This is a genomic window from Streptomyces yunnanensis, assembly GCF_029011865.1.
In the GTDB taxonomy this organism is placed as follows: Bacteria; Actinomycetota; Actinomycetes; order Streptomycetales; family Streptomycetaceae; genus Streptomyces; species Streptomyces yunnanensis.
The window spans coordinates 8,509,450-9,420,539 of the sequence record NZ_CP095749.1 but is presented as its reverse complement, the minus strand read 5'-3'; the positions used below and the strand labels follow the sequence as shown (position 1 = coordinate 9,420,539).

Sequence of the window (911,090 nt, the reverse complement as noted above, 5' to 3'; positions counted from 1 at the left end):
CGCCGGCGGCGTCCCGAACCAGGCCGTGGAACCCGGCCCCGGCCGGAACGGCATCGGCCAGGACAGCTTCGCCCGGTACGGCATCGGCCAGGACGGCTTCGGCCGGTACGGCATCGGCCAGGACGGCTTCGGCCAGGACGGCTTCGGCCGGGACCGCGGGCTCCGCGGCCTGTTCGGCAACGGCCGTTTCAGCAGTCGGAGTTGACAAGTTTCCCGCACGTGCCGGATCCGCCTCGGCTGCCCGGGGGTCGCGCGGCGCGCGCAGGCCGAGCCAGCTGATCACCGCGACCAGCACGAACGCGACGGCCCCGATCCCGAAGGTGAGGGTGAAGCCGGACTCGGCGGGCAGCGGCGGAACGCCCGCCGGCAGGTGCTCGATCGTCCTGGACGCCAGGATGGTGGTGACGATGGCGCTGCCGATCGCACTGCCGGTGGAGCGGGATATCGAGTTGATGCCGTTGGCGATGCCGCTTTGGTGGTGCGGGACGCTCGCCATGATGACGGCGGGCATGGCGGCGTAGCCGAAGCTGACGGCCGCGCCGGTCAGGAGGCCGGCTCCGATCACCGAGGCGGTGTGGGCGTGGTCCAGCGCCAGCCAGCCGAAGCCGAGGCTTCCGCATATGGCGGCCATGCCGAGCGCGAGCCGGGGGCCGCGATGGCGGACGAGCCGGCCGCCGACGGGCGAGGCGAGCAGGGAGATGACCGCTCCGGGCAGCAGGAACTGGACGGATGCGCGCAGGATGGACGCGTCGAAGCCGAAGCCGGTGAGGGCCTTGGGCATCTGCACCAGGTAGGAGACACCGAGGAAGTTCGCGAACATGCCGAAGCCGACGAGGATGCCGGCGAGGTTGGCCATCAGGACCGGGCGGTGGATGAACATCCGCATGTCGACGAGCGGTTCGCGGACCTTGAGCTCGGTCAGGACCCAGACCGCGATCATGACGGCCGCGCCGGCGAAGGCGCCCAGCGTACGACCGGAGGCCCAGCCCCACTCGTGCCCCTGGGAGATCGGCAGCAGGAGCAGCAGCAGGGCTGTGCCGAGGGTGAGGGCACCGAGGAAGTCCGTGCGTCCGCCGCTCTTGTGCCGGGTCGCCGGGACCAGGAGGACGACGGCGAGCAGGGCGAGGACCGCGAAGCCGGTGGCCATCCAGAAGGCGTTGCGGTAGTCCGCGTCGGCCCCGGAGGTGAGCAGGCCGGTGGCGACGAGCGCGAGCCCGCTGCCGAACGCGAGGGTGCCGCTGACCAGGGCCATGGCGCCGGGCAGCTTCTGCGGCCGGACCTCTTCCCGCAGGACGGAAAGGGCCAGCGGGAAGATCGCGGTGGCGGCTCCCTGGAGCACCCGGCCCAGGATCAGCAGCGGCAGCGAGCTCGCGACCGCGGCGACGACGGAGCCGACGACCATGACGACGAGCACGGCCACCAGGGTGGGCTTCTTGCCGTGCTGGTCGCCGAACCGGCCGAGCAGCGGGGTGCACACGGCGGCGGACAGCAGGGTGGCGGTGGTCACCCAGCTGACATCGGCGGCCGAGGCGCCGAGGTCATTTCGGATCAGGCCCAGGATCGGGACGGGCAGGGTCTGCATCATCGACACGACCATGGCGGCGAGGCTCAGGGCGAAGACGATGATCGTCTCGTTCCGCTGCCCGGCGGCGGGGGCGGACACGACGTGGCTCATAGCTGGCGGGACCTTCTCAGTGCTTCAGCTCGTAGATATTTCAGGTGGTCAAGCGATTCCGTAGACGACGGTAGACCTCAATAGTTCAGGCGGTCAAGTAAACAATTGATGATGTGAAGCATCTTGGGTACGCTCCCACCATGAGTGCCACCGCCCCACAGGCCCCGACCAAGCTCCAACTGCTGGAGCTGCTCGCCGCCATCGGCACCGCCCAGTGGCGAGATTTCGCGACCACCGCGGCCCACCACGGCCTCACCGCCACCCAGGCCAAGGTCCTCGCCCAGCTCGACGACCCGCTGCCGATGCGCGGCCTCGCTGCCGTGCTGGCCTGCGACGCGTCGAACGTCACGGGGATCGTGGACCGCCTGGAGGCCCGCGCGCTGGTCCGCCGTGCGGCCGACCCCGCGGACCGCCGGGTGAAGAACGTCGTCGCGACCGACGCGGGTCGCGAGATCATCCGCCGCGTGCGCGAGGAGATGCAGGAGACACACGGCGCCCTCGACGCCCTGAGCGACGTCGAGAGCACGACGCTCTACGCCCTGCTGGACCGCTTGCGCCCGGCGGCGGAGAGCACCTGACGGCCCGCCGACGATCTCCCGTTCTCGCCCCCACTCGGGCGCGGAATCTCATGCCCGACCGCCTTGATGACGGGACGGTGATCCCCGCCCGCGTCAGGGATTCAGCGCCCGATCGGCGCGAATGCGTCCGTGACCTTGTCGAAGACAGGGCGGTAGGCGTCCCACTCGGTTTCCGGCGCTGAGAGGTAGATGTCGTACTCCCGGCCGCCCTCGCGGCCGAAGCCGAGCTTGATGCCGCGGTAGGAGCGTGCCCGCCCCTGGAACGTGAACTCCCACACGACGGCCGGCTGCTCCCGGAACGCGGTCTGCTGCATGCGCAGCCTCCGGTACACGCGGTAGTTGACCTTCGTGTTCGTCTCCATGTCCGTGAAGTGCGGCAGGGGGTTCGAACCGGCGGGCTGCACCATCCCCACCGTGAGGCCGGCCCGGCCCGACTTGTCGCCGTAGGTGACGGACTCGCCCGACTGCTTGATGACCTTCCAGTCGTCCGGCACACGGAAGGCGGCGCCGATCCCGCTGACCTGGTGGAAGCCCTCGGGCATGGGCGGTGGCACGGACGAGGAGGCGACCGGGGAGGGGTTCTCCGGGACGCCGGCGGCGGGTGTGTCGGTACCCCGGTCCGAGGTCGCGTAGAGCGCGCCCGTGATGGCCGCGGCCGCTGCCGTCGCGGTGACGGTGGTCATGACGAGAACGCGGCGCCTGCTGCCCCGTCGCCGTTCCCCGCCGCCATCGATCCGGGCGGGGTCGCTCGGTACCGTCTGTCCCTCCGCGTCCGAGGGGCGAGCCGGGACCTTGCCGTCCTGGCCGGCGGACGGGACCGCAGCGGAATCCGGGGCCGGGGCCACGATCGGTCCGTTCGCCCCGGTCACCGCCATCGGCCCAGTCACCGCGGTCGGCCCAGTCACCGCGGTCGGCCCAGTCACCGCCGTCGGCCCAGTCACCGCGGTCGGGACGGCCGATGCGGTCGGGACGGCCGGTTCCCCGAATCGTGCGGACCGCAGGGCCCGTCCGGTCTGCTCCGCCGACGGCCGTTCGTCCGGATCCTTGGACAGCAAGGCCGAGATGAGCGGTTCCAGTGGACCGGCCTGCCTCATGGGCTCCAGCGGGTCGACGGCGATGGCGTACGCGGCCTCCATCGCGGTGGGCCGGTGGAACGGCGGCCGACCCTCCACTGCCTGGTACAGCGTGGCGCCCAGTGCCCACAGGTCCGAAGCCGGTCCGGGCTTCCGCCCGCGTATGCGTTCCGGCGCCATGTAGAGGATGGACCCCACCATCTCGCCGGTCTTGGTCAGGGTCGAGGCGTCGGCGGTCATCGCGATGCCGAAGTCGGTGAGCACCACCCGGCCCTCGGCACCGAGCAGGACGTTGCCCGGCTTGACGTCGCGATGCAGTACGCCTGCGGCATGCGCGGCCCTCAGGGCGGCGACCATGGCCAACCCGATGCGGGCCGCCTCCGCCGGCGGAATGGTTCCCTGCTGCCCGAGGAGATCGCTGAGCGTGACGGCCGGCACATACTCCATGACGATGCAGGGTTGGCCCGCGTCGTCCACGACGTCGTGGACGACGACCACGTTGGGATGCACGATCCGGGCGGCACTGCGCGCCTCACGGCGCATCCGCTCGTAGAGCGTGGCGAGTTGGTCATCGGACATCTGCGGCTGCGCGTGCAGCCGCTTCAGCGCCACCTGGCGGCCCAGGACCTCGTCCTGCACCCGCCACACCGTGCCCATGCCGCCACGGCCGATCTGCTCGATGAGCCGATAGCGTCCGGCGATGAGCCGCCCCTCGTCCGACACTGCCTGCCCTCCGCCGGATCTGCCACGTTCACGTCGTCGCAGTCGTCGTCCTCACCCTATCTGCCTTCGGCCGTGCTCCCTCAAGAGCCAGGCAGGCCGACTGCGGCACCCGCTGACGCATGTCGCGGACGCATGCTGCGCTGCCCATGCAGACGTCAGACGGGGCGTGGTCGTTCCCCCGGTCCACGGAGAATGCGTCCGAGCGGCTTCCGAGCGGCTTCCGGACAACCGATCGGACCGGCGGGCGGCCCTGCCGGGCCAGGCAGCACGTCGCCGTGCCGTCGCTCAGAGTCGCGGCGCTGGTGCGTTCCGCGGGCCTGCGCGCAGTCATCCAGGCCGCAGTGGTGCGGTGCGGACGCGGCCCGGCCGGGTCCGCTCCGGTGCGCCCGATGTGGCCGACGCCGCGGAACACTCCCGCATCGCCGCTCCCCCATCGCCCCGGAAAGCCCCCTTCCGGCCAACTGCACCGCATCGAGCGGGTGGTTGGGGAACCGCACGAGGTGCGGAGCGGCGGCCCGCGGCCCGGCGGGCTGCCGAGTCCGGACGGGCTCGGCCACCGGCGCACCGTCCGCCTCGCCCGCCGCAGGGGCGCTGACTCCCGGCGGTGGCGCAATACCTTCCTTGACGGTCCGGTCGCTTCGGTAAATCGTGTGATCGCTGCGCCTGCGGGGAATCGGCGCAGGTCAGCGAGGGTTTTCTCGCTGCTTCACATGATCCTTCTCTTAGGAGAGTTCTGCCCTTGTCCGGCGAACAGCACCTGCTCAAGGTCTACAGCGACCGCACTTACGTACACACCACCACCGTGCGCCACCAGGGCACCACGGTGGCCCTGGCGATGGACGACCAACGGCGCCTGGTCTACACGGTTCTCGATCTTGCGCACCACGACGAGGCCAAGGGCGAACTGGATGCCGCCTACTGGTCGGAGAACCCGCTGCCGCTGCGCTTCCCCTCCGAGATCACGGACACCGGGTTCGCCGTCGCAGGGGCCACCTCGTTACCCGTGGTGAAGAACGGCGGGCGCTTGGAGGCGGCCGCCGGCGAGCGGCTGAACGAGGAGGAAGTGGACCCCGTCCTCTCCACCACGGCGAGGCTCACGGCCGCCGCGCCCTTCCACGCCCTCTCGGACGGTACGCACATCGTCGTGCTGCGCCAGTCCATCGGCGCGGCCCACCCCGACGCCGTCCACAAGCTGGCCGGCGGCGGATCCTCCGGCGATCCGGAGCGCGGCGACTACGTCACCGACCGCGCGGGCGCCAAGGTGCCGCTGGTCGCGGACACCCTCCTGTGCGACCGGTTCCTGCTCGTCGGCGGGGAGCTCAAGCCCGTCCTGGAGGCCCGCTACCGTCGCAGCCGGCACAAGACCCGCCCGGACTCGGCCAAGGACAGTCTGGGCACGGCCGACATGGAAGGCCGCCCCTTCCACGAGCCCACACAGGAACTGTCCTTCGTCCGCAACCTGACCGGCGGGCACTTCACCGCCCTGCTCGTGCCCACCGCCGTCCACGGGCGCCAACGCTGGCAGGTCTTCGCGCACAACGACGCCACGGGCCGCATCGACTCCTTCAACGTCGAACAGGGCCACGACGGCTTGTTCAACCTCCAGGGCACCCAGGCATGGACCAGTCCGGACCCGGCCCACCAGGACGCGGTCTACGAACCGGCCCCCGGCACCTGCCCGTTCACCGGTATGCCCCTGATACCCGTCGTGAGCACCGAAGGCCATGCGGAGACCGCACTGGCGTTCGGCGAGGGCGACGCCCAGGTGCGCGTCGCCGAGGGGCCCGAGCTCGCCGGCCGTGACTTCACGGTCGAGTTCTGGGCGCGGCGCACCGCGACCGGCCGCGAGGAGTACCTCGTGGGCCACGGCGACGCCGCCGGCACCGCCCACAACTCCCTGCACATCGGCTTCCGGGCCGACGATCGCTTCGCCTTCTCCTTCTTCGCCGACGACTTCAACACCGACGTAACGGGTGACGACACCGCCTGGCACCACTGGGCCTGCGTCTTCGAGCACGCCACGCGCCGCCAGACCGTCTACCGCGACGGGGCCGAGGTCGGCACCCGTACCGCGGACGGCGCCTACGCCGGCGCCGGCCCGCTGCTGCTGGGCAAGGCCCTGTGGTTCGGCGGCGCCCGGGCGGAGTTGGACGAGGTTCGGATCTGGGACCGCGTCCGCACCCAGGACGAACTCACGCGTGACAAGAGCGTCCGCCTCATCGGCAACGATCCCGGCCTCGTCGCGTACTACCGCTTCGACGAGGGCTCGGGCACCCGGCTGCACGACCAGACCGACCACGCCCACCACGGCGAACTCCTCGGCGGCCCCCGGTGGGTGACCTCCCAGACCCCCATCGGTGACCACCCCGGTGTGCGCCGCGACAGTTTCGCCGTCGCCGGCCGGCAGACCGTCTCGGGCCTGGCAGCCGTCCTCTACCACCAGCAGGAGGAGACCACCACGGGCTACGACCGGGAGCCCCGGCCCGCCAAGCGTCAGGCCCGGGTCCTACTGTCGTACGCCACCTCCGGCCCCGACCCGAGGACCGGTGCGGAGACGGGCGAGTCGTACCTGGCGACGATCGACCTCGGCGTGGGGCGCGACGGACGACTCGCCCAGATCCCCGACGAGCTGGCGCTGCCGGTGCTCGCCGCGCCGGACGGCAGCGCCGACGTCGAGACCATCAGCGAACTGGACGGCCGGATCCGGCAGTTGGTCCAGGACATCGCGGCCAAGGAGAGCGAGGTCGCCGACCTTGCCCGGCGGACCTCCGACGTGCCGGAACTGGAGCGCCTGCGCGAGGGGTACTACGCCAGGTGGCAGGACATCGGCGGCTGGACGTGCCGGCTCCGCTTCAAGAACACCCGGGACGGACAGCCGCAGTACCTCGCCGTGCGGGACGACGGTGCCGGGAGCGAACCGCCGCTCATCAGGACCTCCGACAAGGACGCGAAGTCGGCGCTGTGGGCCGTCTTGGTTCCCCCGGGGGCCTCCTGGAGCGGCCCCACGCCTTACCACCTGCACAATCCGCACACCGGCAAGGACATGAACGTCGCCGGTGAGCGCCAGGACAACGACGCGCCCCTGATCGTGTGGCCGCGGAACACCACCGCCTGGAACACCCACTTCCACATAGACGAGCGGAGCGACGGCTGCAGCACCGTCGTCAACCGACACAGCAAGAAGGCGGTGTGCGCGCCCGACCGGCTCGGCGACCGCGTCGTCCAGTACGACCTCGCCCCGGTCACCGAGTCCGGCGAGGGGCTGATCGCCTTCGAGCGGGTCGCCCTCCACGAGTTCGGGCACTCCGACATCCGCGACGCGGGCAGGCGCGTGGAGGCGCTCGACGCCCAGCTCGCCGAACTGCGGCCCCAGCACGAGCTGCTGGAGCGGCGCCGCCGCGAGATCGCGGTGCACCAGGCGGAGCTGACGGCCGCGCGCGACGAGCTCGCCCGGCTCACCGGAGGTCTCAAGGGCGACGACGACATCGCGCTGCCCATGCCCCAGCTCTCCCTCGACCGCACCGGCCTGAGCTCGTCCGGCGCGCTGCTGGCCTTCGCCCGCTCGGCCGACCGGCCGTATCTGCTGGACAGCGCCACCGGCAACGTCGTGCTCTACTTCCGCGGCGCCAGCGGGCAGTTCTTCGCCACCTATTACGACACCACGGTCGTGCGCGCCTCCCGCCGGCTGATGACGGGCGACGGGCAGGGAGTCACCTTCACCGCCCGCGACTCGGGCACCGGTCTGGACTCGGTGACGATCCGGGTCACGGCAGGTGACGGTCCCGGCCTGTGCGACATGGCCATCGAGCGGGGTGCGGAGCGCGAGACCTGGCGGGGGCTGCCGCGCCGGGCCGCCGACTTCGCCGCGATCGTCAACGGGACCCCGGAGGAGCCCGTCACGGTCGGCGTGGTCAAGTCGTTCGACGCGACCACAAGACTCCTGTCGGGCGGCCGGGCCGGCGACGTCGCCGGGGGCGTCCTCCGGCTCGCCGAACCCCTCTCCGTCACCGTGCCCGCCCGTACGCCCGTCACGGTCGGCGGCCACCTCTACCTCACGGAGGCCGAGTACCCGCCCGGCGCCACGTCGCTCCGGCTGGACGCCGGTGAGGGCGGCCCCGAGCCGCAGCCGGGCGAGTCCGTACAGCGGCTGCGCTACGACGACCGCCGCGCCTCCTCCAACCGCCCCGGCGTACCGCTCTCCGTGGGCTCCCGGCTGGTGCTGGCCGACCCGGGCACGGCGCGGGAGGTCCCACTGGGCGAGGTCTCGGACCTCGTCGCCGGACACGGCTGCCGCTGGCGCGCGGACAAGCCCGGCCGGGCGTACTCCTTCGACGGCCGGGAGAACGTCCTCACCCTGCCGCAGGAGCACCTGGAGCGGATCACGGCGAGCGGTGACCTGACCCTGGAGGCGTGGGTCAACCCCGAGGAGGTGTCCGGGGCGGCCAGGATCGTCCACGCCGGCACCGGTGAGGTCCCGTACACGCTGGGCCTGCTCGCTCCGTCCGCCACCGCCGTGCCCGCCCTGGCCTTCGACGGCAAGAGCGGCGTCGCGCTGACCGAGAACGGCTTCAGCCTCGCCGGCCAGTCCTTCACCGTGGAGTTCTGGGCGCGCCGCACGACGAAGTGGGACGGCAAGGCCCAGTACGTCATCGGTCACGGGACGTCACACGGCAGCACGCGGAACGCCCTGCACATCGGTCTCACCGAGACCAGCGCCTTCAGGTTCGGGTTCTACGGCGACGACGTCACCACCAACTACGGCAACGACGACACCGACTGGCACCACTGGGCCTGCGCGTTCGACGCGCCGACCCGGGAACAGGTGATCTTCAAGGACGGCGTCGAGGAAGCCCGGCGCGTCGCGTCGGGCACCTACCAGGGAGACGGCCTCTTCAGCTTCGGCAGCTCCTTCGCCGGCTGGGTGCCCGACTACGCCGCGGTCGAGATGGACGAGGTCAGGCTCTGGGGCACCGCCCGCACCCTGGCCGAGGTCCGGGACCTGAAGAACCGGCGGCTGACCGGCCAGGAGGCCGGGCTCGCCGGCTACTGGCCCTGCGGCGATCCGCTCGCCCAGGTGGGTGGCAAGCCCGGTGTCCTGGACCGTTCCGGGCACGACCGGCACGTCCACCTGCGCGGCGGCGTCACCACCACGACCGCGCCCGCCGCCATCGACCGGGCAGCGGACACGGCGTACCGGATCGTCGCGGGGGCCGGCGACCAACTGGTGGCCAGCCGCGCCACCTTCGCCCCGCACGAATGGGCCCATCTCGCCGCCGCCCACGAGCAGTCCTGGGCCGTCGAGTTGGCCGACGGCGGGTACGTGGAGGCGCCCGACAACGACGCGCTCGACATCGCCGACGACCTCACCCTGGAGGTCTTCTGCCGCGTCGACGCCCTCGGCACCACGCAGGGCCTGCTGTCCAAGGGCCGCGCGGCCGACGGCGCCGGCGGCAGCGTTCCGTACCGGCTGCTGGTGCTGCCCGACGGCAGGCTGGAGTTCGGCTTCGAGGAACCCGACGGCAAGCTGGTGCGGTTCACCTCCTCCGAGGCCGTGCGGGCCGGGGCGTTCCACCGGCTCGCCGTCGTCCGCAAGAGCGGGCGGTCGATGCAGGAACGCAAGGGCACGAAGGAGATCACCGCGGCCGGCCCCGACGGCAAGCCCGTCAAGCAGAACATCGAGCTGGTGGAGTCGGTCGACGTCCAGGAGTGGCAGGACGTCCGCTTCTTCATCGACGGCGGCGAAGCCGGCACCGCCCGGTACGAGGGCCCCGGCGCCAGGGGCAACGCCGGCACCCTCGACATCGGCCGGGCCCTCGACGGCCTGGAGACCCACGCCCTGACCGGCATCGTCTCCGAGGCCCGGGTGTGGGGCACCGCGCGGGACGCGGCCCGGCTCGGCACGCCGGTCTCGGCGCGCGATCGCGGTATGACCGCGCACTGGCGCTTCGAGGAGAACGCGGGCAACACCGCCGCCGACGCCACCGGTTCGCACACCGCCCGGCTGCGCGGCGCCCGCTGGACCCGCAACCCGGACCCGCGCGGCAGCCTCTTGCGCCTGTACCGCAACGGCGTCTCGGTGGCCTGCGACCCGCTGGCGAACACGGACTTCGCCGGCTACGGAGACCGCGCGTTCACCCTGGGCGCACGGCTCGCGGAGGACCGGGTGACCCAGCCGTTCCACGGCGTCCTGGAGGAGGTCCGCATCTGGCGCACGGCCCGCACCCAGGAGCAGGTCCTCGACAACCTCTTCACCCGGCTCCGGGGCGAGAAGGAGGACCTGCTCGCCTCCTGGTCGTTCGACCGCGCCTCCACCGACGAGGGTGCCGGGCTCGTCCAGGACGAGGGGCTGCGCGGCAACCATCTGACGCTGCCCGAGGCCCCGCGCCGCCCGGCGGCCGTGCTGTCCACCGCGCCCGTCTCCAGCGACACGGCGCAGGTCCGTTCGGCTCTCGCCGCGATGCGCACGCCGTTCCACGAGACGATCTCCGGCGCTCCGGCCGTCGGTGAGTACGCCGACATGCAGTACTCGGCCAAGGGCGAGGCGTTCGGCGTCCTCAAGCGCGCGTACGGCTACCTGCGCGACGGCCGCTGGCATCTGGTCACCGGCTACAAGGTGGGCGACCTGGTCAGCGAGTGGGTCAGCCAGGTGCAGTTCGACCCGCAGCTGATCGGCTACGTCGAGGGCGCGCCGCCCGTACCGTCGGAGAACCTCACCCCGAACACGATCGATCCCGAGCGCGCGACGTACGACAGTGTCTCCTCGGTGAAGTTCACCGAGGCCGAGGAGGTCGTGCACTCGCTGTCGTCGGCCAAGGAGCGCAGCGTGGACGCCGCCTTCTCCTTCGCCCTGTCCAACGAGGTCGACGTCGACATGTGGATGATCACCGCCCCACTGGGGTTCGGCGTCGCCAAGTCGATGGCGAAGGCCAAGGTGTCCGCGGGCGTGCGCGGCAGCCTGGAGTTCTCCCACACCTGGGCCGACGAGACCGCGGTCTCGCAGGGTCAGAACACCACCCGCGCCATGCAGGTCGACCTCGCGGGCAGCTGGGAGGATCCCCTGAAGCCGCTCAACGCGGCACTGGGCCGGCGCTACGTCCCCGTCAACACCGGCTTCGCCGTCGTCCAGTCCCAGACGGCCGACGTGTTCGCGCTGCGCCTCGCGCACAGCGGCGCCCTGGTCGCCTACCGCATCCAGCCCAACCCCGACATCCCCAAGGACTGGAACGTCGTCCCGTTCCCCCTCAACCCGCGCTACACCAAGCAGGGCACCCTGGACGGTGCCGTCGGCTACGACGAACGCGGCAAGGTCCTCGACCCGGACTACGCAGGCGCCCGGGAGCACGGCGAGTACAGCTACTACAAGCCGCGCGAGGCATACGCGATCAAGCGCCGCATCCAGCGGGAACAGCAGCGCCTGCGGGGCTACTACGAGACCGTCTCCACCGAGCCCCACACCCCCGACGCCACCGCCGAACGGGCCGGCCGGGTGCTCGGCGGCGCGATCGGCGGCGATGCTTCACCAGCCCCGGCGCAGGACGCGGCCGGCGGCCGCACCGGTGAGGGCTTCTCCCGCCGCGACCTGATCAACACCTATGTGTGGACGGCCGACGGCGGCTTCTTCGCCGAGACCACCGAGACCGCCGACGCCGTCAGCGAGACGACCTCCGGCTCGTACTCGCTGTCCGGCTCGGTGGGCGCCTCCGTCGGCACGTCCTTCGACGTCATGGGCGTGGGGATCAGCGCCCAGCTCGACGCGTCGCTCGGGGGCGGCATGACCGCCACCCGGGCCCGCGGCAGGCAGGCCACCCGCTCCTTCGGGCTGGACGTCACCTGCGCGCCGTCGGGCAACCTCCAGAAGTACGACGCCGGTCGCAAGCCCGTCTACGACAGCGACGGCAACCCGGTCAACGCCCCCGGCAAGGTCGACGCCTACCGGTTCCTCAGCTTCTACCTCGGCGAGGACACCGAGCACTTCGACACCTTCTTCCACAAGGTCGTCGACCCGAAGTGGCTGGAGAGCACCGCCGACCCCAACGCCGCGGCCCTGCGCCAGGCCCGTCAGTCGGACCGCAAGCCGCCGTGCTGGCGGGTGATGCACCGCGTCACCTTCGTCAGCCGGCTCCTGCCGCCCGTACCGCCCGCCGGCGCCCCGCCGCTGGAGCGCACCATGCGGGAGCTCGACGTGGAGAGCAACTACGAACTCATCCGCCGTCTCGACCCGTACGTCAAGGCCGCGGCCACCGGTCGCGACGAGCTCGCCGAGGCCGTGCGCACCGCCCTGTCCGCGCACCTGCCCGAGCTGCTGCCGCACGCGGAGGAGGTGACCGGGTTCCTCGCGCAGTACTACGGCGTGGAGGGCTGACGCCCAAGTAACCGCGCGGTGCCGGGGCGGGGACTGTCACGCCCGCCCCGGCACCGGTCGGGCACGCGCGCTCACCCGGCAACAGGGGAACCGCACAGCAGCACCTTCCGGGACGGGCAGCGGCGGGACGGCGTGCGCTACCGCGTGTTCCGCGACGCGTTCCCCACCGGCCGGGAAGCGTCGGTCGCGGCGTCGAGCGGCGCGCCGGCCCAACGGTGCAGGGCGGCTTCGAGGCCGGCGACGGCGGCAGCGTCGGTGGTGTCGGAGACCCAGGCACCCAGGGGACGACGCTCGGCGTCGTAGGTGTCGAGCAGCCCTTCGGGTGCCCATCCGGCGACCACGGCGCCGAGCTGCCAACCGAGTTTCATCGGCATTCGCGCAGGAAGCACCCCACCGAGCCCTACGGAAGCGCACGCTGACGGTACGTCGATTGGCTGCTGCGCTCGGGGAAGAGGAATCCGCTGCCGTCGTCATCGAGGATCCCGCCCTCTTCGCAGTGCCACGCCCCACAAACCGACCTGCGCGGTGCGCAGCACGCACCTCCAACCCCTCACCGAACAGTCGTTCCCTATGCTGACGGCATGATCGATGTACCGCTTTCAGCGCTGGAAGTCGCAATGGTCCAGTCCGGCACCCGAGCCGTGGACACCCTGCGCGACACCGCCGCCTTCGCACAGGGACTGGACCGGCTGGACTACCACCGGATCTGGTACGCCGAGCACCACCACTCCCCCGCCATCGGCGCATTCCCGCCCGTCGTGTTGATCGCGCACGCCGCCGCATCGACCTCGACCATCCGGCTCGGTTCGGGCGGAGTACTGGCACCCAACCACGCACCCCTCACCCTCGCGGAACAGTTCGGCACACTGGCCGCCTTGCACCCGGACCGCATCGACCTGGGAGTGGGCCGCGGCCCCGGCACGTTCGACGATGCCACGGCACGGGCGCTGCGCCGCGGAGCCGGCCCGACGACGGATGCGGAGTACCACGACGACGTGGCCGCGATCCTGTCGTTCCTGGTCGACGAAGTCGCCCTCGGCCCGCTGCCGGAACCCTGGCTGCTGGCCTCCAGCACCGCGGGCGCGGCCCTCGCCGCGGAACTCGGCCTGCCGATCGCCGTCGCACACCACATCAGGCCGCAGAACACCCAGGCAGTGCTGGAACGCTACCGGGCCGATTTCACCCCGTCCCGGTGGTGCGCACAGCCCCGAGTGCTGCTGTGCGTGGAGACGGTGTGCGCCGAGACGGAGGAGGAGGCGGCGTGGCACATCGGGCCGATGAGCGTCGTCAAGGCAGGGCTCCTCAAGGGCATGAGCGAGATCCCCTTCCCCACTCCTGAGGAGGCGACCGCCCACCCCTTCACGGAACAGGAGCGACAGGCCCTGGCCGGCTTCCGCGCCCAGCAGGCCATCGGGACGCCCGAGAGCGTCGTGGGCCGGCTGGCCCAGCTGGCCGGTGAGACCGGAGCAGACGAACTCATGCTGACCACACCCGTCTACGACCTCCGCCACCGTCTCCGCTCCTTTGAGCTCATCAGGCAGCACTGCGAGCCCACGGCCACGCGGTAGCCCGGCCAAGTGTAGACAGCAGCTCGGCGCCCCTGGCGGACTCCGGCCCATGGTGGGTGCAGGCGTACGTGCTGCGCGACAGACAGCTGACCGTGGAACTGCTGGACCGTGCGCGGCAGGCCGGGGCCAAAGCCGTCGTCCTGACCGCGGACACCCCCGTCGTCGGGCAGAAATACCGCACCGGCCCGAGCGTATGGGAGACCGTCCCGCCGGAACACCTCCTGGCCAACGTCGACCAACAAGGAGTGGGAGAAGCGCAGTTGGAGAAGGCGGCCGACCTGACTCCGCAACGGCTGCTCACCGAGCTCACCGCGGAGCTGGCCCAAGCCATGGCCCTGGCAGGCACACCGGATATCCCCTCCCTCACCCGCGACCTCGTCTCCGGTTGAGCACCAACGTCCCGCCGCACGAACCTCGTGAAACATGGCCGGCCCCCCGGCACCCTTTGATTGTGAACCTACGGAAAGGGGTGGGGTGTTGGAGCTATCGAGCACCCCGCCCTTCCCCTTCCTCCATCCTCCTGCCCCGACCGTGGCCCCTGCCCCTGCCTGCCCCTGCCTCGGAGGCGTGCGTGGGCGTCTCCCGGCGGACGTCGACCGGTCGGCCGGACGACCAGCAGCAGAGGCCAGCGCGCCGGAAGCCGGACCGCTATCCGGATGCTTCCTGGTGGGGCCCGCGTGCTCGTTGGATGCCGGCGATGATGCTACGGGCCCAGGCAGCGGGCGACGGAGTGGTGAGCAGGGCGGCGAGGCCCGCGGTGTGTGCCTCGCGCTGGGCGGGAGTCATGTCCAGGGCCTGGCTCAGGGCGTCGACCAGGTCCTGTGGGCTGTGCGGGTCGGTGAGCAGGGCGGCTGCGCCGAAGTGTTCGGCGGCCCCGGCCTCTCGGGACAGGACGAGTGCGCCCGAACGTCCGGTGGCGGCCTTGGCGACGATGTACTCCTGCGCGGTGAGGTTCATACCGTCGGCGAGCGAGGTCACCCAGAACACGTCGGCCGCCAGGTAGTGGTCGACGACCTCGGGAAACGGCAGGGAGCAGGGGTGGTAGTCGATCGGGGACCAACCGCGCGCAGTGAAGCGGGCGTTAAGCGTGTCGATGGCGTCTTCGAGCTCGGCGCGGGTGGCGTCGTAGGCGTGGATGCCCGGCTCCGGCGGCGGGCAGATCAGGCGGAAGCGGAGTCGGCCGCGTAGATCGGGGCGCGCTTCGAGGAGCGTGGCGATGGCGCGGATCTTCTGGACCGGGGCCTTGGCGTAGTCGAGGCGTTCGACGGACAGGACCAGCAGGGTGTCGTCGTCGCAGGCGGGACGGGGCGAGCGGGAAAGGGCCAGGGTGGCGACGCCCTGGCGATCGATTCCCAGGGGGTGGACGCCGGTGCGCGGCGGGTGGGTGGCGTCGGCGAGGAGGTCCTGGAAGTGGCGAGCGGAGGAGGTGGTGTGGAAGCCGGCCCAGTCCAGTTGGGCGAGGGAGGAGCGCAGCTGTTCGGCGACCGGGAGCTGCCGGAAGACGTCCGGGTGGGGGAAGGGCGTGTGGTGGAACAGGCCGATGTGCAGGTCGGGCCGTTGGGACCGGAGGATGCCCGGGACCAGCCAGAGGTTGTAGTCGTGCAACCAGACCGTCCCTCCGTGTTCCGCGTGCGTACTGAGGTGGCGGGCGAAGTCCTCGTTGAACGCCTCGTAGTCGGCCCACTGGGACGTCGTGTGGCGGATGAGGTGCGGTTGGGACATCAGCGCGGGCCACAGCGTTTCCTTGCACGCGCCGTGGAAGTAACCCGCCCACCGTCGGGTCGGCACCGGCAGGAACGCCATGGGAAGGTGGGTGGGGGGTTCAGGTGCGCCGGTGGGGACACCGGACGGGTCGCCGGTGGGGACACTGGCCGATTCGTCGGCCGATTCGCCCGTTGGGATGCCGGCCGGGACGCCTGCTGGATCGTCCTGGACGAGGGCGGCGGCCCAGATCGCGGCGGAGGCGTGTGGGCTGCCGTCGGCGAGGGCGGAGGTCAGGGTCGGGAGGATTCCGTTGGGGCTCATGGGCCGGTGCCACTGGCCGCGGGTCCAGTGCAGCGGCGGGCGGTGATACCCGATGACCACCGGTGCAAAGTCCCGTACCCACCCGAGGCGTTCCAGGGCGGAGAGGATCGCGGCGGCGCCATGGAGCTCGGTCCGGTACACGCGGTCGGTCGTGGGTACTTGTGCGGACAGCCCCGGCTCGGCGTTGCCGACGACCACTCCGTGGGTGCCGAGGCCGAACATCGAGAGGTCGTTGAGGGAGTCTCCGGCCACCAGGATCCGGGTGGTGGGCCACTGGAGTTTGCGGGCCAGCTGGCGGACTGCCGGACCCTTGCCTGCCTGGGGCGGAAGGACGTCGAGGTAGCGACCGTCGGAGTATGTCCACGAGCAGCCCAACTCCTCGACGGCCGCCGTGAGATGTTGGGTGAGGTGTTGCGGGGGCAGGTAGTACGAGCAGCGGCCTTCCTGAGCCACGCCGTCTTGGTAGGTGAGCTGCGGGAACCGGCGGGCGAGGGCCGCGCGGACCCGGTCGTGGCCCGGCCAGCCCGCACGGAGCTGGGCTTCCAGGACGTCGACGTGGCTCATGTCGGTGGCATCGACGACGCTCGCCCCGACGTCCGCGATGATCCACCGGGGCGGCGGAACGAGCTGATCGCGGTGGAGCAGGGCCTGGACGGACGACAGTCCGCGGCCGGTCGCGAAGACGACCGTGATCTCCGGGTGACGCTCCAACGCCCGGCGTAATCGACGCCGGCCGTCCTCGTCGCCTCCCAGCAGGGTGCCGTCCAGGTCGGTCACCAACACCTTGACGTTGGTGTGCGCCGGCTGCACACCGGCGTCGGCACGGCTCGCTCTTTCGGCCATGGGCCCCTCTCGTCATCGATGTGCTCAATGTCGGTCGGCCGTCGGGCCCAGGGTCTGTCCGACCCTGGCCCATCGGACAGACCCTAGCCGCTAAGCATGCCCGGCAGGAGGGCCGGTTCGTCACCCCATCGCGGGCGACGGACGCCGTCTCGCCCCTGCCCACGCCGCCGCCCGCGGCCCCTTCCCTGCAACGCGGGAAAGCGCCAGGGCTGCCCGGTGGGACCCGCCGACCTGAGGTGGCCGCCGTCGCTCGGGAGAGGCAGGGGTGGGTCCTCGACTGCGCCCGACTCGCGTGATCGACCACGGACGGCAAACCACCGCCCAATCTGTTGCGCCGGCGCCGACGTTGCCCGGTGCGGGCGCCGACGCCTGCGCCGTTTGCCTCACCCGGCAGTCGTACGCCCCCCGAACAGGCTTGTCGCACCGGGACACGGCAAGTTGAGTGGTCCATACACCATCACTGGCCTCGTCGGGCGTTCCCAAGGGCGCGCCTTCCCTACAGTCACGCTGTCGCGACGGAATCGCCTTCCGCCGCCACCAGGCACCGGACCCCGTGGAAGCGCACCGCCCGCCCATCTCAGTCGGCGGGCCGGCTTCATCTGCTCACCCCAAGCCCGCGGGGCCCATGCACTGTCGTCGGCCGACAGCGCAGTCCCGACCGCCTCGCTCGGGTGCTCCCCGTCCGGAAGAAGCAACACCATGCCGCAGGACACCGTGTTCGTCCTCCCGTTTTCGCCGCGCGTCAGCCCCGACGTCGAAGCGGCACGGCACCGCAGCCTTGCCTGGTGCCGCCGCCAGAACCTGGTGACCCACCCCGTCGACGAGCGGCGCTTCCTCCGCTGGGACATCGCCGGGCTGATGGCCACCTGGTGCCCCGGGGCGAGTCGGGACCAGCTGGACCTGACGGTGGACGCAGTCGTGGTGGCCACCTTCCTGGACGATCACATCGACAGCCCCCTGGCCGATCAGCCGGACCAAGTCGACGTCGTCTGCCGCGACTTCACCGCTGTCATCGCCTCCGAAGGCTCCTCCCCGCCGCACGCCGGTCCGCTGGTCACGGCGTTCGCGGAGGTGTGGCGCCGCCTGGCCCACGGCGCCACACCAGGTTGGCTGGAGCGCACCGGGCAGCACTGGCAGTGGTATCTCGACGCCTACCCGCAGGAGGCCGACAACCGTGCGCACCGCCGCATCCCGACCCGGGCCGAGCACTTCGCCCTGCGCCGCAGGTCGGGCTTTGTCTACGCCATGTTGGACCTCAGTCAGAAGGCATACGGCTTCGAACTCCCCCACCGCCTCTACGCCCATCCTGTGGTGCGCCGAATGCTGGACATCACCGCGGACGTCGTGGACACCCTCAACGACGTGCACTCCCTGGAGAAGGAGGAGTCCCGCGGCGATCTCCACAACCTGGCGCTCGTCATCGAGCACGAACAGGGCTGTGACCGCCGCACCAGCATCCGGGAGATCCAACGGATGATCACGTCCTGGTGCGAGGAGTTCCGCACCCTGGAGCGCCGACTGACCGCCCCCGGGGCGGGGCAGGACGCCGACGTCGCAAGCCGGATGGCCGATGCGATGCGCTCCGCCATGAGCGGCTACCTGCACTGGAGCCGGACCTGCGCACGGTACTCGCGGCTGGTTCCCCCGGGCGAGTCGGCCCTCGCCACCGATCTCCTCAAGGAGCACTGACCATGGTCCGGCTCATGACGCTCCGACCGCACCTGCCACGACGACGGGCCCTGGTGGTCGGAGCAGGCATCGCCGGCCTGCTCACCGCACGCGTGCTGGCCGACACGTTCGCCGAGGTGGAGATTCTCGAACAGGACGTGCTCCCCACGACGCCCCTCCAGCGCCCCGGCGTAACGCAGGGCCACCACGTGCACGGACTGACCGCACGCGGGGCGGCCACCCCGCACCCCATAACGACGCAAGTCACGAACCAGCACCAACGAAGGACTGCGCGTCAAGTCCGCAAGCTCCGACCGGAGTCCGACAGCCGCCTCACCAAGGACGATCGCGCCGAGAATGAGCTCCAGCATCAGGCGGTCGTACGCGTCGCCCATGCTCCGATAACGCCGGGGATCGGACTCCGCCACGGCCAACGCGATCCTCCTCCCGCCTCCAGACACGGAGGCAAAGGACCATGTCCTCGAACGTGCCGGCCACCACCACCGCCGCCGCTCCGTCGATCCACCGCCGGGCGCTGATCACCTGGCTGGCCGCCTACCCCACCATCACGCTCGCCCTCGGGCTGCTCGGCCCGCTCACCGCCCACCTGCCGCTGCTGCTGCGGACGCTGACCCTGACCCTGACCCTGACCCTGACCCTGACCCTGACCGCGATCGTCGTCCCCATAGCCGCCTATGCCCTCATCCCCGCACTGATGAAGGCCAACGCGCCTCTCACCCGGCGCCACACCCGCCAACCCGGCCGCCAACCACTATCCGATCGGGCCGCCCACCACCCGCCCGATCGGTCGCGTTTCCTCCCGGTCGACGAGGTCCTCGGGCACGCCATGCCTGTCCGCCCTCGCACTCGGCGTCGACGAGAATTTCTTCAAGGGCAAGTTCGACCACCACGGCTCGTCCGTCGCCGCCAACTCTCTCCCCCCCCCGCAGGTCGATCCCCACTCCCCAGCCAACTGCGCCGCGGCGCGCACACCGACTTCGGTAGCCTGGCCATCCTCTACCCAGAAGACGACCGCGGCGGCCTCCAAGTCCGCCAGGGGAAGGACGACTGGCGTGACGTCCCCGTCATCCCCGGCAGCTTCGTCGTCAACATCGGCGACCTCATGGCCCTCTGGACCGGCGGACGCCGGGTCTCCACCATGCGCCGCGTCATCAACCCCGAAGGCGGCGACACCTCCTCCCGAGTCACCATCCCCTTTCTTCTGCCCGCCCCACCACAACGCCACGATCGAGCCACTGCGGCCGTGCACGGAATCGCTCGCCGGCAGCACACAGTTCGGCATCAGCGTGATTGCCGGTCATGGGATGTCACGCCAGCTCCAGAAGCCGCTCTCCGGCACGACATAGCGAACGGGAGGCGTCCCGTCCCCTTGCTGGTCCCTGCTGGTTCGCCGCCGATGCGCTTCGCCGAGAAGCACGTCGGCCGGCGGATCGGCCAAGGCCCGTCAGAGCAGCCCGCATCCGGTCCGAGTCCGATCGATCGAGGGCTTCCAGCCTCGCAACGCAACGTGATCGACGACAGAGGGCGGCGACGACGGATAGCGGCCACAAGAGCGGGTGGTTGCGCCTGGTCGCATCGTCGATAATGCCCAGACGCTGCATGAACGTCGAGGATCGCAAGTCAGCCCGAAGACGCAACTTCCCTATCAAAATGCGCCATTTCATTAACTTGCGGGAACCCTGTGCTGCAGCATCGACTCCTCACCCGTAGAGACGCACACCCGTGCGTCCGGCACGAAGTGGGGGCAATATGACACGTAAGGCGCAACGGTCCGTGAGAGCGCGGAAGGCGACCGCCGGCTCCGCAGCGGCGGTGGTCGGCGGACTGGCCCTGCTGATCGCGGCCGCGGCACCTGGGCAAGCGGCCACCGCGGCGGCGCCTGCGGGGGCACGGTCCGCGCCGAGCTGCGGTGCCGCCGCAACGGCGCCCATGGCTGCGGCAACGCGGACGAACGCCGCAGTGGGGGCGGAGACGGCTCCAGGCACGGGCCCGACCGGCAGTCCGGCCCCGGCCGTCACCGGAGATGCGGCCCAGCAGCTCGCCTACAACCTCGCTCCGGAGGCGCCGATCGGCCTCTGGGCGTCCTCGAACCTCACCCTGCGCACCCCGGTCTCCAAGGGCACTGTCCGTCTGGACGTCACCACGCAAGGCTTCATCGCGGCTTCTCTTCTGATGCAGCGTTATGACGAGAAGAGCCACCGCTGGGTCGATCTGGACGTCCAACCCACCGGCACCGAACAGCCGGACAAGGGGGCGTTCTCGTTCCCCCTCTCGGTGGCAGCAAGCCCCGACCACCCCGCCACGGTGGCTCTCCGGGTCCAGGCCATCGACCGTCCCGGCCGTCTGGCCGTGACCGCTTCGGTCAACGACGGCCACGGCCACACCTACCGCGCCCCGACGCGCAACACCGTCGTCGACCGGCCCACCACCACGGTCACGGGCTGGCCGCGCGGTGCCAGCCTGGTGCGTGGCGGTGCGGCGAAGGAGTTCGAGCTCACGGTCAAGAACACCACCAAGCGAGCCTACCCGGCACTCAACGCCGAGTACTTCGCCTACGGTCAGAGCGACGGCCGCGCCCTGACCCCCAAGGACCTGGTGCTGCAGCAGTACGTGCCCGGCCAGGGGTGGCAGCGCGTCTCGCTGGTGCCCGGCGGCTGCGACCCAGGCATGGGCGCCGAGCTGATCCCGACCGCGAAGAAGCCGCTGGCACCCGGCGCCACCGCCGTGTACCGGATGCGTGTGGCCGTCGCGGGAGACGCTCCCCTGGTCAACGTGGAAGCGGGTGTGTCGGTGGGTGCCGGCAACACGTCGTTCTACTACCAGAACCTGCCGTTCAAGATTCGCGCCAAGTAGCACCTGACGAGCACCTCGCTCACCCACGGGGAGTCGAAGGAAAGAGAGGCCCGGCGCCTCTTCGCCTCCGACTCCCCGTCGGCGTGTGTGGCAGACATCAGATGCGTACCCACCAATGTCCGTGGAAGGGCCCGCAGCCGACGAGGACCACTGGAGTGTCACCAAGCTGACCAACGACCCGCGGAATTCGGATAGTTCGGTCAGCGGCAGCTCCCGCACTCGCATCTGCCTCTCTCTCCCCCCCCCCCGGGCCTTTCACGACGATTCCATCGAGCCTTTCTACCGTCCTTCCTGACGTCTTCGCGGTGCGCAATGCCTGAGACGCGCGCTCTGCCTTCGGGCTGCCTGGCCGGCAGCCGAGCAGTGGCGCCGGCTCACCGCGGACACGTGCCAATCCGGCTGAGACAGAGAGGCAAGTCATGACATTCCGGAAGGTGCGGAATCCCCTCGTCAAGGGCATGGTGGTTGCAGCCCTGGCAGTACCGTCCCTGATGCTGGCCGCAGGCCCGGCATCGGCCACAACCGACGACATCGTCACGGTCGCGAACGCGAATCTCGACCATCATGCCTGTGACGCGAACAGCACCGGCGCACAGGGGTACAACTCCAGCTGCACCGGCGCAGGAGGCTCGCCGGAGAACTGGTGCGCCGACTTCGCGTCCTGGGTCTGGGCGCAGGCGGGCTTCAACGTCAACGGACTGACGCCGGCAGCCGGCAGCTTCGGACAGTACGGTGCAGGACTGCACCCGGATCCCCATGTCGGTGACGCAGTCGTCTTCAACTACAACGGCAACGGGTACGCCGATCACGTTGCCATCGTCACGGCGGTCAACCCCGACGGGACCATCGAGAGCATAGGCGGCAACGAGGTCACCAACGACCCTGCGTCCTCCTCCGTCCACCACGACGGCCCATACAGCGGTGCGGTGGGCGACAGCTCGTACTGGAACATGGCGATCAGCGGCTACGTGTCTCCGGCCAACTAGCCCCCGACAACTCGTGACGGTTCGCCAGTCCGCCCGGCGAACCGTTGCGGTGTGTGGCGCCGACCGGCCGTTTCAGAACGACTGCGGTGTGCGGCTTGGCCTACGCGACACCCGCAGTTCCGTGAGGTAGCGCTTGGTGACCCGGCCTCCGTACCGCGCGTCGATCAGTGCGGCGATGCACCCCAGCAGCCCTTCCCTCGCCGCTGGAGGCAGCGCTCGGTGGCCCGAGTAGGTCCGCAGCACCTCCAGATATTCCCCCGTGGTGTACGTCAGATCCCACGCGTATCGCCGGGAGACGGCCGGTCCGAACCGGCCACTGTCTGCGACCTCGTCCGTGTAGTCAGAGGTGTCGACGTCGTCTGCTGCCGGAAGCCGCAGTCCCGGAGGGGTGGCCGGGTCGAAGCGCTCGTAGCAGTCCTGGACCTCGACGAAGAACTCCTCGCTGCCGCCCGCCACATGGTGTGTGGCGATGACCGCGAGGGCGCCGCCAGGCCGCAACGCATCGGCGGCCTTGGCCAGCCGCACCGCCGGGCCATCTGCGCGTTGGCCCGGCCCGCCCTGGTCTGCAACAACTGACCGGGCCACCGCATCCTCCTGATCTTCCAGTCGGTGTTCCACCGCGGTCGCAAGGGTGAGAGGAACGGTTCCAGAGCGAAGAACCTCGTGGGCGGGGCGCTGGCCCCGAGTCGTAAGAGACCGGTTTAGAAGCTCTCCCTACGGTTGGCCACAGACATCGCATAGCCAGTCCTGGCCGCCGTCCTCCCCGCCCTGTATGGAGCTGCTCGTGACACCTTCCGACAACCCCGCGCCTGCTCGGTTGCGTACGCTGCGCCGTCGGCTGCCCCTGCCGGTGGGGCAGCCGCAGCCTGGTGCACCGCTCCGCGCCCGGCAGAAGCGCGGCCTACTCACCACCTCGGCGCTGATCGCAATGGGCGCGATGGCCTTGTCCGGGTGCGGCGGGAGCGGCGGGGCGGGCGGCGACGAAGGGGCCAAGGACACGTCCGGCATCAAGTTCAAGGTCTCGGCGCAGGACGGCGCCGTCGACGCCGGTCTCAGCACCGGTGTGAGAGTCAGTGGCGGCAGGCTGACCGACGTGCGGCTGGTCCAGGTGGACAACGGCGCCACAGTCAAGGGAGCGATAGCCGCCGACGGCACCTCCTGGAAGCCGTCGGCCCAGCTGGCGCGCGGCACCAAGTACAAGCTGGTCGCCAACGCCAAGGACGACAAAGGCCGGACGGCCACCGAGAACGCCACGTTCACCACGGTCTCCGCCAAGCACAGCTTCACCGCCTCCTACACCCCCGACGACGGCAAGACCGTCGGCGTCGGCATGCCGGTGTCCTTCAACTTCGACAAGTCGATCGCCGACAGGAAGAACGTCCAGTCCCACATCACGGTGACCTCCAGCAGCGGCCAGCAGGTCGTCGGGCACTGGTTCGGTGCTCAGCGCCTGGACTTCCGTCCCCAGGAGTACTGGAAGGCCGGCTCCAAGGTCACGATGAAGATCGACCTGGAGGGTGTGAAGGGCGGCGGCAACCTCACCGGCGTGCAGTCCAGGACGGTGACCTTCACCATCGGCCGGTCCCAAGTCTCCACCGTCGACATGCACACCCAGACCATGACGGTGGTTCGGGACGGCAAGGCGATCAAGTCCGTGCCGATCTCCGGTGGCAGCCCGAAGAACCCGACCTACAACGGTCAGATGGTGATCTCGGAGAAGCTCGCGCAGACCCGGATGGACGGCTCGACCGTCGGCTTCAGCAACCCTGGGGACTCCTACGACATTCCGGATGTGCCGCACGCGATGCGGCTGTCGGCCTCGGGCACCTTCCTGCACGGCAACTACTGGGGAAATCCGTCGGTCTTCGGTCGTACCGGCACCAGCCACGGTTGCGTCGGCTTGCGGGACAACAAGGGCGGCGGGGGTGAGACCCCGGGCAAGTGGTTCTTCGACCAGTCACTCGTCGGCGACGTTGTCGTCGTCAAGAACTCGCCCGAGCAGACCGTCAAACCGGAGAACGGCCTCAACGGATGGAACCTGTCCTGGTCCGACTGGCAGGCCGGCAGCGCACTGTGACCGGTGTCCACCCCCTATGTTCTGCAGGTCGGTCCTCCTCCGTTCCGCAGGTCGGTCCTACTTCCCGGCCGTGCCGGGTTTCCGGCTGATGGACTCCTGATAGATGTCCGCGTAGGTGCGGGAGTCCTTGACCAGGTCGTCGCAGAAGGCAGCGACATCGTTGCCGATGAGTTCCAGGACCCCCTTGTCAGCCGCGACGCCCTCCTCGAAGAAGTCGACAATCCCTGAGAGTAGGGGCCCGTCGGGCAAGTCGACCGGTCCGACCTTGAAGAAGTACTTCTGAATCTCCTTGTAGGCGATTTGATAATCCGGCGGGAGCGCCTTGACCCGCGCCATGTGCGCTCGCCACTGCTTCTTGCCCTCAAGGATTTCTTGGATGCCCACGTCAGCCTCCTAGCTGGCCCAGTTTCCTTGCGACGTTCCGGTTCAACTGCTCGCGCCACCGGTCGCGATAGCTGCGAGCCCCTTCTCCGCCGGCCAGCGCCGCACAGAAGCCCTGGACGTCGTCGCCCAGCACCTCTTGAATGCTCTGCCCATCCGCCGCTGTTTCCTCGAGCAGCCCCAGGGCGCCGTCGAGAATCGGCATCAGGTTGCGACCGGTGAAGTCCGAGTAGGGGGAGAGGTGAACCTTGATCTGTCCCCACGCCGCCCGGTGGTCGGGCGGCAACGCCTCGGCCCGGGCCTCAAACGCCTTCCATTCTCTGGTGAGGTCGCTGCCGGTAATGGTCTCCCAGAAATTCATTTCCCGCCCTCCTTGAGCTTGTCGATTCGTGAGGAGAGGTACTCCCACTTCGCCCAGAACCTCCCGAGTTCTTCGCGCCCCGCATCGTTGAGCGCATAGAACTTGCGCGGCGGACCCACCCCGGATGGTCGTTTCGTCACCTGAACGAGCCCGTTCTTCTCCAGCCGCAGCAAGATGGTGTAGACCGTCCCCTCGACGACGTCGGCGAAGCCGAGTTCATTCAGCCGACGCGTGATGGCGTATCCGTAGGTCTCCTCGCTGTCGATGATGTGAAGCACGCAGCCCTCAAGCGTGCCCTTCAACATCTCCGTCAGGTCGTCTATCGCGGGCCTCCTCTTCGAACCGCCCAGTACTGCGCAGCACCGAGTACCGCTATACGGTATCACGGAGTAGCCCGCCGAGGAGTTCTTCTCACGCCACGCTCCCTCGACCTGTTGCCGCCCCGCCTGGCCGACATCGTCACCCGCTGCCTGGATCACGATCCCGCGAGCCGCCCGAAGCCCGCTGAGGTCATCGCCCGGCTCGCCGACCACCACCACCCGTCTGGCGAGGACCGGCTGCCACCGCTCGTGCCCACGCTGATCGATCTGCACAAACACCGCACGACGCAACAAGTTGACTATCCATCAGGATCAGCCAGAGTCAGCCCGACCCGGCCTTCAACACTGGCCCTCGCCGGAGATGCCGGAGGAAAGGCGAGGAGGCTTCTCGTCGCAGGGCAAGTCGAGCGCTCTCATCGATGTTCGTTCGGCGTCAGGGACGGCCGACGCCATCGGTGACGCCGAAGGGCAATGCTCCGCTGTGGCGGGTCACTTCGGGCGGGGCACGGTGAAGTACTTGTACGCGGAGGAGCCGTAGCCACCGACGCTGAAGGTCATGACGGTGCCGTACCGGGCCCGCGCGGTCGCCACGGCCATCGGGGTCATCGGGTCCTCCGGAGTGATCGAGCAACGCCGGTAGATCCCGCCGGAGCCGGCCGGTGGGCATGGGGCGGGCTCCTCGACGCGGTTCGGCAGCGGTGCATCCGGCCGGTCCCAGTCGATCCGGAGGCCGGGGGCTTCGAGGGTCGGCGCGGGCATCGGCCCGCCCTCCGGGTAGCGACCGCGATGACGGTGGTAGTCCAGCGCATAGTTCACGGTGCCGACCGCGTATGGCGCGTCCCGCCGCTCGCCGTCCTGCGGCCCCCAGTTCGCGATCCCGGCGGCGCGGATCCGAGGCAACACGTCGGTGATGTCCCCCGGACACCGAAGTAGGCGACGGCCCCCATGTCACACGTGAGGGCATACGGCGACGGGTTGTTCTCGAAGATCGAGCCGTTGTAGGGCCTGGCGCAGCAGTCGGTGAAGCGCGTGAACACGTGCTCCAGACCCTCGACGGCGGTGAGGCGCTCAATCAGGGCGCGTATCTTCCGCTCCTCCTCCGCCCGGCGGGATTGCGCTGCGGGCGCCGTGGCCTGCGCCCGCAGCTTCCTCTTCGACGGCCGGCGGGAACACACTGTCGTCAGCCCCACCAGCGCGAACGCCAGCAGCAGTCCGCTCGCCTGAGTCCACCGGCGGCGGACTCGGCGCCACCAGGCCACCACGGTCTCCTTCATCCCAGAACCTCCGCCCCTACCTTTCGGGTCGGCAGGGCCACACGCATGAGTACGCGTACTCAGCTTTCACCGCTGGCGTCGCTGGCGTCGCTGACGTCGCGGTCACCGCCTGCTGTTGGTGGATCCTCGCCGCGTCCCGGGCGGAACGCGCCCGCCGCTACGGACGCCGAGGTCATCACCCCAGAGGGGACCTCGGTGCTAGACGGGATCTGACGGCGGGTTCTGCCCCTTGGCCTCCGGGGCCGGCTGCTGTGCGAGTGCGGTCCAGGAGCGCAGAAGCAGGTCGAAGGCGTCCACGACGACGTCGCCCGGGATGCCGTCGGGGGTCAGCAGGCGCTGGATGAGCAGGCCGTCCTCCAGGGCGTGGACGATCAGGGCGAGGAACGCGGGGTCCGCGGGCGCTTGGACGCCGTGGGAGGCGAACGCCTGCTCCAGACCGGTGGCGTGGGCGTTGCGGGCGAGCAGTTCGCGTTCGGCCAGCAGCGGACGCAGCTCGTCGTTCCGCAGGGCGTGCAGGACGAGTTCCATGCGCAGGGCGAGCCATTGGGGCAGGTGCTCGGCGCGGTCGCGGTTCCAGGCCCGGAGCCTGTCGAGGGCGTCGGTGAGGGAGGTGGCGTCCTCGGTGAGAGCGCGTACTTCCTCGACTTCGTGGTGTGTGCGGTTCTGGAGCAGTTCGGCGACGAGGGCGTTCTTGTCCTCGAAGTTCCCGTAGAAGGCGCCGCGGGTGTAGCCGGCGCGCTCGGCGATCTGCTCGACGGAGGTGCCGTTGACACCGCGTTCGGTGAACAGCTCGGCGGCGGCGGCCACCAGGCGGCCGCGGGTCTGCTGCCGGCTCTCTTCGCGGGTCAGGCGCTTGCGTTGGGGTGTCACGCAGGCATCTTACGACGCCCCGGGGTTGCGATATTCAATTCCGTATCCAGATACAGATCTGTATCTTTGCTGCTCGAAACGAAGGGAGGCCCGATGGGGGCGAACGAACTGTGGTCGCTGGGGGCGTCGGAACTGGCGAAGCTGGTGGCGTCCGGAGAGGTGTCCGCGACGGAGGCCGTGGCGGCACATCTGGAGCGGATCGCCACGGTGAACCCGCAGGTGAACGCGGTGACCCGACTGCTGGCGGAAAGTGCCCGACAGGCGGCGCTGGAGACCGACCGGCGGCGGGCCGCCGGTGAGCAGCTCGGCCCGTTGGCCGGAGTGCCGTTCACGGTGAAGGAGAACATCCACGTCGCCGGATCGGCGACCACACACGGCGTGCCGTACTTCCGCGACTGGGTCGCGCAGGCGGACGCGCCCCCGGTGCGACGGCTGCGCGCGGCCGGGGCGATTCCGATCGGACGCACCAACATGCCCGACCTGGCGCTTGCGGGACTGCACACGGTCAGCCAACTGTTCGGGGACACCGTCAACCCGTGGGACCCGCAACGCACTCCCGGCGGCACCAGCGGCGGCGACGCGGTCGCGGTGGCGACCGGCATGGCGGCGCTGGGCCTGGGCAACGACTCCGGCGGGTCGGTGCGCAACCCGGCGACGTTCAACGGTGTCGCGGGGCTCAAACCGAGCTACGGGCGGTTCCCGGCCGACCACCGGATGAGCGACCAGGAGCCGGTCCTGGGCCACCAACTCTTCCCCGTGGACGGGCCGCTGGCCCGGACCGTGGCGGACCTGCGGGCGGCCTACGAGGTGCTCGCCGGGACGGACCCGCAGGACCCGCGGGCCGTTCCGGCCCCGCTGTACGGGCCGCGGCCCAACGCACCGGTGCGGGTCGGCGTGGTGACCGACCCCGGCGGCCGGGGTGACGTCCACCCGGACGTGCGCGCGGCGATCGAGGCGGCGGCAGCAGCCCTGGAAGACGCCGGCCACCCCGTCGAGGAGGTGGAGGTGCCGCGGCTGCAGGACGCCCTCGACGGCTACGACACGCTGCTGCGGGCCGAGTTCTCCCTGGCCTGGCCCATGCTCAGGCGGCTGCTCACCGACGACAGCGCCCGCCACATCGAGCTGGACGCCCAACGCCACCCGGCCGTCGGGCTGGAGGAGTACCTCCGGCAGACCGGCGTGCGCCTCGGCGTCCAGCGTGCCTGGGCCCACCTCTTCGAGCGCTGCCCCCTGCTGATCGGGCCGGTGTCCACACAGCCGATTCCGGAGCCGGTGGTGCCCCGGACGCTGGAGGAGCGCGATGCGACCTTCGCGCCGATGCGGTTGGTGACCGCGTCGACGTATGTGGGGGTGCCGGCCGTGGCCGTACCCACCGGGGTCGCGTCCGGGCTGCCGCAGGGCGTCCAGATCATGGCAGGGATGTATCGCGAGGACCTCTGTCTGGACGCAGCTCAGCGGATCGAGGAGCGCCTCGGCGTCCTCACCCCGCTCGATCCGCGCGGGCACCGAGTCCCCTGAGGCGCCTACGCTGAGGCGCCTCCACCGCCGGGCCACCCGGCCTCCCGCCCAGGTGGCCCGGCGGTGGAGTGCCGTGCCGGGACGGCCGCCACGGCCGCATCCCTTACCGCTGCCGGTCGCCGGGCCATGGCATCGTGGACGCCATGTGCGGTCGATTCGTAGCCACCCGCAGCCCTCAGGACCTGGTCGGCCTGTTCCAGGTCACCCAGTGGGATCCTTCGGACCTCGTCGCGCCGAGTTGGAACGTCGCACCGACCGACGACGTATGGACCGTGCTGGAACGCCTGGACCGCGGCACGGGAGCGGTGGAACGGCAGTTGCGTGCGCTGCGCTGGGGTCTGGTGCCGTCATGGGCGAAGAGCCTGGGCGTGGGCGCGAAGATGATCAATGCGCGGGTGGAGACGGTGCATGAGAAGCCCGCCTACCGCCGGGCGTTCGCCAAGCGACGTTGTCTGCTGCCCGCCGACGGCTTCTACGAGTGGCAGGCGCTCCCGGCCGGCGGGGGAGCTACGGCGAAGCCCCGGAAGCAGCCGTACTTCATCACCCCCGAGGACGGGCAAGTGATGGCACTGGCGGGCCTGTACGAGTTCTGGCGCGATCCCGGTGTGGCATCGGACGACGATCCGGCGGCGTGGCGGACCACCTGCACCATCATCACCACCGAGGCCACCGACGCAGCGGGCCGCATCCATCCCCGCATGCCGTTGGCGATCGCGCCGGATCACTACGACGAGTGGCTGGACCCCGCACACCACGACAATGACGAACTCCTGGCGTTGCTGACCACGCCCGCGCACGGAGACCTCGACGCCCGGGCCGTCAACACCGCGGTCAACAACGTCCGCAACAACGGCCCCCACCTGCTCGACCCCCCGCTCCCCCAGGACTGACCAGGTCACGTCGCCGCTGCCGCACGGTGGTGCAGCCCTTCACTCCACTTCGGGCACCTTCCCGATCCCCTGTTCCCCGCCCGGGATCGACGGGGCCGTAAAGGGCCCGTAGCGGGGCCGCGGCGGCTTCACCGCGGCCCCCCGTTCAGCTACTCGGAGTCGACATCGCCCCGCTCGGCACGGTGGGTGCCCGTGCCTTCCCTTTGCTGGTTGTCGTCCGGCTCGTCTTCCTGCATTCCGCTGTGCCGTCCACAACTCATCGCACGATCCCCATGCGACGTAGCGGATGGTCGACCGGCATCTCGTACTCGCCCTCGAACCGCCTCATGACATTGCCACAGCAGAGCCACCACACGCCGGCGGGCACATTCCCCGACGCCTGGTTGAGTTGCATCGGCTGCTCGCAGGTGGGACAGGCAGGAGTCATCATTGCCCCCTCGGGTCTGTGTCGTTCAGGACGGCATGCGCGTTCTCGGATCGGGTATCGCATGGCGACGGCCGCCCCTCGTCGCGGCCCGTTTCACCTTGCGCGGTTTTCGCTGGCCGCACACCGAACAGCGCCCCTCGACCACTCCGATGAGCTGCGCCTGCGCACCGTACTGAAACCGGTCACTGACCACACCGGTGCAGCCGTCGGTGCTGCACGGCGCACAGCCCACCAACTCGGCGAGCGGGGCGTGCCCGACCGCGACGCTCCGCTTACAGTCCAGGCACGGCAACGGATAGAGACCGTCGGGTGGGCTCTTGATGTAGGGCACAGCGTCCGCACTGCTGCACAAAGGGCAGATCCAGGCCATCCTTAACCTCCCCTACAAGGCGCCCTCCAGTGCACAACGAGTAGGCCGACCCTGAGGTCACGGTGGTTCAGGGGGTGGCGAGAGCGTTCACCAGACACTCCGCGACGCATCCCGCCGAGTTCCCTGGCGCCGCCCGCGCCATCCGTACCGGCGTCCCCCGTCGCCATTTCCCACGGCCGCACAACCTTGACGTGCGGCCCCCCGGGGACGTTGCATGCGGTGTACCCCGCTTCTCATCGAGATGGAGGACCACCATGACCGCTGCCACGCGTGAGGTGTTCGAGCGCTACCACGCCTGTTGGGAGGCCCGCGATCCCGACCGCATCGCCGAACTCCACACTGCTGACTCGGTGTTCCATCTGCACTCGGGGCAGGCCCCGGTGCGAGGGCGGGCCGCCGTCCGCGAGGCGGTGGCCGGAATGTTCGCGCTCGTCCCGGACTTGGCCTTCACATTCGTCTCGCTGCGCACCGGTGAGGACTTCTGGGTCGTCCAGTGGAAGCTGACCGGGACGTCGGTGTCCGGTGCCGCGGTCGACGTCGATCTCGCGGACTTCGTTGTGGTCGAGAACGGCGCGGTGAAGGAGAAGCACTCCTACGTGGACGGGATGGCGATGCAGGCCGCAGTGGCGTCCCCCGAGGCGGCGGGAGCGGAAACGCACTGAGGACGAGCCACAGTCAACGGGGCCCACAGTCAACGGGGTGGCTCCGGGTAGGCGAGCATGCCCACGACGGCGGTCACTGTCGCAACCACACGTCGTGGGCATGCGGCGCGGACGAGTCCCGCACGCGCGCGTACGTCACCGTTCTCGGCAATCGGCGCACCACGAGCCGGGTGCTCTTGTCCGCGGAGACGGCCTGGCGGGGCGGCGGGCATCGACGTGCTGGCGGGCACGGTGGGCGATCTGGCGAACGGCCGCGGGACTCTTGTCGACGGCGGCGGCGATCTCGTCGTACCCGACATCGAAGACCTCTATGAACGCCCCGGTCGCCCGGCCGGTGGCGTCGTTGCCGACCGTGCTGGCTTCGTTCATCTGCGGGACCCCCGAAGGAAGCGGACAACCCATGTCTGTGCTGGCACGGGTCGAAGAACTCCCTACACGATGAATCATCCCGGGAGTCAGGGCTGTTGCGCGTCCCTGAGCGCGAGGCGGCCTGCCGGCGCAGTGGCGATGCGGCGTGGATCATGCCGGTGCCCGCGCACCGGGACAGGGACGACGGCATGGCAAGCTACGTGTCACCACCGCCCCTTTGCAGCCCTGTTGTCACTGCGGCCGGCACACCGCAGATCGTCTGCCTCCGTAGATCGTCCGTCTTGGCAGATCGCCCGTCTTCGCTTGGGGGAGACCATGTCCGCATCCATCCGCATGCCCGCCGATCCCCTGTCGAGCTGCCGGGCCATCGAGAACCTGATCGCACGTTATGCCGAGCTCGTGGACGACGGCGACTTCGCAGGTCTCGGCGTCCTTCTCACCGCCGCCACCTTCACAGGCAGCGGCGAGGCGGTGAGCGGGCGGGACGCGATCGAGAAGATGTTCCGGGACACTCTGATCGTGTACGCAGACGGCACGCCGCGCACCCAACATGTCATCAGCAACGTCGCCATCGAGGTCGACGAACAGGCGGGCACGGCGGTCTCGCGTTCGTACGTCACCGTGTTGCAGGCGCTGCCCGACCTGCCGCTGCAACCCATCGCCGGCGGTCGGTACCACGACCGCTTCGAGCGCGGTGCCGGGCGGTGGCGCTTCGTGGAGCGACAGGTCCGCATCAACCTGGTCGGCGACGTGAGCCGCCATCTGCGCCAGGCTTCCGCACAGCAGTAGTCTCTCCACAACGGGCGCGCATGTTCGATGGCGGGAACGGGCGGTCGAGTGGGCTGCTGGTGAGCGGGGCGCGCCATCACTGTGCGCGTACATGCCGCCGACCTCGTCGGGTTCTCGTATCGCGCCTGGTCAGGCGTGTTGCGTCGGGGCGGGATCAGCTCCGCGCGCTGCGCTGCCGGGCCTTGCGGCCTTTCGCCGGATGCATCCTTACGTTGTAGGCGGGTTGATTCCGGTCACTCGTAGGATCGGGAGACCCAGGGATGCCGGGTGTGGCTTGATGTCTCCAGCCCTGTGGTGGCTTGAAAGGATTGGCCGCCCGACACCCCGCGACGACTCGACCACTCATTGGGATGCGCGCGACAAGATCGCTTGGTAAGGACACGCTGGCGAGGTCGTCTGCTGGGCCATGAACTGGAACGACTTCGGAGGTGGCCGTGCCCGAACTGTGGGCCGGTACGGATGCGGGCAAAGCCCAGCACCACTGCACGGTGATCGACGCGGACGGCAAGCGCCGGCTGTCGCGGCGGGTGGACAACGACGAGGCCACGTTGCTTCAACTGATCGCCGACGTAGTGGAGTTGAGTGAGGGTGGCCCGGTGACCTGGGCGATCGACCTCAACGCCGGCGGGGCCGCGCTGATGATCGCGCTGCTGACCGACAACGGGCAGCAGGTCCTTTACATCCCCGGCCGCACCGTCCACCACGCCTCCGGCTCCTACCGGGGCGATGGCAAGAGCGATGCGAAGGACGCCTTCGTCATCGCCGACCAGGCCCGCATGCGCCGCGACCTCGAACCGCTGCACCGGGGCGACGACATCGCCGTCGACCTGCGGATCCTCACCTCGCGTCGCTTGGACCTGGCCGCCGACCGCACCCGGGCGATCAATCGGCTGCGGGCCCAGATGCTGGAGTACTTCCCCGCCCTGGAACGCGCCTTCGACTACAAGACGTCCAAGGCGGGCCTGGTGCTGCTGACCCAGTACCAGACGCCGGCCGCCCTTCGGCGCATCGGGAGGACCCGGCTGGCGACCTGGTTGAAGAACCGGAAGGTCCGCAACTACCGGCTCGTCGCGTCCACCGCGGTGGAGGCCGCCGAGGCCCAGCGCACCGCCGTCGCAGGGGAGAAGATGGCCGCCGCCGTGGTGGCCAAGCTCGCGAGGGAGGTGATGGCCCTCGATGAGGAGATCGCCGAGACCGATGCCCTGATCGAGGGCCGGTTTCGCGACCACCCGCACGCTGAGGTCATCCTGAGCATGCCCGGCATCGGCCCCGTCCTGGGCGCCGAGTTCATCGCCCACACCGGTGGCGACCTCAGCGTCTTCGGCAGCTCCGACCGCCTCGCCGGCGTCGCTGGCCTTGCCCCGGTCCCGAAGGACTCCGGACGCATCAGTGGCAACATGCGTCGGCCACGGCGCTACTGCCGTCGCCTGCTGCGGGTCTTCTACATGTCCGCCATGGTCGCCGCCCGCTCCTGCCCCGTCTCCAAGGCGTTCTACGAGCGTAAGAGAGCCGAGGGCAAGGGCCACAGGCAGGCGATCATCGCCCTCGCCAGGCGCCGCCTGAACGTCCTGTGGGCCCTCATGCGTGACGGCCGTCCCTTCGAGATCACGGCGCCGCCAAGCCCTGTTGCACTCGTCTGACTCGCTCACAGCGAGTCACCGAGCCGGGTTGACAACTCCATTGGGAATCCTTTCAACAGGTTCACGCACTTGGCGGCGGGATTGACTTCCGCCGACTGCGGTGTTCCGGGTCTCCTGGAAGTTGCACGCGGCCGGTGGCTGAAACGCAGCGCTGTCGCGGAAGGAGCACGGGATGGCGACGACCCTGTCGGACAGCCCTTTGTCGCTGTTGGAGCGAGTGGCCGACCCGGGCGTGCTGCGTGCGCTTCCCGCCGCCCAACTACCGTTGCTGGCACACGAGATCCGCCAGTTCCTGGTGGAGCGGGTGCGTGCGACAGGCGGACCACAGGACCGTCCGGTGGTCGCGGTGCTCAACGACAACGGCCGCTCGTACGCGCCCACCGTCGGTGCCCTGGCCGGGCGACCGTCAAGGGCAAGGGACACCGGCCCAGCGAGACGGACACGGTGGACTGCCTGCACACCGTCAACGCGGTCGTCCCGGCCACCGCACCCTGCGGCACGAGGAGTTCGACACGCTCGTGGACGAGCGTGTTCGGGCAGGCCCTGGCCGAGCTGGCCGCTGCGCATCCGGAGGTGGTGGCGGTGAGTGCGGCGATGCTGCAGCCAACCGGTCTCGGGCCGATGCGGGAACGCTTCCCCCAGCGGGTCTTCGACGTCGGCATCGCCGAACAGCACGCCGTGACGTCCGCGGCCGGTCAGGCGATGGGGGGCCTGCACCCGGTCGTCGCGATCTACGCGACGTTTGTGAACCGGGCGTTCGACCAGGTGCTGCTCGATGTCGCCCTGCACCGGCTGCCGGTCACGTTCGTGCTGGACAGGGCCGGGATCACCGGCCCGGACGGTCCCTCGCATCACGGTATGTGGGACCTGAGCCTGCTGTCCATGGTCCCCGGCCTGCGCCTCGCCGCACCTCGGGAGGCCGCCCAACTGCCCGCGCTCCTCGCCGAGGCGGTTGCCTGGGACGAGGGGCCGACTGTCGTGCGCCTGCCCAAGGCCACCGCGGGCGCGCCCATCGAGGCCGTGGCGTCGATGGACGGCGTCGACATCCTGCACCGCGGCAAGGGCCGGCCGCTGGATGTGCTGCTGGTGCCGGTCGGGCCTCTCGCGCGGGCGGCGGTGGAGGCCGCGGGCATCCTGGAACGTGAGCACGGCATCGGCTGCACGGTCGCGGATCCCCGCTGGGTCCTGCCCGTCAACCCCGCCCTGCCGTCGCTGGCGGCCCGCCACCAGGTGGTGGTGAGCATCGAGGACGGCGTACGGACCGGCGGAGTCGGTGCGGCCCTGGCGCAACAGTGCCGGGACCACGGCATCACCACGCCCGTGCACATACTCGGCCTGCCGCGGGCCTTCATCCCGCACGGCCCCCGCGACCAGCTCCTCGCCCAGGCCGGTCTGGACGCCCCCGGTGTCGTACAGGCAGTCCGCACGGCAACCGCCAACCGGCCCGCGCACAGGCTCTCATCCCTTCAGAGGCACGGAGGTGCTGGATGACCACCTTCGATCACGGCCCGGCCGCTCCGCCCTCGTCGCAGGTTCCGGTGCGCCGCCGCTCCCGGCAGATCCACGTCGGGACCGTACCCGTCGGCGGCGGCGCACCGGTCAGCGTGCAGACCATGACCACCACCAACACGGCCGATGTGGACGCCACGTTGCGGCAGATCGCCGCGATCACCGCGGCCGGCTGTGACATCGTGCGGGTCGCCGTCCCCACGCAGGACGACGCCGCGGCACTGCCCGCGATCGTGGCGAAGTCGCCGATCCCGGTGATCGCCGACATCCACTTCCAGCCCCGCTACGTCTTCGCCGCCCTCGATGCCGGCTGCGCGGCGGTCCGCGTCAACCCGGGCAACATCAAGCGCTTCGACGGACGGATTGCCGAGATCGCCCTGGCGGCCTCGGCGGCCGGGGTGCCGATCCGCATCGGTGTCAACGCCGGTTCCCTGGACGGCCGTCTGCTCGCCAAGCACGGCGCCGCGACGCCGCAGGCACTGGTGGAGTCCGCACTGTGGGAGTGCTCGCTGTTCGAGGACCACGGATTCCAGGATCTGAAGATCGCGGTCAAGCACCACGACCCGCTCACGGTGATCGCCGCGAACCGGCTCCTCGCGAGCCGCTGCGACTACCCGCTGCACCTGGGGGTGACCGAGGCCGGTCCCACCTTGCAGGGCGCGCCGTCAAGTCGGCCGTCGCGTTCGGAATCCTGCTGTCCGAGGGCATCGGGGACACCCTCCGCGTCTCGCTGTCGGCCGACCCGGTCGAGCAGGTCACGGCGGGCTGCCACATCCTGGCCTCCCTGGGCCTGCGCCCCCGCAGGCTGGAGATCGTCTCCTGCCCCGGCTGCGGCAGGTTGCAGGTCGACATCCACAAGCTCGCCGCCCAGGTAGCAGCCGCATTCGACGGCTTTCCGCATCCCCTGCGCATCGCCGTGATGGGCTGCGTCGTCAACGGCCCGGGCGAATCACGCGAAGCCGACCTCGGCGTCTCCTGCGGCAACGGCAAAGGCCAGATCTACCGTCATGGCCAAGTCATCAGGACCGTGCCGGAGAGCCGCATCGTCGACGCCCTCCTCGACGACGCCCTCACCCTGGTCAGCGGCGAAGCCCCGACCCCGACAAGCGCAGCCGAGCCGACGACGAAGCCCCACCCCGACACCGCCGAGGCAGGTGACCACCCGTGACCGCCACCGTCCCCGTCCGCTCCTCCCCCACGCCGCCGGATCTCGACGGCCTGCGCCACGACGTCGACACCGTGCTCCGCCAGTTCCTTCAGGAGAAGACCGCCGCTGCCGCAGCCCGCAACCTCCCCGATCAGGCGGCCCGCACACTGGAGGAATTCCTGTCCGCCGGGGTAAAACGCCTGCGGCCCATGCTGTGCGCGCTCGGCTGGCAGGCGGCCACCGCCACGCCGCTACCGAAGCCGGTGGTGAGGGTGGCGGCCGGTCTGGAGATGTTCCATGCCTTCTGCCTCATCCACGACGACATCATCGACGACAGCGCCACCCGTCGCGGCGCGCCGACCGTTCACCGCACCCTGGCTGCCCACCATGCGGCACACCGCCCTGGCCCGCTCGCCGAGCGCCTGGGGACCTCCTGCGCACTCCTCATCGGCGATCTCGCCCTGACCTGGGCCGATGAACTGGTGCACACAGCTGGACTGACGCACAGTCAACTCACCGCGCTGCAGCCTGTACTGAACACCATGCGCACCGAGGTGATCTACGGCCAGTACCTGGACGTCACCGCCACCGGATGCCCCACTCCCGACCTGGAACGCGCCCTGGCCATCATCCGCTACAAGACCGCCAAGTACACCTGCGAAAGCCCCCTCCACATCGGTGCCGTCCTCGGCGGCGCCCCGGCACGGCTCCTGCGTGAACTGACCGACTACGCCGTGCCGCTGGGCGAAGCCTTCCAGCTGCGCGACGACCTGCTGGGTGTCTTCGGCAACCCGAAGGTGACGGGCAAGTCCCACGTCGAGGACCTGCGCGAGGGCAAGCACACCATGCTGGTCGCCCTCGCCCTGCGCGACGCGTCACCGGCCCATGCCACCGTCCTCCGCCGCCTGATCGGCAACCCCCACCTCACCGCGGCGGACGCCACCCAGATCCGCAACATCCTGACCGTCACCGGCGCCCGCACCCACGTCGAGAACATGATCAGCGAACGGCGCGCACGCGCCCTCCATCTGCTCGGCTCCGCGCGCACGATTCGCCCAGCGGCCCAAAACTCCCTGCGGCGACTGGCGGAGGCCACGACGAAGCGGACCGCATGACGACGCATGCGCTGCCCGCACTCCCCCTGCTACAGCGGCAGCGGTAGGTGCGTTGAGTCACTTGGTCCTGTCAACAGCCGATGGCTGATGGCATGGCTGGTGGCGGCGCCGTCTTGTGCCACGGTCCGTCACCGTGTCCCCCGGGGGTACCCTACGTTCCCTCTTCAGTGCTGCAATACAAGGCAAGGAACTGGACTGCTACGTACGGGGGTTGCACTGTGCTGTATGTGCGCGATCTGGTGCGCGAAGTGGTGGCAGAGCACGCGGCCCACGAGTTGCCGCTCGTCGACAGCCTGCGGACGTTGGACGACGAGCGGGTCATCCGCACCCTCACCGGGGGCGGGCAGAAGCGGGAGCCGCTCGGGTTCGGCTATGCCGAAGTGTCCGCGCTGGTCACGCCGGTTGTCTGGCTCGTCCTCGATCAGGCGGCCCGCCGGACGGTGGACCGGGCCACGGAGGGCCTGTTGGCGCGCGGCCGGGCCGGTGTGCGCAGGCTGCTGCGCCGGGCACCGGACACGGCGCAACACAAGCTGATCGCGCTGGATCCCGGCGAATTGGCGCTGGTCAGAACGCACATCGTGGAACAGGCGACCCATCGGGGCGTCGATCGCCGGGCGGCCGAGGCGTTGGCCGACAGCGTCGTGGCGCGGATCGCGACGGCGGCCGCGGCCGAAGCGGAGCACCCCGAAACCCCCGGCACCGCCTCGTGAAGGGCGCCGGGCGGTGAAGGCCCTCGCCGCGCTCCGGAGTGCGAGCGGGGCCGGTGGCGCCCTGGGCCAGCGGGTAGAGGAGGGCCGTCCCGCGTTCACCACGGCACGGGTGTGCCGTCCCAGGAGAAGAACGCGCCGGTCGGCCCGTCGTCCGGCAGGAGTGCCAGCCGGACGGCTCCCGCCGCAGCCTCCGCCGGGTCCCCGCCCGCCGAGGCCGCCCGAGGGTTGAGGTCGGTGGCCCGCAGGCCGGGGGCGAGCGCGTTGACCTTGAAACCCTCCTCGGCCAGCGTCTGGGCGTACAGGACGGTGAGGGCGTTGAGGGCGGCCTTCGACGACCGGTACGCGGCCGCGCCGCCGCGGCCGCTGGCGAACTGGGGGTTCGGGTTCGTGCTCCAGGTCAGCGATCCGGTTCCGCTGGAGGCGTTGACGATCCGGGGGTGCGGGGAGCGTCGCAGGAGGGGCAGGAAGGAGTTGGTGACCGCGACGACCCCGAACACGTTGGTCTCGTACGTGCGCCGGAGGTCGTCCGTGCCGGTCTCGGTCGGCGGGGCGAGCGAGGGCGAGATGCCCGCGTTGTTGACCAGCACGTCGAGCCGGTCCACGTGCTCCGCGGCTGCCGCGACGCGAGCGCAGTCATCTGTTCCGTCTGGCCGGAACGAGCGCGCCGCCGCCCGCCACCGGCGCCGTACGGCGCGTACGGCCGCACGTGGCCCGGATGTTGGAGCGTCTGCCGGAGACCGGCGCGATCGTCACCGACGCGGCTTACGGCGTCGTCGCCTGGAACCCACTGGCCCGTGCCCTGCTGGGCGGCGACCTCGGACGGGGAACGACGAACCTGGCCCGACGCCGGTTCCTCGGGGAAGGGCGGATGCCCGAGAGCTCCAGCGCCGAGGAGTTCGGGCACATCGTGGTGGCACGGCTGCGCCGGGCCGCCGACCGCTATCCGCACGACCCGAAGCTCGCCGCCCTGCTGGCCGAACTGCACGTCGGCAGCGAGGAGTTCGGCCAGATCTGGGAGACCCGCCCGGTCCACGCCCCCGGTCACCGCACCAAGACCCTCGACCACCCGACGGCGGGCAGCCTTCGGTTGAACTGCGACGTACTCCTCATCCCCGAGGACGATCAGGAGGTCGTCCTGATCACGGCCGCCCCCGGATCCCCCTCGGCCAGAACCCTGCACAGGCTGGCCTCGACGGTCTGAGGGGACCGCGGTGGGCCGCGCAGGGTTCTTCGCCGGTGGGCTCAAGAGGTGGTGAAGTCGGCGGTGTGGTCGGTGGCCCAGGTGGTGAAGGAACGGGCGGGGTGACCGGTGAGTTCCTCGACGGTCCCGGTGACGGCGACGGGCTTGCCGTCGTGGGACTCCCACCAGTTCAGCAGGGCGTCGGCGTAGACGGCGGGGATGTAGTCGGCCATCTCCCGCTTCCATTCCTCACGGGTGACGCGGTTGATCGTGATGGGCCGGCCGGTGACGGTGCTGAGCTGGTCGATCTGCTGGGCGAAGGTCATCGACTCGGGGCCGGTGAGGACGAACCGACCGCCGTGGTGGCGGGGGTCGGTGAGGGCGGCGTGGGCGGCTTCCGCGACGTCCTTCTCGTGGATGGGGTCGTTGTGGGCACCGGGGAAGGGCAGGCTGACGGGGCGTCCAGCCTTGACCGGCCAGGCCCAGGCACCGGCGTTGGCGGCGAAGGAGCCGGGCCGCAGGATGGTGGTGGTGATCGGCGAGGCGAGCAGGGCCTGTTCCACGTCGAGGTGGGACTTGGCGAGCGGGTCGCTGTCAGGGTCGGGGCTCAGCACGCTGGAGGAGGACAGCAGCACGACATGGGTGACTCCGGCCTGGTGGGCGCGGTCGATGAAGTCGGTGATGTGGTCGGGGGTGGCGTAGAGGAAGACGCTGGTGATGCCGGTCAGGGCGGTGGGGAAGGTCGCCGGGTCGGTGAGGTCGAGGCGGACGGTGCGGACGCCCGCGGGCGGGGTGAGGGACTCGGGGTGGGCGGAGCCGAGCCGGACGGGCCGGCCCTCGCGGTGCAGCAGGCTCGTCAGGTGGGTGGCGACCGCGCCGCGGCCTCCGGTGATCAGAATCATGATGCTTGCTTCTTTCTGCTGGTCAGGTGATGTGGGGACAGTTCAGTGGTGCTGTGGCTGGGCGGCGCGGGGAAGCAGGCGGACCAGGCAGCAGCACAGGAGGGTGACGCCGACCACGATCAGCAGGCTGGTGGTCATGGCATGGGCGGGGCGCGCCGAGTCGTGGAAGTAGACGGTGGTGACGGCGGCGGCCCCGAGCGCGTTGGCGAGTTGCTGCACCGCGGTCAGGGATCCTGATCCGGAGCCCGCCTCAGCGGGGGTGACGTCGCCGAGAGTGATGTCGTAGACGGTGCCGAAGCAGGCGCCCATGCCGAGCCCGATCACCAGGACGGCAGGGACGATCGTGGTCGGGCCGGTGGCGGTGGCCTGGGTGTGGACGGCGGCCCACAGGCCGAGTGTGCCGGCGAGGGTGGTGAGCAGACCGATCAGCACGAGGGTGCGGCCGAGCTTGCCGATGAGCCGGTGGCAGGCGATCGAGGCGATGACGATGCCGGCGGCCATGGGGGCACTGCCGGTCAGGGCGGTGCGCAGGGGCGGGTAGCCCAGGCCGCCCTGGAGGAACAGGGAGACCACGTACAGCAGGCCGGCGACGGCGGCGAAGAAGGCGATGCCCAGGACCAGCCCGGAGACGAAGCCGCGGTTACGGAAGAGGGAGGGCTGGATCAGCGGGTTCGCGGCGGTGGTCTGGCGGCGGGCGAAGAGGGTGAAGAACACCGCTCCGGCGACGAGTGCGGCCCGGGCGGCCGGGCGCCAGTCGTGGGCGGACCCGTCGATCAGCCCGTACAGCAGGGTGGACATGGCTCCGGCCAGGAGCAGTGAGCCGGCGGTGTCGATCGCGACGGTGCGGTCACCGGTGTCACGGGGCAGGAGGCGGTGGGCGGCCAGGAGGGCGGCGCCGCCGAGCACGATGTTGATCAGGAACATCGAGCGCCAGCCGAGCCCGAAGGGGTCGGTGTCGATCAGAGCGGCGGCCAGGATCGGCCCGCCGACCGCCGAGAGGCCCAGGACGGGGCCGAAGGCGCTGAATGCCCTGCCGATCTGGTCGCGAGGGAAGACGGCGCCGAGGATGCCGAAGCCCTGCGGGATCAGCAGGGCGCCGAAGGCTCCCTGCACCAGGCGGGCGGTGATCAGCATGGCCGGGCTGACGGCCAGGCCGCAGACGACGGAGGCCGCGGTGAACCCGGCCAGGCCCGTCAGGAAGACACGGCGACGTCCGAGCTTGTCGCCGAGGCGGCCGCCGACGACCAGGAGCACGCCCAGGGCCAGGGCGTAGGAGGCGCCGAGCCACTGGACGAGGGACGGTCCGCCGCGAAGGGAGGCGGTGATGGTCGGGGCGGCGAGGTTGGTGAGGGTGGCGTCGATCAGGTCGAGGACCTCGGCCGCCAGGATCACGGCGAGGATCGCCCGGCGCCGTGCGGGGGAAAGGGCCCCGGTCGGGCTCGGCGGGGCGATGGTGCTGGTCATGGAGCACATCCAAAAATGAGACGAACCTTGTTCGTCGCGAACATCGTTCGTCGTGAAGGTAAGCAACGAACGATGTTCGTGTCAAACGGCGTTCGCTCCGGGGCTAGGATTTCCTCATGAGCACGCAGCCGATCAGCCGCCGCGCGCGGCCCGCCAAGGCCCCCCTCAGCCGCGACGTCATCGTGCGCACCGGCCTGGAGATCCTCGACCGCGACGGCCTGGACGCCCTGACCATGCGCCGGGTCGCCAAGGAACTCGACACCGGCCCCGCCTCGCTCTACGTCTACGTCGCCAACCGCGACGACCTCATGGCCGCCATGCTCGACGAAGCCCTCGGCCATGTGCCGCTGACCGCGGAAGGCACCTGGCAGCAACAGCTCCAGGCACTGGCCACCGCCGCCATCGAGGCCATGAGCCGCCACGAGGGCCTGGCCACCGTCGCCCTCGGCGCCATCCCCACCGGCGACAACGTCCTGCTCATCCTGGACCGCATGCTCGCCCTGCTCAAAGAGGGCGGCCTCGACGACACCACCGCCGCCTGGGCCGTCGACCTCCTCTGGCTCCACACCGCCGCAGCCGCCACCGAACAGAGCGCCTACAACACCAAGGGCGCGGACGAAGAGGCCACCATCACCGCAGCCGACCAGCGCTACGCCGCCCTGCCCGCCGACCGCTACCCGATGATCACCTCACTGCGCCACGCCCTGTTCTCCCCCGGCGACCGCGACGCCTGGAGCCTGAACGTGCTCATCAACGGCATCCTCCACACCCCCGCCGGCTGACCCCTCCCAGCGCCCCGGAAGCCGCCCCTCGGCAGGGGGCGGCGGGCGGGGGGACCCGACCTACGCCAGGCTGACGCCGGTGTTGCGGATCATCTGTCGCAGCACCTTCAGGGCGGTCACGTAATCGGCGTCGTCGATGCCGCGATGGATGCGACCAGGGCCCCGTATGCCGCTCCCGTCCAGTACGCGGCGGGTTGCGCGGCGAGCTCGACGTCGGAGATGCGCTGGGTCATCGCGTGCAGTGCTCCCACCGGGTGGAGCCACAGCGCCACTTCGGCCCCGCCACCCCGGCCAACGACCCGCATGCACTGCCCCGTTCGGATGCCGGTAGTGCAATCCACAGGCGCACCGGCAGCCATGACGGATCATCAAATAGCGTGCCTGCCGCGGTCGCTGCGGTCGATCGACGCGCTTGGGGCCGACTCGCACCAGCGCGCCCGGGCAGTCGGCCGGCGCCCTACCTGGTGTGGACGATCTGGATCAGATTGCCGCAGGTGTCGTCGAAGACCGCCGTGGTGACCGTGCCCATCGCCAACGGCTCTTGGGTGAAGCGCACTCCGAGCCCGTGCAGCCGGTCGAACTCCGCGTGCACGTCGTCCACGGCGAAGGAGGCGGCCGGAATGCCGTCCTGGACCAGCGCCGATGTGTACGGCTGCACGGCGGGATGGCCGGAGGGCTCCAGCAGCAGTTCGGTCCCCTCGGGATGTTCCGGTGAGACCACGGTCAGCCACCGGGCCTCGCCGAGCGGCACGTCATTCTTCTTCACAAAGCCCAGCACGTCGGTGTAGAAGCGCATGGCCTTTTCCTGGTCGTCGACGAAGACGCTGGTCAGGTGGATCCTCATGGGGCGCTCTCCGGCGTATCGGGCCTGAGCCATCGGGTCACGATGCGCTCCAGGGGTTCGGTGTTCAAGTCGTGGAACTTGTAGCGGCCTTCGCGCCGCGAATGAACCAGACCTGCGGATTCCAGTACGGCCAGGTGCTGACTGATCGCCTGGCGGGACAGGCCCAGACCGTGCTTCGTCACCAGCCGCGCGCATATCTCGAACAGCGTCTGGCCATCCCGCTCCACCAACTCGTCGAGGATGCGCCGACGGGTGGGGTCGGCCAGCGCCTTGAAGACATCCTCCGCCATGCGCAACACCGTAGGCAAGTGGTGACTTGCCTATCAAGTCAGGCGCTCCACCCACCTTGAGCGGACTGGACGGCGAACGCCAGTCACAGCAGGCCGCTCCCCCGGGGGTGGCGGTGCCTGGCGGCGGGGTCGCGGCGCGGGCGCCTGGTCACGCGTGGCGCCCCCACCTCTCGCCGGTATGATTACCGTACGTATCAGCATGACTGCGGAAGGTGGGCAGGCGTATGGGCGGCGGATGCGGTTCGGCAGTGGTGACCGGAGTTGCGGTGGCCCTACCTGCGATCTCCTACAGCCAAGAGGAGTACGCCCTCCTGGAGGGCAACGACGCCAAGCAACGGCTCATCGACCGGATCGCCGCCTGTTCGGGCATTTCACGACGGCATGTGGCGGTGAGCCCGCTGCTCGACGACGTCAAGCACTGGTCCACGGCCGCACGGATGTGCCGCTACCAGGAAGAGGCGCTTCCGCTGTGCAAGGACGCCGTGGCGTCGGCCCTGACCGAGACCTGCACCGACCCGGCCGACGTCGGCCTGATATGCGTGACCTCCTCCACCGGATACGCCGCACCGGGCCTGGACACCCGACTGGCACGGGACGTGGGGATGCCGTCGACGGTGCAGCGTCTCCTGGTGGGGCACATGGGCTGCCTGGCGGCCCTGCCGGCCCTGGCCGCATGCGCCAACTTCGTCCGCACCCAGAAGCGGTCAGCCGTGCTCGTGAACGCGGAACTGTCGTCGTTGCACCTGCAGCCGCCGCCCTGGGACGCCTCCCAGCAGTTGGTGAACGCGCTCTTCGGCGATGCCGTCACGGCCACCGTCATCCAGCCCGAGCTGCCCACCGGGGTCGGCCACGGCCTGAAGATCATCGACGTCGTCGCGCAGACCGATACCGAGCACGAGGACTACATGTCGCTCACGGTCGGCGACCACGGCTTCCGGATGGGCCTGTCACCCCGCGTGCCCGAGGTGCTCGAACGCCATCTGCCGACCATGGTCGGCGACCTGCTGTTCCGTCACTCGATCAGCCTCACCGACGTCGACTGGTGGGCGGTCCACCCCGGCGGGCCGCGCATCCTCGACGCCACCGAGAGCAGCCTCGGCCTGCCGCCCGAAACCCTGGCCGCCTCCCGGCACGTGCTGCAGGAACACGGCAACTGCGCCTCCGCGGGCCTGCCGCTCGTGGTGGAGGAGTTGCAGCACCGGTCTCCGCTGGCACCCGAGCGGTACGGCCTGGCCTTGGCCTTCGGCCCCGGGCTGACCCTGTACGCGGTTCTGCTCCTCGGCGTCTGACCCCGCGCAGGGGACACGGCTCCGAGCCGATCCACAGGAATCACCGTGCCCAGACCCACCAGCACCACCACCGCGACCGAAGACCTGCCACCCGGATTCCTGCCCGGGTCACCGGCCGGACGCTCCCGGCTCGCCGCTCTCGGACGCCTCGTGGTCCGCCTGCGGGTACCGGTGCTGCTGGTCGTGCTGCTGGCCATGGCCGCCGCGGTCCCGATCGGCGGGGATGTCACCGACCGCCTGTCCAGCGGAGGCTTCACCGACCGGGCGGCGGAGTCGACCAAAGCCGAGACGTTCCTCACCGGCCGCTTCGGAACAGGCGTCCCCAACCTGGCACTTCTGGCCCGCGCCCCGGGACCGGTCGACGAGCCACGGACCGCGACCGCCGGGCGGGACCTCACCAGGCGGCTCGCCCAGGAGCCCGGCGTACTGTCCGTCACCTCGTACTGGACCGTTCCGCACGACTCGGCGGCTCCGCTGAAGGCCCGCGACGGGCGTTCGGCGCTGGTGCTCCTGCGACTGGGCGGCGACGAGGACCAGGTGCGGACGACCGCGAAGAAACTCTCCCCCCGTGTCACCGGCCGGCAGGGAGTACTGCAGGTCTCCGCAACCGGGTTCGCTCAGGTCGCGGTGGAGGTCCAAAAGCGCAGCCAGCAGGACCTCTTCCGGGCCGAGGCGTATGCGGCACCGGTCATCCTGCTCATTCTGCTCTTCGTGTTCGGTAGTGCGGCGGCAGCCGTCCTGCCGCTGCTCATCGGGGTGTTCTCCATCCTGGGCACGTTCGTCGTCCTGCGGGTGCTCTCCGAGCTGACCTCGGTGTCCATCTTCGCGACCAACATCACCACGGCGCTGGGGCTGGGACTGGCCATCGACTACAGCCTGTTCATCGTCACCCGGTACCGGGAGGAGCTGGCCCGCGGCCTCGGCACCACCGAAGCGGTCGCGCAGAGCGTCCGCACGGCCGGGCGCACGGTGCTGTTCTCCGCGCTGACGGTGGCCCTCTCGCTCTCCGCCCTGCTGGTCTTCCCGCTGTACTTCCTGCGCTCCTTCGCCTACGCGGGCGTGGCGGTGGTGACGCTCGCGGCCTTCGCTGCGCTGGTGGTGCTGCCCGCGGCGTTGGGACTGCTCGGCCCGCGGATCGACGCGCTGGACGTACGCCGGCTGTTCCGGCGCGGACCGCGACCGGGCGGCGATCAGGGGATGGGGGCGGCGCCGGCCGCCGAGAACGGCGCCTTCTGGCAGCGGCTCGCCTCCGCGGTCATGCGGCGGCCGGTGCTGTGCGCGGTCGCCGTGGTCGCCGTCCTGGTGGTGCTGGGGCTGCCGTTCACCCGGGTCTCCTTCGGCATGGTCGACGACCGGGTGCTGCCCGCCGACGCGCCCGCGCACCGTACGGCGCAGTTCGTGCGGGAGGAGTTCGCCAGTCGCGAGTCCTCCGCGCTGTCCGTGGTGCTGCCCACCGTCAGCGACAGCTCCCGGGACCGTGAGCGGGTCGCCGCCTATGCCACCCGGTTGTCGGGCCTGCCGGGCGTGGCCCGGGTGGACACCGCCACCGGCTCCTACGTCGCGGGGCGGCAGGTGGCGCCCCCCTCCGCCGCCTCGGCCTCCTTCGCCGCCGGTGGCGCCAGCTGGCTGTCGGTGGTGCCCTCGGTCGAGCCGTACTCCTCCGCCGGGACCGCGCTGGTCGAACGGTTGCGGACGGACCGCGCACCGGGCCCGGTGCTCGTGGGCGGTGACGCCGCGGTGCTCCAGGACACCCGTGGCACGCTCGTCAGTCGACTCCCCGTGGCCATGCTGATCATCGGCGCCACGACCATGGTGCTGCTGTTCCTGTTCACCGGCAGCGTGCTGATCCCGGTCAAGGCCGTACTGCTCAATGTGCTCAGTCTGTCGGCGACGTTCGGCGCCATGGTCTACGTCTTCCAGGAGGGTCACCTGCGCGCCCTGGTGGGCGGTTTCACGGTGACCGGTTCGGTGGAGATCACCATGCCGGTACTGATGTTCTGCGTCGCCTTCGGACTGTCCATGGACTACGAGGTGTTCCTGCTGTCGCGGATCAAGGAGGTGTACGCGGAGACCGGGGACAACACCCTGGCCGTCGCCATCGGACTGGAACGCACCGGACGCCTGTTCAGCGCCGCGGCCGCGCTCGTCGCCGTCGTCATGATCGCGCTGGCGACGTCCGGGATCACCTTCCTGAAGCTGCTGGGCGTGGGCCTGGCGCTGGCCGTGCTGCTCGACGCCACGCTGGTGCGCGGCGTCCTCGTGCCGGCCGCGATGCGGCTCGCGGGGCGCGCCAACTGGTGGGCGCCGCCCCCGCTGCGCCGCCTGCACGACAGGCTGGGGCTGTCCGAGGAGTGAACGGGCGACACGTCATCCCGTGGCCGCCAACTACTTCGCGCCAGAGTGGTGGTTGAGGACTACCTCGCGGCACGGCGCGGGGCAGGTCGTCGTCATGAGGGTCGACCGGGTGGCAGTCACCCGTGGTGTTGGGGACGAACCGCCAGGGCCGGGCACTGGTTGACGACGCGGCGGGCACCGTGCTCCTGCCAGGGTGCGACCGGGACGGTGGTGGAGGTGGGGTAGCCGTGTGGGCCGAGGCGGACGAGGGCGGGCGGGGCCGCATCGCGCTGGTGTGCCACACAGGATTGCGGCTCCCGACCCACCGCTTCCACTCGTTCGCGTGTCACGCGACCACGCGTTGACGAGGGTGGCGCCCGCTCCGGCCGTCGCCGTCCCATGTCAGGTGGACGCGGGCGCGTGGTGATCGGTGTCGAGCCGTTCGATCAGGAGCATGGCCGCGTCGTCCGCCAGGTGGCCGTGCGTGTGGTGGATCAGCGCACGGTGCAGTTGTGTCAGGAACTCCGGCGGGGTGGGGGCCTGCACCGTTCCCATGGCCTCGGGCAGGTCGAAGAACTCGTTGCGAGGGTTGCGGGCTTCGATCACGCCGTCGGTATGCAACAACAGGCGGTCACCCGGTGCGAACGGATAGCTCTCCGCGGTGTCGTGCGGGCCGGTGACGAGGTCCTCCAGGCCCAAGGGCGGCTGGGGCGCGGACGGCATCAGGGCGTGGACCACGCCCCGGCGCAGCAGCAAGGGAGGCGGATGGCCACGGTTGACCAGTTCGATCACGCAGGTGTCGGGCACCTGCGCCAGGAGTGCGGTGACGAAGCCTTCGGCGTGCGGAACGTGTCCGTGGGGGTCCGGCCCGGCGGACTCCCGTCGCAGCGCGGCGGCGCAGTGGTCCATGACCTCCGCAAGTTCGTCCTCATAGTGGACTGCCTCCCGGAACGCGCCCAGTACGGCGGCGGCCGAGCGGACCGCGGGCAGCCCCTTGCCCCGGACGTCTCCCACGATCAGGCGGACGCCGTACCGGGTTTGCACGGCTTCGTAGAGATCGCCGCCGATCTGCGCCCCGGTCTCGGCGGCGAGGTACATGCTCGCCGCCCGGATCGGGCCCAGTCGGGCGGGTACGGGCCGCAGCAGGACGGTCTGTGCCGCCTCGGCGATGCGGCGGACCTGGTCGAGTTCGTTCTGCCTGCGGGTATGGGCGGCGCTACTCATCGTGATGCCGGCCAGGGACACCAGCGACAGGGCCAACAGGTTCGTGTAGACCTGCTGGCTCCCCCATGCCTGGTTGTAGGTGGCCGTGGTGATGCTGACCAGCAGGGCCAGGGCAGCCGACGCGAGGGTGCCTTTCGGGCCCATCGTCACCGCGGCCAGCGCCGGCGTCGCGGTGAGTAGGGGGCCGGTGTACAGGAAGTGCGCGGGCGAGAGCTCAATGGCGACGACGAGCAGCGCGATCACGAAAGGAAGGCACTGCAGCAGCGTGAAGGGTCCCCGACGGCCGCTCGGGCAGGCCGCAGCAGCTGAGCGGAAGGGCGACCGCATGGCTACCCGCTCCTCACGTGAAGCGCAGGACTCCTCCACCGACATCGTCTCTCGGTACCGGCTGCCCGCGCAGCTTCCCGCTGTACGGGCAGGGCCGACGGCGCTTCGGCCCCCCTTGGCGCCGCGGCCGACCCGGACGGCACGGTGGCGGTCCGGGTCGGCCTCGGTGCGCCGGTCAGAGGGAGCGGGTGAAGGCGACCCGGTGCAGCGACGGGCCGTCGTAGTCGGTGATCGGGGCGGAGTTGGTGAAGCCCATGGCGTTGTGGAAGGCGATGGAGCGGGCGTTCTGGGGCGAGGTGATCGCCTTGACGAGGGTGCGGCCGTCGGCGCGGGCCATCTCGAAGAACCGCTCGTAGAGGTAGCGGCCCAGGCCGGAGCGGCGCCAGGCGGGGGCGACGCCCGTGAAGTGGATGTACGCCTCCTTGGGCTTGGACGGCGAGAGGAAGCCGATGACGAAGCCGGCCAGTTCGCCGTCGCGTTCGGCGATCAGGCTGGTCGCGAAGAAGTGGTCGACGAAGACCCGTGTCAGGTCGCGGGAGGCGGGGCGGCCCCACCAGTCGTCGACCACCCCGACGATGGTGTCGAAGTCCTCCGGCCCCGCCGGGCGTGTCGTGAAGGGCCGCAGGGTGTCGGCGCTCGACGAGCCGAGCTTCCTGCGGAAGACCACACGGTGCTGCCCGGGGCCGTCGTAGTCGCTGTGGACCGGTAGTCCGGCCGACTCCAGGTCGCCGGGGTCCAGTTCGAAGCCCATGGCCTTGTGGAAGGCGATGGAGCCGGTGTTCTGCGGTGAGGTGATGGCACGCACCTCGGTGCGGCCGGCCGCCGCCGCGCGCTCGAAGAAGCGGGTGTAGAGCCTGCGGGCGATGCCCTGCTGGCGCAGCTGCGGGTCGACGCCGACGAAGTGGATGTATGCCTGCTGTTCGTCGTCGGCGGAGTGGAAGCCGACCAGAAAGGCCCGGATGCCGATCGCGTCCTCCAGGACCAGACTGGTGGCGGCGAAGTGCTGGAGGAAGAGCCGCGGCAGCAACAGGGAGAGCTCCCGGGCCTGTTCGGGGGTGCGGGAGTCGCCCCACCACTGCTGGACGCACTCCACGAGAGTGGGGTAGTCGGCCGTGCGGGCCCGGCGTACGTGGTGCATGCCTTGCCTTTCCGTCGTTTCGGTTGCCGTGGGTTGCCTCTGCGTCGGCGCGGGCACCGCCGACCCTACTTTTGCGGTGGTGTGTCGCTGCCCTGTTCCGGGCCGCCGTCCGGGATCACCGGGAGGGTGACCTTGGACGGGTGCGCGGCGTCGTGGAGCACGGTCTGGTGCGCCGTGCGGCGGGCCGTGGACTGCCCCAGCCAGCTGCCGGTGTTGGGGTTCGGGTCGTACTGGGGGTAGTCGCTGGAGGAGATGTCCAGCCGGATCCGGTGGCCCTGCCGGAAGAGGTTGCTGGTCGGCCACACCTTGATGGTGTAGGCGTACACCTTGCCCGGGACGATGGGGGTGGGCGCGGTCGAGGATTTCCGGTAACTGGCGCGCACGATGCCGCTGTTGAGATTGACGGCCGTGCCGTCGGGGTGCACGTCGACCAGTTTGGCGGTCCAGTCGGTGTCCGGGGCCGATGAGGTGGCGTACAGCTTCACCGTGATCGGTCCGGTGACCTCGGTGTCCCGTGCCAGCGGCTCGCTCGTGTAGACGGCGATGTCCGGGCGCTGTTCGATCTGCTGTTGGTCGTACGGGCCCTGGGTGCTGATCGCGGCCGTGCAGCAGGAGTGGCCGCCGACGCTGGGGACGGGGTTGCGCGGGTCGTAGGTGTAGTGGTCGGCCGGTGCGCCGTGGTGCCGGCCCGGTGGTGTGGTGGAGAGCGTGCCGTCCTGGGTGTTGCCCGCGGCGTGGCCGGTGCTGCCCAGGTAGTAGTCCTGCCAACGGGTCTGCGGCAGCGGCCAGGTGGGGGCGGTGCGCCACTTGTCGGCGCCCATGACGAAGTAGTCGACGCCGTTGCGCCCGACGCCGTTGTCCCTGCCTTTGAGGTGGTGGTCCCACCAGGCGAGCATCATCTCGTTGATGGGGCTGTTGCCGGCCGGGCCGACGGCCTTGAGGAGGGGGGCGGGCGCGCTGGTCGGGCGGCCCCAACCGGTGTGGTCCCAGGGGCCGATGACCAGCCGCTGGTTGGCGCGGGCCGCCGGCGAGCCGGCCCGCGCCACCATGCCCTGGTAGTTCTTGACCGAGCCGTCCAGGAAGGCGTCGTACCAGCCCGCGTAGTTGAGCACCGGGATGTCGATCTTCGGGTGGTGTTCCTTGGGGGCCCATCGGCGCCAGTAGTCGTCGTAGGTGCGGTGCTTGATCCAGTCGAAGAAGTACGGGGCGACCTTCGGATCACCGGGGTGGAAGGGCCGGAAGGCGTTGTACGGTGCCGCGCCCAGCCAGCCGTTGACGTCCTGGTAGTCGCGGTTGACCTGGTGGTAGGTGGCCCAGTCGCGCCGGTTGGCGGCGGCCGAGGGGACGATCTTGCGCATGGCCCACGGGATGACGAAGTTCAGCCGGAACGCGCCGCCCTCATAGGTCCAGCCGTCGTCGTAGTCGTCGGAGGTCAGGGCCGGCACGATCGTCTTCAGATGTGGCGGGCGCTCCGCGGCGGCGAGCCACTGGGTGGCCCCGACGTAGGAGGAGCCGTACATGCCCACCCTGCCGTTGGAGCCGGGCAGTCGGGCGGCCCACTCCACGCTGTCGTAGCCGTCCTTGCCCTCGTTGGCGAACTCGTAGAAGTCGCCGTCCGAGGCGTACTGGCCGCGCACGTCCTGTATGACGACGAGGTAGCAGTGCGAGGCGAACCACTGCGGGGACTGGTAGCTCGACGGCTGCACCTCGGCGTCCGCCTTGCCGTATTGGGTCCGCATCAGGATGACCGGGACCTTGTCGCCGGTCAGCGGCCGGTAGACGTCGGCGCGCAGGACGGTGCCGTCCCGCATCGTGGCGCCGACGTCGGTGGTCCTGCGGACCTCGCAGGGGCCCCGGCCGGTGTCCGGGGGCCACTGCCCGGCCGCTGTCGAGGCGGCGGCGAGGCCGTCGGTGGCTCGGGGGCCGGGAGCTGCGGCGTGGGCCGGGGAGGCGGTCGTGTGGGTGAGGAGCGGGGGCACGGCCAGGGCGAGGACGGTGGTGACGGCCGCGGTCAGCCGGCGGGCCCGGGGTAACGGTCGTTTCACCGTCGTGCCTCCCCTCCCGCCGACGCGGGGCGATGCAGTGTGTCCGGGCCGATCTGCGCCACCCGCGTGCATCCGACGAGTCCCATCGTCAGGTCCAGGTCGGCGAGGAGGCTGCGGACGACGTGCCGCACTCCGTCGGTGCCGCCGAGGGCCAGGCCGTACACGTAGGGGCGGCCGAGCAGTACGGCGCGGGCGCCCAGGGCCAGGGCCTTGAAGGCGTCCGCGCCGCTGCGGATCCCGGAGTCGAAGAGCACCTCCGTCTCGCCGCCGACCTCGGCCACGACGTCGACGAGGGCGTCGAGGGCCGCGACCGCTCCGTCCACCTGGCGCCCGCCGTGGTTGGAGACCACGACGCCGTCCATGCCGGCGGCCACGGCGCGGCGGGCGTCCTGGGGGTGCAGGATGCCCTTGAGCACGATCGGGCCGTCCCAGTGCTCGCGCAGGAAGCCCAGTTCGTCCCAGGTGTGTGCCGTGCCGCTGAAGATCGGAAGCCACTGCATGGCCGCCGCGCGCGGGTCCTCCTCGACGGGGCGGTCGAGGCGGGAGCGGAAGACCGGGTCGGACAGCGGGATGGCCACGCCGTTGCCGCGGAGGAACGGCAGGTACGCCTGGTCCAGGTCGTGCGGGCGCCAGGCCAGCTGCCAGGTGTCCAGCGTGACCACGAGCGTGGTGTAGCCCGTCGCGCGGGCCCGGGCGAGGATGCTCGCGGTCACCTCCTCGTCGTGCGGCCAGTACAGCTGGAACCAGCGCTGTCCGGTGCCGTTGGCCTCGGCGACCTCCTCGATGGTGTGCGAGGAGGCGGTGCTGAGCACCATGGCGATCCCGGTGGCCTCGGCCGCCCGGGCGGTGGCCAGTTCGCCTTCGGGGTGGAGGGCGGACTGCACGCCGATGGGGGCGAGCAGTACCGGGGCGGCCAGTTCGCTGCCGAGGACGGTGGTGCGCAGGTCGCGGGGGGCGGCGTCGCGCAGCATGCGCGGAACGATGCGGTGGGCGTCGAACGCGGCGCGGTTGGCCCGGGCGGTGGCCCCGGTACCGGCCGCGCCCGCGACGTACCCGTACGGCTGTGGGTCGATCCGGTCGCGGGCCGCGTCCTCCAAGGCCGACAGGTCCGTGGTGAAGGGGGGTACCTGGTCCTCCAGGCCCTTGAGGTAGATCTCGAACTGGTAGTCCGCGAAACCGCGTCGGGGCGCTGCCATACCTTCTCCTTCGTCAGGGGTCAGGGCTCGTGTGACGGCCGCTCCGGCCGGCCGCCGGCCGCCTGGTCCCGGTGGCGGGTCAGGCCGATCAGGAGCAGGGCCAGTTGGGCGCCGGCCGGTCCCAGTGCTTCCTGGTAGCGGCGCAGTACGGCGTTCTCCCCTGCCAGGTCCGTCCGCGCGGCGCCGGCGGCACGGCGCGCGTCCTGCAGCAGGCGGTCCTCGTGGGCGCGCCGTTGGATCAGCCGGATGATGTCGCCGTCCAGCTCGTGCAGGCGCGCGCCGTGCCGGGCCGGGTCCTCGCCGGCGGCTGCCCGGCGCGCGGGGGCGGGGCGCTCGCTCATGTGCGGTCCGCCCTGGTGGCCAGCTCCCGGAGCAACCGGCGGTAGGCCACCGCCACGTCCACCACGAACCGGGCGGCGGTGCCGGGCCGGTGTCCGAACACCACCTCCGCACCGCCGTCGTGCTCGGGCCACACCTCGACTTCCAGCTCGTGCAGGGCGCGGTCGGCCCGGGGTCCCAGGGCGACGGTTTCGCAGCCGTCGAGCGCGAGGTTGCGGGGTGGGGCGCTCTGCAGGGCGAACAGGGTCTGGAACAGCGGGTGGCGGGAGCGGTCGCGGGCGGGGTCGGCGGCCATCCGTACGACCTCCTCGAACGGCACGTCCTGGGCGGCCAGTGCCGCGTGCACGCCTGCCAGGAGTGCCGGCACGCGGTCCGCCGTACCGTCGCCGGCCGGGCGCATGCGGAAGCAGAGGACGTCGATGAGGCAGCCTACGGCGTCTGCGGTGTCCGGGTGGTAGCGCTTGGCGATCGGTGCGCCGATCGCCAGGTCCCGGTCACCGGAGACCAGGGCGAGCGCTTCGGCGTAGGCCGCGAGCGCCACGGCGAAGCGGGTGCTGCCCCAGCCGTGGGCACGCGCCTCAAGTGCGGCCCATTCGGCGGCCGTCAGCCGGAAGGTGGGCCGGGATCGGGTGTCACCGTCGTCGGGGCCGGGCACGGTCAGCGGAGGTACGCCGGTCGCCTCGTCGCGCCAGAAGGTGCGCTGTTCCGCCAGCCCGGTCTCGTCGACCTGGGCGCGGGCGCCAGCGAGGACGGCTGCCAGGGAGGGCGGGGGCGCGGTGTCCGGGGCCCGGTGCCGCAGGCGGGCGGCGTAGGCGGCCGAGAGGTCGTCGGCCAGCGGGCGGATCGAGGCGCCGTCGAAGGCGATGTGGTGGACGACGATGCCCAGCAGCCATGCGCGACCGGCTGCTTCGGGCGCGATGACGCACCGCCAGTTCTCGCCCGTGCCGATGTCCAGGGGCCGGCCGAGCGTGGCGCGGACGGCTGCCAGGGCCGCGTCCTGGTGCGCCGCCGGGGCCAGTTCCGTCGCCTGGACCGGTGTGATCCGCTCGTCGAGCAGTGCGACGGGCCGTCGGTCGAAGACGTACCGGGCGTGCAGCGACTGGTGTCGCCGGTGCACGTCGGCCACCGCGGCGCGGAATGCCTCCGGGGCGAAGTCCCCGGTCACCCGCCAGATCAGCTCGCAGTGGGCGGAGGTGTCGGTCGGGTCGAGCTGTTGCTCGAAGAGGAATCCGCTCTGCGTGGGCAGCAGCGGCAGCGGCTCGCCGGGCGCCGGGCGGTCCTCGGGGGCGGGTGTGCGCGCCGTTTCGGTACGGGCCTCGATCCACTGCGCCAACTCCCGCACGGTCGGGCCGGCGACGAAGACGGAGGGCGGCACGGGGACGCCGGTGCGGGCGCCGATCCGGACGCACAGGCGGGCGCCGTCCAGGGAGTCACCGCCCATCGCGAAGAACGAGGTGTCGTAGGGAACGGTGCCGTCGGTGTGCAGGGCCTCGGCGAAGGCGCCCGCCACCAGGCCCGCGGTCGAACGGTCGTCGGGGCGGGGCTGCGGAGCGGCCGGGGCCCGGGGGCCCGCGTCCCGCGTCACCCGTTCCAGCAGGGCCTCGGTGTCCAGCTTGCCGTTGCCGGTCAGCGGGAAGCGGTCCACGGCGGTGAGGGTCCGGGGCATCAGGTACTCGGGCAGGTGCGCGGCCAGCGCGGTGCGGACCGTGTCCTCGCCCACGGGCCGCCCGTCCGCGCAGGTGTAGGCGGCGGCCAGCCCCACGCAGGCGCCCTCCGCCATGAGCGGGATGACGACGCAGCGGCGCACTCCGGGGAGTTCGGCGACCCGGGCTTCCACCTCGCCCGGCTCGATGCGGTGCCCGCGGACCTTGACCTGGCGGTCGGCACGTCCCGCGTAGTGCAGCACTCCGTCGGCCGAGAAGCGGCCGAGGTCGCCGGTCCGGTACGTCCGGCGCGGGCCGCCGGCGCCGAGGTCGATGTCGGCGAAGCTCTTGGCGGTCTGCTCGGGGTCGGCCAGGTATCCGTTCGCCAGGCCGGCGCCGGTCACGCAGATCTCGCCGGTCGTGCCCGGCGGACACGGGCGCGACCGCTCGTCCAGGACGAACACCTCGGTACGGGGCACCGGGCGGCCCACCGGGATGTCCGCTCCCGTGGCGCAGTCCTCGGGCGTGATGCGGTGGGTCGTGGCGAAGACCGTGGACTCGGCGGGCCCGTAGCCGTTCACCAGGGCGGTGCCGGGGTGTGCCGCGACGAATCGACGGACGTGGGCGGGGGAGAGCCGTTCGCCTCCGGCCAGCAGCTGCCGTATCCCGTCGAAGCAGTCGAGGTCCTCCTCGACGAGCATGTGGAAGACCGAGGCGGTGAGCCAGAGGGTGTTCAGCCCGGTGTCGCGGACCAGGGTGCGCAGACCGTCCGCGGTCAGATAGGGCTCGTCGATCAGGACGCTGGTGCCGCCGCTGAGCAGCATCGACCACAGTTCCAAGGAGGCGGCGTCCCAGGGCAGCGGGGCGGCCTGCGACATGACCGTGCCGGGGCCGACGGCCATGAAGCGGTCCGGGCCGAACAGCCGTACCGTCCCGGCGTGCGGCGAGCGCACCCCCTTCGGGCGACCGGTGCTGCCGGAGGTGAAGAAGACGCACGCGGTGTCGGTCTCCTCGACGGGTGGGGCGTCCAGGCGCGGGGCGGGCGCGGCGGCCACCCGTGCGAGGTCCGCCTCGGGGACCCATACCGGGCGCGACCAGCCCTCGGACTGGTCCGGGGCCGCGGCGATCAGCGGGGCGTCGGCCTGCGCCACCAGCTCCGCCACCCGCGAACGGGGCCAGCGCGGGTCCATGGCCGCGTAGGCGGCGCCCCGTTTGAGCACCGCGAGCACGACCGCCACGAACCTCGGCGACCGCGGCATCAGCACCGGCACCACGTCGCCGGCGCCCACTCCGGCGTCGGCCAGTTCGGCCGCGAAGGCGTCCGAGGCCCGGTCCAGCGTCCGGTAGCTCACGGTGGTGTCGCGGTGGATCAGTGCGAGGGCGTCCGGGTGCTCCGCGGCCCGCTGCCGGAAGACCCCGTGCATCGTGCCGCGGCCGTCGCCGTGGCCCTGTCCGTCGGTCATCGCACCTCTCCACCCTCCAACTGCTCCACCCGGTACGGAACTTCGTGACCGCCGGTGTCGTACACCTCGGGTGCCGGCTGCGCCGCCGCGGGTGCCCGGGGCGACCGGCGGCCCAGCAACACCGCGCAACCGGCACACATCACGCACCCCAGGCCCAGTACCACCGGCAGCAGCCAGGTCTGTTCCGCGCCGAGGAGCGCTCCGCCCAGCAGCGGGCCGATCACCAGGCCGGTGGACATGGCCGCGGAGTAGGCGCCGTTGTAGCGGCCGCGGAACACCTCGGGGGCCAGGCTGTTGACCAGCGTGGGCAGGGCGACGGCGAGCAGCGCCTCGCCGACGGCGAAGACCGCCAACGCGCCGATGACCAGGGCCGCTTCGACGGCCGTGCCGGCGCCGGCCGCCGCCAGGAGCAGCAACAGCCAGCAGCCTGCCCAGCTGGTGGCGGTGGCGGCGAGCAGCGCGGCGGGCGGCGTCCGGGAGATCCGGGTGACGGCGACGGCCTGGATCAGCACGATGCAGCAGGTGTTGGCCACGAACGCCCACGCCATGATGCGGGCGTCCATGCCCTGCACCGCGACCAGTCCCGGGATGCTGGACTCCAACTGCCCGTACCCGACGACCATCAGCGCGACGGTGAGCGCCAGGACCTTGAGCAGGGCCCGGTCGCGCAGCACCACACCGTAGCCGCGCGCGCCGGTGCCGGCCTCGGGGACGGTGTCGTGGTCGGACGGCGACGGGGCCCGCCGCCCGCCGAGCGCGAGGACCAACAACGCCCCGGCCACCAGGAACGACAGGCCGTCGCACACGTAGAGCAGTTGGAAGCGGCCGGGATCCGCGGTCGAGGCGAAGATTCCGCCCAGCACTCCGCCGAGCCCGACCCCGACGTTGAGCGCGACGAACTGCAGCCCGAAGGCGGCGGAGCGGCTCTCGCCCTGTGTGCTCCGGGCGATGACGACGTTCCACACGGAGAGCATGGCGCCGTAGGCCAGGCCGTAGGTCAGGCCGGCGAGTACGGCGCCCGACACCTCCGTCACCAGCGCGAATCCGGCGGTGCCCACGGCGGCGGTGGCCATCGCCGCGGCCGCCGTGGGCCGGATGCCGAAGCCGTCGGCGAGGCGTCCCGCCACCGGGCCGCCGACCAGGGACGCCACCGAGATCACCGAGATGACGGCGGTGGCGGTGCCCACGGGCAGCCCGCGCACCCGGGTCAGGTACAGGACGAGAAAGGGCTGCACGAGGCCGGTGCCCACCGAGCTGACCAGGTTGGCGGCCATCACCACCCGTGTGCGCGGCGGCAAGGTGCGCAGGGCGGCCACGGACTCCAACCTCATGACCGGAGGGCTCCCCCGGCTGCCGTGACCGCGGCGCCGATCCCGCCCGGCGTGGCGTCCGCCAGCAGCGCGCTCAGTCCCACGGCGACCCCGAACTCCTCGCGCAGCCGCTGCACCAGGGCCATCGCCTGCATGGACGTACCGCCCAGGGTGAAGAAGTCGTCCTCGACGCCGATGACGGTACCGGACGCCAGGTCCGGGCCCAGCACCTCCCGCCAGAGGGCGGCGATCCTCTCCTCGACAGGTGTCATGTTGTTTCAGTCCTCCACGGCGCGTAGCAGAACGGCGGCGAGATGTGCCGCACTTGATCCCAGCAGGGCGACCACGGGGTACGCGCCCCTCGTGGTTCCCGCTTCCGTACGATCGATGAGATTGATCAGCGGATCGCTGCCCAGGCAGTGCGCGATCCGCCCCACGTTGTCCTGGTAGAGCTGCCGGGGTGCGAAGCCGGCCTCGCCCAGGAACAGCCGCAGGGTGTCCGCGGCGAGGTTGCTGGGCAGGACCGCGGCGACCTCCGGCGGGGTCAGCCCGGTGGCCGACCACAGGTCCTCGAACAGGCCCTGATACGCCGCGAGTTGGGCCCCGAGGCGGTGCGCGGCGGGGCTCGGTCCGAAGAGGTCGTAGGAGACCTGACGGGCACCGCCGAGGATCTCCCACCCGTGCCGTCGGGCGGAGACGACGGCCGCGGCGGCCCCGTCGCTGGCGACCGCCGAGCCGCCGAGGAGGACCCGGCCGCCCGGCAGCACCGTGCGCACCAGATCTCCCGAGACCACCGCCACGGTCCCCGCCGCGCCCGAACCGACCAGCGCCGCCGCGACGGTGAGGGCCGCGGTGGCCGTGGAACAGTCGGCGAGGCCGAGCGTCAACGGGTAGGCGTGGGACATCCCCAGGTCGCCGAGGAGCTGGGCGACGGCGGTCTGGGACGCCTCGCCCCCGGGCAGCGACTCGGTGGCGAACAGGACGGTGTCCACCGCCGCCGGGGGCGTCCCCGCAGCGGCCAGCGCGTCCTTCAGGGCCGGGCGCAGCAGGTCCGGCAGGCCGCCCCGCGCGAGCCGGTACGTGTCGAACCCGGCGCCCGGACGGGGCGGTTCCGAGGCGTATTCCGGCAGTTCGGCCACCTTCCTGCGCAGATCGCCCAGCGCGGCGGCGCAACCGTTGAGATAGGCGGCGCTCGTCGTGCCCCCTCCGGCACCCGTGTGGTGCGGGCGGTTGCCGCTCAGAAGGCTCCCTCCGAGGCGTCGGGCAGCGGTCGCGCGTCCAGCAGTACGGCCGCCAGGTGCGAGATTCCCGCGCCGAGCAGCACCAGGTGTTCCGCACCGGTGCCGTCCTTCGTCCCCGGCCCGGCGGGTGTAGCGTCGGCGAGCCGGTCGGCGAGGTTGATCAGCGGGTCGCTGCCCAGGCAGTGCGCGATCCGCCCCACGTTGCCCAGGGCGAGCTTGTCCCCGCCGTAGCCGACGTCGGAGAGATAGATCTCCAGCGCCATGCGGGCGAAGTTGCTGGGCAGGACGGCGCGGACGCTCTCGGGGCGGTGCGGGTGGTGTGCCGCCAGGCGGGCGAACAGCTCGCGGTGTGCGGTGACCTTCGCGGTCAGCTCCTGTCGCGCCCCGCCGCCGGTGCCGGGGGCGGCCGAGGTGTGGTGGGCCAGCCCCAGGATCGGAAGGCCCGCGGCGGTGGCGGACACCAGCGCGCAGGCCGCCGCGTCGCTCGCGATGGCCACTCCCCCCGCCACGACCCGCTCGCCGCCGGTGGCGTGGTCGGCCACGTCTCCGGAGACCACCAGGACGTGGCGCGCGCTGCCGTCCCGGACGAGGGAGGCGGCGGTGCCGAGGGCGGCCATGGCGGTGGCGCAGTCCATCAGGCCGAGGGTGCCGGCCGTGGCGCGGGTCAGTCCGGCCTCGGCGAGGAGTTCGGCGACGTCGCGGTGTGCCGCGCGGCCGCCCGGCAGCGAGTCGGTGGCCAGCAGGACGAGATCGACCTCGTCGCCCGGGATCCCGGCCTCGCCCAGGGTGCGCTGGACGGCGGCGGCCATCAGCTCCACGACGGGTGCGTCCGACCAGCGGTAGGTGGCGAACCCGGCTTTGGGGGCGGTCAGTTCGGCCGCGATGCGGGGGTCGGCCTGGAGCTCCGGCAGCTCGGTCACGGGGGCGGCGTACTCGCCCAGCTCATAGGCGGGGGCGCAGAGCCGTGCGGTGATCATGCCGGTCCCCCTTCGCCGGGCCGGGTCTCCACCGCGCCGCGGGCGGCCTGCTCGGCGAGTGCCGTGAACCGCTCGACGATCCGCCGCGCGGTGCTCTCCTCGTACAGCTCGGTGTCGTACTCCAGCCAGCCGTCGGCACCATCCGGGCCGGGGTAGACGGCAAGCGTCAGGTCGTAGCGTGCGGTGCCCTTGTCCAGGTCGGCGGTGGCCACCTGGGCGCCCTGGATCTCCCGGGTGGCCTCCCCCAGGTTGTCGAAGACGAAGACGGCGTCCAACAGGGGGTGGGTGCCCGGCACCCTGCGCGCTTCGGCGATCAGTTCGCCGGGGTAGGCGGCGTGCGCGAGTCCGGCCCTGGTCGCGGCGCGGGCGGCCCGGGTACGGGCGGCGTGCGAGCCGTCGCCGGCGTCCCGCAGCCGTACCGGCAGCACGTTGAGGAGATAGCCGACGACGTCGGTGCCGCCGGGCCGGTCCCGGCCCGCGGTGAACGTGCCGAGCAGCAGGTCGTCGCGGCCGCCGTGTTCGGCGAGCGCGGCCCAGGCGACGGCGAGCCATCCGGTGTAGGCGGTGGCCGCTTCGCGCTGCGCGGCCGCCAGGATGCCCTCGGCGACCGTGCGGGACACCGCGAAGGACACCCGGGCGCCCGACCGACCGGTGCCTGCCGGGCGCGGCCGGTCGGTGGGCAGCGGCGGCGGGGCGTCGGCGACCTCGGACGCCCAGTACGCGGCCGCCGCCCGGCCCGCCGGGCTCTCCAGCCAGCCGCGCTGCTCGTGCGCGAAGGCGCTGAAGGCCGGCGCGACGGGCGGGTCGGTGTCCGCGGGCCGGGCCAGTTCGTCCAGCAGCAGCTCGAACGACCAGGCGTCGAAGACGAGGTTGGGGACCACCACCAGCAGCCATGCCTGGTCGGCCGTCGGCCCCTGGGCGAGGGCCACCCGCAGCAGGGGGCCGTTGCCCAGGTCGAAGGGCTCGGCGGCCAGTTCGCGGGCGAGCGCGTGGGCCTCCTCGGCTCCCGGGCAGCGGGTGCGGATCATCCGCGGGGGCAGCTGCGCGTGCACGACCGGGCGCACCGCGGCCCCGTCCCCGTCGCTTTCGAAGGTGGTGCGCAGCGCCTCGTGGGCCGCGACGAAGCCGTTCACGCGCGCGGCGAGCAGGTCGAGGTCGACCGGGGCGCCGGTGAGGTGGACTGCCTGGCAGACCACGTCCACCGGGCGATCGGCCACCCACTGCCTGGTCTCCCACAGCCGCAGCTGACCGGGGGTCAGCTGGTGCCGGGCGGCTCGTGCGCGGGGCAGGCGGGCGCGGAGGCGGGCCCGCTGCTCGGGGGTGAGTGCGGCGAGTCGGGCCGCGAGGTCGGCGGTCATGCGTAGCGCCTCCGGAGTTCGTTGAGGTGGCTCAGGCTCTCCATGACGAGGGCTTCGTCGACGCCGAAGTCGATCAGGCAGGCGATCTCGTCCACGCCCATGCCCTGGAAGCGGTCGACGACCTTGGTGCAGGAGTCCGGGGTGCCGAGCAGCGCGCCCTTCTCGAAGTACTTGTCGAAGGCGAACTTGATCAGCTCGTCCTGGTCGCCGGCCGAGATGTCCCGCACGCCCGCTCCCGGTGCGAGGTTCTTCTTCTGGGAGTCGATGACGGTGAAGAACGACCGCAGGTAGTCGCTGAACGGCGGCCGGACGGTCTCGCGCACCTCTTCCAGGTCGGTGCCGATGAAGGTGTGCAGCATCAGCGTGACGGTGGTGCTCTCGGGGTCGTGCCCGTACTGTTCGAGGGTTTCGTAGTAGAGGGCGAGCTTCTCCTCCAGCTCCTCGTTGGTCATGTCGATGAGCGCGGTCAGCACGTTGCAGCCGAGCCGTCCGGCCGTCTCGAAGGTCTCCCGGCTCTTGGTGCAGGTGAGCCAGATGGGGAGTTCGGGCTGTACGGGCTGCGGATGCAGTTCCACCTCGACGTGGTTGCCCAGGCCGTCCTGGACGTAGACCGGTGCGCCCTCCCACAGTTCGCGGATGGTGGTGACCGCGTCGAAGGTCCGCTGCCGGCGGTCCTGCCAGCCGTCCGGTTTGATGGCGAAGTCCAACGGGCTGAAGCCGGTGGCCAGCGCGATGCCGGCGCGACCGCGGGAGAGGTTGTCGACCACCGCCCACTCCTCGGCCACCCGGATCGGGCTGTGCAGCGGCAGGATGACGCTGCCGGCCCGGATCTGCAGGCGCTGGGTGGCCATCGCCAGGCCGGCGCCGAGCACCGAGGGGTTGGGGTAGAGGCCGCCGAAGCGGTGGAAGTGCCGCTCGGGGGTCCAGATCGCGGTGAAGCCGTTCTCGTCGGCGTAGCGGGCCGCGTCGAGCACGAAGCGGTACTTGTTCTTCTCGTCGCCGGAGAAGAAGATCAGGCTGAAGTCCACGGTCAGCGCTCCTGTTCCTGGCCGGTCCCGCCCTGCCGGGGGGCTTCTTGCTGGGTGACTGGCTGCTGGGCGGCTGCCTGCTGGGTGGTTTCCTGTTGGGCTTCGGCCAGCAGTCGTTCGACCTCGTCGGGGTCGAGTCCGGCCAGTTCCGCGGCCAGCGCCTCGATGTCGTCGCCGTCGGTCGCCGCCGGTGCCTGTGCCCGGGCGTCGATCCGCTCCTGTACGCATCGGGCCAGTGCCCTCGGCGTCGGTTCCCCCAGCACATCGGCGAGCGGCACCTCGGCCGAGAACTGCTCCCGGATGTCGGACAGCAGACGCACGATCAGCAGCGAGTCACCGCCGAACTCGAAGATGTCCCCGTCCAGCGGCATGTCCTCACGGCCCAGCGCCCCGCGGACCAGGCGCGCCACCTGCTCGGTCAGGTCGTCGGCGGCCCCGCCCTGCGCGCCCTCGCCGGTGACGGTGCCGGTGGCCCCGCCGGCCGTGGGCCGGGCGATCCGCTCGTCGCGCACCCACTGGTCCAGTCGGTGTGCGATGTCCCAGGTGGAGACGGCGACGTGGGAGACGTCGCGGAGCGTCAGCAGCCGGCGGATGGCCTCCAGGCCCTCCTCGGGCTGGATCGCCTTGTCGTCCATGCTGCGGCCGATCGCGGAGATCGCCCGCTTCTCGTCCTGGTGGTGCTGCCAGACGTCCCAGGCGGCGCTGATCCACACGGTGCGGTCCAGACCGCGGTTGGCCCGTTCGGCGGCTGCGTCCATGAAGTGGTTGGCGGCGCCGTAGCCGAGCAGCCGCAGCCCGCCGAGGACCCCGGCCAAGGAGGACAACAACAGGCAGAAGTCCACCGGGTGGTCGGCGAGGACCTTCTCCAGCGCGATCTGGCCGTGTGCCTTGGGCGCGAAGTGCCATTGGCACTGCTCGACGCTGGCCGCGGTGATCGCCCGGTCCCACTGTTCGCTGGGCAGTCCGGCCGCGTGCACCACGCCGTCGAGCGTGCCGAAGTGTGCGGTGACCTGGTGCACGGCGTCCCGCAGCGCGTCCTCGTCGGCGACGTCGGCGTGGACCAGGAACGGCTCGTCGCCCTCGGCGGCCAGGGCCCGCAGCCGGGTGATCCGCAGTGCGGTCGGGTCGTCCGCGTCGTGTTCGGCGAGCCGGCCGTCCCAGCTCTCGCGCGGTGGCAGCGGATCGCGGGTGAGCAGTGCCAGTCGGGCGCCGGGGCATTCGCGGCGCAGCCAGTGCGCGATGGTGGAGCCGATCTCGCCGAGTCCGCCGGTGATCAGGTAGACGCCGCCGTCGCGCAGTCGGGAGGCGGCCTTGGCGGTCCAGTCGGCGCGGATCGGTTCCAGGTCGGCGATCCAGCGGGTGGCGCCGCGCAGGGTGGTGGCGACCTCGGGGCGGCGCAGTCCGGCGAGTTCGGAGGCCAGGGCGCGCAGCGAGCGGTCGTCGGGGGTGGCGGGGAGGTCGAAGTGGCGGGAGCCGATGTTGCCGTGTTCCTGGCCGATGACGCGGGCGGCGACGGCGAGGGGGGCCAGTTCGGCGACCGGTTCGGGCTCGGCGGGGCTGATGGCGTAGCCGCCGGCGCTGACCAGGTCCAGTTGCAGGGGCTGGGTGACGCCGTGCGCACTGACCGCCTTGACCAGGGCCATCAGGCTGTAGAGGCCGTTGCGCTGGGCCTGTTCGAAGCGTTCCTTCCCGCGTTCGGGGGGCAGGGGGGCGGTGGACCAGGCGTGCACGATGCGGTCCGGGAGGCGGTCCTCGGCGAGCAGGTCGCCGATGAGCCGGGCGTGGTCGTCCTCGGAGTCCGGCCGCAGGGTCCAGGTGTCGCCGTCGCGTCGGTAGTCGGTGCCGGCGGTGACGGTGAGGACCTCGCCCGCGAAGGCGTGCCGGGCCAGCCGTGCCGCGGTGCCCTGGGCGTCGGCGAAGAGCAGTACGGGGTCGGCGATCGGTTCGGCGGTGGCGTCGAGGGTGCCGACGGCCGGTCGCCACACGGGGGTGGAGAACCACTGGTCCAGCGGCAGTTTGCGCACCGTGCGCGCGCCGTTGCCGGTGCCGGTGAGGGTCCCGCTGCCGGGTTCGACCCAGTAGCGGGTCCCTTCGAAGGGGTAGGTGGGCAGGGGTACCCGGGCCCGCTCGCGGTCGGCGTAGTAGCCCTGCCAGTCCACGGTGAGGCCGGCTGCCCACAGCCGGCCGAGTGCGGCGGTCACCGCGGTCAGATCGGCACCGGCGTCCCGGCCGCGGGCCGCGGAGGTGATGACCGGCACACCGGTCTCGCGGTCCGGGTGCCGGCGGGTGAAGGTGGCCAGCGTCTGGCCGGGCCCGACCTCCAGGAAGACGTGGTCGCCGTCGGCGAGCACCGTGCTGAGGCAGTCGGCGAACCGTACGGTCTCGCGCAGCTGCCCGGCCCAGTACTCCGGGTCCTGCGCCTCCTCGTCGCGTATCCAGGTGCCGGTGCGGTTGGAGAGGAACGGGGTCTGGGGGCGGCCCAGTTCGACGCCGCGCAGCAGCTCGGTGAACGGGCCGACCACGGGGTCCATCATCGCCGAGTGGAAGGCGTGCGAGGTGACGACCTTGCGGTGGGCGACGCCGTCGGCGGTCAGCCGGGTGGTCAGCTCGCGCACGGCTTCCTTGGGTCCGGCGACGGTGCACACGGCCGGCTCGTTGACGGCGGCGAGCGCGACCTCGCCGCCGTCGAGGTATGCGGCCAGCTCCTGCGGCGGGAGCATCACCGCGGCCATCACCCCGCCGGGCAGCTCGTCCATGAGCCGGCCGCGCTCGGCGATCACCCGCAGCGCGTCGGGCAGCCGGAACACCCCGGCGAGGGTGGCGGCCACGTACTCGCCGACGCTGTGCCCGATCAGGGCGGCCGGGCGCACGCCCCAGGCCGACCACTGCCGGGCGAGCGCGTACTCGACGGCGAACAGGGCGGGTTGGGTGAGCCGGGTGCGGCCCACGTCATGGGGCTCGCCCTGGTATCCGCGGAGCCGGGGGTAGAGGGCGTCCCGCAGGTCCAGGCCGAGGTGCGGGGCGAGGAGTTCGGCGCATTCGTCGAGTGCCGCGCGGAAGACCGGCAGGTGTGCGTACCAGCCCTGCCCCATGCCGGGGTGCTGGGCGCCCTGGCCGGGGAGGAGCAGGACCACCGGGCGATCGGCGGGCTGCCCGGAGTCCTGGTGGGTGAAGCGCGGGTCGGCGGTGCGCAGGGCGCGCACGGCCGTTGCCCGGTCGGGGGCGGTGATCACGGCGCGGTAGTTGAAGGTGCGGCGGCCGGTGGCGAGGGTGTACGCGGTGTCGTCGAGGGCGGTGTCACCGAGGGCGCCGGTGTGGTCCACCGCGGTGTCGCCGGCCGCGGGCCCGGCCTCCTGGGCGGGTGCTTCGAGGTGGTCGGCCAGCTCCCGGCGCGCGGTCTCCAGCGCGGCCGGGGACTTGGCGGAGACCGGCAGCAGCACCACCGGCGGTGCGGGCGCGGCGCCCCGGGTGGCCGGGTCCGCCGCCGGGGCCTCCTCCAGGACGACGTGCGCGGTGGTGCCGCCCATGCCGGTGGAGGTGATGGCGCAGCGCAGCGGTCCGCCGTCCGCGGACCGCCAGGGTTCGGTGCGCGTGCCGATCCGGAAGCGGGTGCCCGCCACGGCGCACTGGGGGTTCCATGCGGTGAAGTGCGGCGTGGGGACCAGTGTGCGGTGGTGCAGCATCAGGGCGCACTTGATCAGTCCGGTGACACCGGCCGCGGTGCTGAGGTGGCCGAGGTTGGCCTTGACCGATCCGATGGTCAGCGGTGGTGCGCCGGCGACCTGGTAGGACTGTGCCACGGCGGCCAGTTCGATGGGGTCGCCCATCTTGGTGCCGGTGCCGTGCGCCTCCAGGTAGCTGACGGTCGCGGGGTCCACGTCGGCGACCGCGAGCGCCTCGGCCAGTACGGCGGCCTGGCCTGCGACGCCCGGCGCGGTGTAACCGACGCGGTCGGCGCCGTCGTTGCCGACCGCGGAGCCGCGCAGCACCGCCCAGATGGTGTCGCCCTCGGCGAGCGCGTCCTCCAGCCGCTTGAGGACGACGACTCCGATGCCGTTGCCGAAGAGGGTGCCGTCGGCCGCCGTGTCGAAGGGGCGCACGGTCCCGGTTGCCGAGGTGATCCCGTCGGTCTCGTGGAGGTATCCGGCCTCCTGCGGGAAGCGCAGCGCCGCCCCGCCGGCCAGTGCCACGTCGCACTCCTGCGTCAGCAGGCTCTGCATCGCCAGGTGCACGGCCACCAGCGAGGTGGAGCAGGCGGTCTGTACCGAGATGCTCGGGCCGGTGAGGTTGAGGTGGTAGGAGGCCCTGGTGGCGAGGTAGTTGGGGTCGTTGCCCATCAGCGTGGCCAGGTCCTCGCGCATCCGGGGCAGCGAGCCGTCGAAGCCGCGTTCCCCGGTCAGCACGTTGTGGAGGAGGTAGGTGCTGCTGAGGGCGCCGGCGAAGACGCCGATGCGGCCGGGGTACTGCTCGGAGTCGTGGCCGCTGTGCTCCAGTGCGGACCAGGAGGACTGGAGGAAGAGTCGCAGCTGCGGGTCCATCCGCTCGGCCTCGCGGGCACTGAGGTAGAAGAACGAGGCGTCGAAGAGGTCGGTGTCCTCCAGGACCGAGGCGCGCGGCACGTAACGGGAGTTGGCGTACGTCTCCGGGGCCACTCCGGCGGCCTGCAGCTGTTCCTCGTCCAGGTCGGTGATGTGGGTGGTGCCCGCCACCAGGTTGTGCCAGAACTCCGTGTGGTTGCGCGCGCCGGGCAGTCGGCAGTCCAGGCCGACGAGGGCGATCCGGCCGTCTGGGGCGGTGTCGGCGGGGGTCGCCGTGGCGGCCGTCTCACCGCGGGGACGGTCAGTCACAAGTGCCTCCTGGTTGCCGGTCGTTCGAGAGGGACGAAGCGTTGCGGGTACGGGCCGCGGCGCGGCGGCCGCCGTGGGCGGTGCGGCGGCGGGCTCCTCGGGCGGCGCCCGCCGCGGAGTCCTGCCGGTCGTCGCCGCCGATGAGCCCCACCAGGCTGCGGAGGGTGGGGGCCCGGTACAGGTCGGTCATTCGCAGGTCGGGCGCGACGGTGCGGGTGAGCCGTTCGTGCACGGCGGCCATCCGCAGCGAGGTTCCGCCCAGGTCGAAGAAGTTGTCGTCCGGGCCGACGGTGTCGGTGCCCAGTGCCTCGCACCATGCCTGGGCCACCGCCCGCGCCAACGGTCCGGCTGCCGCAGGGCCGGCGCTGCCGGGCCCTTCGGTGGTCCGGCCGGGGTCTGCCGCGCTGAGCGCGGGCGGCAGCGCGGCGCGGTCGATCTTGTGGTTGGGCGTCAGCGGCAGTGCCGCCAGGAAGACGAATGCGGCCGGTACGGCGTGGGCGGGCAGGGTGCCGCGCAGTGCGGCCCGCAGCGCCGACGGCTCGGGGCGTGCGCCGTCGGCCGTCACGAGATAGGCGGCGAGCTGCCGCTCCCCCGACCGGTCGTCGAACGGCATCACGACCGCCTCGGTCACCTGGGGAAGGTCCTTGAGCGCGCTCTCCACCTCGCCGGTCTCCACCCGGATCCCGGAGATCTTCACCTGGAAGTCGCGGCGCCCGATCAGCAGCAGTGTGCCGTCGTCGAGCCGCCGGGCGAGGTCGCCGGTGCGGTAGGTGCGGCCGTCCGCGACCGCGCCCGGTGCGAGGTAGGGGCTCTCGACGACGATCTCGCCCTCGCCCGGTCCCGGCACCACGCGCCCCTCGGCGTCCTCCAGCCGTACTTCCGTCTCCGCCACCGCGAACCCGAGCGGGAACACTCCGGTGGGGGGCCGGTAGTTCCGGTCGGCGACCCGGAGCAGGGCGCAGGAGCACTCGGTGGAGCCGTAGGCGCCGGCGACCCGGCAGTGCCTCCCGAAGGACCGCCGGGCGGCGTCGAGATCGGCCAGGTGCAGGGTGTCGCCGCCGAGCGCGAGCATCCGCATCCCGGGCAGTTCGGTGGCGCGCGATGCCATGGCCCGGACCAGTGCCCGGAAGACGGGGAGCGTGGAGTGGTAGACCGTGACGCGTTCGGCGGCCATCCACTCCAACAGGCCCGTGATGCCGAGGGACTTGAGGTCGACCGGGTACAGCGCGGCGCCGTTGAGCAGCGCGGCGAAGGTGTCCTGGACCGCGGAGTCCCAGCTGTAGGCGGACTGGAGGGTGACCCGGTCCAGCGGGCCGATGCCCAGGCCGTCGGTCCAGACCCGGGTGTGGTGCAGCACGTTGCGGTGGATCTGTGCGACGGGCTTGGGCCGCCCGGTGGAGCCGGAGGTGTAGAGCACATACGCCTCGCTGTCCGGGCCCACCGGTGGCGCCGGCAGGTCGGGCCCGTCCGCCGCGTCGGCACCGGACGGGTCCGTGCCCTCCGTCGGCACCAGATCCTCGTATGCCAGCACCGGTCGGGTGCCGGCCAACCGGTCGGCGAGCGGCGCGTTGGCGGCGAGGGCGACCAGCGCGCGGATGCCGGCGTCGTCGGCCATGTGGCCGAGCCGGGATTCCGGGTAGGAGGCGTCCAGCGGCACGTAGGACATGCCGGCGCGCAACACACCGAGCAGGGCGGCGATCATCTCCGCGCCGTGCGAGAAGAGCAGGCCGACGCGGTCACCGGGCCGCAGGCCGGCCGCGGACAGCGCGGTGGCGACCCGGGCCGAGCGCCCCGCGGTCTCGCGGTAGGTCCAGCGAGCGTCGGGGGTGACCACGGCCTCGCGTTCGGGGTGTGCCGCGGCCTGCTCCAGGAAGCGGTGGACGAGCGTGCCCGCCTGCTGCGCGGTGGGGAACGGCCGGTGCCCGAAGGCCGCTTCGGACACCGGGGTGTCCTCGGTCACGGCGTCCCCCTGCCCTCGTGCGGGCCGTAGCCGAGGAGGACGGCGGGGTGCGCGGGCCGCTCGCGCAGTTCCGCGTACGCCTGTGCCGCGTGGTCCAGGGGCAGGCGCGGCAGCCCCATCTCCCGGGGGCGGATGGCACCGATGTCGATCAGGTCCAGGGCCCGCTGGAGGTTCTCGGTGACCGTGCCCTCGCCGGCCGGGGCCGTCACGTCGCGCAGGCCGCGTGCGTAGGCCGCGTCCCGGTAGCCGGCGCCGCAGCGGGCGGCGTAGCGGATGTCGAGGTTGCCCAGTTCCACGCTGAAGTCGATGTGGGCGGCGAAGCGGCCCACGCCGACCAGCCTCGGCCGGCCCGGCGCCCGGTCCGCCCAGCGGGCCGCCGCCGCGATCACCTCGCCCGCGTCGCCGGTGCCGCACAGGAAGACGCACCGGCCGCCCGTCGGGCGCGCCTGCGGGGGGTCCGTCGCGAAGAAGCTTCCGCCGTCGCCCGGGTTCAGGCCGAGCGCCGCCGCCGTGCGCAGCCGCTCGGGGCGGAGATCGACCAGGGTGACCGGTATCCCGCGGGCCGCCGCGGTCTGGGCGACCAACTGCCCGACCATGCCCGCGCCGACCACGACCACCTCGTCGTCGGCTGCCAGCACCGCCCGGTCCACCGCGTGCACGGCCGTCGCCGCCAGGCCGGCCACCACCGCGTCCGCCAGGTCCAGGTCGTGGGGGACATGGCGGCACAGCCGGTAGGGGACGGTGACCGCTTCGCTGTGCACGGCCTCGCCCCAGCCCATCGCGATGACGCGGTCTCCGGGGGCGTATCCGGGGGCCTGGGGGCCGACCGCGTCCACCACCCCGGCCGAGCAGTAGCCGAGGGGGAAGCGCTCGCCGGTCCGTGCGCTGCGGTCCAGGTAGTGCAGTTCGGTGCCGGGGCTGACCAGGCTCCACTCGGCGCGCAACCGCAGCTCGCCGCGGCCGGGCGGTTCCCTGTGCACCTGCTCCGTCAGCGGTTCGGCCGCCCCGTCCGCGACCAACTGCCGTACCACCAAGGTGGTGGGGGTGGGCTGCCGGACGGCGTCCGGTCCCGTTGTCCGGCCCCCGGTGGGGATTCCGCGCACCGCGGTCACCTGTCTTCCTCCTGCTCCGGGGCCGCGATCCACTTCTCGTCGGGCACGATCTCCAGCTCCTCCTGATACCCGGGTATCGGTCCCAGCGGCACCGGTTTGCCGGACCGCTCGTAGGACGCCCGGCGGTTGCGCTTGCGCTCCAGTCCGAGGTTGAGCCCGGCCAGATCGACCGGCTCGTCGGCGAGCAGTCCGTGCTCCCGCGCCGCGGCGACCGCTCGGGCGCCGGCCCGGGTGCGGATGAACACCCGCCCGTGCTTGGGCTGTTCGGCGCCGGTCACGCTCGCGGCGAAGATGTTCGGATCGCCGTCGCTGACACTGATGTCGGCCAGCCCGGACATCCAGTCACCGCAGGACAGGCAGCGGTGTGTCTTGTTCCCCGCGAAGTCCCGCACCGCGCGCCAGAATTCCACCCGGTGGTCCGCTCCGTCGTCGGTGCGGATGGCGATGTCACCGGGGTAGGCGCCGTCGCGGTAGCGCAGCCGGACCACGGAGTCCAGGGGGACGCCCGCCCGCTCGCGGATCACGGCGGCGGTTCCTTCGGGGCGGGTACTGGAGGAACAGGCCGGTTCGACCAGCAGCACCACGTGCTCGCGCGCCCAGCGGCCCACCTCGGTGTCCATCGCCTGGAGCTTGCGCATCGCCTGGATGTGGCAGGCCACCCCGGACATGGCGACCCGGGCGTCGGGCTCCTCGATCATCAGGGGGCGTAACGCACCTAAGTACGGGGCGAGTTGGTAGGTCGACTGGGCGGTCTCCACCAGGCCGTCCGGGTCCCGCACCAGGGCCGGTGCGGCCCGCCAGGGCTCCTTCTCGTCCCGCCCCATCGAGAGCACCGCCGTCACCTCCAGCCTGTGCATGGCGGTCTGGAGGAGGGCGGTCAGGCTGCCGCCGCTGGCTGACGTCTCGTAGACCACCGGGTCCAGGGCGTGCCCGGCGACCACCTCGGAGAAGACGCCGATCCAGCGTTCCCGCGGGGTGCGAGTGCGGCCGAACAGGCGCTCCTCGGCCGCCGGCGTGCCGGGGTCGGCTCCCGGGCAGACGTCGAGGCAGTCGGAGCAGTCCGCGCAGTCGGCGGCGGTCCAGGACTCCGTGGTGACCACGGGGTCCAGTCCGTCGAAGCCGATCACCCCGGCCGGACAGGCGAGTTCGCAGGCCCCGCACACGGTGCACAGGCCCGGATCCAGCACGTCCTTCTGGAGCTGCTGGAACGTCATGTTCGACCGCTCCCGTCCGCCTGCTCCGCCTGCGTCACCGCCGTCGCGATCCGCTCCACCAGCCAGCGGTAGTCCGCCTCCTCCAGGAGGGCCGGCGGGACGATCTTGACCGAGGCGCCCTCCGGGCCGCCGCCGAACAGCAGCAGCCGCTCCCGCAGCGCAGCACCGGTGACGGCCTTGGCCAGGGCAGGATCGAACCGCCCGTCGGGTACGCAGTCGAAGGCGGCCAGCGCCCCGACGGTGCGGACGGCGTGCATCCACGGGTGGCGGGCGGCCAGTTCCGTCAGGTCGGCCCGCAGCCGCTCACCGAGCGCCCGCGCCCGGCCCGCCACGTCCTGCCGCTCGACGATGTCGACGACCGCGGCGGCCGCGGCGCAGGAGACGGGATGGCCGGAGAAGGTGGAGGTCTGCACGCTCGGCGGCAGTGCGTCCAGCACCGCCCGCTCCCCCACCACGGCGGCGATCGGGAAGCCGTTGCCCAGCGTCTTGCCGAGCAGCGTCAGATCCGGGGTCCGGGTCATCAGCTCGGCGGTGAACAGCCGCCCGGCCCGCCCCAGCCCCGTGTAGATCTCGTCCAACACCAGCAGCGCGCCCCGGGAGTGCGTCTGCCGCGCGATCTCGTCGAGGATCGCGCTGGATACGGGGAGCACCCCTTCGGTCACCTGGACGGGTTCGAGGACCACCGCCGCGGTGCCGCCACGGCGATCGGCGGCGTCCAGCGCGGCGGCGAGACCGGCCGCGAAGCGGGCCATGCCGTCCGCCTGGTCGCCGGCGCGGGGGTCGGGAAGCTCCGCGGTGACGACATGGTCGGGTTGCGGTGCGCTGTAGGTCTTGAACTCCGGGCGCCAGGTCAGGGCCAGCGCTCCGGCGGTCTTGCCGTGATAGCCGTGCCGGAAGGCCACCACCGCCTGGTGTCCGGTGGCCGCCCGGGCGATCTTCAGCGCGGACTCCACCGCCTCGGCCCCGGTCGCGGTGGGCAGCACCGCGGGCTCCCGGTACGGCGACAGCGCGCCGATCCGTTCGACCATGCGCGTCCGGGCGTCCGAGCCGACCTTGCAGCCGGTGTGGGTCAGGCGGTCGAGCTGGGCGACCGCGGCGGCGGTCACCTCGGGGTGCTGATGGCCGAGGGTCGCCGCGCCGCTGCCGGACGTGCCGTCGAACCAGGCGGTGCCGTCCTCGGTGTGGAGCCAGGGGCCGCTGCCGGTGCTGAATTCGGGGCCGAGCGTGCTGCCGGTGGACCGCGCCTCCACGGCGCCGGCGCCGTCCCTCCTTCCCCGCACACCGGCCGCCGCGTCGGTCACCAAGTCGGTCATCGCTGACTGTCCTCCACGATCCGGGCGCCGACGGCACGTTGCACGTCGGCGAAGTCGGGAAATGACGTGTGGTGGCAGGCGCCGCCGCGCACGGTCGTGCGTCCGGGGAGGCACATCGCCAGGGTCGCGGCGGCCATCGCGATGCGGTGGTCCTCGAAGCCGGGCACGGTGCCGGCGCGCAGGGCGGCTCCGCCGCGGACCGTCAGGCCGTCCGCCTCCACCTCGACCCGGGCCCCGAACGCACCGACCATGCGCGCCGTCGTCGTCAACCGGTCGGTCTCCTTGAACCGCAGTTCCTCGGCGCACCCGATCCTCGACGTGCCGGGCAGGAGAGCGGCGACCACGGCGAGCAGCGGCACCTCGTCGATCAGTGCGTGCAGCAGGGCGGGATCGTCGACCCGCACCGACTCCAGCCCCTCCAGTCCGCCCCTGGCCACCACCGTTCCGATCGGCTCACCACCACTGGTACGCCGTTCGTCCTCGTACGAGATGTCGGCACCGGCCCGCCGCAGGACCTCGAAGAACCCCAGCCGGGTCGGGTTGAGGCAGACACCCGGGACGCGCAGCTCGGCGCCATCGCCCCACATCAGATGGGCTGCCACGGGATACGCCGCGAGGGAGGGGTCGGCAGGCACGTCGATGACGGACGGGACGGTGTACGGCCCGCCGTCCCAGGTGATCGTGCGGTCGCGCTCGTGCAGTCCCGCACCGAACGCGGCGAGCATCCGCTCGGTGTGGTCACGCGAACGGACCGGGTGCCGCACGGTGGCCGGGAGCCTGGCCGCGGCCACGGCGAGCAGCACCGCGGAGCGTGCCTGGGCACTTCCCACGGACAACTCCACCGCCGCGGACCGGCACACCGGTGCCCGCACCAGCACGGGTAAGCGCCCGACCTCGCCCAAGTAGTCTACTTCCGCCCCGAGTTCGACCAGCGGATCGACGATCCACTCCATCGGCCGGTGGCGCAACACCTCGTCGCCGTCCACCACCGCACGGGTTCCGGTCCCGGCCAACAGCCCGATCAGCAGTCGCGCCGCGGCGCTGGATCCGCCGGTCTCCAGATACGGCACGTCCGCGGGCCAGGCAGTGATGCCGGAGTGCGCGCGAACCGCCTGCGGGACGGGCACCGCGCCACGGCGCACGACGAGCGTGCCGCCCCCCTCGTCGTCCACCCGCAGCCCCAACGCACGCAGCGCGGGCAGCAACGCCCGTACCGCGCCACCCGAGTTGGCGTTGTGGACGGTGAGGACGGCGGGGGCGCCGGGTAACAGGGCCGCCAGCAGCGCCCGGTGACTCACCGACTTGTCGCCTGCCACGGCGACGGTCAACGGGCCGCGGCGCTCCAACTGCCGGCCACCGTCCACCACGAGGTGCGCCGCCTCGGTCGCCGGTCTGTCGAATCGCCGGGCACCGTCGTCCACGGCGTCCCGGGCCGTTTCCCGGACGGTCTTCCGCACCTCAGGCACGCCCTGCTCCCTTCCCTGAGGCCGCAAGACCCGGAACAGCCGACGGCACCGTCCCCTGCGGCGGATCACACCTGCGCTGGCGCACACAACACTCCGAAGCCGTCACTGAGTTGAGGAGAGGGGAAACCCCTGTCGGAGGCGGCCGGGCCGCTCACGGACACCTGGGAATCACGTGTCGGCGCAATCGTTCATGGTGGTTCGGCAACCCCCAGGGGGACTCGCTGGCGCATTCGACTCAACCACCCCGGCCGAGCGGATGTCAACGAAAGTTGGATCATTCCCCGATAGGCGGTCATCCCCTATAAGCACCGAAGAAAGTACCGCTTCCCCTGCGCAAGCTCCCCTAATCACCCAAAATTTGAAAGGATTCCAAGGCAGCTTCGCATGATCGCGCAGCACGTCACCGCAGGGGGGCGCCGCTGGGTCGCGGCGCCCCGACAACACCGCCGCGACCAGCGCAACGACAGGTTTTAGCTCCCGAGGAAGCGCAGGACCGCCAACACCCGGCGGTTGGTGCCGCTGTCCCGCGGCAACCGCAGCTTGTCGAACACCGCGTTGGTGTACTTCTCCACCGCGCTGGTGGACACGAACAGGCGCCCGGCGATGGCGGTGTTGGTGTGTCCTTGGGCCATGAGGGCCAGCACGGCCTGTTCACGGTCGGTCAGCAGGCCGAGTTCGTCGGCGTGGCGTGAGCGGGTCAGCATGCGGCGCACCACCTCGGGGTCGAACACCGTCTCCCCCTCGTTCACCCGCTCCAGCGCGGACAGGAACTCCTCCACCCGCGCGACCCGGTCCTTCAGCAGGTACCCCAGGCCCCGGGTGTCTGCCGTCAGCAACTCCGCGGCGTACCTGGGCTCGACGTACTGCGACAGCACCAGCACCCCCACCCGGGGGTGTTCGGCCCGCAGCCGCAACGCGGCCCACAGTCCCTCGTCGGTGTGACGGGGCGGCATGCGCACGTCCACGACGGCGACGTCCGGTGGCCCGGCGGCAACCGCGGCCAACAGCGCGTCCGCGTCGCCGACCGCGGCGGCCACCTCGTGCCCCTCGTCGGCCAACAGATGGACCAGGCCCTCGCGCAGCAGCGCCGAGTCCTCGGCAATCATCAAGCGCACGGCAGCTCCGCAACCACCCGCGTGGGACCGCCCGTCGGGCTTTGCACGCTCAGATGTCCGTCCAGGGCACGGATCCGGCGTGCCAACCCGGCCAGTCCCGGCCCCGCGGGATCGGCGCCGCCGCATCCGTCGTCGCGTACCGATACGCGCACCAGGTCGGCCTCCTGGTCGATCTCCACATCGATCCGGCTGGCACCGGCGTGCTTGGCGGCGTTGGTGAGGGCCTCGCGCACCGCAAAGTAGGCGGCGGTCTCCACGGCCGGGGCCGGGCGCCGCGCCAGGTCGCCGCTGATGCGGACCGGGACGGGCGACCGTTCGGCGTCCTGGGACAGGGCCTCGCGCAGCCCCGACGCGTCCAGCGTGGCGGGATAGACGCGCCAGGCCACCTGACGCAGCTCCTCGACCGCCCGCTCGGCCTCGGCCTGTGCCTGCCGGTACAGTTCCGCGCTGTCCTTGCGACGCGCTCGTCCGAGCAGCAGCGCCACCACGACCAGGCGCTGTTGCAGTCCGTCGTGCAAGTCGCGCTCGATCCGGCGCCGTTCGGCGTCCACGGCTTCCACGATCCCCGATCGGGTGGCGGCCAGTTCGTCGATCCGGCGGCGCATCCGGGCCAGTTCGTCCGGGCCGAGGAAGCGGCGCACCAGCCGCCGTTCCCACTCGACGACGGTGGCCAGTCCCGCCAGGTCCAAGAAGAGCAGGAGCAGGCCGGCGGTCAGGAGGTACCCGACGATCGGCCAGGTCGGGCGCATACCGTCGACATCGTGGCCCGCCAGCCAGCGCGACAGCCCGGAACCGGCCGTCCAACCGCCCACCACCAGCAGGAACAATGCCCCGCCACCGAGCAGCCCGACGGGAATGCGGCACCACAGATACCCGGCGGCCCGTCGCGGCTCGATGCCTTCCGCGCCGGCGGGCTCCCCGCCGAACAGCATGGCCACTCTCCGCTGCTCCAGTGCGGCCGCCGCGACCACCGGCCCGCTGCACCGCGCCACGCCCCAGGCGGCCAGGGCGGCGAGGGCGACGCACACCGAGACGGTGCCGAGCACGAGACCGGCGACCACCCGCACCTGCCTCATGCGCGGTGCCGGGCGCTCGGGCGGCGACGCAGCCGCACCACGAACCAACGGCCGACGGCCAGCACGGCCACCGCCACCACCACCTTGGACACCATTCCCCCGTACTCCTCCACCAGCCGCCAGTTGTCGCCCAGCCAGTATCCCCACAGGACGAACGCGGTGTTCCACACCAGGCTGCCGGCGGCCGTCAGGGCGGTGAAGGCCGGCAGCGGCATGCGTTGGATCCCGGCCGGAACGGAGATCAGGCTGCGCACCACCGGCACCATGCGCGCCAGCAACACCGCGGCGCGACCGCGCCGTTCGAACCACGCCTCGGCCCGGTCGATCTCGTGCGGCCGGACGAGGGGAATGCGGGCGGCGAGCGCACGAGTGCGGTCGCGCCCCAGGAGAGCACCCACCCCATAGACGATCCAGGAGCCGACCAGAGAGCCGACGGTGGTCCAGACGATGACGGCCCACAGATTCAGCCGCCCCTGCCCGGCCGCGAATCCGGCGACGGGGAGGACGACCTCACTGGGGATGAACGGCAACACGGTGTCAACGAGGTTGGTCAGCCCGGCGCCGGCGGCACCGAGGGCGCCCATGACGTCGACGGCCCACCCGGCGATGCCGCCGGCCGGTTCGGCAGAGGATGCGGGAAGCGGCGCGGAAGCCAACATGGTGATCATGCGGTCCACGCTAGGCAGCGCGCCAGGCCCGCACCATGCGGTTCACCACCCGACCGCACTGCGGTTTTCCGCAATTGCCGCCCCCACCGGCCCCGTTCCTCGGCGGCACCGACGGGGCACCGACACGAACACGGCCAACCGCTCGACTCCACACGGCTGGTCGTGTCCCGGAACGCGGCGAAGCCGGGGTACGCCTACATCGACGACCATGGCCGGGCCGCGCTACTGGCCGCCGCGCACCCGGAGGTCGCACAGCAGCTGCTGTGGGAAGCCCTGGCCGCATCGCGGGGAAAAACCCTGGTCAACTGCATCACCACCCCCAACGAGTGGGCGATCGACGTCGGCCTCGCGGCCCGACTGGACATCGCGCACGAGGGCTATCTCGCCGTCCGCGGGATGCCCGTCCCGGCGCCCTACCTCACCAACGGGCACTTCCTCTGACACGCCCCCGCGACGAGCCCCGACTCCCCCGCACAAACCGCCCCCGTCACCAACCGACCCTCCGGTGACCGCTGTTGCCCCGCCGCCCGGAAGCGCCGGCCGGGGGGCGCTTCACCGCACGCGGACCGGATGCGTAAGGTACGAGCGGCCCGCGAGCCGTGCGCGCCGGGGGCCGAGGACCGGGGGCGGCAGGGATGACGGGGATGTCAGGGACAGCGGAAGCGCCGGACGTGGGGCTCCCGGCCGGACAGCGCTCCAACGCGGTGGTCTTCGCGGCGGACTACGGCGAGGCCGGCGCCGTCAACGAGCTGGGACGCAGCGCCGGACTGCCCACCGCCGCCGGCGCCCAGAACACCAACTGGTGGTGGGGGCCGGTCAACCCGCACGCTACAACCGTGGTGGCCGTCGCCCCCGGCCCCGACTACGCCCCCGGCTACGCCGCCCACCTGCACCGGTACTTCCGGCACGTCCGGGTGGCCGCCACCCTCGCCAACCCCGACGGCGTGCACAACATCGAATGGGGCGGTCACGTCTATGTCTGCACCGATCCCCGCCGTCCCTGGGGCGCGATCTGGCCCGAACTGCGCAAGTACGCCTGAGGTGCCGACGCACTGTTGGCACGCGCCCATCCCTTGTCGAGCAGAATCCCGACGCCGACGACGAAGAGTGGCACTCCGATCACGAGGTGGATCCAGCCCCACGAGGTGAGGTCGAACCGATAGGCGTACCCGGGCGGGGAGAACACGCTGTCGCATGTGATGCCGGTGATGCGCAGAAGAACGCTGAGCGGGCCGGTCACGGGGCAGGGCAGGGCAGCCGATCCAGAAGTTACCGGCGGGTTGGAGTGCCGGAAAACCGCAGGTGGCACCCGCTCCCCCGCCCTGAACCCTGACCGGAGGCCGGGAACGGCGGCAAGCTGACGGCCGGCCGGCGTGAGCCCCTATGTCTGGTAGGCCGCGGAGATCTGGCCGACCAGGACGGCGAACGGCATGTCGAGGGCGGCGTAGACGGCAGCGGATTCGGGCGAGGCGTTGTCGGCCAGCGCCTCGACCATGAGGGTCGCGTAGTCGCTGACGATGACGCCCGCCTGCTGCATGCGGAGCAGGCCCGCCTCCCGCTTCGCCTGGCTGAAGGTTCCGGAGGCGTCCACGGCGACGTACGCGTCGAGCCCGGCGGCCGTCGCCGAGATCGCGGGCAGCGCAGCGCACACCTCCAGCGACACCCCGGCGAAGATCAGCTTCTGCCGCCCGGTGGCTTCGATGGCCCCGCGGACACGGTCGTCGTGCCAGGCATTGACCGTACTGCGGTCGATGATCTTCTGCCCGGCCGGCAGCGCCTCGACCAGTTCGGGGGTGGTCGGCCCCCACATGCTCTCGGCCGCCGTGGTGGTGACCACCAGAGGGATACCGAGTGTGGTCGCCGCCCGTGCCAGCGCCACCACGTTGTGCTTCAGTTCTCCGACCGGGATGTCTCGGACGCCGGACAGCAGGCCCACCTGGTGATCGACCAGCACCACGGCGGCGTTCTCCCGGGTGACGGACTCCAGGAACTTGCTGCGCTCGCTCATCTTCCGCTCCTTTGAGGGTTGAGCCACAGCCTCATTGGTCACTAATCTTGATAGTCAAGATTAGTGACTATTCGAAGCTATACCTCGCCCCTCTGGAGCGCAAGCATCGGTCGGGGCGGCACCGCCCGGAGTTCTCACAGCGCTGCCCGGAGCCACCGTTCGGCCGACTAAGATCGCTGGCCACGCGGCCCGGTGGTGGGCAGCCGGCGCGAAGGGAGAGACATTGACCGGGCACCAGGCTGCGGAACCGGACCTCGGCGTGCTCGCCGCCCGGATCCTCTTCTCCGTTCAGCGCGAGTTGTTCACCAGGCTCGCCGAGCAGGGCTTCGACGACATCCAGCCCCGCTCCGGCGCCGTCCTCGCCCATCTGCGCGCGGACGGCATCCGTGCCAGCGAACTCGCCCGCGCCTCCGGCCAGCACAAGCAGGTCATCGGCTCCCTCATCGACAGCCTCGAACGCCTGGGCTACGTCGAGCGCCGACCCGACCCCGCGGACCGCCGCGCCAAGCTGATCCATCCCACCGAACGCGGCCTGCTCCAGATGGAGGCCGCCGCCGCCATCATGCACACGATCGAGGCACGCCACGCCAAGGCACTGGGCAAGCACGAGTACGCCGCCTTCAAAACGGCTCTCCAACGTGTGGCCGATCCCCCACGCGCGGCCCGGCGCGACAGCCGAGATGCCGGGGCGGAGCCGGATTAGCCACCTGGTCGCGCACTGCGGCCCCTGGCGCTTCGGCTGCTTCGACCACCCGGGACGATCGACATGCGGCAACTCGTCGAACACGACTGCTCGTGCGCTCAAGGAGAGGGGCGTCAGGCACTTCCGCGCCGCAACTCCCTTGCCCAGTCCTGTAGTTCGGGGTCGGCCAGGCTGGTGCCGAGCCAGTCGTGGTCGAGGTCGCCGCCCGGCAGGGACGGTACGACGGCGACGTGGAGCCCGGCAGCGCGTGCCGCCGCGATGCCCGTTGCCGAATCCTCGAAGGCGACGGAGCGCGTAGGGGCCGCGCCGAGTGTCTCGCACGCCGTGAGGTAGAGCTCCGGTGCGGGCTTGGGGGAACGTACCTCGTCGGCGGCGAACGAGTGCGGGAAACAGTCGGCGAGGCCGGCCGACCACAGCGCCACGTCCAGCAGTTCCCGGGGGCTGTTGCTGGCCACGGCGACGGGTACGGCCGCCCGACAGGCGCGCACGAGTTCCGCCGCCCCCGGAAGGGCCGCGGCCCCTCGGGAGAGCTCCTTGCGGACTCTTTCGAGGAGTTCGGCAGCGATTTCGGCGCCGTCGCCGGGGCAACCGAGGTACTGGGCCATGGACTCCGCCGCGGCCTCGACGGTGCGGCCGATGACCAGGGCTTTCTGCTCATGGCCGAAGGGATGGCCGTGCTCCGCGAAGATCGCGGTCTCCGCAACGGTCCAGCAGACTTCGGTGTTGACCAGCAGACCGTCGCAGTCGAAGACCACGGCCTCGGTGTCGGTGGGGAGCACGCGCATGCGGCTGTCCTTTCGCTTCGGGTGGTGCACGGGTTGTCGGTTCGGCGGCTGTTGGTGGACGTGCGATTGCGCCGCCCGGTGCCTCACTGCCCGAGTGCGAGCCGGATGCCGAAGGCGGCGATGACCGTGCCGGTGATGCGGTCGAGGCAGCGGCGGGCCGAGGGGCGTTGCAGACGGTCTCGGACCATGTGCGCGAAGGCGATCAGCGCACAGGCCCAGCCGACGGCCAAGAGGATGTGCACACCGGCCAGGAGCACGCCCAGCGCAGGGTGCGGGGCGCCGGCGGGCATGAACTGCGGGAGCACCGCGACATAGAAGGCGCCCATCTTCGGGTTGAGCAGATTGGTCACGACGCCCTGTCGCCAACCGCCGAGCAGGGTATCGCCGGCCCCCCGCCCGGCCTTGCCCTTCCTCGTAGTTCCAGTCGCGGCCGCATCCCCGGTCTCCGATGTCTGCGGGCTCTCGCTCGACGCCTTGCGCCGAGTGGCCCACAGCATCCTGCCGCCCATCCACACCAGGTAGGCGGCGCCCACCCAACGAAGAGTCTCGTAGGCGAGGTGAGAGGCAGTCAGCAGCGCGGTCACACCGAGCGAGGTGAGTGCGCCCCAGGCCAGCGTGCCGCACTGGATGCCAAGGACCACGCCCCAGGCTCGACGACGGCGCCCGAGCGCCGCGGTGCGCAGGATGAGCGCGGTATCCAGTCCGGGCGTGAGGGTGAGAAGACCCACTATCAGGGCGAAGGTCCCTATCGCGTGCAGGGTGATCATGAGCGATCACCCTAGGTCGACAAACGACGGAACGTCCATATTCCTGCCCGGGATCGGGCAGAAATTGCGGTATTCATCGTCGATTTCGCACACCACACCTCGGAGGGAAACCGATATGCGAAATATGCCCGATGATTCGATGCCTGGCGGCGGTCACCCGGCACCGCCAGCGGCCGACCGCCGAGGGGACGCCACGGCACTGTCATGTGTGCGGCGTGAGGCGGATCAGGGCCGCCGACGCCAACGCAAGGACGCCGCACACGCTCCACAGCAACAGGTAGGCCGTCAGCGACGGTTGATGCGTGGACTGGATCAACAGGCCGCTGAAGACCGCGGCCGCCGCGGCTCCGGCGACGCTGCCGCCGGCCGTCTTGAGGTTGTAGTAGACGGCGGTCGACGCCGCCGCCCGGTCCTGTGGGCTGCCCTCGGTGATGACTGTGGGCAACCCACTGACCGCAAGACCGACGCCCACGCCCGAGAGCAGGTGTCCGCCGTACCACGTCGCCATGACGGCGTGCCCCACGATCTGCACCCCGAATCCGGCGCCGACGAGGAGGAAGGCGAGGGCGAGCATGGTGCGGTAGCCCAGTCGATGGCCGACGGAAGCCGACGCACCGGCGGCCAGGAAGCTGATCAGGGCCGGGACCGCGATCCACAGGCCGATCTGCCAGTGCGGCAGGCCGAAGCCGTAGCCGGCCTTCTCGGGGGCGGCGTCGAGGAAGGCGACGGTGATGCCTTGCCCGCCGAGGATCACGACGCCCGCGGTGAAACCACAGGCGAAGGCCGGTGCGATGGCGCGGCTCGCCATCGCCCGCACGTCGACCAGGGGTTCACGGCTCCGCAGCGAGGAACGCACCCACAGCCCCAGGGCCATCGGCGCGAGAAGCAGGCCCCCTACGACCAGCGGGGAGCCCCAACCCCTCGTGGTGCCTTGGGCGATGGAGCCGAGCAGCAGCGTGAGGCCGAGGCCCAGCAGAACGGCCCCCGTCCAGTCCATCCTGCCGCTCGCCAGCCGTCCGGTCTCCGCGATGCGAGGGGTGAGGGCGAGCACGAAACCCGCGCCGGCCAGCACCACCAGGTTCCACAGCACCGTGCGGCCACCGCCGGCAACGGACGCCAGGGGCCCCGCCGTTGCCGTACCGGCCGTCGCCCCGAGGATGAGCGCCGCGGCGAGCAGACTGATCGCACGACGGCTGGCCGCGGTGTCCAGTCGGTCCCGCACCAGTCCCACGGACAAGGGAAGCAGGGCACTGAGCGGACCGAGCAGGACTCGGCCGGTGAGGAAGAGAGCCAGGGTCGGCGCCAAGGCACACAGCACGGAGCCGAGGGTGATCGACCCCAGCGCGACCCGCAGCATGCGGCGGTGGCCGTACAGATCGCCCAGGCGCCCGAAGGCCGGTACGCACACCGCGGCGGACAGGAACTGTGCCGCGGTGATCCACATCGCCGGGCCGGTGGTGGTGTGCAACGCGTCGCGGATGACGGGCAGCAGGGAGACGACGCTGCCCTGGATGAACCCGTCGAGCAGCACGAAGACGAGGAGGGGGCCGATAAGGGCTGAGGGAACGGACACGGACATGCTGCGGGCAACAACCGTGCTCATGGCACTCCAGGGGCAAGTTCACAACGGACGGTCGCTGCGGACCGGTCCGCGGCCCCGAAGGCATTGCCCACGCCACTGCCGCAAAACGCGACGCGCCCACAACAGCGCTCTCCCGGGCGACACGATTGCGCCGTGTGAGTGCTCCACCGCAGCGCCGGAGCATGGCCGGAGCCCCGCCGCTCGGACGACGCTTCCCTCCGCACAGTCAGACACCGGCACGGCTCCGCGTGTCACGAGGCTCCGGTGCCTGGTTCGGGCCGCCCCGGAGCGAAAATCCAGGTGCGTACCTGCCTGTGGCCGTCCCTATACTCATGCGAACTGACGAAGGACAGGACGTACAGACAGTGAAGCTGGCTGAGGCACTGGCAGAACGCGCCGAGGCGACGCGCCGTGTGGAGCAGTTGCGGGCCCGCGTCGTCAGCACCGCGCGGTACCAGGAAGGGGAGACGCCCGCCGAGGATGCGGCCCAGTTGTTGGCCGAGGCCGGTGAGGTGCTGGACACCCTGGAGACGCTGATCCGAAGGATCAACCGGACCAACGCCGCGGTGGAGATGGGCCCGGACGGCACGCTCACCGACGCGCTCGCACGCCGGGATGTGCTGCGGCTGCGCCATGCGGTGGTCACCGCGGCGGCGGATGCGGCAGCGGGCACCGGCGAGCGGGGCTGCGGTCGGAGCTGATGGGGGCGGGCTCGGGGTTCCCCCATCGCAGCATGCGCAGCCTCCGCACAGCCACCTTCATTGGCCGGCGGCTGGCGGGCAGTTGGCGGGCAGTTGGCCGCTAACGATCGGTGTGTGCCTCGAAGAGGCTCCGCAGATGGGCCAGGCTCCGCTCGGCCAGCGGGCGCAGAGCCGGTGCGGCGGCGCGGGCGTCGGCTCGTAGCCTGTCGACGGCGTCGGCACCGAGAGCTTCCTCGGCTTCGGTTGCGAAGGCGGGTTCGGCGAGCCAGTCGTCGAGGAGGCGCGGCGTGACCTCCAGGTGGAACTGCAGGCCCCAGGCGACCGGGCCGGCTCGGAACGCCTGGCACTCGGTGGAGTCGGTACGGGCGAGGACGCGGGTCCCGGGATCGGGGACGATGCGGTCACCGTGCCAGTGCAGTACCCCGGGGGCGTCGGCCAGCGGGCCGACAACGGGGTCGTCGCGGTCCACGTCGAGCAGCGGCGCCCAGCCGATCTCGCTGCTCCGACCGAGCTCGCTGCCGGGACGTACCACCAGGCCCCGGGCACGAGCGAGAAGTTGGGCCCCGAGACATACCCCCAGCGTCGGAACCCCGTGCCGGAGTGCGTCGGCCAAAAGCTCGCGCTCCACCTTCAGGGCCGGATGGCCGGCCAGGTCGTCGGCGTTCATGGGGCCACCCATCACGACGAGCCCCGCCAGCTCCGACACCGCAGGCAGGTCCTTGGCCGAGGCTCCCGGAACGTCGATCAGGTTGCGGATGTCGATGCCGAGGCCGCTGCCGTCCAGGGCGTCGAGGATCATGCCGGGCTTCTCGACTTCGACGTGTTGCAGGATCAGGACGGTTCGTGCGGGCATGAGACGGTCTCCGGAGACGACGAGCAGGTGGGAAATGGTCCGCCTACACCCGTAACGTGGCAGGTCAGGGGGGCAGACTGGCGGATACGGTCCAGGCCGACCCGCGAGCCGGGGCGTCACAGGACGGGCCTCAAGCGCCGGGTCTCAAGGGCGAGGACGGTTCCGCTCCGCACCTGCCCGGACCGAGTACTGATCCAGGACGGCGCGCAGCCGATCGACATCAGTCGCAGCGCCGAGTCCGCGCTTGGGCAGCAGCGTCATGGTCGAAGCGTTCTCGTCCCCGCTCAACAAGAGGAAAATCCCCGGGGTTTCGACGTAGCGGGGCGTCGCCGGCCAGGAGAGGGAATGGGTTGCCTGGGCCGTCGAGACGGTGACACCGGACGCGTCGACGACGATGCGCTGCTCGCCCTTGGCGGCCGCGAGCCGGTGGAAGCCGCGGGCCTGCAGACCGGTCTGCCCCAGCATGATCACGACGAACACCGCCAGCCCGATGATCAGCGGCACATCCAGTCTGCCCTTCTGCGCCAACCCCAGCACCGTCGCGACGGTCAGGCAGACGCCCGTCGCGGCCAGCAGCCAGCGCGTCCGGCGGGCGGATTTCGACGTTCTGGCCCGCGCCCCCAACGCCTCCTTGAAGTCCTCGACCGTCGGCGTGTACGACAGCTCGATCTTTCCCGTCTCCGTCACGATGGCGTCCCCCGTGTTCTGCCCGGGCCCCGGGCCTGCCCGGCCCTGTCTGGCTCTGTCTTGCCGCTGTCTTGGCGCTGTCCGGCGCTGTCTGGTGGCAGCGGCCGGCAAGTGATCCTAACGTCGCAGTCGACGGGACCGACTGGCGGTCGATGCGGGACGGCGGTCCTGCCTGGGTACTGCACCAGGCGTCGGGCGTCCAACGTCGGGCATCAGGCGTCCGGCGTCCGACCTCCGACCTCCGGCGAACTTCATGCTCGCCCCGTGGGGCCCGTACGTTTCCCCTGGTCGCCCCGCGCCTGGGTCGGGGCGACGTCGCCACCGGCGGGCCGGAGGATCGGGGAGCCGAGGCAGCGGCAGGCGAGCAGCGCCATCCCCAGTTCGGTGGGGCGCTCGTGGACCGAATGCCCCATGGTCTCCTCGGCCTTGCGGATGCGGTACTGAACGGTGTTCTTGTGCAGGATCTGGTGGCCGGCGGTCGCGGTGTAGCTGCCGCCGGTGGCCAGGAAGATCTGCAGTGTCTCCCGCAGCCGCGCCGAGTGCTCGTCGTCGGTGGCGAGGTCGCCGAGGACGTTCCACACCCAGGCCCGGGTGCTGTCGATGTCCTGGCACATCAGGGCGATCGGAGCGAACTCGGGGTAGGCGGTGACCCGGAGGCCCGTGGCGGCGGCCAGCGCGAGTTCCTGTGCACGCAGTGCCTGTCGGTGGGTGCGCCGGAAACCGTCGATGCCGGACCCCACCTCGCCCGCGCAGACGCGTGCGGTGGGATCGCCGCCCTCCACCGTGTCCGCCAGCGCGGGCCAGGCGATCTCGCCGCGTGTGCCGAACGGCAGCCAGGCCCAGGCAAGCGCCTCGTCGCGAGCCACGAACAGGGGCTCGCCGGCGCAGTTCAGCTCGGCCGCGATCTTCCCGGTGAGCCGGTCGAGGCGGGCCAGCGCCGCCCCGCCGTGGCACCGTTCAGGCAGCCACAGCACCAGGCCGACGTGGTGCTGCCGCAACCGGTACCCGAGCACCGAATCGGTGCGGTCGGGGACCGCGGGATCGCCGTCGAGGATCTCCCGCACCCGACCGGTCCGGGCGGCGGTCTGGCCCAGCAGCCAGCGGTCGCGTTCGAGTTGGTAGACCTCGATGACCTGCTCGGTGACCCGGTCGATGTAGTCGAAGCTCACCGCCAACATGCGTCGAGTGGTGCGGGCGGAGACGTTCTCGTCGGCGCACCGGCGGTGGAGTTCGTCGAGGCACCACTGCAGGAAACGTAGATGGCCTATGCGGTACGCCCTGACGAGCGCGCTGATGGGGATGTTCCGCTGGGCCAGGCGGCGGGCGTACTCCACCGCCGCCACAGGCGCTTCGGCGTCTTCCAGGAAGATGTCGTGTTCAAAGATGTGCAGCAGGGTGACGACGTTCTCCGAGACGCTCGCCCGCAGCAGGCCGAGGATCGCCTCGTCGCCTCTGAGCTGCGGGATCTCGGCCAGCAGGTGTTCCCACACATCCCGGCTGACCTCCGGGGCGTTCGCCCCCACCGCCGATGCCACGACCGCCAGTCGCTCCGTGGCCTCGGCGTCACCCACGGGCATGTGACCAGCGTAATCCGGTTCCCACGAGCACGCATGGAGCACCTCGACGCCTTCTGTCGCGGCAGCGCTACGGTGGGTGATTCGTGCGGTCGGCACCACTCCCCCGGGAAAGGTCGTACCCGGCGTCCGATGGCTTCTCGCCCGACGCTCTCTAGCCTGATCCCGAAGGACCACCGGAACGGGGAGGGGAATCCGGAGAGGAGCACCGTACCCATGAGCGCGATACCTCAGAACACGATGGCACCCGTCGACCTCACCACCGTCGGCCCCGGGAACGGGCATCCGGTCGTCCAGCCGCCCGTACTGGGCGGGTCCGACTACACGGACTACTACCTGCTGAACGACCTGTTGGACGACGAGCAGAAGGCCCTCCGCCGGAAGGTCCGGGACTTCATGGACCAGGAGGTCACCCCCATCATCAACCCCTACTGGGAACGGGCCGAGTTTCCCCACGAGTTGGTTCCCAAGCTCGCGCAACTGGGCATCTCCGGCTTGCAGATCAAGGGCTACGGGTGCCCGGGATTCAGCAATGTGACGGCCGGCGTGGTGATCCTGGAGCTGGCCCGCGGTGATCTGAGCATCTCCACCTTCACCGGGGTGCACGCGGCCCTGGCCATGATGTCGATCGCCCTGCTCGGCTCGGACGAGCAACGTGCACGCTTCCTGCCGCCGATGGCGCGCCTGGAGAAGATCGGCGCCTTCGGCCTGACCGAACCCGCCCACGGCACGGACGCGGTCAAGCTGGAGACGACCGCGCGCAAGGACGGCGACGCCTACGTACTCAACGGGCACAAGCGGTGGATCGGCAATGCGACCTTCGCCGACTACGTGATCATCTGGGCCCGCGGCGAGGACGGCCACGTCGGGGGCTATGTCGTCGAGAAGGGCACCCCCGGCTTCGAGGCCGAGGTCATCACCGGCAAGACGGCGTTGCGCTGCGTGCAGAACGCGCAGATCTCCCTCACCGACGTCCGCGTGCCCGCCGAGAACCGCCTGGCCGACGTCCACACCTTCCGGGACACCGAGAAGGTCCTGCTGGCCTCGCGCTTCTGCGTGGCCTGGGAGGCGATCGGCGCCGCCATCGCCGGCTACGAGACCGCACTGGCCTACGCCAAGCAGCGCAAGCAGTTCGGGATACCGCTGGCGGCGTTCCAACTCATCCAGTACCGGCTGTCGCGGATGCTGGCCGACATCACCGACATGCTGTGCATGCAGTACCGGCTCAGCCAGCTCATGGACGAGGGCAAGTTCTCGATGCCGCGGGTCGCCCTGGCCAAGATGCACTACACCGAGCGCGCCCGGGCCATCCTCGCCGATGCCCGCGACATGCTCGGCGGCAACGGCATCATCCTCGACTACCACGTGGCCAGGCACCTGTGCGACATCGAGGCCATCGACACCTACGAGGGCACCGACACGGTGCAGGCACTGATCGTCGGCCGCGACATCACCGGCTACAGCGCCTTCGTGCCGCCGACTCCGGGCGCCGGCCGTTGAGGGAGCAGCCATGGACGACACACCGCTGCTGCAGGGACTCCACGTCGTCGACCTGGCCAGTTTCATCGCCGGGCCCGCCGCGGCCACCGTGCTGGGCGACTTCGGCGCCGACGTCGTCAAGGTCGAGCCGCCGCGCGTCGGCGACACCTACCGGGCCTTCAGCCGCATGCCGCCGAACCCGCGGGTCGAGGGCGTCAACTACGCCTGGCAGCTGGACAACCGCAACAAGCGCAGCATCGAGCTGAACCTGAAGTCCCCCGGCGCCCGGCCGGTCCTCGAAGCCCTGGTGCGGTGGGCCGACGTGCTGGTCACGAACTTCCCCCCGCCGGTGCGGGCCAGACTGGGCGTGGAGTACGAGGACCTGGCGCCGCTCAACGGCCGCCTGATCTACGCGGACGTCACCGGCTTCGGCGAGACGGGACCGGACGCCCACCTGCCCGGCTTCGACGCGACCGCCTACTGGGCGCGCACCGGGCTGATGGACCTCACCCGCCAGAGCGACGCCCCGCCCGCGATCAACGTCTCCGGCGCGGGCGACCACTCGACGGCGGTCACCCTGTTCGCCGGGATCATGACCGCGCTGTACCGGCGTGAGAAGACCGGCCGGGGCGCTCGGGTCACCGCCTCCCTGATCGCCGAGGGTGCCTGGGCGGCGGGTGTCTGGCTGCAGGCCCTCCTGGTCGGCGCCAGGAACCCGCGCCCGGTGGACCGACTGCACCCGCCCAACGCGCTGGCGAACACCTACCGCACCGCCGACAACCGCTGGCTGCTGCTGGCCTTCGTCAACGAGGACAAGCAGGTGCCGCTGTTCCTCCGGGCGATCGGCCATCCCGAGGCGGCGGAGGACCCGCGCTTCAAGGACTCCGCGAGCCGGCACGTGCACTCCGCCGACATCGTCGCGCTGCTGGACCAGGCGTTCGCCAGGCGCCCGCTGGCCGAGTGGCGCACACTGCTCGACTCCGCCGGGCTCACCTACGGAGTCGTCCAGACACTGGAGGAGAGCGCGGCCGACCCGCAGCTCAAGGCCAACGGAGTCCTCGTGCCGATCGAGTCGGACGGCGCCGCCCCCCACCTCACCATCGACAGCCCCGTACGGCTCGACCAGGAGCGGAAGGTCCCGCCGCGGCCCGCCCCGGACCTCGGAGAGCACACCGAGGACGTCCTCGGCGAACTCGGCTTCGACGCCGCCGCGATCGAGGGACTGCGCGCCGCGGAGGCGATCCCGCCGCCACGGTGAGCCGTGCCGCCGGCTCCGGTCCGACCACCGCCCGCCCCAGCGTCGCTACGGTGAGGAGTAGACGACGAGAACCTGTTCCGGGGCATCGGCGACGGTGAACGCCGCATGGCCGAGGGTCAGATCGCCGCGGGAGGGGTGCCGGACGCGCTTGCTGCCGGTGCGGTGCCCGGCGATGTCGTACCGGGGCCACCATGCGTCCGCCTCGGCGCTGCCGGCGCGCAGCTCCGCGGCGAGCCGGCGGAACCGCTCGTCGCCCGGGTGCCGACCGGCGTTCGTCCGGAGCCTGGCCAGTACCGACTGCGCCACCGACTCCCAGTCGACCAGTACGTGCCTGGCCTCGGGATCGAGGAACACCCAGCGTGCGAGGTTGGGACGGTCGGCGTCCCGTCGTCGGACCAGTCCCGGGAAGAACTCCGCGGCGGCGGCGTTCCAGACCAGCACGTCGGCGGCGGCCCCGGTGACGTAGGCCGGGGCGGGAGCGACGAGCGCGGGGACCGCGGCGACCTCGGGAGCGACGGTCTCGACCACGGGCGGACGGGAGTCCTCGCGGCCGACGGAGCGCCGCTGACCGGCGGCCCCCTCGGCCAGCGCGCGGAGATGAGCCCGCTCCTCCGGCCCGAGCCGCAGGGTGTCCGCGATCGCCGCCAGGACCTGATCGGACGGGCGCACGTCCCGGCCCTGCTCCACATACGCGTACCAGGTCGTGCTCACCCCCGCCAGCACCGCCAGCTCCTCCCGCCGCAGACCGGGCGTGCGGCGGCGGGCCGATTCCGGAAGCCCCACGTCGGCCGGGCCGATCCGCTCGCGCCGCGCCCGCAGGAACGCTCCGAGCTCGCGCCGCGCGACCGCCGCCGCGTCCTCCCGTCCGGCGCTCTTCCTGGTACTCCTGGTTCCACCATCAGGCATGTCTGGATACCGCCCCTCGCCTCGTGTGGACTACACAGCCATGAAGGCATGGCAGATGACCACACCCCAAAGCGGCCTGCACCTCGCGGAGTTGCCCGACCCCCCGCTCCGCGGCGGCGGCGCGACGCTCGACGTCCTCGCCGCACACATCCCTGCGTACACCGACGTCCTCGTGGCCGGAGGACGCGGTGGCTTCCCGACCCCGATCGTACTGGGGGCCTGTGGGATCGGTCGGGTGACGGCCACCGCTGACGACGTGTTCGGAGTGCGGCCGGACGATGTCGTCGTCGCCAATGGGCTGTTCCGGTCCGGGCGCCTTGCCCACCCGGAAGAGGCGTTGCTGGCCTGGACCGGGATCGGCGGTGCCGGCCGCGCCACACCGACCACCGAGCGGATACGCGAGGTGTGGCGTGACGGACTGTACGCCGAACGGGCGGTACAGCCGGAGCGGACCCTGGTCGCCCTGCCCGGCGCGGACGCCTACCCGGCGCCCGAGCGGCTCGCGTTCCTGCCCTGGCTGAGCATCGCGGCCGAAGCGATCGACCGGGCATCCGTGCGCGCGGGGCACGTCGTCGCCGTGGTCGGCGCGACCGGTCAACTCGGGGCGGCGGCCGTGCTCGTCGCACTCGCCCGCGGCGCCGCGGCGGTCGTCGCGGTCGGACGCGACCGCGACTCGCTCGCCGCACTCGCGGGCCTCGATGCGCGCGTGCTGCCCGTGCCGCTCAGCGGCGACCGCGCGACCGACGGGAGCGCGATCGCGGCGGCGGCCGGGCCGGTCGACGCGGTCGTCGACACGCTCGGCGCGGTGCCGAGCCCGGGCCCGACGATGGCCGGGTACGACGCGTTGCGCCCGGACGGCTCCTGGGTCCTCGTCGGCGGAGTACGCCAGGACCTGCCGATCCCGTACGGCGACTTCATGCACCGGCGGTTGACGCTGCGCGGATCGTGGATATGCCGCGACGCGACCATCCTCGACGTGTGGTCGATGGTCCGCGGCGGCGTGATCGACCTCTCGGCACTCGACATCACGGTCGTCGGGCTCGACGACCCCACCGCGGCACTCACCGCGGCGTCCCAGTCACGCGGCCTGGGCATCGTCGTCCTGGTCCCGTGACCGAGCGCCACCGCGTCGCCGAATCGGACCAGGACAGGCAACGGCAGGCCGAGCTACCGCACGTCGCGGGGACCGCGCTCCCGTGGATCGCGCCGGCCCCGACGTGACGGCCGACGAATGGGGTTGCGGCGGAGCGGGTGGACCCGGGGAGGATATGTCCATGGACAGTGCGACAGACGACGTGAACCAGGCGATCGCGGGCGAGTTGCAGCTCATGGACCCAGGGGTCCGCGCCTCGCGGGAGCGCGTCCGCCGGCTCCTGGACCCGGAGTTCGTGGAGGTCGGCGGATCGGGGCGGCGGTGGACGTACGAGGCCATGGTCGCCGAGCTGTCCAGTCGTCCGGGCCGTTCGCCGGATGCTCCCCGTTACGAGCCCTCGGACATCTCAGGCGTGCGGCTCGCCCCGGGCCTGGTGCATCTGACCTTCGAGACCGTACTCGGCGATGTCAGGACCAGGCGTAGCTCGATCTGGCGCAAGAGGGACGAGGGGGCGGGCTGGCGGATGTACTACCACCAGGCCACACCCGTGCCGCCCGGTGTGGACACGGCCTAGGGTACGGCCGAGCCGCCGAAGTCACCGGCTCCGGCGCGTTGTGGCAGGTGCCCGAGGTGCGCGAAATCCGTTTCGCGTGTTGCTCCGGCGCCTCTACTGTGGCGCGGTGATGACTCAGGTGATCGTTCTCAATGGTGGTTCCAGCTCCGGGAAGTCCGGGATCGTCCGGTGTCTGCAGGCGGTCCTGCCGGATCCGTGGCTGGCGCTCGGGACGGACACGCTGGTCGAGGCCATGCCGGCGTCCATGCAGACGTCGGACGGCGGTATCGAGTTCGCGTCGGACGGAGAAGTGGTCGTCGGGCCGGAGTTCCGCGCGCTGGAGGCCGCCTGGCTCGAAGGGGTGGCCGCGATGGCCCGAGCGGGCGCCCGGGTCATCGTCGACGAGGTCTTCCTGGGCGGAGCGGACTCACAGCAACGTTGGCGGAAAGCCCTGGGCGAACTCCCGGTGTTGTGGGTCGGCGTGAGGTGTGACGGTGCGGTCGCCGCGGGCCGCGAGGTGGCACGAGGCGACCGCATCATCGGGATGGCCGCGTCCCAGGCGGAGGCGGTCCACCAGGGCGTGGAGTACGACCTGGAAGTGGACACCGTGCATGCCGAGTCGATGGAGTGCGCACGGAGCATCGCCGCACACGTCAAGTGATCGTAGTCGGCCGTCCCGCCGGGCCCGGCGGTGGCCCGGCGTCTGATCACGGAGTTCGGCTGCTCATCGCGTCCCCATGTCGTAGGGGGTGCCGTCGGCGACGGCCTGGAGCTTGTCGGGGTTGGCCACGTTGTGGAGGGCGATGATGCGGCCGTCGGTGTCGAAGTCGAAGGTGACGGTGGCGATCACGCGGTCCGGGGCGCTGAACACCATGCCCAACCCGCCGTTGATCTCGGCGAGTTCGGCCTTCATGTCGGCGGGGTCGATGCCCTGGTAGGTGACGGTGCCGATGGCCGCGAACCAGGCGGCCACCGTGGCCGCGCCCACGACCGGGCGAAGTGCCTGGCGGACTTTGCCGCCGCCGTCGGTCCACAGGGTGACGTCCGGGGACAGCAGTTCCAACAGGGCGTTGACGTCGCCGCCGGTCGCGGCGGCGAAGAACCGCTCGGTGGCCTCGCGCTGCCGCGACCGGTCCGCGGCGAAGCGCGGTCGCCGGGCCCGCACGTGCTCGCGGGCGCGGTGTGCGGCCTGTCGCACCGCGGCCTCGGAACGCTCCACCGCTTCCGCGATCTCGGCGTGACTGAAGTCGAAGACCTCCTTCAACACGAACACCGCGCGTTCGAGCGGGCTGAGCGTCTCCAACACCACCAGCATGGCCATCGACACCGACTCGGCATCCATGACGGCCTCGGAGGCGTCCCCTCCGGTGAGGATGGGCTCCGGCAGCCACGGCCCCACATAGGTCTCCCGCTTGTGCCGGGTGGAGCGCAGGCGTTCCAGTGCAAGGTTCGACACGATCCGCGTCAGGTACGCCTTGGGGTCGGCCACCTGCGAGCGGTCCGCGGCAGACCACTTGATCCAGGCGTCCTGGACCGCGTCCTCGGCATCGGCCGCGGTGCCGAGGAGACGGTAGGCCACGGAGAACAGCAGGTTGCGGTGCTCGTGGAAGACCTGCTGGTCGGGGTGGGTTGCGGGGTTGGTCACCGGGTCTCCTGGGTGCGGGTGAAGCGGCCCCCACGGGGCCAGAACGCGCCCGAGGCGGGCATCTTCTTCATACGGCCGTAGGTCGGCCAGGGCGAGGCGGTCACCGTCTCCTTGTACCGGACCGCCATGCGGCCGGTCAGGCAGATCCGGCGCGGACTGTCGTCGGGGTGGGTGAACTGCACCACGGCGTCGCCCCGGCCCAGGCTCACCGGCGTGTGGTAGTAGCCGAAGCGGAACGGCTTGGGCTGCTTGCCTTTGAGAACGCGGTCGATCGAGGTCGCGGCGTGCACACCGGTCGGCATGCCGCCCTGGCAGGTGCCGTGCATGACGCCGTATCCCTGGCGGATCGCTGCCGCGTCGCCGATCGCGTACACCTCGGGGTGGGACACCGAGCGCAGCGTGGCGTCGGTGACGACGCGTCCGCGCTCGTCGACGGCCAATCCGGCGGCTGCCGCCAGCGGCGACACCCGCGTACCGCTCGTCCACAACACCGCCTCGGCGGCGATGCTCTCCCCGCCCGCCAACTCGACCGAGTCGGGCAGCACCTTCGCCACCTCGACGCCGGCGCGCACCTGGACGCCGAGCCGGCCGAGCGCGGCCCGCAGATACGCCGCGGCCTTCGCGTTCATCGTCGCGCCGGGCTCCTGGCGGCCCAGCAGCACGACGTTCAACTCCGGGTACCGTTCGGCGATCTCGGCGGCCGATTCGACGCCGGTCAGCCCGCTGCCGACCACCGCCACCGTGCCGCCGCCGAGCCTCCCGAGCCGGTCGGCCAGCAACTCGGCCTCCTGGACGGTGCTCAGGGAGTACGCGTGGTCCTCGACACCCGGCACCGCCGAGGTGTCGGCCACCGTGCCCAACCCATAGACCAGCGTGTCGTAGTGCAGGACTCGGTGGTCGTCGATCCGCACGGTCTTCGCGTCCGCGTCCACCGCCGTCACCCAGCCGCGCACGAACCGTGCGCCCGTGCCCTCCAGCACCTCCGGGATGCTCAGCTCGGCGAGTTCCTGCCCGGTCGCCGTCATGTGCAGCCGCAGGCGCTCGGTGAACCGCTCCTGCGCGTTGACCACGGTCACCTGCACGCCCTGGCGTCGCTTGGTGCGGGCCGCGAGCTGAACGGCCGCGGCCATGCCCGCGTAACCCGCTCCCAGAACCACCACCCGGTGCGCGGTCTCCGTGCCGGTGCCCTGCTGTGCGTTCATCGTTCCGCCCTCCTTGATGCGCTGCTGACGACCACCAGATGGAAGCTGGCCGCCCATACGTGACATGAGGTCGATGTGACGCACAACACAGGGCGCGGAGGGGGCGGTTGGACCGTGCCGGTCAGGAGGCGGCGCCGATCCGATCGCGCAGCCCTTCGGCGAAGGTACGCGCCGCCACCAGATCGGCGCCGTTGGGACGTCCGCTTTTGATGCCGCCGACGAGCTTGAACGGAAACGAGGTGTCGAAGCCGCGGCACGAGAAGGTGTCGCGCACCTCGAAGCCCCTCTGCTGGAGGAGCCGCACGAGGGGGCGGGTGAAGGGCCGGACCCGCAGTGCGGGAAGCCCGCTGGTGGTGAACACGAACGCGTTGCGCCGTGCACCCGTCGGGAGTGCCTGGACGAACTGGCGCAGCTGCGGATGGACGTTCTGCATGAAGATCCCGGAGCCGAATCCCACCAGGTCGCAGGTGGCGAGTTCTGCCATATCGACCTGTTCGGGGGCGACGACCCGGGCCTGGAGCACCTGACCCATGGCGTCGGCGACCCTCTTGGTGTTGCCGTGGGACACGGAGGTGCACACGATGACGGCCTTCATGATGCTGTTCCTTTCGCTTCGACGTATTCCGTGTGGTGCTGGGCGGATCGGGCCATGCGCCCAGTCTGCCCGGGAGTTCTTCCCGCTCATCAGGCTGCGACCGGGGGCGGCACAGGCACTGATGGCGTCGCGCCGGGAAGCCACCGGTAGGCGCGCGGAAACCGCATCGAGGTGACGGTGAAGCGGCAGACGCGTTCCTTGACCACGGCCGCCGCCCGGCCGGACAGCGCGAACGCCGCGGGGGTGTCGTCCCGATGCGCGGCCTGGATGAAGCCGTCCCGCCGCCCGAGGCTGATCGCCTGTCCGGTCATGCCGATCGACACGGACGACGGTTGTTGCCCTCGGATCATCGCGAGCACCGTGTCCGCGCCGTGGGCGCCCATGGGCAACGCCGCCTGGCAGCTCATCCGCAGGTGCGCCCCCACGTGCGCGGGTGGCGCGACGGCGTCGCCGACTCCGACGATCCGTCGATGGTGCAGGCACACCAAGGCGTCGTCGGTGCGCAGACGGCCGTCGGCGGCCACCGGAAGGCCACTGCGCAGCGCCAGGTCCGGTACGGCCAACGAGCCCGCCCAGACCGTGCAGTCGCTGGGCAGCCGGCCGCCGTCGGTGTCGACGCCGCCCGCGCGGATTGCGGTGACCCGCAGTCCGGTGTGCAGCGCAACCCCGGCGTTGGCGAGCTTGTCGTGAATGCGGGCGCGACTGGATGCGGGCAGCCCGGCGGCGACCGACCGGGAGACCAGCGCGATGTCCAAGGACGGGTACCGGTAGGCGATTTCGGCGGCGCTCTCGATCCCGGTCAGGCCGCCGCCCACGATGACGACGGGTGCCTGTGCGGGCAGCTGCCGCAGCCGGGTGCGCAACGACTCGGCACCGTCGAGGTCGGCGATGCTCCAGGCGTGCTCGGACCCGGTCATGCCGCGGGCGGCCGTGCTGCCCACCGCGTACAGCAGATAGTCGAAGTCGAGCGCGCCGCCGTCGTCGAGCCGCACGGATCGCTCGGCGATCGTGTCCGCCGCCGCACCCGCAGTCGCACGTCGGGGCGCAACAGCCCGCGCAGCGGCCGTATCGCGCGGGGCGCGCCCGCTGCGTGCTCGTGCAGCCGGATGCGTTCGACGAAATCCGGTCGCGGGTTGACCACCGTGACGTCCACGCCGGACCGTCCCACGGCCGCCAGTCGGTTCGCGGCCATCACTCCTGCGTAGCCCGCCCCGACGACCACCACTCGCGCCACCACGACCCACCTCCGTTCAGTTCGACCTGACGCTGTGAGGACATCGCAGGCCGGGCGATCGTGACAGCGGAGGGGTGTGATGGCAGTCACAATGGCCTGACGGCGGGCACGGCACTGGCCGGGTCGCACGAGGTCGTATGCCATAACGACCTCTCGCCCAAGAACACGGTCTATCGGCCGGTCGACGGCGCCTTGCGCCCGGTGGCCTTCATCGACTGGGATCTGGCGGCTCCCGGCGCACGGATCCACGAGGTCGCCCATGTGTGTGGGCAGTACCTCCGGCTCGGGCCGGCTGTCCGGGACGTCTCCGACTTCGCTCACCGGGACGCGTTGGATCGCGCCTTGCGCTGAGTGGTGTCCGGCCCGCATCGGGGCCGTCGGCGGCATGGGCCGAGCGCCTTGCCTGCCGTCAGCCGAGGGCTTTCGGGCGTCAGGCAGCACCGCATGCGGCGCGTCGCGCCTCGTGAAGGGCTTGTCTGTCCGGAACGGACGATCACGGCAGAAGGGCGTACCCACTCCTTGCCACTCTCAACGTATAGCGCACGGGGGGTCTTGCGGCAAGGCCCCAGTCATGCCGCACAATCGCTGACCTCGGCCAGAACCTTCGGCAATGGGAGCTTTACGAAGTGCGTGTTTTTATCGGAGCCGGTGAGATGAGTCCCCTGACCACCAGCGCGTTCGACCTTCCCGACCGCCTCTCCTCCAAGGCCGACCCGACCCTGATCGCCGCCGACGAACGGCACTTCGCGGCCATCGCGGAGAGCCTTGAGCAGTCGATGGCCGAACTGTCCGACCGCCTCGACGCCGAGCTGAAGGCGCCCGGCGGCGTCGGCCGGCAGGCCATGGACCGGGACGCGGAGGTCCAGCGGCTGACCGGGCGCCTGCGTGCCCTGCGGCGCTTCGGCCTGGATCTGTGCCTGGGGCGCGTCGTCGGCGCGGACGACCCCGAGCCCGTGTACATCGGACGGCTCGGCCTCACCGACAGCGCGGGGCGTCGGCTGCTGGTCGACTGGCGCTCCCCGGCTGCCGCACCGTTCTTCGCGGCGACCCACGCCAACCCGATGGGTCTGGCCAGCCGCCGCAGGTACCGCTGGACCGGCGGCCGGATCAGCGACTACTGGGACGAGGTGTTCACCGCCGACGGACTGGACGGGCACGCCGCGCTCGACGACCAGTCCGCCTTCATCGCCAGCCTGGGCAGCACCCGGTCGTCCCGGATGCGCGACGTGCTCGCCACCATCCAGGCCGACCAGGACGCCATCATTCGGGCGGGTTCCCGGGGCGCTCTCGTCGTCGACGGCGGCCCGGGCACGGGCAAGACGGTCGTCGCCCTGCATCGCACCGCCCACCTTCTCTACTCCGACCCGCGCCTCGGCCACCGTCGGGGCGGCGTGTTGTTCGTCGGTCCGCACCAGCCCTACCTGGCCTACGTCGAGGACGTCCTGCCCAGTCTCGGGGAGGAGGGGGTGCAGACCTGCACGGTGCGGGACCTCGTCGCCGAGGGGGCCGGAGCGGCGGTCGAGGCCGACCCGGAGGTCGCCCGACTGAAGTCGTCCGCGGGCATGGTCGAGGCGATCGAGGCGGCCGTCAGGTTCTACGAGGAGCCGCCGGCCGAGGGGATGACGGTCACGACCGACTGGGCCGACATCCGACTGAGCGCCGACGACTGGGCCGAGGCGTTCGACGCGCCGGATCCAGGCACCCCGCACAACGAGGCGCGCGAGCAGATCTGGGACGAGCTGGTCACGATCCTGCTGGACAAGCTCGACGGCGATGTCCCGCCCGACCTGTTCCGACGCTCGCTCAGGCACGACGAGGAGCTGGTCACCACCCTCCACCGTGCCTGGCCGCTGCTCGAAGCGACCGACCTCGTCGGGGACCTGTGGTCGGTGCCGGCGTATCTGCGGATGTGCGCTCCCTGGCTCAGCCGCGACGAGGTGCGCACGCTGCAGCGCAAGGAGACGCCCCAGGCATGGACGGTGTCCGACCTGCCGCTCCTGGACGCGGCGCGGCAGCGGCTCGGCGACCCGGAGGCGGCGCGACGCACCCGCCGGCAGCAGGCCGCTGCCGAAGCCGAGCGCGCCCGCATGGCCGACGTCATCGCCGATGTGCTGGCGGCGGATGACGACGGTGAGGGCGCGGTGACCATGCTGCGCGGGCAGGACCTACAGGACAGACTGATCGACCGGACCGCCCTGCCCGGCATCGATCCGGACCGCCTCGCCGGCCCGTTCGCGCACATCGTCGTGGACGAGGCGCAGGAACTGACCGACGCGGAGTGGCAGATGCTGCTGTCGCGGTGTCCGTCCCGGAGCTTCACCATCGTCGGGGACCGCGCCCAGGCCAGGCACGGGTTCACCGAGTCGTGGCAGCAACGACTGGAGCGGATCGGGCTCGACCGGGTCGAGGTGACCGCCCTGAGCATCAACTACCGGACGCCGGAAGAGGTCATGTCGGAGGCCGAGCTGGTCATCCGGGCCGAGTTGCCGGATGCCAATGTGCCGACCTCCATCCGCAGCAGCGGCGTGCCCGTCGCCCACGCATCCGTTGCGGACCGGGACTCGGTCCTCGACGCCTGGCTGGCCGCGCATGCGGACGGGATCGCCTGCGTCATCGGCGATCCCACGTTCCGGGCGACGTCCCGGGTGCGGTCGCTGGCCCCGGAACTGACGAAGGGGCTGGAGTTCGACCTGGTTGTCCTCGTCGACCCGGAGGAGTTCGGCACGGGCATCGAAGGTGCGGTCGATCGCTACGTCGCGATGACCCGGGCGACCCGGCAACTCGTCGTCCTGACGAGCTCCTGACGTCGTCCGCGGGGCAAGCCGACCGCCGCCCCGCGCCCATGGAGGCGCCGTCCCGTCCCGCCCGCGCCAGCGCCCCAAACAGCGCCGGCCCAACGCCACTCCCCGCACACGCCACCCCCCGAGCGGGCGGACCCACCTGCTGCTCCCGGGGCTGCGCCTGCTGCGGCAGGCAGCGGCTCCGGGTCTTACGAATCGCTGACGGTCGGGCGCGAGGGGTGGTCGGCGGCCCCGAACCGGTGTTGTGCTGGTCGCATGGTCAGTGAAAGGCAAGGCAGGCCCGTCGGTCGGCGACTGGTCCTGGGAATGCTCGGGCTCGGCGCCGTGGGCGTGGCGGTCGGGGCGCCGCTGCAGGACAGCCTCAACGGGGTGTTCGCCGGCGTGCGCGAGAAGGATCCCACCGGCATCACGGGCCTGCTGCCCGGCTCCGGTGACTTCCGGTTCTACTCGGTGGCCCCCTCGGTCCCGCAACGTACCGCCGCCGACTACCGCCTCACTGTGGACGGGCTCGTCGCGCGTCCGACGGCGTACACGCTGGCGGACCTTCAGGGTCTGCCGCGCACCCGGACGGTCAAGGACGTGCAGTGCGTCACCGGCTGGCGGGTGCCACGGACGCCGTTCACGGGCGTGCGGCTGTCCCATCTGCTCGACGCGGCGGGGGTGAAGCCGGGCGCCAAGGCCGTGCGGTTCACCTGCTTCGACGGCGTGTACACCGAGAGCCTGACCCTGGACCAGGCCCGGCGGCCCGACATGCTGGTCGCCTACGCGATGGACGACCGGCCGGTGACGCACGCGCACGGCGGGCCGGTCCGGCTGTACGCCGCGCCGATGTACTTCTACAAGTCGGCGAAGTGGCTGTCCGGCATCACGGTCACCGACCGTGTGCAGCCCGGCTATTGGGAAGAGCGCGGGTACGACGTGGACGCCTGGGTCGGCCGATCGAACGGGCGGGACGATGCCAGCATTGACTGAACGGCCGGCCCCGGTGCGCCATGCGGAGAGGCTGCGGCGGTTCACCGCCGCGGAGCGGTGGGTGCACCGGTCCACGGCGGCGCTGATGGGCATCATGCTGCTCACCGCGGCCTGCCTGTACGTGCCCTACCTGGCCGAACTCGTCGGTCGCCGCAGCCTGCTGGTCACCCTGCACGAGTGGGCGGGGATCGCCCTGCCGGCACCGTTGCTGGCGGGGCTGGTCTCACGGGCCTTCCGGGCGGATCTGGGCCGGTTGAACCGGTTCGGCCCGCAGGACCGCGGCTGGGTGAGAGCGGCCCTGCGCGGGCACCACCGTCCGTCGGGAAAGTTCAACGCCGGGCAGAAGCTGTATGCGGCGTTGGTCGCCGGAGCCGCGCTCGTCATGATCGGTACCGGTCTGATCCTGTGGTTCCCGATCCTGGTGCCGCTGCTCTGGCGGACCGGGGCGACCTTCGTCCACGACTGGATCGCCCTGCTCATCGGTGTCCTCGTCATCGGCCATGTGTGGATGGCGGCCCGCGATCCGGAGGCCCGCCGCGGGCTGCGCACCGGCCATGTCTCGCGCGCCTGGGCCAGGCGGGAGCATCCGTTGTGGGAGGAGGAGTCCTGAGCGGGAAGCCACTGTCACAGCCGGCCGTTACGCTTCGAGCGATTTCCCGCCGGCTGACCGGAAGACATGATGACGCACAGCTCCAGACCATCGACCGAAGCGATACTCACCGCACTGCCCGCGCTCGCTCCCTACGCGCGCGACGCCGTGGTGCTCTGTCCCGAGCGTGGCGAGCCGGACCCCCGGCACAGCTCGATCGGCGGCCCGCTCCTGTGGCCGAGTGACGAACCGTGGCCGGAGTGCTCCCTGCCCGACGTGGACAGCCCTGACGGCGCACCTGCCACGGCGATGGTGCCGGTCGCCCAGATCTTCCGACGAGACGCGCCGGGGCCCTGGTGGCCCGCCGACTTCGACCTCTTGCAGATCCTTTGGTGTCCCAACGAACACTGGGATCCGCCGGCCCAACAGGCCGACACCAGCCCTGTGGTCGAGATGCGATGGCGTCGGGCCGCTGAGGTGACGAGCCGGTTGACGACCCCGCCGTCGCCCTCGCGCTACGACGAGGACGGCTATCTGCCCCGGGCATGCACCCTCACCGCTCGGCATCTGACCGACTTCCCCTACCGTGAAGAACTGCCTGCGGACCTCCGCCCGCAACTGGAGGAACTGGTCGGTGCGATCGCTGACGGCAGTGATGTCATCACCCGCGTCGCCGGCTGGAAGCTCGGCGGCTGGCCGACCTGGCACCTGACGTACCCGGCAGTGTTCGCCTGCGGTGACTGCGGCACGGACCTGACGCTGCTGTTCACCATGGCCAGCGATGCGGAGACAGGAGTCGTCGTCGGCCGCTCCGGAGACCTGCGGATCTTCACCTGCCCTGCCGATCACCGTCATCCCTTCCAGGTGGACCTGCATTGAACTGACGCGGCCCGGCCCGGCCCGGCACGCGCCGCGGTCCGTCAGGAAGAACAGCCAGCTCGCGGGCCGCCGTTCGGCATCCGCTCCGGGCCCGATCGGCGCAGTGCCACGAAGGGACGGCCGTCGACCGCCCATCGGCCGGTCGGGAGCCAACCCGTCGCGTCGGCGGCATGCAGCAGGGCGTTGGTGCCCAGACGGGCCCAGGGGAACGGGCGGCCGTGGCGGCCCCGGGCGTCCTCGACGCGCGCGGTGAGGCGCTCGTCCACGTCGTGGGGGGCCGCCTCGGCCAGCAGGCGTCCACCCGGGGCGACCACGGTGCGCAGGCGGTCGAGCAGGCCGATCGGATCGCCACCGATGCCGATGTTGCCGTCCATGAGCAGGACGGTGCCCCACCGGCCCTCCTGCGGCAGGCGGTCGAAGACGGACCGTCGCACGGCCCGGCCCCCCAGGCGGCGGGTGCACGCCACGGCGGTCGGGCTGACGTCGATGCCCAGCGCCGGGACGCCTTGGGCGCTCAGCGCGGCCACCAGGCGTCCGGGGCCGCAGCCGGCGTCGAGGACGGGGCCGGTGCAGCGCCGCAGCACGCTGGAGTCGGCCGCGTCGGGCACGGCGCACCAGCGCTCGACGTCCAGGGGCAGCAGATCGCCCCGCCAACCGGGGCCCTGCGCGCTGTCCGACGGTGACAGGCGGCGCAGGAAGAGGGGGCCACTGCCGGTGCGCAGGGCGTGCGCGTAGGGCTGGTCCGTCCAGGGGTCACGCGGTTCTGCGGGTGCGGGGCGGCCGGTGGCGGGCGTCGGTGCGTGGGGTTGGGCGGCCGCCGCGATGTCGGTCGCGCGCCGGCCCTGCGCAATGCGGTCCGGCACCCACGGCAGTGCCTGGGCCCCGGCGAGGCAGGGCAGCACGACGTCGACCCGTGAAGGGGAAGGGGATGTCTCACTCACCCGCCTCACCCTACGAGAGCAAAAGGTACATAAAGGACTTGCTCACCTTACGGAACGCTGACGTCCCGGGCCTTCGCGGCCGGCCACCGAAAGAGGATGCAAGACTCGGTGAGGTGAAACGCGTACTCGTCGTGGACGACGACCCCACCGTCTCCGAAGTCGTGGCCGGCTATCTGGACCGGGCGGGCTTCGCGGTCGAGACGATCGCCGACGGCCCGACCGCCGTGGCCCGGGCCACCGCCCAGCCACCCGACCTGGTGGTGCTGGACCTGATGCTGCCAGGCATGGACGGGCTGGAGGTCTGCCGGCGCATCCGCGAGCAGGGCCCACTCCCGGTGATCATGCTCACCGCGCGCGGCGACGAGGAGGACCGCATCCTGGGCCTGGAGTTCGGAGCGGACGACTACGTCACCAAGCCCTTCAGCCCCCGCGAACTCGTCCTGCGGGTGCAGTCGGTACTGCGCCGCGCCGGCGTACCGGCCACCGCCCGGACGGCACGGTCGGAGCCGTGGCTGCGGGCCGGACCGCTCAGCCTGGACCCGGCCGGCCGACGCGCCACCCGCGACGGAAACGAACTCGCCCTGACAATACGGGAGTTCGACCTGCTGGAGTTCTTCCTGCGGAACCCCGGGCGGGCGACGAGCCGGGAGGAGCTGATGCGCCGGGTGTGGGGCTGGGAGTTCGGCGATCTGTCCACCGTGACCGTCCACGTACGGCGACTGCGCGAGAAGATCGAGGACGACCCGGCCCGCCCGCACCTGATCAGCACGGTGTGGGGCGTGGGCTACCGCTTCGACGCCGCCCCACCGCCGGAAGGCGCCGACGAGCGAGGAGCCCACGATGATCGGTGACGCGCTGCTCATCGCGCTGTACGCGGCGGTCGGCGCGGGCGCCGCCGGACTGGTCGGCACGGCCGCCCTGCGGCTGCTCCGGAACCGATCGGTCACCCTGTCCCTGGCCGTGGTCGCCGCCGTCACGGTGGCCGCGATGCTCGCCGGAACGCTCCTGGTCTCCTGGGCCATGCTGCTGTCCGATCACGACCTGTGGGTCGTGACGACGGTCTGCGCCATGGCGGCGGTCGTCTCCATGACGGTGGCCCTCGTCCTCGGCCGCCGCGTCGTCAAGGGAAGCCGCGCACTGGCCGAGGCCGCCCGAGCCCTGGGGGACGACGGCCGCTTCACCCCGCCCGCCACCGCGCCCACGGCCGAACTCGCCCAGCTGAGCCGCGAACTGGCCGCCACCAGCGCCAGGCTCACCGAATCCCGGGAGCGCGAGCGGACCCTGGAAGCCTCGCGCCGGGAACTGGTCGCCTGGATCTCCCACGATCTGCGCACCCCATTGGCCGGCCTGCAGGCGATGGCCGAGGCGCTGGAGGACGGCGTGGTCGACGACCCCGGCGTCTACCACATCCGCATCCGCACGGAGGTCGAGCGGATGGGCACCATGGTCGGCGACCTCTTCGAGCTCTCCCGCATCCAGGCCGGCGTCCTCACCCTGGCCCCCACCCGCATGTCGGCCTACGACCTCGTCGGGGAAGCGATCGCCGGCGTGGACGCACTCGCCAGGGAACACGGCGTGCGACTGGTCGGGGACGGCGTCGATCCCGTGCCGATCGAGGTCGACGGCCGCGAGATGTCCCGCGTACTGGGCAACCTGCTGATCAACGCCATCCGCCGGACCCCCGCCGACGGCACCGTCGCGGTCTCCGCCCGGCGCCAGGCCACCGGCGTCGTCCTGTCCGTGACCGACGGCTGTGGCGGCATCCCCCCGGAAGACCTGCCCCGGGTCTTCGACACCGGCTGGCGCGGCACCCACGCCCGGACCCCGCCCGCCGGGGCGGGGCTGGGCCTGGCCATCGTGCGCGGCATCGTGGAGGCCCACCAGGGCCGCGCCGCGGTGTCCAACGTGCCCGGCGGATGCCGCTTCGAGGTCCACCTTCCCGCAGCCGGCTGACCACCACCGGCCGGCCGGCCGCACCAACGCCACGTGCACGCACGCGCACACCGCGGCAGGACAGCCGCACTCACTCCGACGCCGACAGTTCCTCGAACAGCCCTTCCAACGCCGTGCGGTCGTCCTCGCCGCCGGTGTGCGGCGAGGCGAACCACCGCGCGTACTCCGCGATCTCCGACAATCGCCAATCGAGCGCGAACAACTCGACCATCGCCGGATCGTGACGCAGGCGGGCACCGGCGGCGAGCAGATCGCCGTAGTCCCGCTCGCGCGGTGCGAGCACCAGCGATTCCCAGTCGACCAGTCGTAGGCCGAAGGCGCCGACGAGCTGGTTGGCGTAGTGCGGCTCGCCGTGCGTCGGCACCCACCCCTCCCGGCCGGCGAGCGCGCTGTCCGCCAGTTCGTGATAGCGGGCCGTCCAGCGTCCGATCTCCTCGCCGCGCGCGGCCAGCGCGGCCCTGGCCTCCTCCCCCAGCGGACCGGACGTCCACGGCCGCGTGGTCCTGGCCCGCAAAGCGGCGGCGAACGACGGCGCGACCCGCGGAGCCCAGTCCCGCAATCCCCCCGGAGGCTCGGCGTCATGCAACGCGGCCAACGCGGCGACAACCCCACGGACATGGCCCGGCTCGCACGCCTCCGCCTCCGTCGGAGTCCGCCCGTCCAACCACGGCGTCACGCTGAGCGCCCCACCCGCGGCCTCGACGGTGAACCGCCCGGCCCGATGCGGCAGCGGTGCGCACACCACCTCCAGCCCGCCCGCCGCGAGCGCCGCCGCCCCCGCATACGCGGCTTCCAGCGACTCCGCGGTATGCCTGGGCCCCAACTCGTCCCACGTCACGAACAAGGCGGTGCCGCCACCGGCCACTCGCCAGTGATGCGCGCCGAAACCCCAGGGCAGATAGACGACCTCCGCGATCTCGGGTGTCTTCGCCGGCCAATGCCCGGCGATCGCACGGGCGATGGCATCGTCGCTGATGGAAGCGGGACGGGAATGCATGAGACCCGACCCTAATCACGGCCCGGGCCCCGCTCACCCGATTTTCCCGCACGGCCGGCCGGCATCGGGGACGTACTGGACGAACTACCGGCCCAGCACCTCCACCAGGCGGCCCCGGGCATGGGCATACGTTTCCTGAGCGTCGAGATCTCCTACGTCCACGCCCAACACGTGCCACGGGGTCCGTGCGAGCAGACGACGGGTCAGGTCGGCCTCGTAGCGGAGATGAGCGGCGGCCGACGCGAGGTCGTGAACAGCCCGAGTACCAGGGGACCCGGCGAGCTTCCGTACGTACCAGTCCTCCCAGGCATCGCCCTCTCGCTCGACCGCACGCCGCAGCGCCGTGGCCGGATCGTCATGGACGTACACCACGGTGACCTGGGCCGGCTCCACAGCCCGGGCCAGCTCACCCATGACGTGGACGAGAGTCCCCTCGTCGTGCCCCCATGCCACGAGGGACGGGATGAACGGCAGCAGGGCATCGGTCACCAGGTAGTCCTTGCCCGCCGCGAGTGACTCGGCGACGTAGGCGCGCGTGCACTCGACCAAGGTCGCAGGCCGGACGGTTCCGTCCCCACCGGCGAACTCTTCGGCCACGGGCCGGAAGGCGGACCGTGTGAGGATGTCGGCCTCCTCGAAGTGGTCCACCGATGCGCCGGTGTTGCCGAGCCACTCGGCTATCGCACGGCACAGGGTGGACTTGCCGACACCAGGGCTGCTGCCGATGACGGAGATGAGGTGCATGGTCATGGCAGCAGTCTCACACCGTGCGCAGACCTCCACCCGGTATTTCGTCGGAAGGCGAAGGCCATGAGGGCGTGACGAGAGTGCGGGCCGCAGCGGTGCCGACGAAGCCGGGGGCGGCCGCCCACGTCCACGCGCCGCCGGTACCCGCCCTCGGCCGTCGGTGGCAACCCCTCCCGTGCCCGCGTGCGCCTGCCGTCGCGTCACCCCGCCCCGCTGAACAATTGCCCTGGTCAAGAAGCAGGGCAGGGCCCGGGCGACATCGAGGGGAACGACGAGCGATGACTGGTGCGGGACATCTGGATCGTAGAGCGCTGTTGGCCGGCGGGCTCGCGGGTGCCACGCTCGCGCTCGCCGGGTGCGCGTCGACGAGCGCCGCGCCGTCGGCGACCGGCGCTTCGTCGTCACCCCGGCCGACCACTCCGGCCACGGCATTCGCGCGACTGATGGAAGGCAACAAGCGCTGGGTGAGCGGAGACCTCCAACACCCCGACCGGGATCCGAATCGGCGTCAGCTGGTCTCCCAGACGCAGGAGCCCTTCGGTTCGATCCTCTCGTGCATCGACTCCCGGGTGCCGCCCGAGCTCCTCTTCGACACGGGACTGGGCGACCTGTATGTGATGCGCACGGGCGGGGCGGCGGTCGGCCCGGTGGTCACCGGTTCCGTCGAGTACGGGCCGATGACGAGCGGCACCCCGCTCATCGTGGTCCTCGGACATCAGCGCTGCGGCGCCGTCAAGGCCGCATACGCATCCCTCCACGACGACAAACCGCTGGCCGGCAATCTGCAGACGATCGTCGAGGCACTGCAGCCCGCGTACGAACAGACGGTCCGGGAAGGAGGCGCAGACCCCGTCGACACCATGGCCCGTGCACAGGTCAAGTTGACCGCGACCGAGCTGCGCGCCAACCAGGACCTCGCCCCCCTCGTGGCCAAGGGGGCCCTTGCCGTGGTCGGCGCCTACTACTCGCTCGACACGGGCACAGTGGAAGTTCTGGCCGGCGCACCTTCCTGAACCGGCCGGACGAAGCCCCGGTCCGCCCTCGGCATCTGCCCCCCCCCACCTGACCGCCTGCGCTCGACCGCACCTGCCGACCGTCTCGGCTCACGCCAGGCGAAGCGCCGTGCGGTGCCGTGCCGTGCCGTGCCGTCGTGCCGTGCCTGGCCGCGCCCAGGCACGGCCACGCCGCGCCCGCCCACGCCCCCCTTCCGAACGAGTAAACAGCTCGACCGATATCGACCATCAGGGGTAAATAATAGGGAAAATGTTCTGGTAATCTCCCAGTTCAGAGACTCGTGTGAAGGAACCGCATGACTACGCCCACTCCTCCCGACGGCTCCACGACCACGGGTCGCGAGCCACAGGACCACAACCCGTGGGCCCCACCGGCACACCAATCCGTCGACGTGCCCCCTGCGACGTACCCGACGCACATCGGCCAACCCCGTAACGGCATGGGCATCACCGCCCTGGTGCTCGGCCTGGTCGGCGTGGTTCTCGGCGTGTTCGTCTTCCTGTTCTGGTTGTCCTGGCTCCCTGCCCTGCTGGCTGTGATCTTCGGCGCCGTGGGGCTGAGCCACGCCCGCAAGGGTCGTGCGACCAACAAGGGCATGGCCGTCGCCGGTCTCGCCCTGGGCATCGTCGGCCTGCTGATCGCGGTCGGCAGCGCGGTGTTCACCGCGGTGGTGGTCAAGCACGCCGTCGATGGCGCACGCTCGGAGATCAAGGAAGTCAAGGAGGCCGAGGAGTCGAAGGCGGCCGAGGAGAAGAAGCGGCACCTCTCCTTCGGCGAGGCGTACACCTTCGGCAATGGCCTGAAGGTCACGGTGTCCAAGCCGACGCCGTTCACCCCGGACGAGTTCGCCAACGGCCACGCCAAGGGCAACAAGGCCGTGGAGGTCACCGTCACGGTGGTCAACACCGGCTCCCGGCGCGTGGGCGTCGAGACCGGAATGCCGGACGTCAAGGACGCGGACGGGATCTCGGCACAGCTGGTGATCGACGGAAGCGGCCGGCAGAAGGTCATCACCGGCGCCGTCCCGCCCAACGGGACGGTCATCGGCAAGTACGCCTTCTCACTGCCGCCAGAGGCCGCCAATCCGGTCGAGGTGAAGTTCAGCCCGGACGTGTCGCAGTGGGACGACGCCTACTGGAGCGGGCCCTCCTCCTGACCTGCACGGCAGGCCCCAACCGTAGCGCAGACGTTCGCGAGCAGTCGCGACCGGTCTGCCGGTGCGGCCCCCGCAGGTCGCCGACTGCGGCGAACGCCTGATTTCCTCCTCTGCGGGCGCGAGCCAAGACCGGTCAAAAGCAGGGCACTTCTACAATTTGGCTCCGTACGGTCCGGCGCGCGCCTCACGGCCGGGCCGTACGCCGGCGACGAAGAGGAGGGTCCCGTGCCAGGCCAACGCTCCATCATCGAGGCCGAGAAGCTCGTCGAAGCCAAGCTCGGCGGCGTCCCGATCGGGCACGACCAGATGGCCGTGGTGGCCAACATCCATCGGGTGGCCGCGGCCGTCCGGCAACATCTGGAGAATTCCGTACTGCGCGGTTCGGATCTGACCTGGACCGCGTTCGTCGTGCTGTGGGTGATCTGGATCTGGGGCGAGTCGGAGACCCGATACGTCGCGGAGGAGGTCGGGATCTCCAAGGGCACCCTGACCGGCGTCGCCCGCACCCTGGAGTCCCGCGGCCTGGTCAGGCGGGCTGGCCACCCCGAGGACGGCCGGTTGGTGCTGCTCGGTCTCACCACGGAGGGCGAGGCGCTGATGCACCGTCTGTTCCCCCAGTTCAACGCGGAGGAGGTCTTCGTCACCCAACGGCTCGACGCCGAGGAGTGCCGACGGACCGCCGAGATGTTGCGCCGGATCGTGGTGCAGGTCGAGACGCACGGCGAGGAGCGGCGGGCGGCGCTGCTGGACGGCGCGGAGCCGGCACCCCGCCGCAGCGGACGCCGCCCGAAGTCCTGACGGGGCGTCGGCGCCCCTTGCCTGGTGCGCGGCCGCTCGTCCTGGAGCGCCGCACCGAGCCGTCCACCGAACACCGCGCGAACGGCCTGGTCGGGCAGGTCGTGCGGATGCTCGACCGGCGCGGACCTGCCCGGCCTGAGCGAACTGACCCGTGCCGGCCGCCCACTTCTCCTCGATCCCACCCACACCCTCGATCCCGGCCCCTGGGCGTCCCGCGTCGACACCATCGCCGTCCCCGAATTCCACACCCGAACCCAAATCTCTTGCTCGGCCGACGAGGGGCCTGATGGGATCCTCGGCATGACTGTTTCTGCTCCCGGGGCGGACCCGGCGACCGCGACGCACGACCTGCCGGTTCCGGCTCACTGGTTTGAGCTGCACGAACTGGACGACGGAATCGTCCGGATCACCGAACCGCACGTCGACAAGCTGCTGCGGGCCAACCTGTGGTGGTTGCGCGGAACCGATCGCGACCTCGTCGTGGACGCCGGCCTGGGCGTCGCCGCCCTACGCCAGGAGATCCCGCAGATGTTCACGCGGGATCCGCTGGTCGTTCTCACCCACGCCCACCTCGACCACGTCGGCGGCGCCCATGAGTTCCGCGAACAGGCCGCCCACACCGCTGCCGCCGGAGCGCTGGCGGAAGGGGTTGCGGCGAGCCTGTTCGGCATCGAGCTCTACGACCGACTCGGCCTCGACGCCGCGGCAGACCCCCCACCGAACCTGCTGATCAACGCACTTCCGCACCCGACCTACGACCCTCGCACCTACCAGGTGGCTCCCCTGGAGGTGACCCAACAGTTGCACGACGGGGACGTCATCGACCTCGGCGGCCGACAGCTGACCGTCATCCACCTGCCCGGCCACACACCGGGGTGCATCGCCCTGCACGAAACGCACACCGGGGTGCTGTACTCCGGCGATGTGATCTACAACGGCGACCTCATCGACGACCTCCCGGAATCGGACCGGTCCGCCTACCGCCGAAGCCTGCAACACCTCTTGGACCTGGACGTGTCCGCCGTCCACCCGGGTCACGGCCGCAACTTCACCCGAAGCCGCCTGCACGAACTCCTCCACGCGAACCTGCGAGACCAGGAATGAGAGCCGGAGTCACTGCTGTGGCCGGCGGACCGGGTCTCCGGCCGGGGTCGGGTCCATGGTGTGGAAGCCCTCTGCCGACTCCAGGATCCAGTCACCCGCCCCTGACTCCTGCGGAGGTCCGTCGACTGCGACGTTCTCAACGGCTGCTTCGCCGGCAGGGTGGCCACCGTCGCGAGACTGCACGAGGCGCTCCCCGAGTTCGAGAGTGACGCCGACGCCGCGGGCGGCCTGGAGGCCCACGTCCACCAGATCGGCCTGCTCGGGCCGACCTCCGAACGCTTCGTCGTCGCGACGATGCCGGCCGGGTACCTGACCACGGTGAAGCTGACGGGCCCCGGAAACAACGAAAGGCCACGCACACAGTCCTCGCCGCGGGGGACAACCGCCTGCAGCGGCTCGCGGACGCCACCGCACCCAAGCTCCGCCTGCGGGCGTTCGCTGAGCACGGCGCATCGGCCGAGGATCAGCGCACGTCGACCGCCGCGGAGAGAGACGGGCCGGCGAGGCGCGGAAAGAGCGCTTCGGCGTTGCCCCGGTCGATGGCCTCGACCTGACCGGGCGCGTAGTGGGGGTAGGTCTCCAGGTGATGGTTGTAGTAGGTGCCGGCCTCCTGGGGCGCGAAGGGCCAGTCGCTGCCGTAGAGGACGTGGCCTGGCTCGGCGAAGGCGAGCAGGGCGGGCAGGGCACTGGGACTGGCGGTCAGGGCGGTGTCGAAGAAGAAGCGCTTCAGATCGCGGAGGACGTCCTCGTCGTTGCGCTCCGGGTCGACGGCGATGGAGGCCAGGCCGGCGAACCGGTAGGCGGCGTAAGGCAGGAAGCCGCCGCCGTGGGAGAGGATGACGCGCACGTTCGGGTAGCGGCGCATGACGCCGTTGAGCACCAGGTCGAGGGCGGTGCGGGTGGTGTCGAAGACATAGTCGGCGAGCGGGGCGGGGGTGCCGGGCAACCGCGGCATCGGCGGCTGGGCGGGGTGCACGAAGACGGTGGTCTGGCGTCGGTCGAGTTCGGCCCACAGGGGCTCGAAGTCCGGGTCGCCCAGGTAGCGGCCGTGGACGTTGGACATCAGCACGACTCCGTCGGCGTGCAGGGTGTCCAGTGCGTAGGCGACCTCGGCGAGGGCTGCGTCGACATCGGGCAGCGGGACGCTGGCGAAGTGACCGAAGCGGTCGGGGCGGTCCTTGACGACCTCGGCACCGTACTCGTTGACGGCGCGGGCCAGGGTGCGGGCTTCGGCGTCGCCGTCGAGGTGGACGCCGGGTGCGGTGACCGAGAGCACGCCGGTGGCGATGCCCTGTTGGTCCATCATCGCGATCGCGCCGCTCGGGCTCCAGTCCGGGATGGGCCAGCCTCCGGAGTCCAGGCCACGCGCGGCGAGGGCGCCGGCCCACAGAGGCGGGACGATGTGCTGGTGGACGTCGATGCGGCCGGGGCGATCCATGATCCTTAGCTCCCTATTACTTAGCTTGCTAATGAATTCATTGAGTAAGCTAACAATCATGCGAGAGACGAGCAAGGGCGTCGCCGACGACAGCCCAGCCCCGGCCTCCGACCAAGGGGGCATCGAGGAGCTGGCGCGCGCCGCTGACCAGCTGTTCTACGCCATGCGCCGGTCACGGGCCGCCACCGTCGGGCGGTCCGCGACCGGACTCTCCATGGCCCAGCTGGCCCTGCTCGACCTCCTGACGGAGGATTCCCGGGGCGCGGGCCTACCCGTCAGCAAGCTCGCCGCCAACGCGGACATCAGCGTCCCCACCGCCACGCGGATGCTCAAACAACTCGAAGCCCATGGCGTGATCACCCGTCGCCGCTCCGACCAGGACGAACGGCAGGTCCTCATCCGGCTCACCGACGACGGCACCCGACGACTCACCGCCATGCGCACCGAGCTGCGCACCCGCCAGGCCCAGGCACTGTCCCGCTTCACACCGCAGGAGCGGCACGCGCTCACCGCACGACTGCACCAGCTCGCCGGCCTCATCACCGACACGATGACCGGTACGGACCACTGACGAACCCTCAGCTCGGCAAGGGCGGACGGGACGGTGGTTCGGGCACGAACTCCCCAACAGGGGACGGCACTTCACCGCGGCGCCGTACGCCTCGTCACAGTGCACGAACACGGCGTCACATCCGCGCCGCACGACGCCCTGGGATCGTCGACGGCCACGTTTCAGGACGCCGGCGACTCACCGCGGATCACGGCGAACGGATTTTTGCGCAGATGACGCGGGGCCCGGGCGATGAGGCGCCTGCCGCGAGTGGTCCCGGCGTCGAGCGCGCGGCTCTTGCGCGGGCGGCGGCGCCCGGCGACGGAGTCAGGCGCCCGCGGCCACGGCTTTGAGTTCGGCGAGCGACTCCCGGATGAGGTGCGCGAAGTCCCGGTCGCCGGATTGCTCGACCCAGCGCTCGAACGCGATCTTGAACACGGCGATGCCCGCCTCGGCCGTCAGGCTCGCGGCCGGCTCTCCCACGCCGCGGCGGCGCAGAGTGTCGGAGAGTGCCGCGGACAACGAGGCGAACTTGATCAGTTCGCGTTCCTGGAGCTCGGCGTTGGCGGCGATGACGGCTTGCCGGCGGCGAACCCTGTCGAAGCGCCCCTGGAACTGTGCCGCGGCGGCATCGAGGGCCGCGGCCACCGCGTCGATCGGCGCCGCGGCGTCAGGCGCCTCGGCGACGGTGTCGACGAAGAGCTCCTGGAGTGTGCCGGCGCCGGCGAACAGCACCTCGCGCTTGTCGGGGAAGTACCGGAAGAACGTCCGCTCCGTCAGCCCCGCACGCTTGGCGATCTCCGCCACGGTGGTCTGTTCGTACCCGCGCTCGCTGTAGAGCTCCAATGCCGCCTGCTCAAGTCGGCCACGCGCGTTGGGCTCCCATCGACTCATGTCCCGAATCTTACTCGATGACAGTCACTGACATCGGTGCTACCTTTGATGTCAGTGACTGACATCGGTCCATCCTCGGCGCACCCTGCGCAGAGGGCTATGAAGTGCTGGGAGTTCTGCTCATGCGTGTATTCGTCACCGGCGCATCCGGTTTCATCGGGTCCGCCGTCGTTCCCGAACTCATCGGCGCGGGCCACCAGGTCCTCGGGCTCGCGCGCTCGGACGCCTCGGCCGAGCGGCTGACTGCCGCCGGGGCGCAGGTGCACCGCGGCACACTGGAAGACCTGGACAGCCTGCGCGCCGGCGCCGCCGCGTCCGACGGGGTCATCCACCTCGCCTTCATCCACCACTTCTCGCGGTACGAGCACGCGGCGCACACCGATCTGCGTGCCATCGAGACGCTCGGTGCCGCGCTGGAGGGATCCGACCGACCCCTGGTCGTCGCTTCCGGCACGCTGGGGATCGCCGAAGGACGGGTGGTGACCGAACGGGACGTCCCCGTTGCCGACTCGATCGGGGCCCTGAGAGCTCCCTCGGCGCAGGCCACGCTCGCCCTCACCGCGCGCGGGGTCCGCTCGTCAGTGCTGCGGCTGGCGCCGTCGGTGCACGGTGAAGGCGACCACGGCTTCGTGAAGACCCTCATCGATATCGCCCGCGACAGGGGCGTGTCGGGATACGTCGGTGACGGGTCGAACCGCTGGTGTGCCGTGCACCGCAGCGATGCCGCGCGCCTGTTCCGGCTGGCGCTGGAGGAGGCTCCGGCGGGGTCGGTGCTGCATGGAGTCGCCGAACAGGCGGTACCGGTCCGTACCATCGCCGACGCGATCGGCCGGCATCTCGGCCTCCCGGTGGCGTCCGTCGCCCCCGAGGACGCGGAGCGGCACTTCGGCTGGCTGGGCGCCTTCTTCGGGGCCGACTCCCCGACGTCCAGTGCACTGACCCGCGAACTACTGGGATGGCAGCCGACCCATCACGGACTCATAGACGACCTGGAACAGGGTCACTACTTCCGGGCCGCGGTGGGCCGTTCCACCCTGCCGTAGCCGAATCCGCCCTACGGTGCACGGCGTCGGGGCCCGACGCCGTGGCGGGCGGGGCGGGCGTTTCCCCAGTCCCGTGACGGAGGCACTGGATGAGAGGTGCCGTAGCCCCGTGGCGACGGGACTCGATGGGAGGGAACCCTGCCGGGCGGTCCTGAAGGTCTCCTGCGCAACGCCTCCCGCACCGGCCGAGCCCCATGGCATGTGCGGGAGGCGAGTCACCGTCGGGTCAGTTGGTGCAGGTGTCGAGCATCGAGGCCAGCGCCTTCTTCTCACCGTCGGTCGTGGTCAACTTCCAGACGGACTTGATGTGGGTGTAGTCCTTGGCGTACGTGCACCAGAAGGCGTGGTTGGTCGGCTTCCAGTCGGCCGGGCCGCTGTCGCTCTTGGAGCTGTTGGAGGACTCCGAGGCGATCAGCAGCTGAGGGTCCTTCAGATCGTTGCCGAACGCCTTGCGCTGGTCGGCGGTCCACGTGTCGGCGCCGGAGCGCCAGGCTTCGGCGAGGGGCACCATGTGGTCGATGGTGGCCTGCGCGACATCGGTGACGGTGGCGTCGTCATACGCGGAGTACCACGAACCGCTGGCCGGCTGACAGCTGCCCGGCTTGTCCTGGACGTCCTTGCCGTCGCGGGCGAGGACCTCCTGGCGGGTGGTGCAACCGTCGGGCTGCTTGGCCCATATGGAGAACTTGTCGCGGGCGTAGCCATCCATGGAGTGCGGGGTGGCGACGGTCAGGGCCGTCAGCTCGGCGCGGGCGGTCGATGTCGACGGCGGGGCCGGCGGTTCGGCGAGCGCCGGGGCGGCGGACAGGCCGACGACGATAACGGCGGCGGCCGACAGGCCGAGGGCAGCGCGAGGCATCAAGGTCTCCTGAGATGTGGGGGGTTGGAGAGACTCCTTTCGAGGAAACCGCACATGTCGGGGCCTGCGCTACGCGCGTTGAATGGACATGACAATTCTTTTCCCTTCCCATTACTTGCATTTGAAGGGGCGGCCTTGCCTGCGGTCGATGCCGCACGCATCAGGAATGGGCGGCCGGTGAGGTGGCGGGGTGCGCGCCGGCCATGCCCGACGTCACCTCACGCAAGCAGACAGGTCTCGATCAGGTCCCCCCACCAGGTCGGCAGCGCCGAGGGACACCGCACAGCACCCGCACACAAGGCGCGAAGGGACCAACCAGACGTCACGGAACGCCCCGTTTACCGGGTCCGCAACCAGGCATCCGCGAACTGCTGCTCAGGCGGTGGTGGCCCGTCGTGCGTACACCTCGATCTCGATCTTCATACGGGGATCGGCGAGCCCGCACACCATCATCGTGGCGGCCGGCCGGACCTCCCCGAAGCAACGGCGGAGGACCGGCCAGCAGGGCTCGAAGTCCGCGCGGTCGGGCAGCAGATAGCGCACCCGGACCACGTCGGCGAAGGTGCACTTCGCCTCGGCCAGCGCGGCCTCGATGTTCCGCAGGCACTGCTCGGCCTGCGCCACCACGTCGTCCGAGATCGTCATGGTGGAGTAGTCGAACCCGGTCGTCCCGGACACGTGCACCCAGTCACCGTCGATCACGGCACGGGCGTAGCCGATCTGCTCCTCGAAGGTCGAGCCACTGAGGATCGCACGTCGCTCTGTCATGCGCCGAACGCTAAGAGGTCCTAACAAAGGCGTTGGACGTGTCTGTAGGTGATGAGACATGTAGCGAGTCCGAGGAAGGCTTCATGGATGTCGTCCCGTCGCTCCCATCGGATGCGCAGGCGTCGGAAGCCGTGCAGCCAGGCGATGGTTCGTTCGACGACATATCGGAAGATGCCCAGGCCGGAGCCGTGTGGCTCGCCTCGCCGCGCGATCACGGGACGGATGCCGCGCTGCCACAGCAGACGCCGGTACTTGTCGTGGTCGTAGCCGCGGTCGGCGAGCAGTGCGTCGGGTCGGTGCCGGGGTCGGCCGACAACCCCGGCGACAGGGGGGATCTTGTCGAGCAGGGGCAGGAGTTGGGTGACGTCGTTGCGGTTGCCGCCGGTCAGCGACACCGCGAGCGGGATGCCTTGGGCGTCGGTGACGACGTGGTGCTTGCTGCCCGGCCGTGCGCGATCGACCGGACTGGGACCGCTTTTGGGCCCCTACGGGCCGCCCGCACATGGGAAGAGTCGATCACCGCCCGGGACCAGTCCAGCTTCTTCGCCGACCGCAGCTTCTTCAACAGCAGCACATGCAGCTGGTCCCACACCCCGGCGGCATTCCAGGCGGCCAGCCGCCGCCAGCAGGTCATACCCGAACCAAAGCCCAGCTCCTGCGGCAGGTACTCCCACTGGATGCCGGTGTGCAGCACGAACAGGATCCCGCACAACGCCTGCCGGTCCGGCACCCTCGGCCGCCCCTCAACCAGCTTCGGCCCCGGCTTGGGCAGCAACGGCTCGACCAACGCCCACAGTTCATCCGACACGATCCACGGCCGCGACTGACGTTTCCCCACGACCAGACCAACGAGCAAATAGGCCAGCAGTCACATGATCAACCACTTCTGTTAGGACCTCTAAGTGGTCCGGGCCGCTACGTCCATTGCCGGTGTCCGGGAGGGCGGGCGACCGATCAGCCCGGTTGGACGGGGACGACGGCCAGTTCGGCGACGTTGACGTGTGCGGGGGCGGAGACGGCGAAGGCGATGGTGTCGGCGATGTCCTCTGCGGTGAGCGGGCGGAGGTCGGTCCGCGTGCGGGCCAGGGCGGTCTGCAGGGTGATGTCCCGCATGTCGTGGCCCAGTTCCGTGATGGTGACGCCGGGTTCGATGTTCTTCACGCGGACGCCGCGGGCGCCCAGTTCGGCACGCGGGTTGCCGGTCGGGTGGGCCACGGCGGACTTGGTGGCGCAGTAGACCGACCAACCGGGGTGGAGACTGTGGCCGGCCACGGAGCCGACGTGCACCAGATCGGCGGGGCGGCCGTGGGCCGCGGCGCAGTCATCTGCTGGCGACGCCTGAACGCGTCGCAGGAGGGGTTCTCACAGTTCGGCGTCGCCCCACTCATGGACGACCACCTCATCGCCAACGGACAGCTTCCCCGGCCGCACCACGGAGAATTTCGCGCCGAACACCACGCCTCCGCTCGCCGCTCGCCGGTAGCTTGCGAGCGTACGCAGCGGTTCCCGCTTCTGCCGCACCCCGGCCGCCTGATCGACCAGGGTGACCGCGCAGCGCACCGCGAGCTTGGCATAGCCCAGTTCGGCACCGCCGATGCTGATGCGGCGTGCGCGGTCCTCGGTGTGCGGTACGGCCGCCCAGTCTCCGCTGTCACTGCCGTGGCCACGGCCTTGGCCGGAGCCGCTGTCGACGACGATGTTCGGTCGGAAGCGATTCATGGGCAGGGGCGGGGTGCCTTGCTCGACCATCCGCCGGTTGAGGAGGGTGAGGGACGAGCGGGACAGCAGGTGTACGGCGCTGCTGTCGGCATAGCCGGAGGGGCCGGGGGTCAAGCCGTCAGCGATCCTGTCGTGCTCCGGCGGCACGCGGACCAGGCGGCTGGGGGTGCCGAGGAACTCCGAGAGCCAGGCGGCGACTTCGTCACCCTGGTCGATTCCCTGGAAGGTGGCGCCGAACAGGTCGACGTCGCGTCGTGGCGCGGATGTGGTGACGTCGAGGCGCACCTTGCCGTGACCGCTCGTTGTGTCGGTCGAGTCGAGCGTGAGCCGGCTGCCGTCGGCGCTGACCGTGGGCCGGACCAGGGCGAGGCGGGGGTGGCGGCGCTGGGTGCGGTAGACCCCGTCCTCGCTGATGACCATGAAGCTGCGGTCGTGCTGGAGGCCCGCCGGCGTGAGAAGCGCATCACCCACGGACGTGCCCGCACACCCCTTGATGGGGTAGCAGATCAGGTCTACGACGTCGGCCACCTACCGCCCCCTTCAGCCGACGAACAGAATAGAACATCGGTCGTGGTGGGGTGATGGCATCGCCCTCGAAGCCACCCGACTACCTTCACCTTGAAGACCATTTCGTGAGGACGCGCCTCCGGCTTCTTGGGTCAGGCGGTGTTGACGAACGGTCAGGTGTTGGCCAGCAGGAAGTCCTCTCCGCTCGACGGGCGGAGGCCGTCGGTGCGAGCGGCGAAGTAGCGCTCGGCGAGCGAACCTCCCGACACGTGGCGGGCCTCACCGAAGCCGGCTCCACCGGCCAGTGCCAGCATCTCGGGCGGGGTGTAGAAGCTGATGAACGGGGTGCCGGATGCCTGTGCGCCTTCCTTGCTCGTCCGGAGGCCGCGGCGGTCCGCGTCGTCGATGAGTTCGGGCGGCAGCAGGAAGGTCATGGCGAGCGTCGAGCCGGGTGCCAGCCCGGCGACCTGGCGGAGAGTGGCCGCGGTGGCGTCCTTGGTGAGGTACATGGTGACGCCGGTGGAGACGATGACCGCCGGTCGGCTGGGATCGAAGCCGGCAACGGTCAGCTGTTCCAGCCAGTCTTCGCTCGCCTCGAAGTCGACCGGCACCAGATGCAGCCAGTCGGGGATGTCGTAGCCGAGTTCGGCCAGGCGGCGACGTTTCCATGCCTGGGTGGCGGGCTGGTCGACCTCGAAGACCCGTAGGCGGGAGGCGACCTCCGGCCGGCGCTGGGCAAAGGTGTCCAGGCCGGCTCCCAGGATGACGTACTGGGTGACGTCGTGGTCGACCTGCTCGGCGACCAGGTCCTCGATGAAGCGAGCGCGGGCCACGATGGCCGCTCGGAATCCCCTGGTGGCGTCCGGGTCCATGTCGGGGCGGCTGCGCCAGTCGTCGTCGGGGGCCGCCAGTTGGAGGCCGATCTCGTCGTCGAGCACATGGGGTGGTGGGTCGACCTGGACGTGCAGGGCTCGCCAGAGGGCGGTCCGCAGCGCGGTGTTGTCCGGTGTCCCGGTCGGCTCGCCTGTCATGGTGTTCCCTTCCGTTGCGGTTGTGGTCAGTTCTGGGCGGGTGCCTGGAGGCTCCACAGTCGCCCGTCGGGGTCGCGAACGGTCATCTCCTTGGTTCCGTAGTGGGTGTCCTCGAACGGTGTGACCACCTCGACGGCCGGATCGGGGCGGAACGCGTCCGCGTCCGCCACCTTCAGCACGATCTGCGTCTGGGGCTCTTGGTCTTCGGGGACCTCGGCGATAAAGACGTACGGCCCGTCGCCGTTGCGGAGCTGACCGGAGTTGTGGTCGGTCGAGAACTCCAACTCGTAGCCCAGCGACTGGAAGAACTTCGCCGCCCTGCCCCAGTTGTGGGTCGTCAAATGCACGGCCTCGATTCCTTCGGTCGCCATATCAGCTCTCCTTCTCCGTCGCTCGCTCGTTGTCTGTGCCCTCGACGTCGGCGAGGTAGGCGCGCAGCGCTTCGGCAGCCAGCGCCGACAGCGACATCCCCGACTCGATGGCGTGGTACTTGACCTGCTTGATCAGTCCGATCGGCAGGTACACGTTGAACTGCTTGACTTCCTCATCACCCACAAGCGCGATGCTAGCATCCTAGCAAGCTAGCCGGGCGGTGCACATCGCGGTGATCGGCGTCGCGTGCGCAGCACTGCGCCCCGCCGATCAGGCGATCGACGGGGCGCAGTTGAAGGGTCGATGACGAGTCAACCGGAAGTGCGGGGGATCCGATGTACCGTCATCGACCTGGCCATGAGGGCAAGTTGGTCCCGCGGTGGGATCAGGGGCGGGAGAACTTCACATAACCGCCGTTGTTCGGGCGGTCGTACCAACCCCGGAACGCCCAGTTGATGTAACCCCCGTCACCGAGGTTCGTGAACTCGCCGTCCTCGAAGACCCAGATGCCGTAGACCACACCGTCGTAAGTGGCGGAACCGTATGCCTTCACGCCGTTGAGGTGGTCCTCGTAGCCCTGGCTGAGGTTCATCACCATGACGTTGTACTGGCCTCCGGCCGCGTAGAACGCCGATTCCCGCAGGTTCTTGACGAAGCCTTCGCGGTTCTGGGCGGTCTTGATCGACGCCTCGATCTTGTTCGCGATGCCGAGCACGTCGATGTTGAAATTCACGTTGGCGCTGCCGCTGACCGGCGAATCGCCTGCGGCCGCCGCGGCGGCGACCGGGGCGGCCGTGGCGGTTGCCGGGAAGGCGGCGCCCGCCACGGTGAGCGCGGCGCCCAAGGCCATCGCTGCCACGCTCTTCTTCAGGACACCCGGAGTGGACATCGTTCTCCTCGTTCTTTTCGTACTTCTCGTTCTTTTCGCACTTCTCGGTCAATGGCGTGTTGACCTTCTCCGCTGGAGCGGAGGGCAGGACCGGTCGACGGAAGGAGCCGAGGCCCGGCACGAACACCAGGGTCGACGGCGCCGCTCACGAACGGCTCATAGCGCGCTCACGCGGCCCGCCTTCAGCCACCGGACCGCCACGGCACCCGTTCCGGCCGGTCCCGGGCGCACCGAAGACGTCCAAGAGTGGGAGCACAGCGGAGGCTGTCACCCCGCCATCATTTGCGTGGTCTTTAATTGCCCCGGGGCGTGCAGGGGGAGCCCCGTTCCGCGCTATGCATCAGAGGGCAAGATGGTTGAGTTGCGACTCCTAGGACCGGTGGAGATCCAGACGGACCGGGGCCTGTCACTGGCCCTGGGAACGGGGCGCATCCGTACCGTGATCGCGGCGCTGGTCAGCGAGGTCAATCAGGTGGTCCCGGTGAGCCGGCTGATCGACCTGGCATGGGACGGGGATCCGCCGGCCCGGGCGCGAGGCGTGGTCCACAACCATGTGCACCGGCTGCGGCGCCTGTTGGCGGGCCATGCCGAAATCGCCACTCAGGGGCCGGGTTACGTCTTGCTCGCCGATCCAGACTCGGTGGACGCACACCGCTTCCGGTGCCTGGTCGCCGACGCCCGGTCAGCCGAACCCTGGGCCGCCGTCGCGCTGCTGCGCCAGGCCCTGGGCCTGTGGCGGGGCGAGGCGCTGGCGGACGTGCCCAGCGAGCGGGTGCGGCAGACACTGGGCGTCGGCCTGTCGCAGGCACGGCTGGCCGCGCTGCAGGAACTGGGCGGACGGCTGCTGTTGCTCGGCCGACACCGGGAACTGGTCACGGAGTTCACCGGATGGATCGCGGAGCATCCGCTGCACGAGGAGCTGACCGCGTTGCTGATGCGGGCCCTGCAGGCAACCGGTCGGCAGGCCGAGGCCCTCGACCACTACCACCGGGCCCGCCGCCATCTGAAGGAGCAGTTGGGCATCGATCCCGGCCCAGCGCTCAGCGAGGCGTACCTGGCGGTCCTCGGGGGCGGTCACAACCGCGTGCCGAGCGACGCTCGGCGTTCGAAGTCCGCGGGACCGCCCCCGGCGCCTGCCGTGACAGCGTGCCCGGGCCCGGGCAGGGCGGCGCCCTACGTCGCCCCGTATGTCTGCGACCACCTGCGGGGCCCACGCCACCCGCGCATCGCCCAACTGCCGCCCGTCGTACCGGACTTCTGCGGTCGTGAACGGGAGATCGCGATGCTCGACCAGCATCTGGACCGGGTTCCTCGGCCGGAGTGCGTGGTGCTCGCCGGCGCGGGCGGGGCCGGCAAGACGTCCCTCGCGGTGCAGTGGGCACGCCACCACAAGGAGAGGTTCCCCGACGGGCAGTTCTTCGCGGACCTGCGGGGCTTCGAGCGGCCCCCGATGCGGCCAGGCACCGTGCTCACCGCGTTCCTGCAGTCCCTGGGCGTCCCGGATGCGGACATCCCCGAGTCCGTGACGGAGGCGTCGGCGCTCTACCGTTCGCTGCTCGCCGGCCGCCGGATGCTCGTTGTGCTGGACAACGCCGGCACCGCCGAACAGGCACGCCCCCTGCTGCCCGCGACGCCGGGCTGTCTGGCGATTGTGACCAGCCGACGGCGGCTGAACGGACTGGTGGTGCGCGACGGCGCCACGCTGGTCACAGTGGGTCCGCTCACCTCCGCGGAGGGGCTGCAACTGCTGCACAACACGCTGGGGCGGCAGCGTGTCGAGGCAGACACGGCGGCCGCCGGGGCACTCGTCGAGTGGTGCGACCGGCTGCCGCTGGCGCTGCGCATCGCCGCCGCCCGCCTGATGGCGCACCCCGAGTGGTCGTTGGCGTGCTGGACGCAGAAGCTGGCCGACGAGCGCCGCCGCCTGCAGGAACTGTCCACGCACGACGCCGATCTGGCCATGGAGGCATGTCTCTACCTGAGCTACCGCGCCCTGTCGAGCAACGCTGCCCGGCTCTTCCGCTTCCTGGGTCTGCACCCCGGCCCGTGCGTCGGCGACCACCACGCCAGCGTGCTGGTCGGCGGGGACGTCGAGGGCACCCGCCGCCATCTCAACGAACTGTGCGACGCCCACCTCCTTGAGGAACATGCGCATGGACACTATGTGCGGTCGGAAATGGTGCGCATCTACGCCGCGCAACGCGTCGCGGTGGAGGAGCCCCGTTGGGCTCAGGACCAGGCCGTACAGCGGCTGCTCGCCTTCATAGCCCAACGCCGAGTGGCCCCTCCGAGCTCTCGTTCGGATCTGGCGGGCTCGGATCTTGACGGCTCGCACACCCCTCGCTGATCCGGCCCGATCCGACGTGATGCCGCCTGATCCGGCCGGCCGCCGGGGGCCGGAGTCCGCCTGGAGTCGGACCAAGATGGCCCTGGAGGAGGATTCGTCGGCACTTGCTCGTACGAAATGGTCGTGCTTTCCGGCAAGTTGACGGGAAGGAAGGCATTTCGTGCGAATACGACGCTCAGCGGCCGTGCTGGCAGTGGGGGTCACGGCAACGCTGGTCCCCGCCCTGGCCCCGGCGCAGGCATCCGCCGCGGACCCGCTGCACGGGTTCCACAACCAGCGCCCCGCCTGGCACCGTTGCGACACCTCGACGCCCGCCGCGTACCAGTGCGCGACGATCGACGTGCCGCTCGACTACAGCCGGCCCACCGGCAGGACCATCAAGCTGGCCATCTCCCGGATGAAGGCCGACGGCTCGGCCGCGCGGCACGGCGCGATCCTGTTCAATCCCGGTGGGCCCGGCGCCAACGGCCTGGCCATGCCGGTCGCGATGAACGACACGATGCCCAAGGACGTCCGCGAGCGCTACGACCTGATCGGGTTCGACCCCCGCGGAGTGGGCCGGAGCACCCCCGTCACCTGCGGCCTGACGGCCGCGGAGCGAAAGGTCGAACACCCCTACCGGCCCGAGACGTTCAACCATGATGTGACGTGGGCACGGTCCGTCGCCGAGAAGTGCCGCACCGAGAACGGCGACATGCTCCGGCACATCACCACCCGCAACACCGCCCGTGACATGGACGTCATCCGCGCCGTACTGGGCGAGAAGAAGATCTCCTACCTGGGCTTCTCGTACGGCACCTACCTCGGCGCCGTCTACACGCAGATGTTCCCCCAGCGGACCGACCGCTTCGTACTCGACAGCGCGGTCGACCCCGCCCGGGTCTGGCGCGGCATGATCCAGGTGTGGGCGGAGGGCGCCGAGCCGGCGTTCACCCGATGGACGAAGTGGACCGCTCAGCGCGACCGGACCTATCACCTCGGGAGCACACCCACCGCGGTCAAGGCGTCGTTCTGGGACCTGGTCGCCCGAGCCGACCGCGACCCCATCCCGTATGAGAACCAGAAGCTCAGCGGGGACGACCTCCGTGCCGGTCTGCGTCCCCAGTTCTTCAGTCCGATCGAGGCCGCCGAGACCGTCGCCGCGCTCAAGGCTGCCGCCGAGGGGAAGCCCACCTCGCACCGCATCGTGGGGCTGGACGGCGCACCGGCCCCGCGGAGCCCCGGAGAAGCCGACCCGCAGCCACCGGTCGACAACGGCTCCGCGGTGTTCTGGTCCGTCGTCTGTGGCGACACCGCGGCCTGGCCGCGTCGCGTCGACCAGTACCGCCGTGATGCGATCCAGGACAAGGCCAGGCACCCGCTGTACGGCGACTTCGGCTCCAACATCACGCCGTGCCCCTTCTGGACCGGGCCGGCCGAGCCCGTCACGACCGTGCACAACGATGTCCGTCTCCTCACCGTCCAGAACCAGTGGGATCCCCAGACACCTCTGGTCAGCGGTCTGGGCATGCACCGCGCTCTGACGGCTTCGCGCATGGTGTACGTCGAGGGCGGCGAGGGCCACGGCGTCTATTCCGGGGACCCGCGCGCCTGCGCCAACCGCGCCGTCAACGCCTATCTGAGCACCGGAAAGCTGCCGACACGGGACCTCACCTGCGAGGCGTCCGCCAGCCAGAACGCCGGCCTGGGGAAGAGTACGGTCCCGATTCCGCACCGCGTACCGGGAGCGCCCGGCTTCTGACCACCTCGGGCACCGGACAGCGCATGCGTGGGGTCCTGGCCGTGACGATGGCCGGGGCCTCGTGCTCGGGGCGCCCGTGGGTTCGGACACCCCGACAGGGGCCGCGGCCGGGGGCCTGCTCCCGGCGGAGTCATCGGCCGGCCAGCAGTGCCTCCAGTGCGATGGCCGTGTCCGGGTGGGCCCTGGTCAGTGCCGCGCCGTGCGGGGCGGGTGGCGCGGTCTGCCCGGTGCCGTCGCAGCCGAGCAGGCCCGCCAGGGCGTCGCACGTCGCTGGGTGGGCGGCGAGGAGGGTGACGCCGCGGCCGGTGTCCGCGCCCGGTGTCGGTTGGGCGGTGTGCTCCTCCGGTTGGCTTCGCCACGGTGGTGTCCAGGTGTCGAGCGCCGCGAGTCGGCCGGGGAAGATCCGTCCGGCCTCGCGGATCAGCAACGGGGCCAGCTCGGCGCCGTCCGAGCGCAGGGTGCCGATCAGGGTCGGCAGCCACGGCAGGAGCACCGGGTCGGGCAGTCGCCCGAAGGCGTTCGACACCGCTTCCACGACGAAGTCGGTGAGGCCGGGGACGGGCTCCAGGGCGTGCAGGAGGCCGCTGAGGTAGCGCGGGTAGGCGGGCACCACCAGGGGGTTGCCGAGCAGTGCGTCGCACTTGGCCCGCAGGTCGGCGCGGGAGAGGTGGCCGAGCTGGGTCCGGGCCGCCCACAGCAGTGCCGTCTTGGACGGGTCCTCGGGGTGTGACTGGCTGACCGCCAGCTCCAGTTGGGTCCGGTCGCAGCCGAGCGACAGCGCCAGGCCCTCCATGCTGAACAGGAAGCCCAGCATGGCCGCCACCTGGCGGACCGTGGCGTCGTCGTCGGTGCAGGCCGTCGGCAACAGCGTGCAGTAGTGCGCGTACCCGGTCTTGACGAAGGACTCGATCCACTGCGGCAGCACCGGTTCGCTGGTGCGGTAGTGCGACAGCAGCCGGCGTACCCGGCGGAGAACCTCGGGTGCGCCGTCGACGTTGCGTTCGGCGGCCAGCACCTCCAGGGCGCGGGTGCCCAGTTCGTCGGCGAGCCGGCGGCTGCGCAAGTACCGTGCCGCGTCCTCGACGGTTTCCAGGACCGTCGCCGTGGTGGCCTGTGGGCCGTAGGCCGTGCGCCGCAGGCGTTGTTCGAGGACCTGCTCGATGCTGACGCCCTCGTAGCCCAGCTCGATGAGCGCGCGCTGGTGGGTGCCCAGTGCCAGGTCCCAGGATTCCTGGATGGGGCGTTCGCCGAGCTTCCGCTCTCCCATGATCGGGCGGGCGGCGCCGTGCGGCATGAGGTAGCGCAGCATCCACAACACGTCAGAGCAGCGCTCCAGTTCCGGCTGGGCGGCGATGTCCAGCAGCGCCCGCTGGACGCCGCGCTGCTGGAGCTTGAGTTCGAGCGGTGCCAGGCGGTCGTGGACGTCGCGCGCCAGGGGTGGCAGGGCGAGGAGGACTTCCCCGGCCGCGCCCGGAAACTGGGCGAACTGCTGTCGGCGGGCCTGGCCGCCCTCCCCGCGCGCCACTCCGTTCTGGTGGCCTCGGTGGCCGGCCGGGGCGCCCTGCACGGCGTGTACCTGCGGCAGGGGCCGACGCTGCCCAAGGCGGTGCGGGACCTGATCCCGCTCTCGTTGGCCAAGGACCCGCAGGTCACAGCCAAGTTGCTGACCGGGGCGGTGATCGCCGCCCTCTACCGGGACCACAACATCCTGACGTTCTTCGGCTCCAACCAGCGCATCGCGCTGATCGTCTCGCCACCGCTGGTGGCGGGCGAGGAGGAGGTCCAGATCTTCCTGCGCGCCCTGGGCGACGTGCTGAGCCGTGGGGTGCGCCGGCTGCTGACCGACTTCGTGCGGGAGAAGGTCTCCGCGGCGAAGGCGGTGCGCTGATGCGGGCCGCTCTGCACGCCAGCGGCCTGCGGGCCTACTGGCAGCGCCAGTACCCCTGGTTGCGCGAGCCGGGCGCCCTGGCGGCGGCCGAGGCCCACGTCCTGGGCACGCTGGCGACCCTTCCGGCGCCCTACCGCGCCGGCTACGCGACCGCGCTGCGGCTGCTGCCGCTGGCCTTCCGGGTCGCCGCGCGACGCTCGCTGCGCGGCGCGTCGGCGGAGGAGGGCCGGCGGGGCATGCGGTCCGTGGCCGCCCTGCCCGGCTTCGCCGAGATCGTCCGGGCCAGCACCGCACTGGCCCTGTTGGGCGCGCTCGACGGCCGGGCGGACGAGGAGGAACGAGGTGGCGCCCGTGCGCACCATTAGGCGGGGACGGATCGTCGAGACGGACGTGGTGGTGGTCGGCTCGGGGGCCGGCGGCAGCGTCGCGGCGCGCGAACTGGCCGCCGCGGGGCGGCAGGTGACCGTTCTGGAGGAGGGCCCCCGGGTCGGCACGGCCGACCTCGCCGCGGCCAGCCAGGCCGGCAACATGCGCCGCCTCTACCGCAACGGGGGCCTGACCCCGATCTTCGGCACCCCCACCATCGCGTACGGCGAGGGCCGCTGCGTCGGCGGGACGACCCTGGTCAACGGCGGGCTGCTGTGGGAGCCGCCGCCCCACCTCCTGGCCCGCTGGGCGGCGCAGTCGGGCATCGACGGCTACCGGGCGCAGGACCTGGAGGTCCATCTCAAGACGGTGACCACCCGCCTGGGCGTCCTCACCCAGCCGCACGGTGCGGGCAACCGCGACTCGCAGCTCCTGGCGGCCGGCGCGGAACGGCTGTCGTGGGACTGGCAGCACGCCGACCGCGCGGTGCGCGACTGTCTGCACCGCAACCGCTGCACGACCGGCTGCACCAGCGGCGCCAAGCAGAGCATGACCGTCAGCTATCTGCCGCAGGCCGAGGCGTTGGGCGCGGAGATCCGCCCGGGCACCCGGGTGGTGCGCGTGCTGCACGACGGGCGCACCGCCCGCGGGGTGCTGGCCGTCGGCCCGGACGGCGCCCGGACCGTCTACCGGGCCCGTGCGGTGTTCCTGGCAGCCGGTCCGCTGGGCACCCCCGCGCTGCTCCAGCACAGCCGGATCCAGCACCGCGCCGCGGGCCGCCGGCTCTCCCTGCACGTCAACCTGCGGACCATCGCCCGCTTCCCGGAGCCGGTGCACGCCGACCGCGGCACCATCTTCACCGCGCAGCTGAAGGAGTTCGGCGACCAGGGCGTGCTGATCATGCCGGCCAATGTCTCCCGCGGCAGCCTGGCCGCGGCGCTCGCCGGCCGTCCGGCCCCGGACACCCGACGCCTTCTGGCCGACTTCGACCACCTGGGTGTCTTCACCACGCAGGTGCGGCTGCACGGGACCGCCGCGGTACGCGCCGTCCCCGGCGGTGGTCTGCTGCTGCGCCACGCGATGACCGCGGTGGACCACGGTGCGCTGTGCGACGCCTTCCGCAAGGGCGCCGCGTTGCTGTTCGCGGCGGGCGCGACCGAGCTGACGCCGCCGGTGGCCGCGGCCCCCGCGCTGCACTCGCCCGCCGACGCCGAGGAGTTCTGCCGCCGGGTGCGTCCGCGGGACTGGGAACTGGTCTCGGTGCACGGCATGGCCTCGGCCGCGATGGGGGCGGCCGACCGCGGTGGAGTGTGCGACGCCGACGGCCGCCCGCACGGTTTCCGGGGTCTGGGGGTGTGCGACGCCAGCGTGCTCCCCGGCGTGACGGGAATCAGTCCGCAGGGCACGATCATGGCGTTCGCCCATGAGATCGTGTCCCGGTTCAACAACCCTTGAGGAAAGGCCCGATGAGCGAGCTCCCGGCAACCGGAACCGCCGACAAGAGGAACCGCGACGGACGGCACACCGACACCGCCCCGCTGCCCCCGCACGCCCCCGAGTTCCGGATGTTCAGCACCGTGGCGCTGGTGGCGTCCTGTGCGGGCTTCGCGCTGATCGGTGCGCTGCAGTCCTTCTACGGGCCCGCCATCCCCGCGTTGCGCACCTCCTTCGGCCTCACCCCGGCGGCGGCCGGGCTCGGCCTGAGCGCCCACTTCATCGGCGGTGTGTGCGGGGTGCTCGCCTTCAACCGCGTGCACGGCAGAGTCGGCAACCGCGCCCTGTTGGGAGCCTCGTACCTGCTGATGGCGGTCGGTACCGCGGGCTTCGCGCTGGCCCCGTCCTGGCCGGTGGCGCTGGCCGCCGCGCTGGGCGCCGGACTCGGCTTCGGCGGCATCGACTACGGCCTCAACCAGCTCTTCGCGGTGGGATTCGGCCGGCGCAGCACGGCGATGCTCAACGTCCTCAATGCCTTCTTCGGCATCGGGGCGGTCGGCGGTCCGATCGTCATCGGCGCCGTCGGCCCGGATCGGTACCCGTTCGTCTTCGGCGCGTTCGGTGTGCTCTCGGCGCTGCTGCTGCTCTTCCTCAAGGGCGTCAGCAACACCGACCCGCCCCGGCCCGCCGTCTCCGCCGGCGACGGCGGGGCGGTGTCCGCTCCCCTGGGCCGTTCGCTGGCCTGGCTGATGGCGGCGTTCGTGACGCTCTACGTCCTGCACGTCGGCGTCGAGGCCGGGGTGGGCGGCTGGGAGCCGACCCACCTGGAGACGGTCGGCTTCGGCGCGGGCTTCGCCGCCTCCGCCACCTCGGTGTACTGGCTGATGATGACGGTGGGTCGGTTCCTGGTCGTCCCCCTCACGCTCCGCTACTCCGAGGCCGCGATCATCATGGCCAGCTGCGCCGGCATGGCGGTCTGCCTGGCCGCCGCCGCGCTGCCGGCACTGGCCCCTTATATGTACGCGGGCGTCGGCCTGTTCATCGCCCCGATCTTCCCCACCGGACTGCCCTGGTTGACCCGTACGGTGCCCACCGCGCGCCGCGCCGGGGCCTATGTCATCGCGGCGTCGATGGTCGGGGGCGTCGCGGCGGGGCCCGCGCTGGGCGGGGTGATCCAGGTGGCCGGCGTCCGGGCCGTCCCGCTGGTGCTCTGCGCGATCGCCGTGCTCTGCCTCGCCGCGGCGGTCGGCATCCACCGCAGGACCCGCCGCCCGGCGGAGCCCCGGGCGGCGGGCTGACGCACCGTCACTCACCGGCCGGGCCGGGGTGGTTCATCCCCCCGGCCCGGCCTCCTCATGTGGCCTGCCAGCCGGACCAGCGGGCCACCGCCACCGCCACCACGGGTCCGGCCGGCCGACGGCCGGCGTACTGCGCGCGGTACTTCTCCATCAGCAGCCGCACATACCCCGCGGACACCTCCGAGGCGTCGGCCGGCGGCAGCACGGTGGCCGTACCGTCCGCCCGTGCCCACCACAGGCGGTCCCAGTCCTCGTCGTAGGCGTCGGCGAGCAGGCAGACCCCGGGGCGGCGACGGATGTTGGCCAGCCGCTTGAGCTCGGTGGTCCGCTTGGGCTTGTGATCCACGGCGAAGGCGAGGGTGTCGCCGGTCACCGCGAACACCACCGGCACGAGATGGGGACGGCCCAGGTCGTCGACGGTGGCCAGACGGGCGACCCGGGCCGCCGCGAAGCGCTCCCGGGCCCGCCCGCCGGTCATCGCCGGCACCACTGCCCCGTCCGGCTCACCGGAAGCGCCCGGCGACCTCGGCGAACCGGTCGAGGTGCGCCAGCGTCTCGGCCTCCGGCACCGTCGGCAGGTAGAACAGGGCCCGTTCCACGCCCAGCGGTGCGTACCGCTCGACGACCTCCGGGTCCGGCGGCACCGCGTAGACGGTCACCGGCACGTCCCGGTCGGCGAGGCTCCGCAGCCGCTCGATCTGCGGCCCCAGTTCCGCGGGCGAGACACTGTTGGCCAACCAGGCGTCGCCGAGCGCGGCCACCCGGTGGAAGGCGCCCTCGCCACCGCCCACGTAGATCGGCGGGTGCGGTCGCCGGACCGGCTTGGGCCAGGAGTAGACGGGATCGAAGTCCACGAACTCCCCGTGGAACTCGGCCTTTTCCCGCGTCCACAGCTCCCGGATGGCCCGCAGCCGCTCGTCCACCAGACGGCCCCTGGTCCGCGGGTCCGTGCCGTGGTTGGCCATCTCCTCCTTGTTCCAGCCGACGCCGACGCCGAAGACCGCCCGCCCGCCGGAGACCAGGTCCAGCGACGCCACTTCCTTGGCCGTGACGAGCGGGTCCCGCTGGGCCACCAGCGCGATGCCGGTGCCCAGCAGGAGCCGCTCGGTGACCGAGGCGACCGAGGCGAGCGCGACGAACGGATCGAGGGTGCGGTAGTACATCTCGGGCAGTTCCCCGCCGCGCGGGTACGGCGTGCGGCGGTCCACCGGGATGTGGGTGTGCTCGGCGATGAACAGGGAGTCGAAGCCCCGCTCCTCCGCGGCACGCCCCAGTGCGGCCGGCGCGATGCCCTGGTCGGTGAGGAAGGTCGATACACCGAACTTCACAGCGGCTCCTTCGCTTCGGTGTCTCGGGTGCGCGGTCGGCAACCCCATGCGAGGTACCCCGGCCGACCGCGGCCCAACAATCCGTCCCGCCAACCGGGCGATCACCGCACGGGTCCCGCCGGGACGCCGACCGCTCCCCCGCCGGGCACCGGCGACGCGCTCCCCCCGGTCCGGTCCCTTACTGGTCGACCCGGACGACGATCTTGCCGACCTGGGTCCCCGCCTCCATGTAGCGGTGCGCCTCGACGATCTCGTCCAGGTCGAAGACCCGGTCCACGACGGGCCGGAACGCCCCCGAGCGCAGGCCGGAGGCGACGAACGCCTCGCCCCGGCGCAGCCGTTGCGGGTCGCCGGTGGTCTCGAAGAGGGTGTAGGTGCGCATGTTCAGCGCGGGCATCCCGAGGGCGAAGCCCGGGTAGGGGGTCGGCTCGCCGCTCAGCACGCCGTATTCCATCAGCGTGCCACCGGCTGCGACCGCCTTGGCCAGTTCCAGTACGCCGGGGCCGGCGATCGCGTCGAAGACGAGCTCGGCGCCCCGGCCGCCGGTCAGGTCGAGCACGCGCGCCACCACGTCCTCCTCCTCGGTGACGACCACGTGCGCCGCGCCCGCCGCGAGCAGGGCGTCCTTCTTGGCCGCGGCACGGGTGGTGGCGATCGGCACCGCCCCGACGCGCAGGGCGGTCTGGATCGCGGCCAGGCCCACGCTGCTGGAGGCCGCGGTGATCACGACCGTGTCCCCGGCGCGCAGCGCGCCGACCTCCACCAGGGCGCCGTACGACGTCAGGTAGGGCATCCACACCGCCGCGCCCGCGACGGCGTCGAGCCCCTCGGGGCGGTGCACCACCGCGGCGGCGGGGACGATCACACGCTCCCCGTAGACGCCGTAGTCGTTCATCGAGAACGCGGGCACCACGCTGACCGGCGCGCCGATCTCGAATCCGGTCACGTGCGCGCCGACGGCGTCGATCACCCCCGCGGCCTCCGAGCCGAGCCCGGTGGGGAACTGCTTGACGGGTTCGATGTACTGGCCACTGCGGAACATCACCTCGGCGCGGTTGAGGCCGATCGCCTCGACCCGGATGGCCACCTCGTCGGGGCCGGGTTCGCCGACCTCCACGTCCTCCAGCCGCAGCACCTCGGGCCCGCCGACTTCGTGGAACCGCACCGTTCTGGCCATGGCAGATCGTCCTTCCGCTCCGTGAGGGCGGCGCCTGGTTGCGCCGCCGAGCCCCACTCAAGCCCAAAGTACGATGCCTGTCAAACTTCGACGGTCATCAAACCTTGACGATGATCAAAGTTTGATCGATGTCGTACCATGTGCGCGGGAGGTCACCAGGCAATGACGGCAGCAGAGCGAGCCGGCAGGGATCGCACCCCGCCGCACCCGGACATCACCACCATCACCCTCCAGCAGGTACTGGAGGCGCTGGTCGATCCCGTACGCCGCAGCATCGTCCGCCAGCTCCACACCAACCACCGCGACTTCGCCTGCGGCTCCTTCGACCTCCCGGTCAGCAAGTCCACCGCCACCCACCACTTCCACGTGCTCCGCGAGGCCGGCCTCATCCGCCAGTACTACGCCGGCACCTCACGCATGAACACCTTGCGCCTGGAGGAATTCGACCGCGCCTTCCCCGGATTCCTCCCCGCCCTGCTGGCACAGCGCGACGGCGAGGACGACGGCGACGGCGACCGCGACGGCGGCTAGAGCCGGGCGGCAGCCACACCGACGCCCACACCCCCGGCCACGAGTGAAGCGCTCGACACGACGCCCCACACCCACATCCCCGCACCGGCCCCGAACCCCCTCCCGCATCAAGGGGGTTCGGGGCCGACACCTAGGCACCCGCACCCGCCCGGCGGGCGAGACAGTCGCGGACCGGACGCGCGGGCGCCAGCGCGAGATCGGTGACGATGCGGAGCGGCCGCCCAATTTGCATACACCATGTATCGGATACACTGTGTATCTGATGGATGATGGCCGCAAACCCGGAGCGAACCGGCCCCGGACCGACCCGGCCGCCCCGCACAGGAAGAAGACAGCCATGACGTTCACCCTCCCCACGGACATCCACGAGCGGCCGGTCGCCGTCGTCGGCGCCGGCACACTGGGCCGACGGATCGCCCTGATGTTCGCCACCCGCGGCGGCCGGGTCCGGATCTACGACCCCGCGGCGGAGGCAGGGCAGGCGGCCCAGGCATACGTCGCACAGAACGCGGCCGACACCGCCGCACACATCGAGGGCGGACAGCCCGGTACCGCGACCGCCACCACCGACCTGGCCGAGGCACTGGCCGGCGCCTGGCTGGTGATCGAGGCGGTACCCGAGCGCCTGGAGCTGAAGCGGCACATCTTCGCCGAGCTGGACGCCGCCGCGGACGCCGACGCGATCCTGGCGAGCAACTCCTCGTCCTACCCGACCAGCCAGTTCATCGACGACGTGGCCCGCCCCGAGCGCGTACTCAACATGCACTTCTACATGCCACCCCGGCAGCCGGCCGTCGACCTGATGTCCAGCGGACGCACCGACCGCGCCGTCCTGGACCTGCTCCTGCGGGAGCTGCCGCACTACGGGGTCTTCCCCTTCGAGGCCCACCGCGAGAGCACCGGCTTCATCTTCAACCGCATCTGGGCCGCCATCAAGCGGGAGTCCCTGGCCGTCGTCGCCGAGGGCGTGTCCACGCCCCAGGACATCGACGCGATGTGGCGCATCAACACCGGCCTGACCGCCGGCCCGTTCCGCGCGATGGACCGCGTCGGCCTCGACGTCGTCCTGGACATCGAGAACCACTACGCGGCGGAGAACCCCGCCCTGCCCGCCGGCCCGCGCGAGCTGCTCCAGCGCTACGTCGACGCCGGACACCTGGGAGTGAAGACCGGGCGCGGCTTCTACGACGACTACGCTCAGCAGGACTGACCTCGATCGACCGCCGCCCCCGCGGGCAGCACCGAAGGACCCCGCCGTGCCCAAGTCACCGACCAAGCGTCGCCCGCTCACCCGCGCCGCCCTCACCGAGAGCGCCTGGGCCCTGTTCACCGAGAAGGGCTTCCACGCCACCTCGATCAGCGACATCGTCGATCGCGCAGGTCTGACCCGCGGCGCCTTCTACTCCAACTACCGCGACAAGGAAGAGCTCTTCCTCACCCTCTACGACGGCCACACCGACCGGCTGCTGGCGGAGCTCGCGGACGCGGCGGCCCACCCCGAGCAGGGCAAGCACCCGCTCGTCCAGCTCCAGGAACGCATAGCGGGTCGCACTCACCGAGAACGGCAATGGTTCCTGGTCTCCATGGAGTTCACCCTGCATGCGGCGCGCAACCCCGCCGTCGCCCAGGAACTCGCGACCCACGAGGAACGCCTCAACCAGGGCCTGACGGAGGTGCTGACGGCGACGCTCGCCCGGAGCGGCGAGGCGCCGGCCGTCCCCACCGCGGACCTGACCCGCCTGCTCGTCGCCCTCTTCGAGGGCCTGACCGCACAGCGGCTCATCCACGGCACCGCACACCACACCCACGACCTGGTCCCGCAGGTCATCCACGCCCTCACCCGACCCGCTCACTCCACCGCGGCACCCGACGAGCCCACGGAACCCCAAGACAACCACGAATAAACGTGACAGAAGCCTCAAAAGGTTAAGACGGGGAAGATAGGGAAGAACTAGGCGCACAGGCGCTGCCGTCCGCCGTCGGCCGTCCGCGAGGGCCTCGCCGATGACCGCGACGCGGCGACAGTGCGCGCGCTGCGGACGACCGGCCGGCGCCCCGACTGGCGTGCCCCTCCAGCGCAGTTGGGAAGGGGCGACCCTCGGCACTGTGCCACGGCTCCCCACGTGGACTTTCAAGTCCCCCTGGAAACAGCGAGGTTGGCCGCGCCGCACTCACGCTCACGGCCGCACCCGGCGCGACTGCTACACCCCCAGGCACTCTCAGGCACTCTCGGACACCCCCGACACCCCCTCCCGAGTCGCCTCCAGCACCCCTCACGACGGTCTTTCGCCGCCATTCGACGAATTCCCCGGGGACGCGCCGGACAGCACGACGCATTCACAAGCGCACAACCTCGTAAGCTCTTACCCAACGCAAGGGAGCCCGGGCGCAGAAGTCCGGCGACCGACGCCGCCCGATCAGGGCTCCCCGTGTGGAACCGTCGCTGTTCTCCGCGTTCACGAGAGGGGCTCCCGATGCAGACAATGGAGGGCCGTCCGCAGACATCCACCCGCTTCCCGAACCCATGGCGCCGCTACGGTCGGCTCGTTGCCACGAACTTCTTGCGCGGTGCTTCGTACGCGTGCGGCACCGCGGTCATCGGCCTCGCGGTGTGGTGGGCACAGAACCGCTAGGTCCGGCCCCATGGTTCGGGTCACCGTTCGACCCACCATGGACGTGGACGACAGATTGGTCGACTGACACCGCCTGGGGACCCTGGGACTCCTGGGGTTCCCCACGGCGCAGTCGTGGGGATGGAGACGCCAGGCGCACGCCCGGTACCCAGGAGCGTCACCGTACGGCATCATCAACCCATGCTGAGAGTCGGATCCGTGGTGTTGGGCGTCGCAGACGTCCCCCGTGCGGCCGCGTTCTGGACGGCCGCCCTGGGATACGTCCCGCGCGAGGAGAGGGAAGACGACTGGGTCGTCCTGGTACCGAAGGAAGGGGCCGGCGTTCAGCTGTCACTCGGCCTCAGTGAGTCGCCGGTCCAGGAACGCCCGCGGATCCACCTCGACCTGTACGCCGAGGACGCCGCCGATCAAGCCGCCGAGGTGGAGCGACTGGTGTCGCTGGGCGCCCGACGCGTCGACTGGGACAGCTATCCGGACGACGCCGACTTCATCGTGCTCGCCGACCCCGACGGCAACATCTTCTGCGTCATCGACACCGCGTACGACTGACCGGGATTCCGACCGAGGAGCAAGGGATGGGTGTTGTCCGATGCCACCGCTGAAACTGCGTCACTCGGTCCGCGCTCTCGTCCTCGACGACGCCGACCGCCTCCTGCTGTGCGGACACCTGCTGCCGGAGACGGGGACGACGGTCTGGGCCGCCCCCGGCGGCAGGGTCGAGCGGCACGAAGGACCACTGTCCGCGCTGCGTCGCGAACTGCGCGAGGAGGTGGGCCTGGAGTGGGAAAGGGACCGCGCCGAGCCACCGCATGTCTGGCACCAGGAAGTCCTGGGCCCCGATTACGCGCCCGGCTATGACGGCGTGGTCAACGACTACTTCCTGGTCCGCACCGCCTGGTTCGCGCCGCGCGGCACCCTGAGCGAGGAAGAACGCGCGGCGGAGCACATCAGCGGTGCGACGTGGTGGACCCCGGAGGAGATCGCCGCCTGTCGCGGTCCGGACCTGTTCTCCCCACGCGATCTCGCCACACCGTTGCGGGCCCTGCTCGAATCGGGCGTTCCCCGCGAGCCTCGCGTCCTCGGGTTGTGAGGACGACGGTCCGGAGCGAGGCGAAGGACACCCCGGCAGTGGGTTGAACCGTGCAACTCTTTGCCCCGGTCACCCTGCTCGTATGATGGCGCCATGACCGAGACCGCGGGCGAGCGCCCACCACTGGGACGGCGCGAGCGTAAGAAGGCCGCCACCCGCCAGGCACTGGCCGATGCCGCCCTGCGGCTCTTCGCGGAGCACGGTTACGACCAGGTGGGCATCCGGGACATCGCCGATGCCGCCGACGTCTCCACCACCACGCTGTTCAAGCACTTTCCGAGCAAGGAGGCGCTGGTCTTCGACGAGGGCGACGAGCTCAAGGCGGCCCTGCTGGCCGCCGTTCGGGAGCGCCCGGCCGGGCAGTCCGTGCCCCGCGCCCTGCGCGACCACGTCCTGCGCTCCCGGATCCCCAAGGGCGAGCACGCCGACCCGCGCTTCACCCAGCTGCTGGAACTCGTCGACGCCACCCCGGCGCTGCGCGCCTACTCCCGCCGCATGTGGATGCAGCACGAGATCGAGCTGGCGTCGGCGATCGCCGACGAGATCGGCGCGCCCGCCGACGACCCGATCTGCCGGGCGCTCGCCCACTTCGCCCTGGCGGCCCGCGACCTCGGCCACGACAGCCCGGACCCCGAGGCCGCCGTCAACCGGGCCTTCGACCTGCTCGAACACGGCTGGTCGGGAGCCGGTGACGGGACGTCCGCGGAGAACACCGCGAACGCAGAGAACGCCGGGAACGCCGGGAACTCTCACCGCGCCGAGAGCTGAGCCGGGTCGTTCGGCTTTCCGACCTCGCACCGGGGCTCCGCGCCCCGTCGCCAGTCGCTACGCGACGCCGCCGGTGCCCACCGCGCGCTCGCCATCGGCCCGTCGGCGCCGGTATTCCGCCGCCCCGGCCTCGTAGTTGCGGTGTTCCTGGGCGTGGTCCGGCGGCAGGTGCGGCGCGTCCGGCGCGGTGGTGGCGAAGAACCGCCTGAGTCCTTCGTTGGCGCCCACAGCCAGTTCTGCGGAGCGCCGGAACATCGTCGCCTCGTAGCGTGCGAGCGCATCGTCGATCGTGGCTTCTTCGGCGAGGGCGTGGGCGAGTTCCGCGCCGTCGAGCAGGGCGAGGTTCGTCCCGTGGCCGCCGAAAGGGGCCATGAGGTGGGCGGCGTCGCCGATCAGGGTGACGCCGGGTACGCGGTCCCAGGTCAGCGGAGCGGGCAGCGCCCAGAAGGAGCGGGGGACGTAGTCGCCGTCGTTGTCGACGAGCAGCGGGCGCATCTCCGCGGACCAGTGGGCGAACTCCCGCAGGAGGTGGGACCGGACGGCCGCGCGGTCGGTGAGGTCCAGGCCGGCCCTGTCGTGCCAGTCGGGCTCGGCGCGGAACGCCACGTAGCCGCGGACCACGCCGTTGCTGTTGCGCTGGACGATCACCGCGCGGCCGTCGTTGTCGTTGGCGAACATGTGCCCGTCGCCGACGATCGCCGCGATCTCGGGGTGTCGGGTATCGACGTCGTCGAACCTGGCGTCCAGGAAGGCGACGCCCATGTACTGCGGCGCCGCGTCGGTGAGCAGGGGGCGCACCCGGGACCAGGCACCGTCGGCTCCGATGACGAGGTCCGCCTCCGCACTGACGCCGTTGGCGAACGCCAGGCGGTGCACCCCGCCGCCGAGCGGCGCGGCCCGGAGCAGCCGGTGCCCCCACCGGACGGTGCCCGGCCGCAGGTGGTGGTGGAGCATCGCCCGCAGTTGGCCGCGGTCGATCTCGGGCGCGGCCGTGTCGCCCTCGGCGGGGACGAACTCGGCTAGGACGGTGCCGCGGTGGTCGCGGCGACTCTTGACCTGCCCTTCGGTGCGCGCCAGCGCGGTGAAGGCGTCCATCAGGCCGGCGTCTTCGAGGGCTATCTGGCCGGCGTCGGCGTGCAGGTCGAGCGTGCCTCCCGGGTCCCGGGAGTCCACCGCGGTGTCCGCGTCGTAGACGGTCGGCTCGATGCCGTGTCCCTGGAGGACGCGTGCGCAGAGCAGTCCGGCCGGTCCGCCACCGATGATCGCGATGCGGGGGCTGGTCGTCATGGTTGGGCCCTTTCCCTTGCTCCGGGGTGCGGGTCATCCGCACTTCCACACTAGGTGCAACGAATGAGAAAGTGCAACCGATTCACTTTTTGCCTCGGTCAACCCAAGGCCGCCTCCATCTCCGCCCCCGCCCCCACCCCCGCCGACATCCGTCGCCGCGCGCCTTTCATCAACCGCAATTGATCAAGTAAATATTGACAGTCCAGGTTGAATATATTTAGCGTGCAGAACATGAGCGAGAGCATCGATCGCCTCCGCGCCGAACCGGCCGCACGGCCCCAGGGGGCCCAGACATGACGCGGCTCTCCTCGCGCATACGCGCGGCGCGGCACGCCACGGACCCCGGCGGCTTCCGGCGGCAGTTGATCGCGCCGATGATCCTGGGCTCGATCCTGAACCCGATCAACTCGTCCATGCTCGCCGTGGCCCTGATCCCGATCGGGCAGGCATTCGGCGCCCCGCCCTCACAAACCGCCTGGCTGGTCTCGGCGTTGTACCTGGCCACCGCCGTCGGACAACCGGTGATCGGGCGCCTGGTGGACTCCTACGGACCGCGCCTGTGGTATCTGACGGGCACCGCGCTGGTGGGCCTGGCCGGTCTGTTGGGCGTGTTCGCCCCGAACCTGTGGGTGCTGGTCCTCTCCCGGGTGTTGCTGGGATTCGGGACGTCCGCGGCCTATCCGGCGTCGATGTTCCTGCTGCGCGCCGAGTCCGACCGGACGGGCCTGCGCAGCCCCAGCGGCACCCTTGCCGCCCTGTCGGTCTGCGGACAGGTCATCGCCGTGATCGGCCCGACCCTGGGCGGGCTGCTGATCGCCGCGGGCGGCTGGCACCTGATCTTCGGGATCAACGTGCCGCTGTCCGTGGCCTGTCTGGTTCTGGGTGCACGGTACCTGCCACGGTCGGCCGACCTGAAGGAGACCGCCGACGTGCGGGCGGCGCAGCGCACGGACGTCGCCGGGATGGCCCTGTTCGCGCTCACCCTGACCGCCTTCATGCTGTTCCTGATGAATCCGCGGGCCGCCACCTGGTACCTGCCGCTGATCGGCCTGGCGGCGGGCCTCGTCTTCGCCCTGCGGGAACTGCGCACGTCCGAGCCCTTCATCGACCTGCGGGTGCTGCGCGGCAATGCTCCGCTGCTGGCCACCTACGGGCGTCAACTGCTGGCCTACACCACGGCCTACGCCTTCCTGTACGGCTACAGCCAGTGGCTGGAGGAGGGACGGTCGCTCAGCGCCCGGTCGGCCGGGCTGGTGCTGTTGCCGATGTCGGCGGCGGCCGTGGCGATCACCGCGATCACCGGGCGGCGCGCCGCGGTGCGCGGCAAGCTGGTCGTCGGATCGGTGGTCCAACTCGTCGGCTGCGCCGCCCTGTTGCTCGCTGACGGGTCGAGCCCGCTGTGGTTGCTGGCGCTCATCGGCGCCGTCATCGGCATCCCGCAGGGCCTCAACGGCCTGGCCAACCAGAACACCCTGTACGCCCAGGCAGATCCGGCCCGGATGGGCTCGTCGGCCGGGCTGCTGCGCACCTTCATGTACCTCGGCGCGCTGGCCGCTTCCGCCGCCAACGCCGCGTTCTTCCGACACGGCGCCACCACCGAGGGACTGCACCACCTCAGTTGGCTGTTGCTCGCCGTCGCCGCCGTGTTCCTCGTCGTCAGCGTCGCCGACCGCTCGCTGCACCGCATCGGCCGCCCTCCTGCCGCCGACGGCAACGCCGCCGACACGCCCCGGCCGCGCCGGGCCGGCCGCTGATCCACCGTCCGCAGGTGGGCCCTTGGCGGCCCGCCCCCACCTACCACCACGCCCACCCCACGCCCCAGACGGCGACCCAACACACCGAGAGAGCACCGACCATGACTGTCACCACCCTTGACCCCAGGACCGCCTTGGTCGTCATCGACCTGCAGAACGGACTCCGGGCTCTGCCCGGCACCCCGCACGCCATCGGCGACGTCATCGAGCGGACCGCCCGGCTCGCCAAGTCCTTCCGCGCCCGTGCGCTGCCGGTCGTCCTGGTCCGGGTCACCTCCTCCTCCGACGGCGCCGACGCCACCCCGGGACGGGCCGAGACGCCCCGCCACAACCACACCATGCCCGCCGGCTGGGACGAGATCGTCCCCGAACTCGCCGGCCACCCGGGGGACATCACCGTCACCAAGCGCAACTGGTCGGCCTTCTACGGCACCGACCTCGACCTGCACCTGCGCCGCCGCGGCGTCACACAGATCGTGCTGACGGGGGTCGCCACCAGCATCGGCGTGGAGTCCACCGCACGTGCCGCGCACGAGCACGGTTACCACCTCAGCCTGGCCACCGACGCCGTGACGGACCTGGACGCGGACGCCCACCGGCACAGCATCGAGAAGATCTTCCCCCGCGTCGGCGAGCGCGGCACCACCGACGAGATCCTCGAACTGCTCGCCAAGACCCACGCCTGACCGGGCCACGCACGGCCGCTCCTCGCCCGCCGCCCGGGCGTGGACGAGGAGCGGCCGCAGTGGTCTCGCTACCCCGTCGCGTCGAGGACCCCGGCCACCAGGTGGCGGGCGTATGCCGCGTCCAGGCCGCCGGGGCGGAAGAGGATGCGGTACATCATGGGGGCCACCACGTGGTCGAGGACCGTCTCGGCTTCGGGTGCGCGTTCGCCGCGCGCGGCGGCCCGGGCGAGGATCACCTCGACCTGGTCGGCCGCGTAGGCCGAGCACTGGCCGGCGTTGCTGCCGTCCGGGTCGCCGAGCAGTGCGTCGCGGATGTACGCACGGCCGGACGGTGACGCCATCTCGTCGAGGAAGTGCTCGGCCCAGACCGTCAGATCGGAGGCCAGCCCGCCGTGGTTCTCCGGCGGCGCCTCCGGGCGCAGGCGCTCGACGGCCACGTCGGAGAGCAACTCCCGCAGATCGCCCCAGCGGCGGTAGATCGTCGACGGGGTGACTCCGGCCCGCGCGGCGACCAGCGGCACCGTCAACGCGTCGCGGCCCACCTCGGACTCCAGCTCGCGCACGGCGGTGTGGACCGCCTCCTGCACGCGGGCACTGCGCCCGCCGGGGCGCGCCATCGGTCGGGGACTCATGTCACCACCCTAATCCTTAACGCAAAGCGGTTGCTTCTAGCACGATGACCCGTATCCCGCCTCAGGCCACCGGTGCGAGGGCACGGGCGGGCTCGGACTGCTCGTAGGCGTGCCCCACCCGCAGCAGCTCGGACTCCCCGAGGGGCGGCCCGAGCAACTGCATGCCGATCGGCAGGCCCGCCGGGTCGTGGCCCACCGGTACGGACAGCGACGGCACCCCGGTGAGGTTGGCGGGCGCGGAGAGGCGCACATAGGCGTCGGAGACGCTCTCCACCGTGCCGTCGGGCCAGGTGATCGTGTCCTGGCCGGCCGGTACGGCGACGGTGGACACGGTGGGCGCGGCGATCACATCGACCTCGTCGAACAGGCCCGTCCATGCCTGCCGCATCATCGTCCGCGCACGTTGGGCGCGCAAGTAGTCCCCGGCGGGCAGCAGTTCGCCGGCTTCGAGGAGCAGACGGACGTCCTCCGTGTAGCGGTCGGGGACCGTGCGCAAGGTCCGCTCGTGGTACGCGGTGGCCTCGGGAACCATCAGCCCCCACTGGGTTGCCCGGATGTAGCGCGTCATCGGGATCTCGACCTCGACGAGCCGTGCGCCGAGGTCTTCCAGCCGGTCGATGGCGCGCCGGACCGCGGTCTCGACGTCCGTCGTGACCTGGTCGAAGTAGTAGTTGCGGGGGACTCCGACGCGCACCCCGGTGAGGTCGGTGCCGCGGGGCGGCCGTTGGTCGGCGGGATAGGTCACCAGCGAGGCGGGGTCGCGCGGATCGTGTCCGGCCAGCGCGGGCAGGACCAGGGCCGCGTCCTCGACGGTGCGGGTCAGGGGGCCGACGTGGTCCAGCGACCAGGACAGTGCGGTGACGCCGTGCCGGGGGACGAGGCCGTACGTCGGCTTCAGGCCGACGACCCCGTTGAGTGCGGCGGGTACCCGGATCGATCCCCCGGTGTCGGTGCCCAGGGTGAAGCCGGCGGCGCCGGCGGCCACGGCGACGGCCGATCCGCCGCTGGAGCCACCGGCGACCCGGCCCTGGTCCCGGGCGTTGTGTGTCTGCGGGGTGATCAGGCCGTAGGCGAACTCATGGGTGTGGGTCTTGCCGACCAGCACCGCGCCGGCCGCCGCCAGGCGCGCGGCGACCGTGCTGTCGGCCTCCGCGCGGTGGCCGGACCGGACCCGTGAGCTGGCCGTGGTCGCGGTGCCGGCGACGTCGATCAGGTCCTTCAACCCCATCGGAATCCCGTGCAGCGGCCCGCGGAAGCTGCCGTCGGCGGCTTCCCGTTCGGCCGCGCGCGCGGATCTGCGGGCCTGCTCGGCGGTCACCGCCACGTAGGCGTGCAGGTGCGGTTCGACCCGTTCGATGCGGTCGAGCACCGAGTCCACCAGCTCGACGGGCGACAGCCGTCGGGCGCGGATCGCCTCGGCCGCGTCGGCGACGGACAGCTCATACGGCTGCATCGGACTTCCCCTCCCCCGCGCGGTAGGAGGCGGCGGGCAGGGTGTCGGCGAAATCCAGTTCCCGCAGTACCGAGACGACGGCGTGGATGTGCTGGGCGGTGGCGGCCACCGCCGCATGGCGGTCGGCGGGCAGCGGAAGTCCGGCACGCGCGGCCCAACGGGCGGCCTCCGGGGGCGCGAGGTCGGTGAGGGGATGGGACATGGGCGTCGTCTCCTGGTCTGGTCGGGTCGGGGCGCGTCAGAGCTGGCCGTAACGGGCCGGAGGTGATCGGATCGGCGCAGTGCAATCCAGTGCGTGCAACGCGTTCCAGCGCGTGCAGCGCATCGGACCGCGACACCGGTGACCCACAGCCGCCGGAGCTCCGACACGTCGATTCCTAAACGCTAACTGTTTGCGTTAGCGGCACGATAGACCCTATGATCTCGTTAACGCAAACAGATTGCTTTTACGGCTCCATCTCCCCCCACCAGTGCCGAACCCCACCACCCCCACCCCGCCGCGCGCAGGAGGAAACGACGATGCTCACCACCCCGCCCACCGAGGCGACCAACCCTGCCGCCGTCCCGTCCTGGACCGTGGGCGACCTGACCATCCATCGCATCGACGAGGTCGGCCTGCCGCCGGAGACCGGGCCCTGGTTGCTGCCCGAAGCGACCCCGGAGGTGGTCGCGCAACATGACTGGCTGCAGCCCGACTTCGCGGATCAGAACGGCGTACTGCGGCTCGCCAGCCACAGTTTCGCGTTCACCCTCGGCGGCCTGCGGGTTCTGGTCGACACCGGGATCGGCAACGGGAAGACCCGGGCGAACCCCGCCTGGCACGACCTGCACACCGACTACCTCCAGCGCCTCACGGCCGCGGGATTCGCCCCGGACCTCGTCGACCTGGTCGTCCTGACCCATCTCCACGCCGACCACGTCGGCTGGAACACCCGGGCACACGACGGCGCCTGGGTCCCCACCTTCCCCAACGCCCGCTATGTCGTCTCCCGCGCCGAGCGGGAGTTCTGGGCCGGGTACGCGATGGACGAGCCGCGTCGGCAGATGTTCCGCGACTCGGTGCACCCGGTCGAGGACGCCGGACTGCTCGACCTCGTGGACGTTCCGCCCCAGGGCATCGACATCGCCGCCGGTCTGCGCCTGGTCCCCACGCCGGGGCACACCCCCGGCCACGTCGCGGTCGGGATCAGCAGTCACGGCGCCTCGGCGCTGATCACCGGCGACTGCCTGCACCACCCCGTCCAGTTCGCCCACCCCGCTCTCGGCAGCTGCGTCGACATCAACCCCGAACAGGCCCGGGCCACCCGCCGCTCGCTGCTCTCCTCACTGGCCGGCAGCGAAACGACGCTGCTGGGGACCCACTTTCCCCCGCCCACCGCGGGCCGCGTGATCGCCGACAAGGACGCCTACCGGCTCGCCCCGATCGCGGCCCTCACACCGCCCACGGTGTGAGGGAGGCACCGTTCAACAAGCCCAAGGCGAGGTCGAGTTGCCAGCCCACCGGGTACCCGCGGCCCCACCGGTCGCGGGCGGCGCGGTGGGCACGGTGGGCGGTGGTGTGCGGGGGCCGTACGCGGCCCGTGGTCAGCGCCGGTGGACGGGGGCGGCGCGGGCGTAGCGTCCCGGGGTGACGCCCAGGATCCGCTTGAAGTGCCGGGTCAGATGGGACTGGTCGTAGAAGCCGGTCTCGGCCGCCACCGCGGTCGGCGTCCGGCCGTCTAACAGGAGCCTGCGGGCCAGCTCGACCCGGCGAGCCATCAGGTACTGGTGCGGAGCGATGCCGAAGGCCGCGCCGAACGCCCGCACCAGGTGGGTGGGATGGGCGTGCAGCAGCCTGGCGGCCTCGTCCAGGGAGACCCCCGGGCGCAGCCGGTCGTCGAGGAGGTCGCGCAACGTGTGGGCCACGCCCGGCGCGGCCGGACCGCGGCCGACCGCGAGCCGGGGCCGCAGGTACGTTTCGACACCAAGATCGCCGTTGTGCTGCGGAGCGATCTGTAACCGTGGCAGCGACTGAACGTGACCGCCTTCCTGGTCAGCGGTCTGGGCACGGAACTGCCCGAAGTGCTCGGCGAACCGTATGCCGATGCCGACGGCACCCCGTATCTGCCGATGTTCCGCCAGCCCGTCCTGGTCTTCGAAGCGGACAAGGAGACGCTGACCGCGGCGCACGGCCGTGCGCTCGCCCGCGCCCTGCCCCGGTCGGTGTTCACCTCCGACCTCTTCGCCACCGGCAACGACCGCGACAACCGCGCGGCGGTGCGCGCCGTCCCGGGCGATCAGCTGGATCTGGTGGGCCTGGCCGTCTACGGGCCGCGGAACGCGGTCGACAAGGTGATCAAGGGCGCCCGGATGCATCCGTGAGACGGCTCGCCGCGCGGTGCTCAGTGCCGGCCGGGCCCGCCGGCGGCTCGCGCGGCGACCCGCACGTCTGACGAGTCCCCATGCGGTCCGGCCGTTGTGTGGCCGGTTGTCGCCGCTGGCCGTCCGGTGCCGTACCGGGGTGTCGTCCCAGGCGTTACGCTCACGGCATGGTCACGGCGCGGTCGCCCCTCGGCATGCGGCGGACTCGCCGCTCGGCGGGTCCGGTGCGACTGCTGTGTCTGTTCGCGGCGCTGCTCGCCCTCGTGCTCATGCACGGGCTGGGCGCCGAGAGCGGCGCGGGCCATGTCTCCGCCCCGGTCGCCGAGGCCGGGCTCCCGCCGTCCGCCGGCAAGGTCACGGTCGCGACGGTGCCGGGCGGGTCGGTGGCCGATCCCGGTCAGCGGCACGACGAACGGCCGGACGGCCACCCTTCGGGTTCCTGCCTGTCCGGACAGCCTCCGCAGGGAGCGGCGCTGACCGCTCCCCACCAGTCTCCGCTGGACCGTTGCGGCGCCGCGCCGACCACCGGGATCCAGCGCACCGTTGAGACGCACGCAACGCACTCCATGACGCCGTCGCAGGCTGCCACGGCGCGCACCGCGGTTCTGTTGATCTAGCCCCGGCACGGCCGGCTCCGGCACCCGCTCCGGTCCCGTCCCGGCGCTCCGCCCGGGCCGATGGGTCCTGCCCCGACGCGCGTCCGCACGGCGCCGCCGGGCACGCCCCGGTTCGCCGTGCCCGTCCGGCCGTCCGCTCCCCCGTCGGGCCGGACGCCGGGTGCGTCACGCCCTCAACGATCCGCCCGCCGCCGCGTGTTGTCGCGCCGACGGCCGTCCGTGCACGGAGGCACTGTGCCCCACCCCCGACTTCGCGGTCCGGTCCTGCGCCGGTTACCGCTCGTCCTCATCGGCGGGCTGCTGTTGCTGGCGCTGGGGTGTCCGTTCGATGCGGTCGCCGCACACCGCACCGCTCCCGGCCCCTCCGCCACCGGCGCCCGTTCGGCCCTCGGCCCCGCGGCTCCGGGCGGTCCGCGGGCGGACGCCGTCGACGCGTCGCGCGCCGCGCCGTCCTGCCACGTGCCGGAAGCGGTCGCGGCCCTCGCGCCGCAGAACCAACGCCCCGGGCCCCGCCCGGCGGACCGGAGCCCCCAGGACCGGTGCGTGCCGGCGGCGGCGGAGGCCGTGCCACCGGCCGGCCGGTTGGCGCGCGGTCCGGACGACGACGGGCCGGGCGGCCGATATCCCCTCTCCGTCACCTGCCGGTGGCGCATCTAGAGGCCGCCCCCGCAGCCTCCGAGCCGGCCGGCTGCCGCGTATCGCGACCGGCGGGACCGGGCCCGTGCACCCAACCCGCCTGCCCGGTACGCGAGATGAGCACATGACGCACTCCGACGAACGAGAAGACGCCATGACCTCTCTGCTCAGCACCAACGCTCCCCTCGCCCGCCCGTCCCTCCCCGGACTGGTCGGCAACACCCCCCTGCTGCACGTCTCCGAACCGCTCTGCCCGCCCGGCACCGGCTTCTGGGCCAAGCTGGAGGGATTCAACCCCGGCGGCATCAAGGACCGCCCGGCCCTGCACATGGTGGAACGGGCCAGGGCACGCGGCGATCTGCGCCCCGGTGGCCGGATCATCGAGTCCACCAGCGGCACGCTCGGCCTGGGGCTCGCCCTGGCCGGCATGGTGCACGGCCATCCCGTCACCCTGGTCACCGACCCTGGTCTGGAGCCGTCGATGGCACGGCTGTTGACGGCGCACGGGGCCCGGGTGGACATCGTCACCGAGCCCCATCCGACCGGCGGCTGGCAGCAGGCCCGCCGCGACCGGGGCCGTGCCCTGCTCGCCGAACACCCCGGTGCCTGGTGCCCCGACCAGTACCACAACCCCGACAACGTCGCCGCCTACACCCCGCTCGCCCTGGAACTCGCCTCCGGACTCGGCCACATCGACGTCCTGGTGTGCAGTGTCGGTACCGGTGGGCACTCCGCCGGCCTCTCCGGGGTGCTGCGCAGTCTCTATCCGGCGCTACGGGTGGTCGGTGTCGACACCGTCGGTTCGACGATCTTCGGCCAGCCGGCCCGCCCGCGGCTGATGCGCGGTCTGGGGTCGAGCATCTTCCCCCGCAACGTCGCCTACGACCGCTTCGACGAGGTCCACTGGGTGGCGCCGGCCGAGGCCATGTGGACCTGCCGGCGCCTGGCCGCCTCGCACTACGCCACCGGCGGGTGGAGCGTCGGCGCGGTCGCGCTCACGGCGGGGTGGCTGGCCCGCACCAGCGGCCCGGGCACCCGCATCGTCGCGGTCTTCCCGGACGGCCCCCAGCGCTATCTCGAAACGATCTACGACGACCGATACTGCGCGGAGCACGGCCTGTTGGACGCTCCGCCGGCCGCCGCACCGGAGGTGATCGGCCGGCCGGACGAGAAGGAGGTCACCCGCTGGACCCGCTGCACGACCGTGGTGGATCCGCTGTCGCTCCGGGCCGGCACGGAGTCCGCGCCCAAGGGCGGTGCGGCCCGGTGAAGGAGGTGCTCCGCCAGGCTCGCTCCTACGACCGGAGCGTGCAGTTGCTGCTGCTCAACCAGTTCACCATCAACCTCGGCTTCTACATGCTGATGCCGTATCTGGCACAGCATCTGTCGGGGACGCTCGGACTGGCCGGGTGGACGGTCGGACTGGTGTTGGGCGTCCGCAACTTCAGTCAGCAGGGGATGTTCCTGCTGGGTGGGACGCTCGCCGACCGGCTGGGCTACAAGCCGCTGATCGTCGCCGGCTGCCTGCTGCGCACCGTCGGGTTCGCGGCGCTCGGGCTGGTGGAGTCCCTGCCGGCGCTGCTCGCCGCGTCCGCGGCCACCGGATTGGCCGGTGCGCTGTTCAACCCGGCGGTGCGCGCCTACCTGGCCGCCGACGCGGGTGAGCGCAGGGTGGAGGCGTTCGCCCTGTTCAACGTCTTCTACCAGGCCGGCATCCTGCTCGGTCCGCTCGTCGGCATGGTCCTCACCGGCCTGGACTTCAAGGTGACCTGCCTGGTGTCGGCCGCGGTCTTCGCGCTGCTGAGCGCGGTGCAGATCCGTGCCCTGCCCGCCCGCCGCGGCAACGCGGGCGGGCCGGCGTCCGAGGGCCGCGAGGGCGTGCTGCGCCAGTGGCGCGCGGTACTGGCCAACCGTCCGTTCGTGCTGTTCTCCGGCGCCATGATCGGCTCCTATGTGCTGTCGTTCCAGGTGTATCTGGCACTGCCCCTGGAGGTCCGACGACTGGGCGGGAACGGGGAGTTCGGCACGGTGGCGGTCGCGCTGCTCTTCGCCGCGTCCGGGCTGGGCACGATCTTCGGCCAGACCAAGGTCACCGCCTGGTGCCGGGCCCGCCTGGCCCAGGGGCAGGCACTGGCCTGGGGACTGACGGCGATGGGCCTCGCCTTCGTACCGCTGTTGGCGGCGAGTGCGGTGCCCGTGCCGGGCGAGGGGGTCGGGCGCTGGGCGCTGGCCGCCGGGCCGCCGGTGTTGGCCGCGCTGCTGCTCGCGCTGGGCACGATGATCACCTATCCGTTCGAGATGGACACCATCCTCTGGCTGTCCGGCAACCGTCTCGTCGCCACGCACTACGGGCTCTACAACACCCTGTGCGGCGTGGGCATCACCGTGGGCAATCTGCTGACCGGGGCGGCGCTCGACGCCGCTCGGGCGGCGGGCCTGTCGGCGCTGCCCTGGCTCGCCCTGACGGTGCTGGGCCTGGCGTGCGGTGCGGCGCTCTACGGCCTGCACCGCACCGGCCGGATCACCGCGGGCGGCCCGGCGGCGCGCCCGGTGACGGCCTGACACCACGGGGGTGGGCGGCTCGTGCCGCCCACCCCCATCGGCCGGTCGAGGGCGCGTCCGGGGCCGCGGTCCCGCCCTCGACCGGACCGCGGGCGCATCATGGAAGGACACCCGAGGCAGGGGGGTTGAGCTGGGAGTCCGCCGGTGGCACGTGGACGGTTGCGGATCTTCCTCGGGGCCGCCCCCGGGGTCGGCAAGACGTACGCGATGCTCGCGGAGGGACAACGGCTGCGGGCGTTGGGCACGGAGGTCGTGGTGGGCTTCGTCGAGCCGCACGGCAGGCGGCCGACGGCGGCCATGGCCGAGGGGCTGGAGACGATCCCCCGGCGCGCGCTGCGGCATCGCGGGGCGCGGTTCACCGAGATGGATCCGGACGCGGTGCTGGCCCGCCGCCCGCAGGTGGCGCTGGTCGACGAACTCGCCCACTCCAACGTCCCGGGGACCCGCAACGCCAAGCGGTGGCAGGACGTGGAGGAGCTCCTGGACGCCGGCATCGACGTCGTCACCACGCTCAACGTGCAGCACCTGGAGTCGTTGAACGACGTGGTCCGGCAGATCACCGGAGTGCGGCAGCGGGAGACCCTGCCCGACGAGGTGGCGCGCCGGGCGGACCAGATCGAGCTGGTCGACCTGCCGCCGGAGGTGCTGCGCCGGCGGATGGTGCACGGCGACATCTATCCGGCGGACCGTATCGAGTCCGCCCTCACCCACTACTTCCGGGTCGGCAACCTCACCGCGCTGCGGGAGATCGCGCTGCTGTGGCTCGCCGACCGGGTGGAGGAGGGGCTCCAGCGGTACCGCGCCGAGCACGGGATCGTCGCCCCGTGGGAGACCCGGGAGCGCATCCTGGTCGCCCTCAACGGCGGCCCGGAGGGCGAGACGCTGATCCGGCGGGCCGCGCGGATCAGTGCCCGCACGCCGGGCACGGAGTTGCTGGCGCTCCATGTGGTCCCGGAGGACGGGCTGACCCACGTCGATCCGTCGGTGCTGGACGCCCAGCGCACGCTGCTGGAGTCGCTCGGCGGCAGCTTCCACCAGACCACCGGCGAGGATGTGGTCGAGGCGCTGTTGCAGTTCGCGGAGGCGGAGAACGTCACCCAGATCGTGCTGGGCGCGAGTCGGCACGGCCGGGTGGCGTCGCTGCTGCGGGCGGGCGTGGGCGAGCGGACGATCAAGGGGTCCAGCCCCATCGACGTGCACATCGTCACGCACGAGGAGGCCGCGGCGTCCGCCGCGCTGCGGCTGCCGCGTCCGGGCAACGGCATGGGTCCGCGGCGCCTCGGCGCTGCCGCGGCCGGCGCGGTGGTCCTGCTGCCCCTGTTGACGCTGCTGCTCACCGTGGTGCGGGGCCCGATGGGCCTGGCCGGCGCACTGGTGCTCTATCTGCTGGTGGTCGTGGTGGTGGCGTTGGTGGGCGGGGTCGTGCCGGCGTTGCTGGCCGCGGTCGCCGCGGCGCTGCTGGCGGACTACTCCTTCATCGCCCCGGTGCACTCCTTCGACATCGAGCGTCCCGACGAGATCGTCGCGCTGGTCGTGTTCGTCGTCACGGCCGTGCTGGTCGGGACCGCGGCGGGGGCGGCGGCCCGGCACACCCGGCAGGCCGCGCGGGCGATCGCGGAGGCCCGGACGCTGAGCCGCCTGGCCGCGGGCGTGCTGCGCGGCCAGGACCTGCCGGCGCTGGTGGAGATGATCCGGGAGAACTTCGGGCTGAGTGCGGTGAGCCTGCTCGAACGGGACCCCCGGGCGTCGCCGGTGCCGCGCTGGTACGTGGTCGCCAGCGCCGGCGACCACCCGCCGGAGCGGCCGTACGAGGCGGAGGTGGAGAGCCCGGTGGACGACCTCCTGACGCTGGCCGCCCGGGGGCCGGGGCTGAGTTCGCAGGACCGGCGGCTGCTCGACGCGTGCGCCGCCGAGCTGGGGCTCGCGCATGCCCGGGGCCGGATCGCCGGGCCCGCCGGCGTCGGAGATCCGCTCGCCGACGCCGAACGCACCCGGGCCTCCCTCCTGCTGGCCGCCGGCCGCGATCTGCGCGCGCCGCTGCGCACCGCCGAGGACGCGCTGGGGCGGCTGCGGCGGCGCGGCGGGGAGCGGGCCCCGGACGAGCGGCGGCTGCTGGAGACCGCACGCGCTGCCGTGCACCGGGCGGCGCAGCTGGTCACCGACCTGGACGACCTGAGCCGGCTGCACGCCGGGGCGCTGGATCTCTCCCTCCGCCCGGTCGATCTGAACGAGGCGTGGGGTGCGGCACTGGACGACCTGGGGCCCGGTGGCCACTCGATCGTGCTGCGGCTGCCGGAGTACCTGCCCGATGTGATCGCCGATGCCGCGCTGCTCACCCGTGCGTTGACCGCTCTGGCGGCCGATGCGCTGCGCCACAGCCCGCCGGGCCGGCCGCCCGTGGTCACCGCGGAGACCCACGACGGCCGGGTGGCGATCCGGGTGGCGGACGGGTCCGGTGGCGAGGGTGCGGCGGCCGCGGGGCGGTCCGGTTCCCGTGCGGACAGTCTGGCGCTGCGGCTGTCGCGCGACCTGGCCGAGGCGATGGACGGGTCGCTGCGGACCTCCGGCAGGGGGTCGGCCTTCACGGTGACGCTCAGCCTGCCGAGCTCCGCGCCCGGACGTCCCCGGCGCGGCAAGCGGCCGACGCGCTCGACCTGATATACCGTCAGAAATTGGCATATACCTACATACCGGACGGGACGAGTCTCCCGCCCCTGACGACTTGCGGGGTGCCGCACCCATGTCGGACGTTGCCTATGTCGGCCTGACGGCCGCGGTCTTCGCCCTGATCGGCCTGGCTGCCAAGGGGGTCGGACGCCGGTGACCGTGGAGAACATCATCGGTCTGATCGTCGCCGCCGGACTGGTGATCTACCTCATCCTCTGCCTGATCTTTCCCGAGAAGTTCTAGGGAGATCCCCGATGGGCGACACCGCGGCCGGCTGGCTCCAAGCAGCCGTCCTGGTCGCGGCGCTGGCGCTCTCGCACCGGCCGCTGGGCGGCGCCCTGGCGCACGTCCTGACCACCGACCGCCACTGGCGGAGCGAGGCCCTGGTCTACCGGGCGGGCGGGGTGAACGGGGACGTCGACCAGCGGTGGCCGGTCTATCTGCGCAGCCTCCTGGCCTTCTCCTTCGTGTCGACGCTGTTCCTGTACGCGTTCCTGCGGCTCCAGGACCATCTCCTGCTCTCCCTGGGCCGCAGGCCGGTGCCGGCGGACCTGGCGTTCAACACCGCGGCGTCGTTCGTCACCAACACCAACTGGCAGGCGTACGCCGGCGAGACGACGATGGGCCACCTCGTGCAGATGGCCGGGCTGGCGGTGCAGAACTTCGTCTCCGCGGCCGTGGGCATCGCCGTGGTGGCCACGCTGATCCGCGGCTTCACCCGGAAACGCACCGATCGCGTCGGGAACTTCTGGGTGGACCTGACCCGGCTGGTGCTGCGGGTGCTGCTGCCGATCTCCTTCGTCTTCGCGGTCGTGCTGGTGGCCGCCGGCGTCATCCAGAACTTCCACGGGGCCCATGCCGTCGCCACCCTCGCCGGCGGCCGGCAGAGCCTGCCCGGCGGGCCGGTCGCCTCGCAGGAGACGATCAAGCTGCTGGGCACCAACGGCGGCGGCTTCTTCAACGCCAACTCCGCGCATCCCTTCGAGAATCCCAGCGGGCTGACCAATCTGATCGAGATCTATCTGCTGCTGGTGATCCCGTTCTCGTTGCCGCGGACCTTCGGGGCGATGGTCGGCGACGTCCGCCAGGGCTACGCCGTCGTCACCGTGATGGTGCTGCTCTGGGCCGCCTCGGTGGTCCTGGTGACCGCCAACGAGCTGTACCGCGTCAGCAGTCCGGCCGGGCACGCGGCCGGGGCGATGACGGAGGGCAAGGAGACCCGGTTCGGCATCTGGTCCTCGGCGCTGTTCGCGGTCTCGACCACCCTCACGTCGTGCGGAGCGGTCAACTCCGCCCACGACTCGTACACTCCGGGCGGCGGCGGGATGACGATCTTCAACATGATGTTGGGGGAGATCGCGCCCGGCGGCACCGGCTCCGGGCTCTACGGAATCCTGATCCTGGCGGTGGTGGCGGTCTTCGTCGCCGGGCTGATGGTCGGCCGCACCCCGGAGTACCTGGGCAAGAAGCTGCGCGGCCGGGAGATGCGGTACGCCTCCCTCTACATCCTGACCACGCCCGCGCTGGTCCTCGTCGGCGCGGGACTGGCCATGGCGTTCCCCGGCGAGCGGGCGGCCATGCTCAACCCGGGGGCGCACGGCTTCTCCGAGGTGCTGTACGCACTGGCGTCGGCGGCCAACAACAACGGCTCGGCGTTCGCCGGGCTGAGCGCCGACACGGTCTGGTACAACACGGTCCTCGGCGTGGTGATGCTGCTGGGCCGGTTCCTGCCGATGGTGTTCGTGCTGGCGCTGGCCGGCTCGCTCGCCGGGCAGCAGCCGGTGCCGGTCACCGCGGGCACCCTGCCCACCCACCGGCCGCAGTTCATCGGGCTGTTGACCGGGGTGATCCTGATCGTGGTCGGTCTGACGTACTTCCCGGCGCTGGCGCTGGGGCCCCTCGCGGAGGGTCTGCGCTGATGTCCTCGCCCGCCGTTCCCTCCGCCACCCCGCCGAGCACCGGCCGCCCACCCCGGCGGGTCGCGGGCGGGCTGCTGGACCCCCGGCAGCTGGTCCGCTCCCTCCCCGACGCGCTGCGGAAGCTGGATCCCCGGATGATGCTCCACAACCCGGTGATGTTCGTGGTGGAGGTCGGGGCGGCGCTGACCACGCTGTCGGCGATCTGGACGCCCGGCGTCTTCGCCTGGGTGATCACGGCCTGGCTGTGGCTGACGGCCGTCTTCGCCAATCTCGCCGAGGCGGTGGCGGAGGGCCGCGGCAAGGCCCAGGCGGCGGCGCTGCGACGCACCAAGACCACCACGACGGCGCGCCGGCTCACCGACTGGCGGCCCGGCGCGACCGACCCGGCCGAGGAGGAAGTGCCGGGCACCGCACTGCGGTTGGGCGACCACGTGGTCGTCGAGGCCGGTCAGCTCGTCCCGGGCGACGGCGATGTCGTCGAGGGCATCGCGAGCGTCGACGAGTCGGCCATCACCGGGGAGTCGGCGCCGGTGATCCGGGAGTCGGGCGGCGACCGGTCGGCGGTCACGGGCGGCACGAAGGTGCTCTCGGACCGGATCGTGGTCGAGATCACCGCCAAGCCCGGGGAGACCTTCATCGACCGGATGATCGCCCTGGTCGAGGGGGCGGCCCGGCAGCGGACGCCGAACGAGATCGCGCTCAACATCCTGCTCGCGTCCCTCACCATCATCTTCCTGATCGCCGTGGTCACCCTCCAGCCGTTCGCCGTCTTCGCCGGCGCCGAGCAGACCCTCGTCATCCTCGTCGCCCTGGTCGTGGCGCTCATCCCCACCACGATCGGCGCGCTGCTCCCGGCCATCGGCATCGCCGGCATGGACCGACTCGTCCAGCGCAACGTGCTGGCGATGTCGGGGCGCGCGGTGGAGGCCGCGGGCGACGTCAACACCCTGCTGCTGGACAAGACCGGCACCATCACCCTGGGCAACCGGCAGGCCGCGGCCTTCCTGCCGGTGCCCGGGGTGAGCGTCGAGGAACTCGCCGACGCCGCCCAGCTGTCCTCCATCGCCGACGAGACGCCCGAAGGCCGGTCCATCGTCGTCCTCGCCAAGGAGCAGTACGCGCTGCGCGGCCGGAGCGAGGGCGAACTGGACGGGGCCGCCTTCGTCCCGTTCACCGCGCAGAGCCGGATGAGCGGCGTCGACCTCGACGACCCGCGGGAGCGCCGCTCGCTGCGCAAGGGCGCGGCGACCGCGGTGATGCGCTGGGTCCGCGACAACGGCGGGCACCCCACCGCGGACGTCGGGCAGGTCGTCGACGGCATCGCCGCGAGCGGCGGGACGCCGCTGGTCGTCGGCCAGGTGACCCGGCACGGCGGGGCGTCGGACGCCCGCGTGCTGGGCGTCGTCCACCTCAAGGACGTCGTCAAGGAGGGCATGCGCGACCGGTTCGACCAGCTGCGCCGGATGGGCATCAGGACCGTCATGATCACCGGCGACAACCCGCTCACCGCCCACGCCATCGCCCAGGAGGCGGGCGTGGACGACTTCCTCGCCGAGGCCGCCCCCGAGGACAAGATGGCGCTGATCCGGCGGGAGCAGGAGGGCGGCAAACTCGTCGCGATGACCGGCGACGGGACGAACGACGCCCCGGCACTGGCCCAGGCGGACGTGGGCGTGGCGATGAACACCGGCACCTCGGCCGCCAAGGAGGCCGGGAACATGGTCGACCTCGACTCCAATCCGACCAAGCTCATCGAGATCGTCGAGATCGGCAAGCAACTCCTCATCACCCGGGGCGCGTTGACCACCTTCTCGATCGCCAACGACGTCGCCAAGTACTTCGCGATCATCCCGGCGATGTTCGCCGGCGTCCATCCGGGCCTGGACCTGCTCAACATCATGCGGCTGCACAGCCCGGCCTCGGCGATCACCTCCGCGATCGTCTTCAACGCGCTGATCATCGTCGCGCTGATCCCGCTCGCGCTGCGCGGGGTGCGCTACCGCCCGTCCTCCGCCTCCGAACTCCTCGGCCGCAACATCTGGGTCTACGGGCTCGGCGGGCTCGTCCTGCCGTTCCTCGGCATCAAACTGCTCGACCTGCTCATCCAGTTCATCCCCGGACTGCGCTGACCGGCCGACGACGAGACACAAGGGGATCCATGCCGCGCACCACCCTTCCCACCGCACTCCGCCACCATCTGGCGGCGCTGCGGATGCTGCTCGCGCTCACCGTGCTCACCGGCGTCGGCTACCCCCTCCTCGTCACCGGCATCGCCCAGGCCGGCCTCGCCGAGCAGGCCAACGGCTCCCTGCTGACGACGCACGGCACGACGGTGGCCTCGCGCCTGATCGGCCAGAACTTCGCCCTCCCCGCGCGCCACCCCGGCGACCCGCACGAGGTTCCGCGCCCCGACCCCGGTTGGTTCCAACCCCGGCCGTCCGCCGGCGGCTACGACCCCGGCAACTCCGGCGCCAGCAACCTCGGCCCGACCAATCCGCTGCTCACCGCGACCGTCCGGGCCCGCCGCGCCGCGCTCGCCGCGTTCGACGGCGTGCCCCCGGCGGCCGTCCCCGCGGACGCCGTCACCGGCAGCGGCTCCGGCCTCGACCCGGCGATCTCCCCGGCGTACGCGTACCAGCAGGTCCGGCGCGTGGCGCGGGCCCGCCGCCTGACCCCAGCCCGGGTCCGGCGCCTGGTCACCCGTCAGTTGCACGGGCGGGACCTGGGCTTCCTCGGCCAGCCGTACGTCAACGTCGTGGAGCTGAACCAGGCGCTGGCGGAGGAGGCACGTCCGGGGCCGCGCCGGCCTCAGGCGCGCACCGGGCTGACGGACTCGTAGGCCGCCCCCACCTGGTTGGCCAGCGTCACCGCGACCAGCCGGGCGGCGAGCGGCGGCGCGGCGCCCGGCGCACCCTGCAGCAGGAACCGGCCGTGGAAACGCCCGCCGCGGCTGACCCGCAGCTCGACCTCCTCCTGCGGCAGCCCGTCCCGGTCGGCGTCCCAGTGGCGGCGGCCCCAGGCGATCGAGCCGTCGTCCATCAGCCGGGGCGGGTGTCCGATCAACGTGCCGTACTCGAACCGGCAGCCGCTCAGCCCCAGCAGTCCCACCAGCTGCCGCCGCACGTGGTCGACCACGGCGTCCGGGCCGGCCGCGCTCTCGACCAGCCGGGCGGTGTGGTGGATCTGTGCCAGGTAGTCGTCGTCGGTGATGGCGATGACCTTCAGCTCCCGGGTGCGGGCGGCGAGCTGGGAGACCGCGACGCCGACGGCGAGCAGCAGCCCGGCGGTGACGATGTCGGCGGACTTGGTGATGGCGAACCGTTCGTAGGGCCGGGTGAGGAAGAAGTCGAACCACACCGCGGCGGACAGTGCGGCCAGCGCGCCGGCCGGGCGGTGCCCGAGCACGGCGACGGCCACCACCACGACGACGAGCACCAGCGCCGCGTTGGTGTTGGACATCCGGTCCCGGAAGGGCAGCAGCAGCGCGCAGACGGCCGGCGGGAGCACCAGCGCGGCGGCGAGGGCGACCTGGTCGCGGGTGAGGTAGCGCAGCATGGACGGTCACCTCCACCTCAGGTGTAGTCGCCGGCACGCGTGTGCGGACCGGTCGTGCGCCGGCTTTTACGCGGCCTTGACGAGACGACCGGTCGCCGGCGCCACGGGAAGCGCGAACTGCGCGGCGGTGGGCCCGGGGCCGGTGGGCGCGCCACACTGGGCACAGCGGCCCGCGCCCCCGCGCGGCCCCTGTGCGGCATCCCGGGCCGGCACCGTCCCGTGGGAGGAGGCGCCTGGATGGGCGCGACATACGGACTCGTGGCGGCGGTCTTTCTCGCCTCGGTGGTCGAGGCGGTGGAGGCGCTGACCATCGTCATGGCGATGGGCATGACCCGCGGCTGGAAGTCCGCCTGGGCCGGCACCGCGGCCGCCGCCACGGCCCTCGCGGTCTTCACCGTCGCGGCGGGCTATGCGCTGGCCACCTGGCTGCCCAAGGCGGCGCTCCAACTGACCGTGGGTGCCCTGCTGCTGGTCTTCGGCCTGCAGTGGCTGCGCAAGGCGGTCCTCCGCGGCGCGGGGCTCAAGCCGCACCACGACGAGGAGTCGGCCTTCGCCGAGCAGACCTCCGCGGCCCTGGGCGCCGGCCGGACCACCCGTTTCGGCCTGGACTGGTTCGCGTTCACGGTCTCGCTCAAGGGCGTCTTCCTGGAGGGGGTGGAGATCGTCTTCATCGTGATCACCTTCGGCACCAGCGCCCACGACGTGCCGGTGGCCGCCGGCACCGCGGCCGCCGCTGCGGTCTGTGTGGCGGTCGCCGGGTTCTTCGCCCACCGACCGCTCTCCCGCGTCCCCGAGAACACCCTCAAGTACGGCGTCGGACTGCTGTTGGCCGGCTTCGGCACCTACTGGGCCGTGGCCGGGCTCGGCGTCTTCACACCCGGCGGGCAGAGCCTCACGTGGCTCGGCCACGACTGGGCGATCCCGGTGCTGATCGCGGCCTGGTTCGCCGTCAGCCGGCTGCTGATCCGGATCGTGCCGGCCGTCGCCGGGCCCCGGCCGCACCCGACCGCGTCCGACCGCATCGACCGAGGAGCCCCGTGAACGTCCCGACCCTGGCCAAGGGCTTCGCCCGTTTCTGGTACGCCTTCGTCATCGGCGACGACTGGAAGATCGCCGCGTCCGTGGTGGCGGTTCTGGTGGTCGGCACGGTCGCGCTGCTCGCCGGTGCCGGGCCCGGCGGGATGCTGGCCGCGCTGCTGGCGCTGCTGCTGATGGCCGGTTTCGCCGGCGTGCTGCTGATCGACGTGCGCCACCGCGGAAGTTCTTGACGAAGCGTCAGGAATCGGCGGTCGGCAAACGCTCTGAGCTGCCGGGATCAGGAAAACGTCAACATCGCCGCGTTCCGCCACACCCCGCCCGGGCCGGTGTGAACATGGCCGCAACCCATGTCCGCTCGGCCGCCCGAGGTTCCCCTCGCCGAACCAGGCGCCGTGGGGTCGTGCAGGCATGGTGAGGGAGGGGCTGTCGGTGGCGCCGAACAGGGTCGCGGCCGAGGCGTCGGACGCACGGCCGGGGAAGCTCAAGGTGTTCCTCGGCGCGGCGCCCGGCGTCGGCAAGACGTACCGGATGCTGGACGAGGGGCGCCGGCGCCTCAGACGGGGCACCGATGTGGTGGTGGCGTACGCCGAGTGCCACGGCCGGCAGTACACCCAGGAGATGCTCGACGGGCTGGAGATGGTGCCCCGGCTGCACCGCTCCTATCGCGGCTCGACCTTCACCGAGCTGGACCTCGACGCGGTCCTCGCCCGGCGCCCCGCGGTCGCCCTCGTCGACGAACTGCCGCACACCAACGTGCCCGGCGGCCGCAACGCCAAGCGGTGGCAGGACATCGACGAGTTGCTGGCCGCCGGGATCGACGTGGTCACCACCGTCAACGTCCAACACCTGGAGTCGCTCAACGACGTGGTGGAGAAGATCACCGGAGTCCCGCAGCGGGAGACCGTGCCCGACGACGTGGTCCGCCGCGCCGATCAGATCGAGCTGGTGGACATGCCCGCCGAGGCACTGCGCCGGCGCATGGCACACGGCAACATCTACCAGCCGGAGAAGGTCGATGCCGCGCTCGCGCACTACTTCCGCATCGGCAACCTGACGGCCCTTCGGGAGCTGGCGCTGCTGTGGGTCGCCGGACGCGTGGACGAGACCCTGCAGAAGTACCGGTCCGAGCACGGCATCGGCACGGTCTGGGAGACCCGCGAACGCGTCGTCGTGGCGCTCACCGGCGGGCCGGAGGGCGAGACGCTGATCCGCCGCGCGGAGCGGATCGCGGACCGGCCCCGAGCTCTCAACTCCGTTCGAGCAGGGGGCACCCCCATCTCCGGCGGCGATCTGCTGGCCGTGCACGTCGCCCGCAGCGACGGCCTGGCCTACGCCTCCCCCGCCGCACTCGCCAAACAACGCGCCCTGGTGGAGAGCCTGGGCGGCAGCTATCACTCGGTCGTCGGCGACCACGTCCCCACCGCGCTGCTGGACTTCGCCCGCGCCGAGAACGCCACCCAGCTCGTCCTGGGCACCAGCCGCCGCAGCTGGTTCTCCCGCCTGGTGGCACCTCGCGGTATCGGGGAGGACACCGTCGAGTTGTCCGGCGACATCGACGTCCACTTGGTCACCCACGAAGGAGCCGGCCGTGGTCGCCGGCTGCCCGTTCCGGGCCGGCAGCTGCCGCACGCCCGCCGCGTCGTCGGACCGGTGGCCGGCCTCGTCCTCCCCCTCCTCCTGACCACCGTGCTCACCCACACCCGGGGCGCCCTGAACCTCACCAGCGAGGCCCTGCTCTTCATGGTCACCGTCGTCGGTGTGGCCTGCCTGGGCGGCGTGGTCTCGGCACTGCTCGCCTCGCTCGCCGCCTCCCTGCTGCTCAACTACTACTTCATTCCGCCCAGCGGCGAGTTCACCATCACCGAGCCCAACAACGCCCTGGCGCTGGCGGTGTTCGCGCTGGTCGCGGTCACGGTGGCCGCCCTGGTGGACCGTTCCCTGCGGCTGTCCCGGCGCGCCGCCAGCGCCACCGCGGAGGCCGAGACCCTCTCCTCCATGGCCGGCACCATCCTGCGCGGCGAACAGGGGGTGTCGGTGCTGTTGGAACGCACCCGCGAGACCTTCGGCATGGAGTCCGCCGAACTCGTCCCGCGCGCCGGGCAGGAGACCGACGCCGACGAGGAGCGCGACGACCTGGTGAAGGTGCCGGCCGGACCGGACCGCCTCCTCGTCCTGCGCGGACGCCGCCTGCCCGCCTCCGAACACCGGGTGCTGACCGCCTTCGCCGCCCACCTCGCCGCCGCGCTCGACCACGCCCGTCTGATGGAGGCCGCCGCCCAGGTGGAACCCGTCAAGGCGGCGGACCGGCTGCGCACCGCGCTGCTGGCCGCGGTCAGCCACGACCTGCGGACCCCGCTGGCGAGCGGCCGGGCCGCGATCAGCTCCCTGCGCAGCCCGGACGTGGTCTTCTCCCCGGCCGAACGCAACGAACTGCTGGCCACCGCCGAGGAGTCGCTCATCGAGCTCAACCGGCTGGTCGACAACCTCCTCGACATGAGCCGGCTCCGCGCCGGCGCGCTCTCCCTGTCCCTCCAGCCCACCGCCTTCGCCGACGTCCTGCCGCTGGCCCTGGCCACGCTGCCCGCGACACCGGTGCGGATCGCGTTCCAGGGGCTGGCGGAGGTCCGCGACGTGCTCGCCGACCCGCCCCTGCTGGAACGGGTGATCGCCAACCTCGTGACCAACGCGGTGCGCCACTGTGCCGCGTCCCAGCGGGTGCTGATCACCGCCAGCTCCCTCGGCTCACGCGTCGAGTTGCGGGTCGTCGACCAGGGACCGGGACTGCCGCCGGAGGACCGGGACCGGATCTTCGTCCCCTTCCAGCGGCTCGGCGACCGGGACAACACCAGCGGCCTGGGACTGGGCCTCGCGCTCTCCCGCGGCCTGGCCGAGGCGATGGGCGGCACCCTCGATCCCGAGGACACCCCGGGCGGCGGGCTGACCATGGTCCTCTCCCTGCCCGCCGCGCCGGTGGCGGAGCCGGTCGAGGCGGTGGAGCTCGGCTAGGGCGCGCGCGACGCATCCGGAGGGAGGCGGGTCGATGGACACAGGGGCCGTGGCCGTACTGGCCGGGATCGCCGCGTTCGGCGGCCTGCTCGGGATGCTCGCCGGAGTGCACGGGCTCCGGCAGGTGCGCCGGGTGCAACGGACCGGCGTGTGCGTGCCGGCCCTGGTCAGGCAGCCCCCGGGGCGGCTCTCCGACGAGTCGGCCCGGCCGCGCCCGCTGCTCCAGTTCGCGACCGAGGACGACCGGGTGGTGGAGATCGTCTGCCCCGTGACGCCGACGCGCCGCCGTCCGCTCGGCGACGGCGATCGGGTGCTCCTCCACTACGACCCCGCCGATCCCCGTACCGTCGTCGTCGAGGGTCAGGAACACCTGGCGCTGGAGCGGGCGTTCATCGCCGGCGGCGCGGTCGTCCTCCTGCTGTCCCTGGTGCTGCTCGTGGTCGCCGGCACGATCCCTTGACCGACGCCCGCGCCCCGTCGTCGCCGCGGGCGATGCCCGTCGACCCGACGCCCGCCGCCATCGAGGACCGTCCTGCGTACAGACGGTGGCAGTGACCCGATAGAACCCGGTAGGTTTCCTCGCGGAGTGCCGGGAAGTCTGGTCGGCGACGGTTCAACCACAGCCGGAGCCAGCGAAAGACGAGCGCGTGACCGACCTTACTGCCATCCTCCTCCTCGTCATCTTCGCCACCCTGGTGGCCACCGGCGCGCGCCACTGGCGCATTCCGGCTCCCTCGCTGCTGGTCGTCGGCGGCGTCCTGATAGGGCTGCTGCCCTGGCTCCGGAACGTCCAGGTGGCACCCGAAGTGATCAGCGTGGTGGTGCTGCCTCCGCTGCTGTACGCCTCCGCCGAGGAGATCCCCTGGCGCGAACTGCGGATCGTGTGGCGGCCGGTGACGGTGCTCGCCTTCGGCCTGGTGCTGGCCACCGCGGCGGCCGTGGGAGCGGTGGCCGCCGCGGTCACCCCGCTCTCCCCCACCATGGCCCTCGTCCTGGGCTCTGTGCTGGCCAGCACCGACCCGGTCGCCGTGACGGCGCTCGGCCGCAAGATAGCGCTGCCGCCGCGGATACAGGTGCTGGTCCAGTCCGAGAGCCTCTTCAACGACGCCACCAGCCTGGTGCTGTTCAAGGTGGCGGTGGGCAGCGCCATAGCGGTCCACGCCGTCGCCCTGCCCGCGGCCGGCGGCCAGTTCCTGATCCTGGGCGGCGGCGGGGCACTGGTCGGCGGCGCCGTCGCGGCCGTGGTGGCGCTGATCCGGCGGCGGACCGAGGACCCGATACTGGAGACCGTGATCGCCCTGGTCACCCCGTACGCCTCGTACGTCCTGGCCGAGGACGTGCACGCGTCCGGCGTCACCGCGGTGGTGGTCGCGGGGGTGGTGCTCGGCAGCACCGGGCACAAGCTCACCAACGCCACCATCCGGCTCCAGGTGCACGCCGTCTACGGCACGGTGGTCTTCCTCCTGGAGAGCGTGGTCTTCGCCCTCATCGGCCTGGAACTGCCGGCGCTGGTCCGCCAGTTGAACGCCGACGAGCACACCTGGCCGCTCGGTGTGCTCGCGGTCGCCGGCACCGTGATCGCCGTGCGGATGCTGGGGGTGCTGCCGCTCTCCGCGGTCATGCAGCGCCGTCGCGGCAACGGCACGGTCACCTGGCGCATCCCCGCGGTGGTCTCCTGGGCCGGCACCCGCGGTGTGATGCCGCTGGCCGCCGCGCTGTCCATCCCGCTGGCCGCCGACGACGGCAGCCCGCTGCCGCACCGTGCGCTGGTCCTCGTACTGACCACCGGCGTGGTCGTCTTCACCCTCGTCCTGCAGGGCTTCACCCTCGCACCCGTCGTGCGCTGGTCCCGGATCGCGCTGGAGCCGGAGCACACCGCCCGCGAGGAGGCCCGTGCCCGCGCCGGTCTCGCCAAGGCCGGCCTGTCCTGCCTGGACGAACTGGAGGCGGCCGAGGCCGCGCCCACCGCGCTCATCGACCAGCTGCGCCGCGGTCTGCTGGCCCGTCTGGACCAGGCCGACGCCGACCAGGACGACGACACCACGCCCGCCTCCTGGGCCTCGGCCACCACCTACCGGGCACTGCGCCGCACGGTGATAGCCGCCGAATCCACGCAGCTCCAACGGCTGTACGCGGACCACCACATCAGCGACACCACCCGGCGCCGACTGCAACGGAGCCTGGACCTGGAAGAGGCCGGACTGGGCGAGGACTGATCCGCTCAGAACCGGTCCGGGAACTTCACCCCGGCCACCAGCAGCCCGACCAGCGCCACCGCCACCAGCAGCCCCACGATGCGCTCCACGCTCACCGCGCCACCCCCGGCACTGTCCCGCCACGGCCTTCCATCACGGACCTTCCTCCTCGTGTGCTCCGCCCGATCGGGATCCGCTCCACCGTGGCGGCCGGCACCGCCCCTCGTCGGCAACACAGCCGGTTCCCTAACGGAATCCGAACGGCGCGGCCGCCGAGGGTGTCGTCCGCGGTGTGCGACGGGGGCGGTCCGCCGGCCCCACCGCCAGCACCCGCCACTCGTTCTGCCGGAACGCCTAGGTAGACGGAACACCCCTCCAACTCCGGGTGGCCGGTCACGTCCACGGTCGTGAAAAGGAGCGAACCGCGCTCGACCAGCGCAACGGCACATGACGCCCCGTCATGGCGGCAGCGAAGGAGGGCGCGGCGAGCCCGAGTCGGAGCGATTGAGGGATCCCCTGCTCGAACGCAGTTGAAGGCTTGGGGAAGGGTGGGCGCGTCCGGGTACGAGGCTCGCAGGAAGGGAGAGTTGACGTCCCGTCCGCGCGGCTCGGCTCAGGAGTGCGCCGCCCGCTCGCCGGCGCTGCGTTCGATGCAGAATTCGTTGCCCTCGGGATCGGCCAGGGTCACCCAGCCGGTTCCGTCGGGCTTGCGGTGGTCCTCCACCATCGTGGCGCCCAGGGCGAGCACGCGGGCGACCTCCTCGTCCCGCGACCGGTCCTGGGGTTGCAGGTCCACGTGCACCCGGTTCTTCACGGTCTTGCCCTCGGGCACCGCGATGAACAGCAGCGCCGAGCCCGGCGCGGTGACCACCGCCTCGGGGTCCCCCGGGGCGTCGTCGTCGGCCAGCGAACCGTCCAGGACGGCGGCCCAGAACTGCCCCAGGCGGTAGGCGTCGGAGCAGTCGAAGGTGAGGTGTCGCACGAGAGAGGCCATGGGGCGCACTATCCGGGAGCCCGTGGTGGCTGTCCAGCGAATTCCCCGGCCGGAGGACACCGCCGCAGAATGCCGAGCGCACCGCCCAAAAGCTTGAAACCGACACCGAATCCGATGGAAAAAGAACCCTTCACACCAGCCCCTCATATCGCTTATATAGTGAAAAAGGTAGCCACCAGAAGGTAGCCGCCATACGTGCGCAACCTGGGAGCTAGGCGTGGCTCGCATCACCATCAACGGCGTGACCATTGACCCATTGGTCCAGTCCGAAGAGCTGGCCGGCGAATCGCTGGTCTCCGAGGATGCTTCGGCATCAAACTACCTGCTTGTACAGACCACACATGTGCCGTCGGCGGCGGAGAAGGAACAACTCGCCGACCTGGGTGTGGTCATCCACGAATACGTACCCGACAGTACCTATCTGTGCGGATACCGGCCGTCCGACCTGGAGGCCGTTCGCGCCCTGCCGTTCGTGGCCTGGGCGGACATCTATCTCCAGGGCTTCAAGCTCGCCCCGTCGCTGCGTTCGGGCAGGCTGCGGCCGGGCATCGCCGAACTCGCCGCACCGGTCGAGGCGGCGCAAGCCCGCACCCACACCATCGATGTCGTCCTCCACCAGGACGTCGATCCGGGCACCGCCGGAGTGCAGGAGCGGATCGCGCAGGCCGCCGGGGTCGGCGCCGGTGGCGTCCAACCCGGCCGGCGGAAGGTGCGGATGACCGTTCCGGAGGAGAACCTGACCGCGCTGATCTCCCTGGACGAGATACGGCAGGTCGAGGAAGTCCCCGACATGGTGCTGTACAACTCCGTTGCGGGGAAGCTGCTGAACGCCAGGATCTCGCACAACGGCACGGCATTCCGGGGCGCGGGACAGGTCGTGGCCATCGCCGACACCGGCCTCGACACGGGCTCCGCCCAAGACGTGCACCCCGCATTCCAGGGCCGGGTCAAGCGCTTGATCGCCCTCGGCCGCACGGCGCCGGATCAGGCCGACGATCCCAACGGGCACGGCACGCACGTCGCCGGTTCGGTCCTCGGCGACGGCACCTCCGCGACGATGGGCGGCAGCATCGCCGGCACCGCGCCGGCAGCGACCCTCGTCCTGCAGTCCCTCCTGGACGACAACGGTGGCCTGGGCGGCATCCCGACCGATCTGCAGGACCTCTTCGAGCCGCCGTACACCGAGGACGGGGCTCGGGTCCACACCAACTCATGGGGGCCGACCCTGCCGGGCCTGCCGTACAACCAGCAGTCGGCCGAGATCGACCAGATGGTCTGGGACAACAAGAACCTCGTGATCTGCTTCGCCGCGGGCAACGCCGGCCGCGATCAGGGCCGGACCGGGCGGATCAGCCCGGCCTCCGTCAGCGGACCGGCCGCGGCCAAGAACTGCCTCACCGTCGGTGCCAGCGAGAGCCTGCGTCCTGATATCCCGCTGACCTACGGCCAGTTGAGCTCGCTCTCCTTCCCGGTCAATCCGATCCACGACGACCGGCAGGCGGACCATCCCGAGGGCATGGCGGCGTTCAGCAGCCGGGGGCCCACACAGGAAGGCCGCTTCGCACCCGACTTCGTCGCTCCCGGCACCTCGATCCTGTCGACCCACTCGCGTGCGGCGAAGTTCAGCACGGTGTTCGGGGTCTCCGACGACCCGGCGTTCTTCTTCGACAGCGGGACGAGCATGGCCACGCCGCTGATCGCGGGGTGCGCGGCGGTGCTGCGCGAAGCGCTGGTGAAGAACGGCACCCCCGATCCGAGCGCCGCGCTGGTCAAGGCCCTGCTGATCAACGGCGCGGACGACCTCCCCGGCCAGTACACGCCCACCGAGGCCGGCCCGTCCCCGAACAACAACTCCGGCTTCGGGCTGGTCAATCTGGAACAGGCCGTCGTGCTGCCGGATACCGGCGACCAGGCGGGGTTCACCGACGAGGACGCGTTGGCCCAGGACGAGGAGCGTCCGTTCACCGTCCCGGTCCCGCAGGGCGACGGTCACCAGCTGAAGGTCACCCTGGTCTGGACGGATCCGCCCGGTCCGGCCCTGCAGAACGACCTCGACCTGATCGTCCGCGCGGGCGGGCAGGAGCGCCACGGGAACATGGACACCGACCCCGGCTTCGACCGCGTCAACAACGTCGAGCAGGTCCGTTGGGCCGACATCCCGGCCGGGGACGCGCAGATCGTCGTCCGCGCGCACCGGATCACGCAGTTCGCCCAGCCGTACGCCGTGGCCTGGCGCCTGGCCTGAGCCGGGCACCCGTCCCGACGACGGCATGCGATGCCCTCAGTCTCAGCAGGTCATATCGGCTGCCGTGTCAGGGTGTTGGCCTTCGCCAGGAGTTCGGGGAGGCTCCCGGCGAAGGTCGGCAGCAGCTGGAGGCAGCGCGCCCAGGCGTCGACGTTCGTGCCCAGATGCTCCTGGGTGAGCGCCGCGGCCCGGACGCGCAGCGGCGGCCCGATCGCGTCGGGCTCGTCGCCGGGCCGATCGCCGGCGTACCGCTGGAGGTTGTGCAGGGCGGCGCGGGCGGGGGTGGCGTGGGTCAGGAGGTCGGCGTGGGTGAGCCGGCCGCCGCTGAGAGCGGCGCGTATCCACTCCGCTCCCCACACCGGGAGCGTTTTCAGTCCTGCCAGCAGCAGCGGGCGGGGGCAGTCCCGGAACTCCCACAGCGCGCTCACCAGGTGCTCCGGGAGCGTCCCTGCGTCATGCGCCGCGGTGAGGGCCTCCCAGGGTGGCGTCAGGCCCTCGCTGCGGAGTCGCCGCAGCCGCTCATGGGGACGGTCGGCCGGCGCGGTGAGATACGCCGTCAATGCCGCCGGTGACTCCGCATCGGCGAGTTGGCAGCGCAGGCTCTCCAGGCCGTCGGGCGTCGTCAGCAGCTGCTCCGTGCGGCGGCGGAGGGTGTCCGGGAGGTGGTCCGTCGCCAGGATCTCGCGGACCGAGTCGGGACCGCTGCGCTCCCACACCGCGACCAGCAACCGCAGTCGGGAGGCCGGGAGATGGAGCCACCGCAGCCGTCGGAGGAGGCTGCGGGCCACACCGAGATCGCCGGACCCCAGGCCGGCGGTCAGCGTGGTGCGGTCGTAGGTGGCATCCGGGTCGTCCAGGACCGCGAGCAGTTCCCCGGGGACCGGGCGGCTGCCGCCGGCCCGCAGCCGGCCCGCCAACAGCCGCTCGCACGCGGCCCGGTCGAGGCAACCGTGCCGGAACAGCGCGGCGTCCACCGCCGGTTCGTCCAGATCGAGGAGGTACCGCAGCTCCGCGTCGGAGCGGGCGCACCCGCCGGCCATCGCCACCTGGGCGGACAGGCCGTGGGCGGCCACCACCGCAGCGCGGACCTCGGGCGACGGGTTTCCGAAGGCGAGGAGGTGCTGCACGGCCCGCGCGTCGAAGAAGGGCACGACCGCCGTCCGGGCCTCCTCGCAGGCGCACGCGAACACCTTCAGGAAGGTGGACCGGGTGTGCTCCGGCGACGCGGCGGGGAACTGCGCCGGGGCCGGCCGCGGCCAACTGGTATGCCGCCGGCCGCGGGTGTGCGTGGCGGTGGCGTCCGCGACGAGTTCGACGACGCTGCCGCGGGCCGTGCTCATGCGGGCGTAGAACGTCAGCCAGTTGACGGGGTCGGTGCCGAGCGCGTCCAGCAGGTCCGTGAGGGCCTTCCGGGTCGGTCCGTGGTCGAGCGGCAGGTGGGTCAGTACCGTTTCGGCCGGGCCCACTTCGGCCAGCACCCGCTCCACGGGCAGCCGGCCCGCGCGGATGCCGCGTCCGAGGCCGCGCAGGAGCACCCCGTCGCGCTCCTCGCGGTCGGTCCACAACACGGTGAACGCCTCGAAGGGCAGCTCGGCGGCGTACTCCGCGGTCCCCGTCGGATCCTCCCGGAAGCTCTCCCACAGCAGGACGTCGGGGCAGCCCTCCCACTGGGCCAGCAGGAGCAGCGGGGTGACGGCCCGGGCATCCGTCGTGGGGAGGTTCTCCCGGCGGAAGGGCAGGCGTTCGTGCTCCTTCCGGATCAGCGCCCAGTCCAGGCCGTCGGGCCCGGCCACGGGGTATCCGCAGCGCACCCGCGCCAGTGCGTGGAGGTGCTCCGGGTCGGTCCACTCCCCGGCAGGCCGGTGCCGCCGGAGGTATGCCTCCGGATCGGGTGCCTCGACGGCCGCGCGCAGCAGGTCCGGCAGTTGTGGCTGCCAGGCGCTCAGGAGGGGGATTTCGTCGTGCATGCGGAGCCACTCGACGAAGGGTTCGGTGGTGCCCCACAGGGCGAGGAGCCTCAGACAGGCGTCGATGACGACCGGGGGCGGCAGATAGGCGCCCAATGCGGCCAGGCCCTCCGCCGAAAGCCCGACGAACCCGCTGGTCAGGACCGCAACCATCAAGGGCCCCCTGGTCTCGTACAGCTCCTGGAGCAGGCCGCCCTCGGCGTACCAGCGGGGATCGCTGAAGTCGCCGGCCTCCAGAAGGATCCTCAGCAGCCCGGGGGCTTCGGCCACCGCGCGCACCTTGCTCCCGTCGTCGTCGCGGTACTCCGCCAGCCAGATCGCCTGCCCGACCACCGGATCCCCGGTCTCCGCCGCCGCGGCGAGCCATTCCACCGGGTCCGCCTCCAGCGCGGCGCGCAGCTGCCCGGCGTCCCCGCCCAGCAGCTCGTCCACCAACACCGCCGGCATCCCCAGCCGGTCGGTCAGGACGGCGAGCAGCTGCGGCTTCATCCGGTCGGCGAGTGCGTCGGCGGTGGCCGGGTCGGCGAGGCTCAGCGCGAGGCGAAGCGCGGAGCGGGAGCTGTCGCTCACGGGTCGGGTCCCTTCACGGCGTTGCGGGTGGCGGAGCGGTGCCGGCGTGCGGGCCTGTGGCGCGGCGGTCCGCACGCACCGGCTCGGACGTCTTCGATCGTGGCACACCCCACTGACAACGCCGGCCGCGCCCAACACCGCATCCCGCAGCCGGAGTTCCGGCCCGCGCCGATCAGCGGTCCGTGCGCGCTTCCCCGGCGTCCGGCTGGCCGGCCAGCAGGCGCTCGACCAGGGCGGTGACCAGGTCCTGCCGCTGGTCCGCCGAGAAGAGGTCGGGCAGGGTCAGGCTCTCGAAGATCAGCCAGTTGAGGGCCAGGTACAACAGGACCACCATCGTCGCGTCGCCCGGCAGGCCGGAATTCAGGTGGTAGCCGATGTTCTGGTCCACGTCCGAGCGGATCCGACGGGTCAGGACCTCGCGCAGCTCGGGGCGGCGGATGGCCTCCAGGCGCAGCTCCAGCAGGGCCAGGAACCCGGTGGGGAACGCGGCCACCCGTTCCACGAGGTCGTGCATGAGCTCGGTGACCCGGGCGCGGTCGCGCGGCCCCGCCAACCCGGCGGCGATGACCGCCTCGTCGGGCTCCAGTCGCTCGTAGACGCGCTCACCGGCCTGGGTGAGCATCGCGTCGCGGTTGGCGAAGTAGTTGGAGGCCGTGCCCACCGGCACGCCCGCCTGGACGTCGAGCGCGCGGAACGTGAGGCCCCGCGCGCCCTCGCGGGCCAGCACCTCGATGGCGGCGTCGAGCAGCGCCGCCCTTCTCTCCGGATTGCGTCGCACCATGATTGACACCACTCCACATGTAGTACTACGGTCCAGTCACTGCAAACAAAGTACTACATTCGAAGTGGTAGAAGTCACCCAAGGATTTGAGGTTCCGTATGCGCAAGCTCGTGTACTACGTCGCGGTCTCCATCGACGGCTTCATCGCGGGCCCCGGCGGGGAGTCCGACTTCTACCCGGAGGCGCCGGACATGGTGGAGCACCTGCGCGCCGAGTTGCCCGAGACCATGCCGACGCACATCCGCCCGCACATCGGGCTGGACGGCGTGCCCAACAAACGCTTCGACACTGTGCTCATGGGACGGGGCACCTACCAGCCCGCCCTGGACGCCGGGGTGTCCAGCCCCTACGCACACCTGCGGCAGTACGTCGTCTCCCGTTCCCTCCCCGACATCGCCGATCCGGCCGTGGAACTGGTTGCCGAGGACCCGATCGGCCTGGTGCGCCGGCTCAAGGCCGAGGACGGCGACGGCGACATCTGGCTGTGCGGCGGTGGCGTGCTGGCCGGGCAGCTCCTGCCGGAGATCGACGAGCTGCTGTTCAAGCGGTACCCGGTGGTCGCCGGCGACGGCGTCCCGGCCTTCGCGGGACAGTTCCGGCCCCGCCCGTTCACCCCGGTGGAGACGCTCACCTTCAGCCACGGCGGCACCCTCACGACCTACCGCCCCACGGCCTGAGCACGTATGCGGCGCCGTCGAGGAGTCGACCGGTCACGGCAAGCTCCGTGCGCTCCACGGAGCCCTTGGAGCTGCCGCGGCACCTCGGCTCGGTTCCTATGCCTGGCCGGCGCGAGCCGTACGGGCACGGCGCGGGGGACGGGCGGGGACGACGGCAACTCTTCCCCACCCTAAGGAGGTTGACCTTCAGGCGAGCTGCTTCCGCAGCACCGTGCACATCGTCTCGTAGCGGCGCACCGAACCGTCCGGCGCCAGTTCGTCCCAGCCATCGGGTCGGCGGTCGTAGGCGACATAGCCCAGTCGCTCGTACAGCGCCCGCGCCCGGGGATTGCTCTCCTCGACGGCGAGTTCGGCCCACCCGAGCCCGCGTGACCTGATGCGCTGTTCGGCCGCCCCGATCAGGTAGCTGCCGATCCCGCAGGACTGCAGCGCGGGGTGCACCGCCAGCTGCCACAGCGTGCCGGCGCCCTCCCGGACCGAGTAGTCCACTCCTCCGATGGCCACCGGCAGACCCGACGGCGGGCAGATCGCCAGGTAGTCCACCGCACCGAGCCGGGCGCGCGCCAACTGCGCCGCCACGGAGTCGAGATGCAGTACGGACCCCGACCACGTGCACGCCGCCAGATCGTCCGGCACCAGGTCGCGCGTCGAGAGCACCAGCACCACGCCGTCCATAGTCGTCACCTCCGGCCTGTCACTATCGAGACGGTCCGGGCCGGGCGGCAAACGGATTTCGGCCGCGTGCGGCCCTGGCGGACGCCATGGGCCGCCCCGGCCGAAGTGCCGCGGATCGGGGGACGGAGCGACGGAGCGACGGAGGTGACCGTTGTCTGCCCCGTCGCGCCGTCCCACCACCGGCGATGCCTGAACGTTGGGTCCGTCAGGAATCGGGCGCCGGACTGTTCTCGGTGGTACCGGTACGACGTCGGCGCACGGCCGCGGCTAGCAGCGCCCAGAGCGCGCGCAGGGGCCGGAGCGTGCGCAGCAGCCGGACGCGCGGGGGTCGGCCGGCCGGGGAAGGGGCGGCGGGAGGCGCGGTCGCCTGCTCCGGTCTGGCCGGTGGGGGTGTGTGCTGGGCGGGCACGGGAGTGCCCGGATTCGGCGAGGCGGGCGGGTTCGGTGGTGTGGGCGGTTCGTCCTGTGGGGCGGGGGCCGTTGGGCTCGGCTCGGACCGGGGTGCGTTGCGGCTGGCCTCGGCGCGTACGAGCGCGGCGAGAGCGGCGAAGATGTCGGCGGGCATGCCGGAACTCCTGCGGTGCGGAAGATCGTGGACGCTGGTGCGGCAGGCCGCGACGACACCGGTGCCCTCATAAGGAAGGGGCAGGGTGTGGGTACGCGACCGGGCCCGCTCAGCAGCGCAGAACGGTCACCCGCGAGGGCAGGCCGGTGCCGGCGGCCGGGAGGACGGCCCGGGAGGCGGCGCGTCCGGGCGCGGTCAGGGGATCCTCGGCAGGGGATTCCCGCAGGGCCTTGCCGTTCGGCCCCGTTGGGACATGCGGGCGCAGATGGCAGGCGGTCGCGTGGCACAGCCGCCGGAAGCCATTGCCCGGATGGTGGTGCACGCCGTCCCCCGACGTCGTCAGCACATGGTGCGTGGTGTCGCAGGGCCGGTCCACGGAACTGCTGCGGGCGGGGGCGCCACTGGTGTCGGCGGGGGCGTCGGCGCGGGCGGCGCACCGGCCGGCCCGGGGTGCCTGCGCATCGGCGTAGCCCGTGGTCAACGCCGTGAACAACAAGGCCAACAACGCCAGGCAGAACAGCATGCGTCGGCCGCCGGTCGCCGCGGAGCGGCCGGTGCCGACGGTCTTACGCATGCGGGTCTCCCAACGCTCTTCCAGGAGAAAATTCCCTGGGAGAGACCGGGACATTCGGGAGACACGGGAAAGAGTCGGTTATTCCACTCGTTCCGGCTATGGGTCGTATGTGTGACCCACTCCAGGTGAGGGCGCGTCACGAGCCGCACCGGCCGGACGACCCGAGCCGGCCGGTGCGGAACGGTCTTCGTCAGTCGGTCTCGCGGGCGCGCGCGTAGTAGTGGGAGAACCGCTCCAGCGGTTCGCCCTCCGCGTTCCACGGCCAGGGCGCCGCCATACCGCCGGTGGCGCGCAGTACGCTCGCGGCCTCGCCGGGGCGGGTGGCCTTGATCAGCGCGTAGGCCAGCAGGTTCAGGTCGGCGAGCGCCTGCGCATGGCGGAGGAAGCCCTGGCCCGGCCAGTAGTGCGCGGCATGGTCGAGCACCGTGACGGCGTCGTGCCGGCGCCAGAACTCGCCCGCACCGAGGGCCACCATCCCTCCGGGGCCCATGTCCCGCTGGTGGCTGCGGACGAGGGCGGCCAGTTCCAGGCCCACCGCGGGGGCGTTCGGGGGCATCGCGGAGCGGACACTGTCGAGCAGTTCCAGCACCTGGCCGCTGGAGCCGCACTCGTCCGGCGAGAGGTAGCCCAGTGCCTGGAGATGGGCCTCGCGGTTCCACGGGTCGCGGGCCTTGATCTCGCGCCAGATCCCCGACAGTTCGGAGGACGGGCGCCGCTGCAGGCGGAGCGTGGCCAGGTGCAGGGTCCAGGGCGTCGGGTCGGCGGGCACCAGCTCGGCCGCCAGACGGCAGGTCGCCCGGGTGGCGTCGAGGTCGATGGACGAACCCTCCTGCCCGGCCTGCAACAGGTCCGACCAGGCGTGCAGCAGCAAGGCATCCGGATTGCGGGGGTTGTGCTCCCGCCAGATGCTGGGCAGCGCCCGCCCCGCGGATCCGGCGAGCACGCGCAGGCGGTGTGCCTTGCGGTCCCAGTCATCACCTACCTCGCCGAGCACATCCTTCAACAGGGCCATGACAGCCGTATCGAGCGAACCGCGGTCCCAACAGGTCTCGACGCGGCGCCGGACTTGGCCCAGGGCGGCATCGTCGAGTTCGGGGAGCATGCGGGGACGGCTGCCTTTGCGGCGTCTGAAGACGGGCATACCGCGATGGCCTTCCGGATGAGGTGCGGACGGGACGGAGTTCCGGCATCGTACGGGCGACGGCCGGGCGCGCAATCCGCCGCCCGAACTCCGAGACGCACCCGATACCCAGACGCATCCAATCCGATTCCAGAACATCCTCGTCCAGAACCTTCACCCACTGAGCGCATACTTTCAACCGGTTCGCAAAAGGCCGGTCATGGATTGCCCTCTTCTATGCATGTTGCGGCAGCTGTGCTCAGCCGGGAACGACCACCGGTTCCTCCTCCGGGGACAGTCGGGCGTACCGCACCGATCCGGTCAGCGGCACCCCGCCCACCACGGGCGACCACGCCGGATCCGCGCCGAGCGCCACCAGCACCCAGGTGCCGTCGGGAAAGTCGGCGGTGACCGTCGTCCCGTCGACCGCGCATCCTACGGCCGGCGGTGCGGGGTCCGCGCCCCGCCCGGTGAGGCCGACCAGGGCGACGTGCACGGTCCGGCTCGTGGTGCGCCGGCCGGTGGCGTAGGGAACGGCCGTGTGGCGACCGAAGGCACTGGTGCCCTCCGCGGTCGCCACGGCGACGTCGGTGTGACCGGCGAGGGAGACGAACGTGCTGGTCAGGCCGCCGTCGGTGGCTGCCTCGGCGCGCTGGCCGACGGTCCTGACGTGCGGCGGCCGCTCCCCCGCGATCTGCCAGCCGCTGTCGTGCAGCGGCAGGTGCACGGGCGCGTCGACCAGATGGGCCCGCAGTTCGTACGCTCCCCAGACCACGCTCGCGGTCTCGATCCGGGCCTCCTCGGCCGCTGCGCCGTCGGGCCAGGCAGGTTGACGCGGGGCAGGTTGGTGCCGGGCCGACGGATGCCAGGCAGGCCGGTGCCAGGCGGGTTGGTGCCAGGACGCGGCGTAGCGGTCGTGGAGGCGCAGGCGGTGGATGCGGGTGCGACGCGACAGCCCGAACGCGGGGTGGCACAGCGCGACGTGGTTGTCGGCCAGCGGGCGGCAGGAAAGGTCGTCCGGGACGAGGCACGGACCGGTCGCCGTGGAGTAGGCGAACCGCGAGTAGTGCGGATCCCCGGCCGTACGCACCGCCGAGTAGTGCCCGCCCGCGCGGCCGCCAGGTCCCGGTTCGCCGCTGCCGTGGTCGCCCGTCGCGTAGTTGTCGCTGCCGTGGTTGACGAGTCGGACGATGCCGTCCGCGCGGGTCGCCGAGAGCACGAAGCCGGGGACGGGCAGGGGCGCGACCCGGTCGCCCCGTTCGACGGGGAGCGGCTCCTCCGGCCGTGTCCAGCAGGGGTGGTCGGCCGGCAGCAGCAGGCCGAGGAAGGCTTTGGACAGCCAGTACGGGGACGCCGGGCCGGAATAGCCCTGCACCAGCGGCGGATACGGCCCGTACCAGCCGAGGGTGGCGATCCCGTGCCGGTCGCGGAATCCGCGGTCGGTGAAGTGCCGCAGCGCCCCGCTGGCCAGCCGCCGGGTCTGGCCCGGGCCGAGCGGAGTCGCGTCGACCAGCGCGCCCAGCCACGGGGCGGTGACCGCCGCGAACCGGTAGATCAACGAGCGGCCCTGGTGCACGGGCGCGCCGTCCGCCCCGAAGAACAGCGCATAGTCCGTCAGGAACCGCCGCAGCCGCGCCCTGAAAACCGCCAGGCGGTCCCGACCCGCCCGGCCCGCTCCGCCCGTCCGGCCCGCTCCACCCGCTCGATCGATCCCGTCCGCTTCGCCGGCCGCGCTCCCGCCGGCCATCAGGGCCCACAGGATGGGGTAGGTGTGCAGGGCCCAGCCGTTGTAGTGGTCGAAGTTGTCCGCGGTGCGGGCGTCGCCGCCGTCGCGGTACCAGCCGTCGCCCACGTAGAAGTCCTCGGTGCGTGCCAGATCGGCGGCCATCTCGACGCGGTCGTGGGCACCGCCGACGCCGGCCAGGAACTCGCCGACAATCACCCGGAACATGTGCCAGTTGTTGTCGGGGATCCGCAGTCCCCAGGCACCCTGCAACCACTCCACGACCCGTTCCTGCACCGCGCCCGGCAAGTGGTCCCACAACCACGGCCGCGTCAGGTGCAGACCGAGCGCCAGGGAGCACGCCTCGACGAGCGTCTGCCGGCACTCCTGGCCGAGCACCGGCCATGCCTCGGGGTGTCCCGGGTCGGTGCCGGCGCCGATACCCTCGGCGTAGGACTGGAGCAGCCCGGCGGGCGCGCGCCCGTCGCAGCCCGCGGTACGGAAGGCCAGCAGCAGGAACGTGCGGGCGAAGCCTTCGAGTTGGTCGGAGTCGGCGCCCGACGACGAGGGCCTGCCGGGCAGCACGATGCGCGCACCGGAAGGGGAGGCGAACCGATGCACGTCCGCCAGCAGATGGTCGGCGAGGGCCAGCCAGTGGTCGCGGCCGTATCCCGTGAAGGGCGACAGCGTGCGGTCCTCGGGCGGCAGCGGCGGTCCCGTCCGGCTCGTGCACGACATGCGACTCCTTGAGAGGGTGAGCTCGGGTGTGCCCCGCGCCAGCATGACCGGCGCCCCCCGACGGTCACAAGCGCGCGAAACGGACAGGGCACGGGGGTCCTTCAACCGCCTCCCTCCCACCACCTCCCCCAACTGCCCACAGCCCACAGCCCACAGCCACCGACGGAAAGGCCGATGACGTTGTCCCGCACCCGGCAAGAGCACAGTGACCAGCAGGAACCGCGGCCACCGGAAACGTCGGTGACACCGCCGCAGAGGGAGCTGCGGTTCGCCGTCGTCGGCCTCGGCATGCGGGGAACGCTCGGCAGGCACATCGCCGACGGGCGCCTGCCGGCGAAGGTGGTGGCGGTCTGCGACCCGGTCGCGGCCCGTCGGGAACGCAGTCGGGAGCTGTATCCGGAGGCCGCCCGGTACGCCGACCACCACCAGTTGCTCGCCGCCGGACCGGACGCGGTGATCCTGACGACGCCGGACGACACCCACGAGGAGTTGGCCGTCGCCTTCCTGGAGGCCGGCGTCGCGGTCTTCGTCGACAAGCCCCTGGCCATCACCACCGCGGGATGCGACCGCGTACTGGACGCGGCGCGGCGCACCGGCACCAGGCTCTACGTGGGGCACAACATGCGGCACATGCCGGTCATCCGGACCATGCGCGACCTGGTCGTCGAGGGCGTCATCGGCGAGGTCAAGGCCGTCTGGTGCCGTCACTTCGTCGGCCACGGCGGCGACTTCTACTTCAAGGACTGGCATGCGGACCGGCGCCGCACCACTGGTCTGTTGCTGCAGAAGGGCGCGCACGACATCGACGTGATCCACTGGCTGGCCGGCGGTTACACCGTGCGGACCCAGGCGATGGGCGGGTTGACCGTCTACGGCGACCTCACGGCACGGGGCGGGCAGGGCGAGCGGACGTTGACCGAGTGGTTCGCCCCCGAGACGAACTGGCCGCCCGCCTCGCTGACCGGCCTGAACGACGTGGTCGACGTCGAGGACCTCTCGATGATGACCATGCGGCTGGACAACGGCGTGTTCGCCACGTATCAGCAGTGCCATTACACGCCGGACTACTGGCGCAACTACACCGTCATCGGCACCCACGGCCGGCTGGAGAACTTCGGTGACACCGAGGGTGCGGTCGTGAAGGTGTGGAACAGCCGACGCAGCGGCTACCGCACGGACGCCGATCTGGTGGTCGAGGTGCCCTCGGACGACGGTGGGCACGGTGGGGCCGATCCGCGGCTGGTGGCCGAGTTCGTGGATTTCGTGCGCGCGGGCGGTCCCACGCTCACCTCACCGGTGGCGGCGCGGCAGGCGGTGGCCGCCGGCTGCGCCGCCACCGCCTCACTGCGCGCCGACGGTGTTCCCGTCGATGTCCCGGCACCGCCAAGGGAGTTGGTCGACCACTTCGCCGGTGCGGACGACGCGGAGACCCGGGAATCCTGAGTCGGCGGCCGGCGCGGCCGGTTTCGCGTTGCGCGCCCATCGTGGCCACTGGCACGAGGTGGACACCACGGGTTCGCTGGTTCAGGTAGCAATGATCCGGGTGACTGCGGGGATTCCGGTGCCGGAATTCTCCTCCCCGGACGACGACGGCTGCCGCGATGTCCCGTGATCCGGTCCGGAATTCCCCTGTCGACCACCGAGCGGAACGCACACACGAAGAGCACCTGAAAAACACAGGAAAAGGAGTGGTGGGAAAGATGGTCACGGGGAAGAGGACCACCCTTGCGCTGGGGGCGGCGCTGGGCATGTTGCTGGCCGTGCCCCTCTCGGCGCAGGCGGCCGGCCGTCCGGGCGCGCTGCCGAGCGAGAGCGAGTGGCTGGGCGACGTCGCGCCGGTCGCCGCGTCCCTCCAGGACTACCTCAAGGACCGCCTGGCCCAGGGAACGCGCGGCGAGAAGCCCGCGGCCGTCCTGGACATCGACAACACGTCGCTGGCGACGCACTACGACAGGGGCAAGCCGGTCGAGGCGATCCTCAAGGCCACCGTCTACGCCCACGAGCACGGCGCGGCGGTGCTGTTCGCGTCCTATCGCGGCGCCGACGAGCAGGACTCCACGACCGAGGAGCTCAGGTCGGCCGGGTACACCGTCGACGGCCTCTGCCTCAAGCCGCACGGCGACAGCCCCGGCAAGGCCGAGGTCAAGCTCGGCTGCCGGAAGAAGTACGAGGCGCAGGGCTACACCCTCGTCGCCGATGTCGGTAATCGGAGCACCGACTTCGAGGGCGGACACTACGAGAAGGGGTTCAGACTTCCCGACTATGACGGACAGTTGAGTTGATTCCGGAATTCCGGAGATGCCCGTTCCTTGGCGCGGCATGAGTGACGAGTGTGGGCCCATCGGTATCGGTGGGCCCACACTCATGGCTCCTGGCGGGAATCCGGTGTCCCGCACGGACCGGATCAGCGGAATGCACCGGTCGAGCGCAATGCACCGGTCGGGCGGCATCCACCGGGTGTTCACCGTGCGGCGGGACCGCGTTTCACCGGCCCGCGCGGTCGGTGTCGAAGGGCTGTCGCAAGCGGGGTCGCCGGGGCAGCCTGTGGTGGACAACGACGCCCCACACGACCCTCGCGCCTCGCAACCCCACGTCCGCGAGCGCGGGGGTTTCCCCCTCAGCCCCCACCCGCCCGGAGCCCCCCATGAGCGACGACGACCGGCCGGCCCACCTCATCCGTCTCGGCCTGTCGGCAACCGAGGCCACCACCTATCTGGCCATGTTGGACACCGGCCCCACCACCGTCGCCGCACTGGCCCGGCGGCTGGGCCGGACGCCCGCCGACGCGGAGCACACCCTCGCCCGGCTCATCCACCTGGGCCTGGCCACCAGCCACGGTCCCGATCGCGCCGGCATCGCGCCGATCGAACCCTCCATCGGCCTCGGACGCCTGGCCAGCGCCCGTACCGAGGAGCTCCAACAGGCCCATCTGGTGGCCATGGACGCCTACCGCACCTACCGGCGCCAGGTGCACCCGCAAGCCACCGACGACCTCGTCGAAGTGGTCACCGGGCCACAGATCGTGGAGCGCATCCTCCAGGTCGAGGACGCCGCGACCTCCGAGGTGCTGCGCTTCGACGCCCCGCCGTGGCACACCGGCGGCACGCCCAATCCGACCGAGATCCGCAACCTGGAGCGCGGTGTCTCCTATCGCATCGTGTACTCCAAGTCCGCGGTGGAGAACAGCGATTACTACGCCTGCAACATCCGACCGTGCATCGCGGCGGGCGAGCAGGCACGGGTACTCCAGTCCCTGCCGGTGAAGCTGGGCGTCTTCGACCAGCGGCTGGCCATCGTCTCGCTGGCGTTCGGCGACACCGACGTGAACGACTCGATGCTGCTGGTCCGCCCGTCCAGCCTGCTGCGGGCGCTCACCGGACTGTTCGAGACCTCCTGGCGGTCCGCCTATCCGCTGCACTTCGGCGAGCGGGTGCCGCCCGCGCTGCGCCCGATCCAGCGCCGGATCCTGGAACTGCTCGGCAGCGGCGTCACCGACGAGACCATCGCCGAACTCCTCGGCATCAGCCGCCGCACCCTCTCCCGCCAGCTGGAACAGCTCAACCGGGCCGCCGACGCCACCACCCGCTTCCAACTCGCCCTGTACGCCGCGCGAAAGGGGTGGGTCTGATGCGCGTCGAGGGGTGATGCGGGGTGCCGGCCGGGTGCGCGACCGGCACGGCCCGCCCCGAAGGAACCGCCCGCCGAACGGCGTCGACCTCCTCCGGGCCCCTCCGCTACGTGTCGGCCTCGACGACCTGGACGGCGCGGGAGGGGCAGAGCATGCCGGCCTCGCGGACCGCCGGCCGGTCGTCGCCGGCGGGATCGGACCGCAGCACCGTGACGACCCCCTCGTCGTCCTGGTCGAACACCCCCGGAGCGGTCAGTGCGCACAGCCCGGCACCGACGCAGAGCGTCCGATCGACGCTCACTCGCATGGTCATCCCTCTCCCCCCTTTCCGCTCCGTCACCAGGTGACCGGGAGCTCGTTGACGCCCTGGATCGTGGTGCCCGGTCGCAGCTTCAACCGGTCGACGGGAACGGCCAGTTCGAGCGTCGGGACGCGGTCCATCAGCGCGTTGAGGATGACCTCCAGCTCCAGGCGGGCGAGGTTCTGTCCCAGGCACTGGTGCACACCGAAGCCGAAGGACAGATGGTGGCGCGCGGAGCGGCGGACGTCGAAGGAGTCGGGGTCCTCGTACACCGAACCGTCGCGGTTGGCTATGGAGTTGACGACGATGACGCCCTCGCCGGCCCGGATGAGCTGGCCCTCGATCTCGATGTCGGCGAGGGCGATGCGCCCGCCGGCGATGTCCGCGATGGCCAGGTAGCGGAGCAGTTCCTCCACCGCACCGGGGATGAGGCTGCGGTCCTCGCGCAGCGCGGCGTACTGCTCGGGGTGTTCCAGCAGGGTGATCACGCTGAGGGAGGTCATCGACGCGGTCGTCTCGTGACCGGCGATGAGCAGCAGCATCGCCGTGGAGGCCAGTTCCTCACGGTCGATCTCGCCCTTGGCGAGCTGCTCGGTGACCAGGGTGCTCACGAGCCCCGGCCGGGGCTCGGCCTGACAGGCGGTGATGAGTGCGTCCATGTAGCGCACGAGGTCCTGGCGCGCGGTGGAGGCGCTCGCCACGTCCGTGGCCTGCACCAGGCGCTTGCTCGCGTCCTGGAAGAAGTCATGGTCGGCGTAGGGCACGCCGAGCAGTCGGCAGATCACCATGGACGGCACCGGAAGCGAGAACTGGCTGACCAGATCGGCGGGCGGGCCCGAGGCGAGCATCTCGTCGAGGAAGCCGTGCACGATCTCCTCGACCTCCGGGCGCATGCCCTTGATCCGCTTGACGGTGAACTCGCTGATCGTCATCCGCCGCTTGGGGCCGTGCTCGGGCGGGTCCATGCCGATGAACGCCGGCCGGCCCTCCCGGACCACCTCGAAGCGCGGGGACGTGGCGGGGAAGTTGGCATCGGTGCGCTTGGAGGACAGGCGCGGATCGGCGAGCAGCTTGCGGGCCGCCTCGTGCTTGGTCACCACCCATACCTGGCGGCCGTCGTAGAGGGTCACCCGGTGCAGGGGCCCGGGGGTGTCCCGCAACGTGGCGTAGCCCTCCGGTAACTGGTAGGGGCAGGTCCGGTCACTGGGGAAGGCAGGCGCATCCGTGGCCTGGGGCGTCGTGGCGATATCGGTCATCGGTCCACTCCGAATCGATTTCTCACGCGTTAAAGAACGCTGTGTTCTCTAATCGGGAGAATAGACTGACCCCATAGAGAACGCAACGGCCTCTACGAGACAACTCCAGGAGTCACGCTGTCCCCCAACGCCGACCCCACCACCGCACCCGCCGCCGACCACCGCAAGGGCCCCCGGCGCCGCGGCGCGGAGCTGGAGAACGCCATCCTGATGGCGGCCCTGGAGGAGCTCAGCGAGACCGGCTACGCCGCGCTGACGATGGAACGGGTGGCCAGCCGGGCCCGCACCGGCAAGGCCGCCCTCTACCGACGCTGGCCCGGACGCGCCGAACTGGTCATGGATGCCTGCAGGTTGGCCGGCCTCGCCTCGATCGAGCCGCCCGACACCGGCGCCCTGCGCACGGACGTGATCGACCTGATGCGGCAGATCGCCGCCAAGGTGGCCAGCCCGCTCGGCGGCATCCTGCGCGGCCTGTTGGCCGAGATGACCCGCGATCCCGAATTCGCCAAGCTGGTCCGGGAAAGCGTCCACACCGTCGGCCCGGCGGCCCTTCGCGGCATCCTGGAGCGCGCCGCCGAACGCGGCGAGATCGAACCCCGGATCCTCACCTCCCGGCGCGCCACGGTCGCCACCGACCTGCTGCGCAACGAGTTCCTGCTCTTCGGCGCGCCCGTGGCGGACGACGTCATCACCGACATCGTCGACGACGTCTACCTACCGCTGATCCTGCACCCGGCCCCGAAGCGCACGGGCGGGCCGGACCGGCCCTAGGGCCTGTCGTCTGTCCGATAGGCAGGGCCGGGCCGTGCGCGGCAGGCCCTCGGCCACCGCCATCCCGCCCGGCCGGATCGGACGCCGGTGCCACCGGGCGCAGTGGCGATCGCCGGCGCCGTCTCCGCCGGCAGACGCTGCTCGGCGGAAGCCATGATGTGCGCGATGAGCTGGGGGTACGTCCCGCCGGCGCTCTCCCACTGGAGGGGCAGCAGCGAGTAGGTGGGGCTCAGCCCGGGCAGGGGGTTGACGTCCAGGACGTAGGGCTCGCCGGCGGCATCGCACCGCAGGTCCACCCGGCCGGCGTCCCGGCAGCCGAGCGCGCGCCACGCCTGTACCGCGAGTGCGGCGATGCGCCGCGCCGCGGTGGTGTCGTCGAGGAGCCGCGCAGGGACCGGTTTCTGCGGCGCGTCGTGCTTTCTGAGCGCGGTCAGGAACGGCTCCGCCGGCTCGTCGAAGAGGGGTTGCGAGACACCGATCGGCCGGGCCTCCGCACCGGCCCCGAGGACACCGACGGTGTACTCCGGTCCCGGAAGATAGCGCTCGACCATCACCGGCTGACCGTGGCGCTCCCACAACTTGGCGCAGACCAGGTGGAGTTGCCGCGGATCGGTCACCCGCGAGTCGATCCCGATGCCCTTGCTGGTGCCCTCGGCGACCGGCTTGGCGAACAGCGGGTACGGCAGATCGACGGCGTCGAGGTCGTCGGGCCGCCGCACCACGGTGAACGGCGCCGCCGCCACCCCCGCTTGCCGGAGCAGCCGTTGCGTCGTGGGCTTGTGCAGACACACGGACAGGCACAGCGGGTCCGAGAAGGTGGCGGGGATGCGCCACTCCTCCAGCAGAGCCGGGATCTGGGCCTCGCGCGCGTATCCGTGATGGCCCTCGGCGAGATTGAAGACGAGGTCCCACCGCTCGCCGCGCAGCAGCCGCGCCATCAGCGCCGGCAGCGAGCCGATCACCACACACCGGTGGCCGAGCTCCTCCAGGACGGCCGCGACGGTCTGCACCGTCGCCCACTCGTCGAACTCGGCGTCGTCCCCCTCCTCGGGTGGTCCGGCACCGAAGGTCTCCATGGACTCACCGCGCAAGTTGTAGGTGAGCCCCACGACCAGACGTGCATGCGACACTACGGCGCCCTCCGCCTCAGAACTTCCTCGAACGCAGTGTGGGCGGGCCGGGTGCACGGCACGGGAGGCTCGTCCACCCGGGGTGCCACCGTTCCCGCGGACCGGGTCCTGGTGCCACCGCCCGGTCCCCTGCCGGAGCGTCCCCGGCAGGGAGGGGGATCCATCGCGACGGACGGCGCCGTCATGCCTCCGTGAGGCCGGTGGGGACCTGCCATTCGTAGCGGCGGCCCTTGTTGGTCATCCGCAGGCCCTCCTTGAACACGACCAGTCCCAGTTCGCTGGCGGCCTTCGCCGCGAGGGGCACTCCGTCGCCGGCCTTGCCGTATCCGAAGTTCACGACGGAACCGGCCTGCAGGGCCAGTTTGCTCAAGTCCGCCGCGGGGACCTTGACCAGGTCGGCCGCCCGGTCGCCGATCAGGTGCCGGATCAGCGTCGGCCCCACTCCGGCGAAGGCCGGGCCGGGCAGCACGTCGCGGATGAAGTCCAGGACGGCCTTGGTCAGCACGATGCCGGCCTCCGAGGACTTCTGCTGGCGCCGGAGGATGGTGTCGAAGAGCGCGGCACCGTCGTCGAAGCCGGCGGGATTGAGCTGGTCGTCGACGCCCAGGACGTGTCCGATCACCCGCCAGATGTGGAAGAAGGCGTCGCGGTCCGCACGCGGAAGGTCCACTCCCAGGCTGACGAGCCCGTTGGGGATGGCGACCGAGAAACTCATCAACGTCCCGGCGAGGTCCTCCTGGTTGACCGGCAGTCCCCAGGCACTGTTCCAGTCGTCCTGGCGGCCGACGTGGTAGCGCATGGTGGCGTGCAGCAGGCGGATCTTCTGCGCGGAGCGCAGCCCGTGTCCGTGCGGACCCAGGCCGCCGTCGTCGAGGACGTCGACCACGAACTGCGAGGTCTCCATCAGCCTGCGGTACACCCCCGAGGTCAGGCGCTGCGAGCGCGCGAGGACCTGGGCCCCGTCCCCGCACCCGTAGCAGAGCGGGAGGGAGCCGCACAGCAGCGTCGAGACGACCAGTGCCTCGTAGCGGCCGAGCAGGCTGCGGCCGCGGTCCATCAGCGCCGGATCGGCCCAGTCCGGCAGGACGGCCGACTGCTCGAAGTACCGCTGGAGCTGCGGTGGGAGGCCGTCCGGCACCGCGTCGCTGTTCCTGCCGAATCCGTGGAGTGCCTGGCGCACCCGCTCCTGCTCGCCCGAGGCGTAGGTCTCCTCGATCGCGGCGTCGGCCGCCGCGTCCCCGGCCTTCCGCATCCGGTCGAGCAACTCGTCCGTCCACACACCAGCGGACATCTCCGCCTCCTCGCGATTCGTCATGGTGACGCACACCTCTACCAGTCCGGACGGGACTCCGGCGGGAGCATCACCCGTACGTGGACGGCGCCGTTGGCGTGCTCGATTTGGGGCGCCGCCGTCAGCACCTTTCCGTCGTCACGCCGTTCGAGGGATCACGGGCGCGGCGACAGCCGTCGTCCGGTCCGCTGCCACTACGAAAGGACCGACCTCGCACCGGGGCGGTCCGCCCGCACGGCGCGAGCACAGCGCACCACGAAAGGAGCCCGCATGTCCGCACCGTCCGCGATCGATCACCACGCGACGACCGGGTACAGCCTCCCGTTGGCCTACTGGCTGGCCCAGGCATCCGATCTCGCCTACAAGGACGAGGCCACCATCGATTCCCAGGCCCGCTCCTGGGGCTTCGACGAGGTGCGCCACCATCAGACGCGGTTCACCCCGCCGTTCCCGCTCGAAGACACCCAGGCATACACCGCGGCCAGCGACCACATGATCATCACTGCCTTCCGCGGCACGGAGCCGGCGCAGATCCGTGACTGGCTGTCCGACGCCAGCACTCCCCCGTGGCCGGGCCCGGCCACCACGGGCTATGTGCACTACGGCTTCGCCGAGGCACTCCAGTCGATCTTCCCCGAGGTCAAGGACACCCTTGCGGAACTGCGCACCGACAACCAGACGGTGTGGTTCACCGGCCACAGTCTCGGCGGTGCGCTCGCCATGCTCGCCGGTGCGCGGATGTATCTGGAGGAGCCCCGGCTCCAGGCGGACGGCGTCTACACCTACGGGCAGCCCCGCACCTGCGACCGCATCCTGGCGGCCGCCTACAACAAGGGCTTCACGAACCGCATGTACCGGTTCGTCAACAACAACGACATCGTTCCACAGCTTCCGCCCGAGCCCGTCTTCACGCATGTCGAGGCGCTCAGGTACATCGACGCGGGCGGCAAGCTGCATGACTCCATGGGGTTGCTCGGCGGTCTGGCGGACCGGGCCAAGGGGCTGACCGCGGACGCCTTCGCGCCCGCTGCGGACGGCGTCCGGGACCACTCGATCAAGCGCTATATCGCCGCCATCGAGCAGAACCTCTCCTGACGGTTCACCAGAGGGGCCCGGCCCGGGCCGTACCGAGGTCGTGCTCCGGGCCGGGGGACGGCGGCTCGGCCGCCGGAGGCCGTCAGGTGTTGTTGAGGCTGGTGTGGTTCCACCAGCCCTGGCGGCCGACGACGATCTCCACCGTCTGGCCGTTCGCGCTGATCTTGCCCTGGTACGTCTGGTCCTTCTTCAGCGGGCTTTCCTGGACCACTCCCTTGGGGTCCTCGATCGAGGAGAAGACGAGGGTCGGGACCTTCTTCAGCGTGGTCGCGTCGATGGCCGGGCTGGCGGCGACGGTGACGACCTCGTCCCAGTTGGGGCGCTGGGCGAGCTGGTGGGCGATGTGGATCTCGTTGCCTTCGCCGAACACCAGGTAGGTCAGGTGGTCGGGGTAGTCCAGACCCCCGAGCTTGCGGAAGGAGAGGACGTCCGCCGGCCGGCACTTCACCTGGGTCTCCGTCGTGGTCATCTGCTGGAAGTCGCGGTCGCCGTTGTCCTTGACCACCACGCGCTCCAGGTGGACCCTGAACTCCTTGCCGTCCTGCAGCTCCGGGAGTTCGAAGTGGTGCGGGCAGCGCAGGGAGTAGAAGACCCGCCGGTCCTTGTTCTTCTCCAGGTCCGCCAGGTACATCTTGTGCAGCCCGCCGTCGTCCTGGATGTCGAAGGTGAAGACCGCCTGGTAGTTGTGGCCGGAGGTCTCCTTGTACAGGGCGAGGTGGTAGAAGAACAGCTTCTCCTTGCCCAGGATCAGGAAGCGGTGGATGTGCTCGTGTCCGCCGTGCGGGGTCGGGTCGGTTCCGTTGCTCATGACGCGGGGTTGCCTTTCGTTGTGTGGGGGTGGGAGGTGCGGTGCCGCCGGGCCCAGAAGGGCCGGTCGGCCCATCGGGTTTCCTGGGCGTGGACGGCGCGGTGGCCGTCCTGGTAGGCGGCACGGGTATCGGCGACCTTCGCCGCGTAGCCGGCCAGTGCCGTGCGGTCGCCGCGCAGTCGGGCGTCCACCGCCTCGCCCGCGCTCAGCCCGGTGTAGAGGGCGGTCACGATGCCCTGGGAGCTGAGCGGGTCGAAGGCGGCGGCCGCGTCTCCGGCGGCGGTCCAGCCGTCCCCGTGCACCCGGTCCAGGTGGGCGGTGTGCGCGGGGGCACGGCGGGGGCGCCGGAGGGCGGTCAGTCCGTGCGGGCGGGCCCGGCGGGATACGTGCCGGGTGGCCAGCAGTCGGTCGCGGAACCCCTCGACGCCGCGGACGGCGGCGAGGGGCAGGTCGGGGTCGGTGAAGTAGGCGACGAGGCGCTGCCGGGAGGGCAGCTGGGCGGTGTACCACCAGCCGTCCCGGTCGGATTCGACCAGTGAACGGTCGTCGGTGGTGCCGTCCCGTGCCGGGTCGAGGAGGACGTGGAAGGCGGTCAGCCGGTCGCCGGTCCGCCGGCGGGCGCCGGCGTGGACCGCGAGCGCGGCGCCCCGCCCGGTGGCGTCGATCAGCCAGCGGCAGTGGACCGTGCGTGCGCCGCCCCGGTCGGTGCGGTCGCGCAGCGGGACCTGCCAGATGCCGTCCGGCTGCCGTTCGGGCCGCCGGACGGCGGTGAGTTCGGCGACCTCCGCGCCCGCGGCCCGGGTGGCCGCCCGCAGCCGCCGGTCGAACAGCACGCGGTCGAGGTGCCAGCCGTGGCCGTAGGGGTCGCGGAGCGCGTCCACCTCGTGCAGTGCGGACGAGCCCCAGGCGGACTGGTTGCCGTGGCAGGGCAGATGGCCGGTGTCCAGGACCGGGTGCACGACGCCGAGGTCGGCCAGCAGCAGCTGGCCGACGGAGACCAGCGCCTCGCCGACCTTCGGCGGCCCGATGCCGGCGTCGGCCAGCAGCACCCGGCGCCCGGCCCGGACGAGGGTGAGCGCGGCGGCGCAGCCGGCCGGGCCGCCGCCCGCGACCACCACGTCATAGGCGGGGGCGGGGCTCGCCGGTGCTCGACTCACTGGTTCTCGTGGAACGGGTCGAGCTTCTCCAGGTAGCCGGCGGCGATCGCCGACTCGTCGTAGCCGGTCAGCTGCTTGACCTCCTCGATCGCCTGCCGGACCAGGGCGGACTCGACGGCCTCGGCGGAGAGGGCGCCGCGCCAGGTTCCGGCCGCCGCGGCCCGCTGGGGGACGCCGGCCTCGGGCACGTGGATGTTGATGAGGTTGGCGTGGTCGGGGGCCGGCGGGTAGCCGGGCTCGGACTCGACCTGGATGTACCGGGGGAACTTGCCGTCGCCGACGGTGTATTCGTGCGGCTCGACGATGCCGAACTTGTACCAGTCGTCGATCATCTGCCGGCGCTGCTTGTTGTACTCCGCGTCCTTCAGGCCGCGCAGCCAGACCGCCCGGTTCTCGAACGCCTTCTCCCGGACGGTGTCGTCGCCACCGCCCGGCTTGGTGTTGACGGTGTCGAAGTCCGCTTTCTTCAGGACGTGGTTGGGCATCTGGGCGGGCCAGAAGGTGGGCAGGTAGGGGCTGTAGCGGGGGCCGAGGTTGGACCGCACCTGATAGCCGAAGCGGCAGCTGGCGGTGTCGCACTGCCACGGTGCGGCCATCCAGCGGGTGAGGTCGCCGGGGCCCTGCGCGTGCAGCGGGCCGTTCTTGCCCAGCATCTCGGCGACCTTGAACTCGTCGCCGTAGTCGGGCTCCGGGGTGCCCTCGTCGCGGTGCAGCATGCGGAACGGCTCCGAGAACATGGTCTTGTGGCGGATCGGCCAGGTGACCTCGCTGCCGGGGTGGAAGGCGTCGGCGGCGCAGTTGTCGAGTGCGGCGCGGTCCAGCAGGCCGGGCTGCTGGGCGACGGGGGCCTGGTCCACGTCGGGGTGACCGGTGCACGGCGGACCGGGGACGAAGGTGCCGTCGGCCCACTGGGCCAGGATCCGGTCCTGGGTGGGCGAGAGGGTGAGGTGCTGGCGGACGGAGGTGGCCTTGCCGCTGCTCATGCCGTCGCCGTAGATCCACGGCCAGGGTACGGGCGAGACCCCGTCCCGGTCGTAGTCGCGCATCTGGTGGTAGATCTGCCGGCGCAGGTCCCGGCTGGTCTCGCTGGGGTCGTTGAGACGCTTGCGCATCGCCGGGTCGAGGAAGTGGTGCGGGCCGTTCCAGCCGAACTGGGTGGCGAAGCCGTGGTTGACCCACTGCAGTTCGCAGAAGCGGGCCAGCAGCGGTTCGACGTCCTCCGGGTAGGAGGGCGGGTCCTTCACCTCCAGGGTCTGCTCGGTGACGAACACGTCGTAGAGCAGGTCGTAGAGGGTGCGGATGGTCTTCACACCGGGGGCGTAGTGGGGCGGGCCGACGACGACCCAGGCCGGACTGGCGGTCCTGGTGACGCCGCCGATGGTCACCTCGGCGGTGATCGGACCGTCGGAGACGTTGTCGTACCACGTGTCGTTGTTGGCCACCCCGGAGATCGGGTGGTGTTCCTCGTCCCAGGAGGCCGACGTGCCGTCGCCGCCGGCCACGAGCAGTCGACCGTCGGATGCGGCGTACGCCTGGCCGAGCGTGACCTGCCTGCCCATGATCTCGCCTGCGAGGGTGCAGGGCTGCTTCCGGGGGGCCTCGATGGTCTGCCGGCCGGAGTCGATGACGAGCTTCTTGCGGTCCGCACCCGTGACGTCGGCGTTCCGCCGCCGTCGCATGTCCGGCTTCAGCTTGTCCGGGTCGGTGGCCTCCGGGATGTCGAGCGGGAAGTGGAACTGGTACCAGGCGGCCTTCTTGTTGGCCAGGTGCACCGACCACCGGATCCCGGTGACGTCGTCCCGGCCGAGCTTCAGTTCGCGGACGACCTCGCCCGCCTTGTTGTAGCCGTAGATCCGGAAACGGGCGGCCTGCTTGATGATCTTGCCTGAGCTGTCCTTGTACGAGCCGAGCGCCAGCGGCGGCTCGTCCGGCGACTCCGGCCCTATGAAGGCCGGCTGGTCGCTGTTGCCGACCCGGGCTATGCCGATGGCCGGATGGATCTTGATTTGGACGATCTGCTGATCCATTACGGGACCTCATGATGGAGAGATGTCTAGGGTGCCCCCAGTTACGTAATAGTCGTTATCTCTGCATTGCCTGGCGATCCCAGTGCGTCCTAATGGGTGGTGCGTTCACCCCGATGCACCGCCGCCGCGCGCCGGGCCGGCCACCCGGTACGGCCGGACGGGTGGTGTCGCTCCGCCAGTCGGACGGCGGGTGCGGGGCGAACGGTTGCGGCGCCCCGGGCCGGATGCGGGTGCGGTCAGGTCGCGGTCGCGGGGGCGCGCCAGAGGCCGGTGATCGCGTCGATGAGCCCGTCCGCGTAGGCGTCCCAGTCGGCGTGGACGGTGGGAGTGCCGTCGGCGAGCGCGCGTTCCCGCTCGGCGAGCGTGTGCACCATCAGCTGCCGTGCCATGTCGCCGCGTTCGAGTCGGACGGCGGGCGGCAGATCGGGCAGGCACCGGTTGAGGCCGTCGAGGCTGTTCACGATGGACGGGCCGAACGCCTCGTCGATCATCAACTCGCGCAGGACGGGGTCGGTCATCAGCTGGGCGGCGAACCGCGCGTACCAGGTCGGGGCGCCCAGGCAGCTCAGGTGCTGGGCGCCCGGCCGGACCAGGCAGGCCACCCAGTCCCGCACCTCGCGCGAGGCGCCGGCCCTGGCCAGCATGCGCACCCGCAGCGCGTCGATCGGCTCGGCGTGCCGGCGGACGATGGCCCGGATCAGGTCGGTCTTGGTGCCGAAGTGGTAGCCGACCGCGGCGTTGTTGCCCTGCCCGGCCGCCTCGCTGATCTGCCGGTTGGAGACGACGAACACGCCGTGCTCGGCGAACAGGCGCTCCGCCGCGGCGAGGATGGCCTCCCGGGTCTCCGCGGAACGGGCGGCCTTGACGGACCCCTTCACCACCGGACCGGCACCTCGCACAGGCCGCCGACGACCAGCCCCTCGATACGGCGCAACGCGTCCGGGGCCACGGCCAGTTCGAGGCTGGGCAGTCGGCGCAGCAGCACGTCGAGCACGACCTGGAGTTCGGTGCGGGCGAGTGCCTGGCCCAGGCAGGAGTGCGGGCCGGCGCCGAAGGCGAGGTGGGCGTTGGGGCTGCGGTCCAGGCTCATCCCCGCGGCGCCGGCGAACGCCTCCTCGTCGCGGTTGGCCGCGGCCATGCTGCACACCAGTGTCGTGCCGCGGGCCAGCACGGTCCCGCCGACCTCGATGTCCTCCGTGACGTAACGGGGCATGCCGAAGCCGGAGTTGGCGTCGAACCGCAGCACCTCCTCCACCGCGGTGCGCACCAACGAGCGGTCGGCGACCAGGCGCTCCCACCGGCGGCGGTCGGCGAGCAGCATCGCCAGCATCTTGCCGATCATGTTGGCCGTGGTCTCGTGGCCGGCGATCAGCAGTGCCTGGCCGGTGGCGGCGAGTTGGTCGTCGGTCAGCCGCCCGCCGTCGGCGTCGGTCGTGGTGAGCAGCGAGCTGAGCAGGTCCTCTCCCGGTTCGGCGCGCCTGGCCTCCAGATGCCCGGCCATATAGGCGTGGAAGTCCCGCTGGGCGGCGTCGATCTCGTGCTGCCCGTAGCGGTCGAGGTTGAGCAGCACGTCGGACCAGCGGGAGAACCGGTCCCGGTCGGTTTCGGGGACACCGAGCAGATCGCAGATGACCCATACCGGCAGCGGGAAGCCGATGCTCGCCTTGAGGTCGGCGGGGGGCCCGTGCGCCACCATCTCGTCGAGCCGGCGGGTGCAGCGGGGGTCGGACAGCACCTGCTTGACGTCGGCGTAGCGGGTGAGCAGCGCGGCCCGGTCACCGCTGGGCAGGGTGACCGGAGCCACCGGGCAGGCGGCGCGCAGTTCCGCCCACTCCGCGGGCGCCTCCAACGCACCCGGTACGGCCGGCGGATAGGCCCGTGCGGGGCCGCCGTTGTCGTGGCTCACCACCGTCTCCCTTCGTCCTGGGGTCGGGGAGCAGTCAACGCCGGGCCCGTTCGTAAGTCAAGCAACTGACTTACATCTGGGGCGGCTTGGTCATCTCAACTGTTCGAGTGCACTCCGGGGGAGGTCGTCGTTTCGGGGGCGCGCGCCCGATACCCTCCGCGCCATGGGGATCTTCGCCGACGAAGCGCGGTCGCGGCTGGCGAACCTGCTACGTATGGCAGGGAACAGCGAGCGGGACCGGGCGCTGATCATCGCCTATGTGGAGTCCACGCCCGAGCCGCCGCCGCTCGGGCCGCGCGGCATCCACACCAGCGGCTGCCCGCAGTGCTGGAACACCATGTGGGGCCAGCGCGATCGGGACGGGCGTCCGATCGCCGTCTGCGCGCGGTGCGGATTCGTCAAGGAGGCCGACAGTGGACTGTCCTGACTGCGGCTTGCCGATGCTGGAGCCGGGGCCGCAGAGTAACCGGCACTGCTGTTATCGATGTGGTCGCGTCGCGGCGACGGGTGAGACCGCGGACGACATCACCATTCGTGAGCGGGGCCGGCAAGAGGCGTTCGTCCTGCTCGACTACGCGATGGCGCTGCGCGGCGGGTGCCGCACGCGCTCCCCGATGGAGGATCTGACCATGGGCCAGCTCATTCAGACCCGAGGCTGCGGCAAGTGCGGCGGCACCATGTACCGGACGGTGGAGACCGACGAGGACGGGAATCCCACGCAGGAGAGCCAGTTCGTCTGCTCCGCCTGCGGGCACGTGGAGTGAGGAGACGTCAGTTGCGCCCCGGGCGCGGGGCGTTCGTGGGGTGGGCGAGGTCAAAGGGACGGGGGTAGGGACCCGGCGCGAAGGGGCGGTAGCGAGCCGGGGAGCCGGGGTCGATTCGGCGGGCCTCGGCGTTGAGGGCGGTGGCTCCGGTGTCGCCCCAGTGGCCGGTGGTGATCCGCCGGTCGACGGTGTGCAGCGCGGCGACCCGCTCGGCGGGGGTGAAGGTGCAGTGGCCGGCGTTGTCCACGTAGGCGTGGCGCAGGAGGCCGGTGGTGCCGGCGGTGGCCGCCGTGCGCCGGTAGGCGCTTTCGGACTGGACGGGGATCAGGGCGTCACCGGTGGTGTGGATGTCGAGTTGGGGTGTGCGGAGCCTGCCGGTGAAGGCGATGTTCTCGGCCATGTAGGCGACGGCCGCGGGGTCGGCGCCGAGCCTGGGGGCCTGCTCCAGCGTGGCGAGATCGTGGGCGAGGGACAGTCCGGCGGCCTGGTAGAGGGCCTTGACCTCCTGGTGGTCGGCGGAGTGGCGGAGCATGGCGGTGTAGTTCACGCCGGTGTTCCACGACATGTTGCCGCCGGCTCGGCGTTCGGCCTCCTGGCGCCAGACGAACGCGGGCATGGCCATCAGGCCGGTCAGCGCCTGGTACTGGTTGACCTGTTGGGCCGGGTAGTCGGTGGGGCGGGGACGCGGCTGGGCCGGGTCGTTCCAGCCGGGGATGTTGTGCAGGGCGGCGGCCAGGGCGGTCCGGGCGCGACCGGTGGCGCTGCCCTGGGCCCGGGTGACGACGCGGGTCAGGGCCCGTGCCGCGGCGCGGGCACGGGCCGGGTCGCGCAGGCCGGTCAGCGGGATGTCCGCGCCGGGGGCGAGCAGCGTCTTCAGGGCGAAGACCGGGTCGAGGGTGGAGTTCCAGTTGGCGACGCCGCCTTGGACCAGGCCGCAGGTGGACAGTGACCCGTCGATGCGGTCGGGGTGGCGTTCGGCGAGGGCGGTGGTCACCAGGCCGCCGTAGGACTGGCCCCAGGCGAGGGTGCGGCGGGCCCTGCCGACCTTCGTGGCGAAGGTGTCGAGGGTGGCGAGCTGGTCGGGCACGGCCTGTTCGACGGCCCAGCCGGTGGTGGCGTAGGAGGAACCGGCGAGCGCGTAGCCCTCGGCGAGGAGCAGCTTCCTGGTGGTGTCGTCGGGAGCGTCCTGGGCCGGATTGTCGGTGCCCGACGGACGGTATCCGTGGCTGAAGAGCAGCAGGGTGCCGCGCCAGTGGGCCGGTACGTCGAGCACGTAGCCGGCGCCGGAGGCCAGCGTGCCTTCGAGGTGGACGGGCTGCCCGGCGGCGTGCGCCGGTGCGGTGGCGCCGAGGGTGCCGGCGGCGAGCAGGGCGGCGGCCAGGACGGCGGCGCCGCGCGGGGCGGGGGTGCGGTGCTTCACGGGCGGACTTCCTCCTCGGTCGGAACTGCGGGAGGGACGGTGGCCGCGGCGTTGCGGCCCGCGCGCGTCAGATCAGGCCGGATCAGGCCGGGTCGGGCCGATCCGGGTCGGGGTCCGAGGTGCGCAGCAGGAGCGCGTGCAGGGTGCGCCGTTGGTCCTCGGACAGCGGTTGGAGCAGTTCGTCGGTGACCCGACGGCTCATCAGGTCGGTGTCGCGCAGGAACGCCCGGCCGTCGTCGGTGAGGACCACGATGCGACTGCGCCGGTCGCCGGGTGCGGGGCGGCGCTCGACGAATCCGAGGGCCGCCAGGTCGTCGACGAGGCCGACGATGGCGCTGGGGTCGTAGCCGAGGCGGGTGCTCAACTCGCGTTGCGGAGCGCCCTCGACGGTGGCGAGGTAGCGCAGCAGTGCGTAGTGGCGCAGCCGCACCCCGGACTCCTGGAGCGCGGCGTTGAACAGCTGCCCGGAGCGCAGGCCGAGCCGGTAGAGGAGATAGCCGGTGTCGGAGTGCAGGCCCCGCATCCAGGGTTGGTCGGCGTCGACGGGTTCCGGCTTGCGGGCGTGCGGTCGCTGGCTGGTGATGGCGTGCTCCCTGTTCGAGGCCCCCGGGGACCGGTGCGCGGTGCGTGTGCCCAGCATGGCGAAAACTGATGTCGCCGACAACCATTGACGTCAACAATTATTGGTCTTAGCTTCCAGATGGCGGTTCGGCGCGGATCGAGCCCGGCTCTCCGGCGCCGCCGCCGGATTGTGCAACTCCCCGCTCAGAGAAGGGACTTACCGTGTCGCACCCCTCATCCGTCGATCTCACCGGCAAGGTCGCCGTGGTCACCGGCTCCGGCCGCGGGCTCGGTCTCGCCTACGCCACCGCGCTCGCCGCGGCGGGCGCCGCCGTCGTCGTCAACGACCTCGACGCCGCCGTCGCCCGACGGGCGGTTGCCACCCTCGCCGAGGCGGGCGGGAAGGCGGTCGCCGAGACCGTGGCGGTCGGGACCGCCGAGGCCGCCGACCGACTGGTCGCCCGCGCCGTGGACACCTTCGGCCGGCTGGACGTACTGGTCACCAACGCCGGCATCCTGCGCGACCGGATGCTGTGGAAGATGACCGACGACGACTTCGACGCCGTCGTCACCACGCATCTGCGGGGCACCTTCACCTGCGCCCGGGCCGCCGCCGTCCGCATGCGCGCACAGGGCGAGGGCGGCAGCCTGGTGCTGGTCGGCTCGCCCGCGGGCCAGCGCGGCAACGTCGGGCAGACCAACTACGCGGCGGCCAAGGCCGGTATCGCGGCCATGGCCCGCACCTGGTCGATGGAACTGGCCAGATCGGGCATCACCGTCAACGCCGTCGTGCCGGTCGCCGCCACCGCCATGACCGAGACCATCCCCGCGTTCGCCCCGTACGTCGAGGCGATGCGGCGCGGCGAGCCGCTGCCGGACGCGCTGCGCAAGGGCGAGGGGTTCGGCACCCCCGAGGACTGCGCCGCCCTCGTGCCCTTCCTCGCCTCCGACGCGGCCCGCGGGATCACCGGACAGTGCCTCGGCATCGGCGGGGACAAGCTCACCCTGTGGTCGCACCCGCAGGAGGTCGCGACCGCGTACGCCGACGGCGGTTGGACCCCGGAGACGATCGCCGCCGCCTGGTCCACCTCGGTCGGCCGCACCCCGCAGACCGTCGGCATCCCCGCCCCCCGGCTCCCGGAGACCCGATGACCGGCATCGATCTGGCCTCGCTCACCGCGATCGACGTGCACACCCACTGCGAGGTCTCCGCCCGCGGGCGGGCATCGCTGCCGGCCGAGCTGCACGACGCCTCCAGCGCGTACTTCAAGGTCCGGGGTGCCCGGAAACCGACGCTCCAGGAGACGGCGGCCTACTACCGGGAGCGCAGCATGGCCGCGGTGATCTTCACGGTGGACGCCGAACACGCCACCGGCACCGCCCCGGTGCCCAACGAGGAGGTCGCCGAGGCCGCCGCCGCCCACCCCGACGTGCTGATCCCGTTCGCGTCCATCGACCCCTTCCGGGGCCGCGCCGGAGTGCGGCAGGCCCGCCGCCTGGTCGAGGAGTACGGCGTGCGGGGCTTCAAGTTCCACCCCAGCATCCAGGGGTTCTTCCCCAACGACCGGCTCGCCTACGGCCTCTACGAGGTGATCGAGGAGACCGGCACCATCGCGCTGTTCCACACCGGCCAGACCGGCATCGGGGCCGGCGTCCCGGGTGGCGGTGGCATCCGGCTGAAGTACTCCAACCCGCTGCACGTCGACGACGTCGCCGTCGACTTCCCGCATCTGAAGGTCATCCTGGCCCATCCGTCGTTCCCGTGGCAGGACGAGGCGCTGGCCGTGGCCACCCACAAACCGGGCGTCCACATCGACCTGTCCGGATGGTCGCCGAAGTACTTCCCGCCCCAACTGGTCCGGTACGCCAACTCGTTGCTCCAGGACAAGGTGCTCTTCGGCTCCGACTTCCCGGTGCTGACGCCGGACCGTTGGCTCGCCGACTTCGCCGACCTCCCGATCAAGGACGCGGTCCGCCCGAAGATCCTCAAGACCAATGCCGCCCGGCTGCTGGGACTCACCGGCTCCGGCTCCTGAAGGGGGACGTGATGCGCAACGACGGACTGGGGTCCTGGCCCGCCCGCCGGGCCCGCAAGACCCCGCACCGCACCGCCCTGCTCCACGGCTCCACCACCGTCACCCACGGCGAGCTCCACCAGCGCACCACCCGCCTCGCCCACGCCCTGCGGGCCGCCGGTCTCCGCCGCGGCGACCGCGTCGCCTACCTCGGCCCCAACCACCCCTCCTTCCTCGAAACCCTCTTCGCCGCCGGCCTGCTCGGCACGGCCTTCGTCCCGCTCAACACCCGCCTGACCGCCCCCGAACTCACCCACCAGATACGGGATTCCGGCGCCGCCGCCCTGCTCCACTCCCCCGGCTGCGCCCCGCTCGCGGATGCGGTCCGCGCCGCGACCGGCCTGCGGACGGTCCTGCCGGCCGCCGGTCCCGCGTACGAGGACCTGCTCGCCGCCGCCCCCACCACCCCGATCGACGAACCCGTCACCCACGACGACCTCGCCCTCCTCATGTACACCTCCGGGACGACCGGCCGTCCCAAGGGCGCGATGCTCACCCACGGCAACCTCACCTGGAACGCCGTCAACGTCCTGGTCGACCTCGATCTGCTGGCCGACGAGACCGCCCTGGTGGCCGCGCCGCTGTTCCACACCGCGGCGCTGAACATGCTCGCCCTGCCGGTCCTCCTCAAGGGCGGCCGCTGCGTACTGGTGGAGTCCTTCGACCCGGGCGGCACCCTCGACCTGGTCGAACGGCACCAGGTCACCGCCATGTTCGGGGTGCCGACCATGTTCGACCGGATCGCCCGGCACCCGCGCTGGGCGACGGCCAACCTGTCCAGCCTCCGCCTCCTCAACTGCGGCGGCTCGCCCGTCCCCACCCCCCTCATCGCCGCCTATCAGGCGCGCGGCCTGACCTTCCGGCAGGGCTACGGCATGACCGAGGCGGCCCCCGGCACCCTCTTCCTGGACGCCGAACACGCGGTGGCCAAGGCCGGCTCCGCCGGAGTGCCGCACTTCTTCACCGACGTACGCGTCGTCCGGCCCGACCTGAGCCCGGTGGACGTCGGGGAGACCGGCGAGGTGGTGGTCCGCGGCCCGCACGTCATGCCGGGCTACTGGGGACGGCCGGAGGAGACCGCCGCCGCCTTCACCGACGGCTGGTTCCGCACCGGCGACGCCGCCCGGATCGACGCCGACGGGTACCTCACCATCGTCGACCGGATCAAGGACGTGATCATCTCGGGCGGCGAGAACGTGTACCCCGCCGAGGTGGAGGACGCCCTGCTCGCCCACCCCGACATCGCCGAGTGCGCCGTCATCGGCGTGCCCGACGCGACATGGGGCGAAGCGCCCCGGGCACTCGTCGTCCCGCGCCCCGGCACCACGCCCCGCCCGGACGACCTGCTCGCCTCGCTCCGCGGACGGCTCGCCAAGTACAAGATCCCCAAGTCCCTCGTGCTGGTGGCCGAACTGCCCCGCACCAGCGCCGGAAAGCTCCTCAAACACCGGCTCCGCGCCGAGCACGGCAACGCCTGACCACCCCACCACCCGCGTTCAGGAGACCTCCATGACCGTCACCGTCAACGGACTCGACGCCCTCAAGCGGCTCGCCGGCAGCGCTCTGGGCACCAGCGACTGGATCACCGTCACCCAGGACCGGATCAACGGCTTCGCCGACGCCACCGACGACCACCAGTGGATCCATGTGGACCCCGAGCGGGCCGAGGACGGCCCGTTCGGGACGCCGATCGCGCACGGCCATCTGACGCTCGCGCTCTTCATCCCGCTGTTCACCGGGCTCCTCGACGTCCACGGCGTCGCCACCAAGGTCAACTACGGGCTGAACAAGGTACGGTTCCCCGCGCCCGTCCCGGTGGGCTCCCGGCTGCGGCTCGCGGCGCGACTGACCGCCGTCGACGACGTGCCCGGCGGCGTCCAGGTCACCGTCGACGGCACCGTCGAGATCGAGGGTGGGACGAAGCCGGCCTGCGTCCTGCAGAGCCTGTCCCGCTTCTACGCCTGACGCCCGCCGCGGCGGGGCGGGCGGGGCCGCTCAGTCCTTGCGGCCCGTGACGGCCACCGTCACGCCCAGGCCGATCATCGTGAGCCCGCCGGCCCCGCCGACCAGCGAGAGCCGCCGGGGCGACCGGGCGAACCACGTCCGCGCGGTGGCCGCGACCAGTCCCCACACGCTGTCGGAGGCCATCGCGATGACGTTGAAGACCAGTCCGAGCAGCAGCATCTGCCCGGCGACGTGCCCCTGGCCGCGGTCGACGAACTGCGGCAGCACCGCGGCGAAGAACACGATGGTCTTGGGGTTGGCCACCCCGACCGCGAAGCCCTCCCAGAGCGTCCGCAGACCGCTCCGCTCGACCGTGTCGGGGTGGAAGACGGCCTGCAGCGAGCGGCGTTGCCGCCATGCCTTGATGCCCAGGTGGACCAGATAGGCGGCGCCGGCCAGTTTCAGCACCGTGAAGACCACGACGGAGCGCTCCACGACGGCCCCGATCCCCAGGGCCACGGCCACGATGAGCACATAGGCGCCCAGGGTGTTGCCCACCACCGTCGTCAGCGCGGCGCGCCGCCCCTGCGCCAGCGCCCGCCCGATCACGAACAGCACGCTGGGCCCCGGGACCACGATCAGCAGGAAGGACATGGCCGCGAAGGCCAGTATCCGGTCGGCAGACACCATGGCGCCCATGTAAGCACGGGCACCTTGCGCCCGTCAGTGCCTTTGTGCACGGGGCGGCTCACGCTCGGGTGAGCGCGCGGTCGGTGAGGGCCGCCGCCGCGCCCGTGTAGTGGCCGGGGTCGGTGAGGGAGGCCAGGTCCAGTCCCGCTAGGGCCGGTTCGGCCGAGAGAGCCTCGGCCAGGGTCCCGCCACCACGACGGATGGTGTCCGCGGCTTCGGTCAGCAGGCGGCGGGCGCGGGCCCGGCCCAGCCGGGCGGCGAGGACCGCGGTCAGCCGCTCCGACACCACCAGTCCGCCGGTCAGGTCCAGGTTCACGCGCATCCGGTCGGGGTGCACGCGCAGGCCCGCGACGAGTTCCGCGGCGTCCCGGGCCGCTCCCCCGGCCAGGCGCAGCAGGTCCCGCAGGGTCTCCCACTCGGCGTGCCAGGCGCCGGCGGGCCGCTCGTCCTCCGCGGCGACCGCGCCGTGGAGCACCGCCGCCAGCGCGGGCGCCCGGCGCGCGGCGGCGGCCAGGAGCGTGGCCCGGACCGGGTTCGCCTTGTGCGGCATGGCCGACGATCCGCCGCCGGCGCCCTCGCTCACCTCGCCGATCTCGGTGCGGGAGAGGACCAGCACATCGGCGGCGAGCTTGCCGAGTGCCCCGACGGCGAAGGCGAGGGCGCCGGCCAGATCGGCGACGGGGGTGCGCAGGGCGTGCCAGGGCAACACGGGCTCGGCCAGGGCGACTTCGCGGGCGTAGGCACCGAGCAGGCGCACCGCCACGTCCGGCAGTGCCGCCCCCTCGGCTTCGGCGTAGGCGTGGAAGGCCGCCAAGGTGCCGGCGGCGCCGCCCAGTTGGGCCGGCAGGGAGCGCCGCACCGCGGTGAGCCGGTCCCGGGCGTCCAGCACCAGGCCGCGCCAGCCCGCGGCCTTGAGCCCGAAGGTCGTCGGGACGGCGTGCTGGGTGAGGGTGCGGCCGGGCATGGGGGTGGCGCGGTGCCGGGCGGCGAGGCGGGCCAGCGTCCCGGCGGTGCGTTCCAGATCGGCCGTGATCGGCCGCATCGTGCGGTCGGCGACCAGCATCGACGCGGTGTCGAGGATGTCCTGGCTGGTGGCGCCGCGGTGCACATAGGGCGCATCGGCGGCGGGCACCGCCGCGGTCAGTGCGGCGACCAGCGGGATGACCGGGTTGCCGCCGGCGCGCCCGCGCAGCGCGAGCTCGCGGGCGTCGAACCGGTCGGCGCTGGCGGCCTCGGTGACCGCGCGGGCCGCCGCGTCGGGCGCCAGGCCGAGGGTCGCCTGGGCCCGGGTGAGGGCCGCCTCGGCGTCCAGCATCGCCTGGAGGAACGCGGTGTCGCCGGTGGTCGCCTCGGCCGTCGAGCCCACCCGCACCGGGTCGAGCAGGCCGACGTCGTCGGCGCCGCGATGTGCGGCGCGACCGCCCCCGCCGTCCGCGTCCTGCCGGCCGGCCCGGTCATCACGTTCGTCACGGTCGTCACTCATGCGCACTCCAGGAGGACCGGCGCGGGCGGCGCACAGGAGGTCGTCACGTCAGCGGCCCTCCTCGATCCAGGTGGCGGTGGGGCCGTCGAGAACGATGTCCCAGTGGTAGCCGAGGGACCATTCCGGTGCCGACAGGTCGTGCGCGTAGCGGGCGACGAGCCGTTGCCGTGCGGCGTCGTCGGTGACGGACTGCAGGATCGGGTCGTGGCGGAAGAGGGGGTCACCGGGGAAGTACATCTGCGTGATGAGCCGCTGGGTGAACGCGGTCCCGAAGAGCGAGAAGTGGATGTGGGCGGGCCGCCAGGCTCCGGTGTGGTTCCGCCAGGGGTACGCACCCGGCTTGATGGTGGTGAAGGCGTAGCCGCCGTCGTCATCGGTGAGCACCCGGCCGACGCCGGTGAAGTTCGGGTCGAGCGGCGCCGGGTGCTGATCGCGCTGGTGGGCATAGCGCCCGGCGGCGTTGGCCTGCCAGATCTCGATCAGCTGGCCGCGTACGGGGCGACCGGACCGGTCCAGCAGCCGGCCGCTGACGGTGATCCGTTCGCCGAGCGGTGCGCCCCGGTGCTGGCGGGTCAGGTCGCAGTCGAGCTCGGTGACGTCGGTCCGGCCGAAGGCGGGCGAGGCCAGTTCGACGGCCTCGGGATCCTGTCGCACCGCCACCTCGACCAGCGGCTGCCGGGGGTGGCGCAGCGCGCTGGACCGGTACGGCGGGTAGCTCCGGGCCGGATGCGGCGTGCGCGGGGCACCTTCGGCGACGGCCTTCTCGTACGCCGCCCGTTCCCGCGCGATCTCGCGGTCGATCTCGCCTTGCGTAGCTGCCGCGGGTGCTGCCATGGGTACTGAACTCCCTTGCTTCCGTGGCTCGTTGGCTTGATGCTGTGCTGACCGGCGGCCGGATTCCACCGTCTCGACGCTCCGGTCGGGCGTCGTCGGGCGACGGTCACGCCCGACGCGGAATCCGGAGCGGCGCGGCCGTCTTCGCCGCGATCTCCTCGACCGTGACACCAGGCGCTCGTTCGACGAGGACGAAGCCGTCCGGGCCGATGTCGAACACACCGAGATCGGTGATGATCCGGTCGACGCAGGCCCGTCCGGTCAGCGGGAGCGAGCACTCCGCGACGAGTTTTGCCGCACCGTCCTTGGCCGTGTGGGTCATCGCGACGAGGACGGTGCGGGCGCCGTGCACGAGATCCATGGCACCGCCGATACCGGTGATCATCTTGCCGGGGACGGCCCAGTTGGCGAGGTCTCCGTGCCGGGACACCTGCATGGCACCGAGCACCGCGACGTCGATGTGGCCGCCGCGGATCATGCCGAAAGAGAGCGCGGAGTCGAAGTAGGCGGCGCCGGGCAGGACCGTGACCGTCTCCTTGCCGGCGTTGATGAGGTCGGGGTCGAGCTGCTCCTCGGTGGGGTACGGCCCGGTCCCCAGGACCCCGTTCTCCGACTCCAGGACCACTTCCACCCCGTCGGGCAGGTAGTTGGAGATGAGGGTGGGCAGCCCGATGCCGAGGTTGACGTACTGACCGTCCGTCAGCTCCCGGGCCGCCCGCGCGGCCATCTCCTCACGGGTCCACGGCATCAGCGCCTCCCCCTCCCCTCGGTTTCCGGTGCGGCGACGGTGCGCCGTTCGATCTGCTTGTCGGCGGCCTGTTCCGGGGTGAGCGCCACCACCCGCTGGACGAAGATGCCCGGCAGATGGACCTGGTCCGGATCGATCTCGCCGGGCTCGACCAGCTGCTCCACCTCGGCGAGGGTGATCCGTCCGGCCATCGCCGCGAGGGGGTTGAAGTTCCGGGCGGACTTGGCGAAGACCAGGTTGCCGTGCCGGTCCCCTTTGGCGGCCCGGACGAGCGCGAAGTCGGTGCGGATCCCCCGCTCCAGCACGTAGCGACGCCCGTCGAACTCCCGCACCTCCTTGGGCGGCGAGGCCACCGCGACCCCGCCCGCACCGTCGTACCGCCAGGGCAGCCCCCCGTCGGCGACCTGGGTGCCGACGCCGGCGGGGGTGTAGAAGGCGGGTATGCCGGCGCCGCCGGCGCGCAGCCGCTCGGCGAGCGTGCCCTGCGGGATCAGTTCGACCTCCAACTCGCCGGCCAGGTAGCGGCGGGCGAATTCCTGGTTGGCGCCGATGTACGAGCCGGTGACGCGGGCGATCCGGCCCGCGGCGAGCAGCACCGCCAACCCCCGCTCCATCGCACCGCAGTTGTTCGAGACGACGCCGAGGCCGCCGACCCCCGTCTCGTGCACGGCGCCGAGGAGCACCTCAGGCACGCCGCTGAGCCCGAAGCCGCCGACGGCCAACGATGCCCCGTCGCACACATCGGCCACCGCCTCGGCGGCCGAGGCCACCACTTTGTCCATCCGCCACCCCTCCCGCTCCACATAATCAGTGCACTGACTATCTCTGGCAGTTCAGCAGCGTGGCATGATGAGTTGCCGCGAGCAAGACCCTCAGTGCTATGAGCATCGGCGAGAGGAACAGGAACTCATCGTGCCCGCGCTCGACCTGAGCACCCACCCCGGCCATCTGGCCCGGCGGCTGCAGCAGGCGCACACGCTGCTGTGGACCACGATCGTGTCGGAGGACGTCACGTCCCCGCAGTTCGCCGTACTGAACACACTGGTCGGCGAGGACGGCCTCGACCAGCGGACGGTGGGCGAGCGGGTCGGCCTGGACCGCTCCACCATCGCCGAGGTGGTCCGCCGCCTGGCCGCCCGAGGGCTGCTCGACAAGGTCCGCGACGCCAGGGACGGCCGGCGCGCCGTGCTCCGCCTCACCGCGGAGGGCACCGCGCTGCACCGCAGACTCTCCGGACGCACCGCCCGGATGAACCAGATCTTCCTGGCGCCCTTGAGCCCCCAAGAGCGGTCCACGTTCCTGGAATTGCTGCAACGGGTCTCCGACGCGGCCGAGGAACTGCGCGACCCCGCCGCCCGGTCGCCGGACGAGCCGGCACCGTGAGCCACCGGAACGGCCCGGACCACGAACGACGAGGCCCGCCCCGTCCCTGACCGGAGCGACCGGAAGGGACGTGGCGGGCCCATCGCCTGGACACCGCGGCTCACATGGCCAAACGAGATCGCCTTAGCGCTTGCCGCCCTTGTGGTGATGGCGGTGGTGCTTCTCGGCGTTGACGCAGATGTTGCCGAAGGCCGGGTTCAACACCGCCACGACGTTGACGGTGTTGCCGCACAAGTTGATGGGAACGTGCACCGGGATCTGGATGAGGTTGCCCGAAATGACGCCGGGCGAACGGACGGCGGCGCCGCCCGCGTGGGCGTCGGCGAACGCAGCCGAACTCCCGCCCAGTGCGGTTCCGGCCGCGAGCGCAGCCATGGCGGTAATCCGAGTGATCCGTGACATTCCGAACCTTTCGATCAAACCAAGCGACCCACTGCCGCTCACTGACCTTCCCTTCGGCATGCAGACCGCCACCATTAGGGCAACAGCCAACAATTCCCCCTTTCGCGTCGTTTCGACCACACCGGCCTCGTCCTGCACAACCGCCGGATCGTCCGTCCCCACCCGTCAACCCACCATCGAGGCGTGGCAGTACGCGCACGTGGTGGCGCCGGAGGTCTCGGCGTGACGACCGCAGTCGGGGCACACCTCGCCCAGCCGGCACGCGGCCTCGCCGCCCTCCTCCCGCAGGCCACCCGACGTGCCGATCCGTAAGTGCCGTGCCAGCACCCTGGCGTGGCTGAGGTGTATCGGCGTGACGGCGGTCTGGAGGATCAGCGGCCCGCCGCACGCCAACCCGTGCAGGCGCCGAAGCCCCGCGGCGCGCACCGGCTCCCGCAGCTCGTGCTCGTAGCGGCGGGCGAACGCCGGATACCTGGCCTCCTGTACGCCGTACCACCGCCACAGCGCGGCCGACGGCGCGACGGCCGCCAGCCAGACATCCGGGCGGGTGATCCCGGACAGGCGCGCCAGGGGCAGACTTCGGTCGACCAGCACCCGGATACCGGGCCACGGCCGCGCGGCGGCGTACATCGATTCCGTCCAGACCCTGCGGGCGACCTCACCGACGGCCTGGCCATGACGTTCCGGTCGTTCCTCACCGCTCACCGGGCGAACTCCTTGTCATCGGGCGGCACTCCGAGTCATCAGGCGGCACCCTGAGGTTCTCATGCGCCGTTCGCGCCGCGGCGGACCCGCGCCCGGCCCGGCGGTCAGGCGTCGCCGGTGACTTCGCCGCCCACCGCGGCGTGCTGGGCGCGGGCCCGTCGCAGGGCGGCGTCGAAGTCGCGCTGGGTGTCGTCGCACCAGTGCAGCAGATCGGCAAGGACGCACTGCAAAGTCTCGCCAGGACTGCGCCGCCAGCCCTCGCCGGACAGCGTGTACGTCTGCAGGGCCTCGTTCACGCGCCGCACCGCCGCCTCGCGCCCACCCACACCGCTCATATCGCCTCTCCCTGTCTTCCGGTCCGCCTCTTCGCGCCGCCCGCCTGACCCTCCGTCACGCCGTGACCACGCCCGCCAAAAAGTGTAATGGAGTGCAGTTTTACAGTGCGATCCATTTTTTGCTGCCGCCCGAAGACACGCTGCCGCGCCGGCCACATCTGCCGTGCCGGCCACTCCTCCCGCCCTACCCCCCTCTGCTCTCGCCCTCAATCTCACTCCCGCCCTCGCCTACGACGTGCCCTTGGGCAGCCACCGGGCGGACACCCGGGCGCGGGCGGCGAGGTGCGTCACGTAGGCGTCGCGGACGTCGTCCGGGGTGCCGAACCCCGGCTCGTCGGTCAGCCATGCGTCCGGTACGGCGGCGGTGACCCGGCGGAGCAGCTGCGGGGTCACCCGGTGCGCCAGCTCGGCGTCCGCCGCTGCCATGTCGAGGTCGGGCGAGCCGAGTGCGTGCGACCGGAAGTCATACGCCTTGCCGACCGCATCCGCCGCGCTCTCCCACCGGTGGTGGAACACCAGCGACGCGCCGTGGTCGATGAGCCACAGACGGGGCTTGTGATGTCCGGAAGTCGGCCATGTCATGAGGTTCGAGCTGTGCACCGTACGGTCCACATTCGCGGTGAACGCGTCCAGCCAGAGGATCCTGGCGGCCTCCCACGGGTCGACACCGGGCGCGTCCGGCGTGAAGTCGGCGGCTCCCGGCAGATAGTCCATGCCGAGGTTGAGTCCCGCACTGGCGTGCAGCAGGTCCTGCACCTCCTGGTGCGGTTCCTCGGCGGCAACCGACGGATCGAAGTTCACCAGCACCAACTCCGGCACCCGCAGCCCGAGGTGACGCGCCAGTTCGCCCACGATGATCTCGGCGACGAGCGCCTTGCGCCCCTGCGCCGAGCCGGTGAACTTGACCACGTACATCCCCAAGTCGTCGGCCTCGACGACACCGGGGACGGAGCCGCCGCTCCGCAGCGGGGTCACATACCGCACGGCCGTCACCGTGCGCAGACCGTCCAAGGGTTTCTCCATACGTTCCCGCCTCTGCCCCGCTCACTGGTGCCCGCCGCACAAAAGTGAAATGCATTGCAAATATACAACGCGGTATATTTTGCGAGCTTGCGCGGGAGGGTCAGTCGCGACCGTGGGGATGAGTGAGCCAGGAAGCGGATCGATGACGGACCACGACGAGCGGCCTCCGTCCCTCACGGCTACCGCTACCGCTACGGCTCGACCGGCTCCGCATGCGACGCGAGCTGGAGCGCCGCGTCGTGGTCGTGGGTGGGGACGACTGTGGCGAAGTGGCGCGCCAGGTGCAGGCGGTGCAGGGTCTTGAAGGTGAGATCGCGGTCGACGTCAGCGAAATTGCCGGGGTAGCTGGCCTTTTGGCGAATCTCGTCGATCTGCAGCGAATGCCAGGCAGCATCGCCCGCCAACAGGATCCAGCCGCGCGGGGTGTGGGCGAGGATGCCGATACTGCCTGGGGTGTGGCCGGCGAGGTCGACCAGGACAACGCTGCCGTCGTCGAACAAGTCATGACTGCGGGTGAAGGTGAGGATCGGCGGGCCGTCGAGATCGTATTCGACGAGGGTGCGACCCTTCAGGGAATCGCGCACGCCGCCGACAGGAGCGACCGTGCCGTGTGAGATCCAGTCGTGCTCGACGCCGTGCAGATACACCGGCAGACCCGGCAGGTCGAGCAACCCGCATACGTGATCCCAGTGCGCGTGGGTCGGCAGCGCGAATTGCGGGGCGGGCAGATGCGGCTCGCGCTGCAGCGCGGTGATCGTCGGGATGGTGTCGACCGGCGGGCGAACGGCCATCCGCAGGACTCTCGGCAGCTGCGCGATGGCGCGCCGATCGGCGTCGGTGCAGAAGCCCGGATCGACGATGAAGGTCGCCTCGGGGTGTTGGATCACGAATGAGGTCAGCGAGTTGGCGACGCGGAGCGGCGAGAAGCGTCCCTCCGCGACAGCCACCGTCGGTACCGGCCGTGGTACCTGCGCCAATGAGGTCACCGTGACGGTGCGCTGAGCGGTGGGCAGTCCCGCATTGCCGAGGGAACGCAGGAACCGCTCGTCGGAACGCCGTGGTCGCAACATGCCGCGCACCGACCCGGCTGCCGTGGCGCAGCATTCGAACAGGCTGGGGGTGCGTACTGGATCAGACATGATGGAACGGTAAAACCTCATGTCGACGTGAAGTCAAGGACAGTTCCTTGAGCACCTTGCCGCCTGCAGTCACCGCATCATTGCCGAATGCTCAGACTTCACCAAGAAGGGTGAGCCGATGTCCGGCTGACCGAACAGCGCGTGGTCATCGCCCTTCGCGCCGCCCATGACATCCCGCCCAGGGACTACCGATACCAAGGCGCCAAGTGAGCCGGCGTCCTGTCCGGTGTCGGAGTGGGCGACTCAGGCCGCCAACGCCTCCTCCGGCAGGAACAAGGCCGGGCACCGCCTGCAGTACAGCGACCGCAACCACGCCGCCCGCGCATCCGCCGACGCCTGCGCCCGGTGCGACAACCAGAATCCCACACCCACCCCACCAGCCAGCAACGGCAGCCCCGCAGCCAACCCGCCCGTCACCAGCGCCACCACGCCCAACACGCCGGCCGCCGCGGGGAACAGCCACTGCCTGCCGTACTCGGCCGGCTCCCCGTACTTCTCCCGCAACTCCGAATCCGCCGGCAACGACCGGACGAACTCCGGCAGATGCAGGACCTGACTCGACTCCTTGCAGCGCGGACACGCGAACGCCATACGCCCTCCTCAGGTCAGAACACGCGAGCCTGCCATGGGCAGACGACCAGCGGCAGGGCACGAAGTCGCCAACACGGGGCGCGCAGAGCGAGGGAACGCGAAGCCCCGAACCTGTGAATAAGCCGCACCCCAAACGCGGGCGACGGACGACCGGCGACCGGCGACCGGCGACCGGCGACCGGGATTCTTCGGCGACGTTCGACGCGTGTGCAACCGAGCCGTTCGATCGGACGTCCTTCGATCATGCGCTCATTTCGCCGAGTCCTCGCCCTCACCGTGACCGTGCTGGCCACGCTGCTGACGTTCACCGCCTGCGACGTCGGGCGCGAGGACCCCGATGTCACGAAGCAACGCCTGGGAGGCCCCGGCGACTTGCTGGTGGGCGCCGTCCTGAACTTCGACGGCGGCGAGATCGACGGCCGGAAATTCGAATCGCCACCTCCCACCGAAGAGACGACGTACCTCAGAAACTGGGTCGAGTTCCACCGCGACGGCACCGTGGCGGGAAGCTACGGCTGCACGCCCTTCCGCATGACGGCAAACGTGCGAGCCACCGACCTCGCGCTCGAAGAGGACACCCCGACGGCGGCCGTCGAGGGCTGCCCGCAGAGCCTGACGTCCTTCGAACGGCAGCTCAAGGAAATCTTCACCGGACACCTGGCCATATCCAAACAGAAAGCCGAGGAAGAAGGTCACGACGACACCATCGGCCTCAAAAACGACCATGGCGACCACATAACCCTCAGCGTGACCCGGCCGGCACAGGGATTCTTCGGCACACGGTGGAAGTACTGGTACACGCAACTCGACGATGGAGGACAGGGCTCCGACCCAGATGACAAAACGGTCTCCTGGATCTTCCACGAGAACGGGACGATGACCGGCAAGCTCGTCTGCGACGACTTCACCGCCCGAGCCCACTTCACCGGCGACGTGGTCACCATCTCTTCCATGCGCCTGACCACCCACCGAAAGTGCGCGCCGGGACAGGCGGAGCACGACGAAAGCTGGCTCGGAACGCCTCCTCCCTACACCTACGGAGTGTTCGACGCAGGGACCAGGCTGATCCTCCGTCCCCACACCACAGACTCCCACGGCATAGTCGAGACACTGTTCAAACGCGACGGAAGCCGCTGACCAGACTCCCCTCAGGAGCCCCCGACACATCGGCCTCGCCGGCAGTTCGCCGTATCCCGACGTGCATCGCGCGGGCGCCGGGTCACCGCGGTGAGTGCACGGACGACGAAGATGCCGGCCACGGCCGGGCCCACGATGACCACATCGGCCGCCAGCAGGAACGGCACGTCCTTAGAGGCACGCGCGATGACGTCGTCCGTGAGGCACCCGCTCTCCCGGGGCGCTCCCGTGGTGGACGTCCACGACGATCCCGCCGAGCACTCACAGATTGCAGACGGGTTCGGTGTTTTGACCGGGCTTGCCTTGGTGTGTCTGGGCTAGTGCGCCCAGCGGCCCATGGCCGGTGCGGTCCCGATCAGGCACTCGATCTCGGTCGGGAAGCCGGCGAGGGCGTTGGCGGTCAGGCGCAGGTTGCCCTCGAGGCAGACCAGGGCGTCCTGCCTCTCGCCGACGAAGATGAGCGGAGGAAACCGCTCGCCTCGGATGAGCGCGTGGGCTGCGTCGACGAACGGTTCGTTGGGGACGTCGAACGCCCGTCGCCCCGCCTTGATGCGTGCGGCCGCGTCGGTCGGCCGGCGGCTGCCACCGGACAGTTCGACCCAGTAGGAATAGTCGAGGTAGCGGACGCCGGACGCCTCGTCGGCGGACAGGAGTGCCCTGATCCACGTGACGCGGCCGGGGAAGTTCTCGAACAGGTCGCGGTTCTCGCCGTACCCGCGCGTCGCGGCGAGCAGAGCGCGACGTGCGAAGTTCGCCCCGGCGTCGGACAGATCCGGATGCGTCAGCAACTGTTCGGCCTGCCCGCCTGCCGCCAGTTGGGATCGTAGGTTCGGGCCGAACCTCCGGCTGGTCAGCTCGCCGCTCAAGAAGGAGGCGACCATCTCGTCCTCGCTGCTCATCCCCAGCACCTGCACGACCACCAGCATAGGATCCGGCCTCGTCGTCACGCGGGCGCAGTGATGCGGACCTGCCCGGCTACCTCGGCGTCAGTGCGGTGACGAGTTCGTCCAGTCCGTTGAACTGCCCGTCGAAGGCGTCGGAGTGCTTCGGCGGATCGCCGACCGGTCGCCGGACGTGGGCGGTTCGCATGCCCAGTGCCTGGGCTCCGCGAAGGTCCCAGGCGTGGGCGGCCACCATGAGCACGTTTCCCGGTGGGCATCCCGCGGTGTCGACGGCGAGCCGGTAGACCTCTTGCGCCGGTTTGTAGGCCAGGACGGCTTCGCTGGACAAGGCTTGGTGCCAGCGCAGCCCGGCATGCGCATTGAGGCGCAGCAGGGCGGTGCGGCTGGCGTTGGAGAGGCCGAGCACGGGGAACCGCCGGGCGAGCCGCTCGACTCCGGCAACGGAGTCGCTCCAGGGGAGCAGGCGCTGACCCGCTGTCGCCAACCGGGCGACGGCCGACGCATCGGTGAGGCCGGCACGGTCGGCCACCCGTTGCGCCGCCTCTCCGTCGATGATCTCGGTGTTGGCGTATGCGCGGTGTCCTTGCGCGATGCGTTGCTGTTCGAGCTCCACATGCTGTTGCCACAGGGTGAGCAGTTCGTCGACGGACGCGTCGTCGGAAGCGGGGACCGCCTCGCGAATGGCCCCTCGCAGCCCGCTGGGTTCGTCGACCAGTGTTCCGAGGACATCGAAGACGACCGCCTCGACGTCGCGGATCTCGGTCATGCGCTCTCCCGTCCGTACTGGTGTCACCGGCTCAGCGGGTGACGATCTTGCCATCGGCACCGTCACCCGTCAAGGCGGTGACGCGGTTCTCGCTCGCGCTCGGGGTGGGTGATGACGGGGGTCATGTGGTCGGGCAGGGCGGGGTGAAGTCGACCGCCGCGAAGTACCGTGCCCATGCGGTGCCCGTGATCCGTGGGTACGCGCTGTCGCAGATGCGGGCGGCGACCCTGTCCAGGCCGGTGTCCCACAGCCGGATCGTGAAGTCGTTGCCGCCGCTGGCCAGGGTGTCGCCGTGCGGGCCGAATGCCACGGCCGGTACCGGATTCGCGTGGCCGATGAGGGCGACGGGAGCCGAGGCGCCGTGTGCCTCCCACAGCAGGACCTTGCCGTCCGCGGCGCCGGCTGCCAGTCGCCGGCCGTCCGCGGAGAAGGCCAGTGCGTAGAGCCAGGAGCCGGAAGCCCGTAGCCGTGTCGCCTTCGCCGGGCGGTGGATGTCGCTGATATCGATCAGCCAGATCGTCCGGTCCGTCCGGTGGACGGCGGCCAGGGTCCGGTTGTCGGGGCTGAACAGGCCCTCGGTGAGTGGGTCGGAGCGGAAGGGGGACGGGAGTTCCCGGGGGCTGCGCGGATCGCTGATGTCCCAGAACCGCAGCGAGCCGGACTCGCCGGTGCTCGTCACCAGCGTGCGGCCGTCCGGCCGGAACGACGCCATCGTGACGTCCGGCCCGCCCTCGACGAGCCGGCTCATCGGCCGGGGACGGGCGGCATCGGTCAGGTCCCACAGTCCGGCCGCATGTTGCGCCCACACGGCCAGCAGGCGACCGTCCGGGCCGAAGCCGGCCCCGGCGACTTCGCCGGCGTCGGGGGTGAGGATCGACGTGAGCCGGGGTCTCCGCGGATCGGTCACGTCCCAGACGCGGACGGTGGTGTCCTCGCTCGCCGTGACGAGGGTGCGCCCGTCCGGGCTGAACGCCACGGACCGGACGAACTTGGTGTGCCCGCGCAGGACCGCCAGCGGCCACAGGGCCCGCCCGCCGGTGACCTGCCACAGGCGTGCGGTGCCGTCCCAACTGGCGCTGGCGAGCAGGCGGCCGCCAGGGGCGAACGCCACCGACGTGACCACGTCGTCGTGGGTCCCGAGCGACAGGTCCCGCAGGTCCAGCAGCCGGTCGGAGTCGGCGAGCAGGTGGCGGTCCGGACTGAACGCGGCTTGGTAGGCCCCACCGGGAATCGTGCTCACGCGCTTCGGGTGTGCCGGTTCGGTGACATCCCAGAACAGGGTGGATCCGCCGACCGAGACGAGCGTCCGGCCGTCGGGGTCGAACGCCACCGACCAGACGATCGTGGAATGGCCGAGCAGAACGGTCGGTGGCCGCGTCCGCGGGCCGCTGCCGAGGTGCCAGAGCCGTGCGGTGTGATCCCAGCTGCCGGTCGCCACGGTCCGGCCGTCCGGGCCGAACGCCACCGAGGTCACCGTGTCCGTGTGTCCGCGCAGCACGTCGAGGTGGCGTGGATGCGCGGGATCGGCGACGTCCCACAGCCTGGCGGTGGTGTCGCCGGTGGTCGCCAGCCTGCGGCCGTCGGGGCTGAAGGCCACCGAGGTGACCGCGCCGGTGTGGCCGGGGAAGGCGGCCAGCAGCCACGGATGCCGGGGATCGCGCACGTTCCACAGCCGCGTCGCGCCGTCGGTGTGGCCGGTGGCGAGGACGTCGCCGCCTGGCGGGAACGCCACCCAGGTCGGCGCGGCCGGCTGATCCGGCAGGGTGCTCAACGCGGTGGGCGCTCGCCGGTTCGTCACGTCCCACAGCCGGACCGCTCGTTCGCTCGCCGCCGCCAGGACGCGGCCGCCCTGCCCGAATGCAACCGCCAGCAGTCGCCACGGCTGGCACAGAGTTGCCAGTCGGACGGGGTGATGGGGGTTCCCGACGTCCCACAGCCGGATCGTGCGGTCCCAACTGGCGGTGGCCAGGACCGTGCTGTCCGGGGCGAAGGAGGTCGAGACCACGTCGGAGGTGTGGCCGGTGAGCCGGCTCGTGTACGGCGTCGCGAACGTGCTCATCAGCTGGTCGCGGACGTCGTCGGTGGCCGCCAGTCGGTACGCGGCCAGGTTCAGCTGCGCGGCGAGCGCGGGGGTCTGCTGCCGAACCTCGGCCGCGTCCGCGGCGACCTTCCGCGCAATGGCCACGTTGCGCTGCCGAATGGCCGAACTGCGCGAGCCGACGGCCAGCGCCAGAGCGGTGGCCGCGACGATCACCAGCGCGGTGAGAAGCGTGGCCAGTTGCCGCAGGCGGACCGTCCGTCGTCGGACCGCCGCCGTCTCGCCGGCCTGCGCGTCCCTGCTGGCGTCGAGGAAGCGCCGTTCCCTGGACGTCAGCCGGCTGTCGTCCGCAGCGGCCAGGTCCAGTGCCGCGGCGAGGCGGGCGCCCCGGTACAGGGCGTGCGGGTCGCGGCCCTGCGCCTCCCAGTCTGCGGTCGCGTCCGTGAGCTGCCGGTGCAGGAGCAGTCGGTCCCGGTCCTCGGTCAACCAGCCGCGCAGCCTCGGCCAGCACCTGATGATCGCCTCATGGGTGATCTCGACGCACTCCTCGCCCAGCGTCACCAGCCGTTGCCGGGAGAGGGATTCGAGCACGGAGGCGGTGTCGGGGCCGGGGTCCAGCTCGTCCCTGGTGATCCGGCGCCTGGTGTCCTCGGTGCCGACACCCAGCGCGGTCAGCCTGAGGAACAGCGCTCTGGCGAGGTCCTGTTGCACCGGCGACAACGCCCGGTACGCGACCTCCGCGGTCTGTGCGAGCGCGTGCTGGATTCCGCCGGCCGCCAGGTAGCCGTCCAGGGTCAGGCGACTGCCGCTGCGGCGCCGCCAGGTCTCGACCATCGCGTGTGAGACCAGCGGCAACGCACCCGGCTGACCGGTCGCGTCGGCGACCACGGCCGCGAGCAGCGGGCCGGGCACCGTACAACCGGCCAGCGCGGCCGGCCGGGTGATGGCCTCGCGCAACTCCTGGCTGCTCATCGGGCCGACCGCGATCTGCGCGTCGCGCATCGCCTCGACAAGCAGGGGGTCCTGGACACAGCGGCCGTAGAAATCGGCGCGCACGCCGAGTACCACCCGGGTCCGGCCGGTCGTCGCCGCGGTGGCCGCGATCAACATGGAGAGGAAGGCGTCCCGTTCGTCCCGATCCCGGCAGAGGGTGAAGACCTCCTCGAACTGGTCGACCACGATCAGCGTGTCGATGTCCGTGGGGCGGTCGATCGTGGCCTGCCGCAGCCGCAGGTACAGCGTCGCGGGATCGTCGCGCAATTCGGTCAGCAGCGCGCAGGGTGCCTCGCCCGTCGCCGCGGCCAGGTGGATCGCGCACTCCTCCATGGGGCGGGGCCCCGGCGTGAAGAGCATCGCCGGCCATCCCCATGTCCGCACGCGGGCGACGAGCCCCGCCCGTAACAGCGAGGATTTCCCCGATCCGGACGGCCCGAAGACCACCAGGAACCGGCGGTCACGCACCTTCGCCAGCACCTCGCCGGTCAGCCGCTCGCGCCCGAAGAACCGGTCGGCGTCCTCGGGTTGGAACGCCGACAGTCCGGCGTACGGTGCGCCCTGCGGGCCGGTGTCCCCGGCCTGATCGTCAGGCGTCGAGGTCGAGATCTCGGCGGCGACCGCATGCCATCGGGCCTCCCACTCGTGGCAGTCGCCCTGACACGCCGCGACGTACGCCAGCGTGACGCCCAGGCTCGGAAACGTGCGCCCGCCCGCGGCGTCCGACAGCGTCGTGGACGAGTAGTGCGCCCTCTTGGCCAGTTCCCGGTAGGGCGGTCGTCCCGCGGCCTCGCGCAACTTCCGCAGATCGGCCGCGAACCCTGTCAGGGGACCGGAGTCCGAGTCCAGCGGGCGTTCGGCACGTGGCATGGCCTTCCTTTCTGGAGCCTCTCCGCAGCCGCGATGCGGGGCGGGTGGTTGTCCGGCTGTTGTTGTCCGGCGTCCGCGTCCCGGCCCCGGACAACCCTCAGCGGCTAGACAGGGGCCAGCGCAACCGCGCACCGGCCATAGGGAGGGAAAGCATGAAAACCGCGAAACGGCTGTTGCCGCTGCTGGCGGCCATCGGGCTCGCAGTCGGCGGTACCTTGACGGGCCCGCCGGCATTCGCCGCGGCACCGCTGCTCAGGTCCAACCTGAACGGAAGGTGCGCCGACGTCTTCGCGTTCCATCAGGAGAACGGCGCCTCCACCGTGACGTGGGACTGCACCGGCAACACCAATCAGCAGTGGCGCTGGGACGGCGAGCAGATCCGTTCCGGCCTGAACGGAAAATGCCTTGAGATCTACGCCTTCGCCCAGGGCGACCTGGGTTCGGTGAGCATGTGGGACTGCGACGGCGGCAGCAACCAGAGATGGTTCCGGAACGGCAACGAGATCCGTAGCCGGATGAACGGAAAGTGCCTCGACATCCTGGGCGGCCGGCCCGAGAACGGCCAACTCCTGGTGAGCTGGAGCTGCAACGGAGCGGCGAGCCAGAGCTGGGACTTCTGAGCGGTGGCCCGGCCCGGCACCTGATGCGCCGGGCCGGGCCACATGTCGTCGTACCGGTGGGCTCTCTGTGCCGGCCCGCACGCGGACGAGCCCGGCCGGCGCCTCGGCCTCGCGCTCGGCGAACTCCGCTCCGCCCATGGACGCCCGCACACGCGGATCGGCTGCCACGGCCCAAGACAACCCACGCCTCCACGACTTCACCCGGAGTCCCGCGGACAGAAGAAATCCCGACGGGGACGAGACTTGCGCACGTCGCACGAGGCCGGGTCCGAACGGCCCGCAGTCACCCGGACGGGCTAACGGGCCGGGGGGGGGTGGGCGCGGGCGGAGGAAACCGTAAGGGACTGCAAAGATGCAGTGCGGTTCGGCTACCGGGTTAGGGTTGCCGCATGGGTGAAGGGCTGCGGGAACGCAAGAAGCGGCAGACACGGCAACGCATCTCCGAAGTGGCCCTCGGCCTCTTCGTGCAGCGCGGCTTCGACCGCGTCACCATCGCCGAGGTCGCCGCGGCCGCGGACGTCTCCGTCAACACCCTCTACAACTACTACGAGTCCAAGGAGGACCTGGTCCTGCCGCCGGACCAGGCGTCCCCGCAGCGGCTCGCCGACATCGTCCGCGCCCGCGAGCCCGGTGAGTCCGCCGCCCGGGCCGTCCTCGCACAGCTCCGCGCCGAACTGCGGCGACGCGACCGCAGGGTGGGCCTGTCCACGGGCTTCGGCCGGGTCTTCGAGATGATGCGGGCCGCGCCCACCCTCACCGCCCGCCTGGAGGACCTCGGCCGGCAGATGACCGAGGCGCTCGGCACCGTCCTGGCCGAGGAGACCGATGCCGCACCCGACGATCAGACGCCCCGCGTGGTCGCCGGTCAGATCGGCTGGTTCCACTCCCTGGTCTACGGCGAGATCGGGCGGCGCATCGTGGCCGGCGAGAAGCCGGACACGATCGCGGAGGCGCTGCTGGAACTCCTCGACGTGGTCGAGGAGATGCTGAGCCCCACCGCACTCGGCTACGCCACCCGCCCGTCCGGTGCGTCAGGTGCGGCGGAGTCAGCGCAGGTATGACGCCCCGTTGACGTCCAGTACGGCGCCGGAGGACCAGACCGCCTCGGGCGAGGCGAGGTACTTCACGGCGGCGGCGATCTCCTCGGGGGTGGCAACCCGACCGAACGGGCTCTGCTGCTCGACGGCGTCGGTGATCCGGTCGGCGACCCGTTCGGTGGCGACGAAGCCGGGGGCGACGGAGGCGACCGCGATGCCGTGCGGCGCGAGGGAGACGGCGAGCGACTGTCCCATGGCGTGCAGGGCGGCCTTCGTCGCGCCGTAGGCGGGGTGGTCCGGCTCGCCCTTGAAGGCGCCGCGGGAACCGATGTTGACGATGCGGCCCTCGACCTTGTGGTCGATCATGTTCCGGGCCGCGCAGTAGGTGACGTGCGCCGCGCCCAGCAGATTGACGTCCACGATGCGCCGCCAGGCGTCCTGCCAGTCCTCGAAGGAGGTGCGGTCCAGCGGGTGCGGGACGTTGGCCGCGGCGTTGTTGACCAGGACGTCGATCGGGCCGAGCGCCTCGACGGCCGAGGCGACCACGGCGGCCGCGCCGTCGGGGGTGCTGACGTCCCCCTGGATCAGGACGTGGCCGCTGCCCTCCAGGGCCTGCAGGGCGTCTTCGGCGGCCGCCCGACGGGACGCGTAGTGCAGGGCGACCCGGTCGCCGTCGGCGGCGAAGGCCGCGGCGATCGCCCGGCCGATGCCGCGCGAGGCTCCCGTCACCAGTACGGTCCGGTTCCGGCTCATCGGGCATCCTCCAGCGGTGGGGCGGCCCGGCGGCCGCGCGGCGCAATGATCTTGCCGAACAGCCTCGCACGCGGCACTGCCGAAGAGAAGACCGGGGCGCTCCGCCCCGCGCTGTCGCGGGAGGGTGCGCCCCGGATGTGCCCCTCAACTCCGCCCGGGTGTCGGCCGGTTGCTCGGCCACGGGCGACGTCGACCCGCCGACCGGCGGGTTCGGGTCACTTGCCGAGCGCGGCGACGCCGGCCTGGGCGAACTGCTCGTCCAGGTCGCCGCTGGGCGCGCCCGCGACGCCGATGCCCGCGATCGGGGCGCCCTTGGCTTGGACGGGAGCCCCACCGGCGAGGAACAGCGTGCCGGGGATGTCCTTCAGGGTGGGCGCCTGCTCCAGCCGCTTGACCAGGGCCGAGGTGGGCGCGTTCCACGACACCGAGGTGAACGCCTTCTCCTCGGCCGCCTTGTACGACTGCGGGCCGGCGCCGTCGCCGCGCAGCGTGACGACGGTGTTGCCGTTGCGGTCCACCACGGACACCGACACGTGCTGGTCGGCCTTCTCCGCGGCGTCCAGCGCGGCCTGCGCCGCCTTGGCGGCGGCGTGGACGGTCAGGTGGTCGGTGGCGACCACGTTCTGGGCCTCCGCCTGGGCGGCCGGGGCCGCGCCCGGCTTCTGGGCGTTGGCGTCCGGGGCCGCGACGGCGACGGCACCGACGGCGGTCACACCGATCGCGGCCAGCACTGCCGCGCCGCCGATGATCCGGGCCCGCTTGGACGGCATCTGCATGGGAACTGCTCCTCTTCCTCGACCGCGGGGCCGGCCGGCCCCGCGGTCCGCAGCGATTGCGGTGCTTCCATCCTTGGCGGCGCAGGGCCGGCAGCGGTCCGCGGAGCGGATGGCGTCGCGGAGCATCATGGATGACGTCGGTGTCAACCGATCGGATGACGGGTGGGGGCCGGAAACCGGGCTACGAATCAAGGATGGACGTGAAGCACGTGAGCGGTGGCCGTACCGGAGCGGCGGACGGCGAACCGCGGATGGACCCCGCGGTCGGTCTGGCCGGCCGCGGGATGGAGGCGGTGATCTCGGCCTCCTTCGTCCTGCTGCTGATCGCCGCGATGGCCCGCTTCCTGACCCATCATCCCGGCGCCCCCGGCACCTGGTGGGTGATCGCGCTCACCACGCTGCTGGCGGTGGCGTACGTGGGGAGGCCGGCTGTGGACGGGGCGATCGCACCCCGGTGGCGGCGGGCCTGGCTCGGCGTCTTCGTCCTGGGCTGGGTGGCCCTGGTGCTCCAGGCACCGAGCTTCGCCTGGAGCGCGGTGGCGATCGTCTACACGGCGTTGCAACTGCTTCCGGCGCGGGCCGCGCTCGCGTTGGTCACCGTGCTGACGGTCCTGGTGGTGGTCGCCCAGGTGCGGATCAACGGTCCGGACCCGCTGCTGATCGTCGTGCCGCCCGTGGTCGCCGGCCTGGCCGCGACGGTGTTCACGCACATGCAGCGGCAGGCGGCCCGGCAACGCTCGCTCATCGAGGACCTGGTCCGGACCCGCCGCGTACTGGCCTCCAGCCAGCGGCGGGCCGGCATGCTGGCCGAGCGCGAACGACTGTCGCTGGAGATCCACGACACGCTCGCCCAGGCACTGTCGAGCCAGCGGATGTTGCTCCAGGCCGCCGAGCGGCTCTGGGCGGCTGACCCGGAGGCGGCCCACCGGCACATGACCACCGCCTCGGACATCGCGGAACGCAACCTCGTCGAGGCACGCCGGTTCGTCCACGACCTGGCGCCCGCCGACCTCTCCGGCGGGGGCGGGCTGCCCGAGGCCCTGCGGGCGTTGGCCCGCCGCGAGACCGCCGCCGGGGCGGCCGCCGAGGGCACCGCGGGGGACGCGCGGACGGGCGGTCCGACCGTGCGCTTCCGGATCGACGGCGACCCCGTTCCGCTGCCGCCGGCCGTCGAGGCGGGCCTGTTGCGGGTGGCGCAGGGCGCCGTCGCCAACGTGCGCGAGCACGCGCACGCCAGCGATGCCGTCCTGACCCTCAGCTACCTCGACGAGGACGTGGTCCTCGACATCGCCGACAACGGCTGCGGCTTCACCCCGGGCCAGCAGGGCGCGCAGGGGCCGGCGCCCCATCGGGGCCACGGCCTGCGCGCCATGGAAGTCCGGTTGCGGCAGCTCGACGGCACACTGACCGTCGAGTCCCACCCCGGTGACGGTACGGTCGTGTCCGCGGCCGTACCGCTGCGGGCGAGCGGTCCGGCGGTCGGCCCGGACGAGGAGCGACCCGCATGACCCGCATCCCGCACTCCCCCGACGCAGACGCCGCCGCGCCCGGCCGGCGGGTGCGCCTGGTGCTCTGCGACGACCACGCGGTGGTCCGGGCCGGGCTGCGCGCCCTGTTGTCGGCGGACCCGGGCATCGAGGTCGTCGGGGAGGCGGCCACCGGCGAGGAGGCGCTGGCTATCGCCGCCAAGGAACGTCCGGACGTGGTGCTGATGGACCTCAGCCTCGGCACCGGCATCGACGGGATCGAGGCCACCCGTCGTATCGTCGCCGAGGTGCCGGGCACCCGTGTCCTGGTGCTCACCACGTACGACACCGACGCCGATGTCACCCGTGCCGTCCAGGTCGGTGCGACCGGCTACCTCCTCAAGGCCGAGCGGCCCGAGGAGCTGTTCGCGGCGGTCGCCGCGGCGGCGGAGGGGCGGGCGGTGCTGTCCGCGCCCGCGGCCAACCGTGTGATGGAGCGCGTGCGCAAGCCCCATGCCGCGCTCACCGAGCGCCAGTTGGACATCCTCGGCCAGCTCGCCCGGGGGCTCGGCAACCGCGAGATCGCCCGTACCCTGTTCATCAGCGAGGCGACCGTCAAGACGCACCTGGTGCGGATCTACGCCAAGCTCGGCGTCGACACCCGGGCCGGCGCGGTCGCCGCGGCGAAGGAACAGCGGCTGATCCCCTGACCTGCCCCGGCGCGCGGACGGGAACCGGCGTCGGGCGGCTCAGTCGGTGTCCGTCGCGGCGAGGATCGCCAGGCCCCGCCGGTCCGGTGAGAGGCAGGCGAGGCCGTAGTCGTAGATCTCGTTGTGGAACCACTCCGCGTCGGCCTCGAAGTGGAACCACGTGCTGTGCAGGGCGCGTTGTGCCACCTCGTCCGCGTCGGCGCCCCTGGGTGCTCCCGTCAGGCCGGCCAGCGACTGCCAGGCCGCGAACCGCCCGTAGGCGCCGTGCGCGCCGTCGCTGTACATGCCTCCCATCGACGCGGTGGCGAAGAGCAGGCGCCAGACGGCGTCGAGGGGGCGGAGCGCGATCTCGAAGCGGTCGGTGGGACCGAGCCCGTCCAGACATCCCAGGGGCAGGGTGGGGAGCAGCTCGGGGATGTCCTCGGGGGCGGCGGGTGCGTCCAGGTCGAAGACCCAGGCACCGCCGGCGCCCCAACCACCCGCCGTCACCGCCGCGGTGACCTGTTCGTACCGCTCGCTGGTGGCGGTGTCGCGCAGCGCGGAGCGCACGGTCGTCCGGGGTACCGGCGGGTCCATACGACCCTCACCGGGGATCCCGGTGTCCATGCCGCCGGCGCCGCCGTGCGTCGAACGGCTCGGGAAGTCGGCGTCGGCCTCGAACGCCCGGCGGTCCACCGGCAGCCAGCTCAGCGGGTGATAGCCGGCCCGACGGAGGGGCCAGAACCGCAGCGGCAGGAAGTCGTCGATGTCCACGCCGCGGAGCACCAGTTCGTGGAAGAGGCAGGCACGCAGTTCCGCGGGCCGGTCGAGGGCACGCCCGTCGAAGACCAGCTCGGCGAGGTCCGCGACCCGCTGCCCCTCGGCCAGGAACGAGGCGATGGCGGGCAGCGGGAGGCCGGGGGACGTGGTGGACGTGCGCTGTTCGTTGAGGAGTTCCAGCAGTTGCGCGACGTTGTCCCGGCCGGGGCTGAGCGCGAGCGCCCGCATGATGTGGGCCAGGCTGCGCTCGTAGGACCGAGCCCGCTCCACCGCTGTCGCGTGCCGGTCCGTCAGCACCGAACCCAGTTCCCGCAGGCGGCCGGCCTCTCCCCGGGCCACGGGCCGTTCCGTCTTCTCCCAGACGATCTTCGCGAGGTCGTCGTCCGCCAGGTCCGATGCGTGTTCCACGGTGGGCCACCTTATGCGGCACGGTCCGCACGGCGTGCGGCACCGTGAGATCCGCGCATTCTTTTTCCATACGGTTGACATAATACAGCTGGCTTATAACCCTGGGAGGCACGAGCGGAACGACGGAGGGAAGCGATATGTCCGAAGGGTCGAGGGTGCGCACCACGGAAGGCGCGGTGCAGGGGTTCCGGCAGCACGGGAACGCGGTGTTCCGCGGAATTCCCTACGCCCCACCGCCGGTTGGCGCGCTCCGCTTCGCGGCGCCCGGGCCCGCGCCGCGTTGGGCGGGGACGCGTCGCGCCACGGAGTTCGGCCCGGCGGCGCCGCAGTCCGGGCCGGCTCCGGCAGCTGCGACGGACGGCACGGACTGGCTGACGCTCAACGTCTGCACACCCGATCCGGGAGCGGCGGGCCTGCCGGTGCTGGTGTGGATCCACGGCGGCGCCTTCGTCTCGGGGACCTCCGGCGACCCGATGTACGACCCGGCGGCGCTGGCCGGCGCGGGGCTCGTCGTGGTGAGCATCAACTACCGGGTAGGCGCCGAGGGGTTCGCGCTGTTCGAAGGCGCCCCGGCCAACCGCGGACTCCTCGACCAGATCGCGGCGCTGCACTGGGTGCGGCGGAACGTCGCGGCCTTCGGCGGGGACCCCGACCGCGTCACCGTCGCCGGACAGTCCGCCGGCGCGGGGTCGGTCGCCGCCCTGCTGACGATGACGTCGGCGCGCGGCCTGTTCCGACGCGCCATCGCCCACTCGGTGCCGGGCAACCACTGCACCCCCGCCCTGGCCGCACGGGTCGCCGCCGCCCTCGCGGACCGACTGGGCACGGCGCCCACCGCCACCGCCCTCGCCGACGTCACCCCCGGCGCACTGGCCGAGGCGGTCACGTCCCTCGGTACCGACCTCGCGGACCACCACCCGCACTGGGGCCGGCTCGCCCGGACCGGCGTCGCCGTCTGCCCCGTCATAGACGGGCAGGTCCTCACCGAGACGCCCTGGCCCGCGCTGTCGAGTGGTCGCGCGGACGGGGTCGAACTCCTCGTCGGCCACACCCGCGACGAGTTCCGGCTGTTCAGCGTCATGAGCGGGCGGCTGGGCCGGTTCACCGACCGGGACGCCGACACCGCCCTGGAGCTCTTCGCCCCGGGGCCGGACGGCGCGGACGCCTACCGCGCCGCCCACCCGCGGGCCACCCCGGATACCTTGGTGGAGACGGTGTACTCGGACGCCCTCTTCCGGATGCCGTCCCTGCACCTGGCCGAGGCGAACGTCGCGGCCGGCGGCACCTCGTTCCTCTTCGAGCTGGAACTGGCCGCCCCCGGCCTCGGAGGCGCCCTGGGCGCCTGCCACAGCCTCGACGTCCCCCTGGCCTTCGGCACGCTGGACAGCCCCGTCGGCGGCCAACTCCTCGGCGAGCCGCCCTCCGCGGAGGCGGTCGCGGTGTCGCGGGAACTCCAGCAGGCGTGGATCCGCTTCGCGACCACCGGCGATCCCGGGTGGGCCGCCTACCGTCCCGATCGGCAACTCACCCGCGTCCTGGACGCCCCCTCGGCAACCGTGCGCTATCCCGAACAGTCCTCCCGTCGCATCTGGGACGGCCGCTCCCCCGCCCCCTTCGACCTCGACGAGGCGGGCCTCTCACGGGCGCTGTAACTACTAGTATGTACACTCGCCGCTGACGACACCGCCGGCCGCGTGCCGGCATCGACCCCGCGAGGAGAATCGGCATGCCGTTCGTACGCATCGACGCACTGCGGGCCGACGGCGAGCGGCTCGGCGCGCTCGGCCGGGCCGTGCACGACGCCCTGATCGAGACGATCGGCATCCCGCCGGACGACCACTTCCAGGTCCTGGTCGGCCACGACGGGGTCAACAGCACGCTGCGCCACGGCACTTACTTCGGCGTGCAGCGCGACGACGGCATCGTCTACGTCGCGATCACCCTGCGTGCGGGTCGCACGGACGAGCAGAAGCAGGCGCTCTACCGGCGGATCGCCGAACTGGCGTGGGAGTACGCGGGCACCGAGCCGCGCAACGTGTTCGTCACCCTGACGGAGAACCAGTCGATCGACGGGTCGCTCGGCAACGGGGTGGCTCAGTACGTCGCCTCCCCCGACGGGCCCGAAACGACCTAGCCGGGGTCGCCGCGCCGGCGGTCAGACCGTGCGCTGACGGTTGGTGGTGATGAGGGTGTGGAGGACCGCCTGGGCCGTGGGCAGGCGGTTGGCCGCCTGGTTCCAGACCAGGGACCGGGGGCCGTCGAGGACCGCGGAGGTGATCTCCTCCCCGCGGACGGCGGGAAGGCAGTGCAGGGCCACCGCCTCCCGCGGGGCCCGGGCCAGCAGGGCGTCGTCCACCCGGTAGGCGGCCAGGCGCGCGGCGCGCTCCTCGCGCTCGTGGGGTTTGTCCATGGGCACCCACACCTCGGCGTAGACGGCCTGCGCGGTGCGGACGGCGTCGATCGGCTCGGTGGTCAGCGTGACCGAACCGCCGGTCTGTGCCATCACTTCGCGGGCCTCGGCGAGGACGTGTGCGTCGGTCGCGTACTCGGGCGGGCTGGCGATGGTGAGGTGCATTCCGCTCGCCGCAGCCGCCGCGAGGAAGGAGTTGCAGGTGTTGCTCGTGCCGTCGCCGAGGAACGTCGCGGTCAGTCCTGCCAGGGCACCGAAGCGCTCGCGCAGCGCGAGCAGGTCGGCCAGGGACTGGCACGGGTGGTGGGTGTTGGAGAGGGCGTTGACGACCGGGATCGTCGCGGCGTCGGCCATCTGCTCGACCGTGGCGTGGTCGAAGGTGCGCACCGTGACGGCGTCGAGGAACGACGACAGGACGCACGCGGTGTCGGCGACGGTCTCGCCGTGACCGAGCTGCATCTCGTCGCGGTTCAGGACGATGGCCGACATGCCGAGCCGTTGGGCGGCCGTGGCGAGGGACACCCGGGTCCGGGTGGACGGCTTCTCGAAGAGGCAGCCGATGGCGCCGCCGCGCAGATCGCGCTCCCACCCCAGCGGCTCCTGCTTCATCGCCGCCGCCAGGTCCAGCAGTTCCGTCAGGGTCTCCGGGTCCAGGTCACCGACCCGGAGCAGATCGTCGGGGACCTTGCCGGTCACTTCCGGACGGCTGTCCTCGGACACGGGTATCGGGTGGGGCATCGAGGTCTCCGGCTTCGCTCGCACGGGCGGGACATTGCGCCACCAGCGTGAACGGCGGCGCACCACCAGGCACGCCGGCGCGCCCCGGCCGGGTGAACCGCGGTGGCACGGCCGCGCCGCCGCCCGCACAGGCGGCACACCCGGCCCGCTCCCCCACGGCCCCCACGGCTGTCCTGTTCCCGCTCGCGGAGCCGCCCGCCGGAAGCGAGTGACCCGGGCGGGCGGCGCCCGGCCGTCGCCCGTCGCCGTGCCCGTTCAGCGCCGTGACGCGGCCGGGAGAGGAGGGGCCCCGCGACCACCCCGACGTCAAGGAGCACGTCCATCGTGAACATCGCGCGAGACGAGACGTTCGGGTTCGTGCCCTGCGAACCGTTCGCGGACTACCGGCCCGACCCGAACAGCGCTTTCATGACGCGGGAGTTGTGACCCGGCGCCCGTCGGCCGAGTGCCCCGGGGCGCCCGGCCGACGGTGCGGTCAGCGGTCCTCGTCCGGGCGGCCCCGGGGTGGGGCGGGCTCGGCGGCGAGCCCCAGTTCACGGTCGCCGAGCGGGGCGAAGAAGCGGGCGACGTCGGCGTCGGTCACCTCGGACAGCGCGGCCGGGGACCACCGGGGGTTGCGGTCCTTGTCGATCACCTGGGCCCGGATGCCCTCGACCAGGTCGGGAGCGGTCAGGGCCGCGTAGGAGATCCGGTACTCCTGGTCCAGGACGCGTTCCAGGGAGCCCAGGCGGCGGGCCCGGCGCAGTGCGGCGAGGGTGACCTTGAGGGAGGTCGGCGACCTGCTGTGCAGGGTCTCCGCGGCTTCCTTGGCGGCCTGGTCCTCGTCGGTCGGCAGCCGCCGGAGGATCTCCTCGACGGTGTCGGCGGCGTAGCAGGCGTCGATCCACGGCCGGCGCGCGGCGAGTTCGCCCGGCGGCGCCTCCTGGACGTACCGGCCGACGGCCTCGTGCGCGGGGACATGGGCGAGGTCCGCGATCAGCCGGGGCAGGGACGCGATGGGCACGAAGTGGTCGGCGAGGCCGCACAGCAGGGCGTCGCCGGCGCCGATCTGCCCGCCGGTCAGCGCCAGGTGGGTGCCGAGTTCGCCCGGTGCCAGGCCGAGGAGGTGGGTGCCGCCGACGTCGGGGACGAACCCGATGCCGGTCTCGGGCATGGCGATCCGGGACCGCTCGGTGACGATGCGGACGCGGCCGTGCCCGGACAGGCCCACGCCGCCGCCCATCACGATGCCGTCCATCAGGGCGACGTAGGGCTTGGGGTAGTGCGCGATGCGGGCGTTGAGGCGGTACTCGTCGCGCCAGAAAGCGGCCGAGGCCGCGCCGCCCCCGGCGCGGACGTCGTCGTGGATGGCACGGATGTCGCCGCCGGCGCACAGGCCGCGCTCGCCGGCCCCGGTGAGCACGACGGTCTCCACGGCCGGGTCGGACTCCCACGCCGTGAGCGCCTGATCTATCCGGCGGACCATGGCGTGGGTGAGGGCGTTGAGCGCCCGGGGACGGTTGAGGGTGAGGTAGGCGGCCCGGCCCTCGGTGCGCAGCAGTACGGCGTCGTCGGCGGTCATCGGGAGCCCTCCGTCGTGCCGTGGGCGGTGAGGTTGCGCATGGTGGTGGCGGTTCCTTTCCGGCGGCCGGGCGCGGCGACGCGGTCTCCCGGACGTTCTTCTCGGACCCATCGGCGCTGGCGGAGCCGGGTGTTGGACCGCCGGCTCGTAGCATGGGGCGGTGGCAGTGTTCCGGATCGAACGTACCGCGCCTCTCTCCCCCGACGCCGCCTGGCGACGGCTGACGCACTGGGCGGCCCACTCCGCGCATGTGCCGCTGACCACGATCACCGTGACGACGCCGCCGCCCACCCGGGTGGGGACGACGTTCGTCGCCCGCACCGGCCTCGGTCCGCTCGGGTTCGACGACGTGATGCGCGTCGTGCGGTGGGAGCCGCCCGGTGCGGGCGCCGCGGGGGCGACGGCGGGTCGGTGCCGGATCGAGAAGCGGGGGCGGGCCGTCGCCGGGTGGGCGGAGTTCGAGGTGGAGGCCCGGGCCGGGGGTTGCCGCGTCGTCTGGCGCGGAGAGGTGCGCCCGCGCGGGCTCCCGCGGCCCTTGGGCCCCCTGGCGACCCGGTCGGCGCGTTGGCTGTACGGCCGCATCCTGGACGGGCTGCTCGGCCGGTAGGAGCCGTCGGCCGGAGCACGCCCGCGGGGCGACGGGCCCGGCCTCGCGGGCCGCCCCGCGCCTCACAGCGCGGTCAGGAACTCCCGTACCGCCGCGGCGAATCCGGCCGGATCGTCGTCGTGCAGCCAGTGGCCGCACCCGGGGAACTCCCGCAGGGTGGTGGCCGGTCGCCGCTCCGCCATCTCCCGGGCCATCGCGGTCGGCAGGACGAAGCTGTCCAGTCCGTGCAACAGCAGCGCCGGGCAGGTGGTGGCGAGCCAGTCGGGCCACCAGTCGCCGATCAGCGCCTCCTGGGACCGCACCATGTCCGCGTGGTCGAAGAGGAATCCCCAGCCGTCGGGGCGTTCGACGGCGCTCTCCAGGAAGTAGCTCGCGTCCGGGATGCCGTGCGCCTCGACCTGGCGGCGCAGGGCGCCCAGGGTCGGCGCGCGGCGCGGCCAGTCCCGGACGTCCAGGACCGGATGGGCCACCGCGGGCCGACGGTTGAGGGCGCCGCCCTCCTCGACGACCAGCGCCCGGACCAGCTCGGGGTGGTGCGCCGCCAACCGGAAGGCCACCACGCCGCCCATCGAGTGGCCGAGCACCGGCAGCGGCCCCAGCCCCAGTGCCCGCACGAACGCTGCGGCATCGGCGACGTAGGCGTCGGGCGAGACGTCGTCGGCGCGTGCGCTGTGGCCGTGGCCACGCTGTTCCAGGGCGATCACCCGGAACTCCGGTGCCAGCGCGGCGGTCAGGTCGGCGAACGCCCGGGCCCGCCCGAAGTGCCCGTGCAGGGCCAGCACCGGCGTTCCCGGCCCGCCGGGGTCCGCGTAGGACAGTCGCAGGCCCCGCACGGTCGTGGTCTCCAGGGTCGTGATCCCGGTGGTCAAGGTCATCTGCGTGTCTCCTGTGGGGTTCTGAGTGAGTGTCGATCATCGCGGCGACCGCCGCGCCCGTCGCCCGGCCCGGCGTGGACGGCCCCGGAAATCCAGTTGCCACCGTCCGTACTGTCTCTTGTGTGACGGATATCGACGGCTTGCTCGCGGCCTACGACGAGCAGATGCGGGGAGTGCCGCCCACCCCTCCCATCGGAGTCACCTATGAGCAGGACGGCCCGCTGCTGCGGGTCGTCGGCCAGTTCCGCGGCTTCGTCAGCGCGCCACGGGACCTGGGCGTGGGCGGTGCCGAACTGGACCGGCTGATCGCCCGCCAGCGCGACTGTTTCGCGGCCCGCGGCGAGGCGGTGGAGTGGAAGACCCGCGGGCACGACCTGCCCGCCGACCTCACCGACCGGCTGCGCGCGGCGGGCTTCGTCCCCGAGGAGCGGGAGACCGTCCTCGTCGGCCGGGCCGAGGAGATGGCCGCGGCCCCGGTCCTCCCGGCCGGCGTGGCTCTGCGCCGGGTGACCGCGGACGCCGACATGCACCGCATCGCCGCCATGGAGACGGCCGTCTGGGACCAGGACTGGGGCTGGCTGGCCGACGACCTGATCAGCCGGGTCGCGGCGGCCCCGGACGAGATCACCGTCCTGGTGGCGGAGGCCGGCGGCGAGGTGGTCTGCGCGGCGTGGTCGGTGTTCCGTGCGGGCACCGACTTCGCCGGCCTGTGGGGCGGTTCGACGCTGCCAAAGTGGCGCGGCCGGGGCATCTACCGTGCGCTGGTCGCCACCCGCGCCCAACTCGCCGTCGCCCGCGGCGTGCGGTACCTCCAGGTCGACGCCTCCGACGACAGCGCGCCGATCCTGCGCCGGCTGGGCTTCCACGCGGTGACCACCACCACGCCCTACGTCTGGACGCCGCCCCGGTCCTGAGATGCGGTGGGGCGGCCCTGGAAGGCGGTGCGGTAGGACTGCGGGGTGGTCCCGACCACCCTGCGGAACCGTTCGCGGAAGGCGGTGGGCGAGCCGAACCCGGCCTGGTGGGCGATGCGTTCGACGGGGTGGTCGGTGTTCTCCAGGAGGTACTGGGCCCGGCGCGCCCGGGCCCGGAGCACCCACTGCAACGGGGTGCTGCCGGTCTGCTCGCGGAAGCGGCGACTGAAGGTCCGCTCGCTCATACCGGCGCGGTTCGCCATCGCCTTGAGGGTGATCTCGCGGGCGAGGTGGTCCTCGATCCAGTCGAGGACCGGCTGGAGCGTGGAGCCCTGCGGCACCGGCGGATGCTCGTGGACGATGAACTGCGCCTGGCCGCCCTCCCGTTCCAACGGCATGACGGACATCCGCGCGGCGTCGGCGGCGACCGCCGAGCCGAGGTCGCGCCGGATCATGTGCAGGCACAGGTCCATGCTCGCGGCGGCGCCGGCCGAGGTGAGCAGCTGGCCGTTGTCGACGTAGAGCACATCGGGTTGGACGTCGACGAGCGGGTAGCGGCGGGCGAGTTCGGCCGCCGCGGCCCAGTGCGTGGTGGCGCGCAGACCGTCCAGCAGGCCCGCTTCGGCCAGCACGAAGGCCCCCGCGCACACCGAGGCGATCCGCGTCCCGGCCGCCGCCGCGGCGCGCAGTGCCCGCAGTGCCTCCGGGTGCGGCGCGGGGGCCTGCTCCGAGCAGCCGGGCACGATGACGGTGTCGGCCTCCGCCAGAGCTTCCAGTCCCCACTCGACGTGCAGGGCGAAGCCCTCGGTCCGCACCTGCGGCGAGGGCGCGCAGACCCGCGTCCGGTAGGGGCGGCGTCCGTCGGGCAGCCGGGTGCGGCCGAAGATCTCCAGGGGTGCCGCCATGTCGAACGGCACCACGTGGTCGAGGACGAGAATGGCCACCGTATGCATGGCCACACCATAGAGGGATTCCCGCCATCGATCAGAGTCCCTGGTCACAGGCCATTTCGGCCGCGCAGGTGCGTGTCGTCGGGTTGGCGAGAACCCGTGGAAAGTTGTCATTCCAGCCGCTGTGCGGGCCTCGCCGGCCTTCCTACCGTGGGTCGGGCACTGGTGATCACGACACGAGAAGAGGTACCGCATGCTCGCCCAGTTCGTCCTGTTCGACGGGTTCGACCCGTTGGATGTCGTCGCGCCCTACGAGGTGCTGCACTGCGCCGGTGAACTCACCGCGGGCGCCGTCCGCACCGAGCTGGTCAGCGCCGAGGGGCCGCGGGAGGTCCCCAGCGGATTGGCGGGCGTGTCCCTGCGGGCCGCCGCCGCGCTCGACCCGGAGCGCGCCGACCTCGTGGTCCTGCCCGGCGCGGTGGGCGACCTGCGCGACCCGGCGGGGCTGAGCGAGGAGGAGCGGGCGCGGACCATTGCGGCCCGCCTGCGCCGCACCCTCGACACCGATCTGCCGCGCCTGGTCGGCGCGGCGCTGGCCCGGCCGGACACGCTGGTCGCGACGGTCTGCGGCGGCTCGCTGATCCTGGCCATGGCGGGGCTCACCACGGGGCGTCCGGTCAACACCCACCACATGGGCCGGGAGGTGCTGGCCTCTACCGGCACCGAGCACATCGATGCCCGGGTCGTGGACGACGGCGACCTCGTCACCAGCGGCGGCGTCACCTCCGGTCTCGACCTGGCGCTCCATCTCGTCGAGCGGGAGATCGGCCCCCGGGTGGCACACGCCGTCGAGCGGATCTTCGCCCACGAGCGGCGCGGCACCGTCTGGTCGGCCACCGGTGCCGTCCCGACGCTCGCCCTGTGACGGCGGCGCCCGATGACCAAGATCCTGCTCTCGCTGCACGTCCTGGCCGCCCTCGTCGCGATCGGCCCGGTCACCGTCGCCGCCAGCATGTTCCCACCCGCCGTCCGCCGCGCCGGGGCGGGCGGCCACGGGAGCGCCGGCCGGCCGGAGGCGGTGGGCACCGTGCGGTTGCTGCACCGCATCTGCCGGTTGTACGCCGTGGTCGGCACGGCCGTGCCGGTGTTCGGCTTCGCCACCGCCTCCGCCATGGGAGTCCTCGGTGACGGCTGGCTGCTCACGTCCATCGCCCTGACCGCGGTCGCCACCGGCGTCCTGGTCGTGCTGGTGCTGCCGCGGCAGGACGCGCTGCTGACCGCCCTCGACGGTGCGGAACCGGTGGCCACGGACCGGGCCGCCACATCGCGGCTGGCCATGTTCACCGGCCTGTTCAACCTTCTCTGGGCGACGGTGACCGTCCTCATGATCGTCCGCCCCGGTTCGTCCACAGGAGCATGACGTGCCCGTTCCGCCGCCTCCCCGCCGCCCGCTGCGCACCGCCGCCACGGTCGAACTGATCTCCCTGTGCGTCCTCCTGACCAACCTCGCGACGGCCCATCTGCCGGCCGTCTCCTCGCTCGCCGGCCCGCTCCACGGCTGCGCCTACCTCTTCACCGTCGGAGCCGTCGCCTGCGACCCGCAGCGCACCGCCCGGTCGCTGGTCCTCGCCTGTCTCCCCGGCATCGGCGGGCTGCTCGCCCTGCGCAGGCTCACGCAATCCGCACCGGTCGCCGCCGCGTCCTGACCTTCGGCACGCCTCGCGCGGTCCCGGCCGGGGCGGGCAGCCCCTGTCCCGTCATCGGTGCCGGGACGGGGGTGCCCAGGGCCCCGCCCCCGGAGCAGACAGCGGAAGCTGCCACACTGTGCGGTGCCACAGCTGCCATCCGCTCCGCGCGGGGACGGCTGAGGGCGGCGCGGCACGGCGAACGACGCCGTCGGCGAGCACAGAGATCTGCCTGGTGAAAGGGTGCGCATGGTGGCCTCCGCAGAGAAGAACGACAACGGCAGCGACACGACGAGAAAGGGCTCCCGCGGCAACTGGCGCAACTACGCGGTGACGATCGTCGGCCTGGCCGTGATCTGCGGAGCGGCGACCGTGGTCGGCCAGTACTCCCGCGCCGGCGAGGCGACGACGGTCGAGCCGCCCTCCGGCGCCGTGGGCACGTCCGACGCCACAAAGCTGGACCTGCCGGTCAAGCCGACCGTCCCGGTCACGCTGACGGTGTACGAGGACCCGCGGAGCCCGGAGTCGCGCGCCTTCGCCCAGCAGTACGCCAGCACGTTCTCGCAGCTCCTCGCGTCCGGCCAGGTCGAGATCAACTACCGGCTGGTCACCGGGAGCGACCGGCAGTACGGCGGGACCGGCGCGCAGGAGGCCGCCGAGGCCGCCGCCTGCGCCCAGGACCAGGGCCGCTTCCCCCAGTTCATGGACCAGCTGTGGCAGCACCAGCCGGACCCCAAGACCGATGGCCTGAAGGACCGCAAGCTCCTCAAGCAGATCGCGAAGAAGGCCGGGAAGATCGAGCACGACACCTTCGACCTGTGCCTGGACCGCAACCAGCGCCAGGGATGGGTGAAGAAGTCCCAGGAGACCTACGCCGCCTCGGGGCTGGGGCCGGTCCCGGTCGTGCAGCTCAACGGGCACACCCTCGCCGACCCGGCGACCCAGCTGACGCCGAAGAAGCTCACCGCCCTGGTGACCAAGGAGGCACGTCAGGTGGCGGCCGCGGCGCCGGCCTCGCCCGCGCCCTCCGCCACGCCCACGCCGTGAGGTGAGGGACAGGGAATCCCGGGCCCCGGCCGCCGATGCGGTCCGGGGCCCGTCCCGTTCACACCAGGGGATTACGGGCTGATCGCGACAATTCCGGATCAGTCAGGAAAGGGCCACCAAGTCCCGGTATTCCTCACTCCACAGGTCCTCGTCCGCGTCCGGCAGGAGCAGCACGCGGTCGGGGCGCAGGGCGTCGATGGCGCCCGCGTCATGGGTCACCATCACGATCGCGCCGGGGTAGCAGCCGACCGCGGCCAGCACCTCGTCGCGCGAGGCGGGGTCGAGGTTGTTGGTCGGCTCGTCCAGGAGCAGCACATTGGCCCCGGAGTGGACCAGGCCGGCCAGCGCCAGCCGGGTCTTCTCGCCGCCGGAGAGGACCCCGACCGGTTTGTCGGCGTCGTCCCCGGTGAACAGGAACGCCCCCAGCACGCGCCGGACGTCGTCGTCCGTGAGGTGCGGAGCGGCGGCGGAGAGGTTCTCCCGGACCGTGCGGGCGCCGTCGAGGGTGTCGTGCTCCTGGGCGAAGTAGCCGATCCGCAGTCCCCGACCGTGCACCACCCGACCGGCATCCGGGGCCACCGCGCCGGCGAGGATCCGCAGCAGGGTGGTCTTGCCGGCGCCGTTCAGGCCCAGGATCACCAGGCGGGCGCCCCGGTCCACGGCGAGGTCCACTCCGGTCAGGACCTGGTGGTCGGCGTAGGACTTGGCGAGGCTGATCGCGCCGAGCGGCATCCGGCCGCAGGGCTGCGGTTCGGGCAGCCGGATCCTGGCGACCTTCTCGGTCCGGTGGGCCGGTTCCAGCTCGGCGAGCATGCGGTCGGCCCGGCGGGCCATGCTCCTGGCCATCACGGCGGTCGCCGAACGGGCCTTCATCTTCTCGGCCTGGGTGTGTAGGGCCGCGGCCTTGCGCTCCGCGTTGGCCCGTTCGCGCGTCCGGCGTCGGGCGTCCGCCGCGCGCTGGGCGAGGTACGCGGCCCAGCCGGTGTTGTGGAGGTCGATCGTGGCGCGGGTGGCATCGAGGTGGACGACGCGGTTGACGACGTCCGCGAGCAGGCCGGTGTCGTGGCTGATCACCACCAGGCCGCCCTGGTGAGCGGCGAGGAAGGCGCGGAGCCAGGTGAGGGAGTCGGCGTCGAGGTGGTTGGTGGGCTCGTCCAGCAGCAGCGTGCCGTCGTGTCCGGCGAACAGGATGCGGGCCAGCTCGACGCGGCGCCGCTGGCCGCCGGACAGTGCGCCGACGGGGCCGGTCAGCACCCGCTCGGGCAGGCCCAGCCCCGCGGCCACCCGGGCCGCCTCGGCCTCCGCGCCGTATCCGCCGCCGGCCTGGAAGGCCGCCTCCGCGCGGGCGTAGGCGGCCATCGCCCGCTCCAGCCCGCGGGGGTCGTCGGCGTCGGCCATTGCGGACTCGGCCGCGCGCAGGCGGCGCAGGGCGGTGTCCAGCCCGCGGGCGGCGAGGATCCGGTCCAGGACCGTCCCGGCCGGGTCGGCGGCGCGGGAGTCCTGGGCGAGGTGGCCGACCGGGCCGGTGTGGGTGATGGTCCCGGCGGCGGGCTCGGCCCGTCCCGCGAGCGCGGTCAGCAGAGTGGTCTTGCCCGCGCCGTTGCGGCCGACCAGGCCGATCCGGTCGCCGGGCGAGACGGTGAAGGAAACGTCGGACAGCAGCAGGCGGGCGCCGGCACGCAGCTCGACATCGCGAACGGTGATCATGGGGTAACGCTCCGAAAAAGCACGAGGACACACTTCTGGCGTGGAAGCGGTTCCTCGGCTAGGAAATTCGGGGCGTGGACATGCCGTCACCGTAGCGGTCGGCGCGCGGCCGGCGCATCCGCTTTTCTCCGGCGGGGTCTCCGGTCAGCCCGCCAGGGTGCCCAGGAGCTCCCAGGTGCGACGCCGGTCGGCGTCGCCGGCGACCTCGGTCCCCACGAACACCACCTCCGTCGCCCCGGCGTCCCGGTAGCGCTGCACCTCGGCGGCGACCGCCTTCTCGTCGCCGATCACCGCGACGTCGACGGCCCGCCGGCCGCCGGACAGCTCGATGGACCGGGCGTAGGAGGGGACCTGCTCGTAGAACCTCAGGTTCTCGGCGACCTTGGCCCGGACCGCTTCGACGTCGTCGGTGACCACGCCGTTGACGAGGGCGACGATCCGGGGCGCGGGGCGCCCGGCGGCCTCGGCGGCGGCGGTGACGGCCGGGACGATGTGTTCGGCGAGGGCACGGGGGCCGGCGAGGTACGGCAGGATGCCGTCCGCCAGCTCGCCGCTGACCCGCAGCGCCTGCGGGCCCATCGCGGCGACGAGCAGCGGGACGCCGGACTCCGCGCCCGGCACCCGGGCGGGGACCGGCGTGGTCGCGGTGAGGAGTTCGCCGTGGAAGTCGGCGCTGCCGGTCTCGGTCAACTGCCGCAGTGCGGTGAGGAATTCCCGCAGGTGGGCGATGGGCCGTTCGAAGGGGATACCGAAGCCGCCCTCGGTCAGGAGCTTGGTACCGAGGGCGAGTCCGAGGTGGTAGCGGCCGTGCGTGGCCGCCTGCGCGGTCTGCGCCTGGCTGGAGACGACCAGCGGGTGCCGGCCGAAGACGGGGATGGCGGAGGTCCCGACGTGCAGTCCGGGCACCTCGCGGCCGGCGATCGCGGCGAGCTGGGGCGAGTCCGCACCAAAGGTCTGGCCGAACCAGACGGACCGCAGCCCTGCGGCGGCGGCCTCCCTGGCGAGCTGCACGCTCGCGTCGATCTGGTTGGTGGGGTCGATCGGATTGAGGGCAACTCCAACGGTCATGTCGGTTGGAAACAGCTCAGGTTGGCGTCTGATTCCCGGATATGTGTCACGGGTTTGTGGCGGACGTGTGTCGCACGGAGCGGGAGACGCGCGCGAGGGCCGCCGCACTGCCGCCGCCCCGCGCCTGCGGCAGCCGGAACACTCACGCGTCACGACTAGGACAGAACCTGACCTACTTCGTCCCTAACGTGGTCCTCATCGGCGGAACGAGAACACCGAAAGGCGGAGACCATGACCGACACCGAGGCGTCCACCCGCGACCTGCCCGAGGCCCCGGCCGTCACCGGCGAGCGCGCCGAATGGCTTGAGACGCTGGCCAAGCACCGGCACTTCCTGCGCTTCCCGACCCGTGACCTCACCGACGAGGAGGTCGGGCGGCGCAGCACCGCCAGCGCGTTGTGCCTGGGCGGCCTGATCAAGCACGTCACCGCCGTCGAGCGGCACTGGGTGGACTTCATCCTGCACGGTCCGTCGGCGATGCCGGACTTCACGGCGATGACCGAGGACGACTGGGCCCGCCGGGCGGACCAGTTCCGGATGCTGCCGGGCGAGACGCTGGCCGGTGTGCTGGCCGCATACGAGGAAGTGGCCCGCCGGACCGACGACGTGGTCGTCACCCTGCCCGACCTGAACAGTGCCTGGCCGCTGCCGAAGGCCCCCTGGTTCGAGCCCGGCGCGCAGTGGTCGGCCCGGCGGGTGCTGATGCACATCGTCGCCGAGACCGCGCAGCACGCCGGCCACGCCGACATCATCCGGGAGTCCCTGGACGGCGCCAAGAGCATGGGATAGGCGTCGTCGCATGCGGGAGGGCGTCCGCCGGCAGGCCATCGAGCCCACCGGCGGACGCCCTCATGCGCGGAGCGTGCTCACAGGCTGCGACCCAGGCGGTCCGCCACCGCCTTCACGAAGCGTGCGGGGTCGGCCGGCCGGCCGCCCTCAGCCAAGACGGCCAAGGAGTAGAGCAGTTCGGCGGTCTCGGTGAGCTCGGAGCGGTCCTCGCGCTCCCCGTGCGCCTGGTTCAGGCCCTTCACCAGTTGGTGGGCGGGGTTGAGTTCGAGGATCCGCTTGGTGCGCGGCACCTCCTGCCCCATGGCCCGGTACATGTTCTCCAGCGCCGGCGTCAGGTCGTCCGCGTCCGCGACGATGCAGGCCGGCGACACCGTCAAACGCGACGACAGCCGCACCTCCTTGACGTCCTCGGCCAACTGCTCGGTCATCCAGCCGAGCAGGCCCGCGAACTCCTCGGCCTGCTTCTCCCGCTCGCCCTCGGACTTCTCGTCCCCCTGCGCACCGAGGTCGATCTCCCCCTTGGCGATCGACTGCAGCCGCTTGCCCTGGAACTCGCCCACCACGTCGACCCACACCTCGTCGACGGGGTCCGTGAGCAGCAGCACCTCGATGCCCCGCTCCCGGAACGCCTCCACGTGCGGGGAGTTGTCGATGCTCTGCCGGGACTCGCCGGTGATGTAGTAGACGGCCTCCTGCTCGTCCGGCATCCGCTGTGCGTACTGCTCCAGCGTGACCTGCTCGTCCTCGCCGTGCGTGGTCGCGAACGACGACACCGCGAGCAGCGCGTCACGGTTGTCGGAGTCGGTGACCAGCCCTTCCTTGAGCACCGCGCCGAACTCCCGCCAGAACGTGCCGTAGCGCTCGGCGTCGTCGGCCTTCATGCTCTTGACCGACGCCAGCACCTTCTTCGTCAGCCGCCGCTGCATCATCAGGATGTGCCGGTCCTGCTGCAGGATCTCGCGGGAGACGTTGAGCGAGAGGTCCTGGGCGTCGACCACGCCCTTGACGAAGCGGAGGTACGGCGGCAGCAGCGCCTCGCAGTCGTCCATGATGAACACGCGCTTGACGTACAGCTGGAGCCCGCGCTGGAAGTTCTGCGTGAACAGGTCGTGCGGGGCGTGCGACGGGACGAACAGCAGGGCCTGGTACTCGAACGTCCCCTCTGCCTGCAGCTGGACGGTCTCCAGCGGGTCGCGCCAGTCGTGGCTGATGTGCTTGTACAGCTCGTGGTACTCGTCCTCGGACACCTCGTCGCGCGACCGCGCCCACAGCGCCTTCATCGAGTTCAGCGTCTCGGGCTCGGCCGGCGCGTCCCCCTCGCCCGCGTCCCCCTCGCCCGCGGCCTCCCCGACCAGCTTCACCGGCCAGGTGATGAAGTCCGAGTACCGCTTGACGATCTCCTTGATCTTCCACACCGAGGTGTAGTCGTGCAGCTGGTTGTCGGAGTCGGCCGGCTTGAGGTGCAGCGTCACCGAGGTGCCCTGCGGCGCGTCGTCGACCTCCTGCAGGGTGTACGTGCCCTCGCCGCGGGACGACCAACGGGTGCCCTTCGTCTCGCCCGCACGCCGCGTCACCAGGGTGACCTCGTCCGCCACCATGAAGCCGGAGTAGAAGCCGACGCCGAACTGGCCGATCAGCCCCTCGGCGCCGGCCGCGTCCTTCGCCTCGCGCAGCTCGCGGAGGAATTCGGCCGTGCCCGAGTTGGCGATGGTGCCGATAAGCTGGCCCACCTCGTCGTACGACATCCCGATGCCGTTGTCGCGCACCGTGAGGGTGCGGGCCTCCCTGTCGATCTCAAGCTCGATGTGCAGGTCGGAGACGTCGGCGTCGAGTGCGTCGTCGCGCAGCGCGGCCAGCCGCAGCTTGTCCAGCGCGTCGGAGGCGTTGGAGACGAGCTCGCGGAGAAAGACGTCCTTGTTCGAGTAGATCGAGTGGATCATCAGCTGGAGCAACTGACGGGCCTCTACCTGAAACTCAAACGTTTCGGTCGGCATGTTCGCGATTACCTCACTTGGTCATAGATCGCCGGTCTGATGCGGTCACTGTAATAAGTGCGTCCGCCTGCTGGTCACCGGATGCCCGGGATGGGCACCGATGACCGTTTCCGGGCCGGGCCCGTGCACGGGCGTCACGAGTCGGCGGCAACTGGTCCGCGTCCGGTAACGAAAGGATCATGTACCCACGCACGCTGTCTACGATGCGGGCATGTTGGCCTATGCCCCCGCGATGTTGTTCTTCCTCTTCTTCTGCCTCGGCGTGCGCCGCGACCGCCGGCGGTTCGGCAACGCCGTCCATCTGGGACTGGCCGTGGTCTTCGGGCTGTTGGCGGTCGTCGGCACCCTCGGCCGGTCGCACCCCCTGTGGGGACTGGTCGCCGGCGTGGCCCTGTTCGTACTGCCGGCGCTCGGGACGGTGGTCCTCGCCGGCTTCCTGATCGCCAACGGCGTGACGATGGTGCGCAAAGAGGGCCGCCGCCCGGCCAATCTGCTGTCGCTGCTCGCCGGGCTCGGGATTCTCGGCGTGATCGCGCTGCTGATCGCCGCGGTGGTCCGGCAGACGGCCGGCCTGTTGGTGATCGCTGCGACCACCGTCGGGCTGGTCGGCTATGTGGCGTTCCTCTTCCTCTGCTTCGTGGGATACGCCTTCCTCTACGGGCGGTTGCCGGTGCGGCGGCAGGCCGACTACGTGGTGGTGCTCGGCTCCGGGCTGATCGGCGGGTCGAAGGTGCCGCCGCTGTTGGCGAGCCGGCTGGAGCGGGGGCGCGCGGTGTACGAGCGGCTGGTGGCCCGCGGGTCCGCGCCGCTGCTGCTGACCTCCGGCGGCCAGGGGCCGGACGAGAAGCTTCCGGAGTCGCACGCGATGGCCGACTACCTCGTCGAGCGGGGATTCCCCGCGGACCGGATCGTGCGCGAGGACCGTTCGCGGACCACGGAGGAGAACCTGCGGTTCAGCCGGGCGCTCATGGCGGAGGCGAACCCGGACTACCGGTGCGTGGTGGTCACCAACAACTACCACGCGTTCCGGGCCGCGTTGATGGCCCGGAAGGCCGGCGTCAACGGCCAGGTCGTCGGCTCCCCCACCGCCGCGTACTTCTGGCCGAGCGCGACGATCCGCGAGTTCGCCGCGGTGTTCCTGGCCCACAAGGTGGTCAACCTCGGTGTCTGCCTGCTGCTCGTCCTCGGCGGTGCGCTGATCTGGTGGGTGCGCTGATGTGGTGGGTGCGCTGAGCGGTCGCGTTCCGCCGCGCACCGGTGTGATGCGCCACCTCCGCGCGCACGCGCCGACATCCGGACACAGCACACCTGCCGACAACAAGCCACAGCAGTCCTCAAATGAGGTAAACCGCAGCCGTGCGGCGCACCGTGCTCTAGCGTTCAGCTCCATCACGGAGGCGGTCGCGTACCGGGGGGCCGACCGCGCCGGACATGCGGGACGACCGAGTGGGGGGCCATGGGGTTGTTCGAAGCTGCCGCGTCACGGGGGACCGTGCCTCCCGCCGGACCGGCGGATCCGCCGTGCGGGCCGGAGGCGCACGTGCCGCCGGGAGCCGTCCGCACCGCCGGGGGCGGCCGATGAGGATCACCCATGTCGTCACGCTGGTCAGCCGGGACGGCGCCTACGGCGGTCCGGTGAGCGTGGCCACCGGTCAGCTCGGCGAACTGGCCGCGCGGGGTCACGAGGTCGAGCTGGTCGCGCTGTGGCGGGGCGCGGGACCGCCGCCGGACACCGTGGACGGAGTGCCGCTGCGCGCCCGGCCCGCCCGCACCCTCGTACCGGGGCAGGGCCTCCTCGGCCTGTTCCACCCCGGTCTGCTGCCGCTGCTGTGGCGGCGGGTCGGCCGCGCCGAGGTGCTCCAGCTGCACGCCGGGCGCGGTCTGGTGTCGCTGGCGGCGCTCTCGGTGGCCGTGGCCCGCCACCGGCCGTTCCTGGCGCAGACGCACGGCATGGTGCAGCCCCGTCGAACGGTCCTGGCCAGGCTCTTCGACCGGCTCTACGTCCCCCTGCTGCGGCGGGCGGCCGCGGTGCTGGTGCTGACCGACGAGGAGGAGGCCGGGCTGCGGGAGGTGCTCGGACCGGGCGGACCGCGCCTGGTGCGGCTGCCGAACGGCGTGCGGATCCCGGAGCCCGGCGGTGCCGAGCGGAGCCCTGCCGAGGTGCTGTTCCTGGCACGTCTCCAGGCCCGCAAGCGGCCGGAGGCGTTCGTGCGGATGGCGGCGCTGGTGCACGCCAAGCATCCGGAGGTGTCGTTCGCCGTCTACGGCGCGGACGAGGGGCGGTTGGCCGCGGTCGGGCAGGTGGTGGCCGAGCAGGGGCTGGGCGGGGTGGTGGCGTACGGCGGCGCGCTGGATCACGACGCGGCGGTGCGGCGCCTGGCACGGGCCACCGTGTACGTGCTGCCCGGCGTCGACGAGCCGTTCCCGATGAGCGTGTTGGAGTCGCTGGCCGTGGGCACCCCGGTGGTCTGCACGGAGGGCTGCGGGATCGCCGCCGCGCTGCGCCGGCACGGGGCGGCCGAGGTGACCGACGGGTCGCCGGAACAGCTGGCCGAGGCGGTGCTACGGCTCCTGGACGACGGGGCACTGCGGGAGCACCGGGCGGCGGCCGGACGGACCGCGATCGCCGCGGAGTTCTCCCTGGCGGCGGTGGCCGACCGACTGGAGGAGTGGTACGGCTTCCTGGGCGGGGGCGCATGATGGGGGCGGGCGAGGCGGTGCGGTGCGGTGCGGTTCACCGACTGCGCGGGGCCGTGACCGGTATCCGGCTCAGCCGAGCTGGTCGATCAGCCGGTGCAGGAAGTCGGCGGTCTCCTGTGGCGTGTTGGCCTCGGTGCACAGCCGGTCCATCACGGCCGTGTACTGGTCGACCGACTCCTGCTTGTCGAGGTACAGAGCGCTGGTCAGCTGCTCCAGATAGACCTTGTCGGGCAGTTCCGGTTCGGCGAACCGCAGGATGCTGAACGGCGCGCCGGCCGCCGCGTTGGCCCCCACGCTGAAGGGCGCGATCTGCAGCGTGACGTTCGGCATCTGCACGGCCTTGAGCAGGTGCTGGAGCTGGGCGACCATCACCTCGGTGCCGCCGAACGGCCGGCGCAGCACGGCCTCGTCCACCACCGCCCACAGCCGCGGGGCATCGGTCCTGGTCAGCAGCTTCTGGCGCTCCATCCGCAGCGCGACCAGGCGGTCCACCTTCTCCTGCGGGGCGTTGGGGTAGCCGATACGGGTGACGGCCTGGGCGTACTCCTCGGTCTGGAGCAGGCCGGGCAGGAACTGCACCTGGTAGGTGCGGATCAGCGCGGCGGCCTCCTCCAGGCCGAGGTGGAGTTCGAACCAGTCCTCCAGGACGTCGCTGTACTCGTGCCACCAGCCGGCGGAGTTGGCCTGGTCCGCGAGCTCGAAGTAGTCGTCCCGGCGCTCCGGGGCGAGCACGTGGTACAGCGTCAGCAGATCGACCAAGTCCTGTCTCTTGAAGCCGACTTGTCCTCTTTCGAGTCGGGTGATCTTGGCGTGAGAACCACGGATCGCCTTGCCCGCGTCCTCCCGCGAGATGCCGGCACCCGTGCGCAGCCTCCGGAGCTGGGCCCCCAGCACGATCCGCGCGGCGGTGGGCCCCACCTGCGGCTCCTTCAGGTAACGCGCTATCGACAGCTCGCCGTCCGGCCGCATCATGGCGGTCATCCCAACTCCCGTGAGCGACAGTGTTGATACCTCAAGTGTCGCATTTACCGGCCGTCAGGTACAGAAATGCGCCATCGGCTCGTCGCCGGGGCGGGCCCGCCGCGCGGTGGGCCCGCCCCGCATCCGCCCGGTTCGGCTCGGATCAGCTCAGCAGTCCGTCGAAGTCGCCGTCCTTGGCGCCGCCGACGAACGCGGCCAGCTCCGCGTGGGTGTAGATCAGCGCCGGCCCGTGCGGATCACGGGAGTTGCGGACGGCGAAGCCGCCGTCGGCGAGCCGGGCGACCTCGACGCAGTCGCCCCCGGGCGCGCTGCGCCGGCTCTTCCTCCAGACCGCACCCTCGATCAGGTCCGCGGCCACGCCGTTGTCGAACTGCTGCATCACGCCACTCCCTTGCTCCGTGCTCAGGTGTCTGACCAGGCACCATGTGCAGCCGCACGTGCCGCTGCACTTACTGATGCAATGACGTTCGACTCGAATGTAATTGCAGATGCACTTGCAGCGCCAGTGACCGCCGGGGATAGTGGTTCTGGATCACCCGTCCGCGACGAAGGTCCGAGAGGCGCCACGAAGTTCGTGATGACAACTCACCCGGCAGGCACGACGGCCGACTTCTTCCCCACCCGGCCCCTCGGCCACCTGCTCGCCCAGGCGTCGCGCGAGATCCCGCTCGACGCGCACGCCGTCCGCGCCTCCGGCCTGGTCGCCCGCGCCCTGACGGCGGACGGCCGGGCGGCCTCCGAGGCCCGTCGGTTCACCGGGGCCACGCTGAGCGGATGGAACCTCAAGCCCCTCGTCGACAACGCCGTACTGGTCGTCACGGAGCTGCTCTCCGACGCCCTGCGCCACGGGCTCGCCCAGTCCCCCAGGCAGTCCCGGGGCGCCACCCCGCGCCCGCCGTGGATGGGGCTGCTGCGCTGTCGGGACCTCGTCCCGTGCACGGTCTGCGACCACAGTACGGACGTACCGGTGCTGCGGGAGTCCGATCACCTCGCCCAGAGCGGGCGCGGGCTGCACATCATCGACTGCCTCAGCTCCTCGTGGGGTTGGACCACCCTTACCGCGGCCGGCAAGGCCGTCTGGGCGGCGCTGCCGGCCGCGGAGTGACGCCCCGACGGCGGCGCCGGGGCGGCGGGTCAGCCCTTGCGGCCGACCCCTGCGTAGAGCGGGATGTCCGCGTCGGACCAGGCGTCGGCGCCCAGTTCCACGGCGTCGGGGCGCCAGCGGTGGACCACGGTCAGACCCGGGTCCACGAGGTCCAGGCCGTCGAAGAAGCGCAGCACCTCGGCCCTGGTCCGGGCGTTCACGTGGGACCCCTTCGCCTCGAAGTTCTCCGAGACCTCCTGCAGCGCCTCCGGCTCGAAGTCACCGGTGACATACGTCAGGGCCAGGAAGCTGCCCGGGGCCAGCTCGTCCAGCAGTTCCCGGACGACGGCGTGGGGATCGCAGTCCGCCGGGAGCCAGTGCAGCACGGCGATCAGCGTCAGGGCCACGGGCCGGGTGAGGTCGAGCGTCTCCCGCAGCGTGTGGTTGCGCAGGATCTCCTGGGGGCGACCGAGGTCCGCCTGGATGTAGGCGGTCCGGCCCTGCGGGTGACTGGTGTGCAGGGCACGTGAATGCGCCAGCACGATCGGGTCGTTGTCGGCGTAGACGACGCGGGCCTGCGGAACGGTCGCCTGGACGATCTCGTGGAGGTTGGGGGAGGTCGGGATGCCGGTGCCGATGTCCAGGAACTGCCGGATGCCGGCCTCGACCGCCAGATAGCGGGCGGCGCGGTGCATGAAGGTGCGGTTCTGGCGGGCGATGGTGCCGGCGTTGGGCAGCGCCGCCAGTGTCTTCTCCGCCGCCTCCCGGTCCGCCGGATAGTTGGTCTTGCCGCCGAGCAGCACGTCGTAGACACGGGCGGCGTGCGGCCGGTCCGTGTGCAGATCGACCGGCTGCTGGGGCGGGGCCCCCATCCAGTCCTCCGGCACCGCCATGTCCTGGTCACCTTCCGTCGTGCTGCCGCGCGGTTGCGCAACTTCCGTTTCTACCCTAGTGCGTTGACGGCAGGGCGCCCGGAGCGCCGGCCGTCCACTGCTGCGCCGCTCCGCGCTGCAGTGCGCCGGGGCCGGCCTCGGCGGGCACCGGAAGCGGCATCCATGGCAGAGTGTCGCTAAGGGAGGGTTTGCGTACTGTGTCTGCTCATATGGCGCGGCGGCGCCGATCCGCCCTGCTCGCCTTCCTGGCCGCGGTCGTCCTGCTCCTCCCCGGGCTTGCCGGCACACCGCCGGCGACGGCCGACCCGGCCGCCTCCGGCGTGGCCTGCGTGCACCACACCGCACCCCGGGACACCGCCGACCACGGCCTCCCCCACCTCGCCTGCCCGACGATCCGTCACCTCCCGGGCCCCGCGCCGGCGCCCGGCACCCTGCCCCCGCTCCCCTGCGCGGGCCCGTCGCGCCCCGCACCGCACACCGCGCCGCCCGGCACCCTCACTGCCGATGCGGCCACCTACGCCGGCCGGTGCCGGGACCGCGCCCCGCCCCCGCCTCCAGCTCATCCGCACATCCACCCGTCGGGGCCGCACCCGCGGCCCGTGCATGCCTGCTGGAGGCATCTTGACCCGCGCCACAAGGGTGCGGGCGCTGCTCGCGCTCGCGATCCTTGCCCTGTCCACGTTCCTCGCGCTGACCCAGCCCGTGCGGCTCGGTCTCGATCTGCGCGGAGGCACCCAACTCGTTCTGGAGACCCGCGACTCCCCCACCGCCCGGGCCGACCGGGACGCCACCGACCGCACGCTGGAGGTGCTCCGCCGACGCGTGGACGCCCTCGGGGTGAGCGAACCGCACCTCGCCCGCGCCGGTGACCACCGCATCGTCGTCGAGCTGCCCGGCCTCGACGACCCCGACGAGGCCGCCGCGGTCCTCGGACGCACCGCCCAGCTCACCGTGCACCCGGTCCTGGGCACCGGCCCCGGACCCCGGTCCGCCCCCGCCGACCCCGACGCCGGCCCCGTCCTCCCCGACGACACGGGCACCCCGCTGCGACTGGGGCCGCCGGCCCTGACAGGGGCCGAAGTGCACCGCGCCGAGGCGGAGTTCGACGCCGAGGGCGGCAGCGGCTGGTCCGTCGGGCTCAGCCTGCGCGGCACCGGCGAGCGCGCCTGGGCCCGGCTGACCGGCACGGCGGCCTGCGCCGCGCCGCACGATCCGGCCCGCCGCGCGGCCATCGTCCTGGACCGCAAGATCATCTCGTCGCCGCAGGTCGAATCGTCCGTGGCCTGCGGTGTCGGCATCACCGGCGGGACGACGCGGATCACCGGCGGCTTCGACCAGCGCGCGGCGCAGGAGCTGGCGCTGCTGATCAACGGCGGGGCGCTGCCGGTGCCGGTGGACATCGTCGAACAGCGCGCCGTCGGCCCGACCCTGGGCGCCCTGGCGATCACCTCCAGCGCCCAGGCCGCGATCCTCGGGGTCGCCCTCACGGCCGTGTTCATCACCGTCGTCTACCGTCTGCTCGGCGCGCTCGCCACGCTGGCCCTCGCCTGCTACGCGCTGATCTCCTACGCGGCGCTGCTCGCCCTGGGCGCCACCCTCACCCTCCCCGGCCTCGCCGGTTTCGTGCTGGCGGTGGGCATGGCCGTGGACGCCAACGTGCTGGTCTTCGAACGCGCCCGTGAGGAGTACGCGGCGGGTCCCCCCGCGCGTCCGCGCACCCTGCGCAGCGCCCTCGCGGCCGGCTTCCGCAACGCCTTCAGCGCCATCGCCGATTCCAACGTCACCACCCTGCTCGCCGCGGTGCTGCTGTTCTTCTTCGCCTCCGGGCCGGTGCGCGGCTTCGGCGTCACCCTGTGCATCGGCGTGGCCGCGTCGATGGTCAGCGCGCTGCTGATCACCCGGGTGCTGGCGGAGTGCGCGGTGGCGCTGCCGCCGGTCCGGCGCCGCCCGCGCCTGACCGGTCTGGCCGGGCTCGGCCGGGTCCGGTCCTGGCTCGCCCGACGCCGGCCGGACCTGCTGCGCCACCGGCGCCGCTGGTTGGCGCTGAGCGGCGCCGCCCTGCTCCTCGCCGTCTCCGGCATCGCCGTCCGCGGTCTCGACTACGGCGTGGAGTTCACCGGCGGGCGGATGGTCGAGTACACCACCACCCAGCCGGTGGACGCCGAGCGGGCCCGCGCCGCGCTCGGCACCGCGGGCCTGGACCGGGCCCAGGTCACCACCTCCGGCGACGACGCCCTGACGGTGCGCACCGAGCGGCTCTCCGCGACGCAACTGCGCACCGCGGACCGGGTGGTCGACGAGCTCGGCGGCGGAGCGGAGAAGGTGCGGGACGAGCTGATCGGCCCGAGCCTGGGCGACGAACTGCGCCGCGGTGCGCTGGTGGCCCTCGGTCTCGCCCTCGCCGCGCAGCTGGTCTATCTCGCGGTGCGCTTCCGGTGGACCTTCGCGCTGTCGGCCGTCGTCGCCATGGCGCACGACGTCCTCCTCCTCGTCGGGGTGTTCGCCTGGCTGGGCAAGTCCCTCGACGGCGTCTTCCTGGCGTCCCTGCTGACCGTCATCGGCTACTCCGTCAACGACTCGGTGGTGGTCTTCGACCGCATCCGCGAACTCCGGGCCGGCGCGCGCGGCACCCCGTTCCCGGACCTCGCCAACGCCGCGGTGCTGCAGACCGTGCCGCGCACCGTCAACACCGGCATGGGAGCGGTGTTCATCCTGGCCTCGCTCGCCGTGCTGGGCGGCGACTCGCTGACCGACTTCGCGCTCGCCCTGCTGATCGGCATCACCGTCGGCACGTATTCGTCGGTGTTCACCGCGACCCCGCTGGCGGTCGTCCTGGAGCGGCACGACGGGGCGTCGCCGCGGCGGACGGCCCGCCGCCCGGCGCGGCGCGACGGCGGACGCGACCGGCGGGAGAGCGGTGCCCGGGTCTGACCGCTGAGGCCGGGCCTCGGCCGGGGCGCTTCCCCGCCGGCGCGCGCTACCGCTCGGCGGTGAGGAAGCGGCTGTGCTCCACGGTGCGCCCCATCACGCCGTGGAGCTCCCGCCGGTACGCGGCGGCGACCTGGTGCACCGGGACGGACCGCACGTCCCAGCCGTCGGCGGTCAGCGCCCCGCCGGGATCCGCCTTGCCGTCGAAGTGCCACAGATCGGCGAGGTCGACGCCCAGTGCACGGGTGGCCGCGCGGAACGCCGGGTCCTCGACGAGCGGTCGGACGCTCGGCGCGAGGTGCTCGGCGGCCAGCCGGCTGCCGGGCGCGGACAGCCGGCCGATGCGGTCGAAGAACAGCCGCTCGGCGGCGGCGGGCAGGAAGGGCAGCAGCCCTTCGGCCAGCCATGCGGTCGCCCGGCCGGGGGCGAAGCCGGCGTCCCGGAGGGCGGCCGGCCAGTCGTCCCGCAGATCGACCGGGACCACCTGCCGGCCGCAGCGGGGCCGGGCGCCGAGGCGGTCGAGGACGCCGTCCTTGAACTCCAGCACCCGTGCCTGGTCGATCTCGAACAGCTCGACGCCCGGCGGCCACTCCAACCGGAAGGCCCGCACGTCCAGGCCGGCGGCCGGCACCACCACCTGGGTGATGCCACCGGCCGCCGCCGTCATCAGGAAGCGGTCGAAGAACCGGGAGCGGACGCCGAGGTAGTCCGCCATCGAGGTCCACATGCCGCGCGCGACGGCCGACAGCCGCGCGGCGTCCGCCCTGCGCCGCGGCACCGGCACCGGTGCGTCCGCCGCCGCCAGGAAGGCGTCGGCGTAGGGGTCGCTGACCAGGCGGTCGGCACGTTCGGTCTCCAGTGCCCGCCCGGCCGCGACGCCGAGTGCGGTCAGCCCCACCCCGGTGACGATGTCCCACTGCTCGAACTCCGGCATGGGCACTCCTCCACCGCCACGGACAGACCGGGAATAACGGACGCGGATACGATCTCGTCACTCTGATCCCGATGGCGGGGCCGTGCAAGCACCCAGGCGGCGCGCGTCAGCCGTCGGGCCGCCCGCTCCGCGCACAGCGCCACGCCGTCCGCCGGCACCGCGTCCGCGCAACGGCCGGGGCTGCGGGAGCGGGTGCCGGTCGGGGCCATGGTGGACCGCCGCGCCGGTCGTCGCAGCCCCGCGTGGTGCGGCTGCCGGTGAGTGCTCGGGCGGTGCCGGCTCAGCGGTGGATCGTGAGCAGCAGCGGCACCACGGCTGCGCCGGACGTGACTCCTGTCGCTGCCAGTGCGATGCGGGCCGGCCGCATCACGGGCCACCAGGGCAGCAGTGCCGACAGCAGGACGAGCACGATTCCGGCTCCGTAGAGCACCGGTGCCGCGGTGAGCGGCATGGTCACGCTCGTGGGGCATTGGTCGGGGCCGCACGAGTCGGTGTACATGACGCTGAAGCTGTAGAAGAAGAAGTCGACGAAGAACAGGGGGAAGAGCGCGGACGCGCCCAGCAGCGGTGGCACCCACCACCGCGGGTCGCGCCGCGGTCCACCCGGGTTTGCGTTCATGGATCAGAGCCAAATGCGCCGAGGCCGGTCCGCGCATCGGCGCAACTACTCAAACGCGCAGGCGGGCGTGCTCATACGGATCGTCGGCGGAGAGGCTCAGCGGCCGCGGGAGAGATGGGCGAAGACGCGGTCGGCACCGTCCAGATGGCGCTCCCTGACGACGTAGCGGGTGATGCCCCACCGGCGTTCGTGGGTGGCTATGGCGGTGGCGATCTCCTGCACCGTGCCGACCCAGGCATAGGGCGACTCCAGCACGTTGGCGGCGGTGGTGTCGTAGAGCTGGGCGAGCCGGTGTGCGGCACTCTCGGCGTCGTCGGTGACCTCGACGATCTGGACGAGTGCTTCACGGACGGGGGCCGTCGCCCGGCCGCTGGCTCCTTGTTCGATGATGGCCACTTGTTTGTCGATGTCTTCGCCGTTCCACCGCGCTTCATGGCTGTGGCCGTCGGACAGGGTGCGGCCCAGTCCGCTCAGCGCCACCACGTCTGCATGCCTTCCGGCCCATCGAAGAAGGGTGGAGTTGCCGCCGCCGAAGGTGAAGGGCACCGGTTGCTGGATCGGCAGGGGGGCGGTGAGCCGGGCTCGGTGCGCGCGGATTTCGGGGCCGTCGAGAGTGACCGTCTCGCCCGCGAGGAGTGCGCGGCAGGTTTCGGCCACGGCCACGAAGTGGCGTACGCGACCGGCAACGTCGGGCCGCTCCTTTCCCAACATGGCCCATTCGGCGGGGGTGTGGCCGGCTCCCATTCCCAGCCGTGCGCGTCCACCGGAGAGAACGTCCAGGGTCGCGACGTCGGAGGCGAGCAACAGCGGTTCGCGGATTCCTGCCTGGGAGACATAGGAGCCAAGGCCGAGGCGCTCGGTGACGGCCGCAGCGGCGGCCAGGGCGACGTACGGGGACGCGACCGCGCCAGGATGGTCCGCGGTGAGCAGTGCGTCGTATCCGGCCGCTTCCACGCGGGCAGCCAACGCTGCCCAGGAAGGGCCGTCTTGGGGCACCGCCTGCACTGATACAACTGGTGTCGACATGGTCGAACACTAGGATCATCGCCGGGCGGCTGAGGGCCGTTCCGCGGGGGGCGAACATCCCCGATGGGGACCGACGCAACGACGGACGGGCCGACTGCCTGCCGCCCACGGCCGGAGTGGCCGGGGTGAGCCCGGTGGGCCCGTGGGCGGCCGGGCGGTCAGGCGGTCGGTGCGATGCCTGTGCGTCCCCGGCGGCCGACTGCGGGGCCTGTCAGGGCGCGCCGGCCCGCAGGCGTAGCCGCAACTGCTGTGGCCCGCGGGTGAAGACGCCGGCGTCGCCGGGTGCGGTGCCGTCGGCGAACCGCAGGTCGGGGAAGGCGTCGAGGAGTTGGTTGATCCCGGTCTCGACCTCGGCCCTGGCGAGCAGGGCGCCCACGCAGAAGTGCCGGCCGAGGCCGAAGGCGATGTGCTGTGCGGCGGCGCTGAAGGCACTGTCCGGGTTCAGGTCGGTGCGGAAGACGTCGAAGGCGTCGGGCTCGGAGTACTGGCGGGGGTCGCGGTTGGCGGCACCGATCAGGCAGACGACGGTGGCGCCCGCGGGTACGGTCCCGCCGCTGAGCGCGACGTCCTCGGCGGGCTGACGCATGATCATCTGGACTGGTGGGGTGTGGCGCAGCGTCTCGGCGAAGGCGACGGGTATCAGCGAACGGTCGGCGCGTACCGCGGCCCACTGATCGGGGTGCGCCAGCAGGTTGCGGACGAGCAGGGCGATGGCCTTGTCCGAGGTTTCGCCGCCCGCGGACAGCAGCAGGCTGACGAACGAGGTGATGTCCTGGTCGGTCATCCGGACGCCCTCGACCTCGGCGGTGCACAGCCTGGAGAGCAGGTCGTCGCCGGGCGCGGCACGCCGTTCCCGGATGACCGGGTGCAGATACGCGGCGAGTTCGTCGCCCGCGTGCCGGCCGGCCGCCGCGATCCCGGGGTCCTGGGCGAGGTTGGAGATGAAGGCGACGACCGCGGTGTACCAACCGTGGAAACGGTCGTGGTCGGCGCGGTCCAGTCCGAGCATGTCGACGATCACGTTGATCGGGAGGCGGGTGGCGAACTGCGCCACCAGATCCACCTCTTCCGCCCCGCGGAAGGCATCGATCAGTTCCCGGGCGTTCCGTTCGATGAGGGGCAGGAACGTCTCGCGCAGTTCCCGGCCGCGGAAGGCCGGCGCCACCAGGGCGCGGCGAACGGCGTGTTCGCGACCGCTCATCTGCGGCAGTGTGCGTCCGCCGTGGACCGGTTCGAGCTGCCAGGAGTAGTTGTCACTGGTGAACACCGGCTCCCGAAAGGCCCGTTCCACGTCCTCGTAGCGGGAGAGCAGATAGCTGTCGGTGCCCTTGTGGTGCAGCAGCGGATAGTGCTCGCGCAGCACGCGGTACGCCGAGTAGGGGTCGATCGCGAACTCTGGTGACAGGATGTCAGGAGGCTGCGGGATGCTAGTCACGATGCGTGACGCTAAGGGCGGAGCACGGGCGCGTCCAGAGAGCCTCCGGGGTGCGCGGGTGCGCAGGGGGCGCATGACTGCCGACGCCCGACCCGCTGTCGTCCGAGCCGGTCAGGTCCGTGGCCGGACAACCGTGAGGTGTCAGGCGTCCCATCGAGTGACCGGGCAGTGACCAGGGGTCTGCGCCGTTCGATCCGGTGGCCGATGGCGCCCGCGTCCTCCGGCACGCAGGCTGGGGACTCAACCACGTCGGTTGGAACACCCGTCTGACCGCCGACTGGCTGTGGCGACCGACCTTCCCCAACGCCCAATACCTCATTCCGCGCGCCGACTTCGACTACTGGAACCCCGCGCGCAGAACACCCGACGCCGGGTGCTCGGGGAGGCCGCGGACCGGGGCGCCCTGTTGTTCCCCGCGCATTTCCCCGGGCCGGGCGCAGCCGAAGTGCGCCGCGTCGGCGACCGCTTCGCCGTGCAGGAGTGGGCGACCTGGCGATGAGGCCGCTGCCCCGTATCGCTCCGCACAGCCCCGCATCCTCGTGGCGCTCGCCCTTCCTCCGGCCTCGTACCGGACCCCCGGTGGTGAGTTGCGTGGCGCACTTCGCGCAGTAAAGGACCGCCATGCCAACATTTCCACCTGTTGCCGTCCCTGCCTCGGCAGCCGGTTTTCCATGGCCGCCCCAGGCCGCCTACCGCCCGGCAGCCGGCCCCCGCAAGAACTCCAGGACGGCGTCGGTCTGTCCGAGGAGGGCGTGTCCGGCCTCCGGCAGGAGGCGCACCGTCGCGTGCGGTACGCACCTGCGCACCCGCCGGGCGGTCTCCGCGGAGTCGAACAGGATGTCGCGCTCCCCGGCGATGACCAACATCGGCATGGCGAGGCGGCGCAACTCCTCGTCCGGGACGACCGGCAGCCGCTCGGTCCGCGGCTTGAAGTGCGTGAAGGTGAGGATCACGGTGTCGAGGACGGACTGGTGTTTCGGGTCTTCCAGGCCGGTCGTCGTGCGCACCGAACGCTCGACGCCCTTGCGTCCGAGGGCGCGCAACAGCAGTGTCTTGAGCAGCCAGCCCGTCTTCTGACGTCCCAGGCCCCCCGGGCACAGCAGCGCCAGCCGCGTCACCCGCTCCGGTCGGCGGCGAGCGTAGTCCAGTGCCCACCACCCGCCGAGGGAAGCCGCCACGAGGGCTGCCCGGGCGATGCCGAGCCCGTCCAACACGTCGTCCAACCACTGTGCGGGGGCGTCCGAGGCCAGCGGCGGCCGGGCGGGCGCGCTGAAGCCCGGCTCCCCGATGACGTCCACGGCGTAGGTGCGGAAGTGCCTGGACCAGGCGGCGACATCGCCCCACCACATCGACGTGTTCGCGCCCGAACCGTGCAGCAGCACCACGGGCGGTGCGTCCGGCGGCCCGGAGACCACGACAAACGTCTCCCCCTGGCGAGTCGGCACCCGCAGGTGCTCGGCCGGGACGGGCCAGGCATCCAGCGCCGCCCGATAGCGCCGCAGGATCTCCTTCGCCCCGGCCTCGGACTTGTACAGCACACTCGTGTCCGCGCTCAGGCCCACGCTCGCGTCCGCCCCCTGCCTCATCCCCATGCCTGCCCCCATGCCTGTTCCCATGCCTGTTCCCCTCTTCGTCCCCATGTCCTCGCCTGCGGTCTCGCTCGTGCTCATGAAGCGAGCACCCCCTCCATGTAGTCCAACAGCCGTGCCGTGTCGGCCACTCCGCCCAGGACGATGACCTTCAACCGGGCCCGGTCCCGGTCATGCACCGTCTCGATCCGCAGCGGACGCTCCCCCGGGCCGCGACCCGCGGCCGCGGTCATCAGCAGCGAGGTCAGGCGGTCGACCGTCCTGGAGTCGATGTCCTCGATCTCCACGATGCTCGACACCTCGGTATGCCGCTGCCGTACGGCTTTTCCGTCATCGGGTGCGGGCACCGGGCGACCGGTGAAGGTCTCCAGGTCCTCGTGCGCGATGCGGTACTGCTTGCCGATCCGGACGGCGGGGAGTCGCCCGTCGCGCACGTAGTTGCGGACGGTGCGCACGTGCAGCCCGAGGTGCTCGGCCACCTGCTCGACGGAGTAGAAGCGATCACTCATAAAAATACCCTAACCTTCCCCACTACGCAGATCCATAGGGAATTTTGCGGAAAGCAAGGAAGGTTAGGGAGTCGGGAGGATGAGGCGTCGGGAGGGTTCAGGGGGCGTCAGGGGGCGGGAAGGGCCGGGGTCCGTCGGCCTGGCTCGTCCGGCTGTGGGGTGCGGCGGGCGGTCCGTCAGCAGAGGACCCCGTCGCAGGCGACCACCCGGCCGGCCCGTACGACCATCCGGCGACGCGGCACGTCCACCACTGCCTGGGCCAGGCATGCGCCGTCGACGAGGAGGAAGTCGGCGGGCGCACCTGGCGCGAAGTCGGCCGTCGGCAGCCCGAGGAGGGCGGCCCCGTCGTGGGCGGCGGCCAGGTAGCACGCGTCGAGTTCCTCGTCGAGACGGGCACCGGTGCAGTAGCCGAGGAGATGCGCGCGGTGCGGCATGTCCGCGGTGCCGAACGGGCTCCAGGCATCGCGTACGCCGTCGGAGCCGATGCCGACCCGCACCCCGTGGGCGCGCAGCCGCCGGTGGGGCAGGACCGAGGTGGAGTCGAGGGCCACCGTGGTCAGGGAGACGCCGGCCGCGGCCAGTTCCCCGGCCAGCGCGTCGAGCTCCCGGGGCGCCAGTTCGGGCACACAGAAGACGTGGCTGACGGTGACGTGGCCGCCCATGTCGAGGGCCCGGGTGCGGGCGATGATCTCGCGCAGCGGTGCCAGGCCCCGGTCGCCGCGGTCGTGCAGATGGATGTCCACCCCGAGGCGGTGGCGTTCGGCGAGGCCGAAGACGGTGTCCAGCTGGTCGGGGTCGGCGTCGAATCCCGCGGGGTCGATGCCGCCGACGAGTTCGATCAGGCCCTCGTGGGCCGCTCGCTCCAGGAGCGCGTCGGTCCCGGGTGCCTGGCGCAGGCCGTGCTGGAGTCGACTTCCTCGGCCCCGGCCGGCGACGGATGCGGCTCGGCGGCGCGGGGGCGGCGTCGGTGGTCCGTGCGGTCCGCTGCTCCCGTCAGAACTTGCTGATGCGGCGGGCCTGCTCCGCGGCCTCGGCGACGGTGGGCAGGGCGGCGCCCGTCGCGGCGGTGACGGCGGCGGCGACGGCACCCTCGACGAACGGGGCGTCGGCGAGGACGGCACGGATGCCGGGGTGGTCGTCCAACACCAGGCGCGTGGTGAGCACCGAGCTGCCGAGGTCCGGCAGAACCAGTACTCCGGCATCGGTGGCGGTGCTGTGCAGGGCGTCCCGGATGCGGGCGTAGCTCGTACCGGAACCGCCGTCGTCGGTGCCGCCCGCCGCGGCCACCATGACCTCGGCGCCGGCCATCTCGGCGACCAGGGACCGTACACCCAGGGCGATCTCCGCACGGTGCGACACAAGTACGATGCCAACCAGCGGTGTCATGAACGAGGACCCTACGGTTCGGAACGCCGTTCAGCAATACTGACCGAGGAGCGGTTCATGGTCCAGGCGGTGCACAGGGCGATCCATGTGCTGCGGGAACTCGCCACGGCGACCCCGCGGTTGGGCGTGACGGAACTGGCCGACCGGATCGGAGTCGCCAAGCCGACCGCCCACGCGTTGCTGCGCACCCTGGAGGCGGAGGGGCTGGTCGTCCAGGACCGCGAGTCCGGCAAGTACCAACTGGGGCCCGGACTGGTGACGCTGGGCAACGCCTACCTGGACTCGCACGAGCTGCGCACCCGCGCGGCGACCTGGGCCGACCGGCTCGCCACCCAGGCGGACGCGGCCGTGTGGACCGGCATTCTGATGGATGGTCATGTGCTGGTGGTGCACCATGCGTTCCGGCCGGGCGGCGCGATGCAGGTCCTGGAGACGGGGGCCAGTCTGCCGTGGAACGCCTGTGCGCTGGGCAAGGCCGTCGCGGCCTTCCTGCCCGCCGAACGCCGTACCGCACTGCTGACGGGCGAGTTGCCGCGGGTCACCGGCTCCAGTCTCGACGATCCGGCGGAGCTCCAGGCGCAGTTGGACCGGGTGCGGGAGACCGGATACGCGGTGGACGAGAACGAGTTGACGCTCGGCGACGCGGGGATCGCGGCGCCGGTCTTCGACCGCACCGGTGAGGTGGTCGGCGGGCTGGGGCTGGTGGGCCCGATCGAGAGGCTGTTGGCCGAAAACGCACGCCAGGAACACGCCATTTCGGTGCGGGAGGTCGCTCGCAGCCTGTCGAGGGATCTCGGCGCGCCGCGCAACGCCGGCCTGCGGGCCTGCGATTGAGCCCGCGCGTCGGATGAACGGGCCACCGGACACGGGCCACGGGGCCGACGGCCGGCGGGTGCACCCGATCGACGCCCACCCCGCCGCCCCCACCCCGCCGCCCCCACCCCGCCCGAGCCCGCCGCTCCCCCACGTCACCCCTGGTTCACCAACTCGCCTTCCATCGGCCGCCGTTCACCTTCCGATCCGTTAAGCCTCCGCTCGCTTGCACGAGAAAACCTTGACGCAACCGGGGGCACTGCGTTTTGCTTCCTATCGGCATTCGGTAATGCCGAACGCCTTTCGGTAATGCGTTGGTAATCCAGTAGCCGTCGATTGCTGCGGCACGGGGGATCGAAGGAGCACCTGCCATGCGGGAGCCTGAGAGGGACCGCGGCACGTTACACGACCGTGCGGATGCGCCCGGTCGGGACGCGCTGGACCACTCCCTCGTTCTCGACTGGCTGCGGCGCGTCAGCACGGCCATGCATCAGCACCGGGACCACCTCATCCACCTCGACTCCGCCATCGGGGACGGGGATCACGGGGCCAACATGGCCCGTGGCTTCAGCGCGGTGCGCGTCGCCCTCGACGCCCCGTCACCACCGCCCGCCTCGCCCGGCGCGGCACTGTCCGCCGCGGGCGAGACGCTGATCTCGACCGTCGGAGGTGCCTCCGGGCCGCTGTACGGGGGCGCCTTCCGCACGCTGGGAGCGGCCCTCGGCACCGAGCCCGAGGTCGGCACCCGCCGGTTCGCCGCCGGCCTCACCGCCGCGCTGGCCACCATGCAGCGCCTGGGCGCGGCGGTGCCCGGCGACAAGACCATGATCGATGCCTGCTCCCCCGCGATCGGCGCCTTCAGGGCCGCCGCGGAGGCCGGCGCCGGCCTGCCCGCCGCCGCGTGCGCCGCGGCCCGGGCCGCCGAGGCCGGCATGCAGGCCACCATCCCGCTCCAGGCCCGGAAGGGCCGGGCCTCCTACCTGGGGCTGCGCAGCATCGGCCACCAGGATCCCGGCGCCACCTCGGCCTGCTACGTCTTCCGGGCCCTCGCCGAAGCGGCGGGGACACCGGCGAACTCCTCGCCCTGACCTCGTGGCCGGCTCCCCGCTGCGTTCCGCCGCGGGGCGGTCCGGTGCGCCACCACACCCTCCCGCACGAGAGATTGGATCAGTGTGACCGCCCATTCCGTCGACCACGTCGAGTTCTTCGTCGGAGACGTCAACCAGGCATCCCACTACTACTGCGGCACCTACGGATTCCGTGTGGTGGCCGAGGCCGGCCCGCTCACCGGGCTCGCCGGCGCCCGCTCGCTGGTCCTGGCCCACGGCGGGGTCCGCCTGGTGCTGACCTCGGCCCTGCACGCCGACCACGCCGCTTCGCACTTCGTCCGCAAGCACGGCGACGGCGTGCGGGACGTGGCCCTGCGGTCCACCGACGCGGCCGGCGACTTCGCGGCTGCGGTGGCCGCGGGCGCCGACGCGGTGTCCGAGCCCGAGACGTTCGAGGACGCCGGCGGCCGGGTCGTCCGGGCCACCATCGCCGCGACCAACGACCTGGTGCACACCTTCGTCCAGCGCGACGACCCCGAAGGGCCGTTCCTGCCGCAGCGGTACCTGCCCGTCGACGACGGAGCGCCCGACCCCGGGCTGCTGCGCTCCGTCGACCACCTCGCCATGTGCCTGCGCCCCGGCTCGCTGGACACCATGGTCGACTTCTACGGGCGGGCGCTCGGACTGAAGCACACCTACGACGAGTACATCGTCGTCGGCGGCCAGGCCATGGCCTCCAAGGTCGTCCAGGACGCGACCCGGGGCATCACCTTCACCATGGTGGAGCCCGACCCGACCAGCAACCGCGGACAGCTCAACGACTTCCTCGACGGCTTCGACGGCCCGGGCGTCCAGCACGTCGCCTACGGCACCGACGACATCGTCACCGCCGCCCGCGAACTCCGCAACTCCGGCGTGGAGTTGCTCTCCACCCCGGCCGGCTACTACGCCTCGCTGGCCGCACGCGGCATCGAGGTGGGCATCGACCCGGCGGTCCTCCAGGACCTCGGCCTGCTGGCCGACCGGGACGAGTGGGGCCAGCTGGTGCAGGTCTTCACCCGCTCCCCCTACGCCCGCCGCACGGTGTTCTTCGAGCTGATCCAGCGGCTCGACGCCCGCACCTTCGGCAGCGGCAACATCAAGGCCCTCTACGAGGCCGTCGAGCGGGAGCGCGCCGACAGCGCCGTACCGGCGGGCGCCGCGGCGAGGGTCGGCGGGTGACCGCGCCGACCGCCTCCCGCGCCACCCGGCCCGAACTGCTGCTGAACCCGCGGGACTACGCATCGGCGGCCCGCGCCCGGCTCGACCGGCCGGTGTGGGACTACATCGCCGGCGGCAGCGGCGACGAGGTCACCCTGCGCGAGGACCGTGCGGCCTACGACCGCTACCGACTGCGTCCCCGCGCCCTGGTCGACGTCTCCCGCTGCGATACGGCGACCACCCTGCTCGGCCGTCCGGTGGCGTTTCCGGTGGGCATCGCGCCCATGGCCTACCACCAACTGGTCCACCCGGACGGCGAAACCGCCACCGTGCGCGCGGCCGGCACGGTGGGCGCGCTCACCATCGCCAGCACCTTCTCCAGCATCCCGCTGGAGGAGATCGCGGGGGCCGCCGCCGGACCGCTGTGGCTCCAGCTGTACGTGATGCGCCACCGGGAGGTCACCGCCTCCCTGGTGCGCCGGGCCGAAGCCGCCGGCTACCAGGCCCTGGTGGTCACCGTCGACACCCCGCGGATGGCCCGTCGGGAGCGCGATCTGCGCAACGGCTTCCGGCTGCCGCCGCACATCCGGCCCGCCAACCTCGACGAGGACCACGATCCCGGGCTGTACCAGGGCAGTTCCGGCAGCTCCACGCTCGCCGCACACGCCGCCCGGCACCACGACGCCGCGTTCACCTGGGACGACCTGGCGTGGCTGCGGTCGCTGACCGATCTGCCACTGGTGCTCAAGGGTGTCCTGACCGCGGAGGACGCCCGGCGGGCGGCCGGACTCGGGGTGGCGGGTCTGATCGTCTCCACCCACGGCGGACGCCAACTCGACGGTGCCGTACCGGCGTTGGAGGCGCTCCCGGAGGTGGTCGCGGCGGCCGGGGACCGATGCGACGTCCTCGTCGACGGCGGCGTCCGCCGCGGGACGGACGTGCTCAAGGCGCTGGCGCTCGGGGCCCGCGCGGTCCTGGTCGGCCGCCCCGTCCTGTGGGGCCTGGCCGTCGACGGCGAGGCCGGCGCCACGCGGGTCCTGTCCGCCCTCCGGGAAGAACTGGAAGAGGCGATGGCGCTGACCGGCCGGCCCCGCCTCGACGCGATCGCCCCGGACCTGCTCCACCGCTCCGCACACCTTTCCCCTCACCTCACCGACGACGACAGGGAATTGGCATGACCGACACCGCTCCGAACGACACCCGCTTCACGCTGACCCCCGCCGAGCAGGAACTGCTGCCGACCGAGGAGGAGGTGCAGTTCTACCAGGAGCACGGCTGGTACCTGTCCAAGAAGCTGCTCACCGACGAGGAGGTCGATCTGCTGGACTCCGCGGCCGACCGCTTCTACGCCGGCCACCGGGACCGCACCCTGCCGACCCGACCGCCGCGGCTGGCCTACTGGGAGCCGGAGAAGGGCGATGTGCACCGGCACAACGACTACATCTTCTACGAGGACGACACCATCCGCTCCATCCTCTCCAAGCCGCTCATCGCGGCGGTCGCGGCGCGGATCGCGCAGACCGGCCAGATACGGCTGTGGAACAGCACCCTGATCCACAAGCCGCAGCGGATGGACGACGAGCGCAACATCGTGCCCTGGCACTTCGACCGCCACTACTGGCAGACCTGCTCCTCCGACGAGATGCTCACCGCCTTCATCCCCTTCCACGACTGCGGCGAGGAGATGGGGACCATCACGATGGTGGACGGCAGCCACCGTTGGAAGGAGACCGGCGGCGACGATTCCACCAGTCGCCACTTCGCCGATCGCGACCGCTCCGAGCTGGAGGACATGCTTGCGGAGAACGCCGCCTTCAACAACGCGGAGGTCCGCAAGGTGCCCGTGACCATCCCCAAGGGACACATCAGCTTCCACCACTGCCGCACCTACCACGGCAGCGGCTACAACGTCAGCGACCGGCCCCGTCGCGCCATCTCCTTCCACCTCCAGGACCGCACCAACCAGTGGCGCCCCTACCAGCTGACCGACGGCGACCTGGTGGTCTACAACAACGACGTGCTCGTCCGGAAGGACGCCAACGGCAACCCCGACTACAGCGACCCGGACTTCTGCCCGGTCCTGTGGGAGGACGCCAGGTGAGCCAGGAACCTCCCACCACCGTGCTGCCGGCCCAGGGCCTGCACGGTTCGCTCGCCGATCCGCTGATGGAGGTGATGAACTTCCTCAACGAGGTCACCTCCCGCTACCCGGAGGCGATCTCCTTCGGCCCCGGCCGCCCGTACGAGGGGCTGTTCGAGGTCGAGCAGATCGGCGACTACCTCACCGCCTACCAGCGGTACCTCACCGAGGAGCGCGGCTGCTCCCCGGACCAGGTCCGCACCCTGCTCTTCCAGTACGGGCGCACCAACGGCCAGATCCACGAACTGGTCGCCCGCGCCCTGCGCAACGACGAGGGCATCACCGCTGCCCCGGAGTCCCTGGTGGTCACGGTGGGCGCCCAGGAGGGGATGTTCCTCGTCCTGCGCGCCCTGTTCGCCGACCCCGCGGACGTCCTGCTGGTGTCCTCGCCGTGCTACGTCGGCATCACCGGCGCCGCCCGGCTGCTGGACATCGAGACCGTGCACGTCCCGGAGGGCCCGGAGGGGTGTGATCCGGACGTCCTGCGGCGGACGGTCGCCGAGCTGCGCGCCGCCGGGAAGCGGCCGCGGGCGTTCTACGTGGTGCCCGACTTCTCCAACCCGACCGGCACCTGTCTGCCGGTCGCCGGGCGCCGCCGGCTGCTGGCGGCGGCGGACGCCGAGGACCTGCTCGTCCTGGAGGACAACCCGTACGGGTTCTTCACGCCGACGGGCAGCGGCCTGCCCACGCTCAAGGCGCTGGACGACCGGCAGCGGGTGATCTATCTCGGTTCGTTCGCCAAGACCTGCTTCCCCGGCGCCCGGGTCGGCTATGTGATCGCCGACCAGCAGGTTCAGGCCCCGGACGGCAGCCGCACCCTGCTGGCCGACGAACTGTCGAAGATCAAGGGCATGGTGACGGTGAACACCCCGGCGCTCAGCCAGGCGGTCATCGGCGGCATGCTGGTCAGCCACGACTACCGGCTGAGGGAGGCCAACAAGCCGGCCGCCGACTTCTACCAGTCCAACCTGCGGATCCTGCTCGACAACCTCGACCGGCTGCTGCCCCGGGACCGGCGCGAGGCGGCCGGAATCAGCTGGAACTCTCCGGCGGGTGGCTTCTTTCTCACCCTGAACCTCCCGGTTCCGGCGGACAATGCACTGCTGGAAGAGTCCGCCCGCGAGCACGGAGTGATCTGGACACCGATGAGCTACTTCTATCCCGAGGGTGACGGCGGCCGTCACCAAATGCGCCTCTCCCTCAGCTACTTGACGCCGGATCAAGTGGCCGAGGGCGCCCGCCGGCTGGCCGGGCTGCTGGAACGGAGCTGCGGATGAACGCCGTCCTGTATGTCGTGACGGTGTTGATCTGGGGCTCCACCTGGCTGGCCATCAAGGGGCAGCTGGGCGACATGCACCCCACGGCATCGATCGCCTACCGCTTCGCGCTGGCCGCCGTGATCCTGCTGGCCTGGGCCCGGTTGCGCGGGTTGCCGCTGCGCTATCCGCTGCGGGTACACGGCCAGTTCGTCCTCATGGGCGCGCTGATGTTCTCCACCAACTTCGTCTGCTTCTACTTCGCCGAACAGCATCTGACCACCGGTCTGGTGTCGATCATCTTCGCCATGTCCCTGTTGGTGAACATGGTCTTCGCCCGGGTCTTCTTCCGGCGCACCATCACCGCGAAGATGCTGGTCGGCGGGGGCGTCGGGCTGTTGGGGATCGTCACGGTGTTCTGGCCGGAGTTCCAGAACTTCGGCCTGTCCTCCGGTTCGGGCCAGGGCGTCGTCCTCTCGGTGATCGGCACCCTGGTCTTCTGCCTGGGCAATGTGGTCTCCGGCAAGACCCAGGCGGCGGGCGTCCCGGTGGTGCAGGGCACCGGCTACGCCATGGCGTACGGGGCGCTGCTGATGGCACCGTTCGCCGCGATCTTCGGGGGCGGCGCGCTGTTCCAGCCCACCCTGAAGTACACCGGCTCGCTGCTCTATCTCGCCGTCTTCGGGTCGGTGGTGGGCTTCGGCGCCTATCTCACCCTGCTCGGCAGGATCGGCGGTGAACGCGCCGCCTACGCGATGGTGCTCTTCCCGATCGTGGCGCTGCTGCTGTCCACGGTCTTCGAGAAGTTCACCTGGACGGCCCGGGACCTGGCGGGCGTCGCGCTGATCCTCCTCGGCAACCTGGTGATGGTCGTCAACCCGTCGCTGGTCCGGCGGGTGACCGGCAGACCGGCTCCGGCCCAGGAGCCCGCGGCACCGGCCCCGGCCGACCGCTGAACCGCGCACCGACCGTCCCGGGCCCGCCCGTCCGCCGTCCCGGCCGGGCCCGGGACACCCGCACACCGCCCTGCTCTGCCACCCGCCCCCCTCACGGCCGAGGAGCGCCACCTTGGACACCGCCGCAGTCGTCGGCACCGGTCTCATCGGTACTTCCATCGCCCTGGCACTGACCGCACGCGGAGTGACCACCCATCTGATCGACCACGATGCCGACCGCGTCCGGATCGCCGCCGCGCGCGGCGCCGGCATCCCCGGGCCCCCGTCCGAACCGGCGGATGTCGCCGTGATCGCCGTCCCGCCGTCGCACACCGCCCGGGCCGTCGCCGACCACCAGAAGGCCGGACTGGCCCGCGTCTACACCGACGTGGCGAGCGTCAAGGCCCTGCCGCACGCCGAGTGCCTGGCCCTCGGCTGCGACACCACCACCCTGATCGGCGGGCACCCGCTGGCCGGCCGGGAACGCTCCGGCCCGCTCGCGGCCCGCGCCGACCTCTTCCAGGACCGCCACTGGGTGCTCACCCCCACCCCGGAGACCCGTGAGTCCGCCCTCAACCGCGCGCTGGAACTCGTCTCGCTCTGCGGCGCCGTGCCGGTGCTGCTGGATCCGCCCGACCACGACCGCGCCGTGGCCCTGGTCTCCCACCTCCCCCACCTCATGGCGGCGCTCACCGCCGCCCGGCTGCGGGACGGCGAGGAGTACGCGGTCCGGCTCGCCGGGCGCGGCATGGGTCACGCCACCCGGGTCGCGTCCGGCGACGCCGGGCTCTGGGCCGACATCCTCGCCGCCAACGCCGCCGCCCTCACCCCGCTGCTGACCGAACTCAGCGCGGACCTGGCGACCGCCGCGCACGCCCTGTCCCGCCTGTCCGCCGCCGACCGGGAGCCGGACGCCACGGCCGACGCACTGGCGGACCTGACCGCGCTGCTGCGCCGCGGCGTCGAGGGGCGTGCCCGCATCGCGCCCTCGTACGGCGGCACCGCGGCACACCCCCACACCGTGCTCTCGGTCGCCCTCGGCGACCACGGCCGGCCGCTCGCCCGGCTCCTCGACGACGTGGACGAGGCGCAACTGCACCTGGAGGGGCTCGACCTGGAGGGCGCGACGGTGCCGGGCCCCCGGTCCCCGTCGGCCCCGTCCGGCTCCGTACGGCTCAAGGTCGCCCCGGACGTGGCACGCCCACTCACCGAGGCCCTCCGCAACCGCGGCTGGGCGGTCCACTGACGCCCCGGCCACGCCATCCCTCCGCACCACCCCCCCCACCCGCCCCCTCGGAAGGAAATCCCCATGCCGCACATCCTCGTCGACCACGACGCGACCCTGCGGGAGTTCCTCGACACCCGCCGCTTTGCGCACGAGCTGCACGCGCTCGCCGCGAAGACCGTCGACGGCATCACCATCGAGAGCTGCAAGACCCGTTTCCGCTGCGTCGAGGAGGTGGTCATCGCCCATGACGCTCCCCGACAGGCCCTGATCCACGTGGACTTCGCGATCCTGCCGGGCCGCACCACGGAGACCAAGACCGCACTCGGCCAGGCGGTGCTGGACCTGGTACGCGCCCACACGGCAGCGGCGACGCAGCTGACCGTGCACGCCTCCGTCGAGGTCCGCGATCTCGACGCGGCCTACACCAAACACGTGACGCCGGCCGGCACCGAGCGGTGACGCTTCCCCACCTCCTCGCCGAGGGCCTGGACGACCCCGTCCAGGCCCTCGGCCGCCCCCGGCGGACAGTCCGGCAGGCAGCCGGAGGCACGCCGGTCGCCGCGGTGTCGTACTCCCGCCCGGCCCGTTGCCCTACAGTCCTGCCCATGGTGCGGAAGCACGTCATCGTGTCCGGACGGGTGCAGGGAGTCTTCTTCCGGGACACCTGCCGCCAGAACGCTGTTGCACAGGGCGTCACCGGGTGGGTGCGCAACCTGCCCGGCGGGGACGTCGAGGCGGTCTTCGAAGGCCCTGAGGACCGCGTCACGAGGATGGTCGACTGGGCGCACCAGGGGCCCCCGGCCTCGGCCGTGACGGAGGTCGAGGTGCGGGACGAGGAGCCGGAGCGCCTGAGCGGTTTCGAGGTCCTCCCCACTCCTCGCGCGTGAAGCCCCACGTCCCCCTACACGGCGCATCGCCCGGCCAGCCCCCTCGGACGCCGCCTGGAGTAGCGCCGCCACACCATCGGCGGTGAACTGATGCGGGGCACTGCCCGCCGGTCAGGCGCGGCGCCCGGGCATCGCGGTCGCGCGACACCGGCGCCAGGCACAGGCCGGACACCAGGCAGAAACCGGACCGCAGGCCCCGGACGTCCTTCGGCGCCGGCCGACGCCGCCGGTCCCGGACACCACAGACAGAGCGAGGAGATTCCCATGCCCGCCGGTTCGAGCAGGAAGCGTGAGCGTCAGTACGAACACATCAAGGAGAGCGCGGAGCGGAGGGGCGAGTCCCCCGAGCGGGCCAAGGAGATCGCGGCGCGGACGGTGAACAAGGAACGGGCGCGTGCCGGCGAGTCCCGGACCGCGAGCCGGGTCTCGACCCAGGACCCCAAGTCCGCCTCGCAGCGCGGCGGCGAGCGCTCGCACCAGGGCGCCCAGGGGCCCACGAAGGACCAGCTGTACGAGGAGGCCAGGCGGCGGCACATCGACGGCCGGTCGTCGATGAACAAGGAGGAGCTGCGCAGGGCCCTCGGCCGTTGACGCGGTTGCCCCTTCGACCGTCGGCGCTCGCCTGTGGTCCCGCGGTCAGTCCGCCGGCTCCGGATCGTCCGTGCTCAACGGCCTCGCCCACCGGTCCACGAGCCGGGCCAGGCAGGCCAGCGTGAGGCCCCAGAGCGACGCGCACACCGAGGTCATCGCCGTCACGGAGGCCGTGGCGGCCGAGGCCAACAGGCCCCGCAACAGCACGCCCAGCGCACGCACGGCAGGAGCGCCGCCCTGCCCTTCCGACTGCGGTTCCTGCGGCGGCGGGACGTCCCAGCGCATGGTCGTCAGGCGCCGGTCCAGCTCCGTGTCCTCCGCCCGCAGGTCCTGTTCGATCTGTGCCAGGAGGAATTGCTCCCGGCGGGAGAGTGCCTCAGTCATAGCGGTACTCCTCCGTGAGACCGCCCCCGCTCCTTCCACGCTGCCTCCCACTGTGAGCCCGGCCCGCCGACCAGGCAATCGGTGCGCCCAGGCCACCGCCCCGCGCCATGTGCCGGCCAGCGCCCGGCCAGGCATCGCCGCAACGGCGGTGACCTGCGCCGATACCGCCGTCACGGGCTCCTGACGACACCGTTCCGACCGCGGCAACGGAGTGGGCCGACGGCGCCGCGCACGGGCCTCCGCACCGACATCGACACCACGACACCAGGCACCAGGCACCAGGCACCAGGCACCAGGCACCAGGCACAGCTTCGGCCGTTGCGCAAGTCGACGGACCGGCGGCGGGCGGGCCGGCCGGGTCAGAGCGTGCCCAACTTTCCGGCGCGGGCGAGGTCTTCGAGGGTGTCCAGGGACTGCCGCGCCCGGGCCGCCGCGGCCGGATCGCGGTGCTCGATGCCGCTCTGCGCGAATTCGTCCTCGTCCAGGCGGAGCACGGTCGCGCCGTCCGCCGACTGCCACAGGTCCAGGTCCAGGTCCTCGACCGCGATGCCGTCCGGGCCGATCTCCGCGGGGCGCGTCACATCGCAGTACCAGCCCTTGACCGTGCCGTCGCCGGCCCGGACCTCCTTGACCGCGTACCAGCGGTCGCGCCAGTAGTGCTCGGTGAAGACATCGCCCGGCTCGAACCGGACGAAACCGAAGTCCCGGGCGGTGGGCCGCGCCCAGAGGGCCCGTACGACGGCGTGCACACCGTCGTCGTACACGACGGTCGCGGGGTACCGCACCTTGGTCCGCCCCGCCTTCACCAACGTGACGTGCACTTCGCCGCCCACCGACAGCACCGCCCCGGTCACCACAGCTCTCCCGCCTCCCGGACTCACGAACTCCGCACGGATCGCAGGCACTTTCTCCCGGACCGGGGCGACGGGGCCACCTCTTTTTTCCCGGCACGGGGCCGTGGCACCGCCCCGGCGCCCACCAGTAGGGTCGTGATCATGACCGCACCGACGCCGACCGTTCTCGCCACCTCCGGAGGGCACCGCACGGGTGGCCGCACCATGGTGACGTTCAACTCCCTGGTGCACCACGCCGTCGAGCTCTCCGGCGCCCACGGCCGCCGCCCCCGCGTCATGTACGTCGGCACGGCCATCGGGGACGCCGAGCACTTCACCTCCCGGATGACCGAGGCCGCCCGGGTGGCCGGGTTCGACCTGACGCCGCTGCACCTGTTCCCCATGCCGAACCTCGACGACGTCGAGGGCGCCGTCCTCGATCAGGACGTCGTCTGGGTCATGGGCGGCTCGGTCGCCAATCTGCTGGCCGTGTGGCGCGTGCACGGGCTGGACCGCGTCATGCGGCGGGCATGGGAAGCCGGGGTCGTGCTGAGCGGGGTGAGCGCGGGTTCCCTGTGCTGGTTCCAAGGGGGCGCGACCGACTCGTTCGGACCGGAGCTGCGGCCCGTCACCGACGCCCTCGGCTTCCTGCCCTACGGCAACGGCGTCCACTACGACGTCGACCGGGGCCGCCGGCCGCTGACCCACCGGCTGGTGGCGGACGGCACCCTGCCGGTGGCGCACTGCACGGATGACGGCGTGGGGCTGGTCTACCGCGGCACCGAGCTGGTCGAGGCCGTGACCGAGGTCCCGGGCAAGGGCGCCTATATCGTCACGCGCGACGGCGACGCGGCGGTGGAGGAGCGCATCGAGCCCCGTCGGCTCCCCGCCGTGTCCTAGACTTGCGGGGTTTCGCCATTCTTCTCTCATGCCTGGGGGACGGCCACGGGCGGGGGACGGGGACGGGCAGGTCCGCCGGTCCCACCGACCACGACCGCGCTGCCCGGCTCCCGGATACGGACAGCACGAGCACACCATGACCGACGACCACAGCACCGGACGGCCCACCGACGCGGCGTCGTCCGCGCCCGATCCCTCCTTCGGCGGCGGGATGTCGGAGGCCCGGAAGGAACGCGGGGCGTCCGTGCGGGTCTTCCTCTACATCGCCGGGAGCCATCTCCTCCTGGGGTTCATGGCCCTGCTGTTCTATCTGGGGTCGCACGCGCAGAAGTAGCGGGCCGGGCGGAAGCAGTGCGGCACCGCGACGGCGGCGGCCGGGCGGCGGGCCGAGCGGTGCTGCGGATGCCCGGGACAGTGCCGCGCCGGGCCGGGTAGCCTGCGGGGGTCGTCCCTACTCCAGCGAGTTGTTGCATGCATGCCTCCGATGACACGTCCACCCGCCTGATCGTGCTGCGGCACGCGAAGTCCGCCTGGCCGGAGGGTGTTTCCGATCACGAGCGGCCGCTCTCGGGCCGGGGACGGCGGGACGCGCCGGCGGTCGGCCGGTGGTTGCGGCAGCAGCGCTGCGTGCCCGACCTGGTGATCTGCTCGACGTCCCGGCGGACCCGAGAGACCTGGGAGTTGGTCGCCGGGGAGCTCCAGCCGGAGTACGCGCCACCGGCGACCCGAGGGGACCATGCGGCCCCGGTGGCCCCCGTGGCCCCGGACGTGGTCTTCGAGCCCCGGATCTACGCGGCGAGCGCGTCCGCCGTGCTGCAGGTGCTGAGCGGGATCCCGGAGCGGTGCCGGACCGCGTTGGTGATCGGCCACCAGCCGGCCGTGCAGGACCTGGTCCTGGCGCTGGCCGGCGAGGAGGGGGACGGTGAGGCGCTGGAGCGGGCCGGCGGGAAGTTCCCCACCTCGGCGGTGGCGGTGCTGGCGCTGCCCGGCGGATGGGCCCGCCTGGAGCCGGGCGCCGCGGCGCTCACCGCCTTCGCCGTGCCCCGTGGTCCGGCGCCGGGCGACCACTGAGCGGTCCGGCCGCCGTCGGGCGACCTTTCACCCCCATGGTCCGACGCCGCACGAGCCCGCCGTGCGGGCCGGGGGGTCCGCGGCGATTCTGTGGGGCATGGCGGATGGTGCAGGCGCGGACGACCAGAGCCGGGAAGCCCTCCGGCGGCCGGAGGAGCCGCCGGCGGTACCCACCGACTACGACGGTGCGGTCTACGGCTCCCTCCAGGCCGCGTCCGTCGTGGCCGGCGCCGCCACGTTCGGACCGTTCCCCCGGGTGGGACTGGTGCTCCTGCTGCTCGTCACGGGGCTGGTCTTCTGGATCGCGCACGTCTACGCGCGGCTCGTCGGCGAGCTGGCGACCTACCGGCACCTGACGTGGCACAGGGTCCGGCATGTGGCGGTCCACGAGTGGCCGATCGCGCAGGCGGCGCTGGCACCGGCCGTCGCGGTGGCGATCAGCCCGCTGCTGCGGTTGAGCCTCCAGGACACCGCGTGGTTCGCGCTCGCCGTCGCCGTGGCCGAGCAGATCGGCTGGGCGACCAGGGCCGCGACCCGCGCCGGGGCCTCGCGGGCCCTGGTGGTGGCCTCGGCCGTCGTGAACCTGATCCTCGGCCTGGTGATCGTGCTCCTCAAGGCGCAGCTACAGCACTGAGGAGCCGGCCCTGGGGCCGGGGAGAGCGCGGAACCTGAGCGCCGCCCGTGCTGCCCGGGCGGGTGGGACGCGTCGCGGTCACGGTCCCGGGGCGTCCGGTTGCTTCGGTCCGCCCGGTGCGGAGCGGAGCACGGCCAGCCGCCGCTGGTACTCCTCGTCCTCGATCTCCCCTCGGGCGTAGCGCTCGGCGAGGATCTGCTCCGCCGTGGGCGCCCCGCCGGGCGGGGGACCTTCGTGGTGCCAACCGGGATAGCGGCGGCCGGGCCCGCCCCAGCCGGACGGGCCGGGACGGACCAGGGCGCGGAAGAGCAGGATGCCGACCGTGATCACCAGTGCCCAGAACAGGACCATGCCGACCGTGGCCGCGAGCCAGCCCCACCCGGCGCCACCGTGGTGGCCGTACCAGAACAACATGGGGACCTCTCCTTCCCGGCACCGGGCGGATACGGGCTCTGAAGAGGGCGGCATCCGCGCGGGTGCCCTCACGTCGATTCTCGCTCGCCGTGGCCGGGCGGGCGCATGCTGGAGGTGAGCGGCGGCGGCTCCACCCGGCCGGGCCCGGTTCGGGTCGGTAGGGCGTGGTGCCGCGCCCTCAGGCCGTCGTGGTGGTGGCGATGCGACTCACCTTCCTGGAACCGCTCTACAAACAGCCGGGCCCGTTCGTGTCCGTCTATGTGGACACCTCGCGGGAGGGCACCGGCGGCGATCCGGACGTCGCCCTCGCACTGCGCTGGCGGCGGTTGCGCGACACCTTGGTGGCCGAGGGCGCCGACGAGGACTCGATCACCGCCGTGGGCGGCACGGTCGGCTGTGACGCCGATGTCCCCGGGGCGCACGGCCAGGCGCTGTTCACCGCGCACGGCGCGCTGGTGCTCCGGGGCGAGCTCCCGGATCCGCCCGTCCACGACACCGCGCACTTCGGGGCGCTGCCCGACACCATGCCCCTGATCGCCCAGCACGCGCCGGAGATCCCGTACCTGGCCGTGTACGTCCACTACACGGGGCGCCACACGGTGGAGGCCGCGGGGCGTGTCCACGTCGAGGCCGAGGCGGGCCGGTGGCCGCTGACCAGGGTCACGCCCGGGGAACGGCTCGACGAGCGGGTGCCGGTCGCCGACTGGCCGCGCGGAGCGGAGCGGCTCGGCCGCCTGCTGGCCGCGCAGGCGCTTCGGATCGGCGCCGAGACGCTGGTGCTCGCCGGTGACACCTGGGCGCGCGGCATCCTGGCCCGCCGGCTGCCGGGACGGCTGCGCGGCCGTGTCACGACGGTCGACGCGGGCGGCGTACCGCGGCCGGGCCGGGCCCTGCTGGAGGGGTGGTTGGAGCGGCTGTTCCGGGGGCGAATGGCCGCGCACGACCAGGCGCTGGTGGGAGCCCTCCTCGCTCAGCGGGCGCGCCGCGGGGCGGCCGCCGAGGGGCTGGCGGACACGGTTGCGGCACTGCAGCGCGGCCAGGTCGGCACGCTCTTCCTGAACGACCGCGGGCACTCGGCGCCGCCGGTGCTGTGGGTGGGGCCGGAGCCGGCGCATCTGGCGCTGACGGAGGGCGAGTTGCGGTCGTACGGCGTGCGCGCCGTCCGCCGGGAGCATGCGGACGCCGCCCTGGCCCGGGCCCTGGTGGGGACGGGCGCGGAACTGGTCCTGGTGCCCGAGCGGTGGCTGCGGCTGCGGGACGGCGCCGGGGCGCTGCTGCGGTACGCGGACTCCCCCGCGTCGTCGCCCTGACCGCGGGGCCGGAGCGGCGGGAACGCCGGGAGGGCGCCCCGGTGCGGGAGGGGACCGGGTCAGAACCGGTCGGCTTCGGGCCCCGGTTCGTGGTGGTCCGGAGAGGCCCCCGGCGCTCGGCGCAGGACGTCGTGGACGACCGCGCCGTCGACCGTCTCGCGGGTGGTGAGCAGGTCGGCGAGGCGTTCCAGGGCCGCCCGGTGGTCGCGGAGCAGGGTGGTGGCGCGCTGTTCCGCGTCGCGGACCAGGCGGGCGATCTCCTCGTCGATCAGGCGCTGGGTCTGCTCCGAGTAGGGGCGGTGCAGGGCCTCGCCGGGGGCTTCGTCGCCGAGGCGGTGCGGCGTGCCGGTGGTGGCGTAGCCGATCGGGCCGAGGGCCGGGGAGAGGCCGAAGTCGCGGACCATGCGACCGGCGATCTGGGTGGCGCCGGCCAGGTCGTCGGCGGCGCCGGTCGAGCCCTCGCCGAAGATCACGAGTTCGGCGGCCCGGCCGCCGAGGCGGACGGCCAGCAGGTCGTTGAGGTAGCCCTCGGTGTAGAGGTGCCGCTCGGCTTCCGGGAGTTGTTCGGTGGCGCCCAGTACGGGGCCGGAGGGCAGGATGGTCACCTTGGCGACCGGGTCGGCGTGTTCGCACAGCGCGGCCACGAGGGCGTGGCCCGACTCGTGGACGGCGACGGCGTGCCGCTCCTCGGGGAGCAGGGCGTTGGAGGACTCCCGGCGCCCGAGCAGGACCCGGTCCCGGGCGTCGTCGAGGTCCTGGGCGGAGATGACGGTGTTGCCCGCGCGGACGGCGTGGATCGCGGCCTCGTTGAGGAGGTTGGCGAGGTCGGCGCCGGAGAAGCCGGGGGTGGCCCGGGCGACGACGTCCCAGTCGACGTCGGGTCCCGGTTTCTTGCCGCGGGCGTGGACGGCGAGGATCGCGGCCCGCTCGGCCTGGTTGGGCAGCGGGACGGTGACGTGCCGGTCGAAGCGGCCGGGCCGGAGCAGCGCCGGGTCGAGGGCCTCGGGGCGGTTGGTGGCGGCGAGTACCACGATGCCGCTGCTCTGGTCGAAGCCGTCCATCTCGGCCAGGAGTTGGTTGAGGGTCTGCTCGCGTTCGTCGTTGCCGCCCAGCCGGATGCCGCCGCGGCGGCTGCCGACGGCGTCGATCTCGTCGATGAAGATGATCGACGGCGCGCGTTTGCGGGCCTCGTCGAAGAGGTCGCGGACCCGGGAGGCGCCGACGCCGACGAACATCTCCACGAACGCCGATCCGGTCACCGACAGGAACGGCACCGCCGCCTCGCCGGCGACGGCCCGGGCGATCAGCGTCTTGCCGGTGCCGGGCGGGCCAACCATCAGCACCCCGCGCGGCCCCTGGGCGCCGACCACCGCGTACCGCTCGGGGTGGCGCAGGAAGTCCACGATCTCGCTGATCTCCTGCTTGACGCCCTCGTATCCGGCGACGTCGTCGAAGCGGGTGGTGGGGCGCTCGGCCTCGATGATCTTGGCCCGGGAGCGGCCGATGCCGCTGAGCCCGCCGGTGAGGGTGCGCGCGGCCTGGCGGCCGGTCCACAGGAACAGCGCGCCGAGGAGCAGCAGCGGCAGGAGCACCGCGGCCAGCAGCCCCACCCAGCTGCCGCCTTCGCTGCTGGAGGCGGTGACGTCGACGTTCTTGGCGCGGAGCTGCTGGGCCAGCCCGGTGTTGCCGAGCGCGGTGGGGATCCGGGTGGTGAATTCGCGGCCGTCCTTGAGCTTGCCGTTGACGCTGCCCTTGTCGTCGATGTCGACGGTCCTGACCTGCCCGGCTTCCACCTTGCCCAGGAACGCGCTGTAGGTGAGGGCGGGGCCCGCGGGGTTGTGCGCCCGGCTGAGCAGGAGGACGAACACCACCAGCAGCACGATCGGCAGCAACCACGGCCGCCACAGCGGAGGCTTCGGCTGGGCCGACGGCTTGGGCGGCTCCCGCGGCGGCCCCGGCTTCGCCGAGCGGGTGGCGTGGCGCCTGGGCAGGCGCACTGCGGTGATCACGGCGGCTCCCTAGGGTTCCGCACTCCTCGGACAGGTTCCGCTCCCCTTCCACGATCGGCTTTTCCGGCCGGTTCCGCAGGGTGGGTACCGCTGCGATGTGGGGTCGGGCGGCCAGGTGTGGGACGCTCGAAGTGCAGGCAAAGGGGGTGTGTGATGCCTCTTGGGAAGCTCCGTCCGCCCTGGCGGCACGGCCCGCTCCGGCGGGGTACGGACGTAGCGCAATCCTGGCTGGTCCTGGCCACGGGCGTGCTGATCGCCGTGGCGGCCCCGACCGCGGGGGTGGTGGCCGGCAGTGTGGTGGACGCGGCGGCCCATCGGCAGAGCGCCGACTGGCAGCCGGTCTCCGCGGTGGTGACGAAGGAACCCGCGGCCCGGGTAAACGTCGACAGCGGTACCGGCACGGGCAGCCGGGTGCAGACGACTGTGCGCTGGACGGCAGCGGACCGCAGCGTGCGGACGGGCGAGACGGTCGTGGCGACCGGCGTCCACGTCGGGGACCACACGACGGTCTGGCTGGACCGGAGCGGGAAGCTGGTGCGGGACCCGGGCACCCCGACCGACTCCCTGGCCGAGAGCGTGGTGGCGGGCACCGTCGTCGCGTCCGGCACCGGTCTGCTGCTCTACGGCGCGGAGAAGGCCGGTGTCCGTCTGCTGAACCGCAGGCGCTACGCCCAGTGGGAGAAGGAGTGGGCGGAGCTGGACACCCGCTGGCGGCACCCGCAGCAGTGAGGGTCCGTGGCGCGCGGTCCGCTCGGGGCCGCGCGGGCGGCTCGCCTGGCGGCTCCGGACCGTCCCTGCCACGCTGAAATGGACGGCTGCCCGCCCGCGGTCGCGTCCGGCCGCCGAGCCGCATCCGCCGAGGGTCACCGACATCGGACGCCGGGTCACCGTCGCCGGTGGTGCGGCGATGCTTCCGACCGAAGTCCCGGCGGCGGCACGGAAGTTCGACGACGCGGCCCGGCCGATGCCGTGGTCGCCGGCCGGCCGGCCCCGGGACCACGTGCCGCGCCGCCCTTCACTCACGGAGGTTCCCATGGCATCAGCAGCAGGTCACCCCGCCGGAACACCGCACCCGGGCTACGGCGGGAGAACGACCGCACCACAGACAGCGGACCGCCACGGCCTGGTGATGTTCGCCGGGGTCATGTTGGGGTTGCTGGCCCTGTTCAACGGCCTCGACGGCATCGCGGCGATCGTCAACTCCCACATCTTCCTGGGCAATGTCGCACTGGTCCTGGGAGACATGCAGGCATTTGGCTGGCTGATGCTCGCGCTGGCGATCCTGCAGGCGGCCGCGGCCGTCGGCGTGCTCACCAAGCGCTCGGAAGCCGCCCGTTGGTTCGGTGTGGCGGTGCTGGGGCTGAACGCCTTCGCCCAGATGTTCTTCATCCCCGCCTACCCGGTGTGGTCGGTGATGATCATCGCGCTGGACGTGCTGGCCATCTACGGGCTGTGCGTCTACGGAGGCAGCACCTCCGCCACGGCCGAGCAAGAGCAGGGAGGTTGAGCAGGGAGGTTGAGCGGAGACGTCGGGCCGGGCCGGTCGGGCCGCCGCGGGCGTCGCCCCGGCGGCGTCACCGCGCGATCCGCTCCGCCAGCGAACTGCCGCCGCGGTCCTTAAAGATCCGGTCCAGATGGCGGTCCAGGACGTCGGCGGCGGTCCGCGCGCTGCGCTGGCCGACCAGGATGCTGGTGCCCAGCCCCGCGGAGAGCGCGAGCAGGCCGACGGCCTCGATGCGGGCGTCCACCCCGGGGCGGGTCAGGCCCGCTTCCTCGGCCTGCCCCAGGAGTGCGGTAAGCCGCTCCTCGGCGGCCTCGGGATCCCGGATGAAGGGCTGCTCGGCGAGTGCCCGGTCGGTCACGGACAGCACCGCGTACGAGGTGTAGACGAGATGGAAGACCCGGCTCTCCTCGTCGAGGGGCAGGGACGCCATCAGGAGCGCCTCGATCACCGTGCGCGGCCCCGGGTGGTCGCCCGCGGCCCTGACCTGCGTTGCGACGCGTTCCCCGAACCGCTCGGTCAGCTGTCGCAGTCCGTGCAGCAGCAGCTTCTCCTTGGTCTCGAAGTAGTACTGCACCAGCCGCAGTGACACGCCCGCCTCGGCCGCCACGTCCCGCATCCCCACGGCGTGCAGTCCGCGTCGCCCCGCGACCCGGAGCAGCGCCTCGGCGATCTCGGTACGTCGTTCGTCATGGTCCACGCGCTTGGGCATCAGCCGCGTCTTCCCTCGTCAGTCGCTTCGGTGTGGGCCCCGCTCAACGCGGGGCAATTTTGATGATACAGCCGTACCAACTTCGTGGTACGTTCGTATCACGAAGACCGAGAACAACGGATCCCCGGAGGTGGCCGTGTCCCAGACCACTGCCCGTCCCCAGGCCGACATCGGCCGCTATGTCAGCGACGCGCTGCGCGAGGAGTACTTCGCGGCGTGCGACGCGCTCTACGCCCTGGGGGTGCCCGCGGCCGCGGAGCAGGAGGTCGAGACCTCCTTCGGCACCACCCAGGTCTACCGGTACGAACCGGCCGACCCCGCCGCCCGCTCCCGCACCCCCGTCGTCCTCGTGCACGGCTCGGGATCCTGCTCCGCCATGTGGTATCCGAACACCCCCGCCCTCAGCGCCGAGCGCCCGGTGTACGCGCTCGACACCCCGGGCGACCCCGGACGCAGCGTGCACCGCGTGCCCATGCACCAACCCGAGCGCGCCGCACAGTGGTTGGACGAGTCGCTCGCCGCGCTCGGCCTCGACCGCGTCCACCTGGTCGGCTCCTCCTACGGCGGCTGGCTCGCCCTGAACCAGGCACACCGCGGGGCCGGCCGGCTGGCCTCGGTGACGTTGCTCGACCCCGGTGGCCTGGAGAAGGTGGGGCTGCGCTTCTTCGTCTGGATCTTCGTCAGCCTCTTCGCGACCTCCGCCCCGAAGGCGCTGCGTCCCCGCCTGGCGGCCTGGTTGGAGCAGCCGGTGCTCGTCGTGCCGGAGCTGCGCACGATGATCAGGAAGGGCGTCCGGGCCTTCCGCATCCGTCGCCCGGCCCCGCTCCCCCTCTCCGACGCCGAGCTGGCCACCATCCGCACCCCGCTCTACCTGGTGCTCGGCAAGCGCAGTCTCCTGGTGCACCCGAAGCGGCAGGTGGAGCGCGTCCCGCGCCTGATAGCGGGAGCGCGCGCGGAGATCGTCTCCGGCACCGGCCACGGACCGCAGATCGACCATCCGCAGGTGGTCAACCGCAGGATGCTGGACTTCATGGACTCCGTCGACCGCGGCACCGGCTGACGGCCCGACGGACCACCGCCCCGGCCGAGGGGCACGGGGGCCGGCCGGAACTCGCGTGCGGCGAGGACCGGCCGGCCGTCATGATGGCGATCATGAACAGATATGTGACCGCCCCCGCCCGACTCGGAGAAACCCCGCTGCCCGATGGGCGGTTGGTGGGCTGGGCCGAGTGGGGACCCGAGGACGGTGTTCCGGTGCTGCTGTGTCCGGGAGCGGCGACGAGCCGTTGGCTCGGCTTCGGACCGGACGTGGTGGCCGCACGGGGGCTGCGACTGGTGTCCCTGGACCGCCCCGGACTCGGTGCCTCGACCCCGCACCCGGGGCGGACCTTCGCCGATTTCGCCGCGGACGTCCGGCACTTGGCGGCGCGGCGCGGCCTGGGGCGTCCACCGGTGGTCGGCAACTCGCAGGGCGCGCCGTTCGCGTTGGCCTGCGCGGAGGCGGACGTGGTCGCCGCGGTGGCCGTCGTCTCGGGGGCGGACGATGTCGCATCGGCCGTCGTACCGGCGGCCGTATCGGGCGCACCGGCCGACGAGGGCCGGCAGCCCGACGAGCCCGCGGCGACCGGATTCGCCGCGGCCGTGCCCGCACACCTGCGGGAACTCGTCGAACGCACCGCCGCCGACCCGAGGGGCGCCGAGGAGTTCTTCGCCGGCTTCACGGCGGACGCGATGGCACACCTGGTGCGGACCAACAGCCCGGCGTGCGACCTGGCCGTGTACCAGGATCCCGGGTTCGACGCCGCGTACCGCCGGGCCCTCGACGAGGGCTTCGCCCAGGGAGCCGCCGCCGGATATGCCCGCGACGCCGTACTCGCCATGAGCCGCTGGCCGTTCGCCCTCGACCGGATCACCGTCCCGGTGGACCTCTGGTACGGCGCACACGACGCCAGTCACTCCCCCGACCACGGGGCCCGCCTCGCCACCCGGATTCCCGGCGCGCGCCGCCATGTCGTACCGGGGGCGGGCGGCTCCCTGCTGTGGACCGACCCGGGACCGATCCTCGCCACCCTCCTCGACAGGGCCGCGGGCAAGGGCTGATCGGCCCCTTTTTCTGCCGGCGGCTGCACGGGGTGCGGGCGCCCCACAGGGCGATGCGCACGTGCGTGGTCACCGACGGACTCCTTCGTCGCCCGGGGCGGTCAGGATCGGGAAGGGAACGGGGGCGCTGTCGTCCGGTGCGGGCATCGGGCGCGGGCCGGCGGGCAGCGTGGACCGGACGGCTCGCAGGACGTCGGCGTAGGGGCTGCGGTGGGCGTCGAGTGCCTGGGCGAGCAGCTCCACCGCACCGCGGTACTGGTGGAGCAGGGGGGTGCCGGCCTGCGGACAGCGGGCGGCGAATTCGAGCATGGCGGGGAGGAAGTCGGGGAGTTCGCCGCCGTCGGGTTCCCAACCATGGGCGCGATAGTGGGACTTGAGCCCGGCCAGGGAGGCGCCGCGACGGCGGGTGTCGCCGTCGGTGTAGTGGGTGAGGTGGAGGGTGCGGCGGCGGCTCCGGTCGAAGGTGGTCACATAGCGCGCGGCCAGGTCGAGGGGCGGGTCCTGGGCCGCGCCGCGACAGAAGCCGAGCAACAGATCGGCCTCGGGGCAGCGCAGTCGGGTGAGCACCGCGGTGACCTGGGCGACCCGCTGCGGCCAGTCGGGTCCGGGATAGGAGAGGAGCAGGGCGGCGGCCTGGTGCACGGCCCGGTGGCGGTTCATCGGCTGCCGCCGTCCGTGTCGCGGGGCGGGAAGAGGCCGCGTGGCCGGCCCCGGCCGTTCCAGTTCAGCAGGTTGATCCGCCCGCCCGATCGGCCCGCCGGCGCCCCGGTGGCGGCCACCGGTGGCGCGTGGAAGGACTCCGCCTCGTACATGCCCGGCCCACCCTGTCCGTCCAGGCGGCAGCCGAGCCCGTCGAGGTCGGCATCCCGATCGCCGTCGGCCGCGTAACCGGTGGGGATGACGTACCGGTCCTCGTACTTGGCGAGGGCCAGCAGTCGGTACATCGCCTCGACGGAGGGCTCGTCCATGCCGACGCCGCGGGCGATGTCCGGGTCCCGTTCCTCGCCGAGGTTGATGCGGCGCAAGGCCAGACGCCCCGCGGCGAGTTCGGCGGCGGCCCACTCGCCCGGTTCGTGGCCCGAGTCGTGCGCCCGCCGACCGAGGTCCAGCGGGTTGGCGGTGAAGGCGGGGGCGGACGGCATCCAGCCCAGTCGCATCGAGCGGGCCACCAGATCGGCGGTGTGCTGTCCGGCGAACGTCCCGCGGGCGGTCGGTGCGGCCAACGCACCGGCGTCCTGGCCGTCGTAGCGCCACTGGTCGGTGTGCAGGTACCAGTAGGGCGTGCCGGCCATCTGGCGGGCCGGGCGCACCCAGTCGGCCGCGGACTGGACCTGTTGCCAGCCGGCGTACGGGCGGACCTTCTCCTGCCCCACGTAGTGGGCCCAGCCACCGCCGTTCACGCCCTGGCAGCCGGTGAGCAGCAGCAGCGTGAGGAAGGACCGGTAGATGGTGTCGGAGTGGAACCAGTGGTTGGTGCCGGCCCCCATGACGATCATGCAGCGGCCACGGGTCTTCTCCGCCGTGTGCGCGAACTCGCGTGCCGCGCGGACCACCGCCGCGGCGGGCACCGAGGTGATCGTCTCCTGCCAGGCCGGGGTGTAGGGCCGGGTGGCGTCGTCGTAGCCCTCGGGCCAGTCACCCGGCAGTCCGGGCCGGGCGACGCCGTACTGGGCGAGCAGCAGGTCGAAGACGGTGGTCACCCGGCGTCCGGCGATCTCTCGCACCGGGACGCCGCGCGGCACGACGCCGGGGTCGTCGAAGCACGGCAGCAGCACCCGGGCGCGGTCCCCGCCCTCCTGGAGGAAGGACAGCGCGGGCTCGATCCCGCCCAGGTCGAGGTTCCAGCGGCCGGTGCCGCCCTTGGACCAGCGGTCGCCGAGGGTGCCGTTGGGGACGACGGGCCGCCCGGAGGCCGCGTCGAGCAGCACCGGCTTCCAGGACGCCGCCGCCTCGTCGTCCGTGTCGAGCCCCAGGTCCGCGGCGGTGAGGAACTTCCCGGGGACGAACTCGCCGTCCTGCTCCTGGAGTTCGACCAGGAACGGCAGATCGGTGAACTGCTTGACGTACTCGGTGAAATACGGGACCTGCCGTCGGACGAAGCACTCGGCGAGGACCACATGTCCCTTGGCCATGGCCAGCGCGCCGTCGGTGCCGGGGTGCGGGTGCAGCCACTCGTCCGCGAACTTCGTCGCGTCCGCGTAGTCCGGGGAGACCACGACCACCTTCTGGCCCCGGTAGCGGGCCTCGGCCATCCAGTGCGCGTCCGGGGTGCGGGTCACCGGCACGTTGGAGCCCCACAGCATCAGATAGGCCGCGTCCCACCAGTCGCCGGACTCGGTACGTCCGTCTGGTCGCCGAAGACCTGCGGCGAGGCGATGGGCAGGTCGGCGTACCAGTCGTAGAAGGAGACCATCGGCGCGCCGATCAGCGCCATGAACCGCGCGCCGACCGCGTGCGAGGCCATCGACATGGCGGGGATCGGCGAGAAGCCGGCGACCCGGTCCGGGCCGTGGGCGGCGATGGTGTGGACGTGGGCGGCGGCCGCGATCTCAGGGCCTCGTCCCATCCGACGCGCACCAGGCCGCCCTTGCCCCGGGCCGACTGATATCGGCGTCGCCTGGCGGGGTCCCCGGTGATCTCGGCCCAGGCCGCCACCGGGTCCCCCAGGCGCCTGCGCGCCTCGCGGTAGAGCTCCAGCAGCACCCCGCGCACATGCGGGTAGCGCACCCGGGTCGGCGAGTAGGTGTACCAGGAGAACGAGGCGCCCCGGGGGCAGCCGCGCGGCTCGTACTCGGGCCGGTCCGGGCCCACTGACGGGTAGTCCGTCTCCTGGGTCTCCCAGGTGATGACGCCGTCCTTGACGTACACCTTCCACGAACACGAACCGGTACAGTTCACGCCGTGCGTGGAGCGGACGACCCGGTCATGGGCCCAGCGCTCGCGGTAGGGCGTGTCATTGACACTCTGATCGGTCCGTACACCGCCCGCAGGTCCGAGGTCGTGGGAGACCGGCGCAGGGCCGTGCCCACCTTCAGCAATTGCTCCGCGGCCACCGCCGCGATCCGTTCGGCTTCCTTACGGGCACCGCGTCGTACCACCACCGTCGCTCCTTTCACGGTACGCGGGCAGCGGCGCCGACCACACTGGTCCCCGTGCCGGGGCGGTCGCGTTCCACCGGCACCAGCTTCACCACGCATCGCCCTCGCTGACGCGCCATCACGGCATGCTTGATGAGAGCTATACGTAGTTTTTCTTGCGCTTTGCAATACTTGCCAATGGCATACACTTCCAGGCGGCCGCGATCTCCGCCCCAGGTATCGGCCATGGACTCCCCGACCCGGGAGAGGAGTTCGTCGAGGTCGCCCGCGGCACCGGTTCGGCCGCCTGCAGGGCGAGATCAGCGGGTGGTGTACCCGCCGTTGACGAAGAGGGTCTGCCCGTTGAGCCACCAGCCCTCGGTGAGCAGGAAGATCACATGGGGCGCGATGTCCTCGATCCTGGTCAGCTCGCCGTTCATGGACGAGGACTTGTGGTAGGCGACGGAGTCGTCGGTCTCGGCCGGATAGAAGAACGAGGTGTCCATCGGCCCGGGGGCGATGTTGTTGACGCTGATGTTGCGGCCGAAGAGCTCCTTCGACAGGGCGCGGGTGAAGTGCTCGACCGGGGACTTGCTGCCGGCGTACACGGAGTACAGGCCGGTGTAGGCGGCCAGCAGCGAGGTGACCACGGTGACGATCGAGCCGTCGCGGTCGATGCGCTTGGCGGCCTCGCGCATCATGAAGTACGCGGCCTTGGAGTTCACCGCGAACATCCGGTCGTACTCGGCCTCCGAGGTCTCGGTCACCGGCTTCTTGATCACCATGCCCGCGGTGTTCACGCTGGCGTCCACCCGCCCGAACGCGTCGATCGCGGCGTCGAAGAGCCCCTCGACGCCGGCCACCCGCGTCAGGTCCGCCTGGTGCGTCACCGCGTCCCCGCCCGCCTGCTTGACCGCGGCGGCCGTCTCCTCCGCGTCGGAGCGGGAGGAGTCGCTGTTGTAGTGCACCACGACCTTCGCGCCGTGCTCACCGAGCTGCCGGCTGATCAGGCCCCCGAGGTTCCTGGAGGCCCCGCCGACCACGACGACCTTGTCCTTGAGCGTACGAGCGGGCATGACGCGTCTCCTCATCAGAACGGTGTCCGTCCCGCGCGTGCGTGCCGGCGCACCTCTTGCGCCCGTACGCCCAGGCCATGTCCCCACACGTGAGACGCGCGGCCCTCCCGACGCTAAGCAGGCGCCCCGCTGATCGCATCCGCAGGCCGCCCGCGGGTCACCCGCCCGGCCCAGCGCCGGTGGCTGGGCGGAAAGGCGCCGACCCGACCGTGCCGAGCGGGTTCCCGCTATCCCTCGTGGCCCTCCGACGGCACGGTGGTGGCGAGGATCCCGCTGAGCGCGGACCGGGCGTCCTGCAGGGTGGTGATCTTGTCCTCCAGGCCGCGGAGTTGCTCCCGCAGCGTGCCGGCCGCGCAGTGTTCGAACTCCGGGCCCGGCCCCACGACACAGGGCAGCAGCTCGCGGATGACGCGGGTCGTCAGTCCGGCGGCGAGCAGGGCCCTGATGTGCCCCACCACGGCCGGGGCGTCCTCGGCGTACCGGCGGTGGCCGCCGCTGCCCGCGCGGTGTGCGGTGAGCAGCCCCTGTTCCTCGTAATAGCGCAGCAGGCGTGGACTGACGCCGGTGGCCCGCGCCAGATCCCCGATCTTCATCGTCACGTGATCCCCGTCACCGGCACTTGCATCTCACATCGATGTCAGATCCTACGGTGTCGGTGTGACCACGACGTCGGAACGGAACCTGGGAGCGGTTAGCGATGTCAACTGATGTGACGGGCTTCGTCGTTCAACTCAACGGTCGGACGGCGACCGCGGCGGACCTGGCGCCGCTGGCGTTCGCCGGCTATGCCCACTTCACCGCCCTGCAGGTGCGCGGGGGCCGGGTGCGGGGCCTGGATCTCCATCTGGAGCGACTGCGCACCGCCTCGCTGGAGTTGTTCGGCCGGGCGTTGCCGGACGACCGGGTGCGGTCCTGGCTGCGTGCCGCGCTGGAGTCCGGGCCGGCCGACCTCTCGCTGACGGCCACGGTCTTCTCACCTGCGGGCGAGTTCACCCGGGGCGGCGGCGAGGGGGCGCCCGAGCTGCTGGTCCGGACGCGACCGCCGGCGTCCGCACCGGAGGGTCCGCTCGCGCTGGCGCCCGTCGCCCACGAACGTGTCCTCCCGGCCGTGAAGCACGTCGGCGAGGTCGCCAAGACCTACTTCCTGCGCCGGGCCGTCGCGGAGGGCTTCGACGACGCCGTCTTCGTGGACCGGCGGGGACGGCTCAGCGAGGGGACGATCTGGAACCTGGCCTTCTGGGACGGTGAGGCCGTGGTGTGGCCCGAGGCCGCGGTGTTGGGCGGAACGACGATGGGCATCGTCCGCCGCCGACTGGATCGCCTCGGGGTCCCGCAGCGCGACCAGGAGATCACCCTCGACGCGCTGCCGGGGTTGGCCGGCGCCGTGGTGATGAACTCGTGGACGCCGGGAGTGCCGGTGCACCGGATCGGCTCGGTGCCGCTGCCCGCGGCGCCGCCCTTCGTCGAGCTGCTGCACCGGGCCTACCGGGCCGAACCGCTGATCTCGCCGTGACGGACGGTACGCCGAGGCCACCGCGACCTCGGCGTACGTCACGGACACCAGGGCCCGGACCCCCTCCCCCGGGCCGCTCCATTCGCCGTGCGGACTCGACGTCCGGGTTCGGCGACCGTACTACCGGCCGTCGCCGGTGACGGTGCTCCAGCGCGGGTCGATGCGGCCCAGCCAGACGTCCTGAGCGTCGGCCAGTGGTTGCTCCAGGGGAAGGGGGAGGAACCGGCAGGCGAAGGCGAGGCCGGCGTCGTCGCCGTCGCCGTGGACGCGGTGTTCCCACGCATCGGGAGTGTCTGCGGGCGCCCGGAGGTGGAGGAAGCTGGTTCGTCGTGGCGCTCCCGTGTCGGGGTGGGGCTTGTCCTCCACGGCGATCTGCCGGACCACGGTGGCCGACCGCAGACCGGTCTCCTCGGCAACCTCTCGCAGCACCGCCGCCTCTCGCCCTTCGCCTGGTTCGACTCCGCCCGCCGGGACCTGGGTGCCGGCCTCCGGCATCCCGATGTGGTCGAACACCAGGAGTTCGGGAACGGCGCGATACCGGATCACGTAGGCAGCGACACGGATTCTGGGTCGGGTCATCCCGGCATTGTCCGTCACCTGCGCCGTTGGTGGCCTCCGGCCTCGGCTCCCGACTCGCGCCGCCGCTCCGTCAGTCGAGCAAGGTGGTCGGCGCGCAGCGCGGTGGCCACTCCGAGGGCGGAGAGGGCGGCGAAACCGAACAGCAGGTAGCGCGCGGAGGTGAGCATCGTCGGGCCGCCCAGGTTGACCAGGAGGCCGGCGACCGCCGCGCCGAACGCCGTCGCCATCGTCAGCACGGTCGCGATCGCCGCGGCGGCCTTCTCCCCCTCCGCCTTGTCCGGTGTGCTGCTCATCGCGGCAACGGACAGGTGGGGCATGGCCAGGCCGATCCCCGTGCCGGCGAGGAGCAGCACGGGCAGCCATGCGAGGACCAGGAGCAGTGGCGCGTCGCGCTGTTGCAGGAGAGCGAGCACGGCGAGGCCGGCCGCGAGGAGAGCGGGGCCCGCCACCCGCAGCCGCCGGACCGTCCGTCGCCGGCGCGCCGAGGAGCTGACGACCTGGCTCGCCGACCAGCCCAGCGACAACGCCGCCCCGAAGAACCCGGCAGCGACCGGCGGCAGTCCGCCCATGCGCTGGCCGAACAGCGGCAGGAAGATCTCCACCGCGACGCCGGCCGCGAGGAACACGATGGTCAGGTAGACCCACCGCAACGCGGATCCGGCCCGGTAGGTCTGACGCGGCAGGACTCGGACCCGACTCCGCTGCTCCGTCACCACGAACGCCGTCACCAGCATCAGTGCCAACGCGATGAACGCCACCATCAGGACCTTGTTCGCGAGGATTCCGGCGACGCTCACGGCGCCCGCGGCCCCCACGACCAACACCAGGGCGCTCAGCGGCACTTCAGCCGGGTCCGCCCCGTCCCGGCCGCTCCTCGGCAGCACACGAGGGACGAACACCGCCATCGCTCCCGAGGCGACGGCCAACACGACGAACGCCAGTCGCCAGGAGCCGAACTGGGCGAAGAGCCCGCCCAGAGCCGGACCGACGAAGTTGCCCAGGCCGAACATGGCGGAGATCAACGCGCTGCCCCGCGCCCACAGATGACGCGGCAGCGCCGAGTAGACCAAGGCGAACCCCAGACCGGTCAGCAGGCCCGCCCCCAGTCCTTGCGCACCGCGGCCGACCAGCAGCACGGGCATCGCCGGACTGGCCGCGCACACCGCCGACCCGACGGCGAAGACGCCGAATCCGATCAGGTAGGAGCCGATATCGCCGTAGCGGGAGAGGGTTCGGCTCACGAGCATGGTCGCGACGACCTGGGCGGTCAGGAAGACGGTCGCATTCCATGCGTAGAGGCGTTCACCGCCGATGTCTGCGACCGCCGTCGGCAACAGGCTCGCGGCGAGATAGATGTTGACGGCGCCGATCAGCACGCCCCCGGCCAGCACCGCTGCGGTACCGAAACGTCTGCCGAGTTCCCGCCACGAACCGACTCTTTGACTGTCGTCCACGTGCCAACTCCGTTCCTGGGTTGCTTGGTTCCCAGGCATCATGGCGGGGCGGGGAGACCCGGTAATCCGACATAACGGACGTGGTCCGCATCACATTTCAACGGCGGGGGCGACGCGGCCACTTGATGGATTCCGCGACGGAGCGCGCCGGCCCACCCCGTCCCTCGCGATGAACTCCCCCTACCCAGGGGGGCGCCCGCATGGTACTCATGCTTCTGACTACTCAATTTTATGAGTAGTCAGGGATCCGGTGCAGGGCGCGGGCCGGCCGCGCACGCGACGCGCCGGAAGGACGACCAGGAATGGGGACCAACCGTGACCACAGTCGCCGCACGCTTCCGCACCGCCGTCGAGAACCGCGATCTCGCGGCCCTGGAGGCGCTGTTCACCGACGACATCCGTCTCTACAGCCCGGTGAAGTTCCGGCCCTTCGAAGGCAAGCCGGCGGTCATGGGCCTGTTCACCGTGCTGCTGCGCACCTTCGAGGACTTCCACTACGTCGGCGACTTCGCCGGCAGCTCCCAGACCAGCGTGGACGGCACGACGGCCCCCTCCTCCGTGCTGCTCTTCCGTGCCACCGTCAACGGCAAGCAGATCCACGGCATCGACCTGCTGCACCACGACGAGGACGCGACCCAGGACGGCCGGATCAAGGAGATCACGGTGATGGTCCGGCCGCAGTCGGCCGTCCAGGCACTGGGCGAAGCGGTGCTCGCCGGGCTGGTGGCCGACGGACTGGTTCCGCCAGCGGCCGACCGGTAGCGGCGGCGGCACCCACTCACGGTGGGACCGGGTGGATGCCTGCCGGCGACGGGCGCGAGCGGTGCGGCCAGTCCCCCCATGTTGGCCGCGCCACCCGTCGCACCGCCGCTCTAGACGAGCAACCGCTGTGGTGGCACAGGCATGCCGGAGCCGGCGACCACGACCAGCATGCGAACGGCGCAGTTGACATCCGGTGCGTGGCGGGCGCCTCTCACCACTTCACCACCGATCGCCCCAGTACCGCGTCGAGCCCGTCCTCGTACCAGGCTTCGGGCGACGGGTCGGGGGGTTCAAGGTGGTTCGAGGCAGCGCCGGACGGCTCGGCTGCCGCTGACACCTTGTCATACAGAGTTTCCCCCGAACGTGCTCCGCGCGCGCCCGGGGGCATTAGCTGGTCCCCCTCTCGGAGGTAGGCCAGCATCCTCTCGTGCGGAGAGGAATGGCTGTTCATCATGGATACCCTTCCCTCAAGAACTCTTGGGTCGGATCGGTCCGACCCCGGTGCCACGGTCTGATTCGGCAACGTCCGTCCCGTGGCTCCGGGGCACAGTCCGGTCCGGGCACGGCGCGGAAGTCGGGCGCGGCGGCCGCGTGCGGCGACCGCCGCGAGCCCGGGACGTGACCTACGCCGGCGCCGGCTCGTCGTCGTCCCGGCAGCGCCTGGCCTTCGCCTCGGCCGCGGCCAGTTCACGGCTGACCGTCGCCGACGAGATCTCCAACAGCTCGGCGATCTCGATGCCCTTCAGGCCCCAGACGTGGGTGAGTTCCCAGACCGCGGCCTGCCGTTCGTTGGCGATCGCCGCCTTCACCGACTCCAGCAGCTCCAGGTATTCCAGGCCGATGGCCGCGCCGGCCCCCAACTGCCGTGCGTGTTCGGGTGGTTCGTCGTAGAGCCGCTCTCCCGAGGACGCCTTGCGCCAGTGGTCCCGGAGCTTGTTCCGGGCGACCACGGTCGCGAAGACGATGACCGGCTTCTCGAACTTGGTGCCGCGACGGAACTCCTGGAGGACCGCGATGCAGGTCTCCTGGGTGATGTCCTGGGCCAGGTGGTAGTCGCGCGTGATCCGCGTGACCGAGGAGATCAGCCGCGGCTCGATGGTGCGTAACGCCTCCTCCATCAGCTCGGCCTCGCGTACCTTCGACAGCCGGCGGTGCGCCTCCCCGGAGTCGTCGCCGCCCCCTGAGAGCTGCCTCATGTGTCGTCCTCTCCACTGACCGGGAACCGCAGCCGTGGCCCCGGGCTCGCTAGGAGGACGAGTCGACGCCCGGATTCTTTTCACGGCCGACGGCTGAAATTTCCGGCGGCCTCGACGGGACCTGAGGACATGGACACTCGCACTGCCCTCGCGCTCGTACTCGGCGGCCTGGCCGTCTACCTCGCCTACCACGACCCGGTGCTCGGTGCCGCCCTCGGCATCGGCGTCGTCGTGGTCACCCTGCTGCTGACACTCCTGGAGAAGTAGCGGCCCGCCCCCGCCCAACTCGCCTTACTGATAAGGCCCGACACTGAAATCCTCCTGACGTGCCAGGCGCCGTGGCCCCGGCCATTCCCCATCGGACAGCCCCTAACGCAGGACCGCCAGGACGAGGGTGGCGACGGCCAGTCCCAGGTACCCGGCGGGCCCGGCCAAGGTCGCGTAGGCGCGTACCCGGACGTGTGCGACGACCGCACCGACGAAGAAGAGGACCAGTCCCCCGGCGGCGGCCGTGCCGAGCGGCCCCACTCCCAGGAGCCCCAGCAGGAGGCCCACCGCTCCGGCGCCCTTGAGGGCGCCCAGCCACGGGAGCCAGGACCGCGGCACCCCCACCGCGGCGGAGTTGGCGAGCACGAACTCGGCCCTCGCCAGGTCCGCGACCGCGATCCCCGCGTTCGCCGCGATCGTGATGACGGTGATGATCACGTAGGCCATGTCCATGAGCCGACGCCTCCCTTTCCGATACCGTTCCGAGCCCCCGAGGCGGCAGGTCCGCCGGCCGGTCACGGCCACACAGCGCCACCGGGCCCGGTGACCAGGCTCGTCGTGCCGTCGCCCGACGTCCAATACCTGCGGCTATAACCTGACGGCATGGATGTCGACACCCGGCTGTTGCGTTACTTCGTCGCCGTGGCGGAGGACGGCAGCCTGACCCATGCCGCACAGCGCCTGTTCGTGTCCCAGCCGGCGCTGACCAAGCAGATCAAGCAGTTGGAGGCGCAGCTCGGGGTGCTCCTGTTCACCCGGTCCCGGACCGGTATGGCGTTGACGGCGGCGGGGCGTGCCCTGGCCGAGCGGGTGCCCGCGCTGCTGGCCGACTGGGAGCGGACGCTGCGGGAGACCAAGGCCGCGGCGAGCCGGGCGCAGCGCGTGCTGCGGGTCGGTTTCGTAGCCAGTGGCGCCAACGAGGCGACGCCGCGCATCGTCGCGGAGTTCGCGCGACGCCGGCCGGGCTGGCGCGCGGAGATGCGGCAGGCCGCATGGTCCAACCCGTCCGCCGGGCTGGCCGATGCGGAGGTCGATGTCGCCCTGGTGCGGCTGCCGTTCCCCGGCCAGGACGCGGTGCACCTCGTGCCGCTGCTCACCGAGCCGCGCTGGGTGGCGCTCGCCGACGCGCACCCCCTGGCCTCCCGTGAGGTCATCCCGTTCCGGGAACTCTGGGACGAGCCGTTCGTGGCCGCTCCGGCGGAGACGGGCGGCTGGCGGGACCACTGGTTGGCCGCCGACGAACGCGGGGGCCGCCCGGTCCGCGTCGGCGCGGTCACCGACCAGCCGGACGACTGGCTCAGCGCGATCGCCAACGGCTACGGCATCGCGCTCGCTCCCGAGTCCGCGTCCCGTTTCTACGCCCGGCCCGGCGTCACCTATCGCCCGGTCACCGGTGTCAGTCCCAGTCGGGTGGCCGTCGCCTGGGCGCCGGCGGACGACACCAACGCGGTCGTGCAGGACTTCGTGCGGTGCTGTCGCGACAGCCTGGGACAGGCCCGCGGGACCGCCTGACCGCCTGACCAGCACCGCCTCGCCGCATCGGCCCCCGGCACGGCCGCTGACGGAGGATGGTAAAAGGGGGCATGGCTGTCATACACAACACCACCCTCAAACCCACCAAATTGGAGCTGCTCACCACCTGGCTCCCGAGCCGGCCCTGGTACCGCGGCACCGGCCGGGAGCCGCAGCTGGCCCGGGTGGGCGGCTTCCGGCTGGACGATCCGCAGGGCGAGGTGGGAATCGAGTGCCTGGTGGTCACCGACCGGTCCGGTGACGCGCCGGTCTCCTACTTCGTCCCGCTCACCTACCGCGGGGCACCGCTCGACGGTGCCGAGCAGGGCCTCGTCGGCACCCTGGAGCACGGCATACTGGGCCGGCGCTGGATCTACGACGGGGCCCACGACCCGGTGCTCGCCGCCGAGTTGCTCGCCCTCTTCCAGGGACGCGCCGAACCGCAGGCACAGGACGCCTCCGACGCCCGGGACGAGTCGGTCCGCCACTACCTCGGTGAGGGCGTCGAGGCAGCCGCGATCGGTGCGTTGCGGATGGTGGGCCCGGCGACCGTCGTCAGCGGGCCGGACGGCACCGACCTCACCCTGGACACCATCACAGAGGCGGCGGCCGACAGGCGGCCGGGGCACGCTCCCGCCACCCTCGCCCTGCACATCGGGCGCGTGCTGGAACCGCTGGCCCAGGAGGGCGCCACCGGCCGTGCGGGCACCGTCCCGGAGTGCCTGGGTTCCCTCACCGGTGTCTGGCAGTCGGCCGACGGCACGGAAGCCCGCGGCCTGTTCGCCACCCTCGGCGCCGCGGACCGCTGACGCGCGTCCCGCGGCGCCGCCTACCGACCGCGAGCGACGCTTACCGGCACCGCGGCACCCCGATGACGGGGTGACGGGGTGACCTTCCGTCACCCGTCCACGGCGGTGCCGGGAAGCGGACCAACGGGGCGCTCCGCCCGCCGCGCGCCGAGGGGTGGGTGGGAGCCGTGTCGGGTGGAGCTCCGATGGACGCAGCCGGGACCGTCGTGGTGATGACCGACCACCGCTCCACCGAGCAGGGCGCCCCGGTGCCGGACGCCCGCCCCTTCATGACGGGCGGCCCGGGTCGCGCGACAACCAACGGTCGCAGCCTGCTCCTTGAGCCGGGTCGGGACCGTCCGCGCGTCGCACCGGACACCCTGATCGTCTACGAGATCCCGCCGGCCGACCGCACCCGGTTCGAGGGCTTCCAGGGCGTGCTACGCACGACCGACACCGCCACCATCGGCGGGGCGGACATCGCTGCCTGGCGGGCCGCCACCGACAAGCGGCGCACCGTCCGACGGTTAGGGCGCTGGCGGGCATCCCGCACGCCCCGACCCTCGCCCTGGACGCTCCGAGCCGTGCGGAGGTGCTCGATGCCTTCGTCGCACTGGGGCGTGATGTCTGGGCCCGGCCCACGACCGGCGTCGGCGGCGAGCACGTCTTCCACATCACGGGCGTTCAACGGCTTTTCGAGGTCGCCGACTTCTACGCCGACCTCGGTCAGTCCTGGCTGCTGTCCGAGGACGCCCGCAATGTCGATCGCCATGGGCGCCGGCACCAGTTACGGATCGTCGTCCTCGGCGACCGCGTCCTGCGGGTCTGCGAACACGTGCAGAACGACCCCGACGCGCCCTGCAACGAAGCCCGCGGAGCCGTCTCCACGCTCCTCCCCGCCGGGGCGCTGTCGGCCCGGCACTCCGCGATCGCCGTCCACGCCACCCGCGCCCTGGGGCTGCCGCTCGTGCGGGCCCATCCGGATCGGGCGGCGTCGGGCGCCGTGGACGGGACCGTGTGCTGAGCGGTCCGGCACGCGCGGCGCAACGGTGCGGTGGTGGCGGCCTGCTGCACGGGGGCACGGGTAATTTACCTGCGCCGGGGCGGAGTTCCGGACGGCCGGGGCGTGGTCCGGTGGGGCGGGTGGGTTGCGTGCTTCCGGGTGAACAGTGCGACCGGGTGGGCGCGCCGGGATTCGAAATGCGGGCTCTCCTGCCCCTTATTGCCTTGTGACCGATCCTGTGGACATGGCGATGGCGTTGCTGGGCCGCTTATCCGCGCTGCCTGCGGAGGGCGAGGGGGAGGAGCACCGCTCGGCGGACGTGCGCCGGCGCGGGACGGGGAGCGAGGACTCCGGTGCGGCCGTCATCGGGCCGTCGTGCGCAGACGTTCCCGGAATGCCTTGACATGGGGGTTGCGCTGGTAGGGCGCAAGGCGGTGGGCCAGCCGCGGCAGGGTGCCGTGCACGGACCCGGCGGCGAGCTGCCGGTGGTGGCGCAGAGCCTGGAAGGAGTGGTCCACGGCCGCGTCGACGTCGTGCAGGGCGAGCAGGGTGTGCGCGAGCTGGGCGTGCAGCAGGGTGCGGGCCTTGTGGTGGTCGGCCGGCCGACTGGCGAGGGAGTTCTCCAGTTCGCTCAGGGCGGCCTTGTGGTCGCCGAGGCATGAGAGGACCTCGGCGCGCTGGTAGCGCAGTGCGGTCTCCGGGTAGCTGGTGAAGGGGCCCTCGGGGCCGGTGGCGCGCGCCAGGTGCTGTTCCGCGGCGAGCAGGTCGGCGGCCGCGGCGCGGCTCTCGCCGGCGCCGGCCCGGACGACGGCGCGCCCGGCGTAGAGGTAGGCGCGGACGGCGCTGGGTACCGCCGACCCGGCTATCTCGGTGGCGGCCTCGCCGAGCGCGAGGGCCTGGTGGTGGTCGCCGAACTGGTGCGCCTGCACGCTCAGGCAGCGCAGCACGATCGCGTAGGAGCCCAGGTCGCCGGCGGCGCGGGCGAGTTCGAGGGCGATGTCGTAGTAGTGCTGGGCGAGGGCCGGGTGGCCCGTCTCCGAGGTGCGGCCGGCCAGGAGGAGGGTCAGGTGGGCGGCGCCGGTGAGGAGGGCGCGCCGGACCGCCTGATGCGCCGGGGCGGTGAGCAGCGGCACCACGTCCGTGGCCAGATACCCCGCCAGCGCGGACCGGCCGTGGGCGCCGCCGTGCCGCTCCCCCAGCAGGACGCTGCGGGCCGCCACGACCTCCAGCCGTACGGGGGCCGCGGCGGATGCCTGGGGGGCGCGCGGGTCGGCCGGGGGCAGGGCCACGGGTCGGCGCCCCCAGTCGGTGACGACGGGTGGCGGGGCGGAGAGGACGGCGCGGGCCAGCTCGGCCCTGCGGGCGGGGTCCGCCTCGGCGCGGCAGAGGGCGGCCAGCCGGTGGACGGGGTCGCCGCCGTGCAGCGCGGAACCGAGCGCGCCGCCGGTGAGGTCGGGGTCGGGGAACCCGGCGTCCTGGGGTGTCAGGCGGCGGCCGAGGCGGCGGCTCAGCGCCTGGCCGATCAGGTGTCCGACCGGGGGGCGGGGGCGTGCCCCGCCCAGCCAACGGGCCACCGACGTGCGGTCGTAGCGCAGCCGGAGACCTTGGGCGCTGCCGAGGGCGTTGACGGCGCGGGCGAGGTCCCTGGCGGTCCAGTCGGCCTCGGCCAACAGTGCCGCGAGCATACGGTTGGGGCGGCGCGGGGGCGTCATGATCTGTGTGCCTCGCTCACTGGTCGGGCTTTCCGGCTCGGGAGTCGCCCGGGATCGCGGGCCTTTCAACACGTTCACGCTTCCCACCGCGATCAGGCGTTCCGCCCCGGCTCGATTCATGGTTCCGTTGGTGGACGGTTGTTGGCTACGGCTCGATGGTCCGCAAGGCGCCTTTCCGGCCACGGGAAGACTGCCCCGAAAGAATTACGCGGACACCCCCGAGGGCCCCGCCCGCCGTGGGTAGGAATCCAATCAGGCACAACGGCACGACCAGGTACGGACATCACTCCCCATGAACTTCTTTGGTCCCTTCCGTTTCTCCGGTTGCCCTCGTCCACGCGGCCACGGCGCAACCGTGGAATTGACGCGGAATGATGCGGGTGGGGCTGCCGGTCCGGAACCCGAACCGCCGCGCCGGGAGCCGTAGGTGTCGCCGTCACGCCGCCGCAATCAGAATTTGCGGGCCCTGCTGGCAGAGGCCCGCTGGACGCAGGCGGCGCTGGCGCGCACGGTCAATGCCCTCGCTGCGGAAATAGACCTCGACCTGAATTACGACCGCACGGCCGTCGCGCACTGGCTCAGCGGGACCCACCCGGCGCCACCGGTGCCGGAGTTGATCGCCGAGGCACTGACCCGTCGGCTGGGCCGCTCGGTCTCCCCCGCCGCGGCGGGGCTCGTCGGGGAGCCGTCCGCACCGGCGGGCGGGCGGCTCCCCCTTTCCGGCATCCCGATCAGCACCGCCCTCACCGAGCTGTGCAGCATGGAGAACGACCCCGCCCGCCGGGCCTCGGCCCGGATGCTGCCGTACCGGGAAGCGGAGTTGGCGAAGGTCGCGGCCGGGTCGGCGGGCCGGGCGCCGATGCCTCCGGCGCCGCGCGGGGAGCAGGACGCCGGGGACGACCTCGGGGTGGTCCGGCTCGCGGTGCGCTTCTACTCCGCCTCCTTCGACGCGCACGGCGGGCGGCGGGCGCGCTCGGCGCTGGCCGCGTACCTCGCGGACGACATCGCTCCGCTGCTGCGCGAGCGGGAGGGCCACGATCAGCGCCGCGGGCTGCTGGTGGAGGCGTCCCGGCTGTCGTTCCTGCTCGCCCGGATGTATCAGGACGCGTCCGTGCACGGGCTCGCCCAGCGCCACTTCTCCACCGCTCTGCGGCTCGCCGACGAGTCCGGGGACGCCACGGCGCGCGCCGTCGTCCTGCGCGGGCTGAGCGCCCAGGGGCTCGCGTTGGGGCACCGGCGGATCGCCCTGTCCGCGGCCGAGGCGGCGGCCGCCACCCGGGCGTCCGGCGGTCCGGCCCGGGCGTTCCTGCTGTCCCAACTCGCCGTGGCGCAGGCGGCCTGCGGGCGGCACCGGGCCGCGCGGGAGTCGCTCGGCCGGGCCGAGAACGCGCTGGCCCGGGGCGAGGGTGCCGGCGCGGCAGAACCCTTCACCGCGTATTCATCCGGCTCGTTGGAATTCCAGACCGCCGAGGTCCTCCGACACACGGGCGACCTGCCGGCCGCGCGCGCCGCCCTGGCCAACTCGCTGGCCCGCCGGTCCGACCAGGACCACCGGGGCATGGCGCTGAGTTTTGCCCAGCACGCGGAAATACTCATGGGTCTCGGCCATGTGGAAGAGGCCTGTGCGTCCTGGAATTCGTTCCTGGACCAATATGTCCATCTGCGGTCCGGGGCCGCGGATCTCGCCGCGGGCCGGCTGCGTCAGCTGCTCACGCCGTTCCGGAATCTCCCGGTGGCGACCGCGGTGTTGCACCGTGCGTTCGCCGTGACGTCACCCTCTCAGCACTCCTGAGACGCCGCGCCGCCTGCGCGTTCACCCCTTTCAACAGACCCGGACCCGAAACGTGGACCACGGGTCCGGTGAGGGTTGTTGAATGGCATAACACCGACCGGAAACGACCGGAAATTGGATGTGGAAATGCGTGACGTCACCGCGACCACCCATGGAAAAAAACACTCGACACCGCCCCGGATCGTCCATGTCTTTCCCGGGCAGGGCGACTTCGCGGTAAGTCCGCTCGTTCGGGCACTACGCACTCACACAACCGTACGAAAAGCGGTGCGCGAGGTATTCGAAGAAGCCGAGGAAGTCGGCGAGGAATTCGATATCGGGCCACTGGCCAAGGCATTGCTGAGCGATGCGCCGCCCACCGGCCGTGAACTCGCCGCCGAAAGCGTCGGCACCCCCCAACTCGCGCTGTTCTGCTCCTCGGTGGCGGTGCACCGCGCACTGTGCGCCACCGGCCTGGTGCCCGACCAGGTGCTCGGGGTGAGTTTCGGGGAAATCGCCGCCCTCACCGCGGCCGGTGTGTTCGAGGTCCCCGAGGGCGCTCGGATCGCCTGTCTACTGGCCCGTCAACTGGCCCGCTGTGCGGGCGGGATGACGCTGGTCGGCGCCGGAGAGGCCGACACCGAGGCCCTGCTGCGCCGGACCGGCTCCCCCGCCCTCGCCCTGGCCTGCGTCAACAGCCCCGAGGAGACCATCGTCAGCGGCCCGCTGCCGGACCTGCGGACACTGGAGGAGACGGCCGCCGGGCAGGGCGTCCCGGCCGCCCGCCTCCGACTGCCGTTCTCCTCCCACCACCCGTCCCTCACCGGTCCCGCGGACGCCTTCGCCGCCGCGATCGGCCACCTCGCCCCACGCCCGGCCCGGATTCCCGTGCACTCCGCCGTGCACGGCGGCCCCTACGGCCCCCAGGACGATCTCCACCGCGGCCTGGCCGACTGCCTGGTCCGTCCCTTCCGCCTGCCACCGGTGCTCCGCCGGATCACCACCGCCGGCCGCGCCCTGTTCTTCGAGGCGGGCACCGGCCAGGCACTGACCCGCAGCATCCAACAGACCCTGCCGCCCGACGCCGCCGACGCCCACGCGCCGCTCGCCGATCCCGCCTTCCCCTGGCCGCAGCCCGGCGCCCCGGCCACCCGCCGGCCGGACACCGCCCTCGCCGCCCTCTGGAGCACCGACGATGACCACACGCACGCAACCGCTCGGTGAACTGGCCGAGATCGTCCACGGATCCCGCCCCTACACCCTGCGCAGCCGTCTGCTGACCGCCCTGGCGGCCGACCGCGAGCAGACCGCCGGCGCCCCCGAGGACCGCGGCCACCAGGTGCACCGGCGACTGCGGCTGATCGCGGACAACCTGCCGCCGGTCGGCGAGTTGTTCCGGAACCCCGAACAACTCGCGGTGCTCAGCGAATGCGCGGCGCTCGTGGACCCGCCGCTGTACATGGCCGTCGTCAACCACTACGTGCTCTGCCTGGGTTCCGTCGTCACGCTCGCCGACGACCCGGCGGCGCTCGGCCGCCCCTGGCAGAACCTGACCACCGGCCGCGCCAAGGGCTCCTACCTGGTGACCGAGATCGGGGACGCCAGCAGCCATCTGGGCACCCGGACCACCGCCCGACTCGACCCCGACTCACGGGAGTTCGTGCTCGACACGCCGGTGGCCGGCGCGGCCAAGTTCTCCGGCGTCGGGGGTTCCGGGGTGCCGCAGACCGCCGTGGTGTGCGCCCGCACCGTGGTCGACGGGATCGACCGTGGAGTGTTCTCGTTCGTCGTGGAGCTCACCGACGCCGACGGTCCGCGACCGGGCGTGACCCTCTCCCGCAGCTTCGAAGCGCCGTCCCTGCCGCTGGACTACGCGCTGGTGCGCTTCGACGGCGTCCGGGTCCCGTACGCCCAGTGGCTGCGCGACCGGGCGCACATCGACGCGGACGGCGCCTTCCACGACCCGCTCGGCGGCCCGGACGCGCGGCTCCAACGGACCCTGTCGGTGGGCCGGATCCTGTGGGCCACCCTGCCCGCTGCGGTCGCGACCATGGCCCGCCAGTGTTCCGTATCGGCGCTGCGGTTCTCCGCGCACCGCAGGGCCCACGGCCGACTGGCCCCCGGCGCGAGCGTGCTGGAACTCCGCAACCAGCAGCACGCGCTGCTCGGGGCGCTCGCCGAGTCGTTCGCCCTGACGTGCGCCGGGCGGACCGCGCGGGAGATCTGGGCCCGGTCGCGCACCGCCCGCCACGCGGCGGCGCACCGCGCGAACGGGATGACCTTCTCCCCGTGGACCGCCGTCGATCGGCCGCTGGCGGTGCTCAAGGCGGTCACGGTGCGCGGCGCCGCACGGGTGGCCGCCGAGTGCCAGCACCGCTGCGGGCTCGCCGGCTTCCTGCGCCCCAACCTGCTCGACGGCTACCACGGCTTCGCGCACGCCTTCGACACCGCGGGCGGCGACAGCCACCTGATCCTGCTGGACGCCGGCCGGTCCCTCGCCCAGGAGCGCGGTGCCGGGGCGGGCGGCCGCATCCCGCCGGCCGACGTCCCCGCCGACCATCCCGGCTGGTGGCCGGCGGTCGCCCGGGCCCAGGAGAGCCTGCTGCGGGACGAACTCCACCGCGCCCTCCAACAGGGCGTCCGGGCCGGACGGACCGGGCTGGAACTGTGGAACCCACTGCTGGACGCCGCGCACCGACTCGGCGAGGCGTACGGCTCCCGGCTGATCGCGGACTCCCTGGCCGCCGCCGTCGAAGCCGTCCACGACCCCGAACTCCGCGCGGTACTGCGCCCGTTGGCGGCGCTCTACGGGGCCGTCGAGGCGCGCCGCCTGGCCGGCGGCCTGCTCGCCGCGGGCACCCTCGCCCCCGGCACCGTCCGGGCGCTCCCCACGGTGATCGACGGCCTGTGCGACCGCCTGCTGCCCCACCTCCCGCTGCTGTGGGAGGCGATGGGCGCACCGCCCGGCGCGGCCCCGGCCCCCTTGGGCGCCGACGACTACGCCGCCGCCCTGTACGACTTCCTCGACCGGTGACCGGAAAGGCCGTCATGAGTCCGCACTCCTCCCCCGCGCCGCCCATCGGCATCCTCGGCATGGGCACCTACCTCCCGCGCGGCACCCGCAGCAACCACGACATCGCCGCCGCGGCCGGCGTCACCCCGGAGTGGATCGCCCAGCGCACCGGCGTGCACACCCGGCACGTCGCCGACGCCGACGAGGCCGCCTCCGACCTGGCCGCGGCCGCGGTGCGCGCCGCGGTGGCCGCCGCCGGCATCGACATCGACCAGCTCGACGTGCTGATCGCCGCCACCTCCACCCCCGACGAGCTGGGCCCCTCCACCGCCTGCCGCATCCAGGCCCTGACCGGCGCCCGGCACGCCGTGGCGCTCGACGTCAGCGCGGCCTGCGCCGGCTGGCTGTTCGCGGCCCGAGTGGCGCACGACTGGCTGCGCGGCAACGGCGGCGCGCGCTACGCGGCCGTGGTCGGCGTCGAGGCGTACTCCAAGTTCCTGGACCCCACCGACCGGGGCACCGCGGTGCTCTTCGCGGACGGGGCGGCCGCCGCGGTGCTGGGGCCCGTACCGCACGGTGCCGGATTCCGCGACTTCCGCCTCGGCTCCGACGGCACCGGCGCGCACCACGTCCTGATCCCCGGCGGCGGCAGCCGCCTCCCCGCCAGCCCCACCACGCTCGGCGAACACCGGCACCACATCCACATGGACGGCCGGGCGGTACGGGACTTCATCGTCGAGATCTTCCCCCGGCTCGTCCGCGAGTGCCTGGCCGGCAACGACCTGCGGCTCCAGGACATCGACGCGTTCATCACCCACCAGCCCAACCCACTGCTGCTGCGCAACCTCGGCGACCGGATCGGCATCCCGCCCGAGCGCCTGGTCATCGTCGGCGACGAGGTCGGCAACATCGGCGCCGCCAGCGCCCCGTACGCCCTGGCCAGCGCCGCCGCCCGCGGGCTGCTGCCGCCCGGCGGCCGGATCCTGCTGGCCGTCTTCGGCGCCGGCGTGACCTGGGGCAGCGCCCTGCTGACCTGGACCGGCGCGCCCGCCATCCGCATCGCGCCGCTCCGCGCCGCCCGCGCCTGCGCACCCTCCCCTCCCCCCTCCACCGTTTCCACGCTGCAAAGGAGTTCCTCATGACCGCCACGCCCCACGACCCGTTCCGACTCGACGGCGCACGCGCCCTGGTCACCGGCGCCTCCCGGGGCATCGGCAGGGCCACCGCCGTGACGCTCGCCCGGGCCGGCGCCGATCTGGCGCTGTCCGCACGGAACCAGGACGCCCTCAAGGAGACCGCCGCGCTGGTGGAGGACGAGGGGCGCACCGCGGTGCTGGTCCCCGGCGACCTCGCCGAACCGGGCACCGCGGAGGCCGTGGTGGACGCCGCGGCGACCGCACTGGGCGGACTCAACGTCGTCATCCACAACGCGGGCGTGCTGCCCGCCCAGGACGACGGCACGCCCACCCTGGTCCCCCTCCAGGACTCCGCGCAGGTCGACTGGGACCACGTCCTGGCGGTCAACCTCAACGCCACCGCCGCGCTGTGCCGCCGGGCCCACCGGCACCTGACCGCCTCGTCCCGGGCCAGCCTGGTGCTGATGTCCTCGCTGGCCGGGGTCGCCGGCACCCCCCGGATGGAGGCGTACGGCGCGTCCAAGGCGGCGCAGATCGCGCTGGCCCGCAGCCTGGCGGTCGGCTGGGCACGCGAGGGCATCCGGGTCAACGCCCTGTGCCCGGGCTGGACCCGCACCGACATGACGTCCTTCGCCTACTCCCTGGAGCCGCTGTCGGAGTGGCTGATGGCGCACGTCCCGTTGGGCCGCTGGGCGGAGCCGGACGAGATCGCCCGCGCCGCGCTGTTCCTCGCCTCCCCCGCCGCGTCCTACCTCACCGGGCAGGCGCTGGTGCTCGACGGCGGGGTCTCGGTGCCCGACGGCGGGCTGGCCGGCATCTCCAAACCGCCCTCCCCCTTCACCGCCTGACTCCGCGAATCGAGGACTACCGCCATGACTAGGGTGAGCCCCACAGCCGTGCTCGACGGCATCGGCAGCTGCCTGCCACCGCGGGTGCTGACCAACGAGGACGTCCGGCGCCGCGGCGTCCTGGACACCAGCGACGAGTGGATCCGTTCCCGCACCGGCATCGCCCGGCGCCGGGAGGCCGAGGACGACACCAGCACCGGCGACCTCGCGGTGGCCGCGGGCCGGGCCGCCCAGGAATCCGCGCAGGCCCGCGCCGACCTGGTAATGGTCGCCACCACCACGCCGGACCGGCGCTGCCCGGCGACCGCACCGGAGGTCGCCCAGCGGCTGGGCCTGGGCACCGTGCCCGCCTTCGACCTGGCCGCGGTGTGCTCCGGCTTCCTCTACGGACTCGTCGTCGCCACCGCACTGATCCGCACCGGTGTCTGCAGCCGGCCCCTGGTGATCGGCGCGGAGACCTACTCCCGCATCATCGACCCACTGGACCGGGACACCGCGGTCATCTTCGGCGACGGCGCCGGCGCGGTGCTGCTGCGCGCCGGGGACCGCGCCGAGCCGGGCGCCGTCGCCGCCACCGACTGGGGCTCCGACGGCGCCGGCAGCGACCTCATCGCGATCGCCGCCGGCGGCGCGCGACTGCCCGACCCGACACGACGGTTGTGCCGCGAGGACCACTACTTCCGGATGCGCGGCCGGGAGGTGTACGGGCAGGCGGTGCGCCGGATGACCGAGTCCTCGCTCGCCGTCCTGGCCACGACCGGCTGGCCGCCCGCCGCGGTCGGGGCGTTCATCGGCCACCAGGCCAACCAGCGGATCCTCGACTCGGTCGCCGACCGGGTCGGCATCCCGCCCCGCCACCGCTACGGCAACCTCCGCGACATCGGCAACACCGCCGCCGCGTCCATCCCGCTGGCCCTCGCCGACACCGCCGCCCAGCACCGGATCCGCCCCGGCACGCCCACCCTCCTGACCGCCTTCGGCGGCGGACTCACCTGGGCCTCGGCGGCCCTGACCTGGCCCGCCGCCCGCCCCCTCGCCCGCCTCCCGGAACCCCGCACGACCAGCGCCAAGACCCGACCCGCACACCGGAGGACCCCCTCATGGACCCTGTCTACGACCACCTCGTGACCCTCCTCACCGACAAGTTCGAGGTGGACGCCAAGGAGATCCGCCCCGACATCACCCTGGCCGCCCTGGAACTCGACTCGCTCGCCGTCGTCGAGCTCTACGTCACCCTCCAGGAACACTGGGGCATCCCGCTGGACGAGGACGACTCCGCCGCGGAACTCACCCTGGAACAGGTGGCGCAGGCCGTGACGACCCAGCTGTCCGCCGATGGTGCCCCCGCCGACCGGGGAGGAGCCCCGCGGTGAGCACCCCCGTCAACGACGCGGGTCTCGCGGTCACCGGAATCGGCCTGGTCACCCCGGCCGGTTCCGGCACCGCGGCGACGTGGGAAGGGGTCTGCGCCGGCCACGGGACCGCGGCGCCGGACCCGCAACTGGCCGGTCTGCCGGTCGGGTTCTCCTGCCGCGTCCCCGGCTTCGACCCACGCACCCAGGTGCCCGGCGCCCGGCCCTGGCAGTACGACCGCTGCACCCAGTTCGCGCTGGCCGCCGCCCACGAGGCGGTCACCGCGGCCGGGCTGGACCCGTCCGCCTGGAACGCCGCCCGCGTCGCGATCGTCCTGGGTTCCGCGGCCGGCGGCGTGGGCACCTACGAGGAGCAACTCCGCAAACTCGGCGACGCCGGCCCCCGTGCCGTCTCCCCCCTCACCCTCCCCGCCTTCCTGCCCAACATGGCCGCCGGGCAGCTGGCCATCGCGCTCGGCGCCCGGGGCCCGGTCCTGCACACCGCGACGGCCTGCGCGTCGGGCGCCTCCGCGGTGGCGCTGGCCGCGCTGCTGCTGTCCGCCGGTGCCTGCGACATCGCGGTGGCCGGCGGCGCCGACGCCATGGTCACACCGCTGTGCGCCGCCGCCTTCGCCCGCATGGGCGCGCTCTCCCGCCGCCACGACGCCCCCGACCGCGCGTCCCGCCCCTTCGACGCCGATCGGGACGGGTTCGTGCTCGGCGAGGGCGCGGGCGTACTGGTGCTGGAGCGCGCCGCGGACGCCGCAGCCCGCCGCGCCCCGGTGCAGGCCCGCCTCGTCGGCCACGGCATCTCCGCCGACGCCCACCACCCGGTGGCCCCCGACCCGGAGGGCCGGGGTCTGCGGCTGGCCGTCCACGAGGCGCTGCGCTCCGCCGACGCCACCCCACGGGACATCGACCACATCAACGCCCACGGCACCAGCACCCCCCTCAACGACCGTGCGGAAGCCGCGACGCTGGCCCAACTCTTCGGGGCCGCGGGGCCCTCGGTGACCTCGACCAAGGGCGTGCTGGGCCACACCATGGGCGCCGCCGGTGCGATCGAGGCCGCACTGACCGCGCTGACCGTAAAACACCAACTCGTCCCGCCCACCGCCAACTTCCGGCACCCCGACCCCGACGCCCCGGCCCTCGACCTCGTCACCGGCCGCCCCCGCCGCCAGACCGTCCGCCTCGCCCTCAGCGACTCCCTGGGCTTCGGCGGCCATGCCACGGTGCTCGCCTTCCGACCGGCCGCCTGAGACGTCCTCCCGGGTGACTCGCCCGGCAGGGGACGACGAGGGACGGCCTACGCCCCCGCCTCGCCGAGCGCGGGGGCCGGGGCCGCGGCGCCCGCCCGGGCCTGCCAGACCTCCAGGCTCGCGCGGGCCGCCACCAGGCCCGGGTCGTCCGGTGGGGCCGTCGGCTCCCAGTCGGCGACCACCTCGCGCAGCAGCGCGGACGCGCGCAGCGGATCGCCCGCGGCGCCGGTCGCGGAGGCATGGGCGTGGCGGTAGCGGAAGGTGTCGGGGTCCGTGGGGCCGAGATGGGCGGCGGCGTCGGAGGCGATCGCCGCGAAGCGGGCCGCCGCGTGCCGCAGCCGGCGGTTGCCGCCCCAGGAGGCCGTTGCCGTGAGCCGCTCGGCGAAGCGGGCGCGGGCGAGCAGGCCGGGGCGGGTGGCCGCGGTGCCGTGGGCGCGGTTGCGGAACAGCGCCAGGTCGCCGCTGTCGCCGAAGGCCCGTTGCAGGGGCCTGGGGAGGCGGGCCGCGGGGAGGCCGACCTCAAGGTGACGGTAGAGGGTGGTCAGATCGAGGTGCTCGGGACCGTCCGGGACCCCCTCGGCCAGCAGCTCCAGCAGGGTGGCGGTGAAGCCGGTCCGGGGGTATCCCTGCGGGGTGCGTGCCCTCTTCGAGCGGCCCGCGGCGGTCAGCACATGGACGTCGGCCGCGTGCGGCGCGTCCAGGGCCCGGCCCGCGAAGCAGCAGTCGAGGACCACGACCTTGTGCCGGGCCGGGACGGACGCCAGTGCCTGGAAGAGGGCGGTGACCGGCAGCGAGGTGTGCTCCGCGCGGTCCTCGTCGTCCACCGAGCCGGGCAGCGCCAGGCACAGCCGGTCGCCCTGGGCCCGTACGCCGTGGCCGGCGAAGTAGAAGAGCACCAGGTCGAGCTGGTCCCCGCCTGGGGAGGGCAACAGCCGCAGCACATCGGCGGGGGTGGGCGGATCGACCCGCGGGTGGACACCACTGGGATCGAACAGGCCGTACGGGCCGGTCAGTTCGGTGGTCAGCGCGGTGACGCTGGCCGCGGCCTGCGGGAGTTGCGGCAGGGTGCTGGGCACGACCTGGGTGGCGGTGCCGATCAGTACGGCGGCCGACCGCCCCGGGGCGGGGACGATCGGCGGCCAGGGCGGCGGCTGCGCCCGGGAGTGCCGCTCAGTCGGCATCGCCGGAGCCCGGTTCGAGGAACCGGCGCAGCTGTTCCTCCACCGCGGCGGCGTCCCGCGGGTCGGTCGCCGACAGCTCGATGTGGGTGCCGTCCGGCCGGGTCACCTTCAGGCTGACGCTCCGGTTCCGGAACCGCTGGCCGACCCAGACGCCGACGGCGGCGACCAGCGCGTCCAGCACCGGCCCCGCGGCGTTCAGCACCTCGGCGGCGTCCGCGAGGCCGCCCTGCTCCCCGGGCGCGGGCGGGACCATCCGCAGCCGTGCCGCGCCGCTGAGGTCCTCGTCGTCGTTCAGCCAGCGGGCGAGGGACCGGGCCAGGTCGTCGGCCTCGTCGGCCGGCGCGTCGAAGGTGAAGGTGAGGGGTTGCACGGGGTCTCCAAGAGGCGCAGAAGCAGGGCGAGTTCAGAACTTCGGGGCGTGGGGGTCGGGGCCCGGGGCGGCCGGGGCGCTCCCGTCCGGCGTCGTCGGGCCGCTGCGCCGGGCGGTGGCGAACAGCGGCGGGCGGCCGGGGATCTCGTAGGGGAAGCGGAAGGCGGCGGTGGCCTGCGGCAGATCGACGAGATCGGCGAGGATCTTCTCCCATTCGCCGAGCGGCTGGGGCACCTCCTGCCGGTAGGTGCGCTCCAGCCAGGTGCGGTGCATGCCGGTGAGGTTGGTCCAGGCGTCCGCGGCCTCGGACGGCGCCACCGGCCGGGCCACCGCGCCGCCCGCGCCCGCGGTGTACGGCGCGAGGGTCGCGGCGAGCTGCTCGGCGAGCGGGAGGGCGGTGTCGCCGGTAGCGGCCAGCGAGACCCGCAGGCGGTAGCCGCGGCCCGCGAGGGCCCCCAGCGCATCGTGGTAGAGCGGCGCCGCGCGCTGCGCGAACGGATCGGGCGGGATGTACTGGGTGAACACCGGGTTGGGGCGGCCGGGCTGGGCGAGCCGGCCGTACTCACGGGCCAAGTAGCCGAGGTAGGAGAGCAGTTCGGGCGCCGGCGCATGGGGCTCCAGGCAGATCGCGGCGACGGTGGGGGCGCCCGCACGGGCCAGCGCGTCCCATACCGGCTCCCAGCTCACCGCCTCCCCGCCCAGCGGGGCGAGGGCCACACCCAGGCGGAAGTCGGTGTCCCGCCGGTTCAGCCACGCCCAGGAGAGCCGCTTGCGGACCTCGGCGAGGCCGGCCGGGACCCGGTCGAAGGGGACCAGAGCGGTGTGCAGTTCCCTGACGTCCTCGATGGGCTCGGCCCGTACGTGCCGGGGGCAGTCGGCCAGCGCCGCCCGCAGGGCGAGGACGGCGGCGGACGCCGTGGGGCCGTCGGGGCCGGGCATCCGGCACAACAGCGTGCAGGCCACGGCGGATCCGGGCGCGGCGGCGTAGCGCAGTTCGAAGGCCCGGCCGTCGGGCTGCCAGTGCCGCGACAGCCAGACCTGTTCGAGGTCGGTCGCCTCGCGGCGGCGCTGGGCCTCGGGCAACCCGACGTGGGCGCCGTTCTCGGACATCGCCGGTTCCGGTGCGAGCCGGAGCCCGGCCCAGGCCCACGCTCCCGCGGGCCCGGTGTGGACCAGGACGCTCATGCCGTGGGGCCGGCCTCGCCGCCGTGCCGGGGCTGCTGCTCCGCGGGCTGCGGTGGCACGGCAGGAACGGGGGGAACCATGGGCGGAACGGCGGGCGGCGGCGGGGTGGCGCCCGCCGCCGGCGCGGTCGGTCCGCCCGCCGGCGGCGCGGAAGGTACGGCCGGCGCCTCCACCGCGACCATCAGCCCCTCGCGGCAGGCGAGATGGACGGCCTCGCGCATGGCACGGGCGCCCTCGCTGCGCAGCATCTGTCGCTCGATGCCGTTGTCGCCCCTGAGGGCGCGGAAGAAGTCGCCGAGGAACTGGGCCATCAGTTCCGTGCCACGGCGCGAACGCCACATCATCCAGCCGAGGTAGAGGCTGCTGCCGTAGTTGAACACCGAGACATAGGCGGTGTACGGGGCGTTGTTGAGCGTGATGCGGGGGCCGAACGGCTGGGGGGCGAGGGGGTATCCGCGGCTGCCGAGCGTCTGCAGGATCGTCGCGTACACCGTCTCGGCGCGGTCCGGGCGATCGGGCAACAGGACCCGCCATTCGCCGACCGGTTCCGGCAGCCGGGTCATGAGCAGGACGACCAGGAAGGCCGCGAACGAGGCGAGGCCGGCGAAGACGAACCATCCGGCCCCGCCCGCGCCACCGCTGCTGGGCGCTTCGCCGTTCCACGAGGCGGAGGATTGGCTCGACCCCAGGTCCGCCATCAGCGAGACGATTCCGATCCAGGTGGGGATCGCCGCCACCACGCATCCGGCGACGGCCGCCCGCAACCACAGGAAGAAGATCGTCTTGCCGGGGACGCTCTCGTTGAGGGCCAGCTCGACGGGCTGGTACCGCAGGGTCTTGTCCAGATAGGCAGCGTTGCCGTCGCCACCGCGCCACCCCGGGAGCGGCGTCGCATTACCAGTGATCATGTCACCCCTGATGACCAACGTGAATCGAAGCGGACCCGCGGCATGCGCCGGGGTCGGCGCTCCACTGTGGCACAACCTCCGTCTGGGCAGGGCCACTTCACCTATTGCCAGGGAATGTCGAGTCGCTTTCCGGAAGGCCCCCAGGACGGGACACCGGACAGCGGGCTCCGTCTCCGCCGATCGCGCCGCCCGGACAGACAGCCCCGCACCACCACGGGGCCGGTGTCCCTGGGAAGGGGGACGGTCAGCGCGGGGCGAACAGCGCGTTGAGTTCGGGGAAGGCGATGCCGTCGGCGAGCGACTGGTAGCCGCCGGTGCCGTACAGCTCCTGTGCCGCGCGGCGGGCGGTGGCATAGGCGGCCTGGGCCACCCCCGATCCGACGCTGACCCGGGCCACGCCGAGGGCGCCCAGCGCGGCGACGTCCGGGGCTCCGGGGCCGGCCATGACGTTCAGCGGCACGGTGAGCTCCGCGGCCAGGGCCTTGACGGTGTCGGGGTCGGCGACGCCCGGGACGAAGATGCCGTCGGCGCCGCACTCCACATAGCCGCGTGCCCGTTCCAGGGTGTCCTGCAGCCGGGTGGCGGGGTCGCCGAGGCCGAACAGGTAGGTGTCGACGCGGGCGTTGAGGAAGAGCTGCCCGCCGGACTTCTCCACCGCGCCCCGGGCCGCCGTCAGCCGCTCCCGGAACTCGGCCGGGGTCCGGGTGCCGTCCTCGATGTTGACGCCGACCGCGCCCGCCTCCAGCACCCCGGTGACCGTCTCGGCGACACCGGCCGCGTCCTGCCCGTACCCGCCCTCGATGTCCGCGGTGACCGGCACGGCGACGGCCGCGGCGATCCGGGCGATCAGGTCCAGGGCCCGGTCGCGGGCGAGGGCGTCCCCGTCCGGCGAGCCGAGCGCCCAGGCGACACCGGCGCTGGTGGTGGCGATCGCGGGGGCACCCGCGGCCTCGATGACGCGCGCGCTGGCCACGTCCCAGGCGTTGGCGAGCGCGAGGGGACGGGCAGGGGTGTGGAGGGAGCGGAAGAGTCGGGCCCGCTCCGCCTGTGTCGTGGTCATGCGGTCAGCCAATCAGCGGGCGCCGTCGGGTGTCTGGCAGGAATCCGACATCATCGCCAACTCTCCGCCCCCCGGCCCCGCCCCCGAACATCAGGCCGACGCGTTCAGTAGGGTCGGGTCCGCATCCGCACGCTCCCACAGGAAGGGACCCCCATGGACGTCGAGCAGGCCCGCGACCGCATCACCGGGATCCGCTCAGCCGGCGGCAAGGTGTCCGTCGACGAACTGGACGCCTTGTGGGCGGCGTTGCCGACGGTGCGCCCCGAGGAGATCCTCGGTGCCTGGCGCGGCAGCGCGTTCGTCACCGGCCACCGGGTGGAGAGCCTGCTGACGGCGGCGGACTGGCACGGGAAGCGCTTCCACTCCCCCAGCGACGTGCAGCCCCTGATCTGCCGCGGCGCCGACGGCGCGCTGTTCTCCAACGTCGAGGCGGGCAAGGGCGAGGCCAGCCTGTGGATGGTCGAGTTCCGCGGGGAGTCCACGGCTTCGATGGTGTACGACGGGCAGCCCGTCATCGACCACTTCAAGCGGATCGACGACAGCACGCTCCTGGGCGTGATGAACGGCAAGGAGGTGCTCGACGACGGGCGGCACTTCTACTTCCTCCTCGAACGCGAGTGAGCGCCCCGCCCCGGGCCACCCGCCTCCCCTCCCCCGACCTCTTCCACACCGCCCCCTCCCCCGCCGTTCCGCCCGCCAACTCGCCAGAAAGACAAGCAAACTGATGCGCATTCAGGCAGCCGTCGTGGAATCCCCCGGAGGGCCCTTCACCCTCCGCGACGACCTCGTCATCGACGCGCCCCGGCCCGACGAGGTCCTGGTCAGGATCGCGGCGGCCGGCATCTGCCACACCGACCTCAGCACCCGGCAGAAGTGGCCGCGGCAGCTCAGCCCGATGGTGTTCGGCCACGAGGGCGCCGGCACCGTCGAGGCCGTCGGCGACGAGGTCACCTCCGTACGGCCGGGTGACACCGTATGCCTGAGCTACCGCAGTTGCACCGCCTGCGGGCAGTGCGCGGCGGGCCACCCCGCCTACTGCGAGACCGGCATCTTCGCCCTCAACGCCAGCGGCACCCGGCCCGACGGCAGCACCCCGCTGTCCCGGGCCGGGGACGGAGGCGCCGTCTACGGAAGCTTCTTCGGCCAGTCGTCCTTCGCGACGTACGCCCTCGCGCACGTCAGCAACGTCGTCAAGGTGCCGGCGGACCTGCCGCCGGCGGTCGCCGCGCCGCTCGGTTGCGGGGTGCAGACCGGTGCCGGCACGATCCTCAACGTGCTGCGCCCGCCGCGGGGATCCTCGGTGGCGGTCTTCGGCGCGGGCAGTGTCGGGCTCACCTCCGTGATGACCGCGGTCGCCGAGGGCTGTCGCGTCATCGCCGTCGATCCGCTGCCGGCCCGGCGCGCCAAGGCGCTCCGGTTCGGTGCCGTGGCGGCCGTCGATCCCCGCGCCGTGGAGGATGTCGCGGCCGCGGTCCGCGAGCACGCCGAGGGCGGCACCGGCTTCGCCATCGACACCACCGGGCAGCCGGAGGTGATCTCCCAGGCCATCGCGGCGCTCGCTCAGCGCGGCACGCTGGCCCTGGTCGGCGTCGGCGGACGCGCCGAGTTCGACATCATGACCGTCCTGACCAAGGGCGTCCGGATCCGCGGTGTGATCGAGGGGGACGCGGCGCCGGCCGACTTCATCCCCCGCCTCGTCGCCCGCTACCGCCAGGGCGTCCTCCCGCTCGACGAGATCATCACCGAATTCCCGTTCCACGAGATCGAGGACGCCGCCCGCGCCGCGACCGCGGGTGAGGTCATCAAGCCGGTGCTCCGCCTCCCCTGAGCCGGCGGGCCCGGGCCGCTGCCGGCCCGGCACACGACCGGTCCGGCCGGCCCGGCGGCGATCAGGCCGCGTCCCCGACCGGTTCCCGCTCCGGGGCGGGGGCCGGGGCGACCAGCAGCCACCCGTGCACGGCGGGGCCCAGGACGGTTGCCGTGATCGCGATGGCCGCCGCGACCACGTAGGTGGCGTTGTCCACGTAGGCGCCCAGCAGGAGTTGGGCCAGGAGCGCGGCGATGATCAGGGCGAGTTTCGCGACGATCAGGCGTGGTGCGGAGAGGGTGGGCCGGGTCGCGGGGTGACTGCGGTCGGCCCGGGTGCGGTGGGCCCGGCGGACCTGTACGGGGATGCTGAGGAGGAGCAGCACGAGGCCGGCGACCGGCACGACCGGGGAGCGGCCGGTGTGCGGGTCCAGCAGGTGACCGACCAGGGCGCTGGTGCCGAAGGCGGCCGCGATGATCACGATTCTGGCCGTGACCAGTCGGGCTATGACCCGGGTGGGCCGGGTGGTCTCGTAGAGCTCCTGGGTGAGGCGACGGTTGGTCCGCAGCAGCAGGGGCGGCAGGATCAGCAGGATGACGAGGGTGCGCAGGGCGTGTTCCCACGCCGGTGCGTTGCCTTCGCCGATCCAGGTGAACGCCATGAAGATGCCGGTGGCGGCATAGCGCAGGCGCAGCGTGCGGGGGCCGGCGGCCGGCGTGTCGTGGGCATGGGGGGTCCTGCGGTGAGCGTGCATGAAGGCGGTTCCTTCGAAGGAAGCGGGTGAGCGTTCACCGGACGCCGCGGAGCATCGGCACGCGCACCGATGCTCCGCTCGTTGGGGTACTGGCGGGGTACGGGCGGGGGTCCTGCTCAGTCGCCGTCGGTGGCGGCGGGTGCCGTGCCGGCGTTGATGCCGACGAACAGCCATTTCAGGGCTTGGCCGAAGAGCTCCTCGGGCACGCTGTCGGGGTCGATGCGCCGCTGGCGCACCAGGCCGCCGAACAGTGCCGCCACCACGGTGGCCACGGCCTCCGCGGAGACCCCGGCGGGGGCGCCCTGCTGGGCCAGGGACGTGCTGATCACGCCCTCCAGCGCCCGGCGAGGTCCGCTCAGGTTGGCCGCCATGGACTCCAGGACGTGCGGGTTGCGCACCGCGTAGAGCCAGAACTCGGCCTGTAGCGGGGCGAAGTCGATGTCCTTGTCGGCGACGTCGATCAGGAGGCGTCCGAGCTCGGCGGCGGCCTCCCCGGTGCCCGGCTCGTACCGGTCCAGGGTCTGGGCGGCCTCGGCGATGCGGTCGGTCTGGCGGTGCGAGAGCAGTTCGAGGAACAGCGCCTCCTTGCTCCCGAAGTTCGAGTACAGCGCGCCGATGGAGAATCCCGCCGACTCGGCGATCTCCTCCACGGAGGCGCCGGTGAAGCCCTTGCGGGCGAAGACCCGCGCGGCCGCGTCCAGCAGCAGCGCCCGGGTGCGGGCCTTGGCCTCCGCGCGACTCAATCGCCGACGGACCGGTTCCTCACTCTCAGCATTCACCTTCACAAAGCTATTCGGATAGGGATCGCTATGTCAACACTCGGATAGCGTGTACAGTCCGAATAGTAGTGACTATCTGAATGTCGCTCGCCATCACCGGCCCGGGGCCTGACCGGCGCACGCCGCGTTCCCCGCCTCATTCGGCCCCTGACCAGCGAGGAAAGGGAAGAAAGATGATCACGCAGCCCCCGCCACCGCCCCTACGACTGGTGGTGGACCTGAACCGCTGCCAGAGCTACGGACAGTGCGTCTACGCCGCCCCGACCGTCTTCCGGTTCCACGGCGAGGAATCACTGGAGTACGACTACGCGCCCGATGCCGGCGTCCGCCGCGAGGTGGCGCGGGCCGCCGCCGCCTGCCCGGTCCAGGCGATCACGCTCGCCGGCGCCACCGAGCCCGCGCCCACCGCGAGCGGAGACGACCGGTGACCGCCTCGGCCGCAGCAGGGCTGCGTACCGGCCGGATCGTGGTGGTCGGCGCCTCACTGGCCGGGTTGCGCGCGGCCGAGGCCCTCCGCGACGAGGGGTTCACCGGGGAGCTCACCCTGATCGGCGCGGAGCCGCACGCGCCGTACGACCGGCCACCGCTGTCGAAGGCGGTGCTGTCCGGTCGGCTGAGCTGCGACCACATCGCGCTGCCCCGGGTCCGCAACATCGACGCCCGCTGGCTGCTGGGCACCCCCGCCACCGGGCTGGATGTGCCCGGCCGTCGGGTGGAACTGGCCGACGGGCGGAGCGTCGCGTACGACCGGCTGCTGATCGCCACCGGCACCCGGGCACGCCCCTGGCCCGTGCAGGCCGGCGGCCGTCTGGGCGGCGTCCATGTGCTGCGCACCCGCGAGGACGCCGAGCGGCTGCGCGGCGCGCTGGTGGCCGGCCCCTCCCGGGTGCTGGTCATCGGCGCGGGCTTCACCGGTGGCGAAGTCGCCTCCAGTTGCCGGGAGTTGGGGCTTTCGGTGACGGTGACACAGCGCGGCGCGGCGCCGTTGGCCAGTGCGTTGGGCGGGGTGATCGGCCGGGCCGCCGCCGACTGGTACCGCGAGGCCGGGGTGGACCTGCGGCCGCACACCACGGTCCGCACCCTGGAAGGCCATCCGTCCGGCCGGTTGCGCCGGGCCGTGCTGTCCGACGGCACGACGGTGGACGCCCAGGTGGCCGTCGTCGCCACCGGCGCCCTGGCCAACACCGAGTGGCTGGCCGGCTCGGAGCTCGCCGCCGACCATCGGGGCGTGGTGAGCGACGCCGGCTGCCGGGCCCTGACCGCCGACGGCAGGCCGGTCGAGGACGTCTTCGTCGCCGGTGACGTCGCCCGTTGGCCGCACCCCCGCTACCCCGGGCAGCTGTTGCGCCTGGACCACTGGGACAACGCCGTCGCCCAGGCGCGCACCGCAGCACACAACCTCACCCACGGCCCGGGCGAGCAGCTCGTCCACCGGCCGCTGCCCGCCTTCTGGTCCCAGCAGTTCGGCCGTTACCTCAAGTCCATCGGCGTGCCGGCCCTCGCCGACCAGGTCGTCGTCACCCAAGGCTCCCTCGACCGACGGCAGTTCGTCGCCGCCTACGGCCTTCAGGGCAGGCTGGTCGGCGCCGTGGCGGTCGACTCCCCCCGCGTGCTGGACGGGTACGCGGCCCTCATCGAAGCCGGTGCGCCGTTCCCGCCGGTGCTGGGCGCCACCGACGGCCCGGACCACCTCGACCCCGTCGACGCCGCATTCCCCGGCCGCGCTGCCGGCAGCACCCCGGACCACGCCCTCGGCGCGCGGTCAGCCAGCGCGCCGGCCCCGACCGCACACCGGTGAACGGAGAGCTCCCATGACGACAGCCACCACCCCCTCGGCCACCGACCTGTTCGCCCAGGCCCTGCGGTACGAGAACCGCGCCGACCCCTACCCGCACTACGCCCAGATGCTCCGGCACCCGGTCGCGCGCATGGACGACGGCTCCTGGCTGATCAGCGGCTACCAGGAGATCCGGCAGCTGCTGCACGACCCGCGCAGCAGCGCCGACCGGCTCGACCCGCAGAACAAGGCCCCCAAGGCCGCCCGGAGCCTGCTCCTCCAGGACCCGCCCCGCCACGACCAACTGCGCCGCGTGGTCACCCAGGAGTTCATCCCGCGGATCATGGGCATGCGCGACCACCTCGGCGAGCTGGTCGCCCGGCTCCTCGACGCCCACACCGGCACCGGGCCCGGCCAACTCGACGTCGTCGCCGATCTGGCCTACCCGCTGCCGGTCACGGTGATCTGCGAGCTGCTCGGCGTGCCCCGCGAGGACGAGCCCCTCTTCGGCAGCCTCGCCCGCCGACTCACCCGGGGCCTGGACCCCGTCGACACCCAGACCGAAGAGGAGCTGCGCGAACTCGACGCAGCCCGCGGCGAGTTGATCGACTACCTCGAAGGGCTCATCGCCCAGCGCCGCACCAGCCCCGGCGACGACCTGCTGTCCGGCCTGATGTTCCACCAGGACCCCGACCAGGTGATGGACCCGATACAGCTACGCGTCACGCTCGGCCTGCTGCTGATCGCCGGTCACGAAACCACCGTCAACCTGATCGCCAACGGCACCCTCGCCCTGCTGCGCAACCCCGACGTCCTCGCCCGGCTGCGCACCGACCCCGACCTGGCCACCCCGCTGGTCGAGGAGGTGCTGCGCTACGACCCGCCCGTGCAGATGTCCGGCCGCAGCGCCCTGGCCGACATCGACATCGCCGGCACCACCATCCCCAAGGGCTCCCGCATCCGCCTGATGCTCGCCGCGGGCAACCGCGACGCCAACCGCTTCGCCGACCCCGACCTGTTCGTCCCCGACCGTCGCGACAACGCCCACCTCGGCTTCGGCGGCGGCATCCACTACTGCATCGGTGCCACCCTCGCCCGGGCCGAAGCGCAGATAGCGCTCGCCGCCATCGCCCGCAGGCTCCAGTCGCCGCGCCTGGTCACCGACCCGCCGCCGTACCGGGAGAACGCCATCCTGCGCGGCCCGGAGCACCTCGTGGTGGCGTTCGAGCGCCTCACACCGGACGGCGCACCCGCCGCCTGAGCCACCGCGGTTGCTGAGGGGGGCGGCACGGCGGGCGAGCCGCCGCCCCTCACACCGGAGCCACCCGGCGCCGCCCACGATCGCGCAACGCGGTCCACACCGGGATGAGCAGCACGGCCAGGCCCGCGGTCCAGGCCATGACGAGCGGTGTCGCCGACACCGCGAACGCCACGTCGGGCACCACCCGGCAGGCAGCGTGACCGGTGCCCCACCGTACGCAGGCGAAGTGGTCGCGTGCGGTGATGGCGGCCAACGGCACCACCAGCCCCGCGCCGAGGGTGCCGAGAATGCCGTGCAGCGCGCGCAGTTCGCCGCGGGCGTGGCGCCAGGCGACGACGAAGCCGACAGCGAGCTGCAGCAACACCGCCAACGCCAGCTGATACACAGGGAAGACCGTACCGACCCACGCGATCGGCCAGGGGACGACCAGGGCACAGAACAGGTGCCACAGCCACAACCCGAGCCCGGCTGCGGCACCGAAGACCACCCCGTGCCCCAGCGCCGCCGAAGAGCGTAGCCGCGGCGGAGCCAGGAGCGCCGCCGCGTCGTCGGCCGACACGGCCTGGAGCAGGAACCGTTCGGGACCTGCGGCGGGCGCCCCGGCACGACGCCGCGCGGAGAGCCGGGCGCCGAGCCGCGCGGCGAGCGGGAACCCGACCGTGACCACGATCAGGGCGATCACCCACTGCGGCGGGGTGAGTATGAAGGCCGTGGAGTACACGTACCCCAGGAAGTCCAACGGCGTCGGAAAGAGGTTCAGCGGGCGCGGCAGCGACAGCAGCTGGAAGCCCGGGATGCCGGCGGCGTACACGTGCGCCAGGCAGATGCTCAACAGCGCGACGCCGACCGCGCACCCGCCGACGACCAGCAGCAACGGACGCCGGCCGGCGAGCACCACGGGTGCCCACACCCGGGCCGTCGCCGCGTTCCACCGGACGAATCCGTAGCCGACGGCTCCGAGGATCAGCCACCACGACAGCTGGACCGGCAACGAGTCGGCGACGCCGAGGACCAGCGCAGTGCTCTGCAACCGATCCCCGAAGGTCCCCACGACGAGCCCGGCCGCCATGGCGAGCCCCGTGCGATGGGCCCCCTGCCACCGACCGTGGTTCAGCCGTGCGGCCAGCACCGCATGCCAGATGCCCATCGCCACGCCACCGCCGAGCACGACGGAGGGGAGGACGGCGGTCAGCGGGCTGCCGCGGCCCGTGAGGCGGGCGGCCTCCTCCGTCCACTGCGCTATCCGCTCGTAGACGAGTGAGCAGGTCAGGGCCAGCCCGAACGCCTCCCAGGGGCCGAAGCCGAACAGCAGCCGGGTGTCGCCCAGGGCCGCCAGCCGCTTCTCCGCCGGGGGATGCGGGCGCAGGAAGGGCGGCAGACGATGCCCGACCGGCTGCCGACCGTGCCGAGCGGCCAGCAAGCGGGGCAGCGAGGAGGCGCCGCGGGTCCACACGGCGACCCGGGCGTCCGCGTACAACTCGCGGCTGCGCAGCACCGCGGTGCTGGTGACGGCGACGGTGACCGCCAGCGCACACTGGGCGAGGATCTGCAGCAGCTGGAAGATCGCCAGCCCGCTCGACGGCAGCAACAGCCAGCCGACCAGCAGCGCGAAGGGCGCGGTGACGGCGACCGGAATCGCGACGGCCACGATGAACAGCCGGTAGCAGATCAGCGTGACGAAGGCGATGTCCACGTCCCGGTTGCGCAGGTGCGCCAGTTCGTGCAGCACGATCGCGCGAAATGCCTCGGGATCCCGCCGGTGCAGCTGGAGCAGTCCGGCACTGAGCATCACCTGGCGCCGCCCGACCCGGCCGAAGGCGAGCCCACTGGGTTCCTGGACGCGCCAGTCGACGACGAAGCACACCCGGCAGCGCAGCTCGGCCACCGCGACCAACTCGTCGAGTGTGCGCCGGATGTCGGCGAGTCCGTCGACCGGCAACGGCCGCAGGCGGCGCCGGCGGATCCGGTAGGCCGGCAGCAGCCAGTAGACGACGCCGATGGCCAGCCACAGTGTCGCCAGGGCCGCCAGTTCCAGCACGGTCTCGTGGCCGAGGCCCGGCTGCGGACACATGCGGGCGAACTTCCCGGGGTCGGTCGCCGTGTCGCGAATGTGTCTGGCGGCGCAGGTGAGGCCCCCAGTGAGGCTGCCGATATCGCCGCCGAGCCCGAAGTACGCCGCGATGCCGACCGACCCGCCCAACTCCGCCGCCATGGCCGTGGAGGTGCTCAGGATCAGCAACGCGAACCGCAGCGACGTCCCCGACGGCATCCGAAACGGATGCGGCATGGCCACGGCGGCGCCGACCGCGGGGGCCGACGCGGCGCTCATGCGGTGGTCCCCTCCTCGCCGGAAGCCGGCGGCGCCTGCATCCCACCGACGATCGCGTCCGCCAGCAGCTCCGCCTGCGCGGGCGGCAGCCCCAGGGCGATGGCCCGGTCGTAGGCGATCCGCCGCAGCCGCACCGTCTCCTCGGCCCGGGACTGCGTCCCGCCGTTCTGCTCCACGGCGGGTACGGCGCCGGGCGCGGCGAACGGATTGGCCGAGCCGCCGCCACCGCCGTCACTGCCGTCACCATCACCGCCGTCGCCGCCACCGCCGCGCCGCCCCAGGCGCCACCAGCCCCGTCGGCGTTCCCTGCGCAGCACATCGGTGGCGATGTTCCCGGCCACGGCCGACGCGACCGGCAGCGCGAACTGGGTCAGCGTCCCGATGACCACGGCGTCGATGCCGATCCCCAGCGGCTCCTGGCGAACCTTCCGGTCCCCCCGTCTCGGATCGTCGAAGTACGCCTCGGCCGTCCCCTCGAAGAGCGCCAACTCCTCCGGCGCCAACCGCCGTACGGCCTCCCGCGCCAAGTCCCGCGCCCGTTGTGTCCCGTCGTCCCTGACCGCACCCATCGACAGCCCCCCGTCTCCCGCTCCACTGTCCCACCGTCCGAGTATCGATCCCCAACTCGCCTCGCGGTCAAGCCTTTTGCGCACCGCACACAACGGCATCGCGGCCAGCCGTATCCGAAGAGCGGGCTGTCCGCCCGAAGCCGAGGGAAGCTCATCCCGGTGACGAAACAACCGACGAACGACGCAGCGATCCAACAGTGGAACCGCATTCCCCGCGAGGCGCTGGAGGCGATGGAGCCCGACGGCGACTTCGCCGAACGCCACCTGATCAACCCGGTGCCGCTGCACATGCTCGGCGATGTGCGCGGACGCCGCGTCCTGGACGCCGGGTGCGGGCACGGCTACTTCAGCCGCATGCTCGCCGCCCGTGGGACGCACGTCACCGGCGTCGAACCCACCGACGGAATGTTCTCCTACGCACGGGAGAAGCCTGCCCAACCTCCTGATCGCCGCCGAACGCCGGTGAGGCAGGACGTGCGGGGCCCTGGTCGTTCCGCGCGAGTGGTTCGCCGACGCGGCACAGGTCCGGTTGCGGGGCCCCTCATCTGTCACAGGGAACGGGTGGCGCCCCCGTCGATGTGGATCATGCTGCCGGTGGTGTAGGAGGCCACCGGTGACAGCACCACGGCGGCCAGGCGGCCGAATTCCTCGGGGGTGCCGTACCGGCGGAGCGGTATGTCGGCGGTTCGTCGGGCACGTGTCTCCTGGGGGTCGTCGGTGGCCCGTTCGAGCTGGGTGAGGCGGTCGGTGGCGAGGGAGCCGACCACGAAGCCGTTGACCCTGATGCCGCGCGGGCCCAGTTCGTCGGCCAGGGTCTTCGCGGCCATGGCGAGCCCTGGACGGAGCCCGTTGGACACGCTCATGTTCGGCCAGGGGGACTTCACGGACAGCGAGAGGACGAAGCCGATGGAGCCTCCCTCGGGCAGGACCGGGGCAGCCGCGCGGGCGACGCGCAGGGCGCCGAGGAAGACGGACTCGAAGGACTCCCGCCACTGGGTGTCGGTGATGGTGGTGAGGGGGCCGGTCGGGGGCCCGCCCACGCTGATCAGAACGCCGTCCAGGCGTCCGTGGCGTTGCAGTGCGGCCGCTGTCATGCGGTCGGCCGCTTCGGGGTCGGCGTTGTCGGCGACCAGGCCCGTCGCGTGGTCGGGGCCGCCCAGCTCCGCGACGGCCTGGTCCACCGCTTCCTGGCTGCGCGAGGAGACGACCACCCGGGCCCCCTCTGCGGTGAGGACTCGCGCGGCTGCCAGTCCAAGTCCCCTGGTCCCTCCCGTGACCAGGAATACCTTGTCGTCGATCATCAGGTCCATTGGTCGCCACCTCCGTGCTCAAGTCGGAACGCCTACCGTTCCGTTGGCTGCAACACGGCGGGCAGCTTCCACATTCCGAGCTCGGCGTCTCGCTATGTGAGCGACTGAGTGACGGGCGGAGTGTCCCGGCCCGCGGACGCCAGGATGGCCGCGCCGGCGGGGTCGGCGGCCAGGGCTTCCTCGAAGCCGTCCTTCGGCAGCACCGTGTTCCTCGCGAGGGTGACTCCGCTCGGCGGGGTGTCGGCCTCGGCCGGGTGGTCGTCCCAGAAGTTGTCGAGGAAGGCCACGTTCTCCAACGGAGGCGTCACCCGCAGCACGATCGGGGTGTCGCTGCGGTGCACGACGTTGCCCTGCACGGTCACCCAGGCGGCACCGTAGTCGGTGTAGAGGCCGAAGTTGTAGGGCGTGACGGTGTCGCGGACGACGTTGCCCCGCACCACGGTGCCGTCGGCGTAGCTCGACCCCTGTCTGCCGTTGAGGTAGATGCCGCCGCCGTCGGCCAGCGCGGTCATGGTGCGGTGGATGAGGTTCCCGGTGACCTGGACCCGGGCGGCCCGACTGCCGCCGGTGACGACGATCCCGCTGTAGGGCACGTCGTGGATCTCGTTGTGAGCCACCGTCACCTCGCGGGCGTCCATCACCCAGACCGCGGGTGAGCCGTGGTACTCGCGGCCGATGTGGTGGATCAGGTTCTGCCGGATCTCGGTACCGGTGCCGGCGGTGACGGTCACGGCGCTTCCGGAGACGTCCTCGATCCGGTTGCCGACGACCGCGTTGGCGCGGCCCGGGCCGGCGAAGCCGATCGCCCCGGCACCGAGATGGGTGAACCCGTTGTCGTGCAGTGCGACCCGGACCGCGGCGGTGAACTCGACGTTGGCCGGCAGCAACCGGGGCGCTGCCGGGATCGTCAAGTGCGCATTCCCTTCGGCGAGTTCGACCTTCTGCAGTTCTCCGCCGGCGTAGTAGGTGTTGGCGAAGAAGTGCAGGAACCCGTGGGGCCCGTCCGGTTCGGTCCAGCCGGCGTGGGAGAAGGTCAGGCCCCGCAGCGTCACGTCGCGCAGGGGGTTCTCCTCGGTCCCCCGGCCGACGACGATCCTCTCCAGGACCGGGGCGATGATCTCGGCCTCGGCCGGGTCCTCCCCGGGCAGCGGACGGTAGTGCAGGACGTGGCGGCCGGGGACGCGTCGATCGAGGACGAAGGTGCCCGGTTCGGTCAGGAAACTCACGCTGTTCTCCGCCGAGAACGGCCGGGCCAGGCCGTCCCATCGGGTGTCCCGAGGGCCTTCGGGGTGCGCCTGCCGGTCGCCGACCCAGGTGGCGGAGTAGAGCTCACGGGCCCGGGCGAAGGCGGGCTGGACGAGGGTGACGGTAGTGGAGCGCGCATCGCCGGTGATCTCGGCGATGCGGCAGCGGGCCTCCGACCACGGGTACACCCACGGGAAGACGAACTCGATGCTCGTCGGGTCCTGCCAGCTCTGCGGAGCCGTACTGTCCGTGACGTAACCGGTCTCGGTTTTCGTCACATTGCCAGGGAGTCCGGGGCTGAGCGAGGCCCTGGGTGCCCGCCGGCCGTTCACATACAGCTGCCGGGTCTCCAGCGAACCCACGTCGGCCCGCCAACTGCCGTCCACCTCGCCGGGACGCCATCCGGTGATCAACCGGCCGCCGCTGACAACGGCCTTCTCCTGCCGGGGAGTTCCGTAGCCGTGGGCCTGGTAGACGACCCGGTGACCGCCCTCCCCCGAGTCGCCCGCGGCAGCGTCCAGGGTCAAGGGGGCGTCCAGGAAGTACGTGCCGGCGCGGAGGTTGACCACGAGGTCGGAGCGCAGTGCCGCGGTGCGGGCGCGAACGGTCCGCTGCGCCGCGGCGAGGGTGGCGAACGGCTGGTCAAACGTGCCGGGCCAGGAGTCACGACCCCAGGGTGCGACGTAGAGCCGATCGGTGCGGTCGGGCCGGTCGGATTGGGCGTCGAGCATGGGCGTACCTTCCCCCAAGGAGTTTATGCCGTACACGGGCGGCGTACACCATAAACGCCGGGCTAGGGTGGGCGTCAAGGATGGGAAGGTGAGTGCGCATGACCGAGGAGAGCACGGCGGCGGATCCTGGACGCACCGTCGAACTGCTCTGGGGCGCCACGGAGAGCCACGGCAGAACGGGGCTGCACCTGGCCGGGATCGTCGCCGCGGCCATCGAGGTCGCCGACGCCGACGGGCTGGCCGCGCTGTCCATGCGCCGGGTGGCCGAGCGGCTGGGTTTCACGACGATGTCGCTCTACCGGCACGTGCCGGGCAAGGCGGAGCTGATCGAGCTGATGCGGGACGCCGTGGCGGGCGAACTCGACATGGCCGCGCCCGAGCACGTCGAGCCCGACCACGGTGACTGGCGCAGCGGCATGGAGGCGTGGGCCCGCGCCCACTGGGCCCTGCACCTGCGGCATCCGTGGTTCGTGCACACCGCCGGCAGTCGCCGACTGCCCGGCCCGAACATCATGGCCGACTACGACCGCGCACTGCGGATCGCCGAGGGGACGGGGCTGCCGGCTTCCCAGGTGATCGCGGTGGTCCAACTGGTCGGCGGTTTCGTGAAGACCGCCGCCCTACAGGTCCACGAGGTCCTTCGGGAAGAGCGCGAGTCCGGCGTCTCCCAGACCGAGTGGTGGCGCGGCCGGGAGGAGCTCGTCAGGCACCTGCCCCCCTACCCGGCGCTCGGCCGCCTGTGGCAGGCCGGTGGGTTCGACGAGCCGGAGGACCCCTTCGACTTCGGACTGGCCCGCACTCTCGACGGGGTCGAACTGCTCGTCCGCCGCTTGAGTGACGAAAAGCGTGATGTAACTGCGGAACAGCTCCCCGCAGGACGGTGCTCGGTCTGCGGCACCGAGTTCGACGGGGCGCGCCGGGGGCGACCACGGGACTACTGCTCCCGCGCCTGCCAACAACGAGCCTACCGACAGCGCCGATCGGCGACCTGACGACGTAGGCGCGCGATGGGCGGCAACTCCCCATCACGCACAGCCGGCACTTCATTCACCGGAATTTCGACGCCGCACACCCCACGTCATACACCTCGGCCAAATACGCGGAATAATGCGGCGCGCAGTGCGGCATGGAGCAGTCGCATTCCGGAACCGGGCGAGGCGCAAGAGGAACTGCCCGGGAATTTCCCCTCCTCTCACGCCTCGCCCGCGCCTGCGCGGAAGCGGAATATCCGTCACGCACAGAGGAGGACGATCAGCCCCTTACAGTCCCCGTCCTCGCCGCCGCCGCGGCTGCTGCGCTTGTGATGACCACTGGTCTGCGCGAAGGGGCCCCAGGAGTCCTGGCTTTCGGGTCGGGAACCGCCCTTTTCAGACCGGCGGTCGTCGGTTGACATCGACGGGAAAATGGAGGCGCTCTTGGCGACCTGGGGGGTCGGCTTCGCCTCCACGGCGGACGCAGCCGTGGGCGACCCTGCCAGGAGAGCGACACCCAGGGCGGCACTGATCGCGAAAATTCGCGAAACGGATTTCTTCTGGCGATTCATGCGTGCTGTGTTCATGGAACCACCATGCACGTGCCCGCGGCCCGATACGCCCCGGGGACAGCCAATCGGGTGATGAGTATGAAGCGCTCGAATCTCAGCAGCGTCGAGGAATCAGTCATTGTTGACGCCCGATCAGTTTTCCTTTCATGGGCTCCCGGGCCGACGTCGACTCAATTCGACAAGCCCCGAATATCCGCCGGGGCGGCCGCGGGAAGCACACGTCACGGAAACCGGGAGACGCAGGTCACATGCGTCCGTGTCACAGGGGGACGGGCCACCCCGTCTGGGGCGTGTAGCCACTGACGACCGCGGAGGAAGACCTCATGGACGCACGACTGAACTACTTCGCCGACCCGACCGTCGGAAAGGCCCTCAAGCACTTCATGGCGGCGGGCAAGACGCTGAAGGACTCGCCGCTGCCGGCCTCGACGCAGGAGCTGGTGGCGCTGCGCGTCAGCCAGATCAACGGCTGCGCCGCCTGCATCGACATGCACACCAAGGAGGCCGCCGCTGCCGGTGAGTCCTCGGTGCGGCTGAACCTGGTGGTGGCATGGCGGGAGGCCACGGTCTTCACCGACGCCGAGCGGGCCGCGCTGGCACTGGCGGAGGAAGGAACCTGGGTCGCGGATGCCGGCAAGGGGGTCAGCGACGAGGTGTGGGAGCTGGCCGCCAAGCACTACGACGAGGAGCAGCTCGCCGCCCTGGTGATCCTGGTGTCCTTCATGAACGCCGCGAACCGGCTGAACATCATCGCCCGGCAGCCGGCCGGCAACTACCAGGTCGGGCAGTTCCACTGAAGGGCGGGAAGACGACGGGCGACAGGGGTGTGACCTCATGAACCTCGCACAAGGCCCTCGGCATCCTTGAGCTGCTGGCCGCGATCGGCCTGATCATGCCCGCCGTATGATCACCGGATGGTGCCTGGGCCGACGGGCGCGGCCGGGTGCGGGGGCGTACTGAAGGGGGTTTCGGCGTGAGCAAGGTCGAGGAGTTCGAGGAGCTGCGGCCGCTGCTGTTCTCGATCGCCTACCGAATTCTGGGCAGTGTGGCCGAGGCCGAGGACGCGGTGCAGGAGACCTGGCTGCGCTTCGACGGCTCGTCGACCCGCCCCACGTCGACCAGGGCTTTCCTGGCGACCGCGGTGACCCGGATCTCGATCGATGTGCTGCGTTCCGCGCGGGTGCGGCGGGAGGAGTACGTCGGGCCGTGGTTTCCCGAGCCGCTGCTGAGCGATCCCTATCAGGATCCGGCACGGGCGGTGGAGCTGGCCGACTCGGTGTCGGTGGCGGCGCTGTTGCTGCTGGAGCGCCTCAGCCCGCTGGAGCGGGCGGTGTTCGTGCTGCGGGAGGTGTTCGCCTTCGGTTTCGACGAGGTCGCCGCGGCGGTGGGGCGTTCGGAGCCGGCATGCCGGCAGCTGCTGGTGCGGGCCCGGCGTCATATGGCGGCCGGGCGGCCGCGGTTCGCGGCGGACCGGCTGGAGCAGCAGGAACTGGCGACGCGGTTCTTCGACGCGCTGAAGAACGGCGACGTGGGCGGGCTGCGGAGCCTGCTGGCCGCCGATGTGCAACTGGCCGGGGACGGCGGCGGCAAGGCCCCGCAGCTGGCCAAGGCCATCATGGGCGCGGAGAACGTGGCCCGGGTGCTGGGCACGGTCTTCCCTCTGATGAGCCGGATCGAGGTGACGTGCGAGCCGCACGAGGTCAACGGTCAGCCCGGCGCGGTCCTCCGCGACCGGGACGGAAAGGTGCTCCACACCCTGGCCCTCGACGTGCTCGACGAGCGGATTCAGACCATCCGCGCGGTGCTCAATCCCGACAAGCTCCGCCACATCGGGCCGGTCGCGGATGCCTGGGCGATCGACCGCGAGGTGAAGCAGGCCCGTCGGCAGCGGAGCTGACTGCGGACTGCCCGGCGGGGCCCAGGCGACGGGCTCCGGTGCCGATCAGGCGGACGGTCACGCTGGGTAAGGTACGCGGGTGACTACACCTCAGCCCTCGCCCCAGGATTTCGGCGGCGCGCCTGGATACGGCGTGCCTGGTGGTGCCCCGTACGCCGGGCCGCCGCCCCACATACCGGGGCCCCCGGCGCCGGGCGCGGGCGCGTACGGCCAGCCCGGTCCCTATGGGGCCCCGCAAGCGCCGTACGGAGCGCCGCCGCAGGCCCCGTACGGCTACCAGGGTCCCGGCATGCCCCCACCGGTTCCGCCCAAGAGCAACGCCGGGAAGACGTGGGGCATCGTCGGGGCGATCGCGGGCGTGGTCGTGATCGGGGGCATCGCGTCGGCGGTGGCCTTCAGCGGGGGCGGCGGTGGCGGGGGTGGCGCGACCGGGCCCAAGTACCGGGTCACGGTGCCGCAGACACTGGCCGACGGCTCCTACACCCTCTCCAAGGACATCTCCCAACAGGCCGGCACTTCCGTGCCGCACGACGGGGCGAACGAGCACGGCATCACCGCCGTGGGCGGGCAGTACGGCAGCGGCACCAAGTCACTGGTGATGGTGGGGCTCTACGGGACGATCGACAACCCGCGGACGACCGTCGAGCACGCGATCCGCGGAATGAAGGACGACGCACGGACCGATGTCGCGGTGCCGGAGAAGGAGTTCACGCCCAGTGGCGGCGGCGGTCCGCTGACCTGCGGGGTGGACGTCCGCCAGGAGGCGGGACAGAAGATCACGATGGCGTTCTGTGTCTGGGCGGATGCCAGTACCAGCGTGAACGTCGCCCAGACCGACACTGCCGACCTGTCGAAGGATCCCCGGTCGGTGGACCTCCAGGAGTTCGCCGACACCGCCGGCAAGATCCGCCAGGAGGTCACCAAGCCGTTGGACACCGCGTCCGCCTGAGCCCTGGGGGGGGGCGCCGCGCGCCCGATGCCTGGCGGATCGGGCGCGCCGGAACCCGTCAGGCCGTTTCCGCGGCGCCGGGCCGCGGTTCGGGCGTGCGGGCCTCGGTGGTCGCGGACTCTCGGCCGCCGTGGGTTACGGACTCGCGCGCGCCGGTGCGGATGGCACCGGCTCCGGCGATCACGACGAAGAGCACGCCGGCCGCGGACGTCAGGCCCGGTGTCTGGCCGAGCACCAGCAGGCCGATCAGCAGCGCGATGGCGGGTTCCAGGCTCATCAGCGTGCCGAAGGCGGCCGTGGTCAGCCGGCGCAGGGCGAGGAATTCGAGGGCGAACGGCAGCACCGGGCTCACCGCTGCCAGCACCAGCATGATCCCGAGTGCCTGCCAGGTCAGATGGCTCCACAGCGTGGGCGCGGCGATCAGGGTGCCCAGCAGGCCGGCCACCGGCATCGAGACGGCCAGACCGCTGAGGCCGGTGACCCGGTCGCCGACGCGCTGGGTCAGCAGGATGTAGACGGCCCAGCAGCCCGCGGCGGCCAGCGCGCAGGCCAGGCCCACCGCGTCCAGCCCGCCGTGCCAGGGCTCGGTCAGCAGCAGCACGCCGAGCGCGGCCAGGGCCGTCCACAGCTTCCGGCCGCCGCCCCGGCCGTAGAGGGACACGGCCAGCGGGCCGAGGAACTCCAGTGCGCTCGCGGTACCCAGCGGCAGATGCGCGACGGCGAGCATGAAGAACAGCATCATGCCGGCGGTCGCCGCGCCCAGCACGGTGCAGGCGAGCAGATCCTGCCGGGTGAAGGCGCGCAGACGGGGCCGTATGAGGACCAGCATGAGCAGCCCGCCCCAGGCCAGCCGCAGCCCCGCCGTGCCCAGCGCGCCGAGCTGCCCGAACAGCGGGACGGCCAGCGCCAGCCCCAACTGGACCGAGGTCATCGACGCGACCGCCATGAGGAAGCCGGTCTCGGCGCCGCCGAGGCGCAGTCGGCCGCCGGTGGCCGTGCGGAGGGTGGACAGGGAGCGGCCCTGTGGTTGCTTGGGCTCGAACGCACTCATGGGGGTCAGTAGATGCCTTGGGCATCGTTCATGTCCACGTGCCGATCATGGACATTCCGTTCGGAAATCCCGAACAATGAGGGAATGGAAACCCGCCGTCTGCAACTCCTGGTCGAGCTCTCCCGGCTGGGGTCGATGCGCGCGGTCGCCGAGGCGACGGGCACCACCACCTCCACCGTCTCCCAGCAGATCGCCGTCCTCGCCCGCGAGATGGGCGCCGCTCTGATCGAACCGCACGGCCGACGGGCGCGTCTCACCCCCGCCGGCCGCCGCCTGGCCGAGCACGCCGTGACCATCCTCGGCGCCGTCGAGGCCGCCCACCTCGATCTCGCCCCCGGCGCGGAACCCAACGGCACCCTGCGCACCGCCGGGTTCGCCACCGCCATCCGCGCGCACCTGCTCCCCCTGGTCACCGAGCTGGCCACCAGCCATCCGGGGATGCACCTCCTGATCCGCGAGCACGAGCCCGCCGAGGCCCTGGAGCTGCTGGCGGCCGACGAGACGGACCTGGCCCTCACCTACGACTACAACCTCGCGCCGGCCACCTTCGAACCCGCGGTGCGCGCCACCGCGCTGTGGACCGCCCCCTGGGGCCTGGGCGTCCCCGCGCGGGACGCTGCCACCGGCGGGACGACGGTCGAGGTCTTCGCCCGTTTCGCCACCCATGACTGGATCGTCAACTCCCGCAACACGGCGGACGAAACCGTCATCCGCACGCTCGCCTCCATGGCGGGCTTCACCCCACGGATCACCCACCGGGCCGACAACCTAGATCTGGTGCAAGGCATGATCACCGCGGGCCTCGGCGTGGGTCTGCTGCCGGCGGCCCTCGCCACCGTCCCCGACGTCCGGCTGATCCCGCTGACCGCGCCCGACGTCGTCCTGCGCGCCTATGCCGTGGCCCGCCACGGCCGCCTGAACTGGCCCCCGCTCGCCCTGCTCACCGATCTCCTCACCGAGCGCTCGACCCGACCGGATACCGGCGCCCCACCGGGCGGACGACAAGGTGACGGCAGGTCCTAGGTCGGGTCCGCGACGTCCCGTCCGTCGCCCACCACTGGCGCCGCTCCCCCGTCCGCAGCCCTCACCCCGCCGCGGTGTCCCACCGGTCGAGCTGGGCGCGCAGTCGGTCCGGGGTGGTGAAGAGGTGCCCGCGCATGCCGGTCGCCTCGGCGGCCCGGACGTTCTCCCGGCGGTCGTCGACGAAGAGGATCCGGTGCGGCGGTTCGGCCAGTGCCCGCTGGCACCAGTGGTAGGCGGCGGGTTCGGGCTTGGCGTGGCCGAGGCGGCAGGAGAAGGCGCGCACGGCGAAGTGGTAGAGCCAGGCATGGTGGCGCTCGAAGTGGCGGGCCAGTTCCTCGGGGATGTTGGAGAGCAGGCCGATCCGCCGGCCCCGCCGCGCCAGCTCCTCGACCAGAGCGATCATGGTGGCGTCGACGGCGCTCCAACTCTCGACGTCGGCGGCGATCAGCGCGGCGATCCGCCGCTCGTCGAAGCGGGCACCGAGGCGGTCGGCCAGCTGCCGCCAGTAGCCGGGCCCGTCGATCTCGCCGCGGTCGTAGGGCGGGCGCAACGCCCAGTAGGCGTCCCGGAAGTCCGCTGCCGGCACCCCGGCCGCCCGGATCAGGCGCTGTCGGCCGTCGGCGGACTGCTGTCGGGCGAGAACGCCGAACAGGTCGAAGAGCACGGTCCCGGCCGTCATCGGTCACACCGTCCTGACGGTCACGCCGGCCGCGGTCAACCGCTCCGTGCGGTCGTCCGGGGCCGCGTCCGTGACGACTGCGTGCAGGGCGTCGACAGGTGCGACATGGGCGAGGGCGGTGCGGGAGAGCTTGCCGGCTTCGGCGACGGCGATGACGCGGCGGGCGCAGCCGAGGGCGGTGCGTTTGATCGCGGCGTCGTCCAGGTCGTAGGCGGTCAGACCGTCCTCGGCGGTGAGTCCGCAGCAGCCGAGCACGGCGGTGTCGAAGCGCAGGGCGGTCAGTGACGCCTGGGTCAGGGGGCCGGTCAGCGCGAGTTCGCCCGGCCGGGGCCGGCCGCCCGGAACGAGCAGGGTCAGGTGCGGGCCGTCGGCCAGGGCGTTGACGGCATGCAGGGACAACGGCATGACGGTTACCCGGCGGTGGGCCAGCGCACGGGCCACTTCCAGGCAGGTGGTCCCGCTGTCCAGGACGACCGACTCGCCGTCCGCGATCAGCCCGGCGACCTCGGCGGCGATCCGCCGCTTGGCCTCCAGTCCCTCCTGGGCGCGCAGCGCGAACGGGGGTTCCACACCGCGCAGCAGCAGGCTCCTGGCTCCCCCGCGATAGCGCTCGATGACCCCCTGGGCGGCCAGTGCCTCCAGGTCGCGGCGGATGGTCATCTCCGAGGCGCCGGTCAGCTCAGCCAGTTCGGCGACGCCGATGCGCCCCGCCTCGCGTACGGCCTCGGTGATCCGCCTCAGTCGTTCTGTCCCAGCCATATCCCAATTGAACATCTTCAATGTTCGCAGAGCAACCTTTCGCACATCCAATTTGTTCGCTACGTTCGAAGTATGGAGACACCGAAACAATCGGAGACGCGGCCGGAGATACAGCCGGAGACTCAGCCGGCATCCCGACCGGAGACCCCGCCAGAGGCCCGACCCGACACATCACCCCGGACGACACCCCGAACACCTCCCGGGGCACCGCCTACGCCCCGGCTGCGGGCCGCGCGGATGGCCACCTTCGCCTACTTCGCCCTCAACGGCTTCCTGATGGGCATGTGGATCGTCCACATCCCCGGCGTCGAGCACCGGGCGGGGATCAGCCATGCCGTCCTCGGCTGGCTCCTGCTGCTGCTCGGCGCGGGTGCCTTCGTCGGCATGCAGGTCGTCGGGCCGCTCACCGACCGCTTCGGCGCCCGCACGGTCGTCCCGCTCAGCGCGGCACTGTGCAGCCTGACGCTGCTCCTGCCCGGACTGGCCGCGCACACCTGGACATTGGGGGCGGCTCTGCTGCTGCTCGGGGTCGGCAACGGCTGCCTGGACGTCAGCATGAACGCCCACGCCGTCCAGGTGGAACGCGGCTACCGACGCCCCGTCATGTCCGCCTTCCACGCGACCTTCTCCATAGGTGGTGTGCTGGCCTCCCTGGTGGGCGCCCGCACACTCGCCCTGAACTGGAGCCCCGCGGCGACCCTCGGCGCGGCGACCCTCCTTGGCCTGGCCGTCGCCGCCCTGGCCGCCCCGGCGCTGCTGCCGTCCACCGGATCGCCCGCCCCCGACCCCGGCGCCGGCACCCCGGATGCTGCCGCCGCCACCCCACGGGCCCGGCGCACCACCCCCCGGCACATCTGGATCCTGGCCGGCCTCGCCTTGATGATCATGCTGTGCGAGGGCGTGGCCAACGACTGGAGCGCACTCCACCTGCGCACCGTCCTGGACGCCCCCGCCGCCACCGCCGCCCTCGCCTACGGGGCCTTCGCCACCACCATGACCCTCGGTCGCTTCCTGGCCGACCGGGCGGCCGACCGCTTCGGCCCGGTGCTCATCCTCCGCTACGGCGCCGCCACGGCCGCCGTCGGCCTGACCGCGGCGGCCCTCTCCCCCTGGATCCCCCTGGCCCTGGCCGGTTGGGCGGTGTTCGGCGCCGGCCTGTCCGGCTGCGTCCCCCAACTCTTCAGCGCCGCCGGCCACCTCGACCCCGACAACGCCGGGGCCAACGTCTCCCGGGTCGCCGGCCTCGGCTACCTCGGCATGCTCGCCGGCCCCGCCGTCATAGGCCCCTTGACCCACCTCATACCGCTCAACCTCACGCTCTTCCTGCCCGTGGCGTTCTGCGCCGTGGCCACCATCAGCGCAGGAGTCCTCCGCCCCCAACCCCCCTCGCCCGCCCCGCGCGAGACCGAACCGGCGGCATGACGGACCACAACCCCATGGGAAGTCACCGCTGTCGAGGAGAGGAGCCCCCCAGTTTTCCCGAACCGCACCGCGGACAGGCGGTTACGATCAACGTCCGTCGGTCACCGCCCGTCGATCACCATTCGTCGGCCGCCGTCGGTCGATCACCATTCATCGATCGCCATTCATCGGTCACCGCTCGTCGGTCACCGTTCGTCGATCATCAGTCCAGGGGGCCGGAACCGTGCGCAACGCCGTAGTGACAACCGAAGGCGACCGAATCCGTTGGGTCGAACTTCCCGGGCAGGATCCCGCCCGCGTCTACCTGCACGGCCTGGGCGCCACATCGCCCGCCTACTTCGCGGAGATCGCGAGCCACCCCCTGCTGACCGGTCACCGTTCACTGCTGGTCGACCTGCTCGGTCACGGCATCAGCGACCGCCCCACGGGCTTCGACTACACCCTTGAGGCACACGCGGACGCCCTCGCCAACGCACTGACCGCGGCAGGGGTCACCGGTGCACAGCTGATCGCCCACAGCATGGGCGGCTCGGTGGCCATCGTCCTGGCCGCCCGACACCCGCACCTGGTCTCCCGCCTGGTCCTGGTGGACGCCAACCTGGACCCCATCCCGCCCCGGCCCGCCACCGGCGGCAGCAGCGGCATCGCCAACTACTCCGAGCAGGAATTCCTCGACGGCGGCTGGCAGGAGGTCCGCGACCGGGTCGGCCCGCACTGGTGGTCCACCATGCGCCTGACCGGCCGCGAGGCCCTGCACCGCAGCGCGGTCCACCTAGCCCGCGGCACCGTTCCCACGATGCGTGAACTCCTGCTGCAACTGCGGATTCCGCGCGCCTACCTCCTGCCGGAGGCCGACGGTCCGCTGCCCGGCGCCGACGCGCTCGCCGAGGCGGGGGTGGCCGTGGTCCCCATCCCGGACTGCGGACACAACATCATGCTGGACAACCCGGACGCCTTCGCCCGTGCCACCACGGCCGCGCTGGCCGCACCGGAGCGCGGACAGCAACCGGCCTGACCTCCTGACGTCCCTCAGTCGCGTCCGCCCTTCGTGCGTCCGACCCTCCGCCAGACCAGGGCCATGCCCGCCGCCAATACCCCGAGCGCCGCCAGCACGATGACGATCTTGATGACGCGATCCAGCAGCAGGTGCTGAAGCAGTTCGGACGATCCCGCCGCAAGGCCGGTCATCGCCAGCCGCCCCGCCGCCGCGGCCGGGACGCTCCGCGCTGCCCGCCCTCTCCCAGCCGCCGGGCGGCAGCACGCACCCCGGCCCGCATCACGGGGTCGGCGTACCGGCGCACATCGTCGAGCCTGCCCCGGCGCTTGAGGGCCAGGGCGACGGCGAAGACCAGCAGTGCCAGCACCACCAGACCGCCCACGATCACCCCGAACCTGACCAGCATGAAATTGAGGTACGTCTCCACGAGGAACCCTCCACCCGTTCTGTCACACCTGTGATAAATCCTTGCACCTCCGTTGTATCACAGGCGTGATAGAAAGGCTCCATGCCCAAGCATGTGGATCCGGAGGCCCGCCGACGCCTCGTCGTCGACGCACTGTTCCGCGTCGTCGTCCGCGACGGCCTCCAACGCACCTCACTGCGCGCCGTCGCGGCCGAAGCGGAACTCAACATCGGCTCCCTGCGGCACTACTTCGCCAGTCAGCACGACCTGATGCACTTCGCGATGCAGTCGATGCTCGACCGGGTCAGCGACAGACTGCTCGACCACATCGACCGGATCGGCGACCTGAGCCGCTACCCCCGCACCGAACAACTCCGGCTCACCGTCGAACTCCTGGCGGAGTTTCTTCCTCTCGACGAGAGCCGCCATGCCGAGGTCACGGTCTTCCTCGACTTCAACACCGCCACCCGCACCAACCCAGCCCTTCGCGACCTGTCCCGCCAGACCGCGGAAGGCACCAGGCACCTGGTACACCGCGTCCTCAGCCGACTCGACGCATCAGGCACCCTGCGCCCCGACCTCGACCTCACCATCGAAACCGAACGACTGACGGCACTCCTGGACGGGCTCGGCCTCAGCACCGTCCTGCATCCCGACCTCCTCACCCCACAGGCATGCCTGGACGTGCTGGTCACACACCTGGGCAACCTGTCGCTGCCCACCGAGACCCCGGCAACGGGACGGTAAGCACCCCGCAGGGAGCGGGACTTCCGCGACTGCCGACATCTTCGACGCCTACGACACCTACGGCTCCCGCTCAACCCAGGGAATGCATGGAGCGCATGGAGTGCGTGGAGTGCATGCAACGGACGGAACGCTCGGACGGACAGGCACCGGGGGACGCACGGGACCCGCGGCTCTTGCAGGCCCCACGGCACGGGCGGCACTTGCGGATCTTCCTTCCAGGGATTACTCCTAGGGGATCCGAAATGCGAGTGAGGAGAGTTGATGCAGCACTTCGTCCGGCCTGAGGGCGCGCCGCCGGTCAACAACTACAGCCATGCGGTGGCGTTCACCGGCCCGATGGTCGTGGTCTCCGGACAGGTCCCCGTGGACAGCACCGGCCAAATGGTCGGCGAAGGGGACCCCGAAGCCCAGATACACCAGATCTACGCGAACCTCGCCACGGCCCTCAAGGCAGCCGGTTCGGACCTCGACCACATCGTCAAGCTGACGGTGTATCTGACCGACCTGGCGGATCTGGACACGTTCCGCCGGGTCCGGGACGAGTACCAGGATGCCGCGCGCCCGCCGGCCTGTTCGTTGGTAAAGGTCGCCGGACTGGTCAATCCGGCGTTCCGCGCCGAGGTCGAGGCATGGGCAGTGGTCCCGACCGCGTCCTGAGCACGCGCCCGTCCGGCGTGCGCGAGTGCGGATACCGGCACCGGATACGTCAGGGCGCGGCCGGCAGGCGGTCGAGGACCCCGTCCAGTCCGCTACTGACCGTGTGCGGGTCGCCGAGGTCCAACCCGTGGGTGACCTCGTACCAGGGCCCCAAGCGATGCCAGAGCAGGGCGTGTTGGCGGAGTTGAGGGGTGGCGGGATAGGTGGCCGCGAGGGCTTCGGCGAACACGGACGGGGTGGCGTGCAGCGCCCAGGCAAGGTCGATGGCGGGGTCCCCGATGTGGACGTCACCGAAGTCGATGACGCCGGTGAGGTCGCCGTCCCGGGCCAGGACGTGTTCGGGACCGAGGTCGCCGTGGACGAGGGTGTGGGCCGGCAGCGCAGTCACCTCAGCGAGCAGGGCGGCGGCCGGGGCGCGCCGGTCGGCGGGGAGCAGCGGCAGGACACGGGAGGTGAACTCCCCTACCAGAGCGACGCGTTCGCCGCGTACCTGCGATGCGGACGGCACTCCGCGCCGTTGTGCTTCCGCCGTGTCGGCGGCGTGCAGGACGCGGAGGAAGTCGCCGAGTCGGCGCCCCTGCGCGGCGGTCGGTGCCGCGAGCGGTTCGCCTGGGACGAGGGCATGCCGGACGACCAGCGGCTCCTCGGTCACGACGACAGGCACCGGAACGGGCAGCGGCAGCTGCTGAGCGAGCCACGGCATCAGTCTCGTCTCCATGACCAGTTGCCCGGCGACCTCCGGACGGCGGGGACGACGCTCGACCCACCGGCCGGCGACCAGGCGCGCCTCGCTGTCCCATCCGTCGGAAAAGGTCGTGATCGCGGAGTCGGTGGACATGGCGCCACGGTAGATCACCACCAGGCGGTCCGCCCGCGAATTTTCGGCAGTCCGCTGCCTCCGCCGACGTAAGGCCGCCAACGTAAGGCCGGCCGGCACAGGGCTGCCGGTGCAGGGCCGCCGATGGCGCTCCACGCCGCGCGCCACAATGCGACGCATGGATGTCCGACAGCTGGAGCACTTCGTCGCGATCGTCGATCACAGCGGTTTCGCCCGGGCTGCGTCCGCGCCGTCCATGCAGGAGCCCAGCCAGCCAGCCACCGGGTCGCGTAACTCCCCATGCCGGCATGCTTCTTGGTGGGGTGGACCACACCTCGTCGGGTGGGGACGCCTGGAGTCGGATGACTGGGGCTGGCTGGATTCTCCCTCGCGTGGCGGCTCCGTAGCGTCACCGCCATGACGAATCCCTCAGCGACGAATCTCCCAGCAGCGCGGGAACCCGTACAGCGGCGGCGCGGGCCGGTGGTCTACCTGGTGATTGCCAATCTGGGTATGTGGATCGCGATGTCGCCGCTGCTGCTCAGCGGGTTCCGGCGTGGGAGTGCGCGGGAGGAGACCAGCACCCTGGCGGAGGTCTGCATCGCGGCGGCGATGTTCGCGCCGGCGCTCGCCGCGATCCTCGTGACCCGCCTGGTCGAACCGGGCGGTCGGGTGCGGGACGCACTGGCTCTGCAGTGGCCCAGACCCTGGGGGCGTGGCGTACGAGCCTGTCTGATGGGTCTCGCCGTGCCTGCCGGTCTGACCGCTGCCGCACTCGCCATCGGCACGGCCGCGGGAGCCTACCCGATGGGTGAACTGCACTGGGGCACGCTGAGCGGGTGGGCAGGCGGAATGCTGGTGCAGATCGTGGTGTCACTGCCGCTGTTCTTCGGCGAGGAACTGGGCTGGCAGGGCTACCTGTTCCCCCACCTGGCCCGGGCCGGCGGCGGTACGCACCTGCTGCGCGCGTACCTCCTCACCGGCTGCGCCTTCGCGCTCTGGCACCTGCCCACACTGCTCATGGGCGGGCAGTACCCCGGCCGTCCGTGGTACGCCTCGGTGCCCGCGATGCTGGTGAGCTGCACGCTCATCCTGCCGGTCTTCACCTGGCTGCGACTGCGCTCGGGCTCGGTACTTCCCGCCGTGCTCGCGCACGCCTTCGTCAGCTCGGCGAGTGTCGGCATGGTCAAGGAATTCGCCGACCCGACCGCCGCATTGGACCCGCTGCACATGGGACTCACCGGTTGGCCCGGCTGGATCGTGTCGGGCGCGCTGGTCACTTTCCTCGCCCTCACCGGCCGACTCCGCACCCCACCCCACGCCCCAATCTCCGGCCCCACCCCCACCGGCCACCCCGTCACCAAGGGCGGATGACGGGGGGACGGCCGACGGCGACGGGGTGCGAGGCAGCGGCAACCTCGAATGGGAGAGCCAGTCAGCCCTGGCACTCTCCGCCTCACCGCCCCCACACAGTCAGCACCCCGGCCCGGGAACACCCGGCGATGCGGCCGGCCGCAAGACCTGCATGGCGAAGTCGTCGGCCGAGCGCGGCGGCCGGCCGAGGACGCGCTGGACGCCCTCGCCCAGGCCCGCCACACCCTCGCGGCGATAGTTCGTGTACAGGTCGTGCAGTCCGTCGATGGTCTGTGGGGAGACTCCGCGCTCCGCCAACCCGGCGCGCCAGGCATCGCCCAGTGGAATGTCGATGTGCCGCACCGGCACACCGAGCGCGTTCCCGAAGGAGGCGGCGAGCTCGGCCAGGGTCAGTGCCGCGGGGCCGCTGATCTCGATCGCGCCGCCCACCGGCCGGTCCGCGAGGAGTTCGGCGACCGCGACGTCGGCGATGTCACGTACGTCCACATAGCCCCGGGCACCGGGCCCGGCCGGATCGGCGAGCGTGCCCTGCGCGATGGCGGTCGCCGCGGGCAGGAAGTTCTGGAGGAAGCGGTCGGGTTGAAGGACCGTCAGCTCCGCGATGCCGGCGTCGTGCAGACGGTCGGTGATGACGTCGTGGTTGCCGGTCACCGCGTCGGGGGCGATGCCGGAGCCGAACCGCCGGGCGCCGAGTTTGACGATCCGCCGTACGCCGGCTTCGACGGCGGCCATGCCGAGGGTGGTCTCCGCGGCGATCTGGTCCTCGGCGAAGGGGTGCGCGAGGAAGAGCCGGTCCACACCCTCGACCGCGCGCCGCACGTCCTCGGCGTTGGTTGCGTCCCCGCGGAAGACCTTCCCGCGCACCGCTCCTTCCAGTGCCTGGGCCGTCGCCGCCGAACGCACCAGAAAGCGCACGTCGCTCCGGTCTCGCAACGCCTCGGTCACATGGCGGCCCACCACCCCCCGCGGCGTGGTCACCAACACGGTCACAGTCTTGGACTCGGGCCCGGGCGCAGTGTCGGTTCCGGGCTCGGGCTGAGTCGTACGTGCAGTCATCGACGCTTCCTCCCTCTACAGCGACGGCGATCAGCGAACAGTGATCAGCGATGGGACAGGGATTCGGAACCGTGGGTGTCGGCGGCTGCGTGCGCCGGGGACGGTGACCGTGGTGGCGCGGAGGGGTGGGCCGCGGCTCTACAACGTCTGTCCGAGCGCGGCGACGAACTGGGCGATGCGCTGCTCGTCGCGCTTGTAGTGGGTCCACTTGCCCACCCGCGTCGCCCGCACCAACCCCGCTCGCTGGAGTTCGGCCATGTACGCCGACACCGTTGACTGGGCGAGTCCTGCCTTGGCCTGGATGTGGCTCACGCAGACCCCGACTTCGAGCGGGTCGGCGATGGTCTCCATGCCTGCGAAGTTGCGGATGGGATCCCGCAACCACAGCAGCATCTGCAGGCGCATCGGATTCGCCAGCGCCCGCAATACGTCGACCACGTCGGGATCCGGAGTGGTCGCGTTTGCAGTCGCCGTGTCTGTCATGCCCCCAGGGTACCGACCAACACCGACGTTTCGAAGAATCCCGATTTGACATGCCTGGCTCAGGCGGCACCGCTCCGCGGCAGCAGGGCTTCCCCGAGCCTGCGCCAGTGCGGCATCGCGGAACGACCCGGCTCGACCCCGATCACCTGCACGCCGACGTGGTCCGCACCCGCCGCGACATGACCGTTCAGCTTCTCGGCGATGGTGTCCAGGTCGCCCCAGAACACGAAATCGTCGACGAGCCGGTCGCTGCCGCCGTTGGCGAACTCCTCCTCCGCGTAGCCGAGTCGGCGGAACTTCGCGACGTTGTACGGCGTGGAAAGGTAGCCGTGCAGGTGCTCCCGGGCGACGGCGCGGGCCGTGGCGGGGTCGGACTCGAACAGGACCGCATGCTCCACCCCGAGGAACGCTTCCGGCCCGAGGATCTCCCGTGCCTGCGCGGTGTGGGCCACATTCACGTGGTAGGTGTGGGCACCGGCCGAACGCTCGCGCGCCAACTCCAACATCCTGGGCCCGTACGCGGCCAGGACACGGTGCATCGGGGCGCGCGGCGCGGGGTCGGACGGTGCGAGTGCGTCCAGTGCGTCGAGGTATTCGATCATCGCCGCCACGGGCTTGACCCCTGGCCGCGGCTCACCACCGAACCCCAGGCCGAGTACGTGCCTGTGGGGGTAGGCATCGGCGAGGAGGAGACTGGCGCCGTACGTCGAGCGGGCCCCACGCGACCAGATTCGGGCAATGCCGTTGATGACGTGCATCCGCTCGGTGGCGGACAGCAGGAAGCCGGCGTGCGTGAGCGCCTCGCGCCCGCCGACCTCAGGGATCCAGACTGCCTGCCATCCCTGTTCCTCCAGTTCCTGGATCGACTCGCGCAGCTGCGCGGCCGGTTGGTGCTCGAAGTCGAAGGTGTAGATCCCGAACGTGCCGAGATCCAGGCCGTCAATACCACCCATGGCGCAGCTCCTCATGCACGTCACCGGTGCCCACTATCGATCAAGCGGGTACGGATCGAACTATCGCAGAATGACGATGCGTCCCGCAAGTCATCTCGCCCGGACACCAGGTGCCCTAGAGCCGACAGCTGATAGCCGATAACTGGTGGCTGGTGGCTGATAGGGGATTTCAGGCTCGGCACGTGGCACTTCAGCGCAGCGCGGCGTCGTGGGCGTTGCCTGGGGTGATGCGGGCGCCTGCTGCGGGCCGCCCGGCATCCGCCTGATGGGCGCCCGGCGTGTGGCCGAAGGCACGACGGAAGACGTCGATGAAGGCGCTGGCGGACGACCAACCGCACAGGTGGGCCACGGCGGTGACCGGAGTGTTCTCCGCCAACAGCACCAGGGCGTGGTACAGGCGCAGTTGGGTGCGCCACTGCGGGAAGGTCATGCCGAGTTCGGACTTGAAGAGGCGGGAGAGGGTGCGATCGCTGGCGCCGATCTCCCTGCCCAGGGCAGCCAGGGTGCGGTTGTCGGCCGGATCGGCGCGCAGCAGCGCACAGAGTGCCTGGAGCCGGAGCGAGGCGGGGGCGGGCAGGTGCACGGGCTGCTGCGGCGAGGCACGCAGTTGGTCGAGCAGGACGGCGCGAAGGCGTGCGCGTTCGGGGCCTTCGTCGTGCGGTGCGCGGGTGTAGGCGAGGATCAGCTCGCGCAGCAAGGGGCTGGCGGTCAGCACCGTGGGCTCGTCCAGGCCGAGCGGGTTGTCGGTGGCCGGCAGGCCCACCAGGTGCAGTTCGAGGGTGCCGTGGGCCTGGTGGGCGTGCGCACGGCCGGCCGGGACCCAGATGGCGCGGTTGGCCGGAGCGACCCAGGTCCCGGCGTCCGTGGTGATGGCGAGCACTCCGCGGGCGGCATAGGCGATCTGGTGGTCGTCATGGCGGTGGGCGTCGATGCCCTCGCCGGGAGACAGCCACTGGGCGCGGGTCGGCGCGATCGGCTCGTGGCGGATTTTCGTCATCGATTGGCACTTTATCGGAAGTGCGACACGAGGGCCTGCGGCGAGCATGGCGCCGTGTCAAGGAAACGGAACCAGTCATCGAGGAACGCGGCGCGCAGCACCGCAACAGGCGGGCACGCGTCGGCGCGGGACCAGTCGATCCTCCTCCTGTCGATCGGGCATGCCTGTGTGGACGTCTATCAGGGGGCGGTGGCGTCGCTCGTCCCGTTCTTCGTCGCCGAGCGCGCCTACACCTACGCCACCGCCTCCGGCATCGTCCTCGCCGCCTCACTCCTGTCGTCGGTCGCCCAACCGCTTTTCGGCGCCCTCACCGACCGCCGGGCACTGCCCTGGCTACTGCCCGTCAGCACAGTGTTGGGCGGACTGGGGATCGCGCTCAGCGGCCTCGCCGGTTCCTATTCGCTGACGTTGGCGTTCGTGGCGGTTTCCGGGGTCGGGGTGGCCGCCTACCATCCCGAGTCGGCCCGCGTCGCCCGGCTCGCCAGCCGGGGCAGTCACACCGCGATGGGGTGGTTCTCGCTGGGCGGCAACCTCGGCTTCGCCGCGGCACCGGTCCTGGTCACCGCAGTCATCGCGACCGGCGGCCTGTGCCAGTCACCCCTGCTACTGATACCGGCCCTCGCTGGCAGCGTGCTGTGCCTGCCCGCCCTGCGCCTGCTGAGCCGGACAACAACCGGGACACCGCAGAACGATCCCCAGACCGATCCCCAGTCCGGCCCTCGGCTCCATCCCCAGTCCGACCCTCGGATCGCCCCTCCTGCCGATGACGCGAGCGAACCCCCGTCCCCTCCCCACTCGCCCCCCGGCTCACCCCTTGAGTCGGCCCCCGGCTCCACTGAAGGCCCCTGGCGGGTCGGCGACGACAAGACCTCCTTCGTCAAACTGTCCCTGGCAGTGGTCTGCCGATCCATCGTCTTCATCGGCCTGAGCACGTTCCTCGCGTTCTACGTCCGACAGCGCACCGGAGGCGGTCCGGCTACGGGCACGGTGGCGTTGTGCGTGCTCTACCTCGGTGGGGCGGTGGGCACCATGCTGGGCGGCAGCCTCGCCAACCGCTGGGACCGGGTCACCGTCGTCCGCAGGTCCTACCTGCTCTCCGTCGCCGCAGTGGCAGGCGTCGTCTACGTTCCCGGCCCGGCGATCTATGCGTTCGTGGCACTGGCCTCCGCCGGCCTGTACGTGCCGTTCTCGCTCCAAGTCACGCTCGGTCAGGACTATCTCCCCTCGCGGATGGGCACGGCCAGCGGGATCACCCTCGGCTTGACCGTCAGCATCGGCGGACTCGCCAGTCCGCTCCTCGGCAGCCTGGCGGACGCCACTTCCCTTCGGACGGCGCTGTCCCCGCTGATCCTGATGCCCGTGGTGAGCTGGCTGCTGTTCCGGACGCTGCCCGAGCCGACCCCACCGCAGACACTGGTCTCCGCACCACCGACAACGAAGACGAAGGAAGTAACGAAGGAAACAACGGAGCAGACGACGAAGGCGAAGACGACGACGAACTCGGCCGGGCCGACGTCCGCTTGACTCACGGAAGCGCCCCGGTGGAGGGGCACCTGTGCACCCCTCCACCGGGCCTCACGGACGGATGATCCGCCCCCGCATCGTGCCCTCCACGGCGTCGACGTACGCTCGGGCGACCTCGGCCACCGGGGTGCCGTCGGCGCCGTCCGCCCCCATGCTGTCCAAGGTCTCCTTGATCCAACCGGGGCTGATGAGATTGATGCGCAGCCGTCGGGGCAACTCACTGGCCGCGTTGCGCACGAAGCCCTCCAGACCGGAGTTGACCAGGGCACCCAGCGAACCGCCGGCCAGGGGCGCGGAGAACGTGCCTCCGGTCAGCGTGATGGATCCGCCGTCCCGCAGGTGGTGCACGGCCCGCCGGGCCAGCGCGACCTGGCCCAGCAGCTTGCCCTGGACACCGGCCACGAACTCGTCGTCCGTCACGGACGCCAGGTCCACCAACGGTCCACTTGCGGCGCAGCACACCACCGCGTCCAGGTCCGGCACCCCCTCGAAGAGCGCGTCGACGGACGAGGGGTCCTCCAAGTCTGTGCGCAATGGTCCGCTGCGGGATGCCTTGACCACCTGGTGCGTGGCTTCCAGTGCGTGGGCGACCGCACTGCCGATGGTGCCGGTCGCCCCGATCACGAGTACCTTCATGCGGCTGATCATGTCAACGGCGCCCGCACGCGGCACCCGCATTTCCGGCCCGGGACGACGCTGCCGCGCCCGCCAGGCCCATCCCGTCTGTCACACCTGCCCCCGCACGCCTTCCGATTGCCACAACCTCCGCCATATTCAAGGGCGTTGGCACCATGCGGGCGGCAGCGGCAACTCCGTGACCACCACGCCGAGCCGGAGCATCACGACCGGCAAGTGGGGCCGACAGTGCCGCGGTCGGGCCCACGAGGGCGTAGCCGTTCGCGTCACCCGGCGCATCCTCGCCATGGTCATGGCCGTGGCCGTGGCAGCTGGCACAGCCGTAAGAGCGGTGCGGCCCCCTCACACGCTCCCTCCTTTTCCGGCTCGCTGCCCGCAGCCGAGCTCGGACGGCTCACGGACGACGTCAAGACCATCGCGGGCGGGGTCTTCCGGCGCATGTTCCTGATCCCGCCGCTGGACCGGCTGCCCACTCCGGGCAACCGCGCCTATCAGTCCGCCCACACCCGCCTGCGGCGCACCTGCGACCGGATCATCGCCGAGCGGCGCGCCGACGGCACCGACCACGGAGACCTGCTCTCGGCCCTGGTCGCAGCCCGGGACGTCGAAGACGGCGGCCGCGGCATGACGGACGCGGAGATCAGCGACACGATCCTCACGGTCTTCCTGGCCGGGACGGAGACGACGGCCAGCACTCTGGCCTGGGCCCTGGATTTGCTGGCCCGTCACCCCGAGATCGAACAGCGGCTGCACGCCGAGGTCGACACCGTCCTGCGCGGAAACCCGGCCACCCACGCCGATGTGCCCCGCCTGGAACTGACCGAACGCATCATCACCAAAACCCTCCGCCTGTACCCCTCGGCCTGGTTCCTCACCCGCACGGTCACCCACGACACCCACCTGGGCAGGCACCCACTGCCCGCCGGCACCAGCATCGTCTACAGCCCCTACCTCATCCACCACCGACCCGACCTCTACCCCGACCCCAAAACCTTCGACCCCGACCGCTGGGACCCCGAGCACCCCCAACCTCCCCGCAACGCCTTCATCCCCTTCGCCACCGGCGCCCGCAAGTGCATCGGCGACACCTTCGCGACGGCCGAGGCCGTCCTCTCCCTCGCCACCATCACCGCCCGCTGGATCCTGAAACACCTGCCCGGCCATCACCAGACCCGTCCCATCCTGGGAGCGTCATTCGGACCGGGCGAACTTCGGATGCAGGCAACTCCTCGGTAGAGGCTTCGGAGTGCGGTTCACCGTACGGATCACCATGAACGGCTCGGCTCAGGCACGGCCCGCACGATGTCAGTGGTGGGTCATACGAACCGGGGACGCGAGCTTCAGGAACATTCGAAGTGGCCGACTTGGAGTCCTTTGAAGGGGCGCTCCATTGCCGGTCGGGTGCCTTCAACAGGTCACACCCCGAGCCCGAACCGGAAGGGCCGCGTGATCCACCGGGACGTGCTCAGTGAAGGCGGCCGGTCACCGCCAGGTTGCCGTCCGGGGTGCGTCGCGCGAGGTTGCCGGTGCGGAAGAAGCCGTCGGTGGTGAAGGAGCGTGCGTTGCGCTCGGGCGCCCGGTAGTAGCCTCGCGGGGTGTATGGACCGCGGGCGAGGAGTTCGCCTGGTTCCCCGTCCGGCACGTCCCTGCCGTCGAGGTCGACGATGCGGATCTCGTCGTCGGGCGAGAGCGGGCGGCCGTGCGTGCTGAGCACGGTCTCGTCCGGATCGGTGGGCCGGGTGAGAATGAGCAGCCCCTCGGCCATGCCGAACACCTGCTGCAGGCGGCAGCCCCATTCGGGGCCTATGCGTTCGGCGACCGCGCGGGGCACGGTGGGGCCGTCGATCTGCACGAGACGCAGGTTGCTCAAGTCGGCCCGCATTTCCGGTAGTTCGTCGAGCCAGCGTTGGGCGACGGCGGGCTCCAGCGACGTGACGGTGACCCGCTCTCGCCCGATGACTGGAAGGCACGCGGCGGGTTCCGGGTTCTCGACCAGGACGACGGTGCCGCCGACGGAAAGGGTGCCGATGATGCCTGGGCATCCGAAGGTGAAGTTGGACTCGGCGGGCAGCGCGGCGAGATACACGTCGTTCTCGGTGAGCGATACCAGCTCGGCGGCGGCCCGCGCCTGGTAGGCGTAGTCGTTGTGGGTGCGCGGGACGAGCTTGGGCGCCCCGGTGGCACCACCGGAGAACAGGAAGAACGCCACCTGGTCGGCGCTCTGCACGAGCGCCCGCTCGGGCGGGGCGTCGACGGACGCCAGTGGGAAGTAGTGACAGCCCGACGGGTCGGTCGAAAGGCCGCCGTACGGGGACGAGGCGTCTGGCGCCGCAAGGGTGAACACCCGCCGCAGGAAGGGACCTTGGGCCGCGATGCCCGCGACCATCGCCGTGTGGTCGAAGCCCCGGTACGTCGAGGGACCGACGTATCCGACGGCCTCTGCGATCCGCACGAGGTGGGACACCTCGGGCGTGCGGCACGAGACCGGGCAGAACACCGGGACCGCGCCGACGCGCATCAACGCGAACGCGGTGACGACGAACTCGGGGACGTTCGGCAGCTGGACCACGACCCGTTGCCCGGGCCGGAGGCCGCGCAGCCGGAAACCGGCGGCCATGCGGTCCACGCGCCGGTTGAGGGCCGCGTATGTGATGCGGATGTCGCCGTGCGCGAGTGCGGTCCGCGGTCCGTACTGCAAGGCCCAACCGCGCAGCAGGTTGTCCAGCGTATTGCCACGCCAGTGCCCGGCCGCCCAGTAGCGGTCGACGAACACCTCGGGCCAGGGCGTGCAGCCGTCGAGCATGGATGTCATTCGCTTCCTTCTGTACCTGTTTCCGAACCGGAAGCCCACCGCGGGCCGGCGGAGCCGTCTGGCCCGACGTGCACCACACGCTCGATCCGATACCTGCTGCAACTCACCTTGCGCTAGGGCCAGTTCGCTCGCCCCGGTCAGTCACCACCTCGCCCATGTCACCCATCGGGATCGGGGTGCCGCGTACCGCCGATCCAATCCATCCGTCGCCGATCCAATCCGTCGGCACCCCCACCCGCAATGCGCTTTCTCCACCATGAACGCGGAATGCCTTCAGCAGAAAGCCCAAGGAGCGCCGCTGACCAGGAGGAATCGCCCACCAAGGTCAGCAACCGATGTGCCGGTGCGCAGCCTCTTCACGACGCACAGCCGATCCTGCCATCCGGGCCAGCGTCGGCGGAGGCAGCGGACGCATCGGACGGACCGGCCGCTCCCTCAACCAGGTATGCCCTGGCCGTCCGCCGACTCCTCCTCGTAGGTGACGTGGTACCGGCGCGTGTACCGGTTGAGGGCGGCCGGATCGAGGCGTCCGCCCCTGCTCACCTCGGTTCGGTGCTCGATCAGGGTCTCCACCACGCACTCCCAGCCGCCGGGCGAGGAGATCTGGAGCACGCGGGGCGGTGGGGTGGAACCGGGGCGGATCGCGTGCGGGACTCCGTGCGGCAGCAGGACGAACTGCCCCGGGCGCGCGATGTGTTCGTCGCCGTCGAAGTCGATGTGCAGTGCACCGTCGAGCACATAGATGCCCTCGTCGGCCACGTGGTGGGTGTGCCGCGGGATGGGCTGGGCCACGGTGACTTCCAGGAACGAGAAGAGTCCGGCGGTGTCGGCGGTGCGGGCCTTGACGCTGAAGGCGGGCGGTACCGGGATTCGGCCGGGTCGCGCCTCGCCTGGGCCGAGTACGAAGACGCGCCGGGCGGCGCCACCGTCAGCGGCATCGGACTGGCCCGGGACACCTGGCGCCGACAACTGGAGGGTGTGCGGGGCGGAGTCGGCGCCGCCGAGGTTGCGCAGGGCGTGTGGGAGTCCGCGGGGCACCAGGGCGCACATGCCGCTGGTGAGGCGGTGGGTCTGGTCTCCGATGTCGATGCCTAGGTCGCCTTCGCGGACGTAGAGGAAGGCGTCGGAGTCCAAGGTGCGTATGGCGTTGGGTACTTGGGCGGGGGTGCCAGTGCCTCCGTCCCCTTGCTCCTCCATGAGGGAGAAGCGGCCCTCGGTGTCCCCGGGGCCGGCCTTGAGTGTCGTGCCTGACGGCAAGGGGACGGGAGTGAGGGTGGAGCGGGAGGCACCCGCGTCCAGCAGGAAGAAGCGGTCCTTGGGCATCTGGAGTTCCCTTCTGGGTCCGTCTGGGGACGCGCTGAGCCGTCGTCGATAGGATGCGATGACGAGGAATCGGAATCCGATTCCGCTTTGTTCGGCGTTCCATGGATAGCAGGGGGCGTGAAGCGGTGTCAAAGGTTTCCGGATCGTCACCAGGCACGTCGTGGACGAGACCGGACGGGACAGCGCGGCGGAAGGCGGCGGAGTGCGGCAACCGTCGCGTCCAGACGCGGAGTTCTTCGCGGATCCCACGGCGGCGGGCTGCTCACCCTGTTGTGCCGCCCCGAGCAGCTCGCGGCGCTCCGTCGCCGGCCGGAACTCATGCCGGAGGCCGTCGAGGGACTGCTGCGTTGCGCCCACCCCGACCAGATGGCGATCCGCCGGTTCCCCACCGAGGCCGTGGGGATCGCCGGTACCCGGATCCCGGCCGGCGACACCGTGCTGCTCTCACCGGCCTCGGCGCACCGCTATCCCGAACCGGACCGCTTCGACATCCACCGGCCGGACAAGGCCCAACTCGCCTCGGCCACGGGCCGCACTACTGCCTGGGGGCGTGGCTGGCCCGGATGGAGATCGGGATCGCGCTGGGCACGCTGGTCGAACGGTTCCCCGAGCTGCAACTTGCCGTTCTTTACGACCAGTTGGAGTGGCGGGAGTCGTTCCGGTCGCATGCGTTGCGACGGTTGCCGGTGTCGCTCGGGTGAGGCGTCGGAGTAGTGGGCACCGGGTGTGAGGTGACGGTACGTATGCAAGGTGACGGTGCGCAAGGTGACGTTACGTCAGAGGCCGTGATCGCGTACCCGCTCGACCAGGGCCGCCGCCTCCGCCCGGCTGCCGACCTGGAGCTTGCCGAAGAGGTTGTTGACGTGGGTCTTGACGGTGGCGACGGAGACGTAGAGGGATTCGGCGATGGCACGGTTGGTGCGGCGTTCGCTGAGCAGTTGCAGGACACGGGTCTCCTGCACCGTCAGGGCGTGCGCTGCCGCGATCCGTTCCAGGGCGGTGCGGTGGGTCAGTCCGCGCACCATGGCCGAGGCGATCTCCGGGGCGAAGGTGCGGTGCCCGTCGGCGGTCGCGGTGATCGCGGAGACGATCTGGGCGCGGCCGGCGCTCTTGGTGAGGTAGCCGGCGGCGCCGGCCTGGAGCGCGCCGACGATGGAGGCGTCGTCGGCGTAGGTGGTGAGCACCAGCACCGCGGGTGCCGGGTCGAGCGCGGTGAGGGTGCGGGTGGCGGCGATGCCGTCGACGCCGGGCATCCGCAGGTCCATGAGCACCACGGCGGGGGTCAGGTGCCGGGCCAGTTCGACGGCGGTCGCGCCGTCGGCCGCGGAGCCGACGACGTCGATGTCGGGTTCGTGGTCGAGGATGGTCACCAGGCCGTCGCGCACCGCGGCCTGGTCGTCGGCGACGATCACCCGGATCGGTCGGTCACTCATAGGGCACCCGGCATTCCACGATCCACTCTCCGTTCACCGCGCCGGCGGTCAGTCCGCCGCCGACGATCTCCGCGCGTTCCCGCATGCCGGGCACGCCGTGGCCGCCCGTGACGCCGGGTTCCGGTCGTTCGGCGGGTGGGGCCAGCCGGTTGGCCACGCGCAGCAGTGCCGCGTCCCGGCCCGCCGTCACGACGACGGCGACGGGCGCGCCGGGTGCGTGCTTGCGGGCGTTGGTCAGTGCCTCGACGGTGACGGAGGCGATGACCTCGCCGACCGGTTCGGGCACCCGCGCCGGCTCGCCCCGCACCTCGACGTCCACGGTCATGCCCAGCGCGCGGACGCCGGTGACGATCTCGCCGAGCGCCGCGTCGATGCCGGCGGGAAGCCGGCGCAGGGCGTCCACCGCATGCTTGGCCGCCACCAGGCCGTCCGCGGCCATGGCGCGTGCGCCGCGGACCCGGTCCACCACGTCCGCGTCCGCTCCGCGGGCCACCGAGACGGCCTCCAGGGCGTCCAGTTGGATCACCAGGCCGCCGAGCGAGTGGGCGAGGACGTCGTGGATGTCCCGGGCGATCCGGGCGCGTTCCTCCTGCACCGCGTGCTCGGCACGGCGTTCGGCAGTGCCGCGTTCGGAGCGGCGGTCGAGGGCGTTCAGTCGGGCCAGGAATCCGAAGCCGAAGCCGGTCACGGCGGAGATCAGCACCGAGACCGTCAGCCGGGGATCGCCGCCGACGGCCTCATGGGCGAGGGCGAATCCGGCGATGCCGGCGGAGAGGGCGCCGGCGATCCACAGCGCGGGCGTCTCGGCGGCGGAGATCAGCAGGAACAGGCCGGTCGCGCCGACGAACGCCGGTGCGGACGCGTCCGTGGAGCTCAACCCTGCGCAGACCCCGCCGCCGACGAGCAGCACGCTCCAGGCCGTCTGCGTCCAGCGCGGCGTGAGGACGTGCCGGACGGTCGCGGTCACCGCCCACAGCCCGAGCAGCGCGCACAGGAGCGCGGTGTGCCACGGCGGGTGGGCGGTGAAGCTGTGGAAGGTGACGGCGAGGGCGATGGCCAGGCCGTGCAGGGCGAGCCTGCGCAGGCGGGAGGCGTCGAGGCCGTCCCGGAATCCACGGGCCCCTCGCCCGGGTATGTCGTCGTTCCGCACGGGCCCATTGTGGCCGCACCGGCACGGAGCCCGGACCGGGCCGACGCGATCTCCACCCTTTTCTCCAACCCGGTGGCCGATCCGTTGACCTGGGCTCCTGCCGCAGGGTGAGGAGTGGTGGTGCCTCGCCACCGCCCACGCTCGTCGTCGTACAGAAGGTTCTGGGGGCCATGGACAATCCCACCGTCAACAATCTCGCCATCACCGCCGTCGTGCTGATCTGGCTGCTGTCCCGGCAGCTCACGGAGCGGCCCCTGCGGGAGAAATCCCCGGTCGGCCTGGTGCTGGTCGTCATCGGCGCGGTGGAGACCGGCATGTACGTCGCGTCCCATCCGCTGTCCTGGCGGGACGGTGCCCTGGTCGTCGCGAGCCTGGTCGTCGGGGTGCTGCTGGCGGCGGTGCGCGCGTTCACGGTGCGGCTGTCGGTGCGCGACGGGCGGGTCGTGCGGCAGGGCACGGTGCTCACCGCGGCGCTGTGGGTCCTCGGCCTGGGGCAGCACTTCCTGATCGACACCGCGGTCGCGGCCGAACTCGGGGCGGTCACCGTGCTGTTCTACTTCGGCGTGGTGCTGTTGGCGCAGCAGCTGGTGCTGGTGCGGCGGGCCGCCGCGGTGGAGCTCTCCGGTCGCTGACCCGGGGTCGCCCACCGCCGCCACGCCGAGGTGCCGGGGCCGCGCGGCAGGCGACTGATCGACCGCGGTCCGCGGACCGCATCGCGGCCCTCGACGCGATGATCGCCGAGGTCGTCGCCCACGTCCGACCCGGCCGGCGGCCCCGGCCCCGCGCTCCTCCTCCCTCGCTCGGTCGTACCCCCGGGGCCGCCGGCCCGCGCGCAGCGGTGTGGCAGAGTGGCCCCCCGATGCACGTTTTGCAGGACGGCGGGTAGGCGCACACCCTGGGTCGGATCCCGCACCGACAGGGGAGGTGAACGGTGGCTCGCACCGTGGAACTGCCCGCTACCTCGGCCGAAGCCCGCGACCGCGTGCTGGCCCTGCTGCATGCCTGTCATCGGCAGGTCGACGAGGTAGTGGTGGCCGATGCCCTGCTGATCACCTCGGAACTGGTGACCAACGCCCTGCGGCACGCCGGCGGGGTCACCGGGTTCGCCGCCCGCATCGCCGGGGACCGCCTCGAAGTGATCGTCGAGGACGCCAGCCCCGTCCGCCCCGTCGTCCCGTCCGACATCCGGGACGGCCGGATCGGCGGCTACGGCTGGTCACTCGTCCGCCGACTCGCCACGTCCGTCGCCATCACGCCGTCGGCGGACGGCAAGGGCATCCACATCGCTCTGCGCCTGACGTGACCCACCCCGCCGCGTAAGCGACGCATACCGAATCGCCACCCTCCGTGCATGCCCCGGTCCCTTCCGGGTAGGCGGCGCCACAGGTGCCCGCGGGGGCCGGGCACGGAGGGAGGCGTGATGACCATCGTCGTGAACGGCACCGCGATGCCAGCGCACACCACGGAACACGACGGCGGTCTCCCGGAGGTCAGGTGCCCGCGGGCCATAGCGCCCCGGGACGCACGCGAGCTCTCCAAGCAGTTCTTCGACCGGCTGCGCCACCTCGAGGAGGGCACCCGTGCGTACCAATATGCGCGGAACACCCTCATCGAGATGAATATGTCGATGGTGCGGTTCGTCGCCCGCCGCTACCGTCATCGCGGCGACGACATGGAGGACATCGTCCAGGTCGGCATCATCGGGCTGATCAAGGCCATCGACCGCTTCGACCTCTCCCGCGAGGTGGAGTTCTCGACCTTCGCCGTCCCGTACATCCTCGGCGAGATCAAGCGCTTCTTCCGGGACACCGGGTGGGCGGTGCACGTCCCCCGACGGCTCCAGGAGTTGCGCACCGAACTCGCCAAGGCCAAGGAGGCGTTGCACGCGGGCCTGGACCGCGATCCCACGGTCGCCGAACTCGCGGCGCATCTGCGGCTGCCGGAGGAGGAGGTGATCGAGGGGCTGGTCGCGGCCAACGGCTATTCCGCGGACTCGCTGGACACCCCGGTCGATGCCGACCCGCTCGACCGACGCCGGGCGCTCACCGACGTCCTCGGCGAGGCCGACCCCGCCCTGGAGACCGTCGAGGACCTGCACGCCCTGGCACCGCTGCTGCGGCAACTCGCGCCGCGGGAACGCCGCATCATCGAGCTCCGCTTCGGCCAGGAGATGACCCAGTCCCAGATCGGGGCCGAGCTCGGCGTGTCCCAGATGCACGTCTCCCGTCTGCTCAGCCGCACCCTGACGACGCTGCGCGCCGGCATGCTCAGCGACCCGGCGCCCGGCTCCGCCCCCGGGTCCGGCGGGTGACGCGGAGGCCGGTCCGCCCGCACCACCCTGCGGGGGACCGGCCGACCGCTCAGCCCAGATACTCCTCGATCACCTCTGCGCCGCGCGCGGCGCCGCCGCTCCCCCGGACGACCTTGCGCATCCGGTCGAGGTTGGCGCGGACCGTGGGGTCGGTGGCGACCCGGGCGACCGCGGCGCGCAGCGACTCGGCGGTCACCGTGCGCGCGTCGAGCTGCTCGCCGAGCCCGAGCTCGGCCGCCCGGCCGGCGTTGGCGGCCTGCTCGGGCATCTGCGGGACGGCTATCAGGCCGACGCCGTAATAGAGCGACTCCATCGTGGAGTTCATGCCGGTGTGCGAGACGAACGCGGTCGCCCGCTGGAGCACGGCCGGCTGCGGGAACCGCGACCGGACGTCGAACGAGGCCGGCAGCGGTCCCAGCTCCGCCGGATCCAGCTCGCCCACGGACATGGCGACCTGGTACGGCTCGTCGGCGAAGGCTTCTATGCAGGTGCGGTAGAACTCGGGCCGGTTGTTGAAGACCGTGCCGAGCGAGATGAACAGCACCGGCGCCTCGGGGTCCCGCGGCGACCAGGGTTCGTCCGCCCGGCTGCCCAGCGAGGGGCCGATGAAGTGGTAGCGCTCGTCGAAGGTGTCGCCGGCCGGTTGGAACTCCCTCGGTATGAATACCAAGTTGCGCTCCGCGGCCACGTCCAGCAGGTTCGCCGGGTCGAGCGCGACGCCGTGTTCGGCGGTGAACCGCTCGCAGCCGGCGGCGATCGCCGCGGCGACCGGACTCTCCTCGCCGGTGGCGTCCATGAAGCCGGTGAACAGCGAGTAGTGCTCGTTGGAAGCGAAGTGAGGGAGGAGGCGGACGGCCGGCAGCCCCAGTTGTTCGGCGACGACCCGGGCGGACCAGTTCATGCCGTCGAAGCAGATCGCCTCGACCGGCTCGGTGGTGCAGTGTTCGCGCAACACCGGGTAGGCGTCGCGCATCGCGGCGAACAGGTGGCTCATGAAGCGACCGAAGGTCTCCGGTCCGAAGTCGGCGGCCGGCTGCATCGGGGGGAGCGACGGCAGCTCCACCCAGCGCGCACCGGCCTTGGTGACCTCATCGGCGTGTATCTCGCCGGTGGCGTAGTCCACGCGATGGCCGCGCCGCACGAGTTCCTCGACCAGCGGCAACGTGGGGTTGACGTGTCCGTAACCACCAAGGGCCGTGAATAACAGGTGTTTTGCCATATCGAAAATCTTACCGATTCCGGATTTTCACCCCCGGCCCCACCCACCCCACCCGGATCGGCGCCGGCGCCCACCGGCACTGACACCGGCACTGACACCGGTACCGGTACCGGTACCGGTACCGGTACGGCGTCACTGCGGACTCGTTGCGGAGTCACTTCGGAGTCACTGCTCGGACGGCAGTCGTCGCACCAGGCTCCGCGCCAAGTGGCGTGCCGCGTGCGCCCCTTCGCCGTTCCCCGCCGCCAGCAGCCGCAACAGCTCGATCGCGGCCTGCGCCTCCCGCAGGGTCAGCAGCGGCAGGCGTGGCTCGTCCAGGTCCACCACACCGTCGACGAGGCTGAGTAGACGGTCGTTCATATCGCTCATGGACGGGTTAACGGCCACTCACTTGCCCGGTTACGGCCCGTAAACGGACGCGGTCACGGCTGGCAAGGACGGGGCACATCCCGGGACGCGGCGCACGAGACGGCAAACCTGTCGGGCCGTCAGATCGCCCGGACGTGTGGATTCCCACGGGAACGGCTTCCAAGTCACGTTTGCGGACGGCTAGTTGTACCGCAGCGCGATTTCGATCACTTCCGACACACCGTCCCCTGGGAGACGCCCGTGACCACTGTCCTGCCTGGCCCTGACTCCTTGCTGCGCCGCACCCTCGGGGAGCGGCGGATCGCCCTGGTGGCATGGCGTCTGCTGGTGCTGCAGAACGCCGATCCCGGCGTCGCCGCTGGCCTCGCGGAATTCTCGACCTACCGCGCCCATCCCTGGCGGCGGGTGGCGCACACCATGGACAGCGGCCAACGACTGTTCTTCTCCGACCGCGACGGGCTGCGCCGGGAAATCGCCCGCCTGGAACGGGCGCACCGCCGCATCCAGGGCACCGACGGACAGGGCCGGGCGTTCACGGCGCTGGACCCGGCGGTGCGGGTATGGGTACTGGTGACGCTGTACGAGTCGATGACGGCGATGGGCGAACTGGCCGACACTCCCCTCGATCCGGCCCAACGCGACCAGCTGTACGCCGAGTTCCGCGCCGTGTGCGACGAGTTCGCGCTGCCGGCGGAACTCTTCCCCGCCACCGCCGCGGACGTACCCGCCTACATGGAACGCACCATCCGCGAACGCCTGGAGTACACCGCGGCCGCACACGACCTGTTGTTCCAGATGCTGCGCCAGGCTCCCGCCCCGCGCCGCCTCGGCCGCCTCCGACCCGCCTGGCCGCTCATCCGCCCGGTGGTCGCCCGCATGTTGACGGCCCTGACCCTCGCGGACCTGCCACCGGCCTTCCGCGAGCGCTTCGGCCTGCGTCGCAGTCATGGCGCCGCCGCCCTGTCCTGGTCGCTGCACCACGGCATGCGCCGCCTGATGACGCACCTGCCCGACCGGCTGCGCTACCACACCCCGGAATCAGCCCGTGCGGCCGCCGCCGGGCAGACGGCCGCCGCGCCGCACGGCGGCGGTGGCACCACGCGGGCCGGGCGGGTGCCACGGCCCCGCCGGTCCGGTCGCGGCAGCACGCGCCGAGCACGGGTGGAGGCGTTCTTCCGGCAGGTGCTGGACCAGACCGGCGACGGCTACCTCACCGGCCCCGACCTCCAGGCCATGGCGCACAACGTCTGCTGGCAACTGGAACTGGACGACGAGCGACAGGCCCAGGTGTACGCGGGCTTCGACGCCTGGTGGCAGCACATCCGCACCTCGATGGACACCGACGGCGACGACCGGGTCTCCCGCGCCGAGTTCACCACCGCCATGCTCGCCGGCATCGACCGCGACCCCGACTACCTCGACAAGGGCCTGCACGCCGCGCTGCGTACCCTCTTCCGCGTCGCCGACACCGACGGCAGCGGCCACCTGGGCGCCGACGAATACCGCACCCTCTTCGGCGGCTCCCGCGTCCACCCGGCCGAACTCAACCACGGCTTCCGTCAACTCGATGTCGACGGCGACGGGCAGATCACCGAGGAGGAGTTCCTGCGGGCGTTCACCGACTACTTCACCGCGCGCACCGACTCCACGGCCGGCACCCAACTCCTCGGCCGCCCCTGATCGAAGTGACCCCACCGCCTGCGCGAGCGACGGCGCGACGGCGCGACTGTCCGCCTGTTCGCCGACCCGGGGTCGGATGGACAGGCGGTCGTCTCCCACAGGCCGCCTGGTCCAAGTCACCCGGGTCATGGCGGCCCAGGACCATCACGGCCAGGCCGTGACACCCAAGACGCGACAGCCAGGACGTGACAACCAGGGCGTGACGGCCAGGACACGAAGTGGGGCACCGGCCTCCGGACCGTCCCTCTCCCCAGTCCGACCACCCCTGCAAACATCATCAACTACGCACCACCGCACAGGAGTTACCAATCCCCGGCAATCCCTTCCGGGCCTGGCGGCCGGGCGTCATACTGCCTCCGTAGCAACTCCCTCAACTCCTCGCAACAGAGGACGAGTTCGATCACGGGGGTGCATGACAGTTGTCCGTGCCCGAACAACCCTCCTCCCCACCGACATCCACCGCATCGTCGTCGCACACCACCTCCCCTCCGCAGACCGCGGCGCCGCCGGAGTACGGTCGCAGCGAGGCCACCCGGCTGCTCTGCGCGGGGGTCTACTTCGACGGGCAGTTCCGCCACCGCGTCATCCAGGAACTGGTCGAGCACGAGGAACGGCCGATCGCGCCCTCGCTGGGCTATGACGCACTGCCGGTCCTGGCGCACGCCCTGCGGGCCCGGCGCCGGGAGACCGCAACCGGACTGGTGCTGCTCGCCGTCTGGGCGGTGTTCGTCGGGCTCGACCTGGCCGACATCGGTTCGCAGTCGCTGCTGCCCATCCCGTGGTTCCTGGCGTACGGAGCGGTCTGCTTCGTGTCGTGGTTCGCCCGCGGAACCAGGAGTTCCCTCTTCACCCTCCAGCGCTCGGTGATCAAGGAGGCCACCCGCGGGCGCCTGAAGGCGGTTCTGCCGGTCCTGCCGTTCGCGATCGCGGTGGTGTACTGGGCGCTGGTGCTCCTGTCGCTGTTCCGCGGTGCCGATGCCTGGATCGCGGTGGTGTTCCCGATCCTGCTGGTGCCGCCCGTGTGGGCGTACCGGACGCATGTCGTCTCCGTCATGCGCCATCAGTTGAGCCGCGACGCCTTCGCCAAGGGATGGCGCGCGGACCTGCCGGCCACCGAGCAGTTCCGGCGCATCGGTGCGGCCATCGCCCGCGAACAGCACGCCCGGCTGGCCATCTACGACCCGTTCCGGCCCTTCGTCGGCGCCGGTGAGCCGTACAAGCCATGGTCGGTCGCCATGGAGCTCAAGCACAAGTCGTGGTCGGCACCGCCGGAGGCCGGGGAGGCGGGCGCTCCGCCCCCGCCCGTGTCGTTCGTCAAGCGGGAGTCCGCGAGCGAGGCCGCGCCGCTCACCGGGCGTGAGGTCGTCGAACTGATCAAGCCCCGCCTGGCGGCCCTGCGCAACTCGGCCGCGGCCACCAGCCGGGATCGCCTGCGCGCCCTCGAAGTCGACGAGTTGGTCTATCTGCCGGTCGGGCTGCCGCGGGACCAGGTGGACTACGGCCCCGAGGTCATCCGGGAACACCTGGACCGGGCGATCGGCGAGGGCGCCGAGGCCCGCCGGCACTTCCTGCGGGTGCGCGTCGGAGCCTGGGACGAGCAGGTCGCGATCTGTCTGCTGGTCCGCATCCACACCCAGGGCGGGATGTTGGTCCTGGAGGTCGCGCCGCACGTCCTGACGCCCGTGCGCCCGGAGTTCAAGTCGGTGGACGTGCTGGCGGCGCACGGTGGGGGCGGCCCGCTGCGGGACGGCGTCCGCGGCGTGCTGACCAGTCCCTCGGCGGGGTTCGCCGCCGGGATCGCGATGTGCCAGACGGCGCTGTCGCTGTTCCGCACCTGGCTGATGATGCCGCAGTACGCCCTGCCGGACGCGCCGGCGGCGTCCGTGCGGGAGTTGGGGAGCGTCAAGGAGATCTCCCTGTTCCAGGAGATGGACCTCAGCCGGTATGTGAAGACGCTGCAGGACCGGATCGCCAACGGGGTGCAGGAGGCCCTGCGGAACAAGGGCTACGAAACAGGCGTGTTCGATCAGTACATCATCAACGTCGGCGAGGGCGGGGTCTTCATCGGCGGGATGAGCGGCGGCGCGGTCGCATCGGGCGAGCGGGCCTCGGCGAAGCACACGGACACATCGGCGGAGAATTCGGGGGGCGGACGAGGATGACGATCAGGGACCGGGGACGGGAAGCGGACCGGGAGCCGGCGACAGGCAGGGAAGGGGCACCGGGCCCGGGAACCTCTGCCGGCGAAGCCGCCGGGCCGAGCGGGACGGCTGGGGCGACCGGGGCGGCCGGGGCGACCGAAGAGGACGCCACTCCCCTCCCCCGCGCCCAGGCACCGGCCGGCGACAAAGGCCACGGCGGCGGGATCAGCATCGGTGTGCTGACCGGTGGCGCGGTCGCCGCCGGGGACCGGGCCAGCGCCGAGGACCGCTCGCTGCGGGACGGCCGCACGGCACCATCGCTCCCGCCCACGGCCGGCACGGAGGCACTCGCCGTACCGGGGAGCACTCCCGGCGGCATCAGCGTGGGCGTCATGGCAGGCGGCGCCGCTGCCGCCGGTCCGGACGCCCGGGCACTCGACGCCTCCACCCAGTCGGCCGTCGACGCGTCGCCGGAACTCCGCGCGGCGCTCTCCACTCTGCGCGAGCAGTTACCGCTGCTCAACACCAGTGCCGAAACGGCGGAGATCGATGCCCGGCTGGCCGACGCCGAGGAGGAGATCGACGCCACCGGGCAGGTGCGACGGGACCGTCTGCAGTGGCTGCGCGACCGGCTGGACCTCGGCGCGACGGCCGTGGCCGGGCTCGCCTCGGCGGCGACCGTGGTGCAGCAGATCACCCAACTCCTCGGCGGCCAGGGCTAGGAGGGGATCGGCATGGCCCAATGGGACGAGGACACACAGGACTGGGTGGAACCACCACGACCTGCCGGGCGGCAACCGGACGGCAGGTCCCGACGCATGTTGATCGTGACGGCCGCCGTGCTCGTACTGGTCGCGGGGGCCGTCGTCGGCCTCTACGAACTGGCCGGCGACGACGGCCCGGACACCTCGCAGTGGGGCATCCCGCCCGTCGTACCCAGCCCCGGCTGGTCGAACACTCCCAGCACCCCCTGGTCCTCGCCGGGATCGGGCGCCCTGGGCACGACCGCCGACCCGTGCTCGGCGATCGACACCAGCACGGCGGCGTCCTTGGGGCTGTCCTCGGGGAACGCCTCGAATCCGGGCAACTCGCAGACCGGGATGAGGGCGTGCAGTTGGAGCGGTGCCGGATCCACCGCCGGCACGTCCATCACCTACACGCTCATCTACTCCAGGGACATCCCCATGTCGCCGGAGCCCACGCCGACCAGCATCTCCGGCCTGTCCTCCGCGTCGGTCGCCGGGAACTCCCAGGGGTGCGTGATCGTGTGGCCGGCCACGTTCGGCAAGGTGTTCGTGCACGCCAGGCCCAGTAGCGGAACGGAGGCGAGCCTGTGCACCGCCGCCGCCAACTTCGCCTCGCTGGTGGCCCCGCGAGTGCCTTCCTGACCCTTCCGGCACCCCCTCCCCCTCGTCCGCCGGCCTCCGACACATCCCGAACAGACATTCGCCGGGCTCCCGTGACGGTGAATTCGGCGGCCGGTACGGGTTTCGGCCGCCATCCGGGGAAGCCTCGATCCGCACCGAAACATCCGGATGGCCGGATGGATCGCGATCGGGAGGTTTGTCATGACACACCTGTCCCCGTTCCGCCGAGGCGCCGCTGTACTGGTGAGCGCCGGGCTCCTCTGCGGTGTCCTCGGAAGCGGCGTGGCCGCCGCCGCACCCCCGGGCGCCGTGCACGGCCCGTACAAGGGCCGCGTCACCGCCGCGTCCCACCTCGCACTCCGGGCCGGCCCCGGGACCAGCTACCGGGTGGTGGGGTCGCTGCACCACGGCGAGGTCGTCGGCATCCGCTGCAAGACCAACGGCCGGAACATCCACGGGAATCCGCGCTGGTACAAGATCCACGAAGGTCGGTTCGCCTGGGCGTGGGCCTCGGCGCGCTACATCCGGTCGATCGGGGAGACGCCGCGCTGGTGCCGGGAAGGCCACCGCCGCATCTGATCCGCTCCAGGACATCCGCCCCGGCCAGTCGTGACGGCCGGGGCGGCCCCTTTGTCCCCGGCCCGTGGTTCAGGCGGCGTCGGCGCGGGACGCGACGACCGCCACCGTCGTGTAGCCCATCGTGAAGCCGCCGCCCCGCGCGTCGAGGGCGGCGCCGACGCCCGCCAGCACCTCCGCCAACCTGTCCTGCGGGAGCCGGGTGAACGCCCCCAGGGTGGGCATCTGATCCAGCCAGGCATCCCGGGTGTAGGGGTGTTCCCAGTCGTGTCGCCACTCCTCGGGGGCGCCGAAACCGCCCTGCTGCCGGATGCCCTCGGTGGTCCGGACGAGGACCGGCCGATAGGCGTCCAGGCCGCCCCTGGTCATCGCCGTGAGGTCGAAGGGGGCGTCGGGCAGTACCCGCCGGCAGACCTCGGCGATGGCCTCCGCCACGTCGGACGGGAAGTGGAAGACGTTCCAGAAGGGTGCGAGCAGGCCGCCGGGGCGCAGTACCCGCGCGGCCTTGCCGGCACCCGCGACCGGGTCGATCCAGTGCCAGGCCGTGCCGGCGACGACCGCGTCGAAGGTGCGGCCGGCGGGGTGCCAGTCCTCGAACGTCGCGACGTCGACCTCGGCGCCGAACTTCCGTGCCACGTCGGCCATCCGGACGTCCGGCTCGACCCCGCGCACCCGGCAGCCGGCCGCCCGGAACTGCCGGGTGGCGATACCCGTGCCACAGCCGACGTCGAGGACGTCGAGGTCGGGTCGGCCGGCGACGAGGTGCCGCACGAGGCCGTCGGGGTAGCGGGGCCGGGCCCGGTCGTAGCGCTCGGCGTCGATGCCGAACGACTCTGCCGCCTGGCGGTGTTGACGAGGTTCGAGGTTGACTGAAGGCTCTTTAGTGGGCATGCGCCCACTATGAGTGGGCGCATGCCCACTCGTCAACGGGTGCGGCACAATGAAGGGGGTCCGACGAAGGAAGCGAAGGGGTGCACCGTGCCGACAGGGGTGGCCATCCGCGATGCGCGGCAGCAGTTGTTCGACGCCGCGGAGCGCGTCCTGCTGGAAGCGGGGCCGAACGCGCTGACCAGCCGCGCGGTCACCACGGAGGCGGGCGTCGCCAAGGGGGTGCTGCACCGGCACTTCGCCGATTTCGACGTCTTCCTCGCCGAGTTGGTGCGCGACCGCATCGGTCGGATCGACGCTCAGGCGGACGCCCTGCGCGCGTCCGCCGGGACCGGCACCGTCGCCGAGCACCTCACCGGCGCGCTGACGGAGGTGTTCGAGTCCGTCGCCGTGGCGATCGTCGGTCTCGTCATCTCCCGGGACGGTCTCCGTGCCCTGCTCCGGCAGGCCGGCTCGGTCGGCATTCCGGTGCTCGCCGAGGCCACCGCGATGATCGCCGCGTATCTGACCGTCGAGCGCGACCGGGGCCGCATCGCGGCCGACGCCGACGTGGACACCCTGGCGCCCACCCTGATCGGCGCCGGGCATCTGCTGTTCGCCGACCGGGAGGGCACCCCGCCGGGAGCCGAAGCCGTCCACAAGGTCGTGACGACGGTCCTCGCCGGGGTGCTGCGCGAGTCGTGAGGGCCGGGGTCAGCCGGCCGGTAGCCGGCTGACCCCGGCGGGGTGGTGGTCCGACGGGCCGGCGGGGGCGGCCTCGTCCGGTCCGGGGGTCACAGGGACTGCCGGAGATGGCCGGCGAGGAGTTGCCGCCAGCCGTCGCGCGCCTGCTGCCACTCGTCGGGGCAGCCCTCGGCGCGGTCCTCGGTGACCCGTCGGCCGTCACCGACCAGGTCCTCGTGCCGGTCCGGGTGCGCGCCGTAGACGTAGCAGGCGTAGTTGGCCGCGCGTTGGCCGTCCAGGCTGTGCTCGTCGAGCAGATCCGCCTCGTCGAACGGGCTCTCCTCGGCGGCGAGTGCGTAGTCCGTGGCGACGGTCAGCGCCTTGGTGTCGCCCGCGCGGCCCTGACCGATCAGCATCACCGCGGCGAACTGGTCGGCCACGTCCTCCTCCCGGCCGGTGAAGTGCAGGCCGAGGCGGTCGATCAGCGCGTGCGCGCCCTCGTGATAGGCGGTCTCCTCCAGTACGGCGGCCACATGGGCGCCACGGCCGCCCGCGCCACCGGGCCGGTCGGCACCGCGGCCGGCGTTCTCGAAGCGGTCGCGTATCTCGTCGACGTGCTCCACGCAGAAGTCGATGGATCCGGTCTCCGGGTCGTAGGCGGGTTCGGCCGCGCCGCACGCGCGGACCACGAACGGGATGCGGTGCGGCATCTTGACGGTGTCGTTGAGCCGGTCGGCCGCCTTCTCCAGGATGCGCCGCGAGCGCAGATACGCGGTGACGCGGGCCGCCTTGTCCCCGGTGCGGTACTGGACGGCGAAGCCGGCCGCGCCGGCCTTGCCGTGGCTGCGGCGGCCGGCGGCTTCCGCCGCCTCGGTCGTGTCCGGGCCGGCCGCGCAGCCGGTGACCGCGGCGGCCAACGCCAGTGTCAGCAATGCCCGCGTGCCGTTCCCCGTACGGCGGCCCATGCCCACTCCTCATTCCCGCCGCGCTGCGCGGCTGTCCGTCCGAGCAGGGAAGAGGAAGATCAGGAGCCTGGGGTTCCGTTCTGTTGGACGACGTGCCGGGGATCACCACAGTTTGTCGATGTCTCCCGGGTGGAGGGCGATGCGGGTGCCCCGGAACGACGCGCCGGCCTGCCGGGCGCGGGCCGAGAAGAAGGCCGCCATGGTGACCTTGTCGAACCCGGCCCGGTCGCTGGGGAAGGGGGCCTTGAGTGTTCCCCCGACGAGGACGGTGTCCGGGAGGTGGTGCCAGCCCGCGCTCTCGTAGAACGTCCGCAGCGGACGGTCGCAGGTGAACAACCCCAGGTCGTGCCCCTGCGCGGCCAGTGCCTCCCGGGCCGCGGTCACCAGGCGCCGGCCGTGCCCGCGACCGCGCGCCGCGTCGCGCGTCACGACCGTGCTCAGGCCGCCGGCGGCATAGCTCCGGCCGGCATGGTCGATGTCCTTGGAGAGGAGGTCCAGCGCGGCCAGGACCGTCCCGCCGTCCACCAGCAGCATCGAGCGCGGTCGCAGCGCGGGGTCGTGGACGGGCGCCTCGGACGGGGTGGCCGCGCCGTCCTCCGAGGGCCATGCCTGTTCCTGGATCTCCCGCACCTGGACGCGGAGTTCGACGGGCGTGGCGGCTTCGGGGAACGAGAGGATCTGCACCCGGCGATTCTGTACCGGTGGGGTGCGGGCACCGCAACGGGTTTTCCCGGCGGCGTCGGGCCCGGTCACTCGGATCTCCGCAGCCTCAGCCGCAGCGACACAGTGACATGGATACACGGGTACGCGGGGACACGGGGACACGGGGACACGGGGACACTCAAGCGTGTTCGTCAAGGGCCGGGCGGAGCCGTCGGGGAAGGATGCGGACATGCCCGCCGTCCTGCACGCGCTGTCCCTCACCGGCTCCATGACCTGGGAGATCACCTGGGCGCTGATCCTGGGCTTCGCGCTGTCCGCCGTCGTCCAGGCGGTGGTCCGGAAGTCCACCGTCGTCGCGCTCCTCGGCGACGACCGCCCGCGCACCCTCGCACTCGCCGCCGGGCTGGGGGCGGCCTCGTCCTCCTGCTCGTACGCCGCCGTGGCGCTGGCCCGGTCGCTGTTCCTCAAGGGGGCGAACTTCACCGCCGCGATGGCGTTCGAGATCGCCTCCACCAACCTGGTCGTCGAACTCGGCATCATCCTGGCGCTGCTGATGGGGTGGCAGTTCACGCTCGCCGAGTTCGTGGGCGGCCCGATCATGATCGTGGTGCTGGCGGTGCTGCTGCGGCTGTTCCTGCACCCGGGCCTGGTGCGCGCGGCGCGGGCACAGGCCGCGCGTGGTCTGGCGGGGTCGATGGAGGGGCATGCGGCGATGGACATGTCCGTGCGGCGCCCGGGCTCCTTCGTCCGGCGCCTGCTCTCTCCCGAGGGCGTCACGGCCACCGCGCACGTCTTCGTCATGGAGTGGGCGGCGATCCTGCGGGACCTGGTGGTCGGCCTGTTGATCGCCGGTGCCATCGCGGCGTGGGTGCCCGATACCTTCTGGCGTTCCTTCTTCTTCGAGGGCCACCCGCTCGCCGCCAAGCTGTGGGGGCCGGTCATCGGGCCCCTGGTCGCGATGGCCTCGTTCGTCTGCTCCATCGGCAACGTGCCGCTCGCCGTGGTGCTGTGGAAGGGCGGCATCAGCTTCGGCGGGGTGGTGGCGTTCGTCTTCGCCGACCTGCTGATCCTGCCGATCCTCACCATCTACCGCAGGTACTACGGCGGCAGGATGGCGCTGTTCCTGCTCGGCACCTTCTACGCCGCGATCGTCATCGCCGGGTACGTCGTCGAGTTCGTCTTCGGCGGCCTCGGGCTCATCCCGGACCAGGCCCACGCGAGGATCCCGCGGGAGGGCGTCGCCTGGAACTACACCACCTGGCTCAACCTCGCCTTCCTCGTCCTGGCCGCCGCCCTCCTGGTGCGGTTCTTGCGCACCGGCGGCCGGCAGATGCTCCGCATGATGGGCGGCGCGCCGTCCCGGAGCCGGAGCGGGGCTGAAGATTCCTGAAGGGTGCTTCAGGTGCGGTCTGGCAGGCTGACGGCATGCGCTTGTTGATCGTGGAGGACGAGAAACGCCTCGCCACCACCCTGGCCAAGGGGCTGGCGGCGGAGGGCTTCGCCGTGGACGTGGCACACGACGGCCGGGAGGGTCTGCACCTGGCCACCACCCAGGGCTACGACCTGCTCGTCCTGGACATCATGCTGCCCGGGATGAACGGCTACCGCCTCTGCGGGACCCTGCGCTCGGCCGGGGACGAGACCCCGATCCTGATGCTGACCTCCAAGGACGGCGAGTACGACGAGGCCGAGGGCCTGGACACCGGCGCCGACGACTACCTCACCAAGCCGTTCTCGTATGTGGTACTGCTGGCCCGCGTCCGCGCGCTGCTGCGCCGCCGGACCCGCGGCGGCAGCCCCGTCCTCCGGCTCGGCGACCTGACCCTGGACCCGAACGGCCGCCGATGCGCCCGCGGCGAAGAGGACATCACGCTCACCGCCAAGGAGTTCGCGGTCCTGGAATACCTGGCGTCGCGGCCCGGCCAGGTGGTCTCCAAGGCGGAAATCCTGGAGCACGTCTGGGACTTCGCCTACGACGGCGACCCGAACATCATCGAGGTCTACGTCAGCGCCCTGCGCCGGAAGATCGACGCGCCGTTCGGCCGCCGCTCGCCTGGCCATCGTCCGGGACGTCGTCCACCGGCACGGCGGTCGCATCGAGGTCGGCGACGCGGACGGGGGCGGCGCGCGCTTCACCGTCACCCTGCCGGGCGCGGCCCGATCCACCGGCCACCGCCCGTAGCAGGGGTCAGGAGACGGTGCGGTTCTTGATCTGCAGACCGGGGCGGCGCCGGTGCACCGTGAGGTATGCCAGGCCGCCCGGGCCCGCGGTCACGCTGCGGCGGGATCCGCGGGGCAGCCACAGCAGGCCGCCCTCGGCGAGCGGCTGCCGGCCCTGCTCGCTCTCCACGGTGCCGTCGCCGGACACTACGTAGAGGAGCACATCGAGGTCCGGTTCGAGGTGCGTGTCGATGCGGCCCTCGGGCGGGATCCGTACGACGTTGGCGTCGAGCTGGCGGCCGGACTCCGCCAGGCGCCAGAGCACACCGGCCGGGCCAGGGGCCTCGGCGGCGACTTGCTGGGCGTCGCAGAGCAGCCGCGGGACCGGGCCACCGGGGGTCTCGCCGCCGGGGGCGCCACCGGTGCGGGGGGCGTCAGCCATCAATGGTCACCATCCGTTGCGTGTCCCTGTGGTGCGCATGATCCATGTGGTCCGTGCGTGTCCCTTGCTCCTCCAGCTCTTCTCCGGCGCGGCCCACGGCACGAGGGCTTAGCACACCCCGACACCGCGTCGCCACCCCGGAACCCACCCCTGAATGCGAACCTAACATGCGTATTTGATACCGTCGTGGCGTGCGGTTGACGAAGTTCACTGATCTGGCACTCCGCGCCGTGATGCGCCTGGCCGTCGCGGAGCCGGGCGCTCCCCTGACCACCCGCGAGGTGGCCGAGGCGATGGACGTGCCGTACACCCACATGGCGAAGGCGATCAGCCGACTCCAGCATCTCGGCGTGGTCGAGGCCCGCCGGGGCCGGGGCGGCGGGCTGGAGCTCACCGGCCTGGGGCACCAGGCATCGGTGGGCTGGCTGGTGCGCGAGCTGGAGGGCGAGGACGAGGTCGTCGCCTGTGAGGGCGACCCTCCATGCCCGCTGCGCGCGGCCTGCCGGCTCCGCCGGGCGCTGCGCGAGGCGCAGGAGGCGTTCTACGCCACGCTCGACCCGCTGACGGTGTCGGAGGTCGTGGCATCGCCCACCGGCCCGGTGCTGATCAGCCTCACCGGCCTCACCGGTCCACGCCCCGGCTGACCGTCCCGCCGCGCCATCACACCCCCCGGGGCGCACCCACCGAGCCGCCCCGACGCCCGGGCGGCTCACCGCAGGCAAAAATTGGTAGATCATCTACGAGTTATATGGAGGTGGCTCGTGCTCTCCGAGCAGTCCGCACCCGTCGTCAAGGCAACCCTCCCCGCCGTCGGCGCCGCCATCGAGGAGATCACCGCGCTCTTCTACCGGAAGCTGTTCGACGCCCATCCGGAGCTGCCGCGCGACCTGTTCAACCGCGGCAACCAGGCCAACGGCGAGCAGCGGCAGGCCCTGGCGGGCTCCATCGTGGCCTTCGCCCGCATGCTGCTGGAGCACCCCGACACCCGCCCGGACGCGATGCTCGCCCGGATCGCGCACAAGCACGCCTCGCTCGGCGTCACCTCCGACCAGTACAAGGTCGTCCACCGGCACCTGTTCGCGGCGATCGCCGACGTCCTCGGCGAGGCCGTCACCCCGCAGGTCGCCAACGCCTGGGACGAGGTCTACTGGCTGATGGCCAACGCGCTGATAGCCGTCGAGGCCCGGCTCTACGAGCAGCACGGCACCCCCGAGGGCGGCACCTGGCAGCGCATGACGGTCGTCGCCCGGCACGAGGAGACCCCGGACACGCTCGCGCTCGTCCTGCACCCAGCCGACGGCACCCCGGCCCGCCCCTTCCGCCCCGGACAGTACGTCAGCGTGCAGGTCGAACTCCCCGACGGCGCACGGCAGATCCGGCAGTACAGCCTGTCCGGCGCGCCCGGACGGCCCGAGTGGCGGATCACCGTCAAACGCGTCCGCGCGGGGGCCGGACCGGCCGGCGAGGTGTCCTCCTGGCTGCACGATCGGGCACGCGTTGGCGAGGTGTTCCCCGTCTCCGCCCCGTTCGGAGACCTGACGCTGCCGGACGGCGACGCCCCGCTGCTGCTGGCCTCCGCCGGCATCGGCGGCACCCCCATGCTCGCCATGCTCCACCACCTGGCCGCCACGGGATCGCCCCGACCGGTCACCGTCGTCCACGCCGACCGCTCCCCGGCCGACCACGCGCACCGCGACGAACTGCGCCGGCTGGTCGGCGCCCTGCCCCACGCCTCGCTGCACCTGTGGTACGAGGACCCGGGCCACCAGGCATCGGCGACCGCCTCCGCCTCGGCTCCAGTGACGGTGTCCTCGGGCCGGGCCGACATCAGCGGGCTGCCCCTGTCCGAGGACCTCACCGCCTACCTCTGCGGCCCCTTGGCGTTCATGCGTACCCTGCGGGGCGACCTGCTCCGCCACGGGGTCCCGCCGCGGGCGGTCCACTACGAAGTGTTCGGCCCCGACCTCTGGTTGGCGCAGCAGTAGGCCGCGTCCCGCAGCCCGACCAGATGTACCGAAGCGACGAGAGGACCCGGTCCCGCGCCCACCTCGTCTACATCGCCTTCGAGGCCGTCAAGGTCGGCACGCTGCTGACGCTGGGCATCACGGCGCTGGCGTACGGCAGTTGAGCGAGCCGTCCTCCGGCGGCGACGGCGCTCCGGGCGCGTGCCGCGGAACCGAACGGCATGTCGCCGCCGGAACCGGCTTGATCTCAACTGGACTTGAGGTCCTACGTTGAGCGCGTCCAGGTGATCCCTACAGGAGGCGCGTCGACATGACACTCAAGGAGTATCCACAGGAGCAACTGGCCGCTCAGCCCATCGGTGCGTGGAGCGGCGAGGCGTACCGGCGGGTCGTCGGGGCCCTGCGTGCCCAGTTGGCAGAGGAGGATCTCACTCAGCCGCATTGGTGGACGCTCAACCACGTCGCCGGCGCTCCGGGCCGGTGGACCCGGGAGGCGTTGATCGAGCGGCTGGCGCAGTACGAGGACCTCGGGATCGACTTTCACGACGTCTTCGACGACCTCGTCGCCCGCGGCTGGTTGACGGAGGACGCCGGGGCGATGACGCTGACCGAGGCGGGCGAGGCGGGGCGCCTTCGCGCCGGGGAGCGCAATCTGCGCGTGCACCGGCAGATGCACGAAGGCGTGGCCACCGCGGACTTCGTGACCACGATCAACGTCCTGCGCCGCATGGTGGCCAACCTGGGCGGCAACGGCGATCTGCCGGACTGACCGCGCCGATCGGTGAACTCCCGGCCGGCCGTCGACCTCACCGGCCGACGGTCTCCCCGATCAACACCACCGCCACGGCGCCGGCGGCCACCACGTAGCCGGGGAGGAACCACCACAGGAAGACCCGGGCCAGGCCGGTCCGCCCGGGCCGGCGGCGGGCGGGCGGCCGCAGGCGCAGTGCGGCCCAGGCCCGGTGGGTCGCGCGCTCCTCGTGGCCGCGATGGGCACGGGCCAGGCCGGCGAGGAGCAGGGCGGTGGCGCTGCCGGCGCCGGTGACGGCCCCGAGCGTGGTCCAGGACGCCGCGGCCAGCAGCAGCGGGGCGGCGAGCGCGACGGTCGCCCAGCCGGTGAGACAGGCGGCGGCCGCCAGGCGCCGGGAGACGGGGCGGTCGGCTCCGGCCCGCAGGTCGGCCGCCGCGGGCAGGTACCAGACGCAGCCGGAGGCGCAGAGGGCGGTGGCCCCCAGGGCGAGGACGGCGGGAGACAGCATGACCGCTCCTTGCTCAGTGGTCGGCGGTGGGACGGTCCGCCGCGGCGGGGGCGTCGGCGGCGACGGGATGGTGCAGGTCGAAGGCCGGGGACTCGCTGCGGATCCGGGGCAGGGCGGTGAAGTTGTGGCGCGGCGGCGGGCAGGAGGTGGCCCACTCCAGGGAGCGGCCGTAGCCCCAGGGGTCGTCGCAGCCGACCTCCGTGCCGTATTTGGCGGTCTTCCAGACGTTGTAGAAGAACGGGAGGAAGGACAGGCCCAGGAGGAAGGAGCCGATGGTGGAGAGGGTGTTGAGGGTGGTGAAGCCGTCGGCGGCGAGGTAGTCCGCGTAGCGGCGGGGCATGCCGGCGGCGCCGAGCCAGTGCTGGACGAGGAAGGTGAGGTTGAAGCCCACCGTGAGCGTCCAGAAGGTGATCTTTCCCAGGCGTTCGTCGAGGAGCTTGCCGGTGAACTTGGGCCACCAGAAGTGGAACCCGGCGAACATCGCGTACACCACGGTGCCGAAGAGCGTGTAGTGGAAGTGCGCGACGACGAAGTAGGTGTCGGAGACGTGGAAGTCCAGCGGCGGGGAGGCCAGGATGACGCCGGTCAGGCCGCCGAAGACGAAGGTGACCAGGAAGCCGGTGGCCCACAGCATCGGGGTTTCGAAGGACAGCGAGCCGCGCCACATGGTGCCGATCCAGTTGAAGAACTTCACCCCGGTGGGGACGGCGATCAGGAACGTCATGAAGGAGAAGAACGGCAGCAGGACGCCGCCGGTGACGTACATGTGGTGCGCCCACACCGTCACCGACAGGCCCGCGATCGAGATGGTCGCGGCGATCAGGCCGATGTAGCCGAACATCGGCTTGCGGGCGAAGACCGGGATGATCTCGGAGACGATGCCGAAGAACGGCAGGGCGAGGACGTAGACCTCGGGATGGCCGAAGAACCAGAAGAGGTGCTGCCACAACAGGGCGCCGCCGTTGGCCGCGTCGAAGACGTGGGAGCCGAACTTGCGGTCCATCTCCAGGGCGAACAGCGCGGCGGCCAGGACCGGGAACACCATCAGGATCAGCACCGCGGTCAGCAGCACGTTCCAGGTGAAGATGGGCATCCGGAACATCGTCAGGCCGGGTGCGCGCATGCAGACGATGGTGGTGATGAAGTTGACCGCGCCCAGGATCGAGCCGAATCCGGAGAGCGCCACACCCATGATCCACATGTCGGCGCCCACGCCGGGCGAGTGGACGGCGTCGGACAGCGGCGCATAGGCGAACCAGCCGAAGTCCGCGGCGCCCTGCGGGGTGAGGAAGCCGGCCGCGGCGATCAGCGAGCCGAACAGGAACAGCCAGAAGGCGAGCATGTTCAGCCGGGGGAAGGCCACGTCGGGGGCGCCGATCTGCAGCGGCATCAGCCAGTTGGCGAATCCGGTGAACAGCGGCATGGCGAACAGCAGCAGCATCACCGAGCCGTGCATGGTGAACGCCTGGTTGAACTGTTCGTTGGAGAGGATCTGGGTGCCCGGACGGGCCAGTTCGGCGCGCATCAGCAGGGCCATCAGGCCGCCGATGAGGAAGAAGGCGAACGCCGAGACGAGGTAGAGCGTGCCGATCTGTTTGTGGTCGGTGGTCGTGAGCCACTCCACCGCCTTGTTCCGGCGTCGCGGCCGGGCCGTGACCCGGCCGCGCACCGGTTCCCTGACCGCCGTTGTCTGAACTTCCCAACCATCCACCGTGCTGTGTCCTCCACCTCGGAAACGTGAACTGGGCCGGGAAGCGGCCAGGACCGGGAAGAGCCATCGACACGGGGGGAGACCCGGCCCTTCCCGGCCCCTTCATCGTCGGCCGGCGGCATCCGCGGCCCCCAGGGCCGAACAGCCCTCCCCCGGAACGCGATCGGCCCCCTTCCCGGGGAACCGCCGGCCCCCGTGGACGGCCCCCCGAGTGGCCGGTCGGCACCGGTGCCTGCGGACCGGGCCGGGATGATCACGTACGCTGCCGAGCAGACGTACGGGATCTTTGGGAGCAGCACGGTCATGTCCGAATCGCAGCAGTACGCGCCGCCCGCGGGCGGTCCGCACGGACCTCAGCTCCGCGCGCCGGACCGGATGCGCAGCCTGCTCGACGCGGTGATGGGCCTGGGGCGGGGGCTGGAACTCCCGCAGGTGCTCCGGGGCATCGTGGAGGCGGCGGTCACCCTCACCGACGCCGAATACGGCGCACTGGGCGTGGTGGACGACGGGCAGCTGTCGCAGTTCCTGCCCGTCGGCATGTCCGACGAGCTCATCGGCCTGATCGGCCGGACGCCGTGCGGTCACGGCATCCTCGGAGAGCTGATCCGCAACCCCGCGCCGCTGCGCCTCACCGACCTGACCAGGCACCCGCGCAGCTACGGCTTTCCGGCCAACCATCCCCCGATGCGAACCTTCCTCGGGGTGCCGGTCCGGGTCCGCGACGAGGTGTTCGGCAACCTCTATCTGACCGAGAAGCGGGGCGGCGGCTCGTTCGACGCGGACGACGAGGCGGTGGTGACCACCCTGTCCATCGCGGCGGGCGTGGCCATCGACAACGCCCGCATGTACCACGAGAGCCGCCGCCGGGAACGGTGGTTGGAGGCGTTGGGCGAGATCACCCGCAGTCTGCTGTCCGGTACGGACGCGGACGAGGTGTTGCGGTTGATCGCCGAGCGGGCCAGGGAGGTCGCCGGCGCGGACTGTGCCGCGGTGCTGCTGCCGGCGACCGGGGCGGCGGACCAACTGGCGGTGACGGTGGCGTGCGGTACGGGCGCGAGCCGGATCGTCGGGCTGCGGGTGCCGGTCGACGCCTCGCTGCCCGGCATGGCCGTGCGCGACGGCCGGCCGGTGGTCAGCGCCGATCTGCGGGCCGACCCGCGGGCCTATCCGCTGGGCCCGGACGCCGAGAGCAAGGCCGGGGACGCGCTGGACGAGGAGGCCGACGAGGCCGCGGGGCACGGCACGGCATCCGGGCCGGCCGTCGCGGTACCGCTCCAGGTGGACACCGGCTGCGGTGCGCTGCGGCTGAGCCGCCTGGCCGGCCGGCCCGCGTTCGACGACGCCGAGGTCACGCTGATATCGGGCTTCGCCGACCAGGCGGTGATCGCCCTGGAACTCGCCCGCCGGCGAGCCGAGTCGGAGGAACTGACGGTCCTTCACGACCGCGATCGGATCGCCCGGGACCTGCACGACCTCGCCATCCAGCGGCTGTTCGCCACCGGCATCACGCTGCAGAGCGCGACCCGGTTGATAGAGCGGCCGGAGGCCGCCGAACGGGTCGGCCGCGCGGTCAACGACCTGGACACCACCATCAAGATCATCCGGTCCACCATCTTCGGGCTGCGCACCACCGGAGACGGCAAGGACGGCCGCGGACTGCGCCGGGACCTCACCGAGACCGTGCAGCGGGCGGCCGGCCCCCTGGGCTTCACCCCGGCGTTGCGGATCGAGGGCCCGGTGGACGCCGCGGTCCCCGACGAGGTGGCCGAGCACCTCGTGGCGGTGGCCGCCGAGGCGCTCAGCAACGCCGCCCGCCATGCCCGCGCCGCCCACCTGGACGTGGCCCTGTCGGTGACCGGGGAGACGGTGACGCTGACGGTGACGGACGACGGGGTGGGAATCGGGGCGGCACCGCACACCGGGGGCCTGGCCAACATGCGGGCCCGGGCCGCGATGCACGGCGGCCGACTGACCGTCGAGCCGCCGGAGGGCGGCGGCACCCGCATCGTGTGGTGCGTTCCGCTGCCCGACTGACCGCCCACCGGGGCGGCCCGCCCCGAGGGGGCCGGTCAGTCGCCGGCCGCTCCCGGTGCCCGGCTCACGCCCGCGGCTCCTTCAGCCGTTCGGCGACCATCGCGGCCTGGACCCGGCGGCCCACCCCGAGCTTGGCGAGGATCGCGGACACCCGGTTCTTGATCGTCTTCTCGGCGAGGAACAGCCGGTCGGCGATCTGACGATTCGTCAATCCCTCGCCGATCAGGTCGAGTACCTCCCGCTCACGGGGCGAGAGCCGGTCCAGCGCGGACGGCGGCGCATCGTCCGCCTGGTCCCGGACCGGGCCGCGCAGCCGCTCCATCACCCGCGTCGCGGTGCGCGGATCCAACATCGACTGCCCCGCCGCCACCGTACGGACCGCACGCACCAGCGCCGTGCCGTCGATCTGCTTGAGGACATAGCCCGCGGCCCCGGCCATGATGGCGTCGAACAGCGCCTCGTCGTCGTCGAAGGAGGTCAGCATCAAGCAGGCGAGCTCCGGCACGCGGGCCCGCAACTCCCGGCAGATCTCGATCCCCTCGTGGTCCCCGTCCGGCCCTTCGGTACCGCCCAGCCGCACGTCGAGGATGGCCACCTGCGGCCGGATCGCCGGCACCCGGGCGAGGGCCTGCCGGCCGTCCCCCGCCTCCCCCACGACCTCGATGTCGCCTTCGGCCTCCAGAAGGTCCCGCACTCCTCGGCGCACCACCTCGTGGTCGTCGAGGATGAAGACGCGCAGCGGCGCCTCCGGTCCGGCGACGGGACGGGCGGTGGCGGGCTGGACGGACTGCTGGTTCATGACTCTCGCTCTGTGGTTCTTCGCGGTTTCGGCCGGGCACAAGGGGCCCGACCACGAGGTTCGTCGGCCTCGGCGGCCCGCGCAAGGGCCGAACGGCCCTGGGGGAACGGGGCCCTTCGGGCACGGCGGCGCGTTGCGATACTGACGCCCCCCGTCAGGAGGTCGTTCCCATGCAGCAGCCCTACCAGCCCGCGTGCCCCGCCCCGTCCGAGGCGTCCGGCCGGTCCGCCCCCGGCACCGTCGGCGGCGAGTACCACGCCCTGCTCGCCCGGCACGACGCGATGCGGCTGCGGCAGCGCATCCTCGGACAAGGGCGGGCACCCGTACCGGATTTAGCCGCCACCTCCTACGACGGCGCCGCGGACCAGCGGCTGATCACCCAGTATCTGGACCTGGTCACGCCCTTCGGGGACCTGATCGCCCACCTCTACGACGAGATGTTCGCCCGGTGGCCCTATCTGCGGTCGCTCTTCCCGGCGTCCATGGACTTCCAGCGCGCCCATCTCGCCCGCGCCTTCTGGTACTTGATCGAGAACCTGCACCGCCCCGCCGAGGTGGCCACCTACTTCCGGCAGCTCGGCCACGACCACCGCAAGCTCGGCGTGCGCCCGGTGCACTACGAGGCGTTCGAGTCCGCGCTGGTCGCGGCGCTGCGGCGCACCGCCGGGCCCCGCTGGGCCGAGGCGGTGGAACAGGCGTGGGTGCGGATGCTGCGCTTCGCGGCGGCCTCGATGGTCGAGGGCGCCGACGCCGCGATCGCCGAACCCCCGTGCTGGCCGGGCACGGTGACCGCCCATGAGCGGCGCCGCCCGGACCTCGCCGTACTGCGGGTCCGGGTGCACGAGCCGTACGCGTACCGGGCCGGCCAGTACGCGGCGGTCGAATCCCCACTGATGCCCCAGGCGTGGCGGCACTACTCCTTCGCCTCCGCGCCGCGACCGGACGGCGAGGTGGAGTTCCACATCCGCCGGACCGGTCCCGACGGGGTCAGCGAGGCGCTGGTGAATCGGACCAGGGTCGGCGACGTCCTACGGCTGGGACCCGCGCACGGCACGATGACGCTCAAGGAGGAGGACCACCCGCGCGACCTGCTGATGGTGGCCGGCGGGACCGGGTGGGCGCCGGTCAGGGCGCTGCTGGAGGAGTGGGCGAGCCGCCGCTCGACGGGCGGCCTCCCGCTGCGCCCGCCCGGCCGAGTGCACCTCTTCGTGGGCGCCCGCAACCGGACCGAACTGTACGACGCCGAGACGCTGTCCCAGTTGGCGGCGCGGCACGGCCGGCTGCGGGTGGTCCGGGTGCTGGACGACGACCCCGTCACACCCGCCGACGGCCCCATGGGCGAGTACGGTCCGCTGGCCGAGACGGTGGCCCGGGACGGGCAGTGGTCCGGCCATGTCGCCTTCGTCAGCGGTCCGGCCGGCATGGTCGGTGCCACGGTCGCCCGGCTGGTCGCGGCCGGCATGCTGGCCGACCGCATCCGCCACGACCCGGTGCCGGACCTGATGACCTCGTCGGCCGGCCACCCCGAGGCGCACCCGGCCGACGAGGTGGTGGCCGGCGCGGCACGCTGACCCGAACCGGGCCGTGACGAACGCGAAATCGCCGTGGTCCGGGCCGAACGGCCCCTGGCAGCCCTACGCCGGGGGCCGTCTACTGGCAGACAGATCCAGCTCGACGACCTCGACGACCTCGACAGCCTCGCCAGACTCAGGACAGGGAGCACGCCGTGAACGACACCCCGGCCCGGCACACCGCCGGCATCACCACCGACACCGCATGGGTGGCCTGGGCCGACCGCGAGGCGTCCCGCCGCAGCACCGAACTGGACCGCACCGAGGCACTGCGGCTGCTGGGCAGCGTGTCGCTGGGCCGCATCGTCTTCACCCAGGACGCGCTCCCGGCCATCCGCCCGGTGAACCACCTCCTCCACCACGGCGAGGTGATCATCCGCACCCACGAGGGCGCCGCACTGGCCACCCTCACCGAGCACGCGGACACCGAAGGCGTGGTCGTCGCCTACGAGGCCGACGCCATCGACCCGGCCACCCACTGCGGCTGGAGCGTAGTGGTGACCGGCTACTGCCACCTGGTGACGGACCCCGCCGACCTAGACCACTACCAGGCATTGCTGCACCCCTGGACCGACCACCGCATGACCCACGCCCTGCGCATCCGCCCGGACCTGGTCACCGGGGTGCGACTGTCCCGCTAGGGCCTGTCGTCAAACTCCCGTCGTTCGCCCGGAGGGCGGGCCTCGCGGCGCCTGGTGCGTGCGATCGCAAGGCGCCGGGATGTCTTCATAGCGGAGCTATGGGGACATGTCGGCAACGCCGCATGGGGTCCCCCCGCGCCCTCAAGGCGTGGGGGAGGGCGTGCCAGGCGCCGCGGCGCCGCGGAGATCCGTCAGAAGCGCCCTAAGTCCCTGGAATACTCGCCCACTTCAGCGGAAAGTCCCTACGGAGCAGGTCCCTTCGCCGCCACCGCACGCCGATACTGATCCGACGCCTATGCGAAGGAGATGGACGTGACCGATGACGAGCAGCGGCTGGCCGCGCTCTTCGACACCCTGCCCGGCTACTCCGAGCCCAACTTCTGGCGCGGTGTGAAGGCCGCCGCGGGCCTTGCCCGGATACGTTCGACGATGTCCTTCGCGGTCCGCGAGGCCGCAAAGGACAACTTCGAGCCTCTTGCCCGGCTGGCCCTCGACGCCTTCGGCCAGGACGCTCGCCACGAGGCTCTCGTCGACGCCCTCGCAGAGCGCCTCGGCGGCACCCTCCAGGCCCGTGCCTGGATCACCGACGCCGTCGCCGCGGCCGGCCGGATCAAGCGGACCGGCAGCGCCGACCCGCTCGGGGCCCTCATCAAGAAGTGGTGACCGGGCCCGCACCTGCCCGCTCGACAGGTACGACACCCCATTGAACTCCCGGTCACGGCCGACCAGTTGCCCTCTCCTCCGCGCCAGACCACCTACCGACCCCTACCGGCCCCTACCGCGCCCCGCCCGCCCCGCCCCGCCCCGGCCCGGACCGGACCGGCCCCGAAAGCGAATCTCGCTGCTTGCTCACGGCGCGACCTCCCGCGAGCCCGCACCCATCGGGCCCGCCTGGATGAACGCGTCGATCTGGGCGTTGAGGAGTTCGAGCGCGGCCTGCGAGGTCAGATGGCCGATCAGGACGTGGGTGGTCAGACCGTCGGCGAGGGCGAGGAGGGTGTGTGCCGCCTGGTGCGGATCCCGGTCCGCGTGGGGGGCTCCGCCGCCGTGCGGAGCCGGGGCGTCCGGGCGGCTCTCGCGGAGCAGACGCACGAGCAGGGGCTGCAACCCGGCGTAGCGATTGCGCAGCACGGTGGCGAGTTCGGGCGTCACGGCGGCCTGCGCGACGAACGCGAGCCAGACCCGGGCCTCGGTCCGGCGCGCCTCGTCGACCAGGGCGACCTCGCCGAGTACCTGCTCCAGGGCCGAGCCGGTCGGGCCCGTCCCCGAGGCGGTGCGGGGTTGCGCCCGCTCGTTCACCTGCGCCGTCACCCGCTCCGTCACCCGCTCGCCGACGTGGTCGAGCGCGAAGACGAGCATCTCCTGCTTGGTGCGGAAGCAGCGTTGGACCGCTCCCATCGAAACACCGGCGCGCGTCGCGACATCGCGCAGGGTCACACCCTCCAGACCACTGCTGTCAGCCAGCGCGCACACCGCCTCGGCGATCCGGCGTCGTCGCTCCTCGTGATCCACCTGTCTGGGCATGGGCTCGCCTCTCCACTCTCGTAGTAATGCACTTGCATCGATTCCCAGCATAGGATGTGATGCAAGCGCATCGAAACGAACGGTCAGCCGATGCACGGCATGCCATGACACGTCTTCACACGCCATGGCACGTCCTGACGCGACGAGGGAAGGGGAGGACGGGGTGCACGCTCACGCACAAGGGCGGAGCGAGCGGCCCGGCGACGCGATGAACACTGAACTGTGGAAGCTCAACGCGACCGAGCTGGGCACGGCCGTCGCCCATGGCGAGATCTCGGCGGCCGAGGTGATGGAAAGCCACCTGGAGCGCATCGCGGCGGTGAACCCTGCCGTGAACGCCGTCACCCAGCTCATGGCGGACAGCGCCCGCGAAGCCGCACGCACAACCGACCGACGCCGCGCGGCGGGAGAGCAACTCGGCCCGCTGGCCGGCGTGCCCTTCACCGTCAAGGAGAACATCCACGTGGCGGGGTGGGCGACCACGCACGGCGTGCGGAAGTTCCGCGATCACGTGGCAGAGGCCGACTCCCCGCCGGTGCGCCGGCTCCGTGCGGCGGGAGCGATTCCGATCGGCCACACCAACATGCCCGACCTGGCGATCTCCTCGGACCCCGCGAGCCAGTTGTACGGCAGGACGTACAACCCCTGGGACCGGTCGAAGACCCCGGGCGCGAGCAGCAGCGGCGACGGGGTGGCCGTGGCGGTCGGCATGGCGGCGCTCGGGCTCGGCAACGACTCCGGCGGCTCGGTGCGCATGCCCGCGGCCTTCAACGGGGTGGCCGCGCTGAAGCCGAGCTACGGCCGCTTCGCCGCCGACCACCGCATCATGGGCCAGGAGCCGATGTTGGCCTCCCAACTCATCCCCGTAGACGGCCCGCTCGCCCGCTCGGTCGCCGACCTGCGCGCGGCCTACGAGGCGCTGGCGGGCGCAGACCTGGAGGACCCGCGGGCGGTCCCGGTACCCGCATACGGCCCCCGCCCCACCGGCCCTCTCAAGGTCGGCATCGTGGCCGACCCGGCCGGAGTCGGCGTCCACCCCCAGATCCGCGCCGCCATCGACGAGGCGGCCACCGTCCTGGAGCGGGCGGGCTACGCCGTGGAGGAGGTGCAGATCCCCCGGCTGTCCGAGACCCTGGAGTGTTACGGCAAGCTCATCATGACCGAGTTCGGCGTGAAGTGGCCGCGCATCAGGAAACTGCTCACCGAGAAGGGCGCCCAGCACCTGGACCTGTTCATGGAACGCACCCCGCACACCGAGCTCGCCGAGTTCCTCGGCCAGACCGGCGCCCGCCTCGGCATCCAACGTGACTGGGCCAAGTTCCTGGACACCTACCCGCTGCTCCTCGGGGCCACCTGCCCCCAGCCCGTCCCCGGGGCCGACCTGCTCCCCGACGACACCGACGCCGAGAGCCACGCCCGGATGATGCTGGCGGGAGCTCTGTGCACCGTGACCTCCCTCGTCGGCGTGCCTGCGGTGAGCGTGCCCACCGGCTTCGCGGACGACATGCCGCAGGGCGTCCAGCTCATCGGGCAGATGTACCGCGAGGACCGGTGCCTGGAAGCCGCCGAGGTGATCGAGCGTCACTTCGGCGTGCTCGCACCCATCGACCCGCGCCGGTAACCCGAGCGCGCACCGGTGTCCGCCCTGGCGACGGGGCAGGGCGGACACCGGTACCGAGCCCTCCCCCGCCGTTCGCACCCGAACCCCCGAGCAGGCCGGCGCAGCATGCCGACGACAGGTCGGCAGCAGATCGACGGGATGTCGGGCCTCCGGCGCGATTGTCGGTGGCCCATAGGTGAGGTGTCGGTGGCCGCTGGAACCATGGACGACCAGCCGCTCCCTCCGGAGCGACCGTGCCCCTTTCGACCTTCCGAGCAACGGAGCGCACCGTCATGTCGCCCCCATCCCCCATCCCCGCTTGGGATGTTCACCGGCTACCGCGCGCCGACGGCAGCGTCTGCCTTGTCACCGGCGGCAACGCGGGCATCGGGTACTTCATCGCGGAGCAGCTCTCCGCAACCGGGGCCACCATCGTGCTGGGCAGCCGGGACACGGCGAAAGCCGAAGCGGCCATGACCTCGATCCGCTCGCGTGTGCCCGGCGCCCGGGTACGTGCCGTTCGGCTGGACCTCGCCGACCTTCCGTCGCTCAGCGCAGTGGTGGACTCGCTGGAGACACATCGCCTCGACGCGGTGGTCCACAACGCCGGCGTCGCACTCGATGACCCACCACGTCGCGAAACCAGGGACGGCCACGAGGTCATGTTCGGCACCAATCACCTCGGGCACTTCGCGCTGACCGCCCGGCTGATGCCGCTGCTGTCGGCCGCACCGGCGGCACGCATCGTGACCGTCGGCAGTTTCGCCGCGAAATCGGAACGGCTGGACCTGGACGACCTTCAGTCCCAGCGGGACTATCGAGCCAAGCGCAGCTACGGACGTTCCAAGCTGGCCCAGATGCACTTCGGACTCGAACTCGACCGCCGCCTGCGCACCGCCGGCAGCTCGACGACGAGCGTGGTGGTCCATCCCGGCGGCGCCCTCGACTCCCTCACCCCGTCACGACCGCCCGTCCATGTACGACGTGTCGGTGCGCGACTGTGCGCGGCCCCCGCCGCCCTTCTCGTTCAGGGCAAGCACACCGCCGCCTGGCCCGCGGTCCGAGCGGTGCTCGACCCGGCCGTGCGCGGCGGGCAGTTGTGGGGCCCCCGCATGTTCGGGCTGCGCGGCGCCCCCAGGCAAGAAACGGTATGGAGTCACCTCGCCGACACCGCCGTCGCCACCCGACTCTGGGACGCCAGCTGCAACCTGACCGGCCTCGCCCCCGACCCCGACCCGCTGCACGGATAGCCCGCCGAGCCGGACCTCGACCAACCCGCCTGCTCCGATTGCACAACTGGGTCCGACGCCCGACGGAGCATTGCGCCCCGGGACGCGACGGGACAGCGCCCTGAACATGTTCAGTGAACGCGTTCAGTCACGTGCGGCGCAGCGAGAGGCGACGCGCCAGAGGGTGCTTTCCGCAGCTGAGCGGCTGTTCCGCGACCAGGGGTTCGGGGCCACAACGGTCCGGCGGATCGCTGCCGATGCGGCAGTCATGCGACGCCGTGCTGTCGCTACGGCCGCCGGCGTTCATCCAACGATGTCTCGACGGGGTCCGACTGCCGCGTGACTGGTGGTCGATCCTCGTCGTGATCAAGCTGCTGGCAGCGGCCGGGCCAACGAGCGCCGAGCAGTATTCAGCTCCCCGCTCATAGCGGCGATGCCGGTGACCGGCCAGCCGCCTCATCGTCGAGCAGGTCTGCGACCAGTGCAGTGGCCTTGCCGGTACAGGTACCCCTACCAGTACCGGCAAGGCCACTGGCCTCGTTCTTCCGTTTTGCTCCGTCTGGGATACTTGGTTCCATGCCGCGAACCCCACGACACGAACCCACGCGCTCATGGTCCACGCTTCTTGCCGCCTGCATTTTTCCCGTGGGTCTCGACGGCCGTCAGCAAGAGTCCTGGTCCCAGTGGACGAACTGGCGGGTCTTCGTTCTTCTGCTCTTCGGGCCCCTCATGGCGATCGGGGCGTTCACCGCGCGAGGCCCCGGGGTGACCTGGTGGGAGCGGGGCGCCCTCGCCGTGGTCGGCGCCCTCGTCTCGGCGGTCCTGGTACGTGTGGTGATCGCGTACCGGCAACTCAAAGCCTCGGCCCGAACCGCCGTCTCCGCGCCCTCCGAGGACGTTGTTGCACAGCCCGAAGCAGCCGACGCCAGCAGGTGATCGGGCAGCGTCCGGGCCCGTAATGCCGCAAGTCCCCATCAAGCAGTGGCAGTTGGCGAACATGCCCGTACGCCCGCCCCGCACCCCTGAGCAGGGCCGCGCACCGGGCGGGCGCCGGCATGTAGGGCGGCTTGCGTCCTAGATCTGGTGCACTCTGCAGCCACCGGCGCATCCGCCGACGGCACGGAAGGGACGGGGCACAGACCCACACGCCCACGGGCGGGCCCCGCAGACGAAAGGGCACAGATCACCATGACCGAGGTCATCGAACTGCTCGGCAAGACCCTGACCCACACCACCCGACTCCTGAAGAACGTCACACCGGAGCAGTACGGGCAACCCACCCCGTGCGCCGAGTTCGACGTATACGCCCTGGCCAACCACCTGGTGGCAGGCAACCTGTACTACGTCCGCCTGGCACAGGGCGGCGCTCCCGACTTCTCCCTGTTCGCCCAGGACCAGATCGGTGGCCGACAGCCCGGCGACGCCTACGCCCGGGGCGCCGAGGACGCCCTCGACGCCTGGCGGACCGAAGGCGCCGTAGAGCGTCAGATGACGATGCCGGGCGGCGGACAGGGGCCGTTGGTCACGGACCTGCAGCTGCTGGAGGCGACACTCCACGGCTGGGATGTGGCCACCGCGACCGGCCAGGACCGCCGCGGGGACCCGGATGTCGTCCAGGCCGTCCATCAGCGCTGGTACGGCAGGTTCCCCGACGCGCTCCGGTCCCAGACGAGGCTGTTCGGCCCGTCCAGGCCCGTGCCCGAGGGAGCTCCCGCCCTCGACGAGATCGCCGCCTACTTCGGTCGCACCGTCTGAAACGGCACTGCCCGGGCAGCGCCACCAACGAACCGCCCCCCAACTGCCTGACGGGTCACTCCTCCAAGGCTGTCGCCAGGCGGTCGAGGTCGGCGAGGAGCGCCGGCAGGCGCTGGGCCGGGATGGCCTCGACCATGCGGCTTTCGATGGCGTAGACGGCGGCCTGAACCGTGGCCAGGCGCCTGTGCCCCTCCTCCGTGAGATGGGTGGGCAGGGCACGGCCATGGTGGGCGGTGGCCGGGCGGGTGATCAGGCCGGCTTCCTGCAGACCTCGAAGGACGACGCTGCCGGACTGCCTGGTGACGAAGGTCGCGCGGGCGAGTTCGGCGTTGGACATGCCTGGACGCAGAGCCAGGAGCTCCAGGGTGGCGTATTGCGGCACGGTGAGCCCGTGCGCGCGCAGGACCTTGTCCATGGCGCTGCGCAGGGCCGCCTGGGCCCGTTTGATCAGGTATCCCACGTGCTGGGTGACGTCTGCCGCGGGGCGGGACGGCTCGGTGGGCTCACTCTCCATCATGTCAGCATTTTGACATAGGGGTGCACTCACTCCTACTCTCACCCATGTCAAAGTTCTGACATATAGAGGGAGGAGTACCTGTGTCTGTCGCCATCGACGGCCCCGACTTCGTCGCCCTGCAAGTCCGCGATGTGGCAGCGGCCGCGGCCTTCTGCGAGCAGCATCTGGGCTTGCGTCGGGCCGCGGTCTCACCGCCGCACGCGGTCGTGTTCAACACCAAGCCGACCCCGTTCGCCGTCCGCGAGCTCCTCCCCGGCATCGACCTCGCCGACGCCGCACGCCCGGGCCTCGGCGTGGCGCTCTGGTTCCGGACTCCCGACGCCCACCAGCTCCACGACCAACTCGTCGCCGCCGGAATCAAGATCCTCACCCCGATGGCGAACAGCCCCTTCGGGCCGATGTTCTCCTTCGAGGGCCCGGAGGGCTACACGCTCACCGCGCACGGAGGCTGACCGGAGCCAGTCCAACGGCAGAGCGTCAGGTGCCAGGCCGCACGAGAGCCGCCCCGCCCTTCGGGAGGGGCGGCTCTCACCTGCGCCGTCCGTCCCTGGCAGCGACTACCGCACCGGGCGCAGCGGTTCCCGAATGTCGCGCAGGTGCCGATCGAAGAAGGCACCGACGTGGCTTCGCCTGATCTGCGCGGCGCGCCGTCCCGACAGCGGCGCGGAAGGGTCGTTCACCTCGGCAGCACTTCCCAGCAGCATGAAGGACCTGCCCTGGAGCCCGGATACGGGCACAGGCACGTTGAACATCCTGTCCATGTTCACGCCTGCGCGTACCCGGCCGTCGAGAGCCACGGTGTGCGCCGTGCTGTCCCCGCCGATGGAGTGCCCAGCCATGCCGATGCACTTCGTGTCCGCCATCTGCCCTTATTTCCCAGCAGGGTGACGTCCAGTCAACTCGGCGGGAGTTCGAGCCGGGCGGACCGCGCGGCGCCGCTGGATGTCGGCACAGGTGCACTCGCCGCGAAAGCCGTCTCGGACGCAGCGGCCGGTAAGGACAGGGAAAGGGCGAGCAGCGCGGCTGTCGCGATGCGGTGGGGTCTGTTCGTGGAGGAACGGTGCGACGCCACCCACGCCGTTGGCGTGCACGGAACGAGGTCGTTCGCCCACCGACGACGCACCGCGTCGTAGTCGGATTCCACCAACGAAGCGGTGACCAGTGTCGGATGCCACCGCACACGGGCCGGTGTCTGGCTCGGGCGGCCCGGCAGGCGGAGTGTTGCGCCTGCCCTAATCGACCCATCCAGGGGGAACTCATGGACACCGATGTACTCGTCGTCGGCGCGGGCCCGACCGGCATGACACTGGCCAACGAACTGCGGGTGGCGGGGGTGGCGACCGTGCTGGTCGACAAGCTCCCGCGGCGCAGCGAGTTGTCCAGGGCCGGCGGTGTGCAGTCCCGCACGCAGGAGGCGTTCGATCAGCGCGGCCTGCTGGAACCGTTGTTGGCCACCGGAGACCACCCGGTCGGCTCCGCTCACTTCGCCGGGATCCCGCTGCCGCTCACCCGTGGCCGGCACCGCCTGCCATGGCGGTCCATACCGCAGGTGGTGATCGAGGGATTCCTCGAACAGCATCTTGCCGCACACGACATCCACGTCCGGCGCGACCACGAGCTGGTCGACCTCGCCCAGGACGAGAACGGCGTCACCGCGACCTTCGCCAACGGCGCACGCGTCCACGGCCGTTACCTCGTGGCCGCCGATGGCGCCCACAGCACGGTGCGGTCGCTGCTGCGGGCCGAGTTTCCCGGCCAAGCAGGCACGGTGACCGCGGTCGCCGCCGACGTGCGGCTGAGGTGCGACGACCAGGCGATGACGCACAGCTGGAACGCGGAAGGACACTGGGCGCACATGTTCCCGCTGGGCACCGACCCGCAGGGCAGGCCACTGCGCCGACTCGCCATGGGCGGGCCGGGCCGGTCACTGCCCAGGGACGTCCCGGTCACCGAGGACGAGATCCGCAACGGCCTGCGCGACATCTTCGGATCCCGGGTGGAACTGCTCGAACTCCGCTACGCCCGCCGCATCACCAACGCCGCCAGGCAGGTCGCACAGTACCGGCACGGGAGGGTGTTCCTGACTGGCGACGCCGCGCACGTCCATCTTCCGCTCGGCGCGCAGGGAATGAACACCGGGATCCAGGACGCGCTGAACCTCGGGTGGAAACTCGGTGCCGCCGTGCACGGTTGGGCCCCGGATGAGCTGCTGGACACGTATCACGGGGAGCGGCACCCGGTCGGGGCCGCCGTGCTGCGCAACGTCCAGGCACAGAGCCTGCTGATGGACTGGGAGGGCACCCGCGACCCGAGCGTGGCCGCCGCCAGGGAACTGTTCGCGACCATGGCGCAACTGCGCGACGTTCAGTGCCAACTCGACGACATGCTGTCCGGGATGGGCATCCGCTACCCCATGCCTGGCACCGAGGACCAATCGCTCGTCGGCCTTCCCTCGCCGGATCTGCGCCTCGGGCCGGTCCGGTTGCACGAGCTGTTGCGGTCCGGGCGCGGCATCCTTCTCGACCCGGCCGACAGGTTCGCCAAGGTCGCCCACCTCTGGTCAGACCGGGTGGACCGCACGGGTCAGGGCACCGACGGCCGGCCGATGCTCATCCGGCCGGACGGCTATGTGTGCTGGGCCGGCGGTCCGGACGGCCCGGAACCGGCGCTCGGACACTGGTTCGGCGAGCCCCGCTGAGCGATCCTCCCCGGTGGAACTTCCGTCCGGGCATACGAGAGCGACCCGCCATCGGCGCGCCGCAACGGGATCGACACCGCGCCGGACGGGAGCAAGGGACAGGCAATGACTGCGCGTGGCAACACCAACAGTCAATGACTGCGAGGGGGGCAACACCAGCACGCGATGGGCGTCCGGCAATCCACCCGCCTCAACCGCTCGGCCGACCGACCACTCAGATCAGCGGAGTGACCTGCTCCTCGATGCCGAGCAGGGACCGGCCGTAGATCTCGTTCGCGATGGCGGGATTGATCATCGCGTGCCGGCTGCCGGTCCCCAGATCCCGCCAGATGCGCTGCAACGGGCTGCCGTCGGCGAAGCTCCTGGCTCCCTGCACGTTCAGCAGGATCTCCAGCGCCTCCCGTGAGCGGCGGGCGACGGTGGCGATGTCCATCCGGACCCGGGTCCGGTCGGGCACGGGCATGCACCGGCCGCTCGCCGCCCAGCTGTCGACGTCGTCCGCCGCCCGCATCAGGTGCAGGGCGGCGGTATCGACCAGTTGCGCGGCCTCGGCGAGCTGTGTCTGGGCCGCGGGGGCCTCACGGGCTTCGTCGTAGAAGGTGTGCGAGATGCCGCGCCCCTTGGCGAGCGAGGCCAGCACCAGCTCCAGTCCGCCGCGGGCGAGACCCAGCAGCGGGCCGGCGAGGGAGAGGGAGAGCGCGGGGATGAACGCCGTGCGGTACAGCGCCTCGTCCGTGAACTCGGTGGGATACTCGCCCTGCTTCGCCTTGGTCACCGACAGGATGCGGTGCGCGGGGACGAAGACGCCGTCGGCGACCAGAGTATCGCTTCCGGTTCCACACATCCCGGCCACGTGCCAGGTGTCCTCGATGGTCAGCTGTTCCATCGGGACCAGCGCCAGCCCTTGGTCCACCTGCTCCCCGGACGCGCCGCTGACCTGCATACCGAGCAGCGCCCATCCGGCGTGCTGGCACCCGGAGGCGAAGCCCCATCGTCCGGAGACGACCTGTCCCCCGTCGGCCGCCCGGCTCGTGCCTTGGGGAGGAAGGGCGGAACAGACACGGGCACGAGGGTTGGCCTCGTACACCTCACGCTGGGTGCGTTCGGGATAGAGCCCGACGGCCCAGCCGGAGATGTTGATCAAACTGGTGACCCATGCGGTGGATCCGCAACCGCGGCCAAGCTCCGAGGTCACCTCAAGCAGGGTGCGGATGCTCTCCTGGCGGCCACCGAACCTCTCGGGCGTCGTGATGCCGAACAGCCCGGCCTCGTCGAGCGCCGCGATGTTCTCCTCCGCGACCTGCCGATCCTGCTCGGTGCGGGCGGCATTGCGCCGCAGCAACTCGACCAGCCCTGCGGCCCGTTCGGGGAGATCGGCACGCTCTTCGCCCGTTGCCGGCCCCGTGCGGGCCGTCAGCCCGACGGCCCGGTTCATCGCGCTTGTCGCCATGGCTCCTCCTCCACGCTCGGGTACCCACCTCGCACAGGGAGCACCCTGACTCGCCCATGAAAGCATCACCGACCGCCCGGCAGCGGCAGAAGCACGTCGTCCGCGGCCCTCCTTCACCCGCCACGCGGCGGGTTCCGGCCAACCTGACAACGAGCCGGGGCGGTAGCCGTCGCCACAGCCATCACCGCGGCCGCATCCGTGGCCGTGGCCGTAGCCATGGCAGCTACCGCCGGATAGGCAGCGTCACCTGAGACGGTTGAAGATGCCCTGGCCGGTCGCGTCGAGGGCATCGTCGCCGCGCCAACGGACACACCTCAGGGCCTGTGTGATCCATTCGGGCGTTGCATCGGTGTACTGGCGCTGTCGGGAGCCGTGGCCACGCGGACAGCCGAGCAGCACGGTCAGTACGTTGTCCATCGTGTCGCCCTGCTCGTCGAGGTCGGACGCGAGCCCCCTCGACGGTGAACAGGCCCTCGCGAGTCATCCGCTCCACTGCAGGCCGGTGGTCAGACGAAGCTCAGACGGAACTCAGACGGAACTCAGACGGGTCCAGGCAGACTTCAGACGAAGCAGAGTTCAGACGAAGTAGAGGCGTTCGAGTTCATCACTGTCGGCCAACCTGGTGTAAAGGGTGCCGCCGTCTTGGGCGACCCTCTCCAAGTAGGCGTAGATCTGCAAGGCCCGGTTGATCGTGTCGGTCTTGGTGTCGCCCGTGAGCTTGACGGCCTGATCCAATGCGGCGGCCGCCTTCGGGGCGAGGTTGACGGTGATACGAGTCGGGCCGGCGCTCTGCCATTCCTGAGCGGCGGTCCCCTTGCGCGAGGTGGACATCTAACGACTTCCCCTTCGTCCGAAGCATCCGCGGGGCTGACCCGGCCAGAACCCTATGTATCCACGATGCCCGATCGTACATACGGTGTCAAGCAATCGTATGGACGGTACGCGCATCCCGCATGCACAGGACGCGCCTTGCGTATGAACCTTGCCCGCATCCGTCACCACGGCGTCGAAACTGAGTAACAGTCACGTAAGGGCAGGGAAAGTCAAGTTGATCCACATCACACAGAGTCGCTAGCGTCGAGGTGTGAGCGGTTTAGGAGATGGAGGACGGCTGAGGGGAGAAGGACGAGAGATGGCCACCAAGGACCTCGACCTCAGCTTGGAAGAACCCAGCAACCGCGCGGACGCGGCTGTGCTCAAGGAAAGCACCGGACTGACCTTCAAGTGGGAACTCGGCCCCGCCAAAATGGAGGTCGCCACCGACGAGACCCAGGCGATGTCGCCTTCCGCGATCGCCATCGCCATGCTGCTGCTGTCCGCCGGAAGCAGCATCCCGGCCGTGGTCCTCGCCCTGACCAACCAAATCCTGCACGCCCCGGCCGTACTGATGGCCGCCGGCGCCATCACCCTGTTCCTGGTGGTCTTCGCCACCGGCACACTGCTGATGCTGCACGGCGGGGCAATCGGAAAGTCCCTACAAGCGCCCGCTCCCAGGAATCATCCGACCACCAGCAGCGGACGCCCGCGCTACCGCCGGCCCCGATCGCGCCGCTGAATTGCCGGGCGTCGGCTGAGGCGCGATGGGCGAAAGCCGCACGGACATCTGCGCGGCTGTCCGCAGGTGCCTCTGCACGACTGTCCGCACGGACCTCCGGACGGTCGGTGACGAACGAGACCGGCAGGGCCTTCGGCATCCTGATCGAACGTCGGACGATCAGGATGCCGCCGCCGCCCGTCGTGCGTCGCGCGTCGCCGTCATCGTCGTCGTCGGCGACCCGTCCACGACGTGGTCTAGCAGAAGCCGTTGAGGCCCCACCACTCACCGTTGGTCCGCTCGCCGCGCGACAGCAGGCCGTTGCCCAGTCCGCGGTAGGTGACCAGCCAGCCGGGGTTGCCGGGGTAGCCGTCGAGCACGTACTTCTCGTTGGTCACGGTGACGAGGTCGGGACGTCCGTCGCCGGAAGAGTCGCCGTTGGCGATGAGGTTCGCCATGGCGTTCCAGCCGCCCGAGCCGACCAGGACGCGCCCGCCGAGGGCGGCGGAGCGGCCCGGGTAGAGCCACAGCTTGCCGGTGGACGCCTCGCGGGCGTAGAGGTCGGGGCGGCCGTCGCCGTTCATGTCTCCGACGCCGACGAGCGCGTTCATGGCGTTCCATCCACCGGTGCCGATCAGCTTGCGCGAGCCGAGCGCGCCGGTGGAGGTGCCGGGATACAGCCAGAGCTTTCCGGTGGACCTCTCGACGGCGATCAGGTCGGCTCGTCCGTCGCCGGTCAGGTCGCCGAAGGCGGTGATGTTGCTCATGCCGTTCCAGCCACCCGTGCCGATCAGCTTGCGGGTGCCGACGGAGCCGTTGCCCGTGCCGGGGTAGAGCCACAGTGTGCCGGTGGCCGCCTCACGGGCGATGAGGTCCTCGCGGCCGTCGCCGCTGAAGTCGCCGTGCCGCGTCAGGGCGTTCATGCCGTTCCAGCCGCCGGTGCCGATGAGCCGGCCGGTGCCGTCACCCGAACTGAACCAGAGCCGCCCTGCCGTGTCGCGCACGACCACGTCGGCCTTGCGGTCACCGTTCATGTCGCCAAAACCCCATGCCTTGGGGGAGGTCTCGGAGAACCAGACCGGGTACGCGGGCTGGCTGCATTCGCGCTCGGTAGGGACGAACTTGATCGAGCTGGTCGTCGCGGTCGGATACGAGCTGTACGTGCCGGCGCCGGCGGGACGGTCGGGGAAGTAGCCGCCCGACGCCGCGTAGTTCTTGTCCTCGTAGACGCAGGCGATCGACGACGTGCGGTTGGCGTACGAGCGGATCCTGTTGTCCCAGGCACCCAGGTCCGCGACGCTCTTGTTGGTCTTGTACATCTGCCCGGTCGCGCTCTCGCCGGACCAGCCGCAGAAGTAGCCCGCCGGGCAGGCGTACGCGTCCGCGGCTGCCGAAGCGGCGTTCACGGTCGTCAGGCCGGTGCTGGCGAGCACGAGCCCGGCAAGCGTCGCCGCGCTCCGTCTGAGACGTTTCCTCATGGTGCTGTTCCCCTTCGATCGATCTGCGCCGGCACCCTACCCGCAGGTACCGACAGGGACCGTCGAGCTCTCCCCCCTTGCCCCACCGCCCCGTCCCGACCGTCCCCACCGTCCCCTCCCAACCGGCCGCACCCGCCCGCAGACGGCTACCACCCGGCCCCGCGCAAGCCGACCTCAACATCCTTGACCTCAATTGCACTTGAGCTTCTAGGGTCGACCGCATGATCTTCACCGAGAGGGAACACGACTACCTCACCACCCAGCCGCTGGCCCGTCTGGCCACCACCGGTCCCGACGGATGTCCGCAGCTCCGTCCAGTGGGGTTCCGGCTCAACGACGACGGCACCATCGACATCGGCGGGCCGGCCATGGCCCGTAGCCGGAAGTACCGCAACGCGCAGGCCCGTCCCGGTGTCTCGGTACTCGTGGACGACCTGGCCCCGGCGGACGACCCGATCGCGGGCGGTTGGGGGCGCGGCGTCGAGATCAGGGGCCGGGCCGAAGTGCTGACCGTCGACGTGCCCCCCGTGGCACCTGATCACTTCAGCAACGACATCATCCGCATCCACCCCCAGCGGATCCTCACCTGGAACCTGGAGGCACGCGGGAGCACCGCCCGCGACGTCGGATGATGCAGGCCAGCGCCTCCGCGTTCGTCGAACCGGCCCCGGGGGCGGTTCGACGAACGACAGGGGCGCGGCCGGGCCGGATGTCAGTGCCGGCCCGCAGAATGAGAGACATGATCCAGACGATCCCGCTCGCCTTGCCGGACTCGCTGGTGGACCTCCACCGCATCGACCTGAGCGCGCTCTACTCCACCGGCTGGGGCGTCCGCGCCCACGACCTCGCGGGCGCAGCGAACGGGGATGTCTACGCGCTGTTCGGAGTGAACCGGTACCGCTCCTACGGCACGGCCGGCGACAGATCCGACCCGGCCCACGCCAACTTCCGGTACCGGGTCATCAACCGGTACTCCCCGGACGGCGAGGTGCTGGCGAGCGCCGTGTGGGACCCCGCCCCCGTCGACGGCGCCGCTTCGGCGGTGGCCGAGGGAGGCGACATGACCTTGTGCGTACTGCCGGACGGCGTCCTCGCCGTCAGCGCCTGTCCGGACAACACCACCCTGATCGCACCGGACTTGAGCCGGGTCATAGCCACCTACAGATCACACGACCAACGGCCCTTCAAGGAGTACGAGCCCGGCGATGCCTATGCCTCGTCCCTCGGCGTCACACCGTCGGGACGCCTGCTGTGCAGCGTGTCCGAGTACGGCGTATGGAGGTACGGCAGCCCGCTCACGAACATCGTCGGCGTGGCCGACGGCGCCCTGACCGCCGCATCGAGGCCGCAGATCACGGCGATCGCCTCACTGGATCCCGAGCCGGCGCGTCACAGCGAGGTCGACCTGCGCCCACATGTTGCCTACCAGGGCACGCCGATCGGCCTGGCGAACCGACCTCGACCGGCCTTGACCGAGCTGGTAGCGGGCGAGGACCGCCTCTCCGGTTGGGACGACTCGCGCCTCGGACGGCCCGCGGTGATGGCGGACGACCTGTTCGTCGTCCCGTTCTTCGCCAAGACCTTCCGCGGCGGCAGTCGGGGCCGGCCGTTCACGTTCGCCCTCGTCACCGACCGAGGCGAGATGACCGGGCGCCTCCACGGCCTGCACGAGTGGCGGGACTCCCCCTTCACCGGCTTCTGTTTCAACGTCACCGCCGACGCGCGCCGGGGCCACGCCTTTCACCTCAACCGCTACGGCCTCTACGCCTGGAACAGAGCAGGGATGCTGCGGGCCAGACTGGACACCGAGAGCAAGACCTTCAAGCCCCTGACCCACTTCACTCTCCACTCCTGCTCGCCCACGGGCGAACTACTGCTCATCCACAACAAACAGCATCTGATCCTGCGCATATCTGTCCCAGCCGATCTGACCGACCTCGCCGCCACCGTCGAAGCGGCACTGCGCACCTACGCCCGCCAGCGCACCGCCTTGAAGAAGCAAGAGACCCCGGTCAACTGGCACTGGACCCGGACTGCGGTTCTCCATCACCTGTGACCTCTGGCGCGCGATCCGGTGGCCGGACCGGCGGCGGTCACCCGTCCACCGTCCGATGGCCACCGCGAGCAGCAACACCGGCAACGGCCCCTGTGCCATCCGCATGACGAGGGCGCCTGGAGTTCGAGGACACCTGCGTGCCCCTATCTCCGAGATGTCCGGGCCGAAGATCGCCGCTACATCGCCCACGCAGAAGAGACTCCGAGCACGCCAACCGCCTGATCGCCTGGCCACCTGGCCGACCACCCGCCCGACCTGCCGACCCAGGGGCCGCCCGGGTGAGCCGCGTCTCACCCGGGCGGTGGCGCTTGTCTATGCAACGAGTTGCATAGCAAGATCGGGGCATGGCGCTCGACCACGCGATCCTTGTCTCCCTGCTGGAGAAGCCGGGCTCCGGCTATGAGCTGTCCCGGCGCTTCGAGCGGTCCATCGGCTACTTCTGGACCGCCACCCACCAGCAGATCTACCGCGTGCTCAAGCGGATGGAACACGACGGCTGGATCGACGTCCGCGACGTGCCGCAGCAGGGCCGGCCGGACAAGAAGGAGTACTCCGTCGCCGCACCGGGCCGCGCCGCCCTCTCCGAGTGGCTCCACGAACCGGTGGAACCCGAGAGCGTCCGGCACGACCTCGCCGTCAAGATCCGCGGCGCGGCCTTCGACGACCCGACCGCCCTGATCCGCGAGGTGGAGCGGCACCGCCAGGCACACGCCGACCGGCTCGCCCACTACCTCGCGGGGGAACAGCGCGACTTCACCGACCCCGGGGCCGACGCCCCGCTCGACGCCGGGCAGGAGCTCCAGCACGTCGTGCTGCGCGGCGGCATCGCCTACGAGCGGATGACGATCGCCTGGCTCGATGACGTCCTCGCCACCCTGAATCGGCTCCACCCCGCGCCCTGACCAGCGCGCGGAGCCACGGCCCCGTACCCCTCCCGAAACCACCGAGCCCGGAAAGGCGACCCTCATGGCCGATTCCCTGCTGTTCAACCCCCGCACCTACGACCCCGCGCACTTCGACGCCGAGACCCGCCGGCTGCTGCGCGCCACCGTCGACTGGTTCGAGGAGCGCGGCAAGCGCAAGCTCATCGAGGACTACCGCTCCCGTGCCTGGCTGGCGGAGTTCCTCGCGTTCGCCGCGAAGGAAGGGCTCTTCGCGACCTTCCTCACCCCTGCCTCCGCCGCCGACGGGCAGCCGGACAAGCGCTGGGACACCGCCCGGATCGCCGCCCTCAACGAGATCTTCGGCTTCTACGGGCTCGACTACTGGTACGCCTGGCAGGTCACGATCCTCGGACTGGGCCCGGTCTGGCAGAGCGACAACGCCACCGCCCGCGCCCGCGCCGCCGAACTCCTCGACCAGGGCGAGGTGTTCGCCTTCGGCCTCTCGGAGAAGGCGCACGGTGCCGACATCTACTCCACCGACATGCTGTTGGAGCCCGACGGTGACGGCGGCTTCCGGGCCAGCGGCTCCAAGTACTACATCGGCAACGGCAACGCGGCCGGGCTGGTGTCCGTCTTCGGCCGCCGCACCGACGTCGAGGGCCCGGACGGGTACGTCTTCTTCGCCGCCGACAGCCGCCACCCGGCGTACCACCTCGTGAAGAACGTCGTCGACTCCTCGAAGTACGTCAGCGAGTTCCGACTCGACAACTACCCGGTCGGCCCGGACGACGTCCTGCACACCGGCCGCGCCGCCTTCGACGCCGCCCTCAACACCGTCAACGTCGGCAAGTTCAACCTCTGCACCGGCGCCATCGGCATCTGCGAACACGCCATGTACGAGGCGGTCACCCACGCGCAGAACCGCATACTCTACGGCCGCCCGGTCACCGCTTTCCCGCACGTGCGCCGCGAGCTGACCGACGCCTACGTCCGCCTCGTCGGGATGAAGCTGTTCAGCGACCGCGCGGTCGACTACTTCCGGTCCGCCGGCCCCGAGGACCGCCGCTACCTGCTCTTCAACCCCATGACGAAGATGAAGGTGACCACCGAGGGCGAGAAGGTCATCGACCTGATGTGGGACGTGATCGCCGCCAAGGGCTTCGAGAAGGACACCTACTTCGCCCAGGCAGCGACCGAGATCCGGGGCCTGCCGAAGCTGGAGGGCACGGTCCACGTCAACCTCGCCCTGATCCTGAAGTTCATGGGCAACCATCTGCTGAACCCCGCCGAGTACGAGCCGGTGCCGACTCGCCTCGACGCGGCCGACGACGACTTCCTCTTCCGGCAGGGGCCCGCCCGCGGCCTGGGCGCCATCCGCTTCCACGACTGGCGGACCGCCTACGACCGCTACGCCGAGCTGCCCAACGTCGCCCGCTTCCGCGAACAGGCCGACGCGCTCTGCGAGTTCGTCGCCACCGCCGCGCCCGACGAGGAGCAGAGCCGCGACCTCGACCTCCTCCTCGCCGTCGGCCAGCTCTTCGCCCTGGTTGTGCACGGCCAGCTGATCCTGGAGCAGGCGCACCTGACCGGCCTGGAAACCGACGTTCTGGACGAGTTGTTCGCCGTCCTCGTCCGCGACTTCTCCGCGCACGCCGTCGAACTGCACGGCAAGGACTCCGCCACCGAGGCCCAGCAGCGCTGGGCACTGGGCGCGGTCCGCCGCCCGGTCACCGACGGGGCCCGCTCCGCCCGTGTCTGGCAGCGCGTCGAGGCGCTGGCCGGGGCCTACGAGATGGCGCCGTAACACCCTTGCGAGCTGCTCGGCGGCCCGGGACCGGTGTGCGGCCCGGGCCGCCGAGGCCGCTTGCTGTCACCTGCATTTGCCTGGATCCGCCAGGATTCGACTGCCCGGAAGGCACAGAGCTGTCTGGGCGCAGAGCTGTCTGCAGGAAGGCCGTCGAGGGTTTCCGACGCCAGACATGCCACCGGTCGGGAAGCGCTCGGCGGAGGCGCCCATGGCGGAGTCAGTGGGTGGGCGAACTGTTGGTGACGGGTGCCTGCTCGTGCTGCGACTCCCGTTGCCGCCAGGCTCCGGGGGGTTCGCCGTGGTGGCGGCGGAAGGCAGCCGCGAATGCGTAGGGGGAGCCGTAGCCGACGCTGCGGGCGATGCTTGCCAGGCCGAGTTCGCCGGTGCGCAGGTGGTCGCGGGCGAGGGCCATGCGCCAGTCGGTCAGGTATTGCATGGGGGTCTGGCCGAGCACGTCGCGGAAGGCCCGTGCGAACGCCGCCCGGGACAGGCCGCTGAGCGCGGCGAGTTCGGTGACCGACCAGGCCCGGCCGGCGTCCTCGTGCATGGCCTGCAGCGCGGCGCTCAGACGGGGGTCGGCCGAGGCCCGGTACCAGCGGGGTGCGGTGGGGCTGCGGCGGAAGTCGCTGCGGAGGGCGAGCACCAGGAGGACGTCCAGGAGGCGGTCCAGGACGGTGGACTGGCCTGGTTCGGGGTTGGCCAACTCGTGTGACAGCAGGGCGATGACGTCCCGCAGCGGGTCGCCGACCGCCGCCGACAGGGTCAGGACCTGTGGCAGCGCCTCCACCAATCCACTGCCGATGTCGCCCGAGAACCGGTAGGCGCCGCAGAGGAACACCGTCGCCCGGGGGCTCTCGGACTCCTCGTCGTGGGCGTGCCGGGACCGGAACTCCTCGGGTTCGAGGCAGTCGGCGCCGGGCTCGTGCCCGATGTGGTGATCCGGTCCGCCACGCACCAGCGTCACCTCTCCCGGCACGAGCTCCACGGCGCGGGCGGGGTCGCCCAACCACAGCCATCCACGGCCCCGGACCACCGTGTGCACGGCCAGTTGGATCGAACCGGCCAGTCTCAGCCCCCACGGCGGCTCGGCCACCGTCCGGGCGAAGACCGCTCCGCCGGCGCGTGCCCGCGCGAGGTGCTCCTGCAGTACGTCCACCCAGTCAGTATCAGCCAGGCGATCACACCGGACAACGGTCGGAGCGTTTGGCGTAAAAGAACGAGCGATATGCGCATTGATCCGCTCCGTCATATCTCCCACGATGAATCCATGACTGGATCACCGCAGACCACACTCGTTCTCGGCGGCACCGGCCGCACCGGTTCGCTCCTGGCCAGGACACTCGCCGAGCGGGGGCTGGGAGTCCGCACCGCGGCACGCCACGGCGCCGGCGTGCGCTTCGACTGGGACGACCCGGCCACCCACCCCGACGCCCTGAACGGGGTCGACCGCCTCTACCTCGTCACTCCTGTCCTGCGCGTCGCCTACGCCGACCAGGTGGCCGCCTTCCTCGACCTCGCCGAAGCCGCCGGAGTACGTCACGTCACCTACCTGAGCACCTACGGCGCCGACCAGGCTCCACCGGAGGTCGACATCAAAGCCGTCGAGGCCGACCTCACCGGCCGCACCGCGCTCACCCACTGCCTGGTGCGCCCCGCCTGGGTGATGCAGAACTTCACCGACACACACCTGCCGATCGTCGACGGGGCGATCACCGTCCCCACCGGCGGCGGCACGGAAACCTTCGTCGACGCGGCCGACATCGCCGCCGTCGCGGCCGAGACGCTGCTCGCCCCCGAAGCGCACGCCGGAGCACGGTACGCGCCCACCGGCCCGCAGGCCCTCACCGTCGGCCAGGTCGCCGACACCATCGCCGCCGTGACCGGCCGGCCCGTCACGCACCACGACCCCGACTCCGACACATGGATCGCCGGCGCGCTCGCCGCCGGCCTCATCCCCGCCGACTACGCGGTGATGCTCCGCTGGCTGACCGGTGCCCTCGCCGCAGGCAACGGCTCCACACCCAACGACGACGTCGAGAAGGTCACCGGTCAACCCCCCACCGCCTTCCGCGACTTCGCCCGGCGCAACGCCCGCGCCTGGACCTCTCAGGCGGCCCGATGACCCGGCCCGTCGACACCACGGACACCATGGACAGCATCGAGGACTTCGTCGAGGGCTCCATCGAGGACTTCGCGGCGCTGGAGCCGTTCTTCCGGATCGTCCAGAAGGGCCTGGCGGGCCTGGTCGACGGCGAGCACTTCTTCGACTGCCTGGCCGAGGACGTCGTCGTCGAGTACGTGGTCACCGTGCCCGGCTATCCGCGCCGGGTCGAGGGACGCGGGGCGGTTGCCGACCTGTACCGCGGTTACGGCGACGTGATGGTCCTGCACAGCGCGGACGCACTGGCCGTCCACCACGCCCCCGAGACCTCCGTGGTGGTGCTGGAGTACGCGGTGCACGGGCGGGCAGTGCACACCGGGCGCGCCTACGACAACCACTTCGTCTCGGTGATCACCGTGGCGGACCGCAAGGTGACGCACTGGCGGGACTACCTGGACCCCGTCGCCGTCTTCCAGGCCATCGGGTGGCCGGCAGAGCACGGCTGGTGGCCAGTGGTGGGTCCGGAGCCGGCGGCATCTGGTGACGTGGGATGCCGGCAGCCGACGCAGCCGTCCCTGGGCGGAGGGGCACATGAGAAACACAGCAGTGGTCACGCGCGGCACGACCGGGACCGGTTGGTGACCGCCGCCGACCTCGTCCCGCTGGTGTGCGGCATCGCTCATGCCGTGAACGTCCACGGCGGGACGTCCGCCGACCGGATCGCCACCGCACGTCGCTGCCTGGCCGCTCTGCTCGGCGGCCTGCGAGCCGCGCCACCGCACCCGTGAGGTGTACCGCCCGTCCGACGGGTCAGGCAGGCCCGGCGATGGACTGGTTACCGGTGTCTTACGGGGGGGCTGTACCGGTATCCCCGGCGAGGCGGGGGCGTGTTTGCTGGGAAACGACGGGGTTGCCGATCGCAGCCGCCCGTCCGTTCCCTTCAGGAGGTCTTGATGTCTGGTGTGTCCCGCCGTGCTGTCGTGCCCGTTCTTCTGGTGCTGGTGGTCGCCGCCGGCATCGGGCTGTATCTCTTCCAACCCTGGAAGGCGTTCACCGACACCAGCGTGAACGAGGCCCTGCCGACCGCTTCCCGGTCCGCGGCCGGGCCGGCGATGAAGGACGCGGGTCCCCGGGACCTCGCGCAGGGCGGCTTCGTCAGCCATGAGCACCGCACCAGCGGCACGGCCCGCACCGTCCGACTCGCGGGCGGTGGGCAGGTGTTGCGGTTGGAGGACCTCATGACGAGCGAAGGACCCGATGTACGGGTCTACCTTTCCCCCAAGGACGCCGACGCGGTGAAGGCCGGGCTCGGGGACGGCGCGGTCCAACTCGGCAAGCTCAAAGGCAACTTGGGCAACCAGAACTACGCCGTCCCCGCCGGGACGGACCTGTCGAAGTTCCGCAGCGCGGTGATCTGGTGCGAGCGGTTCTCCGTCTCCTTCGGCGCCGCCGACCTCGCCCCGGTCAGGGGCTGACCTGCTTGGCCCCGCCCTGGTTGCGGTCCCGCCCACCCGGTCCGCACGTCGGGCACGCCCCGCTCGTCGCCGAGGTCATCACCGGTCGCGCCGATGTGCGAGGCGGCGACCGCGCCTCGTCTGGCCTCTCGTCTGGTCTCGCCTCGCCGGATGAGGAGAGCAACAGACCGGCCGCGGCGCTGATCAGCGCCGACAAATGGGAAGACACCCTGGTAAAGAATGCGGGCAGCACACGGGCTCCTCCGCAAGGGGCTCGGCGCTCCTTCGCCCTGAGGCCCTCCGCCGCCTCCGGGCTCCGCAGCCATCGGCGGCACACGGCCGGAATCAGGGGGTCACCCTCGCATGACGACACACCCGAGCAGCTTGGCCGCGTTCCTGCGTTCACGCCGGGAGCGGCTCAAGCCCGAGCAGGTGGGCCTGGCCTCCCATGGCCGACGGCGCACTCCGGGGCTGCGCCGCGCGGAACTCGCCACGCTCGCCGGGTTGAGCGTCGAGTATCTGGAACGCCTTGAGCAGGGCCGGGACACCAACCCTTCCGGCGCGGTGCTCACCGCGCTCGCCGACGCGCTGCGCCTGTCCCGGGACGAGAAGCAGCACCTCGCGCTGCTGGCCATGAGACAGCACAGCGCCACGCTCCTTCCCGCTCCCCCGCGGGTCGGCGACGATCCACGCCCCGGCATGCGCGACCTCCTGGACCGCCTGGACCCCACGCCCGCCTGCCTGCTCGGGCCGGTCTACGACGTCGTGGCATGGAACGCGGCATGGGAAACGGCGGCGACACCACTGGGCGTGCTGGACACCGATCCGCCCAATCTCGTCCGCTACCACTTCCTGCATCCCCTGGCGCACCGGACGTTCGACGACGCGTCCTGGGCATCGACGGCGGACGAGGCGGTCGGCTGGCTGCGGGCCGCCGAGCCGGACTGGGGATCGGACGGCGCGTTCCGGGCCCTGATCGAGGACGTGCAGGCAGTTCCGGAGTTCGCCGCGCGCTGGGCGACCCATGTGGTCGCCTCCAGACAACCGGCCAGCAAACGCATCTGGCATCCGGGGGTCGGGCACCTGAACCTCCGACTGGAGGTCCTCTTCGCCGGAGAGGCGAACCACTGGCTTCAGCTCTGGCTGCCCAGCGACGATGAGGCCGCCACGGCCTTAGGCTCCCTCTTGCACACCAGGCCGAGCCCCGCGCCGCACGCCCGCCTCGCGCCCACTACCCGGGGCGTCGAGGCATAGGCCGCCGGTCGACCGGACGTGCCTGCCCCACAGGCCGTGCACCGCAACGTCTCCCTCCCCACCACGGGTATCCCCACGGCGTTCCCGCCCGGGGCCTGGGCATGACATGGCCCGAGATGACGACCGTAGTTCAGGCGAACGGAGGCATCTCATCGCCGTGATTGCTGGGCAAGATCCGGAGGTTCCGGCGCGCCGTCGCCGGAACCGGCACGACGGTCACCCGCGAATGTGGCGACCGCCACCGCGAGACCGCCCGAGGAGCACCACATGCGCCACCCCGAAGCCCTCACCGTCACACGCCTGGACGGCCCGGCCGCCGAGCGGGCCGAGGCCGACTTCACCCTCGTGTACGCCGACGCGTTCGCCGAGCCGCCCTACTGCGAGACCGAACGCGACGTCGCAGCCACCTTCCAGCGCTTCCACTCCCACACAAGGAGACGCACCTTCCGGGCTGCCCTTGCCCGCACGCCGGACGGCACCCCCATCGGCATGGCGTACGGCTCCGTCCTGGGACCGCAGACCGGCTGGTGGGACGCGCCCGACCCGCTCGCATCGGACGACATCCGCCGCGCGGCCGGCCAGCACACCTTCGGGCTGATGGAGCTGGCCGTACGCCTGCCGTGGCGCGGGCTCGGCATCGCGCGCCGCCTGCACGAAACGCTCCTTGACGGGGTCGAGGCCGGGCGCGTGCGGCTCCACGTCCATCCGGCGAGCGAGGCGGCGCAGGCGGCCTACCGATCGTGGGGCTACCGCAAGGTCGGTGATGCTCGTCCGTGGACCGGTGCCGACCTCCACGACGTCATGGTTCTCAACTTGCCCCATCCTCCGGCCTAGGCCCGTCGCCAGGTTCGAGGGTGTACGTGTGGGGTGCGGCCAGGCCGTGCGCGTCGGCGGCGTGGACGCGGTCGCCGTCGCGGCGGGTCGGGTGGAGCAGCAGTTGCAGGGGCGCCGGCCGCAGTCCGACGGAGATCCGCAGGTCGAGGGCGAGCTCTTCGTCCGATCTGTCGTATCGCCAGCTGCCGGTGATGCGTCCGGTGTGGTCCCCGGCGGTGCCGAGGCCGGTCGTGCGCCCGTCGGGGGCGAGCACGAGGTCGAGTTCAAGCAGTGTGTCGCCGTCGGTGATCCGCCACCGCCCGGGCGTGATCACGATCCCGGCGGGCCTCCGGGGAGCGGGCACGGGGGCCGTCCCGTAGACCGCGCGGAGCAGGTCCTCGAACTGTGCCTCATCGTGCGGCGCGTACTGGATGGTGCGTTTGCCGAAGGACGCGGCGGTCTCCAGGTGGGCCACCACCAGCGGGTCTCCGGCGGCGGCCCAGCTCCACACCGCGACGACCGCGTCGCACGCGCCGAGGTCCTGCAGCACCGGCTCCTGCAGGATGCCGTCGGTCAGGACGCGCTCGGCGTCCACACCGATGCGCACCCCGCGCCGGCGCAGCCTGCAGTCGAGCACCGTCAGCGTGGCGAGGTCCCCTTCGGCGGCGGTGAGGAAGACGGCCGGTGCGGCGGACCCGGATTCCCCGCTCCTGTGTGTCATGTCCTGCACGTCACTCCTCGTGCTTTCGCTGCTCTCCCCGGGCCGCTCCCCTTGGAGCCTCCCCGGGGCTTGCCGTGCTGGGGCTTGCCGTGACGAGCCGTCCCGTCCTGCCCCTGTGAGGGAGTATCCCCGCGACGCCCACCACGGCACTGCTCCGTAGGGCTTCTGTCGGTGCGTCACGCCTTGGCGTCGAGGTCCTGGCTCTCACGGCTGACGATCCACGGCGCCTTCGGGTCGTACGACGCGCGCCAGTACTCGGCCGTGCAGGTGAACCCGGTCGGGAAGAGGCCCGGGCCGTTCTTCTTCAGCCGGGCGACCGCCTCCTCCTCGTTCCCGATGCGCTCCTTCAGGTCGTCGATCGCGGACTGGTCCTGCGGCGCCTGCTGCGCCGGGCGCCCGGCATCGCTCAGCATCCGGGTCACGGCACGGTTGCCCACGGTGCGCTGCAGGGCCATCAGCGCACGTGGAGTGCGGCGGGCGGGGACGGCAGCGCCCCGGCCCGTGGACGCCTGCGCGGTGGACGTCCCGCGTGGCCGTGCCGTGCCGGACGCCGGGGCTTGCGTTTGCTGGCGCGGGGCGTCGCCTGGGCGGTGGGTGCGCATGTGCGCCCTTCCGGGACCAGGCGGGTGCGGAGTGAGCCGACGCTTCTTCCTCGATTGAGCCGTCCGCTCTTCCTTGCCTACTTGCTTCCTTCTCGCTTCCTTCTTGCTTGCTCGCTTGCTCGCCTGCTCGCTTCCTCCCTTCCTTGATACGGCATGGCGGGCGTCCACAGGCGGAGGCGCAGAGGGCAGAGGCGCTGCCCGATGGGGCAGCACGGGCGGTGCGGGGTGTCGTTCCGGTACCGCGACTGGTAGCTCAGTCACCGGCCGGTTCGCGGGCCTGCTCGCGGGAATGCTCGCGGGCTCGTTCGCCGGCGTCACAGGCACGGCTCGACCATCGGCTGCAACGTGCCTGCGGCCTCGCCAATTTGATGCATATTCCCTGGCCATGGCGGTAAGCTGGCGTTGCGGCAAAGGTAGTTGGTTAGGGGTGGGCCGCGGTGTCGCACTTCGATTCCTTCGAGTAATAAGGACACGTCGTGCCCACTCCTGGTGTGTTGAGGATCTTCCTCCCTGCGCTCTCGCACCTGCCCCTGCTGCTTTTCGTCTTGCTGTCGGCGCCAGCGTGGATCTGCTGGCCCTTCATGCCGGAACGGAAGCAGAGGGTCATGCTCGAGGTGTTGCAGAAGTTGATCGACTGGACGCGTGTCTGCGCCAAGGGTCGGTAGCCGCCGGAGGAAGCGAAGGAAGCGGGTGGCTGCTTGCGGCCACCCGCCTCCTTCGACGCAAGGCGCAAGACGCAAGACGCCACGTCAGACGTACTGTTCGATCCAGCCCGCGCCATCTGCCGCTGCGGCGGCCAGCCGGAGGGCTCCCCGGGCGACGACCAGTTCGGGGTCCTTGATGCGGTCGACGGTGCAGCAGTCCCATAGTTCGGGGAGCGAGTGGGTGCGGGCGGTGGCCAGAGCGGTGTCCCAATAGCCCGGGTAACCGAGGGTGCCGCCTGCGGCCCGGACGGTGTCCGGGTTGAGGATGTTGACCAGTGTGGCGATGGCCAGCCCGAAGGACTCACCGGCCGCCTCCACCGTCTCGCGGACGGCGGTGTCCCCGGCACTGAGCGCGGCATGGACCTGTGTGGGGCCGAGGCCCGTGGCGCGGACGATCGCCGCGCCGCCGGCCAGGTCGTCGAGCCGGACGATGCCCCGGGGTGTGGGCACCGGTAGGTAGCCGATCTCGCCGGCCCGTCGTTGGCGACGGGGCCCCGCCACCCGGTGAGCTTGGGGAGGACGTCGCAGACAGCGACCCGTCCGTCTTCGACGAGCCCGGGCATCCGCGTCACACGGCTTGGATCGCCAGTTCGTGCCGGCGTCTCACCGTCCGGGCGCGCCCGTGCGGAGGCCGTCCATGACGAGGTCGAGGAGGCGGGTGGCGCGGGTGTGCCAGTCGGCGTGGGGATCGAGTTGCCAGAGGCCGGCGATGGCGAGGAGGAAGTCCTCGGCGGTGATGTCGGGGCGGATGGTGCCGGCCTCCTCGTTGGCGGCCAGGAGGAGGGTGACGGCGGCGGAGAGGGGGCCGCGGGCCACGGCTGCGAGGGTGCCGTGGGGGGTGGTGGCCTTGCGGAGGGCGGCGGCGAGGCCGGCCTTGGCCATGGCGTACTGGGCGAGGCGGTCCATCCAGGCGCGCAGGGCCTGGTCGGGCGGGCGGGTGGCCAGGAGGTGCGCGGCGGCGTCGGAGACCTGTTGGACCTCGTGGCGGTAGACCTCCAGGACGAGGCTCTCGCGGTTGGGGAAGTTGCGGTAGAAGGTGCCCTGTCCGACGCCGGCTTTCTTGGCGATGGCGCTCAGCGGGGCGTCGGCGCAGCGGGTCAGTTCGGCAAAGGCCACTTCGAGGAGGCGGTCGCGGTTCCGCTGGGCGTCCGAGCGCCGGGGTGTGTCCTTGGGACGGTGCACGCGTCCACCTCCCGGAATTCGCCGCTGCGTCAGGGTTGTTGGGCAGATGATGCCTGGCGGACAATCGTCCTTGCTAAGCGGACAACTGTCCGTTAAATTTCAACGGTAACGGACAGCTGTCCGCTTGCCTACCACCATAGCGGCAGATCAGCGGCGGATCGGACCAGTTGGGGAGCCCACCGGCCACCTCGACCGGTGCCGCCATGCGCCGCCATCGGCACCTCCGCACTGCCCGCACCGCCCTTCCGATGCCGCGACGCACCGCACCACCCCGTCCCCTCCGCCCGGAGGTGTCCGGTTCCGCCTGGCCGTACCCGCCCGGCGGGGCCACCCGATTCCGCTGACCGACCGGGCCGGCGGGCCCCGGCCGGGGCCCCCGCGCCTTTCGACGTGTGAGACGTGAAAGAAGGCAGACCATGGCCCCATCGACGGCCGGTGCCATCACCTTGACGATCAACGGCGAGAAGCACACGCTGCCCGTCGACAACCGCACCACCCTGCTCGACGCGCTGCGCGAGCGGCTCGGCCTGACCGGCACCAAGAAGGGCTGCGACCAGGGGCAGTGCGGCGCCTGCACGGTGCTGCTCGACGGGCGCCGGGTGGTGTCCTGCCTCCAGCTCGCGGTGGCCGCCGAGGGGCGGGAGGTCACCACCATCGAGGGCGTGGCCGACGGCGAGCGGCTGCACCCGGTGCAGCAGGCGTTCCTCGACCTCGACGGCTTCCAGTGCGGCTACTGCACGCCCGGGCAGATCTGCTCGGCCATCGCGGTCATCGAGGAGCACGCCGCGGGCTGGCCCAGCGCGGCGACCACCGACGTCCGGCCGGAAGCGGGCATACCGCCGCTGACCGCGGACGAGATCCGGGAGCGGATGAGCGGCAACCTGTGCCGCTGCGGTGCGTATGTGTCGATCGTGCAGGCGGTCGCACGGGCCGCGGAGGACTCGGCGCGCACCGCGGGCCGGACGGATGTGACGGACGTGGAGGGTGCGGCATGAGGGAGTTCGACTACCGGCGGGCGTCCGACGTGCCGGGGGCGCTGGCGCTGCTCGGCACCGAGCCCGAGGCACGCTACCTCGGCGGCGGCACCAACCTCGTCGACCTGATGAAGAGCGGGGTGGAGCGGCCCACGCTCCTCGTCGACGTGCGGGAGCTGCCGCTGGAGCGGATCGAGGTCGCCGACGACGGCGGGCTGCGGATCGGGGCCACCGTCACCAACAGTGATCTGGCCGCCCACCCCGAAGTGCGGCGGCGCTACCCGGCGTTGACGCAGGCGGTGCTGGCCGGCGCCTCGGGACAGTTGCGCAACATGGCCACGGTGGGCGGCAATCTGCTCCAGCGCACGCGCTGCGCCTACTTCGCCGATGTCTCCAAGGCGTGCAACAGGCGTGTCCCCGGCAGCGGTTGCCCGGCCGTGACCGGCGAGCACCGCAACCACGCGATCCTGGGGGCCTCCACACACTGCGCGGCCGTCCACCCCTCGGACATGGGAGTGGCACTGGCCGCCTTCGACGCCGTCGTGCACTACGCGACGGCGGACGGGCCGGGTGCGGTGCCGCTCGCGGAGTTCTACCTCCCGGTGGGCGACACCCCGCACCGGGAGACCGCACTGCCGCCCGGCGCGCTGATCACCGGCGTCACCCTGCCGCCCGCGCCGGTCGCCGCCGCGTCCCGCTACCGCAAGGTGCGCGAGCGGGCGTCGTACGCCTTCGCCATCGGATCGGTCGCCGCCGCCCTCGATGTCCGGGACGGCGTGGTCCACGACGTCCGGCTGGCCTTCGGGGCGGTAGCGTCCCGGCCGTGGCGCGCGCGGGCGGCCGAGCGGGCGCTGATCGGCGGTCCGGCCACCGCCGAGGCGTTCGGCGCCGCCGCGGACGCCGAACTGGCCGCCGCCGAGCCGCTGCCCGGCAACGGATACAAGGTGACGCTGATCCGGAATCTGGTCGTCGCCGTGCTGACCGAGCTGGCCGAGGAGAGCCGGCAGACCGAGGAGGCCACCCGATGACGACCACGACGACCGGAACCGTCCCGGTGATCGGTGCCGTCGGCACCGCGCACACCCGTATCGAGGGCCGCGACAAGGTCACCGGCGCGGCCCGCTACGCCGGCGAGGTCCCCTTCGCCGAGCTCGCCCACGGCTGGCTGGTGGTCTCCACCATCGCCCGCGGCCGGATCCGCTCGATCGACACCGCCCCGGTGCTGGCGATGCCCGGTGTGCTCACCGTCCTCCACCACGGCAACGCCCAGCCCCTGGAGTCGGACTACGTCGGCCCGATGGGGACACCCGACCCGGCGCTCCAGCTCTTCCAGCACGACCGGGTGCCGTACGCGGGCTGGCCGGTGGCGCTGGTCGTCGCGGAGACCTCCGAACAGGCCAGGGAGGCCGCCGAGTCGCTGACGGTCGCCTACGACGAGGAGCCGCACGACGTGGTGTTCGCCGCCGGGCATCCGGAGGCGTACGTCCCGGCGGGCAACCCGCGGGCCGAGGCGGAGCAGGAGAAGGGCGACCTGGCGGCCGAACTCGCCGCGTCGGCCGTCGTGGTGGACTCGGAGTACTCCACTCCGGAAGAGCACCACCACCCGATGGAGCCGCACGCCGCGGCCGCGTACTGGGACAGCGGCCGGCTCGAAGTCGTCGACTCCAACCAGGGCAGCATCTTCGTCGCCCAGGAACTCGCGCGGCTGTTCTCGCTCGACCAGGGCGCGGTCCGGGTGCGCTCCGAGCACATCGGCGGCGGCTTCGGGTCCAAGGGCACCCGCCCGCACCAGGTGGCGGCGGCGATGGCGGCGACGATCCTGCACCGCCCGGTCCGGGTCGTCATGACGCGCAGGCAGATGTTCTCGTTGGCCGGGTACCGCAGCCCCACCGCGCAGCGGGTCCGGCTCGGCGCCAATCCCGACGGGCGGCTGCGCGCCCTGGACCACCAGGGGCTGAACCAGACCTCGACGGTGCACGAGTTCGTCGAGCGGAGCGCCGACGTGGCCCGGGCCATGTACGACGCGGACGCCCACCACACCGTCAATCGGGTGGTCCGCCTCGACGTGCCCACGCCGACCTGGATGCGCGCGCCGGGCGAGGCGCCGGGCTCGTTCGCGCTGGAGTGCGCGCTGGACGAGCTCGCCGAGAAGTGCGACATCGACCCGATCGCCCTGCGCGCCCGCAACGAGCCGACGGTGGGCCCGATCTCCGGCCTGCCCTACAGCAGCCACCGGCTCCTGGCCTGCTTCGAGGAGGGCGCCCGCAGGTTCGGCTGGGGCGACCGCGATCCGCGTCCCGGGGTGCGCCGCGAGGGCCGCTGGCTGCTCGGGACCGGCACCGCGGCCGCCTCGTTCCCCACCCTGGTCGCTCCGTCCACGGCGGCGGTGACCGCGGAGGCGGACGGCGGCTACACGGTGCGGATCACCGCGGCGGACATCGGGACCGGGGCACGGACGGCGCTGGCCCTGGTCGCCGCGGACGCGCTGGAGGTCACGCCGGACCGCGTGACCGTCCTGATCGGCGACAGCGACTTCGGCCAGGCGATCCTCGCCGGCGGCTCGATGGGCACGCGCTCCTGGTCCTGGGCGGTCACCCTCGCGGCCCGCTCGCTGCGCGAGCAACTGGCCCTGGGCGGCTCCGTCCCGCCGGAGGGGATCACCGCGCGGTCGGACACCGCCGAGGCGCTGGGCACGCTGCCGCCCCGGGAACGGCACGCCTTCGGCGCGCAGTTCGCCGAGGTCGCCGCGGACATCGCCACCGGCGAGGTGCGGGTCCGGCGGATGCTGGGCGTCTTCGCCGCCGGCCGGATCGTCAATCCGCTGACCGCGCGCAGCCAGTTCCTCGGCGGCATGGTCTGGGGGCTCTCCATGGCCCTGCACGAGGAGGCGGTCCGGGACGAGACCACCGGCTCCGTCGTGGGCGCCGACCTCGCCGGCTACCACGTGGCGGCCAACGCCGATGTCCCGCTCATCGAGGCGGACTGGGTGGACGACCCGGACGAGGACGACCCGGTCAACATCAAGGGCATCGGCGAGGTCGGCATCGTAGGCGTCGCGGCGGCCGTCGCCAATGCGGTCTGGCACGCGACCGGCGTCCGCCACCGGCACCTGCCGATCCGCCCGGACCGGGTGCTGGCGGCCGGCACCGGCGCGCTCCCGCAGGCCCCCGGCGCCCGCGGCTGAACGGGCCGACGGTCGCCGCCCCGGCCTCCGGGGCGGCGACCGGTCCGCGCGCCGATCGGGCCCGGCGCCCCTCAGGCGACCTTCGTGCAGAGGATGCTCCGGCCTTCGTAGACCTGCCACGAGTAGGTGTAGTGGCCGGGGTCGGGCGGGCAGGCACGGGTCCCCGCCGAGGCCGGCAGCACCGCCGTGATCTGCATGATGAAACCGAACTCCCGCGGCACGCGGTTGGCGCCGCAGCTCCAGAGGGTGAGCAGGTTGGCGCCGCCGGGCCGACCGCCGTTGGATCGGGCCAGGAAGCACTGGCCGACCCGGAACTGCCGCTCCACGCACAGATTGACGGACGAGGAGTCGGTGGCCGTGTGCCACCAGCCGCCGAGTCCCGGTCCGGACGGGCAGGTTCCGGAGCCGAGCACGGAACCGACCCGCAGATAGGCGTTGGCCGCCTGGCAGTCCACCCGGTCCGGGGACGTCGGGCTCCATCCGCCGTACCCGTTCGCATAGCCGTCGACGCAGTCACCCGCCCGTACCGCGGAGAAGGCCACGTCGTCCGCGCTCGGGGTGCGGGACGCGACGGGCGTGGGTGACGGGGAGGGCGGGGTGGGCGAGGGCGTGGGTGAGGGCGGAGGGCTGTAGGTGGTGCCACCGCTTCCGCCGCTGCCGCCGCCCCCGCTGGAGAGGGAACCGACTCCCCCGCCGGCGTACGCGCTGCTGCTGGCGCTGCCGCTCGACGTGTCGCCGGGCGAGCCGTCGGCCCCGGTGTGCTCCCACGGCTTCCAGAGCATCACCACCAGCGCGACGATCCCCAGCACGACCCAGAACCCGCCCCCGGACGAGCCGGAGGAGGAAGCGGAGGTCGATGTGGGCTTGGGGGCGGACTTGGCGGCGCCCGGCCCGGGGGCCGACGCGGATGCCGACTTCCCGGCAGCCGCGGGGGCCGGGGTGGGTTTCCGGGCCGACGAGGGCCGCGAGGTCGGGGACTGGGGGCGTGCTGGGCGGCGCGGTACGCCGTCGGCGCGCTTGCGGTCCTCGGTGTAGACGCGGGTGGGCTTCGGCTGGGGCACCTTCCGCGTCCGCAGGTCGACCGTGGGCGCCTCCGCGCCGCCACTCTTGCCCAGCGCCCGTCCTTGCGCCTCGTACTCCCCGATCAGGGACGTCCAGCGCGGGGGCAGCCAGCCGGCGCCGCGCCGCTGCGTGGGGAACCCGTCGAGTTCCGCGAGCGCGTGGCGCAGCACCTCGGCGGGTTCGGGCCGGTCCTTCGGATCGGCGGCCAGGCAGGGCCGGATCAGCGCACCGAGCTCCTTCGGCAGGCCCTTGAGGTCGAGTTCGCCGCGCTGGACGAGGGTGAGCAGGCGGATGGTGTCGGAGGTGTCGGGGTAGGGCGGCCGGCCGACGGCGGTGTGGAAGAGCGTGGCGCCCAGGGAGTACACGTCGGACGCCCTGGTGGAGGGCTCGGCTCGGGCCTGCTCCGGGGAGGTGAAGGCGATGGTGCCCAGCGTCAGTTGGGTGCGCGTCATGTCGTTGGCGTGCGAGATGCCGAAGTCGATGAGGCGGGGACCGTCCTGGGGCAGCAGGACGTTCTGGGGCTTGACGTCCCGGTGGATGATCTGCGCCTCGTGCAGGGTCACCAGGGCCTGTGCGACGCCCGCCGCGACCCAGTGCACCGCGTGGGCGGGCAGCTTCCCGGCGCTGCGGACGAGTTCGGCCAGTGAGGGCGCCGGGATGTACTCGATGGCCATCCAGGGACGTTCGGCGTGTGCGTCGGCGTCGAGGACGCGTGCGGTGTGGGCGCTGTCGATCCGCCGGGCCAGCTTCACCTCCCGGGCGAACCGACGCCGGTCGGTGTCGCTGATGGCGCCCTCGGCCAGCAGCGTCTTGACCGCGACCAGTGCTCCGTCCTCGGTGGACCGCGCCACATAGACGCGCCCCATACCGCCGGGGGCGAGGCGCCCCAGCAGGTCGTAGGCGCCGATCCGGCGCGGATCGTCGCCGCCGAGCGCCCTGATGCCCGTATCGGTCATGCGTGTCACCTTCCCCCGTGTTCCGACCGCCGTGGGTGCCGGCTCCGGAGCCGGCGTCACGACCGTCGAGCTCGTCAAACACTGTCACGCCGGGGTGAGTTGAGGAAGACGGAAGGGAAGGCGGCAGGGGCGGATCGGCGGTCTTGACGTTGCGTCAGGTGCGCTCCGGTGGCGGGCCGCGTCCTGGGCGGTGCCGGTGTCCCGCAGCAACGCGGCCAGCGCCGGGACGGGCAGTGCGGGGTGCCCGCGGGCCGCGCTGACGCCTCGTGGCGGACGTCGTGGTCGGTGTCCGCGGCGAGTACGGCGACGGGGTCCGGCGCCAGGCAGCAGGTCGCCGCGGCGCGCTCGCCGAAGTCCTCGGCGGCCCGGTCACCGGCGCGGCACTGGGCGTCGAGGACCGCGCGGGACATCGGGTGCCGCGGGTCCCGGTGGTCTGCAACAGGGCAGCGGCGCGGACGGTGTCGTCTGAGTCGGCGCGCAGGTGTCTGCGCACCGGGTCGGCCGGTCGCGGCCAGGCATTCCGGCAGACCGCCACCCGTACCGTGGGCGCGGGATCGACGGCCGCGTCGGCCACCCCGACCGGCAGCGTGGACCGCACAGGGCGGCCGACTGTGGCCGGGTCAGCTCACGCGGACGGTCTTCACATCGGTGGTGCGGTCCACGTACGGGTGGCCGCCGCGCGGGCCGTCGACGCCGTAGAGCACGCCGCGGAACTGCAGAGCACCCTTGTGCGTGGCCTTGACCGCCGCATCCACCTTGGCTTCGGTGCCGTCCATCGCCACGATGTGGCTGCACTTGACGGTGTGCCAGGCACCCTTCGTGCCGACGCGCTGCTGGGCGCAGAACTGCCCGTACCAGAGGCCGTCGCTCTCCCCGTAGCCCTTGACGTGCACGCTCTGGCCGACCTTGACGGCCTTGGGCGAAGCGGTGAGGTCCGCGCTGCCCTTGGCGAACGCCGGGGTGACGACCAGTACGGCCGCGGCCGTGGCCATCGCGCCCACAGCGGCGAGTCGGGCGCCCCGACGGCCGAGGTTCCCCCGCGTGGCGCGTGCGTTCCGTGCTTCCTTCGTCTGGTGTGTCATTTTCGTTCCTCCCCTTGGTGTGGTCCGATCGGACCACACCCCACAAGAGGCGGATCTGACTGGACGCGTTCCCAACAAGCGCAACAAAAAGGCGATATGGCAGACACGGTGCGGCGCACCGCCCTCGGCGATTGGGGGGAACCGCGGCTGATGTCCGCCGCGATCCGGGGTATCTGTGCTGGTGGCTGCGCAAGCGCCGGGCCCGGGACGTGAGGGAGAGGGAGCGGTTGTGGTGGAGCGGACGACATGTTGTGTGGTGGGCGGTGGACCGGCCGGGATGGTGCTCGCGCTGCTGCTGGCGCGGGCCGGGGTGGCGGTGACGGTCCTGGAGAAGCACGGGGATTTCCTGCGTGACTTCCGGGGCGACACCGTGCACCCCTCGACGTTGGCACTGCTGGACGAGTTGGGGCTCGGTGAGCGGTTCGCCAGGCTGCCGCAGCGGCGGGTGACGTCCGTCCAACTGCCGATCGGGCCGACCGGTTCGCTGACGACCGTGGGGAACCTCGCCGCGCTGGGCGGCCGCTTCAACTACGTGGCGATGGTGCCGCAGTGGGACCTGCTCGACCTGCTGGTCGACGAGGCCCGGCGCGAGCCGTCGTTCTCCGTGCGGATGGACACCGAGGTGACCTCGTTCCTGAAGGAACGCGGCCGGGTGACGGGCGTCCGCTACCGCACGACCGACGGTCGGACCGGTGTGCTGCGGGCGACGCTCACGGTGGCCTGCGACGGCCGGGGTTCGCTCGCCCGGTCCCTGCCCGAGCTCGGGCTGCGGACGTTCAGCTGCCCGATGGACGCCTGGTGGTTCCGACTGCCGCGGCACGACGGGGATCCGCACGGACTGGTGGGCGGTGCCGGGGACCGGCTGCTCGCCGCCAACATCGACCGCGGGGACTACTGGCAGTGTGCCGCGATGATCCCCAAGGGCTCGGACGCCGAGCGGCGCGCCGCCGGCCTGGAGGCGTTCATGGTGAACTACGCCTCGGCCACGCCCTGGCTCGGCGACCGGGTGCGGGCACTGGGCTCCTGGGACGAGGTGAAGCTGCTGGACGTCCGGCTCGACCGGCTGCGGCGCTGGCACCGCCCGGGGCTGCTGTGCATCGGCGACGCGGCACACGCGATGTCGCCGATCTTCGGGATCGGCATCAACCTCGCGGTGCAGGACGCGGTGGCCACGGCCCGGCATCTGGTCGGTCCGCTGCGGGCCGGGGCGGTGGGCCTGCGGGACGTCCGCGGGGTGCAGCGCCGTCGGTGGCCGACCACGGTACTGACACAGGCGCTGCAGCGGTTCGCGCACTCCCGGATCGTCGAGCCGGTGCTGGCGGGCCGGCCACCGTTCGACGATCCTCGGCGGGCGCGGTGGGTCGCCGAGCGGCTCACCTCCTCGCGGTGGCTGAACCGCGCTCCGGCGTACTTCTTCGCCTACGGCGCGCTGCGCGAGCGCCCACCGGCCGAGTCGGTGCGGTGAGCCGTGCGCCGGGGACCCCGGCGCACGGCCCTGAAGCGCCGTCCTTCCGTCTGTCGCTCAGTCCGTCACCTCCGCCAGCCGGAAGGGTCCCGCCCCGCCTGGGGCGTACATCACCGGCAAGGTGCGGCCCCGCGGGACCACGACGATCGGCTCGTCGCGGTACTCCCGCAGGAAGTGCTCCAGCGGCTCCCAGATCATGCTCCGGTATCCGGCCTCGGTCCGCTGCTGCTCGAAGGACAGGGTCAGCGCGGAGTCCTCGACGGTGACGCTCACCGCGCCCACCTCGAGCCACTCCCCGCCGATCCATGCCTCGAGTCGTACGTTTGACATGACGCAAGGGTGCCTGGTGCCATGGCGGGCTGGCAATCAGCGGGGTGCGGCCGGGCGCCGGCCCGGGATTACTGGGACGGCCGTTGTGTTCCCACCCGATACTTGTCGACGACGGCGTTCGACGGGCCTTCCGGGTCTCGCCGGCCGGTATCGGATTCCGATGCCGCCTGACTCTTGGAATTCCGGCGCATTTCCTGGAGTCCCTTTTGAATTCCGTCCCGCAGCCATTTACCCAGGGGGCGTTCCACCAGGCGGTGTACCGCGTAGGAAAGCAGCAGCATAAAGGCGACGATGGCGAGGAGCAGGACGGGCGCCGGCACATGCTTGCGCAGCACGTCGATGAGGGTGAATCCGATGTACATGTGCAGGAGGTACAGCGGGTACGTCAGTGAACCGGCGGTCACCAGCCAGCGCCACTGCACCTTGTCGAATACCCCGAGGGCGATGGCCGCCATCACCGCGAAGGCCAGGATGACGCCCACGCGCGCCGGCCAGCCGTGCGCCATGCTCGCCTTGGCTCCGACGTTCATGATCAGGCGACCGCGGACGTAGTGCTGGGCCAGCAGGAATTCGACCGCGACGATGGCCCAGAGCAGGAGGGTGGGCTTGAAGCGGTGCATCAGGTAAAAGGCGATGCCGGCGATGAAGTACGGCGAGTAGGGGGCGATGGCCCATACCGACAGGAAGTTGCTGTTGGCCTTGAGCGCGACGACTCCGGCCACCGTCCACAAGCCGCAGAAGAGCACACACCTGCGGTAGGTGACACCGCGGTACACGACGAGGGCGAAGAGCAGGTAGAACTTCAGCTCGATGAAGAGCGACCAGTAGACGTCGTCGAGGTCGGAGACTCCCACGCCCTGTTGGAGCATGGTGAGGTTCGTCAGCACCGTCTCCAGGTTGTCCGCGCTGCGGACGTGCGGCCAGATGGTGAGCACCGCCGCGGTGAGCAGGACCCCGACCCAGTACGCGGGATAGAGGCGGGACACCCGGGATTTGACGAAGTCGCCGAGCGAACGCCCCCAGGTGCTCATGCAGATGACGAATCCGCTGATCAGGAAGAAGACCTCGACACCCAGCCAACCGAATTGGGAGAGGTGGTAGAGGGTCGGCGAGATCGCGTGCGGATCATTGCCCCAGCCATCACGGAGGGTGATGTAGTGGTATGCCAGGACCATCAACGCCGCCACCAGACGTAGACCGTCTAGGACATAGAGTCTGGATTTCCCGTGCCCCTTCCCTGGTGCGGCCAGAGTTCCAGGCACAGCGAAGGGCATCCGAGATTCCTCACAGTTGGTAGGGCAACGTTCCACCCCATCCCATCTCATACTCGGGACGGGGAAGGCAAGTTCGGTTGAAATGATCGCAAAAACTTTTCCGGCACTCTGCACGAGGCGTTACGTGATTCACGTTTCGACCGATGCTGGATACCGCTGAACAATACGGGTCAATACGGATATCGGTCACTCGGTGACCCGGACATCTGACCCCGGTCGGAAATTTCCGGAGAACGCCTCCGGAACGTCCGGATCCGCCGTGATCCCGGCGCCCCGGCCTGGTGGTTCCCCGATGCTTCAGCTCTCCGCAACCTTCCCGGTGTCCGGTATTTCTATGCTGCGCCATAAGGGTTCGGGGCATATTCGCCGGCCGCCGGGAAATCCGGCCGCGGTGGTCGTCGCGGACTTCCGGCCGGCGCCCGGAGGCGGCGGCGGTCCGCACCACCCGCCCCTCACTCCCCGTGCACACCCCTCCGGCCCACCACCGCCCGCGCCATCCGCCGAGGGCGAGTAGGACGGAAGCGACGGCTCGTGCGGAGGAATGGTGCGGAATGCAGATCGTGGTGGACCTCAACCGGTGTGAGGGGTACGCGCAGTGCGTGTTCCTCGCCCCGAAGGTGTTCGAACTGCACGGCGAGGAAGCCCTGCTCTACGCCCCGGCGCCGCCGGCGGAACAGGCGGAGCGGGTGCGCCGGGCCGCGGCGGCCTGCCCGGTGCAGGCCATCCTCGTCGGCGAACATGCCGGCGCGGGCGCCGGGACGGAGGCCGGTGCCGATGTCCGGTGAATTCAAGAGCGGGCGGATCGTGATCGTCGGTGCCTCCCTGGCCGGGCTGCGGGCGGCCGAGACGCTGCGGGACGAGGGCTTCACCGGGGAACTGACCCTGGTCGGCGACGAGCCGCATCCGCCGTACGACCGCCCGCCGCTGTCCAAGCAGGTGCTGCTGGGCCGGGTGCCCGCGGCGGACGTCGGCCTGCCGGCCCGCCGTCCGGTGGACGCGCGGTGGAAGCTGGGGGTGCGCGCCAGCGGCCTCGACCCGGCCGCGAAGGAGGTGCTGCTGGCCAACGGCGAGCGGCTGCCGTTCGACCGGCTGCTGATCACGACCGGGACCCGCGCCCGTCCCTGGCCGCACCCCGAAGAGGCCCGCCTGGACGGCGTGTTGACGGTGCGGACGGTCGATGACGCGAGCCGGCTCGCCGAGCGCCTGGACGCCGGGCCACGCCGGGTCCTGGTCATCGGGGCGGGGTTCACCGGGTCCGAGATCGCCTCCGCCTGCCGGGAGCGCGGCCTTGCGGTCACCGTCGCCGAACGCGGGCCGGCACCGCTGGTCGGGGCGCTCGGCGGCACGCTGGGGTCGTTCGCCGCGCGGTTGCAGCGCGCGCACGGCGTCGATCTGCGCTGCGGGGTGACGGTGACCTCGCTCCTGGGCAGCAACGGGCGGCTGACCGGCGCCGAGCTCTCCGACGGCAGCCGGATCGACGCCGAGATCGCGGTGGTCGCGCTGGGCGCGGTCCGCAACACCGAGTGGCTGGACGGCTCGGGGCTCGCCGCGGGCCCGCGGGGCGTGGCCTGCGACGCCGGGTGCCGGGCGTTCAACATGTACGGGATCGTCACCGACGACGTGTTCGTGGCCGGGGACGTGGCCCGTTTCCCGCATCCGCTCTTCGATTACCAGATGCTGGCCCTGGAGCACTGGGGCAATGCCGTCGAGCAGGCGGAGGTGGCGGCCCACAACATGGTCAACCCCGGGCCGCTGCGGCGCCCGCACCTGGCGGTGCCGGCCTTCTGGTCCAGCCAGTTCGGCCTGAACATCAAGTCGGTCGGCGTCCCGACCTTCTCGGACCAGGTCACCATCGCCCAGGGCTCGGTCGAGGAGGGCCGGCTGGTCGTCGTCTACGGCTACCGCGGCCGGATCACCGCAGCGGTCAGCGTCAACCGCGCCAAGTGGCTGGAGCACTACCAGCACCTGATCGAGACCGCGGCCCCGTTCCCGCCCGAGCCGGGCGCCGCCGACCGGCCCGCGGCACCGAGGGTCGTGGCCTCCGACGTCCCGGACCCGAAGGTGCTCTCGCACGGCCCGACGGTCGCGCTCACCGGTCATCTGCCGGACCGGCGCCTTGCCGTGCTGCGGCCGATGGTCTGACCGCCGCCACCAGACACCCTGCCCCTGACGAGGAGAAGCCCGCGCATGCCCACGGAGACCCTGCTGGAGCGGATCAACGCCTACGAGAACCGCGCCGACCCCTATCCGCTCTACGCCGAACTCCGCGAGCACGGCGTGGCGCAACAGAACGACGGCAGCTACCTGGTCGGCACCTACCACGAGATCGCCGCGCTGCTGCACGACCCGCGCATCAGCTCGGACGTTCGGCACCGCAGCACACCGGACGCGGTCCGGCCGGACGCCCTGCCGCCGTCCTTCATCGCCCTCGACGACCCCGAACACGACCGGCTCCGCCGGCTCGCGATGCGCCCCTTCGGCCCGCCGCACTCCCCCGGCCGGGTCGACGCGCTGCACGAGGACATCGCGGAGATCGCCGGAGAGTTGACCGACGGTTTGCGGGACCGGGACCGGATCGACCTGGTGGACGACTTCGCCTACCCGCTGCCGGTCACCGTGATCTGCCGGCTGCTGGGCGTCCCCCGCGAGGACATGCCCGAGCTCCGCGGCTGGACGAACACCATCATCGCGTCCCTGGACCACTCCCCCGGCGACGATCCCCAGGAGAAGCAGCGCGCGGGGATGGCGGCGCGGATGGCGATGGGCGCGTACCTGGGCGACCTCGCCGACCGGCGGCGGGCTCACCCGGCCGACGACATGATCTCCGCCCTGGTCCACGACGACGGGCCCGAAGGGCGGCTCGACAAGCCGGAGTTGATGACCACGCTGACCCTGCTGACGATCGCGGGGCACGAGACGACGGTCAACCTCATCACCAACGGCATGCTCACCCTGCTGCGCCACCCGGAGGCGCTGGAACGGCTGCGCCGGGAGCCGGAGTTGATGCCCTCGGCGGTGGAGGAGCTGTTGCGGTACGAGCCCCCGGTCCAGATGCTGCCGCAGCGCACGCCGCTGACCGACATCGAGGTGGGCGGGGTGACCATCCCCCAGGGCGCGCCGCTGTTCTTGATGCTGGCGTCCGGGAACCGGGATCCGTTGCGGTTCGAGGACCCCGACCACTTCGATCCGGCCCGTCGGGACAACCGGCACTTCGGCTTCGGCAGCGGCGTCCACAGCTGCTTCGGCGCCCCGCTGGCCCGTGTGGAGACGCAGGTCGCGCTGACCGAGCTGCTGCGCCGCCTGGACGGTCCGCGCCTGGACGAGGATCCCCCGCCGTACCGGCACAGTCCGATCCTGCGCGGGCCCCGGCACCTGCCGATCGCCACGGACGTACGGGCGGGCGCCGACGCCTGACGATCCATCAGGATGCGGTGTCGGCGGGCTCCTCGGTCGCCGCCTCCCCGGTCCGCCCCGGTTCGAGGGTCACGGTCAGCCGGCCGTCGCCGACGTCGGCGACCACCGTGTCCCCGGGGTTGAGGGTCCCGTCGAGGAGCATGTTGGAGAGCCGGTTGTCGAGCTCGCTCTGGAGGGTGCGGCGCAGCGGGCGGGCCCCGAACTCGGGCTGGTAGCCGCGGTTGGCCAGCCACTCCTTGGCGGGCTCGGTGACCTTGAGGTCGATGTGCTGGGCGTGCAGCCGGCGCCGGCTGCGCTCCAGCAGCAGGTCGACGATCTTGATGAGGTCCTTCCGGGTCAGCGCGTGGAAGACGATGACCTCGTCGATCCGGTTGAGGAACTCCGGCCGGAAGTGCGCCTGGAGGTCGGACATCAGCTCGTCGCGGATCTCGTCGACGGATCCCTTGTGGTCCAGGATCCGTTTGGAGGCGATGTTGCTGGTCATGATGACGACGGTGTTGCGGAAGTCGACGGTGCGTCCCTGGGCGTCGGTGAGCCGGCCGTCGTCGAGGACCTGGAGCAGCAGGTTGAAGATGTCGGGGTGGGCCTTCTCGACCTCGTCGAAGAGGATGACGCTGTACGGCCTGCGGCGGACGGCCTCGGTGAGCTGCCCGGCCTCCTCATAGCCGACGTATCCCGGCGGGGAGCCGACGAGTCGGGACACGGTGTGCTTCTCCTGGAACTCGCTCATGTCGAAGCGGATCATCCGGTCGGGGTCGCCGAAGAGGATGTCCGCGAGCGCCTTGGCCAGTTCGGTCTTGCCGACGCCGGTGGGCCCGAGGAAGAGGAAGCTGCCGCTGGGGCGATCGGGGTCGCTCATCCCGGCGCGACTGCGACGAACGGCCTGGGAGACGGCGGTGACCGCCTCCTCCTGCCCGATCACCCGCTCGTGCAGGGCCTCTTCGAGCTTCATCAGCCGGTGGCGTTCGGTCTCGGTGAGTTGGGAGACGGGGATGCCGGTGCGCGCGGAGAGCACCTCGGCGATGTCCTCGGTGGTGACGCTGGCGGCCTGTTCGCGCTCCTCGTCGACGTCGGCGAGTTCCTGTTCGGCCTGCCGGACGCGCTCCTTGAGTTCGGCGGCGCGTGCGTAGTCCTCGGTGCTCACCGCCTCGTCCTTCTCCCGGCGGAGCTTGGTGAGCCGCTCCTGGATGTCGGCGGTCGCGCTGGGGCCGTCCAGGCTGCGCAGTCCCACCCGGGCACCGGCCTGGTCCATCAGGTCGATGGCCTTGTCGGGCAGGAAGCGGTCGCTGATGTAGCGGTCGGAGAGGGAGGCCGCGGCGTCGAGCGCCTCGTCGGTGAAGCGCACCTGGTGGTGGGCCTCGTAGGAGTCCCGGAGTCCGCGCAGGATCTCGACGGTCTCCGCCACGCTGGGCTCGGGCACCATGACCGGTTGGAAGCGGCGTTCGAGGGCGGCGTCCTTCTCGATGTGCTTGCGGTACTCGTCGATGGTGGTCGCACCCACCACGCTGAGGTCGCCGCGGGCCAGGGCCGGTTTGAGGATGTTGCCGGCGTCCATGGCGCCCTCGCCCCCACCGCCCGCGCCGACGACGGTGTGGAGTTCGTCGAGGAAGAGGATGATGCCCTTCTCGGAGCGGGTGACCTCGTCGATCACCTTCTTGAGCCGCTCCTCGAACTCGCCCCGGTACTTGGAGCCGGCGACCATCCCGGCGAGGTCGAGGGAGACCACCCGACGGTCGCGGAGGGCCTTGGGCACCTCCTCGGCGACGATCCGCTGGGCGAGCCCTTCGACGATCGCGGTCTTGCCGACGCCAGGGTCGCCGATGAGCACCGGGTTGTTCTTCGTCCGCCGGGAGAGCACCTCGACGGTCTGCTGGATCTCGGCGGCCCGGCCGACGACCGGGTCGAGTTTCCCGCCGCGCGCCTCGTCGGTGAGGTCCCGTCCGTATGCGTCCAGGGTCGGGGTGTCGCCGTGGCCGCCGTGGGCGGGCTGCCGGGCGGTGCGGCCGGCGCCGCCGTCCAGGGCGCCCTCGGGGCCGAGGGCCTGGGTGAGGCCGGAGTGGGGGTCCTCCAGGAGCGCGGCGAGGATGTGCTCGGGGCCGATGTAGGAGGCGCCGGCGGCCTGGGAGCGGGCGTGGGCGGCGAGCAGGGCGCGCTTGGCCGCGGGGGTGAGCGCGGGCTCTCCGTTGCCGGTGCCGGAGGGCAGTCGTCGGCCGATGTCCTCGGCCAGTTGGTCGGGGTCGACGTCGGCCTGTTCCAGGATCTGCCGGGCGGCCGGCACCTGGGTGGCGGCCCACAGCAGATGGACGGTGTCGAGGTCGGAGCCGTCCTCGGCGGCGCGGCTGCCCGCCGCGGCGAGCAGTTCGTGGGCGGAGTCGCTGAGCAGTCGACCGATGGGGACGCGCTGGACGGCCGGTGGCGAGGCCGCCGGGCTCATGCCGAAGAAGCGGTCGAAGAGGTCGGAGAACGGGTCGCTGGACCCGAAGGGCGAAGTCGTCACCGTAACCACCCGTCCGGCGCGCGGCGCCACGGTGGTGCGCCGCCTGCCGTCGTCGATTGCACGTACCCGGCCAATTCTTCGCCGGGTCGCGGAGGCCAGCGACCGGAGGGACGATCCGCCGCGGTAAACCGACTTTCGCACACCCGCCCGAACAAGTAATGCGCACTGCTGCGGACCTGCGGGCCACGCACCCGGTGGCGCCCGCCGGCTACCGCGCGAGCCTGGCGACCGCCGGCGCGGCCTGGGCGGCTTCGTGATGCGGACGCTCGCCGACCGCGCGCCGGCCGAGGGCGCCATGCTCGGGGTCCCGGGCGCGACCGACGAGGGCCGCGCGCTGTACGAGTCGCTCGGCTGGCGGCGGCACTCAGGGCTCGCGGCCTGTGTCTACCGCCCGTAGACGGCGCCCGACGCCCCCGTGTCCGCAGGCGACCGGGCTCACTTCAGGGCCGGACCCGCTGAACTACGGCTGGCGCGACTCGGCCCGCGGGTGGGCATCTGGCGGCTCATCGAGAGCCTGGACCGGCACGGGATCCGCGCCAGCCTGATGCTCAACTCCGACGTGGGCGAGCGCTGTCCGCAGATCATCGAGGCCGGCCGGGCCCACGACTGGGCCTGGGTCGCACACGGGAGGAACAACTCCCTCTTCCAGGCGGACATGACGCCCGACGAGGAGCGCGCCCACCTCGCCGACGTGGTCCGCACCATCGAGAAGACCACCGGCCACCGCCCCCACGGACGGCTGGGCCCGGCCCTCACCGAGACCCTCCGGACCCCGGAACTCCTCGCCGAACTGGGCCTGGAATACGTACTGGACTGGAGCGGGCAGTGGCCGGGTGACGTCGCTGGTGCTGCACCCGTTCGTCATCAACCAGCCGTTCCGCCACAAGTACCTCGACCAGGCGCTGGAGCACATCGCCCAGCACCCCGGGGTGTGGCTGATCACCAGCGACGAGATCACCGAGCACTACGCCCGGACCACCGCCGGGCAGCCGGCCTGAGGATGGTGTCCGGTACGGCGGACCACCACCGCCGCCGTGCCGGACACCACCCCAACGCCACGCCACCGCCGCCTTCGCCGCTCACCCCAAGCGTCCGATTGATTACATTTACTCCATGTATGAGTCGGAGGACAGTGCGCAGGCCCCAGCGGCCACGACCGCAGTACTGACCGGACTCGGGGCCTGGCTACCGCCCCGCGAGGTCACCAACGACGAACTCTGCGCCCACCTGGACACCTCGGACGCCTGGATCCGCGAACGGATCGGCATCTCCGTGCGACGCCGCGCGGACCCCAAGACCGCCACCGGGGACCTGGCGGCCGAGGCCGGCGCCCGCGCCCTGCGGTCCGCCGGGGTGACCCAGGCGGACGCGGTCGTCCTGGCCACCACCACGCCGGACCACCCGTGCCCGGCCACCGCCCCGGACGTCGCGGCCCGGCTCGGGCTGGGCAACGCCGCGGCGTTCGACATCGCCGCGGGCTGCTCGGGGTTCCTCTACGCCACGACGGTCGCGGCCGGACTCATCCGCTCCGGTACGGCCGGACGGGTTCTGGTCATCGGCGCCGAGACGATGTCCGCCGTGATCGACCCCGAGGACCGCGCCACGGCGCCGATCTTCGGGGACGGCGCCGGCGCCGCCGTCCTGGAAGGCGGACGCCCCGGCCAGGCCGGCTCGCTGGGCGAGGTGGTGTGGGGCAGCGACGGCGAGCGCGCCGACGCCATCGTGATCCCGGTCGGCGGCTCACGGAACCGCGACGGCCGGGACGCCGCGCCGAAGAGCGAACGGCACGTCCGGATGCGCGGCAACGAAGTGCTCCGGCACGCCGTGCGCCGCATGACGGCCGCCGCCACCCGGGCCGCCGCCGCGGCGGGCTGGGCCCTGACGGACGTCGACCGGCTGATCGTCCATCAGGCCAACGCGCGGATCAGTGCCGCCGTCTCCGAGGCGCTGGGCATCCCACCGGAGCGGGTGCCGTCGAACATCGCGACGGTGGGGAACACCGCCGCCGCCTCCATCCCCCTGCTCCTCACGGACGCCGCCGCCGACGGGGCCCTGCGCCCCGGCGACCGCGTCCTGCTGGTCGCCTTCGGCAGCGGGCTCGCCTGGGCGGCCACGACGCTGGTCTGGCCCGCCAGCCTACAGGCCGAACGCTGACCACCACGACGCGCACTCCACAACGGCCTCACTCCCCCGACGGCCCCGCCCCTAAGGAAGTGACCATGTACGCGCAGTTGAAGGAACTCCTCATCACCCGGGCCGGATTGCCCGGCGAGCCGATCGTCCCGGAAGCGTCGCTGGACCGGGCCGGTATCGACTCGATGGCCGTCACCGTGCTGTCCATGGCGCTGGAGGACGTACTGGGGCTGGTGATCGACGAGGACGAGCTGTCCGCGGCGCCGACCGTCGCCGACCTCGCCGACCTCATCTCCCGCCGCGCCGGCACCACCTCGCTCCCCTCCACCGCATAAGCCCAAGAGGAGGCCGCCGTGGAAACCATGGAAGCCGACGAACACCTCGTCCCCCTGGCCTTAGGGGACATGACCTACGCGTGCCGACTCCTCATGCCCCGGCACCGGTCCGGCACCGAGCCGCTCGTCCTGATCGGCGGCGCTCTCCAGGACATGTACTCCTGGCCACGGCTGGAACGCCGACTCACCACGCACACCGCCCTGGTGCTGATGGACCTGCCGGGCACAGGCACCGCCGGCGACCTGGCCGCCAGCGCCGGCTTCGAGGTCCTGGCCGATTCGGTGCTGCACGCCCTCGACCGGCTGGCCATGGACCGGGTCAACGTCCTCGGCGCCTCCTACGGCGCCCCCATCGCCTACCGCCTGGCCCAGTCGCACCCGGACCGGGTGGCCCGACTGCTGCTCGCCGGCGCCACGCCCCGGGTCGGCCCCCGGCTGACCGCGGTGGTCCGCCAGGGCCTGGAACTGGTGGGAACCACGGACTCCCACCCGGCCGACGAGCCGGCCCGCCGCGACTACGCCCGCAACGTCGTCGACATGCTGGTCAACGGCGCCACCCGGAACGAGGTCGCCCAGGGGCCGGCGGTCGCCCGACTCCTGGAACGCCAGCTGATGCGGACGTCGCAGAGCGCCGCGCTGCGCTACGCCGCCTGCCACGAACGCCTCCTGGGCACCGACCTCTACCCGCCGGGCGGGATCGACGGGGTCCCCGCGCTGGTCTTCACCGGCGAGCACGACTGCGCCAGTTCACCGGAGGAGAACCGGGCCGTCGCGGACACCATCGCCGGCTGCGCATTCGCCCTCATCCGCGACGCCGACCACATGGCCCATCTGGAGCGCGAGGCCGAGTACGCGGACCTGGTCACGCGCTTCCTGCACGATCGGCCGGTGCACGACCTGCCGTACTGCACCGACCTCCGGACGTCGCCCCGGCGGCAGCGCTAGGGCCGGGCGGTCAGCGGACCGGCGGATCGGGCACGAGCAGGCCCGCCAGCACCCGCCGGACCACCCGCTCGAAGCCGGCGCCGGCCCCGGCGGCGTCCTCGGCACCGAGGCGCGCGCCGTCGGGCGGGCCGTCCGCCGCCCCGCCGGCCAGCGCCGCCGCCAGCAGCGGATGCCCGCCGCGCCCGGCCACCGCGCCCAGGTAGGCGGCCTGTGCCGCCTGACGGCCCGTCGGTGACCGGCGAGCCCGGAGTTCGACACCGGACAACATGGTGACCAGGGCGTTCAGCACGGCCACCGCCTCCAGCTTGCCCGGCCCGGTCAGTCCCGCGACGGGCTCCAGCGCGCGCAGCGCGAACTCCAGGTAGTCCAGCCCCCGCGGCCCCACCCGCAGGGCCTCCGGCGGCACTTCCAGCAGCCACGGGTGCCGCAGGTGGACCCGCTGCGTCCGGGTGGCCAGCGCCACCAGATCCGTCACCGGATCCCCCGTCAGCTCCGCATCGAGGTCGATCTCCCCGGTCGCGGTGTCCACCATCAGGTCCACCAGGTCGTCCCGGCCGGCCACGTACCGGTAGAGGGACGCGGGACCGGTGCCCAGCTCGCGGGCCACCTGCCGGACCGACACCGCGGCCAGCCCGCCCGCATCGGCGAGCCCGATCGCGGCCTCGGTGAGCTGCTCCCGGCTCCGCTCGGGTGCGGGCCCCCGCATCCCCCGCTCGGGCCGCTCCCACACCAGCGCGGTCTCCGTCGCCGCCGCCCGGTCCGCCTTGCCGGCCATCCAGACTCACCCGCCCCTTCCCTCATCCGACTCCTTGCTGATAACTATAACCACGTAACCGCGAACATCGTTCGCGGTATTTCGGTCACCGCGACTACCGGAAGGGAACTCGATGCAGCACCACACCTCGTCCCCCACGTGGAGCGCCACCCAGTGGGCGACCAACGGCGAAGTCCGGCTCGCCCACGACCAGTTGACGCCCGGACACACCGACGCCGAGCCGCTCCTCCTGGTGACCGGCCTGGGGGTCTCCCGGCAGTGGTGGCCCACCGGCCTGGCCCGGGCGCTGACCGCCGAGGGGTTCACGGTCGCCCGCTACGACCAGCGCGACGCGGGCGACTCGACGCACCTGCCGCCCACCGCCACCACCAACCCCATCTCCGCCCTGCTCCGCAGGCACGGCCCCGCCTACACGGCCGAGGACATGGCCGACGACGCCATGGCCGTGCTGGACGCGCTGGGCTGGGACTCCGCCCACCTCTTCGGCCAGTCCCTCGGCGGCGCGGTCGCCCAGCGCATCGCCCTGCGCCACCCCCGGCGCGTGCGCACGCTCACCACCGTGTCGGCCGTTCCCGGCGACTCCGCCGGCCTGGCCACCATGCGCCACATCCGGCTGCGCACCCTCGCCCGGCTCGCCCGCATGAACCACCCGCCCACCCCCGAAGGGCACATCGAGGCCGGCGTGGCGCTCGCCCGTCTGCTCCACTCCCCCGCCCACCCCTTCGACGAGCCGGCCCTCCGGGCCAGGCTCGTCAGCGCGCCCGACGCGGGTGTCCTGGACGCCCGCAGCCAGAGCCGCCAGATCGGCGCGCAGTGGCACGGCCCCGCCATCGAGCGCATCACGGCGCCGACCCTGGTCCTGCACGGCCTGGACGATCCCCTCGTCAAGCCGTCGGCCGGCCGCACGGTCGCGGCCCGCATACCGGGCGCACGCTTCGTCCCGCTGCCCGGCGTCGGTCACGAACTGCCGGAACCGGTGTGGCGGGACGTGGCCCACCACGTACGCCAACTCGCCGACCGCTGACCGGAACCGACCGGCACCGCCCGCGGCGGGGGCACCGATCGCGCTCCCGCCGGAGTCGTCCGCTTCGGCGTGCGCCACCCCGGGACGCCGGCCACGCCCTCTTGCGGGCGCCCCACCGGGCCCTGTGGACTGCTCGGGTACCCACGACCCGGACCCCGCGACCCCGCCGGCCCGTCTGCACCTGGGCGCCACCATTCGGCGGGCTTCCTCAGCGACGCGTGCTCTACTGCCGCAGCACCACCCCCCACCCTTCCCTGTCACGAAGGAGACTGCGCATATGCCGAATTCGAGGATCTCCGAGGACGACTCCCCCCACCCCTCTGCCGCCGTCCCGCCCCCTGCCGCCGGCCGCCCCGCGGTCAGTCGCCGCTGGGTGCTGGCGGGGCTGGCCGCGGCGGCCCCTGCGGTGCTCGCGGCCTGCGGCGGGAAGAGGGGGAGTGCCGCGTCGCTCAGCCCGCACGGCGCGGGGAAGCCCACGCCGGGGAACTCCACCGTCATCATGATCATCCGGCACGGTGAGAAGCCCGACAAGCACCACCCCGGCATCGACGAGCACGGCCACGAGGACCACAAGTCGCTCACCCGGCGCGGCTGGGACCGGGCCAACGCACTGCCCAAGCTCTTCGACCCGCCGGCGGGCCAGAAGCTCCCGGCCGGCATCGAGCGCCCCCGGACGATCTACGCCGCGACCGACCAGGGCCCCAACGCCGGTGCGCACCGGATGCGACAGACCGTCACCCCGCTCGCCCACCACATGGGCCTGAAGGTCGACACCGAGTTCGCCGAGTCCGAGGAGGACGCCCTCGCGAAGGCCGCCCTGTCCGCGACCGGGCCGGTGCTGATCTGCTGGGAGCACAGTCGCATCCCCGACATCGTCTCCGCGCTCGGCGCCTCCGGCAGCGGCGTCCCCGACGAGTGGCCCGACCGCTTCGACCTGGTGTGGGTGTTCACCCATGCCAAGGGCAGTTGGGCGTTCCGGCAGGTCGACCAGCACCTGCTGCCCGGCGACGCCTGAGCGGGCGACGCGCCGCCGCTGTAGGTTTCACTGATCTGACCCATCGTTAGGTCTCCTGACCTGGGATTTCATAGAGCGGTCCTGCCGTTGTGTCGGTGGTTTCGTCCCGCGGTGCTGTCGTTTTCCTCGGCGCCGCGGGACGTCGGGTGATCGTGGAAGCGGCTTGATGCGCCGCGGTGGTGAGTGAGTAGAACGTTCGTCGGCGTGCGGAGCCTGGCCGTTCGGCACGGGTTTCGAGGCGGCTTGTGAGCCAGCCGGCTGCTTCCAGGCGCTTGACCTGCTTATAGACGGTGGTGAACGGAATGCCGGTGGCGGTGTGGATCTGGGCTGAGGAGGTTTCCTGGTCGCTTTGTGTCAGCAGGTGGTCGAGGAGAGGGTGCAGGGGCGAGGGGATGTTCAAGCGCTGAGGGGGCGGTGCGTGCGGGTGCAGAACCGTGAGGGCGGCGCGTTCGCCGTCGACGACTGCTGTCGCGAAGTCGACCGCGTCGGGAGCTGGTAGTGGATCTAGGCGAGATCCGAGTGCGTCTTGCATGAGCGCCCGGACCTGGCTGTTGTCGAGGTCTTGAAGGAGCGCCGTGCCTCGGGCGGTGGGCCGCTGAGGCGAGTGGCGGACAGACCGGTGGAACAGCTGGGTGCCGATGTCCTGCTCCAGTTGGTGGAACTGGCTGGCCAGCGCGCTCGGCATGACGTCGAGGTGCTGGGCTGCGGCCGTGAGGGTGGGGAAGACCATGTTGATCTGGAACCTGCGGAGGCGGAGCCAGCCGTGCAGGGTTCCTTCGACCGCTGCTCGGATGTCGGCAGGCACCGATTCGTCCAGCTTCGCGTTGAGCGCCGTCAGGCTGCGTGCGCTGAACGGGCGCCGGGGGATGCCGAGTGCCTCAAGGTGGCGGATGACGACGTTGCCGTTGGTGCCGATCTCTTGGGCGATGTCGTCGATGCCTCGGGCCCGGTCGAGGTACTGCTCGCGGAGCCATTCCTCGTTGTCGATGGTGCGAGGACGGTTTCCGCGGAAGATGGTGACGCCGAGTTCCCTGGTGTGCTGGATGACGTGCTTGATCGGGAGCCCGTGGCTCTTGGCGATCGCGTGGAGAGGTGTCTGGCCTTCCACGTATTCGCGATTCAGGAAGTCGGGGGTCAGGATGGTGCGTCGTCGCTCCTGTAGTCGCCAGATTCCGAGTCCAGTGTTGAGGTCAGTGACGTCGGTGAGCGTGTTCTGCCAGGCATCTCGGGCAGCGTCGTTCAGGGAGAGCAGGTCGGTAGCGGTCAGTGACTCCATCAACGGTGATAGGCACTTGTCGACTTTTGAGAAGGTTCGGTCGGGGTCCATCCGTTGGTGGACGGGGAGAGAGTCGAGCTGATCCTGGGCCTGCAGCAGAGGGTGCCCGTGGGGAGGGCGAGGGCAGGGAGTTCGCCGAGGTCGGCTCCGCAGACTGTCCTGAGGCCGGTGCGGCGCATGCAGCGCCCGGGCGGGTGCAGGTGAACGGACCTGGGCAGGAACCCGCGAGGTTCGGCGTGGCAGCTGGGGCAGTGTCTGTGCAGGAGCACCTGGTGCTTGGTGCAGGCGAAGGTCCAGGGTAGCCACCAACGCGTCGGGAAGCGCCCTTGTCCCTCGTTGAGGCATTGCGGACAGAATCGCCAGTGGGGCGCTCGGCGCCCGAAGAGAGCGGGCGGGACGGCAGACTGCTCAAGCACTCTAACGCGCAGGTTCAGCTGTTTCTTCAGCCGTTGAAACATCTCCGGAGGCAGCCCCGTCAAGAGGTAGTGAGTACGTTCCTCCGTCGGCAGTCCGAGAGCGTCCAGCAGTGCGGACAGCGATGTCCAGGAGCGGCGGGCGAGGGCCTCGAGCCAGCTGTCCAGGCTCTCGCCGGGCTGCGGGAGGACGCGGATCGCCAGAGTTCGGGGTTCGCTCACGACACCTTCTTCTGCTTCTGCCCGGGCCGACTGACGAGCCGGCCGGCCTCGAGGGCGTCCTGCCATTCCTGGCGGGCCCGTTCGGACGCGGCGTCGTTCTTCACCTGGTCCAGTAGTTTCGTGTCCAGACGCTCGACGCCGGTGCGTACGGCTCTTTGACAGCCGCGGTTGACCAGCGTCATGAGGGAGCCGATATGCCCGGTGCTGCGGGCGAAGAGATAGTCGGACAGTTCGTCCGCGATCATGCCGGGGTGCTTGTGCGCAAGGACGACGCGTTTCTCGATTGCGAGGAGGATGTCGCGCCAATCGCGGCGCCCCTTCTCGGTCTTGATGTCGAACGCTTCCAGGCCCAGTCGCGTCGTGCGGCGTCCGGTCTGGGCGAGGACCGCGTCTTCGTAGCTTGCTCCCTCGCTGAACAGACCCCGCTTCTCCAGGCCGACGCCGACCATCAGCAAGGTCACTGGGAACTCGTTGGCAATGTATTTGAAGTGGTTGCTGACCTCGATCCCGCTCTTGTTCCGCCACTTCAGGAAGTGCAGGTCGTCCACGATCAGCAGATTCGTCTGCGCGGACAAGACGGAATCGAGCGCGCGATAGCCGAATTCGGCAGTCGTGCCGCGGTGACGGCCTGGGTGCCCGTAGTACTCCAGGATGGCCCGGTTGAAATCGCGCATTCCGGTGTTGCTGGTCAGGCCGACGCGGCAGACCGGCCAGCGTTCATGGCCATCGTCGGTGTACTGGCCCTCTTCCTTGATGATGCGACGGTGGAGCTTGCGGGCGAAAGCGAGAACGGCCGTGGTCTTGCCCAGACCGGGAAAGGCGTCGAGAGCGATCCCGCCCTTGACCTTGTCACCGTCCTGGTCGTTGCTGTCGAAGATGTCCCAGAGGTCTTCGTGCAGGGCCTGCATCTGCGGGGTGTCCAGCGGGCCGAGGTTCGCATGCCACTTGCGGCGGGCGCGGTTGTACTCGGTCAGCGCCTCATCACACAGCTTCTTCAACTGCCGACGAGACAGCAGATCCGGACGGATCCGGCGCGGGGCATCGGCAAAGCGGCCGAAGCCCTCCTTCCGGGACAGCGTGAGGTGATCCAGGCGGGAACGCAGATCGGCTTCCTCGGCCAGGGCCCGGGGCGTTCTACTCATCGTCATCAACGTCCTTCAAAGCCGTGGCGTAGAAGTCGATTTCCTCGTCCAGCTCCTCCAGGTCGTCGGCGTCGTCATCCCCCAGTTCGGCCTCGTCGGACTCGGCAGCCGGAGGCGAGGGTTGTTCAGGAAGGGACAGCACCCGGGCGACCGACGGCAAGACGTTGACCTCGGAGGCTTCTTCCTCGGGCAGATCCACGGCGGCCTGTTCACGAGAGAGTCGCAGGGCCATGCGCCGTTCGACCAAGGAATTGCCGAGCCCGAGATTCCACCGCTCCAGCAGCAGCGCGACGGCGAGCCGGTCGTTGGGGTAGGTGTACTGCTTCGCGGCCAGGCGCCGGGCGAACTGCAACGCTTCCTCGCTCAACGGCATCTGGAGACTCGCCGCGTGTTCCCACTTCAGCGTGTGCCACTTGCGCTCCTCGTCGCGGAAGTAGATGCGGGTGACGTCATCGGGGTCGGCGAAGAACGGGAGCCGTCGCTTGGCCAGCTCGACGTCCGATCCGGCCATGTCCTTCAGGCCAGCAAGCCCCGGACCGTCGTAGCGGCGTCCCTTGATCTCGACGCCGTAGTGCTGGACGGTCCGCATCGTGACCTCCAGGAACTCGTAGGCGAGATCCGGATCACGCGGCACTTCGATGTAGCCGGCCCGGGCGAGGCCGTGCTCGAACATCGCGGCCGGTGACAGATCCACATTCGGCAGGTGCGGATCGACGAGACCGCTGTGCGGTCTGCGGTGATACACACACGCCACCCACTCGCGGATGATCGCCTCGAGTTCGTGCAGGAAGAAGAAGGCGTCCTTTTCAGGATTGAGCCCCCGTGAATGAATGTCGGGGCCCTTGTAGCCGGGCAGCACCTGCAGCAGGTCTTCCCGCACGGTCCTGAAGAATCTTTCGACCGGCCCTTGTCCCGGCCCGTCCGTAGTCGGGCCGGCTGGATCGACATGCCCAACCGACGGCAGACGCTGGTCAGGTGGGCGGAGAGATAGATCTTGCCGTGGTCGACGATGACCGTCTCCGCCGCTAATGCAGGGCCGACGGCTCCCGTGACGGGACCATGGACTGCCTCGGCATCCACCAGGACACCGCGGGGGATCCCGTGATCGGGCCAGGCCGCTTCCTTCGGCCAGGACTCAGGGATGGGCCGGGGCCGGTAGGTCTGGAAGAGAACGGCAGCCGCGTCAACGGCCTTCGTCGACACCGGAGTGACACGGATGCCGGTGATGCAGCGGGTGTACCAGTCCATCGCGACCGTCAGCTCCGCCTGCACCCACTTCAAAGTCACCGGGTCGAAGGCGAAGACATCCAGTCGCGTGGTGTCCATCAGCACGTACTCGCCGGGCCGCGTGGGCCGCAGCTTCCCGTAGACACCGTCGGGACGATCCGCGATCTCCCGGTTGCGCTTTGTACTCAACCGGAACGTCGGATGACGCCGCTCGAGCTCGTGCATCCACCGATACCCCGCCGTCCGCTTCGGCAGCGGCACCGCGTCCGGCCCGAAACGCTCCTCCAGCCGGGCCTGCACCCGCTCCAACACGAGCTTCACGGAGGGCCGGGACTCTTCCTTGTACTCGCCCAGAACCTCTTCAGCCACCTCCACCCAGCGCGGATCGGCATGAGACAGCCCACCCTCCACCTGTGCCTTCTTCGGGGCGAGCCCCACCTCACCGCCCTCAAGGAATGCACGTGCCCACCGCTCCACCGACCGCACGGTCAGGCCCAGTTCGGCCGCCTTGGCCGCGTAGCGCTTCCCCAACGACAGGCCGGGAGCGTACTCAGGCCGTGGCTCACCCGGCCTTGCCAACTCCTCGCATCCCGAGCGGTAACCCGTCAGCATCTCCCGGACGTGCTCGGCCCGTTCAAGAACCTCTTTCCGTTCCTCCTTGGTCAGCCGACCCAGCACCACGGCAGCCAACTCAACGTCGTCGGCGGCCGGACCCCCGTCCTTGGGGATCACCTCAGCTCGATCCGAGGTCAGCAGTTCCCGTACCGACATCCGCGCCAGCCGGTCACGGGCGTCCTTGAGGATGACCTCCATACCCGTAGCCAGGCTCGCGAGCTCCACGACCTCGACCGTCTCGCCGTCGAGCCTGAAGCGCGTGCCGACACCAAGCCGTGTTCCCGCCCCGCTCATGCGGCCCTCCTCAACACGTGCCCCGAGCTGAGCGGCCGGTCCAGCTCCGTCGTCACGTGCCCAGACCACAGCAGGTGCAGCACCGCCGACTTCACCAGCGGCCGGGGACGATCGGGCAGCAGCCGGAAAGCCTCACGCAGCGACCGTCCCTCCAGCTCACAGGCCCGCAGGCCGTCCAAGAGGCCCGGATCGAACAACCAGTCCCTGCGGTAGCCGGCGAGGAAGCGGATGTTCTCCAGCTCATGAAGGTCCGGTTCACTCCAGACCTCGTAACGCCACCCGCGGGAGGCGACCGCCGCACGAGTCCACGCGAACGTGAACGCGACTTTGGGCCGCTCCAGCCGATGCCGCGGCTTGACATCCACGACCACCGGCCCGTCATCCGTCAACAGCAGATAGTCCGGGATGTGCCGCCGTAGCTTGCCCTCAACCTCTGCCTTGAGCAGGAAAGGCTGAGCGACGACATGCCGGACGTTCGGGGCGAAGTCCGCGAACAGCAGCCGTGCCAGTTCCAACCGCGACTCGTAGATCACATGGTCGCGTACCGTCGCCGCCCAGTACGTGCCCGAGTAGTGCTGCTGGCCCTTGTGCCAGCGGAACGTCCGCCACGGCTGTGCCTTCCGCAGGAGATCGAGTGGCACGGACGCCCACTCCAGATCCTCCACCACGGACTCGTCGGTCTTCCGGACACTCACCTGTAACGACGTAGCCAGATCTGTCGTGCTCATCGGACCCCAAACTCGCGTTCTCCAGGGCGGCTTGATCGACCGCCGAACGCCGTTGGCATGCCCCGGTCGTCTGCGTTGATGACGACCGGGACGCTCCGGTACACAAAGAGGGGAACTACTAGAGAAGGAGGCATGAATCCCGTCCGCATGTCGTATCCGACACAGCTACGACATTCCCGCGCGGAATCCGACGCGGGAAACGGGATCCCACAGCCGCGGGCGCGGGTCAGCCCAGGGCCCGGTCGAGGTTGAACGCGGCGCTGATCAGTGCCAGGTGGGTGAACGCCTGGGGGAAGTTGCCGATCTGTTCGCCGGTGCGGCCGATCTCCTCGGCGAAGAGGCCGACGTGGTTGGCGTAGGTGAGCATCTTCTCGAAGGCGAGCCGGGCCTCGTCCACCCGGCCCGCGCGGGAGAGTGCCTCCACGTACCAGAACGAGCAGATGGAGAAGGTGCCTTCCTCGCCCCGGAGCCCGTCGGGGCTGGCCTTGGGGTCGTAGCGGTAGACCAGGGAGTCGGAGACCAGTTCCTCGCCGAGGACGTCCAGGGTGGAGAGCCACTTCGGGTCGGTCGGCGAGATGAACTTGGCCAGCGGCATCATCAGGACCGCGGCGTCCAGCACGTCGTCACCCTCGTGCTGGACGAACGCCCGGCGCTCGGTGGACCAGCCGCGCTGCATGATGCGTCGGTAGATCGCGTCGCGCTCCCGTCCCCAGCGGATCATGTCGGCGGGCAGTCCGCGGTGGCGGGCGATCCGCATGGCCCGTTCGATGGCCACCCAGCACATCAGCTGTGAGTAGAGGAAGTTCTGGATCTTGCCGCGGGTCTCCCAGATGCCCTCGTCCGGCTGGTCCCAGTTGTCGCAGACCCAGTTCACCAGGTTGCAGACGGTGTCCCAGTGGTCGCTGGAGAGCGGCTGCCCCCATTTGTCGTAGAGGTAGAGGGAGTCGATGAGCGCGCCGTAGATGTCGAGCTGGAGCTGGTTGACGGCGTTGTTGCCGATGCGGACCGGCGCGGATCCCAAGTGGCCTTCCAGGTGCTGGAGTTCCTCTTCGGGGAGTTCGCTGCGGCCGTCGATGCCGTACATGATCTGCAGCGGGCCGTGGGCGCAGTCCTTCAGGCAGATCTTCGAGGAGAGGAAGCGCACGAAGGATTCCGCTTCGTCGGTGAAGCCGAGGCGGAGCAGGGCGTAGATGCAGAAGGCGGCGTCCCGCACCCAGGCGTACCGGTAGTCCCAGTTGCGCTCGCCGCCGATCTGCTCGGGCAGGCTGGTGGTGGGGGCGGCGACGATGGCGCCGGTGGGCGCGTAGGTGAGCAGCTTGAGGGTGAGCGCGGAGCGGTGCACCATCTCCCGCCAGCGGCCCCGGTAGCGGGAGTGCGCGAGCCAGCCGCGCCAGTAGCGCACGGTGGCCCCGAAGAGCTGCTCGGCCTCCTGGACGGCGCAGAACCGGGGCTCCACGCCGTCGCCGATGCGGTCGAGCGCGAAGACCGCGGACTCGCCCTCGGCGAGCGTGAAGGAGGAGCGGGCGTCGGGCCCGTCGATCTCGACCGGCACGCTGGAGGTCAGGGCGAGGGAGAGTTCCGGGGAGTCGAAGACGGTCAGGCCGCGGTGGTGGGGGCGGACGGTGTGCTGTTGCCGGCCGTAGTCGAAGCGGGGTGCCACGCGCACCGAGAACGGCAGGGATCCCCGGACGCAGAGCACCCGCCGGATCAGCCGGTGTCGGTCCGCCTCACGGGAGTCGTCGACGATCGGCATGAAGTCCTGGACCTCGCCGACGCCGTGGTCGGCGAAGAAGCGGGTGATCAGGATGTTGGTGTCGGGGAAGTAGAACTGCTTGGTGCGGGTCGGCACGTCCGGGGCGAGTTCGAAGGCCCCGCCGCGGTCGGCGTCCAGGATCGCGGCGAAGACACTGGGCGCGTCGAAACGGGTGCAGCAGTACCAGTCGATGGTGCCGTTGGTGCCGACGAGGGCCGCGGTGCGCATGTCCCCGATCAGGCCGTGTTCGGCGATCGGGACGTAGCGGGCGGCGTCGGCTCGGGTGGTGCGCAGGCTCGCGGTGGGTGTCGCCATGAGCCCCGTGGGCGTCGTCATCGGACCTCCCCTGCGCTGGGGGACGAGCAGGAGCAGTGGATTCAGGCTAACTCCGGGCGGCCCGCCACCGCCCCTCCGCCCGGCGACCGGGCCGGTCCGAGGGCCGTCGGCGACAAGGCGTGGCCAGCGCCGTAAGAGAGCCGCAAATTCCGTCCGCGGGCGGAGCCTCGCCGGTGGACGAGGCCCTAGATTCGGTCCCGGCCGGGAGACGGCCGCGGACGGCGGACGCGCAGGTCGGAGGCCGTCCGGTGCCCCATGCCTCAGGTCCGCGACCGGGGGCCGACGTCTCCCGGTCGCTCCCCGTGCCCGTCCCTCCAGAAAGCATGCGCATGCCTCCTGCCCCGTCCCGCGTTTCCCCTCTCGCGCCGCAGGCTCCGGCGGACGGCATGGGCGGTGTGCCCGCCCGTGGCGGGTCGGGGGCCGGTGGCCACCGGGGACGGCGACGACGGGCGCCGGCCGGGCTGTTCGATCCACGGGTACTGCTCACAGCCCTGCCGGAGGCGTTGCGCAAGCTGCATCCGCGGGTACTGGCCCGGAATCCGGTGCTCTTCGTCGTAGCCTGCGGATCTCTGCTGACCACGCTGTCCGCGGTGCTGTACCCGTCGGTGTTCAGCTGGGTGATCAGTGGGTGGCTGTGGCTGACGGTGCTGTTCGCGCAGCTCGCGGAGGCGGTGGCGGAGGGCCGCGGCAGGGCGCAGGCGGCGTCGCTGCGCCGGGCCCGGACGGATCTCACGGCCCGGCGGCTGCGGGACAACTGGCGGGTGGGCGTCAATCTGGGCCGTGCCGTGACCGAGGTCGTTCCGGCGTCCGACCTCCGGCCGTTCGACTTCGTGGTGGTGGCCGCGGGTGAGCCGATTCCGGCGGACGGCGAGGTGGTCGAGGGGGTGGCGAGCGTCGACGAGTCCGCGGTGACCGGGGAGTCGGCGCCGGTGCTCCGCGAGGCGGGCGGTGATCGCTCCGGTGTGACGGGCGGGACGACCGTGCTGTCGGACCGGATCGTGGTCCGGGTGACGTCGCGGGCCGGGCATTCGTTCCTGGACCGGATGATCGCGCTGGTGGAGGGTGCCGCCCGGCAGCGGACGCCCAATGAGATCGCGCTGCACATCCTGCTGGCCGCGCTGACCATCATCTTCCTCCTGGTGGTCGTCACGCTGCAGCCGATGGCGACGTACGCGGGCGCCGCCCAGCAGACGGCGGTGCTGGTGGCCCTGCTGGTGACGCTGATCCCGACGACCATCGGGGCGCTGCTGTCGGCGATCGGGATCGCCGGGATGGACCGTCTGGTGCAGCGCAATGTGGTGGCCATGTCGGGCCGTGCGGTGGAGGCCGCGGGGGACATCAACACCCTGCTGCTCGACAAGACCGGCACGATCACGCTCGGTCACCGGGAGGCGGTGGCGTTCGTTCCGCTGCCGGGGCTGGACGAGCTGGCGCTGGCCGATGCCGCCGCCCTCTCGTCGTTGGCGGACACCACGCCCGAGGGGCGGTCGGTGGTGGCGCTGGCCCGGGAGAAGTACGGGTTGCAGGCGCCGGCCGAGGGCGAGCTGGCCTTCATCCGGTATGTGCCGTTCAGCGCGCGGACGCGGATGAGCGGGGTGGATCTGCGCTGGGCGCACGGCGACGGTGGGTCCGCGGCGGCGCCCGAGGGCGCGGCGGGGCGGCCGTCTGAGTATCCGGGCGAGGTGGTGCTCCGCAAGGGCGCGGCCGCGCAGATCATCGACTGGGTGGTGCAGCGGGGCGGCGAAGTGCCGGCCGAGGCACGGTTGTTCAGTGACACGATCGGCGCGTCCGGGGGGACGCCGCTGTTGGTGGCGATGGACGACCGGCAGGGACCCCGGGTGCTGGGCGTGGTGCACCTGAAGGACGTGGTGAAGGACGGCATCCGGGAGCGGTTCGCCGAGTTGCGTCGGATGGGCATCCGGACGGTGATGGTCACGGGCGACAATCCGCTGACGGCCCGGGCGATCGCCCAGGAGGCGGGGGTGGACGACTACTTGGCGGAGGCCGCGCCGGAGGACAAGCTCGCACTGATCGTCCGGGAGCAGGCGGGCGGCCGGCTGGTGGCGATGACGGGCGACGGGACGAACGACGCGCCGGCGCTGGCGCAGGCGGACGTCGGCGTGGCGATGAACACCGGCACCTCCGCCGCCAAGGAGGCCGGGAACATGGTGGATCTGGACTCCAACCCGACCAAGTTGATCGAGATCGTGGAGGTGGGCAAGCAACTGCTCATCACCCGGGGCGCGTTGACCACGTTCTCGATCACCAATGACGTGGCCAAGTACTTCGCGATCATTCCGGCGATGTTCGCGGGGGCGTATCCTGGGCTGGCGGCGCTGAACGTGATGGGGCTGCACAGCCCGACGTCGGCGATCACCTCGGCGATCATCTTCAATGCGTTGGTGATCGTGGCGCTGATTCCGCTGGCGCTGCGCGGGGTGCGCTATCGGCCGGCGTCCGCCCACGACCTGTTGCGCCGCAACCTGGCGTTCTTCGGACTGGGCGGACTGGTGGCGCCGTTCGTCGGCATCAAGCTGATCGATCTGCTGATCTCGGGGATTCCGGGGCTGGGGTGACGGTGACGGGTCCGCGGCTCAGCCGACGTGGACCCGTGGTCGTCGGTCGCGGTCCGGTTCCGCCTCGCGCAGTACCTCACGGGTGACGGGGGCGACCTCGCCCTGGCCGAAGAGGAAGAAGCGCAGGAACTGGGCGAAGGGGTTGCCCTCGGTCCATTCGAAGTAGATGTGCGGGCGTCGCCCGGTGGTGTCCCGGACGTAGAGCAGGAGGGCGGCCAGGGCGTTGGAGACGGTGGAGCTCTCCAGGCAGAGCACCCGGTAGCGGTCGTGCATGACGTGGCCGTGGACGTGCAGCGCGCTTTCGAACTCGGAGGGGTCGCGGATGGTGACCTCGACGAACACCAGGTCGTCCTCGGGCGGGATGTCGTTGTCGGCGCGGATCTGCTGGGCCTTGTCGCGGTATTCGGCGAAGTCGCGCTGGTCGGGCTCGTTGGCGATGAAGCGGATGCGGCGCTGGGCGATGTCGCGGACGAAGCGTGCCGCGGTGTCGTCCAGGATGACCTCGGTGACGCGGAGTTCGAAGGCGCGGGCGAGCCGTGAGGTGAAGGAGAGCAGGATGATGCCGGCGATGAAGCAGGCACCGATCTTCACGCCGTCGGGCCGTTCGATGACGTTGGTGACGGTGGTGTAGAGGAACACCACGGAGATCACGGCGAATCCGATGGTCCAGCCGCGTTGCCCGGCACGGTGGGCGGCGATGGTCACGGCGATCGCCGCGGAGGCGATGAGGACGAGGACGCCGGTCGCGTAGGCGCCGCCCTGGGCGTCGACGTCGGCGTCGAAGATCCAGGTGACCAGGAAGGCGACGGCGATGAAGACGAGCACCATGGGACGGACCGCGCGGGCCCAGGAGGGCGCCATGCCGTAGCGCGGGAGGTACTGCGGCATCAGGTTGAGCAGGCCGGCCAGGGCCGAGGCGCCGGCGAACCAGAGGATGGCGATGGTGGCGACGTCGTAGACGGTGCCGAAGGCGGAGCCGAGGTACTCGTGGGAGAGGTAGGCAAGGGCACGGCCGTTGGCGGCTCCGCCGGGTTTGAAGGCGGCGGCGGGGATCAGGAGGGTGGTGACGAAGCTGGTGATGATGAGGAAGATGCTCATGATGACGGCGGCCGTGGTCAGCAGCTTCTTGGCGCCGCGGATCCGTCCGGTGGGGCGTTCCTCGGTGTCGTCGGTGTCGCCCTCGATGTGCGGCATGACCGCGACGCCGGTCTCGAAGCCGGAGAGGCCCAGGGCGAGTTTGGGGAAGACGACGAGAGCCACCGCGATCATGGCCGGAACACTGCCGTGCTGGGTGGTCAGTGCCCGGGACCAGTCGGTGACGACGTGTTCGGCGGTGACCACGTGCCAGACACCGACGACCGCGACGACGGCGTTGAGCGCGAGGTAGCCGCCCACCAGGACGACGGCCACACCGATCGCTTCGAGGAAGCCCTTGAGGAAGACCGCGCCGAGCAGGGCGATCAGGATCAGCGTGACGACCATCTGGCGGCCCTGGAGCGCGCTGTGGACGTGCGGGTTCTCGACGAGGTGGGTGGCGGCGTCGGCGGCCGACAGGGTGATGGTGATGAGGAAGTCGGTGGCCGCGAAGCCGAGGAGGGTGAGGACGAACAGCTTGCCCTTCCAGAAGGACAGCAGCCGCTCCAACATGGCGATGGAGCCCTGGCCGTGCGGGCTCTCGGTGGCGACGCGGCGGTATACGGGGAGTGCGCCGGCGAGGGTGACGGCGACCAGGACGAGGGTGGCGACGGGCGAGAGGAGACCGGCGGCCAGGGCCGCGATGCCGGGCTGGTATCCGAGGGTGGAGAAGTAGTCCACACCCGTCAGGCACATCACGCGCCACCAGCGCTGTCCGTGGTGGGCGGAGGGCGGTTCGACGTGCTGGTGCCTGCCCATGTCCGCCAGGCCCTGCAGCATCCAGGCGCGCAGGCGTTGCCGCGGCGTGGCTTTGGAGGCGCTACCGGCAGGGACGGAGGCGGCCATCGTGTGCTCCTGTCGTAAACCGAAAGGATCCGGCCATCGTGAGGCGGCTGGTTCAGCGTACGCACTTCCGGGGTCCTCGCCGTGGTGTTCGAGGGCACGGGCGGATCGTGTCTCGGGGAGGGGAGCGCGCGGCGGGGCCGGCACGGCGTCGGCGCGCCCGTCGGGGGCCCGGGCGCGCGCCCAAACACCACCCGGCCGAATACCACCACATCGATGGAATGAGCCGGCACTTCGCCCCGATGCGCCGCGCCGTCGTTGAGGATCGCTTGACAAGGAGGGGTCCGGGCCGACTCGGATGCGGGAGGCGGAATGGCACGGTCATGGTTGCGGCGAGGGGCGGCGGCGGTCGCGGTGTGCGGTGCGGTGCTGACGTCGGTTCCACCGGCGACGGCGGCGGGCGGTCCGGTGGCGCCGGACACCCGCATCGTGGGCGGGCGGAACGCGGACGTGCGGGACGTGCCGTGGCAGGTGTCGTTGCGCAGCCGCGGCGGACACATCTGCGGTGGTTCGATCATCCGCGCCGATGCGGTGGTGACCGCGGCGCACTGCACCGTGGGGGCGCCGCCGGACTCCTTGACCGTCCAGGCGGGCAGCAGCGTGCGCGGGTCGGGCGGGCAGATCGTGCCGGTGGCGCGGGTGTTGCGGCACCCGAAGTTCAACGCGGCCACGATCGACTACGACGTGGCGGTGCTGGAACTGGCGTCCCCGCTGGATTTCGGGGCCGGGGTGCGCGCGGTTCCGCTGCTGCCGGAGGGCAGGGAGCCGATCACCGGCACACCGGCGACGGTCACCGGCTGGGGTGCGACGCGGGACGGCGGCACACTGCCGGAGCGGCTGCGGCGGGTCGATGTGCCCAAGCTCAGCGACACGTACTGCAAGGGGGCGTACGGGACGTCCTCGATCACCCCGCGGATGACGTGCTACGGCTACGAGGGCGGGCGCAAGGACGCGTGCCAGGGCGACAGCGGGGGCCCGCTGGTGGTGGACGGGTACCTGGCGGGGATCGCGTCATGGGGGACGGGGTGCGCCTCGCCCGGGCATCCCGGCGTCTACACCAAGGTCAGCGATCCGTCGATCCACGCGTACATCGCCCGGTCCTAGGGCCTGTCGTCAAACTCCCGTCGTTCGCCCGGAGGGCGGGCCTCGCGGCGTCTGGTGCGTGCGATCTCAAGGCGGAGGGTCATCCCGGTACCGGGCGTACCGGGATGAGCCCGACAACGCAGCATGGGGGTCCCCCCGCGCCCTTAAGGCGTGGGGGAGTGCGTGCCAGGCGTCGCGAGGCAGGCGGGAGTTTGACGACAGGCCCTAGGACAGGCCGGGCGCCTATGCTGACGCGGTGTTCGCACCCGAGGGTCCTACGTTCCGTGAGCTCGCCGTGCAGGCGTTGTCGTCCGTCGAGCGGGGCTATGACCTGCTGGCCCCGAAGTTCGACCGCACGCCGTTCCGGACGCCGGCGGCGGTGCTGGATCCGGTGGTGCGGGAGCTGCGGGAGCTCGGCCCGTTCGCCGGCGGCCTGGATCTGTGCTGTGGCACGGGCGCGGGGGTGGGCGTGCTGCGGCAGGTGTGCCGGGAGCGGGTGACCGGGGTCGACATCAGTGCCGGGATGCTCGCGGTGGGGCGGGACCGCGAGCGGGCGCCCGATGGGGGTGGCCCCCGGGTGGAGTGGGTGCGGGCGGACGCGCGGGCGCTGCCGTTCGGGCCGGTCTTCGACGTCGTGGTGAGTTTCGGGGCGTTCGGGCACTTCCTGCCGCGGGAGCGGCCGGTGTTGTTCGAGCAGGTGCGGTCGGTGTTGCGGCCCGGTGGGCGGTTCGTGTTCCCGGTGCTGGCGCCCGCGCGGCCGGGGTCGCCGCTGTACTGGGCGCTGTTGGGTTTCGATGCGGCGATGCGGGTCCGCAACGCGCTGTGGCGGCCGCGGTTCGTGATGTATTACCGGGGTTTCCGGCTGGCCGAGGTGAGCGCGGAGCTGGCGCGGGCCGGGTTCGCGGTGGAGTTGCGGCCGGTGCCAGAGTGGGGGCGGCGGGCGGACGGCAGTCCGCGCGGCCGGCTGGTGGTGGCGACGAGGTCGGGTCCGGCGGCCGGCTGAGCGACCGGGGAGGGCGGCACGACACCGCCGGGGTGGTCCGTGCGGGGAACACCCCGGGGTGAACAGAACGTGTACATGCCCAATTGTGACTGTTGTGTGGGCAGCCATTGGCCAACTCCTGGGCCGGCTAAAGTTGTTGACATGCCTCAGCACGACCCGGCACCGCCGCCGGAGTTCGCCACGCAGGAGCCACGCCACCCGGTCACGACTGCGTCGTTGAGTCCTTCGTGAGTTCATATCCGGACCCTTCGACCACGGGCGCGGCCACCTGCGACCTGTGCCATTACCGACGCCCCTCCCTCCAGCCGCCCGCCCCGGCGGTGGGCCCCCCGATCGGCCCGCAGCGGCAGGTACGGCTGTGTGCACCGTGCAGTGAGGACCGCCCCGGTCGCCGACGCCGCGAGCTGATCGAGGAGGACTTCAGCTGGCAGATGATGTCCCGTCAGGCCCACGACCTCGCGGACGCCTACACCACCGGCCGGTGGCTGCCCTACGACGACGAGCACCGCTGGGCACTGGGCCTGGCCCGGACGTACTGGACCCGGGCCGCCCTGGAAACCGCGCTGCGCGACCCCAACCCCTACCTCCGGGCGGGTCGGCTGGTCCGCGTGGTGGAACCGCTCCCCCACATCCTCTCCGTGGTCGGCCCTAGCGACCGTGCGCTGCGGCCGGTGCAGGCCCTGCTCGACACCCTCGCAATCCGGTCCACGCGGTCCTGACGCCCCGTCACCCGCCGGCCGGGGCCCGGCGCCGACCCCCAGAAACTGCCCGGTCGGCGCCGGGCCTCCGCCATGCGGCGGAGCGGCAGTCCGTGGCGGTGCGCCGGGCGGCGGCCCCGGCCCCGGCTTGCGACGATGGGCCGGCCTCAGTCACCGGCCGTCCCCCACCGTACGGAGCCGCCATGTCCGCCAGCACCGCCCTGCTCGTCGACGCCTTCGGCCGGATCCGCGAGGTCGTCGAGGAGGTGGTCGACGGCCTCGACCCCGAGGAGCTCGCCACCCGCCCCGACGGGCGCGGCAACTCCATCGCCTGGCTGGTCTGGCACCTCACCCGGGTGCAGGACGACCATGTCGCGGGGGTGGCCGGCACCGAGCAGATCTGGGGCGCGGACGAGTGGTACGAGGCGTACGGGCTGCCGTTCGCCGAGGAGGACACCGGCTACGGGCACTCCCGCAAGGACGTGGCGAAGGTGCGGGGGCTGAGCGCCCAGCTGCTGACGGGCTATCACGCGGCGGTGCACGAGAGCACGGTGCGCCACCTCGGCACGCTCGGCGTGAAGGACCTCGACCGGGTCGTCGACCGGAACTGGTCGCCGCCGGTCACCCTGGGCGTCCGCCTGGTCAGCGTGATCACGGACGATCTCCAGCACGCCGGCCAGGCGGCCTATGTGCGGGGCCTGCTGGGCAGGTGAGCCGGCGGGCGCCCGGGGTGGCGCGGCCCGGCTCACCGCCGGAGCGGCAGGCGGTGCAGCACCACGCCGGTGAGCCGGCCGTCGGCGACCTCCGCGGTCATGTACGTACAGAAGGGCTGCCGCCGGCGGTCCGTCGGGGAACCGGGGTTCAGCAGCCGCAGGCCGGTCTCCGCCGTGGTGTCCCAGGGGATGTGGCTGTGGCCGAAGACCAGCACGTCGAGGTCGGGGAAGCGGTCGGCGCAGCGGCGTTCCCGGCCCTGCGCGGGGCCGGTCTCGTGCACCACGCCCAGCCGCAGTCCGTCCAGGTCCGTGTCGACCACCTCCGGCAGCCGGGCGCGGAGTTGCGAACCGTCGTTGTTGCCGTACACCGCGATCAGGCGGCGGGCGCGGGCCTGCAGCAGGTCCAGGGTGGCGGCGTCGGTCCAGTCCCCCGCGTGCACGACGACGTCGGCGCGCGCCATCGCGTCCAGCAGCCGTGGCGGCAGGGCCTTGGCGCGCTGGGGGACGTGTGTGTCGGAGGTGAGCAGCAGGCGCAGCGACACGGGTCAGCGCTCCTGGGCGGTGGGCCGGACCGTGATCTCGTTGACCGCGACGCGGGCCGGCTGGGTGACCATGAAGGCGATGGCGCGGGCGATGTCCTCGGCGTGCAGCCAGGTGTCCTCGGGCAGGCCGTGGGCCGATGCGGCCTGCCTGCCGACGGTCATCTCCGTGGTGGTCATGCCGGGTTCGACCAGTCCGACGCGCACGCCGCGACCGGTCACCTCCTGGCGCAGGGCCTCGCTGAAGGAGCACACCGCGTGCTTTGTGGCGGAGTAGACGCTGTTGTCCTTGCGGGGCACCCGGCCGGCGACCGAGCTGACGTTCACCAGGTCGGCGACGCCGCGCGGCCCGGAGTCCGCCGCGCGCAGCAGGTGCGGCAGCGCGGCGTGCGACATCCGCAGGACGGCCTTGAGATTGAGGTCGACCATCCGGTCCCAGTCCTCGGGGTCGCTGTCCTCGACCGCGGCGCGGGCGCCGTAACCGGCGTTGTTCACCAGCACGTCCAGGCGGCCGAAGTGCTGCACGGCCCGCCGGACCACCTGGTGCGGCTGCTCCCCGTCGCCGAGGTCGGCGGCCAGGACGAGGGCCGGGCCGCCGTCCTGCGTGCCGATCGTCTCCGTCAACGCGTGCAGACGGTCGGCGCGGCGGGCGACCAGCGCGAGGGAGCAGCCCTCCCGGGCCAACGCCAGCGCGGTGGCGGCGCCGATGCCGCTGGAGGCGCCGGTCACCAGCGCGACGCCGCCCGCGAGCGGGGTGCGGTCGGTCGCGGTGGGCGCCGGGTGCGGAGTGCGGTCCGAGGTCGCCGGGATGTGGCTGCTGCCGGTGGCCATGATGGTTTCGTGCTCCTCGTCGTCGCTGGCGTCCCCCCGTGGTCGTCCCGGGACGTTTACCCCTTCTGGCAACAGAAGCACCATCAATCGCCGGTGTCACTCCCGCCACCGACCTGCGCGGCCGGTGGGCCAGTGGGCTTCCACCGCCGCGGTGCGGACGCTCCAACACCGGGTATCACCCGAGGGAATCTGCTTCTCACGCTCCCAGGAGCCGCTCATGAAGCACACCCAACCCTTGCCCGGTGACATCGGGCTCACCCAGATATCCGGGGTCACCGGCCGGTTGATCCGCTTCGGCCAGTGGATCAACGGTGACGGCTTCGCCGACTACGAACACACCTTCCTGGTCCTGCCCGGCGAGCGGCTGTTGGAGGCCGAGCCGGGCGGCGCGCGCATCCGGCCGCTCAGCGAGTACGACGGCTCCGATGTGCTCTACGTCTGCCCGGAGCAGCTCACCGAGCAGCAGCGCGAACGGATCTGCGCGGCGGCCGACCGCTATGTGGGCGTGCCCTACAGCTTCCTCGACTACCTGGCGATCGCCACCCACCGGCTCCATGTGCCCGTTCCGGGGCTGCGCCGCTATGTGGCCAGCAGCCGGCACATGATCTGCTCCCAGCTCGTCGATCAGTGCTACCAGGACGCGGACGTCCATCTGTTCTCGGACGGCCGCTGGCCCGGCTATGTGACGCCGATGGCGCTGTACACCCTGCTGGCCCGCTGACCGGGCGCGGCGGGGGCGACCCGGCGGGGCGCGGGCGTGCCGGCCGTGTGTGCGGCACGCCCGCGTGCTGCTCAGGTGCCCGGCTTGTGGCCGTAGACGTACACGTCGTCGCCGTTGTGCAGCAGCGACCAGTACTTCTTCGCGTCGTTGGGGCGCATGTTGACGCAGCCGTGCGAGCCGGGGGCGGACCACACGCTGCCGCTGATGGCGTGGAACGCCTCGCCGCCGTCGAAGAACTGGCTGTAAGGCATGGGCGTGTGGTAGATCGTCGACACGTGGTGCAGGTGCCGCCAGTAGATCCGCTTGAGGCCGGTGCGGGTCTCGCCGCCCTCACGGCCGGTGCGGACCGGCACCGGCCCGTACACCAGGCGCTTGCCGTCCTGGATCCAGCTGAGCTGCCGGGTCAGGTCGACGCAGGCGATCCGCCCTTTGTTGGTGGGGCACTTGTGGGCGCTGTTGGGGTTGTGGCCGGCCGCCCGCTGCCTGGCGACCAGTTGCATCACGTTCCACGTGACGGGGCCGGCGTACCCGTAGTTGGGGGTGATGCCGTGGCTGGTCTGGAAGGCACGGATGGCGCGGCAGTCGGACGACGACTGGCGGCCGTCGACCTGGAGTCCGAGGAACCGCTCGGCCTGCCGCTGGTAGGGGCCGAGGAGCCCGTAGCAGCCCGACGAGGCGGCCTGGGCGGGGGAACTCATGGCGACCGTCAGGGGCAGGGCAAGGGAGGTGAGGGCGAGCGCTGCGCCCGCTCGCCGGCCGAGGGCGCCGGCGACGGGTCTGCGGAGTCGGAAGGGTATGCGTCGCTTCATGTCCGTTAGGACTCCTCGCCCCGCGGAGCGGTTGCGGACGGGGGCTGGCGGCAGCGCCTTATGCGCCAAAATCGGGGAGGTGCGGCGCCGACGGTTTGCGGGCCGAAGAGGTTGGCGATCGGGAAGTTCCGCGCCCCGGGCGAAGGGTTGCGGTTCATCATGAGCGGTACCGACCACCGGATTGACACCCCCTCGGCATTCCCGTTCCCGATCACGTGCGGGCCGTGGAGCGACCACGGTGATCTCCTCGGTGACCTGCCCGGACGCGCTGACACAGTGGTCGGCCACGACGTCCGGTCCGGCTGCCGGTCGACGGTGCTGTCGGGCGTCCGGACCGGACATGGCCCGATCGTCGCGGCGGCGATCCGGCGCCGCCCCGACGAGGAGTCGCCGGCGGCGCCCATCACCAGCGACATCAGGGCGGTTGGGGACCTTCTCGCGCTCTGGACGGGTGGTTGACGCGGTCGAAACGCACCACCTAGAGTCCGCATGCGCTATCGACATGCGGACTTGATATTCCGCAATGCGAATGACGTGCCCCGAGGGGGACGCGTCATCCCACCGGCATACGAGGGCTGAGATGCACAAGACCGAGGCGCTGGGCCCCATCACCGCCTCCACGGACCGCTTCCTGCAGACCGTCCGGGCACTCGCCGACGCGGAAATCGCCGGCGCCACACTGGTGCCGCCGTGGACCCGCGGCCATGTCATCACCCATGTCGCGCGCGCCACCGACAGCCTCTGCCGGCTGCTGACCTGGGCCCGCACCGGCGTGGAAACCCCGCAGTACGCCAGCATGGACGCCCGGGCCGCCGAGATCGAGGCCGGCGCCCGCCGCCCCGTCCGGGAGTTGGCGGCCGATGTCGTGGCCACCGCCGAGCGGTTCGACCACGCCGTGCGCACCCTGCCGGACGCCGCCTGGTACCACGAGGTGCGGATGCGCACCGGCGAACTGCGCACCCCCGGGTCCCTGGTGCCCACCCGACTGCGCGAACTGGAGGTCCACCACGCCGACTTGGCCGCCGGCTACACCTTCGCCGACATACCGCCCCAGGCCGGCCGGTGGATCGTCGAGGACCTCCTCGAAGCCCAGCGCCGACGCGCCGACGTCCCGCCGCTGCGCATCGAGGCGACGGACACTGGACTGGCCCAGGAACTGGGCACCGGCGGGCCGACCCTCACGGGCACCCAGGCCGACCTCCTCGGCTGGCTCACCGGCCGCACCGACGGCACCGGCCTGACCACCACCGGTCCCGGCCCGGTCCCCCGCGCGCCGTACTGGATCTGACGCCGCCGGACCCACGTCCACGCCGCACACCTCCGTCCTCGGCCCGACCCTCGTACCGGCGATCCACCCGCCCGGGCCCCTCTCCACCCGCACCGGCGGATTGCTACCGTGGACGCGCGCATCCGCGCCAGCAGGTCGTGTGGAGGATCCGATGAGCAGCTCCGGTCGGTCGTGGACCGTCGACGGCATCGCCCACGCCCTGCCGCATTCCGAGTTGCGAGCGACGTTCATGCGGGAGATCACCTTCACCGATGTCCATGACGTACCGGCCGTCCTGGACCGTTGGGTCACGTTCATCGAGACCTTCGAGGCCGACCGCGAACGGGTCGAGGACCTGCGGACCGCCGTCCGCGGGTCCGGGCACCTCCCCTCCTCCTACCGTGCCGGTCTGATCGATCTGAGCGCCGAGGAACTGCGCTCCGCCGCCGGCGGCGACTCCCGCGGACGGGGCGCCGCGTGACCTATCGGCTCCACCTCGACCCGGCCCTCCACGCCACCTACAAGTCCCTGCCCGACGAGGCACGTCAGGACCTGTCGGTGCTCCTGCTGGACGCGTTGATCGACCCGCCGTCCCACTCCGAGCCCTACGGGACCGACGACGGGGTCATGCGCACCATCGCCCGCAGCCACGTCGCCGGCGTCATCCTCATCGGAGACACCGAGATCACCCTCGTCCAACTCACCTACGCGGGCTGACCCGGCGCCGCTCGAAGCCCGCGCCCCGTGCCGTCGCCGACAGCACCTCGTCGAGCTCCGTGGGGCTCACCCCGAGCACCCGCTCGGTCTCCGTCGAGTCCAGGACGTGGGGGTTCTCGGTGGCGTAGAGCATCTCGACGAATTCGCCCAGCACCGGGGTCTCCACCGCCCGGGCGATGAGCGCGGCGCGGTCCAGGCGCTCCGGCCGCGGGGTCGGAGCACCCGTCAGTTGTGCGAATCGCTCGGTCAGTTCGCGCACCGGAAGATTGACGGCGGGCGCATGCCGGGCACGCCCCCAGGACGCCGGGACGGACCGCACCCCGCTCACCGTTCCGTCGAGCGCGTGACGCGCTCCTGCCCCGGCCGTCCACCCGGTCGATCAGCGGAACGGGCCGTCCTCGGCGAAGGCGTGCGCGGCGAAGCGCTTGCCCATCCGGCGGTATGCGGCGGCGGTGGGGTGCAGGCCGTCGGCGAGGTCGTCCGCCTCGTCCGGGCCGAGCAGTTCGCGTCCGTCGAGATAGTGCAGGTGGGGATCGTGTGCTCGCCGGGCCGCGACGATTCGGGCCAGTTCGTCGCGGACCACCTTCAGCGACAACGCTCCGGAGGCCACCTCGGCCGGGTCGCCCAGGGCCTTGATCTTCCCGTCCGGGCCCATCGCGGTCGGACCGGGGGTCGCCTCAAGTGCCGGACAGCTCACCGGGGACATCAGCAGCAGCGGGGTGTCCGGGTGCCCGTCCCGGATCGTGTCCAGGAACCCGTGCACCGCCGGGCCGAACGTCCGCAGCCGGAAGGTGGTCAGGCCCACGATGTTGATGCCCACCTTGAGGCTGATCAGGTCGGCGGGCATGTCGCGGATCGTCCGGGCGACATAGGGGTCGAGCATGGCGTTGCCCGCCTGGCTGAGGTTGATCGCCTCCACTCCGCCGAGCGAGGCCGCCACCACCGGCCAGGTGCCGGTCGGGCCGTTGGCTTCGAGGCAGTGGCTGATGGAACTGCCGTGGTGCACCCAGCGGCGCCGACCGTCCGGCAGCGGCGCCAGCACCTCGCCGTCGGCACGGAGTGCCATCAGTTCGGTGGGGGTCTGCTGCGGCAGCCACAGCTCGACGTTCTTCATGCCGGCCGGCAGCCCGGTGAACCGGACGGTCCCCGGCTCTCCCGGGACCAGCTGCTGCGCGGCCCCGGGGCCCGCCATCCGCACCACATTGCCTATAGGCGCTTGTCGGCGCCCGGCGTGAACACCGTTCACCAGCAGTTCCAGCATCCCGGTCGGGCGGGGTTCGGGGTCGGTGTCGAGCTGCCCGGTGGAGGTGAGCACCTCGAACTCCAGCTCACGCGCATCGGTGCGGAACACCAGGCGCACCCCCGAAGGCATCACCGTCACCCCGTAGACCGACGGGTCCTGGTACTGCTCCTTGGTCCACGCGGGCAACCGGCGAGGCATCACCCCCGCCGGCGTCCTCTCCAGGTCCAGCGCACCCCGTAACTCCACCGGGCCGCCCACCAGCGGAAATTCCCGCATCGCCACCGTCACCGCTCCCCAACGTCTTCAGGTCCGGATGCGTGTACGCACCCACGAGTTCTCCACCGCCACCCTGACACACGCGCACGCCTCACCGCGCAAACTTCCCTCACCGTCCACGAATCCGCGGAAGGGGCACGGTTCGGGCCGAGACCGCCCGCCCGGTCGTAGGGATGCGACACGAGAACCAGGCGTACTGCCGCACGTGAATCGCGTTGTGGAGCACGCGGCACGGCCGTAGGGTCACCGACATGTCTCTGCGTCTCCGTATGCGTCAAGCCCTGCCCGAAGCGATGCGCGCCCGCGACAAGGCCGCGGTGAGTGCGCTGCGCTCGACGCTTGCCGCACTGGACAACGCCGAGGCGGTACCCGTGGACGAAGCCGCACTCCGCGGCGTGGCCCTGGAGCATGCGCCGGTCGGTGTCGGCGCCACCGAAGCAGCGCGGCGCGAGCTGAGCGAGCACAGCGTGGCGGCCGTCGTACGGGCCGAGGCCGCCGAACGACTGGAAGCGGCGGCGCAGTTGACGGCACCCGCACATGCCGAGCGTGCCGCACAGCTCCGCGCGGAGGCCGCCCTGCTGCTCGGCTTCCTCGACGGTCCCGCCACCGCCTAGGGCCCGCGCAATTCCGCAGGTTATGACGCTACCGGAACAAATCGACGCTCCGCGGATGCGTTGGGCGCGGGGCGGGAACTCTGCCGTCACTTTCGGGCGTCACGAGCGGCACGTCACAGTTGGACGGGCAGATGGCGAGGACCGCGCAGCATGGCGTTCTGCCGGTACGGGGGCGGATCCTGGACCAGGCGGGCCGCGCCCAGGCGGGGAAGCAGTGCGCCGAGTGCGGTGTCGGCCTCGATTCGGGCGAGCGGGCCGCCGAAGCACAGGTGGATGCCGCTGCCGAAGCTCAGATGCTCGACGTCCGGGCGGGTGGGGTCGAAGCGATCGGGCTCGTGGAACTGCTTGGGGTCACGATTGCCCGAGGCCAGGGCCAGCACGACGGGCGTGCCCGCCGGGATCGTGGTACCGGCCACCTCGATGTCGGCCAGGGGCGCCCGCTCCCGCATGTGTACCGGGGGTTCGTACCGCAGCAGTTCCTCCACGGCCTGCGGCAGCAGTTGGGGTTCACGGCGCAACCGGTCCAGTTGCTCGGGGTGGCGCAGCAGGGTGAGCACCCCGTTGGTGATCAGGTTGACCGTGGTCTCGTGCCCCGCGATGAGCAGTAGCGCACCGGTTGCCGTGAGCTCCTCGGGCGTGAGCCGCAGGGATCGATCCGGCTCGTTCACGAAGGCGGAGAGCATGTCGTCGGTCGGCTTGCCGCGCCGCTGCTCGGCGAGGTCCAGCAGGTACTGGCCCATTTCGCTCCCGGCCTGCCTGCCCGCCGCGTCCTGTTCGGTGGTGTCCTCGTCCGGCCGCACGTCCGCGGCGGCGACCAGGGCGTCGGCCCACACCCGGAACCGCGGTTCGTCCTCGCGCGGTACGCCGAGCAGACGGCAGATCACGGTGACGGGCAGCGGGTAGGCGAAATCGTCCACGATGTCGATCTGCCGATCAGTCGGGAGCGCCTCCAGCAGTTCCGTCGTGATCCGGGCGATCTCACCACGCATGGCGTTGACCCGGCCCGGAGTGTGCGGGGGGCCGAACGGCCGCATGGCCAGCGTGCGCAGCCGGTGGTGCTCGGGGTCGTCGAGCCGGAGGAACGACGGGTTCTTGGTCTCTTGCGGCGGCGGGTTGGTACGCGAGCGCTCGTCGACGCTCATCCGGGGGTCGTGGAGCAGGGCGCCGATCTGGTGGTAGGTGCCGACCAGATAGCTGCCGTCCGCCTGCCGCACCACGGGACCGGCCTCGCGGAGCTCCGCGTAGAGCGGGTAGGGATTGGGCCGGTTCGCGTAGTCGGTGATGCGTGACAGCAAGGTCTCGGAGTCCATGGTGGCTCCTCGTGGTGGGACAGGATGTGGCTCAGCCGACCGGCTGCACCACCATCAGCCGGCGATCGGGCAGATATCCGGTGAGCGCCACGACGGGCTCGTGAGACAGCCCCTTGGGATCCGGCACGTCGGACGGAATCGGGATGTCGGCCGCGATGGCACGGTCCGCCGCGCCGGGCGGGGGCGGGAACTCGGCCGCCGTCTCGATCAAGTGGCGGTAGTAGCCGAGTGCCTTGCCCATGTCGACGGTGACAGCCGCGGTGACCCGTCCTCGGTAGCCGTACACCATCGCCAGTCGTCTCGCCTCCAGCGAGCCCTGTGCGATGACCACGTGGTCGGAGTAGGTGGGCACGCCCACCGACTTGATGTTGAGCCCGAACTGGGTCGACCAGAACGTCGGGATGGTGAGGTGGGGACGTTGCAGGGGCCCCGGATTGAGCATGTTGTGGGCCGCCACCTCGGCCTGCGCGACCGCGTTGCCCCAGTGTTCCAGGGACAGCATCTGGTATCCGAACAGTGGATGGGGGAAGCGGGAGACGTCCCCGGCCACGAAGACGTCGTTGATGACGATCCCGTACATGTTGAATGCCTGGCAGCCGGCGTCACAGGCGACCCCGCGCCGCCCCGCCGCCAACCCGGACTCCGCCAACCACTCGACGTTGCGCACCGCTCCCAGTGCCACCACGCACACGTCCGCCTCGACTCGGGTGCCGTCGGAGAGGTCGGCGCCGGTGAACCGGCCGTTCCCGTCTCCGTGCAGGGCGGTGACCGTCACCCCGCAGCGCAGGTCCACGCCGTGCCCGCGGTGCATCAGGGTCGCGAGCCTGGACAGCGTTCCACCGAGCGCGCCCACCAGAGGGGCAGGGCCGCGTTCGGCGACCGTGACGTCCAGTCCCCGCTCCCGACAGGCAGAGGCGATCTCCGAGCCGGTGAAGCCGGCGCCGATCACCAGCACCCGCCTCGGCCCGGCGGCCAGCACCTCGGCCAGCCCGGTGGCATCGTCGATGGTGCGCAGGGTGAACACCCCTTGCAGCGCGCCCTCCTCCGGGTTGGGCCAGGGACGTGCCCGGGTCCCGGTGGCGATCAGCAACCGGTCGTACGACAGCGACTCGCCGTCGGCGAGCGTCACCCGCTTCTCCAGCAGGTCCAGGCCGGTGGCGGCCACTCCGAGCCGCCATTCGGCATCCGGATCGCGGCGCATCGGCAGCGCCGTGGCCTCCGCCGGCACATCGCCGATCAGCACCTGCTTGGACAGCGGAGGCCGGTCATAGGGCGGACGGGGCTCGTCCCCCACCACCGTGAGGGAACCGGCGAACCCCTCCTCCCGCAGCGTCTCCGCCGCCCTCAACCCGGCCAGCGAAGCGCCTACGATGACGATGCGGCCGTCCCGCAGATCACTCGGCACCGGCGCTCACCTCCTTGCCCATGAGGATGGCTTGGACGGGGCACGCAGCCACGGCCTGGCGCACCCGCTCAAGCTGATCGTCGGGCACGGCCGGGACGTAGAGCAGCCCCTCCTCCCCATGCAGCTGGAACATATCGGGCGCGAGAAACACACACTGCGCGTAGCCCTGACAGCGCGTGAGATCCACAACTATTTGCATCCCCACCGCTCCCTCCGCTGCTCACCCCCTCCGTTCCATGATGGTCCGCAAATCCAACGCCCGCTATGCAAGTACCGCAGGGCTCCTGACCTGCGGCGTACCGCCACCGATCGCCTACCGATCCACTACCGGTCCACCCGGAGCGCACTCGCGGTGACGGGTACCGACGACTGCGGCAGGGGTCCGCGTCAGGTAAGCGCAGAGTGACGGCACGCCCACTGAGCGACGCGCCCCACCGCCGGAACGGCGACCCCCGAACCCCGAGCCACGAGGCACGAGCCACGAACCGAAGTGTCGGCTCCAGCGCGGCGGCGGCTGAGCGCACCCGCCCGCACGTTGAGGACGAGGATTCGGAACGAAAGGCCAGGAGCCCGAACGCGCGTAGCAGGAGCCGGACTTGCGAGCGGTACCCGGGGCCGGGGAGATCCGGGCGCCGGCGGAGTTGAGGGCACGGGCGGGCCCGGAGCGGCGGATGACGTCCGTCGACGTTGCCAGCTCGGGGCCCGGTTGAACCGATTCTGCTTCAACTCACCGGCAGCGCAGGCGATATGCACAGGGGCGATTCGCCGCTCGCGCACAGCAGGGACCATAGGTTGGTCGCCAACCCGTCACTGTCACCCTGTCTCCCTGCCTCCCTGCCGCCCTTTCGCTCGTCGCCTCCGCGCCACCCGCGGGCCTCGTCCTGGTGGGCCATGCGCACGCGGACCACATCGCCGGTCTCGACGGCTACGCGGCACCGGTCCACATCCATCAGGGCGGTTTCGCGCGCCGTAGGCCGTGCCAGTCAACGGACGCAGATCTCCGCGCCCTGGGACCGGCAGCCCACCCACGCCGGGCGTCCGCCACCTTTACCAAAGCCGGAGCAATCCGGCGAGTCGGAGATTCCATTCGGCATATTTCGTATTAGCCTTCCGCAATTGTACGAACTCTGTACATCGCGGATCAATCCGCTCAAACTTCCGGAGAAAAAAATGTACAAGCTTCACAAGGCTGCCGTCCTGGCGGCCGCCCTCGGCAGCATCGTCGCCTTCGGCGCCGGCACCGCCCACGCGGGCGGCCGCGGCGGCGACGAGTTCAGTCAGCACAACTCCTGCCGCACCCACGACCTGAACGTCGACGTGCTCGGCGAGGTCGGGGTCCTGAACGGCCTGCTGGCCAACGCGCTGGGCGGCGAGGGCTCGCCGAGCGCACAGGCCACCTCGATGGGCTCCAGCATCGGCTGCAACAACTCGATCGGCGGCACGGGCGGCGAAGAGGGCGGCGGCCACGGCGGCGAGCACGGCGGCGGCGAAGGCGGCGGCCACGGCGGCGGCGAGGACGGCGGTCACGGCGGCGGCGAAGGCGGCGGCCACGGCGGCGGCAAGTAAGGCCACCAGTTGAGTGGACGGGCCCCGGCGACCGACCCCATCGGGCCTGGCGCCGGGGCCCTGTCCGCTTCCGCACCCGCCGGCCCCGCACAGCGCGGCCGGCGCACGGGTGCCTGTGCCCACAACGCGTCCCCGCACAGACCGCGCGCAGGCTCCGCGTCTCGCGAGGGATCAGGCGGAGCCCACACTGCAGGCACGCGAGGCCGGCGCACTGCGACAGCGTGCACCGTCCGACAAGACCAGTCACCGCGGCGGCGGTCGGCGCCCGCCGCATCACCGAGTCCCACCCGCGGGCCACGGCCCGGATGGCGCATCACGGCATGACGACACGCCAAGGACGACCCGACCATGACGACATGACGGTGGACCAGGATGCCGAGCGATCAACGGCGGACTCCGACGGCGGCGCCCCGGGCCCCGCCCCTGCCCCTCCGGCCGTGGCCGCTTCCTGGACGCCGGCCCCGCTCCTCCTGGGTACCGGCCTGCACTCCGGCCACGGGAAATGTGTCCCGGTGGCCGCCCGCCCCACCCGTCGGCTCCGCGGACCGTGCTCGATATGTCCGCCGCCGCGCCTGAGTTTGCTCGTCTGACTGTCTGTCGGTGCTGCGCGCAGCGGAGCGCGCACCCCCGCCGACGTCCCCGGAGTCCGCGGCAGCGCCCCTCGCCGTCCGCGCATCACACCGACACGATCGCCACAAGGTGGTTCTCCATGCGTACGCACTCCAGACGTTCCCTGCTCGGCGCAGGTATGGCTGCCGCCGGCAGCGGGCTGCTGACCTCCACCGGGGCCGCCGCCCTGGACGCCAAGAACGGCAAGCACCACTCCCACCGCAAGCCGCCCCCTCCCGGCTCGCACGACGGCCACGGCTCGGACGGGTCCCACTCCGCCCCGTCCAACTACGTCTCCCCCGACGGTCCGGAGGTCATGGAAGCGGAGCGCAAACGGGGGACGGGTCCCGTGCGCCGCTTCGCGTTGACCGCGGACCAGGTCGAGTTCGACTTCGGCGGCGCGGTCGTCGACACGTGGGCGTACGGGAACCGGCTGCCGGGCAAGGAGATCCGGGTCACCGCGGGCGACCGGGTCGCCGTGACCCTCAACAACCGCCTTCCGCACTCCACCACCCTCCACTGGCACGGGGTGCAGATCCGCAACGACATGGACGGCTCCCCGTCCATCACCCAGCGCTCCGTGAAGGCCGGCGCCTCCTACGACTACACCTTCGCGGTCGACACGCCCGGTACGTACTGGCTCCATCCGCACGTCGGCGTGCAGCTGGACCGCGGACTGTACGCACCGTTGATCGTCGACGACCCGCGCGAGCCCCTCTCGTACGACCACGAGTGGGTCGTCATGATCGACGACTGGCTCGACGGGGTCGACGGGATGACTCCGGACGCGATGCTGGCCGAGCTGAACAAGAACAAGCCCGGCGGGGCCGGCGGTCACGACGACATGCAGAGCTCCGGCAACCGGGCGGCGGCCGCCGCCGTGGCCCGGATGCGCAGACGCGCCAGGCACCGCATGACCGACGACCCCTCGGACAGCGTGGAGCACCCCTTCCACCTGATGAACGGCCAGGTGGCCAGGGACCGCGAGACCTTCCGCGCCAAGCCCGGCGACCGCATCCGGATCCGTCTCATCAACGCGGCCGCGGGCACCGCCTACCGGGTCGCGCTGGGCGGTCACAACATGACCGTGACCCACATCGACGGCTACCCGGTGCAGCACAAGTCGACCGACAGCCTGCTGATCGCCATGGGCGAGCGCTTCGACGTGCTGGTGACCGCGAAGGACGGTGTCTTCCCCCTCACCGCGCTCTCCGCGGGCAACACCTTCCAGACCGCACAGGCCCTCCTGCGGACCGGCGACGGCGAGGCGCCCGACGACAAGATCCGCCCGACGGAGCTGAGGAGCGGCGGGCTGAGCGCGGACAAGTTCAAGGCCGCGGAATCGGTGCGGCTCTCGGACCGCGATCCCGACCGCACCATCAACATGGACCTCACCGGGAACATGGACGACTGGGACTGGGCGATCAACGGGAAGCCGTACACGGATTCGCAGCGCTATCCCGTACGTCAGGGGGAGCGGGTGCGGATCACCTTCCGCAACACGACCACGATGTGGCACCCGATGCACCTGCATGGACACACCTTCGCGCTGCCCGACGGCGGCCCCCGCAAGGACACCACGATCGTCCTGCCGGACAAGGCGGTCTCCGTCGATTTCGATGCCGACAACCCCGGCCTGTGGATGGTGCACTGCCACAACGTCTACCACTCGGAGTCGGGGATGATGACGGTCATGGGCTACAAGCTGCACGACTGACGGCGGCAGGTCCACGGGCGCACGGCGAGCGCACGGCGAAGCCGCCCCACACTGACCGCGGGCATCCGGAAGAGGGTTGTGAACGTCGAGTCACCACCCTCTTCCGGCCGGTGTGGTCAGCCGCCGGCCGCTTCGAGGCTCCGGTAGCTCTGGAACCAGTGGACGTCGAAGTAACGGGCCGTCGAGAAGGGGTGGTCCGGGACGGTGAGCATGCGGTGGACGAACTCGGCGGTCGAGCCGTCGAACCGCTGCCATGAGTCGGGGATCTCCTCCGACATGACGATCGGCCACTTGTCCGGATCGGGGCCCTCGGTGAGCCAGTAGAAGCGATCGGCCTGTTTCGAGCCGGCCCATTCGAGCAGCCCGCCGGGAGCCGGGAAAAGGGCGTACGGCTCCCAGAGCCTGTTGCCGTGCGCTCGGGCCCACTCGGCCAGCCACTGTGACTGCCGGACGATGTCGGAGCTCTTGAACGGGGCGTCGGGTACGGAGAGTTGGAGGAAGCCGTCAAAGGCGCCGAGTCCGAAGAGCTCGGCCAGCCGCTTGTAGTCGCCGGGCAGTGCGGTTCCGAGCCGGGACTCGACCGCCGTCCAGTCGACCGTACGGGCCCGCTGCGGATCCCACCCCGTGACCGCGACGATCCGGTCCACCCAGGAGGCGTCCTCCGGCAGCGCGTCGGCGGCCGGATCGGACCGCTCGGCGACGACCACGACAGGCCGGATGTCCTCACCCGTGCGCGTGCGCGTCGCACCGCTGCCGGAGTGCCGGGAGCCGGGGCACCCGGCAGGGCACATATGCCTGGCGACCGCGGAAGAGGTGACTCTCTCCGCGCTGACCGAGCAGCTCAGCGGCTGGTACGGGGAGCCGCACGGCCTGGCCAGGGGCGGGTACGTGGATCCGGCGGCCACCGAGCGGACAGGACTGCCGCTGCTCGTCCCCTTCGGGGAGCGGCTGGTGGAGATGAGTGCGTGGGAGCGTACGCCGGACAACCAGGTCGGCCGGTGGCGCTCCCGAGGGGACGGGTCGCGCCTTCACCCGTATTCCGGTGATGGGTGTGCACCGCCGGCTACTTGCCTGCGTGACTGCCGAGGTAGAACAGCAGCGCCATGAAGGCCAGCAGGAGGTGACTGCCGGCGATGTAGAGGAACACCCGCCAGGATGCGCCCCGTTCCTTGCGCTGTTCCGACATCCCGCCGCCGAACGACGGTGTCGGTGGTGACTGGCGATCGGGTGTCTCAGGCATGGCTGTTCTCCTGGGGGGTTTGCTGGTGTCCGGTATCCGTCATCGCACCTCAAGGGAGTTCCGCGGTCGGCCGGACGTCGGATGCGGGCATCCGGAAGGTGGCCAGGAGCCTCTTGCCCTGGCCGGTCCAGTGGGGTTCCACGCCGAGGGTGCCGTCGTACGAGGCGGTCAGTTCGCGCACCGTGCCCAACCCTGTCCCCGGCGTCGCGGTCTCGATCGCCGGGAGCCGGGGGTCGCGGTCGGCCACCGCGACGACCAGTTGCCCGGTGCTCCACTCAACCGTGACGTCCGCGGTGGGCGACCGGTCGGCGGTGTGCCGGAGGACGTTGGTCACCAGCTCGCTCACCACCAGCAGCGCCGCGTCCGAGAGCGCCGAGCCGGTGGCGATGCCGCACCGGGCCAGCCGGACGGCCGTCTCCTCCCGGGCGCGGCGCACCGCCCCGGGGCCTGCGCTCACCGTGAACGCATGCCGCTGCTCCGGCAGCCGCGCGCCCTGGCCGGCGGTGGCCGGGGTGCGCTGTCTGCGCCACGGCGGAAACCAGTCTGCGTGGATCACGGCGCCTCCACTCCCGCGCCGCGCACTGGCCCGCAGTGGTCGGGCCGAGTTGCTGCCTGCCCGTTCACGCCGGCTCTCCGCCTTCGGCCTCCGCGGCGGCGTCGGGGAGCTCCAGGCCGAGGCCGCGGGCGGTCCGCAGCGCGTCGTCCAGTTCGTCCTCGGCCACGGCCACCGCGTACGCATCCCCCTCCTGCTGTGCCTGCGCGACAGCGGCCCGCGCCCGGCGCACCCGCTCCCGCACTGCTTCGGCGAAGCCGCCCACCTGAGACCTCCACGCATGAGTGGTTGACCATAATGACAACTAGCGAATTACAAAACTATGCAAGTCTATGGGGGCCGGCCACCGCTCGGGAGAGGGGCGGCGATCCGCCGCGCGAACCCGCTACTCTCCCAGGGGACGGCAGGATGCGCCCGCCGCGCGCGCCCACACCAGGCACTCGGGCAACGCACCCCTACGACTCCTGCCGTGGCGGACGCCGGTTAGCCTGGCGGAATGATCGAGAATCTCCCCCCTTGCCCCAAGTGCTCCTGTGAGTACACCTATGAACTGAATGCCCTGGTGGTGTGTCCCGAGTGCGGCCACGAATGGGTCCCGACGGAGAGCGACACCGAGGGCGGAGGCGCCGCCGGCGAGCGGGTCGTCAAGGACTCCGTCGGCAATGTGCTGCAGGACGGCGACGCCGTGGTCGTCGTCAAGGCGCTCAAGGTCAAGGGAAACCCCTCAGGGATCAAGGCCGGCACCAAGGTGCGCAACATCCGACTGGTCGACGGGGTGGACGGCCACGACATCGACTGCAAGATCGACGGCTTCGGAGCCATGCAGCTGAAGTCCAGCGTGGTCAAGAAGGTCTGACCACCGCCCCTCCCCCGGGGCGTCCACGGCATCCACCCGATGAGGAATTGCAAAATTTCGCAATTGGCTAGATGCTGTAGCCGCTGTGTCTGTACGTAGCCGCGGACACGGTCTTGCGCGGACGCCCCGAGCGGGGCGTCGCAGGAAGCCCGAGGGGTCATGTCTGTTCCGCTGTACCAGGCCAAGGCCGAGTTCTTCCGCATGCTCGGGCACCCGGTGCGGATACGGGTGCTGGAACTGCTGCAGGACGGCCCCAAGCCCGTACGGGACCTGCTCGCGGAGATCGAAGTGGAGCCCTCGGGCCTGTCCCAGCAGTTGGCGGTCCTGCGCCGCTCGGGGATCGTCACCGCAACGCGGGAGGGCTCCACGGTCGTCTACGAGCTGGCCGGCGGAGACGTCGCGGACCTGATGAAGGCGGCGCGGCGCATCCTGACCGAGATGCTGGCCGGGCGGAACGAACTGCTCGCCGAGTTGCGGGAAACCGGGGGCGCTGCGCGATGACGTCGGGGATCGGCTGTGCCTGGCCCCCGATCGCCTCGCCACTGCCGGCCCGCACCGACCCGGCAGGCCGCCCGCGGCCGCCTGGAGTAAGCCGGACCTCCGCCCGCCGCCCCACCCCGAAGGCCGCAACCCGCCACGAGGAACACGCTCGATGAACACGCCGCCCGGCCCCCCGCCCATGACGGAACTCTCCGGTGGAGAGGCGCTGTGGCTGCTGGAAGGCAGCACGCTGGGGCAGCTGGCCTACGTCCAACGGGAACAGGCCGTCGTCCGGCCCGCCCGACACGTGTGGGAGTACGGCCGCCTGATCGTGCGTGCGCCCGTGCCGGCCACGGCGATTCCCCCGACGGCGACCTACGCCGCGAACGAGATCGATCCCAGGACCGGCACCGGCTGGACCGTCACCCTCACCGGCCCCGTCGACGTGCTGCGCGATCCCCACGAGGCGGCGCACTACCGACGCACCCTGGCCGGTTGGACGCACGGTCCGCACGACACGCTCCTGCGGTTCCGCCCCCAGACGATCACCGGCTTCCGCCTGGCCGGCGCGGAGGCATGATGTTCGCACCCCTGACCCCGTTGCCCTACCGGCATGTGCTCACCCTGCCCGCCGAACCCTCCGCCGTCCGGATAGCCCGCGAGACCGCCGAACTGACCCTGAACGGCTGGGGCATCGGCCTTCGCCATCCCGCCGTGGACCCGGCCCTGCTGATCCTCAGCGAGCTGGTCACCAACACCGTCCGGCACGCCGCCGCGCACTCCCCGCAGGTCACGGTGATCTACGGGGCCAGCCGGCAACGCCTGGTCTTCGCCGTCCATGACACGCATCCCTACCAGCCGCCGCTGGACGGGCCGGTCGACAGCACCAGCGGCGGCGGTCTGGCCATGGTCAGGGAACTCGTCTGCGACCTGGGCGGCACAGCAGTCGTTCGCACGAGTACCACGGTCGCGGGGAAGGGTATCTGGATCACCCTGCCCCTATGACCGACAGACCGCCCGCGCAAGGGAGTTCATCGTGACCATCGAATGGCACTACACCGTCGAGGAGAACCTCGGCGTCCTGTCCGTCGCCGGCTACCTGGGCCCGGAGGCCGCCCATCGGTTCACCGGAGCGGTCGGCTGGGTACTGGCCCGGGGCACCGGTCCCGTCATCGTCGACCTGAGCGAACTGCGCAGCTGGTCGAGCGAGGGTCAGCTGGCCCTCGCCGACGCCGCACGTCGCCTCACCGCGGCGGGCCGCCCCCTGGAACTGGCCGCGATCCCCGCCGACGGCTCCCTCGTCCCGCCCGGGGACTGCCCGCCCATCCCGGTGCACACCGACCTGACCGCCGCCCGCACCGCCCACGGCGCCCGCCCGTGCCAGGGGGACGAGGCAGAACACCGCAACTGGCGCACCACCGGCTGGCCCACCGCGCAGGATCAAGATGCCTAGCACGCGGGCGGGGGTTCCGACTCACGCTCCCGCGCACACGCGGAAGAGCTACTGACCTCCGCAATCGCCGAGGTCTTCACTCCTGGATGCGGCGGCCCGGTCCTCTGGATGCGGACCGGGCCGGTTCCGCAGGCGAAGATGGGCCGTATGTTCTTGATGAGTGGATGGATGCCATACACCGGGGCCCGACCCGCGGGGAAGCGCTGCCGCCCCGGGGAGGCGATGGCACGATGAGCACGCCGCTGTACCGCCTCAAGGCCGAGTTCTTCAAAACGCTCGGCCATCCCGTACGCATCCGCGTCCTGGAACTGCTCAGCGAACGCGAACACGCGGTGGCCGAGATGCTCCCGGAGATCGGCGTCGAACCCTCCAACCTCTCCCAACAACTGGCCGTCCTACGCAAAATGAACCTCGTCACCACCCGCAAAGAGGGCTCGACCGTCTACTACTCACTGACCAGCCCACAGGTGGCCGAACTCCTGAAGGTGGCCCGAGCGATCCTGTCCGGAGTACTGACCGGACAAGCCGAACTCCTCGCCGACCTGCAATCCGGCCAAAGCAAACCCGCACCATAAGGGACCCCAGACCGGCGGCCGCCTCCCGAGAGCCTGGACAGCACTCTACGAACGGGAGGCGGCCGCCTCCCCCGTTCGCGGGACCTGTCGGCATCGCGGAACGTCAAGATCAGACCAAGTCACCGAGGTACACAGGAGCCTGCGCAGCCTCGGTGGTGCCGAGTGCGGTGAGCGGCACCACCAGCCCGAGCGGAAGCAGGACCAGTTCGTTGAGCGTGGCCAGGGGGTGCCAGACAACGGCCGCCTGTGTGCGGTCCGGCGCCGTCGCCGGCAGCGCGGCATCGGAGGCCGGTTGGGCTTTGAAGTACAACTGAAGCTGCTGCATTTGGGTGCGGTGATGCGGATTGCCGGAGTGCCGCTCCGGCAAGTACTCGCGGACCCAGAGCAGTTCACCGACATCGACCCGCAGGCCGGTCTCCTCCCGCACTTCACGGCCGGCTGCCTCGGCAGCAGTCTCACCGGGCTTGACGCGCCCGCCAGGCAGCACGTGGAACTCTCGGCCGTTGTCGCAGTGCCGGATGAGCAGGATCCGGCGCGCCTCATCCACCACGACAGCGCGGGCACTGACCCGCGGCTCGGTGAGGCGTGCGGGCGGCTCAGCGCCGGAGGGAGACAGTGCATGATCACTCATCCGCGCAGCCTACGCAGTCTGCGGAGACCGGTGGCCGCTGGTCTCCACCGGCGGGACGCCTCGGAGGCATGAGGGACTCAGAATTCCTTGGTCATGAAGACGCGACTGGTGCCGGCCGGCAGGCACGGCACCTCCCCCATGCGGCGCCAGCCGTTGCGCTCATAGAACCCGGGCGCCTGGAAGCTGATGGTGTACAGGACGGCCGCCCGGCAGCCTCGCGCCCGCCCCTCCTCCTCGGCCCGGCGCAGGATCTCACTGCCCAGGCCCGAGCCACGCAGCTGGGGCGGCAGGTGGAAGAGGTCGATGAACAACAGGCCGAGGGAGGTCCGGCCGGTCAGGCCGCCGAGGATGCGGCGGGTGCCGGGGGCGCGGACCAGGACGGCCAGGGGACGACGGTCGTCGATGCCGGTGATGTCGATGTTGAAACGGTCCAGGGCGTTCGAGATCACCGCCGTGTCAACGGGGCGGGGCGCATCGGTGAGGACGATTTCCAGCGCGGGCCTGCTCGGCGGGTCCGGTGCGTGCGAGGGCGTGCGGGCCATGGCAAGTGCGGCGTCCGCGACCGGGGCCAGCGGACTGGCGGCGTCGGCACCGGGAACCGTGCAGCGCCGCAGGTACTGCTTGATGAGTCGCACCATCGGGCGTTCGTGCTCCTTCGGAGGGCGGTACGGGGCGGTTCGGGACGGGGAGCGTAGAACGCCGCCGGTTCGGTTCCGGCCGAACCGACGCTCCGGAATACTTGGGGCATGGCGGCTCACAGAGCAGGCAGGGCGGACAAGGCGCACAACGATGTCGGCGTTGACCTCGCCGCAGTGGCGCGGCTGCTCGCGGAGGACACCCGCGCCGACATCTGCCTGGCCCTGCTGGACGGCCGGGCCTGGACGGCCCTCGAACTGGCCAGGCACGCCGGGGTAGCGCCCTCGACGGCCACCGAGCACCTGAACCTGCTGGTGAGCGGCGGTCTCCTGACCGAGGAACGGCACGGCCGCCACCGCTATCTACGACTCGCAGGCCCCAAGGTGACGGCACTGATCGAGAGCCTGGCCGAACTCGCCCCGCGCCGCCCCACCCGCCCCACGTCACTGGGCGCCACCGGCCGGGCCCGGGCCCTGGCCCGCGCCAGACTGTGCTACGACCACCTCGCGGGCACCCTCGGCCTGGCCGTCACGGACGCCGTGGTCGCGGATGGCCTCATCACCTGGGAACCGGAACCACGGCTCACCCCGACAGGGGCGGCCCGCCTCGCCGAGCACGGCATCGAACTCCCCACCGCCACCCGGCGCCCGCCGGTGCGCTCGTGCCTGGACTGGACCGAGCGCCGCCCCCACCTCGGCGGCGCCGTCGGAGCCGCGATCTGCGCCCACGCCCTGGACGCGGGCTGGGTCACCAGAATCGGCACGGGCCGCGCCTGGCACTGACAGAACCCGGCCGCCAGGCATTCCGCGACCGCTTCCACATCCCCGAGGACCGGCTCCCCGTCTGAGACCGTGTCCTACATGGCAAGGCTGCGTACCTCATTCGACACTCGACATTCGACGGTCAGTCCTGTCGGCGGGCGTCACGGACGGTGCGTTCTCGGCCGGGCTCAACTGGCCTGAGCAGAAGGCGAGTCAGGCAGAGTGGCGGCCGGCCAGATGGCATCGGGGAAGATGGCGGCGCCGGTGTCGGTGTCGGTGTCGGGCATGAGGGTGGTGAGTATCTGCTGGGCGGTCTTCGCATGGTCCATGGCGCGGGGCAGCATGACGCTTTCATAGGCGTCGAGGGCCTCGTCGATGGTGGGGTGGCCGATGACGGCTTGGGCGAGTTCGGCGCCGTCGAGCAGGGCGAGGTTGGCGCCGACGCCGACCGGCGGCATCAGGTGGGCGGCGTCCCCGAGCAGGGTGATGCCGGGGACGCGCTGCCAGGAGTGGGGAACGGGAAGGACGAACATCGGCCGGTTGACGAAGTCGCCCTCGTTGTCGCGCAGGATGTCCAGCAGACTCTCGTGCCAGCCCTGGTACTGGGCGAGGAGGCGGGCGCGTACGGACTCGGTGTCGGCGAGGTCGAGGACGGCGTGCCAGTCCTGGGGGCCGCGGAAGGTGATGTAGCCGCGGACGTGTCCGTTGCTGTTGCGCTGCAACACCAGGCTGCGGCGGCCCGCCTTGGCCGACATGGTGCCGGTGCCGACCAGGCGGGCGATGCCAGGGTGCCGGTGGTCGACGTCGTTGAAGCGGACTTCCACCATCGTGATGCCGGCGTAGGAGGGTTGGGCGTCGGAGAGCGCGGAGCGTACCCGGGACCAGGCGCCGTCTGCGCCGATGACCAGGTCGAAGTCCTCGACGGTGCGGTCGTGGTGGTGCAGGCGGGCAGCGCCGTGCGGTAGCGGGGTGACGGCCCTGACGTGGTGGCCCCAGCGGACCGTGCCGGGTGCGAGGGATTCCAGCAGGAGGCTTCGTAGCTGGCCGCGGTCGATCTCGGGCCTGCTCAGATCGCCTTCGCCGGCCTGGTCGTGGCGTATCAGGGTCGCGTGACGGTCGTACAGGAGCCACTCCTGGCCTTCGGGCCGGGACAGGGCCAGGAACCTGTCGAACAGTCCGGCTGCGCGCAGGGCGACCTGGCCGGTTTCTGCGTGGATGTCGAGAGTGCCGCCCTGCGAGCGGGAGTTGCGGTCGTTCTCACGCTCGAAGACCGTGACCGGCACGCCGTGCTGTTGCAGGACACATGCGCAGACGAGGCCGCCAAGGCCGGCGCCGGCGATCGCGATGCGAGGGGTGTTGGGCATGAGAGTCACGCTCCGTTCTACGGATGAGGACAGTGCTGGTGCGTTGTGGTGACGCCCTGGGAGTTGGAGCGGCGGCACCTGTGCGGCGCAGGTGCGTCGTCGGCGCTCCCGGTCTCGGCAGCTGACTGCCGGTCAGGCGCACTGCCCACAAAAACACAGCAACTCTAAAAGTACAACTGCTCCGACTTTCAATCCGATCGCCTTTGTGATCGAATCTGCCGCGAGGGATAAGATCGGGGCATGGCCGAGACAACGACGGGGCGCCGCGAGCGCAAGAAGGCCCAGACCAGGCAGGCACTGGCGGATGCCGCAGTGCGGCTGTTCACCGAGCACGGCTTCGACAACGTCGGGGTACGCGAGGTGGCGGAGGCGGCCGACGTCTCACTGAGCACGCTCTTCAAGCACTTCCCCAGCAAGGAAGCCCTCGTCTTCGACCTGGACGCGGACGTCGAGAGCGCTCTGGTCGCCGCAGTCCGCGACCGAGACCCCGGCCAGTCCGTGCTGCACGCCCTGCGCGACCACCTGGTCAGCACCCGTACCGGCGTGAGGACAGACGACCCCACTTTCGTCCTCGTCGAATCCACCCCCGCGCTGCGGGATTACGCCCGGCGCATGTGGTCACGCCACGAGAAGACACTGGCCGCCACCCTCGCCGATGCCACCGGACTCGCCGTGGATGCCCCCGCCGTCACCGCCCTGGCCCGCTTCACACTGGAAGCCCCCAGCATCGCCCGTGCGAGCGAAGACCCGGCCCGGGCCATGCGCGACCTGTTCGCTCTACTGGAACACGGCTGGGGCACCACCCCGCTGGCACGACAGGAAGACCGCCCCGGTCAGGACGGGTGACCGCGACCAGAGCCCGTGCCGACATCCCTTCCTGCGCGACGAGTGGAGCAAGAACCCTGTCGCGCGGCGCGAGGTGAGCTGCTTGGCAGCCCGTTCGTCACCGATTCCAGCCGCTTGCGCGGATTTGGCTCTCCTACTGCGTCGGGTCCGGCAGGGCTGCCGCGGGCAACAGCCCTGCCTCGATCGCGTGCCGGGGAAGGCGGATGCCCAGATGCTCTCCGACCGTATGAAACACACGAGGAAGCAGGTCATCGCCGCGCCACACCACAGCGGCCTGGCGCAACGCCTCGTCCAGCGCGGCGACCTTGCCGGTGGGGTCTGCACGCCCGGGATGATCCAGCAAACTGTCCTCGCCGATTCCCATGCACCACACCTCCCCGTCGCCCGGTGAGTACACGAGCCTGGACGGGGCCTGATGCTGGTTCAGCGTCACGCACACCAGCTCTTCGCCCCGGCGGGGCATCGCGCCCTCGACCTCTTCGATCCAGTCCAGATACCACGTGGCGCACGGGTAGTCCTCCAGCAGAAACGTCCACTCCCCGCTGGTGCCGAACATGCACTGCCAGTCCTTGTACTCCTCCCCCGACCACCGTGTGCTGTCCGATCCACGCCAGACCGTCACCTGTCTGCTCTTCGGTCATGGCCGACACCGTAGGACATCGCCACACCGGACCGATGTCCCGCACGTCACACACGCCTGTGCCTGGATCACCTGGACACGCACGCGCCGTTCCGTCGCAGACGGGCTCAGGCGACGACGTTGACGGAGGATCCGGACGCGAAGGCCAGGATGTGCGGGACTGCTTCCTGCCGGCTCGCGAAGTGGCCGTGCACACCCTCCACGTCCACTCAGGGTGCCCCTGACGCCCTGGTCACGCGACAAAGGGTGTTGACGTCGGCCGCGTTCTCGGGTCTCCTGCTGCGATGTCTGACCTTCGCTTCCAACAGCCGGACGATGACGCTGCGCTCAGGGACTGGCAGTTCGTCCACAACGCCATCATCCCTACGCACATCCTGTCCATGGACGAGATACGGGAACGCGCCCAGCGCCACCATCTGGAGGTTGCGTACCTCGGTGATGTTCTCGTGGGCTGCAGCACGGTGCGCCCGCCCTCGGACGACGCGTTGACGGCCACGGTGATCGCCCGTGTGCTCGCTCCCCACCGTGGGCAGGGGTTCGGCGAGGAACTCTACGCGCGTGGGCTCAACCGGGCACGGGAGTTGGGCGCCGAGGTGATCGAGACGGTGATCCTGTCCTCCAACGAGGATGGCCTACGGTTCGCACGCAAGCACGGGTTCGCCGAGATCGAACGCTACCTGCTGCCAGGGGAAGCCATTCCGTGGATCGATCTGCGCCTTGCCTGATCCGAGCGGCCCGGGGCTGGGAGTTGGGCCTGGTTGAAGGTATGGAGGGTTTCCCGGGCAGGCCGAAGGCCCCTTCCGCGCAACGGGTGCGGAAGGGGTCGGCAAGGGCGCCGGGGGTGGATGCGGGCACCCACCCCCGGTGCGGTTTGCGGTGTTTGACGCTGCGTCAGAGTGTGGTGAGCAGCGTGCTGCCGGCGATGCTGCCGGCCCCGAGTGGCCTGAGGGCCAGGCGCATCAGGGGGAGCACGTTGTCGTCACCGGCGATGCGGTTGGCGCTGAGCTCGCCGCAGGACTGGCACTGATGGATGATCATCCATTCGCCGTCCGGTCGTACGGTCAGGCTCAGTGCCTCCATGCGCCCGTGGCACGTCGAGGCGCGGTCGCCTGGGATGCGGTGGTCGACGTGCAGGCTGGTCAAGCAGTTCGGGCAATGGTTGCGGTGTGCGGTGCCGGGCGCGACGAGGGACACGTCGAGCCGACAGCCGACACACCGGAAGTCATTGGCCCGGTGTCCGCCGTTGCCGTGCAACACGTCCTTGTAGCGCTGCGGCCGGTGCCGGTTCTTGCGGCCCCCCGACTGTGTGCGGCGTGGCATGGCTGTCTCCTTTCCGGGTGGGCGTTCAGAGGGTGCCGAACGCTTCGAGGGGGAACGGAGGTTGGGCCAGCGGGCGCACGGCCATGCGCATCAGGATGAGCTGGTTGTCGTCCGTGGACACCGGGTTGGAGGTGAGCTCGTCGCATCGTACGCAGCGGTGGATGATCATCCAGTCGCCGGTGCGGAGCACGGCGATGGCGATCGGGCTCATCTTCGAACCGCACGCGGACGGGCCGCCTTCGATCCGGTCCATGACGTGCCTGGAGTGCAGGCACGACGGACAGTGGTTGCGGCGGGTGCCGTCGGGGGCCTGGGCCGAGACGGTCAGTCCGCACCACACGCAGCTGAAGGTGTCGGTGTTGAGGACGTGGTTGATGGTGCTCTGGTGGTGAGCGAGGTTGTCGCTGGACACCCGGATGCTCCTTGCTGAGAAGTGTGTGATGACAGCAAGAGCAGGCCGAGCGGCCTCGGGAAACCCACGCGCGGCACGATGGAGCGACGGCCGGGGATACGGTCGGCAGCTTCCACGGCCACGAGGCCAGGGGCTGGGGTATAAAGCACCGGGATTCCGTCCCGGTAGAACGCCGTGGGAGGCACGGCGAAAGGGACGGCTACGCGATGCGGCGAGGCGCACTCGGCGCGGGCCGGGACATCAAACACCTCTTCTAGGGAAAGAAACCCGAGAGCAATTGAATGGACTTCATCAAGTTAACACACGGGGGCGGCGGGAAGTCCAGTCCTTTCCGTGCCGTCTCCGTCAATCGCGCGTCTCCCTGCGGGGCTGTCGGCGGTCTGTGACGTCGAGGGTCCGGGCCAGGTCCTGCAGCACCCCGGCCAGCCATGCCTCGGCGTCCGGTGCCGGTTCCCCCGCGCGTGCCGTGGGGCGGTGCGTTGGATCCGGGCGCGTGAACGCTGCCGGCGCGGCGGCTTCCGACCGGCGACCGGCCGCGCTTCTCAGGTCAGCAGCGGCGTACCGCGCGCGTGCGGCGGCTTCTTCGGCAAGCCGGGCCAGCGCCTCGGCGGTCGCCGGGGGCAGTGCCGCGCGGTGCGGGTGCTGGTGGCGCATCAGCAGCAGTTCGCCGCCGACGGCCATGTGGTAGCCGCAGGTCAGCACGTGTTCGATCAGTTCGTCCCCCGCATGTGGGCGGGTCTTCTCCGCCTGGTTCTGGGCGTAGGCGGCCTCCGCGCGGAGCATCGCGCGGCGGACGGGGTGCAGCGGATCGGCCGGTGCCGTGCGACCGCCCAGAACGGCGATGACGGACCGGCAGCCGTCCCCGCCTGCCGTGAGGAAGTCGGCGACGGTGTCGCACAGGGTGCCGTGGCTGCCGCGCGGCCAGGCCAGCAGGCTTGCCACCGCGCCGATCGCCCCGCCGAGCAGGACGTCGACGAGCCGCTGCTCGGAAAGGTGCCAGTCGGGCACCGACAGCTGCGTGAAGATCAGGACGAAGGCGATCGTGAAGGCCGCCTGTTCCCAGGCAGGGCCGATCAGCGGCCCGGCGCCGAAGCCGCACAACATCGCGACGGGCAGGGCGAAGGCGTAGACGAGTGGGACGTCGCCGACGCCGTGCAGCACCAGGCCCATGGCCACCGCGCCGGCGGCCGTACCGACGAAGGCGGGCCGCAACTCCGCGCGGGTGTCGGCCGCGGACGTCCGCATCAGGCTCAGCACCGCGAACAGCACCCAGAAGCCGTGCGAGAGAGCGAGCAGGCCGACCAGGGCTCGGGCGCAGCCCAGCGCCAGGCCGATGCGCAGCGCGTTGTGCAGGTGGACCGAACGCCGGTGGGCGTGGGCCGCCAGACGGCGGAAGCACAGCGCGAGTGGGGACGTGGTGACGTACCACGGTGGGGAGTCCGCTTGCGCGGCGGCCTGCCGGCCGCCTGCGGCGATGCGTGACGCGAGCAGGGCGAGTTCGGCGCCTGCTGCCGTGGCGCGGGCCACCGCGTCCTGCCGCAGTGCGCCGGGCGAGCTGGGCGGGGCGTGCGTCGGGCCCGGCCGTGGGGTCGCGCCGAGGGCTTCGGGGGCCGGGGTGGCGGCCGGGGCCTGGGGCGGGGAGCCGCGCAGGGTTGCCGCCGCCGAGTGGAGGCGGGGTGCGACGGGGCGCAGGAGGGCGGCTGCCTCGGGGCGGGGTGATCCGTCGACGGCGTACAGACGGTCCAGCTGACCGTTCACGTAGCGCGCGGCGGTGCGGGCGTGGCAGAGGGCGAGGTCGTGCGCGGTGGGTGCGACGGGGCGCTCGGTCGCCGCGACCCGTGACAGTCGTGCGGCCTCGACGGCGCGGTGCGCACTCTCCCGGCACCGGCGCATGGACGCATCCGCCCGCGCGCCCGTACTCAGGTGGGCGGCGACGGTCGCGGCATAGTGGCCCAGTGCGGACATGGCGTCCGCGAGGGCGGCCCGGTAGGCGGGCGCCAGCGCCTCGGGCCACATCCAGCGCTCGGCGCAGCTGATCAGTACGACGCCGATGGTCAGTCCGATCAGCCGGGAGACCAGTGCCTGCGGAGCGTACGGCGGGAAGCACGGCAGGACGTAGAAGAGCTGGAGGGCCGGGGCCACGCCGCTGACGCGCGGGCCGCAGGCGGTGCAGAACGCCACCGCGAAGCCGATCACCACCATGCCGCCCGCGGCCGCCCAGGTGTTGACCGCCAGCGTGGTCCCCAGGGTCACCAGTGCCCAGCCCGCCGGGAGGACCGACAGGAGCGTCCCGGCGCGCTGTCGCGCGTTCCCCGGCAGGCGGGCGAACAGCCCCAGAGGCAGCGCGCCGAACATGGCGTACAGCCCCATGGCGGGATCCCCCAGCCCGTAACGGCAGCTGTAGAACCCCGTGCACCCCGCAACGGTCACCCGTACGGCACGCCGTACCTGGGGCGGGGCGCTTCCCGGGTTCACGGGCCTCGGGACGCCGTGTCCCAGGGTGCGATGACGGTCGGCGCCGTGGACCGGGGCCGACACGATGCGGGCAGGTCCATGTCGATTCCCAGGCTAAGGGTTGTCCCGTAATCCCTGGTGGATCAGCGCACGGCGTCAGATGCGGTGCATCGCAAGGCGGAGGGGCATCCAGATACCGGGCGTATCCGGATGTTCCGACAACGCGGCGAGGTGCCGTAGCTGTCGTCGTGCGCCCACCAGGGATTACGGGACAACCCTTAGGTGTGTCGGTTTCGGGTGCAACCGGGCTTGGCTTCCCAGGTCGCTCCAGGGTTCTTCGCGACCGCACGGGGGACGTGACGTCATCCGGTGCACCGGGCGATCGACCGACTCCGCCGCGGCTTCCACGCGACGAGCATGGGTCATGTGGGGTACCGAGACCCCTCGCGGACGCGGCCTGATCGGCGGAATGGTTTCCCCATCCGCTTTCGCTGGATTTCCCTATTCATGGTTTACGCGGCCGGCCGCCAGCCGCCCCGGAATTGAATTCCACTCCCCATATTCGACCAAGGAATGCGAATGTGAATTCCGTCTTCAATTCGCACCCGAAAGGACGATTTGCATGCCTGGAGAAATCAGTGGCGTCACCCGCGTGATCGTCGGGGTGGACGGCTCGGAGGGCGGCCTCGCGGCCCTGCGGCAGGGCGCCGAAGAGGCGAGCCGCCACGGGGCCGCGCTGTGCCCCGTGCTGGCGTGGACTCCCCCGGGCGGCGAGGCGGCCGACGCGCTGCAGCCCGCGCCGCTCGACGTCCGCTGGCACTGGCAGCGGCAGGCCGAGACGACTCTGGAGAAGGCGTGTGAGGCAGTGCTCGGGGCTGCCCCGTTCGCGATGCCGGTCATGCCCAAGGCTCTTCGCGCGGAGGCCGGACCGGCACTGGTGGCCTGCGCCCGGCACGACGCCGACCTGCTCGTCATCGGCGCGGGCCGGCGCGGCCCCCTCCATCACCTCGTGTACGGCTCGGTGGTCCGTCACTGCTGCCGCCACGCCCACTACCCCCTCTTGGTGGTCCCCTTCGAGGGCACTGGCTGAGCGGGGCAATCCCCACAGATCCTCACCCGGGCGCCCAACCGGTCCAGGGAAGGGGCTACATGAGACTCCCGCGCCTTCGCCTCTCGACCGACCACCACCAGCACGACCATCCGCTGCGCCGCACGTCCGACCGGCTGCGGTTCGGCGTCGACGCACTGCTGGCACTGGTCCTGTTGCTCGGACTGCCGAGCGCGGCCATCGTGGCGGGAACGGCCGCTTATGCGTGGCGATTGCACAACGCACGCACCGAAGCCGCCGAACGCCGCCTGGTCACCGCCCACTTGACCGCGGGCACCTCCGACCGGGGCGAGCAGGCCCCGCCGTCCACCCTCGGGCCGTTCACCGCGCCCGCGCGCTGGACCGGCCCGGACGGCAGGCCGCACACCGCAGTGATCCAGGCAAAGCCGGAGGACCGGAAGGGGACGCCGGCGCGCATCTGGGCGGACCGCCAGGACGAGGTCGCCAGTGCCCCTCCAAGCCACGCGTCCGCACTATCGACGGGCTGGCTCGTCGGCAGTCTGGCCGGAGGGCTGTGCGCGGGAATGGGGTACAGGGCGCGGCGGGCCGCGGCTCTGCTCCTGGACCGGGTGCGCTACCGGCAGTGGGAGGCGGAGTGGCGACGGGTGGAGCCCCGGTGGTCCCGGCAGGCACCCGGAAGCTGAGGTGCCGATCTGGGCGTGGGGTTCCACAGCGCGAGACGTGGTCAAGATCGCCATCATAGGTGTGATAAAAGGAATATCGGTAACTATCCGCCATACGACTCATAAAGCCCCGCAACCTCGCCGAGAGCGCCTCTCGGCTGCCCGAACCACAACCGACCGCGCTCCGCGGGCCCGTCGCAGATGGCCACCGGTCGCCCCAGCACTCCTTATGCCGAATCCGCACAGCACGCCCCGTCACAGGCCGGTCGCGGCCGTAGCCGAGCAACCACGCCCGGCGCGGCCGTTCCGTCGACGTACCTTGCTCGCCACCACCACCGCCCTCGCGGCCGTGGCGCTGCCGCTGGCCGCCTGCTCCGTGCACACCGGCCCGGTGAGCGCCGGGCCCGCACCCGAGGTCACCGCGCCACGGACCCTGTGGGCCGGCTCACCGGCGCCCGGCCGACGAGGCGGGGCCGAGCCCCCTGGTGCCGGCGACATCCGCGGGGTGGATGCGCTGGCCACGGTCAAGGCCGACATCACCGCCGGCCAGGCGACCGCCGACGGGCCGGAGGCGATGGACGAGGCAACCCGCGCCAAGGTGGCCCACTGCACGGCGATCGGTGCGGGCTGCCCGGTGCGCACTCCGGAGTACCACGACCTGACCGGCGACGGCCGGAACGAGTTGATCACCGGCATCGACATGGACGGCGGCTTCTGCTCACTGCGGGTCTACACCCTGCGCGGCGGCAAGCCCGTCCGTGTGATGGCCTACCCCGCCGCGGTCCGCTCGGTGCAGGTGTCCGGCCGGGACCTGATCCTCTGGGAGGACACCGCCACCCCCGACTACCAGCAACGCACCGTGTACGCGTGGGACGCGGGACAGCGGACCATGGAGTTCCAGTCCCAGGAGTACCGCCGGGTGCGGGGCGCCGGCTCCTCGCCGCCCGCCAAGGGCGGCTCGTGACCACGCTGAGGAGACTGCACGCCTGGACCGGCAGGCTGCATGCCAAGTTCGCCCTCCTGCTGACCGTTGCCTGCTGCACGGTCGCCGTGGTGATCGGCTTCCTGGTGCACGCGGACGTCGGAGAGCAGACCGTGCGCCAGGCGCGGGCCGCCGCCCTGGCCAAGTTGGAGGAAACCACCACCGCCTACGTCGCAGGGAATCCGCTGCCGCCCTGCGGACGACTGGATCCACCCGAACTCCCGTCCGCCCTCAAGAAGTTGGCGCTGCACGGCCAGCACGGCACGATGCTCGGCAGCTTCCGGGGCCGACCGGTCATGTGGGCGGCCCGCCCGGCGGACGGCACCGTGCTGGCGGCACGGTCCGACTACAGTCAGGAGACCGAGACCCTCGCGGGCCTGGACCACGCCATGGTGATCTCCGCGGGTGTGGCCATCGTGTGCGTACTGGCGGTCGGATCGTTCGCGGTGTCGCGCGTGACCCGACGACTGCGCCGGACGGCCGCCGTGGCCCGCCGCATCAGCACGGGCGACCTCATGGCACCGGTCACCGAACCGGCGGGCGGGGACGCCGCGCGTGGGCGCGACGAGGTCGCGGATCTGACCGCCGCGCTGGACGCCATGGCATCCGCGCTTCAGGACCGGTTGCGCAGTGAGCAGCGGTTCACCGCCGACGTCGCCCACGAACTGCGCACACCGCTCGCGGGCCTGCGCGCGTCCGCCGATCTGCTGTCGCCCGGTCGGCCCACCGAACTGGTCCGCGACCGGGTGCACCACCTGTGCCGGCTCACCGAGGACCTGTTGGAGATCTCCCGGCTGGACTCCGCGACCGAACGGGCCGACCTCGACTCGCACTTGCTCGGCCCACTGGTCCGCGGCACGGCGCGCGTCCCCGGCCAGGAGGCGGATGTCCACGTCATACGGGACGCATGCGTGGACACCGACCGGCGGCGCCTGGAGCGGGTGTTGGGCAACCTGCTGCTCAACGCCCACCGCCACGGCCGTCCGCCGGTCACCCTCACCGTGGACGGCCCCGTGATCACCGTCCGCGACCACGGCGCCGGCTACCCCGCCTACCTGCTGGATCAGGGCCCGCAGCGCTTCCGCACCGAACCGACCGCCGGCCACCAGGGGCACGGCCTGGGCCTGACCATAGCCACCGGGCAGTCCCGCACGATCGGCGCGCGACTGGAGTTCTCCAACGCCCCCGACGGCGGTGCGATCAGCACCCTCACGTTCACCACCGGTCCGGACACCGAACCCGATACCGAACCCGACACCGAACCTGCCGGCCGGAACGTCAAGTAGCGTGCGGGTGAGCCTGTTCGTCGGCTGCGGCCGGGACGAGGCGGGCCGGTGCGGGAGTGCGGAGCCGGGCGTCAGGACGGTACGGGCGCCGTGGACGGCGAGGGAGCGAGTGGCCCTGCCGTCTCCCAGGCGAATCCGTCCGGGTCGGTGAAGGGGCCGGCGGTGCCGCCGAGGACGATGCGGTGCGATCCGGTGCCGTCGGCGGGGACGCCCACGTCCTTGGCCAAACCACGGCGCTGGTACAGCGCCAGCTTGACGGGGCTGGCACCGTCGGAGGTGAACTCGGCGTACTTGCCGCCGAAGCTCCTGGCCACCGTCAGACCCCGGCCGACATAGAACTGCTTGCTGGCCTTCACGTCCTCCACGCCCAGCAGGAGGACGACCTCGCCGATCTCACGGATGGCCGGGGCGCGATCACGCGCGTTCGCCCGATCCCGCTCGGGAGGGCGATTCAGATGCCTTCCGTCGCCACATGTGCGATGACGCGCCTGATGTATTCCTCGCGGTGCCGAAGCAGTTCAGCGCTGATGAGGATGCGGTTTCCGCCGATCGGGAGGAACAGGGTGCCGGTGATGGGCAGCGCGGTCACCTTGAGCCGGAATCCGCCGAGGCGGGCGCCGGTGGTCCTCTCGTACTCGCGCACGGCATCCCTCATGCGCAGAACACCACGCGCGGGACGGCTTGCGTTCGCGACTTCGCGTTTGCGCTCGGCGCTCCACAGGCGGATGGCATCGCGGTTGTCCTCGACAATGCGGCCGAGCAGGCCACCCGGCGACAGCGGAACCGCCGATTCATCCTGCGTCGAGGCTGCCAGTGCGCGTTCCCACCACCGTAACCACTCGGCGTCAACGTCCGCCGCATCGTGCACAGTTGATTCGACGACCAGGCTCGGCTGCGCCACGACTGCCGGTATCCCCAGCGGGTCACGGATGCCGAGCGCGTCGCGGACTGCCAGCACAGCGGCCAAGTGGTAGGAGTACCCCAGGGCTACTCCCCACGGCGCGCTCGACGTCGATGCCATGATTCTCCCCTTGCCTCAGACGATCTCTGCGCTGTCGGCCGGGACCGGAATCGGAGCATCAGCCACCGCGCCAGTCCCCGACCCTACTGACCGTCTGCTGCGCGCGGAGGCCACAAAGACGATGTCCCGACGGCCGCTGCCCACGTGGCCCTGCCCAGCAGCACAGTGACTGGGGCGGTTCGTCTCGACTTGGCCGCATGTCGGGCCGAGGGTCGACGGCTGTGAACGTGGACGAAGGCTTCACGGCTCGGACGGTGGCTCAGGCACTCCCGATCTCGCGACCTCGGCCGGGGGGTCTGAGACCTCCGGGCCGGTGGGCCGCTGCCGCACTGTTGGTGGTCGGCGGCGCGCCTTGAGGTGCTGCACGCCCCGGGAGCACAGGGCGGTGACAAGTGTTGCGGCCAGGGCACCGAGGAATTCGGGGAGGGCGGCGGACAAGATGTTCATGGCTACGCCGACCCCCTGCCGCGGAGGTCATCGCGGCGTTGCCGTTCCGCGACCAGTCGGCGGACCTTGCGTCGCACGCGTTCACCGACGACGGTCGGGTCGTCGGCCCCGGCCTCCTGGGCGGCATCGGCCCAGGTGCGCACTCCTGGGTGAGCCCAGGCCAGCGCGACCGCGCGCTCTGCCGGCAGCAGCCTCCTGATCAGGGCTGCCAGGCGGGCGTTCTCCGGCGTGACGTCGAGCGGCGTGGGCGTGGTGTCGGGCTTCTCGGCGACCAGGTCCTGGACGGTGATGCCGTCGCTGACCGGGGTGTTGAGGAGCAGGACCCTCCCGTGCCGGGTGCGTCGGCGCCATACGGGGGTCAGCTGGCGGTGCAGGGCCAGGATCTCTGCTCGCAGTCGCGCCAGGGCGGCTTCGTCGAGCTGCTTGCCGTGGTCGAGGGGCTCCAGCCAGTCGTTCCCGAGCAGCGCCGTGGATGCCGCTTCCTGCCAGCGGGTTCCGCGCCGCAGGCCGATCACGTCGGTCGCGAACGCCTCCACCAGGTCCGATCGGCCCACCAGCGCCGCCCGTCTGGCCTCCAGTGCGCGCACCATCAGAGGGAGTTCGGCCGGATGCGCGGCCTCAAGCTCGGCGAGGGGCAGGAAGGTCGGCAGCCTTTTGTTGAGACAGGACGGCACCGCACACACCGATCCGTCGGCGTGGACGTTCAACGGCACCATCTCGTCCGGCCCGAGGAACGTGAGCGTGCTCAGGACGTCGTGGTCCCCGCGGCGCGGCGCGGGTTCAACCCGGTGCAGCGCCCGCACCGTGACCAGCGAGCCCGGGGCCGCCTTGGTCCGTTGTCGAAGGGTCTGCCCCGGGAGCCGCACCGGCAGCGGCGGCCGCTCGCGCGCGTCCGGCGCATCCGGTGCCGGCGGTGCCGGCGGTGCTGGCGGCTTGGTCACTAGCCGCAGGCCCAGCCCCCGCTGACGTAGGGGCTGGATAAGCCGCACCAGCCGGCGCGAGCTTTTCGACGAAGACGTCCCGGACACGAACTGGCTCCTTGAGAGAATTTCGCAAAAGGCTTCCTCTCTTAAGCCCCGGGACGAAGCCGATCCGACAAAGAAAATCACCACACGCCAGGTGATCTACGTCACAGCAAGTGTGTGCTGGGCAGGGCACGTTGCCCGGCGCGTACGGACGGACGGGTCCGGCGGGCCGGCCCGGACCGGGCCGGTCAGCTCGGCCAGTCGCTACTGCTCCAGCTCCGCCTTCGCCCAGTCGGCGACTACGGCCACGGCGTCAATCTCGCTCTCATTCCCGGGTCGGTCAGGCGAGCCGAACATCCCGAGCAGGCAGGCGCAACAGGTGGTCCACACAGCGGCGGTCTTCAAGTACGTCACCCACGGTCGAGATCCTCCGTGGGCGGGCCGGTCAGAAGGACACCACGTCCGGCCCGGTGAACCTTCCGCGCCGGGACCGCGTCTTCCCCCGCGACCGCCCCCCACATGCCCAGGAGAACAGGCCATGGCCGACAAGGACGTTGAGCAGACCGACGAGCGGGGTCACCTCTTCGGGCCCTGGTGGGCGGACCTCGGGACGTGGGGGGCCGTCGCACTGATCGCCTTCGGTGGCCTCGCGGCAGCATGGGTCCATTTCCGGCTGCCCGGCACCCCGGAGGAGCCGGCCGCCGGCTACCACGGAGCCGCCAAGGTCATCGCCATCGGCCTGGTGACGGTGGGGTGCACCTTGCTGGGCCGCCGTCGCATCCGGGCCGCAACCATCAAGGAGACGAACGAACGGGAACGCGCCTGACGCCACCGGCCGGTGAGCAACGTCAGACGGCGGCGACGTCCTGCATCCCGCAAAGCCTTGCAGGGTACTGGCCCAACTCCCAGAATCCGCCGGCAAGCCGAGGGACCGGCGCGATCCCCATAGTTCCCGGGCATTGTTTCGCAGGTGGAGAAGGGCAGGCGATGCGCCCAGGAGATGGCCCGCTCGATGCGTCGGAACGCACTCACGGCAGTCCGGCCCGCGCAGCCTCACATCCGGGATCTCAGCACGTCCACCTCACAGCCCGGCGCGAACGGGTCGAAGCCGTGCTCGACCAGCCAGCGAACCCCCAGCAGGCTTCGCAACGACCACCACGCGCGGATCACGTCGAGGTCGACGTCGGTTCCGTAGCCGGCGACGACGTCGCCGAGGTGCTCCTCGTGCCCGAGCGTCAAGGTGGCGAGGTCGAACAGGGCATCACCCTGGCCCGCCTCGGACCAGTCGATGATGCCGGTGATCTCGTCGCCGTCGACGAACACATGAGTGATCTGCAGGTCGCCGTGCGCGAAGACCGGAGTCCACGGCCGGAGCGCGGCCTGCGCGACCTGGCGGTTGTGGGTGACCAGGTCGGCGGGCAGGACCCCGTTCGTCACGAGCCACTCGCACTCGCCGTCGAGATCCGCCGCCAACTCGTCGAGGCCCCGGCCGCCGCGGCCGGGCCAGGGCGGCAACGGCGCGTCGTGCAACTTCCGGATGGCGGCGCCCGCCGTGGCCCACGCCGCCGGCGACGCGGTCGACGGCTCGCCGAGGCGGCCGAGCGCCGTCCCCGGGAGCGCGGCGATCGCGAGCACGGGCGGCTTGCGCCACAGGACCTCCGGGGTCGGGACCGGCGCCAGGGCCATCGCCGCGACCTCGACGTCGATGCGCGCCTGATCGGCGTCCACCTTCAGGAACACGTCGCCGACGCGCAGCGTCGCACGCTCGGAATGGGCGACCACGACCTCGACCTCATCCATGGCGACCAGTATCCCGGGATGACCGTCGACGTCACCGGGTTTATCGCGTGCCACGGGGGGGCCATGGTCTCGGCGGCCAGTTCCCAGGCATACGGCAGCGGCTGGTTGTTCGGCATGACCCCGTTGACCGAGCCTGACCGACCGGTTTGAGGCGTGGTCAGCGCATCAGGGTGCCGCCGTTGACGTCGTAGGTGGCGCCGGTGACGAACGTTTCCCGGGAGGCGAGGAAGAGGACGACTCGGGCGACCTCTTCGGGGGTGGCGATTCGGCCCATGGGTACCTGAGAGGTGAGCTCGGCGAGTGCCTCCGGGCCGATCGAGCGGACCATCGCGGTGTCGATCATGGCCGGGGCGACCGCGTTCACGATGACGCCGTACGGGGCGAGTTCGGCGGCGAAGACCCGGGTGAGGGCGATCATCCCGGCCTTGCTGGTGCCGTAGGCGGCGCCGGTGGGGCGGGGCGTCTGGCCGGCGATGGAGGCCATGTTGACGATCCGTCCGAAGCCGCGGTCGCGCATGTCGGCGGCGACCGCGCGGGTCAGCAGGAAGACGGCGCGCAGGTTGACCGCGAAGACGTCGTCCCACTCCTCAGGGGTGATCTCCCACAACGATCGGGCGAGCGGCCGGGCGGCATTGTTGATCAGCACGTCGACCCGGCGCCAGTCACGAACCTCGGCGTAGGCGGCGGCGAGTGCGTCCGGGTCGCGCAGGTCGACCTGGACCGGCCGGATCCGTTCCCCGGTCAGGTCGAGGGCGTTGGCGAGGGCGCGGTTGGTCTCGTGGTCGATGTCCAACGCGGCGACGTGGGCGCCTTCGGCGTGGCAGGCGCGGACCAGGGCGGCGCCCAACCCCTGGGCGCTGCCGGTGATCAGGACAGTCCGGCCGTCGAGTCCGGTATCGAGCATCTGCTCCCCCTTTTCAGTGCCTGCTTCTTTCAGTGCCTGCCGGGATTTCTCAGTTCGTACCGAAGAACAGTGGGCGGCCGACTCGGGCTTCGATCCGCAGGTAGCGCCACAGTCGACTGTCGCCGACCGGGGTGTCGCGGACGATGCCGCACACCGCGGAGGCGGTCTGCAGGTCGGGGACGTCGGCGAGGATGTAGGAGGTCCAGGGCCAGGCGGTCGTGGCGCCGACCATCAACTGGTCGTCGTCCAGGGTGCCGAGCACGTGGACGCCGAAGCGTTCGCCGAGCCGGTCGAAGGCGGGCGGGATGGCGGCGGCCACGGTGGCGCGCAACGCGTCGTCGGCGGCGAAGAAGTCCTGGGTGACGCCGATGCAGAACAGGGTGCGCAGCGGGCCGGTTGAGGGCTGTCCCGCGGCGGGTGTGGGGTTGGGCGGGACGGCGGACTGGGTGGTGGTCATCCTGGGCCTCGCGGGAACGCGTCGGTGCGACGGTGCGGGCACCGTCGGCGAGTGGTGAGGTGGATACTTAGAAGATCGTCAACGCATTGACGATCACCGACCGTATCACTCACTTAGAGAGCTATCGAAACAATGTCTCGCACCGTCCCGGCCGGCACCCAGGGAGCGAACCCGCCGCCGCGCTCCCCCGGACCGGAGGAACCCGCCGCCACTTCCGCCCCGGCCGACCCCGACCAGCCGGAGACCGACCGGATCCAACTCGGCGACCTGCTGCAGGCGTTCAGCGACTCCCTGCGGCGGCGGATCGTGCACCGACTCGCCACGCAGGGCGAGGCCGGCTGCGGAGACATCGACCTGCCGGTCACCCGGGCCACCGGCTCCTACCACTTCCGGATCCTGCGGACGGCAGGCTGGACCCACACCCGCCGATCCGGCCGCGAACGGTACATCTCGCTACGCCGCGCCGATCTCGAAGCGCGCTTCCCCGGCCTGCTGGAGGCCTTGCTGCGAGCCGACGAGGCGGAGCGGGACGCGGTGGCGGAGCCGGACGCGATGTAAGACCACCAGAGATCGCCTCCCGGGGAGAGGGCGATCGTTTCATCGGTCACCAGTCGCCCGGGATTCGACGAAGTGACACCGCTCCGATGTGACGTAGCGGAGACGCCCGGGGGTTGCGGCCTTCCAAGGGGCGGCCGGGGATGCACCCGCACCTGCACCCGCCCTTCCACACCGGGCCGGCCACCAGCACGGTGAACACGGCGAGGCGCCGCGCGAACCAACCTTCCTGTAAAGCACGCTTGACACTCGCCGAGTGGTGACAAGTAAGCTTTACACGTGCGAAACAGCGTCAGGGAACTGCGGTCGTCACGAGGGCTCTCCCAGGGCCAGTTGGGCACAGCCCTCGGGGTCTCACGGCAAACGATCAACGCCATCGAGACCGAGCGGTACACGCCTTCCCTGCCGCTCGCCCTGGCCATGGCCAGGTTCTTCGAGGTCAGCGTTGAGGAGATGTTTCATACCCATGAGAGTCCAGATGACCAGTAACGCAGCCAGGCGGTCCGTCCCCGGCTTCTTCCTCGTCGTCGGAGTCGCCTGCCTCGCGGCCGCGACCGCCGGCGGCCACCTCGCCCTCGGTTTGGTGACGTTCGGGATCCTGGCGGCCTGCAGTCTCGCCTTGGTGATGCTGGGACGCCGGAGCGAGACCTATCAGGGCCTCACCCAGAAGGAACCCGACGAGCGCTTCGCCCGGATCGGAGGGCTGGCCTGGGCCGGCACGGGCATCGTGCTCACCGTGGGCAATCTCAGCGCTTTCATCGGTGAACTGGCATCCGGAAGAAGTGGCGATCCGTACTTCTGGTTCGTGGCCACCGCCGCCATCACCTACATCGTGTTCGTCGCCTTGTTGTCTCGGCACACCTGAGCAGCCATCACCACGAACGGCCCGCCGCTGTACGCCCGACCAGGCAACGGCGACCAACCTGGTCACCTGAGGTCGGTGCCAGACAAGGCTGCGTCGGCGCGGGCAAGCGCGGGCACATCAATTCGCGGCGACGGCAAGGCTGTTCTTCTCCTCACGCTCCGTCAGAACCTGGAACAGGCAGCTCAGCGCCGCTGCGGTCCAGCTCCATACAGTCCAGCTCGTCGATACAGAGAAGAACGACGCAGCGGTAGCGATCAACCGATGCGACGGACCACGGCTCTGCCGACGTGGCTACGTGCGGTGGGTGAGGTGGGTGAGGAGCGCGTCGAGTGCGCTGGCCAGGGCCTGGGAGTTGGCCTGGTCGAACCAGGTGGTGCGGATGCGTTCGTTGTTTCCGTTCGGGGTCTCGTGGTCCGCTGCGAGTTGGTACAGGGAACGGGTCTCGTCGCCCAGGGAGCGGCCCACGCCCTGGAAGAGGTTGCGGATGTAGCGGTCCGCGTCCTCGGCGGCGATGCCCTGGTTGGCGGCCCACGACGTGAGCGTGGCGAGATACGTGTAGTGGGTGGTCAGCGTCCCGGTCAGCGCGGAGAAAACGTCGAAGGCGGCCTCGTCCGCGACGGGGAGCACCCCGCCCAGGCGCTCGAAGAAGGAGTCCACCTCCGGGTGCGAGGGGTACACCACGGTGACGGAGCGGCGTTCGCGGATGGCCGGCAGGGGGATGGCTCGGACCAGCGGGGCGCCGGTGGCGAGGAACCGGCGCAGGTCGTCGTTGCCGACGCCGGCCATCACGTTGACCACGACCTTGTCGTCGTCCACCCGCACGCCGGCCAGGGCGTCGTGGCGGTCCTGGCGCCGTACGGCGATGATCACCAACTCGGAGCGGTCCACCACCTCCTGGTTGTCGGCGCACACCCGTACGCCCTCGTAGCGCTCGGACAACTCCGCGGCCGTGCGAGCGCCCCGGGGAGAGAGAAACACTTCTGACGACTCGTCGCCCCCGTGACGCAGGCTCATCACGATGGCCCGGCCGATCTCGCCCACTCCGATGATGCCGATGCGTTTCATGGTTGTTCCTCCATGATGCGTGGTGGTCGTGGCCCGTACAGGTGCGGGTCCGTGTCGTTGAACCTGCGTGCGAGGACGAACGCAGTCAACGTCATGTCGAGCGCGGCCTCTTCCACAGGAGTGCGACCGCCAGGGCGCCTGCCAGGCAGGGAGCCACCCCCGCCCAACCCAGCACCGGCGGCAGACCGGTAGCGCCGGAGGTGTCCTTGGTGAGCAGCCCGGCCAACCCGATGCCGGTGCCGAGCACGAACATCACGGTTGCGGCGGGGCGTGCCCATCGCTTGCCCGCGTTGACGGCCCACGTCGTAGATGCCTGTTCCGGGTCTCATCGGTCGATCATGTCGATGCCGTGGTCGCCGTATCGCGCCCCTTGGGCGCCGGTGGCGGGGACGGCAGCGTCGATGCGGCCGAGGTCGGTCGCGGTGAGCTGCAGATCGAGGGCGGCCAGGTTGTCGCGCAGGTGGGGGCGACGCGAACTGCCGGGGATGGGGATGACGTCGCTGCCACGGGCGAGGAGCCAGGCCAGGGCGACCTGGGCGGGGGTGGCGTTCTTGGCCGCGGCGAGTCGAGTGAGGGTGTCGACGACGGCCAGGTTGGCCTTGAGGTTGTCGCCGGTGTAGCGGGGCGCGGTGGCGCGGAAATCACCGCTGTCGTACGAGGTGTTGGCGCGGACGGCTCCGGTGAGCAGGCCGCGGCCGAGGGGGCTGTAGGCGACCAGGGCCGCGCCGATGCTGCGCAGAGCGGGCAGGATGTCGTTTTCGACATGGCGTTCCCACAGCGAGTACTCGGTCTGGACGGCGCTGATGGGGTGGACGGCGTGGGCGCGTCGGAGGGTGGCGGCGGAGACTTCGGACAGGCCGATGTGGCCCACCTTGCCCTGGGCGACCAGTTCGGACAGCGCTCCGACCGATTCCTCGACGGGCACGACAGGGTCGATGCGCGCGAGGTAGTACACGTCGATGTGGTCGGTGCGCAGCCGGCGCAACGACGCCTCGCAGCCACGCCGCAGAGAGTCGGGGGAACCGATGGGGACCAGCCCTTCGGTGGTGCGCCGGACGCCCGTCTTGGTGGCCAGCACGACGCGGTCACGGTGTGGCGCGAGGGTCTGGCCGAGGAGTTCCTCGTTCGCCCCGTCGCCGTAGAAGTCGCCGGTGTCGAACATGGTGACGCCACTGTCGAGGGCCTCCAGCACGGTGGCCGCTGCCTCATGGGGGTCGGCCGGGCCGTAGCTGCCAGTCATGCTCATGCAGCCCAGACCGAGCCGGGAGACCGCGGGGCCGTCGACGCCCAGGTTGTTGGTGTGCATCGTCTCCTCCGTCACGTCGCCAGGGCCGCGCGGAGGAACCCGAGGATCTCCGCCTGGGCGGCCGCGGCCTGCGGTTCCACTCCCGGCAGGGTGAGGAACGCGTGCCTCGCGCCCGGGTATTCGGTCAGCCGCACGGACGTCCCGGCGACTCGCAGTCGCTCGGCGTAGCGGCGGCCGTGATCGGCGACCGCATCCTGGGTCGGCACCACGAGCAGCGCCGGCGCGAGCCCGCTCAGGTCGTCCGCGTAGAGCGGCGAGAATGCCCGGGCGTCCGTTCCCGCCGGGACGGCGAGCCGCTGGAGGAGCCGCAGTTGCGGCAGTGCGCGGGTCGGGCGGTATGCGTACGCGGCGATCGAGGGGTAGTCGTACATCGTGTCGGTCACGTCGACCGCGGGGTTGACCAGCACCTGCGCCGCCAGGTGCAGACCGTCCTCCCGGGCTCGAATGGCCGTCAGGGCGCTGACGAGTGCGCCGAAGCTCTCCCCGAAGACGGCCGTGCGCGCCGGGTCGATGCCCCACTGGCCGGCGTGCTGCACCACGTGCCGCAGCACATCCCAGCCGTCGTCGGCGGCGTTCGCGAGCGGACTGTCCGGGGCGACGAGGCGGTGCTCGACCGAGGCGACGAGCGCGGGCAGTTGGACGGCGAGGTGGCTGTTGGTCCAGTCGCACTGCACCGCCGTGCCCACGAAGCTGCCTCCGTGGACATGGACCACGAGTGGCAGGTCGGTTCGGGCGGCGTCACCGTCACCCGTCGACGCCGGCCGGTACACCCGGACCATGAGGTCACGCCCGGGCAGTGCGACCTCACGCCACTCGATCGCGGCGCCCGGGTCCGGCTCCCCGGTGATCGCCCGCGCCGCGTCGGATGCCCGGAAGCGGTTCTCCGCTTCGCGGTAGGCGATCAGTTCCTCGGTCGTTAACGCCTCGAAGTCCGGCTCCGGCGGCCGCGTCGCAGCGGCGGTCTGGATCATGTCTGTGTCTCTCCTTCTTGTCCCGGCCTTGCCTCCCGGCAGGCTCGCGTCCCCAGTATGCACGCACCGCGTGCAACAGCAAGTGCATAGACTAGACTGGACGCGGACGAGAGGGGCGAGATGGCAGGCCGAAGGCGTTGGTCGACCGAGGAGATCCTGGACACGGCAGCGGAACTGCTGCGCACGAGCGACGCAGAGTCGTTCAGCGTGCGCAAGCTCGCGGCAACGCTCGGGACCGACTCCTCCAGCCTCTACCGGCATTTCCGCAGCAAGACGGAACTGCTGCGCGCGGTCGCCGACCGGATCCTGGCTGCCGCCATGGACGGCTACCGCCCCGAGGGCGACTGGAAGCAGCGCATCACGACCCTGGCCCTTCGCCTGCGCGAAGCCTTCGGCCAGCAGCCCCAACTCGCCGTGGTCTGGGGACGCTACGCGTCCAGCGGCGCCGGATCCCGGCTGGTCATGGAAGAGGTGCTGCAGGCCCTGCGAGCCTCAGGGCTGCCCGACGAGGAGATCCCGGCGCGCTACCACCGGATCGTGATCCTGCTCGCCGCACTGATCGCCTCCGAGGCCGGCATCAGCTCCCTCACCACCGAAGAGCACGAACAGGGCATGGAGCTGTTCCGCGTCGCGGTACTGGGCGCCGACCCCGAACGCTTCCCCGCCCTGGCCCACTACGCTCGCGACATCCGCCCCCTCGGTGCGGACCGCCGCGACGCGTTCGAGGAGATCCTCGCCGCCCAACTCGCCCACATCGAGGCCGCGATCCGCCCGAGCTAGTGCCGCGTCAGACAGCTTCCCGCCGATCGGCTTGCTACCGAGCCGGCTTTTCGCTGGCCAACGTCATGACGGAGGTGCGCTGCGGGCACCGAAAAGGAAAGCAGCGCCGCGAATCGATGTGGTTGCAGGGTCGACGAGCACCAAGCAGACCTCCTCGGGTGAGTTGTTACGGTCTGGCCCGCATCAGCCATCTCAACGCAGCTTCGACTTCCGCCGCACCCGCCTCCGCCGCCTGACCGGCTCCCAGACCTGAGCCGGACTTGGAGTCTTCGCCTACAACCTCCAGCGGATGAACACCCCCAGTCGACGAGACAGGGACCAATGGCCGGCCCTCGGCCTGGTGCCCTCCAACAGCACCGACCCCGTCACCAGCCCAAACCCTTTTTCAGGGGCAAGTCGCTAGGCGCGAGCGAATGTGCGAACCCCACCTGACAGATCAGCAACTGGGGCGTTGCAGCGCCATCATGCCGCGACCGTAACTCGGGGCACGACGCCAGAGGGCAGTGCGCGACGTCAGCCGCGTGGATCGGCCCAGTAGTCGGTGAGCATTTCCTTGGGCCATGCGGGCTCGTGCACTTCGCCGCGTGGCCCCATTTCCTCGAAGTACGGCGCAACGTCGTAGACCGGAGTTCCATCGACTGCATCGAGGTCCTCCACGTGGAGGTCGAGGACCTCGACCTTGAGCAGCCGGGGGAAGGACTGCGCGAGCTGGTTGGGGCGCCCGTGATGACGGTGAGCGAATGTGCCCGTTGCCGGCCGTTGAGGGTTGTTCCGCGGGCTGCGCGCGTGCAGGGCGACATCGTCGGGGGCCGCGAGGTGGAAGTGCCAGACGACCAGGAGGTGGGAGAACTCCTCAAGGCCCTGGACGACCTCAACGGGTGGCTCTGTTCACGAGAACGGGTTCTGGCTCAACAACTGTGGCGCCGTCACCGTGAGTGACAGGTGGCAGTCGCCGTGGGCTCCCGGAAGTTGCCCGAAAAGGATCAGTCCCGGGCCTGGTGGGGCTGACAGTTCCGGCTTGTGGAGGATGCGGCGCTCCGCCTGGAGCAGCTGTTGTTCCCGTCGATCGCGAATGTCGCGGTGCTGTCGGTAGACGTGAACAACGAGACGGTACGTATTGAAGCCTGCTGCACGGCTGCCGGAGCCGTGTGTCCGGGCTGTGGCGACCGGTCGAGCCGGGCGCCTGGCTCCTACCTGCGGATTCCCGCTGATTCGCCCAGCGCGGGAAGACGGGTGGTGCTGTGCTTGAGGGTCCGCCGATTCACCTGCGGGAACCCATCGTGCGATCGGCGGACCTTCGTCGAGCAGGTGTCGGGCCTGACCCGGCGGTTCGGTCGGTGGACCGAGACACTCCGACCGGTCGACTTGCTGCCCGACCGTGAGGCTTCGAGCCTGGCCGCATGGCCGGCCGAGCGGCCGGGGATCGAGGTCGCATGCCGCGACCGCGCGCCGTTCTTCGCGGAAGGCGCCGCCACCGGAGCACCCCAAGCGGTCCACGTCGCAGACAGGTGGCATTTGTGGCGCAACCTGGGCGAAGCCGCCGAGCGGAGCGTCGCCCAGCACCGCGGATGCCTGCGAGTCCTGGTGCCTGAACCAACTCCCCGGACCTCACCCGAACCCACACCGCCCGAGGAGGCTTCCAGCTCGCCGTGGCCAACCGGTCACGGGTTCGCCGACCGTATCCGGGCCAGACACGCCACCGTTCACGCGCTGCTGGAGGCCGGCCACAGCCGCCGATCCATCGGACGCCAACTGCACATGACGCACCGCACGGTCAAAAGTCTCGCCGATGCCGCCAAGCCGGAAGACCTCTTCCGCGGGCAGTGGCAGAACAGCCGAACCTCCGTCCTCGACGAGTACAAGCCCCATCTCGACAACCGCTGGAACGAGGGCTGCACCAACGCCTGGAAGCTTTGGGAAGAGATCGTGCCACTCGGCTACAAGGGCACGTACCGGATCGTCAGCGCCTACATCAGGAAAAAGCGCACGTCACCGCAACCGGTGACGGCAAAGCCACCGTCACCCCGAACAGTCTCCAAGTGGATCCTCAGCCGCCCCGAAACCCTCACCGAAATCGAGCAGTTGCGACTCAAGACGGTCCTCACTCAATGCCCTGAACTGGAGGCCCTCACCGGACACGTCCGATCCTTCGCGACCATGCCCACCGAGCGCCAGGGCAAACGGCTCCCGCAGTGGATCGACGCCGTCCGGCAAGATGACCTTCCCAGTCTCCACACTCTCGCCGTAGGCATTGACCGCGATCGTGAGGCCGTCATCGCCGGCCGCACACTTCCCTGGAACTCGGGAGTCGTCGAAGGCCACGTCCACCGGATCATTCTGTGGAATCAGAATTGTCAAGCTTGCGGTGCTTTGCCCTGGCGGACGTCGACGATCGGAAGGAGGGTCGTGTTCGCTGGTAGATCGAGCTGCCGGGGTGTCGGCCCGGCCGGGGTGGGGGTGTCGGCGAGCCGGACCAGGAGGCGATCGAGGGCTGTCTGTCCGTCGTCGATGGCTGCTTGCTCGTCCTCGGTGAGCGGGATCGATGCTCGCATCCTCTGCAAGTTACCTTTGGCTTCGAGGAGTTGGGCCTTGCTGGAGTCCTTCGGGGTATAGAAGTCGCAGCGTGCGCAGGCCATGCGGTGCTGGCACTGCTCGAAGAAGGTGTAGGTGCAGTAGCCATGGCCGAGGTCGTAGTGCTGCCAGGGCTCGCCGGCCGTGGCGGCGCCGGAGGCGACCGCGTCGCGGTCGACGAGGACCTCGATGGTGCGGACGTTGCGGGAGAAGTACCCGGCGTCGTCGTAGGCTCGGGTCAGGGTCGTAGGGCTGATCTTCGCGTAGAACTGTGTGGACTGCGGGGAACGGTGGCCGAGCCAGGCTTGGAGCTCGAACAGCGTCATCGGCTCCTTGGCGTTGTAGAGCTGGCTGGCGATCGTGGAGCGGGCCCGGTGGCTGGTTATGTCCCCGCGGACGTCGGCGGTGGGGACGCCGGCCTTGCGGCAGAGCATGGGGATCACAGTGTTGTTGATGTAGGCGGAGGAGACCTTCCGGGCCCGGAAGGCGAACAGCGGGTCCACGAGTTCGCCGGTGCGGCGGTCGGTGAACTTCGGCTGCGTGGGGCGGACGGCCTGCCAGGCATCGAGGGCCTGGCCCAGGATCGGGTCGACCGGCTTGGTGAAGGCGGTGCCGGTCTTGTGGGTCGGCACGTCCAGCAGGCAGACCGCGTCACGGGCCAGGACCTGCTGCGAGTCGCCCGCGATCACGGCGCCGTCGTGCTCCCAGCGGATGCAGCCCGTCCGCAGCCGGGCTATCTCATCGCTCCTCTGCCCGGAGAACAGCCAGGTCAGCGTGACGGCTCGGACGAGTTCCAGAGGGTAGAAGTTCCCGGCCTTGGTCTGCGGGAGGTCATCCTCCTGGAGGTTCAGTCCGGCCCACATCAGCTTCGCCCAGATGTCGTCCGCGATCACGCGCGGGTCCGGGCCGAGCAGGGCCGTGATGCTGCGTGGGGTGCCCAGCGCGCGCTGTGGATCGAAGCGGCGGGGTATCCATTCCCACTCCTGCAGGTCGCGGAAGAACGTACGGACCGCGGTGAGATGTCCGGCCTTGGACGGCGCTTCCATGGGTTTGCCGAGACGTTCCTTGAGGCTCGCGGTGCGCTGAAGGTAGTCGCCCACCTTCATCCGGTCCACCGCGGCGACCCAGGTCGCGCAGGTCTTGCGGGTCCAGTCGGCCGGATCGGCGACCTCGGGATGCTCGGCCTCGATCCACCGGCCGGCCTTGAACAGCGTCGCGCGCAGACTCCCGCGGACCCGAGGAGTGAGCGTGGACGTCGTGTACCAACGCTCCACCCACTCCGCCCAGACCGGCGAGCCCCCACTCGCCCTCGCCGAGTGACGGCCCGTCATCCGCTGCGGCGGGTCACAGAAGCCCAGCTCGGCAACGGCACGCTGCAGGGCATGCAGCGTGTTGCCGCGCGCCGCAGGCAGCAGGCGCTCGGCGCGGATCCGCTCGAACAAGGCCGTGGTCAAGTCCTCCAGATGCGGGCTGCGGTTGAGAAGCAGGACCTGGCAGACCACCATCGGCAGCAGCTGGTCGTCCTCGCGGCCGAGCTTGTAGCCCCATCCAGCGAGCACCGCGCGGATCCGGCGGATCTCGCCGTCCACGCGCTCGCGGCCGAAGACGCGCCAGGCCAGCGCGAGACGGCCGAAGCTGCCCAGCTTGTAGAAGTCGGCGAAGCCGCCGAGCAGGAAGGCGTGCGCGGCCAGTTGGGGACGCACCGCCTCCTCCGCCCAGATGGGAACGCTCGCCCGGAAACTCTGCAGATCCTGCCCAAGCAGCCCGGCCCATTCCTCGCCACTCCAGGCCCAGTACGAGCGGCCGGTCTCCGCACACCGCAGCAGCACCACCGCGGCGGCATCCAGCCGCCCTCGACGGCGGTGCGACGTGGCCGGCTCGTGCAGCGCGGCGGCGACGTTGTCCAGAGGTCGCAGCAGCCGCCGGACCACGCGCCATCCCGGGGCGTCAGGATCGTGACGGGCCATCCGGCGCAGGTTGACCAGGCCCAACTCCGCGATGGCCTGCTTCTCCGCGGGCCGCACGGCGGCCGCGGTGTCGTAGCGACCCGGGTCGATCGGCCATGTCCAGCGGTCGGACGAGTCCGGCATCGTCAAAGGCGAGACGAGCGCGGTCATCGGCCGGCCTCCCCAGCATCGTTCGTCCTGGTCAAAGCCTGGATGCGCCAAGCATGGATGTGCTCCATGCCGCGGGCGAGCTTCTCGGCCAGGTCCCGGCCGGACAGGTGGATGTACTGGAGCGTGGAGTCGGTGTGCCGGTGCCCGGCGAACGCGGCGATCGCGTGCACCTCCCAGCCCATCCGCGCCAGATCTGTCAGACACAGGTGCCGGGTGGTGTGCGTGGAGAACCGCTCGACTCCGGAGGCCAGTGCGATCCGGCGCACCACCTTCGACCAGGTCCACAGGCTCAGCGGCTGGGCGTGATTGCGCCGTGACTCCGACAGGAACAGCGGCCCCCGCGCCCGGCTGATCGTGGCCCGATGAACGAGGTAGTCCGACAGCAGCACCCCCGTCGACGCCGAGTACGGCACCACCCGTTCCAGCCGGTTCTTCGTCGTTTCCGCCCGTATCCGCAGCGTGCGGTGGGCCGGATCGACGTCGTCGGTCCGCAGCGAGCGCAGTTCCTCGCGTCGCAGTGCAGCGTCGTAGGCCAGGGCGAGCATGACGCGGTTGCGTACCGGCTCGCGCCGGGCCACCTCCAGGATGCGCAGCCACTGCTGTTCGCCGGGAATCCACGGCAGCTTCGTCAGCCGCGGCACCAGACCGCGCTGCTGGCCCCCGCCTCGTCGGCCGGGAGTGTACCGACCGCGGCCGACGGGGTTGGATTCCCGCAGCCCCTCTTCCATGAGGAAGTCGTAGAAGAGGCGCACCGGCACCAGCCGCTGCTGGATCGTCGCGTTCGCCAGCCCCGCTCCGGAATCGATCGAGACCACGTTCGCACCCCGCCGGTGCGGCCGTGAAGTCAACTCCCGTACGTAGACGGCGACATGTGCACGGTTCGCGGCGACCGGGTCGACGCCCTCCCGTTCGCACATCAGCAGGTACTCGGCCAGTCCCCGGCCGTAGGCGTCGATCGTGCGCGGTGCACGTCCGAGATCCGTCCAGACCGTCAGCCAGGCCGCCGCCTGCTCGTGCCGGCCGAGCACTGGCCACTTCTCCGTCAGCACCGTCGTGCCGCTCAAGCTATCTCCCAAGTCCGTGGTTGCACCGGGGAGACATGATCACCCCGGCAGATTCCACGTAACTTTTAAGATGCTCAAGCGCCAAATGTTCGGCCGAGCCGGATTCCAACTCCTCCGGAAGCGAGTGCTCCTGTCATGACGGACAGTGGCGACTCCACAGTCGTTGAGCCAGAACCGACTTGCGGCTCACCCGCAGCTGCCGGGCAACCTCCGGAGGCTTGATCCCTTCGTCGAACAGCGCGGCAGCCTTGAGGCGCACGGCCTCACGGCGCTGACGCGTCTTCGCTGTCAGCTCGCCCCCCATCCGCATATCGCATGCCAGACGGTTTACTGCGCGGCGCAGGTATCCATCCGTCAGCGAAACGCCAAACCATCACCCCAAAGAGCCGATGTCAGTAGCGGCACTGCCGTGGCTGCGAACGCGGGCCAGCCGGCCGCCCGTCAGAGTGGCTGGCCGCCGAGGCAGGTAGTGGGCACGAAACTGGCAACCTCGCGTCATCGGGAGTCGCGTATTCTTCAGCCGCCGAGAGGCCGTGGTCACCCTGAGTGGTCACCGGGGGTGTAGTGGCGTCGAGTTCCGCTGGCCTCTTCGGCGAGGCGGACGGTGGTGTCGTCGTTGTCGGCCCGGTGCTCCGCGGCGAGGGGGAGGCCGGCGACTTGCTGGTGCAGGGTGGCGAGGGAAGCGGCGAGGTGTCCCTGGCCGGTGGCGGTGGATTGAGGCGGGGTTTCGCAGGTGACAGCGAGGGCGTGTCGCCAGTAGTGCAGCGGGAACGAGCCGGAGTGCGCTGCGTGGCGGAAACGGGTGCGGAGGTGTGCGCGGAACGCCGGGGTGTCGTCGTGGCCGCTGATGCGGGCGTAGGTGCGTACGAAGTGGTCGAGGGCTTCGGTGCGTCGGGCCGGGCAGCCGGTGGCCAGGGCCTCGGCGGCCAGTGTGCAGGCGTCCATGATGCCGGAGTAGAACGACGCGACGTCGCCGACCTGGTGGCTCTGCGGTTGGCGGCGCCGATCCTTTCCGCTGGTGAGGGCGTGGAGTTCGGCGTAGGCGAGGGCGGTCGTGCTGGTCGGGGTGGTTGGTGGTACGGGCACCGCGCCTTCGATGACGGCCTGGGTCAGGCGGCGCGGCAAGCTGGTCGGGAGCGCCCAGTGCCAGTATCGGACCAGGCGGTCGTGGGCCTCGTCGAGCTTGCCCACCTCGGCGAGTAGTGCGAGGCGGCGAAGTCGTTCCAGCTCGGGGCAGTCGTCCAGGGTCCGCAGTATCGCCTGGCGCCACGTCAGCTCACGCATGTGCGCCTGGACGGTGTCCAGTTCGCGGGTGACGAGGTCGGCCAGAGAGTGTTCCCCCGTCATCACCGTCGCGATCGCGGCGATTGGGGTGTCGAGCGCGCGGAGGCGCTGGATCAGTCGGAGCCGGGGTAGCGCGTCCGCGGTGTACCTGCGGTGGCCGCCTGGGCTGCGTCCGCTCTCGGGCAGCAGTCCGATGTCGGAGTAGTAGCGGATGGTCTTTACCGGCAGCCCCGTGCGCGCGGCCAGTTCGCCGATGCCCACCGTGTTCTCTCCATGTGTGCCGTGCGTCACAGCTGGTTGAACCTCCACCGCGCGGGAGCCGTTAGCGTCCACGGCGACCGCCGCCTTCCGGCGCATCCGGGGCGTCCGGGGCGGCATTCGCCGAGGAGGATCATCACATGCGGATTCTGATCGTCACCGCCGGTTCGCACGGGGACGTCGCACCGTTCACGGGCCTGGGACAGCGTCTGCTGGACGCCGGGCACCAGGTCGCCGTGGCCGCGCACCTGCCCTTCGCTGGACTCGTCGCCGACTGCGGCCTCGACCACCGGCCTCTGCCAGGGGATCCGCAGGAGTTGATCCGCGCCCGCGCTCTGGCGACGTCACCGGAAGAGGCGCGGGCGGTGACCTCGGCGTTCTTGGACCGGCTGGCAGACGGGGTGGTGGCGGCCGTGGCAGAGGGCACCGACCTGGTGCTCACCGCGTTCGGCCCCGCATCACTCAGCCAAGCGGCCGGCGAGGCGTTCGCCGTCCCCGTCATCGGCACCTACCTCGCGCCGGCCTTTGCCACGAGGGAATTCCCGCTGCCCGGCGTGCCGGGCGCCGACGGCCTGGGGCCGGACGGCAACCTCGCGGCGGGCCGGGCGCTGCTGGCGCAGGCCGGAACGCTCCAGGAAGGGGTCCTTGCGCGGCTGCGCACCCGGCTCAGACTGCCCGCCGCCGTGGGGCCGGTGCAGGCAGGAAAGCTCCGGCCGGTCTTCCACGGCTTCAGTCCCCAGGTGGTACCGCGCCCGGCGGACTGGCCGTCCGAGGTCGAGGTGACGGGTTATTGGTGGCCTGCCCGGCCGCGAGGTTGGCGGCCCCCGGCCGAGCTGGTCGACTTCCTCCAGACCGGTCCGCCCCCGGTGTTCATCGGCTTCGGCAGCATGGCACCGGGCCAGGGGGAACGTTTGGGCGAGCTGGTGGCGGCGGCAGTGGCTCGGGCGGGGGTGCGCGCGGTGGTGCAGGCGGGGTGGGCCGGCCTCAGCGCGGTCGGCGACGACGTCCTGGCGATCGATGACCTCCCGCACGACTGGCTGTTCCCTCGCACGGCCGCCGTCGTCCACCACGCCGGGGCGGGCACCACCGCGGCCGGACTGCGCGCCGGGGTGCCCGCCGTGCCGGTACCTGTCATGGCCGACCAGCCGTTCTGGGCGGCCCGGCTGCACCAGCTCGGAGTCGCCCCGCGGCCGCTGCCGTTCCACGAGCTCACCGCCGAATCCCTCGCCGAGGCGATCACAGCCTGCATGGCCGATCCGGCCCACCGGCAGCGAGCGGCCGAACTCGCGCGCCGCATCGCCACAGAGGACGGCACCTCCGCGGTACTGGCACGCATCGGCGTTGCGTCCGACGGATGAACCCGAGACCGCTGCGACAGGCATCCAGGGCACGAGACCCAGTGCTGACGATCTCAGCGTGGCGGTGGTTGTCACGTTCGCGGGCCCGGCGGTGTCTTCATGCCGAACAGCCAGACAGGCAGATCTACCGAGGAGAACACCATGGCGCTCCGCGTTCCGAAGACCGAGCTCCCCATCGAGCTTGGCGAAAACATGATCAAGCAGCTCGGCGCGGTGGCCGAGCCCGTCGAGGTGGTGTGGCACAACCCCAAGGTCGCCACGTCCAACTTGGAGTTCTCGGCCAAGCTGGCCGCATGGGATGCGGCCGACGCGAGCCTCAAGTCGTTCGCGCACATGGCCGTCGCGGCGCAGGTCGGCTGCAGCTGGTGTCTCGACGTCGGCTACTTCCAGGCACAGAACCAGAACCTGGACCTGGCCAAGGCGAGCCAGGTGCCGCGCTGGCGGGAGTCGGAGGTGTTCACGCCGCTGGAGCGGGACGTCCTGGAGTACGCCGAGGCCATGACGAACACGCCGCCGACCGTCACCGACGAGCTGTACGCGGACCTGCTCGACCGGCTCGGTGCGGCGGCAATGGTCGAGCTCACCGCGTACATCGCCTTCGTCAATATGGCGACCAGGAACAACAATGCGAACGGTGTCACCTCGCAGGGCTTCTCCGATGCCTGCGAGGTTCCCCTGGCCGCGCGCCCTCAGAACTCCGGTGTGGCGTCGACGTCATGATGGCCGAGGATGCGTTCGTCGCCCATCGCAGCCTGCTGTTCACCGTCGCCTACGAGATGCTCGGGTCGGCGGCCGACGCGGAGGACGTGCTGCAGGAGTCCTGGCTGCGGTGGGCCGACGTCGACCAGTCGCAGGTGCGCGAGCCACGGGCGTACCTCGTCAGGACCGTCACGCGGCAAGCACTCAACCGCCTGCGCACGCTGTCGCGCAGGCGTGAGGACTACGTGGGCGAGTGGCTGCCAGAACCGCTGCTGACCAGCCCCGATGTCGCCGAGGACGTCGAACTCGCGGAGAGCGTCTCGATCGCGATGCTGACCGTCCTCGAAACGCTCGGGCCGGCCGAGCGCGCGGTGTTCGTACTCCGCGAGGTCTTCGAGCTGCCGTACGGTGAAATCGCCGAGGCCATCGGGAAGTCCGCGGCCACGGTGCGGCAGATCGCGCGGCGAGCCCGCGAGCATGTGGCGGCCCGACGGCCACGGGTGCAAGTGAGCCGGACGGAGCAGCAGGCCGTGGTGGAGCGGTTCCTGGCCTCGCTGCGAACCGGTCAGTTGCAGGAGTTGCTGGAGGTCATGGCGCCGGACGTGGTCCTGATCGCCGATGGCGGCGGGCTTGCAGCCGCCGCTCTGGTTCCGCTCCACGGGGCCGAACTGGTGGCGACGGTGCTCGCGCGCGCGAACCAGGTGGTGGCCGCGTTCGAGACGACAACCGTGTGGCTCAACGGCGCGCCTGCGGGCCGGTTCGAGATCAACGGCGAGCCGACCGCGGTGAGCCTCGTGGTGGAGAACGAGCAGGTCACCCGGGTCTACCTGATGAGAAATCCACAGAAGCTGACGCGGATCGACGAACTGGCCGAACTCGCCAGGTAAGCCCGGCTGCTGCTCTGGCATCGTGAGTGTTCCGGGTGGTGAAACCGCCCGGAACACTCACGACCGCACAGAGGGCAGAGGTCGACGTACAGGGCGCTCGGTCACGGGGTAGAAGGCGGGCCGCGCCGGCTTACGGCTGCTACGGCAGCGCGTGCTGCTCGGTGCCGCCAGTCGTCGAACACCGGCCGGCGTCCAAGGGACATCTACCTTGCCGTCTTCGCGAAGGTCTCCGACGAGCCATCACGGCGGGCCAGCAACACCCTGTTGACACCCAACCCAGTCGGGCCAGGCCAGCGCGCTGCACACGACTGACTTCGCTGTCGAAGGACATCTGTGGTGACGCCCCGACGCTCGGTAGAGCGAGTCGGTGAATGCGGGGAACAGGTAGGTCAGAGCGTTGGTCCGACGCGGCCGCGAACACGCACAGCGCAGCTCCATAGAAGTTGAGCCAGAACCCGAGAACGGACAGCACCTGTCCATGAGTCTGGCAGGCAGCCGGCGGCGCGCCCGGATTCGACATGTTCACGGGTTCGGACAGCGCCGGCAGGCATCGGCCCGACAATTCCTCCCGGGGCCCTCATGCCCCCACTCGGTCTGCGGCGAGGATCCGGCAGATGTCGCCCTCGGTACAGGTCGCGGGGTCGGTTACGGAGGCGGTGCGGGTCAGCTCGCGCAGCATGGCGCGGGTCGCCTCCAGTTCGGCGATCCGGTGCTCGACGTCGGTGAGGTGCCGGTCGAGAAGCTCGGTGACGTGAGCGCAGGGCGGGTGGCCGCTGTCGCGGATCGCCAGGACGTCGCGGATCTCGGCGAGGCTGAGGCCGGCTGCCTGGGCGGAGCGGATGAAGGCGACCCGGGCCGGGGCGTGGGCCGGGTAGTCGCGGTAGCCACCTGCTGTGCGGGGCGGGTCCGCCAGCAGCCCGGCCTGCTCGTAGAAGCGCAGGGTCTTGGGGGTGGTGCCGGTGGCGGCGGCGAGGGCTCCGATGCGCATACCTCCACCGTAGCCCTTGACCTTCCAGTGCAGTGGAAGGTCTAGCGTAGGCCGCGTGACCAGGAGGTGCCGCTGATGCGCGTGGAGATGCTGATCGTCCCGGACTGCCCGAACGGGCCGGTGCTCAAGGAGCGGCTGGCGCTCGCCCTCGCGGGCCGCACCGACGTGGAGCTCACCGAGCACGTGATCGACGACCAGACAGAGGCCCGGCGGCGTGGCATGCACGGTTCCCCCACGCTGCTGGTCGACGGCCGCGACCCGTTCGCCGCCCCGGGCACCCCGGCCAGCGTCTCCTGCCGCCTCTACCGCGGAGCGGACGGCCGGATCGGCGGCGCGCCCCCCGTCGAGGAGCTGCGACGGGTCCTCGGCGCTCCCACCACCGGCAGCGCGGATCGGGCGGCTGGCCGGGCCGGGCAGGGCCGTCTCGCCCCGATCGAGGGTGGCCTGCGGGCGGTGCAGCAGGCCGTCCTACGCGCCTTCGCCACCACCGGCGCCCCGCCCGAGCAGGACGAGCTGGAATCGGCGTCCGAGCCCTTCGCCGTACCGGCCGCCCAGGTGCTGGCCGAGCTGGCCGCCGAGGACTTCCTCACCCTGGACGGCACCGGCCGCGTCCAGGCCGCGTACCCGTTCTCCGCCACCGCCACCGCGCACGTCGTTCAGATCGCCGACGGGCCGAGGGCGTGGGCGATGTGCGCGATCGACGCGCTCGGCATCCCGGTCATGCTGGGCGCCGACGCCGTCATCACCTCCACCGACCCGGTCACCGGCGACCCCGTGCGCGTGGAGTTCACCGGCGGAAGGACAACCTGGCAGCCGGCCTCCGCGGTGGTCTACTACGGCGCCCGCGCCGGCAACGGTCCAGCCGCCGCCGTGTGCTGCGGCTACCTGCGCTTCTTCACCTCCCGCGCCACCGCCGAGCGATGGACCGGCCGGCAGGCCGACCTCAGCGGTACCGTCCTGGAGCAGGCCGAGGCTCAGCGCCTGGGCGCGGACATCTTCGGCCCACTGCTGACCCCACCAGCCGAGTAGCCGGACAGGACCGCCATGAGCCCGGCCCGGCACCGCGACCCGACCACTCCAAAAGGAACGATCTGGCTGCTCGTGGCCGTCGGCGCAATGGCCATCGTCTGCTGCACGGGGCCTGCCCTGGTCATCGCCGCCGCCTCGGGCGCGCTCGCCGCCTGGCTCGGTAACTGGTGGGCGATCACAGCCGCTGTGCTGTTGACCGTCGGCGCCGCGGCCTGGCGGCTACGGCGCCGACGGCGTTCCTGCCGCCCACCACGTCGCCCTCGATGATCGGGCTGTTCGGACGCCAGCTCACTGGCTGACCGCCACCGCTACTGGCCGCTCCGTTCCAGCCCGACGGCCGATCCATGTCCGGGCCAGGTGCTGTCGAATCTCGTGAACATCGAACATGCCGACCGCGGGGCGCCTTCCAAAGTGGTGAAACAACCGCTGTCGCATCTCGTGAACAGAACCACCTGCCCCTGGCCCACCCCGTGGGCGTCAGCCCGATGCTGTGGGTGGGAGTGGTCGGCGGGTCTGTCAAACGAGCGGTGTACCCAGAGTGGTTGGGGTTACTGACGGGCTGCGGAGAGTCGGCCGTCGAAGGTGATGTCGAAGGCATTGCGGGCAGTCTTCCAGCGCATGGTCCAGCGGGCCTGGCCCTTGCCGGTGGGGTCCAGGCTCATGACCGACTCGTCCTCGGTCACATTCTCACTGGTCATCGGCGCATCTTCCTTGATCAGAAGTTACACCGAACGTTTTACAGTCCCGATGGAGTCCATCGCGGACGCACCGACGAGACCGGCCAGGTGCCCTCCCTGGAAGACCCATACCGCGGCACCGAAAGCGGCGCCGAAACTCAGCGCGTTCATGATGAGCGCCTTGAAGGGAATGACGAGGCTCCCGGTGAAGAACCACAGGGCCACCGCGGTCGCGCACACGATCAACAGGGCAACCAGGCCGAGCATCCGTCCGATCGTCTGCTCCTCGTCGATCATGGAAGCGGTCTCGCCACCCACCAGCACCGGGCCGGGACCGGGGTGCGCACGGATCTCCCGAACGAGGTCGCGCGCCTGCTGATCCGAGGGAGAGAAGGCGGTGACGACCCCCACCTACGTACCGCGCGCATCGGCCCGCCCGAACCTTTCTTCGGCCCGCTCCAGGCGGAGAGCACACGCTCGGCTCGCATGGACTCCGCATCGGCACTGCCATAGCCCCCACTGGACAGACGGCCGGTCACACCCCAACCAAGAACACCGCAGCACACAAGCAACATCGCCCCGACGGCGATCACCACACGACGGTGACGTTGAATCCGTGCGCTGAACCACCTGCTGAGAACACCCGGGCCAGGCGTGCCGTCCCCTCGCCGCATACCGCCACACCTCGCACCGAACGGATCCCGACCCAAGCCCCGAGCAGGCACCAGTGCCCATCAGAACTACCAGGTTCCCGGCCACGCCGCCCGCCGCCCGAGCGTGTGTTGCAGGAGCGGGGCGGCACGGCGCCGCCCTCGGCGGATGGCCTGGCTGCCCTGGTTGCTGTGAGCCTGTGGGAGACTGCCGCGGCGTGGTGGCGGCGGTGGGCGGTGCGCGAGCTGGCCGAGCGCACGCGGGGGGGAACTGGTGCCGGCGGCCACGTTCGATCCAGAACCTGGTACCGACGAGTCGAAGCCGTCACCGCTCGCACCCGTGCTGAGCGGCAGCAGCGCATCCGGTTCGCTGACGCCACGCCGTTGAAGCGAGGTGGTGCGTGGTGAGCACCGTCGATCCGAGCAAGCCTGCCGCCGATGTCATGGGCGCTCAGGGCGTTGGACCGAAGCTGGAACGGGCAGCTGGGCGCGGCCGCGTCCTGGCGGCGGTCTCCCCCAAGTGCGCACCGAGACCGGTGAGGAGGCCGAGCTGGTCGTCGCCATGGTCCCGGGGTCCGGCCGGAAGGTGGCCAGACGGCGCCGCTCCCTGGTGCGGCGCGCCACCCGGCGCGGCCTCAGGCCCTCGTCAGGTTCCGCCGCTTGCTCAGCAGCACCCCTGTACGGGCCAGCACCATCGCCAGCGACATGAAGACGAAGGTGTTGGCGTACACGTCCTGCCCGCTGAGCTCGTAGTCGATGCTGAACGTGATGATCCCCTGGCTGAACCAGTGCTCCGATCCGTACGCGAACAGCACCCGCGAGCTGGAGATAACGATCCACAGCGCCGCGTAGCCGATGCCGCCATTGGTGTAAACGCTGCCGTCGGCGGCGCGTTCGGCGGGCAGCAGCGCGCCCGCTATCAGTCCGCAGATCACGCCGATCCCGATCCCGGCGAGCTGCATCGAGATGTCGTTCCCGGCGGTCGGCAGCGAATGCACGAACAGCGCGATGACAACGGCAACCGCGATCAGGGACCGCAGCATCCGCATATTGGTCAGCCGCCGGTGACCGAGGTCGGTGGCGAGGATGATGCCGAGAATCGTGACGCTGGCGATCAGCGCGGTCAGGAACGGGCTGAACAAAGACGACGTGGTGCTCATGAAAGGCGAGGTCTCCCTTGGCATTTGGCGCGTATTTCCGCTGCGCCGATGTCCTCGACGCTATGGCCGGGCGGGGGCTCCCGACGTCCACCGACCGTGGGGAGAGGCTGTCCACCGACCAGTGGACAGCCGGTCACAGCAGTGGTGGTAGGACTGGGTAGGTGCGCACTGACACCCAGGGGAACGGCGAGGGCCACGCCCCCGAAGCACGGAGCCGCTGGTTCGGCCTGTGGGACGGATACTTCGCCGTCAGCTACACGGTCACCACCGTCCTGCTCTTCCACACCGCCGGCGACCCGCTTCGGCGCGCCCTCGCCATCGCCGCACTGACCCTGCTCATCCCGTGGTACGCGGCGCTCGGCCGCGGCCTCATGCTGCACAGCGGTGCCGACCGCACCGCCGGCCCGCGGCACATCACCTTCGTGGCAGGGCTCTTCCTTCTCTTCGCCACCGCCACGGCCTGCGCCATCGCCGGCTCCTTCGCTCTGTTCACCGTCGTCCCGATGCTGATGATGGCGTTGCCCACCGCGCCCGCGGTCGCGACGGCCTCACTGGCCAACCTCACGCCACCGGCCGTCGTCCTGCTGACCGGCGGAGACTGGCGCGCGGCACTGCCGCTTTCCCTCCTCGGCATCGCGCTGTCCGTACTGCTGGGCCTGTGGATCAGCAAAGTGGTCCGGCAGAGCCGGGAACGCGGCGAGCTGATCGCCGAGTTGCACCGCAGCCGCGAGCAGCTCGCCACGATGTCCCGCCAGGCAGGCATCGCCGCCGAGCGCGAGCGGCTGGCCCGGGAGATCCACGACACCATCGCACAGGGCCTGACCAGCATCATCACCCTCGTGCAGGCCGCCGAATCGGAACTGGCGCACCAACCGGACCTGGCGGCCCGGCACCTGGCGCTGACCGGGCGGGTGGCCAGGGAGAGCCTGGCCGAGGCACGCGGCTTCGTCGCCGACCGCACCCCTCCCCCACTCCGCGACAGCTCCCTGGCGCGTGCGGTCCGCCGACAGGCCGACGCGCTGTCCGAGCAAACCGGGATGACCGTACGCTGCACCGTCCACGGCGCCGAACGCCCGGTGCCGATGCCCGCCGCCGTGGTCCTGTTGCGGTCCGCCCAGGAGTCCCTGGCGAACGTCCGCAAGCATGCCGCAGGGGCCCGCACCGTGACCGTCACCCTGGCCTACGAACCGCACACGGTCCGCCTCAGCGTCGCGGACGACGGCGCCGGTTTCGCCGCGGACCGTGACCATGCGGGATACGGGCTGCGCGGCATGCGGACCCGTGCCGAGGAGATCGGCGGCCACGCCACCGCCGACGGCCGACCGGGTCAGGGCGCCACGATCACGATCACGGTGCCCGCGGACCCGGGAGACGAGGACGAGCCCGCAGTCGAGCGGTGACCCGGCAGACCGGCAGACCGGCAGAGCAACCGACCGGCGGAAACAGCCGCCCGACAGCAGCAGTTGCCCGACGGAGCAACTGTCCAACGAGGCAACAGATGAAGCAAGGGATGGCGCGGGGAGCAATGAACCACCACACAGTGCCCGATGACGCGGCCGCGGCCCACCCGATCCGGGTCCTCCTCGCGGACGACCACCCGGTCGTCCGCGAGGGCCTGTCCGCCATGCTGGAATCCGCCCCGGACATCACCGTCGCCGGACAGGCCGCATCCGGTGAGGAAGCGGTGACCCTGGCGGGGCGGTTGCGGCCCGACATCGTGCTGCTCGACCTGCGGATGGGCGGGATGGACGGCGTAGCGGCCACCGGGCACATCCTGCGCCAGGCGCCCGGCAGCAGGGTCGTCATCGTCACCACCTACGAAAGCGACACGGACATCCTGCGCGCCGTGGAGGAGGGCGCGGCCGGCTATCTCCTCAAGGGGAGTACCCGGGCAGAACTCATCGACGCCGTACGGGCGGCAGCCCGCGGCGAGACCGTGCTGACCCCGTCGCTCGCTCCCAAGCTGTTCCGGTCGCGGACGGTGGACGCCCCACCGCTCTCCGATCGGGAAACCGAAGTGCTGCGACTGGTCGGCCAGGGCCTCACCAACGCGGCGATCGGCACCAAGCTGTTCATCGGCGAGGCCACCGTGAAGACGCACCTGCTGCGCGCCTATCGGAAACTGGACGTGACGGACCGGACCGCGGCCGTCGTGACGGCCCTGGAACGCGGCCTGATCTGACCAGCCCCCTGGATGCTGTTGGTGATCTTCACTGGTGGGGGGGTGATGGCAGTGGCCTTCCGAGCACGTTGGGGCGGCGGCGTCTGCTGTGCTGATCTGGAGGTTCGGCACGTGGGAGGGGCAGTTCGATGTCTGTGGGCTCCGGGTCGGGACAGGTGATCCCGTCGCTGACAGCACGGATGGCTCGGGCGAGCAACCCGCCAGACACCGTCTGGCTCGATTCGCTGGATTCTCTTCTGTCGTGCCGACGATTGCCTGCCCCCAATCGTTCATAGGGCCGTTCACGCTGGCGCGCAAACATTCAAGGCGCCACGGCCGCCGAAGGTACTCGGTTTCAGAATATGTAAGTTGGCCGAATATCGTGACGGCTTGGTGGCGGTCGGCCGCGCCGGCCGATGATGAGAGGCCGGGCTGGCAGTGGCTGGCCGTCGAGGTGACGGCAGCGGAATCACGACTGAAACAGCCCATCTGTGCGGCGGTGGTGGCGGATCGTAGCTCCGCGGATGAAATTCTGATGAGCCCCGGGCAGGTCAAGGCTGTCTAACAGCCCATGAAGGGGCATGGATCTCGCCTCGGACCGGCTGATTCCGTCATCGTCACTGCGTCGCTGCCGACGCTAAATTCGCCTTGATCAACCACCGCTCCCCACCACATAACTGGCAGGGTTCCGGCCTGGGGCGACATGGCGCCCGGCCAAGGAAAGGACATGATGAGCCGCTTGAGATCTTCCGGCCGCTGGGCCAGAGGGCTGGTCGCCCTCACCGTGACCGCTGCACCGACGCTCGCCGCCATAACTGCCGTGGCCGGCCCCGCCGCCGCGACAGGGCACCCGAAACCCGCCACAACCGTCAACCAGCCGAAGCTCGGCGACGCCTGCATTTCCACCGACCTCGGCACACACCACCCGTATATCAAGACCACCGAAGTGTCCCCGACGATCACCCACTTCAAGGGCTGGTACATCACCGAGGGCACAACCGGCAACCAGACCGTCACCACCAGCACCCAGACGACCATCTCGGTCTCCGTCGGGCTCAACGGCAATGTCGAGGGCGGTTTCGCCGTCGAGACCCTCGGCAAGGTCGGCGCGAGCCTGGGCCTGAACGTCAAGGTCGACTACACCTCCACCAGCACCGAGTCGAATTCGGTCACGTGGAACTTCAACCAGCCCGGCTACTACGGCGTCTACAAGGGCACCAAGAAGGTCACCGGTACGTACGGAAGCCTCAACTGCAACCGCGTCCAACAGGGCGACGGCAGTTGGGCGTTGAAGTGGATCGAGGGGCCCGGCAGCGGCAGCTTCACCACCTACACCACCCTCGAGGAAGGCGCGGTGCGCTGCCAGGACAAGGTGCCCGCCAACAGCATCATGGCCAAGGCACAAGCCCTCCTCGACTGCGGCTCGGCCGCCGCGAAGGCCGAGCACCCGGCGGGTGCGGTGGCGCCGACGGCGAAGCAGAAGCGGGACCGCCTCGTGCAGCGCCCGACTCTCACCAGCGGCACGTCCGCCGAACAGCTCAAGGCCACCGGGCGTAGCGCGCGGGCCGCTCTCAACTGCGAGCCCACCGCCTACAAGATCGCTGTACCCGGCAAGCCCCTGTCCTGGGGCGCGCCGCTCCTGGCGGCCGACGGTGTCCGCCTGCGGCCCTCGACGATCTTCAGCGCCCACCTGGACAACTGGCGCCTGTGCAACGTGACGGAGAACAACGGGGTCCTCGAGGCGTCCCTGTGGAACTGGGGCAACGGCGGGTGCGCGACCATCGCCGCGCAGAACGCGGCCACCGAACAGGCGGCCCTGCAGACGGCCCCCTGCACGGAGGACGACCTCCAGCGGTTCTACATCTACCGCGACGTACCCGGCAGCTCGAAGATCGGTGTGCAGAACAAGTACACCGGCTCCATGATGGGCCACGACCGGTACGCGGACGGTGAGTTCATCCGCCAGTACTCCAGCGGCAGGCAGGATGGTACGGGTACGTACACCCTGATCGGAGTCTGACGGCCCACACCCCGTGAGCGGCCCCGCACGTGAGCCCCCGACCTCCCGGTTTCGTGCGGGACCCTCCGCGTCCCCAAGGCCGGGACCCTGGACCTTCTTCGTACGCGGCACCTGTGAAGACGACGATGAAGACGACATGTGAGTAGTGACGGGGGTGAGGGCGGCAGCCCTTTGGTTTAAGGATGTCGCGCAGCTCCCCGGGTACAGGGAGTGGAAGCCTGCTGGATCGGCGACGCCAAGGGCTGGACGCCGGTGTCTTGGGTGACTGTGCTGATGGTCAGCTGCGTTGAGGTGGGGCGAAGAGGCGGCGGGCGCGTTTGAGGTCGGCCGGGGTGTCGACGCCGATGCCGCTGTCACCTGTGACCGTGACTACTCGAATGCGGTGGCCGTGCTGTAGGGCCCGCAGTTGTTCCAGGCCCTCGGCTTCTTCGAGGGGGGTGGGGGCGGTCTGGGCGAAGTGGGTGAGGAAGGGAGCGCGGTAGGCGTACAGGCCGATGTGCTGGAGGTGGGTGGTGCCGGTGTGGTGACGTTGGTAGGGAATGGGGTGGCGGGAGAAGTACATGGCGTTGCCGCTCAAGTCGGTGACGACCTTGACCATGTGCGGGTCCTGTACGGCGTGCGGGTCGGTGAGGGGCGTCGCGAGGGTGGCCATGGGAAGGCTGGGGTCGGCCTGCAACGGAGCGACCAACTGGTCGATCCAGTCGGGGTTGAGCAGCGGTTCGTCGCCCTGGACGTTGACGACGATGCCCGCGTCGGTGCCCGTTGCGGCTTCGGCGACGCGGTCGGTGCCGCTGGCATGGGCGGGGGAGGTCATGACCGTCTCGGCGCCGAAGGACAGGCATGCCTTGCGGACCCGCTCGTCGTCGGTGGCGATCAGGACCCGGTCCAGACAGGTGGCGCGCATCGCGCGGCGCCATACGTGCTCGATCATGGGGCGCCCCGCGATGTCTCGCAGGACTTTGCCGGGCAGGCGAGTGGAGGCGTAGCGGGCCGGGATCACCCCCAGCACAGTGGGCGCCTCAGCACGAGGTGTCATCACTGCCCCCGGGCCCAGGCACCGAGGGTGCCGGCAGGGTGGACTCGGGCCAGGTCGCCACGGCTCCAACCGCCCCGGCCGGCAAGGCTCATCGCGAGGGCGTCGCCCATGGCGAGGGTGACAGCGGCACTGGCGGTGGGAACCATCTCCAACGGGCATGCCTCGGCCGTCACCGAAGCATCCAGCACGACGTCGGCCTGGTGCGCGAGTGGCGCCTGGGTGTCGCCGGTGAGGGCGATGACAAGGATGTCCAGCTCGTTCAGCTGTTGTGCCACCTGAAGGGTTTCGGCAGTGCGGCCGCTGTTGCTGACCGCGATGGCGATATCACCGCTTTGGATCAGGCCCAGGCCCCCGTGCAGCGCGTTGGAAGCGTTCAGAAAAACGGCGGGCGTGCCGGACACCGTGAAGGTGGCGGCGAGTTTGGCGGCCACCAGACCCGAGGTGCCTGTTCCGATGCAGATCACCAGGCGGGTGCAGGTCCTCAGCAGTTCCAACGCCTCGGCGACGACGTCCGGTTCGAGGCGTTCGGAAGCGCGACGGACGGCCTCGGCCTCGTGCAGCATCCGCCTGCGCACCTCGGCCGTCGCCTGCGCCGCAGTGATGTCCGCGTGCGGGTCACTCACGCCGTGCCTTTGACCAGGGTGTCCAGGGCCTTCAAGTCGCCAAGGAGAGCCGGAATTTGGTCCAGGGCCAGACTGTTGCTGCCGTCGCTCAGCGCGTGGGAGGGGTCCTCGTGCACTTCCATGAATACTCCTGCCACTCCAACGGCGACCGCAGCCCGGGCCAGGTGGGGTATGAACCGCGGTTGCCCGGCTGTGGCCTCACCGGCGCCGCCCGGCAGCTGCACGCTGTGCGTGGCGTCGAACAGCACCGGCGCCCCGGTCTCGCGCAGCAGCACCAACGAGCGGTAGTCCACCACCAGATTCTGATAGCCGAAGGCGTAGCCGCGCTCGGTCACCATCACCTGTGTGTTGCCGGTCGAGTGGGCCTTGTGCACCATGGGCACCGCCTCGGCGGGGGACAGAAACTGCCCCTTCTTGATATTCACCGGCTTCCCGCTGCCACAGGCCGCCAGCACCAAGTCGGTCTGCCGGCACAGGAACGCAGGGATTTGCAGTACGTCCACGGCCTCGGCGACCGCCGTCACGTCCTGCCGCTCGTGCACGTCTGTGATCACCGGAACGCCGAACCGCTCCCGCACCTCGGCCAGGATCTCCAGCCCCGCCTCCAGCCCCGGACCGCGGAACGAGTCCACCGACGTCCGGTTGGCCTTGTCGTAGGAGGACTTGAAGATATAGGGCACACCGACCCGTTCGGTGATCGCCGCGATCCGCTCGGCATGCCGCAGCACCGCATCCCGGCTTTCGATCACACACGGACCTGCGATCAACGTGAACGGGCCGTCCTGCTCGACCCGCACGCCCCCGATATCCACCACAGCTGCCCCTCTCCCGCTCCACGATGATCACGGCCGGACGCGACGGCGCACAACCCCCAGCAGATCTCTGGCCGAAAATGCCGTGTCACCCCGCTTTGCTGCCAGCGTTGAGATCTGGATCGGCACTCGGTCCGGCCGTCAACGCGCTGGTGATCTGCTCGACGCACGGCACACACGTGGATTCCTCTGCGACAGGGCCCTACGGGGGCAGGCCGGACCAGATTGAAGATCCCTCGGGCGGCGGTACTGCCGAGTGCCCGAGGAGCGTCCTACGGGCCGACCCGCACGGCAACCTTGACGCGTGCTCCCTTCCTAAGGGTTGCCCCGTAATCCCTGGCGGGCGCACGGCGACAGCTACAGCGCTCCCCCAGCTGACGCTGGGAGGTACCCCCACTCCGCATTGTCGGAACATCCGGATACGCCCGGTATCCGGATGCCCCTCCACCTTGCGATGCACCCCATCTGACGCCGTGCGCTGAGGGATCGCCCGAGTACAAGGCGGCCTGGCTCTCGGCCGAGCCGGGCGGGCCCGGCGAAAAGGACCCGCCCGGAGCGGTCACCCTGAAGCGGGCGTCGGCCACCCTTGTCGTGGTGTCACAGACACACCTGGATGCTGATTGCGCTGTCGCAGAGGAGGAGGCTCACGAAACTGGCCCCGCCGCCTGGATCCTCGTTGATGTACTGGTCGGGTTCCAGATCCTGAAGGTCGAGAAGCACCATGGTCTTTCCATTCAATGGGCGTTATGCACGCTTCCCCGCGAGTACGGGGTGCGGTCACGGCTCCGCGGGGACGCGGTGCCGGCTTCGGAGCGCCCGCAGGGGCGGCAGGAACGGCAGCTGCGCCGGGCGGTCGCCGAGGGTGGAGGCGAGGGCGAGCAGGCAGCCCGCCGTTCCGGTGGCGAGGTCCATGGAGAGTCGCATCATCTGGTCGCCCGGGAAGGCGAGCTCGCCCGCGTAGTTCATGCTGTACCAGTCCAGGGCGGCCACCTGGGCACGTAGCGCCGCCGGGGTGGCGCCGGGTGCGGTGGTGCGGCCGAGGTGCCAGATCATTCCGGCCCGGCCCCGCAGGAGACCGGGTTGGACGCAGAAAGGTGTCTGGGCGGCGGCAAGGATGCCGGAGCGGGCCTCGGCCAATGCGGTGGCCTCTGACGCCGGCGTGTGGGCGAGGTAGTCGTCCAGGACAGCGCCGATGCCGATGCTGCCGTCACCGAGGTACGGCAGGGTGCGCCGGCCTTCGCCAACCGCCAGTGAGCCGTTGCCGGTACGGACACATCGTGCGAGATCCGAGCGCAGGGCGACGCCGGCGAGTTCGAGTAGGTGCGGGTTGCTCGTGCGTTCGTACAGGCGCAGGAAGAACAGCGCGGGACCGGTGTCTCCGCGCATCAGTCCGGCGCGGCGACCGGGCGGCGCTTGGGTGAGCTGGTCGGCAAGGATCCGGGCGGCCTCGTCGGCCTGTTCGTGAAAGTGTCGTTCACCCGTGGTGCGGGCCAGGTGGCTGAGGAGAAGGCCGATCCCTGCCACACCACCGTGCAGGTCGGAGGGGAGTCGTTGCCACTTCTCGCCGAGGAGTGCCTCGGTGAGGTCCAGGCACCGCTGCGTGTGCCCGAGGCGGTCCAGGGCGAGGGCGATGCCTGCCATGCCGTCGTAGAGGCCGAGCGGGGTACCGGGCGGCACCGGGTCGGTGTGGTCGAGCAGCCACCGCTCGCCTGCCTCGTACCGCTCCGCGCCGGCCTCGGCCAAGGCGTAGAGCACCCCGGCCGCGCCGTGCGCCAGGCCGAGCCCGCCGCCATCGGAGAACTGCGCCACGTCCCCCGGAAAGAGGCGGTCGTCGCGGTCCGGGGTGGCGGAGGCGAGGATGGCGCGCACCATCGAGTCGCGGCTGCGCGGCCAGTCGCCTGGCTTGGGGAGCCCGCAAGATGCAGGTGCGGGTGGGTGGTTGGCAGTGCGGGTGATCTCGGCGACGGCCTCGTCGAGGAACTCCCGTGGCACGTCGGGGAAGTGCTCGGTGATGAGTTCCGCGAGGTGTGCCGCCTTGTCGCGGTCGACGGCCAGGAGCGTGGTCAGGGGCAGGAACAGCGCAAGGCGCAGACACGCCAGTGCGTACCGGTCCACCTCGGTGCCTGTGCGGTCGGGCGGCGCGAAGTAGCCGGGGTGGGCGACGACTTGGCGGCCACGCCCCGTGGCCGGAGCTGCGGCCTCGAAGTCGATCAGGGACACCGATCGCTCGTCCGGGGCGACCATGACGTTGAACATGTGCAGGTCGTTGAAGGCCAGTCCCCGGGCGTGGACGGCTTCGATCGCCTCCTCCACGGCACGGTGCATCCGTAGCGCCCATGTCGTGTAGTCGGCGACCGCCGTGGGGGCGGGGTCGGCGGCGAGCAGCGGAAGGCGCTCGGCGAAGAACGAGTTGAGGGTGCGACCGTCGAGGAAGTCCATGACGAGGAAGCGATGGTCGCCGAGGGCGAACCAGTCGCGCACCTCTGGTGCGACGCCGAGCCCGGACAGCCGTTTCAGTGCTGCCCTCTCCCGTTCCAGCCGGGCGACCGCGTCGGCGCCGTCGGCGGCGAGTCCGGCGTACGGACGCGCCTCCTTCAGCACCACCTGTCGCCCGTCGCGCGTGTCGGTGCCGCGATATACCCCGCCGCCGTTGGAGAAGTGCAGGACCGTCTCGATGCGGTACGGCAACTCGCCGACCGTCGTGGCGTTGCGCGCGGCCAGATGCGGCTCCAGGAAGGCCGGGAGTGCCACCCAGGCAGGCACCTGGAACACCGGTCTGCGCTCGTCGGGCACGAGGTGCCCCTCGTCGTCCTCGATCGCGTTGACGAGTGTGCCGTGCTCGTCGACGCAGTAGCGCCGCGCGAAGGCGCCGTACCGCACGTACAACGGGCCCTCGTGCCATCGCAGGTCGGTGAGAATGTACGGGCTCGGGCGGCCCCCGACGATCGCGTGCAGCTCGGTGAGCACCGTACGCAGCTGTTCTTCGTCCGCCGGGTAGAGAGTGGCGAACTTCCCGCTGGCATTGCGGGCGGCGTACTTGCTGTTCCGCAGGTGCAGCAGCCGCGGGCTCGGCACGAACTTGAAGGGGATGCCTCTCGGGGTGCAGTAGTCCCATACGTCGGTGGCGGTCTTCTCGGCACTGTCCGTGGTGGCCGAGACATGGACCTTCCACCCCTGGAGGGGCCGCGCGCTGTCATCCGGGGCGAGGTGGAGCCAGTCCCCGCTGCGGTGGGCCTGCCACCCATCGGGGACGGGACGCCGAACAGCACCAAGGACCGTATGCCCAGAGGGGATGCGGTCCGGCATTTCGTAGAAATACCTGTCGGCCAGGCAGTAGACCTCATACCGCTTGTCCAACCCCGACTCCCCTTCCACACGTCCCCGATCCAAGGGACACCACAGGCGCCTCGTCGTGGGCGGGAAGGCGTCCGCGACCTCACGCAGAGCAACGGCTCGCGGGTCGCACCCGATGAACTTCCTGTCCCAGGCCGACGATGACGGCGACTGCGACGACGTCACTGCCCGTGCGCTGACCCCGCCCCCACTCTCGCCGCTCAACACCCTCCCCGGGCGCCTCGGGAGGGGTTCCCTACCCAGAGCGTCACCATGCAGGCGAGATGGATCCATCACTCGTATTATCGATTCACATCAATAATGGGTGGGGTCTTCCGCAGCCTCTGCTATGGGGCTGGATCGGCTTACGATGCAGTGTGCTCTCGATGGTTGTAGCGCCCTGGCGGCGCGCTCCGGTGGTGCTGCGGAATGCGGAGGTTGCGCATGATGCGGCCAGCACCATGAAGGTGGCCGTGCTGGCTGCGCTGTACCGCAGTGGCACGGATCTGGACGTGGCCGTGCCGGTGGCGAACCGCTTCAGGTCGGTCACCGGCGCGACGTACGGAAACAGCCGTGCCGCGGACAGCGATCCGCTGCCCTGGGACCGACTGGGCGGCACGGCATCGGTGCGCTGGCTGGCCGGGCGCATGGTCACCCACTCGTCGAACCTGGCCACGAATCTGTGCCTGGAGCGGGTGGGGCACGAGGCCGTGGCCCGGGTGTGGCGGCGGGCGGGTGTCACGGGCAGCGCCAGTCCGCGCGGCATCGAGGACTACGACGGCCGCGCGGCGGGTGTCCACAACCGGGTGACCGCCCTCGACCTGGTACGGCTGCTGGAATCGCTGGAGCCGGAGCTGCTCAGGCTGCTGGAAGGCAACGTCCATCGAGTCGACCTCGCCGCCGGACTGCCACCTGGTACCCGGCTATCGGGCAAGAACGGATGGTTCCCGGGCTTACGGCACAGCGTCGGCGTGGTCCACCCGCCGGACGCCGCCCCCTACACGCTCGCCGTCTGCTACACCGGACCGCTCGCGTCCGGGGCCGACGTCGACGATCCTGCTGCCAGGCTGCTGGCCCGTATCTCGGCCGGCGTCTGGCACCGCCGGCACCTGCTCAGCCACTGATGCCGTCTGGCCGCTCCGTTGGAGCGACCGTGGCCATCAGCGTTTCGACACCAGGGGTGTTGAGCAGGTTGATGCGGATGTAGCCCCGATAGCCGTCCAGTTCGAAGAACTTCGCGTCGAGGGCCAGGAACCGCTGGTGCGGCACCCGGGTACGTGCGAAGAGGAAGAAGCCGGCCTCGATCGGCATTTGAGCGGTCAGGGCGCCGCTGGCCGAGAGCGCGGTGTGATTGGCCCGTATGTGCTGGACCAGTGCGCCGTTCCCCTTGTTGAGCATGAGATCGGCGGCGCGATGGGCGAAGAGCCGGTCAGAAACGGCGACGTCGCCGTGCAGGTTGACGTGGAGTTCGGCCAGCTCCTCGCGCAGGTGCTGCGGGGCGAGGAGGTGGGCGCAACGATAGCCGTGGATCGACAGATACTTGGTGGGGCAGATCATGCGCAGCGTCTGCTCCACCGGGAGCCGGGCACTCTCCTCACCCGGCTCGCCGTCCCACGGCATGTACTGGAAGGTGCCATCGACGAACACGAGTGATCCGGTGGCCCGTTGCCAGACGGTGATGGCCTCCCAGACCTCTGGGGGCACCCGACGCCCGGCGTACCAGACGGGGTCGGTCAGCACCAGTACGGTCCGCTCGTCGGGCAGACGGAGGTCGAAACCAGGCTCGAAGGCGTGGCGGTGGGCGACCGGGACGGGCTCGATCGCCATCCGCTGGAAGAGATAGGCGAGTTTGTAGTAGACAGGCGGGACGTAGTGGACCCGCCGACGGCCGGTCAGAGCCAGCCACGTGGTGAACGTCCCCAGGAGGCTGCTGGATCCGCCGGCCGGGATGACGTTCCGCAGGGTGTAGGGCACGCCGTCGTACCGCTCGTGCATCGCGGCGGTCTTGGACCGCAGCGCGGTGTCCTCGTCCAGACCGGAGTAGCGGGTGATGTCCGCGAGGCGGTGCGGGGCGGTATCGGCGAGATCGCCGAGATACTCCTCGACGAACGGGTGCCCGCCGTTGTAGTCGGAAACGAAGACCCGGGCTCCGGGCTGCTGCCGTTCCGCCTCGATGCGCTCGTGCCACTCCAGCATGCGAAACAGCCGCGGCCTCATGCACACCCCTTAAGTCCTCGACAACCATGTCGACTTCAGTGTCCGGTGCGGCGGTGGCACTGGCAACGGGACGGGGGCGGCGCCGGGATGGCAAGCGTCCGGGGCGACAGGCCGAGATATGACGCCGTGTCTCTCACTGCCGGGAATCCTCTCGGCGTGGCGGCATGGTTTCTGGAGACACGGCCACCCTCGATCAGGGAAGAAGCTGACGAGCAAGCAGTCGTGGAGGGGCCTTCGCGGGATCGAAGAACAGGTCAACTGGCTGTTGCCGCACCGAGTAGGCGGCGACCATCCCATCGTCTGAGGAAACGCCGGTTTGGCTAACCGGCGAGCGTCGGCTATGTTTCGCAGCCGCCTCTGAGACACCAATGATCTATTGCTGCCAGCAGGACGTAACCGCGCTTGGCTCCGTAAAACGTCCACGACACCTGGCTACGACACGCGCCCTGGGTGCGCTGCGCTCACATGTTGATCATGTGGCCCGCGAGGCCGTGTACCGCTTCCTGGATCGCCTCGCCGAGGGTGGGGTGGCCGTGGACGTTCCGTGCCACCTCATGGACGGTCAGATCCCACTTCTGAGCCAGCGTCAGTTCCGGGAGCAGCTCGGTCACTTCGGGGCCGATGAGGTGGGCGCCGATGATCTCCCCGTGGCGGGCATCGCTGATGATCTTGGCGAAGCCCGCGGTCTCGCCGATGCCGTGCGCCTTGGCGTTGGCGGTGAAGGGGAACTTGGCCACCCGGACGTCGAAGCCCCGGTCGCGGGCCTGCGCCTCGGTCCAGCCGAAGCTGGCGATCTGCGGCTGACAGAACGTCACCCGCGGGATCATGACGTAGTCCAGTTCCATGGTCTCCGCGCCGGCGATGCTCTCCGCCGCCACGATACCCATCGCCTCGGCGGCGTGCGCCAGCATCAGCTTGGCGGTGACATCGCCGATGGCGAAGATGTGCGGCACGTTCGTCCGGCACCGGCCGTCGATGTCGATGGCGCCGCGTTCGGTCAGCCGGACGCCGGTGTTCTCCAGCCCGAAGCCCGTGGTCCGTGGTTGGAAGCCGATGGCCTGGAGGACCTGGTCGGTCTCCAGTGTCTGGCGCTGGCCGCCGGTGGTGACCGTGACCCGCACCCGCTCCCCGGAGTCGTCGATCCCCTCGACGCGGGTGGAGGGCAGCACGTTGATGCCCAACTTGCGGTAGCGGCGGGCCAGTTCGGAGGAGACCTCCACGTCCTCCAGTGGTACGACGCGGTCGAGGAACTCCACGAGGGTGACCTCGACGCCGTAGTTGTGGAGGACGTAGGCGAACTCGACGCCGATGGCGCCCGCCCCGGCGATGACGATGCTGCGCGGCAGTTCGTCGGAGAGGATCTGCTCCTCGTACGTCACCACCCGGCGGCTGAGGGAGGTGCCTGGCAGCAACCGGGTGACCGAGCCGGTGGCGATGATCGCGTGCCCGAAGGACAGCGTCTCGGTGCGGCCGTCGCCCACGGTGACGTGCAGGGTGTGCGGATCGATGAAGGCGCCGACGCCCTCGAACTGCTCGATCTTGTTCTTCTTCATCAGGAAGTGCACGCCCTTGGCGCGGCCGTCGGCCACCTTGCGACTGCGCAGGAACGCCTCGCGGTAGTCGAACGTGACCTGCCCGTCGATCCGCATCCCGAACGTCTTCGCCTCACGGCCCACGATGTGGGCGATCTCGGCGTTGCGGAGCAGGGCCTTGGACGGCACGCATCCGATGTTGAGACAGACACCGCCCCAGTACTTGGCCTCGACGATCGCCGTGCGCAGACCGAGCTGGGCGGCGCGGATGGCCGCGACATATCCCCCGGGGCCCGCGCCCAGGACCACCACGTCGAAGTGCGTGCTCATGCCGCGGGTCCGCTTCGCTCGCCCACGCACGCGCGGGGCGTGCATCGTCCCGTTCGCTCGCTCTGCTGGCTTCGCTGGCTCATGCTCGGCAGCCTAGGCGGGGGCGGGCGGCGGCGCAGCGCGTCGCGGTCCAGGCGGGGGGGGCGCAGTGCGGTGTCTGTGGGGCCGGGCCGGAGTCGGTCGACGACATGCACGCGTCGGTGCTCCGCCTCCCCTACGCCGAAGGCCCGGCGACCGAAGTCGCCGGGCCTGGGCCGGTGCCCTTGCGGCCGGTGCCATGACGGCTGGTGCCGTGACGGCCGGTGCCCCTGCGCCAGGTGTCAGTTCACCGAGTCGTGGCTGAGCTCGATGTCGCACTGGGCCTGCCCGGAGGCGGACAGCCGCAGCGGGGCGGCGGCCGGCGGGTAGCCACTGGCGATCAGCGTGTACTCGCCGCTGTCGAGGTCAGCGAAGACGTACTCGCCGTCCTGGCCGCTGGTGGCGGTGCCCACGACATTGCCCGTGGGGTCCAGCAGGGTCACCCGGGCGTCGTTGACGGCGCCGCCCTGCGCGGTGCGGACGGTGCCGCGGACCTGGGCCCCCAGCGTCAGCCGGACCTCGTACCAGTTGCGGCTGCCGGCGGTCACCTCCACCTGGAGGGCGGACGGACGGTGGCGTTCCGCGCTGACCGCAAGGGTGTAGCTGCCCGGGGTCAGTTCGTTGAACGCGAAGCCGCCGTCCTGGCCGACGACGCCGGAGGCCACGACCTCACCGCGGACGTCGGTGGCGACGACCAGCGCACCGGGCACCGGGTCGTCGTTCTTCTCCTCGCGGACCTCGCCGGACAGCCCGGCCGCGCCGCTGAGGGTCAGGTCGAAGGCGACCGGTTCGGCGCCCACCACGACGGTCAGCGCCTGCGGCTTGCGGGCGCCGGCGGAGCCGATCAGGACGTAGGTGCCGGCGCCGGTGGTCGGCAGCGCGTAGCCGCCGTCCGCGTCGGTGGTGGTGCGGCCGAGCTGCCGCCCGCCGACGCTGATCAGGGTGACCGCGGCCTGCGGCACCGGCCGGCCGCCGCTGTCGCGCACGGTGCCGCTGATCAGGGGACCGGACGCGTTCGCTCCGGCGTCCGGGACACTGCCTGCGGCCGTGGCTGCGGTGGCCGCCGCCTCCGGCTCCGGCGCAGTGGACGGCGCGGTGGCCGGTGCGGTCTCCGCCGCCGGCGGAACCTCGCCGTTGGCCTCGGCCTCCGCCTGGGCCCGTGCCTGGAGGCCGGAGATCTGCCGCAGCGGCACCTCCTTGATGAACCACATCAGCACGAAGGCCAGCGCGACGACCACGGCACCCATCAGGAAGACGGTGTGCATGGAGTCGGCGAAGCCGCGCTTGAACGGCTCGGCCAGCCGCGGGTCGAGGTGCTGGATGAACGAGGAGTCGCTCAGCACGCCCGAGGAGCCACCGCCGCTGGGGTGCTTGAGCATGTCCAGCACCGGCTTGTTGGCCGGGTCCTGCAGGACCGCGGGGTCCTTGAGCGCGCCCTGGAAGCGCGCGGTGGACGCGGCGCTCTTGAACGCGTCGCCGATCTTGTCACCGACCGTGCTGAACAGCACCGAGAGGAAGATCGCGGTACCGGCGGTGGCACCCATCTGACGGAAGAACGTGGAGGAGGCGGTGGCCACGCCCATGTCCTGCGGCGGCACAGCGTTCTGCACGGCCAGCACCAGGGTCTGCATGCAGCCACCCAGGCCGAGGCCGAAGACCAGCATGTAGACCATGGTTTCCCACAGCGCGGTGTCCCACTGGACCCGGTAGTGGAAGAGCAGCATGGCGGCGACCATCAGGGCGGTGCCGACGATCGGGAAGATCTTGTAGCGACCGGTCTTCGCGGTGATCTGGCCGGACACGATGGAGGCGATCATCATGCCCGCCATCAGCGGCAGCATCTCCAGGCCCGACGTGGTGGGGCTGGCGCCCTTCACGATCTGGAGGTACTGCGGGATCATCAGCATCCCGCCGAACATGCCCATGCCGATCAGCACGGACAGCAGGCTGGTCTTGCTGAAGGTGCCGTTGCGGAACAGTCGCATCGGGATCAGCGCGTCGTCGCCGATCCACCGCTCCACGAGGACCCAGGCGATGATCCCGACCACGCCGACGACGTAACAGGTGATCGACCGCGTCGAGGTCCAGCCCCACTCCCGGCCCTGCTCGGCGACGAGCAGCAGCGGGACGACGCCGAGGGTGATGGTGAGCGCGCCCCACCAGTCGATACGGCGGTTCCGGCGGGTGTGCGGGATGTTGAGGACCTTGGCGACGACGAACAGCGCGATGATGCCGATCGGCACGTTGACCAGGAAGACCCAGCGCCAGCCGGTGATGCCGAGCAGGGTGGCCTGGCCGGCCAGCGCGCCGCCGATGAGCGGGCCGGCGACGCTGGACGTGGCGAACGTACCGAGCATGTAGCCCTGGTACCGGGCGCGCTCGCGGGGCGGGACGATGTCACCGATGATCGCCAGCGCCAGCGACATCAGACCGCCGGCGCCCAGGCCCTGGAGGGCGCGAAACGCGGCGAGTTCGGTCATCGAGGTGGAGAAGGTGCAGAGCACCGAGCCCACCACGAAGATGCTGATCGCGGCCAGGTAGTAGGGCTTGCGGCCGTGGAGGTCGGACAGCTTGCCGTACAGCGGGGTGGCGATCGTCGACGTGATCAGGTAAGCCGTGGTCGCCCATGCCTGCTGGCTCAGTCCGTGCAGATCGTCCGCGATGGTGCGGATGGAGGTGCTGACGATCGTCTGGTCGAGCGCGGCAAGGAACATCCCCAGCATCAGACCGCTGAGGATGGTGAGGATCTGGCGGTGGCTGAGGACCCCCGCCCCCGGTATCGCCTTGGCTTGCGCCCCTGGCGGAGAGGTGGCTGTGCTCATCTACGTATCTCTCCTTGTTCCACGGCGGTGCCCTGGTCTCCCCCGGGGCCCGGCCGTGCGTGTTGACGTTCTGCCAGGTCCGCGTTGAGCCGGCTCATCAGCCGGATCAGGTCGGCCCGGTCCTGCGGCGACCAGGATTCGAGGATCCCGGCCAGCTCGGCGTCGCGCTGACGCCGGTAGTCCTCGAAGCGGGCCCGCCCCGCCTCGGTGGCGGTCAGCAGCGAACCGCGCCGGTCTTCCGGGTCCGGGCGTCGGGCGACCAGACCCCGTTCCACCAGCGAGCGCACCTGCCGGCTGACCGTGGACAGGTCCAGGAACGCGTCGGCGGCCAGATCGGTCGCCCGCTGGTCCCCTCCGCACACCAACCTGGCCAGCAGCACCCGGTCGGCAGCGCCGGCGTCGTGCTTGACCCGCTGCTTCCAGGCCGCGATCAGCCGGGTGAAACGGACCATTTCCGTCCCCAGCCCTGCGGCCGCCTCATCCAGGCTCGACGCGACGGTGATCTCCGAGACCCCCGCCCCATCGCAGGCATGGACCGCGCCGTTGCTCATCGTCGTGATCCTTCGCACTACATACGTGCATGCGTGATTGTCGTGATCCAGTCGAAACCACCGGATACATTGCTTGTATCCAGCAAGCATAGCGGCTGCGAGAGTGTACCGCTGGCCACGGGTCCACTTCGTCGCGGGGTACGACAGCATCGCGGGGTACGACAGCGCGGACCGCCCGTCACCCGCCGTCCGACACCCTCACCGCTCCCCCGATGGAAAGTCTCGGCGAAGTGGTAGATATGCCGAAATACCCAAATCGGCCCCCTCGAACGGAAGGGAGAATCCCATGTCGTCGAAGCGTCGCCGCAAGAAGAAGACCCGACGCAAGCACGCGGCCAACCACGGCAAGCGCCCACAGTCCTGAACCGGGTCCACGACCGACGAAGGCGGGGCGCCGGGCCGCACCGCCGGCCGCGGTGCCCCGTCAGTGGACCTGACCGGCCTGGTAGTCACCGGCGGGCTGCCGGGTGATGACATTCCCGCGGTTGAAGGCGTTGATCACGGCGATCTGGGTCACCAAGGCGGCGAGCTGGTCCTCGTCGTAGTACTTGGCGGCGTTCGCCCAGACCTCGTCGCCGACACCGCCGGCCGCGTCCGCGATACGGGTGCCCTCCTCCGCCAGCTCCAGCGCGGCGCGCTCGGCGTCGGTGAAGACCGTGGCCTCGCGCCAGGCCGCGACCAGATTGAGGCGCACCGAGGTCTCCCCGGCCGCGGCGGCGTCCTTGGTGTGCATGTCGATGCATCCGGCGCAGCCGTTGATCTGGCTGGCGCGGAGCATCACCAGTTCACGCGTCGAGGCCGGCAGGGTCGAATCGTCGAGCGCCTTGTGCGCCGCGATGATGTGCTTCATGGCCTTGGCCGCGGCCGGGCTGGCCATGACGTTCAACCGAGCTTCCATGGTGCACTCCTGTGTCGATGTTCGCGGTTACGCCCCTTGGACCCCTCGCTCCCGCATGTTGTGACACCGTCGAGAATGCGACCCGCGCCTCCCCGTCTGCGCCGCAGCCGGGGCCGCCGACGCCGCCGGCGTTCGGGCCCACTGCCGACCGGCCACCGACCGGATCCGCCGCAGCGCACGCTAAGCCCAGAATCGCACGCGCGAACGATCGTCGCCGGATGCGAGCCGACCCCCAGCAGGGCCGGCGGCGGGCGACGGGGCACGAAGGCGCCAACACCCCGCGCACAGAAGGGAATTACGGCTTCCCGCCTCGACCGTGACCAGCCGGTCGCACCGCCGGCAGGTGCGAGCGCAGCTGCCGGCCGACGCACAGGGTCACGGCGCCGCCTCGATGCCCGGGTGCCGCATCCAGCGGTCGTACCCAGTCGATGTCGAGCGGGTACGACCGTCAGTGACAGTCAGTGGGCGATGCCGTCGATCAGTTCGCGGGCGCCCTGGCGCAGCAGCGCCACGGCGACGGAGGTCCCCAGCGTCTCGGGGGTCAGCGGGCCGGCCCACTCGTGCGCCTTCAGGACGGTCTTGCCGTCGGGCGTGAAGACGCTGGCCCGCAGGGAGAGCTCGCCGCTCCGGTCGGTGGCGGCGAACCCGGCGATCGGGCTGTTGCAGTGGCCTTGGAGGACGTGCAGCAGCATCCGTTCCGCCATGGTCTCCCGGTACGTCGCGGGGTCGCCGAGGCCGCTGACGGCGTCGATGGTGGCGGTGTCGTCCTCGCGGCACTGGAGGGCCAGGACGCCCGCGCCGAGGGGCGGGCACATCACGTCCACCGGCAGGATCTCGGTGATCGTGTCGGTGCGGCCGATCCGTTCCAGTCCGGAGACGGCCAGCAGCAGGGCATCGGCCTCTCCGGCGGCCAGCTTCTCCATGCGGCGGTTGGCGTTGCCGCGCATCGGCACGCACTCCAGGTGCGGGTGCGAGGCGGCGAGCTGGGCGATCCGGCGCACCGCGGAGGTGCCGATCCGGGTGCCGGCGGGCAGCTCGTCGAGGGTGAGCCCGCCCGGGTGGATCAGCGCGTCACGGACGTCGTCGCGCTTGAGGAAGGCGGCGAACGCGGTCCCGGCCGGCAGCGGGCGGTCGCCCGGGATGTCCTTGACGCAGTGCACCGCGAGGTCCGCCTCGCCGGCCAGGAGGGCGGCGTCGACCTCCTTGGTGAACGCCCCCTTCCCCTCCACCTGGGAGAGGGCCCCCATCCACCGGTCCCCGGTCGTCTTGACGGGGACCACCTCCGTGGCGACGCCGGGGTGCAGCACGGCCAGTTCGGTGCGGACGCGCTCCACCTGCGCCAGGGCCATCGGCGAGTCACGGGAGACGATGCGAATCAGTTCTGGGGCGGACATGGCGCCGATGATAGACCGTCAAATACGGACAGTTACCGACAGCGCGTCGGAGTTCGAGTGCGTCGCGTCACCCCTGTTCCGGTATGCGGACGGGCGGCCGTCGGGACCATGTGACCCAGTCCGACCCGCGCCAGTCACCCGCGGTACCGTCCCGGCATGTCTCGTTCAAGTAGCGGCCGGACCGGAGGAGATCAACCGTCGTCTCCCGTCCGCCCGGATCCCCTCGCCCCGGCTCCCGACACCGTCGACGGCCCGGTGACCGCCGACGACCTCGCCGACGCCGTGCGGCTCGCGGTGGAACTCCTGCGCGGCGCGCCCACCACTGCCTGGGAGAACGGCGCCAAGGCCGGCTCGCTGGACTGGGATTGCTGGGAAACCGTCGAGCACCTCAGTGACGACCTGTTCTCCTACGCCGCCCAACTGGGGCCCGGAACACCGCCGTTGGACCGCGAGGTGCCGTTCTCCTGGCACCGCAAGCGCCCCGGCGGCCCGGCGAACGCGGTGCACGCCGATCGCGCCGCCGGGCCCGCCGGGCTCCTGCAGACGCTGGAGGCGTGCGGCGCGCTGCTGGTGGCGATGGTGCGCACCACTCCCCCGCAGGTGCGCGCCCACCATGTCTTCGGCGTCTCGGACCCGGAGGGCTTCGCGGCGATGGGAATCGTCGAGACGGTCGTCCACACCCACGATCTGGCCGCGGGGCTGGGGCTCGACTGGGATCCGCCGGCCGGGGTGTGCGCGCGGGTCCTGGCCCGGCTGTTCCCGGACGCCCCGGTCGGCGCCGATCCCTGGCCGACGCTGCTCTGGGCCACCGGGCGCACCGCGCTCCCCGGGCATCCGCGCCGCACGCAGTGGCGCTGGGACGGCCGCGTGCGGTCGTGACGACGGGGCCGGCGCCCGCTCGCCCCGACGGCCGGGAGCCCGGACCGGCGGTGGACCGGTCCGGGTTCCCGGCCGTCGGGCTGCGGACGGACCCGCGACGCGCTGGATCGGCTAGGCCTGCTTCGACGAGACGAGGTGGGCGAAGGCCACCACGTTGGCCACGTAGTCCTTCGCCTTCCGGTCGTACGAGCCGCCGCAGGTGATCAGGCGGAGCTGGGCGTCCGGGGTGTCCGCGTAGACCCTGTCGTTGGGGAAACTCGCCTTGCTGAAGGTCTCCACGGAGTCGATCTGGAACGTGGCGACGATGCCGTCCTCACGGGTGATCTCGACGGTGGCGCCGGGCTTGAGCGTCTCCAGCTGCAGGAACACCGCTGGTCCGGTCTTGGTGTCCACGTGCCCGGCGACGATCGCCGCGCCGCGCTCCCCCGGCGTGGCGCCGTCCTGGTACCAGCCGACCAGGTTCTTCTCGCCGGCCGGGGGCGGGTTGAGCTGCCCGGATTCGGCCAGGGTCAGCGGCGTGAACGGCGCGTCCACGGCGATCTCCGGAATCGTCAGCCGCTTCGGTAGGGAGCGGGGCAGCGTCAGGTCGGTGGCCGGCCTGGTGTGGTGCCCGGTGGCGGCGGGCGCGTGGTGGGACTGCGGTTTGGCGTCCGCCGAGGTGTCCACGGAGTTGTAGATGAGGAAGGCACCCAGCAGAAAGGCTCCCGCGGCCCAGATCGCACCGCGTCCCACAGGGAGGGCTGTGGCGGTCTTCTTGGGTGGAGCGGGATCGGGGTTCGGATTCGGCTGGGGCGACTGCTGGGCGGTCATGAGGGGCCTTTCGTGAGCGGGCGGGGCACGGTGCGGCGGGGGCGCGGCGTCGTCGGACGACACGCAGGTCATCGCGGGACGCGCGGCACCGCGGCGGCGGACCCGGAATCGCCGCGGCCACCGTCCGGCGAGGACGGTGGCCGCGACTGCACATCGACCTCCGGAGGGGCAGCCTTATCAGGCCGCGGTGCCCGACGTGTTGCGGCGACGCAGCATGTAGGCACCAGCACCCAGACCACCGAGCATCAGGACGGAGCCGGCGGCCAGACCGCTGCCGGACATTGCCATGCCGCCGCCACCGGTGTGGACACCGCCGTGCGGGCGACGTCCCCAGTGGTCGCCGCCACGGCCATAGCCGCCGTCACCACGGCCGTAGCCACCGTCACCGCGACCGTAGCCACCGTCGCCACGGCCGTAGCCACCGTCACCGCGACCGTAGCCACCGTCACCGCGGCCATAGCCACCGTCACCACGGCCGTGGCCGTGGCCGTAGCCGCCGCGGCCGTGGTCGCGGTCGCCGCCCCGGCCGTGGTCGCGGCCCCGGCCGTGGTCGTCGCCGGAGTCGTTGTCCCAGTCACCGATCACGGACGTGGCCAGCGCGCCACCACCGGTGTGCACGCCACCGTGCGGACGGCGGCCCCAGTGGTTGCCACCGCGGCCGTAGCCGCCATCGCCACGGCCGTAGCCGCCGTCACCGCGACCGTAGCCGCCGTCACCGCGGCCATAGCCGCCGTCACCGCGACCGTAGCCGCCATCGCCACGGCCATAGCCGCCGCGGCCGTGGTCGCGGCCCCCACCTCGGCCGTGGTCGTTGTCGCCCCGGCCGTGGTCGTCGCCGCTGACAGAGGTACCGCTGCCCGGCGCGAAGTCCTGGACCAGGCCCATGGCGCTCGCGGTGGGTGCGGTGATAGTGAGCACCGCCGTGATGGCGGCGGATGCGAACAGAGTGCGGGCAGTGCGCATGGAGTCATGTTCCTTTCGGCGCGACTGCGAAGGCTGACACTTCGTCGGCACATCGGATCGCAGTAGCGACGTGATCACCGTCAGTCGGAATCGGGCTCGGCACCACCGGAGAACGCCGCATTCGGGGGACAACGTCGGCTCTTCGGGTGGCGGAAGACGAGGTATTCACCCGTTGGACGGCGCGTGGCTCCGGCGTGTCGTCATCAAGGTGGGCTAGAGGGGGTCTAAAGGGGCCCGGAGCGGGCGGCCGGCCGGCGCGACGGGTCCCGCGACAGGGGCGGTGCGGGTACCCGCCGCCCGTCGGTCGCGCCACGCCCCGTCGTCGCGGGCGGGCGGGACCGGGTCGGGCGTCGGCACGGCGTGCCAGTCACCGGCCGGGCGGGATCACCGACGTCCACACCGTGCGACGCCTGACCGGGCGTCTCCTGATGTGACGTCAACTGGGCAGGCCGGTCGGACAGTCCGGGAGAGACTGGGACCGGACGCACCAGGTGCCGACGCGACATCAACGCCGGAGGACGGAGCATGGCCATCGGCGTCCGGAGATCCGGACCCACCCGCGATCCTGATCGACATCGGCGGCGTGCTGTCGCCGGGTCACCTGCCGGCGGCCGCCGCCGAGTGGGGCGACCGACTCGGAATTCCCCAACACGCCTTCCTCGCGGCGCTGTTCGCGGGGAACGACGACCAGGTGCTGATCGGCAGGATGGGGGCAGGAATCCTGGTGGCGCGTCGCCCGGCGGCGGCCGGGGGCCGATCTATGCCAGTGCGCTGCGGCGGGCCGGCGTGGCGGATCCGGCGCGTGCCTTGTTCGTCGACGATACCGCGGGCCGTGTGCGCACCGCGCGGGCGCTGGGCATGGTCGGTCATCTGCACATCGACACCGGGGCACGCTCGCCCGGATCGAGGAATTCGTGCGGGCGGTGGGCGGTGGGCGCGGGGTGAGGCGGGGGCGCGCGGTTCAGCCGGTGGCGGCCCGCAGCGCCTCCTCGACGATCGCCTCCAGGCGGGCGTGGTGGGCCCCGCGCCAGTAGACCCGGCCGCACGCGGTGCACTGCGCGAAGACGTCGTAGGTGCGCTGGGTGCCGTGCTGGAGCTGTTCCTGGACGGCGTCCTTGTCGGCGGCTGCCAGGCGGCCGTTGCACGCGGTGCAGCGGGTCCAGGGGTCGAGCGTGGGGGCGAACCGGCCCAGCACGTCCCGGAGTTGGTCGTCGGGGCGGTCGCTGTAGATGTAGGCACCGGCCCAGATCTCCCGGCGCTGGAGCAGCCCTCGGTCGCGGGAGAGCAGCACCCGCCGTTCCTCGGCGGAGCGCGCGGCGAGCGCGGCGTCGCCGGGGTCCTCGTTGGTGTACGCCGCGTCGACGCCGAGCAGCCGCAGTCGGCGGGCCAGCGTGCCGAGGTGCACGTCGAGCAGGAACCGCAGCGGTGCGCCGGGGACGCGCTGCGGTCGCTCGACGGCGTGGACCTCGATGTGTTCGCCCTGGCTCGGGATGTGTGCGACGGAGGTCTGCGCACCGTCCACGACCACGCGCCCGACCTCGGTCAGCGGGATGCCCAGCGACTCGATGACGTGGCCGAGCGTGGCGGCGCCGTCGGTCACCAGGGGAGCGCGGCGGGCGGTGCGTTCCGCTCCGACGAAGAGGTGCAGCTCAGGGGCGATGCTCAGGGCGATTTCGGGTCCGTTCACGTCGCACAGCATGGCACCGGGCGGGTCGCGGCAGCCAGTGGATTCCCCGGGGCGGGGGCACGGACGGCGACGGGAGGCGGCGCCCTCCGGTGTCGTATCCGGCCGCGGCGCCACATACGGACCGTAGCGGTCCGGCCGGCGGATTGTGCACGGTGGAGCAGGCCCCATCTGACGGCCGCCCCTAGCCTCACCTGCACATCGGCAACATCAGCGACACCAACGAGGGGCGGCACCGGTGAACTGGCTCATCCACGACTACCGCGAGAAGGACCTCGCCGAAGTGGTCCACCTGATCGACTCCACGGCCGAGCTCGGCCAGGAGTCGGTCTTCTCGCTCGCCGAGTGCATCAGCGCCCTGACCTCGCGGCAGCCCGCCGTGGTGGCCGTCCATCAGGGCGCTCCCATAGGGGCGGCGCTCGCCTGCGTCGCCGGTGAGCGGGGCTGGGTGATGCGGATCGCGATCTCCTCGGCCTGGCGTGGTCGGGGGCTGGCCAGCGCGCTGCTGGTGGAGCTGGAGCGGCGCCTGGTCGCCGCCCGGGTGAGCCGTATCGCGTATGTGCTCCCCGAGGAGGATCTGCTCGGGGAGGGCCTGCTCAACGCGGGCTACACCCGGCAGCCCGCGGTCGCCTACTTCGAGAAGGTCGAGCCGCACCACGGGCCCGCGGCGAGCCTCCTGGACGATCTGGGCGGGCGGTTCCTGCCGTCCGACCTGTGGGCCAAGGTCGCCGGTATGGAGGCGGAGAAGGACCTGATCGAGCGGCGGGTGGTGCTGCCGCTGGCGGAGCCGGAGCGGGCCGCCCGGCACGGGGTCCGGCCACCGCGGGCGATCGCCCTGTTCGGCCCGCCGGGGACCGGGAAGACCACCTTCGCCCGCGGGATCGCCGCCCGGCTGGGCTGGCCGTTCGTCGAGCTGCTGCCGTCCCGGTTGGCGGACGAGGGCAACCTGGCGGCGGCGCTGCGCAGCGCGTTCGCCAGGATCGCCGAGCTGGAGCGGGTGCTGGTGTTCATCGACGAGGTCGAGGAGATCGCACCGGTCCGCAACGAGCCCGCGCAGCCGGGCGGTCTGCACGGGGTGACCAACGAGCTGCTCAAACTGATCCCCGGATTCCGGGAGCAGGACGAGCGCCTGCTGGTCTGCGCCACCAACTCCATCCGCTCGCTCGACCCGGCGTTCCTGCGCCCGGGACGCTTCGACTACCTGATTCCGATCGGCACGCCCGATCCGGCCGCGCGGGCGGCGATCTGGTCCCGGTACACCGAGGGGCGCCCCGACGTGGACATCCCGGCGTTGGTCGCGGCCAGCGAGCTGTTCACCCCGGCGGACATCGAGCACACCGCGCGGGTGGCCGCCCAGGCGTCGTTCGAACGGGATCTGGAGGCGCTCGGCGGCGGGACGGGGCCCCAGGGCCGGCCTGGCGCGAGCACCGAGGACTACCTCGCCGCGATCGCGCAGTGCCGGCCGACCGTCACCCCGGCGATGATCGACGAATTCGGCGCCGACATCACCGCCCATGCGCGCTGCTGAGACCTCCCCGCCGGGGCGGGCCCGCGCAGCCACGGATCGGCACGGCCCCACCAACAGATGATCCTCCTCCCCCACCCCGATGACGCCACCACACTGCGCAGGGTGGAGGTCACCCGTTGCGCCTCCTCCGCTGGGACGACGATGCCACCGGCCGGGCCTGCGTACGGTGAGCACAGCAGCCGGGCCGCAAGGTGCGGATCTGCACCGAGAGTTGTGGCACGTCGAAACATGTTGCGAGTCGAGAGAGGCGGGACGGCACATGCCGGAGCATCCGCAGACCGAGCTGGCCCCACAGGGCGGGCAGACCCCTCAGATCTCCGAGGCCCCACAGGGCTCAGGAGACGCATGGGGCTCCAAGACATCCGCACCGCGGCGCTCCCCGTTCACCGATCCGTCGCCCGACTCCGGGACGTCCGCGGTGATCGACCTGCCCGCCTACGGCCAGGGCTTCGTCGACGACCCGTATCCGTACTACGCCAAGCTGCGGGAGCAGGGCCCCGTCCACCGGATACGCACCCCGTACGACCAGGACTCATGGCTGGTCGTCGGCCATGAGGCGGTCCGCGCCGCGCTCGCCGACCCGCGCCTGGGCAAGGACTGGAGCAACGCCAACCTGGAACGCGTGGTCGGCGAGGCGCCGTTGTTCACCAACATGCTGGACGTGGACCCGCCGCACCACACCCGGCTGCGGAAACTGGTGGCTAAGGAGTTCACCAGCCGCCGCGTGGAGGCCCTACGCCCTCGCGTGCAGCACCTCACCGACGAACTCCTCGACGCGATGCTGGCCGCGCCGGACGGCCGGGCCGACCTCATCGAGGCGCTGGCCTTCCCCCTGCCGATGACCGTCATCTGCGAACTGCTCGGCGTCCCGTCGATCGACCGCGAGTCCTTCCGCGCCTGGTCCCACGAACTCGTCTCACCGACCGGTCCGGACGAGGTCGTACGGGCCACCCAGGAGATGTCCGACTACCTCTCCGCCCTCATCGAGACCCAGCGCCGCGAACCGGTCGACGGACTGCTGAGCGCCCTGATCCGGACCAGCGACGAGGACGGCGACCGGCTCTCCCGCGACGAACTGATCGGCACGGCCTTCCTGTTGCTGGTCGCCGGCCACGAGACCACGGTCAACCTGATCGCCAACGGCGTCCGGGCCCTGCTGGAGCACCCCGCCCAACTGGCCGCCCTGCGCGCCGACGACGGCCTGCTGGACAACGCCGTCGAGGAGATGCTCCGCTACGACGGCCCGGTGGAGACCGCGACCTGGCGCTGCGCGTCCGAGCCGGTGGAGCTCGGCGGCACCGTGATCCCCGCCGGCTCCCCCGTGCTGATCTCCCTCGCCTCGGCCTCCCGCGACCCCCAACGGTTCGCCGCCGCAGACGACTTCGACATCACCCGCGATCCGCGCGGCCACGTCGCCTTCGGCCATGGCATCCACTTCTGCCTCGGTGCGCCGCTGGCCCGTCTGGAGGGGCGGATCGCCCTCCGCTCCCTTCTGGACCGCTGCCCGAGCCTCGCCCTGGACACCGCCGCCGACGCCCCGAACTGGCGCACCGGTCTCCTCATGCGCGGCATGGACCGGCTCCCGATCCGCTGGGACGGATAGCCGCCGACCGGCCGGTACCGGTCCGCTGGCCGGTGCCGGGCCACCGGCCGCCCTGTGCGACAGTGTCCCAATGAAGACCATCGGTTTGATCGGCGGCATGAGCTGGGAGTCCACGGCGGAGTACTACCGCCTGTTGAACGAGCTGACGCGGCAGCGACTGGGCGGGCTGCACTCCGCCAAGTGTGTGCTCTACTCGGTGGACTTCGCGGAGATCGAACGCCTCCAGGCCGAGGCGCGCTGGGACGAGGCCGGCGACATCCTGGCCGAGGCCGCCAAGGCGCTGGAGGCGGCGGGCGCGGAGCTTCTGCTGCTCTGCACCAACACCATGCACAAGGTCGCCGACCGGGTGGGATCCGCGATCGGCGTCCCGCTGCTGCACCTCGCCGACACCACGGCGGAGGCCGTGCGGGACCGGGGAGTCCGCCGCGTCGGACTGCTCGGCACCGCATTCACCATGGAGCAGGACTTCTACCGCGGTCGCCTCGCGAGCCACGGCCTGGACGTACTGGTCCCGAAGGCCGCCGGCCGAGAGACCGTGCACCGCGTGATCTACGAGGAGCTGTGCCTGGGCGTGGTCAAGGAGGAGTCCCGCGACGCCTACCGCGCCGTCATCGACGAGCTGGTCGCCGCCGGAGCCGAGGGCATCGTGCTCGGCTGCACCGAGATCGAGCTGCTCATCCGCCCGCAGGACAGCCCGGTCCCCGTCTTCCCGACGACCCGCCTGCACGCCGAGGCCGCGGTCTCCCGCGCACTGACCGCACCGTGACGTCACCAGGACCGCGCCCCGAGCAGGCCCCGAGCACGCCGGGACCGCGCCGTGGCGTTGGACCCGGCACCAAGGCCCCCATGGCACAGCGCAGCCCTCATTTGTCACATCGGCGGGTACGCTGACGTGGTGTCGCACAGCGAGTTGGAACGCCTGGCCCGGATCCGGATACAAGTCACCGGAGAGACCCTGGAACGCGCCCTGGCTGTTCTTCGCGGAGATGCCACCGAGAGCGACACCACCGGTCCCGATCCTGCCCCCGACCTCACCTCCGTCTCCGACTCCGAGTCCGATCCTGAAGCCGCCGCCGCTGCGGACGCGCAACAGGCGGACGCCTCGCCCCGGTTCCCGCGCCCACGACGCTCGCACCTGCGTGGGCTCTGACAACTCCCGGCGACGATGCCTGGCGGCCGTCCGGTCCGCCCCGTTCACCGAGCGTTACGGGCTCAGGACTCTCGCCAGGAGAGGGGTACGGGGCGCCTGGTGCCCACCGCTCGCCACCATGCGGACCTCACCCCGGTCACTGATCTCCGCGCGGACGATCCCCGACTCGTCTTCGTAGATCGGATACCCGCCCGCTCCCGCCTGGTCGGTACGCCGGACGACGACCACGTCGTCCTCCACCGCGAGGGCCTGAAATACCAGCTCATAGCGTTCCGGGTAATCCATCAGGGCCTCCCGATACTGCTCTGCGGGTTCTGCCGCCCAGGACGCCGCCCCCTACCACTGCGCACGTCGCAGCGCCCCGGCCCTTCCATCCTGACCCACGCCCGGGCACCACGCCTCACCACAATTCATTGAAGGATTAATGAATTGGTCGCAGGGGCTGCATGGACTGCCCGCACCGACGGCCGCCATCACTCCACGTCACACCACGCTCCTACTCCCACCGCCGGAATCCGGGATCAAGGTCGACCCGTGGGTTGATGTCCCGCAGCCGAGCCAAAGCGAGAATCAAGGCAATGAAACGCCGATGAACGGAATACCCCGATATCCACGTTCCCTCCAGACGCTGAACTCCCGGAGCCACCATGCGCGTTCGCCCCCGCCCACCGCACCTCCGTCCCCGACTGACCCTCACCGCCGCCACCGCCGCGTTATCCCTCCTCGCCCTCCCCACCGCGGCCTCCGCGGCCTCCGCGCCGGCTGCCGCCTCGCCCCTCCAATCACAGGTCGCATACGCCGGCACACCGGCCACCGCCACCACCGCCTTGACCTCGACCTCGACCTCGGCCTCGACACACCTCACCCGCCCCGCCCGCCCCTCCCCCCTGGACCACCAGGCCCTGGAGAGATCCCTCCAGGCATTCCACGACGCGGGGATGTACGGCGCCTACTCGGCCGTGCGGGACGGTTCCGACAGCTGGCAAGGCGCGGCCGGAGTCGCCGACATCGACACCGGACGCCCCGTCACCCCGCAGATGCAGCACCGCATCGGCAGCATCACCAAGACCTTCACCGCGGTCGCCGTACTCCGGGAAGTCAGCAAGGGGCGCATCGACCTCGACGCACCGATCGACCGCTATTTACCCGGCCTCATAACGGGCGAGCGCGGGCGGGCCGTCACCGTCCGGATGCTGCTCAACCACACCAGTGGCATCGCCGACTACAGCGCATCGATCTTCGCGACCATGGACAGCCTGGAGGGCAATCGCTTCCACCAATTCGCCCCGGAGGAACTGGCCCGTCTGGGAATCGAGGCTCCCCCGTTCGGCAAGCCGGGCCAGGCGCACCACTACTCCAACACCAACTACATCATCGCCGGCCTCCTGCTGCAGAAGGTCACCGGCCAGGTCCCCGAGACCTACATCACCGCACACGTGATCCGAAAGGCCGGTCTGCGGCACACCTACTTCCCCCAGTCGCCCTCCCTCTCCGGACCGCACGCGAAGATGTACGAGGCCGCCAACGGACACTTCGATCCGCCGCGTGACTTCAGCGTCTACAACATGTCCTGGGCCGGCACGGCCGGCGCCCTCGTATCGACGATGCCCGACCTCAATCGCTTCTACCGGTCCCTGCTGGGCGGCGAGTTGCTCCCTTGGGCGCAGCTGCGCCAGATGAAGACGACCGTGCCCATCCCGGGTTCCACCACGCGCTACGGCCTCGGCCTATTCCAAACGACCTCGCCCTGCGGAGAGTTCTGGGGCCACAGCGGTCTGGTAGTCGGCGCCATGACCTGGTCCTGGTCCAGCCCTGACGGCCGCCGCCAAATCTCCCTCGGCTTCAACCTCACTCGCTACCAGAAGCTCGACTCCAACGACCGGCCCCTACCGAACCCGATCGACGCGGCCATGGACGCCCACGTGGCACAGGCCATATGCAGCACCACAGCCAGCCACACCACCGAGCGGCCCCTGGCACCCACCCGGACCGCTCCCCTGACCTCCGCCCCAGGGCAACACTCCCGATAGGTCTGCAACGCACCTCTCGCACATGACACGCTGCAGGCGATTCACCACCTCCCAACCGAAGGTATCCAGGACTACACATGAACAACGATGAAGCACTCGCCCCCATCGACCGGCTGCTCGCCGAGCGCGCCTGCGAACGCCTGATCCTCGATTTCATCCACCGCCTCGACCTCGGCGACCCGAGTTCCGTGGCCGAACTCTTCACGGACGACGGCGTCTGGCAGTGGCCGCACGGTCACCGTCGCATCGAGGGCCGCGAGGCGCTGCGCGAGTATTTCGGCTCCCGCCCGGCCGACCGCCTCTCCCGCCGCCTGATGACGAACATCCTGGTCTCCGTCACCTCCGCCACGACGGCTACCGCCACCTCCTACCTCACCACCTACCGCGTCGACGGCTTCGTCGAAGGCATCGTTCCGTCACAACTCCCCACCAACGTGGGCCATTACGAGGACACCTTCCGCAAGGTCGGCAGCACCTGGCTACTGGCCACCCGCACCACTCATCTGGCCTTCGGCGCCGACACGGCACGCCTCGCACCTCCGAGCAACACCTGAGCCGGAGCAAGACGGGGCCGGAGACTCAGCCCGCCACCGCATGAAGGAGAAAGCCAGAAGAGAGAGAAGGGGGCAAGGAGAGAGCCACGAGGGAAGGAAGGGCCCCGCTCCCGTGCGATATCACGGAAGCGGGGCGGGTCCGAGAAGCGCCAGCAGCTCGGATAGATACGGGAACCACCGTACGGGCGACCACTGACAACGCCGCCCCCGTGCCGGTGCACACAGGTCACGCACGAAGGCGGCTTACCTGCCCACGTCCGCACGCCCCGGCCAGGCGGGCGGCGACCACCGGCACACCCGCGCCCCCGATCCACGCCCCGTCCCACATCGGGCCCCAACACAATGCACCACCCGATCCGGGGAACGCCCAACAGCAGCGCACCCGCCGTGGGTGCGACCTGAGATCGGCGCCGCCGTGCAGCGGACCAACACGAGCAGTGCAGGCGCGCACGAGCAGAGGACGCGCGCACGGGTGGGGGGAGGCGCGCACGAGTGGACGAGGCACGCACGAGTGGAGGAAGAGGAAGAGAAAGAGGAAACGCGAGGAGGAGGGGGTGGGGGGTGGGGGAAGGGGGCGGGAGGGGTAGAAGGAAGGAACAGGGGCAGGGCACAGCGGACTCGCCACCGCCGCGCCCCCCATCCCGGCCTCGTAGGCCGGATCGCACGACGCCCTGTTGACGGTTCGAGCGTGGACGGACAGGGTGGGGCGAACGCGGAGCGTGTGGGAATGGACACATGCAGGCAGCGAGGGGAGGGCGAGGTGCTGACAGTCTTTGCTGGTCAGCGAGTTGAGGTGGAGTCAGGGCGATCAGTGGTGCCCGCTCGGGGGCGCTATGGCTGAAGAACGCGGGGAAGCGTTGTCAGTGGCTGCCCCTAGCATGTCTCACATGTCCGCAACTCCTTCTGCCCATACGGGTACGCCCGTTGCCGCTTCCGAGGCCAACGATTCGATCCGGCGTTTCGTGCGCGCCCGGCACGGTCTGGCCTGGACTGCGCAGGACATGGCGGACTATGCGGCACTCCTGGAGATCTGGACGCTGGCGGTGCGCGCCGAAGTCACGGAGGTCGTCGAGGCCGCCTAGGGTCTGTCGTCAAACTCCCGTCGTCCGCCCGGAGGGCGGGCCGGGCGGTGTCCGGTGCGTGCTCTCGGCGTGCCGGGCGATGGCCCCTGTACGGGCGTACTGGGGTCGTCGCCCGGTGCGGCGAAGGGGGTCCCCCCGCCCGAGCCGTGCGAAGCCGGTTCGAGGGTGGGGGCGCGTGACGGGCGACGACCGGCAGACGGGAGTTTGACGACAGGCCCTAGTACAGAGCACCCACGCACGGACGAGGACACATGCACGACGGCCCTGGCGCCCTACCCGCCCCACCCCGGCCCGGCGGGCCGCCAGGGCCTCACCACAGGGGCCGAAGCATCTGCAATCCCGGCACGTGTAGGCGCCTGAGGCCAGGGCGTTCCTGAACCCACCCGCCCCGTACCACCACGTCCGATTTCCGCCAGTAGCTGCGTCCGCATGCCGGCAGACTCGAAGAAAGCCCCGGTATCAGCACGACGAGGACGCATCATGCACACCAGCATCCGCCACACGGCCACCCCGGCTTCGACGCCCGCCCCCGCTTCGGCACCCACCACCGTGACCTACTGCACCACCCTCGACAGTCCTCTCGGTGAGTTGCTGCTCGTCGGCGTGGACTCCCCCACCGCGCGCTGCGGCATTGCGCTGACCTCGCTCTCCCTCTCCGGACAGCGCGGCGCCACCGTCGTACGGACACACTGGCGCCGCGACGCCCGCCCGTTCGCCGAGGCCATCCGGCAGTTGCGAGCCTACTTCGCCGGCCAACTGCCCCGCTTCGAACTGTCGTTTCAAGCCACGGGTACGGACTTCCAGGAACGCGTCTGGCAGGCCCTGGACGAGATTCCGTACGGCACCACGACCACATACGGTCGGCTCGCCGACGCCCTGGGCGTATCGCGTACCGACGTCCGCGCGCTGGGAGCCGCGATCGGAGCGAACCCGCTGCTGGTCGTACGACCCTGCCACCGGGTGATCGGCGCGGACGGCGGTATGCGAGGGTACGCAGCCGGCGTGGAACGCAAGATCGCGCTGCTGACGCACGAAGGCGCCCTCCAGCCCACCCTCATCTGAACGCCGTGAGCGACTCCCCGCCGATCGCCATGAACGTCCCGCCCGCCGCCGCGTGCGGCACCCACCCGACCGCCGCCCTCCGCGACGTGCCGTCTCCCCTCATCCCGCGGGACGAGGCGGACACATACCAGCCGTTCCCCTCCGCCATCCCCCACACCGACGCCGAACTCTCCACCCTGTTCGGCCTCTTGCTCTCCCCTCCCGTCCCGACGGTGTCGGGGTCGGACGGCCTACCGGGCGCACACCACACCCGCCACCCGCGTCGCCGTCGCCCCCGCGCCCCGTTCGCCGTCACCATCGGACACAGCCGGGACGATGCGTCCACCGCGGCCGCCGCGGCATGCGCGGAGGCATGGCGAGCGGCCGGCCGAACCGTCCTGGCGGTGGTCGACTGGCCGGAGCACGCCGCGTCCTGGCTGCGCCCCGCGCGGCGCTTCACGGCCGATCGGCCGGACGCCTGGGTGGTCGCCGCCGCACCGCTGGGCTGGGCCCAGATGAGCCGTCGGCTCCGCCACAGCACCAACTGGGAACCGGCCCGTACCTACGGCTTCGCGTCGCTCGGCGACTCCCGTCTCGTCGCCCTGGCCGGTCCGGCGACACTCCAGGGCATGCGCGGCGTCTCCGCCGACGGCGGCACCTGGCTCATCGACCGGGGCTGGGTCACCCGGCGCCCTCCGGGCACCCCACCCGCCGCCTCCCCCGGCGGGCCCTGAGCGCATCGCGGAATTCCCCGATGGCTCGTACGGCTCGGGAAGCAGGGAGCGCGAGCCTTCAGCACCCTCCCGGCACCACCCCCGTGCCACCGGACATCCATCGGACATCCCACCGCCATCCCCACCCACCCCATCCCGTGGCAGGCTGAAAGCAAAGAGGAATCAGGAGAAGCACACACGGCAAGCAGCCATCCCCCGTCCTGTCACCATCCCCCACCCCTCGCCCCTGTCCCTGTTCCCCGACTCCGACTCCGAGTCCGAGTCCGAGTCCGAGTCTCCGTCGATTGCCCCATTTCCCACCGCATCAAGGCAGGTCACAAGCCCATGAGCACCCCACTCCCCGGTTTCGAGGACATCGGGCGGCTGCGCGGTGCCGACGGGGCGAGCGGACGTCAGGGGGGCGACCGCCGGCCGGGAGCGACCGCCGGCCTCGAAGGCCGTACCCGCCGGGAGCTGGCCCCCGGGGCGGTCCACGTCCCCGGTTGGCTGTCCCTCGACGAGCAGCGTGAGCTGGTCACCGCCTGCCGGGAGTGGGCGCGCGGCCCGGCTCCGATCCGGCACACCAAACTGCCGCGCGGCGGCGTGATGTCCGTGCAGACGGTGTGCGTCGGCTGGCACTGGCAGCCGTATGCGTACAGTCGCACCGCCGACGATGTGAACGGTGCGCCGGTCGCCGAATTCCCCGACTGGATGGTCGCGTTGGGCCGCCGCGCGCTGGTCGACGCATATCAGGATGCCTCGGCGGGCGACGACTACACCCCGGACGCCGCGCTGATCAATTTCTACGACGGCGAGGCCAAACTCGGCATGCACCAGGACAAGGAAGAGCGTTCCAGCGCGCCGGTGGTTTCCCTCAGCATCGGTGACACCTGCGTCTTCCGCTTCGGCAATACGGAGACCCGCACCAAGCCGTACACCGACATCGAGCTGGTCTCGGGGGATCTCTTCGTCTTCGGTGGTCCTTCGCGTTTCGTGTACCATGGCGTGCCCAAGGTCCATCCGGGCACCGGCGACCCCGCCACCGGCATTTCCACCGGCCGCCTCAACATCACCATGCGGGTCACCGGACTCAGCTGATTCGCGCCCTCCGGGCCTCTGCCGGGGCACACTGGACGCATGTGCCGCAGCATCAAGACGCTCCGTCCGCCCGTCACCCCCGAGGTCAGCGACGAGGACATCCGCGCGGCGGCCTTGCAGTACGTCCGCAAGGTCTCCGGATTCCGCGCCCCGGCCGCCCACAACCGCGAGGTGTTCGACCAAGCCGTCGATGCCGTCGCGGCAGCGACCCAGGAACTCCTCGACGGTCTTCAGATCCGCGGCTCCGCCGCCGTCCACCGCCAGTAGGACGCCATCTCAACGACCAGAACGACCCGTCGCCCGTACACGGGGCATCCGCCCGTACACGGGGCATCCCACCATCCCCCCTCATGCGTCCCTCACCAATCGACCAGCGCCTGCACCGGAAGGTGATCGCTCGGGAACTGCCCGTGCAGCGAATAGGTATTGATCACCGCGCGCCGTGTCCGCACCGTCGGCGAGGTGAGGATCCAGTCGACGCGGTCGCCATCCGGGACCAGCGGGCGATATCCATGGAAGGTTCCGTACTGGGCGCTGCGTGCTTCGGCCGCATCCCAGCTGTCGACGAGCTTGCCGGCCCCGAGCATGGCCTCGTACACGGGGTTCTTGTGCGCGGCGACATTGAAATCGCCGGTGACGATCCGCGGCAATGTCGGATCCAGGGCATCCAACCGCTCATTGATCAGCGCAGCGGAACGCTCCCGCGCATACTGCACAGCGTGATCAAGATGCGTGTTCAGCGCATAGAACTCCCCGGAACCCTGTCTTTCTCCGCTTTCCCCACGACGGCCGCCTTCCCCGGCTCCGCCCTCTCCACCGCGGTACCGAAGATCCCGGAACCGTACCCACGTGGCCATCCGGATCACGGTGTTTCCCCAGGTTCTGGAGCCGATCACATAGGGCGTGTCCGAAAGCCAGAAGTGGTCGTATTCCATCGGAGCGAGACGCCGCACGTCGTAGAAGATCGCCGCGAATTCGTCCCGGCTGCCGCCGGCGCGTCCCGTCCCCACCCAGTCGTAATGGGGGCCGAGATCCGTTGCGATATCACGCAACTGCCCGTAGAGCCCCTCCTGCGTCCCGAGCAGATGAGGGGCCTCCCGGTGCAGCAGACTCCGCATGACCGGTCTGCGCTCGGCCCAGGAATTCGGGCGGGAATCCGACGCATACCGCAAGTTGAACGTCATCACGCGCAGCGATCGCCCGCCGTCGGCGGCGGCGTACGCGGTGCCGCCGCCGTACGCCGCCGTCGGCACTGCTGCCGTAGCAGATCCGGTGACGGCTGTGGCGGCAACTCCGCGCAGCACGGCCCGCCGGCTGAACGCCGCGCCGGAAGCCTCCTCCCGGAATTCCCCGGATTCCCTCGAAGCCGCAGCGACAACAGGCGGCAGCGGCGCATTCTGACCAGAATCTGAACCGGTCCCAGGGGACACAACACGACCGATGTGACCGACAGGGGAACCCGGACCGGATTCCGTCCACTCAGCGGCGCACTCGTCCACAAGTCACTCCCGACTCCAGGATCCTGACTCTCGGATACCGGCCCAGGGTGACCGATCTTCCCAATCTGCTGCGGTCGCCCTCAGCCGTCTTGGACAACGTCGTGGCTCAGACTCCCGCAACACACGAAGTTCCGGAAGTCCTCCGGAAATGAACTGGCCGTGAAACCCTGGCCCGTGTCTCTCGGACCACGGTTTGCTGCCCACCCACTATCTGCCCGCCGGTCACCGACGACTAACGGTCGGCTGCCGGCCCCTGCCAATCCTCGTGCCGGATCCGAGCGAGGTCGCGAACGCCGCTGACCGTCCCCCATTCGTTCTTCCCCAGCCGCGACAGCGGGCGCAACTTGCTGATCTCCGGGTGCCCGTCAACCAGGACGTCGTCCGAGACCACGGCATGTACGACCCGCCCGAACACCACGGTGCCGTCCCCGATCCGCAGTGTGCTGTGCAGTTCGCACTCGAATGCCACCGGCGAGGCGGCGACCCGCGGCGGCTTCACCCGAAGGCTCGGTTCGGCCTCGATCGCCGCCGCCTCGAACTCGCTCACCCCATGCGGGAAGTCGGTGGCCGTGTCGTTGATCTGCTCAAAGAGCTCCTCCGGCGTGAAGTTGACCACGAATTCGCCGGTGGCCTCGATGTTCCGCAAGGTGTCCTTGCGGCCGACGGAGCTGAACTGCACCACCGGCGGTGTCACGCTGGCGATACTGAAGAAGGAATGCGGCGCCAGATTCGCCGTCCCATCGTGGGAGATGGTCGACACCCAGGCGATCGGCCGCGGCACGACCGTGGCGGTCAACAGCTTGTAGAAGTCATTGCGGGGCATCTCAGCAGGATTGAAATCAACTCGCATGGTGATCAGTATCCACCTGCGGGGCCGCGGATTCTACGAACCATCCGCAGCACCGCCCGACCGCGAGGTTCGGTCGAAAATGCCTGGTATCGGAGCCGTCGAGCACCAGGAACCGACACCGTACCAGCCACCGCCAGCGGCACCGTCTGGGAGGACTTCGAGGTCCCCGTCTCCCGTATGCAGCGTTGGATCTCCTGGCACCGGACGGGCAGTTGGCCGCCCAGATCACGGCAGTGATCGAGAACCGCGTGGCGACGGCCGACGCGGTCTTCCACCGCACGGGGGTGGACGCCCGGCAGCTGGCCGCACTGCTGGTCGCGCTCATCGACCTGCTGCGCCAGGAGCACCCCGAGGCCACGGCACTGGACGTCCAGGATCTCTGCGACCCGGTCGTCACCGAGGCACTGGCCACCGCGGGCCTCCACGTCACCGAGCGCTGGCACCAGTACCGCCTCCCGCTCTGGGCAACGCAACCCGGACCGAGCGGGCCAACGGAGGGGGCGCCGCAGAGGGCGTGGCCAGGAGGCACCGGCCGGAAGACGACCGAAGCGGCCCCGCGGCCCGGCGGGGGCGGACCGTCCGTATGAGCTCTTCGTGCCCGGCAGTCCGGGGTTCGGCGGCGCCACCGCGTTCTGGGATCCGGACGGGGATGTTGTTGTGGTCGAAGAGCGGGGCCATGGCGGTGAATTGGTTGCCGTAGAGGGTGCGTTCGCCGGAGCCGATGACGAGGTGTCGAATTCCCGGTCGGGCCTGGCGAGGGCGGCAAGTGGGGCGGCGGCTTCGGGGCGGCGCGCCCACGGGATGGTGCGGGTGTGGCCGACGTCGAAGTACTCGGTTGCGATCCGGCCGTAGCCAGCGGTGAGGGCTTGGGCCCGCAGCAGTGGGCAGGCGCGGGAGGGCGGGTCCCGCCGATCACCGATATGTTGGTGAGCTGGGGGATCCTGCCGACGAGCTCTCAGGAGAAGGGATCACCCTGTGACCGATCTGCCGCCTGAACTGCGTGATCTGATCGCCTCCGGCCCCATGGCCCACCTGAGCACCATCAATGCCGACGGGAGCCCGCAGGTCACCGTCATCTGGATCGGTGTGGATGGCGGTGATCTCGTCAGCGGCCACATGTCGCGTCATGTGAAGCTGCGCAACATCGAGCGGGACCCGCGGGTGGTGCTCTCCTTCGACGCCCCACGAAAGCCCGGCGTCTTCTTGAACCCCTACGCCGTGTTGCGGGCGAGGGCCACCGTTCAGCCGAGCGAGGACGCATGGGATCTGCTCAACCGCTTGGCGAAGACCTACATCTCTCCCGACGCCGGGTTCCCGGGGGAGAAGACGCCCGGTTACATCGTGCGCTACTCCGTCGAACGCATCGGCGGCGTCGGCCCGTGGGTGCCGACTGCGCACTGAGTCACGAGATCGCGGTTCCGGTTGCCGTTCAGTACGGCCGGGCGGCCTGTCGGTGGGCCGGGGCGAGGCTGGCTGCCTCGGCCTTGGGGAAGCTGATCGTCTTCGGGTCTCCGTCCGAGGTGTACCGCCTGACCTTCCCGTCGCGGAGCTTGTCCAGCCAGGCCGTCGAGGTGAACTGGGCCTCCGGGCCGGTCGCCGCCTGGGAGCGGATCCGTGGGATGGCTCCCGGGTCGAAGGCGGTCGAGAACGGGGAGGGGGCTGGGTTGGCTCCCACCAGGTAGACGCCCTGGTGCTGGTAGCGCACACCGCCCGCGGCTCCCTCCAGCACCAGTTGCCGGGAGCGGGACATCGAACCGTTGGGAAGTGCCATCGACACCACCGACAAGCCGGGCACGGCCTGGGTGATCGCCCTCTGGTTGTCGGCGATGGCCTGCTGGGCGGTGGCGTCGTCCACCGTCCCCAGCGCGGTGTGCCGCAGGGTGTGGTTGCCGATCTCGAATTCGTGTTTGACGAGCCAGTCCAGCGGCTTTCGGCCGCCTGGCTCACGGAACGGGTCGGCGTTGACGAAGAAGGTCGCCACGGGGCGGAATCCGGGGTGCTTCCGGGCGACGTCCAGCAGGATGCCCACCGCGGTGTCGGACGCGGGCCGGCCGTCCGTGCTCAGACGGAACTGGCTGACGGTCGAGTCGTCGAAGGTCAGCACCACAGGGTGGGTACCGGCGGGAATGTCGATCTTCCCGCTGCTGAACTCCCGCGCGGTGACCGGTACGTATCCCTCCCGTGCCAGCCGTTCCAGCTCGGCGCGGAAGTCCTGCGGTGTGCGGTCGTACACACTCCGGGGCTCGGCCACCAGCTGGTGGTACATCAGCACCGGGACCGCACCGAGCTCGTCGGCCTGCACTGCCGCCGGGTCGGCGACGGCCGTCTGCCCGCCGGCCCTGTGTGCCCTGCCCGGCGGCCCGTTTCGGCCCCGTTCCAGTGCGGATTGGGCTGCCGAGCAGGCGGTGAGCAGCAGGACGGCTGATGCAACGATGACCGCGCCACCGCTTCGGTGGGATGGCCGCATGATGCCTCCGGATGTGAACGAGATACTGCCCGTCACCTCCAAGCCTCGGGCAACAGCGTGACGCGCACCCCGGCACGCTAGGCCGAATGCATGACTACCCGCACGAAACCTCTTGGACGGACGGCGTGGCGGCTATCTCATGACGCAAGAACACCTCTTTCGAGAACGGCAGAGTGGACATGCGTGGACACCGACCCCGAATACGATCCGTCGTCATCACCATCTCCCTGGTGGTCCCGGCCTGCACGGCGCTCGGCGCCTTCGCCATACAGTCCCTGTCTCACCAGCTGCGGGTCGAAGGGCTCGGCAGCGAGGGCGTGTTGGGCCGAGCCGACGTCAGCAATCCGCATCTTGCGATCACGACCAAGGAAGGGGCCGACGACCTGGCCGAGCTGGAGGTGCGACTCGACGGGAAGCCGGTGCACACCCACCGGGCCGACGGCCGCGTCATTCTCGACGCCCCCGTGCTCGCCGAGGGCAGGCACGAACTGACGGCCACCTCCCACAGTGGCCTGCCCTTCCTGCACGACATATCCCGGACGTTCACGGTGGACACCACCGCCCCGAAACTGCGGCTGTCCCCCGTCCGAGCCACCCGGCCCGGCGCACCGGTGACGGTACGCGGCCGGGTCGAGGACGCCGGGCGGGTGAAGGTCTCCATAGCCGGTGCGCCGGTGCCCGTCCGCGACGACGGCACCTTCTCCCGGCGGCTCGAACGACCCCCCGCCCGTATCGACGTGGCGGCCATGGACGCGGGCGGCAACGTCACCCGCGGGCACGTGGACGCGGTCGCGCCCTATCCCCTCACCCGGGCCGCGCACCTGACCGCCATCGGATGGGCCTCGCCGGAGGTCCGTGAGCCGGTTCTCCAGCTCATCAAAGACAAGAAGGTCAACGCCGTCGAGCTCGACATCAAGGACGAAGACGGCGAGGTCGGCTACGACTCCACGGTGCCACTGGCCCGCGAGATCGGTGCCGTGAAGAACCGCTACGACGCGCACAAGGTGCTCGACACCCTGCACGGCATGGGAGCCCGCGTCGTCGGCCGCATCGTCGCCTTCCGCGATCCCCTCCTGGCCCAGGCATCCCACCGCCAGGGCAAGGACCACCGCCTGGTCCAGGCCCCCGACGGCAGCCCGTACGACGGCGGCCACTACGGCACGCTCTCCTTCACCAACTTCGCCGATCCCGAGGTCCGCCAGTACAACATCGCTCTGGCCACCGAAGCAGCCAAGCTGGGCTTCGACGACATCCTGTACGACTACGTGCGCCGCCCCGACGGGAAGCTCTCCACGCTGCGCTTCCCCGGCCTGGGCAACCAGACCCCCGAAAAGTCCATCGCCGAGTTCGTCGCCGACACCCGCCGCAGCATCCGCCCCGAAGGCACGTACCTCGGGGTCTCGGTCTTCGGTATCGCGGCCACCCGGCCCACCGAAATCGCCCAGGACATCCCCGCCATGGCCCAACACGCCGACTACATCGCCCCCATGGTCTACCCCTCGCACTGGGCTGCCGGTGAGTACGGGGTCGCCAGCCCGAACGCCAGCCCCTACGAGATCGTCAACCGGTCGCTGGCCGACTTCGCCAAACAGGTCAAGGGCACCGGAGCCACGGTCGTCCCCTGGCTCCAGGACTTCTCCCTCGGTGTCCACTACGGCCCCCAGGAAGTCGCCGACCAGATCAGAGCGGCGGCCGGGGACGGCATGAACTCCTTCCTGCTCTGGAACGCCGGAGCCGCCTATCAAGGGGCGGCGCTCGCCACCCTGCGGTGACAAGAGCCGGGATCCCAGCAGGTCGTGCCTGGGCGAAACGGAGCTGACCGGTGGGAGGCAGTCCCTCGCCAGCCACTTCGCAACGCTGCGAAGACCTCGCCGAATCCACCCTGCTGGGCCTCCGCAGCGAAGGGGCGCCGCAGTCCCTCCCGTCCTGCCTGTGCGGTTTCCGGCGGGACCGGAGTAGGGCTTGGTCAGGTTGGCGTGAGTGCTGGTATGTCGCGATTCAGCCACTCCGGCTCGCGGCCGCACCTGTCCAGGACGCATGTCACGGCCGTGCGTGGCGCTGGATGAGGTCCAGGAGGCGGAGCACGGCGGCGTCCGCGTCGGGGCGGTGGACGGCGGCGATGGTCGTCTCCAAGTGCGGCGACGATCCGCGCAGCGGTACGAAGGCGATTCCGGGGATGGGGAAGTCGCGCAGGTCCTCCGGCAGGAGGCTGACGCACAGCCCCGCGGCGACGTAGCCGAGCAGGCCGGTGAGGTCGTCGGCCCCGGCACGGCAGCGAGGGGTGAACCCGGCGTCGCGACAGGCGAGTTGGGCCTGCTGGGCGAGGCTGGGGAGGGCATCCCCGCTGGGCAGGACGAAGTCCTCGTCGCGGAGGTCTGTCAGGGCGATCGCGTCGGCTCCGGCCAGCCGGTGCTCGTGCGGCAGGGCCGCGACGATGCGCTCGACGGCGAAGTCGCGGACGGCCAGGTCGTCCGAGAGGGGCGAGGGGTCGCGGACGAACGCCAGGTCCAGGGTGCCGGCGCGGAGCATCTCGGCGAGGGTGGCGGTGGAGTCCTGGTGCAAGTGGACGCGCAGTCCGGGGAGTTCCTCGGCCGTCGCGCGGAGCAGCCAGGGCAGGTGACGGTGGCTCAGGATGCTCACGTACCCCACCCGCACGTCCCCCTCCAGGCCGTGCGCGACGCGCCGGACCCGCTCGATCGCCGCGGACTGGGAGTCCAGCAGCCGCCGCGCCTCCGTGGCGAAGGCCGTGCCCGCGGGTGTGAGGCGTACGCCGCGCGGGCTGCTCGGGCCCCGCTCCAGGAGGGTCACGCCCAGGCCGCGCTCCAACCGCTGGATGGCCTGGCTGAGCGGGGGCTGGCTCATCGAGAGGCTTTCCGCGGCCCGGCCGAAGTGCTTCTCCTCGGCCACGGCCAGGAACTGCTCCAGCAGGCGTTTCGACAGGTCCATATGGCAGACCATATCAAAAGCAAGGGAAAGCGTATTGGACAGATATGGGGCCGGTGGCGTGGAGTGATGTCAGGCGCTGAGCGGAGGATCCGCTCAGCGCCGGCACACGGCACAGGCGTCTCCAAGGAGGCCACTCATGCACACGCACGACGTCGCCCGGCTGTTCACCACCCCGCTGGACGCACCCGCTTTCGCCCCCACCCGGTACCGGTTCACCGACCGCGAGTACCTCAACATCACCTACCGCACCGACCCCGAGGCCCTGCGACGCGTCGTCCCCGAGCCCCTTTCCGTTCCCGAACCGCTGGTGCGGTTCGAGATCATGCGGATGCCCGACGTGACGGGTCTTGGTGACTACACGGAGGCAGGGCAGGTCGTCCCCGTCGCGTACGGGGGCGAGCCCGGCGAGTACAACCTGGCGATGTACCTCGACAGCGTGCCGGCGATCTCCAGCGGGCGGGAGCTGAGCGCGTACCCGAAGAAGGCGGGCAAGCCCCGGCTCTTCGTCGACTCCGACACCCTGGTCGGCACCCTGGACTACGGCTCGCTGCGGGTGGCCACCGCCACCATGGGCTACAAGCACCACCCGATGGACCCGGACGAGGCCCGCGCGGAGATCTGCGTTCCCACGTACATGGTGAAGGTGGTGCCCGGTTACGACGGGCGGCCGCGCATCTGCGAGCTGGTCCGCACGCAGATCACCGACCTCACGGTCAAGAGCGCCTTCCGCGGCCCGGCCCGCCTGGAGCTCTTCGCGCACGCGCTGGCGCCGCTCGCCGACCTGCCGGTGCTGGAGGTGGTCTCCGCGAGCCACATCCGCACCGACCTCACCCTCAGCCCGGCCGAGGTCGTCCACGACTACCTCAGCCACTGAAGGCGCCCCGAGCAGTCCTTTCGAGAAGTACAGAAAGCGGTGTACGCACCATGAACGCACCCACCACGGACACCCCCGCCGCGTACCGCCGCGCCACGGTCATCGGCGGCGGCGTGATCGGGATCTCGTGGGCGGCTCTCTTCCTCGCCCACGGCCTTGAGGTCACCGTCAACGACCCACGCCCCGACGCGGAGCAGCAGGTCCTGGCGGGCCTCGCGGAGATCACCCCGACCCTGTCCGAACTCGGGCTCCCCACCGAGGACTTCACCTCTCGCCTCCGCTTCGAGGCCGACCTGGCCGCCGCGGTCGCGGACGCCGACGTCGTGCAGGAGAACGGCCCCGAGCGGCTGGAGGTGAAGCAGAGGATCTGGAGGGCCGTCGAGCACGCCGCCCCCGCCCATGCGCTGCTGGCCACCTCCACCTCCGGCATCCCCGCCACCGCGATAGCCGAGGCGATGGAGCAGCCGGAGCGGCTGGTCGTCGGCCACCCGTTCAACCCACCGCACCTCGTGCCGCTGGTGGAGATCGTGCCCGGCGCGAAGACCTCCGCGCGGACCCTGCTGCAGGCCCGCGGCTTCTACGCCTCGCTCGGTAAGAAGCCGCAGGTCCTGCGCAAGGAGATCCCCGGCTTCGTCGCCAACCGCCTGCAGTCCGCGCTCTTCCGCGAGTGCGTGCACCTGGTGGCCGAGGGCGTGGTGACCGAGGCCGAGCTGGACGAGATCGTCACCGACTCCATCGGCCTGCGCTGGGCGGTCGCGGGCCCCTTCCGCACCTTCCACCTCGGCGGCGGACCCGGCGGCCTGCCGCACTTCATCCAGCACCTGGGCAGCGCCATGGAGGCGACCTGGCCGGGTCTCGGTAACCCCACCTTCGACGAACCCACCGTTGCCGTGCTGACCGAGCAGGCGCAGGAGGCGTTCGGGGACGAGACGGTCGGCGAGCTCGCCGCAGGCCGCGACCGCGCGCAGATCGCCCTGATGCGGGCGCTCGGCAAGACCCCGGACACCGCGCCGGACATCGCCGCCGTCCGCACCTGACGCCACACGCCACACGCCTGGCACCTCCCAACCGAACGCCTCACACCGAGGAAGACGAACCACCATGTCGCTCACCGACAAGATCACCAAGGCGATCGCCAACCCCGCGACCGATGACGCCTTCGACGTCCACGCCGAGACTAAGGAGGTGCTGGCCGGCATCGGGCTGAAGCCGCAGGACACCGGCGGCACGATCACCTTCCAAGGCGCGGACCCGGTCGTGCCCAGCACGCTGCGCCTCGGTGCCGCCTCAGGCATCGCCCTCGTCGCCAAGTCCGCCGCCCTCGCGGCGCTGTGGCAGGACCGGACCGGCCGGGGCCAGGACATCCACATGGACCTGCGGGTCGGCCCGCACCGGCTGTGCCCGTTCTACGAGCAGAAGTGGGAGCTGCTCAACGGCTATCCCGGCGGCGCGCCGTCCATCCCCAACATGGCCTACGCCAACGCCTTTTACCGGACCGCCGACGGCCGGTGGATGATGCCGTTCAACATCTACCCGAACATCAAGAACGCCGCCCAGAAGCTGCTGGGCGCACCGGAGGTGCCCGAAGCGGTCGCCGCTGCCATCGCCAAGTGGAACGCCCGCGAGCTGGAGGCGGCCGGGGCCGAGGCCGGGGCCGTGATGCCCATGGTCCGTACGCCCAGCGAGATCCTGGCCGAGCGGCAGTACACCGACGTCCTCGCCGGCATGCCGCTGGTGGAGATCACCCGCGTCGGCGACAGCGCCCCCGAGCCGTTGCCCGAGGGCGCCACGGCCCCGCTCGACGGGGTGCGCACGCTGGGCATGGGCCACATCATCGCGGGCGCGGGTGCAGGCCGCGCCCTGGCCCTGCACGGGGCCGACGTGCTCAACCTGTGGCGCCCGCACGAGCTGGAGCACGACGTCACGTACCTCTCTGCGAACGTCGGCGTGCGTTCGGCCACCGTGAGCCCGTACACCCCCGAAGGTCTGGCCCGCGTCCACGCGCTCCAGGCGGGCGCCGACGTCTTCTTCGCCAACCGCCGCCCCGGCTATCTGGAGTCCATCGGCCTGTCCGAGGAGGAGGCGATCGCCCGGCGGCCGGGTCTCGTCCACGCGACCGTCTCGCTCAACGGGCGCAGTGGCCCGTGGGCCGACTACCTCGGCTTCGACCAGACCGCGGGCGCGCTGACCGGCCTGCTGCACCTGGAGGGCGACGGCGACAAGCCCGCCCTGCCGCCGATCACCGTGGTCAACGACTACCTGGTCTCGTGGTTCCTGGCCGCCGGCATCGTGGAGGCCCTGCGCCGCCGCGCCGTCGACGGCGGCAGCTACCGGGTCCACGTCTCCCTGTCCCGCGTCGCCCTGTGGATCCTCGGCATGGGCATCTTCGACAAGGGCTACGCCACCGAGATCGCCGGCGCCGGCGGGGACCACGCCTACCCCGACCCGGAGATCTTCACCGCCCAGACCCCGCTCGGCCACTACCAGGGCATCACCGACCAGGTGCGGATGTCCGACACCCCGGGCGCGTACCGTCACGTGCTCCTGCCGCGCGGCGCCTGCCGCCCTGAATGGCTGCCCCGGAGCTGAGACACCGCCTTGCAGGGGCCTCCGTCCGTCCGTTTGTCCGTCCGTCCACTCGGCCTCGGGCGGGCGGACGGGCGAACGGACGAACGGACGGACGGGCAGACGGGCAGACGGGCAGACGGACAGACACGGTGACGAGGAGCGGGGCCGCGTCGTATCCGCGCGGAAGCCAAAACCGCCTCGCCACGGCGGCGCTTTGCCCCACCTGGCTGTCGCCTCACCTGTCGGTGATCGCGGAGAGCCATGCGGTGTCCTCTGGGCCCGGCGTTTCGGGGCCGGGCGCTGGCAGCCAGCGGACCTCGCCCGAGCGCAGGGCGACCGTGGCCCGTGGTCTCATCGGCCCGTCACCCCTGCGTGAGAGCAGGACGAGTTCCCAGACCGTCGCCGTCATGGCGTCGAGCCGGGTGGCGCAGTCGGCGGTGACTCGCCGCGGATCCCTGGTCCGCCCCAGGGACAGATGTGGGGTGAAGTCCTTGCCGGGCGCACGACAGCGGGGGAACCGCTGCTGCAGTACACGGTGCAGATGTGCCCACGGCGCCTTGCCGGTGGCCGTAGGGTCGAGCCACACGGTGACGTACGCCCTCTGTCGGAAGGTGCGCACCCCGTTCAGCCGGGCGGTGAAGACCGGTGCCTCGGCCGTCGCCGCGGCGAGCAACGGGGCCGCCCGCTCGAAGTCGGACTCCGGCACGAAGCCGAAGAGCACATTGACATGCGGCGGCCAGCGGTGGATCTGGGGATCGTATTCCCGGCGGATGTCCTGGATCGGCGGCCACAGCTCCGCAGGCGGGATCCAGGCCACCGCCGTGCGGGCCGTCGGGAGCACATCGAGGGCGCCGACAGGCTCGCCCCTGGCAACACTCACGTGCGCTTGCGGGGCCCGCACCCGGCCGGCCCCCCACGCGTCGACGCGGTCCACACCTGTGGTCCGGTCCCAGACCACCTCGCCGTCCGCCTCGATGAACACCACCCGGTGCCACGGGATGTCGCCCCCGGGAACGAAGAGAGGCAGCGGGATGCGTTTGACGGCATCCCTGCGCTGGCTGATCCCCAGCACGAACCGGGCCGGGTCGAACCGTGGGTCCCAGCAGACCCGGTGATAGATCTCGTCGCTGGTTCGCATCACGCCCCCACTCCCGCCTTCACCCCATTCTCTTCCCCGGGAGCCGCCACCCCTGCCCCTGACAGCTACTTCGCTCCGTACCGCGACACGTCTGGTGCGGTGCGTGATGACGCCGGCGTACGTCGAGGCGAGTTCTTGATCGACGGATGAGGGAGCCAGCGCCAACGCCCTCGTCGAGTCGGCCGCCACCGGGGTACCCGAGCGGGTCACCGATCGGCCACGCACCCAGCGGCTCACCCAGCCCGTGCAGACGACAATCGCACCGTAACCACCCACCGCGACCAGGCCGGGCGCGCCCCACACGCCACGCGGGATGCGCCAGGCACCGTCTCTCCAGCAGTGACAGGCAGCCGAGACTCCAGACAGCTCGGCTCCCGTAAGCGCAGCTGCGCGTCGCCATGGTCTTGCCGACAGCGCGCAGCTGCGCTCCCGAGAGGTCCCATGCCTTGCGGTCGTTGCGGTTACTGGGCACCGACGGCGACCAGCCGGGTGTCGGCATCGACGACAACCTGGCGACTGGTCGAATTCCGTAGCGCTTCGACTACTTGGCCATCGTGTGGTCGCAGGTGAGCACCAAGGTCCGGCCCACGATCAGCACCGCCTCCTTGCAAGACCGCTTGCGCGGCTCAAGCGCGAGCAACGGCCCGACGTGATCGATGATCTCCGGTCGACTGCGGACTTCGAGGTCTCAAGCAATGGGACGAGCTGACGCAGCGCCAGATTCCTCCACCAGTACGCGGCGAACAACGGGACCCGGTCCGGCTCCACGGCCAACCCTTGCGGACCGCGTCCGCCCCTTCGCGCCGCAACGCGGCCATCTGGCGCGGGCCACGGAGTTGGGACGGGAGTCGCCGCCCATGACGCAAGACCGATCACAGATCGGCCCACTAGGGTCGGAGGCATGACGACATCCCTTGCCAGCAGTGCCTTCGACTCGCTCCGTCTCGACGCCGTGCCCGACCAAGAGGCGCTGCGCCGGGCCTACGCAGCCCCCAGCGACGCGGCCGTGCGGAAGCAGATGACCGAACTCACCGAGCAGACGCGGCAGTTGATTGGATGCTCATCGTTGGTCCTGGTCGCCAGCGCGGACGCCGAGGGCAACTGTGACGTCTCTCCACGCGGCGGCCCCGCCGGGTTCGTCTCCGTCCTGGACTCACGGACGGTGGCGATACCGGACGCGACCGGCAACAAGCGTCTGGACACCCTGCAGAACGTCGTCGCCACCGGACGGGCCGGGCTGCTGTTCGTCATCCCCGGACGCACCACGACGCTCAGGGTGAACGGCCGGGCCTGCGTCTCCACCCGCCCGGAGCTGCTGTCGCAGCTGACCGCCGTGGGCAAGCCGCCGGCCAGTGCGCTGGTGCTGGGGATCGAGGAGGTCTACCCGCACTGCCCCAAGTCGCTGCTGCGCAGCGCGGCCTGGAAGCCGGAGCAGTGGCTGCCGGCGGACGCCCAGCCGGCCTCGGCCGAGGTGACGCTGGCCCAACTGCGGATGCCGGAGCTGACGATCGCCGACATCGAGCAGGCGGAGGCGGACTCGCTCAAGTACCGGTACGAGTAACGGGCCGGCCTGCGGTTACTGACCCACCAGCCAGCCCAGTCCTTCAGGTCGGCACGCCCCAAGGCCAATCGCGGGGCAGCCCGCAAGATGGTTGGTTTGCCTGGTGGGCACCTCCTTCATGGCTGTCACCTTCGCCCGCAGGACGCCCGCAGGACACCCCTCGGTGGGAAGGCCGTGGGGCAGATGCCAGCCACAACCTTCCCGCCCTTGGCCGCCGGGGGCGGCGGTCGCCTACGCCCCGCCGCCCGCGGCACCCACGCCACGACATCCGGCACGAAGCCCAGCCACGGCAGCGTACGCACCGCCACCGCCACCGCCGACCAACCGGCCTCCCGCCCCGGCCCGGATCGATGCCTCACCACCCGCCGTACACGCACTCGTCAGCGCTCGTCCTCGGCTGAGCGAGAACCGTTGAGTTCCTCTTCGATGGGGGTGCGTTTCTCATGACGGGTGGCGAATCTGCGAGACGGTGCCACTGCGGCGGCGATTGCGAGGACGCCACAGCCACGTCTCTCATAGCAAGTGGCAACGGCCCACGACCACTTGCGTCCATTGAAGGCGCGTGTCGACGGCGTTGCATTGTGTGCCACTCCTGGCGAAGGGCCGCCTGAGCCCAGGGCCCCGCCCACTCGACAGCGCACCCCGCACCCCGCACCCCGCACCCCGCACCCCGCACCCAATGAGTCCACCATACGAAAGGGGCTTTCCATTCTTGGAGTTGATCGCTAGCGTCCTCCGCTGACGACGCGGGCGCCTCCGCACGCGTCCGGACCGAGCGACGAGGGGAACCACCCGTGCCGGCACCAATCGACCTGCGCAGCGACACCTTAAGCACCATCACTCCGCAGATGCGCCGCTTCATGGCGGACGCCGAGGTGGGCGACGACCTCTACGGCGGAGACCCCACTACCCAGCGCCTGGAGCGCCGTTGCGCCGAACTCCTCGGCAAAGAGGCAGCGCTCTTCACCGCGAGCGGCACCCTGAGCAACCAACTGGCCATCCGGGTGCACACGGACCGCGGCAGCGAAATCATCACCGACGCGAAGTACCACATCAACTTCTTCGAGAGCGCCGCCACCGCCGATCTGTCCGGCGTGGTGCTCAACCCCGTGGACAGCCCGGACGGCATCCTCACGCCCCGTCTCCTGGACGCCGCCGTGGACCGCAAGCGACGTGCCCGGCTCACCTCGGCCCCGTCCCTGGTGTGGGTCGAGAACACCGTCAACTACTACGGCGGCAGGGCGATTTCGGTTTCGGACCTGGCCGATCTGCGCGCAGCCTCGCTCGCCAAGGGCCTGCCGACACACATGGACGGTGCCCGACTGCCCAACGCGAGCGTCGCCACCGGCGCCTCGCTCGCCGAGTACGCCGCCACCGTGGACACCGTCGCGGTCTCCTTCGCCAAGGCCCTCGGCGCACCCTTCGGCAGCGTCCTCGCCGGCCCGGCCGAACTGATCGAGCGGGCCGGCGTCTACCGCCTGTGGTACGGCGGCGGCCTGCACCAGTCCGGCTTCATGGCGGCCGCCGCGCTGTACGCCCTGGAACACAACGTCGACCGGCTCGCCGAGGATCACGCCCATGCCCGGCTGCTGCGCGAACTCCTCGTCGAAAGCCCGGCGTTCAGCGCTCCCGAGCCCGAGACCAACATGGTCATCGCGGATGTCTCCGGCACCGGCCTCAACTCGGCCGAGTTCGTCTCAGCTGCTACCGAAGCCGGCGTGAAGGTCGCCCGCTGGACCGACACACAGGTCCGGATCGTCGCGCGCCTCGGCGTGGACGAAGCCGTCGTACGCGACGCCGTGCGGCGCCTGCACCAGGTGGCCGACCGGCAGCCCTCCCCGGCCATGAAGCCATGACGTACACCGACCTGTGGGCGCCGCTCGACTGGCCGGGATTCGGTGGTGTCACCCTCGTCGCCCTGCTGTTCCTGTGCGTGACGGCCCTTCTCGCCGGCGCGGTCGACGCCATCGTGGGTGGCGGCGGTCTGCTGCAGCTGCCGGCGATGCTCCTCGTCAACCCCGGTGGGGCGGTGGTCCATTCGCTGGCCACCAGCAAGATGGTCGGCCTGGTGGGCACCTCCGCCGCAGCCGTCACCTTCGCCCGCAAGACGCCCCTCGACTGGAAGGCCGTGGGGCAGATGGCAGCCACGACCTTCCCGGCCTCGGTCGGCGGAGCGGCGGTCGCCTCCGCCCTGCCCAAGTCGGTCCTGAACACCGTGGTGCTGTGTGCCCTGGTGATCGTGGGCCTGTACACCTGGCGCAAACCCGAGTTCGGCGTGGACGAGGACCGCCGCTTTGGACGCCGCGGCGAACTGATCGCCATGACGGTGGGCGGCGCGGCCATCGGCTTCTGGGACGGCCTCGGCCCGCCAGGCACCGGCTCCTTCCTGGTGTTCCTCCTCGTCGGAGTCATCGGCTACGCCTTCCTGCGCGCCTCCGCCGTGGCCAAGGTCGTCAACATCGCCGCCAACCTCGGGGCACTGGTCTTCTTCATCCCCGCCGGCAAGGTGCTGTGGGGCCTCGGTGGAGCCATGGCCGTGTGCAACCTCGTGGGCGGCGTCCTCGGCGCCTCCCTGGCCATGAAGCGCGGCTCCACCTTCGTACGCAAAGTCTTCCTGGTGGTCGTCTCGGGTCTGGTGATCAGCGTGACCTGGAAGCTGTCGCTGGCGTAGGCCGCGGTGCAGAGGAGCCCCCTCTGCACCGCCATCGCCTCCCCAACCGTCGGCGCGGCCCAGGCACCTTCGCCCAGGCCGCCGAACAGGCACCCGACCGCGCCCAGGGCCGATAGGTTGCAAACGGTGCGGCAGAGACCGCGCCGATCCCGCAAGCCTCCGACACGACGAGGTGGCGGTCCGCTCCATACGTAGGCCCTGGGTGATCCGCGCCGTGTCGCCCGGGCTCCGGGACCAGGCAGTCCCCTCGGCAATCACGCTCTCGGCAATCGCCCCCTCGGCAGCGCCGGCCGCTGTCACCCGGCCCGGCCCGTCAAGGACCGAACAGCCTTCGCCGTGGCCGCCCGGCGAGAAAACGAGGGGAACGCCGACAACTATCTCGACATCAAGATAGATTGGTGAGGGAAGAGACGGAGGGGATGTCATGGGGATGGACTTTCACAGCACGGCCAACCGGCTCACCTACACCCGACGCTCGGCCGGGGATGACTGGGCACGGGTGATGCGGGGCTTGGTATCTCCGGACAACGCACGGGTGGCGGATGTCGGCTGCGGGGGCGGGGTGTACTGCACGGCCTGGCTGGAGCTGGGCGCGGCCGAGGTGACGGGGGTCGACTTCTCCGCCGTCATGCTCTCGGCCGCGCGGGAACACTGCGGACGGCGGCCAGGGCTCTCCTTCCGGCAGGGCGAGGCATACGCCACGGGGCTGCCGGACAGCAGTGCCGACATCGTCTTCCAGCGAGCACTGATCCACCACCTCGACGACCTGGGCGCGTGCTTCCGGGAGGCACGGCGGGTGCTGGCACCCGGGGGCCGGCTCGTCGTACAGGATCGGACGGTCGACGACGTACTGCAGCCCGGCTCGGCGGAGCATGTGCGGGGGTACTTCTTCGAGAAGTTCCCCTTCCTCGTGGATGTCGAGCGGAGGCGGCGACCGTCGGGCGCAGAGGTCGAGGCGGCGATGCGGGCGGCCGGGTTCGGGGACGTACGCAGTGTGCCACTGGCGGAGCTTCGACGGGAGTACGCGGGGGCGGACGAGGTACGGAACGACGTGCTGGCGCGTACCGGCCGGTCGATTTTGCACGAACTCAGCGACGATCAACTCATCGAGTTGGCAGACTACTTGACGAATCGCCTGCGAAGCGCGGCAGGCATCAGGGAGGTGGATTACTGGACTGTGTGGGTGGCTTCCGGGTGACCCACTGAGAGGGGGGACCACCGCCGGCAGGCGAAGGTGCAGCGGCCTACCTTGCCCTTCTGTACCGCGCCCTGGCCCGGCACCCACCTCACACCGTGACGTCGGCGCAGCCGGGCAGGCTCAGGCGAACGGCGGCGCCTCGGCCGTGGCGTTCAGTGCCGTCACCACGGTCTGCTCCTCGAAGTCGAAGTGGGACTCCAGGCGGGTGGCCAGCTCTTCGAGCTCGGTGCGCAGTCGTACGGGGTCGGATTCGCCGGGCACGAATCCCCCGACGAGCGCCTGGATGGAGTCCTGGAGCTGGGCCACCACCTGGTGTTGCTCGCTGAGCTGGGCGAGCGCCGGGGCGAGCGCGGGGAACTGCGCGGCCAGCGAGGGAAAGACGGCCATGTCCTCGCCGGTGTGGTGTCGGCGCAGCGCTCCGCAGAAGCTGAGGCAGTGGGTGCGCATCTGCTGTGCGAGGTCCGGCGGGGTCGTCTCGATGGTCTCCGCGGTGCCGTCGATCAGCCGGTCCGCCTGGTCGCGGAGCGTCCTGAGCTCGCCGCGCAGCCAGTCGTGCACCTCGACGATCCAGTCCCCCATGCCCTTCACCCGCTCGTCACCAGGCTTGGGCTCGATCCGGTGCAGCACGACGACCGGGATCTCACGGGTGGTCTTGGCCTGGTAGTCGCCGTACCCGGGCGCCTCGGCCACCACCCGCTCGAAGAGCCGGTTGCGCTCGGCTCCCCGCGGTATGGCGGCGATGGCCCGGTAGGTCTCCTCGCCGGTCTCGACCGTCACGATGGGGTTCTTGCGAACGTTGTAATACCAGCCGGGATGCCGGTCCGATCCGTTCGCTGACGCGATGACAACGCCCTTGCCGTCGATGACGAGGTAGCCGAGGGGCGTCTCACGGGGCAGTCCGCTCCTGGCGCCGATCGTCGTCAGCACGGTCAGCGACCAGCCCTCGAACATTCCGGTCATCTTGCCGTTGTTCTCACGGAACTCGGCGATGATCCTCCGCTGGAAATCGTTGACGTCGAAGCCGGACCAGCTGGTCTCGGTCTGTTCCTTGCTCATGCACTTCCTTTCGGGTTTCATCCGGAAAGGAGGGCGGCTGCACAGGAAAACAACACAGAAAAACCCGCATGCCTACGCAATGGAATGGGCGCAGCGAACCCCCGCTTCAGGGGTTGACGAAACTGCGAGAGACGGACGTGCCGGTCCCTGTGTTGGCTGAGTAGCCACTACCTCCATACGTAGGCCCATACGGGGCTCACCGAGACTGTAACGCCGATCATCAGAGGGAGGCAAGACCAGCCGCCAGGCACCAGTCCCGGCCGGGCGATTCTCAAGTCGCCTTCCAGCGTGCGCCTTTGCGAAGACACCACCCATACGCCACTTCAGCGCCTTGAGGATGCAACCTTCTCGCAGTGCGAGTCGTCATGCATACACAAGGCGCAGGTGTGCGCATATGCGCATGCCTGCATGCGTACTCATGCACACCATGCGCCATGCACGGCCTGAACGTGACGAACGTCAACCTGTGCCGTCCGGGCGGCACTTGAGATCCGAGAGGTCTGCTGGATGAAGATACGCCGCGCCCTGACGGCCGCCGCGGCGGCTGCCGTGTTAGCGCCCGCCACCGTACTGGCCGCGCCCGCCACCGCGTTCGCAACGGAGCCGGTGGCCGAGGCCGGTCCCCGCACGCCCTGCGCATTCGAGTCCGACCAGTTGCAGGTGGCCGTCCACGGGCTGCCGTCCCAGTTGACTGCGGGTGGCGCCTGGACCCCGTTCTCCATGAGTCTCGCCAACACCACCGGCAAGCCCCTCGCGGAGGTCCAGCCCTTCCTGCTCGTATCCTCCGCCGAAGACGTCGACCGGCCGTACTGGGAGCTGGAGACCGAGTACCGCGACGCCAAGACGGGTGAGCCGGGTGGTCCGAGCTAGTCGGGTGGCACGGCCGAGCCCAGTCTCCAAGAACCTGACAACCCAAGGATCCACGCCTCAGAAGTCAATGACACCGGAAACAAAGGCTCCAAGGGTCCGAAGAACCGGGAAAGAGATCCTCATGAATCTGCGCCGCGCCCTGTCGGTCTCGGCCGCGACGGCCGCCCTGCTCCCCACGGCGGTGGCCGCCGCGCCCGCCTCCCAGGCGGCCCCTGCCGCGGAGATCCCGACGTGCTACGACCTCGACACCGCCTACGGGCAGTACCACAACAACACCTTCGTGGGCCGCACGTTCGGCATACCCAAGTCGATCACCCTCGGCACTGACTGGACGACCTACACCGCCACGCTCACCAACGCCTCGGCGAAGGAGCTGAAGTCGTTCGAACTCAGCGCCAAGCTGGGCAGTTACGTCTACAACGAGGGCGAGCGCGACCTGAGCCCGTACGGCGATCTGCAGTACTGGGACACCTCGCAGCGCGCCTGGAAGACGCTGCGCCAGGCAGGTGGAAACGCCGGCGGCACCATCCCCGGCCCGAAGACGCTGAAGCCCCGCGAGTCCGTCCACGTGCAGCTGCGGTTCAGGGTGAGTGAGGACCTGCCCCTAGACCAGACGTACGACGCGTTCACCGGCCTCACCGGCACCTTCGTCGACCGCTACCGCAACACGGACTGCACGGCTCACGGCGACGCCGACGGCGGTTTCCACCCCCGCAAGGGCTGAAACCTGCGGGGAGGGCTGCCGCCGTCGGGCCGCGACGGCGGCAGCCCCTACGGCCCATGGTGTTCCGTCAGGTCACGCCACGGGATACCGGTACGGATCTCGTACGGGAACCTGCGTCAGCTCGGTCGGCGGTGGAGCAGGGCGGCCCGTAGCTCGTTCTCGGTGATCTCCCCAGCGGGGCGATGGAGCGTCCAGCGGTGGGCCTCGCCGTCCATGGGCAGCACCTCGACGACGGTTTCCAGCGGTGGGTGGCCGACTTCGCCGCGGATGAGTTGGCGGATGATGACGGCGGTGTCGTCATCCAGGCCGAGCAGGGCGCGTACGGCATCCCTCAGCTTGCGGAGGTGCGAGCTCGGCCAGGCGATTCCTGGGCGCGGTTCGAGGTACATGGGGTACTCCTCGGTTCCGGGATGAAGGGCAGGCCGCTGGTGGCTCGGGCTGCAGACCGTGCTCGGTGAATCCGAACACGCCTACGGTGCGCGAAGCGGTGAAGCCGCCGAGGGCGACATCTGCCGCGGCGGCCCGCAGCAGCAGGGGTGGTGTCCCGACCAGCAGGGCGAGGGCGAGGAGTCTTCGGGCGTTCATGCCAGCCTCTGATCCTTGATGGCCAGTTCACGGTCGCCTTGGCGGTAGCCGACACTGCGGATGCCGAGTGCGTCTTTAAGCTGCCTGGCAGGGACGACCTGCGGGGTGGGGGCAGGGGCGCGGCCCGGCTTGGGCAGGGGGTACGCGGTGGTGGTGGCGGAGTGGAAGGTGATGTTGCCGTCTGTCTTGGTGAACAGCTGATGGACGTGTCCGTTGAGACAGGTGACGGAGGAGAAGCGGCGCAGCAGGGCGATGACCTTGAGGGCGTCGTCGGTGCTCCAGCCCCACTGCGGGTACATGGCGAACAGCGGGATGTGGCTGAAGACCACGATGGGGGTGTCCGACGACAGTCCGGCGATGTCCTTGCGGACGAAGTCGATCTGTTCGTTGCCGAGGTGGCCGAGCTTCTCCAGGCTCAGGGTGTTGACCAGGGCGATGAAGTGCACGCCGTGGGTGTCGAAGCTGTACCAGCCGTCGCCCAGCGTGCCCATGCCGAAGGTCCGCCGGTAGGCGCGGCCTGCATCGCCGATGGAGTCGTGCTCGCCCGGCACGGTGAAGACGCGGTCTGTCTTCATTCCGGCCATCAGCTGCTTGACCTGGTCGAACTGTCCGGCCGTGGACAGGTGGGTCAGGTCGCCGCTGTGCATGACGAAGTCCGGTCTGAATCCGAGCGAGTTGACCTTGTTGATCGCTTCGCCGAATGAGCCGGCGACGTCCAGGTTCGCCGGGCCATGGAATCCGATATGGCTGTCGGAGACCTGTACGAACCGCAGCTCGCCGCTTCCGGCTGCCGCGGCCCCGGCGGCGGCCCCGAGGTTGCTGTCCCGGGAGTCCGCGATGTGGCTGATCACCTCGCCGCTGGCCACGGTCAGCACCACCGCGCCGCCGAACCACCCTGCGTGCCGCAGGAGTTGACGCCGATTCATACCGTGTTCGGTTTCCGGCCGCCGACCGGCGTCTCCTGCCGGTGCCCCGTCGTCACTGTCGTAGTAGTCGCTCATCACGCCACCTCCACGGTGCCGGTCATGAATGGATGGATGGTGCAGAGGTAGGTATAGGTGCCGGGTTTGGTGAACGTGTAGCTGTAGGTGGCGTGGGTGGCCAGGGCGGCCGAATGCAACGGGCCGCCCGATCCGGCGCTGGTGACGGTGTGAGCGTCGGTGTCCTGATTGGTCCAGGTCACCGTCGTGCCCGCCTTGACCTTCAGCGTGGCCGGGGAGAATGCGAAGTTCTTGATCGCCACGGCGTTCCCGGTCACCGGTACGGCCGGCGCGCCCGCGCTTGAGGGACTCGTGGGCATGCTCATGCCGGGCATCGGCGAGGTGCTGGAAGCGGAGCCCGCCGTGTTCCCCGCCCCCGTGGCTCCGGGCATGCCTGGCGTCTGGCGCTGCCCCGGACCGGGTGTGATGGCGCCGGCTCCGGTGGACGAAGAATGCGACGGCTGGCCACATGAACTGAGAAGCCCCAGCGCGCCGGCAGTGGCGAGGGCGGCAACGGCCAGCCCGGCCGCAGTCCGTGATCGACGGCCTGCTGTGCGAAAGTTCAGGTACATGGTGTCCGTTCCTCACTGATCAGGCGGAGACGGGGACTGTGCCGGCCGGGCGCACGCAACCGCAGGGATGAGCGGGGCCGGCGCCAGGAGCGAGTGCGTCGCGTGGTGCTTTCGGTCACCTCTGCTCCATCCCTTGCGCTCTGGGGAGTCGATGAGGAATTGCGCGTAAGTCGGCTCTTGTCCGGCACCACGGACGGCGGGGTTCCCACGGTTCGATGGATATGCACTTTTTGTGCGACCTCTGGATGCCGCCGCGACTCAGCCGGTCTCCCCCGGGAGCCGCGCGCTCGGTCCCGGTCGCGTCGCAAGGCCCGACAGGGACGTGTCACCCGCGGCGCTCGCGGAGCGTCACCGGCGCCATGCCGTGTGTTACACGACAAAGCAGTACATGTGCGCGATGATCGACTTATGCCCTGGAGTCCCCGAAAACGTGGCCCAAGGACCGATCCGGATCGCTCCGCGCACCGTGTCTCTGGTAAAGGGGCCCTTTCGACCGCAGATGAGGATCTGCTGCGCACTCTGTACGCGGAGCACGCGGGAGCCCTGTTCCACTACGTGCTGCGACTGACCTCAGGAGATCGGCAATGGGCGGAGGATGTGGTGCAGGAGACGATGCTGCGAGCCTGGCAGCATCCCGCCGCGTTCGACCCCGCACGCGGCCCGGCCCGGGCATGGCTGTGCACGGTCGCTCGGCGCCTGGTCATCGACGCCCACCGGGCCAGGCAGGCCAGGCCGGCCGAGGCCGGCGGCGAGGCGCTGGAGCGAGCCGTCGAGCAGAAATCCGGCGAGGACGAGATCGAGCAGGCACTGCAGAGCTGGGCGGTCGCCGACGCGGTCCGGTCGCTGTCCCCGGACCACCGCGCCGTCCTGCTGGAGACCTACTACCGCGGCCGGACCATGGTGGAGGCCGCGCAGGTGTTGGGCATCCCGCTGGGCACCGTGAAGTCGCGGACGTACTACGCCCTGCACGCCCTGCGGCTGGCGCTGCAGGAACGCGGGATCGAGCCATGACCGCGGCGGGCAGGAGGTGGCGACCATGAGTGCGGAGCACGACGCCCTCCGGTTGGCGCTGGGGGGATACGTCCTGAGCACGCTGCCCCCGGCGGAAAGGGAACAGGTACGCGTCCACCTCGCGGAATGCGCCGAATGCCGGGCCGAGCACACCCGGCTGGCGGGATTGTCCGCGCTGCTGGCGACGGTGACCGAAGCCGAAGCCTCAGGCCAGACGGCGCCGACGGCCGACGGCGACCTGGCCGACCGACTGGTGGCCCGGGCAGCCGAAGACGCGCGGGGCCCCCTGCCCGAACGACCCGCCGCGCCCGCGGTGTCGCAGGTGCCGGAGAGGGGTGTGCTGGAGAGACTGCTCCAGCAGGCCGCGTCCCGGCGCCGCAGGACCTGGCGTCTGCAACTGGCCGGCGCTGCCGCCTCGCTGACGCTCATCGCGGCAGCGGCCGGCGGCACATGGCTGGCGGCTGTCGGAACCGTAGGCAGTCAGGCGAGGCCGCCTGGGCCGACCGCGCCGGCCACCTGGCGTACCTTCTCCGGAAGCGATCCCACCACCGGCGTCACCGCCTCGGTGAAGGTCTCGCCATCAGCCTGGGGCAGTGTCGTGCAGGTCTCCGCCAGGGGGGCACCCGCCGGAATCACCTGCCGGCTACAGGCGATCGGACCCGGCGGAACCAGGACGGACGTCGCCAGCTGGCGGGCAGGCACCTACCCTCCCGGCACCACGATCCCAGGAGCGGTTGCCATGTCCCCGGACACCATCGAACACTTCGAGATCCACGCAGGCAACGGTCAGAAACTGGTCACCATCCGGGCGTGACGCAACCACCGGTGTCGAGTGTGAGCGCACGGCGACACGAGGGGCCAGGAGGACGTCGCCGCCGAAGAGTCGTACCGCGGACGGAGAGGGTGCCGGCCGGTCGGCCGGAAGCGAGCCGACTCAAGGCGATGGACCAGGCTGGAGGAGTGCGCTGAGGAAGCCCAGCCGACGGCCGCCGAGAAGGCTTGCGCTCGTGACATCGACCGCACAGGCACGCCCGTGATCACTGTCGTCGACCGATGCCACCACGCCGCACTGCTCCGGGATCGACGAGATCGTCCGACCAGGGCACCCGGCGGATGAGCGCGCCGACGGTCTCCGGGCCCTGATCATCGTCCCCCCGGCTCCAACGAATCGGCAATCGGCCCAGCCCTCAGCCGACTTGATGCGTGAGGGCGCCGACGGCGCGCACACTCCCCGTCCAGGCGGCAGGTGGCCCCGCCCGGGTCGTCACGACGGCCCGCGACGGCCCGGCCGAGGCGTTCCCCCTCCCCCGCGGGAGCGGCAGTATGCGGTTCACCAAACAGCCGGCGCCCTCAACTCTCCTTTTCCTCCGGGGCCACGGCCTAAGGTCCGTGCAGCCCGGGGACGAGGATCTCTGACAGAGACGGGTGGGTCCAGCCAGGCCGCCGGCACTGACATGACTCGCAAGAAGTCGAATAAAAGGGGCGAATACCTCGAACCTTTCGACATGCGTCGCCCGTGGAACTCAGTGAGCGCGGCCATCCAGGATCCCGCCTACCGACCGCCCCGAAGTTGTTGGCGGTCTCCCCGTTCCCGCCTCCGCACATCCACAGAAGAGCCAGAAGACCATGTTTGTGACCGATTCCCCCAGCACGAGTTCGCTGCTCGGCCGGCCCTGCCGCCACCAGGCGCTGCTCACCCTGCCTGCGCAGGAGGCGCACGTCTCCGCCGCTCGTCACTTCACGGCCGACCTGCTGGAGACCTGGAGCGTGCCCGCAGGCGAGCGGGACTCCGCCGTTCTCATCGTCGACGAACTCGCCGCCAACGCCGCGCAGTACGGCCGCGAACGCATGACCCTGCTGCTCGTCCTCGACCACGGCACTCTGCACATCGTCGTCACCGACTCCGGGCCGACCGTGGAACACCGGCGCCCCGACATCGCCCCCGACGAACACGGCCGCGGCACCGGCATCGTCCAGTACCTCGCCCAGTCCACCGAGGTCCACCAGACACACAGCGGCCGCGAAGTCCGCGCCTGCCTGAGGTGCTCGCCATGACCGGGCCGGACGTCGCACGAGCTGCGACCCCCTGCCGGGGCCTGCACTGCCGCACAGCGACGGGCCACCGAGGGCGGATCCGGTGCAGGGTCACCCGACGACCCGCCGGGTGGGCCTTCGCGACCCACAAGCCGTGCCCCATCGACGGCCGCCCGAGCCCGGCCCAGGCGCCCACGCGGTCCACGACGCACCCATCGGCCCTTGGTCAAGGCGAGCCCGACCACAACCACCACCACGGCACGGTGCCGTGTCAACGCTGCGGCGCCAGCCCCGTACCGGCGGAGGTGCGAGCGTGAACATCACCCCGAACAGCGGCGAGGTCATCAGCGCCCCGCCCCCGCACGAGGCGTACGCGAATGCGCCGGACCTGCGCCGCGAAATACACCAGGTGCTCGCTCTCGGGGCCGAACGCGACGGCCGCCAAGCCAGGCCAGTCACCGGCCCTCCGGTCGATGCGACGGCCGCCGAACGCGCCTGGCGGCTGCGCCAGGCCGCCCTCATGGACCGGATGGCCCTGGACGACCCCCGCCCCGGGCCGGTCGCAGCCGCCGCAGAAACCGCCGAACAACTCGTCCTGCACGACCGCCGCCATCCCGACCTGGTGGCCGGCCCGCACCACCCCGAAGCCATCACGCTCGCCCCCAGCCGCCGGCTCTACGTCCGCCAGGAGTACGCCGCCTGGACGGCCGCAGGGCGCCCCGGGATCTGAATCGACCCCGACCCGACAGGAAGAAGGAGACATGTCCCGCAACGACATCGACACCCGGCACGCCCCCGCAGCAGCCGGCCGACTCCACTCGCCTCGCCTTCCACACCCGACAGCCACACGTGCACATCACGCCAGTCGGCGACAGGAACGGTCGCACCAGGGCAGGCCGATGGACGCACCGTGGCCGAACGCGAAGAGCCATCGGCTGTTCCAGGTGCCTGGACGTGGTTGCTCCCAGAGGCAGCGGCTGGGCCTCCACCGGACCCCAACGCCCCCGCACACTCCGTGGGCCGGGCAGTCGGCGCCGGTGGCCATACAGGTCACAGGCATCGAACTGGCCCTCCCCGTAGGCGTGTTGCCGGCCGAGTGCGGCCAGGGCGCGGAGGGGGAACTCTTCGCCGTACCGGCGGACAGGCCACCACACTGGACGCGCCCGCCCGGAGAGCGATGGGGGCGGCCATGGGGCGGCAGGACACGTTGCGCCGCAGCCGCTCACCCTCCCACCTCTACCGCGCCGAAACAAGCGGCACGGATCACCGAAGCAGACATGAAGGCCGACGCGTTCGAAGGGGTGGTGTGACGATGTTCCACAATGCGCTGGAGCCCTGGCACCTGCTGATCCTGGTCGCGGTGGTGGTCTTGGTCTTCGGCTCGAAGAAACTGCCCGACACCGCACGGGCGTTGGGCAAGTCCATGCGGATCCTCAAGAGCGAGACCAAGGCCATGAAGGACGACGACGCCTCGAACGAACCACGCCCTGAGCCCGGGCCCGCACCGGGACCGGGACCGCGGACGATCTCGGGCGCTCCCGGAGACACCCCCACCGAGCCCAACCAGCCCACCGCCCCTACCGCCCCCACCGAGCCCACGGAAGGCACGACCGGCCGCTGGGACTGAGCGTGGTGCCGACCTGGACCAACTGCCTCCTGAACGCGCTACCAGTCGCAACCGGCGCCGTGGCGAGCTCGCACCCCACCGGCTGACGGAGACGATCAAGTACTGACGCAGGGCCGGTGGTTTCCGGTCTGCCGCAAGAGATGAGGACTGGCGTGTCCCAGTCAGCCCGCAACAAGCAGCAGAATCCCGAGGGGCGGATGCCGCTCGCGGAGCACCTCCGTGAGCTCCGCAACCGGCTCGCCAAGGCCGTCCTCGCCATCCTGGTCGTCACGATCGCCGCGGCCTTCTCCTACAAGGGCATCGTGAACTTCTTCACCAGGCCGGTGCTGGACTCGGTCGGCTGCCCGGCGTCCTTCGCCGATCTGGCCAAGCAGACCACGGACACCGCCTGCGCGCGGATCACGATCAACGGTCTGCTCGCACCCTTCACCCTGGCGCTGAAGGTGTCCCTGATGGCTGGCGTCGTACTGGCCTCGCCGGTATGGCTGTACCAACTGTGGGCGTTCGTTGCCCCTGGCCTGCACAAGCACGAGCGGAAGTACGCCTACGCGTTCGTCGGCGTGGGCGTCCCCCTGTTCTTCGGCGGCGCCTTCTTCGCCTACAAAGTGCTGCCCACGACCGCAAGGGTGTTGATCGACTTCACGCCGCACGGGGTGGACAACCTGCTGCCGCTGGACGATCTGCTCGACCTCGTCACCCGCATGGTGGTCGTCTTCGGTCTCTCCTTCGAGATGCCGCTGCTGCTGGTGATGCTGAACCTCACCGGAGTGCTGTCCGCCCGGCGGATGCTCGGCTGGTGGCGCGGCATGATCATGGGGATCACCGTCTTCTCGGCTGTGACGACGCCGAGCACGGACCCGCTGACCATGCTGGCGCTGGCCGCGCCGATCTGGGTGCTCTATTTCGCCGCCGTTGTCTTTTCGCTTCTCAATGACCGGCGCAAGGCCCGAAGAGAGGCCGCGGGTCCCGGCGACGACGAGATCTCCGACCTCGACCTCACGCCGCAGAACATCGGCGAAGTGGAACCGGTGTCCGCCGGCCAGGTCCCACCCGCGCAGCCGGACGCCGACGATGACCACGCCGACGGCGAGACGACGTGACCTGAGGGGTGCTTCAGCAGGGTCGGGGCCGACTGCGCCAGCCGACGCGGGCCTCGACGACGGCGACCCCGACGGAGCCGCGGCGCACGAGTCCCGGCGGGTGACTTGCAGGCCAGCGTCGACGAGGGGCAGGGAGGAACCTGCGGTGTCATGGCAAAGCCCCGGGCTGCCGAGGAAAACCATTGGGCTGCCCGATGTGCTTCATGCATGATCCACTCGTGGACACCTATCTGGAGACCGAGCGTCTGGCCCTGCGCCGCTTCACTGCCGATGACGCGGACCTGCTGATCGAGTTGGACAGCGACCCGGCGGTGATGCGCTACCTGACCGGCGGCACTCCGACCGCGCCGGAGCTCGTCCGCGAGCGCGACCTGCCGAAGATCCTCGCCGGCTACGAGAAGTGGGGTGGCGACCTCGGACTGTTCGCCGCGCACGAGAAGGACGGCGGCGCGTTCATCGGCTGGTTCATCCTGCGCCCCGAGCCGGAGGGCCCGCTGGACGAAGTCGAACTCGGCTACCGGCTGCGGCAGGCGGCTTGGGGCAGGGGGTATGCCACCGAGGTCTCACGGGCCTTGCTGGGCAAGGCGTTCACGGAGCTCGGTGTGCGCATGGTCTGGGCCGAGACGATGTCCGTGAACCGCGGTTCGCGCAACGTCATGGAGAAGCTCGAAATGACGCTCGCGAACACCATCCCTGTTCCCTCCGACATGGAGATGATCGAGGGCTCCGAGCACGGCGGCGTACGGTACGAGATCACCAAGGAGCAGTGGGAGCAGCGGTAGCCACGATGCGGGCGGCCCTTCCGCATCCACGACCATCGGAACCGGTAAGTGGACGGCAAGAGTCGTACCAGGTTGAACACGAGGCCCGCCACCAACTGTTGGCTACCGTCAACGACACCCTTGATGAGTTGGTGCGTGTCCGCGCACTCAGTTGCCGCGCCGCACCCGGGCCGCCTTGCGGGCCTCGGCGAGTTTGCGGGCCTCGCTTGCCTTGCGTGACTTGCCGCCGGTGCCCCGGGAGGCGTCCTTGCTGCTGCCCAGGCCGCGGAAGGGGGTGTTGGTGTTCTTGGGTCGGGGTGCGACGGACCGGCCGTCGAGCGGGGTGCCGGAGGGAGCCTTGGCCCCGGTGATCCGGCTCAGCTCCGCCTCGCCCGAGCGCACCTTGGTGATCGTCGGCTCGATGCCGGCCTCGGCCATCAGCCGGCTCATCTCCCGGCGCTGGCCCGAGAGCACCAGTGTGACGACGCTGCCGGACTCTCCCGCCCGGGCAGTGCGGCCCGCACGGTGCACATAGTCCTTGGGGTCGGTGGGCGGGTCGACGTTCACCACGAGATCTAGGTCGTCGACGTGCAGACCACGGGCCGCGACATTGGTCGCCACCAGGACGGTGACCTGGCCGTTCTTGAACTGTGCAAGGGTCCGTGTGCGCTGCGGCTGGGACTTGCCGCTGTGCAGGGCCGCGGCGTGCACCCCGCTGGCCCGCAGATGCCGGGTGAGCTGGTCGACGGCGTGCTTGGTGTCCAGGAACAGCAGTACGCGGCCGTCGCGGGCGGCGATCTCCGTGGTGACGGCGTACCGGTCGGGGCCGTGGACGACCAGCACATGGTGGTCCATCGTCGTGACCGCGCCCGCGGACGGGTCGACCGAGTGGACGACCGGGTCGTGGAGGTAGCGGCGGACCAACTGGTCGACGTCGCGATCCAGGGTGGCCGAGAACAGCATCCGCTGGCCGTCGTGGTGCACCTGGTCGAGCACCTCGGTGACCTGCGGCAGGAAGCCCATGTCACACATCTGGTCGGCCTCGTCGAGGACGGTGATCCGTACTCGTCCCAGGCGGCAGGCCCTGCGCTCGATGAGGTCGTGCAGACGGCCGGGCGTGGCGACAACGACCTCGGCCCCGTCGCGCAGCGCAGCGACCTGCCGGCCGATCGACATGCCGCCGACGACCGTGGCCATCCTCAGCCGGAGCGCGTCGGCATACGGCGCGAGCGCATCGGTTACTTGTTGGGCCAGCTCCCGGGTGGGCACCAGGATCAGGGCGAGGGGCTGCTTCGGCTCCGCGCGCCGTCCGGCCGTCCGCGCGAGCAGCGGCAGGCCGAAGGCGAGCGTCTTGCCCGATCCCGTGCGCCCGCGCCCCAGGACGTCGCGTCCCGCGAGGGCGTTGGGCAGCGTGGCTGCCTGGATCGGGAAGGGCTCGCGCACGCCGCGCTCGGTGAGGGTTCGCAGCACCTCGGCCGGAAGTTCCATGTCGGCGAAGGCGACCGGGGACACCGTCGGGGCGAGGGTCACTGGCCGGGCGAGGTCGCCGTGCGAGGTGCCGGGGCGGTCCGGGTGGTTCATGAAGAGCCTTCCGCATGGGGAACGTACCGAGGAAGGCCCGGCAGGAATGAGCAGCGACGAACAGGATGAACAGGACGAACAAGGGGAATCGCACGGACGGAGTCGCCGGCCGTCACGGCCATCCGAACGTTTGAGGCTAACACAAAGTGACATTTCAACGGGATCCGGTACCCGCTGCGCACCAGGCAGGCTGCCATGGCGGGATCTGCCTGCGGGTTTCGGTTCGCGGGAGATCGTTTACGGGCGGCAAGACGCTGGTCAGCGGGCGGCACGTGGGACAAGCACGCCCCCGGCAGCACCGACCCGACGAGGGCCCCGAACGCCCTCGGGGCGGCTTGACATGCAAGATCCATCTCGTCGGTGAGGGCGGCCGCCCCGTCGGCTTCGACAAGAGGATCTACAAGCGCGGGGACACAGGGCGTCGAGGGCCACGAGCGGAGCGGGCTCCGTTCGTGGCCCTCGACTGGCTAGTCGTCCGAGCCGGTCGCCGACGGCGGTACCTCGACGACGAAGAACAGGAAGCAGGTCTTGGTCGAAAGGTCCTGGAAGCCGTCGGGGAACAGTTCACGGGCGGCAGGGTCGGGCTGGGGCTCGCTGATGGTGGAGAGGCGGAAGCCGGCGGTGGCGAAGGCTTCGGTCATCGCGTGCAGTGACTTGCGCCAGAACTTCATCGGGACGGTCTGCCCGTTGAACATCCAGTCGAAGGTATAGCTGGTGGTCGCGAAGTAGTCGGGCCGAGGATCCTGGATCGTGTAGGCCACGAAAGGGTGGTCCACCGAGGCGATCAACCGGCCGCCGGGCCTGAGCACCCGCCGCAACTCGGTCAGCGTCGGCCCCCAGTCCTCCAGGTAGTGCAGCACCAGCGAGGCGACCACGTCGTCGAACGTACCGTCGCCGAACGGCAGAGGGTCGCTCAAGTCGGCCAGGTGCAGGGCCACATCGTCACCCAGGCGCCGCCTCGCCAGCGCCAGCATCCTGGCGCTGACATCGATGCCGGTGACCACCGCACCGCGGTCGCGCAGTGCGGCGGACAGGGGGCCGGAGCCGCACCCGGCGTCCAGGATCCGACGACCTGCGACGTCTCCGGCGAGGGCTAACATCGCGGGCCGCTCGTAGTACGCGTTCACGAGGCTGTTCTCGTTCTCCGCCGAGTACACCTCGGCGAAGCTGTCATAGTCGTTCACCTGGTCCCGACCTGCGGACTGGGCAGAGCCGTCGGTTACATCGGTTGTGTCCGTTACATCCGTTACGCGTTCCATCGTCGCAGCCTAGTAGTCACACGATCCGCCGGACAGGCTCAGTCCTCGAAGACCCGCTTCAGCTTTTCGAGTGCCGACTCGATCTCCTGCATGTCGGCTGCTGAGAGCTTCGCCGCGTAGGTCTCGAAGAGCTCCTGGTCGCACCGGCGCAAGAACTGCTGGTAGGCCGTGCCGCGTTCCTCTAGGGCCTGAACACGTGGACGCGTCCGTCGTGCGGGCTTCGCTGTCTGGAGATGCAGTTGTCCTTCTCCAGGCGTGTCAGGTGCTGGCTGACGGCGCCCTTGGAGACCCCCAGGTTGTCGGCCAGCTCCTTGGGGGTGACGTTCGCACTGGGCCCGCAGGTCCACGAAGAGCTGGTCGATCCGCGCGGCCAGCGCGCGCTTGTCCGTCGTCTCGTCGGTAGCCATCGAGCGCATCATTTCGTGGCCGCGGCCTGCCCGTCGACGTGGGCAGGAAGAGGACGACGAGGACGCCCAGGTAGGTCAGGCCACAGACGACGAGGAGGGCGACGCCGATCTTGAACCTGAGCGGCCTCTTCCCGGGAGTGGTGTTCGGTGCCAAAGAAATAGTTGAGGCATCTAAACCATATGGTCAAGGTCGAGGCAGCTCCCGGCATGGGCTCGGGCTCGACGGCGAAGGCGAAGGTGCCTGTTCACAAGGTGAAGGTGCCGCCGGAGAACACGTTCCCCGGCGGCACCTTCACCCTTGCCTGCCCCTGTCAGCTCGTATCAGCACCTGTCAGGATGTGTCACGCTGTGTCAGCACGTCAGTCCAGAAGTTGCTGATCTATGCATCTGGGCCAGCCCCCTTCGCGGTGGTCAGTTGGCGATGCCCACAGGGTGGACCTTGATCTTCTCGTCGTAGGGGCCGGCCAGCTTCAGCGCCTCCGCGGGCCACTTCAAGGACACGCTGTGGGTCTCGTTCGGCGGCGTCACGATGATGTTGGTCGGCGACGCAAGACTGTCACCACTGAAGTCGACCGCGTAGGAGATGCTGAAAGTGGCAGTGTCACCAGGCTTCAGATCCGTGATGCGCGGCTGCTCACCACCACGGTGGACAGGAGCGGAGGTGCCATCGGCGTCCTTCAGGTCGACGCCCGCGAAGCCCGTCACCGAGCAGGTCCTGCCACCCTTGTTCGTCATCTGAACGGTCACCTCGCCCACCTTCTGGTCGGGCGAGCTGTCCACGGCCTCCATCACCAGGTCGCTCGTACGACAGAACTTGCCCTTCCCCGCACCGCCCCCGGAACCAGCACGGGACGAGGCAGTACCACCGGAACCGGCGTGGGAGGAGGTGCCCTCGCCAGAGCCCGACTTCGCGTTCCCCGCCGGAGCATCGGCACCCTGCGCTCCGGCCGAAGAACCCGCACCACTGGCCTCGGCAGCCACACCCCCGCCCGACTGGCCCCCCGGCTTGGAGGCAGCGCCGTCCGAACCGGAACAGGCCGTCAGGGAAAACGCGGCAGCCACGGTCAAGGCCGTGCCCGCAACACGCAGGGTACGGCGACGAACGATGCGGGCAGTGGCAGTGGCAGTGGTGCTGGAGCTCATTTCGGATTCCCCCGGGGAAGTCGGTGTCGGTCTCTCCTGCGTACGACACCCACTCTGGCCAGGGCCACTATCGCCAGGCTGACGCTCCGCTAACACCCGACTAAGAGCTCCTAACCCAACGCGGGTTGCAGGCGGCGCCAACAGATGAGTGAGCAGGCGAGCTTGAGGAATGCTTCGTGGGTGTCGTCGCGAGCCTCCCATCGGATTCACAGGCGTCTGAACCAGTGGAGGAGTGCGATGGTCTGCTCCACTACCCGCTGCCTGGTTCCCAGGCCGGAGGCGTGGGCAGTGGGCCCTCAGGCGCGGACCGAAGGCCGGGAGCGGGCGTCGAACCAGCCGTCGTCCAGGACGAACAGCTCGACGCAGACCGGCGAAGGCCGGGGTGCGCAGTGTCTCGACGGGGGCGCGCCGCCGGCCGAGGTCTTCGTGGCCGAAGCCGCCGGCTTCGGTGGTGCGGCCGACCGGGTCGCGGTGTACGGTGATCCGCCAACTGCCGCTCAAGCAAAGGGCGGTGGACGACATCTCGCCGTGCCCGTCGGCGGCCGTGCCATCGTCCACGGCCAGCCGTGGACGCGCGTGGCGGCTGGTGAGGCCGCGGCCGGGGCCAACGGCCCGAGGCATGCACCGCCCTGTTCCCTCACCCCCCACCACACCCGGAGGGCTTCATGAGAACCGTCAGATCCGCCAGATCCGCCAGATCCGTCACATCCGTCAGATCCATCAGATCCGTCACGCGTGGCATACCCGCGCTGCTCGCCGCCGCCGCGCTGCTGGCCGTGGCCGTCCCCGGAGCCGTGGCCGCTCCGGAATCCGGCGCCGCCCATGACACCGTCGCCGCTCCGGACACCGTGGCCGCCTCGGCTCCCGCCGCGTTGACGGGCGACGAGCTCGCGGCCTCGTGGACCGGCCCGCTGAGCACCCGGGGCCGGTACATCGTCGATGCCGACGGCGACCGCTTCAAACTCAAGTCCGGTAACTGGGCCGGCGCTCAGGGGACGTACGTGGGAAGCGGCGACGTCAACGACGTGGCCAACCATCAGGCGCACCAGAAGTCGAACAACATCCCCCTCGGCCTGGACCGCACCCCGATCGGCCGGCTCATGGCCGACTTCCACAGCCTCGGCGTCAACAGCATCCGGCTGCCGTTCGCCAACGCACTGGTGCACGACAAGACCGTGGTGCCGGACACCGCGGTCGCGGCCAACCCGCAGCTCAAGGGGAAGACGCCGTTGGAGGTGTTCGACGCCGTCATCGCGACGCTGACCGCCGACGGCTTCGCCGTGATCCTCAACAACCACACCACCAGCTACCGCTTCTGCTGCGGCCTGGACGGCAACGAGCGCTGGAACAGCGGACAGTCGACCCAACAGTGGATCGACGACTGGGTGTTCATGGCCAAGCGCTACCAGAACAACAAGCGCGTGGTCGGTGCCGACCTGCGGAACGAGGTCCGCCGCGACACCTGGGACGACGCCAACTGGGGCCGGGGCGACGAGCACGACGAGTACACCGCCTTCGAGCAGGCCGGGAACAAGATCCTCCAGGTCGACCCCGACCTGCTGATCATCATGGAGGGCATCAACTGGCAGGGCATCCCCGCTGCGCCCTTCCCCCACCAGCGTCCGGACCTCAAGCCGGTCCACGCCCTCTCCCACACCCTGATCGACTCGAACAAGCTGGTCTACGCGGTGCACTTCTACGGCTACACCGGCCCGGCCAACACCGGCGCCGGCAGCGGTCCGGGAGCAACCGACGATCCGCGCTACGAGGACTTCACCCCCGACCAGCTCGCCCAGGTCGTGAACGACGAGGGGCTGTTCGTCACCGAGGAGGGGAAGCACTTCACCGCCCCGGTGTGGGTCAGCGAGTTCGGCGCCGCCGGGCGCGGCTCCACCGACGCCAAGGAAAGGGCCTGGTTCAAGAACTTCACCGACATCCTGGTGAAGAACGACACCGACTTCGCCCAGTGGCCGCTGGTGGGCTGGAGCGACGGCAAAGGCACACCCAACGACAACTGGGCGTTGATCTCCTACGACGCGTCCGGGAAGAAGCTCGGCGTCGAGGACGACGGCGACTGGCGGGCCGCCGACTGGAACAAGCTGGTCAACGCCCCTGCCAAGAGCGGCCGCATCGCCCCGGTCAACCACTGGAACATCGTCGACATCGACCACGGAGACTGGAATCTCTCCCGCACCATGCTCGCCAAGGCGGACTGGAGCCCGGGCAACTCCAAGGGCAACTGCCCCGACACCGAGCGCCTGATCGGGCTCAGCCGCAGCTACGGCCGCGGCCTGTGCACCGACGTGGCCGAGCCGCTCAAGGCGGCGGGCGCGTGGGAGATGGTCGACGACGAGCACTACGTCAAGCAGGGCGACTGGGCCAGCGGCTACAACAAGCTCCAGTGCCCGGTCAGCAGCTTCGCGGTCGGGTACAGCATGAACGGCCCCGCCATGGCCTCCCTGCTCTGCGCGCCCTCCGCCACCCCGCTGCCCACCACGGGCCGCAGCGTGTGGTTCGACAAGGGCGACAACCGGCCCGCCACCGGCGGCGCCAAGGGCAGTGACTGGGCCGAGAACGACTACAAGGGCCAGTGCGCCGACAACGAGTACGTCGCCGGCGTCGCCATGACCTGGAAGTCGCTGCAGCTCGGCCGACCCGACGCCCTGCTGTGCCGCCCCCTCACCTGATCCACCCCGTACCGACTGGCCAGGAGCATCCCGGCATGCCTCGACCGGAGGCCGCCGCCCCGGAGGGAACCGGAAGGCGCTCGGCACCGTGTGGTCGTCAGTTGCCCGACGGGCTGGGCGACGCGCTGATCTGCTTGGCGTAGGTCTGGGTGTACTTCGGGATCAGCGCCTCGATCCTTTTGACGTAGTTCTGCGTCTCGGAGATGTGCGGGATGCCCTGGGCCTTGAGCACCGCGCCGGGGCCCGCGTTGTACGCGGCGAGAGCGAGCTGGGTGGGGTCTCCGGGGATGCCCTTGACCTGCTTGAACAGGTGGCACATGTAGGCGCCCTGGGCCGGGATGGCGTCGGCCGGGTTCCACACGTCGGCCTTGCCGTCGCCGGTGTGGTCCCTGCCCCACTCAGCCCAGGTCGACGGATGGAACTGCGCGATGCCCTGGGCCTGGCCGGAATCCGCCCGCGGATCCCAGTGGCTCTCCGCGTCGAGTTGCGCGGCGATCATCGGAACGCTCAGTTCCGGGCAGGTCTTGGTGGCGGACTGAACGGTCGCCAGATACTGAGGGGGAATGCTGGGCAGTGTGGGCGGCCGGGTCAGCCACCAGACGACCCCGAGGGCGACGAGTATGAGTACGGCTCCGAGGGCCAGCGCCGCCCGCCCCCTTCGGCGACCGGGGTGCCTGGCCCCCCTCCCCGCCGGAGAGGCGCGGTACACCGTGGCGGGCGACGACTCTTCCCAAGAGGGATGCGCGGGCTGCTGATCTTGCCTCCATGCCCGGCCACTGTCCGTCGCTCCGGCTTGCTGTTCTTGCATGTCCCCAGTCCGTCCGGTCGGTTCATCCGGAATTGATGTGTCGATGACGGGTGGGACGCTGTGGAGTCCCCAATAGTTGCATGATCGCGCAATCGAGCAAGCGCCTGTGGGGATTGCCACACGGGGGAACCGACCGCGCACGCCCGTCGCGATATCGCCACGAGCGCCGCAGGTGCAGGGGGGTCGGCCCGGGGGGCCGCCGAGACGGCCCTGCTCGTGGCCCGCGTGCACGCCCATCCAGCCCGGCCCGAGACCGCGGTGCACGACGCGGCCGGGCCCCCCGACGCGGGCTCGGGCCGACCCATCGCCGCCTCGGGGGCAACGGGCTCGCCCGCTTGCCCCCGAGACGGCAGCTCGTCCGGGTCACTCGTGGCCGGCGGCCCCCTGAGGGTGTTTGGCGATGTTCAGGTGTTCCGCGTGCCAGCCGTTCTCGTCTTCCATGGGGACGTAGGTCACACGCAGCCCTTCGACGACGAAGGTGCCGTCCTCGATGGCGCGACCGTCCACCCTGATCTCGCGGCCGTCGTCCCCGTCGATGTACCCCACCCCCCGTACCTGGTTGTACCACCGGACGACACCGCTGACCCTGTCAGCCATCCGCCCACCTCCCGTTTTCTCAATTGCGCAAGTAATTGACTGTTGCTGGGGTTCCTTCCCCTCCTGACTCCGTGCGGATCCTGGTCCGGCGTATCAAGTTCGCTACATCTACCCGCTGTTGCCCGGCAGCTCTGCCTCAACCGCCCCGATGGCGTCCAGGAGCACCCCAGGCGGCGGGGTTCTGTGCCGAGTACGCGTACTCATGTACGTCAGTACGCCAGCTGACAGGCTCCGCATATGAAAAGTGGCAGAGGGGCACTGACCGCCCTGCATCTCTTACTGGTCTGGGCGGCGCTGGCGGCCGTGTTGCCGGCGCTCGGCTTCGGGCTGGTGCTGAGGGCCTGGGGTGGTGGGGCCGCTGCGACGGTGCCGCTCTTCGTGTTGGGTGTGCCGCTGATGGTGGGTCTGTTGGCCACGGCGGGCGTACCGATGAGAACCGTGGTGCCGCTGTGCAGCTCCGCGCCGCGGCGGCTGGGCTGGGCGACCACTGCGACAACTCCTGGTGTTTTCACGCCATTTGCCATCAGGTGGCAATCCTGACCAGACCCCGAGGCACCCCTCGGAGCTCCCCGCCACCCGCCAGACACCACATGGGTGCTGTGACGGCACAGGTACGGCGGAGCGGCCCGATACCCTGCCGGGCGTGACCGCTTCGTACGAGAGTTCCGACGATGCCAGGGTGGCGATAGCCGCAGCATGTGCCGGCGCGGACGTGGTCCGCACCATGCACGGCCGGCAGCTCGGCCGCGGCTGCCCGCCAGTGGTTGGTGGATCCCTTGTGCGGCACGTTGAACTACGCCGTCGGCAACATGCTGGTGGCCGTCAACGTGGCGCTGCGCGACGGGGCGGCGGCGGTGGCCGACCCGTTCAGCGGCGAGGTCTTCTTCAGCGACGGTGAGGTCGCCTGGGTGCGCCGTCAAGGGGTTGATACGGAGCTGGCGCCCACGCCCGCCAGTCAACTGGTGGACGTCAACCTCGATCCGCCGTTTCCGAGTGCGCCCGGCTTCCGGGCCGTGGACCTGCTCGCCCACCCCAGGTTCGTCGAGCGGTTCCGGCCGCGGGTCGTGTCCACGACGTTGGCGTTGGCATGGGTCGCGGCCGGCAAGCGCGCCGCGTACGTCACCGATGGTGGCGACCTCTCCCGGAGTGTGCACTTCGCCGCCGGCATCGCTGTGTGCCGGGCCGCCGGCTGTGCGGTCACCGGAACCGACAGCGGCCCCATCGGCCCGGCAGGCCGCGGACTTGTCGTGGCCGCCGACGCCGAGACCCACCGGTTGCTGATGTCGTTGATCCACGGATAGTGCTGAGCCCGATGTCCGGAAGACGGCGCCTGGACCGTCGGCATACTTGCCCGGCAAGTGAACCAGGGGCACGCTGTGGCAATCGCCGCCGGAAGGACAGCCGTTGACCGCGTCAGCGCAGCTGTGTGCGTCCGCTTCTGCCCGTTCGGATCGTGAAGTTGCCTGGCGGTCGGGTGTAACTGGCCTGACGATCAGCCGTCCGGTGCCGGGCGAAGGCGGTTCCGCTGCGGTGGCGGGGCCTGGATCCTACTGCGGGGCTTCGGCTTCGATGTGGTCGAGTGGGACCATGCAAAGGAGGTAGGGGATCCGCTTCTCGCACTTGTCGCAGGAGTGGGCCGTCCATGAGCAGGTGTTGCCGTTGCCGTGGTAGGCGCGGAGGTTCTGTGGGACTTTTGCGGTGCCGTGCACGTACACCATCTCGCTCATGTACAGCCTGTTGATCGGCTTTCCGTTCCTGTTCCGGTCGGCAAGTGTGCGCAGGAGCTTGATGGCCGCGCACGGCCGGCCGATGACTTTGTCGCACTGCTGACCTTCTCGGAGCGCCTCGCAGATGGGCGTCAGGTCGTGAGGCTGGAGTGGCACCATGCACCCGGCGACAGCCACGAACTGTATATGAACGGTCTGCGGATCGACGATCCCTCGATCGCGGGCGGAAGCCTGTATCAGGTGGGGCGGGACACGGTGTTGCGGGACACCGCACTCGCGCTGAAGACCGTGACGCCGACGCCAGTTGGCGGGTTCGTGACCCGGTGGGACCACCTGACGCCTGATGAAAACTGGGACAAGGAGTGGAAAGAGAGTCAGGCCGGCGACAGGGAGGCCCCTTCGGGCAAGGTCATGGTCGGCCACCGCCATCGCGGGGACGAGAACGGCTGGACCGGGCACCGGTACGCCAGGATCACCATCGACTGACCTCGATCCATCGCGCGCCCGGCAGACGCGGAGGACGCAGTGACGACCGTGCCGTTCACCCACCCCGGTGTTCTGTTCAGTGCGGAACAGCTTGATCACGTGCGGGCGAAGGTGAGGTCCGGGCAGGAACCGTGGCAGGCCGCCCATCGCCAGATGACGGGCAGTGAGTTCACCTGTCTCGACTGGCAGCCCACGACCGTCGAGGTGGTGGACTGCGGGTCGGGGTCGACATCATGGATGCCTGGTCGGCGGTACGCACTGCGCACACCGGTTCCAACGCCGAGAAGCACGCCCGCTCCCACGAGAATGCCGTTCGAGGACGAGCTAGGGCCTGTCGTCAAACTCCCGCCTGCCTCGCGACGCCTGGCACGCGCGCTCTCTGCGTTGTCGGGCTCATCCCGGTACACCCGGTACCGGGATGACCCTCCGCCTTGAGATCGCACGCACCAGACGCCGCGAGGCCCGCCCTCCGGGCGAACGACGGGAGTTTGACGACAGGCCCTAGGGTGACCGCTATGCGATGGGGGGATCGTTCGGCGCGGGTCCGGTGCACCGCCTTGGTGTACGTGGTGGGATTTCTGGAAGGAGCGGGAGCACACGGATACTTTCTCGCGACGGGCGGCCTGGATGCCTACAGCTACGCACCGATGCCCGTCCAACTGCTCTTCCACGCACTCCTGCTGCTCGATCCGTTGGTCGCGCTGTTGATCGTCTGCGCCCGCCCTGCTGCGCCGCTGTTCGGTGCCGCGGTGATGCTCGCGGACCTGGTCGGCAACTGGACCGTCGCCTGGCACGCGGTCATGGCTCACCCGACCACGTTTCTCCGCCCCGTAGGGCTCTTGCCGATCACGCTCTTCGGCATCTTCGTCCTCGGCACCGCGCTTCCGCTCCGCCGGGCGCTGATGCCCGGCAGACACCTCAACGCCTATGTGCCCTCTCCACCCAAGGCAGGATGAAGGGCAGTACGTCAGCCCGGCCGAGCTCTTTCCTTCCCCTCCCCGCCCGCGCAAGTGGTCGGGGCTCAACAGCCGTCTCCTGGGTAGCAGAACGCTGTCATCAGCTCATCAGCAGACCTGTCGTGGGCAAGCCATGGCAGGATCCGTGGGTATGAGGATCGAACAGGCAGATCGGCCCGTAGCCCTGGTGACCGGGTCCACGTCGGGGATCGGAGAGGCCGTCGCGCGCAGGCTGGCGGCGGACGGGATGCGAGTCGTCGTGCACTCGCGGCGCAGTGCCACGGCCGGGGAGGCGCTGGCGGCGGAGTTCGGCGGGGAGTACGTGCGGGCGGACCTGGCGGTGGAGGAGGAGGCCCGGGGGCTGGTCGAGGCGGCGCTCGACCGGTGCGGGCGGCTGGACGTGCTGGTGAACAACGCGGGCATCAGCTGGCCGATCCCGCACGACGACCTGGCCGCGGCGACACCCGCGGACTGGCGCCAGCTGCTGGAGGTCAACCTGATCGCGCCGTGGGTGCTGTGCACAGCGGCACTTCCGGCGCTGCGCCAATCCCCCGCGGGCGGCAGCATCGTGAACGTCACCAGCCACGCCGGAGTGCGCCCGAAGGGCTCGTCGGTACCGTACGCGGCGAGCAAGGCCGCGCTCAATCACGTGACCCGGCTGCTCGCGGCCGCGCTCGGGCCTGCGGTGCGGGTCAACGCGGTGGCCCCGGGTCTGGTGGACACGCCGATGACGAAGGACTGGGCGCAGGCGCACGAGCTGTGGCGGGACCGCGCGCCCATGCGCCGTCCGGCTCAGCCCGCCGACGTGGCCGACCTGGTGGCGTCGCTGATCGCCAACACCTATCTCACCGGCGAGGTCGTCGTGCTCGACGGCGGACTGAACCTGACCTGAGAGGCCACCCGCCCACGCGGCGCCGCCCGCCCGGGCCCGGGACGTGCATCGAGAACGTCGAGAACAACGTCCCGCCCCGGCGGTATCGCCTGTGTCGTTCCCGTGTGACACCCGGTGCTGGTAATGAATCGTGCCGCACGGATTAAAGGCGGAATCAGGTCGGTAAAGAATTCCCCCGCATCCGGTGAGAAATTCCTTGAAACGGCGGACTGCGACACAACGGGCCCCGAACATGCCGAAGACTTCTGCGCATGGCTACGACAGTCCTCGACAGAACCGCTCCCACCGGCGGCGCCCCCCGTCGCGCGCCCTGGCGATCTCCGGTGGGTCGGCCGGCCTACGCGCGTCCGGCGTTGCTCGTCATCGCCGTGCTCGCCGCCGTGCTCTACGCGTGGGGGATCAACCACAGCCATTACCACACCTTCTACGCGAACGCCGTGCGCAGTATGACGCAGAGTTGGCAGGCGTTCTTCTACGGTTCCTTCGACCCGGGCAATTCCATCACCCTCGACAAACTGCCGGGATTCCTCTGGCCGCAGGCGCTTTCCGCCCAGATATTCGGCTTCCACCCATGGGCGTTGACGCTCCCTCAGGTAATGGAGGGGGTGGCGAGCCTGCTGGTGCTGTACCGGGTGGTGCGCCGTTGGGCGGGCGACAATGCGGCACTGATCGCGAGCGTCGCATTCCTCTTGACGCCGGTGGCGGTGGGGCTGTTCCGCACTGCCGTCGAGGACCCGTTGTTCACCTTGTGCGTGCTGCTCGCGGCGGAGGCCACCCAGCGTGCGGCGGAGGCCGGTCGGTTGCGCCCGCTGGTGATGGCCGGCGTCTGGGTCGGCGTCGGCTTCCAGTCGAAGATGCTGGAGGCGTGGGTGGTCCTTCCCGCGCTCGCCGCGGTGTATCTGCTCTCGGCACCGGTCCCCCTGCGGAAGCGGCTGGTGCGGCTCGGGATCTCCACGGCGGTGATGGTCGCCGTCTCCGCCTCGTGGATGGTGGTCGCCGCCCTCACCCCGGCCAAGGATCGGCCGTATGTCGACGGCACCACGAACAACTCCGCGTTCAGCATGGTGGTTGGCTACAACTTCCTGAACCGCTTCTCGTCGCTGGGGATCAGCGCCGCCTCCACCGGCAGCATCAGCGCGACGCGCGGAGGCGGGGGCCACGGCGGCGGCCAGGAGGCGGATCGCGGTGGTGCGTCGCACGGCGTCCGGGCGGGTGCCGGCCATCCGTCCGTCCCGTCCCACGGCGGCCGGCCCGGTGGCTTCGGCGGGGGCGGCGACCGCGGCCAGGACGGCTGGTCGAAGATGTTCGGCCCATCGCTGGCGTCGCAGACCGGCTGGCTCTACCCGCTCGCCGCCGTCGCGGTCGTCTGCGGCCTGCTCTGGCGCCGGGGCCGGCCCCGCACGGACCGGATCCGCGCGGGCTTCGTCCTCTGGGGCACCTGGTTGACCACGTACTTCCTGGTCTTCAGCGCGGGCAGCGTCGGCGGCCACACGTACTACATGGGCGTGATCGCGGTGCCGCTCGCCGCGCTGGCCGGCGGCGGCCTCTCTCTGCTGTGGGGCGCGTACCGGGCCGGAGGACGCCGCGGATGGGTGCTCCCCGGCGCGGTCGCCGCGACGGTGGCCTGGGGTGCCTACCTCGCCGCCGAGTTCCCCTCGTTCCTGCCGTGGTTGGTGCCGGCAATGGGCGCGCTGGCACTGATCGCCGTCGTCCTGTTGGTCCTCGCCCGCCCGGGCGGCACCCGGCGCGGTGGCCGAGTCGCCCTCGCCGGTCTCGGCGCGTCGCTCGCCGCGGTGCTGCTCGCGCCTGGCGCATGGGCGGTGCAGGTCTTCAACCCGACCTACGGCAGCTCCGGGATGGGCACGGTCGGCCCGACCGGCACCCACCGCAGCGGCCACGGGGCGGCGATGTCACCGGGCAGTGGGCACCTGAAGGACGGCTTCGGCGACTCCAGCGGCCAACTGACGTCCGAACAGCGCAAGTTGCTCGCTTTCGCCACCGCCCACCAGGGGTCGGCGGAGTACGTCTTCGCCACCAACGGCTGGAACGGCGCCTCCCCGTACATCCTGGCCACCGGTGCCCACGTCCTTCCCTTGGGCGGCTTCAGCGGCCAGGTCCCGTTCCCCACCGCGGTCCGGTTCCGGAAGTTGGTCGAGGCGGGCAAGGTCCGCTACGTCCTGCTCGGCCAGACACACGGCATGGCCGGGATGTTCGGCGGCGGTACCGGCCGGGGCACGACGCCCGCCACCCGGATCACCGACTGGGTCCGGCACGCCTGCGCCCGCGTCCCCGCCTCGGCCTACGACGGTGCGCAGCCCCCGACGACCGCACCGGCCCGAGCAAGCCGCGCTGCCCAGACCCTCTACCGGTGCGGACCAGGCCGCTGACGGGTGTCGGCGTCCGTACCCGGCACGGGCCGCGAGCAGGGGCGGAGGCGGGGCCCGCGGCGTCGTCTATCCGATCGGGGGCGCTCGTGGCCTCCGGGTGGTGCTGTTCCTCCAGGTCAGCACCACCCGGCCCGACAGCGGGTCCGGCTCTCAGCACGCTGTGCGCGGCCGCCCGCTCATGCGTCTCTCACACACGGAGAGGTCTCAGCGGGGCCGGTACCTCGGCTCGCCAGAGGGATCCCAGGAGGTCCGAGTGGGACTGGTGGCGTCGCGTTCGGCCGCGTTCAACCAACCGGTCAGGTCCGCCCGGGCTCTTGCCACCCGCGAGCGCACCGTGCCGACGGGGCAGCCTGCCACCGCCGCGGCGTCGCCGTAGGGCAGTCCGAGCACCTGAGTGAGGAGAAACGCCTCCCGGCGGGTGTCGTCCAGGGCGTCGAGCAGGTCGCGCAGCGCCACGCCCTCGTCGAACTCGGGGAGTCCGGCGGGTTGTGCCCGTTCTGCCGCCGTCTGCCAGTCCACGGAGTTGACGATGCGCGGGCGGGCGGCGGCGGACCGGTAGCGGTCGATCACCACCCGCCGGGCGATCGACAGCAGCCAGACGCGGGCGCACGAACGTCCGGCGTACCTCGGCAGGCTGGTCAGCGCTCGCAGATAGGTGTCCTGGGTCAGATCGTCCGCGATGTTCACGTCGGAGCTCAGGTGGGCCACGAACCGCCATACGTCACGGTGGGTGGCCCGGACGAAGCGTTCCACCGCTTCGGGGTTCCCGCTGCGGGCGGCCAGCGCCCAGCGGGTCACGTTCTCGTCGTTCCTGGTCGATCGCGATGGGTGGCCGGGTGCCATGTGGGCAGGAGTCATCACCTGGTGTCCTTCTCGGCTGCGGGGCCGCCCGAGTGCGGGCAGACGCCCGTCGATGAGTCGCCCCTGAGGCGTGGCAGGCCGGAAGACGGCACGGCGGCAGGCACGCCGGGGCTACAGAGGCAGGTGCTGGCGGGCATGCCACGTCCTGGTGCCGCCGCATGACGGCGACGGGGTGTCCGGGCACGCCGGTGTTTCGCTCGCCGCCGGGTCGCTTCCGATGAGGGGACGCTCACCGGAGGAAGGTGCGCCGGGACGATCGGTCAGTGCCAGCGGGGCATCGTGGGCGGGCCTCGGCGCGAGAGGGTGTACTGCAGCAGTGCCCCACAACACAGGGGTGGGGCAAAGGCGGTTGCCGGCGTGGTGGACGGGGCGCGCGGTCCGGTCCGGCGCAGGACGGCCAGGACGAGTACCAGCGGCGCGAAGACCACGGCGACCACGGCGCGGGCGAGCCGGAACGCGGCGGCCTCACCCTGCCAGAGCCACCACCCGCACACCGCCGCGGCGAGAAGATGGGCCAGGAGCATGCCCAGGTGACCGTGGCCAGGGTGCGCGAGCGTCATCTGGTCCAGCTGGTGGCCCACCGGCGGGGCCGCGCCGCCCATGTGTGCCATGCCGGCGTGGGGCATGGCCTCCATACCAGGTAGAGAGCCCGCGGCGCTCGTGCCGTCGTGGGGCGGCGGAGCGGAAACGTGGGTGAGGGGCATGCCCGGCCCGGCGTGGCGCGGCAGCAGGTCCGCTGCCCGCTGCCCGTGCCAGGCACCCTGGTGCCCGGACATGCCGCACACCAAGTGCCGGGCCCAGGCGATGCCGTGCCACCGGCCGCCGGGCGGGCCGGTCGCCAGCGTCTGCGCCAGGGAGAGCAGGAAGTGCAGGACCAGCTGGGCGGTGACGGTGGCGCCGACGACGAACAGTGCGCCGCGCTCCCGTCCGGTCAGCCGCCACGCCGCCCCGAAGGTGCCGGCGAACGCCGCGGCCAAGCCCCACCAGGGAACGGCTCCCTCGGACATCAGGGAGTGCCCCAGGGCCGTCGTCGGCACGCAGACGGCCGCGAAGACCGCGGCGCGGGTGGTGCGTGAAGCCGGCCCGGGAGTCATGGCCGGAATCGTGCCATCGCCTGCACGGGAGACGACAGGGCGGACGCGACTCTTCTGCGCGCCCCCACACGCCGCCGTCGTGCGCCCCACATGCGCCGGGGCTCCCCGCCGGGGACTGCGGCCGTCGAGGGGTACGGCGTGCCGGGCGGATCTCCGGGAACTGACGGGCCGGACCGGACGACTGACTGGACTGATCCCGGCGACGGGACCGGACCGACGGGAGGGCCGCATGCGGACCGGAAAGCGTACGGATTCCGACATATCGAGTTCCGGGGGTGGCACGGCCCGGCCGTCCGCGTCGGGTACGGCCATCACCGCGTTGCTGACGGCGGCGATGGCCCTCTCGATGATGCAGCTCTTTCTGGTCGGCGCGTTCGGGCCACGCCTGGTCGGTGAACTGGGCCTGTCACGCACCGAGTTGGGGCTCACCACGACGGTGGGGTTCGGTGTCGCGGCGCTGCTGTCGCCGGTCGCGGGCAGGCTGGTGGACAGGGCGGGGCCCCGGCGGTTCCTGGTGGCGCTGTTCCTGCTGGTGGCCGTCTCGTTGGCGCTGGTCGGGGCCGCGTCGGGGACGGCGGCGCTGTTGGCGGCCGTCGGGCTCGGGGGCCTCCCGCAGGCCCTGGCCAATCCGGCCACCAACAAGCTGATCCTGGCGAGGGTTCCGCCCGAGCGGCGCGCCGGCGTCACGGGGTGGAAGCAGTCGGGCGTGCAGTTCGGCGCCTTTGCTGCCGGGCTTCCGTTGTCCGTCCTGGCGGCGGCGATCGGCTGGCGCGAGGCGGTGTGGACGGCGGCGGGCCTGGCGGCGGTGGCGGCGGCGTGGGGCATAGGTGTGCTGCCACCCGACCGGACAGCCTTGGCCACCGTGCCCGATGTCGGGCGTCCGGTGGTGTGGCGGCGGGCTGTCGTGGTGAGGCTGGCGCTGTACTCCTTGCTGCTCGGCTGCGGGATCGCCTCGGTCAACACGTATCTGGCGCTGTTCGGTTCGCAGCGTGTGGGTTTGTCGCCGACGGTGGCCGCAGTGCTGGTGGCGGTGCTCGGGGTCGCGGGCATCGGCGGGCGCGTGGTGTGGTCGCGTACGGCGGGACGGCCGGGCCGGGGCGAGGCGCTGCCCGCGCTGCTGGCGGCCGGGGCCGTGGGCGCCGCCTTGACGTTGTGCGCCGCGGTCGGGGTGCCCGTCCTGGTGTGGGTCGCCGCGGTGGCGGTGGGGTCGTTCGCGGTGGCGGCGAACGCCGTGTCGATGGTCCTGGTGATCCGGCAGGCCGCCCCTGGGCGGGCCGGACGGGATTCCGCACTGGTCTCGGCCGGCTTCTTCGCCGGGTTCGCCGTCGGCCCCCCGTTGTTCGGCGTACTGGTCTCGACTGCGGGTTACGGGCCTGGCTGGCTGCTGGTGGCGGCGGAGTTCGCGGGCGCCGCGGCGGTGGCACTGCCCATGGCGCTGCGGGGTGCCCGAGTTGCTGAACGCTCCTGCACGTGAACGAGGCGGCAGGCGCGGCGAATTGGGTGGTCCGGGCGTGGGGAGCGGTGCTGGAGCGGGTGCGGGTGACGGTGGCCGAGGTGGGCGAACGTTTCCCGTTGTACGCGGATCCGGGTACCGGCCGGTGGACGACGATCGCGCGGGGCTCGTGGACCGGTGGTTGCTGGGCGGGGCTGCTGTGGCTGCGTGCGCTGGCCACGTCCGACCCGTGCGACCGGGCCGTGGCGGCCGACTGCACCCGGCGTCTGGAGTACTGGATCGGGCAGGACACGGCGGCGCGCGGCCTGGTGCTGTGGTACGGCACGGCGCTCGCCGCCGCGCTCGGTGGCGACCGCGGAGCGGAGGAACTGCGGGCACGGGCCGCGCGGGTGTGTCTCGCGGCCTACGAGCCGGAACGGGGTCTGGTGCCGTGGGGCGGAGCCTTCGGCGGCCCCAGGATGCTCGCTCGGGCGGACGCGGTGCCGGGGCTGGTGCCACTGCTGGCAGCCGTGCCGGGCGGAGGCCGGGTTGCCGCGTATCGGCATCTGGCGACCCATCTGGAGCTGTGCCTGTCCGAGGAGCCGCCGAGACCGGCGTGGCAGGAGCGGCCCGGTGGCGGCTGGACGGGGTATCCGCATCCGGTGCCGGGGTGGAGCCGTACCGTGGCGTGGCTGCTGCTGGGAGCCGCGGACGGGCTCCACATCGCGCCGCCGCGAGAGGGGGAGCCGGGCGTCCCACCGGCGGCGGTCCGGCGACTGGTCACGCTGCGTCTCGGCCGGGAGGCCCCGTTGGTCCCCCTGGCGTGCCGGGGGCGTGCGTCCGGTCCGGTGGATACGTCAGCGGCCGCGATCGAGGCGGTCGCCGCGCTGAAGCTGGCCGCGCTCGCACGGTCGGCAGGCCGGCACCGCGCGTCTCGCGAACTGTCGCGGCGCGCCGGGGAGATCCTGCGCCGGTTGTCGACGTCGCACCTGTCGACAACCGGCGGATTGTTGGACGGTTGCTACGACGCCGAGCGGGGACTGGCCACGCAGCACGAGCTGATCTGGGGTGACTTTTTCCTGGCGCTGGGACTGGCGATGTTCATGGGGGCGGTGGAGCCGTTCGCGGTGTAGGTGTGGCCGCATGGTCGCGGAGGGCACGTCGGGCCACCGCGGCGATGTGCAGTTCGTCGGGACCGTCGAGCAGCCGGGCCGCTCGGCCGGCGCGGAACAGCCCCGGCAGGACGGTGTCGGGGCCGAGCCCTGCCGCACCGTGCACTTGGATGGCCGCGTCGGCGACCTGTTGCAGCATGCGTGCGGCGGCGACCTTGGCCAGTCCGGTTTCCGTCCGGGCGTCGTCGCCGGCCGCGAGGCGGGTGACGGCTTCGTACACCAGTGGTCGGGTGGTGCGGATGGCGAGCAGGGCGTCGAAGACGAGTTGCTGGACGAGCTGGCGGTCGGCGAGCGGGCCGGATGCCTGGGTGCGTGACCGGGCGCGCCGGCACATCAGGTCGAAGGCGCGCTGTGCCTGCCCGAGCCAGCGCAGACAGCGCAGCACCCGCCCCAGCCGAAGCCGTTCGCCGGCGATCCCCAGCGCCCGGCCGGGCGGACCGATCACGTGGTCGGAGGGCACGGTGACGCCGTCGAGGGCGATCTCCCACTGTCCTCCGGTGCCGAGCACGGACAGTTCCCGCACCACACGGAAGCCCGGCGCGGTGGTCGGCACGAGCAGCAGGGAGAGCCCGTCGGCCTCGGGGGCACCGCCGCGCGTACGGGCCAGTACGGTGACCAGGTCGGCCTCGCCCGCGCCGGTGATGAACCACTTGCGACCGTGCACCGTCCATGTCCCGCTGGTGTCCGCCGTGGCGCGGGTCGCGGTGAGTGTGGGATCGGTGCCGGGGGTGTCGGGTTCGGTCATGGCGAAGCAGATGCGCAGTTCGCCGGCGCTGATCCGACGCAGGTACCGTTCCCGTACGGCTTCGGTGGCGTGCCGGGCGAGCATCAGCACGTCCAGCAGTGGCGCCGACCCGAGAGCGGCCGGGCCATGATCGCTTGCTCCCTCGACCTCTGCCAGGTGCGCGTACTGGGAGAGCGTCAGTCCCTGGCCGCCGAGTTCGGTGGGGAGCGGCAGGGCCCACAACCCCGCGTGTTTCGCGTCGTGTTGGAGTCTGCGTCGGGCGACTCGGGCGGCCGGGCCGCCCGCTTCCAGTGTCTGTTCGTACGGGATGACCCGCTGCTGGATGAACGACGCCACGCGCTCGCCCAGTCCGTTCGACGGGTCGGCAGGCGGCTCGGGCGGGGCGGTTTCATCCGGTGGGTCCGGGTTGGGTATGTCGCTCGGTTCGGCGTTGATCACGTCCACGGCCTCCTTCGGGGCACCGGGAACCCATGAAGACGACAATCCGACTAACTGGCCGTGGAGTTGGTCGGTGCGCACCCCTCTCCGGTTCCCATACGTCCTTGACCACCTGAGAGAAGGCCATGGGGAATCTTCCCGCTATCACTGCCATCCGCCCGCTGGCGGAAGCGGCCGTCCGTGCCGTGGGCCCTCCCGCGCTCACGGACCCGGCGCTCCGGCACATGCGCGCGCTCGGTGCGACGACCGTCGAGTCCGCCCCGGCCGGCGATGCAGCCCATCTCACCGTCGGCGGCCCGGAGTTGGGCAAGGTCACCGCCGACACGGTGTGGGCGGACCTGTGTCCGGAGGCGGACGTCACCGACGAGGCCACTGCGCAGGCGACCACAGGGGTGATGCACGTCCATGGGCGACGCGACGGCCGGCCGCTCGGCCTCGCCGTCGACTACGCCGCCACCTGCGCCGCCGTGGCCACCGTGCAGGGACTGCTCGCCGCCCTGCTGGGGCAGGTCCGCGGCGGCCGTGCCACCCATGTCACCTGCGGCGCCGATCGGGCCGCTCTGCTGGCGGTCTCCCAGTACATCGCGGCGGCGGGGGCGCCCGAGGCGGAGGCCGTCGTCCTCGAACCGGGCGGTCCCCCGTTCACCGCCGGGTGCGGTACCCGCTTCGAGCTGGAGGCGCTGGAGCCCACCGCCTGGGCCGGGTTCTGGCGGCGTCTGGGCACACCCGAGCAGGCGATCCGCAGCGGCTGGCGCCCCTTCCAGTTCCGTTACGCCACTGCCTGCGCGCCCCTGCCCGAGGAACTGCACACCGCGACGCGCGCTGCCTCCTGGGCGCGGATCCGGCAGGCCGCCACCGCCTCGGGGGCCGAGGTGTGCCGACTGCACACCTTGGCCGATCGCGTCGCCGAGGCGACCGCCGACGCACCGTGGACGTTTGCTCCCTCGACGTCGATCGGCGTACCGCCGCCGAGGGACCTGGGGTGCGAAGACGCCCGCCCGCTGTCGGGCTTCACCGTGCTGGAAGCGGGCCGCCGCATCCAGGCCCCCCTCGCCGCCCACCTCCTCGGCCTGCTCGGCGCCGACGTGATCCGTGTCGAACCACCCGGCGGCGATCCACTGCGCGGCATGCCCCCGTGCTGCTCGGACGTCTCGGCCCGCTGGCTGGCCCTCAACCGGGGCAAGCGCGCCGTCCAGATCGACGTCAAGTCACCCATCGGGCAGGCAGAGTTGCGCGAGCTGGTCGCCGGCGCCGACGTCTTCCTGCACAACTGGGCCCCGGGCAGAGCGGAACGGTTCGGACTGGACGCCGACCACCTCGCGGCCGTCAACCCCCGCCTCGTCCACGCCTACACCAGCGGCTGGGGCGGACATCTCCCCGGCGCACCCATGGGCACCGACTTCATGGTGCAGGCCCGCACCGGGGTCGGGGAGGCGGCACGGCCCGCCGACGAGCCGACCGCCCCGTCGCTGATGACCCTGATCGACGTGCTCGGCGGGCTGCTCGGCGCCGAGGCCGTGCTCGCCGCCCTCCTGCTGCGGGAACGCACCGGACACGGCGTACGCGTGGAGTCCTCACTGCTCGGCGCCGCCGAGACACTCACCGCACCCGCGCTCCGCCGCGCCGGCGTGGGCCGGGAGCCACGCCGCCCGGCCGGCTTCCGCCGCCCCCTGCCCACCGCCGACAGGTGGATAGCCCCGGCGGACGACTCCGCACGAACCGCCAACACCCAGTCGGGCCACCTGGCCCGGCTCTCCTCCCACGAGGCCGTCGCCGTCCTGCGCGACCAGGGCCTGACCGCCACCGTGGTCACCACGGACCTCGCCGCACTGCCAACGGACCCGCGGCTGCGCGGCGCTCTCACCCGCGACCCGCACGGCTCCCTCGTCGTCCCCTCCCCCTGGAGGTTCGAGTGACCCCCCGGATCCACGACCTGGTTCCCACCGCACTGCGGCGCTCCTGGGCCACCAGTGGCCACTACCCGGATCTCGACCTGTACGTGCTCTTCCGCGCCCACCGTGTCACCGACCCGCACCGCACCGCCGTCATCGACGCACAGGGCGGGACCAGCTACGCGGAGCTGGACGACCGGGCGCGGTGTCTGGCCGCCGGTCTGGCCGAGGCCGGCGTGTGCCCGGGCGACGTGGTGGGCATCCAACTTCCCAACGGCTGGCCGGCGGTGGCGGCCGACCTCGCCATCGCCGCCCTCGGGGCCGTCGCCCTGCCCTTCCCCGTCGGACGCGGAAGCCGGGAGGTCAGGTCGCTGCTGAGCCGTTCCGGAGCCCGGGCCGTCATCGCCGCGACGGAGCAGCGCGGCGTCGAGCACGCCCGGGATCTCGTCGCGCTCGCCGACGCACTACCCGCCCTGCGCACAGTGATCGCCGCAGGCACCGGACCCGCCCCGGAGGGCTGCCTGTCGCTGGACGACCTCCTGCGCACCGGCCGGGCCGACTTCGCCCCCGCCCGCACCGACCCCGACGCGGCGGCCCGGATCCTGGTCTCCTCGGGCACCGAAGCCGAACCCAAGATGATCGCCTACTCCCACAACGCGCTGGTGGGAGGCCGTGGCAACACCCTCGCGGCCCTGCTGCCGGACCGCCTACCGCCCCGTTGTCTGTTCCTGGTCCCGCTGGGCTCCGCCTTCGGGACCGCGGGAACCGCGGTCACCCTCGCCCGCCACGGCGGGACCCTCGTACTGCTGGACCGGTTCACACCCGATGCCGCGCTGGAGGCGATCCAGGCACACCGGCCCACCCACGTCCTGTGCGTGCCCACGATGGTCCGCATGATGCTCGACCCGCTGGCGAAGGAGCCGCGGCCGCCAACCGGCCTGACCGCCCTAGTCCTTGGCGGGTCGCCGCTGGATGCGAACACCCGCGGCGAGGCACGCAGGGCCTTCGGCTGCCCGGTCGTCAACCTCTACGGATCGGCCGACGGCGTCAACTGCCACACCGGCCTGGCCGGGAACGCGGAGCCCGACCCTGGCCTTGGGGTCACGGTGGGCACACCGGACCCCGCCGTCTGTGAGATCCGCATCGCGCCCTTGCCCGGCACCGGCCCCGCAGAACCCGGAGACCCTGGAGAACCCGGAGAGATCATCGCCCGCGGCCCGATGACACCGATGTGCTACGTGGGCGCTCCCGAGCTGAACATGCGCTACCGCACCGCCGACGGCTGGGTACGCACCGGTGACCTGGGAATTCTGGACGACGACGGCACCCTTCGCGTCGTCGGCCGCCTGAAGGACGTCGTCATCCGCGGCGGCGCGAACATCAGCCCCGCCGAAGTCGAAGGCGAGCTCTCCGCCCACCCGGATGTCCGGGACGTGATCTGCCTCGGCGTCCCCGACCCGCTCATGGGCGAACGCCTCGCCGCCTGCGTCGTGCCGCACTACGGGCGCCGCCCCACCCTGGAGAGCCTGGGCGCCCACCTCGCCGCACGCGGTCTGGAACGCCGCAAGCATCCCGAACGCCTGCTCCTCGTCGACGACGAACTGCCGCTCACCCCGGCAGGCAAGCCGGACCGAGCCACCCTGCGGGCACGCCTCACCGCCCCCGGCACCCCTACGCATCACGCACAGGCCGGCTGACTGCGGACAGCCGAGGGGACGACAGAAAGAAGGAAACGGTAAGGCGGAAGGGGGAGAGAAGGGGGGAAGGGAAAGGGAAAGGGGAAGGGGAAGGGGAAGGGGAAGGGGAAGGGGGAAAGGCCACTCGACAGGCGGCCCTCCCCCCTTCCTCTCCTGTGCTCCCCCACTCACGACCCGGCGAACGCCTTTCGCATCTGGTCGGCGGCCTTGCGGTAGACCGAGAGCAGGTCGAGGTCCGCGCCGGGGTAGTTGACGATCTCCAACTGCCTGGCCTCGGACCCCGGCAGGACCGTCCCGGTCGACATGTTCTCGTTGTCCAGCACGAACGCCGGCTTCTTGGCGGACAGCGCCGACAACTGGGCCGGCGTCACGGCATCCGGCCCGTAGGTCCCGGCTACCTGGACCCCCGCGAGCTTGGCCGCCCATGCCGTGAACGCCTGCGCGACCACCACCGGTGCCTTGCCGCCGGTCCGAGCGGCCTTCAGCTGCCGGGACAGCGAGTTCCACTCCGTGGTGAAGGCGCTGTTCCACTGCGCCGCGGCCCGCTCGGTCCCGAAGAGCTTGCCCAACCGGGTCACATTGGCCCTGGTCGTCTCCGGATCGTCGTCGAGGTCGAGCTCGACCATCTTCGCCTTCGAGCCCGCGGCGCTCTTGATCCGTCCGGCGAACGGTTCGAAGGACGCGTAGAGCACGTCATCCGCCCCCGCGACGGCGGTCAGGTCGGACGGCTTGAGATCGTAGTCGGGCGCATGGCGGATCGACGGCGGCACGATGGGCCTGACGTTCCTCGCACCGGCCGCCTTGGCCAGTGCCGCCTCCCAGGAGGACGTCGCCACCACGACGGGACCGGACGGTGCCGAGCCGGCCGAACTGCCGGCCTTGGCAACGCGTGTGCCGGAACTGTCGCACCCGGTCAACAGGAGCAGCCCCGCGCTCAGTGCGGCCAGCGAGCGGACGAGGACCGGGAGTCGGGCGGATAGGTGGACGGGGACGTGGACGGGGACGTGGACGCGCGCCATGAGCGTGTTCTCCGTTCCGGTAGCAGGTGGACCGCGAGGGCGACCGCCCCCGCGGCAAGCACGAGAATCGGCCCGGGCGGCAGGTCCCAGGCCAGCGAGACCAGCAAGCCGACGACGTTCACCACGACGCCGATGCCGATCGCCCAACAGGTGATCGCCCCCAACGACCGGCCCAGCCGCCGCGCCGCGAGCGCCGGCAGCAACGTGAGCGCGTCCACCAGCAACGCCCCCGTCAAGCGGATCGCCCCGGCCACCGCGACCGCCACCAGGACCAGCAGCGCCATGGTCAGTCGCGGCACGGCCACCCCCGAGCACAGTGCCAACTCCCGGTCGTGCAGCAGCAGCGCCAACTCCCGACGCCGCCAGACGAACAGCGCCGGAACCACCACCGCCAGCACGCCCAGCACGGCGAGATCCGCCGGACGCACCGCGAGAATCGATCCCCACAGCAACGCGAACGCACCGTTCGCGTTCACCCCCGACAACGCCAGCATCAGCAGCGCGGCGGCGATCGCCAGACTCATCAGCAGGCCCATCGCCCCCGACAGCGCATCGGCCGTACGAGCCAGCGGAGCCACCCCCGCCCCCGCCAACCCGCAGGCCACCAGCGCACACAACACCGGGTCCAGCCCGACCAGTTGACCCACCGCGATACCGAACAGCGCCACATGCATCATCGCGAACCGCACCGGCATGATGTCCAGCCCGACGATCACCACCCCGACCACCGGCAGTCCCAGCGCGGCCAGCAGCAGCCCGACCCCCGCCCGCTGCACGGGCACCAACTGCAACAACGCACCGACCTGCCCGAACGCACTCACCTGACCTCCCGCAGCCGGCCCGCCGCCATCTCCAGCACCCGGTCGCACCGCTCGGCCATCGCCCGGTCATGGGTGACCACCAGCAGCGTCACCCCCAGTGACGTCAGCACCTCCGCCGCCTCCTCCTGCCCGGCGAAGTCCAGGGCCGCGGTGGGCTCGTCCGCGAGCACCACCCCGGCACCCGCCGCCACGCATCCCACCGCCCGCGCCAGATGCATCCGCTGCAACTGACCACCCGACAGGCTGTCCAACGACCGGTCGGCAAGTGCACCGACACCCAACCGCCCAGCGGCCGCGGCAGCCGCCTCGTGCGCCCCGCTGCTCGCTAGCAACTCCCTTGCCAACAGCGGAAATTGGCCCGCCGCCGGACGCTGCGGAATCCACGCACACGCCCGCCGTCGCCAGGCCCACTCCGCCGCCGTCCGGGTGCCCCGCCCGCCGACCAGCAGCTCACCGTCCACCTTCCGGTGCAGGCCGAGCACCGCCCGCAACAACGTGGTCTTCCCCGAACCGTTCGTCCCGGTCAGCGCGATCCGCTCACCCCGCGCCACCTCCAGATCCACCCCGGACACCGCTTCCAGCCGACCGTGTCTGCACACGACACCGCGTAGCCGTACGTCCAGACCGAGGGCCTCTACGTTGCTCTGCTCCACAGTCCACTAGTCGGCCGAGCGGAGCCCGGAGTTCCCGGAAACCTCCGCCCCGAGATCCCGACCGTCCGTGGCTCGGAACGCGCCTTGACGGCAGCCGACCGGGAACGGTCCCCACCCACCACTCCTGACTGCCGCTTCGGCCGGGATTACAGCCAGTTACACATCGTCCCTCACATGTGGGTGCCCGGTGGTCAGTTGACGGGTACGGGAAGGAGCGCAGATGTGTCTGTGGAAGTCGTCCACGGCGCGCGTTCAACGACCAGGTTGCGCACGGCGCGCACCTGGCGCGGGGCGTTCCAACCGAGTACGCCCACCACCACCTCGTGTCTGCCGTACGCGGCGGTGAAGTGGCCGTCCGCCGGGTCGCCGTCGATGATCCTCAGCTCCGCATCCGGCGGGAAGATGCCATACGCCTGGATCTTGGTGTCGTACTGGTCGGTCCAGAAGTAGGGCACGGGAGCGAAGGGTTGTGCGTCGCCGAGGAGGTTGCCGGCCGCGGCCATGGCCTGTTCGGTGGCGTTCATCCGGTGCTCCAGTCGCATGCGGGTGCCGAAGCGCGGGTTGTGCCACGAGGCGACGTCGCCGGCGGCGTAGATGCCTGGCGCTGCCCGGCACAGCGCGTCGCACACCACGCCGTTGGCCAGGGTCAGACCCGAGCCCGTCAGCCAGTCGGTCGCGGGCGTGGACCCGAGGGCCAGGACGACGGCGTCGGCGGGGAGTCCGCTGCCGTCCGCGAGTTCCACGCCGGTCACCCGGCCGCCACCTTCGCACAGCCCGCGCACCGGTACCCCGCAGCGCAGGTCCGTTCCGTGGTCGCGGTGGAGTGCGGCGACGAGCGCGCCGACGCGGTCGCCGAACGGGCGGCGCACCGGAACGGGCTCCGGTTCGACCAGGGTCACTTCCAGGCCCATGGTCTGGGCCGCCGCGGCGACCTCGGTGCCGAGGAATCCGGCGCCGACCACGACCACCCGGGGCCCGGTGAGCAGCGCGGCGCGCAAGGCGAGCGCGTCGTCGAGCGTGCGCAGGACGTGGACCCCGTTCAGATCGCCGTGCGGGAGGCGTCGGGGGATCACGCCGGTGGCGATGATCAGGCCGTCGAAGTCGATCGTCGCACCGCCGGCCAGACGCGCCTGGCGGCGTTTCACGTCGAGCCCGGTGGCAGGGCGTCCGAGCCGCAGGTCGATCTCCAGTCGCGCCAACTCCTGCGGGGCGCGCAGGGTGGTTCGTTGCGGTTCCCAGGCACCGGTCAGGATCTGCTTGGACAGGGGCGGCCGGTCGTAGGGCGGACGGGCCTCGTCCCCGATCAGGGTGAGGTGCCCGTCCCAGCCTCGGCGGCGGAGCGTCTCGGCCGCCGTGAGTCCGGCGGCCGAGGCCCCCACGATGACGATCCGCTTCCCTCCTTCCGTCTTCACTCCTCGCCCTCCCTCCCACCCTCCCCCGCCTGCTCCCGCAGCCAGATCGCCTGGGCCGGGCAGAGGACTGCGGCCTGCCGGACGTCCGCCACCAGGTGCTGGGGCGGGTTCTCGGTGAGCAGGACGACGATGCCGTCCTCCTCGCGCTGGTCGAACACGTCCGGTGCGCTCAGCACGCACTGGCCGGCGGCGACACACTTGCTCTGATCGATGATCACCTTCATCGCAATCCACCTTCTTCCTACGGCACTTGGCCGCGTCACCAGGTGATGGGAAGCTCATAGACGCCGTAGACGTTCCCGTCGTGTTTGAACGGGATCTCGTCGAGGTCCACCGCCAGTCGGAGGGTGGGGATGCGGCGGTAGAGGGTGCGGTAGACGACCTGGAGTTCCACTCGGGCCAGTGGTTGGCCCAGGCACTGGTGGATGCCGAAGCCGAAGGCCATGTGGTGACGGGCGTTGCGGTCGACATCGAGCCGGTCCGGGTCGGGGAAGGCCGCGGGATCGCGGTTTCCGATGTCGTTGGCGAGCACGATGCCTTCGCCGGCGTGGACGGACACCCCGCCGATCTCGACGTCCGCCAGGGCCACCCGGCGCCGGCCGCTGTGCACGATGCTCAGGTAGCGCAGGAGTTCCTCGACCGCCGAGGCGATCACCTTCGGGTCGTCGCTCTCGCGCAGCCGGGCCAGTTGGTCCGGGTGTTGCACCAGGGCCAGGGTCCCCAGCGCGATCATGTTCGCCGTCGTCTCGTGCCCGGCGATCAGCAGCAGCATCCCCATGTCGGCCGCCTGGCTCCGGGTGAGTTCACCGGCCCCGACCCGCGCGGCCAGTGTGGAGAGCAGGTCGCCGGCCGGGTGGGCGAGCCTGTCGCCGATCAGCCGGTCCAGGTAGTCGAGCAGTTGCTGCGTGGCCACCCGCGCCTGCTCGGTGCTGGTGGTGCGCTTGATCAGGACCTGGCTGTGGGCCTGGAAGAAGTCGTGGTCGACATACGGGACGCCGAGCAGCTCACAGATCACCAGCGATGGCACCGGCAACGCGAACGCCTGGACCAGGTCCACCGGCTTGGGCCCGGCGAGCATGGCGTCGATCAGTCCGTCGACGATCTTCTGGATGGCCGGTCGCAGCGCTTCCACCCGCTTGATGGAAAAGGCGGCGGTGACCATCCGACGGAGCCTGGCGTGCTCCGGATCGTCCATGTTGATGAAGGTCCGCGACTGCCTGCGGCGTTCCTTCATGGCCGGGCTCGTGTGGGGGTAGTGCGGGTGGCTGCTCTCCGAGCTGATCCGCGGATCGGCCAGCAGGGCCCGCATGTCTTCGTAGCGGGTGACCAGCCACGGGGTGCTGCCGTCCCACAGGCGCACCCGGCTGATCGGAGCCTGGCTCTGGAGGGTGTGCAGGGCCGGCGGCGGGTCGAAGGGGCAGCCGGCGGCCCGGGTCATGGGGTAGTCAGGCGCCTCGTTCTGCGGCACGACGGTGCCGGGTGCCGAGAGTGTGCTCATGGTTCTCCGCCCTCTCCGGAAGTCCGAGAAATCCGTTACGGGGCGGGTGCCAGGACCGGGGCCCGGCGCGCGCGGTACGCGACGGGGCAGCGGAGCGGGGCCCGCCGACAGGAGAAGACACCGAAGAACGCGACCAGGTGGCACGGCCAGACAGTCGAACGATCACGCGACCAGGAGGTCAGGAGGCCGAACCGCCGCTGACGGGGCGGGTACTCTCCCCCGCCCGGAGCATCCGCCGGACGAGAGGCAGGGCCGTGTGCACGGCCTCGCCCAGTGCCCGCACATCCTGCTCGGGCAACGTGGCCAACAGGTCGGCCACCCGGACGCTCTGCGCACGCCGACGCTCGGCCAGCAGTGCGCGCCCGGCGTCCGTGATGGCCACGAGGCGGACCCGCCCGTCCTCGGGATGACCCACTCGTGATGCCAGGTCCTGGGCTTCCAGTCGCTGCACCAGCGCGGTCATCGAGGGTTGGGCGATACCCTCCGCCGCGGCCAGCACGGTCAGCCGGAGCGGGCCTTCCTGCTCCAGCCTGCTGAGCGCCGCGACGGTGGTCAGACTCATGCTCTGCCGATCCGACAGGAGATGCCTGACCATCCCGATGGTCAGTTCGTTCAGCTCCGCCGCCACCTCCCTGGCGCGCTCTCCGTGTGTCTCATCCATACCCCACTTATATCACTCACCTATATTTGCTGTCTATATAGACAAATGATATAAATGAGGTGGATCGTCAACGGTCCTGGTCACGACCAGGCGCCAGCGCGGCGCCCGAAAGAGGGTGATGACCGTGACCTGCACCTACGCCCCAGACATCGCCCCGAGGGCGGATGCCGCCCGGCAGTCGTCGCAATCGGCCCCGGTGAGCATCTGGCCCCTCGCCCACCACCCGGAAGCCGCCGGAGAAGCCCGCAAGATCGCCAAAGAGATCCTCGCCATGTGGCGCGTTGCCGACGAAGCAGCCGACTCGGTACTGCTGACCGTCTCCGAACTCGTCACCAACGCCGTGGAGCACGCTCGGCCCCCAGTGATCCTCGAACTGAGCCAGGATCCGGGCAATCGCCGGGTGCACATCGAGGTTTCCGACGGCGGCCCGGCCGCCCGCGACGGCGACTGGACGATCAGCTGCACCCCCGACGAGCACGGCCGCGGACTGGACATCGTCAACCACCTCACCGCCGTGCACGGCGACCGCCAGGCGCCCGGACACGGCATCCACTGGGCCGACGTCGCCACCGCGACACAACTCGACCATGCACCGAACTGCTGACCATCACCGCCGCCGAGACGTTGAACGTCGGTGGCCCGCCCGCTCCCTGGAACAGGCGGCCACCCGGTCACAGAGCCAGGCAGAGCGAAGCGCGGCGGCGTCAGTCGCAGGTGTTCCGCACGCGGATGACCTTCTCTTTCTCCGGCGGCATGACAGCCAACCCAACCCATAGAGGAACTTGACGTTGGTCCAAGCCCTGGAGTACGTGCACCAGAAGTCGACGTTGGGCTGGGCCCATTGATCCGAACTCTGATCACCCTTGCTGCGGTTGGATGACGCGGAGACGGCGATGAGCTGCGGACCGTTCACGTCGTTCGCGAACTGCTTGCAAATGGAACGGCAGTTGGACATAGATAACGACCCTGGCCCCGCACCCTCGCGGATCTCACCCGCTTGATGGCGTGCCCCCAAGTGACTACGTGCCTCATGCACCAGAAGCACCAAGTAGGCGCAAGAGCAGAGCCATCGCCGTGACCCTTGTCAGGACGGCTGTCTCGGCGGGGCCGCTCCCTCTCCCCGAGCCGCTACCCGACTCCTCCCTCCCTTGAGCTTGGAACATGGCATCGGCGGATCGGGGACCTTCGAACCCTCCCGGGGAGTAGGAGAGTTGGGGTGCGATGAGGCGAGTTCCCTTGCGGGCCGATGAGGGGTCGCGCCGCCCGAGGGCGTGGTCGCCGTCGCACGCTCAAGAGGGGAGCTCCCTCCCCCCTGACCCAGTGGCGACCATGCATCGAACTGCGGCCTTGGCGCGCAATGCATCGCGGACTTCCGGTAGCCCTGAAGGATTCCACGCTTTCTTCATATGATCGGGACCGCCTACTATTCCATTTATTTCCAATGATGGCATTCACCGAATTCTGGCGCGTCGTTAGGTGACGGCGACATATTTCGCTACTAATCTCGCGGTCGCATCAAGTCGATCAGCAGCTGATCGGACCCTTCCACTCAATCGGAGAAGAAATGCGTAAGCTTCAGAAGGCAGCCGTCATGATGGCCATCCTTGGCAGCGTCTCCCTCCTTGGCGCCGGTACTGCCTACGCCGATGGCGGAAGGCACGGCGGCAAGGGGGAGAGTGGGTTCGCCGTCAAGCAGGGAAGCTCATGTCGATCGCACGACGAGAACGTTGACGTGCTCGGCGAGGTCGGGATCCTCAATGGGGCGCTGGGTAACGCGCTCAACGGTGAAGGCTCCCCCGGCGCCCAGAGCACCAAGATGGGCTCGGACATGGGCTGCGACAACAGCTTTGCCGTCGGCGGCAAGGGCGGCAAGGGCGAAAAGGAATAGAGGCCGGCCCCGGCGTTCGATTCATAGTGCCGGTGTGAGGGGTGCGGTCTTCATCGCAACGTCACGCCCCTGGTTACGGGAATTATCTCGAACCACGGCCGGGCTGAAAGCGGCCTGCCAGGTCTCTCGGGGAGACCTGGCAAACAGCCGAAAGATGAGATGCCTCATCCGCAGTGAGACCGCCGCCGGCCATTCTTCCGGTGAGCTTGGTCGGCGGCTAAAAACCAGGGTGCAGCCCAGCGCCCTCGCCATTTCCGCCAAGGGTGACCGGCCGCCCTCGAAGCGGGATAGGCGATCCGAGGCCCCTCGGACCCACTCAACCTCCGAGTGGGTCCGAGGGGCCTGACTGCGCCGGTTGAACTGCCCACGTGGACAACCCGACGTCATGCCGCGTCGCGCGAAAGTGCTGGTACGAGCTGGCAAGTTCGTGCCCGCGGCACCCCTCGCATATCCCTTCAACGGCCACCCTGTGGGCAGGCCGGCGCGGCCAGGTGGGAGCCGACGGCTTCACAGTCATCTGAAGGCGCAACCTCACCCCGGGACCGCGGTTGCGGTACCGGGCTGGCGGGCCGGACGCCGCAACCGAGCACATCAGGCCAGCGAGGGAACAGCTCCGCCAAGGTGCCGGGCGAAGAACCGGACCGCGCTGTCGACCTCGAACCTGGGCAGCTCCTTGTGCTTGCCCGAGTTCACGTGCAACGACTTCTCCTTCGACGCGAAGGCGTCGAACAGCGCCAGCCCCTCGTCGCGCGAGATGTGCTCGTCGTCCCACTGCAGGTCGAACTCGATCGGGATGGTGATCTGCTGCGCCTTCTGGGCCAGGACATCGGGCCAGTGCTGGCCGAAGACCGCGGCGGTGATCCTGGGGTCGGCTGCCACGAACGGTATGCCGATCGCGGTGCCCATGTTGATGCCCCAGTAGCCGACCGGCCCGTCGGCGCCGATCTCCGGAAGCTCCTGGAGGGCGTCCAGGGTTGCCAGGTACTCGGGCACGGCCCGCTCCGCCAGGTGGGCGTTGTAGCGGACGACGATCGGGCCTTCCGGCTCGCCCGCCGACCTCGCCCGGAACAGCTCGGCGATTTCCGCCTCGTCGTGCGCGGTGCGCGGCCGGTCGCCGTGACCGGGCGCGTCGATGACGGCGACGTGGAAACCGCAGCCGGTCACCAGGCGCCGGGCCCGGCCCGACATCGCCGTCAGCTGGAAGCTAGCAGCTTGATCTTCATCCCTTCAACCTTCTTCCTCGCCGCGTGAGCACGGCTCCAGACAGGCCCGAGTGCCGTCTGCCAGCGACCGGGCTGCCTGGTGAATCGGCTGACAGGCCTAGCTTCCGGCCGTGACGCTGCCGGCAACGGCAACCGCTGCCATGACCGCCTGCATGTCGCGGATCGCGGCGCGAACGCTCTCGGCGGCCCACTGGCCGGATGCCACCTCCGCCATCCGGTCGGTCACCTGCTTACGCGGGACATCGGGGCACGCCAGGCGGTGCAGCTTGGCGGCGTGGATCAGGGCGATGAGGCCCACCGTGCGCTCGTCCGGGGTGGCACCGTCCAAGACGACCGCGTGGAGCCGCTGACGCAGCTCCCTCTCGGGCGCGCCGTCGGCCTCGGGGTAGCGGCGCGTGGGGAACAGGCCGAGGGCCCTGTGCTGCTGCTCGGCGAGCACTCCGCGCGCACACAGGCTTTCCACGGCCGCGTCACCGGCCTTGCCCCGCTCCCTTTTCAGCCACTCCGTCACCCGGCGCCTTTCGCGGCCGCGCAGCCAGGCGTCGAGCAGCGCCATGCGGCCATCGAGCAATCGCTCACCGGTCGGCGTCCTGTCTGTCAGTTTGAGGTACTTGCCCTCAACAGATGCCCGCCCGGCGAGGACCAGTTCCAGCAGGATCCCGCCCGCGGCGGCCCAGCCCGCCGCCCGCCGCTGCTCCGGCACCCCGGACTCGTCGTCCAGGGAGAGCAGCATGATCTCCTCGGCCAGCGTGATGGCCATCCTCGGTCCCCCGATACGTCTCGTGATCGTTGCAGTCAGCCGATGAGACGCCCAGGTTGACCTGGCGGTTGCCATGACGTCCGTCTCGTAGCCCGCACCCATCGGACAAGCCCCAAGGCGCGTATCGGGTCGTGATCAATGAGCGGGTTCTCCCCTCGCGCTGATCTTCGATCCGGTAGATCGCCTTGCATATACGTGTACAACTGGCCGATGTCGAGTGGGAGTTCATGCTGCAAGGTCCACCTCGCCGCCGACCGCAGGTGCCGTCCGCCGGAGTTCGTCCTGACCGCCGGGCAGGCCGCCGACGGCCCACAGTTCGTCCTCGTACTGGACAGGGTGCGCGTCCGCGGGCCCGTCGGTCGTCCCCGCACCCGACCGGACGCGGTCGCCGGGGACAAGGCGTACTCGTCCCGCGGCAATCGCGCCCACCTACGCAGGCGCGGCATCGAGGCCGTGGTCCCGGACCTGTGCGCCGCCTGCGCGGTGTCGGCCCGCAGGGTCAGGTGAGGGCGGCGACCAGCAGGGCGAAGGCGGCGATGAGGACGGCGACGCGGGCGTAGTGGAAGCGGTCCCAGCGGTTCATCTGCTCCTTCCAGTCCTCGGGCCGGTTCTCGGGGGTCCAGGTCTTGCCCCGGTTGTTGATCGGGACGAGCAGCAGGATCGACATGATCACGCTGAGGATCAGCAGTGCGGCGGCGGCGATGACGAGGCCGGTGCCGGGGCGGTGCCATCCGGCGATGACCCAGACCGCGGCGAGGACGAGCGAGCCGATGTACCAGACCGGCATCACGGCGCCGAGCATCCGGCCGCCGTGGGCGCGGCCGAGTTGGCCACTGTCTTCGGGGAGTGCGTCGAGGATCCGGTTGATGACGAAGGCGACGGAGAACTCCACCCCCACCATCACGCCGACGACCACGGTGGTGAACACCTCGAGTGCGTTGAGCATGATGACCCCTCCTGGAATCTAGCGCTGCTAGCCGATGAGGCAACGCTAGTACTGCTGCCGCTCGAATGTCTAGCAGTGCTAGGATCGAAGTATGTCGGTACAGGAACGCAAGGAGCGTGAGCGGGCGGGCCGCGAGCGCCTCATCGTGGCGACGGCCCGCGAACTCGCCGAACAGCAGGGCTGGGACGCGGTCACCACCCGCCGGCTCGCCGAGCGCATCGAGTACAGCCAGCCCGTCCTCTACAGCCACTTCCGCGGCAAGCGCGAGATCATCGGCGCCGTCGCCCTGGAGGGCGCCAGCGAGATGGCCGGGGCGGTGCGGGCCGCGGCCTCCTCCGCCGACGGCCCGCGCGCCCGGGTCACCGCCCTCGCCCGCGCCTACCTCGACTTCGCCGAACGCAACCCGGCGGTCTACGACGCCATGTTCCAGCTCGACGGCGGTCTGGCGTTCGCGAAGGAGGAGACCCCGGAGCCTCTGAAGGACGCCTTCGCCGCCCTGCTGGAGAGCCTCGGCGAGGTCGCCGGGGACGGCGTCCACCCGGGACTGTTCACCGAGACGTTCTGGGCGGCCCTGCACGGACTGGCCACCCTGACCCGGGCGCGACGGCTCCCGCCGGAGGACACCGAGCGCAGGGTGGAGCTGCTGGTGGACCGGCTCGCCATGGCCTGACGCAGCGTCCCGGCGGGGACGCAGCCGGGGCCCGCGGGCCCCGACGCCACATGCATGACCCCGGTCCCTTCAGATCCTGCCCGCGCGCCTCACCTCCTCGACCCGCGAGTCGATCGCCGTGCTGAAGCTGTGGGCCGCGCCGATTTCGCGGAATGACGTGCGGAAGATGTCGACTGCCTCCTGGGAGCGGCCGGTCGGTGGCGCCCTCCGACTCCCCGTGTCCCCCGTGGGCGGCAGTTCCGCACCGTCACGCTACTGCGGAGGCCGGGATTCCGAATGGGCCCGGCAGCGTTGAGAGTTACGGGCGGCCCTGGTGAGGTGATGTCCGTGATGCCCGGCGAGCCACTCCCACCGCACCAGGGCCTCTTGCGACTCGCGTTCGCACTTCGCCCGCCGGGTGCGCCGAGACCGGGACACTATGTAGCCCGGCATCCGAGGGAGGGCTCCATGCTGATCGACTTCGTACCCGACGAGAATCTGTACCCTTTTGAGTCGCGTTGGTTTGACTCGTCCGTCGGCAGGGTTCACTACATCGACGAGGGGACCGGACCGACGATCCTGTTCTGTCACGGCGCTCCGGCGTGGAGTTTCCTCTACCGCCACATCGTGAAGGACCTGCGCGACCGGTACCGGTGCATCGCCGTCGACTACCTGGGGTTCGGGTTGTCCGAACGTCCTGCGGGATTCGGCTACACCATCGCCGAGCACACCGCGGTCCTCGGCGAGCTGGTCGATCACCTGCGGCTCGACGACTTCGTTGTGATGGGACACGATTGGGGCGGACCCATCGGTCTGGGCGCGGTCACGACGCGCGCGGACCGGGTAAGGGGGATCGTGCTGGGCAACACCGTGTTCTGGCCGATCGAAGCGATGGCGAATCGGGCTTTCAGCGTGATCATGGGCAGCCGTCCGATGCAGCGGCGGATACTCGAACGGAACTTCCTCGTCGAGCGCGTGCTGCTCGCAGAGCTGGGGCGCAAGTTGACCGCGGCCGAGGCCGACCACTACCGCGCGGTGCAGCCCACCGCGGAAGCCCGGCGCGGACTCGCCATGATGCCCGGGCAAATTCGTGCCGCGCGCCCGCTGCTGGACCGGCTTTCACGAGACGTCCCCGCCCAACTCGGCGACAAACCAACCCTGTTGGTGTGGGGAATGCAGGACATGGTGTTCCGTCCGAACACCTCCATCCCGCGGATGCGTGCCGCCTTCACCGATCTGGACATCGTCGAGTTGCCCCACGCGCGGCACTTCATTCAGGAACACACACCGGATGCGATCACGGCGGCGATCGCGAAGCGATTCCCGTGAGTTCGACCGACGAACGTCCCTCCCCCGGGCCCGGACAACGGATTGCGAAGGGGGTCGGCTAGAGCAGCCCGGCTCGCAGTTCGTCATACAGGCGGCCGGCCGCGGGAGAGTCGTTCAGGCGCCGCAGTTCCGCTCGGGCGATCTCCTTGCGGAAGGCTCCCTCGTAGGCGGCGTCGCCGGCGTTGTGCATCAGGTCGGTGATCCAGATCGCGTATGCCTGGTAGTTCCAGAGGTGGCTCAGGCAGGTGTCGGAGTAGTTGTCGAGCAGACTCGCGTCGCCTTCCTGGATCTTCGCGATGATCGCGCGGGCGAACACCTCGGTGTCGTAGAGGGCGAGGTGGATGCCCTTCGCGCTCATCGGGGGGACGATGTGGGCCGCGTCGCCGAGCAGGTGGAGGCGGCCGTGGCTCATCGGGCTGAACACCACGGACCGCAGCGGCACGATCCGCTTGTCGACGATGCGGCCGGTGGGCGCGTCGGCGCCGAAGCGGGCTCCCAGTTCACTCCAGATGCGCTCGTCCGGCCACTGCTCGGGAGTGTCGCCGGGCGGGCACTGGAGATAGAGGCGACTGGCGTCCGCACCGCGGGGGAATCGCGCGGCCAGGCCGCGGTCGTGGATCGCCATGCCGAAGGAGTCCGTCGGCACCTCGGCCATGACGCTGAGCCAGGAGTACTTGTACTCGTGGGAGTAGAGGGTGAGTTGGCCGGCGGGGACGGAAGCCCGGCTGACGCCGTGGAAACCGTCGCAGCCGGCGACGAAGTCACAGGTGACGGTCGTGGTCGTACCGTCGGGGTTGCGGTAGCGCACCGTGGGACGCGGCTGTGCTTCTCGACGACGATGCAGTCGATGCCGCTGCGCAGGAGGAAGTTGCCGAGCGTGAGCCCGGCCACTCCGGCGCCGACGATGGCGACGGTGGTGGTGTTGTTGTTCTCCGCTGTCTCAACCATGTCTTGTGCGAGCCTTTCGGCGAAGGGACAACCGGCCGTGCCACAGGCGCACGGCCGTCGCCGCACGGAGAGTGCGGCCTGCTGTCACCACTGTGGGCTCGGCGGCGATCGTCACCAACCGGGATGTGGACAGGGGATACCGGAAACCCGCCAACGGGTCGGCGGGTGACGCCGACGCACCCGGCCGACCGGAACCGGTTACCTTCTACGGTTGCGCAGATCGGCCTGGTAGCGGCCGGGGGTCTGACCGACGACCTCGGTGAAGGCGTCGATGAAACTCGACGGATTGGACCAGCCGCACTCCATCGCCGTGTCGGTGACCGACCGGCCCTCGCTGAGCTGGGCCAGGGCGTGGTGGATGCGCAGCGTGGTGCGTCAGCGGTGGAAACTCATGCCCAGTTCGGTGTGGAACAGGCGGCTCAGGGTCCGCTCGCTCGCTCCCGCGGCCCGCCCCAGGTCGGCCAAGGTCGCGCTCCGGCCGGGATCGGCATGCAGGAGGTCGGTGACGGCGCGCAGCCGGTCGTCGTGGGGCTCGGGCAGATGGAGGGACTGCTCGGGGGTTTCGGCGAGCTCGTCGATCACCACGGCGAGCAGCCGCTGGGCGGCGCCGGGGCGGGTTTCCGCTCGGTCGGTCAGCGCCAGCAGGGCCTCGCGCAGCAGCGGGCTCACCGCGAACACGCTGGGGTGTGCCACCAGTTCGCCGCACAGGTCGACCGGGACGGTGACGAGACGGGCGTCGGTGGTCCCGTAGAAGCGATGCGCATGCTCGAAGCCCGGCGGGGTCCACGTCACGCGGTGCGCGGGAGCGACCCAGGTCCCACGCTCGGTCGTGGTGGCCAGGGCCCCGGCGGCCGCGTACACCAGCTGCCCCTCTGCGTGGGAGTGCGGATCGAACTGGAAGCCGTGCGGAATCCAGGCCGCGCTACGACGCGCGGTCGACGGCGGCAGGGAGGACGACGGGGCGGATCGGCGGGTTTTGGGCATAGGGCGTCAATTTATCGGTGCATAGTGCCTTCGTCGGCCGCAGCGTCGCTCACATGAGGAGCGACGCAGCTGTGAGTTCAGAGGAGGGCGCGGTATGGATCTGTCGCCGGTCGGGGTGTGGAGTACGGCGTTCACTCACGGAGACCCCGATCGCGCGCGGGTGGCGGCCCGCGCACTGGAGGAGCTCGGTTACGGCGCACTGTGGCTGGGCGGCGTTCCCGGCGGCAACCCGAGCGGGGACCTGCACAGCAGTCTCAACCTCCTCACGGCGACCCGACACGTGGTCGTCGCCCCCTCCTGTGTCTCCATTTGGAGCGTTCCGCCCGATCGGCTCGCCGTTGCCTATCGGGGGCTTCCCGCACCGTATCGGCAATGCACACTGGTGGGTCTGGCCGTCAGTCACGCGGAGATCGCCGCGGCCTACCGGCACCCCTGCGCGGCGATGTCCGCCTACCTCGACGCGCTGGACACCTCCGCCGGGTCGCTGCCGAAGGCCGCGCGGATCCTGGGCGCGCACCGGCCCCTGATGACCCGGCTCGCCGCCGACCGGGCCGCTGGTGTGCAGCCCTATCTGGTCCCGCCGTCGCACACCGCCCGGGTACGCGCCGCGCTGGGGGCGGGGCCGCTCCTCGCGCCGGTGCTGACGTCCGTGGTGGACACCGACCCGGTCACGGCCCGTGCCACGGCGCGGCGGGCGATCAGCCCCTACCTCACGAAGACCAACTACGTACGCACCTGGCTGGAAGACGGCTTCACCCGGGGCGACCTCGCCGACGGCGGCAGCGACCGCTTCGTCGACTCCCTGGTGGTGTGGGGGTCCCCTGACGTCGTCGCGCGGCGTGTCCTGGCGCATCTGGAGGCGGGCGCGGACCACGTCGCCCTCCAGATCGTCACCGACACCCCGCATGCCTTCCCCCTCACCGCGTGGCGTGCCGTGGCCGAATGCCTGCCCCGTGCCTAGAACCGCCTGGTGTGGGGGGGGAAGCCACCGCCCCGGCCCCGGCCCCGGCGTTACGTTCGCAACTGTTCGTCGCGGCCGGGAAGTCGCGCGTTCGGGCAGCAGCGGTCAGCCGGGCGGGAGATGGAACAGTGCACGGACCCGGCCGATCAGGAGGGGGGTTCCGAGAACCGTGACGAGGCCACCGGCCCCGACGAGTTCGGTGGCGTGGCGGACGGCGTCGGCGGTCTCCTGCCGTACGTACAGTTCTCGGCGCGTCGCCAAGGCGGTGCGCATCTCGTCCGGCGCCGCTTCGTTGGGGTGTCCGACCCGGGTCAGTACCACCGGCCAGTCAGCGGGCAGCGGCTCAAGCATGGTTGCCACATTCTTGTAGCGGAGGGTGCCGAAGACGAGGGCCGTGCGCTCAGCGGCACGGGATTCCCGCAGGATTTCCGGGGCCACGGTGACGGCACCCTGGTGGTTGGCGGCAATGTCCAGCAGCAGGCGGCCGGTCCAGGAGCCCAGGCGGGCCGGTGCGAGCAGTTCGAGGCGGCCGGGCCAGCGGGTCGCGGCAAGGCCGCCGCGCAGCGCCTCTTCCGAGATGTCTCGGATCAGTCCTCGTTCGGCCAGCGAGTCGATGCCGGCTACGGCGAGGGCCAGATTGTGATGCTGGTGTGCTCCGCGGAGCGGACAGGGCAATTCCCGGTGGACGGCGCGTGGGGTGACCACGTCCAGCACGGTGCGTCCATCGCGGGCCCGGTGTGGCCGGTAACGCACTTCCTGGTGGATGCGCCAGACGGTCAGCTCCGTGTGGGTGCCGAGGACGTCGTCCACGGCCTCGGCCGCCTCCTCGGGCAACTCGCCGAGCACGACGTGGTCGCCGTCTCGCACCATGCCTGCCTTGTTCCGTGCGATCTCGCCCAGGGTGTTTCCCAGCAGATGCTCGTGGTCCAGTCCCACTCCGGTGATGACCTTCACGCCGGGGTCGAAGCAGTTGACGGCGGTGCGCCGGCCGCCGATGTTCGCCTCCATGACGGCCAAGTCCACTCCGGAGTGGGCGAATTGAACGGCGGCTGCGGCTGCGTGCACTGCTCCTGCATTGACCGTAAGGCCCGTACTCCTGAGAGTGTCGTCGACCTTCGCGAAGGCGCGGTGACATGCGGTCGGAGAGATGGGCACTCCGTTGATGCGGATGCGTTCGGTGACCTGCTGCAGGTGCGGGCTGGGCATGCTTCCGACGCGCAGCCCGGCCGCGGCCAACGCGGAGACGGCGAACGCGCAGACCGATCCCTTCCCGTTGGTGCCGGTGACGGTCATGCCCCGCAGGTTGCGTCCCGGGTCGCCGAGGGCTTCGAGAAGCCGGGGCATCGCACCGGTGCCCGCTCCGTTGAACTGATAGCGACCGATGATCTCTTCACAGGCCAGTTCTTCTCTCGTTGCCAACCGTGCCACCTCGCAACCAGTGTGGGGAGGGGATGAGTTCGTGCTCGAAGTGTGGTCAACCGGCGTTTGTCTTCAGGATGGCGCGAGCGAGAGCTACCACTTCCCAGGTGTCGCAGTCGACGGACACTCCGCCGACATCAGGCACGTGCCGCAGGGCAAGAGCACGGGTCAGTACCCGGATAGGCAGACCCGTCAACACTCCATGCCGGGCGAGGGTCAGCGCAAGACCTCGCCGCACGGCTGCGGTCCGGTATGCGGCGAACAGCGGATTGTCCCGACCCTGTGTCTCCAGCATGACCGCGCCCTCGGCCCCGGAACCGGCCGCCTGACGCAGCAACTCCGCCACCGTCTCCTGCCGCACGAAGGGAAGGTCCGCGGCAAGGACCACCACGAACGGCGCGCGCACCCGGCTCACTCCCGCAGCCAGCGCCGCGAGCGGCCCGCCGTGCACCGGACTCTCCCGCACATGATCTACGGGGCGGACGGTGGCCCGGTGCGGCCCCACCACAATCGTCCTCCCCGCCCCGTCACACGCCTGAAGTGCCCGATCGAGCAACGACATGCCGCCAACGGACACCATCGGCTTGTCCGCTCCGCCCAAACGCCGGGCTCGCCCTCCCGCCAGCACCACCGCGTCGTAGCACCCACCCATGTCGTCTGCGGGCAGTTCCTCTCCGCCGTCGAGGAGTGAACTCCTTGCCGCCCTGTCGTCACCACGCACACCAGCCCCATTCCGCCTTGCCCGGATACGCGAACGCGTCGCCGTCGTTCGGAGACTCGAAAGCTCATTGGCTCGAAGGCTCGGCTCAGGGAAGGATCGGGCCTGTGAGGTGGAGATTCCACCTGTTCCAAGCCAAGCTCGACGACCCCGGCGCACCGGTGCACCCTCACCGAACTCTTTTCCGCGCTGCCGAACCGTTCACCGCCGTTCAACAACCACCGCATCGGCAGCCCTGATCATCTGGCTCCGCGCCTGATCGCCCGGGCAAGCCCCAGGGCCTGCCCGATGGAGCTGTGCCGTGTCACCGCGGCATTGGACCGGGCAGGTGACACCGTGAAATCCTGCACCCTATGCACGTTCTGGACATCCTTATACCCTTCGCCCGGACTGGCCGCATTGGCGCGGCGTGCATCGGGGCCGAACTCAGTGAGGTCATCGAGGCGTTGGGGCCTCCGTGGGCTTGGGGCTCCTCGACCGGAGCCGACGGGCTGCCCTATCTGTACGCGTACGGCTGCCTGGAGGTCGCCACCTGCCACGCCCACTGCCAGGTGATCTATTCGGTCGTCGTCCAGACCGACTGGGCCACGATGGAGTGGCCGTCGCAGGAGCCCGGCCGAGCGGAGACGTTTCCCGGTTTTCCCACGTACAGCGAAGTCCTGCGGGCCTTGGACGAGGCCGGGTGCACTTGGGAGACATACGCGCCGCTGACGTGCGATGACCAGTGTGCGATCCGCGTCCCCGCCTCGGGAGCGATCTTCGTCTTCGACACCGAGGACGTGGCAGACCCCCTGCTCTGCAGCGTTTCGGTGGCCGTACACCGCCCCCACAGCTGCGGCTAGGGAGCGCCCGGCGACTCAGGCACGGAGCCAGAGGCCGAGGGTGAGGCAACGTCCGACCGTCCTCGCCCGGCACGGCACGGCAACCGAACCACCGCGCCGCGCGAGGGCCAAAGCGGAAGAGCTAGCGTTCGCCGCCACGCAGCAGGGTGTAGCGATGCCCTTCGTCCGGGTCGCCAACGTAGTAGTAGAGGGTGGGGCGTTCCGACGTTCCGCCGATGCTCCAGGTGGTGCCACAGGCACCCGCAAGTTCCAGATCCTGGCTGCGCGTCCCGCTGCGCTCAAGACTCCACTTGCCCGTCCCCTCGCAATGGCCGTGGCCGGTGTCGCTCAGCCGGTGGGCGGTCGCCCCTCCGTCGGCGGTGAGTTCGAGCGTGCCGCCGCGTCCGTCCTGCCAGATGCCGACCACGTCGGCACGGCTCAGGTGGGGCGGCTCGTACAGCTTCACCAGGCCGGTCACATAAGCCAGCCCACCACACAGCGCCAGTCCCACAGCGCCGGCAGTTCCCGATGCGAACACCCGTAGGGCCAGCCTCAGGCCGCTCCCCGGCTCGGTGCGGGACGCCGCCAGCCAGGCAAGCAACGCGCTCGGGACACTGAACGCTGTCAGTGCCAGCCACCACCAGGCATGGACCGTCGGCGAACCCACCGCCCCCGAAGCCATCATGTACAGCACGCTGCCCACGAGCAGCAGCGCAGCCGACACCATCGAGGCCACAAGCAGCACGCCCCACGCTGCCCCCTTCTGCGTCCACCCCCAGCGCCCCTTCGCCCGGCGCGCCAACCAGACAGTGGGCAGCACCAGGACGAGCGTTGCGAGAAGGCCGAGGATCACGCTGCCGATGGCGAGCATCGGCAGGATGACGACAGTCGTGAAGACGAGACCGAGGCCGGTGAACTCGGACTCGGGGTCCTGCGACAGGCCGATGAGAATCAGGGCCACACCCCCGATGGCCATTTCCGCCACCAGGGCCGCCGTCGACACCAGGATGGTCCTGCCCGCCCAGATGTCCCGATGGCACGCCCCGTTGACGCCCTGCCTTAGTGGGCTCCGTGCCGTTGCCTGGCCAGTCATCTGCATCACCTCTCCCACCTGCGATGATGCACCTGCTGTTGGTAACGCCTCACACCAGGGTTGCTTATCGGTCATTCAGCCCGCAGCCGTAGTCGGTAGGAATTGTCCGAACACCTCCGCACAAACTGCCCCTTGGCCTGCTGGGGCGCAGGTCAAGGGGCAGGTTGCGGGACTACCTCCGCGGGGTGCGTCGTGGGTGCCGGGAGGGCGTGCCGGGCCCGTTCAGCGGTTGGGGTTGGAGTTGGGGGTGGGGAGGAATCCCGTGCCGGCGAAGTACGTCAGGTAGGCCCGTACGGTCTCGTCGGTGAAGGGCGGGAGGTGGACTCCCGATGCCGCCGCCGCTCGGTGGGTGAGGGAGGAGTCCAAGGTGCGGCGCCGGCGGCGGGGCCGGCCGTCGGCTTCGTCGGCGGTCTCCTGCCGGTCGGTACCGCCGAGGAAGAGCTGGGCGGCGTTGTCCGGCTGGTCGGCCACCAACTTGCGCCAGTGGTCGAGTGGCACCGGCTGCACCGTGTAGCCCAGGGCGGCCGCTGTCCGGAACACCTGCGAGAGCATGGGCGGTGCGGGGTGGGTGAGATGGAAGGTTGTCTGTTCCGGACCGGCCAGGGTCTGTGGCGGGGTCTGTGGCGCCTGCTGGTTGTTGGCCAGGGCCACGACTGCGGCGCTCACGTAGTCGACCGGTATCCAGTCGGTCGACTCGTCGGATCCTTCGGGTACCGCCTGTGCCTGGAGGCATCCCTTGATGTACTGCCACAGCAGGTCGCGGTCCTGGCAGGCGCCCGTGCGCGAGGCTCCCGAGATACGCGCGGGACGGTAGATGGTCACCGGGATTCCGCGGCTCTGTGCGATACGTACGATCCCCTCGGCGACCCACTTGCTCTGCGAATAGCCGTCGGCCAGTTCGTGCACGGGGCCGGTGGCGGAGGCTTCCGTGAGGGGGCCGGGGACGGACGTGTGCGGTGGGTACACGCCGGTGGTGGAGACGTAGTGCACGCCGGTCGACTCCGACGCGGCGGCGATGCGGAGGAGTTCCTCGGTGCCCGTGACGTTGGCAGCGCGGAGTTCGGCGTACGGGGCGGCGAAATTGACTGTGGCGCCGTTGTGGTACACAGCGCCGACCCGCTTGCGCAGTGCCTTGTGCTCCGCGTCGGACAGGCCCAGGCCCGGCGCGCCCAGGTCACCCGGCAGGGGCCGGATCAGGTCGCCGTAGTGCTCCTTCCACAACCCGTACCGCTCCAGGCCGGACCGCAGCCTGCGCGCTCCCTCGGCGGTGTCGCGAGCCCGCACCAGGCAGTCCACCGGGCCGCCCGTCGATTCCAGCAGATCGCGCAGGAGGAACGCTCCGAGGAAGCCCGAGGCGCCGGTCAGCAACGGGCGACGCGGGCCTGCGGGTTCGCCGGGCGCGGGCCCGAGCGCCGGGGCGATGTCGGGCGCCAGGTGCACGTCCTGGCGCGGATCGGGGCCGGGCGCGTGGCCGGAGCCGCCGGCCGGCTCGTCCAGGAGGCGCCGCACGCCGTCGGGGGTGGGTGCGGCGAAGAGGGCACGCATCGACGGCCGTACGCCGAACCTGTCCTCAATGCGCTGGGCCAGCCTGACCGCGAGCAGGGAGTGTCCGCCGGCCTCGAAGAAGTCGTCGTCGAGACCCACTTCAGGGACACCCAGGACATCGGCGAACACCTCGCACAGCAGCTTCTCCTGTTCGGTGCCCGGGGCGCGGCCGGCGCCTGTGCCCGTGGAGGGGCCGGGGGCGGGCAGTCCCCGGCGGTCGATCTTCCCGTTCGGGGTGAGGGGCAGGGCGTCCAGCGCGACGAACGCGGACGGCACCATGTACTCGGGAAGCTGCGCGACGAGTGCCTGGCGCATCCGGGCGGTCGCCTCCTCCCACTGCCCGTCGGTGGGAACGGCGTAGGCCACCAGCCGACGGTCGCCGGGCCGGTCCTCCCGGACGACGGCGCAGGCGGCGGTGATCCCGGGCACCGCGGCCAACACCGCCTCGATTTCCCCGAGTTCGATGCGGAAGCCCCGTAGCTTGACCTGGTCGTCGGCGCGGGAGACGTATTCGAGCTCGCCGCGGTCGTTCCAGCGGACGAGGTCGCCGGTACGGTACATGCGTCCGCCGGTGTGGCTGAACGGGTCGGCGACGAACCGGGCGGCGGTCAGGCCCGGACGGTTCAGGTAGCCGCGGGCCAGTCCGTCACCGGCCACGTACAGTTCTCCGATCACCCCCGGCGGCACCAACTCCATTGCCGGGTCGAGTACATACACCTGTGCGTTGCGCACCGGGATGCCGATCGGTACCCGGCGGGACGATGCCTCCGGGCCGGCCGGCTCCTGGAAGTCGCTCAGGGTCGCGCAGACCGTGGTCTCGGTCGGGCCGTAGGCGTTGACCAGCCGCCGGCCGCCGGCCCACCGGTCGACCAGCGCCGGTGGGCACGCCTCCCCGGCGAGCACCAGGGTGGTACCGCCGGGGATGCCCTCGTCCTGCGGCATGACCGCGAGGGCGGCCGGCGGGAGGGTCAGGTGGGTGATTCCGCGTTCCGCGAGCAGGCCGGCGAGCGGGGGCCCCGGCACCAGCTGTGCCGGGTCCGCGACCTCCAGGCAGGCACCGGTCAACAGTCCCATGCAGATGTCCCAGAACGCCGCGTCGAAGCTGACCGATGCCATCTGCAGGACCCGGCTGGAGGGGGTGAGGCCGAGCCTTTCCGCCTGTGTACGGACCATCGCGCCGACGCCCTGGTGAGTGACCACGACGCCCTTGGGCCGGCCGGTGGAGCCGGAGGTGTAGATGACATAGGCGGGGTGGGTGGGCAGGGGGCCGGTGCGCGGGTCGGCGGTGTGGCCGGTGGACCAGGCTGCGGTGTCGTCGAGGGCCAGGCAGCGGGCGGTGGTGGGCAGTCCGGCGCGCAGCGCGGCGGTGGTGATGAGGAAGGCCGGCGCGGCGTCGTCGAGCATGAAGGAGATGCGGGCGGGCGGGTATGCGGGGTCGACCGGCAGGTAGGCCGCTCCTGTTTTCAGTACCGCCAGTATCGCGACGATCATGTCGGCCGACCGGGGCAGGGCGAGGGCCACCAGGCCCTCGGGGCCGATGCCCTGTCCCGACAGGTGCCGGGCGAGGTCGTTGGCCCGGGCGTTGAGCTGCGCGTAGGTCAAGGCGCCCGTCGCGTCGCGTACGGCCCGGGCTTCGGGGGTACGCGTCACCCACTCCCCGAAGAGCTCCGGCACCGTCGGGGTCGGCAGGTATCCGACGGGGCCGCGTCCCCATTCCTCCAGCATCCGCGACCGCTCTTCGGCGGCGAGCAGGTCATAGCTGCGGACGGGCAGGTCGGCGTCGGCCACGACCGCGGACAGCAGGCAGCGGAGCCGGTCGGCGAGCCGGTGCACGGTCTCGGGCTCGAACAGTTCGGTGGAGTAGTCCACGTGGCCGTCGATGCCCGCGGCACCACCCGCCTCGTCCCGCCTCTCGGTGAAGCTGAAGCTCAGGTCGAACTTGCTGACGCCGGTGTGCGCCGGCTGACCGGTCACCGTGATCCCGGGCAGTTCGACGTCCGCTGCTGCCTGGTTCTGCAGCACCAGCATCACCTGGAAGAGCGGATGACGGTCCTGCGACCGCGCCGGGTTGAGTGCCTCCACCAACCGCTCGAACGGCACGTCCTGATGCGCGAACGCCGCCAGGTCGAACTCCCGTACCCGGTCGAGGAGTTCACGGAAGGTGGGATCTCCCGACAGGTCCGTGCGCAGTACGAGCGTGTTGACGAAGAACCCGACCAGATCGTCCAGCGCCTCATCGCTCCGGCCGGCCACCGCGGTGCCGAGCGGGACGTCGTCACCGGCACCGTGCCGGGACAACAGCATCGACACCGCCGCCTGCACCACCATGAACAGGGTGCATCCCGAGGACCGCGCCAACTCGACGAGCCCGCGGTGCGTGTCCTGGTCGATCACGAAGGTGAGCGCTTCGCCCTCGTGCTTGAGCAGTGCGGGCCGCGGCCGGTCCCAGGGCAGGACCAGCGCCTCCGGCGCACCCGCCAGGGCCTGGCGCCAGAAGGCCAGTTGGTGGGCCGCGAGGCTCTCGGCGTCGGACTCCTCACCCAGCATGCGCCGCTGCCAGAGCGTGTAGTCGGCGTACTGCACCGGCAGCGGCGACCAGTCGGGAGCCGTGCCGGCACTCCGGGCCCGATAGGCGGCGCCCAGGTCCCGGGCCAGCGGTGCCAACGACCAGCCGTCGCCGGCGATGTGATGCAGCGCCAGTACCACCACATGGCTCTCCGCGCCCAGCCGCAGCAGGCTCACCCGCAGCGGCAGCTGGGCCTCCACGTCGATCGGCTCGGTCGCCGCGGCGGAGATCCGGTCGGACAGGTCGGACTCCTCGACCTCGTCGACGGTCAGCGCGAGCTGCGCCTGAGCCGGGCCGAGGACCACCTGCTCGGGCACGCCGTCGTGCTGGGGGAAGACGGTGCGCAGGGTCTCGTGGCGCTCGATGACGTCGCCCAGGGCGGCACCCAGGGCGCCCACGTCCAGCGGCCCGTCGAGCCGCAGCACCAGCGGGATGTTGTAGGTGGCGCCGGGTCCGTCCAGCCTGCCCAGGAACCACAGGCGCTGCTGTGCGAAGGACAGCGGAAGTCGCGCCGGGCGCTGCGCGGGCACGATGGCCTCCCGCGCCGTGCCCGCGCCGTCGAGGGCCGCGGCCAGTCGGGCGACGGTGGGGTGCTCGAAGAGCGTGCGCACTTCGAGTTCCACGCCGAGTGCGGTGCGGATGCGGCTGACCAGGCGGGTGGCCAGCAGGGAGTGCCCGCCGAGCGAGAAGAAGCTCTCGTCGACGGGGACGCGGCCGATGCCGAGCACGTCGGCGAACAGGTCGGCGAGCAGTTCCTCCCGCACGGTGCGCGGGCCGCGTCCGCCGGTGTCCGCGGTGTGTCGGGGCGCCGGCAGTGCCCGCCGGTCGAGCTTTCCGTTCGGGGTCAGCGGCAGTGCGTCCAGCACGACGAACACCGAGGGGACCAGGTACCCGGGCAGCGTCCGGCCCAGCTGCTCCGCCAGTGCCTCCGCCGTTGTCGTGGCGCCGTCCGCCGCCACGACATAGGCCACCAGCCGCCGGTCGCCGGGGGCGTCCTCGCGGACGACGACGCAGGCGGCCGTCACCGTCGGCAGGGCGGTGAGCGCGGTTTCTATCTCGCCGGGTTCGATGCGGTGGCCGCGGAGTTTGACCTGGTCGTCGGCGCGGGAGAGGTAGACCAGCCGGCCGTCCGCGTCCCACCGGACGAGGTCGCCGGTACGGTACATCCGACCGCCCGACGGATCGAACGGATCGGCCACGAAACGCGTGGCCGTCAGGGCCGGGTGGCCCACGTACCCGCGGGCCACTCCCGGACCGGCGAGGTACAGCTCGCCCACCACGCCCGCGGGCACCGGTCGCAGCCGGGCGTCGAGGACGTGGCAGCGCATACCGTCCAGCGGCTTGCCGATGGGCGGAACCCGGTGCTCCGCGATCGGCTGCGACGGCACCTCGTAGCGCGTCGCGAACGTCGTGGCCTCCGTCGGCCCGTAGGCGTTGACGAACGACGTCCGGGGGCAGGCGGTCGCGGCGCGTTGCAGGACGCCCGCTGCCGCCGCCTCGCCGCCGGTCGCCACCAGTCGCACCGTCTCGAAGAGGTGCGGATCGGTGTCGGCGACGATGTTGAACAGGGAGGTGGTCAGGAAGAGAGCGGTGATCCGCTCGGCCGCCAGTGCGCGGCCGAGGCGATGCGGTTCGAGTGGCCCGTCGGGCGCGACGACGACCGTGCCGCCGTTGAGCAGCGGGACCCAGATCTCGCAGGTCGAGGCGTCGAAGACGTAGGCGGAGTGCATCAGGACCGCGTCGGCGGCGCCGCGCCACATGGCGTCGGCGGTGAGCGCCGCCACGTCGCCGTGCGTGACACCGATGGCTTTGGGGTCGCCGGTGGAGCCGGAGGTGAACATCACGTACGCCAGCCGCGTGCCGCCGGGGAGGCGGGGAAGCGTGCCCGGCGCGACGGGTGCGCCGTCCACGACCCGCCCGTCGGTGTCCACCACCACGACCGGGAGGGAGCCGCGAGCCTCCGTCACCCAGGGGTGGCCGGCGAGGTCCGCCGCGACGACGAGTGCGCGCAGGCCGGCCGCGGCGGATATCCGGCGCAGCCTCCCGACCGGCCAGCGGGCGTCCAGCGGTACGTACGCGCCGCCGGCCCGGACTGCGGCCAGCGAGGCCGTCACCACTGCGGCCGAGCGGCCGACCAGCACACCGACACCGTCCTCGGCGGCTACGCCCAGGCCCGTCAGGCACCGCGCCAGGGAACCGGAGAGTCCGTCCAACTCCGCGTAGGACAGGGCGCTTTCGCCCCGCCTGACCGCCACCGCGTCCGGGGCCGACGCCACCCGGGAGGCGAACAGTTCCGGCAGGCCGGCATGGAGCACACCGGCCGGTAAGCGGGCGCCCCTCCCCTGGTCGAGCAGCCGCGCATGCTCACCGTCGAGCAGCACCGAGAGGCCGGCGACACGCTGCTCCAGGTCATCGGCGCAGGCTTCCAGCAGCCGCCGCAGCCGCTCGGCCATCAGTCGTACAGTGCCGGAGTCGAAGGCGTCCGTGCGATGGCCGAAGGTGATCCGCAGATCATCGCCCGGTGCGATGGTGAGGGTGAGCGGATAGTGCGCCGCGTCGGTGCCGCGGAAGCCGGTGACCCGAAGGCCGGGGAGGCCCTCCTGGGCCTGCCGCAGCGCCTCCGCGTCCATCGGGTAGTTCTCGAACACGGCGAGCGTGTCGAAGAGGTCGTCCAGGCCGGTCAGGGCGCGGATCTCGGTCAGCCCGAGGTGCTGGCAGCCCAGGAGCCGGCCCTGCTCGTCCTGCATCCGGTCCAGCAGCGCGGCCAGGGTGTCGTCGGGGCGTATGCCGACGCGGACCGGAATCGTGTTGATGAACAGTCCGACCATGGTGTCGACGCCGGGGATCTCCGGCGGCCGTCCCGAGACGGTGGTGCCGAACAACACGTCGTCCTGCCCGGTGAGTTGGTGCAGCAGTACGCCCCAGGCGCCCTGCACCACCGTGTTGAGCGTCAGGCGGTGCCGGCGGGCCGTATCCCGCAGACGGGCGGTGGTGGCCGCGCCCAGATTCAGCACCACCTGCTCGGGCAGCTCGCCCGACGACACGGAGGCCGACTTCTCCCCGGCCAGCAGCGTCGGCTGCGCCACGCCGGCGAGCGCCGTGCGCCAGGCGCCGGCCGCAGCCGTACGGTCCTGGGCGGCCAGCCAGGCGAGGTAGTCCCGGTAGGGCGCGACGCGCGGCATCGCGCTGCCGTCCCCGCCGCGCGCATAGAGCTCGAACAGCTCCCGCACCAGCAGCGGCATCGACCAGCCGTCGAGGAGGAGGTGATGGTTGGTCATGACCAGGTGGTAGCGGTGGTGCGCCATCCGGATCAGGGTGAACCGCATCAGGGGCGGTTCGGAGAGGTCGAAGCGCCGCGTGCGGTCGTCGGCCAGGAATGCGGCGAGCCGCTCGGCGCGCTCGGCGTCGTCACCCGTGCCGAAGTCGAGCTCCTCGAAGAGCGGCGGGACTTCCACGGCGACGGCCTGGACCGGCTCGTCGAGGTCCTCGTGGAGGAACCCCACGCGAAGGTTCGCGTGCCTGCGCAGCAGTCCCTTGACGGCCGCGTACAGCACCGCCGCGTCGACCGGTCCCTCGATGTCGAAGACGAACTGCGCGGTGTAGACGTCCACCGCCTCGGAGTCGTACACGGCATGGAACAGCATGCCTGCCTGCAGCGGTGTCAACGGCAGGACGTCCTGCAGTTGGAACCCGGTCACTTGCGTCCACCCCACTTGTTCTGCAGCTTGTTCTGCAGTCGATCGATCTGAGCCTGGTTGAGCGAGACCAACGGAAGGTCGGAAGGCGTGTAGCCGCCGGCGTCGGGTGCCTGGGCGTGTTCGGCGACGGCACGCAGCGCCCGCAGCCAGCCTTCGGCGAGTTCCTCGACGTCCTCCTCCTTGAGCAGATCCGTCGGCCAGGTCCAGCCGGCGACGAGCTGCGGCCCCTCCGGCAGGTCCTTGGTGTAGGCGTTGATGTCCAGCACGTGATGCACCGGCATGTCCGGGTCCTGACTGCGTGGCCCGCCCCCGTCGAAGAGCAGCTGCCAGTCACCGGCGTCGCCGGCTGCCGATGAACCGGCATAGCGGCCCAGGTAGTTGAAGCCGATCTGCGGCGTCACGGCGTCCCCGAGCGCGTCGCGGGTGCGGGGGTTGAGGTGACGCAGCAGGCCGTAGCCGATGCCGTGGTCCGGTACGGCCCGCAGCTGTTCCTTGATCCGCTTCAGCGCGCGGTCGACGAGCGGGGCGTCGAACGCCCGCGCCTCGTACCGGCTCACCGGACCCGGATCGAGCCGCACCGGGTACATGCTGGTGAACCAGCCGACGGTCCGGGACAGGTCGATGTTCTCCGCGATCTGCTCGCGGCCGTGCCCCTCCAGGTCGAGCAGGACGGCCGACCCGCCCACGCCCCCGCGTTCGGCACGCCATCCAGTGACCGCCAGCGCCAGGCCCGTCAGCAGCACATCGTTGACCCCCGCGTGGAACGCGGTCGGCACGGTGGTCAGCAGCGGCTGTGTCCACTGTGCGGGCAGGGTGACCGTCAGCGTCCGCACGCCGTCGGCGGTGTCCCGGTCCGGGTCGAGCGGCCGGTATCCCCACTGCGGGTCCTCGGTGCGCAGGATCTCCTGCCAGAGCGGCAGTTCCGCGGCGCGCTCGGCGCTCCGCGCATCGGCCACCAGCAGCTCCGCCCATCTGCGGTAGGAGGTGCGCACCGGCGGCAGCGGCGAGGTGTCGCCCGCCGCGCCGGCGACGACCGCCTGCCAGGCGGCGGCCAGGTCGGCGGTGAGGGTGCGCCACGAGACCGCGTCCACCGCGAGGTGATGGACGACGAGCAGCAGCCGACCGGGCCGGTCGGGCCCCGCGTCGTACCAGACGGCCTCCAGCACGTCGCCCTTGCCGGGCCGCAGCCGCAGGCGGGCGGCCTCGGCCGCCTCGGCTACCACCGCATCGGTCCGTGCGCCGTCGAGCCCGGCGATGTCGACCCGGGTCAGCCGCGCGCGGGCGCTCACCGCGCCCTGCGGCAGGACTTCGAGCCCGGGCCGCCCGCCGGGCGTTGCACTCACCCGGAGCCGCAGCATGTCGTGGTGGTCCAGGAGCAGTTGGAGCGCCGCGGCGATGTCCTTCTCCGTTGCCCCGGCCGGTGATCTCAGCACGCTCGACTGGTTGTAGCCGTCGAGGGTGCCGGGCCGGTCGAGGAACCACGCGGCGATGGGCGTGAGCGGCACCTCTCCGATGCCCGGGGTGGCCGCGGTCTCCGCCTCCGCGCCCAGCGGCACGGCGACCGACGCGATCGCCTCCACGGTGCGGTGGACGAAGACGTCGCGCGGCGTGATGACCAGTCCCGCGTTACGGGCCCTGCTGACGACCTGGATCGACAGGATGCTGTCGCCGCCGAGGGCGAAGAAGTCGTCGTCGACGCCGACCTCCGGGAGGCCGAGCGTCTCGGCGACCACCCCGCACAGGAGCCGTTCCTCGTCGGTACGCGGAGCCAGTCCGCCGCCCCGGTGCGTGTCCGGTTCGGGGGCGGGCAGGGCGCGCCGGTCGACCTTGCCGTTGGGCAGCAGCGGCAACGCGTCGAGGACGACGAACGCGGCCGGAACCATGTAGTCGGGCAGGGTCGCCGCAAGGCTACGGCGCAGCTCGGCGGCGTCCACCCGCTGCCCGGCATCGACCACCAGATACCCGACCAGGCGCTTGTCGCCCGGTCGGTCCTCGCGGATCAGCACACGGGCCGCAGCCACAGCCGGCAGCGCCGTCAGCGCACTCTCCACCTCGCCCAACTCAATGCGATAGCCCCGCAACTTGACCTGGTCATCACTCCGCCCCAGATACTCGATCCGCCCCAGCGCATCCCACCGCACCACATCACCCGTGCGATACATCCGCCCACCCGACGAATCAAACGGATCAGCCACGAAACGCGACGCCGTCAAACCCGGACGACCCACATACCCCCGCGCCAACAACCCACCCGCCAGATACAACTCCCCCGGCACACCAGGCGGCACCACACGCAACGACCCATCCAACACATACGCCCGCGCATTCCAGATCGGCCGCCCAATAGGCACCGGACCCGAACCACCCGAAACCACCGCATGCACCGTCGCATCGATCGTCGCCTCCGTCGGCCCATAGAGATTGTGAACCTCCACCGACCACGCCTTGGCAACCCGAACCGCCAACTCCCCCACCAACGGCTCACCACCACACAACACAGCCCGCAAACACCCCGGAACCGGCCCCCCACTCCCCAACACCAACGACAGATGCGACGGCACGAACTGCGCCACCGTCACACCGAAGTCCCGTATGCGGTAAAGCAGTTGATCCGGATCACGATTGGTCTCGGGTGAGACCAGACAGGTGGAGGCGCCGTGGAGCAACGGCAGCCAGATCTCCCACACGGAGGCGTCGAAGCTCGGCGACGTCCGCGCCAACACCCGGTCCTCGACCGTCAACCCAAGATGGTCGGCCAACCACGCCATATGAGACGTCACCGAGGCATGGGTGACCACCACCCCCTTCGGACGCCCCGTAGAACCCGACGTGTAAATCACATACGCCGGACCCGCAACCGACACCGCACCACGCGGACCGGAGGCGTGGCCGAAAGACCAGGACGCGGAATCGTCCATGACGACGAACGGCAGGTCACTGGCGGGAAGTTGCTCCCGCACCACACGGTCCGTGATCAGCAGCTTGGGACGGGCATCCTCCAGCAGATACGCGATACGAGCGGCCGGATAAGCCGGGTCCACAGGCAGATAGGCGGCCCCCGCCTTCAACACCGCCAACATCGCCACAACCATCCCCGCAGTACCCGGCAGCGCCAACGCCACCAGATCCTCCGGACCGACCCCACACCCCGACAAATGATGCGCCAGGTCGTTGGACTCCAACTCCAGCTGGGCATACGTCAGGGTGCGCCGACCATCGCGGACCGCCACCGCATCCGGCGTGCGTGTCACCTGACCGCTGAAGAGCTCCGGCACGGTCAGCCGCGACACCGGCCGAGACCGGCCGTGGCCTGCGGCGATCACCCGCGCCCGCTCCTCGTCGGTGAACAGTTCGACGTCGTGCACGCGCAGGTCGGGGTCGGCGACCACGGCTGCCAGCAGCCGGGACAGGCGTTCGGCCAGGGCCCGGACGGTGCCGGGCTCGAACAGCTCGGTGGAGTACTCCAGGTGGCCGTCGATGCCCGCGCCACCACCCGCTTCATCCCGCTTTTCAGTCAGCGAGAAGGTCAGGTCGAACTTGCTGATACCCGTGTGCACCGGCTGACCGGTCACCGTGATCCCGGGCAGTTCGACGTCCGCCGCTGCCTGGTTCTGCAGCACCAGCATCACCTGGAAGAGCGGATGACGATCCTGCGACCGCGCCGGGTTGAGTGCCTCCACCAACCGCTCGAACGGCACGTCCTGATGCGCGAACGCCGCGAGGTCGAACTCCCTTACCCGGACGAGCAGTTCACGGAATCCTGGATCGCCGGACAGGTCCGTGCGCAGTACGAGCGTGTTGACGAAGAACCCGACCAGCTCGTCCAGTGCCTCATCGGTCCGGCCGGCCACCGCGGTACCGAGCGGGACGTCGTCTCCGGCACCGTGCCGGGAGAGCAGGACCGACACCGCCGCCTGCAACACCATGAACAGGGTGCATCCCGACGACCGCGCCAACTCGACGAGCCCGCGGTGCGTGTCCTGGTCGATCACGAAGGTGAGGGCTTCGCCCTCGTGCTTCAGCACCGCGGGCCTCGGCCGGTCCCAGGGGAGCTCGACCAACTCGGGTATGCCCGCGAGCCGTTGCCGCCAGAAGTCCAGTTGGCGTGCCGACAGGCTCTCGGCGTCGGACTCCTCACCCAGCATGCGTCGCTGCCACAGGGTGTAGTCGGCGTACTGCACCGGCAACGGCGACCAGTCAGGAGCGCTGCCGGCGATACGCGCCCGATAGGCGGCGCCCAGATCCCGGGCCAGTGGCGCCACCGACCAACCATCCGCGGCAATGTGATGGACCACCAGCACCAGTACATGCGCCTCGGCGCCCAACCGCAGCAGCCGCACCTGCACGGGAACGTCCGCTGCCAGGTCGAACGCGCAGCTGACGGTGTCCGTGAGCGCCCGGTCGAGCTCGGCGGGCGACACGTCCCGGGGTCGCGGTGCGAGGTCGACTGCGGACGCGTCCAGCACCAGCTGACGGGCGACGCCGTCGGTCACCGGGTAGACGGTGCGCAGGGTCTCGTGGCGTTCGACGAGGTCGCCCAGTGCGGCACCCAGCGCCTCGACGTCCAGCGGGCCGTCGAGCCGCAGCACCATCGGGATGTTGTAGGTGGCGCCGGGCCCTTCGAGCCTGCTCAGGAACCACAGGCGCTGCTGCGCGAAGGAGAGCGGCATGCCTTCGGGCCGCTGTTCGGGCAGTACCGACGGCCTTGCCGCGTCGGCGGCGTCGAGGACCGCGGCGAGTCCGGCGACTGTCGGGTGCTCGAAGAGCGCACGGACTTCGATCTCGACGCCCAGGACCGAGCGCACCCGGCTCACCAGTCGCGTCGCCAGCAGCGAATGCCCACCGGCCTCGAAGAAGTTGTCCGCCACGCCGACCCGGTCGAGGCCCAGCACCGCGGCGAACAGGCCGCACAGGATCTCCTCGCGGGCCGTCCGCGGACCTCGGCCTTCACCGCCGCCGGACGCCTCGGGCGCCGGAAGCGCACGGTGGTCGACCTTCCCGTTCGGCGTCAGCGGCAGTGCGTCCAGCACGACGAACGCGGAGGGAACCATGTACGCCGGGAGTGCCTGTCCCACGCCTGTCGCCAGCTCCGCGGGGTTCAGCGCCGCACCGGCGGAGGGCACCGCATACCCGACCAGTCGCCGGTCGCCCGGCAGGTCCTCCCGGACCCGCACGTACGCGGTGGCGACGCCCGGCAGACCGGCCAGAACGCCCTCCACCTCGCCGGGTTCGATGCGGTAGCCGCGGAGTTTGACCTGGTCGTCGGCGCGGGAGAGGTAGACCAGCCGGCCGTCCGCGTCCCACCGGACGAGGTCGCCGGTGCGGTACATCCGACCGCCCGACGGATCGAACGGATCGGCCACGAAACGCGTGGCCGTCAGGGCCGGGCGGCCCAGATAGCCGCGGGCCACCCCCGGTCCGGCGAGGTACAGCTCGCCGGTCACGCCTGGCGCCACCCTTGCCAGGCCCGCGTCCAGCACGTAGGCGCGCATGCCGTCGAGGGCCCGTCCGATGGGAGGGGGTCCCAGCGGTGTTTCGGGGGTGACGTGGTGGCGGGTGGCGAAGGTGGTGGTCTCCGTCGGACCGTAGACGTGGTGGACCCGCGTGCCGGGCAGTTGCCCGGCGACCTGCTGCATCGCTGCGGGCGAGGCCGCCTCGCCGCCCGCGCAGACCATCCGGACACCGGCCAGCGCCTGCGGGTCCACCTCCGCCACGACATTGAACAGGGCGGTGGTCAGGAACAGGGCGGTGACGTTCTCGGTGGTGACGATGTCGCGTAGGACGTGCGGTTCGAGAGCACCCTCCGGGGCGACGACCACCCGTCCGCCGTTGAGGAGGGGCACCCAGATCTCGAAGGTCGAGGCGTCGAAGACATACGCGGAGTGCAGGAGCACCGCGTCCGCGACACCACCGGCCCAGGCACTGTCGGCGGCCAACGCCGCCACATCCGCATGCGAGACCCCGACGCCCTTGGGCACACCGGTGGAACCGGACGTGAACATCACATACGCCAGCTGATCACCGGCCCGCACGCCAGGCAGCGCACCGACGCGCCCAGGCGCACCGTCGACCACCCGACCCACGGCATCGACCACCACGACCGGCACGCGCCGCCGCATCTCGTCGACCCACCCGTGACCGGCGAGCTCCTCACCGACCACCAGCACCCGGATGCCACTGACGCCCGCGACCTGACGCAGCCGCTCCACGGGCCAGCGGATGTCCAGCGGCACATACGCGCCACCCGCCCGCACCGCGGCCAACGACGCCGTCACCACAGCGACGGAACGCCCCAGCAGCACCCCCACCCCGTCCTCAGCCGCTACACCACACCCCACCAAACGCGACGCCAGGACACCCGAAAGCTCCGCCAACTCCCCATAGGACAGCCTCACTTCGCCACCCGCTACCGCTACCGCGCACGGGTCCGCAGCCGCCCGCGCCGCGAACAGGTCGGGCAGGCTCGCCGTCGTTGTACCGGCCGGAAGGCGCACGCCCTCGCCCCAGCCGGCGACCTCGGCGCGTTCACCCTCGGACAGCAGGTCGTAGCTGTGCAGGGGCCGATCCGGGTCGGCGGCGACGGCCTCCAGCAACCGGACCAGGCGACCGGTCAGAGCCTCGATGGTGGCGGCGTCGAAGAGCGCCGTCGCGTACTCGACGCCGGCCGTCAGCCCGCCCTGCGCGCCGTCCTCACCGAAGGCGAAGGTCAGGTCGAACTTGCTCACCCCGTTGTGCACCAGTCGGCTGCCGACCGTCAGTCCCGGCAACTCGGTGTCCGCGGTGTCCTGGTTCTGCAGCACCAGCATCGTCTGGAACAGCGGGTGGTGGTTGCGCGCCCGGGCCGGGTTGAGGCTCTCCACCAGCCACTCGAAGGGCACCTCCTGATGGGCGTAGGCCGAAAGGTCGAACTCCCGCACCCTGTCGAGGAGTTCGCGGAACGTCGGGTCGCCCGACACGTCCGTGCGCAGGACGAGGGTGTTGACGAAGAAGCCGATCAGGTCGTCCAGTGCCTCGTCCGTACGGCCTGCCACCGGGGTGCCGAGGGGAATGTCGTCGCCGGCGCCGTGCCGGGAGAGCACCGTGGCCACGGCGGCCTGCAGCACCATGAACAGCGTGCTGCCGGAGGACCTGGCCAGGTCGAGCAACCGGCCGTGCAGGGCGGCGTCCAACGTGCGGACGCACACTGCGCCGGCAGGGTCCGTGACGGCCGGGCGGGGCCGGTCGAGGGGAAGTTCCAACAGCTCCGGGAGATCGCTCAACGTGTCCCGCCAGAAGGCGAGTTGCTGCGACGCCACGCTGTCGGGATCGCTCTCCGTGCCGAGGATCTCCCGCTGCCAGAGGGTGTAATCGGCATACTGCACCGCCGGCGCCGGCCAGTCGGGCGCCCTGCCGGCGATCCGCGCACGATAGGCGCCGCCCAGGTCGCGGGCCAGCGGTGCCAGGGACCAGCCGTCACCGGCTATGTGATGCAGCACCAGCACCAGCACATGGCGTTCGGCGCCGGTCCTGAACAGCCAGCAACGCAGCGGCAGATCGGTCGCCACGTCGAACGGACTCGTCACCGCGGCGCTCACGGCGGCGTCGAGCGCGTCGGGGTCGATCTCGCGCACCGACAGGTCCAGGTCCACGGCCGAGGGATCCAGTACGCATTGACGCGGTACGCCACCCTGCTCGGGGAAGACCGTGCGCAGCACCTCATGCCGCTCGACCACGTCACCGAGCGCGCAGCTCAGGGCGTGGGCATCGAGCGTCCCGGCGAGTTCCAGCACGAGCGGGATGTTGTAGGTGGCACCGGGCCCGTCGAGCCTGCCCAGGAACCACAGCCGTTGCTGGGCGAAGGACAGCGGCACGGTCGTGGGCCGCTCGGCCCGCACCACCGGAGTCCTGGCCCGCCCCACTCCGTCCAGCGCGGCGGCGAGACCGGCGGGCGTGGGGTGCTGGAAGAGCGTGCGGACGGCGAGCTCGACTCCGAGTACGGAACGCACCCGGCTGACGAGTCGGGTGGCGAGCAGCGAATGCCCGCCCAGTTCGAAGAAGCCGTCATGGACGCCGACCTGCGTCCGGCCCAGCACGTCGGCGAAGAGACCGCACAGGATCTCTTCCTGGACCGTGTGCGGTGCGCGCCCCTCGCTGTCGCCCGCCGACGCCTCGGGCGCGGGCAGAGCACGGCGGTCGACCTTGCCGTTGGGCAGCAGCGGCAACGCGTCGAGGACGACGAACGCGGCCGGAACCATGTAGTCGGGCAGCGTGCCGGCCAGTTCGGTGCGCAGTGCTGCCTGGTGCACGGCGCTGCCCTGCGCGGGAACGACGTAGGCCACCAGGCGCTTGTCGCCCGGTCGGTCCTCGCGGATCAGCACACGGGCCGCAGCCACAGCCGGCAGCGCCGTCAGCGCACTCTCCACCTCGCCCAACTCAATGCGATAGCCCCGCAACTTGACCTGGTCATCACTCCGCCCCAGATACTCGATCCGCCCCAGCGCATCCCACCGCACCACATCACCCGTGCGATACATCCGCCCACCCGACGAATCAAACGGATCAGCCACGAAACGCGACGCCGTCAAACCCGGACGACCCACATACCCCCGCGCCAACAACCCACCCGCCAGATACAACTCCCCCGGCACACCAGGCGGCACCACACGCAACGACCCATCCAACACATACGCCCGCGCATTCCAGACCGGCCGCCCAATAGGCACCGGACCCGAACCACCCGAAACCACCGCATGCACCGTCGCATCGATCGTCGCCTCCGTCGGCCCATAGAGATTGTGAACCTCCACCGACCACGCCTTGGCAACCCGAACCGCCAACTCCCCCACCAACGGCTCACCACCACACAACACAGCCCGCAAACACCCCGGAACCGGCCCCCCACTCCCCAACACCAACGACAGATGCGACGGCACGAACTGCGCCACCGTCACACCGAAGTCGCGTATCCAACCCACGAGAGCATCGGGATCCTTGTTGGCGTCGGCCGGCATCAGGCACACCGACGCGCCGTGGAGCAACGGCAGCCAGATCTCCCACACGGAGGCGTCGAAGCTCGGCGACGTCCGCGCCAACACCCGGTCCTCGACCCTCAACCCAAGATGGTCGGCCAACCACGCCATATGAGACGCCACCGAGGCATGAGTGACCACCACCCCCTTCGGACGACCCGTAGAACCCGACGTGTAAATCACATACGCCGGACCCGCAACCGACACCGCACCACCCGGACCGGAGGCATGACCGAAAGACCAGGACGCGGAATCGTCCATGACCACGAACGGCAGGTCACTGGCGGGAAGTTGCTCCCGCACCACACTGTCCGTGATCAGCAGCTTGGGACGGGCATCCTCCAGCAGAAACGCGATACGAGCGGCCGGATAAGCCGGGTCCACAGGCAGATAGGCGGCCCCCGCCTTCAACACCGCCAACATCGCCACAACCATCCCCGCAGTACCCGGCAGCGCCAACGCCACCAGATCCTCCGGACCGACCCCACACCCCGACAAATGATGCGCCAGGTCGTTGGACTCCAACTCCAGCTGGGCATACGTCAGGGTGCGCCGACCATCGCGGACCGCCACCGCATCCGGCGTGCGTGTCGCCTGTGCCTCGAACTGCTGCGACATCGTCGTTGCCGACACCCGACGGACGTCGCCCCGCCCCTGCGCGAGCACGACGGCGCGTTCGGACGCGTCCAACAGCTCGATGTCGTGGATCGGTTGATCCGGATCGGCGATCAGTGCCGTCAGCAGCCGCGACAGCCGGTCGGACAGCGCCCGTGCGGTGTCGGGCTCGAACAGCTCGGTGGAGTACTCCAGGTACCCCTCCACCCCCGTAGGTCGGCCCCCCTCATCGTGGGTCTCGGTGAGCGAGAAGGTCAGGTCGAACTTGCTGATACCGGTGTGCACCGGCCGATCGGTGACCGTGATCCCGGGCAGGTCCAGATCGGCCGCGGCCTGGTTCTGCAGGACCAGCATGACCTGGAAGAGCGGATGATGGCTCTGCGAGCGTGCCGGATTCAACGCCTCCACGACGCGGTCGAACGGCACGTCCCCATGGGCGTATGCGGCGAGGTCGAACTCCCTGACACGGCTGAGCAGTTCGCGGAAGGTGGGGTCTCCGGAAAGATCCGTCCGCAGCACGAGCGTGTTGACGAAGAACCCGACCAGATCGTCCAGGGCCTCGTCGCTCCGGCCGGCCACCGCCGTGCCGAGTGGGACATCGTCACCGGCACCGTGCCGGGACAACAACACCGACACCGCCGCCTGCACCACCATGAACAGTGTGCATCCGCACGACCGCGCCAACTCGACGAGCTCGCGATGCGCGTCCGCCGTGACGAGGAAGGGAACGGCGTCACCGCGGTGCTGCGACACAGCGGGCCGGGGCCGGTCCAGTGGCAGTGCCAGCGTTTCGGGCGCACCGGCCAGTGCCCGACGCCAGAACTCCAACTGGCCTGCCGTCAGGCTCTCGGCGTCGGACTCCTCGCCCAGCATGCGTCGCTGCCACAGGGTGTAGTCGGCGTACTGCACCGGCAGCGGCGACCAGTCAGGCGCCCTGCCCTCGGCACGCGCGCGATAGGCGGCGCCCAGATCCCGGGCCAGCGGAGCCAACGACCAACCGTCGGCGGCGATGTGATGGACCACCAGCACCAGTACATGCGCCTCGGCACCCAAGCGCAGCAACCGCACCCGTACCGCGGGGTCTCCCGACACGTCGAAGGCTTCGGTCGCCGCGGACAGGATCGCTCCGTCGGCCCACTGCTCGATCGCGGCCGGACCTCCGCCGCCCGGCGCCTCCTCGAAGCGCAGCGGCACCAGGCCGGCCGCTTCCGCCGCGTCGTACACATGTTGGCGCGGTGTTCCGCCTTCCTCGACGAAGACGGTGCGCAGGGTCTCGTGGCGTTGGACGACGTCGGCGAGCCCGGCGCGCAGCGCATCGAGGTCCAGCGGGCCGTCGAGCCGGAGCACCAGCGGGATGTTGTAGGTGGCGCCGGGCCCCTCAAGCCTGCCCAGGAACCACAGGCGCTGTTGCGCGAAGGACAGCGGGAGATCTCGCGGACGCTCCTCGCGGACGAGGGCGGCCCGCGCCCGGTCGGCCGTGTCCAGTGCGGTGGCGAGTTCGCTGACGGTCGGGTGCTGGAAGAGCGTGCGCACGTCCAGTTCGGCGTCGAGTGCCGAGCGCGCGCGGCTGACCAGGCGCGTGGCAAGAAGCGAATGCCCCCCGAGGGCGAAGAAGTCGTCGTGCACGCCGATCCCGTCGGTGCCGAGGACGTCGGCGAACAGGGCCAGCAGGAGTTCCTCGCGGACGGTACGCGGGCCGCGCCCGGCAGCGCGTTCCGGCACCCGGGGCGCGGGCAGGGCGCGGCGGTCCACCTTCCCGTTCGGCGTCAGCGGCAGCGTCGCGAGAGACACGAAGACCGAGGGGACCATGTAGGAAGGAAGGACGCGGGCCACCGCCGCGGACAGTTCGCCCTCGTCCACGGGGGAGCCGTCCGCCGCAACCACATAGCCCACCAGTTGCCGGTCGCCGGGCAGGTCCTCGCGTACGACGACGCAGGCGGCGACCACCGAGGGCAGTCCGGCCAGGACGCTTTCGATCTCGCCGGGTTCGATGCGGTGGCCGCGGAGTTTGACCTGGTCGTCGGTCCGGGAGAGGTAGACGAGCCGGCCGTCCGCGTCCCATCGGACGAGGTCGCCGGTGCGGTACATCCGACCGCCCGACGGGTCGAAGGGGTCGGCGACGAAGCGTGCGGCGGTCAGCCCCGGACGACCTGGGTAGCCGCGGGCGACGCCTGGGCCCGCCAGGTACAGCTCGCCTGCGACTCCGGGCGGTACCAGTCCCAGTGCGGAGTCGAGGACGTAGGCCCGCATGCCGTCGAGGGGGCGGCCGATGGGCGGCGGGCCGGTGGGGGTTTCGGCGACGACGTGATGGCGGGTGGCGAAGGTGGTCGTCTCCGTCGGCCCGTAGACGTGGTGTATGCGGGTGCCCGGCAGTTCGCGGGCGAGGTGCTGCATGGCGCGGGGCGCGGCGCGTTCGCCGCCTGTGCAGACCGCGCGGACCCCGGCGAGGGCCTGTGGGTCGACTTCGGCGATGACGTTGAACAGGGCGGTGGTCAGGAACAGGGCGGTGACCTGCTCCGTGGTGACGATGTCGCGCAGGACGTGGGGCTCCAGGGCGCCCTCCGGGGCGACGACCACACGCCCACCGTTGAGCAGGGGCACCCAGATCTCGAAGGTCGAGGCGTCGAAGACATACACGGAGTGCAGGAGCACCGCGTCCGCGACACCACCGGCCCAGGCACTGTCTGCGGCCAGCGCCGCCACATCCGCATGCGAGACCCCGACGCCCTTGGGCACACCGGTGGAACCGGACGTGAACATCACATACGCCAGCTGGTCACCGGCCCGCACGCCAGGCAGCGCAGCGACGGGCCCAGGCGCACCGTCGACCACCCGACCCACGGCATCGACCACCACGACCGGCAGAGAGGCGCGCGCTTCCGCAACCCAGGCGTGGCCGGCCAGCTCCTCGCCGACGATCAGCACGCGCAGACCGGCTCCGTGGGCGGTCTGTCGCAACCGCTCGGACGGCCAGCGGATGTCCAGCGGCACATACGCGCCACCCGCCCGCACCGCGGCCAACGACGCCGTCACCACAGCGACGGAACGCCCCAGCAGCACCCCCACCCCGTCCTCAGCCGCTACACCACACCCCACCAAACGCGACGCCAGGACACCCGAAAGCTCCGCCAACTCCCCATAGGACAGCCTCACTTCGCCACCCGCTACCGCCACCGCGCACGGGTCCGCAGCCACCCGCGCCGCGAACAGCTCGGGCAGTGATGCCCGCCGGGCCGGCTCGTTGTCCGGTCGTTCGAGGGGGTTGCCGCGCCCTGTCGCGAGGATCTGACCGGCAGTCTGCTCGTCGAGCATCGCGAGGCGGGAGAGCGGAGACGTCGCGTCCGCCCGGGAGAGTTCGGCGACCAGCGCGGTGATGCCCTGCTGGTGCGGCCGGACGTCCTCGGGGTGGTACAGGTCCGGGTTCACATCGAAACCGATCAGCGGCCCCTTTCCCTCCGCGCGCTCGGACACGAAGAGGGAGAGATCGTCGACCGGGCCGGTGGACAACAGCCTTGAGGCGCCGGCGCTTCCGGCGAAGTCGAGGTCGTACTCGTAGGGCATGACGTTCACCACCACATCGCACAGCCGCGCCGCGTCGCCCGTGATCCTGAGGTCGCGGGCGAGCTGTTCCCTGGAGTAGCGGCGGTGACGCAGCGCCAGTCGCATCTCGGCGGCGACGGCCCGCACCAGTGCTTCGACGGTCATGCCCGGGGTGATCTGCACGCGCAACGGGAGGATGTTCGCGGTCATGGCCGGGACCGCGCGCAGACGGCCGGGGCGGCCGTTCGAGGCGAGCCCGATCGTCACGTCGCCGGTGCCGGTGACGCGGCTGAGGTACGCGGCGACCGCGGTCACGAAGACGGCGGACCATGTGGTTCTGGTCGTGGCGGCCAGCGCGCGCAGTCCGTCCATCACCTGCGGGTCGAGAGTCTCCCCCTGGTGCAGGTGGTTACCGCGCCCAGAATGCTGTGCGCCACCGTTTCCCGGTCGCGAAGGAACGCGCTGCGGCAGGGAGGCGTCTTCGCCCGCGCTGTGCGCGGTGGCGAGAAGCGCGTTTCCGGTGTCGCGGCCGGAGCGGGAGAAATCAGCGAATTTCTCGGTCCAATACGCCCGGTCACGTTCGAAATCAGGAGACTGTCGATACGCCGTCTCGTCGTCGACGAGAGCACTGAGCGGAGCGAATAATTCCGGTCCCGCTTCGCCGCGCACGGCGGCGGTATACGTCTCGGCCACTTTGCGCGCGAGAACGGAAGCGCCGAGGCCGTCCATCACAATGTGGTGATAGCGGATGTACCAATAGTGGCGGTCGGGGCCCAGTGTGAGCAGAACGAAGACATGGTGCGGCGCGGCCGACGTGTCTGCGGTGCCTGTGGCGGCCATGTCCGCGGCCATGAAGCGCTCCGCGGCCGCGGCCGGGTCCGCCTCGGCGGAGAGGTCGACGGCGTACGGACGTCCCGGCGATGTGCGCACCACGCGCTGGTGGATACCGTCGCCCTGCTCCACGAACTCGGTATTGAGGCTGTCGCAGTCACTGCTGACTTTTTCGAGCGACGCTATGAAAAGAGCCTCGTCCAGGGGGCCTTGGATTTCTATGCATTCACCGATGTTGTACTTCGGGCTCTGCGGATCCAACTGCTGTCCGTACCACACTCCCTGCTGAGACATTGTCAGCGGGAGGAGGCGAGCGTGGTTTTTCTGCATAATGCTTCCGCCCTTTCAGGGGGTGTGCTTCGGTCACCCCATCAGGGCACGGGAAGGCATCCCGGATCCCCCGGAGTCAGGCGACGCTATGAATGGTGGGACAACGGCCCGAAGAATTACCGTTGATTGCCGCGCCCGCAATCCCCGGAGATCCCTTCCGAGCATGGCGAACAGGCGTTACCGGCGAGAGCCGAAACCGAAGAATTGTTGTTCATGCGCAGCACCGCCCGGAACGGGCGATGGCGGACAGGACGGCCGGCGACCACGCGACACCACCGGCAGGCGCGCCCTCAACGGGGCGCGCCTCAGCCGTACTTGCCCAGGTCACGGCCGTGGGCTAGGAGCCCTGAGCCTCCATGGCGGCGACCAGACTGGCCGGTCGCATGTCCGTCCAGGTGGACTCGACGAACTCCAGGCACTCCTGGCGCGACCCCTCCGGCCGCGCAACCTGCCATCCACCCGGCACCTCTGTGGTGGCGGGCCAGAGCGAGTACTGACGCTCCTCATTGACCAGAACGATGAATCGGGCAAACTCATCGTCAAAAACATTGGCCATAGCTTCCCCCTGCTCCTTCCCTCCTGCTGACCGACAAACCGGGGGATGATCGGGATCGGACCGCATCCCGCCCCCGCCTACGCGCTACGGCATTGACCGATATTCCGTACGGAAATCGGGCGAGCGTCAGTACGGTACACCACAAAACCTTCACACCCGACCAGTTCATCGAACGGTCTGTCTAGGCGATCACACGCCACCGCGGCACCACTGCCCCGCCTCCCCGTAAGCAACCCGTCGCTCGCCCTTTCCACCCAGGGTCACCGACCTGCCGATTTACGAGAAAGAAACACCAAGGCGCGGCCCGTGACACACGCACGGCGACCCGCAGTGGTCGAAATTCGGCCACAACCTGGCCCATTCCATACAGGCCGACAACGCACCCCGGGCTCGCCCGACATGCATCACGACCCAGGGCACATTGAAGCTCCGCCGCGCCCCTATCCCGCAAAACAAGCCTCGATGCGCCGCCAATGCGCCCTTGCGTAAGCAACGGCTAGAACGCCAGTTCGGCGCGATCCTTGCGTCAGGGCCGCGGCTCTTCGCCCTGCCGAGCTCGACCCTGGACATCCTCGACGAGCTGACTGCCTGGCAGTCGACGGCCCTGACGAGCGTCGCCGACGGCGGTTACGGCAGCAGTGTCTGTTTGCGGCAGGAGTTGGGTGCGCAGGGGCCGCCTGACACGGTGGTCGCAGGTTCGAACGGCCGTCGGATTCCTCGGCTCCCACTCGATCTCGGATCTCCAACTTCCCCTCATCACAATGATGTTGGGTCACTGGAACAACATCTGCACCACCTGCACCATCTACACCGCTCACACCAGGAACCTCATCCGAGCCAGAACGTGACGAAGCGCCGCCGAGCGCTGCCCAGTTGGCAGTTCTGGAGCGCCTCGGAATTGCCGGTGCCGACGAGCCCGGAGAAGTCCCGTCATCGCAGGTCAGAGGGCATGCCTTCGCCGCCAACACACCGCAGGCAGTGATCATTTGGTGGATCGGCTTCAAAGTTTGGGCACAAGTTGCACACATCCCCCTCTCCAGGCGGGCTTCGATGGTCTACATTGACCCTGCTTCACATGACACGAAGCGACAAATCATGATCTTTAGCTCCTGCGTTACCGCAAGTCAGCAGTCATGTCCCCGGCGCCTTGACGTGGGGGCGATCAATTCTTGGAGCCCGAGAGGGGCCTTGGGAGTGGGGAGCCCGAGGTTTCGACGGGTTCTCACCTACCTCGACAGTCCGGGACGGACGAGTCCGCTGCCGCCTGCCGGTGGGGTGTTCACGTAGCGCTGCAACAGCCGGGATGTCATTCACGGGGGGCGGGGGCCTCCCAAGGGGAGGAACAGCGCGGTGCGGGGGGCGGGGGCTTCCCGAGGGGAGGAACAGCGCGGGGGGCACGGGCCTCCCGGGGGGAGGAAACCGTGTGGAGCGAACACGTCGAGCCCACTGATGACCTGGGGGGGTCTGTGCAGCAGGGGGAATTGGTCGGCCCGTTTCTCTCGGCGCCCGGGCGTCCGGTGGACGAGGCAATCGACCAGCCCGCGATCGACTGGGAGCAGCGGTACCGCCGTACCGTGATCGCCAGCGATACCGCGGCCACCGCCTTCGTGGTGGCCGCGATCGGCAACTTCTTCGGGGCCCGGGACGCGGCCAACTGGCACGAGAAGTGGGGAATCCTCGCATTCTGCACCGAGCTGCTGGTGCTGGGGGCGCTCGCGGTCAGCCGGGCGTGGGCTCCGGCCGTGCTCGGCCAGGGCGCCGAGGAATTCCGTCGGCTCGGACGCTCACTGTTCACGGCGACCGTCGTACTGGCGCTCGGCGGGATCGCCCTCGCCTCGCGCAACATCAAGCTCTGGATCTTCGTCGCGATTCCCGCGATCGCGCTCATCACCATGACCGCGCGATATCTGCTGCGCCTCTGGCTGCACAGACAGCGGAAGGAAGGACGGTGCCTGCGCCCGGTGCTCGCTGCCGGGAGCCTGGCCACCGTGCACGACCTGATATCCCGGACCCGCAAGTTCCCGCACCTCGGCTGGCGGGTGGAGGCGGTGTGCACGACGGACGGTCTCGGGCTCGACGGTGACCAACTGGACGGAGTGCCGGTCGTCGGCAGACTGGCGGACGTCGCGGGCCACGTCCGCCGCGACGGCTACCGTGTCGTCGCGGTCACACCGGACCCGCACTGGTCACCGGACCGGCTGCAGCGGCTGGCCTGGAACCTCGAAGGCAGCGATGCCGAGATGGTCGTGGCCCCGGTACTGATGGAGGTGGCCGGCCCGAGGCTGCACGTCGACGCGGTGCTCGGAATACCGCTGCTGCGGGTCAGCATGCCGACCTTCACCGGGGGGCGCCGGGCGGTCAAAGAGGTCGTCGACCGGATGGGCGCGGCGATCCTGCTGATGCTGTTCGCGCCGCTGATGGTGTGTGTCGGGCTGCTCATACTGGTGGACAGCCGGGGCGGGGCGTTCTACCGCCAGCGCAGGGTCGGCAAGGACGGCCGCGAGTTCACCATTCTCAAGTTCCGCACCATGGTCGCCGGGGCGCACGGGGCACGTGCCGAACTGGCCGACCGCAACGAGGGCGCCGGGCTGCTGTTCAAGCTCCGCCGGGATCCGCGGGTGACCCGGGTGGGAACGGTGCTGCGCCGGTATTCGATCGACGAACTCCCGCAACTCTTCAACGTGTTGACCGGATCGATGTCGCTCGTCGGTCCGCGGCCACCGCTGCCGGAGGAGTCCGCCGCGTACGGCCCGGACATCCGGCGGCGGCTGCTGGTCAAGCCCGGGCTCACCGGCCTGTGGCAGATCAGCGGACGCAGTGACCTGCCGTGGGAGGAGGCCGTCCGACTGGACCTGCGGTACGTGGAGGACTGGTCGCTCGCCCTCGACACAGTGATCTTGTGGAAGACGCTGCGTGCGGTGCTCCAAGGGCAGGGGGCCTATTGATGCGCGGGGGACGGCGACGTCGTACGGCCGGCGCACGAACCGCAGGCCGAAGGGGCCTGCCTGGGGGGAGGAACGCGTCATGAGAGTCAGCGTCCTGGGGCTCGGCTACGTGGGCTGCGTGTCGGCCGCGTGTCTGGCCAGCATGGGTCACGAGGTCATCGGGGTGGACGTCAACCAGGTGAAGGTGGACCTGGTCAACGACGGCAAGGCCCCGGTGGTCGAGGAGCGGATCGGCGAGCTCATCGCCGAGGTCGTGCGGACCGGAGCGCTACGCGCCACCCGCGACGTCCGCGAGGCGATCACGGGCAGCGAGGTGTCGCTGGTCTGCGTGGGCACGCCGTCGGAGCCCAACGGCAGCCTGTGCACCACGTACTTGGAGCGGGTCACCGAGCAGATCGGCGCCGCGCTGGCGGATCGCAGTGGGCAGGGCGGGCGGCACACCGTGGTGTTCCGCAGCACCATGCTCCCGGGCACCTGCCTGAACCTGCTGGTGCCGATCCTGGAGAAGTCCGTCGGCGGCACGGCCGGGGTGGACATCGGGGTCGCGGTCAACCCGGAGTTCCTGCGCGAGGGCACGAGCGTGCGGGACTTCTTCGACCCGCCGAAGACCGTCATCGGCGAGCTCGACCCGGCCAGCGGCGACACGGTGAGGGCGCTGTACGACGGCCTGCCCGGCGAGGTGTTCCGGGTGCCGATCCCGACGGCCGAGGCGATCAAGTATGCGGACAACGCGTTCCACGGCCTCAAGATCGGCTTCGCCAACGAGCTCGGCGCGGTGTGCCAGGCACTCGGCGTGGACTCGCACCAGGTGATGGACGTGTTCCTGGCCGACCGCAAGCTGAACATCAGCCCCGCCTACCTGCGGCCCGGCTTCGCCTTCGGTGGCTCCTGCCTGCCGAAGGACCTGCGCAGCCTGGTCCACGCCGCGCAGCGGGCCGATGTCTCGGTGCCCATCCTCGCCCATGTGCTGCCCTCCAACGCCGACCATCTGCAGCGCGCGGTGGACCTGGTCGAGCGCACCGGCAAGCGCCGGGTGGGCCTGTTCGGGCTGTCCTTCAAACCCGGCACCGACGACCTGCGCGAGAGCCCGCTCGTCGAGCTGGCGGAGATGCTCTTCGGCAAGGGGTACGACCTGCGGATCCACGACGCCAACGTGAGCCTCTCCCGGCTGCTCGGCGCGAACCGCGAGTACATCGAGACCCGGCTGCCGCATCTCGCGCAGTTGCTCGCGGACTCCGTGGAAGAGGTGCTGGAGCACGCCGAGGTGTGCCTGGTCGGGACCAGGGATCCGGCCGTGCTGTCGGCGCTGCCCCATGGCGGCCCGGTGATCGTCGACCTCATCCGCCTTCCCGACGCCGAGGCGCGCCGGGCCGAACCGGGGTACATGGGCCTTGCTTGGTGACACATCGTTTGATGACACATCGGTTGGTGACATAGCCGGCGGCGACAGGGCGGCCCGGCGCGCGCTGATCCTGGTGGAGAACCTGTCGGTGCCGTTCGACCGGCGGGTGTGGCAGGAGTGCACGACGCTGCGCGACGCGGGCTGGGTGGTGCACGTCATCTGTCCCCGGGGGGAGAAGCGGGACACCGAGCCGGAGGCGGAGATCGACGGGGTGCGGATCCACCGCTACCCGTTGCGCGCGGCCACCGGAGGACCGGCCGGCTATCTGCGGGAGTACGGATCGGCGTTGTGGCACACGGCCCGGCTGGCCCGCAGGGTCGGCCCGGTCGACGTGGTCCACGCCTGCAACCCGCCCGACCTGCTGTTCCTGCCGGCACTGTGGCTGAAGCGGCGCGGCGCGCGGTTCGTCTTCGACCAGCACGACCTGGTACCCGAGCTGTATCTCTCCCGGTTCGACCGCGGCGAAGACCTGCTCTACCGCGCCGTGTGCGCACTGGAACGGCGGACCTACCGGGCCGCGGACATCGTGCTCGCCACGAACGAGAGCTACCGGGACGTCGCGGTGCGCCGTGGCGGCAAGCGGCCGGCGGACGTCTTCGTGGTGCGCAGCGCGCCTGCCGTCGAACGGTTCCAACCGGTGCCTGCGGAGCCGGAGTTGAAGCGCGGCAAGCCTCATCTGCTGTGCTACCTCGGCGTCATGGGCCCGCAGGACGGCGTCGACTACGCCTTGCGGGCCCTGGCGAAGCTGCGCGACGAGCTCGGGCGGACCGACTGGCACGCGGTGTTCGTCGGCGCCGGCGACGCCTTCGACGCGATGGTGGAACTGTCCCGGCGGCTCGGGCTCTCGGAGCAGGTGGAGTTCACCGGGCGAATTCCGGACGCCGACCTGGTGCGCTGTCTGTCGACCGCGGACGTGTGCCTCTCCCCCGACCCCCGCAATCCGCTCAACGACGTGTCGACCATGAACAAGGTCCTGGAGTACATGGCGATGGGCCGGCCCATCGTCTCGTTCGACCTCCGGGAGGCGCGGGTCTCCGCCGGTGACGCCGCCGTCTACGCGCCCGCCAACGACGAGGCCGCGTTCGCCGAGCTCATCGCGCTGCTGCTGGACGATCCGGAGAAGCGGGCCCGGATGGGCAAGATCGGCCAGGAGCGGATCGGCGGGCCGCTCTCCTGGCGGAACTCGCAGGCGTCGCTGCTCGCCGCGTACGCCGCTGCCTGCCGTGACCACGCTCCGGTGTCGGCGGGCGACCCGGACCGGGCAGGGCGGAGGCCCCGCCGTTGAGCGATGACACGATACGCCTGGCCACGATCGGGCGGATCATCCGTCGGCGATGGCGGCTTCTCGCCGTCCTCGCCGTGGTGGGTGCGCTCTTCGGCTACGGCACCTCCGCGCTGATTCCGCCGAGTTACACGGCGTCGGCGTCGGTACTGCTGCCGGGGCAGTGGGAGGAGCGCGAGCTGCTGACCCAGGTGGACATCTCGACCAGTTCGACGGTGCTCGACCGCGCGGCTGCCACGCTCGGTTGGACCGGGGTCGGCGGCAGCGAGCTGCGGGACCGGGTGAGCGCCAAGGCCGCCGACGGGAACATCATCACGATCTCGGGCACGGCCGACACCCCGGAGCGTGCACAGCAACTCTCCGACCAGGTGGTCCGGCAGTTCGTCACCTTCGCCGCACGGATCGTGGGCGACAACAGCGACCCCGAAGCGGCGGCGCGGCCCGAGGCGCTGCGGCAGATGGTGGTGCAGACCAGCCGCCGCATCACCGAGCTGGCCGCTACGGCCGATCCGGGGCGGTCCGTGGAGAGCGTGCAGACCCGCACCGAGCTCGCCAAGCTGCGCACCGCGCTGCAGGAGGCCGTCAACAAACTGGACCAGGCCGCCCCGACCACCAACAAGGCCAACATGGTCGTCATGGGTCCGGCGACCCGGCCGACCGGCGAGGCACCGCCGACGAGAGTGCAGCTCACCCTCGCCGGGGCGCTGGTGTTCTTCCTGCTCGCGGTCATCGGCCATCTCGCCGCCGCACGGATGAGTCGCCGACTGCGCGCCGAACCGGAGATCGCCGCGGCGCTGGGCTCGGTGCTGCTGGGTACCGTCGACGTACCTGATGAACGGCCCGCGCACCGGCCGGAAGGCCATGGCCCGCGGGCCCGGATCCGCCGGCTGCTGGGCATCGACACCCGGTGGGACACACCCGCCCCGCAGTCGTCCGGCGACGAGGCCGACAGGCAGATCCGCTACCGGCGGGTGTGCGCCCGCCTACGGGAGCAACTGCCGTCTCCCCGGCGGCTGTTGGTCGTCGTCCCGGACGGCGACGAGATCGCCCGCCGGGCCGCCGGACGGCTCGTCGACGAGGCCGAGAGCGATCCCTCCTCATCCTCTTCGAGCAGGGGATACCCCATGCTGCGGGTGGTGGGGGTCTCGGTGGACCGGCCGATGGTGCCGGACCGCGACAACGAGTCCGGTGCCCTGGTCGTGCTCAGCGCGGGCAGCTGGACCGCGGGGGAACTCGCCGGCATCGCCGAGGCGTGCGCGGACGCCGGGCACGAGGTCGTCGGCATCGTCGTCGCCGGCACGGTCCGGGCCCGTCCGGCGCAGTCTCCCGGCCGCCCACCGGATGACGCCACTCTGGTGCTCGCGGTCCGCGGCCACGCGGCGGGAGGTTCCGCGTGACGACGAGTACGACGTCAAAGTCGTCGGCCGCCGCTCCCCTGCTGGACCTGCAGGCGCTGGTGGTGGCGGTGCGCAGGCGGCGCCGCCTGTGGTGCTCCATGGCGCTGCTGGGGCTGCTCGTCGGCGCGGCGGTGGCGGTCCTGCTGCCGTCGCCGCCGGCCGCGGTGACCAAGGTGCTGGTCGCGCATCAGGAGGACCAGCCGAACGACCCCGGGACGCTGATCCGCACCGACGTCGCGCTGCTGGGGACCACGCGGATCGCCGACCAGGCCCTGCAGACCCTCAAGTCCCGGGAAAAACCCGAGGACTTCCTGCGGGACTACCACGGGACCGGTCTGACCAACAACCTGCTGCAGATCGATGTGACGGGTGACAGCGACGCGGCAGCGGTGGCCCGCGCCAAGGCGCTGGCCGACGCGTTCGTCGCGGACCACGTACGGCGGATGTGGGAAGCCGCGAAGGCCGAGGCCAAGGCCCTGGACGACCAGCGTGACCGCATGCGGGAGGAGCTCGCCCAGGTCAACAAGGCGATCGGGGACCGGGCGCCGAACAGCGATCCGAAGGAGTCCGCGAGCGTCGAGTCGCGCTTCGCCCGCCGGGCCGAGCTCACCTCGCGGATCGCCGACTTCGACCAGCGGGCCGAGGAGGCGCGCACCGGCACGCCGCGCGTGGTCTCCGGCACGCAGATCGTGGACGCCCCGCGCGCGGTGCGGCAGTCCCTGCTCAAGGCCGCCGTCACCGACGCCGCGATCGGGCTCGTCCTCGGGCTGGTCCTGGGGCTCGCGGTGGCCGCGGTCGGCGTGGTGGTGGCGGACCGCCCCGTGTTGCGCCGGGACATCGCGGCCAACCTGGGCGCCTCGGTCATCGCGGAGCTGCCCCGCCGGCCGGCCAGGCTGTGGCAGCGCCGGCGGAGCCGGGCGGCACGGGAACGGCTCGTCGTGTCCCTGGCCCGCACCGCGCGCGGCGCCGAGGAACCGGTGTCGCTGCTGGAACTGGGCTGTGCACGCAGCACGAGCGAGATCGCCCTGGACCTCGCCGGGTCCCTGGCACCGGACGGGCCAGTGGTGATCATCGATGGTCTGCCCGGCTCGCAGCTCGCCGGCCGCCGCCCGAAGCCGGGAGGCCCGAGCGTGGTCAGCGGCGAGCGTGCAGCGGCCGTGTCGCACGAGGAACGCCGACTCGGCGTCGGCTCGGTCGCGCCCGGCACCGCGTGGACCGACCTCCGGTACCTCGGCACCCGGACCGTGCTCGTCGTGCGTGCCGGGCACGGCAGCGCCGCCTGGCTGCACACCGTGGCGCGCCAACTCGCCGACCAGCGCATTGCGGTGATCGGTGTGGTGCTGATCGATCCCGATCCGCGGGATCGGACCGACGGCACGCTGTGGGACGGCCTGGAGACCGCGCTGCGCGGCCAGCACGAGCGGCCGGCCCGGCAGAACGGTGGGGGTACCTCCCACGCCGTTCAGGCAGTGGGCGAGGGCCGGCGGCGGGCGGAGCGGCAGCCGATGTGGGCCAGTGGGGCCTCCCCTGCTCTGGGGGCACCTCCCGGCCGAAGGCCGGGGGAAGAGTTGAGAGCTCGGGGACGGGTCCCGGACAACGACCAGGAGGCGCGGTAGGACATGTGTGGCATCGCAGGGACTTACCGATGGCCGGACGGGAAGGTCGTGACCGACCGGCTCACCGACACCCTCGCCCACCGCGGTCCGGACGGCGCGGGCCGGTACAGCCACCCCGCCGGTGACGGCGAAGTGCACCTCGGGCACCGCCGGCTGGCCATCATCGACCTGTCCGACACCGGAGCCCAGCCGATGGTCTCGGGCGGCCTCGTCCTGACGTACAACGGCGAGCTGTACAACGCGCCCGAGCTGCGTGCCGAGCTGGTGGCCGCCGGGGTGCGCTTCCGCGGTACCTCCGACACCGAGGTGGTGCTGGAGGCATGGCGGCGCTGGGGCACGGACTGCCTGCCCCGGCTGCGCGGCATGTTCGCGTTCGGGATCTTCGACGAACGGACCGGTGAACTGGTGCTCGTCCGCGACCAGTTGGGCATCAAGCCGCTGTTCCTACTGCGGCGCGGCGGGGGTGTGGCGTTCGCCTCCGAGCTGAAGGCGCTGGCCGTCGCGACCGGCGGGTCGCTACAGGTGGATCATGCGGCGCTGGTGGCCTCGCTGCTGTACTACTGGGTGCCGGACTCGCGGTGCGCGTTTCGCGAGGCGGAAAAGCTGCCGCCGGGGAGCTGGCTGAGGTGCCGGCCCGACGGCCGGGAGGAGCGCGGCCGGTTCTGGAACCTCAAGGACGTGGCCGTCGAGGGGCAGGAGCGCGCCCGGAGCGGCGAACGGCCGGACCTGGCCGCCGTCGTGGAGGAGTCGACCCGCCGTCACCTGCTGTCCGACGTGCCCGTGGCGACCTTCCTCTCCGGCGGTCTGGACTCCAGCTACCTGACCGCGCTGGCGGCCCGCGAACGACCCGGGATCTCCGCCTACACGATCGGGTTCCGCGCCGAGGACGCCAGGTTCGAGGCGATGCCGGACGACCTGCGCTATGCCCGGCAGGTGGCCGGGCGGTTCGGCGTCGACCTGCACGAGATCGAGATCGCTCCGGACGTGCTCGACCTGCTGCCGCAGATGACGTACCACCTGGACGAGCCGATCGGCGACCCCGCCGCGATCAACACGTTCCTGATCTGCTCGGCCGCCCGGGACGCCGGGGTCAAGGTGATGCTGTCGGGGATGGGCGCCGACGAGCTGTTCGCCGGGTACCGCAAGCACCTGGCCAACCTGATCGCGCTGCGCTACCAGCGCGTCCCGCGACCGCTGCGGCGCGGCCTGTCCCGGGCCGTGGACCGGCTGCCGGTCGCCACGGCCCGCCGCGGGTACCGGTCGGTGCGCTTCGCGAAGCGGTTCCTCTCCTTCGCCGATCTGCCCGAGGAGACCGCGTTCCGGCGCAGCTACACCATGTACGACCAGGACGAGTTGCTCGCCCTGCTCGATCCGGACCTGGCCGGGACGGTCGAGGACGTGCTGACCGAGCACGCGGACGTCTACCAGGACAACGACCTCGACGACTTCGTCAACCGCATGTGCCTGGGCGACGCCCGGATGTTCCTGCCGGGCCTGAACCTCACGTACACGGACCGCTCCAGCATGGCCGCGTCGACCGAGGTGCGGGTGCCGTACGTGGACGTCGAGGTGGTCAGGGCGGCGTTCGCGGTGCCCGGCGATCGCAAGATCGTCGGGCGGCAGGGCAAGGCCGTCCTCAAGGAGGCGGCCACCTCGATCCTGCCCCGGGAGATCGTCTACCGGCCCAAGGGCCTGTTCAGCGCCCCGCTGCGGGCCTGGATGAGCCGGGATCTGGCACCGCTGGTGCGCGAGGTGGTGCACGACGGCGTGCTCGTCGGTTCCGGTTTTCTGCGCCGCGACGCGCTGGCGCGCATGGTCGCCGAGGACGCCGCCGGGCAGCGGGACTTCTCCAAGCATCTGTGGCATGTGCTGACCCTCGAGTACTGGTATCGCGGCGCGACCTCCGGGTCCGGCCCGAGCGCGCGCTCGTCGGCGTAGAAGACGGCTGAGAAACAAGGGGACTTCGGGTGAAACAGGTTGTGCAGAACTACAAGAGCGGCGAGCTGGCGGTGCTCGACGTGCCGGTGCCGGGGTGCAAGCCGGGCGGTGTGCTGGTCCGCAGCGCCTACTCGCTGATATCCACCGGGACCGAGCTCATGAAGGTCTCCGAGGCCGGTATGTCGATGTTGGGCAAGGCCCGCTCCCGGCCGGACCAGGTGGCCAAGGTCATGCAGAGCGTGGCCACCAACGGGCTGCCCGCCACCTATCGCAAGGTGATGGGCAAGCTGGACTCCTACACGCCGCTGGGCTACTCGCTGTGCGGGGTGGTCGAGCAGGTCGGCACCGGGATCGACGAGGTGAAGGTCGGCGACCTGGTGGCCTGCGCCGGCAACGAGCACGCGTTGCACGCCGAGCTGAACTGGGTGCCGAAGAACCTCTACGCCCGGGTGCCGGACGGTCTCGCGCCGCGGCACGCGGCGTTCGGCACCGTCGGGTCGATCGCGTTGCAGGGCGTCCGCCGCGGCGAGCCGCAGCTCGGCGAGGTGGCGCTGGTCATCGGCCTCGGCCTGATCGGGCAGTTGGTGGTGCAGCTCCTCGTCGCCTCCGGAGTCCGCGTCGTCGGCGTCGACCCCGACCCGGTGCGCTGCGAACTGGCGGAGCGCCTGGGCGCCGCGGCCTGCGGCGATCCCGCGTCCGCTTCGGTGGAGGCCGCCGTCGCCGAACTCACCGACGGCCACGGCGTGGACCAGGTGTACCTGGCCGCCGGCGGCGGCAGCAACCAGCCCGTCGAGCTGGCCGCCCGGCTGTGCCGGGACCGGGGCCGGGTCGTCGACATCGGCAAGTGCCGCCTGGACCTGCCGTGGAACGCGTACTACGAGAAGGAGCTCGACGTCCGGTTCTCCCGCTCCTACGGCCCCGGACGCTACGACCCGGAGTACGAACTCGAAGGGCGCGACTATCCGATCGGCTATGTGCGCTGGACCGAGCGCCGCAACCTGGCGTGCTTCCTCGACCTCGTCGCCCGCGGCCGCGTCGACGTGGAGCCCTTGGTCTCCCACGTCGCCGACTTCGACGACGCCGTCGAGACGTACCGGCGCCTGAAGGACGGCGACTTGAAGGCCGTCGCCGTGCTGTTCCGCTACCCCCAGCACGTGGTGGAGGCACCGGCCCCGGAGGTTGCCGTGCCCGCGGTCGACGTGCGGCCGAGGCCGGCCCGGGCCACCAGGACACCGGTCCGCCTCGCGTTCGTCGGCGCGGGGAACTACGCGACGTCGATGCTGCTGCCGCACCTGGCACAGCGCGGCGGCGTCGAGCTGTCGACCGTCGTCACCACGACGGCGCTGTCCGCGGCCAACGCGCAGCGGAAGTTCGGCTTCGCCCAGGCGACCACCGACCTCGACGCCGTGCTCGGCGACAAGGCCATCGACGCGGTGTTCGTGGTCACCCGCCACAGCTCGCACGCCGAACTGACCCGCAAGGCACTCCTTGCCGGCAAGGCGGTGTTCGTGGAGAAGCCCCTGGCGCTCACCGAGGACGAGCTGACCGGCGTGCTCGCGGCGGTGGAGGAGTCCGGCAACGACCGGCTGCAGGTGGGCTTCAACCGCCGGTTCGCGCCGCTGCTGACCGAGGCCAGGAAGCGGTTCGGCGCCCGGACCGGCCCGGCGCACCTGCGCTACCTGGTCAACGCGGGCCGGCTGCAGCACGGCAGCTGGTACCTGCAACAGGGCACCGAGGGCTCGCGGTTCGAGGGCGAGGGCGGACACTTCGTCGACACGGCGAGCTGGCTGCTCGGCGCCGACCCGGTCTCGGTGTACGCGGTCGCCTCGTCCGGGCACGAGGGCGGCGGTGACATCCAGGCCGTGCTGCGCTACCCGGACGGGTCCACCGCCACCATCAGCTACGTCACCAGCGGTGCGCCCGGGTTCCCCAAGGAGACCCTGGACCTCGTCGCGGACGGCAAGGTGCTGCGGCTCGACGACTTCGTCCGGGCCTCGGTGTATTTCGCCGGCACAGCCGGCCGCAAGAAGTGGGTCAGTTCGCGGTTGCCCAAGGCCCGGGACAAGGGCCAGTCCGCCGAACTGGCCGCGTTCGTGCGGGCCGTGCGGACCGGCGGGCCGATGCCGGTTCCGTTGGAGTCGCTGGTCGCCACCACGGCGGCCACCCTCGCCGTGCAGGCCGGCCTGGCCGGCGGCGCGCCGGTGACGTTGGCGAGGACGCGATGACGATGAGCTCGGGGAGTCCGGGCTGGTACCTGCGCCGGCTGTCCCGGATGGGGCCGCGGGAGGTCGGCGGCCGGGTGGGCGACGCGGTGCGCAGGCGGCGGTGGCGGTCGGCGCGGCCGCACTGCCCGAACGTGTCCGGCGCCCGGTTCGCCGCGGTACTGCCCACCGGGACGATCGCCGCCGTACCTCCGGACGCCGCGAAACGCCTCCTCGCCGAGGCGGACCGGCTGATGGACGGGTACGCCGAGTACTTCGGGGTGGTCCGCGAGGACCTGGTCGCCCCGGACTGGTGGTACGACCCGAAGACCGGGCGCCGGGCCCCGGGGGGCTACGCCTTCGACGTGCCGTACCGGAACGAGGACGCGGTCGGCGACATCAAGCAGATCTGGGAACCGTCCCGGCATCAGTACCTCACCGTGCTGGCCGCCGCCTACGCGATCAGCGGCGACGAGCGGTACGCCGAGCGGGTGGCCGAGCACCTGCGGTCGTGGTGGGCGGCCAACCCACCGCTGCACGGCGTGCATTGGGTCAGCGGCATCGAGCTGGGCATCCGGCTGCTGTCCTGGGTGTGGATCCGGCGGCTGCTCGACGGCTGGCCGGGCGCCGCCGCTCTCTTCGAGGGCAACCCGGTGGCGCTGAACCAGATCTGGCACCACCAGCGCTGGCTGGCCGCCTTCCCCAGCCGGGGGTCCTCGGCGAACAACCACGTCATCGCCGAGGCCGCCGGGCAGTTCGCCGCGGCCTGCGCGTTCGGATGGTTCCCCGCCTCGGCGCGTTGGCGGGCCGGCGCGCTGCGGTCGCTGGAGCGGCATCTGCGCGGCAACACCTTCCACTCCGGCCTCAACCGCGAGTTGGCCACCGAGTACCACGGACTCGTGCTGGAGCTCGGTCTGGCCGCGGTGGCCGAGGCGGATGCCGCCGCCGTGCCGGTCCCCGCGACCGTCCGGCTGGTCCTGTTGCGGATGGCGGACGCGCTCGCGGCCGTCGTGGACAGCCGGTTGCGGCCGCCGCGCCAGGGGGACGCGGACGACGGGCACGGTCTGGTCGTGGACGGCGCGGGCACCGACCGCTGGGCCTCGCTGTTGGCCACCGGGGACGCCGTGTTCGGTCGGCTCGCCTGGTGGCCGACGGTGACCGGCACCGATGTGCGCACCCCGCTGCTGGCCGCGCTCATCCGGCCGTACGCGAAGGTCGGAACGGCGCCGGCCGTGACCCGCCCGGCGAGCCGACCGGCCCATTTCGCCGACGCGGGGATGACCATCCTGCGCGGTCCGGGGGAGATCTGGTGCCGCTGCGACGGCGGTCCGCACGGCTTCCTGTCCATCGCCGCGCATGCCCACGCGGACGCGCTGTCCGTGGAGGTCCGGCACGACGGGGTGGACGTGCTCGCCGACCCGGGGACGTTCTGTTACCACGGGCAGCCCGAGTGGCGGCAGTACTTCCGGTCGACCCTCGGCCACAACACCCTGCGACTGGACGGCAGTGACCAGTCCGTCTCCGGCGGCCCGTTCCTGTGGACCCGGCATGCCAGGAGCCGCGTCCTGACCTCGGACACATCCGACGAGGGTGTGGTCCGCTGGTGCGCCGAGCACGACGGCTACCAGCCGTCCGTGCACCGCCGGCGGGTTGAACTGGCCGCCGAGAAGCGGGAGTTGACGGTGGTCGACGAGGTGCGCGGCCCGCGCCGGGCCGTGCACCTGGCGTTCCACCTCGGCCCGGCGATCGCCGCGGACCTGGTGGGGAACCGGGCAGTGCTCACCTGGACCCGGGACGGCGAGGAGCGCTCCGCGGTGCTCGACCTGCCCGGGCAGCTGAGCTGGCGGGCGCACCGCGGCGAGAGCGACCCTTCCCCAAGCTCTTCGAGCAGGGGATACCCCATTCTGGGCTGGTACTCCGCCGGCTTCGGGCGCAAGGAACCCACCACCACGCTGGTCGGCACCGGCTTCGCCGACGACGCCGCGCCGTCGGGGGAGTTCACCACCGTGCTCAGGTTCCGCGGCTAGGGGGGCGCGTGGGGATCAAGAGGCGGCACTGGGCGTCCGCGGCGGCACCGCTGGCGCTGGCCCTGCTGGCGGCGACCGGCTGTGCGAGCACACCCGGTGCCCGGGCGGAGCCGACCGCTGCGCCGACCGCGTCCGGGGCGCTGTCCACGTCCGTGGCCCGGGTATGCGGCAAGCCCGCGGCCGGGCCGACGAAGGCACCGGCGGGCGCGGTGCCGGTCGACCCCGCGGAGGTCGGTGACCTGGCAGCGAAGACCAAGAGCAACCCTGCGAACACCACGTTCTGGCTTCGACCGGGCAAGCACAGGCTCGACCCGGATCGCTATGCCCAGGTCATCCCCAAGGAGGGGGACCGCTACCTCGGTGCGCCGGGCGCGGTGCTCGACGGCCGGGAGAAGAACCAGTACGCGTTCGGCGGTACCGCCCGCGACGTCACCATCCGCTATCTGACCGTGCAGGGTTTCGTCGCGCCGCAGAACGAGGGCGTGGTCAACCACGACTCGGCCGACGGGTGGGTGATCGAGCACGCGACGATCCAGGACAACTCCGGTGCCGGGCTGATGGCCGGTGCCCACCAGCGGGTCCGCGCCAACTGCCTGCGCGACAACGGTCAGTACGGAATGAACGCGTACACGACCGGCGGCCGGGTCAGCGACCTGGTGGTCGAGGGCAACGAGATCGTGGGCAACAACACCGGTGACTGGGAACGGCGGCGGCCGGGCTGCGGCTGCACCGGAGGCGTGAAGTTCTGGGCCGTCAACGGCGCCGACGTGCGCGGCAACTGGGTGCACGACAACCGCGGGACAGGGCTGTGGGCGGACACCAACAACAACGACTTCCGCATCGAGAACAACGTGCTCGAAGCCAACGACGGCGCCGCTCTGATCTACGAGACGAGTTACAACGCGGTCATCCGGAACAACACGATCCGGCGGAACAACTGGGTCGAGGGCCGCAAGGCGGCCGACCGCGGCGACAACTTCCCGTTCGCGACCGTCTATCTGTCCGAGTCCGGTGGCGAACCACGGATCCGAGCCCGCACCGACAAGATCGAGATCTACCGGAACGTGCTGGAGGACAACTGGTCCGGGATCACCCTGTGGGAAAACGCCGACCGGTTCTGCAACAGCCCGGCCAACACCTCGTCCGGTGACTGCACCCTGCTGGTGCGGGACCCCCACCGCTGCACGGAGCCGGCGATCGCCAGCCCACCGCTCTACGCCGACTGCCGGTGGAAGACCCAGCGGGTGGACATCCACGACAACCGCTTCGTGCTGGACAAGTCCGTCGTCACGTGCACGGCGAGGTGCGACCGCATGGCGGTGCTCGCCAACTACGGCACCTATCCGGACTGGTCGCCGTACAAGGGCGACCGGGTGGCCGAGGCGATCACCGACAAGCAGCACAACCGCTGGCACGACAACGTCTACCTCGGACCGTGGACGTTCGTCGCCCACGACCCCAGTCAGGTGCTCGACTCCGGGCAGTGGCGGGGCACGCCGTACCGGCAGGACGCGGGCAGCACCCTCGACCCACAGGCCGGTGGTTGAGATGGGCGGAGACCTGACGCGCGGTGGGCCGCCGGGCGGACTGCACACGGCGGGAACGCAGCCCGGCACGGCACCGCGCCCTGCCGGCACGCCGAAGCTCGTCGGGATCGTCTGGGGGTTGCTGGTCCTCAACACGCTCGGCTCCGCCGGGGCGAAGACCATCATTCCGCTGCCCCGCTCCCTCATCCAGTTGGTCACCATGGGCGCGCTGGTCGCCGCGTTCGCGCTGGCGCTCGCCCTCAATGTCCGGCTGCGCGTCCGCCTCAGCGCCTTCTTGTTCCTGCTCACCCTGCTGCTGGTGTCGAGCGTGCTCTCCAGTGCGCTCCTGGAGTCCGGGTTCGGCGCGCTGTTCCGCTGCGCCCGGCTGGCTCTCTTCGTCAGCACGCTGTGGCTGCTCAGCCGCTGGTGGGACGGCGGCCCGACGTTCGTCCGGCACCACATCCGGATGTACTTCGCCGTGCTCGGGTCGGTGGCCGCCGGCCTGGTCGTCTCACCGGGCGCGGCCATGCCCGACCTCTACGGCGGGCGCCTCGTCGGCGCGCTGTGGCCGCTCACCCCGCCGCAGATCGGGCAGTACGCCGCGGTGATCGTCGGGCTCACGGTGCTGCTCGTCCTGGGCCGCCGGACCGACCGGGCCGGCGCGGCGGTCGTCATCGTGCCGTCGCTCGTCCTGCTGGCGTTGACCCATACCCGGACGGCCACGCTCGGCCTGTGCATCGGGTTGGCGTTGGCGATCGGCTCGCTCATCCTGACCAGCGCCGCCGCCCGCCGGTTCTTCACCTGGGCGGTGGTGTGCGCCACGGTGGCCGCGGTGGCGTTCAGCTCCGCGCTGCAGACGTGGTTCCTGCGCGGGCAGAGCCAGGAGAACTTCTCCAACCTCACCGGTCGGGCCAAGGTCTGGGACGCCCTGCTGGCAGCGCCCCGGACGACCACGGAGCAGCTGTTCGGCGTGGGCCTGGGCGACAAGTCGTTCGGCGGGCTGCCGATCGACAACAGCTGGCTGGCCGTCTACAACGAGCAGGGGCTGGTCGGCATCGCCCTCGTGGCGGCGATCATCCTCGTGCTGGGCGGCGTCGCGTTGCTGCGGCCACCGTCGCTGCCGAGGGCCTGCGCGATCTTCCTGATCGGCTACTGCGCGATCGCGTCCTACACCGAGGCCGGGCTGGGCGACGCCTCGCCGTATCTGCTGCACCTGACGGTCGCCGCCTCGCTGCTGGCGGCACCTGCCGCGGTCGCGCCCGTCCCGACGCCCGAAGTTCCTCGACGCCACATCCCGCGATGGGCCCAGAGATCGGAGGTGACCTGACCATGCACGTCCTCGTGGTGCACAACCGCTACGCCTCGGCGCAGCCGAGCGGGGAGAACAAGGTCGTCGACCAGGAGGCGGCGCTGCTGCGCGCGGCCGGCCACCGGGTCGAGGTGTTCGAGCGGCGCAGCGACGACATCGCCGCCCGGTCCCTGCTGGGCAAGGTCGCGGTGCCGCTGCTGGTGCCGTGGAACCCGGCGGTCCGCGCGGAACTCGCCGCCCGGCTCCGTGCCGAGCGGCCGGACGTGGTGCACGTCCACAACGTCTTCCCGCTCCTGTCGCCCGCGGTGCTGGCCGCCTGCGCCGACGCCGGTGTGCCCGCCGTCGCCACGCTGCACAACTACACCCAGGTCTGCCCGCCCGGCACGCTGCAGCGGGACGGCCGGCCGTGCACCGAGTGCGTCGGGGCGACGCCGCTGCCCGCCGTCCGACACGGCTGCTACCGGGGCTCCCGCCTCGCGACGGTGCCGCTCGCGGTCAGCCTGTCGGTCAACCGGCGACGGTGGTGGTCGGGCGTTACGCGGTTCTTCTGCATCTCCGCGGCACAGCGCGACGTCCTGGTGCGGGCCGGCATGCCGGCCGAACGGCTGGCGGTGAAGCACAACTTCGTGCCCGACCCGGACGCCCGCCGATCGGGCGCCGGCGAGCAGGTGCTCTATCTCGGTCGGCTCGCGGAGGCCAAGGGCGTGCGACTGCTGATGGCCGCGTGGGACGAGATCGCCGCGAGCGGCGGGGTGGGCGTGCCGCTCGTGATCGCCGGCGCGGGGCCGCTGGAGCGGGAGGTGACCGCCTGGGCGGCGGGCCGGGACGACGTGCGGTACGTCGGCCTGTACGACACGGCTCAGTGCCGGCAGGCCCTCGCGCGCTCGGTCGCCGTGGTGGCTCCCTCGACGTGGCTGGAGGCGTTCGGCCTGGTGGTCGTCGAGGCGATGGCGGCCGGCGTCCCGACCGTCGCCGCCGGTCACGGCGCCTTCGTCGAACTCGTCGAGGACGGGGTGACCGGGCTGCTGCACCGGCCGGGCGAGGCCGCCTCGCTCGCGTCCTGCATACGCCGGATCGCGGCCGAGCCGGCCCGCAACCGGGAGATGGGCCAGGCGGCCCGGCGCCGATACGAGCAGGGTTTCAGCCCGGCCGTCGGCCTTGAGCGCCTGGTGGACGCGTACCGCACCGCGATCGCGGGGCGGACGGAATCAAGGGGGACGGAATCAATGGGGGGCAGTAGATGACACGATGCCGACTCTGCGGCTCGGAAGCGATGGCGAGCGTCGTCGACCTCGGGGCGACGCCACCATGTGAGAGCTTTCTCGCCGCGGACCAACTGGACAAGGCGGAGCCGGCGTACCCGCTGCACCTGCGGGTCTGCACCGACTGCTGGCTGGCGCAGATCCCGCCGCTGATCACGCCGGAGGAGACGTTCAGCGAGTACGCGTACTTCTCCTCCTACTCGACCTCCTGGGTGGAGCACGCGCGCACGTTCGTCGCCGACGCCGTGCGGCGCCTCGCGCTCGGCCCCGACGCCTTCGTGGTCGAGGTCGCGAGCAACGACGGGTACCTGCTGAAGCACTTGGTGGACCGGGAGATCCGCTGCCTGGGCGTCGAGCCGTCGGTGAACGTCGGTGCCGCGGCGCGGGAGAAGGGCGTGCCCACGCTCACGGAGTTCCTGTCGCCGGACACCGGCTCGGCCGTCCGCGCCGAGCACGGCCCGGCGGACCTGGTCGTGGCCAACAACGTCTACGCGCACATCCCCGACGTGGTCGGGTTCACCCGGGGGCTGCGCGCCCTGGTCGCCGACGACGGCTGGGTCTCCATCGAGGTGCAGCACCTGCTGACCCTGATCGAGGAGAACCAGTACGACACGATCTACCACGAGCACTTCCAGTACTACACGGTCGCGTCCGCGATCCGGGCCCTCGCGAGCGGCGGACTCGCGCTCGTGGACGTCGAGTTGCTGCCCACGCACGGCGGCTCCATCCGGCTGTGGGCCCGGCCGGTCGAGGTGGCCGGCGAGCCGGGTCGACACGTGGCCGACGTACTGGCCCGGGAGAAGGCCGCCGGGCTGCAGGAGCTGTCCGGGTACACCGAGTTCTCCGCCCGGGTGGCCAAGGTGCGCCGGGACCTGTTGAAGTTCCTGATCACCGCGGCCGAGCGCGGCGAGACGGTCGTCGGCTACGGCGCCCCGGGCAAGGGCAACACCCTGCTCAACCACTGCGGCATCCGCCCCGACCTGCTCCCGTACACGGTCGACCGCAACCCCTACAAGCACGGCAGGTTCACCCCCGGCACCCGCATCCCGATCCTGCCGCCCGAACAGATCGCCGCCGACAAGCCGGACTACGTCCTGGTCCTCCCGTGGAACCTGCGGGACGAACTGGTCGAGCAGCTGTCCTTCGTGCACGCCTGGGGCGGCCGGCTGGTCTTCCCCATCCCGGAACTGAGCATCGTCGAGGTCACGTCGTGAAAGAGGTTGCAGCATGAAGGTCGTACTGTTCTGCGGCGGCTACGGGATGCGGATGCGCAGCGGCGCCGGCGTCTACGATGAAGCGCCCAAGCCGATGGCGATGGTCGGCCCCAGGCCGCTGATCTGGCACGTCATGCGCTACTACGCGCACTTCGGGCACCGGGAGTTCATCCTGTGCCTCGGCTACGGGGCGCACCACATCAAGGACTTCTTCCTCAACTACGAGGAGACCACGTCCAACGACTTCGTGCTGCGGGGCGGGCGGACCGAGCTGCTGTCCACCGACATCGCCGACTGGACCATCACGTTCGCGCAGACCGGCGTCGAGTCGCCGATCGGTGAGCGGCTGCGCCGGGTGCGGCACCACCTGGACGGCGACGAGATGTTCCTCGCCAACTACGCCGACGTGCTCACCGACGCCCCGCTGCCGGAGATGATCGACTCCTTCGCCCGGCGCGACGCCGGCGCGTCGATGATGGTGGTGCCGCCGCAGTCCTCGTTCCACTGCGTGGACCTGGGCGAGGACGGCCTGGTGGGGGGCATCACCGCGGTGAGCGAACTGCCGCTGTGGGAGAACGGCGGCTACTTCGTGCTCCGCCAGGAGGTCTTCGACCACATACCGGAGAACGGGGACCTGGTCGCTGACGGATGCGCCCAACTCGCCAAACGCGGAAGGTTGGTGGCGCACCAGCACCGCGGCTTCTGGAAGCCCACCGACACCGTGAAGGAGCGGGCCGCGCTCGACGCCGCCTACGCCCGGGGCGACCGCCCGTGGGCCGTGTGGGAACGGGACGGCGCGGGGGCGGGCGCGACCGGCAGCAGGGACTGCGCCGGAGCGAGGGCGTGATCCGGCTCGGGGCCGGGCGCCTGGACCGGGTCGTCGCGGTGGGCGCGCACTGCGACGACATCGCTATCGGCGCCGGCGGCACGCTGCTGACGATGTGCCTGGCACGGCCGGGTCTCCGCATCGACGCGCTGGTGCTCTCCGGCGGTGGCAGCGAGCGGGAGCAGGAGGAGCAGGCCGCGCTGGCCGCGTTCTGCCCGGGCGCAGAACTGCACCTGACCGTGCACAAGTTGCCTGACGGTCGACTGCCCGTGCACTGGGACGAGGCCAAGGCCGCGGTCGAGGAGCTGCGCGCGGCGACCGAGCCGGACCTCGTCCTCGCCCCGCGCACCGATGACGCGCACCAGGACCACCGCGGCCTGGCGCAGCTGATTCCCACCGCGTTCCGCGACCACCTCGTGTTCGGCTACGAGATCGTCAAGTGGGACGGCGACCTCGGCCGTCCGACGGCGTACCAGCCGCTGTCGCCCGAGATCGCCGAACGGAAGGTACGGCTGCTGCAGGAGCACTACCCCTCGCAGCGGCACCGGCCCTGGTACGACCGGGAGGCATTCCTCGGCCTCGCCCGGATCCGCGGAATCGAATGCCACGCGCGCTACGCCGAGGCGTTCGCCGTCACCAAACTCACTCTCGACCTGGGGGATTGAACCTTGCGCGTACTGCTCACCGGACACCAGGGCTACCTGGGCACCGTGATGGCCCCGGTCCTCACGGCCGCCGGACACGAGGTCGTCGGCCTCGACGCCGGCCTGTTCGCCGACTGCGTCCTCGGCCCGACACCTGCGGACCCGTCCGGGCATCAGGTGGACCTGCGCGACGTCACGGCCGAACACGTGGCCGGGGTGGACGCCGTGATCCACCTGGCCGCGCTGTCCAACGACCCGTTGGGATCGCTGGCGCCGGAGCTCACCTACGACATCAACCACCGCGCGTCCGTACACCTCGCCCAACTGGCCCGCGACGCCGGAGTACGGCGCTTCCTGTACGCGTCGACCTGCTCGGTCTACGGCGCCGCCGGCGGTGACGACCTGGTGGCCGAGGACGCCCCGCTGCGCCCGGTGACGCCGTACGCGGAGTCCAAGGTGCGGGTGGAGGACGACCTGCACGCGCTGGCCGACGGCGACTTCACCCCGGTGTACATGCGCAACGCCACCGCCTTCGGCTACTCCCCCCGGCTGCGCGCCGACATCGTGCTGAACAACCTGGTGGGCCACGCGCTGCTGTCCGGTGAGGTGTTGGTGCTCTCCGACGGAACCCCCTGGCGCCCGCTGGTGCACGCCGCCGACATCGCACGGGCCTTCGCGGCCGCGCTGACCGCGCCGCGGGGGGCGGTGCACGACCGGGCGTTCAACATCGGCAGCGAGGCCAACAACGTCACGGTCGCCGAGATCGCCGAGCGGGTCGCCGAGGCGGTCTCCGGCGCGAAGGTCAGGATCACCGGGGAGAACGGCGCCGATCCGCGCTCGTACCGGGTGGACTTCTCCCGGTTCCGTACGGCGATCCCCGGCTTCGACTGCGCGTGGACGGTGGAGCGGGGTGCGCGCGAACTCGCCGACGCCTACCGGAAGTTCGCCCTGACCCGGGAGGACTTCGAGCAGCGCTTCACCCGCCTCGCCGTGCTGCGCGCGGCGTCCGACGCCGGCGCCGTCGACGACACCCTGCGGCGGCGCCGATGACCGCGGTCGGCGAAGAGATGCACGCACTGGTGGAGCGGCTGTACCCGCTGTGCCGGAGCATCACCGGCGACGGTGTGCGCACCACCCTGGACATCGTCGGCGAGTACCTCCCGCTACAGGTGCACGAGGTGCCGAGCGGGACCCAGGTGCTCGACTGGACGGTGCCGCAGGAGTGGAACATCCGGGACGCGTACATCGCCGACGCCACGGGCAGGCGGGTCGTGGACTTCGCCGAGTCCAGCCTGCACGTGCTCGGTTACAGCGTGCCGGTGGCGGCGACCATGCCGCTGGCCGAGCTGCGCGCACACCTGCACACCTTGCCGGACCACCCCACCTGGGTGCCGTACCGCACCAGCTACTACAAGCCGGAATGGGGGTTCTGCCTGGCCCAGGAGACCCTCGACGCGCTACCGGAAGGCGACTACGAGGTCCGCATCGACTCCACCCTCGCCGACGGCCACCTCACCTACGCCGAGCATGTGATCCCCGGTCAGGTCCCCGACGAGGTGATCGTCTCCTGCCACACCTGCCATCCGTCGCTGGCCAACGACAACCTGGCCGGCATCGCGGTGGCGACGTTCCTGGCCCGCGCGCTGGCGCAGGAAACGCCGTACTACACCTACCGGTTCATCTACGCGCCCGGCACCATCGGCGCGATCACCTGGCTGGCCCGCAACGCGGAGCGGATCGACCAGGTCAAGCACGGGTTGGTGCTGGCCTGCGCCGGCGACCGGGGCCGGCTCACGTACAAGCAGAGCAGACGCGGCGACGCGGAGATCGACCGGGTGCTGCGGCACGTGCTGGCCGCCTCCGAACGCCCGCACCACATCGTCGAGTTCACGCCGTACGGCTACGACGAGCGGCAGTACTGCTCGCCCGGGTTCGACCTCGGCGTGGGCTCGCTCAGCCGGACCCCGTACGCCGGCTACCCCGAGTACCACACCTCGGCGGACAACCCGGACTTCGTCTCCCCGGAGGCGATGGCGGACACCCTCGCCGTCTGCCGCGAGGCGTTCGCCGTGCTCGACCGCAACCGGCGGTACCTCAACCTCAGCCCCTACGGCGAACCGCAGTTGGGCCGCCGCGGGCTGTACGACGCGCTCGGCGGGCGCAGCGACACCAAGCAGGCCCAGCTGGCCATGCTCTGGGTGCTCAACCTCTCCGACGGCGAACACAGTCTGCTGGACGTCGCCGAGCGGTCCGGGCTGCCGTTCGACACCGTCGCCGTCGCGGCCGGCGCCCTGGGCGCCGCCGGGCTGATCAAGGCATGACGCCGATGACCACCGGAGGGGAGCAGACGACGGCACCGGCGGCACCGGCCGGACACGCCCCGCGGACCGCCAAGCGGGCCATGGTCGGCCGGCTGTCCTGGGGACTGGCCGACCAGGCGGCCTCCAGCTTGTCCAACTTCGTGGTGGGGATCTACGTGGCCCGCTCGCTGGGGCTGACCGCGTTCGGCGTGTTCAGCCTGGCCTGGGTGACCTACGGCGTGGTGCTCAGCGTCTCCCGCGGGCTGGCCACCGATCCGCTCGTGGTGCGCTTCAGCGGCGTGTCGGACGCGTCCTGGCGCGGGGCGGTGGCCCGGTCCTCGGGCACCGCGCTCGGCGTCGGTGCCGCCATCGGCGCGGCGTGCCTGGCGGTCGGCCCGGCGCTCGGCGGTGACGTGGGCTCCGCGTTCGCCTGTCTCGGTGTCGCGCTGCCGGGGTTGCTGTTGCAGGATGCCTGGCGGTACGCGTTCTTCGCCGCCGGCACCGGGCGGAAGGCGTTCGTCAACGACCTGGTGTGGGGCGTCGCGCTCGTCCCGGCCATGGTGCTGGCGGCCCGCGTGGGCAGCGTGGCCGCTTTCGTGCTCGCCTGGGGCGCGTCCGCCGCGGTGGCCGCGGCCTACGGCGCTCTGCAGTCCGGTATCCGGCCCCGGTTGACCGGAGCGCGCGAGTGGCTGCGCGAGCACCGGGACCTCGGCTACCGGTACCTGGTGGAGAACGTCAGCACGAGCGGCGCGAGCCAGCTCCGGGCGTACGGGCTCGGCGCGATCGTCGGGGTCGGCGCGGTGGGTGCGGTCCGGGGTGCCGAGCTCCTGCTCGGCCCGTTCATGGCTGTGCTGATGGGTCTTTCGCTGGTCACCGTCGCGGAGGCGGCACGGGTGCTGCGGCGGACCCCGCACCGCCTCGGCACGTTCTGCCTCCTGCTGGGCGGTGGGCAGGCCGTCGCCGCGCTGCTCTGGGGCGCGGCGCTGCTGCTGGTGCCGGACCGGGTCGGCGAGCTCGTGCTCGGCGGCGTCTGGAGCTCTGCCTCGCAGCTCGTCGTGCCGGCCGCGCTCGGCGTCGCGGGCGCCGGCCTCGGCACCGGCGCGGCGGCCGGGCTGCGTGCGCTCGCCGCGGCCCGGCGCAGCCTGCGCTGCCAGTTGTTCGCCTCCACCTGCTACGTCATCGGCGGGCTCGGCGGTGCGGCCGTTGCCGGCACGGTCGGCTCGGCCTGGGGCGTCGCCGCCGCCACCGTCTGCGGCTCGGCCGTGTGGTGGCTGCAGCTGCGGTCCGCCCTGCGCGAGCGCCACCAGAACCCCATCCCCGAAGTGAGGACGTCATGACCGCCCATCCCCGGTTGAGCATCGGCCTGCCCGTGTACAACGGCGAGGAGTACCTCGCCGAATCGCTCGACGCCCTGCTCGGCCAGACCTACGAGGACTTCGAGCTGGTCATCACCGACAACGCCTCGACGGACGGGACCCAGGACATCTGCCGCAAGTACGCCGCGCAGGACGCGCGCATCCGCTACCTCCGGCTGGCCCGGAACGTCGGCGCCGCACCGAACCACAACTACGTGTTCACCCAGTGCCGCGGCGAGCTCTTCAAGTGGGCCTCGCACGACGACCTGTACGCCCGGGACCTGCTGCGGCGCTGCGTGGAGGCGCTGGACGAGCGGCCGGACGTGGTCCTCGCGCACTCCGGCCAAGCGGTCATCGACGGCGACGGCCAACTGAAGGTCCCGTACGAGTACGGGCTCGCCACCGACTCGCCGAGCGCGCCGGAGCGCTTCCGCAGTTTCCTCTTCGAGCCCGGTGGCGACGACTTCTACGGCGTGATGCGGGCCGACATGCTGCGCCGGGTGCGACCGCACGACAGCTACCACCACGCGGACCGCACGTTCGTCGCCGAGATCGTCCTGCACGGACCCTTCCACCAGGTGCCGGAACTGCTGTACTTCCGCCGCGACCACCCCACCCGGGCCGAGCGGGCGAACCCCTCCAAGCGCTCCCGGTGCGTCAACCTGGACCCGCGCCGGGCGGGCCCGCTGCACCCGACGCCCCGGCTGCTCGCCGAGTACGTCCAGGGCTTCGTCTCGGCGATCCGGCGGGCGCCGTTGTCCGCGGCCGACCGGCGCGCGTGCTTCCGGCACCTGGCCGCATGGATGACCAGCCGGGTCCGGCCGGGCGCCGGCGAGCGGGTTGAGGACCGCGCCCCGGTCGACACGGCCGAGCTCACCGTCCGCGTCGACGACCTGGTGGCCGGCCGTGAGGGACGGCAGGCATGACGTCCACGGGCGAAACTCCCCCGCGCGTCGGGGTGTTCGGCCTGCTCGGCTCCGGCAACCTCGGCAACGACGGATCGCTTGAGGCCGTGCTGGGGTACCTCCGCGCCGCGCACCCGACGGCGGTCGTGGACGCGCTGTGCGGCGGACCCGAGGTCGTCGCGTCCCGGTACCGGATCCCCGCGACGCGGCTGCACTGGTACCGCGGGGAGTACCGGACCGCGTCCAGGGCGGGCGCGCTCGCGGCCAAGGGCCTGGGCAAACTCGTCGACGTCGTGCGCACCGCCGCCTGGGTGCGCCGGCACGACGTGGTGATCGTGCCGGGCATGGGCGTCCTGGAGGCGACGCTGCCGCTGCGGCCCTGGGGCTTCCCGTACGCGCTGTTCCTGCTCTGCGCGTCCGGCCGGCTGTTCGGCACCCGGGTCGCGCTGGTCGGCGTCGGCGCCGCACCGATCGGCGACCGGGCGACCCGGGCGCTGGTGCGCTGGTCGGCACGGCTGGCCACGTACCGGTCGTACCGGGACGCCCAATCCCGCGCCGCGCTACGGGAGATGGGCGTGGACACCACGCGCGACGAGGTCTACCCGGACCTCGCGTTCGCCCTGCCCACACCGCGGGAACGGGGTATCCCCTGCTCGGAGCCTGTCGGAGAGCCTGCGGAAGCGCCCTCGCGCACACCGGGCCCGGTCTGCGTCGGCGTCATGGACTTCCACGGCGGCAACGACGACCGTGCCCGCGCCGAGGAGATCCACCGGCGCTACCTCGACGGGACGACGCGCTTCGTCCGCGCGCTGGTCGAGGACGGCCGGCCGGTCCGGCTGCTCACCGGCGACGCCTGCGACGCGTCGGTGGTCACCGCCATCCTCGACGCGGTGGACTCACCGCTGGTCACCGCTACCGAGGCAGGCTCGCTGGCCGACCTGATGAAGGAGACTGCGGCGGCCGACACCGTGGTGGCGACCCGCTACCACAACCTGGTCTGCGCGCTGAAGGTCGGCACGCCGACGCTGGCACTCAGCTACGCGGCGAAGAGCGACGCACTCATGGACCGGATGGGGCTCGGCCCGTACTGCCACTCCGCTCGCGAGGTCGACGCCGACCGGCTGCTCCAGCAGTTCCGGGCACTGGAGCAGCGATCGGCGGAGCTGCGCCGGACCCTCGCCGAACGGAACCTTCTCGCCGCGCGCCAACTCGACCACCAGTTCACGGCCTTGACCAGGGCCGTGTTCCGGACGAACGACCACACCCACGCCCATGCCCACGCCTTGCGGGAGGCTCCATGAATGCGCCCGGAATGAAAGCGACCGAAGTCCCGGCGATAGCCGGCGCGTACCTCTTCGAACCGACGCCGTACGCCGATGAACGCGGCTTCTTCTGCCGCACCTTCGACGCCGACGTGGTCCGCTCGGTGGGCCTCGACCCGGACGCCTTCGTCCAGGACAGCGTGTCCCGTTCGGTCCGGGGCGTGCTGCGCGGCCTGCACCTGCGCTCCGGCGCCGGCGAGGCCAAGCTGGTGCGCTGCTCGTACGGGAGGATCTTCGACGTCGTCGTGGACCTGCGGACGGACTCGCCGACCTACCGCAACCGGGCCTTCTTCGAGCTGTCCGGCGAGACGCAGCTGACCCTGTACATCCCGGCGGGGTGCGCGCACGGCTTCCAGGCGCTGACTGAGACCGCCGACACCTCGTACCGGATCGACCGCCCGCACGATCCGGCCGAGGACGTGACGATCGCCTTCGACGACCCGGAGCTCGCCATCCCCTGGCCGCTGCCGGTCACATCGATGTCCCGGCGGGACCTGGAGGCGCCGCGCCTCGCCAAGGCCCTTGAGAACATGGAGAGTTGAGGTCGGCGTGGCCACCGAGAACAACGCAGAGACCGAAGAGCTCAGCCTGCCCCGGTCGCGGCAGGCGAACGAGCGGCTGCACGCCCTGATCCCCGGGGGCGCACACACCTACGCCAAGGGCGACGACCAGTACCCCGAGAACCTCGCCCCGGTCATCAGCCACGGCCGCGGTGCCCATGTATGGGACATCGACGGCAACCGCTACATCGAGTACGGCTCCGGCCTGCGCTCGGTCAGTCTCGGCCACGCCCACCCCCGCGTGATCGAGGCGGTGCGGCGGGAACTCCACCGCGGCAGCAACTTCGTCCGGCCGTCCGTCCTGGAGGTCGAGGCCGCGGAGCGCTTCCTGGCCACGGTGCCCACCGCCGAGATGGTGAAGTTCACGAAGAACGGCTCCGACGCCACCACCGCCGCGGTGCGCCTCGCCCGCGCCGTCACCGGGCGCCCGCGGGTGGCCGTCTGCGGCGACCACCCGTTCTTCTCCGTCGACGACTGGTTCATCGGCACCACCCCGATGTCGGCCGGTATCCCGGCCGCGACCACCGAGCTCACGGTGTCCTTCCCTTACGGGGACCTGGCCACCACGGAGGAGTTGCTGACCCGCCATCAGGGCGAGATCGCCTGCCTGATCCTCGAACCTGCCACCCACACCGAGCCCACTGCCGGGTACCTCGCCGGCCTGCGCGAACTGGCCGACCGGCACGGCTGCGTACTGATCTTCGATGAGATGATCACCGGCTTCCGCTGGTCCGAGGCGGGCGCCCAGGGCCTGTACGGCGTCGTCCCCGACCTCTCCACGTTCGGCAAGGCGCTGGGCAACGGGTTCGCCGTCTCCGCGCTGGCCGGGCGCCGCGACCTGATGGAGCAGGGCGGACTCCGTCACTCCGGCGACCGGGTGTTCCTGCTGTCCACCACGCACGGTGCGGAAACGCACTCGCTGGCCGCCGCGATGGCCGTGCAGACCACGTACACCAAGGAGGGGATCACCGCGCGGCTGCACGCCCTCGGTGAGCGGTTGGCCGCGGGGGTCCGCGACGCCGCGGCGAGCATGGGCGTCGGCGACCACATCGTCGTCCGGGGCCGGGCCAGCAACCTGGTCTTCGCCACCCTCGACGAGAACCGCCGGCCGTCGCAGCAGTACCGCACCCTGTTCCTGCGCCGTCTCCTCGCGGGCGGATTACTGGCCCCGTCGTTCGTGGTGAGCAGCGCGCTCGGCGACGCCGACATCGACCGCACCGTGGAGGTGGTGGCCCAGGCATGTGCGGTGTACCGCAAGGCACTTGACGCCGCCGATCCCACCCCCTGGCTGGCCGGGCGGCCGGTGAAGCCGGTCTTCCGCCGCTTGTCGTGACGAGCCGAGATATGACGTGATGTGACGTGTGTCAGCGGCGCCCCTGCCGATCGGCGTCGGCCACCCGGTCGGCCACCCGATCGATCCGCCGGACGACCAGCCGATCGGCCAGCCGGTCGACCAGCCACCCGGTCGCCGCTGTCACCACCAACGCGGTGCACCAGCCGCCGAGGACGTCGGTCGGGTAGTGGGCGCCCAGGGCCACCTGCGCCCAGCCCATCGCGGCGCCGGCCACGAGCGCCGCGGCGAGCACGAGCAGGGTGCCGGCCGCCCGGCCGAGGCCGAGCCGGCCGGTCGCGAGCAGCGCCACCACAAGGGAGAGCGCGGTGAAGAAGGCGGTGTGCCCGCTCGGGTAGGACAGATTGTCGCCGTGGATGGTGCGTCCCACCAGGTGCTTGAGCAACGTCGTCGTCCCCACCGACATGCCGACGCCGGCAACCGCGAACACCGCTGCGCGAGGACGCCGAAGCAGCAGGCAGCCCGTCACGGTGACCACGACCAGCGTCGCCGACCCGGCGGGCTCCCCCAGGAAGTCCATGGCCAGAGCCACATACCGCCACGACGGCCGCACGCCGTCCACCGCCGCCCGGATCCACACATCCACCATGCCGGGCCTGCCGTCGTCGGCATACACGACCCCGAGCACGACGACCACCAGCGCGGCGAGGGCCGCAATCGGCCCGAGCCACGAGCGCAGCGACGGAGGCAGCACCGCGGGCGCCGACCGGCCGGTCACACGCCCACCCCCGCGTCCGGTCCGACCGCATCCACAGCCCCGCGGCCACCCGCTCCCGGCCTGCACGACACCGCGGGATCCGCCGGCCCGCGCCGTCCCCAACTCGCCATCCCGGCAATCCCCCTGGCCAACACCGCACGATCAGCCGCCAGTTGCCACCCTAACCAACATGCCGGTTCACCGCCCCCCTGCGACCGCAGGCCCGCCCCGGCCGCCGGCCGCGCCGACTTCGCCGAGGGCGTTCAGCTCTGATGCCCGGCCACCAGGCAGTGGGTGCCGAGCGGTGGCTTGCCCGCTCATGGACGCGAGGCCGTGGCGACGACCCGGTTCGCTGCGGTCTTCTGGAGCAGTCCGTACGCGAGGACGGGCAGGAGCAGGTGTGGCTTGTCAGGCAATGTGGTGGTGAGCAGGACGGCGCTCGCGCTGCTGTTGTTCATGCCGCAGGCGAGCGTCAGCGACGAGGCGGCCGGGGCGTCCAGGCGCAGGAGACGGGCGGCGGCGCGGCCGAATGCGAAGGAGAGCAGGCACACGAGCGCCGCCACGAGCAGTGCCGCGCCGAAGAGCAGGGGGCGCGGGGACGCGAGGAAGGAGCCCAGGGCACCGCTGGCGTTCACGTACGTCAGGACGAGCGAGGCGACCAGGGACACCGGCACCGTCCCGGCCAGTGCGCGACTGCGCCAGGTTCGCGGCAGCGCGAGTCGGCACAGGATGCCTGCCGCACAGGGAAGGACGACGCCGACGAGGGCGAAGCCGCCGTGGGCGGTGCCGGCGGTCGTACTGAGCGTCTTGGCGTAGTCGTCGCTGAGGAGGGGTGTGAGGGCTCCGATGACCAGCGGAATGGTGAGTGGGCTCAGGAGCGTGGAGGCCAGCACGAGCCCGACCATGGTGGGCTGGTCGCCGTCGCTCTTGCCGGTCCAGACGGTGGCTCCGGCGGCGACGGGCATCGCCACGATCAGGATCGTCGCGGTGACCAGGCCGCTGCCGCCGTCCGTGTCGGGAGACCGGCTCAGTGCGAACGCGACGGCGGGGATGACCAGGAGCGGGATCGCCAGGTGCAGGGCCAGTCCGGCAACCAGGGCGGTCGGCCTGCGCACCAGGCGGCCCAGTTCACGGACGGACACCTGGAGACCGGCGCAGAAGAGCACCAGGGCCAGCAGCAGCGGGGCCGTGCTCACCGGGAGGCCGGACGGCGTGCCGAGCGGCACGGTGTGGTCCCGGCGCAGCCACAGTCCGGGGCCGGGCAGGAAGAGGGCGGCGGCGTAGGACACCACGACGGCGCGCCCGAGCCGCCGGCGCAGCCAGGCCGTCGCCCGATCAGTGGGTGAGCAGGAGAGGGACGGATGGGGCAAGGGGGCCTTCTTCCACGGCGGCGGAGGGGACGGGGGCGAGTGCCGGTATGCGAAGGCGGTGGAGGTCAGTGGTCATGGCATCCATGGTGCTCGGGCGAGGGCGGTCGGGGCGGCCCACGCCGCACGGCAGTCAGGATGCGTTCAGGTGCTCGGTGGCACGGTCGGGCGTCATGACATCCGAGACATCACAGCCCCCCGCGCCTTCAGTGGCCGGCGGCGCCGCCGCGCGCTCCGGTCGCCGACCGGGCTGGAACAAGGTGCCCGAAGTCACCCTCTACTTCTGGATCATCAAGGTGCTGTGCACGACGGTCGGGGAGACCGCGGCCGACCTGCTCAACGCGAAGGTCGGTCTCGGCCTGACCGGTGTGTCGGCGCTGATGAGCGCGTTGCTGGCCGTCGTCCTGGTCGTACAGTTCCGCACCGGCTCCTACCGGGCGGGCGTCTACTGGCTGGCCGTCGCCTTGATCAGCGTCGTCGGCACGCTGATCAGCGACAACCTCACGGACAACGTGGGTGTCCCCCTGGAGGCCAGCACGGCCGTCTTCGCGAGCGTCCTGGCGATCGTCTTCGTGGTCTGGTTCCGGCGTGAGCGGACGCTGTCCATCCACCACATCGACACCACCGGCCGCGAGTCGTTCTACTGGCTCGCCGTGCTGTTCACCTTCGCCCTGGGTACGGCGGCCGGGGACCTGGTCTCCGAGCGTCTGGCCCTTGGATACCCGCTCTCCGCGGTCCTGTTCGGCCTGGCGATCGCCACCGTCACCGTTGCCCACTTCGCTCTCGGGCTGGACGCGGTGTGGAGCTTCTGGATCGCCTACATCCTCACCCGCCCGCTCGGCGCGTCCCTCGGCGACTACCTCTCCCAGCCGACCGGCGACGGCGGGCTGGGCCTGGGCACCGTCGTCACCAGCGCACTGTTCCTCGCCGTCATCCTCGGTCTGGTCGGGTACCTGGCAGTGACCCGCAGGGATGTGACGCGACCTCGGCAGAGCGCGCGGGACGCGGGCTGATCCGGGCAGACCACACCCGCTGAGCCGGCGCCGGTCACCCGGCGGGCAGGTCGGCCAGGAAGCGCGCCCCGCGGGTGTAGGTGGGATCGTGGGACACCTCGCCGCCGGCGGCGCGGGCCAACCGGCGGGCGAGCGGCAGCCCGAGACCCGCGCCGTCGTGTCCGTCGTCGTCATCGGCCCGGCGGCCGGGCTGGAAGAGGTCGTCGACGAATGCCCGGGGTACGCCGGGACCGTCGTCGGCGACATCGATACGCACACCGCCGGGCGACCGCCGTACGGACACCGTCACCCTCGAACGGGCGTAGCGGACCGCGTTGGCCAGCAGCGGGCTGACGATGCGTGCGAGGAGAGCGGGGGCCAGGCCCGCCGTCAGCTCGGGATCCGACACCTCGATGACGGCCTTCACCCGCTCCCGTCCGTCGAGGTCGTGGACGAGCCGGTGCAGGACGGGGACGACGGCCGTCGCGCCGGGGGCGGTGGAGGCGTTCTGCGCGCTCTCACGGGCGTCGTTCAACAGGGTGTCGCAGATGGTGCGCATGGACTGGGCGGCCTCGGCGATCACCTCGTGGGTGGCGCGGGTCTCGGCGGCGGAGCGCGGGCGGGTCCGCCACCAGTCGAGTTCGACGATGATCCGGGTGAGTGGGGTGCGCAGTTCGTGGGACAGCTCACCGGTCAGCTGCTGCTCGTGGCGCAGCACGGCGCGTATGCGGTCCAGCAGCGCGTCCAATGAGGCGCCCAGGCGGGCCAGTTCGGCCGGCTGGCCCTCGGCGCCGAAGCGTTCGTCGGAGCCGACGGCGCTCCACTGGGTGGCCTGGTCGGTCATGGTGCGCACGGGGCGCAGCGCCCGCCCGACGGCCAGGCGGGTCAGCGCATAGGTGCACACGAGCATGACCGCGTCCAGGACCAGGGAGCCCAGCAGCAGGGTGTCCGCCGAGTTGCGGTACGGGGCGAGGTCCAGGGCGGTGACGACCGTGGCGGCGCTGCGACGACCGGACACCGGACGGGAGCACAGGCGGACGTGGCGAGGGCTTTCGGCCTCGACCGTCGTGCAGCGCTCGCCTCCTCGCGCGGCGAGCCGGCCGGCGGCCCGGGTCAGCGTGCCGTCGGCGGTGGCCGTCGGTGGTTTCTCCAGCAGCTGCGACCCGGTGTAGATCCATACGTCGGCGTCCAGGAGGCGGTCGTTGGCGGTCTCCACGACCCGCACCCCGGGGCCGCTGGTGTCGACGGTCGTGGCGACGGCGGCCGCGCGGCTGCCCAGCTCGCTGTCCGCCTGGTGCTGCAGGTGACGGTCCACCACCGTGTTGAACACCACGGTCAGCATGGCCATCAGGAGCGCGGCGGTGGTCAGCGCGACCAGCGAGAGCCGGCCGCGCAAGGTACGGGGAGCCGGGCGACGCAGGGGGCGGATCACGACAGCCGGTTTCCGATGCCGCGGACCGTTCGCAGACTCAGGTTGCTGCCCGCCTCGCGCAGCTTGCGGCGCAGCCGGCTCAGGTACTGGTCCAGTGTGTTGTCGCTGACCTGGGCTCCGTCCGGCCAGGCGGCCCTGACCAGGTCGCGGCGGCGCACGATGGCGCCGCCCGCGGCCACCAGGGTGGCCAGCAGCCGGAATTCCGTCGGGGACAGCTCGACATGGGCATCGCCGACACCGGCGGTGTGCCGGGTCGCGTCCAGAACCAGGTCACCGGCCGTGGCGACGGCCGGCGGCGCGGCACGTTTGAGTGTGGCCCGCAACCGGGCGACGAGTTCGGCGAGATGGAACGGCTTGGGCAGGTAGTCGTCGCCGCCGGCGGAGAACCCGGACAGTCGATCGGTGAGGTGGTGGCGGGCGGTCAGAAAGAGGATCGGGGCGATGAACCCGTTGGCGCGCATCGCCTGGCACACGTCCCGGCCGTCCGCGTCGGGCAGTCCGACGTCCAGGACGACCGCGCCGATGTCGTCGGCGACCAGCCGCAGGGCGGTGGCCCCGTCGGCGGCGAGCACCGGCGCGAAGCCCTCGTCGGCGAGGCCACGGCGGAGCACGTCACGCAGGGCGTGATCGTCCTCAACGACCAGGATCTTGTGGTGCATGGTCCTCCATCGGGTCGTCGGCCGCCTGGGCCGTGCCGGACAGGCACCCGGCCCGGACGCCGAGACCGGTACCGCCGGCCGGCCACGTCACGCGTTCCACCCGTCGACTACAGCCTTGTAGACACTGCTCGGAACTGTAGACGACCGCATGGGCACGCCGGTTCCCGCCGCCGTCCCGGACTGCGGACGCGCAGGATGCAAGGATCCTGCGCCGAGGCGGGGCCGGCGGGCGGCACCGCCGACGGTCGACGTCCCTAACGCGCCCCTGCGGAGGGCAGCCGGTCCGTGGGAGTGCTCCCCGCCGGTCGGCGATCGCCGTGGTCGGCCGGCCGGCGGATCGGGCCGGGCGGCGCCCCGCCGACCCCTACGCGGCGGCCTTCGCCGGCCGGCCGGCGGTTCGCCGTGCGCCGTCGGTACCGGCCGACGGCCTCCTGGGCCGCTGCCGCAAGGGTCACCGCGGCCAGGAGGAAATAGAAGACGTAGAGCTTGTGCAGGTCGTCGAGGAAGTACCAGATCGACGCGGTGGCGGTGAACCAGAAGGCGATCACGGCGTAGGGACCGGTGTCCCGCTGACGGGCCGCGCCGGCCAGGCAGAGGGCCGCGGTGATCGCGAGCAGCACCGCGACGCCCGCATACGCGCGGTCCCAACCGACCTCGGCGCGCCGCAGTTCGGAGTAGACCGCGATACTCTCCGCCACCGGTCCCCAGGCCACGACGCTGGACAGCCGGGGCGACAACGGCAGTGCGACCAGGCCCAACACCCCTGCCGCGAGGGCGACATCGCCGAAGTGCTCGGTGTCGACGAGATCACCGTGGGCGCACAGCAACGACAGCAGGCTTCCGACCAGTCCCAACGCGCCCGCGATGGACGGGCGGAGGGCCGTGCGGAGCCGGCGCAGCACGGCAGCGCCGCGAGCGGGCGCCGGAGCCGGCGGGAGCGGCGCGTCCGCCTGCATCGTCGGAGCCGAGGCGGCGCCGAGCGCGTCGGTCAGCGCCGCACGCATCGCCGCCGCGTCCTCGAAGCGCTCCGCCGGGTCCTTGCGCAGAGCCCGCGCGACCACCGCCGCCACCGCGGGGGGTATCTGCGGGCGGACCCGGGTGAGGGGCACCGGCTCGGTGAACAGGTGCTGGTGCATCACGGCGAACGGCGAATCCGCCCGGAACGGCGGTGCCCCGGTGAGCAGTTCGTACAGCAGGCACCCCATGGCGTAGAGGTCCGCCCGGTGGTCGATCTCCACGCCGCTGATCTGCTCCGGGGACAGGTAGGCGGGAGTACCGGGGGCCACCCCGCTGCCGGTGAGACGGGTGGCGGCCTCGGCCAGTGCCTTGGCGATGCCGAAATCCAGCACCTTCACCGTCGTGGGGCCGGTGAGCATGATGTTCGACGGTTTGATGTCCCGGTGCACGATGCCGTGTTGGTGGCTGTGGTCCAGGGCGTCGAGCACCTGGCACGCCACGGTGACCGCCTGGGCGACCGGCAGCGGAGCGGTGCGCAGCGACTCGGCGAGCGTGCTGCCCGCCACGTACTCCATCACCAGGAACGGCCGCGGGCCTTCCTCGTCCGGTTCCACGCCGACATCGTGGATGGTGGCGACGGCCGGATGGTTCAGGGCCGCCACCGCGTGCGCCTCACGCTGGAACCTGGCGCGCGCTTCGGGATGGTGGGCCAGTTCCGGGGACATCAGCTTGACGGCGACCGTGCGTCGCAACCGGTGGTCGATCGCGCGGTGGACCGTGCCCATACCGCCGCGGCCAAGCCGCTCGATCAGCTCATAGCGGCTGCCGAGCATTGTGTCCCGCCCCACCGACTTCTCCTTGTCGCCCTTTGGCCGAAGCTTACGTTCGCCGTGAACGGTACCTGTCACCCCCGTCGCCCACGGCGGCACGCGTTCCTCGTCCGTGAAGGTGCAGCTCAGCTGGTGGCGTTCAGGGGCGGGCAGGTGCGGTGTCGTGCCCAGGCGGCACCGGCGGCGGCGGTACCGCTCGTTGCGACCAGCGCGACCGGGAGTTCGGGTACTCCTCGGACGGTGCCCGGTCCGGCTGCGCGTCTTCCTGCCTCTCGCCGGCCGTGGCGTGCCAGTACCGCGTTGCGGACCGGATGAGGTCGTTGCCGAGCTGTTCGAGGAACCGGCCCGTCGCCGCGAGCCGGGCCCCGGCAACGGAGTCGGCACCGAACACGTCGGCAGTACACCGGCTGCGGTGCGCGGTAGGCCGTCCCCTCCGATTCGCCCCGCCTCGTCGTCAGTATCCGTGCCGGTCGCCGAACGTTGCAACGCACCGCCCTCGGTGTGCATTAACCGGCAGGGTCATTGCACTCACCGATTGCGGCGTTGACCAGCGCATTCGGCATGCGCCCGGGAGGGACTGCGTTGACTGGCGTTTCGGCTCGTACCTAACGTTCGCATCCGGTTCCCGGGCACCGGCTTCTGGCGATCTCCCACAGGCAAGTGAGGCATCAGCATGGTCGATTCCCACGTCGAGTTGCTCACCGCACGCACCCCGGGCTGCCCGTTCGACCCGCCCGCGGAACTGACCCGGATCAGCGCCCAGGCACCGCTGACCCCGTTGGACTTTCCGGACGGGCACGAGGGGTGGCTGGCCACCGGCCACGCCACGGTGCGCCGCGTGCTGGCCGACCCTCGCTTCAGCGCGCGCACCGAACTCATGCATGCGCCGATGCCTGGCCACGAGGGGACCACACCGCCCCCGGAACCCGGCGTCTTCATCAGCATGGACGCGCCGGAACACCCCCGGTACCGCAGGCTGTTGACCGGCAAGTTCACCGTGCGCCGCATGACACAACTGACCGCACGGATCGAGCGGGTGGCCGCCGAGCACCTCGACCTCATGGAACGGCACGGCGGACCGATCGATCTGGTCACGGCCTACGCCCAACCGATCCCTGCCACGGTGATCTGTGAACTGCTCGGCGTGCCCTACGAGGACCGGGAGCGTTTCCACGCCGACGCCGCCACCATCTTCGGAGCCGACACCACCACACCGGAAGGGCTGGTCGAGTCGTACGAGGCTTTCAAGGCGCTGACCGCCTATGTGCGTGAACTGGTCACGGCCAAGCGCGCCGAACCGACCGACGACGTGCTCAGCGACCTCACCGCCCACGATCTCACCGACGACGAACTCACCGGTATCGGAGGACTGCTCCTCGCGGCGGGTCTGGACACCACGACCAACATGTCGGGATCCACGGTGGTGCTGGCGTCGTCGGCGGCCAACCGTGACCCGGCGAAGTTCACCGGCCCGAACACCCTGGATCTGCACCGCAACCCCGTGGGCCATGTCGGCTTCGGCCACGGCCCCCACCAGTGCCTCGGCCAGCAACTGGCTCGGGTGGAGATGCGCGTCGCGTTCCCCGCCCTGGCCGCCCGGTTCCCGGGATTGCGCCTCGCCGGCCCCGCCGACGACATTCCGCTGCGCGAGAGGGCGACCGTCTACGGGGTGACCACGCTCCCGGTCACCTGGTGAGGCACGACCACGCCCGACGCCCGCCGGCCGAGCCACCCGCGGACGCCGCACCCCGGCGGCCGGCCAGAGCGGTCCGGGGCTTCCGTGCTCGGCCCTCTTGGCCGGCCACGGAACCCCAGGTCACACCGCCATTGGGGGCACTGCCGAGGGCGTGCGACTCACGCGAATGGACCAGTCATCCGATGACAGAATCGGCCATACGGGTACCTTTGAGTGAATGCGTAGCTTCTTAGCGTGCCTGTCCGCAGGTGCCGCTGAATCCTGTTAAGGAGGAATAAGCCATGACGCATTTTCGTCGAATAACGACCATTGCGGCGGCAAGCGCAATCCTCTCCCTCGGGCTCATCGCACCCGCCCAGGCACAGTCCCGGTTCGGGGGCGACGGTGACGAGGACCCCGTCCACATCGGGGGCAACGAGGCGGACCACCTCCGCATCCACGTCCACGGGCACTGCCCTCCCATCATCGGCTGCCTCATCTCCCTCTGAGGGGTCGGCTCGCTTCGGGCTGCCGTTTCCCACCTGGTGTGGTTGACGCATCACATCCCGCGGTCCGGTCCACACCAGGGCTCGGAACCCTCGTCGGCGGACATCGGAAGATGTTTCAGCTTCACGACGAAGGGGTATGTGGCGGAGCTGTCGGGGGCTTCCCCTATCCCCTCAGCAAGCCGGGCGGCTCGTGTGCCTCCGCGGCCGAAGCCCTCGCCTCGCCGGACTCCTGCGGCGTAGCGGGGTGATGCGCGTGGGTGTCGTCAAGGGGTGTAGACGGCGTCGCTGCCGTACAGCTCCCTGGTGAATCCGGAGAGGTAGTCGTGCCGGTCGGAACCGTCGAGGTTGTAGGTCAGGTACACACCGTACCCACCGGCCACGGTTTGCTTGGCGAAGTCGGCTGCGGTGCTCGGAGGCGTATTTCCGATCTCCACCGCTGCCGGTGACAGGCTCGACTTGGGCAGCGAGATATTCGGTACCTGCCACTGCCCGTACCACGGGTTCCAGGCGTAGTTGAACTTCGACGACACGTCCACGCCGCCGTAGGAAAGCTTCTCCGCCGACGGGCCGATGTCGTACAGGGAGATGAGCTTGTCGGGCATGTAGTCACGCAACGCAGAGACCAGGTGGACGAAGGAGCTGTCGTTGGGTTGCCCCGTGCCGTTCTTCCCGTACTCGGCGTACTCGTCGTCGAAGTCGATGCCGTCCAGGCCGTACTTGCTGACGGCGTCGGACAGCTGCTTGGCGAACGCCGAGGCAGCGTCCCTGGAAGGGAAGTTGGCGAACCCGGCACCCTGGTGGTTGCCGAGCACCGACAGCATGACCTTGATGCCCTTGGCCTGTAGCGGTCGGATCTGAGTCGCCGCGTCGTCGAGGACGCGCTGGACGTTCTCATTGAAGTACAGGTAGGCCGACTGCTTGCCGGCGTCGTAGTTGATGTTGGCGGCGAAGATGACCGCTACGTCGAAGACGTTGCCACCGCCCTTGGCCAGCGTGTACTTGCCGACGTTGAGCATGCTGTTGTTGTTCACCTCGACATAGGCCACCGAGGTCGGCCCCTTTTGCTTCGCAGGTAATGACGCTGCGGGGGCGGTCGCCGTCGTACCGACCACGAGTGCGGCCGCAGCCAGAAACGCGAGCACGGCCGTGCGCGCTCTACTTCGACCCAGAGTGACGTTCATTGACCGATCTCCCATCGATGGGATGGCACCGAGAACTTGCCGCAGAGCACCGGCCGCAGACGCGCGCCTCGCCCAGGGACACCCAGAGCAACACCTCCCCACACCGGCCCCAGACGCAAACCCCTTGCGCGGTACGGCTGTTCCCTTCATCGCCTCACCCAGGCCCCACGCCCCACGCCCCAGGCCCCACGCCCCAGGCCCCTGGCTCCAGGCCCTGGCCCCGGGCCCGAATTGTTGTGGCCCTCACGGGACACCTCGCCTGCAACGAACTCCTCGGCATCGGACAATCGGTCCCATGGTCTTCTCACGTCCCGTCCGGCCCTGGCTGCTTCCCAATGCCGCGTTGCTCGCCGCGATGACCCTCTGGGGCATCCTCCGCTATCCACATCTGCCGAACCGAATACCTCAGCACCTCGGCGTCGAGGGGGTGGACTCCTGGACGCAGCGGTCGATCGGCAGCGCGTTCGGGCTGGTGTTCGTGTATCTCGGGGTGACGGTGCTGCTGACCGCCTGCGCCGAGCTGACCCTCAGGGTGACTCCGCAGGCCGAGATGCCGAAGGAGGCGGCGCCGTTCGGCAACGGACTGGTCAGGTCCTCGCTCAACCGGCCCCGCACCCGTGCCTCGGCAATCGGCACCGCCCGGGCGTTGCTGGTGCTCAATGCCTGTACGGGAGTCTCGCTCCTGATCGGCTGTGGCGTGCTGTGGCGCTCCGCACCCGATCCGGAGGTGCCCGGCTGGTTGTTCGTCGCGATGCTTCTGCCGCTCCTCGCCGGGACCGCCATGACGGTGGCGACCGCGATCCGCGACCGGCGCACGCCAGTCAACTGACCACATGGGCGGGGTAGGGACGGTCTCCGGGAAAGCCCGGCCCGTCATGGGTACGTCAAAAGTGGGGCAACCCTCTTGAAGGCTGGTGCGGCGCGGAATTCAATGAGGCTGTGAACAGCGCCTGGCTCCTTCTCGACCGTCCGCCTCATCAGGCGGTCCTGTGTCGTGCGCCGCGCTGCACGGAGACCTCCGCCTCGCGCTGAGACCTCTCCCGCATTCGGACGGGGCGCCCTGACCTGATCAGGCGCCCCGTTTTTGTGCGCCCGTACGTACGTCATAGCTCTGCTCAGCTGAGCAACCAGTACGGCGCACTCGCTCCTCCCCCTTTAACCCTCGCCCTGTGAATGGATCATGTCCGTCTACGACCTCTCCTCCCGTACCGTCCTGGTGACCGGCGCCACCTCCGGCATCGGCTTCGAAACCGCCCGCCATCTCGCCGAACGCGGCGCCACCGTCCTCGTGCACGGCCGCACCGCCGAGGAGGCGCAGGCCGCCACCGACCGGCTCGTCGCCACCGCGGGCATCGACGCCTCCCAACTGTGCGCCTTCTCCGCGGACTTCACGCGCCTGGAGGAGGTCGAGGCGATGGCGCGTCGCGTCCTCGCCGAACACCCCCGCCTGGACGTCCTGGTCAACAACGCCGCCACCGCCGCGCCCGAACGCCACACCCTCACCGCCGACGGCAACGAGCTCGCCCTCCAGGTCAACTTCCTCGCCCACTACCTACTGACCCACCTCCTGGAACCGGCCCTCACCGCAGAACCCGGCGGACGCGTCGTCAACGTCTCCTCCTCGCTGCACCGCACCGCCTCCATCCAATGGAACGACCCCCAGCGCGCCCGCCGCTACTCCCGGCTCGCCGCCTACGCCCAGTCACAGCTGGCACTCACCATCTTCGCCGCCGACCCCCGGGTCACCGCGGTCTCCGTCCACCCGGGCATCTGCGAGACGGGCCTGCTCCCCCTCTACGACATCCAGGGCGACACCGCGACGCAGGGCGCGGCCCACGTGGTCCGGCTGTGCGACCCGTCCATCGACGTCATCAACGGCGCCTACTACGACCGCGACCAGCGCGTCGACCCCGCACCCTCCGCCACCGAGGACCGCACCGTCAAGCGCCTCACCAAGCTCGCCGACCAACTCGTCGGACAGCACGCCTGACACACACCACCCACCGAGACGCCACAAGGCGGCCTCCCTCCCATCCGAAAGGCCCCTACACCCCATGTCCAAGCGCGCCCGCAAGAAGAAGGCCCGCCGCAAGAAGAAGGCCAACCACGGCGGCAAGGCCAACCAGGGCTGAACCACCGGGCGGGGCGGCACCCGGTCGCCCCGCCCGGTGGCCCGGCCGGCGTCATGGCGCCGTCAGGGTCTCCCGGGCCTGCGTAAAGGAATCGCCAACGAGACCCGGCCGCTCCATCGACGGCGCTTCGATGAACGGGACACAGACACGCGGGACGCAGTCGCGACAGGGAAGCACGGCTCGGATCACGCGAGGACAGCACAGACAAGGAGCGTGGCCCATGGCCGGTCCCCTCGGCCCGCGCGTCGTGGCCGGCGTGAGCGGTTCACTGGGGAGCCTGACGGCCCTGCACCGGGCCGCCGCCGAAGCCCGCCTGCGCGGCGCCGAACTGTGGGCCGTACTGGCCTGGGAGCCGCCCGGCGGCGACCTCCCCACCCGCGGCGGCTCCCACCCTCCGTCGCTGGTCGCCAAGTGGCATCGCATGGCGAACGAGCAGCTCATGGAGGCGCTGGACACCGCCTTCGGCAGCGAGGGGCCCGGGGTCCCGCTCCAGCCCATGACCGGGCGCGGCAAGCCGGGCACAGTGCTGCTGACGGCCGCGGACCGCAACGACGACCTCCTGGTGATCGGCGCCGGAGCGCGCGGCAGGCTGCGCCGCGCGGTGCGGCCCTCCGTCTCCCGGTACTGCCTGGCACGCGCCCGCTGCACGGTGCTGACCGTCCCCCCTTCTCCCCTGCACCACGCCCTCACCGCCGCACACCGCCGCAACGCGTGGAAACTCCCGCTCACCACCCGCGGGTTGACCGGCTGACCGTGCCGCCCGCGGTTCGGCACGAGGCCGCGTCGCCCGATCCGCCGCCGCAGCGACCGCCCTCGCGCCCTGCCCGCCGCCACGGCTGTCGACCTCACGATGAGGGTGCCTGTGATGGCCCCGAGCGTCTCCAATACGTGGGTGACGTCTCCGGTGCCGGGGTGACTGTGCAGGACGGACCGCCACCAGGCATGCCACACGTTCTCCAACGCCGCGCACTCCGTCGCGGTCCAGTTGCGCCACCCGGCGGCGACGAACCAGGAGGCGACCATGTCGTGGTTGAGCTTGTCGGCAACGAGGAAACGGATGGTCCGGGGAGCCAACTTGCGGTACAGGCCGGGGAAATCGTCCCAGTGTCCGGGTTCCTCGTGCGCGACGCAGTGGATCAGATCATCCGCGATCCGGTGCACGGGGCCGGCCAGGGCTTCAAGATCCGCAGCGCTGTAGCAGTGAGTGCAGCCGCCCACGGAAACCGGCAGTTCGGCACGTGGCGCAAAGGCAGCGTCCAAAGCGTTCAGTGCATCGTGGAGTTGCTCGCGCGGGTCGGTCATCACGTGCCTGACGGGACTCCGTCCGGAAGCTCCGGAGAAGAGAGCGACGCTACCACGGACAGGCAGAGGCCGGTCGCCGGCATCAGACGGAACCGGGCTGCGCCTCACGACGCAGCCCGGCACATCGCTCGCGTCAGTCCTCGCGGCTGGTGACCTCAAGGAGGTGGAACCCGAACTGGGTCTTCACCGGGCCCTGGATCGTGCCGACCGGAGCAGAGAAGACGACCGTGTCGAATTCCTTGACCATCTGTCCCGGCCCGAACGACCCGAGGTCACCGCCCTGGCGCCCGGAGGGGCAGGTGGAGTGCTGCTGAGCAAGCCCGGCGAAGTCTGCGCCGGCCTCGATCTGCGCCTTCAGCTTCGACGCCTCGTCTTCACTGGCGACCAAGATGTGACGTGCGGTTGCCCTAGCCATTTATTACACCTTTCAAGTACACGGCAATGCCACCAAGGGTTACACGCCCAGGAACCTTCCGGGTGGCAGCGATCACGGCTCCCGACCCGCCACAGGTCCCTTCGGCCTCCCCTGGGCAGCCTTCGTGAGTCAGGCATGCACCATCTCACAGACGGTCACACCATGGCCCATCGGACAGGCCCTTCCGCTGCCGTCGGTGCTGGGCCGCCTGTGCGACGCCTCGACCGCACCGCATGATCCGCCGGACCGAACCCGGCGGTCCGCCGAATCCACTGGCGGGGAAAGTCGCCGAATTCTCCGAATTCGACTAATTGGGATATTTAGAAGAATTGGGGAATTTTACACAGCGCGATGCGGTCGAGATGCCGGGGTGTCCGGATATCGGGATGTCGAGATGTAGAGACGTTCGGAACGTTCGGGATGGTCGGGACGTTCGGGATCGATGGTCGCGCAGGCGGGGCGGGCCGCGGGCAGGGCATGCCGCTTCCTGCCGCCGCATGCGTCAACGACCCCGGCCTCGGCAGGCGCCTTCTTTTCTCTCCGGCGGTGAAGTGCCCGTCATATCAGGCGAGTTGAGTGATCGGACCACAGTCAGTGTGCAGGGAACATGAACCTTACGTACATGCCGGTGGTGCGGGGCGAGTTGTGGCTGCCGTAGGCGGTCGGCGGTCCGGGTGGGGCCTTCGGAGTTCAGCCGGGGCACACGCGAGTCGCCCTCGCACGCGTCGGCTCCGTAAAGTGGGGGACATGTCGGCGGAGTCCCCCCTCATACACAGCATGCGTTCGGCCGTTGCCGCGGCGCCCGATGACGTACCGTTGCGGCTCCACTTGGCCGAGCTGCTGCTGACCGCGGGGTGCGACGACGCCGCGGTCAGCGAAGCCGCCGTGGCATTGCAGCAGGCGCCCGGGGATTCCCAGGCACGCGAGGTGATGCTCCGGGCCCTGACCGGCGCTGCCACGTCCCCGCCCCGCGAGGCCGCGCCACCCGCGCCACCCGCGCCACCACAGGCCGCACCACCCGCCCAACCGCCCACCACCACATCGCCGGCCACCGGCCCCGCCCCGGCCCCGGGCTTCGACTGGAAGGCCGCCCAGGACCAGGTGGGCGACATCGTCCCGCCACGGTTCGTCGAGGCGCCGCTCGCCGTCGACGGCAGTGGCGACCCCGGGGACGCCGCCGCCTGGGACGTGGAACGGCCGGGCACCGTCCGGCTCGCCGATGTGGGCGGCATGCAGCAGGTCAAGGAGCGGCTCGAAGCCGCCTTCCTGGCGCCGCTGCGCAATCCGGAGCTGCGCCGCCTCTACGGCAAGAGCCTGCGCGGCGGGCTCCTGCTCTACGGGCCGCCCGGCTGCGGCAAGACCTTCATCGCGCGGGCCGTCGCCGGTGAACTCGGGGCGAGTTTCCTGTCCGTGTCGGTCACCGACGTGCTCGACATGTGGATCGGCAACTCCGAGCGCAACATGCACGAGCTCTTCCAGACCGCGCGCCGCCAGGCACCGTGCGTGGTCTTCCTGGACGAGTTGGACGCGCTCGGCGGAAAGCGCAGCCGCACCCAGAGCGCCGGTATGCGCAACACCGTCAACCAGTTGCTCACGGAGCTGGACGGGGTCGAGGCGGACGCCAACGAGGGTGTGTTCGTGCTCGCCGCCACCAACGTGCCCTGGGACGTGGACGTCGCCCTGCGCCGGCCCGGTCGGCTGGACCGGACCCTGCTGGTACTGCCTCCGGACGCGCCGGCCCGGGAGGCGATCCTCCGCTACCACCTGCGGGAGCGGCCCATCGAGAACGTCGACCTCGGCAAGCTGGTCAAGGCCACCGACGGGCTCTCCGGCGCCGACCTGGCCCATGTCTGCGAGGGCGCGGCCGAGCACGCGCTGCTGGACTCGGCCCGCACCGGCACCGTCCGCATGATCGGGATGCCGGACCTGCTGGCCGCGGCGGGGCAGGTCGCGCCCTCGACGGAGCCGTGGTTCGCGGCCGCCCGCAACGTGGCGATGTACGCGAACGACGGCGGCATGTACGACGACCTGGTGGCCTACCTGAAGAAGAAGCGCAAACTGTGACCACACTGCACCCGACCGTCGAACGGGCCCAGGCCCTGATCGACTTCGAACGCCACGACCAGGCACGGGACCTGCTTGCACGGCACCTCGCCGAAGTCCCCGACGACCTCAGCGCCTGGATAAAGATCGGCTACTGCCACCTCAACACCGGACAGACGGAACAGGCCCGGGACGCCGCGAGCCAGGCGCTCAAGCTGGCTCCCGCGGACTACGGAGCGTTCATCCTGCGCGCCCAGTCACTGACCCGCGGGGCCGGCTCGTCATGGCGCGAGGCCGAGCCCGTCCTGCGGGAAGCGGTCCGCGCCGACCCCGGCCACTGGTTGGGCTACGCCATGCTCGCCGACGCCGTGAGCCGCATGTCGCTGATCCGCCACGCCCAGGCCAACAACCTCAAGGAACTCCCCCGCGACGGACTCGACGCCGTGCTGTGCGAGGCGACCAACCTGGCCGCGAAGGCGCTGCAACTGGGCCCCGAGGAGGTCTACGCCCACGAAGTCGCCATCCAGATCGCCAGCTTCGCGCTCGACGCCGAGGCCGTCGACCGGTTCGACCGCGCCCTCCTCCGGATCGACCCCACCCACGCCGAGGCCCTGGCCCGGCAGACCCGGAAGGCCGCCCGGGCACCGGGCGTCAAGGCCGCCGAGGCCGCCGACCTCTACGCCTCCGGGCTCGCCGCCGCACCGGACTCCACCGACCTGCAACGCGGCCTCGACCAGGCCACCTACCGCATGCTGCGCGGAGTGCGGTGGCTGGCCCTGCTCTGCGTCGGCCTCGCCGGAGCGATGCTGGACCTGTTCGCCGTCGAGGGCAAGGTGCAGCGGGAGCTGCCGCTGCCGCTCGGCCAGCGCCTGTGGTACCTCGTCCCGATGACGGTCATCTGGCTCGTCGGCGCCCTGCTGCGCTACCGGCGACGACGCGCCGGCGTCCGGCTCAACGTCCAGTCCCTGATCCGCCGCCACCGGTGGTCCCGCATCGTGCTGGGCCAGGCAGCCTGGGCGATGCTGTGCGCCCTGATCATCTCCCAAGTCCCCTGGACCGCACGGACATTGCCCCAGGTGCTGTTCTGGGCCGGACTGGCACCGACCTTCGCCACCGTCTGGTTCGACCGGCCGAGGACCCACTGACCAGCGGCCCCGCGCCCGCCCGGGCGCGGGGCCGCTGGTCACTGCTCAGGCCGCCTCCCCCGGGCGGCGGAAGCGGATCGTTCGGGTGGTTGATGCTTCTGGGCGTTCGGAGGGACGTTCGCCGGGACGAGCATCGAGGAGGTGCTGGCGACCTCCCGGCGCAACGGGGCCTCGGAGATGTGGCTCACCCTGGAGTCCTGGGGCCTGGACGCCACCGTGCTGCTGGCCGCGCTCGGCACCTTCCTGCTCTGGGGCCTGGTCCGCCCCTGGGGCCAGGTCTTCCCCCGCTGGACGCTGTTCCTGCACGGTCGGCGCGTTCCGCGCTGGCTCCCGCTCGCCCCGGCACTGATCGGCGCGGCCACCCTCGCCCCGTACGGGGTGCTGGGCACCGGCTACTGCGCCCTGGTCTCGACCGGCGTGCTGACGATCCGACCGGGCGACTTCCACTCCTCGCAGTCCGCACTGCTGGTCAGTTGGATCGGCATGATCGCGTTCGCCGGGTATGGAGTCACCCTGGCCGTCGCCGCCCGCTCGTACTGGCTCCGGACCCGCCCGACCGGTCTGGTGCGTACCGGCGCCCGGTGACGGCGGTGGTTCATCCGCCATCGCTTCCTGCGCCGGGAGGGCGCGGTTCCCGGTCGATCGAGCGGTGAGGGGCAGGCCACCGGTCTCCGGCAGTCCCGGTGGCTTCGGCTGAACCTCGGTCGCGTCCGCCGCCGAGTCCACGCGATCGGCGGCGTGCGCGTGGGGTGCGGTGGCTTACGGGTGGTACTTCTCCGCGACCGTCTCGGCGGCGCCGGACTTGCGGTCCATGGTGACGCGGACGGTCACGCTGTCGGTCTTCGCCGCCTTCTCCAGTTGCTCCACGGTGCACTTCGAGGTGCCGTAGCCGTCCGTGCCGATGGTCACGCTGCCGTCGTCGACGGAGCAGATCGCGGCCGCGCCGAGGATCCGCGTGGCGTTGGCGACGAAGAACGCCTGCTCCATGCCACCGCCCTGGGGCTTGACGGTGAGCTTTCCGGGCGCGAGGTACCCCAGCGTGCCGACGAGGGTGCGGTGGTTACCCGCGTGGGCGACGCCGCCCCCGCCGGAGGCGGACTGGTTGCCGGTGCCGCCGGTACCGGTGTGCGCGCCGGTCCCCGAGGTGCGGCCGGTGGACGGCGTCGCGGCGGACTGGCCGCCGTTGTGGCCCTGCGCGCCGGCGTTGTCCGAGGAGGAGCCGCTGGTGGACTGCGTCGGGGCCGCGGTGCCGGCGGCGCCCGGCGTCCCGGAGCCCTGCCCGCAGGCCGTGACCCCCAGGCCCAGCGCCGCGGCGGCGACGATCGTGGCGGCGATGCGGCGGCCGGCGCGGCCGCGGAAGCGGTTGGCGGGGGTGGCGGTGTTCATCGGGTCTCCCGTTGCTGTTCTTGCTCGTCTCGCTCTCGGACGGCACTCAGCCTCGACGACCGGGATGGCGTTCCACTAACGGATGGCTAATAGGGCGCAGGCGCATCGGCACACCGCAACGCATGCGCCCGCCGAAGACCGCAACACCTGTGCCGTCGAGGACCTCGTCGTGCCCGGCGCCGGGCCCTTCACCCAAGACCGGAATGTCTGATTCAAGCCAGATATCAGACCACAGGAGAGATTTAGACATAAGGTCTGCAGCGCGTACCGAGTGTGCGCCCTTTTTCCTGTCTATAACGTTTTGTAAGGATTCGCCCTCTGTGATACGCACCAGAGCCCGCCACCGTGCTTCCCTGTCCGCCGCAGCAGTGGTGACCGCGGCATTGCTCGCCCTCACCGGCTGCCAGCCCAGCGCCGGCGACGGGGACAAGGGGAATCCGTCGCCCTCCGCCTCGGTCTCGGCGTCGGCCTCGCATGCGCCGTCCCCGTCCCCCAGCCCGTCGAGTGCCTCCCCCTCGCCGTCCGCCACGACCGCGTCGCCGACACCCGAGGCCCCGACGGGGCATCCCAGGACGCGGACGGGTTCGGATTCCGGTTCCGGCTCCTCGTCCCGTTCGGGATCGGCTTCCTCGGGCGGGTCGTCCTCCGGCGGCACTTCCGGTTCCTCGGACACCGCCGATGTCATCCTCTCCCCCTCCGGGCGGCACTATCAGCGCGGCCAGTTCTGCAAGAAGGCCCATCTCGGTCTGACCACGCGCGACGCGCACGGCAATCAGCTGTTCTGCGCCATGGAGAGCGGACGACCTCACTGGCAGTGAGTCCCCCACCGGTGGGCCATGAGCGCCTACCGGTGCGGCACGGCCTGAAGGCCGATGGCGGGCCCGGGCGGACGGCACATGTGTCGCCCCGGGCCCGCCGCCGCGCCCGTGGCGTTCGTCCGGTGTCGCGGGCGGAGGTCGGGCCCGGTCAGGTCGTGCGGACCGTCTCGGCGAGCCCGGCCACGCGGGCCAGGGTCGGCTGCGCGAGGAAGTCGGGCGCCCGGCGGGTGAACGCCTCGGCTCCCGCGGCCCCGACGATCTCGCCGGCGACCTCCGCGACCATGGCGATCATGGCCAGCGAATCCCCGCCCAGCTGGTGGAAGTCGCTGGCCGGGCCCAACCCCTCCACATCGGTGTCCAGCACCCGCGCCCAGATCTTCGCGACGGCCGCCTCGGGGTCGCTCAACGGTGTCGTGTCACCGGGCGCCGCCGCGTCGGCGAACGGGTCGGGCAGCGCCGACGCCGCGACCTTGCCGTTCACGGTCCGCGGGATCTCCTCGACCGCCAGCATGGCGGCGGGCACCATGTACGACGGCAGGTGTTCGAGGAGGTGGTCCGTCAGCTCCGCCATCTCGACCGGGGGGACGTCGGGCCGCAGCACGACGTAGCCGCACAGCGCCCGGTCCGTCCGGCCGGGCGGGGTGCGGGGGACGACGACCGCCGCGGCGACCGCCGGGTGCGTCTCCAACGTGAAGGCGATCTCGGACGGTTCGATGCGGTGTCCGCGCACCTTGACCTGGTCGTCGATGCGCCCGCAGCACTCCACCTCGCCCGACGGCAGTCGGCGCGCCAGGTCTCCGGTGCGGTAGGCGCGGGTGCCGTCGGCCAGGCGCACGAACCGCTGCCGGGTCAGGTCCGGGCGTCCGCGGTAGCCGCGGGCGAGTTGCACACCGCCGATGTAGAGCTCGCCCGTCTCGCCCGGGGTGACGAAACGGCGCTCCGCATCGAGCAGGAACAGCGAGACCCCGTCCTGCGGAAGTCCGATCGGCACGTTCGCGCCGGTGTCCCGCTCGGCGTCGAAGACGTGGTGGCTGACCCCGATGGTCGCCTCGGCCGGCCCGTAGAGGTTGATGATGCGGCATTCCGGGCCGAACATCTCGCGGGCCCGTAGCGCGAGGGCCCGGGTGAACTGTTCGCCGATCACCATCAGCGTGCCGACCCCGCCGGGGCGCAGCCCCAACCGGGTCATCAGGTCGAGGTGCGAGGGCGTCAGCGCGAGGGCGGTCGCGCCGTCGTCGATCACCTCCTGCAGCGACAGGTGGTCGAGCTCGTCGCGCATGAGCAGCAGCGTCCCGCCGACCAGGAACGGCAGGACCAGGGAGATCTGCGCGACGTCGAAGGAGAGCGAACACAGCAGGGGGAGCCGGGTGTGCGGACCGATACCGTGTTCGCGCACCGCCCAGTCCGCGTAGTTGCTCAGGCTGCGGTGCTCGATGTCGACGCCCTTGGGGTGGCCGGTCGAACCGGAGGTGTACACCACGTACGCCAGGTCCGACGGCGCGGGCGGCGTCGGCGGCGCGGCGGGGTCGGCCGCGTACGACAGGTCGTCCAGCACCAGCGGTTCGCAGCCGTCGGGCAGGAAGTCCCGTTCGCTGTGCGGGTGTTGGGTCAGGCACAGCGGTGCCCGCGCGTCCTGGAGCAGGGCGCGCAGGCGCCCGTCCGGGTGCTTGGTGTCCATCGGGAGGTAGGCCGCGCCGGCCAACAGTGCTCCCCAGGCGCCGGTGACCGCGGCCGCCGAGCGGTCCGCGCACAGTCCGACGACCGTGTCCCGGCCGATGCCGCGGGCCCGCAGCTCGGCGGCGATCACCCGTGCCCGGCGGTCGAGTTCGCGGTAGCTCATCTCGCCTTCGGGGCCGCTGATCGCCACGGCGTCGGGCCGGGACCGCACCTGGTCCCGGAACAGCTCGACCACCGTCCGGTCCGTGGGCCCGGCGCCCCGGTCGGCCGGGACCGGCGGCAGCAGCGTCGCCTGCGCGCGGTGGGCCGCGGGCGACAGGCTCTCGCAGAGCGTGTCGAGCAGCCGCTCCGCCCGTGCCTCGGTCTCCTTGCCCGGCCACCAGGACAGGGTCAGCTCGGTACGGCCCTCGGACTCCACGACGTTCAGGCCCGGCGGGCTCGCCGGCTCGCGCGGGCAGAGCAGATAGAGCGCGCTCGGCTCGAAGTCGTCGGTGGCGAACGCGTCGAGGGAGGTCCGGCCGAGACTGTTCACCCCGGCCACGGACGAGAACCGGTCCGTCCGGCGCGCTTTGCGGTCCACCCCGCGCACGATCATGCGCAGCAGGCCCAGTGGAACCTTCAGCACCTCCGGCCCCGGCGCGCGCACGGTCCCCCGGCGCTCGGACAGCACCGTCAGCAGCTGCTGCTGGGTGGCCTCCCACCCCTCGTCCGGGGTGACCTGGAGCGAGACGGTGACCGCGAAGTTGGACGTGGACCGCACCTCCGGGTGGAACGGCCGCAGGTCCACCGGGATGCTCACCGGCGCGGTCGACTGCCCCGTCAGTCGGGCCAGTTCGGTGGCCAGCCGCGCGGCCACCGCCGGGAAGGTGCCGTCGACCGAGCGCCGCCACCAGCGGTAGCCGCCGAACCGCGCGTCCGCCGGCACGCCGAGCAGCGACGGGAGGACGAACTCCTGGCTGCCGGCGTCCGCCTGGGCGATCAGCGGGTCGTCCAGCTCGGCCACGGTCGTCACCGACAGCGCGCCCTCCGGCTGTTCACCGCGCAGCGCCCGGAAGACGTCGAGCGCCCACATCCGCAGCCCGCGCGCGTCCATCACCGCGTGCGAGGCCCGGAAGGCGACGGCCGGGAACTCCCCGTCGAACAGCACGACTTCGCAGTACGCGCCGCGCACCGGCAGGGGGCGGCGCAGTTCCGCGACGTCGTTGAGGGTGCCGCGGTCCAGCACCGTGCCGGCCGCGAGCCGGACCGGCGGCGGCTGGCCGCTGTCCGACCAGCGGGAGCCGTGGCGGGCCAGCCGGGCGCCGGGGCAGTACTCCGCGGCCGCCGCGACCGCCCGGCGGAGCTCCGCGGCCGCGATCCGGCCGGCGCCCTCGACGACGAGGTTGAGCACCGGCGACAGCCCGGTGGGGAACCCCAAGTACCAGTGCTCGAAGGGCACCACTGTTCTGGCGAAGCGATCATTGTCCGCCGTGGTGGCTGATTTCGACATCATCCCCGCATCGAACTGCGCCCGACACTATGCAAATCACTAGAGCGTTCGACACCATCCGACCCCAATTCCGGATGAAGTGGAGCAAATGTACTTGCTGTGGGACACGGGCCGGGCGCCCTGACGCAGCAGCAGCCGATCGGCGGGGGCCGGTCGGCGCCCCCCTCGGTCTCGACGAGGACCTGGGCGGGTCGAGGGCGGCGGTGTGGTCGCCGTGGTGACAGGCGAGGAGGCCGTCGAGGGCGACGCGACTGCCGTGGTCCGCGGCCACCGAAGGGGCGGCGGGCGGCGGTGACGGCCCGAAGGACGCAACGACACAGGGCTCGTCGGCCACTGCCCAGTGACGCCGCTCCGGGCCTGTCCGATGCGGCGGCACCTGTGCCCTGCCCGGGGCCACCCACCCCGCCCCCACCCCACGGCCGCAACGCCGAAAGGGTTCACAAATGATCGCCTTGGGCGTGTTATGGCCGATATGCCGCATACGGTGGTTGTGCGTGGCGGCCACTGTGCGCTGGCCGCCGGAAGGGATGGACGTGGAGGGTAGTGACCGTGGCGAAGAGCCGCGCCGCCCCGAGCCTCACACGCCGGACGGCAAGCCCGGCGACAGCCCGGCGGAGCGGGACGGGCAGACGGGGAAGGGCCGGCCCGGCCCGGACCGGGAGAAGGGGAAAGGCCGGCCGGAGCCGGACCGGCAGAAGGGGAGCGCTCCGCCGCCACGAGCCGGAGCGGCGAAGCGCCCCGCCGGCGGCCCCACGGGCCGTCCCCCGAAGTCCGCGCAGGCGACTCCCGCACAGCGGCCCGCCGGCGCTCCCGGTCGGCCGACCGCACGGTGGAGTTCTCCGCCACCGGGCCCCACCCGCCCGGGTTTCTGGCGCAGCCCGCTGCGGGGGCCGTGGCTGACCTCGGTGTTCGGACTGGTCCTGCTCCTCGGCATCACCGTGCTGTTCGTCACCGGACTGCTGTCGTACGCCGCGTACAACCCGAACCTGGCACCGGGCAACGACCACACACCGGAGAAGGGCTGGCTGGGCTTCTACCTCTTTCCCTGGCCGACCCGGCCCTACTGGCTCTACCGCCTCACCCAGGGAGTCCATGTCACCCTGGGCGTGGTGCTCATCCCCGTGCTGCTGGCGAAGCTCTGGTCGGTCATCCCGAAGCTGTTCGCCTGGCCACCGCTGCGGTCACCGCGCCACGCGTTGGAACGGCTCTCGCTGCTGCTGCTCGTGGGCGGCGTGCTGTTCGAGTTCGTCACGGGCGTGCTCAACATCCAGTTGCACTACATCTTCCCCGGGTCGTTCTACCCCCTGCACTTCTACGGTGCCTGGGTCTTCATCGGCGCCTTCGTCGTACACGTCGTCTTCCGCGTCCCCACCATGACAACCGCGTTGCGCAGCCGCCGCTGGCACACCGAGCTGCGTACCCCCGCCGCCCGTACCCGGCCCGAACCGCCGGACGACACCGGTCTGGTGACCCCGGACCCCGCACCGCCCACGATGTCCCGGCGCGGCGCGCTCGGCATGGTGGGCGCGGGGTCGCTGGTGCTCCTCGTCGTGACGGCGGGTCAGAGCATCGGCGGGGCCCTGCGCAGGACCGCGCTGCTGGCGCCGCACGGGCGGGAACCGGGCACGGGGCCCAACGGCTTCCAGATCAACAAGACCGCCGCGGCGGTCGGTATCCGCGCCCGCGACATCGGTCCCGACTGGCGCCTCGTCGTACGCGGTCCCGGCCAGGAACGGAGCTTCACCCGGGAACAGGTACTGGCCCTGCCGCAACACACGGCCGCCCTGCCGATCGCCTGCGTGGAAGGCTGGTCCACCGACGACCAGATCTGGAGCGGCGTGCGGCTGCACGACCTGGCGGCCCTGGTCGGGCTGCGGGAGAGCCCACCCGGTGTCTTCGTCGAGTCCGCCCAGCGTTCCGGATCCTTCAACTCCGCCCATCTGCGCGACAACCAGGTCCGCGACCCCAGGGCACTGCTGGCGCTGCGGGTCAACGGTGCGGACCTCTCCGTCGACCACGGCTATCCGGCGCGGATCATCGTCCCCGCCAACCCCGGTGTGCACAACACCAAATGGGTCACCCGCCTCACCTTCGGAGCACCACGGTGAGGGGCCGGGCAAGAGGTCTGGCAGAGGGCATCCGTGCGCACTACGGCGGCTCCCTCGCGCACCTCGTCCTCGTCCTGTGCTCCTTCGCGCTGACCTGCTACGCCGGGCTCCGGCTGCTGCGCGGGGACACGCTCGGCATCGCCATCTGGTTCGTCGGCGCCGCGCTCCTGCACGACCTGGTCCTCCTCCCGCTCTACACCGTCACCGACCGCCTGGCACAACGCCTGTTCCGTGACCGCCGGGGCAAAAAGCCCCGGAGCCGGGACACCGCGGGCGGCTCCCGCCCGGTGCCCGGCCGCGTCAACTACCTCCGGGTACCCGCCTTCCTGGCCCTTTTGCTGCTCCTGGTCTGGTACCCGCTCGTCCTCGGCCGGGTCCCGGGCTTCACCGCCTACACCGGCCTGCCCGCCGACGTCTTCTGGGGTCGCTGGCTGCTGATCACCGTCGCTCTCTTCGCGGCCTCCGCGGCATGCCTGCTGGTCACGAGGTGGCGGGCTCGCCCGCGCCGGGACCGAGCCGGCAGATGAATCACCCCGAACGCGCCGGCCGCCACCGCGGAGCCAGGACGGTGCCCGGACCGGAACCGCACACGCCGAAAGGCACCCCGTCCGATGAGCACCGACGAGCAGGCGCCTGAGCCGGGCGCGGGCCCCCGCGCCCGGCCCGAGGACCCCTATGCCCATGCGCTCGCCAAGGGCCGCGGCCCCCTGTACATGCGCTGTACGGACGGGGGGATCCTGCTGTCCGAGGTGGACCGCTGGTGTGCCGCACCGGACCCCGCCGACCTCAGCGTCCTGCGGCGCTGCCAGGGGGCGGTCCTGGACATCGGCTGCGGTCCGGGGCGGTTGGTCAGCGCCCTCCGGGCACGCGGCCACGTCGTGCTCGGCATCGACATCAGCGACGCGGCCGTCGCGCGGACCGAGCACACCGGAGGCATCGCGCTGTGCCGGTCCGTCTTCGACCGACTTCCGGGCGAAGGGCTCTGGAACACCGCCCTGCTCATGGACGGCAACATCGGCATCGGCGGCGATCCGCGGGCACTGCTGGCGCGCATCGGTTCTCTGGTGGCGCCCGACGGAACGCTGCTGGTGGAAGCGGCTCCGCAAGACGTCGACGAGCGGCTGAGCGTGCGGTTCGACGACGGCCGCGGCCACCTGGGCAACCCGTTCCCGTGGGCCCGTGTCGGCCTCGCCGCGCTGCGCCGTGAGGCGGCGGTCACCGGCTGGCGGACCGGCGACCACTGGACGCTCGACGACCGCCACTTCCTCGCACTGCGGCACCGTCGAGGCGCCGGCTCCGACCGCGGCCCGGCACCGGCCGGCCGGTAGGCCACGCCGGGGCGGCGGCGAGCGGACGTCACCAGCCGGTCAGCAGAAGGTGGTTGACCAGCAGCGCGAGGACGGCCTGCGCGGCCAGCCACCAGCCGTGCGCGCGGCGCGGCAGCAGCGCGCAGGCAGGCAGCAGCCAGAGGGCGAAGGGCAGCCAGATGCGTTCGGTCTCCGCCTTGCTCATTCCGGACACGTCGGCGAGGAGCATCACGCACAACGCCGCTCCGACCAGTACCGACAGCGCGCCACGCCCGCGCGGCGCCACGCGCCGCATGCCCCGCACGGCCGGCGACAGCCGACCGACCGCACGGCCCAGCCCCGCGACCGTCGCCAGACCCACCGTCACCACCTGGGCAGCCAGGTTGGCCCAGACGAAGTAGGCGTACGGGCGCACCTTCGCGGCGCCCTGGTAGTACCGCTCGACGAGCGTGGCGTACCCCTCGGGCCACCAGAATCCCAGGGCGGTGAAGCCCACCACCCACGGCACGGCCCCCGCCAGCACGTACGGCAGCGGACGGGCGGAGCGGGCCAGGAGCAGCACGGCGACACCCAGCACCGCCAGGACGGTCAGTCCGTAGGAGAGGTACCAGGTGAGCCCCAGCAGCAGCCCGGCGCCCAGGGCGGCCAGGCGGGGCGCCCTGGTGGTGCGGGTGGCTGCCAGTGCGAGCAGGGCGATGGCCCAGGCGGACACGCCGGCGAAGTAGCCGTCGGCGCTGACGCCGATCCACACCGCCGCGGGGGCCAGTGCCAGGAACGGGGCTGCCGGCCGGGCCAGGCGCTCGCCGCACAGCGCCCGCACCGTCACCATGACCGCGACCGCGCCGGACGACCCGATGGTGATGCACCAGGCCGCCGCCCAGGCACCGCCGCCCAGCCCGATCCGGTCCAGGCCGACGAACGTCAGCAGCGCGCCGGGCGGGTGTCCGGCAACGTGCGCGGGCCAGTTGTGCGGCGAGTCGGCCAGGATGTGCTGGGCGAAGTCCCGCAGGAAGGCGGGCACCTCATGCACGTCGTCGACCGACCGCAGGTACTCCATGCTGCTGGTGAGCCGTCCGGCGACCCCCCGCTGCCAGCCGTCCACGAGCGCCAACGACCATGTCCAGGCCATCGACGCGCCCCATACGGCCGGCACCAGCGCCCGCCACCGCAGACGCTGCGCGACCCGCGGGCCGTGGAGCACCACGAGTGCGGCCACCACGAGCGCGGCCGGGGTCCCGGGGCCCACGTGCGGCAGCCACGACGCGTACAGCGGCGGCCAGCCGAGTCGCAGGATCCCCTCGGTCCCGTAGACGGTCCGGTTGACGACGTTGCCGACGACCACCGCGAGGGCGAACAGGACGACCGCGGCCGCCACCGCCCACAGATCGCGGCGCCCCGCCCGCTTCCGCGCAGGCGTGGTCGTCGCGGCGCCGTGGGCGGCCGGACCGGCCGGCTCGCCGTCCCGGCCGGTGCATCCGCGGTCCTCACGGACGGGGCGGGGGGTCACCGGCCGCCCGCCGGTCGCAGCCGGGCCAGGGTCGCGGCGAACCGGCCGCCGGACGCGGCGGCCGCGACCCGTTCGGCGTCCTCCGCGGTGTCGACGTCGCGCAGCGGCGGCAGGTCCCGCACCCGGAGCCCGGCGGCGGTCAGCCTGGCGCGCTGCACGGCGCCGGTGTGGTCGGTGGACATGGGGACACCGCGCAGCAGTCCGGGCTCGGGCGCGGCCAGGCCGAGCGCCCAGAATCCGCCGTCCTCGGCCGCCCCGAACCAGGCATCACAGTCGTCCCAGGCACCGATGTCCAGTGCGGGGGCGAGGAGTTGTGGTGTGACCTGGGGGGTGTCCATGCCGATGAGCAGCGTCGGTCCGGCGCTGTCCGCGAAGGCCGCGGCCAGCCGCTCGTCGAGGCCGCCGGTGCTTTGCGGCCGGACGTCGAAGCCGGGCGACAACCAGGTGCCCGGCCGGCCGTCGAGGACCACCACCCGCCGTCGGGCGGGCATGGCGCCGACGGCCCGGAGCGTGTCGCACAGCGCCGCCTCCGCCAACTGCGCGGCTTCGTCGGGGGTGTAGGGCGGCGTCAGGCGGGTCTTGACGCGTCCGGGCACCGGTTCCTTCGCGATGACCAGGATCGTCGTCGGCCCGGTCGGGCCGGTCGGCCGGCTCGGCCCGACCAGAGCCGCCGGTGCGGTCGGGCGGGTCATCGCGTCACCGTCTCCGGTACCGGGGCCGTCAGCCGCGGCTGGTTGAGGACGCTCCGCATGTCGCGGACCGCGTGCCAGGTGCCGCGCCAGGTGCCGGTGACCTTCGAGCGGCCGGTGCGCGGCCGGTAGGGCACGTCCCGCTCCGCGACCCGCCAGCCGGCGTCCGCGGCCCGGACGACCATCTGCAGCGGATAGCCACTGCGGCGGTCCGTCAGGTCCAGGCCGAGCAGCGCGGCGCGGCGGGCGGCGCGCAGCGGACCGAGGTCGTGCAGCCGCAGCCCGGTGCGCCGGCGCAGCATCCGCGCCAGGACGAGGTTCCCGGCCCGGGCGTGCGGCGGCCAGGCTCCGCGGCCCTGCGGCCGGCGGCGGCCCAGCACCAGATCGCTCTCCCCGTCCCGCACGGCGCGGACGAACGGTTCGAGCAGCGCCGGGTCGAGCGAGGCGTCGCAGTCGCAGAAGCAGACGATGTCCGCCTCGGCGGCGAGCAGTCCGGCATGGCAGGCGGCACCGAAGCCGCGACGCGGTTCGTGGACGACGGTGGCGCCGAGACCACGGGCGATCTCGGCCGAGCCGTCGGTCGAGCCGTTGTCCACGACGATGGCCCGCCAACCGTCCGGGATGCGCGCCAGCACCCACGGCAGCGCGGCGGCCTCGTCCAGACACGGCAGCACGACGTCCACCGGGGCGGGGCGGTTCCTGCCTCGGCCTGGCCCCGCCGCGGGACCCACGCCGGAGTCGATCGCGTCCGTCCCGCCCCCTTCCCGCGTCCCCTGCCGAGCGCCCTCCCGCATGCCTTCCCGCGCGAACTCCGCCATGCCTTCGGCGAATCCGGTCTCCGCGCGCCACCCCAGCTCGTCGGCGATCCGCCGGGACGAGGCGGTGATGTGCCGGACGTCGCCCAGCCGGTACTCCCCCGTGACCACCGGCTCCGGCCCGCCGTACGCCTCGGCCAGCGTGCGGGCCATCTCGCCGACGGTGTGCGGTTGTCCGCTGCCCGTGTTGTAGGCGGTCAGGGTGCCGGCGGCGCGGTCCGCGAGGGCCTCCAGCGCCACCGTGTTGGCCGCCGCGATGTCCCGGACGTGGACGAAGTCCCGCCGCTGGCCGCCGTCCTCGTAGACGGTCGGCGACTCGCCGCGGGCCAGCGCCGAGCGGAAGAACGAGGCCACCCCCGCGTACGGGGTGTCGCGCGGCATGCCCGGCCCGTAGACGTTGTGATAGCGCAGCACGGTGGCCCGACCGCCGGTGGCGCGGGCCCAGGAGGCGGCGAGGTGCTCCTGGGCGAGCTTCGTCGCCGCGTACACGTTGCGCGGGTCGACGGGCGCGTCCTCGTGGACCAGGCCGGGCTGCAACGGGGCGTCGCAGCGCGGGCAGCCCGGTTCGAACCGCCCGGCCTCCAGCGCGGCGACCGCGCGCGGCCCCGGCCGCACCGTGCCGTGCGACGGGCAGCTGTAGCGCCCCTCCCCGTAGACCACCATCGATCCGGCGAGCACCAACCGGCGCACCTCCGCCGCGGCCATGGCCGCCAGCAGCACCGCCGTGCCCAGGTCGTTGGAGCCCACGTAGTCGGGCGCGTCCGCGAAGTCCTTGCCGAGGCCGACCATCGCCGCCTGGTGGCAGACCGCGTCGACGCCGGCCAGGCCCGCCTCGACGGCCGCGCGGTCGCGTACGTCGCCGACGATCCGGTGGACTCCGGGGCGGGGCGGTGGGGGCTCAGGATGGACCGAGGGCAGCAGCGCGTCGAACACGACGGGCTCATGGCCACGCGTGAGGAGCGCCTCGACGACCTGCGCCCCGATGAATCCGGCGCCACCGGTAACCAGTACTCGCATGCCGATCACGCTAGGCGCGCCACCTCGATCCGGCGCGCGCCACGACGGGCACGTCATGACTCCGTAAGATCCGGCCTCCGCCAGTCGGGTCGGTGCGACGCGCCGCTGACCGACACCGGCCCGCCGCACGTGCGGCGGACGACTTCCCCATCCCGGACCGACCGTTGGCGGCGTCGGGGCGGGGCGTCACCCGATGTGGTGATCGTGGGTACGGACGGCCGCCTGCGCGGAATCGGGCCGGGCCGCATCCCGCGGCGCCCGGCAGCAACGGAATCCCGGCGTCCCGCCCCGTCCCGCGCGCCCGCAGCGCGACGCCCCGACGAGCACTTTGTGCACCCGTCGAATTACGCTTCGTATCCATGCGGACCGTGTCGTCCACGCGAAGCAGCCGCTCCCTGCCGTGGGCCGGAGCGGTGGTCGGCGTGCTGCTGACCACGCTGCTGCACGTCCTGTGCTGCTCACACGGCCCGACGGAAACCACCGCCCCGCGAGCCGACGCCCTGCTGTACGCGTCGCCCGTCACCTGCGGGCAGCTCCCCGCGGACACCCACCGGGAGACCGCAGCGGGGCGGAGCGCGCCCGCTCCCGACCACGGTGCCCACTGCGGGGACTTGGACCAGCCGACCCTCCAACCACCGCGGGACGAAGGTCTGGCAGGACCGCCGGTCTCCGCGGTCGTGCCGCTCTGGTCCGCCGGCCCTCACGTGGGCGTCCCACCGTCGGCACCTCGTCGATCCCCCGCGCAGGCCACGGCGTTGTCCGACGGACCGACGCGGGCCCTCCTCGGCGTGTGGCGGACCTGATCGGCCCGCGCCGCGCCCCGTACCAGGCGGGCCGCACGGCGACCGATCACCTCCGTCCCTCTTCCTCGTCCTCGAACATCGGCCGGCTGCCTGTCGTGGCGCCGGCCGTAGGAGACGCACGCCATGAACCGTCCCACCTGCCCCATTCCTGCCATGCCTCCGGCCCCGTTCCTGACCGACGCCAAACACCCCCTGCACTCCCCCGCCGGCCTCGTCGGCAACACGCCGGTCCTGTGGATCGGCGACCCCTTCACCGCCGCAGGCCGCGGTTTCTGGGCCAAACTCGAAGGCCACAACCCCGGCGGCATCAAGGACCGCACCGCCCTGCACATGGTCCGTGCCGCCCTGGAGCGCGGTCGGCTCCGGCCCGGCGCCCGCATCATCGAGTCGACCTCCGGCACCCTGGGCCTCGGTCTGGCACTGGCCGGCGCGGCCTACGGCCATCCGGTCACCGTGGTGACCGACCCCGGCATGGAGCCGCTGATGACCGGGCTGCTCGCCGCGTACGGCGCCGCGGTCGACGTCGTCACCACCCCCCACCCGGAGGGCGGCTGGCAGGCGGCACGCCGACGGCGCGTCGAGGAACTCCTCGCCGCCCGTCCCGACGCATGGTGCCCGGACCAGTACAACAACCCGGACAACGTCGCCGCCTACGCCCCGCTCGCCCGTGAACTCCTCGCGCAACTAGGGCGCATCGACACCCTCGTCGTCTCCGTCGGCACCGGTGGTCACTCCGCGGGCATCGGCTCGGTGCTGCGCGGCTGCTTCCCCCACCTGCGGATCGTCGGAGTCGACACCACCGGCTCGACGATCTTCGGTCAGCCCGCCGCCTCCCGCCTCATGCGCGGCCTGGGCTCCAGCATCCACCCCCGCAACGTCGCCTACCACCTCTTCGACGAGGTCCACTGGGTCGCCGCGCCGGAAGCCGTGTGGGCGGCCCGCCGCCTGGCCCGCGACCACTACGCCACCGGCGGCTGGAGCGTCGGAGCCGTCGCGCTGGTCGCCCGCTGGCTGGCCCGCACCCTGCCTCCGGAGGACCGGGTCGTCGCCGTCTTCCCCGACGGTCCGCAACGCTACGTCGGCACGGTCTTCGACGACGCCTACTGCCGCCGCCACGGCCTCCTGGGGCAGCTGCCCGCCGACGACCCGGACGAGATCGACGACCCCCGGGAGCGCACCGTCACCCGATGGACCCGCTGCACCCACATCACCGACCCGCTCGCCCGTCCCGCACGCCCCAACCTGGTGGGAGCCGCCCGATGAAGCACCTGTGGCAGCAGACCCGCTCCTTCCCGCCCGCCGCGCGGCTGTTGATGGCCAACCAGTTCGCCATCAACCTCGCCTTCTACATGCTGATGCCCTACCTCGCCTTCCACCTCTCCGACGGACTCGGCCTCGCCGCCTGGGCCGTCGGACTCGTCCTCGGCGTCCGCAACTTCTCCCAGCAGGGCATGTTCCTCATCGGGGGCACCCTCGCCGACCGCCTGGGGCACAAGATCCCCATCATGGCCGGGTGCCTCCTGCGCACCGTGGGCTTCGGCCTGCTCGGCTGGGTCGACAACCTGCCCGCCCTCATCGTCGCCTCCGCCGCGACGGGCTTCGCCGGCGCGCTGTTCAACCCGGCCGTCCGCGCCTACCTCGCCGCAGAGGCCGGTGAGCGGCGGGTGGACGCCTTCGCCACCTTCAACGTCCACTACCAGGCCGGCATGCTGCTCGGCCCGCTCGTCGGACTCGCCCTGCTGGCCGCCGACTTCCGGCTCGTGTGCACGGTCTCCGCCGCGCTCTTCGCCGCCCTCACCGTGCTGCAGTGGCGCGCGCTGCCCGCGCGTCCCCGCCAGGGCACGGACGGCGGACACGAGAGCGTGCTGGCGCAGTGGCGCAGCGTCCTGGGCAACCGGCCCTTCCTGCTCTTCTCCGCGGCAATGATCGGCTCGTACGTCCTGACCTTCCAGGTCTACCTCGCCCTGCCGCTCGCCGTGACCGACGCCCTCGGCTCCCGGGGCACGGCGGCCACCAGCGGGCTGTTCGTCGTCTCGGCCGCGGTCGCCGTGCTGGGCCAACTACGGCTCACCGGCTGGGCCAAGGCCCGTTGGCAGCCCGGCGAGGCCCTGGTACGGGGCCTGGCGGCGATGGGGCTGGCGTTCGTCCCGCTCGCCCTCAGCCCACGCGGCTCCTCGACGGCCGTGCTCGTCTCCCTGGTCGTGGCCGTGGTCCTCCTCGCGGCCGGATCCGCGATCGTCTACCCCTTCGAGATGGACACGGTCGTCGCCCTGTCCGGCAACCGCCTCGTCGCCACCCATTACGGCCTCTACAACACCGTCTCCGGACTGGGCATCACCCTGGGCAACCTCGGCACCGGCGCGCTCTGGGACTTCGCCGGGCGCCAGCACGCCACCTGGCTGACCTGGGCGGCCCTGACGGCGACCGGCACGGCCTGCGCCGCGGCCGTCGCCGCCCTCGCCCGTACCGGACGCCTCACCGCACCGGAGCCACAGCCGGCCGCGGCATAGGCACCGCGGCCGCTGCGGGCCCGGCCGGGCCCGGTGATCGCCGCGGGGCCGTGCCGTGGCGTCGCACTCCGACTCGACGGTTACCACTGGTTGGGGATGTCGCACGACGACGATCTGGTGCTGAGCGCGACCGGAGCCGTGGAGATCGTCGGTGCGGAGACCGAGTACGGGCTCGAAGCGGGATGTGAGAGAGGGCGTGCGGGACGGTCGTCGCAGCCGTCCCGCTACGCCTCCTTGCCGCGGGCGCGGCGGAAGCGGTCGAGCCCGGTGGAGAGGCTGACGATGGGGTCGGGGTAGTCGAGGTCGGCTCGGTCCGCAGCGGGCAGCTTCCAGGGCTCGTGCACCAACCGGGGTGCCAGTCCGGCGAGTTCGGGGACCCAGCGGCGGACGTAGGCACCGTCGGGGTCGTACTTCTTGCTCTGGGTCACCGGGTTGAGGACCCGGTTCGGCCGGGTGTCGGTGCCGGTGCCCGCCATCCACTGCCAGTTGAGCTGGTTGTTGGCCACGTCTCCGTCGACCAGCCAGTATTCTCGGTCACCACCCGGCACACCTGCTGCACCAGGTCGCCGGAGCGCACGACGAGATGGCCGCCCCGCTCGCGCAGCCCGGCGTCCAGGTCGGCCAGGCAACCGTCGAGGAAGGCGCGGCGGTTGGGCGCGACGAAGCCGGCCGCCTCGACGGCGCGGTCCCGTACGAACAGCGGTACGACGGCGTCCGCGGCGTCCAGGGCGGCGCGCAGCGGCGGATGGTCGGTCAGGCGCAGGTCGGCGGTGAACAGGACAACCGAAACGTTCATGTGGGGCAGCTTCTCGCAGCCGGTGGTCGGGGACCGGTAGGGACGCTCCCAACAGGCCGTGCGGAGGGAACACCGCCCGCTGCCGGTAGCGGTGACGGTCGGGCGCGCGGGCCCGGGCTGTGCTGCGGCACGGCGGTGAGCCGTCGGTGAGCGTGCGGTGAGCCCGCTCCGCCAACGTGAGGGCATCGCCGGTCCGGCATCGAGGACCGGCCACCGAGAAGGGGAGTTCGGCGATGGCTTCGTTGACGGGGAAGACGGCACTGGTGACGGGTGGCTCGCGAGGGATCGGCCGGGCGGTGGCGCTGCGGCTGGCCGGCGAGGGCGCGCTGGTCGCGGTCCACTACGGCGACAACGCGGAGGCGGCCGAGACGACCGTGGCGCGCGTCGAGGAGGCCGGTGGCCGGGCGTTCGCGGTGCGGGCGCGGTTCGGTGAAGACGGCGCCGTGGAGCGGCTGTTCGAGGGGCTGACCGCCGGGCTCGCCGGCCGGGGGTTGGACGTTCTGGTCAACAACGCCGGCATCTCGTCGGCGCATGCGATCCGGGACGTGACGCCACCGGAGTGGGAGCGGCTGCTGGCGGTCAACGTCACGGCCCCGTTCTTCGTCATCCAGCGGGCCCTGCCGCTGCTGAACGACGGTGGCCGCATCATCAACATGGGGTCGACGGCCAGTCGTTTCGCGGTCTCGACGCAGATCGGCTACACGGTCACCAAGGCGGCGCTGGAGTCGTTGGCGCCGTCGCTGGCCAATGAGCTCGGTCGGCGGGGCATCACGGTGAACACGGTCGCGCCCGGGGCGGTGCGGACCGATCTGACCGCCGGCTACACCGCGATCCCGGAGGTGGTGGCGGAACTTGAGGCGATCAGCGCGTTGGGGCGGCTCGGTGAGCCGGAGGACGTGGCCGACGTCGTCGGCTTCCTGGCGGGGCCGCAGGGACGGTGGATCACCGGCCGGACCATCGACGTGTCGGGCGGTACGTATCTCGGCCCCATCGTGTGAGGCGGCGGCGGGTGGCGGGGGTGCGGATCTCTCTCCCTCCCCCCGCGGTCCCCGTCCGCGACCGCTCACGCACGGCCGGAGTGCGGGTCGATGAATAATCACCGGCATGCGCTTCGGAATCCTCGGCGGTACGCAGGCGTGGCGGGACGACGGGGCGGAGGTGCCGCTGGGCGGTCCCGCGCGCCGGGCGCTGCTCGCCCTGTTGCTCGTCCGGCCCGGTGAGGTCGTCCCGGCCGAGCGGTTGGCCGACGGTGTCGGAGCCGCCGGCGGCGGTGCGGCGGAGGGGGCGCCGTCCGCCCACGCGCTCCAGTCCCAGGTGTCCCGGCTGCGCTCGGCCCTGGGCGGGGCGGCGGTGATCGAGCGCAGTGGGGCGGGCTATCGGCTGGTCGCCGCCGCGCAGCACGTCGATGCCGGGCGGTTCGAGGAGTTGGCCCGGGAGGGCCGGTCGGCATTGCGGGAGGGCGATGCGGGGCGGGCGCGGGCGCTGCTGCGCGAGGGGTTGGCCCTGTGGCGGGGGCCGGCGCTCGCGGACGTCGCCGACAGTGCGCCGGGGCGGGCCCCGGCGGCGCGGCTGGAGGAGTTGCGGCTGACGGCGCTGGAGGACCGGTTCGAGGCCGAGCTGGTGATCGGTGAACACCGCGCGGCCGTACCCGAGTTGCGGGCGCTGCTGGACCGTCATCCGCTGCGGGAACGGCTCGCCGCGCTGCTGATGCGGGCGCTGTTCGCCGACGACGGGCAGGCCGCGGCGCTGGTGGTGTTCGAGCAGGTCAGGCGCCGCCTCGCGGAGGAGCTGGGCACCGGGCCGTCGGCGGAGCTGACCGGGCTGCACCGGGAGCTGCTGAACGCCGACGCCGCGCCGACGCCCACCGCGCCGCCCGCCCCGCTGACGGCCCTCGTCGGCCGCGCCGGGGAGGTGGCCGAGGTCGGTGAACTCCTTGGCGGGGCACGGCTGGTGACGCTGACCGGGCCGGGCGGCGTCGGCAAAACCCGGCTGTCCGTCGAGGTCGCCGCGGCGGCGACCGGAGAGGTGTGCTTCGTGGAACTGGGCGCGCTGCGCGACGCGGCCGTGCTCCCGCAGACCCTGCTCGTCGCCCTCGGCCTGCGCGAACGGGGCCTGCACCTGACCCGCGACGACCAGGGCCCGCTGGACCGTCTGCGGACGGCGTTGTCGGGGCGGAGCCTGCTGCTCGTGCTGGACAACTGCGAGCACCTGGTCGAGGAGGTCGCGCTGGTCGCGGCACGCCTGCTGGCGGCCTGTCCGCGCCTGCGGGTGCTGGCGACGAGCCGGGAGCCGCTCGGCGTCATCGGCGAGCACCTGCACCCCGTGCGGCCGCTCGACGACCCCGCGGCCGAGGCGCTGTTCACCGACCGGGCCCGTGCCGTACGGCGCGCCTTCGTGCCCGACCCGGTCGCCGTACGGCGTGTCTGTGCGGCCCTCGACAACCTGCCGTTGGCGATCGAGCTGGTGGCGGCCCGGCTGCGCACCCTGAGCCTGGAGGAGCTCGCGGCCCGCCTGCCCGACCGGTTGGCGGTCGTCGCGCGCGGCACCCGGGCGGCCGACGGGCGGCACCGGACGCTGCGTTCCACGGTCGCCTGGAGTTGGGACCTGCTCTCGGTGCCGGAGCAGCGGGCGGCGCGGCGCTTCTCGGTGTTCGCGGCGGGGGCGGGCGTGGAGACCGCGCTGCGGGTGTGCGACACCGACGAGGAGACGCTGGAGTCGCTGGCCGACAAGTCGCTGCTGGACCGGTCCGGCGGGCGCTGTCGCATGCTGTCCACGATCCGTGCCTACGCCGCCGAACAGTTGGACGCCGCGGGCGAGACGGCGGTGGTGCGGCGCGCCCACGCGCGGACGGTGCTGGAGCTGGTGCGCGCCGCCGAGCCATGGCTGCACCGCAGTGAACAGCTGTCCTGGTTGGCGGTCCTGGCGGCGGAACAGCCCGAGGTGCTGGCGGCCGTGCAGTGGGCCGTGTCCGCGTCCGAGACCGCAACGGCCCTGGAACTGCTCGCCTCGGTCGCGTCGTACCTGTGGATCCGCGGCCTGTCCGGCACGTTGGCGCCGCAGGCGGCGGCCCTGCTCGACGCCCTGGGGGACGCTCCCCCGCCCGGGCTCGACGAGGAGTACGCCGTGTGCGTGCTGTTGGCCGCCTCGGGCCCGCCCGGGAGCCGCGCGGCCTGGCACGGGCACCGGGCCTCGGCCGGGCGGGCACTCGTCGCGGTGTGGTCGGCCGGGCGTGCGGGCCGCTGCCCGACCGCCCTCCTGTTGTGGATGATGCACAACGCCGGCGACGGCGACGCACCGGGTGCGTTCGCCCTGGTGTCCGCCCAGCGCCACCGCCCCGACCCCTGGGTCAGCGCGGCCGCGCAGTACGTGACCGCGTTCGGCCCGCTCGGCGACGGGGACCTCGCCGAGGCCGAACGGGGCTTGCGCACGGCCGTCGGGCAGTTCCGCGCGCTGGGGGAACGCTGGGGCACCGCGCTGGCCCTCGATGCGCTCGCCGGCCTGGTGGGCGTGCGCGGCGACCAGGCTGCCGCGATCGCGCTGACCGACGAAGCGCTCGCCCTCGCCGAGCAGTTGGGCGCCTGGGAGGACCATGCCGACTTCCTGGTCAACCGGGGGGACCACCGGGTGACCACCGACCCGGTGGCGGCCCGCGCCGACTACGCGCAGGCCGCCGACCGCGCGCACCGCGCAGGCAGCGCCACGGCCCTCGCCGCCGCCCAGCGCGGCCTGGCCGACCTGGCACTGCTGGACGGTGACCGCACCGCGGCGCAGCGCCTGTACGAGCAGGCCCTGGAGCGCCAGGACCCGCACTGGGTGAGGGGCCTGGCCAACCGCATCCGGACGCTGGCCGGCCTGGCCCGGGTCGCCGATGCCTGCGGCGATCGTGCCGGGGCCCGGGCCCGCTATCGGCAGGCGGCCGAGGCGGCGAGCGCGTCCGGGGCGGCGCCGCGGACGTCGTTGCCCGACGCGCTGCGCCTCATGGGCCTGCCGGCGTCCGTCGTCCAGGAGGTGGCCCGCCACCTGCGATAATCCGCACCATGACTGCTTCGACCCGAATACTGGCGGAATTTGCTCGGACGGCCAGGATCGGGCCGATCGGTTGCGGTGCCGCACTGCCCGAGTTGGTGGCGGCGCTGGGCCGGCCGTTCGTCGGCGACCCCGTGGACAGCACGTCCCGCTGGCCGCGCTGGTTCGGCTACGGCAATCTGCAGTTGGTCGTCTGTCAGTGCCGGCTGGTGGTCCAGGTCATCGTTCCGGTGTGGCACGGGGAGATCGAAGTCCCCGACGCCCGGACGCACGCGATGGTCAGCCATCCGTCGGAGGTGACGTACTCGCAGTTCACCGCCGCGCTGGACGCCGTCGGGTGCGACTGGCGACGCGGGCGGGACCTGCCCGGGCAGTGCACCGTGGAGAGCGAGGTGGACGGGATCCGGACCGGGTTCGTGTTCGTCACCACCGAGGGCTATGACGAGCCTCCGCTCGCGGACCCGGTACTGAACAAGGCCGTCTCCTCCGCGTTCCACGACTGTCCGCCCCTGACGCCGGACCAGGAGGGCGACGACTTCGGCGTGGCCTGAGCACCTCAGGCGGGCCGCGCAAGCGCGTCGCCCGCTGCGACGCGACCGGCGACGCCAGGTCGCGCTGAACACGCCTCACCGGCGCCCGGACGACGCTCTGTCACCCAAGTTGCAAAACCTCCTTGCAAAGCCCCTTTGCAACTCCTAGCCTGCTCCCATGGCAGAGCAACCGCCCGCGCAGGAGATCACCGACGTCGAGGCGCTGCGCGTCCTGGCGCATCCGATCCGACAGAAGATCGAGCAGTGTCTGCGCAAGGGGCCGGGCAACTCGGCCGGGCTCGCCAGGCAACTCGGCGAGAGCACCGGCCTGGTCAGCTACCACCTCAGGCAGCTGGCCAGGCACGGCTTCGTCGAGGAGGTTCCGGAGCTGGCCAAGGGGCGGGAGCGGTGGTGGCGCGCGGTGCCGGGCGACCGGCGGTACCCGCCGTACAGCCGACAGACACCCGAGATGCGCGAAGCCCTCACGGAGATGCATCGGCTCAACCTCGCCGAACTCATCGAACAGGCACAGCAGTTCGCCAAGGCGCGCGACACGCTCGGGCCGTGGGCCGACGCGGTGCTGTTCTCCCGGGCCACGCTGCGACTCGACCGCGACCAACTCCGCGCGTTCTTCGAGGAGTACATCGCCCTCGTCTACCGCTACTCCCCGCCCGAGGGCGAGGCCGCGCCCGACGCGCGCGCCGTGCTCGTCCGCCTGCTCGGCTTCCCCGAGATCAACTGACCACTCCGCAACGCGTCTTCAGGGAAGGAGCCGCACCGCCGTGCAGCTCACCGTCAAGCCGCTCATACGCACCTGCCTGGCCCTGGCCTGGGTGGCGCTCGCCGTACCGCTCGCCGCGCCGCGGGCCCACGCGGACACGAAGGACGGCGCCCCGGTCCGCCAGGACGTCTCCTTCCGGGGCGGTGGCGGCCTCGTCCTCCACGGCACCGTACTCACCCGCCCGGACACGCCAGGCGCCCCTCCAGGCACCCGCTCGACCACCAGCCCGGGCATCGTGCTCATCGGCGGCTCGGGGCCGGGCCCCCGGGACGAGTACCGGCAGGAGGCCGAGACCTTCGCCCGCGCCGGCATCACCACGCTCGTCTTCGACAAGCGGACGGTCGGATACTCCACCACCCACCGTGACTTCGACCTGCTGGCGGACGACGCGCTGGCCGGGGTACGCCTGTTGCGCGAGCGCAAGGACGTGGATCCGCACCTGGTCGGGCTCTGGGGATTCAGCGAGGGCGGCTGGGTGGCACCGCTGGCCGCCGCCCGCTCCTCCGACGTCGCCTTCCTGATCACGCTCGGTGGGTCCGGCTACTCGCCGCTGCGCACCCAGACATGGAATCTCGGCACGCATCTGCAACACCGGGGCATCGGCGGGTCCTTCCGCGGCGTGGTCGCCGGCCCGGCGGCCCAACTCATGGACTCCACCGGCCTGTTCCCCGCGGCGGACCACGATCCCCGGCCGGTGCTGAACCGCCTGCACCACACCCCGGTACTGGCGCTGTGGGGCGCCTACGACAACCAGATACCGCCCCGGGAAAGCGCACGGATCTTCCGGGAGGTCCTCGACCGGGCAGGCAACAGGCACGTCGTCATCGGCTTCGTGCCCGGCGCGGCGCACAACGGACACCGGACGACGGACGGCTTCGACCGCATCGGCGGCCCCCTGCTCCACGGCAGGCCGCTGGGAGAGCTGACGCCCGGCTACGCCCGGACCATGACCTCCTGGGTCCGGGCCGTTGCGGCCGGTCACCCGCCCGAGTCCCGCACCGCGCCCGCCCCGCCCCAGGCCACGTCCAGCGTTCCCGTCCCGGGCCGCACCTGGTGGGCATGGCTCCTCCCCGCCCTGCTGTGCGTCGGCTTCGCCGCCTACCCCCTGAGCGCCGTTCTGCGCCGGGGCCCGGCAGTACGCCCCGTTCGCTGGCTGTCCGGCCTGGGTCTGCTCACCGTCGTGGGCGCGGTGCTGTGCCCGCTCGCGGTGTACGTGGCGGGCGACGGGGCCGCGGCACCCGTCCTGTGGGGGCGCCCGCTGGCCTGGCTGGCCGTGCAGACGCTCGCCATCGCCGTGCTCGTCTCGGCGGGTGTCACGGTCGCCACTGTCCTGCGCAGGCACCGCACCTGGGGCAGGGCGGCCTGGTTCCGACTCGCGCCGGCCGCCCTCGCCACCATCGGCTTCGTACCGTGGGCCGTGTGGTGGGGGGTGTTGCGGCCATAGGGTCTGTCGTTCGCCCGGTGGGCCGGGTCCGCGGCGTCCGGCGCGGGCCCGGCTCGTCCGTTGTCACAGCCTGGCGCCGCCGGTGGCGTCGATCACCTTCCCGGTGACCCAGCGCGCGTCGTGCGAGGCGAGGAACGCGACGATGTCGGCCACGTCGTCCGGCTGGCCGACCCGGCCCAACGCGGCCCGCGACGCGGCGTCCGCCTCCGCGGCCGGATTGCCGCGCAGCCACTCGGCGTTGACGTCGGTGTCGACGATCCCGGGCGCGACCGCGTTGGCGGTGATGCCCCGGGGGCCCAGTTCCTTGGCCAGGTTGAGGGTGAAGTTGTCCAGGGCGCCCTTGGTGGCGCCGTAGGCGATGGCCTCGGGCATGGCCAGCCGGCCGGCACCGCTGGAGATGTTGATGATCCGGCCGCCGTCGCGCAGCCGCTTCAGCCCTTCCCGTACGACGAAGAAGGGGGCACGGACGTTGACCGCGAAGACCTTGTCGAAGTCCTCCTCGGTCAGTGCGGGGAGGGCCGCCGGCATCGCGATCCCCGCGTTGTTGACGATGATGTCGACCGCCGGCCGCGCCTCCGTCCCGGGAGCGTGTTGCGTGATCCGTTCGTCGAAGGCCGACCAGAGGCCGGCGGCGTCGCCGTGGTGGCCCAACGGGGCGTGCAGCGCGACCGCCCGGCCACCGTCCTCGCGGATGCGCGCGACCACGTCGTCCGCCGCAGCCGCGTCGCGGGCGTAGGCCACGGCGACCACGGCCCCGTCGCGGCCGAGGCGTTCGGCGATGGCGCGACCGATGCCCCGGCTGCCTCCGGTGACCAGGGCGATCTTGCCGTCGAGCGGGCGGTGGTGGCGGTGGTGCGTCATGGCGGATGGCTCCCTCTCACGTGGCGGGCGCTGCTGCGCGCGCTGGTGATCGGGACGCTAAAGCCTCACACGGATGTGAGAGTCAAACCGTCGCACACCGACGGTGGAGTGCGCGGTCGTCCCCACTCCTCAGGAGGTGACTGGCAGGGCCTGGGCGGTATTTCGCTCGATCGCGCGTGGAGGACCCGGTAGGTTCCCGCCGTGCGTGATGACACGGAAACGAAGATCCGCCTCGCGGCGACGGCGGACGCGGCGGCGATCGCCCACATCCACCTGGCCTCCCGCGCGGCGGCGATGCCGTACCTGCCGCCGCAGAAGCGGGGGCACGAGCAGGTGACCCGGTGGTTCGAGGAGGTCGTCCTCACGACGTGCCGGGTGTGGGTGGCGGTGCGGGGGACGGAGGTCCTCGGCTACGCCGCCCTCGAAGGCGACCTGCTCGAACACCTCTATCTGCGGCCCGAGCTGCGCCGCCAGGGCATCGGCACCCTGCTGCTCGACGAGGTCAGACGGCACAGTCCGGACGGGCTGTCACTGCACGTCTTCCAGCAGAACGCCGAGGCCCGCGCGTTCTACGCACGCCATGGCTTCCATGTGCTCGACACCAACGACGGCGACCGGAACATGGAGAACCTGCCCGACATGACCCTGCGCTGGCCCGGGCGGTGACCAGGTGCCGAGGGCGGGGAGGGGCGCACGACGCCCCTCCCCGACCCACCGGTCCCGGTGTCAGGAGGTCGGCAGCTCCGCACGGACCGTGCGGGCCGCGGCCACCAGGCTCTCCAGGGAGGCCCGCACCTCGGGCCAGTCACGGGTCTTGAGCCCGCAGTCGGGGTTGACCCACAGGCGTTCGGCGGGGATGGCCCGCAGGCCGGTGCGCAGCAGGTCCGCCGCCTCCGCCGGGCTCGGCACGCGCGGGGAGTGGATGTCGTACACGCCGGGTCCGGCCTCGCGCGGGTAGCCGTGGGCGGCCAGCTCCCGAGCGACCTGCATGTGGGACCGGGTGGCCTCCAGGCTGATCACGTCCGCGTCGAGGTCGTCGATGGCCTGCACGATGTCGCCGAACTCGGCATAGCACATGTGGGTGTGGATCTGGGTGTCCGGGCGCACCCCGCTGGTGGACAGGCGGAAGGCGTCGGTGGCCCATGCCAGGTACGCGGGGTGGTCGGCGGCGCGCAGCGGCAGCGTCTCGCGGAGCGCGGGCTCGTCCACCTGGATCACCGATGTGCCGGCCGCCTCCAGGTCGGCGACCTCGTCGCGCAGCGCCAGGGCGACCTGGCGCGCGGTCTGCGCAAGTGGCTGGTCGTCGCGGACGAAGGACCAGGCGAGCATGGTGACGGGACCGGTGAGCATGCCCTTGACGGGGCGTTCGGTCAGTGACTGGGCGTAGGTCGTCCAACGGACCGTCATGGGCTCGGGACGGGAGATGTCACCGGCCAGCACCGGCGGGCGGACGTAGCGGGTGCCGTAGGACTGCACCCAGCCGTGTCGGGTGGCGAGATAGCCGGTGAGCTGCTCGGCGAAGTATTGGACCATGTCGTTGCGTTCGGGCTCGCCGTGCACCAGGACGTCCAGCCCGGCCTGCTCCTGGAAGGAGACGACCTCCTGGATCTCGGCCCTGATCCGCTCCTCGTAACCGGCGGTGTCGATCCGGCCGGCCCGCAGGTCCGCGCGGGCGGCGCGCAGTTCGTCGGTCTGGGGGAAGGACCCGATGGTGGTGGTCGGCAGCAGCGGCAGGCCGAGATGGGTGCGCTGGGCGACGGTCCGCTGTCCGTATGCCTGGGAGCGCCGGACGTCGGCCTCGGTGACGGCCGCGGCGCGGGCCCGCACGGCCGGGTCGTGGGTGAGGACCGAGTTGGCCCGGGAGGCCAGGTCGGCGCGGTTCGCGGCGAGTTCGGCGGCGATGGTGTCGGTGCCCTGCGACAGGCCGCGGGCCAGGGTCGCCAGTTCCGTGGTCTTCTGCCTGGCGAAGGCCAGCCAGCGGGCGATCTGCGGGTCGATGTCCCGTTCCAGGGCGGCGTCCAGCGGCACGTGCAGCAGCGAGCAGGACGCCGCCACATCGACCCGGTCGGCGAGGCCGAGCAGGGTGCCGAGGGTGGCCAGCGACTTCTCCAGGTCGTTGATCCAGATGTTGCGGCCGTTGACCACGCCCGCCACCAGGCGCTTGCCCGGCAGTCCCCCGACGGCCGCCAGCGCGTCGAGGTTGGCCGCGGCCGCGTCGGTGAAGTCGAGCGCCAGTCCGTCCACCGGAGCCTTGGCCAGTACGGGCAGGGCGTCTCCGAGCCGGTCGAAGTACGACGCGACCAGCAGCTTCGGGCGGTCGGTGCGGGTGCCCAGTTCGCGGTAGGCGCGTGCGGCGGCGTTCAGGTCGGCCGGGGTGCGGTCCTGCACCAGGGCGGGCTCGTCGAGCTGCACCCACTCCGCGCCCGCCGCCCGCAGGTCGGCGAGGACTTGCGCGTAGACCGGCAGCAGCCGGTCGAGGAGGGTCAGCGGCTCGAAGTCGGCGGCCACGCCGGGGGCGGGCTTCGACAGCAGGAGGTAGGTGACCGGGCCGACCAGCACCGGCCGGGCCGTCAGCCCGAGCGCGCGGGCCTCCTTGAGCTCGGCCACCTGCTTTGCGGAGTCGGCGGTGAAGACGGTGTCCGGTCCCAACTCCGGTACGAGATAGTGGTAGTTGGTGTCGAACCACTTGGTCATCTCCAGCGGCGCCACGTCCTGCGTGCCGCGCGCCATCGCGAAGTAGCCGTCGAGGGCGTCGGCCGCGACGGCGGCGCGGTGGCGGTCCGGGACGGCACCGACCATGACGCTGGTGTCCAGCACATGGTCGTAGTACGAGAAGTCACCGGTGGGCACCTCGTGGATGCCGGCGTCGGCCAGTTGCTGCCAGTGGGCACGACGCAGGGTGCGGGCGGTCTCCGTCAGGGCGTCGGCGGTGACCTTGCCCTTCCAATAGCCCTCGACGGCCTTCTTCAGTTCCCGGTGCCGGCCCTGGCGGGGGTAGCCGTACACGGTGGCCCGTGCTGCCGCGGCTGCGGGCTTCGCTGTCACGGAACTCTCCTTCGCGAAATGGTCTCCTGAAACGTCCCGGTGGGGGAACGAGGAGTGCGAAGGGATGACGAACCGGGCGGATCCACGGTGCGCTCGCGACGCACGGGTCCGCCTGATGTGTACGCCGACCCGCCCTCGAGGTCACCGGGATGTCCGTCCACGCATCGGCGTGCACGGGCAACGGGCAGGTCTTCGGACTCGCGGGCGCGCCTGCCGGAGTCTTCCGGCGGGCACCTACTGGCCGTCGCTTCCCGGATCCGCGGCCCGGATCCAGTGCGTATGACGGCGGTCGTTCCCACTCACCGCTGCGGGGCAGTCCCGGATTCCCACCGGGTTCCCTCTTGCGACGCTCCCGCCTGGCGGACGGGGCGAACCTGTTGCCCGGCCAGCGTAGAGCGCCTTCCCCCTGGCGGTCACCCCTGTTCAGATGCCGGACTATGAGATGAGACACAGGTGGCACAGGGTTTGGCCGCGTCGGGGCGCGGCGCGGCCCCGGGGCGCCGGTCCGCACTCGTCGCCGCACGCCCGCCCTCGCCGGCGCCCCTTTCCCCTCCCCACGCCCTCCGGTCCCGAAGTACTTCGCTATCGACGGGGACGGCGCCGCCGCGGACGCGGGTGGAGAATCCAAGAATTCGAAGGACGCGGCAGCAGAGGTGAAAGGCACGCCCCACAGCGTGCCAATTCGGCGCGGAAAGGGGCTGGTCACAGAGGAGCCGGGTGGTTTTGCAGAGCAGTTCGCCGACGGGTGCGGGCGGCGACTCGCGGGAGTGGAAGTTTCCGGTGAATGCCTGGGATGTCGGCGATGACCAGCCGACTTGCGCATCCGTTCGCGAGCGGAGACCGGCATAATCTATCCCCCGATGCCGATTGGCTTCAACTCGCCTATTTCCACTAAAGTTTGGGGTGCACCACACAGGAAAGGGGCGCCAAAATGGCCGTCAAGGAAACCATCCAGGTTGATGAGTCGCAGAAGGATGAGCCGGGTGTTCAGGAGGTAATCACCCCTGTTCCGGTCGGCAACCAGATTGTCAAGAAGGCGACTTACTGGCAGTCGATTCTCCAGGACGACCTCAATCCCGAGGTGACGGACGGCGTCACGCCGATCCGGTTCGCCGTCCCCGCGATGGTCGACGAGGAATACGAGACCGAGGAGTTGAACGAGGACGGCACCAAGAAGATCGCGATCCGTCAGGTTCTCGATCTCAAGTGGTACGAGGCCGACCTCGGCGCCGAGAACGTCGCCAAGCTCCAGGAAGCGGTCAAGTCCTTCGTGGCCGTCGCCCGCGCCTCCGAGGCTCCCGCGTCGAAGCCGGCACGCAAGAAGCGCGCGGCCAAGTAGCGGCCAAGTAAGGGAGCGACGCCCCCTCCGACGAGGGGGCGTTCACGTCCGTACGACCGGGCGCCCTACGGCGCCTGCGCGGCCCCTGCCGGCGCACCGCACACGGCCGGGCCGGGGCGGTCCGGGGCGGGGTCCTCGTCCGGGCTGCCCGCGTCGGTGGTCGTCTCCTCGTCGGTCTCCCCCGGGTGCATGATCTGGACGTCGCGCAGCAGCCCGTCCATCAGGTCGTCCAGGTCGAGGCGCTTCTCCACCGACCGCAGGTCGGCCAGGCCGGCCCGGAGGGTGACCCGGGGTGGTGCGAGGAGCTTGCAGCAGTCCTCGTCGGGCAGTACGGAGATCTGTTCGGTGCCGATGGACCGGGCTTCGTCGATGATCTCCTGCTTCTCCCAGCCGATCAGCGGGCGCAGCACCGGCAGGGTGGCGGCCTCGTCGACGGCGGCCAGGTTCGCCAGGGTCTGACTGGCCACCTGTCCCAGGCTGTCACCGGTCACCAGGGCCTCCGCCGCGATGCGGCCCGCCAACGCGGAGGCCACGCGGACCATGAGCCGTCGTTGTGCGACGACTTGGAGCCTGCCGGCCCCCGCGATCGCCAACTGCTTCTGTGCCTGGCCGAGGGCGATGACGTGCAGCCGTCCGGCGGGCTGGTAGCGGTTGAGTTCCCTGGCCAGGGCGTACGCCTTGTACATGGAGGCGGCGTTCGTATAGGGAGCGCCGGTGAAGTGGACGAAATCGCAGCGCAGTCCACGGCGCATGGCCCGATAGGCCGCCACCGGTGAGTCGTACCCGCCGGACAGCAGCACCAGCGCGCGTCCGCTGGAGCCGACCGGCAGTCCGCCCGGCCCCTGATGGCGGACCCAGGAGACATAGCTTTCCTTGTGGTCGATCTCGATGGAGATCCGCACGTCGGGGTGGGAGAGGTTCACCGGCACCGGCCCGAGGGCTTCCCGGACGCGGGCCCCGAGGAAGCGCTCGAACTGCGACGAGGTCATCTCGAAGCTCTTGTTCCGGCGCTTGACCCGCACGGCGAAGGTGACGCCGGGCCGCTCGGCGCGGACGCCGGCCAGCGCCTCCACGGCTGCCTCGGTGATGTCCGTCACGGACGTGGGGACGCGCACGGCGGGCTCCACCGAGTTGAACCCGATCACCCGGCGGGCGCGGTCGACCAGGACGTCCTGGGGGACGTCGCCGCCGAGCACGGTGACGTGCTGACCGGACTTGATCCAGGTCGAGCCGCCGACTCCGCGCAGGGCGCGGCGGAGGTTGTCGTGCAGCCGCTCGGTGAACCGGTGCCGGTTGCGGCCCTTGAGGACGATCTCGCCGTGCTTGAGCAGGACGCAGTGCCCGCTCGGGCGTGGCCCTGCGGGGGACGGGATGGCGGCAGTGCTCGGTTCGCCGGGCACGAAACTCTCCTTCGCGAGTCGTCGTGAGGACCGGCGCCGGGCCGTGAACGGCAGGCGGGCCGGCCCCTCGTGCCCGGGGCACGGTGGGGTGGAGGCGCACCACTCGCTCAGCGGTCCCGCTGCCGGGTCGCCGTGGACGCGTGCGCGGTGATCGCACCCCGCACGGGCAGTGGCAGGTCTTCGGACTCGTGGGCACGCCCCGAAGAACGGGACTCCTCCTGGCCGTCGCTTCCCAGGCCACAGGCGTGCCCCGTGCGTCATGACGGCGGTCGTTCCCACTCACCGCTGCGAGGCGGTCCCGGACTTGCACCGGGTTCCCTCTCGCGACACCTCGCCTGGCGGGCGAGGTGAACCAGCTGCGCGTACAGGGTAGACAAGGCGGGGCTCGGGCCGTGAATCGAGGCGGGGAAAGGCCGTCGCACCGGCCGCCGCCGGCACGCCGCCGCCGGCCGCCCCCGACCACCGCGTTCGAACACATCGCCCAGGACCGTCTTCCTGCCCGATCACCGGCCGGCGCGGCGGTTAGGGTCTGTCCGACGGGTCAGGGTCGCCCCGGCCACGGCCCATCGGACAGACCCTGACCTGCCCCGGACGGTGAGCGGCCACCCCGAACCGGCGGCCGCTCACCCTGCGCCCACCGGCCGTCCACGAAAGGCCCCCCACCATGACCGCAGCGCAGACCACCACGCTCGGACCCGACAGCGACCTGTCCCAGATCTTCGAACTCGCGCAGCAGCTGCGCGTGGACTCGGTGCGCGCCAGCACCGCGGCCGGCTCCGGGCACCCCACGTCCAGCCTGTCCGCGGCCGACCTGATGGCCGTCCTGATGACCCGCCACCTGCGCTACGACTGGGACGCGCCCGACAACCCCGCGGGCGACCACCTGGTCTTCTCCAAGGGCCATGCCTCTCCCCTGCTCTATGCGATGTTCAAGGCGGCCGGTGTGGTCAGCGACGACACGCTGATGACGACCTACCGCCGCTTCGGCCACCGTCTGCAGGGCCACCCCACGCCCGTGCTGCCCTGGGTGGACGTGGCCACCGGTTCGCTGGGCCAGGGCATCGGCTACGGCGTCGGCATCGCGCTGGCGGGCCGGGAACTGGACAAGCAGCCCTACCGGGTGTGGGTGCTGTGCGGGGACAGCGAGATGGCCGAGGGGTCCGTCTGGGAGGCCCTCGACAAGGCCGGCCACTACCGGCTGGCCAACTTCACCGCCGTCATCGACGTCAACCGCCTCGGCCAGTGCGGCCCCACCGAGCTGGAGTGGGACACCGGCACCTATGCCCGCCGCATCGAGGCGTTCGGTTGTCGCGCGATCGTCATCGACGGGCACGACCTGCAGGCGATCGACCAGGCCCTGACCACCGCCGCCGACGGCCAGGCCCCCACCGTCATCGTCGCCAGGACCGTCAAGGGCCGCGGCGTGGCGGAGGTCGCCGACAAGGAGGGCTGGCACGGCAAGGCGCTGCCCGAGGACATGGCCGACCGCGCCGTCGCCGAACTGGGCGGCGTCCGCAACCTGCACGTGCGCGGTCCCCGGCCGCCCGCGGTGACGCCCGCGCCCATCCCGGCCGCCGGCCCCATCGAGCTGCCGCGCTTCGCGGTCGGCGACAAGGTCGCCACCCGCGTCGCCTTCGGTCACGCCCTGGCCGCCCTCGGCGCCCGCCCGGACGTCGTCGCGCTGGACGCCGAGGTCGGCAACTCCACTCACGCCCAGGACTTCGAGAAGGCCCATCCCGAGCGGTACTTCCAGACCTACATCGCCGAGCAGCAGATGATCGCCGACGCCGTCGGCATGGCCGTGCGCGGGTACCGCCCCTACGCCACCACCTTCGCCGCGTTCCTCACCCGCGCCCACGACTTCATCCGCATGGCCGCCGTCTCCCAGATCACCATGGCGCTGTGCGGAACCCACAGCGGCGTCGAGATCGGCGCCGACGGCCCCTCGCAGATGGGTCTGGAAGACCTCGCCATGATGCGCGCCGTCCATGGTTCCACGGTGCTCTACCCCAGCGACGCCACCTCCGCCGCCGCCCTGACCGCCGCCATGGCCGAGCTCGACGGCATCTCCTACCTGCGCACCACCCGCGGCTCCTACCCCGTCCTCTACGACGGCGACGAGACCTTCCCGGTGGGCGGCTCCAAGACGCTGCGCCACAGCCCGCACGACCGGGTCACCCTGATCGGCGCCGGCGTCACCCTCCACGAGTGCCTGGCCGCCGCCGAGCACCTCGCCGCCGACGACGTCCCGGCCCGCGTCATCGACCTGTACTCCCTCAAGCCCGTCGACGCCGCTGCCCTCGCCCGGGCCGCCCAGGAGACCGGCGCCCTCGTCGTCGTCGAGGACCACCACCCCGAAGGCGGCATCGGAGAAGCCGTCCTGTCGGCGCTCGCCGCCACCGGCAGCCATCCCGCCTTCAGCCACCTCGCCGTCACCGGCCTGCCGGGCTCCGGCACCACCGACGAACTCCTCGACGCCGCCGGCATCTCCCATCCCCACATCGCCCGGGCGGCCCGCGCCCTGCTCGGTCCGTAGCCCGGCGCGGCGCCGGAGCGGGAACGTTCACCTCGCCCACACGTCGTGCAGCCTCGTCGAAGCGCGCTGAAGGGCTGGTCAGCAGCGACCTATACTCCCCTGCGTGTCTTCGACGGGTGGGGTGTCCACGGGTGTGCGGCAGCTTCGACTGGCTCTTCTCGGACCGCTTCAGGGCTGGCGTGGTGGCATACCGCTGGAGCTCGGTCCGGTGCGCGAACAGGCGCTGCTCGCCGCGCTGCTGCTGCGGCCGGGGGTGACGGCCAGCCGTCAGCAACTCCTCGACGGTGTCTGGGGCACGGAGCAGCCGGGCACCGGCGCGAAGGTGATTCCGGTCTATGTGCACCGGCTGCGCCGATGCCTGGACGGTCCCGGGAACGGCCCCGCGGAGTCCGTGATCGTCACCGACCGCGGGGGCTATCGCTTCGTCCCGCGGGACGTGTGGGTGGACGCGGCGCGCATGGAGGAGTTCGCAGCCGAGGCGAGCTCGGCGCGGGGCTGCGGCGACCTGGACACCGCGGTGGATGCCTGGTCCAAGGCCCTGGAGCTGTTCCGGGGTGAGCCGTTGGCCGGGATTCCCGGGCCGTTCGCGCAGGGGGAACGGCTCCGGTTGACGGAGTACCGGCTCGCCCTGCTCCAGGACAAGCTCGGTTGCGAGCTGCGGCTGGGCCGGCACGCGGCGGCCGTCGGCGAACTGTTCGCGCTGACCGAGGCGCACCCATACCACGAGGCACTGGCCGCCCTGCTGATCCGTGCCCTCTACGTCGGCAATCGGCAGGCCGATGCCCTGGACGTCTACGCCAAGGTGCGCCGTCGCCTGGTGCGGGACCAGGGGGCGGAGCCGGGACCCGAACTGCGGCAGACGCACGAGGCGGTGCTGCGCCGCGATGACGCGCTGCTGTTCGGCACGGCCGTCCGGCAGCAGTCCCGGCCGGCGCCGGCGCGGCCGCCGGCCGGGCGCCGGAACCGTCCCGAGCGCCCGGTGCGCAACGAACTGCCGGTCGGCGTCGGCAACTTCACCGGCCGGGACCGGGAGCTCGCGCTCCTCGGCGCGTCGGCCGCGGACCCGGACGGTGTGACGGTCCGCGCGGTGGACGGCATGGCCGGCGTCGGCAAGACCGCGCTGGTGGTGCACGCGGCGCGGACGGTGCGCCAGCGGTATCCGGACGGCGCTCTGTTCGTCGATCTGCACGGGTACCGCGAGGATCGCGGGGCACCGGGTCCACAGCGGGTGCTGCGCCGGCTGTTGCGGGCGGTCGGCGCCGACGAGGGGGAGGATTCCGAGGACCTGGACGAGCTGGCCGCGTCCTGGCGGACGGCGACCGCCGCGCTGCGGCTGCTGCTGGTCCTCGACGACGCCGCCGGCGCCGAGCAGGTGCGTCCGCTGTTGCCCGCCGGGCCGGGCAGCATGCTGCTGGTGACCAGTCGTCAGCGGCTGACCGGCCTGGACGTGGACCGCAGGATCTCGCTGGCCCCGCTCGACCTCGACGACGCGGTGGGCCTGCTCAGCCGCATCGTGGGCGGCTCGGGCTCCGCCCACGAGCACGGCGCGATCCGCCGGCTCGCCGGCCTGTGCGATCAGCTGCCGCTGGCCCTGCGCATCGCCGGTGCGCGGCTGCAGAACCGCCCGTTGTGGGCGTGGGAGTCGCTGGCCGCCCGGCTGGCGGACGACGAGCGCCGGCTCGGTGAGCTCTCGGTAGAGGACCGCAGCGTGGAGGCCGCGTTCCAGCTCTCCTACGACCAGTTGCCGGCCGTCGAGCAGCGCGCGTTCCGCGCCCTGGGGCTCTCCCCCACCGTGGAACTCGACGCGTTGACGCTGGCCGCCATGCTCGACTGGACACGGCCGGACGCCGAACGCGTCCTGGGGAGCCTGGTCGATGCGAGCCTCGTGCAGCAGGTGGCGGCCGACCGCTATCGGTTGCACGACCTGGTCGCGGTCTACGCCCGGCGCGTCGCGGCCGGGTTTCCCGGGGAGGTCGCGGCGGTCCGGGACGGGGTGTTCCGGTTGTATGTGTCCGCCGCCCGCCGTTCCAGCGACTGGGGGCCCTCGGCCTTCCCGACCGGTCCGGCTCCGGGGACCGCCCCGTTCGCCGACTGGGAGGAGGCGACGAACTGGCTGGACGCGGTGGGCGGCGAGCTGGTCGACGTGGTCGGGCACGCGGTGGACGTGGGCAAGCTGGACGAGGCGTGCTGGATCACCGAGGGCCTGTTCGACTACCTCACCCGGCAGGGTCGGTTCCACGAGTGCCGCACCGCCCTGGAGACGGTGCTGCCCCTGGTCCCGGCGGTCACCGACCGGCGGATGGTCTCCGAACTGCGCACCTGTATGGGGATGATGTATGGCCTACAGGGGCGTTACGAGCAGGCCCACCCCTTGTTGACCGAGGCCCTGGAGATCAGCCGTCGCGCCGGCGACCTGTTGGAACAGGCCAGGGCCCTGGGCAACCTCGGGACGTTCGCCAATCTGCAGGGCCGGGTCGCGGAGTCCATGGAGTTCTTCGCCGAAGTCGCCGGGATCGTCGGGAAGTTGGACGACGAATGGCTCACGGCCGTGGTCACGGCCACCGTCGGCGACATGCACCATCAGCTCGGCGAGCACGAGCGGGCGTACGAGTGCTACACGGAGGCGATCGTCCTCGCCGAGCGGGTCGACAGTCCCCGACTGCTCGGCAAGACGCTGCTCCGCCTGGGGTGTCTGCAACTCGACCGCGGCCGGCCCCTGGACGCCGCGGGCACGCTGCACAGGGCCGCGGACCTGGCCATCCGCCTGGCGGACGTGCCCCTCTATGCGACCGTCCTCGGCAGACTGGGCACCGCCGCGGCCTGTCTGGGCAACGTGGCGCAGGCGGCCGAGTTCGGCAGCCGGGCGCGCGGGGTGCTGAGCGGGCGGACCGGCGGCACATCCGAGATGGTCCGCACGCGAATGGTCTGGAACAACGTCGCGGCGGAGGACCTCGCCGGATCGCGGGAGTTCTTCGAGCGGTCCGTGGCCCTCCCCGACGCCGCCCCCAACCGCGCGCGGATCTCCCACTTCCTGGACGACATCCGCCGCCAACGACAGTGGGACGGAACCGACTTCTAGTTTCGACTTCTCATTTCGGCTTCTCGTTTCGGCCCGGTCGGTCGCACGGTGCTACGGCAGTGCGTCGGTGTCCAGGGCGGCTGCCCGCAGCGCCTCGGCGACCAGGAGCACGGCGTCCCGCGGCTGCCCGGGCAGTCTGGCCAGCAGCAGGCGCCGCTGTTCCTGGGCGCCGCCGCGCACGGGCCGGATGGCCACGCCCTCGGGCACCGCGTCCGTCAGGGCGACCGGCACGGTGGTCAGGCCGCAGCCGGCCGCGACGAGGTGCAGCTTGGCCAGCCAGTCACGGGCGGTGTGGGCGATGTCCGGCCGTTCGTCCAGGCCGGGCCAAGGGGTGGGCGGCGGGCAGCGCCAGGCACAGGCCGCGCTCGGTGAGCGTCCGGGTCACCAGGGACGCCGGCCGTGCGCTCGGCGGCGATCTGCCGGGAGACCGCCGACTGCGTGTACCCGAGCGCGGCGGTCAGCGCGGGCGTACGGGAACGACCAGGGGCGTGCCGGTGCCGGGGTGGGCGACCACCTCGATCGGCTGTCGGTAGATCCGGGACAGCAGGTCCGCCTCGAAGACCTCGGCCGGCGGGCCCTGGGCGGCGATCCGCCCGCCGTGCAGCACGGCGGCCCGGTCCGCGTACGCCGAGGCCAGCCCCAGGTCGTGGAGGACCACGACGACCGCGTCCCCGGCCGCCGCCCGCTGCCGGCAGATCCTGAGCACCAGCTCCTGGTGGCGCAGGTCCAGGGCGGCGGTCGGTTCGTCGAGGAGCAGCAGCGGGGCGCGCTGGGCCAGTACCCGGGCGAGTGCCACTCGCGCGCGCTCCCCGCCCGACAGGGCCGAGAAGGGGCGTGCGGAGAACGGCGTCACCTCGGTGGCCGCCATCGCCGCCGCCACCGCGGACCCGTCCTCGTCCTCGGCGGGCGTGCCGGCCCAGGGTGCCCGACCCATCCGTACGACCTCGGCGACGGTGAAGGGGAAGGAGAGGGCGGCGGACTGCGGAAGGACGGCGCGGCGCAGCGCCAGTTCGGGGGCGGACCACGCGTCGGCCGGGCGGCCGTCGATGCGTACCTCGCCGTCGGCCGCGGGCAGGTCGGCGGCGAGCGCGGCCAACAGGGTGGACTTCCCTGCGCCGTTGGGCCCGACCAGGGCCAACACCTCGCCCGCGGTGGCCGCGAGGTGCACCCCGTCCAGCACGGCCCGCCCGCCCAGGCGCACGGTCAGCGCGCGGGCGTCGGCGTACCGGCTGCCGGGCTCGGGCCGGGCGGGGATCCGCCGGGGCGTCCGGGTGAGCAGTTTGCCGATCACGGCTGGTCTCCTTGAGCGAGCGGGACGGTGCGGGGCGCGACAGTGGGCGTCATGCCCAACCCCCTTGCCTGCGGCGCGTCCGGCGCAGCAACCAGAAGAAGAACGGGCTGCCGAAGAGCGCGGTGAGCACCCCCAGCGGAAGCTCGGCGGGCGCCACCGCCGTACGGGCCGCGAGATCGGCGACCACCAGCACCAGGGCGCCGGCCAGCGCGCTGCCCGGGATCAGGAAGCGGTGCCCGGGGCCCGCGGCCATCCGCAGCAGGTGCGGGACGAGCAGCCCGACGAAAGTGATGATCCCGGCCACCGCCACCGCCGCGGCGGTCAGCAGCGCCACCACCAGGATCAGCACGATCCGCAGCCGTTCGACGTCCACCCCCAGATGGCGGGCGGACCGTTCGCCGAGTGCCAGCAGGTCCAACTTGCGGGCGTACAGCGGCGCCACGGCCAGCCCGGCCAGCGCGCACGGCAGCACCGCGAGCACCTTCGGCCAGGTGGCCTGGGAGAGCGAACCGAGCTGCCAGAACGTGATCTGGCTGATCTGGGCGTTGTCGGCGAGGAAGACGAACAGGCCGATCAGCGCGCCGGCGAAGGCGTTCACCGCGATTCCGGTGAGGATCAGGGTGACGACCTCGCTGCGTCCGCCGGAGCGGGAGAGCAGATAGACCAGGCCGACGGTCGACAGTCCGGCCGCGAACGCGCAGACCGTCACCGTCCAGTTGCCCAGGAACGTCAGGCCCAGCGCGATCGCCCCGACGGCGCCGACCGCCGCGCCCGCCGAGATGCCGATGACGCCGGGTTCGGCGAGCGGGTTGCCGAAGACGCCCTGCATCAGCGCGCCGGCGCAGCCCAGCGAGGCCCCGACGAGCAGCGCCAGCACCACCCGCGGCAGCCGGACGTTCCACAGCACGCTCTCGCCGACCCGGTCCAGTGCCGCACCGCCGAGGTGGAGCCGGTGCAGCACCGATCCGGCGACCTCGCCGACCGGGATGCCGTACGCGCCGGTCCCGGCGGAGAGCAGCGCGGCCGACAGCAGCGCCGCGGCCAGCCCGAGGACGAGGAGGAAGGGCGCGCGGCGGCGGGCGGGGCGCGACGGCGGCGCGGGGTCCGGCTCGGTGGCGGGTTCCGCACTGGTGGGGCTCAGGGTCGCCATGTCACTTCCCCCTGGCGTGGAGCTGCTCGACGAGCGAGGCGAGCACCTGGTCGGTCCGCGGGCCGAAGTTGAGCAGCACGCCGTCGTCCACGGCGGCCACCCGGCGGTCCATGCCGGCCGGGGTCTCGGCGACGCCGGGGATCTTCAGCAGCCCGTCCACGCCGCCCACGGAGTCCAGGCCCTTGGACATGACGAGCAGGACGTCCGGCGCCGCCTTGGCCAGCGCCTCGCTGGTGATCGGCGTGAAGTCCTTGGTCAGCCCGGACTCCTTCCCGGCGTCCACCCCGCCGGCCGCCTCGATCAGCGAGTCGGCGCCCGAACCGGCACCGCCCAGGAGGTAGACGGAGGCCGAGCCGCGCAGATAGAGGAAGGCCACCCGCGGCCGGTCACCGCGGTGCGGGATCTTCTTCTCGACTGCCGCCAGGCGCTGCCCGGTGCGTTCCTTGAGCCGGGCGCCGGCCCGCTGTACGCCGAGCGCCGCGGCCACCGCGTCGATGCGCCTGCCGACGTCGGAGAGGCGCTTGGCCGGTTCGAGGACGACGAGCGGGATGCCCGCGTCCCGGATCTGGCCGATGGCCTCGGCCGGTCCCGTGGTGGTGTCCGCGAGCACCACGTCGGGCTTGAGGGCGAGCACGTTCTCCGCCGAGACGTCGTGGGCGCGGGTGACGACGGGCAGCCGCCGCGCCTGCGCGAAGGTGGTGGTGATGTCGCGGGCCACCACCTTGTCGCCCAGGCCGAGCGAGTAGACCAGCTCCGAGAGGGAGCCGGTGAGCGGGACGATCCGGTCGACCTTGCGCACCGTCACCTCATGGCCGTCGGCGGAGCGTACGGTCGCGGGCAGCGCCGGGGCGGGGGCCGGCCCGGACAGTGGCTCGACGCGGTCGGCGGCCTGCCGGGCCGCGGCCGGGGAACCGCCCTTGCCGCCGCTCTTCGCCGTGTCGGCGCCGCCGTCCGGGCCGCCGCCGCAGCCGGTGAGCAGTACGGCGAGGGCCAGCAGGAGCGCGAGCGCGGCGGCCGGGGCGCCGCGGGAGCGGGTGCGCCGGCCGTCGGGCTCCCGGAGGGGTGCGGTCACTGTCCCGCCTTTCTGTGGACGTCAGTTGACGTGTGTCGTGGGTGTTGCCCGTGCCGTGCAAGGCGCGTAGGTCGTGCAGGGCGCGTGGGTCGGGTGGGTCATGTGGGGTGGTCGGAGCGGGTGCGGTGGCCGTCCTGGGGTTTCCTCACGAGACAGCGATACCTTAGGTTAGCCTTACCTTATTAGCTAGCCCTGGAGGGGTTCCCGATGCTGCCCTGCAGACAGGTCCGCGGCCGTTCCCGCGGCCGCGCCCGCGCTCTCGTCGTGGCACTCCTGACGTCACTGCTGGGCGGGCTGCTGCCACTGGCCACCGCCGCCACCGCGCGGGCCGAGCAGCGCACGGTCTCCGGCGGCAGACTCGACTGGGCCATCAAGTCCTCCTTCCAGACCTACGTCACCGGCCCGATCGCCCAGGGGAGTTGGGGCCTGAGCGGCGGCGCCGCCACGGTCGGCGCCAACCGCTTCCGCTTCCACTCCGCCACCGGCGGCTACGACCCCGCCACAGGCACACTGACCGCCGGCTTCTCCGGCGCGGTGCGCTTCACCGGCCACAAGAAGCCGGACGGCGGCTTCGAACTGGACCTGACCATCAGCCGCCCCCAGGTCACCGTCTCCGGCGGCCGCGGCACCCTCTACGCCGACATGACCAGCAAGGAGAAGGGCACCGGAAGGGTCACCACGGCCGCCCGGGTGCCGCTGGCCTCCCTGGACCTGGGCGGAGTGGACACCCGCGGCGGCGGCAGCCCCATCGCCCTCGACAACGTTCCCGCCACGCTCACCGCACAGGGCGCGCGGGCCTTCGCCGGGTACTACCCGGCGGGCACCGCGCTGGACCCGGTGAGCCTGTCGGCCGACGTCAAGGCGCCCGCCGCGGAAGGCCCGGCGAAGGGCGGGAGCAACGACGACCGCGGCGCGACGGACGGATCGTCACAGGACCAGGACCGTCGGCGCGGGGGCGCGCCGGGAAGCTTCGCCGACGCCGCCGTCGACTGGGGCGTGCGCCGCACCTTCCGCGAGTACGTCACCGGCGACATCGCCAAGGGTGCCTGGCGGCTGACCGACGGCGCCCAGGACGGCGGCGCGGTCTTCCGCTTCCCCCAGGGCAAGGGGAGCTACGACCCCGAACACGGCACCCTGGAAGCCGAGTTCACCGGAACCGTGCGCTTCACCGGCACCCATCTGGACCTCGCGCTGAGCCGGTTCGCCGTCAAGGTCGCGGACGGCCGGGGCACCCTCTCCGCGCGGGTCACCGCCGCCGGCGCCACCGCGGACCGTACGCCGCTGGTCACCTTCGACGCCAAGGGCCTCAAGCTCGCGGACGGCCTGGCGGCGCTGACCGAGGCGCCCGCCGAGCTCACCGAGGAAGGCGCCAGGGCGTTCGGCGGGATGTACCGGGCGGGAACGGAGATGGACCCCGTCTCGCTCGCCGTCGCCGTGGACGCCAGGGCCACGCTCCCGGCTCTGCCCGACCTGGGCAGCGATCCCGCACCGCCCACCGGCCCGGCGTCCGCGACCAAGCCGCGGAGCACCGCCGCGTCGGCGGACACCACCGCCTTCCCGGTCCTGCCCGTCTCGCTCGGGGTCGGCGCGCTGGCCCTGGTGGCCGCCGCCTTCCTCGTCCTGCGCGCCCGTCGCCGCACGCCCGCCCCCGCCGCGCAGGACTGACCCGCCCTCACCGCACCATCCACCACCCCACCGCTCCTCACCCACCACCCCAAGGAGAGTCACCGACCATGGCCGTCATACGCCGACCGCTCGTCCTGGCCGCCGCCCTCGCCACCGTCTCCGGCAGCGCGGCCCTGGGCCTCCCGGCCGTCGCCCTCGCCGCGCCCGCACCCGCCGGCGGCCGGGGCGCCCCGGCGATCGAACTCAAGGACGGCACCCTCGACTGGGGCGTGAAGGAGTCCTTCCGCACGTACGTCACGGGCCTGGCGCTCGGGAAGATCGAGGCCACGAACGGTGCCCGACAGGCGGCCGGCAACGGCCCGTTCACCTTCGTCGGCGGCACCGGCCGCTACGACCTGGGCAGCCACGCCGTGACCACCGCGTTCCACGGCGACGTGCGCTTCGTCTCCGCGCTGCACGGATTCGACATCCGACTCGCCGACGTGAAGGTGTCCACCGATGCCGCCGCCAAGGGCAGGACCGGCGTGATCACCGCCGATGTCACCGCGGACGGGAAGACGAAGGACGAGGTGCGGCTGGCCTCGCTCGACCTCTCCAAGGTCAGACCGGAGAGCGGCGCGGACGGCGCGATGACCTTCGCGAAGATCCCCGCCAAGCTGACGGCCCAGGGCGCCGAGGCGTTCAACGGCATGTACCAGGAGGGGCAGGAACTGGACCCGGCCACGCTGACCGTGCGCCCGGCCACCGGCCCCGACCGGCCGGAGAAGCCGGCGGAGCCGGGCGAGCCCGGTGCGCCCGGGCAGCCCGGACAACCTGGCCGGCCGGAGCAGCCCGGTGGTCGGCCGGGCGGCGAGCCGGGACAGCCGCAGGGCCGCCCGGGACAGCCGGACCACGGCACCGGCAAGGCACCCGGCAGCGACACCCGCAGCGCCCCGGCCGCCGACTCCGGCAGGCTCCACGGCGGAAACCTCGACTGGGGCGTCAAGAAGAAGTTCCGCGACTACGTCAACGGCCCCATCGCGCACGGCAAGGCCGAGCCCTCGGGCGGCGCCACCGCCACCGCGGCCGGCTACCGCTTCCCCAAGGGGCACGGCACCTACGACGGCAAGAAGGCCACCCTGGTCGCGGAGTTCAACGGCGCGGTGCGGTTCACCGGCCACGGCGGCGCGCTGGACCTGAAGTTCAGCAACCTCCGCATCAAGGCCCAGAACGGCAAGGGCACGTTGATCGCCGACGTCGCGAGCAAGCCGCGCACCGAGGAGGGCCGGGCCCCGGCACAGGTCGTCACCACCCCCGACACCCCGATCGCCGACCTGAAGCTGCCGTCGGGCGCACTCACCGCCAAGGGCGGCGTGGTCACCCTCAAGGACGTCCCGGCGACCCTGACCGCCGCCGGCTCCAAGGCGTTCTCCGGCATGTACCCGGCGGGAGAGGCCCTCGACCCGGTCGGCGCGGCGGTCGCCGTCGAACCCGGCGCCCAACTGCCGTCCGGCGCCACCGGATCCGACGGCCCGCACGCCTCCGCCGGCGGGGGCCCCGCGGGCGGTGCCGACAGCGCACCGGGCGCGAGCTTCAGCGGCGGCAGCACCGCCGGCGGCACCGGGGCGCTGGCCGCCACCGGCAGCACCGCCCCCAACGGCGCCCTGATCGGCACCGCTGCCGTCCTCCTGGCCACCGGCGCCGCCGCCACCTACGTCACCCGTCGCGGCACCACCCGCTGACCCGAGCGGCACCAGGGTCCAGCACCTCTCGGACCGCCGCCCCCGACAGCACGGGCGTCCGCCGTCCCCACCGGCGGGCGCCCGTGCGCAGGCATGCCCGCGCGGCGCTACGGGGTGTCGGGCGACAGGCGTACCGGAAGCGCGTCCACGCTGTTGCCGACGAAGCCGGAGTGGCGCGGCAACTCTCCTTCGGGTAGGGCGAGTTCCAGCTTCGGGAACCGGTCGAACAGCCGCCGGAGCGCGGTTTCGGCCTCCAAACGGGCCAGCGGTGCGCCGAGGCAGTAGTGGGCGCCCTGCCCGAGCGACAGATGGCGCACCGCACCGGGCCGCCCGGGCCGGGTCACGTCGAAGCGGTCGGCGTCCGGCCCGTAGGCGGCCGGATCACGCCCGGCCGCGGAGTACCCGGCCAGTACCGGAGTGCCCTTCGGGACGACCGTCCCGTCCACCCTCACGTCCCGCACGGGATAGCGGAACGGGAAGTAGCTGACGGGCGCGTCCCACCGCAGTGTCTCCTCGACCACGTCGCCCCAGCCCGCCTGTTGCCCGCGGACGCGTGCCAGTTGGTCGGGGTGCGCGCACAGGGCCCGTACCGCATTGGTGATCAGGTTCAGTGTGGTCTCGTGTCCCGCGACGATCAGCAACAGCAGGGTGCCGATCAGCTCTTGCGCGCAGAGCCGGTCGCCGTCGTCGTCCCGGGCGGCGAGGAGCGCGGTGGTGAGGTCGTCACCGGGGCGCTCGGCCTTGGCCGCCACGATCTCGCCGAGCAGGGCGGCGAACTCGCGGTTGGCGGCGACGGCCCGCTGGGAGCCGATGTCGGTGGTCACCACCTGTGTGGACAGGGCGTGCAGCCGGTCGCGGTGGGCCACGTCCACGCCGAGCAGCTCGCTGATCACACCCATGGGCAACGGCAGCGCGAAGTGGCGGCGCAGATCGGCGACTCCACCGCCCGCCGCGGCGGCGCGCGCCAGCTCGCCGAGCAGCGCGTCCGTCAACTCCTCTACCCTCGGCCGGAGTTCTTCCACGCGGCGGGAGGTGAACGCCCGGCTCACCAACGACCGCAGCCGCCGGTGGTCCGCCCCGTCGGCGGTGGTCATGCTCTGCACGGTCGCGAAGGTCCGCAGCGGCCACCCCTCGGGGATCGCGCCCTCGCGCAGCAACGTGAAGTGCCGGGCGCTCTTGGCCACGTCGGGGTGCCCGAGGAACGCCTTGAGCGCTTCGTGCCCGAGCACGGCCATGCCCTCGATCTCACCGGGCAGCACGACGGGGACGACGGATCCGCGGGCGCGCAGTCGGGCGTTGTCGGCGTGCGGACAGCCGCCGGAAGGGTTCATGCGGTGCGGCCCGGCAGTGGAGCGATCCACCCGTAACTCCTCCTTGAAAGGCCCGAGATGATGCCACCCGAGGAACGGCAGGGCAGCGTATCCCCGCCGCCGGGCAGGCGCCAGGGCGCGTCGCGGCGCGGCCGGCGACGGCACGGTTGTGCATGGCCGCCGTCGCAGGCGTCGGTGCCCTCGCCCTGCTGGGCAGCTCCACCGCCGTCGCCGACCCGAACCTGCCGCCCGGCGGCAACTTCAACCTGACGACATGGCAGCTCCAGGAACCCGTCGGCTCCCCCGGCTCGCCGACCACCATCCCGTCGTCGCGGCTGCGGGGGCCCGACGGCTACCAGGACGCGTACTTCTACACCGACAGCCATGACGGCGCGATGACCTTCTGGGCGCCCGAGAAGGGTGTCACCACCCCCAACTCCCACTATGCGCGCTCCGAGTTGCGGGAGATGAACCGCAGCGGCAGCCCCGCAGACTGGTCGCTCGGCGGCAGCCACCGCATGAGCGCGACGCTGCGCGGGGTGTCCGTGACCTCCAACGTGTGCGTGGGGCAGATCCACCTCGGCAGCGGCGGGTCGTCCACCAAACCGCTGGTGGAGCTGTACTACCGCGCCAACGGGGACATCGTGCTCGGCACGGAGAACTCGCCCTCCGGCGGGCAGACATCACACCCCGTCGGGCATGTGCCCATGGGCACGACCTGGCGCTACACCCTTGCCGTGTCGGGCGGCGACACCGTCGACCTGACCGTCAACGGCAGCACCAAGCACTACCCCATCGCCCCGCCCTTCTTCCCGTACAAGCAGTACTTCAAGGCCGGGTCCTACAACCAGTCCTCCTCCGACAGCACCACCAAGGGGGCCCGCGTCGCGTTCTACGCCCTGAACGTGTCGCACAGTTGACCCGTGCCCCGCGCCAGGCCCCCGTTCCTAGAGCAGGTCGAGTCGGCGCAGGTCGGCGACGTACTTGCGCAGGAGGGCCGCCGACAGGTGGGGGATGTCCTGGTCGGGGCCGACCCTGGCGGCTCGTACCGCGGCGTGGAACCGCTCGGCGGAGATCGCCACTCCGGGTACGGCCTCCTCGGGTTGCGCGAAGGCGTGCAGCAGGGGAAGCAGCGAGTGCGGGCGCTGCCTCTCCGGCAGGGCGCGGAGCGCGGCGGTGAGGCGGTCGAGCCAGGCGTCGTAGTCGTCGATCCGCCGGATCGGGTGGCCGGCCTCGGTGAGCCAGTCGACGAACGTGTCCAGCGAGATGCCGTCGTCGTGCGGGTTCAGCACGTTGAACGTCCGGTGGCCCTCGGTGGCCGCCGCGCCCAGTGCGGCGACGGCCTCGGCGGTGAAGTCGACCGGCAGACCGTCGTAGTGCGCGCGGGTGCCGTTGCGGTAGAAGGAGCCCGGCGCGATGCCGGTGGCGACGAGGCTGAGCAGCAGGCGGGTGAACACGTCGGGGACGTTCAGCTGCCCCGGGTGCCTGCTGTGCGCGAGGATCATGTTCGACCGGAAGGTGGCGACCGGCAGGCCGCACAGGTCGTGCGCCTCCCTGAGCAGGACCTCGCCGGCCCACTTGCTGTTGGCGTACCCGTTGGCGTAGCCGTCGTCGATCCGCCGCACCGGGCTGGTGGTGCGGATGTCCGCGTCCTCGTCCAGGGCGCCGGCGGCGACGCCCATCTGTACGGCGACGGTGGACACATAGGTGAAGGCTTTGATCCGGGTGGTGAGCGCCAACCGGATCAGTTCGGCGGTGCCGACGACGTTGGGGCCGAACAACTGGGAGTAGGGCAGGACGTGGTTGACGAGGGCGGCCGGGTGGACGATCAGGTCCACGGTGTCGGCCAGTCGACGCCAGGCGTCCTCGTCCAGGCCCAGGAGCGGTTCGCCGATGTCGCCGGCGAGCACTTCCAGGGTCCCGTCGGCCAACTGCCGGTAGCGTGCGAGGAGTTCGGGGTCGCCGGTGTCGAAGGCGTCCGTGAGCCGCTGCGCCGCCGCTGCCGCATCGCTACCACGGACGACACAGATCAGCCTGCCGCCCTCCGGCGCCAGCCGCTCCAGCCATTCCAGGCACAGGAACCGGCCGAGGTAGCCGGTGGCCCCGGTCAGCAGGACGGTCCGCACCGCGACGTCGGGGCGGGGCAGCGTCGGGGCGGCGGCGAGGGTCGGCGCGTCGAGGAAGGTGTCCAGGGTGAGGTCGCCGGCGCGGATCTCGGTGGCGTGCGCGCCGTGCACCGAGGCGGCGGTGGGCCGCTTCGCCCCGGACCGGCGTGCCGCCTCGATGTACCGGGCCACCCCTGCCAGGTCGTTGGCCGGGCTGATGACCACCCCGACCGGCACCTCGATGTGGAAGATCTCCTGCATGAGGTGGGAGAAGGACAGCGCGGACAGGGAGTCCCCGCCCAGGTCGGTGAAGTGTGCGTCGGCGCGCACGTCGGTGGTCGCGCAGCCCAGCAGTGCCCGGGCGGCCCGCCCGACCGTCTCCCACACCGGCTGGTCCGGTCCGGCCTGTCGCAGCTCGCGCAGCTGCCTGGCCTGCCCGTCGGCGAGTTGGGCGTACCGTCGCTCCAGGGCTTCGCCGTACCGCTCCCGGAGCCTGGGGCGCAGCAGTTTGTGACTGTCGGCGAGCAGGCCGTTCTCGGCGCTGAAGGGTTCGGTCTCGATCAGGAAGTCCCGTGGGATCTCGTACGAGTTGAGCTCCGCCTCCTTGGCCATCTCCTGGAGGGCCTCGCTGATCAGCGGCCTGAGCGCCTCGACGTCGTCGCCGACCCGGGCCAGCGCGTCCGGGGCGGGCACCACCACCGCCAGCAGATAGGCGCGCTCGCTGTTGCCGTACACGAAGATCTGCCGGATGTGCGGGCTGCCGACGAAGGCCGTCTCCAGGCGGGCGACGGCCACGAACTCGCCCTGGGACAGCTTCAGGACGTCCTTGGTGCGGTCCACCCAGACCAGCCGGTCGGGTCCGGTCTCGGCCATGATGTCGCCGGTCCGGTAGTAGCCGTCCTCGTCGAAGACCGCGGCGGTGACCTCGGGGCGCTTGTAGTACCCGGGGAACATCGCGTACGTCTTGAGCAGCAGTTCGCCGCGCGGGTGCGGCTGGTCGGTCCGGAAGTAGCCCAGTTCCGGGACGTCGGCCAGCTTGTAGTCGATCACCAACGAGCGCTGCACCACCGAGTCGAGGAGCACCCCGCCGGCTTCCGTGGAGCCGTAGCCGGTGAACAGGTGGAGACCGAGGCAGGACTCGACGAACGCCGCCACCTCGGGGGACAGCGGGGCGGTGCCGCAGAACGCCTTGGCGACGCGCCCGCCCAGGAAGTTCTCCCGCAGGTCCGTCTTGACCGCCGTCTCGACGTCGCCCCCCTCGCCGGCCCGCCGGTCCAGCTCGCTCTGGTACTGCTGGAAGAGCATGTCGCACAGGCGGGGCACCATGGTCAGCTCGGTGGGGCGGATCAGACCGATGTCCTCGAACAGGGTGGACAGGTCGCTCTTGGCGGTGAAGTAGCCGATGCCGCCGCGCACCAGCGAGCCCATCAGCGCATAGCGGCCGGCGAGATGGCTCTGCGGCATGTAGAGGATGCTGACCGGGGGCGTGTCCGCCGCCCCGTAGCTGAACCCGTACCAGGCGCTGCCGACCAGCCGCTGGGTGTACATGGCCCCCTTGGGCGTCCCGGTGCTGCCGGAGGTGTAGATGAGCAGGGCCAGCGGGTCGTCGCCCGGTTCGGCGGTGAACAGGGGCGCGGGCGGCAGTTCGGTGCCGTCCGCGATCAGCGCGGCCAGCGTGTCGAGGACCACCGGGCTGCCGGCTTCGGCCAGGCGCCGGCGGGCGGCCTCGAAGGCGTCGCGCTGTTCGGCGACCTCGGGGCGGTAGTCGAACACCAGCAGGCGCCGGATCGAGCGGACCGCGATCGCGGCCTCGACGGCGGTGTCCAGGCGCTCGACGTTCGAGGCGAGGACGTGCGGCTCGGTCTCCGCGATGATCGGCTGCAGTTGGGACAGCGGCGCGCTGGACTGCAGGGGCACGGACACGATGCCCAGGTGGATGCAGGCGAAGTCCAACGTGGCGTAGTCGGTGCTGGTGAAGCCCAGGAGGCAGATCCGGTCGCCGGCGCCCAGTGGGTACGTCGGGTCGTGGTACCACTTGCCGGCGAGCGCCCGGATGCGTGCCCACAGCTCGCGGTAGCTGAGGGTGTCGAACCTGGGAAGCAGGCGTTGCGTCGTGGGTTCCTTGGCGCGTTCGCCGAGGGCCGGCCGGTCCCCGTAGCCCTCCATGACGGCCGCCATGACCTCGGCAAGTGAGGCGCCCGGATCCTGCACCGTCGCGCTGATCGCCTCCAGTGGTTCGGCCATGACCTGCTCTCCCGTTGTGTCCCAGTGATGTCGGCGGGTCGTGCATGAGCGGGGCGTCGTGCGGCAAGCGGTCGGATCCGGGCCCGTACCCGGGCCTGGTCGGGCCCGGGTACGGCGACGACGCCCTCAGGTGATCGGGGGTCCCGGCGAGGGACTCACCAGCGGACCGGCAGCGCCTCCACCCCGCGGATCAGGCGCTCGGTCCGCCAGGTCAACTCGTCGGCCGGCACCGCGAGGCGCAGCCCCGGCAGACGGCGCATCAGGGCCGTCAGGACGACGCGCAGCTCCATCCTGGCCAACTGCGCGCCGAGGCAGTGGTGTACGCCGTGCCCGAAGGTGACGTGCGGGATGTTCCCGCGGTGGAAGTCGATCTCCTCGGGCTGCTCGAACACCTCGGGGTCCCGGTTGGCCATCCCCAGTTCGGCGACCACCGCCTCGCCGGCACGGACGGTCTGCCCGCTCAGCTCGACGTCCGCGGTGGCGATCCGGGTGAAGCCGGCGGAGGCGCTGATCGGGATGTACCGGGAGAGCTCCTCGACGGCGTCGGGGATGAGGCCGGGGTCCGCGACGAGCTTCTCCCACAGTTCGGGCTTGGTCAGCAGCGTGTAGACGAAGTTGCCGATCTGGTTGGCGGTGGCCTCCTGGCCGGCGGACAGCAGGCTGACCCCGAGGCTGACCAGTTCCTCGTCCCGGAGCCCGTCCTCGTCGTCCGGTGCGGCGACCAGTTCGCCGAGCAGGTCCTCGGTGGGTTCGATGCGGCGCTGGGCGATCAGACCGCCGAGGTAGTCGTTGAGGTGCCCGCGGGCCTGTGCGGACTGCTCCGGGTCGGAGAGCATCAGCAGGCCGTCCACCCAGACGTTGAACCGTTCGCGGTCGGCCATCGGCACGCCGAGCAGTTCGCAGATCACCGTGATCGGCAGTGACCAGGTCAGCGCCTGGGTCAGGTCGGCGGGCGACCCCGCGTCGATCATGGTGTCGAGCAGGCCGTCGACGATCTCCTCGACGCGCGGGCGGAGCTTCTCCACCCGGCGCACGGTGAACGCGTTGGCCACCCTGCGCCGCAGCCGGCTGTGTTCCGGCGGGTCCATGCTCAGCATGGAGGTACGGGGCAGCCCGACGGCGACCGTGCGGGGTACGTGGTCGCCCACGGCGGCGGCGCGGCTGAACCGGGGATCGGCCAGCACCGTCTTGACGTCCGCGTGCCGCGTCACCAGCCAGGCGTCGCCGCCGAAGGGCAGGCGCACGCGCAGTATCGGCTCCTCGCCGGCTATCCCGGCCAGCGTCGCGTCCACGTTGAGTTTGTCGGCCGGACCGAACGGATAGGCCCGCGGCCCTTCCTCTGTCGCGGTCATCGTGTCAGTCCTTCCCGTGCCGGCAGGCGGTTGCCCATGGATACGTGCGCGTCGCGCGGATTCCGCAGTGCGTGGAGTGTCGACGGAGCGGACTTGCCGATGCTCGGCCGGCGCGCGGTCCGCGCGGTCCGCCGCGGGTCACAGGGCCGCGATCTTCCCGCCGTCGATGACGAGGCTGCTGCCGGTGATCCACGCGGCACGCGGCGAGGCCAGGAAGCCCACCGCCTCGGCGATGTCCTGGGGTTGGCCGAGACGTCCGAGCGGAATCTCGTCGGCCCACTCTTCCGCTTCAGCGCCGAGATAGTCGACGATCTTCTCGCGCGCCTCGTCCGCCCCGGGCGTCATCACATTGCCCAGCGAGACGGCGACGACGCGGATTCCCTCCGGCGCCAATTGGGCCGCGAGCCCCTTGCTGTACGTTTCGAGGGCGGACTTCGCGGCGGCGTAGTGCAGGATCATCGGGTAGGACGAAATGGTGGCGATGGACGAGACGTGCACGATCGCCCCGCCGCCGTTCTCGCGCATCGCCGGCACGAGTGCCGAATTGAGTCGGACGGCGGCGAGGAAGTTGATGTCCATCGTGTACTGCCAGTCGTTCTCGATGTCCAGCGCGCTTTGAAAGGCTCGACAGCCGCCGGCGTTGTTGACGACGATATCCACGCCACCGAGCGTGTCCAGCGCGGCATCCGCGAATTCGCGCACACCGTCGCGCGTGCTGAGGTCGGCTTTCACGAACGTGGCAGCGGACGGGGTGTCCTCGGTGGCGCTGCGGGCGGAGGTGACGACGCTGGCTCCGGCGTCGAGGAAGTGCTGCACGATGGCGGCGCCGATGCCGCGACTGCCGCCGGTCACCACGGCCCGCTTGCCTGCCAACTCCTTGGGAACATCCGCAGCAAGTCGCATCCCGCTCACTCTGGATTCCCCCCTTCCTCGCCCCGACGACCCTGTCCACGACGCCCATCGCCGAGCGAGAACATTTCCCTCGATGCGATGCGAGATAAGCGCTTGACTCCGACTCGGTATGGCGGCGTGGAATGACTGGGGCAACTATCTACGACCCCTCAGATACGGGTCAAGCCGAAAATTTCGATGCACTGCATCGCGTTGTGCGATGCAGTGCGATCCAGGGCGACGTCAGGGCGACGGAGGAGGTCAACGCCCCATGAGGAAAGGGCCGTCGATACATCCGCGTCACCGGTGCCGACTGGACGCTGCACTCACCAGCACAGATAGTCTTGCGCTGTCGAAGGGCGACCAGAACGGTTTCCACGCAACCCGGGAATTCATTGCCGAGTTGGCGAATCGGGCGCCCGGAACATCGATTTAATCAGTGCCGACATCTCGGGAGGAAAAAATGGCCACCCTGGACGAGCCGTTCACCGTGGGAGACCTGACGGTCCCCAATCGGATCGTGATGGCCCCGATGACCAGGATGCAGTCCCCCGGTGGCGTGCCGGGACCGGCCGTGGCGGAGTACTACGCCCGCCGGGCGGCCCACCAGGTCGGACTGATCATCACCGAGGGCACCTACATCGACCGCCCCGCGGCCGGCGCGTACGACGGCGTACCCCACTTCTACGGCGAGCAGGCGCTCGCCGGCTGGGCCCATGTGGCGCAGGAGGTGCACCGGGCAGGCGGCAAGATCGTCCCGCAGCTGTGGCACACCGGGGCCGTGCGCACCGGGGCCGAGCCGCCCGCCGACAACCCCTCCGGGCTCGGCCTGGACGGCGCGCCGGCCGGAAAGGCCATGACCCAAGCGGACATCGACGCCACGGTGGCCGCCTTCGCCGAGGCCGCGGCGACCGCCGAGCGACTCGGGTTCGACGGCGTCGAGCTGCACGGCGCGCACGGCTATCTGATCGACAACTTCCTGTGGAGCCGCACCAATCGGCGCACCGACCGCTACGGCGGCACCCCGGCCGCCCGGGCCCGGTTCGGCGCCGAGATCGTGCGGGCCGTCCGCGCGGCCGTCCGCCCCGGATTCCCGATCTTCTTCCGGCTGTCCCAGTGGAAACTCGGCGACTACGAGGCCCGCATCGCGGAGAGCCCGGACGAACTGGCGCAGCTGGTGACCCCGCTGGCAGACGCCGGGGTGGACGCGTTCCACGCCTCCACCCGCCGCTACTGGCTGCCCGAATTCGACGGCAGCGAGCTCAACTTGGCCGGTTGGGTGCGCAAGCTCACCGGCAGGGCCGCCGTGACGGTCGGCTCGGTGGGCCTGGACCGGCAGTACGGGGAGGGCGCATTCGCCCAGGGCCTCACCAAGGAGGCCGGCCTGGCCGGCATCGAGGAGCTGGTGGCGCGCCTGGGGCGCGACGAGTTCGACCTCGTCGCGGTGGGCCGGACGCTGCTGGCCAACCCGGACTGGGCGGCGAAGGCGCTGCGCGGTGAACTGGACCGGACCGTCGCCTACGACCCTGCCGTGCTCCAGACCCTGGTCTGACCCTCGCCTCGACGGGGCGGAGACGCATCCGGGCCGCGGAGACACCGAACGTCTCCGCGGCCCGGCCCGTTCACCCGCTGCTACGCGTCCGGTTCCTCCGTCCCGCCGTGCCGGCCCAGTTCATTCCGGATGATCGCGTGCCACTCGTCCCTCATGCGGCGCGCCGTGGCTTCGTTGAAGACATGGGTGTCGTACTTGAGGAACACCTTGTAGCCCGCGCCCTCCCGGTAGAACTCCGCGGACAGCACGTACTCTCCGGCGTACGGCAGGTCGTCGAACCGCCGCAGGTCCAACTCGCCCTGACCGGCCGGCGCGTCGTTGGTGAGCAGTTCGGCGCCGTCGAAGTTCTGGAACAGGAAGTTGGTCAGTACCAGCGGCTCGTCCTCCGCCCCCAGTGCCCGGGTGATCTCCGACAAGGGGTAGGCGCCGTGCTCGATGCCGGCGACCACCTTGCGCTGGAGCGGGCCGAGCAGTTCGGGGAGGCCGCCGGTGACCGCGCAGCGGATCGGCAGGCAGTTGGCGAACTGGCCGACCACGTCCTGGAACCGCTGCTCGTAGCGGGCGGCGGCGGTCATGCCCAGGATCAGGTCGTCCTGTCCGGTCAGCTCGTGCAGGAACCGCGCGTACGTCGCGAAGAGCACGGTCGCCACGCTGACCCGGTGTTCCCGTGCCGTGTCGGCGAGTGCGGTGGTCAGTGCCGGCGGCAGCGTGAACGTCACCGTGTCCACGCGGGGCAGCCGCTTCGGGTCGTACGGCCGGTCGTACGGCAGCGCGAGCGTCCTGCGCGGGGCCGCCAACTCACCGACCCAGTAGTCGCGGTGCCGCGCGGCCCGTGGGCCGGTCAGCAGCGCCTCCTCCCAGGCGACGAAGTCACCGTAGGTGGCCCGGCTCAGGTTCCCCCCGCCCAGGTAGGCGTCCTTGAGCGTGCGGACCAGGACCGCGGTCGACGTGCCGTCCAGCAGCATGTGGTGCGCGGTGATCATCAGCAGCCGGCGTCGTCCGGGGAGGGTCACCAGGTGCGCCCGGACCAGCGGGCCCGTCGCCAGGTCGAACGGGATGTTGACCAGCTCCCGCAGCCTGGCGAGTTGTGCGACGCGCGAGGCGGCCGCGATGTCGATCCGCTCGAACGACGGGACCCTGGTCGGGTCGATGTCCAGGTACGGCTCGCCGTCCCGCTCGCCGAGGACCGCGCTGAGCAGCGGGTGGAGCTCCGTCTGCGCGCGGATCGCCCGCTCCAGTGCCGCCTCGTCCAGGTCGCCGTGGATCTCGAAGAGGAGCGGGAGGTGGTAGGCGGTCGACTCCGGGCAGCGCCGCTGGTCCCGGTACATGGTCAGCTGGCCGCGCGAGAGGTTCCACCGTTCGCCGGCCGGGCCCGCGAAGTGGGCGCACAGGCCGTCGATGGACTCCACCTCGAAGAGCAGGGTGGAGGAGACGTCGTCGCCGAACTCCTCGCGCAGGGCGTTGGTCAGCTGGAGGACCAGGATCGAGTCCAGGCCGTAGTCGGTGAGCCGGGCCGAGGTGTCGATCCGGTCGGCCGGGATGCCCAGGACGGCGGCGGCCTTGTCGAGGATGACCGCGGACGGGTCGGACACCGCTGCGGGGGTGGCGACGGGTGCCGGCTCGGGGCTCACCACGGGGGCGGGCCGGGGCGCCGGGACCGGGGCCGCCTCAGGGGCGACGACCGCGGTCCCGGACACCGGGGCGGGCGCGGGCTCGGATCGCGGTGTCGGCACCGTGCGCTCCGCGCCGCCGGCACCGGGCCGCGCCCCCGCCTGCGGAGTGCTCCCCGTCCCTTGCCGGGCGCGCCCTTTGGCCGCGCCGACCACTCCTTGCCGCGCCACGCCGTCGCTCTCCGCCGCGATGACCTGCTGCCCCAGCGGCAGCGCCTGCGAGACCGGGAAGACGACGGTGCCGAATCCCTCTCCGGTCAGCACGTCCCGCCAGCTCTCGGGCGACAGCGCCGGCGAGCCGGGGATCCGCAGCGACCGGTCGTCGAACAGCCACCAGCCCTCCAGCAGCCCGAACGTCAGGTGGCTGAAGAGGTCGAACGCCGACAGCTCGTTGAGCAGCAGCCATCCGCCGGCCCGCAGGGCGGCCTTGGCGTTGCGCAGGGTGTTGCGGGTGTCCCGGGTCGCGTGCAGCACGTTGGCGGCGATCACCAGGTCGAAACCGCCCTCGGCGACGTCCTGCCCGGCCAGCGGCTGTTCGATGTTGAGCAGCCGGCAGTCCAGGTACGGCACGTCCGGCCCGTACGTGGCCCGTGCGTGGTTGAGGAACGCCTTGGACAGGTCCGTGTAGACGTAGCTCTCGATGCTGTCCTGGTACGGCTTGAGCGCGGCGAACATCCCGGCGCTGGTGCCACCGGTGCCGGCGCCGATCTCCAGGATCCGCAGCCGCGCCCCGGGGTCGTGGCGCAGCCGCTCCGAGACGATGTCCACGGCGGCGCGGGCCATGGCCCGGTTGAACAGGTCGGCGGCCCGGTTGTCCCGGTAGCAGCCCTCCACCAGCTCCATGGAGCCGCGCGGGAAGATGACGTCGGTGGGTCGGATCCGGCCGGTCAGGACGTCCGGCAGGGCCCTGAGCGTGGCGGAGACCAGCCGCAGCTCGGCCGTCCGGTGGGCGTCGGTCGACCACAGCTCGCACTGCCGGTCCCACCGCGCCAGCACCACCTCCACCGGCTCGGCCGGCACGCCGACCCGCTCGGCGTGCGCCAACCAGTCGGCGTACAACGGCAGGATCGCGCCGTGGTCGAGGGACGCCAGCTGCGCCGCCAGGACCTTGGCCAACCACGGGTCGCGCTCGGTCCGGCGCCACCGCACGACCCCGTCCATGCGGCCGTCCACGTCGTCGGAGGTGAGCAGCAGCTCGCCGCGGACCCGGGAGGCCGTCGGCTCGTGCACGGTGACCTGGGTGGCGCGGTCGAAGTTGGCCAGGGTGTTGTGCTGGTTGGTCTTGACGAACGCCAGCTGTCGCTGGTCCCCGCCGAGCAGCGTGTCCAGGGCGGCGAGCCCCTCGTGCGGCTCGATCGACACCAGTCCGACCCGGCTCAGCCGCTCCCGGTAGAACGCGGAGGTGACGCTCCCGCGGTCGCCCCACCAGCCCCAGTTCATGACCTTGACCGGGGTGTCCCAGTGCTGGCCGAGGGCGTGCGCATAGGCGTCGCTGAAGGTGCATCCGGCCGCGTAGTTGCCCTGGCCGGCGGCGGTCGTGAAGGACTGCATCGACGACAGCAGCACCGCGAAGTCCAGGGGCTCGCCGTCGAAGACCTCGGCCATCGCGGTCGTGACGTCGATCTTGGCCGCGAGTCCGGCGCGCAGCGTCGCCTCGTCCATCCTGGCGAAGGTGCTGTCCCGCAGGACGAGTGCGGCCTGCACCACCCCGTTGATCCGCGGGTGCCGCTGCCTGACCTCGGCGACGGCCCGGCGCAGCGCGGCCGGGTCCCCGGCGTCGGCGCTGAGGTAGCGGACGGTGCCGCGTCCGGTGACGGCGCGCAGCTTGTCCTCCACGGACGCGTCGTGCGCGCTGCGGCCGATCCAGGTGACGTGCGCACCGAAGTGCTGCACCACGTGCTGGGTCCAGGCCGTGCCCAGGCCGCCGGCGCCGCCGATCACGACGTAGACGCCGCCCTCGCGGTAGACCGGCTTCGCCGGTGCCGCACAGGGCGCCCAGCGGCGGGCCAGCCACTGGCCGGCGCGCCGGGCCCAGGCGTCGTCGGGTGACTGCGCGGGCAGCGCCGTGAGATCGGCCGGCCATTCGGGGGTGTCGAGGTCGACGCGTCGCACGGTCCACTGCCCGTACTCCCGCCCCAACGACCCGAACAGGCCGTGGAGTCCGGCGTGTGCCGGCTGGACGGCGTCGTGGGCGTGGGTGGCGAGGGCGCGGAGCGTGACCAGCGTGATCCCCAGCGGCCGGGCGTCGTATCCGGCGGCGAGCAGCGCCTTGATCATGCGGAACGCCGCGATGACGCCGTCGTTCTGGGCGGCGACGTGCCCGGGCGCGTCGGTGGGTTCGAGTTTGCTCTCGGGCGCGGCCCAGACCAGGTGGTCGACGGGGCCGAGGGCGCGCAGCGCGGCGGTCGCCTCCTCGACGGTCGCCGAGGGCGGCAACGGCCAGGTCAGGGCGGTGCCGAACGGTGCGGGCCCGCCGACGACCAGGACCCGGTCGGTGCCGGACGGCACCGGCGCGTCGGCCGCGGTGATCGGGTCCCACACGGGAGCGAACAGTGCGGGCTCGGCCTGGACCGTGCGGCGCGAGGTGTATCCGGTCAGCCGCACGCAGACCTCTCCGTCGGCGTCCACCAGGTCGATGTCGAGCTTGTCGAGCGGTCCGGAGCCGCCGCCCCGCACGATCGCCCACATCGCCGGCGTGCACGGGGCGAACACGTCCAGCTGGTCGAGAGCGAACGGCACGGCGGTGTCCCGCATCCCGGTGAGGTGGGCCGCCACCGCCGACTGGATCGCCGAGTCCAGCATCGCGGGCGTCAGCACCCCCGGCTCCGCCCCGTCGGGCAGCGCCAGTTCGGCCAGGACGGTCCCGGAGCCGACGTGCGCCTGCCGGATCGCCCGGAGCGTCGGGCCGTGGTCGATGCCCATCGACACCAGGGCGTCGTGGATCCGGTCGCCGGAGACGGTCTCCCGGCAGTCCGCGCGCAGTGCGGCCAGGTCGGCCCGGGCCGGGCGCGGGGCGTCGGACGGCGTGATGCTGCCTTCGCAGCACACGGTGTCGCCGGTGGCGATCTCGAAGCGGTGGCCGCCCTTGCCGGTCGCGCGCACCGTCACCCGGGCCTCCACCGGGGTGTCGGCCACCTCCAGCGGCTGCACCCACGTCACGTTGCGCATCCGCACCGGGACGGTGCCGACCGCCTTGCGGGCCAGTTCGAGGGAGGCGACCGCGGGCAGGATGTGGCGGCCCTGCACCACGTGGTCGCGCAGCAGGCCGTGTTCACGGGTCAGCGTCAGCCGGTCGTCGCCGGCCGCCGCGGGCCAGTACCGGTCGCGGGCGAACGGGTAGGTGGGCAGCGGGATGCGGCGCCCCTCGGCCGGGATCGGCTCGTCGGCGGGCAGGCGGGCCGGGACCGTGCCGTCGAGGACCTGGATCAGCTCCTCGCGGTCCCGGACCACACAGGCGAAGCGGTGCGCGAAGCGCTGCCGGCCGACGGCCAACGTGTACGCGAGGTCGCCGAGGTCGATCGCGGCGTCGGCCCGCAGGTGGGCCGCCAACCGGCCCTTCTGCTCGTCGAGTTGCTGCTCGGTGCGGGCCGAGAGGACCACGGTGTGGGCCCGGTGCGGGGTCGCGGGGCGCGCGACGGGCGGTGCCTCTTCGAGTACGAGGTGTGCGTTGGTCCCGCTGGCGCCGAAGGAACTCACCACACCGCAGCGCGGCGCGCCGGCCGGCGCCTCCCAGGCGTGGGTGCGGGTGCTCAGGTAGAACGGGCTGCCGGCGAGGGGGATCGCCTCGTTGGCGGTCTCGAAGTGCAGCGAGGCGGGGATCTGCCGGTGCTTGAGGGCCAGCAGCACCTTGATCACGCCTGCGACGCCGGCCGCGAACTGGGTGTGGCCGATGTTGGTCTTCAGGGAGCCGACCGCGCAGTACTCCGTCCTGTCGGTGTGGGCGCGGAAGGCGCGGTCGAGTGCCTGGAACTCGATGGGGTCGCCGAGCTTGGTGCCGGTGCCGTGCGCCTCGACGAGTCCGATCCGCGTCACGTCGATGTCGAACCGCTCGTACACCTCGCGGAGCAGGCTCTCCTGGGAGAGCGAACTCGGCGCGGTGATGCCGTTGGTGGCGCCGTCCTGGTTGACCCCGCTGGCCTTGATCACGCCGTGGATGTGGTCGCCGTCGGCCAGCGCGTCCGCGAGGCGCTTGAGCACCACGACCCCGACGCCCTCGCCGGGCACGAAGCCGTCGGCGCGGTGGTCGAAGGTGTGGCAGCGCCCGGTCGGCGAGAGCATGCCGGCGCGGCCCGCGAGCCCGTACAGCCGCGGCGTGGACTGGAGGAACACCCCGCCCGCCAGCGCCATCGAGGTCTCACCGGACCAGAGGTCCTTGCACGCCAGGTCGATCGCCACCAGCGAGCTGGAGCACGAGGTGTCGACGGCGATCGCCGGGCCCTTGAGGTCGAGGAAGTAGGACACCCGGCTCGGGATGACCGACGTCATGTTGCCCCACAGGGTCTGCGCCGGGGCGTCCGGGGCGAGCAGCCCCTGGTAGTCCCCCGCCCAGGCTCCGACGTACACGCCACAGCGCCGCCGGCCCATCTGCCCGGCGTATCCGGCGTCTTCCAACGCCTTCCAGGACTCTTCGAGCAGCAGCCGCTGCTGGGGGTCCATCACCGTGGCCTCGGTGCCGGAGATGTTGAAGAACATCGCGTCGAACTCGTCGATGCGGTCGAGGAATCCGCCCCGGGTGCAGTTGCTCACCCCGTCGAGGTCGAACCGGGTCGTCCCGGTGACCAGGTCGTCGCCGTCGGCCAGGTGCGTCCACAGTTCGCCCAGCGAGTCGGCGCCGGCGAACCGGCCGCTCATGCCGATCACCGCGATCGGTCCGCGCTCGCCGCCGACGTGCTCGTCCGCCCGGCGCTCGGTCCGCACCGGCGCGGGCTCGCCCGTCGTCTGCGCGGCGTCCGCCGGCTCCGACGCCGTGTCCGCCGTGCCCTCCGTGCCCTCCGTGTAGACGAGGGTGTCCCGGTACGTGGTGAGCAGGTGTGCGGTCAGCCGGTCGGCGGTGCTGAAGTCGAAGACCACGCTGGTCGGGAGGTCCAGCGACAGCGCCTCGTTGAGCTGGTGCACCACGCGGATCGCCAGGATCGAGTCCAGGCCGTAGTCGGCGAACGCCAGGCCGCCCTCGATCTCGGCGACCTCCAGCGCCAACGCGCGGGCGACCTTCTCGCGCACCACGGCGGGCACGATCTCGTCCGGGCTCCGGCGCCCGGCGACGGGGGGCGCGGCTGCGGGCTCCGCGGCAGCGGGTGCCCCGGCGGCCGGCTCCACGACGACGGGCTCGGCGACGGGTCGGGCGGCGCGTTCGACGATGGGCTCGGCGGCCGGGGGCGCGACCTGTGCGGGCGCCGTCCGGGTCAGGTCACCGATCCAGAACCGGTCCTTGGCGAACGGATAGGTCGGCAGCGACACCACCCGGCGCGGCGCGCCCTGGTGCAGGCGCTCCCAGTCCACCGCGACGCCCGAGGCCCACAGCGCCGCCAGCTTGGACAGCTTGCCGGCGGCGATCCACCGCTGCACCAGCAGCTCCTGGAGGTCGCCGTCGCCGGTGATCTCGGCGAGCAGACCGCCGGAAGCCTCGACGGTGCCCCGGTGTCCCCGGCCGGCACGCAGGCTGGTCCTCAGTTCCTCGGTGGACGACACCGCGACCGCGTACCGCTCGGCCATCGCCTCCCGTCCGACCTGGAGCGTGAAGGCCAGGTCGGCGAGGTCGGTGTCCGGGTTGCGGTCGAGGAACCCGGCCAGCCGGTCGAGGGACGCGGTGAGCTGCTCGGGGGTCCTCGCCGAGAGGGCGACGACCTGTTCGGCGGTGTGCGTCGGGCCGTTGGTCGGCTGCACGGGATACTCCTCGACGATCAGGTGCGCGTTCGAGCCGCCGGCTCCGAACGAGGACACCGCAGCGATCCGCGGGCCCTCGGAGTGCCACGGGCTCAGCTCGCGCTGGACACGGAACGGGGTCCGCTCGAAGGTGATGTTCGGATTGAGTCGTTCGGCGTGCAGGGTCGGCACGAGCTGCCGGTGCCGCATCTGGAGCAGGACCTTGGTCAGGCCGGCCACCCCGGCCGCGGCCTCCAGGTGGCCGATGCCCGACTTCACCGAGCCGATCGCGCAGTACTGCCGGTCGGCGGTGTCCTGCTCAAACGCCGTGGTCAGGCCCGTGATCTCGATCGGGTCGCCCAGTTCGGTGCCGGTGCCGTGCGCCTCGACGTAACTGACCTCCCGTGCATGGACCCCGGCCCGGTCCAGTGCCTGTCGGACCAGATCCGCCTGGGCGACCGGGCTCGGCACGGTGTAGCCGGTGGTGCGGCCGCCGTGGTTGACGCTGGAGCCGCGGATCACCGCGAGCACCCGGTCCCCGTCGGCCTCCGCCCGGGCCAGCGGCTTGAGGAGCACGCATCCGACGCCCTCACCGGGCACGAACCCGTGGCCGCCGGCGCCGAAGCTGCGGCAGTGCTGGTCGGGCGAGAGCATGCCAGAGCGGCACAGCTCGACGTAGTCCAGCGGATGGGTGTAGAGGTTCACGCCGCCGGCGATCGCCACCTCGCAGGCGCCGCGCCGGAGTTGCTCGCACGCCTCGTGGAGCGCGGTCAGCGACGCCGAGCACATGGTGTCGATGGTCAGGCTCGGTCCGCGCAGGTCGAGCAGGTAGGAGGCGCGGGCGCTCAGCGAGGCGAACGACAGGCCGGGCACCACGAGTTCGCCCGAGGGCAGTCGGCCCACGTCGTGCCGGGCGTGGCCGACCTTGGTGACGCCCGCGAACACCCCGACGCCGTGGCCGTGGCGGTCGGCCAGGCGTTTCCTGGTGTAGCCCGCGTCCTCCAGGACTTCCCACGCGGCCTGGACGAAGAGCCGCTCCTGCGGGTCCATGGCGTAGGCGTCGCGCGGGGCGATGCCGAAGAACCTGGGGTCGAACGCGGCGAAGTCGTCCAGGAAGCCGCCCCACTTGCTGTAGCTGCGGCCGGTGGCGACCGCCGTGTTGCGGTCCGGTTCGAAGAAGCCGTCCAGCGGCCAGCGGTCCACCTCCCGGACGCAGTCGCGGCCGGCCCGGAGGTTGTCCCAGAACTGGTCCGGGTCGGCGGCGCCGGGGTAGCGCCCGCTCAGCCCGATGATCGCGATCGGCTCGTCGGTGCCGGCGGCCGGCGGTTCGGCGCGGCGGGTCTTCGTGTCGGCACGGCCGGTCGGCGTGTCGGCGGTGGCAGTGGGTGCGGTCGGCGTGTCGGTGGTGCCGGCCGGCTGCTGCTGCGCCGGTTCCGGCCGATGGCCGGTGAGTTGGCCGGCGACCGCCCGAAGGGTCGGCTGCTCGTAGAAGATCGTCGAGGAGACGTCGGGATGGGTCCGGATCAGCTCCCGGTTGAGCTGGAGGACCATCATCGAGTCCAGGCCGACCTCGACGAGCGGGCGGTCGGGGTCGACCGAACCCGGCGCGAGGCCGGTGACCTCGGCGAACACGGTGAGGAGATGGTCCAGGACGTCCGGGTCCGCGGTGGGCACGGGACGGGTCGCGAGCGGTCGGGCCGTCGCGACCGGCCGGGGTGTCGCGGCCGGCGCACTCGGCTGTGCCCGCCGCGGGTCGCCGTGGTGCACCCACACCTGGTCCGCCCCCGTGTGCCAGGCGTCGAGCAGGGCCGTGAGCCCCTCCTGGGTGGGCATCGGGGCCAACCCCCGGTCCTCCCACAGATATGCCCGAGCGCGGTCGTCCACCCGCATGCCGCCGTCCTCCCACAGCGGCCACGCCAGCGACAGCGTGCGCCCGCGGCGCCGTCCCTCCGCGACCCGCGTGTTGCGCACGGCGGCGAACTCGTCGAGGAAGGCGTTGGCGGTCGCGTAGTCGGACTGGCCGGGGTTGCCGGTGAGCGCGGCGCCCGAGGAGAACGTCAGCAGGAACTCCAGCGGGCAGTGCTCGGTGGCCCGGTCGAGGTGCACGAGACCGTCCACCTTGGTCGCGAGCACCTCGTCCCACTGCTCGACGGTCTTGTCCGCGAGCAGCGCGTCCCGGACCACGCCGGCGGCATGCACGATCCCGGTGAGCTCGCCCGCCTCGGCGACGAGGTGCCGCACCTCCTCCCAGCGGGAGACATCGGCGCGCACATACCGCGCGTCCGCGCCGGCCTGCCGCAACTCGGCGAGCAGGCGGTCCACTTGGCCGTCGCCGGGCGAACGGCCGGCCAGCACCAGGGTCGGTCGCCGCACGTCCGCGGCGATCCGGCGGGCCAGGCGGGCGCCGATGCCGCCGGCGCCGCCCGTGATCAGGTACCCGCCGCCGTCGCGCCACGGCGTACCGGCCGCCGTGCCCGCACGCGCGGCCGGCGCCCAGGTGCGGGTGTGCCGGACACCGTTGCGGTAGACCACGAGATCGTCGGTGGCCTCGGCGTTCTCCGCCACGACGGCGGCCAGGTCGGTGCCGCCGGCGTCGTCGACGCCGATGACCTGGCCGGCGATCCGGGGGTTCTCCTTGGCGACGGTCCGCAGCAGTCCGGCCAGGGCGATGTCGTCGGTGACGACCTGCACCAAGGTGGTGCCGGCCTGTGCGTCGAGGCCGCGGACGGTCTCCAGCAGCTGCCACGACAGGTCGCGGAACCGACTCTCCGGGCGCCGCTTGACGGTGTCCAGGCGGAGCGCGCCGGGCACGGACCCGTCGATCCCGCACAGCACCACCACGCGCCGGTCGTACCGGCCGGTCGCGGCCGCGGGCGTCGGCGTCCATCGCGGCGTCAGCAGGACCGTGCCGATCTCCTGCGTGTCGCCGCCGCGTTGCTCGGTGCGGGGACCTCGCCCGGCCCCGGAGGGCTGCTCGGCGCCGGGCAGGTGCCTGGTGCCGGGGATCCAGAACCGGTCCCGGGCGAAGGGGTATCCGGGCAGCCGCACGCGCCGGGGCGGGGTACCGCCGAACGCCGCGCGCCAGTCGACGGTGGCGCCGTCGACCCACTCCCCGATCAGGCCCTCGCCGACCGCCCCACGGTCGCCGGTGGTGACGAACGCCCGCAGCCGGTCGAGGAGTTCGGCACGTGACGAGACGATCCAGCCGACGCGTTCGGCCATCTCCTCGCGGCCGATCTGCAGGCTCCACGCGACGGACGGCAGCGGGACGTCGTCCGCCCTCTCCAGGTAGGACAGCAGGTCCCGGGCGCGGGCGGTCAGCTGCTCCCGGGTACGGGCCGACAGCGGCACCGCCACCGTGGTGGCGACCTCCCCGTCCTGGTCGCGGGGAACGTACTCCTCGACGACGACATGGGCGTTGACGCCGCCGAACCCGAAGCTGCTCACCCCGGCGCGCCGCGGCGCGGGGCTGCCGTCACGGTTGCGGGGACGCGCCCAGGGCTCGTTCTCCCGCACGATGTGGAACGGGCCGTCGGCCAGTTCGATGTACGGGTTGACCTGCTGGACGTGCTGGGTCGCGGGCAGCACACCGTGCTTCAGCGCGAGCAGCACCTTCAGCAGTCCGGCGATGCCGGCGGCCGACTCCAGGTGGCCGATGTTGGTCTTGACCGAACCGAGGCCGCAGGCGCCGTCGTCACGGCGTCCCAGCCGGCGGAACGCCGTGCGCAGCGCGCGGACCTCCACCGGATCGCCGAGGGCGGTGCCGGTGCCGTGCGTCTCCAGGTAGCCGACGGTGTCCGGGTCGAGGTCGCCGAGGGCGGTCGTCACCAGCTCGGCCTGGGCGTCGGCGTTCGGCGCGGTCAGCGAGTTCGCCCGCCCGCCGTGGTTGCACGCGCTGCCCCGGAGCACACCGAGGATCGCGTCGCCGTCGCGCTCCGCCGCGGCCAACGGCTTGAGCACGACCGCCCCGACGCCCTCGCCGCGCACATAGCCGTTGGCGTCGGCGTCGAAGGTCTTGCACAGGCCGTCCGGGCTGAGCATGCCCGCGCGGTGCGCGCTGACGAACGCGTCCGTGCTGAGCAGCACGTTCACCCCGCCCGCGACGGCCATGTCACAGGCGCCGGAACGGATCGCCTCCATCGCCCGGTGCACCGCCACCAGGGAGCTGGAGCAGGCCGTGTCGATCGGTTCGCTCGGGCCGCGCACATCGAGCAGATAGGAGATGCGGTTGGCCAGGATCGAGTGCGTCGTCCCGGTCGCGGTGAAGGCGTCCGGTGCCACACCGAGCGAGGTGAGCAGGGTCGCGTAGTCGTTGCCGGTGACGCCGAGGAACACGCCGGTGGTGGTCGGCAGGTCCGCCGGCCGGTACGCGCTGTCCTCCAGCGCCTGCCACACCGTCTCCAGCGCGAGGCGGTGCTGCGGGTCCATCAGATCGGCCTCGCGCGGCAGGATGCGGAAGAAACCGGCGTCGAAGGCGTCGATGTCGTCCAGGGCTCCGACCCGCTGGGGGAAGTCCTGGGCGGCAATCGTCCCGCGTTGGTTCTCGTCGTACCGGTGCAGCGGGAAGGCGGTGACGGAGTCCTTGCCGGCCACCAGGTTCGCCCAGTACTCGTCCAGGTCGCGGGCGCCCGGGAAGCGCCCCGCCGCACCGATGACGGCGATCGGCAGCCGCGGATCGGCCGCGCCGCCGGCCGGCTCCGGCCGGGCCTCGGCGCGGACCGGCTCGGGCCGCTCCTCGACCCGGGCCGGCCGCGGCGGTCGGGCCTCGACCGTGACGCCGTGCTCGTCGGCGAGGTGGGCGCCCAGTCCCTCCAGCGTGTTGACGTCGAAGAAGACCGCCGGGCTGATCGTGACGCCGAACCGCTCGTGGATCTCCTTGGCGAAGGCCACCAGCGAGATGGAGGCGAAGCCGAACGCGTCCAGGCCGGTGCGCGGGTCGAGTTCCTCCGGCGCGAACTTGAGGATGTCGGCGGCGATGGACCGCAGCACGTCCACCACGGCCGGCACGGGCGATGCCACCGGCTCGATGCTCACCGGCTGCGGTTCGACGGGGGCCGGGGCGGCCTGCGGTACCGGGCGGTCGGCCGGCGTCGTCCCTCCGACACCGCGCCGCACACCGGCCAACTCCCCGACGACCTCGCCCGTTTCGCCGGCCAGGACGATCCGGTCGGCTTCGAAGAGCACGTGTGCGACCGGCACGCCGGCCCGCACGTGGATCTCCGCGACGTGGTTGAGCGCGGTCCGAGCCCAGTCCGGTGCGCCGGCGCGCCGGGCCTCCCACTGCACGCCCTGGGCGAGGGCGGCCAGGACGTGCGGCTCCACGGTGACGTTGCGCCGCGCGTGGTCCTGTTGGAACGCGGGCCGGCCGACCCGCAGCACGGTCCGTTCGTCCGGCGTGCAGAACACGCCCTCGACCGCGCACGACGCCGGCTTGTAGTCCAGCCCGCCGTCGGCCAGCTCGGCCAGGAACTGCTCCCGCGTGCGCACCTGCCGCAGGCCGGCCAGGTCGATCCGACCGGACGGCGGCGTGGCGGCCCGCACGGTGAACTCCACGGCCGCCGACCCGTCGTCGGTCCGCACGATGCCGTGGCCGTCGGCGAACTCCGTGACCAGCCGCCGGGTCGCGGACCAGTCGACGGGCCGCAGCACGCGCAGGTCGTGGACCGACGCCTGTGCGGCGAATCCGCTGACCTTCGCGGTGGCCAGCGCGAGGTCCACGGCGAAGGTGGGCACGACGGCCGGCGCCTTGTCCCGGCGGTAGCCGTAGTCGAGCAGGTCGTCGAGGTGGACGTCCGTCGCGTAGCGCAGGCCGCGGACGTCGGACGCGTTGCGCCCCAGGAACGGGTGCAGCCGCTCCCGCAACGCCAGCGGGGCCAGCACGGACGGCGCGCCGTCGGTCTGCTCGACCCAGCACCGCACCTTCTCGAACGGGTACGCCGGCAGCGACACCCGGCGCGCCGTCGGCAGTTGCTCCCAGTCGACGCTCCTGCCGGCGACCCAGGTCCTCGCGAGGTCGTGCGCGGGCAGCTCCCGTCGCCCGGCGAGGTAGCCGTCGATGGCCGCCAGCGCGGACCGCTTGTCCGCCGCGACGAACGCCCAGCGGTGGGCCAGCTCGTTCTTGCCCACGCGCAGGGTGAACGCGATGTCGGGGAGATCTGCCTCCGGCGCCCCGGCGAGGTAGTCGCGGAAGGAGACCAGGTAGCGCCCGAGCGCGGCCTCGTTCATCGCGGAGAACACGAAGAGCTGCTCGCCGAACGGCTCCCGGCGCGCCGGGCGTTCGGGGTACTCCTCCAGAATGATGTGCGAGTTCATGCCGCCGGCGCCGATCGAGGTGATGCCGGCCCGGCGGGGGTGGGCGACCTCCCGGCCGTCCACCACGGTGACCGGGGGCTGCCAGTCGGCGAGCGTCTGCTGCACCCGGAACGGCGTGTCGGTGAAGTCGATGTCCGGGTTCAGTTCCGTGCTGTGCAGGGACGGCACCAGCTTGCCGTGCCGGAACTGGAGCAGCACCTTGGCCAGCCCGATCATGCCGGCCGCCGCCAGCAGGTGCCCCATGTTGGCCTTGACCGATCCGAGCGCACAGAACTGCCGGTCCGGGGTGTGCTTGCGGTACGCCGTGGTCAGCGCGCGGACCTCGATCGGGTCGCCCAGCGCGGTGCCCGAGCCGTGACCCTCGACGTAGCTGATCGTCCTGGGGTCGACGGCGGCGTCCGCCACCGCCTTCTCGATCGCGTGCGCCTGCATGCCCGGGTTCGGCACGGTGAAGCCGTTGCGGGTGCCGGCGTTGGACAGGGCGGTGCCCTTGATGACGGCGTACACCTGGTCGCCGTCGCGCTCGGCGTCGACCAGCGGCTTGAGCACGACCGCGCCGACGCCCTCGCCGAGGATGGTGCCGTCCACGCCCCGGCCGAAGCTGCGGATGACGTCGGAGGTGCCGGTGGTGAAGTGCTCCTGCGACGAGGCGATCAGGTTGTACGGGTGCAGCATGAGGTTGATGCCGCCGGCGACCACCATCCGGCACTCGCCGGCCCGCAGCATCTGGACGGCCTGGTGCACGCACGTGGACGAGGCCGAGCACATGGTGTCCACGAAGAGCGACGGCCCGGTCAGGCCGTAGAAGTAGGACAGCATGTTGGGGATCGTCCCGGTGTAGCTGCCGCTCTGCGGCGCGCCGCGGGTCAGGCCGTTCTGGAAGCCGTAGAGGTTGTAGTGGTTGCTCATGGTGCCCACGAGCACGCCGACGTCGCCCTGGTAGCGGCGGTGGATGGTCTCCCGTGAGTAGCCGGCGTCCTCCAGCGCCTGCACGCCGGCCTGGAGGAACAGCCGCACCTCCGGGGACATCTGCTCGGCCTCGCGCTTGGAGATGCGGAAGTAGCGGGGGTCGAAGGCGTCGATGTCGCGGAGGAAGGTGCCGGTCCTGATCACGCTCTTGCCGAGTACGGCGCGGTCGCTGTCGTGGACGGCCGCGTGGTCCCAGCGGTCGGCGGGGATCTCCTCGAAGGTGTGCCGGCCGTTCTCCAGCAGCTCCCACAGCTCGTCCATCGTGTCGGCGCCGGGGTAGCGCCCGGACACGCCGATGATCGCGATGTCGTGCCGGTCATCGCGGGCGTCGGGTGCGCAAGCGCCTGCGGTGCCGGGCTCGGCGGCGGGTTCGCGGACCCGTGCGGTGGCTGGCCCGGCCGCGTCGTCGAACCGCGTCGCCGGGGCGTTCGGCCGCTCGGCCGGGGCGTCCCGCCGTGCTTCCGGCGTCCGTGCCCGCTCCGCCTTCCCCAGCACGGCTTCCAGTTGTTCGCGCCGCGACTCCACGAAGTGGGCGGCCACGTCCGCAATGTTGAGGTACTCGAAGAAGATCGTCTTGGACAGCGGCCCGAACAGCTTCTCCAGTTGGGCGGTCACCCCCAGGATGCTCAGCGAGTCGATGCCGTACTCGATCAGGTTGGTGGTCGACTCCAGGTCTTCCGGGGCGTGCCGGAGGACCTCGGCGACGACGCCCTTGAGCAGGTCCTCGGCCCGCGCCTGGAGGTCGCCCGCGCCGGCCCGGTCGCCCTCCACCACGCCGCCGGACGACGCCACCGGCGCCGGCGTCGCGCGCCGGGCCGCGCCGAGGGTGGCCTCGGCACCGTAGGCGACGACGAGGTGTGCGGGGGCGTCGGCGAGCAGGGACCGGCCGAAGGCGCGCAGCCCGTCCTCGGTGGGCAGGGGCTGCCACCCGCGCTCGCGGCGCATCGACTCCAGGGTGACCTCGTCCATGGTCATGCCGCCGTCGGCCCACAGCGGCCAGCTGACGGCGACGGTCCTCCCGCTGCGCTCCCCCGCCTCGACCAGCGACTGCCGGTGCTCGGCGAAGGCGTCCAGGAAGGCGTTGGCCGCCGCGTAGTCGGACTGCCCCGGGTTGCCGTAGACGCTGGCGACCGAGGAGAACAGCGCGAAGAAGTCCAGGTCGAGATGGCGGGTGGCGGCGTCGAGGTTGAGCGTGCCGCGGACCTTGGGCGCGGTCACCAGGGGGACGTCGGCGAGGTCCTTGCGCAGCAGGTACTGGTCGCGCAGCACACCGGCGGCGTGCACGACGCCGTCGAGCGAACCGTGCTCCCGCACGACCGTCTCGACCGCGGCCCGCACGGCCTGGGCATCGGCCACATCGACCGGCAGGTAGTGCGCGTCGACGCCCTCGGCCCGCAGCGCCGCGACGGAGCCGGCCGTGGAGCGACCGCTGAGCACGACCGTCGCCTCCGCGCGGCCGAAGTAGCGGGCGAGGTGCGGGCCGATGCCGCCGAGGCCACCGGTGACCCAGTACACCCCGCCGGCCCGCAGCTCGGGCACCCGGGGACCGGCGCCGAGCTGTGTCTCGACGGGCTCCCGCACCTGCCGGGTGCCGTCGGCGGAGTAGCGGACCTCGGTGTCGGCGGAGTCGTCGGCGCCTTCCTCGCGGACGATCCGCGCGACCTGCTCCGGGGAGGCCGCAGCCAGGCCCGCGACCCGGACGATGCGGCCCGAGACGAGCGGGTTCTCCAGGGCGACGGTGCGGAACAGGCCGGTCAGCGGGGCGTGGAAGTGCGCCGGCACCCGGGCGTCGACCAGTGCCAGGAACCGGTGCTCGTCCTTGGGGCCGGCCGCGAGCAGCTGCTGGACCTCGGCGAACACCTGCTCCGTCATGGCCTCGACGCCGTCGGCCGGATGCGCCGGAGCGATCTCCGGCAGGGTCACGGAGTGCGTGGTGCGGGAGCCGTCGTTCGGGTTCGTCGCCCGGTCGATCCACCGCGTGGTCGCGGTGACGACGCGCGGGCCGGCGTCGGTGGTTCGCTGGGCGAGGCCGCGCAGGCTGGCGCTGATCACGCCGTCGCGATCGCACAGGTCGATGTCGAACTTGGCGAGTGCCCCGGAGTCGCCGCTGCGTCGGACCCAGGCCCAGGTCTCGGACGGGCAGGGCCGGTGGACCTGGAGTTCGTCGAGGGCGAAGGCCAGGGTCGGGCCGGTGCTCTCGCCCATCAGGAGCACGGAGGTCTGGAAGGCGGCGTCCAGGAGGCTCGGCGGCAGCACGCATCCGTCGGCCGCGGTGGTCTGGATGCGGGCGAGCGCCTCGTCCTGCCCCACCCGGATGTCGCGCAGCGCGCGCATGTCCGGCCCGTATTCCAGTCCCTGGGCGTCGAGTTGGGCGTATATCTCGTCGGGGTCGCGTGGGGTCGCGCAGGACGCGCGCAGGGCGTCCAGGTCCAGGGGCGACGGCTCCGGCACGGTGACGAGCTCGGCGGAGCCCACGCTGTGGGTCGTCTCGCCCTGGCGGAACTCGAACGCGATCGTGTCGCCGCGCGGGGTCAGTCCGATGTGCACGTCGACCGGCTCGTCCACGACGAGCGGCCGCATCCACGCCACGTCGCGCAGCCGGACCGCCCCGTCCCCGGTCGCCGCGGACTCCACCGCGGCCCGCGCCATTTCCAGGTACGCGACCGCGGGCAACACGCGCGCTCCGCGCACCTGGTGGGAGGCCAGGAAGGGCTCGGCCCCGGTGAAGGTGCTGGTGTAACGCTGTTGCGCCAGGTCGGAGGTGTTGCGGTGGACGAGCGGGTGCAGCGCTGCGGGGTCCGGCGTCTCGGCCGCCGGGGTGCGGTACCAGTGCCGGTCGCGGGCGAAGGGGTAGGTGGGCAGCCGGACGCGATGCGCCTCGGGGTCGTGGGGCCAGTCTGCGGTTCCCCCGCGCACCCACTCCTCGGCCGCGGCGACCGTGTCCGGGCCGGCCCCGGCGGGGTTGCTCACCTCGCCGTCGGTCACCGACGCCAGCGCGTCGATGAGCTGCTCCCGGTCCGCGACGACGAGCACGGCCCGGGCCGCCATCGGCTCCCGGCCGACCTGGAGGGTGTGCGCGATGTCGGCCAGCGACTGGCGCGGCCGCAGCGCGCTCTCCGGGGCCCGCAGGTGGTCCCGGAGCTGGTCGGCCAGCGCGCGCAGCCGCTCCGGCTTCTTCGCCGAGAGCGGGATGACGTACGGTCCCGGCGCCTCGGCCGCCGACTCCGCACGGGCCGGCTCGTCACCAAGCGGTTCGTCGCGGGCCGGTTCCTCGCGGGGCGGTTCCTCCAGCAGTACATGGGCGTTGGTGCCGCCGAAGCCGAACGAGCTGACGCCCGCTCGGCGCGGTGTCCCCTCGACGGCCGGCCACGGCCGGGGGTCGCCGACGATGTAGAACGGGCTGCCGTCCAGGTCGATCAGCTGGTTCTGGGTGCGGAAGTTGACCGTCGCCGGCAGGGTCCCGGCGGCCATCGCGCCGATCACCTTCACCACGCCCGCCACGCCGGCGGCCGATTCCAGGTGACCGATGTTGGTCTTCACCGAGCCGATGCCGGTGCTGCCCGGCCGGGGTTCGGTCCCGTTGGCCTCGTGCAGGTTCCGGAAGGCGCGGGTGAGGCCGAGGATCTCGATCGGGTCGCCGACCGGTGTGCCCGGCCCGTGGGCCTCGATGTAGCTGACGGTCTCGGGCGCGATCCCGGCGCGGGTGTAGACGTCCTCGATCAGGGTGGCCTGCGCGGTCGGGTTGGTCACCGTCAGCGAGTTGGTCCTGCCGCCGTGGTTGGTGCCGACGCTCTTGATCACCGCGTGCACGGGGTCGCCGTCCGCCACGGCCCGGGCCAGCGGCTTGAGCAGCAGGACGGCGCCGCCCTCGCCCCGGACGAATCCGTCGGCGCCCTCGTCGAAGGCGTGCGAGGTGCCGGTGGGCGAGAGCATGCTGGCCTTGCTGAACGCCACGAACAGCTTCGGCGACCAGCACAGGTTGACGCCACCGGCCAGCGCCAGGTCGCAGTCGCCGTTGTGCAGTGCGGAAACCGCCTCGTAGAGCGAGACCAGGGAGCTGGAGCAGGCGGTGTCGTTGGCGATGCTGGGGCCGTGGAAGTCGAAGAAGTACGACAGGCGGTTGGCCACGATCGAGTACGCGGTGCCGGTCGGGAAGTAGACGTCGGTCGGCACGTCGTCGCGCTCGATCAGCTCGGCGTAGTCGCCGTGGCACACGCCCATGAACACGCCGGTGCGGCTGCCGGCGAGCGTGCCCGCCCGGTAGCCGGCGTCCTCGATGGCCTGCCAGGCCAGCTCCAGCGCGAACCGCTGCTGCGGATCCATCGTCTCCGCCTCGCGCGGCGAGATGTTGAAGAAGGCCGCGTCGAAGCGGTCGGCGTCCTCGATGAAGCCGGCCCAGACGCTGTTGGTCTTCTCCTCGCCGCTGCGCGGATCGCCGAAGTAGCGTTCCTTGGACCACCGTTCGGCGGGCACCTCGGTGATCAGCGAGCGGCCCGCCTCAAGGTGGCCGAACAGCTCGACGAGTGTGTCGGAGCCGGGGAACCGCAGTGCGAGCCCGATGATCGCGATGTCGTCGGCAGCCATCAGCGCTCCCCCACCTTCTGCACGGCACGGCGGTTGTCGACGGTCACCCGCAGGTCCAGGTCGGCGGGCGCCGACGCGCCGGGCCGCCCGCTCCCGTCGCCGAGCACGAACTGTTGGTTGAGCACCGCCGTGGTCAGCAGATACACGAAGGTCTGGTCCTCCTTGGTGCTGATCTCCTCGACCGGCGAGGACATGATCTTGTCGATCAGGCGGCGGGCGAACTTGTGGTCCAGGCAGTCGATCTTGGCCAACTCGCCGTCGGACAACAGGAGTTCCAGGTATTCCGGACGGCTGTCCTTGAACGCGGCGCTGCCCGGTGCGCGGTAGGGCTGCTTGGGACGGCTGGTGGTCCACTCCGGGAGCTCGGCGCGGAACGCCTTCTTCAGGATGGCCTTCTCGATCTGGCCGTCGTCGTAGCGGAGGTTGACCGACGCGGCGGCGCGCACCACGGCCGGGTCCAGGAACGGGCAGCGGTTCTCGACGCTGTGCGCCAGCGCGGCGCGCTCCCCCTGCGTGGACAGCAGGAACCCGGCCAGCAGCGTCTTGTACTCCAGCCACTGGGCCTTGTGCACGGCGGACATGCCCGGGTAGCCGGGCGCCGCGGCGACCAGGTCGAGCAGATCGGCGAAGGGGTCGCGGCGGTCGGCGAGCAGACGCGCCGCGAAGCGGCCGTTCTGGTAGCGCATCTCGTGGGAGAACAGGCCCGGCAGCCGTTCCACGGAGAACTGCTGGTACAGGCCGAGCAGGTGGGCCTGGTGGGCGGGACCGAAGTGCGCCAGTTCCGGGTGCAGGTTGGCCAGCCTGGTGCGGCGCTGGTCGTCGGACAGCTCGTTCCACTGCTCGCGCAGCAGGGTCTCGCGGAACAGCGAGTAGCCCAGGAACGCCTCGTCGGCGCCCTCGCCGCTGAGGACGGTCTTGATGCCGGCGTCGCGGACGTGCCGGGACAGCAGGAACATCGGCACGAACGAGGTGCGGAAGGTGGGGACCTCGGCGTGGTACACCGCGGCCGGGAAGTTGTCGGTGATGTCCGAGCTGGTGATCGGGACCGTGCAGTGCACGGTGCCCAGGTGCTCGGCGACCAGGGACTGGCTGTCGGACTCGTCGAACGTCTTGTCCTGGAACGCCACGGAGAACGTGCGCACCTGGTGCGGCGAGAGCTGGGTGGCCAGCCTCGTCACGATCGAGGAGTCCAGGCCGCCGCTGAGGTAGACACCCACCTCGACGTCGGTGCGCAGGCGCATCTCCACGCTGGTGCGCAGGGTGTCCCGGACGAAGTCGATCGCCTCGGCCTCGGTGCCGTCGAAGCCCGGGACGTCGAAGTCGAGGTCCTCGTAGGGACGCAGGGAGCGGCGTCCCCCGCTGAGGGTCAGCACCGAGGCCGTCGGCAGCTGGCGGATGCCGTGGAACGGCGTGCGGTCGGGCAGCGGCGTCCACACCCCGAAGGTGGTGGCCAGTTCGCTCGGGTCGAGTGCGAAACGGAATCCGGGAAAGGCGCGGAACGCCTTCATCTCGGACGCGAAGAGGAAGTCATCGCCGTGGTCGGCGTAGAACAGCGGACGTTTGCCGTACCGGTCGCGGGCCAGTACGAGGTCGCCGGTCAGCGCGTCCCTGATGGCCACCGCGAAGGCGCCGTTGAAGCGGGTGAAGCAGTCCGATCCCCACTGGATCCATGCCTGGAGCACCACTTCGGTGTCGGAGTGGTCGGTGCGGAACGGCCGCCCGAGCCGGGCGAGTTCCGCGCGGAGCTCGATGTGGTTGTAGATCTCGCCGTTGAAGCAGATCCAGTAGCGCCCCGAGGGGTCGCTCATGGGTTGCGAGCCGTCGGCTGGATCCACGATGGCCAGCCGCACCGCACCCATGGCGATGCCGTCATCCAAGTAGTAGCCGGCCTCGTCCGGCCCGCGGTGACGAATGTTCGACAGCATCGAGGTGATGACCCCGGCGGTGGCATCGGGATGCACCGAGGTCGAGAGGAATCCAGCCAACCCGCACATGATCCGTCCTTCTAGCTCGCGGAGATCTTCTTCTGGACGAATCCGTCGATCGCGTTCAGCGAGACGAAGACGTTGGTGAGGATGTCCTCCGAGGTGATCTTCACGGAGAACTCGGACTCCAGGAACTTCATCATCCGGACGTAGCCGAAGGAGTCGATGACACCTGCCTTGAACAGGTCGGTGTCCGGGGTGATCGAGTCGTCGAACTCGAAGAGGAAACGGTCCTCCAGGTACTTCCGGATGCTGTCCGTCGTCGTCATCAGTCACGCTCCAGCCTTGATCTTGTACACCATGTGGGAGAGGGCCAGGCCCCCTATTTCGTCGAACTCCAGCCCGTCGTCGCCGTCGAGCAGGGTGCGGACGCTGTCGGTCCACCGCACCGGGGTCACCAGCTGCTCCGCGAGCATGCGGGCCGTCTGTCCCGGCTCGTACGGCCGGGCGGTGACGTTGGAGATGACCGGGGTGGCGGGTTCGGCGAAGCTGAACTGCGTCAGGAATTCGGCGAATCGCACCCGGGCCGGCTCCATGTACCGGGAGTGGAACGGCGCACTGACCTTCAGTGGCACGAAGCGGATCTCCCGGCGTGCCAGGCAGTCGTGCGCCGCGGTCAGTACGGGGGGTGTGGCCGCGATGACGACCTGCGAGCCGGTGTTGAAACCGGCGATGTCGACACCGTCGACACCGTCGTCCGCGAGGATCTGCAGCAGCTTCTCCGCCGGTGTGTCCATCACCGCGGTCATGCCGCCGTCGGAGGCCGCCGCCATCAGCTCGCCGCGCTTGGCGACCAGCCGCAGCCCCGTTTCGAAGTCGAAGACACCGGCGGCGAGCAGGGCGTTGTACTCGCCCAGGCTGTGCCCCAGGTAGCAGTCGGCCGGCCGGTCCTCACGGTGCACCCGCTCGAACGTACGCAGCGCGTTGACCGCGTAGAGCGCCGGCTGGGTGTATTCCGTGCGGGCCAATAAGTGGTCCGGATCCTCGGTGCATAAGGAAACGAGGTCGTACCCCAGCACGTCCGAGGCGAACTGCACCAGCCCCGGATAGCGCTCGAACACCTCACCCCCCATTCCCTTTTCCTGGCTTCCCTGGCCTGCAAACATAACCGCCAGCACGACACTCCTTTATCTTGCGACAGCCTGCGAGAGGGGTCATCGACCGGATTGAAAAAGCTAGGAACGCGCCGGCATCACACGGCGGAACTCGACGCCAACTCCCAGGGAAGAAAAGCTCACTTCGACCAGGCTCACATCGTTTCGACAGCGTCGCACCGCGGGACCTTCCGGATCATGCAATCGATTTCACACCGCAGCCGAGCGAAACCGCCGACCTCAGCACTTGGAGGAAGGCCCTACCGCGACTGCTCATGGTCAGATCGGGCATCATGGCCACACCGAGCGACGCCGAAGGCACCTCACCGGCGATCTCGACCGCGCACACCGTGCCACCGTCCAACGTCGAGGCGTGCGCGGCGCGTTGATACATCAGGCCGAAGCCGGAGCCGGCGGCCACCAGCCCCCGCATCGTCTCCAGACTCGTCGTCGTGATCACGCGCGGCATGCGGACGCCACGATCGGTGAACATCGCTTCGCAGTGTCGGAGAACGGCCGGGTCGTCCAAGGTGACGAGCGGGCGGGCGGCCAATTCCTCCAAGCCGAGCGAACCGGCCGCGCTCATCGGGTCGTCATCGGCCAACAGCGCGTGCATCGGCAGGGTGACCAGCGGACGGAACCTGGCATCACCGGCCAAGAAGTCATACGTCACCGCTACTTCGTATCGGCCGTCCTGAAGGAAGGTCAGGAGTTGCCCGGCGGACGCCTCCGACACGTTCAGTTGCAGCGCCGCATACCGCTCTCGTGTCATCCGGTGGACCGGGGGCAGCAGGAACGGGGCGAGCGAGGAGAGGAATCCCACGTCGAGGGGGCCGGCGGTGTCACCCGCCAGGGCATCGCCGCGCGCCTTCAGGCTCCGGGCCTGCCCCAACAGTGCGCGTGCCTCGCGCAGCAGGTGCCGGCCGCTCGGCGTGAGCGTGACCCCACGGGCGTGATGACGGAGCAGGAGCTGCACGCCCAGTTGACGTTCCAGCCTCATCACGGCCGAGGAAACGGTGGACTGCGACGCGCTCAGCTTCTCCGCCGCCTCCGATATGTTGCCCACTTCCGCGGACACCACGAAGTAACGCAGTTGCGTGAGACTGAAGCCCAGGTGATCTATCACAACGCACGTCCGGAGGGCTTTTTCCGGACTCTGGCCGCGCGCACCCCGCATTCGGCGACACTGCCGCCGAGGGCCATGCGGAAAGGGGTGACGCGCTGCCGACGGACCCTGTGCCGGTCGAAGGCCCGACGGGCCGGGGCACGGCGGGGTAACTCGACCGGAGTCCGGCGCAGGCCGGCGGTGACCATGAGTGAGACTCTCCTCGACTTCGATCGACGACAAGCAGGCGGTCTCCCCGCTGCCCAGGGCAGGGCGCCCTGATCAGCGTGAATGGTGATGTTCTTGCGACCTTCTGACCGTCGAGTCGTCGGTCGTGCTCAGGATCGCGTCGGGACTCGGTTCAAGATGGGTGTGGAACAGGCTGTGAGGCCGGCAGATTTGGCTGCAACGTCGAAGAACAGCCGGGCCGACAGCGTGGGGGGTGTCAGCTTCTTCGCGAGGGGGGAATACGAGTGCGCCTGTTGAACTCCCAATCTCTCCGTTACGGCGGCGCCACGAGAATCGATCCCAACGGTCGATCCAGGTGTGGCCGTCGCTCCTGGCGTTGGCGATCACCATAATCGGACGTCTGCGCGCCCGGAAGACGAAGTTTTAGGACGCCCCCATCATTTGGCCACGTGTGAATCGGCCAACGGGATTGCTCGATGATTCAGGCGCGGCAGCGCGGTGCGGCGGTCGTCCCGGCGCCGCGGAGACCTTTCACCGTGCCGCCAAACCGCTTGAAATGGCGGGCTCTGCACGAAAGTTGGGCGCACTCCACGACCACACCTCGATGTTATCGCCGGGAATGGCCGACGGCGCCCCGTCGAGTGGTCGACGGGGCGCCGTCGGCGCCATTCCAGCCAATGGTGTCGCGCGCCGGCGGCCGGGTGGGTGTCTTGTATCCGCCCGACGCCGCTCGACATCAGTCGTCCTCAGGGTGTCGGGCACGCCAACTTCCCGGTCCGACCGGTGGTCGTCCGCGTCAGGTGAGGGCGGGGACGAGCAGGACCGCGACTGTCGGCAGCGCGCGGCGAAACTGCCTGGTGGAGGAGGTGGTCGTCACTCGCCGGGGGCGAGGGTGCGCGCGACGATGCGGGCCGCGTCCGCGATCAGCGCCTCGTCCACCGGGGCGTCCTTGGCGGATTTCGTCGACAGTACGGCCAGCACGATCGGGGTGCTCCGGCCGGTCCAGGCCACACCGACGTCATGGGCGGACGCGTAGTCACCGGTGCCTGTCTTGTCGCCGACCACCCAGTGCTGCGGCAGTCCGGCGCGGAACCGATGCTCGCTGGTGGTGTTGCCCTTGAGCCAGGTGACGAGTTGCTCGCGCGCGTCATGGGTCAGCGCCCGGCCCAGCGCCAGCCGCCCGTAGCTGGTGCCGATCGCCTCGGGCGTGGTGGTGTCGCGCAGGTCGCCCGGGACGGCGGTGTTGAGATCGGGCTCCCAGCGGTCGAGCCGGCTGGTCGGGTCGCCGATCGACCGGAAGAACCGGGTGAGGCCCTCGGGCCCGCCGAGCTGGCGCAGGAGGAGGTTGCCGGCCGCGTTGTCGCTGTACTGGATCGTGGCGGCGCACAGATCACCCACCGTCATGCCGGTGTCCACGTGCTCCTGGGTCTTCGGCGAGTGCGGCAGGATGTCCCTGGCCGGATAGTGGATCACCTTGTCCAGCGGCGCGCAGTGCGCGTGGTCGCGGAGGACCGCGGCGGCGGCGACCGCCTTGAACGTCGAGCACATCGCGAACCGCTCCTGCGCGCGATGGGCGACGACCTGCCCGGTGCGGGCGTTGCGCGCGTACACCCCGAGGCGCGCCGCGTACCGCCGCTCCAGATCACGCAACTCGGCGGCAGCACCGCGCAGTTGGCCGGAGCCGGCGGCCGAGGCGGCGGACGACGACGCGGCGGAGGCGAGTACGGCGGTGGACGCGGCGAGGCCGGCCTTGAGCAGGCCGCGTCGGGGCAGCGGGCTGGCACTGGTCATGTGCGAAGGTCTCCGGTTTCGTCCAGGGGGAAGTTCTCGAAGCCCCGACCGCGCGGAGCTCCGACGAGGAACAGCGAAGCAGCCGGCCTGCACCCATGTCCAAGAGTGAAGAGTGAACGCCCCATAACTTCTTGATATGGGAAGTCGCCCCTCCGCCCCACGAGAACACCGGATCATGCCGCCTTACCAGGACCATCACCGCCTGCGGGCCCCAGTCCGCCAGAACCGGGACCTGAGGGAAGCGGTCACCGCCCGGTAGAAGCCGTAAAGAATCAAGGTGCTGCTTTACAGGTGTGGGCTCGTTGTCAGGGTATGGCGGTTCCGGAGGAGATCTGTTCCCAACTCCAGTGCAGGTTCTCGGTGTTGTTGCCCCATCTGAACGAGCGGCAGCGGCGGCTGGCCCTGGCCACCGAGGCCCGACTGATCGGGCATGGCGGGATACGGGCGGTAGCGCGGATCGCGCAGGTCAGCGAGACGACCGTGCGTCGTGGCGTGTCGGAACTGGAAGCGGGGGCCGGGCCACTGCTGGACGGCCGGGTGCGTGCACCAGGCGGAGGCCGCAAGCGGGCTGAAGCCAACGATCCTGCCCTGCTCAAAGCCTTGTTGGGCCTGGTCGAGCCGGACGAGCGGGGAGATCCTCAGTCTCCGCTGCGGTGGACAACGAAGTCGCTGCGCAACCTGGCCGAGGAGCTGACCCGGCAGGGGCACCCGGTGTCCGCGCCGACGGTGGGCCGGCTACTCAAGCAGGAGGGCTTCAGTCTGCAGGCGAACGCCAAGACTCTCGAGGGTGCCCAGCATCCCGACCGGGATGCCCAGTTCCGCTATATCAACGAGCAGGTCAAGCAGCACCAGGCCGACGGTGAGCCGGTAATCAGCGTGGACACGAAGAAGCGGGAGCAGATCGGACGGCTGCCCATGGCCGGCCGCGAGTGGCGGCCCAGGGGCGACCCGGTCGAGGTGGAGGACCATCACTTCTTCTTCAGCGGTCCGGACGTTCAGCAGGCGATCCCGTACGGGATCTACGACATCGCCCGCAACACCGGCTGGGTCAACGTCGGTGTCGACCACGACACGTCGGTCTTCGCGGTCGAGTCCATCCGCCGCTGGTGGCGCTGTCGCGGCAGCCTCGACTACCCAAAGGCGTCACGGCTGCTGATCACCTCGGACGCGGGCGGCTCCAACGGTTACCGCTATCGGGTCTGGAAGAGCGAACTGGCTGCTCTGGCCGCCGAGACGGGCCTAACGATCACGGTGTGTCACTTTCCTCCGGGCACAAGTAAAGTCGGGTAGCCGGAGGGATTCGCACCCTCCGGCTCCCACAGATCCGTACGTGACGATCTCTCGTCATACGGCTCTTGTCATCCTGATCACCAGGCCAAGGAGGGGGAACTGACCCATCTCCACTGCGCGAACATCCCCGGGCGGCGCTTGGCTGCCCTCTGGAAGGCCGCGATGGCCTTCCTCATCGCGCGAAACCGTCTGTACTTGTTGCGGAGCCAGCGCACCAGGTAGGCGTTGATGCGCATCAGAAGTGGATACAAGGCCGATCGGTAGAACCGGCCGTAGTACTGCATCCAGCCCGCGACGATCGGATTGATCCGCTGCGCGAGTTCTTCCACGGTGTGGTTGACCCGCCGGTGAAGCCGCCAGGAGCGGACCTCCTCGCCGAGTCGTTTGAGGGCGTCCCTGCTGACCGCGGGACGGAACGACCATCTGATGCGGCCGTTCTTGTCCCGCATCTGGCGCTGTTGGAACGTGAACCCCAGGAACGTGAAAGACGTGTGCTCGTACGAGCCGCGCCGCAATCCGTCCTGGCAGTAAACGATCCGGGTCTTGGCCGGGTGCAGACGCAGCCCGACCTCGGCCATCCTGTCCGAGAGCGCGGCCAGCACCTGGCGGGCCTGGCGCTCAGTGACGCAGTGCACGACCGCATCGTCCGCATAGCGTTCGAACGAGACAGCAGGGAACTCCCGGGCCATCCAGACGTCGAACGCGTAGTGCAGGAACAGGTTCGCCAAGACGGGAGAAACCGGGGCTCCTTGTGGCGTCCCGCACTCCCGTTCCAGCAGGGTGCCGTCGGGCATCTTGAGCGGGGCAGCAAGCCACCTCCGCACATACAACTTCACCCAAACGGCTTCGGTGTGTGCTTCTACCGCCTTGACCAGGAGGTCCCAGGGCACACTGTCGAAGAACTGGGAGATGTCGAACTCGACAACCCAGTCCCGTTTCCAGCTGCGTTCCCGACACTTCTCCACGGCATCCAAGGCGGACCGTCCGGGCCGGTATCCGAAGCTGTCCGGATGGAAAATAGGATCCACCCTCCGCACCAGATGCCGGGCCACTACGGTCTGAGCCACACGATCAGCGACGGCGGGAATACCAAGGATTCTCTCACCGCCGCCATGTGGCTTAGGAATAGCCACCGCACGCACCGGAGGAGGAAAGTAGGAGCCCGACGACATCCGGTTCCAGACCCTGTAGAGATTGTTCTTCAGGTCCTTCTCGAATTCGGCGATGCTCTGCCCGTCCACTCCCGGTGCTCCCCTGTTAGCCCTGACTTCCTCCCATGCTTCTTTGACTTCCCACTTAGAAATCTCAAACGGCTTGGCCTGTGACTTCAACTGGCTCACCGAACTCCTCCCGGACACCGTCCGGTTGATGCGATCAACACAGTCACGGACGACCCGGCCCCTTCGCTCCACCCCCGTTACAGGGGCTTCACCACTACTACGAGCCGGTCCGCCGGCACGTCCCGCGTCGGTACTCGGCCCCTTCGCGGCACAACCGCTCGGGGTGCTCCCTCTCGCCCGCCCCTACCAGGACGGGCTGTATCGGTACGCGCCTTCTCCTGTTCCACATGACCGCGGCAGATCAGGTTCACGTCGTCTCCATGCCGGACACCGCCTGGCCAGTCGGCGGGCTCCCGCCAGGCTTATCCCGGGACGGTTCCAAGCTTCCCGGTTTTGATGTCGTCGGAATCTTTTCGACACGTCAGCAACGATTCACTTGCGTTCGTCTCCCTGATCCCCACCTGACGCCTCTTGGACGCCTTTTCCTCATCGCTCACCACGACAGTCTTCGGCTAACGCGGCATGAGGCGGTTTGAAGCCTCCCCCCGCAGGGCGACTTCGAAGGGCCAATCCTTCATCGGTCACGCAGCACTGCTGCAAGAAACTCGTCCTACATCGAATTCCCCTCTGCATTCAGGACACACTGGAACAAAATCGAGCACCGGCTGTTCTCCCACATCACGCACAACTGGCGTGGCAGGCCGCTGACCAGCCATGACGTCGTCATTGAGACGATCGTCGCCACCCGTACCCGGGCCGGTCTGCGCGTTGAGGCCCAACTGGATCCCGGCGACTACCCCACGGGCATTGCGATCAGTAAGGATCGCTTCGCCGCGCTGCCGCTGGTCCGGCATGAGGTCCACGGCCAGTGGAACTACACCCTGTTGCCCGAACCCTCCGCGCCGCAGGCCCTGCCCACCAGCGAGGCACATGGCGTCTCCGGCCGGCGCCGCGAGCTTCTCGCCCGCCTGGCGGACCCCCGCCTGACCGGGCTGAGTAGTACGGAACTCGCGGATCTACGCGCCGAGTTGGCCCCACTACAGGCTGCTCGGTCCCAGGAACGCTACAGCGAGCAGCGGGGTGGACGGGCCCGGCGCGCCACCGGCAATCAGCGGGCCAAGCCGCTGTTCGACGACGCCGCCCGGGTTCTGCTCACTCTCCTCTACCAGCGACAGGTCTGCTCGATGAAGCTGCTGGCCGACATGCTGGAGGTCACCCCTGAATGCGTCGGCCACCTTGTCGCCGAGACCCGCCGGGTCCTGGAGGACCACGGTCACCAGCCCGGATACGCCCACAGCCGGTTCACCAGGGCGGACGCGCTGATGGCCTTCCTCGACACCGACCAGACCCCGCCGCGCACCCGGATCATGGAGAGCCTGTCCCATCCGCGGCTTACCGGCATGTCCCGCGCGGAGCTGGATGCGCTCACTCGCCGGCTCTCTCCACGCCAGGTTGCCCAGGCTGAACGGGCCTCCTACCAGCGCCGGGGCGCCGATCGCCAGCTGGGCAGCCGCGGCGGCGTCTTCCCCCAGAAGCTGGGTGACAGAGAGCGCGTCGTGGTCGCCATCCTCTACCTGCGGAAACTGTGCACCCTGGACGTCCTCGCCGACGCGCTGGGGGACGTGAGCAGGTCCTCGATCGGGAACGTCGTCCGCGAGATCCGTCCCCTGCTTGCGGAAGGCGGACTCCTCCCGCCTCCGGCCGCCACCCGCTACCGCACCGCCCCCGATCTCCTCGCGGCCGCGGACGAGTAAACCGACACACCGACAAGTTGATTCCTTACGGCTTCGTAGGTGCGTGAACGTGTTGAACGCGCTCCCGGGGGTTGCGGGTGCCTGTCACTCCGCCCATGGACTGGGTCACGCCGAGCCGGCGGCAGGCCCGTCGGAAGCGGCGGGACTGGTATTCGCTGCCGCGGTCCGCGTGGAAGATCACGCCGCGGACGTCGCCGCCGCGGGTGGCCGCGGCCATGTTCAACGACGCGACGACGGGTTCGGCGTCGTGGCACTCGCCCATCGCGTAGCCGAGCAGGCGGCGCGAGAACAGGTCGATCACGGTGGCCGGGTAGAGCTTGCCCTCGCTGCTCTTGGTGCTATTGGAGGGCGGAAGTCGACCGTGGGGTGCTCCGTTTGACGGCCTGGTAGCCGATCACGAGCGCGGTGAACCACACGGCCCAGACGTACAGGCCGACCCGGGTGTCGCTGGAGGTGGCCATCAGCACGACGACGAAGGCGAGTGAGGCGAGCGCGATCCTGTTGGTGACCGGGGCGCCGGGCAGCCGGAAGTCGACGGTGGGCAGGAGCCCGGCGCGTGCCCTGGAGCGATAGCGCAGGTGCGCGGCGAGGATCACGGACCATGTCCACAGTCCGGCGCAGGCGCTGACCGAGGTGATGTAGACGAATGCCTTGTCCGGGGAGATGACGTTGATGACGACGCCGGCGGCCATGACCAGGATGGACAGCATCACTGCGGGTACGGGGAGTTGGCGGTCGCTGAGCTTCGTCATGGCTTGTGGGGCCTCGCCGTTGACGGCCAGGCCGCGGAGCATCCGGCCGGCGGAGTAGATGCCGGAATTGCAGGCGGACAGGGCGGCGGTGAGGACGACGAAGTTCATGATGCCGGCGGCCCCGGGGATGCCCACGTTGGCGAAGACCTGGACGAAGGGGCTGACGCCGGGGGTGTACTCGGTCCAGCTGAGGACGGACAGCAGGATGATCAGTGCACCGACGTAGAAGACGGCGATACGGATCGGCAGCGTGTTGATCGCCTTGCGGAGCGTCTGCTTGGGGTTCTCGGCCTCGCCGGCGGTGAGGCCGACGAGTTCGACGCCCAGGTAGGCGAAGACGACGGTCTGCATGGCCGCCATGGACTTCCAGGCGCCGTGTGGTGCGAATCCCCCGTCGGCCCACAGGTGCCGGATGGAGGCGGTGTGTCCGAGGGAGGAGAAGCCGAAGGTCAGTACGCCGATGCCGATGACGATCATCGCGGTGATCGCGACGACCTTGACGGTGGAGAACCAGAACTCCAGCTCGCCGAAGACCTTGACGGACACCAGGTTCGCGATGAGCAGTACGGCCAGGGCCACCGCGGCCGTGGCCCAGACGGGAACGGCAGGCCACCAGTAGGCGATGTAGTGGCCGGCTGCGGTCACCTCGGCCATGCAGGATGCGACCCAGGCGGCCCAGTACGACCAGCCGGTGACGAAGCCTGCGAACGGGCCGCAGAACTCACGCGCGTAGTCGGCGAAACTGCCTGAGGTGGGACGATAGGTGAGGAGTTCACCCAACGCCCGCATGATGAGGAAGATGACGATGCCTGCGGCGGCGTAACACGCCACCAGGCTCGGCCCGACCATGGCGATGCCCGTGCCGGAGCCGTAGAAGAGTCCGGTGCCGATCGCGCCGCCGACGGCCATCATCTGAATCTGACGAGCGCTGAGCCCGCGCCGATACCCTTCCTCCGGCTCGGTGTCGGCGACCTCGTCACCGAACTGGCCTTGCTCAACCTCCGCTGAGGTCATGGCGCCTTCCCTTTCGCTGCGTGTCCGTCCGGGCCTTGGGCGCGGATCGGGTGTCTGGTCCCCAGGGGTGGGGCATCGGGTACTGGTGCTGTTCGGTGCGGCCGATGGCGATGCCCATGGGTGAGCTGCTGTCGGGTGTTCGCTATCTGGTGCCGACGGTGCGCAGCGCCGCGAGTACGAGGGTGCGGGCCACAGCGGCGATCTCGGGGACGGAGACCCGTTCCCGGGTGCTGTGGGCCAGTCGCACGTCGCCGGGCCCGAACTGCAGGGTCGGTATGTCTGCCGCGGTGTAGAGCCTCAGGTCGCTTCCGTACGGCGCGCCGCGCTCGCGTACCCGCGGCCCGCCGACCGTGTCGGCGTGCGCGTCCCGGACCAGAGCCCCGAGCGGGTGGCCCGCGGGGAGTCGGCCGCTCGCGAACCGGCCACCGGGCCAGGTCACGATCGCCGGGTGATCGCGTAGCCAGGGGTCTTGCGCACATGTCTGTGCCACGCAGGTCTCGAAGTCGGCGACCGCCTCGGCCGGGTCCTCGCCGAGGGCAACGCCCAGCCTGCCCTCGGCGACGAGGCGGTCCGGCACGCTGCTTGCCCAGTCACCTGCGCGGAGCGTGCCGACGGAGAGCGCGTACGGGGTGGCGTACTCCGCCATCAGCGGGTCGGTCGCCGTGTTGCGCCGGGCTTCCAGGTGGGCGAGCGCCTGGTGGATGGGCACGTACGCGTCTATGGCACTGACGCCCGCGTCGCGCGTGCTGGCGTGTGTGGCCTGGCCGGGGACCTCGATGCGGAAGGTCAGTGCGCCGGCGTTCGCGGTCACCAGCGTGCCGCCGGTCGGCTCGGTGATGAGGCACGCGTCGCCGGTGTGTCCGCGCTGGAGGGTGGCGAAGGCTCCGAGCCCGCCGTCCTCCTCGCCGACGACGAAGTGGGCTGCCACCCGACCACGCAGCCGGAGGTCGCCGGGCGGGACGACATCGACGTGCCCCTGCAGGATCATGGTCGGCCCGTCACCGCCGCCCGGTGTGGCCGCCACGAGCCCCCAAGCCTCGTCGCGTGGTGCCTCGGTCCCGGGGAAGTCGGGGTGTGCGCGCAAGGCGGGCAGGTCCACGGGCCACAGGTCGACGTCGAGGCCGAGACGGTCCAGTTGTCCGGCCAGCCGATGCTGCATCTCGCTCTCGGCGGCACTCCCGGTCACGCTCGGGATCGCGAGAAGCTCCATCAGCATCCGTGCGAGGGCGGTCTCGTCGATCTCCTCCAGGGCAGCGCGCTCCTCGGCACTGAGCACTGCGCTCATGTGGTCACTCCCGTCATTGCGGCTCAGCGAATGACCACGGATGCTATGTTCGCGCCTTAGGCGCAAACAATCGCCATTTCTTTCCTACTGGTATCGATTTCTTGCTTATTTAAGGCTGCTGTGGAGATTTTCTTCGCTCTGCAGGAGTCGTCTCTCCCGGGGAGGTGGCAGCGTGGACGCTGTCGACGAAGAGATCATCCGGTGCGTTCTGCGGAACGCCCGCAGCACCTATGCCGAGATCGGTGAAGCGGCCGGGCTCTCCGCGCCCGCTGCCAAGCGCCGACTCGACCGGCTCGTTGCCACAGGCGCAATTCGCGGGTTCACCGCGCTCATCGACCCCCAGACTCTGGGGTGGCGGACCGAGGCGTTCGTCGAGGTGTACTGCAAGGGCAATCCCTCTCCCGCCGAACTGCGACGGAACCTGAACGAGATCCCGGAAGTCGTCGAGGCGTGCACCGTCTCCGGCGCGGCGGATGCGATGCTGCACATGCTCGCCGGCGACATCGCGCACCTGGAGCAGGCCATTCAGCGGGTCCGTGAGGCCCCTGTCATCGACCGCACCGAGAGCGTGATCGTGCTCTCCCGTCTGATCAACCGGCCGCGGCTGTAGGCGACTTGCCCTTGGTCACGTGCGGGGCGCTGCGGACCCGGCCCTGACGAGGCTGCGCGTCGTGGACCGGCGGCGTCCTGAACCAGGCACTGGCGCGGATGCCGTGGCGGGCAGGGGCGACCGGCGAACGCCCAAGCCGTAGGCGGGCGCCGGGGAACGAGGTGGGTCAGAAGGCTTTGCCGCCGAGGTGGTTCATGGCCAGCCGGGGTAGGTCCTGGCTGAGCGTGTCCCAGTCGTTGTCCGGCGCCACCGCCAGGGGGGTGGCCACGCGCCACTCCAGGATCGACTGCGCCGCACGCATGGCCAGGGCGACCCGCCGCCGGTCGATCTCGTCCGGTCGGCCGGGGTGGGCCAGGACGACGTCGCACAGCTGGGTGAACACTTCGTGGAGCTTGCGGAGGGCCGCGTTGTCCTGGACGGGCTGTGCGGCGTTGCGCAGGGCGAACTCACGGATGAGGTCCGCGTGGTCGCGGAACGTGCCGATCATGCCGGAGACGCATCGGGCCACCGTGTCCTGGAAGTCCGCTGACGTCGCGGTGACCGCGGTGCGGTTGGCCTGGTGGCGGGCGATGAGCTGGTCCAGCCACCGGTCCTGCACCGCGGCCAGAAGCGCGTCCTTGCCGGTGAAGCGGCTGTAGATGGTACCGACGGCCACCTCGGCGCGAACGGCGACGTCGGCGATGGTCAGCGCGGCGGCGCCTCGTTCGGCCACGAGTTCCTGGGCGGCACCGAGGATGCGTTCCATGGCGGCGCGGCTGCGCTTCTGCTGCGGGGGCCGAGGGGTGCTGCTGTCGGTGGTCACATCGCTGATTGTCGCACCCGGGTCCGCGCTTATGCGAATCTGAACTCACATTCATGTATGGTTTGCGCCGCACTCGCGAGTGGAAGGAAGGGCCATGCTGCCTGTCACGTACTACCCGGTCCCCACCCAGGACCTGTTCCGCCGCAACGCCGAACGGATCAAGAACAAGCCCTACGCCAAGTACTTCAACGGCGACCTGTGGCTCCACGACGACGTCCTGCCGTCCCTGAAGGAGCCCATGGACCCCGACGCCATGCTGACCTCGGCCCCCTCCGACCTCAACACCCTGCTGGACCCCGGCTACCACGCCGTGGAGACCGGATACGGCCTCACCCACGCCGGTCACCCCTACGTCGCGAGTCTGACCCGCTTCCCCGGATGCACCCCGGAGATGTTCACCTGGTGGTTCTGGTGGCACTCCGTGGAGCCCGAGCGGTACTCCCTCTGGTACCCCTACAACCACGTGGACGCCGTCCCGCGCAACAAGGACGTGCTCACCCGGCCCGGCCTGAGCGACGCCGAGCGCTACATCGGCAACACACACGACATCGTCGAATACATCGGCCCCACCCGTCTCGGCCTGTCCATCGAGTTCGTGGACCCCGCCGAACTCGGCCTGGACACAGGCCGTTTCACCACGGCTGGCTACCGAGCCCACGCCTGTGCCCGCATCCGTGGCGGCTGCATGATCCACCTGGTGCGAAAGACCGACGAGGGCTTCGAACTGCGTAGCCGCTACCTCCTCGACCAGGCACCCGCACCGGCCCCCGGCGGCACGGAGGCACGTGACCGGGCGCGGGCCTTCGCCTACGAACTCCTCCTGCACGACCAGATCGAGTTCACTCATCTGTCGACCTTCCTCGCCGACATCTTCGCCGAGTTCGGCCGGCAGCCCGCATCTCCTCATGCCTGGTAGGCCGTAGCGCGTCGATGACTGTGCCGGCGACTGCGCCGGCGCGTCGTTTCCGGTCGGCGAGATCGGCTGCTCCGGCTGTCTCCCGCCACCGAGACCGCCGGGAGCACGGCAGAACGCCACGCGCCGACCGGGTTGTCCGGCCCCGTCGGCACCGCGCCACCGCCCCTTCGTGAGCGCCCAGATGGGAAAGCAGATCCACCGCGACGTCAAGAGGTTTCCCATGGCATCCGCCGCCCTGAAGACGGCACTCACCAACGTCCGGGTGTTCGACGGTCAACGGTTGACCGACCCCACGACCGTCGTCATCGACGACGGCACGATCGGAACCGACGCCGACGGCGCCCGGCCCCTCGACGCCGGCGGCGCGGTGCTGCCGCCCGGCCTGATCGACGCCCACGTCCACCTGCACGGCCCGGAGTTCCTCGACCGGCTCGCCGCCCGGGGAGTCACCACGGCGCTGGACATGGCGAACTCGCCCGAGCAACTGGCCATGCTGCGCGACGTGCCAGGCACCACCGGCGTCCGCAGCGCAGGCACTCCCGTGATCGGCCCCGGCGGTCCGCACTCCCGCATGCCGCTTCGCCCGAGACGGACCGCACGACAGATCAGCGGCGACCCGGCACGGGACGGGTTTCCCGCGGTGATGACGGGTGCCCACAGGCCAGCACACAGTCAGCGCGGGTAGCGCAAGAGCCCCGGTTCGCTCCGCGGATCCATCATTGTGACCTGCGCGTTTGCCATCAGGAATGGTCACTGCTAAATGGACGCATCTGATGCCTTTTTGATATGACTCCGGGATGGACCTGCTCGCACACCTTGAGGCGTATGTCGCCGCCGTCGACGAGGCGAGCTTCTCGCGCGCCGCCGAGCGGCTCGGCATCGCCCAGCCCCTGCTCAGCCGGCGCATCAAGACGCTGGAAGCACACTTCGAGGGCCAGCTCTTCGACCGTTCGCGGCGCCAGGTCGCGACCACCGAACTGGGCGTCCTCCTGCTGCCGTACGCCCGGGACGTCCTGGACCGGGCCCAGCGGCTGCGGCACGTGGCCGGGTCGGCCCGGCGGTCGGCGGCGTGCGGCGTCGGCGTGCCGGCGGACTGCGGTCCGGCCGCGCTGGCGCGCGTCATCCGCGCCGGTGTCGAGCACGGCACCACGCTCGGCATGCGGGAGTTGCCGCCGGCCGAACGTGAGGCGGGCCTCGCCGACAGCTCACTGGCGTACGCACTGGTACGGGTCCCGCCGGAGCACGCCCCGCTGCGCGTGCCGCTCGGCCTGGCCTCCGCGCCCTCGGAGGCGCCGGACGGCGCGCGCCCCGCGTCGCCGGAGGACCGACCGCGGACGCGTCGGCGCACCGTCCACCTGGAGGATCTGCGGCCGCGGCGGGTCAGCGGTGCGGGACACCGGCGGCCGGCGGCCGTCCCGATCCTCACCACGGTCGAGGACCACGTCGGCTACGCGCAGGACCGGCTGCGCCGTGCCGTCGCGCGGGCCGGACTGCCGGAGGCCACGGTCCGGCCGGCCGGGCCGATGGCGACCGCGCTCGCCGAGACCCTCGCCGGACAGGCGACGCTGCTCTGCGCCGAGCCGTTCGCCCGGCAACACGGAGCGCGCTGGGCTGCGCTGGGCGATGCGTCGCTGCACCGGGGTTACGACCTGCGCGCGGCGCACCGTGGCCGGGGCCCGGCGAAGGTGCCGCAGTGGCTGTGCACGCTGTTGGCCACCGCGGTCGGCGCCGTGCCGGACGAGCCGACCGCGGCGGTGGCCCGGGCCGTGGGCGAGGACGTCCGGTCCCGACTGGCGGCACACGGATGAGCGCCCGCCGCACGCCCGGTCCCGCCTGTGTCGCCGACGACGCGGACCTCTTCGACGTGGCCGAGGCGATCGCCGCGGAGTGGGCGGCCCTCGGTGTCCGCGGCGCGTTCCTGGCCAGGCACATCGACACCGGTGAGCAACTCGGCTTCGACGTCGAGGAGTCGGTGCCGCTCGCCTCGGTGGCCAAGGTCCCGCTCGCCCTCGTCACGTTGGACCGGATCGCGACCGGGGAGCTCGACGCGGCGCGTCCCGTGCTCGTCGACCCCGCCACCAGCAGCGTCGGGCCCACCGGGCTGGCGGCGTTCCGCCACCCGGCCACCGTGGCCGTCGGCGACCTCCTGCTGCTGATGCTCTCGGTGAGCGACAACGCCGCCGCCGACACGCTGTTCGGCCTCGTCCCGGCGGAGGAGGTCGACGCCCGCCTGCGCGCATGGGGATGCACGGGCATCCGTCTGCGCCACCGGCTCAACCGCATGTACGAGTGCGCCGCCGGAGCCGCCGGCAACGACTTCTCGCTCGCCCTGGAACTGGCCATCCGTGACGACCGCTCGGGGCGGCACACCATCGAGACGTTGGATCCGGCGCGCGCCAACGTCGGCACCGCCACCGGCCTGGTCGACCTGCTGCAAAGGGTCTGGCGGGACGACATCGCCCATCCCGACGCGACCGCGGAACTGCGTCGTGTGATGGGGCATCAGGTGTTCACCCATCGCCTGGCCGGCGAACTGCGTGCGGACACCCTCAGGGTGAGCGGCAAGACCGGCACCTTCCTCCACCTGCGCCACGAGATCGGTGTGGTGGAATCCGAGGTCGGCGACCGGGTCGCGATGGCCGCGCTCACCCGCTCCGACCGCCGGGCCAACCTCGCGCCGGACATCGACCTGGTCATCGGCACCAGCGCCCGGCTGGCCTTCGAGGCGCTGCGCCGTTGAAGCCCCGGCCGACCGGATCGCTGCGTGATCGCCGCATGCGCGGGTGAGGGGGCGGCGGCCCGGCCCCCTCACCCGCGGCGAGCATCCGTGGCGCTCACCCGTCAGGGAGACCCGTTGTCCGCCTTGCTCCCCCGGTCGGTGCCGATTGCCGGGGCGCCCGCGTCCACCGGCGTGGCGGCGGTGGGCCGGTCGGAGCGACAGCGGCTCTTCTCGGCGGCCGTGAACGGCCCGGTGCGCTGGTAGACACGGTCGGGAACCAACGCCGACGGCCCGTCGGCGACGACGTGCAGACGGATCTGCTTGTCGGGAGCATCGCCTTCGCCGACGAACCAGCCGTCGACGCGCTGGCGGCCCGCCTGGCCCTCGATCCAGGACGCCTCACCGGCCTCGATGGTCTCGTGGATGGTGCGGTTGGTGGCGGTGTCCCAGCGCCACGGCTCCGGTGAGCTCTTGGCGAAGCCCCTGGTGAACTGCTGGTGGAGGTTGTCCTTGGAGTTGGACAGCCGGTCGATGTCCTCGCGCTGGCTCAGACTGTCGTAGGAGCCGCCGGTGAACCGGACCGGGCGGTCGTGGTTGACCGTGTTGCGGGTGCAGTTGAGATACGCCTCGCCGACCACCCGGGCCTTGTCGTAATAGGTGTAGGAGTAGGGCCCGTCGACCGTGAAGGTGCAGGTGTTGCGGCTGTTGGCGCAGTGGTCGGCGGCGGTTCTGGGGTTGATGCGCTCGTTGCCCTCGAAGGCTTCCGGGGCGGGCAGCGCGTTCTTGTCGATGGTCTGGTCGACCGAGGGCGGTACGTCGGTGGCGCGGACCTTGGCGAGGAGCGGTCCGCAGTCCCAGGAACCCTTGGTCTGAGCGGAGGCGAAGGTGATCAGGGGTTCGTTCTCGTTCGCCGTGAAGGTATAGGTGCGGTCGCGGTGCCAGTCGGTGCTGCCGGGATCGGTGGTGAAGGTCTGCCTGGTTCCGCCGGAGCCCTGCAGGGTGTACGGCTGGCCGCCCGCGACCTGGTCCTTGGAACAGGCGCTCTTGAGCCCGCCGGTGCTGTCGTCGAAGGTGACGGTCACCTGCGCACCGGAGCGGACACCGCGCAGCCGCTGGCTGACGCTCTGGTCCGTGGCGCGCTTGTTGCGCAGCAGGACCGCGGGGAGTCCGTCGGGGTGGCGGGCGTCGGCGGGCAGCAGACGGTAGGGGTACGCGACGGTCCAGCCGGTGAGCTTGTCGCCGCTGCCGCTGGCGGTGAAGTTGGGGGCGCTGAAGTCGCCGTTGACGACCGGAACTTGACGGACGGAAACCGCGGATGCCTGGGGCGCGAGGAGCGGGCCGGCCAGCAGGGTGCCGGCCAGGGTGACGAATGCGGTGGCGGTACGTGCCGTGCTGGGCCGGCGGTGGGATCGACCGGTTCGGGTCACGGGCTCTTGTGAACCTTTCGTGCGAGGTCGGTGGGGAGTGGGGTCGGGCCGGCGGCGGTGCCGCGGACGGGACGGTGCCGCGGGACGCCGCGCGGCCGGTGCCCGGGGTGGTTCCCTAGGGGCGCAGCTGGTTGCAGGTGCCGCCGGGCGTGGTGTCCGTCCGGGCGATGAAGGAGCTGCTGTTGATCGAGGACGGCGCGTCGACGATGACGTTGGTGATCCGCTGACCGTTGTTGGTCGTCAGGATGCCGAAGATGCGCTCCATGGCCGCGTTGGCCGCGAAGACCAGGGTGTCTCCGCTCTTGACCTCCATCCGGTACATGGTGGACTCGGTGTGGGTGGTGGTCCAGGTGCGCTGGTAGTGGAGTTTGAAGGCGCCGGAGAAAGTGGCCTTGAGGCCCACCTCACCCCCGACCTTGCCGCTGGCGTTCGCACCCGCCTTGGCGCCCGCCTCGGCCATCGGCCCCTTGCTCATGTCGGGGGTCTTGGCGGTCACGTTGCCCTCGCCGTTGACACCGGCCGACACCTCCCCGGAGGCGTTGATGTGGCCCTCAAGGGCGATGGAGCCGGTGATCTCGCCACCGAGGTTGTCCTGGCTGCCGGTCTGGAGCTGGACGGTGCGTTCCACGGTGATCGGTTTGTTGGTGCAGTTGATGACCGCGTTGCCCAGGGACTTCACCACGCTGGTGAACTGCAAGGGGAGGGCGCGGGTCATCTTGAAGTCGCAGCCCTTGGGGTTCTTGTTGCAGTAGCGCAGCACCGGGGCCACCGATGCCATCGGCTTGTTGTTCTTGTCGTACGCCCGTGCCTGGGGAATGGCGGGAGGGGCTCCCTGCAGCGGGGTGGACGGATCCTGGGCGTCCTGTCCGGGATCGACTGCCGACCCGGCGGACCGGGGGCGGGGCTGGGGCAGCGGCTGGGCGGCCACGGAACCGGCTGCCGGGAGGAGAGCGGCCAGTGCCAGCGCGGTCACCGGCAGCAGGCGGCCACGTCGGGTCCGACGGCCATCGGTGCGGGAGGAACGGCTCATGGTGTGGTCGCTCACTTGGCCATCGACTCGCACATGTCGGCGAGCGACTCTTCGCCGTCGTGGCGGTCCACCGTAGCCCCCGGCAGCATGCTCGCGAAGTTGTCGCAGGTGCTGCCCACCGCGGCGCCGGCGTCGTTCTGCGCCTCGGGGTGGAAGGCGTCCAGCTTCTTCTGGGTGTCCGCCATCCCCTCCTTCTGCTCCGCCCCGTCGCCGGCCAGCTTGCCCATGCACTCCTTGGACTCCGGCTTGCACTCCGCGACCTGGTCCTTGGCCTTGGAGATGTCCTGCTTGGCCGCCTCGGAGTCCTTCGACACCTGCTCGCGCCCGGAGTCGACCTGCTGCCCCTCCTGCTCGCGCTTGTTCTCCTCCTGGCACTCCTTGTCGTTCTCGTCGCACGGGGGCTTGGGGTCGGCAACAGGAGCGGAGAACGCATGCGGCGCGGGCAGCGGGGCGGCGGTGGCGGCGGGCGCGCCGCAGAGGGCGGCGGCACAGACTGCGGCGGCGAGGGCGAGGACGGCGCGGGTTCGGGTGGTACGGAGGTTCATCGAGGGTTCCCTTCGAGGTGTGGTGGGTCTAGGTGGTGGGCATGGCGGCGCCCGGAGTGGCGCGTGGGCGCCGCCGATGACCGGCTGGTCATCACCAGGGAGTTGCTAGTACGCGAAACCGAAGGCGGCGTGCCGGCCCACAGCGAGGTGGTTGGCGCCACTGTGGGCCGGCAGGACGGCAACCGGCTTGTCGGCCCGCTCCGCTGCCTCCGTACTGCCGTTGCCCAACTGACCGCTGACGTTCGCGCCCCAGGCGACAACCGACTGGTCGTCGCGAAGGGCCAGGGTGTGGTCGACCCCGGGGGCCAGTTCGCGGACGCCCGTCAGCCCGTCGAGGGAAACGGCGGTGGTGCGGTGGGTCTTGGTTCCATCGCCGAGTTGGCCGGCGCCGTTGCGACCCCACCCCTTCACGGTGCCGTCCTCAAGAACCGCGTAGCTGTGGTAGGTGCCGCCGTAGAGCTTCGCGACACCTTCCAGGTGCTGCACATCGACCGGTGTACTGCTGTTGGCGGTACTGTCGTTCCCCAGGTCCCCGGTGCCGCCGTAGCCCCAGGTCTTGACCTTGTGGTCGCTGGTGAGAACAGCGGAGTGGTACGCCCCCGGGGCGAGTGCGGTCACACCCTCCAGATTCGGCACCTGCTGAGGGGTGTTGCGGTCGGTTCCGATGTTGCCGTTGCCCAGCTGACCGTGTGAGTTGGCACCCCACGCCCACACGGTGCCGTCCTGACGGAGCGCCAGGCTGAAATGACAGCCGGCGGCGATGGCCTTGACCTTGTCCAGGCCCTGCACGGCAACCGGCTTGGTGACGCCGGTGTTCTTGGCACTGGTCGTGCCGTCGCCCAATTGGCCGTTTTCGTTACGGCCCCAGGCCCACACTCGCCCGTTCTTGAGGGCCAGGGCGTGATGACAGCCCACGGCGATCGACCTGATGCCGTCCAGTCCCGCCACAGCGGCAGGAAAGGACCGGGAGGTGGTCGTGCCGTTGCCAAGCTGGCCGTAAGCGTTGTCTCCCCAGGACTTGACCGTGCCGTTCTTCAGCAGCGCCACCGCGAACGGACCCGTCGCCGCGGCTCCGCCCGCCTCCAACTCCTTCACGTCCTCCCGCGCCAGTCCCAGGACGGGCCCCGGTGTCTGCTGCGCCACCGTGGAACCGTTGCCCAGTTCCCCCGAGGCGTTCTGGCCCCAGCTGTAGACCCAGGGGTCGGGCGACGTGGTGCCGGCCGCCGCCGGTGCGGCCGTCCCCGCGATGGCGATCAGCGCCGCGGCGGCCGCGATGGCGCCGCACACTCCGCGAAGTCGGCGCCGGTTACGTCGAGTTGTCTGCCTTCTCGTCATTCGGGCATGCCTTTCACAGCCGGTGGCGCGGAGACAGGCTCCGGCGCCGTACGAAAGTCGGGATGCGGCCCTGCGCGCACGCGGGCCGGGAGGCGTCTCAGTACGCGTAGCTCGTGTTGCCCGCCAGGGACGCGGCGACGTGGTGGAAGTCCCCACGGGCGGCGGTCACCGGCGCGAAGCGGGCGCGGGCGGTGCCGTCGCCGAGTTGGCCCTCGGTGTTGGCGCCCCAGGCCACCACCTTGTCGTCGAGGATGGCGAGGTCATGGCCGCGGCCGGCGGCCAGGTCGCGGGCTCCTTCGAGCGCGTCGATCGCCACGGGCGTGTTGCGGTTGGTCCGGCTCACGCCTGTGTCGTCGGACTGGTCGGCCTCCAGCAGCTGACCGTCCCGGTTCTCCCCCCATCCGTAGACGGTGTCGTCGTTGCGGATGGCGAAGCTGTGGTCCGCGCCCGCGGTGATCTTGCGGATGTCGCGCAGCCACCGGGCCTTGACCGGTTCGTCGCTGCTGCCCTTGCCGGTGCCGTCCCCCAACTGGCCCTTGAGGTTGTCCCCCCATGTCCAGACGGCGCCGTCCTCGGTGCGGGCGACACCGTGATGACAGCCCGCCGCGATCTCCGCGATGTGTTCCAGGCCCTTGACCTCCTGCGGCACCGACTGGGACTTCCGCTCGCCGGTGCCGAGTTGGCCCCGGGCGCCGCTCCCCCACGACCACACGGTGCCGTCCTCCATCAGCGCCAGGCTGAAGTCACACCCCGCGGCCACCTGCCGCGCCATGAAGACGCTCGGCACCCGCACCGGGACCGAACTGTCGTCACCGGTACGGTTGTTGCCCAACTGCCCGTCGCCGTTGTCGCCCCAGGCCCACACCCGACCCTTGCTGATCGCCAGTGCGTGCGCACCGCCCGCCGCCACGTCGCTGACGTCCCGCAGCCCGTTCACCGAGTCCGGCGTGCCCCGGTCGTTGCGGCTCCCGGTGCCCAACTGGCCCGACGAGCCATGCCCCCAGGCACGGACCGTCCCGTTCTCCAACTGCGCGACGGCGAACGACTCCCCGCTCCCCGTTCCCCCGGCGGAGATCTTGCGCACCTCCCCGCGATGCAGTCCCATCACCGGGCCGGGCGACCAGCGGTCCCCGGTTCCCCCGCTTCCCAACTGGCCCGCGTCTCCCGCGCCCCAGCTGAATACCTCCGGTCCGGGGGCGGCCTGTGCCACACCGGTGACCGCCGGGCCGGCGAACGCCGCCAGCACCGCGGCCACCACCGGCGCCGCCCGCCGGGCGCCCCACCGCGTCCGCGCCCGAGCCGCCCTGATCTTCGTCGTCCTGCGCAATCCCCGCTCCTCTCAAGCGAGTTGCCGTCCTCGACAGGCGATTGAGTCGCACCGCCGAGCCCGACCGGATCTTGCGATCAGACGGCTCCAGGTATGCGCACCCGCCCCTGCCAACCACCCCATACGGTGGATCGGACACTCCAATGGCCTAACCGGCATACGGGTGAAGCCGCCTGAGGTGCTATGTCGATTTCGCCCCATGACGACCGAGCCAACGGTTCCGCTCCGGCCAGCAGGGGTAGCGCTACTCCGCCCCATGTCCTTTGCGAGGCAGGCGAGTTGAGTTCCCGATATCCGATGTTCACCGGCCGGCCAACTCGCGGCGCCAGCCACAGTCACTCCGTCCGAAGATTCGCCGACGATTCGCACCCCACCCTCAGAACAGGGTTTCCCCTCGACATCGACACGCGCTGCACCCCTGAAGGCCAGCGCCTGGTACTGCCACTCGGCGAACTCGCTGGGGACTCCTTGCGGGAGCGGTCGTCGGGGCGGGGCGGGCTTTCGCCCGGCCCCTCCCCGGTGGTGTGCTCAGACGGCGGTGCGACCGCCGTCGACCGACAGCACCGCGCCGTGGACAAAACTCGCCGCGTCGCCGGCCAGGTAGGCGATCGCCTCGGCGATCTCCTGCGGTGTGCCCGGACGACCGGCCGGTGCATGGGCGGCCAGGGCGTCGAGGTCCTCGCCCATGCCTGCGGTGCCCTCGGTCCGTACCGGGCCCGGCCGGACGGCGTTGACGCGCACCCCGCGCGGGCCGTACTCGGCGGCCCATGCCTTGGTCAGGAGTTCCACGGCCGCTTTGCTCGACCCGTACAGCGCCATTCCCGCCATTCCGGTTTCGGCGGCGATCGTGCTGAGGTTGACGATCGCGCCGCCGCCCCGCTCGGCCATCGCCGGCGCGAGCGCCGCGACCAGGTGGAACGGGGCCTTGACGTTCAGGGCGTAGACGGCGTCGATGTCCCGGTCCTGCGTCTGCTCGGTGGGGCCGAAGGGGTAGCTGCCCGCGTTGTTGACCAGGATGTCGACCCGGCCCCCGCCCAGCGTCGCCGCCTCCCGCGCCAGCTGCCGCACCGACTCCGCCTCGCGCAGATCCGCCGCGACGAAGTCGGCCCTGCCACCGCGGTCCCGGATGGCGCCGACCACGGACTCGCCGCGGGCGCGGTCCCGGCCCGCGACCAGCACATGCGCACCGCGCTCGGCGAGCAGTGCCGCGGTGGCGGCGCCGATACCGCTGGTCGCTCCGGTCACCAGGGCCACCCGCCCGGTCAGATCACAAGAGCCCATGAGTCGCCCCTCGCATCCTTTCGCACTCTTTCACATCTATTTCTGCCTGTTTTCACCTATTTCTATCGCTCTACTCACGTTCGTGTCGGCCGCCGGGCGCCGTGGCCGCTGCCTTTCCTGCCCGCCGTCGTGGGCTCGCCATCCGGCGAAACCGCAGTTCATCAGGGGGACGTCAAGAGGCGTGAAGGGCCCTTGCGGCCGGCTGTGGCATGGCATTCGATGGCGGGGTGAAAAGCGTCTGGCTCCTGCTCGACCACCCGCCCCATCCGATGGGGCCGTCTCGCACATCGCGCTGCCCGGAGACGTCCGCCTCCCGCTGACGCGTCTCCCGCATCCTGCTGCGACGCCGGAACGAACTCCGCGTCCGCGCCGCAGTCGCCCCTCGACCGTTCGTCGGCCGCACCCCCTGACGACCACTCAGCGTGCAGGGCCGCAACGCGAAGAAGAGGACAGATCCACCGAGCGGGGCGGACCCGAGGCCCGGGATCGGAGTTCCGATACCCAAGGCCCGAGGCCCGGCCCCGCGACAGCCACAAGGAAACGTCTGTGATCGAAGTCTTTCCCAGTCAGCTCCCGCACTGCGCCGACTGGTTCGTCGACGGTCCCCCTGGAGCGGCCGCCCTGGCCGAGCACGCGCTCATCACGGGCACCGGTCGCTGGTGGACCGACCGTGTCCACGCCCCGCGTGCCGTGGCCGTCTCCTGCGCCGACCACGTGCTGTTCCGCGGGGACCCCACCGCGCTGGCGCCCCTCTCCCTGGCCGGGTTCGCCGCGCACTACGCCCAGGCACCCGACCGCTTCCTGCCGCTCCTGGGCAGTTCGTTCGATCTGCTCGTGCCCTGGGAGCGGATGGTGTACCTCCAGCGCGAGCCGCTGCCCGCCTCGCGCCCGCCCCGTGGTGTGAAGGTGCGCCGCCTGCATCCCCAGGACGCCGAGGCGGTGCGCGCGCTGGGCGCGGAAGCCGCCTGGATCCACGCCAGTTGGGGCGGCCCGGCCGGGCTCGCCGCCTCCGGGCACGGCTGGGCCGCCTTCCAGGAGGGACGTGTCGTCGCCGTCGCCTGTACGTACTTCCGCGGCACCAGGTACGAGGACGTGGCCTGCGTGACCCTCCCCGAACATCGCCGGCAGCGACTGGCCCTGGCCTGCGTCACCGCGCTGTGCCGGGACATCGCCGCCCGTGGACACATCCCGAGTTGGACCTGCTCCCGCGACAACCGTCCCAGTCGCCTGCTCGCCTGGACCGCCGGTTTCCGCCTGGCGGACGAGTACGTGCACCACGCCACCGGGCAACCGGTCCGGCACACGGCCGGACTCGTCGCCTGACGCGCCTCGGCAACAGGGAGGCGACCGGGAGGCGTCAGGGAACCGTCAGAGACCCCCGACCCTACGCAAGGGACGCGCCAACACCGCGCGATCGCCTCGCCGCGGTCGCTTCGATGGAAGAGAAGTGGAAGGGAAGTGGACGTGGCAGAGCGCGAGGAGCTGAACCCATGAGAGCCCACTCCATGAGAGCCGACCTCATGAGCAGACCCGCCGTACGCGTCGTGGCGGGCGTGAGTGGTTCGCTGGGAAGTCTGACCGCTCTGCACCGGGCGGCCTCCGAGGCACGCGTCAGGGGCGCGGCGCTGTCGGCCGTGTTGGCCTGGGAACCCCCGGGCGGCGACATCCCCCATCGCGGCGGCCCCTGCCCGACGAGCACGGCCGCCTGGCGCAGCATGGCGGCCGACCGTCTCACCGAGGCCCTCGACACCGCCTTCGGCAGCGCCGGGCCCGGGGTGCCGCTGGAGCGGCTGGTCGTGCTCGGCAAGCCGGGCACGGTCCTGCTGGCGGTCGCCGATCGGCCCGACGATCTGCTCGTGATCGGGGCCGGGCCGCGCGGGCGCCTGCGTCGGGCGATGTGGCCCTCGGTGGGCCGGTACTGCCTCGCGCACGCCTGCTGCCCGGTACTGGCCGTGCCGCCCTCGCCCCTCCACCGCACCCTCGACGCCGTGCACCGCCGCAATGCATGGAAACTCCCCCTCGACACCCAGGGGTTGACCGAGATCCGCTGACCCTGCGCCCCCTGCCTGCCGCCCCACCGCCCCGCCGATCCGCCGATCCGCCGATCCGCCGATCCGCCGCTGTTCCGGGCACCTTCCCGGGGCGATGCGTGCCGGGCGGGCGTCGTCAGGCGTGGTGGCGCAGGAAGTTCCGCACCCGGCGGTTCCACTCCTGTGGTTGCTCCCAGTAGGCGCTGTGGCCGGCGTGCGGCATGAGGTGGAACTCGGCGTTCGGCAGGTGGTCGGCCACCCGCTTCATGACCGGCGGCGGGGCGTAGCGGTCCTCGTCGCCGGCGAGCACCAGCACCGGGACGGACGGCAGGCGCGCCAGGCGCGTCAGGGTCAGGGGTTCGCGTACGGACTGGTAGGAGCCGTAGTCCCGGGAGTCGCTGCCCCGCGTCATCGCCAGGAAGCGGCGCACTCCTTCGGGGTGGGCCGCGCGGTAGGTCCGGCCCAGTTCCTTCTCCTCGGTCGGGAGCCGGGGGAGGTCGGGACCGACGTACCGGGCGCGGAATCGGACGGATGCCGGATCGACGAGCCCGCAATAGCCGGTGGAGACGACGAGTGCGGCCAGGCGGGTCGGGTTGTCGAGGGCGTACTCGGTGGCGCAGACGGCGCCGCGCGCGGTGCCGACGAGCGAGAACCGCGACAGTCCGAGTGCGTCCACCAGGGCTTCGAGGTCGGCCGTCATGGACCCGGTGGCCCGGTGCTCGGGGGCCGAGCGGGTCCGGCCGAAGCCGCGCATGTCGTAGGTGATGACGCGGTGGCCGGCGGCCTCGAACAGCGGGCGCTGCTCGGCCCAGCAGGTGCTGTTGCCGGCCAGGGCGTGCAACAGCACGAGCGGCGGACCGTCGCCGCCGCCGTCCTCCACCCAGAGTCGGGCTTCCGGCACGTCGACGTACGGCATCTGATCACTTCACGGCGGCGGGGCGGCTGTCACATGTCCGGGTGGTCGGGCACCGGCGAGGCCGCGACGGCGTCGTCGAGGATCTGCTCGCGTACCGAGTCGATCAGCCTGTTGACGGCGGTGGCCACGGAGAGGATCTCCTCGGACCGCTCGGAGCCGACGATCTGGCCGGTCGACGCGTCAAGAAAGGCCATCGCCTTCCGCATGAGGGTGCGGGCCTCCGGGGTGGTGGGCAGCGCGTCGGCCCTGATCAGATTGAGCATCGTCTCCAATGCCCCGGCCAACGCGCGGACGGCTTCCCGCATCTGGGTTTCTTCGGAACTCATGCACCCTACGATCGCGGACCGGCGCCGTCGCTGTCACGGGGGCGATTTCCGTCCGGGGGACCGGAATCGAACGCTTGGGCTGCGCGACGTCGCGCGACTACGCTCCGCGTGGACCCGCGACGGAGGAGGCGACGCGGGCGTGGGTTTCTCGGCGGGGGAAGCGGAGTGGCGGGCTCGTCTGGGCACGCTGCGGCAGGTCGTGCGCCAGGAAATGGTCTCGCGGCAGCTTGCCGCGCACCTGCCGGACCTGCCGCCGCGGCGGGTGCTGGACGTCGGTTGCGGTCAGGGCACCCAGGCCCTGCAACTGGCCCGTCGGGGGCACATGGTGACCGGGCTGGACGCCTCGCCCCGGCTCCTCGACGACTTCCGCGCCGCGTTGGCCGAGGTGCCCGTGGAGGTCGGCGACCGGGTGCGGCTGGTCGAAGGGGACGCCGAGCGGTTGGCCGATCTCTTCGCGCCGTCCAGGCCCCAGGGCCTGTCGTCAGGGCGCGGGATCCGTCACCGGGTAGGGGACGAAGGTGCTGGTGTGCTGGTCGATGCGGAGTGGGCGGTCGAGGGGTGGGGCGGCCCGCTGCGGGCAGTCGAGGCGTTCGCAGACCCGGCAGCCCATGCCGATGGGGGTGGCCGCCGAGGCGTTGCCGAGGTCCAAGCCGTCGGAGTAGACCAGTCGGTGGGCGTGCCGGAGCTCGCAGCCGAGGCCGATGGCGAAGGTCTTGCCCGGTTCTCCCCAGCCGCCGCGGTGCCGGGTGACGGCCCGTGCGGTCCACAAGTAGCGCTGCCCGTCCGGCATTTCGGCGATCTGGACGTGAATGCGGCCGGGTGCGGTGAACGCTTCGTAGACGTTCCACAGCGGGCAGGTGCCGCCGGCGCGGGAGAAGTGGAATCCGGTGGCGGACTGGCGCTTCGACATGTTGCCGGCCCGGTCGACGCGGACGAAGGAGAAGGGCACGCCGCGCAGTCGCGGGCGTTGGAGGGTGCTGAGGCGGTGGCACACCGTCTCGTAGCCGAGGCCGTAGCGGTCGGTGAGGCGTTCGATGTCGTAGCGGACTTCCTCGGCCGCCGCGTGGAAGCTGGCGTACGGCAGGATCAGGGCCGCGGCGAAGTAGTTGGCGATGCCGATGCGGGCGAGGGCGTGGGCGGGCGAGCCGGGCGGGAAGTCCTCGGCGGCCTGGCGGTCCAGTTCGTCGTCGTAGGCGAGCAGCGCGAGTTGGGTGGCCATGCGGAAGGCGCGCTGGCCCGGGCGCAGGCGGGTGGACAGGTGCAGGGTGCGGGTCGGCGCGTCGTAGTGGTGGAGCTGGTCGCCGGACTCGGCGGCGAGGTGGACGCGGTGGCGTTCGGTGAGGCGGGTGCTCAGGGCGCGTACGACGTCGCCGGGTCGGATGCCGATCTCCCGGGCCAGTTGCTCGGCCGCGAGGTCCGTCTCGTGCAGGTAGTTCTGACGGCGGTAGAAGAAGTCCCGGATCTCCTCGTGGGGTGAACGGGGTTGTTCCGGGGCCGTGCCGCGGCCGTCGTCGAGGTGTTCGGCGAGCCGTTGGTTGCGGCGGCCGAGGTCGAGCAGGACCTGGGCGACCGCGGGCATGCGGGCGGCGAGTTCCGCCAGGTCGGCGGCGGAGACCCGGGCCTCGGCGAGTTCGCCGGCCAGTGCCTCGCGGAGGTCCGCCACCAGGCGCGTGGTGTCGCGCGCGGAGAAGAAGCCCGGGTCGACGCCGAAGGCTTCGGTCAGGCGGAGCAGGACGGGCACCGTGAGCGGGCGGGAGTCGTGCTCCATCTGGTTGAGGTAGCTCGGCGAGATGTCGAGCAGGCGGGCCAATTCGGCCTGGCTCAGGCGCCGTTCCTCGCGCAGGCGTCGCAGGCGCGCGCCCGCATACGTCTTGCTCACCCGATCGTCCTCCGTGTCCGGCGTCCGCTCAGGGTACGCGATCATGTCGCCCACGCACCCTTCGCAACCTTGGCAAAAGGCCGGTGGAAGATTCACAGAAGTTGGCAAGCGTCCATGGTTGATGGCACTCAGTGCCAATGCCAGAGTCTCAGTGCGGCCCGCCGGACACGGCGACCACCGCCCGGAACCGGGGCGCGATATCTGCCCTGACGTCGGAGATCCCGGCACCGGCGGGGTCGTGCACCGGCACCGTTGCTCATCTCCTTCCCACCGCGTGGCGGCGGGCCGCACCCCATCACATCGACACACCGTGCCACTCCTGTCCGTCCGGACAGGGAAGTTGGCAGTCAGTACAGACCGAGGAGTCGTGACAGTCATGGCAGAGTCGAGGACGCAGGCGGCCGAGGAACTCGCACGGCGCTGGGCCACCGATCCGCGGTGGCGGGGGGTGGAGCGCACCTACGGCGCCGACGACGTGGTCCGACTGTCCGGCAGCGTCCGCGAGGAGCACACCCTGGCCCGCCTGGGCGCCGAGCGGCTGTGGCGAGCGCTGCACGAGCGGGACTACGTCCATGCGCTCGGCGCCCTGACCGGCGGGCAGGCCGTCCAGCAGGTCAAGGCGGGACTCCAGGCGATCTACCTGTCGGGCTGGCAGGTCGCCGCCGACGCCAACCAGGCCGGCCACACCTACCCCGACCAGAGCCTGTACCCGGCCAACTCCGTGCCGCAGGTGGTCCGTCGGATCAACAACGCGCTGCTGCGCGCCGACCAGATCGCCACCGCCGAGGGCGCGGGCACCGGTGCGGCCGACGGGGGCACGGACTGGCTCGCGCCGATCGTCGCCGACGCGGAGGCCGGGTTCGGCGGGCCGCTGAACGCGTTCGAGCTGACCAAGGCGATGATCGCGGCCGGCGCCGCCGGCATCCACTACGAGGACCAGCTCGCCTCCGAGAAGAAGTGCGGGCACCTCGGCGGCAAGGTGCTGGTGCCGACCTCCCAGCACATCCGCACCCTCAACGCGGCCCGGCTCGCCGCGGACCTCGCGGACGTGCCGACGGTGCTCATCGCCCGCACCGACGCCCTGGCGGCGAACCTGCTGACCAGCGATGTCGACGAGCGCGACGCCGAGTTCGTCACCGGTGAGCGCACCGCGGAGGGCTTCTACCGCGTGCGCAACGGCATGGCGCCGGTGATCGCCCGCGGTCTGGCCTACGCGCCGTACGCCGATCTGCTGTGGATGGAGACCGGCACGCCGGACCTCGGCCAGGCACGGGAGTTCGCCGAGGCGGTCCACGCCCGGTACCCGGAGCAGATGCTGGCCTACAACTGCTCGCCGTCCTTCAACTGGAAGGCGGCCCTGGACGACGACCAGATCGCCAAGTTCCAGCGGGAGCTGGGCGCGATGGGGTACGCGTTCCAGTTCATCACGCTGGCCGGCTTCCACTCCCTCAACCACGGCATGTTCGACCTGGCCCGCGGCTACGCCGAGCACGGCATGCCCGCCTATGTCGACCTCCAGGAGCGGGAGTTCGCCGCGCAGCAGCACGGCTTCACCGCGGTCAGGCATCAGCGCGAGGTCGGCACCGGCTACTTCGACCTGGTCTCCACCGCGGTCAACCCCGCCTCCTCCACGACCGCGCTGACCGGCTCCACGGAAGAGGAGCAGTTCCACTAGGGCGTGCCGCAAGGTCCCACCTGCCGTCCGGCGCCCGGGCGTCCGCCGTCGGTCCGTCCCGTCCCGGCCGAGTGGGGGTCGCACGACCGTCCCCGTCCGACCCCCGCTTCCGGCCCTGCTCCAGGAGAACCCGATGTCCACCCGTGTACTGACGACCCCGCGCGTCCGCGTTCTCGCGGCCCCGGGCGAGCGTCACGACGAGATCCTCACGCCCGCCGCCCTGGACTTCGTCGGCCGGCTCACCGCCGCGTTCGGCGAGCGCCGGCGGGACCTGCTGACGGAACGCCGTCGTCAGGCCATGCGCCTGGCGGACGGGGCCCCGCTGGACTTCCCGCTCGTCACCTCGGCCGTCCGTGCCGACGACTCCTGGCGGGTGGCGCCGCCCGCCCCCGGGCTGACCGATCGCCGCGTCGAGATCACCGGTCCCCCGGACCGTCGGATGACGATCAACGCCCTGAACTCCGGCGCCCGGGTGTGGATGGCCGACTTCGAGGACGCCACCGCACCCACCTGGGACAACGTGATCGACGGCCAACTCAACCTGCGCGACGCGACGGAGCGGCGCATCGACTTCACCGCGCCCGGCGGCAAGGAGTATCGCCTCGCGGACCACGACCGGCTCGCCACCCTCGTCGTGCGGCCCCGCGGGTGGCACCTCGACGAGGCGCACCTGGAGTGCGGGGGCCGCCCGGTGCCGGCCTCGCTCGTCGACTTCGGCCTGTACTTCTTCCACTGCGCGCAGCGGCAGATCGACGCCGGCCGCGGGCCGTACTTCTACCTCCCGAAGCTGGAGAACCGCTACGAGGCGCGGCTGTGGAACGACATCTTCGTCGCCGCCCAGGAGATGCTCGGCATCCCGCGCGGCACGATCCGCGCCACCGTCCTCATCGAGACCATCACCGCCGCGGTCGAGATGGAGGAGATCCTCTACGAGCTGCGCGAGCACAGCTCGGGTCTGAACGCGGGCCGCTGGGACTATCTGTTCAGCCTGATCAAGACGTTCGGGCACCGCACCGACTTCCTGCTGCCGGACCGCGCCAGGGTGACGATGACCGCCCCCTTCATGCGGGCCTACACCGAGCTCCTCGTGCGCACCTGCCACCGGCGCGGCGCCCACGCCATCGGCGGGATGGCCGCACAGGTGCCGGGCACGGACCCGGCGGCGCGCGAGGCGGCGCTCGCCACGGTGCGGCTGGACAAGGAACGCGAGGCCGAGGACGGCTTCGACGGGTCCTGGGTGGCCCATCCCGGTCTGGTGCCGGTGTGCCGGGCGGCGTTCGACGAGGTGCTGGGCGCGCGCCCGCACCAGCTGGACCGCACCCGGGACGAGGTGGCGGTGACGGCTGCGGACCTGCTGTCGGTGCGCCGGACCAGCGGGCCGCCCACGCCGGACGGGGTCCGGACGAACATCGCGGTCGCGCTGCGCTACTTCGATGCCTGGCTGCGCGGGCAGGGGGCCGTCGCGCTGGACGGGCTGATGGCGGACGCGGCGACCGCGGAGATCGCCCGGGTGCAGATCTGGCAGTGGCTGCGGCACCGGGTGATCGACCGGGAGTCGGTGCTGCGACTGCTCGACGACGAAGTCGCCGCGCTCGGCGCCGCGTTCCCGTGGGCGGCCCTGGACGAGGTGCGGGGGCTCTTCGAGCGGACGGCGCTCGCCGACGCGCTGCCGCCGTTCTTCACCTCCGACGCCTACGCCCGCCACCTCGCGCCGGGCCGCGGCGCCCACGCCGGGTAGCGGGATCGAGACGCCTGGCACCACCGGGCTGAGGGGCCCGGTGGCACCCGGCGGTCGAGGGGGCCGTCGGAACCGCCAGGAGAGGGCGGGAAGTGCTGCTGCGGCGCTTCCCGCCCTCGGCCCGCCGGGGCGCGCCCGACGCATGGCACGCCGGTGCCGGCGCAGGAGTGCCGGCGCACCCACCGGCCGCTACGCCTTGGGCAGGGCGAAGCAGAAGAGCTTGCCGGACCGGCTGGCGAAGACCCGGTCGTCGACGGGGAACGACGACCAGGCGCCGGAGCCGCCGCTGACCGGGTACCGCCAGACCTGCCGGCCGGTCTCGGCGTGGAAGCCGTACAGCCCCTTGGGTCCGGCGGCGAGGAACAGCTCGCCCGCCGCGCCCAGGAACTGCAGCGTGCCGAGGCCGGCCCCGGCCGTCCAACGGGCCGCCCCGGTACGGGCGTCGACGGCGTGCAGGACCGTGTCGAGATAGCAGACAGTGGCGCCGGACCGGTCGTAGCCACGATTTCCCCGGGCGGCGGTCCGCACGCTCCACAGCGTCTTCCCCGTCGTCGGGTCGAAGGCCGCGAGCAGCCCGCTGGTGGCGCCGCTGGCGCCGGTGCCCGGGTAGCAGAACAGGATGTCGTCGTGCAGGCGCAGGGACCCTTCGTACATCATGAACTGGCTGTTCGTCGGGGGTAGTTGGGTGCGTCGGTGCCAGAGCGTCGAACCGTCGGCCGGGTCGAGTCCCAGCAGGTTCATGTCGCCGTCGACGGCGTAGAGCACCTTGCCCTTGGCCGGTGGGTAGAGGGCGACGAGGTCCTTCGACCACAGCGGGGTCCCGGTGTCCTGGGCGAGGGCGGTGTATCCGTTGAGCGTCGCGGTGGTGGACGTCTTCCCGGCGCCGCCCCAGACGATCAGCCGGCCCGTCGGGGTGGTGCCGACCGCCGTGAGCCCGCCCTTGACCGGCGCCTGCCAGCGCACGTCGCCGGTCGAGGCGTCGAGGCCCTGGAAGCGCCCGCCGTTGTCCATGGTCACGACCAGTGAGCCGCCTGCGAACTCCAGGTGCGGCGCGCCCGTTCCGGTCGGGGAAGCGGTCCACCGCTCCTTGCCGGTGCGGCCGTCGACGGCGTGGACCTTGCCGTCGGTGCGCACGGTGTAGACGCGTTGGTCGTCGGCGAGGGCGGCGGTGTTCTGGCCGCTGAGGTCCTTCCACAGGACCGTGCCCCCGGCCCGGTCGAAGCAGGCGCCCGAGGTCTTCCCGGCGCACAACAGCGTGGACGCGGTCACCGCCATGAGGGCCATGTCGGGCTGTGGGAGGTCGGCGGTCCAGGAGAGTTCGGGGCCGGCGGGCGTGTCGCCGTCGCGCGAGCGGAGCAGCAGGAAGGTGCCTCCGGTGGCGGCGGCCACGGCGAGCGCCGCGCCGCCGAACAGCATCCGGCGCCGGCTGACCAGGGGCGTGCGCACCTCCTCGTGGAAGCTGCGCTCCGACTCGGCCACCTGGAGCTCGACCGCGCCGAGCCAGCCCGCGGTACCGGTCGGGCGCAGCCACTGCTGCAGCTGCGCGATGGTCGGCCGGCGGGCCGGGTCCTTGTCGAGGCAGGCGGCGACGGTGCCGAGCAGGCCGTGCGGGACGCCGTCCAGCGCGGGCGCCTCATGGGTGGCGCGGTAGAGCAGGGCGTGGACCGCTCCGGTGCCGAAGGGCGGATTGCCGGTGGCGGCGTAGGCGAGCACGGCGCCCAGGGCGAACACGTCGCTCGCGGGCGTGAGTTCGGCCCCGGTGGACTGCTCGGGCGACATGAAGCCGGGCGAACCGATGATCTGGCCTTGCGCGGTGAGCACGGTGCCGTCGACGGCCCGGCTGATGCCGAAGTCGATGACGCGGGGCCCGTCGAAGGTGAGCAGGATGTTGGACGGCTTGAGGTCGCGGTGGATCAGCCCCGCACGGTGGATGGCGGCCAGTGCCTCGGCCAGGCCCGCGCCGAGCACGCGCAGGGTGGCCTCGGGCATGGGCCCGTGCGCCTCGATGGCGTCGGACAGCGCGGGGCCCGGGACGTAGGCGGTGGCCAGCCAGGGCTGCGGCCCCTCGGGGTCGGCGTCCACCACGGGCGCGGTGAAGGCGCCGCCGACGGCGCGGGCCGCGTCCACCTCGGCCTTGAAGCGCCGTCGGAAGTCGTGGTCGGCGCTCAGTTCGGAGCGGACGACCTTGACGGCGACGGCGCGGCCGCTGCGCGACGCGGCCAGGTAGACGCGGCCCATGCCGCCCGCGCCGAGTTCCCGCAGCACGCGGTACGGGCCGATGTGGGTGAGCGCGGTGTCGGTCGGCGTGCTGGGCGTCGTCGTCATCTGGGGTCGCTCCGGAAGGCGTACAGGGTGGTGTCGGATGCCGCGTAGAGGGTGGTGCCGCTGATCTGCACGCGCCACGCGGTGCTCTTGTTGCCGGCCTGGGCGCCGGAGGCCCGGTGCGCCCAGAGGACCTTGCCGTCCGCGGCGCCCAGCACGACGAAGCCCGGGGTGTCGGCGCCGAACAGGGGGTAGGCCAGCAGGGACGAGGAGACGGCGGGGCCCGGGTCGGATGCGCCGGCCGGGGCCAGGGACAGGGGACTCGCGGTGTGCCACAGCTGCTTGCCGCTGCGGGTGTCGAGGGCGAAGACGGTGCCCTGGCCGTCGATGGCGTAGGCCGTCGTGCCCAGGACCGTGGTCGGGTCGAGGCGGGTCGGCTCGTCGACGGCGGTCCACAGCGTCCGGCCGTCGGTGGCGCGGAACGCCTGCACCTTGGTGCTGGTGACGAGCAGCGCGTTCCCGTCGGTGGTCAGGTCCGGGTAGTCGCCGGGCCGCAGCACGTCCCGGACCGTCCAACGCACCGTGCCGGTCCGCAGGTCCAGGCCGTGGAGGGTGCCGCCGTCGTGCAGGAAGCAGGTGCGGCCGTCGGAGTGGGCGTGGAAGTCGCTGCCGGCCACCTTGCGGGACCACAGCACCTTCCCCGCGGCGAGGTCCACCGCGCAGACGCCGTAGCCCGTGTCGCCGCTGGTGCCGAGGAGGGCGACCGCACCGGTGGCCCAGAAGACGGCGTTGATCTGGGCGGGGAAGCTGCCCGCTGCCCGCTCGGTGACCGCGTGGCTGAACTTCAGGGCGCCGTGGGTGTCCAGGCCGAGCAGATAGCCGCGGTCGCCGAGGGCCGAGGCGAACAGCGTCGGTCCCCGCACGCCGAGCCATTCCGGCTTTCCGCTGACGTCGGACGGCATGCGGGGCGCGGCGGTCCAGCGCTCCGCTCCGCTGGCGGCGTCGTAGCCGATCGCGGTGGTCTGGTCCCACCGTACGAGGGTGTCGCCGAGCAGCCTCAACTGTCCGTTCTGCAGCTGCCGCAGCGGGCGCGACCACTGCGGCGCCGGACCTGCGGGCACCGTGGCACCCGGCCCGATCGTGGCGCCCGCGGGCCGGCCCGGGGCGCCGTCGGGCTGCGTTCGCCCGCCGGCCAGGGCCGCGGTGCCGGCGGCCGCCGCGGCCGCGCCGCCGGCCAGCGCGAGCCACACGAAGCGGCGGCGGCTCGGCCGGCTCGGGGCCGCCGTCGCCTCCAGCGGGGTGACGGGCACCGGGGGCGCCGTGACCAGGACGCCGGCGTGTGCCGCTCGCGTGGCGAGGTCCTCCCGCAGCCCCGGTACGAGCAGCGCGGCGGGGTCGGCGGTGCCGAGCGCGGTCAGCACCGCGGTGGTGGCCGGCCGGCCCGCCGGGTCCTTGTCCAGGCAGGCCGCCACCAGCGGACGCAGCGCGTCGGGTACGCCGGTGAGCTGCGGCGGGGCGTGCACGGCCCGGTAGACGACCTCGGTGGGGCTGCCCGCGCCGAACGGGCCCTGCCCGGTGGCCGCGAAGACCAGGACGCAGCCGAGGGAGAAGACGTCGGCCGCCGGACCGGCCTCGCGGCTCGACACGATCTGCTCGGGGGCCATGAAGCCGGGCGTGCCCATGACGGTGCCCGTCCGGGTCAGCTGCGTGGCGTCCGCGGCCCGGCTGATGCCGAAGTCGATGACGCGCGGCCCGTCTTCGGCCACCAGGACGTTCGCGGGCTTGAGGTCGCGGTGGACGACGCCGGCGGTGTGGATGGCCAGCAGCGCCTCGGCGAGGCCCGTGCCCAGTGCCCGCAGGGCCGGGTCGGGCAGCACGCCGAAGCGGCGTACCACGTCGTGCAGGGACGGTGCGGGGATGTAGGCGGTGGCCAGCCAGGGTTGGGGCGCGTCGGCGTCCGCGTCGAGCACCGGTGGGGTGAAGAAGCCGCTCACCTTGCGGGCGGCGTCCGCCTCGCGCCGGAAGCGCCCGCGGAAGTCCGGCGTCTCGGCGTACTCGGGCCGGATGACCTTCAGTGCGACCAGGCGTGAGCCCGGCGATCTGGCGAGGAAGACCCGGCCCATGCCGCCCTCGCCGAGGAGTTGGAAGACCTCGTAGGGGCCGATCCGGCCGGGGTTCTGCTGCTGCGGGGCCGACGGGTGCGGCTGCGGGAGGGTGGGTTGCGGAGGGGGCTGCCGGGGCGTGGCGTCGCCGCTGCGGCCGTGCTGGGGTGTGTCCACTGCGCGGTGGCGGGTCAGCTGAGCGAGCCGAGCACGTCACGGGCGGCGGCGAGGGCGGCGTCCTCGGCCTGCTGCTGGTTGGTGCCGGAGCGCCCGGGGTCGTAGGTGTAGCCCACGGTGTAGGTGGCGTTGCCCGAGCGGACGATCACCGTGGCCTCGGCCAGGCTCATCGGAGGATTGTCGACGGCGTGCACGACGTGGGCCTCGTCGCCGAGGTCGCCGACCGGCCGGGAGTCGGTGACCTTGCGCATCTTGCCCAGGGCGGTCAGCGCGGTCTTCTTGTCCATGTCGTACATGTTCTTCGCCGCCGGGCCGACCGTGAGGTTCACGTCCAGGTTCAGGTACGCGCCGCCGGAGCCGAAGGGCGCCTGCCACCTCGGCATCCTGGTGATCATCGCCGCCATGGTGGCGTTGTCGAACTGCGAGGGCTTGCACGCGGTTCCGGGCGCGATACGGGCGAGGGTGGCCGCCTTGATCAGCTGGCAGCCCTCGGACACCTTGGTGTAGGTCTTCCCCTCCGACGCCCCTGCCCCCGGGTCCGGCGACGTGACGGATCCGCCGGGGGCCTGGCCCGCCGCGGTGCCGGTGCCGTCGCCCCCCGACAGGGCGAGAGCCACGCCGACGACCGCGGCCACGGCCAGCGCTGCGCCGCCGCCGATCAGCCACGGCCGGGCACCGCGGGGCGGGCGCCCCGCGGCCGAGGCGCCGTCGTGCGGCAGCGTCGACGGGGCCGGCTGCGACCAGGCCGAGGGCGCACCCGGCTCCCCGTCCGGGACCGGCGGCGGTGCCTGGCCCGGTATGGGCGGAACTGCCTGGTCCGGGGCCGGTGCCGCCGGCACCCCGGCGGGTGTCCCCTGCCGGAGGGGCTGGGTGGGGCGGTTCTCGACGTAGCCCTGGCGGGGGTCCGGCTGGGAAGTCTCACTCACGGGGCAACTCGCCTTTTGTGCGTTCCGATTTCGCCGCCGGGAGCCATGGTCAGGTCCCATGGCCCGGGCCCGGGGCGAGGGCGCCCCAACGCCCCGAGGCGACAGGGGGAAGTCTGTCGCCGGGCGATGTCATGTCGATGAAATCTCGCTGACGTGACCGACGGACCGGGTGCGGCGGGCGGCGGGCGGCGGGGTAGTCACCAGTGGGGCTGCGGTGCAGGACGGTGCCTGTGGTCTCGTCGACGGCCACCACTTCGTTGGCGTCGGTGGCGGTGGCGTACACGCGATGCAGGGCGGGGACGACCAGCACGCCGGGCAGACCGTCGATGGTCCGTACGACGCGGCCCGCGCGGACGTCCACCTCGATGACCTGGCTCGCGCCGAGGTGGGCGATGAACAGCAGCCCGCGGTCGGGATCGAGGCTCGCGTAGTCGAAGCGGGAGCTGTCCCCCGGCAGGGCGATCTCCTTCACCACGCGAAGCGGCAGAGCCACCTTGGACGGCTGACCGCCGCGGGTGAGCAGTACGCCGGCGACGACGGCGAGGACGGCGAGGACCAGGCCCAAGGTCAAGGACAGCAGAGCGCGGGGGCTGAGGCGACGGATCATGTGCGGGCTTTCCGTGGCGACGGTGAAGCGGCGAGGGCGGCCCGCCGCTGCCCGTGGGTGGTGAGCGGCGACGGGACGGCCGGGTCGTTCGGTGCAGCGACGACGAGGGGTTACGGCGAGGGACACGCGGCGAGCAACGCCGGCAGCGTCGCACCGCAGCCGATCCGGCCTCAGCCGGTCACGACGCGCCGATCATGACGCGGGCGCCGGCGCGGTCGCGTCCAGGGCCGGGCGCAGTGCCTTGGTCAGGGTGACTCCGTCGGCGGTGGCCCAGAAGTGCATGTAGAACAGGCGGGGTTGCTCGTCCAGGGAGTGGTTGTGGAGTTCGACGATGTCGATGTTGCCCTTGCGGAGCGCCTGGATGACCTTCTGCACCTCGGGTGCGGTCATGACGAAGTCGCCGTTGATGGCGGCCTTGTCGCCGCCCAGGGGCTGGAAGTTGATGCCGGTGGTCAGGCCGAGGGCGGGCGGAAGCACGTGCTCCCCGTCGTCGACGGTGTTCTTGCGGGCGATGGTGAACTTGTAGATGCCGCCGTCGGCGGTGCCCTTGCGGCCGAGCGCCTTGTCGATGCCGGCGGTGTCCAGTGCGATCGGCGGCTGAGTGGACGGGGGCGGCGAGGCAGGCGGGATCCCGGTCGCGTCCAGCGCGTGCTTCAGCCCTTGGGCGAGTTTCACCGGGTCGCCCATGGCGTGGACATGCGTCCACCAGATCGCCGGGGACTGCTGGAGCAGGTGCTTGTGCAGCGCGGTCTGCTCGATGCCGGCGGCCTGCAGCGCGTCGGTGACCTTGGGCAGTTCGTCCTCGGTGACGACCAGGTCGCCCATCAGCATGGTCGTGTGCTTGTACTTGGCGAAGGCCGCGTAGCCGCCGAGGGACAGGCCCGGCTTGATGGTGATGCCTTCGGTGGTGACCTTGAGGTCCTTGCGGGGCAGTGGGACGCGGTAGACGGTGCCCTTCATGAGAGTTCCCGTGCGGCCGAGGGCGTCGGCGACCGGCTTCCAGTCCGCCTCCTTGGTCTGCACGGGCTGCTGAAGGTGGTCGCTCTGGGAGGCGGCCTGCGCCGCGACCGCGCTCGTACCGCCGGCGGCGTCGCTTCTCGTCTGGGTGCCGCAGCCTGCCAGCAGACCGGTGCCGTCACCAGGAGGAGCGCCGCCGTGGTCCCTGCGGCCGGCTTGGTGAGCGAACGGGGTGACATGACCACTCCTCGTCGAGATCGTTGTCGAAGTCGAAGGTGTCTGTGTGGCCAGCGAAGCCGCCCCGGATGAAGCTGGCATGAAGATCCACCCGCTCGGATGCCTTCATGCCACCTTCATCAGAGGCAAGGATCGTGAAAGGCACGACAACGTACGCGGCAGCGGCGGATGAGGGACGGTGCGATGCGGATCCTGGTGGTCGAGGACGAGCCCAAGATGCGGGACCTGCTGCGTCGGGCCCTGACCGAGGAGGGCTATGCCGTCGATGTGGCCGCCGACGGCCCACAGGCCCTCGCCCTCACCGACGTGGCCACCTACGACGCGATGGTGCTGGACGTGATGCTGCCGGGCCTGGACGGCTTCGAGGTCTGCGCGACCCTGCGCAGGCGCGGCATCTGGCTGCCCGTGCTGCTGCTCACCGCCAAGGACGCCGTCGCCGACCGGGTGCGCGGCCTGGACGGCGGAGCGGACGACTACCTGACCAAACCGTTCAGCCTGGAGGAACTCTTCGCGCGACTGCGGGTGCTGATCCGCCATGGCCCGTTCGAGCGCCCGGCCACCCTCACGGCCGGCGACCTGTCACTGGACCCGGCCACTCGGACGGTGCGGCGCGGCGCCGAAGAGATCCCCCTGACCGGCAAGGAGTACGCCCTTCTCGAAGCCCTGCTGCGCCGCCCCGGCACCGTCCTGACTCGCGCCATGCTCGTCGAGCACTGTTGGGACCTGGGAACCAGTCCCGGTTCCAACGTGGTCGACGCCCACATCAAGGCCCTGCGCGACAAGATCGACCGCCCCTACGGCACCCGGGCCGTCGAGACCGTCCGCGGCGCCGGATACCGGATCCGCCGCGACGGTGGACGCACCACCACCCATCGCACGTCACGAAGCCGCACGCCATGAACCGCATCCCGCTCCGCATCCGCCTCACCGCGATCTTCGCCGCCGTGATGGCCCTGGTCCTGGCCGGCGCCGGCTACCTCACCCTCAGCCGCTTCCGCGAGTCCCAGAGCGAATACGGCGCCGTCACCGGCATCGCCCGCCAGGCCCAGCAGGAAGCCCTCGACGACCTGGTACGCGAACTGCTCACCGCCCTGCCCATCGTCTTCGTCCTGGCCACCCTCGGCGCCTACGTTCTCGCCGCCGCGGCCCTGCGCCCCGTGGAACGCATGCGCACCCAGGCGGCGGCAGTCACCGAGGACACGCCCGGCCACCGCCTCGACGTACCGCCCAGCCGCGACGAGATCGCCCGCCTCGCCACCACCCTCAACGACATGCTCACCCGCCTCCAGACCGCCCTGGACCACGAGCGGCTCTTCGTCGCCGACGCCAGCCACGAACTGCGCACCCCGCTCAGCCTGTTGCGCACCGAGATCGAACTCGCCCTTCGGCACCCCCGCGACGCCACCGAGCTACGCGCCGCCCTCGTCTCCGCGCACGAGGAGACCGAACGGCTCGTCCAGCTCTCCGAGGACCTGCTGCTCCTGGCCCGCACCGACCGCCGCGACACCACCTCCACCGGGTCGGCCGTGCCCGACCTGGCGCGGCTTCTGCATCGTGTGGCGGCCCGCCTGCGCAACGGCTCTCCCGGCAAGGCCGTCACCGTCGGCTGCCCCGACGGACTGACTGCCGCCGTCCCACACGACCGCCTGGAGCGAGCGGTGACGAACCTTGTCCACAACGCCCAGCAGCACGGCCAGGGTCCCGTGGAAGTGACAGCTCGGCCATACGAGAAGTCGGTCCGCATCGAGGTACGCGATCACGGCCCCGGCTTCCCGCCCGACTTCCTCCCGCACGCCTTCGACCGCTTCACCCAGGCCGACCGTTCCCGCGCCACCACCGGAACCGGCCTCGGACTGGCCATCACCGCCGCCATCGCACGCGCCGCAGGCGGCGAGTACGGCGCCTACAACCACCCCGACGGAGGCGCCGTCGTATGGATCACCCTTCCCGCCCTTCCTCCGCCGCCCAGGTCCGCTTGATGCACCCCAAGCACCATGCAACCCTGGTTGCATTCAGCACGTACTGGCCATGGGGAGCGTTGATGGACCGGACAACGTCCACTGCACGGACGGGCACACGCCATGGCCGCTGACCGGTCGACCCACGACCCGGGCGAGTGGGTCCTGCTCTCCTACCGGATGCCCCGCGAACCCTCCTCTCCCCGCATCGCGGTCTGGCGCAAGCTCAAGCGCCTGGGCGTCGCCCAACTCTCCGACGGGCTGGTCGCGCTGCCCGCCGACGCCCGCACCCGCGAACAGCTGGAGTGGATCGCCGACGAGGCGATCGAGGCAGGCGGCACCGCCGCCATCTGGCTGGCCCGCCCCGCGACCCGCGACCAGGAACGCGAACTGGCCGCCGCCATGGCCGCAGCCCGCGCCGCCGAGTACCAAGCCGTCATCGACCAGGCAACCCAGACCGCCGACGCCGCCAACACCGCATCCGTCGTACGCAGGTTGCGTGCCGAACTGCGACGCATCGACCGCCGCGACTTCTTCCCGCCCCCCGAACGCGACCGCGCACACGCCGCCGTACGCACCCTCGCCGACGAACCGGACAACAACCCCCTCGGCGCAGCACCGAAGACCGCAAACCACCCGGAGAACGCATGAAGTGGGCGACCCGCGCCAGGATCCACATCGACCGGGCCGCCTGCGCCTGGCTCATCCGCCAACACATCGACAAGGAAGCGGAGTTCGTCTTCGTCAACGACCCTTCCGAGGTCCCGGAAGACGCCACTGCGTTCGACATGCGCGGCGTACAGCTCGGCCACCACGGCGGCGACTGCTCCTTCGAGACGATCCTTCGCCACTACGACCTGACCGACCCGGTGCTGTGGAAACTCGCCGAGATCGTCCACGAGGCCGATCTCGACGACGAACGCTACGACACCGCGGAAGCCCCCGGCCTGGACGTCGTCCTGCGCGGCCTGTCCATGATCTGCGACGACGAACGGATCCTGGAGCTGACCGGCCCCCTCTTCGACGGCCTGTACGAGTACCACCGCCGAGCCATGCTGATAGGGCGCACCCCCTCCTGACCAAGCACCCGCCAGCCTCCGCCGGTGACTTGGCTTCCCCCACCTCGTCCGACCATCCGCACGAGTCCCCGGGATCACGCCATGGCCCTCGTCATCGCCTCGTCGCCCGAAACATTCAGCTCCGCCCACATCGCGCTGACCGCCGCTGTCACCGGCGTTCTCGCGCTGGCCGTGGCGGCCTGGCGGCTTCCCGGGACCGCATGGCCCGACATGGCCGCGGTCGCGGTGCTGTCCGCGGCCTCCGTCTACCTGTGGCGGACTTCGGCGAACATGACGCAGCTGAACACGGACGGCCTGCCGGGCTTCTCCGCCAACGACTGGGCCGCCCCCGTCCTCACGTACGTCTTCCTCAGCCTCTACGCCGACGTCCGCCCTTCGGCAGAACCACGCCGCTACGCCCAGACCCGCGCCCTCGCCACCCTCGCTTCGCTGGCGGTCAACGTCATCACCATCTGACAGGGCGAGCAGCCGAGGGCCCATTGATAGAAAAGTGCAACCGTGGTTACAGGTCCCGTATGAGCTCCGAGGCTCCGTCGACACCCAGCAGCACAGGCGACACCGAGACCCCCGCACGAGCCACGGCCACAGCAACGGGCGACCCGGGCTTCGCCGCCGTGCTGCGGTACTTCCTGCGCCTGGGCACGCTCGGGTTCGGCGGGCCCATCGCCGTGGTCGGCTACATGCAGCGCGACCTGGTGGAAACGCGTGGCTGGATCGCCGAACAGGATTTCCTCAACGACGTCGCCCTCGGCCAGACCATGCCCGGCCCGCTGGCCGCACAGGTCGCCATGTGGGTCGGCTACCTCAGGCGGGGCGTGCTCGGGGCGGCGGCAACCGCGCTCGCGTTCATCGCCCCGTCGTTCCTCATGGTCACCGGCGTCGCCGCCGTCTACGCCCACTACGCGGGCCTGAGCGCGGTACAGGCTCTCTTCTACGGCATCGCCCCCGCCGTCATGGCGATCATCGCCATCGCCGCGTACAAGCTGGTGCGCCTCACCGACGACGTTCGTCACCGGCGCCACCGCCGCCGCGGGCGGCGCCCTGTGCGGCGCCGTGGTCGTCCTGACCCGCCAGGCCGTCACCAACATCCCCACCACCGCGATAGCCCTGGCCACCCTCGCCCTGCTGTGCCGCTTCAAGGCCCCCGAACCGTACGTAGTCGTCACCGCCGGAGCCCTCGGCCTACTTCTCCACTGACCGGTTGATCGAGCAAGAGACGGCATGCGGACGAGAGCCCCGCGTTGACCGGCCTCGCCGGCCCCGCGGCATGCGTCCGGCTCGGCGGGACTGCACCCTCCAGGTCAGTCGTGAACGGCCGTGCCGCTGACGCGGTGATCGGCATGACTCAGAGCCTCCATCACCAACCGCCGCAGATGCCCGTCCCGGAGGCTGTAGTGGATGTGCCGCCCCTCCCGTCGCGTCTCCACCAGCCCTGCCAACCGTAGCTTCGCCAGATGCTGGCTCACCGCCGTCCTGGACACGGTGCACTGCTCGGCGAGCGAGCTGACGTCCGACTCGCCTTGCGCCAGCAGCCACAGCAGGTGGAGCCGGGTCATGTCCGACAGCAACGCGAACACCTCGGTCGCCTCCATCAGACGTGCACTGTCCGGGGGGCGCAGGTGCGCACCTGGCGCAGGTGGAAGAGGCTCGCGTGCAGGCATGCACACAGCGTAGAGGCCCGGCGGGCCGGCAGCGTCAGGCCGCCGACACAATCTGAAATCAACATGTGCGCAGATGCGCACCTATAGATACAGTGGAGGGCAGTCGTGCCCGCCACGCAGGACCAAGGGACTGCCGCATGCTTTCCGTACTGCGCAACCGCACGTATCGCCACCTCTTCACCGCCCAGGTCATCGCCTTGGTCGGCACGGGTCTGGCCACGGTTGCCCTCGGCCTGCTCGCCTACGACATCGCGGGCTCCGACGCCGGCTCGGTGCTCGGCACCGCACTGGCGATCAAGATGGTGGCGTACGTGGCGATCGCCCCCGCCATCGGCGCGGTGGCCGACCGGCTGCCGCGCCGGGCCCTGATGGTCGGTGCGGACCTGACGCGCGCCACGGTCGCCCTGATGCTGCCGTTCGTGGACCAGGTCTGGCAGGTGTACGTCCTGATCTTCCTGCTCCAGTCGGCGTCGGCCGCGTTCACACCGACGTTCCAAGCCGTGATCCCGGACGTACTGCCGGCCGAGCGCGACTACACCCAGGCGCTGTCACTGTCCCGTCTGGCATACGACCTGGAGAGCCTCTTCAGCCCCGCGCTCGCCGCCGCCCTGCTGTCCCTGATCACCTACAACTGGCTGTTCCTGGGCACCGTGGCCGGGTTCCTGGCCTCCGCCGCCCTGGTGGTCTCCGCGATCCTGCCGAAACCGCACGCGACAACGGAAACGCCGGGCGGGAGCGGGTACGCCAGGGCCACCGCCGGTTCCCGCCTCTTCTTCGCCACCCCACAACTGCGGGCCCTGCTCGCGCTCAACCTCGCAGTGGCGGCAGCGAGCGCCATGGTCACCGTCAACAGCGTCGTGTACGTCCGTGAGCAGCTCGGCCGCGGCGCCGCCGACGTGTCGCTCGCACTCGGCGCCTATGGCGGCGGTTCCATGCTCGTCGCTCTGCTGCTGCCCCGCGTTCTCGACCGGGTCTCCGACCGCACGGTGATGCTCCGAGGAGCCCTGCTGCTCACCCTCGTCTTCGCCACACTCGGCGCCCTGACGGCGGTCGGCAGCGGCGGCTGGCGCTGGCCCGCACTGTTGCTCACCTGGGCCGCCTTCGGCGCTGCCTGCTCGATGGTGCTCACGCCGACCGGCCGCCTGATACGCCGCGCGGCACCGCCCGAGGAGCGCGCCTCCGCCTTCGCTGCGCAGTTCTCCCTCTCGCACGGCTGCTGGCTGCTGACGTACCCCCTTGCCGGCTGGCTCGGCGCGGCGGCCGGCCTGCAGTCGGCGGTGGTCGCATTGGGCGTCATCGCCCTGACCGGGGGCCTGTTGGCCATGTGGCTGTGGCCGCCTAACGAGCCCGCTCTCGCCGAGCACGAGCACACCGGGCTCCAGGACGACCACCCACATCTTGCGGACGCCGTACGAGTGCAGGGCGGCTGGCGGCACAGCCACAGCTACCTGACAGACGGACTCCACGCTCACCAGTGACCAGCTGCTGGTGAATTCAAGTCCTCGACGACCCGCCGTCACCACTCGTGTTGCTCAGATCGCGCTGGACTTCCCAGGAGGGGAGCACCACCACCTGCAGCTACGCGCCGGGCACGGGCTCCATGCGAAAGCGGACGACGCTGCAGAGGCCGTCACAGCGTGGACTGAGCATGGGGGAGCCCCCTCGCAAGTTCGCATCTCGCGGCCTCCGCGCTCGCCCACCCGGGCAAATGAAGGTCCCGATCGGGGCCTTCGTCGTTGGCTGGTCTCAGTTTCGGTCTCAGTTTCGGTCTCAGTTGCCCCGAAGCCCCCTTCCGCCGGGCCCCACCCGACCGGAATGCGCGCCCTTCCTCTCACATTGATCACGTGACCGTCATCGCGGGCGTCAGCCCTAAACGGTCGCGGCCTCGCGGGTACCGGGCGGGAGTGTGGTCGGACCGGTGATCTGACCTGTCGGCTTCAAGGCCGGGGGCGGGTTGATGGCCGGGATGGCTCACCCCATGACGGTCAACATCAGCAAAGACGGCAAACCCGTCACCGACCTCCAGCCCTACCTGGACACCTACGCCCACCTCACCGCCTTCCAGGAGGGCGACCAGGCGTTCGCGCACCTGTCCCCCGCAGACCAAGGTGAGCGGTGACCACGGCGGACCGGACCTGTCGTTCCACTCCATGCTGCCCAAGGCGGGCAACTGGCGGATGTTTCTCCAGTTCCAGACCGGCGGAAAGCTGCACACTGCGGCGCTGACCCTGCGCGTCACCTGACGCGCCGGTCGGGGCGGCACTTCGGAGCCGCCCCGACCGGGACTAGGCCGTGTCCGGCGGATCTCTGCTCTATCTCGCCCTCCCCCAGCTCTGCTGGAGGCGAGAGTCCGGGCCGTATGGGGGCTCGCGGTCGTCCTGCCGTCTGGGGCCCCGATCGGACTGAGAAACAAGGGCCGGACGTATTCCCGCTCGGCATCGGACAACTCACGGCGACATAGCGCGCGACCGTGATCCGCTACTCCGACCATTGACGGCAGAACCGTTTCAGGTCAGGGAACTGGCGTCACGTCGATGACGACGGCCCCGTTTCCGCCGACGTTTCCGGCCACGCCGTTGTCCCCGGTGCTACCGGCAGACCCGCTGGCGGCAGAAGCACCGCCACTGGTGGCGCCGGCGCCACCAGCCCCGCCGGCGCCACCCTTGCCGCCACCGCCACCGCTGGCTCCGGCCCCGAAGGTGAACCCGTCGACGGTGATCCCGGCGCCACCGCTCCCGCCGCTGCCACCGTTGCCGCCGGAGCCACCACTGCCGCCGGCCCCGCCCGTACCGCTCGATTGGCTTCCACCACTGCCGCCGGCCGTACCGGAGCTGCCTACGGCGCCGGCGTTACCGTTATTGCCGTTCACCGCGGCGGCGGGGACACCCACACACCGTGATACTCCGCCGCCGGTGCCGCCGGATCCGGTGGTGGTGCCGCCGCCATCACCTCCGCCGCCCATCCCGCCGGCCCCGCCGAGCCCGCCGACAGCGCCACCGAAACCACCCCTGCCGCCCGTCGGGGCCCTGGTGCCGGCGGAGCCGCCGGAGGCGAAGGCCAGGTCCACCGCCGCGGTGAGACCCACCGAGCTGTCCTGTCCAGCTCCACCGAGGGAGCCGGAGCCGCCTGCACTGCCGGAACCGCCAGGGAAGGGACCACCACCGCTGCCGCCGACGCCGCCATTGCCGCCGGTCCCCGCGCCGCCGGCGCTTCCCCCCGCTCCCACCACGACGGTCAAGGCCACGCCGCCGACAAGTACCTCGGTGCACTTCACGACGCTGCCGGAGCCGCCGCCACCGCCGCTGGCGCCTCCGCCGCCACCGCCACCCCCACCACCGCCTCCCCCACCCTGCGCGAGAAGGGCGTTGCCACCACCTCCGCCTCCGCCACCACCACCGCCACCGGCTCCGCCACCCCCGCTGGCCCCGGCGCCCCAGACCCTGATGGTCAGGAGTTTCACGTCGGTGGGGCTGCCAGGAACCGTGAAGGTGAACACGCCAGGACTCGTGAAGCTCGTCTGCTGGTTCGTCTGCGCAGCCGCGCTGTCAGCGCCCACCATCGGTGGGAGGAGTCCGCCCACCAGCACCGCCACGCCTACGCCGACTCGCATTCTCCGACCCACGTGCCTCTGCCGGTTCGTCAAATCCCGCACCATGATGTGCCTCCCCTATCTCCTACGCGTGGTGGACGAGAGCGAACGTGACGGGCATTGCGACCAATCCAACGAACGACCCATGAGAATGCTTGCCTGGCCGAAACGTCCCGCCAATGCCGCGAGAGGGGGGCGAGAAGGCCACGAGGGGGCAGGAAGGAGCAGTGGAGGGACGGCAATTCAGTCAATGCCGCACGGATGGTGCCCCTGAGGGGCGCGAGGCAGACGGGAGCTTGGCTACAGTGCCCAGCTAGAGCGCTTCTGACGGAGCAGCCGGGTGGTCCGCCGTGACCAGCCATGACGTGCTGCGCAGCCGGACCGTGCCGTCCGCCGCCTCGTGGTCGCGCAGATGGTCCGCCAGGGTGCGGTGGGCGCGGGCCCGTGCGGTCGCGTCGGCCTGCTCCATCAGGTGGCGACCGGGTCCCGTCCCCAGCAGGAACTCCGCCGCGTCCTCAGCTCCATACCCCCATGTCCCATACGCCTGTGCCTGGTTGATGGTGATGCCGGTGAAGCCGGCCGCGATGAGGACGTCGCGGATGCGATCCGGGGCGGCCAGCGAGAACATGCCGGGCAGCCCCGGCCGCCCGAAGTCGCCGACCGGCAGGAAGTCACGCAGAGCTGCCACCGCCATGACCCAGTCGTTGAGCGTGGCATCGGCCGGACAGACGAACGCCAGGCGCCCGCCGGGCCGCAGCGCCCGGCAGACGTTGCCGAATGCCGCTACGGGGTCAGCGAAGAACATCACCCCGTAGCGGCTGATCGCCGCGTCGAACGCGCCCGTCTCGAAAGGGTGCGCCTGCGCGTCGCCTTGCGTGAAGGAGGCGTTGGCGATGCCCTCCTGCTCTGCGCGGGCCCGGGCCTCGGCCAACATCGGGCCGGACAGATCGAGACCCAGCGCGCGCCCTTGGGGCGCCCAGAGCGCGGCCAGTCGAGTGGTCTGCCCGGAGCCGCAGCCGAGGTCGAGGGTCTGGTGGTCCCCGGTGATTCCGGCGGCGTCGAGGAGCGGCTCGTTGAAGCCCTCGTTCACGGCGTTCCAGCGGTCCTGGTTACGGGCCCAGTGGACTCCTTCTGGGCCGTTCCATGCCTGCGCCTGCTCGATGTTGACAATGTCCGGCACGGGTGCCTCCTGTGGTGGACGACGGAGAATGGGCATGCGCCCAAACAGTATGGGCGTATGCCCAAACTGGCAATCCCCGATACCATCCAAGAAGTTGACCCCATAGGGCGACGGAGGCGGAACGGAAGAGAGAGCCCATGTCACCGCGTGGAGTGGCGACGCCGGACGTACGCGAGCGGCTGTTCGCGGCCGCTGAGCGCGTCGTGGAAAGGGATGGGCCTGGCGCGCTCACCAGCCGGTCCGTCACGACCGAAGCAGGCTGCGCCAAGGGGCTGCTGCACGCGCACTTCGCGGGGTTCGATGAGTTCGTGGCCGAGCTCTGTCTCGACCGGTTCGCACGGACGGCGGCACAGGCGCAGGAACTGTCGGGGCTCACCGGGCAGGGCACGGTGGCACGGAACCTTGAGGCCGTCGCCCTCGCACTGTTCGACTCCGGCGGTCCCGCCATCTCGGGCCTGGCCATGAACCGCCCCGCCGCCACGCTGCGCATCCGCGAGGCCCTGGAAGGCGGGGCGCCCGGCTTCACCGCGATCCAAGAGGCCATCACCGACTACCTCAAGGCCGAGCGGGGACTTGGCCGGGTGGCGGAGACCGTCGACCCGGCCACGGTGGCCCTTGCCGTCGTCGGCACCGCCCACCACCTCCTGATGACCAGTTGGCCGGGCACACCTGACCCGCGCCCCTCTATGACGCGCCTGGTGGCCGCGCTGGTGGGCGGCTAGGCCGTTTCTGAGTGGACGGTTCGTGAGTCTTTGAGTCGTTCTGTGGTCGTCTGATGGTGTGAGGCGGGGGCGGAATCCGCGGATTCGTGGTGCGGGGTCTGCTGGGGTTGGCGGAGTGAGTGAACGCAAGCCGTACCCCAGCGACTTAGAGGTCCTAACAGAAGTGGTTGATCATGTGACTGCTGGCCTATTTGCTCGTTGGTCTGGTCGTGGGGAAACGTCAGTCGCGGCCGTGGATCGTGTCGGATGAACTGTGGGCGTTGGTCGAGCCGTTGCTGCCCAAGCCGGGGCCGAAGCTGGTTGAGGGGCGGCCGAGGGTGCCGGACCGGCAGGCGTTGTGCGGGATCCTGTTCGTGCTGCACACCGGCATCCAGTGGGAGTACCTGCCGCAGGAGCTGGGCTTTGGTTCGGGTATGACCTGCTGGCGGCGGCTGGCCGCCTGGAATGCCGCCGGGGTGTGGGACCAGCTGCATGTGCTGCTGTTGAAGAAGCTGCGGTCGGCGAAGAAGCTGGACTGGTCCCGGGCGGTGATCGACTCTTCCCATGTGCGGGCGGCCCGTAGGGGCCCAAAAGCGGTCCCAGTCCGGTCGATCGCGCACGGCCGGGCAGCAAGCACCACGTCGTCACCGACGCCCAAGGCATCCCGCTCGCGGTGTCGCTGACCGGCGGCAACCGCAACGACGTCACCCAGCTCCTGCCTCTGCTCGACAAGATCCCCCCTGTCGCCGGGGTTGTCGGCCGACCCCGGCACCGACCCGACGCACTGCTCGCCGACCGCGGCTACGACCACGACAAGTACCGGCGTCTGCTGTGGCAGCGCGGCATCCGTCCCGTGATCGCGCGGCGAGGCGAGCCACACGGCTCCGGCCTGGGCGTCTTCCGATATGTCGTCGAACGAACCATCGCCTGGCTGCACGGCTTCCGTCGCCTGCGCATCCGATGGGAGCGACGGGACGACATCCATGAAGCCTTCCTCGGACTCGCTACATGTCTCATCACCTACAGACACGTCCAACGCCTTTGTTAGGACCTCTTATCGGACGAGCAGTGGTCGTTGATCGAGCCGGTGATCACCGCGTGGAAGGACCGGCACCGCTCGGTCAGCGGTCATCAGGGCGCTTACGACATGCGGGAGATCGTGAACGCGATCCTCTATCAGGGGCGGACCGGCTGCCAGTGGGCCCACCTCCCGCACGACCTGCCGCAGAAAGAGTGCGACGTACTACTACTTCGCCGCCTGGCGGGACGACGGAACCGACCAGGTCATCCATGAACTCCTGCGCTGCCAGGTCCGCGAACGCGCCCGACGATGAGAGGACCCGACCCTGGTGGTGCTGGACACCCAGAGTGTCCACGCGGCCGTCGGGATCCCCGCCGCCACGACCGGCTACGATCCGGCCAAACGGGTACCGGGCCGCAGACGCAGCGTGGCAGTCGACGTCCTCGCCTGGTCATCGCGGTCGCCGTCCTCGCCGCGAACGTCCACGACAACACCGCGGGCATCGCCCTGCTGGACCAGGTCGCCGAGCACACCGGCGACACCGTCCGCAAAGCCCTGGTCGACCAGGGCTTCAAGAACCAGGTCGTCGAACACGGCGCCGGCCTGGGGATCGACGTCGAGATCGTCGAACGCGACCCCGGCTACCGGGGATTCCTGCCGCAATCGAAGCGGTGGAGAGTCGAGCAGACCTACGGGATCCTGATACTGCACCGACGCCTGGTCCGTGACGACGAGCACCGCACCGCCTCGTCCGCCTCCCGCGTCTATCGGGCGATGTCCCATGTCATGATCCGCCCTCTCACCGGCACGAACACCTCCATCTGGCGCGAGGAGGCGGTGAGCGCGTGAACGTTCGCCCCCTCCTTGAGGCACTGGACCTGCAAGAGGAAGCCGCCCGGGCCCTGGCTGACGACCTTCGCACGCAGATCGACGACCTGCAGACCCGGCTGAGGGAGGCCGAGACACACCTCGCGCACCTCGCGATCACCCGCAAGACCGTCACCAGCCTCGCCGACCGGCTCCCCGCATCCCCGCCCGAACTGCCCGAGCACCCGGACTACCCGCGCATCCTCGCCGCCTTCAACGAGTCGACCGCCCCCCTGCGGGCCAAGGACGCCTGCCAGGCCCTTGGCCATGAACTGCCGCCGAAGAGCGTCGAAGGCACCCGGGCCAAGCAGAAGCGCCTGGTCAAACTCGGCATCCTCACCGAAGCCGACACCGGCTGCCTTACCCGGCGACAGTAGCCGGCACCGCGGCCAGCACACCTGTCCCAAGCCTCACTTCGAAACGAACATCAACTCACGAACCGTCCACCAAGAGGCTGACTCAAGCTGAAATGGGAGAAAGTCCGCAGAAAACCCACTCAGCCGGCCCAGCGTCCTGTGAGGAACGTCAGGGCGAAGGCTGCGGTCAGCGGTGTGGCGAGGCAGAGGTAGGCGGAGTGGAACCGTGGGATGCGCAGGCTTTTGGAGGCCAGGGCGATCCACAGTGGCCACCACAGGAGGGTGGCGCGGGGGATGGACATGTACCAGTAGGAGGTTCCCAGGGCGTACAGGTTGAGGGCGATGTAGAGGGCTTCGGGCCAGCGGCGTTGACGGGCCAGTAGGCCGAGCAGGAGCAAGCCGACGATCATGGCGGCGAGTTCGGCCTGGAACAGGATGGCGTAGCCGGTTGTCTGGGTGTGGTCGAAGGCGTTGTGCCAGGTGTTGGCCCAGGCTTCCCAGGGAGTGTGGAAGGTGCGGTACCAGCCGCGTTCTTGGGCGTGTTTCCAGGCCAGCCAATCGCCGGTGTGGGCGTGCAGGTACCAGCTGTAGAGGGCGGCGGGCAGGGCGGGCAGGGTGAGCCACGGTAGGGAGCGTAGGTCGCAGCGTGTGCGGAGGGACAGGAGGAATTGCAGGGCGAGCGCGGCGGCGAGGAACAGGCCGCTGACACGGACGGTCGTGGCCAGGGCGGCCAGGGTGGTGGCCAGGGGCCAGTGGTGGCGTTGGGCTGCGAGCCAGGCGGGGAGCGCGAAGGCGAGGAAGAGGGACTCGGTATAGCCGACGGCCAGGAAGATCGCGCAGGGGGAGACCAGGAAGATCAGTACGACTCTGCGCCCGGCACCGGTGTCGGGCAGGTGGAGTCGGGTGATGCGGGCCAGGGCCACCACGGTGACGGCTCCGGCGGTCAGTGAGATCAACAGTCCGGCCGTCGTCCAGTTCGGCAGGACGGTGTGGACCGCGCGCAGCAGCAGTGGAAAGCCGGGGAAGAACGCCTCCCGGTTGTCCCAGTGGCTCTGCCACGGGCCGCCATGGTCGGGGAAGTAGCCGTCGCGTGCGATGTGGAGGAAGTGGCCCCAGTCCCAGTGCTCGAAGGGGGTGAGGGCGGGGCCGGGGTTGTGGGTTTCGGGGTTGGGCGGGAACAGCCAGCGCGCACAGTAGGCGGTGATCCAGAGGGATATTCGAGTCAACAGGTACAGCCAGAGCACCTCGCGGTCGGCTCGACCCCATCGCAGCGCCCGCCGGCTCAGAAGGTCCCGCTGCACGCGGGGGGTCGCCCAGGCCGGGGGTCGGGGTCGGGAGTGCGGTGGCGGCGGTGCTGGGGGCGCGGAGTGCCGGGGAGCGGCGCGTATGCGCTCACGCAGACTAGGTGACATAGGGGGCATATCGGGCTCCTTGGGGTGTGTGAGGACGTGCGCGATCGCCCGGTGGCGACCGCCGGGTCACGGCTGCGGTGGCCGGATCAGGGCGATGTGGCGGTCGACCGGGGCTCGGTGCTGGTGGCGGACGGCGGCGGCGTGTGTGTCGGGCGTCCACCGGGCGATGTGGACGCACTGCCTGTCGAGCTGGCGGTGGGCGTGGGACCCGTCGTCCCCCGCCCGGGGAAGGGCGGGCTTGGAGGCTGGCTGGTAGGTGCGGGCTCGGGCCTGCTGGGCGAGGGACTGGTCGCCGGAGCGACGGGTGCCGGTCGGTCAGGCAGGAGCGCGACAGCGGTGGCCACCCCACCGCCGAAGGCCAGGCACACCGCTGCGGCGAAGCCGGCGACCCGCCGCCGCCGGGCTCGCCTGGCACGATCGGCGATGTAGGCGACCGGCGCCGCCTCACTGCGCATCTGCCCGGCCTGGGCCGCCTGCTGGAACAGGGACCGCAACGGGTCCTGGGGCTCAGTCACCAGGGGCCTCCTCAATACGCGGATCCTGCAAGCGATCAGCGAGGGCCGACCGCCCCCGGCTCAGGTGGGTCTTGACGGTGCTCGCCGACAGCCCCGTCTCACCGGCGACCTGTTCGACCGTGAGATCGCACAGGTAGTGCAATGTCATGATCCGGCGCTGCTGCGCAGGCAACGTACGCAGCGCCTCCACCAGCGCCACCTGCTCCGGACCCGGCCCCTCGACATGCGGTGGCGCACCACTGCGTTTCCAGGCATCGGCCGAGCGGCGCCGAAAGCGCCACCGGCTCGCAGCCAACCGCCAGGCCACGGTACGGATCCACGCCTCGGGCTGGCCGTCCCGGTCAAGCTGCCGACGCCGACTCCACCCCTTGACGAACGCCTCCTGCACCACGTCCTGCGCCTCGTGCAGGTCGCCGACCATCACGTACAACTGTCCCGTGAGCCGCGCGACCGTCTGGGCGTAGAACTCTTCGAACTCCTCGACGGTCAACAGCCACTCCCGGATCTCTCGCTTCACTGGGCATACGCCCGGCAAGCGGCATCCGGTCGACACCGGGCGCAAAGAAATAGCGTGAGGCTCTTCACGGAACCGAACGCGACGGACACGCGTCCACGACGACTGACCCCAGCCGCACAGCCCAACCCACAGGCGCACAAGGCACAGGACGTCAATCTCCGGACGCTCTCCGCTGCGCCCAGTAGGCGCAACCTGCCGGCGGCCCGGTGGTCGGGGGCGCCGTTTGCTCCGCCACCCATCTCTTGGGTTCCGGGGTGGCCCCTCTCGTCCCGGGCTCACGTTGGACGATCTCCAGGTCGATGCCGAGGCGGGCGCCGTGCTCGACCACGGCCTGCTTGAACCCGGCGTCCACCCCGCTCTTGGTCACCGCGGGTGCGGTTGCGGCGACCTTGTCCAGCAGGGCGATCCCGATCGCGTGGTCGTGCACGCTCGCGGCGACCACGACCACGACCACGACGGTGATCAGGCCAAGGACATCGGTGGCAATGCCTGGCTTGCGGCCCGGGCTCTTTTGCCCGGGTCCAGCCCGGTCGTGTCCTTCGGTGCATTCACCCAGGCCCGTACCGTCCGCGAGTCCAGGACGACGCCGGTGGGATCCTCATGCCGCTTGCACATGTCGCGGTCCTGCCAGCGCAGCAGGTCGTGGACGCTCTCGGCGGTGCCACCCCGGCCCACCGCACCGTGCCCAGCCCCCTGCCCCACTCCAGCAGTCCGCGGTACCCAGCCGCCGTAGCCGGGAACACCTCGGAGCCGACCACTGCCCCCACCAGGGAGAACGCAGCAGCCACATGAGCATCCCGGTGCGTGTCCACTCCAAGGACCACCTCGGCGAGATCTTGGCGCATCCTGCTGAGGTGTACCGGGCCGAGGTGTCCAACACCACGAACACTCGCGCGGTGGCTGAGAGGGTGTCCGCTGCCGGAACCGCCCGCTGGATCTTGCTGCGCTTCACCGTGTGGACGCGCATCACCTGCCCAGCGAAGACGTATTGAGGCGGCTGGTGGGCCTCGTCGCATCGCTTGTCCGCATGACGGTCAGCGTCGACATGACGTGTCTTCTCCGGCTGCCCCGCGTAGGGCCCTTCGCAACGGGGTAGTCGGGATGGGCTGGAGTTTCCGATGGACGTTGTTCGGTGGCGAGGCATAGCGGTATGAGGCGGCGGGCAGGCGGTCCGAGTCCCGGCAGGTACGGCAGTTGGTTCAGTAGACAGATACAGCGCCACCGGTGGACGGTTGTGGTGGCGTGTGCTGTGCTCTTCGTGTGCTGTGGTGCCTTCGGATGGGGCGTGACTGACCGGCTGTCCAGTGGGGGGTACGAGGATTCCGCTGCCGAGTCGACGCGTGCCGAGCGCGTGCTCGCTGAGCGGTTCGGGGCGGGGAGTGCTCAACTGCTGTTGGTGGCACGGGCTCCGGCGCCGGTTACCGATCCGTCGATTGTGGCGGCGGGTCGGCATCTGGGCGCTGAGCTGAATCGTGTGCCGGGTGTGACCTATGCGCAGTCGGTGTGGAACACCAGCGATATCCGGCTCAAGTCGTCGGATGGGCGTGCGGCACTGATCAGGGTCCGATTGGACGGTGACAACCGGCAAGTCGCCAGGCACTACGACGCGATAGTGGACCAGTTCACGGGGCGCCACGGGGTGTTCACGATCAGCGCCACTGGCACGGTGGTTGCGCAACGTGAAGTGGCGGTGGATGTCCGGCACGACCTGGTCCGGTCTGAGGCGTTGGCCGTACCGCTGGTTGCCGTGGTGCTGGTGTGGGTGTTCGGGTCGTTGGTCGCCGCGGCGGTACCGCTGGTGGTCGGGGCTTTCGGCCTGGCAGCGACCACGGCTGTGCTCGCGGCGTTGACCAGGGTGACCGAGGTGTCGTTCTTCGCCCTGAACATCACGACTGCCCTGGGCTTCGCACTGGCGGTGGACTACAGCCTGATCCTGGTGAGCCGGTTCCGTCAGGAGCTGGCAGCCGGGCATGCGGTGCCCGCGGCGCTGGAGGTCACGGTGGCGACCGCGGGGAGGACCGTGGCGTACTCCGCGGCGACCGTCCTGCTGTCCGTGAGCGGGCTTGCACTGTTCCCCATGGGCTTCTTCCGCTCCCTGTGCTGGGCCGCACTGTCGGTGGTCGTCTTCGCTGCCGGGGCCGCACTGACCGTGGTGCCGGCACTGCTGTCCCTCCTTGGTCATGGCATCGACCGGGGCCGACTGCGCACATCAGGCCGATCGGCTGTCAGAGGCGGTCGCAGTGCCGGAGAATGCTGGGCCGCGCTGGCCCGATGGGTGATCGGTCGTCCCGGCCCTGTGCTCCTGGCTGCCACATCCGTGCTGCTGGTGCTCGCCGCGCCCGCATTGGGGGTGCGCTTCGGCGGTACCCCGTACGACTGGTGGACCGCACCCCAAGCTCAGTGGCGGATGTCCACCGAGCAGATCCAGGCCCAGTTTCCGCTGGCCGGTGGGGCCACGCCGAGGGTGGTACTGCCGGACACGCCACCACCCCAGGCACGTGCCTACACCGCGGAACTCTCCCGTCTGCCAGGAGTCTTGGCGGTCGGCGGGCCCGGTGGGGTGTACCGGGCAGGGCATCTGCAGCGCTCCTACGGTGAGATCGGACGGTCCGATGCCCGCGGTACCTGGGTCGCGGTCGTCACGCCCTTCGCCTCCTCAATCGAGCAGGCGCGCCATCTCGTCCAGCAGCTACGTGCGCATCCTGCCCCGGGTCCCGTGCTGGTCGGCGGTGATACCGCTGCCCTGATCGACGGTGAGGACGCGGTCGGAGGGATGCTCGGCCCCGTCGCCCTGGTGATCGTGTGCGCGACCGGTGCGGTGCTCTGGGCCTTCACGGGGAGCGTCGTCCTTCCGCTGAAGGCGCTCGTCATGAACTCCCTCAGTTTCGTTGCTGCTTTCGGTGCCGCGGTGTGGGTCTTCCAGAACGGGCACCTGGCTGGACTGGTGGGCGCTTCGGCGAGGGATTCCCTCGATATGAGACTGCCGGCACTCCTGGCCTGCATCGCCTTCGGTATCGGCATGGACTACGAACTGTGGCTGGTGTCCCGCGTCGCGGAGACGTACTGGCAGACCGGCGAGACCCGCGCGTCGGTGGTCGCCGGACTGCGCGACGCAGGGCCGCTGATCTCTGCCTCGGCCCTCATCCTCCTCATCGTCACCGGTGCACTGGCGACCGCCCAAGTCCCTGGTATCAAGCTGATGGGTTTCACGTTCGCCGCCGCGCTGGTGATCGACCTGATGCTGGTGCGCGGGCTGGTGATGCCGGCGTTCATGGCGGTCGCCGGAAGGTGGAACTGGTGGCCAAGGCGGCTTGACCGGTACGGGGGCGCACCGTAGAGCCGTGCCTTGGTGAAAGGCGCCGTGGCACGCATCCAGCGCTGGGGGTCCGCTCCCGCAAGCCCCTCCCCTGCAACTGGGCACACCGCGCAGCTCAGAGCATGCTCGTTGGCAGGAAAGCCGTGCCCGGCACGCGCTCGAAGAGCCCCGGGTATGCGCACAGCACCTGTGGCACGACCGCGCATACGTATGCGGTCCAACAGCCAGGTGGAGGCGGGAGGGAGCAGCGCCGTGATCTTCAGCGAAGTCAAGGAACTCAAGGAATCGTTCGCCCGGCAGCGGAGGCGGTACGTCGCCGTGGGCTCGTTGCTGCTGCCGTTGGCAGCAGCCGGAGCCTGGGTGGGGCTGGCGACGTCACCCGCGTCCTCGGCACCGTCCACGGCGCAAGTCCTGGAGAGGTGCCTCAACGGCACCGGCAAACTGATGGTGGGGACCGACCCCTCCGAACCCGGAGAGTCCGCCAGCTACAAGGGTACCTTCACGGGGACGGGAGACACCTGCACGTCCGCCATGGGCGGGCTCGGAACGGCCACCGTCGTCCCGGCGGGGAGCAGCTGCATCGTCTCCGCGCCAGTGATTCCAGGGGCGAAGCTAGTGACGAACAGCGGGACGTACAAGGTCACTTCGGGGACGGCGACGATGACTCTTCCGGTGACCGGCGGACCTGCTCTGCTACAGGTCAACACCACGCTGACCAGTCCGGGCGGGGGCACGGCCACCGGTTTGGGCACCGGGACCATCGTGGATACCCGGCTCAACCAGGTGTGCGTCACCAGCAAGGTCCCGGCGGGGACCTACCAGGTGACCGGCGCCGAGGGAACGGTCGCCACACCGTGACGGACCGGCCCGTGACCGGAGGGGATCCATGCCGCCCGAAGCCCCCGTCGCCCCCTCTGCGGACAACTGGCACGCCGGCTACACGCTTTCTCTGACACGGCACGAGTACGAGGTACGAGCTGCCCAGCGGCTCCGGCACCTGGTGTTCGTGAGGGAGATGGGAGGACGGGAGCGTACGGGGGCCGGCGTCCCGTTGGCCGGCCACGACATCGACGACCTGGACGATCACTGCGACCATTTGCTCGTACACGAGACGGTCACCGGAGCCGTCGTGGCCACCTGCCGTCTGCTGCCGCCCCGCGGCGCGGCGGCCGCCGGGCGTCTCGACTCCGACGCGTACTTCGACCTGAGCCGACACCGGCGGCTCCATGGTGACCTGGTGGAAATCAGCCGTGCCTGCATCCACCCGGCTCATCGCGGCGGCACTCTCGTCCCGCTGCTGACGCTCGGTGTCGCCCGCTACGTCCTTCAGTCGGGCCATGCCTGGGTTGGCGGGAACGCCGTCGTACCGATGGGAAATCACGGCGAACTTCCTTCTGTCGTATGGCGGTGGGTCGCGCCACAGCACTTGGCCCCCGAGGACTACCGGGTCGACCCACTGATACCCGTGCCCACGGACGTCGCCGCGGCGCCAGGAGCCGGCATGGTGCCGCCGCTCGTGCTCGGCGCGCTCTCGCTCGGTGCCTGGGTGTGCGGAGCGCCTGGATACCACCTGCCTCTGGGGACTGCCGCCCTGTACCTCCTGATGCCGATGCGCCATGTCGATCCGGCGCTGCTGCGGGACCTGCCCGACCTCTCCGCCCGGTGAGATCCGACCCATGGGATCCGCCCGGTGAAAGGAGCCCACCATGACGCCGTTGCCGCCTCGCGCCCCCATCGCCGTCGTGGGGTGCGCCTGCCGCCTCCCGGGCGGTATCACCACACTTGACGGGCTGTGGTCCGCGCTCGCCGAGGGGCGGGACCTGGTCGGCGAGGTCCCACCCGACCGGTTCGACCCGGCTCGCTGGCTGGACCCGACCCCGTGGCGTTCGGGGAAGACGTACACCGTCGCCGGGGGCTTCCTCGACGACGTCCACGGCTTCGATGCCCGGTACTTCGGCATGTCGCCGCGCGAGGCCAGTCGGACCGATCCGCAGCAGCGGCTCTTCCTGGAGATGGCGGTGGAAGCCCTGGACGACGCCGGTATCGCGTCGGCGTCGGTCGCCGGGTCGGACACCGCGGTTTACGCGGGTGTCTCCAGCCCGTCCTACGGAGTGTTGCAGGGGCTGGAGGACAGGTCGACCGACGCCTACACGATGACCGGTGGTGCCCTGTCGAACGTCGCCAACCGGGTCTCGTACCTCCTGGACCTGCACGGCCCCAGTCTCGCCGTCGACACCGCCTGCTCCTCCGCCCTGGTCGCTGTGCACCACGCGTGCGAGGCGCTGCGTGCGGGGCGCAGCCGGATGGCGTTGGCGGGCGGTGTCCATGTGCTGCTGAGTCCGTTCGAGTTCGTCGGGTTCGCCAAGGCATCCATGCTCTCGCCTACCGGGCGCTGCCGTACGTTCTCCGCGGCGGCGGACGGCTACGTACGGGCTGAGGGCGGCGGCCTGGTGGTCCTCAAACCGCTGGCGCGTGCGCTGGCGGATGGCGACCGGGTGCACGGGGTCATCCTGGGCAGCGCCGTCAACACAGACGGGCGCACCCCGGGACTGGCGCAGCCCAGTCCCAAAGCCCAGGAAGCGCTGCTGCGCGAGGTGTACGAGGCGGTAGGTGTCGCCGCCGACCAGGTCGCCTATCTGGAGCTGCATGGCACCGGTACTCCGACCGGGGACCCCGCGGAGTGCCATGCCGTCGGACAGGCTCTCGGTCTCCGGCGGACGTCGGGCCGGGTGCTGCCGGTGGGTTCGGTCAAGAGCCAACTGGGCCATCTGGAACCGGCGTCCGGCATGGCGGGGCTCTTCAAGGCCATGCTGGTCCTCCGGCACGGGCAGGTGCCCGCCAACCTCCACGCCCTCCCGCTGAACCCGGCAATCGACTTCGAGGGTCTGCGGCTCGCCCCCGCCACCGAGCTCCGCGCCCTGGAGCAGCCACCGAGCGGGCATCCGGTGGCCGGCGTGAACTCCTTCGGCTTCGGCGGCGCGAACGCTCATATCGCCCTCGCCCCCAGGCCGGAACGGCGCGGGGCCACCGCCGCACGCCCCAAAGGACCCGGACCACTGCCGATCGTCGTATCGGCCCGTACCCCCGCCGCCACGACCGCAGCGGCCCGGCGCATGGCCGAGCGGCTCGCCGCCTGCGCGGAAGAGGACTTCTACGACCTGGCGTTCACCACCTGCCGCCGACGCGGCCACCACGAGCACCGGGCCGCCGTGCTGTCCGACAGCCCTGCCGGGGCGGCGGACCTCCTGCACCGGCTGGCTGCCGGGGAGCGGCAGATCGCCGGTGCCCTGGCGGCCGCCGCCGAGCGGGGGCAGGTGGCGCTGGCGTTCTCCGGCAACGGGTCGCAGTGGCCTGGAATGGCGGCGGAACTGGTGTCGGCCGAGCCGGCCTTCCGGACGGCGGTGGCCGAGGCGGACGATGCGCTGCGCCCGCTGCTGGGGTGGTCGGTACTATCGGAGCTGACCGCGGCGGAGGGAGAGCGGCGTCCGGACACCACCGATGTCGCCCAGCCGCTGCTGTTCGCCGTGCAGGTGGGCCTCGTGGCAATGCTGCGGTCGTTCGGGGTCCGGCCGGCCGGGGTGGTCGGGCACAGTTCCGGCGAGATGGCTGCCGCGTGGGCCGCGGGCGTACTCGAACTGGATGCGGCAGCCCGGGTGGTGGTGGAACGCTCCCGGGCCCAGGCGACCACTGCCGGCGACTGGGGTATGGCGGCGCTCGGCACGGACGAGGAGTCCGCCGGGCTTCTGCTGGGGCCGTACGCCGGACGGCTGGAGATCGCCGGGGTCAACACGGCGCGGGACGTGACCATCAGCGGTGACAAGGCCGCCCTGGCCAAGCTGGTCCGTCAACTGCGGCAAAGCGGCATCTCCTGCCATGAGTTGGGCCTGGAGTACGCCTTCCACAGCCGCGCCATGGACGGCCTGGAGGACGGCCTGCTGGCGGCACTGGCCTCGCTGAAGGCCCAGCGTGCGCATACGCCGTACGCGTCAGCCACCACGGGAACCGTACTCGCCGGCCCCGAGATGGACGCCGCCTACTGGTGGCGCACCTGCGCCACCCGGTGCTGTTCGCGCCCGCCGTCGGCCACCTCAGGGAACGGGGCTGCGACATCTTCGTCGAGGTCGGACCGCATCCCGTTCTCAGCAGCTACCTGCGGCGGCCGGTCCGTGATCAGCAGCACTCCTCCCCCATCACCGTCGTCCCCACACTGAGCCGGGACGTGCCCGGGCCGACCGCCGTGCGCGCCTCCGTCAGCACGCTGCTGGCCGCGGGTGCCCAAGGCACCACGGACGTCTTCTTCCCCCGGACCGGCCGGGTGGTGGACCTGCCCGCCTACCCATGGGTGCGCGAGCGCCACTGGAACGGCGGCCCCACCTCATGGGTGCGCCGCTGCGGTACCGGCACCGCCGGCCACCCCCTGCTGGGCGAGCGCGCCGCCGTGGCCGAGCCCACCTGGCACGGTGCGTTCGACCCGGCGCGCGTACTCTGGCTGTCGGGTCACAAGATCGCCGAAGCCGTGCTGATGCCCGCCACGGGCTACGTGGAGATGGCGCTGGCCGCAGGCCGCAGAACATGGGACACCGCCGTGGAGATCACGGATCTCACCATCCCCCACGCACTGGTGCTGCCCTTCGACGACGACCGACAGATCCATATCCAGACCACGCTGTCGACGGACGACGGGATCACCCGGATCGCCAGCCGCGGCGAGGGCACCGACACCTGGCAGGAGCACGCCCGAGGACGGGTCAGAAGGCTCCTCGAACCCCGGCCCGACCGCCTCGACACCGAACACCTCGCCACCGGCCTCATCGAGCGCCGTACGGCAGCGGACTTCTACCGCGCGATCGAGCGTGCGGGCGTCCGGTACGGGCCGGACTTCCTGGTCCTCAGCGAAGAACTGCACATCGGCGCGGACCAGGCCCTGACCCGCTACACCACCGAAGCCGAGCTGTCCGCCTACGAGGCACACCCCGCCCTGCTGGACGGAGCCGTCCAGACCGGTCTGGTCCTCCTGGAAGACCTCGCCGTACAGGGTGTCCCGTATCTCCCCGCGTCCATCGACAGGGTCCGCGCATGGCAACCCTTGCCCGCCGCCGGGCACTTCCACGCCCGCCTGCGAGCCCGGTCAGGACGCGATGCGTTGCTGGACCTCGTCGTCGCCGATCCCGACGGCCAGATCTGCCTGCTTCTGGAAGGCGTACGACTGCGGCGGGTCGACAAGCCCCGGACAACCGGCCCCCTCCACCACGTCACCGTGATGCGCGCGGCCTGCCGCCCCGGCCAGGACCTCGGGCCCAGCCCACTGCCCGGCCCCGCCGAGGTGGCCCGCGCATGCGGACCGGCCTTGCACGATCTGCGTGCGGCCGCGCGCCAGGGCGACCGTGCCCATGTAGCGGATGTGGCAAGGGAGTTGGCGGCACACTTCGGGGCAGCCGCGGTCGCGAACGTGCTTCCCGACGCGGGAGCGGGCCCCTTCACAGTGGAGGACCTGGTCGAGGCGGGGGTACCGCACGGGTACACAAAGCTGCTCGGGGTGCTGCTGGAGGCGGCGCGATCCCACGGTCTGGTCGCGTCCCTGGGCAGCGGGAACACCCGCCGCTGGCAGCCGCTACGAACCCCGGCGCCACATCGGCGATTCCAGGCCCTTGCCCAACGGCACCCGGGCCTCGCCGTGGAGCTCACCCTCCTCGGCACCGGCGGCACGCAACTCCCCGAGCTGCTGCGCGGCCGCCGCGCCCCGGAGGACATCCTGCTCGCCGAAACCAACCGGCCCCTGATGGAGGAACTGCACACCACCGGCGGCATGTCCTGGTTCGACGCCCGCGCCACCCTCACCGTCCTTACGGCCCTCATCCGTACCTGGCCCGCGGACCGGCCACTGCGCGTCCTGGAAGTCGGCGCGGGAACCGGCGGCACCACCGCCCTCCTGCTGCCCGCACTCCCGCCCGAGCGAACCCACTACGTCTACACCGACGTCTCCGACAGCTACTTCCCCCGGGCCCGACAGCGCTTCCACGCCCACGACTTCGTCACCTACCGAACCCTGGACCTCGACCAGAACCCCATGGCACAGGGCCTACCCGAAGCCGAATTCGACATCGTCGTGGCAGGCCACACGCTGCACGCCGCCTGTGACCTGCGCCGCGCACTCGACCACATCAGCCGCCTGCTGGCGGACGGCGGGCAATTGCTCGCCACCGAGCCCCACGACCCGGCCACCTCGGCCCTGCTCCTCGGCCTTCTCCCCGACTTCTGGCACCAACACGACACGGACCTGCGGCCCGACGGACCTCTGCTGCCTGCCGACAAGTGGGCAAGCCTCCTGGCACAGGCCGGATACGACGCCGTCGTGCAGGGACAGGATCTTCCGGGAGCCGAGCCCACCGGGGCACCCTCCGTACTCCTGGCCCAGCGGCCGTACCGTACCCGGCCGCCCGCCCAGCCACCCGCCACGGCCGCAACCACGGAGGAGGCGCATGCCTGGATCATCGCATCGGAGCCCGCACACGACCGGCTCGCGGACGCACTCATCCGGCGGCTGAGCCCGGAGGACTGCGCGCGGGTGCGCCGTGCCCCGCTCGCCGCCGACTGGTCGGCCCTGCTGGACGAAACGCCAGGGAAACTCGGGGTCGTCGTGCTGATCGGCGGCACGGATACCGCCACTGGCCCCGGGCTGCTGGACGTGGAGCGCACGGTGCGCCGCCTTGCCGCGCTGCGCGCCGTGGCCGCGGCCGCCGCACGGCGCGAGGACACCGCTCTGTGGCTGGTCACGCCACCGACCGGGGCGCTGCCGGCTCCCGAGCCCCCGCTGGCCCCCGAAGCCGCGACGGTATGGGGCATGGCACGCTGCCTCACCACGGAACTCCCGCAACTCACCGTCCGGCGCATCTCGTTGGAACACGGAAGCTGCCCCGAAGCTGACGCCGACCGGCTGGCCGCGGAACTCACCGACCCCACCGCCGAGGACGAGATCCTCCTCACCCGCTCCGGCCGCTTCGTGCCCCGGATCCACCCGCAGCCCGCCCTCACGGTGTCCAGCCCGGCGCCCCAAGGGACGGGCTTCGCGCTGCGGCTACGCACCCCCGGACGCGGCTACCGGCTGGCATGGGTACCCGCCGAGGCACCCCGTCCCGGGCCGGACGAGGTGCTCATCTCGGTACGCGCGGCAGCGCTCAACTACCGCGACGTCCTTCAGGCCCTCGGCCTGATCCCGCTCACCACCCCGCAGAACGCGGAAGCCGGCAAGGACGGCGCCCTCGGGGCTCTCGGTCTGGAATGCGCCGGTGTGGTCACCGCCGTCGGCTCCCGAGTCAGCGGATTCGCCGTGGGAGACCGGGTCCACGGCTTCGGCTCCGACACGCTGCGCTCCCATGCGACCATCCAGGAGGTCCTGGTCGGCCACATCCCCGACGGCATGGATTTCTGCCAGGCCACAACCCTGCCCGCTGTGTATCTCACCATCCACCACAGCCTGCACCGTCTCGCCCGCCTCGCACCCGGCGAGACGGTCCTGGTGCACGGCGCCGCGGGCGGAGTGGGGCTGGCCGCACTCCAGTACGCGACGCACGCGGGCGCCCACGTCATCGCGACGGCGGGCACCCCCGCCAAGCGCGATCTGCTACGGCTACTGGGAGTCCGACACGTACTGGACTCCCGTTCCCTGGACTTCACCCACCAAGTGAAGGCCCTCACGGACGGCCAGGGTGTCGACGTCGTCCTCAACTCCCTTGCGGGCGAGGCCATCAGCCGGGGCCTGGAGACGCTCAGAAGCGGCGGCCGCTTCATCGAGCTGGGCAAACGCGACCTGTACGGCAACAGCCGGCTACTACTGCGCCCCTTCCTCAACAACCTCACCCTGTCGGCAGTGGGCGACATCAACGAACTGCTCACCCAGCACCCGGAGATCGCCTCCGAGGAAGGACCGGAGTTCGCCAGGCGCCTGCGCGAGGGCATCTACGGCCCCATTCTCCACCACGTCTACCCAGCCGACCGGGTCACCGACGCCTTCGCTGCGCTCCAGCACTCACGCCACATCGGCAAGGTCGTCATCTCCCTGGACCCGCCACCACACCTGGAGCACCACCCCACGCTGGTCGACGTGGATCCGCAGGCGACGTATCTCGTCACCGGCGGCCTGAGCGGATTCGGCGCCGCCACCGCGCGCTGGCTCGCCCGCGAGGGGGCACGTCATCTGGCACTTGTCGGCAGGCGCGGCAGGGACACGCCTGAGGCGCCCGCGCTCCTCGACGAGCTACGGCGCGAAGGCGTGCAGGTGACCGCCCATGCCGTGGACGCCTCCGATGCCACGGCCATGCGCGCCCTCCTGGGCGACGTCGACACCCACGACCACCCCTTGCGCGGTGTCATCCACGCGGCCGCGGTCTTCGATGATGCTCCCTTGTCGGAACTCACCGACGAACGGCTCCGGAGAGTGCTGGCCCCGAAGGCGGGCGGCGCGGCCGTCCTGGACGAGCTGACCCGCGACCGTGACCTCACCATGTTCCTGCTGTGCTCCTCGGTCACCGCGCTGACCGGAAACCTCCACCAGAGCAACTACACGGCGGCCAATGTCTTTCTGGAAGCCCTGGCACGAGCCCGCCGCCGAGCGGGGCAGCCGGCACTGGCAGTCGGCTGGGGCGCAATCGCCGACGTCGGCCACGCCGCACGGAGCGGCATGGCCGCGTACCTGCAGTCCGTCGGTCTGCCCCCGGTCCCTCCGGGCGAGCTCCTGTACCCGCTCAGCTCCCTCCTGACAGACGCCGACGCCGACGCCGCCGCCATCGTCGCCGAAATCGACTGGAGTCGAGCCCGGCGACTGAGCCCGGCCCTCACAGCCCCCCGCTTCTCCCCGGTCCTGCCCTCGGACCACGACACCCTCCGGACCGATGAGGCGCTGGCCCAACGGCTGGCCGCCGCCACACCCGAAGCCGCCGTGGCCCTGCTCACCGATGTCCTCACCCAAGTCCTCGCGAACATCCTGCAAACGACTGCCGACCGGCTGCCGCCCGACCAGTCCCTCGCCCACCTCGGCCTCGACTCTCTCATGGGCGCGGAACTCATGAACGCCGTCCAGCAACGACTCGGCTGCGACCTCCCCATGCTGGAGATCGTCAACAGCACCTCCCTCGCCGACCTCGCCCGACGCTGCTTCCACCGCCTCAACCGACAACCCCCTACGTGCCCAGACGGGCAGGATCCTGACGGCGCTTCGCAGAACTCGGACAGTCCGGTGGACACACCGCCAGAACAGGCCGGATGCTGATGGAGAGAACCGGCCGGCCCAAGTACTGCCGGCACCACCGGAACCGCGCCGCGCCTGCAGGCCGGGCCCTCACCGCGCTGGTGCCCGGTCGCGTACAAGCAGGCTGCCTTCCGTCGGCCTACCGGCCGACCTGAGCTCCGCTGGCGCCGGCGCCAGGCCGAGCAGCGCCGCGAGGACGTCCTCCGCATCGCCAAGTACGAACCGAGTGGGAGGCGATCACCTCAACGCGTGACTGCCATACGCCCGCACCCACGCACTGCTGGCGGAACTGGCGGGGCCACTGAGCACTCACAGCAGTCCGTCCGCGCGCTCTACCGCACCGCCGCCCTCTACTGACTCCCGGACAAACCGGCCGGAGATACCGAAGTCTTCCCACTACCCTGAGGCGCGCCGCGCCTTCCAACTCCTCAGCTGTTTGGGCTTTTCCCTCCACGTCTTCCTCAAGGCCCGAGATGGATATGTCTCGGGTCGAGCAAAACCGTCATGCGCTGTCCTCCGGGATAGCCGGCGTCGGCAACAGTGGGCGAAGGAGTGAGGGAAGGCCCACCAGCACCCGTTCGCCGCAGACGCTCGAACCACAAAGGAAGGCTGCGACACGGCAACATCGCTCATGCGCTTGCAGATCTCAGTTCGTCAAGACGTGTGGCACAGCCCGTCTGAGGTTGCAAGATTCTCAACTATCCAGTCATTCTGGTGTGTTACTGAGATAGCGGATCTAGTGCCGCTCGGTCTGAGTCTGTCATCAGCCGCGGAACCAGCCCTTGGACGCCGCATTTATGAGGTTCTGGTACGTACGCTTCTCGGCACCAATCCACGCGCTGCTGGAGACCATCGAGCGTGACGCGCGCTCTCTTCTGATCCTCCGCGTCCTGCTCTCCGGCAGATCGGCCACCGTCATTGACGTGCCCGTTGATCTTGCACGGCTGCGACACCGCATGGCCGTCGTCCGGTCACGTTATTCGACGTCGGCACCTATGCCGAGGCTCGGCCATTCGCCCGGGCACCCAGTCAGTACGGCACTCCCCCGCCTTCCCCCTCCGCTCCGACACATTCCCGAACACGCGCTCGCGCGTTGCCCGGCATACGCCTGCAGTCTCACGGCTCCTTGTCTCCGGGCACCGCGACCGCGCAAGGAATTGGGGCCCAAGAATGCACAACCAGAACAACGCGATGGAGCACACTCCCCGGCCTCGGGCGCATCTGCGCCCGTGAAGGCCACGGCCCTCGTCTGCTGAGTAACGTCCCCCGCCCTCTGCTGCACCCCGGCCACCGCACCCGCATCGTCACCGCCGCCCTCCCTACGCCGTCGAGAACGGCGAGCCGGAGCGCAGCAAGACCGCGTCGAACACCACGGACCAGGTCCACCCCGAACGCAGAAAGCCCCGCCGGAGCCAGCCGACGGGGGTTCCTCACCTCTCACAGCCCCTATGACGGGGGCCGAGACTCTACGGGCTTGACCAGGTGGAAGACCTCCCGGGCAGCGTAGCGTTTGAGGCATCGGACGATTTCGCGTCGGATCTTGCCCTCCTTGATGCGGCGTTCGCAGTAGTCCTGGGTTCGCGGATCGAAGCGCAGACGCGTCTGCACGATCCGGTGCAGCGCGGCGTTCGCCTGCCGGTCGCCGCCGCGGTTGAGGCGACGGTATTGCCGACTGCCCGAGGAACGCTCGACGGGACTGGCCCCGCACAGCGCGGCGAAGGGCGCCTCACTGCCCATCCGTTCCGGGTTGCCCCCCACCGTGATCAGCAAAGTGACGGCCGTGTCCGGACCGATCCCCACCACCGCGAGCAGTTGCGGGGCATGGCATTCCACGAGGCGGGCCAGGCGATCTTCCAAGTCCCGGATCTGCTCGGTGAGCTGCCCGATCCGGCGAGCCAGCACGCTCAGGGTGATGCGAGTGGCATGCAGCACCGCCTCTTCACCGTCCCCCTCGCTCTGGCTCACATCGGCGAACCGCGCGCAGGTGCGGAAGAATTCCGCATTGTGCAGCCCGGCCAATTCTTCCCGCAGGTCGGGGCGGCAGTAAGAAGGACGGCCTTCAGTTGATTAATGGCCTGAGTGTGGGCTTTGACGGCCGATCCCTATTGCCGGATCGTTCATCCTTCGATGTGGTAACGGCTCTGGGACACAACGGCTTGGCGGATCTTGGTGGTGAAGTCCGGGGTACGGGCAATTCGATCGACACCGCCGGCCTTGCTGCGGCGCAGGACGCTCTTGAAGCTTTGTTCCAGAGTTCCTGTCATGCGGAACATCAAGTCGTCGCTGAGATGGTCGAGGTCGATGTTGAGAAGGTCGCGCGGTGAAGGCTGCCGTAGCCGTGTGAGGGTGTAGGCGGACATGGCCGCCAGCGGGTATAGCCAGTTCTCCAGTGAATCACCCAGCAAAGGTCGGTCTTCGGCATAGTGGGTGAGGAACGCGCGCAGCCTGGTATGCACGTCGAGGCACAGACGGTAGATGTCCAGATCCTGCCGTTGGGAGAAGATCTGCCCGTAGTGCTGATCGTCGAGTAGCAGCGCATCGGAGTGCCGCAAAGCGGTATGCGGTTCGCGCAGCACGAAGGCAGTGAATTCGCGGGCAAGCCTGGCCATGCTGACGACCCGGTCGAGGGGGAACCCCAGATTGCGGTAGTAGCTGGCTCGGCGCTCGTAGTAGTAGCCGCCCGCGTGGCCGAGGCTCTCCTCGATGTCCTTCTGGATGGACTCAGTGGCGCGCAATGCGCCGGCGGGCAGCTGAGTCTGACTGTTGGTCGCCCGGATGATGCGGTCGCGAGCCGTGCCGGACTCAGGCGCGACCACGATCTTCACTAGGAGGGACCGGTCGCGGTGCTGACCACCGTTCTGGAAGTAGCTATAGATCTCGTGGCTGGTCTGTAGCCCGTTAACGATTTGCGGCTCTCTGATCACGATCTTCTTACCTGCGATCTGGGCAGCGTCCGCGACAACGGTGACACCGTTGTTGAACCACCAGAAGTCCTCGCCGGTACCAGACTTCAGGGTCTCGCCGATGGCGTTGTTCACGGCAGTGGATCCCGCATAGTCGCGCACGTTCGACTCGAACAACTCCAGGCGCAGTGCCTCATTGTCGGACGTGATGAAGCGGTAGTACTCGTCGAGGCGAGCCAGACATACGTATCCCTCGCCGAGCGACGTGCTCATGGGCGTTTCGGTGAAGACCAGTTGTGCGACGGCTTTGGCTCCCCGGGCAGTCCGCTCGCGCAAGTCAGCAGCGTTGAGGTACTCCAAGTCAGCCCACGTATCGGACGTGATCTTCGCAAGTTCCCGCCTGAGCCGGTCGCCCTTGGCCTTTACGTTGGGGTGCGGTGTCTCTGCCGACTTGTTCGCGTAGATCACCGTGATGCGAACCTGCGGGAAGGAAGACGCCAGTTCCTCGAGGATGTGCAGGAAGCGGCGCGTACGCTCGAGCAGTTTGGCGTTGGTGTGTGCGACCAGGTCTTCCTCGTCCCGGCCCATGTCTAGCAGAGCTGGCAGATGGAAGTGCAGTTTCTCGATCACCGATTCCTGGTAACCCGAGGAGTTCTTCGCCTGCAGGATGACCAACTCGATCTTGCCGGCACGTGACGGAAGGAACTGATGCGCATCAGCGGTGATGTAGCGCTCGTCCACGAACGTCCAGATGCCGTCGATGCCGCAGTCATGCGCACCGTCGACGATGCCGTCCGTGATCTCGTCGTTGTCCAGGTCCCAGTCCTGCAGAGCCTTGTCCGCGGCGAAGAACGTGAAGAAGTCGTCCCGGCTCTTGTCCGGCGCCAGTTTGCGATGCTGGTCCTCCAAGATGCGCTCCAGCAGCCGCTGATCATTGCTCTGCACCGACACCACGCGCGCCCCCAACTCGACTCGGATACAGAGATGTTGGCAGGATCGCCACGCCATGAACAGGCCGCGCACGGGATCCCCGTGCGCCCCTCCCCACCCAGCACACCGCACCGGTCCTGCGCCAGGCTGTGCCGCGGACCACAGTCGGCCACATCCTCGCCGGGTCCGAGGCGCCGGGACCGTCACGTCCAAGCGTTCTGCGATCCATGCAGCCGTGAGGAGACAGGAGGCTCCACAGACACCCCGGAAGGCGTCGAATTATGCAGACGCAAATAACACGACCTGGTTCGTCGTGGAGAGTTCGGGGGTCGCGTGCTGCGCATCGACCGTAAGACGCTTGTCGTCGGCGCGTCCTTGCTTCGCGTGCTTCGAGAGAGGACAACCGAGTGCAACGTGCCCACGCCAAACCCTGCAACCCACTGATTCGGAAGCCCCGCCAGCCGACGGGGGTTCCTCATCTCTCACTGCCCCTATGACGGGGATCACGACTGTGTAGGCCTGACCAGGTGGAACACTTCGCGGGCGGATTAGTGTTTGCGGCATCGGACGATCTCGCGTCGGGTTTTGCCCTCCCTGGTGCGGCGTTCGTAGTAGTCCTGGACGCATGGATCGACGCGCAGGAGGGTCTGCACCATCCGGTGGAGGGCGGCGTTGGCCTGCCGGTCGCCGCCGCGGATCGGCTTCATCCGCCCCATCAGCCCGTCCAGGACAGCGGTCACCGTTTCCGTCACCGCTCGGGACATCCGCCGTACGTCCTTCACTGTGGAGCAGGACGCCTGGGGCGAACCAGCGGAAGACCTGTTCACTGCCTGCCTGGCGAAGTGGGCGCGCAGCGACTGCGAGGGTGCAGCCGGAATTGGTGTAGTCGTCCACAAGCAGGACGGGGCCAGGAGAGCGGGCCAGAGCACCAGCCAGTTCCTCATGGACGGTGATCGGATCGCCGACTCGCACAGCACGCGATTCGCCCTGCTGCCCAGGATCTGCGGGCCTTCGTCGAACCAGAAGACCGCCCGAGGGCTGGGCGGGGCACGTCATCCCCCGAGGGCTCGGATCGGTTACGGCGCCACGTCGGCCTGAGGCCACGGAGCCTCGACGGCACTCCCACGGACGGCAGACAGACTCCGGCGACTTGGCGAGCTCACCAACTCCCTTCCCGAACACGCATGTTGACCTCCGATGCCGTAGCGACCGCGGGGATATACTCGCGCCACCAGTCGAACGGACTGAGGAACAGCGGGGGGACTGTGGTGAGCGGGCGGAGCCATCTGGTCGAGGTCGAGTTGGACAGCGGTGAGGTCGTGCTGGCCGAGGTCTTGTCGGCAGGGGGTCCGATGTCGCCGACACCGGACGCCTCCGGCTGTCGCAGACGCGCCAGGCACTGAGCGAGGTCGGCCGGTGGGCGCTGGAGAGCGTCCGTGAGTCACTGCCCGAACCGCCCGACCGGATCGACGTCGAATTCGGGGTCAAGCTGGCGGTGAAGACGGGAAAGCTGGTCGCGGTCATCGCCGAGACCGGCGGCGAGGCCAGCGTCACCGTCCGGATGGGCTGGGACCGGGCCACCGAGGGCGGCCTCCGGACGGGAAACTGAGCCCGCCGTGGAGCTGGACCCTCCTCTGATCGAACTCGCGGACAGCCACGCCGTGGCGATATACGTCGACGGAGGGTTCAAGGGCAGCGGATTCGTCCTTGCCCCGGAACTGGTCGTCACCTGCGCCCACGTCGTCGAGAGGGCCGCGGACGAGGTGCTGGTTTGGACGTCCGGTTCCGCTGACCGTACCGGTACCGTGATCGCCCGCCATCCGCCACGGCGTGGCGGCGACGGGTACTACGACAGCCCGGACATCGCCCTGGTCCGTCTGCACGAGCCGCTGGACCGGCAAGGGGTGTGGCTCGCCGAGGAGCCGCCGCAGGCCGGCACGGTCGTCCTGGCCCGCGGCTTCAGCCGATTCACCGCCGAGCCGGACGTGCAGCGGGACTCGCTGTCGCTGACCGTCCGTGGCCCGGCCGGCTCCCTGCTGGGGGTCAAGGACGACCGGATCGAGGCGGGCCTCAGCGGCGCTCTGGTGCTGGACACGATGACCGGCAGGGTGTGCGGCATGGTCAAGGCATCACGCGAACGCCGGGAGGTGCAGGGAGGCTGGATCGTCCCGGCCCACGTCATCGCCGAGCACGCGGCAGCCGCCGGGGGCGGAGCCCGGCACCGGCCGGGCACCGCCTGGTTCGATCTGGCCTCGCGCAGAGCCGAGTTGCACGCCCGGCTGTTCGGTGCGGACCGGCACCCGGCACGCGTTGCGGCTCCCCGGCGGGACCGGCCACCGTCCTGGTGGCTGCAGACCCGCAACGAAGTGGTGCCCTTCATCGCCCGGCCCGAACTGGACGACCTCCTCGACTGGTGCCTGCGGCCGGACGACAGGGGCATGCGTCTGGTCACCGCGCCGGGCGGCTCGGGCAAGACCCGCCTCGCGATGCGGCTGTGCCAGGTGCTCCGCGAGAAGGGCTGGATCGCCGGCTTTCTGCCGGGCGACCCGCACGAAACCAGTCCACGGATATCGGAGGCTGTGGACGCCGGGTACCAGGTGCTGGTGGTGGTCGACTACGCCGAAACGCGCACCGATCCCAACAAGTCGCTGCTGACGGCCCTGGAACAGGAAGAGCCCGGCATGGTGCGCGTGCTGCTGCTCGCCCGGTCGGGCGGCCCGTGGTGGACCAGTCTGAAGAACCGGGACGTCGTGGACGGCGATCCGGTCCGCCTCTCCCCGCTCGGCGAGCGCACCGGACCCGGTCCGGTGCTGTCCGCCGCATGGCAGGCGTTCCACGCCGCCATCATCGGCGGGCCCGCCTCGGCACCTCCGGCCGGGCCAGGAGCCGACGGCCCCGACGACGTACTGAGCCTTCACGCACTGGCCCTGGATGAGGTACTGGCGCGCCGTGACGGAGTCCGCGTCGGGTCGGGGGACCCGCTGGGGCGCGTGCTCGGCCGTGAGCAGCAGTACTGGACCGACCTGGCGCGGGGGCACCAGCCGGCACTGCCCACGCAAGACGCGTCGGTCAGGCGCGTCCTGCTGCTGCCCGCGTTGTTCTCCGCCGTCTCCGCCGAGCAGGCCGAGGCGGCCCTCGGCCGCCTGGAGACGCTGCCGGAGCATGCCTTGGCGAGCGCCGCCGAACTGCTGCACCGGCTCTACCCGCACCCCGGCCTGTACTGGGCACCCCTGCAACCCGACCGGCTCGCCGAGCTGCTGCTGTCCCAGGTGATCGACGACGCCGAAAGCGCCGACGCGTCCGTCGGCCTGCTGACCTCCGTACTCGCCGACTGCACCTTCGAACAGGCCGAGCAGGCCATGACGGTCCTCGACCGCACCCGTGTCGCCCTGCACCGCCGGGGCTCCCACGAGCCGGCCAACTGGCTGATGGAGACAATAGGCACCCTGATCCGCACCCGTCCCCTGGACTTCCTCCCGGCTGCCGCCGGCGTACTGAGCTCGGGAACCCCCGGATGGGACGTGCTCCAGGAGGTACTGGAGAGCGCCGACTATTTCGATGTGCTGCTGCCCCTCCACCAGCGGGTGGCCCGGACGAGGCGGAACTCGGAGGTGGTCCACGAAATCCTCGGCGCGCTGATGCTGCGCTACAAACGCTCTTTCTCCTCTCGGATCTGGTCCCCGAAGGGCAGGGAGACGGCCGCGCAGCTGCTCCAGGCGGTGCGCGAGATCGGAGACCTTTTCGAGGCCCGCGGTGAGCCGGACCATGCTTGGTGGCACGCCCGCACAGCCGTGGCCTTCGCCGCGAAGCTCGCTCGAGCCGATCCCGACGCGTACAGACCCGTCCATGCCGACTGCCTCGACGTCCTCGGCTACCGGCTGGTGGTGCTCGACCGGCGCCGCCCGGCCCTGCGGGTCGCCCGGCGAGCAGCCAAGGCGCGCAGGACCCTGGCGCGGCGCGACCCGGCCCACCGGCCGCTGCTCGTCCAAGCCTTGACGCGCCTGGGCACCGTGTCGGCCACGGCCGGGAAACCGGATTCCGCGCTGCGCGTGACCGAGGAGGCCGCCGAGGTTGCGCTCGACCTGGCCCGCGAGGACGAGCACGGATGGTCGGGGCTGGTCGTCGCGGTCTACAACAACTACGGCCTGCTGCTGAGCGGGGCCGACCGGCAGGCGGAAGCGGCAGAAGCGGCGAAGGTGCTGGCATCCGCCCTCGCCGTTGCCGATTCACAGCACCTGACGCCCGCCGAACGGGACGCCCTGGAACCGTACCGGCTCACGGTCGCACGCCTCCTGGCGCAGGAATCGGTCACGGACTACAGGTTGATGCCCACCACAGCCGTCTACCCGGGGGAGACGGACGACGATCTGCGCTGAGGAGGCATCAAGAGGCTGGCTGCCGACCATACTTGAGCGTGCGGGGCCCGGGGCGGCCCGCGAGCGGGGATCGAACCTGTGAAGTGGTGATCGTCGAGATCGCGAGTGCCGTTCGTCGACCGTCGGCCTCGCTTGCTGATCTTGCCCACGCTCCCGTGGCCCGGTGCAGTTGTGTCGTGAGCGGGTAGGTGCCCTGTCCCCGCTGCTCGCCCTCTGGCTCATCCGCGGCAACGCTTTCGTCACCTGCGCCTGCGAGAAGAGCAGCTGTACCTGTTCAAGAGGTGCGCGGGTGGACGCGGTTCGCCGCGGCGCGTGCCCCTCAAGGGAAGGATTCCCATGACACGAAAGCTGCCCGGGTTCAGCCGCCGGGCCCGAGTCTCGGTCGCCGGCGTCGGGATAGCCGCCACCGCGGCTGCCGCGGCGCTGCTCGCCCCGAACGAATCGGTGCGCCCGCGACCTCCAGCACCGGGATCGACGTGCCGTCCGGCTACTCGACCCAGGTCTTCGCCTCTGGCGGGTCGTTGAGCTCCCCCGACGACATCGCCCTGCTGGGCGGGAACGTCTTCGTCGCCTATCAGAACGGTGCGGGCGCCAAGGTGGACGACACCGCGATCGCCACCAGCACCAGGGGCACGCTGTACGTCACCGACCCGGGCACCAACCAGGTCGTCGCCGTCTGCGGCCCCTTCGCCCCCGGGCAGACGTTCGCCGCCGTACCGGACGACTCCAAGGTACTGGCCGGTGCGCTCGGCAGCCTCAACCTGCGGACCGGCTCGGTGAGCCCGTTCGGCAAGGGCTTCAAGAGCCCCCACGGCCTGCTGTTCGTCCCCGCGACCAACTGACGCCATGCCAGGCCAGGGGGAAACGGCCCCGGTGAAGCGGCGGACCGGACCTGCTGCCACCTTCGCCAGGGGCCATCGTCATACCTGGGGTACGGGCAAACACGGTCACCCGCAACGATTCTCGGAGGCCAGCGTCGCTACAGCTGGAGACGCCTCAACTTCCGCCGCGCCCGTCGCAGGGCCGTCCTACGCGGCAGCCGTTGCCCGCAGGGGCCTGAAGCCCGGACAAACAGCCCTCGACCCCGGCTGCGGCGACTGCTCTCGCACTACGCACTCCGACCAGCACGCCGTGGCGATCGGCTCGTATCACGGCAAGCCCTGGGTGTACGTGGGCAACGACGGAGGCATCTACCGCGCTCCTCTCAACGGCGCGGTCGACCCCGGCGGTCGCGCCAAGAACGGGCAGTCGCCCGACGACGGCACCACCGACACCCTGCAGTACTACTCGGTGGGCGTCGGCAAGGACCGCGCGGTACGGCGAAGTCCCGGTCCCCGACGGGCTACAGGACAACGGCCAGTCGATCCCGCGTGGCCGGGACAAGGTCATGGGGTCGAACTTCGGCGGTGACGGCGCCGCCACCATCGTGAACCCCGGCAATGGCTGTGACACCGCCCAGGAGTACGTCTCCCTCGGCATGTGGGTCACCCAGAACTGCGGCGTGAACAACGACGCTTGGGCCCCTGGTCCCACCAAGGCGACCGAGTACGAGGTGGCACCGCCCGACAAGGACCTGGCCGGCAAGGGTGCCCACTTCAATGCCCCCATCGCGCGGACGCCGAGAGCGCCGACACCTGGATCGCAGTGGCGGGGCGCGGCGGCGGCCTGCCCACCACGGCCGTCCTCCAGCTCCGCCCCGGCCCGGACGGCGGCCTCCACGCTGCCACGCACGCCCACGGCATCTGGTCCTTCGACCCGCGCAGCCTCAAGGCGCGCAAGGACTGAAGCACCGGCCCGGACCATCAGCAGGCGGCCGGTGTGCTTTCTCCCACGAGGGAACACCGGCCGTCTCGCGTTCCCTAACGTTCCCACCCGCAGCGACCGGGTCAGGCCCGGGGCGGGTTTCCCAGCTGGTCCGGCGCCGCCTCCAGCGGTGTAAGGGAAGCCGGGGGCGCGAGCGCGCCGGCCGGGCGGCACTCGAAGCCGAGACGGCCCAGGGCCCGGGTCACTTCGCCGGCGGTGAAGTCCCGGCGATCCTGTCCGGTGATGATCTCCCCGACCTGCTTGACCGGGTAGTGGCGGCGGCCGATGAGCACGGACTCACCGGTGATGGGCTCGGGTGTGATGCCCTTCATCGCATCCTGCACCTCGGTCTTGAACAGGTCGAAGGGGAAACGGGCGATGACACAGCGCATGGTGCCTCTTTCGGGATCGAAGGCCGGAGACGGATCGCCGGCCCGAGTGGGGAGGGGCAACGGGTGAGGACGAGGACGCCCAGGGGCGAGAGCGGCCGTCCGTACCGGCCCTAGATGATCGATTCCAAGGGGTGGCGATCGTAGGGGGCCCGCGTTCAGCGGGTGTGACGTTTCCGGTCAGCTTTCTGTGTGGGCGCGTGCCAATGCAACGTCCGTTTCCTGCCAGCAAACACACGGGCGTCGAACCAGCATGGGCACATGACCAGGTACACCGTGCTCTCCATTGACACAGCCACCCTCAAGGAACTGCGGGTTGCCGACGATGCAGACCGTCCCTGCGCCCCGTACATCGCCACCCGCGACGACGCGGGCTCCCCGCTGCGCTGCTGCCTGCGCCCCATCACGCCCGGCGAGCGGATTGCCCTTGTTTCGTACGCCCCGTTGCGACGCTGGGCCGCCGAGAGGGGTGCACTGCCGGGCGCGTACGACGAACAGGGCCCCGTCTTCATCCACACCGATGACTGCGGCGGGTTCACCCCCGGCGAGAACTACCCCTTCGATCGGCCGGGCGCCCTGCGTACCGTGCGCCGCTACGATGCCCGGGGCCATATCGCCGGTGGACGCCTTCTGGAGATTCCGGCCGACGCCACGGTCGGCTTCGACGCAGCCTTCGATGATGCGTTCAGCGACCCGGACGTGGTGCTCGTACACGTCAGGGCACTGGAATACGGATGCTTCCACTTCGAGGTACGACGGCCCGCCGCCGGGGAACAGTAGCCGCCCTGCCACCTTAATGATCGATTTCAAGGGATCGGCTGCGCGCACAAAGGGAGGGAGCCCAACGTCAGTGTGTGAAGACAGAGTTGGACTCCCTCGCCACCGCACTCTATGTGAAGACAGACGACCTGCTGAAGGCATCACCGCATCTGGCACCCTGACGTCCAGCGGTCGGGATCGCTCCGCGACTGACCGATGCCGAGCTGATCACGCTCGCGATGATGCAAGCCATGCTGGGCTTCACCTCCGAAGCCAAGTGGGTTCGCCACGCCCGCTCCCACTTGCGGCATCTATTCCCCTACCTGCCCCAACAGCCCGGCTACAACAAACGCCTGCGTAAGGCCGCCGAACTGCTGCGGCGGGTGGTCCGGCTGCTGGCCGCCGACACCTCTGTCTGGAGCGACGACGTCTGGATCGTGGACTCCACCCCGGTGGAGTGCGGGCGCTCGCGCGAGACCGTCAAACGCTCCGATCTGGCCGGATGGGCGGAGTACGGGTACTGCGCCAGTCACAGCCGTTACTTCTGGGGCTTGCGCCTGCACCTGGTGTGCACCCTGCAGGGCCTGCCGATCGTCTTCGCCCTGACCGGGGCCAAGGCCGACGAGCGCGAGACCCTGCTGGACCTGCTCGCCTCCGAACCGCACCTCGTCACTGCCCGGCCCGGACAGACGCTGATCGGCGACAAGAACTACTTCGGCCGCGACTTCGAGCACCAGGTGGCCCAGCACGGCATCCGGCTGCTGCGTCCGACCCGCAAGGGCGAGCCGGAACGGCCCGACGCCTGCCTGTTCAAGCCGCTGCGGCAGGTCATCGAGTCGGTCAACGAGACCTTCAAGGGCCAGCTCGATCTCGAACGGCACCACGGACGCACACCTGCCGGCGTGATCGCCCGCGTCATGCAGCGCATCCTCGCGCTGACCGCCGCGATCTGGCACAACGACCACACCGGACAGCCCGTCCTGCGCTCACTGACCGCCTATGACCACTAACCCCTTGGAATCGATCATCTAGGCGGCAGCGCCGGGAGAGGTCCGTCGCCCGGACGCGGGGGTCCCGGTTCGGGGTGCTCCCGCGGAGCGTCGGGCCTGGGCGGAGCGGCTGCGGCGGCCGCGCGTGGAGGAGCCGCCGCGCTTGGGGCGTTCGACGACCGGGGCGGTGATGGTGACGGGAATTCCGGAGGGGGTCCGGGCGCCCGTGATGCGGCTCAGCGCGGCCTCGCCGGAGCGGACCTTGGTGGACTGCGGAGTGATGCCGGCGTCGGCCATCAGGCGGTCCATCTCGCGGCGCTCGTCGGGCAGGACCAGGGTGACGACGCTGCCGGACTCGCCGGCCCGGGCGGTGCGGCCGCCGCGGTGCAGGTAGTCCTTGTGGTCGCTGGGCGGGTCGACGTTGACGACGAGGTCGAGATTGTCGACGTGGATGCCGCGGGCGGCGACGTTGGTGGCCACCAGGACGGTGACCTGGCCGGTCTTGAACTGAGCCAGGGTGCGGGTGCGCTGCGGCTGGGACTTGCCACCGTGCAGGGCGGCGGCGCGGACACCGCTCTTCAGCAGGTGCTTGGTGAGTTTGTCCACGGCGTGCTTGGTGTCCAGGAACATGATCGACCGGCCCTCGCGGGCGGCGATCTCCGTGGTGGTGGCGTGCTTGTCGGCGCCGTGGACGTGCAGCAGGTGGTGTTCCATCGTGGTGACGGCGCCCGCCGAGGGGTCTACGGAGTGGACCACCGGGTCGGTGAGATAGCGCCGGACCAGGAGGTCGACATTGCGGTCCAGGGTGGCCGAGAAGAGCATCCGCTGCCCCTCGGGCCGGACCTGGTCGAGCAGGGGGGTGACCTGGGGCATGAAGCCCATGTCGGCCATCTGGTCCGCCTCGTCCAGCACGGTGATGCCGACCTCGTTCAAGCGGCAGTCACCGCGCTCGATGAGGTCCTTGAGCCGTCCCGGCGTCGCGACCACGACCTCGGCGCCGCCGCGCAGCGCGCTGACCTGCCGGCCGATCGACATCCCGCCGACGACGGTGGCCAGCCGCAGGTTCAGCGACCGGGCGTAGGGAGTGAGGGCGTCGGTGACCTGCTGAGCCAGCTCCCGGGTGGGTACCAGGATCAGGGCCAGGGGCCGGCCGGGTTCGGCGCGCCGGCCGGCGGTGCGGGCCAGCAGGGCCAGACCGAAGGCGAGCGTCTTGCCCGAGCCGGTGCGCCCGCGGCCCAGCACATCGCGTCCGGCCAGCGAGTTCGGCAGTGTGGCGGCCTGGATCGGGAACGGGACCGACACCCCTTCGGCCGCCAGCGACGCCGACAGCGCGGGCGGCATGTCCAGCTCCGCGAAGGTCTCGGCCGGGGGCAGCGCGGGGGTGTGCGTGACGGGCGGCGCGAACTCTCCCGGCCGTGCGGCGGGGCGGCGCCTGTTGCCACCGAAGCGCTTCGACGGCTGCGAGCGGCGACCGCCGCGGCCGGAGTCGGCGGAGCGGGCGCGGAACGGGCGGTCTTTCGAGCGTGCTGTGCGGTTCATGAAGAACCTTCCTCGATGCGGTACGTCGAGGAATTCCCGGCGGAAACGAGCCGCACACAAAGAATCGCCAGAACGAACCGATGAAAAAAGATGAAACGAAACGGGTCGGAAATATGCCGGCCCAGCGGGTCGCCAAAGGGGGCGGCGATCGAACAGGCCGCCCCGCGCCGCCTACGCGGCCGTTGTGGCGCACAACGGAAAACGTCCAAGCAACGAGCTGGGGCCCGCACCCAAGGTGCGGGCCCCAGCCACGGGCGTACGCGTCGGCGTCAGCGATCAGGCGGGAACGATGTTCTCGGCCTGCGGGCCCTTCTGGCCCTGCGTGACGTCGAAGGACACCTTCTGGCCTTCCTGCAGCTCGCGGAAGCCCTGGGTGGCGATGTTCGAGTAGTGGGCGAAGACGTCGGCGCCGCCACCGTCCTGCTCGATGAAGCCGAAACCCTTTTCCGCGTTGAACCACTTCACGGTGCCAGTAGCCATGTCATATCTCCTTCGGGGCAGTGCGCGGAGCCCACACCATGTAGGCCCCAGTGTCGCCGCGATGATCACCCCGCCGGAAATTCCGCCGGAAAATACATAGGTGCCCCCACCGTGTACGACGGCGAGCGCACCTGAAGTTTTTGGGAACCACAACTGCAACTGAAATAGACGTTAGCACGGCTCTGGCGGCCATGCACAGAGCACGAGACGGGACATACGCCCGACGCTTCCGAGAGCGCAAAACCCCCACCCCGCCGGTGGTCATTTCTGCAGTTTCGGCATTAGATATTCGACACCGGCGCCCGTCTCTATTCGACCGGAAAGCCGCGCCCCCTCGACCACCGCCCGAGCCCCGCAGGCACGGGCAGACACGGGCGCCGGCACCGACTACACCTGGCCGTACCACGCGGCCGCCGGGGGCAGTTCGCGGTGCGGCTCGCCAGGAGCGACGGCGCACCCGGGGAGCCGAAGCGGTTTGGAAGCGGTCTGGTCCTGTTGCTGCAGCCGAGAGAAATCTCCATTGACCGCAGTAGACATTCTCACTTCGAAAAGTTAGAATTTCTCTCGTAGTCAACAAAGTCAATGAGGCGCGGCAGACACGAAGCGCCGCGAGCACGACAGCAATACCAGATGGTGTGAAAACCCCCGGGGCCTCGGTGCCGTATGGCATCAGGGCTCCTCGACGCGTCCTACGACGAGGTTCTATGACCCGAGAGACCCCCTCACGCGCCACCGACAGATTCGATGACGACGACTACCCCGCCTACACCATGGGCCGCGCCGCGGAGATGATCGGCAGCACGCCCGCTTTCCTGCGGGCGGTCGGCGAAGCCCGCCTCATCGTCCCCTTGCGCTCCGAAGGCGGCCACCGCCGCTACTCCCGTTACCAACTGCGCATCGCCGCCCGCGCGCGCGAACTCGTCGACCAGGGCACCCCGATCGAGGCCGCCTGCCGCATCGTCATCCTTGAGGACCAGCTCGAAGAGGCCCAGCGACTCAACGAGGAACTGCGCCGGACCACTTCCGACCCGAGCCGGCCCACGGGTCCCTGACGCGCACTGTCCGCCGCGTAACGCCCCCCGCCGTCTGCTGCACCCCGGCCGCCGCACCCGCATCGTCACCGCCGCCCTCCCTACGCCGTCGAGAACGGCGAGCCGGAGCACAGCAAGACCGCGTCGAACACCACGAACCAGGGCCGTCCCCGAACGCAGAAACCCCCGCCGGAGCCGGCCGACGGGGGTTCCTCACCTCGCACAGCCCCTATAACAGGGGCCAAGACTATACGGGCCTGACCAGGTGGAAGACCTCCCGGGCAGCGTAGCGTTTGAGGCATCGGACGATTTCGCATCGGGTCTTGCCCTCCTTGATGCGACGTTCGCGGTACTCCTGAGTCCGCGGCTCGCAACGCAGGCGGGTCTGCACGATCCGGTGCAGAGCAGCGTTGGCCTGCCGGTCGCCGCCGCGGTCGAGGCGACGGTACTGCCGCACCCCCGAGGAGCGCTCGACGGGGCTGACCCCGCACAGCGCGGCAAACGATGCCTCGCTACCCAGCCGCGCCGGGTTGTCCCCCATCGTGATCAACAAGGTCACGGCCGTATCCGGGCCGATACCCACCACAGCCAGCAGCTGCGGGAGGTGGCGTTCCGCGAGCAGGGCCAAGCGGCGCTCCACGGCCTGGATCTGCTCCGTGAGCTGCTCGATCCGGTGGGCCAGCAGGCACAGGGTGGCGCGGGTGGCCTGCAGCACCGTCTCCTCCTCGGCCTCGTCGTCCTTGCTGTCGTCGGCGAACCGCGCACAGGTACGCAAGAGGTCCGGGGTGTTCAGCTGGGCCAACTTCTCGCGCAGGTCCGGGTGGGCGGTAATGAGAACGGCCTTGACCTGGTTGATCGCCTGGGTACGGGCTTTGACCGCCGACCCCTTGGCGAGCTTGTACATCCGGGCGACCTGTACGGGTCCGTCGCCCGATTTGGCCCGGGCGCGAGCCCGCCCGCTCAGCACCGCCCGGGCGGCGTTCTGGGCATCGAGGGGATCCGACTTGCCACGTAAACGGCGGTCGGTCCGGTCGGTCCAGTTCACCTTGAACACTTCCACGCCAGGGACAGCAGGTAGCGGGACAGGGCCGCTCCGAAGGAGCCAGTCCCCTCCACCCCAGCCCGCCGCACCGTGCCCAAGTCACCGGCCCACCCGAGTAGTCCGTGGTATCCGGCCGCGGTGGCTGGGAATTCTTCGGTGCCCAACACTGCGCCGAGCGGGGATAGGACGGCAGCCACATGAGTGTCCCGGTGCGTGTCCACCCCGAGAACCACCTCTCCCGTGGGCCGACGTCGGCGGGCACGCGGGGCAGGGGGTGTACTGGAGGTGCCCTTTCTGGGCTGACGGCGGCCATGACAAGCGGTTCTGATCCACTTCTTGTGGGGAGGTTGCGGAGGGTGACGGACTTTAGTCGGCGAGGAGTATCTGCAGGCAGAGGAGGTCGAACCCGGCGCGACCATATTCATCCCTCTTGATTCGCTTCGCCCGATTTACGTTGCCCTCGACCTTGCGCGAGCTCCATTCCAAAGTGAGACCGGCGGTCACGGCATCGGAGTCCTGCCGCAGGCCACGGGCCAGGCTCTGGAGCGGCTTCATCCCGGTGTCCTCGGCGCTGGTGAGCCAGTTCTCCAGGTCGCTGCCTCGGCGCTCGGTCATCATCGCGGCGAAGGAGCGGACGCACGCGGCGACGGCGTCGAGTTCGGGAGAGCGGGACAGGAGCTTCTTGAGCTTGAGCGTGCTGCTCTCGTCCAGGTGGTCTGGGTGCGAGGTGCTCAGCCAGGTGGCCGTGCGGACCGCCAGCGTCTTGGGTTTGTCGGGAGCGGGTTTGCCGCTGGCCCGGATCTCCTGGAGGTGCCGGCGCACGGTCCGTTTGCTGCCGGTGAAGCCGAGTTCGACGATCTCCGCGTAGAGCCGTGCCGCATCCGTGCAGCCCTCGTTCCAACGCCGTTGCAGGTAGGGCGAGTAGGCGTGGATCTGGCCGTAGCGGCGCGATCCGGTGCCCAGCGACGCATCCTCGGGCGTGGCTGCGTGCGCATAGCGGCGTACCGTCTTGCGGTCCAGCCCGAGCGTCTCGGAGATCGCCTGGATCGGGACGCCCTTGTCGTAGAGGGCGTGCACGGCAGCGTGACGCTCAAGGCGCCGGATCACGCGCATCCCCTCCGGCCGCGACGACACCTCCACCTGAACGGCCGCGGCCTCCTGCCCGGCGGTGGCGTCAGCAGGCGCGTCCTCGGTAGGCTCGGCGAGGCAACTCCGGTGCGTGGCCACGCACTTCTCGACGGCTTCGCACAGGTTCTTCCACAAATGGAAGCGGTCCGCGACCTGGATTGCGTCGGGGCAGGCGGTGCGTACGGCCTCGGCGTAGGCGCTGGACCGGTCTCGGCAGACGATCTCTGCTCCGGGGTGTGCGCGGAGCCAGGCGGTGAGGGTCTCTGCGGTGCGGTCGGGCAGAACGTCGACGCGTTCTCCGGTCTCCATGTCCAAGATGATCGTTCCGTAGACGTGCCCCTTCTTGAGGGCGAAATCATCGATACCCAGCACCCGGGGTGCGGCGCCGACGTGCTTGTCCGGCAGCCTGCGTACGAGTCTGAGCAGGGAGTTCGCACTCGTCGGGATGGACAGGTGCGCGGCCAGCCGGGCGCCCGGCCGTCCGGCGAGTGCTAGCGCGATCTTCTCCAGGGAGCGGCGCAGGAACGGTGTGCGCCGTGCGAATCGCTCGGTGAGCCCGTCCACTTGCTCAACGAACGTGCGGCGAGGGCACTCAGTGGCTGGGCAGAGGAACCGTCGCACCAGCAGGTCGATCGCGACCTCCTGTCCGGCCGCCGCGAGGTCGGCAAGGCGCCGCCGGTAACCGCCATGGACACGGCTGGACACGGCGCCGCAGTCGGGACAAGCCGCCTCGCGCGTCACCGTTCGCGCCGTGAGGGCTATCCTGCCGCCGTCCGTCCTGACCTCGTCCACCACCACGGAGGACAGATGGGAGAACGTCGAGAACACGCTGCAATCACACGAACGGCCATCCTTCCAGCCTGTTGTGAGGCCCTGTCACCGCCCCACAGGAAGTGGATCAGAATCCCGTAAATCCCCCGCTCGCGGACTTGTCGAGTCCGCACCTCGGCGGTCACAGACGGTAGTTTTCCGCGGTGTGGTCACGTTGGGGCGTGGTCTGCTGTGGGCCGTCGGCACCGCTCAGCGCGGTGTCGTTGCCGTCTCGTTCTTGATCTTCATCATGCGCTGGGGGGAGTCGGTCAGTACGGCGTAGGCGTCCAGGTTCTTCGCGGCGGTGTAGTCGTCTTTGGTCTCGATGCCGATCAGAACGGTCCTGACCAAGGAGCGGGTGTGGAAGCAAGCTGAGGCGGCCCGGTCCCACATAAGGGCCTGCTTGACCGGGCTGCGGCCCTCGCCGAGGGTGAACTTCTCGGTGACCGTCACGTCACGGCGCAGTTCGAAGGCGGCCCATGTTCCGCTCCGGGGTGCGTTGAGGCAGTCGCCGGTCAGGCGTGAGGTGACCAGGCGCGTGCGGGTGGTGTCACGGTCCTCGAACAGCCGCGCCTGGGGGTAGGACGCCATGGCGTCGAGGTTGGGCTTCTCGGTGGAGTAGAACCGCACGCGCTGCCACTGCCTGCGGCCCTGGCCCTCCAAGGCATCCATGGTCTTTGCGATAGCGGGCACCAGGGCCTGGGGGTCGGCTGACTTCATGTCCAGCAGCACGCCCATGTGCTGCGGGATGCGCCGCAGCGCCTCCTCCAGTGTCGGCAGCGGCGTGGGATGCGTCCGGTACGGGTAGCCGCCGGAGGCGTCCTTGAACTGGTAGCCGGCGTTCAGCCGCGTCAGCGACGCAGCGTCATGGTCGGCGACCTTGCCCGTGCCGTCGGTGAGCGCGGACAGGTCGGCGGGCCGGTACAGGACGGGGACGCCGTCCCGACTGACCTGCACGCTGAGCCACATCATGTCCACCTTGTTGGCCAGCGCGCCGTCGATGGCCCGTACGGTGTTCTCCGGGAAGTCCGCGGTACCGGCACGGTGGGCGATCACCAGCGGACGGCGGCTACCACCCGCGGACTGCCACCCCGCGTCCGTGGCCGCGACGGCCCCTCGCTCAGGCGCGGCGGACGCCCCTACGTGGTCCGGCACCACGGAGACCGCCGTAGCAGTGCCTGTGACTGCAACCGCCGCGGCCAGACCAGCCGCCCACCTTCGCGCCACCGACATCACGCTGCTGCCTCCCGAACCCGACGCTCTGCCACCGTTCTTGTACCACTCAGCAGCCTCCGGCACAGACGCTTCCCGGCTGGAAGCGCCTCGCCTCGCCACGGTCTTCATCGCTCTCCCCGTGCGCTTCGGTGGACCGGACAGCAGCGGGTCAGCTCCGAAACAGCCACCCAGCCCTGGACACGCTGCGTCACTTGGAGAGCGCCACCGGGGAGATCAACTGTCCGAATGCTGGTGTGTCCCTGTCCACGACGGGGGAATTCACGATGCCCGCCCACAATACCGTTCCTGTTCCTCCTCGAACTGGGCGATATTGCTGGCCCGTTCCTCTTTGGACCACCGCCCGGGAGGCGTGCCGGCCCCACCTGCGGCGGTGTTGTTCAGCGGTGGTGTGCGACCGTGCGGGCGGCGGTATCAGGCGTCCATCACCCCATCCCCTCCATCCCCCGGCTAGCCCCTCCCCCTGGGGCCTTCCGGGGAGCTCGGCGACGCCGGTGATCAGGATAATGCTGACGGCGCGAGCGGCTTTCTGCAGGGCGGAGCGGGGGACCCTGACCGGTTCGATGATGCCGGCAGCCCTCAGGTCGACGTATTCGCGGGTCGTGGCGTTCAGGCCGTGGCCGGCGGGCAGGCTTCTCACCTCGGCGCACACCCGGTTGCCCTCCAGGCCGACGTTGGCCGCGATCTGCTCCAGCGGGACCGACAGGGCGCGGCCTACCGCCATCGCACCAGCCTGCTCGTCGCCTTTGAGGTCCACCCACTTGCCCAAGGCGATGTCGCCAGCGTCCAGCAGCGCCACCCCGCCCCCGGGGACGGTGCCCTCCTCGACGGCGGCTTTGGCGGTGCGGACCGCCTGCGCGACGAGGTATTTGCGCTTCATGAGCTCCGCCTCGGTGGCCGCGCCCACCTTGATGACGGCCACGCCGCAGTCCAGCTTGGCCAGGCGCTCCTAGAGTTTCTCGCGGTCGTGGTCGGAGTCGCTGTTCTCGATCTGTTCGCGGATCTGGCCGATGCGGTGGTGGACCGTCTCCCTGTCACCAGCACCGTCGACGAGGATGGTCTCGTCCTTCGTGACGACCGCCCTGCGGGCGCGGCCCAGGTGCTCCAGACTGGCGTTCTCCAGCTGGGCGGCGGCATCCTGGGTGATGACCGTGCCACCGGTGAGGGCCGCGATGTCGCCGAGCATGGCCGTGCGGCGGTCCCCGAAGCCGGGAGCCTTGACGGCGGCGGCTCTCATGCGGCCCTGCACATGGTTGACGACCAGGAACGACAGCGCCTCGCCCTTGACTTCCCCGGCGATGACCAGCAGTGGCTTGCCCTCCTTCATGATCTTCTCCAGCAGCGGGAGCAGACAGCGACGGCCCCCCTTGCCCTGGAAGATCGACGAGGCACCGTTGGGCCAGCGCGGGCGCCATTCCCCGGAACCCCCCGCATCATTCATTCCCTGGGAACGCACGCCCCCGGTAGCCCTTCCCGCCCGTTGGCGACAGCCCCTCCCGAAGGCAGTGCCGGCACCGGTTGCGAGACCATCGAGCCTTGACGCTGCCACCGGCGTCCCACCACGCCGAAGCCCGGATCCTCATCAGATACCGGATCACGGCGATTGGCTACCGCCTGCGCGGCTACCGGCGGACTACGGTCGGCGCATGGAGATCATCGTCGTGTACGAGCTCGACCAACCGGCGAGCACGACCGACACCAGACCCGGCGAGGCCGAGGCCCGGGTCCGACGAGTGCACGCAGCGCCCGGCGCTCCAGGAGCGCCTTCCTCCCCCGGCCCACGGACCTTCTGCGGCAAGGACACCTTCGCCATGGAGACATCCTCCTGGCAGCCCTCGGAACACCCGGGTTCACCGTGGTACCCGCAGGCGTACGCCGACCGGGTCTGCGGTAACTGCGACAGCGCGATGGAAGACGAAACCTGAGCCAAGCCCACCGGATAGCACTGACAGCGGCCAAGACCCCCGGTCTGACCCGAACCCCGGGACGAACATGTGGAAGGCGTGTTGGGGGCAACCCCGCACGAGTTCGAATCTCGTATCCTCCGCCGGCAGAAGGCCCGGACCGTTCAACAGTCCGGGCTTTCGTCACTCTCCCTCCCGCCGGAGGGCCGAGCACCGCCGGGAGGGGTGGACTACAAAGAGAGCTGGTACTCGTGGGCTGTGTGCGTCGGTAGGTAGCCGAGCTCATCGTTGACGCGCCGTGCGGGTTGTTGTCGGCGGTGTCGGTCGGCAGGCCGCCGAGGTGGGGATGGCGTTCGCAGGCATGGAGGATCGAGATGGCCTTCATCCAGCGGGCGAGGCCGCGATGCCGGGGCAGCACCACGGCACCGTGGTGCTGGGCTTCGCCCGTCCCACTACCGGGGACGACCAGTTCGGTGAAGCCGGCGATGGCGCCGTCGGACCGGTCGATGACCGCCTCGGTGTGGAGGATGTCGCCGCGTGCGGAAATGGCAGTCGCCGCCGCCCGTACCCGATCGAGGTCCCAGACCACCGTGCCGTAGTCGACGGCGCCCATAGCCCGGCGCGACGCCACGAAGGTGTCGGCGAGTTCGTGGGGCACCTTCCGCTCCCACGCCGTCAGCCAGTAGCCGGCGTGGGACGTCCCGGCGAGGGCGGTGAGGGCGGGGAGGTCCGCCTAGGTCGGCGGCAGCCGGGCGCAGAGGTGAGCCAGTGCGGCGCGAAAGCCTCTGGCGGCGAGGAAGACGGCGCCGGGGGGATCCGGCCGCGACCTGGGCGATGGCGGTGCTCCGGCCGTCCTGGCGGGCGACGGTGACGGCCGCGTCGAGCAGTGCCAGAGCACAGCAAGACCGCGTCGAACACCACGAACCAAGACCATCCCCGAACGCAGAAACCCCCGCCGGAGCCGGCCGACGGGGGTTCCTCACCTCTCCCTGTTATCACACAGCTGCTCAAGAAGCGCGACCAGGTCGCATCCATCGCCGATGGCGAGGCAGCGGCCAAGGGTGGCCACTACGTGTGGGTCCGCCCGGACGCGGCCGACCTTGCGGCCCTCGCCGACCTCGCCGACGCGGGCAAGCTCACGGTGCCCATGGAGCACGCATTGCCGCTGGCCGAGGCGGCTCAGGCGTGGCGCCTCAGCCAGGCGCCACACCCGAGGAAAGATCGTCCTGACTGTCTGACATCGCCTGCGGTGATGGGCGCTGGACCGGGCTCAACACCGGTGAATAGGGGCCCGCAGTGATTTGTCCCCGCCGAGGCGATGTTGTCGACCGAGACTCCCCACACAGGGGCAACCAACAGTTAGAGGTATGTCATGCCTGCGGCCACGAACAAGATCCTCATCATCGTCACCAATGCCGACGAATACCAGAAGGTCGGCCTGCGCACCGGACTCTGGCTCGGAGAGCTGACCCATTTCTGGGACTTCGCCGAGGAGCACGGGTTCACGATGGATGTCGCGAGCCCGTCGGGTGGCAAGATCCCGCTCGACCCGGAGAGCCTGACGCGGCAGATGCTGGATGCCGAGGGCACCGGCAAGCGATACCTGGACCGAGACTTCATGGACCTCCTGAAGGACACCATGAAGGTCTCCGACGCGAGTGTCGACGACTACGACGCCATTTACCTCACCGGCGGCCACGGAGTCATGTTCGACTTCCCGCAGAGCAAGGACCTGGAAAGCCTGATCGCCCGGTTCTACGAGACCGGCCGCGTGGTGGCGACCGTCTGCCACGGCGCAGCCGGCCTGCTCAACGTCACCCTGAGCAACGGTGAGCCTCTGATCAAGGGCAAGCGGGTCACCGGGTTCTCGTGGCCCGAAGAGGAACTGGCGAACCGGGCGCAGGCGGTCCCCTACAACGTCCAAGAAGGGCTGAAGAAGCTCGGCGCCGACTACAGCACCGCTGCCCAGCCGTTCGCCCCGCACGTCGTCGAGGACGGACGCCTGATCACTGGCCAGAATCCCTTCAGCGCCAGGGCAGTGGCCGAGGCAGTCGTCAAACAGCTGGTCACCGAGTGAGGGCTCCGCGGCGATATTCAGGACCGCGCATGTCTGCTGACCCCTCGTGCTAGAAGATCTTCGATGGCTGAGGCTACGGCGGTTGGAGGTCGAGCCCGGTCTTGGCGATGAGGCCCTCGATGAGGCGGGGGCAGTACCGCATCCGTTTCAGCCGCGTCTTCACCAACGCGGTGAGCTGGTCGAGGCTGTGTTTGGTGAGGTTGGCCAGCGACCTCTTCAGGTGCGACCACACGCCCTCGACGGGGTTGAGCTCGGGAGCGTAGGGCGGCAGCAGGTGGACAGTCAGCCATAATCGGGCGGCGATCAGCTCACGCATGGTGCGACTGACGTGCGTGGTGAAGTCGATCCGGGGCGCGGTTCCGGTCTTGTCGACCGGCCCGTTTCCCCGGATCGCTTCCCGCACCCGGCGTGCCCGTTTCCGAGCACCGGGCGCTCCACAAGTCCTGTTCAAGACCTGTGTGTTGTCCTCATTCCAGGCCGGGCCATGGAGTCGGGATGATTGTTCCCCGGTAGCGGTAACGCGTGGTGGTCACCTTTGCCGGGTTGAACAGCGGTCTCTCCTCCGAGGCCGGCCACCATCCGACGTCGCAGTAGCGGCGGCGGAGGTCCTTCCATGTGGACCGGCGGTGCTTGCGACGCAACCAGCTCCCGACGTGGCGCCACGTGTAGTAGCTCAGGTAGGCGAAGGTTGCGCTGGACACGCCGGGCCGGAAGTAGACGCACCAGCCCTTCAGCGTCGGATTGAGCTGACGCAACAGGGCGTCGAGCGGCTGGCTCGTGTCCATCGTCCGGCACAACAGCCCCTATGACGGGGGCCGAGACTCTACGGGCTTGACCAGGTGGAAGACCTCCCGGGCAGCGTAGCGTTTGAGGCATCGGACGATTTCGCGTCGGATCTTGCCCTCCTTGATGCGGCGTTCGCAGTAGTCCTGGGTGCGCGGGTCGAGGCGCAGACCCGTCTGCACGATCCGGTGCAGGGCGGCATTGGCCTGCCGGTCGCCCCCGCGGTTGAACCGACGGTACTGCCGACTGCCCGAGGAGCGTTCTACGGGGCTGACCCCGCACAGCGCGGCGAAGGACGCCTCGCTGGCCAGGCGGTCGGGGTTGTCCCCCATCGTGATCAACAAGGTGACGGCCGTGTCCGGCCCGATACCCACCACTGCGAGCAACTGCGGGGCGTGGCGTTCCACGAGGCGGGCCAGGCGATCTTCCAAGTCCCGGATCTGCTCGGTGAGCTGCCCGATCCGGCGAGCCAGCACACTCAGGGTGATGCGGGTGGCATGCAGCACCGCCTCTTCACCGTCCCCGTCGCTCTGGCCTGAGTGCGGGCTTTGACGGCCGATCCCTTGGTCAGTTTGTACAACCGGGCGATCTGCACTGGCCCGTCACCTGACTTGGCCCTGGCGCGGGCACGCCCGCTCAGCACCGCCCGGGCCGCGTTCTGGGCATCGAGCGGATCCGTCTTGCCGCGCCGACGGCGATCGGTGCGGTCCATCCGATTCACGTCGAAGACGTCCACACCCTGGGCCAGCAGGTAGCGGGACAGGGCCGCCCCGAAGGAGCCGGTCCCCTCCACCCCGGCCTGCCGCACCGTGCCCAGCCCCCAGGCCCACTCGAGTAGTTCGCGGTATCCGGCCACGGTGGCCGGGAGCTCGTCGGTGCCGATCGCTGCCCCCACCGGGGAGAGCACGGCAGCCACATAAGCATCCCGGTGCGTGTCCACGCCGAGGACCGCCTCCCGCGCGGCCCGGCGTCGGCGGGTACGCGGGAGAGGGGACGTACTGGTCATGTCCGTTCACCTTCCGACCCGGTGGAGCATCGCGTGGCCGGCACCGGACCGTACGGGCGGTCAGAACTATGACAACGCCTGACGGTGATCCATGCCGGGCTCCTGGTCAAGACCCTCGTCGCCCCGATCCTGCACCAGCGCTGCGCGAAGCTCACTGGCGCCCGGGTCGCCACCACGCCGCTGCCCCCCGTCGCAGCCGCGGCGGGCCACCGGCGCGTCGGAGCCGACGGCACCTTCGTCGTGGGAGCGGCCTTGAGAGAAGCGCGACGTTGAACAGCGGCACTTGTCGGCGGCGACTGAACCAGAAGCTCCCCAACCCCCGTTGCCAGGCCAGGAGTTCGGAGCAGGCGGCGCTGTTGGCGCGGCAGCGACCGGCATCTGGCTGTGGCTCACTGCGTCGTAGGGGAAAGCGCGGCAGCCGGCTGCGCCAACGTCGGGCTTGGGGGAGGGAGAAGCGGCATGGGTCGCCTGGTCGGGTTCTCGCGCCGCTTGGTCTTCTCGAACGGGTGGACTGCTGCCCAGCACACCACGAGCGCAGCCGCGAACAGGGGGAGCCACACGAGCCGGGCCACGGCCCATGCCGGGCTGTCGGGCGGGGTGTGCAGGCCGGGCAGGGCAGCGCTGGTGAGCAGTCCCGCGGTGGTGATGGCCATCATCGCGGTTTGATGCCACAAGAACACCGTCATCGCGGACAGGTTCACCAGCGCCATCGCCGCCCACGCGGCAGGCCGACGCATGGCGCGGCGCAGCGGCTCGGCAAGGAGCAGGGCCAGGGCGCACTGGGCGAGACCGAACGCAACGGCCGCGAGAGTGGGCGGATTGAGGTTGGACACGGCCGCGCCCGGCACGCCGACCATGGAGACGGGGTAGCCGCCCCAGATGAGCAGCACTGCAGTGGCGAGCACACTCCCGATGAGTAGCGCCCATCTCGACCGTCCGGCCAGCTGGCCACGTGCCCATGCGGCGCCCAGACAGTAGGGCACCAACCAGCCCGCAATCACATTGATCCAACCCAGCCCGGAGGGACCATCAAGGGCGAAACGGCTCACGTCGACGACGGTGACCGCTACCAGCGGCACAAGAGCGTTCATGCGCGATATCAGGGGCGTGAGCGCGGTCAGGGCCGCGAACACCAGGAGGAACCACAGGGGCGAGACGGCGAGCTTGGTCAAGGTGTGGACTGTACCCAGCGTGGTGCCGGTCGCCAGCAGAGCCCCTGCGATCAGTGTCCATGTGCAGAGCAATGCGATGACCGGCTTGAACAGCCGGGCCAGGCGTGCTGCCAGCCACTGGCGGTAGCTTGTGCCACGACCGCGCGCAGACGCATAGCTTTTGACGGCGACGTGTCCGCCGACGAAGAAGAACACGGCGAGTGTCTGGAAGATCCAGGAAATGGGGGCCAGCCAGGGCGTGTGCTGCAGGGGACTCGCCCCGTGCAGGGCGCCGTCGGAAGAGACCAGTGCGGTGACCAGCCAGTGGCCCAAGACCACACCGGCGATGGCGCAGCCCCGCAGTGCGTCCACGGCACGGTCACGTTCCGGTGGCGTTGCGGCGTCGATGCGAGCGACCAGGGCTGCCATACGCATACGGAAGGAACGGGGTGCGGGCCGGTCGGCACGGGAGAGCAGGTCAGTCATGGTTCAGGGGGTCCTTGCCGAGGGTGATGCGTGCGAGGTTGGTCAGGGCGAGAGAGCCGGGTTTGTGGTAGTCGCTGTGGCTGACGTCACCGGCGGTGAACAGACGGGCACCAAAATTGGCGGAGACCGGGTCGGGGCCGAAGCCGACAGTGGTTCCCAGCAGGTTGGCCTGGACGTGGGGGATGTCGGCGACCCAGTCACTGCTGCCGCGTCCGGCCCAGATCCGTGCCCGCGCCCTGAGATCGGCCGCATGCTCGACGCCCGCGCCCGGGCAGCCGTACAGGACGATGTCGGCGGCCGCGAGTCCGGAAGCGGCTTGGGCGCACACCACCGAACCGTAGGAGTGCCCCAGCAAGGAGACAGCGGCGATGCGGTTGGCACGGTGCAACGTGTCGACGAATGCCCGCAGTTCACGAGCCGCGGACGTGGCCCGTCCGCTGGTTACGACCTCAGGACTGATCGTGTTCGGGGTGTCGTAGCCGAGCCAGGCAACGACGGCTGCCGGAATGCGGGGAGCCTGACGGTTCAGCTCGCTGTGCAGCTCGGCCGCCGCACCCCCGAGCGTTTTGTCGGGGCGGCCGTTGCGGGGGTCGTAGGTATCCAGGCGCGTGTCGGCGCCGGGCACCAGTACCGCGATCCGCTGCGCCGTGGCGAGGTTGCCGAGGACTTCAACGGCCCTGCCGCTGCCGCGTCCGTCAAAGGCAAGGAACTGCCGCGTGGGTGCGGCCATCGCCTGCAATCGCTCGGCTCGCTCGCTGCTGCCGTGCTCCTTCGCCATCCGCGCGGCCTCGGTGATGTTGACACGGCTTGCCTGGTAACGGTCGGTGAGGTTTTCGGCGGTCGTTGGGGCATGGCGGGCCGGCGGTGGCGCCGGCACGCCCGCATGCGCCAGGGCTGAGGTGGGGACGACCACGGCGGTGATAACGGTGGAGACGTACAGACCGCGTCGCAGCATGCCGCCAAGACGGCGCGAGTTCTTACCGGCGCCCGAGCCATCGGATACGCCCATGGCACCTGAAACGTGTCTGACCTGCCGCATCACCATGCGCTGTCCGTTCTACTTTCGGGGATTTGCGTCCACTCAAGAATCCCGTGAAGGCATCGGCCGGAACATGGAGAGAATCGGTGTATTCATACGGGGGATTTCCCCCCATAAACAGCCATGCTCACCCCATAAACACACTCTATGAGCTGGCTGACCTGGGGAGCAGTCGCGCGACTCCACCCTTGGCGAAGAGGACAGGGCTCCTTTCGCCGGTAAGGCACTCCGCTGAGCTCGGGTTTGGACCGGGGCCCCTCACGCGCAGTGATGATCAGTTCCTTCGTGTGCCGGACAGCGCCGCAGCCATCTCACTGAATGTTCAGGCCCCCGGAATAGGGACACCAGGGACCTGGACGGGGCCCAGGGGCCCGTAAAGGGCCGGAAGCCCCCGGAAGAAGCCGGAAAGACAAGAGGCCCGGACACGCGGCTCTGACCTACGACAACAGGGAGTCCGAGACAAGATCGGTAATGAGTCTGACGATCCTGAAAGAACTCGCGCTCGGTGGTGATCCACTGCCGGACGTAGGCCGTGCCCGACGCGCGCGGCGTCTCAAGCGGGATCTCTGTCGGCGTCGGTTGAATTGAATTGAATCGTGACCCAGTTTGGGCGGTTGAAATCTGACCCAGTCGTGTTGTTCAGTCGTTGTCGGTGGGGTCGGTGGGGACGCGTCCGAGTTTGCGCCTGCGGTCTCACGGCCCCTTGCCCCCCCGGGGTACCGCGACCGCGCAAGGCATTGGGGTCCAAGACTGCACAACCAGAACAATGCGACGTAGCACACTCCCCGGCCTCAGGCGCATCCGCGCCCATGAAGGCCACGGTCCTCGTCTGCCGCGTAACGTCCCCCGCCCTCTGCTGCGCTTCGGCCACCGCACCCGCATCGTCACCGCCAGCCTCCCTACGCCGTCGAGAACGGCGAGCCGGAGCACAGCAAGACCGCGTCGAACGCCACTCACCAGGCCCACCCCCGGACGCAGAAACCCCCGCCGGAGCCAGCCGACGGGGGTTCCTCACCTCTCACCTGCTATCACAGGCGTATCACCAACAGCGTCGACGCATCTGGACCACAAGGAACTGACCTGCGAAAACGCTCCTGACCTAGACCACCTGGACGACACAAGACGCTTCCGACAACCTGTGCCAAGTGGTTCCACCATCGACAATGACGTGGCGCAGAGGCGCCTGGAGGCAACGTCCGCCGGGCAGTTGGCCCGCCCACGTGCTACGGCTCACGCTTCGGCTGGACATGAGCCGTGCAGAGGTGGCGCTGCCCGTGATGGGCCACTCTGAGGGCCTTCCCGACATCCAATGGTAGAGACCAAGATCCGGACCAGGCACGGACCAACGCGCCGCCGACGGCGGCCCCGTCCGTCGCTTCAGCAGGTCAGCACTACACCGACGCTGTACCACCAGCAGACCAAGAACCTGCCGGGCGCCACGACACTCTCAGGGACGCCGCTTGGTCGGACTACCTATCAGCCTGTCCAGCGGCGTAGCACGCCTGACACTCCATCAGAACGAGGCATCTCCGGAAGCCGGTTCAAGGGGCTGATTGCACAAACGAATTCACGTGCCCACTCCAACCAACGTCTTGCCGATTCCAGTGCCGGCTCGTCCACGACGCTGCCCGGCTCGGCAAGACGACGTTCCAGAGCATCGCAGTACTCACCGAGTACGGCGGCCTCCTGCCAGCGCCCGGCCTCCTCGCGAAGCACCTCTGCGAGTTGATCCCGAACAGCTCGCTTCTTCGCCTCCTCCATGACCGTCCACCAGCGAACCTCACGCTCCGCCCTGGCCCGCACCTCGCCCTCTCGTCGCTGAGCATCCTCCGGCGCTCGTGCCTCGATCTCCCCGAGAATCGCACCCGGGCCTTCCGGTCGCGTCAACGGCCTGGCCGACCGGATCGGCCGGGGTCAAGCTCGACGACGAGACGCGCGGAGCGCTCCGGATTCGTGGACTGCGGGAACTCCTGCCTGACAGTGATGGTGCACGCGAAGTCGTGGACAACCACGTCCACTCCGCCCTCGCGCCGCGAATAGTACGACCGGCCCTGCCTGACCTCGTGCCCTCGCCGGACCGCCTCGGCAGCCAGCGCCTGCAACAGGAGTGACCGGCGACGGAGTGCAGGGGGAATGACCAGTTGTCCGTTATCGTCCCTGAGCGCAGCCACAGCCGGATGGAGGGACCTCAGTGAGTTGGGATGTGGGCCCTCGGTGAGGAACATCTCCAGCCCACGTGTGCCGAAGCGGGCCTTCTCGATGCGTCGGCCTTGCGGTTCCAGGCCGTGCCGCTTCGCGTAGTCGATGACGCGCCGCCATTCCGCGACCTCCTCGTCATCGGGGTCGGCAAGACGCACCCGTCCTTCGGCGACCGGCCGATCGACCAACTCCTGGGCCTTCGCCCGTCGAGCACGCATAGTGGGCCGTTCACTGTATGGCTTCGAACTGCGCTTTCGACCCGTCGCTTCGCGCCGCGCTCCGCCTTCGTCGGCGCCGACGGTCCAACGGGCGCCACCTCAGTGCCGTCGTCCGCGAACGCCGGATCGTCGGGATGGCGACCATGCCGAAGGTAGAACCGGCCGGCCTCAGTGACCTCCACGTGGGCACCCCCACCACTCTTGCTGACCGTCAGCAGGCCACGGTCGCGCAGGGCATAGACCGAGCGCCACTCCCCCGGCCCCCCCGGCTCCAGGTTCCCCACCGGCCGCGAGCCGCTCTAGAAGCGCGCGCTGCCGTTCGTTCACGGCGGACCACCGATGCGCGAGCCCCAGCCCACACCGCACCCCTCACCCTGCATAGAGCCGAAAGAGTGGCCGTCGGCAGTGGGAGTCCCCTGGGACTTTTCTGGGACTTCCGGCCGCATCAACGGGCATGACCGTGAAACGGCCGAAAGGGCATATGCGCAGGTCAGCGCCCTGCATCCACCCGTCGCAGCAGGTCACAGGGCCGCCTGGTCTTTTCTGGAAGAAGTTCTCCGCGTAGCAGAGGTCGGGGTGCGGGGGGATCGGCGCCAGGCCGCGGCGGCGGCGCTGCTCGGCGGCGACCACGGTCGGCAGTTTGGCGAGCAGGTTCAGGGACTTGGCGCGGTGGGCGGCGGGGCTGCCGTCGTCCTCGGTGGGGTCCTCGGCACCGAAGAGGCTGACGGCGGTGCGCAGCACGTCCATATCGGGTGGCAGGTCCGGGGCAGTCCGGCGAGCAGTTCGGCGGTGGTGCGGTCCAGGGGGCGCAGGGCGCGCTCGCGGGCCTGGAGGTCCCGTAGCTGGGTGGCATCGGGGAGTTCGCCGTGCCAGAGGAGGTGGGTGACCTCTTCGAAGGTGCGGTGGGCGGCCAGTTCGTGGGCCGGATAGCCGCGGTAGGTGAGGGAGTTGGTGTCCTGGACGACGGTGGAGATCTCGGTGGTGTCGGCGACGACGCCGGCGAGGCCGCGTCGGATCTCGGGGGTGGCGGTGGTCATGGCGGGCCTCCGGTGCGTCAGGTGCCGGGCGGGAGGGTGAAGTCGAAGACGGCCGCATCGAAGGCCGTGTACCGCTCGTAGTCGAGGAGTTCGTAGAGCCGGGAGCGGGTCTGCATGCGCGGCAGCAGCGATTCCTGGGTGCCCTCGGCCGCGAGGGTGCGCAGGCCCTCCTCGACGGCGCCCATGGCCAGCCGCAGCAGGGTGACGGGGTAGAGGGCGATGTCGTAGCCGAGGTCCGTCAGTGTGCGGGCGTCCAGCAGGGGGCTCTTGCCGAACTCGGTCATGTTGGCGAGCAGGGGGACGTCGACGGCCGCGCGGAACGCCTCGAACTCGGCCTCGTCGGCGAGGGCTTCGGGGAAGATCGCGTCGGCGCCGGCGTCCACGTACGCCTTCGCGCGGTCGATCGCCGCCGCCAGGCCCTCGACGGCGCGGGCGTCGGTGCGGGCCATGAGCAGGAAGTCGGGGTCGCGGCGGGCGGCGAACGCGGCCCGGATCCGGTGGGCCATCTGCTCCCTGGGGACCACCGACTTGCCGTCGAGGTGGCCGCAGCGCTTGGGGGCGACCTGGTCCTCCAGGTGCAGCCCGGCCAGCCCGGCGTCCTCCATCAGCTGGACGGTGCGGGCGGCGTTCAGCGGTTCGCCGAAGCCGGTGTCGGCGTCGATGAGGACGGGCAGGTCGGTGGCCCTGGTCGTCTGCTGGGCGCGGGCGGCGATCTCGGTGGAGGTGGTCAGGCCGATGTCGGGCAGTCCCAGGTCGGCGGCGATCACGGCGCCGGAGAGGTAGGCGGCCTCGAAGCCGGTGTCCTAGATGAGGCGGGCGGAGAGCGGGTTGAGGGCGCCCGGCATGGCCAGCAGGCGTCCGGTGGCCAGCCGTGCGCGCAGGGCGCGGCGGCGCTCGGCGGGGGTGGTGCGGGTGTGCAGCATCAGAACAGGCCCTTCGGCAGGCGGGCGTCGTGCGCGGTGACGGCCGCGGTGTCGACGGCCGGGAACAGCGCGTCGAGCCCGTCGGCGTCCAGGTCGGCGAGCCGTTCCGCCGCGTCGAGGAAACGCGTTCGGGCGTCGGGCGCGAGGATCCCCTCGGTCAGGGTGCGGAACTTGGCCGCGTAGTCGGGCCGGCGGAAAGGGCGGGCCCCGGCCGGATGGGCGTCGGCGACGGCCAGTTCGTCCTCGACGACGGTGCCGTCGGCGAGGGTGACCACGGCCCGGCCGCCGAAGGCGCGGCGGGCCGGATCGGGCTCGTGGTAGCGGCGGGTCCACTCCGGGTCCTCGACCGTGGTGATCCGCCGCCAGAGTTCGACCGTCTCCGGTCGGCGGGCGCGGTCCGGGGCGTAGGAACGCTCGTGGTGCCAGGTCCCGTCCTCCAGGGCGACGGCGAAGATGTACGGCGCGGAGTGGTCGAGGGTCTCGCGACTGGACGCCGGGTCGTACTTCTGCGGGTCGCCCGCACCGGAGCCGATGACGTGGTGGGTGTGGTGGCTGGTGTGCAGGACGACCGAGCGCACCCGGTGCAGCGGTCCGGTCTTCTCGCGCAGCCGCCGCGCCAGGTCGATGATCGCCTGGGCCTGGTACTCGGCGGAGTGCTTCTTGGTGTAGGTGTCGAGGATGGCCCGGCGCGGCTCGCCGGGCTCGGGGAGCGCGACGGTGTAGTGGGCGTCGGGGCCGTCGAGCAGCCGGGCGAGGAAGCCGTCCTCGCCCTCGTAGATCGGCGACGGGGCGCGCTAGCCGCGCATCGCCCGGTCCACCGCCTCGATGGCGGCCTTGCCGGCAGCAGGGCGCCCAGCCCGCAGGCGGTGGCGGCGCCGAGGTGGGCCACGTGGTCGATGCGGTGCGCGTGCAGGCAGATGCCCTTGACCAGGGCGACGTGGATCTCGTAGGCGGCGACGATCCCACGGAGCAGGTCGGCGCCGGTGCGGCCGGTGTGCTGGGCGACGGCGAGCAGGGGCGGGATGTTGTCGCCGGGGTGGGAGTAGTCGGCGGCCAGGTACGTGTCGTGGAAGTCCAACTCGCGCACGGCGGTGCCGTTGGCCCAGGCGGCCCACTCCGGGGAGACCCGGGCGCCGGTGCCGAGGACCGAGGCGCCGCGGCCGGTCGTCGGGTGGGCCAGGGCCTGGGCGCGGGCGACGGCGACCGGGCGGCGCAGCAGGGCGGCGACGGCGACCGCGGCGTTGTCGATGACCCGGTTGACGGCCATGGCGGCGCTGTCGGCGGCCGGCTCCTCGGTGCCGGTGGCGGCCTGCGCGAGCTTCCAGGCGAGTTGGTCCTCGCGGGGCAGTCGGTCGGCGCTGGGGTGGACGCGGACGTGGTGTTCGAGCACGGGACTCCTCGGGGGATGTCGGGCGGTCCTGTCGGGTGCCGGTGTGATCGAGCCTGCCCGCGCGACGGCCGTCGGGCCACCGCTCCCACGTGCGGAATCCGTACCGCCGCGGGCTGCGAATCTGCGAAACCTGCGAATGATGCGGATGCTATTTTTGCCGACACGCGAACGGCCCGGACACGGAGGTGCGCGATGGCCCGGCGAGCGGCCGGTCGGAAGGTCTACGCCCATGCTAGGCTGCGCCGGCTGCGCCGCGAGCACGGGATGAACCAGGTCGACATGGCCCGTGCGCTCGGCATCTCCACCAGTTACGCCAACCAGATCGAGCAGAGCCAGCGCCCGCTGACCGCCCCGGTGCTGCTGCGTATCGCGGAGGTCTTCGGCGTCGACGCGGAGTTCTTCTCAAAGGCCGCGGAGGACCGGCTCGGCGCCGACCTGCGGGCGGCCCTGGCCGACGAGGCGTGCGGGGTGCCGATGCCCGCCTTCGAGGACATCACCGAGGCCGCCCGCGACCACCCTGAGGTGGCACGCGCCCTGGTCGCCCTGCACCACCGCTACCGCGACGCGGCCGAGCAGGCCGCCGCCCTCGCCGCACCGGGCACCGACGCCCGCCGCGCGCCCGCGGAGCCGCACGACGAGGTACGGGACTTCTTCTACGCCCACCACAACCACTTCGGCTCGGTGGACGACGCGGCCGAACACACCGCCGGGGCCCTGGGGTTGCGCCCCGGCCGGGCCGTCGACCCGCTCACCGCGCGCCTCGCCGAGCGGCACCGGATCACGGTCGTGCAGGCCGCCGCGGGCCACTCCCCCGACGCCCGCCGCTTCGATCCGACCACCGGGGTGCTGTTCCTGTCCCCCTGGCTCAGCGACGGCCAGCGCGCCTTCCAACTCGCCACCCAGTTGGCCCTGTTGGAGCACGGATCACTGCTCGACGGGCTCGCCGGCGGCGCCCCGGAGCTCACCTCGCCGGAGTCGACGGCACTGGCCCGCATCGGGCTGGCGAACTACTTCGCTGGCGCGCTGCTCATGCCGTACGCCGCCTTCCACGCCGGCGCCGAGGAGGTCCGCTACGACATCGAGCTGCTGTCCGCGCGCTTCGGCGTCGGCTTCGAGACGGTCTGCCACCGTCTGAGCACCCTCCAACGCACCGGCCACCGCGGCGTGCCGTTCTCCTTCCTCCGGGTGGACCGGGCCGGCAACATCTCCAAGCGCCAGTCCGCGACCGACTTCCACTTCTCCCGGCTCGGCGGCACCTGCCCGCTGTGGACGGTGTACGAGGCGTTCTCCGCGCCGGGCCGGATACTGACGCAGGTGGCCGAAATGCCGGACGGCAAGCGGTATTTCTGGATCGCGCGGACGCTCACCCGGGGCGGCTTCGGCCACCACGCCCCGCGCGCCGAGTTCGCCGTCGCGCTGGGCTGCGAGCTGCGGCACGCGCACCACCTCGTCTACGCCGAGGGGGTCGCCCTCGACGACCCGCGGGCCGCCACGCCCATCGGCCTGGGCTGCCGGATCTGTGAGCGTCGCGACTGCGCGCAGCGCGCCCGGCCCCCGGCCGGTGGCCGGCTCGCCATCGACCCCGACCGGCGCACCTATGTGCCGTATCCCGTGGAAGGACGCAGTGCCATGCCCGAAGCAGGAGGAGCCACCGCGTGACCAGCCGTATCACCCTCGTCTCACCGGCGATCGGCCCGTCGCTGCGGCAGGGCCGCTTCGACGACGGCGGCCCGCTCGACGCCGTCGGAGCGGCCCAGGCCAGGGCGGCGGCCGGTGCCCTGCCGGCCGCCGGCCGGGTCTGTGTCTCGCCCAGCGTGCGCTGTCGGGAGACGGCCGCGGCGCTCGGCCTCGACGGCGACCCGTCGGGTCCGGAGCTCGCGGGCCTGGACGTCGGCCGCTGGTCGGGGCGGACCCTCGACGACGTGGCGGCGGCCGAGCCCGAGGCGGTGGCCCGGTGGCTGACCGATCCGGGCGCGGCGCCGCACGGCGGCGAGTCGGTGCGCGACCTGTGCGGGCGCGTCGCGCGGTGGCTGGAGGTCTGCGGCCGGGCCGACGGCAGGACGCTCGCCGTGGTCGAACCGGAGGTCGTACGGGCCGTGGTGGTGCACGTGCTGGGCGCGCCCGAGGAGGCGTTCTGGCGGATCGACGTGCCGCCGCTCACGGCCACCGAGCTCAGCGGTCGGTCCGGGCGCTGGAACCTGCGGCTCGGGCGCGCCCTCGCCGCCGGCGCGGAGCCCGAGCACTGACGGCTGCGGCGGGTGTGCCGCGTGGGGTCAGTGGGCCTCGTCCCGGTGGCGGCGGAGCAGCTCCGCGATCGCGCGGCGCAGGCGGTCGGTGTCGGTGCGGTCGTCGGGGCCGCCGACCAGGGCCTCCAGCTCCGAGAGCAGTCGCTCGGTCCGTTTGACCTGCTGGGCGAGCACCCGTACCCGCGCGCTCTGGCCGCCGATCTGGCGGCGGCTCGCGATCAGTTGCTCGTACTCCTCCGGGGTCAGCGCCACCGCCGCACGGCCACCGAGGGTGATGTGACGCGGCTGGGGGGTTCTGGCCATACGGCTCCTCCGCTCGTCGCCTCCGGCGGCCCCGACCCGTGCCCCGACCGGGCGGCCCGGACCGGCCCGCCCGTGGTGTGCGTCCGTGACCTCCGTCGTCGTGTCCGGCATAACGCAAAAGGGCCCTCGGAAGGTTCTTGAGTTCTAGTAGTCGTTGCAACACCCCAGCTCAGGGGATGCAATGGACTTCAAGATCCGAAGGGACCGGACGGCTCAGGGCCCTGTGAAGCTGGGCCGGGAGCGCGCGGAATACTCCCGGCTCGTGCAGCAGGGCTACAGCAACAAGGAAGCCTGCCGACTCGTCGGGATCGATGCCCGGACCGGCAGGAAGTGGCGCAACGGTCGTAGCGCCGACCGCAGACAGAAGGCGGCACCACCGATCAACGCGGTGGTGCCGCCTTCCGGGCCTTCCCGATATCTGCGTGAGGCCGATCGGATCCACATAGCCGACCGGCTCCGGGAGAAGGCGACAGTCCGGGCGATTGCCGCCGAGCTCGGCCGCAGCCCGTCCACCATCAGCCGGGAGATCCGCCGCAACCGGCACCCCGACAGCGGCCAGTACCGCCCGCACGCCGCCCAGGCCCGTGCCGACGCCCGCAGGCCGCGACCCAAGCCGGGCAAGATCGGCCAGAACCCCGAGCTGCGGGACTTCATCCAGGACCGCCTGACCCTACGGTGGAGCCCGGAGCAGATCTGCCAGGCTCTGCGGGCACAGTTCGCCAACCGGCCGGAGATGCACGTGGTCCACGAGACGGTCTACCAGGCCCTCTATGTCCAGGGACGTGGAGAGCTCCGCCGCGAGCTCGCCCGAGCCCTGCGCTCAGGCCGCGCCCGCCGCAAACCCCACCGTCAGGTCGCCTCCCGCCAGCCACGGTTCACCACACCGATGGTCATGATCAGCGAACGGCCCGCGGAAGCATCCGACCGTGCCGGCCCCGGCCACTGGGAAGGCGACCTCATCATCGGCAAGGACGGCAAGTCGGCCATCGGCACTCTGGTCGAACGCGCCACCCGCTACGTCATGCTCCTGCACCTGCCCGGCGACCACGGCGCCGAGCGCGTCCGCGACGCGCTGGTCACCACGGCCCAGACCCTGCCCTCCCACCTTCGACGGTCCCTGACCTGGGACCAGGGAAGTGAGATGGCCGCACACGGCTCGTTCACCATCGCCACCGGCATCCCGGTCTACTTCTGCGACCCGGCCAGCCCCTGGCAACGCGGCTCTAACGAAAACACCAACGGCCTGCTGCGGCAGTACTTCCCCAAGGGCACCGACCTGTCCGTCCACACCCCGCAGCACCTGGCCGCCGTCGCCACCGAACTCAACGGCCGCCCACGCAAAACGCTCGGCTGGGAAACCCCAGCCGAGCGCCTGCATAAACTGCTCGCGGCCTAGACAACCGACCACGTGTTGCAACGACCGCTAGAAACCGCCGTTCCGAAGGGCCCTTTTGTGTCCCAAAACCGTTCAGTTCGAGGCGGGAACCGGTTGTTCGGACGAGACTCTCGCCGGCGCGGGATGGAGCTGCCGCTCGGCCAACTCACCGAAGAGCAGCCCGAATCCGCCCCACAGCACGGCCTGGACGGCCAGTGCGGAGAGCCGGAACCGCCACAGCAGGGCGGCCGGGAAGTCCTTCGGCACCTCGTTGACGACCGGCAGGAACTGGTACGCCAGCCCGATCACGACGACGAAGGCGGCCACCGCGACCACGGTCGCCCACCAGGTGCCCAGGCTGGGCGCGAGGCGCTTGCCCAACTGGGTGGCGGCGACCTCCAGGAGGACGCTGAGCACCATCATCAGGAAGTACAGCGTGGTGCGCTTGCCGATGGTGTCGGGGTCGCCCACCGACGGCGGGTTGGCCGGGTACTTCAGGAACGGTACGACGTACACGGCCAGCAGTGCGGTGCCGGACAGCAGCAGTGCGGTGGCCCGGGGGCCGAAGCGTCCGACGCGGCCGAGTGCGAAGCAGAAGGCGAGGGCGGCGATGCCGCCGAAGGCCACTCCGTAGACCAGGACGCCGGTGGCGAGACCGGCGGTGGACTGCAGAGCGCGGGAGACGACCTCCATCTCGTGCTCGTGGGAGTGGGCCTCCTCGAAACCGATCGCGCTGTTGACGCTCGGCTCACCGAGGACGTAGGCGACGACGAGGGCCAGCACGCCGGCGCCCAGGCCGGCGAGCATGCCCCGTACGAGCAGATTTCTTACCGTTGCGGAGTTCATGGGGCTATGGCGTCCCTTGCGTCAGTGGCAGGGGAAGCCGAGCAGGTGGCGGGCGTCGTGGACCCACTCGTGGACGTCGGTGCCGCTGAACACGGACGTGGCGCCCTGCTCCGCGCCCACGAAGTAGAGCAGGACGAGCATCAGGACGCCGAAGAAGACCGCCCACGGAGCGATCGCCTTCAGCGGCAGCGTGGCGGGAACGACGGGAGTGGTGGATGTCGGCTGAGCGACGGTCTGCGCCATGGCAGAACCTCCTTCTGGGAGTTCGCGTCCCATTTCGGTGGTGCACAGGACGACGGCCGCGGGTCTGACTCACGACACACCCCGGGGGCGTGTCGCACACAGTGGCGCGACCGTGCCGGATTTCCACCGGCTTCCGCTTCGCCGTCGTCGCTATCGAAGAGAAGGTACCGCGTGTCAGGTACATCGCCAAGGCTGGGCCAACGGTCCTGCGCTGCGCCCCGTCGCGGGTGACCCGGCCGGTGGCGGGACAACGTCAGCGGTGGGTGAAGCGGGGCGGGCGCTTGTCGACGAAGGCGGTCATGCCCTCCTTCTGATCGGCGAGGGCGAAGGCCGCGTGGAAGAGCCGGCGTTCGAAGTGGACACCCTCGGCGAGGGTGGTCTCGAAGGACCGGTTGACCGCCTCCTTGACCATCATCGCGACGGGACGGGACATGCCCGCGATGGTCCCGGCCACCGCCAGCGCCTCGGCCCGCAGCTCGTCGGCGGGCACCACGCGGGAGACCAGGCCGGCCCGTTCCGCTTCGACGGCGTCCATGGTGCGGCCGGTCAGGCACATCTCCATGGCCTTGGCCTTGCCGACCGCGCGGGTCAGCCGTTGGGAGCCGCCGATGCCGGGGAGGACGCCGAGCTTGATCTCGGGCTGGCCGAAGACGGCGGTGTCGGCGGCGAGCAGGACGTCGCAGAGCATCGCCAGTTCGCAACCGCCGCCCAGGGCGTATCCGGAGACCGCGGCGACGGTCGGCGTGCGGAGCCGGCCGAGCCGGTCCCAGGCGGCGAACCAGTCGCTCAGGTACATGTCCGGATAGTCCTGTGGCTGCATCTCCTTGATGTCGGCGCCCGCCGCGAACGCCTTGGCCGACCCGGTCAGGACGATGCAGCCGCACTCCGGGTCGCGGTCGAGGGCTTCGGTGGCCGCGACAACCTCGTTCATCAGCCGGAGGTTGAGGGCGTTGAGGGCCTTGGGACGGTTGAGGGTGAGCAGCGCGGTGCGGCCGGTGCGCTCGACCAGGATCGTCTCGTAGCCGTCCGTCGTCGGTGTGGTCATGCCTGGCCTCCGCTTCGCCGCCTGATGTCCCGGACGATGCCGGAGAAGTCCGCCTCGGCGCCCGCTCCCTGGGCGTATGCCTGGTACAACTCGGCGGCACAGAGGCCGAGTTCGGTGCGCACCCCACCGGATCTGGCCGCGTCGGCGGCCAGCCGGAGGTCCTTGGCCATGAGGGGGGCGGCGAAGCCGGGCCGGTAGTCGTGGTTGGCCGGGCTGGTCGGCACGGGGCCGGGGACCGGGCAGTTGGTGGTGAGCGCCCAGCACTGGCCGGAGGAGGTGGCGGCCACGTCGTAGAGGGCCTGGGGGGTGAGGCCGAGGCTCTCCCCGAGCACGAACGCCTCGCTGACCGCGATCATCGAGATCCCGAGGATCATGTTGTTGCAGATCTTCGCGGCCTGACCGGCGCCGGGTCCGCCGCAGTGGACGCTCCTGCGCCCCATGGCGGCGAGCAGCGGTTCGGCCTCGGCGAACTCGTCCGGGCCGCCGCCCGCCATGAAGGTGAGGGTGCCGGCCTCGGCGCCGACCACGCCGCCGGAGACCGGCGCGTCGAGCATCCGCATCCCGGCCGCGGCGGCCCGGGCGTGGGCGGTGCGGGCGTCGGCGACGGCGATGGTGGAGCAGTCGACGAAGAGCGTTCCGGGCCGGGCGGCCGCGAGGACGTCCTGGTAGAGGTCCAGGACGTGGCGGCCGGCGGGCAGCATGGTGAGCACCGCGTCGGCGTCCGCGACCGCCCGGGCCGCCGATCCGGCGGGCTCCACTCCGGCGGTCTCGGCCGCCGCCAGCTGCTCGGGGGTCGTGTCGTGGCCGCGCACTCGGTGGCCGGCCCGGACCAGGTTGGCGGCCATCGGGCCGCCCATGTGCCCCAGTCCGATGAAGGCGAGGGTCGCGGTCACCAGGGGACCTCCTGTGTCGTGCCGGACGGGGCAAGTCCCAGCTCCTCCGTGCCCAAGGGGGCGAAGAAGCGGGCGACATGGGTGTCGCCGACCTCCGCGAGGGTGGGCGGGGACCAGCGGGGGTCGCGGTCCTTGTCGACGATCTGGGCGCGGATGCCCTCGACGAGGTCGGGTGCGGCCAGGGCGGCGCGGGAGACGCGGTATTCCTGGTCGAGCACGGCTTCCAGGGAGCCGAGGTGCCTGGCCCGGCGCAGCGCGGCCAGGGTGACCTTCAGTGCGGTGGGCGACTTGGCGAGCAGCGTCCCGGCCGCCTCCTTGGCCGCCGGATCGCCGTGGTCGGACAGCCGCCCGACGATCTCCTCGACGGTGTCGGCGGCGTAGCAGGCGTCGATCCACGGCCGCTGGTCGGCGAGTTGGCCGGGCGGGGCCTGCCGCACCACGTGCCGGTGGAGCACCTCGTGCAGCGGTGGCGCGGCGAGGTCGTCCAGCAGTGCGGGGAGCGCGGCGGAGGGCACGTAGTGGTCCGCGAGTCCGCACAGGAGGGCGTCGGACGCGCCGATCTGAGTACCCGTCAGGACGAGGTGGGTGCCCAGTTCGCCGGGGGCGAGGGAGAGCAGATAGCTGCCGCCGACGTCCGGGACGAAGCCGATGCCGGTCTCGGGCATGGCGATCCGGGACCGCTCGGTGACGATCCGCACGGCGGCGTGCGCGGAGATGCCGACGCCGCCGCCCATCACGATGCCGTCCATGAGGGCCACATACGGCTTGGGGTAGCGGGCGATGCGGGCGTTGAGCCGGTACTCGTCCCGCCAGAAGGCGGCCGAGGCCGAGCCGTCGCCGTCCCGGGCGTCGTCGTGGATGGCGCGGATGTCGCCGCCGGCGCACAGGCCCCGCTCGCCGGCGCCGGTGAGCACGACGGTCTCCACGGCCGGGTCGTGTTCCCAGTCCGTCAGTGCCTGGTCGAGGGCGCGCACCATGGGGTGGGTGAGCGCGTTGAGCGCCCGGGGGCGGTTGAGGATCAGGCGGGCGGTCCGGCCCCGGATCTCCCGGAGGACGGGCCGGTGGTCCGTGCCGGTCACCGGAGGGCCTCCGTCAGTCCCCGGGCCACGATGACGCGCATGATCTCGTTGGTTCCTTCCAGGATCTGGTGGACGCGCAGGTCGCGCACGATCTTCTCGATGCCGTAGTCGCTCAGGTAGCCGTAGCCGCCGTGCAGTTGCAGGGCGCGGTCGGCGACGGTGTATCCGGTGTCGGTGGCGAAGCGCTTGGCCATCGCGCAGAGTTGTGGTGCCTGCGGGTCGCCCCGGTCGAGTGCCTGGGCGGCCTGGTGCACCAGCGCCCGGGCGGCGGCCAGTTCGGTCGCCATGTCCGCGAGCCGGAACCGCAGGGCCGGCGCGTCCAGCAGCCGTCCGCCGAACGCCTCCCGGTCCGCGAGGTGGACCAGGCTGCGTTCGAGTGCGCTGCGCGCGCCGCCGAGGGAGCAGGCGGCGATGCCCAGCCGCCCGCCGTTGAGGGCGTTCATGGCGATCCGGAAGCCCCGTCCCTCGTGGCCGAGCAGTCGGTCGGCGGGGAGCCGGACCCCGTCCAGGATCACCTGGCGGGTGGGCTGGGCGTTCCAACCCATCTTCCGTTCGTTCGCGCCGAAGGAGAGCCCGGCGTCGTCCTTGTCGACGAGGAAGGCGGAGATCCCGCGCGGCCCGTCGTCGCCGGTCCGCGCCATGACGACGTACACCTGGGCGGCGCCCGCACCGGAGATGAACTGCTTGACGCCGGTGAGCAGATAGTCGTCGCCGTCGCGGACGGCGCGGGTGCGCAGGGCCGCGGCGTCCGAGCCGGCGCCCGGTTCGGTCAGGCAGTAGCTGCCGAGGTCCTCCATGGCGCACAGCCTGGGCAGCCACCGCTCGCGTTGGGCGGCGTCGCCGTAGTGGTCGATCATCCAGGCGACCATGTTGTGGATGGAGAGGTATCCGGCGATGGACGGGCAGCCGGAGGCGAGGGTCTCGAAGACCAGGACGCCGTCGGCGCGGCCGAGCCCGCTCCCGCCGGACTCCTCCCGCACGTACACGCCGCCGAGCCCCAGGCCGGCGGCCTTGCGCAGCACGTCGAGCGGGAAGTGCTTGTCCCGGTCCCAGGCGACGGCGTGCGGGGCGAGGTGGTCCTGGGCGAAGTCCAGGGTCGTCTCGACGAGGGCCAGTTGGTCCTCGCTGAGCTGGGTCGTGGTCACCGCGCTCACCTCATCACCGGGATCGTGAAGCTCGCGCCCTCGCGGCGGCCGGCGGGCCATCGGGAGGTGACGGTCTTGGTGCGGGTGTAGAAGCGGATGGCGTCCGGTCCGTGCTGGTTGAGGTCGCCGAAGCCGGAGCGCTTCCAGCCGCCGAAGGTGTGGTAGGCGACCGGCACCGGAACGGGCACGTTGACGCCGACCATGCCGGTGTTCACCCGCCGGGTGAAGTCGCGCGCCGTGTCGCCGTCCCGGGTGAACAGGGCGACGCCGTTGCCGAAGGCGTGCTCGCTGGGCAGCCGCAGGGCCTCCTCGTAGTCGGCGGCCCGGACGACGGACAGCACGGGCCCGAAGATCTCCTCCTGGTAGATCCGCATGTCCGGCGTGACCCGGTCGAAGAGCGACGCTCCGGCGAAGAACCCGCCCTCGTGGCCCGGCAGGACGAAGTCCCGCCCGTCGACGACGAGTTCGGCGCCCTCGGCCACCCCCGCATCGACATGGGAGCGCACCCGGTCCACGGCGTCCCGGCCGACCAGCGGCCCGAAGTCCGCCTCGGGGTCGTCGCTCCGGCCCACCCGCAGTCGCCCGATGCGCTCCGCCAGTCGCGCGACGAGGGCCTCGGCGGTGGCCTCGCCGACGGGGACGGCCACCGAGACCGCCATGCAGCGCTCGCCCGCCGAGCCGTAGCCGGCGCCGATCAGCGCGTCCACGGCCTGGTCGAGGTCGGCGTCCGGCATCACGATCAGGTGGTTCTTGGCGCCGCCGAAGCACTGCGCGCGCTTGCCGTGGGCGGCGGCGGTGGCGTACACGTGGGCGGCGATCGGCGTGGAGCCGACGAAGCCGAGCGCCCCGACCCTGGGGTCCGTCAGCAGGGTGTCGACCGCTTCCTTGCCGCCGTTGACGACGTTCAGCACGCCCGGCGGCAGCCCCGCCGCCAGGAACAGTTCGGCGATCCGCAGCGGGACGGACGGGGCTCGCTCGGAGGGCTTGAGGATGAAGGCGTTCCCGCAGGCCAGGGCCGGAGCCGCCTGCCAGAGCGGAATCATCGCGGGGAAGTTGAAGGGGGTGATGCCGGCGACCACCCCGATCGGGGCGCGCAGCGAGTGAACGTCGATGCCGGTGCCGGCGTTGTCGGTGAACTCGCCCTTCAGCAGGTGCGGGACGCCGGCGGCGAACTCCACGACGTCCAGGCCGCGTTGGATGTCGCCGTGCGCGTCGGCGAGGGTCTTGCCGTGCTCGCCGGAGAGCAGCCGGGCCAACGCGTCCCGCTCGTCCTCGACGAGTTGGAGGAAGCGCAGGAGGACGCGGGCCCGACGCTGCGGGTTCCACTCCCCCCAGGCGCGTTGCGCCTCGGTCGCGTCGGCGATGGCGGCCTCGGTCTCACCGCGGGTGGCGAGCGGCACCCGGGCCTGGACCCGGCCGGTGTTGGGGTCGTACACGTCGCCGTAGGACCCCGAGGTTCCCGGGGTGTGTGTGCCGCCCACGAAGTGGGTGATGTCGCGGACGGGCTCATGGGTTCGTTCACGGACCATGGATGCCTGCTCTCGTCAGGTGGGATCCAGGGGATGGCGCGCCGGACCGGGGCAGGCCCGCGGGTTGCGGGGCGTGCCGTCAGTCGGTCGCGCGGGATCGCGTATGGCGCAAGGGTCGTCAGGTGGCGGGGGCCGCGGGGGCCGTCCGCGATGCCTGCCCGACGAGATCGCCAGGGCCGTGGATGCACACCGGTGCCATGCGTGTCTTCTCCATCCTCGTGGACAACACGGAACATCCCGCGGCCGGTATCCTGACTCCCGGATCAGCGCGCGCCGCCCGCCTTCCCGACGTCTGACACGTCAGTGGCGTCTCGCTCGACGGCGTACTCCCCGGTCACAGTGGCGGGACCGTGCCGGATTCACACCGGCTTCCCTGCACCGCGGGCCTTCGCCCTCGAATATATAGTTGGACGTCCTAGTAAATCCAGCCCTGCCGGCCGTCATCCCTTCCGCGCGCCACAGGCACCACCGGACGACGCCACGCCGGACAGTCCGCGACACGCAGGCGCGACGCGCCCCGAACCCCGCTCGCCCCCGCTCCACCCCCGCCCGTGACATCCGTCATAGGGGCCTGCGTCACGAACTACGGCGCATAGTAGTGCCCGTCGCGGCGACAAATTGGGCTTTGTCCGCCTTGATCTGGCGATGACGTGCACATCGGGCGACGCCCTCCGGCCCCCCTGATCCTTTCGCCCACTCACCGGCGCCCCACGGGCCCCTGACGGCACGCCAGGCACGAAGGGAGTCACCGGGGAGCCGGGCAGCACGACCATCCGCCCATGACAAGCCGGTACGGGAGCTACTACCACGGGTAGGAGAAAGCCCCATTGCCCCGGATATGCGGCGCTTCTCAGAATGACGGCCGGCGCGGCACCCGCCCCACCCAGGCACCGAGAACGGGGCGGACCCGACCGTCCGACGGCGAACCGCAACGAACGAGCGAGGTCACGCATGAGCAAGCACCGCAGGACGCGGAACTACCGGCGGATAACGGTCGCCGCCCTCGCCGTGGCCGCCGTGGGCGTCCCCTCCGTCGCCATGGCCTGCCGCGGCGAACAGCCCTACGAGGCCAGGCACTTGCACCACCACCGGACGGGCACCGCGTCGGCGGCACCCGCCGCGGCCCCGAAGGCCGCCGCCTCCGCCGCGCCGACCTCCGACGCGACGGCCCGCGTACTGGAGCTCGTCAACAAGGAGCGCGGCAAGGCCGGCTGCTCCCCCCTGACCCTCAACGCAAAGCTGACAAAAGCCGCCCAAGCCCACAGCAAGGACATGGCGGACCACCACACCATGTCGCATACCGGATCCGATGGGTCCGACCCGGGCGCCCGGCTCGCGAAAGCCGGCTACCACTGGAACAGCTACGGCGAGAACGTCGCCTACGGCTACGCCACCCCGGAGAGCGTGATGGCGGGCTGGATGTCCAGCCCCGGCCACAAGCGCAACATCCTCGACTGCTCGTTCAAGGAGATCGGCGTCGGCCTCGCACAGCCCGACAACTACTGGACGCAGGATTTCGGCACCGCCTCGTAGCCGCGACGCATCACCGGCCCACAGTCCTGGGTAACGGATAACGGGTAACGGGAGTCGGTTGCCGGTGACGGACAAAGGGGCCTGGCGTGATCGAGTTAGCCAGTGTGATCAGGGATCTCAGGGCGGAGCTGGAACAGGCGATCACCGCGGCGGAGGGTGAGGCGCTGCGCTTCGAACTGGGCCCCGTCGAGCTGGAGGTGTCGGTCGCGCTGGAGCGGACGGCACAGGCCGGGGCGAAGGTGCGGTTCTGGGTGGTGGAGTCGGGGGCGGAGGCGACCGCCGGCACCACCACGACCCAACGCATCAAACTCGCCCTGCAACCGACCCTGACCGGGACGAACGCTCACCCGTTCGTCTCCGGCCCGGCCGACGCCCACGAACAGTGACTCCCGCGCCGAGCGGGACCGGGGAGCCGGCGGGACTGGACCCCGCGCGGGCGGTCCAGATCATCACCACCCGCCGCTCGGGCGCGGGCCGACGCGGCTCGGGCTATCGGATGACCGGGGACGTGGTGCTCACCGCCGCGCATGTGATCGGCGACGCGGCGTCGGTTCAGGTGCGGTTCGTCCGTCAGGACGGCAGCGTGCGGGACGTGCCCGGCGAGACGGTCTGGGCGGACGCCCCCGCGGACATCGCACTGCTGAAGATCGCGGACGGGTCGGGCCCCGACGAGCGGTACGCCGTCGACGTGCCGCCAGTGCGGTTCGCGCGCGTCGGGCGGCCGGTGGACTGCGCGGCGCTCGGGTTCCCGAGGTTCAAGCTGCGCCGCGACGCCGCGTCGCCGGAGCTCGGGCCCCTCACCTCCTACCGGGACACCCACCACGCGCTCGGCCAGGCCGTCCCGCTGTCGAACCAGCGCCAGGGCACCCTGGAGATCGCCAGGCTGGCGGCCCCGGAGCACGACCAGGACCCGGACCGTTCGCCCTGGGAAGGGATGTCGGGCGCCGCGGTGTGGAGCGACGGGTGCCTGATCGGCATCGTCAGCGAGCACCACCGCTCCGACGGGCTCGGCAGGCTCACCGCGCGCCCGGTGCACCGCTGGTACGCGTGCCTGTCCCCGGCCCGGATCGGCGAGTTGGGCGAGCTCATCGGCCTGCCGCTCGATGCCGACCGACTCGACCGGCTCCCCCGCCCGTCCCCACCGCCGCCGCCCGACGGCCCGCCGGAACTGCGGGAAGCGGTCAGGAAACTCGCCGCCACGGTCCACGACCAGTGGGACAGGGAGGAGCGGCGGCGCAAGGTGCACGACCCGATGCCGCTGACCGTGCGGTTCCGGCTCGCGGACGCGGGGCTGTTCGACCACTGGGCCAACATCCGCCGGTCCGCACCCGGAACGGACCCGGGCCCCCTTCCGCTGGCCGGCCGACTTCAGCACATCGTGCGGGTGTACCGGTCCGTTCCGTCCGCTCGGCTGGTGGTGCTCGGTGCGGCCGGTTCGGGCAAGACGATCCTCACCCTGCGCTTCGTCCTCGACCGGCTCGGCGACCGCACCCCCGACGACCCGGTACCCGTGATCTTCGGCCTGGGCGCGTGGGACCCCCGGAGCACCTCGCTGCGCGACTGGATGTGCGACCAGTTGGTGCGCGACTACGGCCTGGCGGCCCGGGACCCCGACATGCCCGGGCGCAACCTGGCCGGTGCCCTGGTGGACACGGGCCGGATCCTGCCCGTCCTCGACGGGTTCGACGAGATCGCAAGCGGCCTGCAGGGGGAAGCGCTCGACAAGCTCAACGCCACCACCACACCACTGCTGCTCACCAGCCGCCCCGCGCAATACGCCCAGGCGGTGGCGGCGACCGACGTACTCAGCGGCGCCGCCGTCGTCCAGCTGGACGACCTCACCCTCGGCGACCTCACCGACTACCTGCCGCGCGCCAGCCGCCCCGGCGTGGACGGCGGACTGCACGGCACGGTGTGGGAGCCCGTCCTGGCCAGGCTCGGCACCCGGCCGCGCGACCGGGGCGCCCACAACGTCGCCACGGTGCTCACCACCCCGCTGATGGTCGCCATGGCACGCACCATCTACAGCGACGCGCCCGGCCGGGACCCTGCCGAGCTGCTCGACACCACCCGCTTCCGCACCGCCGAGGACCTGCGCAAACACCTCCTGGCCGCGTTCACGCCCACCGCCTACCACCGCCCGCCGACCGACAGCGACCCCGCCACCGGCCGTCGCCGCCGACGGCACTGGGACCCCGAACGTGCCCACCACTGGCTCGGCTACCTCGCCGCGCACCTCACCCGACTCGACACCGCCGACCTCGCCTGGTGGCAACTGGGCACCACCCTGCGCCGCTCCACCCGGGTGCTCGTGGTCGGATTCCTCGCCGGACTGTCCTTCGGCGTCACCACCGCGGTCGGCAACCTCCCCGTCGACCTCGTCGCCACCTCGCACGGCGCCCGGTTCGCGCTCGTACGGGGGCTTGTCGTCGGGCTGCTGCACGGGCTCGCGGTCGGGTTCGCGTTCGGGATGGTGTACGCGTTCATCTCCCGGGGTGCGACGGAGCCGTCGCGGTTCCGCGTGCGGCTCTTCGGCAGGAGGAGGGAGAGGCGTGCGCGGTTCCTCCCCCGGTTCACGGTCGGGCTCGCCTTCGGCACCCCGATCGCGCTGGTACTGGTACTGGTGGACAGGGGTGTGGTCGAGCCGCTCGGGCTGGCGGACGGGCTCGACGGCGGCCTCCGGGGCGCGCTGATGTTCGTGCCCGGCGCCGGGCTCGGGATCGGACTGGTGCTGGGCATCGTGGCCTGGCTCGAAGTGCCCAGTGACATCAGATCCGCCGTCCGCCCCGCCGCGCTGCTGAACGACAACCGCAAGAACGTGGTCTTCCACATGCTCGTGTGGGCACTCGTCTTCGGACTGGCGGCCGGGGTCGCCAACGGGATCACCGACGGGCCGCTGCGCGGGTTCCTGGCCGGTCTGGTGTTCGCGGGCGAAGCGGCCTTCGGATGCGGGCTCGGCTACGGGCTCAGCTGGACCGCCTGGGGGCAGTGGGTGGCGCTGTCGCGCATCTGGCTGCCACTGACCGGACGCGTTCCGTGGGCCGTGATCGCCTTCCTCAACGACGCCTGCGAGCGGGGCGTGTTGCGTCAGGCCGGTGCGGTCTACCAGTTCCGCCATGCCGAACTCCGGGACCATCTGGCCCAGACCTTCCGGGAACGCGACAGCCAACTCCCATTTACCGACAGGTGAGTTCGCGCGTCTCGCGTACCCCGGTGGCCGATCCGGTGACGGGCTGATTCCGGGCGGTGACACGGCTATGACACGGCGGACGGATGCTCGTCGTACAGATGCAGCTGCCGTACGGGGGAGGCAAGATGATCAGTACCGAAGGAAGGCAACACCGGTGCGGTTCGGCCCGCGCCGTCCTGAGGGGTCTGGTGGCCCGTCGCGTCGTCACAGTGGCGACGACGGTGGGGGTCGCCGTCGGAATCGTGGGACTCACCGGCGCCGGCCCGGCGGCGGCGGATCCGCTGTCGCGCACGCTCGCCTACGCCTGCTCGGTCCAGTCGTTCACACAGACCGCAAGGGTGCGGATCGACGCGGACGTCCCCACCTCGACCGCGGTCGGGCAGCCCACCCCGCGGTTCGTCATCCGCGCCGGGGCACCGTTGGGTTCGGCCCTCACCAGCGGGCTGAACTGGCTCGGCGTGAAGAGCATCGAGGGCCGGGCGGACGCCCAGGTCCGCGTGGTCGCGCCACACGGCGGCGGAACCACCACCGTGCCGTTCCAGATGCCCAGGACCGCCGTCCCGGACTCCGGTTCGCTCGCCGTCCGGGCGACCGGCACCGCACCGTCACGCACCTTCGACCGGCCGGGCAGGGCGCAGATCACCGTGGGCGACCTCGTCCTGCACGTCGTGCCCAGGGACGCCGACGGCAAGGTGTTCCGGGGCCCGATCGACGTGCCGTGCACACTGGCCCCGCAACAGAACAACGTGGTGGCGTCCTTCGCCATCACGGCGAATCCTCCGGCCGGCTCGACGACGACCGGGAACAACGGCTCGGCCGGCTCCGGCGCCGCCGGGCCCGGGTCCGCGGCGCACACCGGGCCGTCCGCCGCGGACGGCACGCCCGGCTCGACCGCATCCGGCGCTCCGGGCGAGGCGGGCGGCGCGGCCGGCCCGAACTCCCGTGACGGGAAGCCCAGTGGGGCGCGGCACCCGGAGGGCGGGGAGCGGCGCGGCACGAGCGGGCTCGGCGCGACGGTCCCGTCCGGCAGCACCACCGCGATCGGCAGTCAGCACACCCGGAGCCTGGTGCTGCTGGCCGTGGGAGCATTTGCGGTGGGGGCGCTCGCCCTCGCCTTGGCCCTCCGCTTCCGGGCGCGCCGCAAGTAGACGCCGGTGCCGAGGAGCGCAACGCCGGGCAGGCGCGCGACGGCTCACCCTGCCTGGCGTTCCTCCTGCGCGACCGGCCCCTCGTCGGCGCAGGAGGAAATCTCCTCGACCGTCGGGTCCACGGACCCCTTCGCGCTGTTCGGCATACGAGCCTCCCCTTGAGGATGCGCGGTGCGACGCCCGCACCGAGACCGGCACTCTAAGCACCGGAGAGGTCCCAACTCGCCCACCTCAGAGGGGAATTGGCGTGATCCATATGCGGCGCACCCTGCGTGTCCAGGGGTGCCGGTCGGACGATCGGGTAGGGCGCTTCTGACGGGTGCGTGAACCCCGGGCGCCCGTGGTGGATGTACCACTCGGTGGACAGCAGGCGAGCCCGATCGGCTGGTGGGAGGCCGGCGATGCGCCCCGGCAGGGCGCCGCGCAGAACCGGGCGCTGCCCGGGGCCGACTGCGGGGCGCCGGCCCCCAGGATGCGGAGTGCGTCGGCCAGTTCCGCGGCGCGCGGGGTCTCCGCCGCCCAGGTGGCCGTGACGACCGCGGTCCGCGCACCGGCGGCCGCGTGGCGGGCGAGCAGCCCGCCCGCCGACAGGGACTCGTCGTCCGGGTGGGCGAAGACCGCCAGGAGGCTCGGCAGGGACATGGCCGGTCGGTCACCCTCCACGAACGGGGCAGACGAGGTGCGGCGACCTTACCTCCCGCCGTTGACGACGGCCCGCGGCACCGCCCCGCCCTCGACGTGCCACTGCTTGAGGATCTTCGCGTACGCGCCGCTCGCGATGAGGCGGTCGAGCGCCTCCCGCACGGCGTCGCGCAGGGCCGTGCCGGTCTTGGCGACGGCGATGCCGAAGGGCACCGGGCCGAGCTGCGGGCCGCAGAGTTGGAGGGCGCCGCCGCCGGAGTGGGTCGCCGCGGTGTAGGCCGCGACCGCGAAGTCGTCGAGGCAGGCGAGGGAACGGCGCTGGGCGACGTCGGCGTAGACCTCGTCGGGTGTGTCGAACGTGCGGAGCGTCAGCGGCGCGGGGAACCGCCGGCTCACCTCGTCCAGGTAGCCCTGCGCGGCCGAGTTGCGCTGGACCGCGACCGGCTTGCCCGACAGGTCCGCCACCTTGCGGATGCCCTCCGGGTTGCCCTTGCGGACGACGAGCGAGAGTCCGGACGAGAAGTAGTCGATCAGGTCGACGCCGCGGCGCGTCGTCGAGCCGGTCTCGCGCCCCTCCTGACGGTCCTTGGTGTCGACCACCGCCGACATGACCAGGTCGAACCTGCCCGCGTCGAGGCCGGTGAGGAGGGAGTCGAAGGCGGCGTTCTGGAACGTGCAGCGCACGCCCAGCTCGCGGCCGAGGGCCTCGGCCAGATCGACGTCGAGACCGGTGGGCCCGCCGTTGCCGACGAACTCCATCGGGGCGTAGGTGAGGTCCGAGCCGACGGTGACGGTGCCCTTGTCGCGTATCGCCTGCGGCAGCCGGCCGTCCGGTTGCCCGGTCCCGCCGGGCTTGGCCGCGGCGCCGGCGCCGTCGGTGCCCTTCGCCCCGCCGTCCGGCCGGAGCGTCCAGGCCAGCGCCCCGCCGCCGGCGACGACTCCGGCGGCGGTCAGCGCGGCGAGCATCCGGCGGCGGCTCGGCCCCGAGGCCGGGGGCCGCCCCGCCGGTTGCGGTGGTGGGCCGGGGCGGTGGGGCTGCCCGGACGGAGCGGCGGACGGCGGGGGTTGAGGGGGATCCGTCATCGTGCGGGTCGGCAGTCCCTCGAAGCCGACGCTCGCGGGTGCCTGGGCCGGGGGCGGCGGCGTGGCGGTGTCCTGGGCGCGGGGGTCGCCGAGTTGGGTGGACAGCCGGCGGAGCTGTTCGGTGATCGGTTCCGGCAGCCAGTCACCGTACGGGCCCGGTGCGCCCACCCGCGCCATCAGGTCCGGGAGCGCGGGCCGCCGCTGCGGCTCCTTCGCCAGGCATGCCGCCGCCAACTCCTTGAGTGCGTGGGGAAGGTGGTCGATCTGTGGCTGCTCGTGCACGGTGCGGTACATCAGGACCTGCGGTTCGGCGCTCCCGTACGGGCCGTCGCCGGTCGCCGCGTAGACGACCACGCCACCGAGGGCGAACACGTCCGCCGCCCCGGTGATGTCGGGGCCGGTCATGACCAGTTGCTCGGGCGCCATGAAACCCGGGGTGCCGAGGGCGGTGCCGGTCACGGTCAGCGCGGTGTCCGCGGCGGAGTGCGCGATGCCGAAGTCGATGACCCGCGGGCCGGCGGCGGTGAGCAGGATGTTGGACGGCTTGAGGTCCCGGTGCACCAGGCCCTGTGCCTGCACCGCCGACAGGGCCTGGAGCAATCCGGCCGTGAGCAGCCGCACCGTGTGCTCGGGCAGCGGCCCCCAGTCGTGCACGGCGGTGCTGAGTGGGAGGCCCGGTACGTACTCGGTCGCCATCCACGGCACGTCGTCCTGTGGCGCGGCATCGACCACCGGCGCGACGAACGGTCCCCCGACCCGACCGGCGGCGGCCACCTCGCGGGCGAACCGCTTGCGGAAGCCGTGGTCGTCGGCGAGTTCGGAGCGCGCGGTCTTCACCGCGACCGTCCGGCCGTCGCCCGCGCGACCGAGATACACCCGTCCCATCCCGCCGCCGCCGAGCAGCCCGATAATGCGGAACGGTCCGATCTGTCGCGGATCGTCCTTTGCCAGCGGTCGCACCCGTACCCCCCGTACCAGCCGTTACGTACCGCAGTATCCCGCAACCGCCCGGTGCCTTGACGGGAGGGCGACGCGAAAGGCCCTTGTGCCGGTCCGGCGGCCTGTAGTCCGCTGATTTTCATGAGGAGCATGAGGAAGCGGAGCATTGCCACGCTGGCCGCCGTGTTGGTCGCCGGCTCCCTGTGCGCGGGCGCGCCGAATCCGCGCGCGCAGGCGGCCGGTGGCGGCGCGGACGGTCGGCGGACGCCGGGAGGTTCGGCCACCGGCACGGGGTCGGCGGGCCCGGAGTCCACGCGTCGGGAGTCCGCGCGTCTGGGGGTCGATCTGGACACCGTGACGATTCCGGAACTACAGGCCCGTATGGCGGACGGGTCACTGACCTCGTCGGCGCTGACCGCCGCCTATCTGCGCCGGATCGAGGCCGTCGATCCGACGGTCAACGCGGTGCTGCGGACCGACCCGACGGCCCTGGAGCAGGCGGCGGCCAGCGACGCCCGGCATCGCCGCGGTGCGGCCCGCGGCCCGCTCGACGGCATCCCCGTGCTGCTGAAGGACAACGTGGACACCCGTGACCTGCCCACGACGGCCGGCTCGCTGGCGCTGGCCGGCCGACCGCCGCAGCGCGACGCGGTCCTGGTGACCCGGCTGCGCGACGCGGGCGCGGTGCTCCTCGGCAAGACCAATCTGTCCGAGTGGGCGAACTTCCGTGCGGCCAAGCCGACCTCGGGCTGGTCGGCGGTCGGCGGGCAGACCCACAACCCCTATGTCCTGGACCGGAACCCGTGCGGGTCGTCCGCCGGTTCGGCCGCCGCGCTGGCCGCGTCCCTGGCGCAGGTGGCGATCGGCACCGAGACGGACGGCTCCATCGTGTGCGCGGCCGGGATGAACGGGGTGGTCGGCCACAAGCCCACCCTGGGACTGGTCAGTCAGGCCGGTGTGGTCCCGATCTCGGCCGAGCAGGACACCGCGGGGCCCATGGCGCGCCATGTGGTCGACGCCGCGCTGACCCTGTCGGTGCTCAGCGGTGGCGACGCCCGGCGGCCGGGCGATGCCGCCGGCCTCCTCGGCTCCCCGGGCGAACTGAGCCGCACCGGCGGTCTGCGCGGCAAGCGGATCGGCCTGTGGCTGCTGCCCGAGCTGGGACCGGCCGTGGACGCCGTCATGACCCGGACCGCGGCCAAGCTGCGCCGGGCGGGCGCCGAGGTCGTCGAGGTGACGCCCCCGTATCAGAAGCGCCTGGCGGAGCTCGAATTCCCTGCGCTGCTCTCCGAGTTCCACCGGGACATCGATGCCTATCTCACCACCCGCGACGGGCCGCGGGACCTCGCCGGGCTGATCGCGTTCAACCGCGCGCACCCGGCGGAGCGGACCTGCTTCGCCGGCCAGGAGCTGTTCGAGCGGGCCCTTGCCGCGCCGCCCACCACCGACCCGCAATACCGCGCCGCACGGGCCGAGTTGCGGGATCTCTCCCGGCGTTCGATCGACGAGACCATGGCCGCCCATCGGCTGGACGCGATCGCCGCGCCGACGAATCCGCCGGCCTGGACGACCGACTGTGCGCGGGGCGACAACGACGTCGTCCCGTCCTCGACCCCCGCGGCCGTGGCGGGCTACCCCTCGCTGTCGGTGCCCGCCGGGTTCGTGCACGAACTGCCGGTGGGTCTGCTCCTGATGGCCGGTGGCCACCAGGACGGCCGGCTCCTGGCGCTGGGGGCCGAGGTGGAGCACCGGCTGCACGCCTGGCGGGCACCGCGCTATCTGCCGACGGTGGGCGACGACACCGTCCGCTGAGCGCCCCGCCGGGGATGCCGGCCGGTCGACAGCGGGTCGGTCGGTCATGGGCAGGGGCTCAAGGCACGGTGGCGGCGTCGTATACGGGGACACGAAGACTGCGGCGCCGTCCCGCCGTTCGCCGACGGGACGACGGGCGGGCGCCTCAGCCCGTCCACTCGTCCGCGAGGACCGACCAGACCTCGGTGTCGTGCCGGACTCCCCCGTAGGGGAACTGGCTGCGCAGCACGCCGTCGCGGCGCATGCCCAGGCGGCGGGCCGCTTCGACGCTGCGCTTGTTGGCCGGGCTGGTGCGCCATTCCACGCGGCTCATCCCGCGCTCGCGGAACGCCCAGCCGATCAGGATCCGGCTCGCCCGGTGCACCAGTCCGCGACCTTCGCCGGCCGCTTCCAACCAGCAACCGATCTCGCAGACCCCCAGCGCGGCATCGAACTGCGTGAACATCACGCCGCCGACCAGCACGCCCTCCAGCCAGATGCCGTAGATCCGCGCGCCGTCCTTGGCCTGGCCGTCGGCGTAGCCCTGGAGGACGTTGATCGCGGACGCCAGGTCCGTGCTCCGCGTCGCCCACGGGATCCAGGGGTCCACGGTGGGCCGGGCGCGATCGATGTGGTCGAGGAACTCCTGTGCCTGCCACGGCTCCAGGGGCCGCAGCTCGGCGCTGTCATCAAGCGGCACGGCGAACACGGGGTCCTCCATCGGTCGATCGCTCCGCCGGCGCGTCGGCCGGTGGACGAAGGTGCATAACAAGCGTTCGGTACGTATTCTAGATGCTTATGCCTCCCGCTCCCGTCGATCACGAATCCCGCCGCGAGGACGTCTCCCAGGCGGTGTGGCGGGTGCTGGCCGCCAAGGGGTTCGGCGGCCTGACCCTGCGCGCCGTGGCGGCCGAGATGGACGTCTCCACCGGCCTGCTGATGCACTACTTCCCCACCAAGCGGGCCCTGGTCGTCCATGCCCTGGAACTCCTGGAGAAGAGCAGCGCGGAACGCCCCCGACGGGCCCGCCCGCGCGAGGGGCTCGCCGCGCTCCGCGCCGTCCTGCTGGACTTCCTGCCGATCGGCCGGGAGAACACCGACCGCAACCGGATCTGGGTCAGCTCCTGGGACCTGGCCCTCGCCGACCAGGGGCTCCACGCCGACCAGGCGGAACGCTACGTCCGCATCCGCGCGGCGGTCCGCCCTCACCTGGAAGCCGCCGTGGCGCTCGGCGAACTCCCCGCCGCAGCCGATCTCGACCAACTCGCCACCATGGCCGTCGCCTTCGTCCACGGCTTGGTGGTCCAGGCGCTGTTCGACCCGAAGCGCTTCCCCCCGAAGGCGCAGACCGCGGCGGTGGACCGCTTCCTCGACGCGCTGCGCACCTCAGATGCGGCCGAGTCCGAGCACCCGCCCGCCCTCCTCACGCGGACGGCGACCCGGCGATCCGCTTCTCGAACCAGTGATGGGCGTAGCGCTCCTGGTTGAACGCGGCGACCTCCTCGAAGCCGCAGGCGCGGTACAGGCCGATCGCGGCGGTCAGCGCCCGGTTGGTGTCGAGGCGCAGCCGGTCGCTGCCGTGTCGGGCGGCCCGCTCCTCCAGTTCGGCGAGGAACCGGCGGCCGAGGCCCAGGCCCCGGGCCTGGGGCGCGACCCACATGCGTTTGACCTCGGCGGGCGCGTCGGCCGGGAGCTTCAGACCGGCGCAACCGACGGGTTCACCGTGCAGCCGGGCGACCAGCAACAGGCCGTGCGGAGGGCCCAGTTCGCCCGCGTCGGGCAGCAGGCTCCGTGCGGGGTCGAAGCCGGTCTCGAACCGCTCCTGCAGTTCGGTGAAGTAGGACCGCAGGCAGTACTGGGCGTCGGGGTGGTCCGGGGCGACGGTGTCCAGCGCGACCGTGGCGGCGGTCAGCAGTCGGTCGACGTCGGCCATGGCGGCGACCAGCCGGGCGCGCTGGTCGGCGTTGAGCGGCTCCAGCAGGGAGCCGGCCAGCTCGTCGCTGCGGCGATCGAGCACGGCGCGCTCCGCGCGGCCCGCGTCGGTGAGGCGCGCGGTGCGCACCCGCCGGTCCTGGTGGTGCGGTTCCACCGTCACCAGGCCCTCCCGTTCCAGGGAGCGCAGCAGTCGGCTGACGTACCCGGAGTCGAGCCCCAGTCGCTCGCGCAGCCGGCGCACGTCCCGGCCCTGCTCGCCGATCTCCCAGAGCAGCCGGGCCTCGCCGACGGGCCGGTCACGGCCCAGATACCGGTCGTGCAGCACGCCCACCCGCTCGGTGACGGCGCGGTTGAACCGCCGCACCTGTTCGATCTCCGTCGCATCAGCCATTCCCTGACTCTAGTCAGAGAATGATGGAAGAGCGAACGGACCACACCCCGGATTGGGAAACCGCCTTGCCCCCGACTGTCGACCCGGGCAAGGTCTCCCCATGACGACGCTCTCCGTGCGCCCCCTGGACGTCGAGGACTGGGCCCGCTATCGCACGCTCCGCCTGGCAGCGCTGACCGATGCCCCGCAGGCGTTCGGCTCCACCCTGGAGCGGGAACAGGCATTCACCCAGGAGCGGTGGCGTGCCCGCCTGGCGCGCCGCGGTCAGTTCGTCGCCGAGGACGGGGACGAGGCATGCGGGCTGATCGGCGTCGTTCCGGAGGCTCCGGGCATCGCGCAGGTCGTGTCGATGTGGGTCCACCCCTCGGCGCGCGGGCGCGGGACCGCTGACCTTCTGCTGCTGACGGCGTTGCGGTGGGCACAGGACCACGGCTTTCCGCGGGTGGAGCTGTGGGTGACGGAGGGCAACACACCCGCGGAACGGCTCTATGCCCGCCACGGCTTCCACCGGACCGGGCGGGTGCAGCCGGTGCGGGAAGGGGAGCCCCAGAGGGAGTTCAGGATGGCGCGCTCCGGGCCCGCCGGGGACGACCGCGCCGGGACCGCGACGGGCTGACCGCCCGGCCACCGGGGAGCGGGAGCGGCCGAACGGCCGACGACCGGGGAGCCGTTGCCCAGGGCGCGCCGACAGCGGACAAGAGCCGCCGATACGACGCATCGCCCGAAGGGTGCGCGGCGACGGTTGTACCATGTCAGCCGCACCGGAAAGCCCGCCGAGAGGCCCGCACGGAAACCGACGATGCCGAAACAGGTGGATCATCGCGAACGCCGCGAAGCGATCGCCCGAGCACTGTGGCGGGTGGTCGAGCAACGCGGCGTCGCCCAGCTCTCGCTGCGCGAGGTCGCGCGCGAGGCGGGGATGTCCCACGGCCAGTTGCAGCACTACTTCGCCAGCCGCGAGGCGATGCTCACCTTCGCGATGGACTTCGCCACCGAGCAGACCACGCTGCGCGTCGATCGGAGCCTGGCGGAGCTCGGCGACCGTCCGCACCCCCGCGACGTGCTGCGGGTGATGCTCACGGAGCTGCTCCCGCTGCACGCCGACGCCCGCGCGACCAGCCGGATGAGCGCCGCGTTCGTCCTGGAGGCGCTGCACGACGAGAACATCCGCGCGCGGGCGCGGGACGGCATCGCCCAAGGGCGCGCCGCCGTCGAGCAGTTGCTCCGCCGGGCCATCGCTGACGGGTACGTCCGACCCGACCGGGACCCGGTGGTCGAGACCCATCTGCTGCTCGCCCTCACCGGTTTCACCACCCTCCTCGAACTACAGGTGATCGAACCCCGGGACACCCTCACGGCCATCGATCAGCATCTGGACCGACTCTTCGCCGAGGACGCCAAGGACGATCACGGCGCCCGGTGACGGGGCGGTCCGCGCCCACCACAGCGGCACCGGCGGCCACGCCGCCACCGACCCGGGGGTCCTGCAGCATGTGGCCGACCCCGTCCTGGCGCTCGGCGAGATCCACCGGGTGCTGCGGCCGTGACCTGCTACATCGTCGTGGCCGAGGCATAGCCGCCCCCGCCGCGTCGCGGCGCACCACCGCTGGCTCAGCCCAAGCCGAAGAACTGCGCCGTGTAGGAGCTGGAGCAGATCGCGTCGAGGTAGTAGGTGCCGGTGGTGCCGCACTGGTCGGCGCCGGATCCGGGAGCGACGGGGAGACCGTGGCCCATTCCGGAGATCGTGTAGACCCGGACGGCGGCCCGGCCGCCGGCGTCGTCGTAGCTGCTCTCGGTGGTGCCGCCGGGGAGGCTGCGGGTGCTCGACGGTGTCTGGCCGATGCCCCAGACATCGGTCCACTGGTCCCTCAGCTCGGTGGCGTTCACCGGACGGACGGTGAAGTCGGCGGTGCCCTGCCAGATCGCGACGCGCGGCCAGGGGCCGGCGTAGCCGGGGTGAGCGCCGCGGACCTTGTCGCCCCACTGGGCGGGGGTGAGGTTCTGTCCACCGAACTGGCAGCTGGATGCCTGGAGTTGACTGGTCGCGCAGTGGGCGGGCAGTCCGGCGTCGATCGAGCCGCCGGCGAAGACGTCGGGGTAGTCGGCCAGCAGGTCGGCGGTCATGCCCCCACCCGCGGAGAGGCCGGTGACGAAGACGCGGTGGGGGTCCGAGCCGAACTGCGCCACGGCATGGCGGACCATCTGGACGACGGACGCCGCCTCGCCGTTGCCCCGGGTGTCCTTGGTCGAGTCGAACCAACTGAAGCACGAGAGCGGGTTGTTGACCGCTCCGGTCTGCGGGAGGACCAGCGCGAAGCCGTACCTGTCGGCGTACTTGGGCCAGCCGGAGTGCGCGTAGTAGTCGTCGGCGCTCTGGGTGCAGCCGTGCAGGGCGACGACCAGGGGCGCGCCCGGCGGTAAGGCGGCCGGCACGTACTGGTACATCTCCAGGTTGCCGGGGTTGGGGCCGAAGTCGGGGACGCGCTGGAGTCCGCCGGCCGCGGCCGCCGCGGGCGCGACGGTCGGGGCGAGGAGGCCCAGGCACGCGGCGAGGACACCGAGTACGACGGCGACCCTGAGGCGGGCGAGGTGACTGCGGGGCGTGGACAGTTGCATGGGGGGCTCCCGGATCTGCGGACGGCGGATCTGAAGGGGACGGATCTGAGCGGGCGGACCTGGAGGGGAGCGGCGCGCCGTTCGACATCCCGCCCGTGTCCCGCCGTGCGGGATGTCTGTGTGGGCGCCGCTTCGCCTGCTGGTGCCGGACGTTACGGGGCGAGGTGGCGGGCGGGTAGGGGCGGTGGGCACATGGGGGCACCGGGGCCTGTGGCGGCGACAGCCATTGCGGCGCCGCGCCGCTCGCGGCGGGGGTGGCACGCCCCGGCGGCCGCCCGGCCCGCCATCTCCCCGGAGATGGCCGCGAACGCCACCTCGCCGCGGGGGAATGTGTGGGGTGGCCCCATGTGCCGGCCGCCGTGCCGTTCCTATCGTTGCGGCCATGCACACCAGTCACCGCCCCGGCGAGGGGCCGTACGCGGCGGGCGTGGCGCGCGACGCCGCCGATCAGGGAGCGGCCGGCGCCGGGTGCCTGGCCGGGCGGACCGCCATGGTCACCGGGGCCGCCAGCGGCATCGGTCGGGCCTGCGCGCTGGCGCTCTCCGCCGAGGGGGCCTTCGTCCACGTGGTGGACCGCTCCCGGGCGGCGGCCCAGCGGCTCGCCGAGGAGATCGGCGGCGTCGCGCACCTCGTCGACCTGTCCGTCCCGGACGCGGTGGACACCCTTCCCGACGACGCGGACGTACTGGTCAACAACGCCGGACTGCAGCACGTCGCCCCCCTCCACTCCTTCCCGCCGGAGCGCTTCGCGTTCATGCAGCGGGTGATGGTGGAGGCCCCGTTCCGCCTCCTGCGCCGCACCCTGCCGCGGATGTACGAGCGCGGGTGGGGGCGGGTGGTCAACATCTCCTCCGTCCACGGGCTGCGTGCCAGTCCCTACAAGTCGGCCTATGTGGCGGCCAAGCACGCGCTTGAGGGCCTGAGCAAGGTCGTCGCCCTGGAAGCCGCCGCGCACGGCGTGACCAGCAACTGCGTCAGCCCCGGCTATGTGCGTACGCCGTTGGTCGAGGAGCAGATCGCCGCCCAGGCCCGCGCCCACGGGATGCCGGAGGAAGAGGTGGTCTCACGCGTGATGCTGGAGCGCACGGCCCTCAAGCGCCTGATCGAGCCGGAAGAGGTGGCCCGGGCCGTGGTGTGGCTGTGCACCCCGCACGCCGACGGCATCACCGGCATCTCCCTCCCCCTCGACGGGGGTTGGACCATCCGCTGACCCCTCCTGGAGCGCGGGCCGGGCCGCCGACAGACGGCGGGAGGCGGGCGCCCGCCGGCCGCCTCCGGCCCGCACGCATGCCTGGAAAACGCACCTGCCCGGGAAATGAAGATGGTGGGCGTGGTGGACGTGGTGGGTGTGGTGGGTGTGGTGGGCATTACAGGCGTGCCTGGGAAACAGGCCGGTCAGTACCGCTCGGTCAGCAAATCCACGGTCCGTTCGCCGGCCGCATCGGTCAGGGCGCGCAGCCCCCGCACCAGCTCGGCACGCCGGTCGGCCGGGAGACTGGCGACGATGGCCTGGATCTCCTGGTGGCGGTGGGCCATGACCTTCTCGACCAGGCGCCGGCCCTGGGGCTTGAGGCCGAGGATGACCTCGCGGCGGTTGTCGGGGTTGAGCTGACGGTCCACGAGGCCGCGGGCCTCCAGCTTGTCGACCATGCGCATCGCGGTCGAGGGGTTCACGTCCAGCCCCGCGGCGAGCGCGACCAGCTTGACCGGCCCCTCGCCGTGCAGGACCACCAGGGTGCGCAGTTGCGGCAGGGTCAGCGTCGGTTCGGTCTCGGCGAGCGCCCGCGCGGACAGCGCCACGAACAGCCGGGATGCCGTCATGACGGCCGCGGCGACCTCCTCCACGGTCTCGTGCAGGTCGTCCGCCGGCGGCCCGGCCGGAGTTCGCTGTCGGCCGCCCTGATCTTGTCGCACCATCCCGCTTTTATACCGTTCCCTCGGGCGCCATCGGAGAGCGAGCCCGCCCGGCCGAACGATGACACGAAGGCATGTCCATGACACAGGCGGGCGTCCGGTCCGCCGCCCGATCGCCTGGTGAGGCTCTAGAAGTGCTTCGCGCCCTCCACGATGGCCTCGCGGATGCGGTGGTAGGTGCCGCAGCGGCAGACGTTGCGGATCTCGTCCAGGTCCGTCTCGGTGATCTCGCGGCCGGTGGCGCGGGCCTGCTTGACCTTGGCGACGGCGGCCATGATCTGGCCCGGCTGGCAGTAGCCGCACTGGGCGACGTCGTACTCCAGCCAAGCCTCCTGTATGGGGTGCAGGTCCTTGCCGACGGTGGCCGGCAGTCCCTCGATGGTGGTGACCTCGTCGTCCGGGCGGACGTCCTTGAGCGGCACCGAACAGGGGTTGAACGCCTTGCCGTTGAGGTGACTGGTGCATGCCTGGCAGACGCCGAGGCCGCAACCGTACTTCGGCCCGGTCACGCCCAGGACGTCGCGCAGCACCCACAGCAGCCGTACGTCGTCCTCGACGTCCACCGTGACGGGCTTGCCGTTGAGGATGAAGGTGTGTTGGGGCACGGTCGCTCCTTGCGCTACTAGTAGGCGCGGTCCAGGCCGTCGGTCGGCGATTGCGGGATCGGGGGAACGGTCGGCAGCGGCTCGAAGCCGAGCGGACCGGAGTGGTTGATCGGGAACGTCGTCGGCATGGTGCCGGTGGCCGCGCCGTACGCGCAGGCGACCGCGGCCGAGGCGGCGCCGACCGCCAACTCCCCCGCACCGCCGGGCTTGCCGGTGGTCGGCGGCATGACCACGATCTCCAGCTCGGGCGGGGTGTTCCACTGCCGGGTGTAGAAGTAGTTGTCCCAGCTGCCCTCCAGGAACGCTCCGTCCTTGAGGTGCAGGCCCGAGCTCAGCGTGATCGCGATGCCGTCCATGATTCCGCCCATCATCTGGGCCTGGAGGCCCTTCGGGTTGACGGCGAGGCCGACGTCGACGGCGCAGACGACCTTGGTGACGCGCGGTCCGGTGTAGGCGTCGGGGACCTTCCGTCCGGTGGTCTCCGGCCGGCAGTCGATCTCGGCGAGCACGGCGACGACCCCGTGGTACTCGGGGTGCACGGCGATGCCCTGCGCCATGCCGGCCGGCAACTTCCGTCCCCAGCCGCCGAGTTCGGCGACCTTGTCCAGGACGGCCCTGGCCCGGTCGTTCTTGACGAGCTGCTGGCGGAAGCGCAGGCGGTCCTTGCCCATCTCGTCCGCGAGCCGGTCGATGATCAGCTCCTGCGCGCACCGGACGTTGGGCGAGTAGATGTTGCGCATGCTGCCGGTGTTGAAGCCCTTGTCCACCTCGTTGAGCAGTTGGGTGGTGAGCCCGAGGTCGTAGGGCGACTGCTGGGTGAGGGTGAAGATGGTCTCGGAGAAGGTGAGGTCACCCACCGGCAGCTTCGCGGCGGTCGCCGTGATGATCTCCCCGAGGCCGTGGCCGAAGTCGGTGGACACCGAGGTGTGACGCTGTTCGTAGGTGAGCACCTTGCCCAGCGCGTACGACGCCCGTATGCGCGAGGTGGCCATCGGGTGCGTACGGCCCTGCCGGAACTCGTCGGTGCGGTGCCACATGAGCTTGACCGGCTTGCCCATCGCCTTGGAGATCTCGGCGGCTTCGAGGGCGGCGTCGAAGAACAGCTTGCGGCCGAACGAGCCGCCGCCCTCGGTGACATGCACCGTGACCGCGTGCGGCAACAGGCCCAGCTTCGCCGCTATCGCCCCCTGGGCGACGATCGGCGACTTGAGCGCCGCCCAGATCTCCGCCCGGTCCGCCCGCACGTCGGCCACCGCGCAGTTGGGTTCCAGCGCGCTGTTGCTGGCGAAATGGAAGGTGAAGGAGCCCTCGACGGTCTTGGCGAGTGGACCCAACTTCGGTACGGCGAGCGGAAGTTCCGCCGCCTTCAGCTCACGCAGGACGGTCTCGTCCGAAGCCCGCTCCGCCGTCCCCGGCCCCCAGCGGACCTTCAGCGCGCGCACCGCGTCGATGCACTGGCCGAAGGTCCGGGCACGGACCGCCACGCCCGTCGGGATGGTCGCGACATCGGTCACGCCCGGCATCGCCCGTACCGCGTCGAGGTTCTGCACGGACCGCACCGTGCCGTTGATCGTGGGCGGTCGGCACACCATGGTCGGCGCCGCTCCGGGCACGTGCAGATCCATGGCGAACTGCTTGCGGCCGGTCACGCTCTCCAGTGCGTCCACGCGATTGCGCGCGGTGCCGATGACCGAGAAGGCGGAGCGCGGCTTGAGGTCGGTGGCCACCCGTAGGGTCTTCAGGCTCGCGGCCTTCTCCGCCAGCGAACCATAGGTGGCGCTCCGGCCGTTCGGGGCGGTGATCACCCCGGCCTTGCTGGTCAGCGTGGAGAGTTCGGCGCCGAGCTGCTCGGCCGCGGCCGCCAGAAGGCGCTTCCTGGCGATCGCGGCGGCGACGCGGATCGGCGTGTAGGTGGAGATGGTGGTGTTGGAACCGCCGGTGAGCTGGTTGAAGAGCAGCTCCGGGCGCGCGTCGGCGAGGGTGACGCGGATCTTGTCCAGCGGCAGGTCCAGTTCCTCGGCGATCAGCATCGCGGTGGACGTGGTGATCCCCTGGCCCACTTCGGCGCGCGGCAGCGCGAACGAGGCCGTGCCGTCGGCGTGCACGTGGATGGTGATGAGGCCGGACGTCGGCAGGGCCGCCGTCGTGAGCATGTCGTTGAGGTCGAACAGCTCGGTCACCTCGGGGAGCGAGCCGACCGCGGCCTGCGCCGGGGTGCTCCCGGCCACCGCGTCGCCCAGTTGCGCGGCGACCGCGAGGGTGGGCGCCGCCAGGACGTAGCCGAGGAACCTCCGACGGCCGATCCCGGCGGGGGCGCGCGAGGCGTCCGGGTCCGCGGCGCCGGCCTCGTCGTGCTCCGGTGGCAGACGATCCTGAACGTCCATCATCTGTCCTCTCGTGGAGCATCGTTGATCGGCCTACCGGATGGTAGCGAAAGCGTGCTCACGACAGAACACGAGGGACGACATCTCCGTCCGTGCTGCCTGTGGCCGTGCCTGTCGCACAGACACAGCGCTCCGAGGGGCGGCGGAAACGCCCGGAGTCCGCCGTGCACCGCATACCGGGTTCCGGCCAGCGTTGGCCGAATCGGCTCTGCCGTACCGCTCCGCGTCGCCTTAGCTTTGAGCCTTTGGAGATCGTCAGGAAGGCGAGTCGAAGAATGGCACTGGGCAACAGAATGAGACGGTTCTCCGCTTCCTCCGCGGGGCGTCGACTGGCAACGTTCGGCACGGTCGCGGGCATCGCCGCGGCATCGGTCATCGCGGTCCCGGGTACCGCCGACGCGGCGACGGCGGGGGCCTACAACGGCGTCTGCGGCCCGGGTTTCGTGGTCATAGACTCCCTGCCCGTCGGAAACGAGGGCACGGTGTACCTCACGTACCAGAAGTCCTCCGGGAGCAACTGCGCGGTCAGCGTCCGCAAGGGAACGGGCGGGCCGATCGCCATGTCGGTCTCCCTCGCACGCTCCGACGACCCCTCGACGCGGATCTCGGACGAGGGCGACTACACCACGTACGCCGGTCCGGTGTGGGTCAACGCCCGCGGGGCGTGCGTCGACTGGGGCGGCGTCGTCGGCGCCGGCTACAGCCACCGGGAGAACGACCACTGCGGCTGAGAGCCTCTGTCGCACGGTGAGTTGACGAGACGTCAGGGGGACGGTGCCGGGCACCGCCCCCCTTCATCCTCACCACCGAACGGGACGCTTCGCCCCGGACACGAGGGCTCCGAGGTGCACCATGAGCGGCATGAACTCTATGAACGACATGAGCGGTATCAACGGCATAGTTGGCATGGGTGGCATGAGCGGTCCGGGTGGTGCGGAGCACGTGGTCGACGGGGACGCGGTGACATCGCGGCACGACGGGGAGGTCCTGGAGCGGGGCGGCCGGCCCGGGGATGCCTGGGAGGGAGTGGACGCGGCGGCGCTGGCGCGGGCCGTGCGGGCGCAGGCGGGACGGCCGGTGCCCGGAATCGCGGACATGGCGTCGTATCTGACCGCCCAGGTGTCGGACGCCTCGCACCGTGAGGTCGTGGGCCCGCTGCTGGACGGGCGGGGGCCCGGCGGCGTCGTGGTGCGGCGCGGCACGGTCATCGCCGCGTGGGGCGATCCGACCCGCGCCGAGATGGCGTTCAGTGCCACCAAGAGCGTGCTGTCGCTGGTGGCCGGCGTCGCGTTCGACGACGGGAAACTGCGCCTGGACGAGCCGGTCGCGGAGTCGGTGGAGCTCCCCCAGTTCGCCGGCCCCCACGGACGCGCGATCACCTGGCGCCACCTCCTCGACCAGACCAGTCAGTGGGAGGGCGAGCTGTGGGGCAAGCCGACGTGGGCGGACGCGCAGAGCACCCGCGAGGGCACCGAGTCGGCGGGCGGGCCTCCCGGTGAGGGCTGGGCCTACAACGACGTCCGCGTGAACCTCACGGCGCTCGCGCTCACGGTCCTGTCCGGCCGCGCCCTTCCGGAGGTGCTGCGCGAGCGCGTCATGACGGCGATAGGCGCCGTCGGTGACTGGTCCTGGCACGGCTACCGGAACTCGGTGGTCGACCTCGACGGCGCCCGGGTGCCGGTGGTCTCCGGCGGGGCGCACTGGGGCGGTGGCCTGTGGATCAGCGCCCTGGACCTGGCCCGCATCGGCCAGCTCTGTCTGCGCGGCGGGGAGTGGGACGGGCAAGGGGTCCTCTCGCGCCGCTGGATCGAGGAACTGTGGACCCCCTGCGGGGCCAAGCCCAACTACGGCCTGTCCTGGTGGCTCAACGACGACCGCACCGTATGGCCCCGGGCCCCGCGCACGGGCCGCTGCGCCCGTGGCAACGGGGGCAACCATCTGCTGTGGGTGGACCCGGCGCGCGATCTGGTGATCGCCTCGCGCTGGGGCGCGGAGGTCGAGGACCTCCTGGTCGAGGTGTCGAAGGCGGTGGCCCCGCTGGCCTGACGGCCGGGTCCCGGCGCCTTCGCGGGGCGCCTTCCGCCGCCCGCCGCCGAACGGTGCGCAGGCCCGAACGAGCACACTTCCGGGCAGCGTTTCTGCCCTTACGTCCCCTAAAGCGGGACCGACGCAGCTCTGACGCTCCGGCACACCGACCCCGGCGTGTGCCGGCCGGCTACTCCCGCGCCGACCCGGCGCGGTCGTCGTAGGCGTCGTGCCAGTTCCACCATGCGTACGGCGCGGTCTGCGGGTAGCCCTCGGGCGAGTCCTCCCAGGTCTCCTGCCGCCCGAGCGCGGTCATGTCGAGGTAGCTCCAGGTGCTTCCCAACGCCTCGTCACCGCGGGCGTTGATGAAGTACGTGCGGTACACCTGGTCGCCGTCGCGGAGGAACGCGTTCGTGCCGTGCCACTGGTCCACCCCGAAGTCGGCGTCGAAGTCGCCGGTGATCGCGTACCAGGGCATCGTCCAGCCCATCCGCTCCTTGACCCGCCGGATCTCCGGTTGCGGCGCGCGCGAGGCGAAGACGAGGGTGGTGTCACGGGCGTTCAGATGGGCGAGATGGCCGACGTGGTCGGCCACCATGGAGCAGCCGCGGCAGGCATGGTCGGGCCAGCCGAACACGCCGGGCTCGAAGAAGGCGCGGTAGACGATGAGTTGGCGACGGCCGTCGAACAGGTCGAGCAGACCGGCGCCGCCCTCGGGCCCGTCGAACGCGTACGTCTTGTCCACCGCCGACCACGGCATCCGCCGGCGCTTGGCGGCCAGAGCGTCACGGGCGCGGGTCAGCCGCTTCTCCTCGACGAGCAGTTCCCGGCGCGCGGCCTCCCACTCCTGCGGCGAAACGATCGCGGGTGTGTCCATGGTGCCGTCCCCTTCCGGTGCGGTCCGAGCGCGGGCGCTCGTCCGAGGCGCGGGCCGGTCCCCGGCTTGAGCCGGACGCCGCTGGGCGGGACTGTCCGGAACTCCTCTTCAGGGCCCTCTCCGTCCAGCATCGTCCGCCACGGAGACGGGCGCACCCCCAGGGCCCACCGTCCCCCACGGCCCCGGGGCTGCTCGCACGGTCCCAGGGCTACGTGCACGGTCCCGGCACGTCGGTCGTACGTCATGGCGGCTTCACGTTACGGCTCTAGCGTGCGCGTCGCCGGGGCGGCCGGTGGACCGGTTCTCCCCGCGCCACCGCGCCGGCGCGGCGCCTTCGACCTCCGCCCCTCCAGACAGGGATCCCATGAGTGCTATCAGTGTCAGCCAGGCCATCGTGCTCGGCGTGGTGGAGGGGGTGACGGAATTCCTCCCGGTGTCCTCCACCGGCCATCTCAAGATCACCGAGGGGCTGATGGGCATCCCGGTCGACGACACGTCGGTCGTCGCCTTCACCGCCGTCATCCAGGTCGGCGCGATCGCCGCGGTACTGCTCTACTTCTTCAAGGACATCGTGCGGATCGTGTCCGCCTGGGGGCGCGGCCTCGCCCACCGCGAGGAGCGGCACCACCACGACTACAAGTTCGCCTGGTGGGTGATCTACGCGACGATCCCGATCGTGGTGGTCGGCCTGGCGGGCGTGGACCCCCTGCCGCTCGTCGTCGGCACCGCGGTGTCCTTCGTCGTCGCCTACGCGTCGATCGCCTGGCTGCTGAAGTTCGTCGCCAGGCACTCCTTCAACGCCTTCGTCGTCTACCGCATCCTGGTCGGCGTCCTGCTCCTGGGTCTGCTCGGCACCGGCGCCCTGACCGCCTGAGCCCGTCGGCCGCCGCATGGGCGCGGCCCGACGAGGGCGTTGGCGTGGCCGTGCCCCAGGCCGTGTTCGGTCTTCAGCCAGCTGACGAGTTCCGTGTGGGGCTGGCCGCCCCAGTCCTCCGGAGCAGGGCAGGGCAGGGCAACGGGAGCGTTTCATCGGCATTTCAGTGCTTTCCACGATGATCCAGATGTCACCGCCGAGAACCCCCGGGCAACAGGCGCCGGAGGAGAGGCGGAAGGTACCCGGAGCAGAGAACGCACCGCGCCCTTGGGCGCCGTCGGGGAGGGGCGTAGCGCCGGCGGACGTTGTCGACCGACCGCTCAAGAGCCAGTACCGAGGTTGGATATGGCCCCTGAAGAAATCGCCGCCACGTTGAATGATTGGTCGTTGACGTTCGTCGGGGCCCCTTGTGGTGAGGTCGCCCGGATCCCCGAAGAATGGCGGCCGATCGTCTTTGCGGCCGACCCGGAAGAACGTCGGCGCCTGGCATTGTCACTGTGGAACCAGGGATTTCTCGACCTCGTCCCCGAATTCGCCGAGGTGTTGAACACGCACTGCGTCGATGTACGCGTCGGTATCACCGACGACTCCCCCGTGTTGGTTTATGTCCTGGAGACGGAGGACCGGGAACTGGTTTCCTGGGTCGGCTACGATCCGGGCACTTTCGAGGAACCGGAATTCTGGGAGAGTTTCCCGGAAGCAGTGCAGGTGTTCCTGCGCGAGGTTCATGCCGGGTTCGTCTCGCAGCGCAGGGAGGCGTTCGGCGTGGCACGGCCCGTCGACATGCGCACCGTCGTCGAGTTGGCGGGGCTCCCCGGCGGCGAGCCCGACGGGGAGGGCCGAGCGCGCATCTCGGCGCGGCGCCTGCTGAAGATCACGACCGATGGCGACCGTCTGAAGTACTGCCTGTCCCCGGATCTCGCGGTGGGAGAGGTCGCGTTGGTCTACGGAGGGGCGATCGTCCCGAAGGACCTCGGTCAGGAATTGGACGATCTGCTGATCTCGCGCTTCGCCGAACCCTTCTGACCGGAAGGCGGCGGACAAAGACCGGAGAGCGGAGACGAGCGGAGACCAGAGACGAGCAACGGGACACCGGGAAGCGAGAAAGCAGGGAAGCGCGGACCGGAACCCCGGGGGTGTGCAGGTGTCCCGCCCCGCGCCCGGCCGGTCAGGGGTCGCCGGCTCCCCCTTCGGCCGGCCGGTGCGGGCGCGGTGACCGGTAGGCGCGGGCGAGGTGGTGCTGCAGGCGGGCGTGGCGGAACTGGTAGACCGCGCCGGCCTGGCGGAGCACGCCGCGCTGGTAGGCGTCCTCCAGGAAGGTGACGACGGACCAGGGCAGCCGGCCGGTCAGCGGCAGCCAGATCCGGGAGAAGACCGTCCACTGGCCCCAGGAGGTCAGGCTGAAGAGGTAGCCGAGGGCACCGCCGAGCCCGCTGATGACACCGAGTTTGAGCGCGGCCGTGACGTTCCAGACGACCGGGCCCAGGAGCGCCGCCATGGGCTGGATCGCCAGCACCGAGCCAAAGCCGACCAGGATGCCGAAGGTGGGCGCCCAGAGGAGGAGTTGGGTGGCGACCGTCCGGCCGTTCGTCCGCAGGAGGCCGACCGGGTTGACGGCGGACCGGATGTCGAGCGGGGTTTCGAAGAGGGTCAGCAGGCCGAAGGTGGGGCCGGCTGCCAGCGCGAACATCACGCCGTAGATGAGGCCGTCGCCGAGGCTGCCGGCCAGGACGAGGGGGATGCTGACGTGGTACCAGAGGCCGTTGACCACCCCGCGGACGAAGCCGTAGCCGATGCCGAACACCAGCCCGCAGAGCACCCCGATGGCCAGGCGGCGAAGGGGGCTCCGCCCGGTCCGCCGTTCTCTGCCGAATATCTTCATGCGCACGCCGGACGGTTCCACGGCGGTGTCCTTGGCCGCGACCATGAACCAGTAGGCGATACCGAAGAGGAGCCCGCCGAGGAGCCCCGCCACCAGCCCGTCCGCGAGTTGGAAGGCGAAGGAGTCGAAGAGGGTGCCGACCACGCCGTCGACCAGCCCGATGGCCACGCAGATCACCAGCGAGGTCACCAGCGTGCGGGGAACCCGGCGCAGTCCGTGCCCCAGCCGCCACCACTCCAGGTCGGGGGTGTCCAGGCGGGTCAGGTGGTGGGCCAGGTAGCCGAGCCAGTACTGGGCGCGTTCCGGGTCGAAGGTGCGGCGCGACCCGCTGCCGGGATGATGCCCGGGCCGAGGGCGGTAGACGGTGGCGGTGAAGTTGTCGAGGAGGTGGTCCTCCAGCTCCTCGGGGGTGCGAAAGCGCCGGGTGTCGAGGAGCGCGGCCGGGTCGTGGTCGGGGGTGTCGCTGTAGACGGCGCGGGCGAGGGTGACCATCAGCGGAGTGGTCAGCACCGCGGCGAGGTTGGCGGCGGCCTGGCTGCCCGGTCGCTCGCGCAACTCGTTCAGCACGGGATCCCAGGCGGTCGCCGAGCGGCGGCCCCCGCCGCGGGCCTTACGGGTGGTGCGCGGCAGGTAGTCGGCCAGATCGGCCAGGCCGAGGTCGGTGAGTTCCACCGCGGCTGCGGAGGTGAGCACGTCGGTCTCCGCCACCGCGGCAGCGTACTCGGACGGACGGCTCGTCAGCAGCAGCGGCAGGGTGGTGGCGTTGAGCGCCTCCAGCGCGGGGCGACGCAGTCCGTCGGCGATCTCGTCGAAGCCGTCCAGCACGGGGAGTATCCGGCCGGTCTCGACCAGCGCGGCGGCCAGGCTCGACCCGCCCGGTCCCGAGACGGCCAAACCGGGCTGGTCACGGGTCAGTTGCGCGGCCAGCCAGTCCCGGAGGGTGATGGCGGTCGGGTCCCACGAGCCGATGCTGAAGATCACCGGTACGGCGTCGGCGCGGCCCCGCGACTTCAGGTGGTCCAGGACGAACCGCACGGCGAGGATCGACTTCCCGGAACCTGAGCGGCCCAGCACCACCAGCCGCCCGGACGGGAGCCGCCGGTACACGTCCACGATCTCGTCCAGTTGCCCGCTCAGGTCCAGCGGGCCGTGCGTCCCCCCGGCGGGCAGCCGACGGATGTTGGCCCAGTGATCGGTCAGTTCCTCGGCGACCGGCCGCCAGCGCACCGGCAGCGGGTAGGGATCGTGGACCTGCCGCTGTTCCTCCTCGCGCTGCCAGCGGGCGGCGACCGTCTGCGCGACCTGCTCGGCCACGTCGGCCAGGGTTTCGTGCAACGCCGACCCCGGTGGGCCGCCGGTGGCCGGCTCGGGGTGCGGCGTCGCGTCGTCCGACGGGCCGTCGTCGACGGTCCGGTGGACGGCGGCCGCCAACAGCCGCTCGCGGTCCTCGGGGCTCAGCCCGAGCGCGTCGGCCAGCAGCCGCACCGTGGTCACCCGGGGGTCGGCGCGCTCGCCGGTCTCCAGCCCGCGGATGGTGCGCACGCCCACTCCGGCACGCTCGGCCAACGCCTCCTGCGTCATCTTCGCCTCGCGCCGCAGCCGTTTCAACAGGGCGCTGAACTCACTGGTCACAGATCACGGCCCTTCCCCCTGCCCATCGGTTTCCCCAGGTGAGGGACTCTAGCGCGGCCACCGGCCGGATACGGCCGGTCTGCTGGCCTGTCCGACGGACCGCTCCGGGACCAGCGTCGACGGCAACCGCCCGACCGCTTCACGTCACATCAGGAGAGCCCGCGATGCCGACCACCGCGACCCTCGGTCAACCGACCGTCCCCCCGCTCACGCACAAGGAGCGCGAGGTGCTCCACGCGGTCGGCTGCGGCCTGACGAACACCGAGATCGCCGACACCCTCACGCTGTCCGAGGGCGTGGTCGACGGACACCTCGCCCGGATCCTCGCCAAGCTCGAACTGCGCGACCGGGCCGCCGCCATCGTCCACGCCTTCGACTGCGGGCTGGTCGTCCCCGGCCGCGGCCCTCGCGTGGCGGCGAGCCCGGAGCCGCGGGCCGCCCTGCGCGCGGCACCCGAGCCGCAGGTGCGGATCTCCGTGCTCGGGCCGGTGCGGGCCTGGTGCGAAGGGCAGCCGGTGGACCTGGGGCACCTGCGCCAGCAGGCCGTGCTGGCATCGCTGTCGCTCTGCTCGGACCGGACGGTCAGCCAGGAGGAGCTGCTGGACGGGGTGTGGGGGCTGGAGCCGCCGATCACGAAAGTGGTGCCGGTGTACATCTATCGGCTGCGGAAGATCCTCCGCTCGGAGAACGCCACGGACTCGGTGATCCAGCGCGATCGGTGCGGCTACCGGCTGGTCCCCGGCGCGGTCGAGGTGGATGTGGCGCGCATGGAGCAGCTGGTGACCGCCGCCGGGGCGGCCGAGCGGGCCGGCGAGCTGACCGAGGCGGTCGGCATCTGTACCCGGGCGTTGGACCTGTTCCACGGGGAGCCGTTGGCCGGGCTGCCGGGCCCGTTCGCCGAACTGGAGCGGCTGCGGCTGACCGAGCGCCGGATCGCCCTCGTGCAGCGGAAGCTGGACTGGCAGTTGCAGCTGGGCCGGCACTCCGAGGCGATCAGCGAGCTGTGGGCCCTGGCCGTGGCGCAGCCGCTGAACGAGCCGGTCGCCGCGATGCTGATGCGCGCGCTGTACCGCACCGGCCGGCAGGCCGACGCTTTGACCGTCTTCGAACGCACCCGGCGGCGTCTGGCCGACGAGTTGGGGGTGTCGCCCAGCCGACTGCTCAGGCAGACGCAGCAGATGATCGTGCGCGGCAGCGACGCCCGCCTCGCCCCCACCACGCCATGACCGCACCGACGCCGCGCACCCGCGGTGAGGAACTGCTGTTGGCCCGGATCTCCGCGGCGGCCGGCCGCGCACACCTCGGCAGACGGCTCGCCACGTACACGGCGACCGTGCTCCGGGGCCAAGCGCAGGGCGGCCCGGTCCGGGCGATCCGGCTCCTGCCGGCCCTCGCCCGGTACGGCAGATCGTCCGCGCCGAAGGTGTGCGCGAACGCCCGACTGGACCTCTACGAAAGCGGAATGACGGTGGCCGTCAAGGGGCGGATTCATGTCGTCCGTTACGACGCCACCGCCGTGTTCCAGAACAGCGCCCGGCCGCGCGGCATCCCGGCGCTCGTCGGCACCTCCTGCACCTATACGCTCACCGACGTCGAACGGAAACGGATCGTGCTGTATCGCAGACCGGAGGACGGCGAGGCGGCAAAATGGGGGCCGGCGATTCAACGGGCCGTCGCCCATGCCCAGCTTCCGCGGGCCTGGGCGGCCCTTCGCAAAGGCGAGCACCTCGCCTTCGGGGAAATCTGGTTGACCGCGGAAAAGGTCGGTTCGGGAGAGTTTTCCGTGCCATGGCCCCAGGTACAGCAACTCGCAATGAAGAACGGGGCCATCACGCTCACCATCCACGGAAAGCACCACACACTGACCCCAACGGGGTCCAAAATACCGAATCTCTACCTGATCTCTGCGCTCGCCGAACGGCTTCGAACGGAAGCGCCACAGGAATGACATCGACCGATCCCCGTCAATTCCGTCAACGCCTCCAGCGGTTTCATCCCCATTCCAACGCCAGCGGATAACGTCTGCTCGTGGCACAGCAGTTGTGCCCGAACCAGCTCAAGGAGAAGCAGAGCGATGACCTTGCTCAGCACATGGAAGAAGGCGGTCGGTGCGGCGGTGGCCATGTTGGCCGTCACCGCCGTCACCCCCACCGTCGCCCACGCCGATCCGGTGCGCCACTACTACCTGGAGGTCGGCGGCACGGGCTCGGCGGCACCGTCGCCCGACTGCACCTCCACCTACGCCTTCGCCAACAAGCACCTCAACGGCGGCATCCCCGTGCCGGTCTGCTACCCGGCGAGCGCCGGCCCCTGGCTCAACGGTCACAACGCCCCGGACGTCAACGCGCCGAGCTACGACGCGAGCGTGCGCGAGGGGTACCGCAACCTGCTGGCCGCCGCCGAGGACACCCACCGCCGCGACCCGAACGCCCGCTTCACGATCGTCGGCTACTCGCAGGGCGCACAGGTGGCGGACCAGGTGCTCCAGACGATAGCCGCCGGCGGCACCGACATCCCCCGCTCGCAGGTGAACGGCATGCTGTACGCCGACCCCATGCAGCCCGGCACCGGCGTCTGGTCCCGGGTTCCGAAGGGTTGGAGCGCCCTCGGATTCACGTCGACGGGTGCCGGCCTGACGAAGTTCGACGGCGTCCCGGTGCAGCGCTTCTGCATCCGCACCGACCTGGCGTGCGACGCCACCTCGCTCCAGTCCATCCCCGGCTTCCTGAACCAGCACCCCAAGTACTGGCAGGACGGCAACATCATGACGCAGACCATCGGCCAGGACGGCGGCGACGGCATCAAGTGGTACGACGCCTGATCGGCCATCAATCAGGCGCGACCATAAGCACGTTGATCGACGAGCGCCGCGGAGAGAGGCGCCCGCGCTCGCTCGGCGGGCGGTCCCCGCGCCGTTGATCACGCACGTCCCGGAGCCGACGGCGGGTGCCTCGGCTCCGGGACGTGTGCGCGATCGCCCGCGACCGCGCGGCCGCCGGTCAGGAGGTCGTCATCGCACGGCTCCCGCGGCGCCGTTGTCGCCCTTGCCGGCGCTGCCCTTGATGAGGTCGGCTGCCTTCTCCGCGGCCATGATCGTGGGCGCGTTGGTGTTCCCGCGCGGCACCGTCGGGAACACCGAGGCGTCGACGACCCGCAGGCCCGCCACGTCGAACACGCGCAGCTCGGGGTCGACCACCGCACCGATCGCACAGGTCGACGTCGGGTGGTACAGCGTGTGTCCGGACCGCTGCGCCCAGGCCAGGAGTTCCGCGTCGGAGTCCGAGTCCCGCGGTGTGTCGGCGAACGGCCCCGTGGCAATGTCGGTGATCGCCCGCTGCGCCGCGATCTCCAGGGCGATCCGGATGCCGGCGACGATGCAGTCCCGGTCCTCGGCCGTCGTCAGGTAGTTGTGCACGATGCGCGGCGCGGCGTCCGGGCGCGCGGAGCGCAGTGTCACGTCGCCGCGGCTGGTGGGGGCGAGCACGCACGGGCCGAAGGCGAAGCCGTGCTCGGCGGCCGGGCCGAGCCCCTCCTGGCGGTAGAGCGCGGCGGCGGCGTGGAACTGGACGTCCGGGGCGGCCAGCCCGTCCCGGCTGCGGAAGAAGCCGCCGGTCTCGCCGAGGTTGGAGGTCAGCGGGCCGCGTCCCTCGCTCTGCAGCAGTGCGGCGTTCTCCGGGCTCGCGGCGCTGATCAGGGACTCGACCTCGGTACGGAAGTTCAGCAGCGTCATGTAGTGGTCCTGCAGGCCCTCGCCGACCGGCAGGTCGCGCACCACGTCGATGCCTGACGCGGACAGTGCGGCGGCGGGCCCGATCCCCGACAGCATCAGCAGCTTCGGGGACTCGTAGGCGCCCGCGCAGAGGATCACCTCGCGCTCGGCGCGGACGACCTCGACGGTGCCGTCCCGCTCCACCTCCACCCCCGTCGCCCGACCGCCCTCGATCAGCACGCGGTGCGCCAGGGCCGAGGAGAGCACGGTGAGGTTGGGCCGTTCGAGAGCGGGGTGCAGGTAGGCGACGGCGGTGCTACAGCGCATGCCGCCGCGCTGGGTGAGCTGGTAGTTCCCGACGCCGAACTGCGTGGAGCCGTTGAAGTCGTCGTTCGCCCGGTGCCCGGCCTGCTTGGCCGCCTGCACGAAGGCCGCGGCGAGCGGGTGCCCGGACCTGCCGTCGCTGACGGTCAACGGCCCCTTCACGCCGTGGAATTGGTCCTCGCCGCGCTCGTTGTCCTCGGCGCGCCGGAAGTACGGCAGCACCTCGGCGTACGACCAGCCCGTGGCCCCGGCCGCGGCCCAGCCGTCGTAGTCGGCGCGGTTGCCCCGGATGTAGATCATGGCGTTCATCGAGCTGGAGCCGCCGAACGTCTTGCCCCGGGGCAGATAGGTGCGGCGCCCGCCGATGCCCGGCTCCGGTTCGGAGTCGAGGTCCCAGTCGAGGTCGGACTTGAACAACTGGGGGAAGGCGGCCGGGATATGGATCTCCTGGGCGGTGTCGGGGCCGCCCGCCTCGATCACCGCCACCCGGACTCCGGGGTCTTCCGACAGCCGCGCCGCCAGCACACGGCCCGCCGATCCGGCACCGACGACGACCTCGAAGAATGCACCCCGGTCTCCGAACGTCGCGGCCGCCCAGAGAAGCACCTGCGCGACGCCCTGCTCGCAGTAGGAGTGGACCAGCGTGGCCAACGCCCGTCCAGTACGTCTCGGCCACATTCAGACAAGTCCGGCGAGTCGAGCCGATCCTGGAGCGTCTCGCTCTCGATCGCGGTGGTGTCGACGGCGGAGATGCGGAGATCCAGCGATGCGGCGATGCGGCGATGCGGCGATGCGGCGATGCCGAACGGCTGGGGAACCGAGTCCGGGCGCCCTGACGTAACGTCAAAAGGGGCGCATGCCTGCGACTTCCGGGGCGCGACACCTACGGGGCCGACCGGCGCACGGCGGTCAGCGGCCCGGACACTACTTCGTGAACAGCATGGGCAGCCTGACGGGACCTCCTGTGCCGCTTTCGTTGCAATGGGAGATCGTCGAGTTCCTTGTATCAGCGGGTGCCGCCGGACGGTTCGGCGGCGGCCCGACGCCCGGCGCGAGCCGCATCTTGCGGTGCGCGCCGGGCACGAGGAGGACCAACGGCCCAGGGGAGCGTCGCCCTCACAGTCAAGCGAGTGTCATGACAGCGGATCGAGCTTTCAGCGGATGATGACGACGTTGCCGCCACGCCCCCGGAAGGGACGGCGGAAGTAGCCGTAGTCGTCATCGTCGCACCAGCCCCAGTCACCGCAGCCACCGCAGCCACCGCCGCGTACGTAACGGCCCCGATCATTCACGCGGTAGCGGGGGAAGAGTGCCTTGAAGGTCATCTTCGCCTCCTGTGCATCGAGCCTTGCCGCAACCCTTTCCCGGATCGTCTTTCCGGTGGCGATTCAGTGCGCCCGCAGGGTGGGTCCATCAGGCTCGCCCAGACGGAACGCCTGGCTACGACGCTCTCGACATTACGTCGCCCCAACGCCGCAAACAAGGATTTTTTTGAAAATTCAGGAAAAAGGTGCATTTCACTCTTGACGCGGCGCACTAACCGTTGCGTGAAGCAATAGCCCGCGTCCTGCACGGTGGCGACTGTGGCAGCCCCACGTGTCAGCTCCATCCTCACACCCCCGGTCGCGTGACGCGACTCGATGTTCACCATGCGTGCCTGGCAGGTGCGGGGCTCCCGCTCAGGTGACCGCCGGCCACCCGCACAGCGGCACGGCGGACCGTTGGCGGCGTGCGTCCTCCCCGTCGCCCTCGTCACCTCGTCGTCCCCGTCGTACACATCGTCCGCATCGTCCGCGTTGGCCGACACAATGGATACGGCGGATACCGCGGATACGGCGTGGCGGAGGGCGAGTTGGGTCGCGTCGGCTGCGCTCCGGCCCAAGTGGCGTACGTCGCGAGCGACATGCTCCGCGAGGGCCGGGTCCAGTTCCCCCGGGCCACGCACGGCCGTCGGCCGCCGGCCGTCGACCATGGCGAAGGCCGCCCATGCCGACCTCGACGCCCAACAGCTCTCGATTTCATCCCCGTTTCACTCGCGCTCCCTACCCTGCGACGGGGCGGTGGGCCTTGACGTGTCGGCGATCTGGTGGCCAAGCCGGCCGTGCAGAACAATGAACCTCCCCTGCTCGCATGTGAGTTGGGGAATCGAAGAGCGCCGGTGGCATGAGGGCATCACTGCCTCGACACCGACGGCCTAGGGGGAATCCATGACGGAGCCGACACGCCAGGACGGCCAATGGCCACCACAAGAACGGCAGCCGGGAAGCCCGGAAGGGCCGCCGGAGCGCGGCCTGTTCGGTCCGCCACCCGGCGCCTTCGGGCCACCGCCGCCCCCACCACCGCAGGCCCCGCACGTGCCTCCGCAGGGCTTTCCCTACGGGCCCCCGGCCTCAGAACCGGCGGCCGGCGGCCCGGCGCAGCGGTTGCACCCCTCGGGGCGGCGCGGGCGTTTCCTCCTCTTCGGCTCGGTCGGAGCGCTGGTCCTGGCCCTGGTGGCCGGAGTGCTGCTCTGGAACAACACCTCCGGCTCGCGCCAACCGGCGGCGGCCAAGCAGAACCTGGAGCCGTTCCAACAGGCCCTGGCGGAGCTGGCCGCGGCCCCCGGACTGCAGTACAAGGACTCCTCTTCCGCCGGCCTCAGCAAACGCGACATCACGGTCACCCCCTCCGGCAGTCGCTACGGCACCACGGGCTACGGCAGCGGGCTCGACCGCGCGATCCTGCACGTGGGCGGCAAGACCTTCACCCGCAGACAGGACTTGCCCGGCGCCACGGACTCGAACAAATGGGCAGCCGGGGACGGCAGTTCCGGCTCGGCTGACGACGTCGTCAAGCGCACACCGTCCCCGGCCGTGCTGGCGATGCTGCTCTCCGGGCTCCTGGACGACATGGCCGACGCACCGTCGCCCGGCGCATCCGTCCAGCGGCCCGCCACGGTGAACGGCACGGCGGCCCTCGCGGCGGACACGCCCGCGGGCCGACTGCTCATCACCGCCCAGAAGCCCTACCGTGTGCTGCGCCTGGAGCCCTACGGGCCGTCGCGGTCGACCGGCGGCTCCACCGCGGGGACGCGACCGCTCTCGGCGGCGATAAGGCCGATGGCGGCGCGGGATTCCCGCGAGGATCCGTCGCAGACCCCGACGGTCACCGAAGGCCCGCTCGCGGGGAGCGACTCCCAGGGCATGGACCTGACCCCGGTCACCGGCGATGCCGTCGAGCCGATGTTCAGCAACCTGGAGAAGCAGACCAAGGAGCTCAGCAACGCCACCGACAGTGGCATATCCCTGGCCCTCAACGGCTCCGGAACCGTGAAGTGCAGCTCGGGCGGGTGCACCGCGAACAGCGGCTTCGTCGGCCAGATCACCACCAGCGCGAAGAGCCGCCTGACGGGCGGTCAGGTCACCGCCGTCATGACCGCCTCCTTCAGCATCGACGGCAGGTCCGCCGGCCGCTGCACCAGCTCGCCGAGCTCGTTCGCCGTCGCCGGCGCCACCGTCGCCGGCGACCTCTCGTGCTCCGATCCGGGCGCCGGAACGGTCTTCGCGTCGGTCGAGGCCCAGAAGAAGGCCGATGCCCAGGCCCGTTCCCGCGCGAACGGCGGCCGCCCGGTCCAGTACCGCATCCCCTACAACGCCCAATGGCTGATCACCGCACGCGCACTGGCCACGGTCGAGGTCCAGAAGCTCGTCAACGGCGTGAAGCGGGAACGCGACAACACGGGCTGCAGCAAGGCCAGCGGCTTCCGCCCCAGCGCCAGCCTCTCGACCGGCGGATTCCACGCGTACCACGCACAGGCGGGCAAGGCATCGATCCTCGCCCAGGACGGCGACGACGACCCGAATTCCTTCTCGAACCTGATTCCCGAGGACAAGCCCGACTGGTTCAAACCGATCCCGCCGAAAACCGCGCTGGAACGATCCGGAAACTACCTCTACGTGGTGCTGGAGAACGGCGATCTCGTCATCGGCAAGAGAACGGCAGGGCATATCAACCTCGCCCGTGGCAACCCGGTGCTGGCCGCCGGCGAGTTCAAGACCAAGGGCGGCCAGGTAGTCTATCTCGACAATAAGTCCGGACACTACCGGCCTTACGGGGCACGCGCACAGAAGGCGGCCGTCGACGCATTCAACAGAAACGGACTCAATGCGGATGGGAAGTACAACGCCGCCTGGGGAAAGCCCGGCTGCTGATCCCCTCACACGCTTTCAGAGCATCGCTCAAGATGTCCTGGATTCCGCCGAACACTCATGCGGAGTTGAGGTTCTTGAAACAAATCTGGAGCGCGCGCTTGAGTTACTGCGGCGTAACCCCGACCGGCAGTCACAATTCGAGGCAGAACTCGTCGCGTTGATCGATTCGATGCGGGAAGGCGTCGTCGAACTGGTCTCCTTTGTCATGCACGAGTTGCGATGGCCCGCGGTGGAAGAAGCCATTTCCCGCCGCATCTCCGCGCCCTTGAGGGACGTCAGCCATCTTCGACTCTACGAGGCGATGCTGGAAGCTTTCTCCGATTCGTGGCGCGACCGCGATCTGTACGCGAGGTTCGAGGCCGAGGGGCGGCAGGAGCCTTAAGGGGCGGACTGCGGAACGCGGGCCCCGCCCCCACCCCACCAGGGGCACAGGTCTGTCAACTCCCCTTCGGCGGCCCGGACATCGTCAACCACCACCCCATGCGACAACGTCGGCCTTCAAGACCACCATCAGGTCTTGAAGGCCGACGTCACGCAGAACCCCGAATTACCCCACATCTACCCAGGGCGGTTGCGGATACCATCGGCCGAGCACCGCGCCATAGCCGTGTCTCGGCCGCAGGTGGTATCTCAGTGGCCGATCGGGCCCAGGGGAATGTCCGAGACAGTAATGCTGAGGGACTTCACGCCGCCGCCGGTCAGGATGGGCAGGCCATTCGGGCCCGGGGCGAACGTGGCGGTCAGGCCATTCAGGGAGCCGCTGACGGAGAGACCACCCGCGACGTTGTCGAGGTCGTCGTCGGCTATCTCGCGGGTCTCAATGCCCGAGGTGTTGCTCATGATGATGAGCGTCCTTTTTCTCTAGAAGTGAGTCGCAATGCGTGGCGCACTGCAGTGGGAGCCCCTTGAACGACTCCCGCCATGCTTTAGATTGCACGCTCGCGCGGGTCGAGAAGAGCGAAACGGCACACCCTTCACTCACCGCACACACCAAGTTTTTAAACGGAAGGCAGAATTCACTCACGCCCCTGGATTGGTCCACAGCATCAGGGCACGATTGCCGTGGCCCACTACTCTCGGGTACACCCCGGATCGCGCCTGACGGGGACCGCTTCGGGGGAATAAAGCACGAAGAAACCGGCGCGCCAGAACGGCATGCGGGGGCTCTCCACCCGCTCTCCACCCATGAGTTGAGCCGCTCCACCCGGTCCGGGTGCGATGGTGGCATCGCGCGATCCCGTGGCGAGGTACGGGATCCTGGACGTCCGGGAGGTGCCGTGGTGCACCACGTCATCAACACCGCACTCACCCTCACCATCTGGGTCTGGGCGGCGGCCGAGATCCTGCTCCAGATCCGACAGCGGACCCGCAGTGCGCGAACCGAGCGCACCGAGTGGCTCAGCCTGCTGATCTTCCCGGTGCTGATCGGCGGCGGAATCGCGCTGGCGGCGCCGCTGCGGCACGCGTTGCCCGGCCTGTCGTACTCCACGAACGTGCCGCCCCTGGAAGTCGCCGTGCTTCTGGTGGCCTGGGCCGCGGTGGGCCTCCGCCTGTGGGCCATCGTCACGCTGGGCCGCTTCTTCCGCGGCACCGTGCACATCCAACACGGCCACCGGGTCGTCAGCTCGGGACCGTACCGCTGGGTACGACACCCCGCCTACACCGGCATCCTGGTCGCCGGCCTGGATCTCGCACTCCTCACCGACAACGTCGCATCCGCGCTGGTGTTCACCGCATGCGCCCTGATCGCAGTGGGGTACCGCATCCACGTCGAGGAGCGGATGCTGCTCGACGCCCTGGGCGAGGAGTACAGGTCCTACGCCGCCCGGACCCGCCGGCTCATCCCCGGCATTTGGTGACGCTCCCGTATCGCCCACACCGCCCGGACACCGAACGGCGGATCGCGGAGATGACCCGCGCGGCCACGTTCACGCGCCTTCGGACAGACACCGGTCTTCCCGCCGGCGCGGGGCCCGGCAGTCCGGGGCGTCAGGGACGTCTGGCGCCTGAGGTACCTCATACGCCGAACGTACCCCACCCGGAACGGAGGTCCGGCGGGCGGCAGACACGCCCTAGCTCACGAACTCCTCCGCCCCGTACCGCACCCGTGCCGTCGCCCAGTCGACGCCGAGCCCGGCGACGAACTTCCGGGCCAGGGCGAGGTCGTCGAGCGGGGCGATCAGGACCAGCCGCCCGCCGGTGGTGACGGACCCGCCGCCCAGCCGGTCGCGGGCGACCGGGTCCGCCACCAGCGCATCGTGCAGGCGTCGGGCGTCGACCCCCGGCGCCTCGATGTCGACCGCATTGGTGTCGGCTGCCGTCCGTGGCAGGTAGCGGAAGGTCAGTACCGACTCCTGGTGGTACTGCTTGGCCAGCACACCGGCGATGTGGTGCAGCCCGTCGGCGGAGACACGGTTCACATCGAACTCACGCGACCGCTCGTACGTCGTCTTCTTCAGCTCCGACGACCAGAACACCCCGTCCAGGAGGCGGGAACTGCCGGTGCGGGCGTGATGGGAGCGGACGACGTCCCGCACCTCCCGGTCGAATCGGATCAGTCGCGTCCTGAGTCGCGGGTCGGCCGGGTCGGTGATCTGATCGGTGTTGTTGGTGGCGAAGATCTCCGCCTGGACAGCGGCACGGGAAGGCAGCATCGACGCCGGCGCAGAGGCAGACGTGGACGTGGACGTGGACGTGGACGTGGACGCAGCCTGGGCCGTGCCCGTACCCACCGCGCCCGATGCCATGACACAGACCATCACCAGAATGCCGAACCGTGGCTTCATAGCCCCGCCCCTCGTCTGTCGCTCCGCCACACCGCGCCGATGGGCACGGCGTGATCACGGTAGGGACGCACACCCACGCCTCGCCCGGCTTTGCTCGGCACTGACCAATTCTATTGCGTGCCTGACTGGTTGCTATCGCTTCTGATCCGGGCACGTCGCGCACGCAGGCGATGCGATGCCCGCCTTGCCCCGGTGTCCACATCCTCGTTCGGGCTGTCGGCTCGGACTGTCAGTGGGGCCTGGAACACTCGTTCTTCGTAGCGATGGATCGATCTCGACTCGATGATGGGGGCTGCCTTCATGGGCATGGTCATCTCGTTCACCTGCGTGACGCCGGAGGAACTGGACAGGGCGGAGCAGGACCCCGAGTGGGCGCGGGACTTCCTCTGGAAGATCGACGAGCTCCGGCCGGACAACCCCGAGGCATACCTCGACAAGGCGTGGGCCGGCCTGGAGTTCCTGCTCGGCGAGGCCGATGAGCCCCTGGAGTTCCTGATGGACGGTAACCCGATAGACGACGAAGGTTCGCTGTTCACCTGGGACGTCGAGAGCGTCCGGGCGACGGCGAGGAGGCTGCGGGCGCTGCCGTGGGAGCGGCTGGTCACCCATTACGACCCGGTTCGGATGACCGAGGAAGAGGTGTACCCCAACATCTGGGATCCCGAGGACGAGGACGAACCCGAGTATCTGAAGGGGGCTTACGAGACGTTGGTGAGCTTCTTCGAGGCCACGGCCCGCACAACGTCCGCGGCGCTGATGAGCTTCAGCTTCTGACGGACCGAGTCGGAGCAGCCGTGGTACTCGCGGAAGAACAAGTTGGCGATGCTGACGTTGACTTCCACGCCGGCGACATGGCGGGCCGGGATCCGGAACGGCTCTTCGCGCGTACGGCAGGTCGTGGCCGGTGGCGGGAGCCGCGGCCAGCGCCGTCCCGGGGAGCAGGCCGCGACACTTCTCCTCGCCGTCCGGACCGTCGTCGGCCTCGTCCGGGCGGTCGTCGGCGTCGCCCGGGCCGCCGTCAGCGTCGTCCCGTCGTCGGATTGTGCCGGGTCCACTCGCGGGTGAGGGTCTGTACGGCGGATGCCGCGCGGTCCAGCCGTCGGTTGTCCGTGCGGACGGAGTTGGCGAACTCGACGTGCAGGAAGGGGATATGGCGGTCGGCCGCCGCGCGGCCCTGGACGTTCTCGGTGCCTTCCAGCGGGCAGGAGCGGAGCCAGGCCCGGCACACCTGGAAGGCGTCGTCGGTCAGGGCGTTCGCGAGGGCCCGGCCGTCGGCGCGGCCGGCGCTCCCGATACCGGGCGAGGCGATGACGTCGTAGCCGGGGGCGGAGTCGTCGGCGAAGCCGTGTACCTGGATGCCGGGGAGGCCGCGGGCGGCCAGTTCGTCGCAGACGGCGTCGAAGACGGTGTCGCGGCGGTGGGCGACGTCGGCCGCGCCGTCACGGCCGGCGCGACGGTGCGCGCCCGCGATGACCAGGACGCCCCCGGGGGAGTTCAACAGCACGCGTGCGCCGAGCAGTTCGGTGTGCCGGTCGGCGACCGGGTGCGGCACCTGGACCGACCAGCGCACCGGCGCGGAGAGGTCGATGTAGACCCGGCCCCAGCCGCGGGGGGCGGGGTTCCGCGTCGAACGGTCGGAGATCTCCGCGTACGGGCGGTGCGTGGCGGCGTCGACTTCGACGCGCAGTTGGTAGTCGATGGTGTTCAGCCGTTGCGCGGCCGCGTCGCGCCGGCCGTCGAGGACCAGTCCGACGGCTTCGGCCATCGTCCGCCGGTCGTCGCGGCGGGGCTGCTGGTATCCGGTGTGCTCGGAGAACCCGGCGGCGTAGGCGGCGATCCGGCGGTCGAGCCGGACCGGCGGGGCCCCGCTCGGCTCCGCCGCATCGCCGGGCCGGGTCGTCGCCCCGGCGTCGTGCGCGGCGGAGCCGCCCGTACGGCCCGAGCCGCCGCAGGCGACGAGTGAAGCGAGCAGGGCGAGCAGGACGGCCGCCGAAGCGGCGAGGGTCGTGGGGGACTTCTGGTGCGCAGTCATGGCCACACCAACGATACGGGGGCCACCCACTCGGCCGGACACCGTCCTGGACAGGGTCGGCAGCGTCTACCAGAAGTGGCGCGGCACCGCCGTCATCGAGATCAGGTCCGGCAAACTCCTCGGCGCATGCGGGGAGAACGTCCCACTCGCCGCGATCGACCGCACCCGGCTCGACGGCGCGGACGGCCTCGCCCCGCGCGTGGTGCGGCTCCCCGACGGCCAGTCCCGGCTGCTCACCCTCGCCCTGCTGTCCTGGGGCGGGCGGCCGCAGCAACTCCTGTTCGTACTCGGGCCGGACGGCGAGGTCCTCGCCAGGGCCGGCCGCGCGCCCCACACCGCGCCGGGCAAGGGCTCGTCCGACAAGCGGTTCCAGGTGAGCGGGCACGGCGGCGCCAAGCCCGTCGTCACCGCCACCGCCACCGCCGAGCTCCCCGGCCGCCGCGGCACCGCCGTGGTGGGTGAGTTCCGCCTCGACTTCCTCAACGGGCTCCTCGGCCGCCCGGACCTCGGCGAGGTCCGCGTGGTCGACGCCGAGGGACGGGTCATCGGCAGCAACACCGGCTACCGGGCCTTCCAGCGACGGCCCGATCATCGGCGACACGGGCGGCGTGTCCCGACTCGATGGCAACGGCTTCTACGCCCAGTTGCTCCGCAACGCCAAGCGTCTCTGTCGCCCACGCCCACGGCCGGGAACCCTCCCCGCCGGCCCCGGTCCTGCCCCACACCCCCGTAGCGGGTCAGGACCGGTCGGGCCGCGCACCGGGAGGGACAACGATCAGCATCGCGTGTCACACCACCGGCTGTCGTGAGCGCACGATCCACTCGTGCTGCGCAATGCGTGGCCTGATCGACGGACGGCCTCGGGTGTCAGCCCTGGGGCGGCGGCAGCAGGTCGGCGTGCTGAACGGTGTATCCCCCCTTGGTGACCGGGGCGTAGGGGGCCGGCGCCATACAGGTGCCGACCTCGGCCTCCGGCGCCGCGGCGGTGCCGCCCGGCAACAGGTTCACACCGTTCCAGGAGAATCCCACCCGGTCGCGGGAACCGCCGTGGTCCTTGCCGCCCCCTTCCTTGCCGCCGTCGTAGACGCTGAACCCCATCCGCTTGCCCACCCAGGGCGGTCCACCGGGGCTGACCTTGGTGATGACGGCGGTCAGGGTCGCGGTGTGCGGACCGGTGACCAGGCAGTCCACCCGTCCCTCCGAGGTGTAGGTGACATGGCGTTGGGCCGAGTAGTGGGAGATCCTCACCGTGCCGCGGGCGTCGGTGGGCAGGCCGGTGGGAATGCCGGGGAGCGGTCTGCTGTAGGGCGCGGCGGACGCGTCGAAGGTGAACGAACGGATGTCGTCGTCCTTGACGTACGGCAGCGCGAACTCGGCACTACCGGTCACCTTCGCGTAGGCGGGTCCTGACTGCGGCCTCTTGCCGCTGTCGTCGGCCGACGCGACCGACGCCGTGGCCACGGTGCCCAGCACGGCGAGTGCCGCCCATGTTGCTGCCATCTTGCGGTAGGACGAGGAACGCATGGAATTCTCCTGGGAGTTGGGGCGCTTTGGGCATGTGCACCGCGGCAGAACCATCGTTCACGAAGGACGCCTTTCCGCTCATCCACCTGCGGTCGCAACTGCAGCGCCCTCGACTCACCCTCCAGACACCGCATGACATCGGCCGTAGGTCGCACACCGAGGCCGGTGAAATCATCCGCCGTAATGCCCATGCGCCCACGGCCTTCGAACGGGTCGTCACCGAAGCCGCCTTGAACCCGATATCGATGGCCCGGCACGGCCCCAACTCGACGGCCCCACCTGCGGAAAGGCCGTCTACCGACAGCCGCCGGCAGTCGCTGGGTTTCCCTGGCATTCGCTGTCCGCCACACCGTCACCAACGTGGTCCCAAGGGGCCTGCCGGGCCGCCGGAGAGCCGCCCGCCGAACGGCTCAAAAGCGACGCCTACCAGCGGTCATTACCAATCCATGGTTGCGTCATTACCAATCCTTTTCCTAACCTTCTGGCACGGAGGGCGCAAAGCCGCTCACCGAACGGGCCAGTTCAGGCATGACAAAACCGGGGGCACGCCAGAGCGGCGTGCCCCCGGTTGGTGCGGCCCGTGACGCATCGCACCGACCGCCGCTTTGGCAGGCAACGGGTCGGCCGCGACGCGCAGTCCACGCGACCACGCATCGGAGGGTACCGTGAACCACCCCAACCGATTAAGAGCCGCGATCCAGGCGGATGGCACCACCCCGCTGATCGGCGTCTTCGACATGTTCTCCGCGTCCCTGGCGGCGCGCCACTACGACGGGATGTTCGTCTCCGGCTTCGGCTTCGCGGCGTCCCACTACGGCCTGCCGGACATCGGCTTCATCGCCTGGCCCGACATCGTCGCCTTCGTACAGCGGCTCCGGATGGCCTTTCCGCAACAGCATCTGCTGGTCGACATCGACGACGGCTACGTCGATCCGGAGACCGCCTGCCATGTCGTCCAGCAGCTGGAGGCCATCGGTGCCTCCGGGGTGATCCTGGAGGACCAGCAGCGTCCGCGGCGTTGCGGCCACGTCGACGGCAAGCAGGTGCTGCCGCTGGAGGAGTACCTCGCCAAGCTCGACCTGGTCCTCCGCTCCCGCCGGGACCTGGTCGTCGTCGCCCGCACCGACGCCACCGAAGAAGAGGAGATCCTGCGCCGGGCCAAGGCCCTGGCCGCGACCGATGCCGATGTGATCCTCGTGGACGGCGTGCGCAGCGTCGACTGGATCCACAAGGTGCGCCGCGTCATCGGCGACAAGCCGCTGCTGTTCAACCAGATCGCGGGCGGCAAGTCGCCCCGGCTGTCGCTGACCGAGCTGCAGCAGCTCGGCGTCGATGTCGCGATCTACAGCACGCCCTGCCTCTTTGCCGCCCAGACCGCCATCGACCAGGCACTGGCCGAACTGAAACAGGCCGACGGGCGTCTGCCCGAACACGTTCCGGGCGCCGTCGGCGTCAGCGAGTGCCTGACGCTGCTGGAGCAGAACATCAGCCGCCACCACGACCGGGCCCCGGCCGAGGCCACGCACTGACGCCCCTCGGACGCACCGACACCGGCCCAGGCACCGTCCCGCACGCGGCCTGAGGCCCGGACAGCGGGGCCGCGCCGGCAACCCCGACCGGCCGCCCGGCGCGGCCCCCCTCTCCCATCTCCCCTGCCCTGCCCGCAGCGCACCGCTGCCCTCCCCCGGAGGAAACCGTGCCGCACCCTTCCCCCGGAACCACCGACCCGGTCCCGCGCGGCCTGCTGCGCCGCGTCGACTGGTACATCGTCGCGCTCTTCTGCGTCATCGGCCTGGCCGCGGTCGCCCCGGCCGACGGGGCCGCCGCCGAGGGCGTCTCGCTCACCGCCCGCCTGGCGGTCGGCCTCCTCTTCTTCCTCTACGGCGCCCGACTCTCCCCCCCCGAGCGGCCCTGGACGGCGTACGGCACTGGCGACTGCACCTCCCCGTCCTCGCCCTCACCTTCCTGGTCTTCCCCGCGGCCGGACTGGCGGTCGGACTGTTGCCGGAGACCGTGCTCAGCGCTGAACTGGCCGCCGGTGTCCTCTTCTTGACGGTGCTGCCCTCCACCGTCCAGTCCGCCATCGCCTTCACCTCGATGGCCCGCGGCAACGTGGCCGCCGCGATCTGTTCGGCGTCGTTCTCCACCGTCCTCGGCGTGGTGCTCACCCCACTGCTGGCCGTCACCCTCATCAGCCACACCGGAAGCGGCCCCGGGCCGGGCGCCCTCCCCATCACGCCCGCCCGGATCGTCGACATCGCGCTCCAACTCCTCGTGCCCTTCCTCGCCGGACAGGCACTGCGCCGCTGGATCGCCGACTGGCTGAGCCGCCATCGGGCACTGACCACCCTGTGCGACCGCGGCTCGATCCTGCTCGTGGTCTACTCCGCCTTCAGCCACGGGATGACCACGGGCATCTGGCACCGCGTCCCGCCACCGCGGCTACTCCTGCTGGCCGCGATCTGCCTGGCACTGCTCGGCCTGGTCCTGTTCCTGGCCGACGGCACCGCGCGACTGATCCGCCTGCCCCGCGCCGACCGGGTCACCGCCGTCTTCTGCGGTTCCAACAAGAGCCTGGCGAGCGGCCTGCCGATGGCCACCGTGCTCTTCCCACCGGACCGGATCGGGATCACGGTGCTCCCGCTGATGCTCTACCACACCCTCCAACTGGTGCTCTGCGCCTACTTGGCCCGTCGCTGGCAGCCCCCACCGCCCGCCGCCACCACACCGGAGACGATCACCTCAGTCATCCCCACAACGACTCCCACAACCACAGTCCCCAGCAAGATCGATGAGGGATCGTCAGTGAAACGGAGCGGTCGCCGCGGGCTCGCCCCATCGGACAGACCTTAGGTGCGTCGGGTCAACGGGTGAGCGGGTCACGGTCCACTTCTGGTTCACGGCGCCGTCGCGTGGTCAACCCCGGAAGCGCCCCTATTCTCCCGCCCAGTGCAGGGGTCAACGGGCCGCAGATTCTGGGGTGTCAGGGCCTCGGCGCCCTTCGTTAACGTCGGTCGCGCACTGTTCTCTTGATTTCTTTCATCGGTCCCGATGGGCGTGCAGCAGCTGCGCGGTGTCACAGTGAGGGCGAAAAGACATGGTTGAGAAGGCTGGGTCGGCGCGCGGGGTCGTACTGATCACCGGGACGTCGTCCGGGATCGGACTGGCTACCGCGGTGGCAGCGGCCCGGGCGGGCTACACCGTCGTCGCGACGCTGCGCGACCCCGAGCGCGCCGGCGCGTTGCGGACGGCCGCCGACGAGGCCGGCGTCACACTCGACATCCGTCGCCTGGACATCACCGAAGAGACCTCCCTCACCGACACCGTGGCGGAGGTGGCGGCGGCGTACGGCCGGCTGGACGCGGTGGTGAACAACGCCGGCGCGGGCAGCGTCGGGACGTTGGAACTGCTGACGATGGACCAGATCCGCGCCGCCTTCGAGACGAACTTCTTCGGCACGATCGCGGTCACCCGGGCCGCCCTGCCCCATCTGCGGTCCAGCCGGGGGCGGTTGGTCACGATCGGCAGCATCGGCGGGATCGTCGGCCAGCCGTTCAACGAGACCTACTGCGCCGCCAAGGCCGCGGTGGAGGCGTACTTGGAGAGCCTGGCACCGGTGGCCGACACGGTGGGGGTGACGGTGTCCATCGTCGAGCCCGGCCCGGTGCTGTCGTCGTTCGTGGACAACATCGACCTGGACCGCCCCGCGATGCTGGCCGCCGCGGGCCCTTACACGCCTGCGCTCGGCGGCTACTTGGAGTACGTCCCCGAGATGTTCGCGTCGGCGCAGACTCCGGAGGAGGTCGCCGCGACCGTGCTGGACGTGCTGGCCGACCCGGCCCCGCCCTTCCGCGTCCAGACCTCGCAGTTCGCGAAGGAGTTCGTGGCCGGGAAGTTGGCCGACCTCGACGGTTCCGCGGTGGTGTCCACCACACGGAAATGGCTGGGTGCCGCGTCCGCCGAATGACCGGCGCTCACACCCGTTCTTCCCGGACCTCGGCTTGGCCCCCGTCGCGCTCGGGGGCCCCGAGGATCGCCTGCAGCAGGCCGGGGAAGCGGTACTCCATGTCGTCGCGGCGGACACGGACCACCCGCTTGCGGCCGTCGGCGACCGTTCTCGTCAGGCCCGCCTCCCGCAGCACCCGGTAGTGGTGGGAGATGGTCGGGTTGCTCAGCCCCAGGTCCACCCGTGCCACCAGGATCGCGCAGTCGATCGGGTCGACGGAGTCGTAGAGCGCCCGCATCAGCGTGCGCCTCCCGGGGTCGGCGAGCGCGCTCAGGATGACCGTCAGGTCGAACGAGTCGACGGACGGCTCGGGCAGTGTGCGTGGCATCCGCAGACCCTCCATTCTTTGACCGTCATCGAATCATAGACTACCCTCCACGATATGACGATTCCACAATCATCGAATTCATCGCCGACCTGGCGGTTAGTCATCTTGGCCATCGGCACGTTCGTGCTCGGTGTCGACGGATTCGTGTTGCCGGGACTGCTCCCCGACATCTCCAAGGACCTGCTGGTGAGCACCTCCACCGCCGGTCAGCTCACCACCGCCTTCGCCGTCGCCTACGCGATCGGCTCTCCGGTCATCGCCACGCTGACGGGCCGGATGGACCGGCGCCTCGTCATCGGTGCGGGCATGATCGCCTTCCTCGTCGGCATGGTGCTCCAGGCCGCGGGACCGACCTACGCGGTCGTGCTGGTGGGCCGGGTCGTCGCGGCGCTGGGCGCAGCCGCGTTCCAGGCCAACGCCTTCGCCGTCGCCGGGGTGTTGGCCCCGCCCGAACAGCGGGCCCGGGCCTTCGCGGTGATCGGTGCGGGGCCCAGCCTCGCCGCGGTCCTCGGCGTGCCCTTCGGGCTGCTGATCGGTCAGATGTGGGGCTGGCGCGGCACGCTGTGGACGATCGTCGTGCTCGCGGCGCTGGCCGCGGTGCTCGCGGGCATCGCGATGCCGTCGATGACGCTGCCCGCGACGACAATGCGGGAGAGGCTCGCGGTGCTCGTGAACCCGCGCATCCTCATCCTCCTCGCGGTGAGCGCCCTGGTGCTCGCGCCCACGTTCCTGATCTCCTCCTACTCCGCGGCCATCGTCGGGGTCAGCACCTCCGGCAGCAGCAACGCGATCCTGGGCGCGCTGTTGGTCTACGGCGCGGGCTTCTTCCTGGGCAACCGACTGGTCGGCAAGTTCGCGGACCGGTTCTCCTCGCTGACCGTGCTCACCAGCGGGCTGGGCATCGTCACCCTCGGATCGGCCCTGCTGGCCGTGGTCCAGCACTGGTTCGTGCCGACCCTGGTGACACTGTTCATCCTCGGCCTGATGGGCTCCGCGCTGTTCATCCCGCAGCAGAGCCGGGTCTTCGTCGCGGGTGGTGACGTGGCCACCGTCGCCCTGAGCCTGAACGGGTCGATGAACTACGTCGGCACCGCGCTCGGCGCCGGCATCGGCGGCGCGGTGCTCTCCGTCGCCGGTGTGCTCTGGCTGGCGCCGGCCTCCGCCGTCATCGCCGCCCTGGTGGCGGGCTTCGCGCTGCTCACCGCGCCCGAGCGCAGGGCGGCGAAGAAGCCCGCGCCCGCACCGGCCCAACAGGCCGAGCTCACCCCGAACGAGGCATGACGCCCGGGTGATCGTGACCCGTCACGGTCGCGCATGCAACTCTTTGCACATCTGGGTCCGTTGCGCTCCACCGCCGTATCCGACGACGACATTCGCGCCGGGATCGCCCGCAACGCGGCGGCCGGAGCCGACCTGATCAAGGTCATGGCCTCAGGTGGCGCCCTCACGCCCAACGGCCCACGGATGTGGGAGGCGCAGTTCACCGCCCGCCAACTGCGGCTGATCGTCGAGGAAGCCGCCCGGCACGGCTTGGCGGTGGCCGCGCACGCCCACGGCACGGACGTCATCGCCCACTGTGTGGACGCGGGTGTCCGCACCATCGAGCACTGCTCCTGGCGCACCGCCGAAGGCATCGGCTACGACCCGGAGATCACCCGCCGTATGGTCGAGAACGACATAGCGGTCTGCCGCTGTGTATCCGGCGACTGGCAACTCTTCCGCAGGCAACTGGGAGCGGAACGCGCGGACGCGATTTCCGAGACGATCCGCAGGATGCGCAAGGACGGCGTCCGGTTCATCGCCGGTACCGACGCCGGCGTGCCGGGCGCCGCGTTCGGCGACTACGTCGGCATGCTCGACTTCTTCGCCACCCTCGGCTTCGGCCGCTGCGAAGTCCTCGACATGGCCACCACCGGCGCCGCCCATGCCCTCGGCCTGACCGACACGGGTGCACTGACCACCGGAATGCGCGCCGACCTCGTCGTCACCGACGGCAACCCTCTCACCGACCCGACGGCCCTGCGCCGTATCCGGCACGTCTTCGCCTCGGGCCGACGGGCACCCGCGCTCCCGCCCGAGGGGACCGAACAGCCCACGTAGCCCGAACGCCGCCGCTCAGTCGGCCGACAGCTCCGTCACCAGGCGCGCCAAGAGCGGTACGGGAATCCCGTGTCGCTCTGCCGCGCGCAGCACGGCGCCCCCGATCGCGTCGAGTTCCAGCGGGCGGCCCGCCTCCGCGTCGCGTTGCATGGACGATCTGCTGCCGGGCGGAAAGGTGTCGTAGCGCGCCAGGAGCTGAGCGGCATCCCCTGGCCCGCCACAGGCCCGGCTCACCGCGGCGGTCTCCTCGACCAGCGCCGCCAACTCCTCGCGCCGCTCGGACCGGATGTCGCCGATCGGCAGGCGGTAGCGGGTGGTCAGGAGGGCGAACGGGGCCAGGAAGGCCAGTTTCGCCCACAGGACGGCGTTCTCTTCGGGCACCACCCGGGTGTCCACGCCGGCGGCCGTGAGCAGCGCGGCGAGCGGGGCGAGACGGTCCGGCACACCGGCCACGTCGATCTCGACGAACGGACTGCCGTGCACGATGACTCCCGGCGCGGTGCGGGTCGACTCGACGCGAATCACCGCCGGCACCACCCGCCGCGCGCCGTGGCGTGCCCGCAGGGTGTCCATGTGCTCGATGCCGTTGAGTAGGGGCACTACGAGGCCGCCGTCGAGGAGACCGGGTGGCACGCGGTCGAGCGCCGTGTCGAGCGCGGTGTGCTTGACCGACATCAGGCACAGGTCGACCGGCACGCGCAGCAGGGTGTCCGCCTCGACCGGAACGGTGAAGTCGCCGAACTGCCCGCTGTGCACGCGGATTCCGCCGTGCTGCAGGGCGTGTGCGGTCTCGTCGCCGGCGATGCAGATCACCCGGTGACCGGCGCGGGCGAGCAGCGCGGCGAGCAGTCCTCCGACTCCTCCGGGGCCGAGTACGGCCACGGTCGAGCGGGACGGGGTCGGGGCGGGGACGCCGGTGAGCGGACGGGTGTCCGACATGGGTGGGGCTCCTCTCAGCTGGTGGGCCGCCTGCGGGTCGGCACCCGTCGGCCGCCTCCACCGGTCCGGACACGGCAGGAGGGGCGCGACGGGTTGCCGCCCTGGGCCCGGAACGATCATCGATGAGGAGCGAGAAGGGCGTCAATCCTCGGGATCGCTTGCCCGTTCCCAAGGAATTCCTAAGGAATTCCCTGGGAACGGCACGCCCCGCAGGTCGTGTTCGGCGGCCCGCGGGTGTTCATGCCCCGCCATCAGGCACTGGTCCGACCTGGCAGCCGGAATCGCCGAGCTCCGCAGGGCCGCCCGCCGCCGCATCGTCGTCCTGACGTGGGACCAGCACATCCTCCGCGACCGCTTCTGGCTCGTCCGGGACTGCCTCCCCCAGGCAGCCGCGACGACACCCGCGCCACCCCCACCGACCAGTTGGCCGACCTGCTCGGCGGAGCGCGTCAGGAACCCGTCCGCGTCCCCCATGACTGCCTGGACGGATTCGGTGCCGCGTACTGGCGCCGCCCCGACGCCTACCTCGCCCCTCAGGTGCGCGCGGGGATCTCCATGCTCGCCCAGACCGGCGAGGACACCCTCGCGCCCGGCCTGACCCGGCTCGCGGACGACCTGACGACTGGCCGCTGGGACACGCGCTACGCCGAACTGCTCACGCTCGACACCCTCGACGTCGGGTATCGGCTCCTGGTGTCCGACCTCTGATCCGCGCACGAGAGCTCAACGACCCTCGCGATACCGGCAGTTGAAACCGTGCACGGTGTCGGGGCGAGCCGGCCGGCCGCGCGGCGCCGCCGGGAGAAGGCGGCGGCACCGCGTCGGCCCTGGTTCACGTCGCGGTCATCCGGAGACGGCCTGGCCCCAGCTCTGGGATATGACGAACCTGGCGCTGCTCTGCTGGGACTCGGTGGGGAAGCTCGGCGTGCCGGTGACCTTCGGCAGCTTCGCCGCCGCGGCCTGGTCGAGCGTGCCGGCCTCCTTCATGGCGGTCATCAGGGCCGGGCGGGCGTATCCCTTGAGCCTGAGGTTCTGGCCCTCGGCGCTGTACAGGTACTCCTGCCACAGGCGCGCGGCCGCGGGGTGCGGCGCAACCTTGTTGATGGCCTGCGAGTAGTACTGGGAGAACTGGCCGTCCGAGGGGACCGTGACCGTCCAGTCGAGGCCCTTGGACTTGAAGTCGTCGGTGTACCCGGTGTTGAGGTAGTCCCAGTCGATGCTGATCGGCGTCTGGCCCTTCTCGATGGTGGCCTGGGTGGAGGCGACGGGCGTGAAGTTGCCGCTCTTCTTCAGCTTGGCGAAGAAGTCGATGCCGGGCTGGATGTCGTCGAAGGAGCCGCCGCTGGCGAGGGCGGCCGCATACACGGCACCGAACGCCGAACCCGACTTGCCGGGGTCGCCGTTGAGCGCGACCTGCCCCTTGTACTGCGGCTTGAGCAGATCCTTGAAACTGGTCGGGCAGGTTCGCACCCGCTTGGCGTCGCAGCCGAAGGAGATGTAGCCGCCGTAGTCGTTCGACCAACGGCCGATCGAGTCCTTCTGGTCGTCGGGGATGTCGGTGAAACCGGCGACCATGTACGGGGCGAGCAGCCCCTGCTGGGCGGCGCTCTGCGCGAAGGAACTGCCGAGGTCGAGGACGTCGGGCGCGTTGTTCTGGCCCTTGCGCGAGGTGACCGCGCTGATCTCGTCCTGGCTGGCGCCGCCGGGGTTCTCGACCTCGACCTTGACGCCGTACTTCTTCTCGAAGCCGTCGATCAGGGCGCCGTAGTTGGCCCAGTCACGGGGCAGTGCGATCGCATGCAGCGTGCCCTCCTTCTTGGCCTCCTCGGCCAGGGCGTCCATGCCGCCGGCGTCCTTGGCCGTGGTCGCGGCGGCCGCGCTCCGTCCGCCGTCAGTGGTCGACGTGGCGGAGTCCGCGCCACAGGCACTGAGGGCGAACACGGCGGCGGTGGCGAGAACACCGGTGAGGACGGCGGTTCTCGGCAGGGGGACGGTCACGGTCTCTCCAGGGGTACGCACAGAGGATTGAGGGGTTTCCTGTGGGGCCACACAGGGGATGCACGTGGGGGGTGAGCACCTGTCCGATGTCATAGCTGAACAAGCTGGCGCCTTAGTAGGCCCAACTATGGTGTCCGTCAGGTAAACATTGGGGAAACTGATGACCCCGTTTCCCTCGCAATCACGGCTCACGGGAGCCATCGCCGCACCTCACCCGGGGTGCGCCCGGCCCGGCCGCTGATCTTCACCGGGACGGCACACCGGACACCCCGACACCGCCGGGCTTCACGACAGGGTCCGGTTGCTGCACGCTTGCCCGATATCGACTTGAACCGGTCACGGCCCACGACCCACGGCCGTCCACCCCCTCCCTTCTCCTCCCTTCTCCTCCCCTCTCCTCCCCCTTCCCTCATCGCCCGGATAGCACCGTCCGAGGCCGTCTCCACTCGCCATGATCAACGACTGGCCCGCTCCGGGGAATCCGCCACCCATGACCGACGGACCCGACTTGCCACACCTATCGATAATCAATAGATTTACATCGTGGATCGATCGAGGGAGTGGCGTTGGGAAAGCTGACAGTGCTGGGGCTGCGCGCCGTGATGGTGACGCTGCATGCCGGATCGGTGTGCGCCCAGACAGTGATGGTGTTGATGCTGACGGGCGCCATCCAGGAGACCGTCCTTGCGGACCGCCGCGCTCCGGTCCTCCTGATCGCATTCCTGGGCGTCATGACGATCCAGGTCGTCCTGATCTCCGTGTGGCGACTGGTGACGATGGTGCAACGCGGAACCGTGTTCTCCCACGCCGCGTTCCGCTACGTCCATCTCGTGATCGGCGCGTTCGTGGCGGCCGCGCTCCTGGTGTTCGCACTCGGGGCGGTCCTGGCGTCGGGCCACGTCGTACCCCCGGGCGTGGTGGCCCTGCTGGGCGGGGTCTGCCTGGCGGTCTTCGGGATCGCGCTCATCGTGCTCGTACTGCGGATGCTGCTCGCCCAGGCCGTCGCACGCGACGCCGAGGCATCACAGCTGGGGGCCGAGTTGGCCGAGGTGATCTGATGCCGATCGTCGTCGCCATCGACGTGATGCTGGCCAAGCGGAAGATGTCCGTGGGCGAACTGGCGGACCGGGTGGGGATCACACCCGCCAACCTGGCGGTGCTCAAGAACGGCCGCGCCAAGGCGGTGCGCTTCACCACGCTCGCCGCGCTGTGCGAGGTGCTCGGCTGCCAGCCCGGAGACCTGCTGCGCTGGGAGCCCGACGGCCCCGTGGACGGGAACACCGACGGGGCTGCGCAGGAATCCGGGGCGTCCGTCCCGGCCGGTTCCTCCCCGCAGTAGCCGCAGCCGCGGTAGCCGGCCGGCCACCTGCACACGCCCGCCGGCTACGACGCCCTCGGCCGTCCCTGCCGCGCCCCCGCTCCGCCTGATCTTCAACAAGTACCCCCGTGACGACCGGACGACGGCGTCCGCGCACCTCACCCTCGCGGACCGGGCCGTCGCCGTACTGCCGCCTGCCGCCTGCCGCCTGCCGCCTGCCGCCTGCCGCCAGTCGGCCCCGCCGCGCACCAAGCGCACCGAGCGCACCGAGCGCACGAACGTACCGATCACGGACACCACAAGGAAGCGAGCAGAACATGACGACAGCACGCCTCTCGCACCGCCCCGGGGGCACGGATAGCGCCGACGTACTGGTGGTCGGGGCCGGACTGGCCGGACTGAACACCGCCACGCTCCTCGCCCGACAAGGCCACGACGTGCTCCTGGTCGAGCGCCGAACCAGCCTCGCCGGCGCCATCCGCACCACCGGAATCTTCGTACGGAAGACACTCGACGACTTCCCGCTGCCCCCCGACTGCCTTGGACCACCGATCCGACGTGTGGTCCTCTATCCCCCGAACCTGCGCCGCCCGGTCAGCCTCACCAGCACCCGCGACGAATACCGGGTCGGCGACATGGCACCGCTCTACGAAGCGTCGGCCGCCACCGCGCTCGACGCCGGCGTACGGATGGCACTGGGCACGCGCTACACCGGCCGCCAGGGCAACACCTTCCACCTGGCCGGTCGCGACGGGCCGACCACGGTCCGGGCCCGCTTCGTCGTCGGCGCCGACGGGGCCCGCTCCAGAGTCGCCCGCGACCTCGCCCTCGACCGCAACCACCACCTGATCGTCGGTGCCGAAGAGGTCTTCGAACTCCCCGGAAGCGACCAGCCACCGACATTCCACTGCGTACTCGACCCCTCGCTCGCCCCCGGCTACCTGGCCTGGGTGATCAACGACGGGCACCACGCCCATGTCGGAGTCGCAGGCTATGCCGACCGCTATCCGGACGGTCTGCGCCGGGCCATGGAACGGTTCAGCGCCTCGGCGCCCGGACTGACCGGCGTCCAACGTCCCGAAACGGTGGAGCGGCGCGCAGGCCCCATACCCGTCGGCGGCCTGCTGCGCCGGATCAGCTGCGCCGACGGGCTGCTCGTGGGGGACGCAGCGGGCGCGGTCTCCCCACTCACCGCCGGCGGCCTGGACCCGTGCCTGCGACAGTCGAAACTCGCAGCCGAGATCCTCGACGACGCACTGCGCACCGGAAAACCGGAAACGCTCACCCACTACGACGGAGCCGCACTCCGCCCCCACTTCCGCGGACGACTCACACTGCGCCGGCTCCTGGCCCAGGTACGGACGCCGACCACGGCAGCAGCGGCATTCACCCTGCTGCGCACACCGTTCGGCCGGGCCGCGGCAAGCCGAGTCCTCTTCGGCGACAGATCCTTCCCCGACCCCACACCCAAGTGAACAACTCACCGAGCGAGAGACCAAGTTCATGCCCGCATTCCCCATATCGGCGGCCACGAAGCGCATCGCCATGATGGCAGGGCCGGTTGTTGCCTGTGGACTCCTCTCGGCCTGCGGCGCCACGAGTACTGACGTGACGTACAAGGCATGGACCGAAGGGGGCACCCTGAAATCCGTCCGGCACGACTACATCGACGGCCCCAACGGCGCGGTCAGCGTGCCGGCCAAGGTGAGCGGAGCCACCTGGAGCACCCAGGAGGACGGCGGGTACGCTCCACGCCTCGAAGTCGTGCCGACCGGCAGGAGCGTGGCGCACTGCCCGCCGGCGCTTCCGGCAAGGTGTTGCGGGTCCATGTCGTTGATGACGGCGAAGTAGCGACACACTGCTGCCGGGCCGCGGGATGAGGGAGGGTCAGAAGAAGACTGCGCGGCGCCTGAGCTTCCCGGCCGGAGGGCGGTCAAGCTTCACGGACGAAAGTCGCACAGTCCGGACAGTCGTCGAGATATCGATGCCGACACTCAACGGTGTGTTGCAGGAAGGTAATTGCCTGCTGTCTCTGGACGACTTCACTTTCCAGTGCCGCGATCTTCGCCCTCACGACCGCCTGTGCCGCCGACTTCGTCGGCGACATGGCGGCGGTGACCTCGGGCAACGAGAGTCCCACTCGCCGCAGTTTGAGCACGGTACGTGCCTGCTCCAGGGCATTGTCGTCGTAGCTGCGGTAGCCGTTGCCGTCGCGGCGCACGGTGAGTGCCCCAACGTCTTCCCAGTGCCGCAGCACGTGGGCTTCGATTCCGAGTTCCGCGGCCACTTCCCCGATCGTCTTCACCGCACACCCTTGCCTTCATGTCGACCTGAACCCTTAGCGTCTCGATCATGCCTGACACCACTTACTCCGTGGACGCCCGTCACCGCTCATCGATCCTGGTCACCGGCGCGGCCGGCAACCTCGGCCGTGAGGTCGTCAGCCGTCTCCAAGCACACGGCGCGCGCGTGCGAAGCCTCGTGCGCCATCAGACGGGTCCGCACCCCGGCGCCGAGTCGGTGGTCGGCGACCTCACAGACCCCGCTGTTGTC

General features: G+C 71.3%; 793 protein-coding genes, 50 pseudogenes and 4 riboswitches (2 of these 847 only partly in view). Of the genes and pseudogenes, 431 read left to right on the top strand and 412 right to left on the bottom strand.

The features are described from left to right. Nucleotides 1-208, bottom strand: the 5' end (the start) of a protein-coding gene (locus tag MOV08_RS41470) for an MSCRAMM family protein (RefSeq protein WP_420834322.1). Its footprint begins 479 nt before the window's first position; only the first 208 of its 687 coding nucleotides appear in the window; it begins with the start codon at nt 206-208; its stop codon lies beyond the left edge, outside the window. A 12-nt stretch (nt 209-220) separates the two neighbouring features. After that, nucleotides 221-1,675: pseudogene (locus tag MOV08_RS41465) on the bottom strand (MFS transporter); the annotation flags it as partial. Between the two features lie 140 nt (nt 1,676-1,815). On the opposite strand from MOV08_RS41465, the gene MOV08_RS41460 reads away from it, so the two are divergent. Then, nucleotides 1,816-2,253 carry a MarR family winged helix-turn-helix transcriptional regulator gene (locus MOV08_RS41460; RefSeq protein WP_039639424.1) on the top strand — a complete coding sequence of 146 codons (438 nt, stop codon included), beginning with the start codon at nt 1,816-1,818 and terminating at the stop codon, nt 2,251-2,253. A 101-nt stretch (nt 2,254-2,354) separates the two neighbouring features. Here the strand turns inward: MOV08_RS41460 and MOV08_RS41455 are convergent, their stop codons facing one another. Then, nucleotides 2,355-4,049: a serine/threonine-protein kinase gene (locus tag MOV08_RS41455; RefSeq protein ID WP_275311361.1), complete on the bottom strand. Its 1,695-nt coding sequence runs from the start codon at nt 4,047-4,049 to the stop codon at nt 2,355-2,357. Between the two features lie 739 nt (nt 4,050-4,788). On the opposite strand from MOV08_RS41455, the gene MOV08_RS41450 reads away from it, so the two are divergent. Further along, nucleotides 4,789-12,411, top strand: coding sequence for a LamG-like jellyroll fold domain-containing protein (locus MOV08_RS41450; RefSeq protein ID WP_275311360.1), 7,623 nt, complete (start codon nt 4,789-4,791; stop codon nt 12,409-12,411). Nucleotides 12,412-12,659: 248 nt separating this feature from the next. Here MOV08_RS41450 and MOV08_RS41445 read toward each other — a convergent pair. Continuing rightward, nucleotides 12,660-12,779 (bottom strand): annotated as a pseudogene (locus tag MOV08_RS41445) (FAD-dependent monooxygenase); the annotation flags it as partial. A gap of 213 nt (nt 12,780-12,992) precedes the next feature. Here MOV08_RS41445 and MOV08_RS41440 point away from each other — a divergent pair. Both MOV08_RS41440 and MOV08_RS41435 read left to right on the top strand, forming a co-directional pair. Continuing rightward, complete coding sequence (locus MOV08_RS41440) at nt 12,993-13,979, top strand: LLM class flavin-dependent oxidoreductase (protein WP_275311359.1); 987 nt, start codon at nt 12,993-12,995, stop codon at nt 13,977-13,979. Continuing rightward, the gene (locus MOV08_RS41435; protein ID WP_338057435.1) at nt 13,955-14,368 is read left to right on the top strand and encodes an alpha-hydroxy-acid oxidizing protein; all 414 of its coding nucleotides are present in this window, start codon (nt 13,955-13,957) and stop codon (nt 14,366-14,368) included. Before MOV08_RS41440 ends, MOV08_RS41435 begins: the two co-directional genes overlap by 25 nt. 259 nt (nt 14,369-14,627) lie before the next feature. Here MOV08_RS41435 and MOV08_RS41430 read toward each other — a convergent pair whose 3' ends face one another. Then, complete coding sequence (locus MOV08_RS41430; protein ID WP_275311358.1) at nt 14,628-16,847, bottom strand: HAD-IIB family hydrolase; 2,220 nt, start codon at nt 16,845-16,847, stop codon at nt 14,628-14,630. Between the two features lie 699 nt (nt 16,848-17,546). Here MOV08_RS41430 and MOV08_RS41425 point away from each other — a divergent pair. From MOV08_RS41425 to MOV08_RS41410, 4 genes are all read left to right on the top strand, one after another. Then, on the top strand, nt 17,547-18,536 hold the full coding sequence (locus MOV08_RS41425) for a terpene synthase family protein (RefSeq protein ID WP_275311357.1): 990 nt from the start codon (nt 17,547-17,549) through the stop codon (nt 18,534-18,536). Nucleotides 18,537-18,990: 454 nt separating this feature from the next. After that, nucleotides 18,991-20,121 (top strand): 2OG-Fe(II) oxygenase family protein, encoded by a 1,131-nt coding sequence (locus tag MOV08_RS41420; protein WP_275311356.1) that lies wholly within the window; start codon nt 18,991-18,993, stop codon nt 20,119-20,121. Between the two features lie 344 nt (nt 20,122-20,465). After that, entirely contained in the window at nt 20,466-21,389 is a 924-nt protein-coding gene (locus MOV08_RS41415; RefSeq protein ID WP_275311355.1) for a hypothetical protein, read from the top strand. Nucleotides 21,390-21,823: 434 nt separating this feature from the next. Beyond that, nucleotides 21,824-22,375, top strand: a complete 552-nt coding sequence (locus MOV08_RS41410; RefSeq protein ID WP_159030985.1) for a CHAP domain-containing protein — start codon at nt 21,824-21,826, stop codon at nt 22,373-22,375. A 72-nt stretch (nt 22,376-22,447) separates the two neighbouring features. On the opposite strand, the pseudogene MOV08_RS41405 reads toward MOV08_RS41410, so the two are convergent. Beyond that, nucleotides 22,448-22,906 (bottom strand): annotated as a pseudogene (locus MOV08_RS41405) (class I SAM-dependent methyltransferase); the annotation flags it as partial. 241 nt (nt 22,907-23,147) lie between these two features. Here MOV08_RS41405 and MOV08_RS41400 point away from each other — a divergent pair. Beyond that, entirely contained in the window at nt 23,148-24,452 is a 1,305-nt protein-coding gene (locus MOV08_RS41400) for a L,D-transpeptidase (protein WP_275311354.1), read from the top strand. A gap of 57 nt (nt 24,453-24,509) precedes the next feature. On the opposite strand, the gene MOV08_RS41395 is transcribed toward MOV08_RS41400, so the two are convergent. From MOV08_RS41395 to MOV08_RS41370, 6 genes are all read right to left on the bottom strand, one after another. Next, a complete protein-coding gene (locus MOV08_RS41395; RefSeq protein ID WP_039639416.1) occupies nt 24,510-24,836 on the bottom strand; it encodes a DUF1048 domain-containing protein in 327 nt (108 codons plus the stop codon). A 1-nt stretch (nt 24,837) separates the two neighbouring features. Next, nucleotides 24,838-25,194 carry a DUF1048 domain-containing protein gene (locus MOV08_RS41390; RefSeq protein ID WP_039639415.1) on the bottom strand — a complete coding sequence of 119 codons (357 nt, stop codon included), beginning with the start codon at nt 25,192-25,194 and terminating at the stop codon, nt 24,838-24,840. Next, nucleotides 25,191-25,517: a PadR family transcriptional regulator gene (locus tag MOV08_RS41385; protein ID WP_039643057.1), complete on the bottom strand. Its 327-nt coding sequence runs from the start codon at nt 25,515-25,517 to the stop codon at nt 25,191-25,193. The genes MOV08_RS41390 and MOV08_RS41385 overlap by 4 nt, the downstream gene beginning before the upstream one ends. A gap of 486 nt (nt 25,518-26,003) precedes the next feature. Then, on the bottom strand, nt 26,004-26,330 hold the full coding sequence (locus tag MOV08_RS41380; RefSeq protein WP_275311353.1) for a hypothetical protein: 327 nt from the start codon (nt 26,328-26,330) through the stop codon (nt 26,004-26,006). Further along, nucleotides 26,327-26,788 carry a hypothetical protein gene (locus MOV08_RS41375; RefSeq protein WP_275311352.1) on the bottom strand — a complete coding sequence of 154 codons (462 nt, stop codon included), beginning with the start codon at nt 26,786-26,788 and terminating at the stop codon, nt 26,327-26,329. Before MOV08_RS41375 ends, MOV08_RS41380 begins: the two co-directional genes overlap by 4 nt. Nucleotides 26,789-26,986: 198 nt before the next feature. After that, the gene (locus MOV08_RS41370) at nt 26,987-27,658 is read right to left on the bottom strand and encodes a TetR/AcrR family transcriptional regulator (protein WP_275311351.1); all 672 of its coding nucleotides are present in this window, start codon (nt 27,656-27,658) and stop codon (nt 26,987-26,989) included. Nucleotides 27,659-27,751: 93 nt separating this feature from the next. On the opposite strand from MOV08_RS41370, the gene MOV08_RS41365 reads away from it, so the two are divergent. The 3 genes from MOV08_RS41365 to MOV08_RS41355 all read left to right on the top strand — a co-directional run bounded on the left by MOV08_RS41365 (nt 27,752) and on the right by MOV08_RS41355 (nt 31,525). Then, nucleotides 27,752-29,176 carry an amidase gene (locus MOV08_RS41365; protein ID WP_275311350.1) on the top strand — a complete coding sequence of 475 codons (1,425 nt, stop codon included), beginning with the start codon at nt 27,752-27,754 and terminating at the stop codon, nt 29,174-29,176. Between the two features lie 143 nt (nt 29,177-29,319). After that, entirely contained in the window at nt 29,320-30,066 is a 747-nt protein-coding gene (locus MOV08_RS41360; protein WP_275311349.1) for an SOS response-associated peptidase, read from the top strand. A gap of 1,051 nt (nt 30,067-31,117) precedes the next feature. After that, nucleotides 31,118-31,525, top strand: a complete 408-nt coding sequence (locus tag MOV08_RS41355) for a nuclear transport factor 2 family protein (protein WP_275311348.1) — start codon at nt 31,118-31,120, stop codon at nt 31,523-31,525. A 171-nt stretch (nt 31,526-31,696) separates the two neighbouring features. Here the strand turns inward: MOV08_RS41355 and MOV08_RS41350 are convergent. Then, nucleotides 31,697-31,837 (bottom strand): annotated as a pseudogene (locus MOV08_RS41350) (RNA polymerase subunit sigma-24); the annotation flags it as partial. 372 nt (nt 31,838-32,209) lie between these two features. On the opposite strand from MOV08_RS41350, the gene MOV08_RS41345 reads away from it, so the two are divergent. The 6 genes and pseudogenes from MOV08_RS41345 (at nt 32,210) to MOV08_RS41320 (ending at nt 38,804) form a co-directional block, all read left to right on the top strand. Continuing rightward, a complete protein-coding gene (locus MOV08_RS41345) occupies nt 32,210-32,683 on the top strand; it encodes a nuclear transport factor 2 family protein (RefSeq protein ID WP_338057434.1) in 474 nt (157 codons plus the stop codon). A 428-nt stretch (nt 32,684-33,111) separates the two neighbouring features. Further along, nucleotides 33,112-34,323: an IS110 family RNA-guided transposase gene (locus tag MOV08_RS41340; protein ID WP_275311346.1), complete on the top strand. Its 1,212-nt coding sequence runs from the start codon at nt 33,112-33,114 to the stop codon at nt 34,321-34,323. 444 nt (nt 34,324-34,767) lie between these two features. After that, the gene (locus tag MOV08_RS41335; RefSeq protein ID WP_275311345.1) at nt 34,768-35,814 is read left to right on the top strand and encodes a transketolase C-terminal domain-containing protein; all 1,047 of its coding nucleotides are present in this window, start codon (nt 34,768-34,770) and stop codon (nt 35,812-35,814) included. After that, a pseudogene (ispG, locus tag MOV08_RS41330) lies at nt 35,811-37,000 on the top strand (flavodoxin-dependent (E)-4-hydroxy-3-methylbut-2-enyl-diphosphate synthase). Before MOV08_RS41335 ends, ispG begins: the two are co-directional and overlap by 4 nt. Further along, entirely contained in the window at nt 36,997-38,094 is a 1,098-nt protein-coding gene (locus MOV08_RS41325; protein ID WP_275311344.1) for a polyprenyl synthetase family protein, read from the top strand. Before ispG ends, MOV08_RS41325 begins: the two are co-directional and overlap by 4 nt. A 227-nt stretch (nt 38,095-38,321) precedes the next feature. Beyond that, on the top strand, nt 38,322-38,804 hold the full coding sequence (locus tag MOV08_RS41320; RefSeq protein WP_275311343.1) for a hypothetical protein: 483 nt from the start codon (nt 38,322-38,324) through the stop codon (nt 38,802-38,804). Nucleotides 38,805-38,899: 95 nt separating this feature from the next. On the opposite strand, the pseudogene MOV08_RS41315 reads toward MOV08_RS41320, so the two are convergent. Then, a pseudogene (locus tag MOV08_RS41315) lies at nt 38,900-39,424 on the bottom strand (SDR family NAD(P)-dependent oxidoreductase); the annotation flags it as partial. Between MOV08_RS41315 and MOV08_RS41310 the strand changes: the two are divergent. After that, nucleotides 39,406-40,005 (top strand): annotated as a pseudogene (locus MOV08_RS41310) (MmyB family transcriptional regulator); the annotation flags it as partial. The pseudogenes MOV08_RS41315 and MOV08_RS41310 sit on opposite strands and share 19 nt — an antisense overlap. 41 nt (nt 40,006-40,046) lie before the next feature. On the opposite strand, the gene MOV08_RS41305 reads toward MOV08_RS41310, so the two are convergent. Together MOV08_RS41305 and MOV08_RS41300 are read right to left on the bottom strand one after the other, a co-directional pair. Beyond that, complete coding sequence (locus tag MOV08_RS41305) at nt 40,047-40,886, bottom strand: NAD(P)H-binding protein (RefSeq protein WP_275311342.1); 840 nt, start codon at nt 40,884-40,886, stop codon at nt 40,047-40,049. 42 nt (nt 40,887-40,928) lie between these two features. After that, nucleotides 40,929-42,350: an MFS transporter gene (locus tag MOV08_RS41300; protein WP_275311341.1), complete on the bottom strand. Its 1,422-nt coding sequence runs from the start codon at nt 42,348-42,350 to the stop codon at nt 40,929-40,931. 116 nt (nt 42,351-42,466) lie between these two features. On the opposite strand from MOV08_RS41300, the gene MOV08_RS41295 reads away from it, so the two are divergent. Beyond that, entirely contained in the window at nt 42,467-43,132 is a 666-nt protein-coding gene (locus MOV08_RS41295; RefSeq protein WP_275311340.1) for a TetR/AcrR family transcriptional regulator, read from the top strand. A gap of 457 nt (nt 43,133-43,589) precedes the next feature. Here MOV08_RS41295 and MOV08_RS41290 read toward each other — a convergent pair whose 3' ends face one another. Both MOV08_RS41290 and MOV08_RS41285 read right to left on the bottom strand, forming a co-directional pair. After that, on the bottom strand, nt 43,590-43,976 hold the full coding sequence (locus MOV08_RS41290) for a VOC family protein (protein WP_039639401.1): 387 nt from the start codon (nt 43,974-43,976) through the stop codon (nt 43,590-43,592). Continuing rightward, nucleotides 43,973-44,266, bottom strand: coding sequence for an ArsR/SmtB family transcription factor (locus tag MOV08_RS41285; RefSeq protein ID WP_275311339.1), 294 nt, complete (start codon nt 44,264-44,266; stop codon nt 43,973-43,975). The genes MOV08_RS41290 and MOV08_RS41285 overlap by 4 nt, the downstream gene beginning before the upstream one ends. Nucleotides 44,267-44,532: 266 nt before the next feature. On the opposite strand from MOV08_RS41285, the gene MOV08_RS41280 reads away from it, so the two are divergent. Continuing rightward, nucleotides 44,533-45,555, top strand: a complete 1,023-nt coding sequence (locus MOV08_RS41280) for a type III polyketide synthase (protein WP_275311338.1) — start codon at nt 44,533-44,535, stop codon at nt 45,553-45,555. 45 nt (nt 45,556-45,600) lie between these two features. Continuing rightward, the gene (locus MOV08_RS41275) at nt 45,601-47,910 is read left to right on the top strand and encodes an MMPL family transporter (RefSeq protein ID WP_275311337.1); all 2,310 of its coding nucleotides are present in this window, start codon (nt 45,601-45,603) and stop codon (nt 47,908-47,910) included. A gap of 116 nt (nt 47,911-48,026) precedes the next feature. Here MOV08_RS41275 and MOV08_RS41270 read toward each other — a convergent pair whose 3' ends face one another. The 22 genes from MOV08_RS41270 to MOV08_RS41165 all read right to left on the bottom strand — a co-directional run bounded on the left by MOV08_RS41270 (nt 48,027) and on the right by MOV08_RS41165 (nt 77,949). Next, entirely contained in the window at nt 48,027-48,191 is a 165-nt protein-coding gene (locus MOV08_RS41270) for a hypothetical protein (protein ID WP_275311336.1), read from the bottom strand. A gap of 100 nt (nt 48,192-48,291) precedes the next feature. Continuing rightward, on the bottom strand, nt 48,292-49,356 hold the full coding sequence (locus MOV08_RS41265; RefSeq protein WP_275311335.1) for a PP2C family protein-serine/threonine phosphatase: 1,065 nt from the start codon (nt 49,354-49,356) through the stop codon (nt 48,292-48,294). A 259-nt stretch (nt 49,357-49,615) separates the two neighbouring features. Continuing rightward, nucleotides 49,616-50,578: a GNAT family N-acetyltransferase gene (locus tag MOV08_RS41260; protein ID WP_275311334.1), complete on the bottom strand. Its 963-nt coding sequence runs from the start codon at nt 50,576-50,578 to the stop codon at nt 49,616-49,618. Between the two features lie 65 nt (nt 50,579-50,643). Further along, nucleotides 50,644-52,623, bottom strand: a complete 1,980-nt coding sequence (locus tag MOV08_RS41255; protein ID WP_275311333.1) for a CocE/NonD family hydrolase — start codon at nt 52,621-52,623, stop codon at nt 50,644-50,646. Next, nucleotides 52,620-53,819, bottom strand: coding sequence for a lactate 2-monooxygenase (locus MOV08_RS41250; protein ID WP_275311332.1), 1,200 nt, complete (start codon nt 53,817-53,819; stop codon nt 52,620-52,622). The genes MOV08_RS41255 and MOV08_RS41250 overlap by 4 nt, the downstream gene beginning before the upstream one ends. A gap of 20 nt (nt 53,820-53,839) precedes the next feature. Then, nucleotides 53,840-54,160 carry a chorismate mutase family protein gene (locus MOV08_RS41245; RefSeq protein WP_275311331.1) on the bottom strand — a complete coding sequence of 107 codons (321 nt, stop codon included), beginning with the start codon at nt 54,158-54,160 and terminating at the stop codon, nt 53,840-53,842. After that, complete coding sequence (locus MOV08_RS41240; RefSeq protein ID WP_275311330.1) at nt 54,157-57,264, bottom strand: amino acid adenylation domain-containing protein; 3,108 nt, start codon at nt 57,262-57,264, stop codon at nt 54,157-54,159. Before MOV08_RS41240 ends, MOV08_RS41245 begins: the two co-directional genes overlap by 4 nt. Then, on the bottom strand, nt 57,261-58,595 hold the full coding sequence (locus MOV08_RS41235; protein WP_275311329.1) for an MFS transporter: 1,335 nt from the start codon (nt 58,593-58,595) through the stop codon (nt 57,261-57,263). The genes MOV08_RS41240 and MOV08_RS41235 overlap by 4 nt, the downstream gene beginning before the upstream one ends. After that, complete coding sequence (locus tag MOV08_RS41230; protein WP_039639394.1) at nt 58,592-58,846, bottom strand: phosphopantetheine-binding protein; 255 nt, start codon at nt 58,844-58,846, stop codon at nt 58,592-58,594. Before MOV08_RS41230 ends, MOV08_RS41235 begins: the two co-directional genes overlap by 4 nt. A gap of 6 nt (nt 58,847-58,852) precedes the next feature. Beyond that, the gene (locus MOV08_RS41225) at nt 58,853-59,713 is read right to left on the bottom strand and encodes an acyl carrier protein (protein ID WP_275311328.1); all 861 of its coding nucleotides are present in this window, start codon (nt 59,711-59,713) and stop codon (nt 58,853-58,855) included. A gap of 98 nt (nt 59,714-59,811) precedes the next feature. Then, on the bottom strand, nt 59,812-60,792 hold the full coding sequence (locus MOV08_RS41220) for a beta-ketoacyl-[acyl-carrier-protein] synthase family protein (protein WP_275311327.1): 981 nt from the start codon (nt 60,790-60,792) through the stop codon (nt 59,812-59,814). Then, entirely contained in the window at nt 60,789-62,150 is a 1,362-nt protein-coding gene (locus MOV08_RS41215) for a condensation domain-containing protein (RefSeq protein WP_275311326.1), read from the bottom strand. Before MOV08_RS41215 ends, MOV08_RS41220 begins: the two co-directional genes overlap by 4 nt. Then, complete coding sequence (locus tag MOV08_RS41210) at nt 62,147-63,178, bottom strand: MupA/Atu3671 family FMN-dependent luciferase-like monooxygenase (protein ID WP_039639390.1); 1,032 nt, start codon at nt 63,176-63,178, stop codon at nt 62,147-62,149. The genes MOV08_RS41215 and MOV08_RS41210 overlap by 4 nt, the downstream gene beginning before the upstream one ends. Nucleotides 63,179-63,180: 2 nt before the next feature. Beyond that, nucleotides 63,181-68,025 (bottom strand): type I polyketide synthase, encoded by a 4,845-nt coding sequence (locus tag MOV08_RS41205; protein WP_275311325.1) that lies wholly within the window; start codon nt 68,023-68,025, stop codon nt 63,181-63,183. Then, on the bottom strand, nt 68,018-69,985 hold the full coding sequence (locus MOV08_RS41200; protein ID WP_275311324.1) for a non-ribosomal peptide synthetase: 1,968 nt from the start codon (nt 69,983-69,985) through the stop codon (nt 68,018-68,020). Before MOV08_RS41200 ends, MOV08_RS41205 begins: the two co-directional genes overlap by 8 nt. Then, nucleotides 69,982-71,097 carry a 3-hydroxyacyl-CoA dehydrogenase NAD-binding domain-containing protein gene (locus tag MOV08_RS41195; RefSeq protein WP_275311323.1) on the bottom strand — a complete coding sequence of 372 codons (1,116 nt, stop codon included), beginning with the start codon at nt 71,095-71,097 and terminating at the stop codon, nt 69,982-69,984. Before MOV08_RS41195 ends, MOV08_RS41200 begins: the two co-directional genes overlap by 4 nt. Then, a complete protein-coding gene (locus MOV08_RS41190) occupies nt 71,094-72,311 on the bottom strand; it encodes a Coenzyme F420 hydrogenase/dehydrogenase, beta subunit C-terminal domain (RefSeq protein WP_275311322.1) in 1,218 nt (405 codons plus the stop codon). The genes MOV08_RS41195 and MOV08_RS41190 overlap by 4 nt, the downstream gene beginning before the upstream one ends. Beyond that, a complete protein-coding gene (locus tag MOV08_RS41185) occupies nt 72,308-73,624 on the bottom strand; it encodes an aspartate aminotransferase family protein (RefSeq protein ID WP_275311321.1) in 1,317 nt (438 codons plus the stop codon). Before MOV08_RS41185 ends, MOV08_RS41190 begins: the two co-directional genes overlap by 4 nt. Continuing rightward, nucleotides 73,621-75,090: a 3-phosphoshikimate 1-carboxyvinyltransferase gene (locus MOV08_RS41180; protein ID WP_275311320.1), complete on the bottom strand. Its 1,470-nt coding sequence runs from the start codon at nt 75,088-75,090 to the stop codon at nt 73,621-73,623. Before MOV08_RS41180 ends, MOV08_RS41185 begins: the two co-directional genes overlap by 4 nt. A gap of 470 nt (nt 75,091-75,560) precedes the next feature. Next, entirely contained in the window at nt 75,561-76,205 is a 645-nt protein-coding gene (locus MOV08_RS41175; RefSeq protein ID WP_275311319.1) for a response regulator transcription factor, read from the bottom strand. Then, nucleotides 76,196-77,281, bottom strand: a complete 1,086-nt coding sequence (locus MOV08_RS41170) for a sensor histidine kinase (protein WP_275311317.1) — start codon at nt 77,279-77,281, stop codon at nt 76,196-76,198. Before MOV08_RS41170 ends, MOV08_RS41175 begins: the two co-directional genes overlap by 10 nt. Continuing rightward, nucleotides 77,278-77,949 carry a DedA family protein gene (locus MOV08_RS41165; protein WP_039639386.1) on the bottom strand — a complete coding sequence of 224 codons (672 nt, stop codon included), beginning with the start codon at nt 77,947-77,949 and terminating at the stop codon, nt 77,278-77,280. The genes MOV08_RS41170 and MOV08_RS41165 overlap by 4 nt, the downstream gene beginning before the upstream one ends. A 162-nt stretch (nt 77,950-78,111) precedes the next feature. Here MOV08_RS41165 and MOV08_RS41160 point away from each other — a divergent pair, with 162 nt between their 5' ends. Next, nucleotides 78,112-78,390 (top strand): hypothetical protein, encoded by a 279-nt coding sequence (locus tag MOV08_RS41160; protein ID WP_052287230.1) that lies wholly within the window; start codon nt 78,112-78,114, stop codon nt 78,388-78,390. 203 nt (nt 78,391-78,593) lie between these two features. Beyond that, a complete protein-coding gene (locus tag MOV08_RS41155; protein ID WP_275311315.1) occupies nt 78,594-78,989 on the top strand; it encodes a hypothetical protein in 396 nt (131 codons plus the stop codon). Here the strand turns inward: MOV08_RS41155 and MOV08_RS44295 are convergent. After that, complete coding sequence (locus MOV08_RS44295; RefSeq protein WP_420834260.1) at nt 78,923-79,189, bottom strand: DUF7144 family membrane protein; 267 nt, start codon at nt 79,187-79,189, stop codon at nt 78,923-78,925. The two genes, MOV08_RS41155 and MOV08_RS44295, sit on opposite strands and share 67 nt — an antisense overlap. A 141-nt stretch (nt 79,190-79,330) precedes the next feature. Beyond that, entirely contained in the window at nt 79,331-79,957 is a 627-nt protein-coding gene (locus MOV08_RS41150) for an isochorismatase family protein (protein ID WP_039639382.1), read from the bottom strand. A gap of 223 nt (nt 79,958-80,180) precedes the next feature. On the opposite strand from MOV08_RS41150, the gene MOV08_RS41145 reads away from it, so the two are divergent. Then, nucleotides 80,181-80,660, top strand: coding sequence for a MarR family winged helix-turn-helix transcriptional regulator (locus tag MOV08_RS41145; protein WP_275311313.1), 480 nt, complete (start codon nt 80,181-80,183; stop codon nt 80,658-80,660). Between the two features lie 113 nt (nt 80,661-80,773). Here the strand turns inward: MOV08_RS41145 and MOV08_RS41140 are convergent, their stop codons facing one another. From MOV08_RS41140 to MOV08_RS41130, 3 genes are all read right to left on the bottom strand, one after another. Beyond that, nucleotides 80,774-81,445: an HAD family hydrolase gene (locus MOV08_RS41140; protein WP_275311311.1), complete on the bottom strand. Its 672-nt coding sequence runs from the start codon at nt 81,443-81,445 to the stop codon at nt 80,774-80,776. A gap of 83 nt (nt 81,446-81,528) precedes the next feature. Further along, entirely contained in the window at nt 81,529-82,212 is a 684-nt protein-coding gene (locus tag MOV08_RS41135) for a LysE family translocator (protein ID WP_275311310.1), read from the bottom strand. Between the two features lie 202 nt (nt 82,213-82,414). Beyond that, a complete protein-coding gene (locus MOV08_RS41130; RefSeq protein ID WP_239010292.1) occupies nt 82,415-83,815 on the bottom strand; it encodes an MFS transporter in 1,401 nt (466 codons plus the stop codon). A gap of 344 nt (nt 83,816-84,159) precedes the next feature. Here MOV08_RS41130 and MOV08_RS41125 point away from each other — a divergent pair. Further along, nucleotides 84,160-84,480 (top strand): annotated as a pseudogene (locus MOV08_RS41125) (DIP1984 family protein); the annotation flags it as partial. 115 nt (nt 84,481-84,595) lie between these two features. On the opposite strand, the gene MOV08_RS41120 reads toward MOV08_RS41125, so the two are convergent. From MOV08_RS41120 to MOV08_RS41110, 3 genes are all read right to left on the bottom strand, one after another. Continuing rightward, nucleotides 84,596-85,348 carry a type 1 glutamine amidotransferase gene (locus MOV08_RS41120; RefSeq protein WP_275311307.1) on the bottom strand — a complete coding sequence of 251 codons (753 nt, stop codon included), beginning with the start codon at nt 85,346-85,348 and terminating at the stop codon, nt 84,596-84,598. Between the two features lie 144 nt (nt 85,349-85,492). Next, nucleotides 85,493-86,035, bottom strand: coding sequence for a YcxB family protein (locus MOV08_RS41115; protein WP_275311306.1), 543 nt, complete (start codon nt 86,033-86,035; stop codon nt 85,493-85,495). Nucleotides 86,036-86,286: 251 nt separating this feature from the next. Then, on the bottom strand, nt 86,287-87,612 hold the full coding sequence (locus MOV08_RS41110) for a PucR family transcriptional regulator (RefSeq protein WP_275311304.1): 1,326 nt from the start codon (nt 87,610-87,612) through the stop codon (nt 86,287-86,289). Nucleotides 87,613-87,825: 213 nt separating this feature from the next. Here MOV08_RS41110 and MOV08_RS41105 point away from each other — a divergent pair, with 213 nt between their 5' ends. Together MOV08_RS41105 and MOV08_RS41100 are read left to right on the top strand one after the other, a co-directional pair. Then, the gene (locus tag MOV08_RS41105) at nt 87,826-89,109 is read left to right on the top strand and encodes an acyl-CoA dehydrogenase family protein (RefSeq protein WP_275311302.1); all 1,284 of its coding nucleotides are present in this window, start codon (nt 87,826-87,828) and stop codon (nt 89,107-89,109) included. A gap of 10 nt (nt 89,110-89,119) precedes the next feature. Further along, complete coding sequence (locus MOV08_RS41100; RefSeq protein ID WP_039639377.1) at nt 89,120-90,346, top strand: CaiB/BaiF CoA transferase family protein; 1,227 nt, start codon at nt 89,120-89,122, stop codon at nt 90,344-90,346. Nucleotides 90,347-90,391: 45 nt separating this feature from the next. Here the strand turns inward: MOV08_RS41100 and MOV08_RS41095 are convergent, their stop codons facing one another. Next, nucleotides 90,392-91,252: a helix-turn-helix transcriptional regulator gene (locus MOV08_RS41095; protein WP_275311300.1), complete on the bottom strand. Its 861-nt coding sequence runs from the start codon at nt 91,250-91,252 to the stop codon at nt 90,392-90,394. A 55-nt stretch (nt 91,253-91,307) separates the two neighbouring features. Here MOV08_RS41095 and MOV08_RS41090 point away from each other — a divergent pair, with 55 nt between their 5' ends. From MOV08_RS41090 to cpt, 3 genes are all read left to right on the top strand, one after another. Continuing rightward, complete coding sequence (locus MOV08_RS41090; RefSeq protein WP_275311299.1) at nt 91,308-92,366, top strand: zinc-binding dehydrogenase; 1,059 nt, start codon at nt 91,308-91,310, stop codon at nt 92,364-92,366. 160 nt (nt 92,367-92,526) lie between these two features. Beyond that, on the top strand, nt 92,527-92,919 hold the full coding sequence (locus MOV08_RS41085) for a nuclear transport factor 2 family protein (RefSeq protein WP_275311298.1): 393 nt from the start codon (nt 92,527-92,529) through the stop codon (nt 92,917-92,919). 109 nt (nt 92,920-93,028) lie between these two features. Next, nucleotides 93,029-93,559, top strand: coding sequence for a chloramphenicol phosphotransferase CPT (cpt, locus tag MOV08_RS41080; protein WP_275312035.1), 531 nt, complete (start codon nt 93,029-93,031; stop codon nt 93,557-93,559). A 63-nt stretch (nt 93,560-93,622) separates the two neighbouring features. Here the strand turns inward: cpt and MOV08_RS41075 are convergent, their stop codons facing one another. The 5 genes from MOV08_RS41075 to MOV08_RS41055 all read right to left on the bottom strand — a co-directional run bounded on the left by MOV08_RS41075 (nt 93,623) and on the right by MOV08_RS41055 (nt 97,532). After that, on the bottom strand, nt 93,623-94,543 hold the full coding sequence (locus MOV08_RS41075) for an RNA polymerase sigma-70 factor (protein WP_275311296.1): 921 nt from the start codon (nt 94,541-94,543) through the stop codon (nt 93,623-93,625). Next, nucleotides 94,540-95,745: an NAD(P)/FAD-dependent oxidoreductase gene (locus tag MOV08_RS41070; protein ID WP_275311294.1), complete on the bottom strand. Its 1,206-nt coding sequence runs from the start codon at nt 95,743-95,745 to the stop codon at nt 94,540-94,542. The genes MOV08_RS41075 and MOV08_RS41070 overlap by 4 nt, the downstream gene beginning before the upstream one ends. A gap of 121 nt (nt 95,746-95,866) precedes the next feature. After that, nucleotides 95,867-96,340, bottom strand: a complete 474-nt coding sequence (locus MOV08_RS41065; RefSeq protein ID WP_275311292.1) for a flavodoxin family protein — start codon at nt 96,338-96,340, stop codon at nt 95,867-95,869. An 89-nt stretch (nt 96,341-96,429) separates the two neighbouring features. Then, a complete protein-coding gene (locus MOV08_RS41060; protein WP_275311290.1) occupies nt 96,430-97,332 on the bottom strand; it encodes an NAD(P)/FAD-dependent oxidoreductase in 903 nt (300 codons plus the stop codon). Beyond that, a complete protein-coding gene (locus MOV08_RS41055) occupies nt 97,254-97,532 on the bottom strand; it encodes a hypothetical protein (RefSeq protein ID WP_275312034.1) in 279 nt (92 codons plus the stop codon). Before MOV08_RS41055 ends, MOV08_RS41060 begins: the two co-directional genes overlap by 79 nt. 102 nt (nt 97,533-97,634) lie before the next feature. Here MOV08_RS41055 and MOV08_RS41050 point away from each other — a divergent pair, with 102 nt between their 5' ends. The 5 genes from MOV08_RS41050 (at nt 97,635) to MOV08_RS41030 (ending at nt 102,815) form a co-directional block, all read left to right on the top strand. Then, the gene (locus MOV08_RS41050; protein ID WP_275311287.1) at nt 97,635-97,925 is read left to right on the top strand and encodes a phosphotransferase family protein; all 291 of its coding nucleotides are present in this window, start codon (nt 97,635-97,637) and stop codon (nt 97,923-97,925) included. Between the two features lie 302 nt (nt 97,926-98,227). Continuing rightward, nucleotides 98,228-100,378 (top strand): RNA polymerase recycling motor ATPase HelR, encoded by a 2,151-nt coding sequence (gene helR, locus MOV08_RS41045; protein WP_039639367.1) that lies wholly within the window; start codon nt 98,228-98,230, stop codon nt 100,376-100,378. Nucleotides 100,379-100,630: 252 nt separating this feature from the next. Next, the gene (locus tag MOV08_RS41040) at nt 100,631-101,347 is read left to right on the top strand and encodes a molybdopterin-dependent oxidoreductase (protein WP_039639365.1); all 717 of its coding nucleotides are present in this window, start codon (nt 100,631-100,633) and stop codon (nt 101,345-101,347) included. Further along, nucleotides 101,331-101,957, top strand: a complete 627-nt coding sequence (locus MOV08_RS41035; protein WP_275311286.1) for a cytochrome b/b6 domain-containing protein — start codon at nt 101,331-101,333, stop codon at nt 101,955-101,957. Before MOV08_RS41040 ends, MOV08_RS41035 begins: the two co-directional genes overlap by 17 nt. 69 nt (nt 101,958-102,026) lie before the next feature. Beyond that, nucleotides 102,027-102,815, top strand: a complete 789-nt coding sequence (locus MOV08_RS41030; protein WP_275311284.1) for a YwqG family protein — start codon at nt 102,027-102,029, stop codon at nt 102,813-102,815. A gap of 41 nt (nt 102,816-102,856) precedes the next feature. Here MOV08_RS41030 and MOV08_RS41025 read toward each other — a convergent pair whose 3' ends face one another. Further along, nucleotides 102,857-103,639, bottom strand: coding sequence for a methyltransferase domain-containing protein (locus MOV08_RS41025; protein WP_420834321.1), 783 nt, complete (start codon nt 103,637-103,639; stop codon nt 102,857-102,859). A 230-nt stretch (nt 103,640-103,869) separates the two neighbouring features. Between MOV08_RS41025 and MOV08_RS41020 the strand changes: the two genes are divergently transcribed. Both MOV08_RS41020 and MOV08_RS41015 read left to right on the top strand, forming a co-directional pair. Continuing rightward, entirely contained in the window at nt 103,870-104,607 is a 738-nt protein-coding gene (locus MOV08_RS41020) for a response regulator transcription factor (RefSeq protein WP_039639360.1), read from the top strand. Beyond that, a complete protein-coding gene (locus tag MOV08_RS41015) occupies nt 104,597-105,709 on the top strand; it encodes a sensor histidine kinase (protein WP_275311282.1) in 1,113 nt (370 codons plus the stop codon). Before MOV08_RS41020 ends, MOV08_RS41015 begins: the two co-directional genes overlap by 11 nt. A 70-nt stretch (nt 105,710-105,779) precedes the next feature. Here the strand turns inward: MOV08_RS41015 and MOV08_RS41010 are convergent, their stop codons facing one another. Next, nucleotides 105,780-106,706, bottom strand: coding sequence for a phosphotransferase (locus MOV08_RS41010; protein WP_275311281.1), 927 nt, complete (start codon nt 106,704-106,706; stop codon nt 105,780-105,782). Nucleotides 106,707-106,790: 84 nt separating this feature from the next. After that, on the bottom strand, nt 106,791-107,456 hold the full coding sequence (locus MOV08_RS41005; RefSeq protein ID WP_275311280.1) for a hypothetical protein: 666 nt from the start codon (nt 107,454-107,456) through the stop codon (nt 106,791-106,793). 311 nt (nt 107,457-107,767) lie between these two features. On the opposite strand from MOV08_RS41005, the gene MOV08_RS41000 reads away from it, so the two are divergent. The 4 genes from MOV08_RS41000 to MOV08_RS40985 all read left to right on the top strand — a co-directional run bounded on the left by MOV08_RS41000 (nt 107,768) and on the right by MOV08_RS40985 (nt 111,525). Beyond that, nucleotides 107,768-108,466 (top strand): carbonic anhydrase, encoded by a 699-nt coding sequence (locus MOV08_RS41000; RefSeq protein WP_275311279.1) that lies wholly within the window; start codon nt 107,768-107,770, stop codon nt 108,464-108,466. A 296-nt stretch (nt 108,467-108,762) separates the two neighbouring features. Continuing rightward, nucleotides 108,763-109,623, top strand: a complete 861-nt coding sequence (locus tag MOV08_RS40995) for a DUF4190 domain-containing protein (RefSeq protein ID WP_039639354.1) — start codon at nt 108,763-108,765, stop codon at nt 109,621-109,623. Between the two features lie 225 nt (nt 109,624-109,848). Further along, a complete protein-coding gene (locus tag MOV08_RS40990; RefSeq protein ID WP_067356575.1) occupies nt 109,849-110,421 on the top strand; it encodes a MarR family winged helix-turn-helix transcriptional regulator in 573 nt (190 codons plus the stop codon). 300 nt (nt 110,422-110,721) lie between these two features. Further along, a complete protein-coding gene (locus MOV08_RS40985) occupies nt 110,722-111,525 on the top strand; it encodes an MBL fold metallo-hydrolase (protein ID WP_275311277.1) in 804 nt (267 codons plus the stop codon). 463 nt (nt 111,526-111,988) lie between these two features. Here MOV08_RS40985 and MOV08_RS40980 read toward each other — a convergent pair whose 3' ends face one another. Then, nucleotides 111,989-112,963, bottom strand: coding sequence for an amidohydrolase family protein (locus tag MOV08_RS40980; RefSeq protein ID WP_275311275.1), 975 nt, complete (start codon nt 112,961-112,963; stop codon nt 111,989-111,991). Between the two features lie 58 nt (nt 112,964-113,021). On the opposite strand from MOV08_RS40980, the gene MOV08_RS40975 reads away from it, so the two are divergent. Beyond that, the gene (locus MOV08_RS40975) at nt 113,022-113,534 is read left to right on the top strand and encodes a MarR family transcriptional regulator (protein WP_275311273.1); all 513 of its coding nucleotides are present in this window, start codon (nt 113,022-113,024) and stop codon (nt 113,532-113,534) included. 306 nt (nt 113,535-113,840) lie between these two features. Here the strand turns inward: MOV08_RS40975 and MOV08_RS40970 are convergent, their stop codons facing one another. Next, a complete protein-coding gene (locus MOV08_RS40970; RefSeq protein ID WP_275311272.1) occupies nt 113,841-114,407 on the bottom strand; it encodes a TetR family transcriptional regulator in 567 nt (188 codons plus the stop codon). Nucleotides 114,408-114,529: 122 nt separating this feature from the next. Here MOV08_RS40970 and MOV08_RS40965 point away from each other — a divergent pair, with 122 nt between their 5' ends. Beyond that, the gene (locus MOV08_RS40965) at nt 114,530-115,450 is read left to right on the top strand and encodes an SDR family oxidoreductase (RefSeq protein ID WP_275311271.1); all 921 of its coding nucleotides are present in this window, start codon (nt 114,530-114,532) and stop codon (nt 115,448-115,450) included. A gap of 226 nt (nt 115,451-115,676) precedes the next feature. Here MOV08_RS40965 and MOV08_RS40960 read toward each other — a convergent pair whose 3' ends face one another. The 9 genes from MOV08_RS40960 to MOV08_RS40920 all read right to left on the bottom strand — a co-directional run bounded on the left by MOV08_RS40960 (nt 115,677) and on the right by MOV08_RS40920 (nt 121,595). Then, on the bottom strand, nt 115,677-116,309 hold the full coding sequence (locus tag MOV08_RS40960; protein WP_039639343.1) for a GmrSD restriction endonuclease domain-containing protein: 633 nt from the start codon (nt 116,307-116,309) through the stop codon (nt 115,677-115,679). A gap of 375 nt (nt 116,310-116,684) precedes the next feature. Beyond that, entirely contained in the window at nt 116,685-117,077 is a 393-nt protein-coding gene (locus MOV08_RS40955) for a RidA family protein (protein ID WP_039639342.1), read from the bottom strand. Nucleotides 117,078-117,097: 20 nt separating this feature from the next. Then, nucleotides 117,098-117,915, bottom strand: a protein-coding gene (locus tag MOV08_RS40950) for an IS5 family transposase (RefSeq protein WP_420834259.1) whose coding sequence is annotated in 2 segments (ribosomal slippage) — nt 117,098-117,564 and nt 117,564-117,915 — 819 coding nt in all. Because the reading frame shifts where the segments join, the coding sequence is not laid out codon by codon here. A 116-nt stretch (nt 117,916-118,031) separates the two neighbouring features. Further along, a complete protein-coding gene (locus MOV08_RS40945) occupies nt 118,032-118,430 on the bottom strand; it encodes an SDR family NAD(P)-dependent oxidoreductase (RefSeq protein WP_476718411.1) in 399 nt (132 codons plus the stop codon). A 9-nt stretch (nt 118,431-118,439) separates the two neighbouring features. After that, a complete protein-coding gene (locus tag MOV08_RS40940) occupies nt 118,440-119,324 on the bottom strand; it encodes an MOSC domain-containing protein (RefSeq protein WP_275311269.1) in 885 nt (294 codons plus the stop codon). A gap of 152 nt (nt 119,325-119,476) precedes the next feature. Continuing rightward, entirely contained in the window at nt 119,477-120,334 is an 858-nt protein-coding gene (locus tag MOV08_RS40935; protein ID WP_275311268.1) for a class I SAM-dependent methyltransferase, read from the bottom strand. A gap of 26 nt (nt 120,335-120,360) precedes the next feature. Then, nucleotides 120,361-120,705: a VOC family protein gene (locus MOV08_RS40930; RefSeq protein WP_039639337.1), complete on the bottom strand. Its 345-nt coding sequence runs from the start codon at nt 120,703-120,705 to the stop codon at nt 120,361-120,363. A 1-nt stretch (nt 120,706) separates the two neighbouring features. Continuing rightward, nucleotides 120,707-120,889, bottom strand: coding sequence for a CopG family transcriptional regulator (locus tag MOV08_RS40925; RefSeq protein ID WP_275311267.1), 183 nt, complete (start codon nt 120,887-120,889; stop codon nt 120,707-120,709). A gap of 202 nt (nt 120,890-121,091) precedes the next feature. After that, on the bottom strand, nt 121,092-121,595 hold the full coding sequence (locus MOV08_RS40920; RefSeq protein WP_275311266.1) for a stress protein: 504 nt from the start codon (nt 121,593-121,595) through the stop codon (nt 121,092-121,094). A 379-nt stretch (nt 121,596-121,974) separates the two neighbouring features. On the opposite strand from MOV08_RS40920, the gene MOV08_RS40915 reads away from it, so the two are divergent. Together MOV08_RS40915 and MOV08_RS40910 are read left to right on the top strand one after the other, a co-directional pair. Further along, nucleotides 121,975-123,942, top strand: a complete 1,968-nt coding sequence (locus tag MOV08_RS40915; protein WP_275311264.1) for an AfsR/SARP family transcriptional regulator — start codon at nt 121,975-121,977, stop codon at nt 123,940-123,942. Nucleotides 123,943-124,102: 160 nt separating this feature from the next. Beyond that, complete coding sequence (locus MOV08_RS40910; RefSeq protein WP_275311263.1) at nt 124,103-125,683, top strand: alpha/beta hydrolase; 1,581 nt, start codon at nt 124,103-124,105, stop codon at nt 125,681-125,683. A gap of 130 nt (nt 125,684-125,813) precedes the next feature. On the opposite strand, the pseudogene MOV08_RS40905 reads toward MOV08_RS40910, so the two are convergent. Beyond that, nucleotides 125,814-127,130 (bottom strand): annotated as a pseudogene (locus MOV08_RS40905) (DUF5682 family protein); the annotation flags it as partial. Nucleotides 127,131-127,217: 87 nt separating this feature from the next. Here MOV08_RS40905 and MOV08_RS40900 point away from each other — a divergent pair. The 4 genes from MOV08_RS40900 (at nt 127,218) to MOV08_RS40885 (ending at nt 130,669) form a co-directional block, all read left to right on the top strand. Beyond that, a complete protein-coding gene (locus MOV08_RS40900; protein WP_275311262.1) occupies nt 127,218-127,571 on the top strand; it encodes a hypothetical protein in 354 nt (117 codons plus the stop codon). Then, nucleotides 127,571-127,936 carry a hypothetical protein gene (locus MOV08_RS40895; protein WP_275311260.1) on the top strand — a complete coding sequence of 122 codons (366 nt, stop codon included), beginning with the start codon at nt 127,571-127,573 and terminating at the stop codon, nt 127,934-127,936. The genes MOV08_RS40900 and MOV08_RS40895 overlap by 1 nt, the downstream gene beginning before the upstream one ends. Continuing rightward, nucleotides 127,923-129,392: an FAD-dependent oxidoreductase gene (locus MOV08_RS40890; RefSeq protein ID WP_275311259.1), complete on the top strand. Its 1,470-nt coding sequence runs from the start codon at nt 127,923-127,925 to the stop codon at nt 129,390-129,392. The genes MOV08_RS40895 and MOV08_RS40890 overlap by 14 nt, the downstream gene beginning before the upstream one ends. A 110-nt stretch (nt 129,393-129,502) precedes the next feature. Continuing rightward, nucleotides 129,503-130,669: an MFS transporter gene (locus MOV08_RS40885; RefSeq protein WP_275312031.1), complete on the top strand. Its 1,167-nt coding sequence runs from the start codon at nt 129,503-129,505 to the stop codon at nt 130,667-130,669. A 55-nt stretch (nt 130,670-130,724) separates the two neighbouring features. On the opposite strand, the gene MOV08_RS40880 is transcribed toward MOV08_RS40885, so the two are convergent. The 3 genes from MOV08_RS40880 to MOV08_RS40870 all read right to left on the bottom strand — a co-directional run bounded on the left by MOV08_RS40880 (nt 130,725) and on the right by MOV08_RS40870 (nt 133,174). Then, complete coding sequence (locus MOV08_RS40880; protein WP_420834258.1) at nt 130,725-131,156, bottom strand: TIGR03668 family PPOX class F420-dependent oxidoreductase; 432 nt, start codon at nt 131,154-131,156, stop codon at nt 130,725-130,727. A 16-nt stretch (nt 131,157-131,172) separates the two neighbouring features. Further along, a complete protein-coding gene (locus MOV08_RS40875; protein WP_275311255.1) occupies nt 131,173-131,997 on the bottom strand; it encodes an LLM class F420-dependent oxidoreductase in 825 nt (274 codons plus the stop codon). Between the two features lie 178 nt (nt 131,998-132,175). After that, the gene (locus MOV08_RS40870) at nt 132,176-133,174 is read right to left on the bottom strand and encodes a zinc-dependent alcohol dehydrogenase family protein (RefSeq protein WP_275311253.1); all 999 of its coding nucleotides are present in this window, start codon (nt 133,172-133,174) and stop codon (nt 132,176-132,178) included. A 162-nt stretch (nt 133,175-133,336) separates the two neighbouring features. On the opposite strand from MOV08_RS40870, the gene MOV08_RS40865 reads away from it, so the two are divergent. The 6 genes from MOV08_RS40865 to MOV08_RS40840 all read left to right on the top strand — a co-directional run bounded on the left by MOV08_RS40865 (nt 133,337) and on the right by MOV08_RS40840 (nt 138,196). Next, complete coding sequence (locus MOV08_RS40865; protein ID WP_039639324.1) at nt 133,337-133,705, top strand: ArsR/SmtB family transcription factor; 369 nt, start codon at nt 133,337-133,339, stop codon at nt 133,703-133,705. A 337-nt stretch (nt 133,706-134,042) separates the two neighbouring features. Further along, nucleotides 134,043-134,915, top strand: a complete 873-nt coding sequence (locus tag MOV08_RS40860; RefSeq protein WP_275311251.1) for a 3-hydroxyacyl-CoA dehydrogenase family protein — start codon at nt 134,043-134,045, stop codon at nt 134,913-134,915. 46 nt (nt 134,916-134,961) lie between these two features. Then, the gene (locus MOV08_RS40855; RefSeq protein ID WP_275311250.1) at nt 134,962-135,609 is read left to right on the top strand and encodes a TetR/AcrR family transcriptional regulator; all 648 of its coding nucleotides are present in this window, start codon (nt 134,962-134,964) and stop codon (nt 135,607-135,609) included. Between the two features lie 909 nt (nt 135,610-136,518). Continuing rightward, nucleotides 136,519-136,887, top strand: coding sequence for a VOC family protein (locus tag MOV08_RS40850; RefSeq protein ID WP_039639321.1), 369 nt, complete (start codon nt 136,519-136,521; stop codon nt 136,885-136,887). Between the two features lie 40 nt (nt 136,888-136,927). Then, nucleotides 136,928-137,428, top strand: coding sequence for an NUDIX domain-containing protein (locus MOV08_RS40845; RefSeq protein WP_275311248.1), 501 nt, complete (start codon nt 136,928-136,930; stop codon nt 137,426-137,428). A gap of 93 nt (nt 137,429-137,521) precedes the next feature. Then, nucleotides 137,522-138,196: a TetR/AcrR family transcriptional regulator gene (locus MOV08_RS40840; RefSeq protein WP_052287223.1), complete on the top strand. Its 675-nt coding sequence runs from the start codon at nt 137,522-137,524 to the stop codon at nt 138,194-138,196. Nucleotides 138,197-138,253: 57 nt separating this feature from the next. On the opposite strand, the gene MOV08_RS40835 is transcribed toward MOV08_RS40840, so the two are convergent. Beyond that, on the bottom strand, nt 138,254-139,483 hold the full coding sequence (locus MOV08_RS40835) for an FAD-dependent oxidoreductase (RefSeq protein WP_275311247.1): 1,230 nt from the start codon (nt 139,481-139,483) through the stop codon (nt 138,254-138,256). 293 nt (nt 139,484-139,776) lie between these two features. On the opposite strand from MOV08_RS40835, the gene MOV08_RS40830 reads away from it, so the two are divergent. Next, a complete protein-coding gene (locus MOV08_RS40830) occupies nt 139,777-141,237 on the top strand; it encodes an MFS transporter (RefSeq protein WP_275311245.1) in 1,461 nt (486 codons plus the stop codon). Between the two features lie 101 nt (nt 141,238-141,338). Next, entirely contained in the window at nt 141,339-141,923 is a 585-nt protein-coding gene (locus tag MOV08_RS40825) for a hydrolase (RefSeq protein ID WP_275311244.1), read from the top strand. 68 nt (nt 141,924-141,991) lie between these two features. Here MOV08_RS40825 and MOV08_RS40820 read toward each other — a convergent pair whose 3' ends face one another. From MOV08_RS40820 to MOV08_RS40810, 3 genes are all read right to left on the bottom strand, one after another. Further along, nucleotides 141,992-142,555 carry a TetR/AcrR family transcriptional regulator gene (locus MOV08_RS40820; protein ID WP_275311242.1) on the bottom strand — a complete coding sequence of 188 codons (564 nt, stop codon included), beginning with the start codon at nt 142,553-142,555 and terminating at the stop codon, nt 141,992-141,994. Nucleotides 142,556-142,616: 61 nt separating this feature from the next. Beyond that, nucleotides 142,617-144,008, bottom strand: coding sequence for an amidase (locus MOV08_RS40815; RefSeq protein WP_275311240.1), 1,392 nt, complete (start codon nt 144,006-144,008; stop codon nt 142,617-142,619). Beyond that, complete coding sequence (locus tag MOV08_RS40810) at nt 143,995-144,210, bottom strand: hypothetical protein (protein ID WP_039639311.1); 216 nt, start codon at nt 144,208-144,210, stop codon at nt 143,995-143,997. The genes MOV08_RS40815 and MOV08_RS40810 overlap by 14 nt, the downstream gene beginning before the upstream one ends. A 317-nt stretch (nt 144,211-144,527) precedes the next feature. On the opposite strand from MOV08_RS40810, the gene MOV08_RS40805 reads away from it, so the two are divergent. Further along, a complete protein-coding gene (locus MOV08_RS40805; RefSeq protein WP_039639309.1) occupies nt 144,528-145,460 on the top strand; it encodes an MBL fold metallo-hydrolase in 933 nt (310 codons plus the stop codon). Between the two features lie 132 nt (nt 145,461-145,592). On the opposite strand, the pseudogene MOV08_RS40800 reads toward MOV08_RS40805, so the two are convergent. Further along, a pseudogene (locus MOV08_RS40800) lies at nt 145,593-145,961 on the bottom strand (helix-turn-helix transcriptional regulator); the annotation flags it as partial. A 57-nt stretch (nt 145,962-146,018) separates the two neighbouring features. Between MOV08_RS40800 and MOV08_RS40795 the strand changes: the two are divergent. The 10 genes from MOV08_RS40795 to kdpC all read left to right on the top strand — a co-directional run bounded on the left by MOV08_RS40795 (nt 146,019) and on the right by kdpC (nt 157,609). After that, the gene (locus MOV08_RS40795) at nt 146,019-146,369 is read left to right on the top strand and encodes a DUF2000 domain-containing protein (RefSeq protein WP_275312030.1); all 351 of its coding nucleotides are present in this window, start codon (nt 146,019-146,021) and stop codon (nt 146,367-146,369) included. A gap of 167 nt (nt 146,370-146,536) precedes the next feature. Beyond that, complete coding sequence (locus MOV08_RS40790) at nt 146,537-146,986, top strand: hypothetical protein (protein WP_275311238.1); 450 nt, start codon at nt 146,537-146,539, stop codon at nt 146,984-146,986. A 234-nt stretch (nt 146,987-147,220) separates the two neighbouring features. After that, nucleotides 147,221-147,643, top strand: coding sequence for a hypothetical protein (locus tag MOV08_RS40785; RefSeq protein WP_275311236.1), 423 nt, complete (start codon nt 147,221-147,223; stop codon nt 147,641-147,643). A 133-nt stretch (nt 147,644-147,776) separates the two neighbouring features. Then, nucleotides 147,777-148,892 (top strand): PLP-dependent cysteine synthase family protein, encoded by a 1,116-nt coding sequence (locus MOV08_RS40780; protein ID WP_275311235.1) that lies wholly within the window; start codon nt 147,777-147,779, stop codon nt 148,890-148,892. Next, entirely contained in the window at nt 148,889-150,184 is a 1,296-nt protein-coding gene (locus tag MOV08_RS40775) for an MFS transporter (RefSeq protein ID WP_275311233.1), read from the top strand. Before MOV08_RS40780 ends, MOV08_RS40775 begins: the two co-directional genes overlap by 4 nt. 144 nt (nt 150,185-150,328) lie before the next feature. Beyond that, the gene (locus tag MOV08_RS40770; RefSeq protein ID WP_275311231.1) at nt 150,329-152,842 is read left to right on the top strand and encodes a DUF4118 domain-containing protein; all 2,514 of its coding nucleotides are present in this window, start codon (nt 150,329-150,331) and stop codon (nt 152,840-152,842) included. Between the two features lie 162 nt (nt 152,843-153,004). Continuing rightward, on the top strand, nt 153,005-153,094 hold the full coding sequence (gene kdpF, locus MOV08_RS40765; protein WP_039639302.1) for a K(+)-transporting ATPase subunit F: 90 nt from the start codon (nt 153,005-153,007) through the stop codon (nt 153,092-153,094). An 11-nt stretch (nt 153,095-153,105) separates the two neighbouring features. Next, nucleotides 153,106-154,770 (top strand): potassium-transporting ATPase subunit KdpA, encoded by a 1,665-nt coding sequence (gene kdpA / locus MOV08_RS40760; RefSeq protein ID WP_275311224.1) that lies wholly within the window; start codon nt 153,106-153,108, stop codon nt 154,768-154,770. Next, complete coding sequence (gene kdpB / locus MOV08_RS40755) at nt 154,770-156,899, top strand: potassium-transporting ATPase subunit KdpB (RefSeq protein ID WP_275311223.1); 2,130 nt, start codon at nt 154,770-154,772, stop codon at nt 156,897-156,899. Before kdpA ends, kdpB (MOV08_RS40755) begins: the two co-directional genes overlap by 1 nt. A 29-nt stretch (nt 156,900-156,928) precedes the next feature. After that, a complete protein-coding gene (kdpC, locus tag MOV08_RS40750) occupies nt 156,929-157,609 on the top strand; it encodes a potassium-transporting ATPase subunit KdpC (RefSeq protein ID WP_275311222.1) in 681 nt (226 codons plus the stop codon). On the opposite strand, the gene MOV08_RS40745 is transcribed toward kdpC, so the two are convergent. Continuing rightward, nucleotides 157,579-158,325, bottom strand: coding sequence for a DUF4118 domain-containing protein (locus MOV08_RS40745; RefSeq protein ID WP_275311221.1), 747 nt, complete (start codon nt 158,323-158,325; stop codon nt 157,579-157,581). The genes kdpC and MOV08_RS40745 overlap by 31 nt on opposite strands. Nucleotides 158,326-158,562: 237 nt before the next feature. Here MOV08_RS40745 and MOV08_RS40740 point away from each other — a divergent pair, with 237 nt between their 5' ends. The 5 genes from MOV08_RS40740 (at nt 158,563) to MOV08_RS40720 (ending at nt 164,585) form a co-directional block, all read left to right on the top strand. Continuing rightward, on the top strand, nt 158,563-159,366 hold the full coding sequence (locus MOV08_RS40740) for a COG4280 domain-containing protein (RefSeq protein ID WP_275311220.1): 804 nt from the start codon (nt 158,563-158,565) through the stop codon (nt 159,364-159,366). Beyond that, the gene (locus MOV08_RS40735) at nt 159,363-159,593 is read left to right on the top strand and encodes a hypothetical protein (protein WP_039639295.1); all 231 of its coding nucleotides are present in this window, start codon (nt 159,363-159,365) and stop codon (nt 159,591-159,593) included. Before MOV08_RS40740 ends, MOV08_RS40735 begins: the two co-directional genes overlap by 4 nt. 178 nt (nt 159,594-159,771) lie before the next feature. Then, the gene (locus MOV08_RS40730; RefSeq protein ID WP_420834257.1) at nt 159,772-162,369 is read left to right on the top strand and encodes a sensor histidine kinase; all 2,598 of its coding nucleotides are present in this window, start codon (nt 159,772-159,774) and stop codon (nt 162,367-162,369) included. Between the two features lie 34 nt (nt 162,370-162,403). After that, entirely contained in the window at nt 162,404-162,829 is a 426-nt protein-coding gene (locus MOV08_RS40725) for a DUF3592 domain-containing protein (protein ID WP_275311218.1), read from the top strand. Nucleotides 162,830-163,016: 187 nt separating this feature from the next. Further along, on the top strand, nt 163,017-164,585 hold the full coding sequence (locus MOV08_RS40720; RefSeq protein ID WP_039639291.1) for a Na+/H+ antiporter: 1,569 nt from the start codon (nt 163,017-163,019) through the stop codon (nt 164,583-164,585). A 5-nt stretch (nt 164,586-164,590) separates the two neighbouring features. Here the strand turns inward: MOV08_RS40720 and MOV08_RS40715 are convergent, their stop codons facing one another. Continuing rightward, nucleotides 164,591-164,680 carry a hypothetical protein gene (locus MOV08_RS40715; RefSeq protein ID WP_039639290.1) on the bottom strand — a complete coding sequence of 30 codons (90 nt, stop codon included), beginning with the start codon at nt 164,678-164,680 and terminating at the stop codon, nt 164,591-164,593. 497 nt (nt 164,681-165,177) lie between these two features. Next, nucleotides 165,178-165,558 carry a VOC family protein gene (locus MOV08_RS40710; protein ID WP_039639288.1) on the bottom strand — a complete coding sequence of 127 codons (381 nt, stop codon included), beginning with the start codon at nt 165,556-165,558 and terminating at the stop codon, nt 165,178-165,180. Nucleotides 165,559-165,799: 241 nt separating this feature from the next. Between MOV08_RS40710 and MOV08_RS40705 the strand changes: the two genes are divergently transcribed. Then, on the top strand, nt 165,800-167,803 hold the full coding sequence (locus tag MOV08_RS40705) for a S8 family serine peptidase (protein WP_275311217.1): 2,004 nt from the start codon (nt 165,800-165,802) through the stop codon (nt 167,801-167,803). A 50-nt stretch (nt 167,804-167,853) separates the two neighbouring features. Here MOV08_RS40705 and MOV08_RS40700 read toward each other — a convergent pair whose 3' ends face one another. Both MOV08_RS40700 and MOV08_RS40695 read right to left on the bottom strand, forming a co-directional pair. Continuing rightward, nucleotides 167,854-170,340 (bottom strand): zinc-binding metallopeptidase family protein, encoded by a 2,487-nt coding sequence (locus MOV08_RS40700; RefSeq protein ID WP_275311216.1) that lies wholly within the window; start codon nt 170,338-170,340, stop codon nt 167,854-167,856. A gap of 172 nt (nt 170,341-170,512) precedes the next feature. Further along, nucleotides 170,513-171,121, bottom strand: a complete 609-nt coding sequence (locus tag MOV08_RS40695; protein ID WP_275311214.1) for a TetR/AcrR family transcriptional regulator — start codon at nt 171,119-171,121, stop codon at nt 170,513-170,515. A gap of 98 nt (nt 171,122-171,219) precedes the next feature. On the opposite strand from MOV08_RS40695, the gene MOV08_RS40690 reads away from it, so the two are divergent. Further along, nucleotides 171,220-171,798, top strand: a complete 579-nt coding sequence (locus tag MOV08_RS40690) for a dihydrofolate reductase family protein (RefSeq protein WP_039639283.1) — start codon at nt 171,220-171,222, stop codon at nt 171,796-171,798. A 186-nt stretch (nt 171,799-171,984) separates the two neighbouring features. On the opposite strand, the gene MOV08_RS40685 is transcribed toward MOV08_RS40690, so the two are convergent. The 5 genes from MOV08_RS40685 to MOV08_RS40665 all read right to left on the bottom strand — a co-directional run bounded on the left by MOV08_RS40685 (nt 171,985) and on the right by MOV08_RS40665 (nt 177,193). Then, nucleotides 171,985-172,473 carry a GNAT family N-acetyltransferase gene (locus MOV08_RS40685; protein ID WP_275312029.1) on the bottom strand — a complete coding sequence of 163 codons (489 nt, stop codon included), beginning with the start codon at nt 172,471-172,473 and terminating at the stop codon, nt 171,985-171,987. A gap of 205 nt (nt 172,474-172,678) precedes the next feature. Next, nucleotides 172,679-173,038 (bottom strand): hypothetical protein, encoded by a 360-nt coding sequence (locus MOV08_RS40680; protein ID WP_159030983.1) that lies wholly within the window; start codon nt 173,036-173,038, stop codon nt 172,679-172,681. A gap of 109 nt (nt 173,039-173,147) precedes the next feature. Then, nucleotides 173,148-173,612: a hypothetical protein gene (locus MOV08_RS40675; RefSeq protein ID WP_039639280.1), complete on the bottom strand. Its 465-nt coding sequence runs from the start codon at nt 173,610-173,612 to the stop codon at nt 173,148-173,150. 190 nt (nt 173,613-173,802) lie between these two features. After that, a complete protein-coding gene (locus tag MOV08_RS40670; protein WP_275311213.1) occupies nt 173,803-174,753 on the bottom strand; it encodes a hypothetical protein in 951 nt (316 codons plus the stop codon). A 238-nt stretch (nt 174,754-174,991) separates the two neighbouring features. Then, nucleotides 174,992-177,193, bottom strand: a complete 2,202-nt coding sequence (locus MOV08_RS40665; RefSeq protein WP_275311211.1) for a DUF2264 domain-containing protein — start codon at nt 177,191-177,193, stop codon at nt 174,992-174,994. A 240-nt stretch (nt 177,194-177,433) separates the two neighbouring features. Between MOV08_RS40665 and MOV08_RS40660 the strand changes: the two genes are divergently transcribed. The 3 genes from MOV08_RS40660 (at nt 177,434) to MOV08_RS40650 (ending at nt 180,821) form a co-directional block, all read left to right on the top strand. Further along, nucleotides 177,434-178,636, top strand: a complete 1,203-nt coding sequence (locus tag MOV08_RS40660) for a Gfo/Idh/MocA family protein (RefSeq protein ID WP_275311209.1) — start codon at nt 177,434-177,436, stop codon at nt 178,634-178,636. A gap of 257 nt (nt 178,637-178,893) precedes the next feature. Then, on the top strand, nt 178,894-179,475 hold the full coding sequence (locus MOV08_RS40655; protein WP_275311208.1) for an HAD family acid phosphatase: 582 nt from the start codon (nt 178,894-178,896) through the stop codon (nt 179,473-179,475). 362 nt (nt 179,476-179,837) lie between these two features. Next, nucleotides 179,838-180,821 (top strand): helix-turn-helix domain-containing protein, encoded by a 984-nt coding sequence (locus MOV08_RS40650; RefSeq protein ID WP_275311206.1) that lies wholly within the window; start codon nt 179,838-179,840, stop codon nt 180,819-180,821. 106 nt (nt 180,822-180,927) lie between these two features. Here the strand turns inward: MOV08_RS40650 and MOV08_RS40645 are convergent, their stop codons facing one another. Together MOV08_RS40645 and MOV08_RS40640 are read right to left on the bottom strand one after the other, a co-directional pair. Further along, nucleotides 180,928-181,128, bottom strand: coding sequence for a ferredoxin (locus MOV08_RS40645; protein ID WP_039642975.1), 201 nt, complete (start codon nt 181,126-181,128; stop codon nt 180,928-180,930). 29 nt (nt 181,129-181,157) lie between these two features. Continuing rightward, entirely contained in the window at nt 181,158-182,378 is a 1,221-nt protein-coding gene (locus MOV08_RS40640) for a cytochrome P450 (RefSeq protein ID WP_039639275.1), read from the bottom strand. Between the two features lie 210 nt (nt 182,379-182,588). On the opposite strand from MOV08_RS40640, the gene MOV08_RS40635 reads away from it, so the two are divergent. Next, entirely contained in the window at nt 182,589-183,149 is a 561-nt protein-coding gene (locus MOV08_RS40635) for a TetR/AcrR family transcriptional regulator (protein ID WP_275311205.1), read from the top strand. Here MOV08_RS40635 and MOV08_RS40630 read toward each other — a convergent pair. Further along, the gene (locus tag MOV08_RS40630; RefSeq protein ID WP_275311203.1) at nt 183,146-184,279 is read right to left on the bottom strand and encodes a D-alanine--D-alanine ligase family protein; all 1,134 of its coding nucleotides are present in this window, start codon (nt 184,277-184,279) and stop codon (nt 183,146-183,148) included. The two genes, MOV08_RS40635 and MOV08_RS40630, sit on opposite strands and share 4 nt — an antisense overlap. Nucleotides 184,280-184,460: 181 nt before the next feature. Next, nucleotides 184,461-185,594: an oxygenase MpaB family protein gene (locus MOV08_RS40625; RefSeq protein ID WP_275311202.1), complete on the bottom strand. Its 1,134-nt coding sequence runs from the start codon at nt 185,592-185,594 to the stop codon at nt 184,461-184,463. A 246-nt stretch (nt 185,595-185,840) separates the two neighbouring features. Between MOV08_RS40625 and MOV08_RS40620 the strand changes: the two genes are divergently transcribed. Continuing rightward, complete coding sequence (locus MOV08_RS40620) at nt 185,841-186,665, top strand: lipase family protein (protein WP_203232650.1); 825 nt, start codon at nt 185,841-185,843, stop codon at nt 186,663-186,665. Nucleotides 186,666-186,747: 82 nt separating this feature from the next. On the opposite strand, the gene MOV08_RS40615 is transcribed toward MOV08_RS40620, so the two are convergent. From MOV08_RS40615 to MOV08_RS40595, 5 genes are all read right to left on the bottom strand, one after another. Continuing rightward, nucleotides 186,748-187,473 (bottom strand): hypothetical protein, encoded by a 726-nt coding sequence (locus tag MOV08_RS40615; RefSeq protein WP_275311201.1) that lies wholly within the window; start codon nt 187,471-187,473, stop codon nt 186,748-186,750. Beyond that, entirely contained in the window at nt 187,470-188,630 is a 1,161-nt protein-coding gene (locus tag MOV08_RS40610; protein WP_275311200.1) for an NAD(P)/FAD-dependent oxidoreductase, read from the bottom strand. The genes MOV08_RS40615 and MOV08_RS40610 overlap by 4 nt, the downstream gene beginning before the upstream one ends. Further along, on the bottom strand, nt 188,627-190,657 hold the full coding sequence (locus tag MOV08_RS40605; RefSeq protein WP_275311199.1) for a LodA/GoxA family CTQ-dependent oxidase: 2,031 nt from the start codon (nt 190,655-190,657) through the stop codon (nt 188,627-188,629). The genes MOV08_RS40610 and MOV08_RS40605 overlap by 4 nt, the downstream gene beginning before the upstream one ends. 236 nt (nt 190,658-190,893) lie before the next feature. Next, nucleotides 190,894-191,538: a TetR/AcrR family transcriptional regulator gene (locus MOV08_RS40600; protein ID WP_275311198.1), complete on the bottom strand. Its 645-nt coding sequence runs from the start codon at nt 191,536-191,538 to the stop codon at nt 190,894-190,896. Then, nucleotides 191,532-192,563 carry a cytochrome P450 gene (locus MOV08_RS40595; protein WP_275311197.1) on the bottom strand — a complete coding sequence of 344 codons (1,032 nt, stop codon included), beginning with the start codon at nt 192,561-192,563 and terminating at the stop codon, nt 191,532-191,534. Before MOV08_RS40595 ends, MOV08_RS40600 begins: the two co-directional genes overlap by 7 nt. A gap of 163 nt (nt 192,564-192,726) precedes the next feature. Between MOV08_RS40595 and MOV08_RS40590 the strand changes: the two genes are divergently transcribed. Beyond that, the gene (locus MOV08_RS40590; RefSeq protein WP_275311196.1) at nt 192,727-192,990 is read left to right on the top strand and encodes a hypothetical protein; all 264 of its coding nucleotides are present in this window, start codon (nt 192,727-192,729) and stop codon (nt 192,988-192,990) included. Continuing rightward, complete coding sequence (locus MOV08_RS40585) at nt 192,977-193,327, top strand: hypothetical protein (RefSeq protein WP_143179587.1); 351 nt, start codon at nt 192,977-192,979, stop codon at nt 193,325-193,327. Before MOV08_RS40590 ends, MOV08_RS40585 begins: the two co-directional genes overlap by 14 nt. A 7-nt stretch (nt 193,328-193,334) precedes the next feature. On the opposite strand, the gene MOV08_RS40580 is transcribed toward MOV08_RS40585, so the two are convergent. Together MOV08_RS40580 and MOV08_RS40575 are read right to left on the bottom strand one after the other, a co-directional pair. Next, nucleotides 193,335-194,747: an alpha/beta hydrolase family protein gene (locus MOV08_RS40580; RefSeq protein ID WP_275311195.1), complete on the bottom strand. Its 1,413-nt coding sequence runs from the start codon at nt 194,745-194,747 to the stop codon at nt 193,335-193,337. 82 nt (nt 194,748-194,829) lie between these two features. Then, a complete protein-coding gene (locus MOV08_RS40575) occupies nt 194,830-195,387 on the bottom strand; it encodes a MarR family winged helix-turn-helix transcriptional regulator (protein ID WP_420834256.1) in 558 nt (185 codons plus the stop codon). Between the two features lie 143 nt (nt 195,388-195,530). On the opposite strand from MOV08_RS40575, the gene MOV08_RS40570 reads away from it, so the two are divergent. Genes MOV08_RS40570 through MOV08_RS40555 form a run of 4 tightly spaced genes read left to right on the top strand, consistent with a single transcriptional unit; the run spans nt 195,531 to nt 199,348 of the window. Continuing rightward, the gene (locus MOV08_RS40570; protein ID WP_039639260.1) at nt 195,531-196,460 is read left to right on the top strand and encodes an SDR family NAD(P)-dependent oxidoreductase; all 930 of its coding nucleotides are present in this window, start codon (nt 195,531-195,533) and stop codon (nt 196,458-196,460) included. Continuing rightward, nucleotides 196,457-197,344, top strand: a complete 888-nt coding sequence (locus MOV08_RS40565) for an amidohydrolase family protein (RefSeq protein WP_203232649.1) — start codon at nt 196,457-196,459, stop codon at nt 197,342-197,344. Before MOV08_RS40570 ends, MOV08_RS40565 begins: the two co-directional genes overlap by 4 nt. 11 nt (nt 197,345-197,355) lie before the next feature. Continuing rightward, nucleotides 197,356-198,861, top strand: a complete 1,506-nt coding sequence (locus MOV08_RS40560; RefSeq protein ID WP_275311194.1) for an acyl-CoA synthetase — start codon at nt 197,356-197,358, stop codon at nt 198,859-198,861. 31 nt (nt 198,862-198,892) lie between these two features. After that, nucleotides 198,893-199,348, top strand: a complete 456-nt coding sequence (locus MOV08_RS40555) for a MaoC family dehydratase (RefSeq protein ID WP_039639258.1) — start codon at nt 198,893-198,895, stop codon at nt 199,346-199,348. 30 nt (nt 199,349-199,378) lie between these two features. Here MOV08_RS40555 and MOV08_RS40550 read toward each other — a convergent pair whose 3' ends face one another. The 5 genes from MOV08_RS40550 to MOV08_RS40530 all read right to left on the bottom strand — a co-directional run bounded on the left by MOV08_RS40550 (nt 199,379) and on the right by MOV08_RS40530 (nt 203,864). Further along, on the bottom strand, nt 199,379-200,017 hold the full coding sequence (locus tag MOV08_RS40550) for a LysE family translocator (RefSeq protein ID WP_275311193.1): 639 nt from the start codon (nt 200,015-200,017) through the stop codon (nt 199,379-199,381). Between the two features lie 58 nt (nt 200,018-200,075). Beyond that, a complete protein-coding gene (gene pcaB / locus MOV08_RS40545; protein ID WP_275311192.1) occupies nt 200,076-201,500 on the bottom strand; it encodes a 3-carboxy-cis,cis-muconate cycloisomerase in 1,425 nt (474 codons plus the stop codon). A 48-nt stretch (nt 201,501-201,548) separates the two neighbouring features. Next, nucleotides 201,549-202,334: a protocatechuate 3,4-dioxygenase subunit beta gene (pcaH, locus tag MOV08_RS40540; RefSeq protein ID WP_275311190.1), complete on the bottom strand. Its 786-nt coding sequence runs from the start codon at nt 202,332-202,334 to the stop codon at nt 201,549-201,551. Nucleotides 202,335-202,440: 106 nt separating this feature from the next. Then, nucleotides 202,441-203,082 (bottom strand): CoA transferase subunit B, encoded by a 642-nt coding sequence (locus tag MOV08_RS40535; protein WP_275311189.1) that lies wholly within the window; start codon nt 203,080-203,082, stop codon nt 202,441-202,443. Further along, nucleotides 203,082-203,864 carry a CoA transferase subunit A gene (locus MOV08_RS40530; RefSeq protein WP_275311188.1) on the bottom strand — a complete coding sequence of 261 codons (783 nt, stop codon included), beginning with the start codon at nt 203,862-203,864 and terminating at the stop codon, nt 203,082-203,084. Before MOV08_RS40530 ends, MOV08_RS40535 begins: the two co-directional genes overlap by 1 nt. Before the next feature lie 130 nt (nt 203,865-203,994). Between MOV08_RS40530 and MOV08_RS40525 the strand changes: the two genes are divergently transcribed. Continuing rightward, nucleotides 203,995-204,465: a MarR family winged helix-turn-helix transcriptional regulator gene (locus MOV08_RS40525; RefSeq protein WP_039639254.1), complete on the top strand. Its 471-nt coding sequence runs from the start codon at nt 203,995-203,997 to the stop codon at nt 204,463-204,465. Nucleotides 204,466-204,588: 123 nt separating this feature from the next. On the opposite strand, the gene MOV08_RS40520 is transcribed toward MOV08_RS40525, so the two are convergent. The 6 genes from MOV08_RS40520 to MOV08_RS40495 all read right to left on the bottom strand — a co-directional run bounded on the left by MOV08_RS40520 (nt 204,589) and on the right by MOV08_RS40495 (nt 208,660). After that, nucleotides 204,589-204,867, bottom strand: a complete 279-nt coding sequence (locus tag MOV08_RS40520; protein ID WP_039639253.1) for a chaplin — start codon at nt 204,865-204,867, stop codon at nt 204,589-204,591. Nucleotides 204,868-205,032: 165 nt separating this feature from the next. Beyond that, a complete protein-coding gene (locus MOV08_RS40515) occupies nt 205,033-205,572 on the bottom strand; it encodes a DUF488 domain-containing protein (protein ID WP_275311187.1) in 540 nt (179 codons plus the stop codon). A gap of 104 nt (nt 205,573-205,676) precedes the next feature. Further along, nucleotides 205,677-205,907 carry a hypothetical protein gene (locus tag MOV08_RS40510; RefSeq protein ID WP_275311185.1) on the bottom strand — a complete coding sequence of 77 codons (231 nt, stop codon included), beginning with the start codon at nt 205,905-205,907 and terminating at the stop codon, nt 205,677-205,679. A gap of 228 nt (nt 205,908-206,135) precedes the next feature. Further along, entirely contained in the window at nt 206,136-206,930 is a 795-nt protein-coding gene (locus MOV08_RS40505) for a HipA family kinase (protein WP_275311184.1), read from the bottom strand. Between the two features lie 191 nt (nt 206,931-207,121). Then, nucleotides 207,122-208,069 carry an MBL fold metallo-hydrolase gene (locus tag MOV08_RS40500; RefSeq protein ID WP_275311182.1) on the bottom strand — a complete coding sequence of 316 codons (948 nt, stop codon included), beginning with the start codon at nt 208,067-208,069 and terminating at the stop codon, nt 207,122-207,124. Between the two features lie 243 nt (nt 208,070-208,312). Next, nucleotides 208,313-208,660 carry a hypothetical protein gene (locus MOV08_RS40495; RefSeq protein WP_275311180.1) on the bottom strand — a complete coding sequence of 116 codons (348 nt, stop codon included), beginning with the start codon at nt 208,658-208,660 and terminating at the stop codon, nt 208,313-208,315. A gap of 276 nt (nt 208,661-208,936) precedes the next feature. Between MOV08_RS40495 and MOV08_RS40490 the strand changes: the two genes are divergently transcribed. Then, nucleotides 208,937-209,797, top strand: coding sequence for an META domain-containing protein (locus tag MOV08_RS40490; RefSeq protein ID WP_275311178.1), 861 nt, complete (start codon nt 208,937-208,939; stop codon nt 209,795-209,797). Between the two features lie 317 nt (nt 209,798-210,114). Here the strand turns inward: MOV08_RS40490 and MOV08_RS40485 are convergent, their stop codons facing one another. The 3 genes from MOV08_RS40485 to MOV08_RS40475 all read right to left on the bottom strand — a co-directional run bounded on the left by MOV08_RS40485 (nt 210,115) and on the right by MOV08_RS40475 (nt 215,366). After that, a complete protein-coding gene (locus MOV08_RS40485) occupies nt 210,115-210,696 on the bottom strand; it encodes a hypothetical protein (RefSeq protein ID WP_275311176.1) in 582 nt (193 codons plus the stop codon). Nucleotides 210,697-210,772: 76 nt separating this feature from the next. Next, nucleotides 210,773-211,465 (bottom strand): haloacid dehalogenase type II, encoded by a 693-nt coding sequence (locus MOV08_RS40480; protein ID WP_275311175.1) that lies wholly within the window; start codon nt 211,463-211,465, stop codon nt 210,773-210,775. 121 nt (nt 211,466-211,586) lie between these two features. Continuing rightward, complete coding sequence (locus MOV08_RS40475; RefSeq protein ID WP_275311173.1) at nt 211,587-215,366, bottom strand: nSTAND1 domain-containing NTPase; 3,780 nt, start codon at nt 215,364-215,366, stop codon at nt 211,587-211,589. A gap of 152 nt (nt 215,367-215,518) precedes the next feature. On the opposite strand from MOV08_RS40475, the gene MOV08_RS40470 reads away from it, so the two are divergent. Together MOV08_RS40470 and MOV08_RS40465 are read left to right on the top strand one after the other, a co-directional pair. After that, the gene (locus tag MOV08_RS40470) at nt 215,519-215,986 is read left to right on the top strand and encodes an RICIN domain-containing protein (RefSeq protein ID WP_039639240.1); all 468 of its coding nucleotides are present in this window, start codon (nt 215,519-215,521) and stop codon (nt 215,984-215,986) included. 389 nt (nt 215,987-216,375) lie between these two features. Further along, entirely contained in the window at nt 216,376-217,047 is a 672-nt protein-coding gene (locus MOV08_RS40465) for a TetR/AcrR family transcriptional regulator (RefSeq protein WP_275311172.1), read from the top strand. Here the strand turns inward: MOV08_RS40465 and MOV08_RS40460 are convergent. Together MOV08_RS40460 and MOV08_RS40455 are read right to left on the bottom strand one after the other, a co-directional pair. Then, a complete protein-coding gene (locus MOV08_RS40460) occupies nt 217,033-217,776 on the bottom strand; it encodes an SDR family NAD(P)-dependent oxidoreductase (RefSeq protein ID WP_039639237.1) in 744 nt (247 codons plus the stop codon). The two genes, MOV08_RS40465 and MOV08_RS40460, sit on opposite strands and share 15 nt — an antisense overlap. Nucleotides 217,777-217,991: 215 nt before the next feature. Continuing rightward, a complete protein-coding gene (locus tag MOV08_RS40455) occupies nt 217,992-218,552 on the bottom strand; it encodes a GlcG/HbpS family heme-binding protein (RefSeq protein WP_275311171.1) in 561 nt (186 codons plus the stop codon). A 194-nt stretch (nt 218,553-218,746) separates the two neighbouring features. Between MOV08_RS40455 and MOV08_RS40450 the strand changes: the two genes are divergently transcribed. Then, nucleotides 218,747-220,060: a sensor histidine kinase gene (locus MOV08_RS40450; protein WP_420834255.1), complete on the top strand. Its 1,314-nt coding sequence runs from the start codon at nt 218,747-218,749 to the stop codon at nt 220,058-220,060. Then, nucleotides 220,057-220,728 (top strand): response regulator, encoded by a 672-nt coding sequence (locus MOV08_RS40445; protein WP_275311170.1) that lies wholly within the window; start codon nt 220,057-220,059, stop codon nt 220,726-220,728. The genes MOV08_RS40450 and MOV08_RS40445 overlap by 4 nt, the downstream gene beginning before the upstream one ends. Nucleotides 220,729-220,767: 39 nt before the next feature. On the opposite strand, the gene MOV08_RS40440 is transcribed toward MOV08_RS40445, so the two are convergent. Next, the gene (locus tag MOV08_RS40440) at nt 220,768-221,895 is read right to left on the bottom strand and encodes a DUF6183 family protein (RefSeq protein WP_275311168.1); all 1,128 of its coding nucleotides are present in this window, start codon (nt 221,893-221,895) and stop codon (nt 220,768-220,770) included. Between the two features lie 155 nt (nt 221,896-222,050). Between MOV08_RS40440 and MOV08_RS40435 the strand changes: the two genes are divergently transcribed. Next, nucleotides 222,051-223,547 carry a carboxylesterase/lipase family protein gene (locus MOV08_RS40435; RefSeq protein WP_338057335.1) on the top strand — a complete coding sequence of 499 codons (1,497 nt, stop codon included), beginning with the start codon at nt 222,051-222,053 and terminating at the stop codon, nt 223,545-223,547. A gap of 74 nt (nt 223,548-223,621) precedes the next feature. After that, complete coding sequence (locus tag MOV08_RS40430; protein ID WP_275311165.1) at nt 223,622-224,029, top strand: tautomerase family protein; 408 nt, start codon at nt 223,622-223,624, stop codon at nt 224,027-224,029. Nucleotides 224,030-224,050: 21 nt separating this feature from the next. Here MOV08_RS40430 and argF read toward each other — a convergent pair whose 3' ends face one another. Continuing rightward, on the bottom strand, nt 224,051-225,025 hold the full coding sequence (gene argF / locus MOV08_RS40425; RefSeq protein WP_275311164.1) for an ornithine carbamoyltransferase: 975 nt from the start codon (nt 225,023-225,025) through the stop codon (nt 224,051-224,053). A 493-nt stretch (nt 225,026-225,518) separates the two neighbouring features. Further along, on the bottom strand, nt 225,519-226,604 hold the full coding sequence (locus MOV08_RS40420) for an enoyl-CoA hydratase/isomerase family protein (RefSeq protein WP_275311162.1): 1,086 nt from the start codon (nt 226,602-226,604) through the stop codon (nt 225,519-225,521). Between the two features lie 160 nt (nt 226,605-226,764). Between MOV08_RS40420 and MOV08_RS40415 the strand changes: the two genes are divergently transcribed. Beyond that, nucleotides 226,765-227,211, top strand: a complete 447-nt coding sequence (locus MOV08_RS40415; protein WP_275311161.1) for an SRPBCC family protein — start codon at nt 226,765-226,767, stop codon at nt 227,209-227,211. Nucleotides 227,212-227,273: 62 nt separating this feature from the next. Here MOV08_RS40415 and MOV08_RS40410 read toward each other — a convergent pair whose 3' ends face one another. After that, a complete protein-coding gene (locus MOV08_RS40410) occupies nt 227,274-228,086 on the bottom strand; it encodes an alpha/beta fold hydrolase (protein ID WP_275311160.1) in 813 nt (270 codons plus the stop codon). Nucleotides 228,087-228,208: 122 nt separating this feature from the next. Here MOV08_RS40410 and MOV08_RS40405 point away from each other — a divergent pair, with 122 nt between their 5' ends. Continuing rightward, a complete protein-coding gene (locus MOV08_RS40405) occupies nt 228,209-229,000 on the top strand; it encodes a GNAT family N-acetyltransferase (protein WP_275311158.1) in 792 nt (263 codons plus the stop codon). Here MOV08_RS40405 and MOV08_RS40400 read toward each other — a convergent pair. After that, complete coding sequence (locus MOV08_RS40400; RefSeq protein WP_039639225.1) at nt 228,973-229,953, bottom strand: GlxA family transcriptional regulator; 981 nt, start codon at nt 229,951-229,953, stop codon at nt 228,973-228,975. The two genes, MOV08_RS40405 and MOV08_RS40400, sit on opposite strands and share 28 nt — an antisense overlap. 190 nt (nt 229,954-230,143) lie before the next feature. On the opposite strand from MOV08_RS40400, the gene MOV08_RS40395 reads away from it, so the two are divergent. The 4 genes from MOV08_RS40395 (at nt 230,144) to MOV08_RS40380 (ending at nt 232,622) form a co-directional block, all read left to right on the top strand. Continuing rightward, nucleotides 230,144-230,815 (top strand): DJ-1/PfpI family protein, encoded by a 672-nt coding sequence (locus MOV08_RS40395; RefSeq protein WP_275311157.1) that lies wholly within the window; start codon nt 230,144-230,146, stop codon nt 230,813-230,815. Between the two features lie 12 nt (nt 230,816-230,827). Continuing rightward, entirely contained in the window at nt 230,828-231,310 is a 483-nt protein-coding gene (locus MOV08_RS40390; protein WP_275311156.1) for a hypothetical protein, read from the top strand. Between the two features lies 1 nt (nt 231,311). Continuing rightward, nucleotides 231,312-231,596: a DUF3817 domain-containing protein gene (locus tag MOV08_RS40385; protein WP_275311154.1), complete on the top strand. Its 285-nt coding sequence runs from the start codon at nt 231,312-231,314 to the stop codon at nt 231,594-231,596. Nucleotides 231,597-231,824: 228 nt separating this feature from the next. Beyond that, nucleotides 231,825-232,622 carry a DsbA family protein gene (locus MOV08_RS40380; protein ID WP_275311152.1) on the top strand — a complete coding sequence of 266 codons (798 nt, stop codon included), beginning with the start codon at nt 231,825-231,827 and terminating at the stop codon, nt 232,620-232,622. 102 nt (nt 232,623-232,724) lie between these two features. Here the strand turns inward: MOV08_RS40380 and MOV08_RS40375 are convergent, their stop codons facing one another. Beyond that, complete coding sequence (locus tag MOV08_RS40375) at nt 232,725-234,329, bottom strand: ABC-F family ATP-binding cassette domain-containing protein (RefSeq protein WP_275311150.1); 1,605 nt, start codon at nt 234,327-234,329, stop codon at nt 232,725-232,727. A 144-nt stretch (nt 234,330-234,473) separates the two neighbouring features. Beyond that, the gene (locus tag MOV08_RS40370) at nt 234,474-235,397 is read right to left on the bottom strand and encodes an LLM class F420-dependent oxidoreductase (protein WP_275311148.1); all 924 of its coding nucleotides are present in this window, start codon (nt 235,395-235,397) and stop codon (nt 234,474-234,476) included. Between the two features lie 231 nt (nt 235,398-235,628). Here MOV08_RS40370 and MOV08_RS40365 point away from each other — a divergent pair, with 231 nt between their 5' ends. Next, the gene (locus tag MOV08_RS40365; RefSeq protein ID WP_275311147.1) at nt 235,629-236,186 is read left to right on the top strand and encodes a DinB family protein; all 558 of its coding nucleotides are present in this window, start codon (nt 235,629-235,631) and stop codon (nt 236,184-236,186) included. Between the two features lie 77 nt (nt 236,187-236,263). On the opposite strand, the gene htpG is transcribed toward MOV08_RS40365, so the two are convergent. Continuing rightward, nucleotides 236,264-238,180 carry a molecular chaperone HtpG gene (htpG, locus tag MOV08_RS40360; RefSeq protein ID WP_275311146.1) on the bottom strand — a complete coding sequence of 639 codons (1,917 nt, stop codon included), beginning with the start codon at nt 238,178-238,180 and terminating at the stop codon, nt 236,264-236,266. 211 nt (nt 238,181-238,391) lie between these two features. On the opposite strand from htpG, the gene MOV08_RS40355 reads away from it, so the two are divergent. Both MOV08_RS40355 and MOV08_RS40350 read left to right on the top strand, forming a co-directional pair. Continuing rightward, nucleotides 238,392-239,396 carry a YdcF family protein gene (locus MOV08_RS40355; RefSeq protein ID WP_039639210.1) on the top strand — a complete coding sequence of 335 codons (1,005 nt, stop codon included), beginning with the start codon at nt 238,392-238,394 and terminating at the stop codon, nt 239,394-239,396. A gap of 362 nt (nt 239,397-239,758) precedes the next feature. Continuing rightward, complete coding sequence (locus MOV08_RS40350) at nt 239,759-240,880, top strand: glycosyltransferase (RefSeq protein ID WP_275311144.1); 1,122 nt, start codon at nt 239,759-239,761, stop codon at nt 240,878-240,880. Nucleotides 240,881-240,949: 69 nt separating this feature from the next. On the opposite strand, the gene MOV08_RS40345 is transcribed toward MOV08_RS40350, so the two are convergent. Together MOV08_RS40345 and MOV08_RS40340 are read right to left on the bottom strand one after the other, a co-directional pair. Next, the gene (locus tag MOV08_RS40345; RefSeq protein ID WP_039639207.1) at nt 240,950-241,861 is read right to left on the bottom strand and encodes a helix-turn-helix domain-containing protein; all 912 of its coding nucleotides are present in this window, start codon (nt 241,859-241,861) and stop codon (nt 240,950-240,952) included. Nucleotides 241,862-242,003: 142 nt separating this feature from the next. Beyond that, complete coding sequence (locus MOV08_RS40340) at nt 242,004-242,240, bottom strand: DUF397 domain-containing protein (RefSeq protein WP_039639206.1); 237 nt, start codon at nt 242,238-242,240, stop codon at nt 242,004-242,006. A gap of 198 nt (nt 242,241-242,438) precedes the next feature. Between MOV08_RS40340 and MOV08_RS40335 the strand changes: the two genes are divergently transcribed. After that, nucleotides 242,439-242,966 (top strand): ATP-binding protein, encoded by a 528-nt coding sequence (locus tag MOV08_RS40335; protein ID WP_039639204.1) that lies wholly within the window; start codon nt 242,439-242,441, stop codon nt 242,964-242,966. Nucleotides 242,967-242,995: 29 nt separating this feature from the next. Here MOV08_RS40335 and MOV08_RS40330 read toward each other — a convergent pair whose 3' ends face one another. Then, complete coding sequence (locus tag MOV08_RS40330; protein WP_039639202.1) at nt 242,996-243,838, bottom strand: SAM-dependent methyltransferase; 843 nt, start codon at nt 243,836-243,838, stop codon at nt 242,996-242,998. A 621-nt stretch (nt 243,839-244,459) separates the two neighbouring features. On the opposite strand from MOV08_RS40330, the gene secD reads away from it, so the two are divergent. Next, a complete protein-coding gene (gene secD / locus MOV08_RS40325; protein ID WP_275311143.1) occupies nt 244,460-246,769 on the top strand; it encodes a protein translocase subunit SecD in 2,310 nt (769 codons plus the stop codon). A 46-nt stretch (nt 246,770-246,815) separates the two neighbouring features. Here the strand turns inward: secD and MOV08_RS40320 are convergent, their stop codons facing one another. From MOV08_RS40320 to dhaM, 8 genes and pseudogenes are all read right to left on the bottom strand, one after another. Beyond that, on the bottom strand, nt 246,816-247,700 hold the full coding sequence (locus MOV08_RS40320) for an SAM-dependent methyltransferase (RefSeq protein ID WP_275311141.1): 885 nt from the start codon (nt 247,698-247,700) through the stop codon (nt 246,816-246,818). Between the two features lie 280 nt (nt 247,701-247,980). Then, the gene (locus MOV08_RS40315) at nt 247,981-248,319 is read right to left on the bottom strand and encodes a hypothetical protein (RefSeq protein ID WP_159030982.1); all 339 of its coding nucleotides are present in this window, start codon (nt 248,317-248,319) and stop codon (nt 247,981-247,983) included. A 96-nt stretch (nt 248,320-248,415) separates the two neighbouring features. Beyond that, nucleotides 248,416-249,345 carry an LLM class flavin-dependent oxidoreductase gene (locus MOV08_RS40310; protein WP_275311139.1) on the bottom strand — a complete coding sequence of 310 codons (930 nt, stop codon included), beginning with the start codon at nt 249,343-249,345 and terminating at the stop codon, nt 248,416-248,418. A 211-nt stretch (nt 249,346-249,556) separates the two neighbouring features. Continuing rightward, nucleotides 249,557-250,780 carry a cytochrome P450 gene (locus tag MOV08_RS40305; RefSeq protein WP_039639194.1) on the bottom strand — a complete coding sequence of 408 codons (1,224 nt, stop codon included), beginning with the start codon at nt 250,778-250,780 and terminating at the stop codon, nt 249,557-249,559. A 689-nt stretch (nt 250,781-251,469) separates the two neighbouring features. Beyond that, entirely contained in the window at nt 251,470-252,372 is a 903-nt protein-coding gene (locus MOV08_RS40295; protein ID WP_275311138.1) for an alpha/beta fold hydrolase, read from the bottom strand. A gap of 74 nt (nt 252,373-252,446) precedes the next feature. Continuing rightward, nucleotides 252,447-252,878, bottom strand: a complete 432-nt coding sequence (locus tag MOV08_RS40290) for a helix-turn-helix domain-containing protein (protein ID WP_275311136.1) — start codon at nt 252,876-252,878, stop codon at nt 252,447-252,449. 176 nt (nt 252,879-253,054) lie between these two features. Beyond that, nucleotides 253,055-253,783, bottom strand: a pseudogene (locus tag MOV08_RS40285) (amidohydrolase family protein); the annotation flags it as partial. Between the two features lie 88 nt (nt 253,784-253,871). Beyond that, complete coding sequence (dhaM, locus tag MOV08_RS40280; protein ID WP_039639191.1) at nt 253,872-254,264, bottom strand: dihydroxyacetone kinase phosphoryl donor subunit DhaM; 393 nt, start codon at nt 254,262-254,264, stop codon at nt 253,872-253,874. Between the two features lie 57 nt (nt 254,265-254,321). Here dhaM and MOV08_RS40275 point away from each other — a divergent pair, with 57 nt between their 5' ends. The 11 genes from MOV08_RS40275 (at nt 254,322) to MOV08_RS40225 (ending at nt 264,363) form a co-directional block, all read left to right on the top strand. Next, the gene (locus MOV08_RS40275) at nt 254,322-255,098 is read left to right on the top strand and encodes an IclR family transcriptional regulator (protein WP_275311134.1); all 777 of its coding nucleotides are present in this window, start codon (nt 254,322-254,324) and stop codon (nt 255,096-255,098) included. 350 nt (nt 255,099-255,448) lie between these two features. Then, nucleotides 255,449-256,165 carry a dihydroxyacetone kinase subunit DhaL gene (gene dhaL, locus MOV08_RS40270; RefSeq protein WP_275311132.1) on the top strand — a complete coding sequence of 239 codons (717 nt, stop codon included), beginning with the start codon at nt 255,449-255,451 and terminating at the stop codon, nt 256,163-256,165. Nucleotides 256,166-256,249: 84 nt separating this feature from the next. Then, nucleotides 256,250-257,347: a 4-hydroxyphenylpyruvate dioxygenase gene (hppD, locus tag MOV08_RS40265; protein WP_275311131.1), complete on the top strand. Its 1,098-nt coding sequence runs from the start codon at nt 256,250-256,252 to the stop codon at nt 257,345-257,347. Beyond that, a complete protein-coding gene (locus MOV08_RS40260; RefSeq protein WP_275311130.1) occupies nt 257,344-258,504 on the top strand; it encodes an alpha-hydroxy acid oxidase in 1,161 nt (386 codons plus the stop codon). Before hppD ends, MOV08_RS40260 begins: the two co-directional genes overlap by 4 nt. Continuing rightward, entirely contained in the window at nt 258,501-259,427 is a 927-nt protein-coding gene (locus tag MOV08_RS40255; protein ID WP_052287206.1) for a phytanoyl-CoA dioxygenase family protein, read from the top strand. The genes MOV08_RS40260 and MOV08_RS40255 overlap by 4 nt, the downstream gene beginning before the upstream one ends. Then, entirely contained in the window at nt 259,424-260,743 is a 1,320-nt protein-coding gene (locus MOV08_RS40250; protein ID WP_039639183.1) for an aminotransferase-like domain-containing protein, read from the top strand. Before MOV08_RS40255 ends, MOV08_RS40250 begins: the two co-directional genes overlap by 4 nt. After that, a complete protein-coding gene (locus tag MOV08_RS40245; protein WP_275311128.1) occupies nt 260,740-261,678 on the top strand; it encodes a DMT family transporter in 939 nt (312 codons plus the stop codon). The genes MOV08_RS40250 and MOV08_RS40245 overlap by 4 nt, the downstream gene beginning before the upstream one ends. A 112-nt stretch (nt 261,679-261,790) precedes the next feature. Beyond that, nucleotides 261,791-262,903 (top strand): prephenate dehydrogenase, encoded by a 1,113-nt coding sequence (locus MOV08_RS40240; RefSeq protein WP_275311126.1) that lies wholly within the window; start codon nt 261,791-261,793, stop codon nt 262,901-262,903. Nucleotides 262,904-262,966: 63 nt separating this feature from the next. Further along, on the top strand, nt 262,967-263,344 hold the full coding sequence (locus tag MOV08_RS40235; protein WP_275311124.1) for a 5-carboxymethyl-2-hydroxymuconate Delta-isomerase: 378 nt from the start codon (nt 262,967-262,969) through the stop codon (nt 263,342-263,344). Then, nucleotides 263,341-263,772: an acylphosphatase gene (locus MOV08_RS40230; RefSeq protein ID WP_420834254.1), complete on the top strand. Its 432-nt coding sequence runs from the start codon at nt 263,341-263,343 to the stop codon at nt 263,770-263,772. The genes MOV08_RS40235 and MOV08_RS40230 overlap by 4 nt, the downstream gene beginning before the upstream one ends. Before the next feature lie 264 nt (nt 263,773-264,036). Next, nucleotides 264,037-264,363: a hypothetical protein gene (locus MOV08_RS40225; protein ID WP_039639178.1), complete on the top strand. Its 327-nt coding sequence runs from the start codon at nt 264,037-264,039 to the stop codon at nt 264,361-264,363. Between the two features lie 45 nt (nt 264,364-264,408). On the opposite strand, the gene MOV08_RS40220 is transcribed toward MOV08_RS40225, so the two are convergent. Next, nucleotides 264,409-264,747: a DUF3040 domain-containing protein gene (locus MOV08_RS40220; RefSeq protein WP_275311122.1), complete on the bottom strand. Its 339-nt coding sequence runs from the start codon at nt 264,745-264,747 to the stop codon at nt 264,409-264,411. A 359-nt stretch (nt 264,748-265,106) separates the two neighbouring features. Then, entirely contained in the window at nt 265,107-265,604 is a 498-nt protein-coding gene (locus tag MOV08_RS40215; protein ID WP_078876095.1) for a ribonuclease FAU-1 family protein, read from the bottom strand. A gap of 138 nt (nt 265,605-265,742) precedes the next feature. Here MOV08_RS40215 and MOV08_RS40210 point away from each other — a divergent pair, with 138 nt between their 5' ends. From MOV08_RS40210 to MOV08_RS40195, 4 genes are all read left to right on the top strand, one after another. After that, a complete protein-coding gene (locus tag MOV08_RS40210) occupies nt 265,743-266,480 on the top strand; it encodes a Type 1 glutamine amidotransferase-like domain-containing protein (RefSeq protein WP_275311120.1) in 738 nt (245 codons plus the stop codon). A 136-nt stretch (nt 266,481-266,616) separates the two neighbouring features. Further along, the gene (locus MOV08_RS40205; RefSeq protein ID WP_039639173.1) at nt 266,617-266,814 is read left to right on the top strand and encodes a DUF6126 family protein; all 198 of its coding nucleotides are present in this window, start codon (nt 266,617-266,619) and stop codon (nt 266,812-266,814) included. Nucleotides 266,815-266,951: 137 nt separating this feature from the next. Beyond that, nucleotides 266,952-267,551, top strand: a complete 600-nt coding sequence (locus MOV08_RS40200) for a SixA phosphatase family protein (RefSeq protein ID WP_275311118.1) — start codon at nt 266,952-266,954, stop codon at nt 267,549-267,551. A gap of 97 nt (nt 267,552-267,648) precedes the next feature. Next, nucleotides 267,649-268,185, top strand: a complete 537-nt coding sequence (locus MOV08_RS40195) for a hypothetical protein (protein ID WP_275311117.1) — start codon at nt 267,649-267,651, stop codon at nt 268,183-268,185. Between the two features lie 78 nt (nt 268,186-268,263). Here the strand turns inward: MOV08_RS40195 and MOV08_RS40190 are convergent, their stop codons facing one another. Next, on the bottom strand, nt 268,264-268,599 hold the full coding sequence (locus MOV08_RS40190; protein ID WP_203232645.1) for an SHOCT domain-containing protein: 336 nt from the start codon (nt 268,597-268,599) through the stop codon (nt 268,264-268,266). A gap of 167 nt (nt 268,600-268,766) precedes the next feature. Between MOV08_RS40190 and MOV08_RS40185 the strand changes: the two genes are divergently transcribed. Continuing rightward, nucleotides 268,767-269,909, top strand: coding sequence for a baeRF2 domain-containing protein (locus MOV08_RS40185; protein WP_275311115.1), 1,143 nt, complete (start codon nt 268,767-268,769; stop codon nt 269,907-269,909). A 59-nt stretch (nt 269,910-269,968) separates the two neighbouring features. Here the strand turns inward: MOV08_RS40185 and ftsH are convergent, their stop codons facing one another. After that, entirely contained in the window at nt 269,969-271,918 is a 1,950-nt protein-coding gene (gene ftsH, locus MOV08_RS40180; RefSeq protein WP_203232644.1) for an ATP-dependent zinc metalloprotease FtsH, read from the bottom strand. A gap of 153 nt (nt 271,919-272,071) precedes the next feature. On the opposite strand from ftsH, the gene MOV08_RS40175 reads away from it, so the two are divergent. Together MOV08_RS40175 and MOV08_RS40170 are read left to right on the top strand one after the other, a co-directional pair. Further along, on the top strand, nt 272,072-272,647 hold the full coding sequence (locus MOV08_RS40175) for an Rv1733c family protein (RefSeq protein WP_052287204.1): 576 nt from the start codon (nt 272,072-272,074) through the stop codon (nt 272,645-272,647). Between the two features lie 304 nt (nt 272,648-272,951). Continuing rightward, on the top strand, nt 272,952-273,425 hold the full coding sequence (locus MOV08_RS40170; protein WP_275311113.1) for a DUF7144 family membrane protein: 474 nt from the start codon (nt 272,952-272,954) through the stop codon (nt 273,423-273,425). 67 nt (nt 273,426-273,492) lie between these two features. Here MOV08_RS40170 and MOV08_RS40165 read toward each other — a convergent pair whose 3' ends face one another. Next, a complete protein-coding gene (locus MOV08_RS40165; RefSeq protein ID WP_275311112.1) occupies nt 273,493-274,131 on the bottom strand; it encodes a TetR/AcrR family transcriptional regulator in 639 nt (212 codons plus the stop codon). Nucleotides 274,132-274,261: 130 nt separating this feature from the next. On the opposite strand from MOV08_RS40165, the gene MOV08_RS40160 reads away from it, so the two are divergent. Further along, nucleotides 274,262-275,191 carry an alpha/beta fold hydrolase gene (locus MOV08_RS40160; RefSeq protein WP_275311110.1) on the top strand — a complete coding sequence of 310 codons (930 nt, stop codon included), beginning with the start codon at nt 274,262-274,264 and terminating at the stop codon, nt 275,189-275,191. Between the two features lie 92 nt (nt 275,192-275,283). Next, on the top strand, nt 275,284-276,231 hold the full coding sequence (locus MOV08_RS40155; protein WP_275311108.1) for an alpha/beta fold hydrolase: 948 nt from the start codon (nt 275,284-275,286) through the stop codon (nt 276,229-276,231). A 69-nt stretch (nt 276,232-276,300) separates the two neighbouring features. Here MOV08_RS40155 and narJ read toward each other — a convergent pair whose 3' ends face one another. The 5 genes and pseudogenes from narJ to MOV08_RS40130 all read right to left on the bottom strand — a co-directional run bounded on the left by narJ (nt 276,301) and on the right by MOV08_RS40130 (nt 280,977). Next, nucleotides 276,301-276,891 (bottom strand): nitrate reductase molybdenum cofactor assembly chaperone, encoded by a 591-nt coding sequence (gene narJ / locus MOV08_RS40150; RefSeq protein WP_275311106.1) that lies wholly within the window; start codon nt 276,889-276,891, stop codon nt 276,301-276,303. Nucleotides 276,892-277,259: 368 nt separating this feature from the next. Beyond that, nucleotides 277,260-279,293, bottom strand: a pseudogene (locus MOV08_RS40145) (molybdopterin-dependent oxidoreductase); the annotation flags it as partial. A 50-nt stretch (nt 279,294-279,343) separates the two neighbouring features. Next, a complete protein-coding gene (locus MOV08_RS40140) occupies nt 279,344-279,556 on the bottom strand; it encodes a hypothetical protein (protein ID WP_275311105.1) in 213 nt (70 codons plus the stop codon). A gap of 72 nt (nt 279,557-279,628) precedes the next feature. Further along, nucleotides 279,629-280,384, bottom strand: coding sequence for an SDR family oxidoreductase (locus MOV08_RS40135; protein ID WP_039639162.1), 756 nt, complete (start codon nt 280,382-280,384; stop codon nt 279,629-279,631). 227 nt (nt 280,385-280,611) lie between these two features. Beyond that, entirely contained in the window at nt 280,612-280,977 is a 366-nt protein-coding gene (locus MOV08_RS40130) for a MerR family transcriptional regulator (RefSeq protein WP_275311103.1), read from the bottom strand. Between the two features lie 104 nt (nt 280,978-281,081). On the opposite strand from MOV08_RS40130, the gene MOV08_RS40125 reads away from it, so the two are divergent. Further along, nucleotides 281,082-281,897, top strand: a complete 816-nt coding sequence (locus MOV08_RS40125) for an aminotransferase class IV family protein (RefSeq protein WP_275311101.1) — start codon at nt 281,082-281,084, stop codon at nt 281,895-281,897. 120 nt (nt 281,898-282,017) lie between these two features. Here MOV08_RS40125 and MOV08_RS40120 read toward each other — a convergent pair whose 3' ends face one another. Together MOV08_RS40120 and MOV08_RS40115 are read right to left on the bottom strand one after the other, a co-directional pair. Beyond that, nucleotides 282,018-282,476 carry an NUDIX hydrolase gene (locus MOV08_RS40120; RefSeq protein ID WP_275311099.1) on the bottom strand — a complete coding sequence of 153 codons (459 nt, stop codon included), beginning with the start codon at nt 282,474-282,476 and terminating at the stop codon, nt 282,018-282,020. Between the two features lie 14 nt (nt 282,477-282,490). Continuing rightward, nucleotides 282,491-283,930: an MFS transporter gene (locus MOV08_RS40115; RefSeq protein ID WP_275311097.1), complete on the bottom strand. Its 1,440-nt coding sequence runs from the start codon at nt 283,928-283,930 to the stop codon at nt 282,491-282,493. Nucleotides 283,931-284,245: 315 nt separating this feature from the next. On the opposite strand from MOV08_RS40115, the gene MOV08_RS40110 reads away from it, so the two are divergent. Then, on the top strand, nt 284,246-284,692 hold the full coding sequence (locus MOV08_RS40110) for a nuclear transport factor 2 family protein (protein ID WP_275311095.1): 447 nt from the start codon (nt 284,246-284,248) through the stop codon (nt 284,690-284,692). A gap of 623 nt (nt 284,693-285,315) precedes the next feature. On the opposite strand, the gene MOV08_RS40105 is transcribed toward MOV08_RS40110, so the two are convergent. Beyond that, a complete protein-coding gene (locus MOV08_RS40105) occupies nt 285,316-285,888 on the bottom strand; it encodes an RNA polymerase sigma factor (protein ID WP_275311093.1) in 573 nt (190 codons plus the stop codon). Nucleotides 285,889-286,017: 129 nt separating this feature from the next. On the opposite strand from MOV08_RS40105, the gene MOV08_RS40100 reads away from it, so the two are divergent. Then, complete coding sequence (locus MOV08_RS40100; protein WP_162487447.1) at nt 286,018-286,155, top strand: hypothetical protein; 138 nt, start codon at nt 286,018-286,020, stop codon at nt 286,153-286,155. A gap of 102 nt (nt 286,156-286,257) precedes the next feature. Here MOV08_RS40100 and MOV08_RS40095 read toward each other — a convergent pair whose 3' ends face one another. Continuing rightward, nucleotides 286,258-286,608 (bottom strand): DoxX family protein, encoded by a 351-nt coding sequence (locus tag MOV08_RS40095; RefSeq protein WP_039639152.1) that lies wholly within the window; start codon nt 286,606-286,608, stop codon nt 286,258-286,260. 150 nt (nt 286,609-286,758) lie between these two features. Here MOV08_RS40095 and MOV08_RS40090 point away from each other — a divergent pair, with 150 nt between their 5' ends. From MOV08_RS40090 to MOV08_RS40080, 3 genes are all read left to right on the top strand, one after another. After that, nucleotides 286,759-287,667: a LysR family transcriptional regulator gene (locus MOV08_RS40090; protein WP_039639151.1), complete on the top strand. Its 909-nt coding sequence runs from the start codon at nt 286,759-286,761 to the stop codon at nt 287,665-287,667. 71 nt (nt 287,668-287,738) lie between these two features. Next, on the top strand, nt 287,739-288,476 hold the full coding sequence (locus tag MOV08_RS40085) for a maltokinase N-terminal cap-like domain-containing protein (protein ID WP_275311092.1): 738 nt from the start codon (nt 287,739-287,741) through the stop codon (nt 288,474-288,476). A 571-nt stretch (nt 288,477-289,047) separates the two neighbouring features. Beyond that, complete coding sequence (locus MOV08_RS40080) at nt 289,048-289,479, top strand: ATP-grasp domain-containing protein (protein ID WP_275311090.1); 432 nt, start codon at nt 289,048-289,050, stop codon at nt 289,477-289,479. Nucleotides 289,480-289,820: 341 nt separating this feature from the next. Here MOV08_RS40080 and MOV08_RS40075 read toward each other — a convergent pair whose 3' ends face one another. After that, nucleotides 289,821-291,170, bottom strand: coding sequence for an NsdA family TPR-like regulatory protein (locus MOV08_RS40075; protein WP_039639148.1), 1,350 nt, complete (start codon nt 291,168-291,170; stop codon nt 289,821-289,823). Nucleotides 291,171-291,597: 427 nt separating this feature from the next. Between MOV08_RS40075 and MOV08_RS40070 the strand changes: the two genes are divergently transcribed. The 8 genes from MOV08_RS40070 to MOV08_RS40035 all read left to right on the top strand — a co-directional run bounded on the left by MOV08_RS40070 (nt 291,598) and on the right by MOV08_RS40035 (nt 300,552). Further along, nucleotides 291,598-292,962, top strand: a complete 1,365-nt coding sequence (locus tag MOV08_RS40070) for an NsdA family TPR-like regulatory protein (protein WP_275311088.1) — start codon at nt 291,598-291,600, stop codon at nt 292,960-292,962. A gap of 267 nt (nt 292,963-293,229) precedes the next feature. Further along, on the top strand, nt 293,230-294,165 hold the full coding sequence (locus tag MOV08_RS40065; protein ID WP_275311087.1) for an acyltransferase domain-containing protein: 936 nt from the start codon (nt 293,230-293,232) through the stop codon (nt 294,163-294,165). Continuing rightward, the gene (locus tag MOV08_RS40060) at nt 294,137-295,975 is read left to right on the top strand and encodes an acyl-CoA dehydrogenase family protein (protein WP_039639143.1); all 1,839 of its coding nucleotides are present in this window, start codon (nt 294,137-294,139) and stop codon (nt 295,973-295,975) included. Before MOV08_RS40065 ends, MOV08_RS40060 begins: the two co-directional genes overlap by 29 nt. A gap of 14 nt (nt 295,976-295,989) precedes the next feature. Further along, a complete protein-coding gene (locus MOV08_RS40055) occupies nt 295,990-297,096 on the top strand; it encodes a 3-oxoacyl-ACP synthase III family protein (protein WP_275311086.1) in 1,107 nt (368 codons plus the stop codon). Further along, complete coding sequence (locus MOV08_RS40050) at nt 297,093-297,938, top strand: SDR family NAD(P)-dependent oxidoreductase (RefSeq protein ID WP_275311085.1); 846 nt, start codon at nt 297,093-297,095, stop codon at nt 297,936-297,938. Before MOV08_RS40055 ends, MOV08_RS40050 begins: the two co-directional genes overlap by 4 nt. A 24-nt stretch (nt 297,939-297,962) precedes the next feature. Then, a complete protein-coding gene (locus MOV08_RS40045) occupies nt 297,963-299,066 on the top strand; it encodes a beta-ketoacyl-ACP synthase III (protein WP_275311083.1) in 1,104 nt (367 codons plus the stop codon). Next, nucleotides 299,039-299,311: an acyl carrier protein gene (locus MOV08_RS40040; protein WP_275311082.1), complete on the top strand. Its 273-nt coding sequence runs from the start codon at nt 299,039-299,041 to the stop codon at nt 299,309-299,311. The genes MOV08_RS40045 and MOV08_RS40040 overlap by 28 nt, the downstream gene beginning before the upstream one ends. Beyond that, nucleotides 299,308-300,552, top strand: a complete 1,245-nt coding sequence (locus tag MOV08_RS40035) for a beta-ketoacyl-[acyl-carrier-protein] synthase family protein (RefSeq protein ID WP_275311081.1) — start codon at nt 299,308-299,310, stop codon at nt 300,550-300,552. The genes MOV08_RS40040 and MOV08_RS40035 overlap by 4 nt, the downstream gene beginning before the upstream one ends. A gap of 47 nt (nt 300,553-300,599) precedes the next feature. On the opposite strand, the gene MOV08_RS40030 is transcribed toward MOV08_RS40035, so the two are convergent. From MOV08_RS40030 to MOV08_RS40010, 5 genes are all read right to left on the bottom strand, one after another. Continuing rightward, nucleotides 300,600-301,733: a caspase, EACC1-associated type gene (locus tag MOV08_RS40030; RefSeq protein WP_275311080.1), complete on the bottom strand. Its 1,134-nt coding sequence runs from the start codon at nt 301,731-301,733 to the stop codon at nt 300,600-300,602. After that, nucleotides 301,723-302,103, bottom strand: coding sequence for an effector-associated constant component EACC1 (locus tag MOV08_RS40025; protein WP_052287199.1), 381 nt, complete (start codon nt 302,101-302,103; stop codon nt 301,723-301,725). The genes MOV08_RS40030 and MOV08_RS40025 overlap by 11 nt, the downstream gene beginning before the upstream one ends. A 33-nt stretch (nt 302,104-302,136) precedes the next feature. Then, nucleotides 302,137-303,213: a hypothetical protein gene (locus MOV08_RS40020; protein ID WP_275311078.1), complete on the bottom strand. Its 1,077-nt coding sequence runs from the start codon at nt 303,211-303,213 to the stop codon at nt 302,137-302,139. 71 nt (nt 303,214-303,284) lie between these two features. Continuing rightward, on the bottom strand, nt 303,285-304,196 hold the full coding sequence (locus MOV08_RS40015) for a hypothetical protein (protein ID WP_275311076.1): 912 nt from the start codon (nt 304,194-304,196) through the stop codon (nt 303,285-303,287). 244 nt (nt 304,197-304,440) lie between these two features. Continuing rightward, on the bottom strand, nt 304,441-305,256 hold the full coding sequence (locus MOV08_RS40010) for an isocitrate lyase/PEP mutase family protein (RefSeq protein WP_275311074.1): 816 nt from the start codon (nt 305,254-305,256) through the stop codon (nt 304,441-304,443). A 153-nt stretch (nt 305,257-305,409) separates the two neighbouring features. Here MOV08_RS40010 and MOV08_RS40005 point away from each other — a divergent pair, with 153 nt between their 5' ends. Next, a complete protein-coding gene (locus MOV08_RS40005) occupies nt 305,410-305,877 on the top strand; it encodes a DUF4334 domain-containing protein (RefSeq protein WP_275311073.1) in 468 nt (155 codons plus the stop codon). Nucleotides 305,878-305,977: 100 nt separating this feature from the next. Beyond that, nucleotides 305,978-307,084: an NAD(P)-dependent alcohol dehydrogenase gene (locus MOV08_RS40000; RefSeq protein WP_420834320.1), complete on the top strand. Its 1,107-nt coding sequence runs from the start codon at nt 305,978-305,980 to the stop codon at nt 307,082-307,084. A gap of 61 nt (nt 307,085-307,145) precedes the next feature. Here the strand turns inward: MOV08_RS40000 and MOV08_RS39995 are convergent, their stop codons facing one another. Next, a complete protein-coding gene (locus MOV08_RS39995) occupies nt 307,146-307,817 on the bottom strand; it encodes a hypothetical protein (RefSeq protein WP_275311070.1) in 672 nt (223 codons plus the stop codon). A gap of 116 nt (nt 307,818-307,933) precedes the next feature. Continuing rightward, nucleotides 307,934-308,596 (bottom strand): TetR/AcrR family transcriptional regulator, encoded by a 663-nt coding sequence (locus MOV08_RS39990; RefSeq protein ID WP_275311069.1) that lies wholly within the window; start codon nt 308,594-308,596, stop codon nt 307,934-307,936. A 173-nt stretch (nt 308,597-308,769) separates the two neighbouring features. Here MOV08_RS39990 and MOV08_RS39985 point away from each other — a divergent pair, with 173 nt between their 5' ends. Genes MOV08_RS39985 through MOV08_RS39975 form a run of 3 tightly spaced genes read left to right on the top strand, consistent with a single transcriptional unit; the run spans nt 308,770 to nt 311,634 of the window. Beyond that, nucleotides 308,770-309,024 (top strand): ferredoxin, encoded by a 255-nt coding sequence (locus tag MOV08_RS39985; protein ID WP_039639124.1) that lies wholly within the window; start codon nt 308,770-308,772, stop codon nt 309,022-309,024. Further along, nucleotides 309,021-310,394: an NAD(P)/FAD-dependent oxidoreductase gene (locus MOV08_RS39980; protein WP_275311067.1), complete on the top strand. Its 1,374-nt coding sequence runs from the start codon at nt 309,021-309,023 to the stop codon at nt 310,392-310,394. Before MOV08_RS39985 ends, MOV08_RS39980 begins: the two co-directional genes overlap by 4 nt. Before the next feature lie 13 nt (nt 310,395-310,407). Next, a complete protein-coding gene (locus MOV08_RS39975) occupies nt 310,408-311,634 on the top strand; it encodes a cytochrome P450 (protein WP_275311065.1) in 1,227 nt (408 codons plus the stop codon). A 49-nt stretch (nt 311,635-311,683) separates the two neighbouring features. Here MOV08_RS39975 and MOV08_RS39970 read toward each other — a convergent pair whose 3' ends face one another. Both MOV08_RS39970 and MOV08_RS39965 read right to left on the bottom strand, forming a co-directional pair. Beyond that, nucleotides 311,684-313,963, bottom strand: a complete 2,280-nt coding sequence (locus MOV08_RS39970; protein ID WP_275311064.1) for a M56 family metallopeptidase — start codon at nt 313,961-313,963, stop codon at nt 311,684-311,686. Continuing rightward, the gene (locus tag MOV08_RS39965; RefSeq protein ID WP_275311062.1) at nt 313,960-314,532 is read right to left on the bottom strand and encodes a hypothetical protein; all 573 of its coding nucleotides are present in this window, start codon (nt 314,530-314,532) and stop codon (nt 313,960-313,962) included. Before MOV08_RS39965 ends, MOV08_RS39970 begins: the two co-directional genes overlap by 4 nt. A 159-nt stretch (nt 314,533-314,691) precedes the next feature. Here MOV08_RS39965 and MOV08_RS39960 point away from each other — a divergent pair, with 159 nt between their 5' ends. Then, nucleotides 314,692-315,135 carry a methyltransferase domain-containing protein gene (locus MOV08_RS39960; RefSeq protein ID WP_275311060.1) on the top strand — a complete coding sequence of 148 codons (444 nt, stop codon included), beginning with the start codon at nt 314,692-314,694 and terminating at the stop codon, nt 315,133-315,135. Here MOV08_RS39960 and MOV08_RS39955 read toward each other — a convergent pair. Then, nucleotides 315,081-315,842, bottom strand: a complete 762-nt coding sequence (locus MOV08_RS39955) for an SDR family oxidoreductase (protein ID WP_039639116.1) — start codon at nt 315,840-315,842, stop codon at nt 315,081-315,083. The genes MOV08_RS39960 and MOV08_RS39955 overlap by 55 nt on opposite strands. 92 nt (nt 315,843-315,934) lie before the next feature. Further along, nucleotides 315,935-317,818, bottom strand: coding sequence for a right-handed parallel beta-helix repeat-containing protein (locus MOV08_RS39950; protein WP_275311059.1), 1,884 nt, complete (start codon nt 317,816-317,818; stop codon nt 315,935-315,937). A 98-nt stretch (nt 317,819-317,916) separates the two neighbouring features. Here MOV08_RS39950 and MOV08_RS39945 point away from each other — a divergent pair, with 98 nt between their 5' ends. After that, on the top strand, nt 317,917-318,810 hold the full coding sequence (locus tag MOV08_RS39945) for a TetR/AcrR family transcriptional regulator (protein ID WP_275311058.1): 894 nt from the start codon (nt 317,917-317,919) through the stop codon (nt 318,808-318,810). A 239-nt stretch (nt 318,811-319,049) separates the two neighbouring features. On the opposite strand, the gene MOV08_RS39940 is transcribed toward MOV08_RS39945, so the two are convergent. Continuing rightward, nucleotides 319,050-319,376: a hypothetical protein gene (locus tag MOV08_RS39940; RefSeq protein WP_275311057.1), complete on the bottom strand. Its 327-nt coding sequence runs from the start codon at nt 319,374-319,376 to the stop codon at nt 319,050-319,052. Nucleotides 319,377-319,684: 308 nt separating this feature from the next. On the opposite strand from MOV08_RS39940, the gene MOV08_RS39935 reads away from it, so the two are divergent. The 3 genes from MOV08_RS39935 to MOV08_RS39925 all read left to right on the top strand — a co-directional run bounded on the left by MOV08_RS39935 (nt 319,685) and on the right by MOV08_RS39925 (nt 322,207). Continuing rightward, the gene (locus MOV08_RS39935; protein WP_275311055.1) at nt 319,685-320,158 is read left to right on the top strand and encodes a carboxymuconolactone decarboxylase family protein; all 474 of its coding nucleotides are present in this window, start codon (nt 319,685-319,687) and stop codon (nt 320,156-320,158) included. A gap of 176 nt (nt 320,159-320,334) precedes the next feature. Next, nucleotides 320,335-321,258, top strand: a complete 924-nt coding sequence (locus MOV08_RS39930) for an RNA polymerase sigma-70 factor (protein WP_039639107.1) — start codon at nt 320,335-320,337, stop codon at nt 321,256-321,258. A 289-nt stretch (nt 321,259-321,547) separates the two neighbouring features. Then, a complete protein-coding gene (locus MOV08_RS39925) occupies nt 321,548-322,207 on the top strand; it encodes a hypothetical protein (RefSeq protein WP_275311054.1) in 660 nt (219 codons plus the stop codon). 58 nt (nt 322,208-322,265) lie between these two features. On the opposite strand, the gene MOV08_RS39920 is transcribed toward MOV08_RS39925, so the two are convergent. Next, nucleotides 322,266-323,258 (bottom strand): EamA family transporter, encoded by a 993-nt coding sequence (locus MOV08_RS39920; RefSeq protein ID WP_275311052.1) that lies wholly within the window; start codon nt 323,256-323,258, stop codon nt 322,266-322,268. Nucleotides 323,259-323,342: 84 nt separating this feature from the next. On the opposite strand from MOV08_RS39920, the gene MOV08_RS39915 reads away from it, so the two are divergent. Then, on the top strand, nt 323,343-324,281 hold the full coding sequence (locus MOV08_RS39915; RefSeq protein WP_275311051.1) for a LysR family transcriptional regulator: 939 nt from the start codon (nt 323,343-323,345) through the stop codon (nt 324,279-324,281). A gap of 61 nt (nt 324,282-324,342) precedes the next feature. Here the strand turns inward: MOV08_RS39915 and MOV08_RS39910 are convergent, their stop codons facing one another. Both MOV08_RS39910 and MOV08_RS39905 read right to left on the bottom strand, forming a co-directional pair. Continuing rightward, nucleotides 324,343-324,960 (bottom strand): HAD family hydrolase, encoded by a 618-nt coding sequence (locus MOV08_RS39910; RefSeq protein WP_275311050.1) that lies wholly within the window; start codon nt 324,958-324,960, stop codon nt 324,343-324,345. Nucleotides 324,961-324,963: 3 nt separating this feature from the next. After that, nucleotides 324,964-325,719, bottom strand: a complete 756-nt coding sequence (locus MOV08_RS39905; RefSeq protein WP_275311048.1) for a DeoR/GlpR family DNA-binding transcription regulator — start codon at nt 325,717-325,719, stop codon at nt 324,964-324,966. Nucleotides 325,720-325,956: 237 nt separating this feature from the next. Between MOV08_RS39905 and MOV08_RS39900 the strand changes: the two genes are divergently transcribed. Then, nucleotides 325,957-327,141, top strand: coding sequence for an MFS transporter (locus tag MOV08_RS39900; RefSeq protein ID WP_275311047.1), 1,185 nt, complete (start codon nt 325,957-325,959; stop codon nt 327,139-327,141). Between the two features lie 223 nt (nt 327,142-327,364). Next, nucleotides 327,365-328,156: an alpha/beta fold hydrolase gene (locus tag MOV08_RS39895; RefSeq protein WP_275311046.1), complete on the top strand. Its 792-nt coding sequence runs from the start codon at nt 327,365-327,367 to the stop codon at nt 328,154-328,156. Nucleotides 328,157-328,170: 14 nt separating this feature from the next. Here MOV08_RS39895 and MOV08_RS39890 read toward each other — a convergent pair whose 3' ends face one another. Then, complete coding sequence (locus tag MOV08_RS39890; protein WP_275311044.1) at nt 328,171-328,329, bottom strand: hypothetical protein; 159 nt, start codon at nt 328,327-328,329, stop codon at nt 328,171-328,173. Continuing rightward, nucleotides 328,326-328,565: a hypothetical protein gene (locus MOV08_RS39885; protein WP_039639100.1), complete on the bottom strand. Its 240-nt coding sequence runs from the start codon at nt 328,563-328,565 to the stop codon at nt 328,326-328,328. The genes MOV08_RS39890 and MOV08_RS39885 overlap by 4 nt, the downstream gene beginning before the upstream one ends. Before the next feature lie 81 nt (nt 328,566-328,646). Between MOV08_RS39885 and MOV08_RS39880 the strand changes: the two genes are divergently transcribed. Next, the gene (locus MOV08_RS39880) at nt 328,647-329,291 is read left to right on the top strand and encodes a TetR/AcrR family transcriptional regulator (protein ID WP_275311042.1); all 645 of its coding nucleotides are present in this window, start codon (nt 328,647-328,649) and stop codon (nt 329,289-329,291) included. Nucleotides 329,292-329,552: 261 nt separating this feature from the next. Continuing rightward, nucleotides 329,553-329,948: a RidA family protein gene (locus MOV08_RS39875; RefSeq protein ID WP_420834253.1), complete on the top strand. Its 396-nt coding sequence runs from the start codon at nt 329,553-329,555 to the stop codon at nt 329,946-329,948. 49 nt (nt 329,949-329,997) lie between these two features. Here MOV08_RS39875 and MOV08_RS39870 read toward each other — a convergent pair whose 3' ends face one another. Further along, a complete protein-coding gene (locus MOV08_RS39870) occupies nt 329,998-330,786 on the bottom strand; it encodes an aminoglycoside phosphotransferase family protein (protein WP_275311038.1) in 789 nt (262 codons plus the stop codon). A gap of 396 nt (nt 330,787-331,182) precedes the next feature. Between MOV08_RS39870 and MOV08_RS39860 the strand changes: the two genes are divergently transcribed. Next, on the top strand, nt 331,183-332,139 hold the full coding sequence (locus tag MOV08_RS39860; protein WP_275311036.1) for a CPBP family intramembrane glutamic endopeptidase: 957 nt from the start codon (nt 331,183-331,185) through the stop codon (nt 332,137-332,139). 99 nt (nt 332,140-332,238) lie between these two features. Here MOV08_RS39860 and MOV08_RS39855 read toward each other — a convergent pair whose 3' ends face one another. The 4 genes from MOV08_RS39855 to MOV08_RS39840 all read right to left on the bottom strand — a co-directional run bounded on the left by MOV08_RS39855 (nt 332,239) and on the right by MOV08_RS39840 (nt 335,628). Then, entirely contained in the window at nt 332,239-333,195 is a 957-nt protein-coding gene (locus MOV08_RS39855) for an NmrA family NAD(P)-binding protein (RefSeq protein WP_275311034.1), read from the bottom strand. A 138-nt stretch (nt 333,196-333,333) separates the two neighbouring features. After that, a complete protein-coding gene (locus MOV08_RS39850; protein WP_275311032.1) occupies nt 333,334-333,678 on the bottom strand; it encodes an ArsR/SmtB family transcription factor in 345 nt (114 codons plus the stop codon). A 59-nt stretch (nt 333,679-333,737) separates the two neighbouring features. Beyond that, nucleotides 333,738-334,631 (bottom strand): TIGR03620 family F420-dependent LLM class oxidoreductase, encoded by an 894-nt coding sequence (locus tag MOV08_RS39845; protein ID WP_275311030.1) that lies wholly within the window; start codon nt 334,629-334,631, stop codon nt 333,738-333,740. A 190-nt stretch (nt 334,632-334,821) separates the two neighbouring features. Beyond that, nucleotides 334,822-335,628, bottom strand: coding sequence for a helix-turn-helix transcriptional regulator (locus tag MOV08_RS39840; protein ID WP_275311028.1), 807 nt, complete (start codon nt 335,626-335,628; stop codon nt 334,822-334,824). A gap of 168 nt (nt 335,629-335,796) precedes the next feature. On the opposite strand from MOV08_RS39840, the gene MOV08_RS39835 reads away from it, so the two are divergent. Beyond that, nucleotides 335,797-337,152 (top strand): MFS transporter, encoded by a 1,356-nt coding sequence (locus tag MOV08_RS39835; protein ID WP_275311026.1) that lies wholly within the window; start codon nt 335,797-335,799, stop codon nt 337,150-337,152. A gap of 51 nt (nt 337,153-337,203) precedes the next feature. Here MOV08_RS39835 and MOV08_RS39830 read toward each other — a convergent pair whose 3' ends face one another. Then, a complete protein-coding gene (locus MOV08_RS39830) occupies nt 337,204-337,788 on the bottom strand; it encodes a short chain dehydrogenase (RefSeq protein ID WP_039642890.1) in 585 nt (194 codons plus the stop codon). Between MOV08_RS39830 and MOV08_RS39825 the strand changes: the two genes are divergently transcribed. After that, nucleotides 337,717-339,024 carry a cytochrome P450 gene (locus MOV08_RS39825; protein WP_338057329.1) on the top strand — a complete coding sequence of 436 codons (1,308 nt, stop codon included), beginning with the start codon at nt 337,717-337,719 and terminating at the stop codon, nt 339,022-339,024. The two genes, MOV08_RS39830 and MOV08_RS39825, sit on opposite strands and share 72 nt — an antisense overlap. 229 nt (nt 339,025-339,253) lie before the next feature. Here the strand turns inward: MOV08_RS39825 and MOV08_RS39820 are convergent, their stop codons facing one another. After that, nucleotides 339,254-340,600, bottom strand: coding sequence for a (2,3-dihydroxybenzoyl)adenylate synthase (locus tag MOV08_RS39820; RefSeq protein WP_275311025.1), 1,347 nt, complete (start codon nt 340,598-340,600; stop codon nt 339,254-339,256). A gap of 435 nt (nt 340,601-341,035) precedes the next feature. Continuing rightward, nucleotides 341,036-341,923 (bottom strand): cupin domain-containing protein, encoded by an 888-nt coding sequence (locus MOV08_RS39815; RefSeq protein WP_275311024.1) that lies wholly within the window; start codon nt 341,921-341,923, stop codon nt 341,036-341,038. 318 nt (nt 341,924-342,241) lie between these two features. On the opposite strand from MOV08_RS39815, the pseudogene MOV08_RS39810 reads away from it, so the two are divergent. Both MOV08_RS39810 and MOV08_RS39805 read left to right on the top strand, forming a co-directional pair. Beyond that, nucleotides 342,242-342,379, top strand: a pseudogene (locus MOV08_RS39810) (cytochrome P450); the annotation flags it as partial. Between the two features lie 107 nt (nt 342,380-342,486). Further along, nucleotides 342,487-342,624: a hypothetical protein gene (locus MOV08_RS39805; protein ID WP_275312068.1), complete on the top strand. Its 138-nt coding sequence runs from the start codon at nt 342,487-342,489 to the stop codon at nt 342,622-342,624. A 75-nt stretch (nt 342,625-342,699) separates the two neighbouring features. On the opposite strand, the gene MOV08_RS39800 is transcribed toward MOV08_RS39805, so the two are convergent. Both MOV08_RS39800 and MOV08_RS39795 read right to left on the bottom strand, forming a co-directional pair. Continuing rightward, nucleotides 342,700-343,356, bottom strand: a complete 657-nt coding sequence (locus MOV08_RS39800; RefSeq protein ID WP_205361310.1) for a response regulator transcription factor — start codon at nt 343,354-343,356, stop codon at nt 342,700-342,702. Then, a complete protein-coding gene (locus MOV08_RS39795; protein WP_052287193.1) occupies nt 343,349-344,506 on the bottom strand; it encodes a sensor histidine kinase in 1,158 nt (385 codons plus the stop codon). Before MOV08_RS39795 ends, MOV08_RS39800 begins: the two co-directional genes overlap by 8 nt. A 170-nt stretch (nt 344,507-344,676) precedes the next feature. Between MOV08_RS39795 and MOV08_RS39790 the strand changes: the two genes are divergently transcribed. From MOV08_RS39790 to MOV08_RS39780, 3 genes are all read left to right on the top strand, one after another. Continuing rightward, nucleotides 344,677-345,138, top strand: coding sequence for a DUF1453 family protein (locus MOV08_RS39790; RefSeq protein ID WP_039639087.1), 462 nt, complete (start codon nt 344,677-344,679; stop codon nt 345,136-345,138). A gap of 299 nt (nt 345,139-345,437) precedes the next feature. Next, complete coding sequence (locus MOV08_RS39785; protein ID WP_039639085.1) at nt 345,438-345,809, top strand: ATP-binding protein; 372 nt, start codon at nt 345,438-345,440, stop codon at nt 345,807-345,809. Between the two features lie 117 nt (nt 345,810-345,926). After that, nucleotides 345,927-346,817 carry an RNA polymerase sigma factor SigF gene (locus tag MOV08_RS39780; protein WP_039639083.1) on the top strand — a complete coding sequence of 297 codons (891 nt, stop codon included), beginning with the start codon at nt 345,927-345,929 and terminating at the stop codon, nt 346,815-346,817. A gap of 49 nt (nt 346,818-346,866) precedes the next feature. On the opposite strand, the gene MOV08_RS39775 is transcribed toward MOV08_RS39780, so the two are convergent. Together MOV08_RS39775 and MOV08_RS39770 are read right to left on the bottom strand one after the other, a co-directional pair. Beyond that, nucleotides 346,867-348,036 (bottom strand): macrolide family glycosyltransferase, encoded by a 1,170-nt coding sequence (locus tag MOV08_RS39775; RefSeq protein ID WP_275311023.1) that lies wholly within the window; start codon nt 348,034-348,036, stop codon nt 346,867-346,869. 165 nt (nt 348,037-348,201) lie between these two features. Further along, nucleotides 348,202-348,396, bottom strand: a complete 195-nt coding sequence (locus MOV08_RS39770) for a hypothetical protein (protein WP_275311021.1) — start codon at nt 348,394-348,396, stop codon at nt 348,202-348,204. Between the two features lie 249 nt (nt 348,397-348,645). Here MOV08_RS39770 and MOV08_RS39765 point away from each other — a divergent pair, with 249 nt between their 5' ends. From MOV08_RS39765 to MOV08_RS39745, 5 genes are all read left to right on the top strand, one after another. Next, the gene (locus MOV08_RS39765; RefSeq protein WP_275311019.1) at nt 348,646-350,085 is read left to right on the top strand and encodes an oxygenase MpaB family protein; all 1,440 of its coding nucleotides are present in this window, start codon (nt 348,646-348,648) and stop codon (nt 350,083-350,085) included. Between the two features lie 425 nt (nt 350,086-350,510). Next, entirely contained in the window at nt 350,511-352,247 is a 1,737-nt protein-coding gene (locus tag MOV08_RS39760) for a hypothetical protein (protein WP_275311018.1), read from the top strand. After that, nucleotides 352,244-352,948: a hypothetical protein gene (locus tag MOV08_RS39755; RefSeq protein WP_275311016.1), complete on the top strand. Its 705-nt coding sequence runs from the start codon at nt 352,244-352,246 to the stop codon at nt 352,946-352,948. Before MOV08_RS39760 ends, MOV08_RS39755 begins: the two co-directional genes overlap by 4 nt. A gap of 96 nt (nt 352,949-353,044) precedes the next feature. Beyond that, nucleotides 353,045-353,614: a DUF3558 family protein gene (locus tag MOV08_RS39750; RefSeq protein ID WP_275311014.1), complete on the top strand. Its 570-nt coding sequence runs from the start codon at nt 353,045-353,047 to the stop codon at nt 353,612-353,614. A gap of 180 nt (nt 353,615-353,794) precedes the next feature. Beyond that, on the top strand, nt 353,795-354,172 hold the full coding sequence (locus tag MOV08_RS39745; RefSeq protein ID WP_039642882.1) for an SH3 domain-containing protein: 378 nt from the start codon (nt 353,795-353,797) through the stop codon (nt 354,170-354,172). Between the two features lie 69 nt (nt 354,173-354,241). On the opposite strand, the gene MOV08_RS39740 is transcribed toward MOV08_RS39745, so the two are convergent. Then, the gene (locus tag MOV08_RS39740; protein WP_275311013.1) at nt 354,242-355,060 is read right to left on the bottom strand and encodes a class I SAM-dependent methyltransferase; all 819 of its coding nucleotides are present in this window, start codon (nt 355,058-355,060) and stop codon (nt 354,242-354,244) included. An 87-nt stretch (nt 355,061-355,147) separates the two neighbouring features. Here MOV08_RS39740 and MOV08_RS39735 point away from each other — a divergent pair, with 87 nt between their 5' ends. Further along, the gene (locus MOV08_RS39735) at nt 355,148-355,741 is read left to right on the top strand and encodes a TetR/AcrR family transcriptional regulator (protein WP_275311011.1); all 594 of its coding nucleotides are present in this window, start codon (nt 355,148-355,150) and stop codon (nt 355,739-355,741) included. Between the two features lie 89 nt (nt 355,742-355,830). Here MOV08_RS39735 and MOV08_RS39730 read toward each other — a convergent pair whose 3' ends face one another. Both MOV08_RS39730 and MOV08_RS39725 read right to left on the bottom strand, forming a co-directional pair. After that, nucleotides 355,831-356,685 carry a DUF4344 domain-containing metallopeptidase gene (locus MOV08_RS39730; protein ID WP_275311009.1) on the bottom strand — a complete coding sequence of 285 codons (855 nt, stop codon included), beginning with the start codon at nt 356,683-356,685 and terminating at the stop codon, nt 355,831-355,833. Nucleotides 356,686-356,787: 102 nt separating this feature from the next. Next, complete coding sequence (locus tag MOV08_RS39725) at nt 356,788-357,369, bottom strand: GNAT family N-acetyltransferase (protein WP_039639066.1); 582 nt, start codon at nt 357,367-357,369, stop codon at nt 356,788-356,790. A 208-nt stretch (nt 357,370-357,577) separates the two neighbouring features. On the opposite strand from MOV08_RS39725, the gene MOV08_RS39720 reads away from it, so the two are divergent. Together MOV08_RS39720 and MOV08_RS39715 are read left to right on the top strand one after the other, a co-directional pair. Continuing rightward, nucleotides 357,578-358,738, top strand: coding sequence for a permease (locus tag MOV08_RS39720; protein ID WP_275311007.1), 1,161 nt, complete (start codon nt 357,578-357,580; stop codon nt 358,736-358,738). Between the two features lie 35 nt (nt 358,739-358,773). Then, the gene (locus tag MOV08_RS39715) at nt 358,774-359,559 is read left to right on the top strand and encodes a response regulator transcription factor (RefSeq protein ID WP_275311006.1); all 786 of its coding nucleotides are present in this window, start codon (nt 358,774-358,776) and stop codon (nt 359,557-359,559) included. On the opposite strand, the gene MOV08_RS39710 is transcribed toward MOV08_RS39715, so the two are convergent. Then, entirely contained in the window at nt 359,537-359,950 is a 414-nt protein-coding gene (locus tag MOV08_RS39710; RefSeq protein WP_275311004.1) for a cupin domain-containing protein, read from the bottom strand. The genes MOV08_RS39715 and MOV08_RS39710 overlap by 23 nt on opposite strands. 191 nt (nt 359,951-360,141) lie before the next feature. On the opposite strand from MOV08_RS39710, the gene MOV08_RS39705 reads away from it, so the two are divergent. The 3 genes from MOV08_RS39705 (at nt 360,142) to MOV08_RS39695 (ending at nt 362,683) form a co-directional block, all read left to right on the top strand. Further along, a complete protein-coding gene (locus MOV08_RS39705) occupies nt 360,142-360,594 on the top strand; it encodes an RrF2 family transcriptional regulator (RefSeq protein WP_039639061.1) in 453 nt (150 codons plus the stop codon). Between the two features lie 117 nt (nt 360,595-360,711). Continuing rightward, nucleotides 360,712-361,935, top strand: coding sequence for a globin domain-containing protein (locus MOV08_RS39700; protein WP_275311002.1), 1,224 nt, complete (start codon nt 360,712-360,714; stop codon nt 361,933-361,935). Nucleotides 361,936-362,224: 289 nt separating this feature from the next. Further along, complete coding sequence (locus tag MOV08_RS39695; RefSeq protein ID WP_275311000.1) at nt 362,225-362,683, top strand: MarR family transcriptional regulator; 459 nt, start codon at nt 362,225-362,227, stop codon at nt 362,681-362,683. Between the two features lie 37 nt (nt 362,684-362,720). On the opposite strand, the gene MOV08_RS39690 is transcribed toward MOV08_RS39695, so the two are convergent. Together MOV08_RS39690 and ctaD are read right to left on the bottom strand one after the other, a co-directional pair. After that, complete coding sequence (locus MOV08_RS39690; RefSeq protein ID WP_420834252.1) at nt 362,721-363,173, bottom strand: hypothetical protein; 453 nt, start codon at nt 363,171-363,173, stop codon at nt 362,721-362,723. 13 nt (nt 363,174-363,186) lie between these two features. Further along, the gene (gene ctaD, locus MOV08_RS39685) at nt 363,187-364,842 is read right to left on the bottom strand and encodes an aa3-type cytochrome oxidase subunit I (RefSeq protein WP_420834319.1); all 1,656 of its coding nucleotides are present in this window, start codon (nt 364,840-364,842) and stop codon (nt 363,187-363,189) included. A 417-nt stretch (nt 364,843-365,259) separates the two neighbouring features. Between ctaD and MOV08_RS39680 the strand changes: the two genes are divergently transcribed. Beyond that, nucleotides 365,260-366,918, top strand: a complete 1,659-nt coding sequence (locus MOV08_RS39680) for a sensor histidine kinase (protein WP_275312025.1) — start codon at nt 365,260-365,262, stop codon at nt 366,916-366,918. A 64-nt stretch (nt 366,919-366,982) separates the two neighbouring features. On the opposite strand, the gene MOV08_RS39675 is transcribed toward MOV08_RS39680, so the two are convergent. After that, nucleotides 366,983-367,717, bottom strand: coding sequence for a response regulator transcription factor (locus MOV08_RS39675; RefSeq protein WP_039639055.1), 735 nt, complete (start codon nt 367,715-367,717; stop codon nt 366,983-366,985). Nucleotides 367,718-367,887: 170 nt separating this feature from the next. On the opposite strand from MOV08_RS39675, the gene MOV08_RS39670 reads away from it, so the two are divergent. The 3 genes from MOV08_RS39670 to MOV08_RS39660 all read left to right on the top strand — a co-directional run bounded on the left by MOV08_RS39670 (nt 367,888) and on the right by MOV08_RS39660 (nt 370,592). Beyond that, a complete protein-coding gene (locus MOV08_RS39670; RefSeq protein WP_275310996.1) occupies nt 367,888-369,288 on the top strand; it encodes a globin domain-containing protein in 1,401 nt (466 codons plus the stop codon). A gap of 155 nt (nt 369,289-369,443) precedes the next feature. Then, nucleotides 369,444-369,929 (top strand): pyridoxamine 5'-phosphate oxidase family protein, encoded by a 486-nt coding sequence (locus tag MOV08_RS39665; protein WP_275310994.1) that lies wholly within the window; start codon nt 369,444-369,446, stop codon nt 369,927-369,929. Nucleotides 369,930-370,241: 312 nt separating this feature from the next. After that, a complete protein-coding gene (locus MOV08_RS39660) occupies nt 370,242-370,592 on the top strand; it encodes a hypothetical protein (RefSeq protein WP_039642875.1) in 351 nt (116 codons plus the stop codon). 186 nt (nt 370,593-370,778) lie between these two features. Here the strand turns inward: MOV08_RS39660 and MOV08_RS39655 are convergent, their stop codons facing one another. After that, nucleotides 370,779-371,453, bottom strand: coding sequence for a TetR/AcrR family transcriptional regulator (locus tag MOV08_RS39655; protein WP_275310992.1), 675 nt, complete (start codon nt 371,451-371,453; stop codon nt 370,779-370,781). Between the two features lie 208 nt (nt 371,454-371,661). Here MOV08_RS39655 and MOV08_RS39650 point away from each other — a divergent pair, with 208 nt between their 5' ends. The 5 genes from MOV08_RS39650 to MOV08_RS39635 all read left to right on the top strand — a co-directional run bounded on the left by MOV08_RS39650 (nt 371,662) and on the right by MOV08_RS39635 (nt 376,037). Then, nucleotides 371,662-373,074: an amidase gene (locus MOV08_RS39650; protein WP_275310990.1), complete on the top strand. Its 1,413-nt coding sequence runs from the start codon at nt 371,662-371,664 to the stop codon at nt 373,072-373,074. A 272-nt stretch (nt 373,075-373,346) separates the two neighbouring features. Continuing rightward, nucleotides 373,347-374,303, top strand: coding sequence for an SDR family NAD(P)-dependent oxidoreductase (locus MOV08_RS39645; RefSeq protein ID WP_275310988.1), 957 nt, complete (start codon nt 373,347-373,349; stop codon nt 374,301-374,303). Nucleotides 374,304-374,409: 106 nt separating this feature from the next. Beyond that, complete coding sequence (locus tag MOV08_RS44285) at nt 374,410-374,625, top strand: TetR family transcriptional regulator (protein WP_420834251.1); 216 nt, start codon at nt 374,410-374,412, stop codon at nt 374,623-374,625. Nucleotides 374,626-374,927: 302 nt separating this feature from the next. After that, nucleotides 374,928-375,218, top strand: a complete 291-nt coding sequence (locus MOV08_RS39640) for a hypothetical protein (RefSeq protein WP_275310987.1) — start codon at nt 374,928-374,930, stop codon at nt 375,216-375,218. Between the two features lie 252 nt (nt 375,219-375,470). Beyond that, nucleotides 375,471-376,037, top strand: a complete 567-nt coding sequence (locus tag MOV08_RS39635) for a TIGR03086 family metal-binding protein (protein WP_275310985.1) — start codon at nt 375,471-375,473, stop codon at nt 376,035-376,037. Nucleotides 376,038-376,092: 55 nt separating this feature from the next. On the opposite strand, the gene MOV08_RS39630 is transcribed toward MOV08_RS39635, so the two are convergent. Then, nucleotides 376,093-376,554, bottom strand: a complete 462-nt coding sequence (locus MOV08_RS39630) for a MarR family winged helix-turn-helix transcriptional regulator (RefSeq protein ID WP_275310984.1) — start codon at nt 376,552-376,554, stop codon at nt 376,093-376,095. Between the two features lie 80 nt (nt 376,555-376,634). Between MOV08_RS39630 and MOV08_RS39625 the strand changes: the two genes are divergently transcribed. After that, nucleotides 376,635-377,006, top strand: a complete 372-nt coding sequence (locus MOV08_RS39625; RefSeq protein ID WP_275310982.1) for a VOC family protein — start codon at nt 376,635-376,637, stop codon at nt 377,004-377,006. A 105-nt stretch (nt 377,007-377,111) separates the two neighbouring features. Here the strand turns inward: MOV08_RS39625 and MOV08_RS39620 are convergent, their stop codons facing one another. Beyond that, nucleotides 377,112-377,417, bottom strand: coding sequence for a hypothetical protein (locus tag MOV08_RS39620; protein ID WP_275310980.1), 306 nt, complete (start codon nt 377,415-377,417; stop codon nt 377,112-377,114). A 395-nt stretch (nt 377,418-377,812) separates the two neighbouring features. On the opposite strand from MOV08_RS39620, the gene MOV08_RS39615 reads away from it, so the two are divergent. Next, nucleotides 377,813-379,252, top strand: a complete 1,440-nt coding sequence (locus MOV08_RS39615; protein ID WP_275310978.1) for an FAD-dependent monooxygenase — start codon at nt 377,813-377,815, stop codon at nt 379,250-379,252. Between the two features lie 214 nt (nt 379,253-379,466). Here the strand turns inward: MOV08_RS39615 and MOV08_RS39610 are convergent, their stop codons facing one another. The 3 genes from MOV08_RS39610 to MOV08_RS39600 form a co-directional block, all read right to left on the bottom strand. Beyond that, nucleotides 379,467-380,702 carry an acyl-CoA dehydrogenase family protein gene (locus tag MOV08_RS39610; RefSeq protein WP_275310976.1) on the bottom strand — a complete coding sequence of 412 codons (1,236 nt, stop codon included), beginning with the start codon at nt 380,700-380,702 and terminating at the stop codon, nt 379,467-379,469. Nucleotides 380,703-380,945: 243 nt separating this feature from the next. After that, a complete protein-coding gene (locus MOV08_RS39605; RefSeq protein ID WP_275310974.1) occupies nt 380,946-381,119 on the bottom strand; it encodes a hypothetical protein in 174 nt (57 codons plus the stop codon). Nucleotides 381,120-381,278: 159 nt separating this feature from the next. Continuing rightward, a complete protein-coding gene (locus MOV08_RS39600) occupies nt 381,279-381,533 on the bottom strand; it encodes a ribbon-helix-helix domain-containing protein (RefSeq protein WP_102923032.1) in 255 nt (84 codons plus the stop codon). 301 nt (nt 381,534-381,834) lie between these two features. On the opposite strand from MOV08_RS39600, the gene MOV08_RS39595 reads away from it, so the two are divergent. Further along, nucleotides 381,835-382,257, top strand: coding sequence for a hypothetical protein (locus MOV08_RS39595; RefSeq protein ID WP_039639040.1), 423 nt, complete (start codon nt 381,835-381,837; stop codon nt 382,255-382,257). A 236-nt stretch (nt 382,258-382,493) separates the two neighbouring features. On the opposite strand, the gene MOV08_RS39590 is transcribed toward MOV08_RS39595, so the two are convergent. Next, the gene (locus tag MOV08_RS39590) at nt 382,494-383,714 is read right to left on the bottom strand and encodes an FG-GAP-like repeat-containing protein (protein WP_275310973.1); all 1,221 of its coding nucleotides are present in this window, start codon (nt 383,712-383,714) and stop codon (nt 382,494-382,496) included. A gap of 221 nt (nt 383,715-383,935) precedes the next feature. On the opposite strand from MOV08_RS39590, the gene MOV08_RS39585 reads away from it, so the two are divergent. The 4 genes from MOV08_RS39585 to MOV08_RS39570 all read left to right on the top strand — a co-directional run bounded on the left by MOV08_RS39585 (nt 383,936) and on the right by MOV08_RS39570 (nt 388,458). Then, nucleotides 383,936-384,346: a PPOX class F420-dependent oxidoreductase gene (locus tag MOV08_RS39585; protein ID WP_039639037.1), complete on the top strand. Its 411-nt coding sequence runs from the start codon at nt 383,936-383,938 to the stop codon at nt 384,344-384,346. 107 nt (nt 384,347-384,453) lie between these two features. Beyond that, nucleotides 384,454-385,770, top strand: coding sequence for a WD40 repeat domain-containing protein (locus tag MOV08_RS39580; protein WP_275310971.1), 1,317 nt, complete (start codon nt 384,454-384,456; stop codon nt 385,768-385,770). 344 nt (nt 385,771-386,114) lie between these two features. Further along, complete coding sequence (locus MOV08_RS39575) at nt 386,115-386,672, top strand: PadR family transcriptional regulator (RefSeq protein WP_275310970.1); 558 nt, start codon at nt 386,115-386,117, stop codon at nt 386,670-386,672. A gap of 64 nt (nt 386,673-386,736) precedes the next feature. Further along, the gene (locus MOV08_RS39570) at nt 386,737-388,458 is read left to right on the top strand and encodes an acyl-CoA dehydrogenase family protein (RefSeq protein ID WP_039639031.1); all 1,722 of its coding nucleotides are present in this window, start codon (nt 386,737-386,739) and stop codon (nt 388,456-388,458) included. Between the two features lie 220 nt (nt 388,459-388,678). On the opposite strand, the gene MOV08_RS39565 is transcribed toward MOV08_RS39570, so the two are convergent. Further along, a complete protein-coding gene (locus MOV08_RS39565; protein WP_275310968.1) occupies nt 388,679-389,617 on the bottom strand; it encodes an AraC family transcriptional regulator in 939 nt (312 codons plus the stop codon). Between the two features lie 111 nt (nt 389,618-389,728). Here MOV08_RS39565 and MOV08_RS39560 point away from each other — a divergent pair, with 111 nt between their 5' ends. The 5 genes from MOV08_RS39560 to MOV08_RS39540 all read left to right on the top strand — a co-directional run bounded on the left by MOV08_RS39560 (nt 389,729) and on the right by MOV08_RS39540 (nt 394,104). Next, nucleotides 389,729-390,583, top strand: coding sequence for an NmrA family NAD(P)-binding protein (locus tag MOV08_RS39560; RefSeq protein ID WP_275310966.1), 855 nt, complete (start codon nt 389,729-389,731; stop codon nt 390,581-390,583). After that, on the top strand, nt 390,580-391,350 hold the full coding sequence (locus tag MOV08_RS39555) for a nuclear transport factor 2 family protein (RefSeq protein WP_275310964.1): 771 nt from the start codon (nt 390,580-390,582) through the stop codon (nt 391,348-391,350). The genes MOV08_RS39560 and MOV08_RS39555 overlap by 4 nt, the downstream gene beginning before the upstream one ends. Before the next feature lie 165 nt (nt 391,351-391,515). Beyond that, the gene (locus MOV08_RS39550; protein ID WP_039639027.1) at nt 391,516-392,037 is read left to right on the top strand and encodes a DM13 domain-containing protein; all 522 of its coding nucleotides are present in this window, start codon (nt 391,516-391,518) and stop codon (nt 392,035-392,037) included. A gap of 342 nt (nt 392,038-392,379) precedes the next feature. Further along, entirely contained in the window at nt 392,380-393,270 is an 891-nt protein-coding gene (locus MOV08_RS39545) for a helix-turn-helix domain-containing protein (RefSeq protein WP_039639026.1), read from the top strand. Between the two features lie 267 nt (nt 393,271-393,537). Further along, nucleotides 393,538-394,104 (top strand): GNAT family N-acetyltransferase, encoded by a 567-nt coding sequence (locus MOV08_RS39540; RefSeq protein WP_275310963.1) that lies wholly within the window; start codon nt 393,538-393,540, stop codon nt 394,102-394,104. On the opposite strand, the gene MOV08_RS39535 is transcribed toward MOV08_RS39540, so the two are convergent. From MOV08_RS39535 to MOV08_RS39520, 4 genes are all read right to left on the bottom strand, one after another. Next, nucleotides 394,079-394,804, bottom strand: a complete 726-nt coding sequence (locus MOV08_RS39535) for a hypothetical protein (RefSeq protein ID WP_275310961.1) — start codon at nt 394,802-394,804, stop codon at nt 394,079-394,081. The genes MOV08_RS39540 and MOV08_RS39535 overlap by 26 nt on opposite strands. A 176-nt stretch (nt 394,805-394,980) precedes the next feature. Further along, nucleotides 394,981-395,259: a hypothetical protein gene (locus MOV08_RS39530; RefSeq protein ID WP_275310960.1), complete on the bottom strand. Its 279-nt coding sequence runs from the start codon at nt 395,257-395,259 to the stop codon at nt 394,981-394,983. A gap of 896 nt (nt 395,260-396,155) precedes the next feature. Next, a complete protein-coding gene (locus tag MOV08_RS39525) occupies nt 396,156-396,611 on the bottom strand; it encodes a hypothetical protein (RefSeq protein ID WP_275310959.1) in 456 nt (151 codons plus the stop codon). A 102-nt stretch (nt 396,612-396,713) separates the two neighbouring features. Then, entirely contained in the window at nt 396,714-397,292 is a 579-nt protein-coding gene (locus MOV08_RS39520; protein ID WP_039639019.1) for a TetR/AcrR family transcriptional regulator, read from the bottom strand. Nucleotides 397,293-397,708: 416 nt separating this feature from the next. On the opposite strand from MOV08_RS39520, the gene MOV08_RS39515 reads away from it, so the two are divergent. The 3 genes from MOV08_RS39515 to MOV08_RS39505 are packed head-to-tail and all read left to right on the top strand — an operon-like array spanning nt 397,709 to nt 401,450. Further along, nucleotides 397,709-398,287: a (2Fe-2S)-binding protein gene (locus tag MOV08_RS39515; RefSeq protein ID WP_039639017.1), complete on the top strand. Its 579-nt coding sequence runs from the start codon at nt 397,709-397,711 to the stop codon at nt 398,285-398,287. Beyond that, entirely contained in the window at nt 398,284-399,294 is a 1,011-nt protein-coding gene (locus MOV08_RS39510) for an FAD binding domain-containing protein (RefSeq protein ID WP_275310957.1), read from the top strand. The genes MOV08_RS39515 and MOV08_RS39510 overlap by 4 nt, the downstream gene beginning before the upstream one ends. Then, nucleotides 399,291-401,450: a xanthine dehydrogenase family protein molybdopterin-binding subunit gene (locus tag MOV08_RS39505; protein WP_275310955.1), complete on the top strand. Its 2,160-nt coding sequence runs from the start codon at nt 399,291-399,293 to the stop codon at nt 401,448-401,450. The genes MOV08_RS39510 and MOV08_RS39505 overlap by 4 nt, the downstream gene beginning before the upstream one ends. 71 nt (nt 401,451-401,521) lie before the next feature. On the opposite strand, the gene MOV08_RS39500 is transcribed toward MOV08_RS39505, so the two are convergent. The 3 genes from MOV08_RS39500 to MOV08_RS39490 all read right to left on the bottom strand — a co-directional run bounded on the left by MOV08_RS39500 (nt 401,522) and on the right by MOV08_RS39490 (nt 404,550). Continuing rightward, nucleotides 401,522-403,468: a serine/threonine-protein kinase gene (locus MOV08_RS39500; protein ID WP_275310953.1), complete on the bottom strand. Its 1,947-nt coding sequence runs from the start codon at nt 403,466-403,468 to the stop codon at nt 401,522-401,524. Nucleotides 403,469-403,542: 74 nt separating this feature from the next. Then, entirely contained in the window at nt 403,543-403,878 is a 336-nt protein-coding gene (locus MOV08_RS39495; protein ID WP_275310951.1) for a hypothetical protein, read from the bottom strand. A 210-nt stretch (nt 403,879-404,088) separates the two neighbouring features. Next, the gene (locus MOV08_RS39490; RefSeq protein ID WP_275310950.1) at nt 404,089-404,550 is read right to left on the bottom strand and encodes a hypothetical protein; all 462 of its coding nucleotides are present in this window, start codon (nt 404,548-404,550) and stop codon (nt 404,089-404,091) included. A gap of 232 nt (nt 404,551-404,782) precedes the next feature. Here MOV08_RS39490 and MOV08_RS39485 point away from each other — a divergent pair, with 232 nt between their 5' ends. Continuing rightward, complete coding sequence (locus tag MOV08_RS39485; RefSeq protein WP_275312024.1) at nt 404,783-406,015, top strand: FAD-dependent oxidoreductase; 1,233 nt, start codon at nt 404,783-404,785, stop codon at nt 406,013-406,015. Between the two features lie 57 nt (nt 406,016-406,072). Here MOV08_RS39485 and MOV08_RS39480 read toward each other — a convergent pair whose 3' ends face one another. Together MOV08_RS39480 and MOV08_RS39475 are read right to left on the bottom strand one after the other, a co-directional pair. Beyond that, the gene (locus MOV08_RS39480; RefSeq protein WP_039639008.1) at nt 406,073-406,345 is read right to left on the bottom strand and encodes a hypothetical protein; all 273 of its coding nucleotides are present in this window, start codon (nt 406,343-406,345) and stop codon (nt 406,073-406,075) included. Between the two features lie 68 nt (nt 406,346-406,413). Then, nucleotides 406,414-407,619: an acyltransferase family protein gene (locus MOV08_RS39475; protein WP_239010275.1), complete on the bottom strand. Its 1,206-nt coding sequence runs from the start codon at nt 407,617-407,619 to the stop codon at nt 406,414-406,416. A 551-nt stretch (nt 407,620-408,170) separates the two neighbouring features. On the opposite strand from MOV08_RS39475, the gene MOV08_RS39470 reads away from it, so the two are divergent. Genes MOV08_RS39470 through MOV08_RS39460 form a run of 3 tightly spaced genes read left to right on the top strand, consistent with a single transcriptional unit; the run spans nt 408,171 to nt 411,033 of the window. Beyond that, nucleotides 408,171-408,404 (top strand): ferredoxin, encoded by a 234-nt coding sequence (locus MOV08_RS39470; protein ID WP_039639006.1) that lies wholly within the window; start codon nt 408,171-408,173, stop codon nt 408,402-408,404. Continuing rightward, entirely contained in the window at nt 408,394-409,761 is a 1,368-nt protein-coding gene (locus MOV08_RS39465; protein ID WP_275310948.1) for an NAD(P)/FAD-dependent oxidoreductase, read from the top strand. The genes MOV08_RS39470 and MOV08_RS39465 overlap by 11 nt, the downstream gene beginning before the upstream one ends. Before the next feature lie 45 nt (nt 409,762-409,806). Further along, nucleotides 409,807-411,033: a cytochrome P450 gene (locus tag MOV08_RS39460; protein ID WP_275310946.1), complete on the top strand. Its 1,227-nt coding sequence runs from the start codon at nt 409,807-409,809 to the stop codon at nt 411,031-411,033. A 7-nt stretch (nt 411,034-411,040) separates the two neighbouring features. Here MOV08_RS39460 and MOV08_RS39455 read toward each other — a convergent pair whose 3' ends face one another. After that, a complete protein-coding gene (locus MOV08_RS39455; RefSeq protein WP_275310945.1) occupies nt 411,041-413,530 on the bottom strand; it encodes an ATP-dependent Clp protease ATP-binding subunit in 2,490 nt (829 codons plus the stop codon). Between the two features lie 256 nt (nt 413,531-413,786). Here MOV08_RS39455 and MOV08_RS39450 point away from each other — a divergent pair, with 256 nt between their 5' ends. The 6 genes and pseudogenes from MOV08_RS39450 (at nt 413,787) to MOV08_RS39425 (ending at nt 416,943) form a co-directional block, all read left to right on the top strand. Beyond that, entirely contained in the window at nt 413,787-413,927 is a 141-nt protein-coding gene (locus MOV08_RS39450; RefSeq protein ID WP_338057324.1) for a hypothetical protein, read from the top strand. An 18-nt stretch (nt 413,928-413,945) separates the two neighbouring features. Then, a pseudogene (locus MOV08_RS39445) lies at nt 413,946-414,278 on the top strand (hypothetical protein); the annotation flags it as partial. An 85-nt stretch (nt 414,279-414,363) separates the two neighbouring features. After that, nucleotides 414,364-414,528, top strand: a complete 165-nt coding sequence (locus tag MOV08_RS39440; protein ID WP_275312067.1) for a hypothetical protein — start codon at nt 414,364-414,366, stop codon at nt 414,526-414,528. A gap of 115 nt (nt 414,529-414,643) precedes the next feature. Continuing rightward, the gene (locus MOV08_RS39435; protein WP_275310944.1) at nt 414,644-415,684 is read left to right on the top strand and encodes a beta-ketoacyl-ACP synthase III; all 1,041 of its coding nucleotides are present in this window, start codon (nt 414,644-414,646) and stop codon (nt 415,682-415,684) included. Between the two features lie 65 nt (nt 415,685-415,749). Then, nucleotides 415,750-415,998, top strand: a complete 249-nt coding sequence (locus MOV08_RS39430) for an acyl carrier protein (protein WP_039638997.1) — start codon at nt 415,750-415,752, stop codon at nt 415,996-415,998. A gap of 27 nt (nt 415,999-416,025) precedes the next feature. Next, the gene (locus MOV08_RS39425; protein ID WP_275312023.1) at nt 416,026-416,943 is read left to right on the top strand and encodes an alpha/beta fold hydrolase; all 918 of its coding nucleotides are present in this window, start codon (nt 416,026-416,028) and stop codon (nt 416,941-416,943) included. 10 nt (nt 416,944-416,953) lie between these two features. On the opposite strand, the gene MOV08_RS39420 is transcribed toward MOV08_RS39425, so the two are convergent. Beyond that, on the bottom strand, nt 416,954-417,718 hold the full coding sequence (locus MOV08_RS39420) for a TetR/AcrR family transcriptional regulator (RefSeq protein WP_052287189.1): 765 nt from the start codon (nt 417,716-417,718) through the stop codon (nt 416,954-416,956). Nucleotides 417,719-417,830: 112 nt separating this feature from the next. On the opposite strand from MOV08_RS39420, the gene MOV08_RS39415 reads away from it, so the two are divergent. Continuing rightward, nucleotides 417,831-418,742 (top strand): alpha/beta fold hydrolase, encoded by a 912-nt coding sequence (locus MOV08_RS39415; protein ID WP_275310943.1) that lies wholly within the window; start codon nt 417,831-417,833, stop codon nt 418,740-418,742. Between the two features lie 277 nt (nt 418,743-419,019). Continuing rightward, a complete protein-coding gene (locus tag MOV08_RS39410) occupies nt 419,020-419,757 on the top strand; it encodes a hypothetical protein (protein ID WP_275310942.1) in 738 nt (245 codons plus the stop codon). A 46-nt stretch (nt 419,758-419,803) separates the two neighbouring features. Here MOV08_RS39410 and MOV08_RS39405 read toward each other — a convergent pair whose 3' ends face one another. The 6 genes from MOV08_RS39405 to MOV08_RS39385 all read right to left on the bottom strand — a co-directional run bounded on the left by MOV08_RS39405 (nt 419,804) and on the right by MOV08_RS39385 (nt 427,763). Next, complete coding sequence (locus MOV08_RS39405; protein ID WP_275310941.1) at nt 419,804-421,033, bottom strand: LysR family transcriptional regulator; 1,230 nt, start codon at nt 421,031-421,033, stop codon at nt 419,804-419,806. Then, nucleotides 421,033-421,734 carry a TniQ family protein gene (locus tag MOV08_RS44280; RefSeq protein WP_420834138.1) on the bottom strand — a complete coding sequence of 234 codons (702 nt, stop codon included), beginning with the start codon at nt 421,732-421,734 and terminating at the stop codon, nt 421,033-421,035. Before MOV08_RS44280 ends, MOV08_RS39405 begins: the two co-directional genes overlap by 1 nt. Beyond that, entirely contained in the window at nt 421,665-422,810 is a 1,146-nt protein-coding gene (locus MOV08_RS39400) for an AAA family ATPase (protein ID WP_275306794.1), read from the bottom strand. The genes MOV08_RS44280 and MOV08_RS39400 overlap by 70 nt, the downstream gene beginning before the upstream one ends. Further along, nucleotides 422,803-423,690, bottom strand: a complete 888-nt coding sequence (locus tag MOV08_RS39395) for a Mu transposase C-terminal domain-containing protein (RefSeq protein ID WP_275310939.1) — start codon at nt 423,688-423,690, stop codon at nt 422,803-422,805. The genes MOV08_RS39400 and MOV08_RS39395 overlap by 8 nt, the downstream gene beginning before the upstream one ends. 1,252 nt (nt 423,691-424,942) lie before the next feature. After that, the gene (locus tag MOV08_RS39390; protein ID WP_275306796.1) at nt 424,943-425,641 is read right to left on the bottom strand and encodes a TnsA-like heteromeric transposase endonuclease subunit; all 699 of its coding nucleotides are present in this window, start codon (nt 425,639-425,641) and stop codon (nt 424,943-424,945) included. Nucleotides 425,642-425,900: 259 nt separating this feature from the next. Then, nucleotides 425,901-427,763: a glycoside hydrolase family 15 protein gene (locus tag MOV08_RS39385; protein WP_039638993.1), complete on the bottom strand. Its 1,863-nt coding sequence runs from the start codon at nt 427,761-427,763 to the stop codon at nt 425,901-425,903. Between the two features lie 329 nt (nt 427,764-428,092). Between MOV08_RS39385 and kdpB (MOV08_RS39380) the strand changes: the two genes are divergently transcribed. Next, entirely contained in the window at nt 428,093-430,339 is a 2,247-nt protein-coding gene (kdpB, locus tag MOV08_RS39380; protein WP_420834250.1) for a potassium-transporting ATPase subunit KdpB, read from the top strand. Between the two features lie 18 nt (nt 430,340-430,357). Here kdpB (MOV08_RS39380) and MOV08_RS39375 read toward each other — a convergent pair whose 3' ends face one another. Beyond that, a complete protein-coding gene (locus MOV08_RS39375) occupies nt 430,358-432,319 on the bottom strand; it encodes an APC family permease (protein ID WP_275310938.1) in 1,962 nt (653 codons plus the stop codon). A gap of 309 nt (nt 432,320-432,628) precedes the next feature. Here MOV08_RS39375 and MOV08_RS39370 point away from each other — a divergent pair, with 309 nt between their 5' ends. From MOV08_RS39370 to MOV08_RS39355, 4 genes are all read left to right on the top strand, one after another. Further along, nucleotides 432,629-433,420, top strand: coding sequence for a serine protease (locus MOV08_RS39370; protein WP_039638992.1), 792 nt, complete (start codon nt 432,629-432,631; stop codon nt 433,418-433,420). 235 nt (nt 433,421-433,655) lie between these two features. Further along, the gene (locus MOV08_RS39365; RefSeq protein ID WP_275310937.1) at nt 433,656-434,402 is read left to right on the top strand and encodes a class I SAM-dependent methyltransferase; all 747 of its coding nucleotides are present in this window, start codon (nt 433,656-433,658) and stop codon (nt 434,400-434,402) included. A gap of 227 nt (nt 434,403-434,629) precedes the next feature. Beyond that, a complete protein-coding gene (locus tag MOV08_RS39360) occupies nt 434,630-435,121 on the top strand; it encodes a hypothetical protein (RefSeq protein ID WP_275310935.1) in 492 nt (163 codons plus the stop codon). A gap of 182 nt (nt 435,122-435,303) precedes the next feature. Beyond that, nucleotides 435,304-435,813, top strand: coding sequence for a mycothiol transferase (locus MOV08_RS39355; RefSeq protein WP_275310933.1), 510 nt, complete (start codon nt 435,304-435,306; stop codon nt 435,811-435,813). A 32-nt stretch (nt 435,814-435,845) separates the two neighbouring features. On the opposite strand, the gene MOV08_RS39350 is transcribed toward MOV08_RS39355, so the two are convergent. After that, nucleotides 435,846-436,349: a metallophosphoesterase family protein gene (locus tag MOV08_RS39350; protein ID WP_039642845.1), complete on the bottom strand. Its 504-nt coding sequence runs from the start codon at nt 436,347-436,349 to the stop codon at nt 435,846-435,848. 9 nt (nt 436,350-436,358) lie between these two features. Continuing rightward, complete coding sequence (locus MOV08_RS39345; protein WP_275310932.1) at nt 436,359-437,183, bottom strand: SDR family oxidoreductase; 825 nt, start codon at nt 437,181-437,183, stop codon at nt 436,359-436,361. Between the two features lie 217 nt (nt 437,184-437,400). Here MOV08_RS39345 and MOV08_RS39340 point away from each other — a divergent pair, with 217 nt between their 5' ends. Further along, on the top strand, nt 437,401-437,904 hold the full coding sequence (locus MOV08_RS39340; protein WP_039638988.1) for a C40 family peptidase: 504 nt from the start codon (nt 437,401-437,403) through the stop codon (nt 437,902-437,904). Between the two features lie 71 nt (nt 437,905-437,975). On the opposite strand, the gene MOV08_RS39335 is transcribed toward MOV08_RS39340, so the two are convergent. Further along, nucleotides 437,976-438,713 carry a L,D-transpeptidase family protein gene (locus tag MOV08_RS39335; protein ID WP_275310930.1) on the bottom strand — a complete coding sequence of 246 codons (738 nt, stop codon included), beginning with the start codon at nt 438,711-438,713 and terminating at the stop codon, nt 437,976-437,978. A gap of 159 nt (nt 438,714-438,872) precedes the next feature. Here MOV08_RS39335 and MOV08_RS39330 point away from each other — a divergent pair, with 159 nt between their 5' ends. The 4 genes from MOV08_RS39330 (at nt 438,873) to MOV08_RS39315 (ending at nt 440,697) form a co-directional block, all read left to right on the top strand. Then, the gene (locus MOV08_RS39330; protein ID WP_159030974.1) at nt 438,873-439,172 is read left to right on the top strand and encodes an LbetaH domain-containing protein; all 300 of its coding nucleotides are present in this window, start codon (nt 438,873-438,875) and stop codon (nt 439,170-439,172) included. A 121-nt stretch (nt 439,173-439,293) separates the two neighbouring features. Next, nucleotides 439,294-440,001 carry a maleylpyruvate isomerase family mycothiol-dependent enzyme gene (locus tag MOV08_RS39325; protein WP_275310928.1) on the top strand — a complete coding sequence of 236 codons (708 nt, stop codon included), beginning with the start codon at nt 439,294-439,296 and terminating at the stop codon, nt 439,999-440,001. Between the two features lie 151 nt (nt 440,002-440,152). Beyond that, nucleotides 440,153-440,461, top strand: a complete 309-nt coding sequence (locus MOV08_RS39320; RefSeq protein ID WP_039638985.1) for a hypothetical protein — start codon at nt 440,153-440,155, stop codon at nt 440,459-440,461. Further along, nucleotides 440,458-440,697 (top strand): hypothetical protein, encoded by a 240-nt coding sequence (locus MOV08_RS39315; protein ID WP_018537390.1) that lies wholly within the window; start codon nt 440,458-440,460, stop codon nt 440,695-440,697. The genes MOV08_RS39320 and MOV08_RS39315 overlap by 4 nt, the downstream gene beginning before the upstream one ends. Here MOV08_RS39315 and MOV08_RS39310 read toward each other — a convergent pair. Further along, nucleotides 440,681-440,956 (bottom strand): Rossmann-fold NAD(P)-binding domain-containing protein, encoded by a 276-nt coding sequence (locus tag MOV08_RS39310; protein WP_275310927.1) that lies wholly within the window; start codon nt 440,954-440,956, stop codon nt 440,681-440,683. The two genes, MOV08_RS39315 and MOV08_RS39310, sit on opposite strands and share 17 nt — an antisense overlap. A 120-nt stretch (nt 440,957-441,076) precedes the next feature. Beyond that, a complete protein-coding gene (locus MOV08_RS39305; protein WP_275310925.1) occupies nt 441,077-442,216 on the bottom strand; it encodes a GDSL-type esterase/lipase family protein in 1,140 nt (379 codons plus the stop codon). 293 nt (nt 442,217-442,509) lie between these two features. Between MOV08_RS39305 and MOV08_RS39300 the strand changes: the two genes are divergently transcribed. Beyond that, entirely contained in the window at nt 442,510-442,830 is a 321-nt protein-coding gene (locus MOV08_RS39300; RefSeq protein ID WP_039638983.1) for a hypothetical protein, read from the top strand. A 113-nt stretch (nt 442,831-442,943) separates the two neighbouring features. On the opposite strand, the gene MOV08_RS39295 is transcribed toward MOV08_RS39300, so the two are convergent. Genes MOV08_RS39295 through MOV08_RS39285 form a run of 3 tightly spaced genes read right to left on the bottom strand, consistent with a single transcriptional unit; the run spans nt 442,944 to nt 445,744 of the window. Next, nucleotides 442,944-444,140 carry a cytochrome P450 gene (locus MOV08_RS39295; protein WP_039638982.1) on the bottom strand — a complete coding sequence of 399 codons (1,197 nt, stop codon included), beginning with the start codon at nt 444,138-444,140 and terminating at the stop codon, nt 442,944-442,946. 31 nt (nt 444,141-444,171) lie between these two features. Beyond that, nucleotides 444,172-445,545 (bottom strand): NAD(P)/FAD-dependent oxidoreductase, encoded by a 1,374-nt coding sequence (locus tag MOV08_RS39290; RefSeq protein WP_275310924.1) that lies wholly within the window; start codon nt 445,543-445,545, stop codon nt 444,172-444,174. After that, on the bottom strand, nt 445,535-445,744 hold the full coding sequence (locus MOV08_RS39285) for a ferredoxin (RefSeq protein WP_039642836.1): 210 nt from the start codon (nt 445,742-445,744) through the stop codon (nt 445,535-445,537). The genes MOV08_RS39290 and MOV08_RS39285 overlap by 11 nt, the downstream gene beginning before the upstream one ends. A gap of 971 nt (nt 445,745-446,715) precedes the next feature. Between MOV08_RS39285 and MOV08_RS39280 the strand changes: the two genes are divergently transcribed. Further along, nucleotides 446,716-447,111, top strand: a complete 396-nt coding sequence (locus tag MOV08_RS39280; protein WP_039638979.1) for a hypothetical protein — start codon at nt 446,716-446,718, stop codon at nt 447,109-447,111. Nucleotides 447,112-447,820: 709 nt separating this feature from the next. After that, nucleotides 447,821-449,437 carry a multicopper oxidase family protein gene (locus MOV08_RS39275; RefSeq protein WP_039638977.1) on the top strand — a complete coding sequence of 539 codons (1,617 nt, stop codon included), beginning with the start codon at nt 447,821-447,823 and terminating at the stop codon, nt 449,435-449,437. Between the two features lie 116 nt (nt 449,438-449,553). Here MOV08_RS39275 and MOV08_RS39270 read toward each other — a convergent pair whose 3' ends face one another. The 4 genes from MOV08_RS39270 to MOV08_RS39255 all read right to left on the bottom strand — a co-directional run bounded on the left by MOV08_RS39270 (nt 449,554) and on the right by MOV08_RS39255 (nt 451,495). After that, entirely contained in the window at nt 449,554-450,144 is a 591-nt protein-coding gene (locus MOV08_RS39270; protein WP_275310923.1) for an SMI1/KNR4 family protein, read from the bottom strand. Between the two features lie 356 nt (nt 450,145-450,500). After that, nucleotides 450,501-450,677 (bottom strand): DUF6126 family protein, encoded by a 177-nt coding sequence (locus MOV08_RS39265; protein WP_275310922.1) that lies wholly within the window; start codon nt 450,675-450,677, stop codon nt 450,501-450,503. A gap of 49 nt (nt 450,678-450,726) precedes the next feature. Then, nucleotides 450,727-451,233: an ATP-binding protein gene (locus tag MOV08_RS39260; protein ID WP_275310920.1), complete on the bottom strand. Its 507-nt coding sequence runs from the start codon at nt 451,231-451,233 to the stop codon at nt 450,727-450,729. Between the two features lie 64 nt (nt 451,234-451,297). Then, complete coding sequence (locus MOV08_RS39255; RefSeq protein ID WP_039638975.1) at nt 451,298-451,495, bottom strand: hypothetical protein; 198 nt, start codon at nt 451,493-451,495, stop codon at nt 451,298-451,300. Nucleotides 451,496-451,726: 231 nt separating this feature from the next. Here MOV08_RS39255 and MOV08_RS39250 point away from each other — a divergent pair, with 231 nt between their 5' ends. The 6 genes from MOV08_RS39250 to MOV08_RS39225 all read left to right on the top strand — a co-directional run bounded on the left by MOV08_RS39250 (nt 451,727) and on the right by MOV08_RS39225 (nt 454,594). Then, complete coding sequence (locus tag MOV08_RS39250) at nt 451,727-452,086, top strand: zinc ribbon domain-containing protein YjdM (protein ID WP_039638974.1); 360 nt, start codon at nt 451,727-451,729, stop codon at nt 452,084-452,086. A gap of 159 nt (nt 452,087-452,245) precedes the next feature. Further along, complete coding sequence (locus tag MOV08_RS39245) at nt 452,246-452,587, top strand: ArsR/SmtB family transcription factor (protein WP_039638973.1); 342 nt, start codon at nt 452,246-452,248, stop codon at nt 452,585-452,587. 151 nt (nt 452,588-452,738) lie between these two features. Further along, a complete protein-coding gene (locus tag MOV08_RS39240; RefSeq protein ID WP_275310918.1) occupies nt 452,739-453,146 on the top strand; it encodes a pyridoxamine 5'-phosphate oxidase family protein in 408 nt (135 codons plus the stop codon). Continuing rightward, nucleotides 453,146-453,571 carry an ATP-binding protein gene (locus MOV08_RS39235; protein WP_039638969.1) on the top strand — a complete coding sequence of 142 codons (426 nt, stop codon included), beginning with the start codon at nt 453,146-453,148 and terminating at the stop codon, nt 453,569-453,571. The genes MOV08_RS39240 and MOV08_RS39235 overlap by 1 nt, the downstream gene beginning before the upstream one ends. Before the next feature lie 31 nt (nt 453,572-453,602). Further along, the gene (locus MOV08_RS39230) at nt 453,603-454,019 is read left to right on the top strand and encodes an STAS domain-containing protein (protein ID WP_275310917.1); all 417 of its coding nucleotides are present in this window, start codon (nt 453,603-453,605) and stop codon (nt 454,017-454,019) included. Between the two features lie 230 nt (nt 454,020-454,249). Then, nucleotides 454,250-454,594, top strand: coding sequence for an ArsR/SmtB family transcription factor (locus tag MOV08_RS39225; protein ID WP_039638966.1), 345 nt, complete (start codon nt 454,250-454,252; stop codon nt 454,592-454,594). A 109-nt stretch (nt 454,595-454,703) separates the two neighbouring features. Here MOV08_RS39225 and MOV08_RS39220 read toward each other — a convergent pair whose 3' ends face one another. Beyond that, on the bottom strand, nt 454,704-455,225 hold the full coding sequence (locus MOV08_RS39220; protein ID WP_275310916.1) for an NUDIX domain-containing protein: 522 nt from the start codon (nt 455,223-455,225) through the stop codon (nt 454,704-454,706). A gap of 77 nt (nt 455,226-455,302) precedes the next feature. Then, a complete protein-coding gene (locus MOV08_RS39215) occupies nt 455,303-455,863 on the bottom strand; it encodes a GNAT family N-acetyltransferase (protein ID WP_275310915.1) in 561 nt (186 codons plus the stop codon). A 108-nt stretch (nt 455,864-455,971) separates the two neighbouring features. On the opposite strand from MOV08_RS39215, the pseudogene MOV08_RS39210 reads away from it, so the two are divergent. Then, nucleotides 455,972-456,708: pseudogene (locus MOV08_RS39210) on the top strand (ArsR/SmtB family transcription factor). Nucleotides 456,709-456,810: 102 nt separating this feature from the next. On the opposite strand, the gene MOV08_RS39205 reads toward MOV08_RS39210, so the two are convergent. Then, complete coding sequence (locus MOV08_RS39205; protein ID WP_275310913.1) at nt 456,811-457,986, bottom strand: FAD-dependent oxidoreductase; 1,176 nt, start codon at nt 457,984-457,986, stop codon at nt 456,811-456,813. A gap of 240 nt (nt 457,987-458,226) precedes the next feature. On the opposite strand from MOV08_RS39205, the gene MOV08_RS39200 reads away from it, so the two are divergent. Beyond that, a complete protein-coding gene (locus MOV08_RS39200; protein WP_275310911.1) occupies nt 458,227-458,832 on the top strand; it encodes a TetR/AcrR family transcriptional regulator in 606 nt (201 codons plus the stop codon). Between the two features lie 133 nt (nt 458,833-458,965). Here MOV08_RS39200 and MOV08_RS39195 read toward each other — a convergent pair whose 3' ends face one another. After that, nucleotides 458,966-459,388: a hypothetical protein gene (locus tag MOV08_RS39195; protein ID WP_275310910.1), complete on the bottom strand. Its 423-nt coding sequence runs from the start codon at nt 459,386-459,388 to the stop codon at nt 458,966-458,968. 368 nt (nt 459,389-459,756) lie between these two features. On the opposite strand from MOV08_RS39195, the gene MOV08_RS39190 reads away from it, so the two are divergent. Next, nucleotides 459,757-460,197 (top strand): GNAT family N-acetyltransferase, encoded by a 441-nt coding sequence (locus MOV08_RS39190; protein WP_039638957.1) that lies wholly within the window; start codon nt 459,757-459,759, stop codon nt 460,195-460,197. A gap of 166 nt (nt 460,198-460,363) precedes the next feature. On the opposite strand, the gene MOV08_RS39185 is transcribed toward MOV08_RS39190, so the two are convergent. The 3 genes from MOV08_RS39185 to MOV08_RS39175 form a co-directional block, all read right to left on the bottom strand. Beyond that, entirely contained in the window at nt 460,364-460,792 is a 429-nt protein-coding gene (locus MOV08_RS39185; protein WP_039638955.1) for an RNHCP domain-containing protein, read from the bottom strand. A gap of 25 nt (nt 460,793-460,817) precedes the next feature. Continuing rightward, nucleotides 460,818-461,204, bottom strand: a complete 387-nt coding sequence (locus MOV08_RS39180) for an RNHCP domain-containing protein (RefSeq protein ID WP_275310908.1) — start codon at nt 461,202-461,204, stop codon at nt 460,818-460,820. 345 nt (nt 461,205-461,549) lie between these two features. Then, on the bottom strand, nt 461,550-463,574 hold the full coding sequence (locus tag MOV08_RS39175) for an FUSC family protein (RefSeq protein ID WP_275310907.1): 2,025 nt from the start codon (nt 463,572-463,574) through the stop codon (nt 461,550-461,552). Between the two features lie 706 nt (nt 463,575-464,280). On the opposite strand from MOV08_RS39175, the gene MOV08_RS39170 reads away from it, so the two are divergent. From MOV08_RS39170 to MOV08_RS39155, 4 genes are all read left to right on the top strand, one after another. Then, nucleotides 464,281-464,748 (top strand): universal stress protein, encoded by a 468-nt coding sequence (locus MOV08_RS39170; RefSeq protein ID WP_275310906.1) that lies wholly within the window; start codon nt 464,281-464,283, stop codon nt 464,746-464,748. A gap of 59 nt (nt 464,749-464,807) precedes the next feature. After that, nucleotides 464,808-465,410, top strand: coding sequence for an Rv1733c family protein (locus tag MOV08_RS39165; protein ID WP_275310904.1), 603 nt, complete (start codon nt 464,808-464,810; stop codon nt 465,408-465,410). Between the two features lie 298 nt (nt 465,411-465,708). Beyond that, complete coding sequence (locus MOV08_RS39160) at nt 465,709-466,353, top strand: hypothetical protein (protein ID WP_275310902.1); 645 nt, start codon at nt 465,709-465,711, stop codon at nt 466,351-466,353. Between the two features lie 5 nt (nt 466,354-466,358). Next, the gene (locus tag MOV08_RS39155) at nt 466,359-467,657 is read left to right on the top strand and encodes a sensor histidine kinase (RefSeq protein ID WP_275312022.1); all 1,299 of its coding nucleotides are present in this window, start codon (nt 466,359-466,361) and stop codon (nt 467,655-467,657) included. 71 nt (nt 467,658-467,728) lie between these two features. Here the strand turns inward: MOV08_RS39155 and MOV08_RS39150 are convergent. The 3 genes and pseudogenes from MOV08_RS39150 to MOV08_RS39140 all read right to left on the bottom strand — a co-directional run. Continuing rightward, nucleotides 467,729-468,076: pseudogene (locus tag MOV08_RS39150) on the bottom strand (VOC family protein); the annotation flags it as partial. Nucleotides 468,077-468,108: 32 nt separating this feature from the next. After that, the gene (locus MOV08_RS39145) at nt 468,109-468,678 is read right to left on the bottom strand and encodes a hypothetical protein (protein ID WP_275310900.1); all 570 of its coding nucleotides are present in this window, start codon (nt 468,676-468,678) and stop codon (nt 468,109-468,111) included. Nucleotides 468,679-469,127: 449 nt separating this feature from the next. Then, a complete protein-coding gene (locus MOV08_RS39140; protein ID WP_275310899.1) occupies nt 469,128-470,066 on the bottom strand; it encodes a hypothetical protein in 939 nt (312 codons plus the stop codon). A 562-nt stretch (nt 470,067-470,628) separates the two neighbouring features. Between MOV08_RS39140 and MOV08_RS39135 the strand changes: the two genes are divergently transcribed. Beyond that, nucleotides 470,629-470,916 carry a hypothetical protein gene (locus MOV08_RS39135; protein ID WP_275310898.1) on the top strand — a complete coding sequence of 96 codons (288 nt, stop codon included), beginning with the start codon at nt 470,629-470,631 and terminating at the stop codon, nt 470,914-470,916. Between the two features lie 227 nt (nt 470,917-471,143). Here the strand turns inward: MOV08_RS39135 and MOV08_RS39130 are convergent, their stop codons facing one another. After that, nucleotides 471,144-471,890 (bottom strand): phosphotransferase family protein, encoded by a 747-nt coding sequence (locus tag MOV08_RS39130; RefSeq protein WP_275310897.1) that lies wholly within the window; start codon nt 471,888-471,890, stop codon nt 471,144-471,146. 18 nt (nt 471,891-471,908) lie between these two features. Between MOV08_RS39130 and MOV08_RS39125 the strand changes: the two genes are divergently transcribed. Then, complete coding sequence (locus MOV08_RS39125; protein WP_275310896.1) at nt 471,909-472,040, top strand: hypothetical protein; 132 nt, start codon at nt 471,909-471,911, stop codon at nt 472,038-472,040. Nucleotides 472,041-472,047: 7 nt separating this feature from the next. On the opposite strand, the gene MOV08_RS39120 is transcribed toward MOV08_RS39125, so the two are convergent. Next, nucleotides 472,048-472,794 carry an SDR family NAD(P)-dependent oxidoreductase gene (locus tag MOV08_RS39120; RefSeq protein ID WP_275310894.1) on the bottom strand — a complete coding sequence of 249 codons (747 nt, stop codon included), beginning with the start codon at nt 472,792-472,794 and terminating at the stop codon, nt 472,048-472,050. A 49-nt stretch (nt 472,795-472,843) separates the two neighbouring features. Continuing rightward, nucleotides 472,844-473,251, bottom strand: a complete 408-nt coding sequence (locus MOV08_RS39115; protein ID WP_275310892.1) for a hypothetical protein — start codon at nt 473,249-473,251, stop codon at nt 472,844-472,846. Nucleotides 473,252-473,383: 132 nt separating this feature from the next. Here MOV08_RS39115 and MOV08_RS39110 point away from each other — a divergent pair, with 132 nt between their 5' ends. The 3 genes from MOV08_RS39110 to MOV08_RS39100 all read left to right on the top strand — a co-directional run bounded on the left by MOV08_RS39110 (nt 473,384) and on the right by MOV08_RS39100 (nt 474,671). Further along, nucleotides 473,384-473,809 carry an ArsR/SmtB family transcription factor gene (locus MOV08_RS39110; RefSeq protein ID WP_275310891.1) on the top strand — a complete coding sequence of 142 codons (426 nt, stop codon included), beginning with the start codon at nt 473,384-473,386 and terminating at the stop codon, nt 473,807-473,809. 276 nt (nt 473,810-474,085) lie between these two features. Continuing rightward, nucleotides 474,086-474,295 (top strand): helix-turn-helix transcriptional regulator, encoded by a 210-nt coding sequence (locus MOV08_RS39105; RefSeq protein ID WP_039638945.1) that lies wholly within the window; start codon nt 474,086-474,088, stop codon nt 474,293-474,295. Beyond that, on the top strand, nt 474,285-474,671 hold the full coding sequence (locus MOV08_RS39100; RefSeq protein WP_039638942.1) for a hypothetical protein: 387 nt from the start codon (nt 474,285-474,287) through the stop codon (nt 474,669-474,671). Before MOV08_RS39105 ends, MOV08_RS39100 begins: the two co-directional genes overlap by 11 nt. Before the next feature lie 291 nt (nt 474,672-474,962). Here the strand turns inward: MOV08_RS39100 and MOV08_RS39095 are convergent, their stop codons facing one another. From MOV08_RS39095 to MOV08_RS39080, 4 genes are all read right to left on the bottom strand, one after another. Further along, nucleotides 474,963-475,736, bottom strand: a complete 774-nt coding sequence (locus MOV08_RS39095) for an NAD(P)-binding domain-containing protein (RefSeq protein ID WP_039638940.1) — start codon at nt 475,734-475,736, stop codon at nt 474,963-474,965. A 91-nt stretch (nt 475,737-475,827) separates the two neighbouring features. Then, nucleotides 475,828-475,983 carry a hypothetical protein gene (locus MOV08_RS39090; RefSeq protein WP_239010270.1) on the bottom strand — a complete coding sequence of 52 codons (156 nt, stop codon included), beginning with the start codon at nt 475,981-475,983 and terminating at the stop codon, nt 475,828-475,830. 78 nt (nt 475,984-476,061) lie between these two features. After that, nucleotides 476,062-477,042 carry an aldo/keto reductase gene (locus MOV08_RS39085; protein WP_275310889.1) on the bottom strand — a complete coding sequence of 327 codons (981 nt, stop codon included), beginning with the start codon at nt 477,040-477,042 and terminating at the stop codon, nt 476,062-476,064. An 11-nt stretch (nt 477,043-477,053) separates the two neighbouring features. Continuing rightward, nucleotides 477,054-478,013 (bottom strand): alpha/beta hydrolase fold domain-containing protein, encoded by a 960-nt coding sequence (locus MOV08_RS39080; RefSeq protein WP_275310887.1) that lies wholly within the window; start codon nt 478,011-478,013, stop codon nt 477,054-477,056. 120 nt (nt 478,014-478,133) lie between these two features. On the opposite strand from MOV08_RS39080, the gene MOV08_RS39075 reads away from it, so the two are divergent. Next, a complete protein-coding gene (locus MOV08_RS39075) occupies nt 478,134-478,793 on the top strand; it encodes a TetR/AcrR family transcriptional regulator (RefSeq protein ID WP_275310886.1) in 660 nt (219 codons plus the stop codon). A 513-nt stretch (nt 478,794-479,306) separates the two neighbouring features. On the opposite strand, the pseudogene MOV08_RS39070 reads toward MOV08_RS39075, so the two are convergent. After that, a pseudogene (locus MOV08_RS39070) lies at nt 479,307-479,672 on the bottom strand (TrmO family methyltransferase domain-containing protein); the annotation flags it as partial. Nucleotides 479,673-479,813: 141 nt separating this feature from the next. Here MOV08_RS39070 and MOV08_RS43890 point away from each other — a divergent pair. Continuing rightward, nucleotides 479,814-480,329: pseudogene (locus tag MOV08_RS43890) on the top strand (transposase); the annotation flags it as partial. Between the two features lie 483 nt (nt 480,330-480,812). Here MOV08_RS43890 and MOV08_RS39060 read toward each other — a convergent pair. From MOV08_RS39060 to MOV08_RS39045, 5 genes and pseudogenes are all read right to left on the bottom strand, one after another. Beyond that, the gene (locus tag MOV08_RS39060) at nt 480,813-481,121 is read right to left on the bottom strand and encodes a hypothetical protein (protein WP_275312066.1); all 309 of its coding nucleotides are present in this window, start codon (nt 481,119-481,121) and stop codon (nt 480,813-480,815) included. Nucleotides 481,122-481,147: 26 nt separating this feature from the next. Next, nucleotides 481,148-483,481, bottom strand: a complete 2,334-nt coding sequence (locus tag MOV08_RS39055; protein ID WP_275310884.1) for a tyrosine-type recombinase/integrase — start codon at nt 483,479-483,481, stop codon at nt 481,148-481,150. Next, nucleotides 483,478-484,545, bottom strand: a complete 1,068-nt coding sequence (locus MOV08_RS39050) for a tyrosine-type recombinase/integrase (RefSeq protein ID WP_275310882.1) — start codon at nt 484,543-484,545, stop codon at nt 483,478-483,480. Before MOV08_RS39050 ends, MOV08_RS39055 begins: the two co-directional genes overlap by 4 nt. 166 nt (nt 484,546-484,711) lie before the next feature. Further along, nucleotides 484,712-484,862: pseudogene (locus MOV08_RS43885) on the bottom strand (helix-turn-helix domain-containing protein); the annotation flags it as partial. 220 nt (nt 484,863-485,082) lie between these two features. Continuing rightward, nucleotides 485,083-486,120 carry a helix-turn-helix domain-containing protein gene (locus tag MOV08_RS39045; protein WP_275310881.1) on the bottom strand — a complete coding sequence of 346 codons (1,038 nt, stop codon included), beginning with the start codon at nt 486,118-486,120 and terminating at the stop codon, nt 485,083-485,085. Between the two features lie 107 nt (nt 486,121-486,227). Here MOV08_RS39045 and MOV08_RS39040 point away from each other — a divergent pair, with 107 nt between their 5' ends. The 3 genes from MOV08_RS39040 (at nt 486,228) to MOV08_RS39030 (ending at nt 489,031) form a co-directional block, all read left to right on the top strand. After that, complete coding sequence (locus tag MOV08_RS39040; RefSeq protein WP_275310879.1) at nt 486,228-487,445, top strand: glycosyltransferase; 1,218 nt, start codon at nt 486,228-486,230, stop codon at nt 487,443-487,445. A gap of 141 nt (nt 487,446-487,586) precedes the next feature. Next, nucleotides 487,587-488,165, top strand: a complete 579-nt coding sequence (locus tag MOV08_RS39035; protein WP_275310878.1) for a carboxymuconolactone decarboxylase family protein — start codon at nt 487,587-487,589, stop codon at nt 488,163-488,165. Continuing rightward, entirely contained in the window at nt 488,165-489,031 is an 867-nt protein-coding gene (locus tag MOV08_RS39030; RefSeq protein ID WP_275310877.1) for an RNA polymerase sigma-70 factor, read from the top strand. The genes MOV08_RS39035 and MOV08_RS39030 overlap by 1 nt, the downstream gene beginning before the upstream one ends. A 577-nt stretch (nt 489,032-489,608) precedes the next feature. On the opposite strand, the gene MOV08_RS39025 is transcribed toward MOV08_RS39030, so the two are convergent. Further along, nucleotides 489,609-490,019 carry a heavy metal-responsive transcriptional regulator gene (locus MOV08_RS39025; RefSeq protein ID WP_275310876.1) on the bottom strand — a complete coding sequence of 137 codons (411 nt, stop codon included), beginning with the start codon at nt 490,017-490,019 and terminating at the stop codon, nt 489,609-489,611. Nucleotides 490,020-490,094: 75 nt separating this feature from the next. Here MOV08_RS39025 and MOV08_RS39020 point away from each other — a divergent pair, with 75 nt between their 5' ends. Continuing rightward, complete coding sequence (locus tag MOV08_RS39020) at nt 490,095-491,048, top strand: alkylmercury lyase family protein (protein WP_275310875.1); 954 nt, start codon at nt 490,095-490,097, stop codon at nt 491,046-491,048. Between the two features lie 15 nt (nt 491,049-491,063). Further along, on the top strand, nt 491,064-491,315 hold the full coding sequence (locus tag MOV08_RS39015; RefSeq protein ID WP_275310873.1) for a hypothetical protein: 252 nt from the start codon (nt 491,064-491,066) through the stop codon (nt 491,313-491,315). A gap of 281 nt (nt 491,316-491,596) precedes the next feature. Here the strand turns inward: MOV08_RS39015 and MOV08_RS39010 are convergent, their stop codons facing one another. From MOV08_RS39010 to MOV08_RS39000, 3 genes are all read right to left on the bottom strand, one after another. Next, entirely contained in the window at nt 491,597-491,746 is a 150-nt protein-coding gene (locus MOV08_RS39010) for a hypothetical protein (protein ID WP_275312065.1), read from the bottom strand. 24 nt (nt 491,747-491,770) lie between these two features. Next, a complete protein-coding gene (locus MOV08_RS39005) occupies nt 491,771-492,136 on the bottom strand; it encodes an MMPL family transporter (RefSeq protein WP_039638924.1) in 366 nt (121 codons plus the stop codon). An 874-nt stretch (nt 492,137-493,010) separates the two neighbouring features. Next, entirely contained in the window at nt 493,011-493,535 is a 525-nt protein-coding gene (locus MOV08_RS39000; RefSeq protein WP_039638923.1) for a hypothetical protein, read from the bottom strand. 161 nt (nt 493,536-493,696) lie between these two features. On the opposite strand from MOV08_RS39000, the gene MOV08_RS38995 reads away from it, so the two are divergent. From MOV08_RS38995 to MOV08_RS38985, 3 genes are all read left to right on the top strand, one after another. Beyond that, entirely contained in the window at nt 493,697-494,935 is a 1,239-nt protein-coding gene (locus MOV08_RS38995) for a histidine kinase (RefSeq protein ID WP_275310871.1), read from the top strand. 125 nt (nt 494,936-495,060) lie between these two features. Continuing rightward, entirely contained in the window at nt 495,061-495,717 is a 657-nt protein-coding gene (locus tag MOV08_RS38990) for a response regulator (protein ID WP_052287176.1), read from the top strand. Nucleotides 495,718-496,426: 709 nt separating this feature from the next. Next, a complete protein-coding gene (locus MOV08_RS38985; RefSeq protein WP_275310869.1) occupies nt 496,427-497,716 on the top strand; it encodes a hypothetical protein in 1,290 nt (429 codons plus the stop codon). Nucleotides 497,717-497,993: 277 nt separating this feature from the next. Here the strand turns inward: MOV08_RS38985 and kdsB are convergent, their stop codons facing one another. The 5 genes from kdsB to lanKC all read right to left on the bottom strand — a co-directional run bounded on the left by kdsB (nt 497,994) and on the right by lanKC (nt 503,544). Next, nucleotides 497,994-498,752 carry a 3-deoxy-manno-octulosonate cytidylyltransferase gene (gene kdsB, locus MOV08_RS38980; protein ID WP_275310867.1) on the bottom strand — a complete coding sequence of 253 codons (759 nt, stop codon included), beginning with the start codon at nt 498,750-498,752 and terminating at the stop codon, nt 497,994-497,996. Next, a complete protein-coding gene (locus MOV08_RS38975; RefSeq protein ID WP_275310865.1) occupies nt 498,752-499,315 on the bottom strand; it encodes a KpsF/GutQ family sugar-phosphate isomerase in 564 nt (187 codons plus the stop codon). Before MOV08_RS38975 ends, kdsB begins: the two co-directional genes overlap by 1 nt. Nucleotides 499,316-499,371: 56 nt before the next feature. Next, on the bottom strand, nt 499,372-500,190 hold the full coding sequence (gene kdsA, locus MOV08_RS38970; protein WP_275310863.1) for a 3-deoxy-8-phosphooctulonate synthase: 819 nt from the start codon (nt 500,188-500,190) through the stop codon (nt 499,372-499,374). Nucleotides 500,191-500,784: 594 nt separating this feature from the next. Beyond that, the gene (locus MOV08_RS38965; RefSeq protein ID WP_275310861.1) at nt 500,785-500,910 is read right to left on the bottom strand and encodes a SapB/AmfS family lanthipeptide; all 126 of its coding nucleotides are present in this window, start codon (nt 500,908-500,910) and stop codon (nt 500,785-500,787) included. A 54-nt stretch (nt 500,911-500,964) separates the two neighbouring features. Beyond that, the gene (lanKC, locus tag MOV08_RS38960) at nt 500,965-503,544 is read right to left on the bottom strand and encodes a class III lanthionine synthetase LanKC (RefSeq protein WP_275310860.1); all 2,580 of its coding nucleotides are present in this window, start codon (nt 503,542-503,544) and stop codon (nt 500,965-500,967) included. A gap of 362 nt (nt 503,545-503,906) precedes the next feature. Between lanKC and MOV08_RS38955 the strand changes: the two genes are divergently transcribed. Continuing rightward, nucleotides 503,907-504,644 (top strand): serine hydrolase, encoded by a 738-nt coding sequence (locus MOV08_RS38955; protein WP_239010267.1) that lies wholly within the window; start codon nt 503,907-503,909, stop codon nt 504,642-504,644. Here the strand turns inward: MOV08_RS38955 and MOV08_RS38950 are convergent. From MOV08_RS38950 to MOV08_RS38935, 4 genes are all read right to left on the bottom strand, one after another. Continuing rightward, nucleotides 504,634-505,737 (bottom strand): aminotransferase class I/II-fold pyridoxal phosphate-dependent enzyme, encoded by a 1,104-nt coding sequence (locus MOV08_RS38950; protein WP_107080384.1) that lies wholly within the window; start codon nt 505,735-505,737, stop codon nt 504,634-504,636. The two genes, MOV08_RS38955 and MOV08_RS38950, sit on opposite strands and share 11 nt — an antisense overlap. Before the next feature lie 461 nt (nt 505,738-506,198). Next, on the bottom strand, nt 506,199-507,599 hold the full coding sequence (lpdA, locus tag MOV08_RS38945) for a dihydrolipoyl dehydrogenase (protein ID WP_275310858.1): 1,401 nt from the start codon (nt 507,597-507,599) through the stop codon (nt 506,199-506,201). 320 nt (nt 507,600-507,919) lie between these two features. After that, entirely contained in the window at nt 507,920-510,499 is a 2,580-nt protein-coding gene (locus tag MOV08_RS38940; RefSeq protein ID WP_275310857.1) for an MFS transporter, read from the bottom strand. Next, nucleotides 510,496-511,050: a MarR family winged helix-turn-helix transcriptional regulator gene (locus tag MOV08_RS38935; RefSeq protein WP_039638914.1), complete on the bottom strand. Its 555-nt coding sequence runs from the start codon at nt 511,048-511,050 to the stop codon at nt 510,496-510,498. The genes MOV08_RS38940 and MOV08_RS38935 overlap by 4 nt, the downstream gene beginning before the upstream one ends. A gap of 286 nt (nt 511,051-511,336) precedes the next feature. Between MOV08_RS38935 and MOV08_RS44420 the strand changes: the two genes are divergently transcribed. Further along, entirely contained in the window at nt 511,337-511,414 is a 78-nt protein-coding gene (locus tag MOV08_RS44420) for a 50S ribosomal protein bL37 (protein WP_466870480.1), read from the top strand. A 60-nt stretch (nt 511,415-511,474) separates the two neighbouring features. Here the strand turns inward: MOV08_RS44420 and MOV08_RS38930 are convergent, their stop codons facing one another. Together MOV08_RS38930 and hemC are read right to left on the bottom strand one after the other, a co-directional pair. Beyond that, nucleotides 511,475-511,948: a carboxymuconolactone decarboxylase family protein gene (locus tag MOV08_RS38930; protein WP_039638911.1), complete on the bottom strand. Its 474-nt coding sequence runs from the start codon at nt 511,946-511,948 to the stop codon at nt 511,475-511,477. 458 nt (nt 511,949-512,406) lie between these two features. Further along, entirely contained in the window at nt 512,407-513,342 is a 936-nt protein-coding gene (gene hemC, locus MOV08_RS38925; RefSeq protein ID WP_039638910.1) for a hydroxymethylbilane synthase, read from the bottom strand. A gap of 156 nt (nt 513,343-513,498) precedes the next feature. Here hemC and MOV08_RS38920 point away from each other — a divergent pair, with 156 nt between their 5' ends. Further along, nucleotides 513,499-514,221, top strand: a complete 723-nt coding sequence (locus MOV08_RS38920) for a hypothetical protein (protein WP_275310855.1) — start codon at nt 513,499-513,501, stop codon at nt 514,219-514,221. A gap of 111 nt (nt 514,222-514,332) precedes the next feature. Here MOV08_RS38920 and MOV08_RS38915 read toward each other — a convergent pair whose 3' ends face one another. From MOV08_RS38915 to MOV08_RS38905, 3 genes are all read right to left on the bottom strand, one after another. Continuing rightward, nucleotides 514,333-515,031, bottom strand: coding sequence for a class F sortase (locus tag MOV08_RS38915; RefSeq protein ID WP_275310854.1), 699 nt, complete (start codon nt 515,029-515,031; stop codon nt 514,333-514,335). A gap of 177 nt (nt 515,032-515,208) precedes the next feature. Beyond that, nucleotides 515,209-515,994 (bottom strand): hypothetical protein, encoded by a 786-nt coding sequence (locus tag MOV08_RS38910; RefSeq protein ID WP_039638905.1) that lies wholly within the window; start codon nt 515,992-515,994, stop codon nt 515,209-515,211. Nucleotides 515,995-516,955: 961 nt separating this feature from the next. Further along, nucleotides 516,956-517,681 (bottom strand): Mut7-C RNAse domain-containing protein, encoded by a 726-nt coding sequence (locus MOV08_RS38905; protein WP_039642802.1) that lies wholly within the window; start codon nt 517,679-517,681, stop codon nt 516,956-516,958. A gap of 235 nt (nt 517,682-517,916) precedes the next feature. Here MOV08_RS38905 and MOV08_RS38900 point away from each other — a divergent pair, with 235 nt between their 5' ends. The 4 genes from MOV08_RS38900 (at nt 517,917) to MOV08_RS38885 (ending at nt 521,959) form a co-directional block, all read left to right on the top strand. Beyond that, entirely contained in the window at nt 517,917-519,206 is a 1,290-nt protein-coding gene (locus MOV08_RS38900) for an ATP-binding protein (RefSeq protein WP_275310853.1), read from the top strand. Nucleotides 519,207-519,465: 259 nt separating this feature from the next. Next, a complete protein-coding gene (locus MOV08_RS38895) occupies nt 519,466-520,809 on the top strand; it encodes a cytochrome P450 family protein (protein ID WP_078876075.1) in 1,344 nt (447 codons plus the stop codon). 70 nt (nt 520,810-520,879) lie between these two features. Continuing rightward, nucleotides 520,880-521,575 (top strand): aspartate/glutamate racemase family protein, encoded by a 696-nt coding sequence (locus MOV08_RS38890; RefSeq protein WP_275310852.1) that lies wholly within the window; start codon nt 520,880-520,882, stop codon nt 521,573-521,575. Between the two features lie 129 nt (nt 521,576-521,704). Further along, nucleotides 521,705-521,959 (top strand): hypothetical protein, encoded by a 255-nt coding sequence (locus MOV08_RS38885; RefSeq protein WP_159030965.1) that lies wholly within the window; start codon nt 521,705-521,707, stop codon nt 521,957-521,959. Nucleotides 521,960-522,013: 54 nt separating this feature from the next. Here MOV08_RS38885 and MOV08_RS38880 read toward each other — a convergent pair whose 3' ends face one another. Further along, a complete protein-coding gene (locus MOV08_RS38880; RefSeq protein ID WP_039638899.1) occupies nt 522,014-522,244 on the bottom strand; it encodes a DUF6296 family protein in 231 nt (76 codons plus the stop codon). A gap of 362 nt (nt 522,245-522,606) precedes the next feature. On the opposite strand from MOV08_RS38880, the gene MOV08_RS38875 reads away from it, so the two are divergent. The 7 genes from MOV08_RS38875 to MOV08_RS38845 all read left to right on the top strand — a co-directional run bounded on the left by MOV08_RS38875 (nt 522,607) and on the right by MOV08_RS38845 (nt 528,744). Then, the gene (locus tag MOV08_RS38875) at nt 522,607-523,989 is read left to right on the top strand and encodes a serine hydrolase domain-containing protein (RefSeq protein WP_275310851.1); all 1,383 of its coding nucleotides are present in this window, start codon (nt 522,607-522,609) and stop codon (nt 523,987-523,989) included. 77 nt (nt 523,990-524,066) lie between these two features. Further along, a complete protein-coding gene (locus tag MOV08_RS38870) occupies nt 524,067-524,543 on the top strand; it encodes a nuclear transport factor 2 family protein (protein ID WP_275310849.1) in 477 nt (158 codons plus the stop codon). Between the two features lie 887 nt (nt 524,544-525,430). After that, a complete protein-coding gene (locus MOV08_RS38865) occupies nt 525,431-525,625 on the top strand; it encodes a hypothetical protein (protein WP_143179712.1) in 195 nt (64 codons plus the stop codon). A gap of 480 nt (nt 525,626-526,105) precedes the next feature. Continuing rightward, nucleotides 526,106-526,687: a methylated-DNA--[protein]-cysteine S-methyltransferase gene (locus MOV08_RS38860; protein ID WP_078876074.1), complete on the top strand. Its 582-nt coding sequence runs from the start codon at nt 526,106-526,108 to the stop codon at nt 526,685-526,687. A 5-nt stretch (nt 526,688-526,692) separates the two neighbouring features. After that, nucleotides 526,693-527,400 carry a hypothetical protein gene (locus MOV08_RS38855; RefSeq protein ID WP_275310847.1) on the top strand — a complete coding sequence of 236 codons (708 nt, stop codon included), beginning with the start codon at nt 526,693-526,695 and terminating at the stop codon, nt 527,398-527,400. A gap of 324 nt (nt 527,401-527,724) precedes the next feature. Continuing rightward, nucleotides 527,725-528,477: an alpha-ketoglutarate-dependent dioxygenase AlkB family protein gene (locus MOV08_RS38850; RefSeq protein WP_275310845.1), complete on the top strand. Its 753-nt coding sequence runs from the start codon at nt 527,725-527,727 to the stop codon at nt 528,475-528,477. 39 nt (nt 528,478-528,516) lie between these two features. Then, nucleotides 528,517-528,744, top strand: a complete 228-nt coding sequence (locus MOV08_RS38845) for a DUF2277 domain-containing protein (RefSeq protein ID WP_275310844.1) — start codon at nt 528,517-528,519, stop codon at nt 528,742-528,744. Nucleotides 528,745-528,836: 92 nt separating this feature from the next. On the opposite strand, the gene MOV08_RS38840 is transcribed toward MOV08_RS38845, so the two are convergent. Both MOV08_RS38840 and MOV08_RS38835 read right to left on the bottom strand, forming a co-directional pair. Continuing rightward, the gene (locus MOV08_RS38840) at nt 528,837-529,781 is read right to left on the bottom strand and encodes an endonuclease/exonuclease/phosphatase family protein (RefSeq protein WP_275310842.1); all 945 of its coding nucleotides are present in this window, start codon (nt 529,779-529,781) and stop codon (nt 528,837-528,839) included. A gap of 427 nt (nt 529,782-530,208) precedes the next feature. Next, nucleotides 530,209-530,826: a flavin reductase family protein gene (locus tag MOV08_RS38835; RefSeq protein ID WP_039638891.1), complete on the bottom strand. Its 618-nt coding sequence runs from the start codon at nt 530,824-530,826 to the stop codon at nt 530,209-530,211. 185 nt (nt 530,827-531,011) lie between these two features. On the opposite strand from MOV08_RS38835, the gene MOV08_RS38830 reads away from it, so the two are divergent. Together MOV08_RS38830 and MOV08_RS38825 are read left to right on the top strand one after the other, a co-directional pair. Further along, nucleotides 531,012-531,413, top strand: a complete 402-nt coding sequence (locus MOV08_RS38830) for a hypothetical protein (RefSeq protein WP_275310841.1) — start codon at nt 531,012-531,014, stop codon at nt 531,411-531,413. 388 nt (nt 531,414-531,801) lie between these two features. Continuing rightward, nucleotides 531,802-532,227 (top strand): PPOX class F420-dependent oxidoreductase, encoded by a 426-nt coding sequence (locus MOV08_RS38825; protein ID WP_039638889.1) that lies wholly within the window; start codon nt 531,802-531,804, stop codon nt 532,225-532,227. Nucleotides 532,228-532,255: 28 nt separating this feature from the next. Here the strand turns inward: MOV08_RS38825 and MOV08_RS38820 are convergent, their stop codons facing one another. Beyond that, nucleotides 532,256-533,293 carry a polysaccharide deacetylase family protein gene (locus MOV08_RS38820; RefSeq protein WP_275310839.1) on the bottom strand — a complete coding sequence of 346 codons (1,038 nt, stop codon included), beginning with the start codon at nt 533,291-533,293 and terminating at the stop codon, nt 532,256-532,258. A 179-nt stretch (nt 533,294-533,472) separates the two neighbouring features. On the opposite strand from MOV08_RS38820, the gene MOV08_RS38815 reads away from it, so the two are divergent. After that, the gene (locus MOV08_RS38815) at nt 533,473-535,065 is read left to right on the top strand and encodes a putative glycoside hydrolase (protein WP_275310837.1); all 1,593 of its coding nucleotides are present in this window, start codon (nt 533,473-533,475) and stop codon (nt 535,063-535,065) included. A 268-nt stretch (nt 535,066-535,333) separates the two neighbouring features. Here MOV08_RS38815 and MOV08_RS38810 read toward each other — a convergent pair whose 3' ends face one another. Beyond that, the gene (locus MOV08_RS38810; RefSeq protein ID WP_039638885.1) at nt 535,334-536,239 is read right to left on the bottom strand and encodes a LysR substrate-binding domain-containing protein; all 906 of its coding nucleotides are present in this window, start codon (nt 536,237-536,239) and stop codon (nt 535,334-535,336) included. A gap of 136 nt (nt 536,240-536,375) precedes the next feature. Between MOV08_RS38810 and MOV08_RS38805 the strand changes: the two genes are divergently transcribed. The 3 genes from MOV08_RS38805 to MOV08_RS38795 all read left to right on the top strand — a co-directional run bounded on the left by MOV08_RS38805 (nt 536,376) and on the right by MOV08_RS38795 (nt 539,702). After that, nucleotides 536,376-537,113 (top strand): acetoacetate decarboxylase, encoded by a 738-nt coding sequence (locus MOV08_RS38805; RefSeq protein ID WP_275310835.1) that lies wholly within the window; start codon nt 536,376-536,378, stop codon nt 537,111-537,113. 50 nt (nt 537,114-537,163) lie between these two features. Beyond that, entirely contained in the window at nt 537,164-538,150 is a 987-nt protein-coding gene (locus MOV08_RS38800) for a 3-hydroxyacyl-CoA dehydrogenase NAD-binding domain-containing protein (RefSeq protein ID WP_275310833.1), read from the top strand. Between the two features lie 64 nt (nt 538,151-538,214). After that, nucleotides 538,215-539,702 (top strand): CoA transferase, encoded by a 1,488-nt coding sequence (locus MOV08_RS38795; RefSeq protein ID WP_275310832.1) that lies wholly within the window; start codon nt 538,215-538,217, stop codon nt 539,700-539,702. 214 nt (nt 539,703-539,916) lie between these two features. Here the strand turns inward: MOV08_RS38795 and MOV08_RS38790 are convergent, their stop codons facing one another. Both MOV08_RS38790 and MOV08_RS38785 read right to left on the bottom strand, forming a co-directional pair. After that, entirely contained in the window at nt 539,917-540,819 is a 903-nt protein-coding gene (locus tag MOV08_RS38790) for an RNA repair domain-containing protein (RefSeq protein WP_275312021.1), read from the bottom strand. Nucleotides 540,820-541,216: 397 nt separating this feature from the next. Next, nucleotides 541,217-541,637, bottom strand: a pseudogene (locus MOV08_RS38785) (IS5/IS1182 family transposase); the annotation flags it as partial. 83 nt (nt 541,638-541,720) lie between these two features. Between MOV08_RS38785 and MOV08_RS38780 the strand changes: the two are divergent. From MOV08_RS38780 to MOV08_RS38765, 4 genes are all read left to right on the top strand, one after another. Further along, on the top strand, nt 541,721-542,380 hold the full coding sequence (locus MOV08_RS38780) for an MSMEG_1061 family FMN-dependent PPOX-type flavoprotein (RefSeq protein ID WP_275310830.1): 660 nt from the start codon (nt 541,721-541,723) through the stop codon (nt 542,378-542,380). Nucleotides 542,381-543,174: 794 nt separating this feature from the next. Beyond that, entirely contained in the window at nt 543,175-544,236 is a 1,062-nt protein-coding gene (locus MOV08_RS38775) for a threonine aldolase family protein (RefSeq protein WP_275310828.1), read from the top strand. Next, a complete protein-coding gene (locus MOV08_RS38770; RefSeq protein ID WP_039638874.1) occupies nt 544,233-545,051 on the top strand; it encodes a TSUP family transporter in 819 nt (272 codons plus the stop codon). The genes MOV08_RS38775 and MOV08_RS38770 overlap by 4 nt, the downstream gene beginning before the upstream one ends. A 424-nt stretch (nt 545,052-545,475) precedes the next feature. Continuing rightward, complete coding sequence (locus tag MOV08_RS38765; RefSeq protein WP_275310826.1) at nt 545,476-546,249, top strand: class I SAM-dependent methyltransferase; 774 nt, start codon at nt 545,476-545,478, stop codon at nt 546,247-546,249. Nucleotides 546,250-546,369: 120 nt separating this feature from the next. On the opposite strand, the gene MOV08_RS38760 is transcribed toward MOV08_RS38765, so the two are convergent. After that, nucleotides 546,370-547,305 (bottom strand): nitroreductase/quinone reductase family protein, encoded by a 936-nt coding sequence (locus tag MOV08_RS38760; protein ID WP_275310825.1) that lies wholly within the window; start codon nt 547,303-547,305, stop codon nt 546,370-546,372. 507 nt (nt 547,306-547,812) lie between these two features. Here MOV08_RS38760 and MOV08_RS38755 point away from each other — a divergent pair. Then, nucleotides 547,813-548,175: a hypothetical protein gene (locus MOV08_RS38755; protein ID WP_275310823.1), complete on the top strand. Its 363-nt coding sequence runs from the start codon at nt 547,813-547,815 to the stop codon at nt 548,173-548,175. Between the two features lie 121 nt (nt 548,176-548,296). Then, on the top strand, nt 548,297-548,899 hold the full coding sequence (locus MOV08_RS38750; protein ID WP_275310821.1) for a hypothetical protein: 603 nt from the start codon (nt 548,297-548,299) through the stop codon (nt 548,897-548,899). A 116-nt stretch (nt 548,900-549,015) separates the two neighbouring features. Here MOV08_RS38750 and MOV08_RS38745 read toward each other — a convergent pair whose 3' ends face one another. The 3 genes from MOV08_RS38745 to MOV08_RS38735 form a co-directional block, all read right to left on the bottom strand. Beyond that, nucleotides 549,016-549,288 (bottom strand): hypothetical protein, encoded by a 273-nt coding sequence (locus MOV08_RS38745; RefSeq protein ID WP_275310819.1) that lies wholly within the window; start codon nt 549,286-549,288, stop codon nt 549,016-549,018. 192 nt (nt 549,289-549,480) lie between these two features. Continuing rightward, nucleotides 549,481-550,485 carry a metallophosphoesterase family protein gene (locus MOV08_RS38740; RefSeq protein WP_275310817.1) on the bottom strand — a complete coding sequence of 335 codons (1,005 nt, stop codon included), beginning with the start codon at nt 550,483-550,485 and terminating at the stop codon, nt 549,481-549,483. Beyond that, nucleotides 550,485-550,727, bottom strand: a complete 243-nt coding sequence (locus tag MOV08_RS38735; protein WP_275310815.1) for a cupredoxin domain-containing protein — start codon at nt 550,725-550,727, stop codon at nt 550,485-550,487. Before MOV08_RS38735 ends, MOV08_RS38740 begins: the two co-directional genes overlap by 1 nt. 717 nt (nt 550,728-551,444) lie before the next feature. On the opposite strand from MOV08_RS38735, the gene MOV08_RS38730 reads away from it, so the two are divergent. The 7 genes from MOV08_RS38730 to MOV08_RS38700 all read left to right on the top strand — a co-directional run bounded on the left by MOV08_RS38730 (nt 551,445) and on the right by MOV08_RS38700 (nt 557,590). Beyond that, complete coding sequence (locus tag MOV08_RS38730; RefSeq protein ID WP_078876070.1) at nt 551,445-552,047, top strand: sigma-70 family RNA polymerase sigma factor; 603 nt, start codon at nt 551,445-551,447, stop codon at nt 552,045-552,047. 25 nt (nt 552,048-552,072) lie between these two features. Beyond that, the gene (locus MOV08_RS38725; protein WP_275310813.1) at nt 552,073-552,861 is read left to right on the top strand and encodes an anti-sigma factor; all 789 of its coding nucleotides are present in this window, start codon (nt 552,073-552,075) and stop codon (nt 552,859-552,861) included. 818 nt (nt 552,862-553,679) lie between these two features. Then, entirely contained in the window at nt 553,680-554,102 is a 423-nt protein-coding gene (locus MOV08_RS38720; protein ID WP_275310812.1) for an ATP-binding protein, read from the top strand. Between the two features lie 292 nt (nt 554,103-554,394). Beyond that, complete coding sequence (locus MOV08_RS38715) at nt 554,395-554,811, top strand: hypothetical protein (protein ID WP_275310810.1); 417 nt, start codon at nt 554,395-554,397, stop codon at nt 554,809-554,811. Between the two features lie 582 nt (nt 554,812-555,393). Continuing rightward, the gene (tatA, locus tag MOV08_RS38710; RefSeq protein ID WP_275310809.1) at nt 555,394-555,708 is read left to right on the top strand and encodes a Sec-independent protein translocase subunit TatA; all 315 of its coding nucleotides are present in this window, start codon (nt 555,394-555,396) and stop codon (nt 555,706-555,708) included. Between the two features lie 152 nt (nt 555,709-555,860). Further along, a complete protein-coding gene (gene tatC / locus MOV08_RS38705; protein WP_275310807.1) occupies nt 555,861-556,808 on the top strand; it encodes a twin-arginine translocase subunit TatC in 948 nt (315 codons plus the stop codon). 218 nt (nt 556,809-557,026) lie between these two features. Beyond that, nucleotides 557,027-557,590, top strand: coding sequence for a GNAT family N-acetyltransferase (locus MOV08_RS38700; protein WP_275312020.1), 564 nt, complete (start codon nt 557,027-557,029; stop codon nt 557,588-557,590). 147 nt (nt 557,591-557,737) lie between these two features. Here the strand turns inward: MOV08_RS38700 and MOV08_RS38695 are convergent, their stop codons facing one another. Then, on the bottom strand, nt 557,738-559,150 hold the full coding sequence (locus MOV08_RS38695) for a DEAD/DEAH box helicase (RefSeq protein ID WP_275310806.1): 1,413 nt from the start codon (nt 559,148-559,150) through the stop codon (nt 557,738-557,740). 190 nt (nt 559,151-559,340) lie between these two features. Between MOV08_RS38695 and MOV08_RS38690 the strand changes: the two are divergent. After that, nucleotides 559,341-559,530 (top strand): annotated as a pseudogene (locus MOV08_RS38690) (transposase); the annotation flags it as partial. Between the two features lie 87 nt (nt 559,531-559,617). Here MOV08_RS38690 and MOV08_RS38685 read toward each other — a convergent pair. The 4 genes and pseudogenes from MOV08_RS38685 to MOV08_RS38675 form a co-directional block, all read right to left on the bottom strand. Next, nucleotides 559,618-560,409: a class I SAM-dependent methyltransferase gene (locus MOV08_RS38685; RefSeq protein WP_275310805.1), complete on the bottom strand. Its 792-nt coding sequence runs from the start codon at nt 560,407-560,409 to the stop codon at nt 559,618-559,620. A 181-nt stretch (nt 560,410-560,590) separates the two neighbouring features. Then, a pseudogene (locus tag MOV08_RS44275) lies at nt 560,591-560,725 on the bottom strand (MarR family winged helix-turn-helix transcriptional regulator); the annotation flags it as partial. A 502-nt stretch (nt 560,726-561,227) separates the two neighbouring features. Next, nucleotides 561,228-561,959: a DUF4232 domain-containing protein gene (locus tag MOV08_RS38680; protein ID WP_275310803.1), complete on the bottom strand. Its 732-nt coding sequence runs from the start codon at nt 561,957-561,959 to the stop codon at nt 561,228-561,230. 110 nt (nt 561,960-562,069) lie between these two features. Continuing rightward, nucleotides 562,070-562,249: pseudogene (locus tag MOV08_RS38675) on the bottom strand (IS5/IS1182 family transposase); the annotation flags it as partial. Nucleotides 562,250-562,624: 375 nt separating this feature from the next. Here MOV08_RS38675 and MOV08_RS38670 point away from each other — a divergent pair. Then, a complete protein-coding gene (locus MOV08_RS38670) occupies nt 562,625-564,646 on the top strand; it encodes a glycoside hydrolase family 5 protein (protein WP_275310801.1) in 2,022 nt (673 codons plus the stop codon). Nucleotides 564,647-564,743: 97 nt separating this feature from the next. Here the strand turns inward: MOV08_RS38670 and MOV08_RS38665 are convergent, their stop codons facing one another. Beyond that, nucleotides 564,744-565,454, bottom strand: a complete 711-nt coding sequence (locus MOV08_RS38665) for a transglycosylase SLT domain-containing protein (RefSeq protein WP_275310799.1) — start codon at nt 565,452-565,454, stop codon at nt 564,744-564,746. 363 nt (nt 565,455-565,817) lie between these two features. Next, nucleotides 565,818-566,051, bottom strand: a complete 234-nt coding sequence (locus MOV08_RS38660; protein ID WP_039638857.1) for a S1 domain-containing protein — start codon at nt 566,049-566,051, stop codon at nt 565,818-565,820. 237 nt (nt 566,052-566,288) lie between these two features. Here MOV08_RS38660 and MOV08_RS38655 point away from each other — a divergent pair, with 237 nt between their 5' ends. Together MOV08_RS38655 and MOV08_RS38650 are read left to right on the top strand one after the other, a co-directional pair. Then, nucleotides 566,289-566,591 carry a hypothetical protein gene (locus MOV08_RS38655; RefSeq protein ID WP_275310798.1) on the top strand — a complete coding sequence of 101 codons (303 nt, stop codon included), beginning with the start codon at nt 566,289-566,291 and terminating at the stop codon, nt 566,589-566,591. 103 nt (nt 566,592-566,694) lie between these two features. Continuing rightward, a pseudogene (locus tag MOV08_RS38650) lies at nt 566,695-567,352 on the top strand (inositol monophosphatase family protein). Between the two features lie 246 nt (nt 567,353-567,598). On the opposite strand, the gene MOV08_RS38645 reads toward MOV08_RS38650, so the two are convergent. Continuing rightward, nucleotides 567,599-567,778 (bottom strand): hypothetical protein, encoded by a 180-nt coding sequence (locus MOV08_RS38645; protein WP_275310797.1) that lies wholly within the window; start codon nt 567,776-567,778, stop codon nt 567,599-567,601. 186 nt (nt 567,779-567,964) lie between these two features. Between MOV08_RS38645 and MOV08_RS38640 the strand changes: the two genes are divergently transcribed. The 4 genes from MOV08_RS38640 to MOV08_RS38625 all read left to right on the top strand — a co-directional run bounded on the left by MOV08_RS38640 (nt 567,965) and on the right by MOV08_RS38625 (nt 572,499). Further along, complete coding sequence (locus MOV08_RS38640; RefSeq protein ID WP_275310796.1) at nt 567,965-568,264, top strand: hypothetical protein; 300 nt, start codon at nt 567,965-567,967, stop codon at nt 568,262-568,264. Nucleotides 568,265-568,833: 569 nt separating this feature from the next. Further along, nucleotides 568,834-569,220 (top strand): hypothetical protein, encoded by a 387-nt coding sequence (locus MOV08_RS38635; RefSeq protein ID WP_275310794.1) that lies wholly within the window; start codon nt 568,834-568,836, stop codon nt 569,218-569,220. Between the two features lie 151 nt (nt 569,221-569,371). Further along, the gene (locus MOV08_RS38630; protein ID WP_275310793.1) at nt 569,372-570,112 is read left to right on the top strand and encodes an SDR family NAD(P)-dependent oxidoreductase; all 741 of its coding nucleotides are present in this window, start codon (nt 569,372-569,374) and stop codon (nt 570,110-570,112) included. Between the two features lie 251 nt (nt 570,113-570,363). Continuing rightward, nucleotides 570,364-572,499 carry a glycosyltransferase family 39 protein gene (locus MOV08_RS38625; RefSeq protein WP_275310792.1) on the top strand — a complete coding sequence of 712 codons (2,136 nt, stop codon included), beginning with the start codon at nt 570,364-570,366 and terminating at the stop codon, nt 572,497-572,499. A 204-nt stretch (nt 572,500-572,703) separates the two neighbouring features. Here MOV08_RS38625 and MOV08_RS38620 read toward each other — a convergent pair whose 3' ends face one another. Beyond that, entirely contained in the window at nt 572,704-573,357 is a 654-nt protein-coding gene (locus MOV08_RS38620) for a sigma-70 family RNA polymerase sigma factor (protein WP_052287170.1), read from the bottom strand. A 263-nt stretch (nt 573,358-573,620) separates the two neighbouring features. Beyond that, complete coding sequence (locus MOV08_RS38615; protein ID WP_275310791.1) at nt 573,621-574,454, bottom strand: hypothetical protein; 834 nt, start codon at nt 574,452-574,454, stop codon at nt 573,621-573,623. A 229-nt stretch (nt 574,455-574,683) separates the two neighbouring features. On the opposite strand from MOV08_RS38615, the gene MOV08_RS38610 reads away from it, so the two are divergent. Beyond that, nucleotides 574,684-575,928, top strand: coding sequence for an MFS transporter (locus MOV08_RS38610; RefSeq protein WP_275310790.1), 1,245 nt, complete (start codon nt 574,684-574,686; stop codon nt 575,926-575,928). Further along, nucleotides 575,925-577,019 (top strand): sugar ABC transporter permease, encoded by a 1,095-nt coding sequence (locus MOV08_RS38605; RefSeq protein WP_275310788.1) that lies wholly within the window; start codon nt 575,925-575,927, stop codon nt 577,017-577,019. Before MOV08_RS38610 ends, MOV08_RS38605 begins: the two co-directional genes overlap by 4 nt. Here the strand turns inward: MOV08_RS38605 and MOV08_RS38600 are convergent. Continuing rightward, the gene (locus tag MOV08_RS38600) at nt 576,988-578,241 is read right to left on the bottom strand and encodes an acyl-CoA dehydrogenase family protein (RefSeq protein WP_420834249.1); all 1,254 of its coding nucleotides are present in this window, start codon (nt 578,239-578,241) and stop codon (nt 576,988-576,990) included. The genes MOV08_RS38605 and MOV08_RS38600 overlap by 32 nt on opposite strands. A 125-nt stretch (nt 578,242-578,366) precedes the next feature. Here MOV08_RS38600 and MOV08_RS38595 point away from each other — a divergent pair, with 125 nt between their 5' ends. Continuing rightward, nucleotides 578,367-580,157, top strand: a complete 1,791-nt coding sequence (locus MOV08_RS38595; protein WP_420834248.1) for a CoA transferase — start codon at nt 578,367-578,369, stop codon at nt 580,155-580,157. Next, on the top strand, nt 580,154-581,830 hold the full coding sequence (locus MOV08_RS38590) for a class I adenylate-forming enzyme family protein (protein ID WP_275310785.1): 1,677 nt from the start codon (nt 580,154-580,156) through the stop codon (nt 581,828-581,830). The genes MOV08_RS38595 and MOV08_RS38590 overlap by 4 nt, the downstream gene beginning before the upstream one ends. A 167-nt stretch (nt 581,831-581,997) precedes the next feature. Here the strand turns inward: MOV08_RS38590 and MOV08_RS38585 are convergent, their stop codons facing one another. The 7 genes from MOV08_RS38585 to MOV08_RS38555 all read right to left on the bottom strand — a co-directional run bounded on the left by MOV08_RS38585 (nt 581,998) and on the right by MOV08_RS38555 (nt 587,894). Further along, nucleotides 581,998-582,669, bottom strand: a complete 672-nt coding sequence (locus tag MOV08_RS38585) for a metal ABC transporter substrate-binding protein (RefSeq protein ID WP_275310784.1) — start codon at nt 582,667-582,669, stop codon at nt 581,998-582,000. 95 nt (nt 582,670-582,764) lie between these two features. After that, nucleotides 582,765-583,670, bottom strand: coding sequence for a metal ABC transporter permease (locus tag MOV08_RS38580; RefSeq protein ID WP_275310783.1), 906 nt, complete (start codon nt 583,668-583,670; stop codon nt 582,765-582,767). After that, on the bottom strand, nt 583,667-584,323 hold the full coding sequence (locus tag MOV08_RS38575; protein WP_275310781.1) for an ABC transporter ATP-binding protein: 657 nt from the start codon (nt 584,321-584,323) through the stop codon (nt 583,667-583,669). Before MOV08_RS38575 ends, MOV08_RS38580 begins: the two co-directional genes overlap by 4 nt. Before the next feature lie 191 nt (nt 584,324-584,514). Beyond that, complete coding sequence (locus MOV08_RS38570; RefSeq protein ID WP_275310780.1) at nt 584,515-585,735, bottom strand: NAD(P)/FAD-dependent oxidoreductase; 1,221 nt, start codon at nt 585,733-585,735, stop codon at nt 584,515-584,517. Further along, nucleotides 585,732-585,959, bottom strand: coding sequence for a ferredoxin (locus MOV08_RS38565; protein WP_275310779.1), 228 nt, complete (start codon nt 585,957-585,959; stop codon nt 585,732-585,734). Before MOV08_RS38565 ends, MOV08_RS38570 begins: the two co-directional genes overlap by 4 nt. A gap of 35 nt (nt 585,960-585,994) precedes the next feature. Beyond that, a complete protein-coding gene (locus MOV08_RS38560) occupies nt 585,995-587,233 on the bottom strand; it encodes a cytochrome P450 (protein ID WP_275310778.1) in 1,239 nt (412 codons plus the stop codon). Nucleotides 587,234-587,411: 178 nt separating this feature from the next. After that, complete coding sequence (locus MOV08_RS38555) at nt 587,412-587,894, bottom strand: MarR family winged helix-turn-helix transcriptional regulator (RefSeq protein WP_275310777.1); 483 nt, start codon at nt 587,892-587,894, stop codon at nt 587,412-587,414. Between the two features lie 196 nt (nt 587,895-588,090). On the opposite strand from MOV08_RS38555, the gene MOV08_RS38550 reads away from it, so the two are divergent. Next, nucleotides 588,091-588,498 (top strand): ATP-binding protein, encoded by a 408-nt coding sequence (locus MOV08_RS38550; RefSeq protein WP_275310775.1) that lies wholly within the window; start codon nt 588,091-588,093, stop codon nt 588,496-588,498. Nucleotides 588,499-589,458: 960 nt separating this feature from the next. Beyond that, a complete protein-coding gene (locus MOV08_RS38540; protein WP_039638844.1) occupies nt 589,459-589,782 on the top strand; it encodes a hypothetical protein in 324 nt (107 codons plus the stop codon). A 591-nt stretch (nt 589,783-590,373) separates the two neighbouring features. Here MOV08_RS38540 and MOV08_RS38535 read toward each other — a convergent pair. After that, nucleotides 590,374-590,973 (bottom strand): annotated as a pseudogene (locus MOV08_RS38535) (alpha/beta hydrolase family protein); the annotation flags it as partial. A gap of 129 nt (nt 590,974-591,102) precedes the next feature. Beyond that, a complete protein-coding gene (locus tag MOV08_RS38530) occupies nt 591,103-591,765 on the bottom strand; it encodes a GOLPH3/VPS74 family protein (RefSeq protein ID WP_039638842.1) in 663 nt (220 codons plus the stop codon). Between the two features lie 213 nt (nt 591,766-591,978). On the opposite strand from MOV08_RS38530, the pseudogene MOV08_RS38525 reads away from it, so the two are divergent. Next, nucleotides 591,979-592,230 (top strand): annotated as a pseudogene (locus MOV08_RS38525) (transposase); the annotation flags it as partial. 34 nt (nt 592,231-592,264) lie between these two features. On the opposite strand, the gene MOV08_RS38520 reads toward MOV08_RS38525, so the two are convergent. Then, nucleotides 592,265-592,711, bottom strand: a complete 447-nt coding sequence (locus MOV08_RS38520) for an anthrone oxygenase family protein (protein ID WP_039638841.1) — start codon at nt 592,709-592,711, stop codon at nt 592,265-592,267. A gap of 91 nt (nt 592,712-592,802) precedes the next feature. Between MOV08_RS38520 and MOV08_RS38515 the strand changes: the two genes are divergently transcribed. Both MOV08_RS38515 and MOV08_RS38510 read left to right on the top strand, forming a co-directional pair. Continuing rightward, a complete protein-coding gene (locus MOV08_RS38515; RefSeq protein WP_275310774.1) occupies nt 592,803-593,381 on the top strand; it encodes a TetR/AcrR family transcriptional regulator in 579 nt (192 codons plus the stop codon). A 447-nt stretch (nt 593,382-593,828) separates the two neighbouring features. After that, complete coding sequence (locus MOV08_RS38510; protein WP_275310772.1) at nt 593,829-594,689, top strand: haloalkane dehalogenase; 861 nt, start codon at nt 593,829-593,831, stop codon at nt 594,687-594,689. Between the two features lie 58 nt (nt 594,690-594,747). Here MOV08_RS38510 and MOV08_RS38505 read toward each other — a convergent pair whose 3' ends face one another. From MOV08_RS38505 to MOV08_RS38500, 3 genes and pseudogenes are all read right to left on the bottom strand, one after another. Continuing rightward, nucleotides 594,748-595,497, bottom strand: a complete 750-nt coding sequence (locus tag MOV08_RS38505; RefSeq protein ID WP_420834247.1) for an FAD-dependent monooxygenase — start codon at nt 595,495-595,497, stop codon at nt 594,748-594,750. 38 nt (nt 595,498-595,535) lie between these two features. Then, nucleotides 595,536-595,637, bottom strand: a pseudogene (locus MOV08_RS44270) (FAD-dependent monooxygenase); the annotation flags it as partial. A gap of 198 nt (nt 595,638-595,835) precedes the next feature. Further along, a pseudogene (locus MOV08_RS38500) lies at nt 595,836-596,621 on the bottom strand (helix-turn-helix domain-containing protein). 94 nt (nt 596,622-596,715) lie between these two features. Between MOV08_RS38500 and MOV08_RS38495 the strand changes: the two are divergent. Then, nucleotides 596,716-597,582 carry a TIGR03620 family F420-dependent LLM class oxidoreductase gene (locus MOV08_RS38495; protein WP_275310770.1) on the top strand — a complete coding sequence of 289 codons (867 nt, stop codon included), beginning with the start codon at nt 596,716-596,718 and terminating at the stop codon, nt 597,580-597,582. Nucleotides 597,583-597,687: 105 nt separating this feature from the next. Here the strand turns inward: MOV08_RS38495 and MOV08_RS38490 are convergent, their stop codons facing one another. Continuing rightward, nucleotides 597,688-599,001: a bifunctional folylpolyglutamate synthase/dihydrofolate synthase gene (locus tag MOV08_RS38490; RefSeq protein ID WP_275310768.1), complete on the bottom strand. Its 1,314-nt coding sequence runs from the start codon at nt 598,999-599,001 to the stop codon at nt 597,688-597,690. 55 nt (nt 599,002-599,056) lie between these two features. Beyond that, the gene (gene mobA / locus MOV08_RS38485; protein ID WP_275310766.1) at nt 599,057-599,722 is read right to left on the bottom strand and encodes a molybdenum cofactor guanylyltransferase; all 666 of its coding nucleotides are present in this window, start codon (nt 599,720-599,722) and stop codon (nt 599,057-599,059) included. Nucleotides 599,723-600,072: 350 nt separating this feature from the next. On the opposite strand from mobA, the gene MOV08_RS38480 reads away from it, so the two are divergent. After that, nucleotides 600,073-600,561 (top strand): hypothetical protein, encoded by a 489-nt coding sequence (locus MOV08_RS38480; protein ID WP_275310764.1) that lies wholly within the window; start codon nt 600,073-600,075, stop codon nt 600,559-600,561. Nucleotides 600,562-600,682: 121 nt separating this feature from the next. Here the strand turns inward: MOV08_RS38480 and MOV08_RS38475 are convergent, their stop codons facing one another. From MOV08_RS38475 to MOV08_RS38460, 4 genes are all read right to left on the bottom strand, one after another. Next, nucleotides 600,683-601,633, bottom strand: coding sequence for a hypothetical protein (locus tag MOV08_RS38475; protein ID WP_275310762.1), 951 nt, complete (start codon nt 601,631-601,633; stop codon nt 600,683-600,685). Nucleotides 601,634-601,855: 222 nt separating this feature from the next. Continuing rightward, nucleotides 601,856-609,442 (bottom strand): non-ribosomal peptide synthetase, encoded by a 7,587-nt coding sequence (locus MOV08_RS38470; protein ID WP_275310760.1) that lies wholly within the window; start codon nt 609,440-609,442, stop codon nt 601,856-601,858. Further along, on the bottom strand, nt 609,439-623,730 hold the full coding sequence (locus MOV08_RS38465; RefSeq protein WP_275310758.1) for a non-ribosomal peptide synthetase: 14,292 nt from the start codon (nt 623,728-623,730) through the stop codon (nt 609,439-609,441). Before MOV08_RS38465 ends, MOV08_RS38470 begins: the two co-directional genes overlap by 4 nt. Before the next feature lie 373 nt (nt 623,731-624,103). Beyond that, complete coding sequence (locus MOV08_RS38460; RefSeq protein ID WP_039638827.1) at nt 624,104-624,322, bottom strand: MbtH family protein; 219 nt, start codon at nt 624,320-624,322, stop codon at nt 624,104-624,106. Nucleotides 624,323-625,788: 1,466 nt separating this feature from the next. Between MOV08_RS38460 and MOV08_RS38455 the strand changes: the two genes are divergently transcribed. The 21 genes from MOV08_RS38455 (at nt 625,789) to MOV08_RS38355 (ending at nt 653,686) form a co-directional block, all read left to right on the top strand. Then, nucleotides 625,789-627,267, top strand: a complete 1,479-nt coding sequence (locus MOV08_RS38455; protein ID WP_275310756.1) for a sugar transferase — start codon at nt 625,789-625,791, stop codon at nt 627,265-627,267. Nucleotides 627,268-627,346: 79 nt separating this feature from the next. Continuing rightward, entirely contained in the window at nt 627,347-628,669 is a 1,323-nt protein-coding gene (locus MOV08_RS38450) for a nucleotide sugar dehydrogenase (RefSeq protein WP_275310754.1), read from the top strand. After that, entirely contained in the window at nt 628,659-629,954 is a 1,296-nt protein-coding gene (locus tag MOV08_RS38445) for a glycosyltransferase family 4 protein (RefSeq protein ID WP_275310753.1), read from the top strand. The genes MOV08_RS38450 and MOV08_RS38445 overlap by 11 nt, the downstream gene beginning before the upstream one ends. Beyond that, nucleotides 629,951-631,348, top strand: coding sequence for a Wzz/FepE/Etk N-terminal domain-containing protein (locus tag MOV08_RS38440; RefSeq protein ID WP_275310751.1), 1,398 nt, complete (start codon nt 629,951-629,953; stop codon nt 631,346-631,348). The genes MOV08_RS38445 and MOV08_RS38440 overlap by 4 nt, the downstream gene beginning before the upstream one ends. After that, nucleotides 631,345-632,964 carry a Wzz/FepE/Etk N-terminal domain-containing protein gene (locus tag MOV08_RS38435; RefSeq protein WP_275310749.1) on the top strand — a complete coding sequence of 540 codons (1,620 nt, stop codon included), beginning with the start codon at nt 631,345-631,347 and terminating at the stop codon, nt 632,962-632,964. The genes MOV08_RS38440 and MOV08_RS38435 overlap by 4 nt, the downstream gene beginning before the upstream one ends. A 3-nt stretch (nt 632,965-632,967) precedes the next feature. Continuing rightward, nucleotides 632,968-634,902, top strand: coding sequence for an asparagine synthase (glutamine-hydrolyzing) (asnB, locus tag MOV08_RS38430; RefSeq protein WP_275310747.1), 1,935 nt, complete (start codon nt 632,968-632,970; stop codon nt 634,900-634,902). A 29-nt stretch (nt 634,903-634,931) separates the two neighbouring features. Then, complete coding sequence (locus MOV08_RS38425; RefSeq protein WP_275310745.1) at nt 634,932-637,127, top strand: bi-domain-containing oxidoreductase; 2,196 nt, start codon at nt 634,932-634,934, stop codon at nt 637,125-637,127. After that, the gene (locus MOV08_RS38420; protein WP_275310743.1) at nt 637,124-639,130 is read left to right on the top strand and encodes an alginate lyase family protein; all 2,007 of its coding nucleotides are present in this window, start codon (nt 637,124-637,126) and stop codon (nt 639,128-639,130) included. The genes MOV08_RS38425 and MOV08_RS38420 overlap by 4 nt, the downstream gene beginning before the upstream one ends. An 8-nt stretch (nt 639,131-639,138) precedes the next feature. Next, nucleotides 639,139-640,677, top strand: coding sequence for a right-handed parallel beta-helix repeat-containing protein (locus tag MOV08_RS38415; protein WP_275310741.1), 1,539 nt, complete (start codon nt 639,139-639,141; stop codon nt 640,675-640,677). Nucleotide 640,678: 1 nt separating this feature from the next. Beyond that, nucleotides 640,679-641,983, top strand: coding sequence for an O-antigen ligase domain-containing protein (locus MOV08_RS38410; protein WP_275310740.1), 1,305 nt, complete (start codon nt 640,679-640,681; stop codon nt 641,981-641,983). A 2-nt stretch (nt 641,984-641,985) separates the two neighbouring features. Next, complete coding sequence (locus MOV08_RS38405; RefSeq protein WP_275310739.1) at nt 641,986-643,209, top strand: glycosyltransferase; 1,224 nt, start codon at nt 641,986-641,988, stop codon at nt 643,207-643,209. Further along, nucleotides 643,206-644,441, top strand: coding sequence for a class I SAM-dependent methyltransferase (locus MOV08_RS38400; protein WP_275310737.1), 1,236 nt, complete (start codon nt 643,206-643,208; stop codon nt 644,439-644,441). The genes MOV08_RS38405 and MOV08_RS38400 overlap by 4 nt, the downstream gene beginning before the upstream one ends. A gap of 13 nt (nt 644,442-644,454) precedes the next feature. Then, nucleotides 644,455-645,288: a glycosyltransferase family protein gene (locus MOV08_RS38395; protein WP_039638809.1), complete on the top strand. Its 834-nt coding sequence runs from the start codon at nt 644,455-644,457 to the stop codon at nt 645,286-645,288. Next, nucleotides 645,285-645,932 carry a PIG-L deacetylase family protein gene (locus MOV08_RS38390; protein ID WP_275310736.1) on the top strand — a complete coding sequence of 216 codons (648 nt, stop codon included), beginning with the start codon at nt 645,285-645,287 and terminating at the stop codon, nt 645,930-645,932. Before MOV08_RS38395 ends, MOV08_RS38390 begins: the two co-directional genes overlap by 4 nt. 3 nt (nt 645,933-645,935) lie before the next feature. Further along, nucleotides 645,936-646,961 carry an NAD-dependent epimerase/dehydratase family protein gene (locus tag MOV08_RS38385; RefSeq protein WP_039638806.1) on the top strand — a complete coding sequence of 342 codons (1,026 nt, stop codon included), beginning with the start codon at nt 645,936-645,938 and terminating at the stop codon, nt 646,959-646,961. Beyond that, nucleotides 646,958-648,232, top strand: a complete 1,275-nt coding sequence (locus MOV08_RS38380; protein WP_275310735.1) for a DUF4910 domain-containing protein — start codon at nt 646,958-646,960, stop codon at nt 648,230-648,232. Before MOV08_RS38385 ends, MOV08_RS38380 begins: the two co-directional genes overlap by 4 nt. 5 nt (nt 648,233-648,237) lie before the next feature. Then, entirely contained in the window at nt 648,238-649,548 is a 1,311-nt protein-coding gene (locus MOV08_RS38375) for an MATE family efflux transporter (RefSeq protein WP_275310733.1), read from the top strand. Beyond that, the gene (locus MOV08_RS38370; RefSeq protein ID WP_275310731.1) at nt 649,545-650,492 is read left to right on the top strand and encodes a glycosyltransferase family 2 protein; all 948 of its coding nucleotides are present in this window, start codon (nt 649,545-649,547) and stop codon (nt 650,490-650,492) included. Before MOV08_RS38375 ends, MOV08_RS38370 begins: the two co-directional genes overlap by 4 nt. Further along, nucleotides 650,489-651,772 (top strand): polysaccharide pyruvyl transferase family protein, encoded by a 1,284-nt coding sequence (locus MOV08_RS38365; protein ID WP_275310729.1) that lies wholly within the window; start codon nt 650,489-650,491, stop codon nt 651,770-651,772. Before MOV08_RS38370 ends, MOV08_RS38365 begins: the two co-directional genes overlap by 4 nt. Before the next feature lie 11 nt (nt 651,773-651,783). Then, on the top strand, nt 651,784-652,335 hold the full coding sequence (locus MOV08_RS38360) for a dTDP-4-dehydrorhamnose 3,5-epimerase family protein (RefSeq protein WP_275310727.1): 552 nt from the start codon (nt 651,784-651,786) through the stop codon (nt 652,333-652,335). Nucleotides 652,336-652,342: 7 nt separating this feature from the next. After that, on the top strand, nt 652,343-653,686 hold the full coding sequence (locus tag MOV08_RS38355) for a glutamate-1-semialdehyde 2,1-aminomutase (protein WP_275310725.1): 1,344 nt from the start codon (nt 652,343-652,345) through the stop codon (nt 653,684-653,686). Nucleotides 653,687-653,717: 31 nt separating this feature from the next. On the opposite strand, the gene MOV08_RS38350 is transcribed toward MOV08_RS38355, so the two are convergent. Both MOV08_RS38350 and MOV08_RS38345 read right to left on the bottom strand, forming a co-directional pair. Beyond that, entirely contained in the window at nt 653,718-654,422 is a 705-nt protein-coding gene (locus MOV08_RS38350) for a phosphatase PAP2 family protein (RefSeq protein WP_275310724.1), read from the bottom strand. A gap of 296 nt (nt 654,423-654,718) precedes the next feature. Further along, a complete protein-coding gene (locus MOV08_RS38345) occupies nt 654,719-655,771 on the bottom strand; it encodes a bile acid:sodium symporter family protein (RefSeq protein WP_275310722.1) in 1,053 nt (350 codons plus the stop codon). A gap of 170 nt (nt 655,772-655,941) precedes the next feature. Here MOV08_RS38345 and MOV08_RS38340 point away from each other — a divergent pair, with 170 nt between their 5' ends. After that, nucleotides 655,942-656,781: a COG4705 family protein gene (locus tag MOV08_RS38340; protein ID WP_275310720.1), complete on the top strand. Its 840-nt coding sequence runs from the start codon at nt 655,942-655,944 to the stop codon at nt 656,779-656,781. A gap of 34 nt (nt 656,782-656,815) precedes the next feature. Here MOV08_RS38340 and MOV08_RS38335 read toward each other — a convergent pair whose 3' ends face one another. The 4 genes from MOV08_RS38335 to MOV08_RS38320 all read right to left on the bottom strand — a co-directional run bounded on the left by MOV08_RS38335 (nt 656,816) and on the right by MOV08_RS38320 (nt 661,029). Continuing rightward, nucleotides 656,816-658,192 carry a sensor histidine kinase gene (locus tag MOV08_RS38335; protein ID WP_275310718.1) on the bottom strand — a complete coding sequence of 459 codons (1,377 nt, stop codon included), beginning with the start codon at nt 658,190-658,192 and terminating at the stop codon, nt 656,816-656,818. Next, complete coding sequence (locus MOV08_RS38330) at nt 658,189-658,851, bottom strand: response regulator transcription factor (RefSeq protein WP_275310716.1); 663 nt, start codon at nt 658,849-658,851, stop codon at nt 658,189-658,191. The genes MOV08_RS38335 and MOV08_RS38330 overlap by 4 nt, the downstream gene beginning before the upstream one ends. Before the next feature lie 254 nt (nt 658,852-659,105). Beyond that, on the bottom strand, nt 659,106-660,656 hold the full coding sequence (locus MOV08_RS38325) for a protein kinase domain-containing protein (protein WP_275310715.1): 1,551 nt from the start codon (nt 660,654-660,656) through the stop codon (nt 659,106-659,108). 121 nt (nt 660,657-660,777) lie between these two features. Next, the gene (locus MOV08_RS38320) at nt 660,778-661,029 is read right to left on the bottom strand and encodes a hypothetical protein (RefSeq protein ID WP_275310714.1); all 252 of its coding nucleotides are present in this window, start codon (nt 661,027-661,029) and stop codon (nt 660,778-660,780) included. A gap of 282 nt (nt 661,030-661,311) precedes the next feature. On the opposite strand from MOV08_RS38320, the gene MOV08_RS38315 reads away from it, so the two are divergent. Together MOV08_RS38315 and MOV08_RS38310 are read left to right on the top strand one after the other, a co-directional pair. Continuing rightward, the gene (locus MOV08_RS38315) at nt 661,312-662,334 is read left to right on the top strand and encodes a cytochrome P450 (RefSeq protein WP_275310713.1); all 1,023 of its coding nucleotides are present in this window, start codon (nt 661,312-661,314) and stop codon (nt 662,332-662,334) included. A gap of 281 nt (nt 662,335-662,615) precedes the next feature. After that, a complete protein-coding gene (locus tag MOV08_RS38310; RefSeq protein ID WP_039638786.1) occupies nt 662,616-662,822 on the top strand; it encodes a hypothetical protein in 207 nt (68 codons plus the stop codon). Between the two features lie 263 nt (nt 662,823-663,085). Here the strand turns inward: MOV08_RS38310 and MOV08_RS38305 are convergent, their stop codons facing one another. Continuing rightward, nucleotides 663,086-664,003, bottom strand: a complete 918-nt coding sequence (locus MOV08_RS38305; RefSeq protein WP_275310712.1) for an endo-beta-N-acetylglucosaminidase H — start codon at nt 664,001-664,003, stop codon at nt 663,086-663,088. Nucleotides 664,004-664,298: 295 nt separating this feature from the next. On the opposite strand from MOV08_RS38305, the gene MOV08_RS38300 reads away from it, so the two are divergent. From MOV08_RS38300 to MOV08_RS38290, 4 genes are all read left to right on the top strand, one after another. After that, a complete protein-coding gene (locus MOV08_RS38300; RefSeq protein WP_275310711.1) occupies nt 664,299-664,832 on the top strand; it encodes a DUF1648 domain-containing protein in 534 nt (177 codons plus the stop codon). Between the two features lie 351 nt (nt 664,833-665,183). Next, nucleotides 665,184-665,993, top strand: a complete 810-nt coding sequence (locus tag MOV08_RS38295) for an SDR family NAD(P)-dependent oxidoreductase (protein WP_275310710.1) — start codon at nt 665,184-665,186, stop codon at nt 665,991-665,993. A 64-nt stretch (nt 665,994-666,057) separates the two neighbouring features. Next, nucleotides 666,058-666,135 (top strand): 50S ribosomal protein bL37, encoded by a 78-nt coding sequence (locus MOV08_RS44415; RefSeq protein WP_466872072.1) that lies wholly within the window; start codon nt 666,058-666,060, stop codon nt 666,133-666,135. A 220-nt stretch (nt 666,136-666,355) separates the two neighbouring features. Beyond that, complete coding sequence (locus tag MOV08_RS38290; RefSeq protein ID WP_039638779.1) at nt 666,356-666,886, top strand: universal stress protein; 531 nt, start codon at nt 666,356-666,358, stop codon at nt 666,884-666,886. 684 nt (nt 666,887-667,570) lie between these two features. On the opposite strand, the gene MOV08_RS38285 is transcribed toward MOV08_RS38290, so the two are convergent. Then, a complete protein-coding gene (locus MOV08_RS38285) occupies nt 667,571-667,852 on the bottom strand; it encodes a peptidylprolyl isomerase (RefSeq protein WP_039638778.1) in 282 nt (93 codons plus the stop codon). A gap of 747 nt (nt 667,853-668,599) precedes the next feature. Between MOV08_RS38285 and MOV08_RS38280 the strand changes: the two genes are divergently transcribed. From MOV08_RS38280 to MOV08_RS38270, 3 genes are all read left to right on the top strand, one after another. Beyond that, nucleotides 668,600-669,916 carry an ATP-binding protein gene (locus MOV08_RS38280; RefSeq protein WP_275310709.1) on the top strand — a complete coding sequence of 439 codons (1,317 nt, stop codon included), beginning with the start codon at nt 668,600-668,602 and terminating at the stop codon, nt 669,914-669,916. After that, entirely contained in the window at nt 669,913-671,040 is a 1,128-nt protein-coding gene (locus tag MOV08_RS38275) for a tetratricopeptide repeat protein (protein ID WP_275310708.1), read from the top strand. Before MOV08_RS38280 ends, MOV08_RS38275 begins: the two co-directional genes overlap by 4 nt. 141 nt (nt 671,041-671,181) lie before the next feature. Beyond that, complete coding sequence (locus MOV08_RS38270) at nt 671,182-671,625, top strand: hypothetical protein (protein WP_275310707.1); 444 nt, start codon at nt 671,182-671,184, stop codon at nt 671,623-671,625. Nucleotides 671,626-671,799: 174 nt separating this feature from the next. Here MOV08_RS38270 and MOV08_RS38265 read toward each other — a convergent pair whose 3' ends face one another. The 3 genes from MOV08_RS38265 to MOV08_RS38255 all read right to left on the bottom strand — a co-directional run bounded on the left by MOV08_RS38265 (nt 671,800) and on the right by MOV08_RS38255 (nt 676,413). Continuing rightward, on the bottom strand, nt 671,800-672,426 hold the full coding sequence (locus MOV08_RS38265) for a hypothetical protein (RefSeq protein WP_275310706.1): 627 nt from the start codon (nt 672,424-672,426) through the stop codon (nt 671,800-671,802). A gap of 46 nt (nt 672,427-672,472) precedes the next feature. Then, nucleotides 672,473-673,099, bottom strand: a complete 627-nt coding sequence (locus tag MOV08_RS38260) for a hypothetical protein (RefSeq protein ID WP_275310705.1) — start codon at nt 673,097-673,099, stop codon at nt 672,473-672,475. A 293-nt stretch (nt 673,100-673,392) separates the two neighbouring features. Further along, nucleotides 673,393-676,413 (bottom strand): non-ribosomal peptide synthetase, encoded by a 3,021-nt coding sequence (locus MOV08_RS38255; protein ID WP_275310704.1) that lies wholly within the window; start codon nt 676,411-676,413, stop codon nt 673,393-673,395. An 878-nt stretch (nt 676,414-677,291) separates the two neighbouring features. Here MOV08_RS38255 and MOV08_RS38250 point away from each other — a divergent pair. From MOV08_RS38250 to MOV08_RS38240, 3 genes are all read left to right on the top strand, one after another. Then, a complete protein-coding gene (locus MOV08_RS38250; RefSeq protein WP_275312018.1) occupies nt 677,292-678,518 on the top strand; it encodes a molybdopterin-dependent oxidoreductase in 1,227 nt (408 codons plus the stop codon). Beyond that, complete coding sequence (locus tag MOV08_RS38245; protein ID WP_420834246.1) at nt 678,482-679,045, top strand: hypothetical protein; 564 nt, start codon at nt 678,482-678,484, stop codon at nt 679,043-679,045. The genes MOV08_RS38250 and MOV08_RS38245 overlap by 37 nt, the downstream gene beginning before the upstream one ends. An 84-nt stretch (nt 679,046-679,129) precedes the next feature. After that, entirely contained in the window at nt 679,130-679,846 is a 717-nt protein-coding gene (locus MOV08_RS38240; RefSeq protein WP_275310702.1) for a class I SAM-dependent methyltransferase, read from the top strand. A 28-nt stretch (nt 679,847-679,874) separates the two neighbouring features. Here MOV08_RS38240 and MOV08_RS38235 read toward each other — a convergent pair whose 3' ends face one another. The 4 genes and pseudogenes from MOV08_RS38235 to MOV08_RS38220 form a co-directional block, all read right to left on the bottom strand. Then, the gene (locus MOV08_RS38235) at nt 679,875-681,332 is read right to left on the bottom strand and encodes a hypothetical protein (RefSeq protein WP_420834245.1); all 1,458 of its coding nucleotides are present in this window, start codon (nt 681,330-681,332) and stop codon (nt 679,875-679,877) included. Continuing rightward, a complete protein-coding gene (locus tag MOV08_RS38230) occupies nt 681,329-682,024 on the bottom strand; it encodes a TIGR04282 family arsenosugar biosynthesis glycosyltransferase (RefSeq protein WP_275310701.1) in 696 nt (231 codons plus the stop codon). The genes MOV08_RS38235 and MOV08_RS38230 overlap by 4 nt, the downstream gene beginning before the upstream one ends. Beyond that, a complete protein-coding gene (locus MOV08_RS38225; protein WP_275312016.1) occupies nt 682,021-682,815 on the bottom strand; it encodes a glycosyltransferase family 2 protein in 795 nt (264 codons plus the stop codon). The genes MOV08_RS38230 and MOV08_RS38225 overlap by 4 nt, the downstream gene beginning before the upstream one ends. Next, nucleotides 682,795-683,853, bottom strand: a pseudogene (locus MOV08_RS38220) (NAD-dependent epimerase/dehydratase family protein); the annotation flags it as partial. The pseudogene MOV08_RS38220 and the gene MOV08_RS38225, both read right to left, overlap by 21 nt. 368 nt (nt 683,854-684,221) lie before the next feature. On the opposite strand from MOV08_RS38220, the gene MOV08_RS38215 reads away from it, so the two are divergent. From MOV08_RS38215 to MOV08_RS38205, 3 genes are all read left to right on the top strand, one after another. Continuing rightward, nucleotides 684,222-684,656: a hypothetical protein gene (locus MOV08_RS38215; RefSeq protein WP_275310700.1), complete on the top strand. Its 435-nt coding sequence runs from the start codon at nt 684,222-684,224 to the stop codon at nt 684,654-684,656. A 123-nt stretch (nt 684,657-684,779) separates the two neighbouring features. Continuing rightward, a complete protein-coding gene (locus MOV08_RS38210) occupies nt 684,780-685,919 on the top strand; it encodes a PLP-dependent cysteine synthase family protein (RefSeq protein WP_420834244.1) in 1,140 nt (379 codons plus the stop codon). Then, on the top strand, nt 685,916-687,166 hold the full coding sequence (locus tag MOV08_RS38205) for an MFS transporter (RefSeq protein WP_275310698.1): 1,251 nt from the start codon (nt 685,916-685,918) through the stop codon (nt 687,164-687,166). Before MOV08_RS38210 ends, MOV08_RS38205 begins: the two co-directional genes overlap by 4 nt. Nucleotides 687,167-687,390: 224 nt before the next feature. Here MOV08_RS38205 and MOV08_RS38200 read toward each other — a convergent pair. Then, nucleotides 687,391-687,962, bottom strand: a pseudogene (locus MOV08_RS38200) (FAD-binding domain-containing protein). 233 nt (nt 687,963-688,195) lie between these two features. On the opposite strand from MOV08_RS38200, the gene MOV08_RS38195 reads away from it, so the two are divergent. The 5 genes from MOV08_RS38195 to MOV08_RS38175 all read left to right on the top strand — a co-directional run bounded on the left by MOV08_RS38195 (nt 688,196) and on the right by MOV08_RS38175 (nt 694,743). After that, nucleotides 688,196-688,960 carry an SDR family NAD(P)-dependent oxidoreductase gene (locus MOV08_RS38195; protein WP_275310697.1) on the top strand — a complete coding sequence of 255 codons (765 nt, stop codon included), beginning with the start codon at nt 688,196-688,198 and terminating at the stop codon, nt 688,958-688,960. A 106-nt stretch (nt 688,961-689,066) separates the two neighbouring features. Further along, nucleotides 689,067-691,991 (top strand): ATP-binding protein, encoded by a 2,925-nt coding sequence (locus MOV08_RS38190; protein WP_275310696.1) that lies wholly within the window; start codon nt 689,067-689,069, stop codon nt 691,989-691,991. An 8-nt stretch (nt 691,992-691,999) separates the two neighbouring features. Then, complete coding sequence (locus tag MOV08_RS38185; protein WP_275310695.1) at nt 692,000-692,539, top strand: hypothetical protein; 540 nt, start codon at nt 692,000-692,002, stop codon at nt 692,537-692,539. 157 nt (nt 692,540-692,696) lie between these two features. After that, the gene (locus tag MOV08_RS38180) at nt 692,697-693,260 is read left to right on the top strand and encodes a winged helix-turn-helix domain-containing protein (protein WP_275310694.1); all 564 of its coding nucleotides are present in this window, start codon (nt 692,697-692,699) and stop codon (nt 693,258-693,260) included. A 40-nt stretch (nt 693,261-693,300) separates the two neighbouring features. Beyond that, entirely contained in the window at nt 693,301-694,743 is a 1,443-nt protein-coding gene (locus tag MOV08_RS38175; protein WP_275310693.1) for an alpha/beta hydrolase family protein, read from the top strand. Nucleotides 694,744-694,806: 63 nt separating this feature from the next. Here the strand turns inward: MOV08_RS38175 and MOV08_RS38170 are convergent, their stop codons facing one another. Continuing rightward, complete coding sequence (locus MOV08_RS38170; RefSeq protein WP_275310692.1) at nt 694,807-695,604, bottom strand: SDR family oxidoreductase; 798 nt, start codon at nt 695,602-695,604, stop codon at nt 694,807-694,809. A gap of 201 nt (nt 695,605-695,805) precedes the next feature. Here MOV08_RS38170 and MOV08_RS38165 point away from each other — a divergent pair, with 201 nt between their 5' ends. Further along, nucleotides 695,806-696,270, top strand: coding sequence for a GNAT family N-acetyltransferase (locus MOV08_RS38165; RefSeq protein WP_275310691.1), 465 nt, complete (start codon nt 695,806-695,808; stop codon nt 696,268-696,270). 60 nt (nt 696,271-696,330) lie between these two features. Here MOV08_RS38165 and metE read toward each other — a convergent pair whose 3' ends face one another. Next, the gene (gene metE / locus MOV08_RS38160; RefSeq protein ID WP_275310690.1) at nt 696,331-698,649 is read right to left on the bottom strand and encodes a 5-methyltetrahydropteroyltriglutamate--homocysteine S-methyltransferase; all 2,319 of its coding nucleotides are present in this window, start codon (nt 698,647-698,649) and stop codon (nt 696,331-696,333) included. Nucleotides 698,650-698,815: 166 nt separating this feature from the next. After that, nucleotides 698,816-699,042: riboswitch (cobalamin riboswitch) on the bottom strand. 538 nt (nt 699,043-699,580) lie between these two features. On the opposite strand from metE, the gene MOV08_RS38155 reads away from it, so the two are divergent. After that, nucleotides 699,581-699,988 carry an Lsr2 family protein gene (locus MOV08_RS38155; protein ID WP_039638755.1) on the top strand — a complete coding sequence of 136 codons (408 nt, stop codon included), beginning with the start codon at nt 699,581-699,583 and terminating at the stop codon, nt 699,986-699,988. 65 nt (nt 699,989-700,053) lie between these two features. Here the strand turns inward: MOV08_RS38155 and thiI are convergent, their stop codons facing one another. Next, nucleotides 700,054-701,388, bottom strand: coding sequence for a tRNA uracil 4-sulfurtransferase ThiI (thiI, locus tag MOV08_RS38150; protein WP_078876061.1), 1,335 nt, complete (start codon nt 701,386-701,388; stop codon nt 700,054-700,056). Nucleotides 701,389-701,542: 154 nt separating this feature from the next. Then, a riboswitch (cobalamin riboswitch) is annotated at nt 701,543-701,761 on the bottom strand. A 291-nt stretch (nt 701,762-702,052) separates the two neighbouring features. Between thiI and MOV08_RS38145 the strand changes: the two genes are divergently transcribed. Together MOV08_RS38145 and MOV08_RS38140 are read left to right on the top strand one after the other, a co-directional pair. Continuing rightward, entirely contained in the window at nt 702,053-703,924 is a 1,872-nt protein-coding gene (locus MOV08_RS38145; protein ID WP_275310689.1) for a transketolase, read from the top strand. Between the two features lie 103 nt (nt 703,925-704,027). Next, nucleotides 704,028-707,003, top strand: a complete 2,976-nt coding sequence (locus MOV08_RS38140; protein WP_275310688.1) for an AfsR/SARP family transcriptional regulator — start codon at nt 704,028-704,030, stop codon at nt 707,001-707,003. 51 nt (nt 707,004-707,054) lie between these two features. Here the strand turns inward: MOV08_RS38140 and MOV08_RS38135 are convergent. The 4 genes and pseudogenes from MOV08_RS38135 to MOV08_RS38120 all read right to left on the bottom strand — a co-directional run. Continuing rightward, nucleotides 707,055-707,430 (bottom strand): annotated as a pseudogene (locus tag MOV08_RS38135) (type 2 periplasmic-binding domain-containing protein); the annotation flags it as partial. A gap of 30 nt (nt 707,431-707,460) precedes the next feature. Continuing rightward, on the bottom strand, nt 707,461-708,258 hold the full coding sequence (locus MOV08_RS38130) for a heme ABC transporter ATP-binding protein (protein ID WP_275312015.1): 798 nt from the start codon (nt 708,256-708,258) through the stop codon (nt 707,461-707,463). Between the two features lie 85 nt (nt 708,259-708,343). After that, a complete protein-coding gene (locus MOV08_RS38125) occupies nt 708,344-709,444 on the bottom strand; it encodes a FecCD family ABC transporter permease (protein ID WP_275310687.1) in 1,101 nt (366 codons plus the stop codon). A 1-nt stretch (nt 709,445) separates the two neighbouring features. Continuing rightward, nucleotides 709,446-710,516, bottom strand: coding sequence for a heme/hemin ABC transporter substrate-binding protein (locus MOV08_RS38120; RefSeq protein ID WP_275310686.1), 1,071 nt, complete (start codon nt 710,514-710,516; stop codon nt 709,446-709,448). A 207-nt stretch (nt 710,517-710,723) separates the two neighbouring features. On the opposite strand from MOV08_RS38120, the gene MOV08_RS38115 reads away from it, so the two are divergent. Together MOV08_RS38115 and MOV08_RS38110 are read left to right on the top strand one after the other, a co-directional pair. Beyond that, nucleotides 710,724-712,181 carry an HtaA domain-containing protein gene (locus MOV08_RS38115; protein ID WP_275310685.1) on the top strand — a complete coding sequence of 486 codons (1,458 nt, stop codon included), beginning with the start codon at nt 710,724-710,726 and terminating at the stop codon, nt 712,179-712,181. A 68-nt stretch (nt 712,182-712,249) separates the two neighbouring features. Beyond that, the gene (locus tag MOV08_RS38110) at nt 712,250-713,863 is read left to right on the top strand and encodes an HtaA domain-containing protein (RefSeq protein ID WP_275310684.1); all 1,614 of its coding nucleotides are present in this window, start codon (nt 712,250-712,252) and stop codon (nt 713,861-713,863) included. 107 nt (nt 713,864-713,970) lie between these two features. On the opposite strand, the gene MOV08_RS38105 is transcribed toward MOV08_RS38110, so the two are convergent. Next, a complete protein-coding gene (locus MOV08_RS38105; protein ID WP_275310683.1) occupies nt 713,971-715,224 on the bottom strand; it encodes a cytochrome P450 family protein in 1,254 nt (417 codons plus the stop codon). A gap of 122 nt (nt 715,225-715,346) precedes the next feature. On the opposite strand from MOV08_RS38105, the gene MOV08_RS38100 reads away from it, so the two are divergent. Beyond that, complete coding sequence (locus MOV08_RS38100; protein ID WP_275310682.1) at nt 715,347-716,093, top strand: polysaccharide lyase family 7 protein; 747 nt, start codon at nt 715,347-715,349, stop codon at nt 716,091-716,093. A 27-nt stretch (nt 716,094-716,120) separates the two neighbouring features. On the opposite strand, the gene car is transcribed toward MOV08_RS38100, so the two are convergent. The 3 genes from car to MOV08_RS38085 form a co-directional block, all read right to left on the bottom strand. Next, complete coding sequence (gene car, locus MOV08_RS38095) at nt 716,121-719,522, bottom strand: carboxylic acid reductase (protein ID WP_275310681.1); 3,402 nt, start codon at nt 719,520-719,522, stop codon at nt 716,121-716,123. Nucleotides 719,523-719,677: 155 nt separating this feature from the next. Then, entirely contained in the window at nt 719,678-720,874 is a 1,197-nt protein-coding gene (locus MOV08_RS38090) for a cytochrome P450 (RefSeq protein ID WP_039638742.1), read from the bottom strand. A gap of 138 nt (nt 720,875-721,012) precedes the next feature. Continuing rightward, nucleotides 721,013-721,777, bottom strand: coding sequence for an SDR family oxidoreductase (locus MOV08_RS38085; protein ID WP_275310680.1), 765 nt, complete (start codon nt 721,775-721,777; stop codon nt 721,013-721,015). A 451-nt stretch (nt 721,778-722,228) separates the two neighbouring features. On the opposite strand from MOV08_RS38085, the gene MOV08_RS38080 reads away from it, so the two are divergent. Beyond that, nucleotides 722,229-723,317, top strand: a complete 1,089-nt coding sequence (locus tag MOV08_RS38080) for an NADH:flavin oxidoreductase (RefSeq protein ID WP_039638740.1) — start codon at nt 722,229-722,231, stop codon at nt 723,315-723,317. A gap of 80 nt (nt 723,318-723,397) precedes the next feature. Here the strand turns inward: MOV08_RS38080 and MOV08_RS38075 are convergent, their stop codons facing one another. The 6 genes from MOV08_RS38075 to bla all read right to left on the bottom strand — a co-directional run bounded on the left by MOV08_RS38075 (nt 723,398) and on the right by bla (nt 748,878). Continuing rightward, nucleotides 723,398-742,714, bottom strand: a complete 19,317-nt coding sequence (locus tag MOV08_RS38075; RefSeq protein WP_275310679.1) for an SDR family NAD(P)-dependent oxidoreductase — start codon at nt 742,712-742,714, stop codon at nt 723,398-723,400. After that, a complete protein-coding gene (asnB, locus tag MOV08_RS38070; protein ID WP_275310678.1) occupies nt 742,714-744,708 on the bottom strand; it encodes an asparagine synthase (glutamine-hydrolyzing) in 1,995 nt (664 codons plus the stop codon). The genes MOV08_RS38075 and asnB (MOV08_RS38070) overlap by 1 nt, the downstream gene beginning before the upstream one ends. Before the next feature lie 11 nt (nt 744,709-744,719). Then, nucleotides 744,720-744,968: an acyl carrier protein gene (locus MOV08_RS38065; RefSeq protein WP_039638737.1), complete on the bottom strand. Its 249-nt coding sequence runs from the start codon at nt 744,966-744,968 to the stop codon at nt 744,720-744,722. A gap of 3 nt (nt 744,969-744,971) precedes the next feature. Then, nucleotides 744,972-745,805: an acyltransferase domain-containing protein gene (locus MOV08_RS38060; protein ID WP_268254040.1), complete on the bottom strand. Its 834-nt coding sequence runs from the start codon at nt 745,803-745,805 to the stop codon at nt 744,972-744,974. A 184-nt stretch (nt 745,806-745,989) separates the two neighbouring features. Next, nucleotides 745,990-746,919: a LysR family transcriptional regulator gene (locus tag MOV08_RS38055; RefSeq protein ID WP_275310677.1), complete on the bottom strand. Its 930-nt coding sequence runs from the start codon at nt 746,917-746,919 to the stop codon at nt 745,990-745,992. A gap of 1,041 nt (nt 746,920-747,960) precedes the next feature. Beyond that, nucleotides 747,961-748,878: a class A beta-lactamase gene (gene bla, locus MOV08_RS38050; protein ID WP_275310676.1), complete on the bottom strand. Its 918-nt coding sequence runs from the start codon at nt 748,876-748,878 to the stop codon at nt 747,961-747,963. Nucleotides 748,879-749,190: 312 nt separating this feature from the next. On the opposite strand from bla, the pseudogene MOV08_RS38045 reads away from it, so the two are divergent. After that, nucleotides 749,191-750,159 (top strand): annotated as a pseudogene (locus tag MOV08_RS38045) (ISAzo13 family transposase); the annotation flags it as partial. A gap of 86 nt (nt 750,160-750,245) precedes the next feature. Here the strand turns inward: MOV08_RS38045 and ltrA are convergent. Further along, nucleotides 750,246-751,508, bottom strand: coding sequence for a group II intron reverse transcriptase/maturase (gene ltrA / locus MOV08_RS38040; RefSeq protein ID WP_275306292.1), 1,263 nt, complete (start codon nt 751,506-751,508; stop codon nt 750,246-750,248). Between the two features lie 509 nt (nt 751,509-752,017). On the opposite strand from ltrA, the pseudogene MOV08_RS38035 reads away from it, so the two are divergent. Continuing rightward, nucleotides 752,018-752,338, top strand: a pseudogene (locus MOV08_RS38035) (ISAzo13-like element transposase-related protein); the annotation flags it as partial. Continuing rightward, entirely contained in the window at nt 752,333-753,202 is an 870-nt protein-coding gene (locus tag MOV08_RS38030) for a helix-turn-helix domain-containing protein (RefSeq protein ID WP_275310675.1), read from the top strand. The pseudogene MOV08_RS38035 and the gene MOV08_RS38030, both read left to right, overlap by 6 nt. Before the next feature lie 25 nt (nt 753,203-753,227). Here MOV08_RS38030 and MOV08_RS38025 read toward each other — a convergent pair. The 3 genes and pseudogenes from MOV08_RS38025 to MOV08_RS38015 all read right to left on the bottom strand — a co-directional run. Then, nucleotides 753,228-753,521 (bottom strand): annotated as a pseudogene (locus tag MOV08_RS38025) (DDE-type integrase/transposase/recombinase); the annotation flags it as partial. Nucleotides 753,522-753,540: 19 nt separating this feature from the next. Next, the gene (locus MOV08_RS38020; RefSeq protein WP_275310674.1) at nt 753,541-754,968 is read right to left on the bottom strand and encodes an amino acid permease; all 1,428 of its coding nucleotides are present in this window, start codon (nt 754,966-754,968) and stop codon (nt 753,541-753,543) included. 142 nt (nt 754,969-755,110) lie between these two features. Further along, nucleotides 755,111-756,253, bottom strand: coding sequence for a M20/M25/M40 family metallo-hydrolase (locus tag MOV08_RS38015; RefSeq protein ID WP_275310673.1), 1,143 nt, complete (start codon nt 756,251-756,253; stop codon nt 755,111-755,113). A gap of 172 nt (nt 756,254-756,425) precedes the next feature. Here MOV08_RS38015 and MOV08_RS38010 point away from each other — a divergent pair, with 172 nt between their 5' ends. Further along, nucleotides 756,426-756,863, top strand: coding sequence for an Lrp/AsnC family transcriptional regulator (locus MOV08_RS38010; RefSeq protein WP_275310672.1), 438 nt, complete (start codon nt 756,426-756,428; stop codon nt 756,861-756,863). Nucleotides 756,864-757,029: 166 nt separating this feature from the next. On the opposite strand, the gene MOV08_RS38005 is transcribed toward MOV08_RS38010, so the two are convergent. Beyond that, nucleotides 757,030-757,665 (bottom strand): TetR/AcrR family transcriptional regulator, encoded by a 636-nt coding sequence (locus tag MOV08_RS38005; protein ID WP_052287158.1) that lies wholly within the window; start codon nt 757,663-757,665, stop codon nt 757,030-757,032. A 94-nt stretch (nt 757,666-757,759) separates the two neighbouring features. Here MOV08_RS38005 and MOV08_RS38000 point away from each other — a divergent pair, with 94 nt between their 5' ends. From MOV08_RS38000 to MOV08_RS37985, 4 genes are all read left to right on the top strand, one after another. Continuing rightward, the gene (locus MOV08_RS38000) at nt 757,760-758,581 is read left to right on the top strand and encodes a DAPG hydrolase family protein (RefSeq protein WP_039638731.1); all 822 of its coding nucleotides are present in this window, start codon (nt 757,760-757,762) and stop codon (nt 758,579-758,581) included. Nucleotides 758,582-758,750: 169 nt separating this feature from the next. Continuing rightward, a complete protein-coding gene (locus MOV08_RS37995) occupies nt 758,751-759,266 on the top strand; it encodes an amidohydrolase family protein (RefSeq protein WP_275310671.1) in 516 nt (171 codons plus the stop codon). A gap of 112 nt (nt 759,267-759,378) precedes the next feature. Then, complete coding sequence (locus MOV08_RS37990) at nt 759,379-760,389, top strand: LysR family transcriptional regulator (RefSeq protein WP_275310670.1); 1,011 nt, start codon at nt 759,379-759,381, stop codon at nt 760,387-760,389. Continuing rightward, nucleotides 760,386-761,321 (top strand): serine hydrolase, encoded by a 936-nt coding sequence (locus MOV08_RS37985; protein ID WP_275310669.1) that lies wholly within the window; start codon nt 760,386-760,388, stop codon nt 761,319-761,321. Before MOV08_RS37990 ends, MOV08_RS37985 begins: the two co-directional genes overlap by 4 nt. 101 nt (nt 761,322-761,422) lie before the next feature. Here the strand turns inward: MOV08_RS37985 and MOV08_RS37980 are convergent, their stop codons facing one another. The 6 genes from MOV08_RS37980 to MOV08_RS37955 all read right to left on the bottom strand — a co-directional run bounded on the left by MOV08_RS37980 (nt 761,423) and on the right by MOV08_RS37955 (nt 768,245). Then, a complete protein-coding gene (locus MOV08_RS37980) occupies nt 761,423-762,727 on the bottom strand; it encodes a hypothetical protein (protein ID WP_275310668.1) in 1,305 nt (434 codons plus the stop codon). 115 nt (nt 762,728-762,842) lie between these two features. Then, nucleotides 762,843-763,772: a hypothetical protein gene (locus MOV08_RS37975; protein ID WP_275310667.1), complete on the bottom strand. Its 930-nt coding sequence runs from the start codon at nt 763,770-763,772 to the stop codon at nt 762,843-762,845. Next, a complete protein-coding gene (locus tag MOV08_RS37970) occupies nt 763,769-764,302 on the bottom strand; it encodes a hypothetical protein (RefSeq protein ID WP_275310666.1) in 534 nt (177 codons plus the stop codon). Before MOV08_RS37970 ends, MOV08_RS37975 begins: the two co-directional genes overlap by 4 nt. 105 nt (nt 764,303-764,407) lie before the next feature. Beyond that, nucleotides 764,408-765,589 (bottom strand): RCC1 domain-containing protein, encoded by a 1,182-nt coding sequence (locus MOV08_RS37965; RefSeq protein ID WP_275310665.1) that lies wholly within the window; start codon nt 765,587-765,589, stop codon nt 764,408-764,410. 145 nt (nt 765,590-765,734) lie between these two features. After that, nucleotides 765,735-766,964, bottom strand: coding sequence for an RCC1 domain-containing protein (locus MOV08_RS37960; RefSeq protein WP_275310664.1), 1,230 nt, complete (start codon nt 766,962-766,964; stop codon nt 765,735-765,737). Nucleotides 766,965-767,492: 528 nt separating this feature from the next. Next, nucleotides 767,493-768,245, bottom strand: coding sequence for an SDR family NAD(P)-dependent oxidoreductase (locus MOV08_RS37955; protein ID WP_275310663.1), 753 nt, complete (start codon nt 768,243-768,245; stop codon nt 767,493-767,495). A 546-nt stretch (nt 768,246-768,791) separates the two neighbouring features. Here MOV08_RS37955 and MOV08_RS37950 point away from each other — a divergent pair. Together MOV08_RS37950 and MOV08_RS37945 are read left to right on the top strand one after the other, a co-directional pair. After that, the gene (locus MOV08_RS37950) at nt 768,792-769,568 is read left to right on the top strand and encodes a GNAT family N-acetyltransferase (RefSeq protein WP_275310662.1); all 777 of its coding nucleotides are present in this window, start codon (nt 768,792-768,794) and stop codon (nt 769,566-769,568) included. Nucleotides 769,569-769,765: 197 nt separating this feature from the next. Beyond that, nucleotides 769,766-770,296, top strand: a complete 531-nt coding sequence (locus tag MOV08_RS37945) for a universal stress protein (RefSeq protein ID WP_039638724.1) — start codon at nt 769,766-769,768, stop codon at nt 770,294-770,296. 115 nt (nt 770,297-770,411) lie between these two features. Here MOV08_RS37945 and MOV08_RS37940 read toward each other — a convergent pair whose 3' ends face one another. Both MOV08_RS37940 and MOV08_RS37935 read right to left on the bottom strand, forming a co-directional pair. Then, nucleotides 770,412-771,191 (bottom strand): alpha/beta fold hydrolase, encoded by a 780-nt coding sequence (locus tag MOV08_RS37940; protein WP_275310661.1) that lies wholly within the window; start codon nt 771,189-771,191, stop codon nt 770,412-770,414. Nucleotides 771,192-771,220: 29 nt separating this feature from the next. Continuing rightward, nucleotides 771,221-771,517, bottom strand: coding sequence for a hypothetical protein (locus MOV08_RS37935; protein WP_275310660.1), 297 nt, complete (start codon nt 771,515-771,517; stop codon nt 771,221-771,223). Here MOV08_RS37935 and MOV08_RS37930 point away from each other — a divergent pair. After that, nucleotides 771,516-771,950 (top strand): annotated as a pseudogene (locus MOV08_RS37930) (class I SAM-dependent methyltransferase); the annotation flags it as partial. The gene MOV08_RS37935 and the pseudogene MOV08_RS37930 overlap by 2 nt on opposite strands. 48 nt (nt 771,951-771,998) lie before the next feature. Here the strand turns inward: MOV08_RS37930 and MOV08_RS37925 are convergent. Then, nucleotides 771,999-773,396 carry a short-chain fatty acyl-CoA regulator family protein gene (locus MOV08_RS37925; RefSeq protein ID WP_275310659.1) on the bottom strand — a complete coding sequence of 466 codons (1,398 nt, stop codon included), beginning with the start codon at nt 773,394-773,396 and terminating at the stop codon, nt 771,999-772,001. A 376-nt stretch (nt 773,397-773,772) separates the two neighbouring features. Here MOV08_RS37925 and aceA point away from each other — a divergent pair, with 376 nt between their 5' ends. Then, nucleotides 773,773-775,071, top strand: a complete 1,299-nt coding sequence (gene aceA / locus MOV08_RS37920; RefSeq protein ID WP_039638722.1) for an isocitrate lyase — start codon at nt 773,773-773,775, stop codon at nt 775,069-775,071. A gap of 133 nt (nt 775,072-775,204) precedes the next feature. Continuing rightward, nucleotides 775,205-776,809: a malate synthase A gene (gene aceB / locus MOV08_RS37915; RefSeq protein WP_275310658.1), complete on the top strand. Its 1,605-nt coding sequence runs from the start codon at nt 775,205-775,207 to the stop codon at nt 776,807-776,809. A gap of 189 nt (nt 776,810-776,998) precedes the next feature. On the opposite strand, the gene MOV08_RS37910 is transcribed toward aceB, so the two are convergent. The 5 genes from MOV08_RS37910 to MOV08_RS37890 all read right to left on the bottom strand — a co-directional run bounded on the left by MOV08_RS37910 (nt 776,999) and on the right by MOV08_RS37890 (nt 784,158). Next, nucleotides 776,999-779,134: a protein kinase domain-containing protein gene (locus tag MOV08_RS37910; RefSeq protein WP_275310657.1), complete on the bottom strand. Its 2,136-nt coding sequence runs from the start codon at nt 779,132-779,134 to the stop codon at nt 776,999-777,001. Next, nucleotides 779,131-781,350 carry a protein kinase domain-containing protein gene (locus MOV08_RS37905; protein WP_275310656.1) on the bottom strand — a complete coding sequence of 740 codons (2,220 nt, stop codon included), beginning with the start codon at nt 781,348-781,350 and terminating at the stop codon, nt 779,131-779,133. The genes MOV08_RS37910 and MOV08_RS37905 overlap by 4 nt, the downstream gene beginning before the upstream one ends. Before the next feature lie 14 nt (nt 781,351-781,364). After that, nucleotides 781,365-782,276: a hypothetical protein gene (locus tag MOV08_RS37900; RefSeq protein ID WP_275310655.1), complete on the bottom strand. Its 912-nt coding sequence runs from the start codon at nt 782,274-782,276 to the stop codon at nt 781,365-781,367. 49 nt (nt 782,277-782,325) lie between these two features. Then, nucleotides 782,326-782,883 (bottom strand): YncE family protein, encoded by a 558-nt coding sequence (locus MOV08_RS37895; RefSeq protein ID WP_203232635.1) that lies wholly within the window; start codon nt 782,881-782,883, stop codon nt 782,326-782,328. A 192-nt stretch (nt 782,884-783,075) separates the two neighbouring features. Next, complete coding sequence (locus MOV08_RS37890; RefSeq protein WP_275310654.1) at nt 783,076-784,158, bottom strand: DUF1259 domain-containing protein; 1,083 nt, start codon at nt 784,156-784,158, stop codon at nt 783,076-783,078. Nucleotides 784,159-784,260: 102 nt separating this feature from the next. On the opposite strand from MOV08_RS37890, the gene MOV08_RS37885 reads away from it, so the two are divergent. From MOV08_RS37885 to MOV08_RS37860, 6 genes are all read left to right on the top strand, one after another. Further along, on the top strand, nt 784,261-784,977 hold the full coding sequence (locus MOV08_RS37885; protein WP_275310653.1) for a response regulator transcription factor: 717 nt from the start codon (nt 784,261-784,263) through the stop codon (nt 784,975-784,977). Further along, nucleotides 784,974-786,056 carry a sensor histidine kinase gene (locus MOV08_RS37880; RefSeq protein ID WP_275310652.1) on the top strand — a complete coding sequence of 361 codons (1,083 nt, stop codon included), beginning with the start codon at nt 784,974-784,976 and terminating at the stop codon, nt 786,054-786,056. Before MOV08_RS37885 ends, MOV08_RS37880 begins: the two co-directional genes overlap by 4 nt. A gap of 102 nt (nt 786,057-786,158) precedes the next feature. Continuing rightward, nucleotides 786,159-786,686 (top strand): Chromate resistance protein ChrB, encoded by a 528-nt coding sequence (locus MOV08_RS37875; RefSeq protein WP_275310651.1) that lies wholly within the window; start codon nt 786,159-786,161, stop codon nt 786,684-786,686. Further along, nucleotides 786,683-787,114 (top strand): chromate resistance protein ChrB domain-containing protein, encoded by a 432-nt coding sequence (locus tag MOV08_RS37870; protein WP_275310650.1) that lies wholly within the window; start codon nt 786,683-786,685, stop codon nt 787,112-787,114. The genes MOV08_RS37875 and MOV08_RS37870 overlap by 4 nt, the downstream gene beginning before the upstream one ends. 81 nt (nt 787,115-787,195) lie before the next feature. Then, on the top strand, nt 787,196-787,570 hold the full coding sequence (locus MOV08_RS37865; protein ID WP_275310649.1) for a hypothetical protein: 375 nt from the start codon (nt 787,196-787,198) through the stop codon (nt 787,568-787,570). Between the two features lie 59 nt (nt 787,571-787,629). After that, entirely contained in the window at nt 787,630-788,319 is a 690-nt protein-coding gene (locus MOV08_RS37860; RefSeq protein ID WP_275310648.1) for a chromate transporter, read from the top strand. 96 nt (nt 788,320-788,415) lie between these two features. On the opposite strand, the gene MOV08_RS37855 is transcribed toward MOV08_RS37860, so the two are convergent. Further along, the gene (locus tag MOV08_RS37855; protein ID WP_039642696.1) at nt 788,416-788,775 is read right to left on the bottom strand and encodes an ArsR/SmtB family transcription factor; all 360 of its coding nucleotides are present in this window, start codon (nt 788,773-788,775) and stop codon (nt 788,416-788,418) included. A gap of 137 nt (nt 788,776-788,912) precedes the next feature. Here MOV08_RS37855 and MOV08_RS37850 point away from each other — a divergent pair, with 137 nt between their 5' ends. The 3 genes from MOV08_RS37850 (at nt 788,913) to MOV08_RS37840 (ending at nt 791,018) form a co-directional block, all read left to right on the top strand. Next, nucleotides 788,913-790,253 (top strand): MFS transporter, encoded by a 1,341-nt coding sequence (locus MOV08_RS37850; protein ID WP_275310647.1) that lies wholly within the window; start codon nt 788,913-788,915, stop codon nt 790,251-790,253. A gap of 488 nt (nt 790,254-790,741) precedes the next feature. After that, a complete protein-coding gene (locus tag MOV08_RS37845; RefSeq protein ID WP_275310646.1) occupies nt 790,742-790,894 on the top strand; it encodes a hypothetical protein in 153 nt (50 codons plus the stop codon). Further along, nucleotides 790,884-791,018: a hypothetical protein gene (locus tag MOV08_RS37840; RefSeq protein ID WP_275298633.1), complete on the top strand. Its 135-nt coding sequence runs from the start codon at nt 790,884-790,886 to the stop codon at nt 791,016-791,018. Before MOV08_RS37845 ends, MOV08_RS37840 begins: the two co-directional genes overlap by 11 nt. 1,659 nt (nt 791,019-792,677) lie before the next feature. Here MOV08_RS37840 and MOV08_RS37835 read toward each other — a convergent pair. Beyond that, a complete protein-coding gene (locus tag MOV08_RS37835) occupies nt 792,678-793,544 on the bottom strand; it encodes a class I SAM-dependent methyltransferase (protein WP_275310645.1) in 867 nt (288 codons plus the stop codon). Between the two features lie 137 nt (nt 793,545-793,681). Between MOV08_RS37835 and MOV08_RS37830 the strand changes: the two genes are divergently transcribed. From MOV08_RS37830 to MOV08_RS37815, 4 genes and pseudogenes are all read left to right on the top strand, one after another. Beyond that, nucleotides 793,682-794,266, top strand: coding sequence for a TetR/AcrR family transcriptional regulator (locus MOV08_RS37830; protein WP_275310644.1), 585 nt, complete (start codon nt 793,682-793,684; stop codon nt 794,264-794,266). A gap of 209 nt (nt 794,267-794,475) precedes the next feature. After that, nucleotides 794,476-795,293 (top strand): IS5 family transposase gene (locus MOV08_RS37825; RefSeq protein WP_420834110.1). Its coding sequence is split into 2 segments (ribosomal slippage): nt 794,476-794,827 and nt 794,827-795,293, totalling 819 coding nucleotides; the frame shifts between segments, so codons are not numbered across the junction. Nucleotides 795,294-795,299: 6 nt separating this feature from the next. Continuing rightward, nucleotides 795,300-796,115: pseudogene (locus MOV08_RS37820) on the top strand (IS5 family transposase); the annotation flags it as partial. Beyond that, a complete protein-coding gene (locus MOV08_RS37815; RefSeq protein ID WP_275310643.1) occupies nt 796,112-796,510 on the top strand; it encodes a hypothetical protein in 399 nt (132 codons plus the stop codon). The pseudogene MOV08_RS37820 and the gene MOV08_RS37815, both read left to right, overlap by 4 nt. A 119-nt stretch (nt 796,511-796,629) precedes the next feature. Here the strand turns inward: MOV08_RS37815 and MOV08_RS37810 are convergent, their stop codons facing one another. From MOV08_RS37810 to MOV08_RS37795, 4 genes are all read right to left on the bottom strand, one after another. Next, nucleotides 796,630-797,910 (bottom strand): mannosyltransferase family protein, encoded by a 1,281-nt coding sequence (locus MOV08_RS37810; protein ID WP_420834243.1) that lies wholly within the window; start codon nt 797,908-797,910, stop codon nt 796,630-796,632. 498 nt (nt 797,911-798,408) lie between these two features. Then, nucleotides 798,409-798,906: a SigE family RNA polymerase sigma factor gene (locus MOV08_RS37805; protein WP_275310641.1), complete on the bottom strand. Its 498-nt coding sequence runs from the start codon at nt 798,904-798,906 to the stop codon at nt 798,409-798,411. A 178-nt stretch (nt 798,907-799,084) separates the two neighbouring features. Beyond that, entirely contained in the window at nt 799,085-799,489 is a 405-nt protein-coding gene (locus MOV08_RS37800) for a transposase (RefSeq protein ID WP_275312014.1), read from the bottom strand. After that, nucleotides 799,396-799,635, bottom strand: a complete 240-nt coding sequence (locus MOV08_RS37795) for a hypothetical protein (RefSeq protein WP_275310640.1) — start codon at nt 799,633-799,635, stop codon at nt 799,396-799,398. The genes MOV08_RS37800 and MOV08_RS37795 overlap by 94 nt, the downstream gene beginning before the upstream one ends. A gap of 86 nt (nt 799,636-799,721) precedes the next feature. On the opposite strand from MOV08_RS37795, the gene MOV08_RS37790 reads away from it, so the two are divergent. The 6 genes and pseudogenes from MOV08_RS37790 to MOV08_RS37765 all read left to right on the top strand — a co-directional run bounded on the left by MOV08_RS37790 (nt 799,722) and on the right by MOV08_RS37765 (nt 811,514). Further along, complete coding sequence (locus MOV08_RS37790; RefSeq protein WP_275310639.1) at nt 799,722-799,925, top strand: hypothetical protein; 204 nt, start codon at nt 799,722-799,724, stop codon at nt 799,923-799,925. 293 nt (nt 799,926-800,218) lie between these two features. Continuing rightward, the gene (locus MOV08_RS37785) at nt 800,219-802,270 is read left to right on the top strand and encodes an MMPL family transporter (RefSeq protein ID WP_275310638.1); all 2,052 of its coding nucleotides are present in this window, start codon (nt 800,219-800,221) and stop codon (nt 802,268-802,270) included. Between the two features lie 231 nt (nt 802,271-802,501). After that, entirely contained in the window at nt 802,502-803,107 is a 606-nt protein-coding gene (locus tag MOV08_RS37780; protein ID WP_159030957.1) for a hypothetical protein, read from the top strand. A gap of 28 nt (nt 803,108-803,135) precedes the next feature. Then, nucleotides 803,136-803,915 (top strand): GNAT family N-acetyltransferase, encoded by a 780-nt coding sequence (locus MOV08_RS37775; protein WP_275310637.1) that lies wholly within the window; start codon nt 803,136-803,138, stop codon nt 803,913-803,915. A gap of 40 nt (nt 803,916-803,955) precedes the next feature. Beyond that, nucleotides 803,956-807,507 (top strand): annotated as a pseudogene (locus tag MOV08_RS44265) (polyketide synthase family protein); the annotation flags it as partial. Between the two features lie 521 nt (nt 807,508-808,028). After that, a complete protein-coding gene (locus MOV08_RS37765; protein ID WP_420834318.1) occupies nt 808,029-811,514 on the top strand; it encodes an SDR family NAD(P)-dependent oxidoreductase in 3,486 nt (1,161 codons plus the stop codon). Nucleotides 811,515-812,939: 1,425 nt separating this feature from the next. Here the strand turns inward: MOV08_RS37765 and MOV08_RS37760 are convergent. From MOV08_RS37760 to MOV08_RS37750, 3 genes are all read right to left on the bottom strand, one after another. Then, the gene (locus MOV08_RS37760; protein WP_275310635.1) at nt 812,940-813,512 is read right to left on the bottom strand and encodes a transposase; all 573 of its coding nucleotides are present in this window, start codon (nt 813,510-813,512) and stop codon (nt 812,940-812,942) included. A gap of 98 nt (nt 813,513-813,610) precedes the next feature. After that, nucleotides 813,611-815,419: an AIPR family protein gene (locus MOV08_RS37755; RefSeq protein WP_239010248.1), complete on the bottom strand. Its 1,809-nt coding sequence runs from the start codon at nt 815,417-815,419 to the stop codon at nt 813,611-813,613. A 455-nt stretch (nt 815,420-815,874) separates the two neighbouring features. Then, nucleotides 815,875-816,090 carry a hypothetical protein gene (locus MOV08_RS37750; RefSeq protein ID WP_275312064.1) on the bottom strand — a complete coding sequence of 72 codons (216 nt, stop codon included), beginning with the start codon at nt 816,088-816,090 and terminating at the stop codon, nt 815,875-815,877. 575 nt (nt 816,091-816,665) lie between these two features. Here MOV08_RS37750 and MOV08_RS37745 point away from each other — a divergent pair. The 4 genes and pseudogenes from MOV08_RS37745 to MOV08_RS37725 all read left to right on the top strand — a co-directional run. Then, nucleotides 816,666-816,935, top strand: a pseudogene (locus tag MOV08_RS37745) (CU044_2847 family protein); the annotation flags it as partial. A 7-nt stretch (nt 816,936-816,942) separates the two neighbouring features. Continuing rightward, complete coding sequence (locus MOV08_RS37740) at nt 816,943-819,702, top strand: S1 family peptidase (RefSeq protein WP_275310634.1); 2,760 nt, start codon at nt 816,943-816,945, stop codon at nt 819,700-819,702. A 476-nt stretch (nt 819,703-820,178) separates the two neighbouring features. Further along, entirely contained in the window at nt 820,179-820,544 is a 366-nt protein-coding gene (locus MOV08_RS37735) for a hypothetical protein (RefSeq protein WP_039638703.1), read from the top strand. Between the two features lie 802 nt (nt 820,545-821,346). Beyond that, nucleotides 821,347-821,487, top strand: a complete 141-nt coding sequence (locus MOV08_RS37725) for a hypothetical protein (RefSeq protein ID WP_203232632.1) — start codon at nt 821,347-821,349, stop codon at nt 821,485-821,487. Nucleotides 821,488-821,588: 101 nt separating this feature from the next. On the opposite strand, the gene MOV08_RS37720 is transcribed toward MOV08_RS37725, so the two are convergent. Further along, complete coding sequence (locus MOV08_RS37720) at nt 821,589-821,897, bottom strand: SCO5918 family protein (protein ID WP_039638702.1); 309 nt, start codon at nt 821,895-821,897, stop codon at nt 821,589-821,591. Nucleotides 821,898-822,155: 258 nt separating this feature from the next. Between MOV08_RS37720 and MOV08_RS37715 the strand changes: the two genes are divergently transcribed. Together MOV08_RS37715 and MOV08_RS37710 are read left to right on the top strand one after the other, a co-directional pair. Next, nucleotides 822,156-822,674 (top strand): DUF1203 domain-containing protein, encoded by a 519-nt coding sequence (locus tag MOV08_RS37715; protein WP_275310633.1) that lies wholly within the window; start codon nt 822,156-822,158, stop codon nt 822,672-822,674. A gap of 74 nt (nt 822,675-822,748) precedes the next feature. Continuing rightward, nucleotides 822,749-823,663 (top strand): annotated as a pseudogene (locus MOV08_RS37710) (IS982 family transposase). Between the two features lie 18 nt (nt 823,664-823,681). On the opposite strand, the gene MOV08_RS37705 reads toward MOV08_RS37710, so the two are convergent. Then, nucleotides 823,682-825,181, bottom strand: a complete 1,500-nt coding sequence (locus MOV08_RS37705) for a DEAD/DEAH box helicase (protein WP_275310632.1) — start codon at nt 825,179-825,181, stop codon at nt 823,682-823,684. 276 nt (nt 825,182-825,457) lie between these two features. Continuing rightward, entirely contained in the window at nt 825,458-825,661 is a 204-nt protein-coding gene (locus tag MOV08_RS37700; RefSeq protein ID WP_037915390.1) for a cold-shock protein, read from the bottom strand. 704 nt (nt 825,662-826,365) lie between these two features. Between MOV08_RS37700 and MOV08_RS37695 the strand changes: the two genes are divergently transcribed. After that, on the top strand, nt 826,366-826,713 hold the full coding sequence (locus MOV08_RS37695; protein WP_039638700.1) for a MerR family transcriptional regulator: 348 nt from the start codon (nt 826,366-826,368) through the stop codon (nt 826,711-826,713). A gap of 226 nt (nt 826,714-826,939) precedes the next feature. Here the strand turns inward: MOV08_RS37695 and MOV08_RS37690 are convergent. The 4 genes and pseudogenes from MOV08_RS37690 to MOV08_RS37675 all read right to left on the bottom strand — a co-directional run. Then, a pseudogene (locus MOV08_RS37690) lies at nt 826,940-827,967 on the bottom strand (IS110 family RNA-guided transposase). A gap of 133 nt (nt 827,968-828,100) precedes the next feature. Then, nucleotides 828,101-829,660 (bottom strand): ISL3 family transposase, encoded by a 1,560-nt coding sequence (locus MOV08_RS37685; protein ID WP_275310630.1) that lies wholly within the window; start codon nt 829,658-829,660, stop codon nt 828,101-828,103. A gap of 222 nt (nt 829,661-829,882) precedes the next feature. Then, nucleotides 829,883-830,728 carry a glycerophosphodiester phosphodiesterase family protein gene (locus MOV08_RS37680; protein WP_275310629.1) on the bottom strand — a complete coding sequence of 282 codons (846 nt, stop codon included), beginning with the start codon at nt 830,726-830,728 and terminating at the stop codon, nt 829,883-829,885. A gap of 619 nt (nt 830,729-831,347) precedes the next feature. Then, nucleotides 831,348-832,256, bottom strand: a pseudogene (locus MOV08_RS37675) (TCP-1/cpn60 chaperonin family protein); the annotation flags it as partial. A gap of 295 nt (nt 832,257-832,551) precedes the next feature. On the opposite strand from MOV08_RS37675, the gene MOV08_RS37670 reads away from it, so the two are divergent. The 3 genes and pseudogenes from MOV08_RS37670 (at nt 832,552) to MOV08_RS37660 (ending at nt 834,886) form a co-directional block, all read left to right on the top strand. Next, nucleotides 832,552-832,830 carry a hypothetical protein gene (locus MOV08_RS37670; protein WP_039638696.1) on the top strand — a complete coding sequence of 93 codons (279 nt, stop codon included), beginning with the start codon at nt 832,552-832,554 and terminating at the stop codon, nt 832,828-832,830. Nucleotides 832,831-833,815: 985 nt separating this feature from the next. Next, nucleotides 833,816-834,047, top strand: a pseudogene (locus tag MOV08_RS37665) (zinc-binding dehydrogenase); the annotation flags it as partial. A 134-nt stretch (nt 834,048-834,181) separates the two neighbouring features. Continuing rightward, nucleotides 834,182-834,886: a type 1 glutamine amidotransferase domain-containing protein gene (locus MOV08_RS37660; RefSeq protein WP_039638694.1), complete on the top strand. Its 705-nt coding sequence runs from the start codon at nt 834,182-834,184 to the stop codon at nt 834,884-834,886. A gap of 73 nt (nt 834,887-834,959) precedes the next feature. On the opposite strand, the pseudogene MOV08_RS37655 reads toward MOV08_RS37660, so the two are convergent. The 4 genes and pseudogenes from MOV08_RS37655 to MOV08_RS37640 all read right to left on the bottom strand — a co-directional run. Continuing rightward, nucleotides 834,960-835,229: pseudogene (locus MOV08_RS37655) on the bottom strand (transposase); the annotation flags it as partial. Between the two features lie 124 nt (nt 835,230-835,353). Continuing rightward, a complete protein-coding gene (locus tag MOV08_RS37650; RefSeq protein WP_052287142.1) occupies nt 835,354-835,671 on the bottom strand; it encodes a group II intron maturase-specific domain-containing protein in 318 nt (105 codons plus the stop codon). Between the two features lie 18 nt (nt 835,672-835,689). After that, entirely contained in the window at nt 835,690-836,175 is a 486-nt protein-coding gene (locus MOV08_RS37645; RefSeq protein WP_275310628.1) for a transposase, read from the bottom strand. Beyond that, nucleotides 836,148-836,675, bottom strand: coding sequence for an IS110 family transposase (locus MOV08_RS37640; protein ID WP_275310627.1), 528 nt, complete (start codon nt 836,673-836,675; stop codon nt 836,148-836,150). Before MOV08_RS37640 ends, MOV08_RS37645 begins: the two co-directional genes overlap by 28 nt. Before the next feature lie 84 nt (nt 836,676-836,759). Between MOV08_RS37640 and MOV08_RS37635 the strand changes: the two genes are divergently transcribed. Next, nucleotides 836,760-836,948 carry a hypothetical protein gene (locus tag MOV08_RS37635; protein ID WP_275310626.1) on the top strand — a complete coding sequence of 63 codons (189 nt, stop codon included), beginning with the start codon at nt 836,760-836,762 and terminating at the stop codon, nt 836,946-836,948. Between the two features lie 116 nt (nt 836,949-837,064). Here the strand turns inward: MOV08_RS37635 and MOV08_RS37630 are convergent, their stop codons facing one another. From MOV08_RS37630 to MOV08_RS37600, 7 genes and pseudogenes are all read right to left on the bottom strand, one after another. After that, entirely contained in the window at nt 837,065-838,255 is a 1,191-nt protein-coding gene (locus MOV08_RS37630; protein ID WP_275312013.1) for an acyltransferase family protein, read from the bottom strand. 49 nt (nt 838,256-838,304) lie between these two features. Further along, nucleotides 838,305-839,357, bottom strand: a complete 1,053-nt coding sequence (locus MOV08_RS37625) for an alpha/beta hydrolase (protein ID WP_275310625.1) — start codon at nt 839,355-839,357, stop codon at nt 838,305-838,307. Nucleotides 839,358-840,827: 1,470 nt separating this feature from the next. Continuing rightward, complete coding sequence (locus tag MOV08_RS37620; protein WP_275310624.1) at nt 840,828-841,112, bottom strand: hypothetical protein; 285 nt, start codon at nt 841,110-841,112, stop codon at nt 840,828-840,830. A 122-nt stretch (nt 841,113-841,234) separates the two neighbouring features. Next, on the bottom strand, nt 841,235-841,738 hold the full coding sequence (locus MOV08_RS37615) for a hypothetical protein (protein WP_275310623.1): 504 nt from the start codon (nt 841,736-841,738) through the stop codon (nt 841,235-841,237). A gap of 576 nt (nt 841,739-842,314) precedes the next feature. After that, nucleotides 842,315-842,805: pseudogene (locus tag MOV08_RS37610) on the bottom strand (citrate/2-methylcitrate synthase); the annotation flags it as partial. A 17-nt stretch (nt 842,806-842,822) separates the two neighbouring features. Further along, nucleotides 842,823-843,728, bottom strand: a pseudogene (gene prpB / locus MOV08_RS37605) (methylisocitrate lyase). Further along, nucleotides 843,728-845,118: pseudogene (locus MOV08_RS37600) on the bottom strand (MmgE/PrpD family protein). The pseudogenes prpB and MOV08_RS37600 overlap by 1 nt, the downstream one beginning before the upstream one ends. Before the next feature lie 192 nt (nt 845,119-845,310). On the opposite strand from MOV08_RS37600, the gene MOV08_RS37595 reads away from it, so the two are divergent. After that, complete coding sequence (locus MOV08_RS37595; RefSeq protein WP_275310622.1) at nt 845,311-846,777, top strand: short-chain fatty acyl-CoA regulator family protein; 1,467 nt, start codon at nt 845,311-845,313, stop codon at nt 846,775-846,777. Further along, nucleotides 846,774-847,364, top strand: a complete 591-nt coding sequence (locus MOV08_RS37590) for a histidine phosphatase family protein (RefSeq protein ID WP_275310621.1) — start codon at nt 846,774-846,776, stop codon at nt 847,362-847,364. The genes MOV08_RS37595 and MOV08_RS37590 overlap by 4 nt, the downstream gene beginning before the upstream one ends. Before the next feature lie 27 nt (nt 847,365-847,391). On the opposite strand, the gene MOV08_RS37585 is transcribed toward MOV08_RS37590, so the two are convergent. Next, nucleotides 847,392-847,667 carry a hypothetical protein gene (locus MOV08_RS37585; protein ID WP_039638688.1) on the bottom strand — a complete coding sequence of 92 codons (276 nt, stop codon included), beginning with the start codon at nt 847,665-847,667 and terminating at the stop codon, nt 847,392-847,394. A 181-nt stretch (nt 847,668-847,848) separates the two neighbouring features. Between MOV08_RS37585 and MOV08_RS37580 the strand changes: the two genes are divergently transcribed. Next, nucleotides 847,849-849,063, top strand: coding sequence for an IS30 family transposase (locus MOV08_RS37580; RefSeq protein ID WP_275307072.1), 1,215 nt, complete (start codon nt 847,849-847,851; stop codon nt 849,061-849,063). A gap of 72 nt (nt 849,064-849,135) precedes the next feature. Here MOV08_RS37580 and MOV08_RS37575 read toward each other — a convergent pair whose 3' ends face one another. The 7 genes from MOV08_RS37575 to MOV08_RS37545 all read right to left on the bottom strand — a co-directional run bounded on the left by MOV08_RS37575 (nt 849,136) and on the right by MOV08_RS37545 (nt 855,822). Next, nucleotides 849,136-849,888, bottom strand: coding sequence for a CbtA family protein (locus MOV08_RS37575; RefSeq protein WP_275310620.1), 753 nt, complete (start codon nt 849,886-849,888; stop codon nt 849,136-849,138). 21 nt (nt 849,889-849,909) lie between these two features. Beyond that, nucleotides 849,910-850,131, bottom strand: coding sequence for a CbtB domain-containing protein (locus tag MOV08_RS37570; RefSeq protein WP_039638686.1), 222 nt, complete (start codon nt 850,129-850,131; stop codon nt 849,910-849,912). Between the two features lie 37 nt (nt 850,132-850,168). Beyond that, nucleotides 850,169-850,314: riboswitch (cobalamin riboswitch) on the bottom strand. 70 nt (nt 850,315-850,384) lie between these two features. Then, nucleotides 850,385-851,176: an enoyl-CoA hydratase gene (locus tag MOV08_RS37565; protein ID WP_039638685.1), complete on the bottom strand. Its 792-nt coding sequence runs from the start codon at nt 851,174-851,176 to the stop codon at nt 850,385-850,387. Beyond that, complete coding sequence (mmsB, locus tag MOV08_RS37560) at nt 851,173-852,069, bottom strand: 3-hydroxyisobutyrate dehydrogenase (RefSeq protein ID WP_039638684.1); 897 nt, start codon at nt 852,067-852,069, stop codon at nt 851,173-851,175. Before mmsB ends, MOV08_RS37565 begins: the two co-directional genes overlap by 4 nt. Next, nucleotides 852,066-853,148, bottom strand: coding sequence for an enoyl-CoA hydratase/isomerase family protein (locus MOV08_RS37555; RefSeq protein ID WP_275310619.1), 1,083 nt, complete (start codon nt 853,146-853,148; stop codon nt 852,066-852,068). The genes mmsB and MOV08_RS37555 overlap by 4 nt, the downstream gene beginning before the upstream one ends. Then, nucleotides 853,145-854,293, bottom strand: a complete 1,149-nt coding sequence (locus tag MOV08_RS37550) for an acyl-CoA dehydrogenase family protein (protein WP_275310618.1) — start codon at nt 854,291-854,293, stop codon at nt 853,145-853,147. Before MOV08_RS37550 ends, MOV08_RS37555 begins: the two co-directional genes overlap by 4 nt. 5 nt (nt 854,294-854,298) lie before the next feature. Beyond that, nucleotides 854,299-855,822 carry a CoA-acylating methylmalonate-semialdehyde dehydrogenase gene (locus tag MOV08_RS37545; RefSeq protein WP_275310617.1) on the bottom strand — a complete coding sequence of 508 codons (1,524 nt, stop codon included), beginning with the start codon at nt 855,820-855,822 and terminating at the stop codon, nt 854,299-854,301. Between the two features lie 224 nt (nt 855,823-856,046). Next, nucleotides 856,047-856,220: riboswitch (cobalamin riboswitch) on the bottom strand. A 553-nt stretch (nt 856,221-856,773) separates the two neighbouring features. On the opposite strand from MOV08_RS37545, the gene MOV08_RS37540 reads away from it, so the two are divergent. The 4 genes from MOV08_RS37540 (at nt 856,774) to MOV08_RS37525 (ending at nt 861,693) form a co-directional block, all read left to right on the top strand. Continuing rightward, nucleotides 856,774-857,355: a CAP domain-containing protein gene (locus tag MOV08_RS37540; RefSeq protein WP_275310616.1), complete on the top strand. Its 582-nt coding sequence runs from the start codon at nt 856,774-856,776 to the stop codon at nt 857,353-857,355. A gap of 86 nt (nt 857,356-857,441) precedes the next feature. Next, nucleotides 857,442-857,741: a trypco2 family protein gene (locus MOV08_RS37535; RefSeq protein ID WP_205362119.1), complete on the top strand. Its 300-nt coding sequence runs from the start codon at nt 857,442-857,444 to the stop codon at nt 857,739-857,741. Continuing rightward, on the top strand, nt 857,738-860,545 hold the full coding sequence (locus tag MOV08_RS37530; RefSeq protein ID WP_275310615.1) for a trypsin-like peptidase domain-containing protein: 2,808 nt from the start codon (nt 857,738-857,740) through the stop codon (nt 860,543-860,545). Before MOV08_RS37535 ends, MOV08_RS37530 begins: the two co-directional genes overlap by 4 nt. Nucleotides 860,546-860,670: 125 nt before the next feature. Then, a complete protein-coding gene (locus tag MOV08_RS37525) occupies nt 860,671-861,693 on the top strand; it encodes a DUF6801 domain-containing protein (protein WP_275310614.1) in 1,023 nt (340 codons plus the stop codon). 414 nt (nt 861,694-862,107) lie between these two features. Here MOV08_RS37525 and MOV08_RS37520 read toward each other — a convergent pair. Beyond that, a pseudogene (locus MOV08_RS37520) lies at nt 862,108-862,335 on the bottom strand (PIG-L deacetylase family protein); the annotation flags it as partial. A 48-nt stretch (nt 862,336-862,383) separates the two neighbouring features. Further along, nucleotides 862,384-864,378, bottom strand: a complete 1,995-nt coding sequence (locus tag MOV08_RS37515) for a bifunctional serine/threonine-protein kinase/transporter substrate-binding domain-containing protein (protein ID WP_275310613.1) — start codon at nt 864,376-864,378, stop codon at nt 862,384-862,386. A gap of 129 nt (nt 864,379-864,507) precedes the next feature. Between MOV08_RS37515 and MOV08_RS37510 the strand changes: the two genes are divergently transcribed. Further along, nucleotides 864,508-866,169: an amidase gene (locus MOV08_RS37510; protein ID WP_275310612.1), complete on the top strand. Its 1,662-nt coding sequence runs from the start codon at nt 864,508-864,510 to the stop codon at nt 866,167-866,169. A 145-nt stretch (nt 866,170-866,314) separates the two neighbouring features. Here MOV08_RS37510 and MOV08_RS37505 read toward each other — a convergent pair whose 3' ends face one another. Next, nucleotides 866,315-866,869: a GNAT family N-acetyltransferase gene (locus MOV08_RS37505; RefSeq protein ID WP_275310611.1), complete on the bottom strand. Its 555-nt coding sequence runs from the start codon at nt 866,867-866,869 to the stop codon at nt 866,315-866,317. A 77-nt stretch (nt 866,870-866,946) separates the two neighbouring features. Between MOV08_RS37505 and MOV08_RS37500 the strand changes: the two genes are divergently transcribed. Beyond that, complete coding sequence (locus tag MOV08_RS37500) at nt 866,947-867,636, top strand: TetR/AcrR family transcriptional regulator (RefSeq protein WP_275310610.1); 690 nt, start codon at nt 866,947-866,949, stop codon at nt 867,634-867,636. On the opposite strand, the gene MOV08_RS37495 is transcribed toward MOV08_RS37500, so the two are convergent. After that, nucleotides 867,572-868,474 carry a helix-turn-helix domain-containing GNAT family N-acetyltransferase gene (locus MOV08_RS37495; protein WP_275310609.1) on the bottom strand — a complete coding sequence of 301 codons (903 nt, stop codon included), beginning with the start codon at nt 868,472-868,474 and terminating at the stop codon, nt 867,572-867,574. The two genes, MOV08_RS37500 and MOV08_RS37495, sit on opposite strands and share 65 nt — an antisense overlap. Before the next feature lie 100 nt (nt 868,475-868,574). Here MOV08_RS37495 and MOV08_RS37490 point away from each other — a divergent pair, with 100 nt between their 5' ends. Next, nucleotides 868,575-869,090: a GNAT family N-acetyltransferase gene (locus MOV08_RS37490; RefSeq protein ID WP_275310608.1), complete on the top strand. Its 516-nt coding sequence runs from the start codon at nt 868,575-868,577 to the stop codon at nt 869,088-869,090. 183 nt (nt 869,091-869,273) lie between these two features. Further along, on the top strand, nt 869,274-869,897 hold the full coding sequence (locus MOV08_RS37485; protein ID WP_275310607.1) for a TetR/AcrR family transcriptional regulator: 624 nt from the start codon (nt 869,274-869,276) through the stop codon (nt 869,895-869,897). Between the two features lie 194 nt (nt 869,898-870,091). On the opposite strand, the pseudogene MOV08_RS37480 reads toward MOV08_RS37485, so the two are convergent. After that, nucleotides 870,092-871,090 (bottom strand): annotated as a pseudogene (locus MOV08_RS37480) (extracellular catalytic domain type 1 short-chain-length polyhydroxyalkanoate depolymerase); the annotation flags it as partial. Between the two features lie 382 nt (nt 871,091-871,472). On the opposite strand from MOV08_RS37480, the gene MOV08_RS37475 reads away from it, so the two are divergent. Next, nucleotides 871,473-872,300: a 3-hydroxybutyrate dehydrogenase gene (locus tag MOV08_RS37475; RefSeq protein ID WP_275310606.1), complete on the top strand. Its 828-nt coding sequence runs from the start codon at nt 871,473-871,475 to the stop codon at nt 872,298-872,300. A gap of 185 nt (nt 872,301-872,485) precedes the next feature. Here MOV08_RS37475 and MOV08_RS37470 read toward each other — a convergent pair whose 3' ends face one another. The 3 genes from MOV08_RS37470 to MOV08_RS37460 all read right to left on the bottom strand — a co-directional run bounded on the left by MOV08_RS37470 (nt 872,486) and on the right by MOV08_RS37460 (nt 875,996). Then, nucleotides 872,486-873,007 carry a MarR family winged helix-turn-helix transcriptional regulator gene (locus MOV08_RS37470; protein ID WP_275310605.1) on the bottom strand — a complete coding sequence of 174 codons (522 nt, stop codon included), beginning with the start codon at nt 873,005-873,007 and terminating at the stop codon, nt 872,486-872,488. Nucleotides 873,008-873,132: 125 nt separating this feature from the next. Continuing rightward, the gene (locus MOV08_RS37465; RefSeq protein ID WP_275310604.1) at nt 873,133-873,609 is read right to left on the bottom strand and encodes a (2Fe-2S)-binding protein; all 477 of its coding nucleotides are present in this window, start codon (nt 873,607-873,609) and stop codon (nt 873,133-873,135) included. A gap of 17 nt (nt 873,610-873,626) precedes the next feature. Beyond that, nucleotides 873,627-875,996: a molybdopterin cofactor-binding domain-containing protein gene (locus MOV08_RS37460; RefSeq protein ID WP_275310603.1), complete on the bottom strand. Its 2,370-nt coding sequence runs from the start codon at nt 875,994-875,996 to the stop codon at nt 873,627-873,629. A 272-nt stretch (nt 875,997-876,268) separates the two neighbouring features. Between MOV08_RS37460 and MOV08_RS37455 the strand changes: the two genes are divergently transcribed. Further along, complete coding sequence (locus MOV08_RS37455) at nt 876,269-876,724, top strand: spore-associated protein A (protein ID WP_159030953.1); 456 nt, start codon at nt 876,269-876,271, stop codon at nt 876,722-876,724. 130 nt (nt 876,725-876,854) lie between these two features. Next, complete coding sequence (locus MOV08_RS37450; RefSeq protein ID WP_275310602.1) at nt 876,855-878,039, top strand: serine hydrolase domain-containing protein; 1,185 nt, start codon at nt 876,855-876,857, stop codon at nt 878,037-878,039. 169 nt (nt 878,040-878,208) lie between these two features. Here MOV08_RS37450 and MOV08_RS37445 read toward each other — a convergent pair whose 3' ends face one another. Continuing rightward, nucleotides 878,209-878,895, bottom strand: a complete 687-nt coding sequence (locus MOV08_RS37445; protein ID WP_275310601.1) for a DUF899 domain-containing protein — start codon at nt 878,893-878,895, stop codon at nt 878,209-878,211. A 364-nt stretch (nt 878,896-879,259) separates the two neighbouring features. On the opposite strand from MOV08_RS37445, the gene MOV08_RS37440 reads away from it, so the two are divergent. Next, the gene (locus tag MOV08_RS37440) at nt 879,260-879,769 is read left to right on the top strand and encodes an undecaprenyl-diphosphate phosphatase (protein ID WP_275310600.1); all 510 of its coding nucleotides are present in this window, start codon (nt 879,260-879,262) and stop codon (nt 879,767-879,769) included. A 29-nt stretch (nt 879,770-879,798) separates the two neighbouring features. On the opposite strand, the pseudogene MOV08_RS37435 reads toward MOV08_RS37440, so the two are convergent. Further along, nucleotides 879,799-879,867: pseudogene (locus tag MOV08_RS37435) on the bottom strand (DUF4287 domain-containing protein); the annotation flags it as partial. Nucleotides 879,868-880,114: 247 nt separating this feature from the next. Between MOV08_RS37435 and MOV08_RS37430 the strand changes: the two are divergent. Next, entirely contained in the window at nt 880,115-880,795 is a 681-nt protein-coding gene (locus MOV08_RS37430) for a hypothetical protein (RefSeq protein WP_275310599.1), read from the top strand. A 142-nt stretch (nt 880,796-880,937) separates the two neighbouring features. Here the strand turns inward: MOV08_RS37430 and MOV08_RS37425 are convergent, their stop codons facing one another. Then, on the bottom strand, nt 880,938-883,283 hold the full coding sequence (locus MOV08_RS37425) for a helix-turn-helix domain-containing protein (protein ID WP_275310598.1): 2,346 nt from the start codon (nt 883,281-883,283) through the stop codon (nt 880,938-880,940). A 164-nt stretch (nt 883,284-883,447) separates the two neighbouring features. Between MOV08_RS37425 and MOV08_RS37420 the strand changes: the two genes are divergently transcribed. From MOV08_RS37420 to MOV08_RS37410, 3 genes are all read left to right on the top strand, one after another. Next, nucleotides 883,448-884,509, top strand: a complete 1,062-nt coding sequence (locus MOV08_RS37420; RefSeq protein WP_275310597.1) for an AfsR/SARP family transcriptional regulator — start codon at nt 883,448-883,450, stop codon at nt 884,507-884,509. Next, nucleotides 884,506-885,231 (top strand): DUF6585 family protein, encoded by a 726-nt coding sequence (locus MOV08_RS37415; protein ID WP_275310596.1) that lies wholly within the window; start codon nt 884,506-884,508, stop codon nt 885,229-885,231. The genes MOV08_RS37420 and MOV08_RS37415 overlap by 4 nt, the downstream gene beginning before the upstream one ends. A gap of 126 nt (nt 885,232-885,357) precedes the next feature. Beyond that, nucleotides 885,358-886,104: a cutinase family protein gene (locus MOV08_RS37410; RefSeq protein WP_275310595.1), complete on the top strand. Its 747-nt coding sequence runs from the start codon at nt 885,358-885,360 to the stop codon at nt 886,102-886,104. Between the two features lie 189 nt (nt 886,105-886,293). Here MOV08_RS37410 and MOV08_RS37405 read toward each other — a convergent pair whose 3' ends face one another. Together MOV08_RS37405 and MOV08_RS37400 are read right to left on the bottom strand one after the other, a co-directional pair. Then, on the bottom strand, nt 886,294-887,967 hold the full coding sequence (locus MOV08_RS37405; RefSeq protein ID WP_476718404.1) for a GMC family oxidoreductase: 1,674 nt from the start codon (nt 887,965-887,967) through the stop codon (nt 886,294-886,296). 503 nt (nt 887,968-888,470) lie between these two features. Beyond that, nucleotides 888,471-888,641: a hypothetical protein gene (locus tag MOV08_RS37400; protein ID WP_159030951.1), complete on the bottom strand. Its 171-nt coding sequence runs from the start codon at nt 888,639-888,641 to the stop codon at nt 888,471-888,473. Between the two features lie 882 nt (nt 888,642-889,523). Between MOV08_RS37400 and MOV08_RS37395 the strand changes: the two genes are divergently transcribed. Both MOV08_RS37395 and MOV08_RS37390 read left to right on the top strand, forming a co-directional pair. After that, the gene (locus MOV08_RS37395; protein WP_275310594.1) at nt 889,524-891,506 is read left to right on the top strand and encodes a hypothetical protein; all 1,983 of its coding nucleotides are present in this window, start codon (nt 889,524-889,526) and stop codon (nt 891,504-891,506) included. Further along, nucleotides 891,466-891,888, top strand: coding sequence for a hypothetical protein (locus MOV08_RS37390; protein WP_275310593.1), 423 nt, complete (start codon nt 891,466-891,468; stop codon nt 891,886-891,888). Before MOV08_RS37395 ends, MOV08_RS37390 begins: the two co-directional genes overlap by 41 nt. 248 nt (nt 891,889-892,136) lie before the next feature. On the opposite strand, the gene MOV08_RS37385 is transcribed toward MOV08_RS37390, so the two are convergent. Next, entirely contained in the window at nt 892,137-892,346 is a 210-nt protein-coding gene (locus MOV08_RS37385) for a hypothetical protein (protein WP_039638660.1), read from the bottom strand. 437 nt (nt 892,347-892,783) lie between these two features. Between MOV08_RS37385 and MOV08_RS37380 the strand changes: the two genes are divergently transcribed. After that, nucleotides 892,784-893,365: a methyltransferase family protein gene (locus tag MOV08_RS37380; protein ID WP_239010240.1), complete on the top strand. Its 582-nt coding sequence runs from the start codon at nt 892,784-892,786 to the stop codon at nt 893,363-893,365. Between the two features lie 213 nt (nt 893,366-893,578). Here MOV08_RS37380 and MOV08_RS37375 read toward each other — a convergent pair whose 3' ends face one another. Beyond that, a complete protein-coding gene (locus MOV08_RS37375; RefSeq protein WP_275310592.1) occupies nt 893,579-894,160 on the bottom strand; it encodes a hypothetical protein in 582 nt (193 codons plus the stop codon). Between the two features lie 438 nt (nt 894,161-894,598). Between MOV08_RS37375 and MOV08_RS37370 the strand changes: the two genes are divergently transcribed. Next, nucleotides 894,599-895,066 carry a YfbM family protein gene (locus tag MOV08_RS37370; protein ID WP_275310591.1) on the top strand — a complete coding sequence of 156 codons (468 nt, stop codon included), beginning with the start codon at nt 894,599-894,601 and terminating at the stop codon, nt 895,064-895,066. Between the two features lie 244 nt (nt 895,067-895,310). Here the strand turns inward: MOV08_RS37370 and MOV08_RS37365 are convergent, their stop codons facing one another. Further along, nucleotides 895,311-896,324 (bottom strand): hypothetical protein, encoded by a 1,014-nt coding sequence (locus tag MOV08_RS37365; protein ID WP_275310590.1) that lies wholly within the window; start codon nt 896,322-896,324, stop codon nt 895,311-895,313. Between MOV08_RS37365 and MOV08_RS37360 the strand changes: the two genes are divergently transcribed. Beyond that, the gene (locus tag MOV08_RS37360; RefSeq protein WP_275312063.1) at nt 896,323-897,057 is read left to right on the top strand and encodes a hypothetical protein; all 735 of its coding nucleotides are present in this window, start codon (nt 896,323-896,325) and stop codon (nt 897,055-897,057) included. The two genes, MOV08_RS37365 and MOV08_RS37360, sit on opposite strands and share 2 nt — an antisense overlap. 134 nt (nt 897,058-897,191) lie before the next feature. On the opposite strand, the gene MOV08_RS37355 is transcribed toward MOV08_RS37360, so the two are convergent. After that, nucleotides 897,192-897,848 (bottom strand): hypothetical protein, encoded by a 657-nt coding sequence (locus MOV08_RS37355; protein ID WP_275310589.1) that lies wholly within the window; start codon nt 897,846-897,848, stop codon nt 897,192-897,194. Between the two features lie 665 nt (nt 897,849-898,513). Between MOV08_RS37355 and MOV08_RS37350 the strand changes: the two genes are divergently transcribed. The 3 genes and pseudogenes from MOV08_RS37350 to MOV08_RS37335 all read left to right on the top strand — a co-directional run bounded on the left by MOV08_RS37350 (nt 898,514) and on the right by MOV08_RS37335 (nt 901,815). Continuing rightward, complete coding sequence (locus MOV08_RS37350) at nt 898,514-899,377, top strand: isocitrate lyase/PEP mutase family protein (protein ID WP_039638656.1); 864 nt, start codon at nt 898,514-898,516, stop codon at nt 899,375-899,377. A gap of 167 nt (nt 899,378-899,544) precedes the next feature. Then, nucleotides 899,545-900,701: pseudogene (locus tag MOV08_RS37340) on the top strand (bile acid:sodium symporter family protein). Nucleotides 900,702-900,945: 244 nt separating this feature from the next. Beyond that, nucleotides 900,946-901,815, top strand: a complete 870-nt coding sequence (locus MOV08_RS37335; RefSeq protein ID WP_275310587.1) for an SDR family oxidoreductase — start codon at nt 900,946-900,948, stop codon at nt 901,813-901,815. A gap of 7 nt (nt 901,816-901,822) precedes the next feature. Here MOV08_RS37335 and MOV08_RS37330 read toward each other — a convergent pair whose 3' ends face one another. Then, nucleotides 901,823-902,182, bottom strand: a complete 360-nt coding sequence (locus MOV08_RS37330) for an ArsR/SmtB family transcription factor (RefSeq protein ID WP_052287135.1) — start codon at nt 902,180-902,182, stop codon at nt 901,823-901,825. 105 nt (nt 902,183-902,287) lie between these two features. Here MOV08_RS37330 and MOV08_RS37325 point away from each other — a divergent pair, with 105 nt between their 5' ends. Both MOV08_RS37325 and MOV08_RS37320 read left to right on the top strand, forming a co-directional pair. After that, entirely contained in the window at nt 902,288-903,463 is a 1,176-nt protein-coding gene (locus MOV08_RS37325; RefSeq protein ID WP_275310586.1) for an MFS transporter, read from the top strand. Between the two features lie 33 nt (nt 903,464-903,496). Next, nucleotides 903,497-904,282 (top strand): amidohydrolase family protein, encoded by a 786-nt coding sequence (locus MOV08_RS37320; protein WP_275310585.1) that lies wholly within the window; start codon nt 903,497-903,499, stop codon nt 904,280-904,282. Between the two features lie 15 nt (nt 904,283-904,297). Here MOV08_RS37320 and MOV08_RS37315 read toward each other — a convergent pair whose 3' ends face one another. Continuing rightward, on the bottom strand, nt 904,298-905,221 hold the full coding sequence (locus MOV08_RS37315; protein WP_275310584.1) for a ketopantoate reductase family protein: 924 nt from the start codon (nt 905,219-905,221) through the stop codon (nt 904,298-904,300). Nucleotides 905,222-905,548: 327 nt separating this feature from the next. Here MOV08_RS37315 and MOV08_RS37310 point away from each other — a divergent pair, with 327 nt between their 5' ends. After that, the gene (locus MOV08_RS37310) at nt 905,549-905,929 is read left to right on the top strand and encodes a hypothetical protein (RefSeq protein ID WP_275310583.1); all 381 of its coding nucleotides are present in this window, start codon (nt 905,549-905,551) and stop codon (nt 905,927-905,929) included. 135 nt (nt 905,930-906,064) lie between these two features. On the opposite strand, the gene MOV08_RS37305 is transcribed toward MOV08_RS37310, so the two are convergent. Next, the gene (locus tag MOV08_RS37305; RefSeq protein WP_039638650.1) at nt 906,065-907,219 is read right to left on the bottom strand and encodes an ABC transporter substrate-binding protein; all 1,155 of its coding nucleotides are present in this window, start codon (nt 907,217-907,219) and stop codon (nt 906,065-906,067) included. Nucleotides 907,220-907,785: 566 nt separating this feature from the next. On the opposite strand from MOV08_RS37305, the gene MOV08_RS37300 reads away from it, so the two are divergent. From MOV08_RS37300 to MOV08_RS37285, 4 genes are all read left to right on the top strand, one after another. Further along, entirely contained in the window at nt 907,786-908,277 is a 492-nt protein-coding gene (locus tag MOV08_RS37300) for a DUF2975 domain-containing protein (RefSeq protein ID WP_275310582.1), read from the top strand. Next, a complete protein-coding gene (locus MOV08_RS37295; RefSeq protein ID WP_275310581.1) occupies nt 908,277-908,558 on the top strand; it encodes a helix-turn-helix domain-containing protein in 282 nt (93 codons plus the stop codon). Before MOV08_RS37300 ends, MOV08_RS37295 begins: the two co-directional genes overlap by 1 nt. 296 nt (nt 908,559-908,854) lie before the next feature. Further along, entirely contained in the window at nt 908,855-910,012 is a 1,158-nt protein-coding gene (locus tag MOV08_RS37290; RefSeq protein WP_275310580.1) for an FAD-dependent oxidoreductase, read from the top strand. Nucleotides 910,013-910,145: 133 nt separating this feature from the next. Next, a complete protein-coding gene (locus MOV08_RS37285; RefSeq protein WP_275310579.1) occupies nt 910,146-910,388 on the top strand; it encodes a hypothetical protein in 243 nt (80 codons plus the stop codon). A gap of 82 nt (nt 910,389-910,470) precedes the next feature. Here MOV08_RS37285 and MOV08_RS37280 read toward each other — a convergent pair whose 3' ends face one another. Then, nucleotides 910,471-910,842 carry a MerR family transcriptional regulator gene (locus MOV08_RS37280; RefSeq protein WP_275310578.1) on the bottom strand — a complete coding sequence of 124 codons (372 nt, stop codon included), beginning with the start codon at nt 910,840-910,842 and terminating at the stop codon, nt 910,471-910,473. Nucleotides 910,843-910,889: 47 nt separating this feature from the next. On the opposite strand from MOV08_RS37280, the gene MOV08_RS37275 reads away from it, so the two are divergent. Next, nucleotides 910,890-911,090, top strand: partial view of an NAD(P)H-binding protein gene (locus MOV08_RS37275; protein WP_275310577.1) — the 5' end (the start) only. It continues 681 nt past the right edge of the window; 201 of the gene's 882 nt are visible here — the first part of the coding sequence; the start codon lies at nt 910,890-910,892; the stop codon falls past the right edge of the window.

Coding starts and splice junctions, on each gene's coding strand:
- MOV08_RS38965 (WP_275310861.1), bottom strand. CDS start 500,910: ATGGTGCTTCTCGACCTTCAGGATCTGGAACCCGACCAGTACATCAAC.
- MOV08_RS38125 (WP_275310687.1), bottom strand. CDS start 709,444: ATGGCGACCCTGAGCCCCACCAGTGCGGAACCCGCCACCGAGCCGGAC.
- MOV08_RS41245 (WP_275311331.1), bottom strand. CDS start 54,160: ATGAGCGAGCGCCCCGCCCCCGCGCGCCGGGCAGCCGCCGGCGAGGAC.
- MOV08_RS39370 (WP_039638992.1), top strand. CDS start 432,629: ATGGCACGGTCATGGTTGCGGCGAGGGGCGGCGGCGGTCGCGGTGTGC.
- MOV08_RS39500 (WP_275310953.1), bottom strand. CDS start 403,468: ATGACCGATACGGGCATCAGGGCGCTCGGCGGCGACGATCCGCGCCGG.
- MOV08_RS40220 (WP_275311122.1), bottom strand. CDS start 264,747: ATGACTGAGGCACTCTCCCGCCGGGAGCAATTCCTCCTGGCACAGATC.
- MOV08_RS40475 (WP_275311173.1), bottom strand. CDS start 215,366: ATGCCACGTGCCGAACGCCCGCTGGACTCGGACTCCGGTCCCCTGACA.
- MOV08_RS41345 (WP_338057434.1), top strand. CDS start 32,210: ATGTCCGCATCCATCCGCATGCCCGCCGATCCCCTGTCGAGCTGCCGG.
- MOV08_RS39560 (WP_275310966.1), top strand. CDS start 389,729: ATGACTGGATCACCGCAGACCACACTCGTTCTCGGCGGCACCGGCCGC.
- MOV08_RS39095 (WP_039638940.1), bottom strand. CDS start 475,736: ATGAAACGCATCGGCATCATCGGAGTGGGCGAGATCGGCCGGGCCATC.
- MOV08_RS39430 (WP_039638997.1), top strand. CDS start 415,750: ATGTACGCGCAGTTGAAGGAACTCCTCATCACCCGGGCCGGATTGCCC.
- MOV08_RS38915 (WP_275310854.1), bottom strand. CDS start 515,031: ATGACCGCCCAGCAGTCGCCCCAGCCGAATCCGAACCCCGATCCCGCT.
- MOV08_RS39015 (WP_275310873.1), top strand. CDS start 491,064: ATGAGCCCGGCCCGGCACCGCGACCCGACCACTCCAAAAGGAACGATC.
- MOV08_RS41390 (WP_039639415.1), bottom strand. CDS start 25,194: ATGAATTTCTGGGAGACCATTACCGGCAGCGACCTCACCAGAGAATGG.
- MOV08_RS38820 (WP_275310839.1), bottom strand. CDS start 533,293: ATGCGGCCATCCCACCGAAGCGGTGGCGCGGTCATCGTTGCATCAGCC.
- MOV08_RS39995 (WP_275311070.1), bottom strand. CDS start 307,817: ATGCACGCTCACCGCAGGACCCCCCATGCCCACGACACGCCGGCCGCC.
- MOV08_RS38290 (WP_039638779.1), top strand. CDS start 666,356: ATGGCCGGTCCCCTCGGCCCGCGCGTCGTGGCCGGCGTGAGCGGTTCA.
- MOV08_RS38730 (WP_078876070.1), top strand. CDS start 551,445: ATGCCCTGGAGTCCCCGAAAACGTGGCCCAAGGACCGATCCGGATCGC.
- MOV08_RS41420 (WP_275311356.1), top strand. CDS start 18,991: ATGTCCTCGAACGTGCCGGCCACCACCACCGCCGCCGCTCCGTCGATC.
- MOV08_RS39465 (WP_275310948.1), top strand. CDS start 408,394: ATGTCCGGTGAATTCAAGAGCGGGCGGATCGTGATCGTCGGTGCCTCC.
- MOV08_RS39720 (WP_275311007.1), top strand. CDS start 357,578: ATGCCCGCCGTCCTGCACGCGCTGTCCCTCACCGGCTCCATGACCTGG.
- MOV08_RS38360 (WP_275310727.1), top strand. CDS start 651,784: ATGAAAGCGACCGAAGTCCCGGCGATAGCCGGCGCGTACCTCTTCGAA.
- MOV08_RS38480 (WP_275310764.1), top strand. CDS start 600,073: ATGCACGTTCTGGACATCCTTATACCCTTCGCCCGGACTGGCCGCATT.
- MOV08_RS41220 (WP_275311327.1), bottom strand. CDS start 60,792: ATGATCACCGCACGGCTCTGCGCCCCCGCCTATGAGCTGGGCGAGTAC.
- MOV08_RS41135 (WP_275311310.1), bottom strand. CDS start 82,212: ATGATCACCCTGCACGCGATAGGGACCTTCGCCCTGATAGTGGGTCTT.
- MOV08_RS41120 (WP_275311307.1), bottom strand. CDS start 85,348: ATGCCCGCACGAACCGTCCTGATCCTGCAACACGTCGAAGTCGAGAAG.
- MOV08_RS39860 (WP_275311036.1), top strand. CDS start 331,183: ATGACGAATCCCTCAGCGACGAATCTCCCAGCAGCGCGGGAACCCGTA.
- MOV08_RS41250 (WP_275311332.1), bottom strand. CDS start 53,819: ATGGCAGCGCCCCGACGCGGTTTCGCGGACTACCAGTTCGAGATCTAC.
- MOV08_RS39185 (WP_039638955.1), bottom strand. CDS start 460,792: ATGCCACGCCGCACACAGTCGGGGGGCCGCAAGAACCGGCACCGGCCG.
- MOV08_RS38315 (WP_275310713.1), top strand. CDS start 661,312: ATGGTCGATTCCCACGTCGAGTTGCTCACCGCACGCACCCCGGGCTGC.
- MOV08_RS40105 (WP_275311093.1), bottom strand. CDS start 285,888: ATGAGGCAGCTCTCAGGGGGCGGCGACGACTCCGGGGAGGCGCACCGC.
- MOV08_RS41055 (WP_275312034.1), bottom strand. CDS start 97,532: ATGGCCGCGAACCGACTGGCGGCCGTGGGACGGTCCGGCGTGGACGTC.
- MOV08_RS40575 (WP_420834256.1), bottom strand. CDS start 195,387: ATGCTGGGCACACGCACCGCGCACCGGTCCCCGGGGGCCTCGAACAGG.
- MOV08_RS40635 (WP_275311205.1), top strand. CDS start 182,589: ATGGCGGCCCTGGAGGAGCTCAGCGAGACCGGCTACGCCGCGCTGACG.
- MOV08_RS40670 (WP_275311213.1), bottom strand. CDS start 174,753: ATGCCCGTCTTCAGACGCCGCAAAGGCAGCCGTCCCCGCATGCTCCCC.
- MOV08_RS40030 (WP_275311080.1), bottom strand. CDS start 301,733: ATGCCGACTGAGCGGCACTCCCGGGCGCAGCCGCCGCCCTGGCCGCCG.
- MOV08_RS39280 (WP_039638979.1), top strand. CDS start 446,716: ATGTACAAGCTTCACAAGGCTGCCGTCCTGGCGGCCGCCCTCGGCAGC.
- MOV08_RS40615 (WP_275311201.1), bottom strand. CDS start 187,473: ATGAGCAACGGAACCGACCCGACCCCGCACGGCGGACACGAGCACATC.
- MOV08_RS40980 (WP_275311275.1), bottom strand. CDS start 112,963: ATGGATCGCCCCGGCCGCATCGACGTCCACCAGCACATCGTCCCGCCT.
- MOV08_RS37990 (WP_275310670.1), top strand. CDS start 759,379: ATGGACCTGCTCGCACACCTTGAGGCGTATGTCGCCGCCGTCGACGAG.
- MOV08_RS40005 (WP_275311073.1), top strand. CDS start 305,410: ATGGACGTCGAGCAGGCCCGCGACCGCATCACCGGGATCCGCTCAGCC.
- MOV08_RS39265 (WP_275310922.1), bottom strand. CDS start 450,677: ATGCCTGAGACACCCGATCGCCAGTCACCACCGACACCGTCGTTCGGC.
- MOV08_RS39855 (WP_275311034.1), bottom strand. CDS start 333,195: ATGACTGCACGTACGACTCAGCCCGAGCCCGGAACCGACACTGCGCCC.
- MOV08_RS40050 (WP_275311085.1), top strand. CDS start 297,093: ATGACCGCCACGCCCCACGACCCGTTCCGACTCGACGGCGCACGCGCC.
- MOV08_RS38850 (WP_275310845.1), top strand. CDS start 527,725: ATGAGCACCCCACTCCCCGGTTTCGAGGACATCGGGCGGCTGCGCGGT.
- MOV08_RS37400 (WP_159030951.1), bottom strand. CDS start 888,641: ATGACCTTCAAGGCACTCTTCCCCCGCTACCGCGTGAATGATCGGGGC.
- MOV08_RS37475 (WP_275310606.1), top strand. CDS start 871,473: ATGCACACCAGTCACCGCCCCGGCGAGGGGCCGTACGCGGCGGGCGTG.
- MOV08_RS39355 (WP_275310933.1), top strand. CDS start 435,304: ATGTCCGCCAGCACCGCCCTGCTCGTCGACGCCTTCGGCCGGATCCGC.
- MOV08_RS38930 (WP_039638911.1), bottom strand. CDS start 511,948: ATGGAAGCTCGGTTGAACGTCATGGCCAGCCCGGCCGCGGCCAAGGCC.
- MOV08_RS40465 (WP_275311172.1), top strand. CDS start 216,376: ATGGGTGAAGGGCTGCGGGAACGCAAGAAGCGGCAGACACGGCAACGC.
- MOV08_RS37695 (WP_039638700.1), top strand. CDS start 826,366: ATGACCCGAGAGACCCCCTCACGCGCCACCGACAGATTCGATGACGAC.
- MOV08_RS37485 (WP_275310607.1), top strand. CDS start 869,274: ATGCCGAAACAGGTGGATCATCGCGAACGCCGCGAAGCGATCGCCCGA.
- MOV08_RS39780 (WP_039639083.1), top strand. CDS start 345,927: ATGACCATCGTCGTGAACGGCACCGCGATGCCAGCGCACACCACGGAA.
- MOV08_RS40495 (WP_275311180.1), bottom strand. CDS start 208,660: ATGGCGTTCGCGTGTCCGCGCTGCAAGGAGTCGAGTCAGGTCCTGCAT.
- MOV08_RS40640 (WP_039639275.1), bottom strand. CDS start 182,378: ATGACCGATATCGCCACGACGCCCCAGGCCACGGATGCGCCTGCCTTC.
- MOV08_RS44420 (WP_466870480.1), top strand. CDS start 511,337: ATGTCGTCGAAGCGTCGCCGCAAGAAGAAGACCCGACGCAAGCACGCG.
- MOV08_RS39250 (WP_039638974.1), top strand. CDS start 451,727: ATGATCGAGAATCTCCCCCCTTGCCCCAAGTGCTCCTGTGAGTACACC.
- MOV08_RS37985 (WP_275310669.1), top strand. CDS start 760,386: ATGAGCGCCCGCCGCACGCCCGGTCCCGCCTGTGTCGCCGACGACGCG.
- MOV08_RS39020 (WP_275310875.1), top strand. CDS start 490,095: ATGCGCGTGGAGATGCTGATCGTCCCGGACTGCCCGAACGGGCCGGTG.
- MOV08_RS40685 (WP_275312029.1), bottom strand. CDS start 172,473: ATGGACGGCGTGGTGCTGGTGCTCTCGACGCGCGACCTGGTGCCGGAC.
- kdsB (WP_275310867.1), bottom strand. CDS start 498,752: ATGACACCTCGTGCTGAGGCGCCCACTGTGCTGGGGGTGATCCCGGCC.
- MOV08_RS38615 (WP_275310791.1), bottom strand. CDS start 574,454: ATGACTCCCGGGCCGGCTTCACGCACCACCCGCGCCGCGGTCTTCGCG.
- MOV08_RS40690 (WP_039639283.1), top strand. CDS start 171,220: ATGCGCAAGCTCGTGTACTACGTCGCGGTCTCCATCGACGGCTTCATC.
- MOV08_RS37640 (WP_275310627.1), bottom strand. CDS start 836,675: ATGACCAGTACGTCCCCTCTCCCGCGTACCCGCCGACGCCGGGCCGCG.
- MOV08_RS40835 (WP_275311247.1), bottom strand. CDS start 139,483: ATGACGACCAGCCCCCGCATCGCGATCATCGGTGGCGGACCGGCCGGA.
- MOV08_RS40620 (WP_203232650.1), top strand. CDS start 185,841: ATGTCCGCACCGTCCGCGATCGATCACCACGCGACGACCGGGTACAGC.
- MOV08_RS39745 (WP_039642882.1), top strand. CDS start 353,795: ATGACACACCTGTCCCCGTTCCGCCGAGGCGCCGCTGTACTGGTGAGC.
- MOV08_RS37910 (WP_275310657.1), bottom strand. CDS start 779,134: ATGACGACGACGCCCAGCACGCCGACCGACACCGCGCTCACCCACATC.
- MOV08_RS40090 (WP_039639151.1), top strand. CDS start 286,759: ATGGATGTCGACACCCGGCTGTTGCGTTACTTCGTCGCCGTGGCGGAG.
- MOV08_RS40170 (WP_275311113.1), top strand. CDS start 272,952: ATGGCATCAGCAGCAGGTCACCCCGCCGGAACACCGCACCCGGGCTAC.
- MOV08_RS37940 (WP_275310661.1), bottom strand. CDS start 771,191: ATGCCGTACGTCGACGTGCCGGAAGCCCGACTCTGGGTGGAGGACGGC.
- MOV08_RS41295 (WP_275311340.1), top strand. CDS start 42,467: ATGAGCACGCAGCCGATCAGCCGCCGCGCGCGGCCCGCCAAGGCCCCC.
- MOV08_RS39590 (WP_275310973.1), bottom strand. CDS start 383,714: ATGAGGAAACGTCTCAGACGGAGCGCGGCGACGCTTGCCGGGCTCGTG.
- MOV08_RS39325 (WP_275310928.1), top strand. CDS start 439,294: ATGCACAAGACCGAGGCGCTGGGCCCCATCACCGCCTCCACGGACCGC.
- MOV08_RS40555 (WP_039639258.1), top strand. CDS start 198,893: ATGACCGTCACCGTCAACGGACTCGACGCCCTCAAGCGGCTCGCCGGC.
- MOV08_RS39535 (WP_275310961.1), bottom strand. CDS start 394,804: ATGACACACAGGAGCGGGGAATCCGGGTCCGCCGCACCGGCCGTCTTC.
- MOV08_RS37720 (WP_039638702.1), bottom strand. CDS start 821,897: ATGCGCTGTGTCATCGCCCGTTTCCCCTTCGACCTGTTCAAGACCGAG.
- MOV08_RS40125 (WP_275311101.1), top strand. CDS start 281,082: ATGTCAACTGATGTGACGGGCTTCGTCGTTCAACTCAACGGTCGGACG.
- MOV08_RS39410 (WP_275310942.1), top strand. CDS start 419,020: ATGCCGAATTCGAGGATCTCCGAGGACGACTCCCCCCACCCCTCTGCC.
- MOV08_RS40955 (WP_039639342.1), bottom strand. CDS start 117,077: ATGACAGAGCGACGTGCGATCCTCAGTGGCTCGACCTTCGAGGAGCAG.
- MOV08_RS38745 (WP_275310819.1), bottom strand. CDS start 549,288: ATGTACCTCGAACCGCGCCCAGGAATCGCCTGGCCGAGCTCGCACCTC.
- MOV08_RS38890 (WP_275310852.1), top strand. CDS start 520,880: ATGAAGACCATCGGTTTGATCGGCGGCATGAGCTGGGAGTCCACGGCG.
- MOV08_RS38810 (WP_039638885.1), bottom strand. CDS start 536,239: ATGGACCTGTCGAAACGCCTGCTGGAGCAGTTCCTGGCCGTGGCCGAG.
- MOV08_RS40210 (WP_275311120.1), top strand. CDS start 265,743: ATGACCGCACCGACGCCGACCGTTCTCGCCACCTCCGGAGGGCACCGC.
- MOV08_RS37330 (WP_052287135.1), bottom strand. CDS start 902,182: ATGCCACGCACACTGCCCGAGCCGTCCGTCGACTCGTTCGACCTGACG.
- MOV08_RS44280 (WP_420834138.1), bottom strand. CDS start 421,734: ATGGCAGGACGCCCTCGAGGCCGGCCGGCTCGTCAGTCGGCCCGGGCA.
- MOV08_RS40315 (WP_159030982.1), bottom strand. CDS start 248,319: ATGAACGCAAACCCGGGTGGACCGCGGCGCGACCCGCGGTGGTGGGTG.
- MOV08_RS39435 (WP_275310944.1), top strand. CDS start 414,644: ATGTATGAGTCGGAGGACAGTGCGCAGGCCCCAGCGGCCACGACCGCA.
- MOV08_RS40695 (WP_275311214.1), bottom strand. CDS start 171,121: ATGGTGCGACGCAATCCGGAGAGAAGGGCGGCGCTGCTCGACGCCGCC.
- MOV08_RS39940 (WP_275311057.1), bottom strand. CDS start 319,376: ATGAACACAGCACGCATGAATCGCCAGAAGAAATCCGTTTCGCGAATT.
- MOV08_RS38750 (WP_275310821.1), top strand. CDS start 548,297: ATGAATCTGCGCCGCGCCCTGTCGGTCTCGGCCGCGACGGCCGCCCTG.
- MOV08_RS39550 (WP_039639027.1), top strand. CDS start 391,516: ATGTCTGGTGTGTCCCGCCGTGCTGTCGTGCCCGTTCTTCTGGTGCTG.
- MOV08_RS39635 (WP_275310985.1), top strand. CDS start 375,471: ATGACCGAGGTCATCGAACTGCTCGGCAAGACCCTGACCCACACCACC.
- MOV08_RS37320 (WP_275310585.1), top strand. CDS start 903,497: ATGCAACTCTTTGCACATCTGGGTCCGTTGCGCTCCACCGCCGTATCC.
- MOV08_RS38880 (WP_039638899.1), bottom strand. CDS start 522,244: ATGGATTACCCGGAACGCTATGAGCTGGTATTTCAGGCCCTCGCGGTG.
- kdpB (WP_275311223.1), top strand. CDS start 154,770: ATGTCCTCGCCCGCCGTTCCCTCCGCCACCCCGCCGAGCACCGGCCGC.
- MOV08_RS40010 (WP_275311074.1), bottom strand. CDS start 305,256: ATGACCACGACACAGGCGGAGCGGGCCCGACTCTTCCGCTCCCTCCAC.
- MOV08_RS39490 (WP_275310950.1), bottom strand. CDS start 404,550: ATGACACACCAGACGAAGGAAGCACGGAACGCACGCGCCACGCGGGGG.
- MOV08_RS40920 (WP_275311266.1), bottom strand. CDS start 121,595: ATGTCCACTCCGGGTGTCCTGAAGAAGAGCGTGGCAGCGATGGCCTTG.
- MOV08_RS38080 (WP_039638740.1), top strand. CDS start 722,229: ATGGCCACCCTGGACGAGCCGTTCACCGTGGGAGACCTGACGGTCCCC.
- MOV08_RS38910 (WP_039638905.1), bottom strand. CDS start 515,994: ATGCGCACTGCCCGCACTCTGTTCGCATCCGCCGCCATCACGGCGGTG.
- MOV08_RS40565 (WP_203232649.1), top strand. CDS start 196,457: ATGACCGGCATCGATCTGGCCTCGCTCACCGCGATCGACGTGCACACC.
- MOV08_RS39100 (WP_039638942.1), top strand. CDS start 474,285: ATGACCAGTAACGCAGCCAGGCGGTCCGTCCCCGGCTTCTTCCTCGTC.
- MOV08_RS39080 (WP_275310887.1), bottom strand. CDS start 478,013: ATGATCCAGACCGCCGCTGCGACGCGGCCGCCGGAGCCGGACTTCGAG.
- MOV08_RS38065 (WP_039638737.1), bottom strand. CDS start 744,968: ATGACGACGACGGACAGCATCCGGAAGTACCTGGAGGACCGTTTCCTC.
- MOV08_RS39845 (WP_275311030.1), bottom strand. CDS start 334,631: ATGGGTGGTATTGACGGCCTGGATCTCGGCACGTTCGGGATCTACACC.
- MOV08_RS40725 (WP_275311218.1), top strand. CDS start 162,404: ATGGACACAGGGGCCGTGGCCGTACTGGCCGGGATCGCCGCGTTCGGC.
- MOV08_RS39655 (WP_275310992.1), bottom strand. CDS start 371,453: ATGCCCAGACAGGTGGATCACGAGGAGCGACGACGCCGGATCGCCGAG.
- MOV08_RS38380 (WP_275310735.1), top strand. CDS start 646,958: ATGACCGCGGTCGGCGAAGAGATGCACGCACTGGTGGAGCGGCTGTAC.
- MOV08_RS40820 (WP_275311242.1), bottom strand. CDS start 142,555: ATGAGTCCCCGACCGATGGCGCGCCCCGGCGGGCGCAGTGCCCGCGTG.
- MOV08_RS39375 (WP_275310938.1), bottom strand. CDS start 432,319: ATGGCCGCCTCCGTCCCTGCCGGTAGCGCCTCCAAAGCCACGCCGCGG.
- MOV08_RS39830 (WP_039642890.1), bottom strand. CDS start 337,788: ATGAAGGTACTCGTGATCGGGGCGACCGGCACCATCGGCAGTGCGGTC.
- MOV08_RS41165 (WP_039639386.1), bottom strand. CDS start 77,949: ATGATCACCATGTTGGCTTCCGCGCCGCTTCCCGCATCCTCTGCCGAA.
- MOV08_RS40825 (WP_275311244.1), top strand. CDS start 141,339: ATGACTGTCACCACCCTTGACCCCAGGACCGCCTTGGTCGTCATCGAC.
- MOV08_RS38560 (WP_275310778.1), bottom strand. CDS start 587,233: ATGAGCACACTCTCGGCACCCGGCACCGTCGTGCCGCAGAACGAGGCG.
- MOV08_RS38340 (WP_275310720.1), top strand. CDS start 655,942: ATGACATCCGAGACATCACAGCCCCCCGCGCCTTCAGTGGCCGGCGGC.
- MOV08_RS40845 (WP_275311248.1), top strand. CDS start 136,928: ATGCCACCGCTGAAACTGCGTCACTCGGTCCGCGCTCTCGTCCTCGAC.
- MOV08_RS40190 (WP_203232645.1), bottom strand. CDS start 268,599: ATGTTGTTCTGGTACGGCCACCACGGTGGCGCCGGGTGGGGCTGGCTC.
- MOV08_RS41305 (WP_275311342.1), bottom strand. CDS start 40,886: ATGATTCTGATCACCGGAGGCCGCGGCGCGGTCGCCACCCACCTGACG.
- MOV08_RS39220 (WP_275310916.1), bottom strand. CDS start 455,225: ATGAGTGATCATGCACTGTCTCCCTCCGGCGCTGAGCCGCCCGCACGC.
- MOV08_RS41010 (WP_275311281.1), bottom strand. CDS start 106,706: ATGCATTCCCGTCCCGCTTCCATCAGCGACGATGCCATCGCCCGTGCG.
- MOV08_RS39605 (WP_275310974.1), bottom strand. CDS start 381,119: ATGGACAACGTACTGACCGTGCTGCTCGGCTGTCCGCGTGGCCACGGC.
- MOV08_RS39570 (WP_039639031.1), top strand. CDS start 386,737: ATGGCCGATTCCCTGCTGTTCAACCCCCGCACCTACGACCCCGCGCAC.
- kdpA (WP_275311224.1), top strand. CDS start 153,106: ATGGGCGACACCGCGGCCGGCTGGCTCCAAGCAGCCGTCCTGGTCGCG.
- MOV08_RS39790 (WP_039639087.1), top strand. CDS start 344,677: ATGGACAATCCCACCGTCAACAATCTCGCCATCACCGCCGTCGTGCTG.
- MOV08_RS37450 (WP_275310602.1), top strand. CDS start 876,855: ATGAACTCTATGAACGACATGAGCGGTATCAACGGCATAGTTGGCATG.
- MOV08_RS38280 (WP_275310709.1), top strand. CDS start 668,600: ATGTCGGCGGAGTCCCCCCTCATACACAGCATGCGTTCGGCCGTTGCC.
- MOV08_RS37525 (WP_275310614.1), top strand. CDS start 860,671: ATGATCAGTACCGAAGGAAGGCAACACCGGTGCGGTTCGGCCCGCGCC.
- MOV08_RS39495 (WP_275310951.1), bottom strand. CDS start 403,878: ATGTCCCGCGCGGTCCTCGACGCCCAGTGCCGCGCCGGTGACCGGGCC.
- MOV08_RS40275 (WP_275311134.1), top strand. CDS start 254,322: ATGGTCCAGGCGGTGCACAGGGCGATCCATGTGCTGCGGGAACTCGCC.
- MOV08_RS41005 (WP_275311280.1), bottom strand. CDS start 107,456: ATGACCATGCACCTCATCTCCGTCATCGGCAGCAGCCCTGGTGTCGGC.
- MOV08_RS40135 (WP_039639162.1), bottom strand. CDS start 280,384: ATGCCCGCTCGTACGCTCAAGGACAAGGTCGTCGTGGTCGGCGGGGCC.
- MOV08_RS38530 (WP_039638842.1), bottom strand. CDS start 591,765: ATGGCCATCACGCTGGCCGAGGAGATCATGCTGCTCTCCCTGGACGAC.
- MOV08_RS40335 (WP_039639204.1), top strand. CDS start 242,439: ATGACAACTCACCCGGCAGGCACGACGGCCGACTTCTTCCCCACCCGG.
- MOV08_RS38475 (WP_275310762.1), bottom strand. CDS start 601,633: ATGACTGGCCAGGCAACGGCACGGAGCCCACTAAGGCAGGGCGTCAAC.
- MOV08_RS38110 (WP_275310684.1), top strand. CDS start 712,250: ATGGCCGTCATACGCCGACCGCTCGTCCTGGCCGCCGCCCTCGCCACC.
- MOV08_RS38495 (WP_275310770.1), top strand. CDS start 596,716: ATGGATCTGTCGCCGGTCGGGGTGTGGAGTACGGCGTTCACTCACGGA.
- MOV08_RS37415 (WP_275310596.1), top strand. CDS start 884,506: ATGACCGCACCGACGCCGCGCACCCGCGGTGAGGAACTGCTGTTGGCC.
- MOV08_RS40460 (WP_039639237.1), bottom strand. CDS start 217,776: ATGAGCCGGAACCGGACCGTACTGGTGACGGGAGCCTCGCGCGGCATC.
- MOV08_RS40060 (WP_039639143.1), top strand. CDS start 294,137: ATGACCACACGCACGCAACCGCTCGGTGAACTGGCCGAGATCGTCCAC.
- MOV08_RS39985 (WP_039639124.1), top strand. CDS start 308,770: ATGATCACGCAGCCCCCGCCACCGCCCCTACGACTGGTGGTGGACCTG.
- MOV08_RS38205 (WP_275310698.1), top strand. CDS start 685,916: ATGAAGCACCTGTGGCAGCAGACCCGCTCCTTCCCGCCCGCCGCGCGG.
- MOV08_RS38285 (WP_039638778.1), bottom strand. CDS start 667,852: ATGGCTAGGGCAACCGCACGTCACATCTTGGTCGCCAGTGAAGACGAG.
- MOV08_RS40390 (WP_275311156.1), top strand. CDS start 230,828: ATGACCAAGATCCTGCTCTCGCTGCACGTCCTGGCCGCCCTCGTCGCG.
- MOV08_RS38240 (WP_275310702.1), top strand. CDS start 679,130: ATGAGCACCGACGAGCAGGCGCCTGAGCCGGGCGCGGGCCCCCGCGCC.
- MOV08_RS40510 (WP_275311185.1), bottom strand. CDS start 205,907: ATGAGCGGTGTGGGTGGGCGCGAGGCGGCGGTGCGGCGCGTGAACGAG.
- MOV08_RS41150 (WP_039639382.1), bottom strand. CDS start 79,957: ATGAGCGAGCGCAGCAAGTTCCTGGAGTCCGTCACCCGGGAGAACGCC.
- MOV08_RS41170 (WP_275311317.1), bottom strand. CDS start 77,281: ATGAGGCAGGTGCGGGTGGTCGCCGGTCTCGTGCTCGGCACCGTCTCG.
- MOV08_RS40130 (WP_275311103.1), bottom strand. CDS start 280,977: ATGAAGATCGGGGATCTGGCGCGGGCCACCGGCGTCAGTCCACGCCTG.
- MOV08_RS37955 (WP_275310663.1), bottom strand. CDS start 768,245: ATGGGCTCTTGTGATCTGACCGGGCGGGTGGCCCTGGTGACCGGAGCG.
- MOV08_RS41070 (WP_275311294.1), bottom strand. CDS start 95,745: ATGAACGCACAGCAGGGCACCGGCACGGAGACCGCGCACCGGGTGGTG.
- MOV08_RS38015 (WP_275310673.1), bottom strand. CDS start 756,253: ATGAGCGCAGTGCTCAGTGCCGAGGAGCGCGCTGCCCTGGAGGAGATC.
- MOV08_RS40745 (WP_275311221.1), bottom strand. CDS start 158,325: ATGCTGCGCTACCTCACCCGCGACCAGGTCGCCCTCGCCGCCGCGCTG.
- MOV08_RS38375 (WP_275310733.1), top strand. CDS start 648,238: ATGACCACCGGAGGGGAGCAGACGACGGCACCGGCGGCACCGGCCGGA.
- MOV08_RS37670 (WP_039638696.1), top strand. CDS start 832,552: ATGGAGATCATCGTCGTGTACGAGCTCGACCAACCGGCGAGCACGACC.
- MOV08_RS38875 (WP_275310851.1), top strand. CDS start 522,607: ATGCGCGTTCGCCCCCGCCCACCGCACCTCCGTCCCCGACTGACCCTC.
- MOV08_RS37440 (WP_275310600.1), top strand. CDS start 879,260: ATGAGTGCTATCAGTGTCAGCCAGGCCATCGTGCTCGGCGTGGTGGAG.
- MOV08_RS40850 (WP_039639321.1), top strand. CDS start 136,519: ATGCTGAGAGTCGGATCCGTGGTGTTGGGCGTCGCAGACGTCCCCCGT.
- MOV08_RS41260 (WP_275311334.1), bottom strand. CDS start 50,578: ATGCACCACGTACGCCGGGCCCGCACGGCCGACTACCCCACTCTCGTG.
- MOV08_RS40445 (WP_275311170.1), top strand. CDS start 220,057: ATGACCCGCATCCCGCACTCCCCCGACGCAGACGCCGCCGCGCCCGGC.
- MOV08_RS39240 (WP_275310918.1), top strand. CDS start 452,739: ATGAACACGCCGCCCGGCCCCCCGCCCATGACGGAACTCTCCGGTGGA.
- MOV08_RS37700 (WP_037915390.1), bottom strand. CDS start 825,661: ATGGCTACTGGCACCGTGAAGTGGTTCAACGCGGAAAAGGGTTTCGGC.
- MOV08_RS38510 (WP_275310772.1), top strand. CDS start 593,829: ATGCTGATCGACTTCGTACCCGACGAGAATCTGTACCCTTTTGAGTCG.
- MOV08_RS40195 (WP_275311117.1), top strand. CDS start 267,649: ATGGCGGATGGTGCAGGCGCGGACGACCAGAGCCGGGAAGCCCTCCGG.
- MOV08_RS38300 (WP_275310711.1), top strand. CDS start 664,299: ATGGTCTTCTCACGTCCCGTCCGGCCCTGGCTGCTTCCCAATGCCGCG.
- MOV08_RS39710 (WP_275311004.1), bottom strand. CDS start 359,950: ATGGCTGACGCCCCCCGCACCGGTGGCGCCCCCGGCGGCGAGACCCCC.
- MOV08_RS38780 (WP_275310830.1), top strand. CDS start 541,721: ATGACGACATCCCTTGCCAGCAGTGCCTTCGACTCGCTCCGTCTCGAC.
- MOV08_RS39215 (WP_275310915.1), bottom strand. CDS start 455,863: ATGGTGCGACTCATCAAGCAGTACCTGCGGCGCTGCACGGTTCCCGGT.
- aceA (WP_039638722.1), top strand. CDS start 773,773: ATGGCAGAGTCGAGGACGCAGGCGGCCGAGGAACTCGCACGGCGCTGG.
- MOV08_RS37810 (WP_420834243.1), bottom strand. CDS start 797,910: ATGCCCCCTATGTCACCTAGTCTGCGTGAGCGCATACGCGCCGCTCCC.
- MOV08_RS39945 (WP_275311058.1), top strand. CDS start 317,917: ATGACCGAGGAGAGCACGGCGGCGGATCCTGGACGCACCGTCGAACTG.
- MOV08_RS39125 (WP_275310896.1), top strand. CDS start 471,909: ATGACCGTCGACGTCACCGGGTTTATCGCGTGCCACGGGGGGGCCATG.
- MOV08_RS39800 (WP_205361310.1), bottom strand. CDS start 343,356: ATGAGTGACCGACCGATCCGGGTGATCGTCGCCGACGACCAGGCCGCG.
- MOV08_RS38640 (WP_275310796.1), top strand. CDS start 567,965: ATGAACGGTCTGCGGATCGACGATCCCTCGATCGCGGGCGGAAGCCTG.
- MOV08_RS40560 (WP_275311194.1), top strand. CDS start 197,356: ATGCGCAACGACGGACTGGGGTCCTGGCCCGCCCGCCGGGCCCGCAAG.
- kdpC (WP_275311222.1), top strand. CDS start 156,929: ATGCCGCGCACCACCCTTCCCACCGCACTCCGCCACCATCTGGCGGCG.
- MOV08_RS41300 (WP_275311341.1), bottom strand. CDS start 42,350: ATGACCAGCACCATCGCCCCGCCGAGCCCGACCGGGGCCCTTTCCCCC.
- MOV08_RS41415 (WP_275311355.1), top strand. CDS start 20,466: ATGGCTGCGGCAACGCGGACGAACGCCGCAGTGGGGGCGGAGACGGCT.
- MOV08_RS37505 (WP_275310611.1), bottom strand. CDS start 866,869: ATGGAGGACCCCGTGTTCGCCGTGCCGCTTGATGACAGCGCCGAGCTG.
- MOV08_RS39630 (WP_275310984.1), bottom strand. CDS start 376,554: ATGATGGAGAGTGAGCCCACCGAGCCGTCCCGCCCCGCGGCAGACGTC.
- MOV08_RS41440 (WP_275311359.1), top strand. CDS start 12,993: ATGATCGATGTACCGCTTTCAGCGCTGGAAGTCGCAATGGTCCAGTCC.
- MOV08_RS39110 (WP_275310891.1), top strand. CDS start 473,384: ATGTCTCGCACCGTCCCGGCCGGCACCCAGGGAGCGAACCCGCCGCCG.
- MOV08_RS38155 (WP_039638755.1), top strand. CDS start 699,581: ATGGCCGTCAAGGAAACCATCCAGGTTGATGAGTCGCAGAAGGATGAG.
- MOV08_RS41110 (WP_275311304.1), bottom strand. CDS start 87,612: ATGCCCGTGGGTGACGCCGAGGCCACGGAGCGACTGGCGGTCGTGGCA.
- car (WP_275310681.1), bottom strand. CDS start 719,522: ATGGCCGAACCACTGGAGGCGATCAGCGCGACGGTGCAGGATCCGGGC.
- MOV08_RS39470 (WP_039639006.1), top strand. CDS start 408,171: ATGCAGATCGTGGTGGACCTCAACCGGTGTGAGGGGTACGCGCAGTGC.
- MOV08_RS40535 (WP_275311189.1), bottom strand. CDS start 203,082: ATGCCGTGGACCCGTGAGGAGATGGCCGCGCGGGCGGCCCGGGAGCTG.
- MOV08_RS40870 (WP_275311253.1), bottom strand. CDS start 133,174: ATGGCCAGAACGGTGCGGTTCCACGAAGTCGGCGGGCCCGAGGTGCTG.
- MOV08_RS39275 (WP_039638977.1), top strand. CDS start 447,821: ATGCGTACGCACTCCAGACGTTCCCTGCTCGGCGCAGGTATGGCTGCC.
- MOV08_RS38230 (WP_275310701.1), bottom strand. CDS start 682,024: ATGACCCGCCCGACCGCACCGGCGGCTCTGGTCGGGCCGAGCCGGCCG.
- tatA (WP_275310809.1), top strand. CDS start 555,394: ATGTTCCACAATGCGCTGGAGCCCTGGCACCTGCTGATCCTGGTCGCG.
- MOV08_RS41155 (WP_275311315.1), top strand. CDS start 78,594: ATGTCAGGGACAGCGGAAGCGCCGGACGTGGGGCTCCCGGCCGGACAG.
- MOV08_RS39170 (WP_275310906.1), top strand. CDS start 464,281: ATGCCTGGAGAAATCAGTGGCGTCACCCGCGTGATCGTCGGGGTGGAC.
- MOV08_RS41430 (WP_275311358.1), bottom strand. CDS start 16,847: ATGGCCGAAAGAGCGAGCCGTGCCGACGCCGGTGTGCAGCCGGCGCAC.
- MOV08_RS39165 (WP_275310904.1), top strand. CDS start 464,808: ATGAGACTCCCGCGCCTTCGCCTCTCGACCGACCACCACCAGCACGAC.
- dhaL (WP_275311132.1), top strand. CDS start 255,449: ATGCGGGAGCCTGAGAGGGACCGCGGCACGTTACACGACCGTGCGGAT.
- MOV08_RS41375 (WP_275311352.1), bottom strand. CDS start 26,788: ATGAAGGAGACCGTGGTGGCCTGGTGGCGCCGAGTCCGCCGCCGGTGG.
- MOV08_RS39245 (WP_039638973.1), top strand. CDS start 452,246: ATGTCTGTTCCGCTGTACCAGGCCAAGGCCGAGTTCTTCCGCATGCTC.
- MOV08_RS37865 (WP_275310649.1), top strand. CDS start 787,196: ATGGCCCTCGTCATCGCCTCGTCGCCCGAAACATTCAGCTCCGCCCAC.
- MOV08_RS40710 (WP_039639288.1), bottom strand. CDS start 165,558: ATGGCCTCTCTCGTGCGACACCTCACCTTCGACTGCTCCGACGCCTAC.
- MOV08_RS39145 (WP_275310900.1), bottom strand. CDS start 468,678: ATGGCATCGACGTCGAGCGCGCCGTGGGGAGTAGCCCTGGGGTACTCC.
- MOV08_RS38975 (WP_275310865.1), bottom strand. CDS start 499,315: ATGCTGCACGAGGCCGAGGCCGTCCGTCGCGCTTCCGAACGCCTCGAA.
- MOV08_RS41215 (WP_275311326.1), bottom strand. CDS start 62,150: ATGACCGCCGACCTCGCGGCCCGACTCGCCGCACTCACCCCCGAGCAG.
- MOV08_RS38665 (WP_275310799.1), bottom strand. CDS start 565,454: ATGCAAGAACAGCAAGCCGGAGCGACGGACAGTGGCCGGGCATGGAGG.
- MOV08_RS40680 (WP_159030983.1), bottom strand. CDS start 173,038: ATGCCCGCCGACATCTTCGCCGCTCTCGCCGCGCTCGTACGCGCCGAG.
- MOV08_RS40995 (WP_039639354.1), top strand. CDS start 108,763: ATGACTACGCCCACTCCTCCCGACGGCTCCACGACCACGGGTCGCGAG.
- MOV08_RS37455 (WP_159030953.1), top strand. CDS start 876,269: ATGGCACTGGGCAACAGAATGAGACGGTTCTCCGCTTCCTCCGCGGGG.
- MOV08_RS41130 (WP_239010292.1), bottom strand. CDS start 83,815: ATGAGCACGGTTGTTGCCCGCAGCATGTCCGTGTCCGTTCCCTCAGCC.
- MOV08_RS37580 (WP_275307072.1), top strand. CDS start 847,849: ATGGACTTCAAGATCCGAAGGGACCGGACGGCTCAGGGCCCTGTGAAG.
- MOV08_RS40480 (WP_275311175.1), bottom strand. CDS start 211,465: ATGACCGAGATCCGCGACGTCGAGGCGGTCGTCTTCGATGTCCTCGGA.
- MOV08_RS38075 (WP_275310679.1), bottom strand. CDS start 742,714: ATGGCTGCCGACGACATCGCGATCATCGGGCTCGCACTGCGGTTCCCC.
- MOV08_RS39330 (WP_159030974.1), top strand. CDS start 438,873: ATGAGCGGTACCGACCACCGGATTGACACCCCCTCGGCATTCCCGTTC.
- MOV08_RS39670 (WP_275310996.1), top strand. CDS start 367,888: ATGCAGCAGCCCTACCAGCCCGCGTGCCCCGCCCCGTCCGAGGCGTCC.
- MOV08_RS39555 (WP_275310964.1), top strand. CDS start 390,580: ATGACCCGGCCCGTCGACACCACGGACACCATGGACAGCATCGAGGAC.
- MOV08_RS37630 (WP_275312013.1), bottom strand. CDS start 838,255: ATGGCAGCCCTGGTCGCTCGCATCGACGCCGCAACGCCACCGGAACGT.
- MOV08_RS40505 (WP_275311184.1), bottom strand. CDS start 206,930: ATGGAGAAACCCTTGGACGGTCTGCGCACGGTGACGGCCGTGCGGTAT.
- MOV08_RS38555 (WP_275310777.1), bottom strand. CDS start 587,894: ATGGATGAGACACACGGAGAGCGCGCCAGGGAGGTGGCGGCGGAGCTG.
- pcaH (WP_275311190.1), bottom strand. CDS start 202,334: ATGGCAGCACCCGCGGCAGCTACGCAAGGCGAGATCGACCGCGAGATC.
- MOV08_RS39975 (WP_275311065.1), top strand. CDS start 310,408: ATGACGACAGCCACCACCCCCTCGGCCACCGACCTGTTCGCCCAGGCC.
- hemC (WP_039638910.1), bottom strand. CDS start 513,342: ATGTCCGCCCCAGAACTGATTCGCATCGTCTCCCGTGACTCGCCGATG.
- MOV08_RS37705 (WP_275310632.1), bottom strand. CDS start 825,181: ATGAACCGCACAGCACGCTCGAAAGACCGCCCGTTCCGCGCCCGCTCC.
- MOV08_RS39690 (WP_420834252.1), bottom strand. CDS start 363,173: ATGCTGTCTCCCGCCGTCCTCGCCCTGGGGGCCACCGCCCTCTGCGCC.
- MOV08_RS40645 (WP_039642975.1), bottom strand. CDS start 181,128: ATGCGAGTGAGCGTCGATCGGACGCTCTGCGTCGGTGCCGGGCTGTGC.
- MOV08_RS38210 (WP_420834244.1), top strand. CDS start 684,780: ATGAACCGTCCCACCTGCCCCATTCCTGCCATGCCTCCGGCCCCGTTC.
- MOV08_RS38405 (WP_275310739.1), top strand. CDS start 641,986: ATGCACGTCCTCGTGGTGCACAACCGCTACGCCTCGGCGCAGCCGAGC.
- MOV08_RS38195 (WP_275310697.1), top strand. CDS start 688,196: ATGGCTTCGTTGACGGGGAAGACGGCACTGGTGACGGGTGGCTCGCGA.
- MOV08_RS41400 (WP_275311354.1), top strand. CDS start 23,148: ATGGAGCTGCTCGTGACACCTTCCGACAACCCCGCGCCTGCTCGGTTG.
- MOV08_RS39875 (WP_420834253.1), top strand. CDS start 329,553: ATGCAGCACTTCGTCCGGCCTGAGGGCGCGCCGCCGGTCAACAACTAC.
- MOV08_RS41035 (WP_275311286.1), top strand. CDS start 101,331: ATGCCAGCATTGACTGAACGGCCGGCCCCGGTGCGCCATGCGGAGAGG.
- MOV08_RS39505 (WP_275310955.1), top strand. CDS start 399,291: ATGACGACCACGACGACCGGAACCGTCCCGGTGATCGGTGCCGTCGGC.
- MOV08_RS38770 (WP_039638874.1), top strand. CDS start 544,233: ATGACGTACACCGACCTGTGGGCGCCGCTCGACTGGCCGGGATTCGGT.
- MOV08_RS40625 (WP_275311202.1), bottom strand. CDS start 185,594: ATGACGAATCGCGAGGAGGCGGAGATGTCCGCTGGTGTGTGGACGGAC.
- MOV08_RS40375 (WP_275311150.1), bottom strand. CDS start 234,329: ATGATCACCGTTCGCGATGTCGAGCTGCGTGCCGGCGCCCGCCTGCTG.
- MOV08_RS37365 (WP_275310590.1), bottom strand. CDS start 896,324: ATGACTGCGCACCAGAAGTCCCCCACGACCCTCGCCGCTTCGGCGGCC.
- MOV08_RS41360 (WP_275311349.1), top strand. CDS start 29,320: ATGTGCGGTCGATTCGTAGCCACCCGCAGCCCTCAGGACCTGGTCGGC.
- MOV08_RS40095 (WP_039639152.1), bottom strand. CDS start 286,608: ATGGACATGGCCTACGTGATCATCACCGTCATCACGATCGCGGCGAAC.
- MOV08_RS38685 (WP_275310805.1), bottom strand. CDS start 560,409: ATGGAACGCGTAACGGATGTAACGGACACAACCGATGTAACCGACGGC.
- MOV08_RS39915 (WP_275311051.1), top strand. CDS start 323,343: ATGGAAACCCGCCGTCTGCAACTCCTGGTCGAGCTCTCCCGGCTGGGG.
- MOV08_RS38940 (WP_275310857.1), bottom strand. CDS start 510,499: ATGAGCACAGCCACCTCTCCGCCAGGGGCGCAAGCCAAGGCGATACCG.
- MOV08_RS37885 (WP_275310653.1), top strand. CDS start 784,261: ATGCGGATCCTGGTGGTCGAGGACGAGCCCAAGATGCGGGACCTGCTG.
- MOV08_RS37315 (WP_275310584.1), bottom strand. CDS start 905,221: ATGTCGGACACCCGTCCGCTCACCGGCGTCCCCGCCCCGACCCCGTCC.
- MOV08_RS39620 (WP_275310980.1), bottom strand. CDS start 377,417: ATGGCGGACACGAAGTGCATCGGCATGGCTGGGCACTCCATCGGCGGG.
- MOV08_RS37595 (WP_275310622.1), top strand. CDS start 845,311: ATGGCCCGGCGAGCGGCCGGTCGGAAGGTCTACGCCCATGCTAGGCTG.
- MOV08_RS39680 (WP_275312025.1), top strand. CDS start 365,260: ATGCGCAGCCTGCTCGACGCGGTGATGGGCCTGGGGCGGGGGCTGGAA.
- MOV08_RS38815 (WP_275310837.1), top strand. CDS start 533,473: ATGCGTGGACACCGACCCCGAATACGATCCGTCGTCATCACCATCTCC.
- MOV08_RS37850 (WP_275310647.1), top strand. CDS start 788,913: ATGCTTTCCGTACTGCGCAACCGCACGTATCGCCACCTCTTCACCGCC.
- MOV08_RS37715 (WP_275310633.1), top strand. CDS start 822,156: ATGACCAGGTACACCGTGCTCTCCATTGACACAGCCACCCTCAAGGAA.
- MOV08_RS39575 (WP_275310970.1), top strand. CDS start 386,115: ATGGCGCTCGACCACGCGATCCTTGTCTCCCTGCTGGAGAAGCCGGGC.
- MOV08_RS38755 (WP_275310823.1), top strand. CDS start 547,813: ATGAAGATACGCCGCGCCCTGACGGCCGCCGCGGCGGCTGCCGTGTTA.
- MOV08_RS38465 (WP_275310758.1), bottom strand. CDS start 623,730: ATGTCTCAGCAGGGAGTGTGGTACGGACAGCAGTTGGATCCGCAGAGC.
- MOV08_RS41190 (WP_275311322.1), bottom strand. CDS start 72,311: ATGACGTTCCAGCAGCTCCAGAAGGACGTGCTGGATCCGGGCCTGTGC.
- MOV08_RS40885 (WP_275312031.1), top strand. CDS start 129,503: ATGTTCAGCACCGTGGCGCTGGTGGCGTCCTGTGCGGGCTTCGCGCTG.
- MOV08_RS39205 (WP_275310913.1), bottom strand. CDS start 457,986: ATGCCCAACACCCCTCGCATCGCGATCGCCGGCGCCGGCCTTGGCGGC.
- MOV08_RS39300 (WP_039638983.1), top strand. CDS start 442,510: ATGCGCGCCCGCGACAAGGCCGCGGTGAGTGCGCTGCGCTCGACGCTT.
- MOV08_RS39425 (WP_275312023.1), top strand. CDS start 416,026: ATGGAAGCCGACGAACACCTCGTCCCCCTGGCCTTAGGGGACATGACC.
- MOV08_RS40165 (WP_275311112.1), bottom strand. CDS start 274,131: ATGCCCAAGCGCGTGGACCATGACGAACGACGTACCGAGATCGCCGAG.
- MOV08_RS37290 (WP_275310580.1), top strand. CDS start 908,855: ATGACGACAGCACGCCTCTCGCACCGCCCCGGGGGCACGGATAGCGCC.
- MOV08_RS39820 (WP_275311025.1), bottom strand. CDS start 340,600: ATGACATCCATGCTCGACGGCTGCACGCCCTGGCCCGAGGTGTTCGTC.
- MOV08_RS37570 (WP_039638686.1), bottom strand. CDS start 850,131: ATGGCGCAGACCGTCGCTCAGCCGACATCCACCACTCCCGTCGTTCCC.
- MOV08_RS39545 (WP_039639026.1), top strand. CDS start 392,380: ATGACGACACACCCGAGCAGCTTGGCCGCGTTCCTGCGTTCACGCCGG.
- MOV08_RS41185 (WP_275311321.1), bottom strand. CDS start 73,624: ATGACCGACTTGGTGACCGACGCGGCGGCCGGTGTGCGGGGAAGGAGG.
- MOV08_RS40290 (WP_275311136.1), bottom strand. CDS start 252,878: ATGAGTGATCGCTTCTACTCCGTCGAGCAGGTGGCCGAGCACCTCGGG.
- MOV08_RS41355 (WP_275311348.1), top strand. CDS start 31,118: ATGACCGCTGCCACGCGTGAGGTGTTCGAGCGCTACCACGCCTGTTGG.
- MOV08_RS38645 (WP_275310797.1), bottom strand. CDS start 567,778: ATGAGCGAGATGGTGTACGTGCACGGCACCGCAAAAGTCCCACAGAAC.
- MOV08_RS39965 (WP_275311062.1), bottom strand. CDS start 314,532: ATGGGTGCGGTCAGGGACGACGGGACACAACGGGCGCGGGACTTGGCG.
- MOV08_RS37775 (WP_275310637.1), top strand. CDS start 803,136: ATGCCGCCCGAAGCCCCCGTCGCCCCCTCTGCGGACAACTGGCACGCC.
- MOV08_RS40045 (WP_275311083.1), top strand. CDS start 297,963: ATGACTAGGGTGAGCCCCACAGCCGTGCTCGACGGCATCGGCAGCTGC.
- MOV08_RS41240 (WP_275311330.1), bottom strand. CDS start 57,264: ATGACCGACGGACAGGGCCACGGCGACGGCCGCGGCACGATGCACGGG.
- MOV08_RS37375 (WP_275310592.1), bottom strand. CDS start 894,160: ATGCTGCCTTCCCGTGCCGCTGTCCAGGCGGAGATCTTCGCCACCAAC.
- MOV08_RS39645 (WP_275310988.1), top strand. CDS start 373,347: ATGTCGCCCCCATCCCCCATCCCCGCTTGGGATGTTCACCGGCTACCG.
- MOV08_RS38085 (WP_275310680.1), bottom strand. CDS start 721,777: ATGCGACTTGCTGCGGATGTTCCCAAGGAGTTGGCAGGCAAGCGGGCC.
- MOV08_RS38330 (WP_275310716.1), bottom strand. CDS start 658,851: ATGCACCACAAGATCCTGGTCGTTGAGGACGATCACGCCCTGCGTGAC.
- MOV08_RS39715 (WP_275311006.1), top strand. CDS start 358,774: ATGCGCTTGTTGATCGTGGAGGACGAGAAACGCCTCGCCACCACCCTG.
- MOV08_RS39480 (WP_039639008.1), bottom strand. CDS start 406,345: ATGTCAAACGTACGACTCGAGGCATGGATCGGCGGGGAGTGGCTCGAG.
- MOV08_RS38400 (WP_275310737.1), top strand. CDS start 643,206: ATGACACGATGCCGACTCTGCGGCTCGGAAGCGATGGCGAGCGTCGTC.
- MOV08_RS38000 (WP_039638731.1), top strand. CDS start 757,760: ATGCTGCCTGTCACGTACTACCCGGTCCCCACCCAGGACCTGTTCCGC.
- MOV08_RS40665 (WP_275311211.1), bottom strand. CDS start 177,193: ATGTCGTGCACGAGCCGGACGGGACCGCCGCTGCCGCCCGAGGACCGC.
- MOV08_RS40345 (WP_039639207.1), bottom strand. CDS start 241,861: ATGACCGCCATGATGCGGCCGGACGGCGAGCTGTCGATAGCGCGTTAC.
- MOV08_RS40015 (WP_275311076.1), bottom strand. CDS start 304,196: ATGATCACTGGTAATGCGACGCCGCTCCCGGGGTGGCGCGGTGGCGAC.
- MOV08_RS37335 (WP_275310587.1), top strand. CDS start 900,946: ATGGTTGAGAAGGCTGGGTCGGCGCGCGGGGTCGTACTGATCACCGGG.
- MOV08_RS39175 (WP_275310907.1), bottom strand. CDS start 463,574: ATGGGGCTGTACGCCATGTTCGGCGCGCTGCCTCTGGGGCTGTTCGCC.
- MOV08_RS38895 (WP_078876075.1), top strand. CDS start 519,466: ATGCCGGAGCATCCGCAGACCGAGCTGGCCCCACAGGGCGGGCAGACC.
- narJ (WP_275311106.1), bottom strand. CDS start 276,891: ATGAACCGCCACCGGGCCGTGCACCAGGCCGCCGCCCTGCTCCTCTCC.
- MOV08_RS39805 (WP_275312068.1), top strand. CDS start 342,487: ATGGAGATCGGGATCGCGCTGGGCACGCTGGTCGAACGGTTCCCCGAG.
- MOV08_RS41365 (WP_275311350.1), top strand. CDS start 27,752: ATGGGGGCGAACGAACTGTGGTCGCTGGGGGCGTCGGAACTGGCGAAG.
- MOV08_RS40295 (WP_275311138.1), bottom strand. CDS start 252,372: ATGGGGATGAGGCAGGGGGCGGACGCGAGCGTGGGCCTGAGCGCGGAC.
- MOV08_RS37650 (WP_052287142.1), bottom strand. CDS start 835,671: ATGGACACGAGCCAGCCGCTCGACGCCCTGTTGCGTCAGCTCAATCCG.
- MOV08_RS38610 (WP_275310790.1), top strand. CDS start 574,684: ATGCGGACCGGAAAGCGTACGGATTCCGACATATCGAGTTCCGGGGGT.
- MOV08_RS39510 (WP_275310957.1), top strand. CDS start 398,284: ATGAGGGAGTTCGACTACCGGCGGGCGTCCGACGTGCCGGGGGCGCTG.
- bla (WP_275310676.1), bottom strand. CDS start 748,878: ATGACCAGTGCCAGCCCGCTGCCCCGACGCGGCCTGCTCAAGGCCGGC.
- MOV08_RS41285 (WP_275311339.1), bottom strand. CDS start 44,266: ATGGCGGAGGATGTCTTCAAGGCGCTGGCCGACCCCACCCGTCGGCGC.
- MOV08_RS38090 (WP_039638742.1), bottom strand. CDS start 720,874: ATGACCGCGACAGAGGAAGGGCCGCGGGCCTATCCGTTCGGTCCGGCC.
- MOV08_RS38990 (WP_052287176.1), top strand. CDS start 495,061: ATGAACCACCACACAGTGCCCGATGACGCGGCCGCGGCCCACCCGATC.
- MOV08_RS39075 (WP_275310886.1), top strand. CDS start 478,134: ATGGCAGGCCGAAGGCGTTGGTCGACCGAGGAGATCCTGGACACGGCA.
- MOV08_RS39025 (WP_275310876.1), bottom strand. CDS start 490,019: ATGCGCATCGGAGCCCTCGCCGCCGCCACCGGCACCACCCCCAAGACC.
- MOV08_RS39285 (WP_039642836.1), bottom strand. CDS start 445,744: ATGCAAATAGTTGTGGATCTCACGCGCTGTCAGGGCTACGCGCAGTGT.
- MOV08_RS39010 (WP_275312065.1), bottom strand. CDS start 491,746: ATGACCAGTGAGAATGTGACCGAGGACGAGTCGGTCATGAGCCTGGAC.
- asnB (WP_275310747.1), top strand. CDS start 632,968: ATGTGTGGCATCGCAGGGACTTACCGATGGCCGGACGGGAAGGTCGTG.
- MOV08_RS40100 (WP_162487447.1), top strand. CDS start 286,018: ATGGACACTCGCACTGCCCTCGCGCTCGTACTCGGCGGCCTGGCCGTC.
- MOV08_RS40020 (WP_275311078.1), bottom strand. CDS start 303,213: ATGTCCGAGAACGGCGCCCACGTCGGGTTGCCCGAGGCCCAGCGCCGC.
- MOV08_RS40225 (WP_039639178.1), top strand. CDS start 264,037: ATGCCCGCCGGTTCGAGCAGGAAGCGTGAGCGTCAGTACGAACACATC.
- MOV08_RS39880 (WP_275311042.1), top strand. CDS start 328,647: ATGCCCAAGCATGTGGATCCGGAGGCCCGCCGACGCCTCGTCGTCGAC.
- MOV08_RS38800 (WP_275310833.1), top strand. CDS start 537,164: ATGAACGCACCCACCACGGACACCCCCGCCGCGTACCGCCGCGCCACG.
- MOV08_RS37895 (WP_203232635.1), bottom strand. CDS start 782,883: ATGATCCGTCGCCTCAGCCCCCGCGCTCTGCTGTCCTTGACCTTGGGC.
- MOV08_RS40175 (WP_052287204.1), top strand. CDS start 272,072: ATGCCTCTTGGGAAGCTCCGTCCGCCCTGGCGGCACGGCCCGCTCCGG.
- MOV08_RS40500 (WP_275311182.1), bottom strand. CDS start 208,069: ATGTCTGATCCAGTACGCACCCCCAGCCTGTTCGAATGCTGCGCCACG.
- MOV08_RS39840 (WP_275311028.1), bottom strand. CDS start 335,628: ATGACGAAAATCCGCCACGAGCCGATCGCGCCGACCCGCGCCCAGTGG.
- MOV08_RS40805 (WP_039639309.1), top strand. CDS start 144,528: ATGCTCACCACCCCGCCCACCGAGGCGACCAACCCTGCCGCCGTCCCG.
- MOV08_RS38860 (WP_078876074.1), top strand. CDS start 526,106: ATGCACACCAGCATCCGCCACACGGCCACCCCGGCTTCGACGCCCGCC.
- MOV08_RS40235 (WP_275311124.1), top strand. CDS start 262,967: ATGCCGCACATCCTCGTCGACCACGACGCGACCCTGCGGGAGTTCCTC.
- MOV08_RS38060 (WP_268254040.1), bottom strand. CDS start 745,805: ATGTTTGCAGGCCAGGGAAGCCAGGAAAAGGGAATGGGGGGTGAGGTG.
- MOV08_RS38805 (WP_275310835.1), top strand. CDS start 536,376: ATGCACACGCACGACGTCGCCCGGCTGTTCACCACCCCGCTGGACGCA.
- MOV08_RS38190 (WP_275310696.1), top strand. CDS start 689,067: ATGCGCTTCGGAATCCTCGGCGGTACGCAGGCGTGGCGGGACGACGGG.
- MOV08_RS39755 (WP_275311016.1), top strand. CDS start 352,244: ATGACGATCAGGGACCGGGGACGGGAAGCGGACCGGGAGCCGGCGACA.
- MOV08_RS40860 (WP_275311251.1), top strand. CDS start 134,043: ATGACGTTCACCCTCCCCACGGACATCCACGAGCGGCCGGTCGCCGTC.
- MOV08_RS39085 (WP_275310889.1), bottom strand. CDS start 477,042: ATGCACACCAACAACCTGGGCGTCGACGGCCCCGCGGTCTCCCGGCTC.
- MOV08_RS37765 (WP_420834318.1), top strand. CDS start 808,029: ATGGAGGAACTGCACACCACCGGCGGCATGTCCTGGTTCGACGCCCGC.
- MOV08_RS38520 (WP_039638841.1), bottom strand. CDS start 592,711: ATGCTCAACGCACTCGAGGTGTTCACCACCGTGGTCGTCGGCGTGATG.
- MOV08_RS39515 (WP_039639017.1), top strand. CDS start 397,709: ATGGCCCCATCGACGGCCGGTGCCATCACCTTGACGATCAACGGCGAG.
- MOV08_RS41090 (WP_275311299.1), top strand. CDS start 91,308: ATGACCACACCCCAAAGCGGCCTGCACCTCGCGGAGTTGCCCGACCCC.
- MOV08_RS37430 (WP_275310599.1), top strand. CDS start 880,115: ATGGCCCCTGAAGAAATCGCCGCCACGTTGAATGATTGGTCGTTGACG.
- MOV08_RS41015 (WP_275311282.1), top strand. CDS start 104,597: ATGATCGGTGACGCGCTGCTCATCGCGCTGTACGCGGCGGTCGGCGCG.
- MOV08_RS40930 (WP_039639337.1), bottom strand. CDS start 120,705: ATGGCGACCGAAGGAATCGAGGCCGTGCATTTGACGACCCACAACTGG.
- MOV08_RS40420 (WP_275311162.1), bottom strand. CDS start 226,604: ATGACCGCCGACGACGCCGTACTGCTGCGCACCGAGGGCCGGGCCGCC.
- MOV08_RS38365 (WP_275310729.1), top strand. CDS start 650,489: ATGACGTCCACGGGCGAAACTCCCCCGCGCGTCGGGGTGTTCGGCCTG.
- MOV08_RS39135 (WP_275310898.1), top strand. CDS start 470,629: ATGGCCGACAAGGACGTTGAGCAGACCGACGAGCGGGGTCACCTCTTC.
- MOV08_RS39320 (WP_039638985.1), top strand. CDS start 440,153: ATGAGCAGCTCCGGTCGGTCGTGGACCGTCGACGGCATCGCCCACGCC.
- MOV08_RS39925 (WP_275311054.1), top strand. CDS start 321,548: ATGCCCCCACCGGTTCCGCCCAAGAGCAACGCCGGGAAGACGTGGGGC.
- MOV08_RS39305 (WP_275310925.1), bottom strand. CDS start 442,216: ATGCGGGAATTTCCGCTGGTGGGCGGCCCGGTGGAGTTACGGGGTGCG.
- MOV08_RS40075 (WP_039639148.1), bottom strand. CDS start 291,170: ATGACGCCCCCGCGCCGCCCCAACCGTATGCTCGCGGCACTGTTGGCC.
- MOV08_RS40655 (WP_275311208.1), top strand. CDS start 178,894: ATGGTCACGGGGAAGAGGACCACCCTTGCGCTGGGGGCGGCGCTGGGC.
- MOV08_RS39190 (WP_039638957.1), top strand. CDS start 459,757: ATGTCTGACCTTCGCTTCCAACAGCCGGACGATGACGCTGCGCTCAGG.
- MOV08_RS40365 (WP_275311147.1), top strand. CDS start 235,629: ATGACCGACACCGAGGCGTCCACCCGCGACCTGCCCGAGGCCCCGGCC.
- MOV08_RS40040 (WP_275311082.1), top strand. CDS start 299,039: ATGGACCCTGTCTACGACCACCTCGTGACCCTCCTCACCGACAAGTTC.
- kdpB (WP_420834250.1), top strand. CDS start 428,093: ATGCCTCCTGCCCCGTCCCGCGTTTCCCCTCTCGCGCCGCAGGCTCCG.
- MOV08_RS40205 (WP_039639173.1), top strand. CDS start 266,617: ATGACCGACGACCACAGCACCGGACGGCCCACCGACGCGGCGTCGTCC.
- MOV08_RS38760 (WP_275310825.1), bottom strand. CDS start 547,305: ATGAGCAAGGAACAGACCGAGACCAGCTGGTCCGGCTTCGACGTCAAC.
- MOV08_RS40780 (WP_275311235.1), top strand. CDS start 147,777: ATGACCTCTCTGCTCAGCACCAACGCTCCCCTCGCCCGCCCGTCCCTC.
- MOV08_RS38920 (WP_275310855.1), top strand. CDS start 513,499: ATGTCTCGTTCAAGTAGCGGCCGGACCGGAGGAGATCAACCGTCGTCT.
- MOV08_RS38540 (WP_039638844.1), top strand. CDS start 589,459: ATGCGTAAGCTTCAGAAGGCAGCCGTCATGATGGCCATCCTTGGCAGC.
- MOV08_RS39340 (WP_039638988.1), top strand. CDS start 437,401: ATGAAGCACACCCAACCCTTGCCCGGTGACATCGGGCTCACCCAGATA.
- MOV08_RS39970 (WP_275311064.1), bottom strand. CDS start 313,963: ATGAGCGCCGCGTCGGCCCCCGCGGTCGGCGCCGCCGTGGCCATGCCG.
- MOV08_RS37855 (WP_039642696.1), bottom strand. CDS start 788,775: ATGCCTGCACGCGAGCCTCTTCCACCTGCGCCAGGTGCGCACCTGCGC.
- MOV08_RS37470 (WP_275310605.1), bottom strand. CDS start 873,007: ATGGTGCGACAAGATCAGGGCGGCCGACAGCGAACTCCGGCCGGGCCG.
- MOV08_RS38020 (WP_275310674.1), bottom strand. CDS start 754,968: ATGACCTCAGCGGAGGTTGAGCAAGGCCAGTTCGGTGACGAGGTCGCC.
- MOV08_RS37860 (WP_275310648.1), top strand. CDS start 787,630: ATGAGCTCCGAGGCTCCGTCGACACCCAGCAGCACAGGCGACACCGAG.
- MOV08_RS38295 (WP_275310710.1), top strand. CDS start 665,184: ATGTCCGTCTACGACCTCTCCTCCCGTACCGTCCTGGTGACCGGCGCC.
- MOV08_RS38170 (WP_275310692.1), bottom strand. CDS start 695,604: ATGACGCACCACCGCCACCACCGCCCGCTCGACGGCAAGATCGCCCTG.
- MOV08_RS37385 (WP_039638660.1), bottom strand. CDS start 892,346: ATGAGCAACACCTCGGGCATTGAGACCCGCGAGATAGCCGACGACGAC.
- MOV08_RS37445 (WP_275310601.1), bottom strand. CDS start 878,895: ATGGACACACCCGCGATCGTTTCGCCGCAGGAGTGGGAGGCCGCGCGC.
- MOV08_RS37540 (WP_275310616.1), top strand. CDS start 856,774: ATGAGCAAGCACCGCAGGACGCGGAACTACCGGCGGATAACGGTCGCC.
- MOV08_RS41290 (WP_039639401.1), bottom strand. CDS start 43,976: ATGAGGATCCACCTGACCAGCGTCTTCGTCGACGACCAGGAAAAGGCC.
- MOV08_RS39650 (WP_275310990.1), top strand. CDS start 371,662: ATGAACACTGAACTGTGGAAGCTCAACGCGACCGAGCTGGGCACGGCC.
- MOV08_RS40430 (WP_275311165.1), top strand. CDS start 223,622: ATGCCGTTCGTACGCATCGACGCACTGCGGGCCGACGGCGAGCGGCTC.
- MOV08_RS40455 (WP_275311171.1), bottom strand. CDS start 218,552: ATGCAGATGCCGTCCAAGCGGGCCCGGATCATCGGCGGCGCGGCAGTG.
- MOV08_RS40330 (WP_039639202.1), bottom strand. CDS start 243,838: ATGGCGGTGCCGGAGGACTGGATGGGGGCCCCGCCCCAGCAGCCGGTC.
- MOV08_RS38835 (WP_039638891.1), bottom strand. CDS start 530,826: ATGCGAGTTGATTTCAATCCTGCTGAGATGCCCCGCAATGACTTCTAC.
- MOV08_RS41085 (WP_275311298.1), top strand. CDS start 92,527: ATGGACAGTGCGACAGACGACGTGAACCAGGCGATCGCGGGCGAGTTG.
- MOV08_RS40370 (WP_275311148.1), bottom strand. CDS start 235,397: ATGACCGTTGGAGTTGCCCTCAATCCGATCGACCCCACCAACCAGATC.
- MOV08_RS38870 (WP_275310849.1), top strand. CDS start 524,067: ATGAACAACGATGAAGCACTCGCCCCCATCGACCGGCTGCTCGCCGAG.
- MOV08_RS38630 (WP_275310793.1), top strand. CDS start 569,372: ATGAGGATCGAACAGGCAGATCGGCCCGTAGCCCTGGTGACCGGGTCC.
- MOV08_RS39870 (WP_275311038.1), bottom strand. CDS start 330,786: ATGTCCACCGACTCCGCGATCACGACCTTTTCCGACGGATGGGACAGC.
- MOV08_RS39610 (WP_275310976.1), bottom strand. CDS start 380,702: ATGGCGACAAGCGCGATGAACCGGGCCGTCGGGCTGACGGCCCGCACG.
- MOV08_RS37355 (WP_275310589.1), bottom strand. CDS start 897,848: ATGCGTTCCTCGTCCTACCGCAAGATGGCAGCAACATGGGCGGCACTC.
- MOV08_RS37490 (WP_275310608.1), top strand. CDS start 868,575: ATGACGACGCTCTCCGTGCGCCCCCTGGACGTCGAGGACTGGGCCCGC.
- MOV08_RS37565 (WP_039638685.1), bottom strand. CDS start 851,176: ATGACCACACCGACGACGGACGGCTACGAGACGATCCTGGTCGAGCGC.
- MOV08_RS39335 (WP_275310930.1), bottom strand. CDS start 438,713: ATGAAGCGACGCATACCCTTCCGACTCCGCAGACCCGTCGCCGGCGCC.
- MOV08_RS39920 (WP_275311052.1), bottom strand. CDS start 323,258: ATGAGTGCGTTCGAGCCCAAGCAACCACAGGGCCGCTCCCTGTCCACC.
- MOV08_RS39235 (WP_039638969.1), top strand. CDS start 453,146: ATGTTCGCACCCCTGACCCCGTTGCCCTACCGGCATGTGCTCACCCTG.
- MOV08_RS40815 (WP_275311240.1), bottom strand. CDS start 144,008: ATGCAGCCGTATGAGCTGTCCGTCGCCGACGCGGCCGAGGCGATCCGC.
- MOV08_RS39415 (WP_275310943.1), top strand. CDS start 417,831: ATGCAGCACCACACCTCGTCCCCCACGTGGAGCGCCACCCAGTGGGCG.
- MOV08_RS39530 (WP_275310960.1), bottom strand. CDS start 395,259: ATGGCCCTGCAGCGCACCGTGGGCAACCGTGCCGTGACCCGGATGCTG.
- lpdA (WP_275310858.1), bottom strand. CDS start 507,599: ATGAGCACGCACTTCGACGTGGTGGTCCTGGGCGCGGGCCCCGGGGGA.
- MOV08_RS41460 (WP_039639424.1), top strand. CDS start 1,816: ATGAGTGCCACCGCCCCACAGGCCCCGACCAAGCTCCAACTGCTGGAG.
- MOV08_RS40865 (WP_039639324.1), top strand. CDS start 133,337: ATGACGGCAGCAGAGCGAGCCGGCAGGGATCGCACCCCGCCGCACCCG.
- MOV08_RS40120 (WP_275311099.1), bottom strand. CDS start 282,476: ATGACCCGACCCAGAATCCGTGTCGCTGCCTACGTGATCCGGTATCGC.
- MOV08_RS37750 (WP_275312064.1), bottom strand. CDS start 816,090: ATGTCCCGAGCGGTGACGGAAACGGTGACCGCTGTCCTGGACGGGCTG.
- MOV08_RS41425 (WP_275311357.1), top strand. CDS start 17,547: ATGCCGCAGGACACCGTGTTCGTCCTCCCGTTTTCGCCGCGCGTCAGC.
- MOV08_RS39600 (WP_102923032.1), bottom strand. CDS start 381,533: ATGTCCACCTCGCGCAAGGGGACCGCCGCTCAGGAATGGCAGAGCGCC.
- MOV08_RS39460 (WP_275310946.1), top strand. CDS start 409,807: ATGCCCACGGAGACCCTGCTGGAGCGGATCAACGCCTACGAGAACCGC.
- MOV08_RS38180 (WP_275310694.1), top strand. CDS start 692,697: ATGGCAGAGCAACCGCCCGCGCAGGAGATCACCGACGTCGAGGCGCTG.
- MOV08_RS40730 (WP_420834257.1), top strand. CDS start 159,772: ATGGTGAGGGAGGGGCTGTCGGTGGCGCCGAACAGGGTCGCGGCCGAG.
- MOV08_RS39450 (WP_338057324.1), top strand. CDS start 413,787: ATGCGGACGCTCGCCGACCGCGCGCCGGCCGAGGGCGCCATGCTCGGG.
- MOV08_RS39420 (WP_052287189.1), bottom strand. CDS start 417,718: ATGGCCGGCAAGGCGGACCGGGCGGCGGCGACGGAGACCGCGCTGGTG.
- htpG (WP_275311146.1), bottom strand. CDS start 238,180: ATGCCGACCGAAACGTTTGAGTTTCAGGTAGAGGCCCGTCAGTTGCTC.
- MOV08_RS40140 (WP_275311105.1), bottom strand. CDS start 279,556: ATGGCCGATACCTGGGGCGGAGATCGCGGCCGCCTGGAAGTGTATGCC.
- MOV08_RS37830 (WP_275310644.1), top strand. CDS start 793,682: ATGTCACCGCGTGGAGTGGCGACGCCGGACGTACGCGAGCGGCTGTTC.
- MOV08_RS39400 (WP_275306794.1), bottom strand. CDS start 422,810: ATGAGTAGAACGCCCCGGGCCCTGGCCGAGGAAGCCGATCTGCGTTCC.
- MOV08_RS39935 (WP_275311055.1), top strand. CDS start 319,685: ATGGACGCACGACTGAACTACTTCGCCGACCCGACCGTCGGAAAGGCC.
- MOV08_RS39775 (WP_275311023.1), bottom strand. CDS start 348,036: ATGGCAAAACACCTGTTATTCACGGCCCTTGGTGGTTACGGACACGTC.
- helR (WP_039639367.1), top strand. CDS start 98,228: ATGAGTCCCCTGACCACCAGCGCGTTCGACCTTCCCGACCGCCTCTCC.
- MOV08_RS39890 (WP_275311044.1), bottom strand. CDS start 328,329: ATGACCGGCCTTGCGGCGGGATCGTCCGAACTGCTTCAGCACCTGCTG.
- MOV08_RS38115 (WP_275310685.1), top strand. CDS start 710,724: ATGCTGCCCTGCAGACAGGTCCGCGGCCGTTCCCGCGGCCGCGCCCGC.
- MOV08_RS41040 (WP_039639365.1), top strand. CDS start 100,631: ATGGTCAGTGAAAGGCAAGGCAGGCCCGTCGGTCGGCGACTGGTCCTG.
- MOV08_RS40530 (WP_275311188.1), bottom strand. CDS start 203,864: ATGGACAAAGTGGTGGCCTCGGCCGCCGAGGCGGTGGCCGATGTGTGC.
- MOV08_RS39120 (WP_275310894.1), bottom strand. CDS start 472,794: ATGCTCGATACCGGACTCGACGGCCGGACTGTCCTGATCACCGGCAGC.
- MOV08_RS38865 (WP_143179712.1), top strand. CDS start 525,431: ATGTCCGCAACTCCTTCTGCCCATACGGGTACGCCCGTTGCCGCTTCC.
- MOV08_RS38660 (WP_039638857.1), bottom strand. CDS start 566,051: ATGGCTGACAGGGTCAGCGGTGTCGTCCGGTGGTACAACCAGGTACGG.
- MOV08_RS39730 (WP_275311009.1), bottom strand. CDS start 356,685: ATGGGCCGCCGTACGGGGAACGGCACGCGGGCATTGCTGACACTGGCG.
- MOV08_RS37495 (WP_275310609.1), bottom strand. CDS start 868,474: ATGGCTGATGCGACGGAGATCGAACAGGTGCGGCGGTTCAACCGCGCC.
- MOV08_RS38595 (WP_420834248.1), top strand. CDS start 578,367: ATGGGGAATCTTCCCGCTATCACTGCCATCCGCCCGCTGGCGGAAGCG.
- MOV08_RS39040 (WP_275310879.1), top strand. CDS start 486,228: ATGCGGATTCTGATCGTCACCGCCGGTTCGCACGGGGACGTCGCACCG.
- MOV08_RS37575 (WP_275310620.1), bottom strand. CDS start 849,888: ATGAACTCCGCAACGGTAAGAAATCTGCTCGTACGGGGCATGCTCGCC.
- MOV08_RS38395 (WP_039638809.1), top strand. CDS start 644,455: ATGAAGGTCGTACTGTTCTGCGGCGGCTACGGGATGCGGATGCGCAGC.
- MOV08_RS37510 (WP_275310612.1), top strand. CDS start 864,508: ATGAGGAAGCGGAGCATTGCCACGCTGGCCGCCGTGTTGGTCGCCGGC.
- MOV08_RS37585 (WP_039638688.1), bottom strand. CDS start 847,667: ATGGCCAGAACCCCCCAGCCGCGTCACATCACCCTCGGTGGCCGTGCG.
- MOV08_RS40810 (WP_039639311.1), bottom strand. CDS start 144,210: ATGTCCCATCCCCTCACCGACCTCGCGCCCCCGGAGGCCGCCCGTTGG.
- MOV08_RS37790 (WP_275310639.1), top strand. CDS start 799,722: ATGAGCATCCCGGTGCGTGTCCACTCCAAGGACCACCTCGGCGAGATC.
- MOV08_RS40200 (WP_275311118.1), top strand. CDS start 266,952: ATGCATGCCTCCGATGACACGTCCACCCGCCTGATCGTGCTGCGGCAC.
- MOV08_RS39585 (WP_039639037.1), top strand. CDS start 383,936: ATGATCTTCACCGAGAGGGAACACGACTACCTCACCACCCAGCCGCTG.
- MOV08_RS38245 (WP_420834246.1), top strand. CDS start 678,482: ATGGGTCACCCGCCTCACCTTCGGAGCACCACGGTGAGGGGCCGGGCA.
- MOV08_RS38100 (WP_275310682.1), top strand. CDS start 715,347: ATGGCCGCCGTCGCAGGCGTCGGTGCCCTCGCCCTGCTGGGCAGCTCC.
- MOV08_RS39540 (WP_275310963.1), top strand. CDS start 393,538: ATGCGCCACCCCGAAGCCCTCACCGTCACACGCCTGGACGGCCCGGCC.
- MOV08_RS40245 (WP_275311128.1), top strand. CDS start 260,740: ATGAACGCCGTCCTGTATGTCGTGACGGTGTTGATCTGGGGCTCCACC.
- MOV08_RS37620 (WP_275310624.1), bottom strand. CDS start 841,112: ATGGAGGAGGCGAAGAAGCGAGCTGTTCGGGATCAACTCGCAGAGGTG.
- MOV08_RS38450 (WP_275310754.1), top strand. CDS start 627,347: ATGAGAGTCAGCGTCCTGGGGCTCGGCTACGTGGGCTGCGTGTCGGCC.
- MOV08_RS39675 (WP_039639055.1), bottom strand. CDS start 367,717: ATGAACCAGCAGTCCGTCCAGCCCGCCACCGCCCGTCCCGTCGCCGGA.
- MOV08_RS38420 (WP_275310743.1), top strand. CDS start 637,124: ATGACGATGAGCTCGGGGAGTCCGGGCTGGTACCTGCGCCGGCTGTCC.
- MOV08_RS38185 (WP_275310695.1), top strand. CDS start 692,000: ATGACTGCTTCGACCCGAATACTGGCGGAATTTGCTCGGACGGCCAGG.
- MOV08_RS38740 (WP_275310817.1), bottom strand. CDS start 550,485: ATGAGCGACTACTACGACAGTGACGACGGGGCACCGGCAGGAGACGCC.
- MOV08_RS37460 (WP_275310603.1), bottom strand. CDS start 875,996: ATGATGGACGTTCAGGATCGTCTGCCACCGGAGCACGACGAGGCCGGC.
- MOV08_RS40395 (WP_275311157.1), top strand. CDS start 230,144: ATGCTCGCCCAGTTCGTCCTGTTCGACGGGTTCGACCCGTTGGATGTC.
- MOV08_RS41065 (WP_275311292.1), bottom strand. CDS start 96,340: ATGAAGGCCGTCATCGTGTGCACCTCCGTGTCCCACGGCAACACCAAG.
- MOV08_RS40675 (WP_039639280.1), bottom strand. CDS start 173,612: ATGCGTAAGACCGTCGGCACCGGCCGCTCCGCGGCGACCGGCGGCCGA.
- MOV08_RS40895 (WP_275311260.1), top strand. CDS start 127,571: ATGCGGGCCGCTCTGCACGCCAGCGGCCTGCGGGCCTACTGGCAGCGC.
- MOV08_RS41095 (WP_275311300.1), bottom strand. CDS start 91,252: ATGCCTGATGGTGGAACCAGGAGTACCAGGAAGAGCGCCGGACGGGAG.
- MOV08_RS39950 (WP_275311059.1), bottom strand. CDS start 317,818: ATGCTCGACGCCCAATCCGACCGGCCCGACCGCACCGATCGGCTCTAC.
- MOV08_RS39740 (WP_275311013.1), bottom strand. CDS start 355,060: ATGCCCACTAAAGAGCCTTCAGTCAACCTCGAACCTCGTCAACACCGC.
- asnB (WP_275310678.1), bottom strand. CDS start 744,708: ATGTGCGGGTTGGCTGGATTCCTCTCGACCTCGGTGCATCCCGATGCC.
- MOV08_RS40450 (WP_420834255.1), top strand. CDS start 218,747: ATGGACGTGAAGCACGTGAGCGGTGGCCGTACCGGAGCGGCGGACGGC.
- MOV08_RS38950 (WP_107080384.1), bottom strand. CDS start 505,737: ATGAGGCCGCGGCTGTTTCGCATGCTGGAGTGGCACGAGCGCATCGAG.
- MOV08_RS39595 (WP_039639040.1), top strand. CDS start 381,835: ATGGCCACCAAGGACCTCGACCTCAGCTTGGAAGAACCCAGCAACCGC.
- cpt (WP_275312035.1), top strand. CDS start 93,029: ATGACTCAGGTGATCGTTCTCAATGGTGGTTCCAGCTCCGGGAAGTCC.
- MOV08_RS39115 (WP_275310892.1), bottom strand. CDS start 473,251: ATGACCACCACCCAGTCCGCCGTCCCGCCCAACCCCACACCCGCCGCG.
- MOV08_RS38795 (WP_275310832.1), top strand. CDS start 538,215: ATGTCGCTCACCGACAAGATCACCAAGGCGATCGCCAACCCCGCGACC.
- MOV08_RS37625 (WP_275310625.1), bottom strand. CDS start 839,357: ATGGTGATGCGGCAGGTCAGACACGTTTCAGGTGCCATGGGCGTATCC.
- MOV08_RS40970 (WP_275311272.1), bottom strand. CDS start 114,407: ATGAGTCGATGGGAGCCCAACGCGCGTGGCCGACTTGAGCAGGCGGCA.
- MOV08_RS40605 (WP_275311199.1), bottom strand. CDS start 190,657: ATGGATCAGCAGATCGTCCAAATCAAGATCCATCCGGCCATCGGCATA.
- MOV08_RS40320 (WP_275311141.1), bottom strand. CDS start 247,700: ATGCCGGAGTTCGAGCAGTGGGACATCGTCACCGGGGTGGGGCTGACC.
- MOV08_RS41140 (WP_275311311.1), bottom strand. CDS start 81,445: ATGCGCGTGCTCCCCACCGACACCGAGGCCGTGGTCTTCGACTGCGAC.
- MOV08_RS38935 (WP_039638914.1), bottom strand. CDS start 511,050: ATGAGCAACGGCGCGGTCCATGCCTGCGATGGGGCGGGGGTCTCGGAG.
- MOV08_RS40935 (WP_275311268.1), bottom strand. CDS start 120,334: ATGACAGGCGAGCCGACCGGGACACCGGACAACACCGCGCTGCGGACC.
- MOV08_RS37295 (WP_275310581.1), top strand. CDS start 908,277: ATGCCGATCGTCGTCGCCATCGACGTGATGCTGGCCAAGCGGAAGATG.
- MOV08_RS38565 (WP_275310779.1), bottom strand. CDS start 585,959: ATGAAGGTGATCATCGATCAGAGCAAGTGTGTCGCCGCCGGCCAGTGC.
- MOV08_RS38305 (WP_275310712.1), bottom strand. CDS start 664,003: ATGAACGTCACTCTGGGTCGAAGTAGAGCGCGCACGGCCGTGCTCGCG.
- MOV08_RS40830 (WP_275311245.1), top strand. CDS start 139,777: ATGACGCGGCTCTCCTCGCGCATACGCGCGGCGCGGCACGCCACGGAC.
- MOV08_RS37890 (WP_275310654.1), bottom strand. CDS start 784,158: ATGCCAGCTTCATCCGGGGCGGCTTCGCTGGCCACACAGACACCTTCG.
- MOV08_RS39615 (WP_275310978.1), top strand. CDS start 377,813: ATGGACACCGATGTACTCGTCGTCGGCGCGGGCCCGACCGGCATGACA.
- MOV08_RS37970 (WP_275310666.1), bottom strand. CDS start 764,302: ATGAACCTCCGTACCACCCGAACCCGCGCCGTCCTCGCCCTCGCCGCC.
- MOV08_RS39035 (WP_275310878.1), top strand. CDS start 487,587: ATGGCGCTCCGCGTTCCGAAGACCGAGCTCCCCATCGAGCTTGGCGAA.
- MOV08_RS39195 (WP_275310910.1), bottom strand. CDS start 459,388: ATGTTCGGCACCAGCGGGGAGTGGACGTTTCTGCTGGAGGACTACCCG.
- MOV08_RS40470 (WP_039639240.1), top strand. CDS start 215,519: ATGAAAACCGCGAAACGGCTGTTGCCGCTGCTGGCGGCCATCGGGCTC.
- MOV08_RS40650 (WP_275311206.1), top strand. CDS start 179,838: ATGAGCGACGACGACCGGCCGGCCCACCTCATCCGTCTCGGCCTGTCG.
- MOV08_RS38695 (WP_275310806.1), bottom strand. CDS start 559,150: ATGAACCACCCGGACCGCCCCGGCACCTCGCACGGCGACCTCGCCCGG.
- MOV08_RS37945 (WP_039638724.1), top strand. CDS start 769,766: ATGAGCAGACCCGCCGTACGCGTCGTGGCGGGCGTGAGTGGTTCGCTG.
- MOV08_RS38725 (WP_275310813.1), top strand. CDS start 552,073: ATGAGTGCGGAGCACGACGCCCTCCGGTTGGCGCTGGGGGGATACGTC.
- MOV08_RS39770 (WP_275311021.1), bottom strand. CDS start 348,396: ATGAACGACCGTCTACTCAGCCTCGTCGACGGTGTGGTGGACCTGGAC.
- MOV08_RS37370 (WP_275310591.1), top strand. CDS start 894,599: ATGGTCATCTCGTTCACCTGCGTGACGCCGGAGGAACTGGACAGGGCG.
- MOV08_RS38765 (WP_275310826.1), top strand. CDS start 545,476: ATGGGGATGGACTTTCACAGCACGGCCAACCGGCTCACCTACACCCGA.
- MOV08_RS38655 (WP_275310798.1), top strand. CDS start 566,289: ATGAAAAGTGGCAGAGGGGCACTGACCGCCCTGCATCTCTTACTGGTC.
- MOV08_RS39815 (WP_275311024.1), bottom strand. CDS start 341,923: ATGCCCAAGGACCGCTTCTTCCTGCTGGACGCGGGTGCCTCCCGCTCC.
- MOV08_RS38370 (WP_275310731.1), top strand. CDS start 649,545: ATGACCGCCCATCCCCGGTTGAGCATCGGCCTGCCCGTGTACAACGGC.
- MOV08_RS37660 (WP_039638694.1), top strand. CDS start 834,182: ATGCCTGCGGCCACGAACAAGATCCTCATCATCGTCACCAATGCCGAC.
- MOV08_RS38265 (WP_275310706.1), bottom strand. CDS start 672,426: ATGAACACCGCCACCCCCGCCAACCGCTTCCGCGGCCGCGCCGGCCGC.
- MOV08_RS37390 (WP_275310593.1), top strand. CDS start 891,466: ATGGGAAGTACAACGCCGCCTGGGGAAAGCCCGGCTGCTGATCCCCTC.
- MOV08_RS38515 (WP_275310774.1), top strand. CDS start 592,803: ATGTCGGTACAGGAACGCAAGGAGCGTGAGCGGGCGGGCCGCGAGCGC.
- MOV08_RS38225 (WP_275312016.1), bottom strand. CDS start 682,815: ATGCGGGAGGGCGCTCGGCAGGGGACGCGGGAAGGGGGCGGGACGGAC.
- MOV08_RS39200 (WP_275310911.1), top strand. CDS start 458,227: ATGGCCGAGACAACGACGGGGCGCCGCGAGCGCAAGAAGGCCCAGACC.
- MOV08_RS40085 (WP_275311092.1), top strand. CDS start 287,739: ATGGCTGTCATACACAACACCACCCTCAAACCCACCAAATTGGAGCTG.
- MOV08_RS40255 (WP_052287206.1), top strand. CDS start 258,501: ATGACCGACACCGCTCCGAACGACACCCGCTTCACGCTGACCCCCGCC.
- MOV08_RS39030 (WP_275310877.1), top strand. CDS start 488,165: ATGGCCGAGGATGCGTTCGTCGCCCATCGCAGCCTGCTGTTCACCGTC.
- MOV08_RS40055 (WP_275311086.1), top strand. CDS start 295,990: ATGAGTCCGCACTCCTCCCCCGCGCCGCCCATCGGCATCCTCGGCATG.
- dhaM (WP_039639191.1), bottom strand. CDS start 254,264: ATGACACCGCTGGTTGGCATCGTACTTGTGTCGCACCGTGCGGAGATC.
- MOV08_RS39850 (WP_275311032.1), bottom strand. CDS start 333,678: ATGACAGACACGGCGACTGCAAACGCGACCACTCCGGATCCCGACGTG.
- MOV08_RS37935 (WP_275310660.1), bottom strand. CDS start 771,517: ATGAGTTCCGAAGAAACCCAGATGCGGGAAGCCGTCCGCGCGTTGGCC.
- MOV08_RS37420 (WP_275310597.1), top strand. CDS start 883,448: ATGCCGACCACCGCGACCCTCGGTCAACCGACCGTCCCCCCGCTCACG.
- MOV08_RS39955 (WP_039639116.1), bottom strand. CDS start 315,842: ATGGACCTGATGATCGACGACAAGGTATTCCTGGTCACGGGAGGGACC.
- MOV08_RS39055 (WP_275310884.1), bottom strand. CDS start 483,481: ATGACCGCGCTCGTCTCGCCTTTGACGATGCCGGACTCGTCCGACCGC.
- MOV08_RS39475 (WP_239010275.1), bottom strand. CDS start 407,619: ATGCCCTTCGCTGTGCCTGGAACTCTGGCCGCACCAGGGAAGGGGCAC.
- MOV08_RS38790 (WP_275312021.1), bottom strand. CDS start 540,819: ATGCGAACCAGCGACGAGATCTATCACCGGGTCTGCTGGGACCCACGG.
- pcaB (WP_275311192.1), bottom strand. CDS start 201,500: ATGAGTGACGACCGTGACGAACGTGATGACCGGGCCGGCCGGCAGGAC.
- MOV08_RS40485 (WP_275311176.1), bottom strand. CDS start 210,696: ATGAGCAGCGAGGACGAGATGGTCGCCTCCTTCTTGAGCGGCGAGCTG.
- MOV08_RS39130 (WP_275310897.1), bottom strand. CDS start 471,890: ATGGATGAGGTCGAGGTCGTGGTCGCCCATTCCGAGCGTGCGACGCTG.
- MOV08_RS39905 (WP_275311048.1), bottom strand. CDS start 325,719: ATGGCTGGGACAGAACGACTGAGGCGGATCACCGAGGCCGTACGCGAG.
- MOV08_RS40965 (WP_275311271.1), top strand. CDS start 114,530: ATGCGTGTATTCGTCACCGGCGCATCCGGTTTCATCGGGTCCGCCGTC.
- MOV08_RS39345 (WP_275310932.1), bottom strand. CDS start 437,183: ATGGCCACCGGCAGCAGCCACATCCCGGCGACCTCGGACCGCACTCCG.
- MOV08_RS37410 (WP_275310595.1), top strand. CDS start 885,358: ATGACCTTGCTCAGCACATGGAAGAAGGCGGTCGGTGCGGCGGTGGCC.
- MOV08_RS44285 (WP_420834251.1), top strand. CDS start 374,410: ATGTTCAGTGAACGCGTTCAGTCACGTGCGGCGCAGCGAGAGGCGACG.
- MOV08_RS38625 (WP_275310792.1), top strand. CDS start 570,364: ATGGCTACGACAGTCCTCGACAGAACCGCTCCCACCGGCGGCGCCCCC.
- MOV08_RS39900 (WP_275311047.1), top strand. CDS start 325,957: ATGGCCACCTTCGCCTACTTCGCCCTCAACGGCTTCCTGATGGGCATG.
- MOV08_RS40550 (WP_275311193.1), bottom strand. CDS start 200,017: ATGGTGTCTGCCGACCGGATACTGGCCTTCGCGGCCATGTCCTTCCTG.
- MOV08_RS39385 (WP_039638993.1), bottom strand. CDS start 427,763: ATGACGACGCCCACGGGGCTCATGGCGACACCCACCGCGAGCCTGCGC.
- MOV08_RS37500 (WP_275310610.1), top strand. CDS start 866,947: ATGCCTCCCGCTCCCGTCGATCACGAATCCCGCCGCGAGGACGTCTCC.
- MOV08_RS40840 (WP_052287223.1), top strand. CDS start 137,522: ATGACCGAGACCGCGGGCGAGCGCCCACCACTGGGACGGCGCGAGCGT.
- MOV08_RS37880 (WP_275310652.1), top strand. CDS start 784,974: ATGAACCGCATCCCGCTCCGCATCCGCCTCACCGCGATCTTCGCCGCC.
- MOV08_RS40975 (WP_275311273.1), top strand. CDS start 113,022: ATGCGAGAGACGAGCAAGGGCGTCGCCGACGACAGCCCAGCCCCGGCC.
- MOV08_RS40340 (WP_039639206.1), bottom strand. CDS start 242,240: ATGCAGCAGTTCGACAACGGCGTGGCCGCGGACCTGATCGAGGGTGCG.
- MOV08_RS37845 (WP_275310646.1), top strand. CDS start 790,742: ATGGCTCACCCCATGACGGTCAACATCAGCAAAGACGGCAAACCCGTC.
- MOV08_RS38310 (WP_039638786.1), top strand. CDS start 662,616: ATGACGCATTTTCGTCGAATAACGACCATTGCGGCGGCAAGCGCAATC.
- MOV08_RS38460 (WP_039638827.1), bottom strand. CDS start 624,322: ATGGCCAATGTTTTTGACGATGAGTTTGCCCGATTCATCGTTCTGGTC.
- MOV08_RS38620 (WP_052287170.1), bottom strand. CDS start 573,357: ATGACTCCTGCCCACATGGCACCCGGCCACCCATCGCGATCGACCAGG.
- MOV08_RS38680 (WP_275310803.1), bottom strand. CDS start 561,959: ATGAGCTCCAGCACCACTGCCACTGCCACTGCCCGCATCGTTCGTCGC.
- MOV08_RS38955 (WP_239010267.1), top strand. CDS start 503,907: ATGGTTGTAGCGCCCTGGCGGCGCGCTCCGGTGGTGCTGCGGAATGCG.
- MOV08_RS38410 (WP_275310740.1), top strand. CDS start 640,679: ATGGGCGGAGACCTGACGCGCGGTGGGCCGCCGGGCGGACTGCACACG.
- MOV08_RS40155 (WP_275311108.1), top strand. CDS start 275,284: ATGAACAGATATGTGACCGCCCCCGCCCGACTCGGAGAAACCCCGCTG.
- MOV08_RS39910 (WP_275311050.1), bottom strand. CDS start 324,960: ATGACGGCCGGGACCGTGCTCTTCGACCTGTTCGGCGTTCTCGCCCGA.
- MOV08_RS41230 (WP_039639394.1), bottom strand. CDS start 58,846: ATGACACCTGTCGAGGAGAGGATCGCCGCCCTCTGGCGGGAGGTGCTG.
- aceB (WP_275310658.1), top strand. CDS start 775,205: ATGTCCACCCGTGTACTGACGACCCCGCGCGTCCGCGTTCTCGCGGCC.
- MOV08_RS37395 (WP_275310594.1), top strand. CDS start 889,524: ATGACGGAGCCGACACGCCAGGACGGCCAATGGCCACCACAAGAACGG.
- MOV08_RS40380 (WP_275311152.1), top strand. CDS start 231,825: ATGGTGGCCTCCGCAGAGAAGAACGACAACGGCAGCGACACGACGAGA.
- MOV08_RS39225 (WP_039638966.1), top strand. CDS start 454,250: ATGAGCACGCCGCTGTACCGCCTCAAGGCCGAGTTCTTCAAAACGCTC.
- MOV08_RS40350 (WP_275311144.1), top strand. CDS start 239,759: ATGAGGATCACCCATGTCGTCACGCTGGTCAGCCGGGACGGCGCCTAC.
- MOV08_RS40790 (WP_275311238.1), top strand. CDS start 146,537: ATGGTCACGGCGCGGTCGCCCCTCGGCATGCGGCGGACTCGCCGCTCG.
- MOV08_RS37870 (WP_275310650.1), top strand. CDS start 786,683: ATGAAGTGGGCGACCCGCGCCAGGATCCACATCGACCGGGCCGCCTGC.
- MOV08_RS38255 (WP_275310704.1), bottom strand. CDS start 676,413: ATGATGTCGAAATCAGCCACCACGGCGGACAATGATCGCTTCGCCAGA.
- MOV08_RS37875 (WP_275310651.1), top strand. CDS start 786,159: ATGGCCGCTGACCGGTCGACCCACGACCCGGGCGAGTGGGTCCTGCTC.
- MOV08_RS40410 (WP_275311160.1), bottom strand. CDS start 228,086: ATGACCTTGACCACCGGGATCACGACCCTGGAGACCACGACCGTGCGG.
- MOV08_RS41100 (WP_039639377.1), top strand. CDS start 89,120: ATGGACGACACACCGCTGCTGCAGGGACTCCACGTCGTCGACCTGGCC.
- MOV08_RS40985 (WP_275311277.1), top strand. CDS start 110,722: ATGACTGTTTCTGCTCCCGGGGCGGACCCGGCGACCGCGACGCACGAC.
- MOV08_RS40960 (WP_039639343.1), bottom strand. CDS start 116,309: ATGCCTCGCGCTGCCCTCGGCCTGTCGGCCGCCGCCGTTATCGTCGTC.
- MOV08_RS41105 (WP_275311302.1), top strand. CDS start 87,826: ATGAGCGCGATACCTCAGAACACGATGGCACCCGTCGACCTCACCACC.
- MOV08_RS38845 (WP_275310844.1), top strand. CDS start 528,517: ATGTGCCGCAGCATCAAGACGCTCCGTCCGCCCGTCACCCCCGAGGTC.
- MOV08_RS41030 (WP_275311284.1), top strand. CDS start 102,027: ATGACGCACAGCTCCAGACCATCGACCGAAGCGATACTCACCGCACTG.
- MOV08_RS41235 (WP_275311329.1), bottom strand. CDS start 58,595: ATGAGGTTGGAGTCCGTGGCCGCCCTGCGCACCTTGCCGCCGCGCACA.
- MOV08_RS40520 (WP_039639253.1), bottom strand. CDS start 204,867: ATGTCACGGATCACTCGGATTACCGCCATGGCTGCGCTCGCGGCCGGA.
- MOV08_RS38985 (WP_275310869.1), top strand. CDS start 496,427: ATGAGCCGCTTGAGATCTTCCGGCCGCTGGGCCAGAGGGCTGGTCGCC.
- MOV08_RS40310 (WP_275311139.1), bottom strand. CDS start 249,345: ATGTCGACACCAGTTGTATCAGTGCAGGCGGTGCCCCAAGACGGCCCT.
- MOV08_RS39295 (WP_039638982.1), bottom strand. CDS start 444,140: ATGGACTCCGAGACCTTGCTGTCACGCATCACCGACTACGCGAACCGG.
- MOV08_RS40355 (WP_039639210.1), top strand. CDS start 238,392: ATGTTGGCCTATGCCCCCGCGATGTTGTTCTTCCTCTTCTTCTGCCTC.
- MOV08_RS39695 (WP_275311000.1), top strand. CDS start 362,225: ATGACACTCAAGGAGTATCCACAGGAGCAACTGGCCGCTCAGCCCATC.
- MOV08_RS37545 (WP_275310617.1), bottom strand. CDS start 855,822: ATGGTCCGTGAACGAACCCATGAGCCCGTCCGCGACATCACCCACTTC.
- MOV08_RS39750 (WP_275311014.1), top strand. CDS start 353,045: ATGTTGATCGTGACGGCCGCCGTGCTCGTACTGGTCGCGGGGGCCGTC.
- MOV08_RS40400 (WP_039639225.1), bottom strand. CDS start 229,953: ATGCATACGGTGGCCATTCTCGTCCTCGACCACGTGGTGCCGTTCGAC.
- MOV08_RS38145 (WP_275310689.1), top strand. CDS start 702,053: ATGACCGCAGCGCAGACCACCACGCTCGGACCCGACAGCGACCTGTCC.
- MOV08_RS40590 (WP_275311196.1), top strand. CDS start 192,727: ATGGGGATCTTCGCCGACGAAGCGCGGTCGCGGCTGGCGAACCTGCTA.
- MOV08_RS39405 (WP_275310941.1), bottom strand. CDS start 421,033: ATGGAGTCACTGACCGCTACCGACCTGCTCTCCCTGAACGACGCTGCC.
- MOV08_RS40740 (WP_275311220.1), top strand. CDS start 158,563: ATGGGCGCGACATACGGACTCGTGGCGGCGGTCTTTCTCGCCTCGGTG.
- MOV08_RS44415 (WP_466872072.1), top strand. CDS start 666,058: ATGTCCAAGCGCGCCCGCAAGAAGAAGGCCCGCCGCAAGAAGAAGGCC.
- MOV08_RS38670 (WP_275310801.1), top strand. CDS start 562,625: ATGAGAACCGTCAGATCCGCCAGATCCGCCAGATCCGTCACATCCGTC.
- MOV08_RS37360 (WP_275312063.1), top strand. CDS start 896,323: ATGGCCACACCAACGATACGGGGGCCACCCACTCGGCCGGACACCGTC.
- MOV08_RS39000 (WP_039638923.1), bottom strand. CDS start 493,535: ATGAGCACCACGTCGTCTTTGTTCAGCCCGTTCCTGACCGCGCTGATC.
- MOV08_RS39580 (WP_275310971.1), top strand. CDS start 384,454: ATGATCCAGACGATCCCGCTCGCCTTGCCGGACTCGCTGGTGGACCTC.